This is a genomic window from Arthrobacter sp. UC242_113, assembly GCF_044054585.1.
Lineage (GTDB): Bacteria > Actinomycetota > Actinomycetes > Actinomycetales > Micrococcaceae > Arthrobacter.
The window spans coordinates 2638448-3561193 of sequence record NZ_CP171968.1; the positions used below are offsets into that span (position 1 = coordinate 2638448).

The 922746-nt window shown below is 65.9% G+C and carries 805 protein-coding genes, 2 tRNA genes, 9 rRNA genes, 32 pseudogenes and 3 riboswitches (1 of these 851 running past the window's edge); of the genes and pseudogenes, 423 read left to right on the forward strand and 425 right to left on the reverse strand.

From position 1 onward, the window contains the following. Positions 1-134 precede the first annotated feature (134 nt). The 3 genes and pseudogenes from ACHMXB_RS11965 to ACHMXB_RS11975 form a co-directional block, all read right to left on the reverse strand. Complete coding sequence (locus ACHMXB_RS11965) at positions 135-437, reverse strand: hypothetical protein (RefSeq protein WP_395405393.1); 303 nt, start codon at positions 435-437, stop codon at positions 135-137. 37 nt (positions 438-474) lie between these two features. After that, positions 475-672 (reverse strand): annotated as a pseudogene (locus ACHMXB_RS11970) (hypothetical protein); the annotation flags it as partial. Between the two features lie 71 nt (positions 673-743). Next, positions 744-1202, reverse strand: coding sequence for a hypothetical protein (locus ACHMXB_RS11975; RefSeq protein WP_395398539.1), 459 nt, complete (start codon positions 1200-1202; stop codon positions 744-746). Positions 1203-1355: 153 nt separating this feature from the next. Between ACHMXB_RS11975 and ACHMXB_RS11980 the strand changes: the two genes are divergently transcribed. Next, a complete protein-coding gene (locus ACHMXB_RS11980; protein ID WP_395398540.1) occupies positions 1356-1907 on the forward strand; it encodes a dihydrofolate reductase family protein in 552 nt (183 codons plus the stop codon). 156 nt (positions 1908-2063) lie between these two features. On the opposite strand, the pseudogene ACHMXB_RS11985 reads toward ACHMXB_RS11980, so the two are convergent. The 3 genes and pseudogenes from ACHMXB_RS11985 to ACHMXB_RS11995 form a co-directional block, all read right to left on the reverse strand. Beyond that, positions 2064-2510: pseudogene (locus tag ACHMXB_RS11985) on the reverse strand (tripartite tricarboxylate transporter permease); the annotation flags it as partial. 119 nt (positions 2511-2629) lie between these two features. Further along, entirely contained in the window at positions 2630-3259 is a 630-nt protein-coding gene (locus ACHMXB_RS11990) for an isochorismatase family protein (protein WP_395398541.1), read from the reverse strand. A 53-nt stretch (positions 3260-3312) separates the two neighbouring features. Beyond that, positions 3313-4407 (reverse strand): LLM class flavin-dependent oxidoreductase, encoded by a 1095-nt coding sequence (locus ACHMXB_RS11995; RefSeq protein ID WP_395398542.1) that lies wholly within the window; start codon positions 4405-4407, stop codon positions 3313-3315. Between the two features lie 89 nt (positions 4408-4496). On the opposite strand from ACHMXB_RS11995, the gene ACHMXB_RS12000 reads away from it, so the two are divergent. The 5 genes and pseudogenes from ACHMXB_RS12000 to ACHMXB_RS12020 all read left to right on the forward strand — a co-directional run bounded on the left by ACHMXB_RS12000 (position 4497) and on the right by ACHMXB_RS12020 (position 9474). After that, positions 4497-5084 (forward strand): CGNR zinc finger domain-containing protein, encoded by a 588-nt coding sequence (locus ACHMXB_RS12000; protein ID WP_395398543.1) that lies wholly within the window; start codon positions 4497-4499, stop codon positions 5082-5084. A 241-nt stretch (positions 5085-5325) separates the two neighbouring features. Next, a complete protein-coding gene (locus tag ACHMXB_RS12005; protein WP_395398544.1) occupies positions 5326-5568 on the forward strand; it encodes a hypothetical protein in 243 nt (80 codons plus the stop codon). A 222-nt stretch (positions 5569-5790) separates the two neighbouring features. Continuing rightward, on the forward strand, positions 5791-7152 hold the full coding sequence (locus tag ACHMXB_RS12010; protein ID WP_395398545.1) for an MFS transporter: 1362 nt from the start codon (positions 5791-5793) through the stop codon (positions 7150-7152). A gap of 35 nt (positions 7153-7187) precedes the next feature. After that, a pseudogene (locus ACHMXB_RS12015) lies at positions 7188-8445 on the forward strand (aminopeptidase P family protein). A gap of 174 nt (positions 8446-8619) precedes the next feature. Then, positions 8620-9474 (forward strand): IclR family transcriptional regulator, encoded by an 855-nt coding sequence (locus ACHMXB_RS12020; protein ID WP_395398546.1) that lies wholly within the window; start codon positions 8620-8622, stop codon positions 9472-9474. Between the two features lie 52 nt (positions 9475-9526). On the opposite strand, the gene ACHMXB_RS12025 is transcribed toward ACHMXB_RS12020, so the two are convergent. Further along, positions 9527-9829 (reverse strand): helix-turn-helix domain-containing protein, encoded by a 303-nt coding sequence (locus ACHMXB_RS12025; protein ID WP_395398547.1) that lies wholly within the window; start codon positions 9827-9829, stop codon positions 9527-9529. 66 nt (positions 9830-9895) lie between these two features. Here ACHMXB_RS12025 and map point away from each other — a divergent pair, with 66 nt between their 5' ends. Then, entirely contained in the window at positions 9896-10672 is a 777-nt protein-coding gene (map, locus tag ACHMXB_RS12030) for a type I methionyl aminopeptidase (protein ID WP_395398548.1), read from the forward strand. A 39-nt stretch (positions 10673-10711) separates the two neighbouring features. Here the strand turns inward: map and ACHMXB_RS12035 are convergent, their stop codons facing one another. The 3 genes from ACHMXB_RS12035 to ACHMXB_RS12045 form a co-directional block, all read right to left on the reverse strand. Continuing rightward, on the reverse strand, positions 10712-11167 hold the full coding sequence (locus ACHMXB_RS12035; protein ID WP_395398549.1) for a nucleoside deaminase: 456 nt from the start codon (positions 11165-11167) through the stop codon (positions 10712-10714). A 260-nt stretch (positions 11168-11427) separates the two neighbouring features. Next, entirely contained in the window at positions 11428-12675 is a 1248-nt protein-coding gene (locus ACHMXB_RS12040) for an IS256 family transposase (protein ID WP_395405248.1), read from the reverse strand. A 149-nt stretch (positions 12676-12824) separates the two neighbouring features. Then, complete coding sequence (locus ACHMXB_RS12045) at positions 12825-14570, reverse strand: M23 family metallopeptidase (protein ID WP_395398550.1); 1746 nt, start codon at positions 14568-14570, stop codon at positions 12825-12827. 527 nt (positions 14571-15097) lie between these two features. Between ACHMXB_RS12045 and ACHMXB_RS12050 the strand changes: the two are divergent. Continuing rightward, positions 15098-16510: pseudogene (locus ACHMXB_RS12050) on the forward strand (cytochrome P450); the annotation flags it as partial. A gap of 100 nt (positions 16511-16610) precedes the next feature. Continuing rightward, positions 16611-18419 carry a sulfite reductase flavoprotein subunit alpha gene (locus ACHMXB_RS12055; RefSeq protein WP_395398551.1) on the forward strand — a complete coding sequence of 603 codons (1809 nt, stop codon included), beginning with the start codon at positions 16611-16613 and terminating at the stop codon, positions 18417-18419. A gap of 210 nt (positions 18420-18629) precedes the next feature. Here ACHMXB_RS12055 and ACHMXB_RS12060 read toward each other — a convergent pair whose 3' ends face one another. From ACHMXB_RS12060 to ACHMXB_RS12070, 3 genes are read right to left on the reverse strand one after another with little or no spacing between them, the layout of a single operon-like run. Beyond that, positions 18630-19625, reverse strand: coding sequence for a hypothetical protein (locus tag ACHMXB_RS12060; RefSeq protein ID WP_395398552.1), 996 nt, complete (start codon positions 19623-19625; stop codon positions 18630-18632). Next, positions 19618-20847 (reverse strand): sensor histidine kinase, encoded by a 1230-nt coding sequence (locus ACHMXB_RS12065; RefSeq protein ID WP_395398553.1) that lies wholly within the window; start codon positions 20845-20847, stop codon positions 19618-19620. The genes ACHMXB_RS12060 and ACHMXB_RS12065 overlap by 8 nt, the downstream gene beginning before the upstream one ends. 13 nt (positions 20848-20860) lie before the next feature. Next, entirely contained in the window at positions 20861-21496 is a 636-nt protein-coding gene (locus ACHMXB_RS12070; RefSeq protein WP_395398554.1) for a DNA-binding response regulator, read from the reverse strand. 260 nt (positions 21497-21756) lie between these two features. On the opposite strand from ACHMXB_RS12070, the gene ACHMXB_RS12075 reads away from it, so the two are divergent. Continuing rightward, on the forward strand, positions 21757-21999 hold the full coding sequence (locus tag ACHMXB_RS12075) for a hypothetical protein (protein ID WP_395398555.1): 243 nt from the start codon (positions 21757-21759) through the stop codon (positions 21997-21999). 18 nt (positions 22000-22017) lie between these two features. Here the strand turns inward: ACHMXB_RS12075 and ACHMXB_RS12080 are convergent, their stop codons facing one another. The 3 genes from ACHMXB_RS12080 to ACHMXB_RS12090 are packed head-to-tail and all read right to left on the reverse strand — an operon-like array spanning position 22018 to position 24762. Next, a complete protein-coding gene (locus ACHMXB_RS12080) occupies positions 22018-22596 on the reverse strand; it encodes a GNAT family N-acetyltransferase (RefSeq protein WP_395398556.1) in 579 nt (192 codons plus the stop codon). Positions 22597-22631: 35 nt separating this feature from the next. Continuing rightward, positions 22632-23879 (reverse strand): ABC transporter permease, encoded by a 1248-nt coding sequence (locus tag ACHMXB_RS12085; RefSeq protein WP_395398557.1) that lies wholly within the window; start codon positions 23877-23879, stop codon positions 22632-22634. Positions 23880-23883: 4 nt separating this feature from the next. Continuing rightward, complete coding sequence (locus tag ACHMXB_RS12090; RefSeq protein ID WP_395398558.1) at positions 23884-24762, reverse strand: ABC transporter ATP-binding protein; 879 nt, start codon at positions 24760-24762, stop codon at positions 23884-23886. Positions 24763-24916: 154 nt separating this feature from the next. Between ACHMXB_RS12090 and ACHMXB_RS12095 the strand changes: the two genes are divergently transcribed. Next, on the forward strand, positions 24917-25336 hold the full coding sequence (locus ACHMXB_RS12095; protein WP_395398559.1) for a hypothetical protein: 420 nt from the start codon (positions 24917-24919) through the stop codon (positions 25334-25336). Here the strand turns inward: ACHMXB_RS12095 and ACHMXB_RS12100 are convergent. Both ACHMXB_RS12100 and ACHMXB_RS12105 read right to left on the reverse strand, forming a co-directional pair. Continuing rightward, positions 25333-25575 carry a helix-turn-helix domain-containing protein gene (locus ACHMXB_RS12100; protein ID WP_395398560.1) on the reverse strand — a complete coding sequence of 81 codons (243 nt, stop codon included), beginning with the start codon at positions 25573-25575 and terminating at the stop codon, positions 25333-25335. The genes ACHMXB_RS12095 and ACHMXB_RS12100 overlap by 4 nt on opposite strands. Then, the gene (locus ACHMXB_RS12105) at positions 25575-26072 is read right to left on the reverse strand and encodes a DUF2975 domain-containing protein (RefSeq protein WP_395398561.1); all 498 of its coding nucleotides are present in this window, start codon (positions 26070-26072) and stop codon (positions 25575-25577) included. Before ACHMXB_RS12105 ends, ACHMXB_RS12100 begins: the two co-directional genes overlap by 1 nt. A gap of 73 nt (positions 26073-26145) precedes the next feature. On the opposite strand from ACHMXB_RS12105, the gene ACHMXB_RS12110 reads away from it, so the two are divergent. Further along, positions 26146-26739, forward strand: coding sequence for a hypothetical protein (locus ACHMXB_RS12110; protein ID WP_395398562.1), 594 nt, complete (start codon positions 26146-26148; stop codon positions 26737-26739). Between the two features lie 139 nt (positions 26740-26878). Beyond that, positions 26879-28321 (forward strand): rifampin monooxygenase, encoded by a 1443-nt coding sequence (gene rox / locus ACHMXB_RS12115; RefSeq protein WP_395398563.1) that lies wholly within the window; start codon positions 26879-26881, stop codon positions 28319-28321. Between the two features lie 22 nt (positions 28322-28343). Here the strand turns inward: rox and ACHMXB_RS12120 are convergent, their stop codons facing one another. After that, entirely contained in the window at positions 28344-28943 is a 600-nt protein-coding gene (locus tag ACHMXB_RS12120) for a dihydrofolate reductase family protein (RefSeq protein WP_395398564.1), read from the reverse strand. Between the two features lie 627 nt (positions 28944-29570). On the opposite strand from ACHMXB_RS12120, the gene ACHMXB_RS12125 reads away from it, so the two are divergent. Then, on the forward strand, positions 29571-29735 hold the full coding sequence (locus ACHMXB_RS12125) for a hypothetical protein (RefSeq protein WP_395398565.1): 165 nt from the start codon (positions 29571-29573) through the stop codon (positions 29733-29735). 121 nt (positions 29736-29856) lie between these two features. Here ACHMXB_RS12125 and ACHMXB_RS12130 read toward each other — a convergent pair whose 3' ends face one another. From ACHMXB_RS12130 to ACHMXB_RS12145, 4 genes and pseudogenes are all read right to left on the reverse strand, one after another. After that, the gene (locus tag ACHMXB_RS12130) at positions 29857-30414 is read right to left on the reverse strand and encodes a hypothetical protein (protein ID WP_395398566.1); all 558 of its coding nucleotides are present in this window, start codon (positions 30412-30414) and stop codon (positions 29857-29859) included. Between the two features lie 720 nt (positions 30415-31134). After that, a pseudogene (locus ACHMXB_RS12135) lies at positions 31135-32221 on the reverse strand (S1C family serine protease); the annotation flags it as partial. A gap of 302 nt (positions 32222-32523) precedes the next feature. Then, positions 32524-32949 (reverse strand): hypothetical protein, encoded by a 426-nt coding sequence (locus ACHMXB_RS12140; RefSeq protein WP_395398567.1) that lies wholly within the window; start codon positions 32947-32949, stop codon positions 32524-32526. A gap of 1271 nt (positions 32950-34220) precedes the next feature. After that, on the reverse strand, positions 34221-36380 hold the full coding sequence (locus ACHMXB_RS12145) for a S8 family serine peptidase (protein ID WP_395398568.1): 2160 nt from the start codon (positions 36378-36380) through the stop codon (positions 34221-34223). Positions 36381-36794: 414 nt separating this feature from the next. Here ACHMXB_RS12145 and ACHMXB_RS12150 point away from each other — a divergent pair, with 414 nt between their 5' ends. Together ACHMXB_RS12150 and ACHMXB_RS12155 are read left to right on the forward strand one after the other, a co-directional pair. Continuing rightward, complete coding sequence (locus ACHMXB_RS12150; RefSeq protein WP_395398569.1) at positions 36795-39008, forward strand: S-layer homology domain-containing protein; 2214 nt, start codon at positions 36795-36797, stop codon at positions 39006-39008. A 982-nt stretch (positions 39009-39990) separates the two neighbouring features. Further along, positions 39991-41265, forward strand: coding sequence for an RCC1 domain-containing protein (locus tag ACHMXB_RS12155; RefSeq protein ID WP_395405250.1), 1275 nt, complete (start codon positions 39991-39993; stop codon positions 41263-41265). 40 nt (positions 41266-41305) lie between these two features. Here ACHMXB_RS12155 and ACHMXB_RS12160 read toward each other — a convergent pair whose 3' ends face one another. From ACHMXB_RS12160 to ACHMXB_RS12180, 5 genes and pseudogenes are all read right to left on the reverse strand, one after another. After that, entirely contained in the window at positions 41306-42826 is a 1521-nt protein-coding gene (locus ACHMXB_RS12160; protein ID WP_395398570.1) for a polysaccharide pyruvyl transferase family protein, read from the reverse strand. Positions 42827-42963: 137 nt separating this feature from the next. Next, a complete protein-coding gene (locus ACHMXB_RS12165; protein WP_395398571.1) occupies positions 42964-43953 on the reverse strand; it encodes a glycosyltransferase family 2 protein in 990 nt (329 codons plus the stop codon). A 133-nt stretch (positions 43954-44086) separates the two neighbouring features. Next, positions 44087-48637 (reverse strand): S-layer homology domain-containing protein, encoded by a 4551-nt coding sequence (locus tag ACHMXB_RS12170; protein WP_395398572.1) that lies wholly within the window; start codon positions 48635-48637, stop codon positions 44087-44089. A 335-nt stretch (positions 48638-48972) separates the two neighbouring features. Then, positions 48973-52518 (reverse strand): FG-GAP-like repeat-containing protein, encoded by a 3546-nt coding sequence (locus ACHMXB_RS12175; RefSeq protein WP_395405252.1) that lies wholly within the window; start codon positions 52516-52518, stop codon positions 48973-48975. A gap of 897 nt (positions 52519-53415) precedes the next feature. After that, positions 53416-54213: pseudogene (locus ACHMXB_RS12180) on the reverse strand (S8 family peptidase); the annotation flags it as partial. On the opposite strand from ACHMXB_RS12180, the gene ACHMXB_RS12185 reads away from it, so the two are divergent. Then, a complete protein-coding gene (locus ACHMXB_RS12185) occupies positions 54109-54498 on the forward strand; it encodes a hypothetical protein (protein WP_395405395.1) in 390 nt (129 codons plus the stop codon). The pseudogene ACHMXB_RS12180 and the gene ACHMXB_RS12185 overlap by 105 nt on opposite strands. Before the next feature lie 815 nt (positions 54499-55313). Here the strand turns inward: ACHMXB_RS12185 and ACHMXB_RS12190 are convergent. The 7 genes from ACHMXB_RS12190 to ACHMXB_RS12220 form a co-directional block, all read right to left on the reverse strand. After that, entirely contained in the window at positions 55314-56417 is a 1104-nt protein-coding gene (locus ACHMXB_RS12190) for an acyltransferase family protein (protein WP_395398573.1), read from the reverse strand. A 129-nt stretch (positions 56418-56546) separates the two neighbouring features. Next, entirely contained in the window at positions 56547-57197 is a 651-nt protein-coding gene (locus tag ACHMXB_RS12195) for a hypothetical protein (RefSeq protein WP_395398574.1), read from the reverse strand. Beyond that, positions 57194-58690: a hypothetical protein gene (locus ACHMXB_RS12200; protein ID WP_395398575.1), complete on the reverse strand. Its 1497-nt coding sequence runs from the start codon at positions 58688-58690 to the stop codon at positions 57194-57196. Before ACHMXB_RS12200 ends, ACHMXB_RS12195 begins: the two co-directional genes overlap by 4 nt. After that, entirely contained in the window at positions 58687-58944 is a 258-nt protein-coding gene (locus tag ACHMXB_RS12205; RefSeq protein WP_395398576.1) for a hypothetical protein, read from the reverse strand. The genes ACHMXB_RS12200 and ACHMXB_RS12205 overlap by 4 nt, the downstream gene beginning before the upstream one ends. A gap of 46 nt (positions 58945-58990) precedes the next feature. Further along, positions 58991-59761, reverse strand: a complete 771-nt coding sequence (locus ACHMXB_RS12210) for an ABC transporter ATP-binding protein (RefSeq protein WP_395398577.1) — start codon at positions 59759-59761, stop codon at positions 58991-58993. A 28-nt stretch (positions 59762-59789) separates the two neighbouring features. After that, positions 59790-60047 carry a hypothetical protein gene (locus ACHMXB_RS12215; RefSeq protein ID WP_395398578.1) on the reverse strand — a complete coding sequence of 86 codons (258 nt, stop codon included), beginning with the start codon at positions 60045-60047 and terminating at the stop codon, positions 59790-59792. Positions 60048-60328: 281 nt separating this feature from the next. After that, on the reverse strand, positions 60329-62494 hold the full coding sequence (locus ACHMXB_RS12220; RefSeq protein WP_395398579.1) for a CAP domain-containing protein: 2166 nt from the start codon (positions 62492-62494) through the stop codon (positions 60329-60331). A 297-nt stretch (positions 62495-62791) separates the two neighbouring features. Here ACHMXB_RS12220 and ACHMXB_RS12225 point away from each other — a divergent pair, with 297 nt between their 5' ends. Together ACHMXB_RS12225 and ACHMXB_RS12230 are read left to right on the forward strand one after the other, a co-directional pair. Further along, the gene (locus ACHMXB_RS12225; RefSeq protein WP_395398580.1) at positions 62792-63262 is read left to right on the forward strand and encodes a hypothetical protein; all 471 of its coding nucleotides are present in this window, start codon (positions 62792-62794) and stop codon (positions 63260-63262) included. Positions 63263-63356: 94 nt separating this feature from the next. After that, complete coding sequence (locus tag ACHMXB_RS12230) at positions 63357-65114, forward strand: hypothetical protein (RefSeq protein ID WP_395398581.1); 1758 nt, start codon at positions 63357-63359, stop codon at positions 65112-65114. Between the two features lie 261 nt (positions 65115-65375). Here the strand turns inward: ACHMXB_RS12230 and ACHMXB_RS12235 are convergent, their stop codons facing one another. The 10 genes from ACHMXB_RS12235 to pdhA all read right to left on the reverse strand — a co-directional run bounded on the left by ACHMXB_RS12235 (position 65376) and on the right by pdhA (position 76798). Further along, positions 65376-66092 (reverse strand): hypothetical protein, encoded by a 717-nt coding sequence (locus tag ACHMXB_RS12235; protein WP_395398583.1) that lies wholly within the window; start codon positions 66090-66092, stop codon positions 65376-65378. A 1613-nt stretch (positions 66093-67705) separates the two neighbouring features. After that, complete coding sequence (locus ACHMXB_RS12240; RefSeq protein ID WP_395398585.1) at positions 67706-67840, reverse strand: hypothetical protein; 135 nt, start codon at positions 67838-67840, stop codon at positions 67706-67708. A gap of 1441 nt (positions 67841-69281) precedes the next feature. After that, positions 69282-70523: a MinD/ParA family protein gene (locus ACHMXB_RS12245; RefSeq protein ID WP_395398587.1), complete on the reverse strand. Its 1242-nt coding sequence runs from the start codon at positions 70521-70523 to the stop codon at positions 69282-69284. Positions 70524-70789: 266 nt separating this feature from the next. Then, on the reverse strand, positions 70790-70942 hold the full coding sequence (locus ACHMXB_RS12250; RefSeq protein WP_395398589.1) for a hypothetical protein: 153 nt from the start codon (positions 70940-70942) through the stop codon (positions 70790-70792). A 195-nt stretch (positions 70943-71137) separates the two neighbouring features. Further along, the gene (locus ACHMXB_RS12255; protein WP_395398591.1) at positions 71138-71281 is read right to left on the reverse strand and encodes a hypothetical protein; all 144 of its coding nucleotides are present in this window, start codon (positions 71279-71281) and stop codon (positions 71138-71140) included. 88 nt (positions 71282-71369) lie between these two features. Beyond that, positions 71370-71633 (reverse strand): hypothetical protein, encoded by a 264-nt coding sequence (locus ACHMXB_RS12260; RefSeq protein ID WP_395398593.1) that lies wholly within the window; start codon positions 71631-71633, stop codon positions 71370-71372. A gap of 94 nt (positions 71634-71727) precedes the next feature. After that, entirely contained in the window at positions 71728-72543 is an 816-nt protein-coding gene (locus ACHMXB_RS12265; RefSeq protein WP_395398595.1) for an MBL fold metallo-hydrolase, read from the reverse strand. A 364-nt stretch (positions 72544-72907) separates the two neighbouring features. Further along, positions 72908-74425: a dihydrolipoamide acetyltransferase family protein gene (locus tag ACHMXB_RS12270; RefSeq protein WP_395398597.1), complete on the reverse strand. Its 1518-nt coding sequence runs from the start codon at positions 74423-74425 to the stop codon at positions 72908-72910. 4 nt (positions 74426-74429) lie between these two features. Beyond that, complete coding sequence (locus ACHMXB_RS12275; protein ID WP_395398599.1) at positions 74430-75542, reverse strand: alpha-ketoacid dehydrogenase subunit beta; 1113 nt, start codon at positions 75540-75542, stop codon at positions 74430-74432. Then, entirely contained in the window at positions 75539-76798 is a 1260-nt protein-coding gene (pdhA, locus tag ACHMXB_RS12280) for a pyruvate dehydrogenase (acetyl-transferring) E1 component subunit alpha (protein ID WP_395398601.1), read from the reverse strand. Before pdhA ends, ACHMXB_RS12275 begins: the two co-directional genes overlap by 4 nt. Before the next feature lie 159 nt (positions 76799-76957). On the opposite strand from pdhA, the gene ACHMXB_RS12285 reads away from it, so the two are divergent. The 6 genes from ACHMXB_RS12285 to ACHMXB_RS12310 all read left to right on the forward strand — a co-directional run bounded on the left by ACHMXB_RS12285 (position 76958) and on the right by ACHMXB_RS12310 (position 83819). Further along, on the forward strand, positions 76958-77422 hold the full coding sequence (locus tag ACHMXB_RS12285) for an Lrp/AsnC family transcriptional regulator (protein ID WP_395398603.1): 465 nt from the start codon (positions 76958-76960) through the stop codon (positions 77420-77422). Positions 77423-77707: 285 nt separating this feature from the next. Further along, on the forward strand, positions 77708-79171 hold the full coding sequence (locus ACHMXB_RS12290) for a polysaccharide biosynthesis tyrosine autokinase (RefSeq protein ID WP_395398605.1): 1464 nt from the start codon (positions 77708-77710) through the stop codon (positions 79169-79171). A gap of 112 nt (positions 79172-79283) precedes the next feature. Beyond that, the gene (locus tag ACHMXB_RS12295) at positions 79284-80510 is read left to right on the forward strand and encodes a hypothetical protein (RefSeq protein ID WP_395398607.1); all 1227 of its coding nucleotides are present in this window, start codon (positions 79284-79286) and stop codon (positions 80508-80510) included. 76 nt (positions 80511-80586) lie between these two features. Then, on the forward strand, positions 80587-81168 hold the full coding sequence (locus ACHMXB_RS12300; protein WP_395398609.1) for an acyltransferase: 582 nt from the start codon (positions 80587-80589) through the stop codon (positions 81166-81168). Beyond that, a complete protein-coding gene (locus tag ACHMXB_RS12305) occupies positions 81158-82420 on the forward strand; it encodes a lipopolysaccharide biosynthesis protein (protein WP_395398611.1) in 1263 nt (420 codons plus the stop codon). Before ACHMXB_RS12300 ends, ACHMXB_RS12305 begins: the two co-directional genes overlap by 11 nt. A 46-nt stretch (positions 82421-82466) precedes the next feature. Continuing rightward, entirely contained in the window at positions 82467-83819 is a 1353-nt protein-coding gene (locus ACHMXB_RS12310) for a hypothetical protein (protein WP_395398613.1), read from the forward strand. A gap of 484 nt (positions 83820-84303) precedes the next feature. Here ACHMXB_RS12310 and ACHMXB_RS12315 read toward each other — a convergent pair whose 3' ends face one another. Continuing rightward, complete coding sequence (locus tag ACHMXB_RS12315; protein WP_395405254.1) at positions 84304-84501, reverse strand: transposase; 198 nt, start codon at positions 84499-84501, stop codon at positions 84304-84306. 58 nt (positions 84502-84559) lie between these two features. After that, positions 84560-84931 (reverse strand): annotated as a pseudogene (locus tag ACHMXB_RS12320) (transposase); the annotation flags it as partial. 920 nt (positions 84932-85851) lie between these two features. On the opposite strand from ACHMXB_RS12320, the gene ACHMXB_RS12325 reads away from it, so the two are divergent. Together ACHMXB_RS12325 and ACHMXB_RS12330 are read left to right on the forward strand one after the other, a co-directional pair. Continuing rightward, positions 85852-86046 (forward strand): hypothetical protein, encoded by a 195-nt coding sequence (locus tag ACHMXB_RS12325; protein WP_395398615.1) that lies wholly within the window; start codon positions 85852-85854, stop codon positions 86044-86046. A gap of 317 nt (positions 86047-86363) precedes the next feature. Continuing rightward, positions 86364-86546 (forward strand): transposase, encoded by a 183-nt coding sequence (locus ACHMXB_RS12330; RefSeq protein WP_395405256.1) that lies wholly within the window; start codon positions 86364-86366, stop codon positions 86544-86546. A 108-nt stretch (positions 86547-86654) separates the two neighbouring features. On the opposite strand, the gene ACHMXB_RS12335 is transcribed toward ACHMXB_RS12330, so the two are convergent. From ACHMXB_RS12335 to ACHMXB_RS12355, 5 genes are read right to left on the reverse strand one after another with little or no spacing between them, the layout of a single operon-like run. Then, on the reverse strand, positions 86655-87740 hold the full coding sequence (locus ACHMXB_RS12335) for a glycosyltransferase (protein ID WP_395398617.1): 1086 nt from the start codon (positions 87738-87740) through the stop codon (positions 86655-86657). Then, positions 87733-88890 (reverse strand): hypothetical protein, encoded by a 1158-nt coding sequence (locus ACHMXB_RS12340; protein ID WP_395398619.1) that lies wholly within the window; start codon positions 88888-88890, stop codon positions 87733-87735. The genes ACHMXB_RS12335 and ACHMXB_RS12340 overlap by 8 nt, the downstream gene beginning before the upstream one ends. Next, the gene (locus ACHMXB_RS12345; RefSeq protein ID WP_395398621.1) at positions 88875-89972 is read right to left on the reverse strand and encodes a glycosyltransferase; all 1098 of its coding nucleotides are present in this window, start codon (positions 89970-89972) and stop codon (positions 88875-88877) included. The genes ACHMXB_RS12340 and ACHMXB_RS12345 overlap by 16 nt, the downstream gene beginning before the upstream one ends. Further along, positions 89969-91000, reverse strand: coding sequence for a GDP-mannose 4,6-dehydratase (locus ACHMXB_RS12350; RefSeq protein ID WP_395398623.1), 1032 nt, complete (start codon positions 90998-91000; stop codon positions 89969-89971). Before ACHMXB_RS12350 ends, ACHMXB_RS12345 begins: the two co-directional genes overlap by 4 nt. Continuing rightward, a complete protein-coding gene (locus ACHMXB_RS12355) occupies positions 90966-91949 on the reverse strand; it encodes a GDP-mannose 4,6-dehydratase (protein ID WP_395398625.1) in 984 nt (327 codons plus the stop codon). Before ACHMXB_RS12355 ends, ACHMXB_RS12350 begins: the two co-directional genes overlap by 35 nt. Before the next feature lie 315 nt (positions 91950-92264). Here ACHMXB_RS12355 and ACHMXB_RS12360 point away from each other — a divergent pair, with 315 nt between their 5' ends. The 4 genes from ACHMXB_RS12360 to ACHMXB_RS12375 all read left to right on the forward strand — a co-directional run bounded on the left by ACHMXB_RS12360 (position 92265) and on the right by ACHMXB_RS12375 (position 97720). Next, positions 92265-93701: a sugar transferase gene (locus ACHMXB_RS12360; RefSeq protein WP_395405258.1), complete on the forward strand. Its 1437-nt coding sequence runs from the start codon at positions 92265-92267 to the stop codon at positions 93699-93701. A 36-nt stretch (positions 93702-93737) separates the two neighbouring features. Beyond that, complete coding sequence (locus ACHMXB_RS12365) at positions 93738-95051, forward strand: UDP-glucose dehydrogenase family protein (RefSeq protein WP_395398627.1); 1314 nt, start codon at positions 93738-93740, stop codon at positions 95049-95051. Positions 95052-95152: 101 nt separating this feature from the next. Next, positions 95153-96922 (forward strand): DUF4012 domain-containing protein, encoded by a 1770-nt coding sequence (locus tag ACHMXB_RS12370; RefSeq protein WP_395398629.1) that lies wholly within the window; start codon positions 95153-95155, stop codon positions 96920-96922. Positions 96923-97090: 168 nt separating this feature from the next. After that, on the forward strand, positions 97091-97720 hold the full coding sequence (locus ACHMXB_RS12375; RefSeq protein ID WP_395398631.1) for an LPXTG cell wall anchor domain-containing protein: 630 nt from the start codon (positions 97091-97093) through the stop codon (positions 97718-97720). 143 nt (positions 97721-97863) lie between these two features. On the opposite strand, the gene galU is transcribed toward ACHMXB_RS12375, so the two are convergent. Beyond that, positions 97864-98754 (reverse strand): UTP--glucose-1-phosphate uridylyltransferase GalU, encoded by an 891-nt coding sequence (galU, locus tag ACHMXB_RS12380; RefSeq protein WP_395398633.1) that lies wholly within the window; start codon positions 98752-98754, stop codon positions 97864-97866. 87 nt (positions 98755-98841) lie between these two features. Between galU and ACHMXB_RS12385 the strand changes: the two genes are divergently transcribed. Then, on the forward strand, positions 98842-99306 hold the full coding sequence (locus ACHMXB_RS12385; RefSeq protein WP_395398635.1) for a VanZ family protein: 465 nt from the start codon (positions 98842-98844) through the stop codon (positions 99304-99306). Between the two features lie 33 nt (positions 99307-99339). On the opposite strand, the gene ACHMXB_RS12390 is transcribed toward ACHMXB_RS12385, so the two are convergent. From ACHMXB_RS12390 to paaA, 6 genes are read right to left on the reverse strand one after another with little or no spacing between them, the layout of a single operon-like run. Further along, on the reverse strand, positions 99340-100119 hold the full coding sequence (locus ACHMXB_RS12390) for an enoyl-CoA hydratase/isomerase family protein (protein ID WP_395398637.1): 780 nt from the start codon (positions 100117-100119) through the stop codon (positions 99340-99342). 38 nt (positions 100120-100157) lie between these two features. After that, on the reverse strand, positions 100158-101384 hold the full coding sequence (paaE, locus tag ACHMXB_RS12395) for a 1,2-phenylacetyl-CoA epoxidase subunit PaaE (RefSeq protein ID WP_395398639.1): 1227 nt from the start codon (positions 101382-101384) through the stop codon (positions 100158-100160). Between the two features lie 10 nt (positions 101385-101394). After that, positions 101395-101934: a 1,2-phenylacetyl-CoA epoxidase subunit PaaD gene (gene paaD, locus ACHMXB_RS12400; protein ID WP_395405260.1), complete on the reverse strand. Its 540-nt coding sequence runs from the start codon at positions 101932-101934 to the stop codon at positions 101395-101397. A gap of 5 nt (positions 101935-101939) precedes the next feature. Continuing rightward, a complete protein-coding gene (gene paaC / locus ACHMXB_RS12405) occupies positions 101940-102854 on the reverse strand; it encodes a 1,2-phenylacetyl-CoA epoxidase subunit PaaC (RefSeq protein WP_395398641.1) in 915 nt (304 codons plus the stop codon). Beyond that, on the reverse strand, positions 102851-103237 hold the full coding sequence (gene paaB / locus ACHMXB_RS12410) for a 1,2-phenylacetyl-CoA epoxidase subunit PaaB (RefSeq protein WP_395398643.1): 387 nt from the start codon (positions 103235-103237) through the stop codon (positions 102851-102853). Before paaB ends, paaC begins: the two co-directional genes overlap by 4 nt. After that, positions 103234-104250 carry a 1,2-phenylacetyl-CoA epoxidase subunit PaaA gene (paaA, locus tag ACHMXB_RS12415; protein WP_395398645.1) on the reverse strand — a complete coding sequence of 339 codons (1017 nt, stop codon included), beginning with the start codon at positions 104248-104250 and terminating at the stop codon, positions 103234-103236. Before paaA ends, paaB begins: the two co-directional genes overlap by 4 nt. Before the next feature lie 235 nt (positions 104251-104485). Here paaA and ACHMXB_RS12420 point away from each other — a divergent pair, with 235 nt between their 5' ends. After that, positions 104486-106555 carry an acyltransferase family protein gene (locus ACHMXB_RS12420; RefSeq protein ID WP_395398647.1) on the forward strand — a complete coding sequence of 690 codons (2070 nt, stop codon included), beginning with the start codon at positions 104486-104488 and terminating at the stop codon, positions 106553-106555. Between the two features lie 60 nt (positions 106556-106615). On the opposite strand, the gene ACHMXB_RS12425 is transcribed toward ACHMXB_RS12420, so the two are convergent. Continuing rightward, positions 106616-107806, reverse strand: a complete 1191-nt coding sequence (locus ACHMXB_RS12425; protein WP_395398649.1) for a glycosyltransferase — start codon at positions 107804-107806, stop codon at positions 106616-106618. Positions 107807-108290: 484 nt separating this feature from the next. Between ACHMXB_RS12425 and ACHMXB_RS12430 the strand changes: the two are divergent. The 13 genes and pseudogenes from ACHMXB_RS12430 to ACHMXB_RS12490 all read left to right on the forward strand — a co-directional run. Next, positions 108291-108640, forward strand: a pseudogene (locus ACHMXB_RS12430) (ATP-binding protein); the annotation flags it as partial. 295 nt (positions 108641-108935) lie between these two features. Next, on the forward strand, positions 108936-109949 hold the full coding sequence (locus ACHMXB_RS12435; RefSeq protein WP_395398651.1) for a LacI family DNA-binding transcriptional regulator: 1014 nt from the start codon (positions 108936-108938) through the stop codon (positions 109947-109949). Between the two features lie 79 nt (positions 109950-110028). Then, positions 110029-111708 (forward strand): ABC transporter substrate-binding protein, encoded by a 1680-nt coding sequence (locus ACHMXB_RS12440; protein WP_395398653.1) that lies wholly within the window; start codon positions 110029-110031, stop codon positions 111706-111708. A 105-nt stretch (positions 111709-111813) separates the two neighbouring features. After that, positions 111814-112791, forward strand: coding sequence for an ABC transporter permease (locus ACHMXB_RS12445; RefSeq protein WP_395398655.1), 978 nt, complete (start codon positions 111814-111816; stop codon positions 112789-112791). 10 nt (positions 112792-112801) lie between these two features. Further along, on the forward strand, positions 112802-113737 hold the full coding sequence (locus tag ACHMXB_RS12450) for an ABC transporter permease (RefSeq protein ID WP_395398657.1): 936 nt from the start codon (positions 112802-112804) through the stop codon (positions 113735-113737). Beyond that, positions 113734-114696: an ABC transporter ATP-binding protein gene (locus ACHMXB_RS12455; RefSeq protein WP_395398659.1), complete on the forward strand. Its 963-nt coding sequence runs from the start codon at positions 113734-113736 to the stop codon at positions 114694-114696. The genes ACHMXB_RS12450 and ACHMXB_RS12455 overlap by 4 nt, the downstream gene beginning before the upstream one ends. Beyond that, positions 114693-115763 carry an ATP-binding cassette domain-containing protein gene (locus tag ACHMXB_RS12460; protein WP_395398661.1) on the forward strand — a complete coding sequence of 357 codons (1071 nt, stop codon included), beginning with the start codon at positions 114693-114695 and terminating at the stop codon, positions 115761-115763. The genes ACHMXB_RS12455 and ACHMXB_RS12460 overlap by 4 nt, the downstream gene beginning before the upstream one ends. Further along, positions 115760-115891, forward strand: a complete 132-nt coding sequence (locus ACHMXB_RS12465) for a hypothetical protein (RefSeq protein WP_395398663.1) — start codon at positions 115760-115762, stop codon at positions 115889-115891. The genes ACHMXB_RS12460 and ACHMXB_RS12465 overlap by 4 nt, the downstream gene beginning before the upstream one ends. Continuing rightward, positions 115888-117318: a glycoside hydrolase family 32 protein gene (locus tag ACHMXB_RS12470; protein WP_395398665.1), complete on the forward strand. Its 1431-nt coding sequence runs from the start codon at positions 115888-115890 to the stop codon at positions 117316-117318. Before ACHMXB_RS12465 ends, ACHMXB_RS12470 begins: the two co-directional genes overlap by 4 nt. A 111-nt stretch (positions 117319-117429) precedes the next feature. Continuing rightward, entirely contained in the window at positions 117430-118923 is a 1494-nt protein-coding gene (locus tag ACHMXB_RS12475) for a glycoside hydrolase family 32 protein (RefSeq protein WP_395398667.1), read from the forward strand. Positions 118924-119061: 138 nt separating this feature from the next. After that, complete coding sequence (locus ACHMXB_RS12480) at positions 119062-120123, forward strand: NADP-dependent oxidoreductase (protein ID WP_395398669.1); 1062 nt, start codon at positions 119062-119064, stop codon at positions 120121-120123. After that, on the forward strand, positions 120120-120980 hold the full coding sequence (locus tag ACHMXB_RS12485; RefSeq protein WP_395398671.1) for an alpha/beta fold hydrolase: 861 nt from the start codon (positions 120120-120122) through the stop codon (positions 120978-120980). Before ACHMXB_RS12480 ends, ACHMXB_RS12485 begins: the two co-directional genes overlap by 4 nt. Before the next feature lie 78 nt (positions 120981-121058). After that, positions 121059-121661 (forward strand): TetR/AcrR family transcriptional regulator, encoded by a 603-nt coding sequence (locus tag ACHMXB_RS12490; RefSeq protein WP_395398673.1) that lies wholly within the window; start codon positions 121059-121061, stop codon positions 121659-121661. A 27-nt stretch (positions 121662-121688) separates the two neighbouring features. Here ACHMXB_RS12490 and ACHMXB_RS12495 read toward each other — a convergent pair whose 3' ends face one another. Further along, positions 121689-122330 (reverse strand): hypothetical protein, encoded by a 642-nt coding sequence (locus ACHMXB_RS12495; RefSeq protein ID WP_395398675.1) that lies wholly within the window; start codon positions 122328-122330, stop codon positions 121689-121691. A gap of 273 nt (positions 122331-122603) precedes the next feature. Between ACHMXB_RS12495 and ACHMXB_RS12500 the strand changes: the two genes are divergently transcribed. Next, positions 122604-123677 (forward strand): hypothetical protein, encoded by a 1074-nt coding sequence (locus tag ACHMXB_RS12500; RefSeq protein ID WP_395398677.1) that lies wholly within the window; start codon positions 122604-122606, stop codon positions 123675-123677. A gap of 14 nt (positions 123678-123691) precedes the next feature. On the opposite strand, the gene ACHMXB_RS12505 is transcribed toward ACHMXB_RS12500, so the two are convergent. Continuing rightward, positions 123692-124483, reverse strand: a complete 792-nt coding sequence (locus ACHMXB_RS12505) for a helix-turn-helix domain-containing protein (RefSeq protein WP_395398679.1) — start codon at positions 124481-124483, stop codon at positions 123692-123694. A 65-nt stretch (positions 124484-124548) separates the two neighbouring features. Here ACHMXB_RS12505 and ACHMXB_RS12510 point away from each other — a divergent pair, with 65 nt between their 5' ends. After that, a complete protein-coding gene (locus ACHMXB_RS12510) occupies positions 124549-125061 on the forward strand; it encodes a VOC family protein (protein ID WP_395398681.1) in 513 nt (170 codons plus the stop codon). 59 nt (positions 125062-125120) lie between these two features. Here ACHMXB_RS12510 and ACHMXB_RS12515 read toward each other — a convergent pair whose 3' ends face one another. Then, positions 125121-127469: a multicopper oxidase domain-containing protein gene (locus ACHMXB_RS12515; protein WP_395398683.1), complete on the reverse strand. Its 2349-nt coding sequence runs from the start codon at positions 127467-127469 to the stop codon at positions 125121-125123. 216 nt (positions 127470-127685) lie between these two features. On the opposite strand from ACHMXB_RS12515, the gene ACHMXB_RS12520 reads away from it, so the two are divergent. The 3 genes from ACHMXB_RS12520 to ACHMXB_RS12530 all read left to right on the forward strand — a co-directional run bounded on the left by ACHMXB_RS12520 (position 127686) and on the right by ACHMXB_RS12530 (position 128988). Then, a complete protein-coding gene (locus tag ACHMXB_RS12520) occupies positions 127686-128087 on the forward strand; it encodes a YidH family protein (protein ID WP_395398685.1) in 402 nt (133 codons plus the stop codon). Positions 128088-128090: 3 nt separating this feature from the next. Further along, a complete protein-coding gene (locus tag ACHMXB_RS12525; protein ID WP_395398687.1) occupies positions 128091-128444 on the forward strand; it encodes a DUF202 domain-containing protein in 354 nt (117 codons plus the stop codon). Positions 128445-128526: 82 nt separating this feature from the next. Then, positions 128527-128988, forward strand: a complete 462-nt coding sequence (locus ACHMXB_RS12530) for a response regulator transcription factor (protein ID WP_395405262.1) — start codon at positions 128527-128529, stop codon at positions 128986-128988. Between the two features lie 44 nt (positions 128989-129032). Here ACHMXB_RS12530 and ACHMXB_RS12535 read toward each other — a convergent pair whose 3' ends face one another. Continuing rightward, positions 129033-130130 carry an EAL domain-containing protein gene (locus tag ACHMXB_RS12535; protein WP_395398689.1) on the reverse strand — a complete coding sequence of 366 codons (1098 nt, stop codon included), beginning with the start codon at positions 130128-130130 and terminating at the stop codon, positions 129033-129035. A gap of 109 nt (positions 130131-130239) precedes the next feature. Next, positions 130240-131439: an MFS transporter gene (locus ACHMXB_RS12540; RefSeq protein WP_395398691.1), complete on the reverse strand. Its 1200-nt coding sequence runs from the start codon at positions 131437-131439 to the stop codon at positions 130240-130242. A 117-nt stretch (positions 131440-131556) separates the two neighbouring features. Here ACHMXB_RS12540 and ACHMXB_RS12545 point away from each other — a divergent pair, with 117 nt between their 5' ends. Next, entirely contained in the window at positions 131557-132459 is a 903-nt protein-coding gene (locus ACHMXB_RS12545) for a helix-turn-helix transcriptional regulator (RefSeq protein WP_395398693.1), read from the forward strand. A 19-nt stretch (positions 132460-132478) separates the two neighbouring features. On the opposite strand, the gene ACHMXB_RS12550 is transcribed toward ACHMXB_RS12545, so the two are convergent. Continuing rightward, positions 132479-133321, reverse strand: a complete 843-nt coding sequence (locus ACHMXB_RS12550; RefSeq protein WP_395398695.1) for an alpha/beta fold hydrolase — start codon at positions 133319-133321, stop codon at positions 132479-132481. 402 nt (positions 133322-133723) lie between these two features. Between ACHMXB_RS12550 and ACHMXB_RS12555 the strand changes: the two genes are divergently transcribed. Then, complete coding sequence (locus tag ACHMXB_RS12555; protein ID WP_395405264.1) at positions 133724-135145, forward strand: FAD-binding oxidoreductase; 1422 nt, start codon at positions 133724-133726, stop codon at positions 135143-135145. Between the two features lie 41 nt (positions 135146-135186). Here the strand turns inward: ACHMXB_RS12555 and ACHMXB_RS12560 are convergent, their stop codons facing one another. Further along, complete coding sequence (locus tag ACHMXB_RS12560) at positions 135187-135336, reverse strand: hypothetical protein (protein WP_395398697.1); 150 nt, start codon at positions 135334-135336, stop codon at positions 135187-135189. 277 nt (positions 135337-135613) lie between these two features. On the opposite strand from ACHMXB_RS12560, the gene ACHMXB_RS12565 reads away from it, so the two are divergent. The 4 genes from ACHMXB_RS12565 (at position 135614) to ACHMXB_RS12580 (ending at position 139519) form a co-directional block, all read left to right on the forward strand. Next, the gene (locus ACHMXB_RS12565) at positions 135614-135928 is read left to right on the forward strand and encodes a heavy-metal-associated domain-containing protein (protein WP_395398699.1); all 315 of its coding nucleotides are present in this window, start codon (positions 135614-135616) and stop codon (positions 135926-135928) included. 64 nt (positions 135929-135992) lie between these two features. Next, positions 135993-138146, forward strand: a complete 2154-nt coding sequence (locus tag ACHMXB_RS12570) for a heavy metal translocating P-type ATPase (protein WP_395398701.1) — start codon at positions 135993-135995, stop codon at positions 138144-138146. 107 nt (positions 138147-138253) lie between these two features. Continuing rightward, a complete protein-coding gene (locus tag ACHMXB_RS12575; RefSeq protein ID WP_395398703.1) occupies positions 138254-138727 on the forward strand; it encodes a hypothetical protein in 474 nt (157 codons plus the stop codon). Positions 138728-138877: 150 nt separating this feature from the next. After that, positions 138878-139519, forward strand: coding sequence for a DUF305 domain-containing protein (locus ACHMXB_RS12580; RefSeq protein ID WP_395398705.1), 642 nt, complete (start codon positions 138878-138880; stop codon positions 139517-139519). 297 nt (positions 139520-139816) lie between these two features. Here the strand turns inward: ACHMXB_RS12580 and ACHMXB_RS12585 are convergent, their stop codons facing one another. Continuing rightward, a complete protein-coding gene (locus ACHMXB_RS12585; RefSeq protein WP_395398707.1) occupies positions 139817-140242 on the reverse strand; it encodes a DUF302 domain-containing protein in 426 nt (141 codons plus the stop codon). 107 nt (positions 140243-140349) lie between these two features. Then, positions 140350-140603, reverse strand: a pseudogene (locus ACHMXB_RS12590) (metal-sensitive transcriptional regulator). 125 nt (positions 140604-140728) lie between these two features. Here ACHMXB_RS12590 and ACHMXB_RS12595 point away from each other — a divergent pair. From ACHMXB_RS12595 to ACHMXB_RS12630, 8 genes and pseudogenes are all read left to right on the forward strand, one after another. After that, positions 140729-141340 carry a rhodanese-like domain-containing protein gene (locus ACHMXB_RS12595; RefSeq protein ID WP_395398709.1) on the forward strand — a complete coding sequence of 204 codons (612 nt, stop codon included), beginning with the start codon at positions 140729-140731 and terminating at the stop codon, positions 141338-141340. Further along, the gene (locus ACHMXB_RS12600) at positions 141337-142095 is read left to right on the forward strand and encodes a sulfite exporter TauE/SafE family protein (protein WP_395398711.1); all 759 of its coding nucleotides are present in this window, start codon (positions 141337-141339) and stop codon (positions 142093-142095) included. Before ACHMXB_RS12595 ends, ACHMXB_RS12600 begins: the two co-directional genes overlap by 4 nt. Before the next feature lie 30 nt (positions 142096-142125). Then, complete coding sequence (locus ACHMXB_RS12605) at positions 142126-142467, forward strand: rhodanese-like domain-containing protein (RefSeq protein ID WP_395398713.1); 342 nt, start codon at positions 142126-142128, stop codon at positions 142465-142467. Positions 142468-142501: 34 nt separating this feature from the next. Continuing rightward, positions 142502-142802: pseudogene (locus tag ACHMXB_RS12610) on the forward strand (rhodanese-like domain-containing protein). Positions 142803-142857: 55 nt separating this feature from the next. Beyond that, positions 142858-143220, forward strand: coding sequence for a thioredoxin family protein (locus ACHMXB_RS12615; protein ID WP_395398715.1), 363 nt, complete (start codon positions 142858-142860; stop codon positions 143218-143220). Between the two features lie 132 nt (positions 143221-143352). After that, positions 143353-144762: a rhodanese-like domain-containing protein gene (locus tag ACHMXB_RS12620; protein ID WP_395398717.1), complete on the forward strand. Its 1410-nt coding sequence runs from the start codon at positions 143353-143355 to the stop codon at positions 144760-144762. Positions 144763-144837: 75 nt separating this feature from the next. Next, positions 144838-145520: pseudogene (locus ACHMXB_RS12625) on the forward strand (MFS transporter). 636 nt (positions 145521-146156) lie between these two features. Then, positions 146157-149618 carry a chitobiase/beta-hexosaminidase C-terminal domain-containing protein gene (locus tag ACHMXB_RS12630; protein ID WP_395398719.1) on the forward strand — a complete coding sequence of 1154 codons (3462 nt, stop codon included), beginning with the start codon at positions 146157-146159 and terminating at the stop codon, positions 149616-149618. Positions 149619-149689: 71 nt separating this feature from the next. Here ACHMXB_RS12630 and ACHMXB_RS12635 read toward each other — a convergent pair whose 3' ends face one another. After that, complete coding sequence (locus tag ACHMXB_RS12635) at positions 149690-150388, reverse strand: class I SAM-dependent methyltransferase (RefSeq protein WP_395398721.1); 699 nt, start codon at positions 150386-150388, stop codon at positions 149690-149692. Then, positions 150388-151686 carry a glycosyltransferase gene (locus tag ACHMXB_RS12640; RefSeq protein WP_395398723.1) on the reverse strand — a complete coding sequence of 433 codons (1299 nt, stop codon included), beginning with the start codon at positions 151684-151686 and terminating at the stop codon, positions 150388-150390. Before ACHMXB_RS12640 ends, ACHMXB_RS12635 begins: the two co-directional genes overlap by 1 nt. A 204-nt stretch (positions 151687-151890) precedes the next feature. On the opposite strand from ACHMXB_RS12640, the gene ACHMXB_RS12645 reads away from it, so the two are divergent. Continuing rightward, entirely contained in the window at positions 151891-152796 is a 906-nt protein-coding gene (locus tag ACHMXB_RS12645; protein WP_395398725.1) for a trypsin-like serine protease, read from the forward strand. A 257-nt stretch (positions 152797-153053) separates the two neighbouring features. On the opposite strand, the gene ACHMXB_RS12650 is transcribed toward ACHMXB_RS12645, so the two are convergent. Continuing rightward, positions 153054-153872 carry an SGNH/GDSL hydrolase family protein gene (locus ACHMXB_RS12650; protein WP_395398727.1) on the reverse strand — a complete coding sequence of 273 codons (819 nt, stop codon included), beginning with the start codon at positions 153870-153872 and terminating at the stop codon, positions 153054-153056. 305 nt (positions 153873-154177) lie between these two features. Between ACHMXB_RS12650 and ACHMXB_RS12655 the strand changes: the two genes are divergently transcribed. Next, positions 154178-154648: a hypothetical protein gene (locus ACHMXB_RS12655; RefSeq protein WP_395398729.1), complete on the forward strand. Its 471-nt coding sequence runs from the start codon at positions 154178-154180 to the stop codon at positions 154646-154648. A 216-nt stretch (positions 154649-154864) separates the two neighbouring features. On the opposite strand, the gene ACHMXB_RS12660 is transcribed toward ACHMXB_RS12655, so the two are convergent. Beyond that, the gene (locus ACHMXB_RS12660) at positions 154865-155482 is read right to left on the reverse strand and encodes a hypothetical protein (RefSeq protein WP_395398731.1); all 618 of its coding nucleotides are present in this window, start codon (positions 155480-155482) and stop codon (positions 154865-154867) included. Between the two features lie 376 nt (positions 155483-155858). Between ACHMXB_RS12660 and ACHMXB_RS12665 the strand changes: the two genes are divergently transcribed. Next, positions 155859-158405, forward strand: coding sequence for a bifunctional lysylphosphatidylglycerol flippase/synthetase MprF (locus tag ACHMXB_RS12665; protein WP_395398733.1), 2547 nt, complete (start codon positions 155859-155861; stop codon positions 158403-158405). 83 nt (positions 158406-158488) lie between these two features. On the opposite strand, the gene ACHMXB_RS12670 is transcribed toward ACHMXB_RS12665, so the two are convergent. Next, complete coding sequence (locus ACHMXB_RS12670) at positions 158489-159223, reverse strand: SDR family NAD(P)-dependent oxidoreductase (RefSeq protein ID WP_395398735.1); 735 nt, start codon at positions 159221-159223, stop codon at positions 158489-158491. A gap of 256 nt (positions 159224-159479) precedes the next feature. On the opposite strand from ACHMXB_RS12670, the gene ACHMXB_RS12675 reads away from it, so the two are divergent. The 5 genes from ACHMXB_RS12675 (at position 159480) to ACHMXB_RS12695 (ending at position 164120) form a co-directional block, all read left to right on the forward strand. Then, positions 159480-160520, forward strand: coding sequence for an NAD(P)-dependent alcohol dehydrogenase (locus ACHMXB_RS12675; protein ID WP_395398737.1), 1041 nt, complete (start codon positions 159480-159482; stop codon positions 160518-160520). A 114-nt stretch (positions 160521-160634) separates the two neighbouring features. After that, a complete protein-coding gene (locus ACHMXB_RS12680) occupies positions 160635-161939 on the forward strand; it encodes an MFS transporter (protein WP_395398739.1) in 1305 nt (434 codons plus the stop codon). Between the two features lie 163 nt (positions 161940-162102). Next, positions 162103-163143: a hypothetical protein gene (locus ACHMXB_RS12685; protein ID WP_395398741.1), complete on the forward strand. Its 1041-nt coding sequence runs from the start codon at positions 162103-162105 to the stop codon at positions 163141-163143. Positions 163144-163530: 387 nt separating this feature from the next. After that, entirely contained in the window at positions 163531-163701 is a 171-nt protein-coding gene (locus tag ACHMXB_RS12690; RefSeq protein ID WP_395398743.1) for a hypothetical protein, read from the forward strand. Further along, on the forward strand, positions 163701-164120 hold the full coding sequence (locus ACHMXB_RS12695; RefSeq protein ID WP_395398745.1) for a nuclear transport factor 2 family protein: 420 nt from the start codon (positions 163701-163703) through the stop codon (positions 164118-164120). The genes ACHMXB_RS12690 and ACHMXB_RS12695 overlap by 1 nt, the downstream gene beginning before the upstream one ends. A 15-nt stretch (positions 164121-164135) precedes the next feature. On the opposite strand, the gene trxB is transcribed toward ACHMXB_RS12695, so the two are convergent. The 5 genes and pseudogenes from trxB to ACHMXB_RS12720 form a co-directional block, all read right to left on the reverse strand. Further along, on the reverse strand, positions 164136-165098 hold the full coding sequence (trxB, locus tag ACHMXB_RS12700) for a thioredoxin-disulfide reductase (RefSeq protein ID WP_395405266.1): 963 nt from the start codon (positions 165096-165098) through the stop codon (positions 164136-164138). A 117-nt stretch (positions 165099-165215) separates the two neighbouring features. Next, entirely contained in the window at positions 165216-165650 is a 435-nt protein-coding gene (locus ACHMXB_RS12705) for an arsenate reductase ArsC (protein ID WP_395398747.1), read from the reverse strand. A 99-nt stretch (positions 165651-165749) separates the two neighbouring features. After that, positions 165750-167116, reverse strand: a pseudogene (locus ACHMXB_RS12710) (FAD-dependent oxidoreductase). Positions 167117-167296: 180 nt separating this feature from the next. Further along, a complete protein-coding gene (locus ACHMXB_RS12715; protein ID WP_395398749.1) occupies positions 167297-168037 on the reverse strand; it encodes an aquaporin in 741 nt (246 codons plus the stop codon). Then, entirely contained in the window at positions 168034-168384 is a 351-nt protein-coding gene (locus ACHMXB_RS12720; protein WP_395405268.1) for a metalloregulator ArsR/SmtB family transcription factor, read from the reverse strand. The genes ACHMXB_RS12715 and ACHMXB_RS12720 overlap by 4 nt, the downstream gene beginning before the upstream one ends. Positions 168385-168616: 232 nt before the next feature. On the opposite strand from ACHMXB_RS12720, the gene ACHMXB_RS12725 reads away from it, so the two are divergent. Both ACHMXB_RS12725 and ACHMXB_RS12730 read left to right on the forward strand, forming a co-directional pair. Further along, a complete protein-coding gene (locus ACHMXB_RS12725) occupies positions 168617-170269 on the forward strand; it encodes a serine hydrolase (RefSeq protein ID WP_395398751.1) in 1653 nt (550 codons plus the stop codon). 82 nt (positions 170270-170351) lie between these two features. Next, positions 170352-171035: an SGNH/GDSL hydrolase family protein gene (locus ACHMXB_RS12730; protein ID WP_395398753.1), complete on the forward strand. Its 684-nt coding sequence runs from the start codon at positions 170352-170354 to the stop codon at positions 171033-171035. Between the two features lie 59 nt (positions 171036-171094). On the opposite strand, the gene ACHMXB_RS12735 is transcribed toward ACHMXB_RS12730, so the two are convergent. Then, a complete protein-coding gene (locus ACHMXB_RS12735) occupies positions 171095-172102 on the reverse strand; it encodes a LacI family DNA-binding transcriptional regulator (protein ID WP_395398755.1) in 1008 nt (335 codons plus the stop codon). A gap of 137 nt (positions 172103-172239) precedes the next feature. Here ACHMXB_RS12735 and ACHMXB_RS12740 point away from each other — a divergent pair, with 137 nt between their 5' ends. After that, on the forward strand, positions 172240-173706 hold the full coding sequence (locus ACHMXB_RS12740; RefSeq protein ID WP_395398757.1) for a sugar porter family MFS transporter: 1467 nt from the start codon (positions 172240-172242) through the stop codon (positions 173704-173706). 78 nt (positions 173707-173784) lie between these two features. On the opposite strand, the gene ACHMXB_RS12745 is transcribed toward ACHMXB_RS12740, so the two are convergent. The 3 genes from ACHMXB_RS12745 to ACHMXB_RS12755 form a co-directional block, all read right to left on the reverse strand. Continuing rightward, on the reverse strand, positions 173785-174195 hold the full coding sequence (locus tag ACHMXB_RS12745; protein WP_395398759.1) for a VOC family protein: 411 nt from the start codon (positions 174193-174195) through the stop codon (positions 173785-173787). Between the two features lie 52 nt (positions 174196-174247). Next, positions 174248-174616, reverse strand: coding sequence for a VOC family protein (locus ACHMXB_RS12750; RefSeq protein WP_395398761.1), 369 nt, complete (start codon positions 174614-174616; stop codon positions 174248-174250). 180 nt (positions 174617-174796) lie between these two features. Beyond that, complete coding sequence (locus tag ACHMXB_RS12755; RefSeq protein ID WP_395398763.1) at positions 174797-175042, reverse strand: hypothetical protein; 246 nt, start codon at positions 175040-175042, stop codon at positions 174797-174799. 116 nt (positions 175043-175158) lie between these two features. Here ACHMXB_RS12755 and ACHMXB_RS12760 point away from each other — a divergent pair, with 116 nt between their 5' ends. From ACHMXB_RS12760 to ACHMXB_RS12785, 6 genes are all read left to right on the forward strand, one after another. Further along, entirely contained in the window at positions 175159-175350 is a 192-nt protein-coding gene (locus tag ACHMXB_RS12760; RefSeq protein WP_395398765.1) for a hypothetical protein, read from the forward strand. Positions 175351-176188: 838 nt separating this feature from the next. Next, on the forward strand, positions 176189-176617 hold the full coding sequence (locus tag ACHMXB_RS12765; protein WP_395398767.1) for a hypothetical protein: 429 nt from the start codon (positions 176189-176191) through the stop codon (positions 176615-176617). 194 nt (positions 176618-176811) lie between these two features. Then, positions 176812-177213, forward strand: a complete 402-nt coding sequence (locus ACHMXB_RS12770; RefSeq protein WP_395398769.1) for a response regulator transcription factor — start codon at positions 176812-176814, stop codon at positions 177211-177213. A 306-nt stretch (positions 177214-177519) separates the two neighbouring features. Then, a complete protein-coding gene (locus tag ACHMXB_RS12775) occupies positions 177520-177897 on the forward strand; it encodes a VOC family protein (protein ID WP_395398771.1) in 378 nt (125 codons plus the stop codon). Between the two features lie 533 nt (positions 177898-178430). Next, on the forward strand, positions 178431-179144 hold the full coding sequence (locus ACHMXB_RS12780) for a GAF and ANTAR domain-containing protein (RefSeq protein WP_395398773.1): 714 nt from the start codon (positions 178431-178433) through the stop codon (positions 179142-179144). Positions 179145-179377: 233 nt separating this feature from the next. Further along, positions 179378-179530: a hypothetical protein gene (locus tag ACHMXB_RS12785; protein WP_190242999.1), complete on the forward strand. Its 153-nt coding sequence runs from the start codon at positions 179378-179380 to the stop codon at positions 179528-179530. Positions 179531-179535: 5 nt separating this feature from the next. Here the strand turns inward: ACHMXB_RS12785 and ACHMXB_RS12790 are convergent, their stop codons facing one another. Together ACHMXB_RS12790 and ACHMXB_RS12795 are read right to left on the reverse strand one after the other, a co-directional pair. Then, a complete protein-coding gene (locus ACHMXB_RS12790) occupies positions 179536-181011 on the reverse strand; it encodes a YdiU family protein (protein WP_395398775.1) in 1476 nt (491 codons plus the stop codon). A 25-nt stretch (positions 181012-181036) separates the two neighbouring features. After that, a complete protein-coding gene (locus ACHMXB_RS12795) occupies positions 181037-181309 on the reverse strand; it encodes a GlsB/YeaQ/YmgE family stress response membrane protein (RefSeq protein ID WP_395398777.1) in 273 nt (90 codons plus the stop codon). A 138-nt stretch (positions 181310-181447) separates the two neighbouring features. Between ACHMXB_RS12795 and ACHMXB_RS12800 the strand changes: the two genes are divergently transcribed. The 13 genes from ACHMXB_RS12800 (at position 181448) to ACHMXB_RS12860 (ending at position 190313) form a co-directional block, all read left to right on the forward strand. Then, positions 181448-182335 (forward strand): hypothetical protein, encoded by an 888-nt coding sequence (locus ACHMXB_RS12800; RefSeq protein ID WP_395398779.1) that lies wholly within the window; start codon positions 181448-181450, stop codon positions 182333-182335. After that, complete coding sequence (locus ACHMXB_RS12805) at positions 182332-182763, forward strand: phage holin family protein (protein WP_395398781.1); 432 nt, start codon at positions 182332-182334, stop codon at positions 182761-182763. Before ACHMXB_RS12800 ends, ACHMXB_RS12805 begins: the two co-directional genes overlap by 4 nt. Further along, complete coding sequence (locus ACHMXB_RS12810; protein ID WP_395398783.1) at positions 182760-183401, forward strand: DUF3618 domain-containing protein; 642 nt, start codon at positions 182760-182762, stop codon at positions 183399-183401. Before ACHMXB_RS12805 ends, ACHMXB_RS12810 begins: the two co-directional genes overlap by 4 nt. Positions 183402-183407: 6 nt before the next feature. After that, positions 183408-183833: a MarR family winged helix-turn-helix transcriptional regulator gene (locus tag ACHMXB_RS12815; protein WP_395398785.1), complete on the forward strand. Its 426-nt coding sequence runs from the start codon at positions 183408-183410 to the stop codon at positions 183831-183833. A gap of 108 nt (positions 183834-183941) precedes the next feature. Continuing rightward, the gene (locus ACHMXB_RS12820) at positions 183942-185012 is read left to right on the forward strand and encodes an iron-containing redox enzyme family protein (protein ID WP_395398787.1); all 1071 of its coding nucleotides are present in this window, start codon (positions 183942-183944) and stop codon (positions 185010-185012) included. Then, the gene (locus tag ACHMXB_RS12825) at positions 185009-186049 is read left to right on the forward strand and encodes a glycosyltransferase family 2 protein (RefSeq protein ID WP_395398789.1); all 1041 of its coding nucleotides are present in this window, start codon (positions 185009-185011) and stop codon (positions 186047-186049) included. Before ACHMXB_RS12820 ends, ACHMXB_RS12825 begins: the two co-directional genes overlap by 4 nt. After that, positions 186039-186254: a CDGSH iron-sulfur domain-containing protein gene (locus ACHMXB_RS12830; protein WP_395398791.1), complete on the forward strand. Its 216-nt coding sequence runs from the start codon at positions 186039-186041 to the stop codon at positions 186252-186254. The genes ACHMXB_RS12825 and ACHMXB_RS12830 overlap by 11 nt, the downstream gene beginning before the upstream one ends. A gap of 289 nt (positions 186255-186543) precedes the next feature. Next, the gene (locus ACHMXB_RS12835) at positions 186544-187245 is read left to right on the forward strand and encodes a GAF and ANTAR domain-containing protein (protein ID WP_395398793.1); all 702 of its coding nucleotides are present in this window, start codon (positions 186544-186546) and stop codon (positions 187243-187245) included. Between the two features lie 317 nt (positions 187246-187562). After that, a complete protein-coding gene (locus tag ACHMXB_RS12840) occupies positions 187563-188111 on the forward strand; it encodes a GAF and ANTAR domain-containing protein (protein WP_395398795.1) in 549 nt (182 codons plus the stop codon). Continuing rightward, positions 188108-188335, forward strand: a complete 228-nt coding sequence (locus ACHMXB_RS12845) for a hypothetical protein (protein WP_395398797.1) — start codon at positions 188108-188110, stop codon at positions 188333-188335. The genes ACHMXB_RS12840 and ACHMXB_RS12845 overlap by 4 nt, the downstream gene beginning before the upstream one ends. Positions 188336-188531: 196 nt before the next feature. Next, entirely contained in the window at positions 188532-189134 is a 603-nt protein-coding gene (locus ACHMXB_RS12850) for a Rho termination factor N-terminal domain-containing protein (RefSeq protein WP_395398799.1), read from the forward strand. Further along, positions 189121-189546 carry a hypothetical protein gene (locus tag ACHMXB_RS12855; RefSeq protein WP_395398801.1) on the forward strand — a complete coding sequence of 142 codons (426 nt, stop codon included), beginning with the start codon at positions 189121-189123 and terminating at the stop codon, positions 189544-189546. The genes ACHMXB_RS12850 and ACHMXB_RS12855 overlap by 14 nt, the downstream gene beginning before the upstream one ends. 92 nt (positions 189547-189638) lie before the next feature. Further along, positions 189639-190313 carry a DUF6766 family protein gene (locus tag ACHMXB_RS12860; RefSeq protein WP_395398803.1) on the forward strand — a complete coding sequence of 225 codons (675 nt, stop codon included), beginning with the start codon at positions 189639-189641 and terminating at the stop codon, positions 190311-190313. 7 nt (positions 190314-190320) lie between these two features. Here ACHMXB_RS12860 and ACHMXB_RS12865 read toward each other — a convergent pair whose 3' ends face one another. Both ACHMXB_RS12865 and ACHMXB_RS12870 read right to left on the reverse strand, forming a co-directional pair. Then, entirely contained in the window at positions 190321-190608 is a 288-nt protein-coding gene (locus ACHMXB_RS12865; protein WP_395398805.1) for a DUF6221 family protein, read from the reverse strand. Positions 190609-190683: 75 nt separating this feature from the next. Continuing rightward, complete coding sequence (locus ACHMXB_RS12870; RefSeq protein ID WP_395398807.1) at positions 190684-191235, reverse strand: universal stress protein; 552 nt, start codon at positions 191233-191235, stop codon at positions 190684-190686. Positions 191236-191341: 106 nt separating this feature from the next. On the opposite strand from ACHMXB_RS12870, the gene ACHMXB_RS12875 reads away from it, so the two are divergent. Further along, positions 191342-191815 (forward strand): hypothetical protein, encoded by a 474-nt coding sequence (locus ACHMXB_RS12875; RefSeq protein WP_395398809.1) that lies wholly within the window; start codon positions 191342-191344, stop codon positions 191813-191815. Here the strand turns inward: ACHMXB_RS12875 and ACHMXB_RS12880 are convergent. Beyond that, positions 191752-192888, reverse strand: a complete 1137-nt coding sequence (locus tag ACHMXB_RS12880; RefSeq protein WP_395398811.1) for an alkaline phosphatase family protein — start codon at positions 192886-192888, stop codon at positions 191752-191754. The two genes, ACHMXB_RS12875 and ACHMXB_RS12880, sit on opposite strands and share 64 nt — an antisense overlap. Positions 192889-193100: 212 nt before the next feature. On the opposite strand from ACHMXB_RS12880, the gene ACHMXB_RS12885 reads away from it, so the two are divergent. The 5 genes and pseudogenes from ACHMXB_RS12885 to ACHMXB_RS12905 all read left to right on the forward strand — a co-directional run bounded on the left by ACHMXB_RS12885 (position 193101) and on the right by ACHMXB_RS12905 (position 197091). After that, a complete protein-coding gene (locus ACHMXB_RS12885) occupies positions 193101-193724 on the forward strand; it encodes a low molecular weight phosphatase family protein (protein ID WP_395398813.1) in 624 nt (207 codons plus the stop codon). A 54-nt stretch (positions 193725-193778) separates the two neighbouring features. Beyond that, positions 193779-194888 carry an LCP family protein gene (locus ACHMXB_RS12890; protein ID WP_395398815.1) on the forward strand — a complete coding sequence of 370 codons (1110 nt, stop codon included), beginning with the start codon at positions 193779-193781 and terminating at the stop codon, positions 194886-194888. Between the two features lie 25 nt (positions 194889-194913). After that, complete coding sequence (locus ACHMXB_RS12895) at positions 194914-195078, forward strand: hypothetical protein (RefSeq protein WP_395398817.1); 165 nt, start codon at positions 194914-194916, stop codon at positions 195076-195078. A 301-nt stretch (positions 195079-195379) separates the two neighbouring features. Then, positions 195380-196112 (forward strand): annotated as a pseudogene (locus ACHMXB_RS12900) (histidine phosphatase family protein). After that, entirely contained in the window at positions 196096-197091 is a 996-nt protein-coding gene (locus ACHMXB_RS12905) for an NAD(P)H-hydrate dehydratase (protein WP_395398819.1), read from the forward strand. Before ACHMXB_RS12900 ends, ACHMXB_RS12905 begins: the two are co-directional and overlap by 17 nt. 27 nt (positions 197092-197118) lie before the next feature. On the opposite strand, the gene ACHMXB_RS12910 is transcribed toward ACHMXB_RS12905, so the two are convergent. Then, entirely contained in the window at positions 197119-198537 is a 1419-nt protein-coding gene (locus ACHMXB_RS12910) for an ABC transporter substrate-binding protein (protein ID WP_395398821.1), read from the reverse strand. Positions 198538-199091: 554 nt separating this feature from the next. Between ACHMXB_RS12910 and ACHMXB_RS12915 the strand changes: the two genes are divergently transcribed. After that, positions 199092-199514 (forward strand): hypothetical protein, encoded by a 423-nt coding sequence (locus ACHMXB_RS12915; protein ID WP_395398823.1) that lies wholly within the window; start codon positions 199092-199094, stop codon positions 199512-199514. Positions 199515-199622: 108 nt separating this feature from the next. Further along, positions 199623-200039 carry a CBS domain-containing protein gene (locus ACHMXB_RS12920; RefSeq protein ID WP_214852658.1) on the forward strand — a complete coding sequence of 139 codons (417 nt, stop codon included), beginning with the start codon at positions 199623-199625 and terminating at the stop codon, positions 200037-200039. On the opposite strand, the gene ACHMXB_RS12925 is transcribed toward ACHMXB_RS12920, so the two are convergent. After that, positions 200026-200907 (reverse strand): FRG domain-containing protein, encoded by an 882-nt coding sequence (locus ACHMXB_RS12925; RefSeq protein WP_395398825.1) that lies wholly within the window; start codon positions 200905-200907, stop codon positions 200026-200028. The genes ACHMXB_RS12920 and ACHMXB_RS12925 overlap by 14 nt on opposite strands. A 621-nt stretch (positions 200908-201528) precedes the next feature. On the opposite strand from ACHMXB_RS12925, the gene ACHMXB_RS12930 reads away from it, so the two are divergent. The 7 genes from ACHMXB_RS12930 (at position 201529) to ACHMXB_RS12960 (ending at position 211915) form a co-directional block, all read left to right on the forward strand. Then, a complete protein-coding gene (locus tag ACHMXB_RS12930; RefSeq protein ID WP_395398827.1) occupies positions 201529-201993 on the forward strand; it encodes a DUF4383 domain-containing protein in 465 nt (154 codons plus the stop codon). Positions 201994-202123: 130 nt separating this feature from the next. Further along, positions 202124-203875 carry a cytochrome c oxidase subunit I gene (gene ctaD / locus ACHMXB_RS12935; protein WP_395405270.1) on the forward strand — a complete coding sequence of 584 codons (1752 nt, stop codon included), beginning with the start codon at positions 202124-202126 and terminating at the stop codon, positions 203873-203875. 165 nt (positions 203876-204040) lie between these two features. Beyond that, the gene (locus ACHMXB_RS12940) at positions 204041-204457 is read left to right on the forward strand and encodes a hypothetical protein (RefSeq protein WP_395398829.1); all 417 of its coding nucleotides are present in this window, start codon (positions 204041-204043) and stop codon (positions 204455-204457) included. A 545-nt stretch (positions 204458-205002) separates the two neighbouring features. Continuing rightward, positions 205003-207243 (forward strand): S9 family peptidase, encoded by a 2241-nt coding sequence (locus tag ACHMXB_RS12945; RefSeq protein WP_395398831.1) that lies wholly within the window; start codon positions 205003-205005, stop codon positions 207241-207243. Between the two features lie 216 nt (positions 207244-207459). Continuing rightward, positions 207460-208236 (forward strand): peptidoglycan-binding protein, encoded by a 777-nt coding sequence (locus ACHMXB_RS12950; protein ID WP_395398833.1) that lies wholly within the window; start codon positions 207460-207462, stop codon positions 208234-208236. A 7-nt stretch (positions 208237-208243) separates the two neighbouring features. Further along, positions 208244-210835, forward strand: a complete 2592-nt coding sequence (locus ACHMXB_RS12955) for a hypothetical protein (RefSeq protein WP_395398835.1) — start codon at positions 208244-208246, stop codon at positions 210833-210835. A gap of 273 nt (positions 210836-211108) precedes the next feature. Continuing rightward, complete coding sequence (locus ACHMXB_RS12960; RefSeq protein ID WP_395405272.1) at positions 211109-211915, forward strand: methyltransferase domain-containing protein; 807 nt, start codon at positions 211109-211111, stop codon at positions 211913-211915. Between the two features lie 45 nt (positions 211916-211960). On the opposite strand, the gene ACHMXB_RS12965 is transcribed toward ACHMXB_RS12960, so the two are convergent. Continuing rightward, positions 211961-212296 (reverse strand): STAS/SEC14 domain-containing protein, encoded by a 336-nt coding sequence (locus ACHMXB_RS12965; protein WP_395398837.1) that lies wholly within the window; start codon positions 212294-212296, stop codon positions 211961-211963. A 173-nt stretch (positions 212297-212469) separates the two neighbouring features. On the opposite strand from ACHMXB_RS12965, the gene ACHMXB_RS12970 reads away from it, so the two are divergent. Continuing rightward, positions 212470-214176 carry an ATP-binding protein gene (locus tag ACHMXB_RS12970; protein WP_395398839.1) on the forward strand — a complete coding sequence of 569 codons (1707 nt, stop codon included), beginning with the start codon at positions 212470-212472 and terminating at the stop codon, positions 214174-214176. 97 nt (positions 214177-214273) lie between these two features. On the opposite strand, the gene ACHMXB_RS12975 is transcribed toward ACHMXB_RS12970, so the two are convergent. After that, positions 214274-214432, reverse strand: coding sequence for a hypothetical protein (locus ACHMXB_RS12975; RefSeq protein ID WP_395398841.1), 159 nt, complete (start codon positions 214430-214432; stop codon positions 214274-214276). A gap of 211 nt (positions 214433-214643) precedes the next feature. On the opposite strand from ACHMXB_RS12975, the gene ACHMXB_RS12980 reads away from it, so the two are divergent. Genes ACHMXB_RS12980 through ACHMXB_RS12990 form a run of 3 tightly spaced genes read left to right on the forward strand, consistent with a single transcriptional unit; the run spans position 214644 to position 217689 of the window. Next, positions 214644-215711, forward strand: coding sequence for a hypothetical protein (locus ACHMXB_RS12980; protein WP_395398843.1), 1068 nt, complete (start codon positions 214644-214646; stop codon positions 215709-215711). Next, positions 215712-216164 carry a hypothetical protein gene (locus tag ACHMXB_RS12985; protein ID WP_395398845.1) on the forward strand — a complete coding sequence of 151 codons (453 nt, stop codon included), beginning with the start codon at positions 215712-215714 and terminating at the stop codon, positions 216162-216164. After that, positions 216154-217689, forward strand: coding sequence for a putative bifunctional diguanylate cyclase/phosphodiesterase (locus ACHMXB_RS12990; RefSeq protein ID WP_395398847.1), 1536 nt, complete (start codon positions 216154-216156; stop codon positions 217687-217689). The genes ACHMXB_RS12985 and ACHMXB_RS12990 overlap by 11 nt, the downstream gene beginning before the upstream one ends. Before the next feature lie 69 nt (positions 217690-217758). Here the strand turns inward: ACHMXB_RS12990 and ACHMXB_RS12995 are convergent, their stop codons facing one another. Together ACHMXB_RS12995 and pta are read right to left on the reverse strand one after the other, a co-directional pair. Then, entirely contained in the window at positions 217759-218913 is a 1155-nt protein-coding gene (locus ACHMXB_RS12995) for an acetate kinase (protein WP_395398849.1), read from the reverse strand. Positions 218914-218921: 8 nt separating this feature from the next. Further along, the gene (pta, locus tag ACHMXB_RS13000) at positions 218922-221054 is read right to left on the reverse strand and encodes a phosphate acetyltransferase (RefSeq protein ID WP_395398851.1); all 2133 of its coding nucleotides are present in this window, start codon (positions 221052-221054) and stop codon (positions 218922-218924) included. Positions 221055-221305: 251 nt separating this feature from the next. On the opposite strand from pta, the gene ACHMXB_RS13005 reads away from it, so the two are divergent. The 4 genes from ACHMXB_RS13005 to paaK are packed head-to-tail and all read left to right on the forward strand — an operon-like array spanning position 221306 to position 224973. After that, entirely contained in the window at positions 221306-222169 is an 864-nt protein-coding gene (locus tag ACHMXB_RS13005) for a type II CAAX prenyl endopeptidase Rce1 family protein (RefSeq protein ID WP_395398853.1), read from the forward strand. Continuing rightward, positions 222147-223103 carry a lysostaphin resistance A-like protein gene (locus ACHMXB_RS13010; protein ID WP_395398855.1) on the forward strand — a complete coding sequence of 319 codons (957 nt, stop codon included), beginning with the start codon at positions 222147-222149 and terminating at the stop codon, positions 223101-223103. Before ACHMXB_RS13005 ends, ACHMXB_RS13010 begins: the two co-directional genes overlap by 23 nt. Before the next feature lie 36 nt (positions 223104-223139). Continuing rightward, entirely contained in the window at positions 223140-223595 is a 456-nt protein-coding gene (locus ACHMXB_RS13015; RefSeq protein WP_395398857.1) for a hotdog fold thioesterase, read from the forward strand. A gap of 10 nt (positions 223596-223605) precedes the next feature. After that, on the forward strand, positions 223606-224973 hold the full coding sequence (gene paaK, locus ACHMXB_RS13020; protein WP_190242986.1) for a phenylacetate--CoA ligase PaaK: 1368 nt from the start codon (positions 223606-223608) through the stop codon (positions 224971-224973). Positions 224974-225039: 66 nt separating this feature from the next. Here the strand turns inward: paaK and ACHMXB_RS13025 are convergent, their stop codons facing one another. Beyond that, positions 225040-227229 (reverse strand): multicopper oxidase family protein, encoded by a 2190-nt coding sequence (locus ACHMXB_RS13025; RefSeq protein WP_395398860.1) that lies wholly within the window; start codon positions 227227-227229, stop codon positions 225040-225042. A gap of 252 nt (positions 227230-227481) precedes the next feature. Between ACHMXB_RS13025 and ACHMXB_RS13030 the strand changes: the two genes are divergently transcribed. Together ACHMXB_RS13030 and ACHMXB_RS13035 are read left to right on the forward strand one after the other, a co-directional pair. Beyond that, positions 227482-228099, forward strand: a complete 618-nt coding sequence (locus ACHMXB_RS13030) for a TetR/AcrR family transcriptional regulator (RefSeq protein ID WP_111902541.1) — start codon at positions 227482-227484, stop codon at positions 228097-228099. Between the two features lie 68 nt (positions 228100-228167). After that, a complete protein-coding gene (locus tag ACHMXB_RS13035) occupies positions 228168-229001 on the forward strand; it encodes a DUF427 domain-containing protein (protein WP_395398862.1) in 834 nt (277 codons plus the stop codon). 118 nt (positions 229002-229119) lie between these two features. Here the strand turns inward: ACHMXB_RS13035 and ACHMXB_RS13040 are convergent, their stop codons facing one another. Together ACHMXB_RS13040 and paaZ are read right to left on the reverse strand one after the other, a co-directional pair. Further along, positions 229120-229527: a VOC family protein gene (locus ACHMXB_RS13040; protein WP_111902543.1), complete on the reverse strand. Its 408-nt coding sequence runs from the start codon at positions 229525-229527 to the stop codon at positions 229120-229122. Between the two features lie 273 nt (positions 229528-229800). Then, positions 229801-231911 (reverse strand): annotated as a pseudogene (paaZ, locus tag ACHMXB_RS13045) (phenylacetic acid degradation bifunctional protein PaaZ). A gap of 138 nt (positions 231912-232049) precedes the next feature. On the opposite strand from paaZ, the gene ACHMXB_RS13050 reads away from it, so the two are divergent. The 4 genes from ACHMXB_RS13050 to ACHMXB_RS13065 all read left to right on the forward strand — a co-directional run bounded on the left by ACHMXB_RS13050 (position 232050) and on the right by ACHMXB_RS13065 (position 235232). Beyond that, entirely contained in the window at positions 232050-232508 is a 459-nt protein-coding gene (locus ACHMXB_RS13050) for a PaaI family thioesterase (protein WP_395398865.1), read from the forward strand. An 81-nt stretch (positions 232509-232589) separates the two neighbouring features. Next, positions 232590-233339, forward strand: a complete 750-nt coding sequence (locus tag ACHMXB_RS13055; RefSeq protein WP_395398867.1) for an ABC transporter permease — start codon at positions 232590-232592, stop codon at positions 233337-233339. Positions 233340-233508: 169 nt separating this feature from the next. After that, positions 233509-234843 (forward strand): choice-of-anchor Q domain-containing protein, encoded by a 1335-nt coding sequence (locus ACHMXB_RS13060; RefSeq protein WP_395398869.1) that lies wholly within the window; start codon positions 233509-233511, stop codon positions 234841-234843. A gap of 92 nt (positions 234844-234935) precedes the next feature. Next, positions 234936-235232: an antibiotic biosynthesis monooxygenase family protein gene (locus tag ACHMXB_RS13065; RefSeq protein WP_395398871.1), complete on the forward strand. Its 297-nt coding sequence runs from the start codon at positions 234936-234938 to the stop codon at positions 235230-235232. A gap of 117 nt (positions 235233-235349) precedes the next feature. Here ACHMXB_RS13065 and ACHMXB_RS13070 read toward each other — a convergent pair whose 3' ends face one another. Beyond that, a complete protein-coding gene (locus ACHMXB_RS13070; protein ID WP_395398873.1) occupies positions 235350-237572 on the reverse strand; it encodes a trypsin-like serine protease in 2223 nt (740 codons plus the stop codon). After that, positions 237569-238276 carry a tyrosine-protein phosphatase gene (locus tag ACHMXB_RS13075; RefSeq protein ID WP_395398875.1) on the reverse strand — a complete coding sequence of 236 codons (708 nt, stop codon included), beginning with the start codon at positions 238274-238276 and terminating at the stop codon, positions 237569-237571. Before ACHMXB_RS13075 ends, ACHMXB_RS13070 begins: the two co-directional genes overlap by 4 nt. Before the next feature lie 253 nt (positions 238277-238529). Between ACHMXB_RS13075 and ACHMXB_RS13080 the strand changes: the two genes are divergently transcribed. The 3 genes from ACHMXB_RS13080 (at position 238530) to ACHMXB_RS13090 (ending at position 240169) form a co-directional block, all read left to right on the forward strand. Then, the gene (locus tag ACHMXB_RS13080) at positions 238530-239399 is read left to right on the forward strand and encodes an SGNH/GDSL hydrolase family protein (protein ID WP_395398877.1); all 870 of its coding nucleotides are present in this window, start codon (positions 238530-238532) and stop codon (positions 239397-239399) included. A 73-nt stretch (positions 239400-239472) separates the two neighbouring features. Beyond that, the gene (locus ACHMXB_RS13085; protein WP_395398879.1) at positions 239473-239904 is read left to right on the forward strand and encodes an SRPBCC family protein; all 432 of its coding nucleotides are present in this window, start codon (positions 239473-239475) and stop codon (positions 239902-239904) included. Positions 239905-239938: 34 nt separating this feature from the next. Next, complete coding sequence (locus tag ACHMXB_RS13090) at positions 239939-240169, forward strand: DUF6480 family protein (RefSeq protein ID WP_190605190.1); 231 nt, start codon at positions 239939-239941, stop codon at positions 240167-240169. 52 nt (positions 240170-240221) lie between these two features. Here the strand turns inward: ACHMXB_RS13090 and ACHMXB_RS13095 are convergent, their stop codons facing one another. The 5 genes from ACHMXB_RS13095 to ACHMXB_RS13115 form a co-directional block, all read right to left on the reverse strand. After that, entirely contained in the window at positions 240222-241076 is an 855-nt protein-coding gene (locus ACHMXB_RS13095; protein WP_395398881.1) for a 3-hydroxyacyl-CoA dehydrogenase family protein, read from the reverse strand. Next, entirely contained in the window at positions 241073-241879 is an 807-nt protein-coding gene (locus ACHMXB_RS13100; RefSeq protein WP_395405274.1) for an enoyl-CoA hydratase/isomerase family protein, read from the reverse strand. The genes ACHMXB_RS13095 and ACHMXB_RS13100 overlap by 4 nt, the downstream gene beginning before the upstream one ends. An 89-nt stretch (positions 241880-241968) precedes the next feature. Beyond that, positions 241969-243180: a thiolase family protein gene (locus tag ACHMXB_RS13105; protein WP_395398883.1), complete on the reverse strand. Its 1212-nt coding sequence runs from the start codon at positions 243178-243180 to the stop codon at positions 241969-241971. Between the two features lie 99 nt (positions 243181-243279). Beyond that, positions 243280-243969 carry a pentapeptide repeat-containing protein gene (locus ACHMXB_RS13110; RefSeq protein WP_395398885.1) on the reverse strand — a complete coding sequence of 230 codons (690 nt, stop codon included), beginning with the start codon at positions 243967-243969 and terminating at the stop codon, positions 243280-243282. Continuing rightward, positions 243969-244427 carry an SRPBCC family protein gene (locus ACHMXB_RS13115; protein WP_395398887.1) on the reverse strand — a complete coding sequence of 153 codons (459 nt, stop codon included), beginning with the start codon at positions 244425-244427 and terminating at the stop codon, positions 243969-243971. The genes ACHMXB_RS13110 and ACHMXB_RS13115 overlap by 1 nt, the downstream gene beginning before the upstream one ends. Before the next feature lie 119 nt (positions 244428-244546). On the opposite strand from ACHMXB_RS13115, the gene ACHMXB_RS13120 reads away from it, so the two are divergent. Further along, positions 244547-244723 (forward strand): CsbD family protein, encoded by a 177-nt coding sequence (locus ACHMXB_RS13120; RefSeq protein ID WP_395398889.1) that lies wholly within the window; start codon positions 244547-244549, stop codon positions 244721-244723. A gap of 130 nt (positions 244724-244853) precedes the next feature. After that, a complete protein-coding gene (locus ACHMXB_RS13125) occupies positions 244854-245597 on the forward strand; it encodes a dienelactone hydrolase family protein (RefSeq protein WP_395398891.1) in 744 nt (247 codons plus the stop codon). A 112-nt stretch (positions 245598-245709) separates the two neighbouring features. On the opposite strand, the gene ACHMXB_RS13130 is transcribed toward ACHMXB_RS13125, so the two are convergent. Together ACHMXB_RS13130 and ACHMXB_RS13135 are read right to left on the reverse strand one after the other, a co-directional pair. After that, positions 245710-247170: an amino acid permease gene (locus ACHMXB_RS13130; RefSeq protein ID WP_395398893.1), complete on the reverse strand. Its 1461-nt coding sequence runs from the start codon at positions 247168-247170 to the stop codon at positions 245710-245712. Positions 247171-247417: 247 nt separating this feature from the next. Beyond that, positions 247418-247801 (reverse strand): VOC family protein, encoded by a 384-nt coding sequence (locus ACHMXB_RS13135; RefSeq protein WP_395398895.1) that lies wholly within the window; start codon positions 247799-247801, stop codon positions 247418-247420. Positions 247802-248051: 250 nt separating this feature from the next. On the opposite strand from ACHMXB_RS13135, the gene ACHMXB_RS13140 reads away from it, so the two are divergent. Together ACHMXB_RS13140 and ACHMXB_RS13145 are read left to right on the forward strand one after the other, a co-directional pair. Continuing rightward, positions 248052-248519: a hypothetical protein gene (locus ACHMXB_RS13140; RefSeq protein WP_395398897.1), complete on the forward strand. Its 468-nt coding sequence runs from the start codon at positions 248052-248054 to the stop codon at positions 248517-248519. Next, the gene (locus ACHMXB_RS13145) at positions 248516-250339 is read left to right on the forward strand and encodes a hypothetical protein (RefSeq protein WP_395398899.1); all 1824 of its coding nucleotides are present in this window, start codon (positions 248516-248518) and stop codon (positions 250337-250339) included. The genes ACHMXB_RS13140 and ACHMXB_RS13145 overlap by 4 nt, the downstream gene beginning before the upstream one ends. Before the next feature lie 113 nt (positions 250340-250452). Here the strand turns inward: ACHMXB_RS13145 and ACHMXB_RS13150 are convergent, their stop codons facing one another. Then, complete coding sequence (locus ACHMXB_RS13150) at positions 250453-252183, reverse strand: ABC-F family ATP-binding cassette domain-containing protein (protein WP_395398901.1); 1731 nt, start codon at positions 252181-252183, stop codon at positions 250453-250455. Between the two features lie 268 nt (positions 252184-252451). Between ACHMXB_RS13150 and ACHMXB_RS13155 the strand changes: the two genes are divergently transcribed. The 5 genes from ACHMXB_RS13155 to ACHMXB_RS13175 all read left to right on the forward strand — a co-directional run bounded on the left by ACHMXB_RS13155 (position 252452) and on the right by ACHMXB_RS13175 (position 256925). Continuing rightward, positions 252452-253213 (forward strand): lysostaphin resistance A-like protein, encoded by a 762-nt coding sequence (locus tag ACHMXB_RS13155; protein ID WP_395398903.1) that lies wholly within the window; start codon positions 252452-252454, stop codon positions 253211-253213. Positions 253214-253286: 73 nt separating this feature from the next. Next, the gene (locus ACHMXB_RS13160) at positions 253287-253727 is read left to right on the forward strand and encodes a VOC family protein (RefSeq protein WP_395398905.1); all 441 of its coding nucleotides are present in this window, start codon (positions 253287-253289) and stop codon (positions 253725-253727) included. Positions 253728-253748: 21 nt separating this feature from the next. Next, entirely contained in the window at positions 253749-254702 is a 954-nt protein-coding gene (locus ACHMXB_RS13165) for a 1,4-dihydroxy-2-naphthoyl-CoA synthase (protein WP_395398907.1), read from the forward strand. Between the two features lie 90 nt (positions 254703-254792). Next, positions 254793-255950 (forward strand): AMP-binding protein, encoded by a 1158-nt coding sequence (locus tag ACHMXB_RS13170; protein WP_395398909.1) that lies wholly within the window; start codon positions 254793-254795, stop codon positions 255948-255950. 93 nt (positions 255951-256043) lie between these two features. Continuing rightward, the gene (locus tag ACHMXB_RS13175; RefSeq protein ID WP_395398911.1) at positions 256044-256925 is read left to right on the forward strand and encodes a 1,4-dihydroxy-2-naphthoate polyprenyltransferase; all 882 of its coding nucleotides are present in this window, start codon (positions 256044-256046) and stop codon (positions 256923-256925) included. Positions 256926-256946: 21 nt separating this feature from the next. Here ACHMXB_RS13175 and ACHMXB_RS13180 read toward each other — a convergent pair whose 3' ends face one another. Further along, the gene (locus ACHMXB_RS13180; RefSeq protein ID WP_214852757.1) at positions 256947-257270 is read right to left on the reverse strand and encodes a DUF4229 domain-containing protein; all 324 of its coding nucleotides are present in this window, start codon (positions 257268-257270) and stop codon (positions 256947-256949) included. 198 nt (positions 257271-257468) lie between these two features. Here ACHMXB_RS13180 and ACHMXB_RS13185 point away from each other — a divergent pair, with 198 nt between their 5' ends. Continuing rightward, the gene (locus ACHMXB_RS13185; RefSeq protein WP_395398913.1) at positions 257469-257972 is read left to right on the forward strand and encodes a PLD nuclease N-terminal domain-containing protein; all 504 of its coding nucleotides are present in this window, start codon (positions 257469-257471) and stop codon (positions 257970-257972) included. Between the two features lie 224 nt (positions 257973-258196). Next, positions 258197-259120: a hypothetical protein gene (locus tag ACHMXB_RS13190; protein WP_395398915.1), complete on the forward strand. Its 924-nt coding sequence runs from the start codon at positions 258197-258199 to the stop codon at positions 259118-259120. A gap of 325 nt (positions 259121-259445) precedes the next feature. Here the strand turns inward: ACHMXB_RS13190 and ccsB are convergent, their stop codons facing one another. From ccsB to ACHMXB_RS13215, 5 genes are read right to left on the reverse strand one after another with little or no spacing between them, the layout of a single operon-like run. After that, on the reverse strand, positions 259446-260555 hold the full coding sequence (gene ccsB, locus ACHMXB_RS13195; RefSeq protein ID WP_395398917.1) for a c-type cytochrome biogenesis protein CcsB: 1110 nt from the start codon (positions 260553-260555) through the stop codon (positions 259446-259448). Further along, positions 260555-262297, reverse strand: coding sequence for a cytochrome c biogenesis protein ResB (locus ACHMXB_RS13200; protein ID WP_395398919.1), 1743 nt, complete (start codon positions 262295-262297; stop codon positions 260555-260557). Before ACHMXB_RS13200 ends, ccsB begins: the two co-directional genes overlap by 1 nt. Beyond that, the gene (locus tag ACHMXB_RS13205) at positions 262297-263052 is read right to left on the reverse strand and encodes a cytochrome c biogenesis CcdA family protein (RefSeq protein WP_236805006.1); all 756 of its coding nucleotides are present in this window, start codon (positions 263050-263052) and stop codon (positions 262297-262299) included. Before ACHMXB_RS13205 ends, ACHMXB_RS13200 begins: the two co-directional genes overlap by 1 nt. 6 nt (positions 263053-263058) lie before the next feature. Further along, a complete protein-coding gene (locus ACHMXB_RS13210) occupies positions 263059-263670 on the reverse strand; it encodes a TlpA family protein disulfide reductase (protein WP_395398921.1) in 612 nt (203 codons plus the stop codon). Between the two features lie 3 nt (positions 263671-263673). Further along, on the reverse strand, positions 263674-264339 hold the full coding sequence (locus ACHMXB_RS13215; RefSeq protein WP_190605142.1) for a histidine phosphatase family protein: 666 nt from the start codon (positions 264337-264339) through the stop codon (positions 263674-263676). 200 nt (positions 264340-264539) lie between these two features. On the opposite strand from ACHMXB_RS13215, the gene ACHMXB_RS13220 reads away from it, so the two are divergent. The 3 genes from ACHMXB_RS13220 (at position 264540) to ACHMXB_RS13230 (ending at position 267035) form a co-directional block, all read left to right on the forward strand. After that, positions 264540-265088: a YceI family protein gene (locus ACHMXB_RS13220; protein ID WP_395398924.1), complete on the forward strand. Its 549-nt coding sequence runs from the start codon at positions 264540-264542 to the stop codon at positions 265086-265088. A gap of 130 nt (positions 265089-265218) precedes the next feature. Further along, positions 265219-265926 carry a hypothetical protein gene (locus ACHMXB_RS13225; protein ID WP_395398926.1) on the forward strand — a complete coding sequence of 236 codons (708 nt, stop codon included), beginning with the start codon at positions 265219-265221 and terminating at the stop codon, positions 265924-265926. Between the two features lie 218 nt (positions 265927-266144). Next, the gene (locus tag ACHMXB_RS13230; RefSeq protein WP_395398928.1) at positions 266145-267035 is read left to right on the forward strand and encodes a hypothetical protein; all 891 of its coding nucleotides are present in this window, start codon (positions 266145-266147) and stop codon (positions 267033-267035) included. A gap of 60 nt (positions 267036-267095) precedes the next feature. Here ACHMXB_RS13230 and ACHMXB_RS13235 read toward each other — a convergent pair whose 3' ends face one another. After that, on the reverse strand, positions 267096-267809 hold the full coding sequence (locus ACHMXB_RS13235; RefSeq protein WP_395398930.1) for a redox-sensing transcriptional repressor Rex: 714 nt from the start codon (positions 267807-267809) through the stop codon (positions 267096-267098). An 86-nt stretch (positions 267810-267895) separates the two neighbouring features. Further along, on the reverse strand, positions 267896-268153 hold the full coding sequence (locus ACHMXB_RS13240; RefSeq protein ID WP_395398932.1) for a glutaredoxin family protein: 258 nt from the start codon (positions 268151-268153) through the stop codon (positions 267896-267898). A gap of 83 nt (positions 268154-268236) precedes the next feature. On the opposite strand from ACHMXB_RS13240, the gene ACHMXB_RS13245 reads away from it, so the two are divergent. Next, the gene (locus tag ACHMXB_RS13245; protein ID WP_395398934.1) at positions 268237-269055 is read left to right on the forward strand and encodes an HAD family hydrolase; all 819 of its coding nucleotides are present in this window, start codon (positions 268237-268239) and stop codon (positions 269053-269055) included. Between the two features lie 174 nt (positions 269056-269229). Here ACHMXB_RS13245 and ACHMXB_RS13250 read toward each other — a convergent pair whose 3' ends face one another. The 7 genes from ACHMXB_RS13250 to ACHMXB_RS13280 all read right to left on the reverse strand — a co-directional run bounded on the left by ACHMXB_RS13250 (position 269230) and on the right by ACHMXB_RS13280 (position 276558). Next, positions 269230-269328, reverse strand: coding sequence for a 30S ribosomal protein bS22 (locus tag ACHMXB_RS13250; RefSeq protein WP_003792170.1), 99 nt, complete (start codon positions 269326-269328; stop codon positions 269230-269232). Between the two features lie 222 nt (positions 269329-269550). After that, entirely contained in the window at positions 269551-269763 is a 213-nt protein-coding gene (locus tag ACHMXB_RS13255) for a helix-turn-helix domain-containing protein (protein WP_003797758.1), read from the reverse strand. Between the two features lie 98 nt (positions 269764-269861). After that, the gene (locus ACHMXB_RS13260; protein WP_395398937.1) at positions 269862-271010 is read right to left on the reverse strand and encodes a 3-deoxy-7-phosphoheptulonate synthase; all 1149 of its coding nucleotides are present in this window, start codon (positions 271008-271010) and stop codon (positions 269862-269864) included. A gap of 364 nt (positions 271011-271374) precedes the next feature. Continuing rightward, positions 271375-272889, reverse strand: coding sequence for a rhamnulokinase family protein (locus ACHMXB_RS13265; protein WP_395398939.1), 1515 nt, complete (start codon positions 272887-272889; stop codon positions 271375-271377). Further along, the gene (locus ACHMXB_RS13270) at positions 272886-274937 is read right to left on the reverse strand and encodes a bifunctional aldolase/short-chain dehydrogenase (RefSeq protein ID WP_395398941.1); all 2052 of its coding nucleotides are present in this window, start codon (positions 274935-274937) and stop codon (positions 272886-272888) included. Before ACHMXB_RS13270 ends, ACHMXB_RS13265 begins: the two co-directional genes overlap by 4 nt. Before the next feature lie 5 nt (positions 274938-274942). Continuing rightward, a complete protein-coding gene (rhaI, locus tag ACHMXB_RS13275; RefSeq protein ID WP_395398943.1) occupies positions 274943-276109 on the reverse strand; it encodes an L-rhamnose isomerase in 1167 nt (388 codons plus the stop codon). Between the two features lie 77 nt (positions 276110-276186). Next, positions 276187-276558: an L-rhamnose mutarotase gene (locus ACHMXB_RS13280; protein ID WP_395398945.1), complete on the reverse strand. Its 372-nt coding sequence runs from the start codon at positions 276556-276558 to the stop codon at positions 276187-276189. A gap of 195 nt (positions 276559-276753) precedes the next feature. Between ACHMXB_RS13280 and ACHMXB_RS13285 the strand changes: the two genes are divergently transcribed. The 3 genes from ACHMXB_RS13285 (at position 276754) to ACHMXB_RS13295 (ending at position 282071) form a co-directional block, all read left to right on the forward strand. After that, positions 276754-277779, forward strand: coding sequence for a LacI family DNA-binding transcriptional regulator (locus ACHMXB_RS13285; protein WP_395398947.1), 1026 nt, complete (start codon positions 276754-276756; stop codon positions 277777-277779). A gap of 176 nt (positions 277780-277955) precedes the next feature. After that, complete coding sequence (locus tag ACHMXB_RS13290) at positions 277956-280031, forward strand: DUF6807 family protein (RefSeq protein ID WP_395398949.1); 2076 nt, start codon at positions 277956-277958, stop codon at positions 280029-280031. 24 nt (positions 280032-280055) lie between these two features. Next, a complete protein-coding gene (locus ACHMXB_RS13295) occupies positions 280056-282071 on the forward strand; it encodes a beta-galactosidase (protein WP_395398951.1) in 2016 nt (671 codons plus the stop codon). Between the two features lie 150 nt (positions 282072-282221). Here ACHMXB_RS13295 and ACHMXB_RS13300 read toward each other — a convergent pair whose 3' ends face one another. Continuing rightward, positions 282222-282812, reverse strand: a complete 591-nt coding sequence (locus tag ACHMXB_RS13300) for a TetR/AcrR family transcriptional regulator (RefSeq protein WP_395398953.1) — start codon at positions 282810-282812, stop codon at positions 282222-282224. Between the two features lie 548 nt (positions 282813-283360). Then, positions 283361-284071: a FadR/GntR family transcriptional regulator gene (locus ACHMXB_RS13305; protein WP_395398955.1), complete on the reverse strand. Its 711-nt coding sequence runs from the start codon at positions 284069-284071 to the stop codon at positions 283361-283363. 107 nt (positions 284072-284178) lie between these two features. Between ACHMXB_RS13305 and ACHMXB_RS13310 the strand changes: the two genes are divergently transcribed. Further along, positions 284179-285528, forward strand: a complete 1350-nt coding sequence (locus tag ACHMXB_RS13310) for an alpha-hydroxy-acid oxidizing protein (RefSeq protein WP_395398957.1) — start codon at positions 284179-284181, stop codon at positions 285526-285528. 80 nt (positions 285529-285608) lie between these two features. Here ACHMXB_RS13310 and ACHMXB_RS13315 read toward each other — a convergent pair whose 3' ends face one another. Further along, positions 285609-286262 carry an ArsR/SmtB family transcription factor gene (locus ACHMXB_RS13315; RefSeq protein ID WP_395398959.1) on the reverse strand — a complete coding sequence of 218 codons (654 nt, stop codon included), beginning with the start codon at positions 286260-286262 and terminating at the stop codon, positions 285609-285611. 93 nt (positions 286263-286355) lie between these two features. Continuing rightward, positions 286356-287567 (reverse strand): acetoin utilization protein AcuC, encoded by a 1212-nt coding sequence (locus tag ACHMXB_RS13320; protein ID WP_395398961.1) that lies wholly within the window; start codon positions 287565-287567, stop codon positions 286356-286358. A 105-nt stretch (positions 287568-287672) separates the two neighbouring features. On the opposite strand from ACHMXB_RS13320, the gene ACHMXB_RS13325 reads away from it, so the two are divergent. Beyond that, positions 287673-289106 carry a TrkH family potassium uptake protein gene (locus ACHMXB_RS13325; RefSeq protein WP_395398963.1) on the forward strand — a complete coding sequence of 478 codons (1434 nt, stop codon included), beginning with the start codon at positions 287673-287675 and terminating at the stop codon, positions 289104-289106. Then, the gene (locus ACHMXB_RS13330; protein ID WP_003797805.1) at positions 289099-289785 is read left to right on the forward strand and encodes a TrkA family potassium uptake protein; all 687 of its coding nucleotides are present in this window, start codon (positions 289099-289101) and stop codon (positions 289783-289785) included. The genes ACHMXB_RS13325 and ACHMXB_RS13330 overlap by 8 nt, the downstream gene beginning before the upstream one ends. Before the next feature lie 160 nt (positions 289786-289945). On the opposite strand, the gene proC is transcribed toward ACHMXB_RS13330, so the two are convergent. The 5 genes from proC to ACHMXB_RS13355 form a co-directional block, all read right to left on the reverse strand. Further along, on the reverse strand, positions 289946-290779 hold the full coding sequence (gene proC, locus ACHMXB_RS13335; RefSeq protein WP_395398965.1) for a pyrroline-5-carboxylate reductase: 834 nt from the start codon (positions 290777-290779) through the stop codon (positions 289946-289948). A gap of 470 nt (positions 290780-291249) precedes the next feature. Next, positions 291250-292242, reverse strand: a complete 993-nt coding sequence (locus ACHMXB_RS13340; RefSeq protein ID WP_395398967.1) for a Ppx/GppA phosphatase family protein — start codon at positions 292240-292242, stop codon at positions 291250-291252. 83 nt (positions 292243-292325) lie between these two features. Further along, on the reverse strand, positions 292326-292775 hold the full coding sequence (locus tag ACHMXB_RS13345; RefSeq protein ID WP_190605106.1) for an SseB family protein: 450 nt from the start codon (positions 292773-292775) through the stop codon (positions 292326-292328). 42 nt (positions 292776-292817) lie between these two features. Beyond that, positions 292818-295541: a type I DNA topoisomerase gene (gene topA, locus ACHMXB_RS13350; protein WP_395398970.1), complete on the reverse strand. Its 2724-nt coding sequence runs from the start codon at positions 295539-295541 to the stop codon at positions 292818-292820. A 174-nt stretch (positions 295542-295715) separates the two neighbouring features. Continuing rightward, positions 295716-296384, reverse strand: coding sequence for an ArsR/SmtB family transcription factor (locus tag ACHMXB_RS13355; protein WP_395398972.1), 669 nt, complete (start codon positions 296382-296384; stop codon positions 295716-295718). Between the two features lie 186 nt (positions 296385-296570). Between ACHMXB_RS13355 and ACHMXB_RS13360 the strand changes: the two genes are divergently transcribed. After that, on the forward strand, positions 296571-296885 hold the full coding sequence (locus ACHMXB_RS13360; RefSeq protein ID WP_395398973.1) for a hypothetical protein: 315 nt from the start codon (positions 296571-296573) through the stop codon (positions 296883-296885). 163 nt (positions 296886-297048) lie between these two features. Here the strand turns inward: ACHMXB_RS13360 and ACHMXB_RS13365 are convergent, their stop codons facing one another. Further along, a complete protein-coding gene (locus ACHMXB_RS13365) occupies positions 297049-298668 on the reverse strand; it encodes a methyltransferase (RefSeq protein ID WP_395398975.1) in 1620 nt (539 codons plus the stop codon). Positions 298669-298820: 152 nt separating this feature from the next. On the opposite strand from ACHMXB_RS13365, the gene ACHMXB_RS13370 reads away from it, so the two are divergent. The 3 genes from ACHMXB_RS13370 to ACHMXB_RS13380 all read left to right on the forward strand — a co-directional run bounded on the left by ACHMXB_RS13370 (position 298821) and on the right by ACHMXB_RS13380 (position 300546). Further along, the gene (locus ACHMXB_RS13370) at positions 298821-299411 is read left to right on the forward strand and encodes a hypothetical protein (protein WP_395398977.1); all 591 of its coding nucleotides are present in this window, start codon (positions 298821-298823) and stop codon (positions 299409-299411) included. 10 nt (positions 299412-299421) lie between these two features. After that, positions 299422-299865, forward strand: coding sequence for a hypothetical protein (locus ACHMXB_RS13375; RefSeq protein WP_395398979.1), 444 nt, complete (start codon positions 299422-299424; stop codon positions 299863-299865). A 120-nt stretch (positions 299866-299985) separates the two neighbouring features. Further along, positions 299986-300546, forward strand: coding sequence for a hypothetical protein (locus ACHMXB_RS13380; protein ID WP_395398981.1), 561 nt, complete (start codon positions 299986-299988; stop codon positions 300544-300546). 107 nt (positions 300547-300653) lie between these two features. Here the strand turns inward: ACHMXB_RS13380 and ACHMXB_RS13385 are convergent, their stop codons facing one another. Next, positions 300654-301547, reverse strand: a complete 894-nt coding sequence (locus ACHMXB_RS13385; protein WP_395398983.1) for a rhodanese-related sulfurtransferase — start codon at positions 301545-301547, stop codon at positions 300654-300656. A gap of 124 nt (positions 301548-301671) precedes the next feature. Here ACHMXB_RS13385 and ACHMXB_RS13390 point away from each other — a divergent pair, with 124 nt between their 5' ends. Continuing rightward, a complete protein-coding gene (locus tag ACHMXB_RS13390) occupies positions 301672-302364 on the forward strand; it encodes a GNAT family N-acetyltransferase (protein ID WP_111902120.1) in 693 nt (230 codons plus the stop codon). Positions 302365-302519: 155 nt separating this feature from the next. Further along, complete coding sequence (locus ACHMXB_RS13395; RefSeq protein WP_395398985.1) at positions 302520-304916, forward strand: DEAD/DEAH box helicase; 2397 nt, start codon at positions 302520-302522, stop codon at positions 304914-304916. A gap of 37 nt (positions 304917-304953) precedes the next feature. Here ACHMXB_RS13395 and ACHMXB_RS13400 read toward each other — a convergent pair whose 3' ends face one another. The 7 genes and pseudogenes from ACHMXB_RS13400 to ssd all read right to left on the reverse strand — a co-directional run bounded on the left by ACHMXB_RS13400 (position 304954) and on the right by ssd (position 310713). Further along, the gene (locus tag ACHMXB_RS13400; protein ID WP_395398987.1) at positions 304954-305304 is read right to left on the reverse strand and encodes an Rv3654c family TadE-like protein; all 351 of its coding nucleotides are present in this window, start codon (positions 305302-305304) and stop codon (positions 304954-304956) included. Positions 305305-305345: 41 nt separating this feature from the next. Beyond that, on the reverse strand, positions 305346-305900 hold the full coding sequence (locus ACHMXB_RS13405) for a TadE family type IV pilus minor pilin (protein WP_395398989.1): 555 nt from the start codon (positions 305898-305900) through the stop codon (positions 305346-305348). Continuing rightward, positions 305897-306184, reverse strand: coding sequence for a DUF4244 domain-containing protein (locus ACHMXB_RS13410; RefSeq protein WP_395398991.1), 288 nt, complete (start codon positions 306182-306184; stop codon positions 305897-305899). Before ACHMXB_RS13410 ends, ACHMXB_RS13405 begins: the two co-directional genes overlap by 4 nt. A 458-nt stretch (positions 306185-306642) precedes the next feature. Beyond that, positions 306643-307257, reverse strand: a complete 615-nt coding sequence (locus tag ACHMXB_RS13415; RefSeq protein WP_395398993.1) for a type II secretion system F family protein — start codon at positions 307255-307257, stop codon at positions 306643-306645. A 40-nt stretch (positions 307258-307297) separates the two neighbouring features. After that, positions 307298-308102, reverse strand: a pseudogene (locus tag ACHMXB_RS13420) (hypothetical protein). Beyond that, complete coding sequence (locus ACHMXB_RS13425) at positions 308099-309616, reverse strand: TadA family conjugal transfer-associated ATPase (protein ID WP_395398995.1); 1518 nt, start codon at positions 309614-309616, stop codon at positions 308099-308101. The pseudogene ACHMXB_RS13420 and the gene ACHMXB_RS13425 overlap by 4 nt, the downstream one beginning before the upstream one ends. Next, entirely contained in the window at positions 309613-310713 is a 1101-nt protein-coding gene (gene ssd, locus ACHMXB_RS13430; RefSeq protein ID WP_395398997.1) for a septum site-determining protein Ssd, read from the reverse strand. The genes ACHMXB_RS13425 and ssd overlap by 4 nt, the downstream gene beginning before the upstream one ends. 386 nt (positions 310714-311099) lie before the next feature. Between ssd and ACHMXB_RS13435 the strand changes: the two genes are divergently transcribed. Next, a complete protein-coding gene (locus ACHMXB_RS13435) occupies positions 311100-312869 on the forward strand; it encodes a bifunctional 3'-5' exonuclease/DNA polymerase (RefSeq protein WP_395398999.1) in 1770 nt (589 codons plus the stop codon). A 339-nt stretch (positions 312870-313208) separates the two neighbouring features. Further along, positions 313209-313400: a DUF1508 domain-containing protein gene (locus tag ACHMXB_RS13440; protein ID WP_111902112.1), complete on the forward strand. Its 192-nt coding sequence runs from the start codon at positions 313209-313211 to the stop codon at positions 313398-313400. A gap of 13 nt (positions 313401-313413) precedes the next feature. Here ACHMXB_RS13440 and ACHMXB_RS13445 read toward each other — a convergent pair whose 3' ends face one another. The 3 genes from ACHMXB_RS13445 to ACHMXB_RS13455 form a co-directional block, all read right to left on the reverse strand. Next, positions 313414-314091 carry an NUDIX hydrolase gene (locus ACHMXB_RS13445; RefSeq protein ID WP_395399001.1) on the reverse strand — a complete coding sequence of 226 codons (678 nt, stop codon included), beginning with the start codon at positions 314089-314091 and terminating at the stop codon, positions 313414-313416. Continuing rightward, on the reverse strand, positions 314088-314963 hold the full coding sequence (nth, locus tag ACHMXB_RS13450) for an endonuclease III (RefSeq protein ID WP_395405276.1): 876 nt from the start codon (positions 314961-314963) through the stop codon (positions 314088-314090). The genes ACHMXB_RS13445 and nth overlap by 4 nt, the downstream gene beginning before the upstream one ends. A gap of 108 nt (positions 314964-315071) precedes the next feature. After that, a complete protein-coding gene (locus tag ACHMXB_RS13455) occupies positions 315072-316640 on the reverse strand; it encodes a hypothetical protein (RefSeq protein WP_395399003.1) in 1569 nt (522 codons plus the stop codon). Between the two features lie 403 nt (positions 316641-317043). Between ACHMXB_RS13455 and acs the strand changes: the two genes are divergently transcribed. From acs to ACHMXB_RS13480, 5 genes are all read left to right on the forward strand, one after another. After that, on the forward strand, positions 317044-319056 hold the full coding sequence (acs, locus tag ACHMXB_RS13460) for an acetate--CoA ligase (protein ID WP_395405278.1): 2013 nt from the start codon (positions 317044-317046) through the stop codon (positions 319054-319056). A gap of 185 nt (positions 319057-319241) precedes the next feature. Next, entirely contained in the window at positions 319242-320552 is a 1311-nt protein-coding gene (locus ACHMXB_RS13465; protein WP_395399005.1) for an ABC transporter substrate-binding protein, read from the forward strand. A 16-nt stretch (positions 320553-320568) separates the two neighbouring features. Beyond that, positions 320569-321540, forward strand: coding sequence for a carbohydrate ABC transporter permease (locus ACHMXB_RS13470; RefSeq protein WP_395399007.1), 972 nt, complete (start codon positions 320569-320571; stop codon positions 321538-321540). Then, a complete protein-coding gene (locus ACHMXB_RS13475; protein ID WP_395399009.1) occupies positions 321537-322448 on the forward strand; it encodes a carbohydrate ABC transporter permease in 912 nt (303 codons plus the stop codon). The genes ACHMXB_RS13470 and ACHMXB_RS13475 overlap by 4 nt, the downstream gene beginning before the upstream one ends. Before the next feature lie 43 nt (positions 322449-322491). Continuing rightward, complete coding sequence (locus ACHMXB_RS13480) at positions 322492-323274, forward strand: DeoR/GlpR family DNA-binding transcription regulator (RefSeq protein WP_395399011.1); 783 nt, start codon at positions 322492-322494, stop codon at positions 323272-323274. 13 nt (positions 323275-323287) lie between these two features. Here ACHMXB_RS13480 and ACHMXB_RS13485 read toward each other — a convergent pair whose 3' ends face one another. After that, positions 323288-324307, reverse strand: a complete 1020-nt coding sequence (locus ACHMXB_RS13485; RefSeq protein ID WP_395399013.1) for a LacI family DNA-binding transcriptional regulator — start codon at positions 324305-324307, stop codon at positions 323288-323290. 14 nt (positions 324308-324321) lie between these two features. Then, positions 324322-325536: a Gfo/Idh/MocA family protein gene (locus tag ACHMXB_RS13490; RefSeq protein ID WP_395399015.1), complete on the reverse strand. Its 1215-nt coding sequence runs from the start codon at positions 325534-325536 to the stop codon at positions 324322-324324. Between the two features lie 215 nt (positions 325537-325751). On the opposite strand from ACHMXB_RS13490, the gene ACHMXB_RS13495 reads away from it, so the two are divergent. The 6 genes from ACHMXB_RS13495 to ACHMXB_RS13520 all read left to right on the forward strand — a co-directional run bounded on the left by ACHMXB_RS13495 (position 325752) and on the right by ACHMXB_RS13520 (position 333085). Continuing rightward, entirely contained in the window at positions 325752-326702 is a 951-nt protein-coding gene (locus tag ACHMXB_RS13495; protein WP_395405280.1) for a carbohydrate ABC transporter permease, read from the forward strand. A 10-nt stretch (positions 326703-326712) separates the two neighbouring features. Next, on the forward strand, positions 326713-327654 hold the full coding sequence (locus tag ACHMXB_RS13500; RefSeq protein WP_395399017.1) for a carbohydrate ABC transporter permease: 942 nt from the start codon (positions 326713-326715) through the stop codon (positions 327652-327654). A 50-nt stretch (positions 327655-327704) separates the two neighbouring features. Next, positions 327705-329045 (forward strand): ABC transporter substrate-binding protein, encoded by a 1341-nt coding sequence (locus tag ACHMXB_RS13505; protein WP_395399019.1) that lies wholly within the window; start codon positions 327705-327707, stop codon positions 329043-329045. Between the two features lie 123 nt (positions 329046-329168). Further along, positions 329169-331376 (forward strand): alpha-galactosidase, encoded by a 2208-nt coding sequence (locus ACHMXB_RS13510; protein ID WP_395399021.1) that lies wholly within the window; start codon positions 329169-329171, stop codon positions 331374-331376. A 162-nt stretch (positions 331377-331538) separates the two neighbouring features. Beyond that, entirely contained in the window at positions 331539-332015 is a 477-nt protein-coding gene (gene aroQ, locus ACHMXB_RS13515; RefSeq protein WP_395399023.1) for a type II 3-dehydroquinate dehydratase, read from the forward strand. A 2-nt stretch (positions 332016-332017) separates the two neighbouring features. Continuing rightward, entirely contained in the window at positions 332018-333085 is a 1068-nt protein-coding gene (locus tag ACHMXB_RS13520; protein WP_395399025.1) for a DUF2332 domain-containing protein, read from the forward strand. Positions 333086-333111: 26 nt separating this feature from the next. On the opposite strand, the gene ACHMXB_RS13525 is transcribed toward ACHMXB_RS13520, so the two are convergent. Beyond that, positions 333112-334299 carry a MarP family serine protease gene (locus ACHMXB_RS13525; protein ID WP_395399027.1) on the reverse strand — a complete coding sequence of 396 codons (1188 nt, stop codon included), beginning with the start codon at positions 334297-334299 and terminating at the stop codon, positions 333112-333114. A gap of 192 nt (positions 334300-334491) precedes the next feature. Here ACHMXB_RS13525 and ACHMXB_RS13530 point away from each other — a divergent pair, with 192 nt between their 5' ends. Beyond that, positions 334492-335169, forward strand: a complete 678-nt coding sequence (locus tag ACHMXB_RS13530; protein ID WP_003797871.1) for a Crp/Fnr family transcriptional regulator — start codon at positions 334492-334494, stop codon at positions 335167-335169. 541 nt (positions 335170-335710) lie between these two features. Here the strand turns inward: ACHMXB_RS13530 and ACHMXB_RS13535 are convergent. The 3 genes from ACHMXB_RS13535 to ACHMXB_RS13545 are packed head-to-tail and all read right to left on the reverse strand — an operon-like array spanning position 335711 to position 337328. Next, positions 335711-336622 (reverse strand): NUDIX hydrolase, encoded by a 912-nt coding sequence (locus ACHMXB_RS13535; protein WP_395399029.1) that lies wholly within the window; start codon positions 336620-336622, stop codon positions 335711-335713. 15 nt (positions 336623-336637) lie between these two features. Continuing rightward, positions 336638-337171: a RidA family protein gene (locus ACHMXB_RS13540; protein ID WP_111902097.1), complete on the reverse strand. Its 534-nt coding sequence runs from the start codon at positions 337169-337171 to the stop codon at positions 336638-336640. 1 nt (position 337172) lies between these two features. After that, positions 337173-337328: a DUF4177 domain-containing protein gene (locus ACHMXB_RS13545; protein WP_003797879.1), complete on the reverse strand. Its 156-nt coding sequence runs from the start codon at positions 337326-337328 to the stop codon at positions 337173-337175. A 37-nt stretch (positions 337329-337365) separates the two neighbouring features. Between ACHMXB_RS13545 and ACHMXB_RS13550 the strand changes: the two genes are divergently transcribed. From ACHMXB_RS13550 to ACHMXB_RS13570, 5 genes are all read left to right on the forward strand, one after another. Beyond that, positions 337366-339726 carry a transglycosylase domain-containing protein gene (locus ACHMXB_RS13550; protein WP_395399032.1) on the forward strand — a complete coding sequence of 787 codons (2361 nt, stop codon included), beginning with the start codon at positions 337366-337368 and terminating at the stop codon, positions 339724-339726. A 2-nt stretch (positions 339727-339728) separates the two neighbouring features. Next, positions 339729-340676: a metallophosphoesterase gene (locus ACHMXB_RS13555; protein ID WP_395399034.1), complete on the forward strand. Its 948-nt coding sequence runs from the start codon at positions 339729-339731 to the stop codon at positions 340674-340676. Between the two features lie 94 nt (positions 340677-340770). Next, positions 340771-342588, forward strand: coding sequence for an ABC transporter ATP-binding protein (locus ACHMXB_RS13560; RefSeq protein WP_395399036.1), 1818 nt, complete (start codon positions 340771-340773; stop codon positions 342586-342588). Continuing rightward, on the forward strand, positions 342585-344462 hold the full coding sequence (locus ACHMXB_RS13565; RefSeq protein WP_395399038.1) for an ABC transporter ATP-binding protein: 1878 nt from the start codon (positions 342585-342587) through the stop codon (positions 344460-344462). The genes ACHMXB_RS13560 and ACHMXB_RS13565 overlap by 4 nt, the downstream gene beginning before the upstream one ends. Positions 344463-344545: 83 nt before the next feature. Beyond that, positions 344546-344622 (forward strand) — tRNA-Pro (locus ACHMXB_RS13570). Positions 344623-344764: 142 nt separating this feature from the next. Here the strand turns inward: ACHMXB_RS13570 and ACHMXB_RS13575 are convergent. After that, entirely contained in the window at positions 344765-345118 is a 354-nt protein-coding gene (locus tag ACHMXB_RS13575; protein WP_395399040.1) for a hypothetical protein, read from the reverse strand. Between the two features lie 116 nt (positions 345119-345234). After that, on the reverse strand, positions 345235-345468 hold the full coding sequence (locus ACHMXB_RS13580) for a hypothetical protein (protein WP_111902091.1): 234 nt from the start codon (positions 345466-345468) through the stop codon (positions 345235-345237). A 134-nt stretch (positions 345469-345602) separates the two neighbouring features. Between ACHMXB_RS13580 and ACHMXB_RS13585 the strand changes: the two genes are divergently transcribed. Then, positions 345603-346865: a helix-turn-helix domain-containing protein gene (locus ACHMXB_RS13585; RefSeq protein ID WP_395399042.1), complete on the forward strand. Its 1263-nt coding sequence runs from the start codon at positions 345603-345605 to the stop codon at positions 346863-346865. Between the two features lie 71 nt (positions 346866-346936). On the opposite strand, the gene ACHMXB_RS13590 is transcribed toward ACHMXB_RS13585, so the two are convergent. Next, complete coding sequence (locus ACHMXB_RS13590; RefSeq protein ID WP_395399044.1) at positions 346937-347875, reverse strand: phosphoribosylaminoimidazolesuccinocarboxamide synthase; 939 nt, start codon at positions 347873-347875, stop codon at positions 346937-346939. 3 nt (positions 347876-347878) lie between these two features. After that, positions 347879-349210, reverse strand: a complete 1332-nt coding sequence (purD, locus tag ACHMXB_RS13595) for a phosphoribosylamine--glycine ligase (protein ID WP_395405282.1) — start codon at positions 349208-349210, stop codon at positions 347879-347881. Between the two features lie 105 nt (positions 349211-349315). On the opposite strand from purD, the gene ACHMXB_RS13600 reads away from it, so the two are divergent. From ACHMXB_RS13600 to ACHMXB_RS13610, 3 genes are read left to right on the forward strand one after another with little or no spacing between them, the layout of a single operon-like run. Continuing rightward, positions 349316-350893 (forward strand): molybdopterin-dependent oxidoreductase, encoded by a 1578-nt coding sequence (locus ACHMXB_RS13600; RefSeq protein ID WP_395399046.1) that lies wholly within the window; start codon positions 349316-349318, stop codon positions 350891-350893. A 24-nt stretch (positions 350894-350917) separates the two neighbouring features. Further along, the gene (locus tag ACHMXB_RS13605; protein ID WP_395399048.1) at positions 350918-351934 is read left to right on the forward strand and encodes an asparaginase; all 1017 of its coding nucleotides are present in this window, start codon (positions 350918-350920) and stop codon (positions 351932-351934) included. Between the two features lie 29 nt (positions 351935-351963). Further along, on the forward strand, positions 351964-352365 hold the full coding sequence (locus ACHMXB_RS13610) for a sterol carrier family protein (protein WP_395399050.1): 402 nt from the start codon (positions 351964-351966) through the stop codon (positions 352363-352365). Between the two features lie 140 nt (positions 352366-352505). Here the strand turns inward: ACHMXB_RS13610 and ACHMXB_RS13615 are convergent, their stop codons facing one another. From ACHMXB_RS13615 to ACHMXB_RS13625, 3 genes are all read right to left on the reverse strand, one after another. Then, entirely contained in the window at positions 352506-353984 is a 1479-nt protein-coding gene (locus tag ACHMXB_RS13615) for a cation:dicarboxylate symporter family transporter (RefSeq protein WP_395399052.1), read from the reverse strand. A gap of 227 nt (positions 353985-354211) precedes the next feature. Continuing rightward, positions 354212-354343 carry a hypothetical protein gene (locus ACHMXB_RS13620; RefSeq protein WP_395399054.1) on the reverse strand — a complete coding sequence of 44 codons (132 nt, stop codon included), beginning with the start codon at positions 354341-354343 and terminating at the stop codon, positions 354212-354214. Positions 354344-354746: 403 nt separating this feature from the next. Then, positions 354747-355508: an SDR family oxidoreductase gene (locus tag ACHMXB_RS13625; protein WP_395399056.1), complete on the reverse strand. Its 762-nt coding sequence runs from the start codon at positions 355506-355508 to the stop codon at positions 354747-354749. A gap of 270 nt (positions 355509-355778) precedes the next feature. Here ACHMXB_RS13625 and aceE point away from each other — a divergent pair. Continuing rightward, a pseudogene (gene aceE / locus ACHMXB_RS13630) lies at positions 355779-358545 on the forward strand (pyruvate dehydrogenase (acetyl-transferring), homodimeric type). An 88-nt stretch (positions 358546-358633) separates the two neighbouring features. On the opposite strand, the gene ACHMXB_RS13635 reads toward aceE, so the two are convergent. Further along, positions 358634-358819, reverse strand: coding sequence for a YegP family protein (locus ACHMXB_RS13635; RefSeq protein WP_331575326.1), 186 nt, complete (start codon positions 358817-358819; stop codon positions 358634-358636). A gap of 141 nt (positions 358820-358960) precedes the next feature. Between ACHMXB_RS13635 and nboR the strand changes: the two genes are divergently transcribed. After that, positions 358961-359581, forward strand: a complete 621-nt coding sequence (nboR, locus tag ACHMXB_RS13640; protein ID WP_395399059.1) for a nicotine blue oxidoreductase — start codon at positions 358961-358963, stop codon at positions 359579-359581. An 18-nt stretch (positions 359582-359599) separates the two neighbouring features. Here nboR and ACHMXB_RS13645 read toward each other — a convergent pair whose 3' ends face one another. The 7 genes from ACHMXB_RS13645 to ACHMXB_RS13675 form a co-directional block, all read right to left on the reverse strand. Continuing rightward, positions 359600-360247 (reverse strand): uracil-DNA glycosylase, encoded by a 648-nt coding sequence (locus ACHMXB_RS13645; protein WP_395399061.1) that lies wholly within the window; start codon positions 360245-360247, stop codon positions 359600-359602. 3 nt (positions 360248-360250) lie between these two features. Then, entirely contained in the window at positions 360251-361231 is a 981-nt protein-coding gene (locus ACHMXB_RS13650) for an aldo/keto reductase (RefSeq protein WP_395399063.1), read from the reverse strand. 57 nt (positions 361232-361288) lie between these two features. Beyond that, the gene (locus tag ACHMXB_RS13655) at positions 361289-364189 is read right to left on the reverse strand and encodes a molybdopterin-dependent oxidoreductase (protein ID WP_395399065.1); all 2901 of its coding nucleotides are present in this window, start codon (positions 364187-364189) and stop codon (positions 361289-361291) included. Positions 364190-364191: 2 nt separating this feature from the next. Further along, a complete protein-coding gene (locus tag ACHMXB_RS13660; RefSeq protein ID WP_395399067.1) occupies positions 364192-365133 on the reverse strand; it encodes an FAD binding domain-containing protein in 942 nt (313 codons plus the stop codon). Beyond that, positions 365124-366500, reverse strand: a complete 1377-nt coding sequence (locus ACHMXB_RS13665) for an XdhC family protein (protein WP_395399069.1) — start codon at positions 366498-366500, stop codon at positions 365124-365126. The genes ACHMXB_RS13660 and ACHMXB_RS13665 overlap by 10 nt, the downstream gene beginning before the upstream one ends. Before the next feature lie 165 nt (positions 366501-366665). Continuing rightward, positions 366666-368231: an NCS2 family permease gene (locus ACHMXB_RS13670; RefSeq protein WP_395399071.1), complete on the reverse strand. Its 1566-nt coding sequence runs from the start codon at positions 368229-368231 to the stop codon at positions 366666-366668. Positions 368232-368237: 6 nt separating this feature from the next. Next, the gene (locus ACHMXB_RS13675) at positions 368238-368732 is read right to left on the reverse strand and encodes a nucleoside deaminase (protein WP_003806330.1); all 495 of its coding nucleotides are present in this window, start codon (positions 368730-368732) and stop codon (positions 368238-368240) included. A gap of 428 nt (positions 368733-369160) precedes the next feature. Between ACHMXB_RS13675 and ACHMXB_RS13680 the strand changes: the two genes are divergently transcribed. Then, positions 369161-370549, forward strand: coding sequence for an 8-oxoguanine deaminase (locus ACHMXB_RS13680; RefSeq protein ID WP_395399073.1), 1389 nt, complete (start codon positions 369161-369163; stop codon positions 370547-370549). A 101-nt stretch (positions 370550-370650) separates the two neighbouring features. Next, positions 370651-371895 (forward strand): non-homologous end-joining DNA ligase, encoded by a 1245-nt coding sequence (gene ligD, locus ACHMXB_RS13685; protein ID WP_395399075.1) that lies wholly within the window; start codon positions 370651-370653, stop codon positions 371893-371895. A gap of 8 nt (positions 371896-371903) precedes the next feature. Here ligD and ACHMXB_RS13690 read toward each other — a convergent pair whose 3' ends face one another. Beyond that, positions 371904-372074: a hypothetical protein gene (locus tag ACHMXB_RS13690; protein ID WP_395399077.1), complete on the reverse strand. Its 171-nt coding sequence runs from the start codon at positions 372072-372074 to the stop codon at positions 371904-371906. A gap of 375 nt (positions 372075-372449) precedes the next feature. On the opposite strand from ACHMXB_RS13690, the gene pucL reads away from it, so the two are divergent. Both pucL and ACHMXB_RS13700 read left to right on the forward strand, forming a co-directional pair. Next, positions 372450-373358, forward strand: a complete 909-nt coding sequence (gene pucL, locus ACHMXB_RS13695; RefSeq protein ID WP_395399079.1) for a factor-independent urate hydroxylase — start codon at positions 372450-372452, stop codon at positions 373356-373358. 172 nt (positions 373359-373530) lie between these two features. After that, positions 373531-375012, forward strand: a complete 1482-nt coding sequence (locus tag ACHMXB_RS13700; protein WP_395399081.1) for a nucleobase:cation symporter-2 family protein — start codon at positions 373531-373533, stop codon at positions 375010-375012. A gap of 91 nt (positions 375013-375103) precedes the next feature. On the opposite strand, the gene ACHMXB_RS13705 is transcribed toward ACHMXB_RS13700, so the two are convergent. Then, the gene (locus ACHMXB_RS13705) at positions 375104-375859 is read right to left on the reverse strand and encodes an IclR family transcriptional regulator (protein WP_111904951.1); all 756 of its coding nucleotides are present in this window, start codon (positions 375857-375859) and stop codon (positions 375104-375106) included. Positions 375860-376072: 213 nt separating this feature from the next. Here ACHMXB_RS13705 and ACHMXB_RS13710 point away from each other — a divergent pair, with 213 nt between their 5' ends. The 6 genes from ACHMXB_RS13710 (at position 376073) to ACHMXB_RS13735 (ending at position 382645) form a co-directional block, all read left to right on the forward strand. Beyond that, the gene (locus ACHMXB_RS13710) at positions 376073-377548 is read left to right on the forward strand and encodes an NAD-dependent malic enzyme (RefSeq protein ID WP_395399084.1); all 1476 of its coding nucleotides are present in this window, start codon (positions 376073-376075) and stop codon (positions 377546-377548) included. A gap of 23 nt (positions 377549-377571) precedes the next feature. Then, on the forward strand, positions 377572-379170 hold the full coding sequence (gene aceB / locus ACHMXB_RS13715) for a malate synthase A (RefSeq protein ID WP_395399086.1): 1599 nt from the start codon (positions 377572-377574) through the stop codon (positions 379168-379170). Between the two features lie 3 nt (positions 379171-379173). Further along, positions 379174-380448: a DUF6986 family protein gene (locus ACHMXB_RS13720; protein WP_395399088.1), complete on the forward strand. Its 1275-nt coding sequence runs from the start codon at positions 379174-379176 to the stop codon at positions 380446-380448. A gap of 15 nt (positions 380449-380463) precedes the next feature. Next, a complete protein-coding gene (locus tag ACHMXB_RS13725; protein ID WP_236805102.1) occupies positions 380464-381276 on the forward strand; it encodes a bifunctional allantoicase/(S)-ureidoglycine aminohydrolase in 813 nt (270 codons plus the stop codon). Positions 381277-381445: 169 nt separating this feature from the next. After that, positions 381446-381802, forward strand: coding sequence for a VOC family protein (locus tag ACHMXB_RS13730; RefSeq protein WP_395399091.1), 357 nt, complete (start codon positions 381446-381448; stop codon positions 381800-381802). Between the two features lie 33 nt (positions 381803-381835). Further along, the gene (locus ACHMXB_RS13735) at positions 381836-382645 is read left to right on the forward strand and encodes an SDR family oxidoreductase (RefSeq protein WP_395399093.1); all 810 of its coding nucleotides are present in this window, start codon (positions 381836-381838) and stop codon (positions 382643-382645) included. 120 nt (positions 382646-382765) lie between these two features. Here the strand turns inward: ACHMXB_RS13735 and ACHMXB_RS13740 are convergent, their stop codons facing one another. Further along, on the reverse strand, positions 382766-383941 hold the full coding sequence (locus tag ACHMXB_RS13740; RefSeq protein ID WP_395399095.1) for a zinc-dependent alcohol dehydrogenase: 1176 nt from the start codon (positions 383939-383941) through the stop codon (positions 382766-382768). A gap of 197 nt (positions 383942-384138) precedes the next feature. Here ACHMXB_RS13740 and ACHMXB_RS13745 point away from each other — a divergent pair, with 197 nt between their 5' ends. Next, a complete protein-coding gene (locus ACHMXB_RS13745) occupies positions 384139-384426 on the forward strand; it encodes a hypothetical protein (protein WP_395399097.1) in 288 nt (95 codons plus the stop codon). 29 nt (positions 384427-384455) lie between these two features. Here ACHMXB_RS13745 and ACHMXB_RS13750 read toward each other — a convergent pair whose 3' ends face one another. The 3 genes from ACHMXB_RS13750 to ACHMXB_RS13760 form a co-directional block, all read right to left on the reverse strand. Next, the gene (locus ACHMXB_RS13750) at positions 384456-385175 is read right to left on the reverse strand and encodes an HAD family hydrolase (RefSeq protein WP_395399099.1); all 720 of its coding nucleotides are present in this window, start codon (positions 385173-385175) and stop codon (positions 384456-384458) included. Between the two features lie 9 nt (positions 385176-385184). Further along, entirely contained in the window at positions 385185-385502 is a 318-nt protein-coding gene (locus ACHMXB_RS13755; protein ID WP_395399101.1) for a YegP family protein, read from the reverse strand. Positions 385503-385637: 135 nt separating this feature from the next. After that, positions 385638-387443, reverse strand: a complete 1806-nt coding sequence (locus ACHMXB_RS13760; protein WP_395399103.1) for a glycoside hydrolase family 15 protein — start codon at positions 387441-387443, stop codon at positions 385638-385640. A 148-nt stretch (positions 387444-387591) separates the two neighbouring features. On the opposite strand from ACHMXB_RS13760, the gene ACHMXB_RS13765 reads away from it, so the two are divergent. The 3 genes from ACHMXB_RS13765 to ACHMXB_RS13775 are packed head-to-tail and all read left to right on the forward strand — an operon-like array spanning position 387592 to position 390199. After that, the gene (locus ACHMXB_RS13765; RefSeq protein WP_395399105.1) at positions 387592-388326 is read left to right on the forward strand and encodes a GAF and ANTAR domain-containing protein; all 735 of its coding nucleotides are present in this window, start codon (positions 387592-387594) and stop codon (positions 388324-388326) included. Positions 388327-388335: 9 nt separating this feature from the next. Beyond that, positions 388336-389073, forward strand: coding sequence for a DUF72 domain-containing protein (locus tag ACHMXB_RS13770; RefSeq protein ID WP_395399107.1), 738 nt, complete (start codon positions 388336-388338; stop codon positions 389071-389073). Positions 389074-389125: 52 nt separating this feature from the next. Further along, positions 389126-390199, forward strand: a complete 1074-nt coding sequence (locus ACHMXB_RS13775) for an App1 family protein (protein WP_395399109.1) — start codon at positions 389126-389128, stop codon at positions 390197-390199. Positions 390200-390230: 31 nt separating this feature from the next. Here ACHMXB_RS13775 and ACHMXB_RS13780 read toward each other — a convergent pair whose 3' ends face one another. Then, on the reverse strand, positions 390231-391799 hold the full coding sequence (locus tag ACHMXB_RS13780) for a GH1 family beta-glucosidase (protein WP_395399111.1): 1569 nt from the start codon (positions 391797-391799) through the stop codon (positions 390231-390233). Positions 391800-391907: 108 nt separating this feature from the next. Beyond that, on the reverse strand, positions 391908-392294 hold the full coding sequence (locus ACHMXB_RS13785; RefSeq protein ID WP_395399113.1) for a VOC family protein: 387 nt from the start codon (positions 392292-392294) through the stop codon (positions 391908-391910). Positions 392295-392506: 212 nt separating this feature from the next. Between ACHMXB_RS13785 and ACHMXB_RS13790 the strand changes: the two genes are divergently transcribed. Beyond that, positions 392507-394018 (forward strand): AAA family ATPase, encoded by a 1512-nt coding sequence (locus tag ACHMXB_RS13790; protein ID WP_395399115.1) that lies wholly within the window; start codon positions 392507-392509, stop codon positions 394016-394018. A gap of 44 nt (positions 394019-394062) precedes the next feature. On the opposite strand, the gene ACHMXB_RS13795 is transcribed toward ACHMXB_RS13790, so the two are convergent. From ACHMXB_RS13795 to ACHMXB_RS13805, 3 genes are all read right to left on the reverse strand, one after another. After that, on the reverse strand, positions 394063-394452 hold the full coding sequence (locus tag ACHMXB_RS13795) for a hypothetical protein (RefSeq protein ID WP_395399117.1): 390 nt from the start codon (positions 394450-394452) through the stop codon (positions 394063-394065). Positions 394453-394485: 33 nt separating this feature from the next. Continuing rightward, positions 394486-394824, reverse strand: coding sequence for a J domain-containing protein (locus ACHMXB_RS13800; protein ID WP_395399119.1), 339 nt, complete (start codon positions 394822-394824; stop codon positions 394486-394488). A 107-nt stretch (positions 394825-394931) separates the two neighbouring features. Beyond that, positions 394932-395354, reverse strand: coding sequence for an Hsp20/alpha crystallin family protein (locus ACHMXB_RS13805; RefSeq protein ID WP_102974479.1), 423 nt, complete (start codon positions 395352-395354; stop codon positions 394932-394934). A gap of 143 nt (positions 395355-395497) precedes the next feature. Here ACHMXB_RS13805 and ACHMXB_RS13810 point away from each other — a divergent pair, with 143 nt between their 5' ends. Further along, complete coding sequence (locus ACHMXB_RS13810; RefSeq protein ID WP_395399121.1) at positions 395498-395812, forward strand: MerR family transcriptional regulator; 315 nt, start codon at positions 395498-395500, stop codon at positions 395810-395812. A 10-nt stretch (positions 395813-395822) separates the two neighbouring features. On the opposite strand, the gene ACHMXB_RS13815 is transcribed toward ACHMXB_RS13810, so the two are convergent. Both ACHMXB_RS13815 and ACHMXB_RS13820 read right to left on the reverse strand, forming a co-directional pair. Continuing rightward, positions 395823-396128: an MmcQ/YjbR family DNA-binding protein gene (locus ACHMXB_RS13815; RefSeq protein WP_395399123.1), complete on the reverse strand. Its 306-nt coding sequence runs from the start codon at positions 396126-396128 to the stop codon at positions 395823-395825. Between the two features lie 4 nt (positions 396129-396132). Further along, positions 396133-396909 carry a phosphatase PAP2 family protein gene (locus tag ACHMXB_RS13820; protein WP_395399125.1) on the reverse strand — a complete coding sequence of 259 codons (777 nt, stop codon included), beginning with the start codon at positions 396907-396909 and terminating at the stop codon, positions 396133-396135. Between the two features lie 124 nt (positions 396910-397033). Between ACHMXB_RS13820 and ACHMXB_RS13825 the strand changes: the two genes are divergently transcribed. From ACHMXB_RS13825 to ACHMXB_RS13835, 3 genes are all read left to right on the forward strand, one after another. Beyond that, complete coding sequence (locus ACHMXB_RS13825; protein WP_395399127.1) at positions 397034-397276, forward strand: hypothetical protein; 243 nt, start codon at positions 397034-397036, stop codon at positions 397274-397276. 123 nt (positions 397277-397399) lie between these two features. Next, on the forward strand, positions 397400-397597 hold the full coding sequence (locus ACHMXB_RS13830) for a hypothetical protein (protein WP_076800319.1): 198 nt from the start codon (positions 397400-397402) through the stop codon (positions 397595-397597). 128 nt (positions 397598-397725) lie between these two features. Beyond that, complete coding sequence (locus tag ACHMXB_RS13835; protein WP_395399129.1) at positions 397726-399312, forward strand: alkaline phosphatase D family protein; 1587 nt, start codon at positions 397726-397728, stop codon at positions 399310-399312. Positions 399313-399402: 90 nt separating this feature from the next. Here ACHMXB_RS13835 and manD read toward each other — a convergent pair whose 3' ends face one another. The 7 genes from manD to ACHMXB_RS13870 form a co-directional block, all read right to left on the reverse strand. Then, complete coding sequence (gene manD / locus ACHMXB_RS13840; RefSeq protein WP_395399131.1) at positions 399403-400632, reverse strand: D-mannonate dehydratase ManD; 1230 nt, start codon at positions 400630-400632, stop codon at positions 399403-399405. 70 nt (positions 400633-400702) lie between these two features. Next, positions 400703-401689 (reverse strand): sugar kinase, encoded by a 987-nt coding sequence (locus tag ACHMXB_RS13845; protein WP_395399133.1) that lies wholly within the window; start codon positions 401687-401689, stop codon positions 400703-400705. Then, positions 401686-402363, reverse strand: coding sequence for a bifunctional 4-hydroxy-2-oxoglutarate aldolase/2-dehydro-3-deoxy-phosphogluconate aldolase (locus ACHMXB_RS13850; RefSeq protein WP_395399135.1), 678 nt, complete (start codon positions 402361-402363; stop codon positions 401686-401688). Before ACHMXB_RS13850 ends, ACHMXB_RS13845 begins: the two co-directional genes overlap by 4 nt. Positions 402364-402371: 8 nt before the next feature. Further along, entirely contained in the window at positions 402372-403520 is a 1149-nt protein-coding gene (gene dgoD / locus ACHMXB_RS13855; RefSeq protein WP_395399137.1) for a galactonate dehydratase, read from the reverse strand. A 10-nt stretch (positions 403521-403530) separates the two neighbouring features. Next, complete coding sequence (locus ACHMXB_RS13860) at positions 403531-404421, reverse strand: carbohydrate ABC transporter permease (RefSeq protein ID WP_395399139.1); 891 nt, start codon at positions 404419-404421, stop codon at positions 403531-403533. Beyond that, positions 404418-405356, reverse strand: a complete 939-nt coding sequence (locus ACHMXB_RS13865; protein ID WP_102974169.1) for a carbohydrate ABC transporter permease — start codon at positions 405354-405356, stop codon at positions 404418-404420. Before ACHMXB_RS13865 ends, ACHMXB_RS13860 begins: the two co-directional genes overlap by 4 nt. 85 nt (positions 405357-405441) lie before the next feature. Next, positions 405442-406728, reverse strand: a complete 1287-nt coding sequence (locus ACHMXB_RS13870; protein ID WP_395399142.1) for an ABC transporter substrate-binding protein — start codon at positions 406726-406728, stop codon at positions 405442-405444. A gap of 131 nt (positions 406729-406859) precedes the next feature. Between ACHMXB_RS13870 and ACHMXB_RS13875 the strand changes: the two genes are divergently transcribed. Next, entirely contained in the window at positions 406860-407627 is a 768-nt protein-coding gene (locus ACHMXB_RS13875) for a FadR/GntR family transcriptional regulator (protein ID WP_395399144.1), read from the forward strand. 15 nt (positions 407628-407642) lie between these two features. Here ACHMXB_RS13875 and ACHMXB_RS13880 read toward each other — a convergent pair whose 3' ends face one another. Continuing rightward, positions 407643-408515, reverse strand: a complete 873-nt coding sequence (locus tag ACHMXB_RS13880; protein WP_395399146.1) for an NAD-dependent epimerase/dehydratase family protein — start codon at positions 408513-408515, stop codon at positions 407643-407645. A gap of 286 nt (positions 408516-408801) precedes the next feature. On the opposite strand from ACHMXB_RS13880, the gene ACHMXB_RS13885 reads away from it, so the two are divergent. Further along, the gene (locus ACHMXB_RS13885) at positions 408802-409545 is read left to right on the forward strand and encodes a GAF and ANTAR domain-containing protein (protein WP_395399148.1); all 744 of its coding nucleotides are present in this window, start codon (positions 408802-408804) and stop codon (positions 409543-409545) included. Positions 409546-409554: 9 nt separating this feature from the next. Here the strand turns inward: ACHMXB_RS13885 and ACHMXB_RS13890 are convergent, their stop codons facing one another. After that, positions 409555-410064: an Hsp20/alpha crystallin family protein gene (locus ACHMXB_RS13890; RefSeq protein WP_395399150.1), complete on the reverse strand. Its 510-nt coding sequence runs from the start codon at positions 410062-410064 to the stop codon at positions 409555-409557. Positions 410065-410619: 555 nt separating this feature from the next. On the opposite strand from ACHMXB_RS13890, the gene ACHMXB_RS13895 reads away from it, so the two are divergent. Next, positions 410620-411102: a hypothetical protein gene (locus ACHMXB_RS13895; protein ID WP_395399152.1), complete on the forward strand. Its 483-nt coding sequence runs from the start codon at positions 410620-410622 to the stop codon at positions 411100-411102. Positions 411103-411184: 82 nt separating this feature from the next. On the opposite strand, the gene ACHMXB_RS13900 is transcribed toward ACHMXB_RS13895, so the two are convergent. After that, the gene (locus ACHMXB_RS13900) at positions 411185-411799 is read right to left on the reverse strand and encodes a TetR/AcrR family transcriptional regulator (RefSeq protein ID WP_395399154.1); all 615 of its coding nucleotides are present in this window, start codon (positions 411797-411799) and stop codon (positions 411185-411187) included. Positions 411800-411953: 154 nt separating this feature from the next. On the opposite strand from ACHMXB_RS13900, the gene ACHMXB_RS13905 reads away from it, so the two are divergent. From ACHMXB_RS13905 to ACHMXB_RS13915, 3 genes are all read left to right on the forward strand, one after another. Then, the gene (locus tag ACHMXB_RS13905) at positions 411954-412190 is read left to right on the forward strand and encodes a hypothetical protein (RefSeq protein ID WP_395399156.1); all 237 of its coding nucleotides are present in this window, start codon (positions 411954-411956) and stop codon (positions 412188-412190) included. Between the two features lie 153 nt (positions 412191-412343). After that, a complete protein-coding gene (locus ACHMXB_RS13910; protein WP_395399158.1) occupies positions 412344-412817 on the forward strand; it encodes a sensor histidine kinase in 474 nt (157 codons plus the stop codon). A gap of 54 nt (positions 412818-412871) precedes the next feature. Continuing rightward, positions 412872-413537 carry a nucleoside/nucleotide kinase family protein gene (locus ACHMXB_RS13915; RefSeq protein WP_395399160.1) on the forward strand — a complete coding sequence of 222 codons (666 nt, stop codon included), beginning with the start codon at positions 412872-412874 and terminating at the stop codon, positions 413535-413537. On the opposite strand, the gene ACHMXB_RS13920 is transcribed toward ACHMXB_RS13915, so the two are convergent. Genes ACHMXB_RS13920 through ACHMXB_RS13930 form a run of 3 tightly spaced genes read right to left on the reverse strand, consistent with a single transcriptional unit; the run spans position 413538 to position 415661 of the window. After that, positions 413538-413783, reverse strand: coding sequence for a hypothetical protein (locus ACHMXB_RS13920; RefSeq protein ID WP_395399162.1), 246 nt, complete (start codon positions 413781-413783; stop codon positions 413538-413540). Between the two features lie 53 nt (positions 413784-413836). Then, complete coding sequence (locus tag ACHMXB_RS13925; RefSeq protein ID WP_395399164.1) at positions 413837-414586, reverse strand: hypothetical protein; 750 nt, start codon at positions 414584-414586, stop codon at positions 413837-413839. 40 nt (positions 414587-414626) lie between these two features. Continuing rightward, positions 414627-415661 (reverse strand): LLM class flavin-dependent oxidoreductase, encoded by a 1035-nt coding sequence (locus ACHMXB_RS13930; protein WP_395399166.1) that lies wholly within the window; start codon positions 415659-415661, stop codon positions 414627-414629. Positions 415662-415803: 142 nt separating this feature from the next. Here ACHMXB_RS13930 and ACHMXB_RS13935 point away from each other — a divergent pair, with 142 nt between their 5' ends. Continuing rightward, complete coding sequence (locus ACHMXB_RS13935; RefSeq protein ID WP_395399168.1) at positions 415804-416640, forward strand: alpha/beta fold hydrolase; 837 nt, start codon at positions 415804-415806, stop codon at positions 416638-416640. A 307-nt stretch (positions 416641-416947) separates the two neighbouring features. Continuing rightward, positions 416948-417484: a hypothetical protein gene (locus ACHMXB_RS13940; protein ID WP_395399170.1), complete on the forward strand. Its 537-nt coding sequence runs from the start codon at positions 416948-416950 to the stop codon at positions 417482-417484. Between the two features lie 113 nt (positions 417485-417597). Here the strand turns inward: ACHMXB_RS13940 and ACHMXB_RS13945 are convergent, their stop codons facing one another. The 5 genes and pseudogenes from ACHMXB_RS13945 to ACHMXB_RS13965 all read right to left on the reverse strand — a co-directional run bounded on the left by ACHMXB_RS13945 (position 417598) and on the right by ACHMXB_RS13965 (position 423502). Next, positions 417598-419661, reverse strand: coding sequence for an Ig-like domain-containing protein (locus ACHMXB_RS13945; RefSeq protein WP_395399172.1), 2064 nt, complete (start codon positions 419659-419661; stop codon positions 417598-417600). A 503-nt stretch (positions 419662-420164) separates the two neighbouring features. After that, entirely contained in the window at positions 420165-421181 is a 1017-nt protein-coding gene (locus tag ACHMXB_RS13950; protein WP_395399174.1) for a magnesium and cobalt transport protein CorA, read from the reverse strand. A gap of 182 nt (positions 421182-421363) precedes the next feature. Next, on the reverse strand, positions 421364-421762 hold the full coding sequence (locus ACHMXB_RS13955) for a cupin domain-containing protein (RefSeq protein WP_190609091.1): 399 nt from the start codon (positions 421760-421762) through the stop codon (positions 421364-421366). A gap of 303 nt (positions 421763-422065) precedes the next feature. Further along, positions 422066-422796 (reverse strand): annotated as a pseudogene (locus tag ACHMXB_RS13960) (glutamine amidotransferase). 4 nt (positions 422797-422800) lie between these two features. Next, positions 422801-423502: a FadR/GntR family transcriptional regulator gene (locus ACHMXB_RS13965; protein ID WP_395399176.1), complete on the reverse strand. Its 702-nt coding sequence runs from the start codon at positions 423500-423502 to the stop codon at positions 422801-422803. Positions 423503-423630: 128 nt separating this feature from the next. Between ACHMXB_RS13965 and ACHMXB_RS13970 the strand changes: the two genes are divergently transcribed. The 3 genes from ACHMXB_RS13970 to ACHMXB_RS13980 all read left to right on the forward strand — a co-directional run bounded on the left by ACHMXB_RS13970 (position 423631) and on the right by ACHMXB_RS13980 (position 427890). Next, positions 423631-425019, forward strand: coding sequence for an SLC13 family permease (locus ACHMXB_RS13970; RefSeq protein WP_395399178.1), 1389 nt, complete (start codon positions 423631-423633; stop codon positions 425017-425019). Positions 425020-425086: 67 nt separating this feature from the next. Continuing rightward, positions 425087-426328: a CaiB/BaiF CoA transferase family protein gene (locus ACHMXB_RS13975; RefSeq protein ID WP_395399180.1), complete on the forward strand. Its 1242-nt coding sequence runs from the start codon at positions 425087-425089 to the stop codon at positions 426326-426328. A gap of 2 nt (positions 426329-426330) precedes the next feature. Beyond that, entirely contained in the window at positions 426331-427890 is a 1560-nt protein-coding gene (locus ACHMXB_RS13980) for a carboxyl transferase domain-containing protein (RefSeq protein ID WP_395399182.1), read from the forward strand. Positions 427891-428015: 125 nt separating this feature from the next. On the opposite strand, the gene ACHMXB_RS13985 is transcribed toward ACHMXB_RS13980, so the two are convergent. Next, positions 428016-428627 (reverse strand): NADPH-dependent FMN reductase, encoded by a 612-nt coding sequence (locus ACHMXB_RS13985; RefSeq protein ID WP_102974145.1) that lies wholly within the window; start codon positions 428625-428627, stop codon positions 428016-428018. 275 nt (positions 428628-428902) lie between these two features. On the opposite strand from ACHMXB_RS13985, the gene ACHMXB_RS13990 reads away from it, so the two are divergent. Together ACHMXB_RS13990 and ACHMXB_RS13995 are read left to right on the forward strand one after the other, a co-directional pair. Then, positions 428903-429064 carry a hypothetical protein gene (locus ACHMXB_RS13990; protein WP_395399184.1) on the forward strand — a complete coding sequence of 54 codons (162 nt, stop codon included), beginning with the start codon at positions 428903-428905 and terminating at the stop codon, positions 429062-429064. A 66-nt stretch (positions 429065-429130) separates the two neighbouring features. Beyond that, positions 429131-430996, forward strand: coding sequence for a Na+/H+ antiporter (locus ACHMXB_RS13995; protein ID WP_395399186.1), 1866 nt, complete (start codon positions 429131-429133; stop codon positions 430994-430996). Positions 430997-431034: 38 nt separating this feature from the next. Here ACHMXB_RS13995 and ACHMXB_RS14000 read toward each other — a convergent pair whose 3' ends face one another. Beyond that, on the reverse strand, positions 431035-431394 hold the full coding sequence (locus ACHMXB_RS14000; protein ID WP_395399188.1) for a hypothetical protein: 360 nt from the start codon (positions 431392-431394) through the stop codon (positions 431035-431037). 265 nt (positions 431395-431659) lie between these two features. Here ACHMXB_RS14000 and ACHMXB_RS14005 point away from each other — a divergent pair, with 265 nt between their 5' ends. Genes ACHMXB_RS14005 through ACHMXB_RS14015 form a run of 3 tightly spaced genes read left to right on the forward strand, consistent with a single transcriptional unit; the run spans position 431660 to position 434820 of the window. Further along, on the forward strand, positions 431660-433501 hold the full coding sequence (locus tag ACHMXB_RS14005) for an ABC transporter ATP-binding protein (protein WP_395399190.1): 1842 nt from the start codon (positions 431660-431662) through the stop codon (positions 433499-433501). Beyond that, positions 433498-434457, forward strand: a complete 960-nt coding sequence (locus tag ACHMXB_RS14010) for an NUDIX domain-containing protein (RefSeq protein WP_395399192.1) — start codon at positions 433498-433500, stop codon at positions 434455-434457. The genes ACHMXB_RS14005 and ACHMXB_RS14010 overlap by 4 nt, the downstream gene beginning before the upstream one ends. 39 nt (positions 434458-434496) lie before the next feature. After that, positions 434497-434820, forward strand: coding sequence for a DUF6221 family protein (locus ACHMXB_RS14015; protein ID WP_395399194.1), 324 nt, complete (start codon positions 434497-434499; stop codon positions 434818-434820). A 50-nt stretch (positions 434821-434870) separates the two neighbouring features. Here ACHMXB_RS14015 and ACHMXB_RS14020 read toward each other — a convergent pair whose 3' ends face one another. The 5 genes from ACHMXB_RS14020 to ACHMXB_RS14040 form a co-directional block, all read right to left on the reverse strand. Then, a complete protein-coding gene (locus ACHMXB_RS14020) occupies positions 434871-435713 on the reverse strand; it encodes an HNH endonuclease (protein WP_395399196.1) in 843 nt (280 codons plus the stop codon). Between the two features lie 28 nt (positions 435714-435741). Further along, on the reverse strand, positions 435742-436344 hold the full coding sequence (locus ACHMXB_RS14025; protein WP_395399198.1) for a DUF1992 domain-containing protein: 603 nt from the start codon (positions 436342-436344) through the stop codon (positions 435742-435744). A 797-nt stretch (positions 436345-437141) separates the two neighbouring features. Continuing rightward, a complete protein-coding gene (locus ACHMXB_RS14030) occupies positions 437142-437651 on the reverse strand; it encodes an ASCH domain-containing protein (protein ID WP_395399200.1) in 510 nt (169 codons plus the stop codon). Positions 437652-437783: 132 nt separating this feature from the next. Continuing rightward, positions 437784-438671 (reverse strand): LssY C-terminal domain-containing protein, encoded by an 888-nt coding sequence (locus tag ACHMXB_RS14035; RefSeq protein ID WP_395399202.1) that lies wholly within the window; start codon positions 438669-438671, stop codon positions 437784-437786. Beyond that, complete coding sequence (locus ACHMXB_RS14040; RefSeq protein ID WP_395399204.1) at positions 438672-439139, reverse strand: hypothetical protein; 468 nt, start codon at positions 439137-439139, stop codon at positions 438672-438674. It lies immediately after the preceding gene. A gap of 267 nt (positions 439140-439406) precedes the next feature. Between ACHMXB_RS14040 and ACHMXB_RS14045 the strand changes: the two genes are divergently transcribed. Beyond that, complete coding sequence (locus tag ACHMXB_RS14045) at positions 439407-440363, forward strand: peptidase (protein ID WP_395399206.1); 957 nt, start codon at positions 439407-439409, stop codon at positions 440361-440363. A 74-nt stretch (positions 440364-440437) separates the two neighbouring features. On the opposite strand, the gene ACHMXB_RS14050 is transcribed toward ACHMXB_RS14045, so the two are convergent. Further along, entirely contained in the window at positions 440438-442255 is a 1818-nt protein-coding gene (locus ACHMXB_RS14050; protein ID WP_395399208.1) for a glycoside hydrolase family 15 protein, read from the reverse strand. Positions 442256-442376: 121 nt separating this feature from the next. Between ACHMXB_RS14050 and ACHMXB_RS14055 the strand changes: the two genes are divergently transcribed. Together ACHMXB_RS14055 and ACHMXB_RS14060 are read left to right on the forward strand one after the other, a co-directional pair. After that, on the forward strand, positions 442377-443654 hold the full coding sequence (locus tag ACHMXB_RS14055; protein WP_395399210.1) for a pyridoxal phosphate-dependent aminotransferase: 1278 nt from the start codon (positions 442377-442379) through the stop codon (positions 443652-443654). 217 nt (positions 443655-443871) lie between these two features. Then, on the forward strand, positions 443872-444744 hold the full coding sequence (locus ACHMXB_RS14060) for a phosphatase PAP2 family protein (protein WP_395405284.1): 873 nt from the start codon (positions 443872-443874) through the stop codon (positions 444742-444744). Between the two features lie 74 nt (positions 444745-444818). Here the strand turns inward: ACHMXB_RS14060 and ACHMXB_RS14065 are convergent, their stop codons facing one another. Next, the gene (locus ACHMXB_RS14065; RefSeq protein WP_395399212.1) at positions 444819-445505 is read right to left on the reverse strand and encodes a DUF2848 domain-containing protein; all 687 of its coding nucleotides are present in this window, start codon (positions 445503-445505) and stop codon (positions 444819-444821) included. 148 nt (positions 445506-445653) lie between these two features. Between ACHMXB_RS14065 and ACHMXB_RS14070 the strand changes: the two are divergent. Further along, a pseudogene (locus ACHMXB_RS14070) lies at positions 445654-447049 on the forward strand (MFS transporter). A 7-nt stretch (positions 447050-447056) separates the two neighbouring features. On the opposite strand, the gene ACHMXB_RS14075 reads toward ACHMXB_RS14070, so the two are convergent. Both ACHMXB_RS14075 and ACHMXB_RS14080 read right to left on the reverse strand, forming a co-directional pair. Further along, positions 447057-447173, reverse strand: a complete 117-nt coding sequence (locus ACHMXB_RS14075; RefSeq protein ID WP_395399214.1) for an FCD domain-containing protein — start codon at positions 447171-447173, stop codon at positions 447057-447059. Between the two features lie 104 nt (positions 447174-447277). Then, positions 447278-447712 (reverse strand): annotated as a pseudogene (locus tag ACHMXB_RS14080) (GntR family transcriptional regulator); the annotation flags it as partial. A gap of 32 nt (positions 447713-447744) precedes the next feature. On the opposite strand from ACHMXB_RS14080, the gene ACHMXB_RS14085 reads away from it, so the two are divergent. Continuing rightward, positions 447745-448539 carry a carbon-nitrogen hydrolase family protein gene (locus ACHMXB_RS14085; RefSeq protein ID WP_395399216.1) on the forward strand — a complete coding sequence of 265 codons (795 nt, stop codon included), beginning with the start codon at positions 447745-447747 and terminating at the stop codon, positions 448537-448539. Between the two features lie 95 nt (positions 448540-448634). Here the strand turns inward: ACHMXB_RS14085 and ACHMXB_RS14090 are convergent, their stop codons facing one another. From ACHMXB_RS14090 to ACHMXB_RS14100, 3 genes are all read right to left on the reverse strand, one after another. Further along, complete coding sequence (locus ACHMXB_RS14090; protein ID WP_395399218.1) at positions 448635-449432, reverse strand: putative hydro-lyase; 798 nt, start codon at positions 449430-449432, stop codon at positions 448635-448637. 14 nt (positions 449433-449446) lie between these two features. Further along, positions 449447-450808, reverse strand: a complete 1362-nt coding sequence (locus ACHMXB_RS14095) for an MFS transporter (protein WP_395399220.1) — start codon at positions 450806-450808, stop codon at positions 449447-449449. A gap of 333 nt (positions 450809-451141) precedes the next feature. Continuing rightward, complete coding sequence (locus tag ACHMXB_RS14100; protein WP_395399222.1) at positions 451142-451816, reverse strand: GntR family transcriptional regulator; 675 nt, start codon at positions 451814-451816, stop codon at positions 451142-451144. 104 nt (positions 451817-451920) lie between these two features. Here ACHMXB_RS14100 and ACHMXB_RS14105 point away from each other — a divergent pair, with 104 nt between their 5' ends. From ACHMXB_RS14105 to ACHMXB_RS14115, 3 genes are read left to right on the forward strand one after another with little or no spacing between them, the layout of a single operon-like run. Then, the gene (locus ACHMXB_RS14105) at positions 451921-452679 is read left to right on the forward strand and encodes a LamB/YcsF family protein (RefSeq protein ID WP_395405286.1); all 759 of its coding nucleotides are present in this window, start codon (positions 451921-451923) and stop codon (positions 452677-452679) included. Position 452680: 1 nt separating this feature from the next. Then, a complete protein-coding gene (locus tag ACHMXB_RS14110; protein WP_395399224.1) occupies positions 452681-454513 on the forward strand; it encodes a 5-oxoprolinase/urea amidolyase family protein in 1833 nt (610 codons plus the stop codon). Next, positions 454513-456276, forward strand: coding sequence for an acetyl/propionyl/methylcrotonyl-CoA carboxylase subunit alpha (locus ACHMXB_RS14115; RefSeq protein WP_395399226.1), 1764 nt, complete (start codon positions 454513-454515; stop codon positions 456274-456276). Before ACHMXB_RS14110 ends, ACHMXB_RS14115 begins: the two co-directional genes overlap by 1 nt. A 75-nt stretch (positions 456277-456351) precedes the next feature. Here ACHMXB_RS14115 and acnA read toward each other — a convergent pair whose 3' ends face one another. Continuing rightward, entirely contained in the window at positions 456352-458994 is a 2643-nt protein-coding gene (acnA, locus tag ACHMXB_RS14120) for an aconitate hydratase AcnA (RefSeq protein ID WP_395399228.1), read from the reverse strand. 80 nt (positions 458995-459074) lie between these two features. Between acnA and ACHMXB_RS14125 the strand changes: the two genes are divergently transcribed. Both ACHMXB_RS14125 and ACHMXB_RS14130 read left to right on the forward strand, forming a co-directional pair. Beyond that, positions 459075-459743 (forward strand): GntR family transcriptional regulator, encoded by a 669-nt coding sequence (locus tag ACHMXB_RS14125; protein ID WP_395399230.1) that lies wholly within the window; start codon positions 459075-459077, stop codon positions 459741-459743. A gap of 271 nt (positions 459744-460014) precedes the next feature. Next, a complete protein-coding gene (locus tag ACHMXB_RS14130) occupies positions 460015-460197 on the forward strand; it encodes a hypothetical protein (protein WP_111905501.1) in 183 nt (60 codons plus the stop codon). 89 nt (positions 460198-460286) lie between these two features. Here ACHMXB_RS14130 and ACHMXB_RS14135 read toward each other — a convergent pair whose 3' ends face one another. The 10 genes from ACHMXB_RS14135 to ACHMXB_RS14180 all read right to left on the reverse strand — a co-directional run bounded on the left by ACHMXB_RS14135 (position 460287) and on the right by ACHMXB_RS14180 (position 471228). Continuing rightward, positions 460287-460784 carry an SRPBCC domain-containing protein gene (locus tag ACHMXB_RS14135; protein ID WP_395399232.1) on the reverse strand — a complete coding sequence of 166 codons (498 nt, stop codon included), beginning with the start codon at positions 460782-460784 and terminating at the stop codon, positions 460287-460289. Positions 460785-460797: 13 nt separating this feature from the next. After that, complete coding sequence (locus ACHMXB_RS14140) at positions 460798-461142, reverse strand: ArsR/SmtB family transcription factor (protein WP_395399234.1); 345 nt, start codon at positions 461140-461142, stop codon at positions 460798-460800. A gap of 56 nt (positions 461143-461198) precedes the next feature. Next, on the reverse strand, positions 461199-463004 hold the full coding sequence (locus ACHMXB_RS14145) for an FAD-dependent oxidoreductase (RefSeq protein ID WP_395399236.1): 1806 nt from the start codon (positions 463002-463004) through the stop codon (positions 461199-461201). Positions 463005-463024: 20 nt separating this feature from the next. Further along, positions 463025-463864: an aldo/keto reductase gene (locus ACHMXB_RS14150; RefSeq protein WP_395399237.1), complete on the reverse strand. Its 840-nt coding sequence runs from the start codon at positions 463862-463864 to the stop codon at positions 463025-463027. Then, positions 463861-464709, reverse strand: coding sequence for a sugar phosphate isomerase/epimerase family protein (locus ACHMXB_RS14155; RefSeq protein ID WP_395399239.1), 849 nt, complete (start codon positions 464707-464709; stop codon positions 463861-463863). Before ACHMXB_RS14155 ends, ACHMXB_RS14150 begins: the two co-directional genes overlap by 4 nt. After that, on the reverse strand, positions 464706-466823 hold the full coding sequence (locus tag ACHMXB_RS14160; RefSeq protein WP_395399241.1) for an FAD-dependent oxidoreductase: 2118 nt from the start codon (positions 466821-466823) through the stop codon (positions 464706-464708). The genes ACHMXB_RS14155 and ACHMXB_RS14160 overlap by 4 nt, the downstream gene beginning before the upstream one ends. Positions 466824-466826: 3 nt before the next feature. Next, on the reverse strand, positions 466827-467990 hold the full coding sequence (locus ACHMXB_RS14165; protein WP_395399243.1) for a Gfo/Idh/MocA family protein: 1164 nt from the start codon (positions 467988-467990) through the stop codon (positions 466827-466829). 68 nt (positions 467991-468058) lie between these two features. Further along, positions 468059-469450, reverse strand: a complete 1392-nt coding sequence (locus tag ACHMXB_RS14170) for an MFS transporter (RefSeq protein WP_395399245.1) — start codon at positions 469448-469450, stop codon at positions 468059-468061. Positions 469451-469645: 195 nt separating this feature from the next. Beyond that, positions 469646-470443 carry an IclR family transcriptional regulator gene (locus tag ACHMXB_RS14175; RefSeq protein WP_395399247.1) on the reverse strand — a complete coding sequence of 266 codons (798 nt, stop codon included), beginning with the start codon at positions 470441-470443 and terminating at the stop codon, positions 469646-469648. Beyond that, entirely contained in the window at positions 470443-471228 is a 786-nt protein-coding gene (locus tag ACHMXB_RS14180; RefSeq protein ID WP_395399249.1) for an IclR family transcriptional regulator C-terminal domain-containing protein, read from the reverse strand. Before ACHMXB_RS14180 ends, ACHMXB_RS14175 begins: the two co-directional genes overlap by 1 nt. A 207-nt stretch (positions 471229-471435) precedes the next feature. On the opposite strand from ACHMXB_RS14180, the gene ACHMXB_RS14185 reads away from it, so the two are divergent. The 5 genes from ACHMXB_RS14185 (at position 471436) to ACHMXB_RS14205 (ending at position 476998) form a co-directional block, all read left to right on the forward strand. Then, positions 471436-472764, forward strand: coding sequence for an MFS transporter (locus ACHMXB_RS14185; RefSeq protein ID WP_395399251.1), 1329 nt, complete (start codon positions 471436-471438; stop codon positions 472762-472764). Between the two features lie 108 nt (positions 472765-472872). Beyond that, positions 472873-473769: a LysR family transcriptional regulator gene (locus ACHMXB_RS14190; RefSeq protein ID WP_395399253.1), complete on the forward strand. Its 897-nt coding sequence runs from the start codon at positions 472873-472875 to the stop codon at positions 473767-473769. 179 nt (positions 473770-473948) lie between these two features. After that, positions 473949-474257: a YciI family protein gene (locus ACHMXB_RS14195; protein WP_395399255.1), complete on the forward strand. Its 309-nt coding sequence runs from the start codon at positions 473949-473951 to the stop codon at positions 474255-474257. A gap of 9 nt (positions 474258-474266) precedes the next feature. Then, positions 474267-475352, forward strand: coding sequence for a zinc-binding dehydrogenase (locus ACHMXB_RS14200; protein WP_395399257.1), 1086 nt, complete (start codon positions 474267-474269; stop codon positions 475350-475352). Positions 475353-475366: 14 nt separating this feature from the next. Beyond that, positions 475367-476998 carry an FAD-dependent oxidoreductase gene (locus ACHMXB_RS14205; RefSeq protein ID WP_395399259.1) on the forward strand — a complete coding sequence of 544 codons (1632 nt, stop codon included), beginning with the start codon at positions 475367-475369 and terminating at the stop codon, positions 476996-476998. A gap of 92 nt (positions 476999-477090) precedes the next feature. On the opposite strand, the gene ACHMXB_RS14210 is transcribed toward ACHMXB_RS14205, so the two are convergent. The 3 genes from ACHMXB_RS14210 to ACHMXB_RS14220 form a co-directional block, all read right to left on the reverse strand. Next, a complete protein-coding gene (locus ACHMXB_RS14210) occupies positions 477091-477651 on the reverse strand; it encodes a DM13 domain-containing protein (RefSeq protein WP_395399261.1) in 561 nt (186 codons plus the stop codon). A gap of 110 nt (positions 477652-477761) precedes the next feature. After that, positions 477762-480272 carry an EAL domain-containing protein gene (locus ACHMXB_RS14215; protein ID WP_395399263.1) on the reverse strand — a complete coding sequence of 837 codons (2511 nt, stop codon included), beginning with the start codon at positions 480270-480272 and terminating at the stop codon, positions 477762-477764. A 123-nt stretch (positions 480273-480395) separates the two neighbouring features. Then, positions 480396-481034, reverse strand: coding sequence for a GPP34 family phosphoprotein (locus ACHMXB_RS14220; protein WP_395399265.1), 639 nt, complete (start codon positions 481032-481034; stop codon positions 480396-480398). Positions 481035-481217: 183 nt separating this feature from the next. Between ACHMXB_RS14220 and ACHMXB_RS14225 the strand changes: the two genes are divergently transcribed. From ACHMXB_RS14225 to ACHMXB_RS14250, 6 genes are all read left to right on the forward strand, one after another. Further along, on the forward strand, positions 481218-482111 hold the full coding sequence (locus ACHMXB_RS14225; protein ID WP_395399267.1) for a MurR/RpiR family transcriptional regulator: 894 nt from the start codon (positions 481218-481220) through the stop codon (positions 482109-482111). A 50-nt stretch (positions 482112-482161) separates the two neighbouring features. Beyond that, positions 482162-483097 carry an NAD(P)-dependent oxidoreductase gene (locus ACHMXB_RS14230; RefSeq protein WP_395399269.1) on the forward strand — a complete coding sequence of 312 codons (936 nt, stop codon included), beginning with the start codon at positions 482162-482164 and terminating at the stop codon, positions 483095-483097. Between the two features lie 59 nt (positions 483098-483156). After that, a complete protein-coding gene (locus tag ACHMXB_RS14235) occupies positions 483157-484704 on the forward strand; it encodes an aldehyde dehydrogenase family protein (RefSeq protein WP_395399271.1) in 1548 nt (515 codons plus the stop codon). A 13-nt stretch (positions 484705-484717) separates the two neighbouring features. Further along, on the forward strand, positions 484718-485944 hold the full coding sequence (locus ACHMXB_RS14240) for an amidohydrolase (protein WP_395399273.1): 1227 nt from the start codon (positions 484718-484720) through the stop codon (positions 485942-485944). Then, positions 485941-487368 (forward strand): DUF3100 domain-containing protein, encoded by a 1428-nt coding sequence (locus tag ACHMXB_RS14245; RefSeq protein WP_395399275.1) that lies wholly within the window; start codon positions 485941-485943, stop codon positions 487366-487368. The genes ACHMXB_RS14240 and ACHMXB_RS14245 overlap by 4 nt, the downstream gene beginning before the upstream one ends. Before the next feature lie 306 nt (positions 487369-487674). Next, positions 487675-488127: a hypothetical protein gene (locus ACHMXB_RS14250; RefSeq protein WP_395399277.1), complete on the forward strand. Its 453-nt coding sequence runs from the start codon at positions 487675-487677 to the stop codon at positions 488125-488127. A 2-nt stretch (positions 488128-488129) separates the two neighbouring features. Here the strand turns inward: ACHMXB_RS14250 and ACHMXB_RS14255 are convergent, their stop codons facing one another. From ACHMXB_RS14255 to ACHMXB_RS14295, 9 genes are all read right to left on the reverse strand, one after another. After that, positions 488130-488642 (reverse strand): gluconokinase, encoded by a 513-nt coding sequence (locus ACHMXB_RS14255; protein WP_395399279.1) that lies wholly within the window; start codon positions 488640-488642, stop codon positions 488130-488132. A 38-nt stretch (positions 488643-488680) separates the two neighbouring features. Then, positions 488681-489778, reverse strand: a complete 1098-nt coding sequence (locus tag ACHMXB_RS14260; protein WP_395399281.1) for an L-idonate 5-dehydrogenase — start codon at positions 489776-489778, stop codon at positions 488681-488683. Then, positions 489778-490548: an SDR family oxidoreductase gene (locus ACHMXB_RS14265; protein ID WP_395399283.1), complete on the reverse strand. Its 771-nt coding sequence runs from the start codon at positions 490546-490548 to the stop codon at positions 489778-489780. The genes ACHMXB_RS14260 and ACHMXB_RS14265 overlap by 1 nt, the downstream gene beginning before the upstream one ends. A gap of 13 nt (positions 490549-490561) precedes the next feature. Further along, positions 490562-491503, reverse strand: a complete 942-nt coding sequence (locus tag ACHMXB_RS14270; protein WP_395399285.1) for a 2-hydroxyacid dehydrogenase — start codon at positions 491501-491503, stop codon at positions 490562-490564. 73 nt (positions 491504-491576) lie between these two features. Beyond that, entirely contained in the window at positions 491577-492332 is a 756-nt protein-coding gene (locus tag ACHMXB_RS14275; RefSeq protein WP_395399287.1) for an SDR family oxidoreductase, read from the reverse strand. A 30-nt stretch (positions 492333-492362) separates the two neighbouring features. Beyond that, positions 492363-493703 (reverse strand): MFS transporter, encoded by a 1341-nt coding sequence (locus ACHMXB_RS14280; protein WP_395399289.1) that lies wholly within the window; start codon positions 493701-493703, stop codon positions 492363-492365. Between the two features lie 48 nt (positions 493704-493751). After that, on the reverse strand, positions 493752-494765 hold the full coding sequence (locus ACHMXB_RS14285; RefSeq protein ID WP_395399291.1) for a biotin-dependent carboxyltransferase family protein: 1014 nt from the start codon (positions 494763-494765) through the stop codon (positions 493752-493754). Continuing rightward, positions 494762-495487 carry an allophanate hydrolase subunit 1 gene (locus ACHMXB_RS14290; RefSeq protein WP_395399293.1) on the reverse strand — a complete coding sequence of 242 codons (726 nt, stop codon included), beginning with the start codon at positions 495485-495487 and terminating at the stop codon, positions 494762-494764. Before ACHMXB_RS14290 ends, ACHMXB_RS14285 begins: the two co-directional genes overlap by 4 nt. A gap of 1 nt (position 495488) precedes the next feature. Then, positions 495489-496277 carry a LamB/YcsF family protein gene (locus ACHMXB_RS14295; protein WP_395399295.1) on the reverse strand — a complete coding sequence of 263 codons (789 nt, stop codon included), beginning with the start codon at positions 496275-496277 and terminating at the stop codon, positions 495489-495491. Positions 496278-496823: 546 nt separating this feature from the next. On the opposite strand from ACHMXB_RS14295, the gene ACHMXB_RS14300 reads away from it, so the two are divergent. From ACHMXB_RS14300 to ACHMXB_RS14310, 3 genes are all read left to right on the forward strand, one after another. Then, positions 496824-497747, forward strand: coding sequence for a LysR substrate-binding domain-containing protein (locus ACHMXB_RS14300; protein WP_395399297.1), 924 nt, complete (start codon positions 496824-496826; stop codon positions 497745-497747). Between the two features lie 125 nt (positions 497748-497872). Then, on the forward strand, positions 497873-498106 hold the full coding sequence (locus ACHMXB_RS14305) for a hypothetical protein (RefSeq protein ID WP_395399299.1): 234 nt from the start codon (positions 497873-497875) through the stop codon (positions 498104-498106). A gap of 212 nt (positions 498107-498318) precedes the next feature. After that, entirely contained in the window at positions 498319-500046 is a 1728-nt protein-coding gene (locus ACHMXB_RS14310) for an HNH endonuclease (RefSeq protein ID WP_395399301.1), read from the forward strand. A gap of 156 nt (positions 500047-500202) precedes the next feature. On the opposite strand, the gene ACHMXB_RS14315 is transcribed toward ACHMXB_RS14310, so the two are convergent. After that, positions 500203-500880, reverse strand: coding sequence for a 4-carboxy-4-hydroxy-2-oxoadipate aldolase/oxaloacetate decarboxylase (locus ACHMXB_RS14315; RefSeq protein ID WP_395399303.1), 678 nt, complete (start codon positions 500878-500880; stop codon positions 500203-500205). A 49-nt stretch (positions 500881-500929) separates the two neighbouring features. Then, complete coding sequence (locus ACHMXB_RS14320) at positions 500930-502138, reverse strand: aspartate transaminase (protein ID WP_395399305.1); 1209 nt, start codon at positions 502136-502138, stop codon at positions 500930-500932. 241 nt (positions 502139-502379) lie between these two features. Between ACHMXB_RS14320 and ACHMXB_RS14325 the strand changes: the two genes are divergently transcribed. Both ACHMXB_RS14325 and ACHMXB_RS14330 read left to right on the forward strand, forming a co-directional pair. Beyond that, complete coding sequence (locus ACHMXB_RS14325; protein WP_395399307.1) at positions 502380-502913, forward strand: hypothetical protein; 534 nt, start codon at positions 502380-502382, stop codon at positions 502911-502913. A gap of 113 nt (positions 502914-503026) precedes the next feature. Then, the gene (locus ACHMXB_RS14330; protein WP_395399309.1) at positions 503027-505204 is read left to right on the forward strand and encodes a glycogen debranching N-terminal domain-containing protein; all 2178 of its coding nucleotides are present in this window, start codon (positions 503027-503029) and stop codon (positions 505202-505204) included. A gap of 50 nt (positions 505205-505254) precedes the next feature. Here ACHMXB_RS14330 and ACHMXB_RS14335 read toward each other — a convergent pair whose 3' ends face one another. Beyond that, positions 505255-505770: a flavin reductase family protein gene (locus ACHMXB_RS14335; RefSeq protein WP_395399311.1), complete on the reverse strand. Its 516-nt coding sequence runs from the start codon at positions 505768-505770 to the stop codon at positions 505255-505257. Between the two features lie 272 nt (positions 505771-506042). Here ACHMXB_RS14335 and ACHMXB_RS14340 point away from each other — a divergent pair, with 272 nt between their 5' ends. The 4 genes and pseudogenes from ACHMXB_RS14340 (at position 506043) to ACHMXB_RS14355 (ending at position 509138) form a co-directional block, all read left to right on the forward strand. Next, the gene (locus tag ACHMXB_RS14340; protein ID WP_395399313.1) at positions 506043-506453 is read left to right on the forward strand and encodes a molybdopterin-binding protein; all 411 of its coding nucleotides are present in this window, start codon (positions 506043-506045) and stop codon (positions 506451-506453) included. Then, positions 506450-507253 (forward strand): molybdate ABC transporter substrate-binding protein, encoded by an 804-nt coding sequence (gene modA, locus ACHMXB_RS14345; protein ID WP_395399315.1) that lies wholly within the window; start codon positions 506450-506452, stop codon positions 507251-507253. Before ACHMXB_RS14340 ends, modA begins: the two co-directional genes overlap by 4 nt. Beyond that, complete coding sequence (locus ACHMXB_RS14350; protein ID WP_395399317.1) at positions 507228-508091, forward strand: ABC transporter permease; 864 nt, start codon at positions 507228-507230, stop codon at positions 508089-508091. Before modA ends, ACHMXB_RS14350 begins: the two co-directional genes overlap by 26 nt. Continuing rightward, positions 508088-509138: pseudogene (locus ACHMXB_RS14355) on the forward strand (sulfate/molybdate ABC transporter ATP-binding protein). The gene ACHMXB_RS14350 and the pseudogene ACHMXB_RS14355 overlap by 4 nt, the downstream one beginning before the upstream one ends. A 4-nt stretch (positions 509139-509142) precedes the next feature. Here ACHMXB_RS14355 and ACHMXB_RS14360 read toward each other — a convergent pair. The 8 genes and pseudogenes from ACHMXB_RS14360 to ACHMXB_RS14395 all read right to left on the reverse strand — a co-directional run bounded on the left by ACHMXB_RS14360 (position 509143) and on the right by ACHMXB_RS14395 (position 517726). Then, positions 509143-509979, reverse strand: a complete 837-nt coding sequence (locus ACHMXB_RS14360) for a nucleoside hydrolase (RefSeq protein ID WP_395399319.1) — start codon at positions 509977-509979, stop codon at positions 509143-509145. 51 nt (positions 509980-510030) lie between these two features. Next, positions 510031-510267, reverse strand: a pseudogene (locus ACHMXB_RS14365) (MFS transporter); the annotation flags it as partial. Positions 510268-510325: 58 nt separating this feature from the next. Then, positions 510326-511864: an alpha-N-arabinofuranosidase gene (locus ACHMXB_RS14370; RefSeq protein ID WP_395399321.1), complete on the reverse strand. Its 1539-nt coding sequence runs from the start codon at positions 511862-511864 to the stop codon at positions 510326-510328. 64 nt (positions 511865-511928) lie between these two features. Beyond that, on the reverse strand, positions 511929-512825 hold the full coding sequence (locus ACHMXB_RS14375) for a carbohydrate ABC transporter permease (protein ID WP_395399323.1): 897 nt from the start codon (positions 512823-512825) through the stop codon (positions 511929-511931). Positions 512826-512827: 2 nt separating this feature from the next. Next, positions 512828-513820, reverse strand: coding sequence for a carbohydrate ABC transporter permease (locus ACHMXB_RS14380; RefSeq protein WP_395399325.1), 993 nt, complete (start codon positions 513818-513820; stop codon positions 512828-512830). A 77-nt stretch (positions 513821-513897) separates the two neighbouring features. Beyond that, positions 513898-515262, reverse strand: coding sequence for an ABC transporter substrate-binding protein (locus ACHMXB_RS14385; protein ID WP_395399327.1), 1365 nt, complete (start codon positions 515260-515262; stop codon positions 513898-513900). Between the two features lie 199 nt (positions 515263-515461). After that, complete coding sequence (locus tag ACHMXB_RS14390; RefSeq protein WP_395399329.1) at positions 515462-516463, reverse strand: LacI family DNA-binding transcriptional regulator; 1002 nt, start codon at positions 516461-516463, stop codon at positions 515462-515464. Positions 516464-516496: 33 nt separating this feature from the next. Then, positions 516497-517726: a hypothetical protein gene (locus ACHMXB_RS14395; protein ID WP_395399331.1), complete on the reverse strand. Its 1230-nt coding sequence runs from the start codon at positions 517724-517726 to the stop codon at positions 516497-516499. Positions 517727-517845: 119 nt separating this feature from the next. Between ACHMXB_RS14395 and ACHMXB_RS14400 the strand changes: the two genes are divergently transcribed. Beyond that, positions 517846-518490 (forward strand): VOC family protein, encoded by a 645-nt coding sequence (locus tag ACHMXB_RS14400; RefSeq protein WP_395399333.1) that lies wholly within the window; start codon positions 517846-517848, stop codon positions 518488-518490. 4 nt (positions 518491-518494) lie between these two features. Here the strand turns inward: ACHMXB_RS14400 and ACHMXB_RS14405 are convergent, their stop codons facing one another. Beyond that, a complete protein-coding gene (locus ACHMXB_RS14405; RefSeq protein WP_395399335.1) occupies positions 518495-519280 on the reverse strand; it encodes an alpha/beta fold hydrolase in 786 nt (261 codons plus the stop codon). Between the two features lie 93 nt (positions 519281-519373). On the opposite strand from ACHMXB_RS14405, the gene ACHMXB_RS14410 reads away from it, so the two are divergent. Continuing rightward, on the forward strand, positions 519374-520195 hold the full coding sequence (locus ACHMXB_RS14410; RefSeq protein WP_395399337.1) for an alpha/beta fold hydrolase: 822 nt from the start codon (positions 519374-519376) through the stop codon (positions 520193-520195). 136 nt (positions 520196-520331) lie between these two features. On the opposite strand, the gene ACHMXB_RS14415 is transcribed toward ACHMXB_RS14410, so the two are convergent. The 5 genes from ACHMXB_RS14415 to ACHMXB_RS14435 form a co-directional block, all read right to left on the reverse strand. Next, positions 520332-521279, reverse strand: a complete 948-nt coding sequence (locus ACHMXB_RS14415) for a tetratricopeptide repeat protein (RefSeq protein ID WP_395399339.1) — start codon at positions 521277-521279, stop codon at positions 520332-520334. Between the two features lie 32 nt (positions 521280-521311). Further along, the gene (locus ACHMXB_RS14420; RefSeq protein ID WP_395399341.1) at positions 521312-521716 is read right to left on the reverse strand and encodes a VOC family protein; all 405 of its coding nucleotides are present in this window, start codon (positions 521714-521716) and stop codon (positions 521312-521314) included. 59 nt (positions 521717-521775) lie between these two features. Next, a complete protein-coding gene (locus tag ACHMXB_RS14425; RefSeq protein ID WP_395399343.1) occupies positions 521776-522033 on the reverse strand; it encodes a hypothetical protein in 258 nt (85 codons plus the stop codon). Positions 522034-522109: 76 nt separating this feature from the next. Further along, positions 522110-522994, reverse strand: a complete 885-nt coding sequence (locus ACHMXB_RS14430; RefSeq protein WP_395399345.1) for an aminoglycoside phosphotransferase family protein — start codon at positions 522992-522994, stop codon at positions 522110-522112. Between the two features lie 73 nt (positions 522995-523067). Beyond that, the gene (locus ACHMXB_RS14435) at positions 523068-523865 is read right to left on the reverse strand and encodes an IclR family transcriptional regulator (protein ID WP_395399347.1); all 798 of its coding nucleotides are present in this window, start codon (positions 523863-523865) and stop codon (positions 523068-523070) included. A 121-nt stretch (positions 523866-523986) separates the two neighbouring features. Here ACHMXB_RS14435 and ACHMXB_RS14440 point away from each other — a divergent pair, with 121 nt between their 5' ends. The 8 genes and pseudogenes from ACHMXB_RS14440 (at position 523987) to ACHMXB_RS14475 (ending at position 531241) form a co-directional block, all read left to right on the forward strand. After that, the gene (locus ACHMXB_RS14440) at positions 523987-524490 is read left to right on the forward strand and encodes a tripartite tricarboxylate transporter TctB family protein (RefSeq protein WP_190608858.1); all 504 of its coding nucleotides are present in this window, start codon (positions 523987-523989) and stop codon (positions 524488-524490) included. Positions 524491-524492: 2 nt separating this feature from the next. Next, positions 524493-525992 (forward strand): tripartite tricarboxylate transporter permease, encoded by a 1500-nt coding sequence (locus tag ACHMXB_RS14445; RefSeq protein WP_111905673.1) that lies wholly within the window; start codon positions 524493-524495, stop codon positions 525990-525992. Positions 525993-526046: 54 nt separating this feature from the next. Then, the gene (locus ACHMXB_RS14450) at positions 526047-527048 is read left to right on the forward strand and encodes a tripartite tricarboxylate transporter substrate binding protein (protein ID WP_395399350.1); all 1002 of its coding nucleotides are present in this window, start codon (positions 526047-526049) and stop codon (positions 527046-527048) included. Positions 527049-527127: 79 nt separating this feature from the next. After that, positions 527128-527754, forward strand: a complete 627-nt coding sequence (locus ACHMXB_RS14455) for an RraA family protein (RefSeq protein WP_395399352.1) — start codon at positions 527128-527130, stop codon at positions 527752-527754. Between the two features lie 15 nt (positions 527755-527769). After that, positions 527770-528556, forward strand: a pseudogene (locus tag ACHMXB_RS14460) (DUF1932 domain-containing protein). 79 nt (positions 528557-528635) lie between these two features. Then, positions 528636-529985, forward strand: coding sequence for a TRAP transporter large permease subunit (locus ACHMXB_RS14465; RefSeq protein WP_395399354.1), 1350 nt, complete (start codon positions 528636-528638; stop codon positions 529983-529985). An 11-nt stretch (positions 529986-529996) separates the two neighbouring features. After that, positions 529997-530254 carry a hypothetical protein gene (locus tag ACHMXB_RS14470; RefSeq protein WP_395399356.1) on the forward strand — a complete coding sequence of 86 codons (258 nt, stop codon included), beginning with the start codon at positions 529997-529999 and terminating at the stop codon, positions 530252-530254. Positions 530255-530515: 261 nt separating this feature from the next. Further along, positions 530516-531241, forward strand: coding sequence for a cyclase family protein (locus ACHMXB_RS14475; RefSeq protein ID WP_395405288.1), 726 nt, complete (start codon positions 530516-530518; stop codon positions 531239-531241). A gap of 74 nt (positions 531242-531315) precedes the next feature. Here the strand turns inward: ACHMXB_RS14475 and ACHMXB_RS14480 are convergent, their stop codons facing one another. The 3 genes from ACHMXB_RS14480 to ACHMXB_RS14490 are packed head-to-tail and all read right to left on the reverse strand — an operon-like array spanning position 531316 to position 533622. After that, positions 531316-531693, reverse strand: coding sequence for a nuclear transport factor 2 family protein (locus ACHMXB_RS14480; RefSeq protein WP_395399358.1), 378 nt, complete (start codon positions 531691-531693; stop codon positions 531316-531318). Then, positions 531690-532715 carry an aldo/keto reductase gene (locus ACHMXB_RS14485; protein ID WP_395399360.1) on the reverse strand — a complete coding sequence of 342 codons (1026 nt, stop codon included), beginning with the start codon at positions 532713-532715 and terminating at the stop codon, positions 531690-531692. The genes ACHMXB_RS14480 and ACHMXB_RS14485 overlap by 4 nt, the downstream gene beginning before the upstream one ends. Before the next feature lie 25 nt (positions 532716-532740). Next, on the reverse strand, positions 532741-533622 hold the full coding sequence (locus ACHMXB_RS14490) for an aldo/keto reductase (protein ID WP_395399362.1): 882 nt from the start codon (positions 533620-533622) through the stop codon (positions 532741-532743). Positions 533623-533730: 108 nt separating this feature from the next. Here ACHMXB_RS14490 and ACHMXB_RS14495 point away from each other — a divergent pair, with 108 nt between their 5' ends. Together ACHMXB_RS14495 and ACHMXB_RS14500 are read left to right on the forward strand one after the other, a co-directional pair. Next, on the forward strand, positions 533731-534612 hold the full coding sequence (locus ACHMXB_RS14495) for a helix-turn-helix transcriptional regulator (protein WP_395399364.1): 882 nt from the start codon (positions 533731-533733) through the stop codon (positions 534610-534612). A gap of 110 nt (positions 534613-534722) precedes the next feature. Then, positions 534723-535082, forward strand: coding sequence for a hypothetical protein (locus tag ACHMXB_RS14500; RefSeq protein WP_395399366.1), 360 nt, complete (start codon positions 534723-534725; stop codon positions 535080-535082). A 1-nt stretch (position 535083) separates the two neighbouring features. Here ACHMXB_RS14500 and ACHMXB_RS14505 read toward each other — a convergent pair whose 3' ends face one another. Together ACHMXB_RS14505 and ACHMXB_RS14510 are read right to left on the reverse strand one after the other, a co-directional pair. Then, on the reverse strand, positions 535084-537090 hold the full coding sequence (locus ACHMXB_RS14505) for a VWA domain-containing protein (protein WP_395399368.1): 2007 nt from the start codon (positions 537088-537090) through the stop codon (positions 535084-535086). Positions 537091-537134: 44 nt separating this feature from the next. Continuing rightward, positions 537135-538535: a sigma 54-interacting transcriptional regulator gene (locus ACHMXB_RS14510; RefSeq protein WP_395399370.1), complete on the reverse strand. Its 1401-nt coding sequence runs from the start codon at positions 538533-538535 to the stop codon at positions 537135-537137. Positions 538536-538617: 82 nt separating this feature from the next. Here ACHMXB_RS14510 and ACHMXB_RS14515 point away from each other — a divergent pair, with 82 nt between their 5' ends. Continuing rightward, positions 538618-539283 carry an MSMEG_4193 family putative phosphomutase gene (locus ACHMXB_RS14515; RefSeq protein ID WP_395399372.1) on the forward strand — a complete coding sequence of 222 codons (666 nt, stop codon included), beginning with the start codon at positions 538618-538620 and terminating at the stop codon, positions 539281-539283. A gap of 39 nt (positions 539284-539322) precedes the next feature. Next, positions 539323-540009, forward strand: coding sequence for an SCO1664 family protein (locus ACHMXB_RS14520; protein WP_395399374.1), 687 nt, complete (start codon positions 539323-539325; stop codon positions 540007-540009). A gap of 83 nt (positions 540010-540092) precedes the next feature. Here the strand turns inward: ACHMXB_RS14520 and ACHMXB_RS14525 are convergent, their stop codons facing one another. The 6 genes from ACHMXB_RS14525 to ACHMXB_RS14550 all read right to left on the reverse strand — a co-directional run bounded on the left by ACHMXB_RS14525 (position 540093) and on the right by ACHMXB_RS14550 (position 545478). After that, positions 540093-541583: an NAD-dependent succinate-semialdehyde dehydrogenase gene (locus ACHMXB_RS14525; RefSeq protein WP_395399376.1), complete on the reverse strand. Its 1491-nt coding sequence runs from the start codon at positions 541581-541583 to the stop codon at positions 540093-540095. Between the two features lie 13 nt (positions 541584-541596). Further along, entirely contained in the window at positions 541597-542004 is a 408-nt protein-coding gene (locus ACHMXB_RS14530) for a riboflavin kinase (protein WP_395399378.1), read from the reverse strand. After that, positions 542001-542441 carry an NUDIX domain-containing protein gene (locus ACHMXB_RS14535; RefSeq protein ID WP_395399380.1) on the reverse strand — a complete coding sequence of 147 codons (441 nt, stop codon included), beginning with the start codon at positions 542439-542441 and terminating at the stop codon, positions 542001-542003. The genes ACHMXB_RS14530 and ACHMXB_RS14535 overlap by 4 nt, the downstream gene beginning before the upstream one ends. Continuing rightward, on the reverse strand, positions 542438-542995 hold the full coding sequence (locus tag ACHMXB_RS14540) for a cysteine hydrolase family protein (RefSeq protein WP_395399382.1): 558 nt from the start codon (positions 542993-542995) through the stop codon (positions 542438-542440). Before ACHMXB_RS14540 ends, ACHMXB_RS14535 begins: the two co-directional genes overlap by 4 nt. An 11-nt stretch (positions 542996-543006) precedes the next feature. Further along, entirely contained in the window at positions 543007-544437 is a 1431-nt protein-coding gene (locus ACHMXB_RS14545) for a purine-cytosine permease family protein (RefSeq protein WP_395399384.1), read from the reverse strand. Between the two features lie 102 nt (positions 544438-544539). Beyond that, positions 544540-545478: a flavin reductase gene (locus ACHMXB_RS14550; protein ID WP_395399386.1), complete on the reverse strand. Its 939-nt coding sequence runs from the start codon at positions 545476-545478 to the stop codon at positions 544540-544542. A gap of 140 nt (positions 545479-545618) precedes the next feature. Here ACHMXB_RS14550 and ACHMXB_RS14555 point away from each other — a divergent pair, with 140 nt between their 5' ends. Genes ACHMXB_RS14555 through ACHMXB_RS14585 form a run of 7 tightly spaced genes read left to right on the forward strand, consistent with a single transcriptional unit; the run spans position 545619 to position 551029 of the window. Continuing rightward, the gene (locus ACHMXB_RS14555) at positions 545619-546299 is read left to right on the forward strand and encodes a GntR family transcriptional regulator (RefSeq protein WP_395399388.1); all 681 of its coding nucleotides are present in this window, start codon (positions 545619-545621) and stop codon (positions 546297-546299) included. A 52-nt stretch (positions 546300-546351) separates the two neighbouring features. Continuing rightward, positions 546352-546963, forward strand: coding sequence for an amino acid synthesis family protein (locus ACHMXB_RS14560; RefSeq protein ID WP_395399390.1), 612 nt, complete (start codon positions 546352-546354; stop codon positions 546961-546963). Beyond that, the gene (locus ACHMXB_RS14565; RefSeq protein WP_395399392.1) at positions 546960-547514 is read left to right on the forward strand and encodes an amino acid synthesis family protein; all 555 of its coding nucleotides are present in this window, start codon (positions 546960-546962) and stop codon (positions 547512-547514) included. Before ACHMXB_RS14560 ends, ACHMXB_RS14565 begins: the two co-directional genes overlap by 4 nt. A 12-nt stretch (positions 547515-547526) precedes the next feature. Further along, entirely contained in the window at positions 547527-548264 is a 738-nt protein-coding gene (locus tag ACHMXB_RS14570; RefSeq protein ID WP_395399394.1) for an alpha/beta fold hydrolase, read from the forward strand. Then, positions 548254-549741, forward strand: a complete 1488-nt coding sequence (locus ACHMXB_RS14575; protein ID WP_395399396.1) for an aldehyde dehydrogenase — start codon at positions 548254-548256, stop codon at positions 549739-549741. The genes ACHMXB_RS14570 and ACHMXB_RS14575 overlap by 11 nt, the downstream gene beginning before the upstream one ends. 5 nt (positions 549742-549746) lie before the next feature. Next, the gene (locus ACHMXB_RS14580; protein ID WP_395399398.1) at positions 549747-549962 is read left to right on the forward strand and encodes a 4-oxalocrotonate tautomerase family protein; all 216 of its coding nucleotides are present in this window, start codon (positions 549747-549749) and stop codon (positions 549960-549962) included. Then, positions 549962-551029, forward strand: a complete 1068-nt coding sequence (locus tag ACHMXB_RS14585; RefSeq protein WP_395399400.1) for an LLM class flavin-dependent oxidoreductase — start codon at positions 549962-549964, stop codon at positions 551027-551029. Before ACHMXB_RS14580 ends, ACHMXB_RS14585 begins: the two co-directional genes overlap by 1 nt. 96 nt (positions 551030-551125) lie before the next feature. Here ACHMXB_RS14585 and ACHMXB_RS14590 read toward each other — a convergent pair whose 3' ends face one another. Further along, positions 551126-552328 (reverse strand): amidohydrolase, encoded by a 1203-nt coding sequence (locus ACHMXB_RS14590; protein WP_395399402.1) that lies wholly within the window; start codon positions 552326-552328, stop codon positions 551126-551128. After that, the gene (locus ACHMXB_RS14595) at positions 552325-553671 is read right to left on the reverse strand and encodes an MFS transporter (protein WP_395399404.1); all 1347 of its coding nucleotides are present in this window, start codon (positions 553669-553671) and stop codon (positions 552325-552327) included. Before ACHMXB_RS14595 ends, ACHMXB_RS14590 begins: the two co-directional genes overlap by 4 nt. Positions 553672-553740: 69 nt before the next feature. Here ACHMXB_RS14595 and ACHMXB_RS14600 point away from each other — a divergent pair, with 69 nt between their 5' ends. After that, entirely contained in the window at positions 553741-554301 is a 561-nt protein-coding gene (locus ACHMXB_RS14600) for an Lrp/AsnC family transcriptional regulator (protein WP_395399406.1), read from the forward strand. A gap of 72 nt (positions 554302-554373) precedes the next feature. Beyond that, a complete protein-coding gene (locus tag ACHMXB_RS14605) occupies positions 554374-555507 on the forward strand; it encodes a tyramine oxidase subunit B (RefSeq protein WP_395399408.1) in 1134 nt (377 codons plus the stop codon). 39 nt (positions 555508-555546) lie between these two features. Here the strand turns inward: ACHMXB_RS14605 and ACHMXB_RS14610 are convergent, their stop codons facing one another. Next, positions 555547-556560: an NAD(P)-dependent alcohol dehydrogenase gene (locus tag ACHMXB_RS14610; protein WP_395399410.1), complete on the reverse strand. Its 1014-nt coding sequence runs from the start codon at positions 556558-556560 to the stop codon at positions 555547-555549. 96 nt (positions 556561-556656) lie between these two features. On the opposite strand from ACHMXB_RS14610, the gene ACHMXB_RS14615 reads away from it, so the two are divergent. After that, positions 556657-557325: a TetR/AcrR family transcriptional regulator gene (locus tag ACHMXB_RS14615; RefSeq protein ID WP_395399412.1), complete on the forward strand. Its 669-nt coding sequence runs from the start codon at positions 556657-556659 to the stop codon at positions 557323-557325. 69 nt (positions 557326-557394) lie between these two features. Here the strand turns inward: ACHMXB_RS14615 and ACHMXB_RS14620 are convergent, their stop codons facing one another. The 3 genes from ACHMXB_RS14620 to ACHMXB_RS14630 form a co-directional block, all read right to left on the reverse strand. Further along, the gene (locus ACHMXB_RS14620; protein WP_395399414.1) at positions 557395-557682 is read right to left on the reverse strand and encodes a hypothetical protein; all 288 of its coding nucleotides are present in this window, start codon (positions 557680-557682) and stop codon (positions 557395-557397) included. 162 nt (positions 557683-557844) lie between these two features. Then, positions 557845-558294: a rhodanese-like domain-containing protein gene (locus tag ACHMXB_RS14625; RefSeq protein WP_395399416.1), complete on the reverse strand. Its 450-nt coding sequence runs from the start codon at positions 558292-558294 to the stop codon at positions 557845-557847. Positions 558295-558554: 260 nt separating this feature from the next. Beyond that, positions 558555-559625: an IS110 family transposase gene (locus ACHMXB_RS14630; protein WP_395399418.1), complete on the reverse strand. Its 1071-nt coding sequence runs from the start codon at positions 559623-559625 to the stop codon at positions 558555-558557. A 576-nt stretch (positions 559626-560201) separates the two neighbouring features. Here ACHMXB_RS14630 and ACHMXB_RS14635 point away from each other — a divergent pair. Then, positions 560202-560591, forward strand: a complete 390-nt coding sequence (locus tag ACHMXB_RS14635) for an Imm8 family immunity protein (protein WP_395399420.1) — start codon at positions 560202-560204, stop codon at positions 560589-560591. A gap of 237 nt (positions 560592-560828) precedes the next feature. Here ACHMXB_RS14635 and ACHMXB_RS14640 read toward each other — a convergent pair whose 3' ends face one another. After that, on the reverse strand, positions 560829-561983 hold the full coding sequence (locus ACHMXB_RS14640; RefSeq protein WP_395399422.1) for an ROK family protein: 1155 nt from the start codon (positions 561981-561983) through the stop codon (positions 560829-560831). A 522-nt stretch (positions 561984-562505) separates the two neighbouring features. Here ACHMXB_RS14640 and ACHMXB_RS14645 point away from each other — a divergent pair. From ACHMXB_RS14645 to ACHMXB_RS14675, 7 genes are all read left to right on the forward strand, one after another. Then, positions 562506-563150 carry a gluconate 2-dehydrogenase subunit 3 family protein gene (locus ACHMXB_RS14645; protein ID WP_395399424.1) on the forward strand — a complete coding sequence of 215 codons (645 nt, stop codon included), beginning with the start codon at positions 562506-562508 and terminating at the stop codon, positions 563148-563150. 2 nt (positions 563151-563152) lie between these two features. Then, positions 563153-564814, forward strand: coding sequence for a GMC family oxidoreductase (locus tag ACHMXB_RS14650; RefSeq protein ID WP_395405290.1), 1662 nt, complete (start codon positions 563153-563155; stop codon positions 564812-564814). A 115-nt stretch (positions 564815-564929) separates the two neighbouring features. Next, positions 564930-565973 (forward strand): sugar ABC transporter substrate-binding protein, encoded by a 1044-nt coding sequence (locus tag ACHMXB_RS14655; RefSeq protein ID WP_395399426.1) that lies wholly within the window; start codon positions 564930-564932, stop codon positions 565971-565973. Between the two features lie 44 nt (positions 565974-566017). Then, the gene (locus ACHMXB_RS14660) at positions 566018-566884 is read left to right on the forward strand and encodes an ATP-binding cassette domain-containing protein (protein ID WP_395399428.1); all 867 of its coding nucleotides are present in this window, start codon (positions 566018-566020) and stop codon (positions 566882-566884) included. 37 nt (positions 566885-566921) lie between these two features. After that, positions 566922-567584, forward strand: coding sequence for an ATP-binding cassette domain-containing protein (locus ACHMXB_RS14665; RefSeq protein WP_395405292.1), 663 nt, complete (start codon positions 566922-566924; stop codon positions 567582-567584). A gap of 161 nt (positions 567585-567745) precedes the next feature. Beyond that, complete coding sequence (locus ACHMXB_RS14670; RefSeq protein WP_395399430.1) at positions 567746-568750, forward strand: ABC transporter permease; 1005 nt, start codon at positions 567746-567748, stop codon at positions 568748-568750. Positions 568751-568927: 177 nt separating this feature from the next. Continuing rightward, positions 568928-569515, forward strand: coding sequence for a type 1 glutamine amidotransferase domain-containing protein (locus ACHMXB_RS14675; RefSeq protein WP_395399432.1), 588 nt, complete (start codon positions 568928-568930; stop codon positions 569513-569515). Positions 569516-569899: 384 nt separating this feature from the next. Here the strand turns inward: ACHMXB_RS14675 and ACHMXB_RS14680 are convergent, their stop codons facing one another. The 9 genes from ACHMXB_RS14680 to ACHMXB_RS14720 all read right to left on the reverse strand — a co-directional run bounded on the left by ACHMXB_RS14680 (position 569900) and on the right by ACHMXB_RS14720 (position 578343). Then, positions 569900-570355: an NAD(P)-dependent oxidoreductase gene (locus tag ACHMXB_RS14680; RefSeq protein ID WP_395399434.1), complete on the reverse strand. Its 456-nt coding sequence runs from the start codon at positions 570353-570355 to the stop codon at positions 569900-569902. A 172-nt stretch (positions 570356-570527) separates the two neighbouring features. Further along, complete coding sequence (locus ACHMXB_RS14685) at positions 570528-570740, reverse strand: hypothetical protein (protein ID WP_395399436.1); 213 nt, start codon at positions 570738-570740, stop codon at positions 570528-570530. Between the two features lie 253 nt (positions 570741-570993). Continuing rightward, entirely contained in the window at positions 570994-571872 is an 879-nt protein-coding gene (locus ACHMXB_RS14690) for an SMP-30/gluconolactonase/LRE family protein (protein WP_395399438.1), read from the reverse strand. Positions 571873-571973: 101 nt separating this feature from the next. Continuing rightward, positions 571974-573119: a mandelate racemase/muconate lactonizing enzyme family protein gene (locus ACHMXB_RS14695; protein ID WP_395399440.1), complete on the reverse strand. Its 1146-nt coding sequence runs from the start codon at positions 573117-573119 to the stop codon at positions 571974-571976. An 88-nt stretch (positions 573120-573207) separates the two neighbouring features. After that, positions 573208-573921 carry a gluconate 2-dehydrogenase subunit 3 family protein gene (locus ACHMXB_RS14700; protein ID WP_395399442.1) on the reverse strand — a complete coding sequence of 238 codons (714 nt, stop codon included), beginning with the start codon at positions 573919-573921 and terminating at the stop codon, positions 573208-573210. Positions 573922-573936: 15 nt separating this feature from the next. Next, the gene (locus ACHMXB_RS14705) at positions 573937-575337 is read right to left on the reverse strand and encodes a GMC family oxidoreductase (protein WP_395399444.1); all 1401 of its coding nucleotides are present in this window, start codon (positions 575335-575337) and stop codon (positions 573937-573939) included. A 465-nt stretch (positions 575338-575802) separates the two neighbouring features. Beyond that, a complete protein-coding gene (locus ACHMXB_RS14710) occupies positions 575803-576420 on the reverse strand; it encodes a type 1 glutamine amidotransferase domain-containing protein (protein ID WP_395399446.1) in 618 nt (205 codons plus the stop codon). 274 nt (positions 576421-576694) lie between these two features. Further along, positions 576695-577339 carry a dihydroxyacetone kinase subunit DhaL gene (gene dhaL / locus ACHMXB_RS14715; protein ID WP_395399448.1) on the reverse strand — a complete coding sequence of 215 codons (645 nt, stop codon included), beginning with the start codon at positions 577337-577339 and terminating at the stop codon, positions 576695-576697. Between the two features lie 2 nt (positions 577340-577341). Then, complete coding sequence (locus ACHMXB_RS14720) at positions 577342-578343, reverse strand: dihydroxyacetone kinase subunit DhaK (RefSeq protein WP_395399450.1); 1002 nt, start codon at positions 578341-578343, stop codon at positions 577342-577344. 376 nt (positions 578344-578719) lie between these two features. Here ACHMXB_RS14720 and ACHMXB_RS14725 point away from each other — a divergent pair, with 376 nt between their 5' ends. From ACHMXB_RS14725 to ACHMXB_RS14765, 9 genes are all read left to right on the forward strand, one after another. Continuing rightward, positions 578720-579424, forward strand: coding sequence for a cysteine hydrolase family protein (locus ACHMXB_RS14725; protein ID WP_021473239.1), 705 nt, complete (start codon positions 578720-578722; stop codon positions 579422-579424). 193 nt (positions 579425-579617) lie between these two features. Beyond that, the gene (locus ACHMXB_RS14730; RefSeq protein WP_395399453.1) at positions 579618-581228 is read left to right on the forward strand and encodes a sugar ABC transporter ATP-binding protein; all 1611 of its coding nucleotides are present in this window, start codon (positions 579618-579620) and stop codon (positions 581226-581228) included. Further along, positions 581225-582232: an ABC transporter permease gene (locus ACHMXB_RS14735; protein ID WP_395399455.1), complete on the forward strand. Its 1008-nt coding sequence runs from the start codon at positions 581225-581227 to the stop codon at positions 582230-582232. The genes ACHMXB_RS14730 and ACHMXB_RS14735 overlap by 4 nt, the downstream gene beginning before the upstream one ends. Next, positions 582169-583308, forward strand: coding sequence for an ABC transporter permease (locus ACHMXB_RS14740; protein ID WP_395399457.1), 1140 nt, complete (start codon positions 582169-582171; stop codon positions 583306-583308). The genes ACHMXB_RS14735 and ACHMXB_RS14740 overlap by 64 nt, the downstream gene beginning before the upstream one ends. 235 nt (positions 583309-583543) lie before the next feature. Continuing rightward, the gene (locus ACHMXB_RS14745; protein WP_395399459.1) at positions 583544-584581 is read left to right on the forward strand and encodes a sugar ABC transporter substrate-binding protein; all 1038 of its coding nucleotides are present in this window, start codon (positions 583544-583546) and stop codon (positions 584579-584581) included. A 178-nt stretch (positions 584582-584759) separates the two neighbouring features. Further along, positions 584760-585485 (forward strand): FadR/GntR family transcriptional regulator, encoded by a 726-nt coding sequence (locus ACHMXB_RS14750; protein ID WP_395399461.1) that lies wholly within the window; start codon positions 584760-584762, stop codon positions 585483-585485. A 110-nt stretch (positions 585486-585595) separates the two neighbouring features. Then, positions 585596-586264, forward strand: a complete 669-nt coding sequence (locus ACHMXB_RS14755) for a bifunctional 4-hydroxy-2-oxoglutarate aldolase/2-dehydro-3-deoxy-phosphogluconate aldolase (protein WP_395399463.1) — start codon at positions 585596-585598, stop codon at positions 586262-586264. Beyond that, entirely contained in the window at positions 586261-587256 is a 996-nt protein-coding gene (locus tag ACHMXB_RS14760; protein WP_395399465.1) for a sugar kinase, read from the forward strand. The genes ACHMXB_RS14755 and ACHMXB_RS14760 overlap by 4 nt, the downstream gene beginning before the upstream one ends. A gap of 119 nt (positions 587257-587375) precedes the next feature. Beyond that, positions 587376-587771, forward strand: a complete 396-nt coding sequence (locus tag ACHMXB_RS14765; RefSeq protein WP_395399467.1) for a YybH family protein — start codon at positions 587376-587378, stop codon at positions 587769-587771. Here ACHMXB_RS14765 and ACHMXB_RS14770 read toward each other — a convergent pair. Beyond that, a complete protein-coding gene (locus tag ACHMXB_RS14770) occupies positions 587730-587936 on the reverse strand; it encodes a hypothetical protein (protein WP_395399469.1) in 207 nt (68 codons plus the stop codon). The two genes, ACHMXB_RS14765 and ACHMXB_RS14770, sit on opposite strands and share 42 nt — an antisense overlap. A gap of 56 nt (positions 587937-587992) precedes the next feature. Then, entirely contained in the window at positions 587993-588832 is an 840-nt protein-coding gene (locus ACHMXB_RS14775; protein WP_395399471.1) for a helix-turn-helix transcriptional regulator, read from the reverse strand. 85 nt (positions 588833-588917) lie between these two features. On the opposite strand from ACHMXB_RS14775, the gene ilvD reads away from it, so the two are divergent. Then, on the forward strand, positions 588918-590777 hold the full coding sequence (ilvD, locus tag ACHMXB_RS14780) for a dihydroxy-acid dehydratase (RefSeq protein WP_395399473.1): 1860 nt from the start codon (positions 588918-588920) through the stop codon (positions 590775-590777). Positions 590778-591324: 547 nt separating this feature from the next. Here the strand turns inward: ilvD and ACHMXB_RS14785 are convergent. The 3 genes from ACHMXB_RS14785 to ACHMXB_RS14795 all read right to left on the reverse strand — a co-directional run bounded on the left by ACHMXB_RS14785 (position 591325) and on the right by ACHMXB_RS14795 (position 596068). Beyond that, the gene (locus ACHMXB_RS14785) at positions 591325-592314 is read right to left on the reverse strand and encodes an NAD-dependent epimerase/dehydratase family protein (RefSeq protein ID WP_395399474.1); all 990 of its coding nucleotides are present in this window, start codon (positions 592312-592314) and stop codon (positions 591325-591327) included. Then, on the reverse strand, positions 592311-594923 hold the full coding sequence (locus ACHMXB_RS14790; RefSeq protein WP_395405294.1) for an alpha/beta fold hydrolase: 2613 nt from the start codon (positions 594921-594923) through the stop codon (positions 592311-592313). Before ACHMXB_RS14790 ends, ACHMXB_RS14785 begins: the two co-directional genes overlap by 4 nt. 92 nt (positions 594924-595015) lie before the next feature. Beyond that, entirely contained in the window at positions 595016-596068 is a 1053-nt protein-coding gene (locus ACHMXB_RS14795; RefSeq protein ID WP_395399475.1) for a 3-oxoacyl-ACP synthase III, read from the reverse strand. A 186-nt stretch (positions 596069-596254) separates the two neighbouring features. Here ACHMXB_RS14795 and ACHMXB_RS14800 point away from each other — a divergent pair, with 186 nt between their 5' ends. Then, positions 596255-597697, forward strand: coding sequence for an MFS transporter (locus tag ACHMXB_RS14800; protein WP_395399477.1), 1443 nt, complete (start codon positions 596255-596257; stop codon positions 597695-597697). Positions 597698-597706: 9 nt separating this feature from the next. Here ACHMXB_RS14800 and ACHMXB_RS14805 read toward each other — a convergent pair whose 3' ends face one another. Next, positions 597707-598072 (reverse strand): hypothetical protein, encoded by a 366-nt coding sequence (locus ACHMXB_RS14805; RefSeq protein ID WP_395399479.1) that lies wholly within the window; start codon positions 598070-598072, stop codon positions 597707-597709. Positions 598073-598161: 89 nt separating this feature from the next. Further along, complete coding sequence (locus tag ACHMXB_RS14810) at positions 598162-598560, reverse strand: hypothetical protein (protein ID WP_395399481.1); 399 nt, start codon at positions 598558-598560, stop codon at positions 598162-598164. 234 nt (positions 598561-598794) lie between these two features. Between ACHMXB_RS14810 and ACHMXB_RS14815 the strand changes: the two genes are divergently transcribed. Next, positions 598795-599721, forward strand: a complete 927-nt coding sequence (locus ACHMXB_RS14815) for a LysR family transcriptional regulator (RefSeq protein ID WP_395399483.1) — start codon at positions 598795-598797, stop codon at positions 599719-599721. A 154-nt stretch (positions 599722-599875) separates the two neighbouring features. Further along, a complete protein-coding gene (locus tag ACHMXB_RS14820) occupies positions 599876-600025 on the forward strand; it encodes a lmo0937 family membrane protein (protein ID WP_104137503.1) in 150 nt (49 codons plus the stop codon). Positions 600026-600045: 20 nt separating this feature from the next. Here ACHMXB_RS14820 and ACHMXB_RS14825 read toward each other — a convergent pair whose 3' ends face one another. Together ACHMXB_RS14825 and ACHMXB_RS14830 are read right to left on the reverse strand one after the other, a co-directional pair. Beyond that, positions 600046-600432 (reverse strand): hypothetical protein, encoded by a 387-nt coding sequence (locus ACHMXB_RS14825; protein WP_395399486.1) that lies wholly within the window; start codon positions 600430-600432, stop codon positions 600046-600048. 320 nt (positions 600433-600752) lie between these two features. Beyond that, positions 600753-602324 carry an amino acid permease gene (locus ACHMXB_RS14830; RefSeq protein ID WP_395399488.1) on the reverse strand — a complete coding sequence of 524 codons (1572 nt, stop codon included), beginning with the start codon at positions 602322-602324 and terminating at the stop codon, positions 600753-600755. A 256-nt stretch (positions 602325-602580) separates the two neighbouring features. On the opposite strand from ACHMXB_RS14830, the gene ACHMXB_RS14835 reads away from it, so the two are divergent. Both ACHMXB_RS14835 and ACHMXB_RS14840 read left to right on the forward strand, forming a co-directional pair. After that, positions 602581-603984, forward strand: a complete 1404-nt coding sequence (locus tag ACHMXB_RS14835; RefSeq protein WP_395399490.1) for a DUF6421 family protein — start codon at positions 602581-602583, stop codon at positions 603982-603984. Further along, the gene (locus ACHMXB_RS14840; RefSeq protein ID WP_395399492.1) at positions 603981-604739 is read left to right on the forward strand and encodes an SDR family NAD(P)-dependent oxidoreductase; all 759 of its coding nucleotides are present in this window, start codon (positions 603981-603983) and stop codon (positions 604737-604739) included. Before ACHMXB_RS14835 ends, ACHMXB_RS14840 begins: the two co-directional genes overlap by 4 nt. A 415-nt stretch (positions 604740-605154) precedes the next feature. Here the strand turns inward: ACHMXB_RS14840 and ACHMXB_RS14845 are convergent, their stop codons facing one another. Genes ACHMXB_RS14845 through ACHMXB_RS14855 form a run of 3 tightly spaced genes read right to left on the reverse strand, consistent with a single transcriptional unit; the run spans position 605155 to position 607931 of the window. Beyond that, positions 605155-606450 (reverse strand): MFS transporter, encoded by a 1296-nt coding sequence (locus ACHMXB_RS14845; protein WP_395399494.1) that lies wholly within the window; start codon positions 606448-606450, stop codon positions 605155-605157. Positions 606451-606505: 55 nt separating this feature from the next. Then, on the reverse strand, positions 606506-606976 hold the full coding sequence (locus ACHMXB_RS14850; protein WP_395399496.1) for an RpiB/LacA/LacB family sugar-phosphate isomerase: 471 nt from the start codon (positions 606974-606976) through the stop codon (positions 606506-606508). A gap of 7 nt (positions 606977-606983) precedes the next feature. Further along, complete coding sequence (locus tag ACHMXB_RS14855) at positions 606984-607931, reverse strand: ribokinase (RefSeq protein WP_395399498.1); 948 nt, start codon at positions 607929-607931, stop codon at positions 606984-606986. Positions 607932-608158: 227 nt separating this feature from the next. On the opposite strand from ACHMXB_RS14855, the gene ACHMXB_RS14860 reads away from it, so the two are divergent. Further along, positions 608159-608572: a LacI family DNA-binding transcriptional regulator gene (locus ACHMXB_RS14860; protein ID WP_395399500.1), complete on the forward strand. Its 414-nt coding sequence runs from the start codon at positions 608159-608161 to the stop codon at positions 608570-608572. Next, positions 608557-609207 carry a substrate-binding domain-containing protein gene (locus ACHMXB_RS14865; protein WP_395405296.1) on the forward strand — a complete coding sequence of 217 codons (651 nt, stop codon included), beginning with the start codon at positions 608557-608559 and terminating at the stop codon, positions 609205-609207. The genes ACHMXB_RS14860 and ACHMXB_RS14865 overlap by 16 nt, the downstream gene beginning before the upstream one ends. A gap of 126 nt (positions 609208-609333) precedes the next feature. Here ACHMXB_RS14865 and ACHMXB_RS14870 read toward each other — a convergent pair whose 3' ends face one another. Then, a complete protein-coding gene (locus ACHMXB_RS14870) occupies positions 609334-610200 on the reverse strand; it encodes a GntR family transcriptional regulator (RefSeq protein WP_395399502.1) in 867 nt (288 codons plus the stop codon). 272 nt (positions 610201-610472) lie between these two features. On the opposite strand from ACHMXB_RS14870, the gene ACHMXB_RS14875 reads away from it, so the two are divergent. The 7 genes from ACHMXB_RS14875 to ACHMXB_RS14905 all read left to right on the forward strand — a co-directional run bounded on the left by ACHMXB_RS14875 (position 610473) and on the right by ACHMXB_RS14905 (position 616604). Then, positions 610473-611738, forward strand: a complete 1266-nt coding sequence (locus ACHMXB_RS14875; RefSeq protein ID WP_395399504.1) for a RuBisCO large subunit C-terminal-like domain-containing protein — start codon at positions 610473-610475, stop codon at positions 611736-611738. 1 nt (position 611739) lies between these two features. After that, positions 611740-613038, forward strand: coding sequence for a four-carbon acid sugar kinase family protein (locus ACHMXB_RS14880; protein ID WP_395399506.1), 1299 nt, complete (start codon positions 611740-611742; stop codon positions 613036-613038). Between the two features lie 54 nt (positions 613039-613092). Next, the gene (locus ACHMXB_RS14885) at positions 613093-614136 is read left to right on the forward strand and encodes a zinc-binding dehydrogenase (protein ID WP_395399508.1); all 1044 of its coding nucleotides are present in this window, start codon (positions 613093-613095) and stop codon (positions 614134-614136) included. 74 nt (positions 614137-614210) lie between these two features. Next, on the forward strand, positions 614211-615239 hold the full coding sequence (locus tag ACHMXB_RS14890) for a 2-keto-3-deoxygluconate permease (protein ID WP_395399509.1): 1029 nt from the start codon (positions 614211-614213) through the stop codon (positions 615237-615239). A gap of 164 nt (positions 615240-615403) precedes the next feature. Further along, the gene (locus ACHMXB_RS14895; RefSeq protein WP_395399511.1) at positions 615404-615655 is read left to right on the forward strand and encodes a hypothetical protein; all 252 of its coding nucleotides are present in this window, start codon (positions 615404-615406) and stop codon (positions 615653-615655) included. Between the two features lie 266 nt (positions 615656-615921). Then, the gene (locus ACHMXB_RS14900) at positions 615922-616326 is read left to right on the forward strand and encodes a VOC family protein (RefSeq protein ID WP_395399513.1); all 405 of its coding nucleotides are present in this window, start codon (positions 615922-615924) and stop codon (positions 616324-616326) included. Continuing rightward, positions 616323-616604, forward strand: a complete 282-nt coding sequence (locus tag ACHMXB_RS14905; RefSeq protein WP_395399515.1) for a winged helix-turn-helix transcriptional regulator — start codon at positions 616323-616325, stop codon at positions 616602-616604. The genes ACHMXB_RS14900 and ACHMXB_RS14905 overlap by 4 nt, the downstream gene beginning before the upstream one ends. A 287-nt stretch (positions 616605-616891) precedes the next feature. Here ACHMXB_RS14905 and ACHMXB_RS14910 read toward each other — a convergent pair whose 3' ends face one another. The 3 genes and pseudogenes from ACHMXB_RS14910 to ACHMXB_RS14920 all read right to left on the reverse strand — a co-directional run bounded on the left by ACHMXB_RS14910 (position 616892) and on the right by ACHMXB_RS14920 (position 622247). Further along, entirely contained in the window at positions 616892-617962 is a 1071-nt protein-coding gene (locus tag ACHMXB_RS14910; RefSeq protein ID WP_395399517.1) for an IS110 family transposase, read from the reverse strand. Between the two features lie 526 nt (positions 617963-618488). Beyond that, a pseudogene (locus tag ACHMXB_RS14915) lies at positions 618489-620487 on the reverse strand (ABC transporter ATP-binding protein). Further along, positions 620484-622247 carry an ABC transporter ATP-binding protein gene (locus tag ACHMXB_RS14920; protein ID WP_395399519.1) on the reverse strand — a complete coding sequence of 588 codons (1764 nt, stop codon included), beginning with the start codon at positions 622245-622247 and terminating at the stop codon, positions 620484-620486. Before ACHMXB_RS14920 ends, ACHMXB_RS14915 begins: the two are co-directional and overlap by 4 nt. A gap of 158 nt (positions 622248-622405) precedes the next feature. Between ACHMXB_RS14920 and ACHMXB_RS14925 the strand changes: the two genes are divergently transcribed. The 4 genes from ACHMXB_RS14925 (at position 622406) to ACHMXB_RS14940 (ending at position 625977) form a co-directional block, all read left to right on the forward strand. Then, positions 622406-622879, forward strand: coding sequence for a hypothetical protein (locus tag ACHMXB_RS14925; RefSeq protein WP_395399521.1), 474 nt, complete (start codon positions 622406-622408; stop codon positions 622877-622879). A 94-nt stretch (positions 622880-622973) separates the two neighbouring features. Continuing rightward, positions 622974-623822, forward strand: coding sequence for a PhzF family phenazine biosynthesis protein (locus tag ACHMXB_RS14930; protein WP_395399523.1), 849 nt, complete (start codon positions 622974-622976; stop codon positions 623820-623822). A 343-nt stretch (positions 623823-624165) separates the two neighbouring features. Beyond that, positions 624166-624747 carry an AAA family ATPase gene (locus ACHMXB_RS14935; RefSeq protein WP_395399525.1) on the forward strand — a complete coding sequence of 194 codons (582 nt, stop codon included), beginning with the start codon at positions 624166-624168 and terminating at the stop codon, positions 624745-624747. Positions 624748-625017: 270 nt separating this feature from the next. Further along, a complete protein-coding gene (locus ACHMXB_RS14940; RefSeq protein ID WP_395399527.1) occupies positions 625018-625977 on the forward strand; it encodes an SRPBCC family protein in 960 nt (319 codons plus the stop codon). Between the two features lie 143 nt (positions 625978-626120). On the opposite strand, the gene ACHMXB_RS14945 is transcribed toward ACHMXB_RS14940, so the two are convergent. Next, the gene (locus tag ACHMXB_RS14945) at positions 626121-626327 is read right to left on the reverse strand and encodes a hypothetical protein (RefSeq protein ID WP_395399529.1); all 207 of its coding nucleotides are present in this window, start codon (positions 626325-626327) and stop codon (positions 626121-626123) included. Between the two features lie 415 nt (positions 626328-626742). On the opposite strand from ACHMXB_RS14945, the gene ACHMXB_RS14950 reads away from it, so the two are divergent. The 9 genes and pseudogenes from ACHMXB_RS14950 (at position 626743) to bcp (ending at position 635251) form a co-directional block, all read left to right on the forward strand. Beyond that, positions 626743-627072, forward strand: a complete 330-nt coding sequence (locus ACHMXB_RS14950; RefSeq protein ID WP_395399530.1) for an ArsR/SmtB family transcription factor — start codon at positions 626743-626745, stop codon at positions 627070-627072. Beyond that, entirely contained in the window at positions 627069-627482 is a 414-nt protein-coding gene (locus ACHMXB_RS14955) for an SRPBCC domain-containing protein (RefSeq protein ID WP_395399532.1), read from the forward strand. Before ACHMXB_RS14950 ends, ACHMXB_RS14955 begins: the two co-directional genes overlap by 4 nt. 257 nt (positions 627483-627739) lie before the next feature. Further along, entirely contained in the window at positions 627740-628540 is an 801-nt protein-coding gene (locus ACHMXB_RS14960; RefSeq protein WP_395399534.1) for a hydroxypyruvate isomerase family protein, read from the forward strand. A gap of 84 nt (positions 628541-628624) precedes the next feature. Then, positions 628625-629504 (forward strand): annotated as a pseudogene (locus tag ACHMXB_RS14965) (2-hydroxy-3-oxopropionate reductase). Positions 629505-629613: 109 nt separating this feature from the next. After that, positions 629614-631392, forward strand: coding sequence for a glyoxylate carboligase (gene gcl / locus ACHMXB_RS14970; protein WP_395399536.1), 1779 nt, complete (start codon positions 629614-629616; stop codon positions 631390-631392). A 71-nt stretch (positions 631393-631463) separates the two neighbouring features. Continuing rightward, positions 631464-632684, forward strand: a complete 1221-nt coding sequence (locus tag ACHMXB_RS14975; protein ID WP_395399538.1) for a glycerate kinase — start codon at positions 631464-631466, stop codon at positions 632682-632684. Beyond that, positions 632677-634020 carry an allantoinase AllB gene (gene allB / locus ACHMXB_RS14980; protein WP_395399540.1) on the forward strand — a complete coding sequence of 448 codons (1344 nt, stop codon included), beginning with the start codon at positions 632677-632679 and terminating at the stop codon, positions 634018-634020. Before ACHMXB_RS14975 ends, allB begins: the two co-directional genes overlap by 8 nt. Before the next feature lie 10 nt (positions 634021-634030). Continuing rightward, on the forward strand, positions 634031-634687 hold the full coding sequence (locus tag ACHMXB_RS14985; RefSeq protein ID WP_395399542.1) for a winged helix-turn-helix domain-containing protein: 657 nt from the start codon (positions 634031-634033) through the stop codon (positions 634685-634687). Between the two features lie 84 nt (positions 634688-634771). Further along, the gene (gene bcp / locus ACHMXB_RS14990) at positions 634772-635251 is read left to right on the forward strand and encodes a thioredoxin-dependent thiol peroxidase (RefSeq protein WP_395399544.1); all 480 of its coding nucleotides are present in this window, start codon (positions 634772-634774) and stop codon (positions 635249-635251) included. Between the two features lie 191 nt (positions 635252-635442). Here bcp and purU (ACHMXB_RS14995) read toward each other — a convergent pair whose 3' ends face one another. Genes purU (ACHMXB_RS14995) through glyA form a run of 7 tightly spaced genes read right to left on the reverse strand, consistent with a single transcriptional unit; the run spans position 635443 to position 644252 of the window. Then, positions 635443-636342, reverse strand: a complete 900-nt coding sequence (gene purU, locus ACHMXB_RS14995; protein ID WP_395399546.1) for a formyltetrahydrofolate deformylase — start codon at positions 636340-636342, stop codon at positions 635443-635445. A gap of 4 nt (positions 636343-636346) precedes the next feature. Then, on the reverse strand, positions 636347-637720 hold the full coding sequence (locus tag ACHMXB_RS15000; protein WP_395399548.1) for an L-serine ammonia-lyase: 1374 nt from the start codon (positions 637718-637720) through the stop codon (positions 636347-636349). Then, positions 637720-638355 (reverse strand): sarcosine oxidase subunit gamma, encoded by a 636-nt coding sequence (locus tag ACHMXB_RS15005; RefSeq protein ID WP_395399550.1) that lies wholly within the window; start codon positions 638353-638355, stop codon positions 637720-637722. Before ACHMXB_RS15005 ends, ACHMXB_RS15000 begins: the two co-directional genes overlap by 1 nt. Further along, positions 638348-641299: a sarcosine oxidase subunit alpha family protein gene (locus ACHMXB_RS15010; RefSeq protein WP_395399552.1), complete on the reverse strand. Its 2952-nt coding sequence runs from the start codon at positions 641297-641299 to the stop codon at positions 638348-638350. Before ACHMXB_RS15010 ends, ACHMXB_RS15005 begins: the two co-directional genes overlap by 8 nt. Next, positions 641296-641667: a sarcosine oxidase subunit delta gene (locus ACHMXB_RS15015; protein ID WP_102971526.1), complete on the reverse strand. Its 372-nt coding sequence runs from the start codon at positions 641665-641667 to the stop codon at positions 641296-641298. Before ACHMXB_RS15015 ends, ACHMXB_RS15010 begins: the two co-directional genes overlap by 4 nt. A gap of 27 nt (positions 641668-641694) precedes the next feature. Then, positions 641695-642915: a sarcosine oxidase subunit beta family protein gene (locus ACHMXB_RS15020; protein WP_102971527.1), complete on the reverse strand. Its 1221-nt coding sequence runs from the start codon at positions 642913-642915 to the stop codon at positions 641695-641697. Then, positions 642912-644252: a serine hydroxymethyltransferase gene (glyA, locus tag ACHMXB_RS15025; RefSeq protein WP_395399554.1), complete on the reverse strand. Its 1341-nt coding sequence runs from the start codon at positions 644250-644252 to the stop codon at positions 642912-642914. The genes ACHMXB_RS15020 and glyA overlap by 4 nt, the downstream gene beginning before the upstream one ends. Positions 644253-644396: 144 nt before the next feature. Here glyA and ACHMXB_RS15030 point away from each other — a divergent pair, with 144 nt between their 5' ends. Further along, positions 644397-645068 (forward strand): GntR family transcriptional regulator, encoded by a 672-nt coding sequence (locus ACHMXB_RS15030; protein WP_111904400.1) that lies wholly within the window; start codon positions 644397-644399, stop codon positions 645066-645068. An 87-nt stretch (positions 645069-645155) separates the two neighbouring features. Here ACHMXB_RS15030 and ACHMXB_RS15035 read toward each other — a convergent pair whose 3' ends face one another. Further along, the gene (locus ACHMXB_RS15035) at positions 645156-645698 is read right to left on the reverse strand and encodes a hypothetical protein (RefSeq protein ID WP_395399557.1); all 543 of its coding nucleotides are present in this window, start codon (positions 645696-645698) and stop codon (positions 645156-645158) included. Between the two features lie 192 nt (positions 645699-645890). Here ACHMXB_RS15035 and ACHMXB_RS15040 point away from each other — a divergent pair, with 192 nt between their 5' ends. After that, the gene (locus ACHMXB_RS15040) at positions 645891-646895 is read left to right on the forward strand and encodes an EAL domain-containing protein (protein WP_395399559.1); all 1005 of its coding nucleotides are present in this window, start codon (positions 645891-645893) and stop codon (positions 646893-646895) included. A gap of 135 nt (positions 646896-647030) precedes the next feature. Here ACHMXB_RS15040 and hxlA read toward each other — a convergent pair whose 3' ends face one another. Both hxlA and hxlB read right to left on the reverse strand, forming a co-directional pair. Then, positions 647031-647654 (reverse strand): 3-hexulose-6-phosphate synthase, encoded by a 624-nt coding sequence (hxlA, locus tag ACHMXB_RS15045; protein ID WP_395399561.1) that lies wholly within the window; start codon positions 647652-647654, stop codon positions 647031-647033. 75 nt (positions 647655-647729) lie between these two features. Further along, positions 647730-648347: a 6-phospho-3-hexuloisomerase gene (gene hxlB, locus ACHMXB_RS15050; protein WP_395399563.1), complete on the reverse strand. Its 618-nt coding sequence runs from the start codon at positions 648345-648347 to the stop codon at positions 647730-647732. Between the two features lie 140 nt (positions 648348-648487). On the opposite strand from hxlB, the gene ACHMXB_RS15055 reads away from it, so the two are divergent. The 3 genes from ACHMXB_RS15055 (at position 648488) to ACHMXB_RS15065 (ending at position 651325) form a co-directional block, all read left to right on the forward strand. After that, positions 648488-649807 (forward strand): LuxR C-terminal-related transcriptional regulator, encoded by a 1320-nt coding sequence (locus ACHMXB_RS15055; RefSeq protein ID WP_395405298.1) that lies wholly within the window; start codon positions 648488-648490, stop codon positions 649805-649807. Between the two features lie 51 nt (positions 649808-649858). Beyond that, positions 649859-650431 carry a GNAT family N-acetyltransferase gene (locus tag ACHMXB_RS15060; protein ID WP_395399565.1) on the forward strand — a complete coding sequence of 191 codons (573 nt, stop codon included), beginning with the start codon at positions 649859-649861 and terminating at the stop codon, positions 650429-650431. A 78-nt stretch (positions 650432-650509) separates the two neighbouring features. Beyond that, the gene (locus ACHMXB_RS15065; RefSeq protein WP_395399567.1) at positions 650510-651325 is read left to right on the forward strand and encodes an IclR family transcriptional regulator; all 816 of its coding nucleotides are present in this window, start codon (positions 650510-650512) and stop codon (positions 651323-651325) included. On the opposite strand, the gene ACHMXB_RS15070 is transcribed toward ACHMXB_RS15065, so the two are convergent. Continuing rightward, complete coding sequence (locus ACHMXB_RS15070; protein WP_395399569.1) at positions 651322-652299, reverse strand: threonine/serine dehydratase; 978 nt, start codon at positions 652297-652299, stop codon at positions 651322-651324. The two genes, ACHMXB_RS15065 and ACHMXB_RS15070, sit on opposite strands and share 4 nt — an antisense overlap. A gap of 424 nt (positions 652300-652723) precedes the next feature. Between ACHMXB_RS15070 and ACHMXB_RS15075 the strand changes: the two genes are divergently transcribed. Beyond that, positions 652724-654622, forward strand: a complete 1899-nt coding sequence (locus ACHMXB_RS15075) for a BCCT family transporter (protein WP_395399571.1) — start codon at positions 652724-652726, stop codon at positions 654620-654622. A gap of 172 nt (positions 654623-654794) precedes the next feature. On the opposite strand, the gene ACHMXB_RS15080 is transcribed toward ACHMXB_RS15075, so the two are convergent. Continuing rightward, complete coding sequence (locus ACHMXB_RS15080) at positions 654795-655118, reverse strand: DUF6457 domain-containing protein (protein ID WP_395399573.1); 324 nt, start codon at positions 655116-655118, stop codon at positions 654795-654797. Positions 655119-655467: 349 nt separating this feature from the next. On the opposite strand from ACHMXB_RS15080, the gene ACHMXB_RS15085 reads away from it, so the two are divergent. The 3 genes from ACHMXB_RS15085 to mshA all read left to right on the forward strand — a co-directional run bounded on the left by ACHMXB_RS15085 (position 655468) and on the right by mshA (position 658581). Next, positions 655468-656625 (forward strand): S-(hydroxymethyl)mycothiol dehydrogenase, encoded by a 1158-nt coding sequence (locus ACHMXB_RS15085; RefSeq protein WP_395399575.1) that lies wholly within the window; start codon positions 655468-655470, stop codon positions 656623-656625. Continuing rightward, entirely contained in the window at positions 656622-657242 is a 621-nt protein-coding gene (locus tag ACHMXB_RS15090) for an MBL fold metallo-hydrolase (RefSeq protein WP_395399577.1), read from the forward strand. The genes ACHMXB_RS15085 and ACHMXB_RS15090 overlap by 4 nt, the downstream gene beginning before the upstream one ends. Positions 657243-657324: 82 nt before the next feature. Continuing rightward, positions 657325-658581, forward strand: a complete 1257-nt coding sequence (mshA, locus tag ACHMXB_RS15095; RefSeq protein WP_395399579.1) for a D-inositol-3-phosphate glycosyltransferase — start codon at positions 657325-657327, stop codon at positions 658579-658581. 125 nt (positions 658582-658706) lie between these two features. Here the strand turns inward: mshA and ACHMXB_RS15100 are convergent, their stop codons facing one another. After that, positions 658707-659792 (reverse strand): inositol-3-phosphate synthase, encoded by a 1086-nt coding sequence (locus tag ACHMXB_RS15100; RefSeq protein ID WP_395398317.1) that lies wholly within the window; start codon positions 659790-659792, stop codon positions 658707-658709. A 376-nt stretch (positions 659793-660168) separates the two neighbouring features. Between ACHMXB_RS15100 and ACHMXB_RS15105 the strand changes: the two genes are divergently transcribed. After that, a complete protein-coding gene (locus ACHMXB_RS15105) occupies positions 660169-661635 on the forward strand; it encodes an MFS transporter (RefSeq protein ID WP_395399581.1) in 1467 nt (488 codons plus the stop codon). Positions 661636-661709: 74 nt separating this feature from the next. On the opposite strand, the gene ACHMXB_RS15110 is transcribed toward ACHMXB_RS15105, so the two are convergent. From ACHMXB_RS15110 to ACHMXB_RS15120, 3 genes are all read right to left on the reverse strand, one after another. Continuing rightward, positions 661710-662654, reverse strand: a complete 945-nt coding sequence (locus tag ACHMXB_RS15110) for a glucose-6-phosphate dehydrogenase assembly protein OpcA (protein ID WP_395399583.1) — start codon at positions 662652-662654, stop codon at positions 661710-661712. Beyond that, positions 662651-664225 carry a glucose-6-phosphate dehydrogenase gene (gene zwf / locus ACHMXB_RS15115; protein WP_395399585.1) on the reverse strand — a complete coding sequence of 525 codons (1575 nt, stop codon included), beginning with the start codon at positions 664223-664225 and terminating at the stop codon, positions 662651-662653. Before zwf ends, ACHMXB_RS15110 begins: the two co-directional genes overlap by 4 nt. A 214-nt stretch (positions 664226-664439) precedes the next feature. Next, complete coding sequence (locus tag ACHMXB_RS15120) at positions 664440-665120, reverse strand: GntR family transcriptional regulator (protein ID WP_395399587.1); 681 nt, start codon at positions 665118-665120, stop codon at positions 664440-664442. A gap of 116 nt (positions 665121-665236) precedes the next feature. On the opposite strand from ACHMXB_RS15120, the gene purU (ACHMXB_RS15125) reads away from it, so the two are divergent. The 9 genes from purU (ACHMXB_RS15125) to ACHMXB_RS15165 all read left to right on the forward strand — a co-directional run bounded on the left by purU (ACHMXB_RS15125) (position 665237) and on the right by ACHMXB_RS15165 (position 676327). After that, the gene (gene purU / locus ACHMXB_RS15125) at positions 665237-666151 is read left to right on the forward strand and encodes a formyltetrahydrofolate deformylase (RefSeq protein ID WP_395399589.1); all 915 of its coding nucleotides are present in this window, start codon (positions 665237-665239) and stop codon (positions 666149-666151) included. 58 nt (positions 666152-666209) lie between these two features. Continuing rightward, entirely contained in the window at positions 666210-668702 is a 2493-nt protein-coding gene (locus ACHMXB_RS15130; protein WP_395399591.1) for an FAD-dependent oxidoreductase, read from the forward strand. Between the two features lie 128 nt (positions 668703-668830). Next, entirely contained in the window at positions 668831-669457 is a 627-nt protein-coding gene (locus tag ACHMXB_RS15135) for a cyclodeaminase/cyclohydrolase family protein (protein ID WP_395399593.1), read from the forward strand. Further along, entirely contained in the window at positions 669454-670332 is an 879-nt protein-coding gene (locus ACHMXB_RS15140) for a bifunctional 5,10-methylenetetrahydrofolate dehydrogenase/5,10-methenyltetrahydrofolate cyclohydrolase (RefSeq protein ID WP_395399595.1), read from the forward strand. Before ACHMXB_RS15135 ends, ACHMXB_RS15140 begins: the two co-directional genes overlap by 4 nt. Next, entirely contained in the window at positions 670329-670577 is a 249-nt protein-coding gene (locus ACHMXB_RS15145) for a hypothetical protein (protein ID WP_395399597.1), read from the forward strand. Before ACHMXB_RS15140 ends, ACHMXB_RS15145 begins: the two co-directional genes overlap by 4 nt. Before the next feature lie 45 nt (positions 670578-670622). Beyond that, positions 670623-672989, forward strand: coding sequence for an FdhF/YdeP family oxidoreductase (locus tag ACHMXB_RS15150; protein WP_395399599.1), 2367 nt, complete (start codon positions 670623-670625; stop codon positions 672987-672989). Positions 672990-673328: 339 nt separating this feature from the next. Further along, positions 673329-674528, forward strand: coding sequence for a molybdopterin molybdotransferase MoeA (locus ACHMXB_RS15155; protein ID WP_395399601.1), 1200 nt, complete (start codon positions 673329-673331; stop codon positions 674526-674528). Positions 674529-674531: 3 nt separating this feature from the next. Then, positions 674532-675398, forward strand: a complete 867-nt coding sequence (gene fdhD / locus ACHMXB_RS15160) for a formate dehydrogenase accessory sulfurtransferase FdhD (RefSeq protein WP_395399603.1) — start codon at positions 674532-674534, stop codon at positions 675396-675398. Between the two features lie 119 nt (positions 675399-675517). Next, complete coding sequence (locus ACHMXB_RS15165) at positions 675518-676327, forward strand: IclR family transcriptional regulator (RefSeq protein ID WP_395399605.1); 810 nt, start codon at positions 675518-675520, stop codon at positions 676325-676327. A gap of 36 nt (positions 676328-676363) precedes the next feature. On the opposite strand, the gene ACHMXB_RS15170 is transcribed toward ACHMXB_RS15165, so the two are convergent. Both ACHMXB_RS15170 and ACHMXB_RS15175 read right to left on the reverse strand, forming a co-directional pair. Further along, positions 676364-677590: an aromatic ring-hydroxylating dioxygenase subunit alpha gene (locus ACHMXB_RS15170; protein WP_395399607.1), complete on the reverse strand. Its 1227-nt coding sequence runs from the start codon at positions 677588-677590 to the stop codon at positions 676364-676366. 54 nt (positions 677591-677644) lie between these two features. Further along, positions 677645-678886 carry an NAD(P)/FAD-dependent oxidoreductase gene (locus tag ACHMXB_RS15175; RefSeq protein WP_395399609.1) on the reverse strand — a complete coding sequence of 414 codons (1242 nt, stop codon included), beginning with the start codon at positions 678884-678886 and terminating at the stop codon, positions 677645-677647. Positions 678887-679132: 246 nt separating this feature from the next. Here ACHMXB_RS15175 and ACHMXB_RS15180 point away from each other — a divergent pair, with 246 nt between their 5' ends. The 5 genes from ACHMXB_RS15180 to ACHMXB_RS15200 all read left to right on the forward strand — a co-directional run bounded on the left by ACHMXB_RS15180 (position 679133) and on the right by ACHMXB_RS15200 (position 685247). Beyond that, a complete protein-coding gene (locus ACHMXB_RS15180; RefSeq protein WP_395399611.1) occupies positions 679133-679483 on the forward strand; it encodes a bifunctional 3-phenylpropionate/cinnamic acid dioxygenase ferredoxin subunit in 351 nt (116 codons plus the stop codon). Between the two features lie 34 nt (positions 679484-679517). Continuing rightward, positions 679518-680489: a formyltetrahydrofolate deformylase gene (purU, locus tag ACHMXB_RS15185; RefSeq protein ID WP_395399613.1), complete on the forward strand. Its 972-nt coding sequence runs from the start codon at positions 679518-679520 to the stop codon at positions 680487-680489. A 35-nt stretch (positions 680490-680524) separates the two neighbouring features. After that, the gene (locus ACHMXB_RS15190) at positions 680525-683032 is read left to right on the forward strand and encodes an FAD-dependent oxidoreductase (protein ID WP_395399615.1); all 2508 of its coding nucleotides are present in this window, start codon (positions 680525-680527) and stop codon (positions 683030-683032) included. 174 nt (positions 683033-683206) lie between these two features. Next, the gene (locus ACHMXB_RS15195; RefSeq protein WP_395399617.1) at positions 683207-683773 is read left to right on the forward strand and encodes a DUF2231 domain-containing protein; all 567 of its coding nucleotides are present in this window, start codon (positions 683207-683209) and stop codon (positions 683771-683773) included. A gap of 175 nt (positions 683774-683948) precedes the next feature. After that, on the forward strand, positions 683949-685247 hold the full coding sequence (locus tag ACHMXB_RS15200; RefSeq protein ID WP_395399619.1) for a hypothetical protein: 1299 nt from the start codon (positions 683949-683951) through the stop codon (positions 685245-685247). A gap of 78 nt (positions 685248-685325) precedes the next feature. Here ACHMXB_RS15200 and ACHMXB_RS15205 read toward each other — a convergent pair whose 3' ends face one another. From ACHMXB_RS15205 to ACHMXB_RS15245, 9 genes are all read right to left on the reverse strand, one after another. Next, positions 685326-687683, reverse strand: a complete 2358-nt coding sequence (locus ACHMXB_RS15205; protein WP_395399621.1) for an FdhF/YdeP family oxidoreductase — start codon at positions 687681-687683, stop codon at positions 685326-685328. Positions 687684-687828: 145 nt separating this feature from the next. Beyond that, positions 687829-688449 carry an MBL fold metallo-hydrolase gene (locus ACHMXB_RS15210; protein ID WP_395399623.1) on the reverse strand — a complete coding sequence of 207 codons (621 nt, stop codon included), beginning with the start codon at positions 688447-688449 and terminating at the stop codon, positions 687829-687831. Beyond that, positions 688446-689603 (reverse strand): S-(hydroxymethyl)mycothiol dehydrogenase, encoded by a 1158-nt coding sequence (locus tag ACHMXB_RS15215; RefSeq protein ID WP_395399625.1) that lies wholly within the window; start codon positions 689601-689603, stop codon positions 688446-688448. Before ACHMXB_RS15215 ends, ACHMXB_RS15210 begins: the two co-directional genes overlap by 4 nt. A 59-nt stretch (positions 689604-689662) precedes the next feature. Next, positions 689663-691306: an APC family permease gene (locus ACHMXB_RS15220; RefSeq protein WP_395399627.1), complete on the reverse strand. Its 1644-nt coding sequence runs from the start codon at positions 691304-691306 to the stop codon at positions 689663-689665. 164 nt (positions 691307-691470) lie between these two features. Then, positions 691471-692979: an aldehyde dehydrogenase family protein gene (locus ACHMXB_RS15225; RefSeq protein ID WP_395399629.1), complete on the reverse strand. Its 1509-nt coding sequence runs from the start codon at positions 692977-692979 to the stop codon at positions 691471-691473. Between the two features lie 2 nt (positions 692980-692981). After that, positions 692982-694697, reverse strand: coding sequence for a choline dehydrogenase (gene betA, locus ACHMXB_RS15230; protein ID WP_395399631.1), 1716 nt, complete (start codon positions 694695-694697; stop codon positions 692982-692984). A gap of 336 nt (positions 694698-695033) precedes the next feature. Next, entirely contained in the window at positions 695034-695618 is a 585-nt protein-coding gene (locus tag ACHMXB_RS15235; RefSeq protein WP_395399633.1) for a TetR/AcrR family transcriptional regulator, read from the reverse strand. Positions 695619-695656: 38 nt separating this feature from the next. Then, positions 695657-697057: an ATP-binding protein gene (locus tag ACHMXB_RS15240; protein WP_395399635.1), complete on the reverse strand. Its 1401-nt coding sequence runs from the start codon at positions 697055-697057 to the stop codon at positions 695657-695659. Further along, on the reverse strand, positions 697054-697737 hold the full coding sequence (locus ACHMXB_RS15245) for a response regulator transcription factor (protein WP_395399637.1): 684 nt from the start codon (positions 697735-697737) through the stop codon (positions 697054-697056). The genes ACHMXB_RS15240 and ACHMXB_RS15245 overlap by 4 nt, the downstream gene beginning before the upstream one ends. A 333-nt stretch (positions 697738-698070) precedes the next feature. Here ACHMXB_RS15245 and ACHMXB_RS15250 point away from each other — a divergent pair, with 333 nt between their 5' ends. The 5 genes from ACHMXB_RS15250 (at position 698071) to ACHMXB_RS15270 (ending at position 703331) form a co-directional block, all read left to right on the forward strand. After that, positions 698071-699183 (forward strand): PP2C family protein-serine/threonine phosphatase, encoded by a 1113-nt coding sequence (locus tag ACHMXB_RS15250; RefSeq protein ID WP_395399639.1) that lies wholly within the window; start codon positions 698071-698073, stop codon positions 699181-699183. Then, a complete protein-coding gene (locus ACHMXB_RS15255) occupies positions 699180-701171 on the forward strand; it encodes a glycosyltransferase family 2 protein (RefSeq protein WP_395399641.1) in 1992 nt (663 codons plus the stop codon). The genes ACHMXB_RS15250 and ACHMXB_RS15255 overlap by 4 nt, the downstream gene beginning before the upstream one ends. Further along, the gene (locus ACHMXB_RS15260; RefSeq protein WP_395399643.1) at positions 701161-701493 is read left to right on the forward strand and encodes an STAS domain-containing protein; all 333 of its coding nucleotides are present in this window, start codon (positions 701161-701163) and stop codon (positions 701491-701493) included. Before ACHMXB_RS15255 ends, ACHMXB_RS15260 begins: the two co-directional genes overlap by 11 nt. Further along, on the forward strand, positions 701486-701914 hold the full coding sequence (locus ACHMXB_RS15265; protein ID WP_395399645.1) for an ATP-binding protein: 429 nt from the start codon (positions 701486-701488) through the stop codon (positions 701912-701914). The genes ACHMXB_RS15260 and ACHMXB_RS15265 overlap by 8 nt, the downstream gene beginning before the upstream one ends. Positions 701915-702026: 112 nt before the next feature. After that, entirely contained in the window at positions 702027-703331 is a 1305-nt protein-coding gene (locus tag ACHMXB_RS15270) for a glycosyl hydrolase (protein ID WP_395399647.1), read from the forward strand. 36 nt (positions 703332-703367) lie between these two features. On the opposite strand, the gene ACHMXB_RS15275 is transcribed toward ACHMXB_RS15270, so the two are convergent. Together ACHMXB_RS15275 and ACHMXB_RS15280 are read right to left on the reverse strand one after the other, a co-directional pair. Beyond that, complete coding sequence (locus ACHMXB_RS15275) at positions 703368-705845, reverse strand: OpgC family protein (RefSeq protein ID WP_395399649.1); 2478 nt, start codon at positions 705843-705845, stop codon at positions 703368-703370. Further along, positions 705842-707113, reverse strand: a complete 1272-nt coding sequence (locus tag ACHMXB_RS15280; RefSeq protein WP_395399651.1) for an ATP-binding protein — start codon at positions 707111-707113, stop codon at positions 705842-705844. The genes ACHMXB_RS15275 and ACHMXB_RS15280 overlap by 4 nt, the downstream gene beginning before the upstream one ends. A 260-nt stretch (positions 707114-707373) precedes the next feature. On the opposite strand from ACHMXB_RS15280, the gene uraD reads away from it, so the two are divergent. The 6 genes and pseudogenes from uraD to purM all read left to right on the forward strand — a co-directional run bounded on the left by uraD (position 707374) and on the right by purM (position 712534). Next, positions 707374-707871 carry a 2-oxo-4-hydroxy-4-carboxy-5-ureidoimidazoline decarboxylase gene (gene uraD, locus ACHMXB_RS15285; protein ID WP_395399653.1) on the forward strand — a complete coding sequence of 166 codons (498 nt, stop codon included), beginning with the start codon at positions 707374-707376 and terminating at the stop codon, positions 707869-707871. Then, positions 707868-708205 (forward strand): annotated as a pseudogene (uraH, locus tag ACHMXB_RS15290) (hydroxyisourate hydrolase). Before uraD ends, uraH begins: the two are co-directional and overlap by 4 nt. 11 nt (positions 708206-708216) lie before the next feature. Beyond that, complete coding sequence (locus ACHMXB_RS15295; RefSeq protein WP_395399655.1) at positions 708217-709074, forward strand: fumarylacetoacetate hydrolase family protein; 858 nt, start codon at positions 708217-708219, stop codon at positions 709072-709074. Positions 709075-709130: 56 nt separating this feature from the next. Next, a complete protein-coding gene (locus ACHMXB_RS15300; protein WP_395399657.1) occupies positions 709131-709592 on the forward strand; it encodes a hypothetical protein in 462 nt (153 codons plus the stop codon). Positions 709593-709639: 47 nt separating this feature from the next. Then, a pseudogene (gene purF / locus ACHMXB_RS15305) lies at positions 709640-711371 on the forward strand (amidophosphoribosyltransferase). Then, entirely contained in the window at positions 711371-712534 is a 1164-nt protein-coding gene (gene purM, locus ACHMXB_RS15310; RefSeq protein ID WP_395399659.1) for a phosphoribosylformylglycinamidine cyclo-ligase, read from the forward strand. Before purF ends, purM begins: the two are co-directional and overlap by 1 nt. A gap of 84 nt (positions 712535-712618) precedes the next feature. Here purM and ACHMXB_RS15315 read toward each other — a convergent pair whose 3' ends face one another. Together ACHMXB_RS15315 and ACHMXB_RS15320 are read right to left on the reverse strand one after the other, a co-directional pair. Further along, positions 712619-713416 (reverse strand): VOC family protein, encoded by a 798-nt coding sequence (locus tag ACHMXB_RS15315; protein WP_395399661.1) that lies wholly within the window; start codon positions 713414-713416, stop codon positions 712619-712621. A 207-nt stretch (positions 713417-713623) separates the two neighbouring features. Next, complete coding sequence (locus tag ACHMXB_RS15320; RefSeq protein ID WP_003803040.1) at positions 713624-713857, reverse strand: DUF3073 domain-containing protein; 234 nt, start codon at positions 713855-713857, stop codon at positions 713624-713626. 325 nt (positions 713858-714182) lie between these two features. Here ACHMXB_RS15320 and ACHMXB_RS15325 point away from each other — a divergent pair, with 325 nt between their 5' ends. Continuing rightward, positions 714183-714911 (forward strand): septum formation family protein, encoded by a 729-nt coding sequence (locus ACHMXB_RS15325; RefSeq protein WP_395399664.1) that lies wholly within the window; start codon positions 714183-714185, stop codon positions 714909-714911. A gap of 36 nt (positions 714912-714947) precedes the next feature. On the opposite strand, the gene clpB is transcribed toward ACHMXB_RS15325, so the two are convergent. Next, positions 714948-717605, reverse strand: a complete 2658-nt coding sequence (clpB, locus tag ACHMXB_RS15330; RefSeq protein WP_395399666.1) for an ATP-dependent chaperone ClpB — start codon at positions 717603-717605, stop codon at positions 714948-714950. A 270-nt stretch (positions 717606-717875) separates the two neighbouring features. Here clpB and ACHMXB_RS15335 point away from each other — a divergent pair, with 270 nt between their 5' ends. After that, positions 717876-718211: a hypothetical protein gene (locus ACHMXB_RS15335; RefSeq protein ID WP_395399668.1), complete on the forward strand. Its 336-nt coding sequence runs from the start codon at positions 717876-717878 to the stop codon at positions 718209-718211. A 23-nt stretch (positions 718212-718234) separates the two neighbouring features. Here ACHMXB_RS15335 and ACHMXB_RS15340 read toward each other — a convergent pair whose 3' ends face one another. After that, complete coding sequence (locus tag ACHMXB_RS15340; RefSeq protein WP_395399670.1) at positions 718235-719032, reverse strand: S1 family peptidase; 798 nt, start codon at positions 719030-719032, stop codon at positions 718235-718237. A 171-nt stretch (positions 719033-719203) separates the two neighbouring features. Next, complete coding sequence (locus ACHMXB_RS15345; protein ID WP_395399672.1) at positions 719204-719566, reverse strand: hypothetical protein; 363 nt, start codon at positions 719564-719566, stop codon at positions 719204-719206. Here ACHMXB_RS15345 and ACHMXB_RS15350 point away from each other — a divergent pair. Beyond that, on the forward strand, positions 719556-720416 hold the full coding sequence (locus ACHMXB_RS15350) for a metallophosphoesterase (RefSeq protein WP_395399674.1): 861 nt from the start codon (positions 719556-719558) through the stop codon (positions 720414-720416). The genes ACHMXB_RS15345 and ACHMXB_RS15350 overlap by 11 nt on opposite strands. Positions 720417-720434: 18 nt before the next feature. Here ACHMXB_RS15350 and ACHMXB_RS15355 read toward each other — a convergent pair whose 3' ends face one another. Then, positions 720435-721547 carry a glycoside hydrolase family 16 protein gene (locus tag ACHMXB_RS15355; protein ID WP_395399676.1) on the reverse strand — a complete coding sequence of 371 codons (1113 nt, stop codon included), beginning with the start codon at positions 721545-721547 and terminating at the stop codon, positions 720435-720437. Between the two features lie 306 nt (positions 721548-721853). Here ACHMXB_RS15355 and ACHMXB_RS15360 point away from each other — a divergent pair, with 306 nt between their 5' ends. From ACHMXB_RS15360 to ACHMXB_RS15375, 4 genes are all read left to right on the forward strand, one after another. Next, the gene (locus tag ACHMXB_RS15360) at positions 721854-722633 is read left to right on the forward strand and encodes a glycosyltransferase family 2 protein (RefSeq protein WP_395399678.1); all 780 of its coding nucleotides are present in this window, start codon (positions 721854-721856) and stop codon (positions 722631-722633) included. Position 722634: 1 nt separating this feature from the next. Next, on the forward strand, positions 722635-723633 hold the full coding sequence (locus ACHMXB_RS15365; RefSeq protein WP_395399680.1) for a glycosyltransferase: 999 nt from the start codon (positions 722635-722637) through the stop codon (positions 723631-723633). A gap of 61 nt (positions 723634-723694) precedes the next feature. Then, complete coding sequence (locus tag ACHMXB_RS15370; RefSeq protein WP_395399682.1) at positions 723695-724795, forward strand: hypothetical protein; 1101 nt, start codon at positions 723695-723697, stop codon at positions 724793-724795. 13 nt (positions 724796-724808) lie between these two features. Next, positions 724809-726902: a glycosyltransferase gene (locus tag ACHMXB_RS15375; RefSeq protein ID WP_395399684.1), complete on the forward strand. Its 2094-nt coding sequence runs from the start codon at positions 724809-724811 to the stop codon at positions 726900-726902. A 94-nt stretch (positions 726903-726996) separates the two neighbouring features. On the opposite strand, the gene ACHMXB_RS15380 is transcribed toward ACHMXB_RS15375, so the two are convergent. From ACHMXB_RS15380 to ACHMXB_RS15415, 8 genes are all read right to left on the reverse strand, one after another. Next, on the reverse strand, positions 726997-728049 hold the full coding sequence (locus tag ACHMXB_RS15380) for a hypothetical protein (protein WP_395399686.1): 1053 nt from the start codon (positions 728047-728049) through the stop codon (positions 726997-726999). Continuing rightward, positions 728046-728252 (reverse strand): hypothetical protein, encoded by a 207-nt coding sequence (locus ACHMXB_RS15385; RefSeq protein ID WP_395399688.1) that lies wholly within the window; start codon positions 728250-728252, stop codon positions 728046-728048. The genes ACHMXB_RS15380 and ACHMXB_RS15385 overlap by 4 nt, the downstream gene beginning before the upstream one ends. Further along, entirely contained in the window at positions 728249-728590 is a 342-nt protein-coding gene (locus tag ACHMXB_RS15390; RefSeq protein ID WP_395399690.1) for a hypothetical protein, read from the reverse strand. The genes ACHMXB_RS15385 and ACHMXB_RS15390 overlap by 4 nt, the downstream gene beginning before the upstream one ends. Then, positions 728587-730473, reverse strand: a complete 1887-nt coding sequence (locus ACHMXB_RS15395; RefSeq protein ID WP_395399692.1) for a glycosyltransferase — start codon at positions 730471-730473, stop codon at positions 728587-728589. The genes ACHMXB_RS15390 and ACHMXB_RS15395 overlap by 4 nt, the downstream gene beginning before the upstream one ends. After that, the gene (locus ACHMXB_RS15400; RefSeq protein ID WP_395399694.1) at positions 730470-731753 is read right to left on the reverse strand and encodes a lipopolysaccharide biosynthesis protein; all 1284 of its coding nucleotides are present in this window, start codon (positions 731751-731753) and stop codon (positions 730470-730472) included. The genes ACHMXB_RS15395 and ACHMXB_RS15400 overlap by 4 nt, the downstream gene beginning before the upstream one ends. After that, on the reverse strand, positions 731750-732562 hold the full coding sequence (locus tag ACHMXB_RS15405) for a glycosyltransferase (protein WP_395399696.1): 813 nt from the start codon (positions 732560-732562) through the stop codon (positions 731750-731752). Before ACHMXB_RS15405 ends, ACHMXB_RS15400 begins: the two co-directional genes overlap by 4 nt. 10 nt (positions 732563-732572) lie before the next feature. Further along, entirely contained in the window at positions 732573-733664 is a 1092-nt protein-coding gene (locus ACHMXB_RS15410; RefSeq protein ID WP_395399698.1) for a hypothetical protein, read from the reverse strand. Positions 733665-733746: 82 nt separating this feature from the next. After that, positions 733747-736167 (reverse strand): DNRLRE domain-containing protein, encoded by a 2421-nt coding sequence (locus tag ACHMXB_RS15415; protein WP_395399700.1) that lies wholly within the window; start codon positions 736165-736167, stop codon positions 733747-733749. Between the two features lie 260 nt (positions 736168-736427). On the opposite strand from ACHMXB_RS15415, the gene ACHMXB_RS15420 reads away from it, so the two are divergent. Then, the gene (locus ACHMXB_RS15420; RefSeq protein ID WP_395399702.1) at positions 736428-737321 is read left to right on the forward strand and encodes a DUF4031 domain-containing protein; all 894 of its coding nucleotides are present in this window, start codon (positions 736428-736430) and stop codon (positions 737319-737321) included. On the opposite strand, the gene ACHMXB_RS15425 is transcribed toward ACHMXB_RS15420, so the two are convergent. The 3 genes and pseudogenes from ACHMXB_RS15425 to ACHMXB_RS15435 all read right to left on the reverse strand — a co-directional run bounded on the left by ACHMXB_RS15425 (position 737305) and on the right by ACHMXB_RS15435 (position 739566). Then, a complete protein-coding gene (locus tag ACHMXB_RS15425) occupies positions 737305-737706 on the reverse strand; it encodes a YccF domain-containing protein (protein WP_111902276.1) in 402 nt (133 codons plus the stop codon). The two genes, ACHMXB_RS15420 and ACHMXB_RS15425, sit on opposite strands and share 17 nt — an antisense overlap. A 79-nt stretch (positions 737707-737785) precedes the next feature. Next, positions 737786-738928 (reverse strand): annotated as a pseudogene (locus tag ACHMXB_RS15430) (MFS transporter); the annotation flags it as partial. A gap of 41 nt (positions 738929-738969) precedes the next feature. After that, positions 738970-739566, reverse strand: coding sequence for a phosphoribosylanthranilate isomerase (locus tag ACHMXB_RS15435; protein ID WP_395399704.1), 597 nt, complete (start codon positions 739564-739566; stop codon positions 738970-738972). A gap of 106 nt (positions 739567-739672) precedes the next feature. Between ACHMXB_RS15435 and ACHMXB_RS15440 the strand changes: the two genes are divergently transcribed. The 5 genes from ACHMXB_RS15440 (at position 739673) to ACHMXB_RS15460 (ending at position 742432) form a co-directional block, all read left to right on the forward strand. After that, a complete protein-coding gene (locus ACHMXB_RS15440; protein WP_395399706.1) occupies positions 739673-740335 on the forward strand; it encodes a HutD family protein in 663 nt (220 codons plus the stop codon). A 43-nt stretch (positions 740336-740378) separates the two neighbouring features. Further along, positions 740379-740909, forward strand: coding sequence for a ferritin (locus ACHMXB_RS15445; protein ID WP_236805413.1), 531 nt, complete (start codon positions 740379-740381; stop codon positions 740907-740909). Between the two features lie 80 nt (positions 740910-740989). Continuing rightward, positions 740990-741056: riboswitch (guanidine-III (ykkC-III) riboswitch) on the forward strand. A 9-nt stretch (positions 741057-741065) separates the two neighbouring features. Beyond that, the gene (locus tag ACHMXB_RS15450; protein ID WP_395399708.1) at positions 741066-741389 is read left to right on the forward strand and encodes a DMT family transporter; all 324 of its coding nucleotides are present in this window, start codon (positions 741066-741068) and stop codon (positions 741387-741389) included. Further along, the gene (locus ACHMXB_RS15455) at positions 741389-741772 is read left to right on the forward strand and encodes a DMT family transporter (protein WP_395405300.1); all 384 of its coding nucleotides are present in this window, start codon (positions 741389-741391) and stop codon (positions 741770-741772) included. The genes ACHMXB_RS15450 and ACHMXB_RS15455 overlap by 1 nt, the downstream gene beginning before the upstream one ends. Before the next feature lie 9 nt (positions 741773-741781). Further along, positions 741782-742432, forward strand: a complete 651-nt coding sequence (locus ACHMXB_RS15460; RefSeq protein WP_395399710.1) for an MBL fold metallo-hydrolase — start codon at positions 741782-741784, stop codon at positions 742430-742432. 106 nt (positions 742433-742538) lie between these two features. Here the strand turns inward: ACHMXB_RS15460 and ACHMXB_RS15465 are convergent, their stop codons facing one another. Next, on the reverse strand, positions 742539-744407 hold the full coding sequence (locus ACHMXB_RS15465; RefSeq protein ID WP_395399712.1) for a DEAD/DEAH box helicase: 1869 nt from the start codon (positions 744405-744407) through the stop codon (positions 742539-742541). Positions 744408-745074: 667 nt separating this feature from the next. On the opposite strand from ACHMXB_RS15465, the gene cycA reads away from it, so the two are divergent. The 5 genes from cycA to ACHMXB_RS15490 all read left to right on the forward strand — a co-directional run bounded on the left by cycA (position 745075) and on the right by ACHMXB_RS15490 (position 750726). Further along, a complete protein-coding gene (gene cycA / locus ACHMXB_RS15470) occupies positions 745075-746562 on the forward strand; it encodes a D-serine/D-alanine/glycine transporter (RefSeq protein WP_395399714.1) in 1488 nt (495 codons plus the stop codon). Between the two features lie 229 nt (positions 746563-746791). Beyond that, a complete protein-coding gene (locus ACHMXB_RS15475; protein WP_190604760.1) occupies positions 746792-747139 on the forward strand; it encodes a molybdopterin oxidoreductase in 348 nt (115 codons plus the stop codon). After that, positions 747139-749652 (forward strand): nitrite reductase large subunit NirB, encoded by a 2514-nt coding sequence (gene nirB / locus ACHMXB_RS15480; RefSeq protein ID WP_395399716.1) that lies wholly within the window; start codon positions 747139-747141, stop codon positions 749650-749652. Before ACHMXB_RS15475 ends, nirB begins: the two co-directional genes overlap by 1 nt. After that, positions 749649-749978 carry a Rieske (2Fe-2S) protein gene (locus ACHMXB_RS15485; RefSeq protein WP_395399718.1) on the forward strand — a complete coding sequence of 110 codons (330 nt, stop codon included), beginning with the start codon at positions 749649-749651 and terminating at the stop codon, positions 749976-749978. Before nirB ends, ACHMXB_RS15485 begins: the two co-directional genes overlap by 4 nt. Positions 749979-750021: 43 nt before the next feature. Continuing rightward, positions 750022-750726: an SAM-dependent methyltransferase gene (locus ACHMXB_RS15490; RefSeq protein WP_395399720.1), complete on the forward strand. Its 705-nt coding sequence runs from the start codon at positions 750022-750024 to the stop codon at positions 750724-750726. Positions 750727-750942: 216 nt separating this feature from the next. On the opposite strand, the gene ACHMXB_RS15495 is transcribed toward ACHMXB_RS15490, so the two are convergent. Together ACHMXB_RS15495 and ACHMXB_RS15500 are read right to left on the reverse strand one after the other, a co-directional pair. Continuing rightward, the gene (locus ACHMXB_RS15495; protein ID WP_395399722.1) at positions 750943-752343 is read right to left on the reverse strand and encodes an MFS transporter; all 1401 of its coding nucleotides are present in this window, start codon (positions 752341-752343) and stop codon (positions 750943-750945) included. A 17-nt stretch (positions 752344-752360) separates the two neighbouring features. Beyond that, positions 752361-753455, reverse strand: a complete 1095-nt coding sequence (locus ACHMXB_RS15500; protein WP_395399724.1) for an Lrp/AsnC family transcriptional regulator — start codon at positions 753453-753455, stop codon at positions 752361-752363. 80 nt (positions 753456-753535) lie between these two features. Here ACHMXB_RS15500 and ACHMXB_RS15505 point away from each other — a divergent pair, with 80 nt between their 5' ends. Both ACHMXB_RS15505 and ACHMXB_RS15510 read left to right on the forward strand, forming a co-directional pair. Beyond that, entirely contained in the window at positions 753536-754789 is a 1254-nt protein-coding gene (locus ACHMXB_RS15505) for a M20 family metallopeptidase (protein ID WP_395399726.1), read from the forward strand. A gap of 24 nt (positions 754790-754813) precedes the next feature. After that, positions 754814-756103 carry an MFS transporter gene (locus ACHMXB_RS15510; protein WP_395399728.1) on the forward strand — a complete coding sequence of 430 codons (1290 nt, stop codon included), beginning with the start codon at positions 754814-754816 and terminating at the stop codon, positions 756101-756103. A 74-nt stretch (positions 756104-756177) separates the two neighbouring features. On the opposite strand, the gene ACHMXB_RS15515 is transcribed toward ACHMXB_RS15510, so the two are convergent. Next, positions 756178-757476, reverse strand: coding sequence for an MFS transporter (locus tag ACHMXB_RS15515; RefSeq protein WP_395399730.1), 1299 nt, complete (start codon positions 757474-757476; stop codon positions 756178-756180). 357 nt (positions 757477-757833) lie between these two features. Here ACHMXB_RS15515 and ACHMXB_RS15520 point away from each other — a divergent pair, with 357 nt between their 5' ends. Next, entirely contained in the window at positions 757834-758085 is a 252-nt protein-coding gene (locus ACHMXB_RS15520) for a hypothetical protein (protein WP_395399732.1), read from the forward strand. Positions 758086-758150: 65 nt separating this feature from the next. Here the strand turns inward: ACHMXB_RS15520 and ACHMXB_RS15525 are convergent, their stop codons facing one another. Then, positions 758151-759398, reverse strand: a complete 1248-nt coding sequence (locus ACHMXB_RS15525) for an FAD-dependent oxidoreductase (protein WP_395399734.1) — start codon at positions 759396-759398, stop codon at positions 758151-758153. Between the two features lie 185 nt (positions 759399-759583). Here ACHMXB_RS15525 and trmB point away from each other — a divergent pair, with 185 nt between their 5' ends. Beyond that, positions 759584-760516, forward strand: coding sequence for a tRNA (guanosine(46)-N7)-methyltransferase TrmB (gene trmB, locus ACHMXB_RS15530; RefSeq protein ID WP_395399736.1), 933 nt, complete (start codon positions 759584-759586; stop codon positions 760514-760516). A 183-nt stretch (positions 760517-760699) separates the two neighbouring features. Continuing rightward, entirely contained in the window at positions 760700-761428 is a 729-nt protein-coding gene (locus ACHMXB_RS15535; protein WP_395399738.1) for a DUF1206 domain-containing protein, read from the forward strand. 63 nt (positions 761429-761491) lie between these two features. Here the strand turns inward: ACHMXB_RS15535 and ACHMXB_RS15540 are convergent, their stop codons facing one another. Next, positions 761492-762175 carry a zf-HC2 domain-containing protein gene (locus tag ACHMXB_RS15540; protein ID WP_395399740.1) on the reverse strand — a complete coding sequence of 228 codons (684 nt, stop codon included), beginning with the start codon at positions 762173-762175 and terminating at the stop codon, positions 761492-761494. Further along, positions 762172-762672: a sigma-70 family RNA polymerase sigma factor gene (locus tag ACHMXB_RS15545; protein ID WP_395399742.1), complete on the reverse strand. Its 501-nt coding sequence runs from the start codon at positions 762670-762672 to the stop codon at positions 762172-762174. Before ACHMXB_RS15545 ends, ACHMXB_RS15540 begins: the two co-directional genes overlap by 4 nt. Positions 762673-762864: 192 nt before the next feature. Between ACHMXB_RS15545 and ACHMXB_RS15550 the strand changes: the two genes are divergently transcribed. Beyond that, entirely contained in the window at positions 762865-763377 is a 513-nt protein-coding gene (locus tag ACHMXB_RS15550; protein WP_395399744.1) for a hypothetical protein, read from the forward strand. 56 nt (positions 763378-763433) lie between these two features. After that, positions 763434-764027: a DUF5655 domain-containing protein gene (locus tag ACHMXB_RS15555; RefSeq protein ID WP_395399746.1), complete on the forward strand. Its 594-nt coding sequence runs from the start codon at positions 763434-763436 to the stop codon at positions 764025-764027. A 24-nt stretch (positions 764028-764051) separates the two neighbouring features. Here the strand turns inward: ACHMXB_RS15555 and ACHMXB_RS15560 are convergent, their stop codons facing one another. The 7 genes from ACHMXB_RS15560 to ACHMXB_RS15590 all read right to left on the reverse strand — a co-directional run bounded on the left by ACHMXB_RS15560 (position 764052) and on the right by ACHMXB_RS15590 (position 773020). Beyond that, on the reverse strand, positions 764052-765590 hold the full coding sequence (locus tag ACHMXB_RS15560; protein ID WP_395399748.1) for a glycoside hydrolase family 32 protein: 1539 nt from the start codon (positions 765588-765590) through the stop codon (positions 764052-764054). Positions 765591-765621: 31 nt separating this feature from the next. Beyond that, a complete protein-coding gene (locus ACHMXB_RS15565) occupies positions 765622-766500 on the reverse strand; it encodes a carbohydrate ABC transporter permease (protein WP_236805433.1) in 879 nt (292 codons plus the stop codon). 1 nt (position 766501) lies between these two features. Then, positions 766502-767461, reverse strand: a complete 960-nt coding sequence (locus ACHMXB_RS15570; protein WP_395399751.1) for a carbohydrate ABC transporter permease — start codon at positions 767459-767461, stop codon at positions 766502-766504. 84 nt (positions 767462-767545) lie between these two features. Next, the gene (locus ACHMXB_RS15575) at positions 767546-768841 is read right to left on the reverse strand and encodes an extracellular solute-binding protein (protein ID WP_395399753.1); all 1296 of its coding nucleotides are present in this window, start codon (positions 768839-768841) and stop codon (positions 767546-767548) included. A gap of 132 nt (positions 768842-768973) precedes the next feature. Continuing rightward, positions 768974-769996 carry a LacI family DNA-binding transcriptional regulator gene (locus tag ACHMXB_RS15580; RefSeq protein ID WP_395399755.1) on the reverse strand — a complete coding sequence of 341 codons (1023 nt, stop codon included), beginning with the start codon at positions 769994-769996 and terminating at the stop codon, positions 768974-768976. A 215-nt stretch (positions 769997-770211) separates the two neighbouring features. After that, complete coding sequence (locus tag ACHMXB_RS15585) at positions 770212-771936, reverse strand: Ig-like domain-containing protein (RefSeq protein ID WP_395399757.1); 1725 nt, start codon at positions 771934-771936, stop codon at positions 770212-770214. Between the two features lie 202 nt (positions 771937-772138). Continuing rightward, positions 772139-773020: a hypothetical protein gene (locus ACHMXB_RS15590; protein ID WP_395399759.1), complete on the reverse strand. Its 882-nt coding sequence runs from the start codon at positions 773018-773020 to the stop codon at positions 772139-772141. A 187-nt stretch (positions 773021-773207) separates the two neighbouring features. Between ACHMXB_RS15590 and ACHMXB_RS15595 the strand changes: the two genes are divergently transcribed. Next, entirely contained in the window at positions 773208-776660 is a 3453-nt protein-coding gene (locus ACHMXB_RS15595; RefSeq protein WP_395399761.1) for an SNF2-related protein, read from the forward strand. Here ACHMXB_RS15595 and ACHMXB_RS15600 read toward each other — a convergent pair. The 8 genes from ACHMXB_RS15600 to ACHMXB_RS15635 all read right to left on the reverse strand — a co-directional run bounded on the left by ACHMXB_RS15600 (position 776650) and on the right by ACHMXB_RS15635 (position 786368). Further along, the gene (locus ACHMXB_RS15600; RefSeq protein WP_395399763.1) at positions 776650-777114 is read right to left on the reverse strand and encodes a hypothetical protein; all 465 of its coding nucleotides are present in this window, start codon (positions 777112-777114) and stop codon (positions 776650-776652) included. The genes ACHMXB_RS15595 and ACHMXB_RS15600 overlap by 11 nt on opposite strands. 234 nt (positions 777115-777348) lie before the next feature. After that, positions 777349-779733: a SulP family inorganic anion transporter gene (locus tag ACHMXB_RS15605; protein WP_395399765.1), complete on the reverse strand. Its 2385-nt coding sequence runs from the start codon at positions 779731-779733 to the stop codon at positions 777349-777351. Between the two features lie 369 nt (positions 779734-780102). Next, positions 780103-780963 carry a phosphogluconate dehydrogenase C-terminal domain-containing protein gene (locus ACHMXB_RS15610; protein WP_395399767.1) on the reverse strand — a complete coding sequence of 287 codons (861 nt, stop codon included), beginning with the start codon at positions 780961-780963 and terminating at the stop codon, positions 780103-780105. Position 780964: 1 nt separating this feature from the next. After that, positions 780965-781798 (reverse strand): sugar phosphate isomerase/epimerase family protein, encoded by an 834-nt coding sequence (locus tag ACHMXB_RS15615; RefSeq protein WP_395399769.1) that lies wholly within the window; start codon positions 781796-781798, stop codon positions 780965-780967. Further along, complete coding sequence (locus ACHMXB_RS15620; protein WP_395399771.1) at positions 781795-782646, reverse strand: triose-phosphate isomerase family protein; 852 nt, start codon at positions 782644-782646, stop codon at positions 781795-781797. The genes ACHMXB_RS15615 and ACHMXB_RS15620 overlap by 4 nt, the downstream gene beginning before the upstream one ends. Next, a complete protein-coding gene (locus ACHMXB_RS15625; RefSeq protein ID WP_395399773.1) occupies positions 782630-783100 on the reverse strand; it encodes a ribose-5-phosphate isomerase in 471 nt (156 codons plus the stop codon). Before ACHMXB_RS15625 ends, ACHMXB_RS15620 begins: the two co-directional genes overlap by 17 nt. Beyond that, complete coding sequence (locus tag ACHMXB_RS15630; protein WP_395399775.1) at positions 783097-784854, reverse strand: dihydroxyacetone kinase family protein; 1758 nt, start codon at positions 784852-784854, stop codon at positions 783097-783099. The genes ACHMXB_RS15625 and ACHMXB_RS15630 overlap by 4 nt, the downstream gene beginning before the upstream one ends. A gap of 149 nt (positions 784855-785003) precedes the next feature. Then, the gene (locus ACHMXB_RS15635; RefSeq protein ID WP_395399777.1) at positions 785004-786368 is read right to left on the reverse strand and encodes an MFS transporter; all 1365 of its coding nucleotides are present in this window, start codon (positions 786366-786368) and stop codon (positions 785004-785006) included. A gap of 214 nt (positions 786369-786582) precedes the next feature. Between ACHMXB_RS15635 and ACHMXB_RS15640 the strand changes: the two genes are divergently transcribed. Further along, positions 786583-787326, forward strand: coding sequence for a FadR/GntR family transcriptional regulator (locus ACHMXB_RS15640; protein WP_395399779.1), 744 nt, complete (start codon positions 786583-786585; stop codon positions 787324-787326). A gap of 73 nt (positions 787327-787399) precedes the next feature. Continuing rightward, on the forward strand, positions 787400-787591 hold the full coding sequence (locus ACHMXB_RS15645; protein ID WP_395399781.1) for a sigma factor-like helix-turn-helix DNA-binding protein: 192 nt from the start codon (positions 787400-787402) through the stop codon (positions 787589-787591). An 86-nt stretch (positions 787592-787677) separates the two neighbouring features. On the opposite strand, the gene ACHMXB_RS15650 is transcribed toward ACHMXB_RS15645, so the two are convergent. Next, positions 787678-788235: a flavodoxin domain-containing protein gene (locus ACHMXB_RS15650; protein ID WP_395399783.1), complete on the reverse strand. Its 558-nt coding sequence runs from the start codon at positions 788233-788235 to the stop codon at positions 787678-787680. A 174-nt stretch (positions 788236-788409) separates the two neighbouring features. On the opposite strand from ACHMXB_RS15650, the gene ACHMXB_RS15655 reads away from it, so the two are divergent. Both ACHMXB_RS15655 and ACHMXB_RS15660 read left to right on the forward strand, forming a co-directional pair. Further along, entirely contained in the window at positions 788410-788772 is a 363-nt protein-coding gene (locus ACHMXB_RS15655) for a cupin domain-containing protein (RefSeq protein ID WP_395399785.1), read from the forward strand. Positions 788773-788839: 67 nt separating this feature from the next. Continuing rightward, entirely contained in the window at positions 788840-789700 is an 861-nt protein-coding gene (locus tag ACHMXB_RS15660) for a prephenate dehydratase (RefSeq protein WP_395399787.1), read from the forward strand. An 8-nt stretch (positions 789701-789708) separates the two neighbouring features. On the opposite strand, the gene ACHMXB_RS15665 is transcribed toward ACHMXB_RS15660, so the two are convergent. Continuing rightward, entirely contained in the window at positions 789709-790929 is a 1221-nt protein-coding gene (locus tag ACHMXB_RS15665; RefSeq protein ID WP_395399789.1) for a benzoate/H(+) symporter BenE family transporter, read from the reverse strand. A 107-nt stretch (positions 790930-791036) separates the two neighbouring features. Here ACHMXB_RS15665 and ACHMXB_RS15670 point away from each other — a divergent pair, with 107 nt between their 5' ends. From ACHMXB_RS15670 to ACHMXB_RS15685, 4 genes are all read left to right on the forward strand, one after another. After that, positions 791037-791888 carry a Rieske 2Fe-2S domain-containing protein gene (locus tag ACHMXB_RS15670; protein WP_395399791.1) on the forward strand — a complete coding sequence of 284 codons (852 nt, stop codon included), beginning with the start codon at positions 791037-791039 and terminating at the stop codon, positions 791886-791888. A 98-nt stretch (positions 791889-791986) separates the two neighbouring features. Continuing rightward, positions 791987-792355, forward strand: coding sequence for a YybH family protein (locus ACHMXB_RS15675; RefSeq protein WP_395399793.1), 369 nt, complete (start codon positions 791987-791989; stop codon positions 792353-792355). Positions 792356-792509: 154 nt separating this feature from the next. Beyond that, positions 792510-792938 (forward strand): YciI family protein, encoded by a 429-nt coding sequence (locus ACHMXB_RS15680; protein ID WP_395399795.1) that lies wholly within the window; start codon positions 792510-792512, stop codon positions 792936-792938. Between the two features lie 25 nt (positions 792939-792963). Then, on the forward strand, positions 792964-794223 hold the full coding sequence (locus tag ACHMXB_RS15685) for an RNA polymerase sigma factor (protein ID WP_395399797.1): 1260 nt from the start codon (positions 792964-792966) through the stop codon (positions 794221-794223). A 45-nt stretch (positions 794224-794268) separates the two neighbouring features. On the opposite strand, the gene ACHMXB_RS15690 is transcribed toward ACHMXB_RS15685, so the two are convergent. Continuing rightward, the gene (locus tag ACHMXB_RS15690; RefSeq protein WP_395399799.1) at positions 794269-794823 is read right to left on the reverse strand and encodes a cysteine hydrolase family protein; all 555 of its coding nucleotides are present in this window, start codon (positions 794821-794823) and stop codon (positions 794269-794271) included. A 175-nt stretch (positions 794824-794998) separates the two neighbouring features. Between ACHMXB_RS15690 and ACHMXB_RS15695 the strand changes: the two genes are divergently transcribed. Then, the gene (locus ACHMXB_RS15695; protein WP_395399801.1) at positions 794999-795580 is read left to right on the forward strand and encodes an adenylate kinase; all 582 of its coding nucleotides are present in this window, start codon (positions 794999-795001) and stop codon (positions 795578-795580) included. A 30-nt stretch (positions 795581-795610) separates the two neighbouring features. On the opposite strand, the gene ACHMXB_RS15700 is transcribed toward ACHMXB_RS15695, so the two are convergent. After that, positions 795611-796279 (reverse strand): response regulator, encoded by a 669-nt coding sequence (locus ACHMXB_RS15700; protein ID WP_395399803.1) that lies wholly within the window; start codon positions 796277-796279, stop codon positions 795611-795613. Positions 796280-796291: 12 nt separating this feature from the next. Then, the gene (locus ACHMXB_RS15705; protein WP_395405302.1) at positions 796292-797866 is read right to left on the reverse strand and encodes an ATP-binding protein; all 1575 of its coding nucleotides are present in this window, start codon (positions 797864-797866) and stop codon (positions 796292-796294) included. A gap of 277 nt (positions 797867-798143) precedes the next feature. Here ACHMXB_RS15705 and ACHMXB_RS15710 point away from each other — a divergent pair, with 277 nt between their 5' ends. The 5 genes from ACHMXB_RS15710 (at position 798144) to ACHMXB_RS15730 (ending at position 802803) form a co-directional block, all read left to right on the forward strand. Next, positions 798144-799154 carry a tripartite tricarboxylate transporter substrate binding protein gene (locus tag ACHMXB_RS15710; protein ID WP_111902329.1) on the forward strand — a complete coding sequence of 337 codons (1011 nt, stop codon included), beginning with the start codon at positions 798144-798146 and terminating at the stop codon, positions 799152-799154. Then, positions 799151-799654 carry a tripartite tricarboxylate transporter TctB family protein gene (locus tag ACHMXB_RS15715; RefSeq protein WP_111902330.1) on the forward strand — a complete coding sequence of 168 codons (504 nt, stop codon included), beginning with the start codon at positions 799151-799153 and terminating at the stop codon, positions 799652-799654. The genes ACHMXB_RS15710 and ACHMXB_RS15715 overlap by 4 nt, the downstream gene beginning before the upstream one ends. Continuing rightward, the gene (locus ACHMXB_RS15720; RefSeq protein ID WP_395399806.1) at positions 799655-801361 is read left to right on the forward strand and encodes a tripartite tricarboxylate transporter permease; all 1707 of its coding nucleotides are present in this window, start codon (positions 799655-799657) and stop codon (positions 801359-801361) included. It begins immediately after the preceding gene. Then, on the forward strand, positions 801358-801750 hold the full coding sequence (locus tag ACHMXB_RS15725; RefSeq protein WP_395399808.1) for a universal stress protein: 393 nt from the start codon (positions 801358-801360) through the stop codon (positions 801748-801750). The genes ACHMXB_RS15720 and ACHMXB_RS15725 overlap by 4 nt, the downstream gene beginning before the upstream one ends. Positions 801751-801843: 93 nt before the next feature. Beyond that, complete coding sequence (locus ACHMXB_RS15730; protein WP_395399810.1) at positions 801844-802803, forward strand: D-2-hydroxyacid dehydrogenase family protein; 960 nt, start codon at positions 801844-801846, stop codon at positions 802801-802803. Positions 802804-802822: 19 nt separating this feature from the next. Here ACHMXB_RS15730 and ACHMXB_RS15735 read toward each other — a convergent pair whose 3' ends face one another. The 7 genes from ACHMXB_RS15735 to ACHMXB_RS15765 all read right to left on the reverse strand — a co-directional run bounded on the left by ACHMXB_RS15735 (position 802823) and on the right by ACHMXB_RS15765 (position 812717). Beyond that, positions 802823-805546, reverse strand: a complete 2724-nt coding sequence (locus ACHMXB_RS15735; protein WP_395399812.1) for a PEP/pyruvate-binding domain-containing protein — start codon at positions 805544-805546, stop codon at positions 802823-802825. 142 nt (positions 805547-805688) lie between these two features. Further along, on the reverse strand, positions 805689-806111 hold the full coding sequence (locus ACHMXB_RS15740; RefSeq protein ID WP_395399814.1) for a heat shock protein transcriptional repressor HspR: 423 nt from the start codon (positions 806109-806111) through the stop codon (positions 805689-805691). Between the two features lie 15 nt (positions 806112-806126). Beyond that, positions 806127-807104, reverse strand: a complete 978-nt coding sequence (locus tag ACHMXB_RS15745; RefSeq protein WP_395399816.1) for a DnaJ C-terminal domain-containing protein — start codon at positions 807102-807104, stop codon at positions 806127-806129. A gap of 152 nt (positions 807105-807256) precedes the next feature. Further along, positions 807257-807943, reverse strand: coding sequence for a nucleotide exchange factor GrpE (locus tag ACHMXB_RS15750; RefSeq protein ID WP_395399818.1), 687 nt, complete (start codon positions 807941-807943; stop codon positions 807257-807259). Positions 807944-807945: 2 nt separating this feature from the next. Beyond that, positions 807946-809817, reverse strand: a complete 1872-nt coding sequence (gene dnaK / locus ACHMXB_RS15755; protein ID WP_395399820.1) for a molecular chaperone DnaK — start codon at positions 809815-809817, stop codon at positions 807946-807948. 239 nt (positions 809818-810056) lie between these two features. Then, positions 810057-810443 carry a hypothetical protein gene (locus ACHMXB_RS15760; protein ID WP_395399822.1) on the reverse strand — a complete coding sequence of 129 codons (387 nt, stop codon included), beginning with the start codon at positions 810441-810443 and terminating at the stop codon, positions 810057-810059. A 60-nt stretch (positions 810444-810503) separates the two neighbouring features. After that, entirely contained in the window at positions 810504-812717 is a 2214-nt protein-coding gene (locus tag ACHMXB_RS15765; RefSeq protein WP_395399824.1) for an MMPL family transporter, read from the reverse strand. 157 nt (positions 812718-812874) lie between these two features. Here ACHMXB_RS15765 and ACHMXB_RS15770 point away from each other — a divergent pair, with 157 nt between their 5' ends. From ACHMXB_RS15770 to pabB, 5 genes and pseudogenes are all read left to right on the forward strand, one after another. Further along, positions 812875-813390: a MarR family winged helix-turn-helix transcriptional regulator gene (locus ACHMXB_RS15770; RefSeq protein ID WP_395399826.1), complete on the forward strand. Its 516-nt coding sequence runs from the start codon at positions 812875-812877 to the stop codon at positions 813388-813390. Positions 813391-813441: 51 nt separating this feature from the next. Continuing rightward, a complete protein-coding gene (locus ACHMXB_RS15775) occupies positions 813442-814254 on the forward strand; it encodes a methyltransferase domain-containing protein (protein ID WP_395399828.1) in 813 nt (270 codons plus the stop codon). 182 nt (positions 814255-814436) lie between these two features. Next, a complete protein-coding gene (locus ACHMXB_RS15780; RefSeq protein WP_395399830.1) occupies positions 814437-815060 on the forward strand; it encodes a LysE family transporter in 624 nt (207 codons plus the stop codon). 116 nt (positions 815061-815176) lie between these two features. Further along, positions 815177-815725: pseudogene (locus ACHMXB_RS15785) on the forward strand (low molecular weight protein-tyrosine-phosphatase); the annotation flags it as partial. A gap of 122 nt (positions 815726-815847) precedes the next feature. Continuing rightward, positions 815848-817959, forward strand: coding sequence for an aminodeoxychorismate synthase component I (gene pabB, locus ACHMXB_RS15790; protein ID WP_395399832.1), 2112 nt, complete (start codon positions 815848-815850; stop codon positions 817957-817959). A gap of 24 nt (positions 817960-817983) precedes the next feature. Here the strand turns inward: pabB and cls are convergent, their stop codons facing one another. Further along, entirely contained in the window at positions 817984-819456 is a 1473-nt protein-coding gene (gene cls / locus ACHMXB_RS15795) for a cardiolipin synthase (RefSeq protein ID WP_395405304.1), read from the reverse strand. Between the two features lie 95 nt (positions 819457-819551). On the opposite strand from cls, the gene ACHMXB_RS15800 reads away from it, so the two are divergent. Then, a complete protein-coding gene (locus ACHMXB_RS15800; RefSeq protein WP_395399834.1) occupies positions 819552-820484 on the forward strand; it encodes an aminodeoxychorismate lyase in 933 nt (310 codons plus the stop codon). Positions 820485-820650: 166 nt separating this feature from the next. Beyond that, the gene (locus tag ACHMXB_RS15805; protein ID WP_395399836.1) at positions 820651-821748 is read left to right on the forward strand and encodes an EAL domain-containing protein; all 1098 of its coding nucleotides are present in this window, start codon (positions 820651-820653) and stop codon (positions 821746-821748) included. Position 821749: 1 nt separating this feature from the next. Here ACHMXB_RS15805 and ACHMXB_RS15810 read toward each other — a convergent pair whose 3' ends face one another. The 3 genes from ACHMXB_RS15810 to ACHMXB_RS15820 all read right to left on the reverse strand — a co-directional run bounded on the left by ACHMXB_RS15810 (position 821750) and on the right by ACHMXB_RS15820 (position 825850). Continuing rightward, on the reverse strand, positions 821750-822799 hold the full coding sequence (locus tag ACHMXB_RS15810; protein WP_395399838.1) for a PLP-dependent cysteine synthase family protein: 1050 nt from the start codon (positions 822797-822799) through the stop codon (positions 821750-821752). Next, complete coding sequence (locus ACHMXB_RS15815) at positions 822796-824484, reverse strand: aromatic amino acid ammonia-lyase (RefSeq protein WP_395405306.1); 1689 nt, start codon at positions 824482-824484, stop codon at positions 822796-822798. The genes ACHMXB_RS15810 and ACHMXB_RS15815 overlap by 4 nt, the downstream gene beginning before the upstream one ends. A 70-nt stretch (positions 824485-824554) precedes the next feature. After that, positions 824555-825850 carry an NtaA/DmoA family FMN-dependent monooxygenase gene (locus ACHMXB_RS15820; protein ID WP_395399840.1) on the reverse strand — a complete coding sequence of 432 codons (1296 nt, stop codon included), beginning with the start codon at positions 825848-825850 and terminating at the stop codon, positions 824555-824557. Positions 825851-826056: 206 nt separating this feature from the next. Beyond that, positions 826057-826171, forward strand: a riboswitch (SAM riboswitch). A 13-nt stretch (positions 826172-826184) separates the two neighbouring features. Between ACHMXB_RS15820 and ACHMXB_RS15825 the strand changes: the two genes are divergently transcribed. From ACHMXB_RS15825 to ACHMXB_RS15845, 5 genes are all read left to right on the forward strand, one after another. After that, on the forward strand, positions 826185-826493 hold the full coding sequence (locus ACHMXB_RS15825; protein WP_190242969.1) for a DUF1737 domain-containing protein: 309 nt from the start codon (positions 826185-826187) through the stop codon (positions 826491-826493). Further along, on the forward strand, positions 826490-826900 hold the full coding sequence (locus tag ACHMXB_RS15830; protein ID WP_395399842.1) for a rhodanese-like domain-containing protein: 411 nt from the start codon (positions 826490-826492) through the stop codon (positions 826898-826900). Before ACHMXB_RS15825 ends, ACHMXB_RS15830 begins: the two co-directional genes overlap by 4 nt. Before the next feature lies 1 nt (position 826901). Further along, entirely contained in the window at positions 826902-828110 is a 1209-nt protein-coding gene (locus tag ACHMXB_RS15835; protein ID WP_395399844.1) for an O-succinylhomoserine sulfhydrylase, read from the forward strand. Between the two features lie 325 nt (positions 828111-828435). Beyond that, positions 828436-828915, forward strand: a complete 480-nt coding sequence (locus ACHMXB_RS15840; protein ID WP_395399846.1) for a YegP family protein — start codon at positions 828436-828438, stop codon at positions 828913-828915. A gap of 113 nt (positions 828916-829028) precedes the next feature. Next, on the forward strand, positions 829029-831602 hold the full coding sequence (locus ACHMXB_RS15845) for an AMP-binding protein (protein WP_395399848.1): 2574 nt from the start codon (positions 829029-829031) through the stop codon (positions 831600-831602). Between the two features lie 2 nt (positions 831603-831604). Here ACHMXB_RS15845 and ACHMXB_RS15850 read toward each other — a convergent pair whose 3' ends face one another. The 3 genes from ACHMXB_RS15850 to ACHMXB_RS15860 form a co-directional block, all read right to left on the reverse strand. Further along, the gene (locus ACHMXB_RS15850) at positions 831605-832258 is read right to left on the reverse strand and encodes an aspartate/glutamate racemase family protein (RefSeq protein WP_395399850.1); all 654 of its coding nucleotides are present in this window, start codon (positions 832256-832258) and stop codon (positions 831605-831607) included. Positions 832259-832391: 133 nt separating this feature from the next. Beyond that, positions 832392-833624, reverse strand: a complete 1233-nt coding sequence (locus ACHMXB_RS15855; RefSeq protein WP_395399852.1) for a glutamate--cysteine ligase — start codon at positions 833622-833624, stop codon at positions 832392-832394. Positions 833625-833744: 120 nt separating this feature from the next. Then, positions 833745-835268 carry a UDP-N-acetylglucosamine 1-carboxyvinyltransferase gene (locus tag ACHMXB_RS15860; protein ID WP_395399854.1) on the reverse strand — a complete coding sequence of 508 codons (1524 nt, stop codon included), beginning with the start codon at positions 835266-835268 and terminating at the stop codon, positions 833745-833747. Between the two features lie 238 nt (positions 835269-835506). Here ACHMXB_RS15860 and ACHMXB_RS15865 point away from each other — a divergent pair, with 238 nt between their 5' ends. Both ACHMXB_RS15865 and ACHMXB_RS15870 read left to right on the forward strand, forming a co-directional pair. Then, positions 835507-836478 (forward strand): hypothetical protein, encoded by a 972-nt coding sequence (locus ACHMXB_RS15865; protein ID WP_395399856.1) that lies wholly within the window; start codon positions 835507-835509, stop codon positions 836476-836478. Positions 836479-836508: 30 nt separating this feature from the next. Next, positions 836509-837003 (forward strand): GNAT family N-acetyltransferase, encoded by a 495-nt coding sequence (locus ACHMXB_RS15870; protein ID WP_395399858.1) that lies wholly within the window; start codon positions 836509-836511, stop codon positions 837001-837003. A 12-nt stretch (positions 837004-837015) separates the two neighbouring features. Here ACHMXB_RS15870 and ACHMXB_RS15875 read toward each other — a convergent pair whose 3' ends face one another. Genes ACHMXB_RS15875 through ACHMXB_RS15885 form a run of 3 tightly spaced genes read right to left on the reverse strand, consistent with a single transcriptional unit; the run spans position 837016 to position 840043 of the window. Beyond that, positions 837016-837819: an energy-coupling factor transporter transmembrane component T family protein gene (locus ACHMXB_RS15875; RefSeq protein ID WP_395399860.1), complete on the reverse strand. Its 804-nt coding sequence runs from the start codon at positions 837817-837819 to the stop codon at positions 837016-837018. Next, positions 837816-839423, reverse strand: coding sequence for an ABC transporter ATP-binding protein (locus tag ACHMXB_RS15880; RefSeq protein ID WP_395399862.1), 1608 nt, complete (start codon positions 839421-839423; stop codon positions 837816-837818). Before ACHMXB_RS15880 ends, ACHMXB_RS15875 begins: the two co-directional genes overlap by 4 nt. Then, complete coding sequence (locus ACHMXB_RS15885; RefSeq protein ID WP_395399864.1) at positions 839423-840043, reverse strand: ECF transporter S component; 621 nt, start codon at positions 840041-840043, stop codon at positions 839423-839425. Before ACHMXB_RS15885 ends, ACHMXB_RS15880 begins: the two co-directional genes overlap by 1 nt. A 72-nt stretch (positions 840044-840115) precedes the next feature. After that, positions 840116-840259: riboswitch (TPP riboswitch) on the reverse strand. Between the two features lie 119 nt (positions 840260-840378). On the opposite strand from ACHMXB_RS15885, the gene ACHMXB_RS15890 reads away from it, so the two are divergent. From ACHMXB_RS15890 to ACHMXB_RS15900, 3 genes are all read left to right on the forward strand, one after another. Continuing rightward, entirely contained in the window at positions 840379-840930 is a 552-nt protein-coding gene (locus ACHMXB_RS15890) for a heme-degrading domain-containing protein (RefSeq protein WP_395399866.1), read from the forward strand. A gap of 36 nt (positions 840931-840966) precedes the next feature. Continuing rightward, positions 840967-841230, forward strand: coding sequence for a DUF4235 domain-containing protein (locus tag ACHMXB_RS15895; RefSeq protein ID WP_102973435.1), 264 nt, complete (start codon positions 840967-840969; stop codon positions 841228-841230). A gap of 393 nt (positions 841231-841623) precedes the next feature. Then, positions 841624-843621 (forward strand): PKD domain-containing protein, encoded by a 1998-nt coding sequence (locus ACHMXB_RS15900; protein WP_395399868.1) that lies wholly within the window; start codon positions 841624-841626, stop codon positions 843619-843621. Between the two features lie 135 nt (positions 843622-843756). Here ACHMXB_RS15900 and mnhG read toward each other — a convergent pair whose 3' ends face one another. From mnhG to ACHMXB_RS15930, 6 genes are read right to left on the reverse strand one after another with little or no spacing between them, the layout of a single operon-like run. Then, positions 843757-844173 carry a monovalent cation/H(+) antiporter subunit G gene (gene mnhG, locus ACHMXB_RS15905; RefSeq protein ID WP_395399870.1) on the reverse strand — a complete coding sequence of 139 codons (417 nt, stop codon included), beginning with the start codon at positions 844171-844173 and terminating at the stop codon, positions 843757-843759. Further along, on the reverse strand, positions 844163-844441 hold the full coding sequence (locus tag ACHMXB_RS15910; RefSeq protein WP_395399872.1) for a monovalent cation/H+ antiporter complex subunit F: 279 nt from the start codon (positions 844439-844441) through the stop codon (positions 844163-844165). The genes mnhG and ACHMXB_RS15910 overlap by 11 nt, the downstream gene beginning before the upstream one ends. Continuing rightward, positions 844438-844983, reverse strand: coding sequence for a Na+/H+ antiporter subunit E (locus tag ACHMXB_RS15915; RefSeq protein ID WP_395399874.1), 546 nt, complete (start codon positions 844981-844983; stop codon positions 844438-844440). The genes ACHMXB_RS15910 and ACHMXB_RS15915 overlap by 4 nt, the downstream gene beginning before the upstream one ends. Further along, entirely contained in the window at positions 844980-846575 is a 1596-nt protein-coding gene (locus ACHMXB_RS15920; RefSeq protein WP_395399876.1) for a Na+/H+ antiporter subunit D, read from the reverse strand. Before ACHMXB_RS15920 ends, ACHMXB_RS15915 begins: the two co-directional genes overlap by 4 nt. Further along, a complete protein-coding gene (locus ACHMXB_RS15925; RefSeq protein ID WP_395399878.1) occupies positions 846572-847153 on the reverse strand; it encodes a Na(+)/H(+) antiporter subunit C in 582 nt (193 codons plus the stop codon). Before ACHMXB_RS15925 ends, ACHMXB_RS15920 begins: the two co-directional genes overlap by 4 nt. Next, a complete protein-coding gene (locus ACHMXB_RS15930) occupies positions 847150-850245 on the reverse strand; it encodes a Na+/H+ antiporter subunit A (RefSeq protein ID WP_395399880.1) in 3096 nt (1031 codons plus the stop codon). Before ACHMXB_RS15930 ends, ACHMXB_RS15925 begins: the two co-directional genes overlap by 4 nt. A 191-nt stretch (positions 850246-850436) precedes the next feature. Between ACHMXB_RS15930 and ACHMXB_RS15935 the strand changes: the two genes are divergently transcribed. From ACHMXB_RS15935 to ACHMXB_RS15945, 3 genes are all read left to right on the forward strand, one after another. Further along, entirely contained in the window at positions 850437-851840 is a 1404-nt protein-coding gene (locus ACHMXB_RS15935; RefSeq protein ID WP_395399882.1) for an MFS transporter, read from the forward strand. A 94-nt stretch (positions 851841-851934) separates the two neighbouring features. Beyond that, positions 851935-852417 (forward strand): cation:proton antiporter regulatory subunit, encoded by a 483-nt coding sequence (locus ACHMXB_RS15940; protein ID WP_190605578.1) that lies wholly within the window; start codon positions 851935-851937, stop codon positions 852415-852417. A 5-nt stretch (positions 852418-852422) separates the two neighbouring features. Further along, a complete protein-coding gene (locus ACHMXB_RS15945; RefSeq protein WP_395399884.1) occupies positions 852423-853607 on the forward strand; it encodes a cation:proton antiporter in 1185 nt (394 codons plus the stop codon). Between the two features lie 45 nt (positions 853608-853652). On the opposite strand, the gene dcd is transcribed toward ACHMXB_RS15945, so the two are convergent. Both dcd and ACHMXB_RS15955 read right to left on the reverse strand, forming a co-directional pair. Continuing rightward, positions 853653-854228 carry a dCTP deaminase gene (gene dcd, locus ACHMXB_RS15950; protein WP_111902374.1) on the reverse strand — a complete coding sequence of 192 codons (576 nt, stop codon included), beginning with the start codon at positions 854226-854228 and terminating at the stop codon, positions 853653-853655. Positions 854229-854420: 192 nt separating this feature from the next. After that, positions 854421-854867 (reverse strand): SRPBCC family protein, encoded by a 447-nt coding sequence (locus ACHMXB_RS15955; RefSeq protein WP_395399886.1) that lies wholly within the window; start codon positions 854865-854867, stop codon positions 854421-854423. Between the two features lie 245 nt (positions 854868-855112). Here ACHMXB_RS15955 and ACHMXB_RS15960 point away from each other — a divergent pair. Continuing rightward, positions 855113-855186, forward strand: a tRNA-Gly gene (locus tag ACHMXB_RS15960). A 29-nt stretch (positions 855187-855215) separates the two neighbouring features. On the opposite strand, the gene ACHMXB_RS15965 is transcribed toward ACHMXB_RS15960, so the two are convergent. Further along, positions 855216-856544, reverse strand: coding sequence for an MFS transporter (locus ACHMXB_RS15965; RefSeq protein WP_395399888.1), 1329 nt, complete (start codon positions 856542-856544; stop codon positions 855216-855218). Positions 856545-856674: 130 nt separating this feature from the next. On the opposite strand from ACHMXB_RS15965, the gene ACHMXB_RS15970 reads away from it, so the two are divergent. Together ACHMXB_RS15970 and ACHMXB_RS15975 are read left to right on the forward strand one after the other, a co-directional pair. After that, positions 856675-857529: a LysR family transcriptional regulator gene (locus ACHMXB_RS15970; protein ID WP_214845461.1), complete on the forward strand. Its 855-nt coding sequence runs from the start codon at positions 856675-856677 to the stop codon at positions 857527-857529. A 159-nt stretch (positions 857530-857688) separates the two neighbouring features. Next, a complete protein-coding gene (locus ACHMXB_RS15975) occupies positions 857689-857943 on the forward strand; it encodes a hypothetical protein (protein WP_076803676.1) in 255 nt (84 codons plus the stop codon). A gap of 102 nt (positions 857944-858045) precedes the next feature. On the opposite strand, the gene ACHMXB_RS15980 is transcribed toward ACHMXB_RS15975, so the two are convergent. Together ACHMXB_RS15980 and ACHMXB_RS15985 are read right to left on the reverse strand one after the other, a co-directional pair. Beyond that, positions 858046-861582, reverse strand: coding sequence for a bifunctional proline dehydrogenase/L-glutamate gamma-semialdehyde dehydrogenase (locus ACHMXB_RS15980; RefSeq protein ID WP_395399891.1), 3537 nt, complete (start codon positions 861580-861582; stop codon positions 858046-858048). A gap of 538 nt (positions 861583-862120) precedes the next feature. Next, positions 862121-863581, reverse strand: a complete 1461-nt coding sequence (locus tag ACHMXB_RS15985) for an amino acid permease (RefSeq protein WP_395399893.1) — start codon at positions 863579-863581, stop codon at positions 862121-862123. 157 nt (positions 863582-863738) lie between these two features. Between ACHMXB_RS15985 and ACHMXB_RS15990 the strand changes: the two genes are divergently transcribed. The 4 genes from ACHMXB_RS15990 to ACHMXB_RS16005 all read left to right on the forward strand — a co-directional run bounded on the left by ACHMXB_RS15990 (position 863739) and on the right by ACHMXB_RS16005 (position 867499). Beyond that, positions 863739-864755 carry a LysR substrate-binding domain-containing protein gene (locus ACHMXB_RS15990; RefSeq protein ID WP_395399895.1) on the forward strand — a complete coding sequence of 339 codons (1017 nt, stop codon included), beginning with the start codon at positions 863739-863741 and terminating at the stop codon, positions 864753-864755. A 56-nt stretch (positions 864756-864811) separates the two neighbouring features. Next, entirely contained in the window at positions 864812-865240 is a 429-nt protein-coding gene (panD, locus tag ACHMXB_RS15995) for an aspartate 1-decarboxylase (RefSeq protein WP_190242970.1), read from the forward strand. A 157-nt stretch (positions 865241-865397) separates the two neighbouring features. Continuing rightward, positions 865398-866324, forward strand: a complete 927-nt coding sequence (locus ACHMXB_RS16000; protein ID WP_395399896.1) for an AEC family transporter — start codon at positions 865398-865400, stop codon at positions 866322-866324. Positions 866325-866377: 53 nt separating this feature from the next. Next, a complete protein-coding gene (locus tag ACHMXB_RS16005) occupies positions 866378-867499 on the forward strand; it encodes an FAD-dependent oxidoreductase (RefSeq protein WP_395399898.1) in 1122 nt (373 codons plus the stop codon). 2 nt (positions 867500-867501) lie between these two features. Here ACHMXB_RS16005 and ACHMXB_RS16010 read toward each other — a convergent pair whose 3' ends face one another. The 3 genes from ACHMXB_RS16010 to ACHMXB_RS16020 form a co-directional block, all read right to left on the reverse strand. Then, a complete protein-coding gene (locus tag ACHMXB_RS16010) occupies positions 867502-870129 on the reverse strand; it encodes a trehalase-like domain-containing protein (RefSeq protein ID WP_395399900.1) in 2628 nt (875 codons plus the stop codon). A 129-nt stretch (positions 870130-870258) separates the two neighbouring features. After that, on the reverse strand, positions 870259-871581 hold the full coding sequence (locus ACHMXB_RS16015) for a hypothetical protein (RefSeq protein WP_395399902.1): 1323 nt from the start codon (positions 871579-871581) through the stop codon (positions 870259-870261). A 182-nt stretch (positions 871582-871763) separates the two neighbouring features. Further along, positions 871764-872753 (reverse strand): LLM class flavin-dependent oxidoreductase, encoded by a 990-nt coding sequence (locus ACHMXB_RS16020; RefSeq protein WP_395399903.1) that lies wholly within the window; start codon positions 872751-872753, stop codon positions 871764-871766. Between the two features lie 153 nt (positions 872754-872906). On the opposite strand from ACHMXB_RS16020, the gene ACHMXB_RS16025 reads away from it, so the two are divergent. Further along, positions 872907-874631 (forward strand): helicase HerA-like domain-containing protein, encoded by a 1725-nt coding sequence (locus ACHMXB_RS16025; RefSeq protein WP_395399905.1) that lies wholly within the window; start codon positions 872907-872909, stop codon positions 874629-874631. 128 nt (positions 874632-874759) lie between these two features. Next, positions 874760-875752 (forward strand): hypothetical protein, encoded by a 993-nt coding sequence (locus ACHMXB_RS16030; protein WP_395399907.1) that lies wholly within the window; start codon positions 874760-874762, stop codon positions 875750-875752. A gap of 57 nt (positions 875753-875809) precedes the next feature. On the opposite strand, the gene ACHMXB_RS16035 is transcribed toward ACHMXB_RS16030, so the two are convergent. From ACHMXB_RS16035 to rpmB, 16 genes and pseudogenes are all read right to left on the reverse strand, one after another. Beyond that, on the reverse strand, positions 875810-876691 hold the full coding sequence (locus ACHMXB_RS16035; RefSeq protein ID WP_395399909.1) for an endonuclease domain-containing protein: 882 nt from the start codon (positions 876689-876691) through the stop codon (positions 875810-875812). A gap of 184 nt (positions 876692-876875) precedes the next feature. Continuing rightward, a pseudogene (locus ACHMXB_RS16040) lies at positions 876876-878857 on the reverse strand (NHL domain-containing thioredoxin family protein). Beyond that, positions 878857-881020, reverse strand: a pseudogene (locus tag ACHMXB_RS16045) (cytochrome c oxidase assembly protein). Before ACHMXB_RS16045 ends, ACHMXB_RS16040 begins: the two co-directional pseudogenes overlap by 1 nt. Before the next feature lie 116 nt (positions 881021-881136). Beyond that, positions 881137-881421, reverse strand: coding sequence for an HU family DNA-binding protein (locus ACHMXB_RS16050; RefSeq protein WP_003803320.1), 285 nt, complete (start codon positions 881419-881421; stop codon positions 881137-881139). 478 nt (positions 881422-881899) lie between these two features. Then, positions 881900-882016 (reverse strand): 5S ribosomal RNA (rrf, locus tag ACHMXB_RS16055). 209 nt (positions 882017-882225) lie between these two features. Beyond that, positions 882226-885351: ribosomal RNA gene (locus ACHMXB_RS16060) — 23S ribosomal RNA — on the reverse strand. Between the two features lie 526 nt (positions 885352-885877). Then, a 16S ribosomal RNA gene (locus ACHMXB_RS16065) occupies positions 885878-887402 on the reverse strand. Between the two features lie 1108 nt (positions 887403-888510). Continuing rightward, positions 888511-888627, reverse strand: a 5S ribosomal RNA gene (gene rrf / locus ACHMXB_RS16070). Positions 888628-888836: 209 nt separating this feature from the next. Further along, positions 888837-891961, reverse strand: a 23S ribosomal RNA gene (locus ACHMXB_RS16075). Between the two features lie 526 nt (positions 891962-892487). Then, positions 892488-894012, reverse strand: a 16S ribosomal RNA gene (locus tag ACHMXB_RS16080). A 1107-nt stretch (positions 894013-895119) separates the two neighbouring features. Next, positions 895120-895236 (reverse strand): 5S ribosomal RNA (rrf, locus tag ACHMXB_RS16085). Between the two features lie 210 nt (positions 895237-895446). Next, positions 895447-898571, reverse strand: a 23S ribosomal RNA gene (locus tag ACHMXB_RS16090). Positions 898572-899097: 526 nt separating this feature from the next. Next, positions 899098-900622, reverse strand: a 16S ribosomal RNA gene (locus tag ACHMXB_RS16095). The 16S, 23S and 5S rRNA genes sit together here, the layout of an rRNA operon. A 650-nt stretch (positions 900623-901272) precedes the next feature. Then, a complete protein-coding gene (gene rpsN / locus ACHMXB_RS16100) occupies positions 901273-901578 on the reverse strand; it encodes a 30S ribosomal protein S14 (protein WP_003798555.1) in 306 nt (101 codons plus the stop codon). A 4-nt stretch (positions 901579-901582) separates the two neighbouring features. After that, entirely contained in the window at positions 901583-901750 is a 168-nt protein-coding gene (gene rpmG, locus ACHMXB_RS16105) for a 50S ribosomal protein L33 (protein ID WP_003798558.1), read from the reverse strand. After that, positions 901750-901986 (reverse strand): 50S ribosomal protein L28, encoded by a 237-nt coding sequence (gene rpmB / locus ACHMXB_RS16110; RefSeq protein ID WP_003798559.1) that lies wholly within the window; start codon positions 901984-901986, stop codon positions 901750-901752. The genes rpmG and rpmB overlap by 1 nt, the downstream gene beginning before the upstream one ends. Positions 901987-902464: 478 nt before the next feature. On the opposite strand from rpmB, the gene ACHMXB_RS16115 reads away from it, so the two are divergent. Genes ACHMXB_RS16115 through ACHMXB_RS16125 form a run of 3 tightly spaced genes read left to right on the forward strand, consistent with a single transcriptional unit; the run spans position 902465 to position 905329 of the window. Continuing rightward, a complete protein-coding gene (locus ACHMXB_RS16115) occupies positions 902465-903931 on the forward strand; it encodes a ferric reductase-like transmembrane domain-containing protein (RefSeq protein ID WP_395399914.1) in 1467 nt (488 codons plus the stop codon). Beyond that, positions 903928-904470 carry an FMN-binding protein gene (locus tag ACHMXB_RS16120; protein ID WP_395399916.1) on the forward strand — a complete coding sequence of 181 codons (543 nt, stop codon included), beginning with the start codon at positions 903928-903930 and terminating at the stop codon, positions 904468-904470. The genes ACHMXB_RS16115 and ACHMXB_RS16120 overlap by 4 nt, the downstream gene beginning before the upstream one ends. Then, the gene (locus ACHMXB_RS16125) at positions 904454-905329 is read left to right on the forward strand and encodes an FAD:protein FMN transferase (RefSeq protein ID WP_395399918.1); all 876 of its coding nucleotides are present in this window, start codon (positions 904454-904456) and stop codon (positions 905327-905329) included. Before ACHMXB_RS16120 ends, ACHMXB_RS16125 begins: the two co-directional genes overlap by 17 nt. Here the strand turns inward: ACHMXB_RS16125 and ACHMXB_RS16130 are convergent, their stop codons facing one another. After that, positions 905330-906091, reverse strand: coding sequence for an SGNH/GDSL hydrolase family protein (locus tag ACHMXB_RS16130; protein ID WP_395399920.1), 762 nt, complete (start codon positions 906089-906091; stop codon positions 905330-905332). It lies immediately after the preceding gene. A 119-nt stretch (positions 906092-906210) separates the two neighbouring features. Then, positions 906211-906696: a MarR family winged helix-turn-helix transcriptional regulator gene (locus tag ACHMXB_RS16135; protein WP_395399922.1), complete on the reverse strand. Its 486-nt coding sequence runs from the start codon at positions 906694-906696 to the stop codon at positions 906211-906213. 97 nt (positions 906697-906793) lie between these two features. Between ACHMXB_RS16135 and ACHMXB_RS16140 the strand changes: the two genes are divergently transcribed. Beyond that, complete coding sequence (locus ACHMXB_RS16140) at positions 906794-907078, forward strand: YciI family protein (protein WP_395399924.1); 285 nt, start codon at positions 906794-906796, stop codon at positions 907076-907078. Here the strand turns inward: ACHMXB_RS16140 and ACHMXB_RS16145 are convergent. From ACHMXB_RS16145 to ACHMXB_RS16170, 6 genes and pseudogenes are all read right to left on the reverse strand, one after another. Further along, positions 907075-907920, reverse strand: coding sequence for an SGNH/GDSL hydrolase family protein (locus tag ACHMXB_RS16145; protein WP_395399926.1), 846 nt, complete (start codon positions 907918-907920; stop codon positions 907075-907077). The two genes, ACHMXB_RS16140 and ACHMXB_RS16145, sit on opposite strands and share 4 nt — an antisense overlap. A 71-nt stretch (positions 907921-907991) precedes the next feature. Then, complete coding sequence (locus tag ACHMXB_RS16150; RefSeq protein WP_395405308.1) at positions 907992-908996, reverse strand: siderophore-interacting protein; 1005 nt, start codon at positions 908994-908996, stop codon at positions 907992-907994. Positions 908997-909076: 80 nt separating this feature from the next. Next, a complete protein-coding gene (locus ACHMXB_RS16155) occupies positions 909077-909919 on the reverse strand; it encodes an ABC transporter ATP-binding protein (protein ID WP_395399928.1) in 843 nt (280 codons plus the stop codon). Then, positions 909919-911088, reverse strand: a complete 1170-nt coding sequence (locus tag ACHMXB_RS16160; protein WP_395399930.1) for a FecCD family ABC transporter permease — start codon at positions 911086-911088, stop codon at positions 909919-909921. Before ACHMXB_RS16160 ends, ACHMXB_RS16155 begins: the two co-directional genes overlap by 1 nt. Then, positions 911085-912195, reverse strand: a pseudogene (locus ACHMXB_RS16165) (FecCD family ABC transporter permease). Before ACHMXB_RS16165 ends, ACHMXB_RS16160 begins: the two are co-directional and overlap by 4 nt. A 13-nt stretch (positions 912196-912208) precedes the next feature. Next, entirely contained in the window at positions 912209-913342 is a 1134-nt protein-coding gene (locus ACHMXB_RS16170; protein ID WP_395399932.1) for an iron-siderophore ABC transporter substrate-binding protein, read from the reverse strand. A 206-nt stretch (positions 913343-913548) separates the two neighbouring features. On the opposite strand from ACHMXB_RS16170, the gene ACHMXB_RS16175 reads away from it, so the two are divergent. Further along, positions 913549-915525 (forward strand): MFS transporter, encoded by a 1977-nt coding sequence (locus ACHMXB_RS16175; protein ID WP_395399934.1) that lies wholly within the window; start codon positions 913549-913551, stop codon positions 915523-915525. Next, complete coding sequence (locus ACHMXB_RS16180; protein WP_395399936.1) at positions 915522-916070, forward strand: TetR family transcriptional regulator; 549 nt, start codon at positions 915522-915524, stop codon at positions 916068-916070. The genes ACHMXB_RS16175 and ACHMXB_RS16180 overlap by 4 nt, the downstream gene beginning before the upstream one ends. 73 nt (positions 916071-916143) lie before the next feature. Here the strand turns inward: ACHMXB_RS16180 and ACHMXB_RS16185 are convergent, their stop codons facing one another. From ACHMXB_RS16185 to ACHMXB_RS16200, 4 genes and pseudogenes are all read right to left on the reverse strand, one after another. Then, positions 916144-916917: a hypothetical protein gene (locus ACHMXB_RS16185; RefSeq protein WP_395399938.1), complete on the reverse strand. Its 774-nt coding sequence runs from the start codon at positions 916915-916917 to the stop codon at positions 916144-916146. A gap of 180 nt (positions 916918-917097) precedes the next feature. Beyond that, positions 917098-920566, reverse strand: a pseudogene (locus ACHMXB_RS16190) (ATP-binding protein). Continuing rightward, positions 920563-921435 carry a DUF4194 domain-containing protein gene (locus ACHMXB_RS16195; RefSeq protein WP_395399940.1) on the reverse strand — a complete coding sequence of 291 codons (873 nt, stop codon included), beginning with the start codon at positions 921433-921435 and terminating at the stop codon, positions 920563-920565. The pseudogene ACHMXB_RS16190 and the gene ACHMXB_RS16195 overlap by 4 nt, the downstream one beginning before the upstream one ends. A gap of 2 nt (positions 921436-921437) precedes the next feature. Continuing rightward, on the reverse strand, positions 921438-922746 hold the 3' portion of the coding sequence (locus ACHMXB_RS16200; RefSeq protein ID WP_395399942.1) for a DUF3375 family protein. Its footprint extends 140 nt past the window's final position; only the last 1309 of its 1449 coding nucleotides appear in the window; its start codon lies off the right edge, out of view; it ends in the stop codon at positions 921438-921440.

The window sequence follows — 922746 nt, forward strand, 5'->3', positions numbered from 1 at the left end:
CAGTCATTACTCAGGACTTGTACGTACTGAACTACGGAGTTGGTGCGTCGCTACGCCCGGTGATTGCCGGCGTCGGGCTTCTCCTGCTCGCCACCGCGGACTGCGTGGTGATGGTTGCCGGGGTGGTGCTCCTCCTACTCGAGCTCCAGTTCGTCGGCCGTGGTGAGCCCGGCGGGCAGGTCCACGGTGTGGCGGGGGCCGGTGTAGGTGTTCTTGACCCGGAGCTCCCAGGCGAGCCACAGCACCAGCAGGGTTCCGCCGACAACCAGCGGCGTGTAGTTGAAGTACTTCCACTCGAAGTCAGGGTTCCACGGAGCCCCGAGCGGTGAGGTCGGCAGGAGAGCGATCACCGTGGCCAGTGCAATCTCCACCACGGCGATGGTGCCTAGCCACTTGTAGTTGCGGCCGGGGTGCCAGGACGATGGCCAGGCCGGCAACCAGGGCCACGCTGTACAGCGGCACGCCGCTCTTGTTCAGGCGGGTCCAGAGGCGGGCGCCGGGAACGGCGCCGTCGCGGCTGAAGGCGAACAGCATGCGGGTAGTGGAGGTCATGCAGGCCATGGCGCAGAAGCACTGTCCCACGGTGGAGATCACCCGTTGCGAGTGTGTTTCCGGAATTATTACGGCCAGGATCCGCCCGGCAGCCGACTCGGGGAGGTGTTGACGTCTCATCCTGCCGCCTCCAACCCAACGCGTCCTCACATCCTGCCGCCTCCAGCCCGACGCTTCCTCACATCCTGCCGCTATGGGTTGACGGTGGCTCTTACGACTGAGAAGAGCCTGAAGTAGTTCGGGCACACGCTCAATTTCTCATCAGCCGGAACACGCGCACCGTCCAGGGCCACGTTGTCCCCCTCAGACAGGGATGAACCATCCGGCAGAGCAAGTGATTCGCCCTTGAAAGCGGTGCCTTCCGGGAAGACCAGAGTGGTTTCTTCCCCGTCATTAGCCCGTACCACGATGCATCCGGCCTCATCCGCACCAAGGCTGCCGATGAGCTGGCCGCTTTCCTCGGGGGCGGACGACACTCCCGCATGCACCACGGCCTTCTTGCCTCCCGCACTCTGCTCGACCACCGTCGGCATTTCCTGCTGAACCGAAGGCAAAGCCGGCGGCGCCAGCGGATCCGCCTGCGGCGCCGAACATCCCGCAAGCAATAGCGCGAAGGCCGCGGTGAGGCCGAAGGCAGCGCGTTGCGTCATGGCGTCCCCCTAGGTATCGACGGCGATCCCTGGCCCTAGCCTAAGACTCGGGCAACGGCCGCCCGTCAGCCGCTCGGTTTCAACGCGCAATGCCTTCCCCCGGCGGCCGCCGCCGAATACCGTAATCCCTGACGACCCTATTTGGAGGATGCGATGCGCAAAGTGACCGCCGGACTGTTCCACTCCGTGGACGGCGTGGTGCAGGACCCGTTCAAGTTCCAGTTCGACAGCTTCGATGAGGACCTGGGCAAGGGACTGACCAAGATGATCAACACCGTGGACACCGTCGTTCTCGGGCGGGTCAGCTATCAGGAATGGGCGGGCTACTGGCCGAACGCTTCCCGGGACGAGGACTTCGCCGCCTTCATCAACCCCGTGGAAAAGTTCGTCGTATCGCGCACCCTCTCGGAGCCGCTGGAGTGGGAAAACTCGCACCTGATCGAGGCACCGCTGGAGGAGTTCGTTTCAAATCTTAAAAAGCGCGACGGCGGCGAGATCGCCGTATGCGGCAGCATTTCAGTCACGCGGCAACTCCTGTTCGCCGGCCTCCTGGATGAGTTGACCCTCATGACGCACCCCGTCGTGGCCGGCAGCGGGCGGCGGCTGTTCGAGCCCGGCGACCCGCTGACCAGGCTGGAACTAAAGGACCAGTACAGGACCAGCAAAGGCAACGTCGTGAGCACCTACAGCGTGCGCAACGACTGAACCAGTCAACGCTTCGACTGTCAGAAGGGCAGCGGGAGCTTTGGGCTCCCGCCGCCGTCAGCAGCATAGATGAAGGAACCCCTGACCTCTTCATTGTTTATGCAGGCAATCGAGAGATCAGGGGCCCTTGATGGTTTTGCTCCGGTAGCTAGACCTTACGGCTGGCTCGGTGGCGGAGGTGCTGGACGGCGCGCGGCGGAGCTGGGTTTCGGCTATCGGGCCCAGGATCACTGCGATTAGTTCTGGCGCCAGCGGGATGTTGTAGCGGCGCATCAGGAATCCGATAAGGCCGATGCCGATCAGCAGCCACAGGTCAAGCACCGCCGAGCTAACCGCGTACACGCCGAGCATCGAGAAGACGGTGATGCCTGCGTAGAGGTAGTGCTGGGGAATGCTCGGCAGCTTCGCCCAGACGGAGGCGAACGGGATGTTGATCATCACCAGGATCACCAGGCCGATGAACAAGGATGCCAGCAGCGCCCAGACCAGGTTGCCGCTTCGTTCGAAGAGCAGGGGGCCAGGCTGCATGCCGTACTGCTGGAATGCGGCCAGGCATGCGTGAGCCTTACTCCTGCATTCCATCGCAACAGGCACCCCGACAGACGGGCGCGAGATAGGGCGATCACGAGGGAGGCGGGGCCGTTCGAATGCCACCCCGCCTCCTCCAACTCATATCCGAGTTCAACCCAGCCACGGCTGCTTCGGGGAAACTCCCGGGTGTTCTATTGGGCGCTGCGTCCTTGTGCTGCGGAGCTGATGAGGTCACCCTTGGGCGCTGGCGTGCCCGCATGCAGTGCTGTGGCCCAGGTCTCCGTGTCGGCGACGGCGGCCCAGTTCGAGTGCAGCAGTGCCATGAGGGTTTCGTGGACCTGGCGTGCTGGCGCCGTGCCGGCGTCGTTGGCAAGGTCGATCGCTCCGGTCGCGTCTGAGAGGACTTCGACGGCGAAGCCGAGGGGCTCGGCGGCCGCGGCGGAGGCGATCACGCAGTTGTTAGTCATGTAGCCAACGAGCGTGATCGTGTCGATGTCCTGTTCACGCAACCAGGCTTCGAGGTCGGTGTCGGCGAAGATGCTGGAGAACTGCTTGCTGATGCGCTTGCCAGCTACATTCTCGTGGGCGGCTACCTCGGGGTGGTTCTGCCAGGTTACTGACCCGGATGCGAACACTGGGGCTTCTGCCGGGAGTTCGTGCTGGACCAGCACGATCGAGGTTCCGGTCTGATTTGCGGTGTCGATCGCGGTCCGGATGCGGGCGATGGATTCATCCCGCGACGGGTACTGGATCGGGAGCAGTCCGTCGAAGTACTCCTCTTGGGCGTCAATGACGATCAGGGCTCGGCGTGGAGCGGTCATGGGGGTTCTCCTTCAAGGGGTGATTGTGAACGTGTGGAAAGTTGGTAGGTGCGCTACAGCGCGGCGGGCAGTAACGGGGCGCTCAGGTATGGGAGGTCGTATTGGTCGGCGATCAGGGCGATACCTCGTTGGTCCAGGGATGCCGAGTGGCCGCCGACGACGAGCATCACCTCGTCAACACCAGTGCGCTCGTGCAAGGCTTCGAGACGGTCGGCGACAGTAGCGGCGGTGCCATGAAAACTGCGGTTGGTGTAGGCGTCGAGGATCTGCCGCTCCTGGATCGTGGCCGGATACGCCTCGACCTCATCCGGAGGCAGGAGCAAGTAACCCTCACCTTTGAACATGCGCAGCATCGCCATCGCCGACGTCGCCGCCTGCCTTTTGGCCTCAGCCGGGTCGTCGCCGATCGCCACGGGCACGCTGACGAGGGTGTGGGGCTCGGCGAGCACGTCGGAGGGCCGGAAGCTCTCACGGTAGAGGCACATGGCCGCCTCGATGTCAGCGTCGCCGAACTGCAACGCGAACGCATACGGTCGGCCGAGCTGCCCGGCCAGCTGCGCGGAGTACGGAGAGGAGCCTAGCACCCATACCTCCGGGGCCTCCGAGGGCGGAGGCACCCGGTTTTCCCTTGCCTGCCAAGGGCCGGGCACCGCGTGGACGTGCCGGTACGGGTGTCCGGGAGGAAACTTGTCACCCAGGAACCCGAGCAACTCGAGCACTTGCTGTGGAAATCCGTCGTTGGCGTCCGCGCCCCGCCGCAGGGCTGCGGCAGTCGCCCCGTCAGTGCCGGGGGCACGTCCTAGCCCGAGATCGATCCGGCCGGGGGCCAGACCCTCAAGCATCCCGAACTGCTCGGCGATCAGCAATGGGGAGTGGTTGGGCAGCATCACCCCTCCGGCGCCAAGGCGGATGCGCGTCGTCTCGGCGATGAGGCGGGCGACCATCAACGGTGGTGAGGACACCGACGTCGCTCCCATCGCATGATGCTCAGACATCCAGAACCGGTGATACCCCCGCCGGTCAGCTGTCCGTGCCAGCGAAATCGTACTCGCGAGCCCCTCCTCAGCGGTCATCCCGACACCGGTGCCGCCCGCGGAGAGCACGGACAGCGTGAACGCGGCCGTGCCGGATGGTCGTCCGAACTGCATACAAACTCCTCATGGAAACAAGTGCTTTTTAACGTGATTGGAGCGTAGCAGACACCTCACGGTTAAATGGAACTGATACCATGAGGAACATGTCGGACACACTGCTAGCTGCCGCACCAGGTGCAGAGGAGCATCCCTCCCTCGCGCTGGTCAACAGCGCAAGCGGGCTGCCCGGAGGCAAACGCTACGACGAATTGGGCAGCCCTGAGGCTGCGGCGGCGTGGCTACTGGCACGCGATCTCGTCGCACCGGAGTCCGTGCTGCACGAGCACTGCCGGGGCAGACTTGCAGCGCTGCGCGCAGATCTGCGCGATCTTTATACTGCGCATACCACCGGAGATCTCCCCACGACAGGGGCAGTGCATGCCGTTAACCGTGCGCTGACCTGCGCCCCCGGCGCGCTGCTTTTACGGTTCGACCCGGCAGCAGGGTTCACTCGCAGTGCCGACCATCCCATGACACAGGTCGTCGAGCACGTCATGGCTGTGATCGCTGAAGATGCTGCCTCGCTGCTAAGCGGCGACCAAGCATCCATGCTCGCGTCCTGCGAAGCGGACTCGTGCGAGCGATTCTTTCTCCGCACCCACGCGCGACGGCTATGGTGCTCAACCCGTTGTGGCGACAGAGTCCGCGCCGCACGAGCCTACGCACGCAAACGTGAGGTACACCGCGTGTGAATCCACATACACGTGGGGTGCACCGTAATGGGTTCAGGCAGTTCTTCCAGCGAACCAAGGTCGGCGGCACACTTCACATTACGCCGGGCTCCAGCAGCGGCGGCTGATCCCATCTGCAGCCTCCCGCTCCAGCCGGACCAGGTGGTGGGCCTTCAGGACGTGCCGAGCAAGGAAGCTGTCCGCGCAATTCTGGATGCAGAGAACCTGGACAGGTACAACTGGCTTGAGGATCGCTACCAGCATGAGTACGAAGCCGGCATCCAGAAAGTCGACGCCGGATGGCGCGTCTACCGCCGGCCAGCACCTACAGGGCCACTTCAAGCCTCACCGCGACAAGCTGGTTATCTCCACCAACACCCCGGAGCAGACGCTCGAGGCCGCCCGCGTCCCGAAGAAGCCCGGCACCCCGACCAAAGGTGAGGACGCGTTTGGGAAAACCCGACAAAAGGTGAGGACGCGTCGGGAGAAACCCTGCGAAAGGTGAGGAAGCCTTTCTCCTTGGCGTGCCCACGGCTGGCGCGCCAGCAACAACTTAGTTGCTAAAAAAGCAACGAACAATCAGGATGCTCCAGCGCGGTTTGGACGCACGTGTCGTGGTGCCGCGCCAAGCGAGATGCGAAATAGGCATTGACGCGTGAGCCGGGTCACGCCTATTCTGGTGCAACAGTGTTGCAACAGAAGCAACCCCAAGTTTATTGGTGGACACATGGAACACCCGATAACCCAATCGGCTGGAGCAGCAGAGCCGCTGAACGGCCAGCCCGGCACCGAGCAACCCCACACCGGCGACGACGTCAGCAAGGACACCCGACGCCGGGTCATCACCGCGAGCTTCATCGGCAACTTCGTCGAGTGGTTCGACTACGCCGTCTACGGCTACCTGGCCGGCATCATCTCCACAGTTTTCTTCCCGGAGGCCGACCGCCAGACAGCACTCCTGGCAACCTTCGGCGTCTTCGCCGTCTCCTTCTTCGTCCGTCCCCTGGGCGGCTTCTTCTGGGGCCACATCGGCGACCGGCTCGGCCGGCGGAAAGCACTGTCGCTTTCGATCGTCATCATGTCCGTGGCCACGTTCTGCATCGCCCTGATCCCCGGCTACGGCACCATCGGCCTTCTGGCGCCGGTCCTGCTCCTGCTGGTCCGCGTCGTCCAGGGCTTCTCCGCCTCCGGCGAGTACGCCGGCGCCTCCGCATTCCTGGTGGAGTACGCACCCGCACATCGGCGCGGACTCTATGCCGCCGTCGTACCCGCAAGCACCGCGGCGGGACTGCTGCTGGGCAGCCTCCTGGCCGCCCTCCTGACCACAACACTCAGCGAATCCCAGCTGCACGACTGGGGATGGCGCCTGCCGTTCCTGCTCGCGGCCCCCATGGGCCTGATCGGCCGGTACATCCGCACCAAGCTCGAGGACACCCCCGCCTTCCGCGCCCTGGCGGCGGACGAAAACAAGACCAAAAATCCCGCCAGGGACATGTTCCGGAACAACCGGAGGCAGCTCATCATCGCCACGGGCGCGGTGCTGCTGAACGCCGTCGGCTTCTACGTCATCCTCAGCTACATGCCCACCTACCTCTCCGAGGAACTGGGCTTCGGCGCCGGCGAATCGTTCCTGGCCACCACTATCGCCCTGGCCAGTTACATCGGCTTCATCTTCCTCACGGGCATCGCCTCGGACAGGTTCGGCCGCAAGCGGATGCTGATCACCGCGTCCGTCCTGTTCATGCTGCTGACGGTGCCGTCGTTCATGCTCCTGGATACGGGCAACTTCCTGGTGATCGTGCTGGTCCAGATCCTCCTGGGCGGCATGCTCACCCTCAATGACGGCACGCTGCCCAGCTTCCTGGCCGAGCTCTTCCCCACGAAGACCCGGTACAGCGGATTCGCCGTCAGCTTCAACCTCTCCAACGCCCTGTTCGGCGGCACCGCCCCGTTCATGGCCACGCTCCTCATCGGCCTTACGCACAACAAGCTCGCCCCCGGCTGGTACCTCGTGGCCGCCTCCCTGGTTTCCCTCATCGCAGTCCTGTTCGCCGTGGAGACTTCCAAGAAGCCCCTGCAGCAGCACTGACAAACACCCACCCAAGAAAGAAAAGGAAGAACAGAATGACCATCACAGAGAATGAAGCTGTCAACGACGTCGCCAAGCTCGAGCGCCTCAAGGTCCTCAACAACGGCGAAAAGGTCTCCCTGACTTTCTCGAATGAAGAGTTCGAGCGCCGCCTCGCGGGCCTGCGCAGCATCATGGCCGAGAAGGACCTGGACGCCGTCGTCCTAACCAGCTACCACTCGATCAAGTACTACTCCGACTTCCTGTTCACCTACTTCGGCCGCTCATATGCCATGGTGGTCACCAAGGAAGACACGGTCACCGTCACAGCAAATATCGACGCCGGGATGCCCTGGCGCCGCAGCTACGGGGAAAACCTCGTCTACACCGACTGGCGCCGGGACAACTACATCCACGCCATCCAGGAAATCCTGCGCACCCGCGGCATCAGCGTCCGCCGGCTCGGCGTCGAGGACGACTCCCTGCCGCTGGACAACCGCAACAAGATCCAGGCCGCCTTCGCGTCGGCCACCCTGGTGGACGTGGCCCAGGCCGCGATGCGCCAGCGCATGATCAAGTCCGCCGAGGAAATCGAGGTCATCAAGCACGGCGCCCGGATCGGCGACCTCGGCGGCGAGGCCATCCGCAACGCCATCACCGCCGGCATCACCGAGTACGAGGTGGCCCTCATCGGCACCGAGGCCATGGTGCACGAGATCGCCCGCACCTTCCCCAACTCGGAGATCCGCGACACCTGGGTCTGGTTCCAGTCCGGCATCAACACCGACGGCGCGCACAACTGGGCCACCACCCGGAAGATCCAGGAACACGACATCCTGTCCCTGAACTGCTTCCCCATGACCTCCGGCTACTACACGGCCCTGGAGCGGACGCTGTTCTTCGGCGAACCGGATGCCCGTTCCCTTGAGCTGTGGAACATCAACGTCGAGGTCCACCGCCGCGGCTTGGAACTCATCAAGCCCGGCGCCGTCTGCAAGGACATCGCCGCCGAGCTCAACGAGAATCTACGTGTCCCACGGCCTGCTCGCCAACCGCACCTTCGGCTACGGCCACTCCTTCGGCGTCCTCAGCCACTACTACGGACGCGAGGCCGGACTCGAGCTCCGCGAGGACATCGACACCGTGCTCGAACCGGGCATGGTGGTCTCCATGGAACCGATGATCACCGTCCTCGACGGCCAGCCCGGCGCCGGCGGCTACCGCGAGCACGACATCCTGGTTGTGGGCGAGGACGGCGCCGAGAACATCACCAAGTTCCCGTTCGGCCCTGAGCACAACATCGTCAGCGCCTAACACCGGGGTAACTGGGGCATGCCCTCCCCCGCCGGCCGTTGTCAGCAAGGCTCTTGTTTTAGCAGCCTTGGGTTAAGTACGACGACGGCGGGCGGCCGGGAGGGCATGCCCGCCACCGCTTCCGCGTGGCAATAAAGACCGGAAGCACGACAGCGAAGAAATATAGTGAACACCATGACTCCCCCGGCTTCTACAGCGAACAGTGCCCCCGCAAGCGGCGGCCCCGAAGGTAAAGACGCAGGCAACGGCGACGCCCGCGGCGCCTCTGTGATCGTCAACGCCATCGCGGTGCTGCGCAGCTTCACAGCGGACGAGCCGATGCTGGGCGTCACCGAGATCGCCAGCCGGGTGGGCCTGCACAAGAGCACGGTGTCCCGGATCCTTGCCACGTTCGAGCAGGAGCACCTGGTGGAGCGGGACGCGGACACGCGGCGCTTCCGCCTGGGGCTGGGCCTCATCGCGGTGGCGGGGCCGCTGCTGGCCGAGCTCGAGGAGCGCCGGGTGGCCTATCCGGTGCTGCGTGAACTGACCGAACGCACCGGCGAAACCAGTGCGCTGATGGTGTGGAACGGCACCGAGTCCATGTGCGTGGAACAGATCGCCAGTCGGCAGCAGGTCAAGCACACGGCCCCGCTCGGTGCCCGCTACAACACAGCGCTTAGCGCCTCGGTCCAGATCTTCCTGGCCACCGAACAGCCCGAACGCGTCCGCACCCTGCTCCGCAGCGGCACCGTTACCCTCCCCGGTCTCGACGACCAGTCCATTGACGCGTACGTGCAGCGGCTCGAGGAAGTCACCAAGCGCGGCTGGGCCGTCAACTACGGCGAGACGTCCATCGAGGAAGTCGGCATCGCGGCCCCCGTGTACGACCACCGCGGCGATATCGCGGCCGCCGTCCTTATCCCTGCGCCCAAGTTCAGGGTCTCCCCCGACACCCTGCAAAGCCTCGGCGAGGCCTGCGCCGCAGCGGCCCGGCAGGTCACGCAGCGCTTGGGCGGCGTGGCGCCGAAGGAGCGCCGAAACGCGTAGGCGGCGCCTTGTCGAGTGCTGCAACGAGTCGCTGGACTGCGGGATTGCGGGCCTACGAGGCCAAACGCTCACGGGCGCTGCGCCCGGAGCCGACCGGTTCAACATCGCGTTCGGGCTGGTTAATTTCGGCCCAGACTGCGTCGAGTGAGAGGCCCAGGACATCGGCGATCGCGGCGATGGTCGGGAAGGCAGGGGTCGCTACGCGGCCAGACTCGATCTTGCGGAGGGTCTCCGGTGAGACACCGGCGTCGAGCGCCGTCTCCAGCATCGAACGGCCACCCCGGGCGCGACGCAACAGGGCACCGAGGCGCTCTCCGCGCTCCACTTCTGCTGATGTAAGCGGCAACCTGACCATGGCTCCAATACTAATACCGGGATAATATGGCCGGTATAGTTATTGGTAGACGAGAAGGGCCGCCGCATGATCGAGATCCTGAACCCCGCCGAACTGGCCCGAGCAAAAGAGTCCGGCGCCTTGGTGGCCGACATTCTGCACACGCTGAAGAGCCGCAGCGCGGTGGGCACGAACCTCCTGGAGATCGACCGCTGGACCCAGGACATGATCCGCGAGGCTGGAGCGGAGTCCTGCTACGTCGACTACGCACCGTCGTTCGGACGCGGGCCGTTTGGCCACTACATCTGCACGGGTGTCAACGACGCCGTGCTTCACGGGCTGCCACGCGACTACACGCTTGCCGACGGCGATTTGCTGACCCTCGACCTCGCCGTCTCCAAACGCGGGGTCGCTGCAGACGCCGCCATCAGCTTCATCGTGGGTGAATCAAAGCCCGCGGAAAGCGTCGCGATGATCGACGCGACCGAACGCGCGCTGAGCGCGGGGATAGCAGCCGCCGGACCCGGGGCCCGCATCGGCGACATCTCCCATGCCATCGGCTCGGTTCTCAGCGAGGCGGGGTACCCCATCAACACCGAGTTCGGCGGTCATGGCATCGGATCAACCATGCACCAGGACCCGCACGTTCCAAACACCGGGCGGCCCGGCCGCGGGTACAAACTGCGGCCGGGCCTTCTGCTTGCACTGGAGCCGTGGGTCATGGCGGACACGGCCCAGCTCGTCACTGATGCCGACGGGTGGACGCTCCGAAGTGCGACCGGCTGCCGGACGGCTCACAGCGAACACACGATCGCCATTACGAAGGACGGAGCCGAAATCCTCACCCTGCCGAACCACAACTAGATACTCTGAAGGAGCGCAGGCCTCCGGCCCTTCATATTTCTATGAGTCCTGTTCGGCGATGTCCTCTGCCCACAGGTCCGGGTTTTTGTCCTGGAAGGTGCGCATCATGTCCACGCAGCGCTGATCATCCAGGACCAGCACCTCAACGCCACGTGATTGCAGAAGGTCGAACTCGCCGTCGAACGTGCGGGCCTCACCCACGATCACGCGGGGGATTTTGAACTGGATGATGGTTCCGGTGCACATGGCACAGGGGGCGAGGGTGGTGTAGAGCGTGGTGTCCCGGTAGCTCGTCTGCCGGCCCGCCGCGCGAAGTGCGGACATTTCGCCGTGCGCGATCGGATCCCCGTTTTGGACGCGTTCGTTGTGGCCGCTCGCGATGACCACGCCGCCACGTGCGAGCGCTGCTCCGATGGGGATGCCGCCTTCGCTGAGGCTTTTTTGGGCGGCTAGATAGGCGGCTTCGAAAGCGGTGTGGTGCTGTTCGTGGGTCATGCGGTCATTTTCGCAGGTGCAAGACCGGCTGCAAATGTCCGACCCACTGATAGCTCGCGTGGCGGAGCCGCTTCTACAAAGCCATCATCATCTGGCCAGCACCAGGAGCCCTTCCTACGGCGCTTCCGTCTCAGTGTCAGTCGGCACCAGCAGCCGGTGCAGCCGCTGGTGCCGACGCCACTTCCTCCGGAGACTCCTGCGTTAGGGGGTGTCAAGTTTTCTGTGTAAGGGACCGGTCGGTTATCCGTCCTACCGAATGGTCAGAGCGGAAGTCGGTTGGGGACTTGCACGGCGAAAGCGTTCAGTGCCTGGTGCCAGCCCTGGGTGCCGGTTCCGAGCTCGCCGCCGCGGGTGGTTTCGATGTTTCTGATTCCTAGGTAAACCAGTTTGATTGCGGCCTCGTCGGAGGGGAACGAGCCGCGGGTTTTGGTGATTTTCCGGAGCTGGTAGTTGATCGATTCGATCTGGTTCGTTGTGTAGATGACCTTCCGAATTTCCGGAGTGAAGGCCAGGAACGGGGTGAAGTCCTCCCATGCGTTCCGCCACGCCAGCACCGCCCCGGGAGCTGTGCTCTGCCAGGCCTGCGCGAAGGCCTCCATGGCCAGTTCAGCGGCCTGCACCGTCGGCGCGGTGTAGATCGGGCGCATGTCCCGGGCCATCGCTTTGCGTGCTCCGTAGGAAGCGTATTTCATCGCCGAGCGCAGCAGGTGCACGACGCAGGTCTGCACGACGGTCTGCGGGTAGATGCTGTTCACCGCTGCCGGCAGCCCGGTGAGCCCGTCGCAGCACAGGATCAGAATGTCGGCCGCTCCGCGGTTGCGGATCTCGGTCAGCACGTTGGCCCAGAACTTCGCCCCCTCGCTGGTGCCCAGCCACAGGCCCAGGACCTGCTTGCGGCCCTCCACGTCCACGCCTACGGCCAAGTGGCAGGCCTTGTTCACCACCACCCCGCCGTCCCGGATTTTCAGCCAGATCGCGTCGATGTAGACGATCGGATACACGGACTCCAGCGGCCGGTTTTGCCATTGGGCGACCTCGTCGGCGATCACGTCCGTGACCCTGGAAATCGTTGCGGCGGAGACCTTGGTCCCGTAGATCTCATCGAGATGGGAGCCGATGTCCCGGGTGCTCATTCCCCGGGCGTAAAGGGACAGGATCATGTCTTCGACCTTGCCCAGCCGGCGGGCCCGCTTAGGCACGATCACTGGCTCAAAAGAGCTGTTCCGATCCCGCGGCACGGTGACCTGCACCGGCCCTTGGAGGGTCTGCACGCTCTTGGTGGTCTTGCCGTTGCGGGAGTTCCCCGTCCCCTGCCCGGCGGGGTCTCCGGACTCGTAGCCGAGGTGGTCGCTCATCTCCGTTTCCAGGGCCCGTTCCAGGACCGCGCGGGTCATTCGGGAGAGCAGCTCCTCCACGCCGTTGCGGCCTTCTCCGAGGTCTTCGGCGGCCGTGACGAGCGCGTCGATCTGGTCGGCGCTCAAAACGCCTTCAAGGGGGTTGGTGGTCATACTGATCTCGGCCAAGAGGGCCCGTCCTTTCAGGGGTGAAACCGCAGGTCACACCCTAGTTAGAGACCGGACCCTTACACACTCAATGAAACACCCTCCTGCGTTACCTGCTGCGCAGGAACCGTTGTGGAGCTCGGAGCGGCACTGGCTTAAGGTGCCGGAGCCGGAGCAACCGCCGGTGCCGACACAACAACTGGAGCCGGCACAACAGCCGGAACCGGAGCAACGACGGGTTCCGGTGCAACCACAGGAGCCGGAACGGCAACAGGAACCGGCGCGACAACCGGTGCCGGAGCGGGCTCAACCACAGGAGCCGGAACGGCAACGGGAACCGGCGCGACAACCGGTGCCGGAGCCGGCGTAATCACTGGAACCGGAGCCTCCACAGGTGCCGGAGCAACATCCCGTGCCGGAGCTGGCGCAACCACAGGAGCCGGCACAACAACCGGTGCCGGAGCCGGCGTAACCACGGGGGCCGGCACAACAACCGGTGCCGGAGCGGGCGCAACCACAGGAGCCGGCACAACAACCGGAGCCGGAGCTGGCGTTGCAGGCTTCGGCGCAACAACCGGTGCCGGAACCGGCTTGGGCTTGGGCACAACAACCGGCGCCGGAACCGGCTTGGGCTTGGGCGCGGCCACCTTCGGCGCGGGAACCGGCTTTGCAGGCTTGGGCTTAGGCGCGGCCACCTTCGGTGCCGGAACCGGCTTTGCAGGCTTGGGCTTAGGCGCGGCCACCTTCGGTGCCGGAACCGGCTTTGCAGGCTTGGGCTTAGGCGCGGCCACCTTCGGTGCCGGAGCCGGCGTTACCGGCTTAGGCGAGGCCACCCACTGCGCCGGAGCCACGGCCCACCAGTACGAAGGCTGCGCTGCGGAAACAGACGCGGCGGAGGCAGAGGAAGACCTGGCCACTGAGACGGCAACGGCGGGCGACTCATGCCCTTCGACTGACGCTGCGCGGCGGGCGCTGGCCTCCACCGGAACGGCCCAGGAGGGGGTCTCCGTAGCGGTGCCAGCCTTCCCGTAGTCGGTCATCTTGACGTTGGCAACGGGCCCCGAGTGGCGCAGCCGCAGGAGAGTCCAGTTGTCGGGGTCGGTGTGTTTGCCGTTCAGAATGGTTTCGAAGTGAAGGTGGCATCCGGTTGATGACCCCGTGGTCCCGACCTTGGCGATGAGTTGCCCCACCTGGACCGACTGGCCCTTCTTTACGCCGATGCCCTCAAGGTGGTTGTAGGTGGTGATCAGGCCGTTGCCGTGGTCGATTTCCACCCTGTTGCCGCCGCCCCACGGGTGCCATCCCACGGTCCGCACCACGCCGGAATCCGCTGCAAACACGCGGGTTCCGCAGGCGGCGGCGAAGTCTTGGCCCCAGTGAAACTCACCTGCCGAGCCGGTGATGGGGCTCGTCCGCAACCCGAAGTGCGAGGTGGGGGTAAGGACCTCCACCGGTGCCATCAGGGTTCCTGCCGCGGGGCGTTGCACCTTGCTTGATGCAGCATGGAGTTTGTGGCGCACCGGCTTTGCCGCGGTGAAGACCACCGTACGGCTGTAGGACACGTACGCGTCTGCGGAGGCCGAGACGGCACCGCCGGTTGCAGCGAGGGCGCCCGAAACAGAGCCCTCCGCAGCCGAAGCAAGGGCAGCCGAGGCAAGCGTGACCGACCCGACGGGCACGTTGGCTGAGGCGTCACCGCGCAGGTCTGCCGCCACCTGCCCGGAGGACAGGCCGGACGAAAGAACCGGGCCAGCGCCCTGGAATCCAAAAGCGTAGACCGCCAGGAACGCCGCGCCTGCGCCTATCCGGACGGCACGGCTCAGAACGGGACGGCCCGGAACGGCATGACGTAGGTCCTGAGGCGTGCGCCGCACAGCGGCAGGTGCCAGATGCTTTGACATTAGATCTCCCCATAAAAGGCCGCCGGACGTGTGGTTGGCGGCATGCTCCTAACATGGGAGCATGCCTGGCAGGCCAGCGAAACCGATTCGCCCGCATATGTGGATAAGCTGAGAAAATCTTGACCGGGCCTTTCCTGAACTGCGGAAATCTTCAGCTGACGTTGAGGATCCCGGCTGCCCCCAGCCACCGAAACCGGCCCCAAGCCGCATGACCGGCCGCGGCCCCGGCCGGTCATGAGGCGCAGGGCCGGTCATGCGGCGCAGGGCCGGTCTTACGTCCGGAGCAGGAGCGACAGCCGCGCCCGGGCAGGTCCACGGAGCGCACAACCCACCCGAACCGGCGCAAGAAAATACCCGTGGTCCCCGGCATCCAAGGGGAGTATCCTAGGTCGAGCCCGGCCCGTGACGCCCGGCCAGCCCCGCCGAAAGCTCAAGCCAAGAGACAGCGCGCACCGGCGCCCCTCCCGGCAACAGGAACCAACAAAACTAGCGCACAAGTGTCAATGCAGACCGCCTAGGAGGGCCCGATGCCTGCGCCCAGCAACCCCAACAATCCCAGCAACCACCCCACCCACAGCGCCCAAACCGGCGGCAGCCCCGGCAAAGCCGCCAACAGCGGCAGCCCCGCCACCAGCGCCCAAAGCCCCAAGACCACCCCGATCCCCCAGCCGCCGCCCAAGCCCCTGGTAGGCAACCTGCCCGATATCGACACCAGCCAGGGAGTCGTGGGCCTGATGGAAGTCGCCGAGGAGTACGGCCCCATCGTCCGCATCCAGGTTTTCAGCCGCAGCATGATCGCCGTCTCCTCCCAGGAGCTCGTCAACGAGATTTGCGACGAGACCCGCTTCGGCAAGGTGCTCGGCATCTCCCTGCGCCAGGTCCGCGACTTCATCGGCGACGGACTGTTCACTGCCGAAACCGAGGAACCCAACTGGCAAAAGGCGCACCGCATCCTGATGCCCGCATTCGGACCGAAAGCCCTGACCAAGATGTTCGCCGGCATGGACGACATCCTCGAGCAGCTGCTGCTCAAGTGGGAGCGGCTGGGCCCCGCGGCAAGGATCGACGTTGCGGACAATGCCACCCGGCTCACACTGGACACCATTGCCCTGTGCTCGTTCAGCTACCGCTTCAACAGCCTCTACCGGGACGAGATGCACCCGTTCATCGGGGCCATGGTCCGTGCCCTGAGTGAGTCCCGGGACAGGTCCACCCGGCTTCCGGTGCAGAACAAGCTCATGATCCGCAAGCGGCACCAGCTCGAGGAGGACAACGCGCTGATGCTCGAGGTGGCCGAGCAGCTCATCAGCGACCGGCGGCGCAACCCGAACCCGCCGGGCAGCGAGGACATCCTGGACACCATGCTGAATGCGGCGGACCCGGTAACCGGCGAGCGCCTGCCCGAGGACAATGTGCGCAACCAGATGGTCACCTTCCTGGTGGCGGGGCACGAGACCACCAGCGGCCTGATCACCTTCATGATGTACGAGCTGCTGCGCCATCCCGAGGTGCTGAGAAGGGCCCGCGAGGTGGTGGACGAGGTGCTGGGCACCGAAGCCGCCCGGTTCGAGCACCTGCCCAAGCTGGGGTACCTGGACCAGATCCTCAAGGAAACGCTCCGGCTATGGCCCACCGCCCCGGCGTTCAACGTGGCACCCTACGAGGACACGGTGATCGGCGGCCAGTACGAGATCTCCAAGGGCCAGACCCTCATGGTGCTGATCCCGCAGCTGCACCGGGACAAATCGGCGTGGGGCGAGGACGCCGAACTCTTCAACCCGGACCGGTTCTCCCCCGAGCGCGTCGGGTCCATTCCGGCCAACGCGTGGAAGCCGTTCGGCAACGGCCAGCGCTCCTGCATCGGGCGCGGGTTTGCCCTGCAGGAGGCCCAGCTGTTCCTGGCCAAGGCCCTGCAGCGCTTCGACATCACTGCCGCGGATCCGAACTATGAGCTGCACATCAAGCACACCCTCACCATGAAGCCGGAAGGGCTGTACATCCACGTCCGACGGCGGAACGTCCGGATCGTCGCAGCGGCAAGTGCCGCCGTCGGAGGGGCAGGCAGACAGCGGACAGGAAAGCGGCAGACAGCCAAGGACGGCGGAGGCGCTGGCGGTTGCCGCCGCCAACGGCGTTCCGGTACGCGTCCTGTACGGGTCCAATGCGGGCACGTCCCAGGACTTCGCGCAGCGGATAGCGAACGACGCCGGACGGCGGGGCTACAGCCCCACCATCGCCCCGCTGGACGCGGCGGCCGGGGGGCTGCCCACGGTGGGGCTGGTCGCCGTCGTGGCCTCCTCCTACGAGGGGATGCCGCCGGACAACGCCAAGAAGTTCATGACCTGGACCGAAAGCCTGCAGCCGGGCAGCCTCACCGGGGTGCGGTACACGGTGTTCGGCAACGGCAACCGGGACTGGGCTAGGACGTACCAGGAGGTGCCCAAGGCCATCGACGCGCGGCTCGAGGCGGCCGGCGCCGAGCGGATCTACGAACGCGGCGAGGCCAACGCCCGCGGCGACTTCTTCGGTGATTTCGAGGAGTGGTACGCCGGGTTCTGGCCGGCGGTGGACGCCGCCCTCGGCCAGCGGACCAGTGCGCCCACCGGCAAGCCGCAGCTGGAGGTCCAGTTCGTGGGCAACGTCCGGGACACGTTCCTGCGGCAAAACGGTCTGTCCGTGGGCACCGTCGTCGTGAACCGGGAACTGGTGGACCTGAGCAAACCCGACGCACGGTCCAAACGGCACGTGGAGATCGCGCTGCCGGAGGGCATGAGCTACCGGGCCGGCGACTACTTGGCAGTGCTGCCGCTGAACCCCAGCGACCTGGTGCAGCGGGCGCTCACGCGCTTCAGCCTGGATTACGATTCCCACGTGGTGCTGGCCATGGAGCACGGGGACACGTTCCTGCCCACCGGCACGCCCGTGGCCGTGGGCGAGCTGCTGAGCAGCTACGTGGAACTTTCCGTTCCGGCCACGCGGCCCCTGCTGGAGCAGCTGGCCGAGGTGGCAGGGGATCCGGCCCAGCGCGCTGAGCTGCAGGCCCTGGCTCAGGACCGGGAGCGGCATGCGGCGGAGATCGTTGACAAGCGCGTCTCGCTGCTGGACCTGCTGGAGATGTACCCGTCGTGCCAGCTGCCGCTCACGTCGTTCCTGCAGCTGCTCACCCAGCTGACCCCGCGGCGGTACTCCATTTCGTCGTCGCCGCTCTGGAGCCCTGACCACGCGACCCTGACGTTCGCCGTCATCCAGGCCCCGGCGTGGTCCGGACGCGGCACCTTCGAGGGGGCGGCCTCCACGTACCTGGCCCAGGCGCGGCCGGGATCACGGGTGGCGGTGACGGTACGGCCGTCGAACGCTGCCTTCCACCCGCCGGAGTCCCTGGCCATGCCGGTCATCATGGTGTGTGCCGGGACCGGGCTGGCGCCGTTCCGCGGCTTCGTTCAGGACCGGGCTCTGCGGGCCCAGACCGAAGACATCCAGCCGGCGAAGTCCCTGTTGTTCTTCGGCTGCCGGGCACCGGACACCGACTTCCTCTACCGGACGGAGCTGGAGTCCTGGGCGGAGCAGGCCAACCTGGACCTGCGGCCGGTGTTCTCCAAGGCGCCGACCGACGGGCAGAAGTACGTCCAGCACCGGCTCTGGGCGGACCGGGAGGACGTCAAGGACCTGGTGCAGCAGGGCGCCACGGTGTTCGTCTGCGGCGACGGGAAGAACATGGCGCCGGAGGTCCGCGAGACCTGCGAGCGCATCTATCAGGAAGCCACCGGCGCTTCCGAAGCGGATGCCGATGCCTGGATGGACGAGGTGGAGCGCACGCACGGCAGGTACGTGGCGGACATCTTTACGTAGGAAGGGGCCCCTCCTGTTCAGGGCTGCTGCGACGATCCCCCAAAAAAGCCGTCGCAGCAGGCCCTGCCCAAACGTTATCGATATTCCGGGTAGCGTTGCGCCGCTGCGACGCCCGATTCAGTGAATTGTCACCAAAACTGGTGACGGCCGGGTCCGTCAAGGTGTGCCGGCGAGCGAATTCGGCGGGTGCGCTTCGCCGAAGCAGCCACCCTATTCCGTGGGTTGCCGCTCCCTGATCTCCACGTAGACCTCATCCCGATCCGCCGACTCATCGTAGGCGAGGATGGTCACGGCCGTCTTCGACCCGGAAGGGAGGGCCCGTCCCCTGACGAATCCCCCGTCAGCATTCTCCAGTGATGTGCTCAGCAGCGCAGATGCTTCACTCAGGACAGCAGTGGAAAGTTCTGTCTCCCGGTCATCCAGGATGTCCACCTTGACTCCTCTCGCCCGTGCCCTCCGGGCAGCTCGCAGCACTTCAGGTGTTGCCAGAGCGCGGCCCCTGATCTGGTCGCGGAGCTGGGCTTCCAAAAGGGCGCAGTCCTGGCGATCCTGCTCCGACAGCGGACCACGTGCGATGAGTTCCAGTGAGGGACGGGCGAGACGGTCAAGCTCGCGGGTCCAGTGGGTTTGCGCCAGCCGGCGCGCTTCTTCCCGGGCCAGGCGGACGGCCGCTTCAGTCTCCTGGCTGGTGTATGTCCGGGCCTGATCGACGCAGCGACGCAACACCTTGCTCACCGCGGTTGCAATGCCGATCCACATCAGCGGGGTGACCACCAGGGCGAGCCCGTCCACAACGCTCAGCCGGTGAAGCATCGAGCCACTGAAGTCCAAAATGGCGAACAGGCTTATGCCCAGCCATGCCAGTGCCACCCTGTTTCTCATGGCGACGGTCACCATCAGCATCTCGATAGCCCCGCAATGCCAGGCGGCGTAACCGGGATGGACGTCGGAAGGAAGCACCGTCATGACCAGCAGGTCCATCAGAACGACGCCGACAACGGCCATCGCCGCGTGGAACCGTGGCAGGGTCCTGCCCTTGCCTGGCCATGTAACGACGGCCATCAGCACGAGGCAGATGGCCATGGCGGCCAGTGCATTCCAGATTGAGGTCACGGTGCCCAGGTTGGCCAGGCCGAGCAGAATGTGGGCCGCCGGGAATGGCAGGCCGAGGGCCAGAATGAGAGGCCGTGTAATGGCGTTATCCATAATCCGCGGGCATCCTCCATGTGAGGCGGACATGGGTTCCGCCGGCCGGGCTCGACGTGATCCGGGCTTCGCCGCCTGCCTCGCGCATCCTTTGGATAATGGACACCCGGACGCCCAGCCGCTCCTGCGGGATCGTGCTCGTGTCGAATCCTGGTCCGCCGTCGGTGATGTCAATTGCCACTTCCGGGCCGCTGGCAGCCGACCCCGGCCGGCATGCGATTTTCAGTTCAGCCGGCGCGGCGGGCGCGTGGAGGAAGCTGTTTCTTACGGCTTCGGTTGCTGCCTGGATGAGCGCACGCGCCGCACCCAACGGAATGGCCCACTGGGTTGCCGGTTCCGCAAGACCTGAATCAGAGCTGATGCCGGGCCCGTACCGGGCTGTGGCTGCACGAAGTCGATTGACGAGTTCGTCCTCACCCACAAACGCATCGTCCGCGTTCGGCTCCCCGCCCAGACTTGCCAGGTCGGAAAGGGCGTTGACGGCGGCTTTCTGCGCTGCCTCCACCACCTCGGGGGAACGGGCCTGGCCCGCCACAATGAGCGTCGCCATCACCGTATCGTGGATCAGCGCGTCCAGCCTGGATCTTTCAACCCTGATGGCCTCTGCGCGGGCAGCGGCAGCGAAGCTGGCAACGGCCGCAACCGATGCCCGGTCCGAAGCTGAGGCTGCTCTGCGCAGCGCCGTGATCGGCGCGATGATCACCACGGCCAAAGCAGCGGTCAGGAGCGCGTCTTGAACGGCACCGGACCCGACCGGGGTGTCACCGGCCGCCATCAGCGGCACCAACACAATCAGGACGCAGAACACTGTTCCATAGACCACTGCCGCCCCAACGCTTGAAGCGATGGCGGCCAGGGCGATGCCAACACCGGCTACGCCCCATGACCAGGGCCTTGACCCAAGGTGACTGCCGTCGCCGGGCAACCCCAGAAACCACGTGAGGTAGCTGGAGATCATTAAAGTAGCGGCAACTCCGGCACCGATCCGAAGCCACACGAGCGACTTCCGAACGAGCATCGTCCACAGTATTGCGGCCGGGATCCCCGCCATGAAGACCAGATCCCACCAGAAGCTGTGCAAAGGCATCTGGGCCAGGACCGCGGGCAGCGACAGGGCGTAGAGCACGAGCGCGAAGATGCTGGTGGAGCGGCCCAGGACGAAATCGATGCTGGCGCGGGAAATGGGCCCTGCGCTGCCGCCCGTTCGGGCGTTTATCCGCACCGTGACTCCATGCTCACAACCGCTCCGGGGGAAGGACGCCGTCCTCCACAGCCCTGTGGTAGAGCTCCAGCTTGGTCGCCGCAGGCCTCTCGGCAACCGCGTATTTCTCGCGGATACGCTTGATGTTCGTTCCTACCGTATTGGAAGAAACGTTCATTCTTGCCGCGATCTGCGTCCGCGTGAATCCAGCGGCGTACAACCCCAGCGTCTCGCGTTCCCTGTCACTTAACGCCACGACAAAGTCGGCATCCCCGTCGATGGCTGCCGCCAATTCCTGGTTGTCGATGGTTGCCCCGTCCGCCACTTGGCGAACGAGGTTCAGAGTGTCTCGGATGTCATCAGATTTCCTTGATACACCGGAGGCACCGGCCGCGAGTGCCTCCCTGAGAGCGTCCGCCCGGTCACCGACGCTGAAGACCAAAACGGGGTACCCGGCCTGCACAATCCTGCGCACGTTGTCGCCTGGGCGGGACCCGTCTGCCAGCGACATATCCAGCGCCACCACATCGAACATCCCGTCGGAGCCGGCCAGCAGCGAGCTAACTGTGTCCGCGAGCCTCACGGCCACAACCGGAACCTCTGCGGTTTTAGCCTCCACCGATGCTGCGGCCGCGAACCCGATGCGGACAGCTTCGTGATCGTCAACCACTCCGACCCTGACAACACGACGATCCATCCATTCCCCCAAGGTCAACTCCGAACCACCGTCGCCACGCGAACAGGCGGTTTTCAGATCAACTTATACGCAATTCAACGGATCGTTCCTGATGATGTCGCGAACGGAATTGCAGATGACGCCAGGCAGAAATCAGGACCGTTCTACAGAGCCCGCAGGCTCGCGGGGGCACGGATGTACAGTTGTGCTGGCGGGCAGGTTCCGCGGTGGCAAATACCGAGAAAATCCGGGGTATGGATGTGAACGAGTACGAGGCTTCACTAATCATCAGGGCCGGAGCGGAGCAGCTGCGTGCGGCTTCGTCTGATCCCCGCTCCGAGGAAGGCTACGAGGCCGTCAAGGCCAATATCTCGGAGGCTTTGGAACGGATAGCGGAAGCCCTAGCGAACTTTGAGGCGAGTTCAGGAGCACCCAGCCGTTCAACCGGTTGGGTTCAGGACCTTCGCCGCGTGGCAGACGACATAGTGCAAAGGTAGCTGGCCGGCGCCTGCGGATCACCGGCCAACGGCGCCGGCCAGGTTGAGCTCCCATTCACCCCGGGAGATCGCGTACTCGACGTCGCCGTGTTCATCGCCCGGGATGGACACCGGCCAGTCAGCGACGAAGGAACGCACAAACCGCATCCCTGCCTTCTCCATCACCCTCCGCGAGGCGGTGTTCACTGCCATGGTCTGGGCAACCACGCGCTGCACGCCGAACTCCGCAAACCCCTTGGCGATCAGCGCACGGGAACCCTCGGTGGCGTACCCCTTCCCCCACGCCTCGCAGCGCAGCCGGTAGCCGAGTTCCGGCTGGTCAGGCGGGTCGCCGGGGGCGGGCCGGTAGTGGAACCAGCCGAGGAAATCCCCGGTTGATTTCTCCACCGCGGCCCAGAAGCCGTAGCCCGGAAACCTCTGGTAATAGCCAAGGAACGCCGGAAGGTAGTCGCCTTCAATCTCTTCCCGGGGCGTGGGCGATCCGCCGGTGATGTACCGCATCACGCGCGGATCGCCGTCGAGCTCCACGAGCAGGTCCGCGTCGCGGGCAGTGAACTGCCGCAGCACCAGCCGCTCGGTCTCCAGGAATATCCGCATGCGGACATTCTTGCACCGGGACCGCAGCAAACCAGCTACTTGGCGGTCAGTTCCTTCCGGCGGAACGTCCCGGCGATGGAGAGCTTGCGGCCGTATTCGATGGAGCCGTAGCGGAACAGGTGCACGGCCAGGCGCAGGATGAGGATCCCCACGATGAACACCTCGGCGATCACGATGGCTGATTCGACGGCGCCGAGGGTTCCGAAGCCGTTGCGGAGCAGCGCGGTCACGGGGGCGGTGAGCGGGAAGTAGGTGAAGACCTGCACGATCAGGGCTTCGGGGTCGCTGATGATGAGGCTGACCGCGTAGAAGGGCACGAAGATCAGGGCCATCAGCGGGCCGAAGATGGTGCCGGCTTCCTTGGCCGTGGGCATGATTGCGCCGATGGCCACGAGCACGCCGGTGAACAGCGTGAAGCCACCCAGCAGCAGCAGCGCCCCGGTGATCATCGGCACGGGCTCGAACACCAGGGAGGACAGGTCAAGATCGGGCAGGGCCACTGAATCACGGAAGAGCAAGTAGGCGGCGGCGATCGGGGCAAGGAACACCGTTATCTGAAGGAGCCCGACGGCGAACAGGGAGATGATCTTGCCGGTCACCAGCGTGGTGGGGTTCAGAGTGGTCAGGATCATCTCGGTGACCCGGTTTTCCTTCTCCTCCAGCGTGCTGTTGAGCATCTGGTTGGACAGCAGAATCATGCTGACGTAGAAAATGACCAGGAACACCAGCGGCGGTATCACTGAGCCGATGCCTCCGGAGGCCCGGCCGTCCCGGTACGTTTCGGCGTCGAACTTCACTCCCCCGCTCAGGGCGGCGGTGACTTCCGGTGAATTCACTTTGGACTGCGCCGCGGTGACCAGCAGGTGTTGGGCCACGGCCTCATACTTGCCGTTCTCAAACATGCCCTTGTCCGCGCCGTAGACCTTGACGGGCTCGGTGGCGGGGTTTGCCGGGTAGGCGAAGTACGCCTCGCTGCTGCCGTTCTTCACGGACTCGAGCGCGGCGCCGGGATTCGACGTCGGGGTCCCTCCAACTGCCTGGGCAAGCTGTGCGGGGATGAGGCCGGAGGCGTCGGTGTAGGTGAAGGTCAGCGCCGAGTTCTTCTGCGCGTCGGCGTTCGCCTCGGTGCTGGAGTTGCTGGCGTAAACGAGGGCGAAGATGATCGCGAAGACCACCGGAATGGCCAAGGTGGCGATCACGAACCCGCGCTTCTTGATGGTCCTCATGAATTCGAACCCGACGACGGTGCCCAGGTTGTGCTGTTTGAATGCTGTGCGTGCCATGATCCTAGACCTCCGCCATTTCGTGCTGTTCCCCGTACACCTGGATGAAGATCTCCTCCAGCGATGCCCGTGCCGTGGCGAAGCTGCGTACCGCGACGCCGGCACCGATCAGTTCCCGCAGGACGGCCGTTTCGTCGGCCCCGACGGCGGGGGCCAGCTCCGCGTGCCCGTCGCCGTCGCGCACCACGCTGTACAGGTCCGAGGCGGGCAGGATGCCCTCGTAGCCCAGCCGGTAGACGGTGCCGCCGAACTGGTCCTGGACTTCGGCGACGGTCCCGTACGCGCGGGCCGTGCCATCCTTGAGCAGGATGACCCGGTCGCAGAGCCGTTCCACTTCCTCCATCTGGTGGGTCACCATGATGACCGTGGCGCCGGCGAGCTTCTGCTCCTCGATGATGTCCATCAGCAGCCGCCGGTTGACCGGGTCGAAGCCCTTCGTGGGCTCGTCAAGGATGAGCAGGTCGGGGTCGTTCATGATGGTGACGCCGAGCTGGACCTTCTGCTGCTGGCCGCCGGAGAGCTTGTCCAGCCGGACGGCGGCCTTGTCCGCAAGGCCGACGCGCTCCAGGTAGGTCTGGGACCAGGCGCGGGCGCCGTGTTTGCTCAGGCCCTTGAGCCGGCCGAAATAGACCATCACGTCCAGGACGGCTTCTTTCTTGTACAGTCCCCGCTCCTCCGGCAGGTACCCCAGCCGGGCACCGTCCCGGGGTTCGAAGACCTTTCCGCCGATGTGCAGTGTGCCGGCGGTGGGCTGGTAGATGCCCAGCAGCGCCCGCAGCGTGGTGGTTTTCCCGGACCCGTTGCTGCCCAGGAACCCGAAGGTTTCACCGGCCCGGACATCGAAGGACAGGTCTTCGACGACCGTCGTCTCCCCGAAATCCATGCGAAAGTTTTTGATGTGCACAAGCGGCTCTACCGCGTCCCCCAACGTCATGGACCCAGCCTAGCCGAACCGATGCGACCGTCTCGGTTCCGGCTACAATTTCCGCCCTTGGAAAGTCTCGTCAGCGCCCCAGCCCCACGAGTACCTTTGTGCCATGACGGAAGACTTTGACCTCTATGCAGGTGAGTCGCAGGAAATCGCGGATGATCCGCGCCGAATCGGGTACTGGTTTTTCAGGGCGCTGCACGACAGGGCGAAGAACCTGGACGACCTGCATCTGATTGTGACCCCGGAGTCCCGGCCACTGTGGGGATCCTTCGAAATGGCCGCCGCACTGCTGGACTTCATTGAAGACCCCGGGATGCTGAAGGAAGCCGTCTACGCCCACGGAGATCTGGACGTCTGCTACATGCGTGTCATCCGGGAAGCCAAGGAAGACACCGTCCTCACACCGGCCACAGCGTTGGACGACCCGCTGCTGATCACGCTGGTGTGGCGGCCCGACCACGGCCGGTGGATGGTTCACCACTTCGGCGACATGGTGCACCCGGACAGGGTGCCCCGCGGGGCTTAACCCTTCGGCTTCTCCACCGAGTCGCCGGCAGTGTCATCGTCGACCCACTCGAGCAGGTCGCCCGCCTGGCAACCCAGGACCCGGCACATCGCGTCCAGCGTACTGAAGCGGACCGCCTTGGCCCGGCCGTTCTTCAGCACCGCCACGTTGGCCGGGGTGATCCCGACGCGCTCAGCGAACTCCCCCACGCTCATCTTGCGTTTGGCCAGCTCGACGTCGATGCGCACCACGATGGCCATCAGATCACCCCTTCCATGTCGGTCCGCAAGGAGGTCGCCTGCCGCAGCAGATCCCGCATCACCACGATCAGCAGAACCAGCACGGCACCGATCAGTGTGACGCCAATCAACACCATTGGCAGCCCGGGATCGCGCAGCTCGGGGGTGAAGTAGATGTACGCGACGAGGGAACCTGCCATCGACGCCAGCACCAGCCACGCCACCACGAACGCCCACATGATTACGTCCACCCACCGCAGCGAGGCCGCAGTGAAGATCCGGTCGCGCTGGACCATGGTCAGCAACCGCCAGATGCACACGATCACAACCTGCAGGCATACGGCTTCCAGTTCCCAGAAGAGCAGCATCGGCCACCGCCAGGGATCCGCCCCCGGCCCTTCCCCCGCTGTGGAGAGAAACTGTCCGGGGAACGACATGACCTGGGCCACCAGCAGCCCGAGGAACACCATTACCAGTAGGACCCGTAGCGGGAGGACCAATCGACTTACGATAGACATGGCTTCATAGTCCGGACTTTTCTATCGAAAGTCAATACGCGCTCGCACGCCTCCTCCACTACACTGACACCCCATGAAGACTGGGGAAGAACTATCAAGCCGGCTGAACGCGCCGCTGCTGCGCCGGGCAGCCACCTGCTGCCTGCTGCTCGCTGCCGTTACAGCGATAGCAAATCTGGGCGGCTTGGTATTCGTGATCGCGGGCGGCGTGCTGCCTGGCTGGGCCGTCAGCGGCATGCTGCTTGTAGCCTCGCTGGCACTGATCCTGGTCAGCCGCCGCGCGGCTGGAAAAGGGAGCAGGACGCGCCGACACGCACTCGTTAGCCTGCTGCACCGGCTGGTGGTCTTCGGCGTCGGATTGAGCAGCCTGGCCGGAGCGCTGGGTGACTTGAGTGCTACCTACCACGTACTGGAACCGGCAGGGCCGAACGGCTGCCGGGCCGTTGCACGGGAGTACTCTTTCCTCTTCGCGGGCAGCGGTGCAGTGTATGCGGTCGGTCCCATCGGAATCGGGACGCGGGTAAGCACCTGGACCACCGACGACGGCTACGAACCAGTCGCCGACGGCTCCTATCAGCTGCGCTGGGAGGCTGGCAGCGGCACCCTTCGACTCATGGGCGGGATTGATCCCGTATGGCCGGCGCTGCACGACGTCCGGTGCGGTTAAACGCCCCGCACATGCGAAAGGCAAGGAGAACCAATCCCCTCGCCACTTTCAGAATATAAGTCGCCCGGGGGCTTGCCGCAAGGCCCCCCACCCTCAGCCAGAATGGTTGGCCGCGGCAAGTTAGGGATTGGGGTTTCACATGTTTGACGTGATCATTAGCGGCGGCGGGCCGACGGGGATGATGCTGGCCAGCGAGTTGCGGCTGCACGGGGTGGACGTGCTCGTGCTGGAGAAAGACGCTGAGCCGACCAGCGCGGTCCGCTCGCTCGGCCTGCACCCGCGCAGCATCGAGATCATGGACCAGCGCGGCCTGCTGGACCGGTTCCTCGCGCAGGGACAGCAGTACCCGGGGGTCGGCCGCTTCGCCGGGATCGACAAACCCCTGCCGGCGGACCTGGACACCGCACACGGCTACATCCTCGGCATCCAGCAGCCGGTCACCGACCGCCTGCTGGCGGAGCGCGCCGTCGAACTCGGTGCACAGGTCCGCCGCGGCTGCGAGGTGACGGGCTTCGAGCAGGACGACGACGGCGTGACCGTCGAACTTGCCGACGGCACACAAGAACGCTCCAGCTGGCTGGTCGGCTGCGACGGCGGGCGCAGCCTGGTGCGCCGGCAGCTCGGCATCGGCTTCCCCGGGGACCCCGCCACGAACGAATGGATCCACAGCGAGATGGAGGTGGCCACGCCGCCGGACGAGCTGGCCAAGATTGTGGACGAGGTCCGCAAGACCCACCGGGGGTTCGGCGTCGGCCCGGCCGGGAACGGGCTGTTCCGCGCCGTGGTGCCTGCGGCCACCGTTGCCGAGGACCGCTCGGTCCCGCCGTCACTGGAGGAGCTCCGGACCCAGCTGCGGGCCCACGCTGGCACGGATTTCGGCGTCCATTCACCGCGCTGGATAACCCGCTTCAGCGACGCCACCCGGCTGGCCGAACAGTACCGCGCGGGCCGGGTGTTCCTCGCCGGCGACGCGGCGCACGTCCACCCGCCGCTAGGAGGGCAGGGCCTGAACCTCGGCATCCAGGACTCCTTCAACCTCGGCTGGAAGCTCGCCGCCGAAATCAACGGCTGGGCGCCGCCAGGGCTGCTGGACACCTACTTCGCCGAGCGCCACCCGGTCGCCGAAGGCGTGCTGACCATCACCCGCGCCCAGAGCGAACTGATCTCCCCCGATCCCGGCCCCCAGGCCGTGCGCCGTCTGCTGGCCGAGCTAATGGATTTCGACGACGTCAGCCGGTTCCTCGCCGAGAGGATCGCCTCGACCGGGGTCCGGTACGACTTCGGCGAAGGGCCCGGGTTACTCGGCAGGCGGCTGCGCGACATCCCTTTGTCGCGGGGCCGGCTCTACGGGCTCACCCGCGAAGGCCGCGGGCTCCTGCTCGACCAGACCGGCAGACTCTCCGTGGCGGGCTGGACTGACCGGATCGACCACGTGGCGGACACCAGCGCGGAACTGGATGCCCCCGCGGTCCTGCTGCGGCCGGACGGCCACGTGGCATGGATCGGCGAAGACCAGGACAGGCTGCTCCCTCAGCTGGAACGATGGTTCGGCGCCGCCACCGAAGGCAGCGAAGACCACTAAAGGCCGACGGCGGCGGCTGGCCTTAGGCCGACGCCGGGCGGTAGCGCAGCAGCGCGTTGCCAGATCCCGGGAACGCCCGGACGTCCAGCAAGGAGAGGTTTGCCGGGCGGAGGAACAGGGGCAGGCCGGACGTGAGGGCGGCCGGGCTGACGGTCAGATGCAGTTCATCGATGAGCCCCTGGGCCAGCAGGCTGTTCCACATGATGCGGCTGGCGAAGATCAGGATGTCTCCGGTCCCGTTGAGTTTTTCCTGTTCCAGCCAGTTGCCCACTTCGTCCCGCCGGACGACGGTGGTGGTGGCCGCCCAAGGGTGGTCCGCAGGGACAGTCAGGGAGTCCGACACCACGACTTTGGCTACACGATTGTAGAGGCGGCTGGTTTCCCGGTTGTCCGGACTCAGCGCGCGGTTGCCGGGGTCCTCGGCAGCGTCAGCGATGGCCGGCCAGTAGGCGCCGAATCCTTCAAAGGATGTCCTGCCCAGCAGCACCGTTCCCGCCGACCGCAACCGTTCAAGGTTGTAGGCGTCGAACGTCTCATCCATGTTGAGCACCGTCGGGTTCCCGCTTTGGTCAGCGTAGAAGCCGTCCAGGGAGACGATGTTGTTGACAACAGTCCGGCGCATACACGAATCCTAGACGACTCCATGGTTCATTTGGCGGCCGGCAGCAGACTGGGCTAGGCAGGAACCCCGTCCCCGGAGGGTGGACGCAAGACCACCGCCACCGGCCACTGCAAGTGTCCGCAAGTTTCCTTGGAAGAACCATGGAGTTCCTTGGAAGGTCCCAGGGAAGAGCGGTTTGGCGTCCGGACTGAACCTGCCCCGACCGCACCGGTGAGGGGACTCCTTGAGTGGAGCCCCCGGCAGCTCCGTAAGGTCCCGAGGGGTTTCCGTAAGGTAGCGCTGCCAAGCTGTCGGCATCTGGCTGGGGAGTTAGACCGTAACTCATTCCAATCAGTGAGCCGGGTTCGGCAGAGCAGCCCGGCGGCCCACTTCGCTTCAGGACATGAAGGCCGCCCACCGGCCGTGTCACTGATGCGCGTCATGGATTGGACTGCGGAAATGCCTCTCACCAGCAATGTGGCTTGGGACACACAATCAGAACCCGTCAAGGGCCGGGACTCCGGTCACCGCAGTTGGCCGAGACGATCCACCGGTTCGTGTCACCGGACGTCGGCCGAACTATCCCAAAAAGCCGAGTACGACGGGGAAGCCGCCGCCCCGTCCGCCGCACCAGCGTTGGGAGGGCTTATGCAGTTTCAGCTCAGGCGCCTCCTCGGTGAAATCCTCGCGCAGACTGACCTCGAACCCCATATCCGCGCGTCACTGCTGCGGCACACGGCATTGCACCCGGAGAATCCTGGGCTGGCCCTGCTTTCCCACCTGCAGGATGTCCACGCACCGGACGACCTGTAACGGGAGACTGGGAGGGCTGTTGGTTGTGAAGTGATGGGCGGACCCAGGACGACGGCGGCACTTGCGGTGCCGCCGTCGTCCTCCCAGTCGCTAGGCAGTCAGCGGTGAAGACCGCGGACTCTTACTTGTGGTGGTTGTTATTCACCCAGATGTCCACGGTGTCGCTCCGGGAGAAATCGGACGAGCCGTTCCCGTTCCCGTGGCCCCGATGGTCCTTGTCCTCCACACGGATCCGAACAGTGTGGTAGACCGTTACCTTCTTCTCGCCGCGGTCAGCAGTTACCTTTTCCACATTGACGATCTTGTCGTGGTGGCCGGAAACCGAGACGGTGTCCCAAGCGTCCCCGATTTTCTCGGTGTCATGGCGGTCATGCTTCTGGAACATCTTCTGGTTGTAACGAACATCGGCGTCCTTGTCGCAGTGAATCTTGAAGGCGAACGCAACCCGTACCTCACGGTCCTTCCGGTTATCGCGGCTCATGGCGTTCCGCCCATGGTCCTTTTCGTAGGGGTCGAGCGCCTTGACGGTGCACTCGGCCTTCCTGGAATGATCGTTCGATGCCGTAGCTGGTGCGGCCAGGGCGATGGGGCCAGCGAGCAGACCCAGGGAAACTGTTGAAATCATCGCGAACCGGGCGGCGAAGGAATGGCGGCTACGGATCATCGGAGTTGTGGTCATTTCTTGCTCCTACATTTTTCTGCAATTTATTGAGGGCGGGCAGCGCTGGCCGATCCCCTTGCGGTTGGCAGGCTGAGTCAGCCATTTGCCCCGTTAAATTAAAAAAGGCTCCCGTAAGCTACGGGAGACCTGGGGGCCGGATTCGTTTTCAAGGTTTCCCTGTGATCCGGTACTTTCATATTGTACGCCCGACTTCCGACGGGGGCACCCATTTCCACTGGATTTCTTTGCGGGGTTCCAGCCCCTTCCCCGCTTAGATTCAGATGGCCATGGGTATCAGCTCCCCGGAGGATCGGCCTTCCCTTACAATTTGACATTATTCCCAGGCATATTCTGAGCAACTCGGAAAATAGTGCCTATGCAATATTCGAATGCTTCGAATCTGGATTCTGATGCAGTGATTTATTGTGGCCGCACCTGGCAGTGCAGCATGAGATGCAATGAAGAGTGGGCGCAGATTCTATTGTCCGCGTGGACTCTCCGTTTGCCTTGCCGCGTAGGTGCCTCTGTACTTAGAGGACTTATCCAATTACCTACACTAAACGACGTGCAACTAGATCGCACCCGCAGTGAGTACTCGTTTTTCAGCCCGACCACTACTTGTTTGCACGCGCAGCGGAGGCCTGGCATCTGCGCCGTCACTTACCTCGCAAAACCGCCGGTGCCAGCAGAGCCGGTTCGTCGGCAGCTACGACGACGACGATGCGCATGCGCATCGGCTCAGGACGCCGCCCCCAACGTGATGTCCGCGGTCTGCTTCTGGCCGTCTCGCTGGAAGGTGACCTTCACGGTGGATCCGGCGGCATGCTCGCGGGCGGCGGCCGTCAGCTCGAAGGCGTCGGCCACGGTCCGGCCCGCCAGGCCGGTCACCACGTCGCCGGCTTTCAGCCCGGCCTTGTCCGCCGCGGACCCCGAAGTCACTGAGGCCACTTCGGCGCCGGCAGTGAAGTCCGACGACGACCCTGACGTTTTGTCCTGAACGGACAGTCCCAGCTGGCCATGGGACGCCGTGCCCGTGGAGATGATTTCCTCCGCCACCCGCTTCGCCTGGTTGATCGGGATGGAGGAGCCAACACCGATGTTGCCGCCCGAACTCGACGAGGACGATGACGATCCCGCCGACGCGATGGCCACGTTCACCCCGATGATCCCGCCCTGCGCGTTGACCAAGGCGCCGCCCGAGTTGCCCGGGTTGATGGCTGCATCCGTCTGGATGACGTTGATGCTGAGGGAGTCCTGCCCGGAGACCGAAATGCCGGACTGTGAACCGAACGGGCTCTGTGACGAGCTTCCGTCCTGCGAGAAGGACCGCCGGACGCGGCGAAGGACTCCGTCTCGATGGTGCGGTTCACGGCGGAGACGATGCCGTCCGTGACGGTGCCGCTGAGTCCCAGGGCCGCACCGATGGCGATGGCGGTGCCGCCCACATTGACTGCGCCGGAGTCACCGAGCGTGGCAGGGGTCAGCCCGACGGCATCGATCTTGATGACGGCCAGGTCGGACAGGGGGTCCGTGCCCACGATGGTGGCTTTATATACCTGGCCGTCGTTGGTGCGGACCTCGACGGCGGCATCCGCCGCCGCGCCGTCCAGGGTAACTACATGGGTGTTGGTGAGGATGTGGCCGTCGGTGTCCAGGATGATGCCGGAGCCGGTGCCCCCGGAGCTGCCGGAGCTGACGCTGATGGTTACCACGCTGGGGAGGCCTTCTGCGCGGCGGCGGTGACGGCGTTGACGCTCTCCGTGTTGTTGACGATGACGGGGCTGATCGCTGCCTGAGCTGCTGTGGTCGTCGCGGCCGGCGCGTCCCCTGAGGATCCTCGGTGTAAGTGTCAGGATTGTGGCTGGTCTCCGTGTGCATGTGTGGCTCCTCAGGGCTACCGTTCCGATGGTTCCCAGAGCTTCTCCCCAATCCTGTCCGCCAGGGCTTTGGCCCTTCTGTCGCAGTGGTGTGATGAGGCTGTGAAGCGGGCTATGGTGCATGCACGGCAGAAGCGGCCTCCGCAGGCGCGCAGGAGACCGCTTCCTTTATTTGATTTCCCAGGAACGGTGGTGAGAACGCCCCTGCGGAATCAAACCGTTGGTGCCGCGCTTGGTCGGCTACATGAGACTAGTGATACCTGGGCGGGCAGTACCCACCCTTGCCCTCGTCATGGCCCTTGCCCTTGTCGTGGCCGTAGCCCTTGTCATGGCCCTTGCCCTTGTCGTGGCCGTAGCCCTTGTCATGGCCGTTGTGATTGCCGTGGTCGTGATGGCCGTGGTCCCGGCGCGGCTTGTGGTGGTGGCGCCTGTTCCAATTGCGATCGTGCCCGTCGCAGTCCTTGCCGTTCTTGTTGTAACCCTCGTGGTCGTAGCCCCACTGGTCGTAGCCGTTGTGGTCGTAGCCATTGCTGTCGTAGTTGCTGTACTGCGTGGACGAATAGGTCGTCTTCGACCCGGTGTCCGCAGAAGCAGCTCCGGCAGTGAGTGCCGCGCCGCCAAGGGTCAGGCCTGCGGCGAGAACAGAGGTGCTGAGAAGGCGAGTTGCTGTGTTCATTGAAGTGGTTTCCTTGCGATTTGTTATTCATAAGGAGCCGTAGAGCAGAAGGGTGCGCAACTCTGCGATCATGCGTCATCTGGCCGCACTTCACCCTGCAGGTACTGTCTACGGTTATTTATCCAAGCGGACGATTACGTCGAATCAGCGCCGCATAGTGGACACTTTTCCCATGGCCATAAAACATTGGACAACGAATAACTTTGTGCCTGTTGTTTGACAAGCCCTGGTTGCAGGTGAGCACAATATGTGCCCTGCGGGCTGGCTGCTCAAGAACAATGGAGGGGTTAATGCTGACCCAAACCAATGAACTGAGCAGTCATCCGATTCTTTCGGCTTTCCCCGATACTCCGGGGTTGAAAACTACGCTACCGGCGAAATCCAATATTGAAAAGACCAGATTCGCTATTTGATCAAACTTTTTTCATTGCGTGAACTAAGCATGATTTGGACATGCATAATTGCATTACGTTCCAGCGCTTAGAACAGCGCACAACGTTTGCCAACTTCTAATTGCGCGTGGCTGGGAGTGCCGCCCTCGGTGTGCGGGACTAGCGCTGTGGGTAGATGGGGTGCACCGGATCCTTGGGTTGCGGGTACTTGGGCAGCTCGCCGTGGCATTTGCCCTTGTCATGGCCGCTTGCCTTTGTCCTTGCCCCAGTGCCGCCAGTGGCCGTTGCAGTCCTTGCCTTGGCGGTTGTGGCCAGGCTTGCCCAAGCATTTTGTCGTAGCTCCATACCCACCAAGGCACAAGCTGAAAGAGCTTTCTTCTTATTACGACCCATATTTTTTTGTGAGAATTTCCATCCAAAGCAGATATTCCGCCTTGTCCACGCATCCACATTTTCCGTCAGCGCATTCGGCGCGGCAAGAAAACAAAGTGCGGCAAACCCAAGGAACACCGCGGGGATGCATCTTCGTGCTTTTGCTTTGATTGTGACTGCACCTCACCGTGCAGCGTGTAAATGAAGAGTGAGCGCGGAGTCCATCACTGGTCTGTCCGCGCAGAAACTCCCATCTGGGCTTGCGGTTCTGCCCCTGTGACAAGAGGACTTATCGGACTACCTACCCTAGGTGAGGCGCAACTAGAGCGCACCCACAATGAGTACTCGTTTTTCGGCTTCACCCACTACTTGTTGCCTCGGGCACGCGATGACCAGCAGGTATGCCGTCACCCGCTCACAATGAGGCTTGCAAATGCATCGAAGCGTGACGGACCGCAGGTAACAAAACAGTCCTAGGACTTGGGCCCAGCACGTTTGCGCTGAGAACTATCCCCAGCCGCCGCCCATCCGGATGCGCGGAAACCAGGCGCCGGCGCCGGTGCCGGGGTACAGCCAGAGGACCCCGGCGGCATCCACGGCGAGGACGTCGTTCCTGCCGTCACCGCTGAAGTCTCCGCGTCCGGCGATGGTTGGCATGGTGTTCCAGCCGCCGCCCAGACGGATGCGCGTGAGCCACCCACTGCGGCCGTTGCCCGGGTACAGCCACAGGGTCCCGGCGCTGTCCCGTGCAAGCAGGTCAGCTCTCCGGTCGCTGTTCATGTCGCCCGGCCCCACAAGCGCGGTCATCACGTTCCAGCCACCGCCCACCCGGACACGCGGGAACCAGCCGCTGCGGCCGTTGCCCGGGTACAGCCACAGGGTCCCGGCGCTGTCCCGTGCAAGCAGGTCAGCTTTGCTGTCGCTGTTCATGTCGCCAGCTCCCACGAGCGAGGTCATCACGTTCCAGCCACCGCCCAGCCGGACGCGCGGCAGCCAGCCGCTGCGGCCGTTGCCCGGGTACAGCCATAGTGATCCCGTCGTGTCCCTGGCCAGCACATCTGCCTTGCCATCGGTGTTCATGTCGCCAGCTCCCACGAGCGAGGTCATCACGTTCCACCCGCCGCCCACCCGGACGCGGGGCAGCCAGCCGCTCCGGCCGTTGCCGGGATACAGCCACAGTGTGCCGGTGCTGTCCCTCGCCACGGCGTCGGCCTTCCGGTCGCCGTTCAGGTCACCGGTGGGCACCAGCATGGTGATGCGGACGCGATCAGGGAGCACCGCCGCGGCGGCATCCAGCAGCCCGGCGCCGCAGCCCTGCGGGCAGCCGCCCGGGATGGCCCTAGCAGTCCGCTGAAGGCGGGCTACGACGGCGGCCGGTGCCGCCGTCGGGCCCATTTGGGCCATGAGAAGCGCGGCTACAGCGGACACGTGCGGCGCTGCGGCGGACGTGCCTTCGGCGTAGGCGTAATTCTCGATCTCCGGCGTGTCCGAATCGTCGTGGGTCAGGGACGGGATTCCGCCCGACGGATCAGCGGACATGTCGCCCCCTGGGGCGGTGATGTCGACGCCGGGACCAAAGTTGGAATACGGCGCCAGGGCGCCGCTGGGGCCGCTGGCTGCGACGCTGACGACGTTCGCGCAATTGGCGGGGGTTGATTTGGAGGCCTGCGTCATCTCGTTGCCGGCCGCCGCAACCACAACGGATCCCCTCGCCGTAGCGGTGTCAACGGCGTCCTGGAAAGCGCGGGGGCATTCTGGCAGCAGGCCACCCAGGCTCAGATTGATCACCCGGGCCGGGTGCGGGTTGTTCGGCACTCCGTCCACTGTGGCTCCCGATGCCCAGAGGACGGCATCCGCGATGTCCGACGTTTGTCCGCCGCAGGGCCCCAGCACCCGGACCGGCAGAATCTTCGCCTCAGGGGCAACACCTGCGATGCCTTCGTTGTTGCCAGCGACGGCGGCGATGATGCCGGCCACGTGGGTGCCATGCCAGGAGGACGGCATTGCTGCTGATCCGTCAGCGCACTGCCCGATGTCCGTCGCGTCGCCCATGTCGGTGGCGTCGGGGTCGCGGCCGTCGTCATCGCGGGCCTCGTCGGGATTGGAGATCATGTCGTAGCCGTGCAGCATGTTCGCGTCCAAGTCAGGATGGCTGGTAATGCCTGTGTCGATGACGGCCACTACCTGGCCGGCACCCTGGGTGACGTCCCACGCGCCGGTGGCCCTGATGCCACCGATTTCCGCGGACAAATTCCACTGGAGGGGATAAAAGGTGTCCTGTGGGTCGGAGGCCTTCGCCTGCAGCTTGACGTCCGGCTCGGCGTATGCAACTGAAGGGTCCGCGCGCAGCGAGGCCAAAAGCTTCTTGGCATCGCCGCCGCCCAGTTCCTTGCTGGTGCGCACAACACGTGCTCCGCCGGCCGTTGCGCGGAGATCCTTCGCCGTGGCCCCAAGCGTGGCCGCCGCCCGGCCGAAGGACCGGGCGCGGAGAGATGATCCGGACCGAGCCGGGTCCTTGAATTTCACGATGAACTGGTCCGTGGGCGGGGTGACAACCGAAGGCGTGCGAGGGATGGAAGGCAGCGGCGGTGTGGTGTCATCGGCGGCCGATGCAGAAGGCGCGACGACAGCAGTTGCCATGAGCGCGGCGATGCCGGCAGACGTCATGAGGGCAGAAAAGCGTGTTCGGCGCATGACAAACATCGAGACCATCCTGTCCGGCGTCCTTCCGGCGCTGCTGCCGGGACGCAATCATGGGACGCGGCCCCCGCCGCGTTCAGGATGAGTCTACGGGGAGTGTCAGAGGGATTGCGAGGCGGACTGCAGTTGCCGGGCACAGGGAAATCGGGCTGATCTAGGTGAATTGTTACAGCAGTGCGCGGGCACGAGGATCGCGGCAAGTATACTTCGGCTAATTCATTACGCCCTGCGGTCCATTATCTCTGATCTCGGGGATATCTGCGCCGTCACAACTGAGGGCCATGGGGGCGGAAGCCATTGGGGGAAAACTTGCAAGCTACATCTGTGCGCGGCCGTCGTTTGTGGCGGCTTGCAGCCCTTCTTTCGGTCGTTTCTCTGTTGGTGACAGGAATTTCACCATCCAACGCCGTCGACGCCCCGCCTTCCAGCCTCTCCGAGGAAACGCCGGCGGTGTACGCCGATGCCCGGTCAGTGTCGGGTGCCCGGTCCTTCAGGGACGTGCCGTCCTCCTACCCTTTCCTTAAGGAGATCACCTGGCTCGCGGCGAACGAAGTAACAACTGGCTGGCCGGACGGCACATTCCGGCCAGTGACGCCGGTGAACAGGGATGCGATGGCAGCGTTCATGTACAGGCTTATGGGCAAGCAAGCCTTCGCGGTTCCAACCACACCACCGTTCGCTGACGTCCCACTGGGTAACCAGTTCTACAAGGACATCGCCTGGCTGTCCTCCAGCAAGATTTCGACTGGCTGGAAGGAAAGAAGCGGAGTCACAACCTACCGTCCCTTTGTCGCCGTCAACCGGGATGCCATGGCTGCCTTCATGTACCGGATGGCTGGCAGCCCGGATTTCACCCCGCCGTCCACATCACCCTTCGCGGATCTCAGACCCACCACGCAGTTTTACAAAGAAATAACGTGGCTGAATTCCACAGGCATATCCAAGGGGTGGGACGAAGGCGGTGGACGGAAAACATACCGGCCGCTGCAGCCCGTCAATCGCGACGCGATGGCGGCATTCATGTTCCGATTCACAGCCCGTGATCAACGGGTCTCGCCCGGAAGGGACATAACCGCGAATCTTGGCCCGCGAGCTGCCGGCCATGCCTCGGCCCTGGTCCGGCTGACGGTCAGAAACGCAGGCAGCAGTGCCACGGTCTCAATCGGCGGGGCGCCGGCGCTCAGCGTCGCAGCCGGTCATTCCGCCTCGGCCACAGTGCTGACACCGCTTGCCAATGCAGCAGCGACAATCAGCGCCACCTCAGAAACCAACGTACGGGCAGACCTCATCGCCACCTTCGATGGTCGCCCTGAGTCCCCCGGTTCCACCGTTGCCCTTGCCCAGCCGATAACTCGGGCGGAGACCCGGCGCGGCCTAGCCGGGTCCTCCCTATCCTCTGCGCCCATTGAGATCGGCCTGACCGGTCAGGGCGGTATCCCTGCATCCAGAGTCCGGGCGGTCTATGTGACCGCCACCGTTGATGCCAGCGAGGACTCTGCGCTGCTCCTGGGCGGTCAGCGACTGGACGTTCGTCGGGGTGCCACAACTATCACAACGATCGTCACACCAAACGATGCCGGATCCGTTGAGGCCTCCCTGGCGAACGGATCGGGTGAACTTCGGCTGGATGTGCGGGGGTTCATTCCGGATGCAGCATCCAGCTCATCCAGCATTAACGTGGCCGGCAGCTTTGTACCGGCAGCGTCGGGCCCGTTCCAAAAGATCGACGTCGCGTCTGGAAAAGCCATGGCCTTCGAAGCACCTCGATCCGGGGACAGCGCCGTGGTGCTGGCGCTCGTGTCCGCTGCTCCGGCCCAAGATACTCCCGTTCTGGCCACAAGCGGCGCTGAAGTAGCGGCAACCAGCGGAGCTGTAGTGGATGCCGGTGCTGGTGCTGCCCCACAGCTTGCCTTCATACCGGTGGCCTCCGGCGGACCGGAACTGCACGTCAGCGCGGGAGCGGTTTCTGCCGGTGTCATTCCCCTCGGCAGTCTGCTGTCAGCGGAAGCATCGCAGGGGGACGCCGTGGCGCCGGCAGTGACGATAACGGCGCCGGCACCCCTCGCCAGCCTCGATTTGAGCGACACGGGAATGTTCAGCATTGAGGGCAACGTGGAGTCGCCCCAGATGGGCCTTCGCTCCATGGTCGTGTCAGTCGCAGGAAACACTGTGGGTGTACCCGCAGTCAGGCAGACATCAAGCGGCAGCCACTGGAGTTTCGACACCAGTGTGCCGGCCTCGGGCACTTATGCCTTTGAAGTCCGGGCAACGGACCGGGCAGGGCGCACGTCTTCATCGAATGTCTCCGTCACGGCGTCGCTCCCGGCGGCCTCCGAAACGGTGGTGGCAGACGAACTCGTCGTTCTGGACGCGCCCGGCGCCAGCGCCGCGCCCTCCGCGGTGTCAGCCAAAGACGTGACCTTCGCGGAACGGCCCGCAGTCACTCCTGGTGACGTCATCGTCTCGGCACCAACCCCCCTCGGCGCCGGAAGGAATCCTGCGCCGGGTTACCTCGCTGGACGAGACCGCAGCCGGGTGGGTAGCAGGAACCGCACCCGCAGCGATTACGGACGCCATACGCCAAGCGAACTTTGACCAGACAGTCGCACTGGATGACCTCGACGCTGCCGCCATAGACCAGAACGTCGGCCCCGGCGCCGAGGACACGGCAGGCGTGGAAGTAATCGACGACGGCGGGCACGCTGTAGGCGTGGCCACAGCCGAGAACGTCGACCTTGCACCATACCCCAACGTTGGTGCCCCGCAGACACTGAGCGTTGCCGCCCAGATGCAGCGCCTGAACATACAAACTCAGGCGACCACCGCTGGCGCAGCACCGGACAACGGCGCGGCGCTGGACCACACGGAGTCCCTCACCCTGACGGTCCAGCACGACTTCGAAACGGGCCAACCCAAGCGCGATCTGTCCGAAGCATCCAGCGCATCCATGGCAGCAAGCAAGGCTGCCATTAAGGCAGCCGGGGGCATTTCCCTGACAGGCAAGGCGCAGCTGGGACTCGGCGTGCGCCTCGTGTCCGACATATCTTCGTCATTCAACTGGGGAAAGATCGAGGTCACCGTCCACGACTTCAGCTTCGTTCTGGTCACTTCGGCCAAAGTGAAATTCAGCGCGGAAGCCTACCTCAGCGTGGAAACCACCGAAGCGCTGAAGAAGCGCATCGCGCAGATCAAACTTAAACCCACTGTGTTCTTCGTGGGCCCCGTACCCGTCGTCATCACCAACACCCTCGATGTGTCATTCGAAAGCAAATTCTCGGCCCAGGTGGCAACCAAGGTCGAGGGAGCTGTCCAACGGACGCAGGACCTGGGTTTCAAGTATTCAACGGCCCGGGGCCTGGAGAACAGAAGCACTGAACCGAACACCACGTACTCCACACCGGTTTTCGGGAGAAACGGTGACGCTGAGGTATCCGGCGCCATCGAAGCGAGCGTCGGACCTACGGTCGACGCAATCACCAAGCTGTACGACGTCGGCGGCCCGGCTTTCATCGTCGGCATTCAGGGAGGAGTGCTCGGCGAAGTCACCGGGGACGCCTCAGGGTACAAATTCGCAGTTATGAGTTTCATCGAAGGAACGCTCAGAGTTGGTGTCCGGCTGTCCATTCCGATCATCGACAAGACACTCGTGGACAGTGTCCCGCTGTCTATTTCAAAGCGGTTTGTCCTGGACCGCTGGGTGTGGGATCTGGCAACGGCATTTCCCCCGGTCGGGTCGACCGACCCCGTGCCGACGCCTGAACCCGATCCCCCGGCGGAAGGGTCACCAGAACAGATAAAGGCCGTCTCGGGCGGGTACTCGGCGGCCTACAGCCTCACATACGGCGGCAAGGTCCAGGCCTGGGGTTACAACGAAACCGGTGCACTCGGGGACGGAACAACGGCAAGCCGCACGCTGCCGGTAGATGTCTCCGGACTGACGGACGTGACGGCAATCGCTGGCGGGACAGGTTCAGCCCACGCCGTTAAATCCGACGGGACCGTCTGGTCCTGGGGGTACAACGACGGCGGAACGCTCGGCGACGGAACCACCACCACCCGGCTCCAGCCCGTACAGGTCCCCGGGCTGACCGGCATCAAGACCGTGGATACGAGTTACTACAGCGTCTACGCCCTGGACGCCGATGGAACCGTGTGGTCGTGGGGTCACAACTGGAACGGTGAGCTTGGCGATGGAACAACCACCAACAGGCTGCTTCCGGTCAAGGTCCTCGGACTCACCGACGTCACGGCGATCTCCAGCGGTTGGGGAAGCGTCTATGCCCTGAAGAAGGACGGAACAGTCTGGGCATGGGGGAAGAACGTAGTAGGCGAGCTCGGCAACGGAACGGAAACTGACTCCCCCGTTCCCGTTCAGGTCCTGGGGCTAGACAACGTCAAAGCCCTGGCCGCTGGCGCCGGGAGCGCCTACGCGCTCAAGAACGACGGAACAGTGTGGTCCTGGGGCTACGGCCTGCAAGGGCAGCTCGGAGACGGAATCAATGACCACCGAAAAACTCCGGTACAGGTGTCAGGGCTGACCGACGTGACCAGCATCGCAGCCTTCAACTCGACCGCCTTCGCAGTCAAGGCCGATGGCAGCGTCTGGGGCTGGGGGTCCACCTACTACGGCCAGCTTGGGATTTCAACCGCATGGCCCTGGTCGAGGGCTGTTCCGATGCAACTGGACGGCCTCGCCGGCGTCAAGTCCGTGGCGTCGGGCCACACTGCGGCGTATGCGCTAGGGACCGACGGTGTGCTACGCGCCTGGGGCGACAACCAGTACGGCCAACTCGGTGACGCCACCAAGCAGTCCAAACTGTCGCCGGTTGTGGTGGGTCACGCTGCCAGCTGATGCCCTGAGGCCGACGGCGAAGGGGCGGCGTTAAGCCGCCTCAGGGCCGTCGGCCCCTGAGCCGTCCCACGGCATGGGCGCTTCGCCGGAGGTATGTCGCCATTCTGAAGGACCGCGAGGACAGAATGGCGTCCCGTTCACGAACCAGTTCGGCATGGTCTCGGGCCAGAGCATCGCGCTCGGACCTTACATCGTCCAGTTCGGTCCACAGGCGGCCGATGCTGCCGCTCAGGGCACGGAACAGGGTCCTCTGCTCCTTCGCCTCTTCGGACCAGGAGCCTTCTGCGGCCAACTGGCTTACTTCTGCCAGGCCGGCGGGAGTTTCCGTTTGTGCGCCCGTCAGCACGCCGGCCACGCCATCCCACCACTCCTGCTGACTTTGCACAACGCCGGGGAGTGCGTGCGCGAGATGCTGGCGGATTTGCTCGCGCCGCGACCAAGCCTCCGCTATTCCGCTGTCCATGGCCCCGGAAGCAAGGCTGGGGAGGGGAAGGGACCAGTCCCCCATGCCCCAGTTCCCCATCGCTCCGTGCAGGCGGACATCTGAATAGGCATCGTTGGATACGGCCACCACTGGCACTCCTGCCGCCAGACCGAAGACAGCCGGGTGGTAGCGGTTTGTCAGTACCAGTTGGGCCGCTTTGGTGATTGACGCGGCTTCACCCACCGGGAGCACGGGGAGAGTCCTGAGGCGGCCGCTGCGGGAATTCTCGACGAGGATCCGGTGCGAATCATGGTCGCCGCCCGAGTCCTCGGACCCGAGAGGGCCCATGTGGGGAAGAAGGTACACGGGCAGACCGGTCAAATCGGCGGCACGATCGAGGACGGCGGCCAGTGCCGGGAGGTTGCTGCTCCCTTCCCGCCATGCGTCGGGGCCGAATGTAGCCGCGATGTACTGCCCGTCCGGCAGCTCAGGTCCATGCCGGTCCGTGAGAGCATCCACTTGGTCCGACGGAGAAGGCATCTCAATGAAGCTTCCGTCGTCAAGGACCCTCACCAACTTTTCAGGTTCCAGGCCGAGTTCCAGCCCCAAAGCGTAGGACGATGGCTCGCGGGCGCCTACGAGGGCGGCGGAGACCAGCAGCTCCTGAAGAACGGTGCGGTCCTGCGGCAGCAGCGCGGGCCCGAACGTCTGGCCACTGACCACCAGTGGCTTTCCCAACTGTTTTGCGATAAGCGCGACGGCGGCGCGTTCGTACAGCAGCCAGCCGAACAGGGAGTTCATGTTGCCCCCGCCGGCGATCAGCACGCCGTCGGCCTCCCCGATCGCTTCGATGACTGACCACGCATGGTCAGCGGAAGGCAGGGCCGATCGGTCGCCGGCGGCGGCCCGCCGGACCAAATCGAGATGGCGGGCCCGTTCCGCGGGAGGCCAGGGAAACTCGACGGTTTGGGCAGCGCCCACCCCGTAGAGCCGCGAGCTCTGTACCGGGTCGCGGGACAGCAGGACAAACTCGGCGTCCATCCGCTTTTTCAGCTCGTCCACGGCGGCGACAGCCATGGCCTCGTCCCCCACGTGGTACGCAGCCTGGCCGAGATCCCCTTGAACAACAATCTTCACTTAGATGTCCTCTTCCGGCCCGCGGCGCGTGGGTGGTCGACGGCAGGCTGATACACACCTGTCCCGTGGACAGGCAAATGAGATGAAAAACTGGCGAAGAACCGGGCACATCGCCCGGCTCCTCGGTCGGCTGGCCCCTACCGCTGACGCAGGCGGTCCTTCAGGCGGCGGTAGCGCCGGCGCAGCAGGCTCACCAGGCTTGCGTCGCTGATGGCCTCCTCCAGCAGGCGCAGCCGCTCCTCGGACCGGGCGGAGCGGTCGATGAGCTCCCGGAGCAGCCCCTCGGAGTAGTTCTGGCGGTTGTGGAAGTGGTGCGCTTCCGTGTCCTGGTGCTTGGTGACATACAGGAGAGCACCCAGGCCGGCCTCGGAAACGTGACTGCGCAGGTGCTTTTCGCGGACGGCGCGGTCGAAGTCCTGGTGCGCGGTGTCCGAGACGATGACGCTGTTGCCGAGGTCCCCGGTGGATTCGCGGCGCTGGTGCCAGAAGGCCAGCGGCTCGCCGTCGATGAAGCCGATCCGGTGGGACTGAAGGACCCGCAGCTGGAACTCCCAGTCGCCCACGACGTCCAGGTCCTCGTCAAAGTAGCCGACCTCGTCATGGAGCGCCCGGCGGTACAGGAGCGAGATGGGCACGCACCTGTTGTGCCTCAGCGTGTCGAAGAGCGTGATGGCGCGGATGTCCGCGCAGAAGATTTCGCGGCTGGTCTCTTCGACGCTCTCGCCGACGATCCGCTCATAGACGATTTCGGTGCGGACGGCGGCTCCGGCGTCATCCGTGGCGTCCAGGTGCGCCACGGTGCGGGCGAGGAAATCCGGGTGCCACTTGTCGTCGTCGTCATGGACGGCGATGTACTCGGAGTTCGAGGCCTTGATGCCGGCGTTGGACGCCGCTTCCATGCCCCGCCCCACCTCATGGTGGATCACCAGTACCCGCTCGCCAAGTTCGTCGCGGTATTTCTCGACGACGGGGTCCACTTCGCTGGTCCGCCCGCCGTCGTTGACCAGCACCAACAGCCAATCCGTGAAGGACTGCGCCAGCACGTCGCGGATGGCACGGTCCAGGAGCAGCGAGCGGTTCCTGGTCCGCATGACGATGGCCACACGGGCAGAGGGCATGACTGACATGGCTGTATTGACCTAGCGTGAGGGAGATGATGTCACTTGAGGATATCCGACGGCAAGCTGCCGCACATTCCGGTTACGCATCAGGAACCCGGATGTTTCGGACAATGGCCTCGGGGACAGAAATTGCGGGTCTTTACCCTCCCTGCAGCACCGGAATCGGCAAACTACTATTCGTCGTGGTCCCGTTTCCGAACTGACCAAACGTGTTGGATCCCCACCCGTGAGCCTCTTGGGTAGGGCCTAGTGCGAGCGTATAGTCCCCCGCGGCTGCTATGTCTGCCACATTGGACACTCCGGCGACATGCAGCGGGCTGGGCTGGGCCGGATATGTGCTCCCGTTTCCCATTTGGCCCTTCCAGTTGCTACCCCAGGTGAAAACCGAACCATCGCTTCCCAAAGCCACAGAATGGCTCTGAGCGGCCTGCACATCCACGATTCCGGAAAGTTCGGGGATGAGCAACGGCGTGCGCTGCACTTGGTTGAAGCCAGCGCTCCCATTCCCGGTCTGTCCGTAATAGTTGTCCCCCCACCCAAACACGTTTCCGTTGCGGTCCAACGCGAGCGAATGGTTGGCGCCGGCCGAGACTTTGACAATATTCGAGAGCCCTTCGACCTTGACGGGAGTGCTTACATTTTCAGTTGCACCATTGCCCAAGATGCCTTGGCCCCAGGCATAGACGTCCCCGTCGGTTGTCACTGCCAGTGAGTGGAAGTCGTTGGCAGAGACGCTGGCAACATTCGTGATGCCTGCTACCAGTCCCGGAAGGAGCTGGTCATTGGTGGTGCCGTTTCCAAGTTGACCGTATGCATTAAAACCCCAGGAATAGAGCTTTCCGTCCTCAGTAACGGCCAGACTGTGCGCTCCCCCCGCTGCAATCTGAACGATATTTGGCGGTGTGTCCACGCGAACTGGGGTTAGACGGTCCACCTTCGTTCCATCGCCCAACCGACCAAACTCGTTGTAACCCCATGCGTAGACGACACCCTCGCTTGTGAGGGCCAGTGAATGATTTCCGGCTACGGACATCTGCTTAACATTCGATAGTCCGGCGACTGCGACCGGGGTTAGCCGATCAATCTTAGTGCCGTCCCCCAACTCACCGGACGGGTTAGCTCCCCACGCATACATCTTTCCCTCTGCGGTAAGGCCGAGAGCCGAATGAGGTCCGGCAGCGATGTCCTTGAATACTTGGGCAACCGGAACCGGAGAAGGCCCAGGAGGAGTGGGGTCGGGTGCCGGCGTTTGTGGCTCCTCTGCCCCCGGGAAGGTGGTGGCATAGTCCCATTGCCAGGATTTGATTTTCCAGGTGTAGTTGCCGCTGACGATCACTGCGTCGAGCAGCTTCTTTTCAATGATGGGAATGGTGAGTTCCACGCCGATGATGACGTCACCTCTGATGAAAAGGGACGCGTCGACCTTGTTGCCGGTCGTGGCCATGGTGATCGATGCGGAGGCCCCTGCCTGTGCGCCCAAGGTCAGTGTGGGCCCGGCGAAACCGTAGATCAGGAGACCTGCCTTGAGTGTGGGTCCAAAGCCCGCCTCGACCTTTCCGGTCACCGCGGCGGTCCCGTTCGGCCCGAAGACCGGCGTGCTGAATTTCGTGACCGGACCGGTGTCCACGCTTCTGAAACCGCCGTTGGATGTGTAGCGCACGCCGAAGTCCTGGGTGCGCTCAACCCCGAGATCCACCGTCAGGGACGTCTCAGCCGAAAAATTGGCTTCGAGGTAAACGGTGCCGCCCGGCCTGATCACAACTGGAATAGTGAGGACGACGAACGTGATCGGCGCCATCTTGAGGGTGGCCAGCTCGTGTTTCATTCGGTTGTTAGTGGCGGTTTTCAAGAACGCACTTGCCGTGGCTTTTGCGCTCATCTCCGTATGCACGATCGTTGAAAATTCTTCGATTTGCACCTGGGGCCCGCCCCAACCCCACTGAAGGCTGGTCTTGAGCGTGAAGGTCAGGGTGAACCCAACTTTCGCTTCACCGCTGAGTGAGACTCCGGCTGAGGAGGCGATCGCAGCCTTGGCCTTCTGAATGTTGGATTCGGACGTCTTGCCCACCGATAGGCAGCCCTTGACGACGTCGCAGGTAATCGTGTCCTTCAACGCGATGTAGCTGGCGAACTGGCGGGTTTCATCGATTACCACCGCGAGGGGCGCTATCCCGGCAGGCCGGAGTGATTGAGTCGTCATTCTTGCCGGCGCAGCATTGAGAGGAACGACTTCGGCATCAGCCCAACTGGCTGTGGCTGTATCGGTATAGGTGTCCAGGGAAACGTCTGACCCGGTCTCGACCGTTGCAGCCGGAATTCCTTCGTCCTGCACCGTGAGTCCGGGGGAGTTGTCGCCGTCGGCCCCTGTTTCAGTGGTGGCCAGTCCCCTGCTGCTATCCAGGGGCACTTCCTGGCTGAAGTCGACCTGCAGGAACACATCAGCCAGTGTCGCCGGGGTAGTCGTTGCGACGGTGGAACTGCCCACCTGGTCAACGGCGGATACTTGACGCAGCAGTCCGTCCGGGGCGGCGGCGCTGGGCCCTTCGACGATGATCTGGCCAACAGCGAGGTCCGGGCTGTTGGCCACCGTCACCGAGGTGGGAGTGACGGACTGTACGGGGTTCACCGCCTCGTCCAGCTGCACAGCATCAGGGGAAATGATCTGCGTGGAAGCAGTCGGCAGAACGGCGTTCACCAGAAGGCTGGATGAACCGGTGCGCCCGGCCCTGTCCGTGGCGCTTACCGTGAAACTTAGCTGGCCGCTCTGCGGAAGGCCCGTCTCGAAAGACCAGCGGATACCGCCCGCGGTCTGCCGCACTTTCGGTGTTCCCACGGCTGCCCCGCCCACGGTTACCAGCATTGCCGCAACATGGGCCGTGGACGACGCCACCGTGCCTTCCAGTACAAGCTTCCCGGTCTCGCCAAGATCCACGCTTGCCGAAGACGCGGGGGAAGTAATGCTTACTTCCGGCGCCGGACCGGAGGTAACGGGCGGCGCCGCGAGAAGGGTTCCCAGCGGAAGAGCGACGGCGGCGGCAGAGCCGGCGCCGATCCTCGCCGTCGGCTGGCCCTTCTGCAGGGGAATGAAGGCCAGCTGGGGCTGGGCGCCGCGGCCGGCGTCAATCACTGCACCTCCGACCCCGGGAGTGGAACCCGGAGCGACATCGAGGACACCGGCGGCCGCCCCGCCGGATTCTGCAGAAACCAGCATCAGCGAGGCCTCGCTGCCGGCAGGGCCCTCCTGGGGAATCGGAGTGCCCGCTGACGTGGCCGTGAACTTTTGGGGCGTTGGTTGGCCTGCCGGAACGAAGCTTCCGGCCACGTTCACGTTCGCTGCCTCCTGCGCGGCATCGGTGACGTACCCGCGGACGTCCATCCGCAGCGATCCCGTCCCTGTGCGCAGTGAAGCGCTCACGGTCCCGGCTTCGGACGGCAGCAGCATCGTCGTGATGGACGTCACTCCCGCCCCGACGCTGAGGTCCTGATCATCGAGCCTGAGAACGTCCGGGGCTGCCAAAGTGACGGTCGCGGTAACGAACACAGCCCGCACCTCCGTGGCCGGCACTCCTCCGGCTCCCGTGACGCCGACGTCGAAAGGGGCTGTCGAAAGCTGAGAGCCGGCGAGCTGCCGGTCCGTGTCGGCGCGCGTGACCGGGGCAGGCAGGGCGATAGTCGATCCGGGAACCGTCCCGGCCCCGTCAAACGTGGCGATGAGCTGAATCGTGACCTGTGTGTCGTTCGACGCGGAGACGGCGATGGCCCCGTTAACCAGCGGCGCCAGTACGGTCGTGGAGGCAGAGGTTCCCTTGGGAACAGTGACGGCGGGAGCGCCAGCCACGCTGACAGTGACGGCGTCGTTGGCATCCTTCACCGACAGCCGCACCAGGCCGGCGCTGTGGCCGGTGGCCAGCGGGCCGAGATGCACGGTGCTGGCGGTCCCGGCAGCAAGTGGCCGGGACCGCACCAGGAACCGGTACATGAACGCCGCCATCGCATCGCGGTTGACTGCCTGCAGCGGCCGGAAGGTGCCGTCCGCCCACCCGGTGGAGACCCCGGTGGAGGCGAGCCAGCCGATTTCCGTGCTGAACGCCCGGCCGGCCGGAACATCCCTGAAACGGGTTCCGGTCGAGGCGGGGAGCACGGGTTTTCCGGCGAGACGGTACATGAACGCGGCCATCGCGTCCCGGTTCACGGGCTGCACCGGCCGGAAAGATCGCCGGTTACCGGACTCCGCCCAGCCGGTGGAGATGCCCTCGGCCGCCAGCCAGGTGATCTCCTTGTAGAACAGGTAGCCCGGGGCCACGTCCATGAAGGGCGACACCTTCGGGGGCGTGAACGCGGGTTTTCCCGCCAGCCGGTACATAAAGGCAGCCATGGCGTCCCTGTTGACCGCCGTTATCGGCTTGAAAGTGCCGTCCGGCCAGCCGGTGGAGACACCGGACGCGGCCAGCCAGCCAATCTCCCGGGCGAACGCTGCACCGGTTGGAACATCCTTGAATGTCTTGCCGCCGGCGCCATCCTGAGGGTACTGCGCGTCGGAGTAGACCGCCGCCGGGGCAGCCGTGTCAACAACCGGTTCAGCGGCGGGATCAACTGCACCGGCAGAGACCGCTCCTGACAAGGCCAAAGCCACGGAAACTACACCGGCGCTGAAACCCGCGAAGGCTCGCCTGAACGTCGCACTGAACATGATTCCCCCAAATCGGCGCCGCTCAGGGCGCAACCGCAATCCAAGCAGACCCTCTACCGGTCCGAAGTCCCAGTCGGGCCCGGCATCCTCGTGAAGCGGAGGAGAATCGGGATCAGGCTACAGCTCACACAGCCACGCCAATAAGCCCAAACACCGGGGGACCCAAATATGACGCGACGGCCTCCGAGCCATTAGCCGCAGTGGCGCGGGTGTTACTTGGTCGCCAGGCTCTGCTCGGGCAGCAAGTTGAGACTAGGGCCCGGCCGCGCGGAAAGAGCAACGGCCGCCACGCGAGGATTCGCGCGGCGGCCGTTCAGTTCAGCAAGGCGGAGGTGTCAGTTCCAGCCGGCACCCATGGATGACCGGCCCAGCCAGTTTCCAGCACCGTTGCCCTTGTACAGCCAGAGCACGCCGACAGCATCGATTGCCAGGGCGTCAGTCCTGCCGTCGCCGTTGAAGTCGCCGCGGCCCGCGATGGTGCCCATGGCATTCCAGCCCCCACCGGCGCTGGTCCGCGACGCGAAACCGCCGCGCCCGTTGCCACGGTAGACCCAGAGGATTCCGCTCGCGTCGCGGGCCAGGATGTCAGCCTTGCCGTCACCTGTCAGGTCACCGGGACCGACGACGGCGGTCATCACGTTCCAGCCCCCGCCCACCCGGATCCTCGTCAGCCAGCCGCCACGCCCGTTCCCCGGGTACACCCACAACGTGCCAGCCGCGTCCCGGGCCAGGACGTCCGACCTTCCGTCACCGTTCACATCACCCGGCCCGACAATGGAATTCATGACGTTCCAGCCGCCGCCCACCCGGATCCTGGCCAACCAGCCCCCGCGCCCGTTACCGGGGTACACCCACAGCGTCCCGGCAGAGTCACGGGCGAGCACATCGGCCTTGCGGTCCCCGTTCAGGTCGCCGGCTCCGACGAGCGAGTTCATGACATTCCAGCCGCCGCCCAGCTTTGTGCGTACGAGCCATCCCCCGCGACCGTTGCCCGGATACAGCCACAAAGTTCCGCCGCTGTCGCGGGCGATCAGGTCAGCCTTCCCGTCACTGTTAAGGTCACCCGCAGGCGCAACCAAGGTCATACGGAACACGGCCTTGAACGTCGCGGACCAGGATGCAACCGCCCCCGCATTCAGGACGTAATCCGCCGTAGCTTTCGCGGTGACGCTGACCGTTCCTGCCCCGGCATAGGTCCCGGCAGCAACGGCCCTACCACCGACCAGGTACTCAACACCCTCCATGGCTGGAACCGTGTAGGTGTCCTCCGCCGTGCCGTCCTTATCGACGAACACCACCGCAGCCGGGACCACCTCGAACGGGGTCGCCTTGAACGTCGCCGACCACTCCGTGACCGCACCGGCCTTTAGGACGAAGTCCGTCTTCGCACGCGCCGTCACCGTTACGGTGCCGGAGCCCGGGTAAGCGCCGGCTTCGACGACCTTGTCCCCGAGCACGTACTCCACGCCCTCAGTCTCGGGAACGGTGTAGGTGTCCTCCGCCGTGCCGTCCTTATCGACGAACACCACCGCAGCCGGGACCACCTCGAACGGGGTCGCCTTGAACGTCGCCGACCACTCCGTGACCGCACCGGCCTTTAGGACGAAGTCCGTCTTCGCACGCGCCGTCACCGTTACGGTGCCGGAGCCCGGGTAAGCGCCGGCTTCGACGACCTTGTCCCCGAGCACGTACTCCACGCCCTCAGTCTCGGGAACGGTGTAGGTGTCCTCCGCCGTGCCGTCCTTATCGACGAACACCACCGCAGCCGGGACCACCTCGAACGGGGTCGCCTTGAACGTCGCCGACCACTCCGTGACCGCACCGGCCTTTAGGACGAAGTCCGTCTTCGCACGCGCCGTCACCGTTACGGTGCCGGAGCCCGGGTAAGCGCCGGCTTCGACGACCTTGTCCCCGAGCACGTACTCCACGCCCTCAGTCTCGGGAACGGTGTAGGTGTCCTCCGCCGTGCCGTCCTTATCGACGAACACCACCGCAGCCGGGACCACCTCGAACGGGGTCGCCTTGAACGTCGCCGACCACTCCGTGACCGCACCGGCCTTTAGGACGAAGTCCGTCTTCGCACGCGCCGTCACCGTTACGGTGCCGGAGCCCGGGTAAGCGCCGGCTTCGACGACCTTGTCCCCGAGCACGTACTCCACGCCCTCAGTCTCGGGAACGGTGTAGGTGTCCTCCGCCGTGCCGTCCTTATCGACGAACACCACCGCAGCCGGGACCACCTCGAACGGGGTCGCCTTGAACGTCGCCGACCACTCCGTGACCGCACCGGCCTTTAGGACGAAGTCCGTCTTCGCACGCGCCGTCACCGTTACGGTGCCGGAGCCCGGGTAAGCGCCGGCTTCGACGACCTTGTCCCCGAGCACGTACTCCACGCCCTCAGTCTCGGGAACGGTGTAGGTGTCCTCCGCCGTGCCGTCCTTATCGACGAACACCACCGCAGCCGGGACCACCTCGAACGGGGTCGCCTTGAACGTCGCCGACCACTCCGTGACCGCACCGGCCTTTAGGACGAAGTCCGTCTTCGCACGCGCCGTCACCGTTACGGTGCCGGAGCCCGGGTAAGCGCCGGCTTCGACGACCTTGTCCCCGAGCACGTACTCCACGCCCTCAGTCTCGGGAACGGTGTAGGTGTCCTCCGCCGTGCCGTCCTTATCGACGAACACCACCGCAGCCGGGACCACCTCGAACGGGGTCGCCTTGAACGTCGCCGACCACTCCGTGACCGCACCGGCCTTTAGGACGAAGTCCGTCTTCGCACGCGCCGTCACCGTTACGGTGCCGGAGCCCGGGTAAGCGCCGGCTTCGACGACCTTGTCCCCGAGCACGTACTCCACGCCCTCAGTCTCGGGAACGGTGTAGGTGTCCTCCGCCGTGCCGTCCTTATCGACGAACACCACCGCAGCCGGGACCACCTCGAACGGGGTCGCCTTGAACGTCGCCGACCACTCCGTGACCGCACCGGCCTTTAGGACGAAGTCCGTCTTCGCACGCGCCGTCACCGTTACGGTGCCGGAGCCCGGGTAAGCGCCGGCTTCGACGACCTTGTCCCCGAGCACGTACTCCACGCCCTCAGTCTCGGGAACGGTGTAGGTGTCCTCCGCCGTGCCGTCCTTATCGACGAACACCACCGCAGCCGGGACCACCTCGAACGGGGTCGCCTTGAACGTCGCCGACCACTCCGTGACCGCACCGGCCTTTAGGACGAAGTCCGTCTTCGCACGCGCCGTCACCGTTACGGTGCCGGAGCCCGGGTAAGCGCCGGCTTCGACGACCTTGTCCCCGAGCACGTACTCCACGCCCTCAGTCTCGGGAACGGTGTAGGTGTCCTCCGCCGTGCCGTCCTTATCGACGAACACCACCGCAGCCGGGACCACCTCGAACGGGGTCGCCTTGAACGTCGCCGACCACTCCGTGACCGCACCGGCCTTTAGGACGAAGTCCGTCTTCGCACGCGCCGTCACCGTTACGGTGCCGGAGCCCGGGTGGGCGCCGGCTTCGACGACCTTGTCCCCGAGCACGTACTCCACGCCCTCAGTCTCGGGAACGGTGTAGGTGTCCTCCGCCGTGCCGTCCTTATCGACGAACACCACCGCAGCCGGGACCACCTCGAACGGGGTCGCCTTGAACGTCGCCGACCACTCCGTGACCGCACCGGCCTTTAGGACGAAGTCCGTCTTCGCACGCGCCGTCACCGTTACGGTGCCGGAGCCCGGGTGGGCGCCGGCTTCGACGACCTTGTCCCCGAGCACGTACTCCACGCCCTCAGTCTCGGGAACGGTGTAGGTGTCCTCCGCCGTGCCGTCCTTATCCGTAAACGCTACGTTTGTGGGTGTTACCTCTTGAAATACGGCAGCCGTCGGCAAGCTTGAGCGTTTTTCTGTCGTGTACCCGTCTTTCTTGCCCGTAACGGCAGCCGTCAAGACACCACCCCGATCCTCTGGAGTGACAATGTAGTCCGGGCTCGTTGCCCCTTCAACGGCAATCTCCGCACGGTACCACTGGTATTCCAGTTGCACAGGTTCGGGTGCCCAGGTGCCTGCCGAGACCGATAGCTTTTGTCCAACCCGGGCCGTGCCAGTCACCAAGGGGACCGGCGACAGCGAGAGTGTGCCAGCCGCAACCGGCTCGGTAGGTGGTGAGGTGGCAGATGCGCTGTCAGCTATTACGCTGCTGCCAGTCACAGTGACTGTTAGCGTGCTGCCAAGGTCAGCTGGAGTGACAACGTAGTAAGTGCCTCGGCCATTGATGACCGGGTCACCATTACGCTTCCATTCGTAGGCAAGTGAGCTAAAGTCACCGGACCAGTTCCCCGGATCGGCGATCAATGTTTGCCCCACAGCGGCGGTTCCCTGTATTGCAGGTTCCCCAGGCACTATCGAGAAGAAGTCAACGGGACCGACCGGCAGCGACATTCGCGATTCAGTTTTGTACCCGGATTTACTACCAGTCACCCGGACAGTGATGTAGTCGCCTACGTGCTCAGGAAAGAGACCGAGCTGGCGGCCGCCGCCTATCGGGCTCCCATCGGCAAACCACTCATATGTGAAATCAACAGGAGCTGGCCCCCATTCACCTGGTTGGGCAGTCAGAGTACGGTACATTCCGACCACGCCGGTAATTGTCGGAGTTGCGACCGTCAGCGGAATTTCCGGCTCGGGCTGAGCTGGTTTGTAACCCAATGCGGCCGCGGCATCGACCAGTCCTGCACCGCAACCTTCAAGACAGCTTCCCGGCATACTTCTCGCCGTTAGCTTCAGGCGCTCCTCAACCGCGGCGGGGGTCAGGGATCCTCCGGACTTTGACATCAACAACGCGGCAAGGCCGGCAACATGCGGTGCCGCCATCGACGTCCCTTGCTCGTAGTAGTAGGCTTCCGGCCCCGGCGATGTCACACCGTCGTTCAATGTGGAAGCGATGCCGTTGGACACACTCGAGCTCATATCTCCGCCCGGGGCCATCACGTCAACGACGGGACCGTAGTTGGAATAGGGGGCCCGCTGGGCGCTTCGGGTGCTGGCGCCAACGGTAATAACGTTCTGGCAGTTAGCTGGGTTTGATACGGCAGCCGGAAGGTTCTCGTTACCAGCGGCGACTACCACTGATGCCCCGCGCGAAACGGCGAAATCAATCGCGGCTTGGGAGGTCTCAGAGCATGCACCGCTGCCGCCAAGGCTCAGATTGATGACTTGGGCCGGGTTAGCGTTATCAGCGGTCCCTTCAACCGAACCTCCAGCCGCCCAAATGATGGCGTCAGCAATGTCAGAGGTGTAGCCGCCGCAGGCTCCCAAGGCCCGCATTGGCAGAATCTTTGCCTCAGGCGCGACGCCAGCCACGCCATTATTGTTGTCTGTCACAGCTGCAATAGTCCCGGCAACATGGGTTCCGTGCCAGGAAGATTGCCCTGCTCCAGAGCCGTCATAGCACTGGCCAGCCCCTGTCCAGTCGCCTGGATCGTGAGGATCCGCATCCCGCCCATCGCCGTCACGCGTCACGAAAGGATTCCAGATCATGTCGTAACCCGGCAGCACATTTGCGTTGAGGTCGCTGTGGTACGTGATGCCCGTATCGACGACGGCTACAACGACGCCTGCGCCCTTGCTGACATTCCACGCGCTTGGCACGCGCATACCGCCCTGCGCTTCAAAAAAATCCCATTGCAGCGGGTAAAAGGTGTCATTGGAAGTCGCTGCGGTCATTGGCCTCATGACAAGGTCCAGTTCCGCATATTCCACGTCAGGATCGGTGCGAAGCGCGTCAAGGAGAACGTCGCTCTGATTTGTGGTCAGCTTCCTATCGGCCCGGAGAATGCGCGCTCCTGCCGAGGTCGCTCGCACATCCTTTAGTGATGCGCCCACCTTCGATCCTGCAGCAGCGTATGAACGTCCGCGCTCAACAGCGCTTATTCGGGCTTTCTCCTTGAATTTGACAAGAACCTGGTCCGTCGGCAGGTCCGTCACCGAAGGAGTCATTGGAACGGCCGGCAGTGCTGGTTCATCGGCGACTGACGGAGGGGCGAACAATCCCCCTCCGATAAGTGCACCAACAGCAGCCAAAGTTACATATGAGACAAAGCGTGCGCGCGGCAGGCCAATCAATAGGACCGTCCTAGGGTCAGGCGTCGACCATAGAGGAGCCGATACGCGGATGAGGGCCGCGTCCCCCGCGTCCAAGGTGAATTCTAGCTACAACTTCAAGCTTCAATTACCAGTCCCCAACACGGCCGCGGGCTGAACGGCAGCCGGCCCGGCGGGCAACGCGGTGGAGGTACCAACAGCGGAGAGTCGCATGCCCCCGCAACCACCGCTTCGGTAACCGAGCGCAGGGCTACCGTGACCGGCGAGCGAAGCGCCGGCAGCCTAAAAGGGTCCGAGCCCAGGAGTGAGGTGAATACGATGGCGAATGTACCCGTGGGGCGTTGGCGGCAGTGAAAGTGCCGAGGGATAGCTGATCCTGCTGGCTGACGAGAAACTCCCGGCAGCCAGGACGCGGCGTTTCGCGGCCGGGCAGCTAAAGAAGGCGATCTAGGCCGCTCGTTCCCAGCCACTGCCTCGCAAAGGCAAGGGCGCCGATCCTGTAGGCGGGGGGCACCCGCACCCTGAGTGGGAATTTTCGCGGACGCTGTCTTCGGCCCGTCCAGCACCACGCCCACCTGCATGCCCTACTGGCCCACCAAGGTCTTCTCGGCCTGCTGCGTGTCCGCGACGGGGCCGCCGCCCGAGGCCCTGTTCCGCAGCCGGGCCTCTACGGGACGCTCAAAGAAGGTGTAGGCGGCACCGGCAAGCGGGATGGACACCGCGATTCCGACGACGGCGAACACGACACGCTCGGCCAGGCTCACCGGGCCGAGCTCCAAGGCTGTCCGGAGCACGAGCTCGTGGACCAGGTAGAGCGCGAACGACCACTCCCCCAGTTTCACCATGGCCGACGAACTGGCGAACGTGGGGCGCCCTCCGCAGCGGTCACGGTCCGCATAGGCAGCAATCAGGAGGGCGAAGCCGGGGATGCAGAGCGCGCCCGCCAGCGGCCCGGCGGTGTGCCAGGGCGCGACACCGTCCACCACCTCGAGGATGAGGACAGAGCCGATGGCTGCCGCAGCTCCGGTGCCCACACCGAACCGAGGCTTCCAGCCATTCCTCATGGCGATGGCCAGGCACACGCCCACAATGAACTCCGCGACCCGGAACGCGGGGAACGTGTAGAACAGGGCTCCCCAGTCAAAGCCGGGCAGGAACCCCAGCAGCACGGAGACGAGCGCAACGGCCGCAAAGAAAACCGCGGCGCCGATGCGGAAGAGCTTCCCCGCGTCAAGACCCGAAAGCCGCACCGCCAAGAACGGGAACACCGCGTAGAAGAAGGCTTCGCAGGACAGTGACCAGGACACCCCGTTATAGGAGTAGACCCATTCCTTGTCACCGAGCCAACCCTGTACAAGGAGAAGTGAGGCCAGGAGCTGGGGAACCGACTGGCCCCCTTGGGTGGCGAAAACCAGGACGACGGCGGCCAGCGCCGTGAGTGCGTGCAGCGGCCAGATCCGCGCAAACCGTCGCCAGTAGAACTGGCGTTTCGACGTGCCCGGTTTCATGGACCAGGCCAGCACGAACCCGGACAGCAGGAAGAAGAACGTCACACCGGTCTGCCCCATGGACACCAGCGGATACATCTCGGGCACCAGCGTCACCGACGCGTGATACAGGACCACCAGCATGGCGGCTATGAACCGCAGTCCTGTCAGTGAATCCAGCCGGGTGCGCGAAACGTTCATCCTTTACTCCAAGTACGACGGCAATAAACCGTCAAGTCTACCGGGGTGGGTCAAACCGGCCAGCAAGGCTTCTGGCAAAAGACTTTGCGGCTGTCATCAGGATTTTTGCCTGATGCAGGCACCGTTGCATCAGGAGGCTGTCAAGTTTCCTGCCGCAGTTTCCGCCTCATCAGCCATTGGCGCTGCACCGCTTCCCGTCTGGTCGCGGCCGTTCCTGCCGGTCAAACCTATGAAGATCTGGCCAATGCCCAGCAGCAGCATCCGGCCGTCAGGGAACAACGGCAGGAGGTTGGCCGCGTGCACGGCCGCGAGCGGCAGGACGATCCAGCCGGGCGCACCCGCCAGCAGGAATACTGCGCAGCTGGCAGTCCCGAGGACCGGCCCGGCCGCGGCTGTGGCCACGGTTTGCAGTCCCTGCAGCCGCGGACCGGTGACCCACACGTTCGCCAGTGATTGGTTTGCCTCGCCCGCCTGCGCGTCACGCAGGACCAGCCGGAGGGCTATCAAATGGGCAGCTTCGTGAACCAGCAAGGAGGTCAGGCAGACCGCAAAACCAACACCCGCGGCGGAGAGGGGTTCGCTGTAGAAGCCGGTGGCCAGGCCAGCTGCTCCGGCGGTCCCGAAGAAGAGGAGGGCCATGGCCAGCGCGGGGATCGCCCCCGCCCTGGCCACTGAAACCAGCGCCCCCGTGATGCCCCGTCCCAGCTTCCAGCTCCCCCGCCGCCAGGTTGGCGGCGGTTGCCCGGCACCGTCGCCGGAACCCTGAAGTTCGGGACTCAAGCGCTGGCCATCTCGGTGCGGTGCACAGCCAGCCACCGCGCCGTCAGCAGGTACCAGGCAAAGGCCGCCGCCATCATGGCGATTTGGACGGCCAGGCTGACGAGGATATTCGTTGAGGCCGCCAGCATGGACTGCAGGCCGAAAGTCAGGCCCAGCAGGCCCACCACCGCTACGGCTTCGGATACTGCACCGCCGATGGACTGGTCGCGGCTGACGGGGAGGAGCAGCCCGAGCGCGCAACTGGCGCAAAGCTCTACGAACAGCATGGGAAGGGCCAGGAAAAACTCCACAGGACCGCCGCCGGAGACGAGCATGAATGCCGTCCCGTACACCACCATCATGCCCGCCCAGATGAGCAGCACCGCTCTGAACTTCGGCCCGATCCATGCCGTGGGGCTGCCCGTGACACGGTATATCCAGTGGTGGCGGCGGGTGGGTCCGTAGCACCCGATCCCAATGGCACTGGCAACACCGAGTGCCAGGTAGACCAAGCCCAACTCGTCGCCGCCGGCGGCTGCGGCCGAGACAACGGCGGCGGCACACAACCCGTTGATAAAGAGCAGGAGCACGGCGTTGGGCGGGTACCGGAGCCACTGGCGCAGTTCAAGCACCATGAAGGATGGCCTGCCGGCCGAGAGATTCCGGCCGGCGAAGAAGCGGGGACGCCACGGCGCGAACTCCTTCCGCGGCACCGCCTCAAGCACGCCCAGGGCAGCGAGCAGGATCATGGGAGAGGCTGGCACCAGGCCAAGGACCCACCACGAGGGTGCCGGAGCGCCCAACAACCAGGCGAGCACCTCCCCGAGCGGCAGCAGGACTCCCCTGCCGTCTCCGCCGTTCATGGGCATGGACGTCATGAATGCGTAGAGCAGCAGCCCGGCAGTGAGCAGGCCGCTGATGCCCTGCACCATGACGCCATTGCGGCCCAGTAGCCGGGCGGCCACCACCTGGCCCACTTCAGTGAGCACCTGCGTTGCAAGGCAGCCGAGCAGTGCGGCGAAGATGGCGTAACTGACGCCTGCGAGGGCCACAGCGGCGCTGCCCGTGAAGACGAACTGCAGGGCGAGCGGCGCCGACACCAGCAGGCCCCCAAAAAAGCCCACGGCCACGGTCAGCCAACGCGTCGCACCGCGTACATGGGCTTCGCGTACGGGCAGCACCGAAAGCATTTCCGTCAAGAGCGTGCGGCTTGGTGCGTAAAGAACAGCCATGAGTGTGGCCAAGGCCGGCATCGTGAACATGACGCTGGCCACCGGGGCGGCGATTTCGCGTCCTGTGTCCGGGTCCATTCCCAGTTGCTTGCCGAGCTCGATACTGGACCAGGCCGTCCAGGCACCGACGGCCGCAAGGATGGCCGCAACCAGCAACTTGGCTTTGGTTCGTGAACCAAGGGACCGGCACAGATCGTTAAACCACATGCGCCAGGTGATTCGGTGCACAGCTGCGGTGACAGCCAGCGGTCCCACCCGTCGCGGTCCGGCCACCTGGCTCATGACTGCTGGCTGGTCCGCTTGGCCTTGGACGCCAGCCACACGACGGTCGCCGCAGCAACGGCCAGCACTATCGGGCCAAGCGGGTTGAAGAACATGCTGGTCTCCGGGGCCCCGGATGAATTCGTGCCTGACTCAACGGAAATAAAGACCGGAACGGAAAAACTGCCGTTAGTGACAAATGTGATGATGAAAATGGCCACCAATGCGACCGTGGAAATAAGAATTCCGACGCCGAGTGCTTTCATGAAATTCATCGAATGTTCGCTTTCGCTTCTTTGGTTTACGAGCGGCCAAAAGGAATTAGAAGGACAGCAAACGCTGCAATTCCTCTTCCTTTCCGAGCATAGCCTGATGCAGCCCGGTGGCGTGGACAAACAGCTCCTCCAGTGACGCCGCCCCGCTTTCCTTGATGAGATCTTCGGGGTGTCCGGCAGCCACTTTCCGGCCTTCGGCGAGGATTACCACCGAGTCGCAGAAGCGCTCAGCGGCCAAGAGATCGTGCGTTGCGATCAGGATGGCCCCGCCCTCACGGGTGAAGGTCCGCAGGAGCGAGTTCATGAGGAGTCCCGCTTCGGGGTCCAGCCCGCGCATGGGTTCGTCCAGAATCAGAAGGTCAGGCCGGTGGGACAGTGCCAGCACCAGCTGGAGCTTGCGCTTCATGCCGTGGGAATAGTCCCCGACATACTTTTCCAGGTGCGGGGCAAGTCCCAGCAGGTCGGCCAGACCGGCCGCGGTTTCGTCATGGAACAGCGGCCGTAGCCGGCGGTGGAAATCCAGGAGTTCGCGGGCGGTGAGGGCTTCGGGAACAGGCAGGTCGTCCGGGAAGAATCCAAAACGGTCCTTGGCCTCCACGTCGTCGTGCGAAAGGCCGCAGATGTTAACTGTCCCCGACGTTGGGCGGATGAAACCGGAAATGCAGTGGATGGTGGTCGACTTGCCTGACCCGTTGGGGCCAAGCAGCCCGGTCACTTCCCCTGCTCGGACCGTGAAGTCGAGGTCCTGAACGCCGTGCCGGGCTCCATAGTCCTTGGTGAGTCCGGTGACAGCCAGCGGGTCAGGCAAGTGTTCCATTATTTATTGGTCCTTAATCGTTGTCAGGCTAGTAGCAACCGAGCTTGACGCCGATCTTAATGCCCCAGGGACCCTTGACGGCCTCGATGTGGCCGGTGAAGCCACGGTAGCCCGAGTTGCGGCAGTAGATCCAGGCCACTGCGGCAGCAATGACCAGAATGCCGATCAGGACAAGCCAGACCCAGCGGTATTCACTGTTCTTGTCCAGTGCGGAGTTTACTGCCCGCGCAACTGCATTTTGCGCCGAGACATGCGCAGCAATTGCGTAATCGGTGAGAGCGAGCATGGATATACCTTCCATAGATGCGAGTGGTTTACATGAACTGCCAAATGAATGGCGGATTCCCCCCCAGATACAAACGCGGCTCGAATCCGCTATGCCGAGCGTAGAGGCCGGATAAGCAGCGGTCAACTGTTTCCTCCAATGAGTTTAGTTATTTTCTGGTGAACACAAAATCACCGCGTGATTGTGTCGCAGCCAAGGCCTCTCACCCGCAAAAGTTCCCTAGACTCATGGGATGCATTCCAGTCCCAAGAGCTTCCGCGCTCAAGACCCGAACCGACGGCTCAGTGGTTGCCGATGACGTATGGTTCCCAACCCCTGGTGCCGAGGGTCCTCGGGGCGTCCCAGGCAGACTCGTTCGCCTGGTAGTACAGCAACGCCCCTGATTTGCTCCGTGCCAGCAGACCTTGGGTACCCACGCCGCCAAGCCCGCGGGCCACGGTCAGTGACGTGAAGCCCTGCCAGCCCGCTCCAATGACCGCGCGATTTTCCGCGATGAACGCGCCGCGGCCGTTGGTCCGGTAGAGCACCAGCTGGCCACTTGCGTTTCGCGCCACGATGTCCATGGCACCGTCCCGGTTCCAGTCCAGGAGGCTGATGTCCAGCTTCAGCCAACCGGCACTGATCTGGACGCCAGCGCTGGGCGCCTTCCCGAGGGTGTTGGCGTAGTGATACAGCTTTCCGGTGGCAACGTGCTTGGCCACGATCGACGGAAACCTGTCGGCGGTCTTCCAGCTTCCGACGTCGATGGTGTAGTTCTGCCAGCCGCCGGCACCGATCGTCTCCCGGACGAAGCCTCCGCCAGGCAGGGCCCGGTACAGGTAGAGCTGCCCCGCCTTGGCCTTGCCAAGGATGTCGAAGTAGCCGTCCCGGTTCCAGTCCGTGACGTGAATGTCGCTGAAGATTGACCACCCGGCACCGATCCTGACCCGGGCGGTCTTCAGGTTGCCGTAGTTCCAAAGAGTGCCTGCCGAGTCAATGGCAAGGACGCTATCCTGCGACTTGATCGTCGGTGCAACTGGCGGGGCCGCGGGCGGCGGGAATGTGTGCGCCCACGTCAAATTCCCGGTGACGGAGTAGCCGGGAAGAGCCTCGGCGTACACCTCGACCCGGCCCGATGCGGGGTAAGTGCCAGCGGCCTTCGGCAGTTCAGCCACGATGTACCGGACCCCGGTCTTGGAAGGAATGGTGAACGACGACGCGCCGAAGGTGGGTGCAGGTGGTGCAACTTCAATAATGGGAACTGGCCGGAGGTCCTTGGACCAGGACGTCGTCCCCTGCAGGACGTAGCCGTACTTGGCCTCAGCCGTAACGGTAATGACTTCCTGAACGAAATACGTTCCGGGGTCGCGGACGATCCCGCCGACCCGGTAACGGACCCCCGGCTCGGAAGGAATTACGTACCACCAACCACCAAACGTCGGCCCGGCGGGTGCGACCGCGATGTTTTCGCGAACCTGTGGCGGCGTCGGGTCCGGGGTGCTGGGACCCGTCACGGTTCCGTCAATCAGCTTCACGGTGTACGTGTAGTCCACGGGCGTCCCCTCGCGCACCATCCCGGTGACCTTGACCGTGTAGTTCGTTTCCGCGGTTCCCCGCGGTATCTGCAGCTGCGCCACGTCGAATACCAGGGTATTGGGCCCGTAACCGTTCCCTGCGGGGTAGGACGTGACCGGCATGTCGGTTCCGGCGGCATCTGTAACCACGACGCTGGCCCTCGAAAAATCGACGTCGTGGCCTGACGACAGCGACCATCGCCCCGGCGGCAGCAGCTGGGTGGGGAAATAGCCGGCATTCGGAAACGCGATGTAGTCCGGATTTGCGCGAGTCTCGCTGGTCCCGCCGCCGAGGATGTTGACGGCGTTGAACATGCTGGTGGTCCCGATGCCCATGGTGGTCGTGGTCGGGTTCAGAAGCCAGCGCCGGTGCCCCACGTCGGTGTTATTGCTGCCCCCGTCATCCATGTATCCCCTGATGGCATGGGACATGGAGGGGAGCCGGGGGAAGGTGTAGTGCAGGTTGGACGTTGCTGCTCCGGCTTGCCCCAGCGGCGTGAAGCAGGTCCAGTCGCTGGTGGGATAGTGGTTCAGGCTGCCCCGGGCGTGCATCATCAGGGCCGCCGCCTGTGCTTTGGCGTTCTGCTCGTCAGTGAGGGTAATACTGTCCAGCCCCGAGAGGCCGCGGTAAAAGTTAATCGCCGCCGTTCCGCTGGCCAGCGAACTCGCCGACTGCGTTCCCGGATCGCACCCTGTCACGGACCCTGTCCAGTTGATGTCCTGCGCCGTGGCAGGCAGGTAGCGGTCCTTGTAGGCCGCCACCACCGCATCGCGCGATTGCGTGTCGATGGCATTGTCTGTTTCCGCAGCCTGCGATGGCCCGGCCGTTCCGACAGAGACGAGGGCTGCCATGAGCAGCACCGAGGCCAGCCGAGGCCTCACCGTTTTATTCATTTCTTCCCCCAAATTGAAATCTGCTCAAAACATAACATCCAAGTGCATTCCGGCTGTGAGAACCGCGTTAATCCTTCGGCAACGTTGGGGTGGCGTTCCGAAGAAGAGTACGACGGCGGAGATAGTTGGCGGTTTAGAGGAGGTGATGGAGACCCTCAATTGGGCCGAACCAAGTCTTGATCGAACCTTGAGCGCCTCTTGGTTGGCACTTGATGTTGAAGCATCATGCTTTTTCTATCAAGACCGGACAGGCGCCGCGGAAGCGAGCGACAGAGCCGCAACTACTTAGGGGAGACCATGGCAAAGATCGCAGGACGCAAGAAGCGCATCATCGTTACCACCGCAGTACTGGCCGCCATCGGTGGCGGCGCTGCCTTCGCATACTGGAGTGCAACAGGCACCGGCGCCGGCGAAGCAAAAGCTGGCACCGAAAGCGCTCCTTTTGAGATCGTGAGCCAGGCAGCGACGGGCGGTCCCCTTTCTCCGGACGGTCCCAAGCAGACAGTAGCCTTCACGGTGACCAACCCAGGCTCCGGCGTCCAGTACTTGTCGGATGTCAAGGTGACCGTGAAAGCGGGCTGGTCCGTAGGCACCACAGCACCGTGCACGGCCGCCGATTTCGTCATCGACGAAGCGGACATCGTCAAGGGGTCCATCGATCCGGCGGGCACTGTTGCGGGCACGGTCAAAATCCAGATGATCAACCGTGCCGCCAACCAGGACTCCTGCAAGGGAGCGACCGTACCGCTGGTCTTCACCGCGAGCTGAAGGCGAGGCGGACTGATCTATCTGGTCAGTAGCCCAGTTCTCCGACTCCGCTGGTAGACCAGCTTCACGCCCGCTTCGTGTCCAGAAGGTAGCCATGCCAGCCACCAGCACCAGCTCCGCCAAGGCCCCCCGGACGCCTCAGGCGGGGCTGGTGCCGCTTAGGCGCTCGGCTATCCGCTTCATGGCCATCGGGGTGTCGCTTGTCATGGCGGCGCTCGTGGGCGCTCCCGGTGCGGCGGCTTTCTGGAAGTCCGTCGGACTGGGGGCTGGAAGCGCCGCAACCGCATCACTGGCTGCACCCACCGGCGTCACTGCACCGTCGGTTAACGCGGGCGCCGTGCCCGTGAGCTGGACGGCGTCCGCCGGACCAATAGTACCCACCGGCTACTACGTCACCCGCATCACGGGCAGCACCACCGCGTCGGCTTGCGGCAGCAGCCCTGCATCCCTCCTGGATGGCGCGTCCTGCACGGATAACGCGGTGCCTGTCGGGACGCACACCTACGTCGTCACGGCTGTCTACAAGTCCTGGACAGCCGTCAGCCAGGCCAGCGGCAACGTCACGGTGGTGCTGCCGGGAAGCAACCGGCTCGCCTTCAGCCGCGGACCAAGCAATGCGGTGGCCGCCGTGACGATTAGCCCGGCGGTGACCGTGACGGTACAGACATCCTTGGGAGTCGCGGTAGCAAACGCTTCAGTCGCGCTGTCGCTCGGGAACAATCCGGGTTCGGGGAAGCTGTCCGGCACAGTGGCGGTGCAAACTGATGGTTCGGGCGTTGCGACGTTTCCGGACCTGTCGATTGAAAAAGCCGGCACCGGGTACACGCTCACGGCGTCCTCCCCCGGCCTGACGCCGATCAGCAGCGGGTCCTTCAACATCACGCCGGCGGCAGCAACAACACTTCAAATCACCACCGCTCCCGTCTCGGGGGCAGCCTCCGCCACGGCCAACCTGGGCCCCATCACGGTGCAGCGGGTGGATGCAAACGGCAACCTGGTTACGGCCGGCAGTCTCGCCGTCGGGCTCTCCTCCAGTACAGCCGGAGCCGGAGTTTTCTCCGCAACCAATGGCGGACCGGCAGTCACCACCGTGACCATCCCCAACGGGTCATCAGCTGCATCCTTCCATTACGGGGACACCAAAGCCGGGACACCCACCGTCGCTGCCAGCAGCACCGGTCTGACCGCCGCATCACAGGCGGCAACCATCACCGCCGGCGCAGCCACGAAGCTCGTCGTGACCAGCGCGCCGGTGGCGGGGGCAGCGTCTGCGTCCGCCACCCTCGGACCGGTCACGGTGCAGCGGCAGGATGCATTTGGTAACCCGACGACGGCGGGCGCCACCACGCTGCTTTTGGCCTCCAGTTCCGCGACGACAACTTTCGCCGCCACCTCCGCAGGCGCAGCCGTGAGCCAGGTGACGATCGCCGCCGGTTCCGCGGTGACGTCCTTCTACTACGGGGACACCAAGGCCGGATCGCCGACAATAACGGTGAACAACGCCACCCTGGGTGCAGTCACACAGACCGAAACCGTCGTGGCAGGTGCGGCATCTCAGGTTACCTTCGACACTGGCCCAACCCCGACGGTCTCCATGAACCAGCCCTTCAACCCCGTCATTCGCGTCCTCATCGCTGACATGTTCGGCAACCCCACTAGCACCGGTACTGTCACCATCAGCACAAGCATCAGCACCTGCAAACTCGGCGGAACGACGACTCAGCAGGCCGTCTTGGGTGTGGCGACCTTTACCGGACTTCAGCCTCAGGGAAATGCTTCGAATTGCCGGCTGGTTGCGACCAGTGGGACGTCTACCGCCACCAGCAACCCCTTCAGTGACAACCACAACTAGCAATCCGTGACAATAGGTCGGCGGAATGCCTCCATCTGCTCTCGCACCGGTGGGGGCATTCTGTATTCTCAGGAGCTAAATCGTCTGGGGCAAGACGGATCCTGAAGCCGGAGCCAAAATCGCGTTACGGTGGGACACGAGGACCTCCTGGTTTGTGTTCGCTCTCGACAAGCACCACACAACACCCGGAGGTCCTCTTATTGCGTCAGGTCAATCCCGTGTCATCAACCTGCCGGGACAATACAGCTAGCCGGCGGTGCCTTATCTGCCCGGAGGCGCGAGGCAGTGCTTGACCACGAAGACATACTCCCCCGTCAGCGTCCAGTTTCCAGTGGTCACCTGCTGATTTATGGAAGCCAGGTGCCTACCCGCACTAGATGCCAGCTCGGCACCGTAGTAGCCCCAGCGGAAGCCTGCAAAAAACTGCTGGCTGACCAGGGCGGCGGCCCTGTGCTGCACCTCCTTTATTACGGCCTGTTCAGAGGTGTCGGAGATCTGGTTGAAATTGAGCTGCGCTCCAGAGAGGGAGCTGCTTTCCTCAGGGGCGACACGGTCTAAAGCCAGTGAGCACACGATGTCTTTTAGCACCGTCTTGCCCGCTTCTGCCACCCGGTTTTCTTCGAGTGGGCTGGGAACTGTCGCGCTGGCAGCTACCGCCGTTTCCGCGACGTCTAGATACCGGGCGGTTGTCGCTTGTACGGGCGGCACCAGCTGGTCGGCTTGCGCGGCCGACTCTTCTACAGCCCTCCCGTGTTCGATCGCCTGACGGACGTTGGAGTCTCCCGCGGTTCCTTCTGGAGGGTTTGCCAGGAGACGCGACAGCTCGCTGGTCTCGTCGCTGGCCTTTCTTCCCTGCAACAGCCATGACTGGGGTTGCCGCAACCTCGACTCAGCGCTTGCGGCGGCGCGTGCGACGTCGTCCGCATACTTTGCCGCTGCTGCCCCCGCCTCAGCAGGACATCCTGCAGCCGTCAGCACAAAAACAATGCAAAGCGAAGCGCCGAAAATTCTCTTAGCGCGCTTAGCGTCATGGGGCGAGCCGGACGATGGCCGCCCGTGGTGTCTAAGATCCTCCATAGCCAACACCTCTATTTCGTAGCGCTGGTCGCAACTGTTCCGGACGGCATCAGCGTGACAGCGCCATCCACACGACCGCCGCCGTCAGCACGGCCAAAAGACACAGTCCTGCATAAGAGAGGGCACGCAGCCGGCGTTGCCGTGTCTGCCCCTGTTGAAAACGCTCAAGATTGCGGTTCCCCATGCGGCCGAGGCTAAACAGAAAACCTTGGACTAATCTTGGGGCCGCTTGGGAACGGCTGCCCTCGCCGTGCCAGCCATGGACGCGTCTTCCTGCACTCGGGGTAGGGCCGCTGCCCGCGGAGGAACGACGACGGCGATACCCGGAGGTCAGCTCCTACCCGGCCGGTAGAAGACTGCAGGCCCGGCAGAGGCCGTCGCGAGGTAGAGTTCGACCGTACTTCCGGCAGCGGCAACGCGCAGCGCGGACACCTTGTATTGGCCGTCTCCGGCGCCGCTGGCCGCCGCTGCACCAGAAGGTGCACCTGGCCGATCCGGTTGGACGTTAACGGTCAGGGTGAGGGTGCTGGCCAGCGGCGTGAGCGCCGACTCGGCGGCGACCGATACCGGTGCGGCAGCCGACTGTATGGCAGAGGACGCTGCCGGTAGCACCGCGCCCAGAATATATAGCGCGGCGTCGAGCGCCCCCGCCACTATCCTGCCGCCAGAATGGCACGGACCTTCCCGGGCCGCCGGGCGGGTTTTAATTCAGAGATGTTGCGAGCAGGCATGTTTTCCCCCAATGACAGTCCGCTGCCCAGACGTGCCAGGAGGCACGTGACCAGAGCGCGGATCGCACAGGCGGCTCCCCCAGCCGGCAGCGGAGATACGACGTTGAATTCCGTGCAGATACATTGACCACCCTATGCGGTTCTTCCCAGGAAGCCAAAACCTAGAGTGAAAGAAAGAGGGCACTGACCAGCGCAAACGCTGAAAAGTCGGGCCAGGTCAGGCGGCTCGCGTCCCCACGGCGGCAAGAAGCCCAACGGCCCCCCATATAGCCCGTTGGAATCCTTGCGCCTATCTGAAAGGCTAGCCAGCCCGCCCTGGCGCGGTCAGCATGGTAGCCAGCGGACGGCGGAATTTGTCACCGGAAGTGGGGACACCGAGGAGCTTTATGACGGCCAGCCGGCGATCCCCCGTCGCCGGTGGCAAAAGGTGGTAGCCGCATCCGCTTCGCGTCCGACGGCGGCCCTCACGTTCCGGAGGTGACTGTCACATCCGATTCGCCTGAGCACCTGCCTGCGCGAACGCGTGGCGACGGTGCAGATACTGGATGATCGGCGGCGGGACCCTGAGCCACCGATGCTTGCGGCCGCCTCCGAGACGTTGGCAGCGTCCTCGTAGGGGCGCGGACCGGCACGGTCACGGCGGAGCCAGGCCGCCCGGCGGCCCCTAGCCTGTGATGATCTTCGCGTCCAGCGAGGAGACGCCGAATGAGCCAACGGTCGTCGAGTTCCTGGAACAGTGACCAACCGCCGTGTTCACCTCGCGCCAGCGGGTGGCGGGTGCCGTCAGCGTGTAAGTGCCATCCAGACGACGGCCGCCGTCGCCGCGGCCAGGGTTCCCAGCCCAGCGTAGGAAAGGGCCTGCAGTCGGCGCTTCTGTGCCTGGCGCCGCTGGAAATGGTCAAGATTCGTGTTCCCCATGTGCCCCACGATAGGTGGGATTCCTTGGATTTACCTTGGCGTGCGCTTGCCTCTTCTACTTGGCCACCACGATCTCCTCGGGCTAACCCTTTTCCGCCATGGTCGCCACTAGCGCTATGAACGGCGAGCCCTTACGGACAGGCCCCACCTTCGGAGTTCGGGAAGGTGAACCGGACCGTGTCCGCCACGTAAATGGCGCGACCACGGCCAATCAGGGCAACGCGGACGCCGTTAGACACCTTCTCAGCGCGGCGACCACAGGGCTGCCCCTACAGCGGAGAAATTTGACTCTAGCGGTCGTTCTCCGTGCGGGGTACGATGCCCTCCCTATTCATCATCCAGAAATCAGGTGGGTTATGAAACTCCATACACGGCTGACGGCCGTCATGTGCACCGCCGCCCTACTAACTTTGGCGAGTGGCGGCCCGGCATTGGCAGCAGACTCCATCACGGGGGCCACAGGCGCCAGTCTTATCGAAAAAGGCGCGGCAGTCGTAATCACAGTCGCATTCCACTGCGACGCCGAAAGGTCGGGTTCTCTAAGTATCAGGGCAACGCAGCGTACCAAACAGCAACAAGTCGTAGCAGGCGACGGAGCGGTGGAGGTTTTATGCGCTGGAGGAGACCAAGATGATCAGGTGCGTGTCATAGTCACCCCCCGGAATTCCGCCTCGCACTACCAAACTGGTCCAGCTGTACTCCTGATAGGGCTACAAACCTGTGTCGCACCAAACGACTGCACCACCACCGAACTAACCACAGAAGTCCGTTTCACCAATAAATAGAACCCGACATGGAGGGGCTGCTGCCGGTCCCCGGTTGAGTATCTGAACGGAGAACAAGAACGGAGAACAAGAAATGAGAAAAAAGGGTCATCTTGCTGTCACCACCGCAGCGACTGCGGCATTTCTCGCATCGTCGATTGTTCCGGCGTGGTCATCCGGGTCGCCGTTGGCCATCGGCGATGGCACCCTCGGCGCCAAGGGCGCTTCTGTATCGGTCCCTGTGACTTTCACATGCGAAGTGGAACCTGGGAGGACCACGGAAACAATCCAGGTCCTTCTGAAGCAACAGCTAAGCCCAAAGCGTCACGCAGACGGCAGTGGTTCCAAGGAAGTCGACTGTACGGGGGCGACCCAAACTGTGGAGATCACCGTCATAGCGGGACCGAAAAATGGCGGATCGGCCTTCCGAAGCGGTGACGCGGTGGCAACATTAACAGTGGGCGATTCTGGCGTGGAACCACCGCCAGAGCCCCTCACGAACACTATCCGCTTACGCAATTAGGGAATTTGGGCCCCCTCGAAGTTTCCGGTTCACCCCGTCCAAGGGTTCCCGAGGGCCGATATTGTGCTATTCCGTAGTAACAAGGGGTTTCGGAACCAGTTGCCTTGGAAAGCTCCAGTGTTCGCCGCCGAGATTGCTTGACTTCGACCGAACTCTAGCGATACCCATCCACGATTGCAGCAGCAATCTCCTTGTATGCCCGTCGCGTCTCAGGCTTCAAGTGGTCAAGGGTTACCAGGTCACCGTCGGCCACTCCCCTGTCGTGCGGCACGGCGATGAGTTCGCGGCACATCCCGGCCAGGTGCTCCTCGATGGCGTCCTTGTCCACACGGTTTGACACCTCGTCCTTGTCAGTGATCACCACGATCGCGTTGCGCGCCAGGTCCTCATAACCGTGGCCGGCAAGCCACTGCAGGGTGCTGCGTGCGCGCTTGGCACCACTCACCGCATAGCCGGCGGCGATGATCAGGTTGTCCGCGGACTGCAGGATGCCACTCATCGCGTTGTGCGTTACACCGGTGCCACAGTCGGTCAGCGCCACCGAGTAATAGCTGGAGATGAGCTTGCGGATCCTCAGGTATTCCTCGGCGGTGAGTGAATCGGACACCTCGGGGTCCTGCTCCCCGGCGATGAGGTGCAGCCGGCCGGAGTGGTGCATGTAGCGGGAAAGTTCCGTGAGCGAGTCGACGGAGTCGATGTTCCGGAGCAGATCTGTAATGGTCCGCGGGGTGGCCTTCTGGTAAATGCCCTCCCCCAGCGCGCGCTCCACGAGGTCACCGGAGTCGGGGTTAGCATCGATGGCGCACGGCGGGTCACCACGGAACTCGGCGAGGGTCAGGCCCACTCCTACCGTGGTGGACGTTTTGCCAATGCCGCCCTTCAGGCTGAGCACGGCGGTATTAAAGCTGCCCTGCAGCTGGCGCGAGATCCGGCGGGCCACCTCATCTTCCTCGCGTTCAAGAGCGCTAGGGCCCAGGTTCCAGGCGCCGCCGGTAGCCCGGTACAGGAAGCCCCGGAAGCCCTTCTTCGGGCGCGGCTTCTGCTCGCGGACAAACGACGTCGGCAATGCCGTGGCGTCCGCAACCGGCACCTCGGGCTCCGGAAGGCTTTCCGGTACCTTCGACGGCGGTGCTCCCGCAGGCTGGCGGGCCGGCGTCGGCGGAGCCGCCTGGGCGGGAGGGGCGTCGGAGAGAGCGTCGGCTACCGCGGCAGCTTCTGCCCAGGAGGAACTGCGGACAGGACGGGGCGGTGCGGTCGGCTCAGGTGTCACGGCGGGAAAGGTTCCTGTCCAGGCGTCGGAGCCGTCGTCATTGCGACGGCGGAAGCGGCGGCGGAGCTCGGGCTGCTCCTCGTCGGGGCTGGCCTCGGCTAATCGGTTGTCCGCTGGCTTGGGCATGGTCGTTCCCCCCGGGCTCGCAGCGGCGTCCCGCTGCGGTGGTCGATTGGTCTCGTTCAAATAGCCATTCTAGGCGCTGCCTAACTACCTATTGACAGCGGCCCTAGCTTGCGCGTTCCTAGCGGCGCCAGAAGACACGGTTTCTCAACTGTGAGTGAGAGCTGCCATAACAACAGCGGCAGTGATCACCAGCAGAACGCCCAGCGCCACGTAGCCCCACCATTTGGGTCGACTGCGGTGCGGGTTGATATCGACGTACGGCACGGCTATTTCAGCCCGCCCGGAACGGAAGAGGCTGCGGCCGGGGCAACGGCAACGGTCCTGCGCTTGAGCCGGAGCATCCAGTAGAGCCCGGCGAACGGAACCAACAGGCTGCCCAGCAAGCCGGACAGCGCGAGAACGAAATCGGTGACAGCCACGGTTGAGACCTCCGTAAGCGGCAGCTCCTTCGACACAACCAGAGCGACCATGCTCAGGGTGCGACAAAGGGGCTGGGAATGGACCCCCCATTTTTGGGTCGTTCGCCAGCCTACTTAGCACTTAAGGGCGCTGTCCAATTGGACACGCCCATTGATGCGACCACTATTCAGCTATTGCGCTTCATGCCTCTGCCCCTAGCGCCGGAGGGCCAGCGTCACCACCACCGCAGTCGCCACTGCCAGAACCGCCAGCCCGACGAATGACAGTGCGCGAAGCCGCCGGCGGCGTACTTCGCGCCGCGATTCCCGACCGTACCGGCCTCCCCCACGGAATCCCATGGCGGCGACGCTACGGACGGAAACTCAAGGAAAGCGCAAGCAAACATCAAGGTTTGATCAAGATGTAGCGCTTCCCACCTAAATAGGCCTAGATGCCGTCGCCGTGATTCGTGGCCGCGTTGCGGTGGTGCAGCCTCCGACGCAGCCGCTGAGGGTGCTGACCGTGCCCCGCGTGCCGAGAGGGAAGCGGCGACAGCGGCTCCACGGGCAAACCCGCAACGGCAGCCCTGGCACGCTCTTCCACGCCCGGCATGTCCTGCCGGTCGAGCCAGGAACGCTCGGGGAACGGGTCATCGGCCACGATGTGTGTATCAATGAAGCGGCGGATGACCGCGCTGATTCCGGTATTCATGACGCAAACCTAGAGTGGCGCAGGTCACACCTCCAGCGTGGTCAATACCTGTGTTTCCCGGCGTCCGGTACCCGGACTACAGCGAGTACTTGGTTCAGTGCTGTTGGCGGGTCTCCTGCAGACGCTTAATGAACCAGCGCGACTGCTCGGGCCCGTATGGCAGCACCGGTATGGCCTTCGTGGCGTCTGCGGGAGTGTCGCGGATGGACTGCCTGGCCTGCCGGACGGCCGTAGTCATGGTGTCTGCCGTGGTCTTGACGAACCGGTCGCTGCAGGGTTCACCGTGCCCCGGAACAAGGAACTCGTAGCGGCGCCGCAGGGCGGACAAATGCCGCAGCGCATCGGCCCATTCCTCCGGGTAGGAGTCTTCGAACGACGGGTGCGAGCCCTGTTCCACGAGGTCACCGGCGAACAGTGTGGTGGTGGTTCCCACCAGGAGGTCGCCGTCGGTGTGCCCGCGGCCCAGGTAGAACAGCGTGACAGTCTGACCCCCAAGGTCCACGAGTACGGGCTGGTCGCGAACAATCGCGTTGGGGACCACGATCTCCACGTTCTCACCGACGGCGGCGGCCATTTCCGGTTCGGTCTCGGTGACCTCGCTGCGTTGGGCGTCGCCGTCTTCACTGATCTCCTCGGCGCAGTTCTCGTGCGCCCAGAACTCCTCGACGCCGGCCTCGGCGAAGACCGCGTTGCCGAAGAAGTGGTCGTAATGTGCGTGGGTGTTTACCGCCACGAGCGGCAGCGGGGTCTTCCCCCGCACGGCGTCCAGGATCTCCTTGCCTTGCCTCGGTCCGCATCCGGTGTCGATCACCATGGCCCGTTCGGTTCCTACGATCAGGCCGGTGTTGAGCTTTGAACCTTCGGTCACCAGCACATAGTTGTCCGCGCCGACCTCGAGCCATCGTGACATTGTTTCTCCATAAATCTGGGGAGCATCTGCGATCTTCTGGCCTCGATTGTACTCATCTAGCTTGGGATTATCAGGGGAGCGCTATAGCGCCAGACCAGCGGGAACACAGCGCGTAGCGCAAATTCACTCATTCGAAACACCGCGCTAGGTATGATCTGGCCATGGGGACTAAACAACAGAAGCACTTCTGCGAGACCTGCAACACGATCACCAACCACGTCACGTCATACAAGGATGACGGAAGGGGCCTCGAGGCTCTCGTAAGGTGCAGCGACCACTCAGACACGACACTGTAAGACCTGTAGTCCTTCGCCGCCGAAAAAGGCGGCGAAGGACCAATCACCGGAATGCCAATACTTACGTTTTACAAATCGGCCAAAAGCGAGGTCGGGGCCTCGATCGCATCCGCGACATAGCGCAGAAATCCGGCGGCCGTCCCGCCATCGCAGACCCGGTGGTCAAAGGTCAGCGTCAGCTCAGTGACTTTGCGCACGGCAAGTTCGCCTTCGACGACCCACGGCTTGTCGATAATCCTGCCAACGCCGAGGATAGCTACCTCCGGATAATTAATGATTGCCGCGGAACCATCCACGCCAAACACGCCGTAGTTATTAAGCGTGAAGGTTCCGCTGCCCAGCTCCGTTGGTGTCGCCTTGCCATCGCGCACGACGGCGGTCAGCCGCTTAATTTCTTCGTCGAGTTTGCTGGCACTCAGTTTCTCAGCGTTGCGGATAGAAGGGACCACCAACCCGCGATCCGTCTGAGCTGCAAACCCGAGGTTGACCCCATCGAAGGCAACTATCTCCTGAGACTCGCCGCCGGACGCGTCCTTTGCGTTGATGAAGCGGGCGTTCAGCTCCGGGTATTTCTTCAAGCCTGCAGTCACAAAGCGGGCGATGAAGGCCAGGAGGCCGGGCGTATGACTCGGGTCCGTTTTCTTGAGGCCGGCGCGGAGCTCCACCAGTGCCGTGGCGTCGACGTCTACCCAGACCGTAGCTTCTGGGATCTCGGAGCGACTGCGCGACATGTTGGCAGCTACGGCTTTCCGCACGCCCCGGACGGGCGTGCGTCCGGTGATTTGGAGGCCGGTGCGGAGATCGACCTTCACGCTGGTCGAGCTTGTCGAGACCGATTCGACAGGCGGTACCAGCGGAACTATACCGGTTTCGACACGCTCGGTCTCAGCAGGGTCAACCATCGGCGCATTGATTGCCGCCTCGACGTCACGTCGCAGGATCAGGCCGCTCTCCCCTGAGCCCTGCATGTGTCCTAGGTCCACACCATGCTCCTTGGCCATCCGGCGGACCAAGGGTGAGATGACCGCTCCAAGTTTGCCCGGGACGCGAGTGCGTAAAAGTAAGGCATCGTCTGCGGGGGTCGTCAGCTTGGTATCGTCTTGGGGCTCAGTTTCGACGTGCGCGGTTTCAACAGTCTCAGCCACCGAATTCGTGCGCCGGGGCCGAGTTCGGCGGACAGTGGTTGTGCCGCCAGGGGTTCCATAGCCAATAAGTACGTTGCCCGAGCCCGCTCTTTCTTCTGTTCGGTAAGCTTCGCCTGCCGTCTCTTGGGTTTCGAGGGGCTTAACCAGCGTGGTTTCGGTTTCGGCAGCCTCGGTTTCGACGCGCGCAACCTGCGCTTCCGTCGGGGTCACTGAAATGAGCGGTTTGCCCACATCTAAAGTCTGGCCCGGTTCGCCGTGCAACTCGGCTACAGTGCCTGCGTATGGTGACGGTACCTCCACGACTGACTTCGCGGTTTCCACTTCAGCAATGGGCTGGTCCACGCGGATTTCGTCGCCTACCGCCACGAGCCACTTCAAGAGCTCGGCTTCTGTCAGCCCTTCGCCGAGGTCGGGCAGGAGGAACACTTTCCGTTCGGTCATCTGATCAGTCTTCCCACTGGAGGTCGTCAACGGCGTCGAGGATGCGGTCCACGCCCGGCAGGTAGTAGTGCTCGAGCTTCGGTGCCGGGTAGGGAACATCAAAGCCCGTGACTCGGCGGATGGGCGCAGCCAGGTAATGGAAGCACCGCTCCTGAACCCGGGCCACGATCTCGGAGGACACAGAGGCAAAGCCGTGAGCCTCCGCGATCACCACCGCCCGGCCGGTCTTCCGGACGGAAGCGGCCACCGTCGCGTCGTCGAACGGCACGATGGTGCGAATGTCGATGACCTCGAGCGATCGCCCTTCTTCGGCGGCTGCGGCGGCCGCGGCAAGTGCCGTCGGGACAGAGGGACCATATGCGATGAGCGTCGCATCGGTGCCCGAGCGGGCGACAGCGGCACGGCCCTCGGTGGCCTCGCGCCCATCCGCTTGCCGCTCGTACTCCGCCCGGAGCGCATCCAGGTCCACCAGATCCTTGGACCAGTAGAGCTTTTTCGGCTCCATGAACATCACCGGGTCGTCGGAGTCGATGGCTTCCCGGAGCATGCGATAGGCGTCGGTAACCGTGGCCGGTGTGTAGACCTTCAGCCCTGCGGTGTGGGCGTAGTAGGACTCGGAGGAGTCGCAGTGGTGTTCCACTCCCCCGATGCCGCCGGCGTACGGAACGCGGATGACCATGGGCAGCTTGACCCGGCCCTTGGTCCGGTTATGCATCTTGGCCACATGGCTGACAATCTGCTCGAAAGCCGGGTAGGCGAACGCGTCGAACTGCATTTCGACAACCGGCCGCATGCCGTTGATGGCCATACCCACGGCCATACCGACGATCCCCGACTCAGCCAGGGGCGTGTCGAAGCAGCGCTGTTCGCCGAAGGTTTTCATGAGTCCGTCGGTTATGCGGAAGACACCACCCAGCATGCCGACATCCTCGCCGAAGACCAGGACAGAATCATCCGCGTGCATGGCATCCGACATCGCAGTGTTCAGCGCCTTGGCCATGGTTACGGGCTGCGGTCCGGCTTCCTCGGCGTTTGCCGCAGCGGAGGCAGCAGCGCGAGCAGTGGCTGAGGAGACGTTGCCGTTGGCCTCGGACGACGTGGTGATTGTGGGGCTCATTTGTTGGCCTCCTCTTCGGATATTGCATCCGCAGCATCACGGGCGAGCTCGTCCGCGAGCAGAGCCGACTGCTGAGCGAGCTGCGGCGTCGGCGTTGCAAAGACATGTTTGAACAGTTCCTGGGGGTCGACGCGGACGTCTTCGCCGAGGCCGGTACGGAGCTGCGCGGCAACTGCCTCTGCCTTTTCCGCAATCCTGGCGTCAGCGCCGTCGTCTAGCACTCCTTTGTCTGTGAGGTATTTCTTCATCCGTGTGAGCGGATCTCGGGCAATCCACTGGGCAACCTCACTATCCTGACGGTAGCGGGTGGCGTCGTCGGCATTCGTATGGGCCTGCATGCGGTAGGTGTGCGCCTCGACCAAGAGCGGGCCCGAGCCTTCGCGGGCGAGCTTGACCGCGCGGTCCAGCACAGCGAGCAGCGCAACGACGTCGTTGCCGTCCACCCGTTCACCCGCCATGCCATATCCCACAGCCTTGTGCGCTAGCGAAGGAGCCACTGACTGATGGGCCAGCGGCACAGAGATGGCGTACTGGTTGTTCTGCACGAAGAAGATGACGGGCAGGTGGAATACCGCGGCGAAGTTCAGGGCCTCATGGAAGTCGCCCTCGCTGGTGGCGCCATCACCGCACATGGCAAGAACCACCGTGTCCTCGCCGCGCAGCTTGGCGGCGTGCGCCACGCCAACGGCGTGAAGCAGCTGCGTGGTGAGCGGCGTGCACTGGATGCCGACTTTGTGCCTCAGCGGGTCGTAGCCCCCGTGCCAGTCTCCACGGAAGATGGTCATGGCCTCGATCGGGTCCACGCCGCGTGCCATGACGGCGACTGCGTCGCGGTAGGTGGGGAACATCCAGTCGCCGTCGGCCAGACAGAGCGCGGCGGCTACCTGACAGGCCTCCTGGCCATGGCTGGAAGGGTAAACGGCCATGCGGCCCTGGCGGACCAGTGCGGAGTTCTGGTCGTTGACCCGCCGGCCGACAACGAGCTGTTCGTAGGCGGCGAGGAGTTCATCGTCCCCGGGCAACGGGTACTCGTGGCCCGGTTCGGCGCCCTGCTCGGAGTGGTGCTTGAGTTTGCCGTCCTTGTCCACCATCTGGATCTGGTGGCGGGCCGGCAGCATGTAATCCTCTGCGGTGATGCCGAACTTGCGCACGGCCTCGGCGGCGCCGCCGGGCAGGTATGTGTACACGGCCTGTTCCGGCGCGTGCTGATCCTGGCCCGTTCCACCACGAGCAGTGTGGTCAGCGGAGATCGTCATTGGTCCGTCCTTATGTAGCCACTAATCGCTTTCAGTATGGTCCCAGATGTCGTTTCGTATCCAGCACCAGCACGGATTGTGGAGAAGTACGCTTCACACACCTATCCTGAGAGACGAATCGCAACGGTGAGCTGCGTAGCTGGCGGGAGTTGGAGACGAATGGCTGAAATGAATGACGATCAAGCAGCGGCGCCACTGGATGATGTCGACCGCAATATCATCGCCGAGCTGACGCGCGACGGCCGGATGTCTGTGACGCAGGTAGCCCAGAACGTGCACATTTCCCGGGCCCACGCCTATACGCGAATAGCGAGACTCACAGGCCAGGGTGTGCTGACGAAATTCACGGCACTTGTAGATCCCCTCAAGGCCGGCCTCAAGTCCTCGGCCTACGTGACACTCAAAGTGCAGCAGCACTCATGGCGGGAGCTACGGGAGCAGTTGCGCGCCATCCCCGAGGTGCACCACATCGCACTCGTAGGCGGAGACTTCGACGTCATTTTGCTGGTGCGGGCCGCGGACAACGTGCACCTGCGCCGGGTGATCTTCGATCAACTCCAGTCCATGGCAGGCGTGCTGGATACGCAAACATTCTTGGTATTTGAGGATATGGATACGCGATAGCAAGCACCCAATGGTGTGTGCGCACCCAAGAACTCAGGAGCACTCCCTCGGAGCTCTGCGCCTGCGAGAGATGGCGACATCCAGCACAAGATTTCCTCCACATAAGCCCACTAGGCAGGTGAAGAAACTAGCGCTTGCCAGATGGTGGGACGACCAAGAGAGGGCATGGCGTTGGCCGCACGCCGTCCATGCTTTGCCCGGTACAATAGACAGGACCGCACCAATTTCGCCGTTCGGTGGTGTGCCCCAAGGCATCCACAACGATCGACTCAGGGGGACACAGGCTTGGATCTTCGCGACTATTTCCGCATCTTGCGGCGTAATTGGATATTGGTTGTAGCGGCAGCGTTGGCCGGCCTCCTAGTATCTGGCGCAGCCTCAGCCTTGACCAAACCGACTTATACGGCGGAAACGCAACTATTCGTGGCTATTCAGAGTTCAGGATCAGTCAGCGAATTACAGCAGGGAAATACCTTCAGTCAGGCCCGGGTGCAGTCCTATGTGAAAACCGTGGATACCCCGGTCGTCTTGCAACCCGCAATTGATTCGTTGGGATTGAATCTTACTGCTGATGATTTGAGCCAAAAAGTTAAGGCCACGACGGACCTGAACACAGTATTGATCACCATAGCAGTGGATGACAATTCGCCTGTGCAGGCTGCCGCCACGGCGCAAGCAATCGCCAGCAGCCTCATCAAGGCGGTCGATACGCTAGAAAAGCCCACGAACGGTGGGACCTCGCCCGTTAGCCTGTCAATTATCAAACCTGCGACCGCACCCACGTCCCCTTCAGCTCCTAATACTCGGCTGAACTTGGCTTTGGGACTGATATTCGGGCTCGCCCTAGGTGTCGTCGGCGCCGTTTTCCGCACTACCATGGACACCAAGATCCGTGGCGAGGCAGACCTTCGACAAGTCACAGAAGCTCCGATACTGGGCGGGATAGCCTTTGATCCCGAGGCTGCGAAAAACCCGTTGTTGTCCCAAACAGCCCCACAAAGCCCTAGGGCTGAGGCCTTTCGTCAACTCCGAACGAACCTACAGTTCGCCAACGTCGCCGGCCATGCTAAGTCCGTGCTGGTAACTTCCTCGCTGCCCGGCGAAGGCAAAAGCACAACGGCGGCCAACCTGGCGATCGCCTTGGCTGAGTCGGGACAGTCGGTGTGCCTGGTGGATGCTGATTTGAGACGGCCGATGGTGAGCGACTACCTAGGGCTAGACCGTAATGCCGGGCTAACCACAGCACTGGTCGGCTCAGCCGATGTTAATGACCTTCTCCAGCCCTGGGGTGACGACAACTTATACGTCCTGACCTCGGGGAGAATCCCGCCCAATCCAAGCGAACTCCTCGGTAGTGACGAAATGAAGGCGCTTCTAACCCGACTGGAGCACGCATTCGACGCCGTTGTGATCGATGCTCCCCCGCTTCTGCCGGTCACGGACGCCGCCGTCCTGTCCCAGCACGTGGGAGGGTCTCTACTCGTTGTTGGCTCGCAAAAGCTTCGCCGACAAGACCTAGAAAAGTCACTCAACGCACTGCGCCTTGTCGGATCAGAAGTCTTGGGAGTTGTACTCAACCGTCTGCCTGTCAAGGGTCCGGACGCCTACGCGTACAGCTATTACAGCTATGAAAGCGGAGACGCTGCTCCGTCGAGCCGCAGGGGCCGAGAAGGCAGATCAGCCGGTAGGAAAGAAATCGTCCGAGGAGGGAAGTCTCGCACCGTCGCCAATTTCACTTCCGGCAAATAGCCCAGCTTCAGGCACCATTCCTAAAGCGATCCGGATCAGCACACACACAAATTCGGCGTTCTCGAATCCGTCACATGACGCAGATCGTTAGCCAAAGAACAAACGGGGGCACATGAACAACGAGCCTGTGACGCGCACGGGAAACCCTGCCATTACTATTCTTTCCACGGCAGACTTTGATAATCCGATCTGGACAAATAAGCAACACCTGGCTCAAGGACTTTCGAGGACGCATAAAGTCTACTATCTTAATTCGCTGGGTTTGCGTTCACCGCGTTTAAACCGAACTGATATAGGTCGCATTTTCCGCCGCCTCGTGCCACGCCGTCGCCGACAAACAGTCACGAAGGACAGAGTAGTAGCGAATGGGAATCAGAGTGTGCACGTCCTGTCTCCCAAGGTACTACCGTTTCATCGCTGGCGTTTGGTGCGAAAGATCAACAGATACCTTTTGATGCGGTTTATCAGGAAAAATATTCCGTCTCAACACCGAGACGTCCTTTGGACGTTTTCGCCTATGACATATGGCATCGAACGTCTTTTTGACGCAAATGTCTATCACTCCGTCGATCTGCTTCACACTTTTCCCCACACCCCTGCTGCTGTGATACTAACGGCCGAGCGGCAGCTTGTTCCTATAGCCAATGAGGTAATAGCCAGCAGCCGCGGAGTGCATCGACACATAGAAGTTAGCTATGGTCGAAGTGCCCTGCTATGGGAGAACGTGGCTGATACAGAATTGTATTCTTCCTATGCATCGTCCACACCCCGGAACCGCGTCTTCTTTTCTGGGAATCTGACACCGACGAAAATTGACTTCGATTTGCTGTTTGAACTGGCTGACAGCGGAGCAAATCTATGCATCGCTGGCCCCGTCGCCATCGACGGCACGGAGCCGACCGAAGAGGTCAAGCGACTTCTCAAATACTCGAACGTTGAGTACCTCGGCATTTTGGAGCCCGCTGAGCTGGCCAGACAAGTCGGAGATTCTATAGTCGGCATTGTTCCTTATCTGGTTAACGACCATACTCGCGGTATTTTCCCGATGAAGATTTATGAGTATCTAGCGGCAGGACTGAACGTGCTTTGCACCCCTCTTCCAAGCCTTGTCAGCGCGCAGCTACCCGAAGGCATTTCCATCATTCCAAGAGGGGACTTCACGAGTGCTGCTCTCCGCTCGCTCGACGCATTCAACGCTCCAGACGTGAACGTTCGTAGTAGTGCTGCACAACCCTACTCCTGGACTAACAGGGTGCGAGCCGCTGTCGATCTGGTTACCGAACTCAGCGGCAGTGCAAGAAGGTCAAGCACCAGGCTAGGTAGCGGCCGGCGTGACTAAGTCGCGCCGACCTGCGAATTCCGCCGGTCGAGTTGTCCAATGCTTCAGCGATGAAAGGTAAGTAACGGAGCGCTATATGAAAATCTCGGATCTTACGCGGCTAAAGGACATGGTCCAAGACCCGGGTGAGCACAAAAGCCTATTCTGGGTGGCGCTCGTTAACGTTGTGGCCTCGAGTCATTGCGTGCCGGCACGGCTCCGGACGTTGATCTACAAGCTTGCCGGTCTAGACATCGCGACAACATGCTTGGTAAGGCCTGGGGTTATTTTTCGTGACAGGAATGTGAGCATCGGTAGAGGCAGTACCGTCAATTACCAGTGCATATTTGACAATAGAGTTGGTATCGAGATTGGCTGCAACGTCGGAATTGGCATCGGTGTGGTTTTTCTGAACACCGATCACGACACTTCGAATCCCAGCTCTAGGGCCGGCCGCAGTATCTGGGCGCCGATACGCATCGGAGACGGTTCTTTTGTAGGAACCGGAGTAGTACTGCTGCCGGGCGTCAGCGTAGGTGCTGGCTGCGTTATTGCTGCAGGTTCCGTAGTCACACGTGACTGCGAGCCACACGGACTCTATGTTGGAACACCAGCCAAGAGAATCAAGGAACTGCCAGGATCGCTTCCCGTTGAAACAGAAGCAACAAATGCCCAGTAAGGGCCTCACTCGGCTCATTGCCTGGCCAAAGTTGCGAGGTCTTCTAGCTTACGGACTCGGTCCGGCGCTGGGCCTACTCTCTGGTCCCATCCTCGCTCGGTCCTTGGGTGCCGAAGGGCGGGGGCAGTTCTCCAGCGTGATGGAGCCTCTCACCCTTGCGGGCGCGCTGGCAACTATAGGCCTTCCCTCTGCGGTCACGTACTTCATTGCCGCTGGCAACAACCCCCGCTCCGTCCTGGTGAAGGCCTTTGTAGTAGGCGTGCCAACGGCCCTTGGGACATACGCTCTCCTAACGTGGTACTCGACGGCTGTTAGTCAGAGCCAGGGTATTCCGCGCTGGTGGCTACTTGTCGCCTGGAGCCTAGTAATCTTCTCGGCGGTGGTTCAAATTCTCCGCTCATACTGGCAGGGCTTGGGCGCATGGAAACGTCTGGACCTAGAGAGGTTTGGCTTCGCCATCCTGAGGTTCGTGGCTGTGCTGGTGGTCGCATGGATAGGTTACGACTCGGCTGGCCCCTACGTTGCTGGAGCCCTTGCAGCCTTCGTTGTGTCTGGTCTTATTCTCTTTGACCGGTCCGTCAAGACCAACGATCGCGGTAGCTCACCAGCGGCTCGGGAGATTTACAAATACTCTGCTGCGGCTGCCCTAGGGTCGATCGCAGTGGTTTGCAGCAACAGGATTGATCAAGCCCTGCTCCCGATCGTGGCACCGAGCCAGGAATTAGGTTATTACGCTGTCGCAGTCACCGTGGCAGAGGTGCCGGTTGTTTGCGCGGCCTTGGCAGGGAGGAATGCCCTTACTCTGGCGAGCAAAGGGGAACGGCTAGGATTCATCTTGCGCGACATTGCTCCATTCGCCCTCGCTGGCGGAGTCCTACTTGCATTATTGTACGGTGGCGCACCCCTATACATTCCGTTGCTGTTCGGTACCGACTTCTCCGCAAGCATCCAAGCGGTTCAGTTTCTAACCATCGGAACAGCCTACTCGTTCATCGCATTTATAAGCATTGCACTAATTTCAGGCCGAGGACGCCCAGGAACCTCCTCGCTGATTCCACTCATGAACGTCATCATTACGTGTGCAGCCTTTGTGCTAGTCGGCCGTAATATGACCAGTCTAGGCGCAGCCATCGTCTCAATGTCTGCCCAAGTTGGCGGCGCTACCCTCGGGGCCTTTCTAGTATTTATTGTTTACCGACGCCCACAGGACGATACAGAAGCTACTGCTTCTTCACTTGCGCATGTGCCCTGAAACGGAATGTTACTACAACTACATCTAGGCCCGGAAGGAGTAAAAGTTGGGCGAATTGATTTTTCTTTGCGTGGCCACAGTATCTCTTGGCTTTGCCTTTCGTGCCATCCGCAGGGATCAGGGTCAGCGCGTTTCCGTACGAGCGATATCAAGCGTAATCTACTTGGTTTGTCTCTGGGTTCCTGCTCACCTACAAGCATCGGGTGCGATCACCAGTAAGCTGTACAAGGCCGGCTTGACTTCAGCGCCCACACTCGACGAGATTGATCGCCTATGTCTGCAATGGGCAATCGAACTGGGAGTGATCGCCCTTGCTGAGGCTTTGATCTGGGCGTGGAGATCAAAGGAAGCGGCCACAACGCCTAAAGTCGCTGCCCTAATTAACCCCCGTGGCACGGCAACGTTACTGATCATTATCGGGGCGCTCGCTACTATCCTTCTGCAAGTACCGGGTCTTGACGAACGAGCCGCAGGCGGACAGGGCATCCCTACGTTGCTCAGGACTTCTCTCCTCTGTGGACTGGCTGTGATCGTCTACTACCGTGGTTTCAATGATTGGAAATACAAGACTGTTGTCGCTATCGGTATTCTTTGGCTCTTTACGCAGAATATTCGCAGCCCGCTTTTTGTGCTGTTTTTCGCATATATCGCGTCCGAGTTAGTGCATCGCCGGTTTAGTTCAAAGAAGAGGTTGACGATTACAGTCCTAATCATCATAATCCTCGCTTTCGGAGGAGCCTTGATGTCTTCATTGCGAGCCAACGTCGTTCGTGATACAGGCCTTAGCACTCAACAGGTTATCTCTCAAACGTTCGAAGATCCTCTTACGGCGCCGTTTGAGTCAGGTTTGGACACTCTTGACGGCTACAGATTTTCGGAACGGCTCCTTCCAATTGTGGAACCAAGGCCGTGGGATATACTAAACGTCGTTACCACATTTGTCCCTCGCGCAATTTGGCCGGATAAGCCGTCGGATTTGTCCGTCGAATTGAGCACGTCTTACTTGGGGTACAAAGGAAGCGGTCAGTACCTATCCCCGGCGGGCTATCTTTCCCTGGTAACTGGAACATGGCTGGGCGCGGTAGTTGGCTTGGCACTATTTACAATGCTGTTTGCCGTTCTGCTTCGAAGGTTCCGGTCCCACTTCTGGAGTGCCCTGATTCTCTGCACTGTTTTTCGATTTTTCCTCGGCGGTTCGAGCTTTGATCTGTACTACGGGTTGACCCTGGTAGTTCCAGTTTTGGCGGTTCAAACGTGGCTGCGTTCAACGTGGACGCCACCACCTGAGATTCCGGTCGGTGCCGAGGCCGCAGGGTCCACACGAAGAAGGACGTTAACGGGCCCTTCGCAGATGAGCGTGGTTGGTGCCTCTGACGCCGAGGGCAGGAGCGTGTTCTGATGCCGCTGCGGCGTGGTGCGGGAGGGAGAGGTCAGGGCCTCTTTGAATTGGTAGCGACCAAGCTTCCAAATAAAAAGAGGCCCTGATATGCCCCATGCTACTTCCTGCCCGTGCGGTCGCTGGTGCGAGCGGGCAGACGCGCTTCTTGGTGTCGAAGGTATGCACGTCTGCTCTGTCACCGCGGCCGGGACCTGCCTGGTTCTGCACGTAGAGACAGCCGAATCTGTGAGCGGCTGTCCAGACTAAGGCGTCGTCGCGATCGGGCACGGCCGCCGGCAGGTCCGGCTCCATGACACCCCGTGTTTCGGCCGTCCGGTGCGGCTGTGGGCCAAGCGTGTCTGGCGCTGCCCGGACCCTGACTGCCCGAGAACCACATTCACCGAAGAGCACGAGTTGCCCGGGCCCCGGGCAAAACGGCTCTTCGTGATTCGTGGGGAAATGGATCCCTGGAATGCGCGTCATGCCGCCGTCCGGACGGCGCTTCTCAAGAGAATAACCGATTTGTAGTTGTCTGGGTTGCGGTACCCGCGGGCGGTGCGTTTGATGTTTTTATGGCGGTGTTGTTGGCCTCGACCATGCCCGTTGTAGCGCCGGTAATGATCAGCACCTCGATTTCTTTCCACCACCGGCAGACGGTGCGGAAGAGCCTGTTCGCCTCCGGACGTGCGGCGGTCTTGACCATTTCCTCGAGTTCGGCTTTCGCTGCCGCGGTGTCCTCCAAGGGAGCCGGTGCGCAGCAGTGCCCTGAGCTGTTCCTTGACCTTCCAGACTGCCTGGTGACTGCCCGTCGGATCGTCTGCGGTGAACACTTCTTCCAGCCTGTGTGCTGCCCTCTGGGTGAGTGTGTCGCCGCCGCGCAGGAGGAGCATCCGGCGGACCCAGGCCTTATCGACGGCCCGCCCGCGCCGGCCCTTGACCCACTGGGACAGGTTCTGCCTGGTCTCGGTCATCGTCTGGTTCGCCAGGGAGATCAGGTGGAAGTGATCGACGGCGACAGCAGTGCGGGGAAGCCACATCCGCAGCGCCTTGCGGAACGCCGCGGACAGGTCGATCGCGACGACCTGCACTGCCAGCCACCACTCCAGAGGTCGGGCGAACAGCCAGTCCCCCACACCCTGTGGTCCCTGCCGTCAACGACGCCAAGGACCTGTCCGCTGTCCAGGTCAACGATCGTCGTCATCCAGGGCTCGAACCGAGTCCAGGCCTTCGTCGCCGAGTCCTGGAAGTGGCGCACCGACCGGAACAGGTGTTCATCGATGCCCAGCATCCGCGGACTGAGCTTGTCCACGGCGGGCAGCCGCAACAGACACGCCTCGTTCAGCGCCGCCCGGACCATCCTCCAGGACACCGCGAAGCCCGGACGCGGAGCCGACCGGTGGAGCGGGCGCGGCCGGGACCTGTGGTGTGGATTCAAAGAACGACAGTCTGTCGCAGGCTGGTTCTTCGCAGTACCAGTGGTACTTGGACCAGAGCACATCCACGGTCCCGGCAACAGGAATATCGCGGAGCCGCTGGAAGCGGCGTTCCTTCCGCCGTGACGAAATTATGCCGCAGCCCGGGCAGCCCGGCAGATGGTCTGTCTCAATGACGACCTGCCGGCGGCCAGCAGTGACGGTGGTGGCGATGACGCGGAAGTCGGGCAGGTTGAAGAGGATGGTGGCAACGTCGGCTGCGGCCCCGGTAGGCTCGTGCAGGGCTCGTGGTCCTGTTCCAGGTTGAATGCTTGGACATATCCCAGCAAGGCCACACGGGCCCCTTTGTCTTCAACGACACGAACTCAATTCCCCATCAACCACGAAGATCCGGCAAATCTCACTGCCAGGGCCGTGACGTGGGCGGCCGACGGGCCGCAGCGTTTCGACACCTCGGTCTCCGCTCTGGCGCACCAGCTCCGCGTCTCCTGGCACACTGCCTGGGACGCCATCAAGGCAGAGGCCGCCCGGCGGATCGCAGCGGCCGGCAAACTGACAGGGGCGGACGCGCTGGCGTCGATGAGCACGTCTGGTCCCTCGCCGGCCCGCCCGGCACTGGAATGGTCACCGGGATCGTGGACCGCTCCCGCGACGCCCGCGGTGAGGTGCACGCCAGGTTTCTGGACCTTGTTCCAGGCCGGTCCGGGAAAGCCTACGCCGACTGGCCAAAAGAATGCGGCGAGGAATTCACCGCCGGCATCAAGACGGCCGCGCTGGATCCGCTCCGCGGCTACGCCAACGCCACGGATCCGTGATGAACTGCCCGAAGGCTTCACCGTCCTGGACGCCTTCCACGTAGTAAAAACTCGGATCAGCCATGGTCGATGAGGTCCGCCGCCGGGTCCACCAGGACACCCTCGGGCACCTCGGCCGCAAGGGTGATCCGCTCTTCGGCATCCGCCGGACCTTGCAGATAGGTGCCGAACACCTCACCGATCCGCCCGACTCGTCGCCAAGCTCACCCTCGGGGACCCAGGCCACGAAGTCACCCCGGCCTGGCCGTGCTACCAGAAGCTCCGCCACATCAACCACGCCAGCCCTGCCCGGGGCAGGGAACTTGTCAACGAAGTCGTTGGTTTTATTCCCGGCCTGCCCGATCCCCGAGATCTCACGCCTGGGCAGCACGGTCAAGCAATGGAAGACAGCAATTTTGGCCTACTTCGACACCTTCGGCGCCTCCAATGGTCCCACTGTAGCCATCAACGGCGTGATCGAACCACCCCAGAAGCGCCCGCGGCTTACGAATCTTCAGTAACTACAGACTCAGATGCCTACTTGCAGCCGGCGGCCAGCGCCCCCTACGGGATCAAACAAACGAACCGCGCCTGAACGCGAAGGGCCTTCAAAGTCCAGCAGTCTCAAATTACTTATCATTCGAGACCGCACGGAATAGAGAGTCGAAATCGCGGGCTGTCTCATCCCAAGTTCGGAGGTCAATTGCCCTCGGCCGAGGGTGGTTCAAAAGAGAGCGTAAAGCCTCAGCGCTCACGGCATCCAAAACCCTGATCCTCTGTTCCCCAAACTCTTCGATCAAACCCTCGATCGCAGCCGAACCCGACCTAGTGACAAGCGGCGTACCTACGGAGACGCATTCCACGCCGAACAGCGGCCGTCCTTCTCCGTGATCACGCGTGAGTAGAACCCCGAAATCCGCCGCAGCAATATAAGGGAGCGCGTCCGAAACCGGTCCTACATAAGACACCTTGGTAGAACTCTTGATGGCGTCGCGCAGTTGATCCACGACAGGACCATCACCGAATATGACCAGGCCAGTATCATCCAGTGCCTCGACTAGGGCGACTGCGTCCAGCACCCCTTTTTCTTCAGTAATACGCCCTGCAAAAACTCCAATACGCACCGCATCGACCCTACCCTCAAGATAGGAACGGGCATCTTGAGTAGCAGTTCGCGCCGATTCTATGCGTTTTTGATCTGTACCGGCAATCAACAACGACGACTCAACACTGATGGATCGAAGCGAGTCCTGTGCAGGAATCGACGCTGCCAAAACCAGATCAGCCTTTTTCAAGGCTCTGATATATAACGAACGTACTGGAGCAATCCGCAAAATTAAGGAGGGAATCGGGCCATGCTCGAGAATAATTGACGGCCTCTCCAAGCTGCTCAGCGCCCAAAGAATTTGCTCTAATTTATACTGCAAGAACAAGACGGCCTCAGGCGAATCACGTATCACCCTGTTAAAGCGAACTAACTTAACCGGCCATTCAAGTAGGGTTCGCACGAAGCTGCGTTTGCCGAGCTTCGGTCCTATACTAACGCGCGCGTTCGCAATGCTCATATCTGTAGCACGACTGCGCAGTGCTGAATTCTTATCGGTCAGTAGCAAAGCCTGCCAGCCGATGCGTTCTAGCGAGCGAATCAATTCAAGTGTGAAAAGCTCACCGCCACTGAGCTTTTCACTCACACAGAAAGCAAGCAGCTTAGGCATTCCAGAACAACCTTATCGAATGACGCAATTTAGACGGAACGGGCCCAATAATCGGAGCGATGCCGTCCGAGGGGATAACGCTTTGCTTCGCCGACTGTCGTGAGAGTTTACTAATTGCCGTCGACCAAGTTTCGACGTCAAGAGAGTCAACAAGTTCGTCGGCCTGTTCCACCAGACCGCCCGTAGAGTAGGCAAGCACTGTCGTTCGGTACGCCTTGGCCAATGATGCTGCAGCCGATTGACTCGAAAGACTGTACGGTAACGCCACACAGTCACTTACTGCAGTCACTGCCGCCAGATCCTTGAGGTCATGGTAGCCCTCCAGCCACAGGACGTCCGCAGCCGAGAATGAATGCTCATGCAGAATGGCATCTGCACCGCCAGCATCGGGTCCCATAACGACCAGCCTTACGCCGGCAGTCTGACAGGCTTCTATAAGCAGACCAATGTTCTTATCTGCTCGGATCTGCCCAATGGACGCGACTGTAAAACCATTATCGCCGATAATATCGGCCCATCTTCTTAAAGTTGGTGCATCGATAGGCGGCGTGAACATTTCAAGCGGAATACTGATGTTCGCAACGTTGGAAGCAGACAACTTCGCGGCATCACTCGTATTGTAAACAACGACCAGGCTAGCAACGCGGGTCGCCCACGAGATCGCCTTTGATTCAAAACGATTATCACTTCGACTAAACAGGTTATGGGGGCTAAAAAACGCACTCCTTCTACTGAGTCTAAGTACGACAAGCATCAGAAGAGTCAGCGGCGCCTTGAAAGTGCCCTGCACCCGAACAATTCCCCGGGTTTTAGCAGCGATATGTGGGAGGGTTCGCAAGATGAAAGATAGTGCGATTCTTAATGATCGCAGTCGCTTTCCACGAAACCAGCTAAAGCAAAAGCAATAATCGATGCCATCCTGCTCTATTTCGCAGTCATTGGCAGTGTGTATCACTACAGGAGTGCCACTCGCAGCCAGCTGCTGGGCAACGGCCAAAGCATGCTGGAACACGCCGCCTCGACCGCCGACCTCAAGAACATGAACAGAACGACGAGCGCGGCTTTCAGGCGGACCCGGCAATCGCCCGCTAGCATTCTCAAGCAGTCGACCGAGACGAGGGAAACGCGCCGTCATCAGCCGGTAATCCAATTTTTCATTGAAAGGCGGAACACTTCGGAGTCGAACTTCCAAGCTCTAGACCGACAGGCCTCCGGATCGATTCGTTCTGCTGCGGAAATGGCCGCGCGCAGATCGGAATCACCAAAGGATTCCAGTAGCACCCCTGTTTCTCCGTCGACGATCGTTTCAGCTGCTCCGCCCACTCGCGAGGCTATTACTGGGGTTCCTGTGGCCATAGCCTCTACAGGCATGATTCCGAAATCCTCCACCGGCGGAAAAATATACACCTGACACCTGCGATACAGCTCCCGTAGCAGATGGTGAGAGGGGCTTTGGACAAAAGTGACTAGGCCTGGGTGATTCGCCGCATAGGCCTCCAAGTCCGTCCGAAGCGGGCCATCGCCGGCCAGTACTACTTTGATACCTGCTGCGACTCCAGCACGGATGGCGAGGTCGAGACGCTTGTAAGGGATAAAACGAGAAGCACCTAGAACAAAGGACTCCGGCAACTCATCGAGAATTTGTTGCTCATGGCCTGTTAGGTTCGGCTCTTCGCGGTTGTCAAAAGCCGCAACATTAACCGGCGGATAGATAACTCGACTTTCTCGCTCCCACGTGCGCTCAATCCGTTCTTGAACAAACCGGCTGATCGAAGCGATTTCAGCCGGTTCTGATGCCCTCGTCCGATCCAGTTTCCGGAGCGGCTTAGCCGCAATCCGCACAGGAAGCGACCGACCGCGTTCGTCGATTTCTGGTGTCCAAATATAGCGAGCAGTGGTGTACGCGTATACAAACTTCTTGGCGTCGGCCGCCGGACCCCTGAAACGCGCGTGGTGAGCGAACAGGTGGGAACTACAAAGGATCCAGTCTGCATCGCTATGGCCGAGGTTGCGCCAGGTGGCAGGCATTAACGGGAGCGCCAGGCTCTTCTTTCTGCGCAGCGGAGTCTTCGCCAACCAGGTTTCACGCACTCTATCGTGGTGGAATCTTTCAGGTGCGTCGTTCCACAGGCAATGGATAGGCGCATCTGGGAAAAGCCCTGCCAGTTCCTCGACAACTTTTTCGGCCCCACCGTGCGGCTCAAGCCATTCGTGAACGATGACGCCGGTCACGCGTTGTTCCCCTCAGCCAACGTGCGCTCCATCCGTAACCGCTCCACTTTCATGTCGTTCTGAACCATGCGGGCAACTATTTCGTCGAAGTGGACCGTCGGGCTCCATCCAAGCTGCGTGCGGGCCTTAGCCGGATCTCCACGCATTTCCGATGCGTCCGTAGGACGTACAAATTGTTCGTCCACTTCAACCCAATTCTCCCAGTCCTGCACTCCAGCAACTTCAAAAGCACGAGAGACGAAATCACGGACGGAGTGTGAAACTCCCGTCGCAATTACAAAGTCATCGGGTTCTTTGTGCATTACAATCTTGACCATCGCGTCCACGTAGTCCGGTGCCCAACCCCAGTCCCTACGAGCGTCCAGATTACCCAATCTGAGGCGTTCTCCGACCCCTAGGGCAATCCGGGCTACCTGGGAAGTAATCTTCCTGGTTACGAACTGCGGAGGCCGCTTCGGAGATTCGTGGTTATACAAGATTGCAGACGATGCAAACAGGCCTCTCGCCCGATATACCTGGACCAAATGGTGGGCAAAAGCCTTTGAAGCACCGTACGGGGAAAGAGGATGAATTGGTGTGGATTCAGTCTGTGGGACCTCTTCGGCGTTGCCAAAAATCTCAGCACTGGAAGCCTGAATGAATCGAAGATCGCTTCCCGTCTCTTGTTGGAAGAGCCAGGCGGCCTCAAGCAGCGACGAAACTGCAACCGAGTTAACTGAAATCGTTCCTGCAGGATCTTCCCAAGACTTCGCTACAGAACTGATTCCGGCAAGATTGAAGACGACATCCGGTCTTATGCTCTCAATCAGCGAGAAACACGACTGACGATCGTTCAGATCCACTGCGTGTAGTCGTATGTTGGCGTTGCTGTTGGACACAAATGATCGGCTCGAGCTCACAACGCCATGAACTTCCCAGTTTTCTTCGGCCAAGCGCTGGGTCAGATACTGTCCGTCTTGGCCGCTAGCACCGGTTACGAGCGCAACCCCCGGTTCAGCGGGCAATAGCGGCTTGTTCGCGAAGGTCATTTTCAACCATCATCTGCACTAGCTCTTCAAAATTGACCCTCGGCTTCCACCCAAGAACGGCCTTGGCCTTAGCAGGATCGCCGATCAGCAGGTCGACTTCCGCAGGCCGCATAAACCGCGGATCCTGCTTGACCAGCGGGGTCCAGTCACTTATACCCACGGCCTCAAAGGCGACAGCAAGCAGCTCGCGAATGGAGTGCGTCTCTCCAGTAGCGATGACATAGTCGTCGGCGGCCGGCTGCTGCAACATACGCCACATAGCTTCTACATAGTCGCCAGCAAAGCCCCAGTCCCTTTTGGCGTCCAGGTTCCCAAGAACAAGCTCGTTCTGCATCCCGAGCTTGATTCTGGCCACAGCCTGCGTGACCTTCCGTGTGACGAACTCGGGTCCGCGTCGGGGAGACTCGTGGTTGAAAAGAATCCCGCTGGAGGCGTGCATCCCGTACGACTCACGGTAGTTGATCGTCATATAGTGACCGAACACTTTTGCCACGCCATATGGCGACCGAGGCCACAGCAATGTCGATTCGCTCTGAGGTACTTCCTGAACTTTTCCAAACATTTCAGAAGAAGAAGCCTGATAAAAACGAACGCTACCCGGCTCCGACCCTGCATATTGGCGAGTCGCTTCAAGCATATTGAGGACGCCCTTACCGGTTACATCGGACGTAAGGGACGCGTTTTCCCAAGAGTATGCGACGTATGAAATCGCTCCAAGGTTGTAGATCTCGTCGGGCTGAGCTGCAGCTAACACTCGAGTGAGTCCGGCGACATCAGACAGGTCCCCGGCGATGAGCTTTACGTCAGGGACGGTAGCCTGCACCAAATCCAGCTTCGGGTTGTTCTGCCCACGAATGAGACCGAATACCTCGTAGCCTTTTTCGAGCAGCAGTTCGGCAAGGTAGAGGCCGTCCTGTCCCGTAATTCCAGTGATAAGTGCTCTAGGCACACTGCCCCCTTGTTTCTAAAAATCTGCATGCGGAGAGTTTGTCAGGTTCCCATGTCCAGCCATGAACACACTCGTTATGCGGTTACAGCCATGAGACATCGCTGACTCTTGGGGCAAGCGTAGCCGCATAACCGTGCGATGCCTAAACTGTTGCGGTGCTCAAGAACTCTCACGGCCACCTGTCCGTCAGCCGGCTCGACACCAGATGCTTAGGGCGAGCAAGTTAGTCATCAATCAGACCAGGGGGCTGTCTTTAGCTATGATCTCAGTCGGGGGGCAAGCCGCTCTCGGGGTCCGGCACGGATGGAGATCGAAATGGGGGGCAGTCCGAGTTGGCGTGTGCGCTACTCGCGACGGTTGGCGCTTGTAGATGCCTTCGTCATAGCATGGGCAGTATCTGGGGCGTATGTAGTTCGTTTCGGTCTGGACAGCCAATCTGTTGTCCAAAGCATTGACACAGCATATGTTTTGATATCGCTAGCGCTTGCAGTCACTTGGTGGGTGATGCTTTCGGCATGGAGTAGTCGAAGCAGTCGCGTGCTTGGCTCTGGGGCTGACGAATATAAGCAAGTAGCGGCCGCTTCCCTCTGGTTGTTTGGATTCATCGCAATCGTTTCGTATGTCCTACGCATTGATACGGCTCGGGGCTACGTAGGTGTGGCCCTGCCAGTGGGACTATGCGGACTTCTTGCTGGCCGCTGGCTTCTTCGGCAGCATTTGACCATGGACCGCAATCGCGGATTAAGTATGTCCAACGTCTTGTTGGTGGGTGGCCCCAGCGCGGTCGCTCATCTTGCGAACTCACTCACAGCATCAAAGCACGCTGGCTACGTCCCCATCGCTGCTTATACGCCTGGTCAACAGCCCGGTTTACCTACAGAACGAGTGGAAGGGCTGCCAGTGCTCGGCCATGAACCAAGCACTGCTTCGATCATGCGAGCGATCGAAACTTGCCGGGCAGATGCTGTGGCGGTCTCGGCTGGCGTACAACTCCATCCTCAGACATTGCGGCACCTCGGATGGGAGCTTGCAGCTCAAAATGTGGGCCTGATTATGGCACCTGCGCTAACTGACGTGGCCGGTCCCCGAATTCACACCCAGCAGGTCGCAGGTCTACCTCTTATACATGTGACGACGCCCACCTTGGAGGGAGGGCAGCGGGTCGCAAAACGACTCTTCGACATTGTGGTGTCAGGAATGCTCATTATTACTGCCTTTCCGCTGATGCTGGTAGTAGCAACATTAGTCAAACTAGATTCAGCCGGGCCGGTCCTGTTCAGACAGGAAAGAGTGGGCATGGAAGGCAGACATTTTAGGATGTTGAAGTTCCGTTCGATGCGACCCGACGCGGAAGAGCGACTCGCTGATCTTTTAGGACAGAATGAAGGGGGCGGCGTCCTTTTCAAAATCAAGGATGACCCTCGTGTAACGCGAATCGGCCGGATTTTGCGTAAATTCAGTTTGGACGAATTACCCCAACTGTTCAATATTTTCTCCGGGTCCATGAGTCTTGTGGGACCGAGACCGCCCCTGCCCAGGGAAGTCGAAGCATATGAGCAGGACGTCAGGCGAAGACTACTCGTCAAGCCGGGGCTCACGGGGCTCTGGCAGGTGAGCGGGCGGTCCAACTTGTCGTGGCAGGACTCTGTACGCCTGGACTTGTACTACGTGGAGAACTGGTCATTGGCTGGCGATCTGATCATCATCCTCCGAACCGTCCGCGCTGTATTTCGCAGCACAGGCGCCTACTAGACGTCCCATGGACAGCCACCTGGGGAAGGAAAATAAATGCGCATTTCAGTAATAGGTTGCGGATATCTGGGCGCCGTCCATGCCGCTTGCATGGCCAAGCTCGGCCATGATGTCGTGGGCATCGATGTAGACGAGATGAAGATAGCCGAACTGTCGGCAGCTAGAGCGCCGTTCTACGAACCGGGTCTCGAAGAACTCCTCATGGAAGTGCAAAAGACTGGTCGCCTCAAATTTACGACCGACATGGGCGCAGTTGCCGAGAGCGAAATTCACTTCATTTGCGTTGGAACGCCGCAGAAAAAAGGTGAAAACGCAGCTGATATGACCTATGTCGACGCTGCCGTAACGGCCATGCTGCCGCATCTCCAACCACACAGCGTTGTTGTCGGCAAGTCGACCGTTCCTGTTGGCACCGCGGGGCGCCTCTCAGACCTAGTAGCCCAGCAGCAGTCTTCGGCTCATTTGGTATGGAATCCCGAATTCCTGCGCGAGGGCCACGCCGTCGCGGATACTCTGCAACCTGACCGGTTCGTATACGGCGTTTTTGATGGTTCCGAGGACCATCCTGCTGTTGCTCTTCTCGACGCCGTGTACAGCAAGCCAATTTCGGCAGGGACGCCTCGACTGGTAACAGACCTACCAACGGCCGAGTTGGTTAAAGTTGCAGCCAACTCCTTCTTAGCCACCAAGATCTCTTTCATAAATGCTATGGCGGAACTCTGCGAGGCTGCCGGCGCAGACGTTACCCGCCTTGCCGACGCCATAGGCATGGACGACCGTATCGGCCGAAAGTTCCTTAACGCAGGCATTGGTTTCGGCGGCGGATGTTTGCCTAAGGACATCAGGGCCTTCATGGCCCGAGCGGGGGAGCTTGGCGCTGACCAAGCCCTAACTTTCCTGCGCGAAGTGGACGCCATTAATATGCGACGCCGATCACGCGTGGTTGAGCTGACACGTGAATTATGCGACGGCTCCCTGCTCGGCCGACGCATCACCGTTCTCGGTGCCGCTTTCAAGCCCGAAAGCGACGACGTGCGCGATTCCCCAGCCCTAAGCATCGCGGCTCAGCTTCAGTTGCAGGGTGCTGTAGTGACGGTGACCGATCCTAAGGCACTGGCCAATGCAGCGAGACGCTTTCCCGAACTGCATTACGAGAGGCAATTGGATGCAGCCATATCAGGCGCTGATGCGTTGCTCCTGCTCACAGAGTGGAATGAGTACCGCGAACTAGACCCGCACGACGTTGGTTCTGTGATGGTATCCCAAAGGATTCTTGACGGCCGGAACGTCCTCGATCCAGAAAAGTGGCGGGCAGCAGGTTGGACTTTCAGAGGACTCGGGCGGGCCTGAGAGTGTCGTCGTCTCAGCGTCAAACGGCCGAGAGAGCCAAAGCACAAGGGACAGGCGCACGGACTCTCACAACTGGTCGCGTTTTCTTAGTAGGCACATTGGTGGCGCTGCTTACTGTCGTGGCTCTGGCCTCCGCAGCATGGGTTGGTTTCACCGCTTCGACGATTAGTCGCGAGCTGAATGCGGCCAACGCGATCGTTCCTGACCTTCGGAGTAACCTCGTCAAGGGAAACTCTGCAGCGGCGCAGAGCGCCGCAGAAGAGCTCATGCAGCACACGGCAAAAGCACGCGGCGCCGCGTCTGACCCTTTGTGGATCATGGCAGGAGCTATACCTGGTATCGGAGTCAACTTTGAGGCAACGGCCGAAATCGCGACATCAGCAGACGATATCGCTCGTCTCGGAGCAGCGCCCTTGGTGGGCGTTTTCAGCACCATCGACTGGAAATCACTGAAGACCAATGGTGAAGGCCTCGACCTGAAACCTCTGGCCGCCGCTCACCCAAAGTTGGCATCAGCAGCCCAAGCCGTTCGACAGTCCTCGGATCGTTTAAACGCCATCGATGCGAACAAACTCATGCCGCAGATCGCGTCCCCGCTAGCCGGCGCGCGAGAAGAACTAGATTCTTTGCGTGATGGCCTCGACTCAGCATCCGACGTGGCCAAGATTCTCCCAACGATGATGGGCGACGAAACCCCACGCAGCTACCTTTTGCTGATTCAGAATAATGCCGAACTAAGGGCTACCGGTGGAATACCTGGTGCGCTCGCGGTGTTGAGAGTCCACCAAGGCAAGCTATCCTTGGGCGCCCAATCAAGCGCATCAGCGATGGGAATATTCAATCCTCGCGTAGACGTCGACCCCGAGCAGCAGGCAATTTTTTCGACCCGTTTGGGCAAGTTCATGCAGGATGTGAACCTAACTCCGGACTTCCCTACAGCAGCTAAAACGGCAAAATCGATGTGGGAAATGAGATCCGGTCAGAAAGTCGACGGCGTCCTCTCTGTTGATCCTGTAGCGCTCGGATACATGCTAGAGGCTACGGGACCTATTCAACTCACTGATCAGCCCGTGCAAGATCTGAGCGATGGAGCATTGCCTCTAGAGCTGACCGCCAAGAACATCGTCCCGACCCTGCTTTCGGACGTGTACGCGAAAATTAATGAACCCGAGTTACAGGATGCTTACTTTGCTGGGGTGGCGGAGAAAGTATTTGCGAAGCTGTCGACCGGAAGCGGCGACACCGCAAAACTCATCGACGGTCTCACGCGAAGCGCCGAGGAACACAGATTACAAGTGTGGTCAGCCGATGCCGACGACCAGGCAGTAATCTCCAAGTACCCACTGGGCGGCTCTGTAACCGGAGGAGCCATTAGCCCCGCGCAATTTGGCGTCTATTTCAATGACGGCACTGGGGCAAAAATGGATTACCACGTGAAGCGGACTGTGCAACTGTTTACGCAGTGTCCGGCGGACGGCTACACAGAAGTCAAGGTCCGGGTCACCAGCACAAACACGGCTCCAAAGGACGCGGCTACGTCCTTGCCTACTTATGTGACCGGCGGGGGCATCTTTGGTGTACCCGCAGGAATAGTCCAGACGAATGTCACTGCTTACGGCCCGGTGCAGTCAAATATCGAGTCGGCATTGGTGGGCCAGCAGAAAACCGGTTTCGCGTCCAACCGGCACGCTAGTCGACCCGTAGGATCGCTTACGGTCCGCCTCGCCCCTGGGGAGAGCAAAACCGTCGAGTTTACCTTCGGCAAGATCGTCCAGAGCACGGCACCGAAGCTTTCCGTGACGCCCACCGTGCAGGCGCAAAAAGACGTGATTTTGGCGCCCCAAGCGGCTGAATGCGCTCCAGCGGCGTAGCCAGTTCATTAACAGTATGTAAAGTGTTTGGATTCACTTTGGAGCCACCGCAGTTGGGGTGCTAATCTCTCCTTGGGTTAAACCACGAGATTCGCCCCACGGTCACATGGGGATGGGGAATCTCCACAATATGTGACATCCGTGTTGAAAAGGTCTCAGGGGGGACAAATGAAGAAGTCTATTGCTGCGCTCGCGCTTGCAGGAACCATCGCACTCGCCGGCACCGCGCCGGCCTTTGCCACTACCAACAATTACCCGGCTCCCGGCACGGGCACCGGAACCGTCACTGACGGAACCGTCACTCCGGGTCAGGTATTCACCTTCTCGGGGACGGGATTCCTGGCTGGCGAAACCATCACCATCACCGTTACGCTCACCGTTGCTCCGCAGGCACTGGGTGGCGGCTTCTCAGGCGGTGCCGCAATGTCGGTTCCGTCCAAGATCACTGTGTTGGCTGCTCCGCAGACCTTCACTACGACTGCAGCTGCTGACGGATCCTTCGCGTTCCCGCTGAGCCTCAGCGAACCAGGCACCTACACCCTGACCGCCGTGGGCAACACGTCCGGTCACAAGGTCACTCAGAGCGTCACCGTTGTAGAGGCTGCCGGTACGGGCACCGGCCTTTCCAACACCGGCGGTAACGGTGCAGGCCTGGCCAACACCGGTGCAGGCCTGGCCAACACCGGTGCAGACTCCAGCCTCGTGCTGTGGTCGCTCGTCGGTGCGGGCGCACTCGCCGCCGGCGCTGCTTCGGTGGTCGTCGTTCGCCGTCGGGCTAACGCTGAAGCATCTGCCTAAGCACTAAGCTCTGCACTTGAATAGGCGGGCTGGTTCTGGAATTCCGGAACTAGCCCGCCTCTTTGCTTTAGGGAATCGTGTATGCAAACAGGGAAGCCCCGACAGTCGTCGGGGCTTCCCTGTTTCGCGGTTTTTAAGGGCGCCTATCCGTTGAATTCTTTCATCCACGCCTTCAAGTCTTCGCCGAACTCGGCACGCTCCGTAGCTAGCGTGATGACAGCTTTCAAATAGCTCAGCTTGTCCCCGGTGTCGTAGCGACGGCCACGGAAGACGACGCCATACACGCCGCCGCCCTCTCCGGCGTCTTCAGCAAGCGTCTGCAGTGCATCGGTCAGCTGGATCTCGCCGCCTCGGCCGGGCTCGGTTTCCTCGAGAACATCGAAAACGGCAGGGTGAAGAACATAACGGCCGATGACGGCCAAGTTGGACGGTGCCTCGTCCAGCGACGGCTTCTCCACTAGGCTGTTCACGCGGACGTAGTCCTCGCCATCAACCACCGAGATGGCCGCACAGCCGTATGCGCTAATCTGAGACGGGTCCACCTCGATCAGGGCAATCACTGATCCGCCCGTCTTGGCCTGGACCTCGATCATCGTGGTCAGGAGCTCGTCTCGCTCGTCGATGAGGTCATCGCCGAGCAGCACTGCAAACGGCTCGTCACCGACGTGCTGACGGCCGCACAGAACCGCATGGCCCAAACCCTTGGGCTCGCCCTGGCGCACGTAGTGGATTGGTCCCAGACCAGAAGCATGCTGGACCGCGTCGAGACGAACCTGGTCGCCTTTCAGCTCCAGAGTGCGCTCCAGAGCGGGAGCCCGGTCGAAGTGATCCTCCAAGGCCCGCTTGTTGCGGCCGGTGATCATGAGCACGTCTTTCAGGCCAGCGCCGACGGCCTCCTCAACGACGTACTGAATGGCCGGCGCATCAACCACCGGCAACATTTCCTTCGGCATCGCCTTCGTGGCGGGCAGGAAGCGCGTCCCCAGGCCGGCTGCCGGAATAAGTGCCTTACGAACTGATTTCCCCAATGTCATGGGACGAACTTTACAAATTGACTTGCAAAAAGTGAAATTCTGGACCCTGAATTCGGGGTCGGACAGCGACTCGCGTAGCTTTTCCGTATGGGGAAATGGAGCCGAGCCGATGCCGCAGCACCTGCACGAGCGCTGTTGGCACTCTACGTGGGTGCCCTTGCTTTTGTAGCCTTCTGGCCGACGCCCGTCGACCGTCCTGTGGCCGGGCGCCTGCAGACGGCATTGTTTGCCCTCCACCGCTCAGGGCTTCCCGAGCTGGTCAACTACAACTTCGTGGAGTTCTCGTCCAACATCCTGCTGTTTGCGCCCATTGGGGTGCTCGCCGCTTTGGCTTTCCCGGCATTCCATCGTGGACGGATCGTGCTGAGCGCGTTCCTGGCTTCCTGCTGCATGGAACTCGGCCAGAAGCTGTTTTTGCACGACCGGTTTCCGAGCGCCATGGACATCGTGGCGAATACTGCCGGGGCGATGCTTGGGGTTTGGGTGTTGGGGGTTGTGGAGGAGTGGGTGCGAGCCGGTGGTTTCGACAAGCTCAACCAGCGGCGCCCTTGATTTCGACAGGCTCAATCAGCGGATCCTGCTCAATCAGCCCTTGAACTTGGGCTCGCGCTTTTCCTGGAACGCCTTGAACCCTTCCGCGTAGTCTTCCGTCTTGCACAGCCGCGCTTGCTCGGCGTTCTCCTCTTGCATCGACGCCCATAAGCCCAGTCGGTGGTCGCGGATATGTGCCACCAGCTCCTTGCTGGCCTTGAATGCACCTGTCGCGCCGTTTGCAACCTTGGCCACGATCGCACGGGTTGAATCGAGCAGCTCGTCCGCCGGCAGGGCCCGGCTGAACATGCCCTGGGCCACGGCTTCGGTGCCGGAGATCAGCTCCGCGGTGTAGATCAGGTCCAGCGTGCGGTGCATTCCCAGCCGCTCTGTGAAGTACCAGTGGCCGCCCGAGTCCAGCGTGGCTCCCAGCTTGGCGAACGGCGAGCCGAACTTCGCGTTCTCCGCCACGTACACCACGTCCGTCGCCAGCAGGAGCCCCAGCCCCACGCCGAGGCAAGCGCCCTGGGCGGCCGCGAACGTGGGTGCCGGGAACGAGCTCATCTTCTGCAGCAGCGGCTGCACCAGCCCGCCCAGGTACGCCTCGGCGTCGTCACTCTCCGGCGTGACGCCGGCGATGTCCCGGCCCGCGCAGAAGGCGCGTCCCTCTCCCCTGAGCAGCAGCGCCCGCACCTCACCGCGGGAGGCGGCGGCAGCGGCGTCGTCGTACGCCTGGGACAGTTCCGCCAGCGCCTCCTCATCCAGCGAGTTCAGCTTCTGCGGGGCGTTCAGGACCACTTCGGCGACGCCGTCGGCAATGGAAAGGGAAATCATGGCTGCTCCTTTGAGACCGGGAAGGGCGGGACGGAATACTACACGTCGAAGTCGACTGTGACTTCCTTGCTCGTGGGGTGGGACTGGCACGTTAGGACGTAGCCCTTGTCCAGCTCGTCCTGCTCCAGCGCGTAGTTTTCGTCCATGGTCACGGTGCCGGTGACCACCTTGGCGCGGCAGGTGCCGCACACTCCCCCGGCGCACGCGAACGGCACGTCCGGGCGGACCCGCAGTGCGGCGTTGAGGATGGACTCGCGGGCGTGCGTGGGGCTGGCCACGTCGCCCTGCAGGCCGTCCAGCTTGAACGTGATCTTGTACGTCTCCTGGGACTCGTCCTCGATGACGGGACGGCCCGCGTTGCCCTCCGGCCGGTCCGGCTTGCCGGAAGTGAACAGCTCGAACCGGATGTGCTCCGGCTTCACGCCGCGCTCGGCCAGGGTGTCCCGGCACAGCTGCACCAGTTCAAACGGCCCGCACAGGAACCACTCGTCCACATCGTCCGCGTGGATGGCGGTGCCCAGCAGTGCCTGCAGCTTCTCGGCGTCGATCCGGCCGCTCAGCAGCGGCGCGATCCGCTGCTCGCGGGACAGCACGTGGTGCAGCGCCAGGCGCTGCGGGTACTTGTCCTTCAGGTCCGCCAGCTCCTCCAGGAACATCACGTCCATGGCGGCCTTGTTGGCGTAGATCAGGTCGAACCGGGTGTCCGGGTTGGCGGCCAGCAATGTCCGGGCGATCGCGATCACCGGCGTAATGCCCGAGCCCGCGGCGATGGCCACGAAGCTCCCGGGCTCCCCCGCCAGATCCTCGGGGTGGTTCATGGAGTTCATGACGTTCTGCTCCACGGCCTGCCCGTCCCGGCCGTGCTTGGAAACGAACGCGCCCATCGGGCTCATCACGTCCAGGGTGTCCCCCGCTTTGAGCTCGGCGTTGGCCCACGTGGAGAACAGCCCGCCCAGGTCCTTCTTGATGGCCACCCGGATCTCGCTGCTCCCGTCCGCGAAGCTGCGCGGCTCGGCGCAGATGGAGTAGCTGCGGCGGATCTCCTTCGGCTCGCCGGACTCGTCCGGGAGCGTGGTGCGCAGGGCCACGTACTGGCCCGGCAGGTAGTCGAACTGCCCGGCCAGCCCGGCCGGCACCGTGAAGGTCACCTCGATGGCGTCCTCGGTCAGCCGGCGCACCTCCGCGACGGTGAGGGAATGAAAGGACGGACGACGGCGGCCGGCGGCCTGCGCCGATTCGGCTGCGGTCTGGCGGACAACGGGCATGGGCTTTTCCTTACAGGACTTTGAAGTAGTCGAACGGTTCCCTGCAGTCCTGGCAGACGTACAGCGCCTTGCAGGAGGTGGAACCGAAGCGGGTGAGTTCCTTGGTGTTCAGCGACGAGCACTGCGGGCACTTCACGGCCAGGCTCAGCCGGACCGGGCCGTTGTGGCCGAGGCTTGCTTTTCCGGTGGGGGGTGCGATGCCGTACTCCTTGAGCTTGGCCTTGCCGGACTCGGTCATCCAGTCGGTGGTCCAGGCCGGGGCGAGCACCAGTTCCACGTGCACGCTGGGGTAGCCCTCCTTATGGAAGGCGGCCTTGAGGTCGTCCCGGATGGCGTCCATCGCCGGGCAGCCAGAGTACGTGGGTGTGATGGTGACCTGGACAGCGGGCACCGGCCCGCCGTCGTCGAACAGTTGGACGCTGCGCAGGATGCCGAGGTCCTCGATGGTGAGCACCGGGATCTCCGGATCACACACGGTGGCGGCGACGGCCCAGGCCTTCTGCTCGGCGGTGGTCTCCCCCGTCCGGGTCTCGAAGTCCGAGATGTACACGGCAGTCACCAGCTTGCTCCGGGATGCTCGCGGGCCAGCACCTGCATCTCGGCGAGGATGTAGCCCAGGTGTTCCGAGTGCTGGCCGCGGCGTCCGCCGCCCGGCGCTGCAGGGACGTCCGGGACCTCGAGCTCCGCTTCTTTCAGGACCTGGCCGATGAGGCGGTCAAAGTCAGCCCTCAGGCTGGAAGGCTCGACGCCGGCGCCGGCCTCCGTCAGGCGGGTGGTCAGCTCGTCGTCCACGAAGAGCTCCCCCACGTACGGCCAGATGAGCTTGAAGCCGTTGATCGTGCGGCGACGGGATTCGTCCGTGCCGCCGGCCAGGCGGAGAACCCACTGGGTGCTGTGGTCACGGTGGTAGTCCACTTCCTTCACGGCCTTGGCGGCGATGGCGGCCAGCGTGGCGTCCGTGGATTCGGTGAGCCGGCGGTAGAGCTCGAACTGGTAGTAGCTCACCACGAACTGCCGGGCGATGGTGACGGCGAAGTCCCCGTTGGGCTGCTCGAACAGGTGCGCGGAGCGGAACTCGTGCTCGCGGCGGAAGTAGGCGAGGTCGTCCTCGGTCTTGTCGTCGAGGCCGGCGGCGTAGCTGAGGAAGCTCCGGGCGTGGCCCAGCTGGTCCAGGGCGATGTTTCCCAGGGCCACGTCCTCCTCCAGCTCCGGGGCGCGGGAGATCCAGTGGCCCAGGCGCTGGGCAAGGATCAGGGCGTCGTCGCCCAGTCGGAGCGCGTACTCGGCCACGTCCGCGGTGGGTTTGGCCAGGCCGGTGCGGACCTCGAGCGCGATGTCCTCCGGGCGCAGCGCGTTGCCCGGGGTGATGCGGGTGGCGCTGGCGCTTCCATCGCCTGAGGCACCGGCACCGGCGACGCCGACGGAGATGTCGCCGTGGCCTGTTGTTTCTTGTGTCTCGGGAGCCGTCACAGGTGCTTCACTCCCTCGCTCTTGGTGTAGTACGTGGCGTGCCGGTAGTCCTTGCCCTGCGGCGACTCGAAGAACGAGCCCTTGGCGTCCGGGTCACTGGAGGCGATGGCGTCCGCCGGAACCACCCAGATGGACACGCCCTCGTTGCGACGGGTGTAGAGGTCGCGCGCGTTGCGGAGGGCCATGGCGGCATCCGGCGCGTGCAGGCTGCCCGCGTGCACGTGAGAGAGCCCGCGGCTGGACCGGACGAAGACCTCCCAGAGGCCCCAGGCGCTCCTGTCATGGTGATCTTCGGGTGCGGGCGCCGGGCTGGCCTTGGGCGCTTCGCGCTTGATCTCTGCGGCCGCGCTTGCCGGCTCTTCCGGGTTGCCGTGGGGGCTCATGCTGCGTATTCCTTCTGCTTGTTAACCTGTTTCATCGCATAAGCGGCGGCTGCCTCGCGGACCCAGGCGCCGTCGTCGTGCGCCTGCCGGCGGCGCTCAAGCCGCTGCGAGTTGCAGGGGCCGCGTCCGGCCAGGACTTCCTTGAATTCGTTCCAGTCAAGCGGGCCGTGTTCCCACTTCTTCGTCTCTTCGTTGAAGCGGACTTCGCTGTCCGGGAGGGTGAGGCCCAGGACCCTGACCTGCTCCACCATCATGCCGACGAAGCGGCTGCGGAGCTCATCGTTGCTGAAACGCTTGATGTTCCAGGCCATGGACTGCTTGGAGTTAGGGGAATCGTCGTCCGGGGGGCCGAACATCATCAGCGCCGGGGCGTACCAGCGGTTCACGGCGTCCTGGGCCATCTGCTTCTGCGCGGGCGTGCCGTTGGAGAGTTCCAGCAGGATCTCGAAGCCCTGGCGCTGGTGGAAGGACTCTTCCTTGCAGATGCGCACCATGGCACGGCCGTAGGGGCCGTACGAGGCGCGGCACAGCGGCACCTGGTTGCAGATCGCGGCGCCGTCCACCAGCCAGCCAATGGCACCCATGTCCGCCCAGGTAAGGGCCGGGTAGTTGAAGATCGAGGAGTAGCGGGCCTTGCCGGCGATGAGGTCGTCCATCATCTGGTCCCGTGACTGGCCCAGCGTCTCCGCGGCCGAGTACAGGTACAGCCCATGGCCGGCCTCGTCCTGGACCTTGGCCATGAGGATGGCCTTGCGCTTCAGGCTCGGGGCCCGGCTGATCCAGTTGGCCTCCGGCTGCATGCCAATGATCTCCGAGTGCGCGTGCTGGGAGATCTGGCGCAGGAGGGTCTTGCGGTAGGCGGCCGGCATCCAGTCCTTGGGCTCAATACGGGAGTCGTCAGCCATGACGCGATCAAAATACGCCTGGCCGTCGGCCTCCAGCTGGTCCTGGCTTGTCGCTTCCCGGGGGGCTGCCGGCTGGTCAGGCACTGACTGCAGATTCTGCGCTGCCATGGTTGCTCCTATGCATTCACGTCCGTACTGGATCTCTGTCCGTACCGGAAAGATTATTTACCGACCGTTCGTTCAGGATATGCGGAAGCGGCGAAGTGCGTCAAGCAAACTGCCAAGTGCAAGGGACCCAGCTATGGGGCGGTATTGCGTGCAGACCGGGACAATTCAGGGGGCGCGGCCGGCGACGGTAGCATAGGGTGCGCCCGAGGCAGGGTGCCAGCCCCGAAAGGTACATGTGACGTCCGTCGATTCCCCCGCACCAACCAGACGTCTCCGCCCAAGGGCTGAGGCCTCGAAGTCGAAGACGTCGTTCCGGCCGGAAATTCAGGGACTTCGCTCTTTGGCAGTGCTGATGGTGGTCGCTTACCACGTGTGGTTTGGCAGGGTTTCCGGGGGCGTAGACGTGTTCCTTATGATCTCGGCATTCTTGATGACGCTGCAGTTCACAAACAAGTTCGACCGAAAAACGCCCATAGATCTCCTCCGCCACTGGCTACACCTGTTCAGGCGACTTCTTCCCGCGTCAGCCGTCGTCATCGCCGCAACCCTGCTGGCAACGTTCCTTTTCGTCCCGAAGACCCGTTGGACGGCCATCATCGACCAGGGCTGGGCTTCCCTGCTGTACTGCCAAAACTTTCTGCTGAAGGCTCAGGCTGTTGACTACTATGCCGCGGACCACAGCCAGGCTAGCCCGTTTCAGCACTTCTGGTCGCTTTCCATCCAGGGCCAGATCTTCATCTTGTGGCCGCTCATTTTCGTCGCCGCAGCCATCCTCGCCAAGGCCTTCAGACTCCGGTACCGCGGACTGCTGCTGTACATCTTCGGCGCCGTGTTCGCGGTGTCCCTGACCTTTTCGGTCTACTACACGGCAACCAACCAAGCACAGGCCTACTTCGACACGGGGGCGCGGCTGTGGGAGTTCGCACTGGGCTCCCTCGTGGCGCTGGTGCTGCCCACCCTCAACCTGTCACGCCCCATCCGGGTATGGCTGGGCTGGACGGGTGTGGCCGCAATGCTCGCCTGCGGCCTCGTGCTCAACGTTGAAACGGCCTTTCCGGGCTTCATTGCTCTGTGGCCCATCCTGGCGGCCTCTGCTGTCATCGTCGCGGGGCAGACCGGCAGCCGTTACGGGGTTGACCGGCTCCTGAGCTCCGGCCCACTGGTGAAGCTGGGCGACAACTCATTTGCGCTGTACCTGTGGCACTGGCCGGTCCTGGTCATCTATTTGATTTGGTCAGGCAAGGACCACGCGGGCTGGCTGTCAGGCACAGCAGTCGTGGCAGCATCGTCGTTGCTCGCCGCGCTTACCACGCGGTTCATCGAGAAGCCTTGGCGTCAATGGGCATGGCCGGACGCCAGGCGGCGCCGTGCCATCATCGCCGTGCTGGCTGCCGGGACCATCGCCGTTGTGCCGCTGAGCGGCTGGAAGTACGTGCTTGACCAGGAGAACCGCACCCTTCTACTCGAGGCCGAACGGAATAACCCCGGCTCCAAGGCGCTGGATCCCGGTTTCATTGATAAGGCTGATGCGGACGCCGGGGTCCTGCCCACGGCCGACCGGCTCAGCAAAGACTTCGCCTCACTTGATGGACCGTGCGAGGGTCCTCTGGCCCCCGGCCCCGGGCTTCTTCAGAAGGCCTGCGGGCAAACGAAGGGACCCGAGAAGCCGGCCAAGAAAATCCTGGTGCTCGGCAATTCCCACGCCGAGCAATGGATGGGGGCGCTGGCACCCGTGGCGAAGAAGAACAACTGGCTGCTTTACTACGTTCTGAAAGGCGGCTGCGTGTACGCCCCGCCGGCTTCTGGGCTGGCAGCTGAATGTGAACCATTCAACCGGAAGGTGGACAAATACATCGCTCAAACTAGGCCCGATGCCATCGTGACGGTAGCGACGGCGGCGAGCCCTTCTTCGCCTGCCGAGCGCCTCGCGCCAGGCTTTGAGCAACTGGCGCGACAGTTCACAGCCGACGGCATCGACGTGGTGGGCATCCGTGACAACCCGCGCTTCAAACAGAACATGGCCGAATGTGTCATGTCGAAAGGCGCCAACGACCCGGCATGCAATCCGCCACGGGAATCAGTCCTTCCCGAAACCCCAGCTTTCAGCCCGCTGATAGGAAAAATTGCCGGACTGTCCCTGCTCGACATGACGGACAGGCTGTGCACGGAGACTTCCTGCCCGGCCCAGGTAGGCAACATGTTCGTCTACCTGGACGATAACCACCTCAGTGCAACCTACGCGACAACCATGGCGGATGTTCTTGAAAGCCGCCTCCTCGCCGCGACCGGTTGGCCCGGACGGTAGAACCTTGCTGGACCGCCCGGTGTCGGAGCTGGGGGCTTCGCGTCGAGGTGTGGCCCGGGGTCAGCCCGCCAGATTCTCCAGAACATGAACAGCGGCAGTTGCGCCGTCCTCTTCACGCACGCGCTCTCCTACCTGTGCGGCATAGTGGCGGCAGTCCCCTGCCTTGCCGATGGCGTCAGTAAGCCGGTCCGCGGTGAGTTTCCGGTACGGGATAGGTGCCGGTCCAAGGCCGCGGCGGTGAAGCAGATGCCCCCAGAACGGCTGGTCTCCTATGAAAGGCACCACGATCGACGGGACCCCGGCCCTGGCTGCCGCATGGACCGTCCCCGCCCCGCCGTGGTGGATCGCCGCCGTCGCATGGGGCAGGACATGATCGTGTGCCACTGATTCCCTGACCAGAACGTCCTCATGTGCTGTGGTGGGGATGTCCAGGCCTCCCCACCCGGTAGTGACGAGCACGCGCAGGCTGCATCGGCGAGCTGCCTCGAGGACAATTTCGCCTCGTTCCCTGGCGTCACCGGCCTTCATGGAGCCGAAGCCCGCGTAGACGAACTTCCCGCCGTCGATAAAGTCCTCCAGCTCCGCATCGGCACCGACGGGCGCGGGCTTTCCGTCCCAGTAGCCCGTGAGATGGACAGTAGGAGGCCAGTCGTGGGGCCGGGGCAGCAGCTGGGGACTCACCGGAATCATCGACACCCGTTGTCCTCCCCGCCGGTTCGGTCCCGGAGGCAGTTCTTTAAAGGCCGCGTCCAGCCCGCTCCGGAACATGAGCGCAGCGAGTGGTGCCGCCAGATAGGTGGCACGGTTCAGGGGCCCTAAGTTGACGGGAGTGATGTACGGCGCCGGAAACTCCCGGGTCCGGGACACCGAGGGGACCGTCTCCACAATGACCGACGGGATTCCCACCCTGTTGGCGGCGACCGGCGCACTCAGGATCTTCGGGTGATAAACCACCACATCTGGAGCAAACGTGACGATCTGCTGGACGGCGGCAAACAGCAGCCGGCCCATGGCTGGCCGGATCACCGTCCTGAACGTTCTGGCCGCGGCCCTGGGGGAAACCCCCTGGTCATCGATGAGCTGCGCGAAGTCCATATGCAGGCTGACCGTGTCGATGCCGTCCGTGTTCACGCCGGAGTGGTCCGGAATGCCCAGCCGAACCTGATGCCCCCTGCCTTCGGCGGACCGTGCAAGCGCGACAAAAGGCTCCACGTCACCGCGCGAGCCGGCGGTCAGCAGCAAGATCTTCATTTGGCCGGCCCTCCTTTCCGTCTGGTTCCATTGACGCAGTGCGGGCGGTCCAGAGCAACGGCTGGCCGCCCTTTTCCGTCCCCCGCGGGACGTCAGACCGGCCTTATGCTGGGGGCCATGTCAGGTTCGGGCAGCGGGATTCCCGCCGTGCTTGTACCGCCAGCCGCACTGGCGTTGACCAAGGCCGTGAACAGGTTCCCGGCCGCACACGCCCCGCCCGGGGCTTTGTGCTTCGAACCGAAATGGGACGGTTACCGCCTTACTATTTTCCGGCGTCGTGATGGCACGGCTCTCTGATCCCGCCAGGGCAAGAACCTGACCCGCTATTCTGTTGGCGTGAAGCGCCGCTGTGCTGACTTTGGCCTAGTGAGAGTGCAGTTTTCAGTGCGCGACAGGTGTCGCACACTTGCCTGGTATGTCGGCTTCATTCAGGACGACTTGATTCAGCACCACCCCCACATACCGTTAGCGTTCGCTCGAACCTCTGGTGGGACATCATCTTGCTTTCCACCGTTGCTGCGGTGGGCCAGGCGTGCTGCCCACGATCAGGGCAGTTCTCGAGGAAGTCTTGACGGTCGCCGGCAGGGAACAGCCCTCCCATCACGGGTTCCTGGCCGAGTGCGATGATCGGGACCGGCGTTCTTCGATCCGGAGGGTCAAGTCTGCGGGCTTCCCACGGGATATATAGCTTGGGGACTTTGATTTCGACGCGAACCCGAACATCAGTCAGGCGACCATCCACACCCTCGCGACCGGGACTGGATCCGCAGAGGCCAGCCCTTGTGCCTCATCTGGTATTCCGGGACCGGTACATCCCACCTGCTCATCGGACTCCTACCGTCTCGCCCACACACTGGCCCAACCGGCGGCCAGCTAAGCCACCGCCAGGAAGTTCAATCTATGCTCGTGCCGGCTGGCATGCCGGTGGAAGCCGTTGACAGCTAAAAGGTAACGCGGGTAACCTTGCTCACAATGCTGCAGGTAACTCGCGTTACTTGACGGCAAACGCGGGACACCTCAGACCGAACCCTGGCACTACGTCCAGGATCAACGAAGACCACCGGAGCATTCAATGGCGAAAACCACGCCCCCCCAGAAAGCCGCGGCTGTGCGGCAGCGGGGTGTCACCATGAGTGATGTCGCCCAGCACGCCGGTGTCTCCCGGACGGCGGTCTCGTTCGTGCTGAGCAACCGCGAAAACGCCAGTATTTCTGAGGAAACGCGCACCCGCATCAACGACGCCGTGCAGGCATTGGGTTACCGCCCGAATGCCGGAGCACGCGCACTGGCTTCCCAGCGCAGCGATTGGTATGGACTCGTCACCGAGATCGTGACGGCCCCGTTTGCGGTGGACATCATCAAGGGCGCCCAGGACCAAGCCTGGCTTGACCATCGGTTCCTGCTCATCGCGCCTTCCGACCAGGCCGATGCCGTAGGACCCAACCAAGGCTTGGAAGATGCAGCAATTGAAAAGCTGCTGGAACAACGAGTGGAAGGACTTTTGTACGCGGCAACATTCCACCGCGGCGTACATGTTCCGGAAAGCGCCCACGAGCTGCCCACGGTCCTGATCAACTGTTTCGACGCGGACGGGAAGCTGCCCTCGATCGTCCCGGACGAGCGCGCCGGCGGCCGGGTTGCCGTCGAGCGCTTACTCCAAGCCGGCCACAGCAGGATCGGAGTCATCAATCTCGACCCGCGGATCCCCGCGGCCGTCGGGCGGTTGAAGGGTGCACGCGAAGCACTCGCCGGCGCCGGGCTGGAACTGGATCCGGATTTGGTGGTGTCCGGATATGCGACGGCGGATGGGGGCTACGAGGCAGCCTGCCAAATCCTGGACCGCTATCCGAAAGATCAACGGCCAACTGCCCTGTTCTGCCTCAACGACCGCATGGCGATGGGCGCTTACGACGCCATCAAGGAACGGGGACTGACCATCCCCGGAGACATCGCCGTGATCGGCTTCGACAACCAGGAACTCATCGCGGCCTACCTCAGGCCAAAGCTGACCACGGTTGCGTTGCCATTCGAAAAAATGGGCGCTCTGGGAGTCCAGACGCTCGCCGCTCTTACAGCAGGACAGCCGATCACTGCCGACCAGCAAGTGGTCGACTGTCCGCTGCTAGAACGCTCTTCGGTCTGACCGCGAAATCAAGTTTCGAAGAGCTAACCCTTACCCACCCCTTCACCTTGCTGATGAAGATAGGAAAGAGATACCCATCATGACACAACCCCGATACCTGAGGTCTGCCCGCATTGCAGCGGCCGGACTGGCTGTGGGCGCAATGCTGCTGACCGGCTGCGCTGCCACCGTCAACAAGTCGGGCACAAGCTCCTCGACTTCGGACAACACGAACGCCATGCTCACCATCCCACGGGAAGACATGAGCACCTTCGACCGCAACTTCAATCCCTTTGCGCCCGCGGTGAATCCCATGGTCAACCAGGCGATCTACGAACCCCTGTTGGTCTTCAACCCGGCCAAGGGAGACACGACGCCGTGGCTCGCCACCGAATGGAAGACTGCTGCTGACGGCAAATCCATCACCTTCACCCTGCGCGACGGCGTGAAGTGGTCCGATGGCAAGCCACTCGTGGCCGACGACGTCGCCTACACCTTCGAACTCCAGAAGAAGCTCAAGGGCGGCTACGAGTACCTCGTCGGCGCCACCGCCGAGGGAACCAACAAGGTGACCTTCACCTTCAACAAGCCATGGTCTCCGGCGCTCTACGAAGTGGGCCAGCTACCCATTCTGCCCAAGCACATCTGGTCGGCGATCGCCGACCCGGCGAAGGACGCCAACGCCACGCCCGTGGGAACAGGACCTTACACGGAGGTCGATTCCTTCCAGGCTCAGTCCTACGCACTCAAGAAAAACCCCAACTACTGGCAGCCGGAAAAACAGAAGATTGCTGGCATCAAGATGCTTGCAATGTCCGGCAACGACGCAGCCAATCTGGCCAGCGTCAACGGGGATGTCGACTGGTCCACCCAGTTCATCCCAAACATCGAGAAGACCTTCATCTCCAAAGATAAGGAGCACCGCCACTACTGGTTCCCGCCCACGGGTGCCATGATCAATTGGCAGCTCAACACCACCAAGGCTCCGTTTAACGACCCAAAGGTGCGCAAGGCGCTCAGCATGGCCGTGGACCGCGACCAAGTGACCAAGATCGGGATGAGCGGCTACGCCCAGCCCGCCGACTGCACCGGCCTTTCCGGCAACTACGAGAAGTGGAAGAACCCGGCCGTCAAGGACAACTGCAGCTGGACCAGGCTCAACCTGGACGAAGCCAACAAAGTCTTGGACGAAGCCGGCTACCCCAAGGGGGCCGACGGCAAGCGCACCTTGAAGGATGGAGCGCCTTTCGAGTTCAAGATCTCCGTGGGCGCCAGCTCCTCCGACTGGCTGTCCGTAGCCAACGTGATCTCACAGAACCTCCAAGTAGTGGGAGTCACGGCCAAGGTGGACTCTCCGGACTGGGCCTCCGTGGTGGCCGGATACGAACAGGGCACGTTTGACTCCGGCATTGTCTGGAGCGCCAACGATCCCAGCCCGTTCAAGTACTTCAACAATGCCATGGGCAGCGCCACAGTGAAGCCGGTCGGCACCAAGACGTTCGACAACTACCACCGCTTTGGTGACCCCAAAGCCGATGCGCTCCTGCAGGATTTTGTTGCCGCCGGCGATGAAGCCAAGCAGAAGGACGTCGCGTACAAGCTCCAGGAAGAATACAACGACGCCGCCCCGCTGGTGCCGCTGTTCTCAGGACCTGAATGGGGCGACTACACGGACGTCCACTTCACGGGATGGCCGTCGCAGGACAACCCTTATGCCACACTTTCCGATCGTTCTCCTACCACAGTGCTGATTCTCACCACTTTGGAACCGCGCAAGTAACAGCTGGGCCCCGCAGGCCCAGCAGCCCGGCATGCCCGGCGCCGGCTCACCGCGCCGGGCATGCCGCCCCCTCCCCGTTACCGCAATACCTGAATGGAGGAAACCGTGCGCTTTATCCTGCGCCGCCTGGGTTTCTACCTGATCGCCTTCTTGGCATCCATCACCTTGAACTTCCTGCTGCCGCGCTTCATGCCCGGGGACCCCGTCTCCCGCATGTTCGCCCGTACCCAGGGCAAGATGCAGCCCGAACAGATCGACGCACTGCGTAAGCTGCTCGGTGTGGACGACCGTCCCATCTGGGAGCAGTACATCGACTATCTGCACAACGTGTTCACCGGCCAGATGGGCGTCTCGATTTCCCGTTTCCCCACACCGGTAACGGAGGTCATCGCCGCCCAGATCGGCTGGACCCTCCTGCTCGGCGGCACCGCACTGGTGATTGCCGCCGTCGTAGGTAACTTGCTCGGCATCCTGGCCGCCTGGCGACGCGGCGGAGCGATCGACTCCGCACTGCCGCCAGTGTTGATCTTCATCGGCTCCTTCCCATACTTCTGGCTAGCTATGGGCGCGCTGTACCTGTTCGGAGTGATCCTAGGCTGGTCCCCGCTGCGCCACGCGTTCAGTGACGGTGTGGAGCCCGCGTTTACCTGGGAGTTCATCGGCGACGTCGGTGCGCACCTTGTGTTGCCAGCGTTGACGATCGTGCTGGTCTCCATCGGCGGGTGGATGCTGGGCATGCGGAACACGATGATCGCCACGAACTCCGAGGACTACATCACCATGGCTGAAGCCAAGGGTCTCCGGCCGGGCCGCATCATGTTCCGCTATGCAGCGCGGAACGCCATGCTCCCGTCGGTCACGAGCTTCGGCATGGGGCTGGGCTTTGTGGTGGGTGGGGCGCTGCTCACCGAGGTGGTGTTCGCGTATCCCGGCGTCGGCTACCAACTCCTCAACGCCGTCCAAGGCCTCGACTACCCGCTTATGCAGGGCCTGTTCCTGACCATCACCGCCGCCGTGCTGCTGGCGAACTTCTTGGTGGACATCCTCTACGTCCGCCTCGACCCGCGCGTGCGCAGCAACTGAGGGACCCATCATGACAACCGCAATTCTGAAGCAGCCCACTGAGCCCACTGAGGGCACAGCTGCCCGCAAGCCCAACCGCAGTTTCGTCCACGGACTTATCACCAACAAGAAGGCCCTGGTGGGCATGATCGTGATGCTCGTGTTCATCGCGCTTGCGTTGCTGGCCCCCGTGCTGTTCCCCGGAGATCCGTCGCGGATCACCGCGATGGCCTCGCTGGAACCGTCTCCGGAGCACTGGCTCGGCACCACGGCCAAAGGTCAGGACGTGCTTGCCCTGACTGTCCACGGCTCCCGCAGCTCCCTGTTCGTCGGGTTGACTGTGGGCACCGCATCCACCTTTATCGGCATTTTGGTGGGCCTGGCCTCGGCGTACTTTGGCAAGTTCATTGACGAAGCACTGTCTCTGGTGACCAACGTCTTCCTGCTCCTGCCCGGACTGCCGCTCCTTGTCATCCTGGCCGCGTTCCTGCCGCCGGGCCTGGGCACCGTGATCCTGGTCCTCGTTGTCACCGGTTGGGCTGGGTCGGCACGTGTATTGCGCTCGCAGGCGCTGTCCATTCGCTCAAAGGACTTTGTGTCCGCGGCCGTGGTGTCCGGCGAACGGGCGGGCCGGATCATGTTCCGCGAGATCCTGCCGAACATGGCCTCGATCGTCATGGGTACCCTGCTGGCCTGCGTGATCTACGGCATCGGCGCCCAGGCAGGCCTGGAGTTCCTTGGCCTGGGTGACGTCAGCACCGTCTCCTGGGGCAACAACCTCTTCTGGGCCGGCAACGAGGGCGCCTTGCTGACCGGCAGCTGGTGGGTCTTTGTTCCCTCGGGTGTCTGCATCGCGCTGGTCGCGTTCTCACTGGCCCTCATCAACTACGCCGTGGACGAGGTCACTAATCCGCGGCTGCGGAAGATCAAAACCCCAAAGATTACCGAAAGGAGCGCCGCCAAGTGACGGTCTCCCAAGTTTCCTTCGGCTCCCACGAGCCCGTCCTGGAGGTCAAGAACCTCACCGTCAAGTACATCGGCGACACCCGCTCCACCACCGCCGTCGACCGTGTTTCCTTCAGCATCGGCACCGGTGAGGTGTTCGGGCTGGCGGGCGAGTCCGGCTGTGGGAAGTCCACCATCGCCAACTCGATCATGCGGCTCCTGAAGGATCCCGCGAAGATTGCCGGCGGCAGCATCTCCTTCGGCGGCAAGGACGTCCTGGCCATGAGCCCGGAGGAGCTGCGGCGCTTCCGCTGGCAGGACGTGGCCATGGTGTTCCAGTCGGCCATGAACTCGCTCAACCCGGTGCTGACCATCGGCGAGCAGATCGTGGATATTTTCACCACTCATGCGGGCTACTCGCGCAAGGAATCGCTGCGGCGTGCCGGTGAGTTGCTCGAATTGGTGAGGATCGACCCCGCACGCCTCAAGTCCTACCCGCACCAGCTCTCGGGCGGCATGCGGCAGCGCGCCGTGATCGCCATGGCCGTGGCGCTCAAGCCGTCCCTGTTGATCCTCGACGAACCCACCACCGCGCTGGACGTGGTGGTGCAGCAGGAAATCATGGCCCAAATCAAGGAACTCCAACGCGAACTGGGGTTTTCCGTCCTCTTCATCACCCACGACATGTCCCTCATGGTGGAGCTCTCGCACCGCATGGCCGTGATGTACGGCGGCCGGATCGTGGAGACCGCAAAAGCCCAGGACGTCTACGCCAACCCCCGCCACCCCTACACGCAGGCGCTGATGGGTGCCTTCCCGCCGCTCACCGGTCCGCGGGTTCCGCTGACCGGACTGCCGGACGGCGTGAAGTTCCGGAACATCCCGGACCTCGCCGAAGAAGCACCCGGCCATTTCGTGGCACCTGTCAGTGCCGACGCTTCAGCGGCTGACACCGCCATCATGGAAGGAGCCGCACGATGAGCCACGCTGTACTGTCAGCCCAGCGCCCCTCCGCTGACACCGAAGCTCCAGCCCTCGAGGTCCGCGGACTAGGAAAGTCTTTCCCTATCGGTGGTTTGTTCTCCCGAGACTCCGTCCGGGCCCTGCACGGCGTGGACCTGACCATTGGCCGCGGCGAAATCGTGGCCCTCGTGGGAGAGTCCGGGTCGGGTAAGAGCACTCTGGCCCGCTGCGTTGCCCGGCTGGAAAAGCAGAGCTCCGGCGAGATCCTGATCGACGGCGTCGACGTCCTCAAGCGCGACCGCTTCCAGGCATCGCGAGCCTTCCGCTCCCAACTGCAGATGGTCTTCCAAGATCCCTTCGGCTCGCTGAATCCTGCCCACAGAGTGGAGCACTTCCTGCGGAGGTCGCTAGCGATCCACCGGAAGGGCGGCAGCTCCGAGACAGAGACGCAGCAGCGACTCGAGGAGCTCATGACCACCGTGGGCCTGCAGGCCGACATGCTGAACTCCTACCCGCACGAGCTCTCCGGCGGGCAGCGCCAGCGAGTCGCGATTGCCCGGGCCCTTGCCGTGGAACCACGGGTCATCCTCGCCGACGAACCCACCTCCATGCTCGATGTTTCGGTCCGGATCGGCGTGCTGAACCTGATGCGCAAACTCCGCGATGAGCAGGGAATCTCCATGCTCTACATCACACACGACCTCGCCTCGGCCCGATACCTGGCGGACCGGACGGCGGTCATGTTCGCGGGAGAGCTCGTTGAAGAGGGCGAGTCCCTGGATCTCCTGGCCAACCCGGCCCACCCGTACACGCAGCTGCTGGTCTCGGCCGTCCCGGATCCAGCCCGGGCGGGCTCCTACGATCCCGTCCGCCGGGCCGAGCTGCGCCAGGCTGTGATGGCTTCGACCAGCTGCGCTTTCGACGGCGACCCGAACCAGACCTGCTCGGCCGAGGAACCCGTTCGCCACCGCGTGGGCGACCCCGAAAACCGCCACTGGGTGCGCTGCCACCTCTACCGCCCACAGGCTGGAGCCGGCGGCCACGCGCTGGCAACTGAACCTACAAACAACAAGGCCTCCGCATGACTGAATCGACGCACCCGCTCGGCACCGTTCCCCAGGACGAACTGATTGCCCGCGCCGATGCGGACCCCCTTCGGCCGCGCTTCCATTTCGTCTCCCCGGCCGGTTGGCTGAACGACCCAACGGCGTGAGCCAATGGAACGGCACCTACCACCTCTTCTACCAGTACAACCCCGAAGGCGCCTTCCACCACCGCATTCAGTGGGGCCACGCGACCAGCACCGACCTCGTCCACTGGACGGATCAGCCGGTGGCGCTGGAACCTTCCGCAGGTCCGGACGCCGACGGCTGCTGGTCGGGGGTGTTGGTGAACGACGGCGGCACGCCCACCTTGGTGTACTCGGGACGGCTAGGCGAGCAGGAGTTGCCCTGCGTTGCCGTGGGATCCGCAGACCTGCTGAGCTGGAGCAAATTGCCTCAGAACCCGGTTATCGCAGCCCCGCCGGCCGGGGTGGACATCACGGCGTATCGCGATCACTGCGTGTGGCACGAGGGTTCCACCTGGCGGCAGCTGGTAGGTTCGGGCATTCGTGGGCGCGGCGGCACCGCGTTCCTGTACGAGTCGGAGGATCTGCGCGCCTGGGAATACGTCGGGCCCCTGTTCATCGGCGACGCCTCGCAGGGCGATCCCGCCGATTCCGACTGGACCGGGACCATGTGGGAATGCGTGGACCTGTTCCGGGCAGGCGAAGGTTCGCTGGGTACGGTTCCTACTTCTGGCGACACGCCCGACGTGCTGGTCTTTTCCGCATGGGACAACGGCGACACCCGCCACCCGCTGTACTGGACCGGCCGCTACGCGGAAAACTCCTTCGAGCCCACCGGGCTGCATCGGCTCGACTACGGTGGACGGTTCTTCTATGCGCCGCAGTCATTCCAGGATGAGTCCGGCCGACGCATCATGTTTGGTTGGCTTCAGGAGGGCCGCAGCGACGCCGCGATGATCGAGGCCGGGTGGTCGGGCGTCATGAGTTTGCCCCGCGTCACAACCGTGGCCGACGACGGAACCCTGCTGTTCGCGCCCGTGCCTGAAATCGAGAAGCTGCGCCGGGACCATGTGGGCCTGCCCGGACAGGAGCTGGTGGGTACCGGGGTGCCTGTGGCTACCGGCGTGTCCGGCAGCCAGCTGGACCTCGAACTGGATGTGCAGCTCGAGCCTGGTGCTGTGCTGCGACTGGGCTTGCTGGGATCGGCCGACGGTGGCGTCTTCGGCAAATCCAAGGAGGAAACAGTGATCGAGCTGTGCCGGACCACTGAAGGCGACGGCCAAGGCACACTCCGCCTCGACCGGACTCAGAGCAGCCTCGATCCAACCGTTGATGTCGCCGACAAGTCCGGACCGCTCCCGATGCCCGAGGGCCGGGTGCACCTGCGCGTCCTCGTGGACCGGTCCGCCGTCGAAATTTTCGCCAACGGTAAGCCGCTCACCGCCCGCGTTTACCCGACCCTGGCCGGTGAGCACGTGAGCCTGACCGCCGAGGGTACCGTGAGGCTGCTCTCCTTCGATGCCTGGACCATGGCTGAGATCTTTGGAGGAGCCCGGAACCTCTTCCCCTGACTCAGGATCCGACCATCCGTCCAGCCGCCGAACAGCGCCCGCGCCGGTCGCCGGCTGGATGGCCGCCCCCACCCTTCCTCAGGAAGACGAAATGAAACGAGACTTTGATTCATGACCGCGGTAACTGCGCCCACACGTGAGGCTTTCCGGCCGGCAATGCACTACGCCAGCAAGGACACCTGGCTCAATGACCCCAACGGCCTGATCTTCCACGAAGGCGCCTATCACCTCTACTACCAGAACAACCCCTTTGGGAATGTTTGGGGAAACATGTCCTGGGGGCACGCCACCTCCACGAACCTCATCACGTGGACAGAACAACCCGTCGCAATTGCCTGCGACGAATACGAGGACATCTTCTCCGGCAGCGTCGTTTACGACCAGCACAACACCAGCGGACTTGGCGACGGAACTGCTGCACCTCTGGTCGCCATCTACACAAGTGCCTACAAGGAGAACTCACAGCACGCCGGGATCCAGGCCCAGTCACTCGCGTGGAGCACCGACGGCGGCTACACCTGGTCCAAGTACCACGGAAACCCCGTCTTGAGCAGGGACTCGGCCGAGTTCCGGGACCCGAAGGTGTTCCGCTACAACGGCCCGGCCGGAGCCTATTGGGTAATGGTCGCTGTCGAGGCAACGGATTTCACCGTCGTGATGTACCGCTCCGATGACCTCAAGAGCTGGGACTACCTCAGCAGTTTTGGGCCCGCCAACGCTACCGGCGGAGTTTGGGAATGTCCTGACCTGTTTCCGCTGCCACTTGACGGGAACGAGGACCTGATCAAATGGGTGCTGACCGTTAACCTCAATCCCGGCGGGCCGAACGGAGGCTCCGCGGGACAGTACTTCGTGGGAGACTTCGACGGCGTGACGTTCAGGTCCGAAACCACTGTCACTGAAGGCGACCAGGATCCGGCGCGCATGGCCGAGTATCTTTGGCTCGACTGGGGCCGGGACTACTACGCGGCTGTGTCCTTCAGCAACGTTCCGGACGGTCGCCGGCTCATGATGGCCTGGATGAACAACTGGCAGTACGGCAACGAAATTCCAACCTCCCCGTGGCGAAGCCCCATGTCGCTTGTACGCGAGGTCTCACTCATCACATCTGATGGAAAACCGCGCCTCACCCAGCAGGCAGTGATTGACCCTGCAGCGCTTACCCGCACAGTTGCCTACACAGAGCTCGACGTCGACGGCATCCGTTCCCTGGCAGGAGGGGCCGCCGTGCAACTCATCGAGGCGACGTTTGTGCCCGGTTCCGCTGAAGAGTTTGGCCTCGTGATCCGCGGCAACGGCAGCGAAGGTACAAGGATCGGCATCCTTCCGGGCCAAGGCAGACTTCTCGTGGACCGAACGGCCTCAGGAAACACGGCGTTCCACGAGGCCTTTGCATCGATTGATACCGCGCCCCTCGGTCCCGTGGATGGAGCGTACTCCTTACGCATCTTCGTTGATCAGTGCTCTGTGGAGATCTTCGCCCAAGACGGAGAAGTCACCCTCACCGAACTGATCTTCCCGGACCCCTCCAGCACCGGGGTGTCGCTGTACACCACCAAAGGAACCGCAAAGGTCGCTTCGCTGAGGCTTACCACCCTCGCCTGACCGTGGCCACCCAACCGCCGGATGGTTGCAGCCCGACTCGCCCTCCGCCATGACGATCGCTCTTGACAGGACTTTCTGAGTGGGATCATTATTGAGTGTACTCATTATTTGTCCCCACAACCAGAGAGAGCACCGGCCATGAGAGCGTTCGTCGTCACGAAGTACAAGGAGCCGCTGCGGGAGGCCGACGTCCCCGAACCGGACGTCGGAGAGCAGGACGTGCTGGTCCAGGTGCAGGCCGCGGGGCTCAACCAGCTCGACGAGAAAATCCGCGCGGGCGAGTTCAAGCAGGTCCTGCCTTACAAGCTTCCGCTGACCCTGGGGAATGATCTCGCCGGCACTGTCATCCGGGTCGGTGACAAGGTTCGCGGCTTCAAGCCGGGCGATGAAGTGTATGCCCGGCCAGACAAAGCCCGCATAGGCACGTTCGCTGAGCGCATCGCCGTCGCCGAAGCCGATCTGGCCCTCAAGCCTGCCTCGATCAGCTTTGAGGAGGCTGCCTCCCTGCCGCTGGTCGCGCTGACTGCATGGCAGGCGCTCGTGGAGCGCGGGAACGTGCAGCCGGGACAAAAGGTCCTCATCCACGCCGGTGCCGGTGGCGTGGGGTCCATCGCGATCCAGCTTGCCAAGCACCTCGGCGCGACCGTTGCGACAACGGCCAGCGCCGCCAACGCCGAATTCGTTCGCGGGCTCGGCGCGGACACCGTCGTCGATTACCGCGCCCAGGACTTCGAGCAGCTCCTCCAAGGCTATGACCTGGTGCTCGATAGCCTCGGCGGCAGGAACCTCGAGAAGTCCCTCCGCGTGCTTCGCCCCGGCGGCAAGGCCATCGGGATCTCCGGCCCGCCGGACCCTGCCTTCGCGCGGGAGATCGGACTCAACCCGGTGCTGCGTCTCGCGATCACCGGCCTGAGCGCTGGCATCCGCCGCCAAGCCAGAAAACTCGGCGTGAGCTACGAATTCCTCTTCATGCGCGCCAGCGGTGACCAGCTCACCCGGATAGCGAGGATGGTCGACGACGGCGTGCTGCGTCCCGTCGTCGGACGCGTCTTCCCGTTTGACCAGGCGCCCCAAGCCCTTCATGACCTGGAAAGGGGCGGTACCCTCGGCAAGACCGTCATCAGCAACCCCCGGCACGCCGCCCCTGGGACCACCATCGGCGACTTCGTCACCAACCACGCACCGAGAGAATCAGCATGAGCACCACCAGCAACCACTCGGCCATCACGTCCTACGCCAAGGCGCCGGCCCGCACCATCAATGCTGGCGGGGTCAGCTACGCCTACCGCGAGCTGGGGCCCAAGGGCGGGGTCCCCGTCGTCTTCTTCGTGCACCTTGCCGCGAACTTGGACAACTGGGATCCCCGCATCATCGACGCCGTCGCGAAGGAACACCACGTCATCACCTTCGACAACCGCGGCGTCGGCGCCTCCACCGGGACCGTCCCCGACAGCGTCGAGGCGATGGCCGATGACGCCTACACCTTCATCAAGGCGCTCGGCTTCGACACGATCGACGTCTTCGCATTTTCGCTCGGTGGCATGATCGCCCAGGCCCTCGTACTCAACCACCCCGAACTCGTCCGCAAGCTCATCCTCACCGGAACCGGCCCGAAGGGCGGGAAGGACCTGGACAAGATCGCCGGGATCACCTACTACGACATCCTGCGTGCCACCCTCACCCGGTCGGACCCAATGGAGTTCCTGTTCTTCAACCGCAACGCCACCGGCAAGCGGGCCGGGAAGGCGTTCGTGAAGCGTCTCGAGGAGCGCACGGCGGACCGTGATGCGCCGATCACGGTGAAGGCGTTCCAAACGCAGCTGAAGGCGATCAAGAAGTGGGGACGAGGGTCTTCCGCTGACCTGTCGACGATCACCCATCCCACCCTGATCGCCAACGGCGACAATGACCGCATGGTGCCCTCCGTCCTCTCCGAGGACCTGCACCGGCGCATCACCGGGTCCGAGCTGATCATCTACGCGGACTCCGGCCACGGCGGGATCTTCCAGTTCCACGACCAGTTCGCTCCCCTGGCCGTCGAGTTCCTCGCCCGCTGACCGGCCCCCAGCCCTAACGGAAATGACTACAATCATCACTGACCATGGTCAGCGATCTATTTCCGGAGGACCCCTGTCATGCCCCTCGCCCCACAACCGCCGGGCCGGCGCGAGCGGAACAAACAGCAGAAGCTCGACCGCATCACGGCCGCCGCCCGCGAGCTGTTCGCCGAGCACGGCGTCGATGAAGTCACCACGCAGCAAATCGCCGACAAAGCCGACATCGGCACGGGTACCTTGTTCCTCTACGCCAAGACCAAGGGCGAGCTCCTCCTGCTCGTGCAAAACTCCAGCTACGCCGACGCGCTCGAGCGAGGCAGAACAGCCGCAGAGGGCACCCCGGACAAACTTGAAGCGGTGATGGCCATTGTCCGCCCCGTCGTGGAGTGCAACCGAATCCAGATAGACAACGGGCGCACCTACCTGCGCGAGATGGTCTTCGGCGACCCTGAGGAGCCCCACCACCGCGACGCTCTTGCCCTCACCGTACAGACCGAGGCCGCAATCACTTCAGTGCTGCGACAGAACCAGCGAATTAGCCCCAGCGAGGCAGCGACCCTGGCACGAATCGTCTCCGCGATCATGTTCCTCGCCATGGCAGCCCCCAACCACGCCGCCAGCACGGTCAACGACATCGTCCAGGACATCAGAAGCCAGGTCCGCGTCCTGCTGCCGCGCTGACCGTCTGCCGGGGAGCGCTCAACAGTGCTACTTCACGGGGCGGTTTACTGTCTTCTCTTTGCTGCGCACCGAGCCGGCCGTCCCTGAGATCGACGAAGTATCCGGCGAAAGGACCTTTTGATCCCCGATGGTCACCGTGCCGGCAACAGAGACGGGCCGGGCCTTGGTCTTTTCCGACGATTCAAAGCGGATGCCATCGGAACGGGATTTGGACTCTTCAAATGTCTTCGTCGCATTAGCCGTAGCTTTGAAGGACACATCGGCCGTGAGCGGCGAAACTACCGGGTTCCCGGCGTCGGCGTAGTTCGTGAATTCCATGGACATCCTCAGGCGCCCGTTAGACAGCCCGTTCGGAAGCGCCAGGTTCAGCGTGGCCGCGTCCCCGAACCCGTCTATCAGTGTCACGAGTGTGCAGGTGTTAACCTGCGTGACCGACACGAAGCCTACCTTCTCCGGCGGAGCCGATCCGCGGGCCGTGAACACACTGCCGAACACGCTCACGTTCGTCTGGATGCACCCATCCGTACGGACGAATTCCGCGGTCACTCCCTCGCCTCTCATCTCAGTTTTCGTAGTCACGCGGTCCCCCGCGGTGCTCGGTCCGGCGCCGGCAAGTTGAACAACGAGTGTCCCGGCCAGGGCCAGTACTCCCAGTGCTGTTTTTCTCATGGCGCATCTCTCCCTTGTAGGTCCGCGAGTCCGCAGGGTCATCGGATCGTATGACCGTGAGGTTGGGAAAACATTGGAACAGTCAGGACTCGGGCGCCCGGCGGCGCTTTGATTCCCAAGGTGCTCCACGCTGATCCCAAGGACGCGGACTGACACTTCGTTTGGGACGGCGGTGGCCGCAGGTTCACCCTCCGGATCTGGCTACCTAACCCCAGACCGCCGCCGGTCCCGCCAGGAGTGCACACCGCACCCCAGGAAGGAGGTGCTCGCCCCATGCGCCGCAATCGTGTTATCGCCGGAACATCTGCCTTCCTCCTAGGCGTGACCGGCCTTTGGGTGGCGTCCCTCGCCATCGGCGGTGGGAACACCCCTGGGGAGGTGCCGGCACCAGCTGCCACCCTGGTTGTGCCTCCCCCGCCGTCACCGCGCAAGCCCCGAACCCCGGCGCCTGATGTTCGGATCGCTGCTGTGGGTGACATGAACGGCGTCAGGACCATTGACCGAGACAGCCCTTCCGGTCTGAACGGGGCGGCGATCACCAGGCTCGTGCAGAAGAACGAGATTGACGCGTTCCTGGGGCTTGGGGACTTCCAGTACGCCACCCCGCACTGCGCCGACTACGTGAAGTACTGGACTCCTCTGTGGGGTGGCACCAAGCCCAAGCTGTACTGGGTGTCCGCCCCCAACCACGACTGGGAACCGGGCCGCAACGAAGACCTCGACAACTTCATGAATGGCCAATGCCCTGGTGCCCCCGCGAAGGCTGCAATCAACCAGCAGCGCGGGTTCATCGGGAACGGGGATCCGTACTCGAAGGACTTCGGAAACTGGCACTTCGTGTTTTTGTCGTCCGCGTTCTGGCGGTACGACCCCGAGCACGCTGAAGCACTGACGACGTGGCTGGACGACAACCTCACTGCTGCCCAAGAGGCGGGCAAGTACCTGGCGGTTGTCTACCACGAGCCGTACTTCACATCGGACACGGACGAACACGAGCGGGCCTTGGACCACAAGCCGTGGATCGACGTGATGTACAAGCACCGGGTCCGTCTGACCCTGTCAGGGTCACAGCACAACTACGAGCGTTCATGTCCGGTGAACAACGAGGACCAGTGCGTCAGTGACGGGATGACAGCGTTCCAGGTGTCCACGGGAGGGATCGGCCTCCGCGAGTTCACTAACAGTCCGCCCTTCATCGTCAAGCGGTTCGACAAGACCCACGGGTTCCTTCGGATGACACTCAAAGATGACGGGTCCTTCAGCTGGAACTTCGTCCGCACGTCGGGCTCGGCCTCGGGCACGGACTCAGGCACGCGCACCTCATTTGGGGCTCCTGCCGACGGATAGGGATTTCGAGGGGCTCAATCAGCGGCAACCGCCCGCCGGTAGGTGCTGGGGGTGAAGCCCAGGTACTTTTGAAAGTCATTCGTCAGGTGCGCGTGGTCGGCGTACCCAAGCTCGGCAGCTATCGCTGCCAGATCCGCCGAAGCATCCAGCCGCGTCCGCTCGGCAGCGTCCTGAAGACGCCGACGGCGGATCAGCGCGGCAGGGCTGAGGCCGATGTACTTCCTGGCCACGCGCTGCAAGGTCCGCTGCGAAACTGCCAGCGCGGACGACGCGTCCTCCACCCGGACCACAGACGCGTCCGACCCAATGACGTCCATCAGCCGGTTGGCCAGCAGCGCCTCCCCGGACACCGCCGGCCCTGCCAAGCTAGCCAGCCACCGCACAAAGGCGTCCACAGCCCGCTCCCGGCGGGCATCGCCGTCGTGCGTGTCCATGGCCTCCGTGACGGAACGATGCAGTCCTTCCGCGGCCACGGCCAGTTCCGTGTCCCGCAGGCTGGCGGGATCGTCGGTGAACCGCGGCACGGCCGCAGGCCGAAGTAGTGCACCAACCGCCCAGCCCCGTCCGGCCAGGTCCCGATGGGCGGCCCGGGTACTCGGGCCGGAGAAGACCACGCCGTCAGGCTGCACCACGAGATTGGAGCCAGGGTACGCGATCAGCTGCTGGCGCGAGGTGCGGCCGGGCTCGATGTCCCACTCGGGAATCCAGAACCACTGGACCAGGTCCGCTACCGCGGCCGGCGCCGGAAGGCGGTGGAAAGTGGGAAGCCGGGCCGGGTAAAGGATCCCCTTGAACGAACTCTCCATTGGTCCCTTCAGACTGTCGCGAATCTCCAAGCGCTGACGCTGGCCGGGCACGTAGCGTCATAGACATGACAGATACTACAAGCACCGAATCCACCACGGCCGCCCACGGACAGCACACCACACACGGAATCCCGAACGGCCTGACGAGCCTCACGCCGTTCCTTGCCGTGACCAACGCCAGGGAAGCGATCGCCTTCTACCAGGACGTGTTTGGCGCTCGCGTCGTCGGCGCCACGGAGATGGGCGGAGTAGTGGTCCACGCGGAACTCGACTTTGGGAATGGCCACCTCCAGCTCGGCGAACCCAATCCCGAGTACCACCTGGTTCCGGCACCGGAGGGTGAAAATGACTGCTACTCCCTTGGCCTCTACTGCCAGGACGCAGACACCCTGGTGCAGCGCGCAGCCCAGGCCGGAGCCACCATCCGCGAGCCACTGGCCACGTTCGTCTCCGGCGACCGGTACGCCAGCATCCGGGACCCCTTCGGCGTCCGATGGTCCATCGTGACCCGCGTGGAAGACCTCTCCGAGGAGGAAAGCAACCGCCGGGTCGAGGAATGGGCGGCGCAGCAGGGGTGACGCGCCGAGGACCCGCATCCGGCTGGCGGATGCGGGTCCCGCAGTTTGATCCCTTGCGGTCAGAGGGCGTCGACTGTGACGGTGCGGGTGGCGAGCACCTGCGACGTGAGCCAGTGCAGGAAGCTGATGGTGATGGTGTACTTCCCGGAAGCGGGCGGCCGCAGCAGGAAGTCGAACTTCTCCGCGGCGCCGGAATGGATGATGTCGGTCAGGAGCGGCTGGCCGGCCATCGAGGGCTGCACCGCGGGGCCCGTGGGGCTGGGGGTGTTCCAGAAGGGCCGGCCGTCATGGGCGATCAGTTCGGCGATCCTGGCTGGCCTGCCCGAGGCGTCCGTAATCCGTGTCACGGTAGGGAAATAATCCACGTTCAACATCCGCACAAGAGTTGGATACCTGCCGTTCTGCACAACGTTGGCCCGCATCTGGGAGATGGCCCAGACGACGTCGTCGCCCCTTGGCCGGTTGGGGATGTTGCCGCCGATGAGGAAGAAGTGCCTGGGCTCGAAGCGGTTCAGCCCGGCATCCTCGCCGTTGAGCCCCGCCGCATGGTTCAGTTCGTGCCACCGGGGATCGAGCGAGTAGGGCGCGATCAGGGTTTCCGTGGCGGCGTCATACAGCGGACCGTCAAACGAGTGACGGCGGGCCCCAGCGGGCACCGGCTTGGCCGGGTTGGGCCGGGGATCGATCACGATCGGGCCGAACATGCCCATCTGGACGTGGAGTGGGGTGTTGACGTGGCAGTGGTAGAAGTAGGTGCCCGCCGCGCCGCGGTGGGGGTTGCCGCTCACGGCGACATCCGGCCTCCACTGGTAGGTGTAGTGGCCCGAGACCTCGAAGGAGGTATGGCCAACACCGTCATTGCGGGGGTCCGGTTCGATGCCGTGCCAGTGGATGGTGTGAACCCTTTTGTTGGGCTTGAGGGTGGCCTGGAACAGCTGGCCCTCCTGCAACCGCACCGTGGTGCCGGGGATTTGGCGGCCGAACTTGTTTCCCTCGAAGGTCCACATCTCGTGCTCGGAGCGGTCAGGGAAAGTGAACTTTCTGTTGAAGAAGTCCATCTCGAAGAAGACGTCCGGCTTTAGCGGAAACTGGGTTTCGGGGCTGCCCTCGTGGGGCTGGTTTGACGAGAAGTCGACCTGGCTCCGGAACGTGTGGTGCGGGTCCGCAGCGGTCGGCGGACTGCCTTCACTCGGGGCTGGCTGGCCAGCCAGCACCCAGTCCGCCACCAGCCCGCCAGGATACAAACCGCCGCGGGCTGTCTGGGACGGTTCCGCGTGGCAGTGCATGGGGTAGGTCCAGTCCTCATTTCTTGCGTTCCACACCTGGTCAACCGTGTCCGGCGGCCGCCGGACCGGGAGGACCGATTCCTTGCGTTCCAGCGGCTGCAATTGGATGGTGTCCTCCCACTGCTGGAGTTGCACGTCGCCCTGGGGCGATACCCGGCCGTTGGACCTTGGAAAGTCGATGCCGTTGGCGCGGACGGTCCACACGTGGTTGCCGTGGTAGTGGAGCTGGTGGTCCACGATGCCGGCGTTGAGCATCCGCATGAGGTGCCCGGTGCGGACGGCCCCGGCCGCCGGAGAGGCGCTGAAGTTGCGCACATCGGTCTCACGCGGATGGCCCGAGGGCAGCGTGTCCTCGTGCCGCCGGTCATTGAACGCCAGGTCGGTGGTGACTGCCAGCGACTGGAACCCTGAGAAGCCGTTGATGGTGAAGTAGTTGGGGACCGCCGGGGTGGCCAGCGGATCGACCCTCTGACCCCTCGATGCGATGCGGGCCCAGTTGGAGTCGACGTCGTGGCACAGCCAGAGCCACTGGCGCTCGAACTCCGCCTTGCCCGGGGCAAGCCGCCACGCGTTGCGGGGATCGATTACCACCAGGGCTCCGTAAAGACCGAGGGTCCGTTCCACCGGCTGGTTGCCCGGATCGGTGTACAGATAGGTCCCGGGCAGAGGCGCCGGAAACCGCAGGAGCTTCGATGTGCCCGGCGCTACGGGTCCGGATCCGACGTCGGCCCCGCCCCGTCCCGCACCGTGGAACCGCATTTCATGCGGCTGCGCGAGGTTGTTATGCACCATGATTTCGATGGTGCTGCCCGTTTCGGCGATCAGCGTGCGCGGCGGAAAGAAGCTGGCCCAGTAGCCCTTCCGGGCAAGGTACTGCCGGGGGAATGCCGGGTCTGGCCGCAAGGGTGAGGGCCTCCCGTGTGGCGGCACAGGAGCGCCCAGCGGATAGGTCCGGCTGACCACCACCCGTCCGTTTGCGGTGATGACCCGTTGCGTCATCGCCAGCGCCGGAGCCGGGTCATTGACCGCAGTGTGGCGGTCCCCGAAACCTCGGTGATAAACCAGCGAGCCGTCCACCATGGGAACGAACCCGTCATTGATGTGGACATCTAGGACTGCCAATGCCGACCTCCTGTGTAGTGGAGACCGGGATTAAACAAGAAGCACAGGTCCATGTCGCCCCCAATTGCGATTCCAGACAGGGCTTCATGTTGCCCGGGGCAACCTAGGGAAAACTTGGGGCACCTTCAAGAAACGGTCATGTCCTGACATACGGCAGCCTTCACCCGGCGGGGCCAGGTTCAAGGGGAACTACACAGCGGTGGCTAGACTGTGACCGTGCCACCCACCCCTACTCCCCCGCCCGGTCCCGGCCCCCGCAGGAGCCGGTTCGCCGAAAGGCTCCTGCCCGGCGGCACCGAACCGGACCCGCGGTTCACCCTGGCCAACGAGCGAACGTTCCTGGCATGGATCCGCACCTCGCTGGCGCTGCTCGCCGGCGGGATCGCGGTGGAAGCCTTCACCACCGACGTCTTCCCCGAGCCCGTCCGCCGCGGACTGGCAGTCCTGCTCCTCCTGCTGGGCATGCTGCTCAGCGCCGGCTCCGCCATCCGCTGGCTGCGGGTGGAGTCGAGTCTGCGCTCGAACCGGCCGCTGCCCCTGCCCCTGATCGGTCCATTGCTCGCCGCCGGCTGCGCCGTCGCAGCGGCGGTGGTGATCGCCGTCGTCGTTCTTGCCTGAGCCATGGACGAAAGCCCGGCCACCGCTCCCCTCCCAGGTAACGGCCCGCTCGACGGCGACCCGGGGCTGCAGCCCGAGCGCACCGCACTGGCGTGGGGCCGGACAGTCTTGACGCTGATTGCCGCGAGCGCGATGAGCCTGCGCTGGCTCCCGGACCAGGGGCCGTTCGTGCTGGCGATGTTCGGCCTCACCGTCGCCGCCGGGACCGGCATCTATGCCACCCAGCGGCGGCGCTACCGGCGCAGCATCGAAGGGATCAGGGCGGGACACCTGGCCCCCGACACATCAGCCGTCTTCTGGACTGCCGGCGCCTGCGTTGCTCTCGGAGCGGTGGGCATCTGGCTGGTGCTGTCGTGACTGGGTGAGCAGCGCTTCATGAAAGCGCGTTTTGGAATCCGACAGATTTTATGCTGAAAAAAGAGTCCCACGCTTGTACCGTGTGGTGTGGGCGAACTTGGAGCCGGTGCTGGGCCGGTTCAAGGATTCGCCGGACGTGGAGTTGACCATGACCAGCTTGGGAGTGGCAGTCGTTGTTGAGGACGACGCCGATATGCGGAACCTTCTGCGGGCAGTCCTGGAGCAGACGGGCTTTGCGGTGTACACCGCGGCCAGCGGGGCTGAGGGGGTCGACCTGGTGCGGCACCGGCATCCCCGCGTTGTTACTGTCGACGTCGGTCTTCCGGACGTCGATGGTTTCGAAGTCCTGCGGCGCATCCGTTCGTTCAGCTCCGCCCGGGTGGTGATGCTCACGGGCCGCGCCGACGAAGCGGATATCAACGAAGCGCTGCACCACGGGGCAGACGAGTACGTCACCAAGCCGTTCCGGCCCAAGGAACTGCGGACCCGGATCGAGGCGCTGCTTGCCTCCGGGACCGCGGGCCCGCTTCACCATGCGGTGTAGCTGAAACCCTGCGGCTTCGCTGATAACCCGCCATCGACGCTGGGTTAATCCGCCGGTGGCCTTCCGGCCCTGCGCCGGCCGTGGCGGCCAGGAGCCCCCGGTGCGGTGGCGGGACCCGCCCAGGTAGCCCATTCCTGCGCGTTGACCGTGGGCCGGCCCAGGAAGTGGCCCTGGCCCACCGCAACTGCCAACCGGGTCAGGACGGTCAGCTCCTCGGCGGTTTCGATGCCCACCGCAGCCAACTCGGCGCCGGTCTGCCGTCCGAATTCGACCATGTCGGCGACCAGGTACTGGCGGCTTGGGTCCCGGTGGATCTCCTCGACCAGATCGCGGCCGATTTTGATGACATCCGGCCGGAGCGAGCGGATGTGGCGCATGGACGCTGCGTCCGTGCCGGCCTCATCGACCGCCAGGCGCAGGCCGGAACGGCGCATCGGCGCCAGGACGTCCAGAAGTGGGCCCAACTGGCCGCCCTGAAGTGGTTCGGTGAGTTCCAGGACGATGCGGGAAAGCTCCAGAGGTGCCTGGTGGAGGAATCCGGGAAGCCGGGGATCGAGGCATACCGCCGGGGAGACGTTCAAGGCGACTGCCAGTTGGGGTGGAAGGTCCCGTGCAGCGGCCACGGCAGACTGCAGCGCCGAGAACTCCAGGTCTGCTCCCAACCCGACCGCGGCGGCATTCTTGAACCAGGACCCCGCATTGCCCCCGTCTTCCCACACAAAGCGCGTCAGGGCCTCGGCGCCGATCACACCCCTGCTGGCTAAATCGTGGACCGGCTGGAAAGCTGTGACCAGCATGCCCCCGTGCAGGACCGCTTCAATGGCCGCCCGGTCCCGGGCGGCGACGCCCATCTGATCGCCGTCCTGCTGGAGCCTTGCATCCCGTTTGTCCGGCTTGGTCCGGCCGCTGGCCCGCCTGGCAAGGGAGCGGCTGAAGATCAGGTGCTCGTGCAGTGCGGCCTCCGGAAGTCCGGGGTGCGCGGCCACGTGCTCACGCAACCGCTCACGGACCTCCGCCCCTTCCGGATCCGTACCGGCCAGGACCGCCTCGATGATCTCACGCGCCTGCGCCCGCACCAGAGGGACCTCATCGGCGGTCTCCCCCATCCAGCCGTCATCCTCGGGGAACGGACTATCAACCAATGGGCACTCCTCAGGTTCCGGCTCATGTGCCGCTGGCCGCGTCTTCCTACTGCCCACCGGGATCCCTCCCCGTGCTGGGCACTGGATGCATCATAAACCTTTGTTCGGGTCACGCCACAGCGGCGAGACGTGTGCGGCTGGCGGACCAGACGGCCAGTGCCGCAAGGGTGAGGACGACGGCGGCGACCATGACGGCGGTCCAGCCGCCTGCGCTCCACAGCGGCCCGGACATGGCGGACCCGGCCGCGCCGCCAATGAAGTTGCTGACGACCACCGCGGTGTTGAGTCTGCTGCGCGCCGACCCCGGGAGGGCCAGGAGCCGGGTCTGGCTGAGGACCAGGTTCGCCTGCGCTGCGACATCAAGCAGGATCACAATGACGATCAGGCCGATGATGGAGCCGCTGGCGAGCCAGGCACCGGAAAGGCTCAGGGCGAGCAGGGCCAGCGCGGCGCCCGTGGCAGGAACGGACCAGCCCCGGTCGTGGATGGCGCCCGCCCTCCTGGCGGCGAGGGCGCCGGCCAGGCCGGCCAGGCCGAGCAGCCCGATCTGCCCCACGGAGTACGAGAACGGCGGCGCGGCGAGTAGGAACGTCAGCGATGTCCAGAACAGGGAGAACACCGTGAAGCCGAGCCCGCTGATCAGCAGGGTGGGCAGCACGGCGCGGTATTGCGCCACGGTGGTGAACACGGAGCCGAGCAGCCGCGTATAGCGGATCGGCTCCCGAGGTTCCAGACGCGGGATGAGGGCGTACAGCACCACCGCGAGGGCCACAGCGAGGATGGCAGCGATGACGTAAATGGCCCGCCAGCCGAACGCTTCCGCTACGAGGCCGCTCACGGTGCGGGAGAGAAGGATGCCGATCAGAGCTCCTGAGGCGATCGTTCCGACCACCCGGCCGCGCTGCTCCGGCGCCGCAAGCTCGCTCGCCAAGGGCGAGAGGAGCTGCGCTGACACGGTGGTGAGCCCCACGCCGCCCAAGGCGCCGAGGAGGAGCGAGAAACTCGGTGCCGCCGCCGCCCCGAGGAGCATGACCGACGACACCCCGAGCACCGCAGGGATGAGCCGGCGCCGGTTCAGGACGTCGCCGAGGGGAACCACGAGGAAGATGCCGAGCGCATAACCGATCTGGGTGACGGTGACCAACGCGGCCGCACTCGAGGAGGCCACGCCGAGCGAGCCGGCGATCTCTTCGATCAGTGGCTGCGCCCAGTAAAGATTTCCAACGGCGAGCCCGCCTGCGATGGCGAAGACGATGGTCCGGGTCCGGGTCATGCCTGCGGCAGGAGTAGTGACAGTAGTAGTAGACACGTATTCCATTTCACCGCCCGGCAGGGGGCTGTGGCAGTGCGGCTTTGTCATGGGTCCGGCGTGCCTAGTCACGGCAGACCCTCCCACCGGTGTGCCGCCGGGAGTAGCGTGGTTGGCATGGACTATCAGGCGGAGCTACAGGGATTCCTCACCTCGCGCCGCCACCGGCTCACCCCCGAGGACGCGGGTCTGCCGCCGTACCCGGGGATCCGCCGGGTCCCCGGGCTGCGCCGCGAGGAGGTCGCCCAGCTCGCGGCAATCAGTACGGACTACTACACCCGCCTCGAGCGCGGAAAAATCACGGGAGTCTCGGACGAGGTGCTTGAGGCGATAGCACGCGCCCTCCAGCTCGGTGACGTGGAACGGGACCACCTCATGTCCCTGGCGCGCGCGATCCGCCCTTCGCCTGCGGCACGTCGGCCCCGAAAGGCCAAACCACGCGTCCGGCCCCAGCTCCAGCGGGTACTCGACACGTTCGCGGCGCCGGCTTACATCCAGAACAGCCGCCTGGACCTCGTCGCCTCGAACTCGACCGGCTGGTCTCTGTTCCCTCACGCCCAGGAGACCGGGCCCGGGCAGTTCAACCACCTGCGCTTCCTGTTCCTCGATCCCCGGGCCCGCGACTTTTACCGGGACTGGAACATGGGAACAAGCAACTCCGTCTCCCTGCTGCGCACTGCCGTGGCCCATGACCCCAACGACGAGGAGAGCATGAAACTCGTTGGCGAACTCTCCATGAAGAGCGACAGGTTCCGGAGCCTGTGGGCAGCCCATGACGTGCTTCGGTTCCGGCACGGGGCGAAAAAGTACCACCACCCGCTCGTCGGTGACCTCGATTTCGACTTCGAATCCTTCGAAGTCAGCGGCGAACCGGACCTGCTCATGGTGGTCTACGTCATCGAGCCCCACTCCCCAACTGCCGAGGCTATGCAACTCCTCGCCAACTGGACAGGCACCGGTCAAGGCAATGCGGTTGAACAATCCCGCAGTGATGCAGGCGCGGATCCGCGAGCGCACTGACGCCAAGTCCGTACTGCTTTTACTCGTCCGGAATTCCGGCGGGCCCAATCGCCGAGCGCCGCCTCTCCGCTTCCTGCCAGAACTCGTCGACGCGCGCATTCCAAACGTCCGGGATCTCTTGGAAGGGCTGATGGGATTCCTCCGGCATCACCTCGAACTGTGCACCCGGTATGCGTTGGGCTACCGCCTCACCCAGTTCCGGCCGGCTCATCGGATCCACTCCGCCGGCAAGGACAAGGGTGGGCGCGTTGATCTGCCCCAGCCGGCCTGCCGTCTCGTGGACCACGAACGCGTCAAGGAACTTCAGGAAATCCCCGGTGGACTGCTGATACGGGAACGCCAGGACGTCCTCGATGATCTGGCTCACCATCCCGCTGTTGTGTGCCCGCGGCGTATAGACCAGCAGGAAGAAGAACTCCAGGAAAGCGCGCTCGTCCGGCGCCAGCGTGGCCTGCCAGTGGATGGACCGGCAGAGCGACTTCATGTACGCGTCCATGGCTGGCCAGGTGCTCTGCAGCACCAGGCTGCGCACCAGCTCCGGGTGCCGCAGAGCAAGTTCCTGGGCGATGATGCTGCCGCCGGAGAACCCTGCAACATGCGCTGCGGAGATGCCGAGACCCCGCAGGACCGCAGCCGCGTCGTCCGCCATCGCCTCGACGGTGGGTTGCCCCTCCGGCATGGCCGTACGCCCCGCACCCCGGTTATCGAACGCCGTCATCCGGTAGCGGGCTGCCAGCCCGTCCAACTGGAACTGCCAGGACTCCACGGTATCCCCCAGCCCGGCGATCAGCAGGACATCCGGGCCCTCACCGATCTGTTCGGTCCAGATCTCCAACTCCCCGGCCTTCACATACCACCCCATTGCGGCCCTCCTGTCTGGTTCGGCGGCCGGCTTAGCGGTTCTGCCGGTGCCGCTGCCGGCACCAGCCCGGGCTCCGCAACCTGCCGGGCAATCCACCCGTAATCTACTCTCCTGCGGGTGGGGCGCCTAGGGTATTTCGGACCCGGCCCGCCCGCCCCCTATTGTCGGGGCGGGCACTTCGCGTTGGCCGTTGTCGGGCTTCGCGGGCGACTCTATACTGTGGACACCGCGAGCTGTTCCAGTGCCTTGGCGGCCGGACCCATCCCGGACGGTGACACCCTGGAGCCCGCTGCGCACTGGGACGGGTATCGCCCTGCAGCGCCGACCCCGGCGGGAACAATTCCACTACTGGACCAGGGGTAGTAGCCCCCATGGCACGGAAGCAGCAGACCGATGAGCACAATGCACCAGGCGGAGCAGAACGGCGAAACGCACGGTGCCCTGCAGGAATTGCGCAGGCACCTGTCGGGGCAGGTGATCGAACCGCAGGATCCGTTGTACGACGAGGCCCGGGCGGTCTGGAACGGCATGATCGACGTGCGTCCGCGGGCCGTCATCCGGGCAGGAGCCGTCGGCGACATCGGTCCCGTCCTGCACACGGCCCGCAGCACCGGCCTGCCGCTGGCCGTCCGCGGCGGCGGGCACAACATTGCCGGGCACGGGACTGTGGACGGCGGCCTGGTGCTGGACCTGGGCCAGTTGCGGAACGTGGAGGTCGACGTCGAACACCGGCTGGTGACCGTCGAGCCCGGGGCCACCCTGGCAGACGTGGACCGTGCCACCGCCGCGCACGGACTGGCCGTGCCGCTGGGGGTGATCAGTGCCACCGGAGTTTCGGGACTGACCCTCGGCGGCGGGGTGGGCTGGCTGACCCGGTCCAACGGGCTGAGCCACGACAACCTGGACAGCGCCGACGTCGTTACCGCCACCGGAGAGCACCTGCATGCCAGCGAACAGCAGAACCCCGAACTGTTCTGGGGACTGCGCGGCGGGGGCGGCAACTTCGGGGTGGTCTCCTCCTTCACCTTCCGCGCCCGGCCGTTGCCGGCTGCCGTGCTGGGTGGAAACTTCTTCTACCGCCCCACCCGCTGGAAGAGCGCGCTGGGTGCCTTCGACCGGTGGACGCAGGACCTGCCCGAGGAGATGAACCCGATCGTCTCCTTCCTGGTGCTCCCGCCCGACTTCGGGATGGGCGAGGAACCGTGGATGATCATCGGCTTCGCCTGGACTTCGGAGGACCACCAGCCCGGGCTCGAGCTGATTGGGCAGCTGCGCGAGACCGCACCCCCGGACGCGGAGGAAGTGGGGCCGGCGGACTGGCTGGAGTGGCAGACTGCCATGGACGGACTCTTTCCCAAGGGCTCCCGGGGGTACTGGAAGAACGTGTCGTTCTCCCGGATGGACGATGTGGCCATCGACGTTCTGACCGGTTTCGCCTCAGAGGTGACATGGTCCGGGACCGGGATCGACATCCACCACATGCAAGGGGCCTTTGGGCGGGTGCCGGAGGACGCAACGGCGTTTCCCAACCGTTCCGCGAAGTACTGGCTGAACATCTACGGCTTCTGGCAGGACGCCGCGGAGGACGAGCGGTTGAGCGCTTTCGCCCGGAAGGCCTATGCCCTCATGCAGCCGTTCAGCGAGCATGGCCAGTACGTCAACTTCCTCGGCGCAGAGATCGGGCAGGACCCCGTCGAGGCCGCGCGCCAGGCCTACGGGCCGGACACCTTTGACCGGCTGGTGGAGCTTAAGAACCGCTTCGACCCGCACAACCTTTTCCGCCTCAACCACAACATCGTGCCGACGTCGGGCGCGGAGGCCTAAACCGATGACCGTTCCTCGCAGGCCGGCCGGACGCTGACTCCCTAGGGCGCTGCCTCTGAGGCTCTAGCTTTTTCCTCGTCGTACGACCTGAGGCCGTGCTTCACCCCCAGGCGGACGATCCAGTACAGCACCGTGGCGATGAGCATCGCCGGCAGCGCGAACCCGAGAATGGCTGCGACAATTCCAAGCATGTTTTCCCCCTGTGAGCATTTTGTGCTTCGCACAGCTTCTCACGGGCGCAGGCGCCCGGCGTCCGGAAGGCAGTGGCAGGCCAGGATGCCGCGGCGCCTACCAAAGCCGAATGGCGAACGCGACGCCCACAACAACGGGTTACCTATCCTTGACAGATATCCCCCCAGGGGTATATTTCTGGTGTTGTCAGTGAAGTGGTATGTCCAGGGGCTTCGCTCCCCGTCACAGCCGTTCAACCCCAGCGCACCCGATCCGTCTTCATGGAATGGAACTGACATGCGTGGAACAGACAAGCGAATTGACCTCCCATTGACCGCCTCAGCAGGCGGCTGCGCCTGCTGCCGGGCCGAGGCTCCGGGCCGTTCTTCATCCGCTGCGGCGGCGGACGCCGAGTACCGCCTGGAAGGCCTGACCTGCGGGCATTGCGTGGCGTCGGTGGAAAAAGCCGTCGCGGCCGTGCACGGCGTGGAGGCAGCCGCCGTCGAACTCGTTCCGGGCGGCCTGTCCCGCCTGCGGATCTCCGGAAGCGCCGGCGAGGCCGCCGTCCGCGAAGCAGTCAACTCCGCCGGATACAACGTTCACAACAGCTGACCGGCACCTGGCGCTGCCCGGGATATTGATTCCGGGACAGGCCTGATCTCCCCGGGAGGGAATCATGGAAGAGCACACCTCACACTCCGCCCTGCAGATGGGGGCGGCTGAACACGCCGAACACGCCGCAGCGGACGTTTCGGCACCAACCGCTGCAGGAGCAGCCGCCAGCCACGGACACGGCCCGCACTCCGGCCGCGACACCCACGACGATCACATGGTCCACGCCCACGGCCAGCATGCCGGGCACAGCACAGCGATGTTCAAGAACCGGTTCTGGCTGACTCTGGCCCTGGCGGTTCCGGTGGTGTACTTCAGCCCGATGTTCGCCCACCTTCTCGGCTACATGCCGCCCGAATTCCCCGGCTCGGCGTGGATCCCGCCTGTCCTCGGCACGGCGATCTTCGTCTACGGCGGGATGCCGTTCCTGAAGGGCGGGCTGAATGAGCTGAAGACCCGGCAACCCGGGATGATGCTGCTGATCGGGATGGCCATCAGTGTTGCCTTCGTTGCGTCCTGGGTGACGAGTCTGGGCATCGGCGGCTTCGACCTGGACTTCTGGTGGGAGCTGGCCCTGCTGGTGGCCATCATGCTGCTGGGCCACTGGATCGAAATGCGCGCCCTCGGCTCCGCCCGGGGAGCCCTCGATGCTCTGGCCGCACTGCTGCCGGACGAGGCCGAACGCATCACCGAGGCGGGCACCGAAACCGTCAGCGTCGCGGAGCTCCGCGCCGGGGACCTGGTCCTGGTCCGCTCCGGCGCCCGGATGCCGGCCGACGGCACCGTCACGGATGGCACGGCCGAAGTCGACGAATCAATGATCACTGGCGAGTCCAAGACCGTCACCCGTTCCGCCGGCGACGCCGTTGTGGCCGGCACGGTCGCGACGGATAACACCGTCCGAGTCCGGGTCACCGCGGTCGGGGACGACACCGCCCTGGCCGGCATTCAGCGACTGGTCGCCGAGGCCCAGGCCTCCTCGTCCCGGGCGCAGGCCCTGGCCGACCGCGCCGCTGCGTTCCTGTTCTACTTCGCCGCCGGCGCCGGCGTCATCACCTTCATCGCCTGGACCCTGCTGGGCAGCGTGCCCGATGCCGTGACCCGCACGGTCACCGTCCTGGTGATCGCCTGCCCGCACGCCCTGGGCCTGGCCATCCCCCTGGTCATCGCCATCTCCACCGAGCAGGCCGCCAGGGCCGGGGTACTGATCAAGAACAGGATGGCGCTGGAACGGATGCGCACCATCGACGTGGTCCTGTTCGACAAAACCGGCACCCTGACCAAAGGCGAACCCGAACTCAAGGACGCAGCCGCTGTTGAAGCCGCGAACCGGGAAGAACTCCTGGCTTTGGCGGCAGCCGTCGAGTCAGACAGCGAGCACCCCGTTGCCCGGGCCGTTGTCCGTGCGGCACGGCAGCAGGGACTCTCGCTTCCCCGTGCCACCGATTTCACGTCCATGACGGGACGCGGTGTCCGCGCAACCGTTGACGGCCGGGTGCTGGCAGTGGGCGGACCGGCACTGCTTCGGGAATCCGGAATCACCGAACCGGCCGAGCTGGCAGCCTCCACGCGGGGCTGGATGGACCGCGGCGCTGCCGTGCTGCACGTCATCGACGGCGACCGGATCCTCGGTGCGGTGAGCCTGGAGGACGCCGTCCGTGACGAATCGCGCCAGGCCGTGGCCGCACTGCAGGGCCGCGGCATCAAGGTGGCCATGATCACCGGCGACGCCCGGCAGGTCGCAGCGTCAGTGGCCGCCGAGCTGGACATTGACGAGGTCTTCGCCGAAGTCCTGCCCGCGGACAAGGACAAGAAGGTCGCCGAACTCCAGGCCCGCGGCCTGAAGGTGGCCATGGTGGGCGACGGCGTGAACGACTCCCCGGCACTGGCCCGCGCCGAGGTCGGCATCGCGATCGGTGCCGGCACCGACGTCGCGATGGAATCGGCAGGCGTGGTGCTGGCCGGCAACGACCCGCGGGCCGTGCTGTCCATGGTGGACCTGTCCCGGGCCAGCTACCGGAAGATGTGGCAGAACCTGGTCTGGGCTACCGGCTACAACGTCATCTCAGTGCCGCTGGCCGCCGGGGTGCTGGCTTTCGCCGGGGTTGTCCTGTCGCCGGCGGCCGGGGCTGTGCTGATGTCCGCGTCCACGATCGTCGTGGCCCTGAACGCCCAGCTGCTGCGCCGGGTGAAACTGAACCTGTCGCAGGTTCGTTGAACCCCGGACACATTGCGTGAGTCAACACAGGCCCGGGCGGCTGGGGAATACAGTGCCGGTAGCCTTGAAGATGATCCGGAACCCGCCACGGAAGGAGGAACAACGTCATGACCGCACCTATGAAGCGCATCGCGAGGGCGTTCCTTTGGGCGGGCGGACTCGCCGCGGTCCTGGCCGTCGTCGCCGGCATCCTGGGCATGCACGTGATCACCGGCAACCATTCGATGCACTCGATGACAGCCATGAGCGCCGAATCAGCCGGAACGCTGCAGTCAGTCCACGCGGGCGGGGCCGCTAAAAGCCACCCCGATCACACGGCATCCGGCACGCAAGCAGTCCAGGAAGCCGCTGGCCACGACATGGGTTCCGTGGACCCGTGCTGCGGCAGCTGCACCGATATGCAGACCATGACCGTATCCTGCACGCCCTCAGCGAAGAGTGGTTCCCTGGCCGCCCCGCCGCCCGGCACCACCGTATTCGGTGCCATCCCCGTCATGGCCGCGCAGGGTACGGTCGTGAGTACTTACTCCTACCTCCCAAGAAGTCCTTCACCGAGCGATCTCTGCATCAGCCGGACGTAAAAAGCACGCCGCGAACAGGACCCACGCCGGAGCTTCTCCCGGCGCCAGCCGCGGGGCTTGCAGATCTTCCCCTTTCGGCGCATCCATATCGTGCATGCCCACTCCAGCGGCGCCGCCGCGCCCTGACAATTTTTGAAGGACCTGATTTTCATGACCAAGAAGTTTCTCCCCCTCTCCGCCACTGCCCTCGCCGCGAGCCTTGCCCTCGCCGGATGCTCCACCGGAACAGGGCCCGGATCCACCGGCACCTCAACAACCGGCGCCGAAAGCAGCACTACCTCCGCGCCGGCCAGCAGCTCCGCAGCTGCCGCCGCTGAGCACAACGCCGCCGACGTCATGTTCGCCCAGATGATGATCCCCCACCACGCGCAGGCGGTGGAGATGAGCGAGATGATGCTGGCCAAGAAGGAGATCCCCGCAGAGGTGACCTCATTGGCGACCAAGATCAAGGCCGCCCAGGGTCCGGAAATCGAGACGATGACCGGATGGCTCACCAGCTGGAACAAACCCACGCAGGCACCCTCCGGTCACGACATGTCCACCCACGGTGCCGGTGGGATGGGCGGCATGATGAGCGACGCCGACATGAAGAAACTCGACGCCGCAGAAGGCAGGCAAGCAACAAAACTGTTCCTCACCCAGATGATCGCCCACCACGAGGGCGCCGTCATGATGGCCAAAACCGAAACCACCGGCGGGAAGAACGCCGATGCCGTGAGCCTCAGCAAGGCCATCGTCACCGCGCAGGAGGCCGAAGTACAAGAAATGCAGGCGCTGCTGGCCCAGCTCTGATCTGGCACCGCCTGACGCCTGGCCGGCACCGGAACGTCCCGGTGCCGGCACGGCACGGCCACCCGTAGAGATGCCGTCGGCGCAGTGTTCAGCTGGGTGACGCACAAATTGCCGAGGCCCCGCAATTTCCGTAGCGACGGTGGTTTTCTGCGTCGCTGCATTGCGGACGGACGTAGAAGAATCTGCTGCAACTGGATCGGCGTCCCGAGGCCGGAGCTCTTGTCATCGCCTTCCCGGTGCAGGCGAGGCTGTGCGGCGACAGGACTTCTCTCCACTTGGCAAGTGCAGGCAAGTTAGTCAGTTCGAGATGTCTTTCGAACCGCCGAGCGCCGCGAGGGCCCTGCGCAGTCGGGCATCGGCGTCGTCGGCGACCTCCCGGACAGCAGGATTGTTGCTGAGCTGGACCATGGTTTGCGGGTCGATGGCCTCGATTGTGGTCCCGCCTGCGTGCTTGCTTCGCCGGACAACGACATTGCAGGGAAGAAGCGCACCGAGCTCCGGTTCGGCCGTGAGGGCGCGGCTGGCAAGGGCAGGGTTGCAGGCGCCAAGAATTACGTAGTCGCCGACGGCGTCGGCGGCGTCGGTTCCGAGTTTTGACTCAAAAGTGGCGCGGACGTCAATTTCGGTGAGGATGCCAAATCCCTGCTCGCCGAGTGTCTCGCGGGTGCGCTGGAGGGCGTCCCCCCAGGACAGCGGGACGGTAACCGCGTGGGTATAGCTCATGAGCCTGCTCCTCTTTTGTCGTTACGGGGATGTCCGGGTTCAGGCGGGGGCCGTGCCGGGGAAGCTTGGGGGTACTCACCCCGGCAGGCGTCTGTGGTCCCTGCCTGTCAGGCGAGGGAGAGGAAGAGCTTTTCCAGCTCTTTTTGTCCATAGTGGTGTCTTCGCGGATGCATTGCTCGAGTCCGGTGGCGATGATTGCGAAGCCTGCCCGGTCCAGAGCCTTCGAGACGGCGGCGAGCTGGGTGACGATGTCTTTGCAGTCCTTGCCCTCCTCCAGCATGCGGGTCACAGCAGCAAGCTGCCCCTGGGCTCGTTTGAGGCGGTTGACCACCGGGGTCAGTTCAGTTGGATCGAGTTGCATTAGATCTCCAAATGCGTAGGCGGCTTGCCACCAATCATATACCCCCCAGGGTGTCTTGCATACCCCCATGGGTATCTGCCATAGTGGTGGCATGTCCCCAATGACCCCCTTACGAGAGGTTCACCATGACTTCCCCCTCAACCGCCATCACCGCCCTCGCGCCGGAGACCCTGCACAGCTGGGTCACCGAGCGTCAGGACCTTGTCGTCATCGACGTGCGCTCTGCCGCTGAGTTCGAGTCGATGCACATCCGTGGCTCCTATAACGTCCCGCTGCCACTGCTGTCCGAGCACACCGATGAACTGGCCACCCGGCTGGGCAGCCGCGTTGTTCTGGTCTGCCAGTCCGGAGCCCGTGCCGAGCAGGCACGCCAGCGCCTGGCCGGCTCCGGCATCGATACGGCCTACGTCCTGACCGGCGGAGTTCCCGGCTACGCAGCAAGCGGCGGCGATGTGGTCGAGGGCAAGGCCCGCTGGGACCTGGAACGCCAGGTCCGCCTCGCCGCTGGGTCCCTGGTGGTTCTGGGACTGGCCGGCGGCAAGTTCGTCTCGCCCAGGATCCGGACGCTTGCCGGGGTCATCGGGGCGGGCCTGACCTTCTCCGCAGCCACGAACACCTGCGCCATGGGCAGGGCCATCTCGGCGATGCCGTGGAACCGGGCCGCCAGGGAACCCACCCGTGAAAGTGCGATCCTGCGGCTGCCGCAGGCCGGAGCCAGGCAGGCGCCGGCAGCATGATCGCTGCCCTGTCACTGGGGCTCTTCGTCGGGATCGTTCTCGGAGTAGTCGGCGGCGGCGGCTCGATCATCGCCGTCCCCGCCCTGGTCTACGGCGTGGGCATGAGCCCGGCGGAGGCCATCCCCACTTCCCTTCTGGTGGTGGGCATCTCCTCCCTGGCGGCACTGCTTCCGCGGCTGCGCGAGGGCATCAACTGGCCAGTGGTCCTGATGGTAGGCGCAGCAGGCATCCCGGCAGCGTGGGGCGGGACGGCGGCGGGCCGGCTGCTGGATCCAAATATCCTGATGCTCGCCTTCGCCGTGATCATGGTGATCGCGGGAATCCGGATGCTCATCCGGACCACGGAAACGGAGGGTTCCTGCAGCACCGGGCCCAACCGCGCGTTCCGCTCCTGCGCCCCCAAGGCCGTGGGGGTAGGCGTCCTCGTCGGGTTCCTCACCGGGCTGCTGGGCGTGGGCGGAGGCTTCCTGATCACACCGGCCCTGACATTGTTCCTGGGCCTGTCGATGAAACAGGCCGTGGGTTCATCCCTGGCCATCATCGTGATCAATTCCGCCGCGGGCTTCGGTGCCCACGCCACCGGATTCACCATTGACTGGCCACACGTCCTGGCCTTCACGGTTCCGGCGATCCTCGGATCCCTCCTTGCTGCCCGCCTCGCCCGCCACCTCAACGACAAGCACATCCGCATCTCGTTCGCCGTGCTCATCTTTGCCGTCGCGGCCTGGGTCACGACCGGCACCGTTACCGCCTGAAAACCCGCCCCGCACTGAAAGAAGAACTTCATGGGTCTCATCAGCTCCCTGAAGAAGGCATTCAGCAAGCCATACAAAACCGTCTCTGTCGCTGAAGCTAAGGAGCTCCTGGCCTCGGGTGCCGCCCTGATCGATGTACGCACCGCCCAGGAGTGGCGCTCAGGATGCGCGCCACAGGCCAGGCACGTCCCACTGGACAGGCTGCAGAGCAGCACCGCCGGAATCCAGAAATCCCGGCCCGTGATCGCCGTGTGCGCCTCCGGGGTCCGATCCGCTTCCGCCGCGAAACTGCTCGCCGGGCAAGGGTATGAGGCTTACTCCCTCAGCGGCGGCATGGGCGCCTGGCGCCAGGCCGGCGAACCGATCCGCTAGAACCAAAGAGTCCAAGCACTCAAAGGAGAAACCCATGGCTGAAATCAGCGTCACCGAAACCGACCAGCGCCGCTCCTCTTCCCGGATCCTCGACGTCCGCGAGGACTTTGAAGTTGCGGAGGGCATGATCCCCGGAGCGTTGCACATCCCCGTGGTCCAACTGCAGGCACGACTGTCCGAACTGGACCCCGCCGTTCCCGTGATCGCCGTCTGCCGCAGCGGTAACCGGTCCGCCCGCGTCGCCGAGGCACTCGAACGGGGCCGGGTTTACCGCGGACACCATGGCCGGCGGCATGATCTCCTGGACCCAAGCAGGGCTCCCCACCACCCCCTAACGGGCAGGAACACGCACCGCCTCTACCCAGAACCGGAAGGACACGAAGAATTCACATGACAACCATCGACATCACTGAACAGGGCTTTGCCCAGACCTTGGAGGACAACGACACCGTCTTCGTTGATTTCTGGGCACCCTGGTGCGGCCCCTGCCGCATGTTCGCCCCCATCTACGGCGCCGCCGCCGCACGGCACCCGGACATCACCTTCGCCAAGGTCGACACCGAAGCCGAACAGGCCCTCGCCGCCGCAGCCAGCATCATCTCCATCCCGACCCTGATGGCGTTCAAGGACAAAACCCTCGTCTTCTCCCAGCCCGGAGCACTCAACGCCACAGGACTCGAAGAAGTCATCCAGGCCGTCAAGACCCTGGACATGAACAAATTCCCGGCCGACGCAGCACCGCAACACCCCTAACGCCACACCGCCAAACACCTGACACCGCACCACAAAACCACTGGCACAGCCACCACTGCTGGATACCCCCTGGGGTATTAGAATCAGTGTCGGGAACCACCAGAAACTTCCCCTCCCGAAGGAGAGCACCAGATGCTTATCGAGCGCATTTACGACGAGGACCTCGCCCAGGCCAGCTACCTGATCGGCTGCCAGGCCAACGGCACCGCCGTCGTAGTTGATGGCCGGCGCGACATCGCCGTCTACCAGGACCTGGCAGCGAAGAACGGCATGAAGATCGTGGCCGCCACCGAGACCCACATCCACGCCGACTACCTTTCCGGCACCAGGGAGCTCGCCGCCGCGACCGGCGCGAAAATCTATGTCTCCGGAGAGGGCGGCCCGGACTGGCAATACGAATTCGACGGTGAACGGCTCTACGACGGCGACACGATCACCGTCGGAAACATCAGCATCCAGGCCGTGCACACCCCGGGCCACACCCCGGAGCACCTGTCCTTCCTGGTCACCGACGGCGCGTTTTCCGACCAGCCCGGCTACCTGCTCTCCGGTGACTTCGTCTTCTCCGGCGACCTGGGCCGCCCCGACCTCCTGGATGAGGCAGCCGGCGGGGTGGACACCCGCTTCGAAGGCGCGAAGCAGCTGTTCGCCAGCCTGCGGGACAAGTTCCTGACCCTGCCCGACTATGTCCAGGTCCACCCCGGCCACGGTGCCGGCAGCGCCTGCGGCAGGGCCCTGGGTGCGATCCCGTCCTCCACCGTCGGGTACGAACGCCTCTACTCCTGGTGGGGTCCCTATCTCGCCGCCAATGACGAGGCCGGTTTCATCGCCGAGCTCCTCGACGGCCAGCCCGACGCGCACGCCTACTTCGGCCGGATGAAGCGCGAAAACCGTGAAGGCCCGGCCGTCATCGGCGACCGTGCCCCGCTGCAGGAACTGGACACCGCCGATGTGGCCAGGCACCTGGCAGAGGACCAGGTGACCTTCATCGACACCCGGTCCAACGCTGAAGCCCACGAAGGCACCGTCAGCGGCTCCCTGAACATCCCGGCCGGCAAGTCCGTCGCCAGCTACGGCGCCTGGGTCGTGAACCCCGAAACCGATAAGAACCCGCTGGTGCTGCTCGCCGACGGGCAGGAGCAGGCCCAGGACATGTGGGACCATCTGGTCAGGGTCGGCATCGACAACGTCGCTGGCTACCTCACCAGCATCGACGGCCTGCCCACCTTCACCCCGAAGCTCATCCTGCCCGCAGACTTGGCAGACTTCGACGCGGCCCTGGTGATCGATGTCCGCAACCGCAGCGAGCACATCGCCGGCAACGTCCCCGGCTCCTACCAGCTCAGCGGCGGCCGCCTCATGTGGCACCTGGACAATCTCCCGGCCGAAGGCACCATCGTGACCTACTGCCAAAGCGGCGTGCGGAACTCCGTCGCGGCCAGCGCCCTGCGCCGGGCCGGATACGACGTCGCCGAACTCGACGGCAGCTACGCCGCGTGGGACGCGTTCCAAAGCTCCACGGCCTCCGCTACCAACAAATAATCCATGCTCAAAGGCGGCGGACCGGGAACCCGGGCCGCCGCCTTGGCGTCTCCCCTGAACCTACGGAACACACCAATGACACCCAGCAGCAGACACTCCCGCCACGGGCACCGGACAACAGCGGCGATCGCCCTGGGCCTGCGGCAGAACCTGGCCCAGTTCATGCTCCTGGTCGCCGTCAGCGCCCTCGGCGGAACGCACCGTCCTGCCACTGCTCGCCGGGCAGGTCTTCCACCTGGACCAGTACACCTCTGCGCTGACCTACATCCTCGCGTTCGGGCTGGCCAACCGGCCACGCTCACCCGCAGCCATGCGAGGCTCAGCAATCGGGAAATATTCACCCTGACCAGCTTCCTGGACCGGTCTCTGTCCTCCGTCAGCCAGGCCGGCCTGGTGAACAACCTTAACGACGGGCTCGGGTTGGGCCTGTTCCCCGTTCTCTTCGCCGCCGCGCTGGCGATAGTCGCCGTCGGGAATGACTTTGAAATCTGGCTGGCCGCCGTCGTCCTGCTCGGTGCGGGCACCGCCATGGTCTATCCCACCCTGCTGGCAGCGATCGGCGACGTCGCCCGCCACGAGTGGCGGGCCCGCTCTGTCGGCACCTACCGACTGTGGCGCGACGGCGGATTCGCCGTCGGTGCCCTCCTCTCCGGCCTCATCGCCGACGCCTACGGCATCCCCGCCGCCGTCGCCGTCGTCGCTGCCCTGCGGCGCTCTCCGGCATCATCGTGGCGGCACGTATGCGCGGCACTGACTAGGATCCCCGAATGACTCCGAGAGGGACTGGATAGCAGAGCTGGCACAAGAATCCGAGAGGCAACCGGCAACAAGCAGCGTCAGGTCAGATCAGAGCCGGAACAAGCCGGGCCTGCGATAACGGGACCCGCCCCCGACAGCCGGCTGCACCAGTAGCCCCTTAGATGCGAGCACTGCGAGCATGCGTCCTGCGGACAGGCTCCAAGGTCCTACAACCTTTTTGTAGGCCCGGTGAGCCACGGTTGTCCTGCCCCCAAGGGACCGCGTTCACGGGCACGGAGCGCGGCAGGACCACCGGGCCGGAGCGTTACCCCAATACGCTCCGGCCCCGGTGATTCGCCGGTGCACACTTGCTTTGGCGGGCGATCTTCCGGTGACGTTCTGGCCCTAGTTCCAAACCTTTAAGGTTCTCCTGCCAGCGGCCGGCCGACCACATGGAAGCCCCTGAAGTTCAGTCAACAGCCCCCCAAATAGGTGGAATTCCACGGGGGGGGTACGCAGCAGGCCCTAGGAAAATCCCAATGTCCCCTTAGCAAAGTGAGTGCGGGGGCTCAATTACACACGATTTTCACTGCCCCCGGTCAGCAAATATGCCAACAGGGGGGCACATCATGAGAGTTGGGCATCAAGACAAAATCGTGCGGTCCAAAAACCGCACCGCAAGGCGCCGCAGCGCACTGGCCGCGGCAGTCGTGGGCGCCGTCATGCTGTCTGGGCTGAGCGTCCTGCCGCCGGCCGTCGCGGCATTGCCGGCCGGAGGTTCGGGACTGTCGCAAGCCGCGATGGCGGGAATTCTGCCGGCGGCCCTACCCGTGGGTCCCGCGAGTGTGGGCCCGCTCGATCCGACCAACGGCTACCCGTACTGGTACGCCGACGGCGGAGATGAAGCTAAGGGGCTGGACCCCGTTCGGCTGGAACTGTGCCTTGACGCCCAGGACTGCCCGGTAATCGGCGTCGACTACGACCCCACCCAGCCGCTGGCAATTCCCGGGAACTTCCCGGAAGAATCCTTCTGGTGGTCTGCCGAATCGTCGCTGACAATGCCAGGCGGCGCCTCAGCACGCCTGATCATGGCGCAGGAAGCGGCTTTTGCCGGCCTTGGGTCGGTGGCACAGGGCCAGCAGAACGGGTTCGCCCGGCTACGGCTACGGCTCGACGACGGTGTGCCGGGCCAGCAGTACACCTTCACCCACCCGTATGGGGTTGAAGTCCTGACCGCAGACGACAGAGGCCGTATCCGCTTCACCGAAGACATCGGCTGCATGCAGCAACCGTGCACCTGGAACGAGCCGTCGAACGGACGCCTCGGCCCCTACCTGCGCTGGGACCCGGCCGTGGCACCGGCTGCGCCGGAAGGCTTCATCGGCGACCCGAACGTCGAACACGCGGTGGTGGGCAGCCCCAACGGTACGGACTACTTCCAGGTGTCGGGCCCGAACGGGGCCAGCAACGCCGCGAGCGCCCGGACGGACCTGTTTGCCGTGCAGGGCAAGATCGCCACCCTGAAAGCAGGGGTAGACAAGCGTGGGGGCGTCTATAACTCCAAGCAGACGGTCAAGATCCAGGCTTCCCTGCCCGACAAGGCGAAGATCATCTACACAACCGACGGCACCGACCCTGGCTTCAACGAAGACGGCACCGTCAAAGGTATGGAATTCGTTCCTGCCCCTGGCGACATGGCTGCGGCAGCCGCCGTCGAGCTGGCCACACCGGGCCTGACAACCCTGAAGTACATGGCAGTGGACCTCGAGAACAACGAGAAGCCCACCGCCGTCTACACGGAAAAGTACGAACTCGACGCTACCCGTCCCTGGCTCGAGGCCAGTCCGGACGCGGCCGCAGGTCCCCTTGCGGGACGGCAGACCGTGACCCTTACAGGGACCACGAACAACCCGTCCGTCGCGCCGGACATCTACTACACGACGGACGGTACTGCCCCGGCCCTGACGGAGGAAGGCGAACCTGCCGGGTCCACCCGCGAGTACACCGGTCCGGTCCCCCTGGCCATGTCCACCACCATCCGGGCAGTCGCCGTCGACCCGGCCACCGGCACCGCGGGCGAGGTACGTTCGTTCCCGTTCAAGGTCCGCAACCTCTCCGAGGTCGGCCCGCTTGGCGAGCACGGTTTCCCCCTGTGGCTGAAGGACAACGGCGGGGAAGGCCAGGATCCGATCCAGCTGGACCTGTGCCTCGATGACCCGCTGTGCCCGGTGGTCGATGTCCTGCCCGACCCGGCGCAGCCGACATCCTGGCCTGACAACTTCCCGGGAGAGGCGTTCTGGTTCTCGTCAGACGCGGAAGTAACGGTGGGCGCCGAGGACATCCGGCTGACTCTGGCCTCAGAGGCGGCCTTCGGGGCGGACGCCGTTCAGGACAAAGCGCAGATCGGCTTCGGCCGGGTCCGGGTCACCGGTGACGCGGTCTTCGAACCCGGCGCCACCTACCGGTTCACGCACCCCTACGGTGTCCTGGAACTGACGGCGGACATCGACGGCAACATCAACTACACGGAGGACCTGGGCGCGCTGAACGCCACCGGCGACTTCTCCGGGATGCTGGAGACCAAGATCGGACCGTTCCTTCGCTGGACCGAAGGTGCGCCTGAAGGCTACCTCGGCGACGGCGCCACACCGCACGCGGTGACCGGCAGCCCCTACGGCACCAATGTCTTCAAGATCGAGAAGATCATCTCGGCCGGGGGCGAGGTACTGGACGACCCGGAGGTCCTCGGCGAGACCGACCAGTTCGTGGTCCAGGGCCGCAAGACCGGCGCCGCCCCGCCGGAGCCCACCCCTACGGCAACCACGGCCGGCGGCATCTTCGCCACGGACCAGCTCGTGGCGCTGACGGCCACTCCGGCAAACGCGCAGATCTTCTTCACCACCGACGGAACGGACCCGACGACGGCCAGCACGCTGTACACGGAACCGATTCCCATCACCACCGAGGGCACCACCACGCTGAAGTTCATCGCGGTGTCCTTCGGGATCGCCTCCGCAGTGAAGACGGAAACGTTCACTGTGGACAAGACAGCACCGGTCCTCACCGCCAATGTGGAGGACAGCGAGGTCCCGGCGGGCGCCGCCGTGACACTGTCGGCCAACGAGACCGCGTCCATCTTCTTCACCCTGGACGGCAGCGAGCCGACAGCTGACAGCACCCGCTACTCGGCACCGGTACAGCTCGCGGCTGGCCAGAACCTGCGGGCCCTGGCCATTGATGCGGCCGGCAATGCCAGCAGCGTCGGCAGCTGGACCGCTGCCGCAGGAACGCCAGGCGGCGGGACGCCCGGCGGCGAAACCCCCGGCGGTCAGACACCCGGCGGTCAGACATCGAACGGAGACTCCATCCGCCGCGATTTCACCGGCGATTCAAAGGCCGACCTCCTCTCCACCGACACCTCCGGCAGGTTGTGGCTCTACCCAGGCAACGGCAAGGGCGGCTTCGAGCCCCGGAAGTATGTCGGTGCGAACTGGAACACCATGACCAGCGTGGCCAGCGCCGGCGACAACGACGGCGACGGCAAGGCGGACCTGGTGGCCCGCGACAAGGCCGGCAAGCTGTGGCACTATCCAGGCACGGGGACCGGCCGGTTCGCAGCCAGGAAACTCATTGGCTCGGGCTGGAACATCATGACCAGCATCGTGGCTGGGGGCGACTTTAGCGGCGACTGCAAGGCGGACCTGGTGGCCCGCGACACGGCCGGCACCCTGTGGCTCTACCCCGGCAACGGCAAGGGCAGCTACCCGGCGAGGAAGAGGATCGGCGGAGGCTGGAACATCATGACCGCCATCACCGGTTCCGGCGACGCCAACGGCGACGGCAAGGCCGACCTGATCGCCCGCGACACGGCCAGTACCCTGTGGTTCTACCCCGGAGACGGCGAGGGCAGGCATGCGGCGAGGACGAGGATCGGCGGAGGCTGGAACATCATGACCGCCATCACCGGTTCCGGCGACGCCAACGGCGACGGCAAGGCTGACCTGATGGCCCGGGACAAGTCCGGCACCTTGTGGCTCTACCTCGGAGACGGCAAGGGCCGGCATGCGGAGAGGAAGAGGATCGGCGGAGGCTGGAACATCATGAAGAACATCTCCTGATCCGTTCCTGACCACCCAGATCCGAACAAGCACAGCGGCCCCCTGCCGGTTATCCGGCAGGGGGCCGCTGGTCAGCCGCGCGGTCCCGGGCTGGTGGCGTGGCCGAGGATGTGCGCCACCGGAGGTGTCAGCGACTGGACGGCGAAGCCGAACCGCTGGCTGTCCCGGACGGTGAATCCCGCCGCGGAGATGGCGCCGAGCGTATCCCGGTTGGGGTGGCACCCTCCGGCCAGGCGCTGCCATGCCGGCGTGAGCAGGTCTTCGACGGCGGCCAGGACAGGGCGGTCAGAGCGGACGTGTTCGTAGTAGGCCAGGGTCCCGCCGGGGCGCAGGACTCGCCGGACTTCCGCGAGGACGGCCGCCTGGTCCGCGACGCTGCACAGCACAAGGCTGGCGACGACGGCATCCGCGCTGCCGTCGTCGGCCGGGATCCGCTCGGCTGCAGCCGGTTTCACCGTCACTTTGACGGGGGCGGTAACGGCGCGGTTCCGGGCGAGGCTTCGGAGGTAGTCGTCGGGCTCCAGCGCCAGGACGTGGGTGACTGCGGGCGGGTAGAGCGCAAAGGCGGATCCGTCCCCCGCGCCGATCTCGATCACTGTCCCGTGCAGGCTGGCCAGCATCCGGCGGCGGTGTTCGGTGGCCCCGCGGCGGTTCATCCGTTCGACGGCGCGCGAGTAGGCGCGGGCGAACCGCGGATGCTGGAGGTGCTTCAGTGCACCGCCGCCGGTCAGGTCCCCTTCGCCGTCCATGCCGTTGGCACTCTGGGCCATTACGCGTCCGGCTGGTGCTGTCCCGGTCCACCTACGCGGAGCATCGCTTCCATCTCGTCGATGAGCCCGTCCACGCCGGGGGAAGCGGCAATCGCCGCCCCGATCCGCTGGCTACCGGCGCGGTACCGGCCGTCGCCCAGAACCTTCCGCACGGCGTCGCGGATGGCCTCCGGCTTGGGTCGGCCGGTCTTGAGGTTAATCCCGACGCCGGCCCAGGCCACGCGGGCCGCCCCCTCGGGTTTGTCCTCGGTGTCCCCGGCCACCACGATGGGCACGCCGTTTTCCATGGCGTAATGCAGGCCGCCGTAGCCGCCGTTCGTGACGTAGACGTCCACCTTCGGCAGGAGCTCCGCATCCGGGAGGAATTCGGCGGCGCGGGCGTTGGCCGGGAGCGGCGGAAGCGCCTCGAGCGGGCGGCGGCCGGTGCTGACGACGACGGTCACGTCCTCCCCGGCCAGCGCCTTGAGCGTGGGACCCACCAGAGCCGTGAAGTCCTCGTTGGAGACGGTCCCCTGCGTCACATAAACCACCGGGCGGGAGCCGTCCAGCTCGCCCCACCACTCCGGCTTTCGTGTCACAGAGGCGGAGGCGGCGTGCCGGGACATCGGCCCGAAGAAACGCAGGTTGCCCGGCGCATCCGAGCGCGGGTACTCGAACTCCTCCACGGTGAACTGTGCGATGAGTTCGGTGCGGCGCGCCCAGTCCAGGATGAACAGCCCGTCCAGCCCCACTGCCACCAACTCGCGGGTCAGGGCGTCCACCTGCCGCTGGCTGTCCTTCAGCACCACGTTGGAGACCAGCCAGTTCATTGCCCGGTTCCTCAGGCGTGCGCCCGGTCCCTTGCCTGGCACCAGGCCGGAGCCGTAGGGGGCGCGGTCCCGGCTGGACAGCGTCAGCGGCAGGATGCCGCAGGTGATGATCGGGGGCCGCTTGCTGCGCGGAAGCCGGGACAAGGTGGCGGCGCCCACGAAGGTGACCTCGGCCAGGACCGCGTCCGTCGGTTCGGCAGCGACAGCCGCCGCCAGCGGCAGATACTGGCCGCGGGCAGGCTCGATCACCAACCCGCGGATGCCCTCGCGGATGGCCTGGACGCCGGTGGCCGGGCTGGATTCGGTCGCGTATTCGGCGCCCGGCCCCAGCGGAAGGAACTCGGCCCCGATGGCCTCTACTGCGTCCTGGTAGGCGGGGCCGGTCAGGAACCGCACCCTGTGGCCGCGGTCAATCAGGCGGCGTGCGACTCCGAGCATGGGCGAAACGTGGCCGTCGTGGGGGCCGCTGCAAACGATGACTGCTGACATGGCTGGAGCTTATGGCCTGCGGTGCCCGGAAAATAGGCCTTTGGCCGCTTCACTGGACCCGTGACCTGCGCGCGCCGCGGTACCTGCCCGCGGGTGGTACCTTAAGTCACCGCCACATTCGGGCGGATCGTTGACTGTTTGGCGCCTGCCGGGTACTTCCATGTGCGCGGCCGGCCGTCCGTGCATTAGGAAGCTGGGGCTTGTATGCGCATTTGGAAGAAACTACGCGCGCGCCGCGGCGCCGCCGCAGTGCTGGCCGTCGCTGCAGTGCTGGCCCTGACTACGGCCGTCCCGGCCGGGGCGGTCACGGGCGACTACGCCAAGGACACCGAGCACCCCTTCGTGGGGCTGGTTGTTTTCTACGGTCCCGGCGGCGAGTTCCACCACAGGTGCTCGGGCTCGCTGCTGACACCCACCGTGTTCCTGACCGCAGGCCACTGCACTGCCGTCGGTTCCTCGGCGCGGGTCTACTTCCAGCAGGACGCCGGCGCGGACTGGAGCCCTGAAGCCGTAACGGATCCTGACACCGGCTACCCGGGCCCCTGCGCCGAGGGAACGCTGGGAACGCAGTGCGCGGAGTCGGCCAAACTGTACAACTACGGCTACACCAGCATGGCCGAGGTCCCGGAAACGAAGGACGTCGGCCTGGTGATCCTTAAGCAGCCGATCATGCTCGAGGAATACGCGCGCCTCGCGGCACCGGGGACCCTGGACGCCCTGGCCAGCAGGCGCGGGCAGCAAGAAACAACCTTCACCGTGAGCGGCTACGGAATCTCGGAGGTCAACCCGGTTTCCGACACGTCATTCCGGAAACGGCTCATGGCCGAGTCCAAGCTGACGAACCTCACCAGCGCGAGCGCCGACGGCTACAACATCCAGACCAACGGCAACGGTAAGGGCATGGGCGGCACCTGCACCGCCGACTCCGGCGGGCCACTGTTCTATGGCGGGGTAACGTCCAACATCATCGCCGGCATCACCTCGTTCAACCACAACCGCTACTGCAAGGGAACGAACTTCTCGTACCGCACGGACCGGCAGGATGTGATCGACTGGATCACCAAGACCGCCGGGATCGCGGCCGCGGATATCGTCGGGGGGACGCCGTAGGCCGGGCCGGCGCCCACAAAATTACACATTGTGCATACTGGTTACCTTAGGGTAACTTTTGCAGGGGCGGCATCCGATTCCCCAGGTTGGTAACCGCCCGCGGAGAAGCCCCGCACCATCTCTTCACGAATGGTGCGGGGCTTTTTCGCGTCAGTCCTCGAAGTGTGTGGCCGGGACGGAAAAGTCCAACACGTACGACGGCGGCCGGCCAGCCGCCGTCGTACGCTCACCGGTGCCTCCGCCCGGTTTTCCGGGCGCTACGCCAGGAACTCAGCCACGGCCTTCACCGCGACCGTCCGTACGGCATAAACCGGCGCGAACACGGGCCGCTTCGGCAACAGGGGCGGCGGCGCCGGATGGTCGTGGACACCCGGCAGTGGAACGCGTGGCGGCGTGATGCGCTGCCAGGCCCACGGCAGGAAGTAGGTGCGGGCCCAGGCCAGGTCCCCGGCGCGGGCGTCGCGCCAGTTGCTGTGCGGCAGGGCCTTCGGCTCAAGCGGCTGCAGCGAATGCTGCACCTGCAGGGTGTCCAGCACCTGCATGGCGATGGTGTGGTGGCCCAGCGGCGAGAAGTGCAGCCGGTCCGGGTGCCACATCCGAGGATCCCGCAGTGCGGGTAGCGTCCACAGGTCCACCAGCAGACAGTCGTGCGCGGCGGCGACGATCCGGATGTTCTCGTTGAAGATGGCTATCCGCGAGCGGCTCCGCCCCAGGATTGGGGTGCGGCGCCAGTCCGGCCCGGCGAACAGCATGATGGTGGCGCCGCTGGCACTCAGCCGTTCAACCCCGGCCTCCAGCTTGGCCGCTAGCTTGTCCGGGTCGGTTCGGTGGAACACCATGTCGTTCCCGCCGGCCGACAGCGTGATCAGGTCCGGCTTCAGCTCCATTGCCGGCTCGGTCTGCTGGTCAAGAATCTGGTCCAGCAGCAGGCCACGGATGGCCAGATTGGCGTAGGCAAAGTCTTTCCGCTCAGCGCTGAGCCCCTCTGCCACCCGGTCCGCCCAGCCCCGGAGCCCTCCGGCGCAGCGTTCCTCGGGGTCGCCGACGCCCTCTGTAAACGAATCTCCGATTGCCACATACCGGCTCCAGGGGTGTGGGGCCGTTGCGTCCGCAGCGAAGTTCCGGGGTCCAAAGTGGCCGATGTTTTTCATCGCCTCGTCCTCTCCCTTGCGCCCCTGGCGCGGTACGCCTGTGGCGTTATCCAAGGAACGTCCGAGCCGCGCGGGAAATTCCTGAAAAGTTCCTCCTTTTGTGAAATATTTCCGCCGGCGTTGGTGGGCGGACAACGGAGGGCAACCACCGGACCCACCCATAGGCCGTCGGCTCCCCCGGTGTTAGATTCAAGGCACCTGCGCCCCTCTGACCTGCAAGGAGTCTCCAAATGCTGATCGGCGGCCTTCCGGCTCACATTCTCCTGATCCACGGCGTCGTCGTCTTCGGGCCGCTCGCCGGCCTGGGCGCCGTCGTCTACGGACTGGCCGGCCGGACCCGCCGGTATCTCGCCTGGCCGCTGGGCGTGCTGGCACTGATCCTTGCCCCGATGGCGCTCATCACCGCGCAAACCGGTGAGCAGCTGCAGGAGACCCGGGGCGCCACCGACGCGATCCAGGCCCACGCCCGGCAGGGCGACATCCTGAAGATCGCCGCCGTCGTCTTCTTCTTTGTTGTGGTGCTGCTGCTGGCCGCGACGTTCGCGCCGCTGGCCGAGCGGATCCCGGCGCTGGCTTCACTCCAGCGCTCCCGTCCGGCCCGCATCGCAGCCCTTACCCTGGGCGTGCTCGCCGGGCTCTTCGTCATCTACCAGAGCGTGATCACCGGGCATTCCGGCTCGTTCTCCGTCTGGGGCGGGTAGCTGGACGGCATTCAGCAGCCGTCCAGCGGGTCCCCAAGGTGGCCCCAGCTTTCCCCAAGGCAGGCAGGACAGAGTTGTCTCACTAGCAGAGGCCGGCTATCACGGGGCAATTGATGGCAGGTTCAGGCGCCGGGCCCGAAATGTCCCCCATGCATTCTGGGCCCGGCGGAAAGGCTACATCCCCTGCCCAATTGCTGCCACGTGGGCCTTTGGTTTTCAGTCCGCGGCCCAGCGGCGGAGTGTGCTGTTGATCAATCCGATGAGGACGGCCGTCCACCAGCAGGCCTGCGAGATGCTGAGCGCGACCATGAGCCGGAGCCGCAGCCTGCGGCCGAGTTCCCCGAAGCGGGTGTGGGCGGGTAGCGCCAGTAGCTGGTGCATGGCCGGGGCGATGCTCAGGCCGTTGAGCATGAGCACCAGGACACAGGCGAGTTTGATGACGGTGACCGGATTGGTCAGGTCGGGGTCGATCAGGGCGCCTGACACCAGCAGCAGCGCGAGCCCTCCCCAGATGAGCGGCTTCGCAGCCGCCTCCAGCTTTCCGGATTCGTGCATCTGCACCTTGCCCAGCAGCCACAGCAGGCCCAGCCAGTCCACCACCAGAATGGTGCCGAAGGACAGCACGAGGGCAAGGATGTGGACGGCGAGCCCGATCCGGTGCAGCTCCGGCCCGCACTCCGCATAGTGACCAACGAGCAACGAGGCCGCCCACCCTGCCGTGCACAGGGCTGCGAGCAGAACCAGGCGGACTCTTTGCTTCTTCCTGTTGGGCGAGGTCTCTGTGGGCTGCGTTCTGTTTTCGGGGGGCGCCGGGGCAGGTGCGGCTGGGGACATGATGATGCCTTTCAAGGGGACGCCGGCGTCGCCACCGGCGGGCGGCCCGCCGTGCGGCGATGCGCGGCCGGGCATGCGAGGGGAGAGTGATCGTGCGCTGGTTAGGTAAACCTAAATTGGGAGATTACAGGCCTCGATCGAAATTAGGCAAACAAAATGTTCGCTAATTTCTCCACCGGTTTTCCTAAGTGCTTGGCACGCCCGGCTTGCCGTTTCCCCGATTACCAAAAAGGGCCGCTCGTCCGGGCTTCGAAGCGGCCCTTTTCGGTAAGGCGGTGACACTGACGACTCCGCGAGCGGCCCTTTTCGGTAAAACGGCGACCTCGGGGCGGCGTGTGGAACAATCGAATAGCCCTTTGAAAGGAGCCCTCCACCCATGCGGCAACCGGACCCGGGACGACGAGTACCGGTCGGCCACCGGTCGCCAGCTGGGTGGGCGCGGGCGCTGCGCGGCTCCCCCGCCACCCTCACTTTCGTTGTTCTCTTCTGGGGCACGGGTGCTTTGTCCGCCAGCCTCCGCTCCGGGCCGCCGTCGTTCCTTCTGCCCCACGTTGCTGTCACTTCGCGTTCGCTGCCGGACCATTGGTATGCCCTGCTGCTCTCCGCCTTCTGGGAGCGGGACCTGGCCGGATACATCGTGGGCACGCTGGTGGTGCTCCTAGCCGGGCTCCCGCTGGAACGCCGCCTGGGGTCGGTACGTTTCACCTTGGCCGCGATCGGCGGGCACGTGCTCGGAATCCTGGCGACGCTCGGGTTCCTCGCCGCCGCCCGCGGCCTGATGGGGAGCTGGATCCGCGACCTGAGCGGGCACCTCTTTCTGGGACCGAGCGCCCTGGCCTGCGCGGCCGCCATGGCTGCCACCGCTTCCCTCTCCACCCTGTGGCGCCGCCGGATCCGCGTGGTTCTCCTCGCCGTCCTGCTGCTGTTTGCGATGTACGCCGGCGGATTCGAGGACCTGGTCCGGCTCGGGGCGGCCGTGGCGGGAGGGCTGCTGGGCCCGGTGCTGCTGGGCCGCCGGCCGCGCTTCGGCAGGCCCACCGTCTCCCGGCACGAGGCCCGGATCCTGGTGGCACTGCTCCTGACTGTAGCGGCAATCGGACCGGTGGTGGCTGGTCTGGCGCCGCACGCCGTCGGACCGCTCTCGGTGCTCAAGTTCCTGTTCACCAACATCCAGCCGGTGGACCCCGCAACACTGCAGGCATCCTGCTCCCGCCCAGCCGGCCTCAGGGACTGCGCCGCCGCCCAGCTGCAACTGCGGGCCGGGGCGGGCGGAATCTTCATGGCCATTCTGCCGTCGTTCCTGCTGCTCCTGTTCGCGGACGGCCTGCGGCGGGGACGGCGGTTCGCCTGGGCGGGCGCGCTCCTGATCCAGGCGTCGCTGTCCCTGCTGGCTGCCGTCACCATCGCCGGCGTGCTGCTGCCGCCGCCGGGTTCGGCCGCCCGCGAGGGTGTGGGCGGGATTGAGCTTTCGGGCTACTCGCACCCGCTCAGCCTGGTGCTGCCGATGCTGGTCCCGGTCCTCCTGACAGTGCTCCTGCTGGCAGGCCGGAACCTGTTCCCGGTGCAGGCTCCGCGCGGAACGTACCTGCGGCTGGCGCGCCGGGTGGTCATTGCTCTGATTGTGCTGAGCCTCGCCCATGTGGGCCTGGGCCTGGTTTTGGCGGATGGTTTCACCCCCGTGCCCGGCCCGCCTCAGCTTCTGGCCGACGTCCCGGACAGGTTCCTGCCCCTGGGCTTCCTGGTGGACCGCTCACCGGCGTTCTTCCCCGAAAGCACCGCCGCCGTCGTCCTTTACGAGAGCACCGGCGTCGTATTCTGGGCGTGGACCGGAGCACTACTGCTCCGGACGTTCCTGCGTCCGGCCCACGGCCGGCACAGCGCGGACGAGGAGCGGGCCCGGCACATCCTCAAGTCGCACGGCGGCGGCTCGCTCTCCTGGATGACCACGTGGAGCGGGAACAGCTACTGGTTCACCGGTTCGAGCTTCATCGCATACCGCGTGCACAACGGGGTGGCCGTGGCGCTCGGGCCGCCCGTTGGTCCGCCAGCCGGCCGGGAAGCCGCGTTCAGGGAGTTCGCCCGTCACTGCCAATTCAACGGGTGGACGCCGTGCTTCTACTTCGTGCCCGACGAGCTCCGCGGCCTGGCCGGGTCGCTGGGCTGGGGCTCGGTGCAGGTGGCGCAGGAAACCGTGTTGCGGCTGGATGAGGTATCCTTCCGCGGCAAGAAGTTCCAGGACATCCGCACGGCGCTGAACCGGGCGGCGAAGGCAGGCATCCGCGCGGAGTGGACCACGTTTGCCCAGGCGCCCCTTGCTGTCCAGGCACAGATCGAAGCCATCTCAGAGGAGTGGGTGGCGGACAAGAAGGTCCCCGAGATGGGCTTCACGCTGGGCAGCCTGGACGAACTCGACGACCCCGAGGTCCGCTGCCTGCTCGCGATCGACGCCGACCACACCGTGCACGCGGTGGCGTCGTGGCTGCCGGTGTACCGCAACGGATATGTGGTGGGGTGGACGCTCGACTTCATGCGGCGCCGCGGCGACGGCTTCCGGGCGAGCATCGACTTCCTCATCGCGTCGGCCGCGCTGAGCCTGCAGGACGAGGGCTGCGAATTCATGAGCCTGTCCGGTGCCCCGCTGGCGCGGGTGCCAGCTTCGTCCGTTGCTGCCTCAGCCGACGCAAACGGCGCCCTGGACCGGATGCTCGACTGGCTCGGCGCAGCGCTGGAACCGGTATACGGCTTCCGGTCCCTGCTGGCGTTCAAGGCCAAGTTCAAGCCGGACTACGAGCCCATGTATCTGCTGTATCCGGATGCGGCCGCCCTGCCCGCGATCGCCAACGCCATCACCCGGGCGTACCTGCCGTCGATCAACCTGGGCCAGGGCCTGACCCTGGTGCGCGGCCTCCTCACCCGCCGCTGACCCGCCACCCAACTAGGTAGCAGATCAGGGCGTTCCCAGCGCTGAGAACGCCCTCAGCTGCTACCTAGTTGGGCTCACGGGCGCTACCGCAGTGCGAAGCCCGTGTGCCGTTCCAGCGCGTCGAGCAGCTCAGTCTGGAACGCCTTGTCCTTAACGGCCGGATGGGGTTCCCGGCGCTGCTGGTGGAACCAGTACCCTCCGGACACGTGGTCGTCAGCGGCGTCCCGGGTGGCCAGCCAGACCTGCGTGACGTGCCCCAGCTCCAGGTCATCTGGCGCGCTGCGTCCGCCCATCCGGGTGGGCACCCAGCCCGGATCGACGGCGTTGCTTTCGACGTCGGGCCAGCGCTCGGCAACCGCGGCCGCGAGCGCCGTGACGTACAGCTTGCTGTCCGAGTAGGCCGCCGGCCGCCTGGCCGCGTTGGTCCAGTCGATGCCCTGAAGGTCAGGAGTGCCGGAACGGTGCATGCCGCTGCTGATGTACACAATGCGCCGGGGCCGGGCCATGAGCGCGGTCATGATGTACGGCGCGACGGTGTTCACCGCAAAGATCCGGTTGCCGCTGTACACGCCGGCGTTGTGGATGACGGTATCGAACGGGCCAAACTGCTCGACCCGTTCTGCCACCCGTGCCGTCTCGGTAAGGTCGGCCAGATCTCCAACGACGGTCTCCACAGCCTGGTCCCTGACCGCGCCGGAGTTCGTGAAGCGCGACTCATCCCTGGCGTGCAGCACCACTTCGTGGCCCTGCTGGAGCAGCGCCCGGGCAGCATTCAGGCCGAGCCCGCCGGCAGAGCCGGTGATGAATATTCTCGCCACTGTTTCACAGTAGCCGGGGCGGCCCAGCGCCTGGCAGGCACTGACAGGGCCTCCCTCCGCAGCCGAGGCCTCAGTAGGCTGGATATGAACCAATCCCGTGCTGTCCGCCACAGTCGGGAAGAGACTTGGGGGTCCCTGTGGTTACCCCTTTCAGCAGGGTCTGCCTCACGCCACGGCGATGGGGTTTAGTAGATGAAAGAAACGGCCGATCCCGTCATCTGCGGCCCGTTCCACCACACCGACAAACAGGAGAACTATGCCTACCGTCAACGCTTACGCCGCGCCCTCCGCTTCCGAGGACCTCATCCCCACCACCATCGAACGCCGTGAAGTGGGCCCGCGCGACGTCCTCATCGAAATCAAGTTCGCCGGCATCTGCCACTCCGACATCCACACCGTCCGCGGCGACTGGGGCCCGCAGCAGTACCCGCTCGCACCCGGCCACGAAATCGCCGGCTTCGTCACCGAGGTCGGCTCCGAGGTCACCCGCCACAAGGTTGGCGACCGGGTGGGCGTCGGCTGCATGGTCAACTCCTGCAAGGAGTGCGCCAACTGCCTGGCCGGCGAGGAGCAGTACTGCCTCAAGGGAATGACCGGCACGTACGGCGCCGTTGACCGCGACGGCACCATCACCCAGGGCGGCTACTCCACGCACGTGGTGGTAACCGAGGACTTCGTCGTCACCATTCCCGAGGGCATTGAGCTCGACGTCGCCGCTCCCCTGCTGTGCGCCGGCATCACCACCTTCTCCCCGCTGAAGCGCTGGGGCGCCGGCCCCGGCAAGAAGGTCGCAATCGTCGGCCTCGGCGGACTTGGCCACATGGCCGTCAAGCTGGCGCACGCCATGGGCGCCGAGGTCACCGTGCTGTCCCAGTCCCTCAAGAAGCAGGAAGACGGACTGCGCCTGGGCGCGGACCACTACTACGCCACGAGCGACGCCGGCACCTTCGAGACCCTCGCCGGCAGCTTCGACCTGATCATCAACACGGTCAGCGCCTCGATTGACATCAGCTCCTACCTGCAGCTGCTGTCCCTCGGCGGCACGCTGGTCAACGTCGGTGCCCCGGCCGAGCCGCTCCCGGTCAACGCGTTTGCGCTGATCGGCGGACGCCGCGCCTTCGCCGGTTCCATGATCGGCGGCATCCGCGAAACCCAGGAGATGCTCGACTTCTGCGCCGAACACGGTATCGGCGCCGAGATCGAGGTCATCCCGGCCAGCAAGATCAACGAAGCCTACGAACGCGTCCTCGCCTCGGACGTGCGCTACCGCTTCGTGATCGACACCGCCACCCTCTAAGGCGATAAACGCCCGACGGCGGGCCGGTCCCTTAAGGGGGCCGGCCCGCCGTCGTCCGTTCCACCCGGGGCAGCGGACAGACGACACCAATTACGAAACTTTTCAGGAACATACGTGACCCAAGAACTCTCCGGCTCCGAAACACCGACGCAGACCCCGCACAGTGAATCAGCCACCCGCTCCGGTGCATCCAATCCACCGGCCGGCACCGCACGCATTCCACGGGCGGGCCTGCTCATCCTGGCCATGGCCGGGTTCACCGCCGTCACCACCGAGCTCCTGCCATCGGGGCTTCTCCCCCAGATCAGCCGCGAGCTGGGCGTGGAGGAATCGGCCGTCGGCTCGCTGACCGCCGCCTACGCCGCCGTCATCGTCATCACGGCACTCCCTTTGTCGAGGTTCCTCGGCGCGCGGATGCCACGCAAGACCCTGCTGATCGTGACGGTGCTGGCCTTCGCGCTGAGCAACGTGCTGCTGGCCGCCAGCCCCAACCTGGGCCTGGCCATTGCCGCCAGGCTCCTTGGCGGCGTGGCCCACGGCCTGCTGTGGTCCAGCATGGCCCCTTATGTTGCACGGATCGTGCCGGCGCATTCTGTGGGCAAGGCCATGGCCATCGTGTTCAGCGGCAACAGCTTCGCCCTCGCGGTTGGAGCACCGCTCGGGACGATGATGGGGTCCGTGCTGTCCTGGCGCGCCTCTTTCCTTGTGCTGGCCGGCGTCGCGGCTCTTCTCGCTTTGCTGGCCATCAAGCTGCTGCCCCCGGCTTCCGAGGCCGACCGGGACTCGGCACCGTCAATGCGCGCAGCCATGGCGTTGCCCGGGGTCATCGCCGTCGCGACCGCCTGGCCGCTGCTGCTCCTGGGCCACTTCGCCCTGTTCACCTACATCGCCCCGTTCATCCTGGCCGCGGGCCTGCCGGACACCGCCACCGGCATCTCGCTCTCCGTCATCGGCGTCGCCAGCCTGGTGGGGATCTGGATTGCCGGGCTAACGGCGGACGCCCGTCCGCGCGGCTCCGTCCTGACCGGGGTGGCGCTGCTCCTGGCCAGCTTCGCCCTCCTGCCCGCGCTCGGCGGCACGTGGACCGGGGCACTCGCGCTCCTGACCCTGTGGGGCATCACCTTCGGCGCGACCGGCATCTACAACCAGGCGGCGATCCTCCGCGCGGGCGGGGAGCACAAGGATGCCGCCAACGGGCTTGCCGTGGTGACCATCCAGCTGGGCATCGCCGTCGGTGCGGCGTACGGTGCCCTGGCCCTGAACACCGTCGGCGCGCTGCTGGTGCCACTCGCGGCGGCAGTTCCGCTGGCTGTGGCGCTGGTGATCATCTTCGCCAGCCGCCACCGCGGCTACCCGGCCGGTCCCCGCGAGGTTCGCCTGTCCCGCTCACCCAAGCAACTCTCCCGTTCACCCAAGTAACTCGCAGTTATTGTCGTTTTGAGCGCTGAAAACGACAACAACTGCGAGCCAGTTGTTGCTGCGGCAAACTCTTGCGCAGATCCTGTGGCTAAAGTGCCCCCGTCTTGAGTCTGGTGCTGCACGATCCTTTCACAGCATCGTGTGGCGTCAATGAGGAGGTCCCATGGATTCGGTGCAGCGGAGCAGCCGGCTGGAAACGGAAGCCGTAGGCGCCTTCTGGCGGTGGTGGTCCGTAGCGGGAGCCGGCCTGATCACGGCAGCCGTCATGAGCGGCGTTTACGGCGACCTCCCGGAAATCATCGGCGCCATGGTGATGGCGATCCACCCCGAGCTGCGGTGGGAGACCGGCCCGGGTAAACGATCGCAGCACCGGCTCTGCGTCACCGGCGGCGGCGACCCCCGGCTGCGCGTCCTGGCCGAGCGGTGGCAGCGCGCGGCACCTGCGTCCACCGAGAACTGGGAATTCGCCGCAGCCAGGGAGCCTCAACCCGGCATGCTCACTGGCACCCTCGAAGGCCTGGCGCAACCCGTGGACCTGGGGCTGGCTCGGATTGCGGTTGACTGGGACAACCGAAGCGCCCTGGCCGAACTGACGGTTTTCCACCCCGCTTTCAAGGCAATGAGCACCAAGGACTGCCGCCAGGCGGGCCGCCTGCTGGTGGACTGGCTGATCGGCGAGGACGATGTCCAGCGGTGGGTCGGCGCCATCAACGTGGCCCGGACCGATCCCAGCGACAGCCAGCCAGCCGCCGTCGTGCCTGAATTTTTCCAGGGGGTGGCCGCCCGGAACTCGGATCCCCGCTGGACGATGCGGGAGGCCAAAACGTCCTCGGGTAAGCGTGTGATTGTCTGCGCTTTGAGGCCCCTGCGATGGATCGATCACCCGCTCCTGGACCTGCACACGGCTGTCCGGATCAGCTACCGGCGGACCGGGAGGGACGGACTGCCGGACGATGGCCTGCCGGACGGGGAAGCACTGCTCGGACTGCTCCATCTCGAAAAGGACCTGGACGAGGTGCTCGGGTCCCGCGGCACGCTGGTGGCCTCAGAGACGTCCAACGGACACCGCGTCCTGCACTACTACAGCGACTCGGAGGACCAGAACGGACGTGACAGCTTCGACCGCTTCGCCCGGGCCCGGCAAGAAGTCCAGGTGGCCCACTCCAGCGATCCGGGGTGGGCCCGGGTGCAGAAATTTATCTAGGGCATACGAACGGCAGCCGGATCCGGGTTCTGGGGGGAATGCTCGCGGGTCCGGCTGCCATGCCCCGCTGGGTTCGAACTGGCGCGTTCCGCCGTCGGGGACACGATGATTTTGGGCGCCCGGACTTGGAAAAAGCATGGACGATAGGCCAGTCGTCGTGCCTCCGGCCACCAGATCTAGGGGGTAGCATTCAAGCGCCAACTACCACTTCTCTTTTGGCCGAGGCCGGACGATAATTAAAGCGATCACCGGAGCTGGGCCGGCGGCGGTGTCGCCTGTCTGAGACCAAGGCGGCCCCCCCAGCCGCCGCCGTCCCTTATTTTCAGCCGCCGCCCTTCAAACCCTGCCGTCCTCGACAGGCGCACTACTGCGTCCTATGGTGATGAAATGAGCGATGCTCCAGCGGACGATGCTCCGGCTCCGGACAAGGACAAAAGCACCAGGGACAGCCTGGCCGACGCACTTTCCCCCGTCATCGCCCCTGAAAATACCGACGAGGAACGCCTCAAGGAGCCCGGGTCCGACCACGCGGCGGAGGAGCGGGAAGCGGCGGACTGATGAGCGAGGTTGTAAACAGCCTGGCGGCGGCACTGGATGCCCACGACCTTGAGGCGGCCGCCGCGCTGTTCCATCATGACTACCGCAGCAGTCAGCCTGCCCACCCAGGCAGGGCCTTCGTTGGCCGTGCCCAGATGCATGCGAACTGGCAGGCAATATTCGCCGGGATTCCCGACATCCACACCGAGCTGGTTGGTTCCGTCGATGACGGGAACACCACATGGAGCGAATGGGACTGGACCGGAAACCGCGCAGACGGGCAGCGGTTCCGCGCCCGTGGAGTCATCCTCTTCGAAATCAGCGGAGGCCAGATAACGGCGGGCCGGCTCTATATGGAGGAACTCGAAAACGCCGAGGAAGGCATCGAGGCAGCCGTGCACTCCATGTCCGGGCGGACGCCGGACAAACCACAGGACTGACGCGGGCTGCCAGGCTCAGGCGTGGGTGGGCTCCTCCACCAGCGCCGTGGCAATGCTGTCGGCATCCTCCAGCGCGGCGAGGTAACGCTCGGCGTCGAGGGCCGCCGCGCATCCGGTTCCGGCGGCGGTAATGGCCTGCCGGTAGCGGTGGTCCACGGCGTCCCCGCAGGCGAACACGCCGCTCAGGTTGGTGCACGTGGTGGGCGAATCAACCTTGATGTACCCCTCGCCGTCGAGTTCCACCTGCCCGGCCACCAGCTCGGTGCGCGGCACGTGCCCGATCGCCACGAAGAGCCCGGTGGCGGGCTGCTGCCGGGTTTCGCCGCTGCGCGTGTCCGTCAGCGTGACGCCGCTGACCTTGCCGTCGCCGTGGATGGCCGTGACGGCCGAGTTCCAGGCGAACGTGATCTTCGGGTTGTTCTTGGCGCGCTGCGCCATGATCCGGGAGGCGCGCAGCTCGCCCTTGCGGACGACGACGGTCACGGACTTCCCGAAACGGGTCAGGAAGGTGGCCTCCTCCATGGCGGAATCGCCGCCGCCCACCACCATGATGTCCTGGTCGCGGAAGAAGAAACCGTCGCAGGTGGCACACCAGGAGACGCCGTGGCCGCTGAATTTCTTCTCCTCGGCCAGCCCGAGTTCCTTGTACGCGGAGCCGGTGGCCAGGATGACAGCAGGGGCCTGGTACGTCTCGCCGGCACCGGTGACCACGCGCTTGAGGTGGCCTTTGAGCTGAACCTGGGTGGCGTCGTCGAACACCACCTGCGCGCCGAACTTCTCCGCCTGCTGCTGCAGGCCGTCCATGAGCTCCGGGCCCTGGACGCCCTCCGGGAAGCCCGGGAAGTTCTCCACCTCGGTGGTGTTCATCAGCGCGCCGCCGGCCGTGACCGAGCCCGCCAGGACCAGCGGCTTCAGGCCCGCCCGCGCCGCGTAGATGGCCGCGGTGTAGCCGGCGGGGCCGGACCCGATGATGATCAGCTGCTCGGTGCTGACCTTGTCAGCGCCGGTGGTGACTTTTTCAGGGACGGCGTCCTCCGGTTTGGCGTTCTTGCTCACTGCTGGCTCCTTCTCTTCGGGCTCATTCACGGAAAGCTGTTACTGGGCGTCGACGTGGCGGGCGGGCAGCAGCTCGGTGACCAGGGCTTCGATGCGGGTGTGGATCTCGTCGCGGATGGGGCGCACGGCCTCGATGCCCTGGCCCGCGGGGTCCTCCAGCACCCAGTCCTCGTAGCGCTTGCCCGGGAAGTACGGGCACTCGTCGCCGCAGCCCATGGTGATCACGACGTCGGACTCCTTGACCGCCTCGGTGGTGAGGATCTTGGGGACCTCGGCGGACATGTCGATGCCGACCTCGGCCATGGCCTTCACGGCGGCCGGGTTCACTGCCTCCGCGGGCTGCGAGCCGGCTGAGCGCACCTCGATCGCGCCCCGGGACAGGCTGGTGAGGAACGCGGCGGCCATCTGGGACCGGCCGGCGTTGTGCACGCAGACGAACAGGACGGAGGGCTTCTTGGCGGGGTCAGCGGTCATGGTGTTCTCCTAGGTTGGTGGTCTGTAGGGCGGGATTGCGGAAAATAGCGCATGCCTGCCCACAGCGCCGCTTACATAAGTGCAACAAGAGCAGGCAGTTCAATCAAGGGCCCGGTCAGGGGCAGTGCGGCCGTGACGGAGTCCGGTACTGAAACCGATGGGTTCCGGTTCGGGTTCGGACAAGCCGCAGGAGTCGCCGTTGTCAGCGCCGGCGGCCGGGATGCCGGTCGAGCAGACGCCGGTTTCGGGCAGTTCAAGTTCGACGGCGTCCGCGGCCTCGGCGTCCCCGGCGAGGGCAGCGGCGATGGAGCGGACCTGTTCATAGCCGGTGGCCATCAGGAAGGTGGGGGCGCGGCCGTAGGACTTCATGCCGGCCAGATAGAAATCCTTTTCCGGCTGGGCCAGGAGTTTGGCTCCGTGCGGCTGGACCGTGCCGCAGCTGTGGAAGTCCGGATCGATGAGCGGGCCGATGGCCCGGGCGCATCAACCGCCGGATCGAGGTCCAGCCTGAGTTCGGACAGCATGGACAGGTCCGGACGGAAGCCGGTGGCAGGAATGACCCTGTCGGCCTGCACGGCGCGGCCGTCCGCGGCATGCACCCGCAGCGAGGTCCCATCGAGGATGTCAACGCGGTCGGTATGAAAACCGGTCAGGAGCTCGACAGAGCCGGTGTCGACGGCGGTGCGGAGCCTGGCGCCGAGCTGTCCCCTGGCGGGCAGCTGGTCGGCGTCGCCGCCGCCATACGCGCGGGAAGGACCGGCCGCGCGGATGGCCCACAGCACCTCGGTTCCGGGGTTGGTCCTGGCAAGGCGGGCAAGGTCCAGGACCATATTCGCCGCCGAGTGGCCGGACCCGACGACGAGCGTCCGCCGGCCAGCGAATCCGTCACGTTCGACGTCGGGCAGGGGCCCCGTGATCAGGCCCGCCGCGCGTGCCTCCGGCTCGCCCGTGGCCGGCAGACCGGAGGTGCCCAGCGGCGCCGGGGTGGTCCAGGTCCCGGAGGTATCGACGACGGCCCGCGCCAGGAGCTCCTGCGTTCCGCCTCCTGCGGTGCTGACGCGGAGCAGGAAGGGCGTTTGTTCGCGGCCGGCGCTGCGGCCCTTGTCCAGGTTCCGTCTGGTGATCGCGAGGACCTTTATTCCGGTGCGGATGCGTCCGGAGAGTTCCGGAGTTGCAGCCAGGGGTTCGAGATAGTCGGAAACGACCTGCGCCCCGTGCGGGAGTGCGGTGGGGCGGGGCGCTTCCCAGCCGTGGCGCTCCAGCAGCCGCACGGCGGCGGCGTCGACGTTGTATCGCCAGGTGGAAAACACGCGGACATGGCCCCATTCCCGGATAGCAGCACCCACCGCCGGCCCGGCCTCGAGCACGAGCGGTTCCAGGCCGCGTTCGAGCAGGTGCGCTGCGGCGGCCAGGCCCACCGGCCCGCCTCCGACCACGGCGACCGGGAGGGATTCCAGTGCTGTCATGCTGTCCTCGTTTCGTGTGTTCATTCGGCCATGAGGGCCGTTGTGTGGCCTGCCCGTCGTGTTGGCGGGCAGGCGCGTGGATGTTCTGGTGTGCCGGAGCGGTCAGCAGCAGTCCTGGCCGTCCTCGCAGCACTCGTCGTCGCAGCAGCCGGTGCTCATCCCTTCACCCCCTCCCCTTTGCTAGCGGGATTGGTCTTTGGCCAGCGGGTACTCGTTGGCCGGCTCATCGTGGGCCGGCAAAAGGTTGGCGCGCGCAAGCGCTGCCGGCGCCGGATACAGGACACGCACCAGCACGAACCCCACGGCACCGCCGAGCAGCTGGGCCAGGATGAAGGCGGGCGCCGACGCCGGGGCGATGCCCGCGAAGGTGTCCGTGACGGTCCGGGCGGCGGTCACGGCCGGGTTGGCGAAGCTGGTGGAACTGGTGAACCAGTAGGCCGCGGTGATGTAGCCGCCGACGGCGAAGGCAACCCGGTCCGCCCGGCCCGAGCGGAGGGTGCCGAACACGATGACCAGCAGCCCCGCCGTGGCGATGACTTCGCCCAGCCAAAGCCCGGCGCCAATCCGTTCATGGCTTGAGAATGTCACGGCGTCCAGCCCGAACATCAGGTTGGCCAGGACGGTGCCGGCCAGGCCGCCCGCGAACTGGGCCGCGATCAGTCCCGCCGCGGTCCGGGTGTCCAGCACGCCCAGCAGCCGCTCGGCCAGGGTCACCACCGGATTGAACGACGCCGAAACCGGCTGGAGCGCCACGATCAGCGCGACCAGTGCCGCGCCTGTGGCGAAACTGTTCTGCAAAAGCTGCAGCCCGACGTCGTCCGGTGACAGCCGTGACGCCATCACGCCGGAGCCGACGACGGCCATGACCAGAAATGCTGTACCGGTGAACTCGGCTGCCGCGCGGCGTGCCAGCGTGCTCATTTGCTCTGGCCCCCGATCAAGGTGGCAAGGTTCGCCAGGGCGTCGGTCCGCGCCCGGTAGTACACCCATACCCCGCGCTTTTCCCGCTCCAAGAGGCCGGCTGCGTGAAGGATCTTCAGGTGGTGGCTAATGGTGGGCTGCGAGAGATCGAAGGCGCCGTTCAGGTCGCAGACGCAGGCCTCCCCGCCCTCATGCGAGGCCACCAGCGACATCAGCCGCAGCCGCACCGGGTCCGCCAGCGCCTTGAGCAGCGGCGCAATGCCTTCCGCCTCGGACGCAGACAAGGGTTCCCTGGACAGCGGCGAACAGCAGGCAACCGTCTGGACCGGCGTGAGTTCCAAATTCATAGACACACGTAAATATTTACACTCATCTATGTCTTAAGCAAGGCCGTCTCCAGGGGTTGAGTTTTTGTCCACTTGTCGCGAGTTCGAGCGCACTTATCTCGCCACAAATGGACAAAAACTCGCAGCTCCGCGAGCCATTGCTGGCTTCGGGTGCGGGGTCCACTATAGAGAGGAGCGGCAAGGCTCGCACCGGCCGTCAGCGCCCATGGCATGACGGATCTAGGGGGCACTCATGGACAAGATCAGTTCTGATTTTCCAAGCCGGCGTGCTGTGCTGATGGCAGCGGGGGCCGGGGCGGCCGGTCTTGCCGGAGCACCCCTGCTGGCCGCTTGCACGGGCGTCCCCACGGTGGCTACGCCATCGGGTTCGGCCTCCCTGCTCCCCGCCCCGCCGGGACAGCTCGCACCGCTGCTGGACAGGCCAAAAGTCACAAATGCCTTGGCGCAGCTCGACGGACTGATCCGGAATGCCATGGAACAGACCGGACTGCCGGGAATGGCCGTGGCCGTGGTGTATCAGGACGAGGTGGTGTACTCCAAAGGATTTGGGGTGCGGGAGGTCGGCAAACCCGAGGAGATAAGTCCCGACACGGTGTTCCAGCTGGCATCCGTGTCCAAGCCCATGGCGTCCACTGTGGTGGCAGGAGTGGTGGGGCGGCGAGTGATCCACTGGACCGACCGCGTCATCGAACACAACAAGAACTTCGCGCTCAAGGATGACTACGTCACGCGGAATGCGACCTTTGCCGATCTGTTGTCACACCGCACCGGACTGAAAACAGGGTCGGGCGACCTGCTGGAAGACCTCGGATTCGATCGTGCCTACATCCTCGGGCACCTCAAGCAGGAGCCCCTCGACACGTTCCGGTCCAGTTACAACTACAGCAATTTCGGCTACACGGAAGGCGGCCAGGCAGCAGCTGATGCGATGAGAATGTCGTGGGAGGATCTGGCCGACGAGATTCTGTTCGGGCCGCTGGGCATGTCCGCCAGCAGTTACCGCCACTCTGCCTACGAGAAAGCGTCCAACAGAGCAACCATTCATGTCCCGCTCGGGGACAAGGTGTGGGCAGCGAAACACCGACGCGATGCCGATTCCGAGGCCCCGGCCGGGGGCGCGAGTTCATCGGTGCGGGACCTGGCCAAATGGCTGCGGCTGCAACTCGGCAAGGGCAGTTACGAGGGCAAGCCCGTCATTGATGCAGATGCCCTCCAAACAACCCACGTTCCCCATACGGTTTCCGGACCGGCGTCAGCACCGGCTGCCCGCTCCCGTTTCTATGGGCTGGGCTGGAACGTCTCCTACGATGATCAGGCCCGCCTCCAGGTTGGACACTCCGGGGCATTCAACCTCGGTGCCGCCACCGCCGTCTCCATGCTTCCGGGTGAACAACTGGCCATTGTGGCCTTGACCAACGGAAGGCCGCAGGGGATTCCTGAAGCCATCACGGCCGGCTTCCTGGATGCTGCGCAGCACGGATATCCCACGGTGGACTGGCTCGCCTTCACCGCCGGCGTCTTCAAACAGATCGATGACTCCGAGAAACCCAAGGTGGACTACACCACGGCTCCGACGGGCGCTTCTCCTGCCAAGGCAAATGGCGCCTACACGGGCACCTACGGGAACACCTACTACGGCACCCTTGTGGTCCTCGAGCAGGGCGGCAAGCTGGCCATGAGAATGGGACCCTCCGGCGGTCCCACGACATTCCCGCTCACCCACTTCGACGGCGACACCTTCAGCTTCGAATCCATCGGAGAGAACGCCAACGGCCTGGCCGGGGCACTGTTTGCGGCACCAGTCCGCGGCACATCGCCAAGGGTCACCTTGGACTTCTACGACAGAACCGGGCTGGGAACATTCACGCGGACGTCAAAGGGCTAGGAGCGGGAACTCCCAGGGCACCTGCCGGCGTGGCCACCCTGCCGCCCCTCGCCACCGGCCGAGTTTCGTGCAACGATGCGGCATGACCAGCAGCACCGGCGCCACCCCATGGCCGTCCCACGCGGGATCAACCCCGGGCCATGTTGTACTGCTCGGTGACTCGATTTTCGACAACAAGGCGTACGTCAATGACGGGCCCGACGTCGTGGAGCAGTTGCGCGGCGAGCTTCCTGCGGGCTGGAACGCCACGCTGCTGGCGGTCGACGGCGACGTAATCGCCGGAGTCCGCCGCCAACTCATTGCCCTTCCCGACGACGCTACGCACCTCGTGGTCAGCGCGGGCGGCAATGACGCGCTCCGCTTCGCCGACCTCCTCGAAGCCCCTGCCCGCTCCGTGGCGGAAGCCCTCGACATGTTCGCCGACGCGCAGGCGCGGTTCGCCGCCGACTATGAGTCGATGGCCGTCGCGATCGCAGCGACGGGGCTGCCCGCAGCGGTATGCACCATCTACGACACACCCTCCTCCGGGCCGTTCTACCGGATGATCAGGACCGCCCTCACGGTCTTCAATGACTCCGTCACGCGGGCTGCGTTCTCCCGGGGCATCGGCCTGCTTGACCTCCGGCTCATCTGCAACGACGACGGCGACTACGCGAACGCGATTGAACCCTCCGTCCAAGGAGGCGCCAAAATCGCGTCGGCCATCACAGCACTGCTGGACGGAACACGCCAGGTGCCGCGGTCAGCGGTCGTCGGCGGCACCTGACCTCATGGGGCTGTCCAGCAACCCGACCTCGAGGCAAGGAAACTGCCCGAGGCATGGAACTAGCGGGGACGGGCCGTGGAGTTGCGGACCACCAGCCGGGGCGTGCTGGTCACGTCCGCGACGGGGGCGCCCGGATCGTTGAGCCGCTCGAGGGCCACACGTCCGGCGGTTGTTCCCAGCTCCACGGCATGAAGGTCCACCGAGGTCAGGTCGATCCCGCGGAGCCGGGCCGTCCGTGAATCGTCGTAGCCCACGAGCGACAGGTCCCCGGGGATCGCCAGCCCCACCGCATACGCGGCTTCGCGGACGCCCAGCGCGAACTGGTCGTTGTGCGTGAACACGGCCGTCGGACGGTCCGGCCCGGCCAGCAGCTCCGCCGCCGCACGCTCCGCGGCCTCCTGCGTGAAGTCGTCCGCCGCCACGGTCTGCGGGGCCAGGCCGGCGTCCCGCATCATCTGCTCGTAGGTTTCCCGGCGGACGGTATGGCCGTCAAAGGGCGGCCCGGCCATGTGCGCGATCCGCGTGTGCCCCAGCCCGAGGAGGTGTTCGACGGCGGCCCTCGCCCCGGCGCGGTCGTCCGGGTACACACTGTCCACACCCTCCACGCGGCGGGTTACACTCACCACCGGGATGATCTGCGCCAGTTCCCGGACCCGCTCGTCGGGATCCAGCAGCGCAGCGGCAATGATGATCCCCACCCGCGCCTCGATGAGTGAGTCCATAGCGCCCTGGTCCACGCCGCCGATGGAGCGGGAAACGCTGAGAATGAGCCGGTTGCCTGCCTGCGGCAGCGCCAGCCGCACCCCGTTGAGGACATCGGAGTACACCTCGTTCCGGAGGTCCAGGAGGTAAAGCCCGACGGCGGTCCGGGACTTGCTGGCCAGGGCGGCCGCAGCCGCATTGTGCCGGTATCCCAGACGCTTGGCGGCGTCGAAGATCGCCTGCCTGGTCTCCGGGCTGACGCCGGCAGCGTCACGGAAGGCGAAGGAGACCAGCGTGCGGGAGACTCCGACTTCCCGCGCAACATCAGCCTGGGTGGCGGGCCGGTGCTGCCGCTGGATGCTCATACGGCCATCCTCCCACGGCGGGAAATCGGAGAAATTCAGCCATTTGTAAGTTTGACCTTACATTTAAACCTTTCGCGCGTTAGTCTTGGGTGTGACAGCGGGCACACGTCCCGCAAAATTGAGACAAGGGAGTCCTTATGTCTGCAACCCAAGCCCAGCGCGACGGCGCGCACACGCCCTCGCTGCCGCCGCTCACGAACGGCCCGCACCGCAAGCGCCTCGGCATGGTCGCCACTGTGGCGACATTCGGCGGCCTACTGTTCGGCTACGACACGGGTGTCATCAACGGCGCGCTCCGGCCCATGACCGCCGATCTCGGCCTCACCCCGATCACCGAGGGCATCGTGACCAGCTCGCTGCTGTTCGGCGCTGCCGCCGGCGCCGTCGGCGGCGGCCGGCTCTCCGACACCTGGGGCCGCCGGAAGACCATCATCCTGCTGGCCATCCTGTTCCTCGTCGGCGCGCTGTCCTGCGTGTTCGCGCCGAACTTCGAGGTCATGGTCATCGGCCGCGTCATCCTCGGCCTCGCCGTCGGCGGCGCCTCCTCAGTGGTTCCCGTATACCTGGCGGAACTCGCACCCTATGAGATCCGCGGCTCCCTCGCCGGCCGCAACGAGCTCATGATCGTCATCGGCCAGCTCGCCGCATTCGCTGTGAACGCCGTCATCGGCAACCTCTGGAGCGAATTTGGCGGCGTCTGGCGCATCATGCTCGCAGTAGCCGCGGTGCCCGCAGTTGCCCTGTTCCTGGGCATGCTCCGGATGCCCGAATCCCCGCGCTGGCTCATCTCCCAGGGCCGCACCCAGGACGCCCTGGCCGTGCTCAAGACCATCCGCTCCTCCGACCGCGCCGAAGCCGAGATGGCCGATGTCAAGCACCTCGCCGACGAGGAAAAAGAAATGAACCTCTCCGGCTGGGGCGCGCTGAAGAACAAGTGGATCCTGCGCATCCTGCTCGTCGGCATCGGCCTGGGCGTGGCCCAACAGCTGACCGGCATCAACTCGATCATGTACTACGGCCAGTCCGTGCTGGTTGAGGCCGGCTTCGACTCCCGCGCCGCCCTCATCGCCAACATCGCTCCCGGCGTCATCGCGGTCGTCGGCGGCGTCATCGCACTGACCATGATGCAGCGCGTCAACCGCCGCACCACCCTGCTCCTCGGGTTTACGCTGACCACCATCTGCCACTTCCTGATCGGCATCGCCTCCATCGCGCTGCCCGTCGGCAACCCGGCCCGGCCCTTCGTGATCCTCTTCTTGGTGGTCGCCTTCGTCGGCTCCATGCAGACGTTCCTGAACATCGCCGTCTGGGTGATGCTCTCCGAGATCTTCCCGCTGCACATCCGCGGCTTCGCGATCGGCGTCTCCATCTTCTGCCTGTGGATCGCCAACGCCTTCCTGGGCCTGTTCTTCCCCACCCTGGTGGCATCAGTCGGCATCACCGGAACGTTCTTCATGTTCGGCGTGGTGGGCATCCTGGCCCTGATCTTCATCTACACACAGGTGCCGGAAACCCGCGGCCGCACCCTCGAAGCACTCGAGGAGGACGTCACCACCGGCGCCATCTACCTGGTGCACAAGACCCCGGCGACGACGGCGCACTAACAGCCCTCATCACTGCACAGGCCCCGCCCGCTGAATTCAACCGAATCCCGCGGGCGGGGCTTCTGCGTTTCCCGGCGTCTACCTGTCGGCGGGCTGGAACAGCTCCACAACGTTGCCGGCCGGGTCCTTCAGCAGAATCTGCTGGCCGCCCGGTCCCTTAACAATGTCGTTCCGGAACGGAACACCCGCGGCCCGCAGCCTGTCGACCTCGGCGGCGATGTCGCTCACCACGAGATGGATCCGGTTCCATCCACCCGGTCCCGGGACCGCGCCGTCGGGCATTGCCCGGCCCGCCGAGCTGGCGGGCCCGCTCAGCAGCAGACGCAACTGGCCGCGGACGACGTCGGCAAACGCCGGTGCCGCGCTCATCCTTACAGTGAATCCGAGGTGCTTCGTGTAAAAGCCAACGGCGGCCTCGACGTCGTCCACCATGTACCGGACGCTGACGAAGTTCACGGTACTATCAAAATCCTCAGGGTTGCTGGACATTTCCCTTCTCCTCTTTAGATGGACACCCGGTTCTTTATAGTGGACCCCCGGATCAGACGTGCTGATCGACGATGACCGGGTTGCCGTCGGGGTCCACCACGATGAAGCTGCCCGGCCCCGTCCCGTCGCCGGCCTCGGCAACGAAGGGAAGGCCCTGGTCCTTCAGCTGGCGCTGGAGCTCCCGCACGTCGGTGAATGAGTCGAGCTGCTGCGCGTCCTGGTTCCAGCCCGGGTTGAAGGTCAGGGAGTTCTTCTCAAACATGCCCTGGAAGAGTCCGAGCACCGTCTGCCCGTTCCGCAGGATCAGCCAGTTCTGGTCAATGTCGCCCCCGGATCTGGTGAAACCCAGCTTCTCGTAGAACGCCGCGGAGGCCGCGATGTCCTTGACTGCGAGGCTGAGTGAGAAAGCGCCGAGTTGCATATGCTGCTCCAGTCTCCGGAACGCTCCGGGCCATGAATTTCCACCGATACTTACCGCAGGTGCTTACTGCAGGCGGGCGTACCTGCCCCCGAACAGCACTATTCCAGAGCCCTCCGACAAAAACCCGCCCCCGGCACAAATTCACGGGACCTTAAGTGCCGCACGATCCTGGGTTCCGCGCTAAAACGCCTCGGTGTGCTCCAGCTCCGGCAGGACGACCAGCGGATCTCCCGCAAAGTGCAGCCTGCGTGAAGACTGCCCGTCAATCCAGGCGAACACGACCGAGCCGTCAAGAGGCACGCGACCGACGATGCCGGCACGGCCTGAGCGGACCTGATTCCGGAGTTCCAGCTCCGCCCCCGGGGTCAGGGTTCCCCAGGCTGCGGGGAGGTCGGCGTCGTGATCATTGCCAGCGTTCGCGTCCATGCACCAATAGAACCAGCTGCGCATTAACGGTCCGTGAACGTGGCCCGCGTGTCATGCCCGTGAATCCGCCGCAACCCCGCTGTGGCGCGCGACCCGCCCGCGTGGGACCATGCCTCATGGCCAACGGCAACGCGGTCCATGATGCAATTGAAAAGGCGCGCGAGGAGATGCTTTTCATCGGGCCGGACCACCCCTACTATCCGCTCCTGGCAGAGATGGTCACCGCCGTGGAGGCGGCTTGGCGGCAGGGGTACGATGCGCACCGCGCCGGCAGGCCAAACATCAATCCCTACAGCTGGCGCCCGTGAAGTTCTGGGTTGTGCCGGGCCCGGTTCGCGAGGGGGGAGTGCGTCCGGACCCGGCAGTTCTGTCGGTTCGGGGCTGGGCTTCCGTTCCTTCAGGACACAGCCAGTATTGCCCGCTGACATGGGGAAATAGCTGGGGCACCTTGGGGCAATTATCCGCAGGCCACCCGCTCCCCCGCGCGGGTCCAAGGAGCTCCAAAGTTCTTCCAAGGACGGACGCGGAAACTGTGAGCAGGCCGGCGGCGGTGGCCCTTGGTCCACCCTCCGGGACCTGGCTGCCTAACCCAGTCCGCCGCCGGCCCCACCTACTGCTGGCCAAGTGGTACCGCATCAACGCCCTCCGCCTCGCGGCGAGCGCCGTCTCCCTGACAGCGATTGCGCGCGTTCGGACGGCCAGCCTGATCCCGGGAAGCACTCCCGAGGCTTGACGCTCCTCTGTACAACCGTGCTACTGCAGGGTAGGTTCGATACGGGAACCTTGAGAATTTCTGCAGGAACCCCTTCCGGCGTTGTGCACCGCCCGGAAGTTACGCCGCTATAGCCTCATGGCGGCCATCCCGCACCTGAGGAAAGAGCCTGTCATGGCCACCTCCCATTTCCAGCAATTCCTTCACGACGCAACCTCCCCTGCTCCCGACACCGACAGCCCGCTGGGGCCGGACTGCCTTTATGGGCTGTACACAAGCTGGTGCCTGATTCAAGGTCTGACGCCCCGGACCGACTCGTCCTTCCGCGCGGGCATGCGGCGGTGTCGAGTCAACCTCCGAGGCACCAGGCGGAAGATGAAGGGTCGGGCCGCCGCCGACTACATCCTCGCCAGCTACCCGTACGCGGGTTGACCATGTCGCTCAGATCGCCCGGCTTCCGTTCCGAAGGCGCCGGACGGGAACGGGTCCTGCCTGTGATGTGTGCGCTCTGCGGCACCGACCGCCATCTCACCATCAGATCGGTGATGGATCTCCCGGACTGCCCCGCCGACGTTGTCATGGTGGCCTACACCTGCGGCCGGTGCCGGCGCTTTAGTGAACACCCTGCCCACGTTGCCGACCTCTCAGCAGTGTTGGGCCGCCGGGAACAAAAGGGCGACGTGCTGATCTTCGGCGGGCACTACATGCACTGCGGACAGCCGATGGCCAGGGCAGGATCCGAGCTCCGCAGGCTGTCCGCGCCGCTGTCCACCGAAGGCGCAGCCGAAGATACCCTGGATGTCTACCTATCCACCCGCGTGCTCAGGTGCCCCTGCGGATTCCAGATGGAACTGCCCGAGTGAACGGGATCGTACATTTGAAGGACAGACCTACCCCCGGGTAACTTTGGTGGGGGCCCATCCTATTCCCCCATGCGGATGGTAGTCTCCGGAAAGCCCCGCGCCGCCTTCACAATGGCGCGGGGCTTTTCGTGTCCGTGCACTTCTTGAGGTTTTCGCCCTACACTGTGCACACCTACTACAGGCCGGGGGGCACGTTGGGTTCACGGGGGCTTTGCCTGGTCATCGAGGACGACCAGGATATTCGCGATCTTGTTGCGCTGATACTGACACGGCTGGGTTTTGACGTTCATGCAGTTAGCAACGGCGTTGACGGCGTCGCCGCGGCATGGGAACACCATCCCGTCCTGGTTACGGTCGACTTGAATCTTCCGGACATGGACGGGCTGGAGGTGGCGCAGCACATCCGGGCGCGCTCGGAGGCGCCGATGCTGTTCATCACGGCACGGGCGGAGGTCGACGACGAAATGGCTGGCATGGCATCGGGAGCCGCGGCCTACCTGGTCAAGCCGTTCCGCCCCCGGCAACTCGCGGAGACGGCCAACAGGCTTTGTCCCGTGGGTCCGCTGACGGCGCACGGCCTGGAGCCGCGCGCCTGACCGTACTGCGCGCCCGACCGTCACCCGGCAGCGGCGACCGGCCGGCCGGCATCGTACTTTCCTGTCTCCGCTCCCTATATCCGCAGGTGGCACTTCGGCTCCATAATGTCCCCATAAACTTCGGGGACCCTCGCGCCCGGCGATGCTGGCGAGGCGCCGCAGGGTCCTAGGTGGCCGCCCCGGCTGTCGGCGAAACGGGCGGCGACGCGGCCCGGGCACGGACGGCCAAATCGCGCCCGGCACCGAACATGGGGACCATCGCCATCCGGCCAATAGCGCCATCAGTGCAATGAGGAGAGAATTGTTATGCTCAAGGACACAGCCATCGCCGCCGTCCTTCCCGCGAAGGACGTGAGCAGGGCGAAGGATTTTTACCGGGACAAGCTGGGACTGGAGCCCGTAGAGCCCGCGGACGACAACGTGATGTACGAGTGCGGCAACGGAACCAGGTTCCTGGTGTACCAGACAGAAAACGCAGGCAGCGCCAAGAATACCCAAATGGGTTGGGTGACGGACGACGTCGAGCGGGACGTTCAGGAGTTGCGGGGCCGCGGCGTCGTCTTCGAGGAATACGACTTTCCCGGGCTGAAGACCGAGAACGGCATTGCCACAACGGACGGCGGCAAGGCCGCCTGGTTCCTGGACAGTGAGGGCAATATCCTGAGCCTCTTCGAACGTCCGTAGTTCCCATGGCGCGGGCGTACGTCCGCGGGAATCGGAAAGGGGACGGAACTGCGCTGTTCCGGCCCCTTTCCGCCTATTCCGCAACCCCTGTGCGGTGAGCGCGCGGCCACCTGCCCCGCAGCGCTCCGGTCCCTCTGCGCCTGCTGGAGCAGAGGGCCCCCAATGGAGCGCCTTGAGGAAACCATAAATTCAACAATTCCTCAATCACGAGTCTCGCCCAGGCCGGCACCCGCGTCAAGGAACGAACCCATTGCGTGCAACCTTCCAGCCCGAGCAGGGCCTGTTCGGAGCTGCGGCCGACGCCTACGGTCACGGACAAACCTTGCCGACGGAAAGCAGTCTGTATTTTTTACTCCGAGGGTTCACGCATGAATTCGTTACCCGCCACCCCCTCGCGGTGCGGGCCTTCCGCTGAAATAATGTCTTATCAGTTTCTGGCGCGGCAGCCGGCCACGGGGACGGCACTCCGCGAACCTACCGGGAAAGGAATAAACGCCCGTGCCTGTCCCAGCAGCTACTCTTGGCAGACCGTAATGGATGCCAACCTGCCGCTGGCCGACGAACTGGCGGCCCTCACCGCCAGGATTGCAGACCTGTTGCTGACCCACGAAACCGTCGATGAAGCGGTCTCGGCGCTGGCGCAGTCCCTCAAGGAAGCGATCCCGGGAACCCTGGGGGCAGGCGTCAGCCTGATGGATACCCGCGGCCGGCGTACCAGCACTGCCTCTACGGACCCTGCTATCGTTCAGGCGGATCAGTTCCAGTACGACCTCCGGCAGGGGCCATGCCTCACTGCGTGGGCCCAGCGGACAACCGTCGTGGTTGAGGACAGCCGCACCGACAACCGATGGCCAGCGTGGAGCCGTGCCATCGCGGACTTGCCGCTTCGCTCGGTGATCAGCAGCCCGCTGTCCACTCCCGACGGCGCCATCGGGGCACTGAAGGTCTACTCTCCGCTGCCCAATGGGTTCGATCCCAGAGCCATTCGCCTGATCGAACTCCTGGCCCGCCCCGCTGCGCTGATGCTTGCCAACACCCAGGCCCGTGACGCCGCACAGCGCCTGAGCGACGGCCTCGTCAGTATCCTGACCGCCCGCGATGCCGTCGGAACTGCCAGCGGCATCGTCATGGAGCGCAACCACGTCAACCGCGACCAGGCCCTGGCCACGCTCATCAGCGCTTCCCGACAGCGGAATGAGCCGCTGCACCAGCTCGCCCGCGACATCATCGCCGGCGGCGAGCTGTAACCGGCCGTCATACAAGCTCTTCTTAACCGCTTTCCTGCATGCCGCAGTGGCCGGCGAGCGGGGGGCAGCCCCCGTCGGCCGTTAACTCCCTTCGGAGGTTCGGCGCCAGCCCGGCCAAGTGCGGGTACAGCATTTTCCCCCTCTGCGCAATTTTGGCGCGCGGGGCAATTCCAAGGAAAATAGCCAGTCAGCACCACAATGCACGTCCCGCTTACTTCAGGAGACAGAGAACCATGACTAACAACATTGCCCCGGGCGCCGGGTTGAATGCCGCGCCGATCGCAGCCATGGCCGCTTTGGAAGACCTGGACCTCACGCCGCAAGGGCTGGCTGATGCCCCGGCGAACGAGCTGGATGCGGACACCCTCGTACACCCCGGCCCCTAGGCCGGTCAGGTTCCGCAGAAGGTCCGGTAGGGACCAAAGCCTTCCGGCGCCGCCACTGCGTAACGTTCGAAGCCGGGACGCTCCTTATAGGGGTCCGTCACCGCTTCCAGCAACAGGCGGAGCGGCCCGAGGTCACCATTGGTTGCAGCGTCGAGTGCTTCCTCAACGAGGTGGTTGCGGGGCACATACGCCGGGTTGACCCGGTCCATCATGTCCGCGTCCGGGTTCAGTGCCCGCCAGCGTCGGGTCCAGTCAGCAAAAGCAACGGATTCGTTGAACGTGTCCGGGAACCTTGTGTGAACGGGCTCGGCCTCACTGCGGGCTGCCGTTCCGAGGCGCCGGAAGAATGCCGTGTAGTCAACGCTTTCTTTTTGGAGCAGTGCGAGCAGTTCGTCGATCAGCGGCGATGCCTCGTCATCGCCGCTGCTTCCCTCCAGCCCGAGCTTGGCCTTCATGCCCGCCAGCCAGGCCGCGCTGTACTGCTGGCGGAAAGCGCCCAGCGACTCTTGGGCCAGTTCGACCGCACGCTCCTCGTCGTCGTCGAACAGCGGCAGCATTGCCTCCGCAAGGCGGGTCAGGTTCCATTCCGCAATCAGCGGCTGGTTGGCGTAGGCGTAACGCCCGTTCTCGTCGATCGAACTGTAGACGGTGGCGGGATCGAACGCGTCCATGAAGGCGCAAGGACCGTAGTCGATGGTCTCACCGGAGATGGCCATGTTATCCGTGTTCATGACGCCGTGGATGAAGCCCACCAGCATCCACTGGGCCACCAGCGAAGCCTGGGCGCTGACCACCTCACCGAATAGTGCCAGATACGGATTGTCAGCCTCCGCCGCGCCGGGATAGTGGCGGGCGATCGCATGGTCGGCAAGGCGGCGCAGGAGCCCCCCGTCGCCGGCGACCCGGGCATATTGGAAACTCCCCACGCGCAGATGGCTACTGGCCACGCGCGTCAGCACGGCCCCCGGCAACTCAGTCTCCCGCTGGACGGAACGCGCGGTGGCCACGACGGCGAGGGACCGGGTGGTGGGAATGCCCAGGGCGTGCATCGCCTCGCTGACGATATATTCACGCAGCATCGGCCCCACGACGGCGAAGCCGTCGCCGCCGCGCGCGAACGGCGTACGGCCGGAACCTTTCAGGTGGATGTCGCGGAGGCGGCCTTCGGCGTCGGAAACCTCCCCGAGCAGGAGGGCGCGGCCGTCACCCAGCCTCGGCGCAAACCACCCGAACTGGTGGCCGGAGTAGGCCTGCGCAACTGGAGTGGCGCCGTCGGGCACTGCATTGCCGATCAGCAGCGGAAGGCCTTCCGCGCTCATCAGGAACTCCGGGTCAAAGCCCAACTCGGCGGCCAGCGGCTCGTTCAGCACCAGCAACCGCGGAGCAGGGACCTCCTCCGCTTTCCAAGGAATGGCCATCTCGGCGAGCTCCGTGGCGAAGCGACTTTCAAATGTGACGGTTGATGCGGCTGCAGCGCTCATCTTTCAAGCATACGTTTGCGTTGGGTCAGAAGCGGCGGGTGGGTGTCCGGCGGCGTCGGCCTGCCAGCGACTCCGCGACGCCGATCAGCGCAAGGGCGGCGACAACGGCAACGATGAACCCGAGGACATTCAGCTCGAAGATGTCGCCGGTACCGAGCAGGCTGGCAATAACGCCGCCAATGACGGAACCGGCCAGACCCAGGAGCAGCGTTGCGACAATGCCGAGGTTCTGCCGGCCGGGCTTGATGAGGCGGGCAAGGGCTCCGATAACGAGCCCGGCGATGATGAATCCAATCATGGTCAACAGCCTTTCTGCTGGTATCCAACAAATTTTGAAGCGATGTAGGAAGTCTACTTACTATTAGATGGTAACCATGCTTACTATTACGGGGTGCTGGTTCATCAGCAGCAGCTAACCCTCAAAGGAAAGAGAGCAATGATGACCGAGAACCCATACGGCACCGGCCCGGGCACCACAGGCTACCCGGACACCACCGATGCGGAAACCACTGGATTCGGCACGGGAGCAGGCACCACCGGCTACCCAGAAACGACTGACTACCCGGGCACGGTAGGAACAGGCACCACCGGCTACCAGGACGACACCTCGAAGAAGGACGTGGCCAAGGAAGAGGCCGCGAATGTTGCCGGCCACGCAGCGGGCGCCGCCCAGAACGTTGCCGAGACGGCCAAGACAGAGGCGAAGAACGTCGCCTACGAGGCGAAGAACAGCGCCAAGGACCTGCTGCACCAGGCGAAGTCGGACCTGACCAGCCAGGCCGGCACCCAGCAGACCAAGGCCGCCGAGGGCATCCGCAGCATCTCCTCACAGCTGCGCACCATGGCCGACGCACCGGACCAGCAGGGCGTGGCCGCGGACCTGATCCGGCAGGCCGCAGACCGCTCCGAGTCGGTCGCGTCGTGGCTGGACAACCGGGATCCGGGCTCCCTGCTGGACGAAGTGAAGTCCTTCGCCCGCCAGCGCCCCGGCACCTTCCTGCTCCTCGCGGCAGGCGCGGGCATGCTCGCCGGCCGCCTGGGCCGCAGCCTGCAGGCCGGCGCCCCCGAGACGGGAACCGCGGCCGGCGCCGGATACACGGGCACAGTTCCGCAGTACCCCGTCCAGCCTCCGGCCACGGAAACCACCCTCCCGGGGGCCACCGGCGCACCGCTGTATGACGCACCGCAGGCCTCCCCGACCACCTACGCCGAGACCGTATACGGCGAACCCGCCCGTCCCGGCTTTGACGCACCCGGTTCGGCAGGGGTCCCGCTGCGCGATCCCGAGGACCCGTATACCGAGGGTGGGGGGCGTCCCCTGTGAGCAGCCAGATCCCCGATACACCTCCCACGGCGGCGCACGCGAAGGCCGATACCACCTCCCTCGGTGATCTCCTTGGTGAGGTTACCCGGGACCTGTCCACCCTGATCCGGCAGGAAATCGAACTCGCCAAAGCCGAACTCAAACAGTCCGGCACCCGCGCCGGCAAGGGCGGCGGCATGCTCGCCGGCGCCGGCGTCGCCGGGCACTTCGTGCTCCTGTTCCTCTCCATCGCCCTCTGGTACGCCCTCGGCGAGCTCATGGGCCTGGGCTGGTCCGCCGTCGTCGTCGCCATCATCTGGGGCATCATCGCCGCGATCCTCGCCTCCATCGGACGCAAGGAACTCAAAGCCATCAAAGGCATGCCCCAGACCATGGAGACAGCCAAGGAAATCCCGCCCACGCTCAAACCGAACGGAGACCACCGATGAGTGATAACCCGGACGCCATCCGCGCCGACATCGAAGCAACCCGCAACCGCCTCGGCACCAACGTGGACGCCGTCGCCGACAAAGTCACCCCCTCCAACATCGTCCACCGCCAAACGGACAAGGTGAAGGACGCCGTCTTCGGAGTAAAGGACAAAATCATGGGCACCGCAGAACACGCCACCCACAGCACCTCCGGCAGCCTCCACCACGCCGCCCACACCACCAGCGGCGGGGTCCACCAGGCCACCGACGCCGCCGGCAACGCCCTCCACGGCGCCGGCGAAGCGATCGCCGACGCACCCCACCAGGTCGCCGCGAAAACCCAGGGCAACCCCCTCGCCGCCGGACTCATCGCCTTCGGCGCCGGGCTGCTCGTCTCCTCCCTGATCCCGGCAAGCCAGAAGGAACGCGAAGCCGCCGACGCCCTCAAGACCGCGGCCGAACCCATGACCAGCCAGCTCACCGAGGCCGCAAAGGACATGGCCCAAGGCTGGAAGGAACCCGCCCAGGACGCCATGGAAAACGTCAAGGCCACCGCCACCGACGCCGCCCAGCACGTCAAGGACGAAGGCCAAACCGCAGCCTCCGACGTCAAAGCCACCGCCACGGACGCCAAGGACCACGTCCAGAACACGTGAGCCGGCATGAGCCTGGCTCATTCGGCAGGACCGGAACGTTGGCCAACGCACCGGCTCCTCAGCATCGCTGCCCGCCTGGATGAGCTGCGGATCAACCGCAACCTCGCTCACCTGGGCCTGACCAAGGGATCACTGGATGTGCTGGAGGCGGTGGCGGACCTCGAGCCCGTCTCCGTCTCCAATCTGGCCGCCTTGCTTTGCGTAAGCAAGCAAAGCCTGGGCAGGGTGATACGCCGCCTTCAGGGCCTTGGCTTCCTGAGCAGGGAACGCAGCGACGACCGGCGCTATACCGACGTCCGGCTCACGAACGACGGCCGCCACGTACTGGCCACCGCGGAAGCCCTCGTCCGGGGGCTCACGCAGGGCAGGCCGGATACGGAATCCGCCCTGCGCCACGACCTGGAACGCTACATCCGCGACCTGCGGATGTAGCGTTCCGCTCTGTTAGCCCTGTCCGCCCGGGCCCACAATCTTCGAAACAGCTGACCAACCGACCGATTTACCCGCCAGCTGCACCGCTGCCGCTGGCCTAGGAGAACCATGCAATTACCTGAACCGCGCGGTCCTGTCAGCGCCGAGCTCACCGACCTTCTGGCTGGCCTGCCAGGAGCAGATCCGGCAGCACAATCAGAACTGCTCAGCCTCGTCGCCAAAACAGTGACGCTAACGGATGACATCCTCAGCGACGACGATTTGCAGCTCGCACTGTTTTGCCTCTACGAGCTGCACTACGGAGGGCTCGAGGGCGTGGATGACGCCTGGGAATGGGAGCCCGGGCTGATCGCCGTCCGCCGGCTCTTGGAAGGACCCTTCGAACAGGCCTTGCGCTCGGCTGCTCTCGAGGCCGCAGTGCCCGCGCCAGCAACCAGCGAGCGCGTTGCCGCGGAAGGCAAACCGGACAGCGACGCAGTGGCGGACATGCTGTTTGCACTGGCTGCGCAGGACGGCGGACCCAGCCTCTCGCGTTACGTGGCCAAGAAGGCGACGGTTGAACAGCTGGCGGAATTCCTCATTCACAAATCCGTCTACCAACTCAAGGAAGCCGATCCCCACACCTGGGCAATCCCAAGGCTGGCAGGGCGCCCCAAGGCCGCTCTGGTGGAAATTCAGGCGGACGAGTACGGGGGCGGACGCCCGCACCGGATGCATAGCGCGCTGTTCGCCAGGACCATGGACGGATTGGGGCTCGATTCCCGCTACGGCAGTTACGCGGACGTCGTTCCGGCCATAGCCCTAGCCTCCGTGAACATGATGTCGCTCTTCGGCCTGCAGCGCAGACTGCGCGGTGCCATCACCGGCCACCTTGCGATCTATGAGATGACATCTTCCCGGCCTAACCACCTCTACGCCCGGGGCTTCCGGCGGCACGGATTCGGCACCGACGTCACCGAGTACTTCGACGAGCACGTCGAAGCCGACGCCGTCCACGAACAGATCGCCGGCCGCGACCTCGCAGGGGGGCTCGCGGAGGCAGAACCGCAACTCCTCGAGGATATCCTGTTCGGCGCGACGGCTGCCCTTGCCATCGACGCCCGTCTCACGGCCCACATTGTGGAAGCGTGGGAAGACGGCAGGTCCTCCCTACGGACGTCCCTCCCCGCTGCGGCATGACCGCGGCGTCAGTGCCCGCCGCGGGACCGGACACGGAATACATCCTGCCCCTGCGCTGGGCTGAGGACTCGGGGGCTGAGGAGCTGGCGGATTACATTTCTGCACTCGCCAGCTGGACGCACGTGACGGTGGTCGACGGTTCCCCTGCTGCACTGTTCGCGCGGCACCGGGCGCTGTTCCCAACGTCAGTCCGCCACCTCCCGCCGGACGCCGCCGGTGGTGGCAACGGCAAGGTCTCCGCCGTCCTGACAGCCGTCAGGCGGAGTGCGGCCGAGCGGCTGGTGATCGCCGACGACGACGTCCGCTACACCCGCGAGGGGCTGGCCGCTGCTTTCGCCGCGCTTGATGATGCCGAACTGGTCCGCCCACAGAATTACTTCACCCCGCTGCCTTGGCACGCACGCTGGGACACATCCAGGACCCTGATCAACCGGGCGTTCGGCGGAGACTACCCCGGCACGCTCGCAGTTCGCCGGTCCGCTTTGATGGCCACGGACGGCTACGCGGGAGTCCTCTTCGAAAACCTGGAGCTCATCAGGACCATCACCGCCGCCGGCGGCGGCGAAAAGCAGATGCCCCAGTTGCTGGTTGCCCGCAGGCCGCCCACCGGCCGCCACTTCTTAAAGCAGCGCGTGCGGCAAGCCTATGACGACTTCGCGCAGCCCGCGCGGCTGTTGGCCGAGCTTGCGCTGCTGCCGGTCCTTGCAGCGTTATGCACACAACGGCGAGTACCGCGTGCCCTCGGGATCCTCGCACTGGCCACCACCGCCGTCGGGATAGCCGAAAGCGGGAGAAGGCGCGACGGCGGCACGGCCGTCTTCCCGGCCCATACCGCTTTGTTTGCCCCGCTTTGGGTCCTCGAACGGGCGGTTTGCGTCTGGCTGGCCGTGGCTCTTCGCACTGCCGGCGGGGTTCCCTATGCAGGAGTCCGGATCAGGACTGCAGCCCATTCCCCGTCCGCGCTCAGGCGTAGGCACGGGGGCAAGATCCAGCAGGCCCAAGGCACTAAACAGAACGGAACACCCCATGGATCATGAAATCAAGTCAAGCGACCCCAGCTCCGTGGTGTTATGCCCCGACGGACCAATTCTCATCCGGGGAGACTTCGAGATTGTTACCCCGTCCGGCGATCCGGTGCCGCGACAAAGGACCACGGTTGCGCTCTGCCGGTGCGGTGCCTCAGCAATCAAGCCCTACTGCGACGGCTCCCACAAGCTCATCAAGTTCCGCACCGATGCCTGATTTTTTCCCGTTGTATCTTGTGCCGAAAGGAGGGAGTAGGCTCAGAACCAGAGGCGAAGCAACCTGCTAGAAGCGGAATCCTGCACATCAGGGTTCCTCCGGTCGCGTTCGTCTTTTTCGTCACGCTTTGGCCGCGGACACTAACTGTCCGCGATCGTTTCCGGACTTTGAATCCGGCCCAAATAATGGAGCGGAACATCCAGTTCCCTGTGGATCGAGGCATGTGATGGCCGCCGAACCGGGCCAGCCACCGACGTCCGGGCAGATCCCCCCGCCTACACTGGAGCAGTTGCAGGACCTCTTGCTGGAAAGCCCTGGTTTCGACGAATTCCTCCTCGAGCTGACTGTTTTTTCTGCTGCCAAACTGGCGACGACTGAGCCGATGCTGTGTGCCATTTCGGTGGAGCGCGACGGACGGCCCGTCACGGTAGCCAGCAGCAGCGACAGAGCCAAGCGGATGGATGAAGAACAGTACGGGTTCAACGACGGCCCCTGCCTCACGGCGCTAAGGGAAGACAGGCGGGTGCTCGTGGAGGACCTCGCCACGTCCGAACGGTGGCACCGGTACGCGCAGGCGGTCACACACGACGGCGTCGCCTCCATCCTTGCCGTCCCGATCGACGCCGGGCCCGGCGCCGCGGCTGCCCTCAACTGCTATGCCCTGAGCACGGACACGTTCACTCCGGCAGCCATCGCCGAGGCGGAAGCGTACGCTGGGTCCCTGTCACGCATGCTCCGCCTGGCCCTGCGGGTTCACCGGCCCCCGGTCCACCCCGAAGGGCTGCACGGGGCATTGCAGTCCAGAGCTGTGATCGATGCGGCCCTCAGCCTGGTTATGGCCCAGACCCGAGGCAGCCGCGAGGAGGCCGCCGCCGTTCTCCACGAAATGGCGCGGTCCAGCAACCAACAACTGAAGCAGATAGCCACGGACATCCTGAACGGCACGACGCTTCCGGAGCGGAGACTCCAAGATGGCGATAAGCACCAGTAGTTCCACCGACAGGGGCCGCAGGACCCGTGACAATGATGGAGGGCACCTGCCGGACGCACCTCGCAGAGGGACGTTCTCCATCCCGATGACATGTGAGGCCCGCCCGTGACGCAGAAGCACCATATGGCCCGCGAACTGCCCGGCATCTTTGCTCGGGTGTCGGGTCGCCTGCTCACGGAACCAGTGGTTGACCGGGCGGTGGCCAACATTGCGCAGGCCGCACACGAAACCCTTGCCGGCAGCGTCGGTGCCGGCGGGACGCTTATTGACGCCCAGGGCCGGTCAACCAGCAGGGCCTCGACGAACAGCCTGGTGGAATGGTGGAAGAGGCGGACCGCCTGCAATACGACCTCGGCCAGGGACCCTGCCTGGCGGCTTGGGCCGGCGCCCGTACTGTCCGCGTGGACGATCTCCGCCAGGACGATCGCTGGCCCGAGTGGCGCGACGCCAGCGCGCGCCTTGGACTGATGTCCTGCATCAGCGTCCCGATGCTCGTTCCCGACGTGACCGGGGCAAGCGATCGTGAGGCCATTGCAGCCCTGAAAGTCTACGCAGACCGGCCACACGCCTTCGACGAACACAGCGAGCAGGTCCTGTCCCTCCTGGCTGGTCCCGCGGCGCTTTTCCTGTCCAACCTGCAGGCGCGGGAACGCGCCGCCCACGTCAGCGAAGCCCTGAAGGGTGCCCTGCGCAGGCGTAGCCTTATCGACATGGCCAAGGGCATGCTCATGGAACGGCTGCCGGTTAGCGAACACGGTGCCCTGCAGGTCATGATCACCCGTTCGCGCACGGAGGAAGTCCTCGTCAGCGACGTGGCCCGTGACATCATCGAACCTTCGACGGATCCCCCTAGCCGGACGCCATGAGCGTCGACGGGGACGGAGAGGCGCAACGGGAGCTGACCGCCAAGGCATTCCGGCACGCAGAGCTAAAAGTCGACGAGCTCTGGATGCACTACTTCAGCATCGGTGGCGACGCCGGTGCCATGGAGATAGAGGCCTACCTGCACGATTCCTACATGCTGCGCCCCATCCAGCGGGACCTGCTGGACCACGCGATCTACGAACTGGGCAACTCGCACGGGTTCTGAGGCGAAATCTGGAGAGGACGGGCCGTGGCTCCCACGGTTAGTCCCGCCGTGGCATTTAACGACGGCCGTACTAACGCCGCCGCCCCGGCCCGCTTCCCCCTCACCAGCCGCGCGGCCTGCTTGACGGCGCTCCCGGCACGGACTAAACAATAAGTAGCCTTAGTAATTGTTATGTCCTGCACGAGGAGGAACTGCCATGAGCGACAAGCCAGGTAACCAGACGCCGAACACCCCCGATGTCAGCGAGACCGAGCTGCGCGAGATGAAGGTGGATGAGCTCCGGCAGGAGGCGAAGGACGAAAACATCAGCGGAACTTCGGGCATGCGCAAAGAGGAGCTCGTGCAGGAAGTGGCCAGCGCCCGTTCCCAGGGCGGAGGCAACAACGACGGCGATGCTGACGCCGGCGATCTGGGCGCCGGGCCCGAGGGCGGCAAGATCCGGCACGGAGACGCATCATCCAGCTCGCTGAAGTATTCGCAGGAGGTCACCTCCACCGAGGACGAACCCGAACGGGAGGGCCGCAGCCTGGCCACGACGCACCACGAGGTCATCAGGCAGTGGGCCGAGGAACGCGGCGGAACCCCTGCCACGGTTGAAGGCACGGAACACGGCGACCACCTGGGCGTGCTGCGGATAGATTTTGGCGGCAACGACAGCAATCTTCGCCGCGTCAGCTGGGAGGAATGGTTCAAGACGTTTGACGGCCGCCGCCTGAATTTCATCTACCAGGAACAGCGCACGGATGGAACGCAGTCCAACTTCTTCCGTCTTGAAAACCCGGAACGTGAAGACGCCTAGGGGCGCCCGGGCCCTGCGGGCGGGACTCCTCGCACTGCTTGTGCTCTCGGGGGGCGCACTTTCGGGGTGTGCCCCGGAGGGAACGGCGGCTGCGGAAGCGGCCGAAGCGTTCCACAAGGACGTGGCCGGTTCCGATATGACGGCGGCGTGCTCGCTGCTGCAGTCCAAGACGCGGGAGGAGACAGCGCGCTCCAGTGACGCGGGCACTTGCGAGAGCCAGCTGGAAAAGACCCAATTCACGGACCCCGGAAAACTGCTGGGCACCGAGCAGTTCGGCCGCAACGCCTTCGTGGAGTTCGAGAACGACACCATCTTCCTGGCCGCCTCCGACGCGGGCTGGAAAATAACGGGCGCCGGCTGCGCCCCCAACGGCGAAGAGGCACCGTACACCTGCGAAGTGGGAGGCAAATAGAATGCGCTGGAGCTTTGCCCTGTATCTCATCCTGATCTTCGGCGGACTGGCCTATATGGCGGCCATCGGACTGGTTCGGGGATAGACGGACCGTGAAAAAAGCACTTAGAAACAACGGCCTCAGCCTCTTCTTCGGGCTCATCTTCCTTCTGGCCCTGCTGGGCCAGGCGCTCACCGGCCACGCCCTCTTCAATGAGGAGCAGGTGGCCTCCGGGCTGGAGGAAATCAGCTTCGGGCAGTACCTGGTGTCATCGAACTTCGCCGTGGATGTCTCGGAAAACTGGCAGTCCGAGTACCTGCAGTTTCTGCTCTACATTTTCGCGACCATCTGGCTGGTGCAGAAGGGGTCTCCGGAGTCCAAGGAACTGAACGAGCCCGGGCCGGAGTCGGACAAGGACCAGCTCGTGGGCGAGTACAGCAACGCCAAGTCCCCGAAGTGGGCCCGCGTCTCCGGCTGGCGCCGGACCCTGTACTCCAACTCTCTGGGACTCACTATGGGGCTGATTTTCATCCTGTCCTGGCTGGTCCAGTCGATTGCCGGCAACAGCAATTACAACCAGGAACAGATCCAGAACTTCCAGCAGCCGGTCAGCTGGGGCGAGTACATCGCATCGCCGGAGTTCTGGAACCGGACCCTGCAGAACTGGCAGTCCGAGTTCCTCGCGGTCGGTTCCATGGTTGTTTTGTCGATCTACCTCCGCCAGCGCGGCTCACCGGAGTCCAAGCCTGTGGGCTCGGCGCACGACGACACAGGCACCACCGGCTAGCGCCGCCTCACAGCCCGTCGACCGCCCAGCCTTCCTGGTAATCAGGATGGTCCTTGTAGACGGCGGCGAGGGACATCAGAACGTATTCGCTGGTGGCGCCGATGGCGGTGGGGACATCGGTGACCAGCGGGACGTTGCCGAGGATGGTCCGTTTGGCAGCGCATTCCGAAAGCACGCGCCCGGGATTGAACCAGCCGACGACGGGTCCCGCCGATCCCTCCATCTCCAGTCCGCGCCGGGCATCCGCTTCGTCCTCGGCGATCCGAGCTTCCAGAAAATCGATCAGGTCGGCCATATGAAGTCCCTCGCATTCAGCTTGTCTGGGTGATGGTGTGTATGTGTTTGGACCGTCAGCCGGGTCGGAACAGCGTCAGGCGTCCTCCTTCGGGCGGTGCCGTCTCTGCGGGGCGAGCGGAACAACCACCACCGGCCGGGTCTGCCGGTGCGTGAGGTGGACCGCCACCGAGCCGAGCAGCAGCTGCTCCAGCCGTGCCCCAACCCTGCCTTCGCGCGTGCCCACCACAATGACCGAGGCATCCGCCGAATCGGCCAGCCGCGCCAGCGCCCGCGCGGGTTCCCCGACAAGGGTCAGGAGCGACCAGCGGATTCCGGCCTTACCGAGGACCGCCTGCAGGTGCTCCCTCAGATGGGCGCTGGTTTGCTCGGCGTCGTCAACCGTTCCCTCCTGCCCCGCGGTTTGCAGCAGGTCCTGGTCGTCCCGCTCGTTGCTGAGGTAGGAAGTAATGTCCACATAGGCACAGATGAGCTTGACATTCAGGGAGTACGCCAACCGGGCGGCGCTTTGCACGACGGCGGACGGCTGGCCGGGCACGACGCCGGCCACTACCGGGCCGGCAATCCGCTGGGGGACGAATTCGTCCTCCCCGCCCGGGGAACCGGCCTTCCTTGCTGGCTCATTCATGAGTGATGCCATTCCACACTGTCCTCACGGCAGATCGGGGTAGCTCTCATTGCCAGCCTACTAGGACGCACTGGCACCGGCGGGCAGGCAGGTGGAGGATGGGCGCATGGCGGAACATGGAAGTCGCACGCAGTTTGCTGTTGCCGGCTGGCTCTTCGGGTCCGTCAGTGTTGTCCTGGGCCTGGTCATCCATGCTCTGTCCGGCCATCCCGTGCCTGCGTTGCCGATCGTCGTCGCCACCGCCGCGCTGCTGAGCCTGGCCGGCACAGTGGTCACCCGCATCGGCGTTCCGAATTGGGCCTTGCTGGTGTTGGCCGGGGTGGGACAGCAGGTCATTCACTGGGCATTCGCATTATTTTCCAATCCATTGGCCACCACCACTCCGGCCGGCCACGGACATGCAGCCGCAGTGCAGTTCACGGGCCCCGGCCTGCTGCTGGCCGGCGTACCGACCCAGCCCCTGCACGTGCTGCTGTACGCACACGTGGCGGCTGCGCTGCTGACAGGACTGCTTGTTCAGCGGCTGAAGACATCGGACCCGAAGCGGTTCAGCCCGGGGGCCGCGGCGTACCCCAGATAGGGCAGTCCGAAGGTGTCCTCGATGCTGGCCAGCAGGCTGTAGTGGTTGTACAACCGGTCCGAGGTGGTGCCTGCCCTGGCCAGCGGTGACAGCACCAGCGCCCCGATCCGTCCGCCCGCCGCTCCCCCGGGCACCGCAGCATTTGCGCGTTCCTTCCCCTCCGCCTCGTCGAAGGTGATGACCAGCATCCCGTCCTGCTTGTACGCCGGCGAGGCCAGGATCTCCGGAACATGCTCGCGCAGCCACGCGTCCGCCGACACCAGACCGCCTTCCCGCCCGTCAACGCACGGGTTGTCGTGCCCGTCATTGCACAGGTTGGGGCTGATGAAGGACAGGTTCGGTGTGGTGGCCACGGTTCGGAGATCGGCGGCGAGGTTTGCGAAGTCGACGTCGTTGGCCTGGCACTCGGGCGACGACGTGATCCCGGCAAAGTACACGAACGGATTGTGCCGGGTGGCGTACTGGCTGCCCTCCTGCGCGGCACGGTTCGAATCCCGGGCCCCCGGCTCCGGATGGAGGCACGGGGTGCCCATATCCTCCATGTACCCCTTCCAGGTTTTCCCTGCCGCGCTCAATTGGCCGGCAACGGTCTGCACGGACTCGGGGTACACGCAGCCCCGGCCTTTCGCCTGGCCCAGTGATCCCGTGCCGCTCGAGTCAAACGGCTCATAGACCGGGCAGTCGCCCTTGGTGACGGCGTTTGGGCGCTGTCCTGAAATCTGGGCGATGTAGTTGGGCAGGGAGGCATGCCCGATGGCGTAGTACCGGTTCAGCAGCACGCCCTGCGGGCGCAGGGTCTGGGACAAGTACTTTGCGTCTGACTGGCCGTTCCAGACATTCCGGAAGGACTTGTTTTCCAGGTTGATCACGAACACGTGCCCCGGCCTTGCCGCTGTCGGCGACGGCGAGGGACCGGTACCGCAGGCAGCAAGGCCCGTGAGGGCGGCCACCGCCAGCAGGGCACCCGGGAGGAGCCTCCGCCCAGCCGGGCTGTGCCGGCGCCACCCGGGGAGGAGCCGCCCGTGGCGGCCGCGCCCCGTAAGGCGCCACCTGTTAATCAGGGCAGCTCGCATTGAATCCTGCCTTCTGCAGCAGCGGTGGTACGCGGTCCAGGTTTTAGGTGCAAGCTCCATGCTGGCACCGCTGTCCCGGCAGCAGTATGAAAGAAAGCTGGGAGTTGTTTGGGAGGGCGCACCATGGTCCTCCGGAAGGCGGGTTGGCTCACGTGTTAAGTTGAATTGGTGGGACAGACCTGTCCTGCGCGCCAGCCTGAGAGAGCCAACACGTGGAATCGCCTTCACCAGTCCGAATCCTGACCGTCTGCACGGGCAACATCTGCCGCTCACCCGTGGCGGAACGCCTGCTCCAGGCCGGCCTTGACCAGGTGCTCCCCGGCGGCTTCGAGGTGCGCAGCGCCGGAACCCGTGCCCTGGTGGGCGAGCCTGTCCAGCCGCTCTCCGCGGACATCATCCATACCTTCGGCGGCACGGCGGAGGGCTTCGCGGCACGCCAGCTGTCGGGCAAGATTCTTCGGAACGTTGACCTGGTCCTCACCATGACGTCGGGGCACCGGGGCGAGGTGCTGCAGCTGGATGCCTCGCTGCTGAAGCGCACCTTCACTATCCGCGAGTTCGCCAGGATGCTCGATGTCCTGGAGGAGCGTGAGGACCCAGCACACCGGAACGGCGGCCTTAATGGTGAACGGCTCGCGGCCAACACCAAGCTGTGGCGCAAGCTTCCCGCCAAGGCAGCATCCGTGCGGCACCTCGCGCTGGCCCCGGACGCCGCAGACAACGACGTCGTCGACCCCTACCGCCGTAGCGACGAGTACTACCGGCAGATGGAAGACGAACTGGCCCCGGCGATCATCTCCATCCTGCGTTTCGCCCGGCTGAACGCGCCCTCCTAAACCCGGCCGGCCGCCGTCGTTCTCACGAGCGACTTTTGGTGGTACCGTCCGATCATGAAATCCCGGAACAGTCCGGGAGCAGGGGGCAACGGCGACCCCGCTCCAGGCGCCAATGGCGGCGCCAAACCCAAGCGGACCATACGCAACGTAGTTTTGGCAGGGCTGCTCGGGATTGCCTTGGTGGCCGGCGGCTTCCTCTTCAATGTGGCGCAGATCTGGAATACCCAGACCGCCAAGACAGAGATCAGCGCGGCACCTGAAAGCCCGCCGCAGACAGCCGCTGCCTCGCCCAGCAAACCGGCGGCCAAACCGGTGAAACCGGCGCCAAAACCGGTGAAGCCACCACCCCCGCCCACGCTGCCCATGAATATCCTGCTCATCGGCAGCGATCACCGTAAAGGCGACGCCCCCACGCCCAATGGCCTGCCGAACCAGCGTTCGGACGTCATGATTCTCGTGCACCTCGCGGCCGACGGCCGACACGCCTACGGCATTTCGCTCATGCGCGACCTGTGGGTTCCGATCCCTGGATACGGCGAAGCCAAGATCAATGCCTCGCTGGAGCAGGGCGGTATGCCGCTCGCCGTGAAAACAGTGGAGTCGCTGTTCGGGCAGAAGATCCAGCACGCCGTCATGATCGATTTTGAAGGCTTCAGGGGCATCACCGATGCGCTCGGCGGCGTGGATGTGAACAATCCGGTGGAGTTCACGGCCAGCTTCGACACTCACCAGCACTTCCCCGCCGGCGTGATCAAGCTCCAGGGCCAGCGTGCCCTCGAGTTCGTCCGCGAGCGCTACGCGTTTGCCGACGGCGACTTCCACCGGGTCGCCAACCAGCAGCTGTTCCTGCGCTCCACCCTGGCCAAGCTGCTCTCCGCCCGCACGCTGACCAACCCGGTGACGCTGTACAAGCTGGTCGATACGGCGTCGAAGTACATCACTGTGGACAAGGGCCTCAACGCCACCGCCATGGCCAGCCTCGTGTACAGCTTGCGGAATGTCCGGATGCAGGACGCGGTGTTCTTCACGCTTCCGACCGCGGGCTTTGGAACAAGCACCGATGGACAGTCAATCATCGTGCCGGACTATGGGGCCGCCGCCGCTGTGGGCGCCGCCCTGGGGCAGGACCGGGTGGCGCAGTACGCCGCCACGCTGGGGAAGTGAGACGCTCGCAGAGAAGGGGAGTTCGATGAGAAAACTTTTATGGATCATCGTTGCCGTAGCGGTGGCGTTTTTCATCGTGGGGGCCGTCATCAAGGCGGTGGCCTTCCTGCTGTGGGTGGCGCCGGTCCTCCTGCTGGCAGCCGTGCTGGTGTTCTTCCTCAACCGCTCGGGCGGCCAACGCATCCCCTGACCCTTCCTCACGTCCTGCAGGTTTTTGGCCAACCCTTCCTCACGTCCTGCACGTTTCGGGCCAGCGCTTCCTCACCTCCTGCACGTTTCGGCCACACCCTTCCTCACTAGCCGAGTGAGGAAGCGTGCGGCGCGTTATGCGGCCGGTGGTTACTCTGCTGACATTCCGGGTACGGCACTAGTAACGTGGAAAATTCGCAGGGCCTAGGCTGAACGGGAGTGCAATCGTGGGACAGAATGGAACCTCCGCTGACGGAACGCACAAGGATGCCCCGGTACCCGGTGCCTGGACCGCCGGTGCCGTGGAACTCATCCTGATCCGACACGGCGAGAGCCAGGGCAACGTGGCCGCCACCGACGCAACGGTTTCCGGCGCCGAGGTGATCGCGGTCCCGGCCCGTGATGCCGACGTCGAGCTCTCCTCCACAGGACGGGAGCAGGTGGCGGCACTGGGCCGCGCATTGGCGGAGGTTCCCGAGGACCGGCGGCCCGACGTCGTCATTTCCTCCCCGTACATGCGCGCCTACCAGACGGCGGAGATCGCCGTGGAGACGGCGGGCTGGCCCGTCCCCGTCCGCTCGGACGAGCGCCTTCGCGACCGCGAACTGGGCATCCTTGACATGCTTACCGCCTTTGGCGTGGAAACCCGGCTTCCCCAGGAAGCAGAACGACGGCGGTGGCTGGGCAAGTTCTATCTACCGCCCGCCGGGCGGGGAATCCTGGGCGGACGTGGCACTGCGGCTGCGCTCCGTGATCGGGGAACTGAACGCGCTGGGCAGCGGCCACCGGGTGATGCTGGTCTGCCACGACGCCGTCGTCATGCTGTTCCGCTACATCCTCGAAGGCATGTCCGAACGGGAGCTGCTGGACGTGGCCGCCAGCACCCCGGTCCTGAACGCCTCGCTGACCCGCTATGTGCGGCCGGACGGTGTGGGCCCGTGGACGCTGGACAGTTTCAACGTGGCCGACCACCTTATGGAGCAGGGCGTTGAAGTGACCGAACACTCCGGGGACGCCAATGTCCACCCGCGCTGAGCCTGCCAGAGTGTCTGCCGCCGACAGTGCCGCCGGCACGGCCGCCACCCTGATCACGCCGACGCTGCTGCGGAGCTGGCCGCTGCCCTCGGCGGGTTCCGACAAATACTCCCGCGGCGCGGTGCTGGTCATCGGCGGCGGCCGGCGCACCCCGGGTGCCGCATTGCTCGCCGGCACCGCCGCACTTCGCGCCGGAGCCGGCCGGGTGACCCTGGCCGTAGCGGAGTCAGTGGCCGTTCAGCTGGCGGTGACGCTGCCGGAGGCAGGGGTAATCGGACTGCCCCAATCCGCAGGCGGTTCCGTGGGTGATGCGGGGCTGGAAAACCTGCTCGAGGACTTCGATGCTGCCGATGCCGTGCTGATCGGCCCGGGGCTGGACGACATCGAGCAGACCGAGGCGCTCCTCCGTAGGCTGCTGCGGCATGAGTCCTCCCGGGATCCGGGTGATGCTCCGACGGTTGTGCTCGACGCCTACGCCCTGGGTGCCCTCCCCCGGCTGCTTGACGAACTGAGCCCCTGGGCGGGGCGGCTGATCCTCACGCCGAACCCCACCGAGGGCGCGATCCTGCTGGGCCGGGATACCGGGGACTTGGCGGCCGACGTCGTCGAGCTCGCCCGGAAGTACCGGGCGGTGGTGAGCTGCCAGGGCGTCATCGCCGGGCCTCCCGGTGTGGGGAACCCCGACGGCGGCGCACCGGTAGACGTCTCCCCGGGCGTCGATTCCCCGGACACCGGAGACCACTGGGAAATCACCACCGGATACGGCGGGCTAGGGACTTCCGGCAGCGGCGACATTCTGGCGGGTGCGATTGCCGGGCTCCGCGCGCGGGGCACCAGCGACGCCCAGGCCGCCTGTTGGGGCACGCACCTTCACGCCGCGGCAGGCGACCGGCTCGCCAGCCGGGTGGGCAGCCTGGGCTATCTGGCCCGGGAACTGGCTGGCGAACTGCCCCCGCTCATGATGGAGCTGGCCACCTAGGCTGCCTGGGCCGCTGAGACCGGCGGCTCACTTCATCGATTTCAGGATGGACCGGAGGGACGCAGCGGCCTTGGTGGCTGCGGCCTGCGGCTCTGCCCGGCCCGCTGCAACGTCGCTGACGGCATTGGCTATGGGCAGTTGGTTCAGAGCAGCAGCCGCAAGATCGCCATGGCCCTGGACAATCCCCCAGTGCTCCAGGTCCTCGGAGCCCTGCAGCACGGTGGAGAGGACGTCCTTTCCGTAGACGCTGCCGAACCGCTCAGTCCTTCCCGTTGCCACGGGAATGGACATCCAGGCCTCCGCGTACTCGGCCGGATTTGCAGCGCTGCCTGAGCGCACGGGAACCCGTTCCTCCGGTGCGATTGCCAGCCAGTCGGCATAGCCGTCGGTCAGGAAGTACTCCACGAACCGGCGGGCAGGTTCGGTGTCCGAATCAGCCGTCACGGTCCACGAGATCACTTCACCGAAGTGGGCCGGCCGCTGTCCGTCGGGCCCCCGGAGACCGGTAACTACCCCGGTGTTCCGCGCCAGGAACAGTGGGTCCTTGGTGCACTCGGGGCAGCTGGGCCGGGCGTCGACGCGGGTGCCGGCCAGCTCATCCAGCATGTTCGTGGGCCAGATGGCCATGGCGGCCTTGCCCGCGAAGTATGCGGTCCGCACCGTATCAACATCCTGGGTGCCCGGCGCCGAGTAGTTTCTGAGCAGGTCGCGGTAGAAGGCGAGCGCGGCCACGCACTGCGGGCTGTCGAACGTGACGCGGCCAGCAGCATCCACCATCTCGCAGCCGTTTCCCTGCGCGACGTTCTCAAAGGACTGCTGCGTGAACGCCTGCCCGGTCTTGTTGGCCGCGACAATTCCTGCGAGCGCCGGGGAATCCAGTTTCCTGGCCGCGGCCATGATGTCCGCGTACGTCCGGGGGGCCTTCAATCCAGCCTGGGCGAAGAGGTCCTTGCGGTAGTAGATCAGCTGCTGCCAGGCGGAGCCGGGAATGGCCAACTGATGGCCGTTCTCGCGCGTCAGTTCGAGTGCGCGGGCGGTCCACGTTTGTTCCCCGAGGTTTTGCACTATGTCCGCGTTTGTTTTGTAGTTGATGTGGCGGGACGCCGCCATGGTCCGGACCTGTCCCAGCGACAGGGAAGCCATCACGTCGGGAAGGTCACCCGAGGCGGCCGAGGACGTCAGGACCTGGTTGAAGCGGTGCGGGGGCACACCCACAAGGTCAGCCTTGATGCCTGTGGCCGCGGTGAAATCCTCGATGACAACCCGAAGCTTGGCCATGCGGTCCGGAAGCGTCTCGGTGGTCCAGACCGTGATGTTGTGGTGGTCGGCGTCGGCGCTTGGTGCGGGTGGTTGACCGTTGCCGGACGTGCAGGACACCAAGAAGGCCGCCGCCAAGGACACCGCCGCTAGAACGCCCGCCCTGACGTGGCCTCTGGTCCTATTCACCTGGCGCTCCTGCCAAACGGTGCCGCAGTATGAATGCACGCCGGGCGACGAAACCCCGCGCACAACTGGGAGACCTGTGTTTAAAGCGTATCCAATTGCTCCCCCGCTGTCAGTAGGGCGGGGCTTCCGCGGCGCTCAGGGTGCACAAAGGGACGGCCCCCGCTCGTTGAGCCGGAGACCGTCCGCGAGAGGATCCGGATGCTGCTGCCGTGCGCTGTTTGGCGCGGTGGCGTGCTCCCGGGCTAACCGCCCTTCTGGCAGCCGATTTGAAGCCCCGGGTCCTCCCGTTCCCCGCCAGCCGCATCGGCTGGCCGTAGATGTTTTATAGCACCCCGCCCTTTACGCCACAAGGGTTCGGCGGGGCTTTTTTCCTTGCGGATATCCCGCCGCCGGGGCAGGATTTTCAAGGCGTACGACGGCGGCCGGCCGGCTGTTCCACGGCGTCTCCGCATGCTGGGGGTGCTATTGCTCGGCCCGGCAGGGCGGGAGTATTTTAAGCGTGGGATCGAGCTCAAGCAGCAGGGCACCGATGCCCCCTTAACAGGAGCACGTCAATGACGACTATCTCCAACGCCCAACTGCCCGGCGAAGCGCAGCGTCCCTCCGGCGACCCCTTGTGGTGTTCGGAGTGCGAGACGGATGAGCACCTGATCGTCGAGTCGATCGAGGCCCTTCATCCCCCTCAGGACGGCTTAGTGGACGTGTCCTACACCTGCGTTGAATGCGACCACTTCTATGCCCACCCGGCCGGCGTCCACGACGTCGCAGGTGTGCTGAACCGGCACGGCCAGGTAATGGGGGTGCTGCAATTCGGCGGCGAATACTTCCACTGCGGCGCGCCGATGACGTCGGTCAGTTCGGGAACCAGCAGCATTTTCGGCTCGGAGCTGGGCCGGCACCGGACCATCCACGACGTGCATCTACCCACCCGGCTGCTGCACTGCGTCTGCGGGTTCCAGATGGAAGTGCCGGACTGAGAACAGGGACCCCGCACTGAACAAGGACCCCGCACTGACCGCGGGCAGGTTGGCAGGGAGCGGCGGCAGCCCGCCGTCGTACGGGCTACGAAGGTGAGGAGAACGGCAATGTCCATCCTGGCACGCGACATCATGACCGGCGGGGCAGAGTGCATCGGCGCCAACGAAACCCTGGAGCAGGCGGCCAGGAAGATGAAGGACCTCGACGTTGGTTCCCTCCCGATCTGCGGCGAAGACAACCGGCTCAAGGGCATGCTCACCGACCGGGACATCGTGGTCCGATGCCTGGCCGAAGGCGGCGACCCCAAGAGCACCAAGGCGGGCGATCTCGCCGAAGGCAAGCCCGTGACCATCGGCGCCGACGACACTGTGGAGGAAGCAATCAGGACCATGCAGCAGCACCAGGTGCGCAGGCTGCCGGTCATCGACGGCCACGACCTGGTCGGAATGCTCAGCCAGGCCGATATTGCGAGGAACTACCCGGAGGACCGGGTGGGCGAACTGGTGGAGTTCATCTCCTACTGAGCGCCGGACTGGGTGTCAGGCTGCCCGCCGCCGGAATCGGGCTGCCCACCGCCGCTGCCGGCAGGATCGGGATCGGCAGGCTCGGGGTCGGCAGGTTCGGGGTCGGCAGGTTCGGTGGGCGAAATCTGGGCGTCAGGGTACACCTGCTCGGGCGGTCGCCGTAATAGCGGGCGAGCCAGCGGCACAGCCCGTCGAGGCCGGGAAACAGCACACGTTCGGTGACGTTTGCTTGGTCCAGGTGGTTCCGGATGGCCCATTTCAACTCAGCCGGAAACACCACCTTGCGGTACAGCTCCGGATGTTCCGCAAGCCAGTCCGCCAGCGAAGCCTCCGGGTCCGTCATGATCGAGAACACGGCGGACTGCTTGACGATCCGGTCATCCAGTGACGGAGGTTCAAAGAACAGCGGGACGCCGCCGCCGTCGTCGGACCTGTATTCATCGAAGTCTTCCAGCGACTCAGCGGCAGCGGTGAGGATCTCGGTGGTGAACAGGCCATGGCCCAGCGGCTCCACATGGGTCCGAAGGCCCGACGGCAGCAGCTCGTGCGCCGCCACGTAGTCCACGCACCAGACCACACCGGGCCGCCCGTAGCCCCGCGGGTTCGAGGCGGCGAAGTGGAGGGCAACGTACGGGGAAAACGTCCAGTCGAGCAGGCGGGTGGGAAGTCCGTGGTGTTGCGCAACGCTCAGCCAGTTCCAGAGCGAATCGCCGGGGGTGGCATTCCGGTGGGCGTACTTCTTGAAATCGCGCAGCAGGTGCTGCTCCAGGTCTCCTGCGGCTTCAGCCTGCAGCCTGGCGAGGCCGGTCTCCGAGGAGAGGCCGCGGTAGGCGATGTTGACGCGGACTTGGCCTCCGACGGCTGCCACTGGTCCTGGGTGAGGGCAAAGACCAGCTCCTGAAGATCTCCAACTTGGACTTCCTGCCCGTTTCCCGCAGAAACCCCTTTGAGCTGGGCCAACACAAGTTGCGCTGGGTACTTATCTTCAGATACTAATCATGCTTACTATATTCATGCCAGCAACGGACAACCCAGGAGAATCTATGCGCAGAGTGCTTGCCACCTTCACCGCCGTACTTGCGCTTGCCGGTGCCGGACTTTCGCTCGCTGCGCCGTCGTATGCAGGGCCATCCCCTGGGGCCGCAACAGCGGCTGTCCAGGCCGGGCCAGTTCAAGCTGTCCCGTCCAGACGGGTACGTCCGAAGCAGCCGGAACGCCGGCGCCCACCGGAACGTCGTCCCCGTCCGCAACCCCGTCGGAGCCTCCGGCCAACCCAGGCACAGGAGAACCGGCCGAATCGGAAGCCAACCGCCTCGAGTACGCCCCGTACGTCATCGCGGCGGTGCTGATTGTCACCCTCATCATCATCTTTGTCTGGCGACGCCGCCGCGGGAACAAAACCGTGGTCTAAGCGCCGCCACGAACGGGCTTCCTTATCAGGGCAAATCAGAGTAGCCGTTTCACCAATTCCAATAAAGGAGTAGGCGCCATGACCACAATGAACAGCGCGGCCGGTGCAAGGTCCCGGCTGCAAAGGGCCGCCCAGGCCGTCGGAGCAGTATTCCTGCTCGTCGGCATCCTCGGCTTCATTCCCGGCATCACCACGAACTACCCGTCGCTGGGAATGGCCGGACCCGCCTCCGAAGCCATGCTTCTGGGCGTCTTCCAGGTATCCATCCTGCACAACATTGTCCACCTGCTGTTCGGCGTGGCCGGCCTGCTCATGGCCCGGACGCCGGGACAGGCAAAGAGCTACCTGCTGTACGGCGGGGTCATCTATCTGGTCCTGTGGCTTTATGGCCTGCTGATCGGCCACGACACCGCTGCGAACTTCGTTCCGGTCAATACGGCTGACAACTGGCTGCACTTCCTGCTGGGCGTCGGCATGATCGGACTGGCCCTGCTGCTCTCCCGCAACACCAGTAGGGTCCACGGTCCCGCCACGGGCCATTAATCAGTAAACCTTTTGCGGGGGTGCCGCAGGCGCTATCCTGATGCCGTCGGTTCTGTGAACCGCTCACGGTGTTGCCGGCACCCCCGCACCAAACGGGGCAATGAAGCGCGATGCCGGGGAGTGGCAGAAGATGACCGCATATCAGCAACCAGCCAGCACCACCACCACTGAGGCTCCTCGGGTGGTGCCCCGCCGAAAAGGCAACATGGTGGTCAAGTGGATCACCTCCACGGACCACAAGACCATCGGGTACATGTACCTGATCGCGTCCTTCGTCTTCTTCTGCCTCGGCGGTGTGATGGCTTTGCTCATCCGCGCCGAACTCTTCGAACCCGGCATGCAGGTGCTGGTGACGAAGGAGCAGTACAACCAGATGTTCACCATGCATGGCACGGTGATGCTGCTGATGTTTGCCACACCGCTGTTCGCCGGCTTCACCAACGTGATCATGCCCCTGCAGATCGGCGCGCCGGACGTCGCGTTCCCGCGGCTGAACGCGCTGGCCTTCTGGTTCTTCCTGTTCGGCTCCACCATTGCGGTGTCTGGGTTCATCACCCCGCAGGGTTCCGCCTCCTTCGGATGGACGGTGTACGCGCCCCTCAACAACACCACGTTTACGCCGGGCATTGGCGGTGACCTGTGGGTCTTCGGACTGGCACTCTCCGGCTTCGGCACCATCCTCGGCGCGGTCAACTTCATTACCACCATCATCTGCATGCGTGCCCCCGGCATGACCATGTGGCGCATGCCGATCTTCACCTGGAACACCTTCATCACCTCGGTGCTGGTGATCATGGCCTTCCCGCCCCTGGCCGCCGCGCTGTTCGCCGTCGGTGCGGACCGGCGCTTCGGCGCCCACATCTACGACCCCGAGAACGGCGGGGCGATCCTGTTCCAGCATCTGTTCTGGTTCTTCGGGCACCCGGAGGTGTACATCATCGCCCTGCCGTTCTTCGGCATCGTGTCCGAGATCTTCCCGGTCTTCAGCCGCAAGCCGATCTTCGGATACAAGGGCCTGGTCTACGCGACCATCGCCATCGCCGCCCTGTCGGCCACGGTCTGGGCGCACCACATGTACGTCACCGGCTCTGTGCTGCTCCCGTTCTTTGCGCTCATGACCATGTTCATCGCGGTCCCCACCGGCGTGAAGTTCTTCAACTGGATCGGGACCCTCTGGGGCGGTTCTTTGACGTTCGAGACCCCTATGCTGTGGAGCATCGGCTTCCTCATCACGTTCCTCTTCGGCGGCCTGACCGGCATCATCCTGGCCTCCCCGCCGCTGGACTTCCACGTCTCCGACTCCTACTTCGTGGTGGCACACTTCCACTACGTGGTGTTCGGCACCGTGGTGTTCGCGATGTTCGCCGGCTTCTACTTCTGGTGGCCGAAGTGGACGGGCAAGATGCTCAATGAGCGCCTGGGCAAGATCCACTTCTGGATGCTGCTCGTGGGCTTCCATGCCACGTTCCTGATCCAGCACTGGCTCGGAGTCGAGGGCATGCCCCGCCGCTACGCCGACTACATGCCGCAGGACAACTTCATGGCCATGAACCAGTTCTCCACGATTGGCTCGTTCCTGCTGGGCGCCTCGCTGATTCCGTTCTTCTGGAACGTCTTTATCACCGCCAGGAGCCGGGAAAAGGTGGAAGTGGACGATCCGTGGGGCTTCGGCGCCTCGCTTGAGTGGGCCACGTCCTGCCCGCCGCCACGGCACAACTTCACGTCCCTGCCGCGCATCCGCTCCGAACGACCCGCCCTGGACCTGCACCATCCCGAGCTGCGCGTCCGCGAGCACGACGCCGTGCACACCCCTGTTGCTGACGCCCTCGGTGCTGCAGACATCGGCGAGCGTGACATGAGGAACCCTAACCCGGACGTCTGATTCGGCGGCTCCTGGCACGGCGGTTCCTGACATTCAGCGGCCGCTGCCGCAAGCACTTTCCGGCACAGACCGAGGCCCCGGACTCCTTGGGGAATCCGGGGCCTCACTGTGTTCCTACGTAGCTGTGTTAACTGCGTTCAGTTCTAGTGACTGGGTTCAGCTCTGGTGACTGTGCAGTCAGCTAACCTATGGCCCGGCTCAAGCAGCCGCCGCGACCGGGAAGCGGCGCGCTCCGGCGCCCATGCCGCCGTCGGCCGGGGCCAGGACGCGAACATTGCATTCGGACTGCTGCGGATCGATGGAACGCGGCAGGTGGTGGGTTTTGGAGCATTCCCGCAGCTGTTCAAGTGCGACGGGTTCCACACGGGCGTGGCTGACATCGACGACGAGCTGCAGGCCCTGACGGAGGTGGTTGGCGCGCTTCATAACGACGTAAAGAGCTTGGATGCTTTGGGCGGTTACATGTCCCTGGGCGGCGACCTGAGCCTCACCGCAGTCAAGGTCCACGCGGACCAGTACCTTGAGCTTCTGGTTCAAAACTTCTCCCCTCATGCGCGGCCGCGACGCTGCGACCGGATCTAACCCTAGCCTGCATGTGACTCAGGTAACAGGAAAATCCCGAATGTTGCGGAAATGGGACCTTTCTCCTGCCGTTCCGAGTGGCCGTTCGACGCGCCCTTGGTCCGGAGACACGCAAATGGTCCGGCGAGACGGGGATTCCCGTCTCGCCGGACCATTTGCGCGTCCCCAGGTTGTTTGCGCGGCCTCAGCTAACTGCGGGTCGGGTCAGGGCGCAGTGGCTCGGGCCCCGGGTCCGGCACCGGAAGCGGGCCGGGCGGCTCGGGCGTGGGAATGGGGTTCGGCGGCGTGGGACGGGACGGGTCCGGCCGCATTGGATCGGGTCCGGGCTCCGGCGGGAACGGCTCTGGTTCGTGCACTGGCGGGATGGTCATGCTTCCCCCTCAAAGGCTCGTGTGGGTTCCTTATTGCTGACGCGAGTTCAGGATACGCCCGGCGCCGGAGCGGGGACAGGGCCCCGCCAGGCATGCTGGGAGCGTCAAAAAGCAGCTTCTCCCCCGGTAGCGAACGGCGGTCCAAATGTCATAGCGGCTCTATATATTGAGGGAATGACCCACACTCCGCTGCAGCAACCCTCAAGCTCCTCCGCCGCTGCCACGCCCCGGCCGCCCGTCGCCAAGAGGGTGCCGGCCGAGCGCACGCACCACGGGGATACCTTCCTGGACCAGTATGAGTGGCTGCGGGACAAGGAGTCCGAGGAGGTTGTGGAGCACCTGAAGGCAGAGAATGCGTACCAGGAAGCCCTCACGGCCCACCAGGAACCGCTGCGCGAGGCCATCTTCCAAGAGATCAAGGGCCGTACTAAAGAAACAGACCTGTCCGTTCCCAACCGCAAGGACGGCTGGTGGTACTTCAGCCGGTCCGTCGAGGGCAAGGAATACGGCATCCAGTGCCGGGTCCTCGCCCAAAACACCGGCAATCCGGTGGCGGACTGGACACCGCCGGCGGTGGAGGCCGGCGTCGAGATTCCCGGCGAGGAAGTCCTGCTGGACGGCAACGTGGAAGCCGAAGGCAAGCCGTTCTTCTCGGTGGGCGGCACAGCCGTCACCATAGACGGAAACCTCTACGCCTACGCCGTGGACAACTCCGGCGACGAGCGGTTCACCCTGCGCATCAAGGACCTGCGGACCGGCGAACTGCTGCCGGACGTCATCGAGAACGTCTTCTACGGGGTTTCCTTCTCCCCGGACGGCACCCGTATCTTCTACACCGTAGTGGACGATTCCTGGCGCCCGTACCAGGTCAAGTCGCACGTTCTGGGCACCCCGGTCACCGACGACGAGGTGATTTACCAGGAGGACGACGCCGCCATGTGGCTGGGCTTTGAGCTCTCCTCGGACCGGCGTCACCTCGTGCTCGGCATCGGCTGCTCCGAGTACAGCGAAACGCGCCTGCTGCGCTTTGACCACCCTGACGCCGGCCTGTCCACCGTCATCTCCCGCAACGAACGCGTCCTTTACGAGGCTGAGCCGTTCCTGCTCGAGGGCCCGGACGGGAAGAAAACGGAACGCATCCTCATCACCCACAACCGCAACGCCGTGAACTCGATGGTCTCTTTGGTGGACCCGGCCGAGCTGTCCAAGCCGCTGGCCGAGCAGCACTGGGACACCGTCGTCGAGCATTCCGACGACGTCCGGGTCAACGGGGCGGGGGTCACCGCCACGCACCTCGTGCTCTCGATCCGGAAGGACACCATCGAGCGCGTCCAGGTGATGCCTCTGTCCGGGCTGGGAACCGCCGCCCAGCAGGCTCCGGTGGAACCGGCATTTGACGAGGAGCTGTACACCTCCGGGGTGGGCGGCTCCGACTACGAGGCTCCCGTCATCCGGCTCGGCTACACGTCCTACTTCACGCCGTCGCGCGTGTACGACTTCGTCCTTCCCACCCCGGAGCGGCCGGCCGGCGAACTGCTGCTGCGCAAGGAAAGCCCGGTGCTGGGCGGCTACGACGGTTCCGACTACGTGGCCACCCGGGAGTGGGCCGAGGCCGCCGACGGCACCCGGGTCCCGCTGTCGGTGCTGCGGCACAAAGCCGTTGCCCGGGATTCGACGGCGGCCGGCCTGGTCTACGGCTACGGCTCATACGAGCTGAGCATGGACCCGGGCTTCGGCATCGCCCGGCTTTCACTGCTGGACCGCGGGGTTGTGTTCGTCATCGCCCACATCCGCGGCGGTGGCGAACTCGGCCGCCACTGGTACGAGGACGGCAAGAAGCTCAGCAAGAAGAACACGTTCACAGACTTCATCGCGGCCACAGACTGGCTGGCGGAGTCCGGCTGGGTGGCACCGGACCGGATCGCCGCGCTGGGTGGATCCGCGGGCGGCCTGCTCATGGGCGCGGTGGCCAACCTCGCCCCGGAGAAGTACACCGCCATCGTGGCGCAGGTTCCGTTTGTTGATCCCCTCACCAGCATTCTGGACCCGGAGCTGCCCCTGTCGGCCCTCGAGTGGGAGGAATGGGGCAACCCGATCACCGATCCCGCGGTGTATGAGTACATGAAGTCGTACACGCCGTACGAGAATGTCCGCGAGGTGGCCTATCCGAAAATCGCGGCGGTGACGTCCTTCAACGACACCCGTGTGCTCTACGTGGAACCGGCCAAGTGGGTGCAGGAACTGCGGAACAAGACCACGGGCAGCGAGCCGATAGTGATGAAGATTGAAATGGACGGCGGCCATGGCGGGGCCTCGGGCCGATATGTGCAGTGGCGCGAGCGGGCCTGGGACTACGGCTTCATTGCGGATTCGCTGGGAGCCACAGAGCTGCTGCCCGGCGCCGGGCTCAAATAGCCGATCCATTGCTCCGGAAGTGCCCTTTTGAACACTCAGAAGGGCATTTTCGGAGCAATGGATGGGGTTTTCGGGGGTTCCTGCCTCACTGAGGTGTTTCCAGAAAGCTGGGGTGTTTCCAGAAAATAGTAATCCTGCTTACTATTGACGGGCATACGGGCTCGGTGCACCTGTCCGCTGGGGGCGGGGAAGCCGACGCCGGAACTGGAGCATCGCGTGAGCAATGAACAGGGATTGACCCCGCTTTCCGACGACGAACTCAACGCGCAGTCGGGCACTGCCCTGCCGGACAAGGAAGTCGCGTCCGTACTCGATCTCAACGCCGACCTCGACCTGGGGATCAGCGCCGCCGCGCCGATCGACCTTGCCGTGGCGGCCAACGCCAACGTCGCAGCCCCGATAGACGCGGCCGCTTCGGCCAACATCCTGTCCTTCGGGTCGGAATCGCAGGCCCTCGCCGACCAGGGCGTCATCATCGACCAGGGAATCACGGCGGATGCCACGGCAGACTCCGTGCAGGACAGCACCATCACCCAGGGGTCCGGTGTTGACGGTGGAAATGTCGACGGCGGGACGCCGGAAGCGGCGGGCACAGGTACGGCCGCAACAGGCACCGAGGCGGCCGGTGCAGGCACTGGAGACGCCACAGCATTGCCCGAAGGCACGCTCCCCGAAGGCACGTTGCCTGACGGCACGCTTCCTGACGGCACAGGCGTCGGTGCCCTGCCCGTCGATCCGGCCGACGCCCTCGACGGAGACCTGCTCAATGTCAACGTGGATCTCGCGGCCGACGCCGACATCGCCGCCCCGATCAACGGCGCCGTGGCCGCCAACGCCAACGTTGCCGCGCCCATCGACGCCGCAGTTGCAGCCAATATCGGCTCGATCGACAGCGACGCCTTCGCCGTGGCCCAGCAGGACGCCATCATCACGCAGGACATCGACGGTGAGGCAACCGCATCGGCAGATCAGCAGTCCGATCTGCAGCAGTAGTTCCTGAATGAGCGCCAAACACAGCGGGCCGTCCGGCGTGGACGGCCCGCCGGCGGCCACCGAGTCCCCCACCCAAGGCACCCGCGCCGCCGTCGTCATCAGCCGCGACACAAACGGCGAGGTGCCGGTACGGGCGGAGGGAATCCAGCTCATCGGCGAGGCCAAGGGATCCGGCTACCGGGAGGCCCCCTCACTGGTCCGCCGCGCCGACAGCCAGACCATCCAGCTCACCCGGCTGCTGTTTCACGTCCTCGAAGCCATTGACGGTGTCCGGGACATGGAAGAGATCGCCGAGGTGGCCAGCACGCGGTCCGGCCGGCTCATCACCGGAGACAACATCAGGACGCTGATCGAGGGGCAGCTGCTGCCGCTCGGCCTGCTGCAGCTGGCGGACGGGTCCCAGCCGGAGGTCCGCCGATCGAATCCCCTGCTGGGCATGCGGTTCCGGTACACCGTCACGGACCCGGAGCGCACCCGGAAGCTGACGGCACCGTTCGCTGTGCTGTTCAATCCGCTGATCGTGGCAGTTGTCGCCGCGGGCTTCCTGGCGTCGTGCTGGTGGGTCCTGATGGTCAAAGGCCTGGCCTCCGCCACCCACGACGCCTTCGCGAACCCGTGGCTGCTCCTGCTGATTTTCGCCGTCACGGTGCTGTCGGCCGGCTTTCACGAATTCGGCCACGCCGCTGCAGCACGCCGCGGCGGCGCCACTCCCGGCGCGATGGGCGCCGGGCTCTACCTCGTCTGGCCCGCCTTCTACACGGACGTCACCGACTCCTACCGGCTGGGGCGCGGCGGCAGGCTGCGCACTGATATGGGCGGGCTGTACTTCAACGCCATCGTCGCGATCGCCACCATGGGTGTCTGGTGGGCCACAGGTTTCGATGCGCTGCTCCTGGTGGTGCTCACGCAGATCCTGCAGATGGTCCGCCAACTCCTTCCCCTGGTCCGGTTCGACGGATACCACATCCTGGCCGACGCCACCGGCGTACCCGACCTCTTCCAGCGGATCCGCCCCACGCTGCTCGGGCTCCTTCCGTGGCGCTGGGGCAAGCCTGAACCCGAGGCGCAGGCCCTCAAGCCGTGGGCGCGCGCCGTTATCACCGTCTGGGTCCTGGTCACCGTCCCCCTGCTGCTGCTCAGCCTGGTGCTGATGGTCGTCTCCTTCCCGCGGCTCTTGGGCACCGCGTGGGCGAGCCTGCAGCATCAGCAGGCCCTTCTGTCCGGAAGCCTCGCGGAGGGAAACTTCGCTGACGGTGCCGTGCGCGTGCTGGCGATTGCCGCCGTCGTGCTTCCCGTGGTGGGCGTGGCGTACATGCTGCTCCGGCTGGCGCGGCAGCTCCTCGCGGGACTCTGGACCAAAACCCGGGGCAGGCCGCTGCAGCGCGCGACCGCCTTGGCAGCGGTGGGTGCCGTCGCTGCCGGGCTGGCGTGGGCGTGGTGGCCGCTGCCCAACAGCTATCGCCCGGTGCAGCCCTACGAACGCGGGACGCTCGTCGATGCCACGGCCGCCGTCTATCCCGTCTTGGCTGGTCCCGACGGCACACTCCACGAGGGCCGGACGGGACAAACAGTGGCACTCTGGCCGGACGGCACGGCGCTGCCCACGCGGGAGCAGCCGCAACTCAGCATGGTGCTCGTGCCGAGGCAAGGCGCAGCACCCGCTTCCGCCCCCGGTCAAACGGACCAGGGCCAAGACCCGCGCCAAGACACAGGCCAGCCGGTCCCGGGCACGGACCGAAACCCGGGTACGGCAACCGGTGATGCCACGCCGCCGTCGTGGGTCTTTCCCTTCGACAAGCCCCCGGCCCCGGAGGAGGACGGAAACCAGGCCCTCGCCGTGAACACGACGGACGGCTCCGTTACCTACGACGTCGCCTTCGCGCTGGTGTGGGCCGAGGACGGGCCGGTGGACACCCGGAACGAGGCCTACGCCTTCGCCAGTTGCACAGGCTGCGCGGCGGTGGCCGTCGGGTTCCAGGTGGTCCTGATCGTGGGCCAGGCGGATGTGGTGGTGCCGGAGAACCTCTCCGCCGCCGCGAACTACAACTGCGTCCGCTGCCTCACGTACGCCCTGGCCAGCCAGCTGGTGCTCACCCTGGACGGGCCGCTCAGCACGGACGGCATGGCCCGGCTCAACGCGCTGTGGCAGGAGATCGCCGAGTTCGGACGGACCCTGCAGGGCGTTCCCCTGTCCGAGATCGAGGGACGGTTGGGCGCCTACAAGGAACAGCTCATGGAGATCATCCGGACCGACCCCAGCGCCAAGCCCCAAACCGGCGCCAGCACTCCGTCGCCGGGATCATCGCCGTCGACCGGAACCAGCGGCGGGTCCGACCCGGGCCCCGGATCCCAGCCGGGTGAACCGGCGCCGGGGCAGCCGGCCGTCCCGTCGCCGGGTGTGCAGTCTCCGGGGGCAGCATCGCCGGGTGCGCCGGCGCCAGGAACGACGGCGGACCCCGCGGTTCCCGCACCGGGAACGGGCACGACGCCGGTCCCCGCCGTTCCGTCTCCAGCCCCCACAGGTGCGGAGGCCCCGGCGGCTACGGCTCCTGCCAGCACGCCGCCCGCGTCACCGACACAGGAGGCGGCCAGCCCGTAGAGCCACTCGCGTCGTCAGGGAGACGTGCGTCGTTAGGCAAACTTGCGTCACCAGGCAAAGTTGCGTCGCCGTTTTGCCAAAAGTGGCCGCCCGCGTCCCCCGGCCAGTCGTCGCAATACCAAAAGTGGCCGCCTGAGACCCCGCCGGGCGGCCATTTTTGGTAATCGGCGGACCCAAGAGACGCGCGACGGCGGCCTGAGCGGCGACTGACGAGGCGGGGACCACGGGCAAGCACTGGACGGAGACGTGTCCCAGGCAACATATATTTGAATGATGCTCTCGGCGCTCAAGAAATACCTGCTGCTCCCAAAACTGGTGAAGCTGTCCTCGAACGCGCCAAAAGACCCCGGTGTCGCATGGGACCAGTACTGGGGCAGGGTCGGGGCCACCGGCGCCCGCGGCGACGTGCTGTGGGATTCCGGCAGTGACCACGAGCTGCAGGCGTATCTGGAGCACCTGACGCGGCAACTGGACCCCAGCCTTCCCCTCGTCGATGTCGGGTGCGGCAGCGGCGTCTTCAGCCGCGCGCTTGCCGCCTACTTTCCGTATGTTCTGGGCGTGGACGTCTCAGCCAACGCAGTGGCCCGTGCGGCCGCAGAATCTGAAGGGCTGGAGCGGGTCTCCTACGTCGCGGCCGACATGACAGCCCCGGCGGGCACGCGCGCCGTGGCCGACGCCCTCGCGGCAGCCGGATTCTCAGGTGAAGCCAACATCTTCATCCGGGGCGTCTTCCACGTGCTGAAGCGGCCTGCCCAGGCGGCGTTGGCCGGGCAACTGCACCCGCTCGTGGGCAAACGCGGCCGTGTGTTCCTGGCGGAGACCAACTTCCGCGGGAATCCCATCCAGTACGTCAGCCATCTTGGTGCAACGCTGCACTCCATCCCCGGACCACTCGAAAAGGCCATCCGCGCCCTGCCCGTTCCCGGCCGCTTCGGCGCGGAGCAGCGCAGGCGGGCCTTTCCGGAGGCCCAGTGGGATGTGGTGGAAGACGGCCCGGTCACCATTGAAACCCGGCCCCTCACCTCCACTGACCGGCCGGAACAGATCCCGGGTTATTTCGCGGTGCTCCAGGCACGCTGAGGGCGCGAAGGAGCGCGCCGGAGAGCCGGCGGGCAGGACCTGGGGCTACGTGAGCTTCAGCCAGGCGAGGGCGTCGGCCTCCGACGTGAAAAACTTTGTGGGGCACGGGAGCTTGTTGATGCCGAGGAAGAAGTTTGCCATCACCCGGTCCACCGGAGACGAACCGAGCAGCGCGATTCTGGAGGCCTGGCACGGACGGCCGAAGACGGCACGCGCGCCGCGGCTGACATCGGCGGTCGTGGCCATGTCCACGAGCATGGGATGCCGGTTCTGACCGCAAAGGAGGTTCACCCTCTCCATGGCAGCCTCGGCATCGGCCTCGGTGATGCTGGCGCCCCGCGCCCAAGTCAGCCGCAACAGGTGTTCGGGATCCAATTCCAAGTCAAACAGCGTATGCCGGCCCGTGCTGTGGGAATCCAAATCAAACCTCCGCAGTGGCTAAGGGGACAAGTATCAACGTACAGCCATTCCCCACGCGGCCCACTCTCCGCGTACTGATAATGTGAGTCGAAAGTCACGGTAGCCTCAAAAGGCACTCGCAACACAGGGGGCACATGGTCCAGGCACCGGCGGAGTCTGCCTCCGCACCTCGCGAGGCGGTGGTCGCGCTCACCGATGCCGCCCGCCTGGACACCGTGGCGTCGGTTCTCACCGGTGCGGGTTTTACCGTCCGCAAAGCGCCCGACGCCGGCTCACTCGCCGATGCGCTGGAAGGCAACAGCGCCGCCGTCGTACTTCTTGATACCGAACTGACGGACGGGTACGCGTGGGAGGGCACCCCGGTGCTGCTGCTGGTGGACCTCGCCGGCGACTTCGACCTGGCCCAGCTCGAACCCTGGGGCATCGCCGACTACATCTCCTACGACGCAGCTGCCCGGGAGCTGACCCACCGGGTGGAAACGCTCATTGGCCGGGCCAGGGAACGCCGCCGCATCCGGGCTGAAGCCGAGTTCCTGCGCGAAAGCCTGCGGAACGTCTCGGCCGCCATCCGCGGCACCAACAGCCCCCAGCAGATGGCGGGGCACCTGGTCCGCGGCTTCGGGGAATCCCTTGGCGTGGACCACGTCTGGTTCACCACCTTCCAGGATTCGCGGGTGCCCAGGATCAGCGCCCAGTGGTGCCTGCCCGGCCACGCCAAGCTGCCGGACACGCTCGGTTCCTTCGAGGATGCTGCCCGGGAGCAGACCACGTCGCTGTGGTCGGCGGCCGAGGCCCTCGCGGTTCCGGACCACCAGACGGAACAGTCGGCAGCACTGGCCGAGGGATTGCGGGAGTGGTCAGGCCTGGGCCCCGTCCGCGCGTCGGTTGCCCTGCCCGTGGGAGAAGGCGAGACTGCACTGGGGATCGTCTGGATAGCGCAGGTGGCGGGACCCCGCGACTGGACCAGGGCCGAGATCGCCCTCATCCAGCACGTCGCCGGCAACCTCGCCCACAGCCTCATCCAGGGCCACCTGATCAGCGCCCAGTTGCAGGTGCTGCAGCAGCTCCGGGAACTGGACAAGGCCAAGACAGACTTCCTCGCCACGGTCAACCACGAGCTCCGCACGCCGCTCACGTCCATCACGGCCTACCTCGACATGATCCGCGATGGAGCCGGCGGCCCCGTACCCGCGGGCATCGAATCCATGATGGACGTCATCTCGCGGAACTCCGACCGTCTCCGACGGCTGATAGAGGACATGCTCACGGTTTCCCAGCAGGACACCCCCGGCAACCTGAACCTCAAGCAGGTGGAGCTCGGCCAGGTCCTCCGGATCGTCGTGGCCGCGCTGCGCCCGCTCGCTGAGTCACGGAACGTCACCATCGCCGGCGCCGACTCGCACGAGGACGTCAAGGTCCAGGCCGACGAGGCCCAGCTGGAGCAGGTCTTCACCAACATCGTGGCGAACGCCATCAAGTTCACTCCCCATGGCGGCCGGATCAGCATCGCCTTCATGTCCGCTGACTCCGCGGGCGGGAGCCCCTGCGCCGCCGTGAGCGTCACGGACACGGGGGTGGGGATCCCCGATCAGGAAATCGCCCAGGTGTTCACGCGTTTCTACCGGGCATCCAATGCTTCCTCTGCCGCCATCCCGGGCAGCGGCCTGGGACTCGCCATCGCACAAGACATCGTCCGCCGCCACGGCGGCTCGCTGGACCTTTCGTCCGTTCTGGGCAAGGGAACCACCGTATCCGTGACCCTTCCGGTCGAAGGACCCCAGGCCGAAAAAAAGGCCGAGGACGACGACGACGGGTCCCGCGGCCCCGCGCCCCACGCGTAACCAAGACGCAAAACAACCGGTTGAGCCCAAACGAAAGCCGCCCCGGCCATTAGGGTCCGGGGCGGCTTTCGCAATTTTGCTTGGCCCGATGCCAATCCTAGTGGGGCCACCAGCCGACGCTGGCGTAATTAACCTCGGAGCTCGAAGTGGAGGACGTGGAGGTGTCCTTGTCCTTCGAGGCCGCATTGGCAGGAGCGGCGAAGCCTGCAACTGCAAGGATGCCGGTCATAACAAGTGTTGCGGCAAGTTTCTTCATCCGCTGTCCCCTTCGTAGTTTGTAGCCTTAACCGAATTGCACATTACGGCGACAGTATACGGTCATCAGATCAAGGTTTGGTCAAGTCAAATCCTGTCAATTCCGCAGGATTCGCCATGTTTTTTCCGACCGTTCTTGCAATTGCCGTAACAACCGTTGTTCTGCCTGGTACCCCGCCCTCCTGAGGACGGGATTGTGGATAATTGGGAGCATGCCTATGCAGCGTGACCTGTCGCCCTTCGTGATTGCAGAGCTGGCTGCGCGCGAAAGCTGGAAGCGGCGGGACTACACCGCCGGACATGACCAGGCCGGGCACGCAGCGGAACTGGCCCGGGAGGCCGGCGACGAGCTGCGCTGGTGGAAGATGGTCCTGCTGCAGGCTGAATGCCTGCGGGACCAAGGCGCCATGCAGGAGTGCCAGAAGCTCGCCGCGGAACTCGCTGCCCATCCGGTTGCGGGTTCGGCCCCCGACCTCGGTGCGCGGGCCGCAATGCTGCTGGCTCATTCGCTGCAGGGCCTCGGCCGGCTCCACGAGGCAGTGAATGCTGCTTCCACCGCGGCCGCTCTGGTGGCTGGCGATTTCGAAAACGTGTACCTGCACATCCACGCCCAGCAAGCCCTGATCGCCACCCTCGCGGAAAGTGGCCGGCTGGAGGACGCCTGGCAGGAGTGCATGGACCTGGAGTCGCTGCTCACCGACCACGTGGATGAAGACACGGCCGGCAAGGCTTACTGGGTTATCGGCAACGTCGCATTCCTCAGCAACCGTGTCAGTGAAGGCGGCCACTACCACGACCTGGCCGCGGGCAAACTCTCCCCCTCCCAGGATGTCGACCTGTGGGCTCGCTTCAACCGCGCCTCCGCGGAAATGCGCCTGCAGGCCAAGCTGGCTGACGCCGCAACGCTGCGCTGCATCGAACGCGCGGAACTCGCCACCGAAGTGGTGGGCGGCAGCGAAAGGGACATCCTTGAGATGTCACTGGTCCGCGCCCACTGGTACTACCTCACCGGGGACATGGAAACGGCAATCAGCCTCCTGACCCCGCTGCGCAGCAAGTTCCCCATCCTTGCCACCCAGACCGCGGCAGAAGCCACCTTCATCCTGGGCAAGGCACTGATGGCGCAGGGACACGAACCGGAATCGCTGCAGATGCTTGACGATGCCGCTACGCTGTTCGATACAGCTGCTGCACCGGAGCGTAGCGCCACCGTCCGTGGTTTCATCGCCTCAGCGGAGCCTTCGGACCGGCGCCAACAGCAATTTCTCCAGGGGGGGTAAATGCCAGAAGCCAGAGTGTTTCCCGGTGCCGCGCCGCTGCAGCCCGGGGCCTCCCCCGCCGCTGCCGTCTTCACTGTGTTGCCCGACTTCACTGTGTTGCCCGACTTCACTGTGTTGCCCGAACTTGCCGTCAAGGCAGTCCTCCCGCCCGGCGCGCACCTGAACGAGACCGCGGCCGCCCAACTGCACACCCGCCTCGGCGAGCTGGCGGGAGACCGGAGGGTCGCCGTCGTACTTGAACTGACGGGAGTGGCCTCCGTGACCCGCGCGGCACGGGCCGCGTACGCAGCGATCCCGTCGGTGTCCGCCTGGGCGATCCTGGGCGAATCCCCGGTGGACAGGCTGCTGGGGCACTTTCTGCTGGGTGGCGAATTCAGCTCCGTGCCGGCCCGCTATTTCACCGCCGAAAACGACGCCCTCTACTGGTTGAGCCGCCTTGGCCATGTTCTCTAACGACGATCCCCGGCTGGGGAAGCTGCTCGACGGAATCGTCCGCCTGGCAGCCGGGGAACTCCACTCGCGCATTGAAATTTCCGAGGCCAGGGACGAGCTGGACGCGGTGATCATGGGCACCAACCTGCTCGCCGAGGACCTGCAGATCATCTACCAGGAGCTCGAGGAGCGCGTGGAATTGCGCACGCGCATGCTCAACGCGGCGCACCAAGAGCTGCAGCAGATGGCGCTCACCGATTCCTTGACGGGACTCTACAACCGGTCGGCGCTGGTCAGCGCCGTCACCGCAGCCCAGGCAGAGGTGTCCGACGGCGGGCTTCCGCCGGCGCTGCTGCTGCTGGACCTGGACGCCTTCAAGAGCATCAATGATTCGTATGGCCACTCGATGGGCGACCAAGTGCTGGCAATGGTCGGCGCACGGATCCGCTCGTGCGTGCGCGACGGCGACATGGTGGCCCGGCTGGGCGGCGATGAGTTCGCCGTCCTGCTCCCTGCCACCACTCCGGGCAGGGCGGCCGCCGTCGGAAACCGGATCCTGGATTCGCTCAACGAAACCCTTCAAGTGGACGGCAAGACCATCCGTTGCGGCGCGAGCCTGGGGCTTCGGATTGCGGATCCCGGCGAGACGTCTGAGGAACTCCTGATGGAGGCGGACATCGCGATGTACGCCTCCAAGGCCGATGGCCGCAACAAGCTGCGCGTGTTCGAACCGGCCATGCTGCATGCCCGGCAGCTCCGCAACCAGCTGGTGGGGGAACTGCGCGAGGCGATCGCCAACGACCAGCTGGTGCTGTATTACCAGCCGGTCATCGAACTTGCCTCTGGCAAAATCGAAGGCGTGGAGGCCCTGGTCCGCTGGAAACACCCCAAGCGCGGCCTAATCATGCCGGACGAATTCATCCCCATCGCCGAAGAAACCGGCCTCATCTCGGAGCTTGGCAACTGGGTGCTGAAGAATGCGGTGGAGCAGCTCCGGCTCTGGAGATCGTCTCCCGCAACCCGCCGGCACAACTTCGACATGCGCATCAACATTACGGCGTCGGACCTTCAGCGGCTTCAATTCATTGAGGACGTCCGGGAAGCGCTCACCGCCGCGGACCTCGAGCCGTCCCTGCTGGTCCTGGAGCTCACGGAAGGCGCGATCATCCAAGGCAACGAGCTGGACAGGTACACCCTCGCCAGCCTCCGGAAGCTCGGCGTGGGACTGGAGATCGACGACTTCGGCACCGGGTACTCGTCCATCAGCTACCTGCGGCGCCTGCCCGTGGACCGGGTCAAGGTGGACCGGACACTGCTCACCGCCCTCGGCAGCGACCCCGCGCAGCCTGCCCTGATTGCCGCCATCCTCCAGCTCATCCGGGCCTGCGGGCTCGAGGCCGTGTGGGAGGGCGTCGAGAACGCGGAGCAGGCCGAGCACCTCCGCAGCACGGGCTGCATCAGCGGGCAGGGCTACTACTTCAGCCGCCCCCTCCCCGCTGCCGAGTTCACCGACCGCCTGGCCGGGCAGGACGTGTGGCCCGGTTGATTCCCATCGGTTGCTACGTAGATGCCGTTTTCCGGGCTGATAAGGGCATTTACGGAGCACTCGACGGGCTCAACCACCGACGACGGCGGCTGTTGCCTCAGCAATGGCGCGCTCTTCGTCCGTGGGGACCACCAGCACCGGGATGGCGGAGGCCTCGGTGGAAATCACGCGGGGTTCCTTCGACCGCTCACTGTTCAGCCCGGCGTCGAGCTCGATGCCCAGCGCCCCCAGCTTCTCCCCCACCAGGGCACGGAACTGGTGCGAGTTCTCGCCGATCCCCGCCGTGAACACCAGCGCCTTGGCCCCGCCGACCGCCACGTGGTAGCCGCCGATGTACTTGGCCAGCCGGTAGGAGGTGACCGCCAGGGCGGTGGCCGCGCGGGAATCACCGGACTCCGCCGCCTCCACCACGGAGCGCATGTCGTTGTTGCCGGCCAGCCCCTTGAGCCCGGATTCGCGGTTCAGCATCGAATCGAGGTCCTCGGCGTTCCAGCCGGTGCGGGCCAGGAACACCAGGATGGACGGGTCCAGGTCGCCGGAGCGGGTGCCCATGACCAGCCCCTCCAGCGGAGTGAAGCCCATCGACGTGTCCACGGACTTGCCGCCCCGGATCGCCGTGACGGAGGCGCCGTTGCCCAGGTGGGCGATCACGCCGTCGAACTCCTCCACCGGGATGTCCAGCAGCGCGGCGGCACGGTTGGTGACGTATTCGTGCGAGGTCCCGTGGAAGCCGTAGCGCCGGATTCCGTGGTTCGTATAGAGCTCGTCGGGTACGGCGTAGCGCCAGGCGTGCTCGGGGAGGCTGCGGTGGAAGGCGGTGTCGAACACGGCCACCTGCGGCATGTCGGGCCACTTCCTGGTGATGGCGCGGATGCCCAGCACGTTGGCGGGGTTGTGCAGCGGCGCCAGCGGGTTGAGCCGTTCGATGGCGCGGGTGATCTCGTTGTCGACCAGCACAGGCTCGCCGAACCGCTCGCCGCCGTGCACCACCCGGTGCCCCACCGCATCCAGCTGCCTCCCGCCCAGCACCTCGTGGATGGCCGCGTCCACCTGCTCGAGGGCTTCGGCATGGTCCGCAGGGCCCACCACCTCGCCGTCGCCCTGGCCGCCGTTGGAGACCCCGATCCGCTCGATCAGGCCCTCGGTGAGCACGCTGCCTTCCGCGACGTCGCGCACCTGGTACTTAAGCGAGGACGAGCCGGAGTTGATGACGAGCACGAGCATGGGGCCTCCTAAGCCTGGGCCGCTGAAACGGCGGACGGTTCTGTGGTGCTGGGGGTTTCCGACGGGATGTCAAGGCTCTGCGCCTGGATGGCGGTGATGGCAACCGTGTTGACGATGTCCTCCACGGTGCAGCCGCGGGAGAGATCGTTGACGGGCTTGCGCAGCCCTTGAAGGACGGGCCCGACGGCGACCGCTCCGGAGCTCTGCTGCACCGCCTTGTACGTGTTGTTGCCGGTGTTGAGGTCCGGGAAGATGAACACGGTCGCCTGCCCGGCGACGGACGAGCCGGGCATCTTGGACTCGGCGATGGAAGCATCCACGGCGGCGTCGTACTGGATGGGGCCCTCGACGGCGAGGTCCGGGCGGCGCTCACGCACCAGGTCGGTGGCCTGCCGGACCTCCTCCACCGCAGACCCCGAGCCGGAGCCGCCGGTGGAGTAGGACAGCATGGCCACCCTCGGGTTCACGCCGAACTGGGAAGCGGTCTCCGCCGAGGCCAGGGCGATGTCCGCGAGCTGCTCCACGTTCGGGTCCGGGTTCACCGCGCAGTCGCCATAGACCAGCACGCGGTCCGGCATGAGCATGAGGAACACCGAGGAGACGATCTTCACGCCCTCCCGGGTCTTCACGAACTCCAGCGCCGGGCGAATGGTGTGGGCGGTGGTGTGCGCGGCCCCGGACACCATGCCGTCCACCACGCCCAGCTGGACCATCATGGTGCCGAAGTAGCTTTCGTCCTGCATGACCTCCAGCGCCCGGGCAAGGTCCACGCCCTTGTGCGCCCGCAGCTCGGCGTACCTGGCGGCGAAGTCCTGGCGCAGCTCGGACGTTGCGGGGTCCACGATGTTGATGCCGGCGAGGTCGATGCCCCGGCTGGCCGCGAGCTCCCGGACGTCGGCTTCCCGGCCCAGCAGCGTCAGGTCACAGACGTCCCGGCGGTGCAGGATCTCGGCGGCCTTCAGGATCCGGATGTCCTTGCCCTCCGGCAGCACTATGTGGCGGCGCTGCGAGCGCGCGCGTTCGATGAGGTCGTGCAGGAACCTCAGCGGGGTCATCCGCTCGGCGCGGGGCAGGTGCAGACGCTCCAGCATCTCGGCCTCGTCCACCTGCCGGGACCACAGGCCCAGCGCGGACGCCACCTTGCGCCGGTGGCCGCTCCAGATTTCGCTGCGGACTTCGGACACCCGCCGGGCCGTGGTGTAGGTGTCATCCTCCGTGGCGAACACCGGGAACGGGGCGGAGGCCAGCAGCGGATAGATGTTGGCGTCCGGAGCCAGGCCTCCGGTGAGGATCAGCCCCGACGGCACCGGAAACTCGGGCGAGAACGACGACGCCAGGCAGGCCACCATCACGTCCGCCCGGTCACCGGGCACGATCACCAGCGCGCCGTCGTCGAGCACGTTCAAAAAGTTGCCCACGTTCATGGCGGCGACCTTGACGTCACGGACGTCCCGCTCCATGTCCGCCCGGCCGGCGATCTGCCGCAGCGCCAGGGCGGCGCCCACCTCGCCGGTGGTGGGCCGGGCGATGTCTTCCAGCTCAGGGAAGACGTACACCGGCCGGCCGGACGCGCCGGGCTTCACGGCGGCGATGATCGCGTCCACGTCCTCCGGGTCGGCGCGGTTCACCATCATGGCCAGCAGCGAGCACTTCTCGGCGGCGAGTTCCTTGCGGGCGACGTCGACGGCGGCCGCAGCCTCCGCCACGCTGCGCCCCTTGGCGCCCACCACGGCCACGACGGGCGCTGCCAGGTTGTTGGCGAGGCGCGCATTGAGGTCGAATTCGACGGCGGCGTCGTGGCCGGTGAGGTCCGTGCCCTCCACGATGATCACGTCGCAGTGCCGGCCCATCTCGGCGAAGATCTCCACGCAGCGGGAGTCGATGTCCTCGCGCCTGCCCTCGGCGAGCAGGCCCCGGACCTCGGTAAACGTCAGCCCGCCGCGGCAGCGCTCGTCATCCAGGTCGAAGCGGGACTTCATGAGCGCCACCATCGGATCCGCTCCGGCGTGGTCGCCAGGGACCACGGGTTTGAAGAATCCGATCCGGTCCGCGTGCCGGTGGAGCGTGTCCGCCAGGCCCAGCGCTATGAGCGACTTCCCCGATCCCGGAGTGGTCGCACTGACATATATCCCCTTGGCCATGATCTGTCCTCTGGTTGGAAGCTCCTGCGTGGAACGTACTGCATTGGACGTGCCGGTTTGCTGACTGCACGCGCCGGGACGCGCACTCCCCCATACTTTCACTTGTTGCCGCGCTTCCGGGAGCACACAATGGTGTTGATTGCCACGTCGGCGCACAATCGCCGTCCCGGACCCGGAGTGGGCCAGCGCCCCGGGACCGGCCCATCCGGCAGCCTCCCAAGCTGCCACGTTCCTGAACGATGGTGGTCCTGATGAACCCCGCTGGCCGCGCCGATCCATCCGCCGCTTCGTCCCCCGGCCCACTGCGCCGGCTCATCGCTGGTCACCCAGTGGCAGCGTTCCTGGTCATTGCCATCGGCCTGACGTGGATGGCGCTCATCCTGTCCATCGCGGTACTCGGCAATGCGGTACCCGGCATCCTCGCCGAACTGCTCATCCTGCTGGGAGCGGCCGTATTGGTGACCCGGGCAGCCGACGGCACACCCGGCGTCCGGCACCTGTTCCGCCAAACCGTCCGCTGGCACGTCGGAGCGGGCTGGTACGTGGCGGCGGTCCTTGCCCTGCCCGCGCTGACCGTGCTTATCGCGGCCGCTACCGGCACGTTCCACCAGCCCGCGGACGGGTGGGCAGCGGTGGCTGGGCCATACCTGCTGAACACGCTGATCGTTGGCGCCCTGCTGGGGAACATCTGGGAGGAGCTCGCCTGGACGGGGGTGGTCCAGCGCCGGCTGATTGAGCGGCACGGCCTGCTGACCGGCAGCCTGCTCACCGCCATTCCCTTCGCGCTCATCCACCTCCCGCTGGCCTTTGCGGACAAGGGCTTCGGCGCCACCGCGTGGCCCGACGTGGCCCTCGCGTGGGGCGTGCTGCTGGTCTTCGCGCCGCTGTTCCGTCTGCTGGTGGGCATCGCCTACCTCGGAACGGGCCAGAGCCTGCTGATCGTGGCCCTCCTCCACGCCTCGTTCAACGCCTCGGAGCAGGCGAAACTAGCAGTGTTCGACGGCGCGTGGCAGCAGATTGCTGCGGCCACCGTTTTGCTGACGGTCCTGGCGCTGCTCCGGAAATTCCGCACACTGACGGCGGAGGCGGGTCATGGCGCAGCCGTCGCCGGCTGAGCAGCCCATCCCCGCCAGGCGGGCGTTGCACTCTGGCGGCGGCGACCGCCGTCGGGCCCGGAAGGAAGCGGCGCGGCACCGGACGGTATCGCGGCGCGGAACCAAAGCACGGCGCCGGACCACGGAACCGCGCGGGGCCATGGCCTGGTCCGCCGCCCACCGGCTCCCGCTGTTCTTTGCCCTGGCCTTCGCCATTTCATGGCTGCTTTGGCCGCTGACCCTCCTCAACCCGAACAGCTCCCCGCTGATACCGTTCGGACCCGCCCTGGCCGCGGCCATCACCGCCTACCTCGCAGGCGGAAAGGCCGAGATGCTGCGGCTGCTCCGGCAGCTGGCCCGCTGGCGTGTGGCCGGCCGCTGGTACTTGGCCGCCGCGGGCCTGCCGTGCCTGCTGGTGGCGGTCTCTGCCGGTCTCACCGTCTCCGGCGGTGCGCCCGCCCCGGAGATCGGACCCAACCCGGGCTGGTTCATGCTGCTGGGCACCTTCGCGTTCACGCTGGTGGCCGTGGGCCTCTTCGAGGAGCTGGGCTGGCGCGGCTACGCCCTGCCGCTGTTGCAGCGGGACCGCCCGGCCCTGTCCGCGGCGCTGCTCCTCGGGCTGGTGTGGGCGGCGTGGCACCTGCCCGAGCTGCTGTCGGATCCCACTGGACAGCGGCCGCCGCTTCCGTTCCTGCTGATGGTCCTGGCGCAGTCCGTGCTGCTGGCCTGGCTCTACAACAGCAGCGGCAGCGTGCCCATCTGCATGGTCTTCCACGCGGCATTCAACACCTTCGGTGCCCTGGTTTTCCCCGCCATGCTGGGGCCCGACTACCTCACGCTCTGGTGGACGGTGGCGCTCCTCCATGTCCTGGCAGCCCTGGTGGTCATCGCCGTCGCCGGACCCCTCCGGTTGGCCCGCACCCTTGACACAAACCCCTCCAATGGGATTACCTAATGAACATTCGGTAAATAAAGCTGGAGGCAACGACGCATGGCTGAAACGGCAATCCCCGGTGTGGCCCACCACATCCTTGAGAACGACTACGCCTCGGAATGGATGGGCATAGAAGTCCTCACCCTGAGCGATGGCCACGCAACCATCCGGATGACGCTCCGGCAGGAAATGCTCAACGGCTTCGGCATGGCCCACGGCGGAATGATCTTCGCCTTTGCAGACACCGCGTTCGCCCTCGCCTGCAACCCCGCGGCGCCTGCCGACCCCGACAGCATCACCGTTGCTGCCGGCGTCGACATCAACTTCCTCAAGCCGGCCTACCAGGGCCAGGTGATCACCGCCGTCGCCGACCGCCGCTCCAGCGCGGGCCGCAGCGGCCTCTACGACATCCAGATCTTCGCTGCCGAACCCGGTGCTGAGGCCAGTTCCGGCAAGCCGGGGGAACTCATTGCCGAGTTCCGCGGTCGCAGCCGTACCATCCCCAAGAAGTAGGAAGCAGACCATGACCCTCCACGCCCCTGAACCCACCGTCGCTGCACGGACTGTCGCCGCGCCCGCCGACGCCGTGCTCGACCCCGAGGAGACCATGTCCCGGGACGAGCTTGAGGCATTGCAACTCAGCCGGCTCCAGCACACCGTCGCGTACGCCTACGACCGGGTCCCGCTGTACAAGCGCAAGTTCGACGACGCCGGGATCCACCCCTCGGACCTGCGCGAACTCGCCGATCTCGGCAACTTCCCCTTCACCACCAAGGAGGACCTGCGCCAGGAGTACCCGTTCGGCATGTTCGCCGTGCCCCAGAGCGAGGTGGCGCGCGTGCATGCCAGCTCCGGCACCACCGGCCGGCCCACCGTCGTCGGGTACACCAAGCAGGACCTGGCCGATTGGGCCAAACTGGTGGCCCGCTGCCTCCGCGCCTCGGGCGTGCGTCCGGGCATGAAGGTGCACAATGCCTACGGCTACGGCCTGTTCACCGGCGGACTGGGTGCCCACGCCGGCGCCGAAGCCCTCGGCTGCACGGTGATTCCGATGTCCGGCGGGCAGACTGAACGCCAGATCCAGATGATCCAGGACTTCAAGCCGGACGCCATCCTGGCCACCCCCACCTACCTGCTCACCATCGCAGACGCCATGGCGCACATGGGCATCGACCCCACCTCGACCTCGCTGAAGTACGCGGTGCTCGGCGCGGAACCGTGGACACAGGAGATGCGGCACGAGCTCGAAGTCACCATGAACATCAAGGCCTGCGACATCTACGGGCTCTCCGAAGTCATGGGACCAGGCGTCGCGGGCGAATGCGTGGAGACCCAGGACGGCAGCCACATCTGGGAGGACCACTTCCGGCCGGAGATCATCGACCCCTTCAACCCGGCCCCGGGCAAGGAGAACGTGCTGGGCGACGGGGAGCACGGTGAGCTGGTCTTCACCTCGCTCACCAAGGAAGCCCTGCCGATCATCCGCTACCGCACCAAGGACCTCACCCGACTGCTTCCCGGCACCGCGCGCCCGGCACACCGCCGGATGGGCCGCATCACCGGCCGCAGCGACGACATGATCATCCTCCGCGGTGTGAACCTCTTCCCGTCCCAGATCGAGGAAATCGCGCTGCGCATCCCCGAGCTCAGCCCGCACTTCCAGCTCGAGCTGACCCGGCCCGAGGGCCAGCGCATGGACCAGCTGACCGTGAAGATCGAGCGCCGAGACAATGTCACCACCGGTCAGAGCACGACGGCGGCCCGCACCCTGCGCGAGCAGATCAAGATCCATGTGGGTTCTTCGTGCACCGTTGACGTGGTGGAGCCCGGATCGCTCGAGCGCTCCAACGGCAAGCTGCGCCGGATTTACGACCTGCGGCCGAAGGGATAAGCCCGACGAACTCGGCACGCCGGGACCCCGCCTGCCGCGGGTCCCGGCGCTGGGTTCAGCGGGCGGTCAGGGCGTGATCGACCAGCCGAACATCATGGCGTGGTCCTCGTGCGCGAGGTTGTGGCAGTGCGCCACATAGGGCCCCACGAAGTCCCGGAAGCCGCGGTAGATGACCACGGACTCACCGGGATCGAGGGCCACGAGGTCTTCCTTCGAGACGTCGTCGGGATGGCCCTTGTCGCCGCCGTGCGTCACGTCCCTGCCGTTGCGCATGACCGTCCGGTGCTCCTCCATATGCAGGTGGAACGGATGGACCCAGCCGCCGCCGCCGTTGCGGATCTCCCACAAGTTGAAGCTGCCCTTTCTTTGCTGGGCCAAGGGTGTGCGTCCGGCGGGGTTTCTCAGGCTCGCGGCCACCGCCGCCGGGTCGAAGGGCTTGCCGTTGATGAGCCACTCGGTCTCCCCTCCCAGGGTGCCGCGCTTCACTTCGAAGATCAGGCGGTTGTCCAGCAGGGTCCGCCAGTTGCTCGGCAGCGGCGGCAGCGGACGGAGGGCCGTGGGGATCCGACTGTCGTCCGGAGCATCGTCTCCGATCACGAACTTGAGCACCGGCACCTTGTACTTCGGGTCCGGCAAGAACCGGGACGAGTTGCTCCACATCCGGCCGTTGGGCATCTTCATCACGTTGGTCAGGTAGATGACGTCGCCCTTGGTGGTGGGGGTGCCGTCCTGGTACCGGGTGAAATCAACGATCACTTCGCGTCGCTTGGCCGGCCACAGCTCAAAGGAGTCGCGTTTGATCGGAACGGGCAACAACCCGCCGTCGGACGCGATCTGGGTGAACTGCATGCACTGCTGGCCGTCCGGGATGCGGTACTGGCCCTCGAGCTCGTCGTCCTGGTAGCCGAGCGACGCCGACGATTTTGGCCCCTGGGTGGAGCTCATCAGCCTGAACTCATAAATCCTCGAGACCGAGGCATCCAGGAACCGGAAGCGGTACTTGCGCCGCTTCACCTCCAGCACCGGGGAAGCCGTGCCGTTCACGGTGAAGATGTCGCCCACGAAGCCGTGGTTGGGGAAGTGCTTGTAGAAGGTCTTGCCCCACCATTCAGGGTGCTCGGCCGGGTTCTTCGCGGCCGGGAATTCGTTCTGCACGTCATGGATGTCCTTGTGCACGGTTTCGCCGTCGTCCAGCCGGCAGTCATAGAACGCCAGAGGAATATCGTATTTGACGTCGAAGGACCCGTCCGGGTTGTTGGTGCGGACGCCCGGAAGCCGCAGGCCCTGCCGCTCGTCGCCCATATCCATGCCGTACTTCGGGTCATAGATCGGGTACAGGCCCACCATGCCCTTGTAGACATTCGATCCGGTGTGGTCCATCCGGTGGTCATGGAACCAGAAGAAGCTCTGCTTCTCCCGGTCATCCCCGCCGGCCGGCCAGTTCAGGTAGAGGTTGTCCACAAACATCTTCGGCAGGTAGCCCGGAAGCTTCGGCCCGGCCACCATCGAGTAATGCGGATTGCCGTCGCTCTCCGGGGCGGTGTGGCCGTTGTGCAGGTGGGTCAGGAAGGACCAGTCCGGCGAACCGAAGTCCTGGCGGTTCAGGTTCAGCGGGTTCTCGTCCAGGTGGTTCTCAAACCGCACCAGCACCGGCCTGCCGTACTCGGCGTTGATCATCGGCCCCGGGAAGGTTCCGTTGAAGCCGTAGATCGTGCTGGGAGGCAAAGCGCGCTTGGTGCCCGCGGCAATCCTTCTGCCGGATGAGTCGTACGACCGCGTTGGATTGCCGTCTGAGTCGATCGGAAGCACCTGCGAAGTGGTGAATGAGTGGGTCCGCAGCAGCACGTCGATCTTGTAGACAATGGGGTCCGGGTAGCCGACTTTTGAGGGCCAGATCTGGTGCTGCTCATTGCGCAGCGAGTTCTGCTGGCCGGGGCCCGGTCCCGGCGGATTCTTCCAAGCGCTGTAGACCGACTTTGGCACCGGGGCCAGCGCCTTAGGGATGGGCAGGGCGTCACGGAACGGCGTGAGGATCAGCGGGCTCGTTGGGTATTTCTCGATGTAGAACAACTCGTCACTCAGGGCCGTCGATGTGGCGGCGAATGCGCCGTCGGGCGACAGCAGCCCTCGCTGGGCCAGCATCGGACCGGCCCAGGTTTGTGCGGCCGCGAGTGCCGCTCCGGCTCCTCCGGCCGCCCCCAGCCGCAGCAGCGCGCGGCGCCCCAGCCCGTTTGAGGTTGCAGATTCTTCAGACATGGTCAGTGCCTCCTTGGCCCGGGACACATGCCAAACCCATCGACCCGGTCGTCGTCCCAATATGTGGTTTTGAGACCGAACGCCGACCACCGGGACCTCCTTGTCCCGCGGGTCAGCTTTGCCGCACTGATTCCCCTGACGAAAGAAAACTGTGGGATCCGGACCTTGGGAAAACGCTGACGGCCCGCGGCACAAACCCTCCGAATTGGCGGTCTGCCGGGATTACCGAACGTTCATGAGAAAATAACCCGTATGCCCAGTACAGCAGCAAACACAGCAGCCCCCACCAAGCGCGGCCGTCCCGGCTACGACCAGCAGTCCGTGCTGCTGATCGCCGTCGACGTCTTCAACCGCCACGGCTACGATGCCACATCCATGGGCATCCTCGCTGAAAATCTGGGCATCTCCAAGTCGGCGATCTACCACCACGTGCCCTCAAAGGGTGACCTGCTGAAGCTCGCCCTGGACCACGCGCTCGGCGGCCTGGAGGCCATTCTGGAGCAGCCGGGGGCCACATCGGGGGCGGCCGATGCGCGGCTGGAGTTCGTGCTTCGCCAGACCATCGCCGTGCTGGTGGAGCGGCTCCCCTTCGTGACGCTGCTGCTGCGGCTGCGCGGGAACACGGACATTGAGCGCAACGCCATGGAACGCCGCCGCGCCTTCGACCACAAGGTGGCGGAGCTGATCTCCGCGGCCCGCGACGAGGGGTCGCTGCGCCAGGACATCGACCCCCGCACCGTGACCCGCCTCCTGTTCGGAACCATCAACTCGATCGTCGAGTGGTACAAGCCGGGCGGTTCGCTTTCGCCGGAAAAGCTGGCCGACGACGTCATCACCATGGCGTTCGACGGCCTGCACGCCAAGCCCTGACAGGCCAGCAATCAGGCGTTGACGAATTGGGCGTTGACGCCGGCCGCCCTGGTGCCCACCCTGAATGCATGGCCACGAAACTGTCGGATCTGCTGTTCGGCGCATTTCCTGATCTCCGGTACCAGCCCACCTCCAAAAGGATCCGCGCGGGCATCGACGGAAGCCCCGTCGTCGACACGGTGGAAGCCCTCCTGGTCTGGGAACCGAAACGCGTCACCCCGGTTTACGCCGTGCCCGAAAAGGACCTGCTGGCGCGGCTTGAGCCGCCTGCAGCCGAGGGGGACGCCGGTCCGGACGAGTATCCGGTCCGCCTGATGGCAGAGGCCCCGCCGGCGCTGGACCCGCGGACCGGGTTCAGGCGGCACACGGCGGCGGGCGAGGAGCTCGACGTCGTGGCATCCGCGTTCAGCGTGCCCCGGGCAGCGTTCCGGCCCTCGGATCCGGATCTGGCGGGGTACGTCATCCTGGATTTCGGCGCGTTCCACTGGCTCGAGGACCACGAGGAGATCATCGGCCACCCGCGGGACCCGTTTCACCGGGTGGACATCCGCGCAACGCTGCGGCGCATCGAAGTGAAGCTCGACGGCGTGGTGCTGGCGGACACTGTCGGAGCCCATCTGCTCTACGAAACGCTGCTTCCCGTGCGGTACTACATCCCGCCCGAGAACGTCCGACTGGACCTGCTGGAGGCCAGCCCGCACCGGACCGTCTGCCCCTACAAGGGCGAGGCCAGGTACTGGAGCTTCCCGGAATCGGCCCGGGGCAAGAACATCGCCTGGGCCTACGACTCGCGGTTCATCGACGCCCGGCAGATCCACGGCCTGGTCTGCTTCTTCAACGAGCGGGCGGAGGTGTTCGTGGACGGCGAACCACAGGACCACCCGGTCACCCCGTGGTCCTGAACGCACCCTCACCTCCTGCCGACTTCCCCCAAACCCTTCCTCACCTTTCGCCGCTTAAAACTAAACCCTTCCTCACCACGGTGAGGAAGGGTTTGGTAACCTGCGACGGTGCGGCGGATCAGAGCTGATATTCAGCCTGTGTTCCGAGCCTCTCGTGGACGCAGAGGATGTTGTTTTCGGTGTCCATGAACCAGGCGCATTTCTCGGCGTCGGTGGAACAGATATGGTGATCGGTCTTCAAATCGGGGAGGTCATAGTCCTGGAACCGAACGCCCTTGGACTCCATGTCCTGGACGGTCCGTTCAATGTCCGTGACCTCAAAACTCAATGCGGTGTGCTCGGAGTGCTTTCCGTCAGTTACAGGCATCAGCTGCAGCATGGGGCCGTCAGCGTTGCCGAATAAATCGCTTCCATCTTCAGCCTTGCCACGGTGTGGGAGGCCCAGCGTTTCCGCGTAAAATCCGCGGGCGCGGTCCGGATCATCGACAGGCAGGATGGTTGTGGCTGTTCTCAGTGCTAGGGTCATTTCGCCACCTCCTACGCGGGTCATTTTACGCCCGGAAGCCCTGAAAGTTCATGGGAAATTCCAGACTGCCGGCACCATTGCGGGAGGATTTCGGAAAAACCCTGCAGGACCTGAGGACGCGTCCGGCAAAACCCTGCAGGACCTGAGGACGCGTCCGGCAAAACCCTGCAGGACCTGAGGACGCGTCCGGCAAAACCCTGCAGGACCTGAGGACGCGTCCGGCAAAACCCGACAGGACCTGAGGACGCGTCCCAAGCACCTGAGAGGATACTGTTACTTCTCCACGAGGGTGAGGACGTCGTAGGTGGCCACGATTTCGTCGTTCTGGTTGGTAAGGACGGCGTCCCAGGCCACCTCGCCGTATTCGTCGGTCTCGCGCGGGGTGATCTTCTTGGCCGTCAGTGTCACCCGGATGGAGTCCCCCGCCGCCACGGGAGTGATGAACCGCAGGTTCTCCAAGCCGTAGTTGGCCAGGACCGGGCCCGGAGCTGGCTCGACGAACAGCCCGGCACCCCACGCCAGCAGCAGGTAACCGTGCGCCACGATGCCCGGGAAGAACGGGTTGGCTTCGGCGGCCTCCTGGTTGGTGTGCGCGTAGAAGGTGTCCCCCGTGGAGTTGGCGAACTTGGTGATCTCCTCCAGGCTCACTTCGCGCAGCCCGGAGCGGATCGCGTCACCAATGTGCAGCGTCTCCAGCGACTTCCGGAACGGGTGTATGCCCTCGGTGTCCAGAGTGAAGTTGCGGTCGGCGCCGGTGTGCCAGATCCCGGTCACGGCGGTGAGCATGTTGGGCGAGCCCTGGATGGCGGTGCGCTGCATGTGGTGCATCACCGAGCGGATGCCGCCCAGTTCCTCGCCGCCGCCGGCACGTCCGGGTCCGCCGTGGACCAGGTGCGGGACGGGCGAACCATGGCCGGTTGACGAGCGGGCATCCTCACGGTTCAGCATCAGCACACGACCGTGGTGGGCGGCGATGCCCGTGACCAGTTCCTGCGCGACCGACGGATCGTTGGTGCAGACCGAGGCCACCAGCGAACCGCCGCCGCGGGCGGCGAGCCGGACGGCGTCGGGAATGTCCTTGTACCCGATCACGGACGACACCGGACCGAAGGCTTCCAGCGAGTGCACCGGCTCGGCCTCGGCGTCCGCCCAGCTGAGCACCACGGGAGACATGAAGGCGCCGCCCTCGACGACACCCGTTGCGCCGTCCGCGCTGGTGACCGAAGGCGAATCGAGCGTTCCGTACGCAAGCTCGCCGCCGGCGTCGAGCATGGACTGCACGGCGGCACGGACATCGGAGAGCTGTTCCACGGAGGCGAGCGCGCCCATGGTGACGCCCTCGGCGCGGGGATCGCCGAGCACCACGCGCTGCTCCACGCGGGCACCGATGGCGGAAACCACGGCCGGCACCAGCTCCTGCGGCACGATGGCGCGGCGGATCGCGGTGCACTTCTGCCCAGCCTTGACAGTCATTTCGGTGACCACGGACTTGATGAAGGCGTCGAACTCCGGGGTGCCTTCCACGGCGTCCGGGCCGAGGATGGCGGCGTTGAGGGAGTCGGTCTCCGAGGTGAACCGCACACCGCCCAGCACAACGTTCGGGTGGGACCTGAGGGACTGCGAGGTGGACGCCGAGCCGGTGAAGGCCACGAGGTCGCGGTAGTCCAGCACGTCCAGCAGCCCCCGGACCGAGCCGGAAATCAGCTGCAGCGATCCCTTGGGCAGGATGTTGGATTCGATGATGGCCTTCACCACGGCCGCGGCGACGTAGCCGGTGGGCGTGGCGGGCTTGACGATGGTGGGGACGCCGGCGATGAACGCGGGCGCGAGCTTCTCCAGCATGCCCCAGACCGGGAAGTTGAAGGCGTTGATCTGCACCGCGACGCCGGGGATGCGGGTGTAGATGTGCTCGCCGGCGAACGACCCGTCCTTGGACAGCACCTCCATAGGCCCGTCCACCACCACCTGCGCGTTGGGCAGTTCGCGCCGGCCCTTGGAGCCGAATGTGAACAGCACGCCGATGCCGCCGTCGATGTCGATCATCGAATCGATCTTGGTGGCGCCGGTCTGCGCCGAGAATGCGTAGAAATGCTCGCGCCGCGCGTTCAGGTACTGCGCGAGCTCCTTGAGCTTGAGGGCGCGCTGGTGGAAGGTCAGCTTGCCGAGTTCCGTCTGGCCGGTGGTGCGGCCGTAATCCACGACGGCGGCCAGGTCCAGTCCGTCGGTGCTCACCTTGGCCAGGATCTCGCCCGTACTGGCATCCCGGACGGGACAGCGGAAGCCGCCGAGCCGGCGTCGGGGGTCCACCAGGAATCCTGCACGAAACTGGGGACAGTTTCCACGGTGTCCAGGGTGGCCTCGGGGGCAGTGGCGGTGGTGGTCATCGTTGACGGGTCCTTCCAACGGGGGACAAATCTGATCCGGCCAGAACATTACTGACCGTCCGTTCGGTAATATGTCTACAGTACATGAATGTGCCCCGCTGCACACTAGTGGCACCGCACACGACCCAAGGAGAGCACATGACGCCGGAAGCCCGCGACGCAGAACTGGCGGCCACCAAAACACCCGAAGGCCCAACGCCCGGAGAGCTGTGGAAGATCACCCTCGGCGAGCTGGACGAGAAGATGGGCGTGAAAATCGTGGAGGAGTCCGTCGAGCGCGTGGTGGCGACCATGCCGGTAGAGGGAAACCGGCAGTCGTTCGGCCTGCTGCACGGCGGCGCCTCATTGGCTGTGGGCGAAGCCGTGGGATCCTGGGCGGCGGTGATCCACGCCAGCACGCTGGGCAAGACCGCCGTGGGCGTGGACGTCTCCGCCACGCACCACCGCTCCGCCCGGACCGGCGTCATCACCATCACGGCCACCCCCATCCACCTTGGCGGCACGCTGACCACGCACGAAGTGCTGATCACCAATGACGCCGGGCAGCGCCTCTGCAGCATGCGGATCACCAACCTGCTCCTCGCCCCGAGGGCCTGACGTCTGCCCTGACGCCGCCTGAAGCCCTCTGCAGCGCAGCCTGGAAGCCCTACGCGGCGGCGCCGCAGCTAGGCTGATGTGGTGACCGAGCTTGGCAGCCTGACCCCCACCCTGATCGCGGTGGGCCTCCTGATGGCGCTGACGGCTGCCGTCCTCAAAGGTTTCCGGGTTCCGCACGCGTTTGCGCCGGCCCTCGCCATCCTCCGCGGCGCCGCGCAGCTCGCCGCCGTCAGCCTGATCCTCGGCGCCGTGATCGCCAGCGCCGAATGGGTGGCCGTGGCGCTGGCCGTCATGTTCACGGTCGCCGCCCTTACCGCCGCACGCCGCCTCGCCTGGTCCTGGCGCCACCTTGGCGTCGTGGCCGGTTCGATGGCCGCCGGCATCCTCGCGTCGCTGGTCATCGTGTTCGGTACCGGCGCCATCGAGTTCACCTCCCGCTACGCGCTGGCGATCGGAGGGATCGTGGTGGGCAATTCCATGGCGATCGCGGCGCTCGCGGGCCGCAGGTTCAACGAGGCCGTGATCGACCGCTGGGACCAGGTGGAGGGCTGGCTCGCCCTGGGCGCCTCTCCCCGGCAGGCGACCCGCGACATGGCACGCAGCGCCGTGTACTCCGCGCTCATTCCGTCGGTGGACCAGACCAAGACGACTGGCCTGGTCACGCTGCCGGGCGCCTTCGTCGGGGCGATCTTCGGCGGTCTTTCGCCGCTGGAGGCGGGCCGGTTCCAGATCGTGGTGCTGGCCTCTATCATGGCTGCCGGGTCGATCACCGCCATCCTGCTCATCACCTTGCTGGCCCCGGTCCGGGTGCGGCCGTCACCGCTTAGGTAGGAACCCGGCGGAAGTAGGAATCCGGCTGAAGTAGGAATCCGGCTGAAGTAGGAATCCGGCACAGTGCCGTTGACATTGCGCCGGGGGCTTTATACTCTGGCCGCTCCGGACCACAGGCAGCGGCACTGCTGGGCCGGGCCCTCATTGTCTGCCCTCAGCAGGTGCAATCATGAGCACACGATTCACACGGGCCGCCGCCGCGCTGGCGGCCGTCCTCTTGGTAGTCCTGCTGGCGGGCTGCGTATCTAAGCCTGCCCCCTCGACGCCGCCCACCCACTTTTACGTAAGTGCTGCGGGAAGCGACACCAACTCCGGGACGTCCCCGGATTCGCCCTGGCGGTCGCTGCAGAAAGTCAACGGGACGGCATTCAACCCCGGAGACTCGCTCAGTTTCCGCAGGGGTGACGAGTGGATCGGGAAGGTGGTGCTCGACGAAAGCGGAACGCCGTCGTCGGCCATCAGACTGAACAGCTACGGCAACGGGGACCTGCCCACCATTACCAGCGGAGAGGGCGGAGACTGCTTCCGGCTGGACGGCAGCTACCTCGAGGTTGACGGGCTGCGCGCCACTGACTGCGGGTACGCGGGCTTCAACGTATCCGGCGACCACGTGGTGATGAAGAATTCCGAGGCTTCCAAGAACAGCGCCGGAATTAGGGTGGGCACGGGCTCCGACTTCGGAAACTACTCCAACAATGTCCTGACGGACAACAACATCCTGAACGTCAACACCCCGGGAAGGCGGTGCGGCACCGCCAATGAAGCCAACTGCAGCGACGACTCGGGTGCGTTCGGCGTGCTGATCAACGGCAACGACAACGAGTTCTCAGGCAACACCGTCACCGGTTCCACTGCATACTCCTACGACTTCCGCCGGGACGGCAGCGCCTTCGAGATCTACGACGGCAGCCGCAACAACATCCATCACAACAAGGCGATAGACAACACCGTGTTCTCCGAAGTCGGGCGCTCCGACGGGAAGGCAGACGGCAACACATTCCGCTACAACCTGATCCGCTCCTCGTGCGGCAAGAAATGCGCCGACGCCGCAGGCCTGATCATCCGCGGCCCGGACACGCGCTACGGCCCCACCGACGGCACCACTTTCGAGTTCAACACGGTATGGCTCAACGGCAACCGCTCCCGCGGCGTGGTCTGCCACGCCCGCTGCCCCTCTTCGACCGTCATCCGCGCCAACATCCTCGTGGCCGTCCGTGACGCGCTGTGGATGGACGGATCCGGCTGGACGGAGCAGTCCAACGTTGTCAACGGCCCCAGCAATGTGGCGCTGGACAACAGTTCGACGACGGCTCCCGCAAAGTTCGTCAATCCCCGCAAGGACCTCCACCTCACCAGCGGCAGCCCGGCGATAGACCGCGCGGAAAGCAGCCCGTCCGCGGTGGACCTGGACCAGAAGCCCGTTCCGCAAAAAGGGCACTGCTCGCCCGCAACAACCGGAAAGGCCGACGCCGGCGCCTACGAATACGACCCGGCCAACTGCTAGCTGCGGCGTAAGCGAGCGATAGCGTCTTCCGTGCGCTGCGGCGCGGGACGATAATCAGGTATCCGCTCTGCACACCAATGGAGGTGGTGGATGTGTCTGTTTACACGTTGGGTATCTGGCTCGTAAAGCCGGGCCACGAGGACGACTTCGTGAAGGCCTGGAAGGACATGGCCGACCGGACCCACCAGGATTATCCCGGCGGCCGCGGCCTGCTGATGCGCGACCGTGATGTGCCCAACCGCTTCATCAGCACCGGGCCTTGGGCCTCACTCGAGCAGGTCGAACAGTGGCGTGCGTCGACGGCGTTCACCGAGGGCCTCGCGTCGATCCGCGACATCATTGAGCACTTCGAGCCGCACACGCTGGACGAAGCCGCCACAATCGGCTGAGCCGGCCCGGCTCCCTCTGCCCCGGCTCAGTTCAACCTGGCCCGGCCCAGTTCGACCGGACCGCCTCCCACGTCGCACCAGCACCGTATGGCGCTGGTGCCATCTGTGGCTGTGCGGCTAGCGCCTGCCGCGGCGCCGCACTACTACCAGCACCAGGCCGCCGAGCAGCAGGGCCGCGCCCGCTACGGCAGCGGCAAGCGTAAGACCGGAAACGCCCGTGTCGGCGAGCATCATCGGCCGTGAATCCGGGTCCGGAACTGCAGCAGGAAGCACGGCCACCACCGTCGGCTGCGGCGCCGGCGCAAGCACCGCAGGCTCAGGGCTTTGTGCCGCCACCGGCGGGGGCGCAGACGGTGACACACTGGGGCTGGGCGCTCGGGCACCGGCACCGCCCGGTGCTGGCGATTCAGGTGCCGCCGGTTCGGGGGCCGCCGGGTAGGGGGCTGTGCTGAAGGTGCCTGGCTGCGAGCGGCTGAAGCCGTTCACCGTCTGGGCGGTGAACTTTGCGGCCGGGGCGGGTGCAGTGAAAGCCCAGTTTCCTTGGGCGTCCACGTCGACGTCGAACGGTTCGCTGCCGGGGACGGTCACCCGGATCTGCGTTCCCGCCGGAACGTCCGTGGCCGGAGCCGAGGCGAGCCGGCCAGCGACGCGCTGGCCGGTTTTGATGGGCCCCGGAGGCAGGACGCCGGCAAGGACTGGCCTGTTCAGAAACAGCCTCAGCTGCACGCCCGGCAAGACCGCCATGGACTCCTCAAGCGTCGCCGCCACGGCGAAGTTCTCGGTGGAGAAGCTACTGTTGCCCGCGGAGTGTGTGCCCACAGCGTAGTTTCCGCTGATCCACGGGCCGCCGGAATCGCCGCCGCTGGATTCCACGGACCTGGATAAAAATCCGCGGAAGGAACGCAGGTCCGCAGGGTCGCCCGAGCCCCCGCCCACTATGTAGATCCCCACCTCGTCCACAGTTCCGCACGACCACCCGATGGTCCGTCCGGAACGGCAGACGGGCTGCCCCTGGAACGGCGACGCCGTGCCCACAACCGGCACTGATCCGGTGCCGAGGTTGGCGGCATTCGCCCAGGTGGCTGCGGCCGGTCGCACATCCAGGTCCGCGCGGATGGACTCGATGACGGCGATGTCGTTCCCGGGGGTGCCGGGATTCTCTGGATCGGTTACCCGCGAATTCCCGGGGCCGCCAAACTGGCTGAACCCGAACGTTCCAAGTTTTCCGGTGACCGCGGGGTCGGCCACGGATCCACCCGCGGGATCCCCGGCGGGCAGGGTCACCTCGGCGAGCTTCGCGGCGCCGTCGTCAGCGCAGTGGCCGGCCGTGAGGACCAGGGGCCGGCCCTCGGCGTCGAAGGCGCTGAACCCGGTGGAACAGGCCACCCAACCGTCGATTCTGTACCCCTGTCCGCCGAAGAAGTCCTCCTCCCGGACCAGAGGCTCCCCGCTCTCCAGGACCACGTTGGCGTACTGCTCCACGAATTCCGACGGCGACACTCGTGACGTGCCGGGCGAACCGGCAGCCAGGGCAGCCGGACCAGCGGTGCCAGCAACACGGCCGGCCTGCGGTTCCGACTCGGGCTGGTTCACACCGCCCGTGCGGATGATGAACTTGCCGTCCGCCTCGGCCACGGCCTGGAGCCCGGCTGGTCCCACTTCCCGGAGGTAGGCCTGGTAAAGCTGGTCAATGCTCGTGGCACGGCGATCTGCTGGTTCTGCGGCCGGCTCGGCGGCAGGCTTTGTGGGTAAAGACTCCGGGGACGCCGGGAGCGGGGGGGAAGGGGCCGCCGCGGCTGGCCCCTCGGAGGGCGCCAGCACGAACTCCTGCAGGGACTCGGCGTCGGCCTCGTTGAGTGCGCGCACGGTGTTGGCGAGGTCCGCGCCCGTACCTACGACCAGGATCCGTCCCCCGTCCAGCGTGATCGATTCGAATCCTGCGGCCTTCCGGAGCTTGGGCAGGGCGGCAGCCGCACGCTTGCCCTGCTCCCCCGCGGCGTTGAATTCCGCCAGGGTCATGCCAAGGTCCCGCAGAACGGCGCCGGCGAGGCCCTCTCCGGACAGTTCGGCCGTCGCGGAGCCAGCCGCCGGGGAAGCCTGGGACGGTACGGGTGCCGGGGCAGTTGGGCCGTCCTGCGCCGCCGGGCCTTCCGCCGTCGTGCTGTCCGCCGGCCTGCTTTCCGCCGCCGTGGCTTCCGGGGCCGTCGTGCTTTCCGCCGCCGTGACTTCCGTGGCAGCGTAGGCCGGCACGGACGCGACCGGGGCACCGAGCGCCACCGCAGCCGCCGCGGCAAGGGCGAGTGCGCGACGGACCAAAGGGCCGGATGTGGAAGAAGTCACAGGGCAACCCTAGCGCCGAGGACGGCCAGCACCGATTCCAGCTCAGGCTCGGTGACACCGTTCTGCAGCAGGAATTCCCGGGTATTGAGCTCCCGCACGAAGCCCAGAACCCGGGCACCGCGGGTCTCCAGGAGCGGGGCGAGGGCTTCGTCGTCAAGGTAGCGTTCGTGCGGATGCGGGGGCCACATGGTCCGGTGGCGTTCGTTGATGCCGCGCATGGCGGCTTGGTAGCTGGCGACGATCTCGGAGTCGCCGGCACCCGCGAGGTCCTGCAGCATGGCCGCGATCATGCCACTCCGGTCGCGGCCGGCGGAACAGTGAATCACCACGCCACCGGAGGAAGCGGCCACTGCTTTGAAGACGGCGGCCAGCCGGTCCGGGAACAGGCGGGCATTGGCGGCATAGTGCGCGGGATCGTTGAGATACGGATCGCAGAGGGCCTTGAACTCAAGGCTGTCCGGATCCTCCGTTGGCGCGTGGACGACGTCGAACGCGGCGAGCGCCCCGCCCACGTTAGGATCGCTGGGCCTGGGCTGGCGTTCGGCGGCGTTGCGGAGGTCGATGATGGTGCGGATGCCGTCCCCGTAGGCCTTCTTCCAGCCGGCCTCGGTGACCCATTCCCGCCGCCCCATCCGGTACACGGAGCCGGCCACGAGCCAGGCGTTCACCGCCCCGTCCCAGCCGACTTGTCCCCTCGCGTTCACGGAGCCAGCTAACCACATCTTCCGGCCCGGGTGCAGGGCTTAAGCAAGTAGTGCCGGACGACGCGCCGAAAAAACGAGTACCTGGTGCCGGGGTTCACACCCTTCCGCGGGCATACCCTAGGGCGATGAGCGCCACTTCGCGCCGTCAGTTTCCAGGCCTGCTGCCGCGGCAGGCCCGGCTCATCGCTTGCCGATTCTCCGCAGCCTTCCCTGCATCCGCTTCCATGGTTTCCCTGAATGAGGGGGTTTCATCGTGTTGACCAATGAACTGTTCCGACACTGCACAGCCCGACTGGCCGGTGCCCTGGCCGCTTTGGCGCTTACCGCCGGCCTTACCGCCGCACCGGCCACGGCCGCCGATCCGCCACCCATTTACCTCGGGTTCGGCGACTCCTATGCAGCAGGAATCGGCGGCGGGGCATATAAGGCCGTGCCCGAATGGACTCCGGCGCCCTGTGTTCAGACAGAGGAGGCGTATTCAGCCATGCTGGGCGGCGAAAACCTGGCTTGTTCGGGGGCGACCACGGCAGACGTGTCCGCTACCGTGAAGGCTGCTGCATTCAACCGCACCACGGCACCGTACGTGGCGAACGCTTCCGTCATCACAGTCACGGTAGGCGGAAACGACATCGACGCAGGAGCTGCGGCGGTGCAATGTGCAGCTTCCATCGCCACAGCAGCCTGCAAGGCCGCCCTGGTGAATTCGCTCGCGGTCAAGCTCCCCCAACTGCCCGGCAAGATCAAGGCCATGGTGGCAGTGATCAAGACGTACGCTCCCCGCGCCAGGATCGTGCTGACCGGATACCCGCGGCTGTTCACCGCGAACGCTTTGATGACCGAGCAGCAGAAGACCACTGTCCGCACCCTAAACTCCGCGGCGGACCTCCTCAACGGCACCATCGCACTCTCCGCGCTGGCCAACCGGGTGAAGTACGTCAGCGTCACGAACCAGTTCACCAACCATGGCATCGGATCCGCGTCGCCTTGGATCGTCGGTCCCGAGCCGGTCTGCAAGCTCTCGTACACCTGCGCGCCGGCCGATCGACCCTTGGACGTGTTCCACCCGACCGCCACAGGTTACGCCTACGGGTACGTGCCTGCCCTTAAAGGGCTAGTGCCCTGACGCTCGGCCAGTAGGGCCAGGCAAGATGCGGGCCGGGGGTGTGTCCCCCGGCCCGCATGGCTAGGCTGGGAGCATGATCACAGTCTCGGGCACTGTCAGTTCTTCCCTGCCGGCGCGGACTGCGTTCGCCTACCTGTCCGCCTTCGAACACACCAGCGAGTGGGACCCTGGCACGGCGGTGATGGACAAGCTGACGGAGGGGCCCGTCGCCGTCGGCCACCGCTACCATGCCGAGGCATTGTTCCGGAACAAGCGCCAGCCCATCGAGTATGAGGTCACCGAACTGTTCGACAACCACATCAAGCTCCGGGGCGAACACCGGAACCTCGTGGCCTTTGACTCCGTCGACGTGCGGTCGCTCAGTTCCGGTTCCGAGATCCTGTACACGGCGCAGTTCAGCATCAACTGGCCCTACAAGCTGCTGCAGCCGTTCCTGAAGCCGCAGTTCATGAAGCTGCGCGATCCGGCCCTGAACGGGCTTCGGCAGAAACTCGAGTCGCTGTAACCGTCCCAGCCGCACTTCAGCACAGGAGGACCCCATGAGCAGCCAGAACCCCGACCCCCTTGAAGACCACCTCACCGGGCTGGAACCGGGCGGCGGAGTGCCGCCGGGGGAAACACCGCCTGCTGAAGCCTCCACCGGCGGACCGCAGGGGCACGACGAGGGCGGACCGCCGCGGGGAACCCAGGTGGCGGTGCTGGTTTTGATCGGAATCGTGGTGCTGCTGTGCCTGCTGTTCTTCGTCGGCTATATCGTCGGCCTCCTCTAAGCGCGCCGGACCGCTGAGGCGCGCCTGCAAGTAATCGGGCGCGCTCTGCCGGTCAGTCAGCCCAGTCGAAGAACCCCTTGCCGGTCTTGCGGCCCAGTTCGCCGCGGGCCACCTTGTCCCGGAGGATCTGCGGCGGGGCGAAACGCTCCCCCAGCGTCGAGTGCAGGTACTCGGCGATGCCCAGGCGGACGTCCAGGCCCACAATATCGGTGGTCTTCAGCGGCCCGGTGGGGTGCTTGTATCCCAGCACCATGGCGGCATCGATGTCCTCCGCGGAGGCCACGCCCTCCTCCACCATGCGCATCGCTTCCAAGGCAATCGCCACGCCCAGCCGCGAGGACGCGAACCCCGGGGCATCATTGACGACGACGGCGGTCTTGCCCAGCGCTTCCGTCCAGCCTTTCGCTTGGGCCGCCAGCTCGGGCGACGTCTCCTTGGCCACCACCACCTCGATCAGCGTGGAGGCGGGCACCGGATTGAAGAAGTGCAGCCCCACGAAGCTGGCCGGCCGCTGCAGCTGGGCGGCGAGGTCGGTGACCGACAGCGACGACGTGTTCGAGGCCAGAAACGCTTCGGGGGGAAGCTGTTCCTCGACGGCCTTCAGCGCGCTGACCTTCAGCTCGAAGTCCTCCGGCACCGCCTCCACCACGAGGCCGCAGCGGGCAAAGGCCGAATAATCGGTGGACGTGCTGAACCGGGCCAGGACTTCCTCCGGGGCTCCGTCCAGAGCGCCGCGGGCTGCGGACTTGGCCACGGCGTCGGCGACCCGCGTGCGGGCGCCGGCGGCAGCATCGCCGTCGCGCTCCACCACCACGACGGTGGCGCCCTTGATGAGGAAGGCGTGGGCGATTCCGGCGCCCATCCGGCCGCCGCCGAGGACTCCGACGTGCTGGGGAATGGCGGTCATGACTTGATCCCGTCTGTGGTTTTCTTGTCGCTTTTCTTGTCTGAGTCCTTCTGGACTGTGTTCTTCCTATCCAGGAAGGCCTGCATCCGGTCGAACTTGGCCTGCGACTCGAAGAGGATTCCCTGCGCCAGCTGGTCGATCAGCGGGTGGGCCTCGGCCGGGGCATGGAACACCGACTTGGTGATCCGGACGGCCAGGGGGTCCTGCCCGGCAATGCGGTCGGCCAGCCGGTGGGCGGCGTCCATGAGCTCGGCAGGATCGTGGAGTTCGGTGACCAGGTTGACGGCGAGGGCCTCCTCGGCCTTCAGTACCCGTCCGGCCAGCAGGATCTCCTTGGCCACCGGCTCCCCCACCAGCTCCTTCAGGCGCCAGCTGGCGCCGGCAGCGGCAAGGATGCCCAGCCCGGTTTCCGGGTTCCCGATCCGCACGGCCGGGGTGCCGATCCGGAAGTCGGCAGCATAGGCCAGCTCTGCCCCGCCGCCCAGGCAATAGCCGTCCAGCGCGGCGATCACCGGCATCGGCAGCTTGGCGATCCGTACAAAGATGGTGGAGTTGATGCCCTGCAGCGCGTCGTCGCGGCGCCGTTCCCGCAGCTGCGCGATGTCCGCGCCGGAGGCAAAAACGCCCTCGGTGCCGGCGATGATGAGGACCTTGGGGTCCTTCTCCAGCGCGGCGCACACGGCATGGAGCTCGTCCACCATCTGCTGGTCAATGGCGTTGCGGACGTCCGGCCGGTTGAGGAGCACCACCACCCGGTCCGTGCGCTCGTCGACCAGGAGGGTGCGGAACTCGCGGGTGCTCAAGTGTCCGTTCGCGCTGTCCTGGCCCGCGTTGTCCTGGCCCGCGTTGTCTTGGCCCGTGCTGTCCTGGTTCGCTCCGTCCTGGCCCGGCACTAGACGCGCTCCAACAGCATGGCCGTTCCCTGGCCCACGCCGATGCACATGGTGGCAAGGCCGATCCGCGCGTCTTCGCGTTCCATCCGGCCCAGCAGGGTGATGGCAATCCGGGAGCCGCTGGAACCCAGCGGGTGGCCCAAAGCGATCGCGCCTCCGTCGTTGTTCACAATGTCCGGGTCCAGCCCGAGGCGCCGCACGCTCGCAAGGGACTGGGTGGCAAACGCCTCGTTAAGCTCGACGGCGCCAAGGTCACCGACGCTGAGCCCGCTCCGTTTGAGCACCTTCTGGGTTGCCGGAACCGGGCCGATGCCCATGATTTCCGGCTCGCAGCCGGCGGACGCGCCGTCGATGATGCGGGCGCGGGGCGTGAGGCCCAGCCGCTGGATGGCGGCCTCGGAGGCGACGATGATGGCGGAGGCACCGTCATTCAGGGAGGACGAGTTACCGGCGGTGACCACCATGCCGCCCGGAACCACGGGACGGAGGCCGGACAGCACGTCCATGCTGGTGCCCGCGCGGGGTCCCTCATCGGTGTCCACCACCGTCTCGGCCTTGCGGGTCTTGACCGGCACCGGGATGATTTCGTCCTTGAAGCGGCCCGCCTCGATAGCGGCGAGTGCCTTTTCGTGGGAGCGGACGGCGAAGGCGTCGGCGTCCTCGCGGGAAATGCCATCCACGCGGCCCACTTCCTCCGCGGTTTCCGGCATGGAGAACGTCATCTTGCCGTCGCGCGACAGTTCGCCCTTCTTGAACAGCGGGTTCACGAAGCGCCAGCCGATGGAGGTGTCGAAGATGTCGCCGGGCTTCGCGAAGGCGGCCTGCGGCTTCTCCTGGACCCAAGGCGCGCGGCTCATGGACTCGACGCCGCCGGCCACCACGATGTCCGCGGCCCCGGACTTGATCATCTGGCTGGCCATGATGATGGCGCTCAGGCCCGAGGCGCAGAGCCGGTTCACGGTGATGCCGGGGATGTGCAGCGGAAGGCCGGCGAGGATGGTGGCCATGCGCGCCACGTTGCGGTTCTCCTCGCCGGCGCCGTTGGCGTTACCGAGGATGACCTCGTCGATCGCGTCCGGATCCACGCCTGCCCTGGCCACGGCCTCGCGGACCACCAGCGCGGCGAGATCATCGGGCCGGACCGCCGAAAGCGCTCCGCCGTATCGTCCCACCGGAGTGCGGGCACCGCCCACCAGAAAAGCCTCGACCATGAGAACATCCTTTTCGCAGAAGCTGGGCCGGAAGCGAATAAATTACCGACCGTTCGTTCTATAAAGATTACACGGTGCGCGCAACCGGTCAAAGGAACCTCAGGCGACGACCACGCCCAGGTGGGCCGCCAGGAGTGGAGCCAGGAGCCCCAGCTGGTACTCGTCAATCACGACGCCGGCCAGGCTGCCCAGGCCGCTGATGCTCTGGAAGTCCGTGCCGCGCAGGTCGAAGTCCTTCAGCTTGGCGCCGGCCAGGTCCAGGCTTCCGATGGTGCAGTTTTTCAGCGCCACCCGGGCGGCGGTTGCGGAACCCAGGTCCAGTTCGCTGATGATGCAGTCGCTGATCTGCACGTCCGCCAGGCGAGAGCCGCGCAGGTTCAGGTAGTCCAGCTTGCCGCCGTCGATCCGCACCGACTGCCAGCCGCTCTCATAGAGCTCTGCCGAGCCCCATCTGGGGTTGCTGATAACGACGTCGTGCATGGTGGACCGCGCCAGGTTCAGGACGGGGGCAAACGCCTCCTCGATGACGCAGTCCCGGAAGGAGGCACCGCGCAACTGGGCTTCATTGAAGGAGACACCGGCAAATTCGCACTCGGCGAAGGTGACACCGCTAAGCTCCAGCCCGTCGGCGGCCGCCCGCGTGTACCGCATGCCATCGTACCGTTCGGCACGCCGAAAGTCGGGCGCATCGTCCTCCCGGAGGCCCTCGAGCCGGACGGGCGCCAGCCTCGGCGGCGTGATCTTCGACGCCGCACCCTGCCGGGGTTTCCCCGCAGACCGCCCCGCCACTACAGCTGCTCCGCTTTCGCGGCAATCTCAGCAAGGTCCTTCGCCAAGGCCTTTCGCGTCATACTCATGCCCAGCCGCCCGAACAGGGCGAGCATCAGCCGGCTAAGCGCGGTAGGCCGCAGAACTTCCGCGCCGAAGGTCAGGGTCAGGTCGGTCCCGCCGGCCCGCTCGGCCAGCGTGAACCTGGACGTGTAGTCCGCTCCGCCCTGCAGCGCCTTGACTGTTGTGCTCCGTGGCGGATCCGCCTGGGACACCCACATTTCCACGGTTTCGCGCCTGCCCATCATGGACCTCGTCTCCTTCCAGCGGGTCCCTTCGCCGTACGGCCCCTCACTGACCATCTGAATGGATTCGACGCCGGAAAGCGTGGCGGCCGACCCCGGAATATCCGAGATCACCTGCCAGATTTTCTCCGGGGTGGCGTTCACGTGCTGACTCAGGCTGATGCTGTGATCCATCCTTCGAGCCTAGCCGCGGGACTGACATTTTTGCCTTTCGGCTTGAAATCGTAAGCATGCTTCGTGTTAGGCTGAAGTGGCTTCGTCAGTTCAACCGGCAACGGAAGGTGGTTCCCACCATGGGTATCGGAGACAAGATCCAGAACGCCGCCGCTGACTTCGGCGGTAAGGCGAAGGAAGCGGCGGGCAACGCGACGGACAACGACCGCCTTAAGGCAGAAGGCCAGAAGGACCAGGTTGTCGCCGACGCCAAGAAGGTCGGCGAAGACGCCAAGGACGAATTCAAGCGGGATTAGTACACCCCCGCTCAACGGCGACGGCGGACTCCCTTGGGGGGAGCCCGGCGTCGCCGTTTTTGCATGGCGGCCGGTTTAAGCCCGGCAAAGCCGGCGTATGCAAGATCGCGGCTCATGCAAGACTGGGCGCATGACGCACGTAGACCTGGGCGGCACAGGCGCTTCCGCCGGCGGATCGAAGAACCTTCGCGGCTACCTCGCCACCCCCGGCGGCACAAGCCCCTTTCCCGGCGTGGTGATGATCCACGAGGCGTTCGGCCTCACCGGCCAGATCCGCCGCCACGCCGACCGGCTGGCTGCGGCCGGCTATCTCACCCTCGCCGTCGACCTCTACAGCGACGGCGGCCCGCGCCGCTGCCTGGTCGGCACCATGAAATCCATGATGACGGGCGAAGGCCGGGTCTTTGCCGACCTCGCCGCCGCACGCTCATGGCTTCAGGCATCGCTCCTCTCCACCGGCCGGACGGGCGTCATCGGCTTCTGCATGGGCGGAGGGTTCGCACTGCTGGCGGCCAACGACGGCTTCGACGCCGCGTCAGTGAACTACGGCCGACTCCCCCGCAACCTCGAGCCGGCCCTCCGGGGCGCGTGCCCGCTCGTCGCGAACTATGGCGCGCAGGACCGCACCCTGCGGGGCGCGGCGGCCAGACTGGAATCCGCCCTGGCCGCGGTCGGCGTCGAACACGACGTCAAGGAGTTCCCGGCGGCGGGGCACTCGTTCCTGAACGACCAGGAGGAAGGATCGCGGGCACTGCGCCCGCTGGCGCGCGTGATGGGGATTGGCCCGGATCCGTCCGCCGCCCCGGAGGCATGGCGCCGGATCGAGGACCACTTCGCCCGGCACCTCAAGGAATCTCCAACGACTGCTCCGTAGGCGCCCTTTTGGAGGCCCAAAAGGGCGCCTACGGAGCAGTCGACGATGGAGGAAACTGCGACGGCGGGCGCCTCCGAAATGGAGGGCCCGCCGTCGTAATCAAAACAGAACGCTAGCTGAAGAGTTCGCTCTTCGGCTCGTTGTTCTTGACCTTCTGCCAGCCGAGCCACAGAACCAAGGCGAAGAACGGAACGGTGGCAAGGGTCCACAGTCCGAGGTGGAAGACTTCGCCGGTCTTGCTGGTCATGGTGTCGAAGCCGATCAGCACAGTAATCGCGAGCAGGCCCACGAGCCCGGCCCAGCTGGACCAGGGCGATCCCGGCATCGGAAGGCTCGAAACCTGGCCCTTGCGGTGCCGCAGCGCGATCTGGCTCGCGAAGATGGCGCCCCACGTGAAGATGACGCCGATGGACGCGGTGTTGAGCGCGAGGTCGAACGCGTGCGAGCCGCCCAGCCAGATGTTGAGCAGGATGCCCACCAGGTAGAACGCGGCGATGGCCAGGATCGCGGCGTACGGAACATGGCGCTTGGACATCCGGGTGAGCCACTGCGGGGCATGCCCGTTGTTGGCCATGGTGCGGAACACGCGGCCGATCGAGTAGAGGCCCGAGTTGCAGGACGAAAGGGCGGCCGTGATGACCACCATGTTCATCACGTCGCCCACCCAGCCCAGGCCCATCTGGCCAAACACGGTGACGAACGGTGAGGTGCCGGCCTTGTACTGGTCGGACGGGAGAAGCATGGCCAGCAGGGTGACGGAACCGACGTAGAACACCACAATGCGGAGCACGACGGCGCGGATCGCCTTGGGCACTTCGCGTTCCGGATTCTGCATCTCGCCGGCGGTGATGCCGACGAGCTCGATGCCGTTGTACGCGAAGATGACGGCGTTCAGGACCAGGACCATCACCAGGGCGCCCTTGGGGAACAGCCCGCCGTCCGCCGCGAAGAGGTTGGCCACCGAGGCGTGGCCGTCGCCGACCCTGGCGTTGGTGACCACCATGAAGGTGCCCACGGCCAGGAAGATCAGGATGGCGCCCACCTTCAGGCAGGATGCCCAAAACTCGAATTCGCCGAACGCCTTGACGCTGAGCAGGTTAACCGCCACCAGCAGGGCCAGCGCGGCGATGGCGGAGACTTCCACCGGCACGTTCGGGAAGAAGAACTGGAAGTAGAGGCCGATCGCGATTAGCTCCGCGATCCCGGTCATGCCCCAGTTGATGAAGTACATCCAGCCGGCCAGGTAGGCGCCCTTCTTGCCGAACATCTCACCGGAGTAGCTGACGAACGAGCCGGAGGTCTGGCGGTACATGACGAGTTCGCCGAGGGCGCGCATCAGCAGGTAGGCGATGACGCCGGCGATGGCGTAGGAGAAAATCAGCGCGGGGCCGGTGGAGGCCAGGCGGCCGCCTGCGCCCATGAAGAGGCCGACGCCGATGGCGCCGCCCATGGCGATCATGGTGACGTGGCGCCGGCCCAGGGTCTTCTTGTAGCCCTCGGCGCTGAGGGTCGAGTCGACGGCGGCGGATGGAGCCGTCGGGCTCATAAGTTCTGTTGGGGTACTTTGAGGCACAACTGTTCCTTGTAGGTCGGGGGTTGCCGTGGATAGGGCACTGCCGGTTCCGGAACCTGGAGTTTTTGTACAGATAATTCGACTTCAGGCCCTCTTGAGGACCGTATGTGTACAAAAGCTCGTGGAGCATCGAAGGTTCGCACGGCCTATCCATCGTACAAGATTCCCCGAGCGGTGCGTGACGGGGACAACATTCCCCGCCGGAACGGGCGCCGGGCACGTCGCGGCCGGCGCTACCCGCACGTCGTCAGATCGGGGGCTCCAGGCGCCGGCGGAGCAGGCAGAACTCGTTGCCCTCGGGGTCGGCCAGGACGTGCCACTGCTCGTCGCCGGTCTGCCCGACGTCGGCGGGAGTGGCGCCGAGGGCGAGCAGCCGTTCGAGCTCGGCGTTCTGGTCCCGGTCGACCGGGTTGACGTCGATGTGCAGCGGGAGCTTTCCGCTCCGCGGGTTGTTGCTGCGGCTCAGGATGATGGTGGGCTGCAGCCCGCCGAACCCGGCGCCGGGCGGGCCGATCTCGATCGCACCGTCCTCCCGGTCGAGCTCGACATAGCCGAGCACCTCGCTCCAGAACCGCGCGAGCAGTTCAGGGTCGGCGCAGTTGAGGACCAGTTCGCTGATACGGCAAGCCATGAACTTCAGTGTACGGAGGCGCATGGCGGGAAGGCAGCACCTTTTCCGCCCCGCGATATGCCGTCCCCTGCCCGCGGGACGCCGTCCCTGACCTGCGGGGATGCCGTCTCTAATTCGAATGGAGAAAAGGCTCCCGGCGGGGCCCGGTTCCGGCTACTGTGAGCACCATGGCCGGGGATCCGTTCCCGGCCATGGCACCGCACCGTCTCATGCGGACGCCGGCACTTGCGCCATTTGTTCAGGGGGAACTATGAGAAAGAGAGCTCTACTGCTGCCGGCCGCCTTGCTGCTGGCAGCCTCGGGGTGTTCCGGCGGGGGCAGCGGCCCCTCCGGGCCAAGCCCCAGCGCATCACCAGCCACTACGACGGCGGTGTCCCAGACGCCGTCGGAATCCTCACCACCCACCACGGCCCCTGTCCTCCCCACCGATGTGTCCACATCGCTCAACGCGATCGACGCCCTGCAGGAGCACACCTGCGAGGCCGGCGCGGACGGTCAGTGGACGTTCAAGGGGACCCTGGTCAACTCCACGGACAAAGCCAAGACCTACACCGTGGCCATCGCGGTCACTGTCGGCGCGGCAGTCCAGGGCCACACCCTGATCACGGAAACCGTCCAGGCAGGGAAATCGGCTGAGGTTTCTGCCGAGAACTTCGCCAAAACCACGGGCCAGGCCGGCACGTGCGAACCCGTTGTCTCGGTGGAGGACGCTTCGTGAAAAAACCAATATTTGCGGCCGCCCTGCTCCTGAGCCTGGTGGCCGGGTCCCTTGCGTCCTCGCCCGCGCTCGCGGTTGATTCCGCCCCTCCACCGCCGGCCCAGGCAACGGAAACTTCGGATGCCTCCACGGCAGGCGCGGAAACACCCGGCACGGCCACGGTGACGCCAAGTCCCGGCACGACCACCGCGGAATCGCCTCAACCGGCAGAGTCCGTTGCCCCCGCGCCGTCAGAGCCGGCCCTGCCATCCCTGGCGCCTTCGCCGTCCGTGACACCCACGCCCACTGACTCTCCCGCACAGTCGGTGACGCCCTCGGCAACAGTTGCCCCCGCGCCGTCCGTGACGCCGTCGCCCACGGCCCCTCCCACCCCTGCTCCCGTCGTCGTCAAGGGCGCCATCGGCGTGAAATGGCGGGCCATGAACGGTGCTGCCGGGGTCCTGGGGGCGCCAGTGGCGAACGAAGTGTGCGGAGCGGGCCTTTGCTCCCAGACGTTCAAAGGCGGAACGATGTATTGGACCGCTGCCACCGGGGCACACCCCGTGCTCCTGGCAGCAGGACACACCGGCCCCTACTGGCACGCCAACGGCCGGGGCAAAGTCTTCGGCTACCCCGTCACGGACGAAGTGGCGGTTCCGGGAGGAACAGTTCAGAAAATGTCCACCGGCAGGCTCATCGCGTGGTCGGGGATGGGCACGTACCAAGTCTGGCTGCGGGGAGCGATCGGAGGTCATTGGAACACCCTCGGAGCAGTGAGCGTTCTTGGCCTGCCTGTGTCCAAGGAAACTTGCGGGCAACGGGGCGGCGGCTGCTACCAGAAGTTTGCCAAAGGAATCATCTACTGGAGCCCTGCCAGCGGGGCGCGGGCGGTGCGTCCGGGGAACTACGCCAAGTGGGTAGGCGTGGGCGGGTTGCCCGGTCCACTGGGATACCCGGTCAGCAGTGAAACCTGCGGCCAGCCGGCCGGGGGCTGCGTCCAGCGCTTCCAAGGGGGCGCCATTTATTGGTCCGCGGGAAGCGGGAACTGGGTCACCAAGGGCGGCATCGGCGCGCGGTACGCCGCCGCCGGTTCAACCCGAAGCGGGCTGGGTTATCCCACGGCCAACGAAAAATGCGTCCCGGGACAATGCATCCAGTCATTCCAGGCGGGCTACATCGGCTGGTCGACGACCGGAGGCACCCGCATCTACTCCATGACCGAGTGCGCCAAGCTGAACAACGGCCGGTCCAGGTATCCCACGTACGGCGCCAACCGGGTGCTGCTCACGTTCACGCAGGGCTACGGGCGCTCCTATGCGACAAATATCTACTGCGTCCGGGTGGCAGGGCTGTACGTGGCGGACTGGAAGACGGACGGCTACGTGGGGGCCTCCGGCTTCAAGGCGCCAGGGGTGCCCTCCGGCCCCACCCGCAACCTGTACTCACCCACCGGGTCCTACTCGGTAACCGAGGCATTCGGCCTGGGCAACCCGGGGACGCAACTCCCCTACCGCACGCTCAACCCCCGCTCCCGCTGGGGCGGCAACCCGTGGACCGCGACGTACAACAAGTACTTCGAGTCCTCGTCCTGGGTGGGCTGGGACGAGAACATGTGGTACTTCGCCACACGTGCCTCGCATGACTACCGCCAGGGCGTAGTCATCAACTACAACCGTCCCAACATCGTGCAGGACGCCGGCTTCGCCATCTTCCTGCACATGAACAAGGTCCCGACGGCGGGCTGCATCTCGCTGGACGACTGGGCCGTGGTGGATTACATCAAGAAATCGAAGCCGGGCGACCGCATCATCATGGGAACCTACGGCGCCCTCTTCCGGTAGCCACTCTTCGTAGCGGCAGGAAACCCAGACGGTTCAAAACCCAAGCGGTAAATAACCCCAGGCCCCGCGGCACACCCGCGGGGCCTGGGTTATTTCTGCCGGCAAGCGGAGGTTCAGGCAGGCAGTGCCACCTTTTCCAGCGTGCCCTCCGCCATCGTGTACCTGAGCCACGTGCCCGGCTTCCCTTCGCCGGAGCGGCCGCGGGACCTGTCCGCGCAGCCGTCGAACCATTCACCCAGGGCCCGGTCATGGCTGACCATCACAACGGTTCCGCTGAAGTCCGCGAGCGCCGATTCCAGTTCCTCCACGAGCACGGGGGCCAGATGGTTGGTGGGCTCGTCGAGGAGCATGACCTCGTTATGGCCCAGCAGGAGCCGGGCGAGCGACAGCCTGCGCTGCTGGCCGGCGGAAAGGGCACCCACCGGAACATGGAACTCGCTGGTGCGGAAGAGGCCCAGCCGCAGCAGCGCCTCGGCGTGGTCGTCGATGTTCCCGCCCAGCCCGGCGGCAAAGGCCGGAAGCAACCGCAGGGATGGATACGCGGGCAGCTCCAGCTCCTGCTGGAGATAGCCGATCCGGCCGTGGCGCACCACCTGGCCCGCGGCAGGCTCGAGGGTGCCGGCCAGAACGGAGAGCAGCGTGGACTTCCCGGCGCCGTTGGGTCCGGTGATGAGGATTTTCTGCCCACGGTCCACACGGAACTCGGGCACGTCCAGCCGGCCCGGGACCTGCGTGTTGCGGGCGTGCAGGACCCTCTCGGCCGTGTCACGGGGTTGCCCGGCGCCGTTCGCCCCGGCGTTGTTCGCCCCGGCGCCGTCCAGCCCGGCGTCGAGCTTCAGGCGTTCTGGCGGGCGCTCCACCGGGTTGTCCTCCAGGCGGCGCAATCGCTCCTGGGCATTGCGGACCTTGCTGGCCGCGGCGCGCTGCCAGGTGCCAGTCTTGAAGTCGAAAGCCGCCTTGTCGTTGTCACGCCGGCGCGCATAGCCCATCCGGTCCGCCACGGTGTCCGCCTGCCGCCGTTCCGAGGCCATGGCGTCGAGCCAGCCGTGGTACTGCTGTGCCCAGCGCTGGCGCTCGGCCCGCTTCTCCTTCAGGTAGCCGTCGTAGCCGTTGCCGTAACGGTTCACCGTGCGCCGCTCGGCGTCCACCTCGATGACGGCCGCGGCGATTTTCCGCAGGAGCACGCGGTCGTGGGAGACCACCACCACAGCTCCCCGGTGGGCAGCGAGGCGGCCCTCGAGCCAGGCAGTTCCGCTGGCGTCCAGGTGGTTTGTGGGCTCGTCCAGGAGCAGGATGTCCGCGGGGTCGGCCAGCAGGCAGGCCAGCGCGACGCGCTCCTGCTCTCCGCCTGAAAGCGACCCCAGTGCCCTGCCGCGGTCCACCCCGCCCAGGCCCAGCCGGTCCAATGCCGCCTCCACACGGGATTCCGCGGCGTAGCCGTCGCGCAGCTGGTACTGCGTCTGCAGGTTCCCGTACGCCTCGAGTTCGTTTGGTCCGGCCGCCGCCAGGCCGTCCTCCAGCCGTTCCAGCTCAAATTCCATCTCCCGGAGCGCGAGGAGTGCATTGTCGATCGCGTCGGCCACGGTCAGCCGGGCGGGCAGCCCCGACGTCTGCGCCAGGTATCCCACCCGGCCGTGCCGCCGGACCGTGCCGCCTGACGGCGCCTCGATTCCCGCCAGGATCCGCAGCAGGGTGGACTTGCCTGCGCCGTTCTCACCCACGACGGCGGCATGCTCCCCCGCAGCGATCGCCAGGTCGACGCCGGTGAAGAGTTCGCGGTCCCCGTAGCCGTGGGAGACGCCGGACAGGTGGAGCTGTTCGGTGCGGAAATTTGGTTCAGTCATGGGAAGTCCTTGCAGTCCAAAGTGCGGCCCCGGAGCTGGGAGCTCTACGGGGCCTGGTCTAGGGCCATGTCGACGCCGGAGGATGCCGGCGTCGGGTTCTAGGACTTCATGGGTCAAGCCTGCCCGCCAGCGGGCGGCCCCGTCAAGGTTCGGCGGGCGCTGGCGCACTACGCTGTGAGCGCGAACGGACAGTTGTGGCCCTAATTGGCCAGTCCTGCGGGGCCGCAACTGTCCGTTCGCGCGGGGGTTGGCGCATTACGCTGGAAGCATGGTGAATACCAGACGCATGCTCCCGACTCCGCGGCCGGATCTCTACCGGTTTTCGCCGCTGGACCTCACGGCCGTGGGGCTTTATGTCGCCGTCGCGGCCTTCTTCGCGCTGGCCGGGGAACTGATCCTGCCGCTGCTGCGCGAACTGGCCCCGACGCCGGCCGTCGCGTCCTACGGCGTGAACCTCCTCTTCTACGGCGGCATCGGCGCCCTGGCGCTGTTTGCCGCCCACGGGGTGGTGACCCGGGACCTGAAAGTGCTTGCCACCCGGCCCTGGTTCACGCTCGCGATGGTGCCGCTGGCCGTCGTCGCCATGATGATTGTCACCGCGATCCTGGTGGCCGTGGGCGGGACCACCGAGACGTCCGCCAACCAGGCCGGGCTGCAGGCGCTCATGCGGCAGGTGCCCGTCTGGCTCATGGTGCCGCTGATCGTTGTGGTGGGCCCGTTCGTCGAGGAGTACGTGTTCCGGCACCTGCTGATCGGGAAACTGAGCCGGCGGGTCAACATCTGGATCTGCTGCGGGCTGTCCGTGGTCCTATTCGCGGCCCTGCACATCGTGGGCCAGGAAGCGGTCACCCTCCCCGCGCTCATGCCGTACCTGGCCATGGGCGCCACGCTGGTGTTCGTCTATGTGTGGACAGGGAGGAACCTGATGTTCTCCTACTTCGTCCATGCCACCAAGAACCTGCTCGCTGTGGTCTTCTTGTACGCCATCCCGCCGGAGCTCCTGGACCAGCTGCAGCGGGCCCAAAGCTAGAGTCGCACGAGCCCGTCCCGTGGGTGACCCGGCCCCCTATCCGGAGGCGGCGCCATCGTCGTAGTTTGGTGCCATGGGACTCAACATTCAGATCGCCATCGACTGCAAGCACCCGCATGACCTCGCCGACTGGTGGGCCGAAACGCTGGACTGGTCAGTGGAGCCGCAGGACGAGGGCTTCATCCGGTCCATGATCAGCCAGGGCTTCGCCACGGAAGACCAGACCATGACGCACAACGGGAAGCTCGTGTGGAAGGAGGGCGCGGCGATCCGGCCCACCGAGGAACTCGACGCCAAGGCACCCGCCCGGCGCCTGCTGTTCCAGATCGTGCCGGAGCAGAAGACCATCAAGAACCGCGTGCACTGGGACGTCCGGCTCGATGGCCGGGACAAGGATGACGTCCGCGCGGAGCTGGAAGCCCGCGGCGCCACCTTCCTGTGGACGGCCAGCCAGGGCCCGCACGAATGGCACACCATGGCGGACCCCGAGGGCAACGAGTTCTGCATCAGCTAAGCGGATTACTAGACTTGGACGGTGAGCAACGAATTCCCCGCCAAGGTATCCGACGTCTTTGACCCGTCCCGCTGGCGCACCGTGTCCGGCTTCGACGACTTCCAGGACCTGACCTACCACCGGCAGGTGGAGCGGTCCGGCGACGGCACCGTGGCACGGGACCTGCCCACCGTCCGCATCGCGTTCAACCGCCCGGAGGTCCGCAACGCCTTCCGCCCGGGGACCGTGGACGAGCTCTACCGTGCCATGGACCACGCACGGATGACGCCGGACGTGGCCACCGTGCTGCTCACCGGCAACGGCCCCTCCCCCAAGGACGGCGGGCACTCGTTCTGCTCCGGCGGGGACCAGCGGATCCGGGGACGGGACGGCTACCGCTATGCCGACGGCGAGACCCAGGAAACCATCGATCCCGCCCGTGCCGGGCGGCTCCACATCCTGGAAGTCCAGCGGCTCATGCGGACCATGCCCAAGGTGGTCATCGCCGTCGTCAACGGCTGGGCGGCCGGCGGCGGGCACTCGCTGCACGTGGTCTCCGACCTCACCATCGCTTCGCGCCAGTTTGGAAAGTTCAAGCAGACGGACGCCACGGTGGGCAGTTTCGACGCCGGCTACGGCTCGGCGCTGCTGGCCCGGCAGATCGGCCAGAAGGCCGCCCGCGAGATCTTCTTCCTTGCCCGTGAATATTCCGCAGAGGACATGGTCCGGATGGGGGCCGTAAACGAGGCCGTTGACCACGAACGCCTGGAGGAGGTGGCGCTGGAATACGCCGCTGACATCGCCCGGCAGTCACCGCAGGCCATCCGGATGCTCAAGTTCGCCTTCAACCTTGCCGACGACGGCCTGGCCGGCCAGCAGGTGTTCGCCGGCGAGGCCACCCGGCTGGCGTACATGACGGACGAGGCCGTGGAGGGCAAGGAAGCCTTCCTGCAAAAGCGCGACCCCGACTGGTCCCGGTTCCCGCACTACTTCTAAGCCCGCACTCGTCGGAAGGCACCCCATGCTCCCCAGGCCCGCGCACCTCATGCCCGCACAACGCAGGCGCCCGCAACGCAGGCGCCCGCAGTGAATATCGAGCCGGCCCTCAAGGCGCTGGCGGCCGCCCTCCACGGTGAGGGTCCCGCCGTCGAACTCTCCGCCGGCCCCGACGGCGAGCCGGTGGTGACGCCGGTCCCGACGCCCGGGTTCGAGGACGCCGTCGCCGTGGTGCGCACGTCCGGGTCCACCGGGACGCCCAAGGCGACGGTCCTGACGGTGGATGCGCTGGCGGCGTCGTCGATGGCCACCGCCTTCGCGCTCAAGGGCGAGGGGCAGTGGCTGCTGGCCCTGCCGCTGCAGTATGTGGCGGGCGTGCAGGTACTGGTGCGGTCGCTGTTCGCCGGCACCCGGCCCTGGGCCATGGACCTGTCCGGAGGCTTCACGGCCGAGGGCTTCACCGCTGCGGCACTTGAGCTGACCGACAACATCCGCTTCACGTCGCTGGTGCCCACGCAGCTGCAGCGCCTGCTCGCCAGCCCGTCGGCGGATACGCTGGCCGTGCTGCGCCGATTTAACGGCATCCTGCTTGGCGGCGCCCCGGCCTCTGCGGAGCTTCTCGAGTCCGCTCGCGACGCCGGCCTCCGGGTGGTCACCACTTATGGCGCGGCGGAAACCTGCGGCGGCTGCGTGTACGACGGCTATCCACTCGAGGGCGTGGCCCTGCGGCTCGCCGAAGACGGCCGGATCCACCTGGGCGGGGCCACCCTCGCGGCCGGCTACCTGGGCGCGGCGCGGCAGACGGCCGAAGCCTTCATAGAGGAGGACAGCGGCCGCTGGTACCGCACCAACGACCTCGGCACCCTCGATGACGATGGCCGGCTCACGGTGCTGGGCCGCGCCGACGACGTCATCATCACCGGCGGCGTCAAGGTTTCCGCCGCGCACGTGCAGGCGGAGCTGGAAAAGTCCGACGGCGTCACCGCGGCTTTTGTTGCCGGCGTCGAGTCCGCGAAATGGGGCCAGGCCGTGGCGGCCTATGTGGCAGTCTCTGGGAGCGCGCCCGGGGACGGCGCCGGTGGCGCTGCACGCGACGGGGCCGCGTGGGCCGAGGAATGGCACCGCACGCTGGGGCTGCTGGCCCCCAAGACCGTCCTTCCGGCCGGAGAGCTGATCATGCTGGCCAACGGCAAGCCGGACCGGCTGGCCATGATTGAACGGCTCAACGCACTCCATCAGGGAAAATAGAGTAGTCCTGCCGCGCCGCTGCGGCTTGCGTGTGCCCAGCGCACGCCCATGCATTTTTTGAACGCATCACCGACCCAACGCGAGGTACTTACCGTGGCAACAGCCGCACAATGGATCCAAGGCGCCCGGCTACGCACGCTGCCGGCCGCGATCGCCCCCATCCTGATCGGCTCGGCGGCGGCCTACGAGATGGCTTCCTTCCGTCCGCTCAATGCGGTCCTGGCGGCCCTCGTGGCGCTGCTGCTGCAGATCGGCGTCAACTACGCCAACGATTACTCGGACGGGATCCGCGGGACGGACGAGAACCGGGTGGGGCCGCTGCGTCTGGTCGGTTCCGGTGCCGCCCGCCCCGAGCACGTGAAATACGCCGCGTTCGGCGCCTTCGGCCTGGCGATGCTCGTGGGGCTGGTACTGGTCATCATCACCCAAACCTGGTGGCTGCTGCTGGTGGGTGCGGGCTGCGTGATGGCGGCCTGGGGCTACACCGGAGGTAAGAACCCGTACGGCTACATGGGCCTTGGCGACGTTTTCGTGTTCGTCTTCTTCGGCCTCGTGGCCACCCTTGGCACCACCTACACCCAGGCCGGGCAGATCGGCCTGCCGGCCGTGATTGGCGCCATCGGCACGGGGCTTATCGCGTGCGCCCTGCTCATGGCCAACAACGTGCGGGACATCCCGTCGGACATCGAGGCCGGGAAGAAAACACTGGCGGTGCGGCTGGGCGACAAGCACGCCCGCGAGAGCTACGTGCTGATGCTGGCCGTGGCCATCCTGCTGGTGGTCATCCTGGCGCCCACGCGGCCATGGATGCTGATCGTGCTGCTCCTGATCCCGGCCTGCCTGATGCCGGCCTGGCTCATGATCAACGGACGGAAGCGCAAGAGCCTCATCCCGGTCCTGAAGCAGACAGGCCTCATCAACCTCGGCTACGCCGTGCTGTTCTCGCTGGGACTCGTGCTGAGCAGCGGGCTTTAAGCCCAGGCGCCTCGCTGTAGGCTAGGCGCCTTCACCGCGGGGTTCGCGGTTCTTGGCATCGTTCCGGATGGTGACGTCCGGGTGGGTGTCGACGAGGCGGTCCTCGGCCTGGGCATCGTCCACCTCACCGGCGGTGCGGATGGGCTTGGCACGCCCGGAGAAGCGGGCATGCAGGGACGCCGTTGCCGCATCGCGCTGCTTCTGGAAGAAGAGGTAGCTGATGGCGAAGGAAATCAGCCCTGCACAGATGACGGCCAGAAACCACCCCAGCTGCAGGAAGACGAACAGCACAAACAGGGGCAGAAAGATTGCGAACCGGATCAGGGAGTATTTCAGAAAAGCCACGATCCAAGTTTAGCCGTCCTGCCTGAACGTATCCTGCCGGTGGCATGGGCGCTCTGCTCCCCGTTGCTCCGGACGTCTCCGGGCGCGTGTCCTGGGCAGGGCGGGTGTCATCTGGGAACGCCGTTCGGAATTTTGCTGGCGCATTACTGTGGGCATACTGTAATCTCCGCCGGGGCACACGGCGGCTAGACTGATTGCATGCCTCGTGTCGCCATTGCAGTCGCCATACTCGCCCTCTACGTCTACGGACTGGTGGACGTTATCCGGACTGATGGACGTCTCACGCGCGGGTTCTCCAAAACAACCTGGATCATCATGGTTGCGCTCCTGCCGCTCATCGGTGCCGCGCTGTGGTTCCTGATCGGCCGCCCCCGCGCAACGGCTGTGACCCAGCCTGTCTACCAGCACCACCCCACCGCCCCCGACGACGACCCCGACTTCCTGCGGAACCTCGAGCAGCGCCGCCGCCAGGCCGAGGCGGAACGGCTCCGCAAGCTGAGGGACGACGCCGCCCGGAAGAACCAGGCCGACGGCGGACCCCACCGCTCGGGCAGCACGGGCACGGGAACGACGGGCGCTGCCACTCCGGGCACCACCAGCGGCGGTTCGGATGCCGGCGGCCCGGCTGCCGGTGAGCCGGGTCCACGCAAGCCGGGCGCAGCAGGCGAGGCAAACGCCGAAGGCAACCCCGAGGCGAAGTAGCACCCGCCGTCGCACGTGACGGCACCCTCACACCCTTCACCGCGCCGTTTTGCCGAAACTGACTGCCCCGCGGCCTCGATTTACCAAAAGCGGCCGCCCAACAGCAGGCTGGGCGGCCATTTTTGGTAGATCAGCGAAGCAGGTCATCGCCCACTATTCCTCCACACTGGGCCTAAATTGTGGACAACGGAACGCGGGCACACTTTGGGCAGCAGAATGCTCCTATGCCGCGTCCACGTCCTCTTCCTCCCGCCCTGCAGGCACAGCCGTTTACCATCCGCCAGGCCACAGCTGCCGGCCTGACCCGCAGGCGTGTGCGCGCCCTGGACCTGGCGAGCCCCTGCCACGGCGTACGTGCCCCGGCTGCAGTGGAGATTACCCTCCTCATCCGGGCGCGCGGGCTTGCACTCGCCACCGGGGCCGTCGTCAGCCACCTTTCCGCCGCGGCGCTTTGGGGTTTCCCACTGCCCCTGTGTTTCGAGGATCACAAGATAATCCATCTGACCAGCAGGGACGGCGCCAGGGCCGTGCGGCGGAAGAACGTCTGCGGCCACCGGCTTCCGCTCCCGGAAGACGAAATCTCCGACGGCCGTTACGTAGCCTGCACGTCACCGCTTCGGACCTGGTTCGACCTCGCCGGCATCCTCACACTGCAAGACCTGGTCATTGCCGGCGACTTCCTTCTGCGCCGCAAAGCGCCCCTCGCCACGCCGGAGGCATTGGACGCTTTCCTCGAAGAGAAGAAGGGCCGGGCTGGCTACCCCAAGGCCAAGAAGGCCAGGGCCCTCATCCGCGCGAACACCGATTCCCCGAAGGAGACCGAGCTGCGCCTTCTGCTCACAGCCGCGGGACTTCCCGAACCACGAATCAACGTTCCCATGTTTGACGAGACCGGCGGCTGGGTCCAGGATCCGGATCTGTCGTACGAAGAGTTCAAGATTGCCATCCAGTACGACGGCGGCCACCACGCCACCCCGGCCCAGCGGAGAAGCGACATCTACCGCGACGAAAACGCACGTGGACTTGGCTGGCTCGTCTTAGTGCTAACGCAGTTGGACCTGGACCCCTTGGTACCGGGCATGGAGCCCAGCGCCGTCCTCAAGGTGCGCCGGGCCCTAACGAGCCGTGGCTGGAAGTCCGCACGCTAGTCGGCCGTCGACCGGGCGGCCGAGCACACCGTCACCCAGGACACCCGCCGACGGTCTGTGCCTTCACCGCTTTCGCCAAAAAAGGCCGCCCAGCAGCAAGCTGAGCGACCCCTTTCGGTAAATCGAGGAGCCCACGCGGCCATTTTTGGTAAATCGGCGAGCCCCTCAAGCCGGCGGCCCAAGCCCTCGCCGTTTCGCCAAAAAAGGCCGCCCAGCAGCAAGCTGCGCGACCCTTTTCGGTAAATCGAGGAGCCAAAGCGGCCCTTTTTGGTAAATCGACGATGCCTGCCGAGCGAGGCCCCGCCGAAGGAGGCTACAGAACCCCCTACAGCCCCGAGTACGAGTGCAGGCCGTTGAAGAACTGGTTCACGATGGTGAAGTTGAAGACCACGCACAGGTAACCCACGATCGACAGCCAGGCCGCGCGGGTCCCCGTCCAGCCGCGGGTGGCGCGGGCGTGCAGGTAGCCGGCGTAGACCACCCAGATCACGAAGGTCCACACTTCCTTGGTGTCCCAGCCCCAGAAGCGTCCCCAGGCCTTCTCGGCCCAGATTGCACCGAACATGAGGGTGAATGTCCAGCCGATGAAGGCGATCGCATTGATGCGGTAGGACAGGTTCTCGAGGCTCAGAGCGGACGGCACCAGGCGCATGAATCCCAGCTTGTCGGCACCTCCGGCGGCGATGGTCCTCTGCCGGTGCGACTGGACCAGCTGCAGCGCGGACATGGCGAAGGTCAGGGTGAACAGGGCCGAGGACAGCACGGCGATGGAGACGTGGATGATCAGCCAGTAGCTCTGCAGCGCGGGCACCAGGTGTCCGACCGGCGTCCAGAACGCAACGGAAGCGGCCACCAGCATGATGACCACCAGGCCCACCACGAACGTGCCGAGGAAGCGCAGGTCGCGGCGTATCAGCACCACGAGGAACACGGCCGCGGCCACGAACGCGCCGGTGGTGAGGAACTCGTACATGTTGCCCCAAGGGACACGGCCGGCGCCGACAGCGCGGGTCAGCACGGCGGCGGCATGGATTGCGGCGCCGAGGACGGTCAGTGCCACGGCCACGCGTGCGGGGGCGCGGCGTTCGCCGTAGCGCATGCTGTCGTCGGCGGTCTGTCCGGCGCCGCTCGCAGAGGAGGAGGCGTACGACGACGGCCGCTCGGCACGGTCTGCCGGTCCGGACAGGCGGCCTTCACCGCTGCCCGCGGGCCGCGACGTGGCTGCTCCTGCGGACGCGCCCGCCGCCACCGGAACCTTGGCGGAAGTATCCGCCGACGCACCTGCAGCTGCGGCCTTGAGGTCAATCGCCTTCAGGGACTTGCTGCTTTTGGCCAGGTCCCACGCGAACGCGATGAAGGCGACGGTGTAGGTGCCGGCCGCCAGCAGCATGAAGAGCTCGCTGTACTGGCCCATGGTCTCGTTGATGGGAAACATTACTGGTCCTTCTTCGGCTCAGGCGAGCCTGCTGGTGAGGAGTTGGAAGGTGCTGTTTCGGGGTTGTCTGCGTCCAGGTTCCACTGGCCCGCCAGGAGGCTGCGCAGCGCTGCGGCCTCGCCGGCCAGCCTGTGGTCCTCGCCGCGGGCCAGGAGGCCGTACTCCACCATGGTCCGGCCGTCCTCGTGGGTGCCGGTGCGCACCCAGACGCGACGGCGGTTCACGTAAAGCGAGACGATGAGGCCGGCCACGGCAAGCAGCGCGAAGATCAGCGCGGAAAGCTGCCCGGGGTTGTGGTGGATGTCCACGCCCACGTACTTCTTCACGCCGTCGAACGTGATGGACCCCTTGCCTTCGGGCAATGTGTAGGTGTTGCCAGGCGCGAGCGTGATGCCACCCGCCGCAGCCTTGCGGCTGTTGAGCTCCTTGAGGCCCTTGACGTCAAGCTCAAACACGTTCTGCGGCGCACCCTTGTCCAGGCCGAGGTCGCCGTAGTACGAGTTCAGGCTCAGCTGCGGGTTGATGAGGTCCGGGTCGCCGCTGAAGGAGATGCCCTGCTCGGTCACGAACGCAGTCGGCAGGAAGAAGCCGGCGAATCCCAGCTGGTCGGGCTTCGCGTCGGGCACCTTAATCACCACGGAGGAGTAGTAGTTCTCGCCCTGCAGCTTGGCCACCACGGGACCCTGCATGGCCACGTTGCCCTTGCCGTCGCGGACCGTGACCACTGGGGCGTAGCCGTTGCCCGTCAGGTAGATGCTGGTGCCACCGAGCGTGACGGGGTCGTTGACCTTGAGGACTTCCTTCTTGGCCGGCGCCCCGGGGTTTTCCTTGGTGGTGACGTCCGCCGTGAAGTCGATGGGCTGGCCGAACTTGCCCTGTGATTCGCGGTCGAACGTGGCCTGGAACTTGTCCAACTGGATCGAGTAGGGCTGGAGCTGGCCGCTCTGGAAGTTGGTGCCGGGCGTGAACTGGTCGTAGCCCACCAGGGTGTTCACGAACGTGTCACCCTCCACGAGGATCCGCTGGCCGCTGTAGCCGAACAGCCCGCCGACGGCCACGGACACCAGCACGCCGATCAGCGAGGTGTGGAAGACCAGGTTTCCCACTTCCTTCAGGAAGCCGCGCTCGGCCCCCAAAGACGGCCGCGCGCCGTCGTCGTGCCTTACCTCAACGCGATAACCGCGTTTCTTCAGCAGCGCCGCAGCGTCCTCGATGGCGTCCGACGCCGGGATCCCGGCGTCCGCCGGCACCACCAGGGTGCCGTACTCCGGTAGGCGGGAGAGCCGTTTCGGGGTGCGCGGCGGCTGCGAACGCATGGCCTTGTAGTGGGCGATGGCGCGGGGCACCACGCAGCCGATCAGCGAGATGAACAGCAGGATGTAGATGGCCGAGAACCAGGCCGAGGAGTAGACGTCGTACAGCTGCACCGAGTCCAGCAGTTTGCCGTAGTCGGGGTGGTCCTTGATGTACTGCGTGACCACGGAGGGGTTGGCCGGCCGCTGCGGGAACAGCGATCCGGGCACCGCGGCCACCGCCAGCAGCAGCAGGAGGAACAGCGCGGTCCGCATGCTGGTCAGCTGGGTCCAGGCCCAGCGGAGCATGCCCACGATGCCCAGGGACGGGAGGGCGGCTCCGGCCTTGGCGGCCTTCACGGCGTCCTTGGGCTCGCCATTATGGGCAGGCCCGGGCTGCGGGGCGTCCTCGGCCGGGGATTTCTCGGTTGACTTCACACGCTCGCTCATCAGATCGGCAACTTCACGTCGGTTTGGAACCAGTACTGCAACTCGGTGACCCAGGCTCCCCACAGACCCGTGGCCATCAGGATGCCCAGGACAATCAGGACTCCGCCGCCGGTGCGCTGGATGGCCAGCCGGTGTTTGCGGAAGAAGGACATGACGCCCGCGCCGCGGCGCACCGCCAGGGCGATCAGCAGGAACGGAATGCCCAGCCCAAGGCTATAGACGAAGGCCAGGAACGCACCCTTCGCGGCGGAGGAGCCGCCGGAGAGGCTCAGGAGCTGGACGGCTGAATAGGTGGGGCCAATGCAGGGCGCCCAGCCGAGGCCGAACGTGATTCCCAGCAGCGGCGCGCCCCAGAGGCCTGCCGGCGGTTTCGCGTGGATCTTGGCGTCGCGCTGGAACCAGGAGAAGCCGCCCATGAACACCACGCCCATCAGGATCACCAGGACGCCCAGGATCTGCGTGACCCAGGCGTTCTGCCCGCCCGAAATCAGCGAGCCCAGCTGCCCGAATGCGCCGCCGAGCAGCACGAAGATCACCGAGAAGCCGAGCACGAACAGGCCGATGCCGGCGAGCATGCGGCCGCGCTTCTGCTTCTGCAGGTCCACGCCGGTGAGACCCGTGACGTAGCCCAGGTATCCGGGGACCAACGGGAGCACGCACGGCGAGAGGAAGGACACGAGTCCGGCCAGCAGCGCCACGGGGATGGCGAGCAGCAGCGAACCGTTCAGGATGGCTTCGGCGAAGGGGCTGTTCACGGGAGGTTACTCTGCCACGGCAGACTGAATGAGAGCTTTGAGTGTGCCCTTCTCGATCTCCCCGAGCACACGCGACGCCACCCGGCCCTGCTTGTCCACCACGAGCGTCGTGGGGACGGCGCCCGGGGGCACCAGACCGGACACGGCCAGCAGCACGCTGCCGTCCTTGTCATAGAAGCTCGGGTAGGTAAGGCCGAAGGTCTTGTCGAAGGCGTCAGCCGTGGCCTTCTCATCACGCAGGTTCACGCCAAAGAACTGGACGCCCTTGGTCTTGAACTCCTGGTGGAGGGCCTCCAGGGACGGCGCTTCCACCCGGCAGGGGGCGCAGCCGGCGAACCAGAAGTTGAGCACGGTGACCTTGCCCAGGAAATCCTCGGGCGCGACGGCGGTGCCGTTGAAGAGGGTGCCCTGGATCTGGATGCCGGACTTGCGCTCCGCTGCGGCGAATTCCGTCACGGAGCCGTCGCCGGCCACGTAGTTCTTGTTGTCCCCGGCCTTGGCCTGCTTGGCCAAGGCGTCCTCCTGGGCGCAGGCGGACAAGCCCAGCGTGAACGCGGTGAGGGCCAGGCCGCCGGCGGCGAGGACGCTGCGGCGGGAACTCTTGGGTGATTCAGTCATAGCTTAGGCTCCGGGGGTGCTCGAGGCACCGGGAAGAAGGGCGGCGGCGGGTTCGCTGTACTCCACGCGCAGCAGGGCGCCGTCGTCGCCAAAAACCAGGGAGGTGAGGGAGGTCAGCGTGCATTCGCGTTTCCGCGGATCGTGCCACAGCGGCTTGCCCTCGGCGCTGAGCCGCGTGGCCCAGATCGGAAGCTGGTGGCAGACCAGGATGGCCTCGGCACCGTCGCCGCCCAGTTCGACGGCCTTGGCGCGCGCTTCCTGGACGGCCTCGGTCACGCGGGCTGCCTGCTGCTTGTAGGGCTCGCCCCACGAAGGCCGGAACGGGTTGATCAGGTGCGGCCAGTGCTTCGGTTTGCGCAGCTCGGCCTTGGTGACCTTCAGCCCTTCGAAGTAGTTTTCCGCCTCGATGATCCGGCCGTCGGTGTGGATGTCCAGCCCGAGGGCTTCCGAGGTGGGCTGGGCAGTCTCCTGGGCGCGGGTGAGCGGCGACGCCACCAGGTACACGATGTTGGCGCCCTGGGAAACGCGTTCGCGGAAGTGCTCGGCGAGCGTCTGCGCCATCTGCCGGCCAAGTTCGGAGAGGTGGAATTCAGGCAGCCTGCCGTACAGGACACCTTCGGGGTTATGGACCTCGCCGTGGCGGAGCAAATGGACAGTGGCTTGGGGCATGTCTACCAGTTTCTCAAAGGGCAGGGGTAATGGCGAAATCTTCTACATCAAGTAGAACTCAGAAATTTTCAAAAAAGTTCCCGGCCGGTGGAATAAAAGATGCAAATGCATGTTTATACTGGATGCAGCAGTTAGTTGAGGCTTCAATGAAAGCTTCAACGACCACCCGGATCGACCCACTGAAAACAAGGAGAACCACCATGGCACTTTCCACCGAACTCCCCCGCGGCACCTGGACCCTCGACAACTCCCACAGCGAAATCGCCTTCACCGTCCGCCACGCCGGCATCAGCAAGGTCCGCGGCCAGTTCAAGGACGCCGCCGCAACCCTGGACCTCGCCGACGACGTAACGGCCACCAAGGTCGAGGCCACCATCAAGACGGCCAGCTTCGACTCCGGCGACGCCAACCGCGACGGCCACGTCCGCGGCGAGGACTTCTTCGACGTCGAGAAGTTCCCGGAGATCTCCTTCGTTTCCAACGGCCTCGTTGCCAACGGCGACAGCTACGAACTCCAGGGCGACCTGACCATCAAGGGTGTCACCCGCCCCGTCTCCCTCGAGACCGAATTCAACGGCGTTGCAGTTGACCCCTTCGGCAACACCCGCGCCGGTGTATCCGCCGAGACCACTATCAGCCGCAAGGACTTCGGCCTGACCTGGAACGCCGTGCTGGAAGCCGGCGGCGTCCTGGTGAGCGACAAGGTTGCCATCAACCTTGAACTGGCCTTCATCGCACCTGCAGCGTAGGTTTCACGGCTGGTTTCCCAGCCACGGTTCCTGACACCGAAACGCCCCGTCCGCGGACTCTCCGCAGACGGGGCGTTCGGCGTTTCCGGCCTTCTGGAACTGGCAGAATCCCGGGTTTAAAGTGATTGCCATGAGCACCCCCAGCGATGAACCGGAGCCCCGTGATCCCGGGGCAGTGCCGCCGTCCGGCAGCGAACGTCCGACGCCGGGACAACAGTTCCCGGGCCAAGAACCGGGGCAGCCATTCCCGGGTCAGCCGGGCAGTCCAACGCCGGGGCAGCAGGGTCAGCCGACGCCGGGACAACAGTTCCCGGGACAGGAACCGGGACAGCGGCCGCCCGCCGGCGGGGGCCGGTTCGCTTTCGAGATGCCGGCAGACCGGCCCCGGACCTTTGGCGAGGCCCTGCCGGCCGGCGGCTTTTCCGGCCTCTTCGACGTGACGGGGCTGCCCACAGAGCTCAAGGTGTCCTACTGGATCTGGGTGATCGGCGGCCTGCTGGGGCTGCTGGGCGGTGTGATCGGCATCTTTGGCGTGCTGGTGCTGTTCGCGATCATCCCCGGCGTGGCCATCCTGGTGCTGCTGCTCGTCCTGGTGGCCCTGGCACTGGCTGCGGCACAAATTGTCCTGGCCATGAAGCTGAAGGAGGGCAGGGAATGGGCACGGCTCGCCCTCACCATCGTGGCCGGGGTGTCGCTGCTGCTGGCCATCATCAGCTCGAGTTTCCCGGCGGGCCAGGACGGGAACTGGCTCGGCTTCCTGGTCAGGCTCGTGGCCACGGTGCTGATGTGGGTACCCAACTCGCAGAACTGGTTCGCCGCGGCGCGGGGCCGCCCCTGATCGGCACCCGGCTATGCTTCCGGGCAACGCCGCCGATCTTCAAGGCGGAAAATCCCCTGCCGGCAACGTTTCCGCAGGTTGGCCCGCCTTTGGAATACCTCTCCGGAATGATCCACCGCGTACCCGCTGAGGGGTACGGTGGGAAGTGAACCATGCTGGGGAGGGCAGGCGTCTGAACCGGTAGCCGATTCAGAACGTCACTACGCAAAGGACCGCTCATGAGCAATCCTCCAGTCCCGCACTCCAATGACCCCGGCTCCAACGAGCCCAACGACGGTTCACAGCCGGCCAACGGGCAGCCCCGCTACGGTCAGGACGCGCCCCAGTACGGGCAGAACGCTCCGCAGTACGGCCAGGGCGGGCAGGGCACCCCGCAGTACGGCCAGAACGCGCCGCAGTACGGACAGGGCGGACAGGGCGCTCCCCAGTACGGAGAGAATGCTCCGCAGTACGGCCAGAGCTCGCCACAGTACGGACAGGGCGGACAGGGCGGACAGGGCGCACCGCAGTACGGACAGCCCCAGTATGGCCAGAACCCCCCGCAGTACGGGCAGCCGCAGTCCGGCCAGTCCCCCTACGGCCAGAGCCCGCATGGCCAGTCCCCCTACGGGCAGTACCCGTCGGAACAGGCCCAGGCAGCCACCGGCACCGGCGTCCCGAAGCTCGTGAATTATTCCTTCTGGATGATCATCGCTGCGGGCGTCCTGTCAATCCTGTCCATCCTGATCACGATTCCCACCCTGGATGACCCGGCCATGCGGAGCACGTTCGAGGAGCAGCTGCGCGGCAGCGGCCAGAACATCGCGTTCGAGGACGTCAAGGGCTTCATCATCGGAACCATGGTGGTCTTTGCCCTGATCGGCGCCGGCCTCTACGCGCTGGTGGCATTCAACGTCCGGAAGGGCAAAAACTGGGCCCGAATTCTGGGCACCGTCTTTGCTGCTCTTTCCGTGTTCAGCCTCTTCCCGGCCGGCCTGAACACCCTGGTGGGCCTCCTCGGCATCGCCGCGATCATCATGCTGTACCTCCCGGGAGCGGCACCGTACTTCCAGAAGCCGCAGCCGTTCGCCAACCCCTACTCGCAGCCGGGCGGCCCATACGGCCGCTAGGCGCCAGCAAAGCACCAAGTCTCTTCCCGCCAACGGGCGCGGATGCCTGGAAGGCCGGAGTTACTCCGGCTGACCGGGGGTCTGCGCCCGTTGCGCGTGGTAGGCCAGGATCTGCAGCTCGGTGGCCATGTCTACCTTCCTCAGCGTCACGCCGTCGGGGACCTGGAGCATCACGGGAGCAAAACTGAGGATGCTGCGCACGCCGGCGCCCACCACCCGGTCGCAGATACTCTGGGCCACAGCGGCGGGCAGAGCCAGCACCACCATGTTGGTGCCGGTCCGCTCCAGCACCGCTTCCATGTCTGCAACGTCGCTGACCCGCAGCCAGCCCACCTCGTTGCCCACCACCATCTGGTCGGCGTCGAAAATGGCAACCACGTCAAAGCCCCTGGATTCGAAGCCGCCGTAGCGGGCCAGCGCCTTGCCCAGATTGCCGGCGCCCACAATCGCGACTTTCCAGTCATGCGTCAGGCCCAGTGCGGCGGCGATGTGGCGGCTCAGGTACTGCACCTCATAGCCCACACCGCGGGTGCCGTAGGAGCCCACGTGCGACAAGTCTTTGCGGAGGGTTGAGGAGCTGACCCCGGAAAGCTCAGCCAGTGATTCTGAGGAGACCCGCTCGGTGCCTTCGGCCAACAGGGAGTTCAGGGCGCGCAGGTAGATCGTCAGCCGGGCCACGGCTGCCGGCGGAATCTGCTTTCCTGCAGTTCCGGTTGGCACGGCGGCCCCGGCTGGCCCGGGCACAGCCTGGGGTGGTGAATCGAGCGAAGTCACTATCTGCTCCGTTGCGTCGCGTTGTGAGTCCACTCTAAATCCCCATCAGTTAAGTCAACAAAGCCGACGCCATTGTTCGAAATCGGCTAATCCCCTGCGATGGCACGGCGCAGGACACGCTCCAGGCGGGCCTCGTCGATCTTCCAGAAATCGCGCTGGATCCCGTCCACCAGCACCACCGGAATCTCCTCGGCATAGCGGTCGCGCAGTTCGTCGTCGGAGTCCAACTGCCGCTCCGACCACGAAAGTCCCAGCCCGGCAGTTACCCGCCCGACGGCGTCGCGCGCCGCGTCGCACAGGTGGCAGTCAGCTTTGGTGAGGAGAACGACGTCGGGGTTTGCCATGGGTCAACCGTATCGCCGTTCCCGGCGGTGAGCGACGCGGCGGCAGTCAGTTGCGGGGTACTGCAGTGACTAGACTCAATGGCATGCCCGAGGAGAAGTACGTCGCTGTGGCCCACCGTCCGGTTGCGAAGCAGCAACACGGCGAGGCAGCCTTCTTCGACGTCGACAACACCCTCATGCGCGGCGCCAGCCTGTTCCACGTGGCCAGGAAAATGCACCAGCGCGGAGCCTTCACGCTGGCTCAGGCGGCGGGAATGGCGTGGAAGCAGCTCAAGTTCGTGCTCCGCGGCGAGAATCTCAATGACGTCCACGCGGTGCGTGATTCAGCGCTGAGGCTTGCCGCCGGCATCACGGAGGAGGACATCCGGGCGCTGGGCGAGGAAGTCTACGACGAGATGATCGCCTCCCGGATCTGGCCCGGCGCGAAGGCCCTGGCCGAGCAGCACCTGCGGGTGGGCCGGAAGGTGTGGCTCGTCACCGCGACGCCGATCGAGGTGGCCACCGTGATTTCCACACGGCTGGGGCTCACCGGCGCCCTCGGCACGGTCGGTGAGACGAAGGACGGCTTCTACACCGGCAGGCTCGTCGGGGACATTCTGCACGGCGCAGCCAAGGCCGTGGCGGTCCAGGGCATCGCGGACAACCACGGACTGGACCTGAAGCGCTGCTGGGCGTACAGCGACTCCTACAACGACATTCCGCTGCTGTCGATGGTGGGGCACCCCGTGGCGATCAACCCGGACTCCCGCCTGCGCAAGCACGCCCGCGAACACAACTGGCCGGTCTACGACTTCCGCTCAGGCCGCCGGGCCGCCACCCTGGGCCTCCAGGCAGCCACGGCAGGCGGCGCGGTCTACGGCCTGTGGCGGGGCTACACGCGCTTCCGCGGTCCTAGAGTCTGACGCCGTTCTTTCCCCTCGACGCGCAGATTCCCCCACGATGCGGGAATTCCCGGTGCGCCAGGTATTTTGCGGGTCGCTGGACGGTTTGCGCGTCGCCGGACATCAGGAGCGTCGCGGGACGCAAAAATGCCCGCACCCTCGAAAGGGAACGGGCATTGACGCGTAGAGCGGACTCTACTTCTTATTGCGGCGCTGGTGGCGGGTCTTACGAAGCAACTTGCGGTGCTTCTTCTTGGCCATACGCTTGCGACGCTTCTTAATAACTGAACCCACGAAAGTTCCTTACAAACTAGATGCAGTACCTGTCTGATGGAGAAGGTCCGTGGACTGAGCAACAGACTGAACAACTGACAGATTCTTACAATGACGTAAAACGTTCCTTAACAGGGTACCGCTTATCCGGAGCATCCCCTGACCAGCACAGCCCGTGGCGTGCAGCGGCCCCCAAGGCGGCTGCAGCAACCACGGGATCGGTGCGGTCAGTAGGGTCCAAAATTAGGCGGTGCCCGTATGACCGTCCACGACAGCACCCTTGAGGTACTGTTCGACGGCGGTCTCCGGGACGCGGTAGGAGCGGCCGAACCTGACGGCGGGCATCTCCCCCGAATGGACAAGGCGGTACACGGTCATTTTGGAGACACGCATAACCTCAGCCACCTCGGCCACGGTCAAGAACTTGGCGTTCGAGAAGTTCGACTCTGCGGACATTACCCATATTCCTTTGCTCTCAGCAACGACGCCGGTCTATCTGCGGTGTGCGCCGATGCTGAGCCATCGAACAACCGTGTTCTAGTTACTCTAGATGCTCACGTGGCCATTGTGAAAGCCCGCCGTTTCCGCGACGATGCCGCCAGCTGTTCGAGCACTGAGGCCGTCACATCCCACTCCATGCAGGCATCCGTGACGCTCTGGCCGTAGGTCAGGTCCGAGCGTCCGGCGGCGTGTTCGGCCACGTCAAGGTTCTGCGCACCGCCCACCAGGAAGCTCTCCAGCATGACCCCGGCGATCGCTCCCGCGGCCGTTCCCGCGTCCTCGAGCTGGGCGCCGATCTCGAGCGCCACCTCGGCCTGGCGGTGGTGGCTCTTGCCGCTGTTGGCGTGGCTGGCGTCCACGATCAGCCGCGGATTGAGGTTCTTGGCGGCAAGCTTGACGGAGGCCGCCTCGACGTCGGCTGCGGAGTAGTTGGGACCCTTGCGGCCGCCGCGGAGGATCACGTGGGTGTCGGGGTTACCCGCGGTGGACACCAGCGCGGCCCGGCCGTCGCCGTCGATCCCGAGGAAAGCCTGGGCCGCAGCGGCCGCGCCGCAGGCGTCCACCGCGACCTGGAGGTCGCCGTCGGTCCCGTTCTTGAAGCCGATGGGCATGGAGAGGCCGGAGGCGAGCTGCCGGTGGATCTGGCTTTCGGTCGTCCGCGCGCCGATGGCACCCCAGGAGATGAGGTCGGCCATGTACTGCGGGCTGATGGGTTCGAGGAATTCGGTGGCGGTGGGGAGCCCCAGGGCGGTGACCTGCTGCAGGAAGCTGCGGGCTGCGCGCAGGCCGCTGGCGATGTCATGGCTGCCGTCCAGGTGCGGATCGTTGATCAGGCCCTTCCAGCCCACCGTGGTGCGGGGCTTTTCGAAGTAGGCCCGCAGGACGATGAGCAGGTCTTCCTTGTGCTTCTCGGCCTGGCTGACCAGCCGGCGGGCGTATTCCAGGCCGGCCTTCGGGTCGTGGATGGAACACGGACCGACGATGACCAGCAGGCGGTCGTCCACACCGTCCATGATGGCGCGGACTTCGTCACGGCCGCGTTCGACGACGTCGGCCGCCTTCGCGTCCAGCGGCAGTTCCGCGATCATTTCCTGCGGCGTGGGCAGTGCGGTGAGCTCGCTGACCCGCAGGTTCGACGTGGACTGGCGTTTCGACGTCGACGATGCGGGCGACTGCTGGGGTTCGGTGGCTGTTGCGCTCATTTTCGGGGGTCCTGTTCCGGGTGGGAGCGGGCCCCTGATCAGAACCCGCCGTAGAAATGGCGAAGGGCAGAGAATGATCTCTGCCCTGTTGGCTCTGAAGGAAAGTTGGATGCGTGTCAGTTAGACGCGGGCCCCTCCAGAGCCAACGAAAAATACGCATACCAACGATTAGTCATGGAAACGACCATAAGCCCGCACCGGAGGAACGCCAAATCCGCTGCGTCACATTCGGCAGCCCGCCAGCTATGGACCACCGGCGCGAACGGCCACTTGTGGCCCCCAGGAAGCGTTTCCCAAGGGCCACAGGTGTACGTTCGCGCTGGACCGCGTCACCACGCGCCGGCCCAAACGCCCTGCCCACCCGTCACTTCGCGTAGGCGTTTGAGGCGAGGTCGAGGGGTTCATAGCGGCGCAGGCTCGTCCCGGCCCCGACGATCCTGCGCAGCTGTGGCAAGCCGCCGGTGGCCACGCCGGCGGCCCGCGCCTGGATGAGCACGTTGCCGAGGGCTGTCGCCTCGACCGGGCCGGCGATGACAGGCTTGCCGGTCGCTTGGGCGGTGAGCTGGCACAGCAGCGCGTTCTGCGAGCCGCCGCCAACGATGTGCACCACTGCGACGGCAACGCCGGCGAGGCGTTCCGCGTCGGCGATGGTGCGCGCATACCCGGCGGCGAGGCTTTCCAGGATGCAGCGGACGATCGCTGCCGGATTGTCGGGAAGGACGGTTCCGGTGTTCCGCGCTGCTGCGCGGATCCGGTCCGGCATGTTGTCCGGGGCAATGAAGGCGGGATCGTCCGGGTTGATCCGGGGTCCGCCGGGCGGCAGCGCCGCGGCCGCGTCGAGGAGGTCCCCGATCGCTGGCCGGTAGCCGCCCTCGGCCCAGGTGCGCTGGCATTCGCTGAGCAGCCAGAGGCCGCCGACGTTGCGCAGGTACCGGGTGGTGCCGTCCACGCCGCGCTCGTTGGTGAAGTTCGCCGCGCGGCTGGCTTCGGTGAGCACCGGGCTGTTCAGTTCCAGCCCCACCAGGGACCAGGTGCCGGAGGAGATGTACGCGAAGTTCTCCTGCTCCGCGGGGACCGCCGCGACGGCGGAGGCGGTGTCGTGCGAGCCCACGGCCACCACCTTCGTTGCCGCTGGCAGCCCAGCCCGCTCGGCGACTGCGGGCAGCAGCGTGCCCAGCGTTTCGCCGGGCTGGATCAGCGGCGGGAACAGATCCCCGCGGAGGCCCAGGGGTCCGAACAGCTCGCTGGCCCACACCCCTGCGACGGCGTCGAACAACCCCGTGGTGGAGGCGTTCGTGGCCTCGGTGCGGCGTTCTCCGGTGAGCAGGAACGCGATCAGATCCGGGATCAGCATGGCCTGCAGCCCGTTCAGGTCCGGTTCCGTGGCGAGCTGGTAGAGCGTGTTGAACTGCAGGAACTGGAGCCCGGTGGTGGCGTAGAGCCGTGCCGGGTCCAGCTTCCCGTGCACCCGGGCGACGGCGGCGCGGCTGCGTTCATCCCGGTAGCTGTACGGCTGCGCGGTGAGTTCGCCGGCCTTGGTGACCAGGCCGTAGTCCACCGCCCAGGTGTCGATGCCGATGCTGGTGATCGTCTCGCCCCGCTCGGCCGCCGCTTTGCCGGCGGCAGCGAGCCCGGTGAGCACCTCAGCGAAGAGGGCGTCGAAGTCCCAGCGGAGGCCGCCGTTGGACTGCACTACAGCGTTAGGGAAGCGGTGCACGACGTCGAGCGTGGCCCGCGCCGGACCGCCGTCGGCGGCGTTTGCCCCAGTACTGATGCGTCCCAGGATGACGCGCCCCGAGGAGGCGCCGATGTCGACAGCGGCGAACACACTGCCGGCGAACAGGCCGCCGTCGACGTCTTGGGTTGGTGCGGTGCTCACCGGAGGAAGGCTGCTGCGACGCCGGCGTCAACGGGGATGTGCAGGCCGGTGGTGTGGGAGAGTTCGTTGCTGGTGAGCACGGCCGCGGCGTTGGCGACGTGCTCGGGCAGGACCTCGCGCTTGAGCAGGGTGCGCTGGGCATAGTACTCGCCCAGTTTTTCCTCGTTCACGCCGTAGACGGCGGCGCGCTTGGCGCCCCAACCGCCGGCGAAGATCCCGGAGCCACGGACCACGCCGTCGGGGTTGATGCCGTTGACGCGGATGCCGTACTCGCCCAGTTCCGCCGCGAGCAGACGGACCTGGTGGGCCTGGTCGGCTTTGGTGGCGGAGTAGGCGATGTTGTTCGGGCCGGCGAACACGGAGTTCTTGGAAGAGATGTAGATGATGTCCCCGCCCAGGCCTTGTTCGATCATGACCTTCGCGGCGGCCTTGGCCACGAGGAAGGAGCCCTTGGCCATGACGTTGTGCTGCAGGTCCCAGTCCTTCTCGGTGGTATCCAGCAGCGGCTTGGAGATGGACAGGCCGGCGTTGTTGACCACCAGGTCCACGCCGCCGAAGGCCAGCACGGCCTCGTCAATGGCGGCGGCCACCTGGGATTCGTTGGTGACGTCAGCCTGGACGCCGACGGCGACATCCGGGCCGCCGAGCTCTTCCGCGACGGCCCGCGCGTTCTCGAGGTTCAGGTCGGCGATGACCACGCACGCGCCCTCCGCGGCGAGGCGGGTGGCGATGGCCTTGCCGATCCCCGACGCCGCGCCGGTCACGAGCGCGATGCGGGTGGCGTGGGACTTGGGCTTGGGCATCCGGGCGAGCTTGGCTTCCTCCAGGGCCCAGTACTCGATGCGGAACTTCTCAGCCTCGTCGATCGGGGCGTAGGTGGAGATCGCCTCGGCGCCGCGCATCACGTTGATCGCGTTCAGGTAGAACTCCCCGGCGACCCGGGCGGTCTGTTTGTCCTTGCCGTAGGAGAACATGCCCACCCCGGGGACCAGGACGATGGCGGGGTCGGCGCCGCGCAGGGCGGGTGAGTCCGAAACCGCGTGGCGGTCGTAGTAGGCCTGGTAGTCCTCGCGGTAGGCGGTGTGGAGTTCTTTCAGCCGGGCCACGGAGTCCTCGATGGAGGCCTCCGCGGGCAGGTCCAGGATCAGGGGCTTGACCTTGGTGCGCAGGAAGTGGTCCGGGCAGGACGTGCCCAGCGCGCCTAGGCGGGGGTGTTCGGCGGCTTCAAGGAATTCCAGCACGGCGGGGTCGTCGCTGAAGTGGCCAACCTGCGGTTTATCCGCGGAGGCCAGGCCGCGGATCACCGGCGCCAGCGCGGCGGCCTTCGCTTTGCGTTCAGCCTCGGGCAGCGGGGCGTAGCCGGGCAGTGTCGGGCCGAAGGGTTCTGCCTTGCCGTTGGCGGCGATGTACTGCTCGGCCTGTTCGATGATCCAGAGCGAGTTCGCTTCGGCTTCCTCACTGGTCTCGCCCCAAGCGGTGATGCCGTGCCCGCCCAGGATGGTGCCGATGGCCTGCGGGTTGGCGTCCCTGATCGCGGCGATGTCCAGGCCCAGCTGGAAGCCCGGCCGGCGCCACGGCACCCAGACCACCTTGTCGCCGAAGATCTTGGCGGTCAGCGCTTCACCGTCGGCGGCCGTGGCGATGGCGATGCCCGAGTCGGGGTGCAGGTGGTCCACATGGGCGGCGTCCACGAGCCCGTGCATCGCCGTATCAATAGACGGGGCCGCGCCGCCCTTTCCATGCAGGCAGTAATCGAACGCGGCGACCATCTCGTCCTCGCGCTCCACGCCCGGGTAGACGTTCTTCAGCGCCTGCAGCCGGTCCACACGGAGGACGGCCAGGTTCTGCGCCTTCAGCGTGCCGAGGTCACCCCCGGAGCCCTTCACCCAGAGAAGCTGGACGTCCTCGCCCGTGACAGGGTCCGTCTCGGTACCCTTCGCGGACGTGTTCCCGCCGGCGAAGTTGGTGTTCCGCTTGTCCGCGCCCAGCCGGTTGGAACGGGCGATCAGGTCTTCAACAGTCTTATTGCCTGTGTTTTGCATGTTCATGCTGCTTATGCGCCCCATCCGGATTGCTGGCCGCCCACGCGGTCCTCGTTGATTTTCTTCTGGTAGCCGCTGGCCTTGTAGGCGGCCATCGGGTCCGCGGGCAGGCCGCGGGATTCACGCCACTCGGCCAGGACCGGCCGGACATCGGTGTAGAACGCGTCGTTGAACACCGCATTCGCAGCCAGGACGTCCCCGGCGCGTTGCGCCTCGGCCAGCGCGGCCCTGTCCACCAGCATTGCGCGGGCGGTCATCTCCTGCACGTTCAGCACCGAGCGGATCTGGCCCGGGATCTTCTCCTCCAGGTTGTGGCACTGGTCTAGCATCAGCGCGACGCCTGCGTCCTTCCCGAAGCCGCCGCCGCGGATCACCTCGTGCATGATGCGGAACAGCTGGAACGGGTCCGCGGCGCCCACAATCAGGTCGTCGTCCGCGTAGAAGCGGGAGTTGAAGTCGAACGAGCCCAGCTTGCCCAGGCGCAGCAGCTGCATGACGATGAACTCGATGTTGGTGCCGGGGGCGTGGTGGCCGGTGTCCAGGCAGACAAAGGCCTTCTCGCCTAGGGCAAGGGTCTGCGCATACGAGGTCCCCCAGTCCGGAACGTCCGTGTGGTAGAAAGCCGGCTCGAAGAACTTGTACTCCAGCACCAGGCGCTGGTCCTCGCCCAGCCGGGCATAGATCTCCTGCAGGGATTCGGCCAGCCGGTCCTGGCGGCCGCGCATGTCATCCTGGCCGGGATAGTTGGTGCCGTCCGCGAGCCAGATCTTCAGGTCCCGGGAGCCGGTGGCATGCATGATGTCGATGCACTCAAAGTGGTGGTCGATCGCGCGGCGCCGGACGGCGTCGTCAGATGACGTCAGCGAGCCGAACTTGTACTCGTCATCCTGGAAGGTGTTCGAGTTGATCGTGCCCAGCCCCACACCGAGGCCGGCAGCGTACTCCTTCAGTGCGGTGTAGTCGTCCACTTTGTCCCACGGGATGTGCAGCGCCACGGTGGGCGCCAGGCCGGTGAGCTCGTGGACCTTGGCGGCGTCGGACAGTTTCTCCTGGACGGTGCGCGGGGTACCGGGCGTGCCGAACACCTTGAACCTGGTGCCCGAGTTGCCGTAGGCCCACGACGGAACCTCAATGGCAAGCTCCCAAAGCCGGCCCAGTGCCGATGCTGTGTTGTTCATGATCAGTCTTTCGTCATTGTTTGGCGGTGAAAGTTGTTGGAGGATTCAGTGCTTGGAAGCTTTAGTGCCCGGAAGCTCTAGTGCTCGACGACGGCGGCGGCGCCGCTGCCGGTGCCGGTGGCCGCGGCCAGCTGCCCCTCGAGGTTGAACACCTCGTCGAGGACCCGGAAGCCCTCGTCGGGCTGAACATCGCTGTCCCGGAAGAGGGCGGCCATTTCCACCTGCCAGCGGGCGTTGACGTCGGCGAGGGCCATTCGGGCCCGCGCCGCGTCAAAGTCATCGCATTCGAGGTACCCGATCAGCAGCCCGTCGTCGTCAAGAAACAGCGAGTAGTTGTTCCAGCCGGCGTCCTTGAGCGCGGACAGCATCTCCGGCCAGACGGCGGCGTGGCGCCGGCGGTACTCCACCAGCAGCTCCGGCTGGACGGAGGATCGGAAGCAAACCCTCATGTTGTACTCCTGTGGACGTTTAGGGTGCGACGCACGAAGCGGAAGCGAATTCGTTCGGCTTTGAATATTCACGATCTGGAACATCCGCCGTTGTTGAATCGTTTCATTGTTACGATTCAAAGTACTCTGGACGGAAGAAGGGTGTCAAGCGTTTTCACCCGGACGGGCAAATCGATCTTTTGGAGGATCAGCAGAATGTCACGGGCAGCCAGCATCAAGGACGTCGCCACCCACGCGCAGGTTGCGGTGGGAACGGTCTCCAACGTCCTCAATAACCCTGACCGCGTCTCCAAGCGCACCAAGGACAGGGTGCTCCAGGCTATCGACGAGCTCGGCTTCGTCCGCAACGACGCCGCCCGGCAGCTGCGCGCTGGGCACAGCCGGACCATCGGCGTCGTGGTCCTGGACGTCGGCAACCCCTTCTTCACGTCACTGGTCCGCGCCGCCGAGGACGCTGCCGCCGTGAACGGCAGCGCCGTACTACTGGGCGACAGCGGCCACGACGCGAACCGGGAATCGCACTACATCGACCTCTTCCAGGAACAGCGGGTCCAGGGCCTGCTCATCTCCCCGGTGGGCGACGTGGCCGACCGGCTGGACGCCCTCCGGCAGCGCGGCGTTCCCACGGTGCTGGTGGACCGGCTGGCCGACGAGGACCGCTTCAGTTCCGTATCGGTGGATGACGACGCCGGCGGCTACCTTGCCGCCCGGCACCTCCTCGATCTCGGGCGGAGGAAGCTGGCTTTCGTGGGCGGCCCGCTGTCCATCCGCCAGGTCTCAGACCGCCTTCATGGCGCCCGCCGCGCCGTGGCCGAGGTGGACGGCGCAGCACTTGAGGTGCTCGACTCCGACGGCCAGTCCGTGCTCGCCGGACGCGGCGTGGGCAACAGCCTTGTGGACCGGAGTGCCGAGGACAGGCCCGACGGCATCTTCTGCGCCAACGATCTGCTGGCACTCGGCGTGATGCAGTCGTTGACCATGATGAACGGCGTGCGCATTCCGGAGGACGTGGCCCTGATCGGCTATGACGACATCGACTTCGCCGCGTCCGCCGTCGTGCCGCTCTCCTCCATCCGGCAGCCTACCGACGCGATCGGCAGGACCGCCATTGAACTCCTCACGGAGGAACTGGACGCGCAGCATCCGCGGCACCGCGCCGTCGTCTTTACTCCCGAGCTGGTGGTTCGGCACAGCACGGCGGGTACTGACGCGCCCCACTAATCCGGCGCCCGCCCAATGCGGGCACCCACGGCCCGGCACCCCCAGCCCGGCACCCACGGCCAGGGAGTACACTGGGTGTTAGAACTCGGGAAAGCGCTTGCCCAGGCAGACGCACACGCTCCCGGTGACGGTAGACGATGGCGTCGCGCAGCACCGCAGCGCCGGACAGGAGCACCATGGATACCCCTCTGACGCAGCCCGGCCCGCCAACCCTGCCGGCCGCCAAAGCCGCCTCTCCGCGCCGCGCCGGTCCCGCCCGCGTCGCGCTGATCGGCGTCCACGGCTTCGGCGCCCACCACCTGAAGAACCTCGAACGGCTGACCCAGGCCGGCGCGGTGGAACTCGTGGCCGTGGCTGACCCGAACCCGCCGTCCCCGGGGGCGCTGCCGGACACGACGGCGGTCCACCCTGACCTGCAGTCCCTCCTGGCGGGCAGCCACAGGCCGGACGTGGTCATCGTGGCCACCCCCATCCAGACCCACGCCCCTCTGGCCCTGGCCACCCTGGCCTCCGGCGCCGACCTATATTTGGAGAAACCCCCGGTGGCATCGCTGGCCGACTTCCGCCACTTGCAGGAGGCCGCTGAAGCATCCGGGCGCAGCGTGCAGATCGGCTTCCAGAGCCTCGGATCGCAGGCACTGGCGGCCATCGACAAGCTCCTCAAGGAGGGCACCATCGGCACTCTGCAGGGAATCGGCGCGACCGGGCGCTGGGTGCGGGACCGCGCCTACTACAAGCGTTCCCGGTGGGCCGGCCAGCGGAGCATGGATGGCATGGACGTGGTGGACGGCGTGGCCACCAATCCCCTGGCGCACGCCATTGCCACCGCCCTGCGGATCGCGGGCGCCCGGACCGTCGAGGACGTGGCCTCCGCGGAGACGGACCTGTACCGCGCCAACGACATCGAGGCCGACGACACGTCGGTCATTCGGATCCGCACGGCCGCCGGCCTGCCGATTACGTGCGCCCTGACGCTCTGCGCGTCGGAGTCCGTGGAGCCGTACATCACCCTGCAGGGCTCCGAGGGAACGGCCGTTTTCCACTACACGAAAGACCGGCTGCACGTCAGCACCTCGGACGGAGAGCGCTCGCTGGAGTTCGGCCGCGACGACCTCACCGAAAACCTGCTGGAACACCTCGCCGGGGACACAGAACTCACCAGCGCTCTCAACGACTCCGGCGCGTTCATGCTGGTGCTCGAGGCCGTCCGCACGGCCGAGCCGCCGGCGCCGGTTACGCCTGGCTACGTGCGCTGGGAGGGCGAGGGCGACGCCGCCCGTGCGGTGATCCCGGGCATCGAGGACGCCCTGGAGCGGGCCATCGGCGCCCACGCCACCTTCAGCGAACTGGCCCTGCCGTGGGCGCGGCCGGCTGATCCTGCCGCCGCCACAGTGCTGTTCGACGACGGCGGCCGTCCGCTCGCAGTCCAGCGCACCGGCGCCCGGCTTAACGCGCGGTTATCGCCGCGGCCCTACCTGCACCCCGTCGCCACGCTTGGCGGAACCGTTGTGACGGACCATCTCCCCGCCGACCACCCGTGGCATCTCGGCGCCGGCTTCGCGCTCCAGGACGTCAACGGCACCAACTTCTGGGGCGGCAGGACGTTCACGCGCGCCGCCGGAGCGTACGTCTCCCGGCAGGACCACGGCCGGATCGAACTGCTCCCCTCCATTGCGGGCGAGCCGGACAGACCCGCCACCCGGCAGCTCCGCTGGCTCGGCACGGACGGACAGGCCCTGCTCACCGAACGGCGCACGCTCGGCCATGAGGTGCTCGGCGAGCGCGTGTGGCGCCTGGACCTGGGCACGGAACTGACCGCCGTCGTCGACCTCTCGCTGGGCAGCCCCGGTTCCAACGGCGCCGCGGGCAGCGGCTACGGCGGCTTCTTCTGGCGCCTTCCGGCCTGCAAGGGCGCCCGCATCTTCACGTGCGACGCCGAGGGCGAACCGGCCGTCCACGGTTCCGTGGCGCCGTGGCTGGCGTGGACCGCATCCTTTGGCGAAGTTCCCGGCGTCCGGTCCGGGCAGCCCGCGACCCTCGTGTTCAGCGCCCCGGCCGAGTCCGCCGATCCCTGGTTTGTCCGCAGTTCCGGGTACCCCGGCGTCGGATCGGCCCTGGCCTGGGACAAGCCGGTGGCCCTGGCTGCCGGGGAATCGCTGCAACGGAGCCTGAGCGTGTGGGTGTGCGACGGCGAACTGTCGCCGGCCGCCGTCGCATCCCTGGTCGCTTCGGGTAACACTGGAAGAGGCTGACCACCGTCCCGACAAAGGAGTCCCATGTCCGCTCCAGAGCCCTCTCCCCCTGCCCCGTCCTGGAACAGCGGCCCCGGCCTCGCATTTGGCGGGGACTACAACCCCGAACAATGGCCGGCCGACGTCCGACTTGAGGACATCGACCTCATGAAGGAGGCCGGGGTGACCCTCCTCAGCGTGGCCATCTTCTCCTGGGCACTTCTCGAGCCGCGTGAAGGCGAGTACGACTTTGCCTGGCTGGACGAGGTGCTGGACAGCCTGGACGGTGCGGGGATCAGGGTTGCCCTCGCCACGGCCACGGCCGCTCCCCCGGCCTGGCTGGTGCGGAAGCATCCGGAGGTCCTGCCGGTAACGGCGGAGGGCACCGTACTGGAACGCGGCTCCCGGCGGCACTACTCGCCGTCGTCCGCTGTTTACCGCCGGTATGCCGCGGGCATTACCCGGAAACTGGCCGAACGGTACAAGGGCCACCCGGCGCTGGCGCTGTGGCACGTGGACAACGAGCTCGGCTGCCACGTTTCAGAGTTTTACGGCGACGAGGACGCCGCCGCCTTCCGCCGCTGGCTGGAGCAGCGCTACGGCAGCATCGAGGCACTGAACGGGGCCTGGGGAACAGCATTCTGGTCCCAGCACTACGCCTCGTTCGAGGAGATCATCCCGCCACGGGCCGCCCCCACTACCCTCAACCCGACGCAGCGCCTGGACTTCCAGCGGTTCAGCTCCTGGGCGCTGATGGACTACTACCGGAGCCTGCTGGCGGTGATCCGCGAGGTGACCCCCGACGTTCCCGCCACCACCAACCTCATGGTGTCCAGCGCCACCAAGTCCCTGGATTACTTCGACTGGGCGAAGGACCTGGACGTGGTGGCCAACGACCACTACCTCGTGGCCGCAGATCCGGAGCGGGAAATCGAACTGGCGTTCAGCGCGGACCTCACCCGCGGCGTCGCGGGCAACCGGCCGTGGATCCTGATGGAACACTCGACCTCGGCCGTGAACTGGCAGGCCCGCAACCAGCCGAAGATACCCGGCGAAATGCTCCGCAACTCCCTGGCACATGTGGCCCGCGGCGCGGACGCCGTCATGTTCTTCCAGTGGCGGCAGAGCGTTGCCGGTGCCGAGAAGTTCCACTCGGCCATGGTGCCGCACGGCGGGCGCGACACCCGGGTGTGGCGGGAGGTGGTGGCCCTCGGCGAAGCCCTTGGCGGGCTGGGCCCGGTCAAGGGTTCCACCGTGGAATCCCGGGTGGCCATCGTGTTCGACTACGAGGCATGGTGGGCCGGCGAACTGGACTCGCATCCGAGCGAGGACGTGAAGTATTTGGACTTGATCCGGTCGTTCCATCGTTCACTGTTCCTGCGCGGCGTGGGTGTGGACTTCGTCCACCCGGCTGCGGACCTTTCCGGTTACAGCCTGGTCCTGGTGTGCACTCTTTATTGCGTCACCGATGACGCCGCGGCCAACATTGCGGCCGCTGCCGAAGCCGGTGCGACGGTGCTGGTCAGCTACTTCAGCGGCATCGTTGATGAACGCGACCACATCCGGCTGGGCGGCTACCCCGGCGCCTTCCGGGAGGTGCTGGGCATCCGGACCGAGGAGTTCCACCCGCTGCTCGAGGACGGGCAGGTGACTCTGAGCGACGGCACCACCGGCCGGGTCTGGAGCGAGCACGTCCACCTTGCCGGGGCCGAGGCGCTGGCCACCTTCACCGGCTACCCGCTCTCCGGCGTGCCGGCCCTGACCCGTCGGACCGCGGGCCGCGGTGCGGCCTGGTACCTGGCCACGCTCCCCGACCGCGACGGCATCGAACAGCTGGTGGACAGGCTGCTGGCCGAAGCGGGAGTGGCGGCCCCCGCGGAGGCCGCTGCCGGCGTCGAACTCACCCGGCGGGTCACGGCGGACGGGCGCCGTTTCCTCTTCGCCATCAACCACGGCCGGGAAGACGCGGAGGTAAAGGCCGACGGCGAGGAACTGCTGGGCGGCGGCCGTTTCGGCGGGTTGGTTCCCGGCGGGGCGGTGGCCGTGATCGCCGAGGACTGACCGGAGTTTTTGTCCAGGAGTTTGGCGTTTTTGTCCAGATAATGGCCTCTACAGGCCCGAAGTCGTGACAAGTGGACAAAAACTCCTTGCCTCGGGTGTGCTCAGCTGCCGATTTTAAAGGTGCAGCCGGGTTTGGGGTCCGCCAGGGGGCTAGGGCTTTGCCGGGACCAGGAGCACGTCGACGAGCTCCGTCAGCCCGCCGGCCATGTCCACTTTCTTGTCGTACAGCCACTGCAGCTGGAGGCCGTCGAACGCGGCGATGACCAGCCGGGCGAGTGACTCCGCCGCGACGTCTGACCGGACCTCGCCCACATCCTGGCGCCGGCCGATGTCGAGCGCCAGCTCCTCGACCAGCTGGGAGTACCTGTCCTGGAAGTAGCCGTGCGAAGCGTGCCCGGGGTCGTTGGCCGTCGCCGACGCCACCGCGTAGAGCGTGGTCAGCCCGGGCTCCTTCTCGTTCCGTTCCGCCACGCTCGCCAGGACCGGTAGGCCAAATTCTGTCAGTCCGCCAAGATCCCTGCTGCGGCGGTCCCGCTCGGCGAGCACCGCCGTCAGCAGCTCCTGCTTGCCGCTGAAGTAATGGAAGAGCGTTGCTTCCTTTACCCCCACGAGCTCGGCCACGCGCTTGAGGGCCGCACCCTCGAAGCCTTCGCTGGCAAAGACATCGGTGGCGGTCTGGATGATCTGCTCGCGGCGTTCGGCGCCTTTCGCGTACTGCCCGCGGGGCTTGGAGGGAGACATCTCGACAGTTTATTTCACGGCCCCGCCTCACGGGCGGCAAGTCAATTTCGGGCAAAACCTAGTCACACTAGGTTTTTGGCGATACGCTTTCTCCGGGGCCCAACGGTGGGCCACTTTTCGTCAGGAGGCAATGTGGCCATCGAATCCCTATCCGAAGAGACCGCGGCATCACCCGCGCTCTCATCAACCGCAGGACCGTCCGTCAAGGTCCCGGTCATCGCCCTCGGCGGAAGATCTTCCGCGTTGGAAACGCGGAACTGTCGGCGGAGGCCGAGGCGCGCTTGCGCGAACTGCCCGGAAGCCTGAGCCTGGAACAGCAGGTCACGCTGTTGACCGGCGCCGACGTCTGGTCCACCCACGCCTTGCCGGAGCTGGCAGGTTGAGCGCGGCTCCTTCCGCCTGCTGGTGGGCCGGCACGCGGCGGACGACTTCCAGGCGCTGGAGGTCGAGGTCCGCTAACCCCACTTCGCTTTGAGTTTTGTCCAGATATCGCGAGTTAAAGCCCCGGTTGGGGCCATTATCTGGACAAGAACTCTCCCCCAGGCCGGCTAGGGAAGCCGGGGAGAGTCCGAATCCTTCGGGCCCAGCCCGGCTTCTTTGTAGTACCCCCGGATGTGGGCGGCAACAAGCTCGGCCGCCCGGCCGCCGTCGTCCTTCCGGATGGCCGCGAGGATCTCACGGTGCTCGGCCCGGAGCCGCGAGGCGGTGGCGTCCCAGTCCGGCAGGTTCGCGGTCAGCTGCCCCGCGTAGCCTTGGATGGCCTCCCGCAGCGACCCCATCATGGCGCTGACAACGGCGTTGCCGGCGGCGTCGGCGAGTGCCAGATGGAAGCGGACATCCAGGGCAAGGAAGTCGTCGACGCCGTGCCCCTCGTCCATGTCGTCGAGCAGGGCCCCGGCGAGGTCTAGTCCAGGGGCGTCCGGCCGGGCCCGGGCGGCCGCCCAGGACTCGAGCAGCACGCGGGTCTCCACTACGTCTTCCACCGGAAGGTGCTGGGTGGCGACGTGCAGCCGCAGCGCGGAGCCGAGCGCCGCCGTCGGATCCGAGATCACTACCGTTCCCGCCTCCGGGCCGGAACCGACGCCGGCCCGGACCACGCCCATGGCCTCGAGGACCCGGATGGCCTCGCGGACGGACGTGCGGGAGACGCCGAGCTGTTCGGCCAGCGTCCTCTCGGCCGGAAGGCGGCCGCCGACGGCGAGCTGGCCGCCGGAGAGCTGGTCCTCGATCCACCGCAGGACAAGTTGGTGCGTACGCATGACCCCATGGTACTTGATGTGGTTGGACCACATGCTCTAGAGTGTGGTTAGACCACAGCGGGGAGGCTCCTGTTCAGCATCCCGCGGCATGCCCACGGAGGAAAGCCATGACCCACACCATTCAGCCGAACAACCCCGAGACCACCCCGGCGCCGGACGCGACGGACGTTCCGGCCGCCCGGCCCGCCACCGGCGTCGCCGCGGCGGCCGCGGCAGTTCCGGCAGTTCCGGCAGCCCTGAAGCGCCGCATCCCGAGGTACTCGGACCTTGCCCCGCTCATGCAGTTCAAGAAGCCCGAGTTCAGCAAGGAAGCACGGCTCAAGCGTGCCAGCACCGTCTGGGAACTGCGCGACATCGCCAAGCGCCGCACCCCGCAGGCGCCGTTTGACTACACCGACGGCGCAGCGGAGGAAGAGATCACCCTGCGGCGTGCCCGCGAGGCGTTCCTGGACATCGAGTTCCGCCCGGGCATCCTGCGGAACGTGTCCAGCATCGACCTAAGCACCGACATTCTGGGCAAGCCCTCCAGGCTTCCCGTAGGCATCGCACCCACGGGCTTCACCCGGATGATGCAGTCCGAGGGTGAGTACGCGGGCTCGCAGGCTGCCGAGGCCACCGGCATCCCGTACACGCTCTCCACCATGGGCACCGCCTCGATCGAGGACGTGGCCGCGGCGGCACCCAACGGCCGGAACTGGTTCCAGCTCTACCTCTGGACGGACCGGGACCGCTCCCTCGAACTGATTGAGCGGGCAGCCAAGGCCGGGAACGACACCCTGATGGTCACGGTGGACACCGCCGTCGCCGGGGCACGCCTCCGAGACGTCCGCAACGGCATGACCATCCCGCCGGCCCTGACGCTGAAGACGGTCCTGGACGCGTCCTACCGGCCGGCCTGGTGGTTCAACTTCCTCACCCACGAGCCGCTCACCTTCGCGTCGCTCTCGCGGTACACGGGCACGGTGGCCGACCTCATCAACTCGATGTTCGACCCCACCCTCACCTTCGAGGACCTGGACTGGCTGCGTGAAACCTGGAAGGGCAAGCTCGTGGTCAAGGGCATCCAGACCGTGGACGATGCCCGCAAGGTGGTGGACCACGGCGCCGACGGCATCGTGCTCTCCAACCACGGCGGCCGCCAGCTGGACCGCGCCCCCATCCCCTTCCACCTGCTTCCGGAGGTTTCCCAGGCGCTCAAGGCGGACAACAGCAAGGCCGCGATCATGCTGGACACGGGCATCATGAGCGGCGCGGACATCATCGCCGCCATGGCCCTCGGCGCCGACTTCACGCTCATCGGCCGCGCCTACCTGTACGGGCTCATGGCCGGCGGCCGGGCCGGCGTCGACCGCGTCCTGCAGATCCTCGAAAAGGACATGGCCCGCACCATGGCGCTCCTCGGCGTCAGCAGCATCTCCGAGCTGACCCCGGAGCACGTGCGGATCCTCGGCAAGTAGCCTCCCCGGCCCAACTATGTAGCAGGTGAGGGCGTTCTGAGGGTTCAGAACGCCCTCAGCTGCTACGAACTTGGGTGCGGTTACTTTTTGCGGCCGAATTTGGGCAGGTTGGCCAGCAGGTCGGCGGCCTTCGTCGCGGCGCGGCCCACGGTGCGGCCGATCTGCTGCGGGACGGTGTCGTCCTGGCCGGCGCTTCCGGGCACCGGTCCGCCGGGTACCACGACGGCGGGACTCAGCTGGCCGCTCGCCGGCCGCCCGTGTGCGTGGGTCGCGTCGTCCGCCGTGCTTCCGGCATGTGCCGCGGCAGTTGCGGCAAAGGCGTCCGGGACTTCCGCGGCGGGGCTGGCCGCGGCGGGCGCAGGACTTCCGGCCGGCGTTGCGGCGGAGGCGGCGGCCGCGCGTGCAGCTCCGGCCTGGGCTTCCTCGGCCTCCTGGGGTGCGGCGTCAGGTGACGCCGCGGCGGAAGCCGCGCGTCCGACGTCGAACGTCTCCAGCCAGCTGGCCACACCTGCCAGCGGTTTGCGATTGAGCGCGTAGTAGCGCTTCTGGCCCTGCGCGCGCATGCTCACCAGGTCGGCTTCACGCAGCACCTTGAGGTGTTTGGAGATGGTGGGCTGGCTGGCGTCGAGCTCCTCGACCAGCTCCCCCACTGCTTTGTCCCCCGACTGGAGGGACACGAGAATGTCGCGCCGCGTTGCCTCCGCAATGACGGCAAATACGTCGTCTGTCACCATGAGACCCACCCTAGCGACATATACGCCGAATGGCATCTACTATTTCGTCCGTGGCTGGCCCCGTTAAGAAAAGGGAACTAGTCGAACCAGGAACTAGTCGAACCAAGGGTCCAGGCCGTACAGCGGGAAGACTTCCTTGCGCGTGGCCATCACGGTCCGGTCGATGTCGTCGTTGGGATCGAAGCCCACCTCCCACGACCGCCACCAGACGTCGGCATCGTCGCCCATGCTCTCCGGCGTGTCAACGCCGTAACGCTCCTGCACGTACGTCCGCCACGCCTCCGGCACGGGGGTACGCAGCGGCACCGGCCGGTTAGCAGCGATGCCGATCAGGTGGCTCCACGTCCGCGGCACAACGCCCGTGATGTGGTACCCGCCGCCGCCGGTGGCGATCCAGCGGTTTCCGCAGTACCGGGCGGCGAGGCTCGCGACGGCGGTGGCGGCCTCGCGCTGTCCGTCCACACTCACGTTGAGATGGGTCAGGGGATCAAGCCGGTGGGAGTCGCAGCCGTGCTGGCTGACGATGACCTCGGGCGCGAAGGCGCCCACCAGCTGCGGGACCACGGCGTGGAACGCCCGCAGCCAGCCGGCGTCACCCGTTCCTGCAGGCAGTGCCACGTTCACGGCGCTGCCCAGGGCCCCGGGGCCGCCGATCTCGTTGGCGAAGCCGGTGCCGGGGAACAGGGACATGCCGGTTTCGTGCAGCGAGATGGTGAGGACGCGGGGGTCGTCCCAGAAGATGCTCTGCGTCCCGTCCCCGTGGTGGGCGTCGACATCGATATATGCCACCCGCTGCACACCGCCGTCGAGCAGTTTCCGGACTGCCAATGCGGCATCGTTGTAGACGCAGAAGCCACTGGCCCGGTCCCGGGACGCGTGGTGGAGGCCGCCGCCGAAGTTCACGGCCCGGACCGCCGAGCCGTCCAGGATCGAGCTCGCCGCGAGGAGGGAGCCGCCGGCAAGGCGCGCCGCAGCCTCGTGCATCCCGGCGAACGCGGGATCGTCCTCGGTGCCCAGCCCGTAGGACTCGTCCGCCGCGGCGGGGTTGTCGCTGGCCCGGCGCACCGCGGCCACGAAGTCGGGGCTGTGCACGGTGGTGAGCTCGCCGTCGTCGGCCACGTCCGGGGCAGCCAGGGTGACGTGCCCCAGATCCAGCAGGCCAAGGCTGCCGGCCAGCCGCGCTGTCAGGTCCAGGCGCTCCGGCGCCATAGGGTGGCCAAGACCGAAGTTGTACGCCGTCATGGCGGCGTCCCACACCACCGTCGTTGGCAGTGCGGGGAGGCTGAGTCCGGGCTGGAGTGTCATCACTCACAGGCTACCGGAGCCCCGTCTGTTCCCAGGCCCGGCCACGGCGCGGTGTTTAGTGGTTTACTACTGGAGGAAGCAGAGTCAATCGAGGAACAGCCGCACATGACCCAAAGCCAGTCGAGGTCCAAGAGCCCGGCCAGCTGGCAGCTCGCACCGCCGGAGCGTGAGGGCCTGTGGATATTCACGGGCATCCGTGACTTCATCGATGACATTGCGAACACATCGCCGGCCCGTCTTGCCCTGAGCGCGTTCGTGGTGGTCATCGTCCTCTTCACCGCCCTCCTGTCGCTGCCGGCCTCCTCGGCAACCGGTGACTTCACCCCGCTCCACCAGTCCCTCTTCACCGCCGTCTCGGCCGTCTGTGTCACGGGCCTGACCGTGGTGTCCACCGCCGTGCACTGGTCCTTCTTCGGCCAGCTGATCATCCTGGTCGGCATTTTCGTCGGCGGCCTCGGCACGCTGACGCTGGCCTCGCTGCTGGCCCTCATGGTGAGCAAGAAGCTGGGGGTCAGGGGCAAGCTCATCGCCCAGGAGGCCATGAACAACGCGGGCCGGCTCGGTGAGGTGGGTACGCTGCTGCGGATCGTCATCACCACCTCGGTGGTCATCGAGGCCGTCCTCGCGGTCGCCCTGATTCCGCGCTTCATGGTCCTCGGCGAGCCTTTCTGGCAGTCCGTCTGGCACGGCGTCTTCTACTCGATCTCGTCCTTCAACAACGCCGGGTTCACCCCGCATTCAGATGGCATCGTCCCCTACGAAACGGACCTCTGGATCCTCATCCCGCTCATGCTCGGCGTGTTCCTCGGCAGCCTCGGCTTCCCCGTCGTCATGGTGCTGCAGCAAAACGGGCTGAACTGGAAAAAGTGGAACCTCCACACGAAGCTCACCATCCAGGTTTCGTTCATCCTGCTCGCGGCCGGAACCGTGCTGTGGGCGCTCATGGAGTGGGACAACGCCCGGACCATCGGCGGCATGGATCTCGGCGACAAGATCACGCACTCGCTCTTCGCCTCCGTCATGACGCGCTCGGGCGGGTTCAACCTGGTGGACCAGAACCAGATGGAATCCACCACCATGCTGCTCACGGATGCCCTCATGTTCGCCGGCGGCGGCTCCGCTTCGACGGCCGGCGGCATCAAGGTCACCACCATCGCCGTCATGTTCCTGGCCATCATCGCCGAAGCCCGCGGCGACGCGGACGTCAAGGTTTACGGCCGCACCATCCCGGAGGGCACCATGCGCGTGGCCATCTCGGTGATCGTGGCCGGCGCAACGCTGGTGTCCGCGTCCGCATTCCTGCTCCTGCACATCAGCGGCGCATCCCTCGACCGGGTGCTGTTCGAAACGATCTCAGCCTTCGCCACGGTCGGCCTCAGTACAAACCTCAGCGCCGAACTGCCGCCGGAGGGCGTGTATGTGCTGTCGGCCCTGATGTTCGCAGGCCGCGTCGGCACCGTCACGCTTGCCGCTGCCCTGGCCCTGCGCCAGCGCAGCCAGCTGTACCACTACCCGGAAGAGAGGCCAATCATTGGCTAATTCGTCAGGCGCTCCCAACCGCCCCGCCCACAACGCGCCGGTACTGGTGATCGGGCTGGGCCGCTTCGGTTCCTCCACGGCCGAGCAGCTGGTCAAGCAGGGCCGTGAGGTGCTGGCCATCGAACGCGACAGGTCCCTGGTCCAGAAATGGTCACCCGTTCTGACCCATGTCGTGGAGGCGGACGCCACCAACATCGACGCGCTGCGCCAGCTGGGCGCACAGGAGTTCAGCTCGGCCGTGGTGGGTGTAGGGACGTCCATCGAGTCCTCGGTGCTCATCACCGTGAACCTGGTGGACCTGGGCATCGAGCACTTGTGGGTCAAGGCCATCACGCCCTCGCACGGCAAGATCCTCACCCGCATCGGCGCCAACCACGTCATCTACCCGGAGGCCGACGCCGGCGTCCGCGCGGCGCACCTGGTCTCCGGGCGCATGCTGGACTTCATCGAGTTCGACGACGACTTTGCGATCGTGAAGATGTATCCCCCGCGTGAAACGGTCGGTTTCACGCTGGACGAGTCCAAGGTCCGGTCCAAGTACGGCGTGACCATCGTGGGCGTGAAGTCCCCGGGCGAGGACTTTACGTACGCCCGCCCCGAGACCAAGGTGTCCGCCCGCGACATGCTGATCGTGTCCGGCCATGTGGACCTGCTGGAGCGGTTCGCCGCCCGGCCGTAGCGGCGGCGAGGTAAGTAACACGCCCGACGACGGCGCCTCCCGCCGTCGTGCCCAACGTACCGCCCGCCGTCGGGAGTTTTTGTCCAGATATTGGGCCCAAAAGGGCCTTTAAGTCGCGGTATCTGGACAAAAACTCCAATGCAAGAGGTGCGGGCGGGGACTAGCCGAGCTGCTTGGTGATCTCGGCGGAGCGGTCGGCCGCGGCGCGGGCGCCCGCGGCGATGATGGCCGGCAGGCCGCGGTCATCGAACGTGGCGATCGCCCGCTCGGTGGTGCCGTTCGGGCTCGTCACGGCTTTGCGCAAGGCCGCCGGTTCGGCGCCGGGTTCCGCCAGCATGAGGCCGGCTCCCGCCACGGTTTCCCGGGCCAGCAAGAGCGCCAGTTCCTCGTCAAGGCCCAGTTCAACGCCGGCGGCGGCCATGGCCTCGGCCAGGTAGAACGCGTAAGCCGGACCGGAACCGCTGATGGCGCCGAGGGCGTCCACCTGCTCCTCCGGGATTTCGACGACGGTTCCCACCGCGCCGAGTATGTCTTTCGCCCGCTGGAGCTGCTCCGGCGAGCAGTGAGTGCCCGCAGACACCGAGACCACGCCGTGGCCAAGCTTCGCCGGAGTGTTGGGCATCGTCCGGATCACCGGCTGGCCCGCGGGCAGGGCAGCTTCGAGCTGGGCGATGGAAACGGCCGCAGCAACGCTGATGACGATCGTCTCCGGGGAAAGTGAGCCACTGACTTCGCGGGCCAGTTCGGCGATCCCCACGGGCTTCACGCCGAGAATCACGATGCCAGCCCCCTTTGCCGCCTGCTTGTTGTTGTCGGGTTCTTCGCTGCCGGCGATGGCCGTGATGCCGGAGTGCCGTTCGGCCAGCTCGGCAGCCCGTTCCGCGCGCCGGACGGTGGCCACGATTTCCATGGGATCCGTGCCGCTCTCCAACAGGCCGCCCAGGATGGCCTCGTTCATTGATCCACAGCCAAGAAATGCGATTCGGTTGCTCATTGCTCCATCATTGCAGTTCATCGCGCCGGATGCAGACCGTGGCCATTCACAGGAAGCGCACATGTTGGTCGAAGCATTCACACACCTTCGCCCCATACCTTAGGTAGTACCTCATTGAGGGTGCGAGTGATGAAGCAAGCATGGGGATGCTTGTCAGGCACCGACGGTCTGCAGTGGTTTTGCCCATTTTTCTGCAGCAGGCCGTCGGTGTCTTTGCTTTTAAAGGCCCGTTGCGTTGAGCCGGTGTCCGGCGGCCGACAGATTCCCAGCCGGCTTTCAGGTAAATCCCCCAGAACGTCCATACTCCCCCGTTAGAGTTGAAAACGCCTCACAGGTGCGAGTGATGGAGCCGGTCCTTCGGGACGGGCGCGGCGCCGGTCGGTTGCAGAAGTGTTCCCCCCAGCTTCTTCTGCGTAACCGGCCGGCGCTTGCTCGTTAACGCGGCGGCGAGGGGCCGCGGCACGCAAACCCTAGATGGCTGGCAGCGCGGAAACCTGCGCGACGTCCACGTGCGGTGCAGGTTCCAGCGGGCCGTCGACCACCAGCTGGTCGAGCCGGCGGAGGATGAGGCCCTCGCGCAGCGCCCAGGGGCAGATCTTGATCTTCTTGTACTCAAAGAGTTCCAGCGCCGCTTCAGCCACCAGAGCACCGGCGAGCAACTGGTTGGCACGCGCCTCGGAGACGCCCGGCAGGTGCAGCCGGTCTTCGGTCTTCATGGCAGAGATCCGCTGCGCCCAGATGCCTAGGTCCGTCCGGTTCAGGTCGCGCTTGACGTACGGGCCTGCGGCGCTCGGGGCCGCCCCGGCAATCCGCGCCAGGGAGCGGAACGTCTTCGAGGTGCCGGCCAGGACGTTCGCCCTGCCCACCTCGTTGAAGTTGCGCACCACCGGCTTGAGGGTGGCCCGGATGTAGCGGCGCAGTTCCTTGACACTCTTCGCGGAGGGCGGATCCTCGTCCAGCCAGTCCCGGGTCAGCCGGCTCGCACCGAGGGGCACGGAGGTTGCCAGTTCCGGCAGTTCGTCCTGCCCCAGTGCCATTTCGAAGGAACCGCCGCCGATGTCGAAGTTCAGGACGGTGCCGGCGCCCCAGCCATACCAGCGGCGGACTGCGAAGAACGTCATGGACGCTTCCTCGCTGCCCGTGAGTTCCTGCAGCGTCACGGTGGTTTCGTGCTTCACCCGCGCCAGCACCGCGGGTCCGTTGGTGGCCTCGCGAATGGCCGACGTACAGAAGGCCAGCAGGTCGTCGGCCTTGTGCCGCGCCGCGAACTCCCAGGCCTCGAGCACGAACTCCGTGAGCTCGTGCTGGCCGGCGTCGGTGATGTTGCCGTCCTCATCGAGGTACTGAACCAGGGACAGGGGGCGCTTGTGCGAGGCGAACGGCACAGGCCGCGCGCCGGGGTGGGCATCCACCAGCAGGAGGTGGACAGTGTTGGAACCGATGTCGAGGACGCCTAGCCGCATCCTGCCATTATTCCTCCCGCCGGCGCAGCAGACGCAACCTGTCGCTTACATTGCGGGCTTGAGTGCGCGGACGGCCGCGCGGGCTATTCGCCCTCGAGGCCCGCCGGGTTGGGGTCCACTTCATCGGCGCGCTTGAAGTCGCGCTTGATGTTGGCGATGCCCTCGGGATTGATCTCGAAGCCATAGGCCGCACCCGGGTTGATGACCATTCCCAGCTCATCGCCGATGTTGGCGATGATCGCCGCGCCCTGGGTGCCCAGCACGTTCGGAGCGGCCTCCAGGTACTGCGAGTCCACCCGGCTGGGGTGCGAGAACACCGCGAGGACCGGCTGGCCGTCCGCGTTGCCCAGCACCAGCGGCTCAACCTGGGAATCCTCGCCCTCAAGCGCGTCGGAACTGATGATGTAGACCTCGTTGTTGAGGAACGACAGGATGACGTCCACCGGATCGGCGTCCGGCTGGCCGCCCTGGGCCAGCTTCTCCTCAAGGTCGTTCAGCGGCGTGGTGTCTGCGGGTTCCGGCTGTTCAGTCATGCATCTACTCGACCACGTCGCAGGGCACGACGCAATTCCCGCCTACTTCTTCGCTGCGGCCTTCTTCGCCGGGGCCTTGCGCGTGGTGGTGCGCTTGACCGGGCCCTTGGCCCGCTTTTCGGCGAGGAGTTCGACGGCGCGTTCCCGGGTCAGTTCCTCCAGCGCCGTGTCGCGGGGCACGGTGATGTTGGTGATGCCGTCGGTGATGTAGGGACCGAAGCGGCCCTCCTTCACCACGATGTTCTTCTCCGACACCGGGTCGGGACCGAACTCGGCGAGCGGCGGCACGGCCGCGCGGGCACCGCGCTGCTTGGGCTGGGAGTAAATCTCCAGCGCCTGCTCCAGCGTGATGGTGAAGATTTCCTCTTCGGAGCCGATGGACCGCGAGTCCGTGCCCTTCTTCAGGTACGGGCCGAACCGGCCGTTTTGCACTGTGATCGGGTTGCCCTCGGCGTCCTGGCCGAGCACCCGGGGAAGGCTCATCAGCTGCAGCGCCTCGTCGAGGGTGACAGCGTCCACGGTCATGGACTTGAACAGCGATCCGGTGCGCGGCTTGGCCTTGACGGGCTTCTTCGGCGGCTTGGGCTTGCCGTTCTTGTAGTACTCCACGGGCTGGTTGGCCAGCTGTTCCTCCGTCATCTCCGGGATGATCTCGGTGACGTAGGCGCCGTACCGGCCGTTCTTGGCAACAACCGTGTGGCCGGTGTGGGGATCAGCGCCCAGGACGCGTTCCTCAGGAGCGGCCGTTTCCATGAGCTCTACTGCCTTCTGTGCAGTGAGCTCGTCCGGAGCGAGGTCTTCCGGCACGTTGGCGCGGGCGGACTCCACCACTTCGCCGGTCTTCGGGTCGACCGTGGGCAGGGAGCTCTCCAGGTAGGGACCGAACTTGCCGACGCGCAGCGTGATGCCGTCCGCGATGGGCACGGAGTTGATCTCGCGGGCGTCGATCTCGCCCAGGTTGTTCACGATGCTCAGCAGGCCGGGGTCCGCGTCTTCACCGTAGTAGAAGTGCTTGAGCCAGGCGGCACCCGCGGCCTGGCCGTTGGCGATCTTGTCCAGGTCACCTTCCATGTCGGCCGTGAACTCGTAGTCCACATAGTCCGTGAAGTGCTGCTCAAGGAGCCGCACCACGGAGAACGCGATCCAGCTCGGCACCAGCGCCGAGCCCTGCTTCCGTACGTAGCCGCGGTCCTGGATGGTGGAGATGGTGGAGGCATAAGTGGACGGGCGTCCGATGCCCTTCTTTTCCAGCTCGGCGGTCAGCGAGGCTTCCGTGTAGCGCGGCGGCGGCGAGGTCTCGTGGCCGACGGCGATGATCTCCGAGGCGGCCAGGCCGTCACCCTTGGCGACGTTCGGAAGGCGGCGGGCCTCGTCGGAGTCGTCGTCGCCGCGGCTTTCGTCCTTGCCCTCTTCATAGGCGGCCAGGAAGCCGGGGAACGTGATGACCGTACCGGAGGCGGAGAACTCGGCGTCGCGGCCGTCGGCGGCCACTGCCCCCAGCCGGATGGTGGCGGTGGACCCCTTGGCGTCGCCCATCTGGGAGGCGACGGTGCGCTTCCAGATCAGCTCATACAGGCGGAATTCGTCGCCGCTGAGCTGCTTGGCAACCTGGGCCGGAGTGCGGAACGAGTCACCGGCGGGACGGATGGCCTCGTGGGCCTCCTGCGCGTTGGCGGCCTTGCTGGTGTAAACGCGGGGCGACTGCGGAACGTACTCGGGGCCGTACAGCTCGGCAGCCTGCCGGCGCGCGGCCGTGACGGCCTCGTCACTCAGCGCCGAGGAGTCCGTACGCATATAGGTGATGTAGCCGTTCTCATACAGCCGCTGGGCGATCTGCATGGTGCTCTTGGACGAGAACCGCAGCTTGCGGCCGGCCTCCTGCTGCAGCGTGGAGGTGGTGAAGGGCGCGGCAGGGCGGCGCGTGTACGGCTTGGTGTCCACCGAACGGACCCGGAAATCGGCGTCCTGCAGGGCGGCGGCCAGCGAGGTGGCGAGTTCCTCGTTGAGGTGCGCAACATTGCGCGAGGTGAGTACGCCGTCGTCGTTAAAGTCCCGGCCGGTGGCCACCTTGGCGCCGTCAACGACGGCGAGTTTGGCTTTGAAGGAGCCGGAATCGGCGCCGAACTGACCGGTCAGGTCCCAGTAGGACGCGGACCTGAACGCCATGCGCTCGCGTTCGCGGTCCACCACCATGCGTGTGACCACGGACTGCACGCGGCCGGCGGACAGTCCCCGCGCCACCTTGCGCCACAGCACCGGGGAGATCTCGTAGCCGTAGAGGCGGTCCAGGATGCGGCGGGTTTCCTGCGCATCGACCAGGGCGGCATCGACGTCGCGCAGGTTGTCCATGGCGCGGTGGATGGCTTCCTTGGTGATTTCGCCGAAGGTCATCCGGTACACGGGGACCTTGGGCTTCAGGACCTCCAGGAGGTGCCACGCGATGGCTTCGCCCTCGCGGTCCCCATCGGTTGCGAGATAGAGCGCGTCGGCGTCTTTGAGCTGGGCCTTGAGCTCGGCCACCTTTTTCTTCTTGTCCGGGGACACCACGTAATAGGGCTTGAAGTCGTTTTCGACGTCGACGGCGAACTTGCCCAGGGAGGTTTTCTTCAGTTCCGCGGGGAGCTCGGACGGCTGCGGCAGGTCGCGGATGTGACCGATGGAGGCCTCAACGATGAAGCCCTCGCCCAGGTACTTGGCGATGGTCTTGCTCTTGGCCGGAGACTCCACGATCACGAGTTTCTTGCCGGTTTTGGCCTTGCTTGGCACAGTGCTCCTACAGAAAAAGGTTGCTCGGGCAGATCAGCCCATACTGGCCTAGTTCACCATATTTTGCAGAATTCTGCGCTGTCATGTGGAAAACGGTGGCCCCCGTCACGGCCGCCGCAGCCTGCCGCCCGGTCGGGTCCCCGCGGGCCGGAACCGGCCCGTCCGCCGCTCCCGTCAGGTGCCGCCGTGGCCGCCGGAGGCCCCCGGCAGGGGACGGTCGTCCGGAATCATTGACCACATGGTGGCGATCCGCTCGGCGCCCGGCGGAATGCAGTTAGGATCCTCCAGCTCGTAGTCCCGGAGCAGCTCAAAGACCCTTTCCGTCAGTTCGCTGCACTGCTCGGCGGTCAGATAGAGAAGGTTGTTGGCGAGCAGCACGGCCGACGCCGGCTCGGCCGGCTCGCCGCGTTGGCGCTGTTCGTCGCGGGCCCGGGCATAGGAGGTGGCGCGGCGCCGGAATGCGTCCAGTTCGAGGTCGATCACCGCGAAGTCCGGCCCGGCCACCGCCCCGCCGGAGTTGATCGCAAAGTCGGTGCCCGCCGCCTTCCACCGGCGTTCGCGGGCGTCGGCCGACGCCTCGGCCGGGACCACGATGCCCCACTTCTGCAGTGCCCGCAGGTGGTAGCTCATTGCGCTGGGGGTGAGCCCGGTCTGCTGGGCAAGTTCCGTGGCGGTGCGGCTGGACTGGGTGGAGTACAGCTCGGAGATGACCTCCAGGCGGGCGGCATGGGCCAGGGCCCGGATCGCCTTGGGGTCGGTGATTTCCACCTTCTTTTCCGGCCGGTTCCTGCGGCGCGGCGCGGCTTCCGGCGCCGGTCCGGGGGACGGCGTGTCAGTACTCACTTCACCAGTTTACGCAGCACCAGGGGGCTCTGAAAGAAATGCTTGATATCCACGGCCCATGGCCGGCCCGGCTTGCCCCGGAAATACTAAGCATGCTTTGCTTAAATGCGTAAACAGACCTCCCGCAAGCAGTTCGCGGCGGGGCCGCCAGCGTTGGCAGCCCCGTGAGAAGCCCAAAGGATGACCATGATTACCCTCGATGAAGACGCTTTGATGCCGGCACGCCAGTCCGCCGGGGAAGTGACAGGCGCCAGCCTGGACACGGGCGCGGCCACCGACAGCCTCCTGCCGGCCGCAACGGGCACCCCGCGGCATTGCCGGCGGTCCATGAAGCGTCTGGATCAGGAATTCTCCCTGGAGATGGCGATTCGGGTGGACGGCCAGCGCCTGATCCGCTCGATGAAGGCGGTGGGCACCGCCGACGCTGTGACCTACCGCTGCATGTGCGGCTTCACCATCGACGTCCCTGCTCCCGGGATGGGCCGTGCCCTGATTAACTGAGTGCCTTCGCACTCCCATCGCGAAAAGCACAGCGCGAAAAGTACAGCGCCAAATGTACGGCGCCAAATGTACGGCGCCAAGAGTACAGCGCGAACGGACAGTTGCGGCCCCGGATCCGGAGAGATTCGGGGCCGCAACTGTCCGTTCGCGGGCTGGGCCTGCGTCAGTCCGGAGACGCGGGCAAAAGGAATCCGTCCCGGACCAGATTGGCCACTTCGGTGAGCAGAACAGCCCGGAAGGTCTCGCCGTCGAACCCCTCGGTTCCGCCCAGCAGCGCCTCAAGGGCGCCGATGATCTGACCGGCGGTCAGGTCGCCGTCGCACGCGGAGACAAAGCCCGCCAGTTCGGTGCTCAGCAGGTTGGTGCGGCGGAGGCCGGCTCCCTGGCGCAGCAGGATGACGCCGGGATGCACGGCACCGGGGCGCTGGTGGCGCTCCTCGGTGACGTCCTCGGCCACCAGAAGGTGGGCCGCGGAAACGTCGTGCTCCGCCACCCAGTCGGCCCGTTCCACCGCTGCAGCCAGGTGCGGGCCCACGGGCTGTTCAATCGGGTAGGTGATCTCCTCGAACCGGCGGATCCGCTGTTCACCGGCCGGCCGGCGGAGGAAGACCATGCCGAAGCCGATCCCGCCGACATTCCGCGACGCGAAGTCCGCGAGGTACGCGGCATAGGCCTCCTGGTAGTGCTTGCGGTCCCGGGTTTCGGAGGCGTCCTGCAGCCAGGTCTCGGCGTACTGTTCCGGCCCCACCTGTTCGCGCTGGATGAACCAGGCGTCCGTGTCCGGACCGGCCCAGCTTTGCGGCCGCTCATCCCACGCCGAGCCGTTCGGGATTTCCCAGTTGCCCAAAAGCTGGGCCGTTCCGCCCGGGGCGAGCACCTTGGGCAGGGAGCGGATGAGCGACGCGACGATGTCGTCCCCCGGCAGGCCGCCGTCGCGGTATGTGAACTGGTCCACCGCGGCCTCCCCCGCGGTGCGCGGTGTGATGACGAAGGGCGGATTGGACACGACGAGGTCAAAAACCTCGCCGGCAACAGGCTCGAGGAGCGATCCGATCCGCAGGCTCACCCGCTCTTCCGGCCGCGCCGGATCGATGGCCAGGGCTTCGGCGTTGAGCAGGACGTTGAAGCGCGTGAATGCGAGGGCGCGCTCCGAGATGTCCGTGGCGGTGACGTGGCCGCTTTGCTGCAGGAGATGGAACGTCTGGATGCCGCAGCCGGTGCCCAGGTCCAGCGCTCTTTCGGCGGGGCGGCGGATGGTGGTCTGGACAAGGGTGGTGGATGCCTGCCCGATGCCCAGGACGTGGTCGTGCCGCAGGACGCCGGGCCGCTGGTGCGCGGCGAGGTCGCTGGCCACCCAGATTTCGACGCCGCCGTTCCCGCCCGACTCCCAGCCGTAGGGGCGCAGGTCCGCTTCCGCGGCCACCTCGGTCCCGGTGGTTTTCGCCAGGCCAAGGGCCACCAGGCCTTCGGCGCGCGTCCGCGGCAGCGCGGCGTCGAGCACCCCCGCTTCCTGCGGAACGGCCAGAAGCCAGAAACGCACGACGGCGGCCAGCGCCGCGGTGCCCGGCTCGCCGGCGGCTGCTGCTTCAGTTGCGATCAGTGCCGGGATGAGCTGGTCCCGGTTCAGGGCCCCGTACGCCGAGCCTCCCAGCAGGTCCGCGACGCCTTCCAGGGTGTAGCCGACGTCGCGGAGGTCGGAGGCGAGGGCCCGCAGGAGGTCGGGCTGGTCGCTGCGCGGCGCGTCGGGAGTGTTGCCGGCGGTGAAGTGCGTTGGTTCGGTCACCGGCCAAGTCTATTTCCCGGCCGTGGCCGTGTGCCCCGACCCTCCCGGCTCCGCCGCACGCCTCAAGGCCTCTAGGGCTCCCGGCATTGCGCGGGGTGCCTGCTTTTTGTCCCCGCCTGATTATTGTCGGCGCCTGAAGCTACAGTTGGGCCATGCTCGGAACCCAGGCAGTGGCGGCCGATCCCGACTGGCTGCGGTACGCGGCGGCGTTCGCCCCGCTGCTGGCCGCCGTCATTGCCGGCTGGATCGCCTGGCGCACGCTCGCCCAGCGCCGCCAGGCGGACCGGCGTGACCAGTGGTGGAAACGGACGCAGTGGGCCATCGACCTTGCCATGGACCGCGATTTCAGCAGGGCCATCGTCGGCCTGGTCGCACTGAAGCACCTTGCGGCCAGTGACCTGTGCACGGACGAGGACTACGAGCTGCTGGACAAGATCGGCGGCGCCAAGATCGATGCCCTGACCCTGTCCGAGGAGAGCGCCAGGCGTGAGCCCGCGAAACCCCCGCCCACGGAACTGCAGCGGCCCGAACCGCAGCCCCCACACCACGAGACTGCGGTGCCGCCCGGCGCGGGACGGACCACGGTGATTCCCGTGACCCTGGAGTCCAGCGGCGAGCGTGTGCTGGCGACCTCCGAGGGCATGGCCAAGGTGCTGACTGAGGCAGACAGACTTGTCTCTTTTGTGGCCATGCGGCGGAGCGGGCGAAAAGGGACGGAAACCGGCGGCACCTCAAACGGGTAAGTTTGAAGTCATGCCTGACCGTTCCCCTCTGACGTCCCGTGCCCTGGGCGGGGCGGCCGCGTCCGCCGTCGTACTGCTGGCAACCGCTGCCTGCTCCCCCGTGGTGTCGATCGAAAATGCCGATGTTCCGCAGTGGCGGGCCACCGCCCTGCCCTCCGACGGCCAGGCAGTGCTGGAGGACTCCGGCAAGATCCTCAACCGGGACCGGATCATCCGGACGGCGGCCAGCGTCCCGGCGGGCGACTACACACTGACCATTACCTGCGACGGCGGCGGGAAGGCGTTCTTCGCGGTGACGCTCGCCGGCAAGGAACTGGCGGAAGCCGGAGCGGCCTGCAACGGCAGCAGAGAAACCGCGGAGATCACGGTACCGAAGGGCGGCCGGATGGAGATCAGCGCCTCCAGCGTGGACGCGCCGCTCCTGTACGCCTACCATCTGGTTCCAGCGCGCTAATCCGGACCCCACCGGTAGCGGGGCCGTGTGGACCCCGCAGCTCCGCACAGCCCGGCATAATTTTTTCCCGCGGCGGATTGCCATCTGTACCGGCGCCTCCGGCAAGCCTAAAGTCGGTGTATGCCCACGGTGCGGATGGCCTCCGCGCATAGTTTCCCGGGGCGGGCGCAACGCACGCGTTGGCTGCGGGCGCCGGCAGCCGCCGTCGTGCTTTTCCTTGTGCTGGTTGCCGCCGTCCTGGGCGGCTGTGAATACAGTTATGACGACGGCCGGGGCGAACTTCCAGACGCCCCTGCGGTGACAGACCCCGTGTTGCCGCGTGATCCGCTGGAGAACGAGCCGGTGTCGGGCGAGGAGCTCACCGAATGGGCGAAGGAAGTCATGCCTGACGCCGAGGGACAGGTTTTCAGCACGAACTACGGCAGCGTCGAGAGGGGACACAGCAAGACGGAGTCCACCGGCCAGCTGCCGAGCGGCACGTACTCCCTCACGCTCGCCTGCCGGAGCGAGCGCCGGGTCTCATTCACAGTCCGCGACGCCGAGTTCGCCCTGGTTGACCTGAGCCTCCGTTGCGGAACGTCCCGCGTCAATGTGGTGCACCTGTCCAAGGACTCCGTGCTTCGGCTGACGGTGGAGGTGCGCTCGGACGCCAATTTCGCCTACCGAATCAGCCGGATCTGACGCAACGGCTTTCCAGCCGACCCTTTAGTTCAGGCGGCGCAGCCGTCCCTTTAGTTCAGGCGGCGCAGCCGTCCCTTTAGTTCAGGCGGCGCAGCCGTCCCTTTAGTTCAGGCGGCGCAGCCGTCCGGGCAGCGCAGCGTCTCCGGGGTGGCCGCGCAAGCGGCGCAGTACAGGGTGAGCGTGCGGCAGCTCGGGTTCGAGCAGTTCTCGAACTTGCTCGTGGGCGCCTGGCACCGGACGCACTCGCCGATGGTCTTGGCATCTTCGCTGAATTCGAGGTGCATGCGCTTGTCGAAGACGTACAGGGAGCCTTCCCAGAGGCCCTGGTCCTTGAACTTTTCGCCGTAGCGCACGATGCCGCCGTCCAGCTGGTACACCTCGTTGAAGCCGCGGTTCACCATGAGGCTGGACAGCACCTCGCAGCGGATGCCTCCGGTGCAGTACGTGACGACGGGCTGGTCCTTGAGGTGGTCGTACTTGCCGGAGTCGAGCTCGGTAATGAAGTCGTGGGTGGTGGCGACGTCAGGGACAACGGCGTCCTTGAACTTGCCGATCTGCGCTTCAAAGGCGTTGCGGCCGTCAAAGAACACGACGTCCTGGCCGCCGGCCTTCCTCGCGTCGACGAGTTCGTGGAGTTCCTCCGGCGACAGATGCGTCCCGCCGCCCACGACGCCGTTGTCGTCCACCTTCAGTTCGCCGGGCGCACCGAAGGAGACGATCTCGTCGCGGACCTTGACGCTCAGGCGGGGGAAGTCCTCCGCACCGCCGTCGGACCACTTGACGTCGATGCCGTGGAAGCCCCGGTATTCACGGGTGGTTTTCACGTACTGCTTGACGGCCCCGATCTCCCCGCCGACGGTGGCATTGATGCCGTCCTTGGAGATGAGGATCCGTCCGGTCAGGCCGAGCTTTTCGCACAGGGCACGCTGCCAGAGCCGAACAGCGTCCGGGTCTGCGATGGGAGTAAAGCCGTAAAAGAGTACGATTCGGTTCAAAGCCACGTATTTAAGGGTACTTGGTGGCCGCCGGGGACGGATTCGGACCCGGGAAGAGCCTCCTATCACAATTGCATAAGCAACTGCCCAAGCCCTGTTGCTTATGACAGCGCTGGAATACTCTCATCACATGACGCCAGAAGCCATGGTTGGAGACATCACACATCTGCTTGAAGTCTGGGTAGCCGGTTGGGCTGGTTGCCGGGGCTATGAGACGCGCACCGAGGGACGGTTCCCCGCCGCCCTGCGTGCGGATACGACCGGGGACTGGGAATACTTCGCCTCTGATCCGACGGACGCCGAGTTCGCGGACCTGGCGGCAAAGACTGCCGAGGCCCCCAAGCGGGTCCTGACCATCCTGACCAATGATGTGGGGCGCTACAAGCTCCTGGCTGAACAACACAACCTCAACGCCACGTCAGCGTCCCAGACCATGATGGTCGTGGACATGGAAACCCAGGATTCCGAGGACCCGTGGCTCTCGGACGACGACCTGTCCCTGAAAACGTGGGAGTCAGACGGCGTCCACTTTGCCGAAGTACGGTCCGGCGACACGCTGGCCGTGAGCGGCCGCGTGGTGGTCATCAACGGCACTGCAGTGTTCGACAAAATCGTCACCGAACCCTCCTTCCAGCGCCGGGGCCTGGGCAGCTTCATCATGAAGGCGCTGGCGGCGCAGGCGTTTTCGCACGATGTGGAGGACGGCCTCCTATTGGCGTCCCTGGACGGGCAGAAGCTGTATTCACACCTGGGCTGGTCCTCGGTGTGCCACGTCCTGATGCTCTCCGCCTCTGATGAGGGCTCCGACCTCTCCGTGGTCTGACCCTCCCCTGCGTTTGCCCTGCCGGGTTCCGTCCCGGGCTGGCAGGCCTGTGCTGGCTACTGTTCCCTGTCCGCGCTGTTCCGTGCCTGTTCGCTGTTACCTGCCGGTTCGCTGTTCCGTGTCGGCGATTTTTGCCCGGATGAAACAATGTTGGGGTGAACCCCCATGACTCGCTGATTCCGTTGCTGGGCCGCGGCCCGGACCCGGAGCAGCTTCGGCATGTGCGGACCATTCCGGCCCGCAACGCCGTGCACGAACCGTGGCCGGCCTGGGCACATCCGGACCTGGTCGCGGCCTACGGCAAACTCGGCATCCACCAGCCCTACCGGCACCAGATCCGGGCGGCGGACATTGCCCACGGCGGCGGACACGTGGTGATTGCCACCGGGACCGCGTCCGGGAAATCCCTGGCCTACCAGCTGCCGGCGCTGGATGCGATTCACCGGTCCGAACTACGCGTCCTGTCGGACCCCGGAAAAATTCACGACGACGGCGCGGTGACGCTCTACCTCTCCCCCACCAAGGCGCTGGCTGCTGACCAGCTCGCGGCCATCCGGTCGCTGAAGTTGCCCACCGTGCGGGCTGAGACCTACGACGGCGACACCGACCAAGCCTCCCGCCGCTGGATCCGCGACCACGCAAACTTCATTCTGGCCAACCCCGACATGCTGCACTTCGGCATTCTGCCAAACCATGCATGGTGGGCCGGGTTCTTCCGCCGCCTGCGCTACGTGATCGTGGACGAGGCGCACAGCTACCGTGGTGTCTTCGGCTCCCACGTGGCCAACCTGATGCGCCGGCTGCGGCGCATCTGCGCCTACTACGCGGCCGACGGCAGCTCCGCCGGACCGGTGTTCATCGCGGCGTCCGCCACCGCTTCCGAACCGGAAAAGTCCTTTCGCCGGCTCATTGGCGCCCCCGTCCAGGCAGTCGCGGAAGACTCCTCGCCGCACGGGTCCACGACGGTGGCGTTCTGGGAACCCGCGCTCAGCGAGGTGCGCGGCGAAAACGGAGCCAAGGAACGCCGGACGGCGGTGGCCGAGACGGCCGACCTTCTCGCCAACCTTGTCTCGTCACGCGTCCGGACCATCGCGTTCATCAAATCCAGGCGCGGCGCCGAAACCATCTCTTCCATCACCAAGCGGCTCCTGGACGAAGTCGACCCGAGCCTGCCGCAACGGGTGGCGGCCTACCGCTCCGGATACCTCCCGGAGGAACGCCGCGCCCTGGAAAGGGCGCTGCGCACCGGGCAGTTGCTGGGCATTTCGAGCACTTCGGCCCTCGAACTGGGCATCGACATCTCGGGGCTCGACGCGGTGCTGGTGGCCGGCTGGCCCGGCACCAGGGCGTCCCTTTTCCAGCAGATCGGCCGGGCAGGCCGCGCCGGACAGGACGCCATCGCCGCCTTCGTGGCCAGCGATGATCCGCTGGACACCTACCTGGTCAATCATCCGGAGGCCATCTTCGATGTGTCCGTTGAGGCGACCGTGTTTGATCCGTCCAACCCCTATGTCCTGGGTCCGCACCTCTGTGCCGCGGCCGCTGAGCTCCCGCTTGGCGTGGCCGAGCTGCCGCTGTTCGGAGCCACGGCAGAGAAACTCCTTGGGCAGCTGGTGGCACAGGGGTACCTGCGGCGGCGCCCGGCCGGCTGGTTCTGGACCCACCCGCAAAGCGCGGCCGCCATGGTGAACCTGCGGGCCGACGGCGGCGGGCCGGTGAGCATCGTGGATGCCGACACGGGCTCGCTGCTGGGAACCATGGATTCGCCGCAGACGCATTACCAGGCCCACACGGGGGCCGTGTACGTCCATCAGGGCGCCAGTTACGTGGTGGAGGACCTGAACGAGGACGATCACTGCGTGGTGGTACGCCGGGCCAACCCCGACTACTACACGACTGCCCGGGACATCACGCAGATCGAGGTACTCGAGACCCAGCGGACGGAGCATTGGGGCGATGTCGCCGTGCACTTCGGCGACGTCAAAGTCACAACGCAAGTGGTCTCCTTTCAGCGGAAGGCCCTGATTTCCAATGAAGTCCTGGGCGAGGAACCCCTCGAACTGGGAGCCAGGGACCTGTTCACGAAGGCCGTGTGGTTTGTGGTGGAGAACCGGTCACTCACAGGCGCCGGACTCATCGAAGCGCAGTTCCCCGGAGCCCTCCACGCGGCCGAGCACGCCGCCATCGGCCTGCTGCCGCTGGTTGCCTCGAGCGACCGCTGGGACATCGGCGGGGTTTCGACCGCCATCCATGCCGACACCGGTGTGCCGACGATTTTCGTATACGACGGGCACGCTGGCGGTGCTGGCTTTGCGGAGCGGGGCTTCGAAAAAGCCAAGGTGTGGCTGTCGGCCACGCGGGACGCGATCGAGGCCTGCGAGTGCGAATCCGGATGCCCCTCCTGTGTCCAGTCGCCGAAATGCGGCAACAAAAACAACCCTTTGGACAAGGACGCGGCCGTCACGCTGATCGATGTCCTGCTGAGGGATGCGCGGGACGCGGCAGAGCCACAGGAATCCAGGGCTGACGCGGCGGCGCCGAACGTGGTCTAGGTAACGAACACGGTCTGGGTGACGAACGCCGCCTAAGTTAGGGTGGCGGTCCCGCCCTGGCACGGCCGGTGGCGACGCGAAGGAGGGGCCCGGCAGCCAGTTCAGTGCTGACTTCGACGGACTGGTCGCCTCCGGCGGTGCAGCTGGTGAGCGTTGCTTTGTGGCGGGCAGCTACCGCGGCAGCCACGAGGCAGGGCTCCCCGGCTGAAACACCGCGGAGCGCGTCGGCCGCGGCCAACGCGGCAAGGTCGGCCGCGGCGCCGGCCTTGGATGCCGCTGCCGACGCCTGCGCCAGCAGGAGGAGCAGGGACATCACCATGACAACCACCATGCCGAGCCCCGCGGCCAGCACAGTGCCTGATCCGCGTTCGGATCCGACTCCCAGCATCGGATTCCTGTGCTGGCCGAGGGGCCATTCGTGCCGCCGTTTCACAGGGGCCGCCGGGAATGAACGCCGTGACCGGCCGGTGCTGCCTGCCCCGCCCGGACCGCCTGCGCCGTTCCCGGAGCCGGCGCCGAGGCTGGCGTTTCGCTGCGCGCCTCGGCCCTTGCGGTCAGCGTCCACGGCACCATGCGTCCCACGGGTCCAGCCGCCCGGTCGGACACTGTGACGCTCATCCATTCGCCGCCGGGCACCACGGCCGACGAGGCCGAAGGGCCAGCCAGCTTCCGGACAATACCGTCGACGGCGGCGGGGTCCTCGCCTCTGGCGAGTGCCCTGGCGCCGGCCCGGGCCGCCTCCTCCAGCCTCAGCTGGGTGATCCCCGCCGCAGACCCCGCCAGCAGCATCGCCAGAAGCAGCAGGACCGCCGGAAGAGCGACCGCAAACTCAGCGGTCACCGCGCCGCGGCTGTTCCCGTGATGGCTCGCGCCGCCGCGGGCCTTCCCCTGTCCGCGGCTGCCGGCCTCATCTCCAGTTGCGTTCCTGTACTGCGGGCAGGACACAAGTCCGGCTGCCGTAAGGGTCTGCGGAGCGGGTGTCACGGTAGGGCCAGCGCCGTACGAATCAGGTTGAGCAGGAAGCCACGGACTTCGTCGCTTCGCAGGATGAACACCAGGATCCCGGCGAAGCCTACCGCCGCCAGCGTGGCGATGGCATATTCGGCAGTCGCCATGCCGGCTTCCGAGCCGATGAGACGCCTGCGTGGCTGTGGCTTCACCAGCGGCGCCATGCTGGCTCCCGGGTAGATCTCCAGTACATCGGCTTCTTCGGGGTCGTGGCGCAAGGGCCGGGCGGCTTCGCCAGTGGTGTGGTGGTTGAGGGACATGAATTTTCCTTTCTGGAGTTCCGGCGAGTTGCCGGTGCATTCGACTCTCCCGTCCGCGGCCCGGACCAGTAAGGCTTGACCTTCCCTAAGTGGAAAAGCAGCCAGATCGGCCGCATGTGGAGGGAGAGTACCCGGTGTATCCGCGGCAGCCGCTCGAGCGGTCTGCCCGCGCGGCAGCGTCCAGAGACGAGGCCGCGGTGATGCATGGCAGCGCTACATGCGTGGCAGCGTTACATACGTGCCAGCGCAAAAGGCTTGTGGCTTCAGTTTTGATGGCGGAAGATGTGCCGGCCGGGCGAGACGTGGGACGGAAGCAGTGTGCCTGTCTCGCGAGTCGTGTGGCTGGAAGCGGTGTGCCAGCGCCCGCGCAACGCGCGACGCGCGACGCGCGATTGCCGCGCGGTCTCGCGCACCAAGCAAGCTTCGCTGCGCGAAAAGGCTCAGCTGCCTGAGGGGACTCAGCTGCCCGAAGGGATCAGGGCGAGCAGCACGGGAACGACTCCGAGGCAAATGAAGGCGGGCAGCGAACAAAGCCCCAGCGGAACCACCAGCTTGACTCCAAGGGAGGCCGCGCGCTTCTCCGCGGCCCGGAAGCGTTCCCGCCTCATTCTGGCGGCCTGGGCATAAAGGATGGACGACGACGGCGCACCGGTCAGCGCCGCGAAGCCCAGGGCGTCGCGCAGGGCCAGTATCTCCGGCGAGCGCACGTCTGAACTCCGCCATGCCGTCTCCCAGTCGGCACCAATGGCCATGGCTCCCACGACCGGCCGCAGGGTGCGGCCGTACTCGGGTGCGGCCGCGGCGGCCACCAGTTCCAGGGCTCGTCCGATACCCGCACCCGCATGGAGCATGGCGGCAATCAGCTCGAGCATCATGGCGATATCCCGCAGTCCCGGGGATTGCCCTGCCCGATCTTGGGAGTCATCGTCCCCATCCGCAATGCCGTCTCCCGCCGCCCCGCTGGCCTGGCGGAGGAGCCCTGATCTCCCGTGAGCGGTTCGACTGAAAGCGAGGCCTGCGGCGGCAGCTAGTGCCAGGAAGATAAGGGCAGCAGCCAGAACCGATCCGCTCATTGCGCAAGTCCGGCCATGCAGTGGCGGCCCGGCTGGCGGGTCACCATGACGCAGCCTCGCCCGCCGCTGTCCGGACAAGCCTCGCGGACCAAATGCGGCCAGCAACGGTCAGTCCGATGCCCGCGACCAGCGCAGCCATACCGAAACGGCGTGCCCAGCAACATCGCGAGCGGGTCCACGCCTAGGCAGACACCGAGACCCAGTCCCAGCAGAGGGAGCCAGGTCAGCAGTGCCACCGTCGCCTTCGGTCCGGCGAGCGCCGTCTGCCGGGCTGCTTCAGCGTCGTCCTCAACCTCCAGCTGCGCCGCAAAGCGCGTCAGGACGTCAGCCAGCGGACAGCCGCTGGCGGCCGCTATGTCGAAGCAGGCTGCCAACTCAGCCCAGATCCGCGGCTCTCGGCCCCGGGCTCCGTGCCGTGCGGGCGAACTGGCTGACCGTATTGCGTCCGCCACCGGTGCTCCCCGCAGGGCCGCTCCCCGGGCGGCCGACAGTACGGCTGCCGATCCGGGGCTGAGCCGTGGTTGGCGGGCGTCGTCATCTGCAGACGCCCGCTCGACGTAGAGCTGCCACAGTTCCTCCCACAGGCGCGAAGGAGACCGGCCACCCTTGAGCAGGGCAGCCAGCTGCTGAACCACAACCGTTAGTGGCACGGTGGTCTCCTTCCGGCGGCCGCGGGCGAGGCCCAATGGGCCCCGCGTCTTTGCAGGCCTGCCGCCGCGGCGAACACGGCCGCCGGCTGCGCCGCCGGGGCCGAAGGCGCTGCGTGCCCGTCGGAGTGGTCCACGCGCGGGGCTCAGGATCAGCCATGCGGCAAGCGCCAGTACGCCAACAAAGACCGCGGTCATGCTGCTGCCCTGCGGGCTCCGCGTTTTTCAGTCGTCATCCCCGGACCGTCCTGTCCCGATGAGACTGCTTCAGCTCCCGGCAGCGACTGCTCCGGCCCGCCAGCCGCTGGCCCGACCACGAAGGCATTGGGTGCGGGATCGGAGTCGCCGACAGGGATGGAGCCGCGTACGTGGCAAGCACCTGAGGCGGCGCTGGCATCAGAGAGTGTGCCTGCCTCCAGGGCTAAGCCCGGGTCCAGCGCTAAACCCGGATCGAGGGCCAGGCGCTGGGCAAGTATCTCCCATGCCGGCCCGGGAACCGGCCTGCCGGCTGAAACGTCCAGGGCCACAGCGACGTCGAGGCCACCCGGCCGCTCGGCCAGGACGCCGATGCACGCGACATAACGTCCCTGCCTCGACCGGCCCACATGCACCACCACATCGAGGGCGCTGACGACCTGCAGCCGGACCGCATCCTGTCCAAGCCCGGCAAGGGCTCCGAGAGCGGTGAGCCGGGCCGGAACCGCACCCGCGCCGTTGGCGTGGATGGTGCCGCCGCCTCCGGTGTGGCCCGTGTTCATGGCCGTCAGGAGTTCGCGCACCTCGGCACCCCGGCACTCTCCCACAATGAGGCGGTCCGGCCGCATCCTCAGCGCCTGGCGAACGAGTTCCCCGAGGTCCACAGCGCCGCCTCCCTCCAGGTTGCCGTGCCGCGACTCCAGCGAGACCACGTGCGGGTGCACCGGGTTCAGTTCCGAAGCGTCCTCGATCAGGACCAGCCGCTCCGCCGGATGGCAGAGCCCCAGCAGGGTGGACAGGAGGGTCGTCTTTCCGGAGCCGGTGGCCCCGCTGACCAGGAAGCTCAGCCGCTGCTCCACCATGCGTTCCAGCACGCATTGCACCATCGGCCCAAACATGCCACCGTCCCGGAGCTCGTCCATGGTGAAGACCTGTTCCCGCCGGATCCTGATGCTGAGCAGCGTGCCAGCCGCCGAGATTGGTGGCAGGACAGCATGAACCCGGTAGCCGCCCTCGAGCCGCACATCCACGCACGGCGATCCGTCGTCCAGCCGCCTGCCACCCGATGCCACCAGCCTGGCGGCAAGGGCCCTGAGCTGGGCTTCCCCTGCGAAGCTCACGGATGTCCGCTCGATGCCGCGGCCCCTGTCCAGCCAGACGGAGTCCGGGGCGTTCACGAAGATGTCCGTGACCGACGGGTCCCGGACCAGGTGCTGCAGCGGCCCGAGGCCATTGAGCTCAGCGCTGATGCGCTCAGCGGCGGCGAGGGAGCCGGCTGTGCCCAGCAGCTTCCCGGTGGCCTGCACCGCGGCCGCCACCCGCGACGGGGTCACCGGCCCGGCATCAGCCATGACCGACTCGCGGACGGTCTCAAGAAGCCCCGTGTCCAGGACCCGGGCCGCATGCCGCCGCCCGGCAGTCTCCGCGAGCGCGCCGCGGGAAGCCGATGCACCAGGAAAACCGGGGGCGGCGCGGCCGGCGGCATCGGCCGAGGGCACTCCCAGATGAGCGCTCACCGGAGGTCCTCGGCCTGCAGGTCGCCGGCGAGGAAGCCCAGCACCGACGAGGCGAAACGCCGGACAGTCTTACGCCTGCCCTGGTCGAGCAGGCGTCCCAGTTCAGTGGCCGAGGCCGTTCCCCGCACCTCCGGCATCACTCCGTGCAGCGGGAGCCCGACGGATTCGGCGACCAGCGCGGCATCAAGAGCAACCCCGGCCTTTCCCCTGATAACCAGGGCCGATTCGACCGGGGGGAGCTCCTGCAGCAGCCGTGCGGCGGCGACTGCTGCCTTCAGCTGGGCCGGTACGACAACGAGGAGGCGGTCGCAATCCCAGGCGAACGTGCGCAGCGGCTCGGCGTTGCGGCCGATATCGACAATCACCACCTCGTAGCCCCGCCGCGCGGCGTCCAGGACGTTTCCCACGGTGACCGGGTCCACGAGCGGCGGCCGTTCCCTGCTTCCGGGCCAGGACAGAAATGAGAACCCTCCGGCCATAGGTAAGGCGTCCGCGAGCTGCTGCGGATCAATGCTGCCACTGGCATCGGCCAGGTCCGGCCAGCGGAGACCCGGGGACTCCTCCGCGGCCAGGGCCAGTTCGAGTCCGCCGCCCCAGGGATCGGCGTCGACGAGCAGGACCCGGGCGCCGAGTTCAGCTGCGGCCTGAGCGATCCACGCCGCCGCGGTGGTGGCACCTGCCCCTCCGCAGCCCCCGGTGATGCCGAGCACCAGGCCTCCGGCCTCCGGTGAACGTGACCGGCTGAGGTACTCGGCCAGCCAGGCGGCGGCGTCGGGAAGAACGGCGACACGCTGCGCACCCAACGCAGCGCCCAGATGCCAGAGAGTATCCCCTTCCCCGCTCAGCCCGACGAGGACGGCAGGGGCACGGCGCCGGGGCGGCAATTCACGGACATCGCTGCCTACCAGGACGTCGGCGGCGGAATCCCAGAACGGCGCGGCCTCAGCCACGTCGTCCACCACCCGGAGCCGCCCTCCGGCGGCTGCGACAATCCGTTCCACTTCACCCCTCAGGAACTCAAATCCCGTGACGAGCAGGACGTCACCACCGTCAGCGGGGAGCCAGGTTCCGGGTTCAGAGCCGGCCAGTGACTTCATCTGCGCCGGCCTGGGCTGGGACCCTGGCCGCCGGACGCTCCGAGGCGCCGGTGAGGGTTCATCCGGGAAACCGCCCGCCGGCCCTGCCCAAGAACCGTCGGCACCAGGCGCTGCAGCACCGGGCGGCCTGGCTTCCGGCAGCGCAGCACCCGGGGGCGCAGCGTCCGGCAGCACGGTGTCCGAGTCTGATGGGAGTCGCCGGTTCCGGGCATGGTGCCTACTCATGCAGCAACTGTGCCCAAAGGACCGGCTGCCCGTTAGAGGCGAATGAGCCTATGTGGAAAACAGACCGTCACCATGGGAGCCGAAGAAAGCGGACAACCCAGTGGTGCACGAGACGCTGTGCGCGACGGCAAACAGCGTGACGGCAAGGCAGAATTAGACACATGTATCTGTTGCTCGCCGCCCACCCCGACGGCGCAGCCATCCAGGAACTCACGGCGGAGGGCCCCCCCCACCCCGCCAATCCGGAACCACGGATAGTCAGTCTCACCCCGCAGGGAGCACGCCCGCCCGCACCCCAAAGGGCACACGGCAGCGGCACCGGATTGGCCGCCGTCGTCGGCGAGCTCGAGAAGCGCCGCCCGCGCTGGATCTGGCACCGCACCCAGGACTGGTACCCGTCGCTGCTGGCGGCGGGCGTCGATGTGGAACGCTGCTACGACCTCTCGCTGTGCGGCGCCATTCTGGCCCATTCCGAGTTCACGGCCCACACCGCGTACGCCAAAAACGCCGAGAAACTTACCCAGGACGATGAGCTGCAGCCGCCCCGGCTGCTCCAGCCGCCCCCTCCGCCCGCGGACCAGGACGCACTCTTCGACGACCCGGGCACGGCAAACCAACCGCGGCAGACCCTGGCCGAGCTGCGCGCCGAATATGCGGCCCAGCAGGAGGCCCTCGCAGCCGCCGCAGGAGCAGACGCCGCAGGTGACGGCAACCGGCGGCAGCGGCTCCAGCTCCTCCTCGCCGCCGAGTCGGCCAGCGCCCTGGTCGCGGCCGAGATGCAGCACGCCGGCGTGCCGTGGCGGGAGGAACTGCACGAGCACATCCTGGCCGAGCACCTGGGGCCGCGGCCGCCGCTTGGCCACCGCCCCGCCAAACTCGAGGCCCTGAACACCGAACTCCGGGGCCTGCTGAACGCGCCATCGCTGAATCCGGATTCGCCGCAGGAACTGATGCGCGCCCTGCACCGCAACGGCATCGAGGTGAAGTCCACCCGGCAATGGGAGCTGAAGGGATCCAGCCATCCGGCCATCTCGCCCCTGCTGGCCTACAAGAAACTGTCACGGCTGCACACCGCCAACGGCTGGGCGTGGCTGGACGCCTGGGTCCGGGACGGAAGGTTCCGACCCGAATACGTGGTGGGCGGAGTGGTGTCGGGCCGCTGGGCGTCACGCGGCGGCGGGGCACTGCAGATCCCCCGCCAGGTCCGCGGCGCCGTGCACGCAGACCCAGGGCACAAGCTCATTGTTGCCGACGCGTCCCAGCTGGAGCCCCGTGTCCTCGCCGCGCTCGCGCAGGATTCGTCCATGGCCGAGGCCGCCCGGGACCAGGATCTCTACGCGGGAATCGCCGCCAAAGGGTTCGGAGGCGACCGGGCCAAGGCGAAGATGGCCCTCCTCGGTGCGATGTACGGCGCCACCTCCGGGGAGGCAGGCCGCCTGATGCCGCAGCTGGCCAAAACCTATCCGCGCGCGGTGGGCTTCGTCGAGCGGGCAGCCCGGGACGGCGAAGCCGGCAGGACGGTCACCTCGCGTCTGGGGCGCAGCAGCCCGCCGCCGTCGGAACGGTGGTTCCTCAGCCAGCGCTCCACCTCGGCGGAGGAACAGCGCCGCGCGGACTCAATCGCTAGGTCCCGGGGACGTTTCACGCGCAACTTTGTGGTTCAGGGGTCCGCCGCGGATTGGGCCGCCTGTTGGCTGGCGGAATTACGACGCCGGCTGCGCACCATGCGTGCGGACGGTTCAGTCACCGGGGAACTCGTGTTTTTCCTGCACGACGAGGTGATGGTCCACGCCCCCGACTCCGCCGTCGACAGCTGCATCCGCGCCATCGAGGACGCCGCCAACGCCGCCAAGGAGCTGCTGTTTGGCCCCATTCCGGTCGAATTCCCGGTGAGCGTCGCCGTCGTCGATTCTTACGACAACGCAAAGTAACCTGCGCCTCAAATCAGGAGAATCGGCCGGACCGAAACGGGGCACTTTGACGCGTGACGCGCGGCCGCCGTCGTAATTCACGGCGGCCGGACCACCAGAGTGCCCCTCGACGGCGTCGCTCGGGCCAGCCAGGCTTGCTTGGCGGCAGGAGAGTAGCCCCTCCCCACGCGAAACAAAAGTCACATCCGCCACAGAAGGAACATACGGTTGTACTGAGTAATGTACCGGTGAGTAGTTCGCTTCGTGTGGCGTGGGCCACTAAGCTCTATGGTGGCTGGGCAGTGGCAATAAGTTGGCCCGGCACGTGCGACGAAGCATCAGCAGGGGGTTTCCACGCCAATGGCGGGCAAGTTTGAAGTTCACCAGGACAGCGATCAGTCTTACAAATTCCGTCTCATCGATGGGGACGGAAACATCGTGGCAGAGTCGCCGCGGTTCAAGAGCGTTTCGGGAGTAGTGGCTGGCATCAACGCATTGCGCGAAAACGCCGCCACCGGCCTGGTGGTGGATCTGCGGAAATCGCAGCACTAAACCAGCAGTACGCCTACAGATCCAGCGGGTGAAGCCTGGTCCTGTCCCAGGGAACGGCCCAGCCGAGCTGGTCGAACAGTTCGTTCAGGATCATGCCCGTGAAACCCCAGACCACCAGGCTGTTCACATTGAACGCCGGACTCTGGAACGTCTGGTTCATGCGCGTCACGGCAGCCATGGTGCGGTTCTCGGGGTCCAGGAGGTCGCGGACCGGCACCCGGAATACCTGGGCGGACTCGCCGTAGTCCACCACCCGAACCGGCGACGGCGCGGCCCACCAGGCCAGGACCGGGGTCACCAAGAAGTTTCCGCGCGGGAGGGCCAGTTCCGGCAGGGCACCCAGTACTTCGACGCCTGACGGGTCCACCCCGGTTTCCTCCTCGGCTTCCCGAAGCGCGGCCTCCACCGGGGTCTCCCCCACGTGGATGCCGCCGCCGGGAAAGGCCACCTGCCCGGGATGGTCATCGAGGGTGTGGGCGCGTTCCAAGAGCAGGACGTCCAAGTCGGCAGCCACGAGCGGCTTGCCGGAGGCTGCAGGCACCTCGTCCAGGGCGCCGAAAAGGATCAGGACGGCCGCCTTGCGGGCAACGGACTCGTCAACGGTCAGCCTGCGCCAGTAGGGATTCCGGGCAGGACCGGTACCCGCCCTGATGGAATCGACGAGGTCCACCAGGTCCTGGCGCGCTGTCATGAAGGCCTCCGCTGCGATTCCATCCGGATCTCGGCGGCGCGGTGCGTCTCGGCCAGCAGCCGCGCCAGCAGTTCCTCGCTTCCGGGCGCGAGTTCGTACTTCAGCAGTTTCGCGGCCTTGGCGGGATTCGTCTCGCCCGAGCCAAAGCTGGGGCACCAGTTGGCCACGGCACAGGCCCCGCAGGCCGGCTTGCGGGAATGGCACACCCGCCTGCCGTGAAAGACCACCCGGTGGGACAGCATGGTCCAGTCCCGGGGCTCAAACAGTTCCGCCACGTCGGACTCGATCCGGACCGGGTCGTCCGATTCCGTCCAGCCGAAGCGCCGCGCCAGTCGCCCAAAGTGCGTGTCCACCGTGATTCCGGGGATGCCGAACGCGTTGCCCAGCACCACGTTCGCCGTTTTCCTTCCGACGCCCGGCAGCGTCACCAGGTCTTCCAGCCGCCCGGGCACCACGCCGTCGAACTCGTCCACCACGCGGTTGGCCAGCGCGAGCAGGTTCCTCGTCTTGGCGCGGAAAAACCCGGTCGGCTTGATGATCGCTTCCAGCTCCGCTGTGTCCGCTTCCGCCATGGCGCGCGCGTCCGGATAGCGGGAGAACAGCAGCGGCGTGATCAGGTTGACGGTCACGTCCGTGGTCTGCGCGGAGAGCACCGTGGCCACGAGGAGCTCGAAGGGGTTCCGGAAGTCGAGCTCGGCGTGGGCGTACGGGTACTGCTCGGCGAGGGCCCGGTTGATCCTGCGCGCCCGGCGCTTCAGGGCCAGGGGCGACTCCCCCGAGCGGGCCCGAGGGCTGGCCGCGGGGCCGCTTTCGGCGGGGAGGGTATCCGCGGGGGCCTCGCCGGAGACGCCCGCGGGAGCCCCGGCGGGCATGTCAGCGGGGGCCACCCCGGAGACGCCCGCGGGAGCGTCCCCGGAAGCGGATGCCGCCGGGGCCGGCGTGCCGCGCCGGCGCGAAGCGGAGTCGGCCACGGCGGCCCGCTAGCCGCGCTCGATGTTGCTGAGGTCGCGCAGGACGCCCACCCGGCCGTCCGTGTGCTGGACCAAGAATTCGTCCCCGCGGTCCTCCAGTGCCAGAACCCAACCGCCTGGCTCGATGCCGAACAGCGGTGCGCCGGTGCGCTCATCCACGGCCGTGCGGTGCTGGGCGACAGCGAACCAGAAGGCCTCGTGGACCTGCTCGTGTTCGGACTGCTCCGGCCGGCTTGCCGGGTCGACGGTGGCACCGATCGGTTCCTGCGACCGCACCTGCTGCTGCACATCCACCCTCGGGTGGACGGCGGTGGCAGGCGTGGCCGAGGCAGCCCGCGCCGCCTCTTCCGCAGCTTCACGCGCGGCAGCTTCGGACTTGCCTTCTGCGACGGGGGCTTCCGCTGCGGCCACCTCGGTGGCAGCCGCTTCCGCTGCCGGCGCTTCGGCAGCCGCCGGGGCGGCCGTGGCTCCGTCAAGCTGGGTCTGCTCGGCTTCCGCGGTCCGCTGCGCGGCCGCGTCGGCTTTTGCGGAGGGCACTGCATTAGTCTGCGCAGCGCTCGTATGTGCCGCGGCCGCCTGTGACGCACCTACCTGCGCGGCGGCGTCACCGGCCTGCGCGGAGGGAACGACGGCGGCCTGTCCCGTTTCCGGCGACGCTGCGGCACTGCTCGCCGCGTTAGCTGCGGGCCACATCCCGGTGGCCGGCGCTACGCCGGCGGTCCCGGCTATGTCAGCTGTGGCACCGGGAATTACGGCACCGGCGGTGCCGGCCTGGGCCGCACCCTGCCCCGTCTGGCCGACCGCCGTCGCACCGTGGGAAACATGCCCGGAGGAAACCGGACCAGAGGAAACAGGGCCGCGGGCTTCAAGACCCGCAGGGACCGCGACGCCTGCGGCAGCACCCGCCCCAGCGCCCGGCTTGGCACCGGATGCGGCCTGGGCAGCCTTCGGTTCCTTGGGCGCTTTGGGCTTGCGCACGGGAACGGCTGAGTCACGCGCCATGACGTGGGCCGGGACGTCGGGGCGGCCCAGGAAGTCGCCGGCGAAGAACGGGATGAACCGGGCCAGCACTGTGGCGGCCAGCAGCACGAGGGAGCCGATCAGGCCCACGAGCAGGCTGGGCGTGTAGGCGCCGGCAACGGACAGGAAGAAGAAGGCCACGGCGAACGAGGCCACCACGGAACCGAACTGGTCCACCGAGAGGGAGCCGATGCGGACCTTCGTGTCGGGGGCGAGCCGGCGGGCCACAAACAACGCCGAAACAATGAGGGGCAGCACCACGCCGAGCCCCAGGAAGAACAGGCTTCCGAGGTTCCACAGGTTGTACCGCACAGCGAACATCGGAATCAGGGATGCGACAAAGAGGACAAGGGTGGCCGCGAAGACGGTCAGGTCCCGGACGGTGAAGGGTCCGGCAACGGCCTCATTCCGCACGCCCTGCTGCTTCATGAAGTTCGGCGCCGCATTGTGTGCTTCCGGCCGCCCGGACGGTCCCGCCCCAAGCGGCGCCTGGCCCTGGCCCGGCTGGGCTGGGTCCTGCCGGGCCGGGCCCGGCTGGCCCTGGCTTTGCTGATTCATTCTGTTCTCCTTAGCGTGGCGGCGCCCGGACGGGTGTCCGCTGCGTGGTTCCGCCCTACGGCCGGAGCCTGACCACAAGCGGTCTGGCTGCCTCCGGCCCCTGTCACGAGTCCATCTCAGCCTAGCCAAGTGGAGGGTGCTTCACTAGCTGACTGGCCGCGGTGCGGCGCGCTCACAGAAGCGGCACAGGCCTCCCACAGAACCATTCACCGCTAAATGGGCGCCGCTCACGGCTCCTTAAGTGACGCGGCCCACGCGCAGATGCCTGACGCGCTAGTCTGGTCTCGGAACAGCTCTTTGCGGTTTATCCGTGACGGGCCGTTGCCCGACGCCGCGCAGCGGCGGGGCAGTGGCCGGGACCGGCGCACCGCGCAGGAAAGATCGATGAATGATGAGGTTCACCATGTCCCAGGACACCCCCGGCTCGACGGCCACCGCTGCCACCACCAGCCAGCAGGGCGATGCTCTTGAAAACCTGCTGCATGAGAACCGCAAGTTTGCCCCTTCCGAGGAGTTCGCCGCCAACGCCGTGGTGGGCGCCGACGTCTACGCAGAAGCAGCAGCCGACCGGCCCGCGTTCTGGGCCAAGCAGGCCCGGGAACTCCTGACCTGGAACAAGGACTTCACCGAGCCCCTCGACTGGTCGAACCCGCCGTTCGCCAAGTGGTTCGTCGGCGGCGAGGTCAACGCCGCGTACAACGCCCTGGACCGGCACGTGGAAAACGGCCTCGGCGACCGGGTCGCCATCTACTTTGAGGGCGAGCCGGGCGACTCCCGCTCCTACACCTACGCCGAACTCACCGCGGAAGTGAAGAAGGCCGCCAACGCGTTCGAGTCCCTCGGCGTGGCCAAGGGCGACCGGGTTGCCGTCTACCTGCCGATGATTCCCGAGGCCGTCATCACCCTGCTCGCCTGCGCCCGGATCGGCGCGGTGCACTCGGTAGTGTTCGGCGGGTTCTCCGCCGACGCGCTCCGGTCCCGGATCGAGGACGCCGAGGCCAAGCTTGTGGTCACCGCGGACGGCACCTACCGGCGCGGCAAGCCCAGCGCCCTGAAAACCGCCGTCGACGCCGCCCTCGCACAGGAGGGCCACACCGTGCAGAACGTCGTGGTGGTCAAACGCAACGGCCAGGAGGTGGACTGGCACGAGGGCCGGGACCACTGGTGGGAGGACACCGTCGGGGCAGCCTCGGCCGAGCACACCGCCGTCGGGCACGACTCCGAGCACCCGCTGTTCATCCTTTACACCTCCGGCACCACCGGAAAGCCCAAAGGCATCCTGCACACCACCGGCGGCTACCTGACCCAGACCGCCTACACCCACAAGGCCGTCTTCGACCTGCACCCCGAAACGGACGTGTACTGGTGCACGGCCGACGTCGGATGGGTCACCGGCCACTCCTACGTCGCCTACGCGCCGCTCATCAACGGCGCCACCCAGGTCATGTACGAGGGAACCCCGGACTCCCCGCACCAGGGCCGCTGGTGGGAGATCGTGGAGAAGTACAAGGTCTCCATCCTTTACACCGCCCCCACCGCGATCCGCACCTTCATGAAGTGGGGCCGGGACATCCCGGACAAGTACGACCTCTCCTCCATCCGGGTCCTGGGCTCCGTGGGCGAACCCATCAACCCCGAGGCGTGGATGTGGTACCGGGACGTCATCGGCGGAAACGGCGGCAAGCAAAACCCCGCCCCTATCGTGGACACCTGGTGGCAGACCGAAACCGGCGCCCAGATGATCGCCCCGCTGCCCGGCGTCACCGAAACCAAGCCCGGCTCCGCGCAGGTTCCGCTGCCCGGCATCGCCGTGGACGTCGTGGACGAGAACGGCGCCTCGGTCCCGGACGGGCACGGCGGCTTCCTCGTGATCCGCGAACCCTGGCCGGCCATGCTCCGCGGCATCTGGGGCGACCCGGAACGGTTCAAGGACACCTACTGGTCCCGCTTCGAGACCATGTACTTCGCCGGCGACGGCGCCAAGAAGGACGAGGACGGCGACATCTGGCTCCTGGGCCGCGTCGACGACGTCATGAACGTCTCCGGGCACCGCCTCTCCACCACCGAAATCGAATCCGCCCTGGTGTCCCACCCGGCAGTGGCGGAGGCCGCCGTCGTGGGCGCCACCGACGAAACCACCGGCCAGGCCGTCGTCGCGTTCGTCATCCTCCGCGGCGATGCCGTGGACTCCGGGGACGAGATCGTCCAGGACCTCCGCAACCACGTGGGCAAGGAAATCGGCCCGATCGCCAAGCCCAAGACCATCCTCGTGGTCCCCGAACTGCCCAAGACCCGCTCCGGCAAGATCATGCGCCGCCTCCTCAAGGACGTCGCTGAAGGCCGCGACGTCGGAGACGCCACCACCCTTGCCGACAACACCGTCATGCAGCAGATCGCGGCGTCCCTGAAGAAGTAGCGGAGCCATAGGAGGGCCCGCCCGGAGCGCAGTTCAGCGCCGGGCGGGCCCTCCTTTTTGCTTAGCCGAGGAGCTCCGGCCGCCGGAACCCCGCGTGTTATCTATCGATCTTTCCTGTTCCCTTTTGCGAGGTTATAGTCAGTGATATGTGACAGATGTCACAGAGCGCCATCCTGGGAGAGATCATGGCAGCACATCCGGAAACGTCCTTCACAGCCGGGCCGGCCCGGCGGACATTCCTCAAGACTGTTGGCGTGAGTGCCGCCGGCCTGGCGGGCGTGCCGCTGTTGGCGGCGTGCACCGGTGGCAGCGGCCCGTCCGCCGGAGGCTCGGAATCCTCCGGCCTGTCGTTCGGTTCAGGTTCCTCCGACGAAGTTCCCAAGAAGGCGTACGAGGCAGTCACCGATGCTTTCACCCAAAAGACGGGCAAGACGGTCCGGACCAACGTGGTGCCGCACAACGACTTCCAGAACAAGATCAACTCGTACCTGCAGGGCTCGCCGGACGACGCCTTTACCTGGTTCGCGGGCTACAGGATGCAGTTCTATGCCAGCAAGGGGCTTCTGGCACCCGTTGATGACGTCTGGGCCAAGATCGGGGGCAACTTCTCGGACGCCCTGAAGAAGGCGTCCACCGGCCCGGACGGGAAAATGTACTTCGTCCCCAACTACAACTATCCGTGGGGTTTCTTCTACCGGAAGAGCGTGTGGGCCGACAAGGGTTACGAGGTGCCGGAAACCTTCGATGCCCTGAAAACCCTGGCGGCCAAGATGAAGGCTGACGGCATCATCCCGATCGGTTTTGCGGACAAGGACGGCTGGCCCGCCATGGGCACGTTCGACTACATCAATATGCGTCTCAACGGTTACCAGTTCCACGTGGACCTGTGCGCCCACAAGGAGTCCTGGGACCAAAAGAAGGTGACAGACGTCTTCGACACCTGGTCCGCGTTGCTGCCCTTCCAGGATCCTGCGGCACTCGGCCAGACATGGCAGGACGCGGCGAGGGCGCTGGCTGCCAAGAAGACAGGCATGTACCTGCTCGGCTCGTTCGTCACGCAGCAGTTCACCGATCCGGCGGTCTTGAAGGACATCGATTTCTTCGCGTTTCCGGAGATCGCTACCGAGGGCCGGGATGCGGTGGAGGCACCCATCGACGGGCTGCTGCTGTCCACCAAAGGCGGCGGGAACGCGGCCGCGCACCAGTTCCTGGAATTTATCGGCACCCCCGAGGGCCAGGACGCCTACGCCTCGGTGGACGCCTCCAACATTGTCACGGCCAAGGGTGCGGACACCTCCAAGTTCACGCCGCTGAACAAGAAATGCGCGGACACCATCGCGCAGGCGAAGTCGATCAGCCAGTTCTTCGACCGGGACGCCCTGCCCGCCATGGCCAACAACGTCATGATCCCGGCCCTGCAGACCTTCCTCAAGAACGGCAAGATGGACGTCAAGAACCTTGAGGCGCAGGCCAAGACACTGTACGCGGCCCAGTAGCAGGCCGGGGACGCCCATGAGCACTACAGCAAGAGACCTGGTTCCGCCGGAGTCCCGGGCTCCGTCCGGGGCACCGGCGAAGCGGGTCCGCAGCGGCAAGGTCCGCCGGCTCTCCAAACGGGACAAGGCGGTCCTGTCCCTCATGGTGGGCCTGCCCACCCTGATCCAATTGGTTTTCATCTGGCTGCCCACGGTGATGTCCGTCGGGCTGAGCTTCACGCGCTGGAACGGACTGGCCCTGAACGACATCAGGCCTGCCGGAGCCGACAATTATCAGTACATCTCGCAGGACTACCCGCCGTTCTGGCCCGCCATCCAGCACAACATGCTGTGGCTGGCGTTCCTGGCCCTTGTGGCCACCCCGCTGGGCCTGCTGCTGGCAGTGCTGCTGGACCAGCAGATCCGCGGCAGCAGGATCTACCAGAGCATTTTCTTCACGCCGGTGATGCTGTCACTGGCACTGATCGGCATCATCTGGCAGCTGTTCTACCAGCGTGACAACGGCCTGCTGAACTTCCTGCTCGGAACCTCGGGGACGCCGCAGGCCGTTGACTGGTTCGGGGATTCCTCGATAAACATCTGGGCAGCCATGATCGCCGCCACGTGGCGGCACGCGGGCTATGTCATGCTGCTCTACCTGGCGGGCCTCAAGGGCGTGGATCCCAGCCTGAAGGAAGCCGCCGCCATCGACGGCGCCAACGCGGCGCAGACGTTCTTCCGCGTGGTCTTTCCTGCCATGCGGCCCATTAACATCGTCATCGTCGTCATCACCATCATCGAGTCGCTGCGGGCGTTCGACGTCGTCTACGTCATCAACCGCGGCACCAACGGCCTGGAGCTCCTCAGCGCCCTGGTGATCCAGAACCTCGTGGGCGAGGGCCAGGTGATCGGCGTCGGATCCGCCCTTGCCGTGGTCCTGCTGGTCATCTCCCTCGTGCCCATCGTGTTCTACCTCAGCCGCACCTTCGGCAGGGAGAAAAGGTCATGAGCGCCGCCGTCTCCCCCGGCGGGGCCATGACCGGGACAACCGGACGCTCCGGCAGCAAGCCGAAGCGGCATTACGGCACGCATATCTTCCTGACAGCCATGGCCGTCATGTGGCTGATTCCCCTGGTCTGGGCCGTCTTCACCGCCCTGCGGCCGATTGCCTCCACCAATGAGCACGGCTACTTCAGCCTGGCCGGCAACTTCAACTTCGACAACTTCATCCAGGCCTGGTCCCAGGGCGGCTTTGCCAAATACCTCTGGAACTCGGTGATCATCTGCGTCCCGGCGGTACTGCTGGTGCTCTTTTTCGCGTCCATGATGGCGTTCGCCGTCAGCCGGGTCAGCTGGAAGTTCAACGTCACGCTGCTCATCATGTTCACGGCGGGAAACCTGCTGCCGCCCCAGGTGCTGGCGGCGCCGCTGTTCGAGATGGCCAAGCACTTCCAGGTGCCGTACTCCTTCAGCGATTCGGGCAACATGCTGAACACGTACATCATCGTCATCGCCGTGAACATGGCGTTCCAGATGGGATTCTGCACCTTCGTGCTGTCCAACTACATGAAGGCGCTCTCCGCGGACCTGACCGAGGCCGCACTCGTGGACGGTGCCGGGATCTGGCGCCAGTACCGGGAGATCATCATGCCGCTGTGCCGGCCGGCTTTCGCCGCCCTGGCAACCCTGGAAGTCATCTTCATCTACAACGATTTCTTCTGGCCCCTGCTGTTCATCCAGAGCGGTGACCGGCTGCCCGTCACCACCGCGATCAACAACCTCCAGGGCGAGTTCCTGAACAACTACAACCTGCTGGCGGCCGGCGCCGTCATCACGGTCATCCCCACCCTGATCGTTTACCTGCTCCTGCAGCGGCAGTTTGTTGCGGGCCTGACTCTTGGTTCCAGCAAGGGCTAGGCGATGATGGGCAGTACCAGGTTCACCCACTGAAAGGATCCCGATGCTTCCCGCGGCCCGCCACCAGTCCATAGTGGACGCCGTCCGGCGCGAGCGGGTGGTCCGCGTCTCGGACCTGGCCCAGCAGCTGGGCGTGTCCCTGATGACGGTGCGCCGCGACATCGAGATGCTGGAGGAGAGCGGCCAGGTGGAACGGATCCACGGCGGCGCCAAGCTGCCAGGGGATGCCAGCACGCACGAGCCCGGGTTCGAGCTGAAGTCCACCCAGCTGACCGCTCAAAAACGCGCCATCGCCCTGGAGGCCGCAGCACTTGTCCACGAGGGCATGGCGGTGGCCCTGAGCGCGGGCACCACCACCTGGGCGCTGGCCAAGGAACTCGCCAACGGCCCCCGGATCACCGCGGTGACCAATTCGGTGAAGATCGCCGACCTCTTCCACCATGCCTCCGCGGCGGGTTCCGGGCGGCACGCCTCCACGGTGATCCTCATCGGCGGCGAGCGCACGCCGTCGGACGCCCTGGTGGGTCCAATCGCGACGGCGGCGCTCAGCCAGCTCCATCTGGACCTGCTGTTCCTCGGGGTGCACGGCATGGACGCGGATGCCGGCTACACCACGCCGAACCTGCTGGAGGCGGAAACCAACCGCGCATTCATCGCCGCGTCCCGCAAGGTGGTGGTCCTGGCGGACCACACCAAGTGGGGCACGCAGGGAATCAGCACCATCGCCAAGCTCGAGGAAGCCGACGAGGTGATCTGCGATTCCGGCCTGTCCCCCGATGCCCAGCGGATCCTCCGGGACCGGGTGGGCCGGCTGAGACTGGTTTAGCCGCCAGCAGGTCTTACGGGCAGCCGCAGGACTGCCGGACCAGGAGCTTCGTCGGGAAAACGCGGTGCTGGGCTGGCGCGCCCCGGTCCGCCCCAACCAGTGCCCGGACGGCGGCTTCGGCCATGTCGCGCACGGGCTGCTCCACTGTGGTCAGCGTCGGCCAGGAGTATTCGGCGTCCTCCGAACCGTCGAAGGAGACCAGTGCGATGTCCCCCGGGACGGACAGGCCGGCCTCGTGGAGCACACGGAGGATGCCGATGGCCTGCATGTCAGAGCTGGCGAAGATGGCAGTGGGCCGGTGCCCCGATGCCAGAAGCCGCTGCCCTGCCGCGTAGCCGCCAACACGGGTGAAGGCGCTGCGGGCAATGGGGCCTTCCGGCAACCCGGCATCCCGGAGCGCCTGGACCCAGCCCTCTTCGCGGGCGTCCGCTTCGTTGCCGGTGGTGGTGCCCATGGCCAAACCAATGTTGGTGTGGCCATGGCTGATCAAATGCTCGACGGCGGTGCGGGCTCCCTTGGCAAGGTCCACGCCCACCGTCGTGACGCCGGCGGGGCTCCCGCTGTGGCTCAGGAGCACGGACGGGATCTCCGCGGCCTCCAGGTCGGCCAGCTCAGGTTCGAACAGGACGCTGGCCAGTACCACGCCGTCCACCTGTCGGGCTGCGAGGTTCCGGATGTTCCGGCGCTCCTTGGCCAGGTTGCCGTCCGAATTCGTCAGCACCAGGGCGTACCCGAGCGCCCCCGCCGCGTCCTCCACGGCGTGGGCCAGCATCGAGAAGAACGGGTTGCTGTTGTCCGGAATGACCAAACCGATCGTCTCGCTGGACCCCAGTTTCAGGGCCCGGGCAGCGGCGTTGGGGCGGTAGCCCAGCTGCCGGATGGCTTCCTGGACCTTCGCCTCGGTGGCAGGTGCCACCTTCTTCGGCCCGCCGTTCACCACGTAGCTGACGACGGCGGTGCTCACCCCGGCGTACCGGGCAACATCCTTGCGGGTCACCTGGGTCCGCGGGGCGGGCGCTGCCGGAATGGTCATAGTGTCCATGCTAGCTAAAGCACGTCCTGAAGCGCGGCCGGAGCGTCGCCGAAGTCGCGGATGGGCAGCCGTTCGCCGTTCCGCCGCGCGGACTCGTGGGCCACGATGCCGGGCAGGGTGAACCGCGCGGCCGCCCATGCATTGACCGGCGGCAGGGACCCCGTGTTTACGGCCGTGACAAAGTCGTCCACCAGGAACTGGTGGCTGCCTTCATGGCCGTTGGGGGCACCGCGGAACTCCTCCGGCAGCCTGCCGCTGTCATGCACCGGCGCCAGCCCGGACACAAAGGCGTCCCGCAGTTCGGGTGCCACGTTGGCGAGCGACGGATCGTCCAGGGGCACGCTGGGCCGGGACTCCACCTGCTCGGAGATGTCGTGGACGTTGACCTTGTCCTGCCAGACCGTCACCTTGGCCAGCTGCTCAAAGCTGGCCTCAGTGCCGAAGAACCGGAAACGGGACTCACGGATGTGCGAGGGGTAGCCCACCCGGCGCATCTCGTTGGTCCGCATGGCACCGCCGTCGTTCAGTTCAAAAAGGGCAGTGGCGTTGGAGAAGTCGTTCCCGAACATGCTGATGTCCTTGTCGAACACCCCGTCCTGGCGGTCGTCCTTCACGCCGACGCAGCTGACGCTCACCGCATGCGCCGGCAGGGCGCCGAGAACGCCGCCGATCGCGTGGGTGGGGTACAGCATGGGCGGGTAGCTGGCAGTCTCCTTCCAGCGCTCCCCGCCGCTGTACTGGTAGGCGTCGTAGAAGCCCAAGTCCATGTCGTGGACATAGTCGCCTTCGGAGTAAAACACCCTTCCGAACAGGCCGGCCGCGTGCTGCTGGCGCGCATAGACCGTGGCCGGGTTGTAGTAGCTGGTCTCGCCCATCATGTAGATGTTGCCGGTCTCGCGGACGGCGTCGATGATTTTCGCGATCTCGTCCTCGGTGACGGCCATGGGCACGGCCGAGTAGACATGCTTTCCGGCCAGGAGCGCGCGCTCCACCAGCGGTCCGTGGGTCCACCGCTGCGTGAAAATGGCGACGGCGTCGACGTCGGACGCCAGCAGCTCATCGAAGGTGCCAATGGACCCGGCAAGGCCATACTGAGCGACCGCCTCGGCCGCGCGGTCTGCCCGCTCGTCCACGACGAAGACCTCACTGACCCCGGGGTGGAGGTTGAAGAGATGGGCGAACTGGCCACCGAACTGCCCCACCCCGACTACACCGATTGAAAACGTCATTGTTCCTGCCTTCCTAGGCCTAGTCGGCACCGCCTTGCGGTGCGCGCACATGTTTGGGCCAAAGTCTTGCATCCCAATCTACTCGAGTCAACACTTGCAACGTTAGAGAAACAGCCGCCAGCAGCCACGCCAAAATATTCCTTGCACTCCTCTATCTACTCGTGTAGATTTGTTGACGATTGTTAGTTCCATCACACACCCAGGAAGGGTCGATGATGACCACCCTTACTAAGAACCCTGCAGCCAGGAGCGATCAGCGTCCGGCGCGGTCCGGGAGGATCCGCCGAGGCGGCCTCCGGCGGTACGGCGACCTCAAGATCGCCCTCTTCTTTATCGCCCCGGCCCTGATCGGCTTCGTCCTCTTTTACGTGGTGCCCACCATCCGGGGGATCTACCTGAGCTTCACGGAGTACAACATCCTCGGCGACCCGGAATGGGTGGGCCTGGACAACTACACGGCGATCGCCAAGGATCCGCTCTTCTGGAATTCCCTGGCCGTCACAGGGCAGTACGTCCTCATGAATATCGTCCTCCAGACGGTCCTGGCACTCGGCCTGGCCCTCCTGATGGACAGGGTGGCCAAGTCCACCCTGGTCCGGGGCGCCCTGCTGCTGCCCTACCTGATGTCCAACGTGATCGCCGCACTGCTCTGGTTCTGGATGCTTGACTACCAGATCGGCATCGTGAACCAGTTCATCGAATGGGCAGGACTCCCCCGCGTCGCATTCTTCGGCAGCGAGGAATGGGCAATCCCCACCCAGGCCCTGATCAACACGTGGCGGCACATGGGCTACACCGCCCTGCTGATTTTCGCCGGCCTCCAGTCCATCCCGCAGCACCTCTACGAGGTGGCCAAGCTGGACGGCGCCTCACCGTTCCAGACCTTCCGCAAGATCACCATGCCGTTGCTTCGCCCGGTCCTGGTCCTGGTGCTCGTCGTCACCGTGATCGGTTCCTTCCAGGTCTTCGACACCGTGGCAGTGACCACGCAGGGCGGACCGGTCAACGCCACCCGCGTCATCCAGTACTACATTTACCAGCGCGCCTTCACCGAGTCGGATTTCGGCTACGGATCCGCCATCGCCGTCATCCTCTTCCTCATCCTCGCCCTCGTTGCCTTCATTCAGATGAAGTTCCTCAAGGGCAACGAGTCGGACCTGGACTAAGGAGTCCCGCATGACCACCACCACCAGCCGCGGGCCGCAGCCGGCCACAGCACGCCGCCCGGCAACCACCCGCCGTCGTCCTTTCAACGCCCGCCGCGCGGGGGCCTGGGCCCTGCTGGCTCTCGCCATCGCTGTCTCCGTGATCCCGTTCCTCTGGGTGTTCCGCACCGCGCTGTCCACCAACGGAGCGCTGGCCACCCAGTCGGCCAGCCTGCTTCCGGCGGACTTCACCGTTGGCGCCTTCATGCGCGTCTTCGGCCTGCAGGGCCCCGCCGACGCCGTCGCGGAGGGCGGTTCCGGGGCCGCCATCGACTTCTGGCTGTACCTGCGCAACTCGATCGTGTTCTCCTCCATCACCACCGCCGGGGCAGTGTTCTTCAGCGCAATGGCCGCCTACGCCTTTGCCCGGCTGCGCTGGAAGGGCCGGAACGCTGTGTTCAGCCTATTCCTGGGCACCATGCTGGTCCCGCCGATCTTCACCGCCCTGCCCAACTTCCTCCTGATCAAGAACCTGGACCTGCTCAACACCATGCTCGGGATGGTCCTCCCGTACGTCTTCATGACTCCGTTCGCCATCTTCTTCCTCCGGCAGTTCTTCCTGAACATGTCCCGGGAAGTTGAGGAGGCAGCCATGCTCGACGGCGCCAAGCACCTGCGCATCTTCTTCCAGATCGTTCTCCCCAACGCGGCAGCCCCCATCGCCACCCTTGCCCTCCTGACCTTTATCGGCCAGTGGAACGAGTACTTCTGGCCCCTGCTGGTCGGATCCCAGGACGAGGTACGCGTCCTTCAGGTGGGGCTCGGCGTCTTCAAATCGCAGTCCCCGCAGGGAGCACCGGACTGGTCCGGCCTCATGGCCGCCACCCTGGTCTCGGCGCTGCCTGTCCTGGTCCTCTTCGCCGCCTTCGGCAAGAAGATCGTCAACTCCATCGGATTCTCCGGAATCAAGTAAGCATTCCTCTCCCTGCTCCCTTCATCCCCATCCCGAACGGAAAGAAAACAATGAAGAAATCCCTCGGCACCGTCGCCGTCGCCGCAGCCATGGCCCTCTCCCTCTCCGCCTGCGGCGGCTCAGGATCCTCTGCAGAATCGGCCAAGGGCGAGATCAGCTACTGGCTCTGGGACGCCAACCAGCTTCCCGCGTACCAGCAGTGCGCCGACGACTTCACCAAGGCCAACCCCGACATCAAGGTCAAGATCACCCAGCGCGGGTGGGACGACTACTGGAGCACCCTCACCAACGGGTTTGTCGGCGGCACGGCCCCCGACGTCTTCACCAACCACCTCGGGCGCTACGGCGAACTCGCCGAAAACAAGCAGCTGCTGCCCATCGACGACGCCGTCAAGAAGGACAACGTGGACCTGGCCGCCTACAACGAGGGCCTCGCGGACCTGTGGGTGGGCCAGGACGGCAAGCGCTACGGCCTGCCGAAGGACTGGGACACCATCGGTCTCTTCTACAACAAGGCGATGCTCACCAAGGCCGGTATCTCCGAGGACCAGATGAAGAACCTGACCTGGAACCCGCAGGACGGCGGAACGTACGAGAAAGTCATCGCCCACCTGACCGTGGACAAGAGCGGCAAGCGCGGGGACGAATCCGGCTTCGACAAGAACAACGTGGCCGTCTACGGCCTCGGACTCAACGGCGGCGGCGACTCCTCAGGCCAGACGGAGTGGAGCTACTTCGCCAACACCACCGGATGGTCCCACACGGACAAGAACCCGTGGGGCACGCACTACAACTACGACGACCCCAAGTTCCAGGCCTCCATCGACTGGTTCGCCGGACTGGTAAAGAAGGGCTACATGCCCAAGCTCGAGTCCACCGTCGGCGCAGCCATGGCCGATACCTTCGCTGCCGGCAAGTCCGCAATCAACGCCCACGGCTCATGGATGATCGGCCAGTACACGGGCTACAAGGGCATCGAGGTGGGCATCGCCCCCACTCCGACGGGCCCGGAGGGCAAGCGCGCGTCGATGTTCAACGGCCTGGCCGACTCGATCTGGGCCGGAACCAAGAAGAAGGATGCAGCCATCAAGTGGGTGGAATACCTCGCCTCGGCACCGTGCCAGGACGTCGTTGCGTCCAAGGCTGTGGTCTTCCCGGCCCTCAAGGCCTCATCTGACAAGGCCTCTGCAGCATTCAAGGCCAAGGGCGTTGACGTCACGGCCTTCACCGAGCAGGTGAAGAACAAGACCACGTTCCTGTACCCCATCACTGACAACACCGCCAAGGTCAAGGGCATCATGGAACCCGCCATGGACGCCGTGGTCTCCGGCAAGCAGCCCGCCAGTTCCCTGACCGAAGCCAACAACCAGGTCAACGCCCTCTTCAAGTAGGGCCGCAACTGGGCGAAAATCAAAGTCCAGGCATCCTCTCCTGTGGGGCCGGGATCGCGCACACCGCGCCCGGCCCCGCAGCACCCCTCATACCTATCTGCTCATCACGAAAGAGACTTACCTATGGATCCCCTGCACCTCCGTTCCGCCGGCACCAGCCTGGCGATCAGCTTCAGCAGCGGGGAGGCCGAGGTCATCCACTGGGGTGCCGATCTTGGCAGTGAACTCCCCGACCTGTCCATCCTCGCCGAGGCCATCCCCAACTCCGCCATCGATGCCACCGTCCCGGCGGGACTGCTCCCCCAGGCGTCCTCCAGTTGGCGCGGACGGCCGGGCCTGCGCGGGCACCGGATAGCCGACGGCGTCTCCGGACTGGACTTCTCCGTTCGCCTGCGCGCCGTGCACGCCACGGTCAACGGCCGGTCCGCCGCCATCGTCCAGCAGGACGCTGACGCCGGCATCACCGTGGAATCCACGCTCACCCTGCACGACGGCGGCCTGCTGGAACTGCAGCACACCGTCACGAATACCGGAACCACGCCGTTCCAGCTCGACGAACTTGCCGCTGTTCTCCCGGTGGCTCCGGACGCCGTCGAACTCCTCGACCTGACCGGACGCTGGTGCCGGGAACGGCACCCGCAGCGCCGCCCCATCCAGCAGGGCACCTGGGTGCGGACCGGCCGGCACGGCCGCACCGGGCACGACTCCTCGCTGCTGTTCGCAGCCGGCACCGCCGGCTTCGGCAACCGCCATGGCCGGGTCTGGGCCACGCACCTGGCCTGGAGCGGCAACCACGAACAGTTCGCGGACACCCTCGCCGACGGGCGCACTATGATCGGCGGTTCCGAACTGCTGGGCCCTGCAGAGGTCATCCTCCAGCCCGGCGGAAGCTACGCCACCCCCAAGCTCTTCGCCGCCTACTCCGACCGCGGCCTGGACGGCATCAGCGACGCGTTCTACAGCTGGTTCCGCTCGCGCCCGCACCACGTGCTTCCGGCCACGGGCGGCGGAAAGGCGCGCCCCGTGGTGCTCAACACGTGGGAGGCAGTCTACTTCGACCACAACCTGGACACCCTGATCGAACTTGCGGACTCTGCCGCAGACCTCGGCGTGGAGCGCTTCGTCCTCGACGACGGCTGGTTCCGCGGCCGCCGCGACGACACCGCCGGGCTGGGCGACTGGTTCGTGGACGAGACGCTCTGGCCGGACGGGCTGACGCCGCTCATCGACGCCGTCACGTCGCGGGGCATGGAGTTCGGCCTGTGGGTGGAACCCGAGATGATCAACCTCAATTCGGACGTGGCACGGGCGCACCCGGACTGGATCGTCGGACCCGCCGCCGTATCGCACAAGGACGGCGGACGCCTGCCCCTGGCCTGGCGGAACCAGCACATCATCGACCTGGTGAACCCGGAGGCGTGGCAGTACATCTTTGACCGGATCGACGCTCTCCTGCGCGAAAACAAGATCAGCTACCTCAAGTGGGACCAGAACCGGGACCTCACCGAACACGGGCACGCCGGACGATCCTCCGTCCACGAGCAGACCCTTGCCGCCTACCGCCTGTTCGATGAGCTCCGGAAGGCCCATCCCGGCGTCGAGATTGAGAGCTGCTCCTCGGGCGGGGCACGCGTGGACCTTGGCATCCTCGAACGCACCGACCGTATCTGGGGTTCGGACTGCAACGACGCCCTGGAGCGGCAGACCATCCAGCGGTGGACCGGCGTCGTGGTTCCGCCCGAATTGGTGGGCGGCCATATCGGCCCCACCACGTCGCACACCACCGCCCGCACCCACGACCTGTCCTTCCGCGCCATCACCGCGCTGTTCGGTCATTTCGGCATGGAATGGGATGTCCGGGAGGTCCAGGGAGAGCAGCGCGAGGAGCTCAAGCGCTTCATCGAGCTGTACAAGGAGCACCGCGGGCTGATCCACAGCGGCCGGATGGTCCGGGCCGACGTGCCCGACGAGTCGCTTATGCTCCACGGCGTGGTGGCCGGTTCCGCTGCTGGTTCCGTTTCCGGTTCCGGTTCCGTTGCTACCGGCACGACGGCGGCGCTGTTCGCCCTGGTGAGCACGCGCACCTCGTTTGCCGAGCAGCTGGGACGGGTCGCCCTGCCCGGGCTGGAGGCGGATAGCCGCTACCGGGTGGAGGCCATCTTCCCGGCCCCGGTGGACGCCGATTACGGCCACACCTTCACCCAGATCCAGCCGCCGGCATGGCTGGCTTCCGGCGCGGAGGCCAGCGGCCGCTTCCTGGCCGAGGTGGGGCTCCCGATGCCCAGCCTCAACCCGGAGCACGCGCTGGTGCTGAAGGTCACGGCGCTCTAAGCTGCACCGACGGCGGGCGCTGCCGCCCGCCGTCGTTCTTCCCGCCCACCAACCTCCGTCCTGCACCGCCGGCCCTCCAGCCGGCGGTGCGGGACGCCGCATTTTCCGTAACGAAAGCCTCGCCCTCGGAGCCCGGCAACCCGACGCGATAGATTTGCAGGCATGACTGAAGCCCCCTCCGCCACCGAAGCCGGCCGCGGCACCATCCTCGTCCTCAACGGCCCCAACCTGAACCTCCTCGGCACCCGCGAGCCGGAAAAGTACGGCACAGCCACGCTGGCCGACGTCGAGCAGCTCGCCAAGGACACCGCCGCCGCCCACGGGCTCGACGTCGAGTGCTTCCAGTCCAACCATGAGGGCGCGCTGGTGGACGCCATCCACGCCGCCCGCGGCAAGGCCATCGGCATCGTGCTCAACGCCGGGGCCTACACCCACACCTCCGTGGCCATCCGGGACGCGATCTCCGCGGTCCAGCTCCCCGCGGTGGAAGTCCACATCACCAACGTGCACGCCCGCGAGGAATTCCGCCACCACTCCTACCTCTCCGACATCAGCAAGGCCGTGATCGCCGGTGCCGGCATTATGGGATACCGGTTCGCCGTGGAGTACCTCGCCGACCTGAATGCCGGCAAGGCCTGACCATGCGGACGGCGGCCCTCGGCACCGCAGAGTGGTACCGGCATTTCGGCACGGTTGATGCCCCCGGTTCCTCGCCCTGCTACGCCGACTGGTCGCTGCACATCGCCGACGATCCCGGGCTCATTGCGAGGATCGACGAGTGGCCGTACAACAAGCGCCAGCCCCTGCTGATGCTCGCCGCAGCCCGCTTCCTCGGCGCCAAAGTCTCCCCGTACCCGGAGTTCCGCGCCTTCCTGGACGAGCACTGGGCCGAGGTCTCGCGCACCGTCCTGTCCCGCGCCACCCAGACCAACGAGGTGGGCCGCTGTGCCACCCTGCTTCCCTCGCTAGCGGGCATCGCGGCCGCCGAGGGCCGGCCGCTCGCGCTGATCGAGGTGGGCGCCTCCGCCGGGTTGGCACTGTTCCCGGACCGCTACAGCTACGAGTTCGACGACGGCGCGGCAGTCACGCAGCTGGACCCCGTCGCGTCCGGGGACGGGTTCGCCGCGTCCGGCGGCCGGTTGGCCGGGTCCGGCGAACTGCCGGAGCCTCCCGTCCTGCGCTGCCGGACAGCAGGCCGGGTTCCCCTGCCGGACCGCTTGCCTTCTGTGGTGTGGCGGGCCGGGATCGACCTCAATCCCCTGGACGTGCGGAATTCCGACGACGTCGCCTGGCTTGAAGCGCTGATCTGGCCGGAGCAGGAGTTCCGCCGTGAGCGGCTGCGCCGGGCCATTGCCGTTGCGCGCCAGGATCCGCCTTTACTCGTTGCCGGCGACCTCAACGAACAGCTGCTGTCGCTGGCCGGGCAGGCACCTCCCGACGCCGCACTGGTGGTGTTCCATAGTGCCGTCATGGGCTATGTCAGCGGAGACGGGCGCGCCAGGTTCCGGGCCACCATGCAGACCCTGGCGCGGGACCGGGGTTGCCACTGGCTGTCCAACGAGGGCGAAACCGTGATCATCCAGGAGGACGGCTCGGTGGTTGTCCCGGAGATGGATCCCGCCCGGCTCCGCGGCAACTTCCTGCTGCTGCACAACGGCCAGCCCGTGGCCATCACCGGCCCGCACGGCCAGAGCCTGGACTGGCTGTAACCCGCTGACCCTCTCGCTGGATGCCGCTACTGCTGGATGCACTGTCCCGACGACACGGGGGCGGACAGGTCCGGTGCCTCTGCGGCCACCGGACGGAGATCGATCATCGGAATCGCGAACCCCAGGGCGGCGTTGGAAGTTGTCTTTGCGAAGATGACGCCTGCCACCTCTCCGTTGGTGGTGAGAAGCGGGCCGCCGGAGTTGCCGGGCTGGACGTCACCTGCAAGCTTGTACACCTCGTCCGGAACAGGGTTGTTGCCGTAGATGTCCGGCACCAGCACTGTGGAAATGCCCTGCACAGTGGCCGGCTTGGACTGGTAGGGGCCGCCATGCGGGTAGCCCGCAAACGCGGCGGCGGTTCCCGCGGGCAGGTCAGGGCTCAGCGGCAGCGCCTCGGTGGGCAGTCCGTCCACCGCCAGGACTGCGAGGTCGCGCTTGCTGTCGAAGTAGACCACCCGGCCCGGCATTGCACCGCCGCCGGGGACCTCCACAACAGGCTGCGACACCCCCGCAACGACGTGCGCGTTGGTCACCACGCGACCGGAGGACACCACGAAGCCCGTTCCGGTCTGGTTCTGCCCGCACTGGAACGCGGTTCCCGCGATCTTCAGCACCGAACCGGCTGCCCTGTTCAGGGCCGGTGTGTCCGTGCTCGCGTTCGGAACCGGCACCTGCTGCTGGCCCTGGCCAATCCCCTCAATGAGAGTGGGAATGCCGTCGCCCATAACCGCTGAGCGCAGCTGCGCCATCGCGGATTTGACCGGGTTCGGCGTCAGTCCGTCTATGAAACGGATCACCTTGGACTCGGCCAGCAGCTGCGAGACGAAGGGCACACCAAGAGCGCTGATACTGAAAGCCAGCATGGACATGACAAGCGCGGACACGACCAGATTGACGGCCCCGCCAATGAGTCTGTCCACAGCCCGGAGCGGCCGCATGCGAACGGCACTGCGGATACTGCGCCCAATCATGGTTCCGAGCGCGTTGCCGAGGACCACCAGAAGGACTGCCGTGCCGATGATGGCGGTCAGGCGCCACCCACTGTCCTCAACGAAGTCGCTGACCAGCGGAACGGAGAGGAATGCAGCCACGGCGCCCGCGGTGAAGCCGGCCAGGCCGCCGACGGTCACCAGGAAGCCGTTGCGCAGGCCGTAGATCAGATAGGACAAAAGCGTGAGCATCAACGCAAGGTCCAGAACGGTCAGGCCAAACACTGGGTCTCCTCATAAGCAGCTAAGCCCCGATTCTACTGGCGAAGTCTGACAAATTGCCGTGGACGCGTGGAGCCTGCGCTGGTCTCGCGGCGTCTTTTAGGGCGTTTCAGCTGCCAAGTACGTCACAGAACGTTGAAAATTCTGAAACAATGGCACAAGCGCCCCAGACGACACTTTTACTCAGGAGAATTCATGGACATCGAGGTATTGCGACGCGCACCCCTTTTCGCCACGCTGGACGACGACGCGTTCCGCCTGCTGACGGACGAACTGACCGAGGTCGACCTGTCCCGCGGTGCATCCGTCTTCCGTGAGGGCGACCAGGGTGACCAGCTCTACTTCATCGTCTCCGGCAAGGTGAAGCTCGGCCGCACCTCCCCCGACGGCCGCGAATCCCTGCTGGCCATCCTCGGCCCGGGTGAGCTCTTCGGCGAGATGGCCCTGTTCGACCCGAGTCCGCGCACCGCCACGGCCACCGCCGTCTCGGAGACCCGCCTGGCCGGCCTCAAGAACGAGAGCCTGAACTCCCTACTGCGGACACGTCCCGAGGTCTCGGCCCAGCTGCTGCAGGCGCTGGCCCGCCGCCTCCGCCGCACCAATGACTCTCTCTCCGACCTGGTCTTCTCCGACGTGCCCGGCCGCGTGGCCAAGGCCCTCCTGGACCTCGCCGACCGCTTCGGCCGCCCGGCCACGGACGGCGTTCTCGTGGCACACGAGCTCACCCAGGAAGAGCTGGCCCAGCTCGTCGGCGCGTCCCGCGAAACCGTCAACAAGGCACTGGCCGAGTTCGTCCAGCGCGGTTGGCTGCGCCTCGAAGCCCGCGCCGTCGTGATCTTGGACATGCAGCGCCTCCGCCAGCGCTCCCGCTAACCCACACGCTAAAGGCCGCCCCGTTCATCTCGGGGCGGCCTTTGCTTTTAACTCACCACCGGCGGATGACGGCCCTTCGGCGTCGCTTAGACACAACGCATGGGGACCCCTCCGGTCGCTGAGCGACCTCCAGGCTCCGATGCGTCGCGATGCGCTCCTTTCCGAAGACGCGCAATCCGCCTCAGCTGGTGGTCAGGAAAGGCGACAAGACCTGAGGACGCGTCAGGGAAAGGCGACAAGACCTGAGGACGCGTTGGGGAAAAGGCGACAGGATCTGAGGACGCGTCGGGAGAAACCAGCAGAAACTGCGAGAGCGTTGGTGAGTTAATCGCGAGCGGGGCTGCGGGCCTTCGGGTAGGAGCGCATCGCGGCCGATCGCGGCATGGAGGTCGCTCAGCGACCGTAATGGCGCCTATCGGCTGTGTCTAAGCGACGGCGAAGGGCCGCCGCCCGGCGGAGGTGACCAAGCAAACGAACGGATCTCGACAAGCTCGATCAGCGGTTCCAACAGATCTCGGCAGGCTCCACCAGCGGTGGCGGCTTAGCGCTCGCGCTGGGGCTCGCCCGCTACTGTTTTGGCTGCCTCTACTTCGAGCATGAGCGTCCCGTTTTCGTCGACCAGCTTGGGCTGGTAGACGTGCGGAGTGCGCTTGTAGCTGAGGTAGGCGATGCAGCCGTTGGCTTTGGCCATCTTCTCCAGCATGATTTCCGAGCCGGGAACCATGAGCTGGCCAAGAGTGAGCCCTACGGTGTTCTCCTGGCCCACCTCGTCGCCCAGCGCTGTCGTGTCGCGCTCCGCGATCGCCTTGGTGGCGCACACCCACCGGCCCCAGACGCCTTTGCTCTCCAGGATGGAGGGCTGCTGGTTCATGGGGACGGTGGCGGCGAAATACCGGGTGTTGAAGCGCCGGTGCGCGAAGTCCGGGCTCAGCCAGTTCACGAGCGGCTTGAGCAGGTCGGTGCGCAGGGACAGGCCCCGCTTGGCCAGCTCCGCGGTGAACGACTTTTCCTGCGACGCAACCGCCTCACGGGCCTTCATCCACTCCACCGTGGACGTCGCCTCCACGGTGGAGGACAGGTCCGGGCCTGCCAGCAGCACGCCGGTCTCCTCGAACAGTTCACGGACTGCACCCACCACGTGGCGGCGGGCCAGGCCGACGTCGTCCGTCCCCATCTGCTCGGCCCAGTGCTGGGGCGAGGGCCCCAGCCAGCCGACGGCGTCGTCGTCGGAGGCGTCCAGGGAGCCGCCCGGGAAGGCGAGGACACCCAGCGGGGACGAGCCCGGACGGTAACCCAGCCAGGTTTCCAAGCCAGTGGGCGAATCCCGGAGGAGTACCACGGAGGACGCGAAACGGGGTTTGCGCGGAGTCCGTTCGCCGTGTTCGAGCCAGCTCTGTGCCGCCCCCTCAAGATCGGGAGGAAGAACAAAGAGCCGGCGTGCTAGGTGGGGCAAAGGAACCTACTGCTCCTAGCTGAATTCGGCGATCAGTTCGACTTCCACGGGAGAGTCGAGCGGCAGGACTGAAACGCCGACGGCGGAACGGGCGTGCTGGCCCGCGTCACCGAAGACCCGGCCCAGGAGCTCGGAGGCGCCGTTGATGACACCAGGCTGGCCGGTGAAGGACGGGTCGGAGGAGACGAACCCCACAACTTTGACAATGCGCGTAATGCGGTCGAGGTCGCCGATGACGCTCTTCACGGCGGCCAGGGCGTTCACGGCGCAGACGGCAGCGTATGCCTTGGCGTCTTCCGGCGACACAGTCGGTTCGTCCGAGGTGCCCTCGGTGCCGGCGGACACCTTGCCCGTAGCTTCGAGTTTGCCGTTAATAAACGGCAGCTGTCCCGAGGTGTAAACGTGGTTGCCGGTGACGACCGCCGGCACGTAGGCGGCGACGGGGGCGGCAACTTCCGGGAGGGTCAGCCCGAGCTCGGAAAGACGCTGTTCGACGGCGGACGACGGCGTCAGATCAGCGCTGGAAGCGGTTTCCTGGGGGGTGGTCATGCTACTGCTTCTCCCTCTTGAGGTAGGCGACAAGTCCGTTGCCGTCGGGTCCGGGGACTACCTGGACAAGCTCCCAGCCGTCGTCTCCCCACTGGTCCAGAATCTGCTTCGTGGCGTGGATGATGAGCGGAATCGTGGCGTACTCCCATTTGGTCATGAAATAAAGCCTAATCGTTGCCGGTAAACTGGAGAACATGGCGACTCGTAAGAACCCCATATTCGACACGGCCACCACCCTCGGAAAGATTTTTGGCTTCCTTGGCGTGAGCGCTATTTGTGGCGTCCTCGTGGCCGGCCTGCTGGTTCCCGCAGCCGCCGTCTCAGGCAGCACAGCCAGCGGCTCGATCGAATTCTTTGACACCCTGCCCGCTGAGCTCCAGGTGGACCCGCCGAGCCAGTCCACCAAGGTCCTGGCCGCCGACGGGAGCGTGATCGCCAACCTGTACGCGGAGAACCGTACCCGCGTTCCGCTGGACCAGATTTCCCCGTACATGAAGGACGCGGTGATCGCCATTGAGGACAGCCGGTTCTACGAGCACGGGGGTGTGGACACCACCGGCATCCTCCGCGCCCTGGTCAGCACCGCGCGGGGCAACAAACAGGGTGCCTCCACTATCACGCAGCAGTACGTCAACAACGTCCTCAACGCCAACCTTGAAGCCGAAGGCAACTCCGACGCGATCAAGCTCAACGGCGTTAACAAGGGCGTCGGCGACAAGCTCCGCGAAATGAAACTCGCGATCGCCCTGGAGAAGAAATTCACCAAGGAGCAGATCCTTGAGGGCTACCTGAACATCGTCTTCTTCAACCGTGACGCGTACGGTATTGAGGCCGCCTCCAAGTTCTTCTTCAGCACCACCGCGAAGAACCTCACGCTCCCCCAGGCCGCACTGCTTGCCGGCCTGGTGAACAGCCCTTCTGCCTTTGACCCGATCACCAATCCGGACAACGCCAAGAAGCGCAGGGACCTGGTGCTGAGTGCAATGCTCACGCACAAGAAGATCACCAAGGCCCAGTACACCGCCGCTGTTGCCACCCCTGTCGCACCTAAGGTGACCCCGGCACGTCAGGGCTGCGCCTACTCGCCCACTGCCCCGTACTTCTGCGACTACGTCCTGCACCTCCTGCTGAACAACCCGGCCTACGGAGCGGACGCCACCGAACGCGAGAAGAAGGTGTTCCGCGGCGGCCTGACCATCAAGACCACCCTGGATCCGAAGGCGCAGAAGGCCGCGCAGGACCAGGTGAACTCCGCTGCCGGCTCGAACCCGGACAAGTGGGGCGCCGCGCTGGTTTCCCTTGAGCCGGGAACGGGCAAGATCGTCAACATGGCCCAGAACACCTCGTGGTTTGCGGGCAAGGGCAAGTTCGACTCGCAGATCAACTTCAGCGTGGACCAGTACGACGAGCAGGGCAACGACCTGAACGGCCTGGGCGGTGCACAGCCCGGCTCCACCATGAAGCCGTTCACGTTTGCCGAGTGGCTGAACGAGGGCAAGTCGATGAACACCATTGTCAACGCCTCCCAGCGCCGCTACCCGCAGGATTTCCCCTGGACGAACACCTGTGAGACGCCCACCGTGGGCTGGTATGACAGCACCAACGGCACAGAGGACCTGCAGAACGCCGAAGATGGCTACTACCGGCCCATGACCGTGCTGGACGGCCTGAAGAACTCCATCAACACGGCGACGTTCGCCTCGGCCTCGCAGGTTGACCTGTGCGGCATCCAGAAGGTTGTGGACGCCGTCGGACTGCACGAGGGCCTGCCGACCCGCGACAAGGAAACCAACGCGGTGGTGGATCCGAATCCGAAGATCACCATGACCACCATCGGCAACCTGCTGGGCTCCCGGCAGACGGCGCCGCTGACCATGGCCGCGGCCTTCGCCACCTTTGCAAATGACGGCAAGTACTGCGCGCCGATCGCCATCACGTCGGTGACGGACCAGACCGGCGCCCAGCTGCCGGCGCAGGCCCCTGCCTGCCGGGACGCCCTCAAGCCTGAGGTTGCGCGCGGAGTGAACTACGCCCTGCAGCAGGTCCTGAACGAGGGATCCGGCTCCCTGATCGAACCCCGGATCTCCACCCGGACCAGCTTCCCGATCGCCGCCAAGACTGGTACGTCCAACAACAACGGCTCCACCTGGGTTGTTGGCCACACCATGGGCCTCGCGACGGCGGCCTGGTTCGGAGATCCACTCGGCAGCCAGCAGCGCGCCGGCCAGAACGTGACCATCAACGGCAAGTTCTACACCGGCATCGACGGCTACATGATCGCCGGGCCGATGTTCTCGAACTACATGTCCCAGATCGCTCCGGGCTACGGCACGGAACCCTTCCCGGAACCGCCGTCGAACCTGCTCTACGGCACGCCGCAGTTCGAGCCCGTGGTCCCGAACATTCCGAACATCCCGCCCCAGGGCGGAAACACCGACACCGGCACCACCGGCGGAAACACTGACACCGGCACCAGCGGTGGAAACACCGGGGGCACGGGCAACAACGACAACAAGAGCAATGGCAACGGCAACAGCACCAAGGGGAACGGCTGACCGTGACTGACCTTTCACAGGTGGCGAGCCGCGTCCGTAGCATTGGGCGCGGCTTTGCCGTCACCGCAGGCGCCGGGACCGCGGCCGCCCTCGCCGCCACAGCATACGGGCTCTGGGAAAAGAACCAGTTCGTCCTCCGTGAGGAGACAGTCCCGATCCTTCCCGAGGGCAGGGCGCCATTCCGGATCCTGCACCTGAGCGACATCCACTTCGTGCCGGGCCAGAAGGCCAAGGCGGAGTGGCTGCAGTCGCTCGCGGCGCTCAGGCCCGACCTTGTGGTGAACACGGGTGACAACCTCAGCCACCCCAAGGCCGTGGATCCGCTGCTCAACGCCTTGGCTCCGCTCATGGAGTTCCCTGGAGTGTTTGTTCCAGGCTCCAATGACTATTACGCGCCGAAGCTGAAGAACCCGGCCCGCTACCTGTTGGGCCCCTCCAAGGCATCACCCGACCGGGAGGAACTTGACTGGCCCCGCCTGCGGTCCGGCTTCGGAATGGGCGGCTGGATCGACCTGACCAACCGGCACCAGTCCCTCGTCCTCAACGGCATGCGGTTCGATTTCTCGGGAGTGGATGATCCGCACCTCAACCGTGAACGGTACGCCGGCTGGCCCCGCGGCACCCGGGGCCAGAACGCCAAGGACCACCTGCGCGTCGCCGTGATCCACGCCCCCTACCAGCGGGTCCTGGACCACTTCACCGAGGACGGCGCGGACCTTCTCCTGGCCGGCCACACGCATGGCGGCCAGCTGTGCATCCCGGGGTACGGCGCCGTCGTCGCGAACTGCGACATCCCCACCTGGCGGGCCAAGGGACTCAACGACTGGAGCAGCAACGGGCGTACGACGCCGGTCAACGTCTCGGGCGGCATCGGCACCTCGCGCTTTGCGCCGGTCCGCATCGCCTGCAAGCCCGAGGCCGTCCTGCTGACGCTCACCCCGCGCGCCTGACGAGCCACCTGTGAAGGGTGCCACCCATGGCATAGGGTAGTTGCTACGGGAAACTACCCCAGAGCCTTCACACAGTTGAGTTCAAGAAGCGGGCATGGCCAAGCAGAGTTCATTTTTTCGATCCGTCAGCCGTCTCTATCCGCACGTGAAGCCGGTCCTGCCACGCTTTTTTATGGGCCTGCTCTCGGCGCTCCTGGCCAGTGTGGTTGCCCTTGCCATCCCGCAGGTGCTTCGTATGCTCATCAACGATTCCCTCCGGCCCGGGGCCACCGCGGAAGCCGTCTGGGGCTCGGCCGGCCTCATCCTTGCCCTGGGGGTCGCCGAAGCCGTGCTGGTTGCCCTCCGCCGCACCTTCGTGATCAACCCGGCCACCACCGTGGAGACCAGGATGAGGGTCTCGCTCTACGGCCACCTGCAGGACCTCCCCGTCTCCTTCCATGACCGCTGGGGCTCCGGCCAGCTGCTTACCCGCGCCATGACGGACCTCAACTTCATCAGGCGCTGGATGGCATTCGGGGCCATCATGCTGGTGGTGACCACCCTGACGGTGGTGATCGGCGTCGTCGTCATGTTCACCATGAGCTGGCAGCTGGCCCTGATCTTCCTCGCCGCAGCGGGACCCGTAATGGTCTACGGTTTCCGGTTCCGGACCCGCTTCAGCAAGGTTGCCCGGCGCAGCCAGGACCGGGCCGGCGACCTCGCCACCACGGTTGAAGAGTCGGTCCACGGCATCCGCGTCCTGAAGGCCTTCGGCCGTAGCCGCGAAGCTCTGGAAACCTTCAACGGCCAGGCCGAGGAACTGCGCCAGACGGAGATTGCCAAGGCCAGGCACCAGGCCGTCTTCAGCATGGTGGTGACCCTCCTGCCCGAGCTGGCGCTGGGCGCGGGGCTGGTCACCGGAATCATGCTCGCAGCCAGCGGCCAGCTCAGCATCGGGTCCCTCGTGGCCTTCTTCGCCACCGCCGCCGTCGTCGCCGCGCCCGTTGAGTTCTCCGGCATGCTGCTGGCCATGGCGCTGACGGCGAAAACCGCGCTGGACCGCCACTTCGAGGTCATGGATTCCCAAAACACCATCACCGGCGCGGCCGAACCCCGCCGCCCGGCCGAGGTCAAAGGCGCGCTGAGCTTTAACCACGTAACGTTCGCCTTCGACGACGCCCCGGACAAACCGGTGCTGAAGGACGTCCGGCTGGACATCTGCCCGGGCGAAACGATGGCGCTGGTGGGCATCACCGGCAGCGGCAAGAGTGCCCTGCTGCAGCTGGCGCCGCGGCTCTACGACGTCACGGCGGGTTCCATTGAGCTCGACGGCGTGGACCTGCGGGACTTCAGCATCGAGGAACTCCGCACCCTGGTGGCTGTGGCCTTCGAGGACACCACCCTGTTCTCCAGCTCGGTGCGCGATAACGTGCTGCTCGGCGTCCAGTCCCAAGACAAGGACACCCGGGAAAAAATCCTCGCCGAGGCCTTGGACACGGCGCAGGCAGACTTCGCTTACTCGCTGCCCGAGGGGCTGGACACCCTCATCGGTGAGGAGGGCCTCAGCCTGTCCGGCGGCCAGCGCCAGCGCCTCGCCCTGGCCCGGGCCATCGCAGCCGCGCCCGCCGTGTTGGTCCTGGACGATCCCCTCTCCGCCCTGGACGTGAACACGGAGGAGCTCGTGGAAAACCGGCTGCGGGAGGTGCTGGCCGGCACCACGACGCTGATCGTCGCCCACCGCCCATCCACCGTGGCGCTGGCCGACCGGGTGGCGCTGCTGGAGGACGGCCGCATCGCCGCCGTCGGAACCCACGCCGAACTGCTGGCCGGCAACAGCCACTACCGTCACGTGATCGCGAGCCTGGAAACGGAGCCCCGTGACCTGGACTCCGAGCTGTCGGCCCTCGACGACGCAGAGGAGGTCAGCCGGTGAGCAACACAGCTTTCGGTACCGCCAATGAGGACAACGCCAACCTAAGCAAGAGCGACAGCAAAGCAGTACGGCGCCGGTCGCTCGCCTTGCTGGGGTCGCTGATCCGGCCCGTGCGGCTGCGGTTCTGGCTCACTATCGCCACGGTGGTCCTGTCGCAGGCGGCCAGGGTGGCCGGCCCGGCGCTGATCGCCTTCGGCATCGACCACGCGTTGCCGGCCCTCCGCGCGGGCAACAGCCTGCCGCTGGTGCTGGCCGGCGTCGCCTACCTCATCACGGCACTGGCGGCGGCCGGGCTCACCGCCCTGTACGTAACGTCCACGGCGGCACTCAGCCAGGCCATGCTGCTGGACCTCCGGCTGTGGGTGTTCCGCCACACCCAGCGGCTCAGCCTCGAGTTCCACGAGAAGTACACCTCGGGGCGGATCATCGCGCGGCAGACCTCAGACCTGGAGGCCCTGCGTGAACTTCTGGACTCGGGGGTCAGCTCGCTCGCCTCGGGTGCGCTGTTCATGCTGTTCACGGCCGTCACTGTTTTCGCCCTGGACTGGCGCAGCGGACTGGTAGTGCTGGCCGCGGCCGTCCCCATGTTCTTCCTGGCGCGCTGGTACCAGAAGCACTCACAGATGGCGTTCCGCCAGTCCCGGGTGGTCTCGGCCCGGCTCATCGTGCACTTCATCGAGACCATGACCGGCATCCGAGCGGTCAAGGCCTTCCGCAAGGAACGCGAGAACGCAGGCCGCTACGGCGAACTCGCCGAGGACTACCGGCGGGCCACCGTCCGCTCCATCAACCTGAACGGCGTCTTCCAGCCCGGCCTGGTCCTGATCGGCAACGTATGTGTGGCCGCCGTGCTGCTGTTCGGCGGCTTCCGGGTGCTGAGCGGCGACCTGGCCGTGGGCGTGCTGCTGGCCCTGATGCTCTCCACGAAGCGCTTCTTCCAGCCCGTGGACCAGATGGCCATGTTCTACAACTCCTTCCAAAGCGCGCAGGCCGCGCTGGAGAAGGTCTCGGGCCTGCTCGAGGAGGTGCCCACCGTGCGCCCGCCGCGGAACGCGGTGGAACTCCGCGACGCCCGCGGCGCCGTCGAATTCCGGAACGTCGAGTTCCGCTACGGCACCGGGCCACTCATCATTCCCACACTGAACCTCACCATTCCGGCGGGCCAGACCGTGGCGCTGGTGGGACAGACCGGGGCGGGCAAGTCCACGCTGGCCAAGCTGATTGCCCGCTTCTATGACGTGTCCGCCGGTTCTGTGACGCTCGACGGCGTGGACTTGCGGCAACTGGCCACCGCGGACCTGCGGCGGAACATTGTGATGGTGACGCAAGAGGCCTTCTTGTTCAGCGGCTCGGTGGCGGACAACATCGCCCTGGGCCGGCCGGAGGCACCGCGTGAGGAGATCGAGGCCGCCGCAAAGGCCGTGGGTGCGCACGAGTTCATCATGGAGCTCCCCGAGGGATACGACACCGACGTCAACAAGCGCGGCGGCCGGGTCTCCGCAGGCCAGCGCCAACTGATCAGCTTCGCGCGCGCGTTCCTTGCCCGGCCGGCGGTCCTGATCCTGGACGAGGCCACGTCCTCGCTGGACATCCCCTCCGAGCGGCTCGTGCAGAGCGGCCTCGCCGGGCTTCTGCGCGGAACGGACGGCACCGGCAGCGCAACGCAGGGAGCGCCGTCTGCCGACGGAACGTCCCGCGGAACCGCGCGCACAGCGCTGATCATCGCGCACCGGCTCTCGACCGTGGAGACGGCGGACAGGGTGCTCGTGGTCCATGACGGACAGGTGGTGGAGGACGGAACCCCCGATGAACTGATCGGTGGCAACGGCCGCTTCGCCCGCCTGCACAGCGCCTGGAAGGACTCGCTGGTCTGAGCCACCAAGGCTCGTCCGGACCCGATTTCGCATGTTGGCCCAGTATCGGATATTCTTGTTCAGTTGCTTTCACAGCAACGGATCGGGATGTAGCGCAGCTTGGTAGCGCGCTTCGTTCGGGACGAAGAGGTCGCAGGTTCAAATCCTGTCATCCCGACCAAAAGGAAAGAGGGTCTCCCCCAGGGGAGGCCCTCTTTCTGTTTCTTCACGCACGGCTCACGCCCACCCAACTAAGTAGCAGCAGAGGGCGTTGCCAGCGCTGGGAACGCCCACAACTGCTACCTAGTTGGGTCTGTCCGGGCTTAGTTTCCGCCCAGGCTCTGGTTGTGGATGTTCTGGGTCGCCTGCCCGTCGCCCAGCAGGGGGATCCTCGGCCGGCGGGACCCGTCGTCCGCCGGATAGGCGCCCCGGCTGTCGTAGCTTTGAACCTGGTTCAGGTAGCGGTGGCGCAGACGCAGGCCAACGGCGAAAAGCACCAGCGACTCCAGCAGCGCCGCAATGCCGATCAGCCCCCAGACGAAAGTCCCGGCGTCGGCCGTTCCCCTGAACACCTCAACAACAGCGGCACCCGCAGCGGCTGCCACAATCAGTGACGTGCCGGCGATGGTCCAGAGGAAAAAGGCCCGCTGCAGGCCGTCGGCTGATCTCCGTGTCATGGTCCCCACTCCTTAGTTACGGCTGCCGCTCCTGGCAAGAAAAACGTCTTGGGAAGAAAACGGCCCCGGAACATGATGTGCGCATGTTCCGGGACCGTTTTCCTCATGGAAGCTGTTTACATGGGATCGGGCCAGTTGCCAATGGTGGTCTTCGACACCATGGGATCAGGCCAATTGCCGATAGTGGTCGTGTTCACGTCCTTGACGCGCATCGGATCCGGCCAGTTGCCGATGGCAACCGAGGTGCCCGCGTTGTCCGCGATCGAGCCTGCAGACAGAACGGCGGGAGCCGCAGCAGAAAATGCGAGGGCCCCCGCCAAAACGGCAGCGGCTGCTATCTTCTTCAACATGTGAGAGTTCCTCAATACGAGTTCGGATTCGTTACCAAGTCAGCACAGTCCTTGTTGACATACATTGTAAAATGTTTTCCACAGGAGGTGTCAAGCATTCTGTACAAAGGCTGTCCGGAATAGGAGGAACCCCAGTGGGTAACGGATTCGGGGAGAAGCTCCGCGCTGAGCGGCTGGAACGCGGACTGACCCAGGCCGAGCTGGGCAGGGATCTGTACTCCCCCAGCTACATTTCCCTGCTGGAAACCGGCCGGCGGGAACCCACAGCCGACGTCATCGAAGAGCTCGCCCGCAGGCTGGAGCTCGCGCCCAAGGCGCTCGAGGCGTGGAGCCAGCCCATCTCGGTCAGCGACGCCGAATACGTGCTGGCCGGCCTCTATGCCCGGCAGGCCTGGGACCTGCGCGACTACGCCCTCGCGGCCGAGCACGCCGCCAACGCCGCCCGAATCGCCCTGGACGGCAAGAACACCAGCGCCTGGTGGAACATGACCTACATGCAGGCCGAATGCCTCATGAAGCAGGGCCAGCTCAAGGAATGCCAGAAGATCATGGAGCACCTGTCCGAGCATCCCATGGCCACGGAATCGGCCGGCCTGGGTGTCCGGGCGCGCCAGATGCTCGCCGCCCTGTGCCACGGGCAGGGCCAGCTGGGCGCCGCCGTCGAACACGCCGAGAAGGCGGTGGAGCTCTGCGCGCAACTGCCCAAGGGCTCAACACTGATCATCGGGGCGCTCCGCGCGCTGATCGGGGCACTGGCCGAGAGCGGCCGACTCGACGAGGCGTGGAAGTACTGCCAGGACATGAATGAGCAGATGGACGAGCGCTCGATGTCCCAGCTCGCGGGTGAGGTGGCATGGGTGATCGGCAATGTCGCGTTCATGCGGCACGACTACCCGGAGGGCATCAAGCACCACGAGCGGGCGGCGAAGCTGCTCTCACCCGCCAACGACATCGAGCTGTGGGCCCGCTTCAACAAGGCGTCGGCCGCCGTCCGCCTCTCCTCCGGAATCGTCGAGCCGGAGACCCTCTCCGCCATCGAACGCGCCGAACTCGCGCTGTCCATCGTCGGCGGGAACAAGACGGACCAGCTGGAAGTCGCGTTCATCCGCGCCCGCTGGCTCTACCTCACCGGCGACATCGTGGCCGCCGTCCAGAAGCTCCGCGACATCCACGCCGAACGGAAGGATCTGGCTAAGCATACGGCCGGCGAGGTTTCGCTGCTTCTCGGGAAATCGCTGAAGGCTGCGGGCGAAGGGGATGAAGCGCTGGTGCATCTGGAGGAGGCGCAGAAGGAATTCAGTGCCGCCGGCGCGCAGGACCGGGTCCAGCAGGCCCTCGATGCCGTGCTGGAGATCAGGCTCGCCCAGCGCCGTGCGGCGGCGGCCGAAGCCAGCTAGCAGGCAAAACGCAAAAGCGTAAGGCGCCCCCGGGAAAGAGTCCCGGGGGCGCCTGACGCTTTTTGAAGGCGCTAGCTGAACGTGCGGCCGGTCAGCTTCTCGTAGGCCTCGATGTAGCGGGCCCGGGTGCGGTCCACGATGTCCGCGGGGAGGGCCGGCGGCGGCGTGTCGGAGGCTTTGTCCCAGCCAGATTCGGCGGACGTCAGCCAGTCCCGGACGAACTGCTTGTCGTAGGAGGGCTGCGCCTTGCCGGGCTCGTAGGTGGCGGCGTCCCAGAACCGGGACGAGTCCGGCGTCAGGACCTCGTCGCCGAGGGTGATGGCGCCGTTCACGACGTCGTAGCCGAACTCCACCTTGGTGTCGGCCAGGATGATGCCGCGTTCGCGGGCGATCCCCTCGGCCTTGGTGTAGATGCTCAGCGTCAGTTCACTCAGGCGCGCGGCGATGTCGTCGCCCACAATGGACGCGACGGCGTCGTAGGTGATGTTTTCGTCGTGCTCCCCCACCTCAGCCTTGGCCGACGGCGTAAAGATGGCGTGCTCCAGGCGGGAGCCGTCCACCAGGCCTTCGGGCAGCGGGATCTCGCAGACGGTGCCGGACTGCCGGTACTCCACGAGGCCGGAGCCGGTGAGGTAGCCGCGGGCAATGCATTCCACCGGGAACATTTCCAGCTTCTTGCAGATCATGGCCCGGCCCTCGACCGCTGCCGGCACGCCGTCCTCCACGGTGGAGGCCAGGACGTGGTGTTCCACATCCAGCTGGTCGAACCACCAGAGGCTCAACTGGGTCAGGATACGTCCCTTGTCCGGGATTTCGCTGCTGAGCACGTGGTCGTAGGCGCTGATGCGGTCGCTCGCCACCACCAGCACGCATTCCTGACCGAACTGCTCGTTGATGGACTCGCTGGCCGGGACGTACAGGTCGCGGACCTTGCCCGAGTACACGTGCTTCCAGCCGGGCAGCTCCGCGTGGGCGGTGTCCAGGCCGCGGGTGTTTTCCTGTTCAGCCACCGGTTACGCCTTTTCTTCCGAAGCGGAGCCGGCCTGGGCAGCCGACGGGGCGGCGACGCCGGACGACACCTTGATTTCGCCGCGTGCGGCTTTGCCTGCGATGTCCGTGCGGAACTGGGCGCCTTCCAGCTGAACCAGCTCCACGCCGTCGTACGCCCTTTCCCGGGCCTCAACGAGGTCGGATCCGAGCGCCACCACGGCCAGAACCCGGCCGCCGGCGGAGACCACCTTGCCCTCGTCGTCGAGCTTGGTGCCGGCGTGGATCACGTGGACACCGTCCAGCTCGTCAACCTTCTTGAGGCCGCGGATGCGGTCACCCGTGCGCGGCGTGTCGGGGTAGTTTTCAGAGGCAACGACGACGGCGACTGCCGTGTCCTTGGACCAGCGCAGCTCCTCTGCCTGGTCCAGTTCGCCCTTGGCGGCTGACAGGAGCAGGGAACCGAGGGGCGTCTTGAGCCGTGCGAGCACGGCCTGGGTTTCGGGGTCGCCGAAGCGGACGTTGAATTCGATGACGCGAGTGCCGCGCTTGGTCAGCGCCAGCCCGACGAACAGCACGCCGACGAACGGGGTGCCCCGGCGGGCCATCTCGTCCACTGTGGGCTGGGCGATGCGGTCGATGACCTCCTGCACAAGGCCGTCAGGAGCCCAGTCGAGCGGGGTGTACGCGCCCATACCGCCGGTGTTGGGGCCTTCATCGTTGTCGTAGATGCGCTTGAAGTCCTGCGCCGGGGACAGCGCGACGGTGTTGCGGCCGTCGCACAGGACGAACACGGAGACCTCGGGGCCGTCCAGGAACTCCTCGATGACCACTGTTCCGCCGGCGTCAAAGCAGCTCTGGGCGTGGGCCAGGGCGTCGTTTCGGTCGTTGGTGACCACCACGCCCTTGCCTGCGGCGAGGCCGTCATCCTTGACGACGTAGGGTGCGCCGAAGGTGTCCAGTGCCGCGGCTGCCTCGTCCGCGTTGGCGGCCACCAGCGCCATGGCGGTGGGGACGCCGGCTTCGGCCATGACCTGCTTCGCGAAAGCCTTGGAAGCCTCGAGCTGGGCGGCGTCCTTGCTGGGCCCGAACACCGGGATGCCGGCGTCGCGCACGGCGTCGGACACGCCGGCCGCGAGGGGAGCCTCGGGGCCAACCACCACAAGGTCGACGTCGAGCCGGGTGGCGAGCGCCGCCACCGCGTCCGGATCGTTCCCGTTGATGGCGTGCGTGGGGACGAGCTTGCTGATGCCGGCGTTGCCCGGAGCCGCGTGGACTTCGGAAACGTTGGGGTCGGCAAGGAGGGAGCGGACAATGGCGTGTTCGCGGCCGCCGGGGCCAATGACGAGTACCTTCACAGTCTCCAAGCGTACTTTGTGCACCGTGCTGGCTCCTAAGCTGTGACCGGTTCACCGTTATCGCCGGCGGACAATCCGGGCAGCCCGCCGCTACGAACCACGGTCATGAAGAAGCTCACGAGGTGGTTCAGGGGACCGGCCGCATTGGCGGCCCTTGCTGGGGTGGCCGCCGCCGCCGTCGTACTTTCCGTTGCGGAACTGGCGGGGGCGTTCTTTACCGCCCGCGCCACTCCCCTGTTTGCTTTGGGTTCGACGTTCATCGACTTCACCCCGCCGTGGCTGAAGGACTTCGCGATTGCGACGTTCGGCACCAATGACAAGGCGGCGCTTTTCGCCGGGATGGCCCTGACAATTTTCCTGCTTGCGTGCGTGCTGGGCGTGGTGGCGTACCGGAGATGGGCGCTGGGCGCGGCCGGCGTGGTGTTCATGGGCGCGGTGATCGTGGCCAGCGTGGTGACCCGAGCGGGCGTCAAACCGCTGGACGCCGTGCCCTCGCTCCTTGGAACTTTCGCCGGGCTGATCGTGCTGCGGCTGCTGGTGTCGCGGCTGTGGCGGCTGCAGGCATTTCCGGATGCTCCGGCGGATGTGACGGCCAAAGCGCCGGAGCGCCCGGCCACCTCCCGGCGGGCTTTCTTCGCGGCGACCGGCCTCACGGCAGCTGCCGCGGGCATCGCCGCCACCGGTGGCCGGCTGCTCAGCGCGGCGCGCAGCGATGTGGCGCAGGCGCGCGAGGCCCTCCGGCTGCCGGCACCCGTCCGGCACGCCGCCGCCGTGCCCGGCGGAGTACAGTCGGCAACGCCCGGCGTGACGCCGTGGCTCACGCCCGCCAAGGACTTCTACCGTATTGACACCGCCCTGAGCATTCCGGAGATGAAGGCGGAGGAGTGGGAACTGCGCGTGCACGGGCTCGTGGAGGAGGAGGTCCGGCTCACCTTCCAGGACCTGCTCGACGCCGAGCTGATTGAGTCCCATGTGACCCTCACCTGCGTCTCCAATCCCGTGGGCGGCAACCTCGCCGGCAACGCCAAGTGGCTGGGACTCCCCATACGCGAGGTGCTCAAACGGGCCAGGCCCACCGCCGGCGCTGACATGGTGCTCTCCACCTCCATCGACGGGTTCAGCGCCTCCACGCCGCTGGAGGTCCTGCAGGATGACCGCGACGCCATGCTTGCCATCGGCATGAACGGCGGGCCGCTGCCGCTGGAACACGGCTATCCCGTGCGCATGGTGGTGCCGGGACTGTACGGGTTCGTGTCCGCCACGAAGTGGGTGGTGGACCTGGAGGTGACCCGCTTCGCCGACAGCAAGGCCTACTGGACGCAGCGCGGCTGGTCGGAGCGCGGACCCATCAAGACGATGGCCCGGGTGGAGGTGCCCAAATCGTTCGCCGTGGTGAAGGCCGGACGGGTGGCCGTCGGGGGCACCGCGTGGGCGCAGACCCGGGGCATCACCAAGGTGGAGGTGCAGATCGACGGCGGCGACTGGGCTTCCGCCGTGCTCTCGGACGAGGCCTCCGTGGATACCTGGCGGCAGTGGTCCTTCGCCTGGGATGCCAAGCCGGGCTCGCACTACATTAAGGTGCGGGCAACGGACGGGACCGGCGAGGTGCAGACGGAGAAACGCGCCGATCCCGTGCCGGACGGCGCCTCCGGCTGGCAGTCGGTCATGGTCACCGTTGAGTAGGGGCCGGCACCATAGACTGGGCCTATGGCCCTAACTTCGCACGCCACGTTCACTGTGGATTCCGCCGTCGAACTCGCCGTGGTTGAACGAAGCGGATTCGTGGAGTCCCGCCATATCGGGGCGGCCGTGGTGCTCGCCGCGGACGGCCACGTTGTCACCCAGCTGGGCGACATCTCCACCCCCATCCTCGCCCGCTCCACGCTCAAGCCCCTGCAGGCGCTGGCGGCCATGCAGTCCGGTGTTCCGCTGCGCGGTGCCCAGGTGGCCCTCGCCTGCGCCAGCCACACGGGATCGCTCGACCACATGGACGTCGTCGAAGGCATGCTCAAGGCCGCTGGCGTCAAGGAGGACCAGCTGCAGTGCCCTGCCGCCTGGCCGCAGGACGAGACGGCGCGCACCTGGCTGACCCAGTCTGAGCGGGGCAAGTCCCGGCTGGCCTTCAACTGCTCAGGGAAGCACGCGGCCTTCCTGTGGGCCTGCACCGAAAACGGCTGGGACACCCACAGCTACCTGGAACCCAACCACCCGCTGCAGCAGCGCATCCGCACGGTGATCGAGGAATATTCCGGCGAACAGATCGCGCACCTGGGCATCGACGGCTGCGGAGCTCCCGTGGCCGCCATCTCGCTGACCGGCCTGGCCCGCGCCTACTCCCTGCTCGCCAAGGCCCCCTCCGACAAATCCGCCAACGCGCGCGCCGCCACCATCGCCACCTCCATGCTGGACTACCCGTGGGCGGTCCAGGGCAGGGGCGAGGCCAACACCATCGTGATGGAGGAGCTGGACGTCATCGCCAAGATCGGCGCCGAGGGCATCCTGGTCATGGCCACGTCCCAGGGGGTCTCCGTGGCACTCAAGATGCTCGACGGCAACCTGCGGGCCACGTCGCTGGTCGGGCTGACGCTGCTGGCCGCCTGCGGAGCCGTCGATATCCCGGGCGTGTCCAGCGTGCTCGAGAAGGTGGTGGAGCCGGTCCTCGGAGGCGGCCGTCCCGTGGGCAAGATCCGCCTCGGCCATGCCGTCTCGGCCCTGCTGGACTAACGTACTTTTTGCTTTTCAAGGAGGCACCGGTGGCAGTTGCACGCCGCAGAATCGACCCGGCCGACGGCAAAGCGGCCCTGGACCAGTGGACGGCAGGCGCCGTCCCGCCGTCGGACGCTGCCCCGGCGGTCCCGGCCGCTCCGCCCGTCCCCCGTTCGGTGATCGCGACGGCGGTGCGATACTCGCTCGAGGAGGTCACCGCCCGCGCGCCCGGGAATTCGGTGGAGGTGCGGGTGCCGCCGTTCGGCGTCACCCAGTGCGTGGAAGGCCCGCGGCACACGCGCGGCACTCCCCCAAACGTCATCGAGTGCGACGCCGCCACCTGGCTGGCCATGGTGACCGGCCGGCTGGGCTGGGCGGACGCCGTCAGCGCCGGACGCGTGGCCGCCTCCGGCCTGCGCGCCGACCTGTCGGCCCTGCTCCCGCTCTGACGCAGCACGAGACAGGATCCCGCCCCAGACTGAACTTCTCAGCCGGGGACGGGACCCTGCACGGTATCCATTGGAGTTTTGCTCAGATATCGCGACTTCAAGGGCCTTCAGCGGACGATATCTGGACAAAGGCTCGTACGTTATTCGTGGTTGATGGCTGCCGACGGCCTGCTCATCTGGAACTCGGGCATCTCACCCGGATTCGGGCCGCCGCGGAACTTGGGCGAAGCCTCCCCGCCCCCGCTGATCCGCTCCAGTTCCTGCTCCTGGAAGTCCTCCTCCACGCCCAGCATGACCGCCGAATCGTGGTTGGTGATCTCGCCGCGGAACGCCCGGACCATAACGCTGCGGTCGAACTGGCCCTCCCACTTGGAGACCACGAAGGTTGCCACGCAGTTGCCCAGCAGGTTGACCACCACGCGCATGGAGTCCATGAGCCGGTCGGCGCCGAGGAGCAGGGCGACGCCGGCCACCGGGAAGATTCCGAGCGCGGCTGCCGTGGCGGACAGTGCCAGGAAGGAAGAGCCGGGAACGCCAGCCATGCCCTTGGAAGTCAGCAGCAGCACGCCGAGGGCCGCAAGCTGCTGGCCGAGGTCCAGGTGGTGGCCGAAGGCCTGGGCGAGGAACAGCAGGGAGATGGACAGGTAAATCGCCGCACCGTCCAGGTTGAACGAGTAGCCCGTCGGCACCACCAGGCCGGTAGTGGCCCGGGAGCATCCGGCGTTCGTCAGCTTGGTCATGATGCGGGGCATCACGGCTTCCGTGGAGGCGGTGCCCAGGGCCAGCAGGAATTCCTCGCGGGTGTACTTGAGGAACTGCCACAGCGGAACCCGGGCGAAGCTCCAGGCCACAACGAACAGGAGCCCGATGAAGATGACGGCCGCGCCGTAGCAGGCGGCGATCAGCATCGCGTAGGTGCCGAGGGTATCCAGCCCGTACTGGCCGATGATGAAGGCCATGGCACCGAAGGCACCGATCGGCGCCACCTTCATGATCCAGGACATGATCTTGAAAACGAGTTCCAGGACCGTCTCCATGAGGCTGACCACCGGCAGGCAACGCTCACGCCCGATGACGACGATGGCGGCGCCGAAGAACACGGAGAAGAACAGGACCTGCAGCAGGCTGTTATTGGCGAAGGCGCCGATGACGCTGGTGGGGATGACGTCCAGGATGAACGCCGCCGCATCCTTCGGCACCGCATGGCCGGTCTTGGCGTCGAGAGCCTCCTGGGACAGGGTGCTCGGATCGATGTTCAGGCCCGCTCCGGGCTGGACGATGTTGCCGACAATCAGGCCGAAGACCAGGGCGAAAAGCGTGGCCGCTGTGAAGTAGAGAAGAGCCTTCACTCCTACCCTTCCGACCGCCTTGACGTCGCCAACGGCCGAAATTCCCGTAACGATCACGAGGAAGATCAGCGGCGCAATGATCATCTTGATGAGCTGGATGAAGCCGTCACCGAGCGGCCTCAGTTGAGCGCCTAGGTCCGGCCAGAAATGCCCTATGAGAACACCTGCCACGACGGCGATCAGAATTTGGAAGAAGAGCGACCTATACAGGGGCTTCTTCTTCAACGGCACCGAACTCGCCTTCAGCGCCGAGGAATCTGGGATCTTCATTGATCTGTACCTATCAATTGGGAACTGCCCCGGATCGGGGTCTGTCTCCAACGTAACCCCGGTCACACTATTCCGCAAGAGGAAATCTAGTTTTCACAATGCGGAATAAGTTTAGCCGGTCACAATTGAGTTTTTGTCCACCTGTTAGGACTTTGAAGCCCTCGTGGAGGCCGATAACTGGACAAAGACTCCTACCGCGGCCAGCCCTGTTTACGCAGCGCCTGCCGCTAGGAGGCCAGGTGGTGCAGCCCCTCGTACTCGGCGACCTTGGGTGGCACAAAGTGCCTGGCGTGCTCGCTGATGATGGCATCGCCGGCCACCACAAGGTCGTCGATGGGCAGGACGGAGCCGAGGTCCACCCCCGGTCCGGGCCAATGAAGTCAGTCTGACCCCGTCGATCTCCACGAGATCGCTCCAGCGGATCTTGAGGCGGTGGCCGGCTATGGCGCGGCGGCGCGGCAGCGTGCCGCCGCTCTCCCTCGCGAGGTGAAAGAACCGTCCGGGCTCCCGGAAGTGCGGACCGCTTTTCTTCCCCACGGCACAGGGTCGACGACGGCGGTCACCGGCCCGCCGCCGTCGGGCCTGAACTCCGCCCACGGCGGCAACGGAACGCCGTGGACTTCCTCTGCGGTGACCAGGCTCGCGAAGTCGTCCGGACCTAGTGCGTGTGCGAGCGGACGAGGGCGGGAAGGTCCGAACTTAAGTCGCGATATGTGGACAAAAACCCGAAAGAAAGGACGACCGGTTCGGGTCCGGGGAGCGTCAGCCGCGGCCGACGAAGGGCATTCCCGCGGCCGTGATCACGACCGAGCCCACGCTGGCCGACGGCGGCATCCCCGCCATCATCAGCACGGCCCGGGCCGCGTCCTCCACCGGGAACATCGGTTCCACCCTGCGGGTACCGTCGGCCTGGAGCGCGCCCGAGCCGACACCGATGGTGTCCATGATTTCCGTGGCGGTGTTGCCGATGTCGATCTGCCCGCAGGTGATGCCGAACTCCCGGCCGTCCAGCTCGATGCTCTTGGTCAGGCCTGTCATGGCATGCTTGGTGACCGCGTAGGCAACAGTGCGCGGACGTGGTGAATGCGCGGAGATCGAGCCGTTGTTGATGATCCGCCCGCCCTGGGGCGACTGCGCCTTCATCGCCCGGACGGCCGCCCCGGCGCACAGCACCGAACCGGTCAGGTTCACGGCGACCGTGGCCTCCCAGTCCGCCAGGCTGATCTCGTCCACCGATGCGGCCGGGCCAAAGACGCCGGCGTTGTTGAACAGGACATCAACCCGGCCCCAGCGCCGGAGGACGGAAGCGAAAAGGCGTTCGACGTCGTCGGGCACGGTGACATCGCACGGCACCGCAAGCGCCTCCGGGTGGCCGTCCGCCGTTTCTAGGAGCTGCTGCTCGCGGCGGCCCGCCAGGGCCACCCGGTAACCGTCCAGCAGCATTTGCCGGGCAACCGCGCGGCCGATGCCGGAGCCGGCGCCGGTGACGACGACGACGCGCCCCGGAGTAGGTGGAACGGTCATGCTGCACTCCTGTTGTTGAAGGGATTAGGCGGTGGCCGGAACGCCGTTCGCCGCCATCGGCCAGCCTACGACGGTTTTTCGGCTGTGTCGGTCACAATCGGCGCGCAGCCGGCGGACCCGCCCGGATGACAGCCTTGCCCGACGGCGGGGAGGATCAGCTCTCCCCCGTCTTGACCGGCGTCCTCACCAATGCGTAATCTCGAATAGCAAGAATGTTTTCTCGCAATACGAAAACATGAGCCCAACATTCAAAGATGAAACGAGGCTGCCGTGGCTGCAGGAGAAGATACCTCCCATATCCTCAGCGGGTTGACTAACCAGCTGCCTGATCGTGATCCGGAAGAGACCGCCGAGTGGGTTGAGTCCCTGGATGCGCTGATCAGGGAACAGGGCACGGAGCGTGCCCAATACATCATGCGCAGTCTCCTGCAGCGTGCCGGCGCGCAGAGCGTCGGGGTTCCGATGGTGACCACCACGGACTATGTGAACACCATTCCGGTGGACCAGGAAGCGCAGTTCCCGGGCAACGAGGAGTACGAGCGCCGCTACCGGGCGTACATGCGCTGGAACGCGGCCGTGATGGTGCACCGGGCGCAGCGGCCCGAGATCGGGGTCGGCGGGCACATCTCCACCTACGCCGGCGCCGCGACCCTGTACGAGGTCGGGTTCAACCACTTCTTCCGCGGCAAGGACCACCCCGGCGGCGGGGACCAGGTGTTCTTCCAGGGCCACGCGTCCCCGGGCATGTACGCCCGGGCGTTCATGGAAGGCCGGCTGTCCGAGGAGGACCTGGACGGGTTCCGGCAGGAAAAGTCCAAGGAAGGCCACGCCCTCTCCTCCTACCCGCACCCGCGGCTGATGCCGCACTTCTGGGAATTCCCGACCGTGTCGATGGGCATCGGCCCGATGAACGCGATCTACCAGGCCCAGTCCAACCGGTACCTGCACAACCGGGGCCTGAAAGACACCGCCGACCAGCAGGTCTGGGCGTTCCTGGGCGACGGCGAAATGGACGAGCCCGAGTCCCGCGGCCTGCTCCAGCTCGCCGCGAACGAGAACCTGGACAACCTGAACTTCGTGATCAACTGCAACCTCCAGCGCCTGGACGGACCGGTGCGCGGCAACGGCAAGATCATGCAGGAACTCGAGGCGTTCTTCCGCGGCGCGGGCTGGAACGTGATCAAGGTCGTCTGGGGCCGGGAATGGGATGACCTGCTCACCCGCGACACCGACGGGTCGCTGGTGAAGATCATGAACGAAACCCCCGACGGGGACTACCAGACCTACAAGGCCGAATCCGGCGGGTTCGTCCGCGAGCACTTCTTCGGCAAGGACCCGCACACCAAGGATCTCGTCGCGGACCTGACCGATGACGAGATCTGGAACCTCAAGCGCGGCGGGCACGACTACCGCAAGGTCTACGCCGCGTACAAGGCCGCGACCGAATTCAAGGGCAAACCCACCGTGATCCTGGCCAAAACGGTCAAGGGCTACGGCCTGGGCCCGCACTTCGAAGGCCGCAACGCCACCCACCAGATGAAAAAACTCACCCTCGACGACCTGAAGGAATTCAGGGATTACCTGAGAATTCCAATTTCTGACGCCCGGCTCGAAGAGGACCCCTACCGGCCGCCGTACTACCACCCCGGTCCGGATGCGCCCGAGATTGCCTACCTCCTGGAGCGGCGAAAGGCATTGGGCGGCTCGGTGCCCGAACGGCGGTCCGGCCCCGGCGGTGTTGAAATGCCCGACCCCAAAACGTTCGACGTCGCCAAGCGCGGTTCGGGCAAGCAGCAGGCCGCAACCACCATGGCGTTCGTCCGCCTGCTCAAGGACCTGCTCCGCGACAAGAAGTTCGGGCACCGGATTGTCCCCATCGTGCCGGACGAATCGCGGACCTTCGGCATGGACGCATTCTTCCCGACCGCCAAGATTTATAACCCGGGCGGCCAGAACTACCTGTCCGTGGACCGCGACCTCGTCCTGGCCTACAAGGAATCCGCGCAGGGCCAGCTGATCCACCCCGGCATCAACGAAGCCGGCGCCGTGGCAGCCTTCACCGCCGCCGGAACCGCCTACGCCACCCACGGCGTGCCCCTGGTCCCGGTCTACGTGTTCTACTCCATGTTCGGCTTCCAGCGCACCGGCGACGCCTTCTGGGCCGCCGCCGACCAGATGACCCGCGGCTTCATCATCGGCGCCACCGCAGGACGGACCACCCTCACCGGCGAAGGCCTCCAGCACGCCGACGGGCACTCCCCCCTGCTGGCCTCCACCAACCCCGCCGTGGTCACCTACGACCCCGCCTACGGGTACGAAATGGGCCACATCGTCCGCGACGGCCTCGAGCGCATGTACGGGGGGCGCCGCAAGCGGCCAAGGAACCGGAACTGCATCCGATAAAAACCTGATGTACTACATCACGGTCTACAACGAGCCGATCGTCCAGCCCGCCGAACCGGAGAACCTCGACGTCGAAGGCGTCCTCAAGGGCATCTACAAGCTCGCGGCCTCCACCACCGAAGGCCCCAAGAGCCAGATCCTCGCCTCCGGCGTCTCCGTCCCCTGGGCCCTCGAAGCCCAGCGGATCCTCGCCGAAGACTGGGCCGTCTCCGCCGACGTCTGGTCCGTCACCTCCTGGAACGAACTGCGCCGCGACGGCCTCGCCGCCGAAGAGGAAGCCTTCCTCAACCCCGGCAAGGACGCCCGCCAGCCGTTCGTCACCAAACAGCTCGAAGGCGCCCAGGGCCCCGTCGTCGCAGTCTCGGACTACATGAAAGCCGTCCCGGACCAGATCCGCCAGTTCGTCCCGAACGACTTCGCCACCCTCGGCGCCGACGGCTTCGGCTTCTCCGACACCCGCGCCGCCGCCCGCCGCTTCTTCAAAAACGACATTCACTCCATCGTCGTCAAAACCCTCCAGCTGCTGGCGGCGAGGGGTGAAGTGCAGGAGGGCGCGCCATCGTACGCCATGGACCGCTACAAACTCCTGGACGTCACGGCGGGAACAACAGGAGGAGCCGGCGGCGACTCCTGAGCCTTGCTGGCTGTACGTGTCATCCAACAAAAACGACGGCGGCCCTCACCTGATGGTGGGGGCCGCCGTCGTGCCTCTTTGGGTAAGGTCAGGGATGCCTGCGGTCGACAACGAAGCCGGTTGCTGCGCTCTCGCGGACCGCCGTGATTCCGGCAGTGACTGCCTTGATGTTGGAAAAGCTGGGCGAAACCGCCACCACGGTTCCGTCATCGGCCGTCAGCCTGAACCGGTATTGCCCTGCGCCTGCTGTCTCGATTACGAATGTGCCTGCCATAGATGCTCCTTCCGACAGCTGCACCGTTGCAGCCGCCATTACGACCCCCAATTGCCAACACGACAGATTCGACGTTAGCCGCCATTCACTGGACAAACCACCCCTACTACCGGGTAATCTTTGCGCCTTAAGGTAGTAAGCATGGTTTCCTTCCTTCCGTCCACCACCGGCGTGCTGCTGTCTGCGGGTGCCGGCACCCGCCTGGGCCGCGGCCCGAAAGCCCTGCTTCCGTTCCGGGGCCGCACCCTTGTGGAGGTGCTTGCCGACGTGATGCTCGACGGCGGCTGCCGCGAGGTTGTGGTGGTGCTGGGCGCGGGCGCCGCGGACGTCCTAGGACGGACGGATCTGGCCCGCCACACTGTGGTGGAGAACCCGGAGTGGGCCGGCGGAATGGGCAGTTCGTTCCAGGCAGGGCTAAATCGCGCGCGCCCAGAAGACGATGTGCTGGTGGCCCTCGTGGACCAGCCGGGGCTGACGGCGGAAACTGTCGCCAGGCTGCTGCGGGCGCACCGTCCGGGCCGGGTGACGGCCGCCGCGTACGCCGATGCGTCCGGGAAGCTCCGGCGCGGCCATCCGCTGCTGCTCGATGCAACGCTGCGGGCGGCAGCCGCTGAATCTGCAAAGGGCGACGCCGGTGCCCGGCTTTTCCTGCAGGCCCATCCGGAGCTGATCGATTTGGTGGACTGCACTCTGCCGCCCGGTTCAGGCCAGTCCGGCGGCGAAGACCTCGACACCCCGGATCAGCTGCACCTGCTGGGCTAGTTCGCGGCCCAACGGGTCCTACTGCGCCATCCCCGCCGCGAGAAGTTCCTGCAGTCCCTGTTTGAAGCGGGCCCTTCCGCCATGGGCCGGGTGCCTGATTTTCGGCACGTCCAGGCCGCTGCGGCGGAGGCTGGTGTGCGCGACGTTTCCCATGGCCACCACGGTTTCGACGGGAAAGATCCCCGTCAGGGCCTGCCAGAACGGGGTGCCCAGCGCGGCTTCCGCGGGTGTTGGCGTGCGGTTGGACAGTGGCTGTCCCGGCACATGCGTGTGCCAAGGGCAGGCACTCCACAGCAGTGGCAAGAAGTCGAGCTCGGCCAGCACCTCCCACATCACCGTGGCCGTGGGCTCGGCGGCGACGCCGGCAGCCTCCGGCGGCAGCACGTACCCTTTCCCGGAGCCGAACAGCCCGAAGGAATTGGCCGGCCCCTGGAACATGGTGCGGTTGGTGAAGGGAACACCGGTTATCCGCATGCCGCGGAAGCCCGGCGCCTCCCCCACCAGGAGCACCCTCGGTGCCCTGTCCAGCATGTCCCCGAGGTAGGCCGCCAGGTTCTGCCGGCGCAGGGCGTTCCCGGGGACCGAATGGTCGAAGAAGTTGTTGCAGCCCGGGGGCGTTTCAACGGCCGCGAGCCGGTCTATGAAGCCCTCGATCGATGACGTCACAGGTCACCAGCGGGGGTGGACGGCCTCGCGGAAGTAGTGGTCGTAGATCCAGCGCACGCCTTCGTCGAACTCCGGGCCGAGCACCGTTGCGGCCGCGGCGGCGTTGGCTCGGGCCTGCTCCACCGAACGGGCACCGGGAATGACGGACGTGACGCCGTCCTGGGCGGCGACCCACGCGATCGCGGCCTGCGCGGTTCCGGAGCCCTCCGGCACCAGCTGCTCGAACTCGGCCACTGCCTTGAGCCCCAGCTCATAGTCCACTCCGGAGAAGGTTTCGCCGACGTCGAAGGCGTTCCCGGCGCGGTTGTAGTTGCGGTGGTCGTCCTCGGCGAAGACAGTTTCCTTAGTGTACTTCCCGGACAGCAGACCGGAGGCGAGCGGAACGCGGGCGATGATGCCCACGCCGGCGGCTTTTGCAGCGGGGAGCACCTCCTCCAGCGGCTTGAGCCGGAAGGCGTTCAGGATGATCTGCACGGATGCGGTGCCCTCGTGCCGCAGGGCTTCGAGCGCTTCCTCGGTGCGCTCCACACTCACGCCGTAGTTCCGGATGGCCCCCTCGGCAACGAGGGTGTCCAGGGCGTCGTACACCTCGGCCCGGCTGTACACCGCGGTGGGCGGGCAGTGCAGCTGGACCAGGTCCAGGGCGTCGGTCCGCAGGTTGCGGCGCGAGCGGTCCACCCATTCGCGGAAGTTGGCGAGGTTGTAGTTCTCCGGGCGCTGCTCCAGCCGGCGGCCCATCTTCGTGGCCACCGTGATGCCCGTGCCCGGGTTGTCGGCGAGGAACGCTCCGATGGCCTGCTCGCTGCGGCCGTCCCCGTAGACGTCCGCCGTGTCGAAGAACGTCACACCGGCATCAGCAGACGCCGCGAGGATGGCCTGCGCCTGTGCCGGGTCAACATTGCCCCAGTCCGCACCGAGCTGCCAGGTTCCCAGTCCAATGACTGAAACGTTCCGTCCGGTCTTGCCTAAGATGCGCTGTTCCATCCCCCGACTATATGTTGCCGAGCCCACGCGGGCTCACTTCGCGCGCCCGGCCGCGGTTCATGGGGCGAAAAGTGACTCCGCGTCGCCTGCACCAGCGGAAATGCTGCCAGCGGAAATGCTGTCAGCGGGAAAACTGTCAGCGGGAGCGCTGGCAGGAACGAGGCCAGCCTCCTTCAGCCCCAGGTAGATCCTGTCCCGGGCGATGGGCAGCTCGGCGAACCGCACGCCGGTGGCGTTCCGGATGGCGTTGGCCAGCGCGGGCGCCACGGGGTTGAAGGGGCTTTCGCTCATGGACTTGGCCCCCAGTGGTCCCATCGAATCGTTGGTGTCGGCGAAATAGACCTCGCTGCGCGGCACGTCGGCAAAGGACGGGATGTGGTACTGCCGGAGGATGTCCGTGGTGACCCGGCCGCCGTCGTCCACGCGGACCTCCTCATACAGTGCGGCACCCAGCGCCTGGGCGATGCCGCCCTCGATCTGGCCCCGGCACTGCCGCGGGTTCACCACGACGCCGGCGTCCGCCGCCTGCACGCTCTGCAGGATGCGCAGCTCACCGGTCCCGGTGTTCACCGCCACTCGGAAGCCGTGGACGTTGAAGGCCACCGAGCGCGGGGTTCCGCCCCAGCGGCCCTCGGCCTCGAGTTCGACGCCGGCCTGCCGGGCGGCGTCGAACAGTTCAGTAAGCGGCACCCTGGTTCCCTCGCAGACGACGGCGTCGCCGTCGAGCACGCATCCGGACGACTGGATCTGCCGGACGCCGGCAGCGAACGCCCGGATCCGGACGGCCAGTTCCTCGGCCGCGGCCAGTGTGGCCTTGCCGGCCACCACCGTTCCGGCCGAGCCGAAGGCGCCGGTGTCATGCTCGATCAGGTCTGTGTCGGACTGCCGGACGGTGACCCGCGCGGCCACCGTGGACAGCGCCGTCGCGGCCAGCTGCGCGTGCACCGTGGTGGTGCCGTTGCCGAATTCGGCGGTTCCGACGTCGGCGGCGTAGGTTCCGTCGGCCAGGAGCCGGAGCCTGGAATGGGCGAAGTGGCCCCGCGGCGGCACGGTGTCGATCATGGACAGCGCCGTGCCCTCCCCCGTGACCCAGTCCGGTCCCAGGTCATCCAGCCCGGCGGCCCGGTAGCGTTCGCGGCCGCGCTCCAGCGCGTCCTGCACCAGGCGCGTGCACTGGTCCAGCCCGTAGCTGCCGTAGTGGACGTCCTCCTCCGGTTCGGCATGGGTGGAGAGCATGTCGTCGCCCTCGCGGACCATGTTGCGGCGGCGGAACTCCAGCGGGTCCATGCCGATGCCCGCGGCCAGTTCGTCGATGGCCGATTCGATGGCGAAGATCATCTGGCTGAGCCCGTAGCCGCGGAAGGCGCCGGACGGCACGGTGTTGGTGTAGACGGCGAGCGCGTCCACCTTCTTGTTGGCGCATTTGTAGACGGCCAGGGATTCGCCACAACCGTGGAACATGACCCCGGGGGCGTGGTTGCCGTAAGCCCCGGTGTTGGTGAGGACGTCCAACTGCAGCGCCGTGAGCCTGCCGTCACTGCTGGCGCCGGCCTTGAGCTTGATGGTGAAGGGGTGCCGTGTGGTGCTGGCGGTGAACTGCTCGGTCCGGGTGAACTCCAGCTGCACGGGCCGGCGCAGTTTCAGGGCCGCGAGCGCGGCGATGTCCTCCGCGAGCACCTCCTGCTTTCCGCCAAAGCCGCCGCCCACCCTGCCCGCCACCACGTGGACCTGGTCCTCCGGCAGCCCGAACACGCGGCAGAGCGTGCGGCGCACCAGGAACGGAACCTGGGTGGACGTGCGCACCTGCAGCCGGCCGTCGTCGTCCACCGATGCGATGGAGGCGTGCGTTTCCAGCGCCACGTGCTGGACGCGTTGGGTGCGGTAGGTCTGCTCATGGAGGAAGTCGGCCGCCGCGAAGCCGTCGCTGACGCTGCCCAGTTCGGAGTGCAGTTCGGCCACGATGTTCCGCTCCGGCTGGGCGATCCGCGCCGTGCCGGCATCCTTGTCGCCGTGGACTGAGGGGGCGCCGGGCCGGATGGCGTCCTGCGGGGTGAACACCGCTGCGAGCTCCTGGTATTCCACCCGGACCGCACGGACGCCCGCCTCCGCCGCGCCCACCGATTCGGCGACGACGGCGGCCACCCGCTGCCCGCGGAACCTCACCACGGTGTCCAGCAGCCGGGTGTCGTCGGGGTCGTCGGTGAAGAGCTCGTGCTGGGCGCTGGAATACAGCTGGTCCGGGGCGTCCTCGGCGGTGAGGACGGCCACGACTCCCGGCACCTCCATGGCGGCCGAGGTGTCGATGGAAAGGACCCGGGCGTGCGCGTGCGGTGAGCGCACGAGTTTCATGTGCAGCAGGCCGGGCAGCGCCTCGGCCGGGACGTCCAGCGTGTAGCGTGCTTGCCCAGTGACCACCGCGCGGCTGGCCGGCGCGGGAACGTCGTCGCCCAGCCGGCCGGGCTCCGGGGCCGGCTGCCCGCCGCCGGCGATTCCCGAGCCGGGGCCTTCCGGTGCCGGGTGGCCTTCGTGGCCGCAGACGGCGTCCGCGATGGCCCGGTATCCGGTGCACCGGCACAGGTTTCCCTTCAGGTTGCGCGGCAGGTTTTCCTTCTGGCCGTCGTCGAAGGTGGCTGCCGTCATCACCATGCCCGCGGTGCAGAAGCCGCACTGGAAGCCCTGGCGGTCCAGGAACTGCTGCTGCATGGGATGCAGGTCAGCTCCCTCGCTCGTGGCGGCGAGGCCTTCGATGGTGGTAACGGCGTGGCCCTCGGCGCGCACGGCCGGGTAGATGCAGCTGTGCACCGGCGTGCCGTCCACGTGCACGGTGCAGGCACCGCAGTCGCCGCCGTCGCAGCCCTTCTTCACGCCGAAGTTGCCCTGCTCCCGGAGGAACGTGCGCAGGCACTGGCCTGGCCGCGGCTGCGCCTGCACCGGCGCACCGTTGATTTCCATGGCCATGCTCAGGCCCCTCTCTTCGTCTGCGTCTGTGTCTGCTGCGGCGGCTGTGCCGGCTGTGGTGGCCAGAAGTCTCCGGACACTTCGGCCGGCGCTCCGGCCGGCATGCCCAGTTCTGCCCGGATTTCCTCGGCCAGGCGGTGCGTCATGTCGCGGCGCCACCCGGGCAGCCCGTGGATGTCATCGTGGTATAGGCCGGCCGGGATGGCGGCCTCGAGTTCGCTTGCCAGCTCCGGCGCCTCCGGCAGGGAACCGAACCGCAGCTGCACCGGCCGTTTGGTGGCGGCGGTGACGGTGAGCGTGAACTGGCCGCCGCCGTCGAGCCTTCCGATCAGCAGCACCGCCGACCTGCCGAGGTTGCTCAGCGAGAGCCGGCGGAACGCCACTCGGGAGGACAGGGCCGACGCCGGCAGGCTGACGCTGCGGAGCAGCTCGCCGGGTGCCAGCGCGTTTTGCCCGTCCCCGGTGATGAAGTCGGCCACCGGCAGTTCCCGGCGGGAGCCTCCCGGGCCGAGGACCGTGGCCGTGCCGTCCAGCCCGGCGCACAGCGAGATCATGGGCCCGGCCGGCAGGGACGTGCACAGGTTGCCGCCCACGGTGGACATGTTCCAGACCTTGAAGGACGCCACGAAGGAGTCGCAGCAGGGCCGGATGAGGTCCAGGCCGGGCCAGTCTTCGGTGCCGGCACCTTCTTCGGCCAGCTTGTCCGGGAGCGCGTAGAATTCGGCGACGGTGCAGGTGGCCGCGATCTCGAGGCCGTCCGCGGTCACGGTCACGGGCTGCCAGCCGGCGGAGCCGAGATCCAGCAGGCGCCGCAGCGGCTCGGGACCGAAGGCCGTGCTGCCGTAGGAAAAGAGGACGGTGCCGCCCGCCAGCCAGGCGTCACCCTCGCGCCAGTCGGCGGGGTCGGTGGTGCGGACCACCGCCTCGATGGTATTCATGTCCATGCGATCTCCTGGGATGCCTGTTCTTTGCCGAGTGCCGGTTGGTGGCTTAACGCGGGCTCCGTGCCCCCGGCGGGAATTGAATGAATGGGTCCGCTGCCGTCCCGTAACGGAATGCAGGCGCCGGCACCGGTGCGCGCTGCGATGAGCTCCGCGGTGATGGAGACGGCCACCTCCGCCGGTGTGACGGCGCCGAGATCCAGGCCGATGGGCGAATGCAGCATGGCCAGCCGCTCCGGTGCGACGCCGGCCTCGAGCAGCCCGTCGATGCGCTGCCGGTGGGTGCAGCGCGAGCCCAGCGCGCCGACGAAGGCAACGTCCAGCTCCAGTGCTTCCTGGAGCAGCGGAATGTCGAACTTGGGGTCGTGTGTCAGGACGCAGATGACCGTGCGGGAGTCGATCCTGCCGGCGGAGGCTTCCGCGGCAAGATACCGGTGCGGCCAGTCGGTGGCCACCTCGTCCGCCGCGGCGAAGCGCTCCTGCGTTGCGAACGCCGGCCGGGCGTCGCACAGCGTGACGCGGTAGCCAAGCAGCTTGGCGGCCGGCACCAGCGCTGCGCCAAAGTCGTTGGCACCGAACACCAGCAGCCGGGCCTGCGGCAGGCGGCTCTCCACCAGCAGGGTCACTGGTTCCGTCGAGGGCACTTCACCCCCGGTACTGTGGGCGCTCCCGACAGAAACGCCACAGCCCCGCGGCGGCGCCAGCCTGACCAGTCCCGTCCGGCCGCCGCGCAGCAGCGGCTCGAGCTGGGCGGCGGCAGCGCGGAGTGCTTCCCGCCAGGCCTCAGCGTCCGGGTTCAGCAAGTCCAGCCCCAGCAGTGCCGCGAGGTCGGCCGATTCCGCCACCTCAAACGTGCCCGGATCAGGAACCACGACGACGGCTGGCGGCTGGGCGGCGGCCTCGCCCGCTGTCCCACCTGCCCCCAATGGTCTGCCGGTAGCGATGCCCGCGGCAGCGGCCCTGTCCGCGGGCGCGTCGATCCGCCGGATCAGGGCAAGCGGCCGTTCGGGATCGGCGGCCAACATCCGAAAGGCACCGAGCCCGGCCGCGCTGCCGTCCAGGGACTGGATATGGACCTCCAGCTCACCGCCGCAGGTGAGCCCGACGGCGAACGCGTCCTCAGTGCTGAAGCCAAAAGCCTCAAGGCGGGTGCCGCCGTCGGCCATCACTTCCAGCGCCGAGGCAACCACGGCCCCCTCAACACAGCCGCCGGAGAGGCTGCCGAGGATCTCGCCCGACTCGGACACCAGCATGGAAGTCCCGGGCGGCCGCGGCACGGAGCCGCTGGCGGTGATGATGGTGGCGACGGCGCACCGTTCCCCGGACGCCGCCGGGCGCCAGCCGGCCAGAGAAGGCATCAGATCCAGCATGGCAGCACTCCCTCTTCCCGTGCGATGGTGCCCATTCTCGTTCCTATTCTTGGTAGTGGAAAGCATTCGACGCCGGTCCGGCCCGGCGACGCGCAAACGGTCCGGGGATGCGCGGATTCCCGTGTCCTCCGGCCGTTTGCGCGTCGCGGGGCATTTTCCGCGTCCCTAAGCCCCGAGCAGCGCGCCGATCGGACCGCGTGCGAAGTAGACAATGAAGCCCACGGTGACCACCCACATCAGCGGATGGATCTTCTTCGCCTTGCCGGAGGCCGCGCCGATCACGGCCCAGCTCACGAAGCCCACGCCGATGCCGTTGGCGATCGAGTAGCTCAGCGGCATGGTGACGATCGTCAGGAAGGCCGGCAGCGCCACCGCGAACTTGGTGAACTTGATCTCGCGGATCTGCGCCATCATCATCGCGCCCACCACCACCAGGGCGGCGGCTGCCACCTCGAGCGGCACCACGCTGGTGAGCGGGGTGAGGAACATGGATCCCAGGAACAGCGCGCCGGTGACCACCGAGGCGAGCCCGGTGCGCGCCCCCTCGCCGATCCCCGCGGCGGAGTCGATGTACACGGTGTTGGAGGAACCTGACGTGCCGCCACCGACCACTGCGCCCACGCCTTCGACGATGAAGGCGGACTTGAGCCGGGGGAACGTGCCGTCCTTGTGCGCCACGCCTGCGCTCTTGGCGAGCCCGGTCATTGTGCCCATGGCGTCGAAGAAGTTCGTGAACACGAGCGTGAACACCAGCATGGTCGCGGCGAGACCGCCGATCCGGCCGAAGGCGCCGAACAGGTCGAACTGCCCGACGAGGCCGAGGTCCGGGGCCGAGACCAGGTGGCCCGACAGCACCGGCGTGTTCAGGTGCCAGCCGCCGGGGTTGGTGTCGCTGGCGGGGCCGATGTGCAGGATCGCTTCGACGACGGCGGCCAGCACGGTGGTGGCCACAATGCCGATGAGCAGGCCGCCCTGGACCTTCCGTGCCACGAGGATGCCCATGACCAGCAGGCCCACGATGAACACCATGGTGGGGATGGAGGTGATGGAGCCGTTGTCGCCGAGCTGGACCGGCGGGCCGCCGGCGGTGGCCTTGACGAAGCCCGAGTCCACGAAGCCGATGAAGGCGATGAACAGGCCGATGCCTACCGTGATCGCGGCCTTCAGCTCCTTGGGCACGGCCCGGAAGATCGCGGTCCGCGCGCCGGTGACGCCGAACAGGACGATCAGGATGCCGTTGATGACCACCAGGCCCATGGCCTCGGCCCAGGTGACTTCCTGGATCACCGCCACCGCGAGGAAGGAGTTGATGCCCAGTCCCGCGGCCAGGCCGAACGGCAGGTTGGCGATCAGGCCGAACGCAATGGTCATAACGCCGGCTGTCAGCCCTGTGACTGCGCCCACCTGCGCCGCGGAAAGCCAGCCACCGGCGACGTCCGTGGGGGCATTGTCCGCACTGAAGCCGCCGAGGATCAGCGGATTCAGGATGACGATGTAGGCCATCGTGAAGAAGGTGACCAGTCCGCCCCGGACCTCGCGGGCCACGGTGGAACCGCGCCGGGTGATGTGGAAGAAGCGGTCGAGGAACGAGTTCGACGCCGGGGGCCTGGGGCTGCTGCCCCGCTGCGCCTTGCCGGATGCCGGGTTCTTTTCGGGTGCCGCTGTCTGCCCTGCGCCCAGAAGCGCAGCCTGCTGTTCAGCGGTATTGTCCAGGATTGTCATGTCAGCCACCGGGCCCTAGTAGTCAATCCTGGAGTCGAGCGTGTTCCAGGTGTTGAAGGGTTCCAGGATGGCGGGGGCTTCGGGGTGGCCCAGCTCGAGCTTGGAGACCGGCATCAGGGCATGGCGGTCCTCGTTGTCGAAGTACTCGTAGAAGACGGCGTCGTCGAAGCCCACGGAGGCGGCGTCATGCCGGTCCGCGGCGAAGACCACGCGGTCGATGCGGGCCCAGAGCGCCGAGGCGAGGCACATGGGGCATGGCTCGCAGCTGCTGTAGAGGGTGGCCCCGCGGAGGTCAAAGGTGCCAAGCCCGCTGCACGCGCGGCGGATGGCCGTGACCTCGGCGTGGGCGGTGGGATCGTTGTCGGCGGTGACCCGGTTGACGCCGTCGAACGCCTGACCGTCGGCGGTGACGATCACGGCGCCGAACGGGCCGCCGCTGTTCAGGACGTTGGCGGTTGCCAACCGGATGGACCTGGCCAGGAATGCCTCGGCCGTGACGGTGGTACTCATGATGCGACTCCCTTTGCTGTGGAAGCCGGTACCCCGCGGGCGGAACGGAAAGGACCAAGTGCGACGGTTACCAGGCTTCAGCATGTGCTTTTGAAGGTTAAGTTGCGCCTGGTAGATAGCTTCCCCGGAGTCCGGGTGCCCGCCTTTGGCAACTCGAGATTAGCACCGGAATGTGGTCCGCGCCATAGTTTTCTGGAAACTTAATTTCGCAATGTGAAATGCGTGTTTCCGACGGCTCACGTCTGGCGGTTGTGGGCCGCCACTTCAAGGCCTGTCACAAACGGCACCCATTGACCACCTTCCCGAGCCCGCCCTACGCTGGTGCCGACTCGCCGCCCGGGCGTCGCTTTACAGGGCAGCGTGTCCCCTGGATCAGCAGACAGGACCACTGAGCTGGAAAGTATCAGCACGCTCAGACAAGGATCCTCATGGCCCAGCCCTTTAAGCTTCCATCAACGAACGGCACCGCCGAATCCCGGCTCTGGATCCGGAACCCGCTGGCGGCCTTCACCGCCAACAGCCTCGACGCCTCGGGCGGCCTGGTGGTCAGCGGCGGCAGGATTGTGGAAGTGCTTGGCACCGGCCAGACGCCCTCCGCTCCCTGCCAGCAGACCTTCGACGCCGGCAGCCACGTCGTCCTGCCCGGCCTGATCAACACCCATCACCACTTCTACCAAACGCTCACCCGCGCGTGGGGCCCGGTGGCCAACGCTCCCCTGTTCCCCTGGCTGCAGAACCTTTACCCGGTCTGGGCCAGGCTGACCCCGCGGGACCTTGAACTCGCGGCCACCGTGGCCCTCGCCGAATTGCTCCTCTCCGGCTGCACCACGGCCGCGGACCACCATTACCTCTTCCCCGCCGGGATGGAGGACGCGGTCGACGTCGAAATCGGCGCCGTCCGGCATCTGGGCATGCGGGCCACGCTGACCCGGGGCTCCATGACGCTGGGCGAGGACGACGGCGGGCTGCCGCCACAGTCGACGGTACAGACACCGGACGTGGTGCTCGCCGACAGCGAACGGCTGATCCGCGAGTACCACGAGCGCGGCGACGGCGCCGTGATCCAGATTGCGCTGGCGCCCTGCTCGCCGTTTTCCGTCACCAAGGAGATCATGGCGGAGAGCGCCGCAATGGCGGAGCGGCATGACGTCCGGCTGCACACCCATCTCGCGGAGACCCTCGACGAGGAGCAGTTCTGCCTTGAGACGCTCGCGCTGCGCACCGTGGACTATTTGGACAGTGTGGGCTGGCTGACGGACAGGACGTGGCTGGGCCACGGTATCCATTTCAGCGACGCTGAAATTGCCCGGCTGGGAGCAGCTGGAACCGCCCTCGCCCACTGCCCGACGTCGAACATGCGACTCGCGTCCGGCACCGCCCGGGTGCTCGAACTGGAGGAAGCGGGAGTGCCCGTGGGGCTGGGAGTGGACGGATCGGCGTCGAACGATGCGTCCAACATGATTCTCGAGGCGCGGCAGGCGCTGTACCTGCAGCGGCTCCGGTACGGCGCACACGTTCCGGTGGAGCGGGCGCTGGGCTGGGCCACGCGCGGATCGGCGGCGGTGCTGGGCCGGCCCGACCTGGGCCAGCTGGCGCCCGGGATGCAGGCGGACCTGGCCCTGTTCCGACTGGACGACCTGCGGTTCTCCGGCGCCCATGATCCCCTCTCCGCCCTGCTGCTGTGCGCCGCCGACCGCGCGGACCGCGTGATGGTGGGCGGCGAGTGGCGCGTGATCGACGGGCAGATTCCAGGACTGGACGTGGCCGGGCTGATCGCTGAGCATTCGGCGGCGGCGCGGCGGCTGGTGAACGGCTGACACCCCGCCGTTACGACGGTTCCCTGCGCACACGATGCTGCGAATCGTCGAGTGGGCAGGGAACCATCGAAACGGGGCCGGTCTACTGCTAGCGTGGCGGCATGACTCCGTCGAAGACGCCGGCCGAGATCCTGGACATTGCCGGCACCGAGGTCCGCATCTCGAGCCCGGACAAGGTGGTGTTTCCTGAACCCGGGCTGACGAAGCTCGACCTGGTGCGCTACTACCTGGCCGTCGCGGACGGCGCGCTGCGCGGGGCAGGCGGCCGGCCGATGGTGCTCAAGCGCTTCCCAAAGGGGATCGACGCGGAGGCGTTCTTCCAGAAGCGCGTGCCCGACAACCACCCCGGCTTCATCGACACGACGACGCTCCACTATGCGTCGGGGACGTCGGCGGAGGAAGCCGTCATCCGGGACGCCGCGGGTCTGGCGTGGGTGGTGAACCTTGGCTGCCTGGACCTCAACCCGCATCCGGTGCGCGCCGAGGACCTCGACCATCCTGACGAGCTCCGCGTGGACCTCGATCCGATGCCGGGGGTCGACTGGTCCCAAATCGTTGATGTCGCGTATGTGGCCCGGGAGGTGCTCGACGACGTCGGACTCGTGGGCTGGCCGAAAACGAGCGGGTCGCGGGGGCTCCACATTCTTGTGCGCATCGCACCGGAGTGGTCTTACCGCGATGTGCGGCTGGCTGCCGAGACCCTGGCCCGTGAGGTCGAAAACCGCGCCCCCGGCCTGGCCACCGCCCGGTGGTGGAAGGAGGAGCGCGGCGAGAGTGTGTTCGTGGACTTCAACCAGAACGCGAAGGACCGCACCGTGGCATCGGCGTACTCAATCCGGCCGCTGCCCGATGCCCGGGTCTCGACCCCGCTCACCTGGGACGAGGTCCGCTCCGCAAGGCCCGAACAGTTCACGGTACTGACTGTGCCGGAGCGCTTTGCCGAGGTGGGCGACCCCCACGCCGGCATCGACGACGCCGTCGGCAGGCTGGACGGGCTTCTTGCACTGGCTGCCGAGCTCGGCCCTGCCGAGAAGGCGCCGCGCGGGGTCAACGGCTCCGGCCGTCGGCAGTCGGTGATGCCGCTCATTGAAGTGGCCCGCACCAAAACCAAGCCGGAGGCACTCGCCGCGCTCGACGAATGGAAGTCCCTGCACGCGGACGTGGTGCCGTCGTTGCATCCGGCCGACGTGCTAGTGGACGGAATGCGCGGGTCAAGCTCGCTCTGGTACCGGGTGCGGGTGAACCTGCAGCATGTCCCAGAGGCGGAGCGTCCGCCACAGGAGCAGCTCATCGCCGACTACGACCCGTGGGCCGGCAAGGAATGGCCGGGGCGCCCCGGATCCTGACGGCCCGGTTACCGCCGGCCGAAGACCGGAAGTGCCCGCAGCCACCGCGACAGGCCGCCGGAGCGCCGGTCGCAGTCCGCCGGGATGTAGAAGTCGGGATCAGTGGCGCCGAACGGCAGGTACAGCTCCTGGCCGGGCGCCGGGAATTCCGCGACGTTGTTCTTATCCTGCGGGTCCATCTGTTCCTCCTCGTTTCTTGCGCTGATCCGCTCTCGAGTTTTCGTAGAGCGGAAATTAGTTTTTGATATGCGAAATCTTACGGAGGCCCTGCGTGCAACGTCAAGACCCTCCCGGCCCGGTCATCCGCCGCCGTCGGTCACAATCAGTTTTTTGAATCTGTGATGTACACCACCGGGATGCTGCGCTACGCTTTAAGTCAATTCGTGGCGCACGTCACGTAACCTGGGAGCAGCAGGCAGGGTCGTAATGAGCTGGCATCAACTGATGTCGGCTCATTTTTTGTTTGGGTCGACGCCACACGAAATGCGTGGGAAACACGCACTTAATTTCTATGTGGGACTTTCGTTCCACATACGGGAAGTTGGGAACAGACCATGAGCAACAAGATCGTCCTCGGCCACAACCAGTACGGCAAGGCCGAAGTCCGCGTCGTCAAGATCACCCGCGACACCGACCGCCACGAGATCGAGGACCTGAACGTGACCTCGCAGCTCCGCGGTGACTTCGAAGCCGCCCACCTCAAAGGCGACAACGCCCACGTGGTGGCCACCGACACCCAGAAGAACACCATCTACGCCTTCGCCCGCGAAGGGGTTGGCTCCCCCGAGGCATTCCTGCTGCGCCTCGGCGAGCACTTCACCTCCAGCTTCGACTGGGTCACCGGCGGCCGCTGGGAAGCCGAGTCCTACGCCTGGGAACGCATCCAGGCGCACGGCAGCGCACACGACCACTCCTTCGTCCGCAAGGGCCAGGAAGTCCGCACCGCCGTCCTGGTCCGCGACGGAGCTGCCACCCACCTGATCTCCGGGCTCAAGGACCTGACCGTCCTGAAGTCCACGCAGTCCGGTTTCGTCGGGTACCCGAAGGACAAGTACACGACCCTGCCGGAGACCACCGACCGCATCCTGGCCACCGATGTCTCGGCCCGCTGGCGCTTCAAGGCCGGCACGGATTTCAGCTCGCTGGACTTCAACAAGAGCTACGACGACGTCAAGAGCCTCCTGCTGGAAGGCTTCACCGAGAACTACTCCCACGCCCTCCAGCAGACCCTGTTCGACATGGGCGCCAAGGTCCTCGAAGCCCACAGCGAGATCGAGGAAATCAAGTTCTCGATGCCCAACAAGCACCACTTCCTCGTGGACCTCTCGCCGTTCGGCCTGGACAACCCCAACGAGGTCTTCTTCGCCGCCGACCGCCCGTACGGGCTCATCGAGGCCACCGTCCTGCGCGACGACGCCGAAGCAGCCGACGTCGCCTGGTCAGGCATCGCCGGCTTCTGCTAAACGAAACCCCGGCAGGCCCGCGGAAACCAAGGGTCCGCGGGCCCGCAGCCCCAGCCCACAAATCGAGCCTCGGGTCCCACCAACGGACACAGGCCCCATCACACGACCCAAATTGTTAGCCAGACATTGTTAGCCAGACGAAGGCGTCTGCCATGAACCAAGAAAGTCTGCCATGAACATCACCAAGAAAACCCGCCCAGCGGCAACCCGCCCGGAAGACCAGCGCCTCTCGATCGGCAGCACTTTCGCCTACGGGTTCCAGCACGTCCTCACCATGTACGGCGGCATCATTGCCCCGCCCCTCATCATCGGCGCCGCGGCCGGCATGTCATCCCAGGACATCGGCCTGCTGATTGCCGCCTGCCTCTTTGTCGGCGGACTGGCCACCATCCTGCAGACCGTCGGCATCCGCTTCTTCGGCTCTCAGCTCCCGCTGGTCCAGGGCGTCTCCTTCGCCGGCGTCTCCACGATGGTGGCGATTGTCCACGGCGGCGGCGGAATCCAGTCGGTCTTCGGTTCCGTGATCGCGGCCTCGCTGATCGGGCTGCTCATCACTCCGCTGTTCTCCCGGATCATCAAGTTCTTCCCGCCGGTTGTCACCGGCACGGTGATCACCACCATCGGCCTTACGCTGATGCCGGTGGCCGCCAACTGGGCGATGGGCGGTAACAAGGCGGCCCCGAACTACGGCAGCATGGCCAACATCGGCCTGGCCGCCGCCACCATGGCGATCGTCCTGCTGCTGAGCAAGGTGGGCAACGCCGCCATCTCACGGCTGTCCATCTTGCTCGCAATGGTTCTGGGGACCCTCATCGCCCTCGCTTTCGGCATGGCTGACTTCTCCAAGGTGGGCACGGGCCAGATCGTCGCATTCCCCACCCCGTTCGCCTTCGGACCGCCGACGTTCGAGATCGCGGCGATCATCTCCATGCTGATCGTCATCCTGGTGACACTCACGGAAACCTCCGCGGACATCATTGCCGTGGGCGAGATCGTGGGCACCAAGGTCGATTCCAAGCGGATCGGCAACGGCCTGCGGGCCGACATGCTCTCCAGCGCGATCTCCCCGCTGTTCAACTCCTTCACCCAGAGCGCCTTTGCCCAGAACGTCGGCCTGGTCGCCATCACCGGCGTCAAGAGCCGGTTCGTCGTCAGCGCCGGCGGCCTCATCCTGGTCGTCCTCGGCCTGCTTCCGGTCCTTGGCCGGGTGGTGGCGGCGGTGCCGACACCCGTCCTGGGCGGTGCCGGCGTCGTACTCTTTGGAACTGTTGCCGCCAGCGGCATCCGGACGCTCTCCAAGGTGGAGTACCGCAACAACATGAACCTGATCATCGTGGCCGCGTCCATCGGCTTCGGCATGATCCCGATCGCGGCACCGGCGTTCTACGACCAGTTCCCGTCCTGGTTCAGCACCATCTTCCACTCCGGCATCAGCTCGGCCGCGGTCATGGCCATCCTGCTGAACCTGCTCTTCAACCACCTCAAGGCCGGCAACTCGGACAACCAGTCAGTGTTCGTGGCGGGTACCGGGCGCCTGGTCAAGGAGGAGGACCTGCACTGCCTCGCCGACGGCGACCGGTTCGAAGGCGGGAAACTGATTGACTGCGACGGCAAGGAAGTACCTATCCAGGCGTCGTCCAAGTCCGAGCACTAACAAGCGCCAACAAGCAGATAATGCCCTCAAATCTGGGATTTGAGGGCATTATCTGCACGTTCGCGCTGTATTGAAGGACGACGGCGGGGGGTCAGTTTTGGTTGAGCTCGTCCGAGATTGCCTGGGCTGCTTCGCGGAGGAGCGGCACGGCGCGGTCGGCGAAGGACTGGTCCACGCGCGAGACCGGCCCGGAGACCGAGATGGCGGTGGGCGTGGGCGCGTTGGGGACGGCCATGGCGAAGCAGCGCACGCCGAGCTCCTGCTCCTCCTCGTCGATCGAGTAGCCGCGTTCCCGGATCCGGTTCAGGTCCGCGATCAGGGAATCGAAGTCGCCGATGCTCTTGGCCGTGGGCGTTGGCATTCCGGTGCGGGTCACGATGCCACGCACCACCTCGTCGTCCAGCTGCGCCAGGATCGCCTTGCCGACGCCGGTGTCATGCGTGTGGGCGCGGCGGCCCACCTCGGTGAACATGCGCATCGAGTGCAGCGATGGCACCTGGGCCACGTAGATCACCATGTCCGAGTCCAGCACGGCCATGTTGGAGGTCTCCCCCAGCCGGTCCACGAGCGACTTCAGCTGCGGCCGTGCCAGGGCGCCAAGCTGCTTGTTGGCGCCTTCACCGAGCCGGATCAGCCGCGGGCCGAGGGCGTAGCGGCGGTTGGGCAGCTGGCGGATGTACCCCAGCGCCACGAGCGTGCGCAGCAGCCGGTGGATCGTGGGCAGGGGCAGGTCCGTGGAGGAAGAGAGCTCGCTGAGCGTGACGTCGCCGCCGGCGTCGGTGATCAGTTCCAAAAGTTCAAAGACGCGCTCAACGGACTGCACGCCTCCGGAGGCTTTTTCAGCCATGTAGCACTCTCCTGTTGCCTCGAATACGACAACTCTTATCCGCATCGTGAAAAAAGTTGCTTAGACAGCCAAAGATACAGCACGGCGCACGGCCACGTCGATGGAAGCGTTCGGGGCTTGTATTTCCATAAAGTAGATAATAATATCCATAATACGAAAACATTCAGTCGAAGAGCCCACCCCCAAGGATGGGCCGGACCAGGAGGACATTCAATGGCGAACCCGAGCCCCGGAAACTCAATCACCCTGCGCGTGGAGGCACCCTCGAGCTTCACGGCCACCAGCGAGCTCGCGGCCGCCGTCGGTGCGGCCGGGGCAGCGATCACTGCGCTGGACGTCACCGAGTCCCACCACGAGACGCTTGTCGTGGACGTCACCTGCAACACCACCGACCAGGACCATGCGGACCGCGTGAAGGACGCGCTCAACGCACTCGACGGCGTCACGGTGCGCAACGTCTCGGACCGCACCTTCCTGATGCACCTCGGAGGCAAGCTCGAGGTGGTCCCGAAGGTTGCACTGCGCAACCGCGACGACCTCTCCCGCGCCTACACCCCCGGCGTCGCCCGCGTCTGCCTTGCCATCGCGGAAAACCCCGACGCCGCCCGGAACCTCACGGTCAAGCGGAACACGATCGCCGTGGTCACCGACGGTTCGGCGGTTCTGGGCCTCGGCAACATCGGCCCGGCAGCCGCGCTTCCCGTCATGGAAGGCAAGGCCGCCCTGTTCAAGCAGTTCGCCAACGTCGATGCCTGGCCCGTCTGCCTGGACACCCAGGACACCGAGGAGATCATCAAAATCGTCAAGGCCCTGGCGCCTGTCTACGGCGGCGTGAACCTCGAGGACATTGCCGCGCCGCGCTGCTTCGAGATCGAAAACCGGCTCCGCGAGGAACTGGACATCCCGGTCTTCCATGATGACCAGCACGGCACCGCCATCGTCACGCTCGCCGCACTGGTGAATGCCCTGCGCGTCGTGGGCAAGAAGCTTTCCGAGGTCAAGATCGTGGTTTCCGGCGTCGGGGCCGCCGGCTCGGCGATCATCCAGCTCCTGAAGGCCCAGGGCGCGCAGCACATCGTCGCCGCCGGCCGCTCCGGCGCCATCCACTCGGGTGAGAAGTACGACGACGAGCACCGCACCTGGATTGCGGCCAACACCAACGCGGAGGGCTTCGACGGCACGCTGCACGAGGCCCTCAAGGGTGCCGACGTCTTCATCGGCGTGAGCGCCCCGCACGTGATCGGCGAGGAGCAGGTTGCCTCGATGGCGGGCAAAGCCATCGTCTTCGCCATGGCCAACCCGACGCCGGAAATCGACCCAACAGTGGCCTCCAAGCACGCCGCCGTCGTCGCCACGGGCCGGAGCGACTTCCCGAACCAGATCAACAACGTCCTGGCCTTCCCGGGCTTCTTCCGCGGGCTGCTGGACGCCGGGGCATCGGACATCACGCCGGAGATGCTGGTGGCTGCCGCCGAGGCGATCGCCAACCGGGTTGCTGACGACGAGCTCAACGCCAGTTACATCATCCCGAGCGTCTTCGACCCCCACGTGGCCGCCGACGTCGCGGCAGCAGTCGCCGCCGCGGCCCACGCCGCAGCGGGTACTGGCATCGCGACGGCAACCGCGGAAGACTCAACAGAAGAAGCAGCTTCTGCTGCGGCAGACACAGCAGCTCTCGCCAACGCCTGAATCAGCCCTGGAAAGGACCCACAATGGCTATCACAGTCACAGACCCCCGGCCGATCGAGCGGGCGGAGGAGATTCTCACCCCGAAGGCCCTCGCGTTCGTGGAGGAGCTCCACAAGCGCTTCGCCGGCCGCCGCGGCGAGCTGCTCACGGCGCGCAAGGCCAAGCGTGAGCAGGTGGCCCGGACCGGCAGCCTGGATTTCCTGCCGGAAACCAAGGACGTGCGCGACGGCGACTGGAAGGTTGCGCCGGCACCGGCGGCGCTGCAGGACCGCCGGGTCGAGATGACCGGGCCGGCTTCGCCGGCCAAGATGGCCATCAACGCGCTGAACTCCGGCGCGAAGGTGTGGCTCGCGGACCTTGAGGACGCCAGCACGCCCACGTGGGACAACGTCATCGACGCCATCCTCAACCTCCGCGATGCCGCCGCCGGGACGCTGAGCTACACCTCCCCCGAGGGCAAGGAGTACCGGCTGCGCACCGACGCCCCGCTGGCCGTCGTCGTGGCCCGCCCCCGCGGCTGGCACATGGAGGAGCGGCACCTGCTGCTCGACGGCGAACCCGCCGTCGGCGCGCTAGTTGACTTCGGCCTGCACTTCTTCCACATCGCCAAGCAGCTGGTGCTCAACGGCCAGGGTCCGTACTACTACCTGCCGAAGATGGAGAGCCACCTCGAGGCACGGCTGTGGAACGACGTGTTCGTCTTCGCCCAGGACTTCCTCGGCCTCGGCCAGGGCACCATCCGCGCCACCGTCCTGATCGAAACCATCCCGGCGGCGTTCGAGATGGACGAGATCCTCTACGAGCTGCGGGACCACGCCTCGGGCCTGAACGCCGGCCGCTGGGACTACCTGTTCAGCATCATCAAGTACTTCCGCGACGCCGGTGCCAGCTTCGTGCTGCCGGACCGCGCCACCGTGGCCATGACGGCGCCGTTCATGAGGGCCTACACGGAACTGCTGGTGAAGACCTGCCACCACCGCGGCGCCTTCGCGATGGGCGGCATGGCTGCCGTCATCCCCAACCGGCGCGAACCCGAGGTCACCGCGCAGGCCTTCGAGAAGGTCCGTGCGGACAAGACCCGCGAGGCGAACGACGGTTTCGACGGCTCGTGGGTGGCCCACCCGGACCTCGTGCCCGTGTGCCAGGAGGTCTTCGATTCAGTGCTGGGTGACCGGCCCAACCAGCTGGACAAGCAGCGCCCGGAGGTCTCGGTCACCGCCGGGCAGCTGCTGGACATCGCCTCCGCCGAGGGCCAGGTCACCGAAGCCGGCCTGCGCCTGAACCTCTACGTCGCAGTGGCCTACACCGCCGTCTGGATCTCCGGCAACGGCGCGGTGGCCATCCACAACCTGATGGAGGACGCCGCGACGGCGGAAATCTCCCGTTCGCAGGTCTGGCAGCAGATCCGCAACGAGGTGGTCCTCGCGGACACCGGCAACAAGGTCACCCGGGAGCTGGTCACCCGGATCCTCGCCGAGGAAACCGACAAGCTGCGCGGCGAGGTGGGCGAGGAAGCGTTCGCCCGCTACTACCAGCCCGCCAGCGCCCTGATCGGCGACATCTGCCTCTCGGAGGACTACACGGACTTCCTCACCACCCCCGCCTACGAACTGGTGGGCTGAGGCATGGCGGTACCCGAAACCTCGCTGACCGCGGCGGACCTGGCCCGGATCGACGGGCAACTGGCGGACACCGACCGGCTGCTCGAGCAGAACTACCCGGGCGACGACGGCTCCCGCCAGCCCGTACACACCGTCTACGTCCCCGCTGACCGGTTCACGCCGTCGCTCGCCGCCGACTGGGGAACCCAGGCGCTGGCGACGGCGGCCGCCCACGGCGGCCTTGCCCGGCTCGGTTCGCTGCTGGGCCAGGACGCCGAGCTCGCAGAGGCAGTTGCGGCACGGGTGGAAACGAAGCTGGCCAGCGAGCCGATCGAGGACCTCCGGCTCGACTTCGAGGACGGGTTCGGGGACCGGGGCGACGACGCCGAGGACGCCGCCGCGGTTGCTGCGGCGTCCGCCGTGGCCGCCGCAGTCTCGGCCGGCTCCGCGCCGCCGTTCATCGGAATCCGGTTCAAGTGCTTCGAGGGCCCCACCCGCGCCCGCGGGCTGCGCACCCTCGACCTGTTTGTCTCAGGCCTGGCTGCGGCGGGCGAACTGCCCGAGGGCCTGGTCCTGACGCTGCCCAAGGTCACCACCGTGGCCCAGGTACAGGCCATGGATTACGCGGTCTCCCGGCTCGAGGAGATCCACTCCCTCCCCGCCGGCCGGCTCCGGTTTGAGGTGCAGGTGGAGACGCCGCAGCTCATCCTCGGCCCGGAGGGGACGTCCCCGGTGGCACAACTGCCGCATGCCGTTCCCGGCCGGATCAGCGGCCTGCACTACGGGACGTACGATTACTCCGCCTCGCTGCAGATCTCCGCCGAGTACCAGTCGATGGAACACCCGGTGGCCGACTTCGCCAAGGAGGTCATGCAGCTGGCCGTGGCCGGCACCGGCATCCGGCTGTCCGACGGATCCACCAACATCATTCCGGTGGGCGACAACGTGGAAAACGCCTGGCAGCTGCACGGCCGCCTGGTGCGCCGTTCCCTGGAGCGCGGCTTCTACCAGGGCTGGGACCTGCACCCGGCCCAGCTCCCCAGCAGGTTCACGGCAACGTATGCGTTCTACCGCCAGGGCCTGCCGGCCGCGGCGGCCCGGCTGCGGAACTACGTGGAGCAGACGGAAGGCGGCGTCATGGACGAGCCGGCCACGGCCCGCGCGCTCGCCGCGTTCGTGCTGCGCGGCGTCCAGTGCGGCGCCGTGGGGACCGACGAGGTCCAGGCACTCGCCGCCGTCGGGATCCCCCAGCTGACTGCACTGGCCCACCCGCGGCTGGCCACCACCTCCAACTCCTAGGTAAGGAATCTCCCCATGGGAAAGTACTACTCCCCCGAAGGCGGCCTGCCGCCGCAGACCCACCTGACCACTGAGCGGGCCATCGTCACCGAGGCCTACACGGTCATTCCCAAGGGCGTCATGACCGACATCGTGACCAGCAACCTGCCGGGATTCAGCAACACCCGTTCCTGGATTATCGCCCGCCCCATTTCCGGGTTCGCCACCACGTTTTCCCAACTAATTGTTGAGATCGGGGCGGGCGGCGGCGCACCCAAGGCCGAGTTCGAGGCCGGCGTCGAAGGCGTCATCTTCGTGACCCGCGGCAAGGTCAGCCTCACCCTCGACGGCGAACTGCACCAGCTTGAGGAGGGCGGCTACGCCTACCTGGCTGCCGGTTCGGAATGGGGCCTGGAAAACGTCTCCGACGACGTCGTGTCCTTCCACTGGATCCGCAAAGCCTACGAGCGGCTTGAGGGTTATGAGGCGAAGTCCTTCGTGACCAACGAGAAGGACGTTGAGCCGACGTCGATGCCGGACACCAATGACGTCTGGAAGACCACCCGCTTCACGGACTCCAGCGATCTGGCCCACGATATGCAGGTGAACATCGTGACGTTCCAGCCGGGCGGCGTGATCCCCTTCCCGGAAACCCATGTCATGGAACACGGCCTCTACGTCCTTGAGGGCAAGGCCATGTACCTGCTCAACAACGACTGGGTGGAGGTGGAGGCCGGCGACTTCATGTGGCTGCGCGCCTTCTGCCCGCAGGCCTGCTACGCGGGCGGGCCCGGCGAGTTCCGCTACCTGCTCTACAAGGACATGAACCGCCAGGTCCGCCTGACGTAGTCCGCCGCGGACCTCACTGCCGCCGAAATCGCCGGAAGCCTGCCAGCACGCTGGAAGCTTCCGGCGATCTCGCGCGTTTCCGGCGGTTTCGCTGTTGGACCGGCCACCGCAGCAGGCTTACGCAGCCCGAACCCTTGCGTCACAACTGCACGCAGGGAAGCATGAAGGCATGCTGACGATCGGAACGACTGTCCTCGGCGTCGATGACGTCGCCCGCGCCACCGCGTTCTGGTGCGACGCCCTCGGCTACATTCCCCGGGAGGATGGCGACGAGACGTGGGTGGTGCTCGTCCCGCAAAAAGGCGACGGCGCCCGGCTCGCCCTCATGCTCAGCGAGACTCCGGTGCAGTCCCACCCGCGCCTTCATCTGGACCTCTACGCCGATGACCAGGCAGCCGAGGTGGAACGACTCGTCGAGCTCGGGGCAGCCAGGGTGAACTGGGACTCGTATCCGGATGACCCAGACTTCGTCGTGCTGGAAGACCCGGACGGGAACCGCTTCTGCGTCGTGGATGCGGCAGCCTGACTCTTTAAAGAGGGACACACGGAAGGACGCACCATGAATTTCTCGCCCGACTTCTCGCCCCGCACGGCCATCGTCACCGGCAGCGACTCAGGGATCGGCCGCGCCACCGCGGTTGCCCTGGCCCGGGCCGGCCTGGACGTCGGCATCACGTGGCACTCGGACCGGGACGGTGCCGAGCGGACGGCGGAGGAGGTCCGCGCAGAGGGCCGGAACACGGTGGTGCGGCAACTCGACACCACCGACCTCCTGACGTGCGCCGGTGTCGTCGACGGCCTGGCCGAGGACCTGGGCGGCGTCGACGTCTTCGTCAACAACTCCGGCACGGGCGATGGCACCAAGTTCCTCGAGCTGAACTACGAGACCTGGGCCAAGACCCTGGACACCAACCTCAACGGCGCCTTCCTCTGCATCCAGGCGGCAGCCCGCCGGATGGTCGACGCCGGGCGGGGCGGGCGCATCATCGCCGTCACCAGCGTCCACGAGACGCAGCCGCGGGTGGGCGCATCGGCCTACGACGCGTCCAAGCACGGGCTCGGCGGACTTATCAAGACCATTGCACTGGAGCTGGCCAGCTATGGCATCACGGCCAACTCCGTGGCCCCCGGCGAAATCGCGACCCCAATGACGGGCCAGACCGACGAGGACCCCCGCACCACGGACCGGCCCGGCGTTCCCCTCGGCAGGCCCGGCGATGCGCGGGAAGTGGCCGCGGTCATCGCGTTCCTTGCCTCTCCGGCGTCGAGCTATGTCACCGGGGCGTCGTGGGCGGTCGACGGCGGGATGCTCCAGATGGGGCCGCAGGCCGGCTCGCACATCACCGGCCACGAGTGGCGCGAGCAGTAGGACGCGACTTTGTCGGTGAGCCGCCGGACAAGTCCCGCAACGGAAAGCGGCTGGCGGGTGAGTCGCCCGCCAGCCGCCGTCCCGGACCTCGCTGCTAAAGCCCGGTATCTCTGAAGCCCGTCAGGGCTTGAGGACCACCTTGATGCAGCCGTCCTCTTTCTTTTGGAACTTCTCATAGAGCTCCGGCGCCTCGTCCAGCCCCGCGGTATGGGTGACCAGATCCATCACACCCAGCGGATCGGCGTCGTCCTCCACCAACGGAAGCAGCTCATCGGTCCACCGGCGGACGTTGCACTGGCCCATGCGGAGCTGGATCTGCTTGTCGAACATGGTCAGCAGCGGCATGGGGCTGGCCGTGCCGCCATAGACTCCGCTCAGGGACAGCGTGCCGCCGCGGCGGACCGCGTCAATGGCCGTGTGCAGCACCGCGAGGCGGTCCACGCCGGCGGTTTCCATGGCCTTCTGCGCCACCTTGTCAGGTAGGAGCCCCAGCGCCTGGTGCGCGAAGGCGGCCACCGGCGAGCCGTGTGCCTCCATGCCGACGGCGTCCACCACCGAGTCCGGTCCCCTGCCGCCGGTCATCTCGCGCAGTTCGTCAGCCACACCCTTCGCATAGTCCAGGACCTCGACGCCGTGCCGCGCCGCCATCTCGCGGCGTTCCGGAACCGGATCCACGCCGATCACGCGGTGGCCCAGGTAGGTGCCGATGCGGGAGGCGAACTGCCCCACCGGGCCCAGCCCGAAGACCGCCAGGGTGCCGCCGGCCGGAGCATCGGCGTATTTCACGCCCTGCCAGGCGGTGGGGAGGATGTCCGAGAGGAACAGATACCGCTCGTCCGGCAGCTCCTGCCCCACCTTGACGGGGCCGTAGTCCGCGAACGGCACGCGCAGGTACTCCGCCTGTCCGCCGGGGACGGAGCCGTACAGCTCCGAGAACCCGAACAGCGCGGCCCCGGAATTCTTTTCCCGGACCTGGCTGGTTTCGCACTGCGACTGCAGGCCCTGCGAGCACATGTAGCAGTGGCCGCAGGAAATGTTGAAGGGAATGACCACCCGGTCTCCCTTTGCGAGGTTGGTGACGGCGCTCCCCACCTCCTCCACGATGCCCATGGGTTCATGGCCCAGCACGTCGTCCTTGTGCATGTAGGGGCCAAGCACCTCGTACAGGTGGAGATCCGAGCCGCAAATCGCGGACGACGTGATTCTCACGATCGCATCCGTGGGGTCCTTGATGACCGGATCCGGTACCTCCTTCACGCTCACCGAGCGCTTGCCTTGCCAAGTCAGTGCCTTCAATGGAGTGCCTTCCTGTAGCTGCACATCGCGTCCTTTCGACCGTAACGTGCCCAGGTCGCATTGTGAAGATCAGTATGCTTATCAATTTTACTGGGGCACCGGAAGCGGAAGTCAGCGGCCTTGCCTTTTCTCTTGTTTCAGCCGGGGAACGCTCCTAGCGTAGGAACTGTTCTTGCCCCCAAGGAAAGGCGCCCATCATGTCGCTGTACCAGCCCGAACCGGTGGAAATCTCAACGCGCATGCGGCCAGGCGAATGGACAGAGGCGAGCCTCGAGGAACTGGTGAGCACATACCAAGCAAAAATCCTCGCCATGGGGGCGGCGGTTTCGGAGGTGCTCACCGAGGTGGTCCGGAACGACGACGGCTCCGTGGCAGTGGCGGTGTCGTGGAACAAGGGAACCTATGCCGATGAGCCCGAGGGTGGCGGGTTCACGAACACCGAGGCCACGAACACCGAATCAAGGGGGGACACGGCCGGGGCCTGACTTCGTCCGGACGCCTCAAACGGGGAACCCTAGCCGGCCAGCAGCTTCCCGATCACGCTGCCGCCCAGGTTGTCCAGAAGCTCGCGCGGACCGTCGTAGACCTCAACGGCCCCCGCTTCGCGGAGCTCCGCCTCGCTGGTCCCGCCGCAGGTGAGGGCAACGGTGGGGATGCCGAGCTTGGCAGCCGCCATGACGTCCCACACCGCGTCCCCCACGTAGATGGCCCCGGAGGCCTCAAGCCCCACTGCCTCCAGCGCCGCCACAAGGATGTCCGGCTCAGGCTTGCTGTTCTCCGCATCGTTGGAGCTCGTTGCGGCGTCGATGAACTCATCGGCTGACAGTGCCGAGCGGAGCGCCTCGAGATCCTGCTCCCTCGCGGACGAGGCCAGCGCCACCGCCAGTCCGCCCTCACTGCATTTGGCCAGCAGGTCGCGGGCGCCGTCGAAGGCGCGGAGCGAGGGCCAGTACGTGCCGAAGATCCCGGAATGGGCGGACAGAATAGCCTCGTCCACGTCCTTGTTCCGGGAGTCCGGCAGCAGATTGTCAACCAGTCGCGCCCCGCCCATCCCCACGCAGCGGTGAATCCGGGCCATGGGCACATCGAAGCCCGACTGGCGGAACGCGTGCCACCAGGCAAGGGTGTGAATATAGGCGGAGTCGATCAGGGTCCCGTCAACATCGAACAGGACACCCTTCTCGCTGCGCTTCCCTGATGACAACTGGCTCCCCGACTCTTTGCCCTCGGACATTCCAGCCCCTCAGCGCTCGGACAGCAGTGGCGCGGGCACCCGCTGCGGCGCGGCTCTTCTGGACCCGTGACCCCCACCCGCCGTGGATTTCACTGCCTGCCGGATCGGCCAGGCATGGCGCTTTTGCGCCGGCCGCTTCACTGCATCCTTGCAGCAGTCGCGGATCAGGCCGGTACCGGCTATCTCTCTGGCCTGGGCAACCCCGGCAACTGCTGCACGCTTCGTCGGGAAGGTGACGGACACCGCCATCAGCGCCCCCGTTCCGTCCAGCAGCCGGATCCTGTAACCGCCGTCGGGAGCGTCCACCAACTCGAAATATCCAGCCATTTGGCTCTCCTCCTTCTTCACCCTTTGGTGACGTGTTTAGTAAGTATACTTACCTCACGCCAAAGGTGAGAGGTGTCCCCCACATTCCGCTTCCAACGAGGCCGACGACGCCGGCCCCTGGGCAGCGCGGCCCCCTCAGGCAGTGCCCGCCTTTGAGGGGAGCGGCCTGTCGCTTCGGCGGGGCCGGTGCTGGTTCAGTTCCAAGGCACTGGTCACCAGCGCGAAATGGCTGAACGCCTGTGGGGTGTTCCCCAGGTGGCGCCCGCTCTGGACGCCCCATTCCTCACTCAGCAGGCCGACGTCGTTGCGCAGCGACAGCAGCCGTTCGAACAGTTCCGTGGCCTCCCTGCGCCGGCCTGCCCCAAGCAGCGCCTCCACCAGCCAGAAGGAGCAGGCGAGGAATACCCCCTCATCCCCCGGCAGGCCATCGTCGCTCGCTTGGGGCCGGTACCGGAGCACGAAGCCATCCTCCGTCAGTTCACGCTGGATGGCCTCGATGGTGCCGATCACCCGGGGATCGTCGGGCGGGAGGAAGCCGACGCGCGGAATCAGGAGCAGGCTGGCATCGAGTTCGGGCCGGCCATAGCTCTGCGTGAAGGTGTTCCGGCCGGCGTCGAAGCCGTTCGCCATGACCTCGGCGTGGATGGTGTCGCGCAGCGCCTCCCAGCGGTCTGCCGGGCCGGGAAGCCGGGAATCCCGGACCCCCTTGACCATCCGGTCCGCCGCCACCCATGCCATCACCTTGGAGTGGGTGAAATGGCGCCGCGGACCGCGCATCTCCCACAGCCCATTGTCCGGCTGGTCCCAGGCGCCTTCGAGGTATTCCATCAGCGCCACCTGGACGTCCCAGGCTTCGTCGGTGTGCTTCAGCAGCGAGTTGCGGGTCAGCGCAAGGCAGTCCAGCACTTCACCCCACACGTCCAGTTGCAGCTGGCCCGCGGCGGCGTTGCCCACCCTCACCGGCGCCGAATTCTCATAGCCAGCCAGCCACGGCAGTTCCATTTCCGGCAGCCGGCGTTCGCCGTGGATCCCGTACATGATCTGCAGGTCGGCCGGGTCGCCTGCCACGGCCCGCAGCAGCCAGTCGCGCCAGGCCGCCGCCTCGGAGGTGTAGCCGGCGGCCAGCAGCGCCTGAAGTGTCAGGGTTGCATCACGGAGCCAGCAGAAGCGGTAATCCCAGTTCCGCGGCCCGCCCAATTGCTCCGGCAGCGATGTGGTCACGGCCGCAACGATGCCTCCGGTGGGCGCGTACGTGAGGGCCTTCAGCGTGATCAGCGAGCGCTGGACCGCATCTTTGTAGGGCCCGGATACCTTGCACTTGTCTGCCCACTCCTGCCAGAAACGCTCCGTGGAGTCCAACACTTCTTCCGGATCCACGGAGCGGGGCCGGCGCACATGGCTGGGCGCCCACGTCAGCACGAACGGCACCCGTTCGCCGGCCTTCACGGTGAAGTCGCTGACGGTGTGCATGCGCTCGCCCCTCAGCGGGGCGGTGGTCACCAGGTAGGCAGAGTCAGGACCGGCGATGGCGTGCAGACCGTGGCTGTCCCGGCGCACCCAGGGCATGATGTGGCCGTAGTCGAAGCGCAGGGCCAGCTCGCTTCTCATCCGGACATGTCCGCGCAGCCCCACCACGATCCGCACGATGTCCGCCACCTCGTCGCGGGGCGGCATGAAGTCGATGACCCGGACGGCGCCGTCGTCGGTTTCCCACTCGGTTTCCAGAATGAGGGTGTGCCGGCGGTAGCGGCGCCGTGTGCAGCCGCCCCCGGCTGCCGGGGCGAGGAGCCAGCGGCCGGATTCGGGGGTATCCAGGAGCGCATTGAAGCAGGCCGGCGAATCGAACCGCGGCAGGCAAAGCCAGTCAATGGAACCTTCAGTGCTGACCAGGGCCGCGGTGTGCAGATCCCCGACCACCGCATAATCCTCGATGCGTACCATGCCCTTACAGTGCCACAGCAGGTCCCCCGGCACGAGGGGCGGCCGGGTGTAGCCTGAGGTTAGGCGGAGCGGCCGCCGGAGCCTACCCAGCCAGCCTTGCCTCGTTATTCCGGCGCTGCCGGTCTGAAGGGCGGAAGTGGAGCCTTGCGTGGATAGTCGCCTGAATGAAGCTGACGTGGTGGGGCACGTCCAGGACATGCTGCTGGACACCCAGGATGTCCAGGATTTTTTGGACGAGCTGGCACGGTTCACTTCGGAGAGCATGTCCGGGCCGCGCGGGCAGATTTACTGCGGAATCACCCTCCTGCGGCACCGTTCGGCGGCCACCGTGGCCAGCAGCAGCGAGCGCGCACAGGCGGTGGACGAGATCCAGTACCAGTTTGGAGACGGCCCCTGCCTCCGCTCCTGCCGGGAGGGTGTCCTGGTCCACGTTCCGGACTTTGAGCTCGATTCGGAGTTTCCGGATTACAACGACACTGTGCTGAAGAACGGCATCCGGTCGGTTTTGGCGGTCCCCTTCGAGCTGCCCGGCGCCGACGCGCGGGCGGGACTCAACCTGTACTCCGAGAAGCCGAATGTCTTTGACGCCTCCGCCGTGGAGAGCGCCGTCAGCTATGTCCGCCAGGCGTCCAAGGGCCTCCGGCTCGCGGTCCTGCTCGCTCAGCGCAACGAAAACGCGGACAACCTGAGGCGGGCGATGGAGTCGCGCACCATCATCGATACCGCCGTCGGGATCATCATTGCGCAGAACCACTGCAGCCAGGAGGACGCCATCAACCTCATCAAGTCGGCGTCCAGCACGCGCAACCTGAAGCTGCGCGACGTCGCCGCGGCCATCGTGGAGTCCGCCGGCGGCGGCACCGTGACAACCCACTTCGACTGAGTTTCACGGATGAACATCCACATCGGAACGTCCGGCTGGAGCTACGACCACTGGGAAAATGTGCTGTACCCGCCGGGGCTTCCCACCCGGGACCGGCTGCAGCACTACGTGGCACGGTTCAGCACAGTGGAGCTGAACGCCAGCTTCTACCGCTGGCCGCGCGACACTACCTTCGCCGGCTGGCGGACCAGGTTGCCGGCCGGTTTTGCCCTGTCCGTCAAGGCCCCGCGCGGCCTCACCCACGGCAAAAAGCTGTACGGTCCCGAAGTCTGGATCGAACGCATCTCGCGGTGCTGGCACGAACTCGGCGACAAGCGCGCCGTGCTGCTGGTCCAGCTGCCTCCCGGCATGGCGAGGGATGATGCCCGCCTGGACTATTTCCTCGGCGCCCTGCCCGGGTGGATCCGGGTGGCCGTGGAGTTCCGCCATCCGAGCTGGGAGCAGCCGGAGGTGTACGGGCTGCTGGAACGGCACGGGGCCGCCTACACCGTGATGAGCGGCGCCAACCTGCCCTGCAACCTGCAGGCGACCGCACCGTTCGTCTACGTCAGGCTGCACGGGCCCGACCACCAACACTTGTACGGCGGCTCCTACTCGGACGAGGAACTGGGCTGGTGGGCGGACAGGATCCGGGAATGGCGCGCCTCCGGACGGGACGTCTTCGCGTATTTCAACAACGACGGCGGCGGCAACGCCGTGCGCAACGCCGCCACCCTGCGCGGCATGCTGGGAGACGGCCGCGAGTAACAGAGAGCAGGGCGGCAACACATGGGCCCCTGCCCTGTGGCAGAGTGAAGGCATGGACATGGCGTCACAGGAATCACCGTTGGCAGGGACGAGTTTGTCAGGAACGCGCGTCTTCCGCCTGGCCCATTGGCTCTCGGATGCGATCAATACGGCGCGCTTGAAGACCGCCCGGCGCTGGAAGTTCGAACCCAAGACCGTCGCCTACCAGGGCTACGGTTCCACGGAGTGGGTCCGCGTTCTGGGCAGGGTGGTGCTGGCCAGCAAGCCCGTACCCGGCAGCCGGGCTGACCATGCCGCCCGGAACGGCACGGAGAACGTGCGTGGCTGGCGCGCCTTCACCAGCGTTCCCATTCCCCGCTCCGAGGTGGAGATCGAGATCGGGGGAACCGTTACGAAGGTCAGGGCGGACCGCGGCGGGCTGGTGGACATCGACATTCCGGTATCCCTGGCGCCGGGCTGGCACACCGCCGTGCTGCGTTCCGCAGGCGCCGAAGCGGCGGAAGCAAGCATCTTTGTAATTGCCCCCGGTACCAAGTTCGGCATTGTCTCCGACATTGACGACACCGTCATGGTCACGGCACTCCCCCGGCCCTTCCTGGCGCTCTGGAACACCTTCGTCCTGAGCGAGCGGGCCAGGATGGCCACCCCCGGTATGGCCGTGCTGCTGGACCGGCTGACCGTGGAGCATCCCGACGCGCCGGTCATCTACCTCTCAACGGGCCCCTGGAACGCAGCGCCTACGCTCGCACGGTTCCTGACCCGGAACATGTATCCCGCTGGCCCGCTGCTGCTGACAGACTGGGGATTGACCCAGGACCGCTGGTTCCGCAGCGGCCAGGAGCACAAGCGCCGCAACCTTGAACGGCTGGCGGCGGAGTTCCCGCACATGCGCTGGCTGCTCATTGGCGACAACGGCCAGCACGACGAGCAGATCTACTCGCAGTTCACGCAGCACAATGCGGACAAGGTCGCAGCCATCGCCATCCGGCAACTGTCCGTGAGCGAGGCCGTCTTCGCCGGCGGGCACTCTGAAGACGGGGACCACAGCGCCTCGACGGTGCCGTGGATCTACTCCCCCGACGGGGCGGGCATAGCCCGCCAGCTCAGGGAGCTCGAACTGCTTTAGGTGCCCGAACTGCTTTGGAGCGCCAACTGCTTCAGGTGACCGGCCCGCCGTCGGACGTTCCGCCGTCGGGCATCCCTGCGTCCGTCAGCATTCCATCAGCCACGGCACCATCTGTCCCTGCTGCCGCAGCCGCGACGGCGGCATCAGCGGACGCCGCCAGTCTGCGTTCCTCCTGGAGTTCCTGGAACCAGTAGAACGAGGCCTTCGGCGTGCGCACCTGCGTCTCGAAATCCACGTGCACCAGGCCGAACGGCTGCTTGTAGCCGCCCGACCATTCGAAGTTGTCCATGAAGGACCAGACGTAATAGCCGCGCAGGTCGATCGCCTCGGCCTCGCCGCCGGGGGCCGTGGCCCGGAGGGCGGTGCCGAGGTGGTCGGAGAGGTAACGGACCCGCCGCTCGTCGGGGATGAAGGTCCGGTTCGTGGACTTGTCGAGGACCCTGATGTCCTCGAAGCTTGCCCCGCCCTCGGTGATAATCACCGGCGGAAGATTCGGGTACCGTTCGGCCATTTCCTTGAGCGCCACGGCCATGTACTCGGGCTTCACCGGCCAGCCGTAGGCAGTGGTTTCGGTGTCCGGCCACGGTTCGATGTGGAGCGGGGCACCGGGCGTGGCGTCCTTGAGGTCATCCCCCATCGCCTCCGCCATCGCCGCCGGAACGGGGCTGTCGCCCCCGCCCGCCGCCACCCGGGTGGGCATGTAGTAGTTCATGCCGTAGAAATCCAGCGGCTGGGAGATGACGGCCATGTCCTCGTCCGGATGGTCGAAGGACGAGAAGAACTTCCCGAGGCGGATGAGGTCCGGATACTTCCCGGTCAGCACGGGGTCCGCGTAAAGCCGGTTCTGCGCCATGTCCATCGCTCCGGCACTCATCCAGTCAAGGGGGTTGCCGGAGTTGGGCACCACGGGCGAGTACACGTTGGTCATGCCGATTTCTCCGGGCACCCTCGCGGCCCGAAGGGCCTGCAGGGCCAGGCCGTGGCCCAGCAGCTGATGGTGCACGGTGGGCAGGCCGTTGGCGAAGTCGGCCTTCCCCGGGGAGTGCAGGCCCAGGGCGTAACCGTTGGTGGTCACAGTGGCGGGTTCGTTGATGGTCACCCAGCGGGCTACGCGGTCCCCGTATGCGGCCGCGGCGATGGCGGCGAACTCCCCCAGCCGGTAGGCGGTGTCCCGGTTGAGCCAGCCGCCGTCCTCGTCGAGGGCCAGCGGAGTGTCCCAGTGGTAGAGCGTGACCATCGGCGAAATTCCGTTGGCCAGCAGCTCATCCAGCAGCCGGTCATAGAAGTCCAGGCCGGCCCGGTTCACCGCTCCGCGTCCGTCCGGCTGGATCCGCGGCCATGCCAGTGAGAACCGGTAGGAATCGACGCCCAGCTCCTTCATCAGGGCCACGTCCTGTGGCATGCGGTGGTAGTGGTCGCACGCCACGGCGGGGCTGTGGTCGTCCACGATGTTCCCGGGTTTGGCGGCGAAGACGTCCCAGCCGGCGGGTCCGCGGCCGTCCTCATCGAGCGCCCCTTCAATCTGGAACGCGGCTGTAGCCACCCCCAGGGTGAATCCGGTCGGAACCATGGCGGCCAATTCTTTGGCGGAAGGATGCATCGCTGGACCTCTGTGACGTTGTGAAAGGCCGGTGGGCCAAAAACTTCAGATTGCCGGAGTCTACCGCTCCGGGCGCCGCGCTGTCCGGATTAAACCGCGCTGTCCGAATTAAACGCTGCCCGGATTAATCACGGAAATCACGTTGCCGGCCGGGTCCCTGAACCATGCGATATCCGGGCCCATCCCCCGGGCTATCCCCTTTTCGTCCGTGGGGAGGCCGGGATCGTCGTAAATCTTGGTCTGGACCCCAGCCGCGTTGAGCTCGTCAACGGCCGCCTCGACGTCGTCGACCACTAGGTTCAGGACGGTGAAGGTGGCCGGCTCATGGTTGTCCTTGGGGTAGACAAAAATCCTGTGGCCCTCGGGCATGGACAGCTCCAGCGTGCCCATTGCGCCGTCGGACACGGCCAGGCCCAGCGTCTGCCCGTAGAACTCCCGGGCGCGCGCCACGTCGTCAACGCTGAAGCTGGAAAACCAACCCTTGGGCGCAAACATGGACTTCTCCTTCGACGGCTCCGGTCCTTCCACAGCTCCGGTCCATTGACAGCTCCCGTCCTTCGTGAGCTCACGTCGACGGTGGTACCTCTGGACTGCGGTACCTCCCAGAATGGCACAGGCCCGGGCCGCTGACGAGGGCCCCCGGAAGCGAGGCCGTTGCGCAGTCCAGCCACCAACCGGTCTTGACCGGCGCTGGTAGGGTCTGCGGCATGGATGAAAAATTGGGGAAGTTCATCGATAATTTCGCGCAGCTGGTGCAGATCGCCCAGTCCGGGCAGCACCGCGTAAAGGCCGGACGGCAGCTGCTGACAACAATCACCGGACATCTGGCGGTGCCGGCTGAATCACTTGCTGTGGTGGTGGAGGAGGTTCCGGCGCACCGGTTCGTGGACGCAGACATCCTGATGGCCGAGCTCGCCGCCGAGGACCCGGAGTTCCGGCTGGTGGGCATCGGCGGCGGCGACCAGCGCCACCACCAGTCCCTGAGCGACATGCTCCAGCACTCGCAGTTCTTCCCGCAGTTTCCGTTGTCGCAGCCCGATTACATCAACCTGGCTGTGGGGCCGGATGAACAGCGGCAGGCCGTGGCGCTGGGCCTGTGGTTGTTCAGGCAAGCGGGCAGCCCTGTTGCTGTCCTGCAGCGGGACGCGGCCCCGCGGTACGGGCGGCAGACGGCGTGCCTCGAGGTTCTGGCTGCCGACGCCAAGAGTGCCGCGGACTTCCTGGCCGAGTTCCGCCGGCGCATGCAGCGCGGCAGCGTCCTGAAGGGCCAGGTTATTTCCCTGGTCATGGGAGAGTACGGGCCCAGCACCGGAGGCGTGACGTTCCACGCACGGCCGGAGCTGACCGCCTCGGACGTCATCCTGCCCCAGGGGCTGCTCCAGAAAGTGGCTGATCACGCCCTCGGCATCGCCGCCCACCGGGAGTCGCTGAACGAATACGGCCAGCACCTCAAGCGGGGCATCCTGCTGTACGGCAAACCGGGGACCGGCAAAACCCACACGGTGCGGTACCTGCTGAGCCAGAGTGCAGGCATCACCGCGATCCTGCTGTCCGGAGGCTCCCTGGCCAGGATCTCCGAGGCGGCCGCGATGGCCCGGGCCCTCCAGCCCTCGATCGTTGTGCTTGAGGACTGCGACCTGATCGCCGAGGACCGGAGCTTCGGGCACGGGCCGCAGCCGCTGCTTTTCGAGGTCCTGGACGCCATGGACGGCCTGGACCACGACGCCGACGTCGCATTCGTCCTCACCACCAACCGCGTGGACATGCTCGAACGCGCCCTCGCCCAGCGCCCCGGCCGTGTGGACCTCGCCGTGGATATCCCGCTGCCGGCCGCGGACGAGCGCGTCGGGCTGGTGACGCTGTATGCGCGCAGCATTCCGTTCAGTCCTGAGGCTGTCCGGGACGCCGCCGCCCGCACCGAAGGAACAACGGCCTCCTTCGCGCGCGAACTGGTCCGCCGTGCCGTCGTGCGTGCCGCACTGGACGCCGCGCCCGTGTCGGACAGTCACCTGCTCGGGGCGGTGGAAGAACTGATGGCCGACGGCGAGACCCTCACCAGGAGCCTGCTGGGCAGCGGCCCCGCCGGCGGCGGGGACGGGCAGGGCGGCTTCGGCGGTGTCGGCTTCCCCGGACCCGGACTGGGCGGGCCGGGTTCTCCCCGGCCGGGCTTCTTCCCCGGGCCCGACTTTGGCAGCGTTGGCTTCGCCGGGCCGGGTTAGTCCACTTACGGGTCAGTCCACTTGCGGGCTGGTCCACTTACCGGTCAGTCCACCAACGGCGGCGGCCCGAAGAGGAATTCGTTGGCGTGGGACACCGCCTTGCGGAAGGCATCATTCCGCAGGCTCACCAGGTTCGCAGCGCCGGCCTCGCCCGGCTCGAGGAACTGGGTGAGGCCAGGGCGAAGCACCCAGATGTCCCCGGCCGGCGGCAGGTAGAACACTCCAAACGTGCGGTGCTGGCGGTCGTCGTCGGACCAGATGGGCACCACGGCCAGCGCGGCACCGGTGGTGGGGTTGATCCACTGTGCGCGGGGAAGCGGCTCCTCATGGGCCTCGGGGTCCAGGAACGGCGCAGTGCCCTTGCCCCAGCGCTGCTCGAAGCGCTCATGGAAGGCCGGAATCAGGTGGGAGTCGTAGCGGCGCCAATCGCTCATGGCTGTGGTTCTCCTCTGACGTTCAGGTCGGGTTCAGGCCCAGGGGCCGCTCTCCCACCGGACGGGGGTGACGCGCAGCGGCGGTTCCCGGTGCCGGACCACGTGGACTGGAATGCTGTGTGGCCGGCTGGTGGATGGGCCGGGGGCGCCGGCACCAAGGACCTCGCGGTCGTAGGCCGCCCGGCGCTCCGGGTCCCGAAGCACGGAGAAGGCCTGCATGACGAGTTGCAGTTCGGCCGGTACCGCTTCACCGTTGGCGAGATCCGGATGGTGGCGGCGCATCAGCGCGCGGTAGGCGCGGGCGATTTCCTGCTGCGACGCGCGGTGCGGAATCTGCAGCACGGCATAGTAGTCCGGTGCGGGTCTGGTCATCTCTGAAGCCTGTTGGCGTGGTTATTTGCTGCTGCCGTGGCCGGGACGGCCGTGGCTGGGGCGGCCTTCGGGTAGGTGAAGGCCACCCCAGCCAGCGCGGCGGCCTGCTACGTCCCGATCTGATGCAGCTGGCCCTTGCTTTCGATCTCGATCTTCCGTGGCTTTGCCTGCTCGGCGACCGGGATCCGGAGCGTCAGCACTCCAACGTCGTAGCTGGCCTTGATGTTGTCCGCGTCCAGCGTGTCGCCGAGAATGAGCTGACGGCTGAAGACGCCGCGTGGCCGCTCGGAAACCACCAGTTCGACGTTTGGCTGGGTGGCATCGCGGCGCTCCGCCCGGACAGTGAGGACGTTCCTTTCGACGTTCAGATCCACGGCGTCCGGCGAAATCCCTGGCAGGTCAAAGGCCACCACAAACTCCCCGTCTTCCTGCCACGCATCCATCGGCATGGCCGCCGGACGGGCTGCTGTTCCGAAGACCTGCTGGGTGAGACGGTCCAGCTCACGGAACGGGTCAGTACGGATTAGCATCATTTCCCACTCCCTTCAGCATGTGAGGTTTTTGCTGCTACCCACCACCCATTTATCTATGGTGGTGGATATAGATTTTTTATAGCATCAGTGACAAACTTGGGCAAGGGGAAAACCAGGAAAAATTTTGGACGGGGAATCACATGGCCAACCGGGACAGCGCCGGACGCGGGCTGTACGCGATTTCGGTGGTGGCGGAGCTCGTGGGAACTGGCCAGCAGAACATCCGGCTCTATGAGCGCCGCGGCCTGCTGACCCCGGAAAGGACCGACGGCGGCACCCGCCAGTACAGCGAATCCGACCTGGCCGTCCTGCGCCGCATCGGAGAACTCCTGGACGAAGGACTGAACCTGGCGGGCGTGGCGAAGGTGCTGGAACTGGAAATGGACAACGCCCGCCTCCGGCGGCAACTGAAGCTTGCCAGGGCCCGGAACGCCCGCCCGGACGACGGCGATTGATCCGTGCCGGCTACAGCCGGCCGCCGGCGAGCAGGAAGGAATCCTCGAGCAGCTCGGCGAGCAGGCCGCCGTCGACCCTTGAAAGCCGGACGAGGACCAGCTGTGGTGAACGCTCATGGTGCGGCGTCCAGAAATACGTCTCCGGATCCGTGCCCGCGAGAGCCTCGCGCTCCGCGGTTTTGACCGTGAGCACGTCCGCTTCCCAGATGCGGGCCATCAGGGTCTTAGCGAACCAGGCTGGCTGGTTCCAACTGGCGCGCTCGGTCACGCCCGGCAATGCAAGGCAGATCCTGCGGACGTCGGCTTCGGTGGCCATGCTTTCAGTCCGGGGCGTCGGCCTTGGAAAGCTCGCCCGTAACTTCTTCGCCCGGCACCCGGGCGGTGCGCCAGGTGTCGACTGCGATCACGGCACCGAGCACCACCAGCGAGAGTGCCACGGAAGCCACGGCGTCGCTCACCCAGTGATAGCCAAGGTACAGCCGGCTGACGGACGCAAGGATCACTCCGATGATGGCGCAGACAAAACCGACCACAGTTGTCTTCGGTTTCCGGTGCCGGGAAAAGACCAGGAACGCCGTTATCAGCAGAAAGTCGGAGGCCCCCAGAACGTGGCCCGACGGAAACGAAAAGGTGTGGTCTGCGCCGAACAGCATCTGGTCCACTGGAGGGCGTTGCCTGTCGACCGACCTGCCGATGAGCTGCGCCAGTCCCACGCCGGTCAACATTGCCGCCGCCAACAGAATCGGCCGCCAGGCATGCTTCGCCAGGATGCCCCATGCCACCGTGACAACGAGGACGATGATGGGCAGCGCCACGGGCCCGAAGATGACAGCGAGGACAATCATCACCACGGTCAGTACCTGCGAGCGCGTCGTCAGGAGCCACCTCCATGCCGCATCATCCGCACTGGCCAGCCCGTCATGATCCTGTACACCTGAGAGAGCGAAGAAGAAGACGGCTGCCCCCACAACGGCAAGGACGATCGCCGTCACGTAGAGCGCTTTCCGCGCGCTGGGTTCCATATAGCGTTCTTCCACCACAAACTTGTCGTGGAAGACGCGCCACCAGCCCTGCTTGTCCGCCGATTCTTCTGCCACCTGAAAGACCGCCTGTGTGCGCTGGGGAAAACTGCCTTAGAAGTGAAATCCTAAGCCCCCTTACGGATGTCCTTCCCCGCTGTTACGGTAAAACTTCCAGCCCCACGAGGTCTCAGGAGACGACATGAGCACTGAAGGAACCGGCCAGGAAGAGCAGACCAGCGGAACTTCACCGCAGACCCAAGGGGATGGCGTCCCGGACTCCGGCGACGGCGTCGCGGTCGGCGCAGGCGAGCCGAACACGTTTGAACCGGAAGAGGGCAAGGACAGCGGGCGCGCCGGAACCCCCGGGAACGGCCAGGTTGCCACGGCAGACGACACGCCGGACGTCGAGGAGACGCCGGTGGACACCACGGAACCCAGCTGACCCGGACGCGGGCGCGGGCCCCCGCAGAACCGATAGACCTGTTTCCTTAGCCCTGTCCTGAATGGCGGGCCCGGTGGATAATTAGTCACACATTGAAGTGGCAACGGGGCTACGGAGGCTGCCGTGAGGATCATCGGACTGCTTGTGGTCATCTGGCTCATCATCGGCGTATTTGCCGCGTTTCAGCGGGGCTACTTCGGCGGCTCCCCGGACTCGTGCACAGAGGCCGGAACCGTGGCGATCACCATCGCCGCCGGGCCGCTGAACTACATGGGCGCCAACCCCAAGCTGACCTGCGAAGTGCCCCAGCCTTCCAAGTAAGCCCAGCCTTCCAAGTAAGCGCAACCTTCCAAAACAGCCGGCTGCTTACCCGGACGGCGCGTTACCGTTCACTCGCGATTCACGCGCGCGTCCTCGCCTGTCCAAGCTGCCCCGTTAGGTTCGGGGCCATGGACATCACCCGCAGAACACTCATCACCAGCAGCCTCGGCGCCGGCCTCGTCATCGCCCTCCCCGGCGCCGCCGTCGCTGATCCCCGCAGCGCAGAAGCGAGCCTCCCCACAGATCCCTTTACCCTCGGCGTCGCGTCCGGTGACCCCTGGCCCGACGGCTTCGTGCTCTGGACCCGGCTCGCGCTCAACCCGCTCGCAGAAGATGGGCTGGGCGGCATGCCCTCCCGCGTTGTCGCCGTGGCCTGGGAGGTTGCCGAAGACGCTGCGATGCGGAACGTCGTCCAGCGCGGCGTGGAGCAGGCCCGGCCGGACAGCGCCCACTCGGTCCATGCGGAACTGCGCGGCCTGAAGCCTGGGCGCGAGTACTTCTACCGGTTCCGCGCCGGCCGCCACATCAGTCCTGTCGGCCGCACACTGACCAGCCCGGCCTGGTACGAAACGCCGGCGGCCCTGTCCATGTCCTTCGCCAGCTGTGCCCAGTACGAGCACGGGTTCTTCACGGCCTACCGCCGCCTCGCCGAGGACCAGCCGGACCTGGTGCTGCACCTCGGCGACTACCAGTACGAGTACAAGAAGGGCTCCTACGTGACCGGCGGCGGGAACGTGCGCGACCACGAGGGCCCGGAGACGGTGACGCTGGAGAACTACCGCCAGCGCCACGCCCAGTACAAGGCGGACGCCGACCTGCAGGCTGCGCATGCCGCGGCACCGTGGCTGGTGGTCTGGGATGACCACGAGGTGGATAACAACTGGGCGGACGAGGTCCCGGAAAACGCGGACCCGGCCCAGCTGAACAACACTGCGGCCAACTTCAGGAAGCGGCGGGCCGCCGCGTTCCAGGCGTACTACGAGAACATGCCGCTCCGCGCACCGTCCATGCCCGCCGGGGCAGACATGAAGATCTACCGCACGGTTCAGTGGGGCCAGCTTGCCAACTTCCACATGATGGACACCCGCCAGTATCGCGACGACCAGCTGGCCGGGGACGGCTGGCGGAAGAACGTCCAGGAGCGCCTGGCGGAGAACCGGACCATCACCGGGGCCGATCAGGAGCAGTGGCTGCTGGACGGTTTCCGGAAGTCCAAGGCTCGCTGGGACCTCCTGGGCCAGCAGGTGTTCTTCGCCGAGCGGGACCGCAACCGGGCCGCCGACATCGACGATGTGTCCATGGACGGCTGGGACGGCTACGCCTCCTCCCGCCGCCGCATCACCCAGGGCTGGGTGGACGCCAAGGTGCGCAACGCCGTCGTCCTTACCGGTGACGTGCACCGCAACTGGGCCAACGATGTCAAGGTGGACTACAAGGATCCGGACGCGCCGGTGGTGGGCTCTGAGCTGGTTTGCACGTCCGTCACCTCAACGGGCAACGGCACGGGCTCCGTCACGGACCCCACCATGGCCTGGAACGAGCACCTGAAGTTCTTCAACGACCAGCGCGGCTATGTCCGGACCAGCATCACGAAGGACTCCCTCACGGCAGATTTCAGGGTGCTGGACTACGTCAACACTCCGGGCGCGGCGGTCAGCACCAAGGCGTCCTTCCGCATCGACGACGGCGTGCCCGGTCTTCAGCCCCGCGCCTAGCCACCCGCTTCCCGCGAACGCGGGGTCATTTGCCGCCCAATGAGTGCCCTCGAAGGGGCGATAAGTGACCCCGCGTTGCTTGGACCAGCGCTACCAGTCGTGGACGGTTCCGTCGACGAGGCGGTTGTAGGGCAGGTAGGCCTGCTGGTACGGGTAGGCGGCCGCGGCTTCCTCGTTGAATTCGACGCCGATGCCGGGCTTGTCGCCCGGGTGCAGGTAGCCGTCGGTAAAGGTCGTGGACTGCTCGAAGACCTCGTTGGTCTTGTCCGAGTGCTGCATGTATTCCTGGATGCCGTAGTTGTGGATGGCCAGGCCCACGTGCAGCTGCGCGGCGAACCCGACCGGGGAAATGTCGGTGGGGCCGTGGAAGCCGGACTTGATCTGGTACTGCGCGGCGAAGTCCATGACCTTCTTCAGCGGCGAGATGCCGCCGAAGTGCGTGGAGGCGGCGCGGACGTAGTCGATCAGCTGTTCCTTGATGATGCTCTGGTAGTCGTACACGGTGTTGAAGATTTCACCGATCGCCAGCGGCGTGGTGGTGTGCTGCCGGACCAGTCGGAGGGCCTCCTGGTTTTCGGCCGGGGTGCAGTCCTCGAGCCAGAACAGGTCGTACGGCTCCAGGGCCTTGCCGAGCTTCGCGGCCTGGATCGGCGTCATCCGGTGGTGCCCGTCATGCAGCAGGGGCAGTTCCGGGCCGAACTCGTTGCGGACCGCCTCGAACACGGACGGCAGGTGCCGCAGGTAGGCCCGGGTGTCCCAGTCCTCCTCCACGGGGAACGCACCGCGCCCGGCGGGTTCGTAGTCGTACCGCTCCCCCGAGGCCTGCGCCTGCGCGGCCACCCCGTACACGGCCTTGATCCCGGGCACCGCGGTCTGGATCCGCACCGACTTGTAGCCCAGTTCCAGGTGCTCGCGGACCGAGTCGAACAGCGACGGGATGTCCGAACCGGACGCGTGCCCGTAGGCGCGCAACCCGTTGCGGGATGCCCCGCCGAGGAGTTGGTAGACGGGCATGCCGGCCAGCTTGCCCTTGATGTCCCACAACGCCATGTCCACCGCGGCGATCGCCGCCATCGTCACCGGGCCGCGGCGCCAGTACGAGGACCGGTACAGGAACTGCCAGGTGTCCTCGATCCGGTGCGGGTCCTTGCCGATCAGCAGCTGCGCGACGTGCTCCTTCAGATACGCAGCGACCGCGAGCTCCCGGCCGTTGAGGGTGGCGTCACCGATGCCGGTCACGCCGTCCTCCGTAATAATACGAAGGGTCACGAAGTTACGGGAGGGGCTTGTCACGAAGACTTCCGCGGCAATGATTTTCACAGGTCCAGGCCTTCCTTCACATCAGAAAAATTTCCAGATTCCGGGCCGGGCGGCCCTATGGGCGTTACAGTCAGCGCTGAGTGCTGCCGGCAATGTGGTTGCCCAGCAGTGCGAGTTCACCGGTCCGCGGCAGGCCTTCCCAGTCCCCCGCCGTGCTGACGGCGAAGGCGCCGGCAAGCACGCCGCGGTGGAGGCGTCCGGCCACATTCTCGCCGTCGAGCAGGGCCGACAGGTATCCGGCGGTGAAGGCATCTCCGGCACCGACGGTGTCGATGCTCGTCACCGGCACAGCCGGCGCCTCATGGCGTCCCTCGGCGGTGTGGACGCCGGCGCCGGCGGCGCCGCGTTTGACCACCACTTCCTGCACGCCCAGGTCAAAGAGCTGCTTAGCCGCGAGGACCTCGGCGGTCTCCCAGGAACCCAGTTCCGCTTGAGAGCGTTCCAGGTCCGGCGCCACCAGGCCGAGCTCGTCGTCGGACGCGATCAGGACGCTGGCATACGGCACCACCCGGGCCAGCGCAGCCCTGGCCTCGTCACGGGACCAAAGCTTGCTGCGGTAGTTGACGTCCAGCGAGACGAGGATCCCCGCGCTCTTGGCCTGGCTGGCGGCGTATTCAACTGCTTCCTGCGCCTGCGGGCTGAGGGCGGCGGTGATTCCTGTCAGGTGCAGCACCCGGGCGCCGCCGGCGAGTGCCTCATCGACATCGCCGCGGTTGAGCGTGGATCCGGCGGACGCGGAGCGGTAGTAGTAGGCGCGGGTGATATCGGCCGTGCGCTGTTCCAGAAACATCACGCCCGTGCTGCGGACCGCATCCTCCCGGTGGAGCACGTCGATGCCTTCCCCGCGCAACTGGCGCAGGATGAACTCACCCTGCGGGTCGCTGCCGATGACGCCGGTCCAGCGCACCCGGTGCCCCAGCCGGGCCGCCCCAACGGCAACGTTCGATTCGGCCCCGGCCACGTGCATCGACAGGCAACCACCGGCAGAGATCGGGCCGCCGGCCCTGAGCGAGACCATGGATTCGCCCAGAGTAACGAGGTCGACGGCGGGAGTCACTGCGGGCTCTCCACGGCAGTGCGCCCGAAACCGGCGGCCAAGTCCACGAAGCTTCGTGCCCGCGACCGTACCGGCGCGAGGTCCCCGCCGGAGCCGGCGTCCCCGAAGAGCGGCCCGCCCAGGCCCACCGCAATGGCGCCCGCCTCCCAGTACCCAGCGGCCTCTTCGAGGCCGACGCCGCCCACCGCGATGAAGGGGATGTCCGGGAACGGGTCACGCAAAGCCTTGAGGTACGCTGGTCCGCCGATGGAGGCCGGGAAAAGCTTGACGGCAGTCGCCCCGCGGTTCATGGCCTCGTAGGCCTCGCTGGGCGTCATCGCACCGGCCAGAACCGGTATCCCCTGCCGGGCGGACTCGTCCACCGATGCGGCCAGCGCCGGGGTCACGGTGAACTGCCCGCCGGCCTCAAGGACGTTGTCCACGTCCCGCACCGTCAGGACTGTTCCCGCCCCGACGAAGCAGCCGGTCGGGGCAGCCGCGCGCACTTCGCTGATGGCCTGCAGCGCGCCGGGGGTGGTGAGGGCGATTTCGACGTAACGGAATCCCTCCTCCATGGCAACGAGGGCTGCCTTCGCGGCCGCCTGTCCGTCCGAGCCGCGCACGATGGCCACCAGCCGGCTGTCCCTGATCCCGTTGAGCAGCAGTTCCGGATTCACGGTTCCTGTGTTTTCCATTCTGTCCGTCACCATTCCGCGAAGGAGCCGTCGGGGTGCCGCCAGACCGGTCCCCGCCAGGCGTGGCCCTGCTTGTCGGCCGCGCGGACCACGGCTTCGTCGATCTCGATGCCCAGGCCCGGCTGGGTCAGCCGCTCGATGTGCCCGTCCACGAACTTCAGCGGCGTCTTGTCCACCACGTAGTCCAGGACCTCGGCGCCCTGGTTGTAATGGATGCCGATGCTTTGTTCCTGGATGAGGAAGTTGGGCGTCGCGAAGCCAACCTGCAGGCATGCCGCGAGCGCGAGCGGGCCCAGCGGGCAGTGCGGGGCGAGCTGCACTTCATAGATTTCGGCCAGCGAGGCGATCTTGCGTGTCTCTGTAATGCCGCCCGCATGGGAAAGATCCGGCTGCGCCACGGCGATCCCGGCCTGCAGTGCGGGGAGGAACTCCTGCCGGCTGTAAAGCCGCTCGCCGGTGGACACCGGCGTGGTTGTGGAGGAGGTGAATTCCCGCAGCAGATGGGTGTTCTCGGGAACCACCGGTTCCTCCAGGAAGAACGGCCGGTACGGTTCCAGCAGTGGCGCCACGCGCCGGGCGTTGGCCAAGCTGAAGCGGCCATGGAAGTCGACAGCGACGTCCCGGTGGTCCCCCAGGACTTCGCGGGCGGCCGCAACCCGGCGGACCACGCCGTCGAGCTCCGCGACGGAGGCCACCGGACTCATCCTGCCGCTGGCGTTCATCTTGACGGCCGTGAGCCCCACTTCCAGCTGGGCGCTGATCTGGTCAGCCACCTCGTTCGGTTCGTCGCCGCCCACCCACCCGTACATGCGGATCCGGTCACGGACGGGGCCGCCCAACAGCTGGTGCACCGGCGCGTTGAAGTGCTTCCCGGCGATGTCCCACAGTGCCTGGTCAAGCCCGGACACGGCGCTGGCCAGGATGGGGCCGCCCCGGTAGAACGACCCCTTGGTCATGACCTGCCAATGGTCTTCGATCCGGAGGGCGTCCTGGCCGATGAGCAGCTCGGCGAGCTGGTCGACGGCGGTGCGCACCGTCTCGCTGCGGCCTTCGCAGCTCGCCTCGCCCCAGCCGACAATCCCGCTGTCGGTCTCGACGCGGACGAACAGCCAGCGCGGAGGCACCAGGAAGGTTTCTATCCTGCTGATTCGTGTCATTGCTGAGCCCCTAGCCCTTTGTGGCGCCGGCGGTCAGACCGGAGACGATGTACTTCTGCGTGAACAGCGCGATGATCATGATCGGGATGGTCACCACGGTGGCGGCAGCCATCAGCCCGCCCCAGTCGATGCTGGCGTAGGAGACGAAGTCGAAGATGGCCACGGGCAGCGTCTTCGTCTTCGAGCCGGACAGGACCAGGGCGAACATGAAGTTGTTCCACGAGAAGATGAAGGCCAGGATGCCCGCGGTGGCCATGCCGGCCACGGACAGCGGCAGGGTGATGTGGCGGAAGGCGCCGATCGGGGTGAGCCCGTCCACCTGCGCAGATTCCTCCAGTTCGATCGGCAGCGAGTCAAAGTAGCTCATCATGATGTACACGATCAGAGGCAGGGCGACGAACATGTGGCTGAGGATCAGGACTTCGAAGCCGCCCACCATCTTCAGGTTGGAGAAGACGTAGTACCACGGCACCAGCAGGGAAACACCCGGGATGACGCGGGCCATGAGCACAACAAGCGCCGAGCGGTGCATGGTGAACCGGCTCATGGCGTAGGCCGCCGGGACGCCCAGGACCAGTGACAGCGCGGTGGAGACGAAAGCCACCCAGAAGCTGTTGAAGATGAAGACGAAGTAGTTGTTCCGCTGCAGGACGTTGGCGTAGTTCTCGGCAGTCGGAGCAAACAGGAACGACTTCCCCGCGTCGTAGATGTCCACGTTGGTCTTGAAGGAAGCGAGCAGCATCCAGAACAACGGCGCGATCAGGAACAGCACCACCGCCACCAGGGCCAGGAAACGGAACACCTTGTACCCGTTGCTGCGCAGCGGCTTCCTGCGGCGGGCCGTTCCGCGCCGCTGGCCTGCCGGCGTCTGGGATTCGGTGTTTTCGTGCAGTACGGTCATTTGCTTACCGCTTTCTTGCGCATGGTCAGCAGCCACATGGAGCCAATGATGATCATGAAGAACAGGATCAACACGGCGGAGGAGAGCCCGTACTGGTTGTAGTCGAAGCTGAGCCCGTAGGCGTATACGTTCAGCGTTTCCACCTCGTGGAATGAGCCGCCGCCCTTGCCCTTCGTGGCGTAAAGGATGTCGAACGTCTTGAGCGCGTCGATGCCGCGCAGCAGGATGGCCACGATCACGGTGGGCATCATGAGGGGCAGGGTGACGAAGAAGAAGCGCTGGAAGGCGTTCGCGCCGTCCATGCGCGCGGCCTCATCCGGCTCCTCGGACAGAGACGTCAGGCCCGCAAGGAGAATGAGCACCACCATGGGGGTCCACTGCCAAACGTCCATGAAGATGGTGGTGGGCAGTGCCGAGTCCTGGCCGGAGAGCCACGGCTGGGGTGGAATGCCAACAAGCCCCAGCAGCTGGTTGGCGAAGCCGATGTTCGGGTCAAAGATCAGGCGCCACATCATGCCCACTGCCACGGGGGTGGCAACGAGCGGCAGCAGGATGGCCACGCGGACCCATTTCTCGCCGCGGAACGGACGCCACAGGAGCAGGGCGATGCACATGCCGAGGACGACTTCGCAAACCAGCGCCACCAGCGTGAAGGACACCGTGCGGCCCACGGCCGGCCAGAACCTTTCGGTGTCCGTCAGCACGGTGAGGTAGTTTTCGAACCCCACGAAATCGGAGGCCGCGCGGACCGACCCCTGGGAGTCGGTCAGGCTCAGGTAGAGCGTCCAGGCAAGCGGAAAAACGATCAGGAGGCCGACGAAGATCATCGCGGGCGCTGCAAACAGCCATTTCCGGTGGCGGTTCGCCCAGGCGGAGAAATTATCCCGGCTGCGCGCCGATTGTCCAGAGGTCCGGGCAGGGGTCAGTACAGACATGGTTCACCTAAGAGTTGGGGGTGAAGGCGTTTCGGGTGCGACGGCGGGAGAACAGCGGGGCTGTTGTCCCGCCGTCGCGCTCTACTTATTTGTTTTCGTCGTCCAGGAACTTCTGGAAAGCGGTGTTGGCCTGATCGGCCGCGGCGGAAGCGTCAGCACCGGTGATGGAAGCGACGATGGGCTCACCCACGATTTCGCGGGCCTTGCCGACGGTGATGACCAGCGGACGGTCGTGGCCCACGCCCTTTTCGGCGCTGACTGCGATGGCGGCCGCAAGGTCCTTCGGGTAAGTGGAAGTGCCGGCCGGATCAGACCAGACAGAGGCGCGGGGCCCGGGGACGCCGGCCTTCTGCGCTTCGAGCGTCCGATCCTTGCTGGTGGCCCACTTGATGAACTTCCAGGCGTTGTCCTGGTTGCCGGAGGACTGGTTGATCGCGAGGCCCCACGACGGGATGTTGTACGGCTTGGAGCCCGCCGGTCCGGCCGGAAGCGGCGCGAAGCCAACGGTTTCGGCCACCTTGGACTTGGCGGGGTCGGTGGCGTTCTTGTAGAGGGAGTCCGCCTCCGTGTAGAAGGCGGCCTTGCCCTGGGTGAAGATTGCCATGGCCTCCGGCCAGCTCATGTCGGTGCTGACGTTCTTGGGGCCGTAGTTCTTGATGAGCCCGCCGTAGAAGGCGTAGGCCTTCTTGGCTTCCTCACTGCCGACGGCGGACTTGCCGCTTTCGTCGGTGAAGTCGCCGCCGAAGCTATACAGGAAGCTCGAGAACTGGGTGACCGCGGTGGACTTGCCGGTGCGGGCAACGAAACCGGCGGTGTCCGCGGAGGCGATCTTCTTGGCTGCTGCCTCGAGTTCCTCCATGGTCTTGGGCACCTCAAGGCCGGCCGCCTTCAGCAGGTCCTTGCGGTAATAGAGCACCTCGCGTTCGGTGATGATCGGAACGCCCATGACTTTGTCTTCATAGGTCGAAGCCTTGACGGGTCCGTCCTGGTAGTCCTTCCAGTTCCAGTCCGCGTCTTCGGCGACCTTGCTGGTCAGGTCCGCCAAGTAGCCGTTCTTGCCGAAGGCCTTGCCCTCCTGGAGAGGCCGGTACATCATGACGTCGATTTCGTCGCTGCCCGCGTTGAGCTTGACGTTGTACTGGTCGGACAGCTGGTCTTCACCGAGCTGGGTCAACTCCACCTTCAGTCCGGTGGATTTTTCGAATTCGGGGATCGCTGCCTTGATCCCTTCGGTCCAGACATGGTTGGCGAGGGTGACCCGGACCGTGTCCGAACCCTTCGAGTCGCCGCCTCCGCCCCCGCCGCAGGCGGTCAGCCCCATCGAGAGGGCCGCGGCAACGGCCGCGTACTTCACTACTGAACGTCGCTTCATTACGACTCCTTGACTCAGGACCGGAGATCCTCCGGCCGCACCAAACGCATCATTGCACTTGCTCAGGCTGCGATCATGGCAAATAAGGCGGACTTAAACAACCCCTTACCTGATTCCCGTATGCTTTATTCATGCAAACTCCACAGGCGGAGCACTCCGGCGATTCGCCCGGGTCGTTTTTAGAACGGCTCGGCCTGGCGATTGCCGACGGCACGCTCGCGCCGCGTACCGTCCTCCGGATCGATGAGCTCGAAGCCGAGCACAAGGTGGCCCGGTCAGTGGTCCGGGAAGCAACGAAAGTGCTTTGTTCCATGGGCATGCTGGAGTCCCGGCGACGGCTCGGAACTGTAGTCCAGGAAGAAGAATGCTGGAATCTCTACGATCCCCAGGTCATCCGGTGGCGTCTGGCCTCCCCGGGACGGCTTGACCAGCTGCGCGCGCTGAACGAACTCCGTGGCGCGATAGAGCCACAAGCGGCGAGGCTCGCCGCGGAGCGCATCTCGCTGGAGGACGGCAGCGAGCTGGTGTCCCTCGCAGCCCGGCTGTGGGCAGCCGGGCAGGGCGACAAACAGGAACAGTTCCTCACCCTGGACATAGAGTTTCACGCTGCAGTGCTCAGGACCTCCGGCAATCCCATGTTCTCCCAGCTGCACAACCTGGTCCGGGAAGTTCTCTCCGGCCGCACCGAGCACGGCCTGGTGCCGCATCTTCCGCACCACGAGGCCCTGCAGCTGCATGTGGACGTGGCCAGCGCAATCCAGCGCGGTGAAGCCGAGGCGGCACACGCGGCCATGAGCCGGATCGTTGAGCAGTCCACCCAGGAAATGGGCGACATCTGGTCCCGGCACCAAGGGGACCCCGCTTCACCGCCTTCCAGGAAAGCGCGAACGGACACCTAAGTCCCGGGACCGCGCTCAGTCCTCGGTGGGCGTCGTGCGGGTCGAGTGGTAGTTGCGCCAGCTGTGCTCGGGCGCGTAGCCCAGGAGCCGCCTGGCCTTGTCGATGGACAACAGGGTCTCATGCTCGCCGAGCTCCTTGGTCACCTTTACCTGCGGGAACACCTCCGCCGCCAGGCTGGCGCTGGAGCGGCTCATGACGGTGTCCTCGTTGGCGATGATGAAGGCCTCGAACCCCGGCGTGCGGTAGTCCAGCGCGCACGCCACCGCCTGCGCACCGTCGCGCGCGTCGATGTAGCCCCAGAGGTTCCACTTGCGCAGGGCGGCGTCCCGGTCATAGGACGGAAACTCATCGTAGTCCTCCGGATCCATGACGTTGGAGAACCGGAGGCCAACGATGCTCAGTTCCGGGTCCCACCGGGTCATCTGGATGGCCATCTGCTCCTCCAGGTGCTTCACCAGCGAGTAGGTGCTTTCCGGCCGGGCCGGATACTCCTCGTCCACCGGGATGTAGGGAGGGTCGACGTCGAAAGGCAGTCCCAGCACCGTCTCACTGGAGGCGTACACGATTTTCTTGATGCCCGCCCTGCGCGCCGCCTGGAACACGTTGTAGGTGGACAGCATGTTGTTTTCGAAAGTAGCGGCGTCGGGCACCAGGCCCGGAGCCGGAATGGCGCCAAGATGGACTATCGCGTCGAAGCCCTCGTGCCGGTCGTCCAGGCCCATGATGACGTCAACAACCTGCCCGTAGTTACGCAGGTCCACGACGGCGAACTGCGGGCTCCGGCTGCCCGTCCGGTCCAGGTTGAGGACGGAGTGCCCGTCCGCCACAAGCCTGCGGACCACGTTCCGTCCGAGCTTTCCGCTGCCTCCCGTTACGGCAATTCTCACCGCGGCCTCCTCCTGTTAGCTGGCCGGCCCTGGCCCGGGCGACCGTACTCCAATGGCCCCGGCAGCTGTCGCCGCCGGCACCTTTCACCAGCCTAGGGCCCGCGGCGGTAACCGCTACCATCGCTCGTGAAGAACTGGTGTATATTTTCTCGGTACGGTTTAGCAGAAGGCCGTTGGATTGTTGTTCGATCCGGCACCTTTGCTTGCTGCTCCCGCCCCGGCCATGGGGTCCCCGCGCTGCGCCCGCCGGTTCGTCTTGACCTGAGCGAAACGGTACAGAAAGATCGTGGCCAGCGAGTCGCCCGCAAAACCTGAAACCTCAATCACGGAGCACCTGAACGAGCTTGTGCTCACCAGTTCAGACGTGGGCGAGTTCCTCCACGAACTCGCCCGGATTTCTGCGCGCAGCCTTTCCGAACCCGGGGATGAAGTCCTCTGCGGCGTGACCCTGCTGCGGCATCGCAAGGCAGCCACCGTGGCGAGCAGCAGCCCCGAGGCGCAGGCCATGGACGAGATCCAGTACGACTTCGGCGACGGGCCTTGCATGACGGCCTCGCGCGAGCAGGTCATGATCCACATCACGGACCTGAAAAATCACGACCGATGGAAGAGCTATGCGGAGAAGGTACTGGGGCAGGGCGTCCGCTCCATCCTCGCCGTTCCCTTCGTGCTCGAGGGTGAGACCCGGGCCGCACTAAATCTTTACTCGCACCGGCCGGGCCGATTCGAGGGCCGCGTTTTGGAGCTGGCGCAGGACTTCGTCAGCCAGACCTCAATGGCCCTCCGGCTGGCCGTCCGGTTCGCCCACTACAGCGACGCCGCGGCCAACCTCAAGGCCACGCTCGAAACACGGACGGTGATCGACGTCGCCGTCGGTGTGATCATGGCGCAGAACAGGTGCAGCCAGGAGGAAGCCTTCGAGCTGCTCAAGGCGGCGTCGAGCACCCGCAACATCAAGCTGCACAGCGTCGCGACGTCGATCGTTGACTCGCTGGGCCAAGGCCCGGCGAAGACCCACTATCAGGGCTGAGCTGCCAGCCTAGGGGCCACCGAAAGTCTGGCCCTCGGGCTCCTGCCCCCTGTCCCGTGAAGAGCCGCCAGTTCCTGCGCCGCTGGTTCCGGCGCCGCTGGTTCCTGCACCGCGGGAGACGCGGACCTTTCGGGCACCACCCGCAGCGGACTCTTCGGGCAGTGGAACGCGAACTTCCAGAACGCCGTCGGTGTATGAGGCGCGGATGTCCTCCTGGTTCACCGGGGCGGGAAGGCTTACCGTTCGCGAAAACGTGCCGAAGCGGAATTCCGAGCGGTAGCCTTCCTTGTCCTTGTGCTCCGATTTTTCTTCACGGCGGACTGTGATCTGCAGCTGGCTGCCGGCCAGGGTAATGTCCACATCATTGTCAGGATCGATGCCCGGCGCTTCAGCCTTCACCACCAGGGAGCCGGCCTCCCGGTATTCCTCCACCCGGAGCCACGCGTCCATATCCCCCTCCAGGAAACGGCGGAAGGGTTCCGGGATATCCACGCCGGCCCGCCTGAATATGTTGGTCATCGCTGTTACCTCCTGTCAGCTTCCGGCCCCAATGCAGGATGCGGAGGACCGGAACGGGTCCCAACATCACAAAACTACGCCCTTGCGGAACGCTTGTTAAGGTGCAGTGAGGGCGCTTGCCACACGCTGCCCTTGCAGCCTTCGGCCCCGCCAACAGGAAACGGTCCGGCACCGGTCCTGACAGTTTCCTTGTGAAAACCCGGGAAGTTTCCGTCTGCAGCTCCGGCCCCTGCGCCAAAGCGCATGTTTTCGCCGCCCGGGCCCCCCCAAATTCCGCGCGGTGCGTTCTATCGAGGGGTGCGGGCACCGAGCTTTTCACAGGAGGCATGCTGCACATTGGCGTCATGCAAGATCAGGCAGCAAAGGGAGGAGCCCCAGTGAAGACGCTGTTACTGCTGTGCATTCCAGTGGTTACCTTCGCAGCACTCAACGTCTGGAACCAGGCGGTTGCGGAGCCTCCGCCCCTTCAGGGGCCCGGCATAGTGGTTGCGGAGGTCGCCACATCAGCCAATGCAGAATTCCTGGAGGGCAACGCGACCACTCACGGAGGTCCTGATGGACGCTAACACTGCCACCCCTGGCGAGCCCGATCGGCTAGACGTCGCCTCAGAACGTGGGAGATGCTCAGAGGACGCGGCGGATGAGTTGGATGACTTCTGCAGCGAATCGCTGAGGTCGATCGACAAGACGGTGATGCGCGCCCAGGTCATCGAACTCATCCTGGACATCCTCGCCACCACGGATGTGGAATCGGAAGCCAGGCAGCGGCTGCTGCAGCACCTGGCCTTGCATCCAGGGTCCCCCGAGCAGGCGCTGCTGTGCCACCTGAGCGAGAACGCCTGCCTGCCGCCGGCTGCGGGCGGCGACAGCCTCCTTGCGGGCGGCTCCCTCCCGGCGGGCGGAGACTACTTCACAGCCGGGGCGGAGGACCGGCCGTCACAGGCAGCGGGGAGCCGGTTGAAGGATCGAAGTCGAGGTGGCTCCCCGCCCCTCTGCGGAACCTGTTGTGCCGCGACTGAGTTGGACCGGCGCGAGTGAGTTGGACCGGCCACTGAAGAGGGCGCCACTGAAGAGGGCGGGCCGCTGAAGAGAAGCCGACGGCGGCCCGCCGCCGGCAGTGTCAGCTCCGGTGGTGCCCGATCAGCCAGCCTGCCATCTGCTGCGCCCGTTTGGAAGCGAGGAAGTCGCCTTCCGTTGCGGAGATAATGGAGCCCTTCATCAGGATGTGCCAGGAACGGGCGAATTCGTCAGGGCGTTCGAGTCCCGCCTCCTCGGCGAGCGCCTGGATGTGCCCGCGGATTCTGGCGAGGTAGCCGATGCTGGCCTCGCCAAGCGGATGCTCCGGGCCCATCTCCAGGAGGACATTGATGAAGGTGCACGCCTCAAAATCGTCACGCTGGAACCAGTCACCGAAGACGTCAAAAATGGCCAGGAGCCGCCCTTCGGGGGTGGTGCCCCTGCGCCTCGCCTCGGAGACAATCAGGTCCACGGTCCAAACCTGGTCGCGGAGTGCGAGGAAAGCCAGTACCAGCGCGTCTTTGGAGGGGAAGTGGCGGTAGAAGGTGGATTTGGCGACGCCGGACCGCTCGATCAGCTCATTGATTCCGACGTCGCGGACGCCGCGGTGGGAAAAAAGTTCGTAGGCGGTGGCAAGGATCCGGTCCACTGGTTCACTATGGCCGGTACGCACCTCTTGAGGCAGCAAGGCATCCCCGGTTGCATCAGGAGCACTCATCAGAGAATCAGTGTACCTTGGGACTGGTAGAGACAGACCTGTCTGTCTTATTGTTTTAGGAACATGACTCCTCGCCTGGGCACGGCTTCCTGGTAACAGGGCCAGGTTCGGACCGTAGGCGTCGCTGCAATGGGGCAGAAACAGGAGGGTAACGATGGAAGAGGACATCCGCGCGGTGGAAGAAGCCGTGGCGACGCTGGAATCCGCAAAAGTGGAACATGACCCCGCGGCGGCAACCCTACAGAATGCAGTTGCGGTAGCCGTAACCCATGGCCTGCCGATCCGCGAAGTAGCAGCGGCCGCGCACATGACTGCGCTGGAGGTTCTGGACGCAGCCGACGCCGTCACCTATCCGCAGCAGGCTATGCAGCCCTGGATGCTGGCCCAGTAGCTGCGCGCAAGACCTTGCGGAAACTTGATTGGATCCCCGGGTAACCCTGCGGGAACCCTGATGGGCCCGCGCCACCCTTAAGCATCAGCCCCTGGAGGAGCGATCTTTCCAGGGAAAGCATGCAACTAGGACCGCTAGGAAGCGGGGGGCGCCATGAACCAGTCAGCAACTCTCGAGGAAGTCGTCCAAGTCGGCGGGGTCATCACCGACCGTGAGCCGCTGGACTTTTACCGGCTGGGGCTCGCCGGCTGCATCGACAGGCTCACGGTCCCCTTGCGCCGCCAGGGCACCTGCGTCCGCTGGGAGACTCCCCACCACGGCGTCGAGATCTCGTCCGGCTCCGCGTCGCTGCTGTACCAGTCCGCCCAGGAGGTGCTGAGCAACACGTTCAAGCATGCGCACGCCACCGATGTCACTGTCCGGCTTGCCGCCGTATTCCACGGCATCCGCCTCATGGTCGCGGACAACGGCACCGGCTTCGAAACGGTTCCGCCGGCAGCTGGACAAACCAACGGCCACGGACTCAGGACCATCTCGCAGGCGGTCCAGGAAGCGGGCGGGACCGTGGACATCACCACGGCTCCGGGCACCGGCACGGCCATCACCATCACCATTCCGCTCGACTGAACCGCAGCGCAGCGCGGCACGCCTGCATCCCGGGCCTCGCCTAGGATGCTGTACATGACCCTGCCGAACGCTGAGCCCCGCGCCGTCCAGGCTTTCGAATCCGCCGAAATCCAGCAGGCCGTCGCCGGACTGCGCAGCCGGCTGAGCACCGGGAGGCGGATTCTCCTCGGCGTGGCCGGTTCCCCGGGGTCCGGCAAATCCACCTTCTCGGCCTGCCTGGCCGACGCCCTCGGCCCCGAGTCCGCCCTTGTGGTGCCCATGGATGGTTTCCACCTGGGCAACGCCATCATTGACGGCACTCCCCTGCGGCAGCGCAAGGGGGCACCGGACACGTTCGACGTCGGGGGTTACCTTTCGCTCCTGCAGCGGCTTGCGCGCCGGGACGAGGACGTCGTTTACGCGCCGGACTTCCGGCGCACGATCGATGAGCCCGTGGCCGCATCGCTGGCCGTCCCGGCCGCCCTCCCCGTCATCATCACTGAGGGCAATTACCTGCTCAGCGACGACCCGCGCTGGCAGCAGGTGCGGGCGCAGTTGGACGAGGTCTGGTTCATCGACACACCGCATGACCTGCGCCTTGCCAGGCTGGTTGAACGGCACATGCTCTTTGGCATGGACCGCGCTGCGGCGGAGGCCTGGGCCAGCGGCCCGGACGCGGCTAACGCGCGCCTGATCGAAGCCACGCGTTCCCGCGCCGACAGGATCATCCCCTGGCTTTAGCTACCTGTCCCCGGCGTCCCACATGCCGGATTCGCCCGCAGCCTCTTCCGGTTTGTGTTCGCCCTCCGGCGCTCCACTGCCCACGTAGCTGGCGGGCACTGTTCCGCCCGGCTGTGTCATCTGTTCCTCACGGATGTTGCGTGCCGTGCCCGCCTCGGGATGGGGCTGCTCCTGTTCGACGGCGTCCGGGTCGCCGGGGCCCCGAAGGTCATTGGGCTCTTCCGCGTTGCGCTTGCTGTCGGTCATGCCACTGCCTCTCGCTGGGAAATGCCGGTCGCGTCCCAGTCTAGGCACCGGGCCTAGGATCTGCGCAGCGAGCTTGCCAGGAGCCAGACCGTCCAGACCAGGATGAGCGCAATGCCCGCCAGTGTGGGCACGGTGTTGCTGCTGGAAAAGCCTTCGGCTCCGATGATCCAGCCTTGGGCCAGGTACGCGACCTCGGACAGTCCCATGAGATAGCCCACCGGACGCGGGAAGCCACGCGAAATGCCAACCGCGATGCCAATCAGGATCAGGGCCGCACCCAGCACGAAGCTCTGGTAGCTGCGCATCCCCCACTCGAGCCAGCGCGTGTCTTCCGCGGCCGCAAAGCGAACGGCCTTCTCGGCCCCCTTGGCGGCAGCCCAGGCATCCACGGAGTGCTTCAAAGCCACACCGTCCACCGCCTGAAGTGCACCATAGAGGGCAAGCGCGGCGGCCGCGGCCCAGGTGCCGAGCCGCGCCGTCCAGTAGGAACGCCCAGACGCTCCGCCAGCCACAGACCCCAGCACCAGCAGTCCGGCAATCAGGGCTGCCATTCCCGCAAACTGCCCCAGGTGCACGCCAATCCAAAGATTGCTGCGGGCGTACTCGGCGAACGCTGCAGCGTGGTCGTTCGCGTTCGCCCCTTCCGGGTGCAGGTCCCCGGCGGCAAAGGACACTGCGACGCCGGCCACGAGCAGGACCGCGGCCAGCCGCCGGGGGCTCCGGCCGCCGTCGTAATTCTCGCCGCCGTCCTGACTCTGGCCGTCGTCGTGATTTTGGCCCGCAGGAACGTGATGCGTGTCCATGGCAGCCGCCCTTCGGGAGGAACCGTCCGATGCCAGTAGATTACGCCCGCACGGGTGCCCATCCCAGCGCCGGGGCCACATGGCGGGCGATGTTTCCCAGCAGCTTGGCGTTGTACTCCACACCAAGCTGGTTGGGGACGGTGAGCAGGAGCGTGTCCGCAGCCTGCACCGCGGTGTCGGCCGCGAGTTCCCGGGCTATGACATCCGGCTCGCCGATATAGCTTTTGCCGAAGCGGGAAAGGGTGCCGTCGAGGGCGCCCACCTGGTCCCTGCCTTCGCGGAGGGCGCTCAGGCCAAAGTACTGCCGGTCCTCGTCGTCGGCCAGCGGCAGGACGCTGCGGCTGACCGAAACACGCGGCTCATGGCCGTGCCCGGCAGCCGCCCACGCCCCGCGGAACATCGCGATCTGCTCCGCCTGGAGCTCGTGGAACGGCACCCCGGTATCCTCGGTCAGCAGGGTGGAGCTCATCAGGTTCATCCCCTGCTCGGCCGCCCAGACCGCCGTTTTCCGGGTCCCGGCGCCCCACCAGATCCGATCGGGCAGCCCCTCGGACCGGGGCTGGACCGGGAGCAGCCCGGCGGCTCCCCCGGCGTACCGCGGGTCGGCCTCCACCACGCCGGCGCCGGCTATGGCCCGCCGGAACTCCTCGGCGTGCCGGCGCGCCATGTCGGCGTCGGTCTCGCCGTCGCGCGGCACATAGCCGAATGCCCCCGCGCCGTTGCGTGCGGGCTCGGGTGACCCGCGGCTGATGCCGAGCTGGAGCCGCCCGCCGCTGATGAGGTCCGTGGCTGCAGCCTCCTCCGCCATGTACAGCGGGTTCTCATAGCGCATGTCAATGACCGCGGTGCCGAGCTCGATGCGGCTGGTGCGTGCTGCGGCCGCCGCGAGCAGCGGGAACGGTGAGGCCTGTTGACGCGCGAAATGGTGCACGCGGAAAAACGCGCCATCAATGCCAAGCTCCTCCGCGGCCACGGCCAGCTCAATCCCCTGCAGCAGCGCGTCCCGCGCGGTCCTTGTGCGGGAACCCTGCACCGGTCCCCAGTGGCCGAAGGACAGGAAGCCAATTCGTTTCATGCCGTTCACAACATCCCGGTCTCCGCTGCCATTCCTGCAGGCTACGCCCTGTGACAGGGCCTGCGCACCGGTCCGCGATCCCGATAGGTTGGTATCAGCGCTTGAGGACGTCCGTTCTCGCGAGACCGAAGGGAATGTAGACATGGCTTTCATCACCGTTGGACAGGAAAACAGCACCGACATCGAGCTCTACTACGAGGACCACGGAACCGGACAGGCTGTTGTCCTCATCCACGGCTATCCCCTGGATGGATCCTCCTGGGAGAAGCAAACCGCCGCCCTGCTCGACGCCGGTTACCGCGTCATTACGTACGACCGGCGCGGTTTCGGAAAGTCCAGCAAGCCCACCACCGGCTACGACTACGACACCTTCGCGGGCGACCTCAACACCGTCCTCACTACCCTGGACCTCAACGACGCGGTGCTGGTGGGCTTCTCGATGGGAACAGGTGAGGTGGCCCGGTACCTCTCCACGTTCGGGTCGGCCCGCGTGTCCAAGGCTGCTTTCCTGGGATCGCTTGAGCCCTACCTCCTGCAGACTGACGACAACCCCACCGGGGTGCCTCAGTCGGTCTTCGATGGCCTTGCCGAGGCAGTCACAGCGGACCGCTACGCCTTCTTCACCGAGTTCTTCAAGAACTTCTACAACAGCGACACCTTCCTGGGAACCCCACGCCTCAGCGAGGAGTCCGTCAGGGCCAGCTGGAACCTCGCCGCCAGCTCGGGCGCATTTGCCTCGGTGGCCGCCCAGCCCACGTGGATCACCGACTTCCGCGCCGATATCCCGAAGATCGATGTCCCGGCCCTGATCGTGCATGGGACGGCGGACAACATCCTGCCGGTTGACGCCACCGGCCGGCAGTTCACCAAGGCTCTTCCGGAGGCCGACTACGTGGAAATCGAAGGCGCCCCGCACGGCCTGCTCTGGACCCACGGAGCCGAGGTCAACGAGGCCCTGCTCGGCTTCCTGCGCAAATAACCCGCCGCAAAAGGAGGGGCAGCCGGCGCCGGGACCGCCCGCCGTCGGCTGCCCTTCAATGCCGGATACAACCGCTCTAGGTTGACAGTTTCCGTAAATCAGTGTTGACACGCACTTCCGGAGGTACACTTTGGAATACCGGATCCGGACACTTCCCTTGAGGGGAACCCGGCTCCCAGCCCGCCGGCCATTACCGGTGGACGATCATAAAGTGGCAAGAGTGGTTGATAGGTCTCCACGCGCCCCGTGATCGGCTAGTCCTGCCCGAACCTATATGAATGTGCATCCTAGGCAGGAGCAAAAAATAATGACCATCACCTCACCAACATCGCCGCGGCATCCCGTCGCAGCCAAGCTCGCGTTGGTTTCGACTGTTTCCTTGGGACTTCTGGCCGGCCCCGTCGCCTTCGCTGGAGCAGCCAGCGCAGCGCCGTCGCATGACTACGGCAAGAAAGACAACTGTTCGGTCACGGCGTACACGCCAAAGAAGGCTGACTACGGCAACCGGGATAAGGACTACGGCAAGTCCGTTAAGGTCGAGTTCAAGTTCAAGATCCACTGCGACAAGCGCACCATGGTGTACTTCGACCACAAGATGTTCCAGGGCCACGGAAAGAAGGAAGACGCCCTCAAGCGTGACCACGGCTGGGTTTGGGTGCACGGAGACAAGTACTTCAGCGATAAGGCAAAAGTACACGCCGACCGCGGCGACAAGGACGTCAAGGTGTCCCACACCGTCAAGATCCAGTTTAAGGACAAGGACCGCTACAACCACTGGACATGGAAGTCGGACTCTGACCGCGCCTACGCTCGCATTGATCTCGACAAGGGACGTGGGTACTAGCAGGGTCGTAAGTAGTTCAATTGCGTAAGTTCTAGCAATTGAATAACGCCGACGGCGGCGCTTCGGTGCCGCCGTCGGCCTCTGTTTTCTTGTCGCTCAGGTTCTGCCCCGGTTCAGAGGGAACCGGTGGTGAACGTCCAGCCAGCAGACTTCAGCGGGTTGCCCGCCAGGTCGCGGACAGCGGCGACGCCTCCGGTCACAGTAACCGCATAAGCGGTACGCGCGGCGAGGGTCGCGGAGGGGTTCAGGATCCACTGGTTGGTGCTGCCGTTGCGGGAAACGGTGGCCGTCACCTTGGCGCCGGTGGCGGCATTCTTCAGCGTGACGGTGCCCGAACCGGCACCCTGGATAGCCTCGCTGAAGGTCACCGCGATGTTGCTGGCACGCCGCACCAGTGTGGCGCCCGGGCGCGGCGTCATGGCCGTGATGGCCGGGGCCGGGCCGGTGGTGAACGTCCAGCTCGTGGTGGCCAGCGGGGTGCCTGCGGCGTCCCGGATGGCAGCGGCTTCGCCGGTGAGCGTCACCGTGTATTTGGCGTCATTGGCGAGGCTGGCGGTCGGATCCAGGGTGGCGGTACGGGTGGTGGAGTTGTAGGTGACGGTGGCCGGCACCAGGGTCCCGGCCGTGTTCTTCAGGAGGAAGCTGCTGCCGGTAATACCTTGCACAGCCGTGCTGAAGGTGGCGGAGATGTTGCTTCCGGCGGCAACGGCGGTGCCATTCGAACCGGGTGTGCGTGCCGTGACCGTGGGAGCCGCGGCGGTGGTGAAGGTCCAGCTGCCCGTCACGAAGGGCGTGCCTGCGGCGTCCCTGATGGCCGAGGATCCTCCGGTCAGCGTCGCCGTGTATTTCTGCGATGCATTGAGCAGGCCCTCAGGGTTCAGCGTTGCCGTACGCGTGGCGGCGTCGTAGCTGACGGCCGCGGGCACCGTTGCGCCGGCGGCGTTCCGAAGGACGAAGGTCGAGTTGGCCACGCCCTGGACAGCCGAACTGAATGTAGCGCTGACGTTGGCTCCCACGGCGGCGCCTGTGGAATTGGCCGCGGGGCTGAGCGCGGACACGGACGGCGCGGTGAGGACCGCGGCGGAAGGGTCGGTGAACAGCAGCCGGTTCGGTGTTCCCGCGGTGGCTGCGGAGACCGCACCGGAGGTGGCGGCGGAAAGCAGCTTTGCCGCCACGTCCGCCGGCGTCAGTCCGGGCGACCGGGACAGCACCTCGGCTGCGGCGCCCGCCGCGTGCGGGGACGCCATCGAGGTGCCGCTCATGAGGGCTGTCGCTGTGGTCGAGGCAGGGCTAGCGGACTTGATGGCCACGCCCGGCGCGTACAGGTCGACGCAGCTGCCGTAGTTGGAGAAGGCCGCCTGCTTGTCCGCGGAGTCGCTCGCGGCAACGGTCAGCGCGCCGGCAAGGCGGGCCGGGGAGCTGTTGCACGCATCGGCGGCGGAGTTTCCGGCCGCGACCACTGCGGTGACGCCGTCGTTGATGATGCCCTGCACCGCGGCGTCCACGATGGCGCTGGTGGTGCTGCCGAGGCTCAGGTTGGCCACTGCCGGGGCGCCCGCCTGGTGGTTGGCAGCGACCCACTCCAGCCCGGCGATGACGTCCGAGTTGAATCCTGAACCGCTGCAGTCCAGCACGCGGACGGGGACCACGGTGGCCGCCTTGGCCACGCCGTAGGTCTTTCCCGCGATGGTGCCGGCAACGTGCGTGCCGTGGCCGTTGCAGTCCCCGGTGCCCAGTCCGTCCGAGATCGCCGACCAGCCCGAGGCAACGCGGCCGCCGAACTCCGCGTGCGCTGACAGCACGCCGGAGTCAACCACGTAAGCGCTCACGCCGGCGCCTGAAGACGCAGGGGTGTAGGTCCCGGACAGCGGCAGCGCGCGCTGGTCAATCCGGTCCAGGCCCCACGTTGCGGACTGCTGGGTGTCGGCGGCCGTCACCGGGGCATCGAGTTCGACGGCGGCAACTCCCGCCGAGCGCTTTAGTTCCGATGCCTGACCTGGCGTTGCCGTCACCACGGCGCCGCGGATGGCCTTGGCGAAGGTGCGTCCGACGGCGATGTTCCGCGAGCGCAGGTTCCGCACGGCCGAGGAAACGTCGGTCCCGGCGGAGTAGCGCACGATGTAGCGGGCAGCCGGTGCTGCCGCCCCGGTTTCCGAGGCGGCAGCACCGGCTGGCACTCCGGCGATGGGGGCGGCCAGGGCCGTCAGCAGCAGCGCAGCCAGGGCAGGGCGGAGAACAGTCGAAGCGCGAATTTTGGGCTCCTTCGAACGAGCTGAGGGCCGGCAGGGAAAGCCAGAGGAAGGCTGATTCCAGTGTATTTTCCGCGGCCCGCCGCTACCCCACTGCTGGCCCGAAGCTTCGGCGAAGCTTCGAAAGCTGCGCTAAAACTGGCGAAATCCTGTGCTTGCGGAACTCCTGCGCCACCCACTGCGACGCCGTTGGTGCAGACCTGCGGCCGGAGCCGCAGGTCTGCTGATCCCCAGGGACGCGGAACCCCGAACTTTCCGCGCCGCTGGCCTGCCGGCCGGCACCCACGATCAAATTCAGGGTTCCGCTCCCCTGCCGCAACGGGAGTGGAACACCGCAATTGTTGGGCCCGCTGCTTCTGGAAACCTTGGAAAAGTTGCCCCGCCTGCGGTGTTCCCACCCAAATGGGGTGTCGACGGGGACGCGGTTGGTTCTAGATCCAGTTGTTGTGCTTGAACGTGGCGTACAGAACCAGCCCCATGCCGATCATCAGCCCCAGCGCCATGGGATAGCCGAAGATCCAGTCCAGTTCAGGCATCGTATGGAAGTTCATTCCGTAAATGGTGCCGATGAGCGTGGGGGCGAAGAGGATGGCCGCCCAGGAAGAGATCCTCTTGACCTGCTCGCTCTGAGCAAAGCTGGACTCGGTGAGGCGGCGCATCTCGTCGTTCTGGCGCTGAGCAACAAGGGCCGCATTGACCGCGAGTGCGTTCTGCAGCAGTGCCCGGAAGGACGCGATCCGGTCATTGAGCCGCAGGACGTGGTCCAGCACATCGCGGAGGTGGTCCTGGAGTTCGGGGCCGGGGTGGTGGTCCGGCGTTCCGGTGACCAGTGCCTGCAGAATTCCGGCCAGAGGCCCAGTGGCGCGCTGCACGCTGATGACCTGGCGGGACAGCTCGTAGATGCGGCGGGACACCTCCGGGTCCGCGCCGAACAGTTCGTCCTCGATCTCGTCGATGTCGTTTTCCAGGCCTGCCGCAACCGGCTCGTACTCATCAACCACCTGGTCCAGGATGGCGTACAGCACGGCGTCGGGACCCAGGGCAAGGAACTCCGGCTGCGATTCCATGCGCCGGCGCACCCGCGCCAGGTCCGGTGACTCCGCCCGGCGGACCGTAACCACGAAGTCCGGTCCGGCAAAAACATGGATCTCGCCGAACTCCACCTTTTCGACGTCGTCGAGATACCGCGCCGGGCGCAGGACCAGGAAGAGCGTTTCGCCGTAGTGCTCAAGCTTGGCGCGCTGGTGCCCGGTCAGCGCGTCCTCAACCGCAAGCGGGCTCAGGTCGAATTCGTCCGCCACTGACCGCAGTTCGCGCGGGTCCGGCCGGTAGAGCCCGATCCAGGCCATGCCCTCGCGTTGCCGCAGCAGGAAGTATGTTTCCTCGAGCCCTTCGGGATCCTCCGTCCGGTGCCCATCCACGTACACTGCGTTGTCGATGATGGCCACAGCGGCGCCTCCTCAGCTGGAACGGCATCCCATGGCAGTGACGTTATCCCTTGCGGAACCCGGTGCCAATAAGGGGCCGCGCACCAGCCTTGCGAGCGCACCAAGCACCAGCATTGCCCGCGCAACAAGGGGCCGCCGGCTCTGCTGCTGGCGGCCCATGTGCTGGGTTCAGAGTGGCCGGGTCAGATTCGGGCGTGGAGGCCGCGGCTGACCGGCCGCCCGAACGATGCCGCGCCGAGGAACTCAACGGCCACGAACGGCTCGGAACCCACCACCCACTCATCGTGGCCCGGAGGAATCGCATACGTGTCATTGGCGCGGATGAAGGAGCGGGCACCCTCAGGTGTCTCCACCTCCATGACACCGGAGAGGCAGAACCCGAGGTGGTTGTGCTGGCAGAAGGGCGTTTGTTCCGTGGGCTTGGTGCATTCGGACCAGCGCCAGCCGGGGGCGAGGATCAGCCGGGCAACGGAGAAGTCGTTGACGCTGACCAAGTCCACCTCGGCTTTGTCCGGGCACCTCTTCTTGTCCGGTTCATCGAAGGATTTGACGGCAAGGGCAGTAATGAAATTGGCGGTCATGTAGGTTACCTGCAGATTGGTAGAGACCTGAAATTTGAAGGCGGTTTCCGGGCGAAACGCCACGCTGGCGAGGTGCGGGCTGGCGCCGAACGTGACAGCACAACAGCCGCATCTTTTTGGTGTGGCTTCCCCTCGCCACACACGCGCACGCAACAGATCACATGTTGACGTAGTTCAACCGTAGACCTCTGCAGGCCGAAGTCAATGGGAATTCGACGGCGGCCGGCAGGCCACAGTATTCGGCGTCGTCCGGCAGGTTCTCGGCCCGGATGTCCATGACCCCGATGTGCACCCGGCCCGAGGTTACCGGCCGTAGAGTTTCACGAAATTCCGCAGGATCTTCATCGGTTCGGTGGCCGTGTACGTCCGGGCTTCCGCCATCAACTCCCGGCCGATTCGGGCGGGAAGTATCCGGCGTGGCGGTAGATGTCGATCCTGGTCACCAGGCCTTCGGCGTCGAGTTCGGGATGGAACTGCGTGGCGTACAGGTTCTGCTTGATCCGGAACATGTGCACCGGGCAGGCGGCGGAGCTCGCCAGCAGCACCGCGTGCGCGGGCAGTACCGTGCACCCTTCCTTGTGGCCGGTGAACGCGGTGAACTGCGCGGGAAGGCCGGCGAGCAGCGGATCCTGCAGGCCCTCCGGGCTCAGGCTGATGGTCACGCCGCCCAATTGCTCGCCGTAGGTCCGGTCGATCACGGCGCCCTGGTGCAGGCCAAGGGTACCAACGCCATAGCAGGCGCCGAAGAACGGGAAGTCCTCCGCCACGATCCGGTCCAGCAGCCCTGACAGTTCGCGCTCCACGCGGTGCTGGACTTCGGTCTTCTTATCGGGAGGATCGCTCGAGGTGAACGGGCTGCCGCCCACGATGATGCCGGAATAGTCGTCCAGGTCCAGCTCCGGCAGGGGCGCACGCTCCATTCGGATCCGCTTGAGCTGGTGCGGCTCCAGCCCGCAAAAGCGAAGATACGACTCGTATTCATCGTCCGCGGCGATGTCCTCGGCCCGCGAGGCGAGCAGCAGAAACGGCTTCACGTGCTTACTTCAGCAGGGCGACGTCGGACACGAGGGTGATGTGGTCCAGCATCGCCGCCGCGGCGGCCCCCGAATCCTGGGCTCGGATGGCGTCCGCAATTTTGCGGTGGGATGCCAGCGACTGCTCCGGCCGGCCGGGCTGTCCCAGCGATTCGAGCCGCGTTTCGAGGATCATCTCGGCGATGAAGGTCATGAGCTGGGCGAGCACGCCGGAGTGCGCGGCGGCGGTGATGGCCTGGTGGAACAGCTCGTCACCGTGGGCCCCTTTAGCGCCCGAGGCCACCTCTTCGGCCATGACGTCCAGGGCTTTGTCGATTGCCTGCATGTCCTCCTCGGTGCGGCGCTCGGCAGCAAGCTCGGCCAGCTTGACCTCGAGTGTGCTGCGGGCCTCGACGATCTCGGGAAGGCGGCTACGGTGCTCGCGCAGTCCCTTGAGCACTGAGGGAACGTTGGGCCGGTAGACAAGCACCGCCCCGGTCCCGTGCTGGACATCGATCACGCCCAGGACTTCCAGGGCCACCAGCGCCTGGGCCAGCGTGGCCCGGGAAACGCCCAGCCGCTCGGCCAGGTCCCGCTCGGCGGGAAGGGTGTCCCCGGGCCCCAGCTGCGCAGACTCGATGAAATCCATGAGCTGCTCCACGAGCTGTTCGTAGAGCCGGGGCCGGGCGACACGGGAAATCTGTTGCGTAGCTGTCTTCCTTGGCATGCGCGTCCTTCCGGCGATGTGGGTCCAGCTTAGCGGAGGAGTATTGACAAAGTCACCTAGTGTCTAGGAGGCTAGGCCAGTGAGCTTGTAAGCCACATCACATCCACTCTTACCCCGGAGGCACAACGATGTCCGCTCCTGTCCTCTCCATCATCATCCTGGCGGTGATGTTCCTGCTGGCCACGGTGCTGCCCCTCAACATGGGCGCCCTGGCTTTTGTAGGCGCGTTCCTGCTGGGCTCGGTGGTGCTCGGAATGTCCACCAGCGACATTCTGGCCAACTTTCCCGGCGGCCTGTTCCTGACGATTGTCGGGGTCACCTATCTCTTCGCGATCGCCCAAAACAACGGAACCATCGACCTGCTGGTCCGCGGCGCGGTCCGAATGGTGGGCAGCAAGGTGGCGCTCATTCCCTGGGTCATGTTCGCCATCACGGCGGTCATCACCGCCGTCGGCGCCCTGTCCCCCGCCGCCGTCGCGATCATCGCCCCGATCGCACTGAGCTTCGCCGCAAAGCACAAAATCAACCCGCTGATGATGGGCATGATGGTGATCCACGGAGCACAGGCCGGCGGCTTCTCCCCGATCGCCGTCTACGGCGTCACGGTCAACGGCATCATCGCCAAGACGGACCTGGAAGCCAGCCCGATGGCGATTTTCCTCGCCAGCTTCATCTTCAACCTCGCCATCGCGGTGGTGCTCTTCATCGTCCTGGGTGGCAGCAAACTGCTCTCCACCAAGACCGGCCGGCTCGTTGAACAGGCCGCCGACTCCAGGATGGCCGTCAGTGTCGGCGCCCGCGCCGCCGGTGCCACCCTGAGAGGCTCCGGCACGGACATCTCCTCCTCCGGCGTCGCAGCCAAAGGAACGTCCGGTTCCTCTTCTGCCGCCAAGTCCGCCGACGCCGGCGGCGCCCGCGCCACGGTTCCGCAGCTGGTCACCATCGCCGGCCTGATCGCCCTGGCCGTCATCTCGCTGGGCTTCAAGGTGGACGTCGGCTTCGTCTCCATCACCATCGCCATGGTCCTGGCCCTCGTCTCACCCGCCGCCCAGAAGGGCGCCATCAACAAGATCAGCTGGTCCACTGTCCTGCTCATCTGCGGCATGCTCACCTTCGTGGGCGTCCTCGAGGAAGCCGGCACCATCAAGTTCGTCTCTGACGGCGTCGCCCACCTCGGGATGCCCCTGCTCGCGGCCCTGCTGATCTGCTACATCGGCGCCATTGTCTCGGCCTTCGCCTCCTCCACCGCCATCCTGGCCGCGCTCATCCCGCTGGCCGTCCCGTTCCTGTCCAGCGGCGAAATCGGTGCCGTCGGCGTGATCGCGGCACTGGCCGTCGCCGCCACCATCGTGGACGTCTCGCCGTTCTCCACCAACGGTGCACTGGTACTCGCCAACGCCCCCGAGGACGTGGACAAGGACAAGTTCTACAAGCAGATCCTGGCCTACAGCGGCATCGTCGTCGTCGCCGGCCCCGCCATCGCCTGGCTGGTCATGGTCCTCCCCGGCTGGATGTAGCCGCCCGGACGTAAATGCCCGGGACCAGCACCAGCAGCCCCTCCCAGCAAGAGAAGGAACACCCCGCATGAGCCATGAATCCACGCCCCAGCCCGAAGGGCCCCTCGCCGGCTACCTTGTGGTGGACCTGAGCCGCGCCCTGGCCGGACCGCACGCCGGCATGATGCTCGCGGACCTCGGCGCACGGGTCATCAAGGTTGAGAACCCCGGCACCGGAGACGACACGCGCGGCTGGGGGCCGCCGTTCGTCGGCCCCGAAGACGATCCCCAGGCCACGTACTTCCTCTCCTGCAACCGCAACAAGGAATCCATCGCCCTGGACCTGAAGAGCGACGACGGGCGGACAGTACTGCGCGAACTGCTCGAACGCGCCGACGTCGTCATCGAAAACTTCCGCCCCGGCGTGCTGGACCGGCTCGGGTTCTCCGCGGCGGAGATGCACGCGCTGAACCCTGCCCTGGTGATCCTGTCCATCACCGGTTTCGGCCACGACGGCCCCGAATCGCGCCGCAGCGGCTACGACCAGATCCTGCAGGGCGAGGCCGGGCTGATGTCCCTGACCGGTTCCGGCCCGGACGATCCGCAGCGGGTGGGCGTGCCCATCGCGGACCTGCTTTCGGGCATGTACGGGGCGTTCGGCACGCTGGCGGCACTGCTGCAGCGCGAACGCACCGGCCAGGGGCAGATCGTGCGGACCTCGCTGCTCGCCGCCCTCATCGGTGTGCACGCGTTCCAGGGCACCCGCGCCACCGTCGCCGGCGAGGTCCCCAAGGCGCAGGGCAACCACCATCCGTCCATCGCGCCGTACGGCCTGTTCCACTGCCGGCAGGGCCGCGTGCAGATCAGCGTGGGCAGCGAAAAGCTCTGGCGCACGTTCGCATCCGCGTTCGGCATCGAGGCGGACCGTCCGGAGTTCGCGTCCAACGCCGAGCGCGTCCGGAACCGGGAAAAGGTCATCGAGGAGGTGGAGCGCGTCTTCGCCGATTACGAGGCGGAGCCGCTGCTCGCGAAACTGAACGACGCCGGGATCCCGGCCGGCAAGGTCCGCACCCTGGACGAGGTGTATGAGTGGGAGCAGGTCCACTCCCAGGGCTTGGTGATCGACGTCGACCACAAGATCCTCGGCAACGTCACCCTGCCCGGGCCGCCGCTGCGCTTCTTCAGCGCCGCGGACACCGCTGAAACCACACTGAAGGACCACACTGCACCGCCGCTGCTGGACCAGGACGGCGATCAGATCCGGCAGTGGCTGGGGCTTGTCCCGGCCGACGCCGCCGCTGCCGCCGCCTCCGCCGGCGAAGGCCGCTGAGCATGGGCACGGGTCAGAATCTGGGCACAGGTCAGAAGTGGGGCACAGGCCAGAAAGTCCGGCACCTTGATGCTGCCGAACTCATCGCCGCCGTGCTCGATCCCGGCTCCTACCAGTCCTGGGACTCCCCGGTGGTGGACCCGGATCCCAGCCCGGAATACCGCAAGGAGCTGGCAGCTGCCCGGGAGAAGTCCGGCGTCGACGAATCGGTCCTCACCGGCGAGGGCCTCATCCGCGGCCGCCGGGTAGCCGTCATCGTCAGCGAGTTCCGCTTCCTCGCCGGCTCCATCGGCCTCGCCGCAGCCGAACGGATCGTGAACGCCGTCGAACGCGCCACCCGGGAAGGGCTTCCGCTCCTGGCCGGTCCGGCCTCCGGCGGCACCCGCATGCAGGAGGGCACCATCGCGTTCCTGTCCATGGTGAAGATCAGCGCCGCGGTCCGGGCGCACCGGCAGGCCGGCCTGCCCTACCTCGTCTACCTCCGGCACCCCACCACCGGCGGGGTTATGGCCTCCTGGGGCTCCCTGGGGCACATAACCGTGGCCGAACCCGGCTCCCTCCTCGGATTCCTCGGGCCGCGGGTCTACGAGGCGCTCTACGGTTCCCCCTTTCCGGAGAACGTCCAGGTGGCCGAGAACCTCTTCGACAAGGGCCTCGTCGACGCGGTGGTCCCGCCGTGGCAGCTGTCCGACGTCGTCGACCGCGCCCTGAGCATCCTGGTGGCCGGCCCGCCCGCGCAGATCCGGCCGCCGCGGACGCTGTCCGTGAAACCGTCCGACGCCGGAGCCTGGGAATCGATTGAAATCTCCCGGAACCCGCGCCGCCCGGACCTGCGCCAACTGCTCGCCTACGGCGCGCGCGACGTGCTTCCGCTCAACGGCACCGGGCAAGGCGAAAAGGACCCCGGACTGCTGCTGGCACTGGCCCGCTTCGGCCAGAAATCCTGCGTGGTCATCGGGCACACCCGGCCCCGGCCCTCCCAGCAGACCGCCATGGGCCCGGCGTCGCTGCGGGAAGCCCGCCGCGGCATGCGGCTGGCCGAGGAACTCGGGCTGCCCCTGGTGACGGTCATCGACACCGGCGGCGCGGCCCTTTCCAAGGAGGCCGAAGAAGGCGGCCTGGCCGGCGAAATCGCACGGTCCCTCCACGACCTCATCGGCCTGAACTCACCCACGGTGTCCGTCCTGATGGGCCAGGGCACGGGCGGCGGGGCACTGGCTCTGTTCCCGGCCGACCGCACCATCGCGGCCCAGCACGCCTGGCTGTCCCCGCTGCCGCCCGAGGGCGCGAGCGCCATCGTGCACCGCAGCACCGAGTTCGCCCCGGCCATGTCCGAGGCGCAGGGCGTCAACGTCGCCTCACTCCAGGCCCACGGCATGGTGGAGCACATAGTGGACGAACGGCCCGACGCCGCACACGAGGGCAGGGCGTTCTGCCAGCGCCTGGGGCAGGCGATCGAGTACGAGCTGGCCGCGCTCTCAGCGGCCGGGGTGGCCGAACTCCTCCCGCAGCGGCTCGAAAAGTACCGCAACCTCGGAGGCCTCGTCCCCCTCCCGCTCTAGAAGTCCACTCCCCTCCCCCAGAAGGCCACTCCCTCCTCTAGTCCCCGCTTCCACTAGGAGTTTTTGTCCAGATAATGGGGCTTCGGAGCCTCCGAGTGGCCATTATCTGGACAAAAATTCGGGACTCAGCGGGAGAGCTTCTGGGTGTCGGGTTCCGGATCGCCAATGTGGCCCGGCGCATTGGCCGCCAGGACACGCTGGACGAAGGCGCAGTACTCCTCCATGTAGTGGCGCAGGAAGGCCGCGGTGGATTCGTCCTTGACCTCGCCGTCGCTGCCGAACACGTCCGGGTTGAACTTCACGTACGCCTCGGGGGCATTGAGCTGCGGGGCGTCGAGGAAGCTCAGCACGGCCCGCATGGAGGACTGCATCACCGCTGTGCCGATGCTCCCGGGCGAGGCGCCGATAATGCCGGTGGGCTTGCGGGCGAACGAGTTGGTGCCCCAGGGACGGGAGCCCCAGTCGATGGCGTTCTTCAGCGCACCGGGAATGGAGCGGTTGTATTCCGGGGAGACAAAGAGGATGCCGTCCGAGCCTTCAATGGCCTCCTTGAGCGCACGGCCTTCGGGCGGAAAATCGGCGTCGTAGTCGTAGCTGTACAGCGGGAGGTCCTTGATGGGGATCTCGGTGAATTCAAGGTCCCCGGGGGCGAGCTTGATGAGTGCCTGGGAGAGCGTGCGGTTGATGGAGCCGCTGGCGAGGCTCCCAACGAAATAGCCGATCTTGTGCGTTGCCATGGTGGTGTTCCTTCCCAACAGCCGGTGCGGGCCGGCTGGGTTGACGGTGCAAAGGGCAGTGCAGCGGCTGGCAGCCGCGGGGCATTTCGGGTGCAACCCCAGCAGTTCAACCAGGGCGTCCCCACAGTTCAACCAGGGCGTCCCCACAGTTCAACACAGAACACCATCCCCGGCCAGAGCACAGACGCCAGTCCTTGACAGGCTGACTGGCGCAGTAGCTAGATGAACGTAAGCGATGGCCCACAGCACACAACCGCAACAGAGGAGCGGAAGTCATGAGCGAGATCCCGGAGCCGCTGCAGCGCATCCACAGCGAGGCCCCCGCCGAAGGGGATGAAACGGCAGACCCCACCGATATCCGCATGCATTCGCAGGATCCGGCGGAAGGTGCAGACGACGTCGCAGAGCCTGCGCCCAAGCGTGCGGAGACATCCTGACGGAAGTCCCCGCCCGCCATCGGTCAGCCTGCGTCGGTTATGAGAATCGGTTGAGAGAATAGCCGCATGGACGTCGCCCTGGGGTTGCTGGCGCTCGCTGCCGTGGTGTGCGCGGTCAGCGCGCTGGGCCGCAAGCTGGATGTGTCGGTCCCGCTGCTTCTGGTGCTCGCCGGGGTGGCCGGTTCCTTCCTTCCGTTCGTGCCCCGCGTCGACCTCAACCCTGAACTGGTCCTCGTGGGGCTGTTGCCGCCGCTCTTGTATGCGGCTGCCCTGCAGACATCGCTGTACGACTTCCGCTCCAACAAGCGGGCCATCGGGCTGCTCTCGGTGGGCTACGTCATCTTCGGAACTGTCGCCGTCGGCCTGGTGGTCTGGTGGCTGTTCCCGGAGATACCGCTCGCCGCGGCCGTAGCGCTCGCTGCCGTGGTGGCGCCGCCGGATGCGGTGGCCGCCACGGCCATTGCCCGCAAGGTGGGAATGCCGCGCAGGATTGTCAGCATCCTGGAAGGCGAATCGCTGGTCAACGACGCAACCGCCCTGGTGTGCCTGCGTGCGGCCGTCGCCGCCCTCGCCGGTGCAGTGTCCGTAGTGGAGATCGGCGCAGACTTCCTGCTGGCCGCCGGCGGCGGGCTGGTGGTGGGACTGGCCGCAGCCTACGTCCTCACCCAGTTGCGCCTGCGGATCCGCAACGTTGCCATCAACACCTCAACGTCGCTGATGGCTCCATTTGTGGCGTACCTGCCCGCGGAGGCGATCCACGCGTCGGGTGTCCTGGCCGTGGTGGTCACCGGCCTGATCATGGGCACCAAGGCGCCTTCCATGCCTAACGGGGCCGCCCGGCAGAGCCAGCGGAGCAACTGGGAAACGGTTCAGTTCCTGCTGGAAAACTCGGTGTTCCTCCTCATCGGCCTGCAGGTGCGGACCATCATCGAGGGCGTCCAGGACGACTCCCTGGGCGCTGCCAGAATCTGGGCGGGCTGCGCGGTGATCCTGCTGGCCGTGCTCCTGCTGCGGCCGGTCTGGGTGTTTCCGGCCACCTACCTGCCCAGGCTTATCCCGGCCGTGGCGCGGAAGGACCCCTCACCGCCTTGGCAGTACCCGGCCATCATCTCCTGGGCCGGCATGCGCGGCGTGGTGACGCTCGCCGCAGCCCTCACGCTGCCCAAGGACCTGGAGCACCGCACAGTGCTGATCCTTGCGGCGATGGTGGTGGTGGCCGGCACCCTGGCGCTGCAGGGGTTCACGCTGCCGGCCCTGGTGCGGCTGCTCCGCGTGGAGGGACCCGATGCGGGCGAAGACGCACTCGCCCAGGCCTCGCTGACGCAGCAGGCCACGGCGGCCGGAGTGGAGCGGCTGTACGAACTGCGGACCGACGATGACCCTCCGGAAGTGGTGGCCATGCTCAAGCGGCGGACGCTGGAACGCGGGCTGGCGGCGTGGGAACGTTTGGGCAGGCCGACGGCGGAGGCCGCCACTCCCAGCCAGCGCTATGCCCAGCTTCGGCTCGCCATGCTCGAGGCGGAGCGGGCGAAGGTCCTCGAACTCAGGAGCGGCGGAAACTACGCCCACGATGTGCTGAGCAACGTCCTGGAGCGGCTCGACGTCGAAGAGTCGATGCTTGACGCCGTCATCGAGGAGGCCGATGTTTCCGGCTCCCGCGCCGTCGCCAGGCCGGGCGGCGACTGCGGGCATCTGGAGGCCGCACCCGATCCCGAGGTTCCCAGCGACGCACGCTGTGACGCGTGTGTCCGCGAAGGCACCGTCACGGTTCACCTGCGGATGTGCCTGGAGTGCGGGAATGTGGCCTGCTGTGATTCCTCGCCCGCTACCCACGCATCCCGGCATTTCAAGGCGACCGGACACCCGGTCATGCGCAGCATCGAACCGGGCGAGGACTGGCGGTGGTGCTACGAGGACGACCTGCTCGGGTAGGCCGCCGTCGGCGCCGATTACGACCTCGCGGTATCCGTTTAGGTGCTGGCCGCCATCGGCGCAGCCGGCACAGACACGCCTGCAATGTCCGACGCCGGGGTGAGGACCCAGCGTTCCCCGTGCTCTTCGTAACTGATCACCATGGCCGCGGCGGCAGTGCTTGCCGCGTCTATGGCGAGCAGCAGTGCCGCCTGCATGCGGCTTGCATGCCCGAATCTTGAGTCAGCCGTGCCCTCGAAGTCGCTGTTGTCGACGAGGATATAGGCCTTGCCCTCGGCCACCGCTTTGATCGAGTACCCGCGCTCCTCATGAACCGAACCGCGGGACGAGGCGATCTCCGTTACCCTGTCGGCCCGCACCAGGCTATGGCTGATCGTGCGGATCCACACGTCACCCATGGGGTCTCCTTTGCCGCCGGGCAGGCTTGAATAGCCTCTACTTGCAAACGGTAGTCCGTGAAAGCCCGGATGTAAGCCCCCCAAACGGTGCGACCGCCGTCGGGCTCCAAACTGCCAGCAGGTTTTCCCCAAGCTCCGGCAGGGTTTTCCCAAAGCTCCTTAGGCAATAGTGGGGCGGACCAGGGATCAACCCTGGCCGGTCTCAGAGCATCGCCCAACGCAACCGTTCGGCAGTGCCCGCGGCCGCCGGTTCTGAGGGGGAGAGATGTTTCAAACCTTTTGGCGGTTCCGCGGGGCGATAGCCCCGCATGTCTGGGCGTTAGTAGGAGGCGCGCTGCTGGTGGTGTTCGTCGCCGCCATGGAAGTGGCCCTGCCCTGGCCCATGAAGGTCATCGTCGACGACGTGCTGCAGCCGACGGGCAGTTCCCGCGTCCACGAGATGCCCGCGTTCCTCGGCCTGGCCGGCCTGAGTCAGCTCCAGCTGCTCCTGCTCGCCGCGTCGGCCCTCCTCGCCATGACAGTGCTCAACGCGGGAGCGGATTACCTCGGTACGCGCCTGCTCAACGGCGTTGGTGAAAAGGCCATGGCCACCATTCGGGCCGAAGTTTTCACCCATCTGCAGCGGCTGTCGCTGGCTTTCCACGACAAGCAGCGGCTGGGCGACCTGGTGACCCGCACCACGACGGACGTCGACTACGTGCGGGCGCTCATGGTGTCGATCCTGGCCGTTCTGCTGCCCAACATCTTCATTCTGGGGTTTGTCATTACGATCTGCGTGCTGATTGACCCGACCTTTGCACTGATCGGCCTGGCGGTGGCACCACTGCTGTTCATCACGGTCCTCTTCTACCGGCGCCGCATCAAGGGCGCGTCAAAGGAGGCCCGCAAGAGGGACAGCGACATCGCGGCCACAATGTCAGAAACGTTTGCCTCGGTCCGGGTGATGCAGACCTACACCAGCGAGGCCCGCCACGAGGAGGACTTCCGCACCCGGAATGACGGACGGCGGGACGCCGGCCTGAGGGTCATCCGGCTGCAGTCCATGTTCTCGCCTCTGGTCGACGTCATCGCGACCCTGGGCACGGTGCTGGTCCTCTGGATCGGCGCCCAGCGGGTGATGGACGGGACCCTGACACTCGGCCTGCTCCTGGTCTTCATCGCCTACCTTAAGGCCATGTATTCCCCCATGAAGGCCCTGGCCAAACTCACCACCGTCATCAGCCGCGGCCAGGCCAGCGCCGAGCGCATCCAGGAAATCCTGGACACCGCACCGGCCATCTCGGACCTGCCCGGCGCACGGCCTGCCCCGCCGCTGGCCGGTTCAGTGGAACTGCGCTCCGTGAGCTTCGGCTACCAGGGGGACCGGCATGTGTTGCACGGGATTGACCTCAAGGCCGCGCCCGGCAGCGTCGTGGCGATCACGGGCCCGACCGGCGCCGGCAAGTCGTCCGTCGTCAGCTTGATTCCGCGGCTCTACGATGCCGACGAAGGGGAAGTTCTCCTGGACGGCATCGATGTGCGGGACCTGCAGGTGGCAACCCTGCGCAGGCAGATATCCATCGTGCTGCAGGAATCGATCCTGTTCCGCGGGACCATCTACGACAACATCGCCTACGGCTCGGAAGGTGCCAGCAGGGAGCAGGTGCTGGCCGCGGCCGAGGCAGCCCACGTGGATGAGTTCGTCCGCAACCTGCCCCTCGGATACGACACCCCCGTGGCAGAACGGGGCGTCACACTTTCGGGCGGCCAGCGCCAGCGCATCGCCATTGCCCGGGCGCTGGTCCGGGACACCCCCATCGTCATCCTCGACGAACCGACGTCCGGCCTGGACGCCATCTCGGAGCAATACGTCATGCGGGGCCTGGAGAGGCTGATGGCGGGGCGCACGGTGATCGTCATCGCGCACCGGCTCTCCACGCTCAAACGGGCCGACTGCATCTACGTGCTGGACCAAGGGCGGATCGTGGAAAGCGGCCGGCACGCCGAACTCGCCGCGTCCGGGGGCCTGTACAGCCGGCTGGACAGTCTGCAGCATGCCAAAGACGCCCCGGCCCTCACCCTGGTTCCTGCCGACAGCGGCAACCTTCAGACGGAGACAAGCGCATGAGCAAGACGAAGGCCCCCACGTACGGTGCACTGCCCTGGCGGATCGGAAAAAAGGGCGCCCTTGAAGTGCTCCTGATCCACCGGCCGGCCCACGGTGACTGGTCCATCCCCAAAGGCAAGGCGGATCCCGGCGAAACCGGCCGCGAATGCGCGGAACGTGAAGTGCGGGAGGAAACGGGACTGCACTGCCGGCTGGGCGCGGAACTGCCCAGCATCCGCTACGAGGACAGCAAGCACAGGGTCAAGACCATCCGTTACTGGGCTGCCGCGGTAGAGTCAGGCCATTTCACCGCCAATGAGGAGGTCGACGCCGTCAGGTGGCTTTCGCTGCCGGCGGCCTTGCACACGGTGACCGAGCCGCGGGACAGGCCCGCCATCATTGCATTGGGCAGCCGGCTCCAGCTTGAGCTGGGCGTCCGTCCGGCACCCAAGCGGGAAAAAATGCTATTGCTGGTCCGCGGGGCCGAAATGACGAAGCGGGACCAGTGGGACCCGGCAGCAGGCAGCCGGCCGCTGGCGCCGGCCGGCGAGCACGCTGCCAGGTCGCTGGCCGCGCTGGGAGCCATGTTTGCCATCGAGCGCATTGTCGCCGCACCTTCGGACCGCTGTGTGGAAACCGTCGCCGAACTTGCGCGGCAGGAGGCCCTCGAAGTGGAGCGTTCAGACCACCTGACCGGCGGCGGGCTGGCGGCAACGCTGGACCTCGTCGCTCAAGCCCGCGGGACAGGAACGGTCCTGTGCACGCATGAGGACGTCATGGCAAATGTCCTGACCCACCTCATCCATCACGACCGGACGGTCCTGACCAAGCGCTTCCGCGTCCGAAAGGGATCGGCATGGGTGGTGACCGGCGACCGCACCCGCTACCGTTCCGCCTACTACCTGCCGCTGTCCCCGGCAGACCTCAGCACGGCATTGGACCTCAGCCCCGCTGCGGACCTTCGCACCGCTGTCTAGCACCGTGTGCCGGCATTGCGGCGGGCGTAATCTCAGACAGTGGACATTGTGGAATTCCTGTCCGCGCGCATTGCCGAAGATGAGGCCGTGGCGCGCAAGCTGCTCGGCGACCACACGACGTCGGAATCGGGCAAGTGGTACGAACGCCGCCTGCTGCTGGAGTGTGAAGCCAAGCGGCGCCTGATCGGCATCGTTGAGGCAGCCAGGCAGACCGCCCTGGCCACGCTCGTGAGTGATCCCTTCGGCGACGAGACCGAGTGGATTCCGCAGGCGCTGGAATGGACCACGCTGTCGCTCAATGCGCTGGCGGTCCCGTACAGTGACCATCCCGACTTCAACCGGGACTGGCTATGGTCCGCGTAGGCAGCACGCCGTAGGCAGCACGCCGCCGCAGGGCGCAGACAGGGCGCGGTTCAGGTGCTGCCCAGGATCCGGCGGGCATCGGCCTGGGCGTCCAGCTCCTGCTGGGACACGACCGATCCGCTGATGTACCCCGCGCGGGACCGCATGGCCCGGAGTTCCGCCACGGTGTAGGGGATCCGGCGCCGGTGCGCCATGGCGTGGCAGTTGGGGCACAGCGGAACCAGGTCCCCCAAAGGATCCAGCTCGTAGCCCGGCCCGAGCTGGGCAGCCGGGACCAGATGATGGACATGGATGAAGCCCTCGCCCTCCGGGCCGTACGCGGCCTCGAAGGAAAACCCGCAGACGGCACATGAGGTTCCGTGGTGCGCCAGGCAAATGCGCCTCGCGTGCGGGTTGCGTTCGTACCGGTTCACGCACACGCGGGCCAGGGCGTCCTGCGGCAGCGTGCCGGGCACCGGAAGGACTGGATCGATTTCATCGGCCGGCCGGTAGTCTGCCCAGAGCTCCCGGATGGCGCGTGCCTGCTCCTCCGGTACCGGTTGGCACCCGCCCGTCGCGGCGGCAGCCCAGTCCGTGAGGGGCGCACGGGCGGCCAGGATGTTCACCGGAATCTGGTCTCCGAGCGGCAGCAGCAGGTCAAAGTCCACGTCAACGCAGGGTGCGGCCCCAGCAAGATAGGGTGCGGAGGCGACAACGCCGTGGCCTATGAGACCGCTGCCTGTTTTTCCATGCAAAAGGAGCCACGCGTCTGCTCCCGGCACCGGCTCGGCGCCGGTGCCCGTGGGCCACACCCGGCGGTGCACACCGGAAGCGCCCAGCTCATCCACCACCCGCGAATAGCCGGGCCAAGTATCACCTACACCCGGGTTCCAGCCCAGCAATAAAGCCACCATTCCCTTATCGTGCCACCTGATATGGCTTTTAGGAGGAGCGGTTGCGCAGGCGCCGCCACCACTGGGGTTTGGGTTCCGTGGCAGGTTCCGGTTCAGCTGCGGCCGCCACCGCCCGGCGCTCGCGCCACCGCTGCACTTCGGCGTCGGCGTCGCGTGTCTTGGTGACCACTGGCGGCCCTCCCTGCAGCTGCCGGCGGGCGTCGATGACGCGGGCGTTGAAGTCCGCCACCACGTCACGCACCTGCTTTTCCGTGAACTGGGCGTCCAGTGTGGCATCCAGCTCCGCGTCCTCGGTACGCAGCAGGATCGCAGCTGGTCCCAGGCCGCTAAGGTGCTCGCGCTCAATGAGGCCCTTGACCCACCAGTCGGGGTCGTAGCCCTCCCCCAGCCCGGGAATCGGTTTGCCGGAGTATTTCAGGTTGTCGAACTTTCCCTGCGCCATCGCGTCCCGGATCAGGTAGTCGGCCCGGGCCGCGTCACTGACCTTCCGGCGCTTGTCCCGCAGTTCCGCCTCGGCGGCGGACAGCTCCGCGTCATCCTCCGCTGTCCCGCCGGATGACCGGAGGGCGCGGAGTTCGGCCGCGCGCTCCACCTTCCGCCTGAAGCCGCCGCCTGCTGCTGAACCCGTCACCTTTTCACCGCCCTGCCGCCGGACATTGTCCCGTTTCCAGTATTCCGGCGCGGGCCGGACTCTTCAACGGAGCGTTGCGTCCAGGCGCCCGTTTCCGGACTGCCGGCACCAGGGCAGGTACGGGCCACAACAACGACGGCGGGACCTCCCGCCGTCGTACGCGTGCAGTGCCCGCTTGGACCGGGCTCACATGGGGTCGGGCCAGTTTCCGATTTTCGCACGCGCCGGAGCGGCCACGACCTCGTCGCCTTGGGCCCGCGCGCCGACACCGCTGGGGGCGGCGGCAGCCGGCCCTTGCCCAGTCGGGCCCGGAATTGTCGTAGTTATGCGGGGACCGGCCGCCGCGGCCCGCCCGGACGGTTGGTCGGGGACCGCCTTCACAGGTGCCGTGTTCACAGCCGCCGTGGTGGCGGGAAGTTCAGACCTCGGAATCTTCATGGGGGGCCCTCGCAGGTGAGGCGGCAACTTTAGGCCGGATCGGGTACGCAACCGTGATTGCCGGCCGTCAGCCGGGGCTTTCCGGGCCCTTCGGCTGGCTGTTCGGCGATCACCGACGTGCCGAATCAGCCGGGGAGGACCGGCCGGTCCGACAACAACCGTGGCGGCCGTCCCAGCCCAGAGTGTGCCGGCAAATTGGTTTTCACCGGCACGCTTTCCACCACCCAATACTTCAACCCTATGGGCTGGCACGCGGAACGGCACCGGTAGCAGGTACTCGAATTTATGCGGCGGCCGCTACTTGGGCACTCGCGGGCGGATGGAGCCGGCCGGCCCCGGTTTGGCCCGGCCGGCGGACCCTAGGCGGGGTCCGCCAACTCGGCCGGCCAGACCACGCGGAACCGTTCGAAAACAATTTCGTCGGATTCCGCCCACTCCAGGCCCCGGCGGGCGCGGGTCCGGGTCCAGTACTTACGGTGCTCCGCCTGCCAACTTGTTAGCGACCCGTCATCCTCGCCCTCATCCCGCGCGAAGGCTTCGTCGGCACTGCTGAACGGGCCGAGGCGCAGCTCCACGGTCCGCAGCACCACGCGCGGGACGCCGGCACCGTCACAGGCTATCCAGTGCGACCCGATGCGGGGCAGGCTGTCCCCGGCCGCAATGAATTCGTCGGCGAGTTCGGAGGTGGCCCGCTTAGGCCCCTCCGTCACTGCCCGCAGCAACTCATCGGCCAGGGCCGCGGAATCCCCGAAGCGCTCCACCGTGTAGTCGGAACAGAGGCGGACAGCTCCGGGGCAGGCGGCGGCATATTCGTACCAGAAAAGCTTGGCCGCCGCTGTGTCCACGCCGGACAAATCTGTGTCACTCATGCGGGCGCCTCCTTCAGCCGGCCGTCCAAAACAGGCGCCGGCACGCGGTCAATTCCCACGGCCATTCTGCCAAAGGTGAAAGGACGACGGCGGGTGCGTCCCGCCGTCGTCCTCTTGCGTGTCCTGACGAGCTCAGAATGGCCGCGCCGGGTCCGTCTGGCCGGGCGGGCGGAGGTCGATGATGGGAAGGTGCCCGTCTGTGCGGATGCTGTCCCCGCCGCCGTTGCGGTGGTGGTACCCGGAGGAGAAATGCCGGATCACGTGCACGGATTCCACGGCCTTTGCCGTTTGCAGCGTGCCGATGATGAAGTCACGCTCCTCGTCGGTCCCGTCGGCGATCTTGTGTGTGATCTGGAACGTGAAGAGCGAGAGGCCAACGCTTTTGTCGTATGTCCCGGCGCCTACCCAGTCGACGGCGAACCCGCCGGGAAGCATCCAGCCGTCCGGGCATTTCCAGAACCGAACATGGTGCCGCTTGCGCGGGTTGCCATCGATTTCCCGCTGGAACGCCATGTCCTGCTTGTTGCCGAAGACGTACAGGGCACTGACCGGCGACTGCGGATAGCTCCGGCCCAGAAGCGTTGCGGTGAGGGTGCGCCAGGCCGTGGCCGGGGTGACAGGGTCGGCCTCAATCCACCCTGCCGTGAGCATCGCGGTGCGGAGCTCGTCCGCCGGGCCGATGACCGCGAGGTTGACCGGATCGCCCAGCACGCCGTCGCCGGTGCGGGCACGCCCGATGAAGTAATTCGGCAGGTACAGGCTGCTGAAGATCTTGTGGACGCGGGGCAGGAAGGCATAGGCCGCAATGAGCCAGACGGGGAGGAACACCCACACCTGCTCCGGTCCCCTGGCCAGCCGGGCGAGCAGGAAGACATAGACGGCCCAGCCCATGGCGCCGGTGATGGCCACGTACAGCAGCCGCTGGAGGACGGCGACGACGGTGGCCCAGCGGGTGCCCCAGCGCGCCTTCCGGCTGTCCGGCCGGGAGTGCTCCGGCTCCTGAATCGTTTGGCTGGCCACCTACTTGGGCAGGTGCTCCAGCAGGTGCCCCGTGACCGCGCCGTACGCGACGTGCGGCACGATGTCGCTGACCCAGTCCGCAGCACTCCAGGTCCGCGGATCAGTCACGCCCAGGGCGGTCATGGGAACGTTCGAGACAAGCAGGGCGGCCACGGAGGCCACCGCCACAGACCGGACCGGCCCGGTGCGCACCCCCAGTGATCCGGCCGCCCCCAGCACAGCGCCGAGGCCCATGCCGGTGGCGATCCCGAGCAACGGGCCAAGGGCTTCCACCCGGTTCCCGCGCTGGGCCTCGTTGCCCGGGATGGTGACGCCTGCCCGTTCCGCCAGCCGCTCCACCGAGTCAGAGGGCGTAGTGCTCGCCGCCCGGCCCCGCCACACCATGTCCATGTAGCTGACGGCATTCAGCGCCGTGGTTCCTGCCGCGCCGGCGAGCGCTCCGTTCACGAGTCCTTTGAACAGGGACATCCTCAACTCTCCTTCTGGCCGTCTGCTGGGCACTCCTATGCTGAAACTTACGTGTTGCCCCTGATCGCGGCAACGCCAGCGGCCGCCATCGGGGAAAGGAGGCCCTTTTTGTCACTCTGCACCCTTATGCTTTGGGTGAACCATCTCGGGTGATGGCGACGTGCAACAAACAGGGGGACACTGTTGCGTTCGGATTCCAACTGGCCGGCGAGCCCGCCACCATCTGATTTTGGCGTACCCGCTGATTTTGGAGTGCCTCATGAGGAGTTGCCCCCGGGCGTCCGGAGGTCCCCCAGCGGGCGAATTCCGCAGTGGGCCATCGAGGAGGCTTTCGGGACACTGCAGGGCCCCGGCCCATGGCGCTCCGGCCCGGCCGGTCCGCCGCCGCCTTCGGGTCCGGCCTACGGCCTGCACCGGAATCCCCGCGGCAGGCGCGGGCTGGGCAGGAAGTGGGCCATCGGTGCGGGCATCGCCTTGCTCGTGGGCCTGTCCGCTGTGCCGATGGTGTTCGAGCGCTTTGTGCTGCCGGCAGTCCTGCCGTACCTTCCCGGGGCCCCGGTGCCGCCGCCGGGTTTTGAGGCTGTGGCTTCCCCGCTCGGGCGGCCGCCAGGGAGCACAGGGTCACAGGCCTACGCGCTGCAGGAGTCCCCTGATCCCGGCCAGCCGTTTGCCGCCTACGATCCGTGCCGGCCGGTGCATTACGTGATCCGTCCGGACAACGCCCCGCCCGGCGCCGACCAGATGATCCAGGAGGCAGTGGCCAAGGTTTCGGCCGCCACCGGACTGCGCTTCGTCTACGACGGCCCCACATCGGAGGCTCCCAGCGAGGACCGCGAAACGTATCAGCCGGACCTGTACGGCAAGAGGTGGGCGCCGGTGCTCATTGCCTGGTCCACCCCTGCCGAGAGCCCGGAGCTTGCCGGGGACGTCGACGGCCTGGGCGGCAGCGGGTATGCGTACACGGATGGGCAGCCGTATGTCCTGGTGGCAGGACAAGTCTCCCTTGACGCCCCCGACTTCGCCGATATCCTGCAGTGGCCCGACGGGCACCGATACGCCCGTGCCGTCATCATGCACGAACTCGCCCACGTGGTGGGCCTGGACCACGTGGACGACACCACCCAGCTGATGAACCCTGAAGGCACGGGCGTCACCGACTTCGCGGCGGGCGACCTCGCCGGCCTGGCCGTTCTGGGCGGCGGTGCATGCGTCCCGGAACTCTGACCCGCGTGACAGGCAGCCGACGACGGCGGGAGGGCCTGCCGCCGCCGGCTTGCCTGACGCCTTTTCCTTGACGCCTATTCCTTGGCGTTCTCCTCCGCGGAGGCGATGGCCCAGGCGGCGTTGACGAGGCCGATATGGCTGAAGGCCTGCGGGAAATTTCCCAGCAGCTCGCGGCCGTCGGCCGCAACTTCCTCGGCCAGCAGCCCGAGGTCCGTGGCGAAGCCGGCGGCACGGTCGAAAACCGTGCGTGCCCGTTCGGTCTGCCCGGCGAGCGCAAGCGCCTGGGCCAGCCAGAAGGTGCAGAGCAGGAACGTCCCCTCCTCCCCCGGAAGCCCGTCGACGGCACGGTAGCGGTAGACCAGCCCGCGGCTATCGGTCAGGTGCCGGTCGACGGCATCGATGGTGGCCAGCATGCGCGGGTCGTTGGCCGGCAGGAAGCCCACGATGCAAAGCAACAGGCTTGACGCGTCGAGCTCGGCCGAGCCGAACGCCTGGGTGTAGGCGTTCGCAGCGCCGCTCCACCCCCGGTCGCAGATGGTAGCGGCGATCTCATCCCGTGCCTGCTCCCAGTCCGGGACCCGGTCCCGGGCGTCCAGCGTGTCGGCGAGCAGTATGGCGCGGTCGACGGCGACCCAGCACATGAGCTTCGAGTGCAGGAAATGGCGGGGCTCGCCGCGGACCTCCCAGATTCCGTGGTCCGGGGCCCGCCACCGGGCGGCGGCGCGGTCAGCCGCATCGGCCAGGAAGCGTTTCGTTTCCGGCTCGAGGTCGGCGAGGTATTCCGGCAGCCGGGCCGCGGCGTCCAGCAGCTCCCCGTAAATGTCGAGCTGGCGTTGCTGCCAGGCTCCGTTGCCCACGCGCACCGGCCTGCTGGAACGCCAGCCGGGAAGGTGCGCCAGCTCGCGTTCGGACAGGTCGCGTTCCCCGCCGATGCCGTACATGATCTGCAGGTCCTCGCCGTCCTGCTGCGTTGCCACCGCAGTGGTCAGGAAGCGGAAGAACTTTCCTGCCTCGTCCGGGCACGCCGCCACCCACAAAGCCTGCAGCGTCATGCTTGCGTCCCGGATCCAGGTGTACCGGTAGTCCCAGTTGCGGGTCCCTCCGGCCACCTCGGGCAGGGAGGTGGTAGCGGCGGCGATCATTGCGCCCGTCGGATAGTACGTCAGCGCCTGCAGGAACCGCCCGCTGGCGTTGACCAGGTCCTTCCAAGGCCCGCTGTAGCTCTGGTGGAGTTCGGACCAACTGCCCCAGCCCTGCAGCGTGTCGTCGAGCCGGCGGGATGCCTCCTCCTGGCCCCACAGGGGAGGGCTGTCCTCCCAGCTGTGCCGGTGGTGAAGTACGAAGTGCGCCACGTCGCCGGCGCGCATGGACAGCCGGGCCCGGGCAGGTCCGCCGTCGAGCTCGAAGCTGACCGGGCTGGAGAGGGCCAGCACGTCGGCCCCGCCCCTGGCGAGCAGGCCGCCGTCTGCCTGCTGCAGCAGTGGCCGGACCAGCCCGTATTCCGGCCGTGGATCGAAGATCACGTCCACCCCGGCCTCGCCGGCGGTGCACCTGACGCTCCGCAGCAGCGCCCCGGGCGAGCTGGCCCCCAGTTCGTGGCCGCGGTTGCCGTCGCCCAGCAGCAGGGCGTCGGTCACCGTCACCGTTCCGGACCCGGTGGTGTACGTCGTCTCGAGGACCATGCTCGGCCCCGCGTAGCGCCGCGACGTGCCAGTCACGTCCAGCGGCCGGATGGCCCAGAACCCGGCGCCGTCGCCGAGAATCCGGCCGAAAACCGAGGGGCTGTCAAAGCGCGGAAAACACAGCCAGTCCACGGATCCGCCGGCGCCCACCAGCGCGGCGGAGCGGCAGTCGGAGAGCAGGGCATAATCAGCAATCGGGTCACTGGCCATGCCCGCACCATAATCGATTCGGGAGAGCCCCGCGAGGGCGCGGGCAGCGCCCGCCTGGAACGCCGGGGCCGGCCGTGGGCTTCACATTGTCCGGAGCGGCGTGGCTGTGAAAACATGCCTCATGCGCGCCATGCAGAATTCCAGCCGATTGCAAGATGTCCGGTACGACCTCAGGGGTCCGGTGCAGCACGCGGCGAAGAAAATGGAGGCGGAAGGCCACAGCATTCTGCGCATGAACCTCGGGGATCCCGCGCCGTTCGGCCTGCATGCGCCCGAGTCCATCGTGGTGGACATGATCCACCACCTGCGCGAGGCCCAGGGTTACAGCGACTCGAAGGGCATCTTCTCCGCCCGGACCGCCATCTCGCAGTACTACCAGACCAAGGGCCTGATGGAGATCGGCGTCGAGGACATCTTCATCGGCAACGGGGTTAGCGAGCTCATCTCCATGACGCTGCAGGCCTTCCTGGAGGATGGCGACGAGGTCCTCATCCCGTCACCGGACTATCCGCTGTGGACGGCAGCCACCGTGCTCTGCGGCGGCAGCGCGGTGCACTACATGTGCGACGAGGAGAACAACTGGTGGCCGGACATGGCCGACGTCGAGGCGAAGATCACCGACCGCACGCGTGCCATTGTGCTCATCAACCCCAATAACCCGACCGGGGCCGTCTATCCCCGGCACATCCTGGAGGGGTTCGCCGATCTGGCCCGGCGCCATGACCTGGTGCTGTTTTCCGATGAGATCTACGAGAAGATCCTGTTCGAGGACAAAGTCCACATCCACACGGCTTCCGTGGCCCGGGACATTCCGGTGCTGACGTTCTCCGGCCTGTCCAAGGCGTACCGGATGCCCGGGTACCGGGCCGGCTGGGTGGCCGTGAGCGGGCCGCGCTGGGCCACCGCCGCCTACCGGGAGTCGCTGGAGCTGCTGGCCTCGCTCCGGCTCTGCCCCAATGTTCCCGCGCAGCACGCTATCCAAACCTCACTGGGCGGCTACCAGAGCATCACGGACCTGATCCGGCCCGGCGGGCGGCTGCGCGAACAGCGCGACCTCGCCTGCCGGCTGCTCAACGAGATCCCCGGTGTGAGCTGCGTGCCGGCGGCAGGCGCCATGTACCTGTTCCCGAAGCTGGACGCAGAGATGTACCCGTTCGTGGACGACGAGCAGTTCGTCCTTGACCTGCTGCAGGACCAGAAAATCCTGGTCTCGCACGGGACGGCATTCCACTGGCACGCCACAGACCACTTCAGGTTCGTCATCCTGCCCGCCGTGGATGACATCCGCGAGGCCGTGCGCCGCATCGCCACCTTCCTGTCCTCGTACCGGGCCAAAGCGGGCCGCGCCCGCGCCATGTCCGGCAACGCCCACCACGGTACGGACGAACTAAGCGCCTGAACACTCCCGCCGTCGTCCGCTTTTGTGTTCGTGTGAAGACCCGTTCCCGAGCACGCCTGTGCTCATGGACGGCCCGGAAGGCAACCAGTAAGGTTGCTTACTAAATGCCGTGGTGCTGAGCGCGCTGCCATCGACGAGAGACAGGACCTGCCCCTTGCCTGACGACGAACCGCTGACTGACAAGCCGTTGACGGACAAACTCCTGACGGGAAGCCCCTTGACCGATCAGCAAGGAACACCGCAGACAGGCGTGCGCGGCGAACTCCGCCAAGACACAACCGTCGGGGGCAAGGACCTCACCCGCTGGCAGAGCCGCTTCGGCCGCCTTCTGGTCGGGGCCGTCCAGCGCATCAGCCAGTTCCTGGGCCCGCACGGTGCTCTGGTCCTGACCCTGATGCTGGGAGCGGTCATCGCCGCCGCCCTCACCGCAGCCTTTGCCGAGGTGTACGAGTCAGTAGTTGAAGCTGACGGGGTTGCCGGCCTGGATCACCCTGTCCTGGCGGCCGGCAAGAGCGTGCGCTCCCCCGGCTTGGATGTCGCCGTCACGGCGTTTACGGACGTGGGCGGAACCATCGGCATGCCCATCCTGGCCGTGACGGTCATGGGCATCCTGGCCTACCGGCGGCGGTCGTGGACCCCCGTCATCCTCATTGTCACCGCGGCCCTGGGCTCCCTGCTGATGACCATTGCGGGCAAGCGGCTGATCGGCCGCACCCGCCCCGATCTCAGTGACGCCGTTCCGCCCTACGAACACTCGGCCTCGTTTCCCAGCGGCCATTCCCTGAATGCCGTGGTGATCGCGGGAATCGTCGCCTACCTGATCATCCTGCGGCTGAAGACGGCCCGCAGCCGCGTCCTCACCGGCGCAGCCGCCGCGGTTTTCGCCGCCGCCATGGGGTTGAGCAGGGTGTACCTCGGCCACCACTGGCTCACCGACGTCCTCGCCGCGTGGGCACTCGGCGCGGCCTGGCTGGCCCTGGTGGTCACTGCCCACCGGCTCTACCTGACAGTGCGAAAGTGGCGGGCACGCGGTGAGGTCCCGGCGGGAACGGCATCCGGGGCAGGTGCCTCCAAGGCAGAGCGCGCCTAAGCACCCCAAAACAAAAGCAGAACGACGACGGCGGGAGGCTCCCGCCGTCGTCGTTCGCCTCTGCTGAGGAAGCGTTAACCGATCGGTTCCGCCATCTGCTCCACGACGTACTGGACATCGACGGACGTTCCGGTCACGGGATCGGACATTTCCACCTTCCAGCTGCGGGCAAACTGGTCCACGCCGCTGGTCATGGCCACGGTGCCGGAGATGAGGACGGTCCCGGGCGCATTCAGGCCGCGTTCCGCCAGGACGTCCAACCAGTAGTCCGGGGTCAGCAGGGCCTCCAGGGAGCTGTCCTGAATGAGGGTGTCGGGGGTGTCCCCCTCCCCCACCCAGGCCCTGAGCGTGATCTGGTCCAGGTGCTCCCGGACGTCGTCCAGCTTCCATGCCTTGCGCCCCAGCACATCCGGGCTGGCGTTCTTGCTCCAGGCCACGCCGTGCACTTCCAGCGCCCGGTCCGTGTGGTCGCAGGCGACGGTGAGCAGGACACCGTCCTCGGTGAGGACCATCGCCCATTCAGCCTCCCCGGAAGTCCGCCCATGCTGGACCCGAACTTCCGATACCTGCTGGGCCAGATAGGGGGACACTGGATACAGGGCGGGAGTGGTGGTGGGCCCCGGAACACCGAGTTCAGCGAGCTCAGCAATGTGGGCCTGGACCTCATCCTGCTCACGCCCTGCATAGCCGGCATTCAGGAGGTGCTTGACCTCCACGTCCTGCGTGCGGCCATCGGGTAGTTCAAAACTCAGAGTCGTCATCGTGGATCCATCCTTTGCATGTGCTGCTGCGGAAATTTACAGATCGGAAACCGGAAACGGTCGCCAATGTACATCCAGTATGCGTAATGTATACATTTAACGCCAGCGTGACAGGCGTCACTATAAGAACCTCGTGGAGGACAACACCATGGCCAACGCTCCAGTTCCGGATCCGGGCACAACGCCGCATCCACACGCCACCCCGCACCCGACGGTGCACCCGAAGGGCCTCTACAAGGCCTTTGCCGCCAGCCTAACCGGCACCGCACTCGAGTGGTACGACTTCGCCGTCTACTCGGCGGCTGCCGCAGTCGTATTTCCCGTCGTCTTTTTCCCTGCGACCGATCCGCTGACCGGGACCGTCCTCGCCTTCTCCACGTACGCCGTGGGCTACGTGTCCCGCCCGGTCGGCGGCATTATCTTTCGGCCGGCTCGGGGACCGCATCGGCCGCAAGAAAGTCCTGGTGACCACGCTCATGATCATCGGCGTGGCCACGGTGCTCATCGGCGTGCTGCCCGGCTACGCAAACATCGGCGCTACGGCAGGAATCCTCCTGGTCCTGCTGCGGTTCGCACAGGGCGTGGGGGTGGGCGGCGAATGGGGCGGCGCCGTCCTGCTCTCCAGTGAGTACGGCGACCCGCACCGCCGCGGATTCTGGGCTTCCGCCGCGCAGGTGGGACCGCCCGCCGGCAACCTGCTGGCCAACGGCGCGCTCGCCGTCCTGACTGTTTCGCTTACCGAGGAGCAGTTCCTGAGCTTCGGCTGGCGCATCGCGTTCCTGGTCTCCGCCGTACTGGTTGGCTTTGGCCTCTGGATCCGGCTGCGGCTTGAGGACACCCCGATCTTCAAGGCCATCGCGGCCCATGGCGAGCAGCCCCACGCCCCCGTCCGTGAGGTCTTCAGCAAGGAGCTCCGCCCGCTCATCGCCGCCATTCTCTGCCGCGTGGGACCGGACGTGCTGTACGCGCTGTTCACTGTCTTCACGCTCACCTACGGCATCCAGGTCCTGGGCTACGAGCGCAATCAGGTGCTCACGGCCGTCCTGATCGGTTCCGCGTTCCAGCTGTTCATGATCCCGCTGGCCGGCTACGTCTCCGACCGCTTCAACCGCCGCTTGGTCTACGGCGTCGGCGCTGTGGTGGGCGCAGTGTGGACGTTCATCTTCTTCGGGGTCCTGGGCGGAAACAACCAGCCGATGCTGATCATCGGCATCGTCCTCGGCCTCATGGCCCACTCCTTCATGTACGGCCCGCAGGCTGCCTTCATTGTGGAGCAGTTCTCCCCGCGGCTCCGGTCCACTGGCAGCTCGCTGGCGTACACCTTCGCGGGTGTGATCGGCGGTGCCATCGCGCCCCTGCTGTTCACCCTGCTGCTCGCCGAGTTCGGAACCTGGATTCCGGTGGCCATCTACGTGGCGGTGGCGTCGGCCGTGACCCTGGTGGGGCTGGCACTCGGCCGGGACAACGACACCATCGAGGACCTCGACTACCGGCTGCTCCTGGAAGGCTCCGCCTCGGCGCGCCAGCAGTCCGGCGCGGTCTAAGACTCCATCAGGTGCGGAGCAGGATGTCGCGGGTGACGGCCAGGTGATGGTCGATGGCCTCCTGCGCCTTCGCGGCATCTCCGGACACCAGGGCGTCGAGGATGTCCTGGTGTTCGGAGCACACCTGCTCGCCCGGCCTCCGGTCCGGAACAGGGCTGAAACCCCGACGACGATCTGCCGGACGTGCAGCTTGCTGTAGGTCCGGGAAATCAGCTCGTTGCCCGCCGCGTCAATCAGCTGCTGGTGGAAGAGCGTGTCGAGGCGGATGAACTCCTGCGCAGCCTCGGCCCCCTGGCCCTCGGGCAGCCCGGCCTGCTGGTCGAGGGTGTCCCGCATCTTGTCGGCCGGCACGCTCCGGTGTTCGATCACAAGGCGGGCGGCGTGGCTTTCCAGCACGCCGCGCAGCTCCATCAGCTCCGAGATTTCCCGGCCAGTCACCGGAGGAACGTAGGCCCCGCGCTGCGGGATGAGCTCCACCAGCCCGTCAGAGACCAGCAGGAGGAGGGCCTCCCGGACCGGCGTGCGCGAGACACCGATTTGGGCGGCCAGCTCCTGCTCGTTGAGGAAGCGCCCCTGCATTTCCGGGTCGGTCAGGATGTTCTCGCGCAGGTACTCGTAGGCCTTCGCCCGGCCCGAGGCGGCCGTTCCCGAACTTTTTCGCATACATCAGGTATACAACAGAGAAGAGCAGATCCATGCGTTTAGCAGTCGCCCAGATCGTCAGCGGCGCCGACCTCGCGGCCAATCTGGAGCTGGTCCGAGAATACGCCACACGCGCCAAGGACGCCGGGGCCGAACTGGTGGTGTTCCCCGAGGCCACCATGTGTGCCTTCGGCAATCCGTTGGCAGATGTCGCCGAACCGCTGGACGGGCCATGGGCCACCGCGGTCCGGGCCCTTGCCGCGGAACTGGACATCGCCGTCGTCGTTGGCATGTTCACGCCGGGGGCGGGCGGACGGGTGCGGAACACCCTGCTGGTGACCGGCCCTGGCATCGACACGTCCTACGACAAGGTCCACCTCTTCGACGCGTTCGGCTTTGCCGAGTCCGACTCGGTGGAAGCGGGTACGGCTCCGGTGACCTTCGAACTCAACGGGACCGCCATCGGCCTGGCCACCTGCTACGACGTGCGCTTCCCGGCGCTGTTCACGGCCAGCGCGAGGGCCGGCGCCGCGATCAACATTGTCTGCGCGTCCTGGGGTGCCGGGGAAGGGAAGGCCGAGCAGTGGGACCTGCTGGTCCGTGCCCGGGCGGTGGACAGCACCACCTTCGTGGTGGCCTGCGGGCAGGGCGATCCGGCCACCCTCGGGCTCCCGTCCGCCGGCGCCGCACCCACCGGGATCGGCCACAGCGCTGTGATTTCCCCGCTGGGTTCTCCACTGGTGGCGCTGGGCGGCGAACCCGAACTGGCCGTGGTGGACCTCGATCCGGCCATCATTCCGGACGTCCGCGGCAAACTGCCCGTGCTGGCGAACGCCCGGAGTTTCTAGGCTCGCCGGACGGCTTTCCGGGAAGTACGACGGCGGGGCGTGGCCACCTTGGTGGCCACGCCCCGCTTTTCGCTTGGACTAGTTGCCTGCCTCGACTACTTCCCCGCCGGCACGCGGTAGGTGCTTTCCGGGATGTCCGTGATGAACATGTGCCCTGGCGCGTGGCTGATCGCGAACGCCGGCCGGGACGCCATCACCGCGCTCTGGGGTGTGACTCCGCAGGCCCAGAAGACCGGCACTTCTCCTGGCCGGATGTCCACGGCATCGCCGAAGTCGGGGCGGGAAATGTCCGCAATGCCCAGGTCCTCAGGTGATCCGACGTGGACCGGTGCGCCGTGGACCTTCGGCACCTCCGCGGTCACGCTGATGGCGGTTTCCACCAGCTCCGCTGGCATCGGACGCATCGAGACCACCATGGGGCCGTGGATCCGTCCTGCCGGGGTGCACTCGATGCTGGTGCGGTACATGGGCACATTGCGGCCCATTTCGGTGTGGCGCAGGGGGATGCCCGCGCTTGCCAAGGCGGCTTCGAAGGTGAAGCTGCAGCCGATCAGTACGCCCACCATGTCATCCCGCCAGAGCGGAGTGGCGTCGGGGACCTCGGCGGAAAGGACGCCGTCCTCCCACACCCGGTAGGCGGGGATGTCGGTCCGGATGTCCGAACCTGCGGCGAGGGAACTTTCGAACTTCCCGGCAGGAATGACGTCGATGACAGGGCACGCCTTGGGGTTGAGCCGGCAGAATTCGAGGAATTCCTCGGCGTAGTCGGCCGTCACGGCTATCAGGTTCGCCTGCGTGTAGCCATCGCTCCAGCCGGAGGTGGGGGTGACCAGGCCGTTGCGGAACTGCCGGCGGGCTTCGGCCGGCGCGACGAGTCCGTTCGACTGGCTCATGGGGTTCTCCTGGCTCATCGGGTGCCGCTCTCTACTATTTCGGTGGACCCCTTCAGGTACTCCTCGTCCTCTGCCACATTGGAGTCCCGGCCGAGGGCCAGGCCCACGATTGTCAGCAGGCAAGCGACGCTGAGATAGATGGCCACCGGGACCCAGCTGTGGAAGGTGCTCTGCAGCAGGGTGAACATGAACGGTGCAATGGCGCCGCCGATGATGCCCGCGAAGGTGTAGGCCAGCGAGCTTCCGGTGGAGCGGAGCCGCGGCGTGAACTGCTCGACGACGAACGCGGCCTGCGGGCCGTACATGAAGGAATGGCAGAGCAGGCCGAGTACGGTTCCCACGACGAGCATCACCGGGGAACGGCCTTCAAGCACGATGAAGAACAGGTAGGCCCAGACAGCGGCAGCCACTGCCGCGATGCCGTAAACAAGGCGCCGGTTGATCCGGTCGGAGATGGCACCCGCAAGCGGCATCGTGAACAGCTGGAGGCCTGAACCGACCAGCACCGCCACGAGGACCTGGCCACGGTCGAAGCCAAGTTCCTGGATGCCGTACGTCAGGGTGAAGACGGTGCACAATGCGTAGGTGACGTCCGGGCCGATGCGGCTGAGCATGGCAGCAAGGAGCGGACGGCGCTGCGTGGTGAGGACTTCCCTGATCGGGGCCTTGGGCTGGTCGCCCCGGGCTTCCATGGCCTTGAAAATGGGGGTGTCCTCGAGCTTGAGGCGGATCCACAGCCCGAACGCCACCAGCAGGGCCGAGATCAGGAACGCTATGCGCCAGCCATAGTCCAGGAAGGCCTGCTCGGAGAGGGCCAGCGTGAGGACGGCGAGCGCGCCGTTGGCCAGCAGATTGCCTGCGGGCGGGCCGATCTGCGCCGCGGAGGCCCAGAAGCCGCGCCTGCTGGGTTCCCCGAATTCGCTGGACAGCAGGACAGCGCCGCCCCACTCGCCGCCCACGCCCACGCCCTGCGCGAACCGCAGGAAGACGAGGATGGCCGGGGCCAAGATGCCGATGGTGCCATAGGTGGGCAGCAGGCCGATGAGGAAGGTGGCGACGCCGATCAGCATCAGCGTGATGACCAGGATCTTCTTGCGGCCGATCTCGTCGCCGAGCCGGCCGAAAATGATGCCGCCGACGGGCCGGGAAATATAGCCCACCGCGTAGGTGGAGAACGCCAGCAGGGTGCCCGTCACCGGGTCCGAGGCCGGGAAGAAGATTAGCGGGAAGACAATTGCGGCCGCGGCGGAGTAGACCGCGAAGTCGTAGAACTCCAGCGCGGTACCGGTGAGGCTGGCCGCGAACGCTTTGTACATGTCCTTGCGCCCGACAGCGGGCCTGGAACCTGCGGAGGCCATTGCGGATTGATTGGCCATTTGTTCCTCCATGAAGAGTGTGGATGCCATCCGTCGTGCTGCGGATGCGCTGGTGTGCAGCCCGCCGGGCCTGCGACGTTGACAAGGCGCGGGCACTGAGGCTGGTTTGGCGGCTTCCTCGGGAGAGCCACCGAAGGCGGAGCATTCTGTTGGATTGTGGAAATGTAGAACAATCTGAACTTGTTGAACAATGTACGCGACCTGCGTCACACCGTCAAGGGGCACGAAGGGCCGCACATTTAAGCGCGAACGGACATTTATGGCCCCTGGGAAGCGTTTCCCAAGGGCCATAAATGTCCGTTCGCGCTGTGTGGAGGCGGCGGAACGTGTCGGCTAGGTCGCGTGGACTGCGGTCTGGTGCTCTTCGGACCTGGCGAGGTAGGACAGGAGGCGCTCGGCCGCCAGGTCATTGTCTCCCGCTTCGAGGGCCTTGCAGATCTGGTCATTATCAGCGAGGTAGTCCTGGTAGAAGCCACCGTCAATGGAGGCCTTGTGGAAGAACAGCCGCATTTCGGCCAGCACCTGCGACATAATGACATTCAGGCGTTCACTGCCGGCCATCGCCACCAGGGCACCGTGGAAATGCGCGTTCGCACTGCCCAGCCCCTCACTGTCGCCGGCCTTGGCGGCGCGCTTCCCCTCCTCCACTGCCGCGCGAACGGCGGCGATGCTTTCGGCGCTTCCGCCACCGCGGACCGCACTGACTTCGATGGCGCGCCGGACGGCGTAGACGTCATGGATGTCGCTGACCTCGAGGCTGGCGACGAAGACGCCGCGGTTCGGCTGGCGGACCACCAGGCGCTCGCTGGCGAGCTCGGCAAACGCCTCGCGCACGGTATTGCGTGAAACCCCGAGCTCCTCGGAAAGTGCTTCTTCCTTCAGCTTCGTACCGGGAAGGAGCGCACCTTCCGCAATCTGGAGCCGCAGCTCACTCGCAACGCGGGTGGCCACCGCGGGCACGGCGACGCGTAGCCGGGAGACGCCTGTACTCGGATTGACTGTGGCCATACACCGAATTTACACGAACCAACCACAATTAGATTGTTGAATTGTTGAACATTTTTGAAGAAGGGTGCATCCTTGTGTAAGGACGAGTTGAGATGAGGGTCACAATGCACGCAATTGATTTGAACAGCGACGTCGGCGAATCCTTCGGGCGATGGAGCCTCGGAGACGATGCCGCCATGATGGCTTCCGTATCCAGCGCCAACGTGGCCTGCGGATTCCATGCCGGGGACCCCAGCGTCATCCGGGCGACCTGCGAGGCCGCCGCCAAGTCCGGCGTCGTGGTCGGGGCGCATGTGGGCTACCGCGACCTTGCCGGGTTCGGCCGCCGGTACATGGACGTCGACCCGCGCGAACTGGCCGACGACGTCGTCTACCAGATCGGCGCACTGCAGGCGCTGGCCGCAACGGCCGGCACCCGGGTCCGCTACGTCAAGCCGCACGGCGGCCTGTACAACGCGATCGTCCACAACACCGCACAGGCACGCGCCGTGGTGGACGCAGTGAAGTCTGTGGATCCCGGTCTCCCTATCCTTGGCCTGCCAGGATCCGAGGTGCTGCGGCTCGCGGAGGAAGCCGGGCTCCGCGCCGTCTCCGAAGCGTTCGCGGACCGCGCGTACAACCCGGACGGCACGCTGACCTCGCGTTCCCAGACCGGTTCTGTCCTGGACGACCCCGAGGCGGTTGCCGCCCGGGTCCTGCAGATGACCGCCGGTGAGGCCATCAGCGCGATCGACGGCTCGGATCTGTTGATCAACGCGGAATCGGTCTGCGTCCACGGGGATTCACCCGGCGCGGTGGCCATGGCTGTCGCCGTGAAGAGCGCGCTCGACGCCGCCGGAATCACCATCAAGGCCTTCGTCTAGCATGAAGCGGCGGATTCAGGACCCGATGGCAAACCCCAACATTGACGTGCCCTCCGCGTCGTCAGGCCAGCCCGCACCGGAGGCAACCCCAAACACTCTGCCCTCAAACACCACTCCGCCTTCGAGCGCCGCCCGCACGGGCCGGGTGCGCGCGGTGCGGCCGGTGGGAACGCGCACCGTCCTCGCCGTGGTTTCCGGAACGCAGGATGTCCTCGCCCTGCAGGCCGCACTCCTTGAGGCCCCGTTTCCGGGCCAGCAGGATGTCCTGGCCGCCGCCGAGACCGTCATGGTCAGGGCCGAATCCCCCGCAGCTGCGCGACGGATCGGGCAGGCCCTCCTGGAGCTGGACCTCACGGAACCGGCCGAGCAGGCCGGCGGCCTGGTGGTCATTGACACCGTCTACGACGGCGAGGATCTCGCCGAGGTGGGAAAGCTGACCGGCCTCGGCGCCGACGGCGTGATCGCCGCCCACACGGGCCAGATCTGGACCGTTGCCTTCGCTGGCTTCGCCCCGGGCTTTGGCTACATGGTGGGCGAGAACCAGGCCCTGGAAGTTCCGCGCCGGAGTTCCCCCCGCACGGCGGTCCCGGCGGGATCGGTGGCACTTGCCGGCAATTACTCGGCCGTCTACCCGCGCAAGTCACCTGGTGGCTGGCAACTGATCGGCCGCACGGGAGCCAAAATGTGGGACCTCGACCGCCCCGAACCCGCGCTGGCCAGCCCCGGGCACCGCGTCCAGTTCCGTGCCGTCCGCAACGTGGTCCAGATGGCACCGGAAGGGCCAGACGCAGCCTCACAGGACCAACAGACAGAGAGCCAGCAGGCACTCCCGCCAATCTCGCCGGGACTCCGCGTCCTGTCACCCGGGATCCACAGCCTCATCCAGGACCTGGGCCGGCAGGGGCATTCGGCCCTCGGCGTCTCAGCCGCCGGTGCGCTGGACCGGGCCTCGCTCCGCCGGGCAAACCGCCTCGTCGGGAACGCGCCGTCGGCCGCCGCCATCGAAACCGTCTCCGGCGGGCTCAGGCTCCAGGCCGTCGGGGACCAAGTCCTGGCCGTGGCCGGGGCGCCGTCGGCACTCACCGTCGTGACGCCGTCGGCCTCTCCCAGCGAAACGGAAACAGACACGCAAGATACCGCAGAAGATCGGCAGCGCACCGTCCCGGTGGCCGCGCCCTTCGCCCTGCTCGACGGTGAAATCCTCACCATCGGTGTTCCCGACGCCGGCTTCCGCAGCTATGTCGCTGTCCGGGGCGGCGTGGACGCACCGCCGGTCCTGGGCAGCCGCTCCACGGACACGATGTCCGGAATCGGTCCCAAGCCGCTGGCAGCGAACCAGTTGCTGCCAGCCGGCGGCGCCGCCGAATCCGGCGTCGTAGGCAGCCCCGAACTCCAGCCTGACTATCCCGGCGAGGGCGTCACCGTGCTGGACATCGTCCTCGGACCGCGCGCCGACTGGTTCGACCAGGCCGCGATCGATTCCCTCTGTGCGCAGGACTGGACGGTCAAGCCGGAGTCCAACCGCGTGGGCATGAGGCTGCAGGGAACGCCCCTGGAGCGGAGCCGAACCGATGAGCTTCCCAGCGAAGGAACGGTGGCCGGCGCCATCCAGATGCCGCCCGAAGGCCTGCCCGTGCTCTTCCTCGCCGACCATCCCATCACGGGCGGGTACCCGGTGATCGGCGTGGTGGTGGACCACCAGCTCGACCTGGCCGCCCAGGTCCCGATCGGCGGGAGCATCCGCTTCCGCATCGCCCCCGAAACTGCCGCCCCCGGCGGCACCTCCGAAGAGACTCCACACGGACAGACTCCACAAAGAAAAGCGAGCAACTGATGCACAAGGTCCTCATTGCCAACCGCGGCGAAATCGCCGTCCGGATCGCCCGGGCCTGCGACGACGCACAGCTGGCCTCCGTGGCTGTGTATGCGGACATCGACGCGGACGCGATGCACGTCGCCGCCGCGGACGAGGCGTTCAGCCTCGGTGGCAACTCCCCGGCGGACACCTACCTGAACATCGAGAAACTCCTCGGTGCCGCTGCCGCATCCGGAGCGGACGCGGTCCACCCCGGGTACGGCTTCCTGTCCGAGAATGCGGATTTTGCGCAGGCGGTGCTCGACGCCGGACTCGCGTGGATCGGTCCGTCACCGGAGGCCATCCGCCAGCTCGGCAACAAGATCACGGCCCGGGAGATCGCGGTCCGCGCCGGCGCCCCGCTCGTGGCAGGCAGCGACGGGCCGGTAGAGTCCCCCGCCGAGGCCCGCGCCTTCGCGGAGGAGCACGGGCTCCCCATCGCCATCAAGGCCGCCTTCGGCGGCGGCGGCCGCGGCCTAAAGGTGGTCCGGAACATGGACGAGGTCGAGGAGGCCTTCGACTCCGCCGTGCGCGAGGCGGTGGCCGCGTTCGGCCGCGGCGAATGCTTCGTGGAGCGCTACCTGGACCGGCCGCGCCACGTGGAGGCTCAGGTGCTGGCCGATACTCACGGCAACGTCGTCGTCGTGGGAACCCGGGACTGTTCCCTCCAGCGCCGCCATCAGAAGCTGGTAGAGGAGGCCCCGGCGCCGTTCCTCAGCGACGGTCAGCGGGCGCAGATTTACGACGCCGCCAAGGCAGTGTGCCGGGAAGCCGGTTACGCGGGTGCGGGGACGGTGGAGTTCCTGGTCGCCGCCGACGGCACCGTCGCCTTCCTCGAGGTGAACACACGGCTGCAGGTGGAACACCCCATCACCGAGGAAACCACCGGGACCGACCTGGTCCAGGAGCAGTTCCGGATCGCCGCCGGGGAACGGCTGTCCCATACGGAAGACCCGGCTCCGCGCGGCCACGCCTTTGAATTCAGGATCAACGCGGAGGACGTGGGGCGAGGCTTCCTGCCCTCCCCCGGCACCGTCACGGAATTCACCGCTCCCACGGGCCCCGGCATCCGGCTGGACACCGGTGTGCGCTCCGGCTCCTTCGTGGCACCGCAGTTCGACTCGCTCCTGGCGAAGCTGATCGTCACCGGAGCCGACCGCCAGCAGGCACTGCGCCGCGCCCGCCGCGCGTTGGCCGAGATCAGCATCACCGGCGTTGCCACCGTCCTGCCGTTCCACCGCGCCGTGGTGGAGGCAGCAGACTTCACGTCCGAGACCGGACTGGATGTCCACACCCGCTGGATCGAGACGGACTTCGCCGGCCAGATCCCGGCAGATCCCGACTTCAGCCCCACCGCTCCCGAAGGCCGGCGGCGCACCATCACGGTGGACGTGGACGGCCGCCGGCTTGCCGTCGGGCTTCCGGCCGACCTGCTGGACGGCTGGGCCCGATCGGGCCAGGCACTTCCCGGCGGCCTGGGTGCCTCTTCGGCCGCTGGCTCTCCCGATGGCGGGTCCGGCACCTCTGACCCGGCCGAACTCCGCGCCGCCATGAGCGGCACCGTGGTGAAGTGGCTCGTGGAGCCGGGTGCCGAGGTGGCAGCGGGTGATCCTGTGGTGGTGCTGGAGGCCATGAAGATGGAGACCAGCGTCCCCGCCCACCGCGGCGGCGTCCTCTCCGCTGTCGCCGCCGGGGCCGGCGAGGTTGTCACATCCGGTTCGGTCCTGGCGCTCATCGGCTAGCGGCGTCCCCGCTTGCTGGCGAAGGCAACGAGGACGACGGCGGGACCTCCCGCCGTCGTCCTCCTGCTTTTCGGCTCAGGCCGTAAGCGTCCTGCGCAGGATCATGGGGATAACGCCGCCGACGGCGAGGAGCCCGCATTCCAGCCCCGTCTCCACCGCGGCGGTGGCCATGAACGGTTCCTCGGTGCCGTCGGCGCGGATGATCCTTGCGGCGATCCCGGCGCGGGGATGGATGCGCTCCTCGGGTGCGTCGAGCGCAATCCGGTCGCCCGGTGCGAGGCCGAGGAGTCTCTCCCTCATGTCCGCCGGCATGACGAGCGGAAGGATGCCCATGCCGATGAGGTTGGACCGGTGGATCCGTTCGAAGCTGGCGGCGATGACCGCCCGGACGCCGAGCAGCCGCTGGGCCTTCGCCGCCCAATCCCGGGACGATCCCATGCCGTAGCGCTCACCTGCCACCATCACGACGGAATCCCCTGCCTCCCGGTATCGCCGGGCGGCGTCCCAGATGGGCAGGGTCTCATTCGACGGCGCGTGGACGGTGTGTGCCACCGGCGCCTCAGGCTGCAGGAGGTTCCGGACCGACTTGTTGTGGAAGGCGCCCCTGACCATGACCTCCCAGTTGCCGCGGCGGGAGGCGAAGACATTGAGGTCGGCGCGGTCCTCTCCCCTGTCCACCAGGAAGTCCGCGACGCCGCTGACTGGCGGGATGGCGCTGGCAGGAGAGATGTGGTCGGTGGTGACGTCGTCGCCGAGCACCAGGAGCGGATGCGCGGTGAACTTCCCGAGCAGGCTGCCCTCGGTCAGGGCGGCGAACGGAGGGCGGCGGAGGATCGTGGATCCGTCGTCCCACGGGTATTGTGCACCGTCCGGCGCCTCCAACCGCTTCCACTGCGGGTCGCGGCTGGCGATCGCGAAGTCCCGGCGGAAGTCGGCGGGGTCGTTTGCCTTGGCCACGAAGGCATCGATCTCATCGCGGGACGGCCATAGCTCTTCGAGGTAGACGGCCGTGCCGTCTTCGGCGACCTGGACGGGCTCCTTGCTGAGGTCGCGCTTCGCGTCGCCGGCGATGGCGAAGGCCACCACCAGCGGCGGCGACATGATGAAGCTGAGTTCGACGTCGGGGTGCACCCGGCCCGGGAAATTGCGGTTGCCGGACAGAATCGCCACCGGTTCGCTCACCCCGGCAGTCTGGGCCCCGGCAACCTCCGGCGTCAGCGGACCCGGGTTGCCAATGCAGGTGGTGCAGCCGAACCCGACGATGTCGAAGCCGACAGAGGCAAGGTCATCAATGAGCCCGGCACGCTTGAGGTAGCTGGCGGCCGCCGGTGACCCCGGCGCCAGCGAGGTCTTGACCCTATGCGGCACGGCCAGCCCGCGCTGGCGGGCGTTGCGGGCGAGCAACCCGGCGGCGATGAGCAGGCGCGGGTCCGAGGTGTTAGTGCAGCTGGTGATGGCGGCCAGTGCCACCGGGAAGTCTGGTAGGGATCCACCGCCGGTCGGCGCAGTTCCAGAGTTAGCCGGTCCAGGCTCCTGTTCCAGGGCCGTTCGGATGCCGCCGTAGGGCAGAAGGTCCTGGGGACGGCGCGGTCCAGCCGCGTGCATCGCAACGGCGGACAGGTCGACGTGGACGACTCTCGTGTAGACCGGCGCTGCTTCCGGGTCGAACCAGAGCCCGGCCTGCTTGGCGTACGCCTCGACCAGCCGCGTCTGTTCAGCGCTGCGGCCGGTGCTGGCGAGGTAGTCGAGGACGTGCCCGTCGATCGGGAAGTAGCCGGTTGTGGCGCCGTATTCGGGTGCCATGTTGGCGACGACGGCGCGCTCGCCGACGGTCAGCGTGGAGACGCCGGGGCCGAAGAACTCAACGAATTCCCCCGTGACACCCACCTCGCGCAGCCGCTGGGTGATGGTCAGCGCGAGGTCGGTGGCGAGGGTTCCGGGCCCCAGTTCGCCGGTCAGGCGGACACCGACGACGTCGGGGATGCGCAGCGTGGCTGGCATCCCGAACATCACGGTCTGTGCTTCCAGCCCGCCGACGCCCCAACCCAGGACGCCGAGCCCGTTGATCATCGGCGTGTGGCTGTCCGTGCCCACCATCATGTCCGGCACCGCCCACCGGACCCCGTCCTTGTCCATGATTGTCACCACGGTGGCCAGCTGCTCGAGGTTGATCGTGTGCATGATGCCAGTGCCGGGCGGGTTGATGTGCACGCCGTTCATGGCCTTCGAGGCCCACTTCAGGAACTGGTACCGCTCCCGGTTCCGGCGGATCTCGTGCTTGATATTCCGGGCGGCCGCGTCGGCGCGCCCGTACTCCTCCACCGCCAGCGAGTGGTCGATGGACACGTCCACGCGCAGCAGCGGATTCAGGGCCATGGGGTCGGCTCCGGACTCAGCGAGGGTATCCCGCATCGCCGCGATATCCACCAGGGCTGGCGTGCTGGTGGTGTCATGCATCAGCACCCGCGTGGGCAGGAACTCGATTTCGGCCGTGCTGGTGCCCGTGGCCAGCCAGTTCCGCAGGGCATCCATCGCCTGCTCGCGCTCCTGGCCGGCCATGTTCCGCTGCACGTTCTCCGCCAGCAACCGCAGGACCACCGGCAGCCGGGAAAAAGCGGTGCCCAAGGCAGCCTCGATATCCACGGCCTGCAAGACCTCGCCATTGACGGAGAGGCTGGTGATGCTGGGGTGGGAGCCTGCGGCGGTGACTACACTCATGGTTCCGCTTTCTCGAAGGAGCAGGGGTCTGTTATAGGTTATAACCTATAACAGCCGCTACAAACCAAAGGGAGCAAGCGATGGCAAACCAGCCCCCAGCACTGACCAAGAGCGCATACGTCTACGAGGAACTGCGCCGTCGGATCCTGACCGGGGAGATCGGCCACGGTTCCGTGCTCAGCCAGGCGCAGCTTGCCCACGAGATCGGCGTCAGCACCACTCCCCTGCGTGAGGCGCTGCGGCGGCTGGCCGCGGAGGGGCTGGTGCAGCTGGAGTCGCACCGGGATGCCCGGGTCGCGTCCCTCACAGCGGACGAGGCCCGCGACCTTTACGTCCTCCGCGAGAACCTGGACCCGCTGGCTGCCGGGCTGGCGGCTGAGAGCCGGACGCCTGCCGACATCGAGGACATCCGGGCGGCGCTGAAGCAGCTGACGCCGCTGCACGACGCCGCGGACCTGGACGCCATGACGGCGCACCGCGAATTTCACCGTGCCGTCTACAGTGCCTCGCACAACCCCGTGCTCATCGGGATCCTTGAGGGCCTGTGGGACAAGGCGGACCGGTACCGCCAGATCGGCCTGCAGAGCCAGAAGGACTCCGAGAAGGACCGCAAGCGCGTCCGCGAGGAGCACATCGAGATTGCCGATGCCGTGGTGACCGGCGACGCCGTTCGGGCCCGCGAAATCATGCAGCGCCACGTGGTGGGGAGCCTGGGCCGCCGCGCCATCGCCGTCCTCACCGAGGGCTAGCACTGTAACCCTGTATGTGGCAAACCTCACCCGCCGTTTAGGGCCAAACCGTTTGAAAAGCCCTCCCGCGCCTGTGCATCATGGAATGGAACCACGAAGGAATACGCTTTTCTGCACGTGGTTCAGAAGTTCAAACACAACAAAATCCTGGTGGACGCAATGAGGCCAAACCGGTGAGCTCGTCGAGCTGCCTAAGGCCTCCGAGCGTTCCTGGGCTGCCCTGTTCCGCGGCATCGCATTGGCGCCATGCCCAGACACGAAAGCACTGAAAATGACCTTTGAGACCGCCGAATCAATGACGATCAAGATCTGGGACCGTTCTGCAGTGAACCACACACTGGAGACGCTGGTGCACGATTTTTCTAGCCGGGCCAACGCAAAGAAGAGTGACGTTGCAGTCACCCTCAGCGGCCCGAACACCTTCACGCTCAGCCTGAACACCGCTGCCCTCTAGGCAGCACCCCGGACAAAAACGTAAGAGGACGACGGCGGGACATTCCCGCCGCCGTCCTCTGGTGTTTTGCTGGAAAAGCCGGGCAGCCCTCAAGCGCGGGCAGGCTCGGCCAGGAGGGCGTCGATCTGTCCGGCGGCCTCCTTCATTCCCTCCTCCATGCCCATCTCCATCATCTGGTTCATTTGCTCTTCAGACTCGAAGACGGACTGAATGGTCATCCGGGTGCGGCCGCCGAGATCCTCCAGGGTGACGGTGGCATGTGCGGCGCCCATGGCTTCCACCGGCGCGCCGCTGTCGTCGGCGAACCCGTCGTCGAACTCAAGCCGGTTCGGGGCCTCGATATCGGTGATGCGCCACCAGCCGCTGGCCTTCTCACCCTCCGGGCCGGTCATGTAATAGGAAGCCTCGCCGCCGGGGGTGAATTCGTACTGGCTGAACGTCGCCGGATAGGTGGGCGGGCCCCACCAGCGCTCGAGCTGCCGCGGGTCTTCCCAGATCTGCCAGACGCGCTTCACGTCGGCGTCGAACTCTGCCACGAGGGTGAAGCTGAGTGCCTCGGGATTCTTGGTGGAACTGATAACCGTCATTGCCGGACCCTTCCTATTCTTCAGTAAGTTCCTCAGCGAGGATGTCCGCGATCCGGGCGACGCGCTGCCGCCAGATCGCCTCGTACTCGTCAAGCAGCCGGCGGGCCTTCTCCAGGCCATCATGGTTGCCCCGCACGATCTGCTCCCTTCCGCGCTTCTCCTTGGTGACCAGGGAGGCGCGCTCCAACACCGCCACGTGCTTCTGAACGGCGGCAAAGCTCATGGCGTAGAGGGCCGCCAGGCCGCTCACCGAATACTCGCCCACCGTCACCCGGCGCATGATGTCCCGCCTGGTGGTGTCCGCGAACGCCTGGAAGAGGCGGTCGAGTTCGGCATCGCTAAGCTGATCTACAACCATTTGGTTGTAGGATATGACTGCCGGGGAAGGGTGTCAATGGGCTGTCCTGCTCCGACTCACGCGGCGCCCACACCGGCGCCGGATTCCGTGGGCACCGTCCCGTCGTCCTCGTACGCCACGGCGCCGGCCAGGTCGCGGCCAGCGACATATCCGAACGCCAGCGCCGGACCAAGGTTGATGCCGCCGGCAGGATAGTGACCGCCCATCACGCTGGCCTGGTCATTGCCGGCGACATACAGTCCCGGGATGGGCTGGCCGCCGTCGTCCAAGGCGCGCGAACGGCCGTCCACATCCAGTCCCGCGAACGTGCCAAAGCTTCCGGGCACCACGCGCACGGCGTAGAACGGGCCCTTCTCGATGGGGCCCAGCGATGGGTTCGGCGTTACCGCCGCGTCACCGCCGTAGCGATTGAACGGCGTGGAGCCGCGGCCGAAGTCGGGGTCCGCGCCGGCATCTGCATGGCGATTGAAGCGCTGCACAGTCTCCTGCAGCCCGGCGGGATCGATGCCGCACCGGGCCGCGAGCTCCTCGAGCGTGCGGCCCTTCGTCAGGTAGCCAGAGCGCAGGTAGGGAAGGAGCGGCACGGGCAGCGGCTTGGCCATGCCCAGCGGGAACCTGCGCACAAAGCTGGAATCGGCGATCTGCCAGGCCTCCGCCTGTTCCCCCGCCGGCGTGGCCTCCAGCATTGCCGCTACGTAGTCGTAGTACCCGTTGGCCTCGTTGACGAACCGTTTCCCGTTGCGCAGGACGCCGATGCTGCCGGGCTTGGCGCGGTCCATGATGTGCGGGAACGTGCCGGTCCGGCCGCTGCGGTACGGCACCAGCGACACCGGGCACCACGCGGCCGGGGACTTCACATCGGCCCTAAAACGGGCGCCCACCGCTTGGCCCAGGCTGATGCCATCGCCGCTGGCCTCCGCAGGCGCCAGTGTCCAGTGTTCGCGCCCGGTGGGCGTGTGCGGGAAAAGCTCCTTCCGGCGCTCCACGTCGTTCGGGAAGCCGCCTGCGGCCAGAACCACGCCGCGTGAGGCGTTGATGCGCAGCTCCCCTTCGGAGGTTCCGACGACGGCGCCGGTCACCTTGCCTGCCGCGTCGGTCAGCAGCTGGCGGGCCGGTGTGGAGACGCGGATCTCGACGCCGAAGCGGTCTGCGGACTGCAGCAGCCGGCCGGTCAGTGCCGTGCCGTTGACGAGCTGCATGTTGCGCCGGTGCGTCAGCAGATCCAGGAGGTGCAGGCCGAATCGCCAGCCTGCATGGAGGAGTCCGCGCGGATTGCCCCGGGACGCCGAGAGGAATTTGGTGAGGTCCGGTCCGGCCATGATGCCCATGCCCAGGAACGAGGTTTCATACAGCTGGTGCCGTAATTTGGCGCGCAGCTCCGGACGGATCCGCCGGGCGTTCATGGGCTTGGGCCCAACTGAGCGGTGCCCGGTCCCGGCACCGGGAAGCCCCCCATAGACGTCGTTGATCTTGGCACCCGGGACGAACTGCAGCGACGTCTTCTGGTGGAAGAAGCCCACCATGTGGGGCACGGCCTCCAGGAACGCGTCCACCCTGTCCGCCTGGTAGTCGGCCCCCAGGACTCCGCGCAGGTAGGTTCGGAAGGTCTCCTTGTCCTCGCTGACGCCGGCGGCCCGGGCCAGCGGATTGCCGGGCGCCCAGGCCCAGCCGCCGGACCAGGCCGTGGCACCGCCGCAGACGTCCGCCTTTTCCACCACCACAACCTTCAGCCCGTGGTATGCGGCCGTCACGGCTGCGGCCAGGCCGCCCGCGCCGGAGCCCACCACCAGGACGTCGCAGTCCAGGGTGCGCAGATTGTCTCCGGCAGCGGAGTGGGTTGTTGCATCAGTCGGGAAAGTCATCTCTTGCTCCAGTTGTTCTTTCAGTGTCCGAATTCGTCCGAGTCGAGCCGCATCGGTGCGCCCTTGTCCAGGGCATCGATCCCGGCCATCTCCGCCTCGGTGAGGGCAAAGCCGAAGACGTCGAGGTTTTCGCGCTGCCGCCGGTCGTCGGCGGACTTGGGGATGGCCACCCGGCCGGACTGGACCTGCCAGCGGAGCACCACCTGCGCCGGCGTCTTTCCGTATTGCGCGGCGGGAGCGGTGACGGCAGGGGCGGAGAGGAAGCCGCCGTTGCGCCCCAGCGGGCTGTAGGCAGCGGTGGCGATGTTGTGTTCACGCTGGAAGGCCAGCTGGTCGAGCTGCTGGTGTTCGGGATCGATCTGCACCTGGTTGACCGGGGCTTCCAGGCCTGCCGCCTGCAGCTCCCGCAGGTGGGCCGGCTTGAAGTTGGAAACACCCCAGCACCTGATCAGCCCCTCCTCGGCCAGCCGGGTGAGCCCCTCGGCTGCCTCGACAAACCGGCCGTGTGCAGGGTTCGGCCAGTGAATCAGGAAGAGGTCCAGGTACTCGGTGCCGAGCCGGCGGATTGCCGCGCCGAAGGCCTCGCGCACGCCCGTCCTGCCGTGCCACTGCTTATTGAATTTGGTGGTGAGGAACAGCTCCCCGCGGGCAATGCCGCTGCGGCGGATCCCCTCCCCCACGGCCTCCTCGTTGCAGTAATTTTCCGCCGTATCGATATGCCGGTACCCGTTGCCGATCGCCCGGGCCACGGCATCGGCCGCCTCCTCGCCGGTCATCGGCCAGGTGCCCAGCCCGATGAGCGGAATTACGACGCCGGGTGCCAGTTCCACCGTTGTGCTTTCCTCTGTTTTTTGGCTCACTTGGTTCCTGCTTTCTGGAGGTTGCCTGCCACCTGCAGCACCGTGTCGGCTGCCTCCTTGAGCTTCCGTGCCCAGCCCAGCTCTCCCAGGCGGGCAACCGCGCTGTCCGACGGCACCTCGACGCTCACGGCACGATCAGCGGGAAAGACGTTGACCAGGGCGGCAAGGTCAAACCCGCCCTCGCCCGGAACACCGCGTTCCGAGCGCGACTCCGCCACCAGCGCTGCGCGGTCGGCCGGACGCTGTGCCGGCCCGTCGCACAGCTGCAGCAGCGGCACCAGGTCGAGGTTCGCCTCGAGGTCCTGCCACTGTGCGGACCCCGGGACCGCCCCAAAGCGGTTCAGATGGAGCCCGTCCACCACCACGCTGCAGCCCGAGGACCTGGCCAGAGCCACCGCGGCGGGAATGGAGTTCACCGCCTGGTAGGAGATGGGCTCTAAGGTGGGGACGATGCCGTAGCTGCGGCCGTCCTCGGTCATGCGGGCCAGTGTGTCGGAAAGGCGTCCGGTGTCCGGATCGGACGCCGCCACGGTCAGTGAGGCCGCGCCGAGGGCCTGCCCGGCCTCCATCATGGCAAGCCACGCCTTGCGCTGGTCGGTGCCGTCCAGCAGCAGGAACTCGATGTCGCGGACCGCAACGCCGGTGTCGGCCATCCGGGTCAGAGTCTCCTGCAACATCGGCTGCCCGGGCTGCAGGTCATAGGGCCGCTCAGTGGGTGTGACCGGCCGGACGCGGGCGCCGATGAAGTCGAAGCCGGCTTCGGCGGCGATGGCCACCAGTTGCGGCGGGGCGGTGTTAAGGAGGGACAGCTGGGCCAGGCCCAGCGGGCGGCGCGGTGCGCTCATGATGTAGCTCCGTTCATGCTGAATTGGTGCGGGCTGGCAGGTTCTGCGGCAGGCACAGAGGCTTCGGCGGCAAGAGCAGCGGCGATGCGCTGCGCGGCGTCGTACCCGCTCTTCACCGCGTTGGAGGCGATGGCGGGGGTCCGGTCCACCACCGTTCCGGCCAACGCCACCGGCACACCGGCCGCTCGGGCCAGGTCCGCCTCGCGGTCCGCCGCGGAAACGGAACCGTCCAGCGGCAGCACCGAGCGGGAAACCAGCAGCGGGCCCGGAGCATCCAGCCATTCCGGACCGGACCCGTCTCCGGCCCCGTCCGGGAACGTGCCGGCAATACGGACGCGGCCGCCGTCGTATTCCTCGATCGTGGCACCCAGCCGGATCCGGACCCGCGGATTCTGTTCGAGCCGCGGCACCGCAAGGATCTTTGCCCGCCGCCCGGATTCCGGCGCGAGGACCTCCTGCGGCCCCACCAGCAGCACCGCGGCGCCGCGGTCCGCGAGGGTGTCGGCCAGGCTCATCGCCACGGAGTCCGCACCCCAGATGGTCACGGCTTCCGGGACGGCACCGTCCGCCGGTCCATCGGAGCCGAGCACCCCGGGGTGGGCGGCGAGCCAGTCCCGGACGTCCACTACGCCGGGCAGGTCTGCGCCGGGGAAGTCTGCCCCCGGCCGGGTCCCGCCGGTGGCCAGCACAACGGCGTCGGCCCCGGTTTCCCGAACCAGCCCGGCGAGATCGGAAAGGTCCGCCCGCCCGCCCAGGCGGACGTCAACACCCAACCTGTCATTCTCCTCTGCGGACCAGTCAGTGAACCGGTGGAAATCCGGCGTCGACTTCATCCGTTCTGCGAGGGCAAGCTGCCCGCCCAGCCGGGCGCCGTCGTCGAACACGGTCACCTGCGCACCCGACTGGGCCAGTTCCCGGGCGGCCGTAAGGCCCGCGGGTCCGGCGCCCACGACGGCCACCCGGGTGCCGGGCCGGACGGCCGGCGTCGGAACGGGAACCCGCGAGCGCCCTACCGCGGGGTTGACCGTGCACGTGACCTGCCCCTGGCCGAGGGTGTCGATGCAGACGTTGCACGCGATGCAGGGACGGTAAGCCTCGCCGCGGAGCACGCCGCCCACAAAGGCGGGGTCAGCGTGGATGGCGCGGGCCAGGCTGACGAAATCACAGGCACCGCCGGCGAGGGCCTCCTCGATGACGGCCGGCGAGTTCAGCCGCCCGGCCATGCCCAGCGGAAGGCCGAACTGCCGGTACGCCGTGGCATAGTCGCGGAGCAGGCCGGGCTTCCACTCCCCGGGCTGCACGATCCATTCGCCGGCGTCGTAGCTGCCGGCAGACAGGTCGAGGAAGTCCAGCTGGTCCAGGTTCGCTTTGGCCATGATCCCTACCTGGTCTTCAGCGTTGATCCCGTCCGCCGGGCCCTCGACGACGGACACCCGCACACCGATGATGACGTCCGGCGCGGCCTCGCGGACGGCGTCGATGACCAGGTTCAGGAAGTGCTCCGGCGCGGCGAACTCGTCCGTGCGGTGGTTGGAGATGGGCGACATGAACTGGTGGATCAGGTAGCCGTGCGCTCCGTGGATGTTGATCACGTCGAAGCCCGCAGCCACGGCCCGGCGGGCCGCCGCGGCATAGGCTGCCACGAGATCGTGGCATTCGCCGGCCGTCAGCTCCCGCGGCACCTCCCCGCCGGCCACAGCGCACGGCACCGGCGACGGCGCCACGTTCTTGTGCCCGGACACCGCCGTCTGCGCGGTCCGGCCGCCGTGGTTGAGTTCGACGGCGGCCAGCGCACCTTCGGCGCGCAGCGCGTCGGTGAGCCTGCGCAATCCGGGAACCATGGCGTCGGTGTGCAGGCCCAGCTGGTGGGTGCGGCCCTTGCCGTCGGCCCGGACGTACGTGGCTTCGGTGGTGACCAAGCCGAGGCCGGCCCGGGCGCGGGTGACGAGGTAATCGATGTACTGCTCAGAAATGTGCCCGTCCGCCGTGCCGTAGTTGCGTTCCATCGGGGCGGAGGCGAGGCGGTTGCGGAGGGTCCGTGGGGTGCGGCCGTTACGGCCCAGGGTGAGTGGGCGGGCGGCGTGGCGGGTTTCCAGGGTGTTGTGCTTCGTCATGGCTCAGCCTGCCGCTTCCGCGGGAACGCGTGTTTCACCGGAAGCCTGGACGTCGGCTGGCACCTCGACGCCCGAGGGCATCTCGACGTCAGCGAAGCGGACGGGGTGGCCGGTGCGTGAGGATTCGTAGACCGCCAGCAGGATTCGCAGGGATTTCAGGGCGTCCTTGCCGGTGATGGCGGGCTCCGTGCCGGCGTCCAGTGCCTGCACGAACTCGCGGACCTGGCTGGTGTGGTGCGGAATCAGCTGGCCGTTGATGGTGGAGAGGTCAACGTTGGGCTCCACCCCTTCGGGATGGACGGGCTCCACGGTGATCTTTTCGCCCACGGCCCACAGGTCCAGCCGGCCGTCGCTGCCCTCGGGGAACTCCGTCAGCGATACCGAGGCGCCTGTTTCGCCCGTGATCCGGAGCTGGATGCCCAGGTTGGGGGACACCGCCGTCGACGCCTCCACCGTTGCCATGGCACCGGAGGTGAAGGTGATGACCGCGGTGGCGGAGTCCTCCACCTCGATGTACTCGCCGTGCCGGTAGGTGTTGACCTTGCCGTAGACTTCGGCCACGTCGCCGAGGTACCACTGCAGCAGGTCGATCTGATGGATGGCCTGCGTCATGAGCACGCCGCCACCGTCGTTCTGCCAGGTGCCGCGCCAGGCGTCGCGGGAATAGTATTCCTGCGCGCGGTGCAGCATCACCGAACACTGGGCCATGAGCGGCCGGCCCAGCGTTCCGTCGTCGATCGCATTCCGGATCTTCTGGGCTGCAGGCCAGAAGCGGCGCTGGAACAGCGCCCCGAACTGCACACCGGCCTCCTCGCACGCCGCAACCATCCGCTCGGCCGAGTCCAGCCGGGTGGCAATCGGCTTTTCGCACAACACATGCACGCCGGCCGCCGCTGCCTTGAGCACCACCTCCTCATGGGTCGGGTGTGGCGTGCAGACCGAAACGATGTCCACGCCCAGCGCCAGGAGCTCGTCCACGGTGTTCACCGCGTTCGGCACGTCCCAGTTCCCGGCGGTGGCGCGTGCCCGGTCCAGGTCAATGTCGCACACCCCGACTACCTGCACATTGTCCAGGGCGCCGAAGGCCTCGAGGTGGTTCCGGGAGATGGCGCCGCAACCAACGATTCCGGCTCGGTAGGTGCGGGGGGCGGTTGCTGACGGGGTCATTGTTCCAACTTTCTTGTGCGTGGTGCGCAGGGCCGGGGTATTGGGGCGTTGTCGGGGGCAGGGCCGGGCTAGGCGTCGGCCGAAACGGAGCTGCGGACCGGCCTCTTGGCCCGCGGCAGGCCAAGCTCCTCGAGCGGGGTCTTATGGGTTTCGCGGGCCGTGGCGATGGCGATCGCGGAGACCGCCAGGCAGGCCACCGTGAAGACTGCCACCGGGATCCAGCCGCCGGGTCCCGGCTGGGCCAGGACGGTGGCGATGGCGGGTGCGAAGCCGGTGAGGATCAGGCCCACCTGGCTGCCGATGGCCATCCCGGAGTAGCGGACCGGCGCGGGAAACATCTCGGGAAAGAAGACTGTCCAGACGCCGTTCCAGCAGGAGTAGAACACGGACATGTTCAGGAACCCGAAGACGAAAATCAGGGCGATGTTGTGCTCGCTGATGGCCCAGAAGTACCCGAACGAGGTGACGGCGCAACCGAGGGAGCCCACCAGGAGCACCTTCTTGCGTCCAAACCGGTCCGAGATGATGCCGGCCAGCGGGATGGTGAACATGGACAGGCCGATGGTGACGGCGTTGACGGTGAGCATCAGAGTCCGGTCCAGGCCGATGCCTTTGCCGGTGGCGTAAGCCAGGGCGTACACGGTGAAGGTGGTCTGCATGACGGAGAACAGCATGACGAGGGCCACCCGCAGGACGTCGCGCCACTGCGTCTTCATCACTTCGGCCGCCGGAATTCCCTTGGGCTTCTTCGTTTCCACGGTCTCTTCGAACACGGGCGGCTCGTCCAGCCGGGTGCGGATCCAGTAGGCGACCAGCAGGACGACGGCGGACAGCCAGAACGGGAGGCGCCAGCCCCAGCCCAGCAGCTGCTCCTCCGGGAGGGCGGCGAGAGGAATGAACACCACCGTGGAGAGCACCATGCCGGAGGCGTAGCCCGTCATCACGAAGCTGGTAAAGAAGCCGCGGCGTCCTTCCGGGGAATGTTCCATAGTGAGCGTGGACGCGCCCGCGGCCTCGGCGCCGGCGGAGAATCCCTGCGCCAGCCTGCCCACCAGCAGCAGTGCCGTGGCCCAGTAGCCGATCTGGTCATAGGTGGGCAGGAAGCCGATGCCGATGGAAGCAACGCCCATAATCACCAGCGTGATCATCAGGGCCTGCTTGCGGCCGAGCTTGTCCCCGAAGTGGCTCATGATGACGCCGCCCAGTGGCCGTGCCAGATAACCGACGCCGAACGTGGCCATCGCGCCGAGCAGGCCAACCACCGGATCGCCGCCGGGGAAGAAGATCTTCGGGAACACCAGGGCTGCTGCCGTGCCGTAGATGAAGAAGTCGTAGTACTCCAGCGTGGAACCAAGGAAGGAAGCCAGGGCGGCTTTCCTCGGGGTCTTCGCCGGGAGGCTTTCCGCGCGGGCCAGGACGGCGGGCTCCGCGACGGGGTTTGGGGGCTGGGCGTTTCCCATAGGTTCTCCTCATTGAGTTTCCAGGGCGGCCGCCACCTGCTGGCGGGGCCGAAGTGTCGAGCGTGCACCGTGTCCGGGTGACTGTGGCTCTGGGGGAAAACACTAGGAGCAGGGAAAAGCGGCGCGGCGAAATTTCCCGTTCAACGGGACGGGGACCAGGTGGAGATCTTACCGATGAGGAGGGTAAAGCGGGGGTCAGGCGCCCTGGAGCCAGGGTCTCGTGCCGTAGGGGCGGCGCTCTGCGCCCATGGTCCGGGACAGGCCCCGCCCTGCGGCCACCAGGACGGGAAGAACCACCTTGGGGTCCTCGTCTGCCGTCGGAATCACGACGGCGATCGCGCCGATCACGCTGTTGCCCTCACCAAAGACGGGGACGGCATAGGCGGTGTTTTCCTGCACCAGGACGCCGGCCATGCGGACGTAGCCGCGTTCCCGGGTCAGGGCGAGCAGGGCGCGCAGCCGCGCCGGGTCGGTCTCCGTGGCGGCAGTGGTCTTCTCCAGCGGCCCGGCCAGGAACCGCTCCTGCACGTCGCGCGGCATGTGCGCCATCATGGCCATCCCGGACGAGGTGTTGTGGATCAAGAGCCGGCCGGCCACGGCGGCAAGATTGGTGGCGGTGCCGTGCCGGTCCAGCTGCTCCAGATACAGCACGGTGCCGGAACCGACGTCGGGAATGGAGAGCGAGACCTGTTCCCGGACCGCGGCGTGGACTCCTTCGAGGAACGGAAGGCCCCGGCGTCGGAACTCCTCGAGCGGATTGCTGCGGGACGCCAGCTCCCACATCTTCATGCCAACGCCGTAGTCACCGGCCTCGCTGCGGTTCAGCAGCCCGCTGTCCACTAGGTCATTGGCCAGCCGGTGCGCGGTGCTGCTGGACATGCCGGTGGCCCGGACCAGTTCACTCAACGACATCCGCGGCCGGCCCTTCGAAAAGGCGTCGAGGATTTTCACCACGCGCTGGATGACGGATTCGCCGGAGGGCGAGTTGGCCATCAGGCCCGCCGCAGCCCGGACGCGTCCCCGCCATAGTCCAGGCCGATCTGCTGGGCCGCCTCCTGCAGGCGCGGCACCACGGACTTTTCGATGTCCTCGGCAGGTGACCGGTGCGTCTGCAGGGAAACATTGACGGCAGCCACCACCTCATGGCCGCGGCACACCGGCACCGCCACCCCGCGCAGCCCCTCTTCCAGTTCCTGCGACACCATGGCCCAGCCCCTGGACCTGGCCCGTTCAATTTCCGTCCGCAATTGCTCCGCGCTTGCAATCGAGTGCTCGGTCAGCTTTTGCAGACGTACAGACTCGAAGTAGGCCTGCAGCCCCTCCTCAGTCAGCGCCCCCAGCAGCACACGCCCCATGGAGGTGGCCCACGCCGGGAACCTGGTTCCCACGGTGATGGTCACGCTGAGGAGCCGGGGCGAGGGCACGCAGGCGACATACACGACGTCGGCGCCGTCGAGAATGCAGAGGGACGTGGTTTCGTTCAGCTCTGCAGCGAGGGATTTCAGATGCCGGTCCGCGATGGCGGGCAGCTCGAGGTTGGCCAGGAAGGACCGGCCGATCTCCAGCGAACGGGCAGTCAGTTCGAAATGCGCCCCGTCCGCCCGCAGGTAGCCGAGGTCTGCCAGGGTCAGGAGGAACCGCCGGGCGGAAGCCCTGGTGGTGTCGGCGGCCGCGGCCACTTGGGAGACGGTCAGCCGGGGCTTGTTCGGGGTGAAGGCCCGCAGCACGTCGAACGCCTTCTCGACCGATTTCACGAAGTAGGCCGGCTGTTCGTCCATGAGCTCCCTGCACCTCAAGCTGCGCGCTGTTCCTGACCTACCAAGAATACGGGCCGGTATCCGGCAGGGCGCAGGGGACAAACAACGGATTGTGAGTCACTTCACTCTGCGCTATCCTTTTTCTAGTCGCATATCGCACGTCTGTTCGCGATACGCACAAATCCAAAAACCCGGACACCGTCTTTCAGTGCGGAAGGACCCCCTGCAATGACCGATCTCGCCCCCACTGCCACCGCTGCGGCGAAGCAGTACCAGTTGAAGCGCGCCAAGAAGGCCGCCCTCGCAGCCTTCCTGGGCGGCGCGCTGGAGTACTACGACTTCTTCATCTACGCCACCGCGGCGTCGCTGGTCTTCTCCAAGATCTTCTTCCCGTCCGGCGACCCCACCATCGCCCTCATCGCTTCGTTTGCCACCTTCGGCGTGGCCTACGTGGCACGGCCCTTCGGCGCCGTCGTCTTCGGCCACCTGGGGGACAAGATCGGCCGCAAGAACACCCTCGTCCTGACCCTCGTGCTGATGGGATCGGCCACTTTCCTGATCGGCGCACTGCCCGACTTCAACTCCGCCGGCTACTGGGCACCGGCACTGCTGGTGGTGCTGCGCCTCATGCAGGGATTGTCCGCCGGCGCGGAAACGGCCGGCGCTTCTGCCCTGTCCACCGAGGAAGCACCCGAAGGGCGCCGCGGCTTCTTTGCCAGCTTCGCGATGAGCGGCATCTCCGCCGGCATCGTCCTTGCCTCCCTCGCCTTCCTTCCCGTGGCCGCCATGAGCGAAGCAGACCGCCTGGCCTGGGGCTGGCGCATCCCGTTCTGGTTGTCCCTCGTGGTGCTGGTGGTCGCCTACCTGGTCCGGCGCTCCCTCGAGGAGCCCGAGGTCTTCGAGGAAAAGCACGACCACGGCGAACTGGTCAAGCTTCCGTTTGCCAAGATGTTCAAGACGCACCCGGCGCAGTTCTTCCAGGTGGCCCTGATGTCCTTCGAGACCGTGACCAACACGTTCATGCAGTCCTTCGGCCTGGCGTACGCCGTGTCCGTGGGCGTCCCGGCGTCGACCATGCTGTGGGTGAGCATCGTGGGCAATGTCATCGCCATGTTCAGCCAGCCGCTGCTGGCCCGGCTCTCGGACCGCTTCGGCCGTCGGCCGGTATTCATCGCCGGCGTCCTGGGGTCCGGACTGATGATCTTCGTCTACTTCTCCGTCATCTCCACCGGAAACATCCCCATGATCTTCCTCGCCAGTACGGTGATCACCGCCGGGACATACTCCATGTCCAATGCGATCTACCCGGCCTGGTTCTCCGAGCTGTTCAACGTCAAGGTCCGCTACTCGGGCATGGCCATCGGGCTGCAGGTCGGCATCCTCTGCGCCGGATTCACCCCACTGCTGGGCACCGCGCTGGTCGGCGCCGACAAGGCCAACTGGGGCCCCGCCGCCTGGATCGTCGCGGCGTCGTCCCTGCTGGCTGTGGCTGGCGCGTACTGGGCCCGCGAAACCCACAAGACCCCGCTGCGGGAACTGGGCAACCCGGTCCGCTAAAGCGCGAACGAGCAGATAGTGCCCTCGAATTGCTACTTTGAGGGCAATATCTGCGAGTTCGGCATCCGCCGTTTCGGGACGTCGGAGGAACTGCACAGGAGGAACTGCATGGAGCTTCGCCAGATCGAGGCTTTCCTTGCCGTGGCCGAGGAACTGCACTTCGGCCGGGCGGCGCACCGCCTCCGCATGGCCCAGTCGCCGCTGAGCCAGACCATCCGGAAGCTAGAGAAGGAGCTCGGCTCAGATCTGTTTGAGCGCAACACCCGCTCGGTGGCCCTGACGACGGCGGGAGTCGCCTTTCTTCCCCATGCCCGCCGGATCATCGACGAACTTGATCTTGCCCGCCGGTCCGCTGTCACCGAACCCGGCACGTTCTACGGCCGGCTCAGCATCGGCTTTTCCGGGGCGCTGAACCACCGGACTCTGCCCCCGCTGACCCGGGCCCTCCGCAACCGCTACCCGTCCCTGGACCTGACCCTCACCGGCGGCCTGCTGACCCAGGACGCCCTGCAGCAGCTCCGGAACGGTTCCCTGGACCTGGCCTTCGTTGGGCTGCCGCTGGATGCGGGCGCGCTAGCCACCCGCTCCATCGCCCTCGAACAGCTGGGCGCCACCGTGCCGGTGGACCATCCGCTGGCCGAACGGCCGGCCATCGCGCTCGCCGAACTGTCCGATGACGGGTTCGTCACCATGCGTGCCGCGCAGGGATCCACGCTCCGCGAGGGCATCGTTGCTGCCTGCGCGGCCGCGGGGTTCCGGCCCAGGGTGGCACAGGAGGTCACTGATCCGTACACCGCACTGTCGCTGGTGGCCGGCGGCGTCGGGGTGAGCATGATGCCCGACTCCGTCGCCAGCATCATGCCCGGCGGGACCGTGTTTATCCCGCTGACCGGCACCGCGCCGCTGCTGGAGTCGGGCCTCGCCTGGAACCCTGCCGGCATCTCCCCCGCCCTGGCGCTGGCCCTGGCCGTCGCCGAGGAGGTCCTCCCGACGCCGGCAGGCTGAGGCACGGTCCTCACCCCGCGGGCAACGCGGCCGGCTGAGGCACCCAACCCGGCCTCCCGCCGTCGTGCATTATGTGTTTTCCGCACATGCTCATTGACCAAATAAGTGTTGGACGCGGCACAATCTCGGTGGCCACGATGGAGGGGAACATCCACCCGCTCAACGATGAGGACACACCCATGGGAACATTCGCTGTCACCTACGCCTACTCTGCCGCCTCCACCGCGGGACGGGACGAACACCGCCCGCGCCACGTGGATTTCCTGCAGAAGCAGTTCGACGACGGCCGGCTGGTGAAGAGCGGTCCGTTCGGGCCCGAGGAGGACCCGGGCGCGCTGCTGATCATCGAGGCGGACTCGAAAGCTGGCGTCGAAGCGCTGATGGACCAGGACCCTTTCTACCGCAACGGCCTGGTGGAGAAGCGCAGCATCCGGCAGTGGAACGTGGTCTTCGGTGCCAACACCGGCGCCGATACCGCGCGGAACTAGGAGCGCGTCATGCTGATCGCCCGCACCGTCGCCAAGGAGACCATCCGGTACGAGAACGTACCGGAGCCGGCAATCGAGCCGGGTCACGCCCTGGTCCGCGTCCACAACGTCACCCTCTGCGGCACCGACCTGCACATCTGGGAGGACGACTACCCGGCTGGGCTGCCCGTCATCCAGGGCCATGAATTCGCTGGCATCGTCGAGGCCATCGAAGACAACGACGCCGGCATCCGCGCCGGTGACCGCGTTGCCGTCAGCCCGATGGTCTACTGCGGGCAGTGCCGGCCGTGCCGCCTTGGCCGGTTCAACGTCTGCGAGAACATCGGCTGCATCGGCTGCTATTCGGACGGCGCCCTCGTGGAACTGCTCAGCGTGCCGGTGGAGAAACTGTGCCCCGTGCCGGACGGCCTGGAACTCGATCTCGCGGCCATGGCCGAACCCGCCTCCATCGCCATGCAGGCGGTTAACCGGGGGCGGCCGTCGTCCGGGGAAACGGCCCTGGTGCTGGGCAGCGGACCGATCGGATTGCTTGCCACGCTGTACCTGACGGACCTGGGCGTCGCCGTGGTCTGCGCCGACACGGAGCCGGACCGGCTGGAGCTGGCCGCTGCGTTTGGCGCTGTGGACACACTGCTGGTGAATCCCCGTGCCGACTTTCCCGCTGCCGACCAGGCCGCCCGGCTGGATGCGCTCACGGACTCGTCTGGCCCGGAGCTGGTCATCGAGGCCACAGGTATTCCGTCCTCATTGGAGAACGCCATCCGCCTCGTGGCCAGTGCGGGACGGATCGTGCAGGTGGGGATTTCGGCGCGGACCGCGTCTGTTCCGATTAACACCATACCTTTCAAGGAGATCGACCTGCTGGGCAGCCGGAACAGCCTGAACCTCATCCCGGCAGGACTGGAGCTGCTGGCCCGGCACCGGGACCAGGCCCGCGCGCTGATGACGCACCGCTTCCGCTTCGAGGACCTGCAGCAGGCCTTCGAATTGATGCGCAGCCGCACCGAGCCGGTAGGCAAGATCGTGGTGGACATGCCGGTCGCGCAGGCTACCCACGGGGCGGGGACCACTGCCCTCACGGGGGCTCAGGCGTGAGCGGGAGCAGAGGCTTGAACGGTGCGGCCCCTTTGCTCACCCCCGCCGGGAACATCTTGGGCACCTACGACGTGGTGGTCGCGGGCAGCGGCGCGGCGGGCCTGGTCGCCGCGATCCGGGCGGCCGACGCCGGCCTGAGGGTGTTGGTGGCCGAGAAGGCGCAGTTGCTGGGCGGCACCACAGCGGCCGGAGGCGGCGTGATGTGGGCACCGAACAACCACCTCGCTCTCCAGGCCGGATACCGGGACAGCCATGAGGACGGGGTCGCGTACCTCACCGAGGCCGCCGGGCACGGGCTGACCCGCGAGGAAGTGGAGTGGTACGTCCGGACAGCACCGCGCGCCGTCGCCTATCTCGACGGCGAAACCCGGCTTTCCCTGAAACCGATCGCCCGCCCGGATTACCACATGGAATGGCGCGGTGCGGCAGACGGCGGACGCGGCCTGGACAACGGCGCCTTCGACCCGTCGGGGTACCCGGGCCTCGCGGAGGCGATCCGGCCGTCGTCGTATTTTCCGCTGCTGACCATGACCGAGCGCGACCAGTTGAACGGCCGGGCAGCTGATCCGGAGCTGCTGGCCCGGCGTGCCGCCACGGGCGTGCGGACCATGGGCGGCGCGCTAGTGGGGTCGCTGCTGGCGAGCGCACTGGACCGCGGCGTGGTGGTTACGGTGTCCGCCCCGGTCGAGGACCTGACCCGCGATGAGGACAGGTGGACCGTCAACCTCGGCGGCGCCGCAGCGGGCAAGACCACCTCAGCGGCCGCCGTCGTGCTCGCTTCCGGCGGCTTCGAATGGAACCCGCGGCTCCGCCAGGCGTTCCTGCCGTTTCCGGTGACGCCCATCAGCGCGCCGTCCAACGAGGGCGACGGCCTGGAGCTGGGGCTGAAGGCCGGCGCCGCCGTGGCGGACATGACCGCAATCTGGGGCGTGCCGGTGATTTCCGAGTCCGCCCACGAGTACGACGGCGTGCGGTCCGGCCGGATGGGGAACGTGGAAATGACCCTCCCGGGCTCCATCACCGTGAATGCCGCCGGAAATCGGTTCGTGAATGAGGCGCTGAACTACCACGACGCCAGCCGCGTCTTCGCCTCCGTTGACCCATTCACCGGCCGACAGCAGAACAACCCGGCATGGCTAGTGTTCGACGCGGCCTACCTGGCGAAGTATCCTGTGGCCGGCTCGGCCGCGGGCTCTCCGGCTGACTGGATGACGGAAGCGGAGTCGCTGGAGGAACTGGCGTGCAAGGTCGGGATGGATCCTTCCGGCCTGGCTGCCACGGTGGCCCGGTTCAATACCGACGCCTCGAAGGGAGTGGACACGGAGTTCCACCGCGGCGCCACACCGCAGGACCGCTTCTTGGGCGACGCCGCCAACACGCCCAACCCGTGCCTGGCCCCGTTGATGACGGCCCCGTTCTACGCCGTCCGGATTTCCGCCGGAGTGCTGGGAACCTCCGGCGGCCTGGACACCGACTTCAACGGCCGCGTCCTCGACCGGCGCCGGCAGCCGATCCCCGGACTCTATGCGGCAGGCAACGTCTCCGCGGGCGTGTTCCGCAACAACTACCCCGGCGGCGGAGCCACCCTGGGCTCGGCCATCACCCGTGCCTTCGCAGTAGGAGAGCACCTCGCCGCCACGCTCTGACCGCGCCCACCTGCAAGGAGTTTTTGTGCACGTATCGCGACTTCCGGGGCGTTAGCGCCCATTATCTGGACAAAAACTCCGAACGCGCTGGCTCATTTGGCGAGCTGGGCCGCTCCGAAGGAAACACTGAACTGGACGCACCACAGATCCACCGACTGGAACCTCGCCAGGTCAAGCTCGTCGGGGAGCGCGTACACCTGGTTGCCCTTGTTTCCCTTGATCACGCCCAAGTCGAAGTATTCGGCGGAGCCGGCCGTGAACCAGCCCGCTGTTCCCTCGACCACATCCGCGGCGCTGAGCCAGACGTGCACATCAGGACCGTTGGAGGTGTCGAGATTCTCCAACGTCAGAACGCGCTTCCCGCCGGGCTGCTGGATAATCCGGACGGTTCCTGTGGTGGCGTGTTCGTGGCTGATGAGCGAGCCTACGGCAAGTTGAACCGGACCCGCAGGCGCCGTGGTTGAAGTTCCGGAGGACGGCTTCGCGGTGGCGGAAGGGGCAGCCGATGACGCTGCAACTGTGGGCAACTGCTCATCCACCCGGACATCGACAAACAGAAGCCACGGCTTGAACAGGGCCAGACCTAATGCCAGCACTACGGCACCCACAGCGGCGCCGATCAACCAACGGCGCTTGCGAGTGCGGGCCTCCATGCTGCAAATCTACACCCGACATCAGAGGCGAGTTTTTGTACACCTGTCGCGACTTAAAGGCCGGCGTTTAGAGGCGAATATCTGGACAAAAGCTCGGAACCGAACGTGGGTTAGCCGACTTGGGGCATCGGCTCCCCCGCCGACATCCCCGCCGAGGTCGGGGCGGTAACCGCCGCGGGACGCTTTGCCGGGTGGGACTGCAGCCAAGTCGGGATCCGCTCGACCGGCAGCGGCTTGCTCCAGAGGTAACCCTGCGCGAGGCGCACCCCCAGCCGGCGGAGTTCGGCCAGCTGAACGGCGGTCTCCACGCCCTCGGCTACCACGTCAAGCCGCAGGCTCTCCGCCATGCCGAGCACCAGTTCGATGATCGTGGCCCCGTGCGGATCGGTGCCCAGCTCCTCGACGAAGGTGCGGTCAATCTTGAGGGTGCGGGCCGAGAGCCACTTGAGGTAGCTCAGCGACGAGTAGCCCGTGCCGAAGTCATCGATGGACAGGCCCACCCCAAGACGGGCCAGCCGCTGCAGGGTTTCCTTGGGCAGGTCCGGCTGGTCCATGAGGACGGTCTCGGTGATCTCCAGATGGACGGCGGCCGGGTCGATGCCGGTGTCGCGGATGGCCGCCTCCACGATATCGGGAAAGTCGCAGGCCACGAGCTGGCGGCCGGAGATGTTAACTGCCGCCGTGAAGTCCTCCGCCCCCGGAACCTGCGTGCGCCACTGCTGCACCTGGCGCAGCGCCTCGCGGAGCACCCAGGCCCCGATTGGCAGGATCAGGCCCGTCTCCTCGGCAATGGGGATGAAGGCATCCGGCATGATCGGGCCGTGCTCATGGTGGTGCCAGCGCAGCAATGCCTCAAACCCAACAGCCTCCTCGGTGGAAACGTCGATGATCGGCTGGTAGTTCAGTGAGAGCTCATTGCGTTCCAGCGCCAGCCGAAGGTCGGATTCGAGGTCCAGGCGCCCGGTGGCCCGTCCGGTCATCCGCACGTCGTAGATCGCCGACGAATCACCGCCCGCCGACTTGGCCCGGTACATGGCCGCATCGGCCCCCTGCAGCATCGATTCTGCGGTGTCCTCTTCGTCCGCCAATGCAATGCCCACGCTGACATTAAGGTAAATCTGCCGGCCATCCACATCGAACGGCTGCCGGGTCGCATCCCGGATCCTTTCGGCCACGGCCTGGGCACCGCTCATCTGCAGATTTTCGCAAATCACCACGAATTCGTCGCCGCCAAACCGGCCCACCGTATCGCTGCTCCGGACGGCAGTCTTCAGCCTCTTCCCCAGCTGCACCAAAATCGTGTCGCCGGCGCCGTGGCCAATGCCGTCATTGATCAGCTTGAACCGGTCGACGTCGACGAACATCACCACCGGGCGGGCGGTTCGGTCGAGGAATCCCTGCAGGACCTCCGTGACCATGTACCTGTTCGGCAGGCCGGTCAGGGCGTCATGGCGCGCCTGCCACTCCAGGATCTGTTCCGCGTTCTTACGGTCCGTGATGTCCAGGACGGTGTCGAGGAACCGGATCGGTTTGCCGTCGGCGCTCTTCATGCTCCTGATGCGTGAGTGAAGCCACCGCTGCTCGCCGTTGGGCCGGATGATCCGGTACTCGAAATCGGCGAAGCCAAGTCCGTGGTCCAGGCGTGCCCACACTTCCCGGACGCGGTCGCGGTCCTCGGGGTGCGTCCGGGCCAGGATGGTTTCCCTGTCCTTCGGGCCATCTGCGGACATTCCCAGGATCCGGTCGAACTCCTCCGAATGCCACGTCTCGCCGGTAGCCACCGTGTGTTCGACGCTTCCAACGTGGGCCATCTCCTGGGCAGCCAGCAGCCGCTCGCGTTCGGCTTCGGCCGCGGCTTTCAGGCGCTGGATCTCCGTGATGTCCCTGGCAATGGCGGACGCCCCCACCCGGATGCCGTCCTGATCATAGACGGGGGACACAGTCAGTTCGACGTCGATCACCGACCCGTCTTTGCAGCGCCAGCGGGCCTCCACCCCGGTAACAAACGCCCCGTCCCCCGAACGGGAGGTGACTTCCGTGCCGAAGTGCGCGCCGTCGTCGGCCGTCACCAGCCCATGAGTTTGCCCGACAGCCTCCCAGGAGCTCCAGCCGAGCATCCTCGACGCCCCCGCATTCCAGCTGGTGATCTTGCCGGTAAGGTCAGCGCCGATGATGGCATCGCCGGACGATTCGACCATGGCCGAGAGCCTGCGCAGGATTGCCTCGGTGTGCTTACGGTCCGTGATGTCCTTCGAAATCGCCACGACCGCAACGGGCACGGTATGTCGCCCCCTGATCCGGCTGACTGTCGCGTGGACCGGAAACTCCCTGCCTGTGCTGTGGCGCACCCACAGTTCGCCCGCCCAGTCCCCGCCGCGGGCCACCCTGTGCGCGATTTCCAAGTCCGTGGCAGCCTGGCCCCGCTCCTTGGCACCGTCCACGATGCCAAGGTCTGTGATCTTCAGCCCCAGCGCTTTGTCCGGGCCCAAACCGTACAACCGCTCCGACGCGCGGTTCCAGTACGTTATGCGCCAGTCGCCGTCCATGCCGATCACGGACTGGCCGATTTCGTCCAGTAGCAGCGACTGCATCACCAGGTCGTCGCGATGTTCCCCAGCCATAAACCCCTCCCACAGGTCCTCCCCCAATGGCAGCGCGCTAGGACACGCTAAGAGGCGGGCCCGTTTGCTTAGGAACCGTGCTGGAAGTAAATCAGTAGGCTGTGTTTCCCGCAAGGGTGTCGGCTACGTGGCGGCCTCCGCCTCCGCAAGCCGGATCATGCGAAGCTCATCCCGCACCGCACGGGACGGCCAATGGTCTCCGGTCAAATCCCTAAGCCGGCCAGGCCCGGCCCCCGGGAAAAGCTTGTCCATGAGCCCTGCCGCGTGCAGCAGTCCAATCAGCGCAACAGTTCTGGCGTCCGACGCCGATCCGCTGAGTACGCTTTCGATCCTCGCCAGAAGTGCGGCCTCCGGAGCGTGGTCCTTCTCCGGGTAGCGGGTGGTCCTGAAGACACCAAGATGCTTTTCGCCCACATGGCTCACGACGCCGAGAGCCGCCATCCCCTCATAGACACGGTGCAGCTCGGCGCGGCTTTCCAGCATGGCGATCCACCGCCGCGGACTGTGCGGCCGCGACTTGTCGTGGATCAGCTCCCACTGGTGCTGAAATTCAGATTGCGGCGCGGCGCCGGTGGCCCTCACGTATTTCCCCTGCAGCTGGATCGCCCCCAGCAGGTCCAGCTCAGCCAGGATCGCGCCGGCCAGGCCTGCTTTGAGCACGCTCTGCGGCACTTCCGGCTCGCCGTCCTTGTCATTTGTAGCCAGAAGAAGGAACGCCTGCGGAAGGTTCAGCTCCCCGGCGCCCGGATTTTCGGTGGTCATACCTTCATGGTGGCGCGGTCCCGCCGCGGCTGCAATGGACGATCGGGACCGGGATTTCAGGCCTGAAACCCAAAGACACTTCCCGCAAAGAAAATTGCAGAGTACATTTAATGCAATCCGGCTTGCAGAGTGATCTGCGTTACATGCCGTGCAGCAGATCCCGTTCAGGGAAAGAGGTTTGACTTGAACCCCGATACCGCCCGGCTGGAAGCCAGCACAGCAACCGGCGCCGTCCCCGCATCCCACGCGTGGCTCGGCGACGCGCTTCCGGACGTACCGCTGTCCAAGGCACAGAGCCGGGTGGTCGATGTGATTGCGCGTAACCCGCAGCTTTCCTCGTATGCGGACATAGCGGAGATCGCCCAGCGGGCCGACGTCAACAATTCGACAGTGGTCCGCGCGGCCCAGCACCTCGGCTACCGGGGCTGGCCGGACCTCCAGCGGGAACTGCGCTCCCGCTATCTGGTGACGATCTCCACCGAGGACACCCTGACCGAGCACGGGGAACACCGCAGTCCCCTGCACGATGCGCTCACTCACGACATCGAGAACCTGCGGCTGACCCTGGACTCCAACACGGGCGACGACGCCGAGGCAGCCATCGCCACGATGGCAGCGGCCAAATCGATCATCGTCCTGGGACTTGGTTCGTTCGCCGGCCCCGCCAGCGTGATGGCGCACCTGGGCTCGACCATGGGGTATCCGATCACCCTCGAAAACCGCGGCGCGGTCCACCTCGCCTCCAGTGCCAACGCCCTTGGACCGGGCGACGTCCTGGTGGTCATCAACATGTGGCGATCCATGCGGCAGATCATCGTCACCGCCGAAGCCGCGAAACAGGCGGGCGCCAAGGTCATCGCCATCAGCGACATGCGCCGCGGACGCCTGGCCGCCGTCGCGGACCACCTCCTGGTGGTGGCCTCGGAGGGGATCTCCTTCTTCCAGTCCGTCACCGCCGCAAACTCACTGGTCTACGGCCTGCTCGCAGGCATGGAGGCCGCGCACCCCGAGCGCAGCCGTGCAGCCATCCGCCGCACGCAGCAGCTGTGGAAAGACCTCGACATCTACCTCGACTGACCTGCAGAGCCCCCACCCTGCACCCCACGCGTATTACAAGGAGCAACTTCATGAACACCAGCACCGAACGCCGCATCGCCGTTATCGGCCTCGGATCCATGGGCGGGGCGATGGCGGCCACGCTCCACAAGGCCGGCTGGGAGGTCACCGGCTTCGACCCCTCCGAGGCAGCGCGGACCGCCGCGTCCGACGCCGGCATCGCCACCACCGCCAGCGTGGACGATCTCGCCGGCACCCCCTATGCGGTGCTCTCGCTGCCCGCGGGCAGCGTCGTGGAGTCCACCGTTCCCCAGCTCCTGGCATCACCGGGAACCGTCGCCATCATCGACACCACCACGTCCGACCCGGCAACGAGCAAGCAGATGGCCGACCTCGCCGAGGCCCAGGGCGCAGCGTTCGTCGATGCCCCGGTCTCCGGCGGCCGCGACGGTGCAGCAACCGGAACGCTGAGCGCCTTCGTCGGGGCAACCGATGCCGCCCTTGCCGCCGCCGAACCTGTCCTGCTGGCGCTCACCGGCGGCAAGTACAACCACATCGGCGGCCCCGGCAGCGGCAACGTCGTCAAGCTCCTCAACAACGTCCTGGCCGCTGCCAACCTGGTCTCGGTGGGCGAAGCCCTGGGAGTCGCCAAGGCCTACGGCATCGATCCGGCCAAGGCGGCGGCAAGCATCAGCGAAGCCTCCGGCGGCAGCAAGGTCTCCGCGAACATGTACCCCAACTGGGTGCTCTCCGGAACCCACGACTCCGGTTTTTCGCTCGGGCTCATGGCACGCGACGCCGCCCTCGCCGTCGACGTCGCTGCCCAGATCGGCGAAAGCCCGGCGCTGCTGGCCACCGTCGCCGGCCAATGGCAGGAAGCACTGGCGGCCCTCGGGCCACGCGCCGACTTCACCGAGATCGCGCGGACCGTGGCGCCCGCCATCACCCCCGCCGGCGCGCCCGGCACCACAAACGACTCCGCAAACGACACCACCGCCGTCGCCTGACGGCTCCCCCACACGGACAAACCTGAGCAAAACGACCCCCAACAAAGAGGACCACCACATTGGGCACCACCACAGCACCCACCTCCTCGTCAGCGGCCACCGCCCGCGCCGTCCTGGACGCAGCATTCCCCGCAGGCCTCGGGGCATTCCTTGACGGCAGGACAGTCCCCGGCAGCGGGGAGAACAACACCCTCACCGCAGCCGCCACCGGGGAACCGTTCGCCACCTACGCCGACCCCGGCACCGAGGGCGCCGACGCCATCCTGGAAAGCTCGGTCGCCGGGGCAAAAACCTGGGGCGAGATGAACGGGTTCGAACGGGCCGCGATCCTGCGCAACGTCAGCCGCGCCGTCGAAGCGCACGCGGAGGAACTGGCCATCCTCGAATCGGCCACCACAGGAAAGCCCATCCGCGATGCCCGGGTTGAAGCCGCCAAGGTCGCCGAGATGTTCGGCTACTACGCCGGCTGGGCGGACAAACTGACCGGCCAGACCATCCCCGTTCCCGGCCCCTGGCACACCTACACCGAACGCGTCCCCTGGGGCGTCGTCGTCGCCATCACGCCGTGGAACGCGCCGCTATTCACCGCCGGCTGGAACTCTGCAGCCCCGCTGGCCGCGGGCAACGCCGTGATCATCAAGCCCAGCGAATTCACGCCGGCCTCCACCATCCGCCTCGCCCAGCTGGCGCACGAGGCCGGGCTGCCGGCCGGCGTGTTCAACGTGGCCGCGGGCCTGGGCCAGACCGTGGGCGCGGCCCTCACCAGCGACCGGCGCGTCGGCAAGGTCAGCTTCATCGGCTCGGTCCCCACCGGCCGCCGGGTGGCCGTCGCCGCCGCGCAGGCCGGCATTCCCGCGCTGCTGGAACTCGGCGGCAAGAGCGCCAACATCGTCTTCGCGGACGCGGATCTGGAGCGGGCCGCCGACGGCGCCATCGCAGCGATCTTCTCCGGCGCCGGGCAGTCATGCGTGGCCGGGTCGCGGCTCCTGGTGGAGCGCAGCGTGCACGCCCAGTTCGTGGAACTGGTCGCCGCCCGCGCCGCCCGGCTGCGCGTCGGCGACCCGCTGAGCGCGGACACCGAGGTGGGCCCCATCATCACGGCCCAGCAGTTCGCCACCGTCACCTCGCTGATCGAGGCTGGAATGAACGACGGCGGACGCCGGGTCACGGGCGGAACGCTTCCCGACGCCCTGGCCGGGTCACCCCTGGCCGGTGGCCACTGGGTGATGCCCACCCTGCTCGACGGCGTGACGCCGCAGAACAGGCTGGAAACCACGGAGGTCTTCGGGCCCGTCGTCGGGGCCGATGCCTTCGACACGGAGGCCGAGGCGATTGCCCGGGCCAACAACACGAACTTCGGCCTGGCCGGCGCGGTGTGGACCTCGGACGTTTCCCGCGCCCACCACGTGGCGCGCCAGGTGAAGGCCGGCACGTTCTGGATCAACTCCTACAAGACCATCCACGTCGCTGTTCCGTTCGGCGGCTTCGGGGACTCCGGCCACGGCCGTTCCTCCGGCCCGGGCGTCCTGGACGAGTACACACAGACCAAGGCCATGTGGGTGCCCACCCGCGCAGCGGGCGCCCCCTTCCCGTCCCTCTCCTACTAGGGCAGGCGTGTTCATGGAACTGAAAGAACCAACACCGGCCCTGCCAAACCTCCGCACGGCACTTGCCGACGGAGTCAGCAGGTGGAAACCGCGCGTGCAGGAAATGGCGCACCAGGTCCATGCATTCAAAGAGGTGTCCTTCGAGGAGGTCCGCTCGGCCGAGGCGGTTGCAGACCTGCTGGCCGAGGGCGGCTTCGAGGTGGAACGCGGCACGGGCGGCCTTCCCACGGCCTTCACCGCCACCGCCGGCAGCGGCGACCTGACGGTCGCGCTGTGCGTGGAATACGACGCACTCCCGGACATCGGACACGCGTGCGGGCACAACCTGATCGCCGGTACCTCCGTGGGTGCCGCCCTGGCTCTGCAGCCCTTCGCGGATGAATTGGGCATCACCCTGAAGGCCATCGGGACGCCGGCGGAGGAACACGGCGGCGGCAAGGCGCTGCTGCTCGAACGCGGCGCGTTTGACGGCGTCAGCCTCGCCCTCATGGTCCATCCGGTCCAGGACGGGGTGACCTGCAACCCCGCCGGCACCAGTGCCCAGGCCGTGGGCCGGTACCGGGCGACGTTCACCGGACAGGCAGCCCACGCGGCGGCAGCCCCGCACCAGGGTGTGAACGCCGCGGACGCCGCCGTGCTGAGCCAGGTCGCCGTCGGGCTGCTGCGCCAGCAGATCCCCGGCGACCACCGCATCGCAATGTATGTCGCAGAGGCCGGTCACGTCACCAACATCATTCCGGAACGGGCGGTGGTGGAGTTCGAATGCCGGGCCTTCACCCTGAAGGAATACGAGGCACTGCTGGAGCGGGTCCGCCGCTGCTTCGAAGGGGCCGCTCTGGCCACCGGCACCACGCTGGCCATCGAGGACACGGAACCCCTCTACGAACCGCTGATCCAGGACGACGCCCTGGCGGCCCACTGGACCGAGGCCATGGTTGTGTTCGGCAAGGACACCTCCCCCTCGGCCGGCATCAGCGGCGGCTCCACGGACATGGGCAACATTTCCCAGGTCATCCCCAGCCTGCATCCGTGGCTCAGCATTCCCGGTGCGGACGTACCCATCCACTCGCACAGCTTCGCAGCACTCGCAGACTCCCCCGCGGCCTACGCCGTGATGCACGAGGCCGCCACCGCGCTGGCCTGGACGGTCGCCGCCGCGGCCACCACCCCCACCGAACGGGCACGCCTGATCAAAGCGGCTTACCGCCGTCAGACGGTCACACAGGAAGGCACATCATGAGCACCAGCACAACACCCGCGCGGACAGACAGGGCTGGTACCCGGCTGACGCTCCCCATCGCCGCACTGGCCTTTGTCATTGCCCTGGCGGTCCAGCTGATCGGCCAGGCCAAGATCGACGTCGGCATCGGCGCCATCGTCATCTTCCCGATGGTCTGGGGGCTCATCCTCGGGCTGCTGGTCTCGGTCCAGAAGTTCAAGCCGCTGGGCCTGGACCTGCAGCGGGTCGCCGCCGCGCTGGTCGGCGTTGCCGTGCTGCTCCTCGTGGCCAGGCTCGCGTTCAACATCGGGCCCAGCCTTCCCACCCTGCTCAAGGCCGGGCCGGCGCTGCTGCTGCAGGAGGTGGGCCACCTGCTGGGCACCATTGCACTGGCGCTCCCGCTGGCCGTGCTGCTCCGGATGGGCAAGGCGACGGTCGGGGCCACGTTCTCCCTTGACCGGGAACCGTCCTTCGCCATGGTCTCCGAAAAGTACGGCCCCGACTCCGACCAGTACCGCGGCGTCCTGGCCATGTACGTCTTCGGAACCCTGTTCGGCGCCGTGTACATCACGCTGCTGACCTCCCTCATATCCAATTGGAAGATCTTCGACCCCCTGGCGCTGGCCATGGGCGCAGGCGTGGGGTCCGGGTCCATGATGGCAGCGTCCTCCGCCAGCATCATCGCCGCCTACCCCGGCGACCAGGAGGCCATCCTGGGCATGGCGGCCATCTCCAACCTGATCACCACCATCCTTGGTGTCTACGTCGGCATCTACCTCGCCCTTCCGCTGGCGGACCGTTTCTACCGGTTCCTCACCCGCAGGCAGACCAGGGAAGAGGCCGCGGTCACCGCCGGCGCCGCGCCGCAGCGTGCGGACAGCCAGCGGGGCGCTGCCACCACGCAGCGCGTTGCTGATACGGAGCTCGGCGGCACAGACGCCGCACGGGAAGCAGCCCAGGCCGAGGAAAACCGGCGGTTCCGCGAGCGTGTGGCGGAATCGTCGGCGGCCATGCACCTGCCGCTGTGGCTCTCCCTCTCGGTCCTCACCGTCCTCGGCATCGGCACCGCTTCGGTGGCGGCCAAGGGATTCAGCCTGACCGTCGTCGCCGGGTACGCAATCATGCTCGCCCTGGTTCTGGTCAGCATTGCCCTGGCCAAGCTCACCAAGAAGATCTCGGCGATCGTCTACATCACCACCATCGGCGCCTACATCTCCAGCCCGTGGTTCTTCGGCGCCGCTGCACTCGCCGGGCCCATCAAGTCGGTGGACTTCCTGTCCATCGCCACGGTCATGCTGACCCTCGCCGGCCTGTCGCTGGGCAAGGACATTCCGCTGCTGAAAAACATCGGCTGGAAGATCATCCCGGTGGGCCTGGTGGCCGTCACCGCATCGTTCCTGCTGTCCACCGTCATCGCGGAGTTCGCCCTCGGGCTGTGGCACTAACGCCCTGACGCACAAAGGGAAGCGGACGACGGCGGGCCCTCCCGCCGTCGTCCGCTTCCTTTGTTTTTGGCTCTTGTCAGCGCAACCGATACGTGAGTATGGTGCGGCCAGCCGGACTTTTCGGCCGCGCCGGAGGTTTAGCAGTGCCGGAAGTTTGGCCGTACAGCGCGGCGCCCCAAACGGCGCCGCCGTCAGGGGCTATGACGCGCACAATCATGGCCCCGTAATTCCAGGCGCCCGCTCACCGCGGTGGCACGGCCACGGGCGACGCAGGACGCCACGCTTCCGTTCAAGGGAGAGAACCTGATGTTAGGCACCACAAGCCGCCTCGCCGCCGTCGCTCTCGCCGCCGGCCTCATGGGCATCGCCGCCCCTGCCCACGCCGCCCCCGCGACGCTCGTCAGTGCGGGACCCGGAATCCTCGTCGCCGACGGCGCCGCCGTCGATATTCCGGTGACCTTTGTCTGCGACACCGATCCCACCCTGCTCATCGCGGTGCCCGTCATCCAGCTCACCCAGAGAGTCAGCGACGGGCGCCTGGCCGGCGGCATCGGCAACGAGCAGCTCAGCTGCACCAGGCAGTCCCAGACCGTCAAAATCCGGGTGGTTCCCAACGCGATGGCATTCAACGAAGGCACGGCCGCGGCCACCATTGTTCTGCAGAGCTGCAATGCGCAGTTCCAGTGCTCCGCGGAGATCATCAACACCGAGGTGAAACTCGCCAAGGGCACGGCCTCAGGGATCCTGCCCCAGAGGTAGGGCTAGGAAAGTTCCAGCTCGCGGACGATGACGTCCACCAGCAACCCCGGATCGCCGAGGATATTCACGGGGACATGCGCCTCATCGGTCCCCAGCGGCTCCAGCGTGGCAAGCTGCGAAGCCAGGAGGCTGCTGGGCATGTATTCGTGCGCCCGGCCGCTGATCCGGCCCGAAATGGTGGCGGCCTCGCCGGCAAGGTGGATGAATACCAGGTCAGGTGCGTAGCTGCGCAGCAGGTCCCGGTAGCTCCGCTTGAGCGCCGAGCAGGCGATGATGCGGGTGCCCCCTCCGTCGGAGGGCGTTGCCAGGGCGGCACCGATCTCCGCGAGCCACGGCGCCCTGTCCTCGTCGTTCAGCGGCGTGCCGCTTGCCATCTTGGCCTTGTTGGCCGGCGGATGAAAGTCATCCCCGTCGAAGAAGGGCAGGCCCAGGCGCTCGCCCAGCAGCGCGCCCACCGTCGACTTTCCGCAGCCGGAGACGCCCATGACAACCAGGGGCGGCAGGTTCGTGATCATTGTTGTTCTTTCCTTATCTGGCCCGAGTCGTGCTTGGTTTAGCCGGCGAAGTTGAGGAGGACTTTGCCGGATTGGGCGGAGTTGCGGGCGATGTCGAAGGCTTCGAGGGCGTCGGTGACGGGGTAGTCGTGGGTGATGACCGGGTCGATGGTGAGGGTGCCGTCGGCGAGGGCGGTGATGACCTCGTCGATTTCGTCGTTGAACCGGAACGAGCCGCGCAGGTCCAGTTCCCGGGTGATGGCCAGGGAGATCAGGACCGGCTGCGCGCCGGTGGGCAGCAGCCCGACCATGACCACGGTCCCGCCCCGGGCCGCGCCCTGGATCGCGGAGGCCAGGCCGTGGTGGTTCCCGGAGGATTCAATCACGACGTCGGCCTGCACCCTGGCGATCGCCTCACCATCGGCAGCGTTCAGGACCTCGTCCGCGCCCACCGCGGTCGCGATCTCCAACGGTTTGGCGTGCATGTCCACCGCGACGATCCGGGCCGCTCCGGCACGTTTGAGGACCGCGACCACGAGCGCCCCGATCGGGCCGGACCCGATCACCAGCGCGGTCTTGCCGGCCACGTCCCCGGCCCGGGCCACCGCGTGCCACGCCACGGACGCCGGCTCAATCAGGGCGGCGGTGCGCAGGTCCAGGGTTTCGGGCAGGGCCCGGAGCATCCTCACCGGCAGGTTCACGTACCGGCTGAACGCCCCGTCCGTGTGCGGGAACCGCGCCGCGGACCCCAGATACGTGCACCCCGGGGACAGGTTCGGCCGGTCCGCCGGGTACCGTGGGGCGTCCGGGCCCGCGCCGGGTCCCGGGGTGGCCGGGTGCACCGCCACCGGGGTGCCCGCTCGCGGGCCGGAACCGTCCGCCGCGGCCCTGACCACCCGGCCGCTGATCTCATGGCCCAGCACCAAGGGCGCCTTCAGGATCGACTCGCCCGCCGCGCCGTGCAGCCAGTAATGCAGGTCCGACCCGCAAATCCCCCCGTACAGCACCTCCACGACGGCCTCGTCCGGGGCCGGGGCCTGCAGCGGGACATCATCGATCCGCAGGTCCCCCTTCGCGTGCGCGACCACCGCCGGACCCGACACCGGCAGTTCCGTTTCTGCCGCTGCTGCTGTTGCTGAAGTTGTTGTGTGTGTCATCAGACCACCACCGTCATTCCGCCGTCGATAAAGATCGTCTGCCCGTTCACAAAATCAGACGCCGACGAGGCCAGCCACACCGCCGGGCCCGCCAGGTCCTGCACCGTGCCCCACCGCGCGGCCGGGGTCCGGCCCAGGATCCAGGAATTGAACTGCTCATCATCCACCAGGTTCTGCGTCATCTCGGTATGGATATACCCCGGCGCGATCCCGTTGATCTGCAACCCCGCAGCAGCCCATTCCGCGGTCATCGCCCGCGTCAGGTTCCGCAACCCGCCCTTCGCCGCCACATACGGGGCGATCGTGGGCCGGGCCAGGTCCGTCTGCACCGAACAGATATTGATGATCTTCCCGTGACCCCTCGGAATCATGTGCCGGGCCGCTTCCCTCCCGACCAGGAAGGCGCTGGTCAGGTCCGTGGAGATCACCCGCTCCCAGTCCTTCACGTCCAGCTCCAGCATCGGCACCCGGTGCTGGATCCCGGCGTTGTTCACCAGGATCTCCAACGGGCCCACCTGCTCCTCAACCCACGCCACACCGGCCGCGGCAGCAGCGCCGTCCGTGACATCAAACGCCACACTGTGCACCCGGCCCGGCGCGTACCCAGCAGCCATCACCGCCTCCGCAGCCTTCAACCGCTCAGCATTGACACCGTTCAACACCACCGTCGCACCCGCATCAGCCAACGCCCGCGCCAACGCATTACCAATCCCCCGGCTCGAACCAGTCACCAGGGCAACCCGCCCGGTCAAATCAAAAAGTGAAGTCATGAAGAGCTGTTCCTTAGAAGGGGCCGCGCTGCACGAGATTGGCCGGGGTTTGTCCCGCGGCCAGCGCTTCGAGCTGCTGCCGCAGGAGCTTCAGGATCCGCGGCTGGAAGGCGGACGCGTTGCCGCCCACGTGCGGCGTGATGAGGGCGTTGGGCGTGGACCACAGCGGGTGGTCCTGGGGAAGCGGTTCCGGATCGACGACGTCGAGCGCGCACTGCAGGCGGCCGGAGAGGACTTCCTTGGTCAGGGCTGCCGTGTCCACCACCGGGCCGCGGCCCACGTTCACCACGAGGGCGCCGTCGGGCAGGGCGGAGAGGACTTCCTCGCCAATCAGGTGGTGGGTGTGGTCGTTCAGCGGCAGCACCGAGACCAGGATGTCGTGCGTCGCAGCGAGCGTGGGCAGGTCCGCGGAAGCGTGGACCTCGCCGTGCTCGTCGGTCCGTGCCGTGCTTCCCACCCGGGTGACCGTGACCTCGAAGGGCTCGAGGCGGCGCGCAATTTCATGCCCGATCCCGCCGACGCCAACCAGCAGCACGCGGCGGTCCGCCAGGGACTGGCGCCGCTCCGGCCGCCAGAGGCCGTACTGCTGGTCGCGGACGGCCTGGTCGATGCCGCGCAGTTTGGCGAGGATCAAACCCACCGCCAGTTCCGCCGTCGCCGCCGCATGGACGCCTGAGGCGTTCGCGACGCCGGCCGCCGGACCGGCGGCCTCAATGACGCCGTCGTATCCGGTGGACTGGGTCTGGACGAACTTCAGTTCGTCCACCTGGGCGAGCGATCCCAGGACCGCGCCGGCGTTGATGTACGGGAGGATAACGCCGTCGATCTCTCCCAGCGCCGCGTCCTCGGGTTCCGACTTCATGTCCCAGACGACACCCCGCAGGCCCTCGGGAAGGGGTGCGAGATCGGCGAGCAGTTGGCGGTCGGGGAAGCTGACGGTGCGTACTGGTTGCATCGGAAACCTATCGATTCTGAAGAGCGGGTGATGAATTGGGTGGGCCGCTCTGGCTGGCCACACCCTTGGCAGCTTATGCCTGGCGACGATCGAACGTGAGCCCGCCGGGGACCTGGAAGGTGGGCATGAGTTCCATCATGCCGACGTTCACGTGGCGCGGCGTTTCGATGGCGTAGTCCATGGCGTTGACGATGTCGTCAGTGGTCAGGGATTCGTAGCCCTCGTAGTACGTCTTCCATGCTTCTTCCATGGCCTCGGGCGAGCCGCCCATGTTGCGGCCGAAGATCTCGGTCTCGACGCGGCCGGGGCAGATCTCGGTGACGCGGATGCGCTTGCCGACGGTGTCGTTGCGCAGCTGGCGCGAGATCTGGTGCACGGCTGCCTTGGTGGCGTGGTAGACCGTGTGGCCGTAGAAGTTGTACAGGCCGGCTATGGAGCTGACGTTGATGACGTGGCCGCGGTCGCGTTCCACCATGCCGGGCAGGACCAGGCGGGTGAGCTGGAGCAGGCCGCGGAGGTTGACGTCAATGAGTTCGTCGATGTCGCTCTCCGAGGAGTCCAGGATGTTGCCGGGCCGGGATACTCCGGCGCAGTTCACCAGGACGTCGATTTCGAGATGTCCGACGGCGGCCGTCAGGGCCGCGGTATCGGTCAGGTCAACGACGTGGGGCATGGCGCCGGTCTTGTCGGCGAGGTCGTTCAGGCGTTCCTCGTTGCGGGCCACGGCGTGGACGGTGAGTCCGCGCTTGGCGAGGCGCTCGGCGATCGCGGCACCCATCCCGGTTGAGGCACCGGTAACGAGGGCGGTTGAGTAGTCTGAGAACGGCATGTAAGTCTCCTGTTATTGCAGTGGCGAGTGTTAGGCGTCGCGCAGCGGCAGGTGCGCGCGGTCCTTGATGGTGCTGACGGCGGCGAGCGTGCCCAGCGCGGTGATGACAGCGTAGAAGGCGGGCATGTAGACGTTGCCGGTGGATGAGATCAGCCAGGTCATCAGCAACGGGGCGGTTCCGCCGAAGAGTGCCGAGGAGATGTTGTAGCCCACCCCGTAGGCGGAGTAGCGGACGCGGGTGGGGAACAGTTCCACGAGCAGGATGTGGATGACTGCGGTGTGCCCGGCAAAGATGACGGCCATGATGCAGGCGCCGAGGATTGCCAGGCCCATGTTGCCCGTGGCGATCAGCGCGTAGGACGGGATGCCGAGGACGGCCATGGCGATTGCCGAGCCGGCGATGACCTTCTTCCGGCCCACCCGGTCGGAGAGGGCGCCCATGAACGGGATGGCGATGCAGATGACCACCAGGCTGCACGCGGTGACCAGCAGGGCCTCGCCGATGGTGAAGTTGAGCTGCTTGCCCTTGAGGAACGTCGGCATGTAGGAGAACAGGACGTAGTAGCCGGAGCCGTTCATCAGCGGGATGAACAGGGCCAGGAGCATGGCGCGGCGGTGCACCGGGCTGGCGAGGGCTTCCTTGAGCGGGTTCTTGGACAAGCCGCCTTCTTCCTTCAGCTTCTGGAAGTTGGGGGTATCACTGATGGACTTGCGGATGTACCAGCCGATGACGCCCATGGGGATGGCCACCAGGAACGGGATGCGCCATGCAAACGCGCCGAAGCCGCCGCCGTCGATCGCGGCCTCGGTGAGCCACGGGGACATGGAGAAGGCGACCATGGTGCCGGTGAGCAGCGCTGCGAAGGAGGCGATCTGGGCGTAGGAGGTGATGATGCCGCGCTTGCCTTCGGGGGCGTGCTCGGCGAGGAACGTCATGGCGCCGGCAGCTTCGCCGCCCACGGAGAAGCCCTGCACCAGGCGGAGGAGGACCAGCAGGATGGGGGCTGCAATCCCGATGGCCGCATAGGCGGGCAGCAGCCCGATGCCGGCGGTGGCGACGCTGATCAGCAGGATGACGAAGACCAGGAGCTTTTGGCGGCCGATCTTGTCGCCCAGGATGCCGCAGACGATCGCACCGAGGGGACGGACGAAGAAGGACACTGCGTAACCGGCGAAGACGAACAGCAGGGCGTTGTCCGGGTTGCCGGGTGCCAGGAACACGAGCGCAAGCGTTCCGGCCATGAAGGCGAAAATGCCGTTGTCGTAGAGCTCAACAAAAATTCCGACGCACCCGGCGGTGACGACTTTCCGGGTCTGCCTCGCATCGAGGCGGTCGTGCTGCGGTGCACTGGCACGCGTTGGTGTAGACATTTTCATTCCTAACTTGGACTTAGTTCGAGGGGAGGTCATCGGTGATCCTTAGCTGCCGGCTGCCGGTATAAGTTCCGGCCAGCCGGGCTCTTTGCCGATGCCAAGGAGGGCGAAGATTGTGCTGACGCGGGAACGGAGGTTTTCCAGTTCCCTTATTGCGGCCCGATGCTTTGCTGTGGCTTCGGGGACGGTGGTCCTGCGGAAGGTGATGGTGTGCCCGGGGCGGGCCTGGGCGAGGGTGTCGAGCGAGCGGCTGGTGACCACTGCCAGAACGGGGTACCCGGCGGTGACGCCGCGTCCCCGGTGCAGCACCAGCAGCTCTTCCCTGGAGGGAACCTCGATGGCTCCCACCGGAACGCCGCGCGACAGCATCTCGGCTGACGACTGGCGTTCGGGAAGCGCCCCGCCGAGGCGCAGCCCGATGTGGTTGCTCCGGGCACTGACGGTGTATTCGGTGTTGAACAGCAGCTCTGCTGTCTCGCCGAATTCGTCGACGTCCGGACCGTCCGTGACGTCAATGACCGCCCTGCTGCTGAACTCGGGCCGGGTCAGCCCCAGCCTGAACAGCGGAAGGTCAAAGTATGGCTGCCGGATGGGTCCGACGCTCCTGGAGGTCTTCAGCTCGGTACCCTCGGAGAGCCGAAGGCCGAAGCCGATCACCGTATCGGGGGCACAGCTTCCCAGCAGCGCCGGCGCCTCGACCGAACCGTGGACGGCAAGGTAGGAACGGAGACCGCCGGTGATCCGGCGCACCGCCACGGTTTCCCCGGCACGGACGGACACCGGTTCCCACTGCGGGCATTCGCGGCCGCCGACGGTGAGCGTCAGCGGTGCCCCGGTGACGGCGATGAGGAGGTCGGTGGTGGCCCGCATGCGGAAGTCGAGGGCGGTTATTTCCAGCAGCGGCGCGTTGTCGGCGTTGGCGGCGAGGATGTTCGCCGCCCGTGCCGAGAACTGGTCGAGTGCCCCGTTGACGGGGAGCCCGAACCGGGGCCCGCGAAAGCGGCCCAGGTCCGTGACCACCGAGTTTCCGGGCTGCTGGATAATCAGTGACCCGCTCATCGTGCTGCCTCCAGTTTCCGGCCCGCGTACTCTGCGAACTCTTCCGGCTGGATCTGGCGGAACGTCAGGAGATCGCCGGGAAGGTAGGGAACCAGCGGCTCGCTGACTGCGTCAAGGACTGTCAGCGGGGTCTGGCCGATGACGCACCATCCGCCGGGGGCCAGCGCGGGGGCGATGACGGCCTGCCGGCCTGCGACGGCCACGGCACCTGCCGGAACGGACAGACGGGGATCCTTCAGCCGCGGAACGGGGAGCGGAAAATCGGGGCCGTCCATCATGGGTGAGCCTGCTGGGGCGCCCAGGCAACGGATGACGTAGGACTTGGCCGTGTGCAGCGCGATGATCTCCTCCACGGAGAGCTGCTCGTGCTCGGCAACGCGCTCGAGGTCCGGGCCGTATTCGCCGCCGTAGACCACCGGGACGCTGAATTCGCTAGGCGTGCGGGCGGGCGCACCGACGTGCTCCAGCTGGCGCAGGCCGAGAAGGACGAAGGCCCGGACCTGGCGCGCGGAGGTGACCCCGGGGTCAAATTCCACGAGCAGCGAGTCGTACGTCGGCACTGCGCCGTGTACGCCGTCGGCCCCTGCAGTCTCAAGCCACTGCGCGAGGGAATGGACGGTGCTCCAGTTGGCCTCCGTGTCAGCGGAGGAGGCGACGACCCGGAGGGCCGAATCCCCGGACTCGAAGATCTCCACCGGAGTCGGATTTGGGGTGGCGGCCATGTCAGGCGACCTTCTCTTTGGCGGCCAGCACCTGGGCGAGCGGGGCGATGGTCACGCCGGCGTTCTCGAGTTCGGCGCGGACCCGGCGGGCCAGCTGCACCGCGCCGGGGGTGTCCCCGTGCAGCAGGACGGTGTCGGCAACAATCGGCAGGTCCGTGCCGGCGACGGTTTCGATGAGCCCCTCGCAGACCATCCGCACGGTGCGTTCGACGATGACGGCAGGATCGTGGATCACGGCGCCGGGACGGGCGCGGGGCACTAGGGTGCCATCGGCCTCATAGGCGCGGTCGGCGATCCCGACGATGCCCACAGGGAGCTGCCGTTCGGCGGCGGCGGAGGCCAGTTCGCCGTCCTGGGCCAGGACGATGAGGCCGGGGTTCAGGCGGGCGGCGGCATCGGCCACTGCCGCTGCGTAGTCGGCGCGGGTGGCAACGAGGTTGCCCAGACGGCCGTGCGGCGCAATGTGGGCCACGGTGGTGCCGTGGTAAGCGGCGAAGGCGCTCAGGGCGCCGAACTGGTACAGGACGTCGTTGCGGACCTCGTGCGCTGCCAGGTCCATGGCCCGCCGGCCAAAACCACGCAGGTCCGGAAAGCTCGGGTGCGCCCCGATGCTGACGCCGCGGCGGACGCATTCAGCGACCGTGGCGTGCATGATGTCCGGGTCACCGGCGTGGAAGCCGCAGGCGATGTTGGCACTGGAAACCACCTCGAGCAGGGCAGCGTCGTCGCCCATTGAGTAGGCGCCGAAGCCTTCTCCGAGATCTGCGACGAGATCAACTGTGAGTCCCATTATCTGCCTTCCTGGGGGTGGTTAGCAGCGGCCCTGCCCGCCGGGGCGAGAGGATCAGCTGCGCTGGTGATGAGGTGTGTCCGAACTGGTTCTGCTAAGGGTTCCCGGTTCGGTGCCGCCGGGCTACCGGCTTCTGCAAAAAAGTCTGACACCGGGATTTGGCTCACACAAAGACGTAATCGGTGTCACGGGATAGGTGGTGGTTATGACCACCGCCGCGGTGGTGTCCATGACCGTCTCCTTCCCACTCAGGAGGGTTAGGCCCTCGCCGGCCTGCCCTCGTTGCATTGAACATATGGAGCATTTATTTCGGAAATGTAAAACAGCTCGCCTATTTCATAAAACCTATTTCCATGCAAAATGCATCTGCCCCCATCGGGAAATTGCATGTCCCCCGAGGGGATAGAATGTACCCTTAATGAAATAGCGTTCTGGGTTCAACCTAGTGTCAGCGATGTGGATCACACAAAGACCTATTGCGTGTCCCTCCATAGCATCCCGTTATGACCTTTCGGGTTCAGGACGCCGCAAAGAGAGAGGGCGGCCGTGGATACCAGGAAACTGGCGTACTTCGTACAGATCGTGGACTCGGGGAGCATCACCAAGGCAGCGGCAGCGCTGCACGTGGCCCAGCCCGCCCTGAGCCAGCAGGTTTCGGCGCTGGAGACAGAACTGAAGCAGCGACTGCTGATCCGCAGCAAGCAGGGCGTGCAGCCCACGGCCGCCGGGCACACGCTGTACCGCCACGCCCAGTCCATCCTTCGGCTCGTCGCGCAGGCCCGGGTGGACGTTGCCAAGTCGGGCGCGGCGCCGTCCGGCCGCGTGTCCATTGCCATTGCGCCCTACAGCATGGCATCGAGCCTGACCCCGCAGATCATCAGCGAAGTGGCCCGCCGGTACCCGGACATCGTCCTGCACGTCACGGAAATCTACGGCGGCGTCCTGAGCGAGGCCATCAAGAACGGCCGGCTGGACATGGCGCTCATTTACGAGCCCGGGCCCATCCGCGGCGTCCTGTTCACCACCATGATCGTCGAGGACCTGCACCTGGTGGTCAACGCCGCCAGACCGGACGTTAATGCGGAGAACGGCGAGATCACGCTGGAGGAGGCGGCCCGGCTGGGGCTCTTCCTTCCCGAAAAGATCCACACCCTGCGCCAGGCCGTGGAGGCCGGCTACGACAGCAAGGGGCTGAAGCTCCAGCTCGTGGGCGAGGTGGAGTCGGTGCCCTCCTTAACACGGCTGCTGCGTGCCGACCTTGGGGCCACCATCCTGCCCAAGTCGGCTGCGGACGCACTGTTCCACGAGGAGGACTTCGATGTCCTGCGGATTGTGGACCCGGCGCTGCAGTGCAAGATCGCGCTGTGCACGCCCGATCACGACCCCCTCTCGGAGGCGGCGTCGGCAGTGCTCCTGGTGTTGAAGGAAATGCTCCAGGAAATGCTTAACGACAAGTACGGCCGCTCATAGGTTTGGCTTATTAGGGCACTCATCATTTGTCTTAGTAACCGAGCGCCCCGGGATTCTAGTATTGGTGGCAAGCCAAGAAATTGCGGTGAATGATATTCCGCAGACAATTCAACGGGGAGCCAGCCATGAAAAAGATCAGCACCGCCAGGAGAACTTCCGACCCTGGCCTGGGGCTTATGGCCAAAACCGGGTCGCACTGCCCGACCAACGGTTTCTGGCGGCCGGAGGACCGGTCCGCTGCGCCCATCTTCGTTTTCGAGGGCAGCATCATGCCGGTCAGCGGCGGCGGGTCGACAGTCTGGCACCTGGAGGACGCCGTCTTCGGCGCCCCGGCCTACCCGGTCCCCCACCGCGTCTAAATTTCGTACAACGCGGCGCTGCCGCAGCTTGGGCTGTCTGCTCACCACGGCACCCAACTGAGTAGCAGCACAGGGCGTTCTCAGCGCTGAGAACGCCCTGAAGTGCTACCTACTTTCCGTCGTCAGATGGTTTTAAAAAAACTTTTGGATCCATCCCGCATCGGGTGCCTGACCAGCCCTTAAATGTCGTAGCCCCTTGGCAGACTGTGTCCATGGAAGGCTTCGGGAATTCGGCACAAACAGCAGCGGCGCCGCGCGTCGTTCTGCAGGCTGCCGAGGTTCCCGACGCCGGTTTCCACTTCGACGCGTTCGCGGACGATGGGCTTCCCTATGACGATGACCTCGACGCCGTATATCCGGCATTGCTTCCCGAGGACCCGTTTCCTGAGGCCCTGTTTGTCGACCGCCCTTTCGACGGGTATCTCTTGTTTGACGACGGGGTTTCCGACGGCGCCCCTCCAATAACCCCCGGCTGGTTTCTCCCGGCAGCTGACCTCACCGCCGACAATGCAGGGCTGATCGACCAGGTCCGTGCGTACGAGAACGTCAAGTGCTGGGCCGCCGGGCAGCAGGCGCGGCTTTCTGTGACCTTCGCGGCCAGGCTCCGCCAGGAGTCCACCGTCCGGGTGCCACTGGGCGCTGAGGACCTGGGCAAGGACCGCGGCAAAGACCAGGGCCTGGGCGCGGGTGAGCAGATCGCACTGGCCCGCGGCGAGTCCCCAAACCGCGGACAACGGCTGCTCGGCACGGCCACAGCCCTGGTGCAGATGCCCCACGCCCAGGCAGCGCTGGACACCGGGCAGCTGAACGAAGAGCGCGTCATGCACATGGTGAAAGAGACCGCCTGTTTGAGTGTCGAAGACCGGACAGCCGTTGACGAGGAACTCGCCGCCGACACAGGTACGTTCGTTGGTGCCGGGACACGGGCCGTCATCGCCGCTGTCCGCGCCGCAGCGATCCGCAGGGATCCCCGCTCCGTCGCCCAGCGCGCCAGCCACGCCGCGTCGGAGCGGAGGGTGAGCCTGCGCCCGGCACCGGACTGCATGACCTACCTGACGGCGCTGCTGCCCGTCCACGAGGGCGTCGCAGTTCTCGCGGCGCTGACCCGGAACGCCGACACCCTCCACGCCGCAGGCGACCCGCGCTCCCGCGACCAGATCAAGGCAGACACCCTGGTCGAGTCGATCACCGGCACCCCCGGCGGCATCACCGGCATCGAGCTCAACGTAGTCATGACCGACCGGACGCTCCTCCAAGGCGACCCCGAACCCGCCCGCATCCCCGGCTACGGCATCATCCCCGCCGACTTCGCCCGCAAACTGCTTATGCAAGGGCAGGAAGAGGGAGAAGTCCAGAGGCAAAGCCTGGAACAGCTCCAGTTGGCGGACCGGCAGGACCATGTCCTCCCATCCGGCGCCGGCCCGAAAGCCGGGAACAGCCCAGCCTCCGGCCTGCAGGAACTCAAAACCTGGGTCCGGCGGCTCTACACCGCGCCCGAGACGGGTGACTTGGTGGCCATGGACTCGCGACGGCGCCTGTTCCCGGCACCGCTGCGCCGCTTCATCCAAATCCGCGACGACACCTGCCGAACGCCCTATTGCGACGCCCCGATCCGCCACCACGACCACATCATCCCCTGGCACAACGACGGCCCAACCAGTCTGACTAACGGCGCGGGTCTCTGCGAAGCCTGCAACCACACCAAAGAACTCCCCGGCTGGAAGGCAAAACCCCGACCAGGGCCGCGGCACACCATCGAAATCACCACGCCCACCGGCCACAGTTACCACTCCACGGCACCGCCACTACCCGGCACCCGGCTGCCGGGAACCGGGGTGTGTGAAACCAGCCGGCCTGGAAGCGAGTTGAGTAATACCAGCTTGCACGGAACCATGGCGCGCGAGTCTCACGAGTTCAAACAACTCGGCCCGGCGCCGTAACGGATGAGGCTGCGACGGGCACGTCCAGGCCGCGGGGGAACAAAGCCCGGGGACCTAGCCCGGGGAACAAAGCCCGGGAACAAAGCGTGGGATGCAGAGCGCGGCGGCCTGGAAACGCCTCAGGCGGTACCGCTACGCGACTACACGACCACCCGATTACGCGTGCTCGACCAGCAGACCCTTGGCCTTCAGGACCTCGGTGAGGTTGCAGAGCTCGATGGTGGTTCCGCCGGCCTTGTACAGGCCGATGAGCTCGCGCTCGGCGTCGTCACGTTCCTGGGAAAGGCGGATGACTTCCTCGATCTCGTCCTTGCGCACAACCACAACGCCGTCGGCATCGCCGCGGAGGACGTCGCCCGGGTAGATGATCTCGTCACCGAAAACCACCGGGTGGTTGATCGGGCCGATGGTTTCCTTGACAGTGCCCTTGATGGAGACGCTTCCCGAGAAGACAGGCAGGCCCAGCTCGATGAGGTCCTGGGTGTCGCGGACACCGGAGTCCGTCACCAGACCCGCGAGGCCCTTGGCCGCCATGGCGTTGCCGAGGACGTCACCGAACGTGCCGGCTTCCTCGTACTCCCCCGCCGCGGCCAGGATAACGTCGCCGGCCTCGGCGTAGTGGATGGCCACCTGCAGCATGAGGTTGTCGCGCGGGGCGCAGCGGACGGTGGTGGCGGGGCCGCAGAAGGACATGCTGCGGTCGATTGGCTTGATCTTGGAGCTGAGTGCGCCCTTGCGGCCCTGAGCCTCGTGAATCGTGGCTGAGGAGAACTGCGCCAGGCGGCGGACGGCGTCGGCGTCGGGTCGTTCGATGTTGGTCTTGACGTGGATCACGGAATTTTCCTTAATTTGGTGGGGTTGGCTGTGGGCCCGCTAGCGGGGCTCAGCTGAGGGCCCGGACGGCCTTGTCGATGGCTGCGATGGACTCTTCAATGACGTCGAGGCTGGTGGCGTAGGAGATGCGGAAGTACGGGCCCAGACCGTAGGCCGAGCCCTGGATGACGGCGACGGAAGCTGCCTCCAGGAGGTAGAGCGTGAAGTCCTCGTCGTTGGCGATGACCTTCCCTTCCGGGGTGGTCTTGCCGATGGCACCGCCGCAGTTCACGTACGCGTAAAAGGCGCCTTCCGGCGTCGCGCATGAAAGGCCGTCGACGGCGTTCAGCGCGGCTACCGCTGCATCGCGCCGGCTGCGGTAGACCTCGACGCTCTCCCGCACGAAGCTCTGGTCGCCCGTGAGCGCGGCGGCACTGGCGGCCTGGCTCACCGAGGACGGGCAGGAGGAGATCTGCGACTGGAGCTTGTTGATTGCAGCGATCAGCGGCGCGGGCCCGGCGGCGTAACCGAGCCGCCAGCCGGTCATGGCGTAGGCCTTCGAAACGCCATTGACGGCAAGGATGCGGTCCTTGAGTTCCGGAGCGACCTCCACCAGGCTTTGGATCCGGCCGGAGCCGAAGTAGATCTGGTCGTAGATCTCATCGGTCAGGACGTAAACCTGCGGGAAGCTGGCGAGGACGTCCGCCAACGCCCGCAGTTCCGACTTGGAGTACACGGCGCCCGTCGGGTTCGACGGGGTGTTCAGGATGACCCACTTGGTCCGCTCGTTGAGGGCACCGGCCAATGCTTCGGGGGTGAGCTTGAAGCCCGACTCCTCGCCGCAGGTGACAACCACCGGCGTGCCCTCGTTCGCGAGCACCATGTCCGGGTAGGAGACCCAGTATGGCGCGGGAACCACAACCTCGTCGCCGGCGTCCAGGGAGGCCATGAACGCCGTGAAGATCACCTGCTTGGCGCCACCGCCGATCGTAATCTCGGCCGGGGTGTAAAGGACGCCGCTGCGCAGCTCGATGGTCTGCAGGATCGCCTTCTGCAGCGCCGGCGTACCGGTGACCGAGGTGTACTTCGTATCGCCCTTGCTGATGGCCTCAACCGCAGCCGCCTTGATGTGCTCAGGGGTATCGAAGTCCGGCTCACCGACCGTCAGGTCCAGGATCCGGCGCCCTTCTGCCTTCAGCTCACGAACTCGGGCCGCTGCGGCCACGCTGGCAGATTGCTTGATGCGGGACACTCGCGATGCAGGTTCAAATTCAGACATGGTCTCTTCCTAGGGAGTCAGGAGGGAGCGATACTCGTTCCTTTGACACTAGGGAATTCCGGTCGGTCTGGATAAGACCTAATCTGCGTGGACGGATAAGCGTCTCTTATGGACCGCCGTCGCCTTTCTGCCCAAGGGCCCAACCCAAACTTTTTGGTTATGGCTCCACGCAGAATAGGTATTTCCGCCCTCCGTCCGTTCTGCCTAGCCTTCTAGGTAAGTCGTCAACCCGATCCGAGGAGTGCTGTTGGCTATTCTGCACCGTGATGACCGCGGCGACGGCTACTACCGCTACCGGGGCACCGCGAAACCCGACAAGGCGGCTGTTCAAGCGGAAAAGACGCGCAAGCTGCTCCGGGACAGCCGGCAGCGGATCTCCTTCAATGCCACCAGCATGCGCGCCCTCTCGGTCCGGCTAAACCAGCAGATCGCGCAGGCGCTGTGCGACGGGATGAAGGTCACCCGTCTCGCCGAAGCCGCGGAACTCTCCCGCTGGGCAGTCCGCACCGTGGGCCTGTCGTCCGACGACCTACTCCCGTCCGGGACGCCGGCGGACCAGCACCTTACCTCGATCCGCCAGCTCAAGTCGGAGCTGGCTGAGCTTGAAGAGTCCAAAACCGCTCTGGAAGACCGCCGCCTGAACCTTTTGGCAGCAGCACGACGGCGGGGAGTTCTGGATGACTATGAGCTCGCCGCCCTCAGCGGCTTGCAGCGCGAAACGATTCGGAAGATGACCTGGGGCGTCCAGCCGCAATCCGGCGCCATCCCGGCGTAAGTCTGCATCCGCCGTCGTACGCGTCCGGCCCAACAGTCAAGCCCTAGCAAGGCGGGGCGGGCAAGCGTAGCGTCGAACTGCACGCTGTTGCTGGTTGCTCGGAGGTGGTCCCGATGGCTGGATGGAATGCTGATACGGCGGCAGGCCCGTTGGGGGCCGGGACGGTCACCTTGGTCGAGGGATCGTCCTTCTGCATCTCCTTGCCGAACGGCGACATCAGCGCCGAGCATCCGCATGGCCTCTTTGTGCAGGACGCCCGCATCCTCTCGGGCTGGAGCCTGACGGTTGACGGCCTGGCGTTGGAGCCGCTGGCGGCTGAGACGAAGGAGCCGTACCGGGCGCTGTTTGTGGGACGGGTTCCCCGCTCGGACGGCTACGCAGACAGTCCCCTGATCGTGGAGCGGCTGCGGGAAGTGGGGGCTGGCATCCAGGAGCAGGTCACGGTCCGGAACTTTTCCCTCGAGCCGGTCGACTGCGTCATCGCCCTGAAGATCGGGGCAGACTTCGCGGACCTCTTCGAGGTGAAAGAGGCACGGATCCTGCGGCGCTGGGACGAAAAACGGCAGGCCGACGGCGGCGCGCTCACCATTCGGGCGGCGTGGCAGGACGTCCGGAAGGGCGTGGTGGTCCAGGCCCCCGGCGCGGATGTTACGGCGGACGCCGTGACCTACCGGGCAACCGTACCCGCGCACGGACATTGGAGCACGGTCCTGACCGTGCTCCCCAGCACCGAGGGGTCCGATTCGGCGGTGGCGTTCGTCCATTCCGAAGGGGACGGTTTGTCGCCCAGGGACCTCCGCCGGCGGGAGTGGGTGGCGAAGATCCCGGTCCTGCAGATGGGCAACCGGTCGGTTGAACGCACCCTGCGCCGCAGCTATGACGATCTGGGCGCGCTGCGGATCGAGGACCCCGAGCATCCCGAACGTGTTGTGGTGGCCGCCGGGGCGCCCTGGTTCATGACCCTGTTCGGCCGGGACTCGCTCTGGGCTTCGGTCATGGCCATGCCGGTGGATCCGTCCTTGGCGCTGGGCACGCTGCAGACTCTGGCCGACCGCCAGGGATCGGTGGTGGACCCGATGACCGAGGAGGAACCGGGCAAGATCCTCCATGAGGTCCGGCTCGACGTTTCCAGCGGGCTGTCACTGGGCGGCAAGTCGGCCTACTACGGCAGCGTCGACGCGACGCCCCTGTTCCTGATGGTACTCGGTGCGGTCAGCCGCTGGGGCTTCGCCGCGGACACGATTGCCGCCTTGCTGCCGCATGCGGACCGGGCGCTCGAGTGGATCATGAAGTACGGGGACAGGGACGGCGACGGCTTCGTCGAGTACGAGCGCCTCAACGACCAGGGCCTGATCAACCAGGGCTGGAAGGATTCCTGGGACGGAATCAACTTTGCCAACGGCACACTGGCCGAGCCGCCTATCGCACTCTGCGAGGTCCAGGCCTACGTTTACGTCGCTTACCTTTCGCGCGCGTGGCTGGCGTACGACGCCGGGGACACGGCTTTTGGTAATGAGCTCGCCGACCGCGCGGCCGGGCTGAAGAAACAGTTCAACGAACAGTTCTGGATCCCCGAACGGGGGTACTACGCCATTGCCCTGGACGGCAAGAAAAGGCAAGTGGATGCCTGCGCTTCGAACATGGGTCACTGCATGTTGCAGGGCCTCATTGACGAGGACAAGGCCCCGCAGGTGGCCGAACGGCTGATGTCCCCCGAGATGTTCAGTGGCTGGGGCGTGCGCACCCTGGCGAGTGACATGGGAGCCTACAACCCCGCCAGTTACCACAACGGATCGGTGTGGCCGCACGACAACGCTATCGTCGCGGCCGGGCTGCTCCGCTATGGCTTCGTCGAGGAGGCGCAGCGGATCGCCACCGGCATTATGGATGCCGCCGAGTACTCCGACGGCAGGCTCCCGGAGCTGTTCTGCGGTTTCAGCCGCGAGCAGCTCGCCGCCCCGGTCCCGTATCCGACGGCGTGCTCCCCGCAGGCCTGGGCAGCCACCGCACCCATCCAGCTGGTGACGAGCCTGATGCGGTACGACCCCGTCGTCTCCGCCGGCGGCGTCTGGATGGACCCGGTTCTTCCGCCGTCCTTTGGGGACCTGCACATCACCAATGCTCCCCTGGGCGGCGGCCGCATCACCATCGACATCGCCAATGCCGTCCCGTCGGTGCAAGGGCTCTCTGAGGGAATGACGCTCCACCAGGGGCACCGGCCATGGATGATCGAACTCGTTGAGCAGGCCGGTCACCGCCGCAGGGAGCGGTTGGAAAACTGGGGCCGGTAGCCGCCCGTGCCGCCGCGACGTGGCTTTGGCCCTCGCCACGCCGCCCCGAGTCATGCGGCGCCCTCCAGGATTTTGACCCGTGGCTGCACGGAGACGTACTCGCCCTTGAAGAAAAGGAGGGGATCGACGTCGGAACGGGCGGCCAGGGTGTGGACCGCGGCCACCACGATGGTGTGGTCTCCGCCGTCGTACTCCTGGTGCAACTCGCAGTCCACCCAGGCCAGTGCGCCGTCGAGGACCGGGTTGCCCAAGGGCGACGGCGAGTGGTCCACGCCGGCGAACTTGTCCGCACCGGACCGCGCGAACTGGGCCGCGAGGTGCTGGTGGCCGGCCGGAAGGACATTGACGGTGAAGCGGCCCGCCCGGCGCAGCAGCGGCCAGGTGCTGGAGGTGCGTGCCGGGCTGAAAGTCACCAGCGCAGGCTCCAGCGAGAGGGATGCGAAGGACTGGCAGGTGAACCCGGCAGGGCCGTTCTCGGTGGCCGCGGTGATCACGGTCAGGCCCGTTGCGAAATGGCCCAGCACCGTGCGGATCCGGCGCGGGCTGAGATCTGAGAGTTCCGTCATGGCGAGTCCTTTCGAAGCGTGTAGGCCCAATCAAGCACCATGCTGGCGGCTTCCCAACCCCGGCTGCAACGTACTGACGCGCACTGAAACGCAGCTTCACCGGCCGAAGCGGGGCGTAACAAAACAGACCACATTCCAGTGCCCGAGTGGACAGGGAGCGGTCTGCAAAGCCGTTGACGCGGCTTCATCCGCCGTCACACCTGGAAAGGCGGTAGTTCCGAATTTGCGGAGACAACATCGCGAAACGTCCGCACATAGGTGAGTATGGTGTCATGCCGAAAATCCGCATCTCTGAAGCCGCGCGCTTCCTGGGCGTCAGCGACGACACCGTCCGCCGCTGGACCGAGAACGGGACCCTGACCCCGGTCAAGGACGCCTCCGGCCGGCTGGCCGTCGAGGGGCTCGAACTCGCCCACCTCGCCCGCGACCAGGCGCAGCTGCCCGAGGACCCCACCCGCGTGGGCAGTTCGGCGCGCAACCGGTTCGTTGGCCTGGTCACCGGCATCACCGCGGACAAGGTCATGGCCCAGGTGGAGCTGCAGTGCGGCCCGTTCCGGGTCGTCTCCCTGATGAGCAGCGAAGCCGTGCGTGACCTCGGCCTTGAGCTCGGGTCCGTGGCCACTGCCGTGGTTAAGGCCACCACAGTCATCATCGAAACGCCCCAGGGAAAGAGCATCATATGAGCACCATCCGCGTGCGCGTCGCCGCCCTGCTGGCCGCCGGAATCCTTGCCGCCGGGCTGGCCGGCTGCGCCGCTTCCAATACCGCGGCCGGCACAACCCCGAGCGGCAGTTCGACGGCGGCCGGTACCGGCACCGTCACCGTGTTCGCCGCCGCGTCCCTCAAATCGACGTTCACCAAGATCGCCTCCGAGTTCGAGGCCGCTAACCCGGGCACCAAGGTCACCCTGAACTTCGCCGGGTCCTCGGACCTGGTCACGCAGATCAGCCAGGGCGCCCCGGCGGATGTGTTGGCCTCCGCCGACACTAGGAACATGGCCAAGCTCTCGGACGCCAAGCTCGTCGACGGAACGCCAAGCAACTTCGCCACGAACGTCCTGGAGATCGCCGTCCCGCCGGCCAATCCGGCGTCGATCAGCTCCTTCGCGGACCTGGCGAAGTCGGGCGTGAAGGTGGTTGTCTGCGCACCGCAGGTGCCCTGCGGCTCCGCCACCGAGACGGTGGAGCAGGCCGCCGGAACCACCCTGAAACCTGTCAGCGAGGAATCCTCCGTGACTGATGTGCTCGGCAAGGTCACCTCCGGGGAAGCCGATGCCGGGCTGGTCTACGTCACCGACGTCAAAAACGCGGGCGACAAGGTCAAGGGCATCCCGTTCAGCGAGTCGGACAAGGCAGTGAATACCTACCCGATCGCCGCCGTGGGCAGCAGCAGGAACAAGGAACTGGCCGCGGCCTTCGTCGCCATGGTCACCGGCAGCGAAGGCAGGAAGGTCCTCAGTGACGCCGGTTTCGGCACCCCGTAGCAAGGCTGGGACAGCCCGCAAGACAAATAGGCGGGACACCGGCTACACCGGGGTCCCGCCGTGGGTATTCGGCCTCGCGGCAGCAGGGGCGCTGTTTGTCCTGCTGCCGCTGGTCGCCATGGTGGCCAAGGTCAACTGGGGCCAGTTCATCCCGCTCATCACGTCGGAAACCTCACTCACGGCGCTGGGCCTGAGCCTGCGGACGTCGGCCGCCAGCACGGTGCTGTGCATCGTGTTCGGCGTGCCGCTGGCCCTCGTCCTGGCCCGCGCCAGCTTTCCGGGCCAGCGGCTGCTGCGGGCCTTCGTGCTCCTCCCTCTCGTGTTGCCGCCGGTCGTCGGCGGCATCGCCCTGCTGTACACCTTCGGGCGGCAGGGCCTGCTCGGGCGCAGCATCGAACTGGCGGGCATCCAGATCGCCTTCTCCACCACCGCCGTCGTCCTTGCCCAGACGTTCGTGGCCCTGCCGTTCCTAGTGGTCAGCCTTGAGGGCGCCCTGCGCACCGCGGGCACCAAGTACGAGGCGGTTGCGGCGACCCTTGGCGCCCGTCCCACCACGGTGCTGCGCCGCGTCAGCATCCCGCTGGTGCTGCCCGGGCTGGCTTCCGGCGCCGTGCTTTCCTTTGCGCGCTGCCTGGGCGAGTTCGGCGCCACCCTGACCTTCGCCGGCAGCCTGCAGGGCGTCACCCGCACCCTGCCGCTGGAGATCTACCTGCAGCGGGAAACCGACGCCGATGCCGCCGTCGCGCTGTCCCTTGTGCTGGTCGCGGTGGCGGTCGCCGTCGTCGGGCTTTCCTACCGGCGCCCCCGGGCGCTGGCGGCAGAGGCAGGGCCAAGATGACCTTCACGCTTTACGCCGCGCTGCGCGCGCGCAACTTCGACGTCTCCCTCACCCTCGGGCCCGCCGAAACCGTCGCCCTACTGGGCCCCAACGGAGCCGGCAAGTCGACGCTACTGGGAATCATCGCCGGCCTCCTCCGCCCGGACAGCGGGCACGCCGTGCTCGGAGAGAAAACGCTGTTCAAGCTCGAAGGCGGGACCAGCCACTTCCTGCCGCCGCACACCCGGGGAACAGCGCTGCTCGCCCAGGAACCGCTGCTGTTTCCGCACATGAGCGTGCTGGAGAACGTCGCCTTCGGGCCACGGGCGGCGGGCGAGAGCCGGGCCGGCGCGCTGCAGACGGCGCGGCACTGGCTGGCCGAAGTGGAGGCTGCGGAGTTCGCGGACCGGCGGCCCGGCCAACTCTCGGGCGGCCAGGCGCAGCGCGTCGCCATCGCCCGCGCCCTGGCCACAGACCCCGAACTGCTGCTCCTCGACGAACCCATGGCGGCCCTCGACATCCATGCCGCCCCCCATGCTGCGCAGGCTCCTCAAGCGGGTCCTCGCCAACCGCCGGGCCATCATCATCACTCACGACGTCCTGGACGCGCTCATGCTCGCCGACCGGGCCATCGTCGTCGAAAGTGGCCGGATCACCGAGGAGGGGCCCACCCGCGCGGTCCTCGAAAAACCGCGGAGCAGGTTCGCCGCGGGATTGGCGGGCATGAACCTGCTGACCGGCACCATCACCGGCCGCGGACTGACGTCCGACGGCGGGCTGGACATCACCGCGCACCCCGAGGACGGTGCCGTCCCCGGCCAGGACGGCGTCGCCGTCTTTTCGCCGACTTCGGTCTCGGTCTTCCTGGGCGCTGAGCACGGCAGCCCACGGAACTCCTTCGCCGTCACCATCACGGACCTTGAACCCCACGGCGATCAGATCCGCGTCCATGCCGGCGGCCTGTCCGCGGACATCACCCCGGCAGCCTCGGCGGACCTGGGACTCACGCCGGGGATGACCGTCTACTTCGTCATTAAGGCCACGGCCATCGCCGTCTATCCGGCGTAGGTTTTTAGCTGTGCAGCCGCAGGCGCGCAAAAAAGTCGGCGATGATCAGCCTCGAGTCCACGCTGGTGTACGTCCTTCTCGACGGCGAACTGCCCGTTTCCTCGAACCTGGACGTCACGCCGGCGAGCCCGGTGACGATGAGCGGCGCGCTGTCCCCCAGGCACCATAGCGGGCCGAATCTGACGAAGTCAGGCACCTTTAGGCTGTTGAACCGCTCCCACAACCACGCACCGCCGGCCCCCGCCGTCTTGAGCGAGTAGTCGAGTTCGGCAACAGAAATGACAACCTGGCGGTACGTTTCCAGTGGAAATTGCCACACGGCGAGTTGCTGATTCTCCAACACAAACCTGGCGGCCGCAGGATCCGTGTAGTAGTTGTACTCATCCTCGTTCACGGCAGCCCCGCCGACCCACGCGAGGGTGAACGAGACGGCGATTTCCGGCTCAAGGAGGAGCGCGTCCGCGACATTCGTCAGCGGGCCGGCACACACCAGGACCGTCGGCATGTCTGCATCGGCCCCTGCCCGGACGGCGCCGACATTCGCCCGCGCGGCAGCCGTGCTCCGGGGCTGCCCGGTGAACGGGGCGTCGGGGCCGGCGTGCACGGTTGCCAGCTCGGGGAGCTTCAGGACCCGGAGTAAATCCTCAGCGAGGTCCGCCCCTTCCTTTGCCATGCCTTCGGGCGGCCCAAACATCGGGTTGGTCAGCGAGCTCGTGACCGCAATGATCCGGTTAACCGGAGACAACGCATGATGGGCTAACCCGATAAGTCCGTCCGGGTCACCTGCCCAGTCATTGTCATTGTCCAGGATAAGTCGGCAGCGCGGCTCTACTTTGATCATGTTCACCTGTGCAAGCGTGATCTGATCGGACCTGCGTTGCCTCGGGCATTTTCAATGGGTGGAACCCGGCTTGCTCCGCCTGGCCAGCACCGCCGACAGCAGCAGAACCAGGAGTCCCGCCAGCGGCACCACGAAGAGTCCGACGCGCAGGCTGGCAGCATCCGCGATGGCGCCCACGACAGGCGGCGACACCAGGACGCCCACGCGCATCAGCCAGCTGACCATCGTGAGTCCCGTTCCGGGCCGCAGTCCGGGGAGTTCGTCCGCTGCGTGCATGGCAGCGGACAAACGTACATTGCTTGTGTACGGATGTACACAATGCCCCCGGAGCTGCCTGGAGATGGAATCAGTTCTTGACCACATCCAGCTCGACGACGGCCCAGGACAGCGCGGGCAGGCTCAGCCGGAGTTCGGATCCGCTTGCCTTCACGCCCTCGAGCGGCTTCAGGCTCACGCGGTCAGGGCTGCCCTGGGCGTTGATGGTGAAGCGGTCCCCGCCCTCGGGAATCTCCAGGACCTCGGCGCGGAGTACCTGCCTGGCGTCGAAGCCGCGCAGGGCCACCTCGACGTCGGCCGCCTCCTCCAGGCCGCGGTTGGCGAAGAACAGTGCCACCCGGCCCGTTTCCTCGTTCCACGTCGCGCTGACATCGACCAGGTCGGTGCCGCCGAAGCGCGGATTCTCGTACTTGTCCGAGTCGACGGACAGGCGCAGGATCTGGCCCTTCGCCAGTTCGGCCATCCGGGCGAAGGGGTGGAAGATGGTCTGGCGCCAGGCCGGGCCGTTTTCCTCGCTGAAGATCGGCGCGATCACGTTGACCAGCTGCGCCTGGTTGGCGATCTTTACCCGGTCGCCGTGCCGGAGCAGCGAATTGAGCAGGGTGCCGACCACGACGGCGTCCGTCACGTTGTACTTGTCCTCGATGACCCGCGGGTGCTCGCGCCAGCCCGCCTTGGTCACGTTGTGCGGCTGGTCCTCGGTGTCGAGGCCGCGCTGATACCAGACGTTCCACTCGTCGAAGGACAGGTTGATGTGCTTCTTGTGCTTGCCCTTGGCGCGGACGGCGTCGGCGGTGGCGATCACCGATTCGATGAAGTAGTCGGTGTCGACGGCGCTGGCGAGGAAGCTGCCGACGTCGCCGTCGTGCTCCTGGTAGTAGGCGTGCAGCGAAACGTAGTCCACCTCCTCGTAGGCGTGGGTCAGCACGGTCTGTTCCCAGGCCCCGAATGTGGGCATGCCGGAGTTGGAACTGCCGCAGGCCACCAGTTCGATGTCCGGGTCCACGAACCGCATCGCCTTGGCGGCCTCCTGGGCCAGCCGGCCGTATTCTTCGGCGGTCTTGTGGCCGATCTGCCACGGCCCGTCCATCTCGTTGCCGAGGCACCACAGCTTGATGTTGAACGGGTCCTTGTGCCCGTTCTTGGCACGCAGGTCGGACAGGTAGGTGCCGCCGGGGTGGTTGGCGTACTCAACGATTTCGCGGGCCGCGTCCACTCCCCGGGTGCCCAGGTTGATGGCCTCCATGATTTCGGTGCCGGCCTGCCGGGACCAGTCCACGAACTCGTGCAGGCCGAAGGCGTTGGTCTCCAGCGTGTGCCAGGCGCCGTCGAGCCGGCGTGGGCGGTTTTCCCGCGGGCCGATGCCGTCTTCCCAGTTGTAGCCGGAGACGAAGTTGCCGCCGGGGTAGCGGATGACGGTGGCGCCGAGCTCCTTGACGAGCTTGAGCACGTCCTGGCGGAAGCCGTTCTCGTCGGCCTCGGGGTGGCCGGGCTCGTAGATGCCGGTGTAGACGCAGCGGCCCATGTGCTCAACGAAGGAGCCGAAAAGGCGGCGGGGTACTTCCCCGATGGTGAAGTCGCGGTCGAGGGTGATCCTTGCGCGGGACATGTGGAGTATCTCCTTGGTTGTGGAACAGGTTCGTGAAAATGGAGCGGGAAGTGAAGGTGCCGGTTCAGGTGCCGGCGAGTCCCGTCGTCGCAACGCCCTTGATGATCTGGCGCTGGAAGAACAGGAACACGAGGATGAGCGGCAGCGCCGCGAGCAGCGCGGAGGCCATGTTCTGCGCGTACTGGATGCCGTAGGCGCTCTTGATGGTCTGCAGGCCCACCGGCAGGGTCAGGATGGAGCCGTCGTTGGTGGAGATGAAGGGCCAGAGGAAGTTGTTCCAGGCGCTGATGAACACGAAGATGGCGACGGCGGCCAGGATGGGCCGTGAGAGCGGCAGGATGATCTGGGTGAAGATCCGCATCCGGCTGGCGCCGTCCATCACGGCGGCCTCCTCGAGTTCACGGGGGATCTGGTCGAAGAACTTCTTGAGCACGAACACCATGGCGGGGTGGATGACCTGCGGCAGGATGATGGCCCACGAGGTGTCGATCATGTGCAGCGCCACCATTTGGTAGAACAGCGGGATGATCAGCACCGGCGGCGGAATGATGATGGACGCAATGATCACCGTCATCAGCACCTTCTTGCCGCGGAAGTCGATCCGGGACAGCGCGTAGGCCACCAGCGCGGAGATGGCCAGCGTGATCACGGTGATGGCCGCGGAGGTGTAGAGGGAGTTCCACGTCCACAGCGGGATGTTGCCGTCCTGGAACACCTTGACGAACGCGTCGGCGGTAAAGCCCGACGGCGGGATCCAGCTTACTTTCGGCGCCGCGGCATCCGTTTCGCTCTTGAAAGCGGTGGCCGTCGCCCAGGCGAAAGGGATGAGCCAGAGGACGGCCAGGACCGCGGCCACCGCCAGGACGGCGGCCCTGCCGGCCGTCATTTTCTTGCGGGGCTGGCGGAGTTGCATGGCGGACGCGGTTGGCGGTGCGGGTCGGGTGAGGGTCTGGGTTGCCATGGTTATGCACTCCTGCGGCGAGTGATGAAGAACTGCATGACCGAGACGGCCACGATCAGCCCGAAGAAGATGTAGGAGATGGCTGCGGAGTAACCCAGCCGGTAGCCGGTGAACCCGGTTTCGAAGATGTACTGCACCACCGGCCGGGTGGAACCCGCGGGGCCGCCGGCCGTCATCTGGTACACCTGATCGAAAATTTTCAGCGAGGCCAGGATCTGCAGAAGCACGATCATCACGGTGGTGGGCGTCAGCTGCGGCAGGGTGATGGAGAAGAACTGCCGCCAGGCGCCTGCCCCGTCCAGCGACGCGGCCTCGTAGTGCTGGGCGGGGATGTTCTGCATCGCGGCCAGGTACAGCAGGAAGTTGAAGCCCACCGTCCACCACAGCGTAGCGATGACAATGGCCCACATGGCCACGTTGGGGTCGTTCAGCCAGGCCACCTTGGGCAGCCCGATCTTGGCGAGCGAGTCGTTAATGAGGCCCAGCTGCGGGTTGTACATCCAGGAGAAGAAGAGGGAGACCACCGTGGAGGCGAGCAGGTACGGGGCGAAGTAGGACAGCCGCCAAAGCCACTGGGCCGGCAGCCCGACATTGACCAGCGCCGCCATGACGAGGGCGACGAGCACCAGCGGAACCGTGCTGATCACCGTGAAGTAGAGCGTGTTGCCGAGGGAGTGCCACATGTCGGCGTCGGCCAGGGCTTCGGCGTAGTTTGCCAGGCCGATCAGGCTGTCATTGGCCCCGGTGAGGGACTTGCCGGTGAGGCTCATGTACAGGCCGTACAGGAGCGGCCAGACGAGGAACACCATGAAGAACGCCAGGAACGGGGCGGCGAAGCCCCAGCCGTTGAGGTTGTCCCGGGTCCGGCGGGGACTGGGCTGCGGTGCGTTGGGCCGGACCGTTCCGGACGGTCTTTTGCGGGACGGGTGTCTGCGGGGCTGGCCGGGCAGGGTCGACGCCTGCTCGGCACTTTCGGATGTTGCTAAGGAACTCAATGGGACTCCTTTGTCGCTCAGTGCTCTCAGATACTCAGTGGTCTCAGATGCTCAGTGCTCTCAGATACTCAGTGGCCTCAGACCGGGTTGGGCCGGGAAAGAAGCGTGTTGGTGCGGCGGACAAAGGCGTCCCAGCCGTCGGCGGCCTTGTCGCGGCCGAGGAGCACGTTCTGCACGTTTTCCGCAAAGTAGGTCTGCCAGTCCGAACCCGAGCCGCTGAACCAGGACTCGGGGTCGTAGGCGATGATGTCGGCGGCGTTGGCGTAGTGGATCTGAGGCGTGAGGTCCCGGTAAGCCTGCGACTGCACAATGGGCTGGTAGGCCGGGATGTGGCCGGCTTCAGCCCAGGACAGCGACCCCTTGAGGATGTCGCTGACAAACTTGTACACGTCATGCCGCTTCACGTCGTCGACATTCAATTGCCGCGGCAGGACGAAGGAATGCGAGTCCGCGTACGACGCCGGCGTCCCGTAGAGCGTGGGGATAGTGGCGGCGTCGACGGGCAGCTCCGCCTTCTTGAAGGTGGGGAGTTCCCAGACGCCGCTGAACAGCATCCCCGAACCGCCGCGGGCGAATTCGGCGATCCCCGTGCCGATGTCCCCGCTCTTTGCGGCGACTGTATCGTCGAACAGTGAGGCCATGAATTCCAGGGACTCGACGGCGGCCTCCCGGTCGGCCTTCATCGGCTGGCCCGGCGTGAGTTCCATGTCCGCCCCGTGCTGCTTGTAGAGCGTGTAGAAGAGGCGCCACATCTGCGAACCGCTGCCCAGGTAGCCGAAGGACAGGCCGTGAGCCTGCGTCACCTTCTGCATCTCGCGGGCCACGGCCAGGAAGTCCTGCGGGGAGCTCACGTCCTGCAGCTGGCCGTTGGCGGCGAGCACACCTGCCTTGCCGGCGATGTCGGTGTTGTAGAACATGACGAAGGGGTGGGAATCCAGGGCGATGGAGAACACCTGGCCGTCGTGCTGGCTCTTGTCCCAGATCCTCGGGGCGAAGCTTTCAGCCGTGACGCCGTGCTCCGCCAGCAGGGACATGTCCCAGGGGTCTATGAGTCCGCCCGGCGCGTAGCCGGGGACCCGGCTGGCGTGCATAATGGCCAGCTCCAGCGGCCGGCCGCCGGCCGACGCCATGGCCAGCTTGGTGTAGTACGGCGGGCCCCAGGCGAGGACAGTCGGGTGGACCTTGAAGCCGGGGTTGGCCCCGTTCGCCGCGCTGATCATGGCCTGCATCTTGATGCCGTCGCCGCCGGACAGCAGGTGCCAGAACGCTATGTCCCGGACGGACGCTGCCGAGGCTGTTCCGCCGCAGCCCGTGAGGCCGGCCGCGGCAAATACGCTGCCCAGGGCCGCGGTTCCTGCCAGCAGCTGCCGCCGGGACACCTGCCTGCCGGCCGACTGTTTTCCGGACAAGTGTTTCCCGGCGAAAAAATCAAACTGCTTCACCCGTCACTCCTTTGGATGGGTCCGCTGAAAGTAATCCTTGTGGCACCGCGCCAGCCGTTCCGGTTCGCCGCATTCCGGGTCCGGTAGAGGCTGGCGTGTGATGCAGACCTCACATTACATCGTTGTAAAAGGTGGCACAAGACAAAATTGTTAGCGCCAACAATGTGATGTGACGGTCTCGCTTAGTCCTAGTCCCGGTTCACGATGCGGTGCTGTTCCGCTGCACGATGCTGTAGTCGACGGTGACCACGCGCTGCTCTCCGGCGCGGTCCGCCATCCGCTCGGTGAGGAGGCGCAGGGCCTCTCTGGCCACCAGGCGCTTGTCGAAGGAAACAGTGGTCAGCGACGGCACGGCATATTGCCCGTCGGCGATGTCGTCGAAGCCGGCCACGGCCATGTCCTCCGGAACCTTGATGCCGCGCTTCCACAGCACGCTGAGCGCGCCGATGGCCATGGAGTCGGTGAAGCAGAACAGCGCATCCGGCAGTGGGTGCGCGTCCAGAAAGGAGGAGAGCGCGTCCGCTGCCGTCTGGGGGGTCCACTTCTCGCAGGGGATCAGCAGCGAGTCATCAGGATCGATGCCGAGTTCCTCCAGCGCGGCCTGGTAGCCGCGGGTGCGCAGAACTGCTGCTGCCGAGTGCCGGCCCTCGGCGGTTCCGAGCACGGCGATGCGGCGCCGGCCGGTCCGGGCGAGCGCGAGGGTCATGTCGCGGGCGGCGGCGACACTGTCCACCCACACCCGGTCGGCAAGCTGTTGGGAGACCTCCCCCAGCAGGACCACCGGCGGCAGGGAGACGCCCACTTTGACGGCGCTTTCGTCCAGCACCACGGGGTTGAGGATCAGGCCGTCAATGAGGTTGGACCGCGCCCGGGACATCAGTTCGTATTCGCGGCGGGGATCGGAGCCGGTTTCCTCAATCTGGATGCTCCAGCCCTGCTCGTGGGCGACCTCCACCACGTGGTGCGCGATCTCCGCGGAATAGGGTGTTGCCAGGTCCGGCAGCGCCAGGGCGATGACGCCGGACCTGCCGTTGCGCAGGCCCCGCGCCGAGAGGTTGGGCACGTAGTCGAGTTCGAGGATGGCCTGCTCCACCTTGAGCCTGGTGGATCCGCTGACCGGCACCACGCCGTTCATCACGTTCGACACAGTCTTGGGTGAAACCCCGGCACGGCGCGCCACGTCCTTGACAGTTGCGCGCACTGCTCCCCTTTCAAACTACGGATGTGAACGATGTTACAGCCCGCTACCCCGCCTGGTTGGTGCCGGCAGGCCGGCTTTCCGGCGCCGGCCGTTCACCAGAATCCAAACAGCGACGCCCACGACGCCGGCAGCCACCGCGCCCGCCACGGCGGGCAGGGTGTCCCAGGAGTCAGCGGACGGTTGTGCCGCCGTCCCTTCCGCGGCGGGGTTTGCGGCCGGTGCAGCCGCCGTCGGCTCCACGGACGCCGCTGGTGCAGCCGCCGTCGAACCTTGCGACGCCGCTGCCAGTTCTGCAGCGTCGAACCGGGACACCGAACCGTCGCCGGGGCTGGAGCCGGGGCTAATGACGATGACCGAACCGTCCGGGGCCACCGCGAGGTGACCGGGGCCGCCGTCGGTGGGGAGGGACCCCGCCACGTCCGTGGCGTCCGGACGGATGACGGACAGTTTCTGGGTCAGCAGGCTCGTGACGTACAGCGTGCCGTCCGTTGCAGCGGCGACGTCCTGCGGTCCGCCTTCGACGAAGATCCGCTCAGCGACAGTGCCTGCGCCGGGGTTGATGACGGCGATGTCGTTGGACTTGATGTTGGCTACGTAAACGGTTCCGTCGGGTCCGGCAGCGATGCCGTGCGGCTCCTCCGACGTCCCGGTGTCCGAGACCAGCTCGATGGTCTTTGAAACGGCGTCCGCTCCGGCCGGGATCACGGAGACCGAGCCGGCGGTCTGGTTGGTCACAAACGCGGTTCCGTCCTTCGTCACCGCTATTTCCGCCGGGCCCGCGCCGACTTTGATGGTCCGGTCCACTGTGGTGCCGCTCGGTGCAATGACGGAGACGGTGTCGCCCTCGGGGTTGGCCACGTACACCGTTCCATCTGGTCCGGCGGCAAGCGGGTGAAGCCCGGCGGACACCGGAATGGTCCGTGCCACGGCTGCGTCCCCGGCCGGAATGACGCCGACCGCGCCCTGGTCCCCGTCCGCCGTGGCCACATAAAGGGTGCCGTCCGGACCGAGCGCGAGCCCGGTGGAGGCGTGGCCTCCCGTGCTGATAGTGCGGCTAGCCCTGGTCTCACCGGCGGGAACAACAAAGACACCACCACCCTGACCGTAATTGCCGAGGTAGGCCGTGCCGTCCGCAGCAATAGCCACCCGCACGGGTGTGCCGTAGATGTAGATGGCTTCCTGGGGCGCTGCAACGGCCGGCGTTGCTGCCAGGCTCAAAATTGCTCCAGATACGGCGGTGAACGTGGCCCAGCGGTACTTCATGAAATTTTCCCCCAACAGGTTTCCCAATAACGCGTCGACTCGAAGCCAACCGGAAGAAGCGTACTAGTTACCGGGCCAGGCCCATTGACCGGCGGCTCGGGAGTCCGAATAGTGGGGGCATGGCCACCGCGATTTCCGATGCAGAGTTCTCATCAGCCGACGGTGTCGCGGAGTGGCGCGTGCTCTTCTGGGGTGCGAAAACCCTCTACGAGACTGGGGACTTCGCCACCGGCGCCAAGTTCGTTGCCTCGATCGCGGAAGTTGCCGAAACCCTCGGCCACGCCCCGCTGGTGGACCTGCGGCCGGACACAGTCACAGTCCAGGTCATCACCCCGGGCGTCGGGCTGAGCGACCGCGACCTCGAGCTTGCCGGCAGCATCTCCCGCGTTGCGGCCCGGCTGGGACTGAAACCGGATCCGTCGGCCGTGCAGCACGTCCAGCTCGCGTTCGACGCCGAGGACCGGCCGGCCGTGATGGAGTTCTGGCGGGCGGCGCTGGGCTACGTGGCCATCGGGGACGAGGACCTGATCGAACCCAACCTCATCGGCCCGCCCGCGTGGTTCCAGGATAAGAAGTTCGTCCCGCCGCGCAACCGGATCCACATGGACGTCTCGGTCCCGCACGATCAGGCGCAGGCGCGCATCGACGCAATCGTGGCCGCCGGCGGCCGCATCCTGGGCGACCGCTACGCGCCCGCGTGGGTTTCCCTCATCGACCCGGAGGGGAACGTGGTGGACATCTGCACCTGGCAGGGGCGGGACTGATTCCTTACGAATCCAGGAAGCGCTGAAGGAACGGGAGGGTCGCGAGCATCGGCTGCAGGTCGCCGTCGCTGGCGGCAAGTTCGCCGAGATAGTCGCCGTGGCCGCCGGGCACGATCATTAGCCGGGAATCGGGGATCGCGCGGGACATGCGCACGGCGTGCTCAGGGCGCATTACGTCCTGGTCGCCGCAGAGCACCAGGGTAGGCGCGGCGATCCCGGCGAGCTCCTGCTCGGACCAGCCGGGGAAGCCAACGATGCGCTGCCGGTCCAGCTCGAACAGCCGCTCAAGGTGCCCGGGCTCGTGGTTGAGGCTGCGGTCGGCGTCCTGGTACACAGCGGGCATGTTGTCGAGGGTGGCCGTTTTCATGCCCTCCCAGAATTCGGCGGGCACGGCGTCCCGGCTGAAGAACGTGGAGGCGGCGATGAGGCGGCGCACCCTGGTCGGGTGCTGCATGGCCAGGGCGAGGGCTGTGTGGCCGCCGGCGCTGAATCCGAGCACGTCCACCAAGTCCAGCTGCAGCTGGTCGAGGACCGCCATGACGTCACCGGCGGAGTTTTCGGCGGTGAGCGGGCGATCGGTGGGCAGGGTGCGGCCGTGGCCTTCCTCGTCGACGGCGATCACCTGCCGCTGGGCGGCCAGGACCGGAATGAGGCTGGCAAAGTTCGTCTGGATGGTGGAGCCGCCGCCGGGGATGAGGAGCAGCGGCGTCTTGCCGGTAGTCGCGTTGCCGTGGACCTCGTAGTACATGCGCAGGTCGCCGTTGGCCGCGTATCCATGGGTGGAAGTCACACGGCATCCTAACGCCCGGTGGTTTCAGGTGGATAGGGTTCCCGTCCGGTCTTCCCCGGCTCCGAACACCTTCCAGAGACCCAGGAGCAGCAGATGACCATCAGCATTCAGCAGGAAACCGCCCGGACCAGAGCGTCCGCGCTGCAGCGGCGCGTTGTTTCCACGGAGCTGGGTCTTGTCTCCGTGCGTGTCCAGCGGGCTACCGGGAGCGGTCTCGGGCGCGGGTTCCCTGCGGGCGGGTTCGCGGCGCGCTCCGCAGCGGAGGTCTACCTTCACGGCGCCGCGGGATCCTGGACCACGTTCCAGCCGCTGCTGTCCAAGGCGCCGGACACAGACCGCGTGCTCATCGATCTGCCCGGCTGGGGTGAATCCACAGCGGGCGTCCGCCCGGAAGAGCTCAGCGTCGACGCGATGGGGCGCGCCGTCGTCGAAATACTGGACTCACTCGGCTACCAGCAGTGGAACCTGGTGGGCCATTCGATGGGAGGCTTCCTTGCATTGCACCTGGCCGCGGGGTGGCCGGAGCGCGCCGCCAGCGTTGCAGCCATTTCGGCCACCACGTTCGCCGTGTCCGAGGCGGCCCGGCGGCCGTTGCGCAGCCTCTCCAGATTCCCGGCGTTTGTGGGCATGCTGCTCACCATGCGCTCCATGGCGGCCTTCGGTACGTCAGGATCCAAACTGATCCGGGCTGTAGGCGCCACACCGGTGATGGGGCTGCTGATGTCACCATTCTTCACCGGCCCGGCTGCAGTCCCCGGCCACGTTGTCCGCGGGCTTGGGCTCGACGCCCGGCCCGCCAGTTTCGCCGCGGCTGTCCGGGCTGCCGCGCACTACGACTTCGGCCAATGGCGCGCCATCCGCTGTCCGGTGGTTGCGACGCGCGGGGGACAGCGATGTGTTCACGCCCCAGTCTGACCTGATCCGGCTGGCCGCGGCGGTGCCGCATGTCCGGCTGGAGACCATCCCGCGCTGCGGCCACTTCGCCAACGTCGAGCAGCCGGGGCACCTGCAACTGCTGCTCGATGACTTTCGGGCTACGCGGGGTTCTTTGTTACCAGAGTAATTCGAGGTTGTGGACCTCGATGCCGGGCCTGGTGTCCAGCCATTCCTCCATCACTTCCCCCAGGAGACTTTCGTGGCCGGCAAGGCCAAGCCGCGAAGCCTCTGAATCTGCAGGCGCATGATCATGTCCATCCCGGGGTGCGCCGTGGGAACAGGCGGAGCACATCAGCCGGATCCCGGACCAGTCGTCGACGCCGAGTCCGCGCAGTCCGAAGAGGTCAGACAGCGTCTGGAGATCGTCGGAGCCTGCTCCGCTGACCTGCGCCTGCCAGGTGGGCAGCCCGGACTCATCCAGCCGCTCAAGCTCATCGAAGACGGAGACTTCTTGTTCGCCGAGCAGCCGGGATCCCTTGGGTTCGCCGTCATGAAGGATGGCATCCCGGAACCTGTGCCCGGACTCGGGCAGGGGAACGCTTGAAATGACGGCGTGGGCAGGACCCCTGCGCCAGCACCAGACCACCTCGGCAGTACCGGAGGTAGGCGGCTCTTGATGGGGAAGGCTGGGCTGGTCGGGATTGAGCCGGACCGGGGCCAGCCCGCAATCCACGTCGATGATGCCGGTTTCGGCCCCGAAGCTGTCCAGCCCATAGGCCACCCATGCACGTCTGGCGGTGGCCCAGTCCCCCAGCGCTGTTGCTGCAATACCGAGGTTCCAGGCGGCGGGATTGGCACCGTCGAACGCTTCTGCGTCCCGGGGCGTGAAGTGTTCCAGCGCCCGGGCATTGCGCTCCGCGCTTTCGGGCCAATTGCGACGGGTCTTGGACAGGAGACCTGCCTGGAACCAGCTGAAATACGACTCCGGGGTCAGCTGCAAGAGCTCGGAGGCAAGGGCTTCCGCCCGACCGGCTTCTCCTGCCTCATCCGCGGCCTGCCAGTCCGACCACACTTCCTGTGGCTTCCGCTTCTTCCCGAATCCAGCCCATCCATGTCCCCTCATCGGTATAGTATGCAGCGCCCGCGGCGATCCAGCTATGAAGCGGAGGGGTCCAGGTGCGCGCTCTTGACCTGCGGCGGCGTAGCGCCCTGAATGACCCAGCGGTTGCCGTCCGGATCGCTGAGGAACGCGAACTGCACGCCGCCCATGTCCTGGACCTCGCTGATGCCGGCGCCCCGGTCCAGCAGCTGGGCGCGCACCGCATCAATGTCGGGTACAACGAGCTGCAGCCCTTCCAGGCTCCCCGGTGCCATGCTGGTCATTCCCGTGCCGATGACGATCGAGGCAGCGGATCCGGGGGGTGTCAGCTGCACCACCCGCATGCCGGGGATGTGTTCCACGTCGTGGTCTAGGACGAAGCCCAGCTTGTCCACGTAGAACGACTTCGCCGCGTCCACGTCAGCGACCGGCACTTGCACAACTTCAAGGCGCATCTCCATGCGCCCCACCCTACCGCCGTCCGAGCAGTGGATGCGGATATTTCCGCGCCCCGACCGGCTCAGTTGGCGGACGGGAGCGCCGGCGGTTTGGATTCGGAACGACGTTTGGCAGTCTTGAGTCCGCGCTTGCGCGCTAGAACAGCTCGCTTGGGAACATGGCTCTTATGGCTGTCGCGCTCCTTCATGCGCAGCGCTTTCCTCTGCTGCCGCCAGGCCCGCCGCGCATCTCGGTTGATCCTCGAGAGCAGCACCACCGGAACAGCGAGCCAGAGCAGCGCCACCGCGAACACCAATACGATCGACACCAGCGGTTCCATGCAACAAGTTTAGGGTCGCGCAGCATGAGTGGTAAGCAAACTTATCAATTCGTTATGATGCGGCCGTCAACGCGGGTCAGCCCGCCAGGACCTGCCGGAGTCCGAACTCCCCCACGGAGAACATCGGCGGGTTGTCGTCGGAGTTGCTGAGCATGGCGGTGGACAGGACGAGGGCCCAGCCGCGGGCGCGCGTCCAGGTGTCCCGGTCCACCGAGGAGCCGAAGGCGCCGATGAAGCGCCGGCGGGCGCCGGCGTCGAACATCAACCATCCCACCGCAAGGTCGACGGCGGGATCCCCGGCCCCCACGTCGCCAAAGTCGATCACGCCGCCGAGCGACCCGTCGGCCGCCAGCAGAATGTTGGCTGGATGCAGGTCCCCGTGGAGCATCATCGCCGGGCCGTCCCAGACGGGAGCCGCGCAGGCCTGCGCCCAAACCGCCATCAGCCCTGCCGACTGCGGGTAGCGGTCCCGGTCCGCCAGCCGTTCCAGCACCACCGCGTTCCGGTCCATCAGCGGCACGCCGCGGACAGGATTCACCGGGACTCCCGCTTCAGCGGGCACGTGAAGCGCACTGAGAAAGGCGGCCAGACCGTCACCGGCAGGCGCACGGTCCGCCGGTGCGGCATCCACAGCGGGGGTGCCGGAAACCCACCGGACGATGCTCCACGGCCAGGGAAAGTCCGACGTCGGCTGGCCGGCATGGACGGGCACAGGGATCGGCACCGGGGACCGGCGGGCGATGCCGGGAAGGTACTGCTGCTCGTGCACGATCAGCGGCACGGCCTCGTCCCGCCGGGGCAGCCGGACCGCCAGATCGTCACCGAGCCGGAACGTCGCGTTATCCCAACCGTTGGCTACCCGCACCAGGGGCCGGCTTGCGAGGTCGGGCCGCTGGTCCCGGATGAGGGCATGGACGACGGCGGGACTCACCTCCGCCGTGGCCGGCGGCATTCGTGCCATGAGATCCGCCTTTCAGTGATGCCATCGCCTCAACCCAGTAAGTCGCGACGACTGCCCTGTCGACAAACGATTTTCAGTAGACGGTGCCCTCCAGCAGTTCAGCGAGCCGGGCGGCAGCGCGGCGAAGTTCCGGCACCCCCGCTTTGAGCCCCTCCTCGGTGGCCGCCTCCACCGGGCTGGTCAGGGCGACCGATTCGCTGGGCAGCCCGGACCTGTTGATTGCCATGGCCACCGAGAGCACTCCGGTGGCGCGCTCATCGGCCGAGTAGGCATAGTCGGTTCCCGGCTCGGGCAGCCGGGCCTTGAGCTCGGCCAGGCTGAAGCTCGACTCCTCATGCCCGGCCGCCACAGCGCCCATCACCACCTCCTGGAGATGGTCGTCCGGCGCGCCGGCCAGCAGGATTTTGCCGGCAGCACCGACGGTCAGGGGCAGCCGCTTGCCCAGCGGCATGTCGTACCGGAGCGGGGCGTCGCCGTCAACCCGGACCACCAGGATGCGCTCGAAACCCAGCCGGGTGTACAGGGACGCGGTCATTCCGGTCTGTGCCGCCACCTGCTGGAGCACCGGACGGGACGCGGTGACCAGGGGATCGTTCTCGATGTAGCTGCGCGCCGCGGGCAGCACGGCCGGGCCGATCCGGTACGTCTTGTCGGTCTGGCTGACCATGCCGAAATCCTGCAGCACGCGCAGGATGCGCAGCGTAGTGGGCAGGCTCATGCCGCAGTTGCGCGCCAGATCACTGAGCCGCTGGGGCCGGTCGGCCCGCTGCAGTTCAGCGAACACCTCCATTGCGCGCGACAGCGAGCGCATGTTGGAGGGCTTGCCGCCGTCGTCCGCTGCGGTGCCGGGCTGCGTATTGGTGACCGTCATTCTTTCATTCTATGTAACTTCTGCGCGCCACCACCGCGCTTGACAGCACCTGTGGGCCGTGTCACTATTTCTTCTGACGTAAGACACTTTCATTCTATGAAAGCAATTGGAAGGCATTTTGATGACAACGGAGTCGACCATGACCCAGTCCCCCACCCGGGCGAGGCCAGCGCGCAGCGTCCTGGCCGGGATCGCCGCCTTCGGGGCACTGGGCGCCTACGTACTAGTCAGCTCGGTGGGCCTCGGCCTCTGGACCTCGCTGGGTCCCGGCCCCGGCCTTTTCCCGTTCGCCATGGGCGCGGTGCTCGCCGCGATGTCGGTCCTGTGGCTGCTGCAGGAGCTCAAGCGCCCCAGCACAACGGGTGAAGGGGCCGACGGCGGACTGGTGCTCGCCGTCGTCGTCAGCCTTGTGCTGCTGGCAGCGCTGCTGGACCTGCTCGGCTTCCAGCTGAGCATGTTCCTCTTCCTCATGTACCACCTGAAGATCCGGGGAAAGCGGAGCTGGCTGTCCGCCCTGCTCACCGCCCTGGCCGGAAGCGTCGGAGCTTTCTACGCCTTCAACTACGGACTGAACGTGGCCCTGCCTGTCTCATCCATCCCCGTCCTGAACCTGATCGGACTCTAGACATGGACACCCTCAACGAACTGCTGAACGGCTTCGCCGCCGCCCTGACCTGGCAGAACCTCATCTTCGCGTTCCTGGGCTGCCTGCTGGGCACCGTGATCGGCGTCCTGCCGGGCATCGGCCCGGTGGCCGGCGTCGCCCTGCTCATCCCGCTCACGCTGAACATGGACCCCACCGGCTCGATCATCATGCTCTGTGCCATCTTCTACGGCACGGCCTACGGGGGAACCATCACCAGCGTGCTGCTGAACACCCCCGGTGAAGCAGCCTCGGCCATCACCACCATCGACGGCCACGCGATGACAAAGATGGGCAAGGCCGGGGCGGCCCTGACCATCGCCGCCATCGGCTCCTTCGTCGGCGGCACCATCGCCACCCTCGGCCTCGTCGCCGCCGCCAAGCCCCTGGGCGAACTGGGCCTGCTCGTCGGTCCCCCGGAGTTCTTCGCCCTGATGGTTGTCGGCATCTCCCTGCTCGTGGCGCTGGCGGGCAAATCGATGGTCAAGGCCCTGATCTCCGGAGCCCTGGGCCTCCTGATCTCCATGGTCGGCATCGACCCTGTCGCCGGTGCACCCCGCTTCACCTTCGGCATGGACCGGCTCCTGGACGGCGTGAGCTTCGTGGCCGTCATCGTCGGCGTCTTCGGCCTGTCCGAGATCCTCTCCTACCGCAAGGGCGAGTCCACCGTCGTCCACGCCCCCGGCTTCCGTTCCCTCCTGCCCACGCGGAACGAATGGCGCCGGAGCGCACCTTCCATGGCCCGCGGAACCGGCATCGGCTTCGGGCTCGGGCTGATCCCAGGCATGACCGGGTCCGTCGCCTCCCTGCTCTCCTACGGTGCCGAGAAGAAGTTCTCCAAGCACCGCAACGAGCTGGGCAAGGGCGCCGTCGAGGGTGTTGCCGGGCCGGAAACGGCCAACAACGCCCACGCCAACGCCGCGCTCATCCCGCTGTTCACCCTCGGCATCCCCGCCTCGCCCACCATCGCCGTCCTCATGGGCGCTTTCCTCCAGCAGGGCCTCACGCCGGGACCGACCCTCTTCACCGAGCACTCCGAGATCGCCTGGGCGATCATCGCCAGCCTCTTCATCGGCAACCTTCTGCTGGTGCTGCTCAACGTCCCCCTCGTCGGTCTCTGGACCTCGATTTTGCGGGTCCCGGCTCCGATCCTGACCGCGCTGATCCTGCTGTTCATGGTCATCGGCGCGTACACCATCAACTTCAGCGTCTTCGACGTCTTCGTGATGATCGGCTTCGGCCTGCTGGGCCTGGCCCTTCGGCACCTGGAGATCCCGCTGGCCCCCATGGTCCTCACCCTGGTCCTCGGCCCGCTGATGGAACGGTCGCTGCGCGAATCACTGGAAATTTCCCAGGGCGACTTCAGCATCTTCCTCAACCGCCCCATCTCGGCCGTGCTCATCGCACTGGGTCTCCTGATCATCTGCAGCCCGCTGCTGAAGCTCCGCAAGCCCAAGGCCCTGACCGACGACCCCGAAACCTAAACCAAGCCCGCACTCCCCTCAACCAACAAACAACCTCTTCGAAGGAGAAGACACATGTCCCGCAAGAAAGTCACCGCAGCAATCGCTGCAGCCGCCCTGCTCGCCCTCACCGGGTGCGGCGCCAACGCCGGTGCAACCTCCGCAGCCGGCGACGACTTCCCCAAGAAGGGCAAGTCCATCGACCTCGTCGTCGCCTTCTCCTCGGGCGGAGCCGTGGACACCGCAGCCCGCCTGGTCCAGCCCGTCCTGGAGAAGGAACTCGGCACCAACGTCGAGGTCATCAACAAGCCCGGCGCCGGCGGCCAGATCGGCTACACCCAGCTCACGAGCGCCAAGCCGGACGGCTACACCATCGGCGCCACCGGTTCCCCGTCCGTCGTCGTGTCCCCGCTGGACCCTGCCCGCGGTGCAAAGTACACGCGGAGCAGCTTCCAGCCGCTGGGCCGCCAGGTCATTGATCCGGCCGTCATCGCCGTCCAGCCGGACAGCCCGTACAAGACGCTGAAGGAACTGCTGGAAGCGGCCAAGGCCAAACCCAAGTCCATGACCGCCAGCACCACCGGTCTGCAGACCGGCGAGCACTTCGCGCTTGCGCAGATCCAGGAGACCACCGGCGCCGAGTTCGCACCGGTCCACTTCTCCGAAGGAGCCTCCCAGGCCACCACGGCATTCCTCGGCCAGCACGTCGACATCCTCGTGGCGAACGTCAGCGACGTCACCGACCTGACCAAGCAGAACAAGGCCCGAGTCCTTGGCATCATGACCGCCGAGCGGTCCCCGTCGCTCCCGGACGTCCCCACGTTCAAGGAAAGCGGGTACGACGTCGAAGCCGGCACCGCCCGCGGCTACTCCGCTCCCGCCGGCCTGCCGGACGCCGTCGCCAAGAAGCTCGAGGCCGCCCTCAAGAAGGCCATCGAGGACCCGGAGGTCGTCAAGAAGATGAACGACCTCGGCCTGCAGACCAGCTACCTCCCCGGCAAGGACTACGAGACGTTCTGGGCCGGACAGGAGGCGGACTTCAAGAAGGTCCTGCCGATGGTGCAGAAAAAAGACTGAGTGCAGAAAAAGGACTAGCCCACACGAGCACGACCCGCCGATCCACGCCCATACCGACACCATCAGGGAAGACACCGCCATGACCACCCCCGCCCTTCAGGACACCTCCTTCACCCGCCCGGACCAGGAACTGGTCGACCGGCTGGCCAAGCTGCCCGCCGCCAACATCGGTGACGCCATGGACCGGCTGGGAGTTGCCGACTCCGCCATCCAGGCAATCTGGCCCGGGGCGAAAATCGCGGGCCCCGCCTTTACCGTCTGGACCCGCCCCGGGGACAACCAGGGCATCCACCAGGCCCTGGGGCTGGCAAAGCCGGGGGACGTCATCGTGGTCTCCGGCGGCGGCGACGAGTCCCGCGCCCTCCTGGGCGAACTGATCGGCGAGCGCGCCATCAACCTCGGCATCGCCGGCTTCGCCCTTGACGGTGCGGCACGAGATGCCGAGGCCCTCGGCGAGATCGGCATGCCGGTCTTCGCCCGGGCGGTCACCCCTGCAGGCCCGTACAAGAACGGGCCGCACCGCATCGGCGGCCCCGTCGCCTTCGGCGGCGTTCCCGTTCTGCCCGGCGACATCATCATCGGCGACTCCGACGGCGTTGTGGTCATCCCCTTGGAGCAGGCCGAGGCCGTGGCGGAGGCCGCCGAAGCGGTCTTCGCCGACGAAACCAACCGCCGGGCGTCGATCGTCGCCGCCCGCGGCCAGTAAGTAAGGAACAGTTTCATGACAAAGTGCACCATCATCGGCCTGGGCGAAGCAGGTGCAGCCTACGCGGAAGCACTCGCCGCCGCGGGTCACCAGGTCACCGGGTTTGACCCGGTGGCCACCACCACCCCGCAGGGAACGTCCCGGGCCGCCACCGCCGCCGAAGCCTGCGAGGGCGCGGACATTGTCCTGGTGCTCACCGGCGCAGCCGCTGCCCGCAGCGTCGCCAAGGAGTGCCTGCCGGTGCTCCCGACAGGCAGCACCTATGCCGACTTCACGTCCTCCTCCCCCGCTGTGATGCAGGAGCTCGGCCAGCTGCCCACCCGGGCGAGCTTTGCCGACGTCGCGATCCTTGGCCCCGTCGCCGCCCTGGGCGCCAAAACTCCGCTCATGGTCAGCGGCCCCGGATCCGCCGCGGTGGCGCAGCTGCTGGCGCCGCTGGGTGTCGACGTCGAAATCGCCGACGGCGGGCCGGGGGGCGGCCATGTCCCACAAGCTGCTGCGCAGCGTCCTGATGAAGGGCCTGGCATCGGTGGTGGTGGAAGCGGTCACCGCCGGCCAGGCAGCCGGACTGGAAAGCTGGATCCGGGAGCAGATCGCCCGCCAGCTCGCCGGCGACGGCCAGGCCGTCATCGACAGGTTCCTCGCGGGAACGTCCAAGCACGCCGTGCGCCGGTCCCGGGAAATGCAGGACACCGCGGAATACCTTTCCGAACTCGGCGTCCCCGCAGAGATGACTGCCGCTTCGGCTGCTGCGCTGACGCGGATCGCTGCGGCACCGGCACCGGAGGCCGCCCTGCGCTGAACGCGCATGAGGCAGAATCAATGAACAGGGAATCAACGATGAATCCGGAAGCAAACGAACACCCCGAAGGAGCAGCCCGATGATCGGCATCTGGGCACTCGGAGCCTACCTGGCTGTCATCCTGCTCTGGACGACTGTCATCAAACGCAGTGTGGGCGAAGCGATGCTCCTCGGATTCCTCGTCGTCCTTCCGTTCACCGGAGCCGCCGGCCAGGTCGGCTGGGACGCGTTCTACGACGCCATCACCGATGAAATCGTCTATGCCACCATGGCGTTCGTGTTCATGGGTTACCTGCTGGAGCGGACCGGCGTGCTGGACCGGCTCATCGACCTGCTGAACTCCCTGATCGGCGGGGTCAAGGGCGGGCCGGCCTGGGTCTCCACCGTCGCGTCGGCCGGCCTGGGCGGCGTGGTGCACAACCAGGCCGCGATTGCCGCCACCGTGGGCTCGGTGACCATCCCGTGGATGGAAAAGTCCCGCCTCGACAAACCGTCCGCGGCAACCCTCGTGGCAGGGAACGCCGGCATGGGCATCACCTTCCCGTTCAGCGCCTCCATGTTCGTCCTCGTGGGATCCTCCACGGTCGGGCCGCTGCTCAAGGTCAACGACCTCGTCCTGCCCCTGCTGCTCGGCGGGCTCTGGTGCTTCCTGCACCGCCTGATCGTCACCTACATACTGATCCGCAAGAGCGACATGGCACCCCTCGATGCGGAGCACCGGACACCCGTCCGCCGGGCCTTCGCCCAGGGCTGGGCCACCATGATCCTGTTCGTGGTGGTGGCCGTCCCGCTGATCCTCACCTCCGGCGCAATCGCTTCGGCGCTGACGGACTGGACGGGCTCGGACGTCTCCAAGACCGTCAGCGTCATCGTCTGGATCCCCGTGGTCCTGATCCTCACGGGAATCATCCTGGGACGGAAACGGCTGCCCCGCGGCAGGAAGGCGTACTGGGACTTCCTGCAGCAGTCAGCCCCGCGCTTCGGCGTCGTCGGCGTCACGGTGGTTTTCGCCTTCGCGGGCGCCAACGCCCTGGCCGCCACCGGGCTGCCCAAGCAGATGACGGCACTCCTGAACCAGTTCAACCTGCCGCTGTGGCTGCTGGCCATCCTGATCGGACTGATTGTCATCGCTGTGGCCGCGCCCCTGTCCGCGACGGCGACCATGGCCGCCGTCGGAACCGTGGGCGTGGCCACGCTGGTGGCCGCGGGCGTTCCGGCCACCACGGCGGCTGTTGCAGTGCTGGTCTTTTCCTCCTGCGAGGCAGCCGTGCCGCCCGGCGGCGCTCCGCTTTACGTCGCGTGCGGCATCGCCGATGTTGATCCGTACAAGACGTTTGCCCGCCTGTTCGTCCTCTACGCCCTGCCGCTGCTGGCCATCGGCGTGCTGATCGCCGTCGGCGTCCTGCCGATCGGCGTCCTCTCCACATAGGAAGCGTGGAAATGCAGAAGTTACGACACACCATCAACGCCGTCTTCGTGATCAGCCTGGCCGTACTCCTCATCGCCGGAATAGTTTTCGTGGCCGGGCAGGCGCTCGCCCTGATCACCGGGCAGGGCGGGTGGCTCACAGTCCTCGACGAAGCCGTGAAAGGCCCCGCCTGCATCGCCGCGTCCGTCTGTGCCATCGCCGGGTTCCTGCTCAGTTACAAGACCTCCGCGAAACAGAACAGCCCGCAGCAGGAAGCCCACACCCCATGACCTCCACGGAATCCGGCACCACCTATCCCTCCTACGAGGCTTTGCTGGAACGGGAGGGGCGCCTCGCGGGAACCTCGTGGGGCTTGTTTCCGGACGCCGAACGCGGCACGCCGTCCTTCATCCGGCCTGATTCCATCCGGGACGCCGCGGACTGCGTCCGGACCGGCGCCGTCTTCGGCCTCGACTACCCCGCCGACACCTTCGACCCCGGCATGTCCCTGAAACGGCGCGCTCCCCGGCACACGATCTACTCCGCGCACCCTGCCCACCGCGACGACTACCTCGACGGGTACTACCTGCAGGGCTCCAGCCAGATCGACGGGCTCCGGCACCGCCGGGCGGACGACGTCGGCTTCTACAACGGGACCCCCCGACGGCGACATCCGCGAGGGAACAGCTGCCCTCGGAATCCAGGTCTGGGCCGAGCAGCCCATCGTCGGCAGGGGCGTGCTGGTGGATCTCGACGGATATTGCCGGGACCAGGGCACGCCGATCGACCACGCGGCCGGGCAGCCTCTTGGGCTCGGCCTGATCCAGGCCGCCGCCCGGGCCCAGTCTGTTTCGTTCCGGCCCGGGGACATCCTCATGCTCCACACGGGGTGGTGCGAGTGGTTCCTTGCGCTCCCGACCGGGGACAAGGAGAGCCTCCGCGACAGCCGCCGGGCCAGCGGCATCGAACAATCGGCAGAGTTCATCGCCTGGGCCTGGGACAACCAACTGGCCGTCATCGCCGCCGACAACTTCGCTGTCGAGTGCCTGCCGCCGGTCCCCTCCAGCCCGTTCCGGAGCACGGCGCCCAACGACCACGGCATGATGCACCAGCAGTTGCTTGCCAAGCTCGGCCTGCCGCTGGGCGAACTCTGGCAGCTCGGCCAGCTCAGCCGGCACATGAAGGCCACCGGCAACTGGGACGCCCTGGTCACCGTAAAACCGCTGAACATCACCGGAGCAACGGGGTCGCCGGCGAACGCCACGGCAGTGACATAGCCTGGGCGACCGCCGTTGGTTTCGCTCCGAGCTTTACTGCACGCACCCGGACACTGAGCTGCCGTTTCGCCGAGTCACCATGTCGATGCGACGGTGCGGGCTACGGCCCATTCCTCTCCGTGGGGCTCGAACCAGGAGCGTAGCGTCAGCCGCCAGGTCGCCCTCGATCCCCAGATCATGGCATCGGTGAGCGTGCGTGCGGTCAGCCCGGGCACGGTCCCCTCGGAGTTGAAGGTGGCCTCGACCGTTTCGATCCGGTGGTACTCCATCTGGCCGGCGTCGATAGCTTCAAGCCATTCCGCCTTCGACTGCACGTATCCGGTCATGTGCGTAAGAGTGAACTCCTCGGCGAGGATGCTGTCCAGCTCTGCCACGTCACCGTTCACCATCGCGTCACACATCGCGTCGTGGAGCGCTTTCGCCGCCAGGGCGTTCGCCGACTCGTCGGTCACGGCTGTTTCCGTCGCCGCGCCTGGGCGGTGAGCTCGTGCGCGCCGTAGCTGTTGTCGTCGGGGTTGACCGTCACGCCCGGTGCGACGATCTTGTCGATGCTGTCCAGCACGTCGGTGGACAGGGTGATGCCGGCTGCCGGAAGGTAGGACTCCAGTTGCTCCATGGTGCGGGGCCCGACTATGGCGGAAGTGACGCCGGGGTGGTTGATCACAAACGCGATCGCCATCTCGATGAGGCTCATCCCTGCCTGTTCGGCGAGCTGGGCGAGTTCCTCGACGATATCGAGCTTGCGCTGGTTGGCGGGGCTGGTCATGTCGAAGCGCACGCCCGGGCGGGCACTCGAGGTGGGTGCGGATGCTGCGTTCTTCCGCCACCGCCCTGAGAGCCAGCCGCCGCCGAGCGGGCTGTAGGTGAGGGTGCCCATCCCGTGCCGCTGCACCGTGGGGAGGACGTCCTCCTCGATGCCGCGGACCAGGATCGAGTACGGCGGCTGCTCGGTGACAAACCGCTCCAGGTTGCGTTCCCGGGACGCCCACTGGGCTTCCACGATCTGCGATCCGGAGTAGGACGAGGAACCGATGTAGCGGACCTTGCCCTGGCGGACGAGGTCGGTGAGCGCGCCGAGGGTCTCCTCCACATCGGTATCGGGGCTGGGCCGGTGGACCTGGTAGAGGTCGATGTACTCCGTGTTCAGCCGGCGCAGCGAGTTTTCCACCGCGCGGATGATCCAGCGGCGCGATCCGCCGCGCTGGTTCGGGTCCTCGCCCATGGGCATGAAGAACTTCGTGGCGAGGAAGACGTCGTCGCGCCGGCCGTTCAACGCCTGCCCGACGATCTCCTCGGACAGGCCTCCCGAGTAGACGTCGGCGGTGTCGATGAAGTTGATGCCGGCGTCGAGGGCGCGGTGGATGATGCGGGTGTTGTCGGCGCGGTCGTCGTTGCCCCAGGGGCCGAACATCATCGCGCCGAGGCACAAGGGACTGACCTGAACGCCGGTGCGGCCAAGCGGGCGGTACTCCATAGTAACTCCTTCTTCTTCTTTGTTTTTAGGACTCGGGAATGACCATGGCGAAACGCTCAATGCGGGCTTCGTCCGGGTCCGGTCCGTTGCGCACGCCAGCGTCGAGCGCGTCGATCGAGGCGAGTTCCGCGGCACTGAGCTCGAAGTCGAAGACGTCGAAGTTTTCCGCGATGCGGGCCTTGTTGGTCGATTTCGGGATCGCCGAGCGGCCCTGCTGCAGGTGCCAGCGCAGCATGACCTGGGCGGGGCTCTTGCCGTGCCCCTGCCCGATGGCGGCGATCGCAGGGTCTTCCATCACGTTCCGGCGGTCCTCGCCCCAGCCAGGGTAGAAGGTGATGCCGCCGATGGGTGACCAGGCCTGGGTGAGGATGCCGTTTTCGGCGTCGGCTGCCTGGACGTCCCGCTGGGTGAAGTAGGGGTGCAGCTCGATCTGGTTCACGGCCGGAACGACGTCGGTCGCGGCGAGCAACTGCTCCAGGTGGTGCGGCATGAAGTTGCTGACGCCGATCGCCCGGACGCGCCCGTCAGCGAGAAGGGTCTCCAGCGCCTTGTACGCGGCGATGGTTTTCTCGAACCGGTCCGGTGCCGGCTGGTGCAGGATGAGCAGGTCGAGGTATTCGACGCCGAGCTTGGCCGCCGCTTTCTCCCAGGCGTGCAGGGTCTCGTCGTAGCCGTAGTCGCTCACCCAGACCTTGGTCTCGATGAACACGTCCGCCCGATCGACGCCGGAACGGCGGATGCCTTCGCCGACCTCCCGTTCGTTGCCGTACGCGGCGGCGGTGTCGATATGCCGGTAGCGGGCCGCCAGCGCGGCCTCGACCGCCGCCGTCGTCTGCTCCGGCGGGCTTTGGAAGACGCCCAGACCGAGGGCGGGCATCGTGATGCCGTTGTTGAGTGTAAGTTCCATGTCCATGCCTTCAATGCAACCGTGATTTCCCAGAGGCCGGGAGTTCCTGCCGTTCCGGGTAATGCCAGTGCCTCCCTCGGGAACCAGCCGCCGCGTAGCGTTGATGCCATGACACACAGCGACGACGTGCGGAAATTCCTGACCTCGCGGCGGGCCAGGATCACGCCCGAGGAAGCCGGGTTACCGGTCTACGGCGGGAACCGGCGCGTGGCCGGGCTACGCCGCGAGGAAGTCGCCATGCTCGCCGGAATGAGCATCGATTACTACATCCGCTTGGAGCGCGGAAACCTCTCCGGCGCCTCGGACAGCGTCATCGAAGCCCTTGCCCGGGCCTTGAAGCTCGACGACGCCGAAACAGCTCACCTTTTCGACCTCGCCCGTGCGGCCACGGCCTCCCCACGAGTGCGGCGCAAGCGCAGTCCGCAGACAGTGCGGCCGAGCGTGCAGCGAGTCATTGATGCGATTACGACGGCGCCGGCCTGGGTCCGCAACGACCGCGGGGATGTCCTGGCCTCCAACGAACTCGGCAGGGCGCTGTACCTGGACCTGATGGCCGAGCAGGTCACCCCGCCGAACAGCGCGCGGTTCACCTTCCTGAACCCGAAGGCGCGGGAGTTCTTTGCCGACTGGGGGCGCGCCGCGGACGACATCGTCGCGGTCCTGCGCTCCACCGCGGGGAAGAACCCCTACGACAAGGACCTCACGGACCTGATCGGTGAACTCTCGACCCGCAGCGAGGAGTTCCGCACCCGGTGGGCCCGGCACGACGTGAAGTACCACCGCACCGGCCGGAAACGGCTCCACCACCCGATCGTTGGGGACCTGGACCTGAGCTTCGAAGCGCTCGAACTCCCCGCTGATCCCGGACTACGGATCAATGTGTACACGGCAGACCCCAGTACGCCGTCGGAAGACGCGCTGAAAGTCCTTGAGAGCTGGGCCGCCACCCAACGGGCAACGGCAGAAATCCCCATTGAGGAGAAGCAGTAACCGGCCGTCGCCCCAGCCCCGCGCCCGCCGACTTGTTAGCCACGTCACATTGGTCTATCGTAGTCGGGGGCCACAGCGTGGTGGCCCTTTCTAAATTGGGGAGAAAATAAGTGAACGAGAAGCTGCGGGTGCTGGTCAGCGTTGACCTCGACGGCGCCAAGGCCCAGGTCAAGACCCAGGGTCACGTAACTGTTCAAAGCATTCAGGGCCTGTACAGCGTGATGAAGCGGGCCGACTCGCTGGTCCCGGGGCTGGCACTGGAACTTGATATGCCCCTGGCCGAGGTGGAACCCCAGGCCATGGAGGAGCTCCGCGGCTGCGCCCGCTCCCATCACCTTCCGCTGCAGGTCGATCCGCTGCAGCGCAACTACCGGTTCAGCATCCTCGCACCGAAACTCGCAGCTGCGGAGATCGCAGCGCAGAAGCTGGTAACCCTCCCGGTTGCGGCACCTGTTCTGGCAGCCGCCTGAGCTAAATCCCGGCGGCCCAGTCGTCGTCGTAATAGCGGCCGCGGAAGTGGGCCCGGAGGTACTCCCCCACAACCGCGGCGCCGAGATCCCCGGTGTCTGGTGCCACCACCCGGCCGTCGATCCTGCGGGCCAGCCGCCGGACGAACCGTTCAAGCCCCGGGTCGTCGCCGAGCCGGAAGAACGTGGCCTGCGTGCCCGCACGCCCAAGCCGGTCCAGCTCGGCGACCGTGACGCGGATGGTCTCCGGGTCCGGCGGCCAGCAGAACCACGACTCACCATCGCCCAGCAGATGGGCTGTGGGCTCGCCGTCGGTCACCACGAGGAGGACGGGCTGCATTGACGGGTGCTGCCGGAAGAAACGGCCGGCCAGCAGCAGGCCATGGTGCAGGTTGGTTCCCTGCTCGCGGAACGCCGGCAGGGCCGTGAGCTCGCCGATGTCCATCGTCTGCGCGTAGCGGCCGAACGTGATCAGCTGCAGCCGGTCCCCGCGGAACCGGATGGAGACGAGATGGTGCAGGGCGAGCGCGGTGCGTTTCATGGGCACCCACCGCCCCTCGGCGGCCATCGAGAAGGACACGTCGGCCAGCAGGACGACGGCAGCCTGGGTACGCGCCTCCGTCTCCGTCACCTCGATGTCCCCCACGGCCAGGCGCAGACCGCGGCCCGGATCACCGCCGTCGGCCATGGTGCGCCGGATGGCATTGGTTATGGTGCGGGTGACGTCCCACGGTTCGGCGTCGCCGAATGCCCACTGTCTGCTGGAGCCCGTCTGCTCACCGGCGGCCCCGGCGACGCGCGTGTCCCGGCCGCCCTGCCGGCCGGACAGCTGCTTGGCGGTGTCCCGCAGCAGCGACTTCCCGAGCCGCCGCATGGCCTGGGGTGACAGCCGGAGGTCGCCGTCGGCCCCGCGGCGCAGGTAGCCGCCGTCCTGCATGGCCCGCTCGATCTCCGCGAGGGTGCGGGCCGTCACGGCGGCGTTCTGCCCCAGCTGGCGGGCCAGGGCGTCCAGGTCCAGGTCGTCGAGGGTGGATCCGTTGTACTGCTGGGAGAGCTGTTCGGACAGCTCGTCGAGTTCGGCGATGTCCTGCAGCACGCCGGTGCCGTCGCCCAGCCCAAGCCCTTCCTGGCCCCCGAAGCGCTCGGAGCCGCTCCAGTCCTCGCCGGGGCGCAGGGCGCGCAGGCTGTCGTCGAGCTGGTTGAGCTGGGCCATGAGGTCGGCCGAGCCGAACGCCTGGGCGGACAGCCGCATCAGCTCCTCGCGCTGCTCCGGGGACATGGATTGCAGCATCCGCTGGGCCGCGGCGGCACGCTTGGCGAGGGCGTCCACCAGCTCCTCGACCGACTGCGGATTCTCCGGGAAGTAGTCCCCGTGCTTGGCCATGAACTCCCGGAAGTCCGCCTCCGTGTCCTCGCCGCGGCGGTGCTTGCCGAGCAGTTCGTTGAGGTCGCGCAGCATCTCGCTCACGGCTTCGCGGTCCTCGTCCGTGGCGTTCTCAAGTGCCTGCTTCATGCCGGCAAACCGCTGGTCAAGGACCTCACGGCCCAGCAGGTCCTTGATCCGCTCGTAGGCCTCCCGGGCGCTGCTCGACTGCCAGTCGTAGGACGCGAGCTCGTTGACCGCTGCCGCCGTGGACTGGGGCAGGTTCTGCAGCTGCATCTCGCGGAAGGCGCGGTCGTTGTTGTCCATCATGGCGTCGCGGGCCAGCTGCTTGCGCTCCTCCAGCACCGCGGTGTCCAGCAGCTTCCTGACCTCGTTCAGGGTGCCGTCCAGCCGGTGCCGGCCCAGCAGTTCACTCCGCCGCTGCTGGACCCGGCGGGCCAGGGTGTCGAGCCCGTCGCGGTTCCGGCCGCCGCGCCGCAGGAACTCCTGCAGGGCATGCCGCGGCGAGTAGCCTTCCATCACGTCCTCGGCGATCGCTTCCAGTGCCTCCGCCAGGTCCACCGGCGGGGCAAGCGGATCCGGACCTCCGGCGTACCGGCCGTACCTGGACCGGTTGTGCAGGGTCATGATGCCTCCTGTACTCGCTAATCTGTACCCGGCAGAAACTGGACTTAGCCGTAGACCGTTGCCTCGTCGTCGGACTCCTTGGAGATCCGGCGGGCGAGGTACAGGCCTTCCAGCGCGAGTTCGACGGCGGCGGCGCGCTGTCCGTCGTTTTTCGCGCCCAGGCGCTCACTGATTTTGTCGTAGAGACTTGATCCGTTTCCGGATCCGTTGAGGGACGGGAGGTTCTGCAGGAACTCCCGTGCCGTGACCTGGTCCCCGGTGGTCACGGTAGTGTGGCCGTCGAGCGCGGCCACAAGCGGCCCCATCTCAATGCCCTTGAAATGCGCCCGCACGGCTTCGGCCGTGGCCGTGCGCAGCAGGTGGTCGAGGATGCCCTGTTCACGCCCTTCCTCGCCCGACTCAAACTCGATCTTGCCCGTGAGGACCTCGACGGCGGTCTCCAGGTCGATGATCCGGGCGACCGCCTGGTCCTCCCCGCGCACGCTGGCCCGGCGCAGGGCCGCCGCCGCGACGGTTTCGGCGCCCGCGATGCCAAAGCGGGCGGAAACGCCGGAGGTCTGGTTGATGGCCGGGGACTGCCGCAGCGCCCGGGTGTAGCGGGCCAGGATCTCGAGGATGATGGGCGGGACGTCGGCCACCAGCTTCCCCTCCTGCCGGATGACGGAAACCTCGTCGTCCAGCTCGATCGGGTAGTGCGTGCGGATCTCGGCGCCGAAGCGGTCCTTCAGGGGCGTGATGATCCGGCCGCGGTTGGTGTAGTCCTCGGGGTTGGCGGACGCGACCACCAGCACGTCCAGCGGAAGCCGCAGCACGTAGCCGCGGATCTGGATGTCGCGTTCCTCCATCACGTTGAGCATGGACACCTGAATCCGCTCGGCGAGGTCGGGCAGCTCGTTGATGGCGATGATGCCGCGGTTGGAGCGCGGGACCAGTCCGTAGTGGATGGTTTCGGGGTCCCCGAGCCGGCGGCCCTCGGCCACGCGCATCGGGTCGACGTCGCCGATGAGGTCGGCAACGGAGGTGTCCGGCGTCGCGAGCTTTTCGACGTAGCGCTCCGAGCGGTGGCGCCAGGCTACCCGCATCCGGTCCCCTTCGGTGAGGGCACGGGCGCGGGACTGCTCGGTGATGGGATCGTACGGATGTTCGTTGAGTTCCGAGTCCTCGACCACCGGCGACCACTCGTCCAGCAGCCCGGCAAGGGTGCGGAGCAGCCGGGTCTTGCCCTGCCCGCGTTCGCCGAGGAGGACGACGTCGTGGCCGGCGATCAGGGCGCGCTCGAGCTGGGGAAGGACGGTCCGGCTGAACCCGTACAGCCCGGGCCACGGATCGCGTCCCGCCGCGAGCGCGGCGATCAGGTTGTCGCGGATTTCGTGGCGCAGGTCCTTGTGGACGTGGCCGGATGCACGCAGTTCGCCAACGGTGAAGATATCTGGACGATCACTCACCCCTCTACCGTAGTCCTCGACCCTGCGGGGAATCGAGGGATTCCTCCGATTCCTAGGGTCCCGAACGCTACGCTTAGTCCTGATGACTGCAGAATCACCGTCGGCACCATCACCGCCGTCGAAACCCGAGAGCACGCTTCTCCTTCTGGTGCGCCACGGGGAGACGCCCACAACGGGCATGGTGCTGCCCGGGCGGGCGCCGGGACTGCATCTTTCGGAGCGTGGCCGGGCCCAGGCCGCGCGGGTCGCGGAGCGGCTCGCGGGCCTTAAGGTCGACGCCGTCTACTCCTCGCCGCTGGAGCGCACCTGTGAGACGGCGGAGCCCACGGCGGCCGCTGTCGGACTGGCGGTGCGCGAGGAGCCCGGCCTGCTCGAATGCGACTTCGGTGAGTGGACCGGCGTCGCCCTCGCCGAACTGTCCGGTCTGCCGGAATGGCAGACGGTACAGCACAACCCCTCGGCCTTCCGCTTCCCCGACGGCGAGAGCTTCACGGAGATGCAGGCGCGGATCGTCGGGGCGCTCGAGGGGCTGGGGACAGCGCACGCCGGCGGCGTCGTCGTCTGCTTTTCCCACGCCGACCCGATCAAGGCGGCAGTGGCCCACGCCCTGGGCACGGATCTTGACCACTTCCAGCGGATTGTCATCAGCCCGGGGTCGGTCTCGGCCATTTCATACTCGGACGGTCAGGAACCTGCCGTGCACATGGTGAATTCGACGTCGGAACCGCTGAGCGGGCTGCGGGCGTGAACGTCATGGTGCCGTGACATGGCTGTATGCGGACGCGAGATGACGCTTCTTGCCGAGGGCCGGGTCGAGCTGCTGGGACGCATCCCGCGCAGCAGCAACGAGACGTTCCTCGTAGAGATTTCGTCCGGAGACGACACCGGCTTTGCGGTCTACAAGCCGGAGGCAGGAGAAAGGCCGCTGTCCGATTTCGAGCCCGGGCTGTACCGGCGGGAACGCGCAGCGTACCTGCTCAGCGAGTCCCTCGGGTGGGGATTCGTGCCAACGACCGTGATCCGCGAGGAGGCACCCCTGGGGATCGGGTCGCTGCAGTGGTTCATCGACTGCGACTTCGGCGAGCATTACTTCACCCTGTACGCCGACGTCCCGGAGACGCACCCCGACCTGGCACGGATCGCCCTGTTCGACTACGTCGCCAACAACACGGACCGCAAGAGCGGGCACGTGTTGCGCGGCGACGACGGCCGGGTGTGGGGCATCGACCACGGGCTGTGTTTCTCGGCAATCTTCAAACTGCGCACCGTGATCTGGGACTTCGGGGGCGACCCCATCCCGGAGGCCCTGCTCGAGGACATCGCTCCGCTCGCCGATGCCGTGCCCGACGACGTGGCGGAACTCCTCGATGGTTCCGAGGTCACCGCCCTGCAACGCCGTGTGCGGCGCCTGCTGCACGAACCCGTGCTGCCGGTGGACCACACCGGCATGCGGTACCCGTGGCCGTTGGTGTAGCTGAGTTCTCAGCGCGAACTGGCAGGTAATGCCCTGTTTTTGCCTTTTTGAGGGCATTATCTGCCAGTTCGCGCTGAACTGACTTACGCGTAGGGGTCAGCGATGCCGATGTACTGGGTGGTGGTGTATTCGGCGATGCCTTCAGAGCCGCCTTCACGCCCCAGGCCGGACTGCTTGACCCCGCCGAAGGGTGCCGCGGCGTTGGAAATGACGCCGGCGTTGAAGCCCACCATGCCGAACTCAATCTGCTCGGACACGCGCAGAAGGCGGTTTAAGTCAGACGAGTAGAGGTAGGCGGCAAGGCCGTACTCGGTGGCGTTGGCCATGGCGATGGCCTGCTCCTCGGTGCTGAAGGTGGTGATCGGGGCCACCGGACCGAAGATCTCGGTGCGCAGGATCTCCGCGCTGTTGGAGACTCCTGCCAGGACCGTGGGCTGGTAGAAGTAGCCGGGCCCATCCACGGGCGCGCCGCCGGTAACCACCGTTGCACCGGCCGTCACGGCGTCCTCCACCAGGGCGTGCACATCCTTGCGGGCGCCGCCGTCGATCAGGGGACCCACTGTCACGCCATCCTCGGTGCCGCGGCCGGGGCGGAGAGCCTTCATGGCCTCGGCGAACTTGGCCGTGAACTCCCGCGCCACCGACTCGTGCACAAGGAACCGGTTCGCCGCGGTGCACGCCTCCCCCATGTTCCGCATCTTTGCCGCCATCGCGCCCTGCACTGCCTTGTCCAGGTCGGCGTCCTCAAACACGATGAACGGCGCGTTGCCGCCGAGCTCCATCGAGGTGCGCAGCACGTTCTGGGACGCCTCGGCGATCAGCTGCTTGCCCACCGGCGTCGAGCCCGTGAACGAAATCTTCCGCAGCCGGGCATCCTTCAGCAGCGGCCCGGATATGGATGAAGCCGACGACGACGAGACGACGTTCAGCACCCCGGCCGGCAGGCCCGCTTCCATCATCACCTGCGCGAAAAGCTGCGAGGTTAGCGGCGTGAGCTTGGCTGGCTTGAGCACCATGGTGCATCCGGCCGCCACGGCAGGGGCAACCTTGCGGGTGGCCATCGCCAGGGGGAAGTTCCACGGCGTGATCAGCAGGCACGGCCCCACCGGCTTGTGCTGCACCAGGATCTTGTTCTTGCCCTCGGGGGTGGTCAGGTACCGGCCGTAATCACGCACCGCCTCTTCCGAGAACCAGCGCAGGAACTCGGCAGCATAGGCCACCTCGCCCCGCGCTTCGGCCAGCGGCTTGCCCATCTCGAGGGTCATCAGCAGGGCAAAGTCCTCGGCGCGTTCGGTCACCAGATCGAAGGCCCGGCGCAGGATCTCGGCCCGTTCACGCGGAGCGGTCCGCGCCCAGGCCGCCTGGACGGCGTCGGCTGCGTCGAGCGCGGCGAGGGCATCCTCGCTGGTGGCCGAGGCCAGCGTGGCCAGGACCTTGCCGGTTGCCGGGTCCTCGACGTCGAACGTGCCTCCGCCGGAAGCGTTCCGCCATTCGCCGTTGATCAGCAGCCCAGTGGGCACTGACGCCAGCAGTCCGGTCTCGCGTTCGGTGGTCAAAATGTTTCCTTCAGCCACATCGGGCTCCTTACTATGCATAGCTCATGGGAAGAACGAGCGCGGGGTACTGGGCGGCACCCCATTCGCGGGCCTGTTCGACGTCCCGGTGAAGTTGTTCGGACATGGACTGGATGTCCGGAAAGGCCCGCTGGGGCCGGAGTTTGACGTCCAGCTCGACGCTGACTGTCCGTCCATAGAGGTCTTCATCGAAGTCGAGGAGGTGCGCTTCCAGGAGCCGCTGCCCCTTCGCGGCGTAGAACGTCCGACGGCGGCCGACAGACACTGCTGCCACGGCCCACCTCTGCGGTTCTACCTTTACGAGCGCTCCCCAGACACCGTCCTCGATCCCCTCATCGGTGAGCGGGATGTTGGCGGTGGGAAAACCAAGGAGCCGGCCCCGCTGGTCGCCGTGTTCGACGATGCCTTCGATGACAATCATGCTGCCTTCCTGTCCGTGTTTGGCATGACGCCCTGGAGGACTGCGTCCAGCCAGGGAACCCGGTTGGAGAACCGGCTGATCTTGGAGGGAGCGGTCCAGCGGTACGCGTCGTGCTCATCGTTAATCACCAGCCGGCGCCGTGTGCTGACAGCGGTGAACGTGTGCACCAGCCAGGGGTTGCCGCCGTCGTCGGAAATCAACAGCGGCTCCCCGGACTCAAAGCCGGCCAGTTCCTGGGGCGTCAGCCCCGCCTCTTCCTCAAGCTCAACCAATGCCTGCTGCCGGGGTGAGACGCCCGGCTCGAGGTACCCGGTGATGCAGTGCCAAAGGCCGCGCTCGTGTCCGACGGACTGGCTCCGCTTGAAGAGCGCAACCCGCCCGCGCCACTCAACCACTACAGCCACCACGGCACGGGGCGGGCTGACTCTCGTGCTCATCGGGCGAGGAGTTCCTGGCTGGTGACCACCTCGCACATGGGCGAGAGCAGTTTCAGGAGGGCCAGGGTCTGCTGCTGGGCTTCGTCGCTGACCGCGGCGCAGGCATCGGAGACGACGGTAACGAAGCGGCCGGCGTCGATGGCGCCGAGGGCAGTGGACAGGACACAGCAGTCCGTGGCCACGCCGGTGAGCACCATCTCCGCGCCTTCCGGCACCAGCGCCGCCAGCTCCGGTCCCCACTTGGAGAATGTCGGGGCATCCAACACGGCAGCCCCGCCCGGGACATCCAGAGTGATGTCCCAGGCCACGGAGCCGGACGGGAACCGCATCCCGTCCCAGCGCCGGTAGTAGGCCGCCCAGGCTCCCGTTTCCGCTTCGTCCCGGACGAACCGGGTGAACACGCTAACGGAGTTGAACTCCTGCTGCAGCCGGCTGATCACCGGCACGATTTCCTGGTACCGCGGCGCCTGCCACTGGCCCTCGTCGCGGAACGCGCGCTGCATGTCGATCACCACGAGCGTGGCCCCGTCCGGCCGGGAACCGGCCTGTTTCACAGGGCCTGTTTTCACAGGGTCTGGGCAGCGGGGCTGCGGTCGAGCATTTCCTGTCCGGAGAGGCGCTGGCGCCGGTGCGTGGCGAAGTAGACGCCCGCTGCGACGGCGGCACCCACGTAGTAGGAGAGGTCACCGATCTGCGGGAAGGCCGCAGCAATGGGGCCGGTGTAGATCGAGGACATCCAGAACGGGGAGGAGAGTGCGACGCCGGCAGCCCAGGCCACAAAGCCCCATTCGAATTTCCGGCCCTTGTCGAACAGTTCGCGCAGGCCACGCTCGGTGCGCCGGCCGCCGAAGAGGTAGTCGCACACCAGGACGGCGACGTACGGGGCGATGCAGTAGGCGGTCAGGTTGAGGAAGGCGGTGAAGCCGCTGTTGAAGCCGGTCTGGCCCCACAAAGCCACGAAGTAGGAGGCCACGCAGATGAACACGACGGCGGTGTGGCGCTTGACGGGCACGCCCATGGTCTGGATGGAGATGGCTCCGCCGTAGACGTTCAGGAAGTTCTGCGTGAAGGAGGACAGGGCGACGACGCCGAGGCCGACGGCGGCCCAGGGGCCCATGAGCTCCTTGAGCGCACCGATGCTGTCGGACGCGGTGGTGGTCGATCCGAGGAGGGTGCCCAGGATGCCCATCCAGACAAGGGTGACGAAGTTGCCGGACATGGTGGCCCAGCCGGCTCCGCGGCGGTTGCCGGGGGTGTTGGGCAGGTAACGGGAGTAGTCGGACGCGAACGGCATCCAGGCCACGATGAAGGAGAAGAACCAGCCGAAGAAGATGATCCATCCGCCGATGCCGTCGAAGCCCGGGGCGGATTCATTGGGGGTGTTGACGACTTTGCCGTTGGCCGCTGCCACGATGGTGATGAAGACGAAGCCGATCACCAAAACGAACGACAGGATGCGCTGCAGGAAGTGGATCAGGTTGTAGCCGATGACTGCCACGCCCAGCTGGATGACCATGAGGATCAGGGACGAGACCCAGAACGGGATATCGGTGAGCAGCGCGATGGCCTGGCCGCCGAGGATGACGGTCACAGCTGCCCAGCCGATGCCGGCGAACACGTTCACGTAGGCCACCGGGAACAGGTTGCCGATGAAACCGAGCGGTCCCCGGCCCTGCATCTGCTGAGGTACGCCCAGCCGGACTCCCATGGCCGACAGGTATCCCATGCCCGCCGAGGAGGTCACACCGGCGAGGACGATGGCCAGGACGGCAGCCCAGAAGGGAAGGCCGAAGTAGGTGGCGCTGAAGCCGAGGACGACGATGGGAAAGTTCATTCCCGCGGCGAACCAGAGGAAGAACTGGGAGCGGGGCTTCCCGTGGCGTTCGACGTCGGGGATGTGCTCGATGCCGTAGGGCTCGATTTTGGTGAGGCTGTCGCGGTAGCCGCGGTCTTCGGCGACGCTGTTTTCGGCGGCGCTCATGGTGTCTGGGCTCATTTTTGTCCTAATGTGGGATGCGCACCTAGGTGCGCTGCTTGAGAGCAGATTGGGTCGGCGCGGCTGGTTTCCTGTCCGAGGGTGGTCAGCCGCGCCGGAACTTTAGAGTTCGGCGAGTTCAGCGCCGTCGAAGAACCGTCCGGCCTTGTAGACCATCGGTGCGGTGGTGCTGGTTTCCGCGTGGCGGACGCGGCAGATGAAGACCGTGTGGGTCTTGGCTTGAAAGCGTTCCTGGATTTCGGCCTCGAGGGAAGCTGCCGAGCCGTCCAGGAGGGGGCTTCCCTCGGGCCCTTCATGCCAGTCGAGATCGGCGAACTTGTCCGGCGCCTTCGAGGCGAATACCTTCACTGTGTCCAGCTGCTCGGTCCCCAGGATGTTGATGCCGAGGTGGCTCGAGGAGAAGAGCGCGGAGTAGGTGCTGGACGTCTTCTGGACGCACACCAGCACCAGCGGCGGTTCGAGCGAGACCGAGCAGTAGGAGTTGGCTGCCAGCCCCTTGGGGGTTTCGCCTTCCTTGGTGGTCACGACGGTAACTCCGGTGATGAACTGCCGGTTGAAGGCCTTCATCAGGTCCGGGTCGAGCTCAGGGAAGTCGTCGCCGTCGGAAACGGCGGGTGCGGCGATGCCGCGCAGGGGCCGGATGCCGAGGCCGGCGAGCAGTTCGCTCCCGTCCCAGGTCACTGATTCCCTGGCAATCCTGCCGTCCTCGAGGACCAGGATGTTCGAACCCCGGGTCTGGACGGTGAGTCCCGTCGCGGGAACTCCGAGGTATTCATGGGTGTGCGTGCCGGTGGAGGTCCAGAAGACGGCGACGGTGCCGTCCCCTTCGACGACGTCATCGACCGTGGTGCGCAGGTCGGGGAATGCTTCCCGGACCGCGGCGATCTCTGACTTGAGGCCAGCGAGGTCGACGGTTGCACCCGTCGCCTTGCTGGTACGCGTGTAGCCGGCGGCTACGAGGCCATCGAGGGCATCAAGGTCTCCCTTGTCCCAGGCCGCGAGCCAAGCCGATGTGATGAGCGGTTCCAAGGTCTGTTGCATACCAATGACGGTAATCCAGCTCACAAGGTTCGGTCAAGAGGAACGGGGAATTCCTTGAACTTCCCGGAATTCTAACGGTTTTCGGAAAGAGTGTCGAAACCTGTTGACGCTTCTGATGCATGCAACATAAGCTTTCATGTATGCAAGATGATCTCGAAGTAGTCAGGGAAGCAGCTGACCGGGACGGGCTCCTGGATCGCATCCGCCGCCTCGTCCTGGGAGGCGACTTCCCCCCGGGCGCAGTGGTCCCCGAAGCGTTCCTCGCCCAGGAGTTCGACGTGAGCCGGACCCCGATCCGTGAAGCACTTAAGCAGCTTCAGCACGAGGGCCTGGTGGAGATCCGCCCGAAGGTCGGCACCTTCGTGCGGGAGCCCACACGCAGGGAGATCATCGAGCTCTTCCAGCTCAAGGAGTCCCTCGAGGGTCTCGCGGCATCCCTGCTCGCCCGCCGCGGGGACGTCCAGGAACTGGCCGTCCTGCGGCGGAACCTCGAGGAGTCCGAAATGGCTTCGCTCACCCATGACACCGACGCCTATGCCCGGCTGGTGCATGAGTTCCACTGGACGATCGTTCGCGGCTCGGACAACCGCAAGCTTGTTGAGCACTACGAGCGGCTCATGAACCAGCTCGCCTACCAGCGGCTGGTCCTGCGCACGGTTGAGCATCCGGGCAGGCTCGAAGCCTCCACCCGGGAACACCGCGCCGTCCTGGACATGATCGAGCATAAAGACCCCTTCGGGGCCGAATCCGCCATGAGAAACCACGTTCACGCCTCATCGCGGGAGGCTCTGACCGATCCGGCGCAAGACCGCCGGAGCTGAACCGACCACCACGAAAGGAAGCCATGCGCTTCTCCATGATTGAAGGGCCTAAATGATGAGCGACCAAGGGTTCGGCATCCGCAAGATCGTGTACTACGCCGAGGAGATCCTGCTCGAAAACGGCACCTCCCCCGCCGTTCCGGCAGTCCGCGCAACGGCCGCGGCCGTGGTCACCAACCCCTGGCTGGGCGGCGACGCAGCCGATGACCTCAACGACGAAGTGGTCCAGCTTGCCCCGGTGCTGGCACGCAAACTCACCGACGTGCTTGCGGCCAACCTCGGCGGAGTGGACGCAATTCAGGCCTTCGGAAAGGCCGCGATTGTGGGCACCGACGGTGAAATCGAGCACGGCGCTGCGCTCATCCACACACCGTTCTTCGGCAACCTCGTCCGCGAGTACTTCGAAGGTGAATCCATCATTTGCTTCGCCGATGACCGGGCCGACGCCGGCGCCTCGCTGGTGGTGCCCCTCTGGCACAAGAACGCCGCAGCGACACGTACGCACTACCAAACCATCACCACACGCATCGGTGACGCACCCCGCCCGGGTGAGATCGTCGTCGTCCTCGGTGCTTCAACCGGGCCACGCCCGCATTCCCGCATCGGTGACCGCCTCACCGACCCCATCGTCAAAGCAGACACACTAGGAGAACTAGTTTCATGAGCATCCGTAAGATCGTCACCCTGACCGAAGACGTCCTCATCGAAGGCGGCCGTGAGGTCAGCCCCGCCGCACGGGTCGCCGTCGTCGCCGCCATCGTCAAGAACCCCTGGGCAGGCCAGGGCTTCGTCGAGGACCTCTCCGCCGGCATCGACGGCCACGCCTCCGACATCGGCGCGCTGCTGGCCCCCCGCGTCCTCGAAGCCCTCGGCTCCCCGGCAGAGGCGTACGGCAAGGCCGCCATCGTGGGACTGAACGGCGAGATCGAGCACGGCTCCGGGCTCATCCACACCCTGGCCTTCGGCAACCACTTCCGCGACGCCGCCAACGCCACCACGCTCCTGCCGGCAGTGGAAAAGCGCGGCCCGGCCGGTGTTGTCTTCGACATCCCGCTCAAACACATCACCGACGCCACCATCCGCTCCCACCACCAGAGCATCGAGGTGCGGATCAACGACGCACCGCACGCCGATGAAATCGTGATCGCCCTCGCCGCCGCTGCCCAGGGACGGCCGCAGCAGCGCCTGGCAGCGTTCGCCACCGAAACGAAGTAGGTGCCAGCCGCCGTGAGCCGCGACCGCATAGCTCTCATCCACGGCGTCGGCCTCGACGGGTCGATGTGGGGGCCCCTGCGCGAGTTCCTTGAGCCGGAATACGACGTCCAGATCCTTGAACTCCTGGGTCACGGACGCCGCCCGCAGGCTCCCGTTGGGGTGACGCTTGCCGAGCTCGCGGCGGATGTTGCCGAACAGCTCGAACCGAATACGCACCTGGTGGGATTCTCGCTGGGCGCTCTCGTGGCCCAGCACCTGGCCAGGTTCAGGCCCGACCTGGTCGCCAGCCTGGTGTCGGTCGCCTCGGTGTGCGCCCGCACCTCCGAGGAGCACGCCGCTGTCATGGTCCGGCTGGCCTCGGCCGAATCCGATTTCCCGGCAACAGTGGAGGCGTCAATCCGCCGCTGGTATCCGGAAGGATCCGCCGTCCCGGCGGAACTCGTCGAAGCGACGCGGGAAGTCCTGCTGCAGAATGACCCGAAGTCCTTCCTGGCCTGCTACCGCGTGTTCGCTACCGCCGACGCGGAAATCGCCGCCGAGCTGCCCCTGATCACCGTTCCTTCCCATGCCGTGACCGGCGAGCTGGACCCGGGGTCAACGCCCGGGATGAGCGCCCGGCTGGCCGCGGCCATCCCCGGCTGCACCTACTCCGTCATCAGCGGCGCGCGCCACATGATGCCGGTGGAACGTCCCCAAGAGCTCGCCAACACGCTTACCGCTTTCATCAAGGAGCACTCACATGTCCACTGATCGCCGCTACGAGCACTTCATCAACGGGGAATTCGTTCCGCCGTCATCCGGCGAATACTTCGACAGCACCAACCCGGCGACCCTTGACGTGCTGTACCAGGCCGCACGGGGCAACGCGGCCGACGTCGAAAAGGCCGTCTCAGCGGCGTCCGCAGCCTTCGAGAATCCCGGCTGGCGGAACCTCAGCCAGACCAAGCGCGGGCACCTGCTCCGCCGTCTCGGTGACCTCGTTGGTGAGCATGCCGATGAGCTTGCCCGGATGGAAAGCCAGGACAACGGCAAGCTCCTGCGGGAGATGCGAGCGCAGCTGGCGTCCATGCCCGAGTACTACTACTACTACGCCGGGCTGGCCGACAAGATCCAGGGCGACACCATCCCCGGCTCCACCCCCGCCATCCTGAACTACACGCTCCGGGAACCGCTGGGCGTGGTTGGTGCCATCACGCCATGGAACTCACCGCTGACGCTGACCACCAGCAAACTCGCCCCAGCCCTTGCGGCCGGCAACACCATCGTCATCAAGCCCTCCGAATACACCTCGGCCACCGTGCTGCGGCTGGCTGCGCTGGCCGATGAGGCCGGGTTCCCGCCCGGCGTGATCAACGTGGTCACCGGTTTCGGCGCAGAAGCCGGCGCGGCCCTGGTGGACGACGCGCGGCTGGCCAAGATCTCGTTTACCGGCAGTACCAACACCGGCGCGCGGATCGCGGCGTCCACGGCATCGCGCTTCATCGGCTCCACCCTGGAGCTGGGCGGCAAGTCACCGAACATCGTCTTCGGAGACGCTGACATCAAGAACGCGTCCATGGGTGTTGTGGCCGGCATCTTTGCCGCGGCTGGCCAGACCTGCATCGCGGGAAGCCGCGTCTTCGCCCATAAGTCTGTCTATGACGAATTGCTGGAACGCGTCGCCAACCGAGCCCGAAGCATCGTGATCGGCGATCCGCTCCTCGACGCCACCGAGCTCGGCCCGCTGGCGTTCCAGGACCAGCGCGACAAGGTGGCCAGCTACGTTGACCTGGGCGTCTCGGAAGGTGCCACCGTCCTGACCGGCGGCGGCCGTCCCAATATCCCGCTCGGCGGTTACTTTTTCGAGCCCACCGTACTGACCGACGTCGACAATTCCATGCGCGTGGTCCGGGAGGAGATCTTTGGACCGGTCGCGGCGATCATGCCCTTCGAAACCGAGGAAGAGGTGCTCCGGCTCGCCAACGACACCACCTACGGGCTCGCCGCCGGCGTCTGGACCACCAACCTGGCGAGGGCACACCGGATGGCCAGCCGGCTGGAGGCGGGAACAGTCTGGGTCAACACGTACCGTGCCATGTCCCCGGCGTCCCCGCGCGAAGGGTTCAAGACCAGCGGCGTCGGCGTCGAACACGGCATCGAGAGCATCCGTGAGTACACCAGGCTCAAGAGCATCTGGATCAACACCGACGAGTCCCCCATCGCCGACCCCTTCATCATGAGGAGCTGAACACCTTGCCTCTTATCGAAGTTTCCATCGCCCGGGGCCGGACCCCCGAGCAGCTCCGCGCGCTCATTGGCGAGCTGCACCGCGCCGCCGAGAACGCCGTGGGCGCGGCACCCGAAAATACCACCGTCATCGTCCGCGAGATTGAGCACGAGCACTGGTCCCGCGGCAACCAGACCATCGCCGAACGCAACGCGGCAGTTGCAGAAATCAGGAGTTCCTAATGCGCTTTTCCCTCTTCGTCCACATGGAGCGCTGGGACGAGTCCGTCTCACACCGCGAGTGCTTCGAGAACCTGACGGAACTCGCGCTCATTGCAGAGGCCGGCGGCTTCAGCACCGTCTGGATCGGTGAGCACCACTCGATGGAGTACACCATCTCCCCCAGCCCCATGCCGCAGCTCGCCTACCTGGCGGCGCGCACATCGCGCATCCGCTTGGGTGCCGGCACCATCATCGCGCCCTTCTGGAACCCGCTCCGCGTGGCCGGCGAGACGGCGCTCCTGGACGTCATCAGCAACGGCCGGATGGAAGTCGGGCTGGCACGCGGCGCCTACCAGTTCGAGTTCGACCGCCTGATGGGCGGCATGTCCGCTGTCGACGGCGGCAAGCACCTGCGCGAGATGGTGCCGGCCGTGCGCGCGCTCTGGGAAGGTGACTACGCCCACGACGGCGAGGTCTGGCAGTTCCCGACGTCCACCAGCGTCCCGAAGCCGCTGCAGAAGCCGACGCCGCCCATGTGGATCGCCGCCCGCGACATCTCCTCGCATGAGTTCGCCGTCGCCAACGGCTGCAACGTGATGGTGACGCCGCTGATGAAGGGCGACGAGGAGGTCGAGGACCTGGCACGCAAGTTTGATACCGCCGTCGAGAACAACCCCGGCGTCCCCCGCCCGGACCTCATGGTGCTCCGTCACACCCACGTCCACCCCGCAGATGAGCCCGACGGATGGCGGCGTCCGGCCGAGGGCATCAACAAGTTCTACCGGACGTTCGATGCCTGGTTCGGCAACAAGACCACGCCGAAGGACGGCTTCCTCGAGCCCAGCCCCGAAGAGAAGTTCGCCGACCGCCCGGAGTTCACCCCGGAGTCCCTCCACCAGACGGCCATGATCGGGACCCCCGAGGAGGTCATCGAGCGGCTCCGCCACTACGAGGCACTCGGCGTCACCGAGTTCAGCCTCTGGTCCGACAACAGCCTTACTCACGAGGAAAAGAAGCGCTCACTCGAGCTCTTCATCGAACAGGTCATGCCGGCCTTTCAGGAGCAACCCGTAGCTGCGGCACGCTAGAGCTGACTTAATAGCGCGAACGGACACCTGTGGCCCCTGGGAAACGCTTCTCTGGGGCCACAAGTGTGGTTCGCGGTTCAAGCCCTGAGACCGCGGCTAGCCCCGGTGGAGCAGCCGCCTCCTCTCCACCGGGTCTAAGGCAGCAGCGCATGCGGCTGCGGCCAGGCCGAACGAGCCGTCCAGAACTGCCTTGTCCGCACCCGTTGAGGCGCCGAACGCGGCAAATTCTGCGGTGTGATGCGTGCTGCCCCTGACGTCGTAGCCGACCATCGGATGGATGCTTGGCACTACCTGCGAAACGTTCCCCATGTCTGTGGAGGCCACGGGCTCCGCACTGAATTCAACGTATCTCCCCCTTGACGTCATGGCTGCCTGATAAGCCTCCGAGAAGGAATGCGTCCTGCCGCAGTTCGGCGTAGTCGTTGCCGTGCGGCGTGATCTGCAGCGTGCTGCCGCTCGCATGGGCGCCCGCTTCAAGGGAGCGGCGCACCTTATCCTGGATCCGGCTGAGGCTCTCGATGCCGGGGCCCGCATTTCGATGGTCGCCCGAGCCCGGTCCGGGATGACGTTCACGGCGCTGCCGCCTTCGGTGACGATCAGCGAAACGATCGAACCAGCGGGCAGCTGCTGCCGGGCCAAGGCGATGGCCGTTTGCGCAACAACCAGCGCATCCAAGGCGTTGATGCCCTGCGAAGGAGCAGCGGCTGCATGGGAGGGACGTCCCTCGAACAGCACATTCCACATGCACATGGCCAACGACGAACCACCAACCACGTCCGTTGCCGCGGCGTGAGCCATCATGGCCAGGGACACGTCGTCGAAGAACCCTTCGTCGATGAGGTCCACTTTGCCGCCCGTGGTCTCCTCGGCCGGGGTCCCAAGCACTTTGACGGTGATGCCCAGGTCGTCGGCCACCGCCGCCAGAGCCAGCGCTGCCCCAACCGCGCTGGCCGCGTTCACATTGTGCCCGCAGGCATGGCCGATAGCAGGCAGTGCGTCGTATTCAACACAGAGAGCCACCGCAAGGTCGCCAGTCCCGAAGCGCGCACTGAATGCCGTGGGTTGCCCGGGCTGGTCCTCATCGAAGCTGAACCCCGCTTTCCGAAGCACCCACCGCACCCGTTTGACGGCACGGAATTCCTGCCCGCCAAGCTCAGGGTCTGCGTGGATGGCATGGCTTAAATCCAGGACGTCCGGCTCCCACCGTTCCACCGCGGCGGCAAGTGCCGCCTGGATGTCGCCTTGGGATACGTGTTCGACGGCGGTTCCTCGCGTCGCGCTGATGGGTCCGGTCATCATGCCCCCACCGCCGTTGCCTGCCGCTTCGGGTAGCGGGCACCCGCAGCGGCAGCAATTAGGGCTGCGGTGGCCAGGGCTCCCCAGATGAAGAAGAGCCCGGCTTCAGTAATGTGCCCGGATTCCACAGATGCCGAGGAGATCAGCTTCACCACGGCCGCCCCTACCGCGATACCTACGGACAGGGCCAACTCGTTGAGCCCCGCCGCCGTCGACGTTTCCTCCACCGGGACGCCCTCAACGGACAGCGCGCGGGTTCCCGCTTGGTACATGCCCAGGCTCAGGTTGAACATGGCGAAGCCCGCGGCGTAGCCCGCAAGTGAGCCGTGGGCAACCGCCATCACCAGGAAGCCGGCCGCCAACAGGATGCCGGCGAAGACCAGGGTGGCGCGTTCGCCGAACTTCCTCATTGCCCTGGCGGTCAGCAGCGAGGAGAACAGGGAGAGAACCGAGGCCAGAGCGAGGACAATCGCGATCATCAGGGGGCCCAGGGCGAAGCCATAACCGGTCTTGTCCGGGTTGGAATGCAGGAAGATTCCATTGGTGCCGAAGTAGCTGATGGAAGCGAAGCCGAAGAAGAAGGTAGCCAGCGAGACGGTGCGGATGCGCGGGTTGGCGAGCATCCGCAGATCCATGAACCGCCGGCCTTCGGTGCCACCGGAATCGCGTATGGCCCAGTAGGCCAACAGTGCAAGCCCTACCGTTCCGGCCACCAGGGTCCGGCCGTCGAGCCAACCCCACTCGGGTGCCATCGAGAGCGCCACCACAAAACCAATCAGCCCGAGAGAGCAAGCCAGGAGCGGCGCCAGGGCGATGCCCTCACGGGTCGGGATCCCGGCGTCGGGCAGCACAAACGAACAGGCCACCGCGGCCACCGCGAACGGGACTGCCACCCAGAAGCCGAGCGTCGGGTCGGTGACGCCCACGATTCCGGCAAGAAGGCCGCCTGCTCCCACCATGATCATCAGCACGCCAATCATGACGCTCACGCCCGTGCGGGTGTGCGGAGGGCTACTCACCCGCAGAATTCCCATCATCAGCGGGATGAAGCCCACCACGCACGTGAGCATGACGACACCCAGCGTTACCGTCCACAGCGACGGCCAGAGGGCCATTAGCAGAACGCCAACCGCGACAACGCCGGTGGACCAGCGCAGCACCGGGCGGTATCCGTAGCTGTCACCGAGCCGGGAAATGATCGGGGTAAGGACCGCAAAGCTGACACTGGAGATGAGGAAGATGCCGTTGATGGTGGGGTCGTCAATCTCGAAAACCGGCCCGAGCGCCGGCAGGATCGGATTCAGGTATCCCTGTGTGACCCCGCTGAGCGACTCAATCAATGCCATTGCCAGGATCATGCCCGCGATCGTCCTGCGTGTTGTACCCGCGGCAGCGAGCCCGCGCGCGCCCGGCTCGTGTCGGCGGAACCCCTCCGTGAACAGGCAGCCTACGCACCAGACCGGATTGACGCTGCGTTGCTGGAAGAACTCACCAAGGATGGCCGTGCCAGCTGGGCAGAGCTAGGTGCGGCCTGCGGCGTCTCGCCCCAAACGGCTCGACGGCGGGTGGAACGGTTCCTCGCGTCGGGCTACATAGCGCTTAGGTGCGATACGTCCACTTCCGCCCAGCAGGGGCTCCGGGAAGTCACGCTGGTCCTGAACGTGCCGGCACAACATGTTGACGACGTCGGACGCTACTTCGCCGCTTTGGGCAACTGCCGGCTGAGTGCGCAAGTCCTCGGCGCCCAGAACCTGCTGGTCACCCTGTGGGTCCGCGATTACCTGGAAGTTCAGGCCTACGAACGCGAACTGGCCGAGCGGGCTCCCGGCAGCACTGTCATCTTCCGCCAAGCGGTAGTCCGGACGTTTAAGCGCCTGGGCCACGTCCTGGACGAATCAGGATGCAGCCGCAGCGTGGTGCCACTGTCGCTCTGGAGGGAGAAAAGGGGATTTTACAAGCCGGAAACCTCGGCATGACACTCGCGAAACCCTGGCTCTGTTTACTGACAGTAGTCATAGTTTCACACTAATAGTCATGAAGGATGCACCATGCCCACCGAAATCAATTTCCGTTACCTCAGCGAGCCCGACATGGTCGAGGTTGGAGTTGGCGATGTCGTCCGGTGTACCGATGTCATGGAGGAGGCCCTCATTCTCCTGCGCGAGGGCGACTACCGGATGGCGGGGGACAACGGCAACTCCCACGGCGCGATGATCACGTTCCCGGAAAAGCCTGACTTCCACGGCATGCCCCAGGACGGACCAGATCGCCGTTTCATGGCCATGCCCGCCTACTTGGGCGGTCGCTTCGGCACTTCTGGTGTGAAGTGGTACGGCTCCAACACGGAGAACCGTCAAAAGGGTCTGCCCCGTTCAATCCATGTATTCGTCCTGAACGATCGGGACACCGGTGCGCCTCTTGCCATCATGAGTGCGAACTTGCTCAGTGCGTACCGCACAGGCGCTGTACCCGGCGTCGGCGTCAAGCACCTCGCGAAGGCAGATGCAAAGGTCGCCGCTGTGGTGGGCCCTGGTGTCATCGCACGATCGGTTCTCGAGACCACCCTGGCCCTGCGCCCGTCGATCAACACGGTCGTGGTGAAGGGCCGGAGCGCCGGCAGCACCCAGACGTTCGTCGATTGGGCCAAAGCGAAGTTCCCGCAGCTGACCAGCGTCACCTCGGCAGAAACCATTGAAGAAGCGATCGCTGACGCCGACGTCGTGATGGCGACGACTTCCACCGACGCAGAGGGCAGCGATGCGTTCCCATACTTCCCGAAATCCGCCATCAAGCCGGGCGCCCTGCTGCTCCTTCCGGCCGCCGCGCGGTTCGATGACGATTTCCTTCAGGGCGACGCTCGGCTCGTGATCGATGCCGAAGGCTTGTACCAGGCGTGGCTAGAGGAGTATGGATCCACGGCGTACCAAATTCTGGGCATTCCGGGATCGCACTGGTTCGGGCTGCTTGGGGCCGGCAAAATTCCTGCATCGAAGATCGAAGAGATCGCCGACGTGGCGACCGGAAAGCTACCGGGCCGACGCAACGACGACGAAATCATTCTCTACTCGGTGGGCGGGATGCCCGTAGAAGACGTTGCCTGGGCGACAGACCTGTACCGAGTTGCCGAGGAAAAGAACGTCGGCACGGTCCTGAATCTCTGGGACACTCCGGCCCTCGCCTGACCCAAAGGGCGGGGACGTCTCCGGCATGAACGTTGCGTTTTAGATGGTGACCACTACCTTGCCGCACACCTGGCCGTTTTCCAGGAAGCGGATCGCGTCTTTAGCCTCAGCCAGCGTGAAGGTCCGGTCGAGGGCTGGTGCTATTTTGCCGGCGTCGATGAGCGGGGCGAGGTCCTGCAGCTCCGCGGCACGGACCAGGCCGAGGAACGTGGTCAGCCGTTGGCTGATGAACGGTGACAGCGCCAGGGCGCCGAGTTGGCGGTGCAGGCCTCCGGTCAGTTTCCCGCCGCCCTCACCGCCGGTGATGACCGCCGTTCCTGTACGTGTTAGGGCGCGGCGCAGGCGGGAGATTGATGGGTTTCCGGCGATGTCCAGGATGAGGTCGTACGGGCCGGAGTCTGCGAAGTCCTCACGGGTGTAGTCGATGACATGATCGGCGCCGAGGGTGCGGACAAATCCGACCTTGCCGGTACTGCAGACTCCGGTAACCTCGGCGCCGTAGGCTTTGGCCAGCTGGACCGCGTAGCTGCCGACGCCACCGGAGGCGCCGGTGACCAGCACCTTCTGGCCCTCCCTGATCTTCCCGGCCCGCAGACCCAGGAGGGCAGTGACCGCGGAGACCGGCACCGCCGCGGCCTGCTCGATGGAGAGGCCCTGGGGCTTGGCGGCCAGTTTGGTCTCGGACGCAATGGCGTATTCCGCATAGGAACCACGGCCGCTGCCGTACACCGCGTCGCCGATGGCGAACCGCGTGACGTCGGGACCTACGGCTTCTACGCTTCCCGCGAGATCCAGGCCCAGAACCGGGTCCTTCGGTTTCCGGATTCCGAATGCCAGACGGCCGAGGTAAGGCAGGCCGGTCATCAGGTGCCAAACTCCGCGATCGACGCCGGCAGCCCTGACACGGACGAGCACGTCGTCTCCCTTGACAACCGGGCGGGGCACCCGATCCAGGCGGAGCACCTCCGGCCCCCCGTATGTTTCCCGAACGATAGCGCGCATGTCGCCCACGGTCCCGGCGTCCTGTCGTTGAGGGTGCTGCTGCGTTTTCATTACGTTCCCTTCTGTCCTTGCAGGTAATCCTTCGTACGCTGTACGAAAAGGGTATCGTACAGTGTACGGAAGCGGAAGCGCTGGGAGGAGCAAATAATGAAGGAAGCAGGCGCGGGCGGCAGGGACCGGCCGGGGCTCAGCCGCGAGAAGCTACTGCGGAAGGCCTTGGAGTTGGCGGACAGGGACGGCATTGCTGCCCTGTCGATACGTTCGCTCGCCCAGGGGATGGGCACCAAGCCGATGACGCTCTACTACTACGTGGCTAACAAGGACCAGATCCTTGACGGCCTCGTGGATCTCGTTTTCACCGAGATCGACACACCGGAGGCCGGAGGCGAGTGGAAGGACCAGATGCGCCGCCGGGCCCACTCGGCGCGCGCAGCGCTGCGCCGGCATCCTTGGGCAGTCGGGCTGCTGGAGTCCCGCAAAGCTCCCGGTCCGGCGACCCTAAGGCACCACGAGGCGACCCTTGGCACACTGCGAGCCGCGGGCTTCACTGTGCAACAGACCGCCCGGGCCTACTCGCTACTGGACAGCTACATCTACGGGTTCGCCCTCCAGGAAGCCGCACTGCCCATAGCAGGGCACGAGCCGATGGCGGAGGTGGCCGGTCCCATCATGGAACGGTTCGCCACCGGGGAATACCCGCACATGGTCGAGATCGCCACGCAGGTTGTCATGCAGCCCGGCTACGACTACGGCAACGAGTTCGCCTACGGGCTGGAGTTGATCCTCAGTGCGCTGGAACCGGAGCAGGCTGGGTAGCACGCTGCAACCCTCTCCGCCGCGTCGGCCAGACTCCATGATCCTCTCGGCATCGAGGGCAGGCTCCCTTCATCGCGCGAACATCCAAGGAGTAATTCCCGTCGGATCACCGCCGCCCTTCACAAACTCGCCACGCTTCTTGCGAGCGCGATGGAAGTGATCGGGGAGGTACAGACCCAGCCCGATGACGCACCCGACCACGAAGAACAGGATTGAGATAATGCCGATTGGATGACGGTCCGTAGGAAACACGTACCCAACCGCAGCCCCCACGCCGAACAGGAGGGTCCAGAATCCGGACCAGAACTGGAGGCTTCCGTTACTGGTTCGCTGGTTGGGATCGTTGTTACGCTGCACGCCAGGAGGCTTTCCCACGGAACCCTAGTGGCAAGTCCGCTTCACCGGAGCATTCTAAACGGGCGTGCAAAGACTGAAGAACCGAAAGGCGAAGCTGCAGCTCCGAGGAAAATCCAGCGTCCTTGTTCCGTATCGCCAATGACTCTAGCGCAGGCAAGCTGTTTAGTCGGACTGCTTGCGCAGTGCTGCCCAGGCTTGGAAACCACCGATAAGGTCGGTCGCACGGGTCAGCCCCAGCCGTTGCAGGGTGTGTGCAGCAAGGCTGGAGCTGTAGCCCTCATTGCATACGACCACGATCCGCCGAGCGGGGTCGTCAAAGATCGAGAGCCGGTGGGGGCTTGAAGGATCCAGCCGCCACTCGAGAACGTTTCGGTCTATGACGACCGCTCCCGGAAGATCACCGTCGCGGTCTCGCTGATCGACCGGCCGTGTGTCAACAACAAGGGCGCCGGCTGCCATCTCCCGCTCAAGATCCGAAGCGTGAACACGCTCGAGTCCGACGCGGCTCTCAAGTAGTAATTGGTTGATCGTAAGAGTCCTTGGGGAATCGCGCGGATCTAAACTGCGCTGGCACGTCGCGACGCCGTCGTCGGAGAACTGACACTGCTTCACCGTATTCCTCGCTTTGCCTGTTGATCGGTCGGTCGTTGCACCATGAAGCGAAATGATGCGCTATTTCGGTCGTCAATTTCAAGGGTATGGAGGGAGTCGGGTCAATGGGAGAGATGCGATCGAGACTCTCGATTAGGCGCCCCCACCTAGGGTTCTTTGGTGACTCCACCGGCAGTGAGAATTGGGGCGAATTGCTTCATCCAATGAGATACGCAGAGTACTACTTGACGCGATCTCCGTTATCGACTCTTCTATGGTTGTCAACGCAGTAATGGCTGGAGGCTGTTGGCATTGAGTGTGCGGTAGATCCGCCGGGCGAGGTAGCGTTTCACGCACCGTCTGATCTCTTTCTTGGTCCGCCCTTCTGCCTGCCGTTTTGCTGCATATGCGATGGTTTCCGGATGGAACGCCATCCTGGTCAGAGCAACCATGTGAAGGGCTTTATTCAGGGTCCTGTCACCTCCGCGGTTGAGCCGATGACGAACGGTATTGCCGGATGAAGCCGGAATGGGGTTGACCCCGGCGAGGGAAGCGAAAGCCGCCTCGGAGCGTACCCGGCCTTGATGCGACCAGGCGGTGAGACAAATGGCTGCCGTGACAGGTCCGAAGCCGGATTCCTGCAGCAGCGGCGCGGCTTCGCTTACCTCGACCAGTTCGGTGATCCGGGAGCCGTTTGCCTTGATCTCCGCGTCAAGGTCGCCGATGCGCTTGGCCAGCCTGACGGCTTCGGAGCGGGCCACCGACACCGCAAGAGGTTCTTCACGGGCCCGCCACCGGGACACCTCCAGGATCTGGCTTCTGGTCAACGACTCGCGCGCATCGAAACCCAAATCATTGATTCGCAGCAGCGCAGTTAACGCGTTCACGGTCCTGGTCCGGTCGGTTGTCATCGAATGCCGCGCACTGATCAGGACACGCAACGCTGCGCGGACCCCTTCGTTCAACCGTGGCCGGCGCAACATATCCTCTTCCAAGGAAAGGACCGCAGAAGCGATCCGGTGCGCGTCCAGCGGATCCGACTTACCAACCCCACGACGCGGCAAAGCATCCATACGCGCAGCCTCGGCCACCTGGTAACCGGCAGCAGCGACAGCCCCGGCCAGCACAGCACCGTAGGAAGCGGTGCCCTCGATCACCCACAGAGTCGCCAGATCCGCTTCGGTGCGACGAGCGACCCAAGCAATAGCGCGACTGATTCCTGCACCGGTCGCCGGGAAATCCCGGCTATCGATCCGTTCCCCGCTGGGCACGGCGATGATGGCGAAGACGTGCTTCCGGGCATGGGTATCGACACCCACGACAAACGGGTGGGTATACGCAACGATAGTCATAGCGGTTCTGGCACCTTCCTCATTCAGCGGAAATGGTCGGAGCCGTTACGGGCCGGTACCAGTCCGGGTAGAGGTCACTTCGGAACAGCACTGTGACGAGCCACGCCCCGCACGGAGGCGGACAATCTTCTGATCAAGTCACCGAGGTGGGCCGGGCAGGTGCCGGCCGCCCACCCAGCAGACGGACATGTCGATAACAGGACACCCTCGGACGGGGGCCAAGCGTTCAGATGAGTCACGACCGCCGGGTGGAACGGCCTGCACTTACTCTGCCAGCCAGTCCCAGACCAGCCACCCCAATCCTCACAGGCGTTCGACGTGGGCCGCCGGTAGAAGTGAGATACCCGACCCCACCCAGGGAAGATGGCAGCTGACGCCTGGCGGCCTGTCGGGCCAGCCTCATTACGGTTGGCCAGCTCAGAACAGACCAAAGTCCCGCGGCTACAGGAACCGTAAATCGAAGCCAAGGGCGCTCCGAAGGCGGCATCATCCGCCGCACGAAATGGTACGCGCGCCAGAGAGCTCTACCACGCTCTCAGGAAGAACCTTATGCAATGCGGAAAGGGGATCCGAAGGATGTTCGCGGAGGTAAGGCAGTTCAAGTGGCTCGACATTGAAGATGACACCATCGTCCCCGATTTTCCGACTCTCCTAGTGATGTACGCGGCCTCGCCGGGGCGGCCTACTGTTCTGCGGTACGAGGTAGCCGTGACAACGATAGTGGAATTGACCCTCCGGATGAACTTCCACCCTTGCATGGCCGGACATGAGCAGGTGATCGTTGCCAAGTTCGACCGACGCAATATCGAGTCCTTTCTTCGGTCCGCCGTTGCTCAAGTTTCCGCCGAGACATGGGAGGAGTTGGACCTTGCACTATCACGCTTCGGGAGGTCGGAGTTTGAGTTCGCCGTGACGGATACATACTGGGCTCCAGACCCTTGGGATGTACCTGGGAGAATGACGTGATTAAGGGTAAATTGGGGTCCATATGTCAGGGCCACTCGCGCCGCCTATGAAGCCGGCGAATGACTTTTGTCGGACTGGTGATCCGCGGTCCTTGCGCGACGCGTCTGTCATTTCTTGGCGGGTGCCTTCGGCAAGTCCCGGAGCCCGGCGGCCGTTAGATGTCCACGACGGGCAACGGCCGTTCAGCCTGGCGGGGACCTCCTGGAGCCTTGCTTGGTCCGTCAGGGTGCAGGTGTGTCATTGACTGGCGGCGAGCATCTGGAGATTCTCCGGGGCCAGGACGTGGTCCAGTGCCATGATGGCGGCGCCAGTGATGCCAGCATCAGCCCCTGTTCGAGCTTGCACGATGGATAGGTCCTGCGTGGCCAAGGGCGTTGAGCGGGCGTAAACAACTTCCCTGATCCCTGCAATCAGTTGTTCTCCGGCTTCAGCCATAGAACCGCCGACCACGATGACGGCGGGGTTTAGAAGGCTCACACACATGTTGAGGACTTCGCCGATGTCCCTCCCGGCCTGGCGCATGATCTGGCTGGCGAGTATGTTGCCTTGGCGGACAAGTGCTATCGCGTCCGAGTCGTTGGGGACGTCGACACCGGCAGAGCGCAGGGCGCGGGCCACGGCGGGGCGCCCGGCGATTGCCTCAAGGCATCCGACGTTGCCGCACCGGCACGCAATTCCGGCGGCCCTGTTGACGGCGATGTGCCCCACGTCGCCCGCGGTGCCCTTCTCGCCGCGCTGCAGCTGTCCGCTGCTGATGATTCCTGATCCGATGCCTGTGGCTACTTTGACGAACACCATGTTGTCCGTTGCCGGCCAGGATACCGCCCGCTCCCCCAATGCCATGATGTTGACGTCGTTATCCACCAGGACGGCGACATCAAAGGTGCGTTGAACATAGTCTGGCACGTCGAAACCGTCCCAGCCTGGCATGATGGGCGGCTGGGATGGCTTCCCCGTAGAGTGTTCGACTGGGCCTGGCAAGCCAATGCCTATTGCAATGAGGTCTTCGCTGGTGCGCTGAAGCGTAGACAGAAGGCTGCTGACGGTTTCGGTCAGCCGATCCAGTACAGATTCCGGACCGTCCGCGATCTGGATTTGTTCCCTTGCTTTCGCCAAGGTCGTCCCGGCGAGATCCATTACCGCCACGGTCGCGTGCGTGGCACCGACATCCCCGGCGGCAACCACCCGCGCCGACGGATTGAACGCCACACGAGCGGGTGGTCTGCCCCCGGCCTCAACGCGGGCCGTGATGGTGGACCGCGCAAACCCGGTTGCTGCCGCGAGCTCGGAGCGTGTGCGCGGGCGACCGTCCCTCAGTATCTGAAAGAGCTCACTGGCGCCGAAACCCGGTGCCGCTTTCTTCGCCCTGGACTGGCTGTCTGCAGCAGGCAACGTCTGGACCACGGGCTGCGGACCGGACGCGACCGTGTACCGCCTGGAGCGGGGTGAGGCACCTTTCCCTAGGGGAACGGAAACAAACTATCAAATCGTTTGTGTACGAACAATTCCTGGTTCAGGTTTGGCGAACATCTGGGGCCCCTTCCCCCAATGCCGGCCAGCGGTAATGCTCAGGCCCCCAAGGCCGACAGATTGTTTTGGCTAAGCCCTTGACGTAAAAAAAATACTCATGAGATAGTCAGACCACCTGATGACCGGGTGACAGTGGTCACTAGGTAGTCGGACCACCTGAATTTGCAAACGCCTGCTCGTTAGAGGGGAAACGACGATGTTCTCTCCTTCCCCCAAGATGGCCTCCCCAGAGAAGGGTCCTTTCGAGACCACCTAGCTGTTGTTGGGGAAAGTCTTGGACCAAATCAGCGCAACTTGGCTGTGCTTGGTGCGCGCGCTTGAAGTGAGTGCCTGGCAACCGGCGTGCCGTTTGGCGAATTCGACCCGAGAAAGGATGCAACACCCATGGATATCATCTTGAATACCAACCGACCGCCGAGTGCTGACCGCGATCCGCGTTCACGCTTCCGGGCGGAGAAACCACCTATTGGAGGCTGGCTTCCGGGAATCTCCCTCACCCCAACCCAGATTAGCGTCCTAAACGCTATGGCTGACCGACTAATACCCGGCGGGGGAGGATTTCCGGCGCCAAGCGAGGTCGACGTTGTTTCCTTCTTCCGCCGCTATATCGCGCCCGAAGGCCAGGAACCGAAGTGGTTTCCCTTCATTGGAGAATCGGAGTTCCAGGCACGCCTTGACACTCTCGGTGAGGAATTCGTGCAGTCCTCATCGGCGGCTCAGGTGGAGACGCTCCAGACATTGGAGAAGACAGAGGAGTTCTTTTTTGCGAGGATCCGCGATCTGACGTACTACGCCTACTACTCTCGTCCCGCCGTCATCACGGCGATCAACGCGAATCTGAAAGCGGGCAAGGACCTCAGGAACTCGCCGCAGCCGTTTGGCTATTCGGACACGATGGATGAATGGGATGAACAGCTGCTTAGCCGCGTCCGAGGCACCTACACCCGAACCGAAGACGTACGTCCGGTGGAGGTACCGGCGGATCTACTGAAATCAAATGCAACGCAGCTCCACGAAAGCCAGGTTTGAGCATGAAGAGAAGCAATGAAACCGATGTGCTGGTGATCGGCGCCGGTGCAGGCGGTGCTGCTGTCAGTAAGCGCCTGAGTGATGACGGCTTCAAGGTAATCTGTCTTGAGCAGGGCGACTGGCTGCACCCCTTGGACCATCCCCACATGTACGACTCATGGGAGCTGGAACGAGTCCGTTCCTGGGACTGGCATTCAAACGTCCGGAAATTTCCGGAAGACTACCCGACCACGGGAAACGCGGCACCGATGATGATGAACGGTGTTGGTGGGTCGACCCTGCACTATGCCGGAGCCTGGCCTCGATTCAAGCCCGTTGACTTCCGCAAAGGCACCGAGCACGGAGTTGAAGGCACCATTGACTGGCCCATCAGCTACGAGGACTTGGAGCCCTTCTACGCCATCAATGACGCCGAGATCGGGGTCGCCCGCCGAACGGGCGACCCCGGCAACCCTCCACGGCCCGAAGGGTGGGGGCCCGCCAGCAAGGGCGGAAAAATCGGCAACAAGATGGGTGCTGGATTCGACAAACTGGGTTGGCATTGGTGGCCTGCCGACAACGCCATCCTGACAAGGGAAAAAGACACCCGGCTTGCGTGTAACGACTGCGGATTCTGCCTCGGGGGCTGCCCTCGCGGGTCCATCGCATCCACCGATGTCACGTACTGGCCCCAAGCCATCCGCAACGGCGTGGACCTGCGCCCCAACGCCCGTGTCGAGCGGGTCAACGTAAAAGACGGCAAGGCCACCGGGGCGACCTACATCGACCGCGTCACCGGAGAACGCCATGAGGTGAAGGCAAAGATTGTCGTCATGGCTGCCAACGCCATCGGCACTCCCCGGCTGCTTCTCATGTCGGCACAAGCCGGCCACCCCGACGGTCTCGCGAATAGCAATGGCATGGTCGGACGGCACCTGATGTTCCACAGCTGGTCCTTCGAAGATTTCTGGTTCGACGAGCCCCTCGACGGCTTCAAGGGGCCGGAACCTGCCGTTTCGTATTCTCAGGAGTTCTATAACACGAATACCGATCGCGGCTTCGTCAACGGCTTTTCCCTGCAAGTGGGCACCGCTCTGGGACCGGCCAACAGTGCGTTGGGAACCAACACAGGCAACATGGCCCCATGGGGCGAAAACCACAGGGAATTCTTCAACAATCACTTTGCCCGGCACGCGCTCGTTTACGTCCAGGGAGAAGACCTTCCTGTCGCCACGAACCGCGTGACACTCGACAACGACGTCGTCGACTCATCCGGACTCCCGGTTCCTCAAGTCCACTATGACCTCCACGACAACGACCGGAAACTGATCGAATGGGGACGCGCCCGCGCCCACGAAGCAGCTCAGGCGGCCGGCACCGTCATCGACAGCGCCAGTACCGGAATCGGAGGAGTGGACGGCCCTCCCCCGGGCTGGCACATCATGGGTACCTGCCGCATGGGCAACACGCCGGAAGATTCCGTTACGAACAAGTGGAACCAGACCTGGGACGTACCCAATCTGTTCATCACCGACGCCAGCTCCCTGACGACGGGCGCCGCAGTCAACCCCACTAGCACGCTCCAAGCCGTCGCCGTGCGCGCGGCAGAGTACATCAAGCGCCGCTTCCCAGAAATCGTCGGGCAGCGCAAGACTCCCAGCAACGCGGACGCGCCCGGGTTCTGACCCGGAACCTTTAGTCCCTGCAGCAGGTCCGCTGTCCCCGTGCGGCCCTGCTGCAGGGGCTGCAAGCAATTCCCTGCTTGGAGCACCTGACCACACACATGACAAAGGAGTCAGAATGTCTATCCGAACAAGAACCGCTGACCGTCTGAGCACAAAAATCGCCCTACTCACGATTCCGATCCTGCTGACAACCGCCTGCGCAGGAGGCGGTACTGAGCCGGCCGGGGCGGCCGGGTCGACAAAGATCGGCTTCGCCCAAGGAAACTTCGGCAACGGATGGTACGAGGTGAACGCCAAGGGCGCGACCGACGAAGCCAAAAAACTTGGACACGATCTGGAAGTAGTCAGTGGCGGCGGTGACCCGGTCACCCAGAATTCGCAACTGTCGAACTTCATCACCAAGGGCGTTGCCGGCCTGATCATCAATCCCACCGATCCGCAGGCACTCTCCAGCAATCTTTCCCGACTAAAGGATGAAAAGATTCCCTTTGTTCTGGTCAACGCCGGAGTCAAACCCGAACTGCTGGCGGACAGCTACTGCTATGTAACGGAAGACGAAAAGGTCAACGCAGGCCTGGTCGGCGCGGAGATGGCCCGCACGCTGAAGGCCAAACAGGGAGCAACCAAGCCAGTCAAGATTCTTCTGGTCCTCGGCTTCGCCGGGGACACCAACTCTGCTAACCGCGAGGCCGGTTTCAAGGCTGGCTACGCCTCCGTCGCAGGCGCTCCCCCAGTCCAATACCTCGAGAATGTCTACGGGAAATGGGCTGCCGATACGGCCGTTGCGCCGGTCAGATCGGTCGCCACCGGAAACCCCGATCTGCAGGGCATGTTCGTCGGCACGGATTCCATGCTGCCGGGCGTCCAGCAGGCCCTGACATCAGTGAACATGTGGGGCAAGGGCAAAGTCGCGATTGCCAGCTATGACGGGCAGATGAAGGTGGTCAAGCAGATGAAGGAGGATCCGAACTCCCCGGTCATCGCTACCGTTGCAAACCTCCCCGCCCGACAGGGAATCATCGCTGCCCAGATGCTGGACAAGGCGCTTAAAGGAGAGGACAAGAACACAGCATGCCCCGGTAACAAGATATTCGTAAAACCGACCCTCATCACACACGAAAACGCCTCCTCCTACTTCAAAAGCGATTCGGACTACTGAAACATCAGACCGAAATCTGCCAACTCAATGAGGAAAGGAGGAACATGCAAGAAGCAACCGGACTGCGCACGCCTACATTGACCCTACGGGGAATATCCAAAAATTATGCGGACGTTCAGGTACTAACGAACATCGATCTTGATGTCCACGCCGGAGAAGCAGTCGGACTCCTGGGACAGAACGGAGCAGGTAAGTCGACGCTGATCAAGATCATTTCAGGGGTTGAAAAGCCCTCACAAGGCCTCATTTCTCTGGACGGTGCCCCTGCGGATTTCCGTTCTACCCACGAGGCCCAAAACGCCGGCATAGCCACCATTCACCAGGAAATTATTCTCGTCCCTCAGATGAGCGTCGCCGAGAACCTCTGCCTCTCAGACCTGCCCCGAAAAGGAACGGTCCTGGATCGTCGAGCCCTCTACCAGGAAGCGTCACGCGCCATCAAGGCCCTGGGTTTTGATCTCGATGTCCGGGCGCCGGCTAACCAACTGACCGCGGCGCAAAAGCAGGTTGTCCTCATCGCTAAGGCGCTAAGGCAGAAAGCCAAAATACTTCTGCTGGACGAACCGACAGCAACCCTTCCCGCACCCGATGTGACCAAACTGTTTGAACTCCTCCGCAAACTCAAGCAGGAGGGAACAGGAATCATCTACATTTCGCATCGGATCGACGAGATGTACGAAAATCTGCGACCACATCATGGTTCTGCGCGACGGCAAGCAGGTGATGACAGAGAAGACTGCCTTCCTGCCTCGTCAGGAGGCCGTGCGGAAGATGCTCGGGACGGACCCGGTCGGCGCCCTCCAGCCAGGAGAGGAACCGGTACCTGCGTTTCCGCTCGAACCTTCGAGGAAGTGGAACTTTGCGAAAGCGGCGCGCGAACGCTACCCGGAGGACGCTCGCCCCGCATTTGAGGTACGGAATCTTACCGACCCGGAGCTTCTTGACGATATAACGCTTAGGGTCCGGCCAGGCGAGTCCATCGCCGTGACGGGATTGGTGGGCAGCGGACAGGCTGAACTTGCCGCCTGCCTGTTCGGTGACCGGAAGTTCTCCTCGGGCCATATTTACGTCAACGGAAAGCGGTTGCGGACGATCCATCCCCGGGCGCTTATCGCTGCCGGCGTCGGGTGGGTCCCCGATGACCGGAAAACTCAGGGCCTTGTCCTCAACATGGACCTGGGTGAGAACTTCTCCATGGCCAATCTCCGGAGGATCGCACCCCACGGCTGGGTACAACGGAAACTGGAGAAACGGATAGCTGACGAGGCTATCGAGACTTTGAAAGTAAAGTGCCAGGGCAGCGGCCAGCAGGTAGGACGTTTGAGCGGCGGCAATCAGCAAAAAGTCGTCGTGGGCAAGTGGCTCACGGCAGAAGCGAAGGTCCTGTTGCTGAGCGAGCCGACCCGTGGAATTGACGTGGCTGCCCGAGAAGACATCTATAAGGAAATCAACGAGTTCCTGGCCACCGGTGGGGCAGTTATCGTCTTCAGTTCTGAAATTGAAGAGGCGCTCATGTGCCACAGAGTCTACGTCATGGGAAGCGGAACGGTCATGGCTGAGTTTGACCAGCACGATACTGACCTCAACCAAGTGATGTCGTTGCTCCGCTAGCGGCCATCTGACCGATGTCCGTCTGCCTGAAGCCCTTAACAGTGATGACAATGGAGTCGATTTATGATTAAACAGAAGAAGCAGCGGGGAAAGGTCCGCGCAGTACAGAAGCCGTCTTTACGGTCCTCCTCGGAGTCGTGAAAAGCAGGGGCGTTCTCCTGATGGCGGTCGCCGCGATCCTGATTGCAGGATCCGCGATCTCCCCCTACTTCCTGACCAGCCGCAACATCAGCAGTATCGTCCTCACGATCGCGGTCCTATCGGTGGTCGCCGTCGGCCAGTTTCTCGTCATTGTGACAGCCGGGATCGACCTGTCCGTAGGCGCAACAACAGCCCTGACGACGGTGATGACCGCCGTACTCCTCCGTGATGGCCTCCCTGTGGCGGCGGTTATCGGCACCTCGATTGCCGTCAGTTCCGCCGTAGGGCTGGTCAACGGTCTGCTCGTCGTCTACGGAAGGATCACGCCATTCATTGCGACCCTGGGCATGACCAGCGTCGTGCAAGGCATCGCGTTCCTTGTTCAAAATGGAACTCTCGTGCCCATTAATAACAAGGACTTCGTCGCCATCTTCGCCGGCACCATAGGACCGTTCCGCTCCGAGGTGATCATCTTCGTGGTCGTGGCTTTGGCCGCTGCCGCGCTGATGAGGTGGAGCATTTTCGGCCGGAGATTGTACGCATTGGGCGGCAATCCCCAGGCAGCACGCCTCTCCGGGCTGCCCGTCAACAGGGACATAATAACGGCCTACCTGCTGTCAGGTTTACTGGCCGGCCTCGCCGGTTTGATGTTGGCCGCCCAGTTGCACGAGGGCAACTCGCTGTTAGGCAGTGACCTGGCATTGAACTCCATTGCGGCGGCGGTCGTTGGTGGCGCTTCACTCTTCGGCGGGACGAGCACACCGCTCGCGGCTGTCTTCGGCGGATTGCTCATAGGAACGATCTCCAACATCCTGGACCTGATCAGCATGCCTGTCCAAGGCCAGCTCCTGATTAAGGGAGCGCTGATTCTCGTCGCCGTTTACTTTACGTCCGGCGCAGGGCTCAGCATTAGGCAGCGGATCCGGGGGATATTCAAAAATCGGAGGAAAAGGGCCGGGCCTGCCCAGCATTCTGACCCCGTGACCGTGAAATCACACGATGAACTGCAACCTGTGAAGAGGTAGCCTGGCGATTTCGCATTCCACAGCCATGACCGAGAGTTCCACACGCCTGCCGACCGCGTGGCTTCAGGCCCGGAGCAGCAAGCACGTGGGGCGGCAGCCGCGAAGATTCGTCAGACGCAGCCCGTCATCCCGCCGGGATTACCACCACAAAGAGCACAACGAGAAAGTGAGTTACTCATGAGTTTGCATGGAACCAAGATTGCCCTGTTGATCGAGGATGAGTACCAGATCCTGGAGGGCTGGTACCCGCTGCTCCGCCTGCAGGAGGCCGGAGCGGACGTGCGCGTCATCGGCAGCGGCACGAAGAACAGTTACGACAGCAAGGAGCACTACCCGATGGAGGTCGACGCGGCTGCGGCCGATGTCAGCGCCTCCGACTTCGACGCCGTTGTCGTCCCCGGTGGCTTCGCCCCAGACAACATGCGCCTTCACCCTGAAATGATCGGCCTTGTCCGGGACATGAATGAGGCGGGCAAACTCGTCACCGCCATCTGCCACGGCGGATGGGTTCTGGTTTCCGCCGGCGTGCTCAAGGGCAAGAACGCCACCGGATACCTGCCGATCAAGGACGACGTGGAAAACGCGGGCGGCACCTGGGTCGATGAAGCTGTTGTGGTGGACGGGAACGTCATCACCTCCAGGACCCCCGTCGATCTTCCCGACTTCACCCGCGCGATCATCGCCTACCTCGAAGGCCGCCCCACCGAAACCGAACACGCCACACACGAACACGCCGGTTTGGACAACGTCAGAACCGGCGGCTGAACAAGGCACGAATCCCGCCAGCACGGCGACCCTGGGCGGTCCCGGACCACAACAGGTCCGGGACCGCCCATCCGTGTCCGTCCCAAAGACATCAAGTCCTGCCTTGCCAGGGTAAGCTGCTTGCTCGTCCTAGAAGGACGAGCTGCTGCAGGTCCAGAAGGATTGGTTTACCGGCCGACGAGGTTTCGGCGGACGGGGCAAGGCGGGCGCTGCAGGTCATCGGCGATGCAATCAGCCTGCGTGTTAATCTCGCTACCTCAGTTTCGGCAACCACGCGGCGATTTAATTCGGGTGAGCGTCAACGGTAGTGATCAGGGAACCGCGGCGGGAAGGAAGCTCCTTCACCGGTGTCCGGACCCGCCTGGTTCGCGGCATCTTCGAGATTCATGATGCTGGTTCCGCAGCGGAACGGGGTGGGCCCGTCATCACCACATTCCGCGCTGGCTGGCCGGCGGCGAGCCGGTTGATATTTTCAATGATTTCCTTGGACCGTCCTCTGAAGGTCTCTTCGGTGACCGCCGAAGAGTGCGGCGTCATGATGACATTGTCCAAGGATTCGAAGGGCAGGGTGCTTGATTTTCCGGTGCCACCGGGTCCGGGATACCGATACCAGACATCAATGGCCGCTCCGGCAATGCCGTGATGTTTCAACGCGGAATAAAGCGCCTCTTCCTGCACAACGGGACCGCGCGCCACATTGACTAAGAGGCCTTCGGGTCCCAATGCGTCCAGCTGGACTGCTCCGATGATCCCAGCGGTCTCCGGCGTCAGAGGGGTACTGATCACGAGAACGTCAGATTCAATCAGGGCCCTGAGCAAATCCTCGTTGGATCCGGCCACCGGAGGCCGTGTGCTTTCGCCTCGACTGATCCCGTCCAGATGACGGCGACGCCTTCGGCGCCGAAGGACTGGAGGAGCTTCCATGCGGCGGCCCCGATGTGACCAAAGCCGAGGAATGCCACAACCGCACCCCGGAGCGTTTTGGGCTGACGCAGGCCTCGGCAATAGACGCTCAGTGCCACTTGCCTTGCCGCAAGGCTGCATCCTGGCGCATAAGGTCGCGCCGGAGTACAACGAGGACGGTGGCCACGTACTCGGCGATCCATCCCTCATGGTGGAAGATGTTCGCGCACACAGCTCCTGAGTTGAGAGCCTCCGGCTCGATGCCGTCGAATCCTGCGCCGGCGGTATGAATCAGCCGGAGTCTGTTGGCCCCTGCTCCCATTGCCTTGGTCAGGCGCGGTCCGACGAAGACATCGGCGTCCCTGAGCGCGGACAGTACGCCGGGATTATCCCAGGATCTGTACCAAGAAATGACCGTTCCCGGAACAACCCCCAGTTCAAAGGCGGGCGGTGGATGACGAAGCTAGGGTCGGCGATGACAATTTTCATAGTGTCGTTTCCTAGGGCCCCATACTGGATGTGCCCTTCACCGGTGGCTCTGCGGCAACCGGCACTGGCTCCGGTATGGTGCAGGCCTAGCCGCGGAAAGAGTACGGACATCTTCCCGTGACGCCCGGCTCCAGGACGAAGATTGCACCTGCATGGGGCTGGTCCTGTAGCTGCCGGGGCGTCAGGCCGTTGCGGGCTGAGGTGATGAATAACTGATTGAGAGCGGGGCCGCCGAAGGCGACACTGGTCGGCCTGCTAACGGGCAAGCCGAGTGTTTCCAGCGACACGCCTTCGGGGCTGAAGCGCTGGACACAACCCCCGTCCCACATGGCCACCCAAATGGTTCCCTCGGCGTCGACCGCCATTCCGTCCGGCGTGGCGATAGGATGGGCCAGATCCACCAGAACGCGGCCGTTGCTGATCTGGCCGGTTTCGATATCAAAATCGTAGGCATCCAGCCTTCTGGTCGACGAATCGGTGAAGTAGAAGGTTTGGCCGTCCGGGGACCAGTCCAGGCCGTTTGAAATCGAAACGTTTGGGCGTACCGGTGTCACGTGGAGTGTGCTGCTGATCCGGTAGAGGCTCCCGGCCGATGGTGAAAGGTCCGTGGCCATGGTCCCGGCCCAGAGACGCCCTGCAGGATCACACGCGCCATCGTTCATCCGATTACCGGCAATGTCGGACTCGATGGGGACGGCGAGCTCGAAGGCGTTCCCATCCGGGTGGATGAAACCGATCCCGTCGCGTACTGCGCACACCAGTCCCCCTGACTGGCGTCGGGCGACCATGCCAACCGGTTGGCCAACGTCGATGCTGCGGTCCAGACCCGATGCGGGATCGAGCAGGTGAATCCTGCCGGCAAATATGTCAACCCACAGCAGTTCCTGCCGCTGCTCGTCCCACCACGGCCCCTCGGCAAGATCCGCTCCGGCATCAATGGCAATGTCGACGTGCCTGCTTTTCATGATCAGGAATCTCCAAACGGCGGTTTAATCCGGTGCGGTCAAGGGGTCCTGGTGTCGCGCACCATCCGGAAGCGCGACACCAGCGTCACCGCCTATGTCGTTCATGCAGCCGAGGCGAACCGTGCGTCCGTCAGCGTGTATTTTTCCAAGGCGCCATCTGCGAAGTCGATGCCCAGCCCGGGAACCTCACGTGCTTCAACGTATCCCCCGGTTGCTGTGAGGGGCTGTTCCAGCAGCCCGTCCCAACCGGGGCCACCGTAGGCGTCAAATTCGATCATTGGCGCATTTTCGCAGCTCAGAATCATATGAAGCCCTGCGGCCAGAGCCACCCCGGTTCCCGAGCTGCAGGCAATGTGGGGGACGCACCACAGGTTCCAGGAGCTGGCCATATCGGCCACCCGCTTGCATTCGGAGATTCCGCCCACGCTGGTGCAGTCCGGCTGAAGGACATCAAAGGTCCGCTTGCGCAGAAGGTCGAGGTACTCGTAGCGGGTAAGCAGTGATTCGCCGCCGGCGAGTTTGAGCGACACCCGGTCAGAGAGCCACGAATGATCGTCAATGTACTGGGTGAGGCTGCGGGAAAGAATGGGTTCCTCCAGCCACAACACGCCCAATTGCTCGAGTTCGGTGGCAAGGGTGAGCGCCTCCCGCCGGTCAAAGGCCATGTTCGCATCAACCATAATGTCAACGTCGGGCCCGACCGCATCACGGACACGGGCAACCATGTCCACGCCCTTGCTCAGACTCGGACCATTACGCAGCTTCATGGCGAAGAAACCCTGCTCAACGGCGGCCACAGACTCTTCAACTATTTGCTCCGTCGGCTTTAGGGACGGCGCGTAGTACGCTTTCACCTTCGACTTGGAGGCTCCCAGGAGGCGGTAGACAGGCTGGTTGCTTGCCTTGCCGAGAAGATCCCACAGGGCAATGTCGATGCCACTCAGCGCGTAGGTCTCGATCCCCCGGCGACCCCACATGTGTGTGGCATTGAGCATGTCCTGCCAGATGGACGCAACGTCCAGTGGATCACGCCCGATGAGCATGGGACCCAGCTGGTGGTTGATGATGGGACCCACAGTGGGGAAGTATTCGGCCGAGAATCCGGCTTCACCGATCCCTTCGATACCTTCGTCGGTTTTTACCCGAACGATGATGCCGCCTTTGACGTTCACTTCCATCGCGCCCCAGCGAAGTGGCTCATCCAGCGGCACCCCGACGGGGAAAGCCTTTACCTCTGTTATTTTCATGCTCTTAGGTCCTTTCGCGGGTGTCGCGACTTCTGCCGGCAGCGGCCCGGCACTTCGGGAAATACCGGGCCGCCTCCTATGTTTAGGGTTAGTGATCGCGGGGAACCGACTGCTGTAGGTGCGGGATCAGGTCGTACCAGTCGTAGTCGCCGTCATAGAAATACTCCGTGGTGTCGTAAGTCCCGTCCATGGTGTCCTTGAGCGATTTCGGACCAGGGAATCCGATGGTTTTCCACCCCATCTGATCCTTGTTGCCGCCGTACACCGGATCACAGTAGAACCCCTGCCTGGTGTGCAGGCACAAGGTATCGAAGAAGGACAGGTCCTCGTCGAAGACGCCCTGCAGGAAGGTGGTTACGGGCTCCTTCGTTCCGTGAGTGACCCTGGTGGGTTTGGGCGCCCCGGAGAGCTCCACGAAGACCTGGTCCTGCTGGTCATCGATGAGGTCCACGAAATTCCCGCCGAACAAACGCTCGGACAGCGCATCCAGCTCTTTGATGCCCTGGCGGTAGAGTTCCTGCATCTTGAACTGTCGGGCACGCCAGGCGTCGGCTGCTTTGCCAGCCATCTTCAGGAATCCGGAGCCGTCCGCGGCAGCGTAGACGTAGCCGATTCCCGAAATGTACCTGTCGATGAAGACCACGACGCGCGCTTCTTTCGCACCCGGATCGTGGTCCGTGGGCATGATGCGCGCCGTGGCGGCCTCAATGGTGTTCCATTCGTGTTCCGTGAAGAACAGTCGTTCCGTGGAGTCCGGATCGACGGGGGCCCCGACGATTTCCCAGTCCGCTTTGAGAGTCATGACTGCAGCTCCTTTCTAGATCAGTGTTTTCTCGGCGAGACGCTCGACGCGGCCCTTTGAATAGGTATTGGCGATGTAGTCGGAACAGCGCCATGCGTTGGCCATCATGGTCAGCGTCGGGTTCACACCGGTGGCCGTCGGGAATCCGGAGCCGTCGAGCACGAAGAGGTTTTCGACGTCGTGTGCCTGGCCCCATTCATTGAGGACGCTCTTGGCCGGGTCGAAGCCCATCCGGGCCGTGCCGTGCTGGTGGCAGGTATTGCCCGTCATCTTGTCCAGGTACACCGGAACAGTCTTGCGCGCTCCTGCCGCCTCCAGGATCTCCGCATTCTTGTCGACCTGCCATTTACCCATAGCGATGTCATTGGCGTGCGGGCTGTGTGTGATGCGAGCCACAGGCAGTCCCCAAGCGTCTTTAACGGTCGGGTCCAGATCCACCCGGTTCGACTCGACCGGCATGTCGTGAAGGATCATTCCGATCTTCATGGCGTAACTGAAGTAGTTCCGGTCAGCGTCCTTCAGCGCCTCGCCCCAGCTGGGGCGGCCCGGGAAGACCCAATTGATCGGGTGGGCAGTCTGCGACGCGGAAATGATGCTGCCGCCGATATGGCCGCGGTTGGTGTCCGTTTCGTAGAACTCCAGCGAGCCGCCGGAAATGTAGTTTCCGGCGAAACCATTTAGCGGCTCATCGATTTCGTTGTCAAACAGTCCGACCGCGAACAAGTACTCATGGAACGTGGCGTTCTTTCCCACCAGTCCGGAGCTGTTGGCCAAGCCATCCGGGAATTGGGAGCTCCGGGAAATCAGGAGCAGACGGGCCGACTCGATCGCGCCCAGGGCGAGAATGACGACCTTGGCATCCTGCTCGATTTCGTCGCCGTCGGGATCGATGTAGACAACACCCGTTGCCTTGCCGTCCTTGCCCATCTTGACTTCCCGGACGAAGCTCTCCGCCCGAACCTCAAAGTTTCCCGTCGCCAGCGCGTCGGGAATGAACGTGGTGAGGATGTTCGAGCGGGCGCCGGACGGATCACCGTACTGGTTCCAGAAGCTCGTCTTATTGAAAGGGTTTCGGCCGTTGTGATCGTTTGTGACCATCGCATGCGGAAGGGGGAAGGCATTGATGCCCATTTTGTTGCACGCGTCGTAGAAGCGCTTGCCGTAACGGGTCGGTCGCAGCGGCGGGCTCGGGTAACCCTTGCTGCGGTGCGGCTCATATTTGTCTGCGCCGGCGATACCTGACACGCCGAAGGCCCATTCAACCTTCGTCAGATACGGCTCCAAGTGTTCGTACCGGAACGGCCAGTCGGCCAGGCTGGCGCCTTCGAGCTCGCCGTGCAGCGAACGCAGCATGAAGTCGGACTCACGGGGTCTCGGCACCCAGCCTGCCCAGTGATTGGTGCCGCCACCGACCATCTGTGGCGTCGGGGAGAATGCGAAACGCTTGGCCTCTTCGGTCTCCGAATACCGCACTGTGCGGGAAAGAGGCCCGGGTCGGGCCACATGTAGTCACGGTTTACGAATTTAAGCTCGTCGCCAGAGTAGTGCTCGTTGTTGCGCAGCCACGGTCCCCGATCGAAACCGACCACCTTCAGGCCAGCTTCACTGAGCACCTTGGCTGTTGTTCCGCCGTTGGCTCCGAGCCCGACGACGATGACGTCAACGGGTTCTGGCTTCTTCGTTGTAGCCACTGACATTCTCCTAAGTTCGATGACGGCACCACGTGCCGTGCACACTTTCTGTCTTTTTCAGTTCTCGGCTGCAGGAACTGATGCTGCGCGGTTGGGCCGCATTCCGCCCACTTCCCGGGAGCGCGGCCCGTCCGCACAATCCGCGGGTCAACACAGACTTTTGCTTTTGCCTGCGGGTTCGCGGCAACCCCTATGAGACGGACGCGCCGGTTTCATATCGCGTACCGGCCGGGTCGCCGGTCAGGTCGGTCGCACGGTTGTGTGTGGCGTGTTCGGTTTCGGTGGGGCGGCCTTCGAGGTAGGCGATGATCGCGCGGGTGAAGTCGGGAAGATCGACGGGGGTCCTGGAGGTGATGACGTTCCCGTCCACCACAACAGCTTCATCGACCCAGGTGCCGCCCGCGTTTTCCACGTCGTCCTTGATCGGCAGGTATCCGGTGGCGTTCTTGCCCTTGAGCACGCCGGCGGAAACTAGAACCCATCCGCCGTGGCAGATGGCGGTGACGAGTTTGCCCGCCTCATTCATGTCCCGGACAAGGCCGATCATTTCAGGGTGAAGGCGCATGTTGTCTGGGGCGAAGCCGCCGGGGACGACAACGGCGTCGAAGTCGGAGGCGCTGACATCGGCCGCAGCCGCGTCGACCTCCATTGGGTAGTGCTCCTTGCTGTCGTAACTGTTCTTCGTGCCGCTGCCGATGACGCGCACGTCCGCTCCGGCCTCCTGCAGGCGGAGCAGCGGGTACCAGCCCTCCAGGATCTGGTACTCATCCTCGATCAACAGGGCAATCTTGGTTCCATGCAAGCTCATGGGTGACTCACTTTCTCGTTGTGTGCAGATATCTGGATCAGGGGTCCTCAGTGTGGTACCCCAAGCGAACTGGTCGGGAGTTGCTGGACTTGATGGACCTTCCCGCACCAATCATCCGGTTATCAGGTGGTCTGAACTCTGCCGCATTTGCTGATTGGTGTCAAGGTTTTGGTACCTCGGTAGTGCTGAGCTGAAGGAATGAACGGCACGACCGCGCCGGCCCCCCGGGTATACCATCGGGGCCGGACGGCGTCGGCCTGCACCTGCCCCTGGTTCAGGCCAGGGTTCTGGCCGCCGACCGGATCAGCATGGCAACGGACACGGCCCCGGGATCAATGAACCCTCTGGAGTTTTCCCGCGCGTAGCTGGATTTGCCCTTGCGGGCGACCATGTCGGAAGTCGCGTCACGGCCGGCTTCAGCGGCAGTCGCCGCCGACGTCAGGGCCTCTGACAGGGACTTCTCTTCCGTCAACTTCGCCTTCAGTGTTTGAACGGACGGCGCCAGGGCGTCGAACATGGTCTTGTCCCCCTGTTTTACTTTGCCTCTCTCACTGACGCCTTGGGCGGCCGCTTCAAAGGCATCTGACAGCAGTCCCGGACTGATAGTCGGCGCGCCGCCCACCGCTCTTGCCATCCGAAGGAAGATGGTTCCGTAGAGCGCACCGCTGGACCCTCCGACAGAGGAAACGATATGCATGCCGACATCCTTGAGGAAGTCCCCTGGAGTCGCGGCTCCGTCCCAATCAGGCACGGATTTGAGCAGTGCGGACATTCCGCGCTCCATGTTCGAGCCGTGATCTGCGTCGCCGCTGGCGGCGTCCAGATCGCTGAGGATGAGGTGCTGTTGGATGATCTGGTCTGCGAAATCCAGGATCCACCGCTCCAGGTCTGTTCTTGTCAGGTTGGTGTCCGTCGTCATTTTCATCGTCCCCACCGCAATGCGGCTGTTTGGACCGGAGCATCCCATAGGTCTCTTAGCTCCTGGTCGAGTTCAAGGAAGGTTACTGCGGCGCCCGCCTGATCGAGGGAAGTCACGAAATTTCCCACAAGCTGACGTGTGACGCGGGCACCGCGTGCCTCTGCCGCCGCGGCCAGTTCTCCCGCGAGAAGATAAAGCTCGTGATGCGGCGTGGCTCCCATCCCGTTGACCAGCATGAGAAGGTCACCCCCGTCCTTCGGCATGAGGTCGGACAGGACCTCGTTGACCATCAGATGCGCAATCTCCCGGGCGTTGGCCATCGGGACCCGTTCACGTCCGGGTTCACCGCTGATGCCGATACCCAGATCCATGTCGGTTTCGGCAAGTTCGTACACCGGCTTTCCGCGTGCAGGAGGAGTGCACGAGGAGAGTCCAACCGCGAACGTTCCTGAGCGGGCGATCACTTTCTGGGCAACGGCCAGCACCTCTGACAGTTCCCTGCCCTCCTCCGCGGCAGCGCCAGCAATCTTTTCAACAAGGACCGTGGCCCCGAGCCCCCGTCGTCCAGCCGTTTCCCCGTCGTCCGGGATCGAAACGTCATCATTGACGACAACCTGGGCCACCTGGATGTCTTCGAAGTACAGGATCTCCTGAGCCATCCCGAAATTCATCACCTCACCCGTAAAGTTTTTGATGATGTGAAGCACTCCTCTTCCCGCATTGGCACGGCGGGTAGCGGCCACGATCTGGTTTGGGACGGGTGACGTGAAGATCTGCCCAGGTGCGGCGGCGTCAAGCATCCCATAACCGACGAAACCCGTATGTGTGGGTTCGCAGCCTGAACCGCCGCCCCCCACGAGGCCGACCTTCGGAAAAGAGGGGGCCTCCCGGCGTTGAAGTACCCGGCTCGTGCAGTCCCACTCCAGGATCTCCCGGTGCGCGCCCACCAACCCCGTCACGTAGTCATCCACCGCAGCCGATGGTTCATTCAAAAATTTTTTCATTGCCTTCCTTTCACCTCCGGCGTAGGCCGTGTACTTCCGCATTGCAGCCAGCGTGTGGCTTGATGATCAGGTGGTCTGACCAGATAGCTTTCCCTAGAAAGCCGCCCGCGTCAATCCCCAGTCCTGGCCGCGTGCTGAAGAAGACTTGGGTCGCGAGATCCTCGACGGGGCGGGTGCACCCCGCCGTTCAGCGCCCCCAGTAGAAATCGTGGAAAAGTATTGACAGCGCATTTTGCTGCTCGTAGTGTTCAGACCACCGGATCACCTGCCATCCAGCTCACATGCGGCAGGAGGAAGGTCCGGTAAGGCTTGAAGACCGCGACCGCGGAAAACCCTGAGTGCCGGCAATGCTGCCGCCCTGTAACAAGGAGAACAAATGTCTTCACTGGACTACACCTACGAAAACATCGACAAGGTCATCGACCGTTCGCGCTACCTTGCTCCGACCATCGATCCCAAAAAGACGATGTTGCTTGTACTCGACATGCAGAAGGCGTGTGCGGAGCCCGGCGGCGCGATGTACATTCCCAGTGTGGGAGGCGCGCCGGAGGGCAAGGACACCATAGAGCCGGTCAAGAACGTGCTTGAAGCCTGCCGTGCGAAGGGCATCCCTGTCGTGTGGTCACTCTGGGGTCTCCGCGGGGATGGTAAGGATGCCGGCTACGCTGACGTCAAATGGGGCCTGGAAGGCCAGCTCGGCAGTTTCCCGGGTTCGTGGGGCAATGGCGGTGATGAGCTCGTCGACGAACTCAAGCCGCTGGATGACGAGCCGGTGATCCGCAAGCACCGTTTCTCATCGTTTTACGGCACGCCGCTGACGGAGTACATGCGCCGTGCGGGCGCCGACACGCTGGTGATTGCTGGCCTCTCCACGGGCAACTGCCAGATCGCCACCGCCATCGACGGAGCGAACCAGGACTTCAAGATCATCACTCTCGCTGACACCTGTGCAGCCATCCCCTCGGGACAGGACGATCCGCTGGGCTATGGCCAGCACTGGGAGGCGCTGAGGAACATTCAGGCCAACCACGGCGACGTCCGCACGAGCAAAGAATTCCTCGAACTCATCGACGCCGTCTAAGCGCTTTGAGTCACCGGCACGTCCCGCGGGTTACCCGGCGGGACGTGCCCTCGGCAGCTTCTCCTAACTGCTTTCCAATTCTCGACAACCGGGGTTCCCGGCTACCTTGCGCCTCAGGTTCGCGCTCAGTCATCAGACCACCGGGTTACCGGGATACCACCACACGGAAATCAATTTCGACGATGAGGTTGGAATGAACAACAACGAAAACTCCCCAAGCGGCGCGGCTGAAAGTGCCGACCATCCCATCGTGTCCGTACGCGGAGTCGGGAAGGTCTACCCCGGCGTCGTGGCCTTGGCCAACGTCGACATCGATCTGCGCCCCGGCGAAATCCACGGGCTTCTTGGCGAGAACGGCGCCGGAAAGTCGACGCTGATTAACATCCTTTCGGGAACGGTGTCCCCTACGGCCGGAACAGTCCGGGTTGCCGGCTCCGAAGTCACCATCGGGACCCCCCGGGATGCTCAGGACCTCGGCATTTCAACAGTCCACCAGGAACAGTCACTTGCCCCGAATCTCACCGCCGTGGAGAACATCTTCCTCGGCCGTGAACTTATCACCGGCAGAAACCGGGCCGCCGGCGTTCTCGACGAAAAAGAAATGCGCTCCCGTGTACTTGAGCTCGCGCATGAGTTCGGCCTCACCGACCACGACATTAAAGTCCCGGTCGAAGCCCTCGTAGCCCTTAAGCAGCACGTTGTGCAGATCATCAAAGCATTGGCCTTCCGGACACAGGTCCTGATCCTGGATGAACCAACATCCGGCTTGGCCGACCACGAACGCCTCACATTGTTCAGCTACATGCGCCAGCTACGCCAGAGGGGAATCTCCCTGCTCTGGGTCACACACCGTCTCGATGAGCTCTTCGGACTGGCCGATACAATCACGGTGCTCCGCGACGGCCAGCTCGTGGCAACCGTGGACCCTGCCGGACAGACTGCCGAATCGCTCGTCCGGCTCATGGTAGGGCGATCCAACCTGGCAGCGCGGGAGGAGATCGTCGAGGAAGGAAGGGTCCATGGCTTCACCGGGCCCCGCGACGAGGTCCTGCGGCTGGATTCAGTCTCCCGTCACCCCCTTCTTCATGACATCAGCCTCTCCGTCCGTCGGGGAGAGATCCTCGGACTGGCCGGAATCGCCGGCGCGGGCCGGACCGAAACTGCAATGGTCATCCTGGGCGCGGACCGCCCGGACTCAGGAAACATCTTCCTGCATTCCCGACCCGTGGTCATCCGCAATCCCCGTGACGCCCGCCAGAGAGGCATCACCTACGTGCCCGAAGAGCGCAAAACCCACGCTATTCTCGGCGACTTCTCGATCAAGCGGAACATCACAATCTCGGACCTGAACAGGACGGCCGCTGGGGGCCTGTTCCTCCGCGGCCGCCAGGAGACGGCCACCGCGAAAAGGTACGTCAGTGACTTGGCCGTAAAGACGGGTTCCGTGCAGGAAAAAATCCGCAATCTCAGTGGCGGCAACCAGCAGAAGGTCGTCATCGCGCGCTGCCTCTTCACCGAACCCGATCTGATTATTTTTGATGAGCCCACCCAAGGCATCGATGTCGGCGCCAAAGCCGAGGTCTACCGGCTGATCTACGACTTCGTTGACCAGGGAGGGGCGGCAATCGTGATCAGCTCCGAGCTGCCCGAATTGATCCGCGTATCAGACCGTATCGCCGTGATGCGCGAAGGATCCATAGTTGGCGAACTCGAGAGCACCGGCCGTGACGAAACAGCGTCCGAAACCAGCGAACTCGGCGAACGAATCATCTCTCTGGCAACCCGAGGAGCGGTAGCAGTATGAGCATCTTCCAGCGTTCTTCACGAGTACTGGCCATTGACGGCGTCGCCGTTTCGATCGTCTTCCTGATCATGTGCGGTTACTTTTCCCTAGCATCTCCGTATTTCCTAAGCCCCGACAACATTTACAACACCTTCGTCGAATCAGTTTCCGCGGTGCTGCTGGCGGCCGGCCTGACCTTCGTCCTGATCAGCGGCGGAATCGACCTGTCCATCGGCTCCAACATCGGCCTGAGCGCTGCCGCAACTCTGTTCGCAACCATGAACGGTGCGCCCACAGTGCTTGCTTTACTAGCCGGTATCGCCACCGGTCTGATCTTCGGGCTCGTGAACGGGGCATTCGTTGCAGGGCTGGGCGTCAGTGACTTTATCGTCACGCTGGCGACCTTGAGCATCGGGGCTGGTGTGCTGCAGGTCTTCACCTCGCATACGCAGCTCACCGGAACTGCGGACAGCTCCTTCCTCGCCCTCGCGGGAGGAAAAATTGCAGGGGTCCCGACAGGAGTGCTCATCACAGCAGTCATCCTGCTCATCCTTGAGGTCGCGCTCATCAAAACACCTTTCGGACGTACGATCTACGCCGTGGGCATCAACCCGAACGCGGCGTATCTGGCCGCGGTCAGCGTACGCAGGACCAGGTTCGCGGTTTTCATCATCTCCGGAATCATTGCCGGCATCGGCGGAGTGCTCCTGGCATCCCACCTCAACTCCGTCCAGCCCGGGCTCGGGGGCGGTTATGAACTGACAGCGATCGCCGGGTGCGTAGTGGGCGGAGTCGCCCTCGCCGGTGGCCGCGGAAGCATCTGGCGCGCTGCCCTCGGCGCCTTCTTCCTATCCATCCTCAGTCGGGGCCTGCAACTGATCGGGGTCGACCCGCTCTGGTTCTCCATCGTGAGCGGTGCGGCCATCGTGGCCGCGGTAGCCTTCGACCGCGGCGCCCAAAAATGGCTGCAGTCCACGCTCCGCCCGGTGTCCCCGGCAGCGGCCGCACCCCAGAATGCCCAGTGAGGCCCGACATGTCTTATTCCCAGAACGCACCAGCCCTCCGTAACCGGATTCAGACGCTCCTCGCGAAGCCAGGATCCGGCCTGGTGGCTCTGCTCATCCTGTTCATCATCACGATGACGTTCGTTGCACCGTCTTTCCTCAGTTTCGGAAACTGGGAAAACATAGCAAACCAGGCGGTCTTCGTGCTGCTTCTCGCTCTAGGCATGACGATCGTGCTCATCGCGCGTGGAATCGACCTCTCCGTTGGTTCGGTCATGGGCCTCTCGGCCGGTGTAGCGGCCTTCCTGATCAACCAAGGGCTCATCTTTCCACTCGCATTGTTAGCAGGCATCGGCTGCGGTCTTGTTTGCGGGCTGCTGAATTCGCTGATGATCACGAAGCTGGGGCTGCCCGATTTTGTTGCCACGCTCGCAATGCTCGGTGTAGCACGGGGCGTGCTGTTCCTCTGGACCAAGGGAACGCCCTTCACCCGCTACATGACCCCGGAGTACAGGATCGTCGGAGGCCAGGTCAAGCTCGGCGGCATCATCAGCGTCCCGATCATCGTTGCCATCATCCTGTGCATCCTCGTCTCCTTCATGCTGCGCAAATCGGTCATTGGACGCTACCTGTACGCCGTAGGAGGCAGCCCGGACGCGGCCCGGCTCTCGGGTATTTCAGTCTCGAAGGTGAAGACATTCGCCTATGTCGTAAGCGGTGGGTGTGCCGGACTCGCCGGAGTAATACTCGCCGGCCGTGCCACCAACGTGGCTCCGACTCTCGGGACGGGCTATGAAATCCTGGCCATTACGGCCGCAATCATCGGCGGTGCAGCCCTGACCGGAGGACGCGGCCGGATGGTGGGTGCCATTCTCGGCGCCCTGACCATCACCCTGATTGCAAACGCAATGAACATTGCCGGCGTCAAGTCCGAATGGCAGCAGGTCGTCACTGGAATCATCCTGCTCCTTGCCGTACTTCTCGATCGCTTTACCGCCTACTTCCAGCAGCGTCAGAACAGCGCGGAAATCGAACAATCCCCGCAGCAGCAGCAAGAATCGGCACCCCCGGCGATGCCCAAACAGGCCTTGAGCTGATTCCACTATTGCCCGAAGCCTAGGACCCGCTAGCGCTACCGGCTGGTAGTGATCCCGCTCCCCTGTCAAAACAACCGCACCGCACCCCTGCCTGACTTTCAAAGGAGAAATACAATGGATACAACCCCGACCCGAAACGAGAATGGGACGTCAGGGGCCACCCGGCGCAACATTCTTGGGGCAGGCGCACTGATGGGGACGCTCGGTCTTCTCACTGCCTGCACAACTCCTCCTGGTGGGTCAACCGCCGCCGCTGGAGGCACTGGAGGCAGCGGCGCCGAAGGCAGCGCCGAATTCACTGACGCCCTCGAAAAAACTCGTCAACGGGCGCACCGTCCAGGTCGGATTCACCCCTCCGGTCCTGTCCGAGTACTACACGCAGATGGAAAACGCCGCCTTCACGCGAATGGCGCAACTGGAAGACCTCTACGGGGTCAAATGGAAATGGGAAAAGTCATCCCCTACCGGCAATTTCAACGCCGTTGAACAACAGATCAGCACCGTCCAGACCTGGACAAGCCGGAAGTTCGACGTCGTCTTCATCTGCACGGGCGCCAACTTCGCCACCATGCAGGGCGTCTATAAGAACGCCATGAACGCCGGCACCAAGATCTTCCAGTTCAACCAGCCAGTCGAGCTCTATCCAGTGGATCAGATCAACACCGTCTCCAATATTGGCTACGACAACCGCGCACAGTCGGGCTATGTGGCTGGAAAATTTATCGCGGATACCCTCAAAGGCAAGGGCAAAATCGTTCAGATTATGGGCCCCTCCGGCTCCGACTGGACGAAGGCGCGGCTGATCGGCTTCAACCAGGCCCTTTCCGAAAATCCAGGCATCGAGGTCGTGGGAACGGCAGACGGCGGCTATTTGCGCGACAAGGGACTCAGCGCCGCCCAAGACCTCCTCACCCGGCACCCCGACATCAATGCCATCTACGGAGAAAACGAAGACATGGCCCTCGGCGCCTCACAGGCCGTCGACGCTGCCGGACTGAAACAGTGGGACGGGTCCCAGGGCATCGTGATTGTGGGCGCCGACGGGTTGCTCTCGGGCATGGACGCCATCCGGAACGGCAAACTGACCGCCACAGTCGACGTGAATTCCGTCGATAACGCAATCAGAATGATCGACACCGCCTTCCAGTCCGTGGTCCTGAACAACTATGTCCCCAAGATCTCCAACATCACGACGCATCTGGTGACCAAGGACAACGTCGAAACTTATGCCTCTTACATCAACGGCATCATGGCCCCGAAGAAAACATACTGAGCCCGCACTCCATCCGGATTGGGTGTGAAGCCACCTCCCCGCTGGGGGCAGTCGGGGAAAGGCGAACTTTTTCACCGCCACGCCCGGCCTTTTGTTCCGGAATGGGCCGGTGTTCAGGCCACCGGACCAGTATCATTAGGGATGTACCGTGCGTTTTCGGGTTGGCGAAAGAGGGATCATGACCGAATCTACAAGCAGGATCGAGCGTGTGGCGCGGCTCAGAGTGTCCGACTCCGTCGCTGCCCAGCTCACGCAACTGATCACCAACGGCGCCTATGCCGTGGGAGAAAAGCTACCGGCCGAGCGCGTCCTCGCAGACGAATTCGGGGTTAGCCGCAGTTCGATGCGGGAAGCAATCCGCGGTATCGAGGCAAGCGGCCTGGTGAGCAGCAGTCATGGCGTGGGCGTCTTCGTGGTCAGCAATACCGTCGCAGCCCAAGGCCAGTCCGACCTGCTCGTGTTCGAAGATTTCACAGTGCCTGAGCTGTTCGAAGTACGGCGCATGATCGAACGCGACGCGGCCGGCTGGGCCGCGCAAAGAATCACGCCCGCCACGACCGCCGCGCTCGAGAGCATCATGGAAACATGCTCGAATCCCGACCTGACGGACGAGGAATTCGTGCAGTTGGACATCAAGCTCCACCAAACAATCGCGAAGGCTTCGAAGAACGAGCTGCTTGCAACCATCTACGGCAGCCTGGAGCCGATGCTGCTCAAGTATTCACTTCGGGTGATTTCCCTGCCGGGACGGCGCGAAGATTCCCATGCAGGACACGGCAAAATTGTTGACGCCATTATCGACGGCCGCGTGCGGGAGGCGCGCGATGCCGCCGTGGCCCATATTCGCGACGTCGAAAGGGACATCGCCAAAAACCTGGCAAAACCGGTAGCCAGCCAAACCTAACTAGGGCTCTAGCGCCGCCGCTCCGCAGTTGGTCGCGGCAGGATAAACGCCAAATCCTTCAGGATTTTTCCGCTGAGCCCAACTAATCATGGACGAACGGATAACGCGATATGGTCGCATCTTCTCCCCCACACCCGATACTGTCGCTCACCGGCCAGGTGATAGCGGTGCTGCGAACAACACACGCGAGCAAATATCTGCCAGTGATCGAAAGCCTGGTCGCCGGCGGTGTCCGGTTCATCGAGCTCACGCTCACAACCGAGGGCGTATTCGATCATCTGGCGGAGATCAGGGCAGTTTTCGGAGACACTGCGGAAATCGGCATCGGCACGGTGACCACGACAGGACAGGCGGAATGCGCCCTCGACGTCGGGGCCCAGTTCCTGGTCACGCCGTCTACCAACCTTGACATCGTCAATACCGCTGTGGCGCGTGAAATACCGATAGTCCCCGGCGGCCTGACCCCGACCGAACTGCACGCTGGATGGAGCGCCGGCGCGGTAGCCGTCAAAGTGTTCCCCGCTTCCACTGTCGGGCCGGACTACATCCGCCAACTCCACGGCCCGTTCCCCCAGATGCAGCTAATCCCCAGTGGCGGAATCACCATCGAGGACGCACCCCGGTGGATTTCGGCCGGCGCTCTCGCCGTCAGCCTCGGCGGCCCGCTGTTGGGTGACGCCTTCGAGGGCGGCAGCCTTGCCCAACTCACAGAAAGGGCCCGACGCGTGACCGAACTGGTCTCTGCGGCGACCGAGGACCGTAAAGGCAGAAACCGGTGATCACTGTGAATTCCGATACTGATAGCCCTGCTGTCCCCCCCTACAATGTCACCGACGTCGTGACCATGGGTGAAACCATGGCGCTGATGAAGGCAGAGTCGCCCGGGCCCCTTGCTCACGTCGCTTCACTAAGCCTGGGTATGGGCGGTGCAGAGAGCAACTTTGCGATAGCGCTGCGCAGGCTTGGCACTTCCGTGACATGGGCAGGCAGAGTCGGCGCCGACAGCTTGGGAGAAATGGTGTTGCGTGAACTCGCGGCGGAGGCCATCGACACATACGCCTCCCGTGACCACACAGCTCCCACCGGGCTCATGCTTAAGGAACGCAGGACAGCTGAGGCCGTAAAGGTCTGGTACTACCGCAAAGGCAGCGCCGGATCCCGGTTGTGCCGCGAGGACGTCCCCGCCGAACAGATCGCCCAAGCCAAACTGCTGCACATAACCGGCATCACCCCGGCGCTCTCCGAGAGCGCCGCCGACGCGGTCAGCTACGCCCTCGATTGCGCCCAGGCCGCGGGCACTCTGGTCTCCTTTGACTTGAACTACCGTTCAGCGCTCTGGTCCCCCGAAGAAGCCCGCGAGCAATACCGCCGAATAATACCCAGAGCGGACGTTGTGTTTGCTGGGGACGCTGAAGCAGCCATCGCAGTAGGCGAAGCACAAGAGCCGTTGGAACTCGCGCGGCGAATTAACGAAATGGGAGCATCTCAAGCGGTCATAAAACTCGGCGCTGACGGTTGCGTCGCAGTCGTCGACGGTGAAAAGCACGCCCAGCGTGCAGTTGCAATCCGGGCCGTAGACACAGTAGGGGCGGGAGACGCTTTCGTCGCCGGATACATCGCAGAGCTACTCAACGACCGGGACGTTCCCCAGCGCCTGCTGACCGCCGTCCGGACTGGAGCATTCGCTTGCCTGGTGCCCGGAGACTGGGAAGGCATGCCCCGACGTACCGAACTGGAGCTCCTGGACTCCGCAGAACCCGTCTCCCGATAAATACAACCCCTCACTCAGCGTGAAAGCAAAATCCAGTCCCCGAGTGGGAGGAGACCTCGAAAGGTGAAATCAACAACCCGGCAGCCGCTCTTCATGCGGGCGTCCTGGCAGAGGCGCTAATGGCCTGGAAACGGGCTTTGGACCAGCATAGGCCTGAAGACATGGCTCGGCTCTTTTCACGCGATGCGCTCTTCCAAGGACTCAGCCCATTGCTGCTTACCGGAAGAAAAGAAATCTTCGACTACTTCGAGGCTCTGCCCCCCGGCATCACGGCAACCTTCCAAATTATCCAAGCCCGCCAATTGGCTCAGAATCTAATCTGCGGATTCGCCGCCGTCCGCTTTACCTACCCGGACGCGAGAACGGCGCAGGTACGCCTGTCCCTCGTGCTCCGCAGGGACGATCGGACATGGTTCATCGCCCAGTACCACGCCTCTAGGACGCCTCAAGGTAAACAACCCGGCACATCCGCGCTAGCGGCCATGATGAATCCGTTCGCTGTCGACGAACCCTGAAAGAAGCGGCATCCAAAGCGGCTTCCAGGACGTTCTTCTGAGCCGGTTCAACAGCCCGTCCGGGCCGACCATGTCGATTCCCTGCTCTCTGGCCTGAGCCAGGAGCAGCCGCGCTAGCTCTTGCTGATCCACTTCAGTCGCCACGGGATTCACAGTGTCGGACATGATCAGTCCTCCCCGCCAGACCATTCCCGGCCTGTCAGGACCAACCATGTCCACCGTTATTCAGACAGTCCCGCTACGAGGGACTCCATCTTGCCCGCGGCGTCACTCCCGGGGGCCGGGGTGTAGACGACGAGGTGCAGGTCGGGCCGGTCCGAGGGCGAAAGCTGGTGGTGTTCCAACTGCAGGACCCCCACGGCAGGGTGGTGGAACTGCCGTTCACGGGACTCGAAGCCCAGGATGTCGTACCGGTCCCAGCCTTCCCGGAATTCCGGGCTGGCTCCCTTGAGCCGTTCCACAAGGTTCCTGACGTCCACATCCCCGAGGCGCTGGCCCGCTTCGGCGCGAAATTCTGCCAAGAACCTCTTGCTGGTCACTTCCCAGTCCGGCAGCAGGTCGCGGACATAAGGGTCGGTGAACACCAGCCACAGCAAGTTGCGATCGGCAGCGGTAACAGTGGCGATGTTAGGGAAGAGGGCTGCGTAGGCCTTGTTCCAGCCCGCCACGCCCCAGTCAGGGGACAGCGCAAACGACGGGTTGGGGTCCAGGGCATCAAGCAGACGCTGGACATGGGCCGGGGCTGTGGCAGCTTCGGAAGTGTCCGGCGATGCTGTTGCATAACCCCCGAGGGACAGGACGTAGCCCAGCCCCGTGTGCGATAAATGCAGGGCCCTGCCGACTGCTTCGAGCACCTGGCGCGACGGGCTGATGTCACGGCCTTGCTCAAGCCACGTGTACCAAGTGACGCTGACCCCGGACAGGAACGCAACCTCCTCGCGGCGCAACCCCCGTTCCCGTGTGCGGGCGATCGGGGGCAGGCCGTACTCGGCGCGAACGGCCTGATCCCGGCGCGCCCGAAGGAACAAACCCAATTCTTTCCGACGTCCCGAATCCTGCACCACAAAATACTATTACTCTGGTACCCCCACTACTAGTAGCACCGCCGTCTTCCACGAGGCCCTACAGCCCAGCAGGATGGTAACCATGCCTGCACTTCGCTCTAAAACTGTCACCCACGGCCGCAACATGGCCGGCGCCCGCGCACTACTGCGCGCCTCCGGCGTCGCCAACTCAGACATCGGCAAGCCGATCATCGCCGTGGCCAACTCCTTCACCGAATTCGTTCCCGGCCACACCCACCTCGCCCCCGTGGGCCGGATCGTCTCAGACGCGATCCTCACCGCCGGCGCCGTGCCGCGCGAGTTCAACACCATCGCCGTGGATGACGGCATCGCCATGGGCCACTCCGGCATGCTGTACTCGCTGCCTTCCCGCGACCTGATCGCCGATTCCGTGGAGTACATGGTCAACGCCCACTGCGCCGACGCCCTGGTGTGCATTTCCAACTGCGATAAGATCACCCCCGGAATGCTCATGGCCGCGCTGCGGTTGAACATCCCTACCGTATTCGTCTCCGGCGGCCCGATGGAGGCCGGCCGCGTGACCCTGACCGACGGCTCTGTGCGCTCACTGGACCTGGTGAACGCGATCACTGACGCCGTGGACGAATCCATCTCTGATGCTGACATCAGCCTCATCGAAGAGAACGCCTGTCCCACCTGCGGTTCCTGCTCGGGCATGTTCACGGCCAACTCCATGAACTGCCTGACTGAGGCGATGGGCCTGTCCCTGCCGGGCAACGGCTCCGTGCTGGCCACCCACACCGCGCGCAAGGCGCTGTACGAGAAGGCCGGTTCCACCGTCGTCGAGCTGGTAAAGCGCTATTACGACGGCGACGATTCCTCCGTGCTGCCGCGCTCCATCGCCACCGCCGAGGCCTTCGACAACGCCATGGCCCTGGACATCTCCATGGGCGGCTCCACCAATACGATCCTGCACCTGCTCGCGGCAGCCCAGGAGGCCGGTGTGGACTATGGCCTGGCCGAGATGGATGCCAAGTCCCGCCAGGTGCCCTGCCTGGCCAAGGTGGCCCCGAACGTCGCCAAAGACAAGACCTACTACATGGAGGACGTGCATCGCGCCGGCGGCATCCCCGCCCTGCTGGGCGAACTGAACCGCGGCGGCCTCCTGCACAAGGACGTCCACTCCGTGCACTCCGCCGACCTGGAAGGCTGGCTGGATGACTGGGACATCCGCGGTGGCAAGGCCACCGAGGAGGCTAACGCCCTGTGGCACGCGGCTCCCGGCGGCGTCCGCTCCTCCACCGCGTTCTCCCAGTCGAACGAGTGGACTTCGCTGGACACCCACGCTGCAGAAGGGTGCATCCGCTCGGTGGAGCACGCCTACTCCAAGGACGGCGGACTGGCGGTGCTCCGTGGCAACGTGGCCATTGACGGCGCCGTGGTGAAGACCGCCGGCGTGGACGAGTCGATTTGGACCTTCTCGGGCCCGGCCGTTGTCTGTGAGTCCCAGGACGAAGCCGTGGAAAAGATCCTGAACAAGACCGTCAAGGAAGGGGACGTAGTGGTCATCCGCTACGAAGGCCCCCGCGGCGGCCCAGGGATGCAGGAAATGCTTTACCCTACGTCGTTCCTCAAGGGCCGCGGCCTAGGCAAAAAGTGCGCCCTCATCACAGACGGCCGCTTCTCCGGCGGCACCTCCGGCCTGTCGATCGGGCACATCTCACCCGAAGCTGCCTCTGGCGGAACCATCGCCCTGGTGGAGAACGGCGATATCATCAGCATCGACATCAGTCAGCGCTCGATGCAGCTAGAGGTGTCCGACGAGATCCTCACCGAACGCCGTGAGAAGCTCCTGGTCAATGGCGGTTACAAACCCAAGAACCGGGACCGGCAGGTTACCGGGGCGCTGCGCGCCTACGCCGCCATGGCCCTGTCCGCGGACAAGGGTGCGGTCCGGGACGTCTCTCTCCTCGAGAACTAACCATTGCTGCATACCCTGAGGATCCCGCTGATGCAGACTCGCGCGAGACTGCAATTGGCTTCTTATCGCTTAGCCCTTGCCTGCCCAATAGCGCGGCAGGCAAGGGGATGCTAAAGCTTCCATCTGGTCTGCGCCGCAATTTTGCAAGGCGTCAGCTAAAGGCACACCCCAACCTGACGCCAGGCAGCTGCCAAGAGGACGTCAGCCTAGGGTCCGTTTTCGTTTTAGCTGACGCATCTTGGCGAAGGCCCCAGATCTCAAGCTGACACATCCCGTCGCGTAAGCCGGTCCTCGAACGCAACACTCTGGAGTCGTACCCCTACTGCCAGAGTTTCGCGTGAATACTTCCCTCTCGATAGGCGTATGCCCTGCCGAGATACTGCCCGCTGGTGGTGCCTCAAGAGCTACACTGTCGGACATCAACGCGCACGTCCTCGCGTACGCCCTGGAATCCAACGTTGCCCAAGGAATGAGCGGAACAAGCTCGACCGGCTCACCAAGTTTCCCCCTCAGCTTCCTGAAGCGACAGTTCACCCGAGGCTTAGGATCATTGACCCCCCGCCCCGAACCCGGAACCATAGTGCCCGGCCAGCCTCGCCAGGCCCTCGTCCAGCGAGACGGCGGGCGTCCAGTTGAGCAGCTCTCGGGTCTCGCGCTGGTCGAACCAGTGGGCGGTGGAGAGTTGCTCAGCAAGGAACCTGGTCATTGGGGGCTCATCTTTCCGTCCGGCCCAGGTCCAGACCTTCTCCACCACCGCTCCCGCCGCCCGCGCCACCCCGCCGGGCACAGACCACGACGGCGCGGCGACGCCGCCCGCGGCGCAGATGCCGGCCAGCAGCTCGCCGACCGGGCGGGGCTCGCCATTGCTGACGACGAGCGCCCGGCCGTGAATGTGCTCCATGCGGTGCAGCGCGGCGACGATGGCCGACGCGGCGTTGTCCACGTAGGTGGTGTCGATCAGGGCCGCCCCGGCGTCGAGCAGCGGCAGGCGCCTGCGGCCCGCGCGTGCCAGCACACGTTCCACCAACTGTGTGTCGCCCGGGCCCCAGACGATGTGCGGACGCACTGCCGCGACCCGAAATTCCGGAGCGTCCGCTGCCAGGGCCAGCAGTTCGGCCTCGGCCTTGGTGCGGGAGTAGTCGCCGTGCGCATGCTCCGGGTCAGCCGGCTCCGCGCCCAGCCCGGCGATGGCGGCACCGGAGTTGGCCACGGACGGGGACGACACGAACACCAGGTCCCGGACGCCTGCCGAACGCGCGGCACGGACCAGGCGGCGCGTGCCTTCGACGTTCACCTCGTCGAACTCCGCGGCGCGGCCGGTAAAGGAGACCTTCGCAGCCAGGTGGATAACGCCCTCGGCGCCGGCGACGGCGCGCCCGACGGCGACATCGTCCGTGACCGACCCGCGGATGTCCGCAGCGCCGTCGACCCCTGACGGACGGCGCTGGAATGTGGTGACCTCATGGCCTTGGCGGACCAGCAGCCGGGCCACTTCCCGCCCGAGCAGCCCGCTGGCGCCGGTGACGAGGACCCTCATGGCTTGCCCGGCCGGCCGCCGGCCAGCACGCGCGAAGCCCAGCGGGACAGGCGGGTCCTGTCGATCTTGGCGTTGTGCCGGATATCGGTGGGCTGCGCGGTGACAGCGAGAACAGCGGAGACACTGACGCCCGCCGCAAGGGCTGCCGCGCGGACACGCCCGGCAAGCTGCGGCGCAGCAGGGCCCGCATTGCGGGCCGGAGGTACGGTCTCGACGACGGCGACGACGGCCTGGGTTCCGGAAGGACCGACCCCGACGACGGCGGCCAGCCCGACGTCGTCCAGGCGTTCGATGGCCTGCTCAGCGCCCACGGGGGTGACCACGGCAGCGGGCGCCGTCACGACGTGCGCGAGGCGTCCCTCCACCCAGAGCCGGCCGGCGGCGTCGAAGTGCCCGACGTCGCCGGTGCGGTGCCATCCGGGCAGGCTGCTGCTCTCCCGCTGGGTCAGCCAGAGCCTGTCGTACGCTTCCTTGACGTGCGGGGAACTGACCAGGATCTCGCCGGTAACCCCGGCTTCGGTCACGAAATCGGTCCCGGGTGCGGTGCCATCCGCCGCCAGCGGAACGACTGCCACGCGGGCGCCATGCACAGGCCTTCCCACACACACGCCGTTGCCTGCTCCCGCCACCGCGCCGGCTGCAGCTTCGGCATCCGCGGCCTGGATCTGTTCGAGGCTGATGTCGGTGACCGGCAGCGCCTCGGTCATGCCGTACGGGGTATGCAGCGCGGCCCGGGGCAACAACCGCTGCACCTCCGCCAGGAGCGGTTCGGGAATGGGCGCGCCGGCAGACAGCAGCAACTCGACACCTTCCAGGGCTTTATGCCCTCCCCCACTCACGCCATCCCGGGTGGCAAGAACGTTGCGCAATGCTGCCGGCGAGGCGAAAACCACGGTAGCGTCTATGGCCGCGGCGGCGTCCGCCAGCGCGCGGGCCGTGAGGGTGCGGGGCGCAGTGACGTCCATGTCCGGCGTCACCGAAACCGCCCCGAGCGCCGGCCCCAGCAAGGCGAACGGGGCGAACCCCGCCACCAGTCGTGCTCCCGGGCTGATCCCGAAGGTCTCGGCCACCGTATCCCGCATCGCGGCCAGCTGCCGGTGCGTGTAGAGCACGCCCTTGGCGGGGCCGGTGGAGCCGGACGTGAAGAGGACGGCGGCGTCGGCATCCGGGTCCGGAGCATGGGCCGGACCCGGGCAAGAGAGCTCCGGGCTGGCGCCGGATCCGCGCCGGGCGAGGGCGGCCAGGGAGGTTTCGACGCCGAGAAGGCGGCGGCGGGCGGCCGGCAGGTCCTGCACACTGATGCGCCGTCCCGGCCAACCGAGCACGGCGGCAGCCGCCAGCGCCCTGTCGATTCCGATGAGGAAATCCGGGGCGGCACCCTTCACGGCGCGGCTTAGTCCACGGCGGCCAAGCCCGGCATCGGCCACGACCACCACGGCGCCCAGCCGCAGGCAGGCGTAGAGGGCCACGGTCAGGTCCACGCCCGGGGGAACCATGAGGCTCACCCGGCTGCCGTGCCGTACGCCGGCTTCCGTCAGGCCGGCCGCGAGGGCGGCGATGCCCTGTTCCAGCTCCCGCCAAGTGAGCGAGCGGGCGACGTTGCCGTCCGCGGCCATTTCCGCGACGGCGGTGTCCCCGCCGGCGGCTCCTGCCGCCAGTTCGGTGAGCGGCGCCCAAAGCGGCGGGACGCCGTCGTTCAGGGCCTTTGTCCCCTGAAGATCAGGTCCGCTGTCCCGGCCCAGATCGGCGAGCCACTCGAAGACGGGAGTGGCGATGTCCCGGTCTTCCGCAACCAGGTGGCCGGCGCCCTCGAAGCGGTGCACCTTCGCCTGCGGCAGCCGGCCGATGAGGTCCTTGAGGTACCGGTCGGAAAAGATCGGGTCCCGCGGGCCCCACAGCATCAGGGCCGGAACCTTCAGCCCGCGCAGCCCTTCGGCGACGCCGCTGAGCGCCGGGTAGCTTGGATGCGACGGGTCAGCTGGAATGTCCGCGACAAAGTTCCCCACGCCCGCGCGGCGGCCGGCACCGCGGTAAGGGGCCATGAAGGCGCTCCGGACATCAGCGGCGAGCGGCGGGTGGGCCAGGGAGTGAGTCACCCGCAGGAAGGTGTCCGACGTCGTCGTTCCCCAGCGGTGCACGGCCGGGTGCAGGGCAAGCCGCAGCGCCGGCGGGATGCCGGAACCGGCGGGCTGGTGGACGGCGGTGTTGGTCAGCACCACCCCGGCGAGCTGCTCCGGATGGGCCAGAGCCCAGCCGAGGCTGATCACCCCGCCCCAGTCGTGGCCCACCGTGACCACCGGCCCATCCAGGCCGAGTGCATCGGTAAGGTCGCCCAGATCGTTGATCCGGTCCGCCAGGCGCCGGAACGTGCCGGTGCGCTCGGAAAACCCCATATCCAACTGGTCCACCGCCACCACACGCCACGGATGGGCGGGGTCGGATCCGGCGGCCAGCAGGCTCCGCCACAGGTAGGACCACGTCGGGTTGCCGTGCACGCAAAGCAGGGTGCCGGCGGGAGTCAGCCCGCGGCTTGAGAGCTGAGGGCCATTGTCCAGCAGATGCCAGCGGCGCACGGTTCCGGGGTCATCCGCGGCGGAGGTGGACGCCACCGCAATTTCGCGTGACCATTCGGGATCGACGCCGGGCCGGTCGGCGCCGGGCCGGTCGGCGCCGGGCCGGTCGAGGCCGGGCCAGCCGGCGGCTACCAAACGATTTCCATCATGGCGGTGTTCAGGCCGGAACCCACGCCCATGCACAGCACGCGGTTCCCGGTTTCGAGCGTTTGCGCTTCGGCGGCGAGGGTCATGGGGAGGGATGCCGGTCCCACGTTGCCCCAGTGCGGGAACGTGATGGGCACCCTGTCCGGGTCCAGGTCGATGGCGTCGATGATGGCCTTCGTATAGGCATTGCTCACCTGGTGCGTGACGTAGCGGTCCATCGAGCCCCAGTCCCACTCGGGCTGGGCCTCATGCCAGGCGTCCACCACGAGCCGCAGGCCGCCGTCGAGCAGGCCCTTGGTGTCGGTAGCCATGCCGTCAATGCCGCCCACGCACAGTTCATGGTGTTCAGTGCCGGCCCGCATCACGCCCCCGACGATCCGGTGCGCGCCGGGGTGCTCGTCCGCCGGGCCCAGCACCGCTGCAGCGGCTCCGGAGCCCAGGGTCAGGGTGGCGAACTCGCGGTTGAAGTCCTCGCGGGTGGTTTCGGGCCGCTGCAGCCGGGCCAAAGTGGCCTCCTGCGTAGCCTGGGCATCCTCGCCGTTGACGATCATGGCGTACTTAATCTGGCCGGAGTCGATCATGTTGGCAGCCAGGGCCATGCCGTTGACGAACCCGAGGCAGGCGTTGGCAAGGTCGAAGTTCATGGCCGACGACGGCAGGCTTAGTCCGTGGTGGATCTTCACCGCGACAGACGGTTCGAGGTTGCGCCGGGTGACCGACGTGTTGATCAGCAGGCCGATTTCGGACGCTTCGACGCCGGCCTCGGCCAGCGCCTTCGCGCCCGCTTCGACGGCAGCATCATCGAACGATGTCCCGGCGGCCCACCAGCGGCGGTGCGTGATGCCGGCAACGCGCTCAAGGAGCCGCGGCGGGAACTTAAGCCGCTGCAGGGTCGAAGCCAGCCTACGGTCGAAATCAATGGAACTCACGATCTTCGGAGCCTCGACACTGCTAACCGAAAGTAGCGCGGTGTTGCTATGCCGGAAGGTTGCATTCCCTGCCAATTCAAGCCCCTGTTCGTTTCTGTCCTGCATTCATGCGGTGACTGTACCCATAAGTGCAGGCTCAAGAACTTAACTATGCTGGTGTAAACCCGGATCCTCCACATTTGCCGCCCGTGGCACCTTTTACTTAAGGCAAGCGGACGACGGCGGGACGTCCCGCCGTCGTCCGCTAACTGGCCGTATCCGTGCCCGCCGGCTGTCAGTACACTGGGACGCATGACCGAGCAGGAACCCGCCCCGGTCGAGGATGCTGACACTGACGCCGAGGCTCCGACTCTCACCGATTCCGACGCCGTCAATACCTCCTTGCGCAGTCCCGAACAGCGGTCCCGCACCTTTACCGGGATCCTGGTGAACACCGCGCTTGCCAACGTCACCACCAGTTACCTCTGGTTCGCACTGACGTTCTGGGTGTACCTGGGGACGCGCAACGTGATCGCCACGGGGGTGGTCGGCGGCGCGTACATGCTGTTGATCGCCCTTTCCAGCATCAGCTTCGGCACCTTCGTGGACCGCTACCGCAAGCTGGCGGTAATGCGCTTCGCCGCCGGGTTCACCCTGGTGATGTTCCTGCTGTCCGGGGTCATGTTCCTCCTGACGCCCGCCGCCCAGATCCTGGACCTGGCCCAGCCCTGGTTCTGGATCTTTACGCTCATCATCCTGGTCGGGGCGGTGGTGGAAAACCTGCGCAACATCGCACTGTCCACCACCGTCACCATCCTCATCGAGCCGGACCGGAGGGCCAACGCCAACGGGCTGGTGGGCATGGTGCAGGGGCTCATGTTCATCGTCACCTCCCTGCTCTCCGGGCTGTCCGTCGGGCTGCTGGGCATGGGGTGGACCATCGTCGTCGCCCTGGTGCTCACCGCCCTGGCGTTCGCGCACCTGCTCACCCTGCGCATGCCCGAGGAACTGCGTGCCGCCGCCACGGATGCGCAAGGCGGATTCGATCTGCGCGGGTCACTCGCTGCCGTGCTTGCCATCGCCGGACTGTTCGCACTCATCCTGTTTTCCACGTTCAACAACTTCATCGGCGGCGTCTACATGGCGCTGATGGATCCGTACGGGCTGGAGATGTTCTCGGTGGAAATGTGGGGAGCCGTCTTCGCTATCGGATCCACCGGGTTCATCGTGGGCGGCGCACTGATCGGCAAATTCGGGCTCGGCGCCAACCCGCTGCGCACCCTGCTCATCGCCGTCGCCGTGATGGGGCTCCTCGGGGCGGTGTTCACGCTGCGGGAGTGGGCCTGGCTGTATGTCGCGGGCATCTGGCTGTACCTGGTCCTGATTCCGTTCGTGGAGGCCGCCGAGCAGACCGTCATCCAGCAGGTGGTGCCGCTGCCCCGCCAGGGCCGGGTGTTCGGATTCGCCATGGCCTTCGAGTCCGCCGCGGCGCCGGTCACCGCATTCCTCATTGCCCCGATCGCTCAGTTCTGGATCATCCCGTACGCGCGGTCCGCCGAGGGCGCCGCCCAGCTGGCCCCGCTTCTGGGGGAAGGCACCTCCCGCGGCATCGCGCTGGTGTTCCTGGTGGCTGGAATCATCCTGATCGCGGCCGCCTTGGCGGCCTTTCTTACGCCGGTTTACCGCCGGGTTTCGGCATCATATGCGCGGGCGGCCCTGGACGGGCCGGGGCTGCGGCAGCCTCTGGATGAGTGAGCGGCGCTTTTACGGCGGGCTGCCGTAACCGGTCCGGCCTGCTTTCTGAATCGAGGTGGCGGTCCGGCTGATGACGACGATCCGCACGGCCACGCCCGCCAAGACCAGGACTACGCCCAGCGCAACCAGGATCCAGGTAGGAACCGCGGCGGCCTCGATGCTGCGGTAGCAGTTCGCCGCTGCTTTGGCGCCGCGGTGGAGTGCGTCGGATGCTTCAGCGGCACGGCTGTCCGGTAAAAGCGGGCTGCCACACAGCGGGCCGGTTTGCTGCAGTCCGAAGACGATCCCGGCCAGGAGCACAGCGAATCCGGCTCCGATCAGCCAGAGCCAGACCTGCCATACGGCGGATTTCCGCCGGACCGCTGAACCTTGCACGTCACTCCCTAGAAAACGGCAGTACCGAAATCGTAAGGGGAATTGTCCTGAAACGGACGACGGCGGGACGTCCCGCCGTCGTCGTTCGCTTAGGCGCAGCGCGCCTGGGTCGTGTCAATGATGGCCATCTGCCCGGTTTCGGGGACACCGGGAAATTGCACCTGCGGCATCTCAACAATAGCCATTTGGCCGGTTTCGGGGACACCGGGGAATTGCACCTGCGGGGCCTCGGCGACGGGCGCCGCAGAATCCTGTGCGGCGCGCATGCGAAGCAGCGCCACCGCGGAAATGAGGAACCAGGCGACGTTCGTGACCACGGACGGCCATGCCTCGTGGAATGCGCCGTTGACAATGAAGGCACACGAGCCGAGGAGATTCGCGGTCTGGAAGCCCTTGCCGGCCTTCAGCCAACCCATGGACACAGCCAGGTACGCACTCAGAATCGCAACAGCGCCTGCCCAACCGGAGATTTCCCACAGCAGTTCCATGATGTCCTTTCAGGGTTGATGCCCGGCTGCCATCCGCTGGACGGAGTGCAGATGACGGGCCATATGTTTTTGTTTAGTAAGGGGCGCCATTGCCGACGGGATCAGGCATCGCTGAACAACATGTGCTCAGCTGTCCGGGCTGTCTCTTACCCTTAGTTTTAACAGCAATTATGAGCACGAGGGGTCTTTAGATCAATTGCATTCCGCTGAAGATATGGTTTAGAACTACTTAACATGGATATCGATCCGCGCCGGCTGCGAGTTCTTCTTGCGGTTGCCCGCACGGGCGGGGTACTCGCCGCCGCTGACGAACTGGGGATTTCGCCCTCGGCCGTGTCCCAGCAGCTCACCAAGCTGGAGGACGAAACGGGGCACGCCCTGGTGGTCCGCACACCCAAGGGCTCGGTTTTGACACCCGCCGGCCTGGCCGTAGCCGAGGCCGGCGAGGAGATCGAGCGTGCACTCAGCGTTGCCCGTGCCCGGATGGAAGGCGGGGCCAAGATCGCGGGGGTGGTGCGAGTGGGCGGCTTCACCAGCTTTGTGCGCACGGTGGTGGTCCCGCGCCTGCCCGAGTGGCGCGTCCAGTACCCGCAACTGCAGATCCGGATGATTGAGGATGACTTCCCAGCCCTGATGAGGCTGCTCCGGCAGCGGGCGCTCGACGCCGTCGTGGTCGAGCTCGATTCGACGACGACGGCCGGGCAGCGTTCACTCGGCGCCGGAATGATCGAGGAGCCCCTCCTGGACGAGCCCTGGAAACTGGTGGTTCCCGCGGGTGCCCTTCTCAGCACCGAGAACATCGACCTTGGCCGCCTGCCGCTTCCGTGGCTCGGCGTCGAGTCCTCAGCCGCCAACGCTTCGGTCCTCGGCCGGCTCCGTGAGTCAACGGGTGCCCAGCTGGAGACTGTGCATCAGTACCAGGACACGCTGACCGCCCTCGCACTCGTTGCGGCGGGCGAGGGCGTTGCCATCGTGCCCACCTTGGCCTTGACCGGCTTGGTCCAGAACGGGGTGGACGTCCTGGACGTCCCCGGGCTGGGCACGCGGCGCATCGTTCTGCGGCGGTTCGACCGCCGGCGGTCAGCCAGCCTGCCGGTGGATACCGTGGCCCGCCTTCTGCGGGAATCGGCTGCGGCTTTTGACACTCGGTCGACCTCGTGAGCTGTTGTTTATGTGTCCGGAATTACCCGGACAAATAGGCAGCGTGCGGCTATTTCCGGCCGCCTGATCCAGGCATAGTGTGGAAGCACCACCGATGGAGTGGCCGGGACGCAGAACTAGCGTTTCCATCCGCGAACAAACAAGGGAGATTCTCATGTTGCTTTGGATAGCCATCATTATCGCGGTCCTCTGGCTTCTCGGCCTGCTCGGCAACATTGGCGGCGGGTTGATTCACCTGCTCTTGGTTATAGCCGTGGTGGTCCTGATCTTCCACTTCGTCCGGGGCAGGTCATCCCGGGTGTAGCTTGCCGCTGCGCCGCATAGCTACCAGGTGAGCTTCTGCGCCTTGAGAACGTAATGGCCGTCGCGCTCGGTGAACGTGACGAGGTATCCGCGCTTGGCGCCGTTGGCCATCACCTGGCAATCGGTGTGGGTGCCTACCTTCAGATCTGGGAAGTTCTTGCACTGCACCCCCGTGATCTTGACGCCGGGACTCTTTGGTTGCGCGCGTGCCAGGATCCGGGCCGCCAGGAGCTTGCCGCTGGTCGCTGCCGTGAATTTCTGGGCTGCGGGCGCCGGGGCGGGCGCGGGCGTAACTGTGGGTGCCGGGGTCGCGGGTGGCCCGGGAGAAGGAGCCGGCGCAGCGCAGCCCGCCATCGCCAGGGCCACAAGGAGTGCCGCTGCCGACACAGTAGTACGTCTGATGTTCATGGCCGCCCCTTTCGATCGGAAGTGGAATTCCTTCCGGCCGATATCAACTCTGGGGCGCGTTCCTTGCGGAAAGGTTGCCGCGGGGGGACCCGCACCCGAATGACGGCATTAGGGTAATGCCATGACCATGGGGGAAGAGACGGGTTGGATATTGCTCATTGCCGCAGGCCTGTTAACGCTGGCCTTCTGACTGGGATACCGCCTGGGCGTCCGACGTACGCCAGCAGCCGGACGATGGCAGGCGTAGAGGGAAGCCGGGCGCAGTTCTCACCCGGCTTCCCTGTTACCCGATCAAGGCGTGGGGCAGCCCCGCGGCATGGTCACCGGGTGCCGACGCTAGGTTCGTCCTCGACGTCCTTGGGCGCCGTGAGATCCATCTCGAGCAGCGGTACCACTTTGGACTTGGTGATGTAGCGGTGGGCCAGCCATAGGACAATGAAGACCGGCAACCCGATGTAGGAGGAAAGCACCTCCATCACCCTCCCGGCAAGCACAGCCTCGTAGTTCTGACCCGCGATCACGAGGACCAGCAGTGCGAAGGCCAGCAGTGGGCCAATGGGGAAAAGGGACGCTTTGTAGGGGAGGTCGCCGAGCTTGTTCCCCTGAGCCAGGAAGCCGCGCCTGAAACGGTAGTGGGAGGCCGCGATCCCCGCCCAGACGATGAAGCCGCACAGGCCTGACATGTTCAGCAACCAGGAGTAGGCCGCGCCCTGACCGACGATCGCGGAGAGGAACCCGAAGAGTCCCACGGCCGCGGTCGCCAGCAGCGCCGGGATCGGCACGCCGCGTGCATTGGTTCGGCCGAAAATCTTCGGGGCCATGCCGTCATGTGCCATGGCGTAGAGCATCCGGGTGGAGGCATAGAGTCCGGAGTTGCCCGCGGACAGGATGGCGGTCAGGATCACCGCGTTCATCAGGGCCGCCGCGAAGGCGATCCCGGCGCGCGAGAAGACCAGGGTAAAGGGCGATGCTGCGACATCGGCCTCGCCGGAGGCCAGCAGGCTCGGATCGCTGAAAGGGATCAGGCAGCCGATGATAAAGATGGCGCCGATGTAGAAAAGCATGATGCGCCAGAAAACAGTGCGGATAGCTTTCGGCACTTCTCGGCGCGGGTTCTTGGCTTCGCCTGCGGCCACGCCCACCAGCTCGGTGCCCTGGAAGGAGAACCCGGCAATCATGAAGACCGAGATGATCGAGACCCATCCCCCATGGAACACTTCATCGCGGTTTTCCCAGTTACTCAGTCCCGGGGAGTTGCCCCCGAGGATGCCGGAGATCATCAGCACTCCGGCGATCAGGAAAAGCACCACTGCAGTGACTTTGATGAGGGAGAGCCAGAACTCCGACTCACCGAAGGACTTCGCCGACAGGGCGTTGAGCCCGGCCAGTACCAGCAGAAAGATCCCGGCCCAGACCCAGCCTGGGACCCCCGGGAACCAGAAGTCCATGATGATTCCGGCCGCGACCAGCTCGGCGGCCACCGTGATGGCCCAGTTGAACCAATAATTCCAGCCGATCGCGAACCCAAAGGACGGGGAGACAAAACGGGTGGCAAAGGACTGGAAGGAACCTGCGACCGGAATTTTGGCCGACATCTCGCCCAGTGACTGCATCAGCAGGAAGACCATCAGCCCGACCAGCGCATAGGCAACCAGCGCACCGCCGGGGCCCGCCTGGGATATGGTGCCGCCCGAGGCCACGAACAGTCCGGTACCGATTGCACCGCCTATGGCGATCATCTGCAGGTGGCGGCTGCTCAGCCCGCGCTTAAGTTCGTTGGCGGTTTCGTTGGAGGCGCGGGCTGCCCCTGTGGCTGAGGCGTATCCGGGTTGTGCCACTTCATCGTCGTTGATTTCTGTGGAAGTTGATTGCGTGAGGGAGCTGAGTCCCATGATGCCTCCGGGAAGGTAGCTGCGGTGGATTGAGCTTCCCGGCGGGCCCGGCCGGGAAGGACGGTGATCAAGCTAACACATGGAAAGAACGAGCCCTCTTGCGAAGCGAATGTTGCCCGTCGAATCCGCGATGTCTAACGAATGCGGCGGGCTAGCGACGGACCGAGCACAAGAGTTTCTTATCTATGAAGAAAAAACTCATCATGCATGCTTACCCATTGCTACGTTCTTCGGGACCCCTCAACGGAAGGAACACATGTCTGTCATCGCAAGACCCGAAGTGACGACCACCCGGGCAGAAGACCTCAAGGCGCTCCCGGCATGGCAGGCTTTGAAGACAGCCGTCATTGGACTGCAGCAGGTCCAGGCGCAAGACGGTTCCGTTCCGGAACCCGCCAACCACGACCGGGCCCGCCAGAACGTCAGTATCATCACTGGCTCAATTGATGACCTGCGTCCGCTCCTTCCCCACGACAGGGAATACCTTGAACTGCTCGTCCAGGACTTCCAGCGGTGGGCTTCCGCGGGCTTCGTCGTACCTGATTTCCTCGACTCGCTGGTGGCCTTCCACCCGGAGCAGTGGCGCATCGATGGGCTGCCGCACCTGGTTGTGTTCCCCATGTACACGCAGAACGGCAGCACCAACCGCTACTTTGAGGCTGTCCTCATCGAGGTCATTTGGCCTTCCTTCGTCGCTGAACTGGAGGCAGGAAGCTACTCCAACAAGCTGTTCGTCCCCATCAGCTTCGCCGATTTCACGCCCGGCTATGACACGAACTCCGCAGTACTCTTCCCCGAGAGCGTAGCCGTGCGGAGCACTCCCTCGTTCACCTGGGGAGGCATTTTCGCGGACCGGGAAGCTGCCCGGTTCCGACGCGTCCTAAAAGCTGCGGCCCGTATCACTTCCCTGGACCTGCCGGATGACGCCGCGGAATTGCTCGAGGACCAACACCTCACGGAGAAGACCTTCGTGATGTGGGATCTGATCCATGACCGGACCCACATGCGCGGTGACCTGCCCTTTGACCCGTTCATGATCAAGCAGCGCATGCCGTACTTCCTGTACTCCCTCGAGGAGCTTCGCTGTGACCTGACCGCCTTCCGCGAATCAGTACTCGTCGAGCGGGACGAAACGGCTTCCGACGACGCCCGCAAGCACGCCAAGCTGGTCCAGTACGCCGTGATCTTCGATCGCATTTTCCGCTTCGCGATTACCGGGAATCGGGTCCGCAACTACGACGCCGTGGGCGGCCAATTGCTGTTCGCCTGGATGCACCAGCACCGGGTCCTGCACTGGACCGACGGAAAGTTGAGCATCGACTGGAAGGACGTCGCCGGCGTGGTCGTCGAACTGGGTCTCCGCATCGAAGAACTCTATTGGCGTTCGATCGACCGGCCGAAGACCGCCCACTGGCTGGCTGCCTATGAGCTCGTCTCGGAAACCCTCACCCCCAACCCATCCTCCGTCTGGGCCAAGGGACCGGACGCCCTTCCGCTCGACGGCCCTCCCCGGGGACTGACGGACCAGATCCTCGATGACGAATTCCCCCTGTCGATGTTCTACGAAGCCCTGGAGAAGAAGATGCGCCCAGTCATTGAATCAACTGCCGGGATCACCGGTACGAGCCCTGTGAAGACTGAGGGCGAGGCACGCGCATGAGCCAGAACCTCTCGGGGCGCACGGTCGTCGTCGCCGGTTCGACAAGCGCTGCCGGCGTTGCCGTGGTCCGCACCCTCTCGCAAGCAGGGGCACGCGTAGCCGCCGTGGACATTCTTGAGGACCGGGTGCAGGAGCTCTCGGGCGCCTACGAGAACGTCACCGGCTATGTCTGCAACCTCGCGGATCTGCAAGCCGTTGAAGACCTGGCGAAGTCTGTCCGAAACGATCTGGGTCCCGTGGATGGCCTTATCCATCTTGTAGGAGGGTGGCGCGGCGGTGAGGGCATCAATGGCCAGACGGACGAAGACTGGGACTTCCTGCACACCAGCGTCCTCACCACCCTGAGGAACACCAGCCGCGCGTTCTACGACGACTTGGCTACCTCCCCGGCCGGACGCCTGGCCATCGTTTCCGCGCAGTCCGCTTCCGCGCCGACGGCGGGTGGTGCCGCCTATGCTGCCGTCAAGTCAGCCGCCGAGGCCTGGACCCTCGCCGTGGCCGACGGGTTCCGGCAACTGCAGGGAGAAAATGACAGCCCCCTCTCCGCTCAGCACTCAGCGGCCCTGGTCCTTGTCGTCAAGGCTCTGGTCGATGACCGCATGCGCGCAGCCCAGCCGGAACGGAAATTTCCGGGCTTCACCGACGTCAGCGTCCTTGCCGATGCTATAGAGCGGATCTTCCACCTGGAGGCAGAACAGATCAACGGGCAGCGCTTGCCCCTCACCGCCGGCGACCTTGTGGGCGCACTGTCCTGAGCATCAGCGTCGATTCCAAGGCAGGCGCCCCGTATGTAGTGGGGGCGCCTGCACGTCGCGAACTACCGGGCTTCGCCTCGGCTAACTATGGCGGGGCTCACCCGGATAACGCCTTAACGCCGATATTTGCTTTCATTGGGTTTCGCGGCGTGACGGTGCTTTCGTCCACATGGATTGCTGCGACGTTCTGGCGCGCCGAAGCGAGGCCTTCGCTGTTCGGCGAGAACGGCGGGATACCGCAAGTTGCGCTGGAGAGCCAGCGGAGCGCCTTTATTTTGGCGGCGTCCGCTGGCTCTCTACGTCTGTCGTTAGCCCGAAATGCCGTCAGCCGTGGTTTGGCGCGGATTGCTGGACCTTCCGGGCGGAAGCTTCGGTTGATTCGTCATTGGTGTGGCCTGCGATGATCGAGTTCACTTCAGCTTTTTCTTTCGGGGCCCCACGTTTCACGCGTGGTTAGTACGCCGAGCAGCCCGATGACACCTACCAGGACGTAGAGGGAGGCGCCGCCGGCCCATCCGAAGTTTGCTGCCAGGAGTACTGCCAGGAAGGGGGCGAGTCCTGAGATCGAGGCTGCTACCTGGTATCCGATGGATGCGCCGGAGGTTCGTGTGTTGGTCCGGAAGAGTTCTGCGAACCAGGCTCCTTGCGTTCCGGTGAAGGTGGCGTGGATGAGGCCGATGCCGATGACGAAGGCGAGCACTATCAGGACGGGGTTGCCGGTGTTGCTGAGCATGAACATCGGGAAGCCGAAGACGATCACGGCGATGGCGCCGCCGAGGTAGAGCTTGCGGCGGCCGATGTGGTCGGTTAGGCGGCCGGCGAGCAGGGTAACGGGGATCGCGATGAGGCTGGCGACGACGATGCCGGTGAGGCCTACAGCGCGGTCTGCGGGGTTGTTTTGGGTGATGTAGGAAAGCAGGAATGTTGCGGTGACGTAGTAGGCGCAGCTCTCGACGATGCGCAGTGAGATCACGCGCAGGATGTTGCGCCAGTCGTTCTTGAAGACCGTTGCCAGAGGATTCTTCACGATCGCGCCCTGGGACTTGGCGTTGACGAATTCCGGGGATTCTTCGAGTTTCATCCGTACGACGAGCCCGACAACGATGAGGACGGAACTTGCCAGGAAGGGCAGCCGCCACGCCCAGTCTGTCTGCAGGGATGCGGAGAGCAGGAAGGCGGCATTGGCCAACGTGATGCCGAGCGGGTTTCCGGCCTGGGGGATCGCGGCGAAGCGCCCCCGCTTCTTCCAAGGCGCGTGCTCGAATGTCATCATGACAGCACCGCCCCACTCCGCGCCGAAGGCCAGCCCCTGGATCATTCGAATGACGATCAGCAGGATGGGAGCGAGAACGCCGACCTGGCCGTACGTGGGAAGGCAGCCAATGAGCACGGTGGCGATGCCCATGGTCAGGAGCGCTCCTACGAGCACGGGCTTGCGTCCGTGTTTGTCACCGAGGTAGCCGCCGATGGCGCCGCCCAGGGGTCGCATGAAGAAGCCCACTGCGAGAGTGGCAAAGGCGAGCAGTGTCCCAACGACGGGGTCGGTGTTGGGGAAGAAGACCTTCCCGAAGTACAGTGCGGCAGCGGTGCCGTACGCGACGAAGTCGTAGTTCTCGACGCAGGTGCCGGCGGCGGAAGCGATGGCCGTCTTGAATTTACCTGGGGACCCATGCGCGGCTTGCTGGGCGCGGTCGGAAAGTTGTGCCGTCATCGTGATATCTCCTTTGATATTTCCATTGTGTCTTTTGGGTTTGGGTCGTGCAGGGTTAGATTTCGTTCGCCAGCTTCCTGGCTCCCATGAGTTCGAGTTCCCGGAGTTTTGCTACGCGCCGTTTGGTGTCTTCGTCGTCGTCGAACTTTGCGACGAGGAACGCCTCGAGGACTTCTTTGGCGGTGGCGCGGCCGATGAGCCAGGCCCCCATGGCGATGACGTTCGCGTCGTCGTGCTCCACGGACTGATGCGCTGAGTAGACGTCGTGGCCCAACGCGCAACGTATGCCAGGGATCTTGTTGGCTGCCATCACGGCCCCGACGCCTGTTCCGCAAACCAGGACGGCTTTGTCGGCTTCGCCGGTAAGGACAAGTTCGCAGGTGGCGCGGGTGATGTCAGGAAAGTCAACGGGCGACTCGTCGGGCGCGCCGCGGTCGATGACCTCGTGGCCGAGGCCTTCCAGGACTGAGCGAACGAAGTCCTTGAGTGGGAAGCCGGCGTGGTCGTTTCCGAGGGCGATTTTCATGTGACTCCTAAGGGTGGGAAAGAAAAGGGGCTGGTGATTTGTGGTCGTGGTTTTGAAGGGTTGGTAGTTGACTGCGCCAGGGAATGGATTCCACGGCGCCGGGTCGGGTCACCGCGAGCGATGCTGCGCGGCCGGCAATGGCCATCGCGGCGGGGAGTTCGCAGTCAGCAGCCAAGGATGCGGCGAGATATCCGACGAAGGTGTCGCCCGCGGCGGTCGTGTCCACTGCGAATACTTCAGGTGCCGGTATATGGACATGCCTGTTGCCAAGGAAAGTGACGGCGCCTTGCGCTCCCGCTGTGCACAGCACTGCCGGGCCCAGGACGGGCGGGAGGGCCTCCGTCAGGTCGGCGAGGTCGCCCGATGCATCGGCCAGAACGGCGAGGTCCTGGATTTCATGCTCATTTACTACGAGCAGGTCAATGTCATCGAACAGCCCTTCAATCTCCTGTGGGGAGGGAGCAGCGTTGAGGATGACGAAAGCGCCGCGGAGCTTGGCTATACGCGCGGCGTGCCGAACGATGTCCGGGGGAATTTCCAGTTGGAGAACCAGCACATCATTGGGGGTCAAAGTCGCCAGCCCCGCGTCGACGTCGGCGACTGACAGTGCCGCGTTCGCGCCGGGGCTGAGGATGATCTGGTTTTCACCCCGGTCATCTACGGCGATGACTGCTGTTCCAGTGGAAGCGGAATCGGTCAGCTTCACGTGGCTGCTGTCGATGTTGGACTCGGCCAGCGCCTGTAGGATGGCCGACCCGTGGGCATCATGACCAACACGTCCCACGAGCCTTACGCCGGCCCCCGCCCGGGAGGCGGCCACCGCCTGGTTGGCTCCCTTGCCGCCTGGGCTGAACGTTGCGTCCGTTCCCCGGATTGTTTCACCGGCCCGGGGAAGGGACGGGACCCGGATGGTCTGGTCGATGTTCAGGCTTCCGACCACGAAGACCGTGTTCATAGCTTTGCTCCTTGGTGGCTTCAGGCGACACGACCAACAGCCTTGGATGAGGGTCGGCGCCGGCATGGAAAGGTTTCCATGGAAAGGTTTCCATGAAGTATGGCACACTAGTCCTGAAAGTCAACAGGGCAGGCACGGCTGCACCCTTTTGCCGCGGGCAGCCCCTTCGGGGCTCCTTGCCCTGGCTGTCGCATTCGCATTAGTGTTGAAACGTTTCCACGGGAGAGGTGAGGCAAGTAGCTACCATCAAGGACGTCGCAGAGCGCGCAGGCGTTGCGTTGGGCACGGCTTCACGCGTACTGAGCGGCAGTAGCCAAACATCGCAGGATTCCCGCACGCGGGTTCTGGCGGCAGCCGCCGAACTCAACTACATAGCTAATGGGCCGGCCAGGTCCTTGCGGCGGTCGAAGACGGACGTCATCGGCCTTCTTGTGTCCGACATCCGCAATCCGTTCTTCTCCGAGCTCGCCCATGCCGCCGAGCAGGAGGCACGGAAGCATGGCTACACAGTGCTACTCGCAAATGCCAATGAAGATGCCGCCCAGGCCGACGAGTACCTTCGAACCTTCGCCGCTCAACGCATTGACGGGCTTCTCTGGCCCCGCAGGGAGGTCGGTCCGGGCAGCTGGATGTTCTCTTAGCCTCGGGTCTTCCGCTTGTCCTTCTCAACCGGCAGATTGAGGGGGTCGACGCGCCCCTGTTTGCAACAGACAATGCCGGAGGCGTAACCAGCGTCTTGAATTGGCTCCAAGCCAGGGGGCATCGTGACGTGGCATTCGTTGGCGGACCGCAGGCGATCTCCACCGGTTCCGAACGAAGGGCTGCGTACCTGGCTGGCCGTGAGGCGCATGGCATCAGCCTGGATGACCGATTGCTCGATGCCGGCGACTTCCTTGCCGATGGCTCGGAGGAGGCCATGTATCGAATTTTGGACCGGGGTGTCCGCCCGACGGCCGTTTTCGGGGCAAATGGACTCACAACTCTTGGCGCGATGCGCGCATTGAGGCGGAGGTTTGGGCCAGAGGAGGCATCACTGATAGACATCGTCTCGTTTGATGATCTTGATTGGTTCGAGTTCGCAGTTCCCGCCGTCAGCGGGGTGCGCAACGACGCTGCCGGCATTGGACGGCTAGGGGTCCAGGGACTTCTGGATCTGCTGGCCGGACGTACCGTCGTATCCCAGAGAGTGGCTACGTCGTTCGTTGACAGGGCAGGACCCCTCAGCGTGCCGTCCGAACGGGACAAGCGCAATCCAGACACGGTACCCTCGCGCTAATCACGAACCGGAAGCCCAATGCAAGTTGGACGTATGACCCGGTCTGGTCGGCAGTTGCGCTCCCGCGGGATGTTAGGTTTCAGAGTTCCGCCACGAGGAGTGTCGCAGAAGAGGGATGGCTGCTTTCTAGTGTGCCCCTCGCTCGAGATCGGCTAGTTCTGATTCGAGTTGCTGGGTCAGGTTCCGTAGGCGCCGGATGTGCTCTTGGGAGACGCGCCCGGGTTGGGTTGTGACTTGTGCGTCGACGTCGAAGACCGTGTTGGGGCTGTGCCAGACGTTGAACCATTCGAGACCATGGCCTAGGGCGTCACGGGTTACGCCCTGCAGCAGGAGTAGGGGTTCCCGGGTGTTGATGTTCAGCTTCCGGGCCAGCTCATGATCGGCGGACACTGCCTGTACTTGGCGCGGTCCGCCGGCGGGGTGGTATCCGTGGTCCCTCATCAGGTTCAAAAGGGACGCGTTTTCCAGCAGTTCCGCCGTGAAGTGTGGGAAAAAGTCACGTGGAACCCAAGTCCGCATGAAGGCAACGGGCACCTCACCCAAGTAGCGAACCCGTTCAATTCTCCAAGTGTTAGTGGTGCCCAGGGCCTCCATGCCTGCCTCTGGTGGGGCGGAGGGTTCCACGGCGAGGACGTGGGTGCGGAGGCGCTGGCCGTGTTCTGCGGCCTGTTCATCCAAGCCGCCCGCGCGCTGCACGTGCCGGCGAAGGACTGGTGTTGCGGCTACGACGCTGCCGCGGCCGCGCTGCCGCCTTATGAGGCCGAGGTCGGCGAGGCCAGACAACGCCTGGCGAACCACACTGCGGGAGACGCCGAACTGCCTTTGCAGCTCTTCTTCGGTAGGCAGCGAAGAGCCCGGGGACAGCCCCATATCTACGATCTGACGGTGCAGGATGTCCCGGATTTGGGCGTGGAGAGGACCTCCATCCTCCCGGTTCAGAGGGCTGGTGCGTCCCGGCTGCTCTGCCGCTGTTACTGCTGGTTCCAAACTCACGTTGACTCCTCTGCCGCTGTGCAAATCTTAGCCGTCACGCTGCTCTCCCATGACGGGCAGTAACGATAGACGGCCTTGACGTGACCTACACCACCCATTATTGTACGTATCAAAGGTACGTACAACTTCGGATTCGCGGATCACAGATGATGCCCCGAATACGAAGCCTGAAGTCACCTGCTTGAGCCAGCATCGGCGCGTGAGCGAAGTGAAAGTACCTGCAGATGACAGTCGGATACGTAAGTTTCAAGTCCCCTCGAATTGGAGAGTCCATGCGCGATCCGCGCTCGGTGCGTTGCACCTACTACCTAGAATCCGAAATTGACCCGGAGAAGGCTGCCGCCATTATGGCGGGCGAGCAGTCCAGCGGAACCTTCCTGCCGGTACCGGGCGAATCCGCCCGGATCCGGGAGCGGCACGCCGCGCGCATCGTGGATGTTCAGGAGCTCGGCTTTTGCCGCCCCTCCCTGCCGTCCCGGGCAAACCCCGAGAAGGTCCGTTCGGCTCTGGTGACCGTCGATTTTCCGATGGAGAACGTCGGCACCGATCTGGCGACCCTGCAGACAGCAATCGCCGGCAATCTCTTCGAGCTTGGCGATCTTTATGCCTGCCGGTTGCAGGACATTGTTCTGCCGGAGGACTTCGTAGCAGCCCACCCCGGCCCGGCCTTCGGCATCGGGGGCACCCGCAAGCTCATCAGCGATGTTCAGGGCGTGATGGTCGGCACCATCGTCAAGCCCAATGTCGGGCTTTCCGAAGAGGAGTTCCGGCTGGTGGTCCGGGATCTGGCGATGGCATCCATTGACCTGATCAAGGACGATGAGCTCATGACCGATCCGGCCTATCTGCCGCTGGAACGCCGGGTCGCGGTCGCCACAGAGGAAATCCAGGCTGCCGAGCAGCTCACCGGGCACTCCACCATGTATGCCTTCAACATCACCGGCGATCTCGCCGGCCTGCAACGGCGCCATGACCTGGTCGTTGAAGCTGGAGGCCGGTGCGTGATGCTGAACATTCCCGTGATGGGGATGCCGGCCCTGGCATTGCTGCGCAGCTTCGCCGAGGTTCCCATCCACGGCCACCGTGCGGGCCTGGCCGCCTCCATGCGGTCCAAGGCCCTGGGCATGGATTACCGGGTCTGGCAGCAGATGGCCCGCCTCGCAGGCGCCGATCACCTGCACGCCAGCGGGCTGGGCAGCAAGTTCTACGAACTCGACGAAGAAGTCGCGTCGAACATCCGCAGCCTGCTCGAGCCCCTCGGAGAGACGATTACACCGCTTCCGGTCCTCTCCTCCGGGCAGAACGTCACCACCCCCGGACCCACCTTTGACGCGGTGGGTTCCACCGACCTGATGATGCTCGCAGGCGGCGGCGTCGCCGCCCACCCGGACGGCCCCGGGGCCGGAGTGCATAGCCTCCGCCAAGCCTGGGAAGCGGCTGTGGACGGCGTACCCCTGGAAACCGCAGCGGACAAGCTCGCACAAACGGGAGACAAAGCTCTCCTGCACGCTGTCCAGACCTTCGGGAAAGGCGCCTGACATGCCCTCTTTCGGTTTCGTCGCGGACGACCTCACCGGAGCCGCCGACGTCCTCGCCCAGTCCCACCGCTACGGACTGGAAGCAGCCCTGGTCATCGGGGACGCACCGCTGCCCACAGACACCGACGTCATCGGATTCGCCGGACCCGCGCGCTCCCTGTCCGGAACCGCGTTCGACAATCTGGTCAGCAGGGATCTGGCCGGCATCGCCGCACTGAACCTGGAGGTGCTGCTATATAAGGTCTGCTCAACGTTCGACAGCTCCATCACTGTCGGCAGCATCGGCCGCGGGATCCAGCTGCTCCATGAACAGTTCCCCCTGCACGGGGCTATCCCCGTGGTGCCCGCCCAGCCAGGTTTCGGCCGCTACACCGCGTTCAGCAACCACTACGCCACCCACGCCGGCCAGATCTACCGGCTGGACCGTCACCCAGTCATGTCACAGCACCCCTCCACCCCCATGCACGAAGCCGACCTGCGCCAGGTCCTGGCCGAACAGCTCGGCGGCGGAGAAGTGCCGGCCGCCATCCACCTGCCCGCTTATGATGACGGCACCTTCAAGGACGCCTGGGCGGACCGGCGCCGGGAACCCGGGGCGCAGGCCTTCGTTGTCGACGCCGTGGACGAACGCCAGATGGACGCCGTCGCCGAAGCACTCACGCGCGAGGAACACGGTCACGGACCTTCCATCGTGGTGGGATCCGGCGGCATCATGGCAGCACTGGCACGGTCCATCTCCGACGAGGCTCCACGGACACCAGGACCGCAGCAGCCCTCGGGACCCGCGCTTGCCGTGAGCGCCTCAGCCTCCAGCACCACAGCGGAGCAGATCAACGACGCGCTCTCCCATGGCTGGGAGGACGTTCCGGTACCTGCCGAGCTGCTGCAGCACCACGACGGGGCTGCAGTGGCTGCCCTCGACGAACGCGTCTCGGCCGCCCTTCGATCCGGCCGCAACGTCGTCGTCCACACCACCCGTGGCGGCGGTGACCCACGCTACGGGGTCACCGGGCCAGTGGACGCCGGCTACGTCGGAGCACTCATCGGCGGCATCGCCGCCCGGATGGCCGGCGCCGGGATCACCCGGGACATCGCCGTGTTCGGCGGTGACACTTCCAGCCATGCACTCATCGCCATGGGGGTGAGCCAGCTACGCGTCTCCGACCAGTTCGTCACCGCAGGCCCCATCCTGAGGGCCGACGGCGCCTCCGCCGTCGCCGGATGCCGCCTGCTGCTCAAAGGCGGGCAGGTCGGCCCCACCGACATCCTGCGCCGCTTCGCCGGCCAGATCTCCGGCTAAGACCCCACCAAGCATTCTCCAAGCATCTCCAGAACCAACGAAAGGCGGCCCCCCATGCGGGCAGTAGTCAAAAACGCAGCCGAGCGAGGCGTCACTTACGTCACCGATGCCGGCGACCCCAAGGCAACAGAAGGCTCAGTCGTCATCGAGGTAGGTGCCGCCTCCCTCTGCGGCACCGACCGGGAACTTTACGAATGGACCCCCTCCGCCCAGGCCTTCAACCTCAACCTCCCCGTGACCCTCGGCCACGAAGGCGCAGGCACCATCGTCGAGGTCGGCCCCGGCGTCACCGGACTGCAAGTCGGCGACCAAGTCGCCCTCGAAAGCCACCTGACCTGCGGACAATGCTTCCCCTGCCGCACCGGAGACGCCCACACCTGCGAACGCACAGGGATCCTCGGCATGCACATCGACGGCGTCTTCGCCGAATACGCCGCCGTGCCGCAGGACATCTGCGTCAAGCTCCCCACCGGCCTGTCACTCGAATCCGGTGCCCTGCTCGAAGCGGCAGGCGTCGCCGTCCACGCCATCCAGCGCGCCAACTACTCGGTCGCCGGACGGGCAGTGCTCGTCAGCGGCGCAGGACCGGTCGGCCTCGTCGTCGTGAATCTGGCACTGCTCATGGGCGCCTCCCACGTCATCGCCGTCGACCCCAACCCCTACCGCCGCGCCCAAGCCGAAAAACTCGGCGCGACAGCACTGCACCCCAACGACGGCATCGTTGAACGCTGCCGCGAACTCACCGGCCGCCGCGGCGGCTTCGACGTCGGCTTCGAATGCTCCGGAGCGCCCGGTACCCTGACCACACTCTTCGACGCCGTGCGCCGGGAAGCGACCGTCATCACCGTCGGACACCCCAGCCGCCCGGCCGAGGTCGACATCGCCGCCTACATCAATAAAAAGGGCATCACCCTGCGCGGCATCTTCGGCCGCCGGCTCTGGGAAACCTGGGAGCAAAGCCTGCTCCTGCTCGACTCCGGAAAGCTCGAGCTCGACTGGCTCATCACCCACCGCAAGAAACTCAGCGACATCGACGAAGCCGTAGAGCTGCTCACCGCAGACGCCTGCAAAGTCCTGCTCATCCCAGGCCTCGGCTAACCCCAACCCACCACCGGAGCTGAAGGTCCGAATCGTGCAGCTCCCAACCCCCCAGCTATTTACAGGAGAAATCAATGACGATTCCCATCAAAAAAGCCCTTGAACGAGTCCCCGGCGGAATGATGCTGGTGCCACTTGGCATCGGCGCCGTCATCCACACCTTGGCCCCGGACGCCGGCAAGTTCTTCGGGTCCTTCACCGGGGCCTTCTTCACCGGCCTGGCGCCGCTGCTGGCCGTGTTCTTTGTCTGCCTCGGCGCGACACTCGAGGTCAAATCAACGCCCTACATCCTCAAAAAGGGCGGCGTGCTCCTCGGATCAAAAATTCTCTTCGCCATCCTCATCGGCGTCATCGCCGGCCGCTTCCTCGGCGAGGCCCCCATCGACTCCGGAATCCTGGCCGGCCTGTCAACCCTCGCACTTGTCGCAGCCCTGAACGACACCAACGGCGGGCTCTACATCTCACTCATGGGTCAGTTCGGGCGCAAACGCGACGCAGGTGCGTACTCCATCCTGTCACTCGAATCCGGGCCCTTCCTGACCATGGTCACCCTCGGAATCGCCGGTCTCGCCGCCTTCCCCTGGCAGGCACTCGTCGGTGCCATCCTCCCCCTCGCACTCGGCATGCTTTTGGGAAACCTCGACAAGAACATGCGTCATCTCCTGGCCCCGCTTGTACCGGCAATGGTTCCATTCCTCGGCCTTGCCCTCGGCCTGACCATCAACCTCAACGCCGTCGTCGAAGCCGGACTGCTCGGCATCGCCCTTGGCCTGTTCGTGGTCTTCGCCGGCGGCGCAGTGCTGCTCCTCGCCGACAAACTCACCGGCGGCGACGGCGTTGCGGGCCTCGCCGCAGCAACCACCGCCGGGAACGCCGCCCTGGTTCCAGCCATCATCGCCACAGCCAACCCCATCTACGCCCCGGCAGCAGAACACGCCACCGTCCTGGTCGCAGCCTCGGTCGTCGTCTCCGCAGTGCTCTGCCCAATCGTGACCTCAGCATGGGCAAAGAGAGTGCAGAAGAAATTGATCGCGGACGAGATGAACAACAACCCGACCGAGGAAAAGTTAGTACCCAGGCACGCAGTAGAACCCCAGAACTGAACCTGGCCAGTGCTGAGTAAGTAAGCGGGGCGTGCACTGTGCACGCCCCGCTTCTTTCTATCCCCATCCGGCAGGACATGCCCCAGGCAAGTAAGAGCCCGGGTCGCGAAGCATCCCCACTGAAGCTCAACACCAAGCGGAAAGCCAGTTATGAAAGGAACAACATGATTGCGAACCCACAAGCGGCGGCATCGCCAACGATTGCAGCCGGAGCCCGCCCACTGAGCTATCACAACTGGATCCACCTCAACCCCGGTGACCGAATCATCGTCAAACGGAGCGGATTCACACCTGAACACGGCACCGTAGACGAAGTTAGCGAAGATGCCAGCTACTTCTGGGCCTGGATCGACGGCCAAAGCCGAATTCTAATCTTTCACGGCGACGGCTCAGCCATTCACAAAGTCCTTCCTTAACCTCCACCTCCCGCGGGTCATCCCGGCTTGCGATCAAGACAACATCTCAAAGCCCTAGCGTTTTGAGGCGGCTGGGTTATGAGACACATGGCCCCGGAAAAGAGGGGGCAGCTGCTCCTAAGGGCATCCCTGCCTGCACCAATGCCGAACCCACGACTGGCCCCCATGACTCACCCGTACCTCTGAAGGTGCTCCTACACGCCCGCAAGCGCGGACCGCGCGGCCGGGTCTTGACGTCATACTTGCATTTTGCAAGTATGGGCCGCATGAGCCTTTTCATCACCTGCCCGGTCGAGAGCGTCGAGCGCGCGACCGCCTTCTACACCGCCCTCGGCTGGACCCTCAACCCCGAGATGTCCGATCACAACGTGTCATGCTTCGCGATCGCGCCCGAGCAGTACGTCATGCTCGGCAGCCGGGAGATGTATGCGAGCGTCGGCGGCGCCGAGGAGCTGGTCGGCGGACCCGACACCCCCTCGAAGGTCACCGTCTCGTTCGACCTCGGCAGCCGTGAAGCGGTCGATGAGCTCGTCGAGCGCGCCGGTGCCGCCGGCGGGCGGATCGGTGATATCGACGACTACCCCTTCATGTACCAGCGCCAGTTCGACGACCCTGACGGCTACCACTACTCGCCGTTCTGGATGAAGCCGGACGCCGCTCCGACCGTGTGAGCGACCTCGCCGCGGCCCTCGATACCGTTGGAGCACGGTGGGCCCTGCTCGTCGTGGAGCGGCTGCTCGACGGGCCGCAGCGCTATGGCGATCTGCAGCGCGACCTCGGAGTGCCGACGAACATACTCGCGACCCGTCTGCGCGAGCTCGAAGCGGCCGGGGTACTGTCCCGTCTGCCCCTCCGGCACAACACCCGGGCCTACGCGCTCACCGATCGCGGGCTTGCCTTGCGTGAAGCGATCGTCGCGCTAGGACGCTGGGGTAGCGAGGAGGCCTAGGCGTGGCGTACAAGCTCGATTGCGACCGGGATTTCTCATAACTATGTTGCGTAACCTGCGGGTCGAATCGGCGTATGCATCGGCAGTTATGAGAGAGGTGCGAGCGGCTCTATGGCGAAGCTGATCCCTCTCGCGTTTCGCCCCGAGCCACGTCTTCCCGGCCTGTTCCAACCGCCGGCTCCCAGCCTCCGAACCCGATCGGCGGATCGATTTTCCAAGCGGGAGGGCGGCTTCAATTGTCTCCCCCCAGCCTGACATATGGGTTCTTATCGACTCTTCTATGGTTGTCAACGCAGTAATGGCTGGAGGCTGTTGGCATTGAGTGTGCGGTAGATCCGCCGGGCGAGGTAGCGTTTCACGCACCGTCTGATCTCTTTCTTGGTCCGCCCTTCTGCCTGCCGTTTTGCTGCATATGCGATGGTTTCCGGATCGAACGCCATCCTGGTCAGAGCAACCATGTGAAGGGCTTTATTCAGGGTCCTGTCACCTCCGCGGTTGAGCCGATGACGAACGGTATTGCCGGATGAAGCCGGAATGGGGTTGACCCCGGCGAGGGAAGCGAAAGCCGCCTCGGAGCGTACCCGGCCTTGATGCGACCAGGCGGTGAGACAAATGGCTGCCGTGACAGGTCCGAAGCCGGATTCCTGCAGCAGCGGCGCGGCTTCGCTTACCTCGACCAGTTCGGTGATCCGGGAGCCGTTTGCCTTGATCTCCGCGTCAAGGTCGCCGATGCGCTTGGCCAGCCTGACGGCTTCGGAGCGGGCCACCGACACCGCAAGAGGTTCTTCACGGGCCCGCCACCGGGACACCTCCAGGATCCGGCTTCTGGTCAACGACTCGCGCGCATCGAAACCCAAATCATTGATTCGCAGCAGCGCAGTTAACGCGTTCACGGTCCTGGTCCGGTCGGTTGTCATCGAATGCCGCGCACTGATCAGGACACGCAACGCTGCGCGGACCCCTTCGTTCAACCGTGGCCGGCGCAACATATCCTCTTCCAAGGAAAGGACCGCAGAAGCGATCCGGTGCGCGTCCAGCGGATCCGACTTACCAACCCCACGACGCGGCAAAGCATCCATACGCGCAGCCTCGGCCACCTGGTAACCGGCAGCAGCGACAGCCCCGGCCAGCACAGCACCGTAGGAAGCGGTGCCCTCGATCACCCACAGAGTCGCCAGATCCGCTTCGGTGCGACGAGCGACCCAAGCAATAGCGCGACTGATTCCTGCACCGGTCGCCGGGAAATCCCGGCTATCGATCCGTTCCCCGCTGGGCACGGCGATGATGGCGAAGACGTGCTTCCGGGCATGGGTATCGACACCCACGACAAACGGGTGGGTATACGCAACGATAGTCATAGCGGTTCTGGCACCTTCCTCATTCAGCGGAAATGGTCGGAGCCGTTACGGGCCGGTACCAGTCCGGGTAGAGGTCACTTCGGAACAGCACTGTGACGAGCCACGCCCCGCACGGAGGCGGACAATCTTCTGATCAAGTCACCGAGGTGGGCCGGGCAGGTGCCGGCCGCCCACCCAGCAGACGGACATGTCGATAACAGGACACCCTCGGACGGGGGCCAAGCGTTCAGATGAGTCACGACCGCCGGGTGGAACGGCCTGCACTTACTCTGCCAGCCAGTCCCAGACCAGCCACCCCAATCCTCACAGACGTTCGCGTCCGCAAAGCTGGCCTTATGCTGTCTTGTGGGCAAAGCGCCTCGCCCCGCATTGGCGGGGGCTCGGGCCCATACAGTCCTTTTGTCCCGAGTGACGGTTTCCCCCAGGTCAACTGCCGATAACAGCGCATAGTAAGCGTGCGACAGCGGCCCCGAAGCCCAGGGCCACAACTGTCCGTTCGCGCTCAAACCGCCCGCGCGTGCAACCCTTAAACCTCCGCCGCAGGAGCCGCGAACTGCGCCTCGTACAGCCGCGCGTACGCCCCGCCCGCAGCCAGCAGCGAAGCATGAGTCCCCTGCTCCACGATTTGCCCGGCCTCCATCACCAGGATGAGGTCGGCGTCGCGGATCGTGGAGAGGCGGTGCGCGATCACAAAGCTCGTCCGGTCCGAGCGCAGCGCGCTCATCGCCTTCTGCACCAACAGCTCGGTCCGGGTGTCCACGGAAGAAGTCGCCTCGTCCAGGATCAGCACCGACGGCCGGGACAGGAACGCCCGCGCGATCGTCAGCAGCTGCTTCTCGCCGGCCGACACGTTGGAGCCCTCGTCCTCGAGCACCGTGTCGTACCCCTCCGGCAGGGCACGCACGAACCGGTCGACGTACGTCGCCTGCGCCGCCTCCACGATCTCTGCCTCAGACGCCGAGGGCCGGCCGTACGCGATGTTGTCCCTGATGGTCCCGCCGAACAGCCACGTATCCTGCAGCACCATCCCCATCCGCGAGCGCAGCTCGCGCCGGGGGAACAGAGGTGACGTCCTCGCCGTCGAGCGTTATCCGCCCGGCATCCAGCTCGTAGAACCGCATCATCAGGTTCACCAGGGTGGTCTTGCCGGCTCCGGTGGGGCCGACGATGGCCACCGTCTGGCCCGGTTCCGCCACCAGGCTCAGGTCCGTAATCAGCGGCTTGTCGGCTGAGTAGGAGAACGAGACGTTTTCGAACACCAGCCGTCCCCGCCCGCCAAGAGGACCAGAGCCAGCAACCTCAGCAGACTGCTCCTCCTCATCCAGCAGCTCGAACACCCGCTCCGCCGAGGCAACCCCGGACTGCAACAGGTTGGCCATCGACCCCAGCTGGGCCAGCGGCTGGGTGAACTGCCGCGAGTACTGGATGAACGCCTGCACATCGCCCAGCTGCATCGCCCCGGACGCCACCTGCAGCGCCCCAACCACCGCGACCCCCACGTACACCAGGTTCCCGATGAACGTCAGCGCCGGCATGATCAGGCCGGAAATGAACTGCGCGCCGAAGCTCGCCTCGAACAGCTCCGCATTCTTCTGCCGGAACCGCTCCTCCACCTCCTGCTGCCGGCCGAACACCTTCACCAGCGCGTGCCCCGTGTACGTCTCCTCGATCTGCCCGTTCAGCTCCCCCGTGTGCTTCCACTGCGCCACGAACAGCTTCTGCGAGCGCTTGGCGATCAGTGCCGTGGTCACCAGCGTCAGCGGCACCGTCACCAGCGCAATCAGCGCCAGCACCGGCGAGAGGAGGAACATCATCACCAGCACGCCCGCCACCGTCAGCAGCGACGTCACCGCCTGGGAGATCGACTGCTGCAGGCTCTGCGAGATGTTGTCCACGTCGTTCGTGACCCGGCTGAGCAGCTCGCCGCGCTGGATCGAGTCGAAATACCGCAGCGGCAGCCGGTGGATCTTCGCCTCGATCCGCTCCCGCAGCCGGTACACGGTCCGCTGCACCACACCGTTGAGCACGTACGCCTGGATCCAGCCAAAAGCCGACGCCAGCACATACAGTGCCAGCGCCCACAGCAGCACGTTCGCCAGCGCCGCGAAGTCGATCCCCGCCCCCGGCGTCAGCGTCATCGCGCCGATCATGTCCGCCTGCGCGTTCTGCCCGGACGCCCGCAGCCCGGCGATCACCTGCTCCTTGCTCACCCCGGCCGGCAGGTTCTTGGACACCACCCCGGCGAAGATCAGGTTGGTCCCCTCGCCCAGCAGCCGCGGCCCTGTCACGGAGAACGCCACGCTCACGACGGCGAGCGCCAGTACCAGCGCCAGCCACGCCCGCTCGGGGCGCAGTTCCCCCAGCAGCCGCCGGGCCGACGGCCCGAAGTTCAGCGCCTTCTCCGCCGGGACGTTCATCCCGGCGAACGGTCCGCCGCGTCCCGGCCCGCCCGTGGGCCGGGGAATGCGTACGACGTCGGGCCGCTGGGTTCCGGGGGCAGGTTGGGTTCCGCGGGCAGTGCTCATGCCGCCTCCTCCGCCGCCAGCTGAGAGGACACGATCTCCCGGTACGTCTCCGAACTCTCCAAGAGCTGACTGTGCGTTCCGCGCCCGACGATCCTGCCGCGGTCGAGCACCAGAATCTGGTCAGCATCCACGATGCTGGAGACGCGCTGCGCGATGATCACCAGCGTGGCGCCGGCGGTGTCCCGGTGCAGCGCCCGCCGGAGCCGGGCGTCGGTGGCGGTGTCCAGCGAGGAAAACGAGTCGTCGAAGATGTACAGCTCCGGCCGCTTCACCAGTGCCCGGGCGATCGCCAACCGCTGCCGCTGCCCGCCGGACACGTTGGTGCCGCCCTGCGAGACGGGCGCGTCCAGGCCGCCCTCCATCTCGCGCACGAAATCCTCGGCCTGGGCGGTGGCCAGCGCGTGCCACAGCTCCTCCTCGGTGGCATCCGGCTTGCCGTACAGCAGGTTGCTCCGCACGGTCCCCGAGAACAGGTATGGCCGCTGCGGCACCAGGCCGATGTGCCCCCACAGCAAGTCCGGGTGCAGCTCCCGCACGTCCACGCCGCCCATCAGCACCGACCCCGAGGTGGCGTCAAAAAGCCGCGGCATGAGGTTCACCAGCGTGGTCTTCCCCGAGCCCGTGCTGCCGATGACCGCCGTCGTCTGCCCCGCCGGGGCGGTGAAGCTGATGCCGTCCAGGACCGGCCGCTCGGCACCCGGGTACGCGAATCCGACGTCGCGCATCTCCAGCTCACCGCGGGCGGTCCGGCTACCGGTGCCCCGGGAAGCGTCGTCGGCGAACACCACCGGGTTCACCGGCGGCCGCACGGACGACTCCGTCTCCAGCACCTCGCCGATCCGGTCCGCCGAGACGGCCGCGCGCGGGATCATCACGGCCATGAAGGTGGCCATCATGACGGACATCAGGATCTGCAGCAGGTAGCTGAGGAACGCCACCAGCGTGCCCACCTGCATGGAGCCGTCCTCGATCCGGAACGACCCGAACCAGATCACCGCCACGCTGGAGACGTTGAGCACCAGCATCACCACGGGAAACGCGAGCGCCATCAGCCGCCCGGCCCGCAGCGCCGTGTCCGTCACGTCGGCGTTGGCGCCCGCGAACCGCTCGGTCTCCAGGTCCTCGCGCACGAACGCCCGCACCACCCGGATGCCCGCCAGCTGCTCGCGGAGCACTCTGTTGACGGCATCGATCCGCAGCTGCATCAGGCGGAACAGCGGCACCATCCGGCTGATGATCACCCCGACGCCGAGCAGCAGCGCCGGCACGCTCACCGCGATCAGCCAGGACAGCTGGGCGTCCTGCCGGACGGCCATCACCACGCCGCCGATGCTGAGCATGGGCGCGGCCACCATCAGGGTGGCGGACATCAGCACCAGCTGCTGGACCTGCTGGACGTCGTTGGTGGACCGCGTGATGAGGCTGGCGGGGCCGAACCTGGTGACCTCCTGCTCGGAGAACCCGCCCACCCGGGTGAAGATCGCCCCGCGCAGGTCGCGCCCCATGCCCATCGCCGCCTTGGCCCCGAAGTACACCGCCGTCACGGCGCAGGCGATCTGCAGCAGGGTGATGAACAGCATGAGGCTGCCGACGCGCAGGATGTAGCCGGTGTCCCCGGTGGCCACGCCGAGGTCGATGATGTCCGCGTTCAGGGTGGGGAGATAGAGGGAGGCAATGGACTGCGCCAGCTGAAAAACGACGACGGCGATCAGCAGCCGCCGTTGCGGCTGCAGATACCGGACAAGAAGCTTCCAAAGCATGCAGGGCCACCCTCACTGCGGGTCCTCGAAGTGATCGGAAGGCCAGTTTACGTCCGGTGGCTTGGGGCAACCTGTAGGCTGGGGCCATCGCCGGAATTCCGGAAACGCCGCAATTGAACACGGCATTGAACACCGCAAATTGAAGAATGGGGACTTCATTGAGCGATCAGCAGTTGGGCTTTCATGAGCCCGGGAAAATCGGGCGCGTAAACATACCGCAGGCTGTCCGGCTCGCGGCCGCCTGCTGGGTGGCCAGCGCCGTGGTGGCCGGCATGATGCCCGTCATCCTGGAGGTGGCAGGCATCGACTTCGGCCAGTCGATCCCGGACTGGGCCGTGCCCTATCTCGTGGCCTTTGCCGTCCCGCTCACTGCCCTGCAGGTACTGGCGGCGCAGCATTTGCTGCACGGCGCGCGCTGGGCCCGCATTCTCCTGACCGTCGCCGCCGCCCTGTCGGCAATCGGCGCACCGGTCGACCTCACCGCTTTGATCCTCGCCGGCCTGGTGCTGACGCTGACGGGTGCCACGCTGATGTGGCTGCCCGCATCCAACCGGTTCTTCCTGCTGCGCCGCGTTCCTGCGTATCCGGTACCTGCTGCTGTTGAGGCCAATACGGCAGGGCCACTTTCCTGAATTGGCTCTGGTGCCTGGTCCGGCAGGCTGCCTACGGTGGTTGGGGACTCCAGGTGAGTTCCAGCCGACGTTGAATCTCCACAGAAAGACCAGCATGCCCGCCACCGTGAACGAGTACCCCTTCTCGCAGGTCGACGTCTTTGCCCCCGGGCCCAGGGCCGGCAACCCGGTGGCCGTCGTCCATGGCGCCGACGGCCTGTCCGACGAGCAGATGCAAAGTTTCGCCAACTGGACCAACCTCTCGGAGACCACGTTCCTGCTGAAGCCCACGCAAGCAGAGGCAGACTACCGGCTGCGGATCTTCACGCCGGCGTCCGAGCTTCCCTTCGCCGGCCACCCCACGCTTGGCTCCGCGCACGCGTGGCTGGAGAACGGCGGCCGGCCGCAGCGCGCGGGAGAACTCGTGCAGGAATGCGGGGTGGGGCTCGTCAAGATCAGCCAAACGGCCGACGAAATGTTCTTCGAGGCCCCGCCGCTGCGCCGTTCCGGTCCGGTGGAAGCTGAGGAGCTGGAGCACGCCATTGCCAGCCTGGGCATCACACCCGAGCAGGTCCTGGACAGCAACTGGGTGGACAACGGCCCGGGCTGGCTCGGCATCCGGCTGGCCTCGGCCCGGCAGGTGCTCGATCTGACGCCCGACTTCGTGGCCATGGGGAAGCTGAACGTGGGCGTCATCGGCGCTTACGGGGAGGGCGGCCCGGCGGACTTCGAGGTGCGCGGCTTCGTTCCCGGCCTCGCGGTCCCCGAAGACCCGGTTACCGGCAGCCTGAACGCCGGCCTTGCGCAGTGGCTCATCGGCTCAGGTGTGGCGGAGGGTGACTACACCGTCAGCCAGGGCACGGTCCTGGGCCGCGACGGCCGGCTGACCATCACCACCGAAGGCGACAGCATTTGGGTGGGCGGCACCAGCCGCACCGTCATCCGGGGCAGCGTCTCCCTGTAATTCCATCCCCGGCTGGGGTAAGTACTGCCGGGGACGGGCGGTGCCCCATTGAACCTGCCCGTCCCAGTTCGTGGTGTTTCTTGGCTGATTCTTGAGTGGGTGTCTTTGCGGGGCCGCGGCGCTTCTGCACGGCCCCTGGGAATACTGTCACGCCGCAGGCTCAAGCCTGGCGCAACATTGCGGCAGGATCGCCGCAAGATCCGGCGGGTGCCGCCGTCGTCCGAACTGGGCTGGCGGCCCGGCTGTGGGCCGCTTGTAAAATGGCCAGCAACGTGATGTGCGCCTCCAAGCCGCAACGTTGCCCGGTCCCCAGTCGTTGGGCAGGGAGACGGAAGGAGGCCACATGCTCATTGTTCTGACAGGAATCGACGGTTCGGGAAAAACGACGGCGGCCCGTTCCCTGGTTGCGGCCGCCCGTGCGGAGGGCAGCAAGGCGCTTCTGCTGAACAACTATGCAGGCCGGCGGCGCATGTCCCTGCTCAGCGCACGGCTAGGCATCCACCTGCCTGCCCCGCTGGCCGACGCGGCGGAAACCACCATGCGCGTCTTCAACGTCATGGTGTCCACTGTCCGGGCAACCCGCTTCGAGGGGCTGGTTGTGATGGACCGCCACCTCCACTGCCAGCTGGCGCTGCGCGAGGCTAGGGGCCTGTGCCGCGGACGGTTTCTCCCCTGGCTGCTCCGCACTCTTCCCGCCCCGGACCAGGTCCTCCATCTGGACGTGAGCCCCGAAGAGGCGCACCGGCGGACCCTGGCTCGGGGCACGGATGAGGAATCCCTGGCCGATCTGACTGCCCTGCGGGACGCGTACCGCGCACTTCCCGAGTACGCGGACATGGTGAGGATCGACGCCGGCGGCCCGCCTGCCGATGTGCTCGCCAGGCTGATCGACGCGGTCGATTCGCAACGCCAACTCAAGGTTTAGTCAAGAATTTCCGAAACGGCCGAATACGCGTTCCCTGGAGTCCATCCGGCTGTACATTAGTGCCAGCTCTCCACTTTCCCCCCAAATCGGAGCGCTGGAAGCCTCCGCGCTGGAGTCCTTTGATTCGCGCGGAGGCTTCCCCTTTCCCTCACCCAACCACGGTCCGGGCACTCCCGGCTCTGGCCACGCTCCGCCGTCGACGATATAGTAAGCAAGCTGATGACTTCGGATACCGGACCATCATCTGTTCACTTCGACGAAGGAGACACTATGAGCACGAGGGTTGAGAAGCGCATTCTGGTGAACGTGCCGGTCAGCACGGCATACAACCAGTGGACCCAGTTCGAAGACTTCCCGCACTTCATGGGCGGCGTCAAAAAAGTGACCCAACTGAGCGATGACCGCCTCGAATGGGTCGCCGAGATCGCGGGAGTGAAGCGCAAGTGGGAGGCGCGGATCCTCGAGCAGCAGCCGGACCAGAAGGTTGCCTGGGCTGCCACGGAGGGTGCCACCAACGCGGGCTCGGTGGAGTTTGAAGACGTGGGCGGTGGCCAGACGTCCATCAAGCTGTTCATCGACTACGAACCCGAAGGGATCGTGGAGAAGATCGGCGACAAGTTGCACGTCGTTGAGCACCAGGCGGAGTCCGACCTCAAGAGGTTCAAGGCATTCATCGAGGACGAAGGCTACGCCAGCGGCGCCTGGCGGGGCTCGGTCAACGAAGGCGGGTCAGTGGGGACTCCGGGCGTTGAGCACGCTGCCGGATCGCTGGGAGACAGCGGCAAGGCCGGCGTCTCCGGCAAGATGGCGGCAGCTGCCGGAGTGGCCGCCGCAGCAGGCGCGGCCGCGGCCGTCGCAGCGGGCGGCAAGGACAAGGACACCGACACCGTTTATGTCGTCGACGAGACCGTCACCCCCGTGGTGCCGGAGTACACCGAAACCACAGTCGTCACCGACACGACAGGCACCTCGGGCTTCGCCGGCGGAACAGCGGCGGACACCGTACCGGGCGGAGCGTTTGCGGGCGGAACTGCGGCCGGCACCGGGTCGGCCCTGACGGACGAGACCGTCGCCCATCCCTTCGACCAGACCAACGGCCTGATCGACGACGAAGGCGACTCGGACGAAACCGCAGTAAGCGACACGAGGAGCGCCGCGGACCGGGCCGAACGGGAAGACGGGGGCCCGGGCACCCTCCCGCCCCTTGGCGGCACTTCCGGCCAGCACTAACGCCAGCCTCCACTGAGAACGCAGGTGCCGCCGTCGGGCGTTATTTAGACGGCGGCACGCTGGCTTATAACTGAACAGCAATCACGGCGGCACCGGAATGGTGTCGCCGTGATTGCTGTTTGGTGTAGTTTCGCGCCGGACCGTCAGAGTGCGGGGTCGGGTGTTCCGGCTGACTTGTTGCGGGTTTCCATCAGATGCAGCTGCAATTTTGCTTCTGCCTCCCGGCGCCGCCGGGCCTGCTCGCGCATCTTTCGCGTTGCCTCGGAGCCCTCGGAGTGGATCAGTCCGGCCGTTCGATTACGGGGAGCGCCACCGCCGGAGGGTGCCGCCGCCATAAGTTCTTCGCTCATGCCCCATGGTCACATGAGCGTGACCTTGCGGGAAGAGCCGTAACCGGATCGGAACCTGGCGGCATTCATAAGGGCCGGCGGCGTTTTGGGAAGGCGCCCCGGGCTCGTAAGGATCGCTCTCCGGGGCTCGTGCCGTCGGCCCCACCTTTATTTTACGAGCCCGGAGCCCCGGGAAACAGGGGTTTTTCGGTTTCTGGTTGCTCAAATCGGCGGCCAGCACCTGAAGGTGGCCGGGACCGGGCAAATCTGCACCGCTTTGCTCCGCGGCTGCCGGGATCACCCTTGGAAAACCCCGGGAGACGTGGACCGCCTGCCGCGAAAGCGGTGCAGATTTGCTCGGAGTCCATGGCCAAGAAGCACTGGCCGCCGGCCGCCCGCACTTTCATTTCGGAAATTTCCGACATATCCTGCAAGCGTGCTTCCCGACATCTTCGGCGCCCTGGCCAACCCGGCTCGGCGCACCATCCTCGACGAGCTCCGGAACGGGCCGCGGACAGCCGGCGACCTCACGGGGCTGCTCGAGCAGAGCCGCTCTACTGCGTCGGAACACCTCGCCGTGCTCCGCGAGGCCGGGCTGGTCCGGGAAGAGCGGCGAGGACGGCACCGGGTGTACCACCTTCATGCCGCCGGCCTGGCCGAGGTGGGCGGCTGGCTGAAGCATTACGAGCACTACTGGAACCGGCGCCTCGATGCGCTGGGCAACCTACTGGACAGCAACCTATCGAACGAGGAGAACCCATCATGACCGACAACACAATCCGCCTCACGCGGCATTTCCCGCACCCGCCCGAGGCAGTCTGGAAGGCACTCACGACGCCGGACCTGCTCGCGCGCTGGTGGGCGCCGGGCGACATCGCCCCCACCGTCGGGCACCGCTTCACCCTGGACATGGGCGCCTGGGGCACGCAGCAGTGCGAAGTGCGCAGCGTCGACCCCGGCACCTCAATCAGCTTCCTTTTCGCCGAAGGCGGCCTGGGCACCACCATCACGTGGACTCTTGAAACCGTCGAGGACGGAACGGTACTGCACCTCGAGCACGCCGGTTTCAAGCTCGACACCCCGATGGGCCAGCAGGCCTTCGAGGGCATGGGCAACGGCTGGCCCGGCGTGCTGTCGCGGATCGACGGCGTGCTCGTCGAGGCTGCGCGGGCGTAACGCCCCCGGGGAAAAATACAGACCGCAACATCAGGAAGGGCCGGCACACCTCGAGTGCCGGCCCTTCCTGCGCTTCCGCACGGCTCCACAACTGCCATGGCCGGCGTCGTCCTTCGCCCTGCCCGCTCCCCTTGACTACCCGGCCACCCTTTCCCTACACTTTTCATAAAGCAGAATCTATATTCCACAAAGCGGAAACGGTAGGAAGCCGAGAAGCAGGGAAGATAGATCAAAGCCCCTCCCCGGAAGGACCTACGATGACGTACACAGTGAACTGCTCCATCCTCCTGACGGAGCTGCCCCTGCTCGAGCGCCCCGCAGCCGCGAAGGCGGCCGGTTTCGACGCCGTCGAGTTCTGGTGGCCCTTTGAGAGCTCAGTCCCTTCCGACGCCGAGACCACGGCTTTCGAGCGCGCCATCACCGACGCCGGCGTCCAGCTCTCCGGCCTGAACTTCAACGCCGGCAATATGCCCGGCGGCGACCGCGGCTTGGTCTCCTGGAAGGGACGCTGCTCGGAGTTCAAGGACAACATCGACGTCGTCGCCGGCATCGGCGAGCGCCTCGGCTGCACCGCCTTCAATGCCCTCTACGGCAACCGCCAGGAGGAATTCAGCCCGGAGGAGCAGGACGAACTGGCGGCCAAGAACCTGGCCGCGGCGGCCGAGGGCGTGGCCCGGATCGGCGGCACCGTCCTCCTCGAACCCGTCAGCGGGGCCCCGCGCTACCCGCTCCTCAAGGCCCAGGACGCGCTCGACGTGATCGCCCGGGTCAAGGCGGAATCCGGCGCCCAGAACATCAAGCTGCTCGCGGACTTCTACCACCTGGCCGTCAACGGGGACGACGTTGCCGCGGTCATCGAAAACCACGCCAAGGACTTCGGCCACATCCAGATTGCCGACAACCCCGGCCGCGGGGCTCCCGGAACCGGCGAGCTTCCCCTCGGCGAGTGGATCGCCCGCAGCCGCGAACTCGGCTACGACGGCTACATCGGCCTCGAATACAAGGAACCGCAGGAAACCGCCTTCAGCTGGGCGATCCGCGAACACGCCGCCAGCTAACCGGTGATCGGGCTTGTCGAGATCCATGGTTTCGACAAGCTCAACCAGCGAAACAACAACAAAGACTTCAGAAAGAGAACCATCATGAGCAACGTTGCAGTCATCGGACTCGGAATCATGGGCCTGCCCATGGCCATCAACCTCGTCAAGGCCGGCCACACCGTCACCGGCTTCAACCGCAGCCAGGACAAGATCGACAAGCTCGTCTCCGAAGGCGGCAAGGGCGCCACGAGCATCGCGGACGCTGTCAAGGACGCCGACGTCGTCATCACCATGGTGCCGGACTCCCCCGACGTCGAAGGCGTCGTCAGCGGCCCGGACGGCGTCTTCGCCAACGCCAAGCAGGGCACCCTCTGGATCGATGCGTCCAGCATCCGCCCCGACGTCGCCAAGCGCCTGTCCGACGACGCCACCGCAGCCGGCATCCGCCCCCCTCGACGCCCCGGTTTCCGGCGGCGAACAGGGCGCCATCGACGCCGTCCTCTCCATCATGGTCGGCGGCGACAAGGCAGACTTCGAGGCAGCCCAGGACGTCCTGAACGCCGTCGGCAAGACCATCGTCCACGTGGGCCCCTCCGGCTCCGGCCAGACCGTCAAGGCTGCCAACCAGCTGATCGTCGCGGTGAACATAGAGGTCCTCGGTGAGGCCATCGCCTTCCTTGAGGCCTACGGCGTGGACACCGACGCCGCCCTCAAGGTCCTCGGCGGCGGCCTGGCCGGCTCCAAGGTCCTGGACCAGAAGGGCCAGAAGATGCTGGACCGCAACTTCGACCCCGGCTTCCGCCTCGCCCTGCACCACAAGGACCTGGGCATCGTCACCTCCGCCGCCCGCGAAGCCAACGTTTCCATCCCGCTCGGCGCCGTCGTCGCCCAGCTCGTCGCCGCCACCGTCAACCAGGGCGACGGCGGCCTGGACCACTCGGGACTCTTCAAGCAGGTCCTCCAGCTCAGCGGCCGGGAGTAAGCCAACGCGTCTCAGGCGCAGCAACAAGCAAACCAGGGCGACCGCCGTCGTACTTCAACGACGGCGGCACCTTCAGCACACCCAAAAACAGACTTTTTAGGAGCACACCATGACCAAGATGCGCACCGTAGACGCTGCCATCGCCATCCTGGAAAAGGAGGGCGCCACCGAGGCGTTCGGCCTGCCGGGTGCGGCGATCAACCCGTTCTACTCCGCCATGCGGGCCCACGGCGGCATCCGCCACACGCTGGCCCGCCACGTTGAAGGCGCCAGCCACATGGCCGACGGCTACTCCCGAGCAGCAGACGGCAACATCGGCATCTGCATCGGCACCTCCGGCCCTGCCGGCACCGACATGATCACCGGCCTCTACGCCGCATGGGCCGACTCCATCCCCATGCTCTGCATCACCGGCCAGGCCCCCGTGGCCAAGCTGCACAAGGAAGACTTCCAGGCCGTGGACATCGAGTCCATCGCCAAGCCCGTCACCAAGATGGCCATGACCATCCTGGAGCCCGGCCAGGTTCCCGGCGCCTTCCAGAAGGCCTTCCAGCTGATGCGCTCCGGCCGCCCCGGCCCGGTGCTGCTGGACCTGCCGATCGATGTGCAGATGGCCGAGATCGAATTCGACATCGACACCTACGAGCCGCTGCCCGTTGAAAAGCCCAAGGCCTCCCGCAAGCAGCTGGAGAAGGCCCTGGACATGCTGACCGCAGGCGAGCGCCCGCTGATCGTGGCCGGCGGCGGCATCATCAACGCCGGCGCCTCCGCGCAGCTGGTGGAACTGGCCGAGCTGCTGAACGTTCCGGTCATCCCCACCCTCATGGGCTGGGGCGCCATCCCGGACGACCACGAGCTGATGGCCGGCATGGTTGGCCTGCAGACTAGCCACCGCTACGGCAACGAGAACTTCCTGCGCAGCGACTTCGTGATCGGCATCGGCAACCGCTGGGCCAACCGCCACACCGGCGGGCTGGACACCTACACCGCCGGCCGCAAGTTCGTGCACATCGACATCGAGCCCACCCAGATCGGCCGCGTGTTCTCCCCGGACTTCGGCATCGCCTCCGACGCCGGCGCCGCCCTGGACGGCCTGCTGGAACTGGCCCGCGAACGCCAGGCGGCCGGAACCCTCCCGGACTACAAGGGCTGGGTTGCCGAGTGCGCCGAGCGCAAGGCCACCCTGCACCGCAAGACCCATTTCGACAACGTGCCGATCAAGCCGCAGCGCGTGTACGAGGAGATGAACAAGGCGTTCGGCAAGGACACCACCTATGTGTCCACCATCGGCCTGTCCCAGATCGCCGGCGCCCAGATGCTGCACGTGTTCGGCGCCCGCCGGTGGATCAACGCCGGCCAGGCAGGCCCGCTGGGCTGGACCGCCCCGGCCGCCCTCGGCGTGGTTCGCGGCAAGCCGGGCGAGACCGTGGTGGCGCTGTCCGGCGACTACGACTTCCAGTTCATGATCGAGGAACTGGCCGTGGGCGCTCAGTTCAACCTGCCGTACATCCACGTGGTGGTGAACAACTCCTACCTGGGCCTGATCCGCCAGTCGCAGCGCGGGTTCAACATGGAGCAGAACGTGTCGCTGGGCTTCGACAACATCAACTCCCCCGAGACCGAGGGCTACGGCGTGGACCACATCAAGGTGGCCGAGGGCCTGGGCTGCAAGGCCATCCGGGTGACCAGCCCGGAGGACATGCCGGCCGCGTTCGACAAGGCCAAGGCGCTGATGGGCGAGTTCCAGGTTCCGGTGGTGGTTGAAGTGATCTTGGAAAAGGTCACCAACATCTCCATGGGCCTCGAGATCAACGCCGTGAACGAGTTCGAGGAGCTGGCCGCCACCGCCGCGGACGCTCCCACCGCCATCCTGGCCCTGCAGGACTAATCCCCTGCGGGACTGACAACCTGCGGGACTGCAAACCAGCCGCACCGAAAAGTACCGAAGATAGGCAAGCAATGCGCATCGTGATCGCGCCGGACAAGTTCAAGGGCTCACTCTCCGCCCCGGACGTCGCCCGGCACCTTGAAACCGGGCTGCGTTCCGCCACAGCGGGCCGCCCCGGCACCCTTGGAGAAGAGGGCACCCTTGAGGTACTGCGGATTCCCGTGGCCGACGGCGGCGAGGGCACCCTCGACGCCGCCGTCGGCTCCGGCTTTACCCGCCGCAGCGCCAGGGTCAGCGGCCCCACCGGGCAGCCGCTGACCGTGGAGTTCGCGGTGCGCGGCCGGGAGGCTGTGATCGAAATGGCTGGGGCGTCCGGGCTCGCGGTCTTGCCACCCTCCGCCGTGTCCAAGCACGACGGCGGGCGGCCGGGTTCCGAAACGGCCCGGACCGCCAGCAGCGTGGGAACCGGTGAGCTGATCCGCGCGGCGCTCGACGCCGGCTGCCGGCAGATCATCCTGGGCGTCGGCGGCAGCGCCAACACCGACGGCGGTGCGGGCGTCCTGCAGGGACTCGGCGCCCGGATGCTCGACGCCGAAGGCAACGAACTGCCCCTCGGCGGCGCCGCACTGGCGCGCCTCGCGTCCATCGATTTCTCCGGCTTCGATACCCGGCTGGAGGAATCCCGCTTCATTCTGGCGAGCGACGTGGACAACCCGCTGCTCGGGCCCGAGGGCGCGGCAGCCATCTTCGGACCGCAGAAGGGCGCCACCGCCGCCGACGTCGGCGAACTGGACGCCGCCCTGGCCAACTTCGTCCAGATCCTCGCGGCGGAAATCGGGCCGCGCGCGGTCAAGGCAGCGAACGCGCCGGGCGCCGGAGCGGCCGGCGGTGTGGGCTATGCCGCCATCGCGGCGCTGGCGGCATCACGCCGCCCGGGCATCGACGTCGTGCTTGAATTTACCCGGCTGACAGAGCGGCTGGCCGGAGCGGACCTGGTGATCACCGGCGAAGGCAGCCTCGATGAACAGAGCCTGCTCGGCAAGACGCCCATGGGCGTGGCCCGGGCAGCCGCCCAAGCCGGCGTGCCGGCGTTCGCCGTCTGCGGCCGGACCACCCTTTCGCCGGAACAGCAGGAGAGTTCAGGTTTCCGGGAGGTCTACCCTCTGACGGCGCTGGAAAGCAATGTAGAGATATGTATAGCTGAAGCAGGCCGACTGCTTGAAGAATTGGGTCAGCACATCGGCGCGGACCTGACCCGCAGTGCTTACACGAAGGAGCCCCTGAATGTCTGAAGAACGCTTTGACCTGGTCATCCGGGGCCGGCGCATCCTCACCACCGCCGGGATCGCGGCCCGTGAAGTGGGCGTGCGCGGCGGCAAGATCGTCGCCCTCGAACCGCTCGGCAACGGCCTCGCCGGCGCCGAGGTCATCGAACTCGCCGACGACGAAACCCTGATCCCAGGCCTGGTGGACACGCACGTCCATGTCAACGAGCCCGGCCGCACCGAGTGGGAAGGCTTCGCCTCCGCCACCCGCGCCGCGGCCGCCGGCGGCGTCACCACCATCATCGACATGCCGCTGAACTCCATCCCGCCCACCACCAACGTGGACGGCCTCAAGCTCAAGCGCGAGGTGGCCGAGGACCAGGCCTTCGTGGACGTCGGCTTCTGGGGCGGCGCCATCCCCGGGAACAAGGCGGACCTGCGACCGCTGCACGACGAGGGCGTCTTCGGCTTCAAGTGCTTCCTGCTGCACTCCGGCGTGGACGAGTTCCCGCACCTGGAGGCGGACGAGATGGAGGAGGACATGCGCGAGCTGAAGTCCTTCGACTCCCTCATGATCGTCCACGCCGAGGACTCGCACGCGATCGACCACGCGCCCCACCCCGGCGGCGCACACTACTCCACCTTCCTGGCCTCCCGCCCCCGCGGCGCCGAGAACAAGGCCATCGCCGAGGTGATCGAGCGCGCCCGCTGGACCGGCGCCCGCGCCCACGTCCTGCACCTCTCGTCGTCGGACGCGCTGCCCATGATCGCGTCGGCAAAGCGCGACGGCGTGCACCTCACCGTGGAAACCTGTCCGCACTACCTCACGCTCATGGCCGAGGAAATCCCCGACGGCGCCACCGCGTACAAGTGCTGCCCGCCCATCCGCGAGGCCTCCAACCGCGAGCTCCTCTGGCAGGGCCTGCAGGACGGCACCATCGACTGCATCGTCTCGGACCACTCGCCGTCGACCCTGGACCTGAAGGACCTGGAAAACGGCGACTTCGCCGTGGCCTGGGGCGGCGTCTCCTCGCTGCAGCTGGGCCTGTCCCTGATCTGGACCGAGGCCCGGCACCGCGGCATCCCGCTGGAACAGGTTGTCTCGTGGATGGCTGAAAAACCTGCCAATCTGGCCCGGCTGTCCAACAAGGGCCAGCTGGCCCTGGGCTACGACGCCGACTTCTCCATTTTTGCCCAGGACGAGGCCTTCGTGGTGGACGTGTCCAAGCTCAAGCACAAGAACCCCATCACCCCCTACGACGGCAAGGCACTCTCCGGCGTGGTCCGCCGCACGTACCTGCGCGGCAACGTGGTGGACGGCCAGACCCCCGGCGGCAAGCTGATCCGCCGCGGCGGCATCTGAGGACCGTGCGGTGGCTGTGCATGCCCATTCACCGCGCGGCACGTCGTCCCGTAGTTTCGCCAAGGCCCACGGCCTGGCCGTCTGGGTAGCTCCCTCAGCTGGCGAGTACATCGATCCGGACATCCTGGCCCGGGCCGCCGAGCTGGTGCTGGCGAGGGCCCTTCAATTTGCTCCGGAGGCGGAAGTCCACTGGCCCGCCGCCGGAGCTGCAACCTTCGCTGCTACCGCCCCAGGGGAGGGTGCGGCTGGCAGCGGAACCCAGGAACTGCCGTCGTCCGTTCCGGAGGACTCCCCGGAAACGGACGACGGCGGCGCACCCCGCCTCCCGCCGTCGGCCGGGCACGTCAGCCGGGTGGCCGTGGACCTTTCCCGGTCCGAAGTGCTGCTGGACGGTGAGCGGGTGCCGCTGACCGGCGTCGAGTTCAAGCTGCTGCGCTACCTCGTGGAGCACTGCTCGCGGACCGTTGACCGGGAGGAGCTGCGGCTGTTCCTGGAGTCGTTCGACAGCCCCGGCGCCGCGACCCGTTCCATCGACGTCTACGTGGGGCGGGTGCGGCGGAAGCTGCGCGGCGGCCGGCACGCGATCGCCACGGTCCGCGGCGGCGGCTACCGCTTCATCTGCGGACCCGCGGCCACCGTGCGCGGTCCTGCGGAATACAGTATCTAGGGCTGCTGTTATCCATATCAGTCCGATCAGTCATTGCGCTTGACCAGATTTTTCGCTCGACCCAGATCCATCAGAAGGAATGCCATGAGCCCCAAACTGACCACCAAGCTCCAGCCCGGAACCCAGGCGCCCGACTTCACCCTGCAGGACGCAGAAGGCAAGCAGACCGCGCTGGCCGACTACCGCGGTAAGAACGTCATCGTGTACTTCTACCCCGAGGCTGCCACCCCCGGCTGCACCACCGAGGCCTGCGACTTCCGCGACAACCTGGCCTCCTTCCAGGGTTCCGGCTACGCGGTGCTGGGCATCTCCCCCGACGCACCTGAGAAGCTGGCCAACTTCACGGGTGACTTCGGGCTCACCTTCCCGCTGCTGGCCGACGAGGACCACTCCGTCGCCCTGGCCTACGGCGCCTGGGGCGAGAAGCTCATCGACGGCGAGGTTCACGAGGGCATCGTCCGCTCCACCGTGGTCCTGGATCCCGAAGGCAAGGTCACGCTGGCCCAGTACCAGGTCAAGGCGCAGGGCCACGTCCAGGCGCTCCGCGAACAGCTCGGCGTCTAAAGCACGCTCTCTTCCCCCGACGCTTCCTCACCTTTCGTCGCCTCACCCCGGACGCGTCCTCACTTAACGCAGCTTAAAACGAAACGCTCCTGCATGAACTGCAGGAGCGTTTCGGCTTAAGCGACAGGACGTGAGGACGCGTCCGGGCTTAGCGACAGGACGTGAGGACGCGTCCTTACTTCAGGACCGGGTTATTTCAGGACCACAGTGCGGTTGCCGTTCAGGATGATCCGGCCTTCGCAGTGCCAGCGGACGGCGTTGCTGAGCGCCTTGCACTCGGTGTCCCGGCCGGCGGCCACCAGGTCGTCGGGGCCGAAGGTGTGGTCCACCTCCACCACCTGCTGCGCGATGATCGGTCCCTCGTCGAGTTCCGCGTTCACGTAGTGCGCGGTGGCACCGACGGTCTTCACGCCGCGGGCATACGCCTGGTGGTACGGCTTGGCACCCTTGAACGACGGAAGGAATGAGTGGTGGATGTTGATCGCCTTGCCGTCCAGCTTCCGGGCCAGGTCGTCGCTGAGGACCTGCATGTAGCGGGCCAGCACCACCAGCTCGACGTCGAGCTCGTCCACGATTTCCAGCAGCCGTGCCTCGGCCTGCGGCTTGGTGGCAGCAGTAACAGGGACGTGGAAGAAGGGGATGTCGTGCCACTCCACCAGGGTCTGGTGGTCGGTGTGGTTGGACACCACGCCCACAACCTCGATGGGAAGCTCCCCCACCCGGGCCCTGAAGAGCAGGTCGTTGAGGCAGTGGCCGAACTTCGAGACCATGATCAGGACCTTGCGGCGGGACCCGTTCCGTTCCAGCCGCCACTTCATGTCGTACTTCTCCGCCACCGGGGCGAACCCGGCGCGCAGCTGCTCCAGCGTGGATTCGTTGCCGTCGGACGCGAAGTGCACGCGCATGAAGAAGTGGCCTTCGGACCGGTCGCCGAACTGCTTGTTGTCGATGATGTCGCAGCCGTACTCCAGCAGGAAGCCGGAGACGGCGTGCACGATGCCCGGGCCTTCGGGGCAGTCCAGGGTCAGGACGTGCTCGACGCCGCTGTTGGCCTGCCCGGAGGCGCGGTTCTCAGTCTGGATAGCAGTCATGGTTTCAGCACTCAATTACATTCACGGCGAGGCCTCCTCGAGAGGTTTCCTTGTACTTGGTTTTCATGTCAGCGCCGGTTTCGCGCATGGTCTTGATGGCCTTGTCCAGCGACACCTTGTGGCTGCCGTCCCCGTGCAGGGACAGGCGCGCGGCATTGATCGCCTTGACGCTGGCGATAGCGTTCCGCTCGATGCACGGGATCTGCACCAGGCCGCCCACCGGGTCGCAGGTCAGCCCGAGGTTGTGTTCGATCCCCACCTCGGCGGCGTTCTCCACCTGTTCGGGCGTGCCGCCCAGCACCTCGCAGAGCCCGGCGGCCGCCATGGAGCAGGCCGAGCCCACCTCGCCCTGGCAGCCAACCTCGGCACCGGAGATGGAGGCGTTGATCTTGAAAAGAATCCCGACGGCGGCTGCCGCCAGCAGGAAGCGGACCACACCGTCGTCGTCGGCCCCCGGAACAAACTTCACGTAGTAGTGCAGGACCGCCGGCACGATTCCCGCCGCCCCGTTGGTGGGGGCGGTGACGATGCGGCCGCCGGCCGCGTTCTCCTCGTTGACCGCCAGCGCGAAGAGGTTCACCCACTCCATGGCGCGGAGCGGGTCGGTGCTGCCGGAATCCTTGGTCAGGGTCTGGAAGAGCGACGGCGCCCGCCGCCTCACGTTCAGCCCGCCGGGCAGGATGCCTTCCGCGGCGCAGCCGTTGTCCACGCATTCGCGCATGACTGCCCACAGTTTCAGCAGTTCCTCGCGGAGCTCCGCCTCGCTGCGCCACACCAGCTCGTTGGCGAGCATGACGTCCGAGATCGACATGTTTTCGCGTTTACAGATCGCCAGGAGCTCGTTCGCCGTGGTGAAGGGGTACGGCAGCGGGGTTTCGTCCGCCACCACCTTCGCGCCGGCGTCGGCATCACCGTCAACGACGAAGCCGCCGCCGATGGAGTAGAAACTCCGTTCACTGAGCACCGTGCCGGCATGGTCCAGGGCGCGGAAGGTCATGCCGTTGGGGTGGGCCGGCAGCGACTTGCGCCGGTGCAGCACCACATCCTCGTCCCAGTTGAAGTCCACCCGGTGGTCCCCGCCGATCCGCAGTTCGGCGTCCAGGGCGGCGGCTGCCACCTGGTCATCGGCGGTGGAGGTGTCCACGGTTTCCGGGTCCAGGCCCTGCAGGCCCAGCACCACGGCCTTGTCGGAGCCGTGGCCGCGGCCGGTGGCACCGAGTGACCCGAACAGCTCAGCCTGGACCCGGGTGGTGGAGCTCAGCAGCCCGCCGCCCTTGAGTCCGTCAGCGAACTGCTTCGCCGCCCGCATCGGGCCGACCGTGTGTGACGACGACGGCCCGATGCCAACGGAAAACAGGTCGAGGGCGCTGAGCGCCATCAGGGAACCTCGGGGGAAGCGAACTCCCTCATGGCGTCCAGCAGCCAGCGGCCCAGGTAGTCCGCGAACGAGGCGCGGGGGAACAGCCGGAAGCTTTCCTCCCCGGTCTTGAACAGGACCACCGGGATGTTGCCCACCTCGGTGTTCAGGGCAGTGCCCGGCTTGAGGACGCGCGGGTGCAGGTCCAGGGCGCAGCCCTTTTCCAGCACTGCCCGGGCCTGCGGGCCGGACAGCTCAAACGTGGTGCGGTTGGCGGACAGGTCCACCACCTGCCCAGCGCCGTCGCCCAGGGCGGACTTGAGGGAACCGATCAGGTCCCCGCCCAGGGAATCGTGGGCGTCTTCCGGGGCCACGACCAGGAACTCCTGCGGGCCGAGCCACAGGACGCTGACCCGGTCCGTGCCGCGGACTTCGCCGCAGCGCACCGGCAGGCCGCCGGTGACGGAGCCGATCCGGCTGCCGGCCTCGGAGCTGGGGTCCACGCGGACACCGGCCATGGTCTGGAACGGGCCCTCGTTGAGGGTGACTGTTCCCTGCACGGACCCGGTCGCGAATGCTTCGGCCAGGTGTGAGGCTGGGCTGCGGCGGATTTCCCGGAGTCCATTGATGCCTGTGAAGGCTGCGGTGTTAGCCATCTTTGCGGGTCCCTTCGGGGTCAAACAGTACGGTTTCTGCCACGACTACGTCGACGAGCTGGTTGCCGGCGGCGGCCACCAAGGTCTCGCCGATCCGGTTGCGGCCGTTCTTGATCAGGGCCAGGCCGAACGAGCGGCCCAGGGCGGCGCTGTGGTAGCTGGAGGTCACGAAGCCCTGCATCGGGACCGGGCCGTAGGCGGGGTTCGCCGAGATGCCCTTCTCGATCAGCTGGGTTCCTTCCGGCAGCCGCAGCGAGCCGTCCACCGGCAGGACGCTGACCAGGTGCTTGCGGTCATCGCGGTGCTGGTCGATGCGGGAGTAGGAGCGCTTGCCGATGAAGTCCTTGGCTTTGGAGACGATCCATTCCATGCCGGCGTCCTGCGGGGTGACGGTGCCGTCGGTGTCCTGCCCGACGATCGGGTAGCCCTTCTCGGCGCGCAGCACGTGCATGGTTTCGGTGCCGTAGGGGGTGATGTTGAATTCGGCACCGGCCGCGGCCACGGATTCCCAGGTGTTCAGCCCGTACCAGGACGGCACGTTGATTTCGTAGGCCAGCTCACCGGAGAACGAGATCCGGCAAATGCGGGCCTGCACGCCGGACGCGAGGGTGGTTTCGCGGAAGGTCATGAACGGGAACGCCTCGGCGTCCAGGCCGCCGTTGGCGGCCAGTTCCGGGGCAACCTTTGCGATGACGTCGCGGGACTTGGGTCCGACGACGGCGATCGTGCTCCACTGTTCGGTCACCGAGGTGCAGTGCACGTCGAGTTCCGGCCATTCGGTCTGCAGCCATTCCTCCAGCCAGTCCAGCACCTTGGCGGCGCCGCCGGTGGTGGTGGTCATGAAGTAGGTTTCCTCGTCCAGGCGCAGGGTCACGCCGTCGTCGAAGATCATGCCGTCCGAGAGGCACATGACGCCGTAGCGGGCGGAACCCGGGGCCAGCTTCTTGAACGCGTTGGTGTAGATCCGGTTCAGGAACTCACCGGCGTCCTTGCCGCGGATTTCGATCTTGCCGAGCGTGGTGGCATCCATGAAGCCCACGGAATCGCGGACGGCGGCGCACTCGCGAAGCACTGCCTCATCCATGTCCTCGCCGTTCTGCGGGTAGTACCAGGGCCGCTTCCACTGCCCGACGTCCTCGAACAGGGCGCCCTGGGCAACGTGCCACGGGTGGACCGAGGTGACGCGGGCGGGGTCGAACAGCTCGCCGCGCTGGCGTCCAGCCAGTGCCGCGAAGGCCACCGGCGTGAACGGTGCACGGTAGGTGGTGGTGCCGATGTCGCCGATGCCGCGGGAGGCCTCGCCGGCCTGGCGGAGTGCCGCGGCGATGACGCCGATGGCGTTCACGCCGGACGTCTTGCCCTGGTCGTTGGCGGTGCTGATGGAGGTGTAGCGCTTGACGTGCTCCACGGACCGCATGCCGGCGCCGGTGGAGCGCAGGACGTCGGCCACGGACTGGTCACGCTGGAAGTCGACGAAGTGGTGGTGCCAGTCGTCGGGGGTTCCGGTCTGGCCGGGGACCAGCCACAGCTGGCGGGTCGGGGCGGACGCCTTCGGCTCCGCCAGTGGCGAGGGCTCAACGGCGGACTCGAAGCCTGCGGCGATCGCTGCCGCCGCGCCGGCGGAGATGCCCTCGGCCAGGCAGTCAGCGAGTTCGAAGCTGCCGCGGCCGGAGCCGATGGTCTGCTGGTTCGGAACCACGGTGGCCGGCACGAAGGCCGCGAGGTCCTCGTCCCAGCGCAGCTTGCCCTGGCGCTGCGAGTGCAGGTGCACCAGCGGGCTCCAGCCGCCGGAGACGGCCAGCAGGTCGGCGGCGATCTCTTCGATGCCCGAGGTGAGTTCGCCGTCGTCGTTAATGCTGCGGACGGTGACGCTGTTCAGCCGGCCGTCTGCTGCGTCCTCCGAGGAGGAGGTGTTGGCAACCGCGCTGCCGATCAGCACCCGGGTGCCGGCTTCGACGGCGGCGGCAGCCACCGGTGTGAGGCTGGAACGGGCGTCGACAACGGCGGCGACCTTGACACCGGCGGCGTTCAGGTCCGAAGCCAGCGCGTAGGCGCTGTCGTTGGTGGTGCTGATGACCACGCGCTGCCCCGCGGCCACGGCGTAGCGGTTCAGGTAGCTGCGGACGGCCGAGGCGAGCATGATGCCCGGACGGTCGTTGTTCTCGAACACCAGCGGACGCTCGTGGGCGCCGGGGGCCAGGACAACCTGGCTGGCACGGATGTGCCAAATACGCTGGCGGGAGACGCCGGCGGCGGCCGGGCTCGAGAGGTGGTCGGTGCGGTTCTGGACCGCGATGACGTAGTTGGCGTCGTAGGCGCCGAACGCGGTGGTGCGGTTCAGCACGGTGCTTTCGGCGCCAGAGACCAGCTCGGCCTCGACGTCGGCAACCCATTCGAGCGCAGGCTTGCCCTCGATGGTTTCCGCCAGGCCGGGGGCGGTGGATCCGGACAGCAGCGACCCGCCGAGTTCGGGCTGGTCATCCATGAGGATGACACGGGCGCCGCTGCGGACGGCTTCGCGGGCAGCGGCCAGGCCGGCGGGGCCGCCGCCGATCACCAGGACGTCGGCGTGGACGTATTTCTTGTCGTACTCGGCGCGGTCATCGGCCGGGTCCAGCTTGCCGAGGCCGTTCAGGAAGCCGGCTTTCAGGCCGTCCACCAGGGAAACGGTGGTGGCGGGGAGCATGGACTCGGCAACGTCGCCGGGGAACCGGGCCTCGATCCGGACCAGGGCGTTGGGCTCTTCCACGCCGGCGGCCAGGATGCCGCGGGCGCGGTCCTCGTACAGCGAGTTGCCGGCGGCGACGCGGCCGTTGGCCAGGAGCGCGGAAGCCAGGGTGTCGCCCGGGTGCCCGGTGAATTCCTCGCCGTCCACGGTGAAGCGCCAGGAGATGCTGCGGTCGATGCGGCCGCCGGTGCTGAGGCGCGCGTTCGGGGATGTCACTTGGTCGCTCCTTCCGGGGCGGTGCTGGGGCTGAGGGGTGTAGTGCTGGCGGCACCGGTGCTTGCGGTGCCGGTGTCAGCTGCCGGGGGGAACGGAGCGGCGGGCCGCGGCACCCCCATCGGGTAGACGGCCTGGATGTCGTACGTGACCGTGTCGCGGAGCATGTTGAACCACTGCCTGCAGCCGGTGCTGTGCACCCACCGTTCGGCGAAGGTGCCCTTGGTGTTCTCGCGGTAGAACAGGTACTCGGCCCATTCCCGGTCGGTGAGGTCGTTGGGGTTCTCGGGGTACGGCACGTGGGCCTGGCCGCCGTAGTGGAACTCGGTTTCGTCCCGCGAGCCGCAGTTGGGGCAGGAGATAAGCAGCATGTGCGTCTTCTTTCTTGTGGACCGTGGCTAGTGGGCGACCGCGGCAGCGCCGTGTTCGTCGATCAGGGCACCGGTTTCGAAGCGTTCCAGGGCGAAAGGCTTGTTCAGCTTGTGCGGTGCTCCGGTGGCGATGGTGTGCGCGAAGGTCAGGCCGGCAGCCGGGGTGCCCTTGAAGCCGCCGGTTCCCCAGCCGCAGTTGACGAACATGTTGTCCACCGGGGTGGTGCCCACGATCGGTGAGGCATCCAGCGTGGTGTCCACGATGCCGCCCCAGGTCCGGAGCACGTGTGCCCGGGCGAAGATCGGGAACAGCTCGACGGCGGCCGCCATCTGGTGCTCGATCACGTGGAAGGAGCCGCGCTGGCCGTAGCCGTTGTAGGAGTCGACGCCGGCGCCCATGACCAGTTCGCCCTTGTGTGCCTGGGAGACGTACACGTGGACGTGGTTGGACATGACGACGGTGGGGTGGACGGGCTCGTGCAGCTCGGAGACCAGTGCCTGCAGGGGGTGGGACTGGATGGGGAGCCGGAAGCCGGCCATCTCGGCCAGGACCGAGCTGTGCCCGGCGGCGCACAGGCCCACCTTTTCGGTGTTGATGGTGCCGCGGTTGGTCTTGACGCCCACCACGCGGTTGCCGTCCTTGACGAAGCCGGTGACTTCGCAGTTCTGGATGATGTCCACACCGAGTTCGTCGCACTTGCGGGCGAAGGCCCAGGCCACGTGGTCGTGCTTGGCGATGCCGGCGCGCGGCTGGTAGGTGGCGCCCATGACCGGGTAGCGGATGTCGTCCCGGATGTTCAGGATGGGGCAGAGTTCCTTGACCTGCTGCGGGTCCAGCCATTCGGCGTCCACGCCGTTGAGCTTGTTGGCGCCCACGCGGCGGATGCTCTCGCGCACGTCGCCCAGGGTGTGGGCCAGGTTCATCACGCCGCGCTGGCTGAAGAGGAAGTCGTACTCCAGCTCCTCGGGCAGGATCTCCCACAGCTTCAGGGCGTGCTCGTAGATGGCCGCGCTCTCGTCCCAGAGGTAGTTGGAACGGATGATGGTGGTGTTGCGGGCCATGTTGCCGCCGGCCAGCCAGCCCTTTTCCAGGACGGCGATGTTGGTCATGCCGTGGTTCTTGGCCAGGAAGTACGCGGTGGCCAGGCCGTGCCCGCCGCCGCCGACGATCACGGCGTCATAGGAGGACTTGGGCTCCGGGTTGTGCCACAGGAAATCCGGGTGCTCCGGGAGCTGGTGGGTGCTCACTGGGCTGCTCCAATCATGTCATCTTCAAACGCGGCAATCTCGGTTGCGCCGCTGAGCTGGGGGTACAGGGGGAACTGCCCGGCAAGCGCAGTGACGCGGGCGCGGAGTTCGACGGCGGTGCCGTCGTCGAGCGTTCCGGTCCCGGCCGCGCTGCTGAGGGCCGTGGCGATGATGTCCGCGACCTCGGTGAATGCGGCGGCGCCGAAGCCGCGGGTGGCGAGCGCGGGGGTACCGATCCGCAGGCCGGAGGAGACCATCGGCGGGCGGGGGTCGAACGGGACGGCGTTGCGGTTGACGGTGATGCCGATCCGGTGCAGCACATCTTCGGCCTGCTGGCCGTCCAGTTCGGAGTTCCGCAGGTCAACGAGGACCAGGTGGACGTCCGTGCCGCCGTTGACCACCGTGATGCCGGCGGCTTCGACGTCGGGCTGCAGGAAGCGCTCGGCCAGCAGCTTCGCGCCCTCCAGGACTCGCTCCTGGCGTTCCTTGAAGCCCTCGGTTGCGGCGAGCTTGAAGGCCACGGCCTTGGCGGCGATGACGTGCTCCAGCGGGCCGCCCTGCTGGCCGGGGAAGACGGCGCTGTTGATCTTCTTGGCGTACTGCTCCTTGGCGAGGATGACGCCGCCGCGGGGGCCGCCCAGGGTCTTGTGCGTGGTGGTGGTGACGACGTCGGCGTACGGCACCGGGTTGGGGTGGAGGCCGGCGGCGACGAGGCCGGCGAAGTGGGCCATGTCCACCATCAGGTAGGCACCGACGAGGTCGGCGATCCGGCGGAACTCGGCGAAGTCGAGCTGGCGGGAGTAGGCGGACCAGCCGGCCACGATGAGCTTGGGCTTGTGCTCCAAAGCGAGGGCCTCGACCTCGGCCATGTCCACCCGGAGGTCGGATTCGCGGACGTGGTACGGGACCACGTTGTAGAGCTTGCCGGAGAAGTTGATCTTCATGCCGTGGGTGAGGTGGCCGCCGTGGGCCAGGGAAAGGCCGAGGATGGTGTCGCCCGGGTTCAGCAGCGCGAACATGGCGGCGGCGTTGGCCTGCGCGCCGGAGTGCGGCTGCACGTTGGCGAACTCGGCGCCGAACAGTGCCTTCACGCGGTCGATGGCCAGCTGCTCGACGACGTCGACGTGCTCGCAGCCGCCGTAGTAGCGCTTGCCCGGGTAGCCCTCGGCGTACTTGTTCGTGAGGACCGAACCCTGCGCCTCCATGACGGCCGCAGGAGCGAAGTTCTCCGAGGCGATCATTTCCAGCGTGGACTGCTGGCGGTCCAGCTCGCGGGCAATGGCTTGCTGGACCTCGGGATCGACTGCGGAAAGTCGGTCGTTCAACTGCTCAACCACGAATACTCCTTATGAAATACCACTTTGCTTATGACTGATATATCAGTGTGAGGTCAATGGTATGATTGAGCTCACAACAGAGTCAATAGCAGGAGGCAAAATGGCAGTTCGCTTCCGCTTGGAGCCCATGAACGGAGTCCCGCTGTGAATGCTCTTCCCGCCATGCCGCCCGCCGAGGACGAAACGCTGTCCCAGGCCGAGGCTGCCTACCGGCAGCTGCGCGACAAGCTGATCATGCTGGACATCCGGCCGGGTGAGCCCATCAATGACGGCCAGCTGGCGGCTGAACTGGGGTTCGGGCGCACGCCCGTGCGCGAGGCCATCAAGCGACTGGAGGTGGACCACCTCGTGGTGTCCTACCCGCGCCGGGGAACATTCGCCACCACGGTGGACTTCACCGAACTCGCCGACGTCTCCGAAATCCGGGAACTGCTGGAACCGCTCGCTGCGCGCCGGGCGGCCAAGCGGGCGAACACCGCCATGCGCGAGGAGCTCCTGGACGTTGCGAAGGCCATCTCGGAGCTGGCGCCCACCCCCGCCCAGTCGCGGGAGCTCATGCGCTACGACCTGACAGTGCACCGCCTGATCTACCGTGCCGCGGCCAACCCGCACCTCGAGGACACCCTGATCCGTTATGACAACCTGGCCACGCGCATCTGGTGCCTGGTCCTGGACAAGGTCCCCTCGGTGAGCGGCCACATCAGCGAGCACGTGGACCTGCTCAAGGCCGTGGCGGAGGGGGACGCGGACAAGGCGGGCGAGCTCGCGCTGCACCACGTGACGAGCTTCGAGGAGACCATCCGCAAGGTGCTGTAGGCGGCAGGAAATGCGGGAACCTTTAGGAACGAGGAATCCCCCGGGGTGTTACCGGGGGATTCCCGCCTATCGGATGTTCAAAAGTAGTTAGTGGCCGCCGCCTCCGATCACGCCCTTCTCGACGGCCTTCGTGACCGCGTCGGCTTCGGCCTGGGTCAGGGTGCCGTCCTTGACGGCAGTGTCCAGCTTGGTCTTCAACGCCGCCGCGCGCTCCGCCTGGCCGGCCGCGCGGATTTCCGTCAGCGCCGCGGTGACCTTGGATTCGTCGACGCCGAGGGCCGTCGCCAGGGACTTGGCCATTGCCGCGTCCTGGGCGGTGCGGTCAGGCTTGGTGCCCTCGGTGGGCGCTGTCGTCGGCTTGTTGGCCTCGCGGAACGCCTGGATCGCCTCGGTTACCTTCGCTTCGTCAACACCCAGCTTGGTGGCGAGGTCCGCCGCGATCTGGCCACGGTCACCGCCCTTGTGGCCCCGGAAGCCGTCGGTCGATGCGCTGCTGTCCGTCGACGTGCTCGCCGTTGCGCTGGGGCTCGGCGTGGTGGCGGCCGAGGCCATTCCCGTAACCCCCAGGCCGGCGCCCAGCGCCAAGGCGCCAGCGGTGATGCCGAGGGTGATTCTCTTGGTTCGTGACATGGTGTCTCCTTGATCGGCCGTGCGGTACGGCTTTGAACGCAAGGGCATCTGTCCTAGCCCCTTCATCAAAGATCCGGCAGCAGCTTAGGCCGCCGCTGTTCGGAAACTGTCAGGAGGCTGTGAACCCTTAAGGCCACGGCTCCGGCGCCCCCTCGATCGCGGCATCAACTACCGAGGAGTAATGTGAAGGCCATGGACGAGTCACCTCCGGACGGTGAACATACACCGGAACTGTTCCGCAACGTGGACGGAGAAACACTCCGGCGCCAGGTGCTGGAGATCATCAGCGATGTCCTTGCGGACTCCGATCCGCAGAAGGCCTGGGCCAGGGACCAACTCCTCCATCTGCTGGCAGCCCACATGGACGACCCCGAGCAGGCGCTGCTGCACCATCTGATCAGCACCAGGAACGTCCCCGATTCCTCACATGAGGATCCGTCCGAGGATTCTTCCGGGAACACCGCGGCCGCAACGGGAAAGAGGATGCTGCTGACGGCCTTCCAACCCATCAGGCAACTGCCGGGCGGAGAAGTGATCGGGGTTGAGGCGCTGGCACGGTTTGTCAGCCACGAAGGGACCAGCGCAGACGTCTGGTTCCGGGGAGCCGCGGCCATGGGACTGGGGCCGGACCTGGAAATCGCAGCCCTGCACCTCGCCCTCTCCGCGGCAGGAGAAATTCCGCCCCACCTTTTTGCCTCAGTCAACCTCAGCCCCGCTGCCTGCGCCGATCCCCGCGTTCAGGCACTAATGCTGGGAGGGACCGTCGACCCGGAGCGGATGGTTATCGAAATCATGGGCGACATAACAGACCGGGACCTGACGGCCCTCACCACGGTCCTGAGCCCGCTGCGCCAACACGGTGTGCGTCTTGCCGTGGACGGCTCCGGACCGGCGGCCACCTCGGCGAAGCAAATCCTCCATCTGCTACCCGACATCATCAAAGTCGACTGCGACTTCCTCGCCGGTGCCGCCGCTTCAGAACAGCGGCCTGCTGCACCGCCCTTCGTTTTCGCACTGGCCGAGCAGACGGGTGCGACGCTGTCCGCGGAAGGAATCGAAAGCCCAGAGGAACTCGCCGCTGTTGTGGAATTGGGAATCTTGAGGGGGCAGGGCTATCTGCTCGGCAGGCCTTCAGTGGATCCCCGGGACTGGGCGGCGTGGACGGGCGAAGCTGATCCGGCGGAGGACCGCGGATAAAAACAGTGCGTACTCGGTTTTCTCGGCCTAAACGAGAAGCCCCAGGGCACTATTTGTGCCCTGGGACTTCGGGCGCACCGGGACTCACCTAAACACGGCTCGTTCCGGCGCGCCCGCCCTGCAGCTGGACCGGACTTAGACGATCGCCGCGCGCAGTTCCTTGGCGGCCAGCTCGGGGTCAGCGGCGCTGTAGATGGCACCGCCGGCGACGGCCACATCGGCGCCCGCCCGCTGGACGGCTTCAATGGTGGAGAGGTTCACGCCGCCGGCGATGGAGAACGGGACGCGGGCTTCCTCGCCGGCGCTGAGCAGCACGTTCAGGTTGTAGCCGGGCTGGGCCTGCTCGTCCAGGCCAGCGTGCATCTCGACGAACTTCGCGCCCAGGGCGCGGACTTCCTTGGCGCGGGTCACCTTGTCCTTGATGCCGATCAGGTCCACCACGACGCCCTTGCTGTGGGCCTTGGCTGCCTTGACGGCACCGGCGATGGTGGAGTCGTCGGCGGCACCCAGCACGGTGATGAGGTCGGCACCGGCCTTGAAGGCGATGTCGGCTTCGAGTTCGCCGGCGTCCATCGTCTTGAGGTCCGCGAAAACGATCTTGTCCGGGTGGGCGTTCTTGATGGCGGTAATGGCGGAAAGCCCTTCGCTCTTCACCAGCGGCGTGCCGAGCTCGATGATGTCCACGTGCTCGGCGACCTTGCCGGCAAGTTCGAGGGCGGCTTCGGTGGTGAGGAGGTCGATTGCGACTTGCAGTTTCATGTGTTTCTTCCTTGCTTTGCGGGGTTTTTTGGTGGATTGGTGCGTGAGGGGCTGACGGTGTTCGGGGCCGCAGGGTTACTCGAGGTTTGCGTGGCGCAGCCAGAGGTCTTCCGCAGCAGCTGCATCCTCTTCCCAGAGGCTTTGGAACACTGCCTCGGTGGTGGTGAACAGCACCTGTTCGAACAGGCTTCCTGAGTACTGGCGCGAGGCCGCCGACCCGTGGTCCGTCTTCTGCACGCCCGGGATTACGACGACGGCGGACGCCGCCTCTGCGAGCGGGGAACCGGGGTTGGTGGTGTAGACAGCCACCCGCGCGCCTTGCGCGGCGGCGGTCTGTGCTGCCTTCACGACGCTTGACGTCGTGCCGGAACCGGAGGCGGCGAGCAGCACATCCCCGGTGCGGATGGCGGGCGCGGTGGTTTCGCCCACCACGTGCACCGTCAGCCCCAGGTGCATGAGCCTCATGGCGGCCATCTTCAAAACGAGGCCGCTGCGGCCCGCGCCGGTGACGAAGATCCGTTCCGCGTCCTTGATTTCCGAGGCCAGGGCGGCAACCTGCTCCGGGTCCACCCGGGCGGCGGTCCGCTGGATCTCATCCAGGACCAGGAGCTGGTTCCTGGTGACCGATGCTGCCAGGACTGCGGTGGACGTTCCTGCCGGGCCGGCGGGAACGGTGTCCGTGATGACACTCAAGGGTTACCTCCTTCGGGACGATGTTGCCCTTCCATCTTCGAACGCTAAACGGGTGGGCGCCACGGCATGATCGGACGGTTTGACCCACCCAAAGGGATAGGCATCCGCCCAGATTCCCCTACAATGGACGGGTGTCCGCCATCACCGAAGCCCCCATCCTTCCCGCCACGCCCGAGACTGCCGAGGGCCTGAAGCCCCTGCTGGAGGCGATCACGCGGCTGTCCGCAGCTCCGCTGTCCCAGATTGCCCAGCGCCTGCACCAGGCCACGCTCCCCTACCTGCGGAGCAGCGCCCTGGTGATCTTTACCGAAGACTGCACGGGCCGGCCGCAGAAGAAGTCCGGCGATGAGGCCGTCATCAGCCAGGTGTCCATCGCCGAACTGGACGCCATCCGGGCGGCGCTTTCAGGAAGTGAAACGTGGCGTGGCCGGACACCGATCGGCGGACGGGAGCGCCCTGTCCTGGCACTCCCCTCGCCCACAAATGCGCTTCTGGTTCTGGTCGATCCCCAGCCGCTGCAGGGCGGAGCCGCTGTGGACATTTCCGAACGTGACGTTCCGGTGCCATGGCTGGTCCGCTACCTCTGGACCCTCGCGGCCGAGCGTATCCGCGAAAAGGTGGCGGATGCACCGCCGTCGTACCTCATCGAGTCCCGGGCGGCGTCCGCCGAACGGGTCAGGGTGACGGCGGAGCTGATGGACCGGCATTCGACGACGCTGGAGACCCTGCTCGCCGCACTGCGCTCCCCCTCCCTGGCCGACGACGTGGCACGGAAGTCCGCCACGGACGTCGCCGCCAAGGCCCTGGTGGAACTGCGGACGCTGAACGACCGCACCACCGAACTCGTCGAGGAGCCTGTTGCCACGGCGTTCCAGCGCCTCCGTGAGGATCTTCGCCCGCTCATGCACTTCAGCGGCATCGACGTCCAGTTCATCGAGCCGCCGGTCAACGGCCGGGCGCTTCCCGGGGAAGTTGCGCATGCTGCCCGGGCCATCGTCCGGGGCCTCGTGCTGGCCATGGTTGAACAGCCGGACGTGCGGCGCATCCGCACCCAGTGGGACTGCGACGGCGAGAACCTCCTCATCAACGTCCGCGATGACGGCCTGGGCAGTCTGTCCGCGGAGGCCCCCAGCATCGCGCGCCTGGCGCAGCGGGTTGAGGTCCTGGACGGCCGGATGACAATCGACCTGATGCAGGGCTGGGGCGCCGACGTCGCCGTCACCCTTCCGCTGGACCCGCCCGGGCGCACGCTGCCCGACGTCGCCGCCTGGAACCTGGGCGAGCGCGAACTCGAGGTCCTGCAGCTGCTCGCCGCCGGGCAGCGCAACCGGGCGATCGCGGCCAAGCTGCACGTCAGCGAGAACACCGTGAAGTTCCACCTCCGCAACATTTACCGCAAGCTCGGCGCCACATCGCGCACCGAGGCGATCGCCCTGGCGCACAGCAACGGCCTGCGGTAGGGAACCACTCTGCGGCTTGCCCGTACGCGCGGCCGGTGGCAGGGTGGCGGCATGGCGATCGAAGTTCGTCCGGCTACGCAGTTTGAGGACGTGAAAGCGGTGGTCGGGCCCAAGCGGCCGGACGCAACGGTGTGCTGGTGCCTGAGCTACCGCATCCCGTCAAAGCAGAACGTGGAGCTAAAGGGCACTGCCCGCGGGGAGCTGGTCCAGGAACTGCTGACGCAGGATCCGCCCCCTGGGGTGCTGGCGTACGACGACGGCGAGGCAGTTGGGTGGGCAGGCGTCCATCCGCGCGCCGATACCAGCTTCGCCCGCAACCGCCGGATCCCCCACGTGGACGATCTGGACGTGTGGTCGGTGTGGTGCATCCGGGTCCGGCCGGGGTACCGGGGAAGGGGAGTCTCCCATCGGCTGCTGCAGGGCGCCGTCGACTTTGCGCGCTCCTACGGTGCGCCCGCCATTGAGGGGTATCCGGTCGAGAACGAGGGCAAGAAGGTGGACCTCACCATGGCCTACGTGGGCACCCGCAAACTCTTCGAGGAGGCCGGTTTCACCAAGGCCGCGGATACGGACTCCGTCCTCAACGGATTCCCGCGGGTGCTCATGCGCCTTGAGCTGGACTGATTGGGCATGACGCCCGACCGCGTTACCCGGCTTGACGCGATGTCGGCTCCGTCACACTTCCCGGCATAGGATCGGGACATGGCTTCGAACAATGACCTTGACCCCGATGCCGAGGGCGAGGGCGAGGGCGGTCAGCAAGGCGGCGTCCAGTCCGTCGACAGGGCGCTCGCCGTGCTGGAGATACTGGCCCGCGACGGCCATGCCGGCGTGAGCGAAATTGCCGGGGAAATGGGCATCCACAAGTCCACAGTTTCCAGGCTGCTCGGTTCGCTCGTGGTCAGGGAGATGGTCCACCAGAACAGCGAACGGGGCAAGTACCAGCTGGGCTTTGGCATCCTTCGCCTGGCCAGTTCCATTCCCGGCCGACTTAGCCTGGTCCGCGAGGCGCGCCCGGTACTCGAAAACCTGGCCGAGGAATTCAAGGAAACCGTCAACCTCGCCGTTCTCCGCTCCAATTACGCCGTCAACGTGGACCAGGCCATGGGGCCCTCAACCCTGGCCACCTTCGACTGGGTGGGAAGCCTGACCCCCTTGCACGCGACATCGAGCGGGAAAGTCCTGCTGGCAGCGCTAACTGCAGACGAACGTGAGCGCATCCTGAAAGAGACAGGACTGCCGGCCCGGACACCGCGGACCATCACCCGGCGCGACAAACTCGAAAAGCAGCTGATCGACGTCGTCCACAACGGCTACGCGGTGACCCTCGAAGAGTTCGAAATAGGGCTCAATTCCATGGCGGTGCCGGTCTACAACCACTTGGGAACGGCGATCGGGGCGGTCAGCATCTCCGGCCCGGCGTTCCGCTTCGACCCGGAAAAGACCCCCGGCCTCATAGAGGGCCTGGGCCAGGCCGGCCTGCGGATCAGCGCCAACATGGGTTACACGCGGCGCTAAGCCAGCCCCTGCACCAGGTCACTTGGGTCGGTATTCGCGCCGCAGAGGACCACGCAGACCTTCTCTCCGTCCGCCGGACGGTAGCCCCCGGGGCCGAGGAGCCCGGCCAGCGCGGTTCCCGCCCCGTGCTCCACGGCGAGACGGTGGTTGTCCCACAGCGACTGCCGGGCGCGGACAATGTCGGAATCCGGCACGAGGACTGAACGGGACAGTTCGTGCTGGGCAGCACGCAAGGCCATCTGAGACACCCGCCGGGCGCCCAAAGAGTCTGCGGCTACGGAGTCCACGGCGACGTCCACGGGGCGGCCGGCTTCCAGGGCTGCGTTAAGGGCCCGGCAGTTCTCGGGTTCCACGGCGATGGTCCGGATGCCACGGTGATGCGCGGCCGTGGCGACGCCCGCGAACAGTCCTCCGCCGCCGACCGCGACTACGACCGTGTTCACGTCTGGGATCTGGCGGTGGATTTCCTCCATGAGCGTTCCCGCACCAGCAGCGATCAGCGGATGGTCATAGGCGTGGGACGGCAGTGCCCCAGCTGTGGCGGCGAAGTCCTGGCAGGCGGCCAGCGCCTCGGCGTACTCTGCGCCGATAAGCCTGACGTCTGCGCCAAAGCCCCTGAGCCGTTCAATCTTCACCCGCGGGGCGTTGGCTGGAAGGAAGACGGTGGCAGGGATCCCCTGGTCCCTGGCAGCCCAGGCACAGGCAAGTCCCGCATTCCCGCCCGAAGCGATGGTGACTCCCGCCTCCGGCAGAGTACCGGCGGCGCGGTGTGCCTCAATGAAGTTTTGGGCGCCGCGTGCTTTGAATGTGCCGGTGTGCTGCATAAATTCGAGCGCAAAGTAGACCTCGCATTGCCCCTCGGCGCCTATGGCCTCGACGTCGTTGAGATCGGCGGGGGCCACGATGACGTGCCGGACCAGCCCGGCGATCCGCTCCGACGCTGCCTTGACGTCCGCATAGGTAAGGGCGTTCATGCTTGGATCTCCTGCTCAGGCCGGCCAAGGGTCGTGGCCCATCTTCCCACGGCACCCCTTGCCGGGCTTGTCGAAATCAGCAGGACCCACACACTTTGAGGCGCTCGGTACGCAACACGTCTCACAAAGAGCAACGGCGTAAGCATCATAGGACCACTGTCAAGAGATGGCGGGGCAGGAGAAATGTTCTTGACATTGCGTGTGAGCTGTCGCACTCTGTTGCTGAAGGCGAAGTGTGTTGATTACTGCGGAACTAGCTGGGCAGCTGCCCGTGCGAGCTGTCCATCCGCATTCACGAGGTCAGGATCGTCGACGGCGACCGTCATGACCATCGACTCCGAGGACGAGCCGAACCGAACGCCGGGCGTAACCGCCTACGGCCATGGCTGAGCCGTCCCACATATTCAGTGAAGGAAAACCCCTCATGACAATCAATAGTGATGTCACTATCGATGAAAGCAGTGAAGACGACCGGGCCTCGGGGGTGGAGCCGGCGTTGGAACGAGATCCCGCTCCTCCCCAGGAAGACCTGCAGATTCTGCAGGCCCTGCGGGAAACCGAATCAGAACATGAAGAAGCGCGGCGCAGCAGCCAACTGTTCCGGAAGGGAGGCATCGACAAGGTAGTCTTCGGCGTCGCCGGACTGCTCACCCTGGCCTTCGTTATCTGGGGATTTGCTGGCAGGGAGAACCTGGCCACCACCTCCCAGGTGGTCCTTGACTGGGTCATGAAGAACACCGGCTGGCTGTTCGTTGCCCTCTCGTCCCTGTTCGTGGTCTACGTGCTCTGGCTGGCGGTCAGCCGCTTCGGGAACATCCCACTGGGGAAAGACGCGGAGAAGCCCGAGTACTCCATGGTTTCGTGGGTCTCGATGATGTTCGCGGCCGGCATGGGAATCGGCCTGATGTTCTATGGCGTGGCCGAGCCGCTCTATCACTACATCTCCCCGCCGCCAGGCACGGTTGACGGCCAGACTCCCGCGGCGGTCCAGACGGCGATGGCAACCTCGATCTTCCACTGGACCCTGCACCCGTGGGCCATGTACGCGGTGGTGGGCGTTGCCATGGCCTACGGAACCTACCGCCTCGGCCGCAAACAGCTCATCTCCAGCGTCTTCACGTCGCTGTTCGGGATCCGCAGGGTGGAAGGTCCCATCGGCAAGGTCATCAACATGCTGGCCATCTTCGCCACACTTTTCGGAACCGCTGCGTCGCTGGGTCTGGGTGCTCTGCAGATCGGCAGCGGCATGGCGTCCAACGGCTGGATCAGCGGCCAGCTTGCCACTCCCGTGCTCGTGGTCATCGTTGCCGTGCTCACGGCCTGCTTCGTGGCTTCGGCGGTTTCCGGCATCAGCCGCGGCATCCAGTGGCTGTCCAACATCAACATGGTCCTGGCTGCAGTCCTTGCCGTGATTGTGTTCGTGGCCGGGCCGACGCTCTTCATCCTGAACCTGATCCCGGCGGCAGTCGGTGACTACGCACGGGACCTGGCCGAGATGGCCTCCCGGACTGAGGCCGTCGGCGATGACGCACTGCGCACGTGGATGTCCGGCTGGACTATTTTCTACTGGGCTTGGTGGGTCTCCTGGACGCCCTTCGTCGGCCTGTTCATCGCCCGCATCAGCCGCGGCCGCACCATCCGCCAGTTCGTCACCGGCGTTCTGCTGGTCCCCAGCATCGTCAGCGTGATCTGGTTCGGCATCTTCGGCGGGGCCGCGATCAACATCCAGGCCACCGCAGACGCCACCCCGGACACCGGCGACGGCCTGGCCAAGATCGTCGACGGAACCCCCTCGATCTCCTTCGACGGCGCTCTGTTCGACCTGCTTCACCACCTCCCCCTGCCCAACGCCATTGCCGGCGCGGTCGCCGTACTGGCGATGGTCCTGGTGGCCATCTTCTTCGTCACCGGCGCCGATGCGGCCTCCATCGTGATGGGATCGCTCAGCTCCGATGGCGCAGAAGAACCACGCCGGGGAGTCGTCATCTTCTGGGGTGCCCTCACGGGAGCCGTTGCCGCAGTGATGCTCCTCGCCGGCGGTGACAAGCCTGCCGAGGCTCTCGCCGGACTGCAGCGGATCACCATCGTGTCAGCCCTGCCCTTCGTGGTGGTGATGTTCCTGATGTGCTTCGCCCTCACGAGGGACCTGCGCCGGGACCCGCTGTCGCTGCGCGCGCGGCTGGTGACCTCCGTCGTCGAGCGATCCATTCGCAGTGGCGTGGAACAGCACGGCGGCGTCCAGTTCGATCTGGTGACCAAGCACGAATGCGATGAACGGTGCGCCAAGACTGAGCTTGAGCCGGGAGTGGACAAGCAACACTGAGTACAGGGCGGCCGGCTCCCGAAACCACCGGGAGCCGGCCGCCCTAACGCTCGTCCTTTAACAGAAACGCACTCGCTGCCCTAGGAAAGGCATCCCGTATGGCATCGACGCCCACAATCACACAGGCTGAAGCGGAAGCAGACGAAGGACGCCCCGTTGATGACTGCGACTATCACGGCTGCTTCTTCTGTTCCGGCCCCGAGACCGACTGAGTGCCGGCTCGCTGCTCGCACAGTCCGAACGCGATGTCTGCGGCCCGGGCGGTAGCCGCCCTGGACCCCTCAGAACCAGCGCTTCCCCTTCCGGCTTCCTGGCCGGCCACATAGCCCACCATGAAAGCTGTCACCGGCGCTGCAGCATGAATTACTGAATCCGCAGATTTCCTCGCAACGTCCAGCAACAGCTCTTGATCGACGTCGAGATCCGGGATCTGCAACGCCCTCGCAAGCTGCTCGCACCACTCGCCCAAGATCCGCATCTCATCGTTAACGGCCATGACTTCTCCTTGTACAGAACACTTCCGCTTTCGAGCTGGTGCACTGACCCTACAAGGCATGGCCACGTAAGTCACCGGGCTTTTATTTACGTCTCGCATACACTCCCCCGCCGGTCTTCCCAGCTTCCGCAATACGTTGACGGAGCCAAGGCCCGGCGCATAGAGTCTCTTATATATCAGTTATCTAGCTCACACATACCAAAGGCATATCAGCTTTTTGTGACGCCGCTGACGCCACACCCACAGACCTCCGGCCACCGCCAGCTCCGCTTGTACGGGCAGCGCGTAAGCGCCTGATAACGACGGGTCGATTGTGCCGGGCCGCGAAACTCGAAAGGAACACTTACTCATGGTTCATAAAGTCAAGGCTGTTGTTGTCAGGGCGAAGGACGCTCCGGTGTCGGTGGAGACGATCCTGGTGCCGGATCCGGGTCCGGGCGAGGCTCTGGTGGATGTCCTGACGTGCGGTGTGTGCCACACGGATCTGCATTACAAGCTGGGCGGGATCGGTGATGAGTTCCCGTATCTGTTGGGCCATGAGGCCACGGGTGTGGTTTCCGCGGTGGGCGAGGGTGTGACGGAGGTGGCCCCGGGTGACCGGGTGATCCTGAACTGGCGCGCGGTGTGCGGGCAGTGCCGGGCGTGCGCGAAGGGCCAGCCGCAGTACTGCTTCAACACCTCGAACGCGACGCAGAAGATGACCCTGGAGGACGGTACAGAACTGTCCCCGGCGTTGGGGATCGGGGCGTTCGCGGAGAAGACCCTGGTTGCTGCCGGGCAGTGCACCAAGGTCGATGAGGACGCGGACCCGGCCGCGGTCGGTTTGCTGGGCTGCGGTGTGATGGCCGGCATCGGTGCCGCGATCAACACCGGTGAGGTCAAGCGCGGGGAGTCGGTGGCCGTGATCGGCTGCGGCGGTGTGGGCATCGCCGCGATCGCCGGCGCGAAGCTCGCCGGGGCCACGACGATCATCGCCGTGGACATCGACGAGAACAAGATTCAGATGGCCAAGAGCCTGGGTGCGACGCACGGGGTGAACTCCCGCAGCTCTGACCCGGTCGAGGCGATCCGGGCACTCACGGGCGGGAACGGCGCGGATGTGGTGATCGAGGCCGTGGGGCGGCCCGAAACGTACAAGCAGGCGTTCTACGCCCGGGACCTGGCCGGCCGGGTGGTCCTGGTCGGTGTGCCGACCCCGGAGATGCAGTTGGAGTTGCCGCTTTTGGATGTGTTTGGGCGGGGCGGGTCGCTGAAGTCCTCCTGGTACGGGGACTGCCTGCCCTCCCGGGACTTCCCGATGCTCGTGGCCCACTACAAGGCCGGCAACCTTGACCTGGACGCGTTCGTGTCCGAACGGATCACCATCGACCAGGTCGAGGAAGCCTTCGAGAAGATGCACGAAGGCAAAGTCCTGCGCTCAGTGGTCGAAATCAGCTCAGTTGGCGAAATTCAGTCCGCAGGCGCCTCCACGGCGGCTGCTGCCGAGCCTGCGGTGGCCTCCGCATGAGTGTGGCCATCGAAAACCTCGTCACCTCGGGCACGTTCTCGCTCGATGGCGGGACGTGGGATGTGGACAACAACGTCTGGATCGTGGGCAACGAGACCGAGTGCGTGATCATTGATTCCCCGCACGACGCCGCCGCGATCATCAACCAGGTCCGCGGCCGGACGGTGAAAGCGATCCTGCTCACGCACGCGCACAACGACCACATCGGCGCCGCCCGCGAGGTCGCGGACGCCGTCGGCGCCCCGATCTGGATGAACCCGGAGGACCAGGTCCTCTGGGAACAGGTCTACCCCGGCACCACCCCGGATGCGGCAATCGCGGACGGGGATGAGTTCCAGGTCGGCGGGGCAACGCTGAAGGCGATCCACACCCCGGGCCACTCACCCGGGTCCACCTGCTTCCACCTCGAAACCGAGAACACCGTGTTCACCGGGGACACCCTGTTCAACGGCGGGCCCGGCGCCACGGGGCGCTCCTACAGCGACTACCCCACCATCCTGACCTCCATCCGCGAACGGCTCCTCACCCTCCCCGCGGAAACCACCGTCAGGACCGGACACGGCGAGAACACCACCATCGCCGCCGAACGCGAAACCCTCGCCAAGGTCGCGCGGTAAGAAACCAGCTACACCCGAACGGCCCCCGTCCTCTGGATGGGGGCCGTTCGTGCACCACTAAACAGACCAGAAAGAACGGCTCATGTCTGCAATCAAGCGTGTGGCTTTCCTGTCGCTGCACACCTCCCCCATGGAACAGCCGGGTTCCGGGGACGCCGGTGGCATGAACGTCTACATCCGCGGCCTCGCCGCAGCCCTCGCGGAGTCCGGCGTGGAAGTTGATATTTTCACGCGGGCCACTTCTGCCGGCCAGCCCGCCGTCGAACGTCCCGATCCTGGCGTTTGTGTCTACAACGTCACCGCCGGGCCGCCGCACAGACTGCCCAAGGAGGAACTGCCGGACCTGCTGCACAGCATGGTCACGGAGATCCAGCGGATCCGCACCCGGCAGGCGCACCTCCGGTACGACGTCATCCACTCCCACTACTGGCTGTCAGGCATGGCCGGGCTGGAGCTCTCCAGGCTGTGGGACGTGCCACTGGTCCACACAATGCACACCATGGCCAAGGTCAAGAACCTGGTGCAGCAATCCGGCGAGGAGCCCGAGCCGCGGCGCCGCCTGGAAGGCGAACAACGGATTGTTGACGGCGCCACCCGCCTGATTGCCAACACCGGTGTCGAGGCGGCCGAGCTCGTTTCGCATTACGACGCTGCCTTCGACCAGATCGATGTCGCTCCCCCGGGCGTTGACCTTTCGGTCTTCACGCCGGCGTTCCGTAGCTGGTCCCGCGCCAGGCATGGCATCACACCCGGCACGTTCCATCTCCTGTTCGCCGGGCGCATCCAGCGGCTCAAGGGACCGCATATCCTGGTCAGGGCCGCGGCCCTGCTCCGCCGGCGCCGCCCCGACATCGACCTCAAACTGACCATTCTCGGCGCGCTGAGCGGCGCCCGGGACTTCGATCTGGACGCGATTGTCAGCGCCGAAGGAATGGGCGACGCCGTCACTCACCATCCGCCGGTCGGCGCACCGCAGCTGGCTTCCTGGTACCGATCGGCCGACGTCGTCGTCATGCCCTCCTACAGCGAATCGTTCGGGCTTGTGGCCCTGGAGGCGCAAGCCTGCGGCACCCCTGTTGTTGCCACACGGGTGGGCGGCCTATCCAGCGCCGTCAATGACGGCCGCACCGGGCTTTTGGTGGACGGGCACGGCGCCGCCGACTGGGCCGACGCCCTGGAATCCCTCCACGACCACCCCGCCAGCCGCCGCAACATGGGCACCGCCGCCGCTATCCACACGGCAAACTCCGGCTGGCAACGCACCGCCGCCATCACCCTCGACAGCTACCACGCCGCCGCGGTACAGCGACTCAGCCGTCTCGCAGTCCTGGCCGGGTAGCCTCCGCATCCTTTAAGCAGCGATGCTCCCCACCCGAAAGTGAGGGAGCATCGCGTGAAAACCTGCAGGAAGTGAGGACGCGTCCGGTCGAAACCTGCAGGACGTGAGGACGCGTCCGGGGGTAGTTAGCGGTCGAGGTCACCCCGGATGAACGCCTCGACCTTTTCGCGGCCGAGGTCGTCGTTGAACTGCTCCGGCGGGGACTTCATGAAGTAGCTCGACGCGGAGATCAGCGGGCCGCCGATGCCGCGGTCGAGGCCGATCTTCGCCGCACGGATCGCGTCGATGATCACACCGGCCGAGTTCGGTGAGTCCCAGACCTCCAGCTTGTACTCCAAAGACACCGGCGCGTCGCCGAAGTTCCGGCCCTCCAGCCGCACGAACGCCCACTTGCGGTCATCGAGCCACTGCACGTAGTCGGACGGGCCGATGTGGACATCCTTCGCGGCCAGCTCGGCCTCGACGTTGGAGGTCACGGCCTGGGTCTTGGAGATCTTCTTGGACTCCAGCCGGTCGCGCTCGAGCATGTTCTTGAAGTCCATGTTGCCGCCCACGTTCAGCTGGTACGTGCGGTCCAGCGTCACACCGCGGTCCTCGAACAGCTTCGCCATGACACGGTGCGTGATGGTGGCACCGATCTGGCTCTTGATGTCATCGCCCACGATCGGCACACCCGCGGCGGTGAACTTGTCAGCCCATTCCTTGGTGCCGGCGATGAACACCGGCAGCGCGTTCACGAACGCCACACCGGCGTCGATCGCGGCCTGCGCGTAGAACTCCGCAGCTTCCTGGGAGCCGACCGGCAGGTAGCAGACCATGACATCGGCTTTGGCGTCCTTCAGGGCCTGGACGACGTCGACCGGCTCCTCGGTGGACTGCTCGATGGTCTCCAGGTAGTACCGGCCCAGACCGTCCAGGGTGGGCCCGCGCTGGACCGTCACACCGCTCGGCGGGACCTCGGCGAGCTTGATGGTGTTGTTCTCGGAGGCCAGGATCGCGTCGGCCAGGTCATGACCGACCTTCTTGCCGTCAACATCGAACGCGGCCACGAACTGCACATCGTTGACGTGGTACTTGCCGAACTCCACGTGCATCAGACCCGGAATCGTGGCCTGGGGGTCGGCATCCCGGTAGTAATGGACACCCTGGACCAGCGAAGCGGCACAGTTACCCACGCCGACGATAGCAACACGAATCGGATTTGAAGACACGGAACTCCTTTGGGGGAAAAACTGTTGCCGGGAGCAGCCGGGATGACCGGGATGGCCGGCAGGGATATAAGCTGTCTCGGACATTCAAAGCGCCGCCCCCGCGGTGCCGATCTCATCCGAATATGCTGCCCTCCATCATCCCCCGAAGGCGGGCCCCGCCCGCTATTCCATGATCGGACAGTTACACCTACCCGAACGGGCAGGTGTGCCTCAGCAGGGACGCCACGGAAGCGGAACGGCCCAAGTCATGTTCTTGACATTAGGTTGTGAGCTAACGCACTCTGTTGCATAAGCCGAAGCCTGTTGATTACTGCGGAACACCAGAGGGACCCACACGCTTGGGTACCCCCCGCCAAAAATTCAGTAAGGAACCTGTATGAGGATCAAAGGTGATGTCACTACCGATCACAACAGCAAAGATAGACAGTACTCCCGCCGGCTCACGATCTCAGACATTAACGTCGTGGACCAGCGGATGCTGAAGAAGGCTCTCGGCGGCACAGTCGTGGGCAACACCATGGAGTGGTACGACGTCGGCGTGTTCGGCTACCTGATCACCACCATGGGGCCGGTGTTCCTGCCGGAAGCGGACAGGACCGTGCAGACGCTGTTCCTCCTGGGCACGTTCGCTGCCACCTTCATTGCCCGCCCGATCGGCGGCGTCGTATTCGGGTGGCTTGGCGACAAAGTGGGGCGGCAGAAGGTGCTCGCCGCCACCCTCATGCTGATGGCGGCCAGCACGTTCGCTGTCGGCCTCCTGCCCGGCTACGCACAGATAGGCATCTGGGCCGCAGCGCTGCTGGTGCTTCTGAAGCTCGTGCAGGGCTTCTCCACGGGCGGCGAGTACGCCGGCGCCACCACGTTCGTGTGTGAGTATGCCCCCGACAAGCGGCGCGGCTTCTTCGCCAGTTTCCTGGACATGGGCTCCTACATCGGGTTTGCCCTGGGTGCTGCCACCGTCTCCGTCCTGCAGGTCACCCTCGGGGAAACCGCGATGGAGGAATGGGGCTGGAGGCTGCCGTTCCTGGTGGCCGGGCCGCTGGGCCTGATCGCCATCTACTTCCGGAACAAGATCGAGGAGTCCCCCCAGTTCCAGGCAGCCCTGGATGCGCAGGAGTCAGCCGCCGTCAAAGCCGCCGCTGGCGACTCGGCTGTCGCCAAGGGCCCGCTCGGCCTCATAACAACGTACTGGCGTCCGATCGTACTCGCCATGATCCTCGCCGGCGCTGCCAACACCGTCGGTTATGCCCTGACGTCGTATATGCCGACGTATCTGACCGAATCCAAGGGCTATGACCCCGTCCACGGCACACTGCTGACCATTCCGGTGCTGGTGGTGATGGCCCTGTGCATCCCGCTCACCGGCAAGCTTTCGGATCGCATCGGGAGGCGTCCCGTGCTGTGGATCGGCGCCGGAAGCACCGTCGTGTTTGCCGTCCCTGCATTCACCCTGATCGGCATTGGCGAGGTCTGGTCCACGCTGGCGGGCCTGTCCCTGGTTGCCTTCCCCGTGACGTTTTATGTGGCTAACCTCGCCTCGGCGCTGCCTGCACTGTTCCCCACATCAAGCCGCTATAGCGGCATGGGCATCGCCTACAACTTCTCGGTGGCGATCTTCGGCGGGACAACGCCGTTCGTGATCCAAGGCCTGATCGCGGCCACGGGCGACGACATGGCCCCCGCCTACTACCTGATGGGCACCTCGGTCATCGGCGCAATCGCCATCTACTTCCTTCGTGAATCCGCCGGCCGCCCACTGCCGGGTTCCATGCCCAGCGTGGACACGGAAGCCGAGGCGGAGGAACTCATCGCCGCCCAGGACGCCAGTCCAGCGTTGCGCTGACCGCGCTTTTCAGACAACAACGTGCCCCCGTCGTATGAACGACGGAGGCACGTCCCTTTAAGGCAGACTCCTATCTAGACCAGCGCCAACAGCGGCGCATCCTCCCAGTCCCGCACCAAATCAAGCGCTCCCAGCACGAGGCCGAACACCTCGTCGGGGTCGAGGCGGCGGAGTTCTTCTGCGAGGCAGTCGCGGAGGCTGCGTCGTGGGAGGGAGATGCGTTGTGCTGGTTGGCCGGGTTGGGTGAGTTCGGCGATGGAGAGGCCGGAGCGGAAGAGCTGGACGTCGCCGCTGGGGCGGGTGAGCCGGACCCGGCGGATGCCGGTGCCGGCGGGGTCCGCGACGATGGTGACGGGGGCGTCCAGGGACAGGGTCAGCCAGGCCGCGAGCAGGATGGTGCTGGGTGAATCCGAGGCGCCTTCGACCGCGACGGCGGTCACCGGTGAGGTGTCGGCCTGGTCCAGGACGGCGGCGAGCTGGATGCGCCAGTTCGTCAGCCGGGTCCAGGCGAGGTCGGTGTCGCCGGCCTTGTAGGTGTTCCGGATGTTCTCCAAAGCGACCTGGGGTTCGGCCTCGTTCGCCGAGTCGGTGATCCGGCGGTGCGCGATCCGCCCGATCGAGGTCTCACTGGCGTTCTTGGGTGCCCCGTGCGGCCACCAGGCCACGATCGGGGCGTCGGGCAGCAGCAGCGCGGCCACGAGGGACTCGGATTCCTCGGCGAGTTCCCCGAAGCCGCGCAGCACGATGACTTCCGAGGCGCCGGCGTCCCCGCCGACCCGGATCTGCGCGTCGAGCCGGTTCGGCGCGGACGAGCCGGCGTCGGCGAGCACGATGATCCGGCAGGGGTGTTCCCGGCTGGCCTCGTTCGCGGCCTCGATCGCTTCTTCCTCGAGCCCGGACTTGGTGACCACCACGAGGGTCAGGACCCGGCCGAGCGCGATCACCCCGCCCTGCTCGCGCAGCGACTGGATCTTCTTGGAAACCTTCGAGGTGGTGGTGTTGGGCAGGTCTACGATCATGGCCTTCTCCAGGTGCGTCCGTCGCGGGCTAGCAGCTCATCGGCCGAGGCCGGGCCCCAGGACCCAGGCGCATAGGGCTCGGGCTGTTCACCCAAACCGGCCCAGTACTCTTCGAAGGGGTCCAGGATCTTCCAGGACAGCTCCACTTCCTCGTGCCGCGGGAACAACGGCGGCTCACCCAGCAGCACATCCAGGATCAGCCGCTCGTACGCTTCCGGGCTGGACTCGGTGAACGAGTGCCCGTACCCGAAGTCCATGGTCACATCCCGGACCTCCATCTGCGTGCCGGGGACCTTGGACCCGAACCGGATCGTGGCACCCTCATCGGGCTGGACCCGGATCACCACCGCGTTCTGCCCGAAATCATCGTCCCCGTGGCCGGCGCCCCCGTGAGTGCCAAAGAGCAGGTTCGGTGCGCGCTTGAACACCACCGCGATCTCAGTGACCCGCCTGCCCAGGCGTTTGCCGGCACGCAGGTAGAACGGCACCCCGGCCCACCTGCGGGTGTTGATGTCCACCCGGATCGCGGCATAGGTTTCAGTTTTGGAGTCGGCCGGGATGCCCTCCTCCTCCAGATACCCCTGGACCTGCTCCCCGCCCTGCCAGCCGCCGGCGAACTGCCCGCGGGCCGAATGCGTGGACAGGTCCTCCGGCAACCGCACCGCGGCCAGGACCTTCTCCTTCTCCGCCCGCAGGTCGTCCGCGTTGAAGGAAATCGGCTCCTCCATCGCCGTCAACGCCAGCAGCTGCAGCAGGTGGTTCTGAATCACATCGCGGGCCGCGCCCACACCGTCGTAATACCCGGCCCGGCCGCCGGTGCCGATGTCCTCGGCCATGGTGATCTGCACATGGTCCACGTAATTCGCGTTCCACAACGGCTCAAACAACTGGTTCGCGAAGCGCAGCGCCAGGATGTTCTGCACCGTCTCCTTGCCCAGGTAATGATCAATCCGGAACACCGCATCGGCCGGGAACACCGACTCCACAATGTCGTTCAGCTGCCGGGCCGAGTCCAGGTCATGCCCGAACGGCTTCTCGATCACCACCCGCCGCCACTTCTCACCCCCGGCCTGCGCCAAACCATGCTTGGACAGCTGCCGGCAGACCTGCTCAAAGGCCTTCGGCGGGATCGAAAGGTAGAACGCATGGTTCCCGCGGGTCCCGCGGTTCCCGTCAAGCTCCTCGATCGTCTCCCCGAGCCGCTCAAACGCCGCATCGTCGTCGAACGCGCCCCGCACGAACCGGATGCCCTCCGAGAGCTGGTTCCACACCGCCTCATCAAACGACGTCCGGGCATACGCCTTCACCGCGTCCTTCACCTCCGCGGCGAAATCCTCGTTGTCCCAGTCCCGCCGGCCGAAACCCACCAAAGCGAAACTCGGCGGCAACAAACCACGGTTGGCAAGGTCATACACCGCAGGCATGAGCTTCTTACGGGCCAAATCCCCGGTAACTCCAAAGAGCACCAACGAGGACGGCCCGGCAATCCGGTTCAACCGCCGGTCCCGCGGATCCCGCAAAGGATTCCCGGACCGGACCGCTGACCTTCTGCCGTTCAAAGTATCTGGCATGGTTAAATCAGGGCCTTAACTCTCAGTGGCGGACCTTCGCGCAGTTGCGATGCGGCAGGGTGCATTGGCCACAGGGTATTTGCTCTAAGGCTGTCACCTGCCCGGATAGCGTTGAACCACCAAACCGGGCGGCGCCACCCACCCTTTAGGATGGGCGCGCTTCACGACGGCGAGGCGACCTCCCGCCGTCGTCGTTGCCGGGCAACAACAAGCTCTAGGCTGCGAAAAGTGCCGTCCGCACGGCCTTCTCAAAGCCGTCGACGTGGACGCGGGCCAGTTCAGCGGCCTGGGCCTCGTCCCCTTTGATCACCGCTTCAAGCAGGTCGACGTGCTCGTGCACATGCCGGGAAAGGTTGGGCAGGCGGTCCAGCACCATGCACCAAATACGCGTCGCGAGATTGTCATAGCGGATCAGGACGTCTTCCAGGTGCGGGTTCGCTGCGGCGGCATAGATTCCCTGGTGCACCCTGGCGTCCAGCCGCAACGTCTCCACCACAGATGCGCTGTCCACATCGAAGGACTCGACCTCCTCCACGATGAGTCGGAGACGCTCACGCGCTGCCGCGGTGGACACCCGGGCGGCACGGGCAGCAGCCAGCGGCTCCAGCTGGGCCCTGATTTCCGAGATGAATGCGAGGTCCGTGACCTCCACCCGTGTTGCGAAGGTACCGCGCCGTGGATAAGTCACAACGAGCCGGTCCACTTCAAGCCGCTTCAGCGCTTCCCGGACCGGAGTGCGCCCGATGCCGAGGTCCTTGGCAATCCCCTCGTCGTACAGCGGATCGCCAGGCCGGATCTCCAGGGTCAGCAGGCTGTCACGGATACGTTCATACGCCACATCGGCCAGGGACCTCGAACCTCCGGCCTCCGACACCGCCAAAGCTTCAAACGCCACCGCTCCGCCTCTCCTATGGGCCAACATCTATTGACCTCACCCGCACACCAGTATACGCTGACAACCAGCCCTGATATATCAATAAGGTGATCAGCCATATATCTAAAGGATGCGACATGACCCTTGTGGATACAGCCACAAAAACCAGGCCGGCTGCAGAGACAGAAGCCTCCACAGAAACCAAGACCGGCAAGTTCGTGCTCACACTGTCGTGTGTCGAACGTGCCGGGATCGTCCAGGCGGTAACCACCTTCCTGTTCGAGCGCGGATTCAACATCGAAGAGCACCAGCAGTTCGACGACGGCCTCCGCCAGACCCTGCACTTGCGCACCGCATTCTCGGGTGCGACGGAACACGATCTTCAGACGCTCGAAGAGGAGTTCCGCCCCATCGCGGAACGCTTTGACATGAAGTTCAACGTCCACGATGAGACCAAGCACCGCGTCCTGGTCATGGTGTCGAAGTTCGGGCACTGCCTGAACGACCTGATTTTCCGCTGGCGTGGCGGCAGCCTCGGCGGCGACCTGGCCCTGGTGGTTTCCAACCACGAAACTCACCGGGCAATGGCCGAGGCTGCCGGCCTTCCGTTCGTCCACATCCCGGTGACCCCGGAAACCAAGGAGGATGCCGAGCGGCGCCTGCTGGAGCTCGTGGACGAGTACGACATCGACCTCGTGGTCCTGGCGCGGTACATGCAGGTGCTGTCCGATGACCTGTGCCGGTCCCTCGAGGGCAGGGCCATCAACATCCACCACTCGTTCCTGCCCGGGTTCAAGGGCGCGCGCCCCTACCACCAGGCCTACGACCGCGGTGTGAAGCTGGTGGGTGCAACGGCCCACTACGTCACCGCCGACCTTGACGAGGGCCCGATCATCGAGCAGGAAGTCATCCGGGTGGACCACAGCTTCGGGCCCACCACGCTCTCCACCATCGGTCAGGACGCGGAAGCCCTGGCACTGTCCCGAGCCGTCCGCTGGCACTGCGAGCACCGCGTGCTGATCGACCAGGCCAGCACCATCGTCTTCCGCTAAAGCAGCAGCCACGTACAGGCCGCGGAAGCCCACTACTTAAATCAGCAGGAGAATCCACATGGCATCAACGCCACGTATTGTCATCATCGGAGCCGGCATCGTCGGCACGAACCTGGCCGACGAACTGGTCGCCCGGGGATGGAACAACATCACGGTCCTGGACCAGGGGCCGCTGAACATGCCGGGAGGCTCCACCTCCCACGCTCCGGGCCTGGTCTTCCAGACCAACCCCTCCAAGACCATGGCGTCGTTCGCCAAGTACACCGTGGAAAAGCTGCTGTCCCTGACCGAGGACGGCGTCAGCTGCTTCAACCAGGTGGGCGGCCTGGAAGTCGCCACCACCGAAACCCGGCTCGCTGACCTCAAGCGGAAGCTCGGCTACGCAGCCTCCTGGGGCATCGAAGGACGGATCCTCTCCTCCACCGAGTGCAAGGAGCTCTACCCGCTCCTCAACGAAGAGAACATCCTGGGCGGCCTCCACGTCCCAAGCGATGGCCTGGCAAGCGCCGCGCGTGCCGTTCAGCTGCTGATCAAGCGCACCGAAGCCGCTGGCGTGACCTACCGCGGCTCTACCACCGTCACGGGAATCCAGCAGTCCGGACGGCGCGTCACCGGGGTCGAAACCTCAGAGGGCGTCATCCCGGCCGACATCGTGATCTCCTGCGCCGGCTTCTGGGGCGCCAAAATCGGAGCCATGATCGGCATGGCGGTTCCCCTGCTTCCGCTGGCCCACCAGTACGTGAAGACGACGGCGGTCCCCGCGCTGAGCGGCCGCAATGAACTTCCGAACGGAGCCACCCTGCCGATCCTGCGCCACCAGGACCAGGACCTCTACTACCGCGAACACGGCGACCGCTACGGCATCGGCTCCTACGCCCACCGCCCCATGCCCGTCGACGTTGACACCTTGGGAACCTACGCCCCCGAGACCGTCAACGACCACAACATGCCTTCCCGCCTGGACTTCACCCTCGAAGACTTCCTGCCCGCGTGGGAAGCCTCCAAGCAGATCCTCCCCGGACTGGCAGAAAGCGAAATCGAGGACGGCTTCAACGGCATCTTCTCCTTCACCCCCGACGGCGGCCCGCTCCTTGGCGAGTCCAAGGAACTGGACGGATTCTATGTCGCAGAGGCCGTCTGGGTGACGCACTCGGCAGGTGTTGCCAAGGCGATGGCCGAACTGCTGACCACAGGCAAGTCCGAAACCGACCTGGGCGAGTGTGACATCACCCGCTTCGAGGACGTGCAGCTCACCCCCGAGTACGTCAGCGAGACCTCGCAGCAGAACTTCGTGGAGATCTACGACGTCCTGCACCCGCTCCAGCCCAAGCTCTCCCCGCGCAACCTGCGCGTCAGCCCGTTCCACGCCCGGCACAAGGAACTCGGAGCCTTCTTCCTCGAGTCCGGCGGGTGGGAGCGGCCGTACTGGTTCGAATCAAACGCTGCCCTCCTCAAGGAAATGCCGGCCGAATGGCTGCCGCCCGCCCGGGACGCCTGGTCCAACATGTTCAGTTCCCCCATCGCCGCCGCCGAAGCGTGGAAGACGCGCACCGCCGTCGCCATGTATGACATGACGCCGCTGAAGCGGCTGGAAGTGTCCGGTCCCGGAGCCCTGAAACTGCTCCAGGAGCTGACGACGGCGGACCTGGACAAGAAGCCCGGGGCGGTCACCTACACGCTCCTGCTGGACCACGCCGGCGGCGTGCGGAGCGACATCACCGTCGCCCGCCTGAGCGAGGACACCTTCCAGCTCGGAGCCAACGGCAACATCGACACCGCCTACTTCACGCGGGCTGCCAGGCACCAGACGCAAAGCGGGTCCGCTACTGACTGGGTCCAGGTCCGCGACACCACCGGCGGCACCTGCTGCATCGGCCTCTGGGGTCCCCTGGCCCGCGATCTGGTCAGCAAGGTCAGCGACGATGATTTCACCAACGACGGCCTGAAGTACTTCCGGGCAAAGAGCGTAGTCATCGGCGGCGTTCCGGTCACGGCCATGCGCCTGTCCTATGTGGGCGAACTCGGCTGGGAGCTCTACACCAGCGCGGACAACGGGCAGCGGCTCTGGGACGCGCTCTGGCAGGCAGGACAGCCCTTCGGCGTCATCGCCGCCGGACGGGCGGCGTTCAGCTCCCTGCGCCTCGAAAAGGGCTACCGTTCCTGGGGATCGGACATGACCACGGAGCACGATCCCTTCGAAGCAGGCCTCGGATTCGCCGTCAAGATGGCCAAGGAGAGCTTCATCGGCAAGGCCGCCTTGGAGGGCCGGACCGAAGAGGGCTCCGCCCGCCGGCTCCGCTGCCTGACCGTCGACGACGGCCGGTCCATCGTCCTGGGCAAGGAACCCGTGTTCTACAAGGAGCAGGCAGTCGGGTACGTAACCAGCGCCGCGTACGCGTACACGGCGGCCAAGCCGATTGCCTACGCCTACCTTCCGGCCGCCGTATCGGTGGGCGATTCTGTCGAGATTGAATACTTCGGACGGCGGATCACGGCCTCTGTTTCGGAAGAGCCGCTGTACGACCCGAAAATGACCAGGCTCCGCGGCTGAGCAGCCCGCAGGGCCCTTGGGGGGCACGCAGCCCGGCTCATCCTCGCAACGGGAGCCGGGCTGCGTGCACCCCCCTTCCGCTCCAGCCTCTACCAGGCTCCAGCTTCTACCAGCCCAGGAATGAACAAATGATCGGTTCAGAAACAATTAACGACTACCTCGGCAGGCTTGCCGCCCGGCAGCCCACCCCCGGTGGCGGCGCGGCCGCCGCGCTCCACGCGGCGCAGGGGGCGGCCCTGGTGGCGATGGTGGCACGGTTTAGCACCGGCGCTAAATATGAGCAGCACGCAGGGACAACGGCCAGAATCATTGCCGCCGCCGACGAGCTCATCGGCGAGACGCTGGGGCTGGCCGATGCCGATGAAACTGCCTTCAAAGCCGTGATCGCCGCCTACAAGCTGCCCGCCGCCAGCGACCCTGAGCGTGCGGCGCGCGCAGCCGCCATCGACGACGCACTTAGCCAGGCCGCCCAGCCGCCGGCCCGGCTGATCACGCTGTCAGGTGCCGTCGTGGAGCTTGCGGCCGAACTCTTGGATATCGCAAACCCGAATGTCATCAGCGACATTGCCGCAGCAGCCGACGCAGCCAGGGCAGCGGCCACCACTGCCCGCGTCAACATCGACATCAACGTCGTAGCCATCAAGGACGCCCAGGCCCGCGCCGCAGTGGCGGAACAAACCGACGGCCTTGAAGAAAAAGTCGTTCTGGCGGCTGACTCGCTCTCCCGCCAGGTACGGGAAAGGATCCTCCGATGACGGCATCTGTGCTTTCCGGCAAGCCCCTCGCCAAACTGATTCAGGAGCAGGCCACTGCCCAGGCTGCGGCACTGGCCGAAGAAGGCTCACGCCCCACCCTCGCCGTCGTGGTTGCGACCGAGGACAGCTCCACGCACTGGTACGTTCGCTCCATAGAGCGCGCCGCCGAAAACGCCGGCATCGGCTGCAGGATCATCGACGTCGGCCACGACGCGACCGAACAGGTGCTCATCGCCGTGCTGAAGGACCTCAGCGCAGAGCCCTCAGTCAATGGCATCATCCTGCAGACTCCCCTGCCCCCCGGTGTCAAAACCCAGGAACTGGTCAAGCACATCGCCCCGGAAAAGGACATTGACGGCGCCAACCCGGTGAGCCTCGGACTTCTCGCCGTAGGGGAACGCGCGTTCGCGCCGGCCACGGCGCGCGCCGTTGTTGAAATGCTGGACCACTTCGAAATCCCGGTGGCCGGCCGCAACGTGGTGGTGGTGGGCCGTTCCACCGTGGTCGGCAAGCCGCTGTCCCTGCTGCTGCTGCAGAAGGACGCCACCACCACCGTCTGCCACTCAAAGTCCGGGCCCCTCGGCAAATACACCAAGGCTGCCGACGTCGTGGTTGTTGCCGCCGGCCGAACCGGGCTGCTCACCGGGACCGATGTTTCGGAGCATTCAGTGGTCATCGATGTGGGAACCAACGTGCTTTCCGACGGCTCACTCGCCGGCGACGTCGACGAATCCAGCGTCCGGCCGGTCGCTGCCGCGCTCACGCCCGTCCCCGGCGGTGTCGGCTCAGTCACCACGGCATTGCTGCTGCTCCACACCTCCGAGGCGGCGCGCGAACAGTTCCGTGCAGCCCGGAAGCCGGTCCTTACGCAATGACCGAGGCAGTCATGGCGCGCAGCGCCGCGCCTCAGCCCACCAGCACCAAGGTCGTGGCGGACTGGAACGCGCTCATGCCAGGCGATTTCGTCACCGTGCTGGAGCAGTACACGGTTTCCCACAGCGGCTGGATCGACGACCTGACCGATGATGGCCGCACCGTCTGGCTGGTTCTGGCCTTCGGGGGCGGCCGTCGCATGTTCTTCCGCGAGGACGGCGACATCATCACGGTCGAAGTTCCCTAGTCAACACACGCCCGCATTGCCCGGCAAAGATTTAAGGAAGAGCCCATGGCGTCCAAAGCCCCACGCGAGAACATCGACGAGTCAAGGCTGACCGTCAGCAAACCCAAAACCAAGGCCGTGGGCATCCCCGCGGTGGCCAACGCCCTGAAAATCTCGCTGGAGCAGATGGGTCCCCTTCGCAGCGTCCAGACGCTGATGGCCGTCAACCAGGTCGACGGGTTTGACTGCATGGGCTGCGCCTGGCCGGAGCATGATAAGCGCAATGCCGCGGAATTCTGCGAAAACGGCGCGAAGGCGGTGGCGGAGGAAGCTACCCGCCGTCGTGTCAGCCCGGAGTTTTTCGCCGCGCATTCCGTCGCCGAGCTGAAGACACGCGATGACTACTGGCTCGGGCAGCAGGGAAGGCTGACCCACCCGATGGTCCTGGATGAGGGCGCAACCCACTACAGGCCCATCGGCTGGGACGACGCCCTGGAACTCATCGCCCAGGAACTCAGGGACATGGACCACCCCGACGAGAGCGTTTTCTACACGTCCGGACGGACCTCCAACGAGGCGGCGTTCGTGTACCAGCTGCTGGTCCGCGGCGTGGGTACGAACAACCTCCCGGACTGTTCAAACATGTGCCACGAGTCCTCCGGGTCTGCCCTGGTGGAAACCATAGGCATCGGCAAGGGCTCTGTCAGCCTGAAGGATCTGGAGACGGCGTCCCTCATCTTCGTGGCGGGCCAGAACCCGGGCACGAACCACCCGCGCATGCTCAGCGCCCTGGAAAAGGCGAAGAAAAACGGCGCCGCCATCGTCTCAGTCAACCCGCTCCCGGAAGCTGGCCTCCTGCACTTCGAGAACCCGCAGACCATCGCGGGAACGCTGGTGGGCACGCAACTGACTGATGACTTCCTGCAGATCAGGGCCGGCGGCGACCAGGCACTGTTCCAGGGCCTCGGGAAATACCTGCTGGACGCAGAACGTGCAGGCAGGAACACTCCGGGCCTGTCCACGGTTTTTGACCACGACTTCATCAGCAACCATACGGTGGGCCTCGAGTCCTACCTTTCGCAGCTGGAACAGGTGCAGTGGGACGACATCGTCGAAGCAACCGGGCTGACCATGGAACAGATCAATGCCACCGGTGAACGGCTTTTGGCGTCAGGCTCCACCATCGTCTGCTGGGCTATGGGCCTGACACAGCACAAGCACTCGGTGCCCACCCTGCGCGACGTGGTCAACGTGCTGCTGCTGCAGGGCAACATCGGCAAACCCGGGGCAGGCGTCTGCCCGGTTCGCGGACACTCCAATGTCCAGGGCGACCGGACCATGGGCATCTTCGAACGGATGCCCGAGAGCTTCCACGACCGTCTGGACCAGGAATTCCAGTTCCGCTCGCCCCGGGCGCACGGCTACGACACCGTCGCCGCAATCCGGGCAATGCGTGACGGCAAGGTCAGGCTGTTCGTGGGCATGGGCGGGAACTTCGTGCGGGCGGCTCCGGACTCGGATGCCACCGAGAAGGCCCTGGCCAAGACCCGGCTGACCGTGCAGATCTCCACGAAACTGAACCATTCGCACCTGTCGACTGGGAAGCGCGCCCTGATCCTCCCAACGCTGGGCCGCACCGAACGGGACACCCAGCGCTCCGGCGACCAAAGGGTCACTGTGGAGGATTCGATGAGCGCCGTTCATGCATCCCGCGGCCGGCTCAAGCCCGCCAGCGAGCACCTGATGTCCGAGGTGGCCATAGTCTGCAACCTCGCGCACAGAGTGTTCACGGACGCCGACGGCCGGCCCCTTCCCAACGCGCCGGTGGCCGACTGGCTCTCGCTCCGGGACGACTACTCGCTGATCAGGAAGCACATCGAGGCTGCCATCGACGGCTTCGAGAATTTCGAGGAGAGAATCCAGCACCCCGGCGGCTTCGTCCTGCCCCACCCGCCGCGGGACAACAGGGAATTCAAGACCCTGTCGGGCAAGGCGCACTTCACGTCCAACGCCCTGGAGTACCTTCAGGTTTCCCCCGGGCGGCTGATCCTGCAGACCCTGCGTTCCCACGACCAGTACAACACCACGATCTATGGAAAGGACGACCGGTACCGCGGAATCCATGGCGGCCGGCGCGTGGTGCTGGTCAGCGAGGCGGACATCGCCGAGCTGGGCTACGCCGATGGAGACATGGTGGACCTGGTCTCAGAGTTCCGGGGCACAGAGCGCCGCGCGGAGAATTTCCGGATCGTCAGCTACTCGACGCCGAAGGGCTGCGCAGCCGCCTACTACCCGGAAACCAACGTGCTCGTGCCGCTGGACTCCGTCGCCGACACGAGCGGCACCCCCACATCAAAGTCCGTCATCGTCCGGCTGGAACCGGCCGGAGTGAAGGCAGGGGAAAATCAGATGCTTGCAGCTCTTCCGCACTGATATATCTTTACGATATATTTGGAATATCAGGGCGGCCGCCGACGGTGCGGCGCCCACGCCCGTACCGCCACGGGCATAGAGCAGTTTCGTTTCCCGTAAACGGTGTTTCGGAGGCCTGAAATACCTGGGGAGGTAAGCGCCGGAGCACCGCTTTCGGGAAACGAACAGCAGCGGCGGGCATGTCTCCAAGGACGCCACCGCCAGGCGGGATGACAGCCCGGCAACCATCCAACGAGGGGACGACCCGTGGTAGCTCTAGCCCTTCAAACCGTCGACAGGCCTGGCGCGGGTGGCCGGCCCGCCGCTCACGGGGAGCACTCGTGGGCGGACGCACGCCTGTTGGCTTTCGACTGCGCCAGCCCCCTTGGGCCGGAACGTGTCCCGCTTGCGGACGCGAACGGCAGGACCTTGGCCGCCGACGTCGTCGCGCTGCAGGAGATGCCCCACTACGCCTCGTCAGCCATGGACGGCTGGACGGTCAGCGGCGACGGCCCCTGGACATTGACGGAACCTGGAAAGGCCCTCCGTGATGGAGAGGCCAGTCCTGTGGTCACCGGTGGCGTAATCCCCCCGGGCACGCATGCGGTGCTCCGGGTGGAGAGCGGACGGCTGGCCACGGACACCGGCGGCCGGGCTACATTGCTGCTGGGAAGCGGGGCCACCCCCGGCGAACCCCGCCCGGGCCAGCACATCCGCGGCTCGGGCGAGGAAGCGGCAGCCGGCGAGGTGCTGATCCCCGCCGGGACAACCCTAAACCCCGCGCACATCGCCCTGGCCGCCGTCGCCGGTTTCGACCAACTGGTGGTGCGCGGCAAGCCGCTGGTCAAGATGCTCGTGACCGGCTCGGAGGTGATCACGGCCAGGACCCCGGAACCGGGACAGGTCAGGGACGCCTTCGGGCCCCAGCTCGGCACCGTCATCCAGATGCTTGGGGGTGTCCCGGGGCCGCTGGTCCGGATCGGGGACTCCTACGAGGAATGGCTCACGGCACTGGGCGCCGCCGAAGCGCCGATGGGGCAATGGCCCGACGTCGTGGTGACCACCGGGGGCACGGGGCGCTCGGGCGCTGATCACTTCCGGAATGCCGTGGTAGCCCTCGGCGGACGGCTCCTCATCGACGGCATCGCCATGCGGCCCGGCCACCCTGCCGCCCTGGGCAAACTGCCCAACGGCCGGTTCGTCGTCGGGCTTCCCGGCAACCCGCTTGCCGCCCTCATGGCACTCTTCACCGTTGGCGGTCCGCTGTTGGCGGCCCTGAGCCACCAGCCGCTGCCCGGCATCAGCCGGGTGCCGAGCGGCACCACCATCGACGCCCACCAGGCGTCCACGCGGCTCATGCCGTTCCACTGGTTCAAGGAGCTGGCGACTCCCGCCCACTACACCGGCCCCGGAATGATGCGCGGACTGGCAACCGCCGACGGCGTCATGGTGGTTCCATCCCGCGGCGTTCAGCTGGGTGAGCCGGTTCCGGCATTTGCGCTCCCCTGGCGCCCGGAGCTGCGGCCTCCACTTACCGGCAAATTGATCTGGGAGAACTAGGCAATGGCACGCATGACCCAGCGACGGAAGGTCCACCGCTACCTGCTGGACGGCTCCGAGGCCGCCATGGAATATCCTGTGCGGCTGCGCGAAGACGTGCTGGCGGCGGAGGAGCCGCTGGAAATCCGCTTCGGCAACCTGTCCTTTGCCGTGACGATGCGGACCCCCGGCCATGACTTTGACCTCGTTGCCGGTTTTCTCGTCTCGGAGGGCATCATCGCCAGCCAGGCGGATCTGGTTTCGCTCCGCTTCTGCGCCGGGGAGGACGAAACCGGCAGGCAGACGTTCAACGTGGTCGAAGCGCAGTTCCGTCCCGGCCTGGCACTGCCGGACACCGGCAGGCACGTTTACACGTCAAGCTCCTGCGGCATCTGCGGCAGCACCTCCATCGAGGCTGTCCGCAAGACCCTCACTTATGACGTGCACGGGGACCAGTTGCGCGTACCGGTAGACGTCATAGCGCGTCTGCCCGAGCAGTTGCGCGAAGCCCAGGCGCTGTTCGACAAGACCGGCGGCGTCCATGCAGCAGGGCTGTTCAGGATCGGTGACGGGGGCGAAGCGGAACTGCTTTGCCTCCGCGAGGACGTGGGCCGGCACAATGCCGTAGACAAGGTGATCGGGTGGGCGCTGCGCGAAGGGCTGCTGCCGTTGCGCGGAACCGTCCTGCAGGTCTCGGGCAGGGCATCATTCGAGCTCGTTCAAAAGGCTACCCTCGCCGGCATCCCGGTTCTGGCTGCCGTCAGCGCACCCTCGAGCCTGGCAGCGGACCTCGCCGCCGACACCGGTGTAACCCTTGTGGGCTTCAGCCGGGGCAAGAGCCTCAACGCGTATGTGGGCCCGGAACGGCTGGTACGTGCGTCCGGAACGTAGGCGTTGTGTTCAGGAAAATGACGGTCGGAGTTCGTCGCAGTCTAGGATCAGAGTTGTGAAGCAGGCGGAATAGCGCAGAGCTGACCGCTGGTCACGGCGACGACATGGGAGCACCTCTGATGGCTGCAAGAGACGAACCAGCGAACGACAGGGACCCGGACGCCGCAGGCGGAGGCGGCGTCCAGTCCGTTGACCGCGCCCTCCAGATCCTGGAAATCATCGCCAGGGACGGGCACGCGGGCGTCAGTGAGATCGCCGACGAAATGGGAGTCCACAAGTCCACCGTTTCGCGGCTGCTCGGGTCACTGGTGTCCCGGGAGATCGTGCGGCAGAACCATGACCGCGGTAAGTATCAGCTGGGATTCGGCATCCTACGCCTGGCGAGCTCCATTCCCGGCCGGCTGAGCCTGGTCCACGAGGCGCGTCCCACCCTGGAGAGCCTCGCAGACCAGTACAAGGAAACCGTCAACCTCGCCGTCCTGCGTTCCAGCTACGCGGTGAACGTCGACCAGGCCATGGGCCCGTCAACGCTGGCAACGTCCGACTGGGTGGGCAGCCTCACGCCCCTCCACGCCACCTCCAGCGGCAAAGTACTGCTGGCGGCCCTGCCGGTTGAAGAACGGTCCCGGCTCCTCCAGGAGGCGGGACTTCCGGCCCGCACCCCGCGGACCATCACGGACCGGGATACCTTGGAGAACCAGCTCCTGGACGTTGCCCGCGACGGCTACGCCGTTGTTCATGAGGAATTCGAAATCGGCCTGAACGCTGTTGCCGTGCCCGTTTACAACCACTTCGGGACGGTCATCGGGGCCGTCAGCATCTCCGGGCCCGCCTTCCGCTTCGATCCGGAAAATACCCCCGGCCTGATCCAGGGGCTCCAGGAGGCCGGCCTGAGCATCAGCGGAAAAATGGGCTACACGCACCGATGACCCCGGACGGGGGTCCGGGGTCATCGCAATGATCGCTTAGGAGGCCGGGGTAGCGGTCTCTTTGCGCTGCAGGGTTTCGGCACGTTCCTCCAGCGGGGGGGTGTCCGCGGTGAGGCCCAGCAGTGCCTCGCCGGAGAGCACGACGTCGCCAACCTTTTCCTGGACCCAGTCGTGGAAAGCACCAATGTGGTGTTCGCTGGGAACGAGCACGCCGCCCTTCGCATAGGACTTGGAAGCCATGCCCGGCTGGCAACGCTCGCACGCGTCGAAGTCCTGCATGTTCACGCGGTGGAACAGCTCAACGGAGGCAGTGACGTCCTTGCCGGACTCCACCACCGAGGGCAGGTACAGCCAGTCGCATTCGACGATCGTGTGGTCTGCGGACATCGGGAACATGCGGTGGATGATCACGTGGTCCGGGACCAGGTTCACGAACACTGTCGGCTTGATCGTGATCGCGTAGTAGCGGCGGTCCTGGTCCTCGGCCACACCGGGGATCAGGTCCAGGCCCTCGGAACCGTCCACGGTGAAGCCCTTAATGTCCTCACCGAACTCCGCACCGTGGCCCACGAAGTACTGGGCGGCCAAACCGTCGGCGAACTCGGGCAGGACCTCGGTCAGCTCCGGGTGGATGGTGGCGCAGTGGTAGCACTCCATAAAGTTCTCAATGATGAGCTTCCAGTTCGCCTTCACGTCATAGCGGATGCGGCGACCCACAGACAGGTTGGCGACGTCGTACCCGTCGATGGCGTGCACGTTGCCCAGGCGCTCCTCGATCGCGCCCATCACTTCCTCTTCGAAGGACGGCGGCTCCTCGGCCAGGCAAACCCACACGTAGCCCAGGTATTCACGGATGTGGACCTTGGACAGGCCGTACTCGTCACGGTCGATGTCCGGCATCTTGGTCAGGTTCGGAGCCGCAATCAGCTTGCCCTCGAAGTCATAGGTCCAGGCGTGGTACGGGCACTGGAAGTTGCGGGCAGCTTCGCCCTTTTCCTCCATGCACAGCTTCACGCCGCGGTGCCGGCAGACGTTGTAGAACGCCCGGATTTCGCCCTTGCGCGTCCGCGAGATCAGCACGCTTTCGCGGCCAATCTGCACCGTCTGCCACGCCCCGGGCTTGTCCAGATCGGAGGACCGGATCGCGCAGAACCACATCTGCTCGAAAATACGTTCCTGCTCGGCCCGGAAGATCGCCGGATCCGTGTACAAGTGACCGCCCAGCGTCGGGATCAGGCTCGGGGTGGATACCTCAACAGACAATTTGTTCTCCTAACAAAACAACACAAACAACACGACTTACAAGTGGAGTTGGGGCTAAAGCCCCGTGGCGGCACCGGCAAGGGCGGGTACGCCCGCCGGGGCCAAAACTGAAGGCACGACGGCGGCCGCCGGCTTGGGTGCAGACGTCGCGAGGCTCCTGCGCCACTTGGTGAACAGCCGCGGCTGGTTCATGCCCAACACCGCGACGGGAACGTCGTCCCGGTAGTACACGGCCAGCAGGCTGTGCTCGGCAGCATCCCCCGCTTCGACGTCAAGGCGGTCGTAGCCGGCCGAGTGGCCCGCGAACTGGATCTTCACTCCATGCTGGTCCGACCAGAAGTACGGCGGCTTGAGCGGCTGCGCGGGGGCGTCGTCATCGAGCAGCCCCTGCACGGCCAGCGCTGCCCGTTCCAGGGCACCCGTCCAGTGCTCCACGCGGCGGTGCCTGTCCACCGCGGCATCGAACCACGCGGCACAGTCCCCCACCGCCACAATGCCCGGAACACTGGTGCGCCCCATCGCATCACACAGGACACCGCCGTCGACCTCCACGCCGGAACCGGCGAGCCATTCAACGTTCGGCTCCGCACCGATGCCGACGACCACAACGTCTGCAGCCACAAACGTCCCGTCGCCCAGCCGAAGGCCGGTTACGTTTCCTTCGCCTGCGTAGAAGTCCTCAATTACGGCCGACGAGATGAGCCGGACACCCTTGGCGGTGTGCAGGCCGCCCACCACCGAGCCCATCTCCATGCCCAGCTGGGCGGCGAACGGCACCGGCTTGGTGTCAACCAGGGTGACGTCCATGCCGCGCGAAGCGGCGGAAGAGGCAACCTCGGCACCCACGAAGCCTGCTCCGATGACGGCCATTTTGCTTCCCGGCACCAGTTCCGGCGCCAGGCTTTGCGCGTCCGCGAGGGTGCGCAGTGAGAAGACGTTGCTCAGGCCGGCCAGGGCCGGCAGCTGGCGGGCGCGCGCGCCGGTGGCGATGACGATGCCGTCAGCCTGGACAACCCGGCCGTCGGCCAGGCCGACGGTTTTCGTAGCGGCGTCCAAGGAAACTGCACGGGCACCCAGCAGCCATTCGGCGTCGAGGTCGTCAGTATCGGTCTCCAGGGACAGGTCCTCGGCCGTGATGGATCCCAGCAGGAAGTCCTTGGAGAGCGGCGGCCTGTCATACGGGCGGTGCTCTTCATCGCCGATGATGACGAGCCGTCCGGTGAAGCCTTGGGCGCGGGCTGCCCGCGCGGCGGAGAGACCGGCCAGGGAGGCTCCCACGATCGCAAGCGTCTGCATATATACACCCTCTTTCTATTGCTATTAGCGCAACAACAATCGCTATATGCAACAGCGTGATCCATGCCACGGTGACTGTCAAGGGGTGGGTGACTCATTAATGCGGGCACGCGTAATTGGACGCCAACCCTTGACAAAACAGTGTGAGCGAAAGCACGCTGTTGCATATTACGATGGCCGTTGATCCATTCGGAACATGCGCCAAGCAGTCCCCGTACACCTCCCCAAACGAGAGAAGAGGCCCCCATGCACAAGGCATGCCCGCTCAGCGAACTGGCGCCAGGGGAAGCCCTGCGCCTGAACACCGCGCCGCCCATCGCTGTCTTCCACACCGAGGAAGGCGAGCTCTTCGCCATTGATGACACCTGCACCCACCAGGACGCCTCGCTGACCGACGGCTGGGTGGAAGGCTGCGAGGTCGAGTGCCCGCTGCACGCCTCAAAGTTCAATCTCCGGACGGGGCAGGTTGATGCACCGCCGGCCAAACTTCCGGTCCGCACGCACGAAGTCACCGTCGTTGACGGGGACATCATGGTCATCGAGTCCGCTGAGGCGCCCAACCTTCCCCCCGGGCTGACAGTCAACGGCCACATCTAGCCGCCCGCTCTGCCACTACATTTCGGAGAAAATCTTGTCCACAGTTCTTGAAGGTGCGCCCGCGGCCGGTGCCCGCGCCAAAGCCCGTAGCGCCGAGTTTGTCCTCACCCTGGCTTGCCCCGAACGGCCGGGCATCGTTCGGGCCATCACGACGTTCCTGGCCGACCGCGGCTTCGACATCGTGGAGCACCAGCAGTTTGACGACCACGTCAGCGGCAAGCTCTACCTGCGGACCGCGTTCACCCAGAGCGGCGACGACGGCGATCAGGGTCCCTTTGCCCGGCTCAACCAGCGTGACGGTCTCGACAAGCAGGGCCAGCAGGGCCAGCAGACGGCGGAAGGCCTCAGCTCCGAGTTCGCGGCCATCGCCGGCGAGTTCGGCATGGAGTTCAGCATCCACGACGGCCGCCCGCAGCGGTTGCTGGTCATGGTCTCGAAGTTCGGCCACTGCCTGAACGACCTCATCTTCCGGTGGCGGGCGGGAAGCCTGGGTGCGGAGATCGCCGTCGTGGTTTCCAACCATGAGGACCTGCGGCCTATGGCCGAGGCGGCCGGGCTGCCCTTCATCCACGTGCCGGTGACGGCGGGCACCAAGCCCGAGGCGGAGGCACGCCTGCTGGAGCTGGTGGCCGAATACGACGCCGACCTCGTGGTTCTGGCCCGCTATATGCAGGTGCTGTCCAATGACCTGTGCGGCAAGCTGCGCGGACGGGCCATCAACATCCACCACTCATTCCTGCCCGGCTTCAAAGGCGCGAAGCCGTACCACCAGGCCTACGACCGCGGGGTGAAAATGGTCGGCGCGACGGCACACTACGTCACCGCGGACCTCGATGAAGGCCCCATCATCGAACAGGAGGTCCTCCGGGTGGACCACGCGCTCGATCCGGACGCGCTGGTGACGGTGGGCCGGGATGCGGAGACCCAGGCGCTCTCCCGCGCGGTGAAGTGGCACTGCCAGCACCGCGTCCTGCTTAACAAGACCCGCACCGTCGTATTCCGCTAATTTTCCGCTAACGCGAACCAGGAGAACCACACACCATGAGCGCATCACCACGCGTCGTCATCATCGGTGCCGGCATCGTCGGCACCAACCTCGCGGACGAGTTGTCCAGCCGCGGCTGGAACAACATCACCGTCGTCGAGCAGGGCCCGCTGGAACTGGCTGGCGGCTCCACGTCGCACGCCCCCGGCCTGGTGTTCCAGAACAACTCGTCCAAGACCATGACGGAATTCGCCACCTACACCGTCAACAAACTGCTCGCCCTGAGCAAGGACGGCGAGTCCTGCTTCAACCAGGTGGGCGGTCTGGAACTGGCAACTACTCCCGAGCGCCTGGCTGACCTCAAGCGCAAGATGGGTGTGATGACCTCCTGGGGCGTCGAAAGCCGGATCATCGACGCCGATGAATGCGAAAAGATCTACCCGCTGCTCAACACCGGCAAGCTCACCGGCGGCCGCGAGGTGCTGGGCGGCCTGCTCATCCCCACCGACGGCCTGGCCCTCGCCGCCCGTGCCGTGCAGCTGCTGATCGCGCGTTCGAGCGAGCGCGGCGTGACCTTCCTCGGCTCCACCAGCGTCACGGGCATCTCCCAGTGGGGCGGCAAGGTCACCGGTGTGGAGACTTCCTCCGGCGTGATTCCTGCCGACATCGTGGTGTCCTGCGCAGGTTTCTGGGGCCGTGAGCTCGGCAAGATGGTGGGCCTGGAGGTGCCGCTGCTGCCGCTGGCCCACCAGTACGTCGTCAGCACCCCCCTTGCCGAACTCGAAGGCGTCAACCAGCTTCCCAAGGGCGCCAGCAAGCCCATCCTCCGCTACCAGGACAAGGACCTGTACTACCGCGAATGGGGCAACCGCATCGGCATCGGCAGCTACGCGCACCGCCCGATGCCCGTGGACATGTCCGCCCTGCCCAAGGTGTCGGCCGAGGAAATGTCCGACCACCGCATGCCTTCCCGCCTCGACTTCACCCTGGAAGACTTCGTGCCCGCGTGGGAAGACAGCCAGGACCTGCTGCCGGCTCTGCGCAGCGCCGCGATCGAGGACGGCTTCAACGGCATCTTCTCCTTCACGCCCGACGGCGGCCCGCTGATCGGTGAAGCCCCGGAACTCTCCGGCTTCTTCGTCGCCGAGGCCGTGTGGGTGACGCACTCCGCAGGCGTGGCCAAGGCCGTGGCCGAGCTGCTCACCGAGGGCCGCTCCCGCACCGACCTGCACGGCACCGAGCTCTCCCGCTTCGAGAAGGTGCAGACCAGCGACGAGTACGTCAGCGAGACCTCGCAGCAGAACTTCGTGGAGATCTACGATGTCATGCACCCCCTGCAGCCCAAGGAATCGCCGCGGGACCTGCGCGTCAGCCCGTTCAACGTCCGGCAGAAGGAGCTCGGCGCGTTCTTCCTCGAGTCGGCCGCGTGGGAGCGCCCGCACTGGTTCGAGGCCAACCGTCCCCTGCTGGACGAGCTGCCGGCCGAGTGGCAGGCTCCCGAACGCGAGCCGTGGGCGGCCATGTTCTCCTCCCCCATCTCCGCTGCCGAAGCATGGAAGACGCGTACCGCCGTCGCGCTGTACGACATGACGCCGCTGAAGCGGCTGGCCGTCAACGGCCCGGGCGCCCAAGCGCTGCTGCACCGGCTGAGCACCGGCAACATCGCCAAGAAGCCCGGCGCGGTCACCTACTGCCTCCTGCTGGAGCACGACGGCGGCATCCGCAGCGACGTGACCGTCGCCCGGCTCGGGGAGGAAGATTTCCAGCTCGGCGTGAACAGCAACGTGGACTTCGACTACCTGCGCGTGGAGGCCCGCAAGCAGTCGGCCGCCGATCCGGCCAAGTGGGTGCACGTCACCGACATCACCGGCAGCACCTGCTGCATCGGACTGTGGGGCCCGCTGGCCCGCGAAGTCATCGGCAAGGTCAGCACCGACGACCTCACCAACGACGGCCTGAAGTACTTCCGCACCAAGGAAATCAGCGTCGGCGGCATCCCCGTCACGGCCATGCGCCTGTCCTATGTGGGCGAACTCGGCTGGGAGCTGTACACCACCGCCGAATACGGCCTCAAGCTCTGGGACCTGCTGTTCGAAGCCGGACAGGAACACGGCATCATCGCCGCCGGCCGCGGGGCCTTCAACAGCATGCGCCTGGAGAAGGGTTACCGCCTCTGGGGCACGGACGTGACCACCGAGCACCACCCCTACCAGTCCGGCCTCGGCTTCTCTGTGGCGAAGGACAAGGAAGGCTACGTGGGGGCGGAGGCCCTGGCGGCCCTCAAGGAACAGCCTGCGGAGAAGGTGCTGCGCTGCCTGACGGTCGACGACGGCACCTCCATTGTGATCGGCAAGGAACCCGTGTACGTGAACGGCGCAGCGTCCGGTTACGTCACCAGTGCCGCGTACGGCTACTCGATCCGCAAGCCGATCGCCTACGCCTGGCTGCCCGCTGCGGTTTCGGAGGGTGACGCCGTGGAGATCGAGTACTTCGGCCGCCGCGTCGCCGCCACCGTCAGCGCAGAGCCGCTGTTCGACCCCGGCATGGAGCGCCTCCGCGGCTGACTCGGGCCGTCCTGACCCAAATTGAAGAAAGAACGACGGCGACACACCGGATTTCCGGAGTGTCGCCGTCGTTCTTGGTCAGAGAAGGTCAGGACGGCGGGCAGTTCGCGGGCACCGAGGCCTGTCCAGAGCTGGCCCCTGTCCAGAGTTGCGGCGGGGGCGTAGCGTGTGAGCGTGAATGCCTTGTCATGGCCGCAGCGCCTGGCCGGGGCAGTGGGCGCGAGCCCTGTCTCGGAAAAGGTGGCTGCCGCCCAGGAGCTGGTCTACGGCCCGATACCCGGGTGGGCCCGGCGCACCCCGCTCCACACGGACGTCCTCGGGCATTCGGCCCATCCCCCGCTTACTGACCTGACGCTTGGGTGTTGGACCGGGGCTTCCATTCTCGACCTGGCCGGAGGAGCCCAGGCCCGTTCCGGGGCCACGCTTCTGGTCGCGGCCGGGGTGATAGCGGCCGGGCCCACCTCGATCGCGGGCGCCGGGGACTGGGCGGGGATGACAGGCGCCGAGCGCCGGATAGGTGCAGTGCACGCACTCGGCACCGACGCCGCGATCTTCCTGTTCCTCGGTTCTCTCATCGCCCGGATGCGCGGCCGGCATTCCCTCGGCGTGGGGCTGGGGTTGGCAGGGAATGCCGTGATGGCCGGCGCCGGGTTCCTGGGCGGCCATTTGGCGCTCACCCACGGGACGGCCCGAAGGACCAGGCATAGCCTCCCCGATCCCGGAAACCAGCCCACAGATTGATTTCCCAAGGTTTTTACAACCTTTTCATGCATCCTGAAGCTCCGGACGAGGTTCCGACGGCGTTGCCGCTCCCACAGCAGGCTTCCGGTTGATGTGGGCGCTTACTGATACCGAACGGGGCACTGGACGGCCCCGGCGAAGAGGCTTTACTTCCGACGTAGGAATGGTGCTGAAGATGACGAAGAGCGTCCGCTGGATTATCCACCTTGTTGTCCTGTCCGTCGTGGTCACGGGCAGTTTGCTGGGCGTCAGCAGTGCCGCGCTGGCGGCGACTGTGGGAACCCCGAGCATCACATATTCCGGAGTTAGCAATTCTCCGACAGCGGATAAGCCGCAGAGCAAGCTGTGGTGGAATGCCGGTTCCTGGTGGGCCAACATGTGGAAGACCGGCAGCGGATGGAGCATTTACCGCCTGAACCGGGCCACGCACACCTGGGTAGATACCGGGGTGCGGAGCGACCCCAGGGCGAGTACGTCGTCGGACACTCTGTGGGACGGCACCCACCTGTACATAGCGTCCAATGTCGTCACTGCCGGGAATACTGCGTCCGGACAACCGGCCAGGTTGTACCGCTACAGCTATGTTGGCGGAAAATACACGCTAAACCCTGGTTTCCCTGCCATCATCTCCAACAACAGCAGCGAGTCGCTGACCATCGCCAAGGATTCCACGGGGGTTATCTGGGCCACCTGGACACAGGTCTCCGGCACCAGAAGCACGGTCTACGTCAATAATTCCCTGGCCGGCGGCACGGGCTGGGGCAGGCCTTTTGTAGTTCCCGCAGCCGCGGACCCGCACCCCACCCCCGATGACCTCTCCGCAATTGTCGCTTACGACGGCGACGAAATCGGGATCATGTGGACCGACCAGGCCACGGGGACGGCATGGTGGGCCACGCATGATGACGGGAAAAGCCCAAGAACCGCCGCGTCGTGGAAGGTGAAACAAGCCATCAAGGGAAGCAAGCGGGTGGATGATCACCTGAACATCAAGAGCCTGCAGTCCGATCCCAGCGGCCGGGTATATGCCGTAGTAAAGACAAGCCTCAATGATGGCACCACAAACAAGACGCTTGCCCAGTTGCTGCTGGTGGTGTTCAAACCGGCCACGGGCTCCTTCACCCAGACCACGATCGCCAGAACCGGGGATTGCGTTACCCGCCCGCAGGTCATTCTTGACACCACAAACAGTCAGGTGCACGTGTTTTACACGGCGCCCTCCACATACGTCCGTGGCTGCGCCTTCTCAGGCACGGCGGGAAGCATCTACGAAAAAACAGCCTCGATGGATAATCCGGTCTTCGTGTCCGGCCGCGGGAAAGTTGTTATTGAAGATGCAGCGTCACCCCACATGAACAATGTGACCAGCTCCAAGCAGAGCGTGAACTCCGGGACGGGGATCGTGGTCATGGCCAGCAACTCTGTCACCAAACGGTACTGGTTCTCCGATCGCAGTCTCGGCACGGCCCGCTGACACCCTACATGGGAAAGACCCAAGCGGAACGGCCCCGCTTCCGAAAGGAAACGGGTCCGTTCTTGTGTGCGGGACGCGTCAGCTGGCCGAAGCCGGTTCCAGAGCGCCGGCCTCAGCCTCCGCCGTGGCAAAGCCGCCCGCGTGCGGTTCGAAGCGGACGAACATGGCCTTGAAGCCGGGGGTGTTGGACACCCGGGCCACGTTTTCCTTGTGGACCAGGGCGTTCGCTTCGGGGAAGTAGGCAGCGGCGCAGCCCTTCGCCGTCGGGTAGGCCACCAGCCGGAACTTCTCCGCGCGGCGGTCGTTGCCCTGGAAGGTGCTCACCACATCCACGAGGTCGCGGTCGTTGTAGCCCTGTTCTGCGAGGTCCTCGGGGTGCACCAGGATCACGCGGCGGCCGTCGGAGATGCCGCGGTAGCGGTCGTCCAGTCCGTAGAACGTGGTGTTGTACTGGTCGTGGCTGCGGATGGTCTGCAGCACCAGGTGCCCGGCCGGCGGGGTGAGGTATTCCAGCGGGCTGACCGTGAACCGGCCCCGGCCGATGTCCGTGGCGAAAGAGCGCGTGTCCCGCGGCGGGTTGGGCAGCACGAAGCCGTTCTTCGTCCGGACCCTGGCGTTGAAGTCCTCAAACCCCGGCAGGACCCGGGAGATATGGTCGCGGACCACGTCGTAGTCCTCGGCCATGGCCTTCCAGTCCACCGGGTGGCCAGGGCCGAACGTTGCCTCAGCCATCCGGGCCACGATCACCGGCTCGGCAAGCAGATGCTCGGACACCGGCTGCAGCCTGCCCTGGGTCGAGTGGACCACGGACATCGAGTCCTCCACGGACAGGAACTGGGCGCCCTTGGGGTGCTTGTCGTCCTTGTCCGTTCGGCCCAGCGTGGGAAGGATGAGCGAGGTGCGGCCATGCACCACGTGCGACCGGTTCGGCTTGGTGGAGATGTGCACGGTCAGGCCGATCCGCTGCATACCGGCTTCCAGGGTCTCCGTGTCCGAGCATGCCAGCGAGAAGTTCCCGCCCATGGACACGAACACGTCCACCTCGTCGCGCTCGAAGGCCTCCATGGACTCCACGGCGTCATGGCCGTGGTGCCGCGGGGACTCGATGCCGAATTCCTTGTCGAGGGCCTCCAGCAGCCATTCCTTCGGCTTCTCCCAGATGCCCATGGTCCTGTCGCCCTGGACGTTGGAGTGGCCGCGCACCGGGCACGCACCGGCGCCGGGCTTGCCGAAGTTGCCCTGCAGCAGCAGGACGTTGACCATTTCCTTGATGGTGTCCACCGAGTGCGGCTGCTGGGTCACGCCCAGTGCCCAGCAGAAGATGCTGGCCTTGGACTTGACCAGCATGCCGGCCACGGTTTCGATCTGCTGCCGGGTCAGGCCGGTGGCCTGCTCCGTTTCCGCCCAGTCCAGTTCCTGACGGGCGTCGACGTACGCGTCGAAGCCGTCGGTCTGCGCCTCGATAAAGGAACGGTCGACGACGGTGCCCGGGTTCTGTTCCTCAGCCTGCAGCAGCAGGTGGCCGAGTGCCTGGAACAGGGCGAGGTCGCCGCCCACCTTGATCTGCAGGTATTCGTCCGCCAGCGGCGTGCCGCCGCCCACCACGCCGGAGATGGTCTGGGGGTCCTTGAAGTTGAACAGGCCGGCCTCGGGCAGCGGGTTCACCGCCACCACCTTGCCGCCCTTGTCTTTGCATTCCTTTAGAGCAGACAGCATGCGCGGGTGGTTGGTGCCGGGGTTCTGCCCTACGACGAAGATCAACTCGGCGTCGTGGATGTCCTCCAGCGACACCGTGCCCTTGCCGATGCCGATGGTCGGGTTCAGCGCGGAACCGGAGGACTCGTGGCACATGTTGGAGCAGTCCGGCAGGTTGTTGGTGCCCAGGGAGCGGGCGAACAGCTGGTACATGAACGCGGTCTCGTTGGCCGTGCGGCCCGAGGTGTAGAAGACGCACCGGTCGGGCGTGCTGGCCCGGATGTGCTCGCCGATCAGCTCGAAGGCGTCCGCCCAGGAGATCGGCGAGTAGTGCGTCTCCCCCTCCCGGATGACCACCGGCTCGCTCAGCCGGCCCTGGTTGCCCAGCCAGTACTCCGTCTTCTCGGACAGCTCGGCGATGGAGTGCTTCGCCCAGAACTCCGCCCCCACGGTCCGCAGGGTGTTCTCCTCGGCCACGGCCTTGGCGCCGTTCTCGCAGAACTCGGCGGCCTTGCGCTTCTTGTCCGACTCCGGCCACGCGCAGCCGGGGCAGTCGAACCCGCCGCGCTGGTTGATCCGCAGCAGCGACTGCGCCGTGCGGGTCACGCCGGCCTGCGCCACGGCGCGTTCCAGCGCCACCATCACGGCTTTGACGCCGGCGGCTTCGGTCTTCGGCTTGTGGACTTCGAGCTTGTCCTCGTTGATGTCCGCGACGGGGGCGGGCTGCTTCCCGAACTTCATTGTTCCAACTTCCTAACCGGCTGCTTTCGTGCCTCTTTTGATCGCCACGAAGGCGCGCCAGGCATTCCTGGCGCGCCTTCGTGGCGATCTTGTCTTTCTTCTTACTGTGCCACCTGTTACCGGGACACCCGCTGCTGCGCCACTGTTACTGCGCGACCTTGGCGAGGGTTTCGCGTTCGGCGGCGATGGTGGTGTTCTCGCCGTGTCCGGTCCTGACGGTGGTTTCCGCGGGGAGGGTGAGGAGCCGTTCGCGGATGGAGGTCAGGATGGTGGGGTAGTCGCTGTAGGAGCGCCCCGTGGCGCCGGGTCCGCCGTTGAACAGGGTGTCCCCGGTGAACACGGTGTTCTCGGTTTCGAGGTGGAAGCAGGTGGACCCGGGTGAGTGGCCCGGGGTGTGGATCGCCTTCAGCGTGGCCCCGCCGACCTGGAACTCATCCCCGTCCGCGATTGCCGCATCCGGGGTGGTGCCGGGGTAGACCTGTTCCCAGAGGACCTGGTCCTCCGGGTTCATCCAGATCGGGGCGCCGACGGCGTCCGCGACCTCGCGGGCGGCGCCGATGTGGTCGTTGTGCGCGTGCGTGAGCAGGATCGCTTTCACCGTCCGGCCGCGGACCTGGTTGATGATCGCGGCGGCGTCGTGCGGGGAATCAATGATCACGCACTCGGTCTCGTTGCCCACGATCCAGACGTTGTTGTCCACATCCCACGTCCCGCCATCGAGCGAGAACGTGCCCGAGGTGACGAGGTTTTCGATGGCCACACTCATGCGGAGGCCACCGCAGGCCCGGCAGCAGCCGCCGTGGAGGCGCCTGCGGACTGAATTTCGCCAACTGAGCTGATTTCGACCACTGAGCGCAGGACTTTGCCTTCGTGCATCTTCTCGAAGGCTTCCTCGACCTGGTCGATGGTGATCCGTTCGGACACGAACGCGTCCAGGTCAAGGTTGCCGGCCTTGTAGTGGGCCACGAGCATCGGGAAGTCCCGGGAGGGCAGGCAGTCCCCGTACCAGGAGGACTTCAGCGACCCGCCCCGCCCAAACACATCCAAAAGCGGCAACTCGAGCTGCATCTCCGGGGTCGGCACACCGACCAGGACCACCCGGCCGGCCAGGTCCCGGGCGTAGAACGCCTGCTTGTACGTTTCGGGCCGCCCCACGGCCTCGATCACCACGTCCGCGCCGTTCCCGCCCGTGAGTGCCCGGATCGCCTCGACCGGGTCAGAGCTGCGGGAGTTCACCCCGTGCGTCGCACCCAGGCTCTTGGCCATCTGAATCTTGTTCTCGTCGATGTCCACGGCGATGATCGTCGTGGCCCCGGCGAGCTTCGCGCCGGCGATCGCGGCGATGCCCACACCGCCGCAGCCGATCACGGCCACCGACTCCCCGCGCTTGACCTCACCGGTGTTGATCGCGGCACCGATGCCGGCCATCACACCGCAGCCCAGCAAACCGACCGCGGCCGGGTCCGCGTCCTCATCGACCTTGGTGCACTGCCCGGCAGCGACCAGGGTCTTCTCCGCGAACGCCCCGATCCCCAACGCCGGGGACAGTTCTGTACCGTCCTCCAGGGTCATCTTCTGCGCCGCGTTCGAGGTGTTGAAGCAGTACTGCGGCTGGCCCTTCGCACAGGCCCGGCACTGCCCGCACACCGCGCGCCAGTTCAGGATCACCCGGTCACCCGGGGCCACCTCCGTCACACCCTCGCCCACCGCGGAAACCACACCCGTGGCCTCATGGCCCAACAGATACGGGAACTCATCACCGATCCCGCCCAGCTTGTAATGCAGATCCGTGTGGCACACACCGCACGTCAGGACATCCACCAGAGCCTCGCCCGGACCCGGATCCGGCACCAGGATCGTCTCCACCGACACCGGAGCGTCCTTCGCCCTGACAACAACAGCCTTGACTTTATGAACCATGAGTAAGTGTTCCTTTCCTGAGTCCCGGGGACTCGTTGGCAACGGCACCCGTTGCCAATCTAGCTGACTCGTTGCGGTTCAAGATCATCGTCCATCGGTTCGAGGCCGTCCTCCGCGCCGCCGCCTGCCCTGACCGGCTGCGGCTGCCCGGCCTCACCCGCGGACGGGTGGGCCGCCACGGCAGCCGCATGCTCGGCGAGGACACCGGTCTGGTGCCTTATCTTCAGGCGGTAGAGCAGGGTGCCCCCGATGGTGACGGCGGCGACGAAGAGGACGCCGCCCCACTGGAAGTACCACTCGAACGGCGGCACCGAGTTGTAGATTTCGGGGCGCGGCCAGATCAGGTTGAGTGTCATCGCCCCTCCCCAGAGCACGGCGAGGATGTTCACTGGAAGTCCCCACTTACCCATGCTGAAGCCCGCGTCGCCCTGGCCTTCATCGCGCAGGGGCCACTTCTTCAGGAACCGCTTGCGCAGCATGGGAACGGTGACCAGCAGGTAGGACAGGTAGATCAGGACGATGCTGATGCTGGAAAGAATCGTGAAGATCGCCGGCTGCATGACATTGACAAGCAGCGGGATGACGGCCAGGACGCCGATCACGATGGCCGCAACGGTGGGGGTCCTGCGGACCGGGTCCACCTTGCTGAGCTGCCGGCTGAAGGGCAGGTTGTTGTCCCGGGCCATGGCGAACATCATCCGGATGGCGGCGGCGTGGACGGCCAGCGTGCAGACCACCACCGCCACAACGATGCACACGAGGAAGGCTTTGCCGAAGGGGCCACCCAGGACGGAGAGCACGATGTGCTGCAGGCCGCCGTCGGCAGCTCCGATCTTGGGGTCGGTGAGGTCCGGCGCGGCGAGGATGCCGAAGAGCAGGATCAGCCCGCCCAGCAGGAAGGAGGCCGTGACGGCGCGAAGGATGGCCTTGGGGGCGGTGCGCTTCGGGTCCTTGGTTTCCTCGCCGAGTGAGCTGGCGGTGTCGAAGCCGTACATGACGTAGCCGGACGCCATCGCGCCGATGAGGAAGACGCCGAAGAAGCCGAGGTCGTGGCCCTCGCCGAATCCGGCGGTGTCGAAGAAGACCTCGGGTCCCCGCGCCACGTGCCAGCCCAGCGCGAGGATGAGCAGTACGGCCGCGACCAGTTCGACGAACACGCCGATGCTGTTGATCCGGGTCATCAGCTTCACGCCGAACGCGTTGATGAGGGTGGAGATGGTGATCATGATGGTGGCGAGCAGAACTCCGTTAAGGGCGAAGTCGTAGGTCCCGGTGCCGTCACCGACGATCTGGAATCCGGACCACAGCTGCGGCAGGGTGATCTGCAGTGCCAGCGCCACGGACCCCAGCGCCATGATGGAGGACAGCAGCAGCAGCCAGCCGGCGAGCCAGGCCGAGGTCCCGGAGGCGAGGCGCTTGGCCCAGTTGTAGACCGAGCCGGCCACGGGGTAGCGGCCTGCCAGTTCGGCAAAACACAGCGCCACCATCAGCTGGCCGACGAAAACGATGGGCCAGGACCACGCGTATGCGGGGCCGGCCATGGAGAAACCAAAGTAGAACAGTTGAAATACGCCGGTGAGGATGGAGATGTAGCTGACGCCGGCGGCGAAGCTGGCGAACTTGCCGATGCTCCGGTCCAGGGTCTGGGCATAGCCGAACTCGTCCATGCCGCTTGAATCAGTACTCTTGCTGGGTTCCAACATCTGAACTCCTAAGTAAGAAAAGCACGATGGTGATGACCCGCGGCCGCCTTTGGACGCGGGTAACACTACACCCCCGTGAAACCGAATGCAGTTGGATTCACGCAGGTGTATCGACGGCCGGGCACCGTGCTGCAGCGCCCGGCCGTCTCCCCCAAAGTTGATGCCTAGCCGGCAGCGCCGAACCAGCCGCTCGGGGCGGGGGCGATGTTCTGCCAGATGTGCTTGGCTTCGCGGTACTCGGCCAGGCCTGCCTGGCCGAGCTCACGGCCGATCCCCGACTTCCCGAAGCCGCCCCATTCCGCCTGCGGGACGTACGGGTGGTAATCGTTGATCCACACCGTTCCGTGCCGGAGCGCACCCGCGACGCGCTGGGCCTTCGATGCGTCCGAGGTCCACACCGCGCCGGCCAGGCCGTACTCGGTGTCGTTTGCGATCGCGATGGCCTCGGCCTCGGTCCGGAACGTCTCGACTGTCAGCACAGGCCCGAACGATTCCTCCAGGAGCACGCTCATGCCGGATCGGCAGTTGCCAAGCACCGTCGGCGGGTAGAAGTACCCGTCAGCGAGCGGCCCGTCGTCGGGAATGTAGCCGCCGCACAGGAGCTCGGCGCCTTCTGCGATCCCGGCCTGGACGTAGGCGTGGACCTGGTCCCGGTGCTTTGCGGAGATGAGCGGGCCGGTCTCGGCGTCGGGATCGAAGGGGCCGCCCATCCGGATCTTCTTCGCCCGCTCCACGACCTCGGCCACAAAGCGCTCGGCGATCGTCTCCTCGACGACGAGCCGCGCCCCTGCCGAGCAGACCTGGCCGGAGTGCAGGAACACCGCTGTCAGGGCGTTGTCGACGGCGGCGTCCCAGTCCGCGTCCGCGAAGACGACGTTGGGGTTCTTCCCGCCGAGCTCGAAGGCAACGCGCTTCACGGTTTCGGCGGCGGCGGCCATGATCGTCTGACCCGTGGCCAGGCTTCCGGTCAGGGAGACCAAGTCCACGCGGGGGTCGGAGCTCAGCGGTCCGCCCACCTTCGACCCGGACCCGGTGACCAGGTTCGCGACGCCGGCCGGGACGCCCGCCTCGGCGAGGGTCTCCATGAGCAGGATCGAGGTGGACGGCGTGAGCTCGCTGGGCTTGAGCACGAACGAATTCCCCGCGACCAGTGCCGGCGCGACCTTCCACGCCGCCTGCAGCAGCGGGTAGTTCCACGGCGCAATCAGCGCGCAGACCCCGAGGGGCTCGTACACCACCCGGCTGATGGCATCCGCCCGGCCGGTGTCGATGACCCGGCCGGCGTCGAGCCCGGCGACCTTGCCGTAGTACCGGAAGCACGCTGCGATGTCGTCCATGTCGTACTCGGCCTCCACGAGCCGCTTACCCGTGTCCAGCGCCTCGGCCCGCGCATAGGCGGCCTTGTCCCGCTCAAGGAGGTCTGCGACGCGGAGCATGACCGCGCCGCGCTCGATGTCCGTGAGCCGGCGCCACGGGCCGTCGTCGAACGCGGCCCGTGCGCTGGCGATCGCCCGCTCCGCGTCCTCCACGGTCGACGAGGCGACGACGGCGACCTCGCGCCCGTCAGCCGGGCAGCGCACGGTGGTGGTCCCGCCGTCGGACGCCTGTTGCCAGGCGCCGTCGACGTACAGGCCCCGGACGAGCTTCAGTTCAGTATCGATCGTCACGCTCATCCCTAGCCCTTCGCCGCCGCGGTGGCTGCTACTGGCATTGATCCGCCGCGTTCCAGCGGACTCACGCCATGCCGGTAGAACTCGGCGTGCTGGGGCGCGAGCGGCGCCTTGCCGGCGATCAGGTCGGCAGCCTTCTCTGCGAGCATCATCACCGGGGCATAGATGTTGCCGTTGGTGACGTACGGCATGGCCGAGGCGTCCACCACGCGGAGGCCGCTGGTGCCGTGCACCGTCATGTCCAGCGGGTTGACCACTGCCATGGGATCGGAGTCCGGGCCCATCTTCGCGGTGCAGGACGGGTGCAGCGCCGTCTCGGCGTCGCGGGCCACCCAGTCGAGGATCTCCGCGTCGGTCTCCACGGCGCGGCCGGGGGACAGCTCGCCGCCGTTGAAGGGGCCCATGGCGGACTGGCCGAGGATGTCGCGGGCGACGTGGATCGCCTCGACCCACTCGCGGCGGTCCTGGTCGGTTGAAAGGTAGTTGAACAGCATGGACGGGTGCACCGTGGGATCAGTGGACTTGATCTTCAGGCTGCCGCGGGCGTCGGAGTACATGGGCCCGATGTGCACCTGGTAGCCGTGCTTGGCGTCTGCCTTCTGGCCATCGTAACGGACGGCCACCGGGAGGAAGTGGAACATCAGGTTGGGGTAGGCCACGTCCTCGTTGGAGCGGACGAAGCCGCCGCCCTCGAAGTGGTTGGTGGCCGCGGGGCCCTTGCGGCCCAGCATCCACTGCATGCCGATCCACGGCATGCGCCAGACGTCCAGGGCCGGCTGCATGGACACCGGCTGGGTGCAGGCGTGCTGGATGTATACCTCTAGGTGGTCCTGGAGGTTTTCGCCGACGCCGGGCAGGTTCACCACGGAGTTGATGCCCAGCGAGTTCAGGTGGGCGGCGTTGCCGACGCCGGAGAGCTGCAGCAGCTGCGGGGTGTTGATGGCGCCGCCGGCCAGGATCACTTCGCCCGCAGTCACCTGGTGGGTCTTGCCGTTGCGGCGGTAGGTGACGCCGGTGGCCACGTTGCCCTTGAAGTTGACCTTGGTGACGAGGGCCCGGGTCAGTACGGTCAGGTTCTTCCGGCCGAACTCGGGCCGCAGGTAGGCGCGGGAGGCGGAAAGCCGCTGGCCCTTGTGGACGTTGCGGTCGAACGCCGCGAAGCCCTCCTGGCGGTAGCCGTTGACGTCGTCGGTCAGGGGGTAGCCGGCCTGCTGGGCCGCGGCGAAGAAGGCCTGGAACAGCGGGTTGGTGGCGGGGCCCCGTTCGAGCACCAGCGGGCCGGAGTGTCCGCGCAGTTCATCGTCGGGATCTGCGGCCAGCGCGTTTTCCATCCGGTTGAAGTACGGGAGGCAGTGCGCGAAGTCCCACGTTTCCATGCCGGCGTCGGCGCCCCAGCGCTCGTAGTCGAGCGGATTTCCGCGCTGGAAGATCATGCCGTTGATGGAGCTGGAGCCGCCCAGGACCTTGCCGCGGGCGTGCGCCACCCGCCGGCCGCCCATGTGGGGCTCGGGATCGGATTCGTAGCGCCAGTCATAGAGCGGGTTGCCGCTGGGGAAGGTCAGTGCGGCGGGCATCTGGATGAAAAGGTCCCAGGGGTAGTCGCTCCGTCCGGCTTCGAGGACCAGGACGCTGCTCTGGCCTCCGTCGCTCAGGCGGTTGGCGAGCACGGAACCCGCGCTTCCGCCGCCGACGATGACGTAGTCGTAGTTGCTCTGTGTCATGCAAAATCTCCTTCTACCTGGTGCAAATCAGCGTTCACGAAGGTGTGAGTCCTTGGTTTGGCCTCAGGCCTTTAGGTGGCCGGTAGCCCTAACGCGATGTGGGGGTGACGGGTTGGTCAGAGGCTGCGGCGAGTGAAATTGTGCCTGGGCCGTAAACCGGGAGTCGGCGATGAAACGCCTTTATTTCCGCGGGACCCTGCTTGTGTGGTGTAGGTCATACACATGCAGAGTAGTCCAGGTTGAACAAGTGTTCAAGGTTAAAACTGAACTGATGTTCAAGAAGTTTTGGGCGCAGGCCGCCAGGGCACGGCCGTTCGTGGTCAGGGTTTGGTTTCGCTAGCCGGCGAAGGCGATCTGCTCCGTGCGGGCGAGGCTCCTCCGGATGGATGCCTCGTCTACGCCAAGCAGCGCCGTCAGCCACATGCCGTTTTGCACGACGACGATGTCGGCTGCCCGCTCCCTGCACTCCTCGCTGGAGAGCTCGGGTTTGGCATTCCCGATCAGCGTCGCGAGGCCATCCAGATACCGCTCAAACGCCGCCGCGTTAATCAGTCCAAAGTCTTCATGGGCTTGCGCGAGCGCCCAAAGGTGGAGTCGCAGGGACAGATATTGTGTGGTCAGGAGCTCCGGGCCGGCAACGCGCCGGAGGGCCGTGCGGAGCTGCTCGTCGGGGGGCGACGCGGGGTCGGCCGCGACCAGCCTGAGGTCGTGCTCGTCGATCCGGTGCAAGGCCGCACGGATCAGGCTCGACTTGTCCTCGTAGTAGTAATTCACGAGCCCCAGTGCGACGCCGGCTTCGCGGGCCACAGCGCGCATATTCACACCCGAAATGCCGTGGCGTGACAGCAGGCTGAGCGCCGCTTCAAGAATGCGTGCCTGCCTGTCTAGCTGTTCGCCGGAGTTCACGGTGCTTGTATCCACTTGGCCAGACTATGGCGAAACCCGTCACGGTGCATCCGTCAGGGGCGCGGGGCGGCCTTGAATGTGACGCGCGCGTCCAGGCCCGGGGCGCCCGGCCTGGCGCCGAGGGAGGCCGCGGCGCCGCTGGCTTCGGCGAGCTGTTGGACGATGGCCAGGCCCAGGCCGCTGCCCTCGGATGTCGACTGGCCGCGCCAAAAGCGGTTGAAGGCCTTCTGCCGGTCTTCCTCGGAAAGCCCGGGGCCGTCGTCGAGCACGTGAAGCTCATAACCTCCCGAAGTACCGTCAGGGCGGACCACCAGGCGGATCTCCGAGTCCGGCGGGGACACGGCCAGGGCGTTGTCGATGAGGTTGTCGATGATCTGTTCTGCCGCGCCGGGCATGGCCACCACCTTGGCCTCCGGAACCGCGTCCACTACCGTCCGCACCCCGCTTTCCTCGGCCAGCGCTTCCCACTGCTCCACGCGGTTCCGGGCGATCTCGCTGAGGTCCACATTCTCCCGGTCCACCTGTCGGCTGTCCGCCCGGCTCAGGAGGAGCAGGCCCTCGATGATGCGCTGTAGCCGGTATGTCTCCTCCAGGGAGTCGGCCACCATGACGCGCGCGCCGTCCGGATCGTTGCCGACGGCATCCACGGCGTTCTCCAGCCGCAGCCGCAGCCCCGTCAGCGGGGTGCGCAGCTGGTGGGACGCGTCGCTGGCGAACCCCCGCTGCTGCTGCAGGAGGTGCTCCAGGCGGTCCGCCATCTGGTTGAAGGACCGGGCCAGGGTGCGCAGCTCCGGCGGCCCCTGGTCCTCCTCGGTGCGGGTGGCGAGATTGCCTTCCGCGAGCAGTTCGGTGGCCTTCTGCAGTCGCTTGATCCGCCTGGTCACGGCCCCGGCCATCAGGTAGGCCAGCAGTCCCGCGAGCAGCACTGTGATGCCCGCAACCGCCCACATCACCCGCAGCTGGCCGGAGACGCGGTCGTCCACCACAGACGCCGGGTAAGTCAGGCGCACCGCGCCCGTGATGTTCTCGCCGCTCAGGACAGGAACGGTGACGTAAACCAGGTCGAACCCCAACGTGTCCGAGTGCCGCTGGCCCGAGGTGATCTGGCCGGCGAGCGCGGCGGAAATCTCGGGGCGTGAAAGGTAGGAGGCGCCGGTAGCCGACTGGTCGTCGTCGGACGTTGCCACGGCAGTACCGGAACGGTCCACCACCACCACGCGCGCCCCGCTGGCCTGGCCGTAATCGCGGACGGCGGCGGCCACGGTGCCGGGTGCCGGCCCGCCCGTTTCGAGCAGCTGCTGTGCCCGCCCGCTGAGCAGGAAGGCATCGCGTTCAAGGGAGGTGGCCAGCCTGTCGCGTTCCACCCGGACGAGGTAGCTGCCCAGCGGAATGTCCTGCACCAGCACCACCAGAAGCGTGATGGCCATGAACACGGAAATCAGCCGCCACCTCATCCGGGCGCGTCCAGCCTGAACCCTACGCCGCGCACCGCCTCGATCCAGCGGGGGTCGCCGAGCTTCTTGCGGATGGCTGCCACGTGCGCGTCCAGGGTCTTGGTGGTTCCGTACCAGGTGCCGTCCCACACCGCGCGCAGAATGTCGGTGCGCTGACACACGGCCCCGGGGTCCTCCGCGAGGTAGTACAGGAGCTCAAACTCCTTGGCGGTGAGGTGGATTTCGGTCCCGTCCACCTGGACCCTCCGGGAGCGCTGGTCGATGCTCAAGGTGCCGATGACGCGCGCGCCGTCAACCGGCGGGGTGGTCCCGGATTGCGGGTCGGCCGTGCGCCGGGCCACCGCCCGGATCCGGGCGACCAGCTCGCGCATCCCGAACGGCTTCACCAGGTAGTCGTCCGCCCCCAGCTCCAGGGCCAGCACCCGGTCGATTTCCTCGTCGCGGGCACTGACAATGATGATCGGCGTCTGTGTCAGGGACCGGATGGACCGGCAGACGTCCGTGCCGTCCATGTCCGGCAGGCCCAGGTCAAGGAGCACGAAGTCAGGGCTGGAGGATCGGACCTCGGCAAGCGCTCCTGCCCCGTCGGCAACGTGCCGGGCCTGGAAGCCGGCCCGGGTAAGGCCCTCCAGCACGCCCGCGGCCACCGATTCGTCGTCTTCAACCACCAGGATCTGCATATCCGATTATCTTCCGGCCGGAACGGTGCCGAGGCGAATAGCCACGGCCTGGACAGGCTAATTCTTCGAGCTTTGACAATTCTTGGCCCCTCAAGGTCCCCCAGCCGCCCCCCTCCATCCCCAAACCCTCTCTCACTACCTGCGGGAAAAACCCGGACGCGTCCGCACCGATTGCGGAAGGGGTGACCAAAAGCCCGCAAAAGCTGAGGGAGCGTCGGGAGAAACACAGCGAAAAGTGAAGGAGCGTCGACACCGGGTTCACGCAGGCCGAGCCGGCTGAGCGTGTTGCCCCTGTGGCGTGACAAGTCTGTAGAGACAGGAGTTAATAGAGGCATGCCTGCTACCCCTGAACCGCGCCGCGCCGTCGTCATCGAGGATGATCCGGACATCCGCGGTTTGCTGGTCCGGGTGTTGACGAAGCAGGGTTTCGAAGTCACCGAGGCCGGTGCCGGCTTCCCGGGCATCGAGGCCGTGCGAAACAGCAAGGCGGACCTGGTCACGCTGGACCTGAACCTTCCCGATCTGGACGGGCTGGAGGTCTGCAAGCGGCTGCGCGAGTTCTCGGACGCGTTCATCATCATGCTCACGGCCAGGGTGGACGAGCTGGACAAGCTCACCGGCCTGGACAACGGGGCGGACGACTACATCAACAAGCCCTTCAGCCCGCGGGAATTCCAGTCCCGGATCAACGCACTGTTCCGCCGTTCCCGCACAACCGCAGCGGACGAGGCCGCCCGAAACGACCTCCGCCGCGCCGCCGAGGTGCAGCAAAGCCTGCTCCCCCGCGAGGAGGTCCGCCTGGACGGCTACGAGGTGGCAGGCGTGTTCCGCCCCTCGCGCAGCGTGGGCGGGGACTTCTACGACTGGTACCAGACGCCGGACGGGCTGCACCTGACGTTCGCCGACGCCATGGGCAAGGGCATGGGCGCCGCCCTCATCGCGGCCACCGCCCGTGCGGTCATGCGTTCGATCCGCGACGAGTCGGACCTGGGCATTGCCTTCGGCCTGGCCAGCCGCTCGATCGCGTCGGACCTGGACGTCTCGGGATCCTTCGTGACGCTGTTTCACGCCCGGCTGGACGCCGGTTCCGGAAAAGTCAGCTACGTCGACGCCGGCCACGGCCTCGCGATCCATCTGCAGGCCGACGGCGGTGCGCAGCGGCTTCCGTCCGCCGGCCCGCCCGTCGGGGCCTGGGCCGATGCCAGCTGGACCGAAGCGGTCCTGGACCTTGCCCCCGGCGACTCGCTCGCCGTCGTGAGCGACGGCGTCCTTGACGTCTTCGGCTCTGTTGAGGAGTTCACCGACGCCGTCCGCCGGTCGACGCACGGGCAGCCTACGGCGGAGGCGGCCTGCGCCGCCTTGCTCCAACTGGCCCCGGCCGACACGGCGGAGGACGACGTCACAGCGGTTGTGGTGCGGCGCCTGGCCGGAACGGCTGCGCAGTGACGCGTTTCTGGACCCGGGTGGTGGTCCTCCTGACGGTACTCCTCGGGATCAACTACATCGCCTGGCGGTGGCTGGCGTCACTGAACTGGGAAGCCTGGTGGATCGCCGTGCCGCTCGTGGCCGCGGAGACCTACAGCCTCATCGACGTCATGCTGTTCGGCATGACCGTGTGGCGCCTGAAGATCCGCAAGGCCGCGCCACCGCCCCCCGCCGACGCCACCGTGGACGTCTTCATCACCACGTACAACGAGCCGCTGGACCTCGTGATGACCACGGCCCTCGCGGCGAAGCGCATCCGGCATCCGCACAGCACGTGGATCCTCGACGACGGCGCCCGCCCCGAGATGCAGCGCCTCGCCGAGGAGCACGGGCTGGGGTACGTCACCCGCAGCGCGGACTGGAAGAACATGCCCCGGCACGCGAAGGCCGGCAACCTGAACAACGCCCTGATGGTCACCGAGGGCGAGTTCCTGCTGATCCTCGACGCCGACCAGATCCCCGAGCCGGACATCCTCGACAAGACGCTGGGCTACTTCACCAACCCCAAGGTTGCACTGGTGCAGACGCCGCAGTACTTCAGCAACGTCCCCGCCTCCGATCCCCTGGGCAGCCAGGCGCCGCTGTTCTATGGCCCCATCCAGCAGGGCAAGGACGGCTGGAATGCGGCCTTCTTCTGCGGCTCCAACGCCGTCCTCCGCCGCGAGGCCCTCATGCAGCTAGGCCTGGTGGGATACGTCAAGGAGACGGAAAAGAGCATCCGCCGCGCCCTGGCGGCCTCCCAGTCGGCCATCCGCAAGGCCCGGAAGTCGGCCGATTCGGACAACCTCCTCGTGGCCCAGATGCTGGACGAGGTGGAGGCCGCCACCACGGAGGCCCGGCGCAGGCTCGACGACGGGGAATCCCTCAGCGAGATCACCTACCGGGTGCGCCGGAAGGTGGACGAGGCTGTCCAGGCCCTCGTCCAGGCCGATGTGTCAGCGCTGCAGGCCGACCTTGAGGAAATCGCCGCCATGGAACTGGCGCACGTGGGTCATTCCGGCGTCCCCGTGGTGGCCGACGACGCGGTGCAGCGCATGTCCGCGCGGGACTGGTCCCCGCTTGGTGCCATCGAATCGGTGCAGGCCGTGCTGGACGCACTCTCCGTGGAACGAACCGGCGAAGCCCAGCCCGTCATGCCGCTGGCCACCATCTCCGTGACCGAGGACATGGCCACGGCCATGCGCATACACGGCATGGGATGGGAGAGCGTCTATCACCACGAGGTCCTCGCCTACGGCCTCGCCCCGGAGGATCTCGCCACCATGCTGACGCAGCGGCTGCGCTGGGCGCAGGGCACTATCCAGGTGATGATCCGGGAAAACCCGCTGGTGCAGCGCGGCCTGAAACTGGGCCAGCGGCTCATGTACTTCGCCACCATGTGGACGTACCTGAGCGGCTTCGCTGCGGTGATCTACTTTGCCGCCCCCATCGTGTACCTGCTGCTCGGGATTCTGCCGGTCACCAGCCTCAGCACCGACTTCTTCATCAGGTTCATTCCGTTCATGGTGGTCAACCAGCTGCTGTTTGCCATCGCCGGCCGCGGTATCCCCACCTGGCGTGGGCAGCAGTACAGCCTTGCGCTGTTCCCCACCTGGATCAAGGCATGTACGACGGCGGCCCGGAACGTCTGGTTCGGGCGCCCCCTGGGGTTCGCCGTCACCCCCAAGGACCGCCAGACCGGCGGCCCCAGCTGGAGCCTGATCCGGCCGCAGATCGTGGTGTCCGTACTGCTGGCCATCTCGTCGGTGGTGGGCATCGCGCGGCTGCTCGCGGGCATGTCCGAACCGATCGGTACGCTGGTCAACGTGGCCTGGGTGGTGTTCGACCTCGTGGTCATGAGCATCCTGGTCCGGGCCGTTCTGTATAAGGGTTTTGAAGCAGAGGATTCCGCGCCGGCGGCTGTTCCGGCAGAGGATTTGATCGAAGAGAGGAAGACGGATGGATCTTAGTTACGAGGTCAGGGACTCATACGCCGAAATCAAGGCCGCCGGCCGCCTGAACATGGTGTCAGCGCCTAAGCTCAGGGAGTTCGTGGCGGACGTTGTCGCTTCGGGATCCAGCCGGATCGTGGTGAACCTCGAGGACACCGCTTTCATGGATTCCTCCGGACTTGGAGCCCTCATCGGCTGCCTGAAAGCGGCCCGGCAGGCAGGCGGCGACCTCCGGATCGCAGCCGTCCAGCCACAAGTGAAGATGGTCCTGGAGCTGACCAGCATGGACCGGGTACTGACGTCCTATGCCACCGCTGAGGAGGCGTTCGGCAATGACTGACGTCCTGGCCCGCCGCAGCTTCCGGAGCGTGGCGGCACCCGAGGCCGTCGACGCCGTGCACAGCCAGCTGGACGACATCTGGGAGGACGCCCCGTTCGTTCCCGACATGGACCGGATGACGTTTGCCACGGCCGTGATCGAGGCCGCCGCCAACGTGGTCCAGCACGCAAAGCCGGAATCGGCGGACCCGGTGGAACTGGGCGTGGACATCTGCATCCGGCTGTCGAGCCTGCGGGCCAAGGTCAGCGCATTCGGCGCCGCCAGCCCGGCCCTCGACGACGCCGCCCCCGCCATGCCCGGCGAGGATGCCGAGTCCGGGCGCGGACTGGCCCTGATCCGCGCGCTGGTCACCACCGTGACGTTCACCCGGCAGGACGGGACGAACACCTGGATCCTGGACAGGGATCCCCTTGGTACCTGAGCCCCGTCACGGCTCCCAGGCCTATCCCATTCCTAGGCCTGAGCGAATCCTTGGCTGATGCCGCGCATTTGCAGCGCTTCCGCGGAGAACTTGACGGTACCTTGAGCGGATTATGAGACTGCCCAAATTACTTGCTACCGCCATCGCCGCCCTGTGCGTTGCCCTGCCGGCCGTCACAGCGGCCGGCATCACTCCGGCCCAGGCCGCCACTGCTGCTATCAAGCTCGACGCCGGCTCCGGCCCGGCAGGCACCACTGTCACTGTCACCGGAACCGGGTTCCCCAAGAAGGGTGCCGGAACGCTTAGCGCCGGTGCCAACACGGTTCCATTCACGGCCAGCGCCTCCGGCTACTTCACGGCTGCCGTTGTCATTCCGGAGAGCGCCGATACAGTGGTTCCGGTAACGGCCGTGTCCGGCAAGGTGTATGCGTCGGCCCCGTTTACCCTCACGTACAGCTCCCCCTCCGCCGCCGATCCCGCTCCCGCGGCAACCACCGGATCCGCCCCGGCTGGGGAGTCCATCGCAGCCTTAAGTGCGCCCTCAGCACCGCAGCCCAGCACGTCGCTCCTGCGCTTCGGGGCGGGTACACCTGGCGGCCCGCTGGCCTCGGCCGAGCTCGACGAGGTGGCCGCGCTGGCCGGGGAGGCGCCGTCGATCATCCTGTCCTACAAGGATTTCAACCAGGCGCCGCCGCTCGCCGAACTTGATGCCGCCCGCAGCCGCGGTGCCGTGGTCCTCCTGACGTGGGAGCCGTGGGTCTGGGGAGCAGGGACCTCCCAGCCCGCCTACTCGCTGGACCGCATCATTGCGGGTGACTTCGATCCCTACATTCGGCAGTGGGGCCAGGCATTGGCGAACTGGGGCCATCCGGTGATGCTGCGCTTCGGACACGAGATGAACGGCAACTGGTACCCGTGGTCTGAACAGCTCAACGGGAACGGTGCCGGCGACTACGTTGCCGCCTGGCGGCACGTCCACGACGTCGTCGCCTCCACCGGCGCGTCCAACGTGACCTGGGTGTGGAACCCGAATGTGCCGTACTGGGGCTCCACGCCGCTGGACGTCCTCTACCCGGGACCTGTCTACGTGGATGCCGTGGCCCTCGACGGCTACAACTGGGGCACGTCGGCGTCCTGGAGCACCTGGGTCTCGCCCTCCCAGCTCTTCGGGGACGGCCTGGCCCAGCTCCGGACACTGGCCCCCGCCAAGCAGATCCTGATCGGCGAGACGTCCTCGGCAGAGCAGGGTGGGTCGAAGGCCGAGTGGACATCGTCCCTGGTGGGCTACCTCGCCGCCCAGGGGGACGTCACGGCCCTGACCTGGTTCCACTTCAACAAGGAAACGGACTGGCGGATCAACAGCAGCCAGGCTGCCGCGGACGCCCTGCGCAACGCTCTGGCCGCCCGCCGCGGCTAGCACGGGGCAGGCCCGGGTCCGGTCAGCGGGTGGGAGTCAGGTGGGGATGATGCGGAACAGGAACCGGGTCCGGACCATGATCCAGAGCAGCGCCAGGATCACCGCGTAGGCGGCGGTGTTGAACAGCACCCTGCCCTCCTGCAGCGCCGGGATGTTCGCGATGACGGCGATCAGGGCCACGTGGATGATGAAGACGTACAGCGTGGCCCCGCCTAACGGGATCAGGAACCAGCCCAGGGCTCGGTGGACTGGCCTCCAGTACGCCGTTAACAGCGCATAGGCGGCCACCACCAGCACCAGGACGTTCAGCAGCCGTCCCAGGCCGAGGTAGGTGCGGCCGAAGTAGGAGTCATACAGCGCGCGGTATGCCGTGTCCGGAAGGATGGCCACGCGGACGTCGAAGCTGTTGGCCAGGTACGGGTTGCCCCAGGCCAGGAATGCGAGCCCGGCGGACAATACGGTGCATGCCACCACCACCCAGGAATGCGTACCCAGCCAGGCGATCATCCGGTGCCGGTGGTAGCCGGCCACCATGCCCACAACGAACAGCACCTGCCAGACCAGCAGCGGGAAGGAATCCTCGAACTCGGACGGCAGGAGCCGGATCCGGAAGATTGCCCCCACCGCGTACAGCGCCGTGGTGGCGGCGAGCACCCACGCCGCCTTTCCCCGCGACAGGGCCCAGAGGACCAGCGGGCTTGCCAGGAGCAGGATCACGTACAGGCCCATGACATTGAACTGCCAGGGTCCGAACTGCAGCAGCAGGATGCCGGGGATGACCTCCGGTGCCACCGGGAAGTGCAGCAGCGAATCCATTCCGGCGTACAGGTCGTAGGAGCGGCCCGCTCCCCCGCGGCCCGCCGCCCCCGTGCCCTGGTCCACGAAAGACGTCAGGGTATCCGCGTTGATGGCGGGAATCAGCGAGATCAGGAAGACCCCGATCAGCACCGTGAGCGCGGTGGCATACAGCTTACCGGCGCGTTTGGTGGTGTGGTCAACCACGTCACCGAAGTTGTCCTTCACCCGGGGACCGAACACCATTCCGAGCACGAGCCCGGAGAACAGCACAAAGAGTTCGGCGCCCGAGACGAAGCCCACTGCTTCCTGGGTGAACAGCTGGAACAGCGAGGTCATACCCACGTGGTTGACCACCACAAACACGATGGCCACTCCGCGCAGGAAGTCCACGCGGGAATCCCGGGAGGAGGGGTCGGCGTAGGCCCAGCCCGCCGCCCGGGGCAGGACGCGCGGAAGCAGCCAGAGGAGGCTTACGACGGCGGCCAGGATACCCGCCGTCGTCCACGCGCCGATTCCGTCGAGCGCTTTCCCCACCCCGCCTGATTCGTCACCGGCCAGGCTGCCGCGGGCCGTCACTGGCCCGGTCACCAGGGCTGAGTCCGCCGGCCGCACGCTGGCGGCCGTGGCGATGCCGGGCTGTCCCGTCAGCCGCCAGTCGATCGCTGCCACCCCGGTATCCCGGGTGCTCGTCCGCTCGTCCCAGACAACGGCGCCGATGTTTTTGAAGCGTGCGGACGAGGCGACGTCGAGCACCTGGTTCCACCAGGCCAGCTTGATGTCCGACTCTGCCGAACCGCCCGTGTTGGAGCTGAAAAATGCGGCCGTCTGGAGCATCAGAGGCTTGCCGATGCCCTGCACGTAGTGCGCGTAGAAGTCGCCGTAGCCGCCGCGGCCATCGTGGCCGGTGAGCATGCCGGCCAGCTCACCGTCGGCCGGAAGCGTGTTGACGGCGGACCCCCCGCCGGTGTCGTCGTGGTAGGCGCCCAGGCCGGACCACTCCACGGCGTTGTCGCCGGGGTAGTACGGGGAGTAGGCGTCATCGGCGCCGTCCCAGCGTCCGTCACGGTTGGTGTCCAGCAGCTTGAAACCGTCAGACCCCTGGGCCGGGGCGTTGCGGTTCCGTTGGAACGGGTAGTCGCGGCCCAGGAAGGGCTGCCACACCATGACGGTTCCGGCGTCGTCCTGGGACTTGAAGGCCGCGGCCACGGCCCGGAACGCGTTCCTGTAGGCCTCGGGCTGCTGGCCCCAGGAGACCCAGCTGGTGTTCATGTCGGGCGCGAACTTGATATACACCTTGCCCTCGAACCCGGCGCTGAGTTGTCCCACGGCCCGGGCAAACCCTGCGGCGTCCTCGGCGGACACCTGGTCCAGGGACCGCGAGGGTTTGACCGTCAGCAGGGCATGGGCCCCCTGCGAGTCGCTTTGCCGGAAGAATTCGCGGATGTGGACGTTCTCGGAGTCCTGCAGTGGGAACGCGATGTCGTGCCCGAAGACGGCCGGGGTGGAGCCCAGGCGTTCCGAGAAACCGGCCGCACTGTCCTCGCCCCACTCCAGTGCGGCGCCCAGGAGCGGCCCGTCCCCGGCAGCGGTCTCCCCGGTGGCCGGCGCCGCGGCTGCCTGCACCGGACCGGCCGCCAGCAGGACTACTGGCAACAGGGCGAGCAGAATTACCAGCAGGAATGCGCGGCTCGCAACCCTGCCCACAGCGCCGTTCACACGGCAGCCGGGAAGGTCAGCACCACGGTGGTTCCGCCGCCGGGGGTCTCCGTCAGGGTCAGGTCACCCCCGTGCGACTGGGCGATCCGCCTGCAGGTAGCCAGGCCCAGACCGGATCCCGGGCCGTCCCCTTCCCGGTGTAGGCGGACCAGGGGCTCCAGCGCGCGCTGCCTGTCCTCTGGCCTGATTCCCTTGCCGTTGTCCGCCACAAGGACCGCGGTTCCGTGGTAGTTCGAGACCGCGGTGACGCGGATTTCCAGGGGGCGCTCCGGGCTGCGATAGTTCAGAGCATTGGAGAGCAGGTTCTGCAGCAGGGCGCGCAGCTGGAGCGGATCCGCGTGCAGCCTCGCGTCATCCGACTCCAGCGTGGCCCCGTTCCCGAATGGGATGCCGAGGTCGCGCGCAGCGTCCGAGACGGCCTCGCGCAGCGAAACCAGCTGCGGATGCAGGGCGCCGCCCACCTTCGAATAGTCCAGGACGTCCTCGAGCATGGCCAGCATGCGGCGGCCGCTGGCTCCGATGAGCTGCAGGTACTCGGCGGCCGGATGCTCCGGCGGCATGTCGGGATCGTCCTCGCTTAGTTCCACGTAGCCAAGGATCGTGGTCAGCGGAATGCGCAGGTCATGGCTGACGCGGCCAGCGAAGTCGCCGAGCTTGGCATTGCTCCGCCGCACTTCATCCAGCGCCACGTTCAGCTGCAGCGTCCGGTGCTGGAGTTCCAGAAGTTCCACCGTCTGCTGGGCGAGGAGCTCCAGCATGGCGATCTGCTCCGGCTCGGGGTTTGCCGGCGCATCCGAGAAAACGCACAGTGAGCCCAGCACGAAGCCCGAGGCGGTCTCCAGCGGCACGGAGGCGTAAAAGCGGACGCGGGCAATCTCGCCGGTCACAAAAGGATTATTGGCAAAGCGCGGGTCCTGGGAGGCATCGCTGACCACGGTGGTCTCCCGGGTCAGGAAGACCCCGGCGCACATCGAGTCTTCACGGGAGCAGATGCCCGGTTCGACACCTGACGACGCAATCTGGCGCTGCTGGTCGGCGGTAATCACGTTCACCACGCCAAAGGGCACGTGGCACAGCTTGGCCGCCAGGTCCACGAGACTGTCCAAAGCGGTGCGGGCAGCATCCGTGCGGGCGGCGCCGGTGTCGGAAGCGCCACCAACGGGCTGGACGGTAGTGCCGTCCTGGTCGCCCAGCAGCCCGTATGCCTGCAGCGTGGCCTGCCGGTCGTAATCCTGCTCGGGGAGCGTCCGAGCGCTGCTGCCTTTCATCCGTCCCCTATCGCCGCACGGGACTTCGACCCAGCGTCAAGTCCCCCGCCGCCGATACTATCCGGCCAAGCTCAATGCCTGTTGTAGTCTCTTGACACCGGCCGATACCCTCGGCTTCACTATTACGTATGCTGAAATAACAGTTCCATGATGCGGAACTCGGTGATCCCTCGATGAGGGGTGGCCGACTCGCCGGAAGAAGATCCGGACCTCCGCATAGCCGTCACCATGGATGCCAGCATCTGCTTGAGGATCACAACGTGAAGCTTGCCGAATTCAATGCCGCGGACAGGGAGGCTGCCAACGCAGTCCTGCGCCCCTGCATCGACGTCCCGCGCTGGGTGGACCAGATCGCCGGGGCGCGCCCGTTCGCCTCCCGCCAGGAGCTCCTCGACGGAGCCCGGGCCGCCGCCGCGCCGTTCACGCCGGACGAGGTGGAAGGCGCCATGGCCCACCATCCGAGGATCGGCGAACGTCCCGCCGCGCAGACCACCGAGGCCGCCATGTCCCGGTCCGAGCAGGCAGGCGTGGACCCGGCGGATGGCGGCGTGGCGGACGCCCTAGCGCGCGGCAACCGCGCCTACGAGGAAAAGTTCGGCCGGGTCTTCCTGATCCGCGCCGCGGGCCGCACGGCCCCTGAAATCCTGGCAGCCCTGAACGAGCGCCTGGCCAATACCCCGGCGCAGGAAGACGCGATCGTCGCGCAGCAGCTGCGGGAAATTGCCCTGCTGCGCCTGGAAGGAGTGATCACCGAATGAGCGTTTCCCACGTAACAACCCACGTCCTGGACACCGGTGCCGGACGCCCGGCGGCGGGTATCGCCGTCGTGCTTTACGCAAACGACGGCGGCAGCTGGACAAAGCTGGGCACCGGCACCACCGATGCGGACGGCCGCGCGAAGGACTTGGGACCGGAGGTCCTGGCCCCCGGGAACTACCGGCTAACTTCGCCACCGGCGACTACTACGCGCAACAGGGCGGCACGACATTCTTCCCGGAGGTGGACCTGGTCTTCGAGGTCACCGGCACCGAGCACTACCATGTGCCGCTGCTGCTGAGCCCGTTCGCCTACTCCACCTACCGCGGCAGCTGAAAGGAAACAGAATGCGGCTGATGCGCATTGGCCCGGCGGGCAACGAGGTACCTGTGGTCATCGACGACGACGGCCAGGCCTACGATCTGCGGCCGGTCACCCAGGACATCGACGGCGACTTCCTCCAGACCTGGGCCGGCCAGCTCCCGGACCTGGACCTGTCCGGCCTCCCCAGGGTGGCCCTCGATGGCAAACGGATCGGTGCGCCGATCGCCAGGCCCGGCGCCGTGATCGGCGTGGGGCTGAACTACGCCGCGCACGCTGCAGAATCCGGCTTGCCCGTGCCGGAGCGGCCCATCATCTTCTTCAAGCATCCCAACACCGTGGTTGGTCCGGACGACGACGTCGTCATCCCGCCAGGGGCGCAGCGTGTGGACTGGGAGGTGGAGCTGGGCGTCGTAATCGGCCGGCGTGCCAGCTATCTGGCATCCGACGCCGAGGCGGCGGACTGCATCGCGGGTTACGTCCTGTCCAATGATGTCTCGGAGCGCGAGTACCAGCTGGAGCATTCCGGGCCGCAGTGGTCGCTGGGCAAGTCATGCCCCACCTTCAACCCGGTGGGGCCCTGGCTGGTTCCCGCCGTGGCGGTGGACGCAGACGGCATCCGCCTTGCTTCCTGGGTCAACGACGAGGTCCGGCAGGACAGCTCCACCGCGGACATGGTGTTCGGACCTGCCGAACTGGTCCGCCGGCTCTCGCAGTACATGGTGCTCGAACCCGGCGACCTCATCACCACCGGCACCCCGGAGGGCGTGGCCCTGTCCGGCCGTTTCCCGTATCTGCAGGCGGGGGACGTCATGCGGATGTCCGGCGGGGAGCTGCTGGGCGAGCAGCGGCAGCGGCTGGTGCAGGCGGGGCCGCAGGCCTGAGCACGCTGAACCTGCCGGGGCAGGCCGGCGGGCGGGATGACAGTAGGCTAGATGGCATGTCTTCCGACCAGCCCACCCCTGAACGGCACGAAACACCCGACCTCGGGATTCCTGAACGGCGCGAGATCACCGTCCGGCGCGCCCCCAAGTATGTTCCCTTCCTGATCCTGGGCGGGCTGGTGGGCTTCGCCGCGGCGGCCGTCATTGCGTACGCCCTCCCCGGCGATGCCAGTTATGACCGCGGCGCCGTGTACGGCTTCTTCATGGTGCCGTGCGCCGCGGCCGGTGTGATTCTCGGCGCAATTGCCGCCCTGGTGCTGGACCGCACCAGCGTGCGCCGCGCCCGCCGCGGCGTCGTCGAAGCGGTGCCGGAAGCGGAGCTTTCCGCACCAGGCACGGCACCAATCACGCACCCGGCCGCCGAGCCGGGCACAGCGCCGGGCCCTGCACGGAAGCAGAACACGGGCACCGAACCGGAGCAGACCACGGACGACGGCGGGCCAGGCCAGCGGTCATAATCGGGCGGCCGGAATTTCCATACCCCATGACGTGAGATAATCGACCAGTGGCACGCGGCGATGGAAAACTTTCTCATGATCTTCTCCCTGGCGAAAAGGGCCCACAGGACGCTTGCGGCGTCTTCGGGGTCTGGGCACCAGGTGAAGAAGTAGCAAAACTTACCTACTACGGGCTGTACGCGTTGCAGCACCGCGGTCAGGAGTCGGCTGGCATAGCAACCAGCGACGGCAAGCGGATCAACGTCTACAAGGACATGGGCCTCGTATCCCAGGTCTTCGACGAGACCACGCTTAACACCCTGACCGGGCACCTGGCCGTCGGCCACTGCCGCTACTCCACCACCGGCGCCAGCCACTGGGCCAACGCCCAGCCCACCCTCGGTGCCACCAGCACCGGCACGGTGGCCCTGGCGCACAACGGCAACCTGACCAACACCGCCGAACTCAATGCCATGATCCTGGAACGCAACGGCGGCCAGCTCAGCGGCGAAATGAAGCAGGGCAACACCTCGGACACCGCCCTGGTGACGGCACTGCTGGAAGGTGAAGAGGGCAAGTCCCTCGAACAGACCGCCATCGAGCTGCTCCCCAAGATCAAGGGCGGCTTCTGCTTCGTCTTCATGGACGAGGGCACCCTGTACGCCGCGCGGGACACCTACGGCATCCGCCCCCTGTGCCTCGGCCGGCTGGAACGCGGATGGGTGGTGGCGTCCGAACAGTCCGCCCTGGCCACCGTGGGTGCCAGCTTCATCCGCGAAATCGAACCCGGCGAATTCATCGCCATCGATGAGCAGGGCGTGCGGTCCCAGCGCTTTGCGGAGCCGACGCCGGCCGGTTGCGTTTTCGAATACGTCTACCTCGCGCGCCCCGACGCCGCCATTGCCGGGCGGTCCGTGTACGAATCCCGCGTGGAGATGGGCCGCCAGCTGGCCCGCGAGAACACACAGGAAGCGGACATTGTCATCCCGGTCCCGGAATCCGGCACCCCCGCAGCCGTGGGCTACGCCGAAGAATCCGGCATCCCCTTCGCGCACGGCTTCGTCAAGAACTCCTACGTGGGCCGCACGTTCATCCAGCCGTCGCAGACGCTGCGCCAGCTCGGCATCCGGCTGAAGCTCAACGCGCTGGAGTCCGTGATCCGCGGCAAGCGCGTGGTGGTGGTGGATGACTCGATCGTCCGCGGCAACACGCAGCGCGCCATCGTCCGGATGCTCCGTGAGGCCGGCGCCGCCGCCGTGCACGTCAAGATTTCCTCCCCCGCCGGTCCAGTGGCCCTGCTTCTACGGTATTGACTTCGCCTCCCGCGCCGAGCTGATCGCCAACGGCGCCACGATCGAAGAGATCTCCCAGGCCATCGGCGCAGACTCGCTGGCCTACATCTCCGAAGACGGCATGATCGGCGCCACCCAGCAGCCCCGCGAACGGCTCTGCACCGCCTGCTTCACCGGCAAGTACCCCATCGAGCTCCCGGGCTCGGACAAACTGGGCAAGAACCTGCTGGAGCGCACGGACCTCGGCGGCCTGCCGGCCACCTCGGCAGGCAGCGCCCCGGCCGCCACCGGTGACGCCGCCGCGGAAGCCGCCGTCGAACCGGCCACCGCCACACCGGGCAATCCGGACAGCATCCCCGTCACCGAGGACCCCGCCGAGAAGCCGGGCGCCACCGGCTGCGATCCGGGGCCGGACGCCGAGTTCGAGAACCTGCTCACCGACGCCGACCGCGTGCCCGATCTCCACCACGACGCTGCGACCGTCGGCGCTGACAAGAAAGAGTCCTGATGACTTCCGCTTCCTCCACTGCTGGCATGAATGCTGCCCAGAACAACACCGGCATCACCTACGCGGCCGCCGGTGTGGACGTCGAGGCCGGCGACCGCGCCGTCGAACTCATGAAGGACGCCGTGAAGGCGACCCACAACGCATCGGTGATTGGCGGCGTCGGCGGTTTCGCGGGCCTGTACGACGTCTCGAAGCTCCTGACCTACAAGAAGCCTCTGCTCGCCACCTCCACGGACGGCGTCGGCACCAAGGTGGCCATCGCCCAGGCCATGGACATCCACGACACCATCGGCTACGACCTCGTAGGCATGGTGGTTGACGACATCGTGGTGGTGGGCGCCGAGCCGCTGTACATGACCGACTACATCGCCTGCGGAAAGGTGGTTCCGGAGCGCATCGCGGACATCGTCCGCGGCATCGCGGCCGCCTGCTCCGTTGCCGGCACCGCACTGGTGGGCGGCGAAACCGCCGAGCACCCCGGCCTCCTGGGCGAACACGAGTACGACGTCGCCGGTGCCGCCACCGGCGTTGTGGAAGCTGACGCGCTGCTCGGACCGGACCGCGTTCGCGAAGGCGACGTGGTGATCGGCATGGCCTCCTCCGGCCTGCACTCCAACGGCTACTCGCTGGTCCGGCGCGTCATCAACCACGCCGGTTGGGCCCTGGACCGCCAGGTCTCCGAACTTGGCCGCACGCTGGGCGAGGAACTGCTGGAACCCACCCGCGTCTACGCCGCCGACTGCCTGGACCTCGCGCGGGCCTTCCCCGTTACCGCGGACAAGGCCGTGCATGGCTTCAGCCACGTCACCGGCGGCGGGCTCGCCGCCAACCTGGCGCGCGTGCTGCCGCAGGGCCTCGTGGCCACCGTTGACCGCTCCACCTGGGAGCTGCCCGCCATCTTCAAGCTCGTCTCCGAGCTGGGCCGCGTCCCGCTGCCCGACCTGGAGCGCACGCTGAACCTCGGCGTCGGCATGGTGGCCGTGGTCTCCGCCGAAGCCGCAGACGCCGCCGTGGCCCGCCTCAACGAGCGCGGGCTGCCGTCCTGGATCATGGGCTCCGTCAGCGCCGATTCCGACGCCGTGGTCAAGACCGGCCCGGACTACGTGCAGGGCGCCAAGGGCGTGGACGGCGGCGCCGTCCAGCTGGTCAACGCCTACGCATAAATACCTCATCGAGTGCTCCGTACCCGCCCTTTAGGACCTTCATAAGGGCAGTTACGGAGCACTCGACGTTTAAATCGGCAGCGGTTACACCTCCAGGACGCTGAACACGCCGCCCTGCGGGTCCTTCAGGGTGGCGATGGTGCCGCCGTCGTCGTCGAACTCCGGCTCCACCAGCACCTCGGCTCCGGCTGCTACGGCCGACAGCACGGCCTCCTTGACGCTGGAGACGCCGAAGTAGACCTGCCAGCCGCGGCTGCCGGGCTCGTCCCTGTCCTCGCCGTCCTCGTCCTCTTGCGGGGCTCGGGCAATGCCGGCCACCTCCGCGCCGTTCACCATCAGCGTGGTGTACGTGCCGCCGTCGTCCTGCGGGTATTCGGTCACCTCGTGGCCGAACAGCTGCTGGAAAAACCCGACGGCGGCCTGCGGCTCGGGCGTGAGCAGTTCGGCCCAGGCGAACGCGCCGGGCTCGTTGTGCCGCCCGCTGCCTGGGTGGGTTCCGGCCTGCCAGACGCCGGTGGCACCGCCGCCCGGCGGCTCCACAAACACCATGCTTCCGGTGTCCCCGATGTCCTCCGGTCCGAACTGCACTGAGCCGCCGGCATGGTCGGCTTCCTCCGCGGTGGACCGGGCGTCGTCCGTGGCAAAGTAGATGTTCCACTGCGCGGGCCGCTGTGTGCCACCCTGCTGGGGCTGCGGTGCCACCGTTGCCACGACGTCGTCGTCCAGGAAGGCCTTCGCGTAGCTACGGCCGTCGGGGGTCGGAAAGTCCTCGTACCGCCACCCGAACACGGCGGCGTAGAAAGCCTTGGCAGCAGCCACATCCGGCGTCTGGACGTCCGTCCAGCAGAGCTCTCCGAGGCTGTACCCGCTGCGCTGAACCATGCGTCCGTACCCTTTCGTTGGCTGAATTCTTTCCAGCCTAGTTCCTGAAGGGCACGGTTCCTACGGGCGGATACCCGGGCGGACCTGCGCGGAAACGCCAAAGGCCCGTTGGGCACGCCAAAGACCGGCATGCCCAACGGGCCTGATAACTATGGTGTACGACGGCGGCTCGCAGCCAACTGCCTTAAGGCAGTTCAGCGGGAACGACTAACCGATACGACGGCTGTCTACCTCGTCGTCGTCTTCATCCAAATCGTCCGCGTACTTATCCACGTAGGCTGAATAGTCCGGCTCGACCGGTTCATTCGCGAAATGGCTCGTGGCACGACTTCCCGGACCCGTGAGCTCTCGCTGTAGGGCCGAATAATCAGTGTTCGGGGAGTAGTACTTGATGTCCCGAGCCTGCTTGGTAGCTTTTGCCTTTTGACGGCCGCGCCCCATGGCGTGACCCCCTTTTGTACTTGGACCGGAGGTGGTCACCTTTGGCGATCGGTGAGGCCCCGGAATGTTTGGTCAATTTGTCGTACCCCTAGATTACATGCTTTCGGCGGCATCTGCTTGCCACGGAGGCGTCCAGAGACCGCCGCGGTCCGCTTCTCCGCGGCAATCCGGGGCTCGCAGAGATTTTTTGTTCGATAGAGTCTCCTGAACGACTGAATTAAGCGGGCATGGGAATCCGGCACTCGGCCGCCCGGGCCACACCGCGGAAACGCATGTTGCCGGATACCCACCGCCGAGCGAACGCCAGGAAGGGGTGCCGCCCCACATGAATGACAACGATCCCAGCCACGACGGGGAACGCGGGCCGGCCCGCGCCGTCGCCGTGCAACCCGAACCGGCCGAGCGCAACGCAGCAGAGCCGAGATCAGCCGCCCCAAAATCAGCCGCACCGGGACAAGAGCAACCCCATGCGGCCCGGCTAAAGAGCCTCGCCGGATGGCTCCGCTCACGGCTCGCACAGCCCGAGGTCCGGCAAACCCTGCTCAAGTCCGGCTTTGTCGCTGCGCTGCTCGTGGTGGGCGGCCTGCTCGTATGGCTCCTGACATCGCTCCTCGCGGGCGCCACCATGCAGGCGTCCAACCGCCCGGGCGCCGCGGGGGCGGATCCTTCCCCCGCCCCGGCGGCCGCGTCACCCCGGCCAAGCCTGCCCCTGGCCAGCGTCAGCCCGCTGGACTTCCGGGTGGGCGACTGCCTCAAGGACTTCGACCCCGAGGCATCCAAGTCCACCGTGGTTGCCTGCACCACCGATCACTCTGCCCAGCTGGTGGCGATCACCCACTACGCCGACGGCGACGCATACCCGGGCCGGGACGCCATGAAGACCAGGGCCCGGGAAACGTGCCAGCACGCGCCGCTGACGGCAAGATCCAACGCCTACAACCTGAACTACCGCCTTGCGTATCCGAGCACGGCCAGCTGGGCCAAGGGGGACCGCCGCGTGGACTGCTATGTCACCGCGTCCGGCAACATCCTCAAGGCAAGCCTGCTCCCCTAGCTCCCAAGGGAACCAAGGGAGCGGGCCAACCCGCTGCTAGTCCCTACGGCGGACCGTGAGCCCGCTGCCCAGGGGAGCACCGCCGTCGGTCCCCGACATGGCTTCCAGGCCCTCGACGGTGAGCTCCCCGAGATCGGCGGCGCTGTCCACCAGGACGGTGTCGCCGTCGGATATTTCACCGGCCAGGATGGCCTTGGCCAGCCGGTCGCCGATTTCGCGCTGCACAAGGCGGCGGAGCGGCCGGGCGCCGTAGGCCGGATCGAAGCCCGACATCGCCAGCCAGGAGCGGGCCCCTTCGGTGACCTCGAGCGAGAGCCGCCGCTCCTGCAGGCGCTTGGTCAGTTCCGCCACCTGCAGCTCGACGATCCGGGCGAGCTCGTCGACGGACAGCGGATCAAACAGCACCACCTCGTCCAGCCGGTTCAGGAACTCCGGCTTGAAGGAAGCGTTCACCGCGGCCATCACCGCGTTGCGCTTGGCGTTCGCATCCAGGGTGGGGTCCACGAGGAACTGGCTGCCCAGGTTTGAGGTGAGCACCAGGATCACGTTGCGGAAGTCCACGGTGCGGCCCTGGCCGTCGGTGAGGCGGCCGTCGTCGAGCACCTGCAGCAGGATGTCGAACACCTCGGGGTGGGCCTTCTCCACCTCGTCCAGCAGCACCACGGAGTACGGCCGTCGGCGGACGGCCTCGGTGAGCTGGCCGCCCTCCTCGTAGCCGACGTACCCGGGAGGCGCACCGACGAGGCGCGCCACGGAATGCTTCTCGCTGTACTCGGACATGTCGATCCGCACCATGGCGCGTTCGTCGTCGAAAAGGAAGTCCGCAAGCGCCTTGGCGAGTTCGGTTTTACCGACCCCGGTGGGGCCGAGGAACAGGAACGAACCGGTGGGCCGGTTCGGGTCGCTGATGCCGGCCCGTGCGCGGCGCACGGCGTCGGACACGGCGGTGACGGCCTTGGACTGCCCAATCAGCCGCCGGCCGAGTTCCGCCTCCATGTGCAGCAGCTTCTGGCTTTCGCCCTGGAGCATGCGGCCGGCCGGAATGCCGGTCCATGCCGCGATGACCTCAGCGATGTCGTTGGCGGTAACCTCCTCCGCCACCATCAGGGCAGATTTGTCGGCGACAGCGGCCTCGGCCTCTGCGGCGTCGTTCAGTTCCCGCTCCAGTGCCGGAATTTCGCCGTAGAGGATCCGGGACGCTGTCTCCAGGTCACCTTCGCGCTGCGCCTTGTCCGCCGTGGACCGCAGCTCGTCCAGCTTTGCCTTGAGGTCGCCAACGCGGTTCAGGCCGGCTTTCTCGGCCTCCCAGCGCGCGTTCAGGCCGGCCAGCTGCTCCTTCTTGTCCGCCATGTCCGCCCGCAGGGCAGCGAGGCGCTCCACGGATGCGGCATCGGTCTCCCCCTGCAGGGCGAGTTCCTCCATGGTGAGCCGGTCGACGGCGCGGCGCAGCTGGTCGATCTCCTCCGGGGCGGAGTCGATCTCCATGCGCAGCCGGGAGGCGGCCTCGTCCACGAGGTCGATCGCCTTGTCCGGCAGCTGCCGGCCCGAAATGTAGCGGTTGGAGAGCGTCGCGGCAGCCACCAGTGCGGAGTCGGCGATGGCAACCTTGTGGTGCGCCTCGTACCGCTCCTTCAGGCCGCGCAGGATGCCAATGGTGTCGTCCACGCTGGGCTCCCCGACGTACACCTGCTGGAAGCGCCGCTCCAGGGCCGGGTCCTTCTCGATGTTCTCGCGGTACTCGTCGAGGGTGGTGGCGCCGATCAGCCGCAGCTCACCGCGGGCCAGCATCGGCTTGAGCATGTTGCCGGCGTCCATGGCGCTTTCGCCGCTGGCCCCGGCTCCCACCACGGTGTGCAGCTCATCGATGAACGTGACGATCCGGCCGTCGGAGTTCTTGATCTCCTCAAGGACGGCCTTGAGGCGCTCCTCAAACTCGCCGCGGTACTTGGCGCCGGCCACCATGGAGGCCAGGTCAAGGGCGATCAGGGTCTTGCCCCGAAGGCTCTCCGGCACGTCGCCGGCGACGATGCGCTGGGCGAGGCCCTCGACGACGGCCGTCTTGCCTACGCCCGGCTCACCGATGATCACGGGATTGTTCTTGGTGCGCCGGCTGAGAACCTGGATGATGCGGCGGATTTCGGCATCGCGCCCAATCACGGGGTCCAGCTTGCCGGAGCGGGCGGTCGCGGTCAGGTCGGTGCCGAACTTTTCCAGGGCCTGAAAGGTGTTCTCGGGATCCGGCGAGTCGACCTTGCGGTCGCCGCGGACACCCGGCAGGGCCGCTGCCAACGCCTCATGCGACGCGCCGGCCTCGCGCAACAACCTGCCAACGCCGTCGCTTCCCGCCGAAAGGCCCAGCAGCAGGTGCTCCGTGGAGACGAAGGAATCACCCAGCTTGTCGGCTTCGTTCTGGGCGTTCTGGATCGCCTGTAGGGAAGGCCTGGACAGCTGCGCCTGCTGGACCGAGCTTCCGGACGTGGCGGGCAGTGCCTTGATGGCGGTACTGGCTTGGACACTGACGGTATCCGGGTCCGCTCCGGTGGCGCGGAGGAGTGCGACGGCGACGCCCTCCCGCTGATCCATGAGTGCCTTGAGCAGGTGGGCGGGTTCCACCTGCGGGTTCCCGGCGGTGGAGGCGTTCATGGCGGCAGCCGAAAGAGCCTCCTGGCTCTTGGTGGTGAATTTGGCGTCCAAAGAGAGCTCCTTTCGAAGACGGTTTAGCTAGGTTGAGTGTACTACGCTCAAGTTTGCTTTTGGCGTCCTCACAGCCAAGTTTTCCCACAGCGAAATACCCTCCGGCGGGCGGGCGAATCTTCCGTGAACGGTAGCCCTTGAACTGTATCGCCAGCGGCCGAATCCCCCTAGGATCGACCTGTGGCCGTGAGGGTCACCCCGGGAGGCGGGCACTGCAAAGAGCGTCATTCCACAACCCCAAAGACCACTACTCCAGAGACAGGACCGGCAATGAAAAAGTTTGTAGTTCTTTACAACGCACCGCAGTCGGCACAATCCCAGATGGCGGAGAGTTCCCCCGAGGCCGCGCAGGAGGGCATGAAGGCCTGGATGGAGTGGGCGTCCCGGGCCGGCAGCGGCATCGTGGACATGGGCCAGCCCCTCGGTGCCGGCAAGGAGGTCAGCCAGTCGGGCACCTCGGACACGAACGCCAGCGTGGGCGGATACGGCATCCTGCAGGCCGAGGACATGGACGGCGCCCTGGCCCTCCTCGAAGGACACCCGCACCTCATGATGCCCGGCGCGAGCATCCAAGTATTCGAGACCCTCGACCTGCCCGGGATGTAGCCGGCCTGCCCGGGATGTAGCCGCTAGGAGCCCCGGACCCCCGAGACGCTGGTGATCCAGGCCAGATTGCGGACCACGGAGGCGTGGTCATTGTAATAGCCCTTGTAATTCGAGGGGTTCGGGGCCGGCAGAATGTCCGACGAGGACAAGACCCCTGCAAGTTTGCCGTTCACGATGAGCGGGCCGCCCGAGTCGCCGCTGAGCGTGTGGCCGGTCTCCGACCGCGTCCGGACAGACGGGCCGCCGTAGTTGTCCACACCCTGCCACACCACCGAGACGTCCGCCGCTTTGAGGTAGTAGGACATGGCACCGGACCCCTCGGACTGATCGCCCCAGCCATAAACCCTCGCGCGAGTTCCGGTGGCAGGAAAGGAACTGGACAGGCCCACGTAGGAGCCGTAGTACGGCGTGGACAGTTTCAGCAACAGGACGTCCCCGGCCGGAGCGGGGTAGCGCGCCACAACCGAACGGACGGCACCTCCGGTTCCGAGGTAGCTCGTGCCGAGCCGGACCGACCTGAGGCTCGTGGAGTTACAGTGCTTGGCCGTAATGACCCAGCCCGCAGCGATCTGACTGCCGGTGCACCCCACGTTGGCACCTGCGGAGTCGAAGGAAACTTGCACCGCGAAGGGTGCGGCTGAAACCGTAGTGGTGCTGCCACCGGCGATGTCCCTGCTCAACGTACCGTCGCCGCCGGGGGCCGGCACTTCCCTGACCGGCACCTCCCGGGCCGCGGCGGCCTGTGCCGGCGGGCCGCAGAGGACGGGGGCCAGCAGGGCCGCGCCGGCCGTGGCCGCGGCCAGGATTTTCGCGATCTTCAACGTGAGGCTCCTTAGTCAGGTGCGAGAGGTCCGACTGCGAGGGTACGTGCAGTGACAAGTTTTGTCATATTCGTTACTCGCGTTGTCACTGCCGTCCGACGGGGGGCCGGCGCATGGGCTGGAGCATGGTCTCCGGCCGCTGCGAGCATTACCCTGAGGGCCTAGCAGTACTTACTGGTCGCCGGCCTGCGGCGGCATCAGGCTCAGTTCCGCGGTGTGAGGGATCATGACTGGACTGTCGAAACAGCGGAGATGGTCCGGGATTGCTCCGGCCGTGTTTTCGATGGCGCTCGCGCTTACAGCGTGCCAGTCCGGCCCGCCCGCGCCGCCACCGCCGTCGTCGTCGTTAGGGACGCCGGCTTCGCCAGGTACGTCCGGACGGGCAACCGCCTCACCCAGCCCCGTGGAACCCTCCTCCCCGGCTGGGCCCTCCTCAGCCACCGGGTCCTCCTCCACCACAGTGCCAGCCGCCGTCCACTTCACGGCCCAGGGCGACATCGGCCTGGGCACGGGAGCCAGGAAGGTGCTTGACACGATCGGCGGCCTTCGTCCTGAGCTGAACCTGGCCCTCGGGGACTTCCCTTACGAGGCGGGGCGCGAGCAGGATTTCTGCGACATGGTCACCGGCAGGCTGGGCGGGGACTTTCCCTACCAACTGGTCACCGGCAACCACGAGAGCGACGGCCATGACGGCGACATCGCCAACATCGTTAGCTGCCTGCCCAACAAACTGCCGGGGCTCCAGGGCGAGTACGGAATCCAGTGGTACGCCGACTACCCGGGACGGAACCCGCTGGTGCGTTTCATCATGGTGTCCCCGGGGATCAAATTCCATGACGGAAACAACCTGGACTATTCGCGGGGCAGTGAGCGGTGGCGCTGGACAGCAGCCGCGTTGGATGGTGCGAAGTCCAAGAACATCCCCTGGACCGTGGTGGGCATGCACACTCCTTGTCTCAGCGTCGGTAGATATGGTTGCCAGGCGGGAGCCGACTTGACGGACATGCTGATCGAGAAGAAGGCAGACCTGGTCCTGAGCGCCCACGACCACATCTACCAACGGAGCCACCAGATACGTCGGGGCCAGGATTGCCCGGCACTGGTGCCGGACACGTTCTCCCAGGGCTGCCTCGCCGGTTCGGACGCCGCCATGGTCCAGGGCGCCGGAACGGTCTTCGCCACAGTCGGAACCGGCGGTAAGGGGCTCTACGACGTCAACGACCAGGATTCGGAATCCCGCTACTTTGCCACCTGGTCCGGGCGCAACCGCGACGCCGCCCTCGGCACGCTGGACGTGACGGCCACCGCTGACCGGCTCGCAGCAAAGTTTGTCCCGGCGGAGGGGTACACCTTTACGGACAGCTTCGGCATCGACCGGAAATAGGCGGGCAGTTACGGACCCCTAAGCGCGTTTCCAGATGGCGATCCAGTCCAGGTGGAGGTGCCCTGCCGTCTCAGGTTTGGGACACACATTGAACATGCAGGATTCCGTTTGGAGTATGTAGTGCATGGGGGTGTTCGGCACTCGGGAGGTGCCTGCGCCGAGCGAGTGGCCATCTAGGAAGAACTCGACCTTTCCCGGCGACCACTCCATCGTGGCGACGTGCCAGGAGGTGAACGAAGCATTGGCATAGAAGACGTCTGTGTCACGCGGGTCCTTGCCCATCTTGTGCACCGCCCCGTAGAACGAGGATGTAGCCAGATCGCTTTCCGGGAAGTCAATTTCTCCGTCGCGGGGCCACATCTTGCTGTCCGGCCACAGGAGCCAGGCCGTCTTGAAGCCTTTCAGCGGATCTGCCTTGAACCGGACGGAGTACCTGCCGTAGAGGAGGCTGTTGGCGCGGGGAGGGTTGGTGGTGGCATTCGGAATCTTGGGAGTAGGCGCTGCCCCCATCGAAATGCCGTTCTCCGAGTGCAGGTACCAGTCCAGCATGCCGTTTTTCACACTAAGGACCTTGGACGGATAGTAGCGTGAAGGCTGGCCGGTCTGGCCTGCGGAATCTGGCCACCCGTCCTTGTAGCCGGCACTCCACTTATCGATGTAGGCCGGGCCGGGAAAAGCGCCGATCGGCACGTCGCCCCGGTTAAAGTCCTCCACGAAGACCTGCTTCCAGCCGGGCAGATCGCCTACAGGCAACTTGTGCACCGCCGGGTCGACGGCAGGGACCGGTGTCCCGGGGGTGGGCCGCCGTCCCGCCGTTGGTGTCGCCGTGGACGGTGCAGGTGCAGCTGGTTCAGCTGCCGCCCGTGGCACTGCAGACGGCGCCGCCGTAGTTGGTGCCGCTGCAGTTGGTGCCGCAACAGAGGGCTTGGCGGGAGCGGGCGTAGCCGGCGACAGTGCCTTGGTGGACGGCCCGACCGCTGAGGGTTGCGTCTCGGGCAGCCGGTCCAACGGCAGCCGCTGCGCTTCCTTGGCCACGGGAGCGCACGCCGTGAGTATCGCCACCGCGGCGAGCGCGGCGGACCTCCATACGCGGTGTTTTTGGCGGTTACCGGGCGCTGGGGTTGAGGCCATGGGGAAACTATGGCATTTGGTCCTTGGGGATTCCAAGGAATCCCTGACCCCCAAAACTGGGGCTGTTTCAAGGAATCCCAAGCTTTTTACAGGCTGCTCAGCCGAACATGATCCGAGGGGGAGTGCAAGCAAGTTGCCAGGACCGCAGCAGCAGGCGCTTCGATTTCCCGTAACCAGCCGGGGAGGCTGCTCGGGAGAGGCATAGGCATACGACCCCAATGAGTGGTGAGGCTAGTGACCATCCCCATACAAGTTTCAACTGTTCATGCACCAAGTCCGGCGCCGGCGTCTCTGGCCTCCATCAGCGTGGTGATTCCCACCCTGAACGAAGCCATGAACCTCCCGTGGGTTCTGCGCCGCATGCCCTCGTACGTGGACGAAGTGGTGATCGTCGACGGCCGTTCACTGGACAGCACGGTGGACGTCGCCCGTGCCCTGCGCCTCGACGTGGTGGTGGTCTCGGAAACCCACGCCGGCAAGGGTTTCGCCGTACGGGCCGGGCTCGCTGCGGCCTCCGGAGACATCATCGTCATGCTGGACGCCGACGGGAGCATGGATCCGCAGGAAATAGGCTGGTTCGTCACCCCGCTGCAGCATGAATTCGACTTCGTCAAGGGCTCCAGATACGTCACTGGTGGCGGGTCCGAGGACATCACGCTGCTCCGCAGCGCAGGCAACCGGGCGCTGACGCGCCTGGCCAACGTGGTGCTCCACAGCAACTATTCCGACCTGTGCTACGGCTACATCGCCATGCGGCGGGAGTGCCTGGAGATCCTCGAACTGGCGTCGGAAGGGTTCGAAATAGAGACCGAGCTGATCGTCCGCGCGTCGAGAGCCGGCCTGCGAATCGCAGAGGTTCCCAGCAACGAACTCAACCGGATCTCCGGCAATTCCAACCTGCATACATTCCGCGACGGGTGGCGCGTACTGAGGACCCTGGCCCGTGAATGCGTGGGCTGGGAAGCACCCACGGCCGGCGCCCGGCCGGAGTCGCTCAGGCGCGTGAAATACAGGTATCCCAGCATCTCCCTCCCCCACATTCCGACGGATCCGGCAACCGTCCTTGGCCTGATAGCAGGTGATTAACGTGAACCACGCTGAAGGGCTTCCGGCCGTTTCGGTGGTGATCTGCTCCTACACGGAAGACCGATGGGACCGGCTGATGGCCGCCGTCGAATCCGTCCGCGCACAAACGGTGCCGCCTCAGCAGACCATCGTGGTGGTCGACTACAACGTTGACCTGTACAAGCGGCTTATCTTCTCTGTCGATGATGTCGTGCTCCTCGAGAACACCGGCCCCAAAGGCCTTTCCGGAGCACGGAACACGGGGGCCGCGGCGGCAACGGCAGGCGTCGTTGCCTTCCTCGATGACGACGCAGTGGCGGCCCCGGACTGGCTGGAGCGGCTGACGGCCCTCTACGACGACCCCGATGTGCTGGCCGTGGGCGGACGAGTCGTGCCGGAATGGGAAACAAGCCGGCCGGCATATTTCGGCGAGGAACTGGACTGGATCGTCGGCTGCACGCACCGCGGCATGCCCAAGGTGGCGGCCGAGGTCCGCAACGTCATCGGCGCCAATATGTCCTTCCGTTCCCAGGTCATCCAGATGGTGGGTGGTTTCAACACGTCCCTGGGCCGGCAGAACTCGCTGCCTTTGGGCTGCGAGGAGACGGAAATCTGCATCCGCGCTGCCATAGGTTCGCCGGGTGGCCGCGTCGTGTACGAACCGGCAGCCGTGGTGAACCATTACGTCCCCGCACAGCGGGGCACCCTGAACTACATGCTGCGCCGCGGCTGGTCTGAGGGAATATCAAAAGCCCTGGTCAGCAAGATCGTCGGCCACAAGCGCGCCCTGGGGCCCGAACGCCGGTACGTCCGCGGCGTGCTCCCCCGTGCCGTGGCAGCCGGCATCCTGGGCAGGATCCGGGGAACAGACCCCGCCGGTCTGCGCCGGGCCGGGTCCATCCTGGCCGTGCTGGCCGTAACTACTTGCGGGTACATCCGGGGACGCCGTCTGCCCCTTGATCCCACTGGCGGGGGCCTCGAGCCGCACGAGTCCCACGCCAGCTGGAGGGAAGTCAAATGATCCCGATGTACCCGCAGGGCAACTTTGCCCGAATCACCGAGACCGCTGGAGGGCCGGAAGCATGAGTCAGTCCGAAAAAGACATCCTGAGGGACTCGCTCCCGTCCACCGGGGCCAGCTTCGACGTCCACGGCCTCGTGGGCATCGATGTGGCCCCCGGAACGCCCGGCGAAGCACAGCTGCGGGACATGCTCGCTCCTTTCCTCGGACCGTCCCGGGCACCGCTCCGCCTGCACGTCAGCGCGGAAACGGCGGACGTGGGGGAACAGTCGCACGCCGAGGATGCCTTCCGGTTTACCCCGGAGTCGCTCCATATCCCGGCGGACCGCGTCCAGGTCCAGGAAACGCGGGATGGTTACTCGGTCCAGGGCCGGGGCGAGCTGCTGACGGCCGTCATTCCCCTGCTGGACCGGCTCTGCATCAGGCAGAACGCCGCCATGATCCATGCCGCGGTGGTGGACTTCCGCGGCTCGGGAGTCCTGCTTCCGGCCTGGGGCGGAGTGGGCAAGACCAGCACCGTCGCGAAGCTTACGGCCATGCCGGGCGTGCGGTTCATGGCCGACGACTGGGCGTTCCTGGATGCCGACAGCATGCTCATGGGCTATGCCAAGCCGATGTTCCTCAAGCCGCACCACCGCAGGATCTACCCCGAGGTGTTCAGCGGCGCCCGGAAGCCTTTGGCTCCAGGCTGGCTGACGAACACTGTGGCCCACCTTGCCACAGCTGTCCATCCGGTGATCGTCCGCTATCCGAAGACCGCCGCCTTCACCCGCCGGTGGTCCCCGGAGCACCGCATGGTCCATCCGGAGCTGGTTTTCGGACAGGACGGCATCTCAGCGGCGGCGCTCACCCGGCTGGCCATCTTCCTGGAACGCTACGACGGTTCCGAAGCCCGGCTGGAGACACGCAGCCGCGAGTGGATGACCTCCCGCATCGTCGGGAACTTCCACTCCGAACTCCCGGTGGTGTCACGGCGGCTGATCGAGGCCCTCGGTGCGACGGGCCTCGTTCCGCTGGAGGAATTCTTCAGCCAGAAGGCAGCCGTGGTTCGCCGCGCCCTCGAGGACGTGCCGTGCTCCCTGCTCAGAATTCCCGCCTCCTGGTCTGCCGACCGGACGTCCGACTACGTGGCCGGCCTGATCAGCTCCAAGCTGGAGGAGTGACTTGCGTGCACACGTGAGCGACCTCGAAGTGTCCGTGGTGGTTCCCGCGCGAAATGCGGAACGGTGGCTTGCCGAATGCCTGGAGTCCATCCGCGCCGAGAGACCGCGCGAGATCATCGTGGTGGACGGCTGCTCAACGGACAACACAGTGGAGATCGCACGGTCCATGGGCGCCCGCGTCATCTCGGACGAGGGCCACGGCTTGCCGGCAGCGCGGATGCTCGGTGTCAAGAACGCCTGCTCAGACCTCGTAGCACTTATCGACGCCGACGTCGTCCTTCCGCCGGGCGCTTTGGGCGGTCTCCTGGACGAGTTCAAAGCCTGCGGCTACGACGGGCTGCAGTTCGGCCTCGTCAGCGAGGCGGACGGGCCCGGATACTGGGGTGCCGCGTTGGCCTGGCACCACGTCCACAGCCGGGTCCGCTCCTGGTTCGGCGTACGCGCCACCCTCATGCGAAGGAAAGTCCTGCTGTCCGTGGCGTTCGATGACACCTTCCGCTCCGGCGAGGACATCGAGCTCAGGATCAGGCTTGAAGAAGCCGGCTACCGGCTTGGCGTCTCCAGCATCACGGCAGTGCGGCACCGGTTCATGGACACGTTCAGCGCCGCCCGCGGCCAGTGGGTCCAGGGCGGCGCCCGGCTGGCCCGCACGGTCCGCAAGCACCCCGGCCGCGCCGGCTGGCTTGTGCTGCTTCCACTCCTGGCCGCCATACGCGGCGCCGGCCTGTCGCTGCTGCATGCGCCCCGGTTCCTTGCGTACTGGGCCTGCTTCCTCGTGTACAACTACAGGTCGATGTTCCGCGAGCTCCTGCGGCCGCCCGGCACCGGCCTGTCCGTGGGCGGGAACGCCGCCTGGCTGACCGCCGCCCGTATAGCCCCGATGGCCACCGGTTTCCTGTTCTGGGCGATGGCGGCGATCATGCTGCCGCCCGCGCAGCTCGGCATGGGTTCTGCGGTGGTGGCCGCGGCCCTCCTCACCGTGCATCTTGGGATGCTTGGGGTCGGGCCTGCCACGCTTACCCTGCTCCCCGAACAGTCCGACGGCGGCCGCCGGCTGATTGCCAGCAGCCTCCTCACCGTCGGGGTTTCCACAGTCGTGTTGTCCGGTGCAGTGGCGGCTGTGACCTATGCGTTGGGGTCTGGCGTGGGCCTGGCCTGGAATGATCCCCTCATAACCGGGATGTTCACCGCGACGGCGCTGTTCGCCGCGATTGCGTACCAGCTGGACCACGTGGGCGTAGCACAGGAGCGCTCCGACCGCGCATTGGTCAGGAGCCTGACGCAGAGCCTGGTTCAACTGGCTGTGCTGGCCTTCGCCATGGCCGCAGGCATCCGGGAAGTGGCAGTGGTGGTGGTGGCGGTGGGCGCCGGTGCCCTCGCCAGTGTGGTCCTCGGACTGCGCCAGCTCAACCGTGCCGGAGCGTCACCGGACTGGAAGCGCGGGCTCCGGGTAGGACCGGCCCTGCGGCTGCTGAAGCCGGGTCTGCCGAACCATGCGCTGATGCTCGCAGACCGCGCCCCCCGCTATGTCCTTCCACTGATCGTGGCCGCTACCCTCGGCCCGGCCGCAACGGCGTCCTGGTACATGGCGTGGATGATGGCTTCGGCGGTCTTCTTCTTTCCTCAGTCTTCCGGGTTCTCCCTGCAGACCGCGCTGGCCGGAGGCAGGTCAAGGCCTGGGCTGGTGTCCTCCGCCCTGAAGACGAGCCTCGCCCTCACATTCGTTGCCGGAGCGATGTTGCTCATAGTCGGCCCCTACCTCCTCGGTTTCCTAGGCCCGGAGTACGCGGCGACCGCCATCCTGCTTCCTGTCCTGGTGCCGGCGTTGCTGCTGGGCTGCGTGACTCAGGTTTACTTCGGTCTGTGCCGGGCGCAAGGCCGCCTTGCCGAGGCCACAGCCGTAGCTGTCCTCGCTGCCGTCCTTGTCGTGGGGCCAGCCTCGCTTGGCGCCCGCGAATTCGGCCTCCTCGGCGTCGCGGCGCTCTGGTCCGCCGCCCAGGCCTCCGCGGCCCTGATTGCAATCTGGCGTCTCAGGAAGCTGACTCCCGCAACGCTTCCAGTGGCTGGGCCGAACGCGCCGGCAGCAAGCGGTGCACGAGGTCTCTGACCGCCAGCCGGAACCGCTTGCTCCAACCGTCCGCGCACAAAAAGCATGTCCCAGCCCGGCGCCGAATGGCGGCGGGCTGGGACGGGTTTACGGCTCAGCGACCGTCCGGACGCCAGTACCGCAGCCCTCCGCTGATGGCGCCGTCGCGGGCGACGTCGACCACGGCGTACGGGAACGCCCGACGGTCCGACTGGTCAGGTCCGCGACCGCGGACGTCGGAACCCCACGTGCCGGTGTTGACGTATCGGGTGGGGCTCTCCTCCAGCGCAGACTCGAGTGCCCGGTGGGTGTGGCCCGAGATGTACCAGGCCACCCCGCAACCGTGCTCCTCGAGCGTACGTGCAACCCGGCCCGCCGCAGCGGGAGCTTCCTCGCCGGTGACTCTGCGGCCGGCGGCCGCGAGCACCATGCGGGTCGCGGCGACCGGGAGGGCCGACACAGTCCGGAACCGGGACAGGCGCGCCAGGTCCCGAATGACTACCCCGTCAAGCGCGAGCCGCCGTGACTCGGCCTGCAACAGCTCCTCGTATGCGGGCTCCCGGACGCGGCGTTCCGCCCGCTCGGACGCCAGGCAGGCCTGGGCAACGGCCCCGGCGCGGCTCAGGCGTGACCTCGACGGAAGGGCGTTCCATGCAGCGAGCGGTGGCAGGTTCAGCTCGTCGGTGCCGTTGATTGCCGAGCGGAGAACCTCGGGTATCCGATGCAGCGCGTGGTGATGGTGCCCGTGCTCGGCCACGAGCACGCGGGGCACGTGCAGGAACCATGGGTACACCCGGACCTGCGTTGGTTCTGCGGCCGACAGCAGCCACGACAGGCGGGCGGCCACCGAGGGCCGGGCCAGCTCCACGTCGTGGTTGCCGCACACGAAGTGCAGCTGCACGCCGCGCGCCGCGCACGCTTTCAGGGCCGCGAGCGTGTCGGGATGCCGGGCGAGGATGGACTCGAGCCGGGCCAGGCTCGCGTCCTCCGCGAGCCCGGCCAGCTCGAACGTGTCACCGACGAAGGCGACGTGCTGCTCCTGGCCCGACGTTGCGAGCACCTCGCGGCGCAGGAACTGGGGCAGCACGCTGCCGGGGGACCGCGGGTCGTCGTCCAACTCGCCCAGGTGAAGGTCGCTGAGGAGCCACCACTGCGCGGGACTGCTCACGCGAGCAGTCCCAGCACCCGCGGAAGGAAGAGCAACAGGTACATCGCCCACATGGCGGCGACGGCCCAGCGGCTCACCCTTTGGCTGAGGATCCCCTGGCGTGTGGGCTGCCCGGTATCCGGCACCGTGCGTCGGACCTCGAGAGTCACGAGGGTCACGAGCAGGGCGCCGGCCGCGAGCAGTCCCGCGAGTTCGATGATCATGTTGTTGCCTCCTGCCGTGCGCGTGCCATGCACGCTAGGACGGTGATGACGCCCATCGAGACGACGCACGCCTGCCACGACCACACAGCGAGGTAGAACATTGCCGTGGACACGGCCGTGAGCGCGGCGAGGCCGAGCGCGAGGGCGAGGAGAGCGCCCAGCGCGAGGTCGGTCACCTGTGTGAGTCGGGCCAGTGCATGGCCGGGGAGCAGGACGAGGACGGCTATCGCCGCGATTGCCTGCAGCGGTGTCGGCAGCCCGACGAGCGAAATTAGCGACAGCGCGACGGCCGAGAGACCGAGCGCCAAGGTGAGCCGGCTGATGCTTACGATGTTCATGGCGTCACCCGGTACACGCGTGCGTCGACGTTGCTGAACACAAGTTCCACGCCGTTCTGCGAGCTTAGCCATTTCTCCAGCTCGGAGAAGCCGCTGGCGCCAGGGACGCCCTGGAGCACAAGGCTCGCCTCCGACGAGCGCGTGATCAGCAGGACGGCACCGGTAGTGCTGCGCCGGGCGTAGTCGTAGACGAGTGGGCCGCATCTGGCCGTCGACACGTCGGACCGGCACAGGTCGTCGATCGTCCGGGACCGGTGATCGAGGTAGGCCTCACTCCGCCAAGGGGTCGGGTGGGCAGCCGAGATGATCGCCGAGCCGGGGGGCGCGAGTCGCTGCATGGCGGCGACGGCGTCGATCTCATCATGGGTGAACACGTCATACCGGGCGTTTCCGAACCGGCCCGTCACGGTCAGCACGGCCAGCAGGGTGCAGGTGAGTGCAAGGCCCCCCGCGGCAAGGTAGGAGCGGCGTTTGCTTCCCTCGGCGGGAAGGTAGGAGCGGCGTTTGCTTCCCTCGGCGGGAAGGTAGGAGCGGCGTTTGCTTCCCTCGGCGGGAAGTTTGCTGCCGACCGTAGCAAGTTTGTTGCCGTCCGTGGGAAGCAGGACCGAGCACGCCAGCAGCGCGATGAAGGGCAACGCGAACATTGAGACGCGGATGAGCATCTCCCCGCCGTACACCTGGGCGGGGAAGAGCAGCAGTGGGGAGACGGCGAGCAGTACCACCCGGATGTCGAGACGCCTTCTGCGCCAGTCGCGCCAGGCGCCGGCGGCGGCGAGCCCCCACAGCACAAGGGTGAGAATGGCCCGGATCTGCACCACGAGCACGTGCCCGTCGGTCCCGCGCACGCGGTCGAGGACGTTCGCCTCGGTCGCCGCCTCCAGCCCGGCGTCGGCCAGGGGTGGGTGCCCGGAGAGGTATGCGCTCGCGGGGTAGGCGAGCCAGAGCGACAGGATGACTATGGTGATCAGGGGCAGCCTGCTGGGCCACACACGTCCGCTCAGGGTGAGAGCCGTGACGCCGATGAGGAGCATGAACGGCGTCAGCTGATGGCTCGCGCCGATGACGATGATGAGCAAGAGTGCTATCACGAGGGCGCCCACCCGGTACCCCGGCCGGGGTTCGGCGGGCGACCGGCCTCGCCACCACGCCGCCAGGTCCGCGCGCCGGAAGCCGCGGAACTGTGGCGCCCGCGCGGCCAACGGGCCGAGGAGCAGCGCGATCACGACGAGGTGCAGGAAGAAGCCGAAGGCCTGGGGGGACAGGTAGTCCTGGTCCTGCCAGTTGCCGAGGCAGAAGAGCCAGAGCGCGAGCCAGCGCCGTCGCGGGTCGCGCGTCAGGTAGCCCGTCAGCACGGCCAGGGCAACGAGCCACAGACCCATGTTGAGCACCGGCGCCCACAGGGCAAGGGCCACGGGGTCCAGACCGGTCGCCTGGAGCACCGTGGCGAGGAGGGCGAAGAATCCCGGCCAGTTGAAGTACCCGTCGATGTCCGGGTCGATCCCTTGGGTGTGCGAGAGGGCGTCGGCGATGCCGAGATGACGGAACGCGATCTCACCCCGCGGCACGTCCGTCGCGAAGGCGGCGGTCCCGAAGAGCACCAGCACGAGCACGACGGTGAGCCAAATCATGACCGGGCGGCGCGCCGGGCCTGCGGCATCCCCCCGCAGCGCCACGACGAAAGCGACGTTTAGAATCAGGACCCCAATCCAGAACGGAAAAGGCAGCACGGCCACGAGCCCCAGATCGCTGTTGACGGGCACGGCCACCGTGGAGGCGGCCCCCGCGGCAAGCGCCAGCGACACGGTGCCTGCCAGTGCGCACCACATTTCACGGGATTTCCAGCGTTCCTTGGTACGGGTGGTCGCTTCGAGTGTGCCAGTCATCGTATGTCCTTCCTGGTGTGCCGGAGCACGGCGAGCAGCCGGAGGCCGACCGCCGCGGCCCCAATGGAGAGCACCACCAGCCACGCAAGGGCCATGGCGCTAGCGCCTCTCTCGGCGGCCGAGAGCGCTGAAGCGCAGAGAGCGATTCCCAGTGTCGTGCCGACCACGATCGCCTCCGCGTAGCGGCCGCGGGCCCGGCACACGGCGTTGTAGGCCTGGAGTACCGCGTAGGGCACCAGCCCGGCCGCCAACCACCGCAGAGCGCCGGCGGAGGAGTCGGCGTACCGTTCCCCCAGCAGGCTGAGCAGCGGGTGGGCGAGGAGGATAAGGACGGCGGCACCCAGGCCACCTATGGCGAGTGACCAGCGCAGGCTCGCCCAGGTGGTCGGTACCAGACGGTCCGCGTCGCGGACACCCTCCGAGAACTGGACGATGCCCATCAGTGTCGGAGCCTGGTAGGCGGCCCAGGCCATCATCCATGCGGGATACCAGTAGGCGGCGGCCTCCGGCGCCACGGTGTGTGCGAGCAAGAGCGGCAGCACCAGTCCCGGAGTGCGTTCGGTGAGGGTGAGGAGCTGGTTCGGAAAGCCCAGCGCCAGCAGTGACCTGCCCCGCGCCAGGCGGAGGGAAGGCCGCGGCCGGTAGCCGACCAGTTTTCGCAGCTGGATCGCTCCGACGATGCATGCCACGGCCGAACCGAGGGTCCAGCAGGCCAGAAGCAGGTCGTCGGGGGCGCCCTGTGCCCACAGGGCCACGGCCCCTGCGGCCGCGAGTGAGACCGTTCCGCCCAGAACGTACCTTGAGGTCGCGCTGGCACCGCGTCCCAACGCTACGAGTGCCTGGTCCAGCACAATGACCAGGGTGCCGGTGACGGCAGCCACGATGAAGGTGAGCCAGAAGAGAACCGATAGGGATGCGGTGTCCGGCGCTACGGCCGACTGCAGTGCGAGGTAGCCGATGGACAGAATGGTGCCGGCTACCCCCACGATGGCGAACGCGGCATCCAGAACCCGCGCAGGCGCCTCCCCTCGGCCTACCGAGACGATCACGGCCGACCCGGCGCCCAGCACCGCGAGCTGCGTGCAGATCATCACGGCCGAGACCGCGGCAGTAGTCAGCCCGACTTCACGGTCGGACGTCGCGCGCGCGGCCACGATCCAGAAGGCGAAGCCCGCTCCGGTCTGGGCGGCCTTGCCCGCGACGAGACCGAGCGAGCTGCGCAGGGCGGAGTGCCGGACGGGAGTGGCATCCGTGACAGCGGCCCCCGCCTTGGCCCTCACGACGTCAGACCTCTCGCCAGGCCCACATAGTTGCACCAGCAGAAGGCAGCGTAGTAGCGCAGCCACCGGGGCTGGCCCTTGGCGAGGCTCAAGGCGCTGCCCCGGACTGCCGCGGCGGCGGGCAGCAGCGCCAACCTCGCACCGCGCCAGCCGTGTTTGCGGATCATCCGTCCCAGCCCGGTTCCGTCCATGAGGAACTGGTCGAGCGCGAAATCAAAGTCGTCTGCGGCGAACCGGTGCTCGACGACGACCCGGCGTGAGACCGCCGTTCGCATCCCTGACTGGCGCATGCGCCAGCGCAGTTCGATGTCTTCTCCCGATTTGAACGAGTCGTCGAAGCCCATGTTGAGCATCAGCTCACGGTCCACGACAGTCGCCACGAGTCCGAACCAGTTGCGGCTGCGGCCGGTGCGGTGGTGGTGTGCCAATGCCTGCCCCCAGTACCCTGGACCCCCGACGCTCTCCAGCCCGGCCTGAAGGGCGTCATAGCCGCCTTCGACCAGCTCCGTCAGCAGGTCGGCGACCCCACCGGGCCCGAACACGACGTCGGTATCGACGAGCAGGACCCAGCGGGTGCTGCTGTTCCGCACACCGAGCGTTCGGGCCCACGGCAGGCCGCGGCCCTCGTCACTCAGGATCCGGGCGCCGGCCGCCTCGGCGAGGGCGACTGTGCGGTCGGTGGAGCATCCGTCCACCACAATAATCTCGGCAACACCCGATTCGCGCAGGGCCTCCAGGCAGCGCGGGAGCATGAGCTCCGCGTTGCGGGCCGGAACGACGGCGGTGACGTCGGCAGTGCTGTGACCCACTGCGTCCTCCCTAGGCCTGCTCGTCGAGAACGGAGGGCAACAGCTGCTCGAGATGTTGGACGATGTCGTCCGACGCCTCGTCCGCCGAGTACGCAGAAGGCACCTGCAGCAGGTGGCAGGGCCGCCCGTCAAGCGCCTTGCTCAGCACGAGCCCCTTCGCCGCGAAATGCTCGCGCCACGGAACGACCGACGTTGCCGCCAGGCCTGTCACAACCTGCTGCGAGAAGCCCGCCATCTCGATGTGGAAGTTGCCAAGCATGCGGTCGACCATCCAATCGCTCGACCGCTCGACGATCCGGGACCGCGCGCCTTCGAAGCGCTCAATGTAGACTGCGGCCGCGAGAGGGGCCGTCGTCGTCACCTCCCGCCCCGGGAACGCGGTCCCCGGATCAACCATGCGGTGTTCCGGGGACCACCGCCGGGCGAAGTCCGCAAGCCGCGGATACCGGATGACGTAAGGGTGGACCACCGTCGTTAGACGGCCGACTCCCTTCGAGAGCCGGGACGGGATGAGGGGTTTCCGGACACCTTCGAACAGGTGCGGGTAGATGCCCCGGTGGTGCGGCTTGATGAACATCGGCTTGGCGTAGCCCAGCATGGTGGCGTCCTCGGCGAGGAAAGCCCAGTCGTCACCCATGAATGACCACCCCTCGCGCCGCATCAGCTTGGCCACGGTGCTCGTCTTACCGGTCCCGCCAGCCGCGGGAAGCGCGATCGCGTGGCCCCGATAGGCCATCGTGGCCGCATGGATCATGGCAGCCCCCCGGCCGACCATGGCGGCATCCAGAATCGGGACCACGGTGGTCAGCAGCTCGCCCGGCCCGTGAATGCGCCATTGGTCTGCGTCCCTCACGACCTGGACGTGGTCGTCCTGGAAGCGCACGCTGGTCTCCGTGTACGCGAGCTCGTGCTCGAGCAGACCCGCATCCGGCATCGGCTCCGGCCGGTCATCGACGATGATGTCGCCTGGCCGTTCGGTGTTTGTGGCGAAACACGCCAACATCGTTTGGAGTTGAGTCGCTGCCGGTGCCTTTGCGTCGACGCGGATCGTGACGCGGTCATGGATATCGAAGTGCACTGCCTTGGTCCGCAAGGTGCGCATGGTCATCCCCTGTCTGGGTGGTGTCGGTCGGAAGGTTTTGCTGGCGTGGGCGGTGCCGGCCGTGTGCCGACACCGTCCCCTACTACCCCAGCGTGAGCACCAGCTTGGGTGCCGCAGTGCTGCTGACCTCCCTCGAGTTGAGGTCCAGGCCGTCGCTGCTGCTGGAGTTCAGGCCAAGAGAGAGCTGTTGTCCGAGGCCGCCGGCCACGGCGGTGGGTGTCAACGTAATGCTGTAATTCGTGTTGGTCGTTGTCGGGCCGAGCGTGCCGATGGGGGTGGTGCCGAGCGTCGGACGGGTACCGCTGGACGTAATTGTTGTTTCGTCCCAGTTGCCCGTGGCCACTCTCACGTTCTGCGTACCCGTGGACCCGCTCCCGGCACTACGCAGCTGCAGGGTCGCACTCTGCACAGTTCTTCCCGCATATGGCGTCAGGTCGAACTTCAGGTAGGTCACCTCCACCGGACTGTTGTCCACGCCCAGCAGGGTGCTCGTGCCGAAGTTCGTCGTCGGCGACGCGCTGGTCACATAGCTGTCAGCCGTGGCCGTGAGGGTGACGGTCTGCGGTGTCGTGCCGCCGCCTGCACCCACGCTCCAGGTCTGCGTCGCTGGTGTCGCATCGGTGTTGCCGGCTGCGTCGGTGGCCCAGACAGAAAATGTGTGCGATCCGGTCGACAACCCGGTGTAGGCCCGGGGTGAGGTGCACGCAGAACGAGCCGCATTATCCAGGCTGCACTGGAACGTCGAATTGGCTTCAGTAGAAGTGAATGTGAACGATGTGCTGGTCGACGTCCCAGGGGGTGGCGACGTGATCGTCGTATCCGGAGCCGTGGTGTCAGCACCGCCGCCGGAGCCGACGGTCCAGGTCTGCGTCGCTGGTGTCGCATCGGTGTTGCCGGCTGCGTCGGTGGCCCAGACAGAAAATGTGTGCGATCCGGTCGACAACCCGGTGTAGGCCCGGGGTGAGGTGCACGCAGAACGAGCCGCATTATCCAGGCTGCACTGGAACGTCGAATTGGCTTCAGTAGAAGTGAATGTGAACGATGTGCTGGCCGACGTCCCAGGGGGTGGCGACGTGATCGTCGTGTTTGGAGCCGTCGTGTCAGCACCACCGCCGCCGGTGGAATCGTAGTAGTGCCAGTACCGGCTGGTGGCGTTCACATCGGCGAGCACCAGCAGACCGCTGTTGACCGTGCCGGAAGCCTGACTGTTGAGGTTCTGCTTAGTCGACGTTACGTTGTGGACATACTGGTCGTCGTCCACGATACGGGCAGTCTTCGTGGTGGTGAAGCTGATGTTGTTCAGCGGCGTGGACTTCTCGTAGACCGCACCACCCGAGCTGGTGCAGACACCGGCGTTCGTCGTGCCGCTCGGCTTCGGATAGGTGGCGAAGGTACGCAGCATCGGGATCGTGGTGCTCTCATCAATCATGACGATCACACGGTTCGGACACTCCGACACGGTCGCGATCGTGTGCGCCGACCACGCCGTACCATTCAATACCAACAGCTGGATCAGCGGCAGGGACGCCGACGTGTTCGAGGTCTTCACAGCGGCATATACCTGACCGCTCGTGGAGTCCAGCCACTTGAGGTTCATATGGTCGTCTCCAGTGCGCAGCCCCTTCACCGCAGCCACAGGAGTGGACCAGGTGGTGTTGGACGCCCCGTCGACGTGGAAGCTCCAGTACATGCCGTCGTTAGCGTCACCGAGCTGCCGGCTCCACATCACACCCATCTTGCCGTTGCCGGCTCCGCCGAAAGCGATCACAGCCGAGTTGTCGTCCACCGACACGTTGCTCAACGACGCAGGATGCGCGAACGGCGTCCCCCACGTTATGCCATCGGTGCCAGTGACGTTCAGAAAGATCCTGTTCCCCTGCTGCCAGGTGGCCCACACCCGACCGGTCGAGTCCTTGTCGATGGACATGGTCTCAACCTTGTTGTTGTGGATCCTTTGAGAGCTCAGCAGCGTGTACGTCTTCGTACTTGAGTTGTAGCTGTAACGCCGCATGGTCGACGGGAAGTTCGGCTCAAACGGCAGGCCGTCATTGACGAACCGGTAGCTCGCCACAAACAGCGTAGATCCATCCCACAACACGTCATGGTGAGTGTTCGCCTGCGTCTCCGTCGCCACACCCGTATTGGTCCACGAGTTGGTCGACGCATTGAACCGGAAGATGTGAAAATCCGAGCTCGCAGTGTCCCACAGGTTCCCCCACCAGATCCCGTCGTTGAACCACAACGCATTCGTCTGCCGCTTCGTACCCGTCGGAGTACCGGTCCCCGTATGCGAGAAATCCTGCACCCCCACATCAGCCGCAGCGGCCGTAACCGGCACCACCAGAGCGGTCAGCGCAAGCAGCAGCGCTGTCAGCAGCGCATGGAGCCACAGGCTCCGCGACCCGTGGAGTCGGCCTCTGCCAGGCCCGCCCTTGTGAAAAGTTGTCTTGCCCAGCAACGTTGCTTCCCGGAGTTGAACGTCCGCCTGTATAGGGATGCTCACTAGCCTCACCACTCATCGAAGTTGTCTGCCTATGCCAGTTCCGAGCAACCTTCCGGGCTGAATCGGAGACATCGAAGCGCCTGCTACTACGGTCCTGGCAACTTGCGTGCACTCCCCCCTCCGAACATGGTCGACGCGGCAACTTGTAAAAAGCTTGGGAGTTCTTTGAGCCAGCCCCAGTTATCGGGGGGTCAGGATCGTTGGAAACCGGCAAGGCTCACTGCCCCATGGCCACCCGGCACCGGACTAGACTCTCCCCCATGGCCGTCTACCTCGATCCGCCGCTTTGGCCTGCCCATGAAACACTTTTTTCGCATCTGATTTCGGACACCTCCCTGGCGGAACTGCACGCCTTCGCCGCTGCGGCGGGCATCCCGGCGCGGGCATTCGACGGCGACCACTACGACGTGCCGCAGCGCCGCTACGACGGTCTGGTGGCCGCCGGCGCCATTCCGGTGGAGGCGCGGGTCCTGGTCCGGAAACTCATTGCCAGCGGGCTCCGGATCCCCGCGCGCAGCCGCACGAAGTCCCTCAAGACTCCCCTGCTCAACCGCTGGAACATGGTGCTGCCGGGACATGACGCCCTGTTCCTGGACCTGCTGGACCGCTGGAGCGAGAGCCACCGCAGGTACCACGGCTGCACCCACCTGCTCGCCGTGCTGGAGGCCCTGGACCTGCTCACCGCACCCGCCCGGCCGCCGCGCACCGTGATGCTGGCGGCCTGGTTCCACGACGCCGTCTACCGGGGAGTGGCTGGCCAGGATGAGGAGGAATCCGCCCGGCTCGCCGAACTCAGGCTCAGCCAGGCCGGACTGCCGGAAGCGGACGTCGACGAGGTGGCGCGGCTGGTCCGGCTCACCTCGGATCACCGGCCGGAGGCCGGGGACGACGACGGCGCCCTCCTCTGCGACGCCGACCTGTCAGTTCTCGGCGGCGAACCGGAGCCCTACGCACGGTATATTGCGGCCGTCCGGGAAGACTATGCGCACATCGGCGACGCCGACTTTGCGGCCGGCAGGGCCGCCGTCGTCCGCCAGTTGCTGGCACTGGACCCGCTCTTCCACACCGAGCGGGCCCGCAGCCTGTGGCTGGAGGCCGCCCGGCGGAACCTGCAGGGCGAACTGGCCCGACCGGGTGTTAGCGGTAGGCCGTGATGAACGGCCTGTCGGTGGGCACGATCTGCTTGCCCAGTGGCATGAGGGAAACCGGAATCAGCTTCAGGTTGGCGATGGCCAGTGGGATGCCGATGATGGTGACGGCCATGGCAAACGCCGTGACCACGTGCCCAATGGCGATCCAGATGCCGGCCACCAGCAGCCAGATCACGTTGCCTAGGAGCGAGAACACGCCGTTTCCGCCCGGCTTGTCCACCACCATCCGCCCGAAGGGCCACAGGGTGTAGGACGCGATCCGGAAGGAAGCGATGCCCCAGGGGATGGTCACGATGAGCAGGCAGCAGATGATGCCGGCGGCGAAGTAGCCAAGCGCCAGCCAGAAGCCGCCGAATACCAGCCAGATGATGTTCAGGAGTGTCTTCATCCGTCCATTCTGCCGGGCCGGAAGGCCGAAGCACCTCGGGATCTGCCCTGAATTGCCCCTTAACCTTGACTCCGGGGCCGAGGCGCGGGATCCCGGCGGCCGCGACCAGCACCGCGAGGATCCCCAGGCCCAGCGGGAGCGAGGCGGCCGTGGCGACGGCTCCTACCAGGAGCGGACCGCCGGCGTCGCCGAGTTCGCGGCCCAGCTCGGCCGAGCCCATGGTCCGGCCCATGCTGTCCTTCGGTGTGCTGTCGGCCAAATGAGCAAAGCCCAGCGGCGTTGCCGCGCCGACGCCGGCCCCGATGACCGCCGCGGCGATGAAGATGGTTGCCGGCCCCGGGGCGGCGGCCACCAGGGCTACCCCGCCGGCGGTGAGCAGCAGGCCGGTGCGCATTCCGCCGGCGTCGCCGATGCGGTGCAGGTCGCGCAGCGCCCCGATCCGGGGCTGGACCAGCAGCGAGGCAACCGCCAGCACGCTTACGGCGGCGGTGCCGGCCACCGGATCAAGGCCATGCTGCACGGCCAGGGCTGGAAGAAACCCGATAGCCGCCCCCATGGCCGCCATCGATGCCGCCAGCACCAAGGTGGGCACCAGGAACCTGCGCTCGGCAACCTGCCGGGCCAGGTCCAACACGGTGTACCGCTGGCGCGGGAGCGGCGGCAGGTGCGGCACGGCGAGAAGGACCCACACAGCGGTGGCCGCGGCAAGCGCGGACAGAGCCCCAAAGAGGAGTGCAAAGCCGCCGGCGGCGATCAGCCCGGCGCCGAGCAGGGGGCCGATCACATAACCGAGGCTCTTCCAGGACCCGTACCGGCCGAAGAAGGTCCCGGCGTTCTTCCCGGCCGAGAGCCGGGCCACCATCGCCGAGGACGCCGGGGAGAACGCCGAGGCGGCGGCGCCCTGGCCCAGGCGGGCAAGGCCCAGCAGCAGCGGGTCGGCGGCCCACAGTCCGATCAGGGACAGCGCGGCGAAGCCGATGAGTCCGCCGACAATGACCGGCTTGGCGCCGATCCGGTCACTCAGCGCGCCAAAAACGGGCTTGAGGAACACCTCGGAGAGGTCGTAAACGGCCAGCAGGATTCCCAGGTTAAGCAGGGTCAGGCCGATGTTGTCGCTCTGGGCGCCCATGCCGGCGGCAATGCTGTGGGCGCCGAACGCGGTCACGAATCCGGCGGCGTAGAGGGGTGCTGCGGGCGTCCGGGCGCGCGCCGCCTGAGTCACGGGGTGGTCAGGGTCACGGGGCGGTCAGGGTCACGGGGCGGTCAGCCTTTGGCTGCCGTCACGAAGGCCCTGATCTTGGCCAGGTCCTTCACTCCCCTGGTTTGTTCCACGCCGGAGGAGACGTCCACGCCCCACGCCCCGGCGTCACGGGCGGCTTCGGACACGTTGGCGGGATCGAGGCCGCCGGCCAGGAGCCACTGCCGTCCCGCCAGGCCCTTGGCGCGCACTGAACTGTAGTCCCAGGCCTCGCCGGAACCGGGAACCGCGGCGTCGATAAGCAGCAGTTCCTCGCCCCAGTCGGCAAACGCATCCGGGGCGGCACCCATGGTGACGGCGCGGATGACCTTCATGCCGGCGTCGTGCGCTGTTTTGACATCATCCGGTGTGCGATCACCGTGAAGCTGGATCCAGCTCAGCCCCGCGGCGCGGGCGATGGCCACCGCGTCGGCGGCCGGTTCGGAACGGAAGACGGCGACGGCGGCCACACCGTCGGGCACGGCCTTCACGAGCTGGGTAACCTGCGCGGGGGACACCACGCGGGGGCTGGCCGTCAGGACAAAGCCGACGGCGTCCGCTCCGGCTTCCACGGCCTCACGGACAGATTCAGGCGTGCTCAGGCCGCAGACTTTGACGAACATTCACCGGCTCCTCGTTGTTGAAAGCGTCGACCACTTTCTGCAGCGATCCGTCGCCGACTTTACGCGGGGAGAGAGTGTGCGGGCAACGCGCGGATAGGCTGGGCTGATGCAGATCATCCGCTTCGCCGACCTCAAACCCCAGCCCTGGCGCAACGGAGGCGGGGTCACCCGCGAGCTTGCCAGCCACCGCGGGGCCGCTTCGCCTGATGGCGCTTCAGCTGGGGCCACGTCATCCGACGACGGCGCGTGGGACTGGCGGGTCAGCATCGCCGATGTCACCAGCGCCGGGGAGTATTCCCCCTTTCCGGGGATGGAACGCGTGCTGACCGTGGTCGAGGGCGAGCTGCTGTTGCTGTCCGTGGACGGGACCGAGCACCCGCTCGAAAAGTACCGGCCTTTCCGGTTTCCCGGCGGCGCGGCCTCCTCCTCGGCCCTGCCCACCGGGGATGTCCGCAACCTCAACGTCATCGCCCGGGAGGGCGCTTTCAAGGCGTACACCTCCATAGTTGAACTCTCCAAGAAGCGGGCCCATCCCGTGTTCGAGGGCCAGCTGGGCATCCTGCTGCAGGGCCAGGCAGCGGTCAGCCCCGGGAATGCCGGACAAAACAGTGCTGGACAGGAGAGCAGCGGGCAGGAGAGCGGCGGGCAGGACAGTGCGCCCCTGGCACTCGGCCGCTACGACTCGGTGGTGGGTTCGGACAGCCATACCCCTGAAATCCTGGGCCGCGGCTTCCTGGCCGTGGTGTCCATCGATCCCGTGGCCGGCTAACAGCTCTGGTCCGCAGGAGGTGCCGGAACCTAGACTCGGTGCCATGACCAAGTCCAAATTCAGTGATCTCCTGCTGCTCCAGATCGGCAACGAATTCGCAGCCTCGCAGCAGTACATTGCCGTGGCCGTCTGGTTCGCCAACCAGGACCTTCCCCAACTGGCCAGGTACTTCTACCGGCAGTCGGTTGAGGAACGCAACCACGCCATGATGATGGTGCAGTACATGGTGGACCGCGGCGTTTCCGTCAGCATCCCCGGCGTGCCCGCCGTCCGCAATGATTTTGCCTCCGTCACGGACCCGCTGGCACTCGCGCTGCAGCAGGAGAAGGAAGTCACCCGCAGCATCGAAAGCCTCTTCCGCGCAGCCCGGGCCGAGGACGACGCCCTCGGCGAGCAGTTCATGCTCTGGTTCCTCAAGGAGCAGGTGGAGGAAGTCGCCTCGATGACCACCCTCCTGAACATCGCCGAACGGGCGGACAACACCTTCGACATCGAGAACTTCGTCGCGCGGGAAACCATCGGCGACGGCGGCCGCGATGCCGCAGCACCGGAGGCGGCCGGCGGCGCCCTCTGACCCGAGGAGCTCAGGACCCGCTGGCGGTGAGCTTTGCCACCAACGGTGGCTGCCGCCGTCGGGCGTTGCTAGGGTAAAAACCAAGGTCCCCTTCCCCGGACCTCCGGACGACGGTTCAGTACCCGGTGCGCGACAAGACTGGCCAAAGGATCTGTCATGTCGTGGTTCATCCTCATTTTTTCCGGTGCCCTCGAGGCGGTGTGGGCGGCGGCGCTGCACCGGGCGTCCCAGTCCTCCGGCCGGCGCCGGGTCGCGGCCGGGGCCCTTTTCCTGGTCGCGGTGGTGGCCAGCACCGCAGGCCTCGGCATCGCCATGCAGTCCATTCCCACCGGCACCGCCTACGCGGTGTGGGTCGGCGTGGGTGTGGTGCTGACGTCCGCCTACGCGATTATCGCCAAGGTAGAACGGCCGACGGCGGCGCGGCTCCTGCTGCTCGCCGGAATTGCCGCGTGCGTGGTTGGCCTGAAAGTGGTGGCGTGATGCTCGCGAAGCCTGCCACGGCGTGGATCATCCTGCTCGCCTCCGCCGTCCTGGAAGCCGTCTGGGCCACGGCCCTTGGCCTGTCGGACGGCCTTACCCGGCCACTACCTACCGTCGTTTTCGTGGTGACGGCCGCGCTCAGCATGCAGGGCCTGGGCATGGCGGTGAAGCACATCCCGCTCGGCACCGCCTACGCCGTCTGGGTGGGGATCGGAGCGGCACTGACGGTCGGCTGGGCCATGGCCACCGGCGTCGAGCCCTTCAGCCTGCTCAAGGTGCTGTTCATCGCGGGCATTGTGGGATGCGCGGCCGGGCTCAAGATGCTGCCGGCGGTCCCTGCCAGTCAGCGTGGGACCGAGCACAGTGCCAATCCGGCTCCCTAGACTGGGCTCATGGACACGCTCATGCACTCACTTCGGGACATCACCATCCGCCGGATCTCGGTCAGCGAGATGGACAACAACGTGTATCTACTGACGGCGAAGGAGTCGGGAGCGCAGCTGCTGATTGACGCCGCTGATGACCTGCCGGCCATCCAGAGCCTGCTGGCGGACGCCACGGCGGACACCTCAGGCGAGCCCAGGCTGGCGCTCATCGCCACCACGCACCAGCACTGGGACCACGTCCGCGCGCTGCCGGGCCTCGTTGAAGCCACCGGCGCCAAGACCGCCGCCGGCACCGACGACGCCCCGGAACTGCCTGTAAAGGTGGACGTGCTGCTGGACCACGGCGACGTCGGGAACTTCGACGGGTTCGACGTCACCGCCGTCCACCTGCGCGGCCACACCCCCGGATCGGTGGCGCTCGTCTACCAGGACCCTGAGGGCCCGGCCCACATCTTCTCCGGCGACTCCCTGTTCCCTGGCGGCGTGGGCAACACGCAGAAGGATCCCGAGCGGTTCAACCAGCTGCTCACGGACGTCACCGAGCGGGTCTTCGACGTCTACCCGGACAGCACCGTGGTGCACCCGGGCCACGGCAAGCCCACAACGCTCGGCGCCGAGCGCCCGCACCTTGAGGAGTGGCGCGCCCGCGGCTGGTGAATCCCGGCTTTAAAGCACATCGAGTGCTCCATACCTGCCGTTTTCAACCTTCAAAACGGCAGTTTCGGAGCACTCGACGCTGGTTGGCCTGGGCCACGGTTGGGGATTAGCGGCCGCGGCGCTCGTTCGACGCCGGGGCCGACGCGCGGCGCGGGGCCTTGCGGGCCGGACGTCCGTCACCGGAGCGGCCGCTGCCGCCCGAAGAGGAACCGCCCGAGTACGAGCCGCCCGAGGTGCCGCCGGTGGTGGAGGACCAGACCGGACCGTTGCCGCCGGTCTTGCTGCCAGCCGCCGCGCGCTGCCCGGTAGCGGGACGCCCGCTCCGCTGGCCGCCGCTGGCCGGGCGGCCGGTGCCGCCACGGGGGGCATCGCTGCGGGTGAAGCGGGAATCGCCCCGGCCCTCTGCTGCGCGCCCGTCCGAACCGCGGCCAGCCGATGAACGGCCGCCGGCCGCGGGAACGTCGTTGCGGTGCGTGGATGCCGTGCCGCGGCCGCGTGCATTGCGGCGGGCTGCAGCCGCCGCAGTGGCGCGGTCCTCGTTCTGCTCGACGATGCGGTCTGCAGCGTCGCGTGCAGCGGCGCGGCCCTCGTAGGTCGCGGCCCGGCGTTCGGCGCGGGGCAGGTCCGTGCGCGGAGCCTCGGCGGCAACCCGCCCGCGGCCGCCGCGGCCGCCCCGGCCGCCGGCCGTGGGTGATGCTTGGCGGCGTGCGCGCTTGCGCTCCGCGTTGGCGCCGGTGGACTTGCCGGCACCCTGCTGCGGAGCTTTCGCCGCGAGGAGTGCCGCACGGGTCCGGGGGTCAACCTTGTCGGCGATCGCGCCCACCAGCTCGGCAACGATCGGCGAGCTTGCGGTGACCCGCTCGAAGCTGACCTCGACGCCGGCAGCCTTCATGAGCTTCTTGACGTCCGTCTGCTGCTCGGGCAGGGTCAGGGTGACCACGGTGCCGTCGGAGCCGGCACGGGCGGTGCGGCCGGAGCGGTGCAGGTAAGCCTTGTGTTCGGTGGGCGGGTCGACGTGGATGACCAGTTCGACGTCGTCCACGTGGACACCGCGGGCGGCGACGTCGGTGGCCACCAGGACGCGGACGTCACCGGAGGAGAACTCGGCAAGGTTGCGGTCGCGGGCGTTCTGCGACAGGTTGCCGTGCAGGTCGACCGCGGGAATCCCGGCGTCGGTCAGGGTCTTGGCCAGCTTGCGGGCGTGGTGCTTGGTGCGCATGAACAGCACGCGGCGGCCAGCGCCGGAAGCCAGCTCAACGATCAGCTGCTTCTTGACGGTCTGGTCATTGACCACCAGCACGTGGTGCTCCATCGTGGTCACCGCTGCCTGCGGATCATCCACGGAGTGGGTCAGCGGGTTGGACAGGTAGCGCTGGACGATCTTGTCCACGCCGTTGTCCAGCGTGGCGGAGAACAGCAGGCGCTGGCCCTGGCTCGGGGTCATGTCCATGAGCTTCTTGACCACGGGCAGGAAGCCGAGGTCGGCCATGTGGTCGGCCTCGTCCAGCACCGTCACCTCGACGGCTTCGAGGGTCAGGATGCGCTGGCGGATCAGGTCCTCCAGCCGGCCCGGGCAGGCGATGACAATGTCGACGCCGGCGCGCAGCGCCTTCTCCTGGCGCGCCTGGGAGATGCCGCCATAGATCACGGTGGTGTTCAGGCCCATGGCCTTGGCCAGCGGCTCGATCGTCGCGTTGATCTGGGTGGCCAGTTCACGGGTCGGTGCCAGGACCAGGCCCATGGGGCGGCCCGGCTTGCGGAAGTAGGCGGCTTCGCGCTCGGCGAGACGGGCCACCAGGGGGATGGCGAAGGCGATGGTTTTACCGGAGCCGGTGCGGCCACGGCCCAGGACGTCGCGGCCGGCCAGGGTGTCCGGCAGGGTCTTGACCTGGATGGGGAACGGGGATTCGATGCCCTGGGCGGCCAGGATTTCGGTGAGTGCCTTGGGCGTGCCGAGGGCAGCAAAAGTAGTCATATGCGTTTATCAGGGTCTTTCAGGCGGTATCCAGCGGATATCGGCCCCCGACGCCGGTTGGCGCAGGGGGTCGCCGAAGAAAAGTCAGGTGGTCAACCGGGCTGCTGCCAGAGTTCAAACAGCGGCCGCCGGGACCAATAGCGTTCATCGACGCAGGATGTGCCTCTCACGTGAAAATAGCCCGCCCTCCAAATTACGGAGCAAAGCGGGCATCACTGCACATCAAGTCCCATCAGTCTACCATCCGGGCGTTCCGGGCCCTATTTGCCCCGTCGCAACGCCGCTTTATCCCCTTCGCGGCACCGCCAGATAAGGCGTGATGCAGCTCACGGACAACAATGGACGACATTTGGGGCTGGCATGCTGGACATATGTCGAAGACTATTGCAGCGTTTCGCGCTCAGTGCGAATTTCCTGCTGGCAAGGCCAAGTACCGGCTGGACTGCAGGAATGCGCTTTTCCGGCGGGCTACTCAGCTTGGCGTGCGAATGTCCCGCCCGCCCGCCACCGAGCAGCGCGGGCGGCGGGCGCACTCTTTGCCGCGCCTTGCCGCTCATAGTCTTAACACCATCCCAACTGTTAGTTCCGTCACATCTGTGGCGGACCGACGCGGCCGGCACGGCAACTTCCCCTACGTGCCGGCACCTGTGACAAGGAAGAAGACTTGATGTCTGAACGCACCACCAGCATTTCCGATCAACCGTCCACAGAGCGTGCTGAATCCGGCCAGAGCAAGGAACCGCACCTCGCCCGTGGACTTGGCAACCGCCACATCCAGCTCTTGGCCATCGGCGGCGCCATCGGCACCGGCCTGTTCATGGGCTCCGGCAAGACCATCTCCCTCGCCGGCCCGTCCGTCATCTTCGTGTACATGATCATCGGCTTCATGCTGTTCTTCGTCATGCGGGCCATGGGCGAGATCCTGCTCTCCAACCTGAACTACAAGTCCTTCAGCGACTTCGCCGGCGACATCCTGGGCCCATGGGCAGGGTTCTTCACCGGTTGGTCCTACTGGTTCTTCTGGGTAGTGACGGGCGTGGCCGACATCGTGGCCATCGCCGGCTACGTGGACAAGCTGGCCCCGGGTACTCCCCTCTGGATCCCGGCACTGATCACGCCCGTGGTCCTCATCCTGCTGAACCTTCCCACGGTCAAGGCCTTCGGCGAGGCTGAGTTCTGGTTCGCCATCATCAAGGTTGTGGCCATCCTCGCCCTGATCGCCACCGGTGTGGTCATGATCGCCACCAACTTCACCTCGCCGAGCGGTGCGGTGGCCAACCTGGCGAACATGTGGAACGACGGGGGCATGTTCCCGCACGGCATGTTCGGCTTCATCCTCGGCTTCCAGATCGCCATCTTCGCCTTCGCCGGCATCGAACTCGTGGGCACGGCGGCCGCCGAAACCAAGGACCCGGAAAAGAACCTTCCCCGGGCCATCAACTCGATCCCGATCCGCGTCCTGCTCTTCTACGTGGGCGCCCTGGTGGTCATCATGGCCGTCAACCCGTGGCGCAGCATCGACGCCGCCAGCAGCCCGTTCATCGGCATGTTCACCCTCGCCGGCCTGGGCATCGCCGCCGTCGTGATCAACCTCGTGGTCCTCACCTCGGCCGCCTCCAGCGCCAACTCCGGCATCTACTCCACCTCGCGCATGGTCTACGGCCTCGCGCAGGACGGAAACGCCCCGAAGGCCTTCGGCAAGCTCAGCGTCCGCAAGGTTCCGCAGAACGCGCTTCTGTTCTCCTGCATCTTCCTGCTGGCCGGCCTGGTCCTGCTGTACGCGGGCGACTCCGTGATCGGCGCCTTCACCATCGTCACCTCCGTGGCCTCGGTGCTGACCATGTTCGTCTGGTCGATGATCCTGATCAGCTACATCGTGTTCCGCCGCCGCCGGCCGGAACTCCATGAGGCGTCAGCCTTCATGATGCCGGGCTCGGCCTTCATGCCCTACGTGGTGCTGGCCTTCTTCGTGTTCATGCTCGTAGCCCTGGCCCAGGCCGAGGACACCCGCCTCGCGCTGGTGGTTGCCCCAGTGTGGTTCCTGCTGCTGGGCGCTGCCTGGTACTTCAACCGCCAGACGCCGCTGCAGCAGGCCCGGATCGAGGAGTGGAAGGCCGAGGGCACCAGCGTCCCCGCCGCGGCCGCCAACTCCTAATTCAGCACCCCGAAAAACCGCGCTGCGGCCACCCAGGTGGCCGCGGCGCGGTTTTTCTTTGCCCCGATTCCCGGCCGGCCCGGTCCAGGTGCGCTCCGGGAAACGGTGAGGAAGGTGTTAAGCGGAAATTACACAGGCCGCCAGGCTCTGTAACACGTGCGGCGAAGGATGGACTCATGCCGGGCTGATGCCAGCGGCCGCAGCGTTCCTCCGCCGAAAGGATCTGACCGTGATCTTGAAGAACATCTTCCTTCAGGGCATCTTCCCGTTCGACGGTGCGGGGCTCGAAAAGGCCGTGCCCATCCACAGCCAGCTCTCCCATTTCGTCCCGGACGGCGTCATCAACCAGACCCTCTATTTCCGGGGCGGCAACTCCTCCGGGGAGCTGATCACGGTGGTGCTGATGCGCGACGGCGTGCCCATGCGGTACTTCCCGATTGCGGCCAGGGGCGACGTCCACGTCCCGCTCCGCGTGGTGGAAGACATCGACGGCGGCTCGCTGATCGAGCTGAGGCTGCTGGCGGACACGGGGGTCAGCGGATCCGTCGTTGTCGACATGGGCATGGTGGAACACTGATGACCGCCCTCGCCAGCCGCTCCGGGCGGAGCACGCCGGCTGATACGCGGCGCAGGCTCGTGGTGATCGGCAACGGGATGGCCGGTGCGCGTGCCGTCGAGGAAATCCTGGCCCGCGGCGGCGCGGTCCAGCACAGAATCACCATGTTCGGCGACGAGCCCTATGGCAACTACAACCGGATCATGCTCAGCCATGTCCTCTCCGGCGAGGAGGACGCGGATGGCATTTTCCTGAATTCGCTGGACTGGTACCGGGAGAACGGCATCACGCTGCACGCGGGAGTACGGGTCGAAAAAATCGACCGTTTCGCCAAGCTGGTGTTCTCCGACGACGGCCGGGCCACGCCGTACGACGTCCTGATCATTGCCACCGGCAGCCGCTCGTCCATGCCCGCCGTCGAGGGCCTGTACACGCCGGGAGGGCGGCTGCTGCCCGGCGTGTTCGCTTTCCGGACCATCGATGACACCCAGGGCATGGTGTCGTACGCCCAGCAGGACCACCAGCGCCGCGCCGTCGTGATCGGCGGCGGACTGCTCGGGCTGGAAGCCGCGCGGGGCCTGCAAAGCCATGGTGTCGGCGTCGACGTCGTCCATTCCGGCGGGCACCTGATGAACGCCCAGATGGGACCCGACGGCGGCGCGGTCCTGCGCCGCAGCGTGGAGGCACTTGGCATCAGGGTGCACACGAGCAGCCGGACCACTGCCATCCTGGGCGGCGACAAGGTGCGCGGCGTCCAGCTGCGGGATGCGCCGGACATCGCCTGCGACCTGGTGGTGGTGGCTGCCGGAATTCGCCCCAATGTGGAGGTGGCGGTGACCAGCGGCCTGCCGGTGGAGCGGGCCATCGTGGTGGACGACCATATGCGCGTCCCGGACGAGGACGAGATCTATGCCGTCGGAGAGTGCGTCCAGCACCGCGGGGAGGTGTACGGGCTGTTGGCGCCGCTGTGGGAGCAGGCCGCCGTGCTGGCCGACCATGTCACCGGAGCGAATCCGAAGGCAACCTACCTTGGCTCCCGCACCGCCACGAAACTCAAGGTGGCCGGCGTCGACGTCGCATCCATGGGGCTGCAGGCCCCGGAACGGGACACCGACGAGCACGTGGTGTTTTCCGAGCCCAGCAGGGGGGTGTTCAAGTCCATAGTGATCCGCGACAGCAAGATCGTGGGCGCCACGCTGCTCGGGGACAGCCGCAAGGTGGCCTTCCTGACGCAGGCGTTCGACCGTGGACTGCCGCTGCCCGAGGAACGGGTGTCCCTGCTGTTCGATCTGGGCGGGCCAGGCGAGGAGGCGGGCGTCGCCGAACTCGACGGCGACGCCCAGGTCTGCAACTGCAACGGCGTCAGCAAGCGAGCGATCGCGGACACCGTGCGCGGCGGCTGCACCACGCTGTCGGGCGTCATGGACGCAACCCGGGCCGGCAAGGGCTGCGGGTCCTGCAAGCTGCTGGTCCGGCAGGTGGTGGAATGGGCCGCCGACGGCTCCGTGGCGGAGGACCCGGCGGCGGCCTGGTACGTTCCCGGCGTGCCTCTGGAGAAAGCCGCGCTGATGGCGGCGATCCGCGCGCAGGGCCTGCGGTCGGTGTCCGCCGTGTTCGCGGCGCTGGCTCCGGGCGGCACCGAACACGCCAAATCGAAGATGGGCCTGGCGTCCCTGCTGAAGATGATGTGGGCCGGTGAATACGTCGACGAGCGCGATGCGCGGTTCGTCAATGACCGCGTCCACGCCAACATCCAGCGCGACGGCACCTTCTCGGTGGTGCCGCAGATGAAGGGCGGGGTGACCTCCCCGGAGCAGCTCCGCCGGATCGCCGACGTCGCGGACAAATACAACATCCCGATGGTCAAGCTGACGGGTGGGCAGCGGATCGACCTGCTCGGTGTTCCCAAGGAGGACCTGCCGAAGGTGTGGGCAGATCTGGGCATGCCTTCGGGCTACGCGTATGGCAAGAGCTTCCGCACCGTCAAGACCTGTGTGGGCCAGGAGTTCTGCCGCTTCGGCACGGGCGATTCCACGAAGCTGGGCATCGAGATCGAGTCGCGGTTCCAGGGCATCGAGTCTCCCGCGAAACTGAAGCTGGCAGTGTCCGGCTGCCCCCGGAACTGCGCAGAATCCCTGGTCAAGGACGTGGGAGTGGTGGCGGTCGACGGCGGACGCTGGGAAATCTACATCGGGGGCGCGGCGGGTGCCCACATCCGGAAGGGGGACCTGCTGGCCACCGTGGACGATCCCGGGACCGTGACGCTGCTGGCCGGTCGGTTCATGCAGTACTACCGGGAACACGCCAACTGGCTTGAACGCACATACTCCTTCGTGCCGCGCGTCGGGATTGACCACCTCCGCGCTGTGATCGTGGACGACGCAGAGGGGATCGCCGCCGGGCTGGACGAGGCGATGCAGCGGTCCGTCGACAGCTATACCGACCCCTGGGCCGAGCGCAACGATCCCTTCACCCCTGGCCAGTTCCGCACGTCGCTCCCGCTCGAGGTGCTCCCCCGGGTGCCGGTCCGATGAGCGCCGGACTGTCCGGCGATGGGCTGCACGTCCTCGGCCCCGTGGACCAGATCCCGGTAGGCGAGGGGCGCGCGTACGGGGTGGCCGGCGAACAGATCGCCGTGTTCCGCCTCCGGGACGGTTCCCTGCGCGCGGTGTCCGCTGCGTGCCCGCACAAAGGCGGCCCCATCGCCGACGGCACCATCGACCGGGACGTGGTGATGTGCCCGCTGCACCAGCACGCGTTTGACCTGGAGACAGGCTGCTCCACCACCGGCGCCGGCCCCCTGCGGAGCTACCCGGTGTTCGCCGACGGCTCGCAAAACGTGGTGGTCCGACTCCCCTGACTTGCCCTAGTTGGGCCCCCGATTCTGTGGCAGGGTGATCCCCATGGATCACGAAGGGCACGACGGCGCCGCGCGCCATTGGGACGAAATGTACCGCAGCAGGCCGCGCGTGTGGAGCGGCCGGCCCAACCCGCAGCTGGTGGCCGAAGCAACCGGGCTGGAGCCCGGCACTGCCCTTGACCTGGGCTGCGGAGAGGGCGCCGACGCCCTGTGGCTCGCCGAGCAGGGCTGGACGGTGACAGCGGTGGACGTCTCCGCCGTCGCACTTAAACGGGCCGAGCAGCACGCCGCGGATTCGGCGGCCAGGAGCCGCATCACGTGGCTGCAGCGCGACCTTGACGCGTGGGCGCCGGAGGAGCAGTTCGACCTCGTGTCCGCCCAGTTCCTGCACTCCACCGAGGCCCCATGGCAGCGGCCGCACCGGGTGGCAGCGGATGCGGTGCGACCGGGCGGGACACTGCTGATCGTCGGCCACCATCCCGACGGCCTGCCGCCCTGGCGGAGCACTTCGGATGAGGACAGCCACGCCGAGGGACACAGCCACTCGCACGGGGGCGACGGCCACGCGGGTTCAAGGATGCTCTTCACGGCGGAGCAGGCCGCGGCCGAGCTCGGCATCGCCCCGCCCGCGTGGCACGTGGAGGTTGCGGCCACCCGGGAACGGGCGGCCACGGGCCCGGACGGGCAGTCGGCCACGCTCGCCGACGCCGTCCTGCGCGCCACCCGCCTGCAGCAGCCGCGCTCCTAGAACCACCCACCCAATGTCTCCGGCGGGCGCCATGCTGGTGGGCCGCCGGAACTTCGACCTGACAAACGGCTGGGACGGCCAGCATCCCATCGACTGCCCCATCGCCGGACTCAGCCATTCCTAAGCTTGAGCAGACCGCGGCGTTCCAGGGCGACGCCGCCCCACCTCTACTACAGGGTCCTCCCCCGCATCTGACCTATTCCATTGGAGTGCAAGCTAGTGGGCGACGCGGGGCGCCATGGCGACCGCGGCGGCGGCGATCACCGCGGTCAGCACGAAGACGCCGGCGAAGGAAGCCGCCGTCGTCGTGAATGCCGTGAACACGATTCCTGTGGCGGCGAGCGCGAGGGCACCGCCCAGGGAATCGGAAATGGACATCGCCGAACTGTTGAAGCCTTCCGTGTCCGGCGTGGAAAGTGCCAGCGTCATCACGCTCAGCCTTGGATACGCCAGTCCCATCCCGCCGCCGGCAAGAACCCAGCCGGCAATCGCGACGGCGGCCGGCCAGCCAAGCGCCGTCGTCACCAGCGCCAGCGCAATGGCCAGCAGCACCATCAGGGAGCCGATCCGCACGGCGGCCGGGCTGCCCAGCCGCCCTCCCAGACGGCTTTGGATACCCGACGCCGCGGCCCAGGCGAGGGCTCCGCCGGTCAGCGTAAGGCCGGCGAACGTCGGCGAGAAGGCGTAGCGCTCCACGAGCAGGTACGGCAGGTACACCTCGGCACCGAAGAATCCGGCCGCAACCAGTCCGCGGATCAGGATCACGCTGGGCAGGCCCCGCCGGGCGGTGAGAGTTCCGGGCGGCATCAGCGGCCTGACGGCCAGCAGTGCAATCACGACGGCGGCCCCCGCCAGGAGCGGTCCGGCCGCCGGAAGCCCGGAGGACAGGTTCAGGCCCAGAACCGCAAGAGCGGCCAGGGCCGCCCAGGCCAACCGTCCCAGCGCCCAGGGCGCTTGCCCGCCCCCCGCATCTGCACCGTTCACGTTCGCGTTGCCGTTCACGTTGCCGTTGCCGTTCCCGTTCGCGTTGCCGGACCGGACGCCTCGCAGCGCAGGAAGGAGCATCGCCAGGGCAGGGAGTACCAGCACGACGACACCGAGGAACACCCAGTGCCAGCTCGCCAGTTGGGCCACAAGCCCGGCGGCGAACGGCCCCACGAGGGACGGGATGACCCACGCGGCGGAGAAGGCGGCGAAGATCTTGGGGTGCAGGACTGGCGGATAGACCCTGGCCACCACCACGTACAGGGCCACCGTCATGGCGCCGCCGCCCAACCCCTGCACCAGCCGGCCGGCCACCACCGCCCACATGGTGCCGGCTGTGCCCGCCACCAGCAGGCCCAGCGCAAAGACCGCCACGGAGGCGAGGAGCGGGCCGATGGGCCCGCGCCTGTCGGACCAGTTCCCGGCGCCCACCATGCCCACCACGCCGGTGGCCAGCGGGCCCGCGAAGGCGAGCGCGTACAGGCCGGCCCCGCCAAGCTCCCGGCTCACCACGGGCATGACGGTGGTGACGGCGAGGGACTCGAACGCGGCGAGAAATACCAGGGCGCAGGCCCCCACCGTCACCAGCAGGTAGGGCCGCTGGAGGATCCCGGCGCCGGGCGGGGCGGACACGGCAGATTCGTGCACGGTCAGCCCACCAGCTCGGGGGCGCCGGTGGTCACGGCGACAACGTCACCGCTGGCCGTCGAATCGGGGTTGAGCATCCAGCCCACCCGCTTGACCGTCCTCAGCATGACCACGCTCTCCACCAGCTCGATGCCCGGGATGCGCTGCTGAAGGGCCAGCTCAGCGGTCATGACATCAGCGAGCGACTGCAGCCACATGATGATGACGAAGTTGGTGCGCCCGGTGGTGGAGGCGCTCAGCCGCACATTCCGGAAGCTGCGGAGCTCCTCCGCCGCTGCCTCATGCTGGCCCGGCGGGACGTTGGCGAACCAGTGGCAGGTGACAGGGAAGCCCGAATACCTCTGCGCGATCTCGCAGCGGAAGGAGAGGACGCCGCTGGCAAGCACCCTGTTCAGCTGGCGCTGCACGGTGGCCGGATGCCGGCCCAGCGCCCTGGCGATTTCCGCCGCCGTCGCCCGGCCGTCCGTCGACAGGAACGGCAGGATCGCCAGATGGCTGGCAGGCAGCGGCTCCCCCACCGCCGCCGAGGGTGCCGACCCTGCGGCCTCGGGACCGGCGAGCGCCCTGAGCGCATGGAGCTGGCTGCGGTTGAGGACGTTGATGCGCCAGGCGTAGGCGCCGGTGTGCAGCCGCGTGGCAAGTGCGGTCTGGTATTTGACCAGCCCTTCAATGGCGTGCAGCTTCGACGCCACCGCGGTGAAGTGCTGCAGGGAGCCGGTGATGACCGTCAGCATCAGGTCCCGGTTGCTCGCTGCCTCCTCCACGGTGACGATCTCCGGCACCGCCGCCAGAGCCCGGGTGACCTCCGCCCGGCGGTGGAGTTCGCACTCGACATCAACGAACGCGAGGCACATCTTCTGCGGATCCCCCATCGGATGAGCCGTGACCCAGGCGGCACCGCCGGCGGTGAGCCGCTCCCACCGCGCGGCCAGGGTGGTGGCGTGCACGCCCAGGACCTCCGCGGCGTCGGCCCAACTCAGCCGCGGTGCGATCTGCAGGGCGTTGATCAGCGCGAGGTCCTCCTCCGTGACATCCAGCGGATCCTCCCTTCGGGTCGATACTGCACGAATCCTGCATTTCGGCCCGGGCTTTTGCATCTTTCCAGCACTTCGGCCGAGTGTGAAGCAGGCCACTCCAGAATAGACCCACAGCACCGGACCACCAACGAGGAGAACACGTGCCGATTGCCGCAGACGCCCGCCGCATGCAGGAAGACCTTGCCCGGTTCCGCCATGAGCTGCACCGGGAACCCGAAATCGGACTGCAGCTGCCGCGGACGCAGGAGAAGGTGCTGAAGGCCCTCGAGGGCCTGCCATATGAAATCACCCTGGGCGAGGAGACGACGTCGGTCACCGCAGTTCTGCGCGGCGGGGCTACCGGCGCATCTTCAGGCACCGCTCCCGCCGTGCTGCTCCGGGCAGACATGGACGGGCTTCCCGTCCAGGAGAAGACCGGCGTCGGATACACCTCCACCATCGACGGCGCCATGCACGCCTGCGGCCATGACCTGCACACCTCCATGCTCACCGGCGCAGCCACGCTCCTTGCCGAGCGGCAGCACCGGCTGGCGGGCGACGTCGTCCTGATGTTCCAGCCCGGCGAGGAAGGCTTCGACGGCGCGAGCTACATGATCCGCGAAGGCGTCCTGGACGCAGCCGGCCGGCGCGTGGATGCGGCCTACGGCATGCACGTGTTCTCCTCGCTCGAGCCGCACGGAACGTTCTGCACCAAGCCCGGTGTGATGCTCAGCGCCTCCGACGGCCTGGTGGTCACCGTGCTCGGAGCCGGCGGCCATGGCTCCGCCCCGCATTCGGCCAAGGATCCGGTGACGGCCGCGGCCGAGATGGTCACGGCCCTGCAGGTCATGGTCACGCGCCAGTTCAACATGTTCGATCCCGTGGTCCTCTCCGTCGGCGTGCTCCATGCGGGCACCAAGCGCAACGTCATCCCCGAAACGGCCCGGATCGAAGCCACCATCCGCACGTTCTCCGAAGAGAACCGGCAGCGGATGATGGACGCAGTCCCGCGGCTGCTCAAGGGCATCGCGGCGGCACACGGCCTCGACGTCGACGTGGACTACCAGCAGGAATACCCCCTCACCATCACAGACCAGGACGAGACGCACACCGCCGAAAAGGTCATCTCCGAACTGTTCGGCGACTCGAGGCTCTCGCGGTGGGCCACACCGCTCAGCGGCTCCGAGGACTTCTCCCGGGTCCTGGCCGAGGTGCCCGGCACGTTTGTCGGGCTGAGCGCCGTCCCCCAGGACGCGGACCACGCCACCTCCCCGTTCAACCACTCGCCGTACGCAACGTTCGACGACGGCGTGCTGGCTGACGGGGCCGCGCTCTACGCGGAACTCGCCATCACCCGCCTGGATGCCCTGGCCGCTGCCGGCGCCCGGGTCCCCGCTTCCGTTCCGGCTCTCTAGCCCGCCCATACCAGGGAGACAACCATGACCGCCATCATCAACACCCAGCGCGAGGGCCGGATCACGACCCGCAAGACCATCATCGGCACCGGCATCGGAAACGCCGTCGAGTGGTACGACTGGGCCATCTACGCCACCTTTACGCCCTTCATCGCCAGCCAGCTGTTCAGCAAGTCCGACCCCGCTTCAGCCGTACTGTCCACGCTGGCGATCTTCGCCGTCGGCTTCGTTGCCCGTCCGTTTGGGGGCTTCCTGTTCGGCTGGATCGGTGACCGGGTGGGCCGCAAGGCGTCCATGACGCTCGCCGTCGGCCTGGCGTCGCTGGGCAGCCTGATGATCGGCATCGCCCCCACGTTCGCCAGCGTCGGCGCCTTCGCGTCGCTGATGCTGCTGGTGGCCCGGCTGGTCCAGGGCCTGGCCCACGGCGGCGAGCTGCCGTCGTCGCAGACCTACCTCTCCGAAATGGCGCCCCGGGAACACCGCGGCTTCTGGGCTACCCTGATCTACACCTCCGGCACGGTCGGGATCCTGTTCGGCACGCTGCTGGGCGCCGTCCTGAACATGGCACTGACCACGGAGGTCATGAACGCCTGGGGCTGGCGCATTCCGTTCCTGATCGGAGCCGCGATGGGGCTGTACGCACTGATCATGCGGTCCCGGCTGCACGAGACGGATGTATTCGAGGGCGAGACCGCCACGGAAAAGCGCGCCCCGCTCTGGCCGCAGATTGTCCGGTACCGCAAGCAGGCAATGCAGGTGATCGGCCTGACCGTGGGCCTCACAGTGATCTACTACATCTGGGGCGTGGTGGCACCCAGCTATGCGACCACTGCGCTGAAGATCGACCGCGGCGAGGCACTCTGGGCCGGCGTCATCGGCAACATTGTCTTCATTGCCGCGCTTCCGGTCTGGGGCAAGCTCTCGGACCGGATCGGCCGCAAGAAGGTGCTGTGGGCAGGCGCCATCGGTTCCGCCGTCATGCACTTCCCGATGACGTGGCTGCTGAAGGATTCCGCTTGGCAGCTGGCCGTGAGCATGTCCGTGATGCTCATCTTCATCGCCGCGAGCGCCGCCATCGTTCCAGCCGTGTACGCCGAGCTGTTCCCCACGAGCATCCGCACGGTCGGCGTAGGGGTGCCCTATTCCATCTGCGTGGCGGTGTTCGGCGGCACGGCGCCCTACCTGCAGCAGTGGCTGGGAACCACCATCCACATGCCGGACCTGTTCAACGTCTACGCGGTGGTGATGCTGGCCGTCAGCGTGGCGTTCATCTTCACCATCCCCGAGACCAAGGGCAAAGACCTCACGCACTAACCTCCCCAACCAGGTAGCAGCAGAGGGCGTTCCCAGCGCTGGGAACGCCCTCTGCTGCTACCTACATGGGCTCACTAGCCGCCGACGAACCTGTCCCGCCCTGCCCGGTAGCCGAACACGGCGGCCAGCGTACCCACGGCCAGGAACAGGAGCCCCGCCGCAGCGAAGGACCCGGTGCCCTGGTGCAGTTGGCCCACCAGCAGCGTGCCGGTGGAGCCCAGCCCGTAGCCCACCCCCTGCATCATGCCGGAGAGGTGGGCTGCGGAATGCCCGTCGCGGGTCCGGAGCATGATCATGGTCAGGGCGACGGCGGTGAGGCTTCCCTGGCCCAGCCCCAGCAGGCCGGTCCACACCCAGATCAGATCAAGCGGGCCGAAGATGCTGAGGGCAAAGCCGCCGCCGGTCATGAGCGCCACCACGGCATTGATCACCCGCTGGTCGCGGAACCGGGCGGCGAGCGCCGGAGCGAACAGCGACCCGAGCATCTGCAGCACAATGGACACGGACACAATCAGCCCGGCCGTTCCGCCGTCCACCCCGCGCTCGCGCAGGATCGGCGCGAGCCAGGCGAAGACGCTGAAGGACATCATCGCCTGCAGCACCATGAAGATGGTGACCTGCCAGGCCACCGCCGAGCGCCACACATTCACGCCGTCCCGCACCGTCTTGTGCTGCCCGTGCCGCTGCCGTACGGCCACCGGCAGGAAGAGCAGAAGTACGACGGCGGCCGGTGCCGCCCAGAACCACAGCGCCGACGTCCACTGGCCGGTAGCGCTGAAAACGGGGTAGGTGAAGCCGGCGCCCAGGGCGGCGGAGGCGCAGATGGCCGTGGTGTAGAGGCCGCCCATCAGGCCGAGCCGGTGCGGAAAGTCTCGCTTCACCAGCCCGGGCAACAGGACGTTGCATAGCGCAATGGCGGCCCCGCACGCGGCCGTCCCGGCGAACAGTGCCGGCAGGTGCCCGGCGCCCGGAATTTCGGCCGGCCGGAGGAGCAGGCCAGCTGTCAGGACTGTCATCGCTCCGAGCAGGACCCGCTCCGCGCCGAACCGGCGGGCCAGGACCGGAGCCAGCGGCGCGAAAACGCCGAGCAGGGTGACGGGAACCGTGGTCAGCACAACCACTGCCCAGCCGGGCAGGCCGGCGTCGGACGTCACCTCGGGCAGCACCGCCGAAAAACTGGAGAACACAGTCCTCAGGTTCAGTCCGATCAGCACCAGGCACAGGCCCAGGTAGGCCAGGGCCCGGCGGCCGGTCACGCGAGTGGGTTCGGCGGCGGGGACGTCGTCGGCCTCTGCGTCCACGAGGGTGTCCGCGCTAACGGATGGACGCTGCGGCAGGCTGCCGTGGCTGCGGGAATTCTGGGCATCGATCACCCGCCCATTCTTGCAGTCCCCCTGCGCGTGGCCGGGCTGCCGGGCCTGGGTGGTTATCCACATACGGGAGCAGCACGGTAGAGCATGCAGCCGGCAGCCAATACCCTGGTCGGCACCTAGCTGTTTCCAGGGCCAGCCCGGCCGACTTGAAGAAGGGGAAACCATGAGCTTTCCCCAGGCGCCTGAGCCCGGCGCTCCGCCGCCACCGTACGGCCCCATTAGTCCGGGTCCTCGGGACCAAGGTCCCGGCATGCAGGCATATCGCGCCAGAGCCCGGGCGGGTACGGCGAGGCACTGGCCGCTCTGGTCTGCGGAGCCCTGATTCTGCCTTGCGGAGTCGTCACTATCTATCCCGCCATGCTGGCTATGCTGTTCAACCGGCCCGACACAGGCAGTAACGGCAAAGAGTGGGTGGCGAACATTGTCTTCTACAGTCTGCCTGCGTTGTTGGCAGCGTTGTCCCTGACCTTGGGACTCATTGCCCTAAAGCGGTCGGTGCGAGGTTCCGGTGTGCGGCGCACAGGTATCGCGGGACTCATCGTGGCAGGCGTGGAGACGGCCATAATTGTCTTTCCGTTGTTCAGTGGCGAGTTCGGTGCCTTCTCGTGACCCCCGGCCCCGCTCCACTATTGCGAAAGCGCCGGAAGCAGTGCAGCCGGCACCGGGTCTCGGGGTCAGCGCGCCCAGAGCGGCCACAGGCGCTCGGCCCGGCGGCGGACCTCGGAGTAAGGCACATCCGCACTTTTGGCCTGCTCGAAGATGCTCAACCCCAGCATTGACGTGGCAAGAGCACGGACAGTGTGAAACCGGTTCTCGAAGAGGCTTCGTTCACTGATCCAGGACACCGCGTCGGCTTCCGGCTTCCACCTTTCCGTGTACGTTTCGGCCGCCTGCGGCAACCGGTCCGGCGAATTGCCGGTGTCCCGGATGCACTGGTCCAGGACCATGGCTGATTCCATGGCCCCGTTCACTCCCTGTCCGATCGGCGGGTAAGGCGCGGCTGCGTCCCCGATCAGGACTGCTTTGCCGCCATGGAACTGGGAACAGGTCAGGCTGCGGCCGATGTGGTAGCACGTCCTGTTTGCGAAGGCCGATACCTGTCCGTCGCCAGCGAATTCAAGAACCCGGGGACACCGCGTCTGCAGAAATCTGCGTGCCTCCTCCGTTCCCGAGAACCGGATCTTCTCCTTCGTTCCGATGGCACAGAACCACCGGGCCGAGTCCTGCCCGGCATCACCCTTTATGGCCCCTGCCACGCAGAAGGGCCGGGTCGAAAGTCCGTGGAGATAGTTCTTGTCCAGCCGGTCCCCGACGTTATCGAGCTCAATCATCGTGCAGTAGTTGGGAAAGGACTTGGAGGTGACCGCAAACCCGGGAATGCGGGCTTGAAGCGCCGACCGAACTGTGGATCCGGCCCCGTCGGCCCCAACGAGCAGGCCGAACGTCCTGATGTTCGATTCCCCGGATCGCTGCCGGGATTTCACCGAACCTGTGACTGGGTCGACGCCTTCCACAGTGGTTTCGAACTCCATTGACACCCTGTCCTTATGTTGATCCAGGACCGACATGAGCGCCCGGAGGATGTCGCCCCGCGATCCGGTCCACCCGGGCAGTGTCCACTCCTCCGTTCCACGACCCGGGATCTTGAGGCCCTTAAAACGGAATATGCGGCGGTCGAACTCCGCCACGGCCTCGATGTGGCGGAGTGCCTTGAGCCCATGCCCTGAGATGTCGATGGTGTAGGAACGGTCCGGATTGAACCGCGGCGCAATGTCCGGAGGGACATCGCGTTCGATGACGGTGGCGGACAGCCCGCGCCGGGCTAACGAAATTGCGAGTACCAGCCCGGCCGGTCCCGCCCCGAGGATGGCTACGGTGCCCGGGGAATTCGCGGGTTCAGAGAGGAATGCAGATGGTTCCATGGTGTTTCCTGAAGCTGCGTTGTTATGCATTCATCCGCCGTCACGGCTGGAAAACGTCCCAAGGGACGGGCGGCGGCTCATGAGCGTTTCGCTTGGGCGCCCGGCGGAATAGCAACACTGTACGCCGCCCTGCTGCACGGCGTAACTGGCTTAGGCCGCCGAAAACCGCCGGTATTCTGGAGGGGATGAGCGAATCTCCCGAATCCCCGCAGCCGTCGGCAAATCCTAACCAGCCCAGGCCGGTCACGCCGGGAAGCCAGGCCTCCTACGGGACCTACGGCGGACGGCCGGTCAGCTTCGTTCGACGCGGAACCCGACTGCAGGGGCGCCGCCAGGCGGCCTGGGAGGAGCACTCCGGCCGATGGGCCATCGATGTGCCCCGCCATATTGCCAACACCTCGGTCCACCCCGACTACACGTTTGATGCCGAAGCCGAGTTCGGGCGCAAGGCACCGCTGATCGTAGAAATCGGCTCAGGCCTGGGCGATGCCATCTGCCATGCCGCGGAGGAAAACCCGGACACGGACTTCCTCGCCGTGGAGGTCTACACCCCCGGCCTGGCCAACACCATGATCAAGATCAACAGCCGTGGCTTGACCAATGTGCGGGTCGTCGAGGCGAACGCTCCGGAGGTCCTGGCCACCATGCTCCCGGCCGGCTCGGTCAGCGAGCTGTGGGTTTTCTTCCCGGACCCCTGGCACAAGTCCCGGCACCACAAGCGCCGCTTGATCCAGCCGGAATTCGCCGAGCTCGCCGCGAAGGCACTGAAGCCGGGCGGCCTCTGGCGCATCGCCACCGACTGGTCCAACTACGCCGTACACGTGCGCGACGTCCTCGCCGGATCGGAGGCGTTCGAAAACCTTCACAACGGCGAGCGCAGCGGTCCCGAAAGCCCCCTCACACACGTGTGGCAGACCGGCGTCGAGTCGCTGGTGGGCGGCGCGCCGGTCAAGGAAGGACGGGCGCCCGTGAGCACGGAACACACGGGACCCAACGAGGGCATCGACGAAAGAGGCGGCTGGGCGCCCCGCTTCGAGGGCCGTATCCGCACCAGCTTCGAGAGCAAGGCGCACGAAGCCGGCCGCATGATTTTCGACCTCTGCTACCGGCGGGTTTAACCCCGTCCGGGGCCTCTGTTCCCGGGCGCCACGCCGTGGCACGATAAGCGTGTGGCGGAGTGCCACAGCAGCTGCCGGCGCGAAGGAACGATCATCAAACGAGAACTCAGAAGCGCAGCCGGCAGGGCCGAGGACGTCACGAACTCAAAGCCCCTCGAAATGCTGGCGCGCGGTGGATTTGCCGTGAGTGGTGTGCTCCATATCCTGGTCGGCTTCATTACCTTCGGGCTCGCCCGCGGCCGTGGCGGCCGCGCGGATGTGAGCGGCGCCGTCGCAGAACTTGCCAGCCAGCCGGCCGGGCCGGTGCTTCTGTGGTGCAGCTTTGCCGGATGTGTGGCCCTGGCCCTGTGGCAGGCCGGTGATGCGATTTTCGATTTCGAGCGGTTGCCCACTAAGCACAAGGCCGGCAAGAAACTGCAGGCCGCAGCACAGGCTGTGGTGTATGCCGGGCTGGCATTCACGCTGGCCGCCTTCGCGCGCGGCGCCGGCAAGGACAACCGGGAATCAACCAGTGACTTCACGGTCAATCTGATGAAGGCACCAGGCGGCGTCCTGCTTTTGGTGCTGATCGGTGCCGCGGTTGCCGTCGTTGGGGTCATCTACGCGGTCCGCGGGTTCAAAAAGTCTTTCGAGAAGCACATCAATCCGCCGTCAACCCCGGGTGGGCGCAAAGCCGTCACCGCCCTCGGGATGGCGGGCTATGTGGCCAAGGGCGTCGCCCTGTTTGTGACCGGCCTGCTGGTGGTCATCGCCACCGTCACTGTCCACCCCGAGCAGTCGACAGGTCTCGACGGCGGGCTCCGCGCACTCCGGGAACAGCCCTACGGCGTGTACGTGCTGGCCGCGGTGGGCGCCGGACTTATTTGCTACGGGGTCTTCACGGTGGTGCGGGCGCGGCTCGCCAAAATGTGAGCTCGCCACATGTGAGTCCGCCGGTCTAGCTCAGGCGTGCGCGGTCAGCTTAGGCGGGACGGTTCAGGTGCCGGGCACGGCAATGACGGCAATGGTCTGCTGCCGGTCGTTCCGCACTTCGACGCTGGCGATGCTCGTGTACTGCAGCGGCGTCGCGCTGGTGACCCGGACCCTGCCGCTCGGTGTCGCCGTCCACGCGCAGGCCCGGTCCGCAACCCCGGCACGGTCCTTCACCCACAGTGAAAGCCGGCCGTTCTGGGGCAGACTCCGTCCGTCGACGGCCAGTTCGGTGCCCCAGGTTTTCTTGACCATTCCCACCGTGACCTGCATGCCGGTATCGGCTTTGACCGAATAGCTGGCATCGGGTTTCTCGGCGGGGTCAAAGAGGGGCGCCGCCGCAAACCCCAGGGCGAGGCAGGCCGCGGCCACCACCCCAACGAGGGCCGTCAGCCGCCGTCGGGAATTACGACGGCGTGCCGCCAGTTGGTCCAGGATCGGCTGGGGGACGGGGGACGGGGCAGGTGATGCGGCTTCGGAGCCGGGCCGGCTTACCGCCGGAACGGCGAGCGCCACGGCGTCCGGAACCGGCACAGCATCCAGCAGTCCAGGCAGGGATTCCAGGTCCGACAGTTCACTGCGGCAGGTGTTGCACTGCCTAAGGTGTTCCTCGAAGCGCAGCCTTTCTGCGTCGTCGAGCCCTCCCAGCAGGTATGCCCCCAGCAACTCATGGACTTCCTTGCCGTTCACCGTTCCACACCCATTTCATCGAGTATTGTCCGCAGGGCCTTCACCGCGTAGAAAGCCCTGGATTTCACCGTTCCGCTCGGAATGTTCAACTGGACCGCAGCCTCACCCACTGTGAACCGCCGGTAGTGCAGCGCCACCAATACATCACGGTGCTCCGCGCTCAGCCGGAGGAGCGCCTCCTCCATCAGCACCTTGTTCAACAGGTCGTCAACCCGCCCGGTGGCTTCCTCCGGGTCCGCAATGTCACGGTCCTCGGCTTCCACCGGCCGGCGCTGGGCTTTCCGGTAGTTGTCGATCATGATGTTCCGGGCAGTCCGGAAAAGGTAACTGCGCATGCTGCCCGTAACTGTGGGCGCCTGTTGCCAGACGCGAAGCACTGTTTCCTGCACGATGTCGTCGGCAAGATGCGGGTCGCGGGAGGCGCTGAGCACAAACCGGCGCAGCGCCGTTCCGTGCTCGCGGTATATCGCTGCAACCAAATCCTCATCCAGCGGCACCTTCGGCCTCCCAGCAATGACCTATAATGCCGGATCCGAGCGGACCGGCCTTCTTGGCAAATACGACGCCGGCAGCCGCCGATAAGTTCAATTTCGGCCAGCGTCAGATTCTTTGAACCATTCTTCACCTTTGTGCGTCATTCCAGATAGCGCCGGTCTCTCAGTCTGCCGGCCCGAGCCAAGGAGCAGCACATGAAGAAGCAACTGAGCGTTGGCCTCGCAGTTATGGCCCTTGCCGCCTCACTGACGGCCTGTGGCGGCGGATCCAGCACAACGACCACCACCTCGGCGGCCGCCCCGGCCACCGAGTCGCCCGCAACCACCGCCAGCGCATCGGCCACCAGCGACAGCGCCATGGTGGACCTCAAGACCGCGTCCTCCAGCAAGGGTGACATCGTGGTGGACAGCAAGGGCATGAGCGTCTACTACTTCACGAAGGACGTCAAGGACTCCGGCAAGAGCAACTGCACCGGCGACTGCCTCGTGAAGTGGCCTCCGGTGATTGCTGCCACGGACACCCCCAAGGTCGAGGGTGTGACGGGCACGGTCGGCACCATTGATACGCCCGACGGCAAGAAGCAGGTGACGGTCAATGGCATGCCCGTCTACCTGTGGGAGAAGGACAAGGCCCCCGGCGACATCACCGGCCAGGGCGTCGGCAACGTTTGGTACCTCGTGGCACCCGACGGGACGATGATGAAGTAAGCCTGCAGGTTTGGGGCCGGCGCCTCTGACGGAGGTGCCGGCACTACCATCGGAGCATGGCGGATCCACACAATTTGAAATCAGCGGCAAGAACCTGGAAGTCCATGGTGGACAGCAACCAGGCACTGCTGCTGCGGAAGTCAGGACACGACGTCCATTGGTGGGCGGAGCGGGGACACTCCGCCGGAGTGAAGAGCGACGCCGAGCTGCGCGCATGGATGCGCACCGAGCACGGAATCACCGGCTACGCCCAATACGCCGTGTCGTGGGAGATGTTCGGCTATCCCGAGTTCATGCTGCGGGACGCCGATGAACTCCTTGATGGCCAGTACAGGGACCATCCGAACCTGCGGCCCATCGCCAACACCCTCCTGGCATGGGCCGCAGCCCATCCGGGCGTGGAGATCCAGATGCGCAAAGGCTATATATCGCTGCACACCAGCCGCCGGAAGTTCGCGCAGGTGACCCGGGCGAACCGCACAGCAGTGGACGTTACTCTCCGCCTTGAGGCGCAGATTGGGGAGCGCCTCAAGGCGGTGAAGGTCCGGGCGGGCGATTTCTTCGACCGCAAGGTCCGGCTCACGTCGGAGGACCAGGTGGACCGAGACTTCCTGGACTTCCTGGAGACGGCCCTCGAGCAAAACAGCTGACCGCAACGCTTTAGTTTGTACGAGCTAGCCGGTGACGGTGAGGCTCACCAGGGTGGCGCCGTCGCCTTCGGCCAGCAGTCCGACGGCGGTGCTGGACTCCGCGGGGAAGATCTGGTCCGTCAGGGTCACCAGACCGTCCTGGGCGAAGACCTCCACCGAGCACCGGTCCAGGAAGATCGTCAACCGCAGCAGGCCGCTGCCATCCAGGGAAACGGGTACGCGCTCCACCGACGGGAAGTCGGCATGGAACCCGACGTTCCCCGACGCTGTCCGGTCCAGGCTGAGCTCCCCGGACAGCGACTCCCCGGAACCGGCGGAGTAGGCCAGCACCGTCCGCTCCTGCACACCGTCAGCCTCGCCGGCACGCAGCACCAGCCCCACCTTGGCTGCGGAGCCGGGCCGGATTTCGGCGTCAATGCGCAGCACATCCCCCGATGCCTCCGCGGGCAGCCACTGCACCCCCTCCGCAAGCGGCGCCGTCCCGGCGGCGAACAGCTCCGTCCCGGAAGCCGCGAACGGATCCACCGCGCCCTGCACCAGCACAGGGCGCCCGGCGCGGGTCTCCAGCCGGACCTCGCGGACCAGGGACATGGCGCTGCGCCAGCCCTGCGACGGCGTCGATGCCGCGTACTGCCAGTTGTTCATCCAGCCGATCATGAGGCGGCGGCCGTCGGGAGCGTTGCTGAACGAGACGGCGGCGTAGTAGTCCCGTCCCCAGTCGAGCCAGCCGTAGTCGGGCATCCGGCTGTCGTCGGTCTGCAGGCCCTCGGTGACCATGGTTTCGGAACGGAACGTCACGCCGTCGAACGTTCCCAGGAAGTACTGGCCCGCCGAGCCGCCGGCGATCCCGCCGGGGCTCAGGTTCACCACGAGGACCCACCGGGTGTTCCCCGGATCGCCGTCCACGGGCAGTTCGAACAGGTCGGGGCATTCCCAGACCCCGCCCGTCGCGTTGGCCGGCCCGAAGGTGCTCAGATGCTCCCACGACTTGAGGTCGGCGGACTTGTAGAGCACCACCTCGTGCCGGACGGCCTCCACGGCGGCCATCACCCAGTAGCTGCCGGCGGCGCCGTCGTACCAGAACACCTTGGGGTCGCGGAAATCAGCGGACGCCCGGTCCAGCACCGGGTTCCCGGCGTACTTGGTCCAGGTGGCGCCGTCGTCCGTGCTGTACGCGAGGGACTGCGCCTGCCGGCCGGCAAGAGGCGACGCCGGGGAGTAGGCACTGGTGTAAACCGCCACCAGCGGCGGCACTCCCCCGACGCCGAAGCCGCTCGTGTTTAGACTGTCCACCACAGCTGATCCGGAGAAGATGGCCTCCTGCTCGTCGCACGGGATGGCCACGGGCTGCTCGTCCCAGTTCAGCAGGTCCGCCGAGGTGGCGTGGCCCCAGGACATGTTGCCCCACACGTCGCCGAGCGGGTTGTGCTGGTAGAAGAGGTGGTAGGCCCCGTTGGAGTACACCAGCCCGTTGGGGTCGTTGAGCCAGTTGCGTTCGGCGGCGTAGTGCCATGTGGGCCGGTAGCGGCAGTCGAGCGCGGGCGTTGCATTCAGGGAAGTCATGGTTCGCTTTCGAACTAGGAAGTGGGCTGGATCAGCCTTTGACACCGCTGGAGGCGATGCTGTTGATGAAGGAGCGCTGGAACGCGATGAAGAGGACCACCACGGGAACCGTGATCAGCGAGGCGTAGGCCATGACCTCACCCCAGGAGACGTTCAGCTGGAAGAAGTACTGGATGCCGATCATCACCGGGCGAAGCTCCTCCGACTGGACCACCATGAGCGGCCACAGGTAGGAGTTCCAGGCGGGTAGGAAGGTCAGGATGGCCACCGTGGCCGTAGCGGGACCGGCGAGCGGCATCACCACCTGGCGGTAGATCTTGAACCAGCCGGCGCCGTCGATCCGGGCTGCCTCGTCCAGTTCCTTGGGAATGGACTCGAAGTACTGGTGGTACAGGTAGATGGAGAACGCGTTGGCGATGAACGGAATGATCTGCACCTGGTACGTGTCCAGCCAGCCCTTCGAGATCTCCAGGCTGAAACCGTTGAGTTCGAAGTAGGGCAGCTGGTTCACCCACCACACCAGCGGCAGGGCGAGCGTCTGGAACGGCACGATGAGGGTTGCCAGGATCGCCGTGAACACGACCCGCTTGCCGCGGACCTGCATGCGGGACAGTGCGAAGGCGCACAGGCTGTTGATGAAGATTCCCAGCACCACTGTCACGGCAGAGATACCGACGGAGTTGATGAGGAAGCGGGCGGCCGGCACCCGGTCGAACACGGCGGTGTAGTTGTCCAGCGAGATGTTGCCGATGGGAAGGAACGCCGCCACCGAGGACATGTCGCCGAAGATCTGCTGGTCCGGCTTGAGCGAGGAAACGAGCATGAACACGATGGGGAAGGCGGCGACGGCGGCGAACAGGATGCGTACGGCCATGGCGCCGATCGAATTGAGGCGGAGCACGTTTTTCACGTCAGTCCTTCTCTCGGGTCAGGTAGCGCTGGACAGCGGAGATCAGCAGAACCAGGACGAAGAATACGAGCGAGATGGCCGAAGCGTAGGAAGTCTCCTGCTGCTTGAAGCCGGAACGGACCGCCTCGTAGATGATGGTGGTGGTGGAGTCGAGCGGGCCGCCCTGCGTCATGACACTCACCTGGTCGAAGAGTCCGAGGGCCTGGATGGTGATGGTCACCAGGACCAGGCTGCGGGTGTGCTTCAGGCCCGGCCAGGTCACGTACCGGAACTGGTGCCAGCGGCTTGCCCCGTCCAGCTGGGCGGCCTCGTACAGCTCGCCGGAAATGCTCTGCAGCCCGGCCAGCCAGATGATCATGTGGAAGCCCGCGGCCTGCCAGATGGACAGCGCGATGATGGCCGGCATGGCGGTGGCGGGGTCGTTCAGCCAGTCCGCGCCTGGAATCAGACCAAAGCTGAACGTGGACAGCAGCTCGTTGATCAGGCCGTCCTTGCGGTACATGAAGAGCCAGAGCAGCGAGACCACCACCATGGACGTGACCACGGGCAGGAAGTACACGGTGCGGAAGAAGTTCACGCCGCGGAACTTCTTGTTGATCAGTACGGCCATGGCCAGGGCGAGGCCGGACTGCACCGGCACCACCACCACGGCGAAGTAGCTGACGTTCAGGAGCGCGCGCCAGAAGGTGGGGTCGGTGAAGAGCCGGGCAAAGTTGTCCATTCCGACGAACTCAACCGGCCGCGGGGAGATGAGCCGGGCGTTCGTGAAGGCCAGCCCGAAGCCTAGGATCGCCGGCAGGAACACGAAGGCGAGCAGGAGGACCGCGGCCGGCGCAATCATCCCCCAGCCGCTGAGCTGTTCACGCAGGCGGCCGGGGCGCTTGCGGCGGGCTGCCGCCGGGGTGGTTCCGCCCGGCGCCGGATCGGCGGAGGTACGGGAGCGAAGCTGGGTGGTTGTCATGGGAGTCTCCGTTGACAGTCAGTGCCGGGTGGAGGACGACGGCGGCAGGTGCCGCCCGCCGTCGTCCTCCCGTCCGGCGGCTGGCTAGTTCTTGTAGCCGCCGTTGGACTTGATATTGGCGTCGATCGCCTTGACCGCCTTGTCCAGGACAGTTTTGGGCTCGGCGCCGGCGAGGATGTCCTGGACGGCCTTGGCGTACTCCGTGGCGATGAACGGGTACGCCGGCGTTTCCGGACGCATGACGGCCTGCTGGCGGGAGAGCTCCATGAAGATCCGGTTTTCGCCGCCCTCTGCGAAGGCCGGGAGCAGGGCCGCGGCTTCATCGGTGGCCGGGATGGTGCCGGTGGCCTTGGCTACGGCGGCGATGTTTTCCGGCTTCAGCGAGTAGGAGAGGTAGTCCATGGCGGCCTCGGAGTTCTTACAGCCGCTGGTCACGCCCCACTGCCACGAGGCGCCGCCGATCTTCGGTCCGTTGCCGAGGTCCACGGATGGCATGACCGCCAGGTCCTTGCCGAGCGCCTTGCGCGCCTTGTCCGCGGCCCACGAGCCGGTGTAGACGAGGCCGCTCTTGTTGTTCAGGAAGTCCTGGGTGGAGTCCTTCCCGCTCTTCTTGGCCATGAAGCCCTGGTCGGCGAGTCCGCGGAACCACGCCGCCCACTCGACGGCCTTGTCGCCGTTGAGGGCGCCGTCCGCTGACTGGAAGCCGTCGCGGTTGACGAGGTCTCCGCCGAATGACTGCAGCAGCGGCGAGTACGCGTAGGGCAGCCATTCACCGGTGCCGGCGGTCCCCATGTCGAGGGGGTACTGCCACTTCCCGAGAGCCTTGAGCTTGGTCAGTGCGTCCTGGAATTCCTCCTTGGTCCACGGCTTTTCCACCGTGGCCGCGCGGACGCCGGCCGCCTTGAGGTCAGAGGCGCGGGCGAGCATGGCCAGGGCGACGTCGTAGTAGCCCACCGCGTACGTTTCACCTTCCCACTTGGCGACGGTGCTGGGGAGGTTCTTGGACAGGTCTGTTGAAAGCTTGAGCGGGGTCAGGTACTTGGCCCAGGCCCAGTTGGGCACGTTGGGCCCGTCGATGTCCACGATGCACGGGAGCTTCCCGGCAGCGGCGGCCGAGACCACCGAGTCGTTGTAGGAGTCCTGCGGGAATGCCTGCACCTTGATTTGGGCCTTGGCGGCGCCACTCGTGTTGTACTTCTCGACGATGGACTTGATGGCCGCGAGCTCGTCTGGGTTTCCCGCGTTGTGGGTCCACATGGTGATCTCGTTGCCGCCCTCGGACGTGGCCGACGCGCTGCCCTTGCCGCAGGCAGCGAGACCGCCCATCAGTGCCGCCGCGGCTATGCTGGTGGCCAGGATCCGTGTGAATCGCTTGTTCATGAAGGTCCAGTCTTTCTGCTGATTTTGCGCGTGGATGATCGGCCCCGGGTCCGGAAGGGGCGCGGCCGCTGCAACGGCTGCGTCCCTTTTTCAGGCGGACACAGGGTGGTGGTAGGTGTACGAAAAATGCCGTCAGGACCTGGGCGGTCCTACGGATCCCCGTTCGATCAGGGGACAGGCGAGCCGCACCTGTTTTGGCGGCGCCCCCGGGTGCTCAATGTCGTCAAGAACGCGGTTGACCGCCCATCGCCCCATGTCATAGTGCGGCAGGGCCACCGTGGTCAGCCCCGGCCACAGCGAGTCTGCAATGAGCTCCAGATTGTCGATGCCGACGATCGAAACATCCTCCGGGACGGCCAGTCCCAGGGCTGCGGCCGCCTGGTACGCGCCCATGGCCACCCGGTCGCTGAAACAGAACAGGGCAGTTGGCCTGTCCGGCTGGCCCAGGAGATCCAGTGCCGCTTCACGGCCACCGGAAGTTATCGGCTGCCCGATGACGAGGTGCCGCGGATCGTGCTCGATGCCGTGGCGGCGCAGCGCATTGTGGAACCCTTCCAGCCGGCCGTGCGTAGCGGGAATGTCGTCCACGTTGTTGATCATTCCGATCCGCGTGTGGCCCGCGCTGATGAGCGCTTCGACGGCGGTTTCGGCGGCATCGACCTCGTCAGGGACGATGGAGGAGACCGCCGGGTCCCCGGTAACGGCGTCCAGCAGCACGGTGGGGATCCCCGAGAGCGCCGGCGGCAGTTCGACTTCCTGGTGGTACAGCCGGGCGTACACCACGCCGTCCACCTGGTGCTGCTGAAGCATGGTGATTTCGCGGTGCTCGAGCTCGCTGTCCAGGCCGGAGTTCACCACCATGACCACGTAGCCCCGCTCGTAGGCCGCGTCCTGCGCTCCGCGGATCATTGCCCCGGCGAATGGCGTGGTGGTGATCTCGTCGCTGACCAGGCCCAGGATCTGGGAGCGCTGGTTGCGCAGCCCGCTGGCAAGCCGGTTGGGAGCGTAGCCAAGGTTCCTGGCTACCTCCCGGACGTGCTGCTGGGTTTCCGCTTTGACCCGGGAGCTGGTGGCGTCGTTGAGGGCGTGGGACACAGTGGTCACTGAGACTCCTGCGGCCTTGGCCACTTCGCGTATCCCTACTCGCGTCGTCATCGACTCCCTTTGCAAAACGTTTTGGTTCGGTGTGAACGAGAGTACACAAAACGTTTTGCATGTGTCAAGCGTCACCTTCTCTACCACGCCCTAACTTCGCAGGCTCGGCCAGGGAAACCTGCGGGCGTGGCCCCGGCACCCTTGGACGTGGGTCCGGCCCGGCGCTGCCCTTTCGGGTGGCGGCGCCGGGCCGGAGGTCCTGTGAAGCTGCGTGGCTACCTTCCTGTGGTGAAGCTCCAGGAAAGGCCGCTGAGCGGGTTCCCGCCGGCATCCTTGATGCTCGCGGAAATAGTGGCCGTGTACCTCGTGTTGGCCGCCAGCGTCACGTTCGGGTTCAGCGTTGCTACCCGGGTGGTGGCGTTGTAACTGACGGCGTAGCTCACAAGTGCCCCCGTTGCGGCGTTGCGGAGGGCGAAGGTGCCGTTGGCCACGCCGGTGACCCTTTCACTAATCGTCGCCGTGACGTTGGCCGTGCGGCTGACCCCGGTCGCGTTCGCTGCCGGCGACTTAGCGGTCACCACCGGGCGTGGGCCCGTCGTGAACACCCAGGAGTTCGCGACAATCGGATTGCCGGCGATGTCCGTAATGCCTGCAGTCACGGCTACCGTGTGCTTCCGGTCAGGGTTGAGCGTTACGTTCGGGTTGAGAGTGGCCACACGGGTCGTGGCGTTCCAGGTGACGGGAGCCGCGATCACCGCCCCTTCGGAGTTCTTCAAGTTGAAGGACGCGAATCCTATGCCGGCAATCGGCTCACTGAAGGTTGCCGTGACGTTGGCCGTCTGGCTGACCATCAGCGAGTTGATGGCCGGAGCCTTGGCGGTGACAACGGGAGCCACGGTGTCAACGGTGAAAGCCAGTGACCCGACGGAGCGCGTTTCGATTCCGCCCGGGCTGACCTCCCCGGCGGTCACGGTGTGCCGCCCGTTGGCCAGCGCCCGGCTGGACGTGATCGAGTAGCTGCCGTTCGCGGCGACCGATGCCGAACCGCTGGCCACTCCGTCAATGTAGAGGTTGACGCTGGCGGCGTCCGGCAAGGCAACGGCACCCGTGAAGCTGGGGGTGGTGCTGCGGGTGATGTTGTCCGTGTTCAAACGACCGGTGTCGCTTGCTGCGGTCAGGTCGGGTGTGCTCGGTCCCTTGGCCAGAGGTGCCGCGCATTCCGGGCCGGCCGGACCGCCGATGGCCCCGTACTCGAAAATGGTGACTTCGTTGCCGACCGCGGCGTCGCGTCCCAGCCACATGCCCCGGCTCTCGGCGCTGGTGGGTGATGCCGCGCGGTCTGCATCCGACAGGCCGTCGGCACCAACACCGGTGAGGCCATTCCAGGTGGCCGTCCACGTGGTGAGGCCCGGCCCGTCGTAAACGACGACGCCGTCCTCGCCGGAACCCGGGGCACCGGCACGCAGCGTGCGCCGCCCGTTCAGTGCGAACGACTGGTTGGCTGCCACGACCCTGGCCTCCAGCTGGTCCGCCGGAAGCTGCCCGCCGCCGGCGTCAACAGCGGTACCCTTCATCACCACGGTGTTGGCGTTGATCTTCGTGGCCCGCTGCGTGACGGTGACGTTCCCCACGAACGTCTGGTCACCGACGTCGGGGGCCGTCAGAACACGGACCACATCACCCGGGCGGATGTCCGGGGTGGTGCCTTCCCAGCATCCTCCGCCGGGGTGGTTGACTTCCACGATGCCATCCACAGGCGTCAGGACCGACGACGTGCCTATGACTGCGCCGCCGCGAAGCACCTGGATCGTGGGATGGTCGCCGGCTGCGTACCCTTCGGCCGAGACCATATCCCGTTCCGGGAAAACGGTAATGATGTGTGTACCCGGGTCGCTGATGACGGCGAAAGCGGGAACAACCGTGGTCGGAACGGCCAGCGCAATCAGCGCGCCGGCTGTGACGGCGGCTGCCAGGCGCGGACGAGTTCTTGCAGGTTTCATGGAAAGCTCCCCTCAAAGGCCCCAGACTTCACCCGGCCGAGACCCAGCGAGGTGATCCTCTTCAGGTCCATGATCTGAAGAGGATGCCAGTATCCGGACGCCACGCTGGGGAAACCTTTAACCAAAAGCTGCGGAACCCCTCATCGAGGGGTCCCGCAGGACCGGGGTCCGACAAGGCCACACGCCCGGTTTGCCCTCGGCGCTACGCCTTTACGAGGTCCTCGTCCAGGTCGCCGTCCAGTTCTTCGAACTCGACGGCGGCCACGATTTCCCTGGTCTCCGGGTTGAGCATGAAGGCCTCGTCGTCGTCCTCGATCATCAGGAAGTCGCCGTGGTCGGTGCTGAAGTGCCACGCCAGCACAGTCTCGCCGTTGTGGTTGTAGTTCGGGTCGCCCATAGTGATTTTCTGCAGCTGGTACCCGGCGATGTCGCACAGTTCGCGGATGATTACCTCGAACTCGGGGGCGTTCTCCAGGGCCTCTTCCTCGGCCTCGGCGCGCCGCTCTTCGAGGTCCGGCAGCGCCGCCACCCGCTTGGCGATGTGTGCGGTGAGCTCGTCGTCTGCCAGGACCAGCAGGCCTTCCTGTCCGCTCAGCCACGCGGCGTTGAGGGCCACGATGTCCTCCGTTTCAAGGAGCGATTCGAATTCGGCGTCGAGGTCCTCCATGGCCTGCACGCGTTCCGGGAGCTCACCGTCTTGCTCAGCGTCGGCCTCGCCGTCCAGGTAGATGTCGGCTTCCTCCTCGGACAGGGCGTCGAATGCCTCCGCGGTGCGGTTGAAGAGGTCAACGTGTGCGGCGGCGCCCATGCCTTCCAGGCCCTCGCGGATGTAGGCGTCAAGCTCCTCACGGTCCGGGGCGGTGAAGACATACTGCGCAAAGCCGCCGCCCAGGGACTGCGTCAGGTAGAAGTCCACGAAGTAGCTGCGCAGGGCGTTGGGTGCGATCTCTCCCGGGCCGAGGAGCTCCTGGTACATGGAGTTCACCACGGCAACGTTGGAATCAACGATCTCCGCGTCACTTGCACTGCCTCCGCCCGCGGCGCCTTCGACGGTCAGGACAACGGGGTATTCGCTGGAAGTCATGGGAAATCCTCACTGCAGAAAGCCGGTGGTGCTCAGGACTCTCTCAACGTATGCGCCGCCCGCGCCCGCAGGTTGAGGACGAAGTGAACGCCAGGCGAAGTTTGTGCAATTTGAGGGCCCCTTCCGCGCGACTAAGATGGATCAGATAACCTGCAGATTTTCGACTTGCCGAAAGTAGCGCGCACCCATGCCTTCCCAACCGGACGACAGTGCGGCACTGGCAATCCAGACCCCCGCGATCAACGACCGCTCCCTGGCGGCCGGGCTCGCCTATGCCATGGGCGGCCGCGTCTCGGGGATCTCGTTCGACTCCGCCACCGGCCTGATGCTCGGCAAGATCCGCGGCGGCTCCGACGTGCCGTACTCCACCACAGCCAAGCTGGTCCGGAAGGGCGGCGGCTGGAGCTGCACGGTGGGCGTCTGCAGCTGCCCGGTCCGCAAGGACTGCAAGCACGTGGCCGCGCTGCTGTTCGCGGCCGAAGACAACGCGGCCGTGCGGGTGCAGCTCCTGTCCCCGGCCGACGTCTCGCGGGTGTCGCGGGAAAAGTCCGTGCCGGCGCTCTCGGACTGGGAGCAGGCGCTCAGCCCCCTGATCTCGCAGGCCGGCCCCGCGCAGCAGAGCGGCGGCACCCCCCTGGCCCTGCAGTTCGAGGTGGAGGAACCGGCCCCGCACTTCTCCTACACCGGCCGCCGGGATCCGCTCCGCAGCGTCCGCCAGCTCAAGGCCCGCCCGGTGATCATGGGGGCCAAGGGCAAATGGATCCGCGGCGACGTCTCGTGGAACACCCTGAGCTACCTGAACTTCAAGCGCGAATGCAACCAGGCCCATGTGGAGTGGCTGCAGACCTTCCTCGCCGCGCACACCGGCGGCGCCAACCGCTCTTACTCGTCGGCGTCGCTCTGGCTGGGGCTGAACACCTTCGCCGGAAAAAACCTGTGGGGCCTGTTGGAGGAAGCCCGGCAGATCGGCGTCGCGCTGGTGCACAGCCGCGGCCAGGAACCGGTGAAGGTGGCTGCGGAGCCGGCGGCGGTGGGCCTTAACCTGGGCCGTTACGGAAGCGACGGGCAGGAAGGCGGCCTGGAGCTCGCGTCCACCATCACCGTTGACGGCGCCGAGGTTGATCCGGCGTCGGTGGGTACCATCGGGCGCCCGGCGCACGGCATCTTCCTCACCTCCAGCGGGGACGCGCTGCCGGGGGTCGCCGCGGACGAGACCATCACCCTCGCCCCGCTGGAGAGCGGACTGAGCGAGGAGCTGCTTGCCTTCGTCACGGCGGGCAGCACACTGCACATCCCGGCACGCGATGAGGGACGCTTCCTTACGGGCTTCTACCCGAAGCTGAAGCAGGCCGCGCGTGTGACGGCGGCGGACGAATCCGTCGAGCTGCCCGAGCTCGCCCTCCCGACGCTCTCGCTGCTGGCGAATTACGGCGCCGACCACCGCGTGCGCCTGCACTGGGAGTGGCACTACAAGTCCGGCTCCATCGTCACGGCACAGCCGCTCTGGCGCCATCCCGGCGACCACGGCTACCGTGACGATCCGGCCGAGGCCCGGATCCTGGAGGCAGTGGGCCAGCCGTGGGACGTGGTGCCCAAGCTGGGTGAATCCGCCACCGGCGGCTGGGGCACGCCGCGCCTCGCGGCCACCGCGGAGCTGGGCGGGCTGGACACGCTCGCCTTCACGGAGGAGGTGCTTCCCCGGCTGCGGAACACGCCCGGCGTCGACGTGGACACCTCGGGCGACATCGCCGACTACCGGGAGGCCGAAGAGGCGCCGGTGGTGGCGATCTCCACCAAGGCCACTGACCAGCGCGACTGGTTCGACCTTGGCATCGTGGTCACCCTCGAGGGCCAGCCGGTGTCCTTCGCCGCCCTCTTCTCCGCCCTCGCTGCGGGGCAGACACGGATGCTGCTCCCCAGCGGCGCGTACTTCTCCCTGGACCTTCCGCAGCTGCACCAGCTCCGGGCCCTGATTGACGAGGCCCGCAGTCTCCAGGACAACCCGGGCGACAAGGACGCCCCGTTGCAGATCAGCCGCTTCCAGGCCGGCCTGTGGGATGAACTCGCCCAGCTGGGGATCGTGGACGAGCAGGCGTCCGCCTGGCGCGCAGCCGTGGGTGGGCTGCTGGAGGACGGCGTCCAGGGCCTGCCGATGCCGGCCACCCTTAACGCAGAGCTGCGCCCGTACCAGCTGGAGGGCTACAACTGGCTGAGCTTCCTGTACCGCCACAGCCTCGGCGGCGTGCTCGCCGACGACATGGGCCTGGGAAAGACGGTTCAGGCGCTGGCCCTGATGTGCGCGGCGAAGGAGTACGCCGCGTCTGCCGCGGACATTAAGGAAGCAGACACCAAGGAAGCGAACGCCACAACAGCGGAACCCAAAACTGAGAACGACGGCGGCACGCCCTTCTTGGTGGTGGCGCCCACCAGCGTCGTGGGCAACTGGGAGGCCGAAGCCGCCCGCTTCGCACCCGGCCTTACGGTCCGCGCCGTCGGCGAGACGTTCGCCAAGAGCGGGGCCGACCCCGCCGAGGCCCTGGCCGGGGCAGACATCGTCATCACGTCCTACGCGCTGTTCCGGATCGATTACGAATCCTACGCTGGGCGGCATTGGGCCGGGCTGGTGCTGGACGAGGCGCAGTTCGTCAAAAACCACCAGTCCAAGGCCTACCAGTGCGCCCGCAAGCTTCCGGCGGCGTTCAAGCTGGCCATCACCGGCACGCCGCTGGAGAACAACCTCATGGAGTTCTGGGCCCTGACCTCCATCGTGGCGCCGGGCCTGTTCGCGAGCCCTTCGAGGTTCGCCGAGTACTACCAGAAGCCAGTGGAAAAGAACGGTGACAAGGGGCAGCTGGACAAGCTCCGCCGCCGGGTCCGTCCGCTCATGATGCGCCGGACCAAGGAGCAGGTCATCAAGGACCTGCCGCCCAAACAGGAGCAGATCCTTGAGGTGGTGCTCAACCCGCGGCACCAGAAGGTGTACCAGACGCACCTGCAGCGCGAGCGGCAGAAGATCCTGGGCCTCATCGAGGACGTGAACAAGAACCGCTTCACGATCTTCCAGTCGCTGACGCTGCTGCGCCAGCTCAGCCTGGACGCCTCGCTGGTGGACGAGTCGCTGTCCGGCGTGCGGTCCAGCAAGCTGGACGTGCTGTTCGAGCAGCTGGAGGACCTCGTGGCCGAGGGCCACCGCGCCCTGATTTTCAGCCAGTTCACCGGTTTCCTGGGCAAGGTCCGCGAGCGCCTCACCGAGGAGAACATCGAGTTCTGCTATCTCGACGGCGGCACCCGGAACCGTACCGACGTCGTCAATGAGTTCAAGAACGGCGCGGCGCCCGTGTTCCTCATCAGCCTCAAGGCTGGCGGGTTCGGCCTCAACCTGACCGAGGCCGACTACGTATTCCTGCTCGATCCGTGGTGGAATCCTGCGTCAGAGGCGCAGGCGGTGGACCGCACGCACCGCATTGGCCAGGCCAGGAACGTCATGGTCTACCGGCTGGTGGCCAAGGACACCATCGAGGAGAAGGTCATGGCGCTCAAGGCCAAGAAGTCGCAGCTGTTCGCCGACGTGATGGAGGGAGATGCGCTCTCCGGCGGTGCGCTCACCGCGGAGGACCTGGCGGGGCTCTTCAACGACTGACGGCTGCTGCTGGGCACCCCTTCGGCTGACGCTCGCCTGACCGCCTGCCGAGGGACATCGCCGCGGCCGGGGCGGGGCGCAACCCGAATGAAGTCCGCTTACTGAACCACCGCCCAAGCGCCTTGCCCTTGCCTTTCCACCAGCTGTCCTCGTCCGTGTCGGTGCGCCACCGGTAGATCAGGATTACCAGCACAAACATCCCGGCCGTGACGTTCGGCCAGGCGCCGGAGGCCGCGTCGATGAGCGCCTTGAGCGCGGCGGCCAGGATGGCCGGCGGGGCCAGGGTGCGGAAGACAGTGTTGGCCAGGTACCGCCGGTGGGAACGCGGCACCGAGAGCAGACGGACCATGTCGGAGCAGGCGCACACCACCACCACGGCCTGTCCCAGCGTGAGCAGGATGGACCCCGGCAGGGACCCGGCGAACTGTATCGCTGACGCCAGCCCGGAACTCATGGTTTGCACCCTTCCATGCCGTCTCCTCCTCGCTTGCGCTGTTCCTTGCACTGCTTTCTGTACCCCTGCGTGTGTCAGACCATTCAACGGCGCCCGTCCACTTTGAGTCACGAGGGTTGGCTACCCGTGTTTGCTGCCAGCAGCACTCGTCTCTGCGCAGCGGTACGCAGTTCGGCGGCCGGTCGGGACTGGCCGCCGAACTGCGTACTCCGTTCAGATGTGGATTAGGGGCCGTCAGGCCGGGGCAAGCTCTTCGGCCCGCGGCAGCGGATCCAGGTGGCTGATGCCCGTGGGCGTGATCTGCAGGACCCGGGCCGTGGCGATGTCATAGAACAGGCCCGTCACATGGACGTCACCGCTCCGGACGGAGCCCTGCAGGCTGGCGTGCTGCTGCAGCCGCTCGAGCTGGACGGCAACGTTGACAATGGCCAGCTGGTCCACCGCGCCGTACCCGGCTTCCTCAGCAGCAACCTGGACGGGGTGGCCCGCATGGAACGATTCGAGGCTCGGCCGTCCGTGGTCCAGCCAGGACTCGACGGGGCAACGTTCCTCCTGCGCTTCCGGACTCTGGCCTGGATCCTGGTCAGCGGCCTTCTGGTCAGCGGCCTTCTTATCTGCGGCCTTCTGGTCCGTGGCGTCCCCGCCAGGTCCGGCCAGCAGGGCAGTCATGGCGCCGCAGCCGGAGTGGCCGCAGACCACCACCGACGTGACTGACAGCTCGTCGAGGGCGAACTTCAGCGACGCCTCAACGGACGGTTCGAGGCGGTCGCTCCCCACCACGTTGCCCACGTTCCGGACAGTGAACAGGTCCCCGGGGCCGCTGCTGGTGATCAGGTTGGGCACCAGCCGGGAGTCGGCGCAGGTGATGAACAGCGTGTCGGGGTCCTGGAACGTGGACAGTTCCTGGACGTGCGGACGCAGCAGGTGGGCGTGGCGGCGGTGGTAGCTGTCCACGCCATTAAGCACCGACCGTACCGGGGCCGGAACATGCCCGGCTGCCTCCGCGCCCAACGGCGCAGCGTCCCGCTGCCAGCTCCGCCACGGTGCGAAGCCTCCGCGCAGCGCAGAGCGCGACGAGCCGCGTTCCGGAGTTCCCGCCACGGCGGCGTGGAGCGTGGCCGTGCCGGTTTCCTCGATCTCAACACTGCCGCCGTTGTTCACGTGCCGCACACGCCAGGCCTCCAGGGTGTCGTGCACCGGGTGGTCGAGGTAGTCGACGTCGAGCTCCACCGTGACATGCGCCGCCGGCGGCACCGCGGCCAGCACCTTGCTCAGGCGGGGCAGCGACAGGAACGTGCAGGAGCCGTCGATGACCACGCGCCAGCGGCCTTCGGCGGTTCCGCCGAGTGGCTCCGCGTGGATGCTGGCCCGCACCACACGCCACAGGACCAGCAGCACTGCCAGTGCGAGCCCGATCAGCACTCCGGCCAGCAGGTTGACGAACACCACCGTGAGCAGCGTGGCGGCATAGACGGCCAGGTCACCCGTGACGCGGGCGGTCTGGAAGTCGGCCACTTTCACGAGGCGGATGCCGATCATGATGAGCAGTCCGGCCAGCACGGCCTGGGGAACCAGCTGGATTACTCCCGCCAGCAGCAGGGAAAAGACCAGAACCCAGATGCCGTGCAGGACAGCGGACTTGCGGGTGCGCGCCCCGGCCTCGACGTTGGTGGCACTGCGGACGATCACACCGGTGACCGGCAGGCCGCCCAGCATGCCTGAGGTCACGTTGGCAGCGCCCTGGCCCAGCAGTTCACGGTTGAAATTTGTACGCTCGCCGTGGTGCATCTTGTCGACGGCGACGGCGGACAGCAGCGATTCCACGCTCGCCACCAGGGCGATGGTGACGACGCCGACAGCGATGGCGGTCCACTCCCCCTGCGGCAGGTGCGGGAGGGCAAGGGCGTCCAGCAGAGAACCGTCGAAGGTGATCCGGTCGACGTCGGAATTGAATGGGAGCGACAGCAGCGTCGCGGCCACCACGGCCACCAGCGGCCCGGGCACGCGGCGGACGGCGGACGGCATGTGCTTCCACGCGACGAGCAGTGCGATCACCACAGCCCCCAGGAAGGCGGCCTGCGGATCCACGGCGGCCAGGCTGTCCGGCAGCGCCACAATATTGTGCAGCGCCGCTTCGCCGGCTTCGCTGCCGAGCATCACGTGCAGCTGCTGCAGGACGATGATGATGCCGATCCCGGCAAGCATCGCGTGCACCACCACGGGCGCAATGGCAAGCGCCACCCGCCCCACTTTGGCCATGCCAAGCAGAACTTGGAGGACGCCGGCGGCCACGGTGATGGCGCAGGTGACGGGCCAGCCGAACTGCTCAATGAGGCCGGCCACGATGACCGTCAGACCTGCTGCCGGACCGCTGACCTGCAGCGGCGACCCGCCCAGGCTGCCGGCAACGATGCCTCCCACTGCAGCTGCGATCAGTCCCGCCATGACCGGCGCCCCCGACGCCGCGGCGATGCCGAGCGACAGCGGAACGGCAACGAGGAACACCACGAGGGACGCGGGCAGGTCCCAGCGGAGGCCGGAGGTCAGGCGTGCCAGGACTGGTATCCGGCTCCGGCCTGGGTGAATGGGTTGTGGATCCGTGGCGGCTGGCGAGGGCATATAAGTCCTTAGCTCGTTCGAAGGGTCCTTATCCACGCTATTGACGACCGAAAGCAGGCCGCAAGGATACGGCCCGTGAGAAGAAACACGAGGTCAGGCCGGTAATAATGCGAAAAACTAGGGTACTAATCCATTCGTTTGCATAAAAGCCATGCTGCTTTGCCGGGGTAGTTCCCTATGCTGCAAGGGGTCCCCGCCGGGCAGTAAAAAGCGGCCGCCGTTCAAGTCACATTGCGGCCGGGCACGTCCGACGGCGGATCGGCCGGCAAAGATTTAACGTGCCGGAAATCTTTGCAGCGGCGCTTAAACGGCTATGGATCCATCCGGCGGATGGATCCATAGCGTAAACCGGTCGGTCAGCTGGCGGTTTTAGCGCTTGACGGCGTCCAACTTCAGCATCTTGGCGATGACGTGGTCCAGCTCGGAGTCGTCGAAGATCTTCTTCCAGTCGTCCTTGATGATGGTGTTCTTGCCGTACTGGATGGCAATTTCGCAGGCTTCGGAGAACGGGTTGGAGCCGCGCAGGGCGTTGGTGAGGGCGATCTGCACGTGGCCGAAGAGCATGGCCTTGGCGGCTTCCTCCGGCACGCCGGCGGTGTGAACGGTCTCGTGCAGCGCCTCGTTGAGCAGGGTGCCGATCATGCAGGCCACGGTCTCCACGAGGGTGGGCTCGAGGATGGCGAGCTGCTTCACGGTGACCCAGTGGACGTCGATCACGGGGGCGTAGATGACGCGGATGGTGGCCTCGGCGGCAGCCTTGGTGTCCTCGGAAGCGTCCTCGTCGATCGCGGCGACGACGTTCTGCGGGGCCCCCTCGCCGCCGAAGGTGTCAGCCCATTCTTCCTTGGTGGTGCGCTCCAGGAACACGGACGGGTGGCAGGGGTGGGCCACGGCCTGGACAACGTCCTCGCGCTTGGCGAGCAGGCCGGCGTAGGCGGCGGCCGGGTCCAGGGTGAGCAGGATCGCGCCGGACTTCATCTGCGGGACGACGCCTTCGGACACGACGCCCAGGACGGTGTCCGGAACGGCGAGGATCACGACGTCGGCGCCCTTGACGGCCTCGTCGGTGGCGGTGATTTCACGGCCTTCGGCGCGGACGCGGTCCTGGCCGGCGGGTGAGTTCTCGGAGTAGAACACGGTGTGGCCGGACTTCTGAAGGTTGCGGGAAACGCGCATCCCCATCTTGCCTCCGGCTCCGATAACGGCGACGGTCAACTGTTCTGCAGACATTTCATTTGCTCCTTAGGAAATCGAGGCTTTGCTGGGTCCACTGGTTTTCGAGGCGGATGGTTTCGTCCTCGGAGTCCTGCCACGGCAGCCAGTGTTCGACGATCTGGTTGATGTTTCTTTGTTTGGGCTGAAGCTTCCGGGCCATGTAGTCGTAGTCCAGAAGGCCTTCGCCGAGCGGTGCGCCGGAGTATGTGAACCCGACCCACCCCTCCTTGCGGCTGAACGCAAAGTCTTTGATGTGCATGTTCAAAACATGGGGTGCGACGGCGTCAATTACCTCACGGGGCGACTCCAGGGCCGCCACGGTGTTGGCCGGGTCGCTGCACACGCCCAGGTACAGGCTTCCGACGCGCTCCACGACCTCCAGGATCCGGGACGTGGGGACCTGCTCGTAGGTCTCCAGCGCGATCCGCACCCCGGCCGCCTTGAACTCGGGCAGGATCTCGGTGAAGATCTCCACCGCCTCGTCCGCCGTGGGGGTGTGGCCCGGGACGTTGAACATGGTCCGCAGCAGCGGCGCACCGAGGATCTTTGCGATGTGCAGGAACCGGCGCAGGTGCTCGGGCCGGATGCCCTTGGTGCCAAGCTCCAGGCTGATCCCCAGCGAGTCCGCGGTGGCCCGTACGGCGCGAAGGTCGTCGTCGGTCATGGTTTCCAGCGGTGCGTAGTCGCAGATCTGGAACAGGTCCACACCCAGCGCCGCGGTCCGCTCGAGCGCCTCGTGGATGCTCAGCGGCTTGCTCACCTTGTCGGAGAGTTGCCAGAAGAACGCGTAGCTGCTCAGGCCGATCCTCGACCCCTGGCCAACAGATCCCTGGCCCACAGTGGCGTTCATGCCAGGCCTCCTACGGGCTCCAGGATGCCAAGGCGCACCGCGGCTTCGTCCAGGATGTCGCAGACGGCTGCCGGGTTGTGGGCGAAGCGGCCGAGGAAAAGTCCGGCGACGGCAGGGCCGAGCTGGCTGATGAGGCCGGGGCCGGCACTGCCGCCGTAGATGACGCGGCTGGATTCCTGGCCGGCGCGCCTGCGCAGGTGGGCGTCCAACCCGGTGATGACCTCGCTGATGAACTCCGGCGAGGCCGGTTCGGGTGCACCGATGGCCCACTGCGGCTCGTAGGCCACGATGGTGCGCCCGGCGGTGCCGAGGCTTCCGGCCCGGTTCAGGACGCCGTCGATCTCGCGGATGCAGTGCTTGATGGCGTCCGCCGCGGTGCCGCGGTCGGGTTCGCCCACGCACAGCACCGGGGTGAGTCCGTTGCGGTAAGCCGCTGCGGTCTTCAGCCCGATCACGTCGTCGTCCTCGCCGAAGATGCGGCGCCGTTCGGCGTGGCCCACCTCGGCGTACCGGCCGCCGGTTTCGGCCACCATCTTGCCGCTGACCTCGCCGGTGAACGCACCCTCGTCCTCCCAGAAAATGTCCTGGGCGCCCGCAGCGGCCCCGGCGGCGGACAGGATCCGCGCGCACTCGGGCAGGACCGGGTGGGCCGGCAGGGCAAACAGTTCAATGTCGCCGCTGCGGACGGCCGGGTGGGCCGATGCGATGTCAGCCACGTCCCGGCACCAGTCCAGGGTCCGCTCGTAGCCGAAGTACATCTTCAGGCTGACGCCGATGATCGCCTTCGGGCGGGTGGAGCGGGATGAACCGCCGGCCGCTCCGGCGGAGGAATTAGCAGGAAGTGACACCCTCGTAGTCCTTAATCAGGGTGACCTTCTCGGCGGAGGCCGAAGACTCGTCAAAGGTGTATGTCAGCCATTCCTTGGCAAGGCGGCGGGCGAGTTCCAGGCCCACGACGCGCTGGCCGAAGGTGAGGACCTGGGCGTTGTTGGACAGGATGGAGCGTTCAACGGAGAAGCTGTCGTGCGCTGTGACGGCGCGGACGCCGGGGACCTTGTTCGCGGCGATCGCAACGCCCAGGCCCGTGCCGCAGACCAGCAGGGCGCGGTCGGCCTTGCCGGCGGCAATGAGTTCGGCGGCGGCGATGGCCACGGACGGGTACGGGGTGTGGCTGGTGGCGTCCACTCCGACGTCCTGCACGGACTCGACCAGTTCGCTGGCTTCCAGGTCCGCCTTCAGGGCTTCCTTGTAGTCGAATCCGGCGTCGTCGGAACCGACGATCAGGCGCAGTTTGGCGCTCATGCGTTCTCCTTAGTGGTGGTTGCTGCAGCTTTCGCCTCGGCGAAGGTGTTGTGGATGGCGCGGACGATCAGCGCCATGGACACGGCGCCGGCGTCGGGGGTGCCGAGGCTCTTCTCGGCGTGCGGGCGGGCCCTGCCCATGAGGGGCAGCAGGTTGGCGGTTTCCTCGGCGGCCTGCTGGGCCACGGTGGCTGCCGCGCCCCAGGCGTCGGTGAGGGACTGCCCGGAGCCGACGGCGGCGGACAGGGCGTCGCGGAACGGAACCAGCACGTCCACGAGGGTCTTGTCGCCCACCTTGGCCTTGCCAAAGCCCATGATCGAGGCGGCGGCCCCGGCCACTCCGGCAGCGACAGCGCCGCCGTCGGGCCTGTTGCTGTCCCCGATCGCGTCCCCGACGGCCCGCAGCGCCATGCCCCAGAGCGCACCGGAGGTGCCGCCGGCCCTGTCGGCCCAGGCGTCGGCGGCCAGGTGCAGGGTGCTGGCCGCACCGGCACCGCGTTCGACGGCGTCAGTTGCGGCCTCGACCGCGGCCCGGACACCGCGCTCCATGCCGATGCCGTGGTCGCCGTCGCCCGCGATCGCATCGATGCGGCCCAGTTCCTCGACGTTCGCGTCGACGGCGCCCTTGGCGGCGGCAAGCGCGGCCAGGACACGGACAGCAGCTGCACGCGACTCGTCCGTGGCTTCGGGCAGGGGAAGCACGACGTCGGCCGGTTCGGCGCCGTCGAACACCTCCAGGGCAGCGGCCGAGACGGCGCCGCGGCGGAAGGCCGGCGCATCGCACGGGGCGTTCCACAGCTCTTCAAGCTCGGAATCGAGCCAGAACAGCGTCAGCGAGGTGCCGGCCATGTCGAAGCTGGTGACTAGCTCGCCGACCTGCGGGTCAACGGCTTCCAGGCCGGCCTCGGCGAGGAGCTGGGCAACGCGACGGTAAACCACGAACAGTTCCTCGTACTTGACGCTGCCCAGGCCGTTCAGGATCGGGACGACGCGTGCACCCTGCGCGGAAAGCCCGTCGGGGACTTCGGTGAGGAGCTTGCTGACGAGCAGCTCGGCGAGCTTATCCGCCGTCGGAATGTCCGTTTCGTCGATGCCGGGTTCACCATGGATGCCCATACCCACGGCCATCCGGCCCTCGGGGACGGTGAACAGCGGGTTCTCCGCGCCCGGAAGGGTGCAGCCGCTGAACGCGACACCGAAGGACCGGGTCCGGTCGTTGGCGCGTTCGGCGATCTCAACAGTGCCGTCCATGTCGTAACCGGCCTCCGCGGCGGCGGCCGCGACCTTGAAGACCGTCAGGTCCCCCGCGATGCCGCGCCGCTTTTGCCGTTCGGCCAGCGGAGCGGAAGAAACGTCGTCGGTGACGGCGATGCTGCGGCAGTCAATACCCTCACGGCGGAGGCGCTCCTGCGCCTGGGTGAAATGCAGGACGTCGCCGGCGTAGTTGCCGTAGCCCAGCAGGACGCCGGCACCGTTGTTGGCAGCCTTGGCCACGCTGTAAACCTGCTGCGCCGAAGGGGATGCGAAGAGGTTGCCCATCGCGGCGCCGTGGGCCAGGCCCTGGCCCACCAGCCCGGCGAACGCCGGGTAATGCCCGGAGCCGCCGCCGATCACCAGTGCCACCGTCTCCGGAGTGCTCTTCGTGCTGCGGGCCACACCGCCATTCACGCGACGGACCCAGCGCCCGTGCGAGGCAACAAAGCCCTCGATCATCTCATCAGCAAACGCTGCGGGTTCATTGAACAAGCGGGTCATTGCGGTTTCTCCTGGGCCTATCAGTGGAAATCGTGGGGAAGCTGCGGTTGAAGCCGCCTCGGGTGGTGGTGACCCAAGTGACTGGCAGTTGTTGCCGTTATGGCCGTCCAAAACGACAACAACTGCGAGTCAGTTGGGCGGTCCCTCGCCTAGGGCTCGGAGTGGTGTCCGGCGCCGGTGGGGTCCAGCGCCTCGGCGGCGATGCCCTCACTGACCTTGCCGGAGCGGCTCAGCGCCACCATCAGGATGCAGGACAGGAGCATGAAGCCGCCGACGACGAACATCGGGACGGTGTAGTTTCCGGTCAAGTCCTTGAGCCAGCCGGTGATGTAGCCGGCGCTGAAGCCGGCCAGGTTGCCGACCGTGTTGATCAGTGCGATGCCTGCCGCGGCGGCTGCGCCGGTGAGGAACTGGGTGGGAACGGTCCAGAAGTTGGGCAGTGCCGCGAAGATGGCCATGGCCGTGATGGTGATGACGGCAATGGTGGCCGCCGGGGAACCGGCGAACAGGGCCAGCGGGATGCTGAGTCCGCCAACCAGGGCAGGAATGGCGATGTGCCAGGTCTTCACGCCCCGCTTGGTGGCGTCCTTGGACCAGAAGTACAGGGCGATGGCTGCCGGCAGGTACGGGATCGCGGTGATCAGGCCCTTCTGGAAGACATCGAACTTGGCGCCGTAGATGCCCTCGAAGCCGGCGATGATGGTGGGGAGGAAGAAGCCTAGAGCGTAGAGGCCGTAGATGAAGCCGAAGTAGATTGCGGCGAGCATCCAGACGCGGCCGTTGCCGAAGACGGTGCGGACGCTGACGTGCTTGTTGCTGGCAGCGGTTTCGTTCTTTTCTTTCTCCAGGGCACCGGTCAGCCAGGTCTTCTCTTCGGCCGTGAGCCACTTGGCCTTCGCCGGGGAGTCAGCGAGGTAGAACCAGGCAATGACGCCGATGATGATCGCGGGGACGGCAACGCCGAAGAACATGACCCGCCAGCCTGCGAGGCCGAAAAGGCCGTGCTGCTGGATGAGGAGGCCGGCAAGCGGGGCACCGATGACGGTGGTCAGCGGCTGGGCCAGGTAGAAGAGGGCAAGGATCTTGCTGCGGTGCCGGGCCGGAACCCAGAGGCTCAGGAAGAGGATGGCGCCCGGGAAGAAGCCGGCTTCGGCCACACCGAGGATGAAGCGCAGGATGTACAGCTGCTCAACGTTTCCCACCCAGGTGAACAGGAGCGAAACGATGCCCCAGCTGACCATGATGCGGGCCAGCCAGCGCCGGGCGCCGAACTTGTGCAGGGCCAGGTTGCTGGGGACCTCGAGCAGGATGTAGCCGATGAAGAAGACGCCGGAAGCGAAGCCGAACTGCGCCGCCGACAGGGCGAGGTCCGTGTTCATGCCGTTGGGGCCGGCAAAGGAGATGGCCGTGCGGTCCAGGTAGTTGATGAAGAACATCAGAGCGACGAACGGCACCAGCCGGATCGCCACCTTCCTGATGGCAGATCTTTCGACCACCGATTGTGTGGTGTCCACATTGACTCCTTGATATTGGTCTCCCCGGCCGCGTCCTGCTCTGGATGCTTGGGGGTTGTCTCATGCCCTCTGCCGGCAGGAGACCGGCATCGGCTACGCGTTGTGAGATCAACCATACGACCGGCACAGCAAATTGGTCAACCGGTTGACGTATTTCGGCTGATCCTAGTTTTCTGCCACCTGGCATTGGTCAGCCGGTTGCTACCCTTTGAAGATGTCCGATAACTCCGCAGCCGCTACGGCCAAGATCAGCGCCGCCCTTGGCCCCATGGAACAGGGGTCGGTGGTGTCCGAGGTCGCGGAACGACTGCTGGCCTACTTCACCAGCGGAGACATAGCGGCCGGCACCAGGCTTCCCGCCGAACGGACGCTTGCCGCATCCCTCGGCGTTGGCCGGTCCGCAGTCCGCGAAGCGTTGGCAGCCCTGGAGATCCTGGGCATCGTGATCGTCCGGCCGGGCTCCGGCACCTATCTGCGGGACGGCGTCTCGGAGCTGCTGCCCCGGACCCTGAGCTGGGGCCTGATGCTGGGCGCCCCCCGCACCCGCGAGCTGGTAGAGCTGAGGAGCGGGCTCGAGGTGCAGGCGGCGCAGCTGGCGGCTGAACGCATCGACGATGCCGCGCTGGACCGCATGCGCGCCAACCTGCAGACCATGGAAGACAACCTCGAGGACCTGGCCGCGTTCGTCGAGGCGGACGCCGCGTTCCACCGGGAGATCGCCGTCAGTTCGGGCAACCAGGTGCTCCGCGAGCTGCTGCAAAGCATCCGCTCGCTGCTCCGCATCTGGGTAGACCGTGCACTGACGGACGAAGGCCATGCCGCGGCGGCGCTGAAGGAACACCGCGAAATCTTCACCGCCCTCGAAGCCCATGATCCCGCTGCCGTCACCGCCACAATGCGTTCACACATGCAGACCGCCACCCGGAGGCTGCTCGCGGGGTTCGACGCCGCCCAGTAGGGCGCGCGATGCTGCCCAAGTGTGGGGGTGCGTCCCTAGGAATTCTCGAAGGCCGCGACGCGAGTCTGATTCCATGCTCAATGACCACGGAATCCAGGAAGCCCTGACGAAGCTTGAGAGCGAGCAGCGGGACGTCCTGGTGGCACTTCACTACTGCCGGCTCACGGTGGCCGAAGCGGCGGTGCAGCTGGGCATTCCCGCGGACTCGGTAAACCACCAGGCGCTTTCTGCGCTGCGGACCCTGCGCCGGCTCCTTGACACGTAACTCCGGCCGGAGCCTTCCGTAGCGCAGGTCAGCGCCTTCAGTAGCGCAGCGCGGCCATCGGTTGCGGCGTCTACGGGTCGCGGTGTCTACGGTCCGGGCGAAGGCGGGCCGGACGCAGGAGGCCCGGATGAAGAAGGCCCGGGCAGCTGCGCACTGACCTCGCCGGCCCAGGCGTCGATGGCGTCCCAGTCGCGGAGGTCACCGAACCTCCCGCCGGTAAGATGGAACAAGCCCCTGAGCATGGCCGGCATCTGGGCGGCCTGGTAGACACCGGAGAACAGTTTGTGGTCCCGGAGCGGGACCTGCGGCCGCAAATACTGTGCCAGGCGTTCCTGCTGGAGCGATGCCCCGCGTGCGCGAAGAAATTTGGGCAGCCCATCGGACATCCCCACGCTGAAACACCACACCGGCATCCGTTCCAGTTCGGCGGAGAAACGGCTGACAAAGGACACGGCGGCCGGCAGCCATTCCTGGTTATGAATGGCGCTGCCCAGGATGACGGCGTCGTACCCGGAAGCTTCCTCGACATCGTCCACTGGCCGGCACTCAACGGCGTTCCCAGCATCCCGCGCACGCGAGGCAATGCGTTCCGCGATCTCGGCGGTGGACCCGAATGCGCTTGCATAGGCAACCAGGACGGACATGGGGAAACTCCCTTCCGTTCTCTAGCGTGGCAGAAATTCCGGCGAGCGGAAGAGGCCCATGTTTCCGGTCCTTGACATGCCGTGCGGGCAGGCCTAAAACGTGGCATAACAAGCAGCAGCAACTGCAATCAAGCCTTCATCCCCGGAACAAAAAATCCACAACAGGAGGTCCAGATGCCCGGTTTAATCCGCAAGAGTTTTGACTCCCCCGAGGAGACCCGGCCGTTTGAGGACGGCAAGGGTCAACTCCAACTGGTCAACATGGAGGGCGGCGGGGTCGGCCGTGCCACGTTCGAGCCGGGGTGGCGGTGGTCCCAGCACGTAAAACCAATCGCAGGGACCGACAGCTGCCAGGCCGCCCACATGGGCTACTTCGTCTCCGGCCGGATGAAGGTCGTCATGGATGACGGCGAGGAAATGGAGTTCGGGCCGGGCGATTTCGGCATCATCCAGCCCGGACACGATGCCTGGACCGTTGGCGACGAAGCGTGCGTGGTAGTCGACTGGCAGGGCTTCTCGGACTACGCGAAGAGGTGAGCAGCACGCCGGCGCCGCGCCACCCGCGTTTGGGTGAGGCGGCGCCGGGCGTGACATCATACGGAGCATGGCCCAGAAAATTGCGTTCCAGGGTGAGCCCGGCGCCAACTCAGATATAGCCTGCAAGCAGATGTACCCCAGCCTGGAGAGCGTTCCCTGCGCCAGCTTCGAGGATGCCTTCGAGCTGGTGTCCAGCGGCGAGACGGATCTGGCCATGATCCCGATCGAGAACTCCATCGCTGGCCGGGTGGCCGACATCCACCTGCTGCTGCCGCACTCGGGCCTGCAGATCGTGGGAGAGTTCTTCCTGCCCATCCACTTCGACCTGCTCGGCATCCCGGGCAGCACCATCGAGGGGGCCACCGAGGTCCACAGCCACATTCACGCCCTGGGCCAGTGCCGGAAGCTGATCCGCGAGGCAGGGCTCAAACCCGTGATCGCCGGCGATACAGCCGGGTCAGCCCGCGAGGTGCGCGAGTGGAACGATCCCACCAAGCTGTCCCTCGCGCCGCCGCTCGCTGCCGAACTCTACGGCCTTGAGGTCCTGGCCTCGGCGGTCGAGGACGACCCCTCCAACACCACCCGCTTTGTGGTCCTGGCCCGGGAGACGGAATTGCCGGCCAGGGAGACCTTGCCCGGACCGGCAGTCACCAGCTTTGTGTTCCGCGTCCGGAACGTTCCGTCTGCGCTCTACAAGGCCCTGGGCGGCTTCGCCACGAACGGTGTGAACATGACCCGGCTTGAAAGCTACATGGTGGGCAACGAGTTTGCCGCGACCATGTTCATGGCAGATGTCGAAGGCCACCCCGAGGACCTGCCGCTCCGCCTGGCTTTGGAGGAACTGGGCTTCTTCACCACCGAACTGTGGATCCTCGGCGTCTACCCGGCAGCAGACCACAGGACACAGCGGGCGGCGGCCAGCAACTAGCGCCCGGTTTAGGCCTGCCGCCGGTTCCGGTCCTTGAGGACCGCCCGGACCAGGAGCCCTGTCAGCAGGGCCCAGAACGCCGCTCCGATTCCCAGGAAGCTCAGCCCTGAGGCCGCCACGAGGAAGGTCACCACGGCGCCGGTCCGCTCACCCGGTTCTGCCAGCGCCGAGGCGGCAGAACCGGCGAGTGTGCCCAGCAGGGCCAGTCCGGCGACGGCTTCCAGCACCCCCGGAGGAGCCGCAGCCACCAGGGCGGCGAGCCCCGCAGAGAACGCTCCCAGGAGCAAGTAGGCCAGACCCGACACGAAACCTGCCACCCAGCGCCGGCCGCGGTCCGCGCCCGCTTCCTCCCCGGCCGCCAGTGCGGCGCTCAGCGCGGCAAGGTTGATGGCGTGGCCGCCGAACGGCGCGGCCAGCAGCGTGCCGGTACCAGTGACCAGCATGGAGGCCCGCCACGGCGCCTGGTAACCGAAGGACCGCAGCACCGCCACGCCGGGCACATTCTGGGACGCCATGGTGACGATGTACAGCGGCAGTGCGATGCCCGCCACCGCACCCAGCGACCAGGACGGTGTTGTCCACTCCATCGCCGGCAGCAGGCCCGCCGTTGGCACTGGCCGCCCCTCAATAGCCAGCTGGATCATGATGCCGGCGAGTGCCACGGCCAGCGCGCCGGGAACCGACCAGCGCGGCGCGAACCGTGACAGCACCAGCCAGCAGAGCAGCACCGGAACCACCAGCAGCGGAGCGCTCTGCAGGCCCTCCACCGGCGCAAGGCACAGCGGCAGCAGAACCCCTGCCAGCATGGCCTGTGCCAGTGCTGTCGGGATACTGCTGATGAGCCGCCCCAAAGGGCGGACGAGCCCGGTCACAGCGATCAGAACCCCGGTCACCAGAAAGGCGCCGACGGCGGCCGGCCACCCGCCGTCGGGCACCCCCGCGACGGCCAGCAAAGCCGCGCCCGGCGTTGACCAGGCGAGGGTCACCGGAAGCCTGCTCCGCCAGGCGAGGAACACCACGCCCGCACCCACCGCCAGGCAGAGGGCCAGGAGGCCGCTCGACGCCTGCAGCGGGTTTGCCCCCACGGCACGGAGGCCGGAGAGGACCACTGCGAAGGTCGAGGTGAAGCCGACAAGCGCCGTCACTATACCCGCCATGACCGGCCGTACCAGCCCCTCGGAAACAGGGGTAGCGGGGTCGCGGGATATTTCGGGCGATGACAGCGGCATGTGAAAGTACGTTACCGGAGACGGTCTGCCGGCACCTTGTCATCGTGCGCCCGGCGATGCACACTGGTGCACCACCTGTCCTGACTGCCAGGCCGAAGGAGTCCACCATGAACCCGCTGCACGCGTTAGTTGATGCCATCGAACACTTTGACCGGCTGGACGGGGTGGCGTCCGCCATCTCGAAGGCCGTTGGAAAAGCCGTCCAGCCGCGGCCTGTCCGCAACACCCTCAGCGGCACGTCATTGGGCCATCCGCTGCACCCCGTCCTGACCGATTTCCCCATCGGGGCCTGGACCATGGCAACCGTCCTGGACACCGTGGGAGGGCCGGCATCCGAGCCGGCCGCCGACATCCTGGTCGCCGTCGGAATCGCAACGGCCGTTCCAACCGCAGCCGCCGGCCTCAACGACTGGTCCGACACGCAGGGAAAGTCGCGGCGGGTGGGGCTGGTCCACGCGGCGGCCAACGGAACGGCGCTTTGCCTGTTCTCGTCCTCGGCTGTGGCCCGGGCCTCCGGCAGCCGGACCGTCGGAAAGGCTCTGGGGATGGCCGGTTTCGGCGTCCTGATGTTTGGCGGCTTCCTCGGCGGACACCTCGTTTTCGGCAACGCAGTCAACATCAACAAGACGGCAGGCAGGACGGGCCCCAGGGACTGGAAGCCCGTCCTGGCGGAGTCCGAACTTGCAGACCGTGAGCACCGGAAAGTGGACGCGGGCAAAGTCTCGGTTCTGTTGTACCGTTCCGGGGCCCGGATCCTGGCCCTGGACAGCGTGTGCAGCCACATGGGAGGTCCGCTCGAGGAGGGAACAATCGCAGACGGCTGCGTCACCTGCCCCTGGCACGGCAGCACGTTCCGGCTGGAGGACGGCGACATAGTCCGCGGCCCGGCAACCACGCCCCAGCCCAGCTATGAAGCCAGGGTGAGCGACGGCCAGATTGAGGTCCGCCGGCGCGGCTAGCAGTCACCGTCCGGGGGCGCGGGTTTCCCCCTAGCTTCCGCACCCGGCTGCTGATAGATTGCACACCTCATACCGGCAGGAGTCCTGGGGAGGGCACCGTGGGAATAACTGATCCGCATGCCATGCAGATGGCCTGGGCGGCACGCTTCAACGCCAGGGACGTTGACGGAATGCTGGAATTGTTCGAGCCGGATGCGGTGTTTGTCCCCCAGCCGGGCATGCCCACCACGGGCGAAGACAGCGTCAACGCCATGATGGGATTCCTGCAGGCAGGGCTGCCCATCAGTCTGACCACGCGCCATGTCTATGTCACCGGTGACATTGCCTTGGCCATCGCCGAGTGGGCCATTAAAGGCACGGCGGCCGACGGCAGCGAGGTCGACCTCCACGGCAATACAGCCGACGTCCTGCGCAGAGGACCCGAGGGCTGGAAGATCGCCATCGACAACCCGTTCGGCACTGCGTGAACCGCAGCCTGAACCACTGCCTAAAGCCGTTCCAGCCGCGAGGAGCCGGACGGCCAAAAAGATTTTCCATGCCGCCTGTCGATTTCTGCAAGACCCGTTCGACGGAATCGTAGACGGACGCACACGGCGTCCACGTCAACGCAAGGAGAGAACCATGAAGTACATGTTCATCATGCGCGCCACGGACGAAGCCATCGAAGCGTCGAAGCAGGTTCCGTTCGAGGAGATCCTCAACCAGATGGGCGCCTACAACGAACAACTCATCAAGGCCGGCGTCATGCTCGCCGGTGAGGGCCTGACCGACCTGTCCGAAGGCTCGGCCTTCGTGGTCAATTTCGACGAAGAACCGCCGGTGGTGACGGATGGCCCCCACGGCGAAACCCATGAATTGTTCAACGGCTTCTGGATTGTCCAGGTGGCTTCCAAGGAAGAGGCAAAAGAGTGGGCCAGCCGCTGCCCGCTTGGTCCCGGATCGAAGCTTGAGGTCCGCCGGATAGCTGAGGCCGACGACTTCGCTGACTTCAAGGACAACGAGTACATCCAGAAGGAAGCCGTGTGGCGCCAGGAGCTGAACCAGCCCTGAGCCGGCTGACGGTGGGTGCAGACCCGTGAACGAAGAAGCGGGAGCCGCGGTACGGCGCCGGATTGATGCCCTGTGGCGCATCGAGGGGGCACGCATCGTCGCGGGCCTCGCCCGCGCCACCCGGGACGTGGGCTTCGCCGAGGACCTGGCCCAGGAAGCCCTGGCCGAGGCCCTGGCCCAATGGCCGGAATCCGGAACACCTGATAATCCTGCCGCCTGGCTCACCGCCGTCGCCAAGCGCAGGGCCATCGATGCGTGGCGGCGCTCCGAGCGGCTCGGTGAACGGTACCGGGCCATAGCCCGGGACCTGGAAGACGACGACGGCGTGGCCTGGGTTCCGCTAGAGGACGACGTGCTCAGGCTCGTGTTCACCGCGTGCCACCCTGTCCTCTCCCGGGAGGCCCAGATGGCCCTGACACTGCGGGTGGTGGGCGGTCTCACCACCGAGGAGATTGCTCGGCTGTTCCTGGTTCCGGTCGCCACCGTGCAGCAGCGCATCGTGCGGGCCAAGAAGACGCTCGCGGCGGCCCGGGTACCTTTCGAGGTTCCCGAGCCCAACGAGTGGGGTGCCCGGCTGGGAGCGGTTCTCGGCGTCGTCTATCTGATGTTCACGGAAGGCTACGCCGCCACCTCGGGGGACGCGTGGATTCGGCCCGGCCTGGCCAACGAGGCTCTGCGGATCGGGCGCATCCTGGCCGGGCTGGTCCCACGCGGACCCGAGGCCCACGGACTGGTGGCACTGATGGAGTTCCAGGCGTCCCGCTTCCCTGCCCGCACCACTCCGGACGGGTCTCCGGTCCTGCTGGCGGACCAGGACCGGACCCGGTGGGACCGGGCGCAGATCGGGCGGGGCCGCGCCGCCCTGCGCCGCTGCGACGCGCTGGGCCGGGGCCGTGGCAACTACGCGCTCCAGGCGGCCATTGCCGAATGCCACTCGATGGCGCCCAGCGTCGATGCCACTGACTGGCAGCGGATCGTGCTGCTCTATGAGGCGCTCGGCAGGATCGCGCCCAGCCCGGTGGTGGAACTGAACAGGGCCGTGGCGGTATCCATGGCCACCGGACCGGCGGCCGCGCTGGCCATCGTGGACGGCCTCGCTTCCGGGGGCGCGCTGCGCGGAACGCACCTGCTGCCCAGCGTCCGCGGGGAGCTGCTGGTCCGGCTCGGGCGGAGCGAGGAGGCGCGTTCCGAGTTCATGGCGGCGGCCGGACTGGCCCGGAACCAGCGCACGCGGGAGCTTCTGGAGGAACGCGCAGCCGGCATCCTGCCTGCACCCGGCACCTGACGGGCGCCCGTCCAGCTCGGTCCGGCTCAGTCGCGTTAACGCGGTTCAGCCACTGAAGCTGACGTCCTTGGTCTCTTCCACGGCGGCGGTCCGCCCCGGCCCTTGGTGGTATTTCCAGTAGAGGTTCGTGAAGGCAATGACCTGGTTCGGCGGTGGGGCGCCCCATTCGGTCAGGTCCTCCGTGGTGTGGGCGTCGCTGACCAGCGTCACGTCGTAGCCGCGGACGAACGCCCCGTGGATGGTGGACCTGATGCATTCGTCCGTCTGAGCTCCGGCGACTATCAGGCGGCCCACCGCCGCGGCGGCCAGCACCTGCTCCAGGTCGGTGTCATCGAAGGCGTCGCTGAATGACTTGTGCACCACCGGTTCCTGCTCGCCGCGCCCCAGCTCGGGCACATACTCCCAGGCCTCGCTGCCCTTCTCCAGCCGGTCATCGGAATGCTGGACCCAAACCACCGGGACACCGGCTTCCCGTGCCCTGCCCACCAGTGCGGCGACGTTGGACACCACGGCGTCCCGCTGGTGCGCTTCGGCCACCACCCCCTTCTGCATATCAAGCACCATGAGCGCGGTGTTGGGCCGGTCCGGCAGCGTGGTCATGAGGATCTCCTTGCCCGGTGACTGGTGGGTGGGTCCCAGCCTAGGAGCCACCACCAGCGTTGGGAACACCCCGGACGTTGGGAACACCCGGCACATGGGCACCCCCCATTGCAGGCGGAGCGGGCGGGCGGAAGAATGGCCCTAGCGTGCTTTCTCGGCAGATCGGACCAAAAGCATGACCCGCATCCTGCTCATCGGCCCGCCCGGCTCCGGCAAGGGCACCCAGGCGCACCGGCTCAGCGGACAGCTGCACATCCCGGAGATCTCCACCGGGGACATGTTCCGCAGCCATCTGGCCGACGGGTCTCCCCTGGGCCGGGAAATCAAGGAATTCCTCGACGCCGGCAACCTCGTCCCGGACAATCTCACCACTGCCATGCTGCGGGACCGGCTGCAGGAACGGGACGCGAGGAACGGCTTCCTCCTGGACGGCTACCCCCGCACCGTGAGCCAGATGGACGACCTCGACCGCATCCTGGACTCCACCGGGAACAGGCTCGACGCCGTGGTGGAAATTACCGCCGACGACGAGGAGATCGTCCGGCGCCTCCTGCTCCGCTCCGAGGCCGAGGGGCGGAGCGACGACAGTGAAGACGTCATCCGCCACCGGCTGGAGCTGTACCGGCAGGAAACCGAACCCGTCATCGCCCGCTACGGCCGGCGCAGCCTGCTGGTCAGCGTCGACGGCACGGCGGACATAGATGCGGTCACCGTGAGCGCACTGCAGGGCATCGAAGCCGTCAGGGCGCAGCCCTGAAAGCCACAGCCGTCCAGGACTCCGCGCCGTTCACCCGGCCTTCCACACATACCTCCGCTCGGGACGTCCGACGCCGTATTTGAGTGTCACGTCCACCAGCCCCTCGTCGTTGAGGTACTCCAGATACCGCCGCGCACTGACCCGCGATGTTCCCACCTGCACAGCCAGTTCTGCGGCGGAAACGTCGCCGCCACCGGCGCGCAGCGCCTTCTCCACCACCTGGAGCGTCTCGGCGCTGCAGCCTTTCGGCAGCGGCCGGTCTGCACGTTCCAGCCCAAACACGCGGTTGACGTCCGACTGCTCCGCCACATCCTTGGACGAATCGAGGCTCTGGTACGTGGTGCGGTAGTGCTGCAGCCGCTCCTGCAGATCGGTCTGGGAAAACGGCTTGATCAGATAGTGCACGATCCCGCCGCGGAGCGCCTTCCGCACAGTCTCCACCTCGCGCGCGGCGCTGATCACCAGCACGTCCAGCTCAGGCGCCACGTCACGCAGCTGGTGCATCAGGTCCAGGCCGTTGACGTCGGGCAAGTGGATGTCCAGCAGCACCAGGTCCGGCTGCAGCCGTCCGGTCTCCAGAACCGCCTGCGCGCCCGTATGCGCCACGCCGACGACGGCGAACCCCGGCGTGCGCTGGATAAAGCCGGCGTGGACTTTGGCCACCATGAAGTCGTCGTCGACGATAAGTACCTTGATCAAGGCCGCTCCTCCCTAAGCATCAGCGGTCTTGTGCATCAGCAGTGCCGTGAACACCGCGCCGTGGTCGTTCCGCACGGCGAGCCGGCCGCCGCGCCGCTGGCAGACCACCTTGGCGAGGGCCAAGCCATAGCCGCGGCCGCCGTCGGGCGAATTCTTGGTACTGAACCCCTGCCGGAAGATGTCGTCCATGACCTCCACAGGGACCCCCGGTCCCGAGTCCCGCACCTCAACCCGCACACCGCCGTCGTTCTCTTCGATATGTACCTCGACCTTTGCTTCGGAGGTGTTGGTGACGGCGTCGAGCGCGTTGTCCACCAGGTTGCCCACCACGGTGGTCAGGTCCCGGGACAATTCCTCATCCACCTTGCCCAGCCGGGATTCCTCGGCGAGCTGCAGGGAAACCCCGCGCTCCGCGGCAAGGCTCGACTTGGCGATTAACAGCGCGGCGAGGGCCGGGTCCTCGATTCTGCTGGTCACGTCGTCGTTCAGCCGTGTCCGGTTCGACGTCGTGCCGTTGACGAACTGGACGACGGCGTCATACTCGCCGATCTGTATCAGGCCGGAGATGGTGTGCAGCTGGTTGGCGAACTCGTGCGCCTGTGCCCGGAGGGTGTCGGTGGCCGTCCGCGTCGTGCCCAGCTCGCGTTCCAGCGAAGCCAGTTCCGTCCGGTCGCGGAGAGTGGTGACGGAGCCGATGACGCGCCCGTGCGAGCGCATGGGCATCCGGTTCAGGACCACCAGCTTCTCCCCCACGAGGACCAGCCGGTCCGGGCCGGGCTGGTCCTGGGTGAGGACCTCGCGCAGCGCAGGCGGCACCTCCAGCGCGGCCAGGTTCTTGCCGACGCAGTCGTGCGGCAGATTAAGCAGGCTCCGCGCGCTGTCGTTGACCACCGTGATCCGCTGCTGGGGGTCCAGCGCCACCACGCCTTCCTTGAGCCCGTGCAGCATCGCCTCCCGGTTCTCCACGAGGCCGGTGATCTCGTCCGGCTCCATGCCCAGCGTCTGCCGTTTGACGCGGCGCGCCAGCAGGAACGAGCCGGCCACGCCCAGGACACTGGCCACGCCCAGATAGGTCAGCAGGTTGGGGACGGCGTCGCCTAGACGCTCAAGCACCGAGGGGTAGCTCCTGCCGACGACGGCGATCCCCACCATCTTGCCGGCATCGTCCAGCACCGGCACGTGGGCCACTACCGCCTCCTCTGCCCCGGTTCCGACCACCCCGGTCCACGCCCGCCCGGACATCACCGCGCTGTCGCCGAGTTCCAGCTGGTGGCCCACCAGAGACGGGTCCGACGACGTCACCATCGTCCGGTCGGACCGCGCCAGCGCAACCTGGGAGGACCCCGAAATCGTTCGCACCGCCTCGGACACCGAGGGAAGCACCGATCCGCTTTGCGGCCTGGCATCCGGCAGGAGGCTTCGCACCGCGGGGGTAGCAGCCAGTGTCTCCGCAGCAGAGAGCGCGCGCCGGCCCTCGACCCGTTCAAAGGCTGCCGCCGACTGGGCCAGCGAAATCGCCACCACGGCCACCAGCACGGCCAGCACAATCAGGAGCTGCAGCCGAAGATACTGTCCCGCAAGGGACATTCCTCGCCGTCGAGTCATGTGCTGCTGTTCTTCCTGTGGGTCTGCGGGTGGGGGTGAGCTATACGGGACACGCTACCGGACTTTGGGCGGCGTGTTCCGCGGAGTCCGCAGCGTCTGAACCCTACACGGGACGCCTCGGCGGGCAGCTTGGTTGGGAGCCGGAAACGTGAACGAAATGAACTTAACTTTCTCTGCTTACACAAGCGTGAGCCCGGTCACGTTCGGGCCTAGCATCGGAAGCACCCCAATCAAATGGACCAACGAGAAGAGGAACAACATGCGCGGAATGAGCGCACTGCGCGTGGCCGCAGTAGCCGCAGGCATCGCCCTGATGGCGTCCGGCTGCGGAGCTACCGGCAAGACTGCCGCCGGCCCCTCCACGAGCGGAGCAAGCACCGCACCCCTTGCCGGGCTCCGCATCATGGTGCCGAACACGCCCGGCGGCGGCTACGACACCACGGCGCGCGCCGCGGCGAAGGTTCTCGAGGACGAGAAGCTTGCCACCAACCCCGAGGTCTTCAACCTGGCCGGCGCCGGCGGCACCGTTGGCCTGGCCCGCATCGTCAACGAAAAGGGCAACGGCGACCTCGCCATGCTCATGGGCCTTGGCGTCGTCGGCGCCAGCTACACCAACAAGTCCCAGTCGAAGCTGACCGATACCACCCCCGTGGCCCGGCTCATCGAAGAGCCCGGTGCCATCATGGTGTCCAAGGACTCGCCGTACAAGACCATCGACGATCTGGTGACGGCGTGGAAGAAGGACCCGTCCAAGATCAGCGTCGGCGGCGGTTCCTCAGCCGGCGGCCCGGACCACCTCCTGCCGATGCAGCTCGCCGGTGCCGTGGGCATCGACGCCAAGAAGGTTAACTTCGTTTCCTACGATGGCGGTGGCGACCTGCTGCCGGCAATCATCGGCAACAAGCTGGGCTTCGCGGCTTCCGGCGCCGGTGAATACATCCAGCAGATCAAGGCCGGCGATATCCGGGTCCTGGCAACCAGCGGCGAGAACCGGCTTGAGGGAGTGGACGCCCCCACGCTCAAGGAATCCAAGATCGACCTGGTCTTCACCAACTGGCGCGGCATCGTGGCCCCTCCCGGCATCAGCGACGCTGACCGCGACGCCCTGATCGCAACCCTGGAGAAGATGCATGAATCAGCATCCTGGAAGGAGACGCTGAAGACGCGCGGCTGGACCGACGCCTTCATCACGGGTGACGAATTCAAGTCCTTCCTCACCGACCAGGACAAGCGCGTTGCCGACGTCCTGACGAAGCTCGGCCTGGCGTGACCTCCTTGGCCTCCCGCCTCAAAGGCCGCTCCGAGCTGGGCGTCGCAGCCCTGCTCGGGGCGGTCGGCGCCCTGGTCCTCTTTGACGCAGCGCGCCTGGTTGTGCCGTACTCCCAGTCGGATCCGGTGGGCCCCAAGGCCCTGCCGATGATCGTGGGAGGACTCCTGCTCATCTGCGCCGTGCTGCTGGCAGTGAACGTTCTCCGGGGCGGACGCGGTGAGGCCGAGGCCGGCGAGGACGTCGACCTGACCCACCCGGCCGACTGGAAGACCGTCCTGCCTCTGGCCGGCGCCTTCATCGCCAACATCCTGCTGATCGACTGGGCCGGCTGGGTCATCTCCGGAACGGTGCTCTTCTGGGGCAGCGTTTGGGCGCTCGGAAGCCGCCACTATGTCCGCGACGGACTGATCTCCCTGGCTCTGGCGCTCCTGACCTTCTACGGCTTCTACCTCGGCCTGGGCATTGCCCTTCCCGCCGGGCTCCTTGAAGGGATTCTCTAGATGGACGTCCTGTCCTCACTCATGGACGGGTTCGCGACCGCGCTGACCCCCATGAACCTCCTGTACGCCCTGATCGGCGTCATCCTGGGCACCGCCGTCGGCGTCCTGCCGGGGATCGGCCCGGCCATGACCGTGGCACTGCTGCTCCCGGTGGCCACCGTCCTTGAACCGACCAGCGCTTTCATCATGTTTGCCGGCATCTACTACGGCGGGATGTTCGGCGGTTCCACCACCTCGATCCTGCTCAACACCCCCGGTGAATCGTCCTCGGTGATCACCGCCATCGAGGGCAACCTGATGGCAAAGGCCGGCAAGGCGGCCCAGGCATTGGCGACGGCCGCCATCGGCTCGTTCGTCGCCGGCGCCATCGGCACCTCGCTCCTTGTGGTCTTCGCGCCGATCGTGGTGCAGTTCGCCGTGAGCCTTGGCGCCCCAAGCTACTTCGCCATCATGGTCCTGTCCCTGCTCGCCGTCACCGCCGTCCTGGGCTCGTCCAAGCTGCGCGGCTTCGCGTCCCTCGGACTCGGCCTGGCAATCGGCCTCGTCGGCCTCGACTTCGTCTCCGGCCAGGCCCGCCTCACCTTCGGCCTGCCGCTGCTCTCCGACGGCCTCGACGTCGTCGTGATCGCCGTGGCGATCTTCGCCGTCGGTGAAGCCCTGTGGGTGGCGGCGCACCTGCGCCGCACCCCGCTGCAGATCATCCCGGTCGGCAGGCCCTGGATGGGCAAGCAGGACTGGAAGCGGTCCTGGAAGCCGTGGCTGCGCGGCACTGCCCTCGGTTTCCCCTTCGGCGCGCTGCCGGCCGGCGGCGCCGAGATCCCCACCTTCCTCTCCTACGTGACCGAGAAGCGGCTCTCCAAGCACCCCGAGGAGTTCGGCAAGGGCGCCATCGAAGGCGTCGCCGGGCCCGAAGCAGCCAACAACGCGGCCGCAGCCGGCACCCTGACCCCGATGCTGGCCCTGGGGCTGCCGACCAACGCCACCGCCGCCGTCATGCTGGCCGCGTTCACCCAGTTCGGCATCCAGCCGGGGCCGCTGCTGTTCCAAAACGAGGGTCCGCTGGTCTGGGCGTTGATCGCCAGCCTGTTCATCGGCAACTTCCTGCTGCTGTTGGTCAACCTCCCCCTGGCCCCGGTCTGGGCGAAGCTGCTCCGACTGCCGCGCCCCTACCTGTACGCCGGCATCCTCTTTTTCGCCACGCTGGGCGCCTACTCGGTGAACCTGCAGGCGTTCGACCTGATGCTCCTGCTGGTCCTGGGCGCCCTCGGCTTCATGATGCGCCGCTACGGGCTGCCCGTCCTGCCGCTCATCCTCGGCGTAATCCTGGGGCCTCGCCTCGAAAAGCAGCTCCGCCAGGCGCTGCAGCTGAGCGCCGGCGACGTGTCCGGCCTCTGGAACGAACCGATCGCCGTCGTGGTTTACGTCATCGTGGCACTGGTACTCCTCTGGCCGCTGGCGGCACGGATCTGGCGTGCCCGGCGTCCCCGGACTGGCGGACTCGTCGTGGCCGGCGGACCCGCTGTGGACGGGCCCGCTGCCGGACCCGCTGCCGCGCCCTCAGTCGAGGCGCCTGCCGTTCAGGGACACCCTGTTGAGGGACTCCCTGTTGACGCATCCGCTGCTGAGGCACCCGCTGACCGGGGGCCTGATGCAGGCCGCCGCCGCGCGGACGCCACCCATGCCAACCACGGACAGGAGAAATCGTGAGCATCATTGTCGGCTATATCCCCACGGCCGAGGGGACCGCAGCCCTGGACCGGGCCATCACCGAGGCGCAGAAGAGCCAGAGCCGGCTGGTCATCATCAACTCCTCCCGGGGAGACGCCATCGTTGACAAGCGCTACGCCCAGGCTGAGGACATCTCCGCATTGACGGAGCGGCTGGACCGGGAAGGGATCGAGCATCTGGTCCTGCAGCCGGTGCGCGGCAACGACGCGGCCAACGAGGTGCTGGACGCGGCGGAGAAGTACCGGGCTGAACTCATTGTGATCGGCCTCCGGCGCCGCACTCCCGTGGGCAAGCTGATCATGGGCAGTGCTGCACAGCAGATCCTGCTGGAGGCAGCCTGCCCGGTGCTGGCCGTCAAGGCCAGCTAGCCCCATAACCAGGCACCACTCGACTAGCCTCAAGAGGCAGGGGCCCGCACCGGCGGGTTTCTGCCTCTTTTGGTCTCAAGGCAGAAGGACAGCATGCACCAGCTCGCGATTCTCGACGACTACCAGCGCGTGGCGCACAGCTTTGCCGACTGGAGTTCCCTCGAACAGCGTGGCGTCGACGTCACGGTGGTCAACCAGCACCTCGCCACTGAAGCGGAGGTTGTGGAAACGCTGCAGGACGCCAGCATCATCATTGCCATGCGGGAGCGAACCCCCTTTCCCGCCCGGATCCTCGAAAAGCTGCCCCGGCTGAAACTGCTGGTCACCACCGGCGCCGCCAATGCCTCGATCGACGTGGAAGCAGCTTCACGGCTGGGGATCACCGTCTGCGGAACGGGCGGCTCCCCCACGGCCGCGCCCGAACTGACGTGGGCACTGCTGCTGGCGTTTCCCCGGAACCTGACACAGGAGGAAGCCTGCCTGCGCGACGGGCGCTGGCAGACGGGCGTCGGCTTCGAACTGTCCGGCAAGACCCTTGGAATTGTGGGGCTGGGGAAAATCGGAACGCGCATCGCCGGCTACGGTCGTGCCTTCGGGATGGACGTGCTGGCCTGGAGCCAGAACCTCACCGACGAGGCTGCTGCTGCGGCAAGCGCCCGGAAGGTCGGCAAAGATGAGTTGTTCCGGGAGTCCGATGTCGTGTCCCTGCATCTGCGGCTGTCGCCGCGTTCTGAGGGAATAGTCGGTGAACGTGAACTGCGGCTGCTTGGCCCGGACGGCGTGCTGGTGAATACTGCCCGCGGTCCCCTGGTGGACCAGCAGGCGCTGGTCACCGCACTGCATGAGGGCTGGATCCGCGGGGCGGCGCTCGACGTGTTCGACCAGGAACCGCTGCCCGCCGGCCATCCCCTCCTCGATGCGCCCAGGACCCTGCTGTCACCGCACCTGGGATACGTGACCGACGCCAGCTACCGGGCCTTCTTCAGCGGCGCGCTCGAGGACGTCACGGCGTGGCTGGACGGCTCGCCGATCCGGGTGCTCACCCCCAACTAAGTAGCAGCTCAGGGCGTTCCTAGCCCTGAGAACGCCCTGTTCTGCTACCTAGTTGACCATTTAGCCGTCGAGCCGTCACGGTGCCGGCGTCGCCGTCGACCTTAACCTGCTGTCCGCTGGACACACGCTGGGTAGCCACGCCCGTTCCCAGGACGGCGGGGATCCCGTACTCCCGGGCGACGATCGAGCTGTGGCTCAGGGGACCGCCAACGTCCGTGACCACGCCGGCCGCCATCGCGAACAGCGGTGTCCAGGCGGGGGTGGTCATGCGTGCCACCAGCACCTCGCCCGGCTGCATGCTGGCGAAGTCGTCGGGGCCGTGCAGCAGCCGGGCCGGTGCGGTGACGTGTCCGGAGCTGGCGCCGACGCCGGTGATGACGTCCCCCGCCTGTTGCTGGGTTCGTGCGGGCATCATGCTGCCAAAAGCGCGTTCCATCCAGCGGCTTTCGGGCAGCAGCTGCGGGGCCGCGGCTTTCCGCTGGCCCCGCCACAGCATCTTGCGCTGCTCAACGGCCTCTGCCCGCACGGGCCGGTCCGTGCCGGTGATGGCCGCGCCGGGCGTAGCCAGCCCGAAATCGATGGCGTTGCGGAGTTCATCGAGACGGAGCCAGAAGATGTCGGACGGTGCGGCGATGACGCCCGAGGCCGTGAGCCGCTCCCCCAGTTCCAGCAGCATCCGGCGCATCAGCGGCCAGGCCAGTCCGACGTCGGCGAGTGCGTCCTCACGAACGGGCGCCGCTTTCTGCGCCCAGCGCAGCAACCTGCGGAAGACTGCTCGACGGCGCGGCCCCAGCCTGGCACTGATCAGCCGGCACTGCTCCTCCCGCCTGTCGGCAGACCGCTGCTGGCGCTCGTGCGGATCCTTCCCCTGCCCCCGCACGAAGTACCTCAGGGTCTCGAGCAGGGCGGAGGGGTCATCGGCCGGCACAGGATTGACGAAGTCAAGGTTGTAAACGGCGTGCCCGTAGCGGTCCAAATGCCGCTGAAGGCGGGAACGCCACTCATCCCACTGGCCCTGATCCACCCCCGCCGGAGGCGTGCCGCTCCGGAGAGCTTCGGCGATGCCGGCCGCTGATCCCTCCGTGATGGCCGAGGCAAGCGGCGGCCTTTCGCGCGTCCACACCGCCAGGTCGTACAGGGACTTCTCTGCGCGGATGGGCTCGCTGTCATAACCGATGAGGAAGACCTCCGCGGACGGGTCCCCGGGCCGCCGGACGAGCTTGTCGTAGTAGCTCCGGAACATGATCTCGCTGGTGGCCGCGATAGGGATGATGGACTGCACGGCGGTGTAGTAGGCAGCGCCCGCGTCCAGCAGCGCAGAAATGCCCTCCAGCAGTTCGGGAGCAGGACGGTCCGACGGCGGTTTGGCCGCCCAATACTTCACGAGCCCGCGGTACTTCGGGTGCGAGTGGTCGCGCCATCCCTTGATGCCCATGTTGGCCTTGCCCTGGGCAAGCGCCCGCATAGCCGTCAGCGACTTGCCCATGACCCGCCGCATTCCGGCGTTGTTGTAGTAGTAGTACGCGTAGCCGTTGACCGTGGGCAGCGAGACGTCACCGGGCCGCACCACGCTCTTGCCGAATGCCTCGTTGAACAGGGCGTTCAGCGAGCGCACCACGGCACCGTCGATGAGGTCGGCGAAGAGGGGCGACAACGGGTCCGGCAGCTGCTCGACGATGCTGGCCCGGAAGTACATCCCGTTCGGATAGGGCAGCGGCCACTCCGTCGGAGCATCGGCCGAGGGCTCAGGCAGCGCGGTGATGGGACGGGCCTGCAGGATGAAGAAATCCCCTGCCGCCTGCGCCCACTCGATGTCCTGGGGCACCCCGAAATGCTGCGCAATGGCCGTTCCCTGCCGGGCCAGCGCGGCCGCCGCGTCGTCCCCGAGGACCGGCTCCCGGCGCTTCTCTTCGGGGACCGGCTGTTCCCTGGTGCCGGTTCCGTCGTAGACCGTCATGACGTCTTTGTCCGCCGTCCGGCGCTGCGCTACCCGGCCCGTCGCGGCATCCAGTATGACATCGTCCGTGGTGACGGCCCCGCTGACCACTGATTCACCCAGCCCCCACGCGGCGCTGATCACTACCTCGTCGCGGCGGCCGGTGGCGGGGTTGGCGGTGAACAGCACACCGGCGGCCCCGGCGTCGACCATCTCCTGGATCACCACCGCAAGGCGCACCGTGGACGGATCAAAGCCGTTCCGTACGCGGTACGCCATGGCGCGCGCATTCCACAGCGACGCCCAGCAGTCGATGACGGCGGCGGCGACGGCGTCTGGCCCGGTGACGTTCAGATATGTGTCCTGCTGGCCGGCGAAGCTGGCCGAGGCGAGGTCCTCCGCGGTGGCCGAGGAGCGCACCGCAACCCGCGCGGCGTAATCGCCGCTGGACTCTGCACCGTCCTCTTCGCCCAGGTCCGCCGCCTGGTGGCTCAGCCGCCCGTACGCAGCACGGAGTTCGGCGCCAATCTCCTCGGGCATCGTGCTCTCGGCGAACAGGGAACGGATTTGCCGCGCGGCGGCCTCGTAGTCGTCGTTCGAAGCGTCGGCGGGAAGGGCGGCGAACTCGAGGATGCGGCCGGCGATCCCGTTGGCGTTGACGAAGTCCTGGTAGGCCGGCGTGGTGAGTACAAAGCCGGACGGCACCGGAAAACCGGCCCGGGCCAGCTCCCCGAGGTTGGCGCCCTTGCCGCCTGCCTCGTCCACATCGCTGCGTCCCAGCTGGTCAAAGTCCTTGATGTAGGTCATGACCCCGCCGTCCCTTCTGCACGGGAGCCGGGGACCGCGGCATCGCGGCTGGTGACCGGGTCTAGCGCTGCACCCTATTTTGGCACTGCACGTAATTCTGGCAATGGGGAAGGCCAGCGGGAATGGCTACCTAGGGAGCCGGCTAGAGGTCGCCACGCGGGCGCCACACCACTACGGCCTGCGAACGGGGCCGGGGGCGTTGGCCGCGCGCCAAACTCACCACATCGCCGGCGGTGCCGGCGGCGAAGATCCGGGATTCCAGCGGCTCACGACGGCGGGCCAGTTCGTCGGTCAGTTCGGCCACCCGGTGCTGCAGGGCAGCAACCTGGTTTTCGAGTTCCAGGATGCGTTTGATCCCCTCGAGCGAGACGCCCTCATGGGATAGCCGCTGCACTTCACGGAGCCGGTTCACGTCCCGCTGGGAGTAGCGGCGGGACTTGCCCGGCGCCCGGCTGGGCGAGACGATGCCCAGCCGGTCGTACTGGCGCAGTGTCTGCGGGTGCATGTCGGCGAGCTCGGCGGCCACCGAGATGACGAAGATCGGCTGATCGAAGTTGATTTCCACGGCCGGCACCCGTCGCTAAAGCCGGGCCTTGGCTGCCAGGCCCTGGCGGACGTCCGCACCGGTGGTGGCGGCCGCAAATGCTTTCACGGCCTCCTCGGCTTCCTTGCTCAGGTTCTGTGGTACGGCGACGTCGATGGTCACCAGCAGGTCACCGGTAGCCTTCGACGTCTTTACGCCGCGGCCCTTTACCCGGAGCGTGCGCCCCGACGGAGTGCCGGCGGGAACGCGGACCCGGACGTGTTCGCCGTCGATCGTGGGAACTTCGATGTCGGCGCCCAAAGCAGCTTCGGGGAAGCTGACGGGCACGTGGATCCGGAGGTTGTCGCCGTCGCGGGTGTAAAAGTCATGGGGCTTGACGTTGACGGTGACCAGCAGGTCGCCGTTGCCCGCCGGGCCGTACTGGCCCTTGCCGCGGACGCGCACCTTCTGGCCGTCCTTGATGCCCGCGGGCACCCGGACATCGATGACCTCGCCGTCCGGTTCACGCAGCCCGATGGTGGTGCCGCGGATGGACCCGGCGAAGGAGATACTGGTGCTGGCCGTCCGGTCGGCACCCTTCTGCGGGGCGCGCTGGTAGCCGGTCTGGCCGCCCCCGAAGCCGCCGCCGAACAGGTCAGCGAACTCGGGCGGTATGCCCCCAGCGGTGCTGAACCCGCCGGAGTGCCGGCCGCCGCCGCCGGTGAACAGGCCTCCGAAGAGGTCCTCGAAGCCGCCGTTCGCGGTGCTGCCCGCGGTGTGCGGGGCAAAGCGCGCGCCGCCGCCCATGGCCCGGATGGCGTCATACTGCTGCCGCTCATCAGCATCCGACAGCACGGAGTACGCCTCGGAAATGTCCTTGAACTTCTTCTCCGCAGCAGTATCCCCGGAGTTCGTATCAGGGTGGAACTGCCGAGCGAGCTTCCGGTAAGCCTTCTTGATGTCAGCGTCGGAAGCGTCCTTGGCAACACCAAGGATCTTATAAAAGTCCTTGTCCACCCAGTCCTGGCTAGCCAATGGCGTTTCCTTTCAAATCGTGCAGAGTTCGCTACGCAGATGTTTGTTCACTCACTTTAGGCGAGCAACACGCTGGCGCGGAGGCCGGATAGGGGGCGGCGGTGTGGAGTGCACCGCCCCCTATCCGGCGTAGCGCCGAAGGTGGCCAAACGTCAGGCAGGGACCGCGACGATTACCTGTGCAGCCCGGAGGACCCGCTCGCCTGACTTGTAGCCGGAGCGGAGCACCTGGCTGACGGTGTCAACCTCGATATCATCGCCGGGCTGCTGAATGAGGGCCTCGTGGATGGTTGGATCGAACTCCACGCCGGTCTCATCGATGCGGGTCAGGCCGTACGTCTTCAGCGCGTTCTCCAGCTTGGTGGCGATCGCGGCGAACGGGCCGTCCGCGAGGTCACCGTGCTGGCGGGCGGCGTCGACGTCGTCAAGCACCGGCAGCAGGGAGTTCAGGACGCCGATGACGGCCATCTCCCCTGCCACGGCGCGGTCGCGTTCAACGCGCTTGCGGTAGTTGACATACTCGGCCTGCAGGCGGAGCAGATCGTTCTTCAGCTCCGCCGCCTCGGCACCGGTGGTGGAGCCTGTCGAAACCCCCTGCGCCACGGACTCCTCGGCGGGCACCTCGACCTGGTTGAGGATTTCCTCAGCCTGGGCGAGGGCGTCGCCGTCGGAATCCGCCGAAGCGCCGGCTTCCGGTGCAGAGGGCTGTCCGCCCTCCGGGTGCCGGGCCTCACCGGTCACCGGGTCCACCTTGCGGTGGTCCCGGATGACCGGCTCATCGCGGTTGCTGCCCTGGTCTCGGGAAGAGTTGTGCTCTTCTTCGTTACCGTGATGCGGCATGGTTACTTCTTCTCTTCTTCGTCGACGATTTCGGCGTCGACGATATCTTCATCCGAAGAACCCGTCTTGTCGCCGGCGGGGGCGCCTTCGGCACCTGCAGCACCGGTGGCGCCGTCCGGGGAACCGGCCTGGGCGTAGATGGCTTCGCCGAGCTTGGTCTGGGAAGCCTGCAGCTTCTCAAACGCGGACTTCACCGCGGCGTCGTCGGTGCCTTCGAGGGCCTTCTTGAGGGCGTCGACGTCGGCCTGGACCTCGGTCTTGACCTCTTCGGGCAGCTTGTCGCTGTTGTCGGCGATCAGCTTGTCCACCGAGTAGGCGAGCTGCTCGGCCGTGTTGCGGGTGTCGGTGGCCTCGCGGCGTGCCTTGTCCTCTGCTGCGTGCTCCTCGGCGTCCTTGACCATGCGGTCGATGTCTTCCTTGGAGAGCGCGGTGCCGCCGGTGATGGTCATGGACTGTTCCTTGCCGGTGCCCTTGTCCTTCGCGGAGACGTGCACGATGCCGTTGGCGTCGATGTCGAAGGTGACCTCGACCTGCGGAACGCCGCGCGGGGCCGGTGCGATGCCGGTCAGCTCGAACGTGCCCAGCGGCTTGTTGTCGCGGGTGAACTCACGCTCGCCCTGGAAGACCTGGATGGCCACGGACGGCTGGTTGTCGTCGGCCGTGGTAAAGGTCTCGGACCGCTTGGTGGGGATGGCGGTGTTGCGCTCGATCAGGTGCGTCATGACGCCACCCTTGGTTTCGATGCCCAGGGACAGCGGGGTGACGTCGATCAGGAGAACGTCCTTGCGCTCACCCTTCAGCACGCCGGCCTGCAGGGCTGCACCAACGGCCACAACCTCGTCCGGGTTGACGCCCTTGTTGGGCTCCTTGCCGCCGGCCAGTTCCTTGACGAGCTCGGAGACGGCAGGCATACGGGTGGAGCCGCCGACGAGCACGATGTGGTCGATGTCGGAAAGCTTGATGCCGGCTTCCTTGATGACGTCGTGGAACGGCTTCTTGGTGCGCTCGAGCAGGTCCTTGGTCAGGTCCTGGAACTTGGCGCGGGTCAGCTGCTCGTCCAGGTGGACCGGGCCGTCCGGAGTGACGGAGAGGTACTGGAGCGAGACGTTGGTGCTGGTGGAGGAAGAGAGTTCCTTCTTGGCCTGCTCGGCAGCCTCGCGGAGGCGCTGCAGGGCGATCTTGTCCTTGGACAGGTCGATGCCCTTGACCTTGAGCTGGTTCAGCAGGTATTCGACGACGCGGTTGTCCCAGTCGTCGCCGCCGAGGCGGTTGTCACCGGCGGTGGCGCGGACCTGGATGGTGGAGAAGTCGTCTTCGTCCTTGCCGACTTCCAGCAGGGAGACGTCGAAGGTACCGCCACCAAGGTCGAAGACCAGGATGAGTTCGTCTTCCTTGCCCTTGTCCAGGCCGTAGGCCAGGGCGGCCGCGGTGGGCTCGTTGACGATGCGGAGGACGTTCAGGCCGGCGATCTCGCCGGCTTCCTTGGTGGACTGGCGCTCGGCGTCGTTGAAGTAGGCCGGAACGGTGATCACAGCGTCGGTGACCTTTTCGCCGAGGTAGGACTCGGCGTCGTTCTTCAGCTTCATGAGGACACGGGCAGAGATTTCCTGCGCGGTGTACTTCTTGTCATCGATGGCCACGGACCAGTCGGTGCCCATGTGGCGCTTGACGGAGGCGATGGTGCGGTCGATGTTGTTGACGGCCTGGCGCTTGGCGATTTCGCCGACCAGGACCTCGCCGGACTTAGAGAACGCAACGACGGACGGCGTGGTGCGGCCACCCTCGGCGTTGGCAATAACGGTGGGCTCGCCACCTTCGAGAACGGAGACGACGGAGTTGGTGGTTCCGAGGTCGATACCTACTGCACGTGACATGTGTTGCTTCCTTCTTTCCTTGGAAACTTTGGGCTCGCTCACTCCTTGAGCGATCTGCACTCAACTTTACTCAGCAGGGAATTTAAGTCAATCCAAAGTTGAGTCCAATGCGCTCAACTTTGCTTCAAAGCCGAGCCATCCGGACGCAGGAAACCCCCGGCACTCGGCGGAATGCCGCGGAGCACCGGGGGTTTTTAATGAGCCGGGGGAACCTGATTTCGCCCAGCGTGAACGTGCGCCTAACCTCCCGAGGAGGTGCCGCCGTCGTCCTTCTTCAGTTCTTCCGCAGTACCGCTTTCGGGGGTGGTTCCGGCAGCCCCGTAGTCGCCCTCCGGATATTCGCCTTCCTCATCCCCGGGCAGCTCCTGGCCGACGGTGCCGGCGCGGCCATAGTTGCCCTCCGGGTACTCGCCCTCGTCCCGCTCAGCGGGGGCCCCGACCGCACCCGCCTCACCGTAATCGCCCACGGGATACTCGCCCTGGGACTCGGTGGCTGCTCTATCCCCCGCCACTCCGGCATCACCGTAGTCGCCCTCAACGTACTGGCCGCTGTCCCCCTCCAGCGCCGGATTCTTGGAACCGGTGTGGGCCTTTCCCGCGGCGCCGGACTCACTGTTTTCGGTCATCGGTTGATCACTCCTTCGAAAGGACTGGGCGCGCCTGGTCCGGCCGCAGTGGCAGTCTACTCAGCTGGCGCGGACAGCAACAGGGGCCGGAGCAGCCGCGTCCTGAGCATCCTGACGGCTGAGTTTGCCCGGCCACCAGATGCGCCGGCCCAGGTCGTAGGCCAGGGCGGGAACCAGGAGCGAGCGCACAAGTACGGTGTCCAGCAGCACCCCGAAGGCCACGATGAAGGCCAGCTGCACGAGGAACATGATGGGAATGACGCCCAGGGCCGCAAACGTGGCGGCCAGGACCACCCCGGCCGACGTGATCACGCCGCCGGTCACGCCGAGGCCGCGCAGGATCCCGGGGCGGGTCCCGTGTTTCAGCGACTCCTCCCGCACCCGGCTCATCAGGAAGATGTTGTAGTCCACGCCCAAAGCCACCAGGAACACGAAGCCGAACAGCGGCACGGTGGCGTCCGCTCCGGGAAAGCCCAGGATGTTGTTGAACACGAGGGCGGAAACGCCCATGGCGGCCGCATAGGAAAGGACCACCGAGGCGACGAGGAGGACGGGAGCCAGGACGGACCGCAGCAGCACCATGAGGATGAGCAGAATGACCGCCAGGACCACGGGGATGATGGCGGCCAGGTCACGCTGGGCCGTGGTTTTGGTGTCCAGCGCCGTGGCGGTCACGCCGCCCACCAGGGCGTCCGGGTCCACGCCTTTCACACTGGCCCGCATCGCTGCCACGGCGTTCTCCGCAGCGTCGGAATCGGCCGCGAAGTCGAGGGTTGCGTTGAGGAGCACCCTGCCGTCGCGCACTGCCGGGTTGGCGGGCGCTCCGGGAACTCCGGGCGCTCCCGGGGCTCCCGGCGCTCCCGCGGCTCCCGTGATGGGCACGCTGCCTTCTGCCAGCAGATAGGCGGCGCCCACGCCGTCGGCGGCCTTGACCTTTTCCAGGACTTCGCCGGCGTTCCCCTGGGTGGACACGATGACCAGGGGACTGCCGCTGCCGGCGTCGAAATGGCGCGCCAGCGCATCCTGCCCGTCCACGGCGTTGGAGGCGCTGAGGATGACGGCCGTCTGCGGCACGCCGTTGGCCTTGAGCTGCAGGACCCCGGCCGAGGCCACAACCAGCAGGAGCACAGAGGCCACCCACACTGTGCGGGGACGCCGCGACACCAGCGTTCCGATGCCACGCCAGAGCCCCCGCTGGCCCTCCAGCCCGGTGGCCAGCTGCGGCGCGCGCGCCTCTTCGGGCAGCAGCCTGGGCCGGAACGGCCAGAACGCGGCACGCCCGAGGAGTGCTGCGAAGGCAGGAAGCAGGGTGAGCGCCGCGAAAAGGGAACAGACGATGCCGGCGGCCGCCACCGGGCCGAGGGCCTTGTTGGAGTTGAGGTCGGAAAACAGCAGGCACAGCAGGGCGATTGCTACCGTGGCCCCGGATGCCAGAATCGGCGCGAACGAGGCCCGCCAGGCTGTGAGCGCGGCGGCGGTGCGGTTGGCCGTGTGCTCGAGCGCCTCGCGGAACCGGGCCACGTAGAGCAGGGCATAGTCAGTGGCGGCGCCAATCACCAGGATGGAGAGGATGCCCTGGCTCTGGCCATTGAGCTGGATCCAGCCCGCCTTCGCCATGCCGAACACGAGCAGGATGGCGGCACACAGTGCGAACACCGAGGTCAGCAGCACGGCGAACGGCAGGAGCAGGGACCGGTAGACAACCAGCAGGATGACAAACACCGCGGCCAGCGCCACGAGCAGCAGGATGCCGTCGATGCCGGCGAAGGCCCCCGTGAGGTCGGCCGCGAGCCCGGCAGGACCGGTGACGAACGTCTGCGTCCCGTCCGGCGCGTCCGCGCGGATCTCGCTGCGTAACTCTTCGACGGCGCCCGCAGGCTCCGCTGCCGCAACGGACACGATGTACTGCACGGCCTTCTGGTCCCGTGACGGCACCGGGCCCACCACGGTGCTGCCCACCCGAAGGTCCTCCAGCCTGGTTTTAAGGCCGGCGGCTGCTGCCAGTTGGTCAGGGGTGAGGGCGCTGTCGCTTTCAATCACGACGACGGCGGGCACCTCGCCGGAGTCCTGGAACTTTTGCTGCCACTCGCGGGCCTCGGTGGCCTCTGCTCCGGCCGGCAGGAAGGAGGCCTGGTCATTGGTCGAGACCTCGTCCAGCCTGCCGAACGTGAGCCCTCCCACCCCCGCAATGGCAACCCAGCCGACGACGAGGACTACGGGAACGAGCCACCGAAGCCAGAACGGGATGCTCGGGGTGCGGGCTGCCTGGTTCATGGGGAAAACCTCCTGGGCGTGACAGCCTTACGGCCCGCCGTCGATATTCGTTCCATCATAAACTATCTCTACCACGGAGATATATCCCAACTTCCCGTGGCGGGCGGCTTCCCGGGCGGTAAACTCCGGAAGGCAACGTTGAGGAGAGGAGGTGGACGTGGCCAAGGAGCCTGACACCCCGCGGCAGCCCGACGGGCCGGCCACCTCCGCCCCGGGCGCGCAGCACCCCCTGGTCCGGCTGCTTCAGGAGTTCACCCTGGAGGCCAACCGCTACGTCGACTCCGCAGGCGGCCGGAACGCCATGCACAGGACGGACCTCAACGCCCTCGCCGCCATCATGCGGCACGCAGCGAATGGCGACGTCGCAACTCCCGGAACCCTCCGGAAGGAGCTGAACCTCAGTTCCCCGGCCACCACGGCGCTGATTGACCGGCTGTGCGGCTCCGGACATCTGGTCCGCGTCCGCGAAGGCCAGGACCGGCGGCAGGTGCAGCTCCGGATGACGGAGAAGGCGTACCGCGACGGCTCCGCCATGTTCCTGCCCCTCGCCCGCCACATGGGCAGGGCTATGGCCGGGTTCACGGCGCAGGAACTTGAGACGGCCGCCCGGTTCATGGACGCGATGATCGCGGCCACGGTCCAAGCCAGCCAGGAGGCCTCCGGCGCGCCATAACGCCCCCTCCTGCTACCTGCCCGAACTGCGGAGAAGGAGTAGCGTTTCCCTATGAGCACGCAGCCGGAAGATGTCTACACTCACGGCCACCACGAGTCCGTGGTCCGGGCCCATGCCTCGCGGACGGCGGAGAATTCGGCTGCGTTCGTCATTCCGCACCTCACCCGGGGCGTATCGGTGCTCGACGTTGGGTGCGGGCCTGGCAGCATCACATGCGACTTCGCGATTCTGGTCGCACCCGGAAATGTGACAGGGCTGGACCGCTCCCCCGACGTGATCACCCACGCCCGCGAGCTGGCGGCTGACCGTGGTGTGGAGAACGTGGAGTTTGTAGCGGGCAACATCTACGATCTTGACTTCGAGGACGACACCTTCGATGTGGTCCACGCGCACCAGGTCCTGCAGCACCTGACGGATCCGGTGGAGGCGCTGCGGGAAATGCGGCGGGTGGCCAGACCCGGCGGCATCGTTGCGGTACGCGATGCCGATTTCCATGGCATGAGCTGGTACCCGGCCATTCCCGAGCTCGACGAGTGGATGGACCTTTACCAGCGGATCGCGCGCCGGAACGGCGCCGAGCCCGACGCCGGCCGCCGGCTGGTCTCGTGGGCCCAGGCCGCCGGCTTCACGGACGTTGCGCCCACCAGCAGCAACTGGCTCTACGCTACCGGGCAGCAGCGCCGCTGGCAGGCACGGGTGTGGGGCGAACGGGTGCTGCATTCGGCCTTCGCGGAGCAGGCCCTCGAGTACGGCTTCGCGCAGGAGGCCGACCTCACACGCATCTCGGCCGGCTGGCACCGCTGGGGCTCCACCGACGACGGCTGGTTCCTCATTCCCAACGGAGAGGTCATCGCCCGGGCCTAAGCCGGCTGCTTATCCAGAGGGCAAACGCGCGCCCTCCGCGCAACGCGGGCACCGGCGTCGTGCTCTGGCCTGTGGGGACGTCCTTTTGCCAAAAGTGGCCGCCCGGACACACGCCCAAGCGGCCACTTTTGGCAAACGGCAGCGCGGCGCAGCCCATCCCGCAGACCGACTAAACTTGATGGGTGCAATTCTCCCTGTGGCTGGCCCTTGCGGGCGCCGGCACCCTCATCAGCTTCACTCCGGGCGCAGGCGCCATCAACACCATGAGCAACTCGCTGACCGCGGGGTTCAAGCGCTCCATCTGGGGCATCCTCGGGCAGCAGGCCGCCCTGATTCTGCATGTCATCGTTGTGGCCCTGGGCGTCGGCGTCCTGGTTGCCGGCTCCCCCCTAGCCTTCAACGCCATCCGCTACGCCGGGGCCGCGTACCTGGTGTATCTGGGCATCAGGCAGTTCCTGCGCAAGCCGGACCTGGACCAGGAGAAGGTCGCCGCACTCCGGAACGAGCCCGCCTGGTCCATGTTCCGCCGGGGCCTGTGGGTCAACCTGCTCAACCCCAAGGCCATCGTGTTCTTCCTGGCCTTCATGCCGCAGTTCATCCGGCCCGCCAGCCCGCTCCTGCCCCAGTACGCCGTGCTTGCGGCAACCGTGGTGCTCATCGACGTCCTCGTCATGTGGTTCTTCTTCGCGGCGGCGGCAAAATCCTTCCAGCGCTTTACCCACAACGCCCATGGCCAAACCCTGCTCAACAGGATTTTCGGCGTCCTGTTCGTCGCGGTGGGCGTGCTGCTGGCGCTCATCCATTAAGCCCCGCCCGGCTCCATGGCAATTTTGTGACAGCACGACCGACAAACTTTACGCGGCCTGTCGATAATAAGCTCACTTACTAGCCAAGGGGCGCTGGCATCCTCCATGCTTAGCCCATGAACTCAACGACGAGCCCATACCGCGTCATCGCCGTCTGTACAGGCAACATCTGCCGCTCGCCCATGGCCGAGCTGATGCTGAGCGCCGCCTTCGCGGAAGCCGGGCTCGGCGACCTCGTGATGGTCGATTCCGCAGGCACCACCGCCTACGAGGCCGGACGCCCCATCGACCCACGGGCGGCACGGAAACTCACCACCCACAACCTTTTGTCGGACCGGCACATCGCACGGGAATGGCGCGCCGAATGGTACGCCGAACGGCACCTGATACTGGCGCTGGACGTGGACCACTACGGCTGGCTCCGGGCCTCCGCCCCGGATGACCAGGCGCTGTCCCGGATCCGCATGCTCCGCAGCTTCGACCCCGCCCTGGCGGACGGCGATCCCCTGGAGCAGGGCATCGAGGACCCCTGGTACGGCGGCCACGATGACTTCGAGGCCGTGTGGGACCAAGTCCAGGCGGCGGTCCCGGGCATCGTCCGCTACGTGCAGGACGCCATCGGGCAGGATGCACTAGCGGCTGCCGGCAACGACGCCGGCAACGAGGCGGCCCCGGTCCGGATGGATGAGCACCGGGCACGCAACGGCAAGCGCCACAGCCACCCTGCCGGCAGCAGCCCGCTTCACAACGTCCAGGTTCAGGACAGCCAGCAGGTACGCTCTATTTCATGACCCCCGCACCTGTGATCATCGCCATTGACGGGCGGTCCGGCGCAGGTAAAACCACATTGGCCATCGAACTCGCGGCCACGCTGCGGAACCACCATAAGGTCTCACTGTTCCATCTGGAGGACATCTATCCGGGTTGGGACGGCTTGTCCGCCGGCATCGAACGTTACGTCACCACGGTGCTGGCACCGCTGAGCCGGGGGAAAGCGGCCACGTGGGTCAGCTGGGACTGGAAAAACCATAACGACGGCTACCCTCGGGTCACGCTTCCCGCCGAGATCGTGATCGTCGAGGGCGTTGGCGCAGCTGCTGCCGCCGCCAGGCCGCTTCTGGACGCCGTCATCTGGGCGGACGCCCCCGACGGCGAGCGCCGCACCCGCGCGCTGGCACGTGACGGCGAGACGTACGCACCGTTCTGGGACCAGTGGGCCCGCCAGGAGTCGGAGCTCCTGGCCGCGGACGACATTCCGCAGCATGCCCATGTCCGGGTCCTCAACCGCGCCGACGGCACCGCCCCCGCGGACGCCCTGCAGGCATTGACCTACCTCCCGGCGCTCACCACGGCGTTGGTTCCCGAGCTCTCCTCGCGGCGCGGCCTGCGCTTGCTGTCCGAACGGATTGAGGCCAGCCCTGACCCCGCCGCGCTCTTCCGGGCGCTATACGGGACGTCCGATAACGCGGTCTGGCTGGACTCTTCCCTGCGTTCGGCCGGTACGGCCGGCGCGGCCGTTCCCGGCAGGGAAAGTCCCGCGGCGGAACGCAGCCGCTTCAGTATTTTGGCGGACGACGGCGGCACGTTCGGCCAATCAGTCCTGCACAGTTCCGGCATCACCCGGGTCACCGCCGGGTGCGCCACGGCCCACGTGTCCGGGCCTTTCTTCCGCTGGCTGGAGACCGTGTGGGGACGGAGGGCCGTTCGCGGCCCGGAGGACTACCCGTGCGACTTCGCGCTGGGCTGGCTGGGTTACCTCGGCTATGAGCTGAAGCGTGAAACCGGCGGTCAGGACGTCCCCGCGGACACGCCGGATGCCGGGCTGATCTTCGCCGGCCGGGGCTTAGTCCTGGACCACACGGACAACACGGTGTGGCTGCTCGCCCTCGACGCGCCGGACGCCGCCGGCTGGCTTGCCCAAGCCCGTGAAGCGGTGACTGATGCTGTGGCTAGCGCCCTTGTTGCCGGCGGCAGCAACGGCGTCGTACTTCCCGCCGCAGACGCCGCTGTGCCTGCTACCGCTGTGCCGGCCCATGGCACGGCACCGGCATTTGCCGGCCGCGACAGCGAGGCGAGCTACAAGCGCAAGATCGCCGAAGCGCAGCACCAGATCGCCGAGGGCAACTCCTACGAGGTCTGCCTCACCACCACCCTCGCCGCGGAGGTGCCGGCGCTCGACCCCTGGGCGGCGTACCTTGCCCTGCGCCGGCGGAACCCGGCACCGTTCGCCAGCTACCTGCGGTTCGGCGGGCTCACGGTGGCCAGCACCTCGCCCGAGCGCTTCCTGCGGATAGCGTCCGACGGCGGCATGCGCGCCGAGCCGATCAAGGGCACCCGCCGCCGGGCTGCTGACCCGGGCACCGACGCTGCCCTCCGCCGCGATCTGGCCACGTCCCTCAAGGACCGGGCGGAGAACATCATGATCGTGGATCTGCTCCGGAACGACCTCAGCCACTTCGCCGAGCCGGGGTCAGTCACCGTCAGCCGGCTGTGCGAGATCGAAAGCTACGCCACGGTCCACCAGCTGGTAAGCACCATCGACGCCGTTCTCCTGCCGGGGTCGCCGCGGGCGGAGGCGGTGGCCGCCTGCTTCCCGGCCGGCTCCATGACGGGGGCGCCGAAGATCAGCACCATGGCCATCCTGGACCGGCTGGAGGAAGGTCCGCGCGGGGTCTATTCGGGTGCGATCGGATACTTCTCGCTGAACGGGGCCACGGATCTGGCAGTGGCCATCCGTACCCTGGTGGTGCAGGACGGCGGCGAAGGCGGAAAGGTCCGGCTCAGTCTCGGCGTCGGCGGCGCCATCACGGCAGATTCTGTGGCGCAGGACGAGTACGAGGAAATCCGCACCAAGGCCTTCGGCGTACTCTCCACCTTGGGTTCCACCTTCCCGGATTGAGTTTTGTCCAGCTCTATCGAGAAGTTATTGGACCGTGGCCGTGAGGCGGGCGACGTTGTCCACGTACCTTGCTGCGAGAGGCCGGCGCATCCAGTCCTCGAGCCGGAGCTCGTGTGAGATGTCGCGGTAGGTGTCCTCCACGGCGCGCATGCTGTTGACGGCGTCTGCCCCCAGCAGCATCACCGAGACCTCCAGGTTCAGCGAGAAGGACCGCATGTCCATGTTGCTGGAACCCAGGACCGCCACCTCGTCGTCGATGGTGAAGTGCTTGGCGTGGAGCACGAACGGCGCCTTGTAGAGGTAGATCCGGACGCCGGCCCGCAGCAGGGCCTCGTAGTAGGACTGCTGGGCGTGGTGGACCAGGAACTGGTCGCCCTTCTCGGAGACGAACAGTTCCACGTCCACCCCGCGCTGGGCCGCGGTGGTGATGGCGTAGAGCAGGGAATCGTCCGGCACGAAGTAGGGGCTGCACACGGAAATCCGGTGCTGCGCCGAGTAGATCAGCGTGTTGAAAAGCCGGAGGTTGTTCTCGGTGGTGAAGCCGGGGCCGCTGGGCACCACCTGGGCAGTGACGCCGCCCGGCGACGGCTCGGCAGTCACCTGCAGCTGGTCCTCAAGGGACTCGTCGGTCTCGCTGAGCCAGTCGGTGGCAAAGACAACATTGAGCGTAGGAACGATCGGGCCCCGCAGGCAGGCCATCAGCTCGATCCATTCCCGGCCGGCCTTCCGGTGCTTGGGGTTGTTGTAGGAGGGCTCGATCAGGTTCTGCGACCCCGTGAACGCGACCTCGCCGTCGATCACCATGATCTTGCGGTGGTTGCGCAGGTCCGGCCGGCGCCACTGGCCGTGGATGGGCAGCAGCGGAAGCATCCGCCGCCACTGGATGCGGCTCGCCTTGAGGCGTTTCAGCAGCTTGTTGTACCCCTTCACGCGCAGGGTTCCGATGTGGTCGAACAACACGCGGACCTGGACGCCGCGGTCCGCTGCTTCCTCAAGGGCCGTGAGGAGGTCGTCTGTAACGTGGTCCGTGCTCATGATGTAGAACTCGGCGTTGACGAAACGCTTGGCTTTCCGCACGGCCTCGGTCATGGCGCGGATGGAGTCCGGGTAGCCGGGTATCAGCTCCACCTGGTTGCCGTCCACCAGCGGGATTGACCCGAGCCGGCGGTTGAGTTCGGCCGCGGACTGGACCCATTCGGGGCCGGAATACTCACTGGTGACGTCGGAAAGGGCCGCGGTGCCGGCACGGACCCGCTCGTTAACCAGCTGCTGCTGCTCGGTGCGGCGGCGCGACAGCTTGAAGTTGCCGAAGAGCAGGAAGAGGATCAGTCCCAGGGCAGGCACGAAGAAGATGCCCAGCAGCCAGGCCATGGCTGTGGTGGGCCGCCGGTTGCCCGGGATAATGCCCACGGCCAGGACCCTGATGACCAGATCCACGCCGCTGAGCAGCAGGATGAGCCAGGCCGGCAGTGTTTCCGCCAGCGGAAATGGCCACAACACAGTTGAACCCCCGTTATTTCTTACCCTCACAGCCAATCCGTATGGAGCGGTGATGCCAGCCTATCGGGCACCGGCCGCACTAAGCTTGAGGCATGACGTCTCGTACCTCCCACACTGTGCTGGTGTTCCTGGATCCGGACTATGAGAACGGGCGGATTGCCGACCCCGAAAAGCCGCAGCTGATGGCCACTGATTTGGGTGCCACGCGCGGTGATGGCGTGTTCGAGTCCATGCTTGCCGTCGCCGGCCACACCCGGAAGATCCAGGCCCACCTGGACCGGCTGGCCCGCTCGGCGCAGGCATTGGACCTTGAGATTCCAGGGCCGGACGCATGGCGCCGTGCAGTCGAGACGGGCGTCGCGGCGTTCCGCTCCGACAACCCGGCACCTTCCCCGGAGTTGGACGAGGCCGTGGTCAAGCTCATTGTCACCCGCGGCGTCGAGGGCGCCTCCGCACCCACCTGCTGGGTCCAGGTCTCCCCGGTGGCCGTGGCCGGACGGCGCCAGCGCGAGACGGGAATCGACGTGATCCTCCTTGACCGCGGCTATGACAGTGATGCGGCTGAGCGCGCCCCGTGGCTGCTGCTCGGCGCCAAGACCCTCTCATACGCGGTGAACATGGCCGCGCTGCGCCATGCCCACAAGCAAGGTGCGGATGATGTCATCTTCACGTCCTCGGACGGCCGCGTGCTGGAGGGCCCCACTTCCACCGTGCTGCTGGCGAACGTGGAGAAGAACGACGCCGGAACAACAGTCAAGCGCCTCGTCACACCGCAGCTGGACAGCGGCATTCTTCCCGGGACGTCGCAGGGTGCACTCTTCGCCGCCGCCAAGGCCGCCGGCTGGGAACTGGGCTACGGCCCGCTGAAGCCCCAGGACCTGGCCGACGCCGACGCCGTCTGGCTGATTTCCAGCATCCGCCTTCTGGCGCCGGTCAACCACATCGACGGCCGCGAAATCGGCACTCCGGCACTCCGCAAGCAGCTGACCGCCGAGCTGAACGAACTGTTCGCCGGAATCGAGTAGCCGGACGTCCCGCATAACGAAAAGGCACCGTTCGAAAAAAGGCGGGACAAGCCGGTGCCCCGCGTTGTAGTCTTCTTCCACGGCCACTGCCCGCGTCTCGCGGCGGTGATGGCATGTGGCTTGGTTCCGGGCTCAGCCGGAATGAGTACGTATAAAGGAATAGCCGATGTCTTGGGATGACAACTCCCTGCACGCATTGACAAACTCACTACCCACGGGCTGGGGGGCCCAGGCAGCGCTGCCGGGGGACATGGGGGAAATTACTGTGCGCTGGCAAGCCGAGCAGATCATTCTAGAGCTGCTCGCCGAAACGGATCCGGCCAGCGCCTGGCCCCGAGCCCAGTTGCGCGCCCTTTTCGAAGCACATCCGGAAAATCCCGAACACGTGCTGCTCGAGCACCTCACCGCTACCACAGAGCTGGCCAACGCCGAAAACGGCGCCATCCCGGTGAACGCCTCCTCGCAGAACCTGGCCGCGCCCGAGCCGGTGCCCTTCACCCGGCGCAGCAGGAACCGGATTGAAGCCATCCTCGCCGACAAGATGCTGATGACGGCGTTCCAGCCGATCCGCCGGCTTCCGGAGGGGCACGTGATCGGTGTCGAGGCCCTGACCCGGTTCGTCAGCGACGACGGTGCCAGCGCGGACCACTGGTTCAACGAGGCCGAATCCGTTGGGCTGGGTACCGACCTTGAACTCGCGGCACTGCACCGCGCCCTGGCTGCGGCGCAGGCCGTGCCCGATCACATGTTCATCGCCCTGAACCTGACACCGGCAACGTGCGCGGACCCAAGGATCCCGGGGCTGCTGGTACATTCCCAGCTGGCCATGGACCGGATCATCATTGACCTGAATGGCCCGGTCCCCCTTGAGCAGTACGCGTCGTTGACGTCCGCCATCACTCCGCTGCGGCGCCGTGGGCTGCGGATCGCCGTCAACGGTGCGGAGGCCGGCTTCACGTCCATGGACCAGGTCCTTGAGCTGCACCCGGACATCATCAAGCTGGACCGGAGCTTCATCGCCGGCATCGAGGACTCCCCGGGCCAGCGCCTGAGGGCCGCCGCCATGGGCGAACTCGCCCGCCACGTTGACGCCGTCCTCGGCGCCCAGGGCGTCGAGACTCCCGAGGAACTCGAGGCCGTGACCGAACTTGGCATGACGGCCGCGCAGGGCTACCTGCTGGGCCGGCCCTCCGTCCACCCGCTGGACTGGAATGCCTGGATCCGTTCGGAGAGCGAGACGGCCGCCAGCGGCCCTGCCTCCTGAGCTAGTCCTCCGCCAGGTCGGCGGCCAGGCGGATGTGGTTGTCGGCCAGCCACGCAGGGTTGAAGGCCTTGCTCTGGTAGTTGCTGCCGGTGTCCGGGGCGATCGCCACCACCACTGACCCGTGCGGTGCCGCCCTGGCCACCCGGACTGCTGCCGCCACCGTCAGTCCCGACGACGGCCCGAGGGACAGGCCCTCGTCGTTGAGCAGCCGGTGCAGCGTTGTGTAGACCTCGTCATTTGGAATCCGCAGGAACCGGTCCAGCAAGCCGCGGTCGAAGACCTTCGGCCAGTCTGGCTTGGGCCAGGAGTTGCCCACACCGTCCACCAGGATCGGGCCCGGGTGCCCGCCGCTGTAGACCGAACCGTAGGGGTCCGCACCGATCACCTCCACGTGCCCGCCGGACTTCTCCTTGAGGTAGCGTCCGTTCCCGGTGATGGTGCCGCCGGTGCCCACGCCTGCGACGAAGTGCGTCACCCGGCCGGCGGTCTGCTCCCAGATTTCCGGCGCCGTCCCCTCGTAGTGCGCCCGCGGGTTGGCCGGGTTGTCGAACTGCAGCGGACGCCACGCGCCGGGAATTTCGGCCGTAATCCGGGCCGCGACCGCCCGCGCATTTTCCGGCGAGTCCGAGGGAGCACTCCAGTCCGTAAACACCACCCGCGCCCCGTACCTGTTGAGTGCCTCCAGCTTTTCGGAGGAGATGGAATCACCGGTGACCACCACCACCGGATGGCCGGTCAGTGCCCCGATCAGGGCGAGCCCGATTCCCGTGTTTCCGGAGGTGCTCTCCACGATGGTCCCGCCGGGCTGCAGCTCGCCGCTCCGCTCGGCCGCCCGGACCATGCTCAGCGCTGTCCGGTCTTTGATGGAACCGCCGGGGTTCTCCGATTCAAGCTTGACGAACACGGTGCTCCCCAGCCCGCGGCTCAGCACGTTCAGCGGCACCAGCGGAGTGTTCCCCACCCGTGCCAGCACGGCGCCCGCGTCCACACCCGAATCCATCATCGGTGCCACATGCCTTGGGTGGCGGCCGCTTCCCGTCACGGTGGTCATGATTCCCCTTCCCCATCATCCGGGCCGCCGGCATTCGGAGCAGCGTCATCCGGAGCACCGTCATCCGCAGCACCGGCATTCGGAGCACCGTCATGGGGGCCGCCCGGATCCGTTGTCCTGAGTTGCGGCAGTCCTGCCAGCAAATCCCCCAGCGCAGTACGCGCACTGTCAACCAGTACCGGCGCCGGCAACTGCCCGGCCAAAAGCTCCGACAGCCGTGCCACGACGGCGGCGGTGCCTGCTCCAAGCTCCCGGATTTCGGCCTCCCGCAGATCGGTGTCCTGCGCCTCCGCCAGAAGGTAGGAGGCCGTCAATGCCTCGATGGTGAGGAGTTTGGCGGCAGCCTCCACCGAGCGCTGCAGCTGCTGGAGGGCAAGCGGGGCCAGCGTGGAGTGGTCCTCCACGTCCGCGGACAGGGTGGGTGCGCCCAGCGTGGCAGGTGCCGCCAGGAACTTCAGCTCCGCCAGCAGGCCTGCGGCCGAGTACCAAAGCAGTCCCGGCAGGTCCTCGGACGCGAGCGGCGTGCCGGCCCGGGCTGCCTCCAGGTTGAGCTGCCGGATGAGGCGCTGCGGCGGATAGAGCTTGGCGATCCGCCGCTCGCTGCTGATGCCGACATGCGCCAGTCCCAGCCGCAGCGCCTCGAACGCCAGGGCCAGCTGCATGGGCTGGAAGTTCCCGCCGGACACCATCCGGCCCGAGGCCACGTCCGTCAGCGGGTTATCGCCCCGGCCGTTGAGTTCCACCTCGAGCGCCTCGGCCAGGGCAGTCACCTGAGCCCGGAACGCACCGTGCGTCTGCGGCGCGGCCCGGAAGGACAGGGCGTCCTGGACGGACACCTGCCGCCGCGGGTCCTCCAGCCAGCCGCCGCCCACCAGGTGCCGGACCTTGGCCGCCGAGACGCGCTGGCCGTCCACCGCCTTGGCCAACTGCACGGCCGGCGAAAACGGGCTGAGGTTCCCGCCGCCGTCGTACCTTGCGGTGGCCTCAAGCGAGAGCGCCAGGGCAGTGTCCGCCAAATCTGCGAGCCACCGGATACGGCGGAGTTCCAGCGCGCCCGCACCGATCGAATACGAGTTGGCGCTGACCAGGGCCAGGGCCTCGCCCGGTGCCAGGATCAGCGGTTCCAGCCCGGCAGCGGCGAGCGCCGCCGCGCCATCCTGCAGGCCGCCGTCCGGAGCAAGCGCCTGCCCCTCGCCGATGGCGACGGCGGCAACCGCAGCCAACTGGGTGAGGTCCGACGAGCCGACGGACCCGTCGCGCGGCACGGCCGGCACCACACCCCTATTGAGCAGTTCTGCATAGAACCGGGCGGTTTCCGGGCGCACCCCCGAGCCTCCCCGGGTGAACCCGATAAGCCTGGCCAGGATGAGGGCGCGGACTTCATCCGGCTCAAGCAGCGCGCCGACGCCGCTGTGGTGGTAGCGGACCACCTGCAGCTGGAAGTCGAGGATGGATTCCAGCTCCACCGCGGTGTCCCGGCCGGAGCCGAGCAGGGTGTTCAGGCCGTAGACCCGGTGGCCGGAATCGATGGCCGCCTGCACCACCTCGCGGGACAGGCCCACGAGCTCGAGGACGTCGGCGCTGAGGACCACCTCCACTGCGGGATCGGCCGCGGCGGCAGCCGCGTCGTCGGCGCGGATGTGGGCCGTCCCGATCAGGAACGTGCCGCGCCGGACGCCGGGCATCAGCCCGTCGTGTCCCCCTGGCCCATCCATGAAACCAGGCCCCGCCGTTGCGCCAGCCCCGGCCATGGCGTCAGAAGTCCAGCAGGTTCCGGCGGAAGCCGCCGTCGCCGTAGCTCGTCCGCAGCAGACCCCGACGGCGGAGTACCGGCGCCAGCCTGTCCAGCACGCCGTGAATGGTGGCCGGGTCCACGAAGCCGGAGAAGAGGAACCCGTCGCCGCCCACCGCAGCCCCGGTTTCCTCGAGGTGGTCGGCAATTTCCTCGGCCGTGCCGATGATGCTGTCGCCCGCGCCGCCGCTTCTGGCCTGCAGGATCTGCCGCAGCGTGGAACCCGGGGGCGCAGCCTTGGAGAAGTGCTCCAGGGTGCCCTGGTTGCTGTTGGTGCTGAGCTCGGGGAGGGGCGCGTCGAGGTCGAACTGCTTGAAGTCGATGACGGACAGGTAGGAGATCGAGTTGAGCTGGCTGTCGATGTCCCGTTGAGTGAGCTCCTGGCGCGCGGCCCGCAGCTCCTCCGCCTCGGCCCTGGAGCCGGTCACGGTGGGTTTGAGGACGAACAGCACCTTGACGTCGTCGGGGTTCCGGCCGGCCGCGGCTGCCTCGGCGCGGATGGAGTCCCGGTACGCCTTCATGCCGTCGGCGCCGCGGGCCAGGGCGATCGCAACATCAGCGTTCGCCCCGGCGAAAGCCTTGCCCCGCGGGGATGCCCCGGCCTGCACCAGCACCGGTTCCTCCGGCAGCGGGGCCGTGTTCAGCGGTCCCCGGACCTTGAAGAACTCCCCTTCGTGGTGGATCGGCCGAACTTTGGTGTGGTCCGCGAAGACCCCTGCCCGGGTGTCCTCCCGGATGGCGTCCGGTTCCCAGCTGCGCCAGAGCTTCCGAACCACGTCCACGAACTCCTCGGCCTTCTCGTAGCGGAGGTCGTGCTCGATCTGCTGGTCCAGTCCATAGTTCTGCGCGGCAAGGTCGCTGCCGGAGGTCACCACATTCCAGCCCAGCTGCCCGTTGGAGAAGTGCTGCAGCGTGGCCAGCAGCCGGGCGGCGGTGAACGGCGGGTAGAAGGAGGCGCTTATGGTGGGCACGATGCCCAGGTGCTCCGTGGCGGAGAGCAGATACGGCACCAGGGCCAGCGGATCGTGCTTCGGCGCAAAGGACGCCTGCGCCAGGGAGACCTCCGCGCTGCCGCCGTAGGTGTCGGGGACGGTGAGGGAGTCCTCGATGATGAACAGGTCCAGCCCAGCCCGCTCGAATTCGCGGACCGCATGCTGGTAGGGAGCGGGCTTCCTCCAGTCGTAACCGATACCGTAGCCGGGCGTCCCCCATCCCTGGACCCCGAAGCCATGGCCCACAAACCATCCAAAGTGCAGCATGGGAGTCACTTTATTCGGGGGCGAATCATTCACTGCGGCCTGGTTTCATCCGGCGTTACGGCGGTTCATCTCCCGTAATTATCCTCCCGGCCACCGGCTTTGTAACCGCAACCCTGAACTGCCGTGACCGGCCCTGACCGAGTGCGTTACGGAAGATGACGACGGCGGCGGTGCGCCCCGCCGTCGTCGGTGTTACGTTTTTGGGGAGTAATGAGTACCGGCATTAAGCCCTGACTGGCCGGTCGGCAACCCTCCTTCCACGGCGGGGTGCCTCAGGTGAATACTCGGCATATCGACCACTTCGAGCTGCAAGCGTGAGAAAAGGAGATCCGTCGTGTCAGACGCCCCCGCCGTTGCAACGCTGCCGTCCCAGCAGGATAAACCCGAGGAAAAGCTGTCCTACCGCCTGATCACGGGGCCGGACGACCGTGCGTTCTGTGAGCGCATCTCGGCGGCCCTGGCCGAGGGGTACGTGCTGCACGGCAGCCCTGCCGCCACCTTCAACGGCACCGGCGTCATCGTGGCCCAGGCTCTTATCCTGCCCGCCGCCATCGCCACCGCAGATGCCGCAGTCGCTACCGCCGTTGACCGGTTGGACTCTGATGAGGACCTCGCCGAAGAAGCTTACGAGGGCCACGCATGAGCTACGCCGGAGACCTCACACCGCAGGACGCCTGGGCAAAGCTCGAACAGGGCGCCGTCCTGGTGGATGTCCGCACCGAGGGCGAATGGGCGCACATCGGTGTCCCGGACACTAACGCTACGGACAACGATCCCCTGTTTATCCAGTGGACCTTCCCCGGCGGCATTCCCAACCCGAACTTCGTCGAGCAGCTGAAGCAGCAGGCGCCGGAGGACACGGGCGTGGAGCTTGTTTTCCTGTGCCGCTCCGGCCAGCGCTCCATCGCGGCGGCAATCGCCGCCACCCAGGCGGGCTTCACCGCCTACAACGTCCTCGAAGGCTTCGAGGGCGAACCCGACCGCTACGGTGAGCGCACCGTGAACGGCTGGAAGAACCGCGGCCTGCCGACGAACCTGGGAAAGAACTAAGTTGACCTTTAATCACGACGCCGCCGGCTGGAGCCCCGATACCCAGGCCGTCCGCGGCGGGCTTGACCGCACCAATTTCCAAGAGACCACCGAGCCCGTTTTCCTGAACTCCGGGTTCGTCTACGAGTCCGCCGCCGCCGCGGAGCGGGCCTTCACCGGCGAGGACGAACGCTTCGTCTACTCGCGCTACGGCAACCCGTCCGTGGCCACCTTCCAGGAACGGCTCCGCCTGCTCGAAGGCACCGAGGCGTGCTTTGCGACGGCGTCCGGAATGTCCGCGGTGTTCACCGCCCTGGGCGCCCTGCTCGGGGCCGGGGACCGCGTGGTCGCCAGCCGTTCGCTGTTCGGCTCCTGCTTCGTGATCCTCAACGAAATCCTGCCGCGCTGGGGCGTGGAGACGGTGTTCGTGGACGGTCCGGACCTCGAGCAGTGGCGTGCGGCCCTCTCGGTGCCCACAACGGCCGTCTTCTTCGAGTCCCCGTCCAATCCCATGCAGGAAATCGTGGACATCGCGGCGGTCAGCAAACTCGCCCACGCCGCCGGCGCCAAGGTGGTGGCGGACAACGTCTTCGCCACCCCGCTCCTCCAGCGCTGCGGAGACCTCGGCGCGGACGTGGTGGTCTACTCCGGCACCAAGCACATCGACGGCCAGGGCCGGGTGATGGGCGGCGCCATCCTGGGCACCAAGGAATTCATCGACGGCCCGGTCAAGCAGCTTATGCGCCACACCGGCCCGGCACTCTCCTCATTCAATGCCTGGGTCCTCACCAAGGGCCTGGAGACCATGGCGCTGCGCGTGAACCACTCGTCCGCCACGGCGCTGCGCCTGGCCGAATGGCTGGAGGCGCAGCCCGCCGTCAACTGGGTGAAGTACCCGCTGCTCAAGTCGCACCCGCAGTACGAACTGGCGGCCAAGCAGATGAAGGCCGGCGGCACCGTCCTCACGCTGGAGCTTGCGACGACGGCCGGCCAGTCGGGCAAGGAGGCCGCCTTCGCGCTGCTGGACGCCCTGAAGATCATCGACATCTCCAACAACCTGGGCGACGCCAAGTCGCTGATCACGCACCCCGCCACCACGACGCACCGGGCCATGGGACCGGAAGGACGCGCCGCGATCGGGCTCAGCGATGGAGTGGTGCGGCTGTCCGTCGGACTGGAAGACGCGGATGACCTCGTCGCGGACCTGGAGCAGGCGCTCAAGCAGATCTGACCTCTTTAGATCCGGCCCTTCGGGGCCGGATCTTTTTTGCTTCCGGTGGCGCGCTGTGAACCTGGGTTGCGCTGCACGTCCCTTCATTTCCGGCGTCCTTGAGAACGCGGGTGCGGCACGGTTTAGTGGGTGGACCAGCAGGGTTTACCCAGGGTTTACACGGCCGGTCCTTCGGCTTCACAAACGCTGGGCAGACTCTAATGACACCGATGAACCGACCAAACCCTGTCGGTTCAGCACCCCACCCAAGGACAGACGCAGCGATGCGTTCGGGGCCGCGGCCGCGAAGACGCTGCGTGCAGCCTCCCTGACCGGAAGGACCGCCATGGCCGGAGTATTCGAAGTTTTTGTTGACGCAGAGTCCCAGTTCCGGTTTCGGCTGAAGGCCCCCGATGGATCCGTTCTGGCGGTCTCCGCACCCTTCGCGGACAAGCGCTCGGCTGCTGCCGGCATCGCCGACGTCCGCGAATGCGCCGGGACGGGCCTCATCACGGACCTCTCCCCGGCGGCAGCTCCGGTGAGAGAGTCCGCTCAGGCGACAGAGTCCGCTCAGGTTCAGCCGGCCGTTCCGGCCGTCTCCGCCCCCGCGCCTGCGCCTGCCAAGGTTCTCCCGGCACGGCCCGACCACCGCAGGCAGGGATTCCGTAAGAAGCGTACGCCGTCGGAGGCTCCGGGTTCGCCGCTGTGCAGGCCGGCGCCATCGGCAGAGCCGGCCCGGTGGACCGGGGCGGCTCAGCCGCCGTCGCAAGCTGGTCCTCAGCAACTGACGGACGTAATGAAGAGCCAGCGGGACTCCTCCAGATAGAGCCACAAGGCCCCCCTGAACTCGTACGACGCCGTCACAGCTTGAGCATCGCACGGCGTAACAGGCACCCGAACGGTTTTACTTAGGTAAGGCTTAACTAATATCCTCTTCCGGTGACCACTCAGCTTGATTTCGCGCGGGTGCCCTTCGCCGCCGATCTGGCCGGCCACGGGGACAGGCCCGCCATTATTTCCAACAATTCCACTCTCACCTACGGGGACCTGGCACGCAGGGTTGATGCGCTCGCCCTCCGGCTGGGCACGCAACGGCGCCTCGTGGCACTGGCTGCAGCGAACGACGTCGACTCGCTGGTGGCGTATCTCGCTGCCCTGGTTGGCGGCCACCCGCTGATCCTGCTGCCGGAGGACAAGCCGGCGGCACTCGAGTCCCTGGTGGCCGCGTACGACCCCGACGTCGTGCTGCGCTCCGCCAGCGGAGAGACGGTGTTCGAGGAGCGCAGGCCCGGAACCAGGCACGAACTCCATCCGGACCTCGCGCTGCTGCTCAGCACGTCCGGCTCCACGGGTTCGCCCAAGCTGGTGCGACTGTCCTCCGCCAATCTGCAGGCCAATGCGGAGTCGATTGCCGAGTATCTGGACATCGGCCCGGCAGACCGCGCCGCAACCACCCTGCCGATGTCCTACTGCTACGGGCTGTCCGTGATCAACAGCCACCTGCTGCGCGGTGCGGGTTTGGTGCTCACGGACCTGTCCGTTGTTGACCCGTGCTTCTGGGAGCTTTTCCGTACCGGCGGGGCGACGTCGTTCGCGGCGGTGCCGTACACCTTCGAGCTGCTGGAGCGGGTGGGCTTTGCCGAAATGGACCTGCCCGGCCTGCGCTATGTCACGCAGGCAGGGGGCCGGCTCGCCCCTGAACGGGTGCAGAGCTACGCCGGACTCGGCCGCCGGAAGGGCTGGGAACTGTTCGTGATGTACGGCCAGACAGAGGCCACCGCCCGGATGGCCTATCTTCCGCCCGCGCTGGCCGCCGAACACCCCGGTGCCGTCGGCATCCCGGTGCCGGGCGGCGCCTTCCGCATCGAGCCGGTTGACGGCCTCGAGCACGGCGAACTCGTCTACACCGGGCCCAATGTCATGCTCGGCTACGCGGAGACACCTGAAGATCTCGGCGCAGGCCGCACGGTCCACGAACTCCGCACCGGCGATCTGGCCCGGAAACACCCCGCCGGCGTCTACGAAGTGGTGGGGCGGCGCAGCCGGTTCGTCAAGATCGTTGGCCTCCGGGTCGACCTCGGCCAGGTGGAGCGCATCCTGGGCGATCTCGGCGTCGAAGCGGCGAGCGCCGGCACCGACCAGGGACTCGTAGTCGCCGTCGAGGGCAGCCACGACACCCAACTGCTGGCCAAGGTCCTCGCCCAGGGCATCGGGCTGCCCCGTGCGGCCCTGGAGCTGCACGCCGTCGAACATCTCCCCCGCCTGGCCACCGGAAAGGTGGACTACCCGGCGGTCCTGGCGCTTTCAACACCAGCGCTCTCAACACCAGAGCTCTCTGTTCCGGCGCCGGCCGGTGCCGGGCCGGACGGCTCCGGAACGGACCGCTCGGGACCGGATACAGTGCAGCGGATCTTCCGGGACACCCTGGAGCGCACGGACATCGGCGACGGCGACACCTTCGTCTCGCTCGGCGGCGACTCGCTGTCCTATGTGGCCACCTCCGTCCGCCTGGAGCAGCTGCTGGGCCACCTCCCGCCCGACTGGCACGTGCGGCCGGTCCGCGACCTGGAGCAGCAGCCAGGGGCAAAGCCTACCGGAAGGATGCGGCGGTTCTTTGCCCCGATCGAGACCAGCATCGTGCTGCGGGCCGTGGCCATCGTCCTCATCGTCGGCACCCACGTGGGGCTGATGAAGTGGCCAGGAATGGCGCACGTGCTGATGGCGGTGGCCGGCTACAACTTCGCCCGGTTCCAGCTCAGCGGGGAACGGCGGCCCCGGTTCAGGCGCCAGCTCACCAGCGTCGCCAGGGTGGCGCTGCCCAGCATGGCGTTCATCGGCGTGGCCTACCTGGTCACCGACCGGTATACGCTGGCCAACGTCCTGCTCCTGAACTCCGTGGTGGGCCCCGAAGCTGTGACCACGCAGTGGCATTTCTGGTTCATCGAGGTGCTGGTCTACATCCTCCTGGGCATGACGGCCCTGTTGGCCATACCTTGGGCCGACCGGGCAGAGCGGCGCTTCCCGCTGCTCTTTCCGCTTGCCCTTACGGGCCTCGCGCTGCTCTCGCGCTACGACATCGTGGATCCGGGTATTCCCCACCCGTCGCCGACCCTGTGGCTGTTTGTCCTGGGCTGGGCCATTGCCCGGACCCGGACGGTGGTGCAGCGGTGTGCGGTGTCAGTCCTGGCGATCCTCACGGTTCCCGGGTGCTTCTTCGGGGATGCGAACCGTGAGCTGACGCTTGTTGCCGGAATCCTGCTACTCACCTGGCTGCCCACCCTTCCCGTCCCCAGGGGGCTCCAGCGACTGACGGTCCTTCTGGCCAGCGCCTCCCTCTACGCATACCTCGTGCACTGGCTGGTCTACCCGCTGCTGGCCGAAACCAGCCCGCTCCTTGCCGTGGCGGCGTCCCTGGCGGCCGGGATTGCATACTGGGCGCTGTGCACGCGCGTTATAGGTCTGATGGGCCGGAGTGGCTGGCGGCGGCTCCGGGGAAGGCTGAAGCAGCCGTAAGCTCAAACGGCCTGAAGCTCGCGGGCCGCCACGGCGGAGATAAGCACGGAGCCGGCGGCCGTGACGGGGTCGATCACGGGAATCCCCAGCCTCCGCCGCAGGACGTCTGTCATGCCGATGCTCGTCAGCCCGGCACTCGCCTCGAGAATGACATCCGCGCCGGCGTCCGCCAGCATGTGTGCGCCGGCGAGCGCATCGAAGATGCCTGTTGGCAGGAGGAAGCCGTCCGGCGTCTCCACACTGTCGGGGCCATCGATCAGGAGCATGCGGTCGCCCAGTGCGTCGGAAATGGGACCCGGCACGGAGTGCTTGAGGCCAAGCACTCCCACCCGGCCGCCGAAGGCGAGTGCAGCCGCGGCCGCCGCGGAGCCGGCACCGATCACGGGAATGTCCAGCAGGGTGCGCACCTCCGGCAAACCCGGATCCGCGGTGCAGCTGATGACCAGCGCGTCGACGTCCGGAGCCATGTCCAGTGCAAGCTCCACTACTTTGGGCACCGCGCGCTGCAGCGAGTCAGCGTCGTGGACTCCCGAGGGCTGGTCCGGGATGCACCGGGTAGTGACATCGAAGCCGAAGGTGTCGCGGAGCAGCTTTCCGTGTGAGTTGAGCAGTCGCCGGTCGGTGGTGGTTAAGGCCCTGATGATTCCTACGCGCATGGTCTGTTCCTTCCGCCGCGCGGTGCTTGTCATGCCACACTAGCCAGCCGACGTTTCACGCGGTTTACCGGAAAATGACCACCGGAAACATCCCTGCCCATGAGCGCGGACTGTGCGGACTCAGTGCGCGGAGTTAGAGCTGCCGGACGCGCAGGAGTTCCGGGGCGTCCGCGGCATCCGGGCCGACGTACTCCTCGGCTCCCTTGTGCGTGGCGCGCACGGCGTGCGCGACGACGGCGCCCAGCCCGCCGTCGTCGGGCTCTGCCTTGTCCAGCACCAGCTGGCGGATGCCGCGCTGTTCAGCAGCGCCGGTGCCCCGTGCAAAGATCGCCTCGACGCCCTGCCGGGCCAGTTCAATTTCGCCGTTCTCGGCCAGCACCGGCTCCAGGAAGTCGACCAGGGAGTTCACCACGTCTTCGGCAGGCGCGGGCCGGAAGCTGCCGAAATCCAGCAGTTCACCGCGCAGGCCGAAGTTGCTGGCCTGCCAGGCGGCCATCCGCAGTAGCACCGTCGGCACGGGTGCCGGCTCCACACCCTCACGCCATTCCCGGCACGCCGATTCCACCAGCGCACGGACCAGGACAGCGATCAGTGCGGCATCCTCGGCGCGGAGGCAGACGTCCGCCACCCGCACCTCCACTGTGGGATGGTTACGGGAGAGGCGCGCGTCGAAATAGATCATCCCCTCGTCCAGGACCACTCCGCTATCCAGCAGCCGGCTCACTACGCGGCGGTAGGTTGACAGGTTGCCGTAGATGGCAGACGGGCCCGACGACGGCCAGCGGTTCCACGCCTGCGTCCGGTAGCTCTCGAACCCGGTTTCCACGCCGTTCCAGAACGGCGAGTTGGCACTGAGCGCAATCAGGACGGCCAGCTTGTCCCGGATCCTGTCCAGCACTGCCACGCCTTCGTCGGGGGATTCGATGTAGGTGTGCACATGGAAACCGCAGGTGAGCTGCTCCTGGGCGGTCAGGCCGAACCGTTCGAGCATCCTGGCGTAGCGCGGATCCGGCGTGGTGTGGCTGGAGAGGGCCAGCGGCGAGGTGGCCAGGGCGGCAATCCGCGCACTGTGTCCCTGGGCGGCTTCGTCAGCCAGTGCCCTGCCGGCGCGGATCTGGCGCAGCAGTTCCGCATGGTCCAGGCACGGGCGTGTCTGCGTCTCGATCTGCTCGAGCTTGAGTTCTGCGCTCAGGCCCATCTCGTCGTCGCACTTGGTTTCGGCCTTTTTCTTCAGCAGCCGGGGCTTGCCCGGGGCGTCGTCGGCGGCGAGTTTGCGGCGCGCCAGCAGGGCATCGGCGAGCGCCAGCGGTTCCCCGCTGTCCGGATCAACGATCAGGAGCTCTTCCTCCACGCCAAAAGTCCGCATGCCTTCATTGTGCGCCAGACCAGCGGAAACGTCCCCGACATGACGAAGCGCGAACGGGCAGATAACACCCTCAAAATCGCTCGGAGGGGTCGTTATCTGCAGGTTCGCGCTTGGTTTACGTCAGTCCTGGAAGTACTCGATCTTGGCGCCGATGGTGTTGAGCCGCTCCGCGAGGTCCTCGTAGCCGCGCTCGATGACGTAGATGTTGCGCAGCTCGGAAACTCCGCGGGCCGCCAGCATCGCCAGGAGGAGGCAGGCAGCGGGGCGCAGCGCGGGCGGGCAGCCAACCTCCGCGGCACGCCAGCGTGTGGGGCCGTTGACGTAGATGCGGTGCGGGTCCAGGAGCTGGACCCGGGCACCCAGCTTGTTCAGCTCCGTCAGGTAGATCGCACGGTTCTCGTAGACCCAGTCGTGGATCATGGTCTGGCCCTCGGCGTTGCCCGCGATCACCGCGAAGAACGGGAGGTTGTCGATGTTCAGCCCGGGGAACGGCATCGGGTGGATCTTGTCCTCCGGCGCGCGCAGCTCCGAGGGCTTCGTGGTCACGTCCACCAGCCGGGTGCGCCCGTTGCGGGCCATGTACTCGCCGGAGACCTCCAGCTGCTGGCCCATCTGCTCCAGGGTGGCCAGCTCGATCTCCATGAATTCGATGGGCACCCGGCGGATGGTCACCTCTGAGTTGGTGACAATGCCGGCGGTGATGAGGCTCATCGCCTCGATGGGATCTTCCGAGGGGAAGTACTCGATGTCGACGTCGATGGTCGGTTTGCCGGTGATCTTCAGCGTGGTGGTTCCGACGCCCTCGATCTCCACGCCCAGCCGCTGCAGGTAGAAGCAGAGGTCCTGGACCATGTAGTTGGGGCTGGCGTTACGGATGACAGTGGTGCCGCAGCGGTGGGCGGCGGCCATGATGGCGTTCTCCGTAACGGTGTCGCCGCGCTCGGTCAGCACGAAGGACCTGTCCAGTTCGTCGGTGGGAGGTGCCTGCACGCTGTAGAAGCCGGCACTGGCCTCCACGGACAGGCCGAACTGCCGCAGTGCCTGCATGTGCGGCTCCACGGTGCGGATGCCCAGGTCGCAGCCTCCGGCGTAGGGCAGCCGGTACTCATCGGTCACGTCCAGCAGCGGGCCCAGCAGCATGATGACGCTGCGGGTCCGGCGCGCGGCTTCGGCGTCCATGGACGCCAGGTCGAGATCCGCGGGCCGGCGGAGGCGAAGGTCGTTGTCGTTGAGCCAGGTGCATTCGACGCCGATGCTGCTCAGAACCTCGACAATGCGGTTGACTTCCTCGATGCGGGCCAGCCGGCGCAGCGTCGTGGTGCCGCGGTTGATGAGGCTGGCGCAGAGCAGGGCGACCCCGGCGTTCTTGCTGGTGTTGACATCGACGGACCCCGACAGCGTCCTGCCGCCCTCGACGCGGAGGTGGGTCATCTGCGATTTGCCGAGCTGGACAAAGCTGCGGCCCAAGATGGCCTCCAGGCGCTGGATCATTTTCAGGCTCATGTTTTGCTTGCCCTGTTCCATGCGGGCCACGGCACTTTGGCTGGTGCCGAGTTCCGCGGCCAACTGGCCCTGGGTCCACCCCTTCTGGCCGCGGGCGTCGCGGAGCAGAAGACCAACATGTTCAACAGTCTGTTGTGTCATGGGAAAAATATATCAGATATGAGTTATTTCGTCGCCTTGCGGGTCTTCGAGCGGGCAATCAGCCCCGTGATGTACCCGTTACACGCATAAGTATTCAATAACGGGCTTCGGTAGTGTGGCAGTCTCTCTTACGGCCTCCGCAGCCCCGGTCAAGGGCGGGGACCAGCCTTGACCGGGGCCCGCATGCGGGGGGAAGCTAGCGGTACGTGTTGCGGCCATAAGGGGATGGGAGGCCGCCGTGTCCATTTTCAGCTCCGCCGTGCTCGGCAGGTTCCGCCCCGCCGGCCGTCCGGCTTCAGCGCTGCTGTCCTTCGTGGTGGCTACAGCCGTGGGCTTCATCCCGGGACCGAGGCTGGACGACGGCGCACCGCCGGCACCCGAATCAACCGTCACCCAGGATTCGCCGAGGGCTTCCGCCACTCCCAGCGGCGCCGCGCAGGCGCAGCCACCCGCCTCGCCGCAATCCCCGCGGCCGGCGGCCCGTCAGCCGGTAGAGCCGCCAGAATCCGGCAGGGTTGCCTTGGGCAACGATGTCTCCTGGCCGCAGTGCAGCCGCGAGCTGCCCGACGACCCTGCGTTCGCGATTGTCGGAGTCAACAACGGGCGCGCCAACACCACCAACCCCTGCCTCCACCAGCAGCTTGACTGGGGGGAGGACGCCTCCGGAGGGACGGGCCAGCCCCGACTTGCGCTCTATGTGAACACCGCGAATCCCGGGCTGCGCGGCACCTGGTGGCCGGCGAGCAACGAGTACGGCGGCACGGCCGTGGCCAACCCGTACGGCACCTGCCAAGGCAAGGAGGACGCGGCGTGCGCCTACATGTACGGGTACGCGAAAGCCTTCGACGACGCATACCTTCGCACCGTCTCGGACCCTGGGACCTACCTCTGGTGGCTGGATGTCGAGACTGGCAACAGCTGGTCAGGCGACAGGAACGCCAACCGGGCGGATCTGGAGGGCATGACTGACTTTTTCCACAGCATCGGGGCCAGGGTGGGCATCTACTCCTCGGCGCGGCAGTGGGGACAGATCGTGGGCGAGGTCGGCTCGGCCAGCAGCCTCTATTCCCTGCCGAGCTGGTTGGCCGGGGCGCGCACTTCCGCCGACGCCACGAACATGTGTTCCGCGCCGCCTTTAACTGCCGGCGGCAAAGTAGTCCTCACCCAGTTCGTGGCGGACGGCTTCGACTACAACCACTCCTGCATTTGACGCACCCCGCCAACATTTAGACTCGGCCCCATGGATCACACCTGCAGCGTCCGCCAGGCCGCCCCCGAGGAGGCCCAGGCCCTGGCCCGGCTCCACTTGGAATGCTGGCGCGAAACCTACACGCACCTGCTGTCACCCGGCTTTATGGCCAGGCAAGGCGTGGAAGAGCGACTGGCCATGTGGCGGCACCTTCTGGCCGGCCCGCATGCGGGCCGGCAGTTCGTAGCGGACGACGCCGGGAAGCTGGTGGGGTTTGCCGGTTCCCTTCCGCCCGCAGAGGGGCTGAGGGAGCAGACCGAGCTGTGGGGCATCTATCTCCTTGCGTCCCACCACGGCAGGGGGCTCGGTCAGGCCCTGCTCGAGGCTGCGATCGGGCGCGAAGCGGCCGCGCTGTGGGTCGCCGAGGACAACCCGCGCGCCCAGGCCTTCTACCAACGCAACGGCTTCGTCTTCACCGGCGCCAGGGACACGATCGAAGACTGGGAGGGGCTGGCCGAGGTCCGGATGGCCCGGCCTGCAGGTTAGGCGCCAGTCAGGTTAGGAGCCCTCCAGCCACACCATGTTCCAGGTTCCGGCCCACAGCGCACCAGCCACGGCGCCGGCAGCGATCAGCACTCCGCCGAGCACCACCCAGACGTCCAGCACGCTGTAGGTGGACACGCGCGCCCAGGTCCGGCTGGCCCCGCCGAACCCGCGGGCTTCCATGGTCACGGCAAGCCGGGTGGCGCGGCGGATGGCCTGGACCAGGAGGCCGAAGCTCTGCCCCAGGGTGGCCCGCAGCCGTTGCCACGGGTTGCCGCGCGATCCGACGCCCCGGGCGCGCCGGGCCATTCCGATGGTCTGCCATTCCTCGGCCATCAGTCCGACCAGCCGCATGGCAGCCAGGGTACCCAGCACAAAGCGGTGCGGCAGCCGCGCCTTTTGCGCCAGGGCGTCCGCCAAGTCCGTGGGATCGGTGCAGCTCATCAGCAGCACAGCAGGCAGGGCAATGGCCAGGCCCCGGAGCAGAAAACCCAGCCCCAGCTGAAGGGAACCTTCGCTCATGGACCAGAGGCCGACGTCGAGCAGTATCCTCCCGCTGTCCGGCGACAGGATGGAGGTGCTCCAGCCGCCCACGGCGGCCGCAAGGATCAGCGGCCAGCCGCGCTGCCACAGCAGCGAGAACGTCAGCCCTGCCAGCGGGAAGACCAGCAGCTCGCACGCGAGAGCCACCGACGCCGACATCCAGTCGATGGACAGCGCCAGAACCAGGGTGATCAGGAAGACGGCTGCGAATTTGGCCAGCGGATTGGCGCGCGTCAGCACCGCCCGGTTTCCGGCAAGTGTCAGTGCCTCCCTCATGTTGCAGCCTGTTCTGACGTCGGTTCAGCGGGACTTGGCGCGTTGTTGCCCAGCCCGGACCCCAGCCGCAGCTCGGTGCCGCCGAGCACCTGGGTGAACTCCTCGTCGTGGGTCACGGACACCACGGCCGTGCCGGCATCCAGCAGTTCCGAAAGGAATGAGGCAAGCTCCGCCCAGGTGTTGGCGTCCTGTCCGAAGGTGGGCTCGTCCAGCACGAGTACCTGCGGGTGTGCCGCCAGGACGGTGGCCACGGACAGCCTGCGTTTCTCCCCGCCGGAGAGGGTGTACGGGTTGGCGTCCACGAGATGTGTGAGGCGCAGCCGCTCCAGCAGCTCGTCGACGCGCTCCTCGCCGTGGCCCAGATGGCGAGGGCCGAACTGCAGCTCGTCCAGGACACGGCCGGTGACGAACTGGTGTTCGGGTTCCTGGAACACCGTGCCGATCCGGGCGATCAGCTGCTCGGCCCTCCACTCGTACGGGTCAATTCCGGCTCCGCCGCTCAGTTCTACCGTCGCGGAGACCTTGCCGTCCACCGGCGGCAACAGCCCGGCCAGGGTCAGCGCAAAGGTGGACTTGCCGGCGCCGTTGGGACCTGTGACGGTCAGCGCCTCGCCCGCCCGGACCTGCGCTGTGACGTCGCGCAGAACGGGCTCAGGGGGTACAGAGCGGAAGCCGCGGCGGCGTGGACGTTCCCGCGACACGGCAAGCTTTTCCGCCGCCAGCAGCAGCTGGCCGGTGCTAGCGCCGGGGGTCGGCGGAGCGCCGGCAGCCGAACGGCGCCGCGTCTCAGGAACATAGCCGGGGACCCAGACGCCGGCGGCAGTGAGCATCCCGCGCGCCTCCTCGAGAACCTCGTCCGGGGTCCCGTCGATCAGCACCGCGCCGTCCGAGGCGGACCCCGGCTGCAGGACCACGATCCGGTCCACCAGGTCTTTCCAGGCAGCTACCCGGTGCTCCACCACCACCAGGGTGGCCCCGGTCTTGTCGAGGCAGCGGCCCACGGCGTCCCGGACTTCCAGGACGCCGTCCGGGTCGAGGTTCGCGGTGGGCTCGTCCAGCAGGAGGAGTCCCGGCCGCATCGCCAGGATGCCGGCGAGCGCCAGGCGCTGCTTCTGGCCGCCGGAGAGGGCCGACGTCGGGTGGTTGAGGGGAAGGTGCGACAGCCCGACGTCGTCCAGCGCCTCGTGCACGCGACGCCAGATCTCCTCGCGGGGCACCGACAGATTCTCGGCGCCGAAGGCGACGTCGTCGCCCAGGCGGGAGAGCACCACCTGCGTCTCCGGGTCCTGCTGCATGAGCCCGGCACGGCCGCGCCGGGAACGGGGCGGCGCGCCGTCGATGAGCAGGTCTCCGCTCTCGTCCGCGTCGTCCCGGTCGGGAGTGCCGGCGTCGTCCGCGTCACTGTCCCCCAGCACGCCGGCCAGGGCGTGAAGCAGGGTGGACTTGCCGGCTCCGGATGGGCCCAGCAGCATGACCCGCTCGCCGGGGCGGATGTCCAGGTCGAGGGCATGGACGGCCGGTTTGGTGCGGCCGGCGTGGCGCCAGCCCCAGCCGCGGGCGGTGACCGCGGCGGGGCGGACGCCGGCGTTGTCTTGTCCGGGCATTAGGAGAAGACGGGCTCCGTGGCTGCCTTGCGGGACGCGAAGGAACTCAGCACGCCGGTCCTGGCCAGGCCTCGGGCGGCGATCCACGACAGGGCGCCCGCGATGACCGCGCCGGAAATGGCGCAGAACACGATGTACGCGAGCTTGTCGCCGGCGGCGTAGGCGATGTTCCAGCCCCAGGGGGCGAAGGAGTCGTTGAGCCCGCAGAACAGTCCGGCGCCGGCCCCGGCAAGCAGCGAGGCGGGCAGGTTGAACTTCTTGTACGCGAAGGCGGCGAACACAAGCTCCGCCCCCAGGCCCTGCAGAAGTCCGGAAATGAGCACCGTGGTGCCATACTGCGAGCCCATGAGCAGCTCGCCGGTGGCAGCCACACTCTCGCAGAACAGGGCTGCGCCGGGCTTGCGGATGATGAGCATTCCCAGGACCGCCGGAATCATCCAGCCGCCGGCGTAGAGGCCGGTCAGCGGAGGGTAGAGGGCGTTGACCGGGGTGGAGATGAGGTTGGCGCCCTGGGACCAGGCCCAGAAGATGACGCCGCCGGCAACGGCGATGAGCGCCGCCACGACGATGTCCGCCACGCGCCAGCTGTAGCTGGTCTTCTTGATTGCTGCAGTTGTCATGATGGTCCTCCTGAGGAACAGGAGGGGAAAGTGTTTCCCCGGCTGCGGGTGGCTGGGCCTCGCGCTGCCGGGCACTCTGAGAACTCGACTCCCTTGCGCCGGTACTAGCCGGATCAGGTTCGAGGGTCTGCGGCTGTCCGCACTCTCAGCGCCCTTCCCCGGTTGCGCTGGCAGTTGCCTTTGCATCCCGACGGCGGCGCTCCCCTGTCGTGATAAATCTGCCCTTGTGGGCTGATCCAGTTTACACCTCGCCCGCCCCGGAAACCGGGGGCCGCTGTCACAATGCGGAAGTTTTCATGCGGCGTTGGGACAACGGTCCGGAGTAGATTGGGGCCATGACGCAACAGGACTCCGGCAGCGCTGCCCTGCCCGCCTTTGACCCCGATTCCTCCGCGGAGCAGCCGGCGGGAGCCTTGGAAGCCCTGATTGGGCAGGTCGAAGGGGAGATGGCTGAACTGCAGTTCCCGAGGTTCACCAAGGACGACGCCCTGGCGCTGGGCCTGGAACTGGTGGAACGGGGCAAGGAGGAGAACCTGCCTATCGCCATCGACATCACCAAGGGGGAGCAGGTGCTCTTCCATGTGGCGCTCGAGGGTGCCACGCCGGATAACGAAGGCTGGGTGCGGGCCAAGCAGCGGACTGCCGTGCGCTACGAGGAACCGTCGCTGCTGGTGGGGCTGCGCGGCAGGGCCGGCGGCGGACGGATCGAGGACAACGCCTGGTTTGACCAAGCGACTTACGCTGCCCACGGCGGAGCCTTCCCCGTTTATGTGCGGGATGTGGGGGCAGTGGCCGTGGTCACCGTGTCCGGGCTGCCGCAGAAGGCGGACCACGACCTCGTGGTACAGGCGTTGCGGGAGATCCACCGGTCCATGCGGCTAGGCTAAGGAAAGACCAGTGTTCATCACGCGAGGAGTTCCGCAATGAGTTTCTTCATCAAACTGCTTGGCACAGGCATCAGCCTGCTGGCAGGATTCGCCGGCACCAAGGCCGTTGACACCATCTGGGAAAAGATCACGGGCCGGAAGCCCCCCAAGGGTGACAAGGACGACGTCCCCACCACGTTGCGCACCGCCCTCACGTTCGCCCTCGTCTCCGCCTCCGTGAGCGCGGTCATCCAGGTGCTGGCCAACCGCGGCACCCAGCGGGCTATCACCCGCTTCGCCAAGACCCAGGACATCGTCTAGGCCTCCCCGCCGGTCGGGACCAACCACGCTGCGGCCCCCACACGGGGTGGGTTGCCCGGCAGCCCCTCCCGGGCCGAGACCGGGTTTCCCCAAGCGCGGCAGGCCATACTGATTCCGTTCTGAACCTGGCAGTGCTGATGACCTCGGCCGGGCTCACAACAGCCGGACCCGGCACCGCAACCCGCGGTGCCGGGTCCGTTCGCATTTTGCCTCGGCGGTCCACCGCTTGCCGCTTGGAGGGCATAAGCACAGTCGCTGCAAGAGCAGCGTGGGTCCCCCCACACCGCCGGATGAAGCCTCGAATGCCAAGGTTTTTCCAACCCGGAACTCGAACGTTTTTCCAACCCCCACGATTTTTAGTGGATGCCATCAGCGTCTTACGAGGAGACAAAAATGGTATCCACACCACATTTCCTGTCAGCCCAGCGCCTGGCCCCCCGACACCGTGGCCCCAGCCCTGCGTCCCGCCGCCGCGGCATTGCTGCCGCAACTGCCGTCCTGCTTGCGGCGACAGGGGCAGGAGCCTCCTTGGCGGCAACCCAGGTAACCCAGACGAACGCGAACAAGCTGACCGCCGTCGGTCCCGTCAACACCGAGTACGGCTTCCCGTCCTGGTACGAGGACAGCAACAAAACACGCGTCGAACTGTGCCTTGACGCGGAGAACCCGCTCTGCGGTTTCCTGCCCGGGGACATCCCGGACGAGACAGCACCCATCTCCTTCCCGGACAACTTCCCGGAAGAGGCGTTCTACATGCTCGCCGGCTCCGAACTCGCCTTCCCCAACGGCGGCCGCGCCGTCCTGGTCCTCGGCCTCGAGGCAGCCTTCGCCAACACGGTCACCCAGGGCGATCAGGTCGTCTTCGGCCGCCAGCGCATCGTGGTGAAGGGTGGCCCCGCCAACAGCACCCTGACGTTCCAGCACCCCTACGGCACCATCACCATCGACACCGACGGCGCCGGCGACGGCAAACTCGTCGAAGACATCTCCCCCGCAGTCGGGAACTTCACCACAGCGCTGAAGAGCAACATCGGTCCGTTCCTGAAGTGGGATCCGGCCACCCTGCCGAAAGCCCCGGACGGCTACCTGGGCGACCCGGCCCAGGACCACACCGTCATCGGCGGCATTGGAGGCTACAACAAGTTCTCAGTAAACGGCGGCGGCGTGTCCCTGGAAACAGACCAGTTCACCGTCCAGGGCAAAATCTCCACCAACCAGGGCGTCAACGGCGACAGCGCCGTCCTGAACGGCAACATGATCGACGTGTTCGCCAGCAGTGGCAGCGGCGCCCAGCTCCAGGTGGACGGGCAGTCCGGGGTCTTTGAGACCACCCCCATGCTCAGCGACCCGGACACCGGACGGTACTACGCCCGCGTCCAGTTCACCGGCACCGCACCGACGTCGGTCAAGGTCACCAACATCGGCGACAAGCCCGCCAGCAGCAGCCAGGTCAATGTCACCAAACCCAGCGGCGTCATGATCACCAAAGCCATCTACGACGGCACCAACCTGACCGTCGGCGCCATCTCCAGCGTAGGCTACCCGCTGACCGTCACAGGACTGGGAACCGTGGAAGCATCGGCCACCGGAACCGGCGCCGAGAAATCCTGGCCGGTGAAGGCCCCACCGGCAATCGTCACGGTGAAAACCGCAAGCGGCGGTTCGGCATCCCTGCCCGTGACCATCTCCGGCGGCGCAGCAACGCCGGCCGGGCTGGACCCGGTCACCCCGGCCCCGGACCCCGGTCCCGTCGTCGACATCGGCACGGGACCCGTACCCGGCGAAACACAACCCGCGACGGCGGTGGCCACTGCAGCATCCACCACCATCACCCCCGGCGGAACCGTCCAACTGGACGGCAGCACCTCCACCGGCGCCGCCAGCTACAAGTGGAGCAAAGTCAGCGGACCCAACGTCACCATCACCGGCGACACCACCGCCAAGCCCACCATCACTCTGCCCTTCTACGCCAAGAGCACTGACCTCACCCGCCGCCTGGATCCCATGGCCAGCGACCCGGTCGTCATGCAGTTGATCGTCGCGAATCAAAACGGCATTGGTAGCGCCCCGGCAACCGTGAACCTGGCCATCCAGACCGACACCATGGCCGTCGCCGGCTCCCGGCACCGGCTCGGCACCGAACTGCGGATTACCGGCACATCCACGCTGGCCGGCAACACCGCCGTCCTGGTCCCGGCCACCACCGTGGTCATCTACGACACCACACCCGTAAATGGCGTCATCAGCTACGCAAAAATCGGCACCGCTCAGGTGGACACCCTCGGCGCCTGGTCCTACCGGGCCAAGCCCGGACCGGGCCGGCAGATCACCAGCGTCCTGGTCCAGTCCAGCCGCGGCGGCACCGCAACCGGGGTGCTCGCCACCCGGTAGGTCCAGCGATCCGCCACTAACGGTCAGGCCCCGTCTGCACAGCAGACGGGGCCTGACCCGTTTATGCGGTTCGGCCCTTTCGAACAGGCCGCCGGGCAGGCAGCCGAGCACTATGCACCTGGGCTCCCGGCGGGCTCAGCGAGCGGTTCGGTTGCCGCCGTCGTCGGCCTCTGATTCCCGGGCCGCCTTGGCCGCCTTCTGCACCACGGCCTCCAGCTCGTCTTTGCTGAGCAGCTCCTTGTGGAGGTGCTTGGTGCGGTAGCCTGCGCGGCCCACCATATGGGCGGAAACGGGGACGGTGAGCAGCTGGAAGATCCAGGCCACGAACAGCACCGGCCACACCCACCACGTCCGCAGCTGCAGGCCCACGGAAGCAAGGAGCAGGAACAGCCCAAGTACCTGGGGCTTGGTGGCGGCATGCATGCGGCTCATCAGGTCGGGAAAGCGCAGCAGGCCGATGGCGGCGGCAAGGGACATCAGCGCGCCCACCACCATGAACACGGCCGAGACCGCGTCGATCACAGCGTCCACGGTATTGGGTTCAGGGTTCACTGGGCTGCTCCCGCCTGTCGGCCACGAACCGGGCCACCGTCACCGAGCCGATAAAGCCGATAACGGAGACGGCAACCACCAGCATCAGGTTGTTCAGGTGTCGGTTCACGGCCATGTCGATGCACAGCGCCGCGCCGAGGATGGCCAGCAGCACGTCCGCCGCGAGGACCCGGTCCAGGAGCGACGGGCCGCGGGCTATGCGGATGATCGCGCCCGCGGCGGCCAGGGCCAGCGCCACAGCCGTGACGGTGAGGACAAGCCCCATCATGCGCCAACCTCCTGGTTCAGGGCGGCAAGCTCTTCCTTCGTTCCCATGATCCGGATGAGCCCCGCCTCGGTGTCGCGGACTTCCTTGCGCAGTTTGATGACGTCCTCCCCGTTCCGTACGTTCAGTCCGTGGATGTACAGCGTGGACGTGGACCTGTCCACCTCCACCACCAAAGACCCCGGAATCAGGGAGATCACGTGGCCGGTGGCCGTCACCATCAGGTCCGAATGGCTCCGCAAAGGAACGGCGACGACGGCGTTGGTCACCTTGGGCCCCTGGGCCACCGCCAGGTAGAACACCTGGCAGCTGGCGGTCACCACCCGGCCGAGGAACACCACTGCGAACGGAACGGCCCTCAGTACGTTGAAGCGTCCGCTCAGCTCCACCGGTGGCAGGTAGAACAGGCGCGCCACGGCAACCGCCAGCAGCGCACCGAAGAGCAGGTTGCCCGGGCTGAAGTCCTGCCAGAGCGCGCCCCAGACGATGACGAGCCAGACCAGCAGCGGCAGTTCCTGCCGCAGGGACACTCTTCGGCGGCTCACTTTCCGCCTCCGCTCAGCGCCGCAGCCGGGACGGGCGCGGCGTCGCCGAGCACTGCCTGGATGTAGGCAGACCTGTCCAGCATGGCTGCGGCGGACTGGTCCGCCACCTGGAAGAGCGGCCCGGCGAAGACGGTGAGCGCCACACCCAGCACCACGAGGCCAAGCGTGGACCCCACCATGGTCCGCGGCAGCAGGCGAACCGCCGTCGAGCCTGTCGCCTGTGCCGTTTCCGGGACCGCCAGCAGCACCGGGTCGGGGTGCTCTGCGTCCTCGGCCTTGCGCCAGAACGCACGGTTCCACACCCTGGCGACGGCCAGGAGGGTCAGGAGGCTGGTCAGCACGCCGCCGATCACCAGGGCGTAGGCCAGCGGGGTTCCCAGGCCGATGCCGGCCTGCATCAGGCCGAGCTTGCCCAGGAAGCCCGAGAACGGCGGGATGCCGGCAAGGTTCATGGCGGGAACGAAGAACAGCAGGGCCAGCAGCGGGGACAGTTTGGCCAGCCCGGCAAGCCGGTCCACCGAGGAGCTGCCGCCGCGGCGCTCAATGAGCCCGGTGACCAGGAAGAGGCTCGTCTGGATGGTGATGTGGTGCGCCACGTAGAACACGGCCGCCGCCAGCCCGGCCACGGAGGACATCGCCAGGCCGAACACCATGTAGCCGATATGGCTGACCAGGGTGAAGGACAGCAGACGCTTGATGTCGCTCTGGGCGAGGGCGCCCAGGATGCCGACGATCATGGTCAGCAGCGCCACCACCATCAGGGGCGTGTTGAGGCTGTCCCCGGGGAACAGCAGGGTTTCCGTTCGGACCATGGCGTATACGCCCACCTTGGTCAGCAGGCCGGCGAACACTGCCGTGACCGGAGCCGGCGCGGTGGGGTAAGAGTCCGGCAGCCAGAAGGACAGGGGGAACACGGCGGCCTTGATGCCGAAGGCCACCAGCAGCATGACGTGCAGGAGCGTCTTGGTGCCCTGGTCCAGCTCCGAGAGCTTGATGGCCAGGTCCGCCATGTTGATGGTGCCCGTTGCGCCGTAGACCATCGCGATGGCAATCAGGAACAGCACGGACGACACCACCGAGACCACCACGTACGTGACGCCTGCCCGGATGCGGGGGCCTGTGCCTCCGAGGGTCATCAGCACGTAGCTGGCCGTCAGCAGGATCTCGAAGCCGACGTACAGGTTGAACAGGTCCCCGGAGAGGAACGCGTTGGAGACGCCGGCCACCAGGATCAGGTAAGTGGGGTGGAAGATCGACACCGGGGCGTCCTGGTCGCCGTCGGCCATGCCCTGCCCGGTGGCATACACGAGGACGGCAAGGCTCACCGCGGAGGACACCACGAGCATGAGCGATGAGAACTGGTCCACCACCAGGACAATCCCCCACGGCGGCACCCAGCCGCCGATGTTCACCGCGGCGGTGCCGCCGTTCCAGACGGACGCCAGGAGCAGGCACTCCAGCAGCAGGGTGAGCGAGAGCAGGGCAATGCTCACCGCGCGTTGCGCGCGGGAATGCCGGATCAGCACGAACGTCAGCGCCGCCCCCAGGATGGGAAGTACGACGGCGAGCGGGGCAAGGCTTGCGAGGTTCACTTCTCCCCTCCGTCCCTGGGCGCGTTGTCAAGGTCAGTGGCTGCGATATTGCCGGATCCCGGCTTCTCCTCCTGCGCGGCATGCTCCGCCAGGAGCGTCCGGTCGCCCGCCACGACGGTCGCCGTCGGTTCCGCCGCGGCGGAACTGTCCGGTCCGCGCATGGGCAACGGGAACTCGGAGGTTTCCACGGGGATGACGGCGTCATCCTCCGCGTCGAAGCTGGGGGTTTCTGCCACGCGGCGGTCCTCGATGTCGTCCTGAATGTCGTCCTGCCGGGCAAGCAGCCAGGTCCGGTAGATGATGCCCAGCATGAAGGCCGTGACTGCAAAGGAAATGACGATGGACGTCAGAATCAGCGCCTGCGGCAGGGGGTCGTTGTAGGACGCGGGGTCCGTGTCCTTGCTTAAGAAGGGAGCCAGGCCGGCGTAGCCACCAGTGGCAAGGATCAGCAGGTTGGTGGCGTTGGCCAGCAGCATCAGCCCCAGCAGCACGCGCGTGAGGCTGCGTTCCAGGATCAGGTAGATGCCGCAGGCGTAAAGGGCGCCCATGACAGTCAGCAGGGTCAGGTTCACGGTCATGCCTTGCCGCCTTGGGTTGATCCGGCCGGGATGCCGGCGGACACTTGGTCACTGCCCTCGATGGCCTCCTGTTCGATGCCCTCCTGCCCGTCCAGCTGCAGGGGACGTTCTTCAAAGTGCTCATCGATCTCGGCGCCGAGGCTGCGCAGAACATCCAACACCAGGCCGACCACCACGATGTAGACGCCAGTGTCGAAAATCGTGGACGTGACGAACTTGATGTCGCCAAAGACGGGCAGCCAGAACTCAATGATGGCGCTCTGGAACACTTGGCCGCCCAGCAGTACCGGCGCGGCACCGGACAAGGCGGCGGTGGCCAGACCGATCCCGAGCAGGGTGCCGGCGCTGATGGGGGTGGCTTCGTGCAGTTCGAAGCGGCCGCCCGCCAGGTAGCGGAGCGTGAGGGCCAGCCCGGCCATGAGGCCGCCCGCGAAGCCGCCGCCGGGGAGGTTGTGCCCGGCCAGCAGCAGGTAGAGCGAGAAGATGATCATCGAGTGGAAGACCAGCCGGGTGACCACTTCGAAGATGATGGAGCGGCGTTCCGGCGCCAGCGTGCGCCCGGCAACCAGCCACGGGTCCCGCGCGGCCGCCGCAAACTTGCGGGTCAGCGCCAGGGCGGCGCCGTCCCGCGATGATTTGTCCACGCCGTGGCGGCGGCCGACGGTCCCCTCAGCCACGGCGGACGCTGTGCGCAGCCGGTCCCCGCGGCCCCGGACGAAGATGAGGCTCGCCACGCCGGTCGCGGCGAGCGCCAGCACGGAGATTTCACCGAAGGTGTCCCAGGCGCGGATGTCCACGAGCGTGACGTTGACGATGTTGAGACCGCCGCCGCCCTCGTAGGCCAGCTTCGGGAACTCGAGGGAGACGGGCGTGGCGATCCGGGCGCCCATGGCGTGGATGGCAGCGAAGACCATGGTGGCGCCGAAGGCCAGGCCGATGATCACGCGGACCACCCGGTACTTGCCGCCGGTGCGGTCGCGCAGCTCCGCCGGGAGGCTGCGCATGGCAAGCACGAACGCCACCAGGATGATCGTTTCCACGAGCATCTGCGTCAGGGCCAGGTCCGGGGCACCCTGCAGCGCGAACATCAGGGCGATGCCGTAGCCGGTGACCGAAACCATGAGCACGGCAAGGAACCGCTTGTTGGCCCGGACGGCGGCGAGCGCCCCGATCACGATCCCGGCGCCTGCCACCAGCTGCAGGGGCGAGTTGGGGTCGACGAAATACAGCCCTTCGGGAAGCGGCTTGTTCGCGGCGATCAGGGCGGACAGGGGCAGGACGAAGGCGACGCTGAGGATCACGGCCAGGTAGAAGTACAGCGAACCGCGCTGCGTGCGTCCGGTGATCCACACGGCGACGTCGTCCAGGGCACCGATGGTCAGCTGGTAGCCGCGGTCGGCGTCGAACCAGGGCGGAATGACGCTCTGGATCCGGTCCACCAGCCCGCGTCCGTAAAACATCGCCGCGCCGGCGGCGAACGTGATGGCAGTCAGTCCCAAGGCCGGGGTCAGCCCGTGCCACAGCGCCAGGTGCCCCGCGGCACCTGCCGCGGAGCCGGCGTCGTGCGTTCCATCGGCTAGCGTCCCCTCGGTGAACAGGGCCGCGTACGGCTGGATCCAGGCGTCCACAGGCGCCGGCCACAGGCCGTACACGATGGTGAGGACGCTCAGGGCCGCCGGGGCTGCCAGGAAGGAGGGGCGGATGGCCTTGAAGGGGGTGCGCTCGACGCCCGGCTTCACCGCGAATGCACCCCACATGAAGCGCGCGCTGTAAGCGAAGGTCAGCACGGAGCCGAGCACCACGCCCGCCAGGACCACTGCGCCCCAGGAGCCGTAACCGGGCGCTGCGGCGAAGTGCACGAACGCCTCGAGCACCGACTCCTTTGCCACGAAGCCGCCCAGCAGCGGGATGCCGGCCATGGATGCGGCGCCGATGCCGGCAACGATGCCGAGGGCACGGGAGGAGCGGAAAACGCCCGAGAGCTTACCGATGTCGCGCGTGCCCGACTGGTGGTCGATGATGCCCACCACGAGGAACAGGGTCGCCTTGAAGAGCCCGTGCGCGAGCAGCATGGCCAGGCCGGCGAGGGCGGCGTCGGGCTTCCCAAGCCCCACCACCATGGTGATGAACCCCAGCTGGCTCACGGTGCCGTAGGCCAGGATGAGCTTGATGTCCGCCTGGCGCAGGGCCCGGTAGCCGCCCACCAGCATGGTGGCGAGGCCGAGCCCGAGCACAATCGGCAGCCAGTAGGCAGTGTCGGTGAAGCCCGGGGCGAGGCGTGCCACGATGTACACGCCTGCCTTCACCATGGCGGCGGCATGCAGGTAAGCGCTCACGGGAGTTGGTGCTGCCATGGCGCCCGGAAGCCAGAAGTGGAAGGGGACCAGCGCGGATTTGGTCACCGCACCGACCAGGATGAGGACGACGGCGGCCGCCACGGCTCCCGCTGCCGGCCCGGAAACCAGCTCTGGTGCCTGTTCGAGAATGGCGGAGATCCGGTACGTGCCGGCGCTGGCACCGAGCATAATCAGGCCAACGAGCATGGCCAGGCCGCCGGCGGTGGTGACCATCAGGGCCTGCAGCGCGGAGCGGCGGGCCGCGAGCCGTGTCCGTGCGTAGCCGATCAGAAGATAGGACAGGACCGTGGTGAGTTCCCAGAAGATGAACATCATGAGCAGGTCGTCCGCGGTTACCAGGCCGAACATCGCCCCTGCGAACGCCAGCAGCTGCGCGCCGAACCCGCCGAGGTAGCTGTCCTTGTCCTTGAAATACCGTGCGCAGTAGGCCAGCACCAGGGCGCCCACGCCGAGGACCAGCAGGGACATGACCCAGGCCAGGGCGTCCATGCGGAAGGCGAATTCGATGCCGAGACCCGGGATCCACGGGACGGTTTCCGCGGGTGCGCCGGTTCCTGCTGGGCCGTTTTCCGCAGGGGACCCCGTGCTGTAGACGGCGGCGTGCTGGAACAGGAGCCAGACGAATGAACCGGCTGGCACCGCGGCCAGCGCGTAAAAAGAGTTGCGGCCGAACTTCTGGAAGACGAACGGCGCCACAGCGGCCACCGCGAAGTGCACGGCAAGGACTGTGATCACTGGTATCTCCGCAATGTCAGAATTCGGTTATCAAAAGTTGGAGCTGGCGGTCATTCGTTGGGTTCGGTTCCGACAGTTTATCAAGGGGGTGCTGACAGTTTTCCCCTCGAAGGCCGGGCGCAGGGCAAGTTTCGCCAGTTCGCGGGAGGGTTGTTGGGTCCCTGTTCGCCACGGGCGGATAGCATCGGCCTATGAACCCCGCAGCCGCATCCGAGGCAACGCAGCCGCCGTCGGAACTTGAAGCAGGACCGCAGGCGTCCAGCAAGGGCCGAGTCCTGGCCTGGGCGGCGTGGGACTGGGGGTCCGCGGCGTTCAACGCGGTCATGACGACGTTCGTCTTCACCGTCTACCTGACGTCCCAGGCGTTCGGCGGCGAAGACCGCGCCTCGGCGGTGCTCGGAGGAGCGCTGGCCATTGCGGGCGCGGCCATTGCCCTGCTCGCGCCCGTCACGGGTCAACGGTCCGATACCGGGGGCCGCCGCAAGCTCTGGCTGGGAGTCAACACGGCCGCCGTCGCGATCCTGACAGCACTGTGCTTCTTCGTCTTCCCCCGGCCCGAATTCCTCCTGCTCGGAGTGTCCCTGATCGCCCTGGCTAACGTGTTCTTCGAATTCGCGGGCGTGAACTACAACGCCATGCTGGCGCAGATTTCCACCCCGCGGAACATCGGCAAGGTCAGCGGGTTCGGCTGGGGCATGGGCTACCTGGGCGGCATCGTTGCCCTGCTCATCGTGCTCCAGCTTTTCGTGCAGCCGCGCTTCGAGTGGTTTGGTGCCTCCACGCAGGACAGCCTGAATATCCGGCTGGTGGCCGTGTTCTCAGCCCTGTGGTTCGTCATCTTCGCGCTGCCGGTCATGTTCGCCGTTCCGGAATTGCCCAAGCCGAAGCGGGCCGCAAGCCTCGGCTTCCTGGCCTCGTACGGGCTGCTGGCGCGCAGGATCAAGGCGATCTACCGGACCAGCCCGCACACCATTTTCTTCCTGCTGGCCAGCGCCATCTTCCGGGACGGACTGGCGGCGGTCTTCACCTTCGGCGGGATCATCGCGGCCGGCACCTTCGGCTTCGAACTGCCGCAGGTCATCTTCTTCGCCATCTTCGGCAACATCGTGGCGGCCGCCGGCGCGATCATCGGCGGTTTCCTGGACGACAGGGTGGGGCCCAAGGCCGTGATCATCAGCTCCCTCACCGGCCTGCTGGTCGCCGGAACAGTCATCCTGGTGCTCGGCAACGACAACCACACGTTCTTTGGGGTGCCATGGTCCGGGGCCACGACGTTCTGGGTTTTCGGCCTGTTCCTTTGCCTGTTTGTTGGGCCGGCGCAGTCCTCGTCCCGTGCATATCTGGCGCGGCTGGCCCCGCAGGGTGAATCGGGTGAGCTGTTCGGCCTGTACGCGACCACCGGCCGCGCCGTCAGCTTCCTCGCCCCGGCCCTGTTCACGCTGTGCATCACCGTCGCCACTCCCCTCGTGGCTGCGGGGGACGCGCAGCGCTGGGGCATTTTGGGCATCATGGTGGTGCTGCTCGCGGGGCTGCTGGTCCTCCTGCCGGTCAAGGCCGCGAGCGACGCCGAGATCGCCGTCGTCCCGCAGTCCTAGCCCGCCCCCGTAATCGAGCGCGAACGTACACTTGCGGCCCCGGAGGGCGCGAAGTTTCAGCCGAAATCGCGGGTTCGCAGACTAGGCTGATGTTATGAACGTGGAAGAGACGGACCTCCCGGGTTTGGGCCGGCGCAAGGACTTCATGACAGCATCCGGCCGGCGCATCGGGGTGGTGGAACTCCGCGAGGGCCAGACCGAACTGTTCGTCTCCACGTGGGATGACCCGGACACCTGCCAGGCCTCGATACCGCTGACCGGCGACGAGGCGGCAACACTGGGGAATCTGCTCGGCGGCCAGCACCTCGCGATGAAGCTGACGGAGGCGCACAGGGAAGTTCCGGGGATCACCACGAGGCAGTTCTCCATCGCCGCGGATTCCCCGTTCCAGAACCAGCCCATGGGCAAGGCCTGCATCCGCACCCGGTGTGGTGTTTCGATTGTGGCGATCATGCGTGAAGGTGAGGTGGTTCCCTCCCCAGGCCCCGACGTCCTCCTTCACCCCGGTGACCTGCTGGTCGCTGTCGGCACGCAAGAAGGCTTGGACGCTGCGGCCGACATCCTGCGCAACGGCTGACCGTCATGGACCGCGTGGCCCTGACGCTCATCGAACTGGGGGCAGTCGTGTTCTGCCTCGGTCTGCTGGCGAGGCTGGCGGGGCGGATCGGGATGTCCCCCATTCCGCTGTACCTGGTGGGTGGATTGTGCTTCGGTGCCGGCGGCGTGGTGGAACTGAGCGGGATGAAGGAGTTTTCCCACCTGGCGGGTGAGATCGGGGTCATCCTGCTCCTGCTTATGCTCGGTCTGGAATATACGGCTACCGAACTTGTGACCGGCCTTCGCCGATCGTGGAAAGCCGGAATCCTCGATTTCGTCCTGAACTTCGTTCCCGGGGCCGCCCTGGCTGTCCTGCTCGGCTGGGGAGTTGTCGGCGCCATGGTTATGGGCGGGGTGACGTATATATCGTCATCGGGCATTGCGGCCAAGGTCATCACGGACCTTGGCCGTATCGGTAACAGGGAGACCCCGGTGGTGCTCTCGATCCTGGTTTTCGAGGACCTGGCCATGGCGGTCTACCTGCCGATCCTCACCGCCACGCTCGCCGGGGTCAGCTTCCTGGGCGGCATGCAGACGGTGGGCGTCTCGCTGGCTGTCGTCACCGTGGTGCTGCTGGTGGCACTGCGGCACGGCCACCACGTCTCCAAAGCCGTGCACAGCGAGAATTCGGAGGTCTTCCTGCTCAACCTGCTCGGCGCCGCGCTGCTCGTGTCCGGCGTGGCGGCCGCGCTCCAGGTGTCCGCCGCAGTGGGCGCCTTCATGCTCGGCATCGCCATCTCCGGCGCGACGGCCCACAGCGCAACGCGGATCCTCGAGCCGCTGCGTGACCTGTTCGCCGCCATTTTCTTCGTGGCGTTCGGACTCAACACGGACCCTGCCTCCATCCCGCCGGTCCTGGCCTGGGCGCTTGTCCTGGCGGTTGTCACGGCCGCCACCAAGATCATCACCGGAGCCTGGGCCGCCAAGCATGCAGGCATCGCACGTCCGGGTCGCTTCCGCGCAGGGGCTGCGCTGATAGCCCGCGGCGAGTTCTCCATCGTCATCGCTGGCCTCGCCGTGACGTCCGGCGTAGTCGAGGCCGAACTCGCCGCCCTGGCCACGGCCTACGTCCTGATCATGGCGGTCCTCGGCCCGTTGGCTGCCCGCTACATTGAGCCGCTCGTCAAGAAGTTCTCCCGCCCGGCGCGGCCGGAGCCGGTCCCGGCCTAAGCGACGAGATCTCACCTCTCGGCGTGCCGGCCGACGAAAACCGCGCTAGATGTCCGTGCGGTGGAAGTTCAGGTGGCTGCGGCTGGCGGTGGGCCCGCGCTGGCCCTGGTAACGGTTGCCGTACTCGCCGGAGCCGTAGGGGTACTCGGCAGCGGACGTCAGCCTGAAGAAGCAGAGCTGGCCGATTTTCATGCCGGGCCAGAGCTTGATGGGCAGCGTGGCCATGTTGGACAGCTCCAGCGTGACGTGTCCGGAGAAGCCGGGGTCGATGAAGCCGGCCGTCGAGTGCGTCAGCAGGCCGAGGCGGCCCAGCGAGGACTTGCCCTCAAGGCGCGCGGCGATGTCGTCCGGCAGCGAGACGGTCTCGTACGTGGAGCCGAGCACAAACTCACCGGGGTGCAGGATGAACGCTTCGCCCTCCTCCACCTCCACCAGCCGGGTCAGGTCGGGCTGATCCTCAGCGGGGTCGATGTGGGCGTATTTGTGGTTGTCGAAGAGCCGGAAGAAGCGGTCGATCCGGACATCCACCGAGGACGGCTGGACCATCGCGGCATCGAACGGATCGAGGACGATCCGCTCGGAATCAATTTCGGCACGAATGTCGCGGTCAGAGATCAGCACACCGTCAAAAATACCATTGCCAAAATACCGTTACCGCTCCCCTGCCCTGCCCTGCTGGCTACGCCACGACAAATGGCTGGCCAAGTAAGCGCGCCCGGGAACGATTCCCTGGAGTTTTTGTCCAGATATTGGCCGCAAAAGGCCCTTTAACCCGTGATATCTGGACAAAAGCTCAAGCGGAAAAGCGGGGTCTCAGTCCGCCGTCGTCCGTCCTTCGATGACGCCGGGCAGCTTCTCCAGCTGCCGCACCGCCGCCCTGAGCCGGCCCCGATATGCCGGGTGGACAAAGCTCCAGAAACTCTTCGACGGGGCCTCCAGCGCGAACCGCACCCGGGTTCCGGCGCTCTCGGTGCTGAGGTAGAAACCGCCGCGCAGGAGGGACGGGCCGGACACCACCTGGAACTGGATTTCTGCGCCGGGCCGCGCCTGCGTGATCTGGTAATCGCGCGCCACGGGGCGGCCCCGCGGACCGTCCATGGTCACCTGGTACCCGGCTCCCATGCTGCCGGTGCTGCCCGAACTGAGCCCTACGCTCCGGACGTCGGTCTGCCATCTCGGGAGATTGGCGCCGTCCAGGAGGAACGAGTAGACCGTCATGGCGTCGCGCGCAACGAGGACCTCGTGTTCTGCACCTGCCATGGGGATCCTTATCCGACGTCGGGCCCTGCCTTGCGTAGCCCGTTCCCCTGTACTGCAACTAACGAGATTCAGGATAGTCACCTGTACCGGCCCGCGGCCGCGCACCGGCCGGGCCTTTACCGAACAGTTACGGGAGCATCCGTGGATGGGTTTGCCGACGCGCCCCGGGTCGGGATTCAGATGGCCGGCGACGCCGCACAACTGCGCTAAGCTAGGTTCTGCCCCGGGCAGTTTCCGGTGCGACTGCGGCTGTAGCTCAATGGTAGAGCGCTAGCTTCCCAAGCTTGATACGCGGGTTCGATTCCCGTCAGCCGCTCCAAACCCCCCTTGAATGCGCCGCCTCCGGCGTCACGCCGCCCGGCGCATCACCCGCAGCAGTCCCCGCCGGTTCCGCAGGTCCACCTTCAGCGTCAGCTCACCTTTGCGGGCAAGCACGACGCCGACAGTCGCCGCCGCGAGCGCCGGCACCCCTCCCGCCACCAGCAGGCCGGTGTGCGGATCCACGTGTTCGGCGATGAAACCGATCATGGGTCCGCCGAGGGCCTGGCCGCCGATCAGCACCATGATGTACAGGCTCATCACGCGGCCGCGGATGCCCATGTTGGAGCTGGTCTGCACGAGCTGGTTGGATGCGGTCAGGAACATCAGGCACCAGAAGCCGGACAGCACCAGCGCGGCGCCGAAGAGCGGAAGGGTGGGCACGGCGGCGGAAAGGCACAGCATCAGCCCGTACATGCCGGCCGCCAGGACAACGGACCGGAGCCGCAGCTGCCGCCGCCGGGTGGAGGCGACCGCCCCGGTCAGCGCCCCGAGTGCCACGAGCGCATTAAGCATGCCGTAGCCGCCTGCGCCGATTCCGTACACGCGGTCCGCGAAGGCAGCGAGCAGCACCGGCAGGCTCATGGCGAACACGGAGATGAAGCCCACCATGAGCCACGGCCAGTAGATGGTGGGCTTGCTCAGCGCGTACCGCAGCCCCTCCCGCAGCATGCCCTTGGACTTGGGTGCCGGCGCGCTGACGAACAGCTCGTCGCGCCGCAGCAGCAGGAGCATGGCCACAGTGGAGCAGCACGCCGCGGCGTTGGCAGCGAAGGCCCAGCCGGCGCCGACAGCAGTCAGCAGCACCCCGGCGATCGCCGGACCGATCAGGCCGCCCAGCTGGAACGTCGTCGAGTTCACGCTGATGGCGTTGCGCAGATACCGCGGCCCCACCAGTTCATGGACGAACACCTGCCGGGCCGGCTGGTCCAGCACGGTGACCAGGCCAAGTACCAGCGCGATGACGTAGACGTGCCAGACCTCAATCATCCCGCTGAGCGCCAGGGCGGCGAGCGCCGCGGCGAGGACAGCCGCGGCCGACTGGCACAGAATGAGGATTTTGCGCTTGGAGAACCGGTCCGCCACCATCCCGCCCCACGGTCCCAGCAGAAGCGATGGCAGGAACTGCAGTGCCACGGTGAAGCCGACGGCGGTGACGGAGCCAGAGAGCTGGAGCACCAGCCAGTCCTGGGCAATCCGCTGCATCCAGATGGCAATAACGGCAATGAAGTGGCCCATGGCGAAGAGGCGGAAGTTGGAAACCCGGAGTGAGATGAAGGTGTGGCGCCACGGAAGGCGTTCACTGACGACGGCGACGGGCTGGGTGACGGTGGCCAGTGGCGGCGGTGGGGGTGTCACAGGGGTTCCTCAGGTGAGCGGGCCGGCGGGGATGTCCTCAACGCTATGGCGCCCACCTTCAATTGTGGAGGACTATTGCTCCTATAACTATCATTGCCGAACGTAATGATTCGCGGCGGAAGGAGGACGCATGTTCGAACCGGCCCAGCTCCGATCGTTCCTCGCCGTGGCCGAAACGCTGAGCTTCACCAAGGCGGCAGAGCGCCTGGGCCTGGCCCAGCCGACGGTCAGCCAGCACGTGCGCAAGCTCGAAGCCGCCGCGAAACGGACGCTGATCAGCCGGGACACGAGGGACGTCAGGCTGACGGACAACGGCGATGCCATGGCCGGTTTCGCGCGGAGCATCCTCGCGGCCCACGATGCCGCGGCCCGATACTTTTCAGGTTCGGCCATGCGCGGGCGGCTGCGCTTCGGCACGGCCGATGACCTTGCCATCACCGGCCTGCCGCGCATCCTGCGCGAGTTCCGGCAGATCTACCCACAGATCAACCTCGAGCTCACCGTCGGACAGAGTGACCAGCTGTACAAGCGCCTGAATTCCGGCCAGCTGGACCTCGTGTTCGTGAAGTGGGTGGCCGGGGCCAAGGACGGCACGGTGGTCCAGCACGACACGTTTTCCTGGGTGGGCCTCGAACAGACAGCGCTGGAACCCGGCCATCCGGTGCCGCTGATCGCCTATCCCGCGCCCAGCCTGAGTCGCAAGCTTGCCATCGACGCACTCGAATCCGTGGGCCGGACCTGGCGCATCACCTGCACCACCAAGCAGATCAGCGGCGTGCTGGCGGCAGTCCGCGCCGGCATCGGGGTGGCCGTGATGCCGTCCTCGCTGGTTCCCGAGGACCTGAAAATCATTACCCGCCGCTTCGAGCTGCCGCCGGTGGGGGACGTCGATTTCACGCTGATCAGGAACCCGCTGGCGAACGCCGAGGTTATCGACGCCCTGACCCAGGCCATCATGGGAAGGACCCTCAAGAAGCCTGTTTGAGCCGCGCCGGGCCGGGGTACAGCAGCAAAAATGATTGATAACGGTTCGCAGCTGGCCTATGCTGTGACTGTTGCGGTCATGCAGCGGCCGATAACATGCACAGGTTTCGATAACGAACATGCTTGGTAATGACGCCCGTGTGTTCGGGATAGGTACGCCGTGACAACAGCCGCAAACCCCCGTTATACCCGCCACTCCATGACCGTGGACGCCGAATACGTTGGCCAGCCCAACTGCGAAAAGTGCGGAACAGACGAGTTCATCTACCTTGAGTCCTTCGTGCCGGCCAAGCACCGCCAGGACGGCACCGTCCGGAAACTGGGCGAAGTCGCGTACACCTGCACGCGCTGCGAGGACTTCTCCGCACACAGCGTTCCCGCGTCGTGGGCTCCACCCGGCTGGTATCTGGGCTAAGCAGCAAAAAGCTAGACAGCAAAGACAACAGAACGGGCGGGCACCTTGTGGGTGCCCGCCCGTTCTCTTTGCCCGGTCAGAGTCGCTGGATCAGCGGCTCCCCTAGATCAGTGAATCGGAGAGGTGGTTCGGCGTGCCGAACCGGTGGGCCGTGATGCTGACGGCCTGCTCGTGCAGGAACGGCAGCATTTCGATGCGGCCCGCCTCCGTCACCTCGTGGGCGTAGATGGCCAGGTCCGGACGGCCGCCGGTCGCTTCGGCCAGGTCAGCTGCGGAGCCGCCGATCAGGCGGATGCGTCCGCCGGACAGCTTGTCCGCCGCGGCGAGACGGCCGGCGGATGCCAGCCACGCGGCGTCGTCCTCCACCGTCACGGGGATGTCCAGCCCGGTAAGTACCGCACGCAGCTGGGCGGGAAGTTCGACGCCGGACGAAACAGTAACCGGGGCACCGGCAAGTACGCCGGCGGCTACTGTCCGGACGAGCGCACGGAGGGATTCGCCGTCGGACAGCCGGACGGTGACCGGGAGCGCACGGTAGCGGAAGATGTTCCGCTCGGCGCTCAGGCCCGAGACGTCCTTGGCGGTGCCGAATTCGTCCGCCCAGGCGAGGGCGTCGGAGCCGAGCGCCCGCTGCAGAGCCTCAAGGTCAGCAGCGCTGAGTTCGCCCTTCACGGCGTCCACGAGCCGCTGCACCCTGCGGTTGGCGATGCCCGCCGCGGCGCCCTGGGTGCTCTCGGTGCTGGTCCAGTCGCCGAGGCCGGCGAGGTAGTTGGGGCCGCCCGCCTTGGTGCCGGCGCCAACTGCGGACTTCTTCCAGCCGCCGAACGGCTGGCGCTGCACAATGGCACCGGTGATGCCGCGGTTGATGTAGAGGTTGCCGGCCTGGATGGTGTCCAGCCACAGCCCCAGTTCATCGGTGTTGAGGGAGTGCAGGCCGGCGGTGAGGCCGTACTCGATCTGGTTCTGGATGGCGATGGCCTCTTCCAGGGTGTCCGCGGTCATGACGCCGAGGACGGGACCGAAGAACTCGGTCAGGTGGAAGTAGGAACCGCGCTTGACGCCGTAGCGCACGCCCGGGCTCCAGAGCCGGCCGGCCTCGTCCAGCTTCTTCGGCTCGACGGCCCAGTTCTCGCCGGCGCCGAGGGTGGTCAGCGCGTTGAGCAGCTTGCCCTTCGCCGGCTCAATGATCGGACCCATCTGGCTGGTGGGGTCCTCCGGGTAACCGACCTTCAGGGAGGTGACGGCGTCGATCAGCTGGTTGTGGAACCGCTTGGACTTGGCAACCGAGCCCACCAGGATCACCAGTGATGCGGCGGAGCACTTCTGTCCGGCGTGGCCAAAGGCCGAGTAGGCAACGTCCTTCGCGGCAAGGTCCAGGTCAGCGCTGGGGGTGACGATGATGGCGTTCTTGCCGCTGGTCTCCGCGAGCAGCGGCAGGTCCTTGCGGAAGGAGCGGAACAGCTCGGCGGTTTCGTAGCCGCCGGTCAGGATCACGCGGTCCACGGCCGGGTGGGAGATCAGCTGCTGGCCGAGCTCACGTTCGCCCAGCTGGACCATGGTGAGCACGTCGCGGGGCACGCCGGCCTCCCACAGCGCCTCGATCATCACGGCGCCGCTGCGGCGGGCCTGCTTGGCAGGCTTGATCACGACGGCGGAGCCGGCGGCGAGTGCCGCGAGCGTGGAACCGGCGGGGATGGCCACCGGGAAGTTCCACGGCGGGGTGACCACGGTGAGCTTCGCCGGAACGAAGGTGGCGCCGTCGACCTGGTCCAGCTTGCGGGCGGACTCGGCGTAGTAGTGGGCGAAGTCCACGGCCTCGCTGATTTCGGGGTCGCCCTGGTCGATGGTCTTGCCGGTCTCGCTGGCCATGACCTCGAGCAGGTCGGCGCGGCGGGCCTCGAGGACGTCGCCGGCCCGGTGCAGGATTTCGGCACGTTCGGCGCCGGTGAGCGCACCCCAGGCCTTGCCCTTTTCGACGGCCGTGGCAATCACGGTGTTGAGGGTGTCCGCGTCGGTGATGGTGGCGGCCTCAACGGAGGCGCTGCCCAGGGTCGACGTCGGGACGCGGTCCAGGATGGCCCGGCCCCAGTCGCGGTTGGCGGGCAGGGACGGGTCCGTGTCCGGGGTGTTCTGGAAGCCGGTGCGGGGCATCAGCTCTGCCGGGAGGCTGCGGTTCTGCACGCGGTTGGGCGGCGGCACCTCGTCGTCGAGCTCGTTAAGGGAGGACAGGAAGCGCTGCTTTTCGCGCTCGAACAATCCCTCGTTCTCGCTGAGTTCGAAGACTGCGGACATGAAGTTTTCCTGGCTCGCGCCCTCTTCGAGGCGGCGGATCAGGTAGGCGATGGCGACGTCGAATTCGGCCGGGTGCACCACGGGCGTGTAGAGCAGCAGAGAGCCGACGTCCTTCTTGACCGCCTCGGCCTGGCCCTGCGCCATGCCGAGCAGCATCTCGAATTCGATGCCCGACTCGACGCCGCGCTGCTTGGCCAGCAGCCAGGCGAAGGCGATGTCGAACAGGTTGTGCCCGGCGACGCCGATGCGGATGTTGCCGATCCGGTCCGGGTGCAGCGCGTAGTTGATGACGCGCTTGTAGTTGATGTCCGAGTCGAGCTTGGTGCCCCACGTGGCCAGCGGCCAGTCGTGCAGCGAGGACTCCACCTGCTCCATGGGAAGGTTGGCGCCCTTGACCACGCGGACCTTGATGGCCGCGCCGCCGTCAGCGCGGCGCGCGGCGGCCCAGTCCTGCAGCCGGATCATGGCGGCGAGCGCGTCCGGGAGGTAGGCCTGGAGCACGATGCCGGCTTCCAGGTTCTTGAACTCGGGCTTGTCCAGGATCCGGGTGAAGACCGCGATGGTCATGTCCAGGTCCTTGTACTCCTCCATGTCCAGGTTGATGAACTTGTTCTTTTGACCGGCGGCGGAGTAGGAAGCGGCGCGGGCGAAGAGCGGGGTGAGCTTCTCGACGACGTGCTCCACGGCCTCGTCGAAGGCCCAGGCGGAGTGCGGGGCCACCGTGGAAGACACCTTGATGGAGACGTAGTCCACGTCCGGGCGGGCCAGCAGGGTGTGGGTTCCCTCGAGCCGGCGGGAGGCCTCGTGCTCGCCGAGCACGGCCTCGCCGAGCAGGTTCACGTTGAGCTTGATGCCGTCCTTGCGGATCTTGGCAATGGCCGGGCCCAGCTTGGAGTCGGTGGCGTCAACGATGAGGTGGCCCACCATCTCGCGGAGGACCTTGCGGGCCACGGGAATGACAACCTGCGGCAGAACCGGGGCCATGAGGCCGCCCGCCTGGACAGCGCGGCGCATGTACCAGGGCAGGAAGGCGGGAACCTTCGGGGCGAGGGCGGCGAGGTTGCGGGCAGCGACGTGCAGGTCCTCGGGACGGACCACGCCGTCGACGAAGCCCACGGTGAAGTCCAGTCCGTTGGGGTCCTTCAGGACGCCGGCGAGCTGCTCGGCGGAAGCATCGACGGGCATCTTCGCCGCTTCGGTCAGCCAGCGGCGGACGAGGGCGATTGCGTCAGTGGCCAGGGCGGTCGCTTCGGCGACGTCGGACCCTGCCGAGGGGGTGGCGACGGCGCCGGCTACAGCGGCGTCCTTGCCTGCCTGCACGCGGTGATCCGTGGCGGTGTTGGTCATGGCTTTCCTCGTTCTTTCAGTGCGATGGGATCGTCTTATTCATCAGTATGAGCCTCGCTTCCCTTAAGATAAAGCGATCTTTCCTTAGCAATACACATTAGAAATAACGATCGTTCTGTATCTCCGCAAGACGCCCGATAGCGGCGCTGCTAAGGGCCCCGCAGGACGTGAGGAGGCGTTGGCAGAATCCCCGCAGGACGTGAGGACGCGTCGGAAGAATCCCCGCAGGACGTGAGGACGCGTCGGGAGAATTTCTGCAGGAACTGATGGAGCGTCTGAAGACCTCCAACGCGTCCTCACCTTTCGCCGCTTAAACCCAAACGCGTCCTCACCTTTCGCCGCTTCAACCCAAACGCGTCCTCACCTTTCGCCGCTTCAACCCAGACGCATCCTCACCTTTCGTCGCTTCAACCCAGACGCATCCTCACCTTTCGTCGCTTCAACCCAGACGCGTCCTCACCATTCGTCGCTTAAACCAAAACCCTCCCGCACCTGAGGTGCGGAAGGGTTCGTCGGAAACGCGCAAGAGGTGGGTGGTCTACACCTGCGTGTGCATCTTCACAGCTTCGTCGTGCCGCGGGCTGTTCGGGTTCATCAGCGAGTGCCGCTTGCCGTAGCCGAAGTAAATCACCAGGCCGATCACGAGCCAGATGCCGAAGCGCAGCCAGGTCTCCCAGTGCAGCTGGAACATCAGGAAGGCCGAGGCCAGGACGCCGAATGCGGGGACCACCGGCATCAGCGGCAGACGGAAGGTCCGGGGCGCCTCCGGCTTGGTGTAGCGGAAGATGATCACGGACACGCAGACCACCACGAACGCGGCGAGGATGCCGATGTTGGTGAGGTCGGCGACGGCCTTGATGGGGAACACACCGGCCAGCAGCGCCGAGGCGATGCCGCCGATCCAGGTCACGCGCTGCGGCGTACCGTGCCGGTCCGTCTTCGAGAACCAGCCCGGGAGGAGCCCGTCGCGGCTCATGGAGAACCACACGCGGGTAACGCCAAGGAGGAACGTGAGCATCACGGTGAGGATGGACAGCACGGCGAAAACGGAGATGATGGTGGCGATGACGGGCAGGCCGACACCCTGGAACGCCGAGGCGAAGCCAGCGGCGGGATCGATGTCCTTGTAGTTCTGCATGCCGGTGAGCACGAGGGTGGCGGCCACGTAGAGCAGCATGGCGATGATGAGGGACAGGATGATCGCCTTGGGCATGTGCTTCTTGCCGTCGGTCGCCTCTTCGGCCGCCGTACTCATGGCGTCGTACCCGAACACCGCGAAGAACACGGTTGCCGATCCTGCCAAGACCGGTCCGAAGCCGCTGGGCATGAACGGGTTGAAGTTCTCGGTGTTGATGTAGAAGACACCCAACCCGATGATGAACAGGATCAGGACAACCTTGATGGCAACGGCAATCAGTTCAAACCGGCCGAAAGTCTTGGTGCCGCGGGAGAGGATCCAGGTCACGAGCAGGCAGACAAGGATGGCGGGAAGGTTGATGATGCCCGCCTTCCCCTCGTCCGGCGTCGACGTCATCCAGACCGGCATATGAATTCCGATGCCGGAGAGGAAGGCGTCGAAGTAGCCCGAAATGCCGATGGCCACCACAGCCACGATGGCAATGTACTCCAGCAGCAGGTCCCAGCCGATGAACCAGCCGATGATTTCGCCCAGCGCTACGTAGCCGTAGGTGTATGCCGAGCCCGCTCGCGGGATCATGCCCGCGAATTCTGCGTAGGAGAGCGCCGCGGCAGCCGAGGCCAGGCCGGCGATCAGGAAGGAAATCAACACCGCAGGCCCGACGCCGGGCGTGTCGGCAGCGCCGTGCGCCACGAGGCCGGCCAGCGAGAAGATGCCGACGCCGATAATGCCGCCGACGCCGATGGCGGTCAATTGCCACAGCCCGAGGGACTTGAATAGCCCGCTGTGCTTATTCTCTACTTCGATGTCGTCAATTGGCTTCCGCCTCAAGATTGACTGCGATGGATCTGTTGTACTCATCGGGACTCCTGCGTAGGTGCGGCCCCACCATTTCGCCCTGTGATGGGGATAACTCAATCTGTTTAGTATGCAAGCAGTGTTGCATTAGATAAAGTGCATACTTCTAACCAGTATTCATTAGTCGAGCTATCCATTCGTGCAACCCAAGGAACAGCCCATGCTTGATGTTCGCCGGTTGAGGCTGCTCCGCGAGCTGAAAATCCGGGGCACGCTCGCCGAGGTAGCCGCAGCCCTGCAGTACAGTCCATCCTCAGTCTCCCAACAATTGGCCCTGCTTGAGAAGGAAGTGGGCGTGGAACTGCTGAGAAAAACAGGCCGCCGCGTGCAGCTGACCCCGCAGGCTGAGGTTCTGGTGGCGCATACAGCGCACTTGCTGGAAACCCTGGAGCAGGCCGAGGCTGACCTGGCCGCGTCCCTGACCACCGTCTCCGGCACCGTGCGGATCGCCGTCTTCCAGTCCGCGGCGCTGGCACTCATGCCGGACGCGCTGACCCGCCTCGCCGCGACCTATCCCGAGGTCCGGATAGAAATGACTCAGCGCGAGCCCGAGACGGCACTGCATGAGACATGGGCCCGTGACTTCGACCTGGTCATCGCCGAGCAGTACCCCGGCCACGCCGCGCCCCGCTACCCCGAGCTGGACCGCGTCCGCCTCACGAGTGACGCGATCCGCCTCGCGGTGCCGCCGGCCGCCGAGGGCAGGCCGAACGTCGACTCGCTCGCGGACACGGCGGAGATGCCCTGGGTGATGGAACCGCGCGGCGCGGCCTCACGCCACTGGGCGGAACAGGCCTGCCGGAGTGCGGGCTTCGAGCCCGACGTCCGCTTTGAAACAGCAGACCTCCAGGCCCAGATCCGCCTGATCGAGTCGGGGAACGCCGTCGCCCTGATGCCGGACCTGGTATGGACCGGCCGGGGCACAACGGCCCAACTGCTGGACCTTCCCGGCAAGCCCCGGCGGACGGTCTTCACTTCCGTACGGCGCTCCGGCGCGCAGCGGCCCGCCATCCTTGCGGCCCGCGAAATCCTTGCCTCCACCGCCGCCTCAATTGCGGCAGCCCAGGAAATCGATACCGGAGCAGACGCCTCCGGCGCCCCGGCGGGAGCAGCAGCCGTTGCGGCAGAGGCAACAGAAAGACCAGCCGCCGCCAGAGAAGGCGGAGAAGCGGTTTAGCAGATGTTCCCTGGCTCACAGCCAAGCGTTGACCCCGGCGTTAGACTGTTGACGTTATGAATCGCACAATGTTTAAGTCCAAAATCCACCGGGCCACTGTCACGCACGCGGACCTGCACTACGTGGGTTCGGTCACCGTTGACCTGGACCTGCTCGATGCTGCAGACATCCTGCCCGGCGAGCTCGTGGCCATTGTGGACGTCACCAACGGTGCCCGCCTCGAGACCTACACCATCGCCGGCGAGCGCGGTTCCGGCGTCATCGGAATCAACGGCCCCGCAGCCCATCTGGTGCACGAGAACGACACCGTCATTCTGATCACATATGCGCAGATGACCACCGACGAAGCCAAGGCCTACGAGCCCAAGGTTGTCCACGTGGACAAGGACAACCGCATCATCCAGTTGGGCAACGACCCCGCCGAAGGCCTCACCCCGGGCCTGCTGCGGCCGCCGTTCGCGCTCAACAACGCTGCGCTGAGCTAAGGCCATCGCAGGCCGCTGGCCAGGACGGACCCGGCACAGCGGCGAGATCCCTGCCACAAGGTGACGCCCGGCTGAATAAATCTGATTAGGCTGGGATGGTGGACGCCACCCCCTGCCTTAGCCGCCTGCCTCCGGCGGCAATCCCTTCGGCAACCCCGTGCTAGGCGTTCTCGCAGGCTTTTTCGTGGTCTGGTCCATCATTCTGGTGGGCATGTTCGTGGGCAGGCGCAAAATCCTGGGCGAGAATGCCCGCCAGGTCCTGAGCGGGCTGACCTTCTTCGTAGCCAGCCCCGCGCTGCTCTTCGAGACGCTGAGCAGGGCAAGCCTGCGTGAAGTTTTCGCCGCACCGCTCCTCGTGGCAGCGGTTGGCGCCGCCACCACCGCCGCACTGTTCTTTGTCATCGTCAGATTCCTGCTCAAGCGGACCGTCCCGGAATCGCTGATGTCATCCATGAGCGCCTCACTGGCAAACTCCGCCAATCTGGGCATCCCGATTGCCGTGTACGTCCTCGGTGATGCCAGCCATGTCGCTCCCCTGCTGATCTTCCAGCTCGCGTTTTTCACGCCGATGTTTCTCATGGCCCTTGATGCCACCACCAGCTCGCACCGCACCACCCCGCTGCGGTTCGTCATGCTGATCCTGAAAAACCCCATGATTGTGGGTTCGGCCCTTGGGCTGCTGGTCGCCGGAACGGGATGGCAGCTCCCGCCGCTGCTCCTGGAACCGATCCACCTGATCGGCGGCGCCGCAATTCCGGCCATGCTGATGGCCTTCGGCATGAGCCTGAACGGGTCGAAGCCGCTGCAGGCGGCCGCCGGCCGGAGAACTGATGCCCTGCTGGCCAGCGGCTTCAAGCTCTTCGTCCACCCGGCCATCGCGTATCTCTTTGCGCGCTTCGCCCTCAGTCTGGACGGCCCGGCGCTGTTCGCCGTCGTGGTCACGTCAGCCCTGCCCACCGCGCAGAATGTTTTCGTCGCCGCCAGCCGGTACAAGGCCGGGCTTACCGTCGCGAAGGACACCGTCCTGATCACCACCATCGTGGCTGTGCCTGCGATGATCGGTGTGGCCCTGCTTCTCGCATAACTGCCGCCCCGTCCCCATCCGCTCCGCCGCTGCCGCCCGAACTGGAGGAAACCTTGAACACCACCCTGGACACCGTGATCATCGGAGGCGGAGCCATGGGGTCCGCTGCCGCCTGGGCGCTGGCCGACCGCGGGCGCGACGTGACCCTGCTCGAGCAGTTCACGCCCGGCCACCACAAGGGCGCCTCGCACGGCGCCACCCGGAACCTTAGCCTCGCCTACGCCGAGCCGGAGTACGTGGCCATGCTGGCCGAAACACTGAAGCTCTGGGCCGAGCTCGAAGACGCGAGCGGCGAGCGGCTGCTGGCGCGCACCGGCGTCGTCAACCACGGCCCCGACCCGCGCCTCGGCGAGATCCACGCGGCACTGAACAGCGCCGGCCTCCGGGCGGACTTCGTTCCGCTCGCTGAAGCCGGCGAGCGCTGGAGCGGCATCCGCTTCGACCAGCAGGTTCTCCACATGCCCGACGGCGGCCAGCTCAATCCCGAGGCCGTCCTTCCGGCGTTTCAGCGGCTCGCGGCCGGGAACGGCGCATCAATCCGGCACGGCGTGGCGGTTGTGGGGCTGGAAATACTCGACGACGGCGTCCGGCTGACCGTGGACGACGGCGGCCGGACGGAGGTACTCACCGCCCGGCAGGCGGTGGTCACCGCGGGCGGCTGGACCTCCAAGCTGCTGGCAGGTTCGATCCCGACCCCGCGCCTGACGGTCACGCAGGAGCAGCCGGCCCACTTCGGCATCACCGACGACGGCGCCACCTGGCCCGGGTTCAACCACTTCCCCGGCGAGGGCGGGGACTACGCGGGCTTTTACTCCCCCGTGTACGGCATGCTGACCCCGGGCGAGGGCGTCAAGGCGGGCTGGCACGGCGTCGGCCCGGTGGTGGACCCGGACCGGAGGTCCTACCTGCCCGAACCGCGCCAGCGCGCAGCCCTCCAGCAATACGCTCGGGACTGGCTGCCCGGCGTGGACGCCGACGCGATGACCGATATCAGCTGCACCTACACCACCGCACCGGACCACAACTTCGTGCTGGACCGGGTCGGGCCCGTGATCATCGGGGCGGGCTTCGCCGGCCACGGCTTCAAGTTCACGCCGGTGGTGGGCCGGATCCTCGCGGACCTTGCCACGGGCGAGGGCCCCGCGCCGGCGATCTTTGCGGCTTCCCGGATTTAGGTTCAGCTCCGCTGGTGCCCATCCAGGAGCCGCGCGCAGCGGATGAACCCGAGGTGTGAATACGCCTGCGGGTGGTTCCCCAGATGCGTCTCGGTGCCCGGATCGTACTCCTCCGGAAGCAGCCCTGTGGGCCCAAACAGGTTGACCAGCTGGTCGAAGAGGTCCCACGCGTCGGCGATCCGGCCCACCGCCACGTACGCCTCGATCAGCCAGGTGGTGCAGATGTGGAAGCCGCCCTCCAGGCCCGGCAGACCGTCGTCGTACTTGTACCGGAAAACCGTGGGTCCCACCCGGAGTTCCCGCTCCACGGCCGCGACGGTGTCCAGGAATCTCTGGTCGCTGACGTCGAGCAGTCCGGACAGTCCGATGTGCAGCACAGCGGCGTCGAGGTCCGGGCTGTCGTAGGCGACGGTGTAGGACGCGGCGGTGTGGTCCCATCCTTCCCGGAGCACCTCGTCCCGGATGGTGGCCGCCGTGTTCGCCCAGGCAGGATCGGGGCTGCGGCCTTGCCGGGCGGCCGTGCGCAGGGCGCGGTCCAGGGTCACCCAGCACATCACCTTGGTGTAGACATGGTGCCTCGGGGCGCGCCGGGCCTCCCAAATGCCATGGTCCGGCTCGTGCCACCGCGCCAGCACGGCACTGGCCATCTGGACCAGCAACTCCCAGTGCCCGTCAACCAGCGAATGACGGGACTTACTCAACCCGTGGATCAGCTCCGCGATCGGGCCAAAGACATCGAGCTGGACCTGGTGGTCCGCGGCGTTGCCGATCCGTACGGGACGCGAACCCGCGTATCCCGGGAGGCTCTCGATGATGGCCTCCGTGGACAGCGGGGCGCCGGTGACGGAATACAGCGGATGCAGCCATTCCGGCCCAGGGGTGTTCGCCAGGATCCCGGTCAGCCAGCTGAGGAAGCCGTCGGCCTCCACCGTTGATCCCAGGTCCACCAGGGCGTTGACGGTCATCGAACCGTCCCGCAGCCAGCAGTAGCGGTAGTCCCAGTTGCGTGTGCCGCCGATGCCCTCCGGCAGGGACGTGGTGGGGGCCGCAAGCACCGCTCCGGTGGGCTCATGGACCAGAGCGCGCAGCACAAGGGCCGAGCGCCGCACGAGGGACGGCTTGACGGACGGCAGGCTCAGGCCCTGTACCCAGCGCCGGGAATGATGCGCGACGGCGGCCCTGCGGTCCGCTTCACCTGTCCCGTCAGCGTGCTGGGGCTCCGTATCGCCGCACCTGAGGTTCAGGACCACCGGTCCGTGCTGCAGATTGATCTCGGCGGTGGCTGTTGCGTGCCGCCCGTCCGAGGTGATGGCAAACGGGACGTCCGGCGCCAGCAGGATGATGGGGTCGGAGGTGCCGACCACGTGCAGCTCGCTGCCGCGGGCCTCCATGCTGAAGGGCGCGTTGGCGTAGTCCGGCCTGGGTGCGAAGACGATCCGGGCCGCCCCGGTGCCTGACAGCACCCGGACCAGGCTGGTGATGCCTTCCGGGGCGGGCTCGAGATAATCGGTCACGGTGACGTCCGCCCAACGCGTTTCCACGATCATGGTGCTGTCCACGTACCGCTGGCCAAGAACCCGCGACGCCTTGACCGGTTCCACCGAGAAGTGCCCGGCGGCGTCGCCGCCCAGGATGTGGGCAAAGAGCGAGCCCGAGTCCGGCAGGGGATGGCTCATCCAGCAGATCTTGGCCTCGGGCGTCACCAACGCTGTGGAGGAGCCGTTCCCGATCATGGAGTGCCGCTCCAGGCCGACGGCGTCCTCGCCGAAGAGCCAGGCACGGCGCAACTCGAAGAGGATGCCGAGCACACGTGCGAAGGATTCCGGATCCTTCAGCCGGTGTTTGGTTTCCGATGGCATGTCCCCTACCCACAGCCCCATGTCCGGGCCACGGAGTGTGGCCATGGCCAGTTCGTCGCTCACGGCATCCCCGGCGTACAGGGCGGCGCTCACCCCCAGCCGGGCCCTCAGGTGGTCCAGGGCATCGGCTTTGGAGGGCTGCAGCACGGAGAGGTCCAGGACGGAGCCGTCCACAATGAAGAAGAGACCGAGGGCCCGGGCGACCTCCTTCGCTTTCCTGGCACACCGGGCCACGACGTCCGGGGCGGCGGACCGGGTGTGGACAGAGACGGCGACGGGCTTTCGTTCGATGCTGATGCCCTTGTCCGCGCCCACCGCTTCGAGCAGGGCCTGGTTGGCCTGCTGCAGCACCGACTCCGTGGCGAGGGACAGTCCGTGCGCGAACCCCATGTCGAACTCCGCACCGTGCGAACCCACCAGGTGGACTTCGGCGGGAAGCCTGGAGACGGCGGCGAGGTCACGCAGGGACCGGCCGGAGATGACCGCAGCGTGAGTGTTGGGCAAGGCGGCCAGGGCCCGGAGGGCGATGGCCGCGCTGCCTAGCGGTAGCGTTTCCGTGGAGATGCCCTCGGCGGCGCACAGGGTTCCGCCGTAATTGCAGGCGACAAGCAGCCCCGGAGTCCGGGCCAGGATCTTCAGTTCGCCGAGCAGCTGGGGCGTGAGCCCGTCGTCGGCTGCCTCCGACTGGACGAAGGCCCGCAACAGGCCCAACGGGAGGGATTTGGTCAGTAGTGCGGAATCGGCCACGGTTTGGTTGAGCGGAGTGGGCATGCGCGGCAATCCTTCGGATTATCCCCAATCGGACTTGGACACCTAAAGTGTCCGGCGCAGCCGTTTCCCCTGAATATCCCGGTTATTGCGTTCGTGTTACTTTGCGGGCCCTGACCCTGCCGGCTGGAATCAGCAGCCGGGCGAATCGTATTCGTAGGCTCCGGCATCAGCAGCGGCCGGCCCGGTGCAGTCGCCGTTCTGCACGGAGGGGGCTTTCAGAAGGTCCACCGTGTAGGGCGTGGTGCCGGCCCTGTCGATGGCGGGGCTGGTGCCCGTCAGGCGGAGGTCCGTCGGAGCACCAGCGAAGCCGGCCGCCGCCATGGTGGACGTGCTGTTCGGGATGATGTTGGTTGGGCCGTTCAGGACGTTTTGCTTCTCGGTCCAGCCGGAACCGTTGATCCACAAAGAGTTCTTGACCCCCACCAGGATGTTGGCGCGGATCACCGTGGAGGCGGGGCAGGTCGCGTGGCACACGACCGCTTGCGACTGGGTGCCGGTCAGGTAGACGGTGTTGAACTCAAAGACGGTGCCGTTGGTGGGCCCGTAGGATGTTCCGTTTCCACGGGCAATGAGGCCTTTGGCCTCGGAGCAGTTGGCGCCGCAGGTGGAACGGATGAGGTTGTAGCGGAAAATGTTGCCGTCGGCCGTTCCCGAAGACTTTCCAAGTTCGGAAAAACTGTTGTTGTCCTGTGAGACGTTGTGGTGAATGTTATTGCGGTTGCCGTTGTAGATTTCGAACGCACCGCCGTCCTGGTTGTAGTCGTAGGACTTGCCGGTGGATCCGCTCACGGTGTTGCCGGAAAACTCGTTGTCATTGCCGTTAATCAGCACGCCAAAAGCTCCCGAGTCATCGCTGCAGTTCACGGCGGACGGTGTTCCACAATTAGTGCCCGGCGTATTCATATTCATCACGTTGTTGTTGGTCAGCGAATTTCCCGTGTACTTGCCGAAATCGGAGCCGGTGCCGACTTTGAGTCCAACGGCATTGCCGGACGCGGTGGAGTTCCTCACGGTATTGCGGTCGCCGGTGACGCTGATTCCGGCGTAGCCGCAGGCCAGGGCGCGGAGACCGTCAACGGCGGCGTAGTTGCCGTTGATCCTGATGCAGTTTCCCGATTTCCCGCCGGTGACGGTGGGGGCGTTGCCCGTGCCGTAGCTGTTCAGCGTGATGGGGGCGGTGGCGGTTCCGCTCTGTGCGGTGACGATGCCTCCGCTGAAGGTGTCGCCCCGGCGGAAACTGACGGTATCTCCGGGCTTGAGCACAGTCTTGTTGACCTTTGACAGCGTCTTCCAGGCTGCCGCGCTGGACAGGCCGGAATTGCTGTCGCTGCCGGCGGCGCTGACGTAGTACGTGGTACCCGCAGCGGACGCCGGAACAGCGGCTCCGGCAACAAATCCGCTGACCACGAGAAAGGTCATGAGAATGGCGGCGGCCGTGGACTTGATCTTCATTTTTCCCCAGGCATCGATTTTGAGGCGTGGGGGCGCGTCGATTTGAGACCGCTACGTTCAACCCAGCCGGCAATGAGTATTTAGATTGAGACCTTGCGCACTTAAAGCCAGGTTCCGCCCCCGCCTAAGTCAAAAGATATCTATTGCATAACGCGGCTTTGGAGGGCACGGTTCTGTGGGGGTCAGACGCGTGCCAGTCCAGCTACCTCCGCAAGGAGCTCCACCGAACGCAGCCGCTCAGCGGTTCCATTGCTCTGGTGCGCCACGATGAGCTCGTCGGCGTCGGCATGCCGGGCGAAGCCCTCCAGGTAGTCCAGTACGGCGTCAGGGGTGCCCACAGCCGAGTACTTCATCATCTGCGAGACGTGCTGTCCCTGCGGCGAGTCCAGGATCATGTCCGCCTCGTCGTCGGTGAATTGCCGCCCGCCGCCGAAGAACAGCGAGACCCGGGCCCGCATCGTGGCGCGCAGCATCTCCTGGGCGTCCGAGGCAGCATCCGCAGCCACCACATTGACGCCGGCGATGACGTGCGGGGCGGAAAGCTGCTCCGAGGGTTTGAACTCCCGGCGGTACACGGCGACGGCGTCCTGCAGCGCATTCGGGGCGAAGTGGGAGGCGAAGGCGTACGGCAGCCCCAGCTGGGCCGCCAGCCGCGCTCCGAAGAGGGAGGACCCCAAAATGTAGAGGGGCACGTTGGTTCCCCTGCCCGGCGTGGCCTCCACTCCCTGCACGCGGGTGGGCCCGGTGAGGTAGCCCTGCAGTTCCAGGACGTCCTGCAGGAAGGTCTCGGCCGAATGCGGGTCACGGCGCAGTGCCCGCATGGTGTTCTGGTCGCTGCCGGGCGCACGTCCCAGGCCCAGGTCGATCCGGCCGGGGTGCAGGGTCTCCAGGGTGCCGAACTGCTCGGCGATGGTGAGCGGAGAATGGTTGGGCAGCATCACGCCGCCTGCTCCCAGCCTGATGCTCTCTGTGTGTGCGGCGACGTGGGCGATCAGCACGGATGTCGCCGACGACGCGATGGAAGACATGTTGTGGTGCTCGGCGTACCAGACGCGCCGGTACCCGAGCTTTTCGGCCAGCTGTGCCATGGCGACGCTCCCGGCAAAGCTCTCGGCCGCCGTCTGGCCCTTGCCGATGGTTGCCAGGTCGAGGATGGAGAGGGGAACAGTCACGGCAGGACGGCCTTTCATAGGGGGCTACGCAGCTGCCGGCCCAGCGGTGGTCCGGCACATTGGGAACAACGACGGCGGCAGCCGGGTTATTTCTGTACTGCCGGTGACGCTGTCCACATATCCCGTCCATCCGCCGGCCGCTATGCTGACGGCATGGCCAACAAGTCCACCGCAGATAAAGTAGCCACCATCCAAAAGGGCTACGCCCTGGAGGGTGCCACCATCGAGCTGGGCGCCGCCATCGTCGACGGCGAACTGCACAAGGACGCTCCGGTCCGGCTGCCGCTGTCCATGATGAACCGGCACGGGCTCGTGGCCGGCGCCACCGGCACGGGCAAGACCGTCACCCTGCACATGATGGCGGAACAGCTCTCGACAGCCGGAGTGCCCGTGTTCCTGGCGGATATTAAGGGCGACCTATCCGGGCTTGCCACGGCGGCGGCCGGAAGCGACAAGCTGGCCAAGCGGACCGAAAGCATCGGGCAGGCCTGGTCCGGCAAGACGTTTCCGGTGGAGTTCCTGGCCCTCGGCGGGGACGGCGACGGCATCCCGGTCCGCGCCACGATCACGTCGTTCGGGCCCATCCTGCTCTCCCGCGTCCTGGAGCTCAACGACACCCAGGAATCCAGCCTCCAGCTCGTGTTCCATTTTGCGGACAAGAACAACCTCGAGCTGGTGGACCTGAAGGACCTGCGCGCCGTCATCCAGTTCCTTATCTCCGACGAGGGCAAGGAACCGCTTAAGGAATTGGGCGGCCTGTCCAAGGCCACAGCCGGCGTCATCCTCCGGGAGCTTGTGGGTCTCGAGGCCCAGGGCATGGAGCGGTTCTTCGGCGAGCCGGAGTTCGACACCGCCGAGCTGCTCCGCACGGCGCCAGACGGGCGCGGCGTCGTCAGCTGCCTGGAGCTCCCCACGCTGCAGACAAAGCCGATGGTTTTCTCCACGTTCCTCATGTGGCTTCTCGCGGATCTGTTCGAGGACCTGCCCGAAGCCGGCGACCTGGACAAACCCAAGCTCGTGTTCTTCCTTGACGAGGCGCACCTGCTCTTCAATGACGCTTCGAAGGCCTTCCTGGAAGCCATCACCACCACCGTCCGCCTGATCCGCTCCAAGGGAGTAGGCATCTTTTTCGTCACGCAGACCCCGAAGGACGTCCCTGCGGATGTCCTCGGGCAGCTGGCCAACCGCGTCCAGCACGCCCTCAGGGCATTCACGCCGGAGGATGCGAAGGCGCTCAGGGCCACCGTCTCCACGTTCCCGGTCAGCGACTACGACCTCGAGGAGACCCTGACTTCCGCGGGCATCGGCGAAGCCGTCATCACGGTCATGAACGAGCGAGGCGCCCCGACGCCGGTTGCCCTGACCCGACTCCGGGCACCGGAGTCCGTTATGGGTCCCAGCGCCGCCGAACTGGTCAGGAGCACCGTGGCGGGGTCGGCGCTGCTTGCGAAGTACGGCACCGCGGTGGACAAGGTCTCCGCGTACGAGAAGCTGACCGGCAAGGCGGCGGCTCCCACCGGCGCCGCGGCAGCCGGGCAGCCACCAGCTCCTTCGCCCGAAGTATTCGTCCCGGGCAGTCCTGGCCCAACGATCGACGACGAAGCCCGCCGGATCGAGGAAGAGATCCTCGGCCGTCCCAGCAGCAGGCAGCCCGGGAGCGGGCGGACCGAGAACGCACGGCCTGACGCCGGGCCGGTATCGGCGCCCCCGGCCAGACGCCAGGCTCCCCCGTCCGGCGGGATGATGGAGGACATCACCGGCGCACTCGGCGGGGCCCTTGGCAGCGGCCTGAAAAGCATGGCCCGGTCCGTCGGAACGCAGCTCGGCCGGGAACTCCTGCGGGGCGTTTTCGGCACCTCGTCCCGGCGCCGCCGCTAGCGGACAGCAGCGCTGAGAACGGCTGCTGAGTCCCGCCGTCGGGCGTTCCGGCACGGTGGGCGGGCGTCATGGGGACCGCCGCTACTCCAGAGTTGCCTGACGTTGCAGGTAACGTGGGGTGCGTGCAAATGAGTCAAGCGTTGGTGAAGACGGCGGCCGGATGGCTGCTGGGCCTCATGCTTGCCATCGTTGGCGCCATCGTTTCGGTCAACCTGGTCAACTCCTCCGTGGCCAGTCCGCAACAGCCCGTGCGCGAATATCTGGAGGCCCTGCAGCACGGCGAAGGTGAACGGGCGCTGGGTCTGCTCCGCGCGTCGGTACCGGACGCCGACGCCTCCATGCTCGACGGCACCGCCCTGCAGACGGCTGCCGCGCGGATCACGAACGTCAAGCTCGGAGCCGCGGTGGGGCGCGGCGGCAACCGGGTGATGGTGCCGATGGACTACACCATCGACGGCAGCCAGCTGCACACCGAGTTCCTGCTGGAGAGCACCGGCACAGAATGGCTGTTCTTCCACAAGTGGTCCTTCGTGCCGACCACGCTGCCCACCGTTGACGTGACGGTTGTGAACTCCGTTGAGGCAACGTTCAACGGCGTGCCGGTGAACATGCCCGGCGGCCACAACAGCTTCGCGGTGTTCTATCCGGGCGAGTACGAGGCGTCCCTCAACGGCCAGTACTTCTCCGCTCCGCCCACGCGGGCCACGGTCTCCGGACGGGAAGCTCCCGCCGCACCGCTGAACCTGCTCACGCATGCCACGGACGAGCTGAACCAGGCGGTGTCCGCGCGGGTCAAGGAATTCCTCGACAAGTGCGCGGCCGAAGCCGGCCAGCAGCAGCAGCTCCAGCCCGACTGCCCGTTCTACCACGTCACCAACAACCGCGTGGTGCCCGGGACCATCAAGTGGAGCATCACCGACTACCCGAAGATCACCATCGAGCCCTTTGACGGCAGGTGGGTAGTGGCGCCTCTGGACGGCAAGGCAAAACTCACTGCCGAGCAGATCGACCTGTTCAGCGGGGCCGTTTCACCCCTGGACGTGGAGCACGATTTCAGCTTCACGACACGGCTGGACATCAACGGCGACACCATCAAGGTGACGCCGCTCCTCACCTTCTAGGCCCGCCTCCAACTGACCCGGCCGGACTGGCCCACCTTCAACGGCCTGTCCCCATGTTCACGGGGCCAGCAACCGCCGGTAAGGCCCAAAGCTGGGCTGGTCCGGCTGCGGCCAGCGCGATGAACCACGGGCCAGAACCTCCCGCACTTGGGCCAGCATGGCTTCCGGGGAGTGAACAACGTCGTCATAGAAGAAGCGAAGGACCGGCAGCCCCCGCACGGCAGCGGCATTGTCCCGCCGCCGGTCCTTCTTGAACTGCCGCGATTCGAGGTGAAAGGCGATTCCGTCGAGCTCCACGATGAGGAAGCCTTCCAGCAGGAAGTCCACGCTTCCGATCCCATCGATCCAAACCTGCGTTTCGGTGGCGATCCCCGCTTCACGGAACAGAATGCGCGCCAGAGTCTCCAGGAGCGAATCTGAGCCCCGTTCCACCCTTGCCAGAACGTCCCGCGCTTTCCCGCACCGGTTGCCAGTCAAGTGCCCACGCAGGAAGGCGAGGTCAATGTCTCCGCGCTTGTAGGCGCACTCCACCATCACCAGGGATTCCAGGGGCGGCAGGCAGAGCAGCGCTTGGAGCAGAACATCCGGCAGCGCGGCGATGGTTCCATGGCGCCTGGGTTGCGTGAGGGCAAGCCGGTGGTTGACACAACCGTCTCCTGCCCGGCCGTTGCTGTGCCAGTAATGAGACTGCGTTGCGGGACGGAGTTGCCACAGTTTGTACCGCGGAGCAGCGGACACGCAGGTCAGGAGCCCACGAGAACGTCCAGCCGCCACCAACTCGGGATCGGCGCCGGGAACGGCGAGCAGCCCGTGCTCTACCCGCCAAACCGTGCCGCTTCGCACGGCGAGACGAATGCCGGCCTCCGTGCCGCCCCGGGTCACCACGTCCCGCGTCAGCAATACCCCACCGGCTGCTTTGATGATGCGTGAGGGGTCCACACGCCCAACCCTGCCTGCCGCCGGCATCCCCTGGCAGGCAGAATCTCGGCCATGTGGACAACCGGCCTACTTGCGCCGCTGCCGGGCTGGCCCAGCTTTGAGCCCCGCCCACAAACGGCAGTGGCCCGGTTCCGCGCCGCGAGGCGGGAAACCGGGCCACTTCAGTCAGTTCTGCGGAGGGACCTTAGTCCATACCGCGCAAGTCCAGCACCAGGTCGGTGTCACCGTCGGCCTGGAGCACCACGGGGATCCCCCAGTCCTGCTGGTAGAGGTGGCACGCGGCGTGGTCCGGGATCTCCCGTCCTCAGTTTCCGGGCCGTCGCAGGCGGCAGCGCGGGCCGTGATGTGCAGGACGCCCTCCGGAACATCGGAGGCCAGCTCGAGCGTGCGGAGCAGGCCCACGGAGGTCCCGCCGCCGGACACGAGCAGCTCCGGCGGGGTGGAGGAGATCTTCAGCTGGGTGGGGTCGCCCCAGCGGTCATCGAGCTTCTGGCCGGTGGGCGCCGTGAAGCGGACCGTGAGCTCCAGCAGACCGGGCGCCACAGGGCTCTTGGGCCGGTGCGTCTGGGCGGCGCCCTCGTCCACCTGCTGCGCTTCCTTGGGGATGGGCACGTACACGAGCTGGTGCTTGTTCGCCTCGACCACCACGAGCAGCGGCTCGGAGCCCGCCACCTGCGTGTGGTCGACGATGACGTCGGACGGCTCGGCCAGTCCCCGCGCCAGCGTGGACACGGTGCCTGCGGCCGGGTCGTAGCGGCGCACCGCACCGTTGTAGGTGTCGGCGATCGCCACGGAGCCGTCCGGCAGCACTGTGACGCCCAGCGGGTGCTGCAGGCGCGCCTCGGAAGCCTGGCCGTCGCGGAAGCCGAAGTCGAAGAGACCCTTGCCCAAGGCGGATTCAACGGTGACGGTGGCGTCGTCGTCGATCACCAGCTTGCGCAGGGCGGAGGTCTCAGAGTCGGCCACCCAGATGTTTCCGTCGGCATCCTCGGCCAGACCGGACGGCTGCGCGAACCAGGCCTCGTGGGCGGGCCCGTCAAGCAGGCCTTCCAATCCGTTGCCGGCGACGATCGAAACGTCCCCGGTGAGCGGCTCGTAGCTGAAGATCTGGTGCACACCGGCCATGGCGATCACCACGGCGTTCAGCTTGCTGGACCAGACGACGTCCCACGGCGAGCTGAGGGCCACGTCCAGGGGGTGGTCTCCCAGGCGTCCGGTGAAGCCGGCCGCGTCCTCGTCCACGCGGGCGGGCCCGGTCTCCAGGAGCCGCTGCACGCCGCTGCCAACGAGCGTGGTGACGGTTCCGTCCGCGAGCGACAGTCCCCGCAGGCGGTGGTTGACAGAGTCGGCAATTACGACGTCGTAGCCCGTCTTCCCTGCCACGTCTTCCGGCAGCAGGACAAGACCCTGCGGTTCGTTGAACCGTGCGGTGCCGGCGTCGCCGTCGGCGTGGCCCTTCTCCCCGGATCCGTACGTGCTCAGCACGGTGTGGAAGTCCGTGCCGAGCTCCAGAACGCGGTGGTGGCCGGTGTCGGTGACCAGCCAGGTGCCGGCGCCAGCAGCGCCGGCGGCAGCACCGGCGTCGGACGCTGAACCACGGCCGGCCGGAAGGTAGAGGGCCTTGCCGGGGAACCTCAGGGTTCCCGACGTTGGCTCCGGTGCGACATAGGGGCCGTTGCCGCGGTGGAGGGTGCCGCGGGCCTCGTGCTCGGCGATCAGCTCGGGAATGAGCACGCCCAGGCCGTCTGCGTGGCCTTCCCCGGACAGGTGCGCCACGATGTAGCCCTCGGGGTCGATGACCACCAGTGTGGGCCAGGCGCGCGCTGTGTAGGCTTTCCAGGTTTCCAGCTCGGGGTCGTCCAGGACCGGGTGGTGGATCTCGTAGCGCTCCACGGCGGCGGCCAGCGCAACCGGATCGGCCTCGTGCTCGAACTTCGGGGAGTGCACGCCCACGGTGACCAGGACGTCCGAGTACTTTTCCTCCAGCGGCCGGAGTTCGTCCAGCACGTGAAGGCAGTTGATGCAGCAGAAGGTCCAGAAGTCCAGGAGCACAATCTTGCCGCGCAGGGCTTCCAGGTCCAAAGACCTGCCGCCGGTGTTTAGCCAGTTGCGGCCCACCAGTTCGGAGGCGCGGACCCGGAGGTGGGTGCGTACGGTTTCGCTCATCAGCGTCCTTCCAGCTTTGAGTTGCGTTCAGCCAGCTTGGCGTCGCGTTCAGCCAATTTGGCAAACATATCGTTGTAAGCGGTGAGATCGGCGTCGTTATTCCTGTCCGCCGCCCGGTCGGTGCGCCGGGTCTCGCGTTCATCAGACCTTGACCACATGATGGCGACGCCGATCGCCACCAGCAGTGTGGGCACTTCTCCGATGCCCCAGGCCACTGCGCCGCCCATTTGCTGGTCCAGGAGTGCAGAGGGCCCCCAGCTGCGGCCGAGGTTGCCGAAGTAGTCGGCGGCCAGCAGGTTGGTGCCGCCCATGATGGCCACGCCGAAGAAGGCGTGGAAGCCCATGGTGGCCAGCAGGAGCAGGAGCCGCAGCGGGTACGGCGCGCGGCGCGGCAGCGGGTCGGTGCCGATCATGCTTAGCACGAAGATGTAGCCCGTCAGCGCAAAGTGGAGGTTCATCAGCTCGTGGCCCACGTGTTCCCGCATCGCCAGGCTGAAGGCGTCCGAGTAGTAGAACAGCACAATGGAGCCGGCGAAGTTGGCGGCGGCGAACAGCGGGTGGGTGACCACCTGCGAGAACTTCGAGTGGACGAACAGCAGGAGCCATTCCCGGAGGCCGCGGGACCCGTCCCCCCGTGCCGGAAGGGCCCGGAGCGCAAGCGTCACGGGGGCGCCGAGCACAAGGAAGATCGGGGCAACCATGGTGAGGGCCATATGGTCCACCATGTGCGCGGAGAACAGTACGCGGCCATATACCGACGGCGGTCCCGACGTGATGTAGGTCAGCACCAGCAGGCCGATGATCCAGTTCGTAGTGCGGAACCAGGACCACTTGTCCCCGCGGGCCCGCACCTTGGCCACGCCCAGGAGGTAGGACACCAGCCCGAAGATCGCCACGGCAATCCAGAGCCAGTCCAGGCGCCACTCGGTGAGCCAGCGTTCGGGCGTCAGTTCAGGGGGCAACTCGTAGCCGGAGAGGATGAATGCCGGCGAGGCGTCGGGGGCGTAGGAAGTAGGTTCCGGCGGCGCTGAACGGCCCAGTGCGACGGCGATGCCCGATGTGGCGCCCATGATCAGCAGTTCGATGAGAATCAGCTGCCAGAGCACGCGCCGCGCGGACATGGCCGCTCCTGCACGTGCCAGCTGTGGAATGACCCACTGCCGGTGCATGAAGCCGATTCCGCCCAATACCAGTGTGGCGGCGGCCTTCGCGAGGATCAGCTGGCCGTAGGCCGAGCCGAAGAGGTCACTCAAGCTGGTCACTCGGATGCTGGCGTTGACGACGCCCGACGCGAAGACCAGCGCAAACGCGAAACCTGCCAGCGAGGAGAACCGCCGGAGGACGGGTTCGGTGATGCCGTGGCCGCCCGGCTGGGACGCCTGGCCGCTGCGGGCCTGGCTGCGCGGGGCAAGGATGCCGGAGAGCAGTGCCAGCAGGATGATGCCGCCCACCCCAGACGCTGACCCCCACCAGGTGCAGGCCCAGCGAGTTGATGGCGCCCTCGTGGTCGTTGGAGCTGGCGGAGTGGCCGATCAGGGCCGTCGGAACCAGACCGATCAGTGCCAGCAGCAACGTAAACGCCAGGCCGGTCAGCGATCGCACCCCGAAGAGGGCAGTTGTCACTACGGCGGCGATGATCGTCACAGCCAGCCAGGCGCGCCCGGTTTCGATGTCCGTCATGAAGTACACCAGGGCACGAGTGAATTCGGCGTCCCCCGAAATGCCCTGCCCTGCCACGTCGGAGTACGTCAGCACCAGGACGGCGATGGCCGACAGCGTCCACGCAACGCCAGCAGCGGCGGCGATGGCAAGGGCACGGGTAAAGGCCGGGTGCTCGGGTGCGTCGTTGTCCTTCGACCGTGCACCACCGAGCTTGTGCGGCAGGATACCTGCGGCAAAGATGAGCCCGCCGATTACAGCGGCAAGGGAGACGTTGTGGATGGCTTTGCTGGCCGGAAGCCCCCAACGTACCAGCGCGCCGGGGTCGGAGACTTCACGGGCGGCTGCGGCGCCGGAGAACAGGAGCGCGGCCACAAGCCCCAGGAAGAGGGCCCCGAGCCCGGCCAGCTGCCAGGCCCGCTGAATGCCGAAGGCACTGTCAGTGGCCCGGGTTCCCGAATCGGGCGCGGGTTGCGGGGTAAGGGGTTTTGCTGCTGAAGGCACCTATCCATTGTCCGCTACCGTCGCCACGGCGGCGAATCGGGGTTTCGGCGAACCGAGGGTTAAAAGCAAGAGGAGCGGCAACCTCGTGGGTTGCCGCTCCTCTGAGCTGCGAAAGACTACTTCTTGGAGACAGCGGCCTTCAGCTTGGAGCCAGCGGTCAGCTTGACGCTGTGGCCGGCTGCAATCTGGATGGTTTCGCCGGTCTGCGGGTTGCGGCCAGTGCGGGCTGCACGGTCGGTGCGCTCAACTGCGAGCCAGCCCGGGATGGTGATCTTCTCGCCGGCGGCGACAGAAGATTCGAAAACCTCGAACAGTGCATCGAGCACGGAGTTGACGGCTGCCTGGCTGGTGCCGGCCTTGCCTGCTACCTCGGAAACAAGTTCACTACGGTTCTTAGCCATGTATGTCCTCCTGGACGCTCTTGATTCTGGATCCTGCATGCGGCGTGCGTGCAAGCCACTGTTCGAAAACTTACCAGCTTGCACCCGTGAGGGGGATAAATTCCGCGTGTTTCCGCCACTTTTTGACCTAAATCACCGGTATTGCAAGGATTTACAGCCGAATGGGGCCTCCGGCCGGGATCTGCCCACAGGTTCGGGCGCCTCCCGGCCGGGCGCTTCCTCACGTCCCGTCGCCTCAACCCCGATGCTTCCCCCTGGCGGGGGACTGCGGAAGCGCTTACGAAAAGACTGCGGGAGCTGAGGACGCGTCCGCGGAAAAGCCGCAGGACGTGAGGACGCGTCAGTGAAAAGGCTGCGGGAGCTGAGGGAGGGTTTTGGCGGCCCGGGGGTTGGTGTGGCCCTGGCTGTTAAAAGGGTCAGGCGGGGTTAAAAGGGTCAGGCCCCGACGTTCTTCGTCGGGGCCTGAGCCGTAAATAGTGTCCGGCGGTGACCTACTCTCCCACACCCTCCCGGGTGCAGTACCATCGGCGCTGTGGGTCTTAGCTTCCGGGTTCGGAATGGGACCGGGCGTTTCCCCCACGCTATGACCGCCGTAACCCTGTGTCCCGTCCGCCGGGGTGTGCCCGGGGAGGGGAAAACTGTGGTGTTACAACTGTGGTGTTGTATTTAGTTGTGTTGGTTCCTGAACCTGCAAACCCGGCGGGTTTGTTGGTTGGGAACCACATAGTGGACGCAAGCAGTCTTGTTTTCTTTTTACCGCCCCCTGGGTGCAAACGCTTTTGAATCCGTTTGCGGGGGTGGTGTGTGGTGTAAGTTATCGGCCTATTAGTACCGGTCAGCTTCACGAGTCGTTAGTCCTCGCTTCCACATCCGGCCTATCAACCCAGTGGTCTGGCTGGGGGCCTCTCACACACAAGGTGTATGGAAATCTCATCTCGAAGCGAGCTTCCCGCTTAGATGCTTTCAGCGGTTATCCCATCCGAACGTAGCTAATCAGCGGTGCACTTGGCAGTACAACTGACACACCAGAGGTTCGTCCGTCCCGGTCCTCTCGTACTAAGGACAGCCCTTCTCAAATTTCCTGCGCGCGCAGCGGATAGGGACCGAACTGTCTCACGACGTTCTAAACCCAGCTCGCGTACCGCTTTAATGGGCGAACAGCCCAACCCTTGGGACCTACTCCAGCCCCAGGATGCGACGAGCCGACATCGAGGTGCCAAACCATGCCGTCGATATGGACTCTTGGGCAAGATCAGCCTGTTATCCCCGAGGTACCTTTTATCCGTTGAGCGACGGCCATTCCACAATGTACCGCCGGATCACTAGTCCCGACTTTCGTCCCTGCTCGAGATGTCTCTCTCACAGTCAAGCTCCCTTGTGCACTTACACTCGACACCTGATTGCCAACCAGGCTGAGGGAACCTTTGGGCGCCTCCGTTACTTTTTAGGAGGCAACCGCCCCAGTTAAACTACCCATCAGGCACTGTCCCTGACCCGGATTACGGGCCGAAGTTAGATGTCCAAAGTGACCAGAGTGGTATTTCAACGATGACTCCACCCGAACTGGCGTCCGGGCTTCAACGTCTCCCACCTATCCTACACAAGCCACTCCGAACACCAATACCAAACTATAGTAAAGGTCTCGGGGTCTTTCCGTCCTGCTGCGCGTAACGAGCATCTTTACTCGTACTGCAATTTCGCCGAGTTTATGGTTGAGACAGCGGGGAAGTCGTTACTCCATTCGTGCAGGTCGGAACTTACCCGACAAGGAATTTCGCTACCTTAGGATGGTTATAGTTACCACCGCCGTTTACTGGGGCTTAAATTCTCAGCTTCGCCTTGCGGCTAACCGGTCCTCTTAACCTTCCAGCACCGGGCAGGAGTCAGTCCGTATACATCGTCTTGCGACTTCGCACGGACCTGTGTTTTTAGTAAACAGTCGCTTCCCCCTGGTCTCTGCGGCCCCGATCCCCCTCCCACCAGCAAGTGGTGTTCAAGGTTGGGGCCCCCCTTCTCCCGAAGTTACGGGGGCATTTTGCCGAGTTCCTTAACCATAATTCTCTCGATCGCCTTAGTATTCTCTACCTGATCACCTGTGTCGGTTTGGGGTACGGGCGGCTAAAACCTCGCGCCGATGCTTTTCTAGGCAGCATAGGATCACCGAATCCCCCCTTTACGGGAGTCCCGTCAGATCTCAGGCACATGAACAGCGGATTTGCCTACCGTTCGCCCTACATCCTTGGACCGGGACAACCATCGCCCGGCTCGGCTACCTTCCTGCGTCACACCTGTTAATACGCTTGCCTCCCAGGATCAGGTCCCGCGCTCCACCAAAACCCTTCACCCACAAGGGGTGTCGGGCAGGTCTCGGGCGGTTAGTATCCCCTGTTCAACATGGGCGGTTTTTCGCCGGTACGGGAATATCAACCCGTTGTCCATCGACTACGCCTGTCGGCCTCGCCTTAGGTCCCGACTTACCCAGGGCAGATTAGCTTGACCCTGGAACCCTTGATCATCCGGCGGACGGGTTTCTCACCCGTCTTTCGCTACTCATGCCTGCATTCTCACTCGTGTAGGCTCCACCGCTGGTTTACACCGCGACTTCACCGCCCACACGACGCTCCCCTACCCATCCACACTCCTGAACCACGAAGGCTTGGAAAACATGTGAATGCCACAACTTCGGCGGTGTACTTGAGCCCCGCTACATTGTCGGCGCGGAATCACTTGACCAGTGAGCTATTACGCACTCTTTAAGGATGGCTGCTTCTAAGCCAACCTCCTGGTTGTCTTCGCAACTCCACATCCTTTCCCACTTAGCACACGCTTAGGGGCCTTAGTTGGTGGTCTGGGCTGTTTCCCTCTCGACTATGAAGCTTATCCCCCACAGTCTCACTGCTGCGCTCTCACTTACCGGCATTCGGAGTTTGGCTGACGTCAGTAACCTTGTAGGGCCCATTAGCCATCCAGTAGCTCTACCTCCGGTAAGAAACACGCAACGCTGCACCTAAATGCATTTCGGGGAGAACCAGCTATCACGAAGTTTGATTGGCCTTTCACCCCTACCCACAGCTCATCCCCTCCATTTTCAACTGAAGTGGGTTCGGTCCTCCACGACGTCTTACCGTCGCTTCAACCTGGCCATGGGTAGATCACTTCGCTTCGGGTCTAGATCACGCCACTGCAACGCCCTGTTCAGACTCGCTTTCGCTACGGCTTCCCCACACGGGTTAACCTCGCGACGTAACACTAACTCGCAGGCTCATTCTTCAAAAGGCACGCCGTCACAACTACAAGGCTGCTCCGACGGATTGTAAGCACACGGTTTCAGGTACTGTTTCACTCCCCTCCCGGGGTACTTTTCACCTTTCCCTCACGGTACTGGTCCGCTATCGGTCATTAGGGAGTATTTAGGCTTATCAGGTGGTCCTGACAGATTCACACGGGATTTCTCGGGCCCCGTGCTACTTGGGATACTCATCAAAGGCGGTGCACAGCATTACGGTTACGGGGCTCACACCCTCTACGGCCGGCCTTTCAAGACCGTTCACCTATACCAGCACTCACACCTCCCCGGTCCGGCAGAACCAGGACAACAAGTCCCACAACCCCGCCCATGCAACGCCCGCCGGCTATCACACATGGGTCGGTTTAGCCTGATCCGCGTTCGCTCGCCACTACTAACGGAATCACTGTTGTTTTCTCTTCCTGCGGGTACTGAGATGTTTCACTTCCCCGCGTTCCCTCCACGCACCCTATGTGTTCAGATGCGGGTCACCAGATCACTCGCGCGTCTGGCGGGGTTTCCCCATTCGGACACCCTGGGATCACAGTCCGGTTATCGACTCCCCCAGGCTTATCGCAGATTCCTACGTCCTTCTTCGGCTCCTAATGCCAAGGCATCCACCGTGTGCTCTTAAAAACTTGACCACAAAAGATCAAGGAGTAATTTTCGAGAGAACCACAGAAACCAACCACACCCAACAACCACACCCCGAAGAGTGCCATCATCACGCGCAGCCAGATCCAGGTTCATATTCTTGGAAATTGCTTCTTATAAAAGATGCTCGCGTCCACTATGTAGTTCTCAAACAACAACCCCGTACCACACACCCCACACACCCCCCAAAAGAGGCAACCGTGCGATCGGTGCAGCCAGGAAACCAGAAACAAACATCCCGGGAAAGAACCAAACCCTCCCCGGTCCTGTTGCCTCAGGACCCAACAGTGTGCCAAACACTACCCAACAACCACGAACCACCCGCGTTCCAGGACCAGCCCCCCAAAGAGGAACCACTCCGTACTAACCAACGGCCCGTGCCACCAGGCACCTATTTGCTGATATTCCACCCATGAGCACCCGCCGCAGAACGATCGCCTGCGCAACGGGCCTTTACTCCTGACAAACCACACACCCCGCATACACGGAAAGCGTGGGCCTGTAGGTGCTCCTTAGAAAGGAGGTGATCCAGCCGCACCTTCCGGTACGGCTACCTTGTTACGACTTAGTCCCAATCGCCAGTCCCACCTTCGACGGCTCCCTCCCACAAGGGGTTAGGCCACCGGCTTCGGGTGTTACCAACTTTCGTGACTTGACGGGCGGTGTGTACAAGGCCCGGGAACGTATTCACCGCAGCGTTGCTGATCTGCGATTACTAGCGACTCCGACTTCATGGGGTCGAGTTGCAGACCCCAATCCGAACTGAGACCGGCTTTTTGGGATTAGCTCCACCTCACAGTATCGCAACCCTTTGTACCGGCCATTGTAGCATGCGTGAAGCCCAAGACATAAGGGGCATGATGATTTGACGTCGTCCCCACCTTCCTCCGAGTTGACCCCGGCAGTCTCCCATGAGTCCCCACCACTACGTGCTGGCAACATGGAACGAGGGTTGCGCTCGTTGCGGGACTTAACCCAACATCTCACGACACGAGCTGACGACAACCATGCACCACCTGTGAACCGGCCCCAAAGGAGAAACCACATTTCTGCGGCGATCCGGTCCATGTCAAGCCTTGGTAAGGTTCTTCGCGTTGCATCGAATTAATCCGCATGCTCCGCCGCTTGTGCGGGCCCCCGTCAATTCCTTTGAGTTTTAGCCTTGCGGCCGTACTCCCCAGGCGGGGCACTTAATGCGTTAGCTACGGCGCGGAAAACGTGGAATGTCCCCCACACCTAGTGCCCAACGTTTACGGCATGGACTACCAGGGTATCTAATCCTGTTCGCTCCCCATGCTTTCGCTCCTCAGCGTCAGTTAATGCCCAGAGACCTGCCTTCGCCATCGGTGTTCCTCCTGATATCTGCGCATTTCACCGCTACACCAGGAATTCCAGTCTCCCCTACATCACTCTAGTCTGCCCGTACCCACCGCAGATCCGGAGTTGAGCCCCGGACTTTCACGGCAGACGCGACAAACCGCCTACGAGCTCTTTACGCCCAATAATTCCGGATAACGCTTGCGCCCTACGTATTACCGCGGCTGCTGGCACGTAGTTAGCCGGCGCTTCTTCTGCAGGTACCGTCACTTTCGCTTCTTCCCTACTGAAAGAGGTTTACAACCCGAAGGCCGTCATCCCTCACGCGGCGTCGCTGCATCAGGCTTTCGCCCATTGTGCAATATTCCCCACTGCTGCCTCCCGTAGGAGTCTGGGCCGTGTCTCAGTCCCAGTGTGGCCGGTCACCCTCTCAGGCCGGCTACCCGTCGTCGCCTTGGTGAGCCATTACCTCACCAACAAGCTGATAGGCCGCGAGTCCATCCAAAACCGCAAAAGCTTTCCACCCCCCACCATGCGATGAGGAGTCATATCCGGTATTAGACCCAGTTTCCCAGGCTTATCCCAGAGTCAAGGGCAGGTTACTCACGTGTTACTCACCCGTTCGCCACTAATCCCCGGTGCAAGCACCGGATCATCGTTCGACTTGCATGTGTTAAGCACGCCGCCAGCGTTCATCCTGAGCCAGGATCAAACTCTCCGTTGAAAACAAACAGACACAACCGGAAACCACGGAAATAACGCGGAAACCAGCTGCACAAAATTTGAAACCAGCCAAAAACACCAGACCACACCACGGAGGCGGATAGGCCCGGCAAATTCAACCAATTTAATAAAAAATCGGTATCAACAAACTTGGCACACTATTGAGTTCTCAAACAACAGACACACCCGGCACCACCCAAACCAACGTTCAGGATCGCTCCGGAGCAACTTTTCAAACTTACCCGGTTTCACTCCCCGACGCAAATCCATGTTTCAGGATTCTCATCGGCAGGAAAACCAGCCCCACCACACCCAAGCAACCTAAAAAGTCACCAGATCACGGTCTTGATTTCGGGGATTTGGCCGCCCGCGGTGACCAGCTCTTCGCTGTCTCCCTCGCGGCGACTTGGAATACATTACACCCACCCCACCCCCAAAGCAACCCGGCGAAAAGAGGCACGGACCCGCCCCCGAAACCCTTGAACTGCCGCGGGTTTTGGGCACCGCAAGGCGGGCAACGAAGCCAACCAGGGACCGGATCAGTTTTATGGACCGCGTCACAGTCGGGCATGCCCGCCCGCGCGGGCAGCTGTGGCCCCCGCGCACCGGGAGTCCTCCCCGGCTCAACCGCACTTCCAGGCTGCGGGCGCCGCCGGCCGGCAGCTTCCCTCCTAACCACAGCCTCCACAAACCACGGCCGCGAAGAACGTGCGCGACGTTGCTGTGGTGAAGTTCCTCACCCAAGTTCCTCCGGTCATCGGCACCTCCGGTCAACACCCGGGACAGCCCCGGCACCGGGACCCCGCCCTCCCCCGGGCAAGCCTCTGGACGTGAGGGACGAAGGACCTCCCCGGACGGGGTTCCCGGTGCCGCCGGCACGACTGCCGCACCACGGCCGGTCTGCCGGCGCCCTGGCCGGTAGCCGCCTGCCGGTAGCCGCCGGCCCCGGCCGGCACAGCCGACAGGGGGGGCGGCTTTTAAATACTCAGGCCCCGACCTGGATGTCGGGGCCTGAGACCGGTGTGACTGGTGGATTAGATGCGGGCGGGTTAAATGCGGGAGAGCCCCAACCAGTGAACTGGTTGGGGCTCTCGACCGTTTTAATGGTTGTCCGGCGGTGACCTACTCTCCCACACCCTCCCGGGTGCAGTACCATCGGCGCTGTGGGTCTTAGCTTCCGGGTTCGGAATGGGACCGGGCGTTTCCCCCACGCTATGACCGCCGTAACCCTGTGTCCCGTCCGCCGGGGTGTGCCCGGGGAAGGGAAAACTGTGGTGTTACAACTGTGGTGTTGTATTTAGTTGTGTTGGTTCCTGAACCTGCAAACCCGGCGGGTTTGTTGGTTGGGAACCACATAGTGGACGCAAGCAGTCTTGTTTTCTTTTTACCGCCCCCTGGGTGCAAACGCTTTTGAATCCGTTTGCGGGGGTGGTGTGTGGTGTAAGTTATCGGCCTATTAGTACCGGTCAGCTTCACGAGTCGTTAGTCCTCGCTTCCACATCCGGCCTATCAACCCAGTGGTCTGGCTGGGGGCCTCTCACACACAAGGTGTATGGAAATCTCATCTCGAAGCGAGCTTCCCGCTTAGATGCTTTCAGCGGTTATCCCATCCGAACGTAGCTAATCAGCGGTGCACTTGGCAGTACAACTGACACACCAGAGGTTCGTCCGTCCCGGTCCTCTCGTACTAAGGACAGCCCTTCTCAAATTTCCTGCGCGCGCAGCGGATAGGGACCGAACTGTCTCACGACGTTCTAAACCCAGCTCGCGTACCGCTTTAATGGGCGAACAGCCCAACCCTTGGGACCTACTCCAGCCCCAGGATGCGACGAGCCGACATCGAGGTGCCAAACCATGCCGTCGATATGGACTCTTGGGCAAGATCAGCCTGTTATCCCCGAGGTACCTTTTATCCGTTGAGCGACGGCCATTCCACAATGTACCGCCGGATCACTAGTCCCGACTTTCGTCCCTGCTCGAGATGTCTCTCTCACAGTCAAGCTCCCTTGTGCACTTACACTCGACACCTGATTGCCAACCAGGCTGAGGGAACCTTTGGGCGCCTCCGTTACTTTTTAGGAGGCAACCGCCCCAGTTAAACTACCCATCAGGCACTGTCCCTGACCCGGATTACGGGCCGAAGTTAGATGTCCAAAGTGACCAGAGTGGTATTTCAACGATGACTCCACCCGAACTGGCGTCCGGGCTTCAACGTCTCCCACCTATCCTACACAAGCCACTCCGAACACCAATACCAAACTATAGTAAAGGTCTCGGGGTCTTTCCGTCCTGCTGCGCGTAACGAGCATCTTTACTCGTACTGCAATTTCGCCGAGTTTATGGTTGAGACAGCGGGGAAGTCGTTACTCCATTCGTGCAGGTCGGAACTTACCCGACAAGGAATTTCGCTACCTTAGGATGGTTATAGTTACCACCGCCGTTTACTGGGGCTTAAATTCTCAGCTTCGCCTTGCGGCTAACCGGTCCTCTTAACCTTCCAGCACCGGGCAGGAGTCAGTCCGTATACATCGTCTTGCGACTTCGCACGGACCTGTGTTTTTAGTAAACAGTCGCTTCCCCCTGGTCTCTGCGGCCCCGATCCCCCTCCCACCAGCAAGTGGTGTTCAAGGTTGGGGCCCCCCTTCTCCCGAAGTTACGGGGGCATTTTGCCGAGTTCCTAACCATAATTCTCTCGATCGCCTTAGTATTCTCTACCTGATCACCTGTGTCGGTTTGGGGTACGGGCGGCTAAAACCTCGCGCCGATGCTTTTCTAGGCAGCATAGGATCACCGAATCCCCCCTTTACGGGAGTCCCGTCAGATCTCAGGCACATGAACAGCGGATTTGCCTACCGTTCGCCCTACATCCTTGGACCGGGACAACCATCGCCCGGCTCGGCTACCTTCCTGCGTCACACCTGTTAATACGCTTGCCTCCCAGGATCAGGTCCCGCGCTCCACCAAAACCCTTCACCCACAAGGGGTGTCGGGCAGGTCTCGGGCGGTTAGTATCCCCTGTTCAACATGGGCGGTTTTTCGCCGGTACGGGAATATCAACCCGTTGTCCATCGACTACGCCTGTCGGCCTCGCCTTAGGTCCCGACTTACCCAGGGCAGATTAGCTTGACCCTGGAACCCTTGATCATCCGGCGGACGGGTTTCTCACCCGTCTTTCGCTACTCATGCCTGCATTCTCACTCGTGTAGGCTCCACCGCTGGTTTACACCGCGACTTCACCGCCCACACGACGCTCCCCTACCCATCCACACTCCTGAACCACGAAGGCTTGGAAAACATGTGAATGCCACAACTTCGGCGGTGTACTTGAGCCCCGCTACATTGTCGGCGCGGAATCACTTGACCAGTGAGCTATTACGCACTCTTTAAGGATGGCTGCTTCTAAGCCAACCTCCTGGTTGTCTTCGCAACTCCACATCCTTTCCCACTTAGCACACGCTTAGGGGCCTTAGTTGGTGGTCTGGGCTGTTTCCCTCTCGACTATGAAGCTTATCCCCCACAGTCTCACTGCTGCGCTCTCACTTACCGGCATTCGGAGTTTGGCTGACGTCAGTAACCTTGTAGGGCCCATTAGCCATCCAGTAGCTCTACCTCCGGTAAGAAACACGCAACGCTGCACCTAAATGCATTTCGGGGAGAACCAGCTATCACGAAGTTTGATTGGCCTTTCACCCCTACCCACAGCTCATCCCCTCCATTTTCAACTGAAGTGGGTTCGGTCCTCCACGACGTCTTACCGTCGCTTCAACCTGGCCATGGGTAGATCACTTCGCTTCGGGTCTAGATCACGCCACTGCAACGCCCTGTTCAGACTCGCTTTCGCTACGGCTTCCCCACACGGGTTAACCTCGCGACGTAACACTAACTCGCAGGCTCATTCTTCAAAAGGCACGCCGTCACAACTACAAGGCTGCTCCGACGGATTGTAAGCACACGGTTTCAGGTACTGTTTCACTCCCCTCCCGGGGTACTTTTCACCTTTCCCTCACGGTACTGGTCCGCTATCGGTCATTAGGGAGTATTTAGGCTTATCAGGTGGTCCTGACAGATTCACACGGGATTTCTCGGGCCCCGTGCTACTTGGGATACTCATTAAAGGCGGTGCACAGCATTACGGTTACGGGGCTCACACCCTCTACGGCCGGCCTTTCAAGACCGTTCACCTATACCAGCACTCACACCTCCCCGGTCCGGCAGAACCAGGACAACAAGTCCCACAACCCCGCCCATGCAACGCCCGCCGGCTATCACACATGGGTCGGTTTAGCCTGATCCGCGTTCGCTCGCCACTACTAACGGAATCACTGTTGTTTTCTCTTCCTGCGGGTACTGAGATGTTTCACTTCCCCGCGTTCCCTCCACGCACCCTATGTGTTCAGATGCGGGTCACCAGATCACTCGCGCGTCTGGCGGGGTTTCCCCATTCGGACACCCTGGGATCACAGTCCGGTTATCGACTCCCCCAGGCTTATCGCAGATTCCTACGTCCTTCTTCGGCTCCTAATGCCAAGGCATCCACCGTGTGCTCTTAAAAACTTGACCACAAAAGATCAAGGAGTAATTTTCGAGAGAACCACAGAAACCAACCACACCCAACAACCACACCCCGAAGAGTGCCATCATCACGCGCAGCCAGATCCAGGTTCATATTCTTGGAAATTGCTTCTTATAAAAGATGCTCGCGTCCACTATGTAGTTCTCAAACAACAACCCCGTACCACACACCCCACACACCCCCCAAAAGAGGCAACCGTGCGATCGGTGCAGCCAGGAAACCAGAAACAAACATCCCGGGAAAGAACCAAACCCTCCCCGGTCCTGTTGCCTCAGGACCCAACAGTGTGCCAAACACTACCCAACAACCACGAACCACCCGCGTTCCAGGACCAGCCCCCCAAAGAGGAACCACTCCGTACTAACCAACGGCCCGTGCCACCAGGCACCTATTTGCTGATATTCCACCCATGAGCACCCGCCGCAGAACGATCGCCTGCGCAACGGGCCTTTACTCCTGACAAACCACACACCCCGCATACACGGAAAGCGTGGGCCTGTAGGTGCTCCTTAGAAAGGAGGTGATCCAGCCGCACCTTCCGGTACGGCTACCTTGTTACGACTTAGTCCCAATCGCCAGTCCCACCTTCGACGGCTCCCTCCCACAAGGGGTTAGGCCACCGGCTTCGGGTGTTACCAACTTTCGTGACTTGACGGGCGGTGTGTACAAGGCCCGGGAACGTATTCACCGCAGCGTTGCTGATCTGCGATTACTAGCGACTCCGACTTCATGGGGTCGAGTTGCAGACCCCAATCCGAACTGAGACCGGCTTTTTGGGATTAGCTCCACCTCACAGTATCGCAACCCTTTGTACCGGCCATTGTAGCATGCGTGAAGCCCAAGACATAAGGGGCATGATGATTTGACGTCGTCCCCACCTTCCTCCGAGTTGACCCCGGCAGTCTCCCATGAGTCCCCACCACTACGTGCTGGCAACATGGAACGAGGGTTGCGCTCGTTGCGGGACTTAACCCAACATCTCACGACACGAGCTGACGACAACCATGCACCACCTGTGAACCGGCCCCAAAGGAGAAACCACATTTCTGCGGCGATCCGGTCCATGTCAAGCCTTGGTAAGGTTCTTCGCGTTGCATCGAATTAATCCGCATGCTCCGCCGCTTGTGCGGGCCCCCGTCAATTCCTTTGAGTTTTAGCCTTGCGGCCGTACTCCCCAGGCGGGGCACTTAATGCGTTAGCTACGGCGCGGAAAACGTGGAATGTCCCCCACACCTAGTGCCCAACGTTTACGGCATGGACTACCAGGGTATCTAATCCTGTTCGCTCCCCATGCTTTCGCTCCTCAGCGTCAGTTAATGCCCAGAGACCTGCCTTCGCCATCGGTGTTCCTCCTGATATCTGCGCATTTCACCGCTACACCAGGAATTCCAGTCTCCCCTACATCACTCTAGTCTGCCCGTACCCACCGCAGATCCGGAGTTGAGCCCCGGACTTTCACGGCAGACGCGACAAACCGCCTACGAGCTCTTTACGCCCAATAATTCCGGATAACGCTTGCGCCCTACGTATTACCGCGGCTGCTGGCACGTAGTTAGCCGGCGCTTCTTCTGCAGGTACCGTCACTTTCGCTTCTTCCCTACTGAAAGAGGTTTACAACCCGAAGGCCGTCATCCCTCACGCGGCGTCGCTGCATCAGGCTTTCGCCCATTGTGCAATATTCCCCACTGCTGCCTCCCGTAGGAGTCTGGGCCGTGTCTCAGTCCCAGTGTGGCCGGTCACCCTCTCAGGCCGGCTACCCGTCGTCGCCTTGGTGAGCCATTACCTCACCAACAAGCTGATAGGCCGCGAGTCCATCCAAAACCGCAAAAGCTTTCCACCCCCCACCATGCGATGAGGAGTCATATCCGGTATTAGACCCAGTTTCCCAGGCTTATCCCAGAGTCAAGGGCAGGTTACTCACGTGTTACTCACCCGTTCGCCACTAATCCCCGGTGCAAGCACCGGATCATCGTTCGACTTGCATGTGTTAAGCACGCCGCCAGCGTTCATCCTGAGCCAGGATCAAACTCTCCGTTGAAAACAAACAGACACAACCGGAAACCACGGAAATAACGCGGAAACCAGCTGCACAAAATTTGAAACCAGCCAAAAACACCAGACCACACCACGGAGGCGGATAGGCCCGGCAAATTCAACCAATTTAATAAAAAATCGGTATCAACAAACTTGGCACACTATTGAGTTCTCAAACAACAGACACACCCGGCACCACCCAAACCAACGTTCAGGATCGCTCCGGAGCAACTTTTCAAACTTACCAGGTTTCACTCCCCGACGCAAATCCATGTTTCAGGATTCTCATCGGCAGGAAAACCAGCCCCACCACACCCAAGCAACCTAAAAAGTCACCAGATCACGGTCTTGATTTCGGGGATTTGGCCGCCCGCGGTGACCAGCTCTTCGCTGTCTCCCTCGCGGCGACTTGGAATACATTACACCCACCCCACCCCCAAAGCAACCCGGCGAAAAGAGGCACGGACCCGCCCCCGAAACCCTTGAACTGCCGCGGGTTTTGGGCACCGCAAGGCGGGCAACGAAGCCAACCAGGGACCGGATCAGTTTTATGGACCGCGTCACAGTCGGGCATGCCCGCCCGCGCGGGCAGCTGTGGCCCCCGCGCACCGGGAGTCCTCCCCGGCTCAACCGCACTTCCAGGCTGCGGGCGCCGCCGGCCGGCAGCTTCCCTCCTAACCACAGCCTCCACAAACCACGGCCGCGAAGAACGTGCGCGACGTTGCTGTGGTGAAGTTCCTCACCCAAGTTCCTCCGGTCATCGGCACCTCCGGTCAACACCCGGGACAGCCCCGGCACCGGGACCCCGCCCTCCCCCGGGCAAGCCTCTGGACGTGAGGGACGAAGGACCTCCCCGGACGGGGTTCCCGGTGCCGCCGGCACGACTGCCGCACCACGGCCGGTCTGCCGGCGCCCTGGCCGGTAGCCGCCTGCCGGTAGCCGCCGGCCCCGGCCGGCACAGCCGACAGGGGGGGCGGCTTTAAATCACTCAGGCCCCGACCTGGATGTCGGGGCCTGAGACCGGTGTGACTGGTGGATTAGATGCGGGCGGGTTAAATGCGGGAGAGCCCCAACCAGTGAACTGGTTGGGGCTCTCGACCGTTTAATGGTTGTCCGGCGGTGACCTACTCTCCCACACCCTCCCGGGTGCAGTACCATCGGCGCTGTGGGTCTTAGCTTCCGGGTTCGGAATGGGACCGGGCGTTTCCCCCACGCTATGACCGCCGTAACCCTGTGTCCCGTCCGCCCGGGGTGTGCCCGGGGAAGGGAAAACTGTGGTGTTACAACTGTGGTGTTGTATTTAGTTGTGTTGGTTCCTGAACCGTCAAACCCGGCGGGTTTGTTGGTTGGGAACCACATAGTGGACGCAAGCAGTCTTGTTTTCTTTTTACCGCCCCCTGGGTGCAAACGCTTTTGAATCCGTTTGCGGGGGTGGTGTGTGGTGTAAGTTATCGGCCTATTAGTACCGGTCAGCTTCACGAGTCGTTAGTCCTCGCTTCCACATCCGGCCTATCAACCCAGTGGTCTGGCTGGGGGCCTCTCACACACAAGGTGTATGGAAATCTCATCTCGAAGCGAGCTTCCCGCTTAGATGCTTTCAGCGGTTATCCCATCCGAACGTAGCTAATCAGCGGTGCACTTGGCAGTACAACTGACACACCAGAGGTTCGTCCGTCCCGGTCCTCTCGTACTAAGGACAGCCCTTCTCAAATTTCCTGCGCGCGCAGCGGATAGGGACCGAACTGTCTCACGACGTTCTAAACCCAGCTCGCGTACCGCTTTAATGGGCGAACAGCCCAACCCTTGGGACCTACTCCAGCCCCAGGATGCGACGAGCCGACATCGAGGTGCCAAACCATGCCGTCGATATGGACTCTTGGGCAAGATCAGCCTGTTATCCCCGAGGTACCTTTTATCCGTTGAGCGACGGCCATTCCACAATGTACCGCCGGATCACTAGTCCCGACTTTCGTCCCTGCTCGAGATGTCTCTCTCACAGTCAAGCTCCCTTGTGCACTTACACTCGACACCTGATTGCCAACCAGGCTGAGGGAACCTTTGGGCGCCTCCGTTACTTTTTAGGAGGCAACCGCCCCAGTTAAACTACCCATCAGGCACTGTCCCTGACCCGGATTACGGGCCGAAGTTAGATGTCCAAAGTGACCAGAGTGGTATTTCAACGATGACTCCACCCGAACTGGCGTCCGGGCTTCAACGTCTCCCACCTATCCTACACAAGCCACTCCGAACACCAATACCAAACTATAGTAAAGGTCTCGGGGTCTTTCCGTCCTGCTGCGCGTAACGAGCATCTTTACTCGTACTGCAATTTCGCCGAGTTTATGGTTGAGACAGCGGGGAAGTCGTTACTCCATTCGTGCAGGTCGGAACTTACCCGACAAGGAATTTCGCTACCTTAGGATGGTTATAGTTACCACCGCCGTTTACTGGGGCTTAAATTCTCAGCTTCGCCTTGCGGCTAACCGGTCCTCTTAACCTTCCAGCACCGGGCAGGAGTCAGTCCGTATACATCGTCTTGCGACTTCGCACGGACCTGTGTTTTTAGTAAACAGTCGCTTCCCCCTGGTCTCTGCGGCCCCGATCCCCTCCCACCAGCAAGTGGTGTTCAAGGTTGGGGCCCCCCTTCTCCCGAAGTTACGGGGGCATTTTGCCGAGTTCCTTAACCATAATTCTCTCGATCGCCTTAGTATTCTCTACCTGATCACCTGTGTCGGTTTGGGGTACGGGCGGCTAAAACCTCGCGCCGATGCTTTTCTAGGCAGCATAGGATCACCGAATCCCCCCTTTACGGGAGTCCCGTCAGATCTCAGGCACATGAACAGCGGATTTGCCTACCGTTCGCCCTACATCCTTGGACCGGGACAACCATCGCCCGGCTCGGCTACCTTCCTGCGTCACACCTGTTAATACGCTTGCCTCCCAGGATCAGGTCCCGCGCTCCACCAAAACCCTTCACCCACAAGGGGTGTCGGGCAGGTCTCGGGCGGTTAGTATCCCCTGTTCAACATGGGCGGTTTTTCGCCGGTACGGGAATATCAACCCGTTGTCCATCGACTACGCCTGTCGGCCTCGCCTTAGGTCCCGACTTACCCAGGGCAGATTAGCTTGACCCTGGAACCCTTGATCATCCGGCGGACGGGTTTCTCACCCGTCTTTCGCTACTCATGCCTGCATTCTCACTCGTGTAGGCTCCACCGCTGGTTTACACCGCGACTTCACCGCCCACACGACGCTCCCCTACCCATCCACACTCCTGAACCACGAAGGCTTGGAAAACATGTGAATGCCACAACTTCGGCGGTGTACTTGAGCCCCGCTACATTGTCGGCGCGGAATCACTTGACCAGTGAGCTATTACGCACTCTTTAAGGATGGCTGCTTCTAAGCCAACCTCCTGGTTGTCTTCGCAACTCCACATCCTTTCCCACTTAGCACACGCTTAGGGGCCTTAGTTGGTGGTCTGGGCTGTTTCCCTCTCGACTATGAAGCTTATCCCCCACAGTCTCACTGCTGCGCTCTCACTTACCGGCATTCGGAGTTTGGCTGACGTCAGTAACCTTGTAGGGCCCATTAGCCATCCAGTAGCTCTACCTCCGGTAAGAAACACGCAACGCTGCACCTAAATGCATTTCGGGGAGAACCAGCTATCACGAAGTTTGATTGGCCTTTCACCCCTACCCACAGCTCATCCCCTCCATTTTCAACTGAAGTGGGTTCGGTCCTCCACGACGTCTTACCGTCGCTTCAACCTGGCCATGGGTAGATCACTTCGCTTCGGGTCTAGATCACGCCACTGCAACGCCCTGTTCAGACTCGCTTTCGCTACGGCTTCCCCACACGGGTTAACCTCGCGACGTAACACTAACTCGCAGGCTCATTCTTCAAAAGGCACGCCGTCACAACTACAAGGCTGCTCCGACGGATTGTAAGCACACGGTTTCAGGTACTGTTTCACTCCCCTCCCGGGGTACTTTTCACCTTTCCCTCACGGTACTGGTCCGCTATCGGTCATTAGGGAGTATTTAGGCTTATCAGGTGGTCCTGACAGATTCACACGGGATTTCTCGGGCCCCGTGCTACTTGGGATACTCATCAAAGGCGGTGCACAGCATTACGGTTACGGGGCTCACACCCTCTACGGCCGGCCTTTCAAGACCGTTCACCTATACCAGCACTCACACCTCCCCGGTCCGGCAGAACCAGGACAACAAGTCCCACAACCCCGCCCATGCAACGCCCGCCGGCTATCACACATGGGTCGGTTTAGCCTGATCCGCGTTCGCTCGCCACTACTAACGGAATCACTGTTGTTTTCTCTTCCTGCGGGTACTGAGATGTTTCACTTCCCCGCGTTCCCTCCACGCACCCTATGTGTTCAGATGCGGGTCACCAGATCACTCGCGCGTCTGGCGGGGTTTCCCCATTCGGACACCCTGGGATCACAGTCCGGTTATCGACTCCCCCAGGCTTATCGCAGATTCCTACGTCCTTCTTCGGCTCCTAATGCCAAGGCATCCACCGTGTGCTCTTAAAAACTTGACCACAAAAGATCAAGGAGTAATTTTCGAGAGAACCACAGAAACCAACCACACCCAACAACCACACCCCGAAGAGTGCCATCATCACGCGCAGCCAGATCCAGGTTCATATTCTTGGAAATTGCTTCTTATAAAAGATGCTCGCGTCCACTATGTAGTTCTCAAACAACAACCCCGTACCACACACCCCACACACACCCCCAAAAGAGGCAACCGTGCGATCGGTGCAGCCAGGAAACCAGAAACAAACATCCCGGGAAAGAACCAAACCCTCCCCGGTCCTGTTGCCTCAGGACCCAACAGTGTGCCAAACACTACCCAACAACCACGAACCACCCGCGTTCCAGGACCAGCCCCCAAAGAGGAACCACTCCGTACTAACCAACGGCCCGTGCCACCAGGCACCTATTTGCTGATATTCCACCCATGAGCACCCGCCGCAGAACGATCGCCTGCGCAACGGGCCTTTACTCCTGACAAACCACACACCCCGCATACACGGAAAGCGTGGGCCTGTAGGTGCTCCTTAGAAAGGAGGTGATCCAGCCGCACCTTCCGGTACGGCTACCTTGTTACGACTTAGTCCCAATCGCCAGTCCCACCTTCGACGGCTCCCTCCCACAAGGGGTTAGGCCACCGGCTTCGGGTGTTACCAACTTTCGTGACTTGACGGGCGGTGTGTACAAGGCCCGGGAACGTATTCACCGCAGCGTTGCTGATCTGCGATTACTAGCGACTCCGACTTCATGGGGTCGAGTTGCAGACCCCAATCCGAACTGAGACCGGCTTTTTGGGATTAGCTCCACCTCACAGTATCGCAACCCTTTGTACCGGCCATTGTAGCATGCGTGAAGCCCAAGACATAAGGGGCATGATGATTTGACGTCGTCCCCACCTTCCTCCGAGTTGACCCCGGCAGTCTCCCATGAGTCCCCACCACTACGTGCTGGCAACATGGAACGAGGGTTGCGCTCGTTGCGGGACTTAACCCAACATCTCACGACACGAGCTGACGACAACCATGCACCACCTGTGAACCGGCCCCAAAGGAGAAACCACATTTCTGCGGCGATCCGGTCCATGTCAAGCCTTGGTAAGGTTCTTCGCGTTGCATCGAATTAATCCGCATGCTCCGCCGCTTGTGCGGGCCCCCGTCAATTCCTTTGAGTTTTAGCCTTGCGGCCGTACTCCCCAGGCGGGGCACTTAATGCGTTAGCTACGGCGCGGAAAACGTGGAATGTCCCCCACACCTAGTGCCCAACGTTTACGGCATGGACTACCAGGGTATCTAATCCTGTTCGCTCCCCATGCTTTCGCTCCTCAGCGTCAGTTAATGCCCAGAGACCTGCCTTCGCCATCGGTGTTCCTCCTGATATCTGCGCATTTCACCGCTACACCAGGAATTCCAGTCTCCCCTACATCACTCTAGTCTGCCCGTACCCACCGCAGATCCGGAGTTGAGCCCCGGACTTTCACGGCAGACGCGACAAACCGCCTACGAGCTCTTTACGCCCAATAATTCCGGATAACGCTTGCGCCCTACGTATTACCGCGGCTGCTGGCACGTAGTTAGCCGGCGCTTCTTCTGCAGGTACCGTCACTTTCGCTTCTTCCCTACTGAAAGAGGTTTACAACCCGAAGGCCGTCATCCCTCACGCGGCGTCGCTGCATCAGGCTTTCGCCCATTGTGCAATATTCCCCACTGCTGCCTCCCGTAGGAGTCTGGGCCGTGTCTCAGTCCCAGTGTGGCCGGTCACCCTCTCAGGCCGGCTACCCGTCGTCGCCTTGGTGAGCCATTACCTCACCAACAAGCTGATAGGCCGCGAGTCCATCCAAAACCGCAAAAGCTTTCCACCCCCCACCATGCGATGAGGAGTCATATCCGGTATTAGACCCAGTTTCCCAGGCTTATCCCAGAGTCAAGGGCAGGTTACTCACGTGTTACTCACCCGTTCGCCACTAATCCCCGGTGCAAGCACCGGATCATCGTTCGACTTGCATGTGTTAAGCACGCCGCCAGCGTTCATCCTGAGCCAGGATCAAACTCTCCGTTGAAAACAAACAGACACAACCGGAAACCACGGAAATAACGCGGAAACCAGCTGCACAAAATTTGAAACCAGCCAAAAACACCAGACCACACCACGGAGGCGGATAGGCCCGGCAAATTCAACCAATTTAATAAAAAATCGGTATCAACAAACTTGGCACACTATTGAGTTCTCAAACAACAGACACACCCGGCACCACCCAAACCAACGTTCAGGATCGCTCCGGAGCAACTTTTCAAACTTACCCGGTTTCACTCCCCGACGCAAATCCATGTTTCAGGATTCTCATCGGCAGGAAAACCAGCCCCACCACACCCAAGCAACCTAAAAAGTCACCAGATCACGGTCTTGATTTCGGGGATTTGGCCGCCCGCGGTGACCAGCTCTTCGCTGTCTCCCTCGCGGCGACTTAGAAAACAATACACCCGCTGGCGCCCCACCGCAAACCGTCCTCCCAAGGCTTGGGATCCCCGCGGTTCCGCGGCGAAACGGTGTGCGAAGGCACTCTGGCGAGCCTCCGCCGTCGTAATTCCGCTTTGTGTGGTGCGTCACCCGTCGACCGGGAGCCACCAAGTGAGCCTGTTAACGCAAAGGAGGGCCGACAACCATATAGTTGCCGGCCCTCCTCAAGCAGCTGGAATCAGCGGTGCTGAATTACCAGGAAGACTTGGTGATGCCCGGAAGCTCACCGCGGTGAGCCATGTCGCGGAAGCGAACACGGGAAATACCGAACTTCTGGAAGGTGCCGCGCGGACGGCCGTCGATGATGTCGCGGTTACGCAGACGGATCGGGGAGGCGTTGCGGGGCAGCTTCTGCAGGCCGAGGCGTGCAGCTTCGCGTGCTTCGTCAGTCGCGTTCGGGTCAACCAGGGTCTTCTTCAGCTCGAGGCGCTTCGCAGCGTAACGCTCAACGATGACCTTGCGCTGCTCGTTGCGAGCAATCTTGGACTTCTTAGCCATGTGTTTAGCGCTCCTCTCGGAATTCGACGTGCTGGCGGATCTTGGGGTCGTACTTCTTCAGGACCAGACGGTCCGGATCGTTACGACGGTTCTTACGGGTTACGTAGGTGTAACCCGTGCCCGCGGTCGACTTGAGCTTGATGATCGGACGTACGTCCTTGTCCTTTGCCACTAGAGCTTCACTCCTCGCGCCAGGATGTCGGCGACGACAACGTCGATGCCGCGCACGTCGATGGTCTTGATGCCCTTTGCAGAGACCTGCAGAGTGACATTACGGCGCAGGGACGGAACCCAGTAGCGCTTCTTCTGAATGTTCGGGTCGAACCGACGCTTGTTGCGGCGGTGCGAGTGCGAAATGCTGTGTCCAAAGCCCGGCTCGGCTCCGGTCACCTGGCAGTGTGCTGCCATGACGACTCTCCTCTGAAAATGAATGAAACGGCTGGCAGAGTTCTGCTTCACCGTGCGGCAGGCGGCGTCCGCATCCAGCCTCACGCGTCCGCAGGTTTCAACACCGGCGAACCGGGTTTACTGCGGCGGAATGCGATGAGCCACAAACACCTGGCAATGGAAGCCACTGCGAAATGCCGGGATACTGGGCGAATACAGGAATGCACGCAACTTGAGCCCCTAACTACCGGCCTCCAGGACTGTGAATACTGCCAACAGCCACTGCAAACCGGAGCAATTGCACACGCTCCGCGCCACCTAGCGCCAACCAAGTCTACGAGACACCCGAATTAAAGACCAATCCGGCAGGGGAACGGTGCTATACAGTGCCCCTTCCGTTAGCAGGGCAGCCCCGGGTCGAGAGGGCCTTCTTCCAAGACATATCCGGAAAGAAGGCTCTTCACAGCAAAGGCAAAGGATCGGGGCGGAATCTTGAGCCATGAACACACAGCTCCTGCCTTCCCCCGGGACCGGCACCCCGATGCGCCCGGCCCACGGGCCTGCTCCGGTTCGGGAGGCCGGCCGTTTCGCCGGCCAGCACAGGCGCAGGCTCCTCCGCGCCGATGTCCTGACGGTGACAGCATGGTCCTCATTGGCCGCCTCGGTTGCGCTCTGGCTTGCCGACGGCGGCCTGACGGCGGCTTCTTCGCCGGCGGGCATGGTTACTGCGCTGGGCATTGTTGCCGGCCTTGCCGGAATGGACCTGGTGCTGCTCATGCTGCTGCTGGCTGCAAGGATTCCCTTTATTGACGGCGCGGTGGGGCATGACCGGGCGCTGGAGTTTCACCGGAAGCTGGGGAAACCCTCGTTGTACCTGCTGCTGGCCCACGGGATCCTCATCGCGGTGGGGTACGGCATGGCCGAAGGACTCGACCCGGTCAGCGAAGCCGTAGCGCTCTGGGTGCTGGTGCCCGACATGTGGCTCGCCTTCATCTCCCTGGCCCTCTTCATTGCGGTTGTTGTCACGTCCCTGGTGGCGGTCCGCCGGCGGTTTCCGTACGAATTCTGGTACGCCGTGCACCTGCTCACCTATGCTGCCGTGCTCACCTCGCTGCCGCACCAGTTCAGCGTGGGCGGCCTGTTCGCCGTCGGCACCTGGCAGCGCTGGTACTGGCTCGCGATCTGCATCGCCACCGGAGCTGCCCTGCTGTGCTACCGGATCATCCAGCCTGTACGGGCAACCTTCAGGCATCAGCTCACGGTTGAGCGCGTCACCTCCGTGGCCCCCGGGGTGGTCAACATCGAAATGAGCGGCCTGCAGTTCGGCTCGCTGGCCGGCAACGGCGGGCGGTTCTTCATCTGGCGCTTCCTCGCCCCGGGGCTGTGGTGGCATCCGCACCCCTTCAGCCTGTCAGCGGAACCGGTGCGGACAGGACCTGATGGCCACGGGAGATTGCGGATCACGGTTCGTGATCTGGGCCGGGGCTCCGCGCAGCTGCTGAGGCTGCGGCGCGGAACGAAGGTCGCTGTGGAAGGGCCCTACGGACTCTTCAGCTCCGCCGCACGCAGCAAGGACCACGTGGTCATGATCGGCGCAGGCATCGGTATTACGCCGTTGCGGGCCCTCCTGGAGACCACCCCTTTCGCCCCCGGCCAGGCCACGGTCCTGCTCCGCGGGCACAGCAACCAGGAGCTCTACCTGGGCGAGGAAATCCTCGATCTGTGCCGGCAGCGCGGTGCCACCCTGTTCCACCTGATCGGCGGACGGGACCCCGGCTCTCCTGACAGCTGGCTTCCGGCCGCCGAGCACTGGGCCGGGTATGCCCTGGCGGACTACGTCCCGGAAATCACCTCCGCCGACGTCTATGTATGCGGTCCCTCGCGGTGGGCAGGCAACGTCCTGGACGCCGCCCGCGCCGCCGGCGTTCATGAGGATCAGCTCCATCACGAAAGGTTTGACTGGTGAGAATCAGAGCAGCAGTTTCAGCTCCCTTAGCTTCGGCCGGCATCCTCCTGGTCGGCTGGCAATCAGGTGTCCATGTGGCCGATACCCGGAGTGCGGTTGCGGCCGCGGCAACGGGAAATCAGGCGTCGGGGACAGGAACCGGCGACAGCAGCGGGACAACGTCGGAATCCGCTGCGTCGTCCGGGACCACCGGCAGTTCAGGCACAACCGGCAGTTCGGGAACGGCGGGCACATCCGGCGCCGCCGGTGCGGCGGCCAAGGCCGGCGGCACGTACGACGGCGATGTGGTCCAGACCCGCTTCGGCACAGTGCAGGTCCAGATCACCGTGAAGGCCGGGCAGATCACCGACGTCACGGCCCTGAAACTCACCGATGCCGAGGGCCGGTCCGTGCAGATCAGCAACTATGCCGCCTCGGTTCTTCGCGACGAGGTGCTACAGGCACAATCCGCGAACGTGCAGACCGTGGGTGGCGCCACCGTGACCAGCGACGCTTACCTCACCTCCCTCCAGGCGGCCCTCGATGCAGCAAACCTCTGAGGCCGCGCACCGGCTCCGTGCCCGGACCTTCACCTGCATGGGAACTGTGATCAGCCTGACTGTCCCGACGGACGCGCACAAAGCACCCCAAGCGGCGGCGGATGAGCTGGAAGCGGCGACCGCCGTCGTCGAACGCCTGTTCACGGAACTGGACAGCATCTTCAGCCTCTACCGCCCCGATTCGGAGGCGAGCCGGCTGGTGCGCGGCGAACTCGGGCTGCCGGAGGCGTCGGCAGAAATGCGGGCGCGGTATGAGGAGGCGGCCGAGTGGCGGCTCCTCACAGAGGGGGCGTTCACGCCGGAACGTCCGGACGGGGCGCTGGATCTCTCCGGAATCGTCAAGGGGCACGCCATCCGGGAGGCCGGCATGTCGCTGCTGGCGCTCGGCATGGCTAACTGGTGCCTGAACGCGGGCGGGGACGTGCTGGTCAGTGGCTCCCCCAAGCCCGGCACCGATGTGCCCTGGCGGGCGGGGATCGTTGACCCGGCGGACCGGAGGACCCTGCTCGCCGGATTCCCGCTGGGCGGGGCGGCGCTGGGTTCGCCTCCGCAGAGTTTGTCACCATCCGGCCTGGCTCCGCGCGGTGAAAAGACGGCCGACGGCGGGACCCGGGCGGCGCTGGCCACCTCCGGTTCCGCTGAGCGCGGGGACCACATCTGGGGTGTCACAGCCGGGGCCGCGGAATTCCGGCAGGTTTCCGTCGCCGCAGCGGACGTGGTCACGGCCGATGTGCTGGCAACCGCGATCGTGGCGGGCGGGGTTCCCATGCTCAACCGCGCCACCTCCATGTGGGACATCGAGGCGCTGGCCGTCCGCGCAAATGGCGAGCTGCTGGCGACGGGCGGGTTCCGGCGGTAGTTAGAGCCGGGTGAGCTGGGCGTACCTGGGCTGGAGGTTGTCGCCGGAGGACTTGCCCGTGACCCTGCGGACCACCCACGGTGCGGCGAACTCCCTGACCCAACGGGCGTTAGCCCTCAGCGCCTCAGCCTTGCTGAGCTCCGGGACGGGGGTCATCGGCGGAACCTCGATGGAGTGCTCGTGCTCGAGGACCGTCAGGACACGCTTGGCCATGTTCGCGTGCCCGGCGGCGGACATGTGCATCCGGTCCTTGGCCCACATGCCCCAGTCGTAGTACTCGTTGAAGCGCCAGTAGTCCACCAGCAGGGCCCCATGGTCCCCGGCGATGCCGCGCACGAGTTCGTTGTAGATGGCCGTACGCCCCCGCATAGTGCCGAAGACCTTCGAGCCCCGCGCGTCGAAGCCCGTGAACAGCACCACAGTGGCACCCGTCGCCGCGAGCTTCCCGACGGCTTTTTCGTAGTCCGCAAGCAGATCGTCGATGTCGATCTTGGGCCGGAGAATGTCGTTCGCCCCGGCATAAAGCGTCACCAGCGTGGGATCGAGCGCGATGGCGGCGTCCACCTGTTCGGCCAGGATCTGCCGCAGCTTGCGGCCGCGGATGGCAAGATTCGCGTACCCGAAGCCGGGGTCGGCCACGGCCAGTTGCTCCGCCACCCGGTCAGCCCAGCCGCGGAGCCCGTTGGGCCGCGCCGGGTCGTCGTCGCCGACGCCCTCCGTGAAGGAATCTCCAAGGGCAACGTAGCGGGCCGTGAAATCCATGGGAGCAAGTCTGCCACCCGTTGCCGGGAGCAACCAAGACGGGCCGGTGCTGTCCGGCTCGCCGGGAGCTGCTGCAGGCGACTGGCCGGGAGCTGCTGCGGCCGACTGGCCGGGTGCTGCTACTGCTGCCGCTCGCGGAGGATCCAGTGGTTGCTGTCCAAACGGGCCACAATCTTTTCGCCGATGCGTGCGAGGTCCGCGACATCACGCTCGGTCAGGGCGTCGAGGAACAGCGAGCGCACGGATTCGACGTGGCCCGGCGCCAGTTCCACGATGGTGGCGATGCCCTGTTCGGTGAGGTGCGCGGTGGTGACGCGTGCGTCGCCGGGATGCGGCCGGCGTTCCACCCAGCCGCGGTTTTGGAGTTTGGTAACTACATGGGAGAGCCGGGAAAGGGAGGCGCTGGTCCTCGCCGCCAGCTCGCTCATCGGCAGGAAGCGCCCCTCGGCCTCGGAGAGCATCGCCAGCACGTTGTAGTCGAACAGCGACACCTTGCCGGCAACATGCAACTGGGTATCGAGCGACGCGGGCAGCATGGTGTTGATGCTCAGCAGGGCAAGCCATGCCCGGCGTTCATTGGCGTTGAGCCAGCGCGGTTCGGTCATTACTCCATCCTAGGAGAACTAACGCTTGACGGTTCAAGGCCCGTTCCGGCGGCGGCGAGTCGCCGGCGGCCAAGGCTCTGGCGGTAGGCTGGCCGTCATGTACGTAGTTTCCCTGACCTACAAGGCCGCCCAAGAGATCGTGGACCAGCACTTGGATGCCCATGTGGACTGGCTAAAGGATGCCTTCGACGAAGGCGTCTTCATCGCCGCCGGCCGCAAGGTTCCGCGCACGGGCGGCGTGCTGCTCTCCCGGGCCGACCGGCCGACACTCGACGAGTCCTTGGCCAAGGACCCGTTCAACGTGCATGGCGTAGCCGACTTCGAGGTCATGGAATTCGCCGCAAACCGCACTGCGCCGGGGTTCGAGAACCTGCTGGACTAGCCTGCGCGTCCGCGACCGTCCGGCTCCACCAGCTTTTTCAGGCCGCCTTTGCGCGGGACCTTGACCGGCTGCGGCCACCGGGGATAAAGGTTGTCGCCCAGCGTGACGCCACGGAGCTTCCGGCCAAACAGCGGCAGCACCCAGTCATTCACCCAGCGCCGCTGCCGCCGCTCCCAGCCCCGGAGGGTCATCCTGGCCGGCGGCTCCCATTCCTTGAGGCTGATCTTGTGCGGAACACCAAGGTGGTCCAGGACCTGGGCCGCGAGGTACTTGTGGCCGGCCTTGGACATGTGCAGCCGGTCGGTGTCCCACATCCTGCGGTCGTGGAAGGCCTCGAAACACCAGTAGTCCACGAGTACAGCCCCGTATTTGGCGGCGATCTCCCGGACCCGCCGGTTGTACAGGGTGTTGCGCTTCTTCAGCGGTTCGAGCACTGCGGAAACCTTGACGTCGAACCCCGTGAACAGGACCAGAGTGGCGCCGGTGGCTGCCAGCCGGGCCACCAGTTCCTCGTACTGGGCCATGAGCTGGTCCATGTCCGTGCCGAAGTCCAGGATGTCGTTGCCGCCGGCATAGAGGGTGATGAGCGTCGGATCCATGACCAGCGCCTGCTCCAGCTGCTCATCCACAATGTGGCGAAGCCGCTTGCTCCGAATGGCCAGGTTCGCGTAATGCCAGCCGGGTTCTGCCTTGGCCAGCTTCTCCGCCACACGGTCAGCCCAGCCGCGCACCCCGTTCGGCAGCCTGGAACTCCGGTCACCCACGCCCTCGGTGAACGAGTCCCCCAAGGCAACGAACACCCGCCGCCTGCCCCGGTCCGGAAGCAAAGGAGAGTCACCCACCCGGACAAGGTACACACGTGGGGCAACACCAGGGGAAACAGCAGATGAACGCCCGCCAGTTCCGCAAGGGCCTAGAGTTCGGCCTTGCCCTGACGCCAGTACCCCATGAAGGCCACCTGCTTTCGGTCGATCCCGACGTCGCGGACCAGGTAGCGCCGCATGTCCTTGATGACCCCGGCTTCCCCGGCGATCCACGCGTAGAACGGCAGGGCGCCGGCGGGCTTGTCGGGGTTCTTCGTGGCGCTGACCGCGGCGGCATCGAGCCGGGCCGGGGTTTCCCACAGGATCTCCTGGTCCACGTTCACATCGTCGGGCTCCGGGCCGGCGGCGTCGGCGGACTTGATGCCCACCCAGCCCGGCACGGGGACCGCCGCCCGCACCGCTTCCTGAAGGAGTTCGCCGTGCAGCCGGGACCTGCCGATCGAGGCACCGCGTGCCAGCCAGGTGATTTCGACGTCGGCTGCCGTCTCCAGATCGAGGAAGTCGCCGGCCTCCGGCACTTCCAGGAAAGCATGCCCGGTCATGTAGTCGGGCAGGCTTTCGAGGATGGCGCTGATGGCGGGGACAGCCGTCTCGTCGCCGGCCAGGAGCACCCGCCCGGCCAGGCCGGGCCGCCATTCGATGCCCGAGTACGTTTCCGCGGTGACGCAGTGCGCCGCCCGGTTGTTGGGTCCGATCAGGGTGATGGCATCGCCCGGCTTGGCCGTCAGCGCCCAGTTGGCCGCGGGACCGCCGTTGCCGGCGGCGTCGAAGTGCATAACGAAGTCGACGTCGATCTCCGGGTAGACGGCGTCCAGCCGGGCCTGCCGGACGGTGTAGGTGCGCATGGCACCGCGGGTGGCCGGGTCCATGGCGAGCCACTCCTGGTACCAGCCGCTCTCCTCCATCCGGAACTTCGGCAGCGGAAGCCGGCTGCCGTCTGCTGCCAGCGAAGGAATCATGAGCTTGACGCGAAGGTCCAGGCTGTCGCCGTGGACACCGAAGTCGCGCAGCGAATAGCCGCCGAACGTCACGCGCCGGAAATTCGGGCTGAGCTCCTGCACCGCCGAGACCGTGACATCGAACGCAAGGGTCATCGGCTCAGTGGCGAAGCCGGGACGGTCCGTGATGGACGGGCGGGCAGGGCTGTTTTGTACTGCACTGTTCTGTACTGCGCTCATGAGGCCATCTCCGGGGTCGTCGTCGAAAGGGTCGTGGTCTGAACTTTTGGGTCGGCGTGGTGCCTGCCGAGGGGAATGATCAGCGGGGTCCCGGACACCGGGTCCGGCACCACCCGGGATTCCAGCCCGAAGACGCTCCGGACCAGCTCCTCGGTAATCACGCTGGACGATGCGCCCTCGGCCACGATCTGTCCGGCCTTCAGGGCGATGACATGGTCGGCGTACCGCGCGGCGAGGTTGAGGTCGTGCAGCACGATCGCCACGGTGGTGCCGCGCTGCCGGTTCAGGTCGGTGACCAGGTCCAGCACCTCAACCTGGTGCGCCAGGTCCAGGTAGGTGGTGGGCTCGTCGAGCAGCAGCACGTCCGTTTCCTGGGCAAGGGCCATGGCGATCCACACCCGCTGGCGCTGGCCGCCGGAAAGTTCGTCGACGTTCCGCCCGGCGAGCTCCAGCGTTTCGGTGGCCTCCAGCGCTCGCTGCACCGCGGCGTCGTCCTTCTCCGACCAGCTGCGGAAGAAGCCCTGGTGCGGGTACCGCCCGCGGCCCACCAGGTCACGGACGGTGATGCCGTCCGGCGCCGTCGGGTGCTGCGGCAGCAGGCCAAGGGTGCGGGCCAGCTCGCGCGCCGGGCGGGAGTGGATGTCCTTGCCGTCGAGGGTGACCGTGCCGCCGGCCGGCTTCAGGAGCCGGGACAGCCCCCGCAGCAGCGTGGATTTTCCACAGGCGTTGGCGCCCACGATCATGGTCATCTGGCCCTCGGGAATCTCCGCGGTGAGGTTTTCCACGACCCGGCGCTGGTCGTACTGCAGCGTGAGGTCGCGGGCTTGCAGAACGGCCATCAGGCATCCTTTCGGTTGGACGTGACCAGGAGCCACAGCAGAAAGGGGGCCCCGAGGGCGCCGGTGACGACGCCGACCGGCAGGACGGTGCCTCCCAGCAGCAGCGGGGCGATATTGGCGGCGAAATAGTCCGCTGCCAGGACAATCAGGGCGCCCACCAGGGCCGACGCCGGGAGGCTGGCTTTGCCGGTGAAACGGCGGGCGATGGGGCCGGCCAGAAAGGCGACGAACGCTACGGGCCCGGCGGCCGCCGTCGCCACGGCGGCCAGCGCCACGGCGGTGAACACCAGGCCCAGCCGGGTCGCGGCCACGCGGATACCGAGTCCGGCGGCGGCGTCGTCACCCAGTTCGAGGATGCGCAGCGGTCCGGCCAGCAGTGCGGCGACCGGGACCAGCACTACCAGGGTCAGGGCCAGCACGCCCGCCCGGTCCCAGCTGGCGGAGTTGAGCGAGCCGTTGATCCAGATCAGTGCCTCCGCGGCAGTGCGGATGTCGGCCCGGGTCATGAGGAAGCTGACCATGGCGTGCAGCGCGGCGGCGATGCCCACGCCGGCAAGGACGAGGCGGTTACCGCCGGCGTTCCCGCGGTTGCCGCCGCCGGGGCCCAGGGATCCGCCGCGGGAGATGCCGTAGATCAGCGCCGCCACGGCCATCGCACCGCCGAGCGCAGCACCGGACACCGCGGCACCCGAGGCACCGAACACCACGATGGCCAGCACCGCGGCCGCGCTGGCGCCGTAGCTGATGCCGATCACGTCCGGGCTGGCCAGAGGGTTCCGGAGCATGGTCTGGAACAGCGCGCCCGAGAGCCCGAAGGCAACCCCGATCAGCGTGCCGATGACAGCCCTCGGCAGCTTGGCCTCCATCACGATGAAGCTGGCACCGGGGATCTTCTCGCCGCCGGTGAAGTGCGCGGCGAGGATTTTGAGGAGATCGGGGATGGTGACGGTGTAGCTGCCCAGCAGGATGCTTGCGGCCAGGAGAAGCACGACGCCGGCGGCCAGTGCCGCCGTCCGGTTCAATAGGGTCCGGTTCAACACGGTCCGGTTCAGCAGGCGCCGGTTCGACTCGCGAACGGGCAGATAATGCCCTGTTTCGGCGGTTTTGAGGGCATTATCTGCCCGTTCGCGCTCGTCGGTGGTCGCGGGGTTGGACGGGTTCGGAGTCATAGGCCTGCCCCCTTGCCCCGGCGGACCAGCCAGACGAAGACCGGTGCGCCTATCAGCGCGGTCATGATGCCGGCCGGAACCTCGCCGGGAAGCAGGACTACGCGGCCCACGATGTCTGATACCAGCAGCAGCATGGGTGCGAGCACGGCGGAGAACGGCAGGATCCAGCGGTAGTCGGGGCCGGTCAGGGAGCGGACGGCGTGCGGGATAACGAGGCCCACGAACCCGATGGGGCCGGCGAGCGCCGTCGCCGACCCGCACAGCAGGTACGATGCCAAGCGCGGTGATGGCCCGGGCCAGGCCGACGTTCTGGCCGAGGCCGCGGGCGACGTCGTCGCCCAGCGCGAGGCTGTTGAGGACCCGTGCAGTCAGAAGCACAATCAGTGCCCCCGCGATGAGGAACGGCAACCCGGGCAGCACCACGGACCAGTCGCGCCCGGCAACGCCGCCCACCTGCCAGAAGCGGAAACGGTCAAGCGTGTCCTGGCTGGAGACCAGGATGACGTTCATCAGCGAGAACAGTCCCGCACTGAGGGCGGCGCCCGCCAGGGCGAGCTTGACCGGCGTCGCGCCGTCCCGGCCCATGGAGGCAATGAGGTAGACGACGACGGCGGCAGCCGCCGCGCCGATGAACGCGAACCAGATGTAGCCGGTCAGCGAGGAGATGCCGAAGACGTAGATTCCGGTGACCACGGCCAGCGCGGCGCCGGCATTGACTCCGATGATGCCCGGGTCCGCCAGCGGGTTGCGCGCCACGCCCTGCATAGCCGCGCCCGCCAAGCCAAGCGCCGCACCAGCGAGCAGGCCCAGGACGGTTCGCGGGATCCGGGCATGCACCACGGCGTGGTCCCCGTCCGCCGGATTGAACCGGATCAGTGCCTGCCACACGGTTTCGAGGGCCAGGCCGCGGGCGCCCACGGCCAGCGAGGCGCCGCAGACCACAACGAGCACGACGACGGCGGCCAGCAGCCAGGCTGCGCGCGGCCCGGGTACCCTCCCCTTCCGGGGAGCGCGAACTGGCAGGTAATGCCCTGTAGCGCCGGGTTTGGCGTCATTACCTGCCAGTTCGCGCTGGGTGGCGGGGGCCGTCGTCGTGCTCGGTGTCATCAGAGGTTGCTTGCTAGACCGCGCCTGAAGCTTTATCCGCTGCGCTCGCCAGCTCCGGCAGGAACTTTTCCAGGGCCCACGGCAGGCTCAGCGGGGACGACGCGGAGATCGCCAGTGTCAGGGTGTTGTCCGAGTCGGCAACCAGGGCGCCCTTCTTGACGGCCGGGATCTGGCTCAGCAGAGGATCCTTGACGATCTGGTCCTTAGTCTTGGCATCGGGAACCCAGGTCACGAAGACGTCGGACTCCAGCTCGTTGGCCTTCTCGGCGGACCACCCGGTGAAGAACTCCTTCGAGCCCTTGGACTTCTCCTCCACAATGGCGGCCGGCTTCATGCCGATCTCGGTCAAGAAGCGCGGGCGATTGTCGGCGGCGAGGTAGACGTTCACGCCGTCGCCCTTGGCCGGTTCCAGGTTGCCGTAGATGAAGGTCTTGTCCGTGATCTGTGGGTACTTGGCGGCTTCGGCCTTGATGGTGGCCTCTGTGTCGGTAACGAGTTTCTCCGCTTCGGCGGTCTTGCCGAGAGCCTTTCCGATCAGGGTGGTGGCTTCCTGCCACGGAGTGCCGTACGCGAGCTCAGGCTGAGCCACGACGGGCGCGATTTCGTTGAGCTTCTTGTAGTCGGCGGCTTCGAGGCCGGAGTAGGCGGCCAAGATGACGTCCGGGTTGAGCTTGGCGATCTCGGTGAAGTTGATGCCGTCGGCCTCGGAGAACTGGACCGGGGCCTTGTCGCTGCCGAAGGAGGCACCCAGCTTCTCGAGGGCAGCGTCCTTCCAAGGGGTGGAGCCCTTCGCGTTGCCGCCCCACTCGTTCTTGGGCACGCCCACCGGAACCACGCCCAGCGCAATGGCAACGTCGTCGTTGACCCAGGAGACCGTGACGACGCGCTTGGGCTGTTCCTCGATGGTGGTTTCGCCAAAGACGTGCTTGATGGTCACAGGAAACTGGGCGCTGGCGGATGAAGTGGCACTGGCTTCCGAAGCAGAAGAAGCGGCCGGCCCGGTGGAGCATGCGGTCAGGGAGAGTACCGCGGCGGCGAGGACGGCGGTGGCCTTGCCGGCGGTCTTGAGCAGGGAGCGGCGCGTGGTGCCGGCGGCAGCCGCGCCGTCGGTAACGGCCGACCGGCCGGGGAAGAGGGGGGAAGTCACGGAACTCCTTAGGTGAATGACGCGAACCCAAGTAAGGCTAGCCTATCCTTTGCAAGATTACGAAAGGTTTGCGTCACGTAATTGCTACGAGTGGCCAAGCTAACCACCAGCCTCCTTGCCAGGCAAGGGTGAACAATGGTTCACTCGAAGGAGTAAACGCCCGTTCACCCTATTCGGGCACTCCTCCCCACAAAGGCCCGCCGCACATGACAGCACCCCCCGCCCCAGCCCCCTCCGCCCCGAAACCAACCCGCAGCGCGTCCGCCATCACCACGGTCCTGGCGCTCAGCGGGACGCTGGTGGCACTCATGCAGACCCTGGTGGTGCCGCTGCTGCCCGACTTTCCGCGGATCTTGTCGGTCACGCCTGATGATGCATCCTGGCTGGTGACCGCCACGCTCCTGGCCAGCGCCGTCGCCACGCCGATCGTGTCCCGCAGCGCCGACATGTACGGCAAGCGGAAGATGATGGTCATCTGCCTGGCCATCATGGTGGCCGGGTCGGTCATGGCTGCCTTGGGCGGGACCTTTCTGTGGCTGATCATCGGGCGGGCGCTTCAGGGGTTCTCCGCATCACTGATCCCGGTGGGCATCAGCATCATGCGCGATGAACTGCCCAAGGAAAAGATGGGCTCCGCGGTGGCACTCATGAGCGCCACGCTGGGCATCGGCAGCGCCATGGGCCTGCCCCTCGCCGGCCTCCTCTATGAAAGCCTCGGCTGGACGTCCATTTTCTGGGTCTCCGCGGCGGCCGGCGCGCTGCTGCTGCTGGCGGTGGTGCTCGTGGTTCCGGAGTCCAAGGTGCGGACTCCCGGCCGCTTCGACTACGCAGGCGCGCTGGTGCTCTCCGCTGCGCTGGGGTCACTGCTGCTGGCCATTTCCAAGGGCGGTTCCTGGGGCTGGGGCTCGGAACCTGTGCTGCTGCTGTTCCTCGCGGCGGCGCTGCTGCTGGCCGCCTGGATTCCCTACGAGCTCAGGGTGGGCCAGCCCATGGTGGACCTTCGCACCACGGCGCGGAGGCCCGTCCTGATGACCAACCTCGCGTCGCTGCTGATCGGTTTCGCGATGTTCGCCAACATGCTCCTCACCACCCAGCAGCTCCAGCTCCCTGCTGCCACCGGTTACGGCTTTGAACTGAACGTCATCACGGCCGGCCTCTGCATGGTGCCGTCCGGACTGGCCATGGTGGTGTTCGCACCGGTGTCCGGCGGCATCATCCGGCGCTTCGGCGGCAGGTCCGCCCTGTTGGCCGGCGCCGGAGTGATGATCGTCGGGTACGTGGGCCGGGTCTTCTTCTACGACTCCATCACCTGGGTGATCATCGGCTCCACGGTGGTGAGCGTCGGCACGGCCATCGCGTATGCGGCCATGCCAACGCTGATCATGGGTGCCGTCCCGATCACGGAGACCGCCTCCGCCAACGGCCTCAATAGCCTGGTCCGCTCCATCGGCACGTCGACCTCCAGCGCCGCCGTGGCCGCAGTGCTGACCTCGGTCACCATTCCGCTCGGCGCCGCCCGGCTGCCGTCGTTCGATGCTTTCAGGGATGTGTTCTGGATGGCCGCCCTGGCGTCCGCCGCCTCTGTCCTCGCCGCCATCTTCATTCCCCGCGTCACCACGCACCGCCCGGCCGCGCCGGCGGCAGCGGAGCTCGTGGTGCAGGGCCGCGTGCTGGCACCCGACCACCGCCCGCTTACTCCCGCCGTCGTCACCGTCCTCCAAACTGGGGGCGAGCCGGTGGACTGGAGCCGCGTGGACACCGACGGCAACTATTCGGTGGCGCTGCCTGGCGCCGGGAAGTACCTCGTGGTGGCCAACGCGGCGGGCTGGGCGCCGATGGCGGAGGTCTTCGATTTCGACGGGCGCACGCTGAAGCAGAACTTCCTCCTGCAGCAGCGGCTGGAAATCAGGGGCCGGGCGGCCATCGGCCGCGAGCCCGTGACCGGCGCCGTGGTCACGCTGCTGCACGCCACCGGGGAGCACGTGGACACCACAAGGACGGACGACGACGGCGTGTACACACTTCCGCTGCCCGCCGCCGGGCGCTATATAGTGGCTATGCTTCATCCCGTGACTCATCAAGCCGTGGCGCGGAAGCTCGCCGTCGACAACCGGTCCGTAACCGTGGACCTTTCAGCTGCCCCTCTTGGGGAACGGACCGGCGGGGAGCCGGTGCGCGCATGAGCAGCCCGAGCCAGGAAACCATCCTCACAGCCGCGGGGCGGCTGTTCGGCGAACGGGGCTACCGGGCCGTGACGGTCAGGGACATCGCTGCGGAGGCCGGCGTTTCGGCGGCCCTGGTGATGAAACTGTTTATCTCCAAGGCCAAGCTGTTCGCGGCGGTGCAGCCGGACGAGTCTCTGCTCACCGAACTGTCCGTCCCGGCCTCCGAGCTCGGCGGTGCCCTGGTCTTCCGCGTGCTGATGCGGCGGGAACGCGGCATGCACGAGCCCTGGGCCATTATTCCGATCAATGTTCACGATGCCCCGGATCCCGAAGCGGCGCGCAACGAGCTGCGCGAACGCTACGTCGGCAGCATCGCAAAGCTGATCGGGGACGCGACGCCGGACCGCCGCTACGCGTCCACTGTCACCGCGCTGATGACCGGCTTCGGCGAAACCGTGCGGACCCTGGGACTCTTCGACGGCTGGGACTTTGACGAGCTGGTGGCCTACTACGGCGCGATTGTGCAGGCGCCGATCGACGCCTGCACGGCCGCACACACCTAAACGCAAAACCGCTGGTGGGGCCACGACCGCCCGGTTCCCTGGCCGAGCTTGCCAGGCTAGCGGGCGGATGGTGCTACTTGTACGAGATGCTCAGCAGCAGCGCCTTGAGGGCCTGCCCTTCGTCGCCTGCCAACCACGACTTGGCCGCGGCGTCATTCGCGAACGGCTTCTCGATGAACTTCACGTCGGCCAGGATGACACCGTCCCCGGCGCGGATGATGCCGTCGAGCGCGTTCCCCTGCCCTGACTTGGGAGCCCCTGCTGACAGGTGCATCCGGTAGGTCGCATTGCTGTCCATCCGGTCAACGTAGAACCCGTAGTGGGCGGCCGGCGCGGGCTGTGCCGCAAGTCCCGGGACCGGAGCGGACTCGAAGACGGTACGGGTCACCGGGTGGGAGACACCGTCGGCGATCCGACCGGAGTACACGGTTGCCTGCTCGGTGCCGCTGGCGTCGATGACCGTGGCCGTGGCCGACTCTGACGGTGACCCCCCGCCCGTGAACAGCTGAACCTTCCAGTCGCCCGGGTATTTGAAGGACACGTGGCCGTTCGGGAACGTGTACGTCTTCAGCTCGGCAGGCGCCGGAGCGGACGACGGCGTGGTCCCCGGCGTCGCTGCACCGCCGGCAGCGGCGGGGGCGGGGGCGGAGGCGGAGGCGGGGGCGGAGGCGGAAGGGCTCGGTGACGCCGGTGCCGTCGCCGAAGCTGCCGCGGACGATGACGTAGACGATGACGACGGGGCCGCCGACACCACGGCCCCGCAGCCGGCCATGGCGAAGGCGGCGGCAGCGGCAAGGACAGAGACAACGGGGGCGCGGAACGCAGGGCGCATGATGGTGCCTTTCATGATGACGCCGTCAGGCTCACAGGGGCTGCTCTGCCCGCCGCATGGGAGTGTCCATGACCCTGTCGAGCGTTTGGCGAAGACTGGTGGAGTCACCACAGTGGCATGCCAAAACTGGCTGCCACTAGGGCCAGCGCAATAAATCCATCGATTTGTTATAAATCGCCCAAAACCGTTATTGGACTAACGCAGCACGATATCGACGGGATTGGCCTCGGAGCGCCACTGCCCTTCTGTGCCCGGTTTCGGGGTGATAACGGGGGGCGGTGAGCACCCCGGAGCGGTTGGTGCGCCTGTCCCGCAGGATCTCGGTCACCGAGCCCAGGTGCCGGGACAGGTCGATGACGTTCTCCGGTGCAGCAAGGAGCAACTGGAAGCCAAACTCGTGCAGCGCCTTGATGCCCGCCCCGGCAAATTCCTCGGAGGCCAGCACGAATGCCTCGTCCATCATCACTGTGCCGTACGTGGTGAAGCCCTGCTCGGCGATGCCCAGCTGGTAACTCAACGCCGCGGCCATGATGAACGCGGTGAACCGCTGTCGCTCACCGCCGGACATGGAACCGGTATCGGCGTGCATGAACACGTCCGTGCGCTTGCCGCCCTCCTTCCCGGGGGCGTCCACCTCGCGGTGCTCCTTGCACTGGATGAACAGGTGCCCGCGCACGTCCAGCACCTCGGCCCGCCAGCGCCGATCCTCCGGAGTCTGCGACCCCAGCCGCTTCACCAGCGTCTCCAGAGACTTGTAGCGGGCGGTCAGCTCGGCGTCGTCATTCTGGCCGGCATGGGCGGTGTCCGCCTTGGCCGCCTCTGCCTTGGCCGGCCGGGTGTGCCGGGTCTTCAGCGCGTTCTGGATGGCGTCCTTGAACTGCTTGGCCGTGGCCGGCAGGGTCTGCTTGATGTCGAGTTCCAGGTAGCTGCCCTCGTGGAAATTCACCTCCGACAGGATCCCGTTCAGCGGCAGGATCCTGCTGGTGATGGACCGGCGTTCCTCGTCCAGCAGGTGGAGCAGTGTGCTGAACGACTCGTGCGTGCGCTGGTTGAAGAACTGCCGGAACTCGGCCTCCTGCGCCGGCAGGCCGTCGTTGATGATCGCGTGATAGCGGGCCTCGAACTCGCCGACGGCGCCGATGGACGTGCCATGGTCAGCCGAAATGGCGGTGCCCCAGTCGCGGACGAAGCCTTCGAAGATCCGGGTGAGCCGCTCCGACGTGGCCTGGGCCCGGGACTCTGCACCGTGCAGGTCGCCAAGCAGCTGGGTCCGCACCCGGCCGGCAAGGTTGTCCAGTTCATGCATTTCGGTGACGTCGCCGAATTCGGCGAAGTACGGCGCCAGCGCCGCGGAGGTAGAGTCCGACGGCGGGGCCTGGTTCAGGCGGGTACGCGCGGCTTCCAGCAGTGAATCCGAGGCAGTGAGCTGCTGGTCCAGCGCCTTGTATTCGCTCTGCAGCACTGCGGCAGCCTCGGTGCTGGACTGGTGCTTCTGGCGCGCCGCCTCGATGTTGGCGCGGAGCGGTTCAAGGTCCGCCTGGGCCGCGAGGGCGTCCTTGAGCCGCTGCTCAATCCTGGCAAGCTCGTCTGCCGCTACTGCGGCCGAGACCTGCTCCCACGGGCGGTTGTCCTCTGCCACTTTGCCCAGCGCCTCCAGCTGCCGGGACAGGCCCTGGTGCGATTCCTCGCGGCTTTGGGCCAGCTGTGCCGCCTTGGCCAGTTCCTGGCGCAGGTCCTCCACTTGACCGGCCACGAGCTCCAGCTTGGAGGCGTTGTCGAACCCGAGGACGTAGTCCTGCCGGCTGCTGAACCGGTCGTCCTTCTCCACGGTGTGCCGGTTGCGCTTGACCACGCCGCCGAGGCTCAGGCCCTTGTCCAGGGCCGCCAGTTCGTCGGGGTTCTCCACGCACGGGTACGCGAAGTCGAGGGCGATCCGCTCACGGATCCACACGCTTGCTTCCGCGTTTGTCCCGGTGGTGAGGATGTCCAGCTTGGTCAGCAGGTCGCCGTCGGCCACGTCCTCCACGGCGAGCGCCGCCCCGGCGAGCGGCTTGGACACGTCCACCGCGCGCAAAGCGCCCCGGACGGTGTGGTCGTTCAGGTAACGGGTGATGGCGGCAAAGTGCTCGCCCGGGACCAGCAGCGTGGTGGCAAGGTTCCGCAGGGCACGTTCAGCCGCTGGGCGCCAGTGATCCTGGCCCTCGGCGAGGTCGATCAGCTCGCCGCCGAACGGCATCTGCTCCTCGGGGACTCCGGTGGCGGCCGCAATCGCGGCGCGGTTTTCAATGCTCGACGGCGGCAGCAGGGACTTGCGCGTTTTCAGCGACACAAGCTCCTGCTCGGCCGCGGCAAGCTCGCGCTTCTTCGTGGCGTGGGCGTCGAAGGCCTCGAAGCGGAGCTCCTGCAGGGCCGCGGAGTCCCCCTTCAGCTCAGCCGAGCGGGCGGCTGCCTGTTCGTGGGCCTGCTCCCAGCCTTCAGCCGTCCATTCCAGGTCCAGGCCGGCGTCCGTCAGCGCCTGCCGGGCCGCCTCCTCCACCTGCTGGCGGAGCTTCAGCCCCACCCGGGCGTTCTCCAGGGACTGCTCGATCGAGGAGATGGCGTTGCCGCCCTGGTTGTTGTACTCCGCCTCCAGCTGCCGGAGCTGCTTGGCCAGGCCGTCCCGCACGCCGCGTTCCGCTGCGAGCTCCTTGGCCTTTGCCTGGGCGAGCGCCTTGAAGCGGGCGAGCGTTTTCTCGTGCACGGTGACAGCAAGCTGCTGCCGGTAGGCCTCGAACTCCTCGCCCGCGAGTTCACGCAGCCGGTTCGCATCCAGCAGCGACTGCGCGTACTCCCTGTTCAGTCCCGGGACGGGGGCCAGCTGGTCGCGCTGCTGCCGGACGTCCTCCAGCCGCTGCCGAATGGACATGAGGTTGCTGAATTCCTCGACGACGTCGTCCGCCGCCGCCAGGGTGGCCGGCGCGTCCAGCACCTGGTCTCGGAAAAATGTGTTCACGCTGCCGCCCAGGCCCTTGCCGGCCTGGATGACGCGGAGCAGGGGCAGCGCCTGGTCCGAGTTGATGCCCAGGAGCCGGCGGAAACGCTCCGCGAAGGCCTTGTGCACGTCAAAGACCTGGGCGTCCGGGAAGATGTTTTCCAGCGCAGCCCTGGTGAACCGCTTCTCGGCGATGTCCTCGATCGCGGCGAGGTCCAGCGGCCTGTTGTCGATCAGGTAGTACCGGCCAACGCTCGACTCCGTGCCGTTCTTGGGGAGGTCGAACAGGGCCGACACCGTCACCTTGGTGCCCGCGGCGTTGTCGAACGTCAGGGCGACGGCGGACCACGTGGCACCGGGCCGCTGGAACGCACTGGCCGAGCCCTCGCCGACGGCCTTGTCCCCCACCTTGCCGCGCATGTACGTGAACGTGGTCCGCTTGTCCTCCACGGCGCCCGACCGCTGGGCTGCTGCCTCGTTGGAGCGCGGCCGGGCATCGAACACCCGCAGCATGGCGTCGAACAGCGTCGACTTGCCGACGCCGGAGTTGCCGGTGAGCAGTGTGCCGTTGCGGTCCACGTGCATCGTGTGCGCGCCATGGAACGTGCCCCAGTTGACCACCTGCACCAGGGCAAGGCGCATCTGACCCGGGTTAACGACGTCGCCCAGCGGAAGCATGCTCGCAATACTCACTTGTGGTCCTCTCCGCTGGTCGAGCTTGTCGAGACCCTGGTTTCGGCAAGCTCGACCAGTGGGTTTTCGTCGTCGTCGTCGGTTTCGACAGGCTCAACCAGCGGATTGTCGTCGAGTTCCAGCATTGCTTCGGTGCCTGTGGGGTCTGCCGTTGCGGCTATTAGCGCTGCGATCTGGGCGGGGATGTCGCCTATGTTGTCGAAGGGGAGGGCCAGGGGCAGGGCGTTGGAGATAGTGTAGACGTCGTCCAAGCCGGTGGTGAGCAGGAGCTGGCGGGCGAGGAGCTTCGTTATTGCGCGGTTCACGACGTCGGAGTCGCGGAGGGCGTCCTGCTGGCCTGCCGGCTGGTAGTGGGCCACGAGCTCGGCGATTTCTTCCCGCGTGATGGTGGGGTCCGTTTGGGCCGTGACGTGGCGGTCCAGCAGGAGCCGCAGGCGCAGCAGCACGATGGTCTCCACACGGCTCAGCGCGCGCTGCTGGCGCAGGATGCTCGAGCGGGCGCTGCCGCCGATTGCTTCGGGGTCGACGGGACGCAGCACAGCGATCTTTTTCTCGTGGTCCAGCTGCAGCGTGAGGAACAGCTCGGAGAGCCGGCTGCGCAGGATCAGCTGGTTGTCCAGCAGCGTTGTCCAGAGCTTCTCGTCCCGGCCGCCATCAACATACGGGCCCTTCAGCAGCTTCACGAGTGCCTGGCGCACCTTCATGGGAAGCACGCCAGTGTCACCGGGGAAGAGAGCGGCGCCATCCACAAAGGTGTCGCGGGGGCTGACAGAGCCGTTGATTGAGCTTGTCAAAATCTGGGGGTTTTCGGTTTCGGCAGGCTCAACCAGCGGCGTCCCGGCGTCCGCCGTCGTAATCTCTTCAGTCATCGCTAATCCTTTTTGAGCGTTACCACCGGCAGATACGCCTTGCGGGTGGTGCCGTCTATCTGTTCGAAGTCGAGGGCCTCCCATGCCAGCTGGTCAAAGCCGGCACCGGTGTGGAGTGCGTGCGAGAGGAGCGCCCGGATGGAGTTGATGTGCTGTTCCTCCGGCGGAAGCTGCTCCCACGCCTCGGCGAGGGTGGAGGCGCCCGCTGCCGCGGCGCGGATCGCCTCCGGCCTGGCCTTGGCGGTCCGGGGTGAGCGGACCCGGTCCGAATCGCTGAACGCGATGGGGTCGGCGAGCTTGGGCGGGGCAGCAAACTCGTCCGGGTCGAAAAGCTTGACCATGGCGAGGGATTCGAAACCTGCGTTGAACAGCACCGGACCCCGGACCAGGCCAGACCGTTCGCGCTCGTAGGGCATGGACCGGATGGCCTGTTCCGCCTCGCGCAGCACCTTGCGGAGCCGCACCGACTGGCGGAAATCATCGCTCTGGACGTAGGTGTTCAGGCTCTCGCTCAGCTTGCCGTAGATGCGCTGGATCTGGCTGTGCTGCTGCCGGAGCTCCGCCACCAGGTTTTTCAGGGTTTCCCGGTCCTCCGGCGAAAGGTCGTCCGCGAACTGGCGGCTGAGCACCTCGCCGATCGCGGAGCGGAAGCGCAGCTGCTGCTGCGGGTCCTCGAGGAACGCGGTGAAGGAACGGAAGGTCCTGCCTTCCGGGCTTTGGCGCAGCCGCTTGTCCGCCTCAAGAACCTGGGCCATCGTGGCGCCCTTGGTCAGGGATTCCTCGATGATCTGGTTGCGGAGCTCGCCCACGAGCTCCTCGATCCGGTCACGCATCTTCTTGTAGTCCGCGGGCAGGCTGGCAGCGAGGTCCAGGATGTTGCCGGCCGCTTCGACGGCCTGGTCGTCGTCAAGGAGTCCGTCGAAGTCGCCGGAGCTGATGTCCTCGATCAGCTGCTGCCGCTCCCCGATCTCCTCCTCCAGCGCCTCCAGGCGGGCGCTTTGGTCCGGGTTGGTCTCGTTGGCGAGCTTCTCCACGTCGCCCAGCAGCGTGCCCAGCCGGGACCCGTTGAGCGTGGACCTTTCGCTGGAGAGGCTGTCCAGGAACGCGAGCACACGGGCGGCCGGCTCGGTGACCTCGTAGACGATCTGCCCCGACTGGTTCCGGCGCGTCAGGAACTGCTTGCGGGTCCACTCATCGCCAAAGGACTTCCCGTTGGCATGGCCGCCCAGCCCCGGGTCATGGCGGCGCAACTGCTCAAGGAAGGAGTCGACGTCGGCATGGAATTCTTCCAGCGGAAGCTGCGGCCGGGTG

Coding starts and splice junctions, on each gene's coding strand:
- ACHMXB_RS15550 (WP_395399744.1), top strand. CDS start 762,865: ATGAAGAAGCAACTGAGCGTTGGCCTCGCAGTTATGGCCCTTGCCGCC.
- ACHMXB_RS13780 (WP_395399111.1), bottom strand. CDS start 391,799: ATGCATCCTTCCGCCAAAGAATTGGCCGCCATGGTTCCGACCGGATTC.
- ACHMXB_RS14755 (WP_395399463.1), top strand. CDS start 585,596: ATGGTCGCATCTTCTCCCCCACACCCGATACTGTCGCTCACCGGCCAG.
- ACHMXB_RS12215 (WP_395398578.1), bottom strand. CDS start 60,047: ATGCTCGCTCTCACCGATTACGCAATTGCTGCGCATGTCTCGGCGCAA.
- ACHMXB_RS13785 (WP_395399113.1), bottom strand. CDS start 392,294: ATGTTTGCGCCCAAGGGTTGGTTTTCCAGCTTCAGCGTTGACGACGTG.
- ACHMXB_RS14830 (WP_395399488.1), bottom strand. CDS start 602,324: ATGGGACTCAGCTCCCTCACGCAATCAACTTCCACAGAAATCAACGAC.
- ACHMXB_RS15660 (WP_395399787.1), top strand. CDS start 788,840: ATGGCCCAGAAAATTGCGTTCCAGGGTGAGCCCGGCGCCAACTCAGAT.
- ACHMXB_RS14575 (WP_395399396.1), top strand. CDS start 548,254: ATGTCCACTGATCGCCGCTACGAGCACTTCATCAACGGGGAATTCGTT.
- ACHMXB_RS14020 (WP_395399196.1), bottom strand. CDS start 435,713: ATGGTGGCTTTATTGCTGGGCTGGAACCCGGGTGTAGGTGATACTTGG.
- ACHMXB_RS13775 (WP_395399109.1), top strand. CDS start 389,126: ATGGACATGGCGTCACAGGAATCACCGTTGGCAGGGACGAGTTTGTCA.
- ACHMXB_RS12270 (WP_395398597.1), bottom strand. CDS start 74,425: ATGACCGAACGGAAAGTGTTCCTCCTGCCCGACCTCGGCGAAGGGCTG.
- ACHMXB_RS14685 (WP_395399436.1), bottom strand. CDS start 570,740: ATGGGAGCAGGGGCCAACAGACTCCGGCTGATTCATACCGCCGGCGCA.
- ACHMXB_RS16155 (WP_395399928.1), bottom strand. CDS start 909,919: ATGGCCGTTCTGCAAGCCCGCGACCTCACGCTGCAGTACGACCAGCGC.
- ACHMXB_RS12720 (WP_395405268.1), bottom strand. CDS start 168,384: ATGAATTTGGAACTCACGCCGGTCCAGACGGTTGCCTGCTGTTCGCCG.
- ACHMXB_RS15750 (WP_395399818.1), bottom strand. CDS start 807,943: ATGCCGCATCACGGTAACGAAGAAGAGCACAACTCTTCCCGAGACCAG.
- ACHMXB_RS15110 (WP_395399583.1), bottom strand. CDS start 662,654: ATGATCGTAGACCTGCCCAACACCACCACCTCGAAGGTTTCCAAGAAG.
- ACHMXB_RS12685 (WP_395398741.1), top strand. CDS start 162,103: ATGGATTCGGTGCAGCGGAGCAGCCGGCTGGAAACGGAAGCCGTAGGC.
- ACHMXB_RS13800 (WP_395399119.1), bottom strand. CDS start 394,824: ATGACCAGACCCGCACCGGACTACTATGCCGTGCTGCAGATTCCGCAC.
- ACHMXB_RS12705 (WP_395398747.1), bottom strand. CDS start 165,650: ATGACCGCTGACCCCGCCAAGAAGCCCTCCGTCCTGTTCGTCTGCGTG.
- ACHMXB_RS15130 (WP_395399591.1), top strand. CDS start 666,210: ATGGCATCAACGCCACGTATTGTCATCATCGGAGCCGGCATCGTCGGC.
- ACHMXB_RS13215 (WP_190605142.1), bottom strand. CDS start 264,339: ATGCCCCAAGCCACTGTCCATTTGCTCCGCCACGGCGAGGTCCATAAC.
- ACHMXB_RS15070 (WP_395399569.1), bottom strand. CDS start 652,299: ATGAACGCCCTTACCTATGCGGACGTCAAGGCAGCGTCGGAGCGGATC.
- ACHMXB_RS15880 (WP_395399862.1), bottom strand. CDS start 839,423: ATGCCCGGACAAGACAACGCCGGCGTCCGCCCCGCCGCGGTCACCGCC.
- ACHMXB_RS12035 (WP_395398549.1), bottom strand. CDS start 11,167: ATGACCCACGAACAGCACCACACCGCTTTCGAAGCCGCCTATCTAGCC.
- ACHMXB_RS15970 (WP_214845461.1), top strand. CDS start 856,675: ATGTTCGAACCGGCCCAGCTCCGATCGTTCCTCGCCGTGGCCGAAACG.
- ACHMXB_RS15520 (WP_395399732.1), top strand. CDS start 757,834: ATGCTGGCTATGCTGTTCAACCGGCCCGACACAGGCAGTAACGGCAAA.
- ACHMXB_RS14730 (WP_395399453.1), top strand. CDS start 579,618: ATGAACAACAACGAAAACTCCCCAAGCGGCGCGGCTGAAAGTGCCGAC.
- ACHMXB_RS14810 (WP_395399481.1), bottom strand. CDS start 598,560: ATGGAACTGCTGTGGGAAATCTCCGGTTGGGCAGGCGCTGTTGCGATT.
- ACHMXB_RS12725 (WP_395398751.1), top strand. CDS start 168,617: ATGGACAAGATCAGTTCTGATTTTCCAAGCCGGCGTGCTGTGCTGATG.
- ACHMXB_RS14215 (WP_395399263.1), bottom strand. CDS start 480,272: ATGGCTGGGGAACATCGCGACGACCTGGTGATGCAGTCGCTGCTACTG.
- ACHMXB_RS16050 (WP_003803320.1), bottom strand. CDS start 881,421: ATGGCTAAGAACCGTAGTGAACTTGTTTCCGAGGTAGCAGGCAAGGCC.
- ACHMXB_RS15165 (WP_395399605.1), top strand. CDS start 675,518: ATGGCTGCAAGAGACGAACCAGCGAACGACAGGGACCCGGACGCCGCA.
- ACHMXB_RS15510 (WP_395399728.1), top strand. CDS start 754,814: ATGACCGCCATCATCAACACCCAGCGCGAGGGCCGGATCACGACCCGC.
- ACHMXB_RS16140 (WP_395399924.1), top strand. CDS start 906,794: ATGTACGTAGTTTCCCTGACCTACAAGGCCGCCCAAGAGATCGTGGAC.
- ACHMXB_RS13940 (WP_395399170.1), top strand. CDS start 416,948: ATGACCATCACCTCACCAACATCGCCGCGGCATCCCGTCGCAGCCAAG.
- ACHMXB_RS14815 (WP_395399483.1), top strand. CDS start 598,795: ATGGATATCGATCCGCGCCGGCTGCGAGTTCTTCTTGCGGTTGCCCGC.
- ACHMXB_RS14585 (WP_395399400.1), top strand. CDS start 549,962: ATGCGCTTTTCCCTCTTCGTCCACATGGAGCGCTGGGACGAGTCCGTC.
- ACHMXB_RS13875 (WP_395399144.1), top strand. CDS start 406,860: ATGCAAACTCCACAGGCGGAGCACTCCGGCGATTCGCCCGGGTCGTTT.
- trmB (WP_395399736.1), top strand. CDS start 759,584: ATGAGCGAATCTCCCGAATCCCCGCAGCCGTCGGCAAATCCTAACCAG.
- ACHMXB_RS12905 (WP_395398819.1), top strand. CDS start 196,096: ATGTCCACCCGCGCTGAGCCTGCCAGAGTGTCTGCCGCCGACAGTGCC.
- ACHMXB_RS13115 (WP_395398887.1), bottom strand. CDS start 244,427: ATGGATCACAGCATCAGCCTGAGTCAGCACGTGAACGCCACCCCGGAG.
- ACHMXB_RS13500 (WP_395399017.1), top strand. CDS start 326,713: ATGACCACCACCACCAGCCGCGGGCCGCAGCCGGCCACAGCACGCCGC.
- fdhD (WP_395399603.1), top strand. CDS start 674,532: ATGGCACGCATGACCCAGCGACGGAAGGTCCACCGCTACCTGCTGGAC.
- ACHMXB_RS16135 (WP_395399922.1), bottom strand. CDS start 906,696: ATGACCGAACCGCGCTGGCTCAACGCCAATGAACGCCGGGCATGGCTT.
- ACHMXB_RS14945 (WP_395399529.1), bottom strand. CDS start 626,327: ATGAGCGAAGAACTTATGGCGGCGGCACCCTCCGGCGGTGGCGCTCCC.
- ACHMXB_RS12760 (WP_395398765.1), top strand. CDS start 175,159: ATGGCCAACGGCAACGCGGTCCATGATGCAATTGAAAAGGCGCGCGAG.
- ACHMXB_RS14135 (WP_395399232.1), bottom strand. CDS start 460,784: ATGACGGTTATCAGTTCCACCAAGAATCCCGAGGCACTCAGCTTCACC.
- ACHMXB_RS13135 (WP_395398895.1), bottom strand. CDS start 247,801: ATGGCTTGCCGTATCAGCGAACTGGTCCTCAACTGCGCCGACCCTGAA.
- ACHMXB_RS12490 (WP_395398673.1), top strand. CDS start 121,059: ATGCCCCTCGCCCCACAACCGCCGGGCCGGCGCGAGCGGAACAAACAG.
- ACHMXB_RS15395 (WP_395399692.1), bottom strand. CDS start 730,473: ATGACTGGCACACTCGAAGCGACCACCCGTACCAAGGAACGCTGGAAA.
- ACHMXB_RS14560 (WP_395399390.1), top strand. CDS start 546,352: ATGATGAGCGACCAAGGGTTCGGCATCCGCAAGATCGTGTACTACGCC.
- ACHMXB_RS14800 (WP_395399477.1), top strand. CDS start 596,255: ATGACCGAGCAGGAACCCGCCCCGGTCGAGGATGCTGACACTGACGCC.
- ACHMXB_RS12730 (WP_395398753.1), top strand. CDS start 170,352: ATGACCAGCAGCACCGGCGCCACCCCATGGCCGTCCCACGCGGGATCA.
- ACHMXB_RS15840 (WP_395399846.1), top strand. CDS start 828,436: ATGGCCGGAGTATTCGAAGTTTTTGTTGACGCAGAGTCCCAGTTCCGG.
- ACHMXB_RS15730 (WP_395399810.1), top strand. CDS start 801,844: ATGCACCAGCTCGCGATTCTCGACGACTACCAGCGCGTGGCGCACAGC.
- ACHMXB_RS12110 (WP_395398562.1), top strand. CDS start 26,146: ATGAAGACTGGGGAAGAACTATCAAGCCGGCTGAACGCGCCGCTGCTG.
- paaE (WP_395398639.1), bottom strand. CDS start 101,384: ATGCCCGTTGTCCGCCAGACCGCAGCCGAATCGGCGCAGGCCGCCGGC.
- ACHMXB_RS13390 (WP_111902120.1), top strand. CDS start 301,672: ATGACGCCAGAAGCCATGGTTGGAGACATCACACATCTGCTTGAAGTC.
- acs (WP_395405278.1), top strand. CDS start 317,044: ATGTCCCAGGACACCCCCGGCTCGACGGCCACCGCTGCCACCACCAGC.
- ACHMXB_RS12260 (WP_395398593.1), bottom strand. CDS start 71,633: ATGAATACCGGAATCAGCGCGGTCATCCGCCGCTTCATTGATACACAC.
- ACHMXB_RS13990 (WP_395399184.1), top strand. CDS start 428,903: ATGAGCGAGATCCCGGAGCCGCTGCAGCGCATCCACAGCGAGGCCCCC.
- ACHMXB_RS12620 (WP_395398717.1), top strand. CDS start 143,353: ATGCTTATCGAGCGCATTTACGACGAGGACCTCGCCCAGGCCAGCTAC.
- ACHMXB_RS14660 (WP_395399428.1), top strand. CDS start 566,018: ATGCAAGAAGCAACCGGACTGCGCACGCCTACATTGACCCTACGGGGA.
- pdhA (WP_395398601.1), bottom strand. CDS start 76,798: ATGACGATCTCCGCTGACCACACTGCTCGTGGTGGAACGGGCCAGGAT.
- ACHMXB_RS16115 (WP_395399914.1), top strand. CDS start 902,465: ATGAACACACAGCTCCTGCCTTCCCCCGGGACCGGCACCCCGATGCGC.
- ACHMXB_RS14360 (WP_395399319.1), bottom strand. CDS start 509,979: ATGATCAAAGTAGAGCCGCGCTGCCGACTTATCCTGGACAATGACAAT.
- ACHMXB_RS13980 (WP_395399182.1), top strand. CDS start 426,331: ATGGGCACGGGTCAGAATCTGGGCACAGGTCAGAAGTGGGGCACAGGC.
- ACHMXB_RS15870 (WP_395399858.1), top strand. CDS start 836,509: ATGGATCACACCTGCAGCGTCCGCCAGGCCGCCCCCGAGGAGGCCCAG.
- ACHMXB_RS15945 (WP_395399884.1), top strand. CDS start 852,423: ATGGACCGCGTGGCCCTGACGCTCATCGAACTGGGGGCAGTCGTGTTC.
- bcp (WP_395399544.1), top strand. CDS start 634,772: ATGAGCCCCAAACTGACCACCAAGCTCCAGCCCGGAACCCAGGCGCCC.
- ACHMXB_RS14855 (WP_395399498.1), bottom strand. CDS start 607,931: ATGAACACGGTCTTCGTGGTCGGAAGCCTGAACATCGACCAGACCATC.
- ACHMXB_RS14295 (WP_395399295.1), bottom strand. CDS start 496,277: ATGGGACTCACAGTTGATCTCGTCGCAGATCTCGGAGAAGGCTTCGGC.
- ACHMXB_RS14415 (WP_395399339.1), bottom strand. CDS start 521,279: ATGAGGGGACATGGATGGGCTGGATTCGGGAAGAAGCGGAAGCCACAG.
- paaK (WP_190242986.1), top strand. CDS start 223,606: ATGACCCTCCACGCCCCTGAACCCACCGTCGCTGCACGGACTGTCGCC.
- pta (WP_395398851.1), bottom strand. CDS start 221,054: ATGGCCAAGGGGATATATGTCAGTGCGACCACTCCGGGATCGGGGAAG.
- ACHMXB_RS14050 (WP_395399208.1), bottom strand. CDS start 442,255: ATGGCCAGTGACCCGATTGCTGATTATGCCCTGCTCTCCGACTGCCGC.
- ACHMXB_RS13675 (WP_003806330.1), bottom strand. CDS start 368,732: ATGAGTACCACCGTCACGGCCGAGGCATTCCTGGCCAGGTCCATCCGG.
- ACHMXB_RS14885 (WP_395399508.1), top strand. CDS start 613,093: ATGCGGGCAGTAGTCAAAAACGCAGCCGAGCGAGGCGTCACTTACGTC.
- ACHMXB_RS14720 (WP_395399450.1), bottom strand. CDS start 578,343: ATGAAAAAATTTTTGAATGAACCATCGGCTGCGGTGGATGACTACGTG.
- ACHMXB_RS14910 (WP_395399517.1), bottom strand. CDS start 617,962: ATGACTATCGTTGCGTATACCCACCCGTTTGTCGTGGGTGTCGATACC.
- ACHMXB_RS12245 (WP_395398587.1), bottom strand. CDS start 70,523: ATGCCCAAGCCAGCGGACAACCGATTAGCCGAGGCCAGCCCCGACGAG.
- ACHMXB_RS12780 (WP_395398773.1), top strand. CDS start 178,431: ATGGATGCCAACCTGCCGCTGGCCGACGAACTGGCGGCCCTCACCGCC.
- ACHMXB_RS15990 (WP_395399895.1), top strand. CDS start 863,739: ATGCTTGATGTTCGCCGGTTGAGGCTGCTCCGCGAGCTGAAAATCCGG.
- ACHMXB_RS14750 (WP_395399461.1), top strand. CDS start 584,760: ATGACCGAATCTACAAGCAGGATCGAGCGTGTGGCGCGGCTCAGAGTG.
- ACHMXB_RS12980 (WP_395398843.1), top strand. CDS start 214,644: ATGCCTATGCAGCGTGACCTGTCGCCCTTCGTGATTGCAGAGCTGGCT.
- ACHMXB_RS14490 (WP_395399362.1), bottom strand. CDS start 533,622: ATGGAACTTACACTCAACAACGGCATCACGATGCCCGCCCTCGGTCTG.
- ACHMXB_RS14615 (WP_395399412.1), top strand. CDS start 556,657: ATGAAGGAAGCAGGCGCGGGCGGCAGGGACCGGCCGGGGCTCAGCCGC.
- ACHMXB_RS15335 (WP_395399668.1), top strand. CDS start 717,876: ATGAAAAAGTTTGTAGTTCTTTACAACGCACCGCAGTCGGCACAATCC.
- ACHMXB_RS14655 (WP_395399426.1), top strand. CDS start 564,930: ATGTCTATCCGAACAAGAACCGCTGACCGTCTGAGCACAAAAATCGCC.
- ACHMXB_RS14335 (WP_395399311.1), bottom strand. CDS start 505,770: ATGACGGAACTCTCAGATCTCAGCCCGCGCCGGATCCGCACGGTGCTG.
- ACHMXB_RS13650 (WP_395399063.1), bottom strand. CDS start 361,231: ATGGAACAGCGCATCTTAGGCAAGACCGGACGGAACGTTTCAGTCATT.
- ctaD (WP_395405270.1), top strand. CDS start 202,124: ATGACCGCATATCAGCAACCAGCCAGCACCACCACCACTGAGGCTCCT.
- ACHMXB_RS15355 (WP_395399676.1), bottom strand. CDS start 721,547: ATGGCCTCAACCCCAGCGCCCGGTAACCGCCAAAAACACCGCGTATGG.
- ACHMXB_RS13925 (WP_395399164.1), bottom strand. CDS start 414,586: ATGGACACGCATCACGTTCCTGCGGGCCAAAATCACGACGACGGCCAG.
- ACHMXB_RS12140 (WP_395398567.1), bottom strand. CDS start 32,949: ATGAACACAGCAACTCGCCTTCTCAGCACCTCTGTTCTCGCCGCAGGC.
- ACHMXB_RS13510 (WP_395399021.1), top strand. CDS start 329,169: ATGGATCCCCTGCACCTCCGTTCCGCCGGCACCAGCCTGGCGATCAGC.
- ACHMXB_RS15215 (WP_395399625.1), bottom strand. CDS start 689,603: ATGGTTCATAAAGTCAAGGCTGTTGTTGTCAGGGCGAAGGACGCTCCG.
- ACHMXB_RS13280 (WP_395398945.1), bottom strand. CDS start 276,558: ATGAGGGTTTGCTTCCGATCCTCCGTCCAGCCGGAGCTGCTGGTGGAG.
- ACHMXB_RS12800 (WP_395398779.1), top strand. CDS start 181,448: ATGATGACCGAGAACCCATACGGCACCGGCCCGGGCACCACAGGCTAC.
- nirB (WP_395399716.1), top strand. CDS start 747,139: ATGACCGCCCTCGCCAGCCGCTCCGGGCGGAGCACGCCGGCTGATACG.
- ACHMXB_RS12435 (WP_395398651.1), top strand. CDS start 108,936: ATGAGTGATGTCGCCCAGCACGCCGGTGTCTCCCGGACGGCGGTCTCG.
- ACHMXB_RS13160 (WP_395398905.1), top strand. CDS start 253,287: ATGGGACTCAACATTCAGATCGCCATCGACTGCAAGCACCCGCATGAC.
- ACHMXB_RS12575 (WP_395398703.1), top strand. CDS start 138,254: ATGACCGCACCTATGAAGCGCATCGCGAGGGCGTTCCTTTGGGCGGGC.
- ACHMXB_RS13680 (WP_395399073.1), top strand. CDS start 369,161: ATGGCCCAGCCCTTTAAGCTTCCATCAACGAACGGCACCGCCGAATCC.
- ACHMXB_RS13285 (WP_395398947.1), top strand. CDS start 276,754: ATGTCACGGGCAGCCAGCATCAAGGACGTCGCCACCCACGCGCAGGTT.
- ACHMXB_RS14320 (WP_395399305.1), bottom strand. CDS start 502,138: ATGTCTGAATTTGAACCTGCATCGCGAGTGTCCCGCATCAAGCAATCT.
- ACHMXB_RS15425 (WP_111902276.1), bottom strand. CDS start 737,706: ATGAAGACACTCCTGAACATCATCTGGCTGGTATTCGGCGGCTTCTGG.
- ACHMXB_RS15890 (WP_395399866.1), top strand. CDS start 840,379: ATGACGCAACAGGACTCCGGCAGCGCTGCCCTGCCCGCCTTTGACCCC.
- ACHMXB_RS14765 (WP_395399467.1), top strand. CDS start 587,376: ATGGCCTGGAAACGGGCTTTGGACCAGCATAGGCCTGAAGACATGGCT.
- ACHMXB_RS13490 (WP_395399015.1), bottom strand. CDS start 325,536: ATGACGTTTTCAATCGGTGTAGTCGGGGTGGGGCAGTTCGGTGGCCAG.
- ACHMXB_RS15850 (WP_395399850.1), bottom strand. CDS start 832,258: ATGCGCGTAGGAATCATCAGGGCCTTAACCACCACCGACCGGCGACTG.
- ACHMXB_RS14270 (WP_395399285.1), bottom strand. CDS start 491,503: ATGCAACCAGTACGCACCGTCAGCTTCCCCGACCGCCAACTGCTCGCC.
- ACHMXB_RS12975 (WP_395398841.1), bottom strand. CDS start 214,432: ATGAAGAAACTTGCCGCAACACTTGTTATGACCGGCATCCTTGCAGTT.
- ACHMXB_RS14520 (WP_395399374.1), top strand. CDS start 539,323: ATGACGCTTCTTGCCGAGGGCCGGGTCGAGCTGCTGGGACGCATCCCG.
- ACHMXB_RS12305 (WP_395398611.1), top strand. CDS start 81,158: ATGCCCAGTAAGGGCCTCACTCGGCTCATTGCCTGGCCAAAGTTGCGA.
- ACHMXB_RS14250 (WP_395399277.1), top strand. CDS start 487,675: ATGTTAGGCACCACAAGCCGCCTCGCCGCCGTCGCTCTCGCCGCCGGC.
- ACHMXB_RS12505 (WP_395398679.1), bottom strand. CDS start 124,483: ATGGAGAGTTCGTTCAAGGGGATCCTTTACCCGGCCCGGCTTCCCACT.
- ACHMXB_RS12525 (WP_395398687.1), top strand. CDS start 128,091: ATGGACGAAAGCCCGGCCACCGCTCCCCTCCCAGGTAACGGCCCGCTC.
- ACHMXB_RS14835 (WP_395399490.1), top strand. CDS start 602,581: ATGTCTGTCATCGCAAGACCCGAAGTGACGACCACCCGGGCAGAAGAC.
- acnA (WP_395399228.1), bottom strand. CDS start 458,994: ATGAGTGTAGTCACCGCCGCAGGCTCCCACCCCAGCATCACCAGCCTC.
- ACHMXB_RS14770 (WP_395399469.1), bottom strand. CDS start 587,936: ATGTCCGACACTGTGAATCCCGTGGCGACTGAAGTGGATCAGCAAGAG.
- ACHMXB_RS13605 (WP_395399048.1), top strand. CDS start 350,918: ATGGCCCTAACTTCGCACGCCACGTTCACTGTGGATTCCGCCGTCGAA.
- ACHMXB_RS12225 (WP_395398580.1), top strand. CDS start 62,792: ATGGCAAAGATCGCAGGACGCAAGAAGCGCATCATCGTTACCACCGCA.
- ACHMXB_RS15595 (WP_395399761.1), top strand. CDS start 773,208: ATGCCTTCCCAACCGGACGACAGTGCGGCACTGGCAATCCAGACCCCC.
- ACHMXB_RS13850 (WP_395399135.1), bottom strand. CDS start 402,363: ATGGAAAACACAGGAACCGTGAATCCGGAACTGCTGCTCAACGGGATC.
- ACHMXB_RS12850 (WP_395398799.1), top strand. CDS start 188,532: ATGAGCGACAAGCCAGGTAACCAGACGCCGAACACCCCCGATGTCAGC.
- ACHMXB_RS12840 (WP_395398795.1), top strand. CDS start 187,563: ATGGTGGAAGAGGCGGACCGCCTGCAATACGACCTCGGCCAGGGACCC.
- ACHMXB_RS15065 (WP_395399567.1), top strand. CDS start 650,510: ATGGCTTCGAACAATGACCTTGACCCCGATGCCGAGGGCGAGGGCGAG.
- ACHMXB_RS12640 (WP_395398723.1), bottom strand. CDS start 151,686: ATGTCAGCAGTCATCGTTTGCAGCGGCCCCCACGACGGCCACGTTTCG.
- panD (WP_190242970.1), top strand. CDS start 864,812: ATGAATCGCACAATGTTTAAGTCCAAAATCCACCGGGCCACTGTCACG.
- ACHMXB_RS13795 (WP_395399117.1), bottom strand. CDS start 394,452: ATGAGCGATTGGCGCCGCTACGACTCCCACCTGATTCCGGCCTTCCAT.
- ACHMXB_RS12920 (WP_214852658.1), top strand. CDS start 199,623: ATGTCCATCCTGGCACGCGACATCATGACCGGCGGGGCAGAGTGCATC.
- ACHMXB_RS14565 (WP_395399392.1), top strand. CDS start 546,960: ATGAGCATCCGTAAGATCGTCACCCTGACCGAAGACGTCCTCATCGAA.
- ACHMXB_RS14265 (WP_395399283.1), bottom strand. CDS start 490,548: ATGACTTCACTTTTTGATTTGACCGGGCGGGTTGCCCTGGTGACTGGT.
- ACHMXB_RS14690 (WP_395399438.1), bottom strand. CDS start 571,872: ATGAAAAGCAGGCACGTCGACATTGCCATTGATGCCGGAGCGGATCTT.
- ACHMXB_RS15810 (WP_395399838.1), bottom strand. CDS start 822,799: ATGACCACCGTGACGGGAAGCGGCCGCCACCCAAGGCATGTGGCACCG.
- ACHMXB_RS15135 (WP_395399593.1), top strand. CDS start 668,831: ATGATCGGTTCAGAAACAATTAACGACTACCTCGGCAGGCTTGCCGCC.
- ACHMXB_RS13955 (WP_190609091.1), bottom strand. CDS start 421,762: ATGACCGCCAATTTCATTACTGCCCTTGCCGTCAAATCCTTCGATGAA.
- ACHMXB_RS14085 (WP_395399216.1), top strand. CDS start 447,745: ATGCGTTTAGCAGTCGCCCAGATCGTCAGCGGCGCCGACCTCGCGGCC.
- ACHMXB_RS16030 (WP_395399907.1), top strand. CDS start 874,760: ATGAGTCAAGCGTTGGTGAAGACGGCGGCCGGATGGCTGCTGGGCCTC.
- ACHMXB_RS12895 (WP_395398817.1), top strand. CDS start 194,914: ATGAGAAAACTTTTATGGATCATCGTTGCCGTAGCGGTGGCGTTTTTC.
- ACHMXB_RS13305 (WP_395398955.1), bottom strand. CDS start 284,071: ATGCGTACGCACCAACTTGTCCTGCGGTGGATCGAGGACCAGCTCTCC.
- ACHMXB_RS15465 (WP_395399712.1), bottom strand. CDS start 744,407: ATGACTACTTTTGCTGCCCTCGGCACGCCCAAGGCACTCACCGAAATC.
- ACHMXB_RS12085 (WP_395398557.1), bottom strand. CDS start 23,879: ATGGCACGCACAGCATTCAAACAGCACAACCTGGGCACCGTCGTCGGG.
- ACHMXB_RS14440 (WP_190608858.1), top strand. CDS start 523,987: ATGACAACGGAGTCGACCATGACCCAGTCCCCCACCCGGGCGAGGCCA.
- ACHMXB_RS15610 (WP_395399767.1), bottom strand. CDS start 780,963: ATGTCTGCAGAACAGTTGACCGTCGCCGTTATCGGAGCCGGAGGCAAG.
- ACHMXB_RS15240 (WP_395399635.1), bottom strand. CDS start 697,057: ATGAGGTGGCGGCTGATTTCCGTGTTCATGGCCATCACGCTTCTGGTG.
- ACHMXB_RS13185 (WP_395398913.1), top strand. CDS start 257,469: ATGCCTCGTGTCGCCATTGCAGTCGCCATACTCGCCCTCTACGTCTAC.
- ACHMXB_RS13755 (WP_395399101.1), bottom strand. CDS start 385,502: ATGGCTGGATATTTCGAGTTGGTGGACGCTCCCGACGGCGGTTACAGG.
- ACHMXB_RS14370 (WP_395399321.1), bottom strand. CDS start 511,864: ATGTCCCGCGCAAGGATCACCCTCGACCGCGACTTCACCATCGGGGAA.
- ACHMXB_RS15875 (WP_395399860.1), bottom strand. CDS start 837,819: ATGAGGGAGGCACTGACACTTGCCGGAAACCGGGCGGTGCTGACGCGC.
- ACHMXB_RS15600 (WP_395399763.1), bottom strand. CDS start 777,114: ATGAGTTCCGGGCTGGCGTCAGCGATACAGTTCGCCGGGTCCCTGCCG.
- ACHMXB_RS12285 (WP_395398603.1), top strand. CDS start 76,958: ATGGCTGAAATGAATGACGATCAAGCAGCGGCGCCACTGGATGATGTC.
- ACHMXB_RS14960 (WP_395399534.1), top strand. CDS start 627,740: ATGACGTACACAGTGAACTGCTCCATCCTCCTGACGGAGCTGCCCCTG.
- ACHMXB_RS13095 (WP_395398881.1), bottom strand. CDS start 241,076: ATGACCGCCATTCCCCAGCACGTCGGAGTCCTCGGCGGCGGCCGGATG.
- ACHMXB_RS13760 (WP_395399103.1), bottom strand. CDS start 387,443: ATGGTACGCATCGAGGATTATGCGGTGGTCGGGGATCTGCACACCGCG.
- ACHMXB_RS12255 (WP_395398591.1), bottom strand. CDS start 71,281: ATGGGATTCCGTGGGGGAGGCCGGTACGGTCGGGAATCGCGGCGCGAA.
- ACHMXB_RS15645 (WP_395399781.1), top strand. CDS start 787,400: ATGCTCAATGACCACGGAATCCAGGAAGCCCTGACGAAGCTTGAGAGC.
- dnaK (WP_395399820.1), bottom strand. CDS start 809,817: ATGTCACGTGCAGTAGGTATCGACCTCGGAACCACCAACTCCGTCGTC.
- ACHMXB_RS15000 (WP_395399548.1), bottom strand. CDS start 637,720: ATGGCGCTCAGCGCCCTCGACCTGTTTTCCGTTGGCATCGGGCCGTCG.
- ACHMXB_RS15525 (WP_395399734.1), bottom strand. CDS start 759,398: ATGGAACCATCTGCATTCCTCTCTGAACCCGCGAATTCCCCGGGCACC.
- ACHMXB_RS12495 (WP_395398675.1), bottom strand. CDS start 122,330: ATGAGAAAAACAGCACTGGGAGTACTGGCCCTGGCCGGGACACTCGTT.
- pabB (WP_395399832.1), top strand. CDS start 815,848: ATGACCCCCGCACCTGTGATCATCGCCATTGACGGGCGGTCCGGCGCA.
- ACHMXB_RS14975 (WP_395399538.1), top strand. CDS start 631,464: ATGCGCATCGTGATCGCGCCGGACAAGTTCAAGGGCTCACTCTCCGCC.
- mshA (WP_395399579.1), top strand. CDS start 657,325: ATGTCTGCAATCAAGCGTGTGGCTTTCCTGTCGCTGCACACCTCCCCC.
- ACHMXB_RS12585 (WP_395398707.1), bottom strand. CDS start 140,242: ATGAGCTATACCCACGCGGTTACCGTCCCGCTGTCCTGGGGGGACGCC.
- paaA (WP_395398645.1), bottom strand. CDS start 104,250: ATGGCAGCGCAGAATCTGCAGTCAGTGCCTGACCAGCCGGCAGCCCCC.
- ACHMXB_RS15935 (WP_395399882.1), top strand. CDS start 850,437: ATGAACCCCGCAGCCGCATCCGAGGCAACGCAGCCGCCGTCGGAACTT.
- ACHMXB_RS12810 (WP_395398783.1), top strand. CDS start 182,760: ATGAGTGATAACCCGGACGCCATCCGCGCCGACATCGAAGCAACCCGC.
- ACHMXB_RS15440 (WP_395399706.1), top strand. CDS start 739,673: ATGCAGATCATCCGCTTCGCCGACCTCAAACCCCAGCCCTGGCGCAAC.
- ACHMXB_RS13105 (WP_395398883.1), bottom strand. CDS start 243,180: ATGGTCGAGGCTTTTCTGGTGGGCGGTGCCCGCACTCCGGTGGGACGA.
- ACHMXB_RS13975 (WP_395399180.1), top strand. CDS start 425,087: ATGAGCCATGAATCCACGCCCCAGCCCGAAGGGCCCCTCGCCGGCTAC.
- ACHMXB_RS12170 (WP_395398572.1), bottom strand. CDS start 48,637: ATGTTCAGTGCGACGTTCAGGCGAGCCTTCGCGGGTTTCAGCGCCGGT.
- modA (WP_395399315.1), top strand. CDS start 506,450: ATGAGCACCATCCGCGTGCGCGTCGCCGCCCTGCTGGCCGCCGGAATC.
- ACHMXB_RS13530 (WP_003797871.1), top strand. CDS start 334,492: ATGGACATCGAGGTATTGCGACGCGCACCCCTTTTCGCCACGCTGGAC.
- ACHMXB_RS12425 (WP_395398649.1), bottom strand. CDS start 107,806: ATGAAGATCTTGCTGCTGACCGCCGGCTCGCGCGGTGACGTGGAGCCT.
- ACHMXB_RS11980 (WP_395398540.1), top strand. CDS start 1,356: ATGCGCAAAGTGACCGCCGGACTGTTCCACTCCGTGGACGGCGTGGTG.
- ACHMXB_RS14920 (WP_395399519.1), bottom strand. CDS start 622,247: ATGCTTTGGAAGCTTCTTGTCCGGTATCTGCAGCCGCAACGGCGGCTG.
- ACHMXB_RS14465 (WP_395399354.1), top strand. CDS start 528,636: ATGATCGGCATCTGGGCACTCGGAGCCTACCTGGCTGTCATCCTGCTC.
- ACHMXB_RS14040 (WP_395399204.1), bottom strand. CDS start 439,139: ATGTCCCTGTTCAAAGGACTCGTGAACGGAGCGCTCGCCGGCGCGGCA.
- ACHMXB_RS15075 (WP_395399571.1), top strand. CDS start 652,724: ATGACAATCAATAGTGATGTCACTATCGATGAAAGCAGTGAAGACGAC.
- ACHMXB_RS15855 (WP_395399852.1), bottom strand. CDS start 833,624: ATGCGGACTTTTGGCGTGGAGGAAGAGCTCCTGATCGTTGATCCGGAC.
- ACHMXB_RS13025 (WP_395398860.1), bottom strand. CDS start 227,229: ATGTCTGAAGAATCTGCAACCTCAAACGGGCTGGGGCGCCGCGCGCTG.
- rhaI (WP_395398943.1), bottom strand. CDS start 276,109: ATGAACAACACAGCATCGGCACTGGGCCGGCTTTGGGAGCTTGCCATT.
- ACHMXB_RS13440 (WP_111902112.1), top strand. CDS start 313,209: ATGGCGGGCAAGTTTGAAGTTCACCAGGACAGCGATCAGTCTTACAAA.
- ACHMXB_RS16130 (WP_395399920.1), bottom strand. CDS start 906,091: ATGGATTTCACGGCCCGCTACGTTGCCCTTGGAGATTCCTTCACGGAG.
- ACHMXB_RS15925 (WP_395399878.1), bottom strand. CDS start 847,153: ATGACCGTGAACCTGACCCTGCTGACTGTCATGGGCGCCCTTTACGCC.
- ACHMXB_RS13435 (WP_395398999.1), top strand. CDS start 311,100: ATGTATCTGTTGCTCGCCGCCCACCCCGACGGCGCAGCCATCCAGGAA.
- ACHMXB_RS14340 (WP_395399313.1), top strand. CDS start 506,043: ATGCCGAAAATCCGCATCTCTGAAGCCGCGCGCTTCCTGGGCGTCAGC.
- ACHMXB_RS14100 (WP_395399222.1), bottom strand. CDS start 451,816: ATGGCCACAGTCAATCCGAGTACAGGCGTCTCCCGGCTACGCGTCGCC.
- aroQ (WP_395399023.1), top strand. CDS start 331,539: ATGACTGAAGCCCCCTCCGCCACCGAAGCCGGCCGCGGCACCATCCTC.
- ACHMXB_RS15485 (WP_395399718.1), top strand. CDS start 749,649: ATGAGCGCCGGACTGTCCGGCGATGGGCTGCACGTCCTCGGCCCCGTG.
- ACHMXB_RS15580 (WP_395399755.1), bottom strand. CDS start 769,996: ATGACGACGCGAGTAGGGATACGCGAAGTGGCCAAGGCCGCAGGAGTC.
- ACHMXB_RS15145 (WP_395399597.1), top strand. CDS start 670,329: ATGACCGAGGCAGTCATGGCGCGCAGCGCCGCGCCTCAGCCCACCAGC.
- ACHMXB_RS12060 (WP_395398552.1), bottom strand. CDS start 19,625: ATGGATAACGCCATTACACGGCCTCTCATTCTGGCCCTCGGCCTGCCA.
- ACHMXB_RS13970 (WP_395399178.1), top strand. CDS start 423,631: ATGTCCGCTCCTGTCCTCTCCATCATCATCCTGGCGGTGATGTTCCTG.
- ACHMXB_RS14200 (WP_395399257.1), top strand. CDS start 474,267: ATGCTGATCGCCCGCACCGTCGCCAAGGAGACCATCCGGTACGAGAAC.
- ACHMXB_RS14670 (WP_395399430.1), top strand. CDS start 567,746: ATGGCGGTCGCCGCGATCCTGATTGCAGGATCCGCGATCTCCCCCTAC.
- ACHMXB_RS15040 (WP_395399559.1), top strand. CDS start 645,891: ATGGACGAGTCACCTCCGGACGGTGAACATACACCGGAACTGTTCCGC.
- ACHMXB_RS13360 (WP_395398973.1), top strand. CDS start 296,571: ATGATTACCCTCGATGAAGACGCTTTGATGCCGGCACGCCAGTCCGCC.
- ACHMXB_RS13550 (WP_395399032.1), top strand. CDS start 337,366: ATGGCGACTCGTAAGAACCCCATATTCGACACGGCCACCACCCTCGGA.
- ACHMXB_RS15265 (WP_395399645.1), top strand. CDS start 701,486: ATGACTGACGTCCTGGCCCGCCGCAGCTTCCGGAGCGTGGCGGCACCC.
- ACHMXB_RS12775 (WP_395398771.1), top strand. CDS start 177,520: ATGCTCAAGGACACAGCCATCGCCGCCGTCCTTCCCGCGAAGGACGTG.
- ACHMXB_RS15325 (WP_395399664.1), top strand. CDS start 714,183: ATGAATGACAACGATCCCAGCCACGACGGGGAACGCGGGCCGGCCCGC.
- ACHMXB_RS15005 (WP_395399550.1), bottom strand. CDS start 638,355: ATGGCTAACACCGCAGCCTTCACAGGCATCAATGGACTCCGGGAAATC.
- ACHMXB_RS12200 (WP_395398575.1), bottom strand. CDS start 58,690: ATGAGCCAGGTGGCCGGACCGCGACGGGTGGGACCGCTGGCTGTCACC.
- ACHMXB_RS14195 (WP_395399255.1), top strand. CDS start 473,949: ATGGGAACATTCGCTGTCACCTACGCCTACTCTGCCGCCTCCACCGCG.
- ACHMXB_RS12875 (WP_395398809.1), top strand. CDS start 191,342: ATGGCGGAACATGGAAGTCGCACGCAGTTTGCTGTTGCCGGCTGGCTC.
- ACHMXB_RS14880 (WP_395399506.1), top strand. CDS start 611,740: ATGCCCTCTTTCGGTTTCGTCGCGGACGACCTCACCGGAGCCGCCGAC.
- ACHMXB_RS13505 (WP_395399019.1), top strand. CDS start 327,705: ATGAAGAAATCCCTCGGCACCGTCGCCGTCGCCGCAGCCATGGCCCTC.
- rox (WP_395398563.1), top strand. CDS start 26,879: ATGTTTGACGTGATCATTAGCGGCGGCGGGCCGACGGGGATGATGCTG.
- ACHMXB_RS12440 (WP_395398653.1), top strand. CDS start 110,029: ATGACACAACCCCGATACCTGAGGTCTGCCCGCATTGCAGCGGCCGGA.
- ACHMXB_RS12040 (WP_395405248.1), bottom strand. CDS start 12,675: ATGACCACCAACCCCCTTGAAGGCGTTTTGAGCGCCGACCAGATCGAC.
- ACHMXB_RS12130 (WP_395398566.1), bottom strand. CDS start 30,414: ATGACCACAACTCCGATGATCCGTAGCCGCCATTCCTTCGCCGCCCGG.
- ACHMXB_RS12075 (WP_395398555.1), top strand. CDS start 21,757: ATGGATGTGAACGAGTACGAGGCTTCACTAATCATCAGGGCCGGAGCG.
- ACHMXB_RS14090 (WP_395399218.1), bottom strand. CDS start 449,432: ATGAGCCAGTCGAACGGACTCGTCGCGCCGGCCGAAGCCCGCCGGCAG.
- ACHMXB_RS14955 (WP_395399532.1), top strand. CDS start 627,069: ATGACCGACAACACAATCCGCCTCACGCGGCATTTCCCGCACCCGCCC.
- ACHMXB_RS14420 (WP_395399341.1), bottom strand. CDS start 521,716: ATGGAGATGCGCCTTGAAGTTGTGCAAGTGCCGGTCGCTGACGTGGAC.
- ACHMXB_RS12155 (WP_395405250.1), top strand. CDS start 39,991: ATGAGTTTCATCGAAGGAACGCTCAGAGTTGGTGTCCGGCTGTCCATT.
- ACHMXB_RS12790 (WP_395398775.1), bottom strand. CDS start 181,011: ATGAGCGCTGCAGCCGCATCAACCGTCACATTTGAAAGTCGCTTCGCC.
- ACHMXB_RS13545 (WP_003797879.1), bottom strand. CDS start 337,328: ATGACCAAATGGGAGTACGCCACGATTCCGCTCATCATCCACGCCACG.
- ACHMXB_RS14280 (WP_395399289.1), bottom strand. CDS start 493,703: ATGTCTACACCAACGCGTGCCAGTGCACCGCAGCACGACCGCCTCGAT.
- ACHMXB_RS12930 (WP_395398827.1), top strand. CDS start 201,529: ATGACCACAATGAACAGCGCGGCCGGTGCAAGGTCCCGGCTGCAAAGG.
- ACHMXB_RS14470 (WP_395399356.1), top strand. CDS start 529,997: ATGCAGAAGTTACGACACACCATCAACGCCGTCTTCGTGATCAGCCTG.
- ACHMXB_RS15205 (WP_395399621.1), bottom strand. CDS start 687,683: ATGAAGTTCGGGAAGCAGCCCGCCCCCGTCGCGGACATCAACGAGGAC.
- dhaL (WP_395399448.1), bottom strand. CDS start 577,339: ATGACGACGGACACCAACCTGACAAGAACAGACCTGGAGCGGTGGATC.
- ACHMXB_RS14535 (WP_395399380.1), bottom strand. CDS start 542,441: ATGAGCACGAGAGTCAGCCCGCCCCGTGCCGTGGTGGCTGTAGTGGTT.
- ACHMXB_RS12545 (WP_395398693.1), top strand. CDS start 131,557: ATGGACTATCAGGCGGAGCTACAGGGATTCCTCACCTCGCGCCGCCAC.
- ACHMXB_RS15320 (WP_003803040.1), bottom strand. CDS start 713,857: ATGGGGCGCGGCCGTCAAAAGGCAAAAGCTACCAAGCAGGCTCGGGAC.
- ACHMXB_RS15460 (WP_395399710.1), top strand. CDS start 741,782: ATGGACACGCTCATGCACTCACTTCGGGACATCACCATCCGCCGGATC.
- ACHMXB_RS12335 (WP_395398617.1), bottom strand. CDS start 87,740: ATGCCTAAGCTGCTTGCTTTCTGTGTGAGTGAAAAGCTCAGTGGCGGT.
- ACHMXB_RS13690 (WP_395399077.1), bottom strand. CDS start 372,074: ATGGACCCGCAGGATAAGAACAACGTCGCGGAATTCCCGGCGCCCGGC.
- ACHMXB_RS15625 (WP_395399773.1), bottom strand. CDS start 783,100: ATGAGCGCCAAACTGCGCCTGATCGTCGGTTCCGACGACGCCGGATTC.
- ACHMXB_RS14330 (WP_395399309.1), top strand. CDS start 503,027: ATGGCTGGATGGAATGCTGATACGGCGGCAGGCCCGTTGGGGGCCGGG.
- ACHMXB_RS14610 (WP_395399410.1), bottom strand. CDS start 556,560: ATGAAAACGCAGCAGCACCCTCAACGACAGGACGCCGGGACCGTGGGC.
- ACHMXB_RS11975 (WP_395398539.1), bottom strand. CDS start 1,202: ATGACGCAACGCGCTGCCTTCGGCCTCACCGCGGCCTTCGCGCTATTG.
- ACHMXB_RS12915 (WP_395398823.1), top strand. CDS start 199,092: ATGACGACTATCTCCAACGCCCAACTGCCCGGCGAAGCGCAGCGTCCC.
- ACHMXB_RS12565 (WP_395398699.1), top strand. CDS start 135,614: ATGCGTGGAACAGACAAGCGAATTGACCTCCCATTGACCGCCTCAGCA.
- ACHMXB_RS15570 (WP_395399751.1), bottom strand. CDS start 767,461: ATGACAACCACCCAGCTTCGCTCCCGTACCTCCGCCGATCCGGCGCCG.
- ACHMXB_RS14940 (WP_395399527.1), top strand. CDS start 625,018: ATGAGCACGAGGGTTGAGAAGCGCATTCTGGTGAACGTGCCGGTCAGC.
- ACHMXB_RS15260 (WP_395399643.1), top strand. CDS start 701,161: ATGGATCTTAGTTACGAGGTCAGGGACTCATACGCCGAAATCAAGGCC.
- ACHMXB_RS13710 (WP_395399084.1), top strand. CDS start 376,073: ATGGCGAACCCGAGCCCCGGAAACTCAATCACCCTGCGCGTGGAGGCA.
- ACHMXB_RS14140 (WP_395399234.1), bottom strand. CDS start 461,142: ATGGTTGTAGATCAGCTTAGCGATGCCGAACTCGACCGCCTCTTCCAG.
- ACHMXB_RS14105 (WP_395405286.1), top strand. CDS start 451,921: ATGCACGCAATTGATTTGAACAGCGACGTCGGCGAATCCTTCGGGCGA.
- ACHMXB_RS13935 (WP_395399168.1), top strand. CDS start 415,804: ATGGCTTTCATCACCGTTGGACAGGAAAACAGCACCGACATCGAGCTC.
- ACHMXB_RS12475 (WP_395398667.1), top strand. CDS start 117,430: ATGACCGCGGTAACTGCGCCCACACGTGAGGCTTTCCGGCCGGCAATG.
- ACHMXB_RS13660 (WP_395399067.1), bottom strand. CDS start 365,133: ATGGACATGAATACCATCGAGGCGGTGGTCCGCACCACCGACCCCGCC.
- ACHMXB_RS15210 (WP_395399623.1), bottom strand. CDS start 688,449: ATGAGTGTGGCCATCGAAAACCTCGTCACCTCGGGCACGTTCTCGCTC.
- ACHMXB_RS12220 (WP_395398579.1), bottom strand. CDS start 62,494: ATGAATAAAACGGTGAGGCCTCGGCTGGCCTCGGTGCTGCTCATGGCA.
- ACHMXB_RS15560 (WP_395399748.1), bottom strand. CDS start 765,590: ATGACTTCCCTGAATGCAACGCCCGCGCTCGACTGCCGCTACCGGCCC.
- ACHMXB_RS12845 (WP_395398797.1), top strand. CDS start 188,108: ATGAGCGTCGACGGGGACGGAGAGGCGCAACGGGAGCTGACCGCCAAG.
- ACHMXB_RS14145 (WP_395399236.1), bottom strand. CDS start 463,004: ATGACTTTCCCGACTGATGCAACAACCCACTCCGCTGCCGGAGACAAT.
- ACHMXB_RS12020 (WP_395398546.1), top strand. CDS start 8,620: ATGACTCCCCCGGCTTCTACAGCGAACAGTGCCCCCGCAAGCGGCGGC.
- ACHMXB_RS13380 (WP_395398981.1), top strand. CDS start 299,986: ATGCCCACGGTGCGGATGGCCTCCGCGCATAGTTTCCCGGGGCGGGCG.
- dgoD (WP_395399137.1), bottom strand. CDS start 403,520: ATGACACGAATCAGCAGGATAGAAACCTTCCTGGTGCCTCCGCGCTGG.
- ACHMXB_RS13340 (WP_395398967.1), bottom strand. CDS start 292,242: ATGCGGCTAGGCGTCCTCGACATCGGTTCCAACACTGTCCACCTCCTG.
- ACHMXB_RS14895 (WP_395399511.1), top strand. CDS start 615,404: ATGATTGCGAACCCACAAGCGGCGGCATCGCCAACGATTGCAGCCGGA.
- ACHMXB_RS11995 (WP_395398542.1), bottom strand. CDS start 4,407: ATGCAGTTCGGACGACCATCCGGCACGGCCGCGTTCACGCTGTCCGTG.
- ACHMXB_RS13910 (WP_395399158.1), top strand. CDS start 412,344: ATGAACCAGTCAGCAACTCTCGAGGAAGTCGTCCAAGTCGGCGGGGTC.
- ACHMXB_RS13750 (WP_395399099.1), bottom strand. CDS start 385,175: ATGTCCGAGGGCAAAGAGTCGGGGAGCCAGTTGTCATCAGGGAAGCGC.
- ACHMXB_RS15490 (WP_395399720.1), top strand. CDS start 750,022: ATGGATCACGAAGGGCACGACGGCGCCGCGCGCCATTGGGACGAAATG.
- ACHMXB_RS15105 (WP_395399581.1), top strand. CDS start 660,169: ATGAGGATCAAAGGTGATGTCACTACCGATCACAACAGCAAAGATAGA.
- ccsB (WP_395398917.1), bottom strand. CDS start 260,555: ATGTTTCCCATCAACGAGACCATGGGCCAGTACAGCGAGCTCTTCATG.
- ACHMXB_RS14795 (WP_395399475.1), bottom strand. CDS start 596,068: ATGCAGGACAGAAACGAACAGGGGCTTGAATTGGCAGGGAATGCAACC.
- ACHMXB_RS12315 (WP_395405254.1), bottom strand. CDS start 84,501: ATGGTCAAGACCGCCGCACGTCCGGAGGCGAACAGGCTCTTCCGCACC.
- ACHMXB_RS15500 (WP_395399724.1), bottom strand. CDS start 753,455: ATGCAAAAGCCCGGGCCGAAATGCAGGATTCGTGCAGTATCGACCCGA.
- ACHMXB_RS12325 (WP_395398615.1), top strand. CDS start 85,852: ATGGTCACCGGGATCGTGGACCGCTCCCGCGACGCCCGCGGTGAGGTG.
- ACHMXB_RS15640 (WP_395399779.1), top strand. CDS start 786,583: ATGTCCGATAACTCCGCAGCCGCTACGGCCAAGATCAGCGCCGCCCTT.
- ACHMXB_RS15710 (WP_111902329.1), top strand. CDS start 798,144: ATGCGCGGAATGAGCGCACTGCGCGTGGCCGCAGTAGCCGCAGGCATC.
- zwf (WP_395399585.1), bottom strand. CDS start 664,225: ATGCCAGATACTTTGAACGGCAGAAGGTCAGCGGTCCGGTCCGGGAAT.
- ACHMXB_RS14850 (WP_395399496.1), bottom strand. CDS start 606,976: ATGAAAATCGCCCTCGGAAACGACCACGCCGGCTTCCCACTCAAGGAC.
- ACHMXB_RS12970 (WP_395398839.1), top strand. CDS start 212,470: ATGGTCCAGGCACCGGCGGAGTCTGCCTCCGCACCTCGCGAGGCGGTG.
- ACHMXB_RS13825 (WP_395399127.1), top strand. CDS start 397,034: ATGAGCACTGAAGGAACCGGCCAGGAAGAGCAGACCAGCGGAACTTCA.
- ACHMXB_RS13415 (WP_395398993.1), bottom strand. CDS start 307,257: ATGAGCGGATCGGTTCTGGCTGCTGCCCTTATCTTCCTGGCACTAGCT.
- ACHMXB_RS12960 (WP_395405272.1), top strand. CDS start 211,109: ATGCTCTCGGCGCTCAAGAAATACCTGCTGCTCCCAAAACTGGTGAAG.
- ACHMXB_RS12145 (WP_395398568.1), bottom strand. CDS start 36,380: ATGACGTCTGCCGGCATCGCCGCGCTCATGGCAACTGCTGTCGTCGCG.
- ACHMXB_RS15150 (WP_395399599.1), top strand. CDS start 670,623: ATGGCGTCCAAAGCCCCACGCGAGAACATCGACGAGTCAAGGCTGACC.
- ACHMXB_RS12465 (WP_395398663.1), top strand. CDS start 115,760: ATGACTGAATCGACGCACCCGCTCGGCACCGTTCCCCAGGACGAACTG.
- ACHMXB_RS15690 (WP_395399799.1), bottom strand. CDS start 794,823: ATGACCACGCTGCCGGACCGGCCCAACACCGCGCTCATGGTGCTTGAT.
- ACHMXB_RS13300 (WP_395398953.1), bottom strand. CDS start 282,812: ATGTCTCCCTCCAAGCCCCGCGGGCAGTACGCGAAAGGCGCCGAACGC.
- ACHMXB_RS14930 (WP_395399523.1), top strand. CDS start 622,974: ATGCCCGCCACCGTGAACGAGTACCCCTTCTCGCAGGTCGACGTCTTT.
- ACHMXB_RS12045 (WP_395398550.1), bottom strand. CDS start 14,570: ATGTCAAAGCATCTGGCACCTGCCGCTGTGCGGCGCACGCCTCAGGAC.
- ACHMXB_RS14305 (WP_395399299.1), top strand. CDS start 497,873: ATGAAAAAGATCAGCACCGCCAGGAGAACTTCCGACCCTGGCCTGGGG.
- ACHMXB_RS14160 (WP_395399241.1), bottom strand. CDS start 466,823: ATGACGAAGCACAACACCCTGGAAACCCGCCACGCCGCCCGCCCACTC.
- ACHMXB_RS15680 (WP_395399795.1), top strand. CDS start 792,510: ATGAAGTACATGTTCATCATGCGCGCCACGGACGAAGCCATCGAAGCG.
- ACHMXB_RS16180 (WP_395399936.1), top strand. CDS start 915,522: ATGAGCAGCCCGAGCCAGGAAACCATCCTCACAGCCGCGGGGCGGCTG.
- ACHMXB_RS15670 (WP_395399791.1), top strand. CDS start 791,037: ATGAACCCGCTGCACGCGTTAGTTGATGCCATCGAACACTTTGACCGG.
- ACHMXB_RS15180 (WP_395399611.1), top strand. CDS start 679,133: ATGCACAAGGCATGCCCGCTCAGCGAACTGGCGCCAGGGGAAGCCCTG.
- ACHMXB_RS12230 (WP_395398581.1), top strand. CDS start 63,357: ATGCCAGCCACCAGCACCAGCTCCGCCAAGGCCCCCCGGACGCCTCAG.
- ACHMXB_RS15585 (WP_395399757.1), bottom strand. CDS start 771,936: ATGAAACCTGCAAGAACTCGTCCGCGCCTGGCAGCCGCCGTCACAGCC.
- ACHMXB_RS12090 (WP_395398558.1), bottom strand. CDS start 24,762: ATGGATTTCGGGGAGACGACGGTCGTCGAAGACCTGTCCTTCGATGTC.
- nboR (WP_395399059.1), top strand. CDS start 358,961: ATGGTTTCCTTCCTTCCGTCCACCACCGGCGTGCTGCTGTCTGCGGGT.
- ACHMXB_RS14395 (WP_395399331.1), bottom strand. CDS start 517,726: ATGAAGTACCGCTGGGCCACGTTCACCGCCGTATCTGGAGCAATTTTG.
- ACHMXB_RS15590 (WP_395399759.1), bottom strand. CDS start 773,020: ATGACTTCCAGCGAATACCCCGTTGTCCTGACCGTCGAAGGCGCCGCG.
- ACHMXB_RS16025 (WP_395399905.1), top strand. CDS start 872,907: ATGGCCAACAAGTCCACCGCAGATAAAGTAGCCACCATCCAAAAGGGC.
- ACHMXB_RS12500 (WP_395398677.1), top strand. CDS start 122,604: ATGCGCCGCAATCGTGTTATCGCCGGAACATCTGCCTTCCTCCTAGGC.
- ACHMXB_RS14550 (WP_395399386.1), bottom strand. CDS start 545,478: ATGCAACAGACCTTGGAACCGCTCATCACATCGGCTTGGCTCGCGGCC.
- ACHMXB_RS15300 (WP_395399657.1), top strand. CDS start 709,131: ATGTCTTCCGACCAGCCCACCCCTGAACGGCACGAAACACCCGACCTC.
- ACHMXB_RS15910 (WP_395399872.1), bottom strand. CDS start 844,441: ATGATGGGGCTTGTCCTCACCGTCACGGCTGTGGCGCTGGCCCTGGCC.
- ACHMXB_RS15385 (WP_395399688.1), bottom strand. CDS start 728,252: ATGATCATCGAACTCGCGGGACTGCTCGCGGCCGGCGCCCTGCTCGTG.
- ACHMXB_RS13220 (WP_395398924.1), top strand. CDS start 264,540: ATGGCACTTTCCACCGAACTCCCCCGCGGCACCTGGACCCTCGACAAC.
- ACHMXB_RS15410 (WP_395399698.1), bottom strand. CDS start 733,664: ATGCGCACCTTGCGGACCAAGGCAGTGCACTTCGATATCCATGACCGC.
- ilvD (WP_395399473.1), top strand. CDS start 588,918: ATGCCTGCACTTCGCTCTAAAACTGTCACCCACGGCCGCAACATGGCC.
- ACHMXB_RS14065 (WP_395399212.1), bottom strand. CDS start 445,505: ATGACGACTCTGAGTTTTGAACTACCCGATGGCCGCACGCAGGACGTG.
- ACHMXB_RS13035 (WP_395398862.1), top strand. CDS start 228,168: ATGGCCACGAAACTGTCGGATCTGCTGTTCGGCGCATTTCCTGATCTC.
- ACHMXB_RS15605 (WP_395399765.1), bottom strand. CDS start 779,733: ATGCCCTCGCCAGCCGCCACGGATCCACAACCCATTCACCCAGGCCGG.
- ACHMXB_RS12690 (WP_395398743.1), top strand. CDS start 163,531: ATGAGCGATGCTCCAGCGGACGATGCTCCGGCTCCGGACAAGGACAAA.
- ACHMXB_RS15705 (WP_395405302.1), bottom strand. CDS start 797,866: ATGTCCCTTGCGGGACAGTATCTTCGGCTGCAGCTCCTGATTGTGCTG.
- ACHMXB_RS12390 (WP_395398637.1), bottom strand. CDS start 100,119: ATGATTTCCCTTTCCATTGCCGACGGCGTCGCCGAAGTGGTCCTGAAC.
- ACHMXB_RS15390 (WP_395399690.1), bottom strand. CDS start 728,590: ATGAACATCGTAAGCATCAGCCGGCTCACCTTGGCGCTCGGTCTCTCG.
- ACHMXB_RS15830 (WP_395399842.1), top strand. CDS start 826,490: ATGAGCTACGCCGGAGACCTCACACCGCAGGACGCCTGGGCAAAGCTC.
- ACHMXB_RS15655 (WP_395399785.1), top strand. CDS start 788,410: ATGCCCGGTTTAATCCGCAAGAGTTTTGACTCCCCCGAGGAGACCCGG.
- ACHMXB_RS15800 (WP_395399834.1), top strand. CDS start 819,552: ATGACGTCTCGTACCTCCCACACTGTGCTGGTGTTCCTGGATCCGGAC.
- ACHMXB_RS12240 (WP_395398585.1), bottom strand. CDS start 67,840: ATGGGGAACACGAATCTTGACCATTTCCAGCGGCGCCAGGCACAGAAG.
- ACHMXB_RS12675 (WP_395398737.1), top strand. CDS start 159,480: ATGCCTACCGTCAACGCTTACGCCGCGCCCTCCGCTTCCGAGGACCTC.
- ACHMXB_RS13900 (WP_395399154.1), bottom strand. CDS start 411,799: ATGAGTGCTCCTGATGCAACCGGGGATGCCTTGCTGCCTCAAGAGGTG.
- ACHMXB_RS14055 (WP_395399210.1), top strand. CDS start 442,377: ATGCGCGCCATGCAGAATTCCAGCCGATTGCAAGATGTCCGGTACGAC.
- ACHMXB_RS13480 (WP_395399011.1), top strand. CDS start 322,492: ATGCTTCCCGCGGCCCGCCACCAGTCCATAGTGGACGCCGTCCGGCGC.
- ACHMXB_RS13400 (WP_395398987.1), bottom strand. CDS start 305,304: ATGCTGGGAGTCGGATCCGAACGCGGATCAGGCACTGTGCTGGCCGCG.
- ACHMXB_RS14650 (WP_395405290.1), top strand. CDS start 563,153: ATGAAGAGAAGCAATGAAACCGATGTGCTGGTGATCGGCGCCGGTGCA.
- allB (WP_395399540.1), top strand. CDS start 632,677: ATGTCTGAAGAACGCTTTGACCTGGTCATCCGGGGCCGGCGCATCCTC.
- ACHMXB_RS12025 (WP_395398547.1), bottom strand. CDS start 9,829: ATGGTCAGGTTGCCGCTTACATCAGCAGAAGTGGAGCGCGGAGAGCGC.
- ACHMXB_RS14605 (WP_395399408.1), top strand. CDS start 554,374: ATGCCCACCGAAATCAATTTCCGTTACCTCAGCGAGCCCGACATGGTC.
- ACHMXB_RS13655 (WP_395399065.1), bottom strand. CDS start 364,189: ATGGCCATGGAAATCAACGGTGCGCCGGTGCAGGCGCAGCCGCGGCCA.
- ACHMXB_RS16160 (WP_395399930.1), bottom strand. CDS start 911,088: ATGACTCCGAACCCGTCCAACCCCGCGACCACCGACGAGCGCGAACGG.
- ACHMXB_RS15090 (WP_395399577.1), top strand. CDS start 656,622: ATGAGTGTGGCCATCGAAAACCTCGTCACCTCGGGCACGTTCTCGCTC.
- ACHMXB_RS13455 (WP_395399003.1), bottom strand. CDS start 316,640: ATGAATCAGCAAAGCCAGGGCCAGCCGGGCCCGGCCCGGCAGGACCCA.
- ACHMXB_RS14255 (WP_395399279.1), bottom strand. CDS start 488,642: ATGATCACGAACCTGCCGCCCCTGGTTGTCATGGGCGTCTCCGGCTGC.
- ACHMXB_RS12660 (WP_395398731.1), bottom strand. CDS start 155,482: ATGTCCCCAGCCGCACCTGCCCCGGCGCCCCCCGAAAACAGAACGCAG.
- ACHMXB_RS13315 (WP_395398959.1), bottom strand. CDS start 286,262: ATGGTGACAGACGACGTATTTGCCGTCATTGCGGAGGCAACGCGGCGC.
- ACHMXB_RS12005 (WP_395398544.1), top strand. CDS start 5,326: ATGAGTACGAAGCCGGCATCCAGAAAGTCGACGCCGGATGGCGCGTCT.
- ACHMXB_RS15315 (WP_395399661.1), bottom strand. CDS start 713,416: ATGGTTCAGCGCAGCGGGTACAGCCTCGGAGAGCTCTGCTGGACGGAC.
- ACHMXB_RS15435 (WP_395399704.1), bottom strand. CDS start 739,566: ATGTTCGTCAAAGTCTGCGGCCTGAGCACGCCTGAATCTGTCCGTGAG.
- ACHMXB_RS13560 (WP_395399036.1), top strand. CDS start 340,771: ATGGCCAAGCAGAGTTCATTTTTTCGATCCGTCAGCCGTCTCTATCCG.
- ACHMXB_RS14030 (WP_395399200.1), bottom strand. CDS start 437,651: ATGAGTGACACAGATTTGTCCGGCGTGGACACAGCGGCGGCCAAGCTT.
- ACHMXB_RS12350 (WP_395398623.1), bottom strand. CDS start 91,000: ATGACCTTCGCGAACAAGCCGCTATTGCCCGCTGAACCGGGGGTTGCG.
- ACHMXB_RS14245 (WP_395399275.1), top strand. CDS start 485,941: ATGAGCACCAGCACAACACCCGCGCGGACAGACAGGGCTGGTACCCGG.
- map (WP_395398548.1), top strand. CDS start 9,896: ATGATCGAGATCCTGAACCCCGCCGAACTGGCCCGAGCAAAAGAGTCC.
- ACHMXB_RS12795 (WP_395398777.1), bottom strand. CDS start 181,309: ATGATTGGATTCATCATCGCCGGGCTCGTTATCGGAGCCCTTGCCCGC.
- ACHMXB_RS12000 (WP_395398543.1), top strand. CDS start 4,497: ATGTCGGACACACTGCTAGCTGCCGCACCAGGTGCAGAGGAGCATCCC.
- ACHMXB_RS14230 (WP_395399269.1), top strand. CDS start 482,162: ATGAACACCAGCACCGAACGCCGCATCGCCGTTATCGGCCTCGGATCC.
- ACHMXB_RS12095 (WP_395398559.1), top strand. CDS start 24,917: ATGACGGAAGACTTTGACCTCTATGCAGGTGAGTCGCAGGAAATCGCG.
- ACHMXB_RS13700 (WP_395399081.1), top strand. CDS start 373,531: ATGAACATCACCAAGAAAACCCGCCCAGCGGCAACCCGCCCGGAAGAC.
- ACHMXB_RS14110 (WP_395399224.1), top strand. CDS start 452,681: ATGAAGCGGCGGATTCAGGACCCGATGGCAAACCCCAACATTGACGTG.
- ACHMXB_RS14705 (WP_395399444.1), bottom strand. CDS start 575,337: ATGGTCGGTGGCGGCACCAATCACTGGGCAGGCTGGGTGCCGAGACCC.
- ligD (WP_395399075.1), top strand. CDS start 370,651: ATGACTCCGTCGAAGACGCCGGCCGAGATCCTGGACATTGCCGGCACC.
- ACHMXB_RS13475 (WP_395399009.1), top strand. CDS start 321,537: ATGAGCGCCGCCGTCTCCCCCGGCGGGGCCATGACCGGGACAACCGGA.
- ACHMXB_RS13210 (WP_395398921.1), bottom strand. CDS start 263,670: ATGACTGAATCACCCAAGAGTTCCCGCCGCAGCGTCCTCGCCGCCGGC.
- ACHMXB_RS13120 (WP_395398889.1), top strand. CDS start 244,547: ATGGGTATCGGAGACAAGATCCAGAACGCCGCCGCTGACTTCGGCGGT.
- ACHMXB_RS13930 (WP_395399166.1), bottom strand. CDS start 415,661: ATGAAACGAATTGGCTTCCTGTCCTTCGGCCACTGGGGACCGGTGCAG.
- ACHMXB_RS14375 (WP_395399323.1), bottom strand. CDS start 512,825: ATGGCAACCCAGACCCTCACCCGACCCGCACCGCCAACCGCGTCCGCC.
- ACHMXB_RS13370 (WP_395398977.1), top strand. CDS start 298,821: ATGCTCGGAACCCAGGCAGTGGCGGCCGATCCCGACTGGCTGCGGTAC.
- ACHMXB_RS13090 (WP_190605190.1), top strand. CDS start 239,939: ATGAGCAGCCAGAACCCCGACCCCCTTGAAGACCACCTCACCGGGCTG.
- ACHMXB_RS12485 (WP_395398671.1), top strand. CDS start 120,120: ATGAGCACCACCAGCAACCACTCGGCCATCACGTCCTACGCCAAGGCG.
- ACHMXB_RS13140 (WP_395398897.1), top strand. CDS start 248,052: ATGAGAAAGAGAGCTCTACTGCTGCCGGCCGCCTTGCTGCTGGCAGCC.
- ACHMXB_RS14155 (WP_395399239.1), bottom strand. CDS start 464,709: ATGAGCGCACCGCGCCGCCCGCTGGGCCTGGCCCAGCTGTCCCTCCTT.
- ACHMXB_RS13150 (WP_395398901.1), bottom strand. CDS start 252,183: ATGACTGAACCAAATTTCCGCACCGAACAGCTCCACCTGTCCGGCGTC.
- ACHMXB_RS11990 (WP_395398541.1), bottom strand. CDS start 3,259: ATGACCGCTCCACGCCGAGCCCTGATCGTCATTGACGCCCAAGAGGAG.
- paaB (WP_395398643.1), bottom strand. CDS start 103,237: ATGAGCCCCCACGGCAACCCGGAAGAGCCGGCAAGCGCGGCCGCAGAG.
- ACHMXB_RS13270 (WP_395398941.1), bottom strand. CDS start 274,937: ATGAACATGCAAAACACAGGCAATAAGACTGTTGAAGACCTGATCGCC.
- ACHMXB_RS13600 (WP_395399046.1), top strand. CDS start 349,316: ATGAAGAAGCTCACGAGGTGGTTCAGGGGACCGGCCGCATTGGCGGCC.
- ACHMXB_RS14115 (WP_395399226.1), top strand. CDS start 454,513: ATGCACAAGGTCCTCATTGCCAACCGCGGCGAAATCGCCGTCCGGATC.
- ACHMXB_RS14455 (WP_395399352.1), top strand. CDS start 527,128: ATGACCACCCCCGCCCTTCAGGACACCTCCTTCACCCGCCCGGACCAG.
- ACHMXB_RS14005 (WP_395399190.1), top strand. CDS start 431,660: ATGTTTCAAACCTTTTGGCGGTTCCGCGGGGCGATAGCCCCGCATGTC.
- ACHMXB_RS13465 (WP_395399005.1), top strand. CDS start 319,242: ATGGCAGCACATCCGGAAACGTCCTTCACAGCCGGGCCGGCCCGGCGG.
- ACHMXB_RS16010 (WP_395399900.1), bottom strand. CDS start 870,129: ATGCCCACTCCGCTCAACCAAACCGTGGCCGATTCCGCACTACTGACC.
- ACHMXB_RS14515 (WP_395399372.1), top strand. CDS start 538,618: ATGACTGCAGAATCACCGTCGGCACCATCACCGCCGTCGAAACCCGAG.
- ACHMXB_RS12745 (WP_395398759.1), bottom strand. CDS start 174,195: ATGTCCAGCAACCCTGAGGATTTTGATAGTACCGTGAACTTCGTCAGC.
- ACHMXB_RS13725 (WP_236805102.1), top strand. CDS start 380,464: ATGGGAAAGTACTACTCCCCCGAAGGCGGCCTGCCGCCGCAGACCCAC.
- ACHMXB_RS12755 (WP_395398763.1), bottom strand. CDS start 175,042: ATGGACGCGAACGCTGGCAATGATCACGACGCCGACCTCCCCGCAGCC.
- ACHMXB_RS14240 (WP_395399273.1), top strand. CDS start 484,718: ATGGAACTGAAAGAACCAACACCGGCCCTGCCAAACCTCCGCACGGCA.
- ACHMXB_RS15895 (WP_102973435.1), top strand. CDS start 840,967: ATGAGTTTCTTCATCAAACTGCTTGGCACAGGCATCAGCCTGCTGGCA.
- ACHMXB_RS15735 (WP_395399812.1), bottom strand. CDS start 805,546: ATGACCTACATCAAGGACTTTGACCAGCTGGGACGCAGCGATGTGGAC.
- ACHMXB_RS12890 (WP_395398815.1), top strand. CDS start 193,779: ATGAAATCCCGGAACAGTCCGGGAGCAGGGGGCAACGGCGACCCCGCT.
- ACHMXB_RS14645 (WP_395399424.1), top strand. CDS start 562,506: ATGGATATCATCTTGAATACCAACCGACCGCCGAGTGCTGACCGCGAT.
- cycA (WP_395399714.1), top strand. CDS start 745,075: ATGTCTGAACGCACCACCAGCATTTCCGATCAACCGTCCACAGAGCGT.
- ACHMXB_RS13230 (WP_395398928.1), top strand. CDS start 266,145: ATGAGCAATCCTCCAGTCCCGCACTCCAATGACCCCGGCTCCAACGAG.
- ACHMXB_RS12580 (WP_395398705.1), top strand. CDS start 138,878: ATGACCAAGAAGTTTCTCCCCCTCTCCGCCACTGCCCTCGCCGCGAGC.
- ACHMXB_RS12765 (WP_395398767.1), top strand. CDS start 176,189: ATGTCGCTCAGATCGCCCGGCTTCCGTTCCGAAGGCGCCGGACGGGAA.
- ACHMXB_RS14555 (WP_395399388.1), top strand. CDS start 545,619: ATGCAAGATGATCTCGAAGTAGTCAGGGAAGCAGCTGACCGGGACGGG.
- ACHMXB_RS15220 (WP_395399627.1), bottom strand. CDS start 691,306: ATGTTGGAACCCAGCAAGAGTACTGATTCAAGCGGCATGGACGAGTTC.
- ACHMXB_RS13790 (WP_395399115.1), top strand. CDS start 392,507: ATGGATGAAAAATTGGGGAAGTTCATCGATAATTTCGCGCAGCTGGTG.
- ACHMXB_RS15760 (WP_395399822.1), bottom strand. CDS start 810,443: ATGACCGAAAACAGTGAGTCCGGCGCCGCGGGAAAGGCCCACACCGGT.
- ACHMXB_RS15420 (WP_395399702.1), top strand. CDS start 736,428: ATGGCCGTCTACCTCGATCCGCCGCTTTGGCCTGCCCATGAAACACTT.
- ACHMXB_RS13410 (WP_395398991.1), bottom strand. CDS start 306,184: ATGTCCCTCAACCACCACACCACTGGCGAAGCCGCCCGGCCCTTGCGC.
- ACHMXB_RS14530 (WP_395399378.1), bottom strand. CDS start 542,004: ATGATTGTCATCGAAGGCATCGTCGAACACGGCGACCAGCGGGGCCGG.
- ACHMXB_RS13995 (WP_395399186.1), top strand. CDS start 429,131: ATGGACGTCGCCCTGGGGTTGCTGGCGCTCGCTGCCGTGGTGTGCGCG.
- hxlA (WP_395399561.1), bottom strand. CDS start 647,654: ATGAAACTGCAAGTCGCAATCGACCTCCTCACCACCGAAGCCGCCCTC.
- ACHMXB_RS14740 (WP_395399457.1), top strand. CDS start 582,169: ATGGCTGCAGTCCACGCTCCGCCCGGTGTCCCCGGCAGCGGCCGCACC.
- ACHMXB_RS14590 (WP_395399402.1), bottom strand. CDS start 552,328: ATGATGACCGGACCCATCAGCGCGACGCGAGGAACCGCCGTCGAACAC.
- ACHMXB_RS12955 (WP_395398835.1), top strand. CDS start 208,244: ATGAGCGCCAAACACAGCGGGCCGTCCGGCGTGGACGGCCCGCCGGCG.
- ACHMXB_RS13810 (WP_395399121.1), top strand. CDS start 395,498: ATGGCCAACCGGGACAGCGCCGGACGCGGGCTGTACGCGATTTCGGTG.
- ACHMXB_RS15940 (WP_190605578.1), top strand. CDS start 851,935: ATGAACGTGGAAGAGACGGACCTCCCGGGTTTGGGCCGGCGCAAGGAC.
- ACHMXB_RS14285 (WP_395399291.1), bottom strand. CDS start 494,765: ATGAGCGGGTCACTGATTATCCAGCAGCCCGGAAACTCGGTGGTCACG.
- ACHMXB_RS15860 (WP_395399854.1), bottom strand. CDS start 835,268: ATGACACAACAGACTGTTGAACATGTTGGTCTTCTGCTCCGCGACGCC.
- ACHMXB_RS12605 (WP_395398713.1), top strand. CDS start 142,126: ATGGGTCTCATCAGCTCCCTGAAGAAGGCATTCAGCAAGCCATACAAA.
- ACHMXB_RS14190 (WP_395399253.1), top strand. CDS start 472,873: ATGGAGCTTCGCCAGATCGAGGCTTTCCTTGCCGTGGCCGAGGAACTG.
- ACHMXB_RS14840 (WP_395399492.1), top strand. CDS start 603,981: ATGAGCCAGAACCTCTCGGGGCGCACGGTCGTCGTCGCCGGTTCGACA.
- ACHMXB_RS12985 (WP_395398845.1), top strand. CDS start 215,712: ATGCCAGAAGCCAGAGTGTTTCCCGGTGCCGCGCCGCTGCAGCCCGGG.
- ACHMXB_RS13485 (WP_395399013.1), bottom strand. CDS start 324,307: ATGACCATTCCGGCAGCGCCCGCCCCGCGGACCCAGGTGACCCGCAAG.
- ACHMXB_RS12785 (WP_190242999.1), top strand. CDS start 179,378: ATGACTAACAACATTGCCCCGGGCGCCGGGTTGAATGCCGCGCCGATC.
- ACHMXB_RS13860 (WP_395399139.1), bottom strand. CDS start 404,421: ATGACCGTACTGCACGAAAACACCGAATCCCAGACGCCGGCAGGCCAG.
- ACHMXB_RS14220 (WP_395399265.1), bottom strand. CDS start 481,034: ATGACCACCGAAAATCCGGGCGCCGGGGAGCTGAACCTTCCGCAGGCG.
- ACHMXB_RS15060 (WP_395399565.1), top strand. CDS start 649,859: ATGGCGATCGAAGTTCGTCCGGCTACGCAGTTTGAGGACGTGAAAGCG.
- ACHMXB_RS13720 (WP_395399088.1), top strand. CDS start 379,174: ATGGCGGTACCCGAAACCTCGCTGACCGCGGCGGACCTGGCCCGGATC.
- ACHMXB_RS15175 (WP_395399609.1), bottom strand. CDS start 678,886: ATGCAGACGCTTGCGATCGTGGGAGCCTCCCTGGCCGGTCTCTCCGCC.
- ACHMXB_RS14675 (WP_395399432.1), top strand. CDS start 568,928: ATGAGTTTGCATGGAACCAAGATTGCCCTGTTGATCGAGGATGAGTAC.
- ACHMXB_RS14635 (WP_395399420.1), top strand. CDS start 560,202: ATGTTCGCGGAGGTAAGGCAGTTCAAGTGGCTCGACATTGAAGATGAC.
- ACHMXB_RS16185 (WP_395399938.1), bottom strand. CDS start 916,917: ATGAAAGGCACCATCATGCGCCCTGCGTTCCGCGCCCCCGTTGTCTCT.
- ACHMXB_RS13665 (WP_395399069.1), bottom strand. CDS start 366,500: ATGCTGGATCTGATGCCTTCTCTGGCCGGCTGGCGCCCGGCGGCGTCC.
- ACHMXB_RS12385 (WP_395398635.1), top strand. CDS start 98,842: ATGGGGAAATGGAGCCGAGCCGATGCCGCAGCACCTGCACGAGCGCTG.
- ACHMXB_RS12210 (WP_395398577.1), bottom strand. CDS start 59,761: ATGGAACACTTGCCTGACCCGCTGGCTGTCACCGGACTCACCAAGGAC.
- ACHMXB_RS13625 (WP_395399056.1), bottom strand. CDS start 355,508: ATGACCGTTCCACCTACTCCGGGGCGCGTCGTCGTCGTCACCGGCGCC.
- ACHMXB_RS14430 (WP_395399345.1), bottom strand. CDS start 522,994: ATGGCACGAATGCCGCCGGCCACGGCGGAGGTGAGTCCCGCCGTCGTC.
- purM (WP_395399659.1), top strand. CDS start 711,371: ATGACTTCCGCTTCCTCCACTGCTGGCATGAATGCTGCCCAGAACAAC.
- ACHMXB_RS16015 (WP_395399902.1), bottom strand. CDS start 871,581: ATGAAGATCAAGTCCACGGCCGCCGCCATTCTCATGACCTTTCTCGTG.
- ACHMXB_RS12010 (WP_395398545.1), top strand. CDS start 5,791: ATGGAACACCCGATAACCCAATCGGCTGGAGCAGCAGAGCCGCTGAAC.
- ACHMXB_RS13245 (WP_395398934.1), top strand. CDS start 268,237: ATGCCCGAGGAGAAGTACGTCGCTGTGGCCCACCGTCCGGTTGCGAAG.
- galU (WP_395398633.1), bottom strand. CDS start 98,754: ATGACATTGGGGAAATCAGTTCGTAAGGCACTTATTCCGGCAGCCGGC.
- ACHMXB_RS14845 (WP_395399494.1), bottom strand. CDS start 606,450: ATGACGGCACAACTTTCCGACCGCGCCCAGCAAGCCGCGCATGGGTCC.
- ACHMXB_RS12815 (WP_395398785.1), top strand. CDS start 183,408: ATGAGCCTGGCTCATTCGGCAGGACCGGAACGTTGGCCAACGCACCGG.
- ACHMXB_RS12820 (WP_395398787.1), top strand. CDS start 183,942: ATGCAATTACCTGAACCGCGCGGTCCTGTCAGCGCCGAGCTCACCGAC.
- ACHMXB_RS12560 (WP_395398697.1), bottom strand. CDS start 135,336: ATGCTTGGAATTGTCGCAGCCATTCTCGGGTTCGCGCTGCCGGCGATG.
- gcl (WP_395399536.1), top strand. CDS start 629,614: ATGACCAAGATGCGCACCGTAGACGCTGCCATCGCCATCCTGGAAAAG.
- ACHMXB_RS13445 (WP_395399001.1), bottom strand. CDS start 314,091: ATGACAGCGCGCCAGGACCTGGTGGACCTCGTCGATTCCATCAGGGCG.
- ACHMXB_RS14290 (WP_395399293.1), bottom strand. CDS start 495,487: ATGGCCGCCACCCCAAATCCGACTCCGGTGGAGATCTTCGAGTCCGGG.
- ACHMXB_RS13770 (WP_395399107.1), top strand. CDS start 388,336: ATGAACATCCACATCGGAACGTCCGGCTGGAGCTACGACCACTGGGAA.
- ACHMXB_RS14170 (WP_395399245.1), bottom strand. CDS start 469,450: ATGGGAAACGCCCAGCCCCCAAACCCCGTCGCGGAGCCCGCCGTCCTG.
- ACHMXB_RS13085 (WP_395398879.1), top strand. CDS start 239,473: ATGATCACAGTCTCGGGCACTGTCAGTTCTTCCCTGCCGGCGCGGACT.
- ACHMXB_RS13290 (WP_395398949.1), top strand. CDS start 277,956: ATGGATACCCCTCTGACGCAGCCCGGCCCGCCAACCCTGCCGGCCGCC.
- ACHMXB_RS15650 (WP_395399783.1), bottom strand. CDS start 788,235: ATGTCCGTCCTGGTTGCCTATGCAAGCGCATTCGGGTCCACCGCCGAG.
- ACHMXB_RS14260 (WP_395399281.1), bottom strand. CDS start 489,778: ATGACACACACAACAACTTCAGCAACAGCAGCAGCGGCAGAAACGGAA.
- proC (WP_395398965.1), bottom strand. CDS start 290,779: ATGAGCAACCGAATCGCATTTCTTGGCTGTGGATCAATGAACGAGGCC.
- ACHMXB_RS12125 (WP_395398565.1), top strand. CDS start 29,571: ATGCAGTTTCAGCTCAGGCGCCTCCTCGGTGAAATCCTCGCGCAGACT.
- ACHMXB_RS13200 (WP_395398919.1), bottom strand. CDS start 262,297: ATGAGCGAGCGTGTGAAGTCAACCGAGAAATCCCCGGCCGAGGACGCC.
- ACHMXB_RS14875 (WP_395399504.1), top strand. CDS start 610,473: ATGCGCGATCCGCGCTCGGTGCGTTGCACCTACTACCTAGAATCCGAA.
- ACHMXB_RS15985 (WP_395399893.1), bottom strand. CDS start 863,581: ATGAGTACAACAGATCCATCGCAGTCAATCTTGAGGCGGAAGCCAATT.
- ACHMXB_RS14010 (WP_395399192.1), top strand. CDS start 433,498: ATGAGCAAGACGAAGGCCCCCACGTACGGTGCACTGCCCTGGCGGATC.
- ACHMXB_RS13575 (WP_395399040.1), bottom strand. CDS start 345,118: ATGACACGGAGATCAGCCGACGGCCTGCAGCGGGCCTTTTTCCTCTGG.
- ACHMXB_RS15455 (WP_395405300.1), top strand. CDS start 741,389: ATGCTCGCGAAGCCTGCCACGGCGTGGATCATCCTGCTCGCCTCCGCC.
- ACHMXB_RS15555 (WP_395399746.1), top strand. CDS start 763,434: ATGGCGGATCCACACAATTTGAAATCAGCGGCAAGAACCTGGAAGTCC.
- ACHMXB_RS12695 (WP_395398745.1), top strand. CDS start 163,701: ATGAGCGAGGTTGTAAACAGCCTGGCGGCGGCACTGGATGCCCACGAC.
- ACHMXB_RS14505 (WP_395399368.1), bottom strand. CDS start 537,090: ATGACCCTGCACAACCGGTCCAGGTACGGCCGGTACGCCGGAGGTCCG.
- ACHMXB_RS13915 (WP_395399160.1), top strand. CDS start 412,872: ATGACCCTGCCGAACGCTGAGCCCCGCGCCGTCCAGGCTTTCGAATCC.
- ACHMXB_RS16195 (WP_395399940.1), bottom strand. CDS start 921,435: ATGACTGAAGAGATTACGACGGCGGACGCCGGGACGCCGCTGGTTGAG.
- ACHMXB_RS15280 (WP_395399651.1), bottom strand. CDS start 707,113: ATGAAAGGCAGCAGCGCTCGGACGCTCCCCGAGCAGGATTACGACCGG.
- ACHMXB_RS13320 (WP_395398961.1), bottom strand. CDS start 287,567: ATGACACTCCAGCCCGGACTCAGCCTCCCCGCACTGCCAACGACGGTG.
- ACHMXB_RS13005 (WP_395398853.1), top strand. CDS start 221,306: ATGAACCCCGCTGGCCGCGCCGATCCATCCGCCGCTTCGTCCCCCGGC.
- ACHMXB_RS15015 (WP_102971526.1), bottom strand. CDS start 641,667: ATGCTGCTTATCTCCTGCCCCAACTGCGGCTCGCGGGACGAAACCGAG.
- ACHMXB_RS12735 (WP_395398755.1), bottom strand. CDS start 172,102: ATGAGCATCCAGCGGCAGCACCGGCCCGCCACCCAGGCTGATGTTGCG.
- ACHMXB_RS15035 (WP_395399557.1), bottom strand. CDS start 645,698: ATGTCACGAACCAAGAGAATCACCCTCGGCATCACCGCTGGCGCCTTG.
- betA (WP_395399631.1), bottom strand. CDS start 694,697: ATGACACAGAGCAACTACGACTACGTCATCGTCGGCGGCGGAAGCGCG.
- ACHMXB_RS12450 (WP_395398657.1), top strand. CDS start 112,802: ATGACAACCGCAATTCTGAAGCAGCCCACTGAGCCCACTGAGGGCACA.
- ACHMXB_RS14725 (WP_021473239.1), top strand. CDS start 578,720: ATGTCTTCACTGGACTACACCTACGAAAACATCGACAAGGTCATCGAC.
- ACHMXB_RS14130 (WP_111905501.1), top strand. CDS start 460,015: ATGACCTTTGAGACCGCCGAATCAATGACGATCAAGATCTGGGACCGT.
- ACHMXB_RS12880 (WP_395398811.1), bottom strand. CDS start 192,888: ATGCGAGCTGCCCTGATTAACAGGTGGCGCCTTACGGGGCGCGGCCGC.
- ACHMXB_RS13835 (WP_395399129.1), top strand. CDS start 397,726: ATGGACATCACCCGCAGAACACTCATCACCAGCAGCCTCGGCGCCGGC.
- ACHMXB_RS16125 (WP_395399918.1), top strand. CDS start 904,454: ATGCAGCAAACCTCTGAGGCCGCGCACCGGCTCCGTGCCCGGACCTTC.
- ACHMXB_RS13050 (WP_395398865.1), top strand. CDS start 232,050: ATGACGCCGGAAGCCCGCGACGCAGAACTGGCGGCCACCAAAACACCC.
- ACHMXB_RS13730 (WP_395399091.1), top strand. CDS start 381,446: ATGCTGACGATCGGAACGACTGTCCTCGGCGTCGATGACGTCGCCCGC.
- ACHMXB_RS12480 (WP_395398669.1), top strand. CDS start 119,062: ATGAGAGCGTTCGTCGTCACGAAGTACAAGGAGCCGCTGCGGGAGGCC.
- ACHMXB_RS12375 (WP_395398631.1), top strand. CDS start 97,091: ATGAAGAAGTCTATTGCTGCGCTCGCGCTTGCAGGAACCATCGCACTC.
- ACHMXB_RS12300 (WP_395398609.1), top strand. CDS start 80,587: ATGAAAATCTCGGATCTTACGCGGCTAAAGGACATGGTCCAAGACCCG.
- ACHMXB_RS12120 (WP_395398564.1), bottom strand. CDS start 28,943: ATGCGCCGGACTGTTGTCAACAACATCGTCTCCCTGGACGGCTTCTAC.
- ACHMXB_RS13705 (WP_111904951.1), bottom strand. CDS start 375,859: ATGGCTGAAAAAGCCTCCGGAGGCGTGCAGTCCGTTGAGCGCGTCTTT.
- ACHMXB_RS12825 (WP_395398789.1), top strand. CDS start 185,009: ATGACCGCGGCGTCAGTGCCCGCCGCGGGACCGGACACGGAATACATC.
- ACHMXB_RS13890 (WP_395399150.1), bottom strand. CDS start 410,064: ATGACCAACATATTCAGGCGGGCCGGCGTGGATATCCCGGAACCCTTC.
- ACHMXB_RS12570 (WP_395398701.1), top strand. CDS start 135,993: ATGGAAGAGCACACCTCACACTCCGCCCTGCAGATGGGGGCGGCTGAA.
- ACHMXB_RS14630 (WP_395399418.1), bottom strand. CDS start 559,625: ATGACTATCGTTGCGTATACCCACCCGTTTGTCGTGGGTGTCGATACC.
- ACHMXB_RS14820 (WP_104137503.1), top strand. CDS start 599,876: ATGTTGCTTTGGATAGCCATCATTATCGCGGTCCTCTGGCTTCTCGGC.
- ACHMXB_RS12665 (WP_395398733.1), top strand. CDS start 155,859: ATGCGGCAACCGGACCCGGGACGACGAGTACCGGTCGGCCACCGGTCG.
- ACHMXB_RS13015 (WP_395398857.1), top strand. CDS start 223,140: ATGGCTGAAACGGCAATCCCCGGTGTGGCCCACCACATCCTTGAGAAC.
- ACHMXB_RS13010 (WP_395398855.1), top strand. CDS start 222,147: ATGGCGCAGCCGTCGCCGGCTGAGCAGCCCATCCCCGCCAGGCGGGCG.
- ACHMXB_RS12655 (WP_395398729.1), top strand. CDS start 154,178: ATGCTGATCGGCGGCCTTCCGGCTCACATTCTCCTGATCCACGGCGTC.
- ACHMXB_RS12635 (WP_395398721.1), bottom strand. CDS start 150,388: ATGGCCCAGAGTGCCAACGGCATGGACGGCGAAGGGGACCTGACCGGC.
- ACHMXB_RS14210 (WP_395399261.1), bottom strand. CDS start 477,651: ATGGAGGCCCGCACTCGCAAGCGCCGTTGGTTGATCGGCGCCGCTGTG.
- ACHMXB_RS15805 (WP_395399836.1), top strand. CDS start 820,651: ATGTCTTGGGATGACAACTCCCTGCACGCATTGACAAACTCACTACCC.
- ACHMXB_RS12365 (WP_395398627.1), top strand. CDS start 93,738: ATGCGCATTTCAGTAATAGGTTGCGGATATCTGGGCGCCGTCCATGCC.
- ACHMXB_RS15250 (WP_395399639.1), top strand. CDS start 698,071: ATGCCTGCTACCCCTGAACCGCGCCGCGCCGTCGTCATCGAGGATGAT.
- ACHMXB_RS14735 (WP_395399455.1), top strand. CDS start 581,225: ATGAGCATCTTCCAGCGTTCTTCACGAGTACTGGCCATTGACGGCGTC.
- ACHMXB_RS14485 (WP_395399360.1), bottom strand. CDS start 532,715: ATGGAGTACCGCCCGCTTGGCCGCACCGGCGTTCAGGTCAGTCCCTTG.
- ACHMXB_RS13260 (WP_395398937.1), bottom strand. CDS start 271,010: ATGAGCGCAACAGCCACCGAACCCCAGCAGTCGCCCGCATCGTCGACG.
- ACHMXB_RS15575 (WP_395399753.1), bottom strand. CDS start 768,841: ATGAACAAGCGATTCACACGGATCCTGGCCACCAGCATAGCCGCGGCG.
- ACHMXB_RS13520 (WP_395399025.1), top strand. CDS start 332,018: ATGCGGACGGCGGCCCTCGGCACCGCAGAGTGGTACCGGCATTTCGGC.
- ACHMXB_RS14695 (WP_395399440.1), bottom strand. CDS start 573,119: ATGAAAATAACAGAGGTAAAGGCTTTCCCCGTCGGGGTGCCGCTGGAT.
- ACHMXB_RS12190 (WP_395398573.1), bottom strand. CDS start 56,417: ATGAACGTTTCGCGCACCCGGCTGGATTCACTGACAGGACTGCGGTTC.
- ACHMXB_RS13125 (WP_395398891.1), top strand. CDS start 244,854: ATGACGCACGTAGACCTGGGCGGCACAGGCGCTTCCGCCGGCGGATCG.
- ACHMXB_RS15225 (WP_395399629.1), bottom strand. CDS start 692,979: ATGAGCGTGACGATCGATACTGAACTGAAGCTCGTCCGGGGCCTGTAC.
- ACHMXB_RS15445 (WP_236805413.1), top strand. CDS start 740,379: ATGACCAAGTCCAAATTCAGTGATCTCCTGCTGCTCCAGATCGGCAAC.
- ACHMXB_RS12080 (WP_395398556.1), bottom strand. CDS start 22,596: ATGCGGATATTCCTGGAGACCGAGCGGCTGGTGCTGCGGCAGTTCACT.
- ACHMXB_RS12105 (WP_395398561.1), bottom strand. CDS start 26,072: ATGTCTATCGTAAGTCGATTGGTCCTCCCGCTACGGGTCCTACTGGTA.
- ACHMXB_RS13375 (WP_395398979.1), top strand. CDS start 299,422: ATGCCTGACCGTTCCCCTCTGACGTCCCGTGCCCTGGGCGGGGCGGCC.
- ACHMXB_RS13635 (WP_331575326.1), bottom strand. CDS start 358,819: ATGGCAGGCACATTCGTAATCGAGACAGCAGGCGCAGGGCAATACCGG.
- ACHMXB_RS13295 (WP_395398951.1), top strand. CDS start 280,056: ATGTCCGCTCCAGAGCCCTCTCCCCCTGCCCCGTCCTGGAACAGCGGC.
- ACHMXB_RS12555 (WP_395405264.1), top strand. CDS start 133,724: ATGCACCAGGCGGAGCAGAACGGCGAAACGCACGGTGCCCTGCAGGAA.
- ACHMXB_RS13615 (WP_395399052.1), bottom strand. CDS start 353,984: ATGAAGATCCCAGATTCCTCGGCGCTGAAGGCGAGTTCGGTGCCGTTG.
- ACHMXB_RS14125 (WP_395399230.1), top strand. CDS start 459,075: ATGGCAAACCAGCCCCCAGCACTGACCAAGAGCGCATACGTCTACGAG.
- ACHMXB_RS12100 (WP_395398560.1), bottom strand. CDS start 25,575: ATGGCCATCGTGGTGCGCATCGACGTCGAGCTGGCCAAACGCAAGATG.
- ACHMXB_RS15370 (WP_395399682.1), top strand. CDS start 723,695: ATGAGTCAGTCCGAAAAAGACATCCTGAGGGACTCGCTCCCGTCCACC.
- ACHMXB_RS12275 (WP_395398599.1), bottom strand. CDS start 75,542: ATGAGCCCCACAATCACCACGTCGTCCGAGGCCAACGGCAACGTCTCC.
- ACHMXB_RS13030 (WP_111902541.1), top strand. CDS start 227,482: ATGCCCAGTACAGCAGCAAACACAGCAGCCCCCACCAAGCGCGGCCGT.
- ACHMXB_RS15815 (WP_395405306.1), bottom strand. CDS start 824,484: ATGCCCGGCGTCCGGCGCGGCACGTTCCTGATCGGGACGGCCCACATC.
- ACHMXB_RS14095 (WP_395399220.1), bottom strand. CDS start 450,808: ATGGCCAATCAATCCGCAATGGCCTCCGCAGGTTCCAGGCCCGCTGTC.
- ACHMXB_RS15885 (WP_395399864.1), bottom strand. CDS start 840,043: ATGACAACTGCAGCAATCAAGAAGACCAGCTACAGCTGGCGCGTGGCG.
- ssd (WP_395398997.1), bottom strand. CDS start 310,713: ATGAAGTCACTGGCCGGCTCTGAACCCGGAACCTGGCTCCCCGCTGAC.
- ACHMXB_RS13540 (WP_111902097.1), bottom strand. CDS start 337,171: ATGACCACCCCCCAGGAAACCGCTTCCAGCGCTGATCTGACGCCGTCG.
- ACHMXB_RS13865 (WP_102974169.1), bottom strand. CDS start 405,356: ATGTCTGTACTGACCCCTGCCCGGACCTCTGGACAATCGGCGCGCAGC.
- ACHMXB_RS12715 (WP_395398749.1), bottom strand. CDS start 168,037: ATGAGCACGCTGGCACGCCGCGCGGCAGCCGAGTTCACCGGTACAGCA.
- ACHMXB_RS12165 (WP_395398571.1), bottom strand. CDS start 43,953: ATGTCAGTCATGCCCTCTGCCCGTGTGGCCATCGTCATGCGGACCAGG.
- ACHMXB_RS15270 (WP_395399647.1), top strand. CDS start 702,027: ATGAGACTGCCCAAATTACTTGCTACCGCCATCGCCGCCCTGTGCGTT.
- ACHMXB_RS12550 (WP_395398695.1), bottom strand. CDS start 133,321: ATGGGGTGGTATGTGAAGGCCGGGGAGTTGGAGATCTGGACCGAACAG.
- ACHMXB_RS15450 (WP_395399708.1), top strand. CDS start 741,066: ATGTCGTGGTTCATCCTCATTTTTTCCGGTGCCCTCGAGGCGGTGTGG.
- ACHMXB_RS14545 (WP_395399384.1), bottom strand. CDS start 544,437: ATGAGCCCAGACACCATGAGCGCCGCCGAAAACAGCGTCGCCGAAGAC.
- ACHMXB_RS15630 (WP_395399775.1), bottom strand. CDS start 784,854: ATGACCCGCTTGTTCAATGAACCCGCAGCGTTTGCTGATGAGATGATC.
- ACHMXB_RS12265 (WP_395398595.1), bottom strand. CDS start 72,543: ATGTCACGATGGCTCGAGGTCGGCGCGGACAACTATGTGCTGGTGACC.
- nth (WP_395405276.1), bottom strand. CDS start 314,963: ATGCCCGCCGGGGCTCCCGCGGGCGTCTCCGGCGAGGCCCCCGCGGAT.
- ACHMXB_RS16175 (WP_395399934.1), top strand. CDS start 913,549: ATGACAGCACCCCCCGCCCCAGCCCCCTCCGCCCCGAAACCAACCCGC.
- ACHMXB_RS14165 (WP_395399243.1), bottom strand. CDS start 467,990: ATGACCCCGTCAGCAACCGCCCCCCGCACCTACCGAGCCGGAATCGTT.
- ACHMXB_RS12615 (WP_395398715.1), top strand. CDS start 142,858: ATGACAACCATCGACATCACTGAACAGGGCTTTGCCCAGACCTTGGAG.
- ACHMXB_RS14310 (WP_395399301.1), top strand. CDS start 498,319: ATGGAAGGCTTCGGGAATTCGGCACAAACAGCAGCGGCGCCGCGCGTC.
- ACHMXB_RS12645 (WP_395398725.1), top strand. CDS start 151,891: ATGCGCATTTGGAAGAAACTACGCGCGCGCCGCGGCGCCGCCGCAGTG.
- ACHMXB_RS14445 (WP_111905673.1), top strand. CDS start 524,493: ATGGACACCCTCAACGAACTGCTGAACGGCTTCGCCGCCGCCCTGACC.
- ACHMXB_RS15190 (WP_395399615.1), top strand. CDS start 680,525: ATGAGCGCATCACCACGCGTCGTCATCATCGGTGCCGGCATCGTCGGC.
- ACHMXB_RS14435 (WP_395399347.1), bottom strand. CDS start 523,865: ATGACGGTCACCAATACGCAGCCCGGCACCGCAGCGGACGACGGCGGC.
- ACHMXB_RS13190 (WP_395398915.1), top strand. CDS start 258,197: ATGCCGCGTCCACGTCCTCTTCCTCCCGCCCTGCAGGCACAGCCGTTT.
- ACHMXB_RS13240 (WP_395398932.1), bottom strand. CDS start 268,153: ATGGCAAACCCCGACGTCGTTCTCCTCACCAAAGCTGACTGCCACCTG.
- ACHMXB_RS13965 (WP_395399176.1), bottom strand. CDS start 423,502: ATGCCAAGGAAGACAGCTACGCAACAGATTTCCCGTGTCGCCCGGCCC.
- ACHMXB_RS16150 (WP_395405308.1), bottom strand. CDS start 908,996: ATGACCCTTGCGTTCGATGTCACGGTCTCGGCGGTGCAGGAGCTCAGC.
- ACHMXB_RS12600 (WP_395398711.1), top strand. CDS start 141,337: ATGATCGCTGCCCTGTCACTGGGGCTCTTCGTCGGGATCGTTCTCGGA.
- ACHMXB_RS12740 (WP_395398757.1), top strand. CDS start 172,240: ATGTCTGCAACCCAAGCCCAGCGCGACGGCGCGCACACGCCCTCGCTG.
- ACHMXB_RS15955 (WP_395399886.1), bottom strand. CDS start 854,867: ATGGCAGGTGCAGAACACGAGGTCCTCGTTGCGCGCGACGCCATGACG.
- ACHMXB_RS13255 (WP_003797758.1), bottom strand. CDS start 269,763: ATGTCCGCAGAGTCGAACTTCTCGAACGCCAAGTTCTTGACCGTGGCC.
- ACHMXB_RS12990 (WP_395398847.1), top strand. CDS start 216,154: ATGTTCTCTAACGACGATCCCCGGCTGGGGAAGCTGCTCGACGGAATC.
- ACHMXB_RS13040 (WP_111902543.1), bottom strand. CDS start 229,527: ATGACCCTAGCACTGAGAACAGCCACAACCATCCTGCCTGTCGATGAT.
- ACHMXB_RS14595 (WP_395399404.1), bottom strand. CDS start 553,671: ATGGCATTGATTGAGTCGCTCAGCGGGGTCACACAGGGATACCTGAAT.
- ACHMXB_RS15200 (WP_395399619.1), top strand. CDS start 683,949: ATGACGAAGAGCGTCCGCTGGATTATCCACCTTGTTGTCCTGTCCGTC.
- ACHMXB_RS13985 (WP_102974145.1), bottom strand. CDS start 428,627: ATGGCAACGCACAAGATCGGCTATTTCGTTGGGAGCCTCGCCAGCGGC.
- ACHMXB_RS14785 (WP_395399474.1), bottom strand. CDS start 592,314: ATGAGGGTCCTCGTCACCGGCGCCAGCGGGCTGCTCGGGCGGGAAGTG.
- ACHMXB_RS14450 (WP_395399350.1), top strand. CDS start 526,047: ATGTCCCGCAAGAAAGTCACCGCAGCAATCGCTGCAGCCGCCCTGCTC.
- ACHMXB_RS12830 (WP_395398791.1), top strand. CDS start 186,039: ATGGATCATGAAATCAAGTCAAGCGACCCCAGCTCCGTGGTGTTATGC.
- ACHMXB_RS13905 (WP_395399156.1), top strand. CDS start 411,954: ATGGAAGAGGACATCCGCGCGGTGGAAGAAGCCGTGGCGACGCTGGAA.
- ACHMXB_RS12460 (WP_395398661.1), top strand. CDS start 114,693: ATGAGCCACGCTGTACTGTCAGCCCAGCGCCCCTCCGCTGACACCGAA.
- rpsN (WP_003798555.1), bottom strand. CDS start 901,578: ATGGCTAAGAAGTCCAAGATTGCTCGCAACGAGCAGCGCAAGGTCATC.
- ACHMXB_RS12205 (WP_395398576.1), bottom strand. CDS start 58,944: ATGAATTTCATGAAAGCACTCGGCGTCGGAATTCTTATTTCCACGGTC.
- ACHMXB_RS14425 (WP_395399343.1), bottom strand. CDS start 522,033: ATGGAACCGCTGGTGTCGATCGTATTGGTGTTCGCGGTGGCGCTGCTC.
- ACHMXB_RS14700 (WP_395399442.1), bottom strand. CDS start 573,921: ATGACTCTCAAAGCGGACTGGGAAATCGTCGGGGCCCCCGTCGATCCG.
- ACHMXB_RS12595 (WP_395398709.1), top strand. CDS start 140,729: ATGACTTCCCCCTCAACCGCCATCACCGCCCTCGCGCCGGAGACCCTG.
- ACHMXB_RS13155 (WP_395398903.1), top strand. CDS start 252,452: ATGGTGAATACCAGACGCATGCTCCCGACTCCGCGGCCGGATCTCTAC.
- ACHMXB_RS12295 (WP_395398607.1), top strand. CDS start 79,284: ATGAACAACGAGCCTGTGACGCGCACGGGAAACCCTGCCATTACTATT.
- ACHMXB_RS14495 (WP_395399364.1), top strand. CDS start 533,731: ATGACACACAGCGACGACGTGCGGAAATTCCTGACCTCGCGGCGGGCC.
- ACHMXB_RS13870 (WP_395399142.1), bottom strand. CDS start 406,728: ATGAAGCGACGTTCAGTAGTGAAGTACGCGGCCGTTGCCGCGGCCCTC.
- ACHMXB_RS15080 (WP_395399573.1), bottom strand. CDS start 655,118: ATGGCCGTTAACGATGAGATGCGGATCTTGGGCGAGTGGTGCGAGCAG.
- ACHMXB_RS13470 (WP_395399007.1), top strand. CDS start 320,569: ATGAGCACTACAGCAAGAGACCTGGTTCCGCCGGAGTCCCGGGCTCCG.
- ACHMXB_RS15900 (WP_395399868.1), top strand. CDS start 841,624: ATGGTATCCACACCACATTTCCTGTCAGCCCAGCGCCTGGCCCCCCGA.
- ACHMXB_RS15775 (WP_395399828.1), top strand. CDS start 813,442: ATGAGCACGCAGCCGGAAGATGTCTACACTCACGGCCACCACGAGTCC.
- ACHMXB_RS15245 (WP_395399637.1), bottom strand. CDS start 697,737: ATGCAGATCCTGGTGGTTGAAGACGACGAATCGGTGGCCGCGGGCGTG.
- ACHMXB_RS14185 (WP_395399251.1), top strand. CDS start 471,436: ATGACCGATCTCGCCCCCACTGCCACCGCTGCGGCGAAGCAGTACCAG.
- ACHMXB_RS14180 (WP_395399249.1), bottom strand. CDS start 471,228: ATGGACGAACAGCCGGCCTACTTCGTGAAATCGGTCGAGAAGGCGTTC.
- ACHMXB_RS13225 (WP_395398926.1), top strand. CDS start 265,219: ATGAGCACCCCCAGCGATGAACCGGAGCCCCGTGATCCCGGGGCAGTG.
- ACHMXB_RS12945 (WP_395398831.1), top strand. CDS start 205,003: ATGACCCACACTCCGCTGCAGCAACCCTCAAGCTCCTCCGCCGCTGCC.
- ACHMXB_RS12995 (WP_395398849.1), bottom strand. CDS start 218,913: ATGCTCGTGCTCGTCATCAACTCCGGCTCGTCCTCGCTTAAGTACCAG.
- purU (WP_395399589.1), top strand. CDS start 665,237: ATGACCCTTGTGGATACAGCCACAAAAACCAGGCCGGCTGCAGAGACA.
- ACHMXB_RS12870 (WP_395398807.1), bottom strand. CDS start 191,235: ATGAATGAGCCAGCAAGGAAGGCCGGTTCCCCGGGCGGGGAGGACGAA.
- pucL (WP_395399079.1), top strand. CDS start 372,450: ATGAGCAACAAGATCGTCCTCGGCCACAACCAGTACGGCAAGGCCGAA.
- ACHMXB_RS13745 (WP_395399097.1), top strand. CDS start 384,139: ATGTCGCTGTACCAGCCCGAACCGGTGGAAATCTCAACGCGCATGCGG.
- ACHMXB_RS14825 (WP_395399486.1), bottom strand. CDS start 600,432: ATGAACATCAGACGTACTACTGTGTCGGCAGCGGCACTCCTTGTGGCC.
- ACHMXB_RS15695 (WP_395399801.1), top strand. CDS start 794,999: ATGACCCGCATCCTGCTCATCGGCCCGCCCGGCTCCGGCAAGGGCACC.
- purU (WP_395399546.1), bottom strand. CDS start 636,342: ATGACTGCTATCCAGACTGAGAACCGCGCCTCCGGGCAGGCCAACAGC.
- ACHMXB_RS13895 (WP_395399152.1), top strand. CDS start 410,620: ATGGACGCTAACACTGCCACCCCTGGCGAGCCCGATCGGCTAGACGTC.
- ACHMXB_RS13735 (WP_395399093.1), top strand. CDS start 381,836: ATGAATTTCTCGCCCGACTTCTCGCCCCGCACGGCCATCGTCACCGGC.
- ACHMXB_RS14900 (WP_395399513.1), top strand. CDS start 615,922: ATGAGCCTTTTCATCACCTGCCCGGTCGAGAGCGTCGAGCGCGCGACC.
- ACHMXB_RS13345 (WP_190605106.1), bottom strand. CDS start 292,775: ATGACTGAACAGCCGGAACCCGCAGACACCACGCCGCTGAACGACCTT.
- ACHMXB_RS12865 (WP_395398805.1), bottom strand. CDS start 190,608: ATGGCCGACCTGATCGATTTTCTGGAAGCTCGGATCGCCGAGGACGAA.
- ACHMXB_RS15140 (WP_395399595.1), top strand. CDS start 669,454: ATGACGGCATCTGTGCTTTCCGGCAAGCCCCTCGCCAAACTGATTCAG.
- ACHMXB_RS13805 (WP_102974479.1), bottom strand. CDS start 395,354: ATGCTAATCCGTACTGACCCGTTCCGTGAGCTGGACCGTCTCACCCAG.
- ACHMXB_RS15765 (WP_395399824.1), bottom strand. CDS start 812,717: ATGAACCAGGCAGCCCGCACCCCGAGCATCCCGTTCTGGCTTCGGTGG.
- ACHMXB_RS15085 (WP_395399575.1), top strand. CDS start 655,468: ATGGTTCATAAAGTCAAGGCTGTTGTTGTCAGGGCGAAGGACGCTCCG.
- ACHMXB_RS14410 (WP_395399337.1), top strand. CDS start 519,374: ATGACCATCAGCATTCAGCAGGAAACCGCCCGGACCAGAGCGTCCGCG.
- ACHMXB_RS14275 (WP_395399287.1), bottom strand. CDS start 492,332: ATGCCGTTCTCAGACTACTCAACCGCCCTCGTTACCGGTGCCTCAACC.
- ACHMXB_RS15820 (WP_395399840.1), bottom strand. CDS start 825,850: ATGCTGCACTTTGGATGGTTTGTGGGCCATGGCTTCGGGGTCCAGGGA.
- ACHMXB_RS14400 (WP_395399333.1), top strand. CDS start 517,846: ATGGCCACCGCGATTTCCGATGCAGAGTTCTCATCAGCCGACGGTGTC.
- ACHMXB_RS13060 (WP_395398869.1), top strand. CDS start 233,509: ATGAGCACACGATTCACACGGGCCGCCGCCGCGCTGGCGGCCGTCCTC.
- ACHMXB_RS15980 (WP_395399891.1), bottom strand. CDS start 861,582: ATGACCAACACCGCCACGGATCACCGCGTGCAGGCAGGCAAGGACGCC.
- ACHMXB_RS15665 (WP_395399789.1), bottom strand. CDS start 790,929: ATGCCGCTGTCATCGCCCGAAATATCCCGCGACCCCGCTACCCCTGTT.
- ACHMXB_RS13920 (WP_395399162.1), bottom strand. CDS start 413,783: ATGACCGACAGCAAGCGCAACGCGGAAGAGCCCAATGACCTTCGGGGC.
- aceB (WP_395399086.1), top strand. CDS start 377,572: ATGGCTATCACAGTCACAGACCCCCGGCCGATCGAGCGGGCGGAGGAG.
- ACHMXB_RS13580 (WP_111902091.1), bottom strand. CDS start 345,468: ATGTTGAAGAAGATAGCAGCCGCTGCCGTTTTGGCGGGGGCCCTCGCA.
- ACHMXB_RS12750 (WP_395398761.1), bottom strand. CDS start 174,616: ATGCAACTCGGCGCTTTCTCACTCAGCCTCGCAGTCAAGGACATCGCG.
- ACHMXB_RS15295 (WP_395399655.1), top strand. CDS start 708,217: ATGCGGCTGATGCGCATTGGCCCGGCGGGCAACGAGGTACCTGTGGTC.
- rpmB (WP_003798559.1), bottom strand. CDS start 901,986: ATGGCAGCACACTGCCAGGTGACCGGAGCCGAGCCGGGCTTTGGACAC.
- ACHMXB_RS13310 (WP_395398957.1), top strand. CDS start 284,179: ATGACCCACACCATTCAGCCGAACAACCCCGAGACCACCCCGGCGCCG.
- ACHMXB_RS15615 (WP_395399769.1), bottom strand. CDS start 781,798: ATGAACGCCACTGTGGGCCAGGGATCTGTTGGCCAGGGGTCGAGGATC.
- ACHMXB_RS14935 (WP_395399525.1), top strand. CDS start 624,166: ATGCTCATTGTTCTGACAGGAATCGACGGTTCGGGAAAAACGACGGCG.
- ACHMXB_RS14000 (WP_395399188.1), bottom strand. CDS start 431,394: ATGGGTGACGTGTGGATCCGCACGATCAGCCATAGCCTGGTGCGGGCC.
- ACHMXB_RS13325 (WP_395398963.1), top strand. CDS start 287,673: ATGACCCAAAGCCAGTCGAGGTCCAAGAGCCCGGCCAGCTGGCAGCTC.
- ACHMXB_RS15720 (WP_395399806.1), top strand. CDS start 799,655: ATGGACGTCCTGTCCTCACTCATGGACGGGTTCGCGACCGCGCTGACC.
- ACHMXB_RS13495 (WP_395405280.1), top strand. CDS start 325,752: ATGACCACCCTTACTAAGAACCCTGCAGCCAGGAGCGATCAGCGTCCG.
- ACHMXB_RS12360 (WP_395405258.1), top strand. CDS start 92,265: ATGGGGGGCAGTCCGAGTTGGCGTGTGCGCTACTCGCGACGGTTGGCG.
- ACHMXB_RS14890 (WP_395399509.1), top strand. CDS start 614,211: ATGACGATTCCCATCAAAAAAGCCCTTGAACGAGTCCCCGGCGGAATG.
- ACHMXB_RS13815 (WP_395399123.1), bottom strand. CDS start 396,128: ATGGCCACCGAAGCCGACGTCCGCAGGATCTGCCTTGCATTGCCGGGC.
- ACHMXB_RS12510 (WP_395398681.1), top strand. CDS start 124,549: ATGACAGATACTACAAGCACCGAATCCACCACGGCCGCCCACGGACAG.
- ACHMXB_RS14175 (WP_395399247.1), bottom strand. CDS start 470,443: ATGGCCAACTCGCCCTCCGGCGAATCCGTCATCCAGCGCGTGGTGAAA.
- ACHMXB_RS14710 (WP_395399446.1), bottom strand. CDS start 576,420: ATGAGCTTGCATGGAACCAAGATTGCCCTGTTGATCGAGGATGAGTAC.